Origin of the sequence: Sphingomonas suaedae, from assembly GCF_007833215.1 — a bacterium.
Classification (GTDB): Bacteria; Pseudomonadota; Alphaproteobacteria; order Sphingomonadales; family Sphingomonadaceae; genus Sphingomonas; species Sphingomonas suaedae.
Genome location: NZ_CP042239.1, coordinates 115,344 through 1,014,235, shown reverse-complemented (window position 1 = coordinate 1,014,235; position 898,892 = coordinate 115,344). Strand labels below are relative to the sequence as shown.

The window sequence follows — 898,892 nt, the reverse complement described above, 5'->3', positions numbered from 1 at the left end:
CGGGGACGGGCGGATTCCCGCGTTGTTCGGCATGGCGGGAACGGTGCTGCTGCCGGTGATCCGCTATTCGGTGGTGTGGTGGAACACGCTTCATCAGGGGCAGAGCCTGACGCTGACCACATCGACCATTCATGATTCGATGCTTTGGCCGCTGCTGATGACGCTGACCGGATTTTCGCTGTTGTTCGGCGGGATCGTGCTGATGCGGATGCGCGCGATTCTGGCCCAGCAGCGGGTCGAAGCGCGGATGCGACGGATGGCAGCATGAACCACTGGCCGTTCATCCTTGCCGCCTATGCGGTCGTCATCGTCGGGGTCGGCGGGCTGTCGCTGGCGAGCTGGCGCTCGATGCTTAAGGCGGAACGCGCCGCCGATGCTCTGAAGGATCGGCGATGAAGCCAAAGCATCAACGGCTGATGCTGGGCCTGGCCGCGCTGGTCGCGGTGGGCGGGGCGAGCGGCCTCGCGCTGTCGGCGCTGCGTGATCAGGCGGCATTCTTCTACACCCCCAGCGATCTCACGACCAAGGCGCCGCCGGTGGGCAAGGCAGTACGGCTGGGCGGGATGGTCGAGACCGGGTCGATCAAGCGCCTGCCCGACGGGGTCAGCATCACCTTTGTCGTGACCGACAAGGACGGCAAGGTTCCGGTGCGCTTTACCGGGGTAGCCCCCGATCTGTTCAAGGAAGCGTCGGGCGTGGTCGCCGAGGGGCGGTTCGAGGCCGATGGCAGCTTCACCGCCGACAATCTCCTCGCCAAGCATGACGAGCGCTACATGCCGCCCGAAATCGCCGACAAGATGCCCGCGCCCGAGACCAGGCCGCAATGATCGCCGAGGCTGGGCTCGCGGCCTTGTGGTTCGCGGCGGCGCTAGCGCTGCTCCAGCTGGTCGCGGCTGGGCTGGCGCTTCGGGTGGGCGACGCGGCGGTGCGCGAGCAATTGTTCGCGACCGTCAGGCCGGTGGCGATCGTTCAGGGAATTCTCGCGGCGCTGTCCTTCGCGCTCCTGATCGCGCTGTTTGTCAGGTCCGACATGTCGGTGCTGCTGGTCGCGCAGAACAGCCATTCGGCCAAGCCGCTGCTCTACAAGATCGCGGGTGCATGGGGGAATCATGAAGGGTCGATGCTGTTGTGGGTCACCGTGCTGGCGCTGTCAGGCGGGGCGATTGGGTGGCTGGAGCGGCAGCTGGAGCGGCGCACGCTGATCGCGACGCTGGGCGCGCAGGCCGCGATCGCGCTCGGTTTCTATGCGTTCCTGCTGATCGCCTCCAATCCCTTCACCCGGCTCGATCCGGCGGCGGTCGATGGGCTGGGGCTCAACCCGCTGTTGCAGGACCCCGGCCTCGCCTTCCACCCCCCGACGCTCTATTTCGGCTATGTCGGCCTTTCGGTCGCCTTTTCCTTTGCAGTCGGCGCGATGGTGACGCGCGACGTCGGCCCCGCCTTTGCCCGCGCGATGCGGCCCTGGGTCCTCGCGGCCTGGATATTCCTGACGATCGGCATCACGGCGGGAAGCTATTGGGCCTATTACGAGCTGGGCTGGGGCGGCTGGTGGTTCTGGGACCCGGTCGAGAACGCCTCGCTGATGCCGTGGCTCGCGGCGACTGCGCTGCTCCATTCGGTCAATGTCCTAGCGGCGCGCGACGGGTTGCGCGCCTGGACACTGATGCTGGCGGTCGTCGCCTTCTCGATGTCGATGCTGGGGACGTTCCTCGTCCGCTCGGGCATTTTGACCAGCGTCCACGCCTTCGCAGTCGATCCGCAGCGCGGCACCTTCATCCTCGTCCTGCTCGCGGTCTACATCGGCGGCGCGCTGGCGCTGTTCGGGGCGCGGGTCGGGACGGTGAAGGCGGGGCAGGGGTTCGATCCGCTGAGCCGCGAGGGCGGGCTGGTGCTCAACAATCTGCTGCTGACCGTCATTCTCGGCATTGTCCTGATCGGGACGCTCTACCCGATCGTGGCTCAGGCGATGGGCGAGCAATTGTCGGTCGGGCCGCCCTTTTTCAACAAGACTGCGGGGCCGGTCGCGCTGACTTTGGTCGCGGCGATGCTGGTCGGGCCGCTGCTGCGCTGGCGGCGCGACGATGCGAATGCGGTGCTGGGCAAGTTGACCGCGCCGATCGCCGCGACGATGCTGGTCATGGCCGCCGTGTTCGTCTTCGCGCCCGGCACCGGCTGGATGGAGATCGCTGGCCTCGGCCTCGCCGCCGGGCTCGCCATCGCCAGCGTCGCGCCGTTGTGGCGGCGCAATCTGCTCCGCACGCCGCTGTTCACCTGGGGCATGGTCGTTGCCCATTTCGGCGTCGCGGTGAGCCTTGCGGGCATGGCGGCCGACAGCGCCTTTACCGAGGAGCGGTTGGTCGCGGCCGAATATGGTCAGCCCTATTATGTTGGCCCGTGGCGCGTGGTGCTGAACGGTATTTCCCCGGCGATCGGCGACAATTGGTCGGCGGTCGAGGGGAAGGTGACCGCGAGCCGGGGGCCAGTCGACGGGCCGATGGTGCTGCTGCGCCCGCAACGGCGATACTATGCGTCGCCCCCCACCGACACCGCAGAGGCGGCGATCTCGACCCGGCTCGACGGACAGCTCTATGCCGTGCTGGGGCACCAGGACGCACAGGGGCGCTGGCAATTGCGGCTGTGGTGGAAACCATGGGTGACGTTGATCTGGTTCGGCGGCGGGCTAATCGCGCTGGGCGGGGCGATCTCGCTGGTCGGGCGCCTGTTGCGCGGACGACGCAACGCGCGGCGCAAGGAGGAGGCGGAATGAGGCGCTGGCTTCCGCTTCTTGCCTTCGTCGCGCTGGTGGTGCTGGTCGCCTATGGGCTGACGCGGCCGTCCGATACGCCGGTCCGCTCGGCGCTTGTCGGCAAACCGCTGCCTGACTTCACGCTTCCTGCGATGGTTGAGGGCAAACCCGGCCTGACCCGGGCCGACCTCGCCAGCGGCCAGCCGCGCCTGCTCAACGTCTTTGCCAGCTGGTGTGTACCCTGCATCGCCGAGGCCCCGCAGCTGATGAAGCTCAAGGCCGCCGGGGTGCAGATTGACGCGGTCGCGATCCGCGATACGCCGGAGGCGGTCGCCGCTTTCCTCGCGCGGCATGGCGATCCCTATGCCCGGATCGGCGACGACGGGCAGCGGGTGGTGCAGATCGGCATCGGTTCGTCAGGGGTTCCCGAGACGTTCGTGATCGACGGGCAGGGGCGGATCGCGATGCAGCATATCGGCGATATCCGCGAGGACGACGTTCCCAAGCTGCTCAAGGCGCTGGAGGATGCGCGATGAGTCTGTTGCTTGCAGTGGCGTTGGCCGCGAGCGCTCCCGCCGATCTGGCATATGCCCAACTTCCCGACGCGAGGCGCGAGGCGCAGGCCGCCGAACTGATGGGCGAATTGCGTTGTCTGGTGTGTCAGGGCCAGTCGATTGCCGACAGCGACGTCGATATGGCCGCGGACATGCGCCGCATCGTACGCCAGAAGATCGCGGCGGGGGAGGACCCCGACGCCGTGCGGCAATGGCTGATCGACCGCTATGGCAGTTATGTGACCTATGACCCGCCATTGAGCTGGGCAACCGCGCCCTTATGGCTTGCCCCGCTGCTGCTGCTGGCGATCGGCGCATGGCTGGTGCGGGGGACGCTGCGGCGGAGGCGGCGATGATGGGATGGATCATTCTCGCCGGGCTGGGGGCAGCAACGCTCGCGCTGCTCTGGCTACTCGGCGCACCGCGTGCGCTGTGGACCTTCGGCGCGGCTGCGCTGATGCTGGGAGCGGCGGGCTATACGCTTCAGGGGCGTCCGGACGTGCCCGGGGCGCCGGTCTCCGCTGCAAAGCAGACGCGCCCCGACGATGCCGCGCTGCGCGATCTGCGCGGGGCGATGTTCGGGCGATTCTCGTCGATCGACGCGTCCTTCTTTGCCGCCGATTCGCTCGTGCGCGGGGGCAATCCTGATATTGCGGCGCGCCTCATGCTGGGCAGCGTTCGGGCTTCCCCCAATGACGCGGCGCTATGGACCTGGCTCGGCATGACATTGGTCGAGGCGGACGACCAGACCGTGTCGCCCGCCGCGGAGGTGGCGTTCCGCCGCGCGATGACGCTGGCGCCCGCGCATCCGGGGCCGCCCTTCTTCTATGGCCTGGCGCAGGTCCGCGCGGGGAATTTCGCCGCAGCCCGGCCATTGTGGCGCAAGGCGCTGGCATTGTCGCCCGAAGGAGCGGGCTATCGTCGCGATATCGCGGTTCGGCTGGCTCTGCTCGACCAGCTGCTTGCGATGCAACAGCGCGAAGGCGCTCCAACCCGGCCGGTCAGGTAGTCGTCCGCTTCCTGGCAAGTTGCGCTTCGACCAGCGCGATCGCCTTCTGGATTGCGGACTCCACCGAGAGGAAGCTGGTGTCCAGCACCGCCGCGTCGGGCGCGGCCACCAGCGGTGCCTGTTCGCGCGTGCTGTCGCGATCGTCACGCGCGCGGATATCCGACAACACTCGGTCGAGGCTGACGGTGGACCCGCACTTTTGAAGCTCGGCGTGGCGCCGTCGGGCGCGGATCATCGGCGTGGCCTTTACGAACAGCTTGGCGTCGGCGTCGGGGGCAATCACCGTGCCGATGTCGCGCCCGTCGAGAATCGCGCCATTGGGCTGCATCGCGAAGCGCTTCTGCCGCTGGAGCAGCGCCGACCGGACGAGCGGATGCGCGGAGACGGAGGCGGCCTTGCCGACCTCATCGGTACGCAGCCATTCGTCGGCGAGCAGCAGATCGTCGAAACTGGTGGCGGCCACGGCGTCCGCCTCCTGCGCCGGGTCGAGTTCGTCGCGCAACACCGTCGCCGCGACGGCGCGATAGAGCAGCCCGGTATCGAGATGCGGCAGCCCATAATGGCGGGCGAGGGCGCGGGCGATGGTGCCTTTGCCGGAAGCTGCGGGTCCGTCGACGGCAATGATCATGGCTGGCGGTCGGTCAGTCGGTCGAGAGTGGGAAAAAAGCCCGGATAGCTGGTCGCGACCGGGCTGACATCGTCGATCGTCACTGCATCGCGCGCGCCAAGTCCAGCCACCGCCATGCTCATCGCGATACGGTGATCGAGATTCGAGACGATTGGTGCGCCGCCGGGCATCGGATCCCCGCCGCTGCCGGTGATCGCCAGCCCATCCTCAAATTCCTCAAGGCGGACGCCGTTGGGAGCAAGCGCCGCGACCATCGCGGCGATCCGATCCGATTCCTTGACGCGCAATTCCTCCGCGCCCCGCGCGACGCTACGCCCTTGAGCAAAGGCTGCCGCAACGAACAATACAGGATACTCGTCGATCATCGTCGGTGCGAGATGCGGCGGCACCTCGATCGCGGAGAGGGGCGCATGGCGGACGCGCAGATCGGCGACCGGTTCGCCGCCGACCGTGCGCGCATCCTGTTCGACGATATCGGCGCCCATCATCTTGAGCGCGGTGATGAGGCCGGTGCGGGTCGGGTTCATGCCCACATTGGCGATGACAATGTCCGAGCCCGGCACGATCGACGCGGCAACCATCCAGAAGGCCGCTGAGGACGGGTCGCCCGGGACGGCGATCTGCTGAGGACTAAGCTCGGCTTCGCCGCGAATCGCGATGATCCGGCCTTGCGCGCTTTCCTCGACGGTCAGGTCGGCGCCGAACCCGCGCAGCATCCGCTCGCTATGGTCGCGTGTCGGAACCGGCTCGATCACGCGGGTGATGCCGGGCGTGTTGAGACCGGCGAGCAGCACCGCCGATTTGACCTGCGCCGAAGCGACCGGGAGCGTATAATCGATCGGCACCGCGGGGCAGAGCCCGCGCATCGTCAAGGGCAGACGACCGCCCGGGCTCGACGTGAACTCCGCGCCCATCGCCGAAAGCGGATCTATCACCCGCCCCATCGGTCGCTTCGAAAGCGATGCGTCGCCGGTGAACGTTGCCGTAATGGGGTGACTGGCGATCAGTCCCATCAGAAGTCGGGTGGAAGTGCCCGAATTACCCATCTCCAACGCAGTCTGGGGCTGGAGGAGAGCTCCGACTCCGACTCCGGCGACGGTCCAGATGCCATCGGTTCCGCGTTCGATCTGCGCCCCCATCGCGCGCATCGCGGCGGCGGTGGCGAGCACATCCTCGCCCTCCAGCAGCCCTTCGATCCGGCTTTCGCCCACTGCCAGCCCCGCGAACATAAGCGACCGGTGGCTGATCGACTTGTCACCCGGAACGGTGACGGTGCCGCGCAGCGGGCCGCGGGCGGAAATTGCGAAGGGATCGGGAGAATGTGCGCTCATCGGCCGCGGCTTTGACAGGGGGCTTGCGCTATGGCAAGGCGCCCGCCACTTCAGCGGGGACAAGTTTCCCGTCATCCCTGTAATTACGAACAAAAGGCATAGAGCGGCACATGGTGAAGCCGGAATGGGGCACGAAGCGGAGCTGCCCGAAATGCGCAACGCGCTTTTATGATCTGACCAAGGACGACCCGGTCACCTGCATCAGCTGCGGCTATGCCTGGGAACCCGAGCCGATCCTGAAGTCCAAGCAGCCGCTTCCGTTCGAGGCGGTCAAGGACGTGGCCGAGAAGCCCAAGAAGGACGATAGCGACTTGGGGGATGACGATCTGGACATCGACGAGGATGCGGAGGGTTCGCCCGACGATGACGTCGATCTGGGCGGCGACGACGACCTGGGTGTCGATACCGGCGACGACGACGAAGAAACCTGAGAAAAACCGGTTGCACACCGCGCGATGGCTGCTAAAGGCCATCGCCTTCCCGGAACGGATGGGGCCGTAGCTCAGCTGGGAGAGCGTCGCAATGGCATTGCGAAGGTCAGGGGTTCGATCCCCCTCGGCTCCACCAACTCCTTGAAGAACAGGCCGGGCGCGTTTCGCGATCCGGCCTTTTCTTTGCGCGACGCACGGAGCAGCCGTGTCCCGGTTCGAGACAGGCGTTAACGATCCTTAAGGGGTGGCCGAAATCGTTACCGGCGCGTTAACTTCTGGCCATGCGACGCGAACTCATCCTCTCCGGCGCCAGCCGCAGCCACCCGTTCCGTGCCAGCCTGCCAAAGGTCCGCGCCGAGGTCCGCAGGCGTGAGGACGATAGCGATCTCAAACTGTTTGCGCTCAGCTTCACCGCTTTTTTCATCTGCATCTACACCTTCATTTTCTGAAGGTCGCAGCGGTCAGTCGCAGATGCGGTGCAGCTTCTGGGCGATCCAGGCCGAGATGATGGCCATTCCCGCGACGAACAGCAGCTGATTCGCGGGCGCAACCTTCAGCCAGGTAATTGCCATCACCATCAATGCGCCCAGCACCATGCCGAATGCGTTGACGATGTTGTTCGCGGCGACCGTCCGCGCGGTCTGATCCTTTGTCACCGTCGTGGTGAGGAAGGCATAGAGCGGCACCACGAACATGCCGCCGGCGATCGCGATCGCCATCAATGTCGCGAGCACCAGCCACGCCTGCGGCATCAGGATAAAGCTGACCATATCGTAGAGTTCGCCCGCTGGCGCAGGGACCCAGAAGCGCGATTCGAACGAGAAGGCGACGATGAAGGCCGCCATCGCGATCACCGAGACGGGCGAGTATTTCGCCGAAATCTCGCCCTTCAGCATCGCATTGATGATGACCGATCCGATCGCCACACCGACCGAGAAGGTGGCGATCATCAGGCTGGCGACTTCCTTGGTGGAGGTCAGCACATTCTTGGCAAGCGGGGTGAAGATGACGATCAGCACCGCCCCCATCGTCCAGAAGAAGCTGATCGCGCAGATCGCCCAGAACAGCCGGGGGATGTGCATCGTGTTGCCGATCAGCCGCCACGATGCGGTGAAGGGATTGAAATTGAGCTTCAACTTCGCGCCCTGACGCGGTGCGGCGGGCACCATGCGGCCGGTGAACCAGCCGATTACGGCGACGATCAACGTCAGCCAGCCTGCGGTCTCGATCGAAACCCATCCGGCAACCACGGTGCCGAGCAGGATCGAAAGATAGGTCGCAGCCTCGACCATCCCGGTGCCGCCGAGAACTTCGTCTTCCTTGAGATGCTGGGGCAAGATCGCATATTTGATCGGACCAAAGAAGGTTGAGTGGGTGCCGAGCATCAGCACCGCGCCGAGCATCATGCCGACCCCGACCATCGGATATCCGAAATGCGCGACGATGATGCCGCAGCCGCCAAAGATCATGATTCCGATCTCTGCGGTCTTCACAATCCGGATGATCTGCGCCTTGTCATAGGTGTCGGCGAGCTGACCCGAGAGTGCCGAGAGGATGACGAACGGTAACAATGCTGCGCCCGTGGCGAGCGCGTTGAAGATGAATTCGGTCTCCGGGTTGTTCAGCACCTGATAGGTGGCGAACAGCACCATCGCGGTCTTGAACAGATTATCGTTGAACGCCCCCAGGAACTGCGTGACGAAGAGGGGGAGAAACCGGCGCTCCTTGAGCAGTCCGAGCGCGTTGTTCATATGCGTGGCGGGCCTTCGTCCGTCAAAACCGGCACCCGCATAGCCGGGGGGTAGAGGGCGCGGCAACCGGTATCGCGCGCAATCGCGCCGCGGGGGATGTTCGCGGCGCCGCGCGGTGCTAGAGCAGGATCATGCTGACGCTTCCTAACGTCCTGACGCTGTCGCGAATCGTCACCGTTCCGCTGCTGGTCTTCTTCCTGTGGTGGCCACAGTGGCAGGCGGGCTATGCGCTCGGTTTCGCGACCTACTGCATGATGGGGGTTACCGATTATTTCGACGGCTATCTCGCCCGGTCGCGCGGGACGGTCTCGAAGCTCGGGGTGTTCCTCGATCCGATCGCTGACAAGATCATGGTCGCCGCGGTGATCCTGATCCTTTGCGCCAAGGGGGTGATTCCCGACATCCACATGATCGCGGCGCTGGTGATCCTGTTGCGGGAGATCGCGGTATCCGGGCTGCGCGAGTTTCTGGGCGGTATCCAGGTGTCGGTGCCGGTGTCGGCGCTGGCGAAGTGGAAGACGGCGCTTCAGCTCACCTCACTCGGCGGATTGATCCTCGCCGGGGCGCTGCCGGAATGGCCATGGGTGCATAACGCAAGCCTGGCGATGCTGTGGGCTGCCGCCGCGCTGACGCTGATTACCGGATGGGACTATCTGCGCGTCGGCCTCAAACATATGGACAGCTGATGCGGCTGCTCTATTTTTCCTGGGTCCGCGAAACGATCGGCGTTGCGGAGGAGGAGGTCCGACCGCCCGAGGCGGTACGCACCGTCGCCGACCTGATCGATTGGCTGCGGGGACGCAGCGACGCCCATGCCCGAGCCTTTGCAGATCCGGCACGGTTGCGGGCGGCGGTGGACCAGAAGTTCGTCGCGCTCGACGGCGAACTCGGCACCGCACAGGAGGTCGCGCTCTTTCCGCCGGTGACGGGCGGATGATCCGCGTTTCGGTGGATTCCGCGCCGATCGATGTTGGCATCGAGCTTGCCGGGATCGAGGAGACTGGCGCCGGCGCGGTGGCGAGCTTCATCGGCGTGGTGCGCAACGATGATGGCGTTACCTGCCTGGAACTGGAACATTATCCGGGCATGACCGAGGCGGTGCTGTGTGATCTCGCCGAACAGGCGATGCAACGCTGGGCGCTGACATCGGCGGTAGTCATTCATCGGGTCGGGCCGATGGAACCCGGCGAGCGGATCGTGCTCGTCGCGACCGCCGCTGCGCATCGCCGCGCGGCGCTGGAGGCGTGCGGGTTCCTGATCGACCGGCTGAAAACCGATGCGCCCTTCTGGAAGCGCGAGCATCGCGCCGGCTCGGCGCAATGGGTAGAGGCACGCAACAGTGACGTGGCGGCCGCGACCCGCTGGGATAGTCAAGCCGGCGCGGGCGCCGACTGAGCCAGCACCTCCGCCAGCAGCCGGAAATCGCGCTCGCGCGGACTCGCCTTGCGCCAGACCAGCGCGATGCGGCGCGAGGGGTTGTCGGCCTGAAGCGGGCGGGCGGTGATGTGCGTATGGTCGAGAATGCCCGCGTCGATCGCCATTTCGGGCAACATCGTCACGCCAAGCCCGTTATCGACCATCTGTACCATCGTATGCAGCGACGTGCCGAGCATGGTCGCCTCGGCGCGTAGTTCGGGCCGGTTGCACGCGGCCAGCGCGTGATCCTTGAGGCAATGCCCGTCTTCGAGCAGCAGCAGCCGGGTCTCGTCGATATCGCTTGCGGTCACCGATTTGTGATCGGGTTCGAACTCACCCTCCGGAAAGGCGACGAACAGGCGATCGTCGAACAGCGGGGCCGTTTCGACATCGCCACAGGCATAGGGGAGGGCGAGCAGCACGCAATCGGTCCGCCCGGTGTGCAGGCTTTCGCAAGCGGCACCGCTGGGCTCCTCGCGCAGGAACAATTTGAGATCGGGATAGCCGCGTCGCAGACGGGGCAGGATGCGGGGGAGCAGAAACGGAGCGATGGTGGGGATGACACTCATCCGCATCTCCCCCGACAGCGGACGCCCGGCGGCGCGCGCCAGATCGGCCAGTTCGTCCGCCTCGCGCAACACGCGGCGCGCCTTGTCGACGATCCGTTCGCCCAGCGGAGTGAAGCGGACGACGCGCCTGGTGCGCTCGACCAGCACGACCCCGATCAGCGTCTCGAGTTCGCGCAGTCCCGCCGACAATGTCGACTGGGTGACGAAACTCGCCTCGGCCGCGCGGCCGAAATGTCCATGATCCTTGAGCGCTACGAGATATTGGAGTTGCTTGAGCGTCGGAAGATAGGTTTGCGCCATTGATCGATCCAGCCGATTGGTGGACTGGATATAAGTGATCGACGCGATAACGCCACCCCCGCATTTTGCAGGGGCGGCGTCTCTTAGGTCAGGCTGCCGCAGCCTCGATCTCTTCGGCTGGGAGCCGGATGAGATAATCGAAAGCTGACAAGGCAGCGGTCGAGCCCGCACCCATTGCGATTACGATCTGTTTGTAGGGGACGGTGGTGGCGTCACCGGCGGCGAAGATGCCCGGCTGGCTGGTTTGCCCGCGCGCATCGATCTCGATCTCGCCGCGCGGGGTGAGCGCGATCGCATCCTGGAGCCACTCCGTGTTCGGCACCAGCCCGATCTGGACGAAAATGCCTTCCAGTTCGATGTCGTGCTCGTCTCCGGAATTGCGGTCCTTGTAGGTCAGGCCCGTCACCTTCTCGGCGCCATTCACGCGGGTGGTGAGCGCTGAGGTGATAACCTTGACGTTGGACAGGCTGCCCAGCTTGCGCTGAAGCACCGCGTCGGCGCGCAGCTGGCTGTCATATTCGATCAGCGTGACATGGCCGACGATGCCGGCCAGATCGATCGCCGCTTCGACGCCCGAATTGCCGCCGCCGATCACCGCGACGCGCTTGCCCTTGAACAGCGGGCCGTCGCAATGCGGGCAATAGGCCACGCCCTTGTTGCGATATTCCTCCTCGCCGGGGACTCCCATCTGGCGCCAGCGCGCGCCGGTAGAAAGGATCACGGTCTTCGCCTTCAGCGACGCCCCGTTCGCCAGTACCACCTCATGCAGCCCGCCCTCGCGCGTCGCCGGGATTAGCTTGTCCGCGCGCTGGAGGTTCATGATATCGACGTCATTCTCCTTGACGTGCGCTTCGAGCTGGGCGGCGAGCTTGGGACCTTCGGTGTAGGGGACCGAGATGAAATTCTCGATGCCCATCGTGTCGAGCACCTGCCCGCCGAACCGCTCGGCGGCGACGCCGACGCGCAGGCCCTTGCGGGCAGTGTAGATGGCCGACGCGGCACCAGCGGGGCCACCGCCGACGATCAGCACATCGAACGGCTCCTTGGCCGCCAGCTTCTCCGCCGCCTTGGCCTCGGCACCGCTATCGAGCCTGGCGACGATCTGTTCCAGCTCCATCCGGCCCGACCCGAACAGCTCGCCGTTGAGATAGACCGTGGGGACGGCAAGCACCTGGCGCGCGTCGACCTCTTCCTTGAACAGCGCGCCGTCGATCGCGACGTGGCTGATCTTCGGGTTCAGCACCGCCATCAGGTTGAGCGCCTGAACGACATCGGGGCAGTTCTGGCACGACAGCGAGAAATAGGTTTCGAAGTGGAGGTCGCCGTCGAGGCCCTTGACTGCCTCGATCACCTCCTGCGCCGCCTTGGACGGATGGCCGCCGACCTGGAGCAAAGCGAGGACGAGGCTGGTAAATTCATGCCCCATCGGGATGCCGGCGAAACGCACGCCGATATCGGTCCCGGCGCGGCGGATCATGAAGCTCGGCTTGCGCTTGTCATCATCCTGGCGGATCAGCGTGATCTTGCCGGACAGGGCGGCGATTTCGCCGAGCAGCGTTTCCAGTTCGCGGGACTTGGGATCGTCGCCCAGGCTGGCGACGAGCTCCACGGACTCGCGGATATGCACGAGATAGGCTTCAAGCTGTTGCGTCAGATGGGCGTCGAGCATGGGTATTTCCTAAAGTCTTGAGGCAAAACGGCCCGGGGCATCGGGAAGGACTGCCCCGGGCCGCATAAAGCACCCGCAGAGGGGGGCGGGTGCCCTAAATCGCGTCAGATCTTGCCGACGAGGTCGAGCGACGGGGCGAGCGTGGTTTCACCCTCTTCCCACTTTGCCGGGCAGACTTCGCCGGGGTGCGCCGCAATATATTGCGCAGCCTTGATCTTGCGGAGCAGTTCGGTCGCGTTGCGGCCCACGCCTTCGCTGGTGATTTCGACCAGCTGGATCACGCCTTCCGGATCGATCACGAAGGTACCACGATCCGCCAGGCCCTGACCTTCACGCAGCACGTCGAAATTCTTCGCCAGGACGTGGTTCTGGTCGCCGAGCATATAATAGTCGATCTTGCCGATCGCGGGCGAGGTGTCGTGCCATGCCTTGTGGCTGAAATGTGTGTCGGTCGAGACCGAGTACACCTCGACACCCATTTTCTGGAGCGTCGGGTAGATGTCCGCCAGGTCCTCAAGCTCGGTCGGGCAGACGAAGGTGAAATCGGCCGGGTAGAAGAAGAACACCGCCCACTTGCCGCGCACGTCGGCGTCGGTGACGTCGACGAACTTGCCTTGCTTGAACGCGGTCGCCGTGAACGGCTTCAGTTCGCTACCGATGAGCGCCATAACTTGTTCTCCTGTGAATGGTGCAGTGCAACTTGTGCAATGCGGCATATAGGGAGCGCGGCGAGTCTGGGAAATGGGAAGAGTCGCTCGATGTGATCGATACAATCACTCAAAGAGACGAAACTGATCGATATCAGGCGAAATTGCGATAGACGCTGTAAGCGCTCGTGACCGTCAGCACCGCGCCGACCATAATGAGCAGGGCCTTTGTCGGAACCCGTTTTGCCACCACCGCGCCGAACGGAGCGGCGATCAGTCCGCCGATCAACAGACCCACCACTGCTTCTGTAAAGGCGGCGAAGCCCAGGCCGAAAATGAAGGTGATCGAAACCGAGAGCGTCAGGAAGAATTCGACGCTGTTGACCGTTCCGATCGTGGTGCGCGGCTGAGTTCCCTGGATCAACAAATTGCTGGTCACCACAGGCCCCCAGCCGCCTCCGCCAGCGGCATCCAGAAACCCGCCGATCAGGCCGAGCGGCTCGACGATCCGGGCTTCCTTGTGCGCACGGGGCGGAAAACGAATGCCGCGCCAGAGGAGATAGACGCCGATCAGCGCCAAATAGCTCATGACGAAGGGGCGGGTGAGGGAAGCATCGAGCGTGGTGAGAAGATAGGCGCCCGCCACGCCCCCGATGACGCCGGGGATCAGCAGGCGAAAGAACAGCTTCCAGTTCACATTTCGATGCAGTGCATGGGATACGCCCGACACGCCAGTGGTGAAGCATTCGACCAGATGCACGCCGGCAGACGCGGTGGCGGGAGGTACGCCGAGCACGCTGACCAGCAAGGTGCTGGAGATCACCCCGAACGCCATGCCGAGCGCCCCATCGACGATCTGCGCGGCGAGACCGACGGCAATATAGGGCAGCAGACCCTGAAGATCGATCGCTTCGAACATAGTTCGACTTCACTCCGGAACAGGCATAGTCATCTGCCTCACCGGATTAATCCCCACAAGATAACTCGTGTTTAGCCAGGCCAAAGCAAAGATCGTGCGGCGCTGGAAATCCGTGCCGCGCGATCCTAGATTGCGGCGAAGACCAGAGGGGCCGTGCATGTTCGGACGTTTAGTCGCCTATCTCGATTCGATCCGCGCGCGCGATCCGGCGCCGCGCAGCAAGGCGGAAATCCTGCTTTATCCTGGCGTGTGGGCGCTGTTCTGGCATCGCATCGCGCACCGGCTGTTCCGCGCGCGGCTGTTCTTTCTGGCGCGTGCGGTGAACCATCTTTCGCGCTGGTTGACCGCGATCGACATCCATCCGGGCGCGAAGATCGGTCGCAATTTCTTCATCGACCACGGTTTTGTGGTGATCGGGGAGACGGCGGAGATCGGCGACAATGTCACCATCTACCAATGCGTCACGCTGGGCGGCACCAGCCCCGACAACGGCGTCGCTGGAAAGCGGCATCCTACCCTGTCGGATGGCGTCATCATCGGGTCGGGCGCTCAGGTTCTGGGGCCGATCACGGTGGGGCCGCGCGCTCGGGTCGGCGCCAATGCCGTGGTCACGCGCGATGTGCCCGAGGGGGCGGTGATGGTCGGCATTCCGGCCAAATCGACGCTGGTCGAGGCGGATGCCTGGAAAAAGGACTTCGTTCCCTATGGGACGCCGTGCAGCGAGTTATACGATCCGGCGACGCAGAAGCTGGAGATCATGCGCTGCGAGCTGGAGACGATGCGCAAACGGCTCGACGCGTTGCTAGCCGAGCGCGGCCCCCACTCCAGCACGGAGCGGCGTGACCGGGCGTGAGTGCGAGCATCACTCCGCTCCCGGTACGCGGCGCCACGCCACAGGTCGGGTTCGATCGCGCCGAACTGACCCGCATTCTCGATCTCTACGGTCGTATGGTCGCGGCCGGACACTGGAAGGATTACGCGATCGGCCTAGGCCGCGACGCCGCGGTTTTCGCTGCGTTTCGCCGCACAGCCGAGCGACCGGAGATTCGCGTCGAGAAACGCCCGGCGCTGCGCAATCGACAGGGGATGTGGGCCCTGGTCAACGAGGCGGGGACAGTACTGAAACGCGGCCATGAACTTGGCCCGGTGCTGGCGCCGGTTGAGCGACGGCTGATGAAGTTGGTCGAGGGTTAAAGCCATCTTGGGCTTTGCCGGGCCGCTGTCGCCTTGCTGACGCCGCCAGGACGCCCGTTCAGGCGGTGAAGCGCTTGGTAAAGCCCTTGACGTTTCCCAATTCGCTTGGATGGGCATCGATCCGTTCCACCGCCGCCATGTTCGGGCCTTCGCGGCAACGATCAATAAAGGTGTCGAGCGCGACATCCTCGCCATCTGCGAGAATTTCGACCCGGCCGTCCTGAAGATTACGGACCCACCCAATCACGCCAAGCTGGCGCGCGGTCCGCACTGCCCAGTCCCGATAGCCGACGCGCTGGACGCGTCCCTCGATCAGCAAACGCTGTGCCGTCATGTTGATAATCCCCGCAAACACATGCGCCTACGCTGCGCATGGGGATTTCATAGTCCGGCGAAGGGACGCTCGCCCAGTCCGCCCCGGCGCGGCAACGGGGCGGTTCGGCGCGGATCGGCGTCAACCGGCGTCGGGAGCGCGCGCCTTGCTCGTCGGAACGCGCTCACCATGTGCGATTTCATCCTCTTTGGTGACCCCCTCGCGCGCTTCAGGGTCATCCACCCGCTCTTCCTCGGCCTGGGTGGCAACGTCGCGCGCGAGATTACCTCCAGCCCGGCCTTGCTCGGCAGGCGCTTGCTCGACACGGTCGATCAGATCGCGATCGTCGTGCGCGCGGGCGGTATCGGTTCGGTTGTTGTCCATCTTCTCTCTCCTCGCGCTATCAATGGGCGAGGGCGGGTCGATGTTCCCGCATCAGGCCGGGCGGAAATCTCCGTCCTCATCCATCAGGTGCAATACGCCGTCGCTGATCGCGAAATAGGCACCGCGAATGGTGAGGCGGCCCGCGGTTTCACGCGCCGGGACGAACGGGAAAGTGCGCAGGTTACGGATCGACGTGCGGACCGTTTCCAGTTCCATCTCCCGCGTTGCGGCGGGGCCGGTGCCGTACTTCGCCTTCACCCGGTCCCGCGCTTCGTCGAGCAGGCTGACCCAAGCATGGACGAAGCCGCCGTCGCCGGGAGGGCTGTCCTGGAACATCTCGGTCAAGGCGGCATGGGCGCCGCCGCACATACCGTGGCCCAGCACTACCACTTCCTCGACCTCCAGCTTGGTCACGGCGAATTCCAGCGCCGCGGAAACGCCGTGGCGCCCGCCGTCACTCTCGAACGGAGGGACGAGATTGGCGACGTTCCGGACAACGAAGATTTCGCCGGGCAGGGTATCGAAAATCTGGGAAGGTTCGACGCGGCTGTCGGAACAGGCGATCACCATCACCTTGGGCGATTGTCCTTCGGCCAATTGTGCCCAGCGTTCGTGCTGACGCCGATAATCGGCGGTGCGGAAGCGGCGATAGCCGTCGATGAGATCGTTGAAGTGAGTCATGCGCGTTGCAATGCCGCGCCGTTACGGGACTGGCAAGCGGCAGCCATCATCGCTATCTGCGCCGCATGAACGATCCGACTCCCGTCGCGCGCCCGGCCGAGCCCGGTGCACGCCAGCGCAAGCCTGACTGGATCCGCGTCAAGGCGCCGACCTCCACCGGCTTTGCCGCAACCCGCGCGCTGATGCGCTCGAAGAGCCTGACCACGGTGTGCGAGGAAGCGGCCTGCCCGAATATCGGCGAGTGCTGGAGCAAGAAGCACGCCACGGTGATGATCCTGGGCGACACCTGCACCCGTGCCTGCGCCTTTTGCAACGTCAAGACGGGGATGCCGCGCGCGGTCGATCCGATGGAGCCGAACAACGTCGCCGACGCGGCGGTGCAGATGGGGCTGGAGCATATCGTCATCACCTCGGTCGATCGCGACGACCTGCCCGATGGCGGGGCGAAGCAGTTCGTCAAGGTGATCGAGGCGATCCGCAAGGCGTCTCCCACGACGACGATCGAGATCCTGACCCCGGACTTCCGCAACAAGCATGAAGCCGCCGTCGAGATGATCGTCGCGGCGCGGCCGGATGTCTATAACCACAATCTGGAGACGGTCCCGCGCCTCTATCCGACGATCCGCCCCGGCGCGCGCTATTATGCCTCGATCCGGTTGCTGGAGCAGGTCAAGAAGCTCGACCCGTCGATCTTCACCAAGTCGGGCATCATGCTGGGCTTGGGCGAGGAGCGGCTGGAGGTCCATCAGGTGATGGACGATATGCGTAGCGCCGACATCGATTTCCTGACGATGGGTCAGTATCTTCAGCCTACGCCGCGCCATGCCAAGGTGCAGGATTTCGTGACCCCGGCGGCGTTCGACGCCTATGCCGCGATTGCGCGGGCCAAGGGGTTCCTGCTGGTGGCGTCCTCGCCGCTGACGCGGTCGAGTTACCATGCCGGGGACGATTTCGCGAAGATGAAGGCGGCGCGGGATGCCAAGCTGGCGAAGGCGCCGGTCGGAGCCTGAATGCCGAAGCATGTCGAAACCCGTCGGCTACCCTATACGCCGGAACAGATGTTCGATCTGGTCGCCGATGTCGGCCGATATGCCGAGTTCCTGCCCTGGGTCAGCGCGGTGCGGGTCCGGTCGAACAGCGAGACCGAGATGGTCGCGGACCTGATGGTCGGGTTCAAGAGCCTGCGGGAAACCTTTACCAGTCGGGTCGAGAAGCAGCGGCCGGGGCATATCCGGGTCGACTATCTCGAAGGGCCTCTCAAGCACCTGCACAATGACTGGAAATTCCGGCCCGACGGCGAGGGTGGGGTGCTGGTCGATTTCGAGGTCGATTTCGCGTTCAAGAACCGGGTGTTCGAAATGCTGGCCGGGCAGGTGTTCGATCGCGCGTTGCGGATGATGATCGGTGCGTTCGAGCAGCGGGCCGCAGCGCTTTATGGCGATTCGACCTCCGGCACGACGGGATCGCCGGGCAGCAGCAGTTCGAGCGCGCACAACGCCGCCTGAAGCCGGACGCCGCCGCGGCCGATATCGCCGAAGTCGCGGGTGTCGGCGACCACTACATCCGGGTCCGCATCCTTCTCCGCCCGGGCGAACACCACATGGCCGACCGGCTTTTTTTCGCTGCCGCCACCGGGTCCGGCGATGCCGGTGATCGCGACCGCGACATCGGCGTCGCTTTCTTCCAGCGCACCCTGCGCCATGCTCCACGCGGTGGCGACGGAGACTGCGCCGAAGGTCTCGAGCACGTCGCCGCTGACCTTGAGTTCCTTGACCTTCGCTTCATTGGAATAGGTAACGAAACCGGCGATCAGCACATCCGACGATCCGGGAATCTCGGTAATCGCGGCGCTGACCAGGCCACCGGTGCAGCTTTCCGCCACAGCAACGGTGCGCCCGGCGGCGCGGTTGGCCTCGACCACGCGGCGCGCGGCGTCGACCAGCTCTTTGGGGAGAATCGTGTCCATCATTTGGGGCGGGGCATAGGGCATAGCGGCAGCCTTGGCCCGCTTTTTTGACGATCGGCGTTGAGTTGCGCCAGCCCGACGAACACCCCGGCAAGGTTACGCGGGGGAAGGGGCGCGAGATTGGCGACGATCTTGTCGAGCTTCGGGCAGTCGTTCGCCTCGATCTGTTGCGCCGCGACCGGGACGATCAGGACCTTGAGCGCCGGGATCACGAACTGCGATTCGGCGAGCCCTTGCATCTGCGGGCCGAGCAACTTCGCAATGCCGGAACGGGCGGCGGGGAGGGCCGGAGTGACGCCGGACTGGAGCCGAGCTGCGAATGCCGGATTGGGACGGCGGAGGAAGGCGGATGGCGGCAGGGTGGCGCAGACCCGGCCCATCTCCGACACCATATCGGGCAACAGCACCTGGAACAGCGCCTCGGCCTCGCCGTCGGTGAGGCAGGGGCGGGTTTGCGCCTGGGCGGTGGTGGAGGCAGCGACGCCCGCCCAAAGCAAGGCGGTGGCGGCAAGACGGCGGATAGGCATGGGCTACTCCGGTAAACGGACGGTGGCGACGGCCTGCGCAGCAATGCCTTCGCCGCGACCGGTGAAGCCCAGCCGCTCGGTCGTGGTGGCCTTGAGGCTAACCCGTGCGAGAGGCAGCTTCAATATCGCGGCAATACGGGTGCGGATCGCATCGCGGTGGGGGCCGATCTTGGGTGCTTCGCAGATCAGGGTGAGGTCGATGAAGTCGATGACTCCGCCCCGATCGCGAACGAGGCTGGCGGCGTGGTTGAGGAACCGGTCGGACGCGGCGCCGCGCCATTGCGGGTCGCTGGGGGGGAAGTGCATCCCGATATCCCCCGCGCCGATCGTGCCGAGCAGCGCGTCGGTGATGGCGTGGAGCGCGACATCGGCGTCGCTGTGCCCCGCCAGCCCCATGTCGTGCGGGATCAATACGCCGCCTAGCCACAGTTCCTCGCCCACCTGGAGGCGATGTACATCGTAACCCATGGCACTGCGGGAAATGAGGGTGGCGGCATGGCGCGCCTCGGCGGCTGCGAAATCGGCGGGGTGGGTGATCTTTTCGAGCATCGGGTCTCCGGGAACCAGCGCGACGTCATGGCCCGCGCGGCGCAGCATCTGGGCGTCGTCGGTGGCCTCTTCGGTATCCGGCCAGGCGCGGTGGGCGGCGAGGATGGCGTCGAAGTGAAACGCCTGCGGGGTCTGGATGCGGTTGAGTCCGGCGCGGGGGACGTTGTCGCCGAGAGTTTCGGCGCCCTTTGCCAGCGTATCGGCGACGGGGAGGGCGGGGACGGCGCCGGGAGCGTGGTCGAGCGCGGCGAGAAGCGCGTCGATCACTGCGGCGGGGATGAAGGGGCGGGCGGCGTCGTGGATCAGGACGCGGGTGACGCCCTTGCCCTCCAGCGCCTCCAGCCCGGCGCGGACCGAGTCGCGGCGCTCGGTTCCGCCCTGGACGAAGCTGACGTTTTCGAGGGGTATTGCGCGGAGGTGGTCCTGCTGCCCTTCGCCGATGACGATGATGGTTGGAGTTATCATCGGGTGGGAGGTTAGTGCGGTAACGCTATGAGAAAGCATGGGCTTTCTGCAGAGTGGGGCGAACTGCTTGGGGACGGTTCCGCCTGCGCGGATGCCTTTTCCGGCGGCTACGATGATGGCGGCGGTGGTCATGATGCGACACCTGGACGACTGCGAAGCGACAGCGGCGCGACACGCTTGAACGGGAAAGCGACGGTTGCGCGTCGATGGTGCGACGGCCGGGCGACGGGGCCGGGCAGCGAGGCGACAGTGTCGCGACTAGTCGGCGACGCGATTACAACCGGTTTGGACTGACGGAGAAAGGTCGACGGTGAAAGCATTTGATGTGCCTAGCGAGGCGATCGCGTGTAGGAAAGCGTTCCTCGTTGCGCGGCAAATGCTCGCTTGTTAGCCCGTCAGAGCAGCAACCCGATTGATGTCGCCATTATGGAATTCACGTTTGGGGGGATGTGGTGGGATTTCGAGTTCTGGCAGGTGCCCTGCTTTCCGCACTGCTTTGGATCAATGATGCGGCGGCCCAGGATTATGGCGCGGCTGTATATAACGCCGTGCAGGCGGCGGCCGATCAAGAATGTCTCGCCGGCAAACTGGGGGCTGCCGACTTTACCGCGGGCGACGCCGGTACTCCTGCGAAAACAGCGGTAATCAAATACTGGTCCGCAGCGCGCAGCGCCGACAATGTCAGGATCGCCGACCTGTTTCAGAGCAATGGGAAAGCGGTCTGGATCGGGAACGGTGTGGCTGTGCTTGCGCGATCGGGGACGGTCACCGATCCATTCGCACGGGCGGCTGGTGCCGCGTTGGTCGAGGATCCGGTTGCACTGATCCATGCTAAACGGGGGCAAACTGCACGCGGACTTTGGCAAGTCAGGGATCAGTCGGGCGCGAGCATTGGACATTATCTGGTCGACTTCCGCCGTGGTTCGGACTGGCGCCCTCAACGCATGGAGTTGTTACCGCCAGGCGCGCCGGTTCCAGACGTGAAGCCCTACTGTTACATGCCAGGCGACATCGAAGCGTCGAAAGACTTCATCACCGACGCTGAGATTTCAAAGATGAAGAAGCGGGCCACCCTGGTCGCGACTTGTATGTCGGGCTCCGACTGCGGCCGGAAATGGGCGCGCGCGCAGGCATGGGTCACTGAGAACAGCTTCTACCCACTTGTCCGCACGACTGACGACGTTCTTTTGACAACCAGTCCGGGTGATGGATCGCTCTGGGTCGCATATGTCGTTGCGCTCGATCCGCCCGCAACAGATGGCCGTCAGAATATCAGGCTACGCGCATGGTGCAGAAATTTCCTGTGCGTGCCGAGTATTGGAACTGTGCGCAGGAACTTCGCGAGTGCGTTGGAGGGCGCGGAGGAGCCGCAGACCGAGAACAGGCCATAGGTGCCACCTCTGACTTGCATCCCCGCCATTGCCCCTGTATCGGCCCGTGCCTAAATTTCAGGCACAATGACGATGTTGAAACCCATCCAGGTCGGGCCGGTGACGGTCGAGACGCCGGTGATCCTGGCGCCGATGACGGGCGTCACCGATCTGCCGTTCCGGCGGCTGGTGCGGCGCTATGGCTCCGGGCTCAACGTCACCGAGATGATCGCGAGCCAGGCGGCGATCCGCGAGACGCGGCAGTCGGTGCAGAAGGCGGCATGGGATCCGATCGAGGAGCCGGTGTCGATGCAGCTGGTCGGCTGTACCCCCTATGAAATGGGCGAGGCGGCGAAGCTGAACGCGGATCGCGGCGCGGCGATCATCGACATCAACATGGGCTGTCCCGTGCGCAAGGTGACTAACGGCGATGCCGGGTCGGCGCTGATGCGGGTGCCGGATCTGGCAGCGAGGCTTATTGAAGCCTGCGTCAAGGCCGTCAGCGTGCCGGTGACGGTGAAGATGCGGATGGGATGGTGCCATGACAGCCTCAACGCGCCCGAGCTGGCGCGCGTGGCCGAGGATCTGGGCGCGAAGATGGTGACGGTGCATGGCCGCACCCGCAATCAGATGTACAAGGGCAGCGCCGACTGGGCGTTCGTGCGCAAGGTCAAGGATGCGGTGTCGATCCCGGTGATCGTCAATGGCGATATCTGCACGGTCGAGGATGCGCGCACCGCGCTCGCGCAATCGGGCGCGGATGGGGTGATGATCGGGCGCGGTGCCTATGGGAAACCGTGGGTGCTGCGGCAGGTGATGGATGCGCTGTCCGGCAAGGGCGAGCGGCCCGACCCCGGAATCGACGAACAATATACCCTGATTGCGGAGCATTACGCGATGATGCTGGACCATTATGGTGAGATGACCGGCGTCAATCTGATGCGCAAGCATATCGGCTGGTACACCAAGGGGCTGCCCGGATCGGCGGAGTTCCGCAACAAGGTGAATCAGGAGCCGAAGGCCGCAACTGTGCTGGGAATGCTCGACGACTTCTACGCGCCATTCCGCGGTATGCCTGCTTTGGGATCATGGCCGTCGCGCGAAGCGGCCTGAGGCCGCCGCCGCAGCCGGGCGAGCCCGACCTGGCCGAGATATTCGGCGGGATGCCGGTTGCCGCCTTGGTGCTCGACCCGCAGGACCGGGTCGCGCGCGCCAATATGGCGTGCGAGCATCTGCTCAACCACAGCGAGAAGGCGATGCTGGGGCAGCGGATCGACCGCATCTTTGCGCCGCCCGAAGGCTATGCCGGACGCCGTGACGGGCATGGCTTCGCCGCGTTCGATGTCGAGATCGAGCCGACCCGCTCGCCGCGCACGCGCGTCGATTTCATCGAACAGCCGATCACCGAGCATCCCGGCTGGCGCATCGTCACGCTGCACCAGGCGCCGACCTCGCGCCGCCTGTCGGTGGGGGCGGACCGCAGCGCGGGCGCGCGCGCGGCGATCGGCGCGGCGGCGATGCTGGCGCACGAGATCAAGAACCCGCTGTCGGGCATTCGCGGCGCTGCCCAATTGCTGTCGGGCGATGACGGCACCGACGATGCCGAAGGACGGGCCGAGCTGACCCAGCTGATCACGACCGAGGTCGATCGCATCGCCGCGCTGATCGACCGGATGCAGGATTTCACCGACACGCGTCCGCCCAAGCTGGCGCCGCACAATATCTATCCGCTGCTCGACCATGCCCGGCGCGTGGCGCTGGCGGGATTTGCGCGCGGAATCGCGATCGAGGAGCGGTTCGACCCGTCGCTGCCGCCGGTGATGATGGACAAGGACGCGTTTCTGCAGGTGGCGATGAACCTGCTCAAGAACGCGGCCGAGGCGCTGCGCCATGTGCCCGAGCCCAAGATCATCCTGTCCACCCAGTACCGTCATGGCGTCGCGATGCGGCCCGCGCCGGATCAGCCGCGCCGGTGGCTGCCGATCGAATTCTCGGTGACCGACAACGGTCCGGGTGCGCCGGCAGACATCGCCAGCCATCTGTTCGAGCCGTTCGTGTCGGGCAAGCCCGAGGGCAAGGGGCTGGGGCTGCCGCTGGTCGAGAAGCTGGTGCGCGACATGGGCGGGGTGGTTGAATATGCGCGGGCAGGGGATCCTGAGATGACGGTGTTTCGCGTGAACTTGCCGAGGGCGGACGGGTGAGCGACGCATCGATCCTGATCTGCGACGACGATTCCGCGATCCGCACCGTGGTGACGCAGGCGCTGCGCCGGGCGGGGCATCGCGTGACGGCAGCGGCGACGCTGGCCGAGCTGCGGCGCGAGCTGGCGAGCGCGCGACCCGATGTGCTGGTCACCGATGTGGTGCTGCCCGACGGCAACGGTCTTGATTTCGTGGCGACCTTTACCGGGGAAAATCCGGACCTGCCGGTGATCGTGCTGTCGGCGCAGAACACGCTGTCGACCGCGGTGCGCGCGACCGAGGCGGGGGCGTTCGACTATCTGCCCAAGCCGTTCGACCTCGACGTGCTGACCGCGACGGTGGCGAGCGCGCTGGCGCGGGGGCGGCGGCTCGTCGACGATCTGCCCGCCGCCGAGGAACATGCGGTCGCGCTGATCGGCCGCTCGCCCGCGATGCAGGAAGTGTATCGCGTGATCGCGCGGGTGGTGTCGAACGAGCTGACCGTGTTGATCACCGGCGAAAGCGGGACCGGCAAGGAGCTGGTGGCGCAGGCGATCCACGATCTGGGGCCGCGGCGGCGCGCGCCGTTCGTCGCGATCAACATGGCCGCGATCCCGCGCGAGCTGATCGAGGCCGAGCTGTTCGGACATGAAAAGGGCGCCTTCACCGGGGCGGCGGCACGGGTTGCTGGCAAGTTCGAGCAGGCGAGCGGGGGGACGCTGTTCCTCGACGAAATCGGCGACATGCCGATGGAGGCGCAGACGCGGCTGCTGCGGGTGCTGCAATCGGGCGAGTTCACCACCGTGGGGGGCGCGCGCGTGATCCGGGCGGACGTGCGGATCGTTGCCGCGACCAACAAGGATCTGATGAGCCAGGTGGTGTCGGGGCAGTTCCGCGAGGACCTGTTCTACCGACTCAACGTCGTGCCGATCGCGTTGCCGTCCTTGCGCGAGCGGCGGCAGGATATCCGGCTGTTGGCGCGGCACTTCCTCGACCGGGCCGTCGAGGACGGGTTGCCGCGCAAGGCGGTGAGCGACGATGCGGTCGCGGTGTTGGAGGCGCATGACTGGCCGGGCAATGTGCGCGAGCTGGAGAATCTGATGCGGCGGATGGCCGCGCTGCACCGCGACGAGTGGATCGGGGCCGATGCGGTGCGCGCGATGCTAGGCGAGGGGAGTGGCCTTGCCGCACCCACGCGCGATGCGGGGATCGAGGCGGCGGTGCTGACGCGACTGAGCCGGCTGGCGGCGGAGGAGCCTGGCGTCATGGAGGACGGGACGCTGTACGACCGCATCATCGGCGAGGTCGAGCGGCCGCTGATCGAGGCGATGCTGGCGCGGCACGGGCATAACCAGCTGCGCGCGGCGCGGGCGCTGGGGATCAATCGGAACACGTTGCGCAAGCGACTGGATACGCTGGGGATCGATGTCGGCGGGCGGCAGGACGATCCCGCCTAGCGACAGTTCGTGCGACAAGTGTGTTTTCAAGGCAACGCTTCTGTTGTAGCCATGCAACGATGGATGCCGTTTCCGAGCCGCTGACGCATACCGGACTGCGCCGCTGGCGGCTGAGCATCACCCCCTTTGTCGAGTTGCTGGTGCTGGGGATCGCGGTCGCGATCGTCGTTGCGAGCTATTTCGTCATCAACGGCAATAGCGGCACGCAGCGGTTGCTGACGCCGCCGCTGGTCGCGCTGCTGCTGGTGGCGAACCTGATCCCGTTCGTCGCGCTGATCGTGCTCGCCGGGCGGCGGGTGGCGATGCGCCGCGCGGCGCGCTCGCCACTGGGCGGACGCGCGCGGCTGCATGTGCGGCTGGTGGCGATCTTTTCGATTCTGGCGAGCGTGCCGACGATCTTTGTGTCGATCGTTGCTTCGCTGTTGTTTCAATATGGGGTCGAGTTCTGGTTCTCCGACCGGGCACGGTCGATGCTTGAGAATGCGTCGGCGGTTGCCGCCGCCAGCTTTAACGATCTTCAGGAACGCGTTGGCGCGAATACCGAGACGATGGCGATGGATTTGGCTAGGGAACTAGCCGACGGAATGCCGATCGACAGCCAAGATTTTTTCAATACGCTTTTTGTCCAAACTACACAGCGCGAACTATCCGAAGCGGCGATTGTGCGACAGTCCGCCAACGGCGAAATCCTGACCCTCATCATCCTCAATCCGTACGAGGCCCTTATCGAGGAGCAGGTAAGCAAGACGGCGATCCAGCGACTAAAGACCGGGCGAACAAAGGTTGTGGTGGAATATGCAGGCGGACGGGTCCGCGCGCTGACTCCGTTCCCCGGCAACCCGGACACCTATCTATATGCGGCCCGAATCATCGATCCAGAGTTGCGGAGACGCGCGATTCGTGCGGATGCCGTGGTGCGCGACTATACATCGCTGACCCAGCGATCTCGTACGCTCCAGCTTCAGTTCAACGTGGCGTTGCTGTTGCTGTCACTGCTGATTGTCGGGCTGGCCGTGTGGGTCGCGTTGGCGATTGCTGACCGGCTCGTCCGTCCGGTGGGAGACTTGGTCAATGCGGCGCGTGATGTTGCCGCTGGCAACCTCGCGACGCGGGTGCCCACGCCGCGCGCCGATGACGAGATCGGCACGCTCGCGACCGCGTTCAACCGGATGACCGACCGGCTGCAGGAGCAGACCAACGCGCTGGTCGATGCCAATGCCGAGTCCGAGAGCCGTCGCGCGCTGATCGAGGCGGTGATGTCCGGGGTGACGGCCGGCGTACTCTCGATCGATGCCGAGCGGCGCATTCGCCTGATCAACAGTTCGGCGATGGCGTTGCTCCAGCCCGGCGAGGCACCGGTCGGGAAGCTGCTCGTCGAAGTCTCGCCCGAGCTGGACGCGGTGCTGGGCGGGGAGACGCGCGAGGATATCGTTCAGATTACCAGCGGCGGCGACGCGCGCACGCTGGCGGTCAAGATCACTCGCGACGAGGCGGGGCAGGTGCTGACGTTCGACGACATCACCCAGCAGCTGCTCGACCAGCGCCGCGCCGCCTGGTCGGACGTCGCGCGCCGCATCGCGCATGAGATCAAGAATCCGCTGACGCCGATCCAGCTTGCCGCCGAGCGGCTGCAGCGCCGCTATGGCAAGAAGATCGAGAGCGACGACGGCACCTTTGCCAAGCTGACCGACACGATCGTGCGGCAGGTCGGCGATCTGCGGCGGATGGTGGACGAATTCTCGTCCTTCGCGCGGATGCCCAAGCCGATCTTCCGCAAGGAATCGCTGATCGACATCACCCGCCAGACGATGTTCCTGCACGAGGTGGCGAAGCCCGATATTCGTTTTCGGTTCGACGCGCCCGACACTCTGCCGCCGATGGTATGTGACCGGCGCCAGCTGGGCCAGGCGCTGACCAATCTGGTCAAGAATGCGGTCGAAGCGGTTGAATCCCGGGTCGGTGGCGAGCCCGGTGCGATCGACATCGCGATCCGCGAGGAAGCCGATGCGCAACTGCTGGTCGAGATTTCCGACAATGGCATCGGCCTGCCCGCCGAGCGCGAGCGGATCGTCGAGCCCTATATGACGACGCGCAGCCGGGGCACCGGCCTGGGCCTCGCAATCGTCAAGAAGATCGTCGAGGAACATTTCGGCACCATGGCGTTCGCGGACCGCCCCGGGGGCGGGACGATCGTGACGCTGTGTTTCGACACCGCGACGCTGGAGCGGCTGGCGGGAACCGGGGGAACGGCGACGAGGAGCCGGGAAGCGCGCCGCCGGCGGCGCTGACCCGAGCCAAGAACGGACACACATCATGACACTCGATATTCTGGTCGTCGACGACGAAAGCGACATCCGCGAACTGGTCGCGGGCGTGCTGGAGGACGAGGGCTACGAAACCCGCAGCGCCGCCGATAGCGATGCGGCGCTGGAGGCGATCGCCGAGCGGCGGCCGAGCCTGGTGCTGCTCGACGTATGGCTGCAGGGGTCGCGGCTCGACGGGCTGGACCTGCTGGACGAGATCAAGCGGCGCGATCCGTCGATCCCGGTGCTCGTCATTTCGGGGCACGGCAATCTGGACACCGCCGTGGCGGCGATCCGGCGCGGCGCGTCCGACTTTATCGAAAAGCCGTTCGAGGCCGAGCGGCTGCTGCTGCTGGTCGCGCGCGCGACCGAGACCGAGCGGCTGAAACGCGAGGTCGCGTCATTGCGGGCGACAGTGGGGCGGGGAACCGACCTCAACGGCACGTCGGGATCGATCAATGCGGTGCGTGCGACGCTCAAGCGGGTGGCGGCGACGGGCAGCCGGGTAATGATTACCGGTGGGCCCGGCACGGGCAAGGAGGTGGCGGCGCGCCTGCTGCACGAATGGAGCCACCGCGCCGATGCGCCCTTCGTGATCGTCAGCGCCGCGCGGATGACACCGGAGCGGGTCGAGGAGGAATTGTTCGGGGTCGAGGATGGCGATCTGGTCCATCCCGGGCTGCTCGAACAGGCGCATGGCGGCACCTTGTTCCTCGACGAGATCGCCGACATGCCGATCGCGACCCAGGGGCGGATCCTGCGCGTGCTGACCGAACAGAAGTTCAACCGCGTCGGTGGACAGCGCCAGGTGAAGGTCGATGTCCGCGTGGTTTCCGCCACCGCGCGCGACCTGACGACCGAGATTGCAGAAGGGCGGTTTCGCGAGGATCTCTTCTATCGCCTCAACGTCGTTCCCGTCGCGATTCCGCCGCTGGCGGAGCGGCGTGAGGACATTCCCTCGCTGGTCGAGCATTTCGTCGCGCATTATGCGACCGAACGGCGCGTGCCCACGCCCGAGGTCGCGCCGGACGCCATGGTCGCACTGCAAAGCTATGAATGGCCGGGCAATGTCCGCCAGCTGCGCAACGTGGTCGAGGCGACGGTGATCCTGGCGCCGGGCGACCGGATCGGGCGGATCGACATCGATCTGTTGCCCACCGAAGTGCTGGGCCGCCGCGGCGACGAGGGCGGCATGGGCGCCGCGACGATCATGGGCGCCCCCCTGAAGGAAGCGCGCGAATCGTTCGAGCGCGAATATCTGCGCATCCAGATCAAGCGCTTTTCGGGCAATATCTCCCGCACCGCGCATTTCATCGGGATGGAGCGATCGGCGCTGCACCGCAAATTGAAGTTGCTCGGGATCAGCGAGGCGCGCGACGACTAGGTATTTGGCTCCAGCATGTGATGGAGTGCGAGCGCTGTCGCTCTTCTCACCCCATCATATGCCGGGACTACACAATTAGGCTCGTCGGGCCGCGATGTGCCGGTCGATCACGCTTTCGAGCACGGTCAGCGGCACGCTGCCGCCCATCACCACCGCATCGTTGAATGCGCGGAAGTCATAGGCGTTGCCCAGCGCACGCTGCGTCTTGGTGCGTAGGGTGTTGATCTCCGTATGCCCCAATTTGTAGCCGCACGCCTGGCCCGGCCAGCTGCAATAGCGGTCGACCTCACCCGCGACTTCCTCGACCGAGGATCCGTTTGCGGTGGCAAACCAGTCGATGGCTTGCGCGCGCGTCCAGCGCTTGGCGTGGAGGCCGGTATCCACGACAAGACGGCACGCGCGAAAGGCGAGGCTCTGGAGATAGCCCAGCCGCCCGACCGGATCGTCGTCATAGGCGCCCAGTTCGGCGCCCAATTGCTCGGCATAGAGCGCCCAGCCCTCGGTATAGGCGTTGAACGACAGCAGCGAGCGCACCAGCGGCAGCTTGAACGTATATTCGCCCTGCCACGCATGGCCGGGAATGCCTTCATGATAGGCCAGGGTGGCGAGACTGTATTTCGTGTGCAGATGCGTGGTGCGCAGATTGAGCCAGACGCGCCCCGGCACGGTGCCGTCGATCGATCCGGCGCCGCCATAGGCGCCCGGCGCGCCCGGCTCCTCGGCGAGCGGAAGCCGCTTCACCTCGACATTGCCCTTCACCAGCGTGTGAAACGCCTGCGGCATCTTGGCCCGCATGTCCTGGATGGTCCTGGTCATATAGGCGAGGATTTCCTGCCGCCCCTCGTCGGTATTCGGATAGAGATATTTCTCGTCCTTGCCGAGCGCGGTCATCCGGGCGCCGACCGTCCCCTGGCTGTAGCCGAGCTTGCGCAAAATGCCGTCCATTTCGGACTGGAGCGCCTTCAGCTCCTCCTGGCCGGTGCGGTGCACCTCGTCCGGGGTCATCGTCGTGGTGGTCCCGGCCCGCAGCGCCCAGGCATAATAAGCCTCGCCGTCGGGGAATTTCCACACGCCCGCGTCCGACGTCGCTTTGGCGCGATGGCGCTTCAGTTCGGCAATCTGGCGGTCGAGCGCAGGCGCGACCTTGCCCGCCGCGATCTTCGCCGCATCGGCCGCCTGGCTGCCGGTCACCGCCTTCTTGCCGGTGAAATTCTCGATCAACTCCCATTTTCCGGCATCGGTGCCGCGGGTGAGCGCGATCTGCTTCAAACATTTGTCGAGCAGGAAATCGGGCGCGATCACACCCCTGTCGAATGCGACCTTCAGCCGCTCGGTCTCGCCGTCGATCTGTCCCGCCCAGCCATCGAGCCGCGAGAGCCAGCTGGCCGCGTCCGCCGCGCTTTCGACCTTATGCTCATTGTCGAGGAAGCGCGGCATGTCGAGATACGCACCGACATTCTGGACCACGACATAGGGCGCGTTGCGCCAGCCGCCGACCGCGACATCGCCATAAGGAAAGGCCATGCCGTCGAGGCCGATCTCGAACGCAGTCCGCACCGCATCGACATTGGTCTGCATGACCGGCGACAGCGCGTCGCGATCCAGCGCGTTGAGTTGGGCGACGCGAGCGCGAAGGCCTGCAGCGACCTTTTGCCGACCGGCAATGCTGCGATCCTCGACCATCGAGCGCAGATGTGCCCGTTCGCCCTTGTCGATCCCGAGCGAGGTCGCACTCTCGGGGGAATTAGTCAGCAACTGCTCGGCGGTCGCATCGAGGAGCGTGCTCGCCGCAGAATCGGCGGAAGGTGCGCCCTGCCGCGCGAAGGCGGGGAAGACGCGCAATGACGCAAGGCTGGCGGTCGAGGCGAGGAACTGGCGGCGAGTGGTCATGCAGGCTCCGGGATACGCGGGAGGATGGTTACGCGGGTTACGGTAGCGGCAAGGCGGCGGGGCGTCACCCCTGGCACGTTCAGACCAGCGCCCGCGCTGCCGCCAGGTCGCGTACGAACCGCTCCCGTTCGATTCCGCGCGCCTGTTCGTCGGGCAGGCGCAGGAGGAAGCTGGGATGAACGGTGACGATCATCTGTCGTTCGCCCAGGTCCAGTGCACCGTCGCGCAGCGGTGCCAGCGCCTGCTTCTTTCCGGTCAGCGCGTGCAGCGCCGTGGCGCCCAGCGCGACGACGACTGCAGGATCGACCAGCCGGATCTCCTCATTCAGCCACCAGCGATAATGGGCGATATCCCCGGCATTGGGTGTCTGGTGCAGCCGCCGCTTCCCGCGCTCGGTAAATTTGAACCGCTTCACCGCGTTGGTGAGATAGGTTTCGGATCGCTCGATCCCGGCGTCGTCGAGGCAGTCGTCGAGCAATTGTCCGGCCGGGCCGACAAAGGGCCGCCCTTTACGGTCCTCCATGTCGCCGGGTTGCTCGCCGACGAGCATGAGCCGTGCGGAGGGCGGTCCTTCGCCGAGGACGACGCGGTCGGCAAAATCGGGGGAGGGGGGCACATCGTCCTGCACCAGCGCGGCGTTGAGCGCGTCAAGCGTGTCGAAGTGGCGTCGGGGTTGAACGGGTTCCGCAGTCAGGATCGCCGCATCCTCGCGCTGTCGCTTCACCATCGCGTCCACCCGTCCCTCTGCCTGTCGCAACAGCGGTTGAACCAGCATCGCCTCGGGAAGGTTGCGCCAATATTTGACCGGCATCTCCTTCTTCATCGCGGCGACCTTGACGCGGGCGGGATTGAAGATGCTGGAATAATAGGCGCGCCATTCGTCCTCGACCGCGTCGGCGTCGGGCACGTCGCCGCGCCGGCCACCGGGGCCTGTCGTCAGGATGGTCCCGTCCCAGCCGATCGTCGCCTCCGGCGTCACGATGATCCAGTCCATGCCGGTGAAGCGATCGCGAAAGAACCCCGCGACGGCGCGGGTGATATGATGATCGGGTTCGAACCATGCGGCGAACTGCTCGCGCCCGTTCGCGGACCCGACTTTCCGGAAGCGGACAAAGGCGTGCATCTTGTGCATGTCGCGCCGCACCGCCTTTGCTAGCGCCTGCACTGCGATCATGTCCGGGTCGGCGGGGTTGGCGTGCAGCGAGGGCTGATCGCGCAGCCGCCAGAGCAGGCGATAGGCCAGGGCGAAGCGGTCGGGGTCGCGATGCAGCAGCGCAAGGCGCAACAGCGCGAGCAGCGCGCGGGGTACGTGGAGCGGCGCGGACCGCTGCGCCGGCGGTGGTGCGGCGTTCGCGAACAGCTCCGCTGTCCCGCTTTCCCCGATCCGCCACGCCACATCGTGCGGCGGGACGGCGGCGGCGAGGAACATGCGCGCCTGATCGCGCCACGCGGCGAAATCATCGGGTTGATCGAGGGTCGCGACGTGCACCGATGCCGCCCCGCTTCAGCTTGCGAACAGCGACAATTGCGTGGGCGGCGGGACGGGGACGATGCGCTGCTTGAGATCGGCCCGGTCAAGCAGCGCGGTCGGGCGCCAGTCCGCAGCGACGATGAATGGGCGGATCTTGCGCAGCGACTGGCACAGCCGCCCGACATCGGCGAGCGCCAGGCGCTGATGCCGCCGCGCCGCGATCAGCCGATCGACCACCCGCGCACCAAGCCCCGGCACGCGCAACAGGCTTTCGCGCGGCGCGCGATTGACGTCCACCGGGAACAGCTCGCGCCGCTGCATCGCGCAGGCGAGCTTGGGGTCCATGTCGAGCGCCAGCCGCCCGTCCTGCATCGTCGCGGCAATCTCGCCAACCGAAAAGCCGTAGAAGCGCAGCAGCCAGTCAGACTGGTACAGCCGATGCTCGCGCATCAGCGGCGGGGGCTGGGCGGGCAGGGTACGGCTGGCATCCGGAATTGGCGAGAAGGCGGAGTAATAGACGCGGCGCAACCCATAGCTGCTGTAGAGCTGCGCGCTCGTCTGGAGCACCGTCGCGTCGGTGCTGTCATCGGCCCCGACGATCATCTGCGTGCTTTGCCCGGCCGGCGCGAAGATCGGGGCCCTGCGCGAAGTTTTGCGCTCCGCCTTGGCATCGCCGATGCGGATGCCGAGATCGTGCATCGTCCGGCGGATGCGGGCACCGTCCTTTTCGGGGGCGAGGGCGCGGATCCCGCTGTCGCTCGGCATCTCGATATTGATCGACAGGCGGTCGGCATAGCGCCCCGCCTGCGCGATCAGATCCGGATCGCCCTCCGGGATGGTCTTGAGATGGATATAGCCCCGGAAATCATGGTCCTCACGCAGGCGGCGCGCCACCTCGACGATCTGTTCCATCGTATAATCGGGGCTGCGGATAATGCCGGAGGACAGGAACAGCCCCTCGATATAGTTGCGCTTGTAGAAATCGAGGGTGAGGTCGACCACCTCGTCCACGGTGAAGGCGGCGCGGCGGACGTTCGAGGACGAGCGGTTGATGCAATAGGTGCATTCGAACATGCACATATTCGTCATCAGGATCTTGAGCAGCGAGATGCAGCGCCCGTCGGGCGCATAGCTGTGACAGATGCCGATCGCGGTGGTCGATCCGATGCCGCCCTTCGCCCCGTCTCGCGAATTGCGCTTCTGGGCACCGCTCGACGCGCACGACGCGTCATATTTGGCGGCGTCGGCGAGAATCTCCAGTTTTTCGAGGCGACTAAGCTTTGCCATTGTTCGCCATATGTTCTTTTTGAGAACGCGGTTCAAGCCGAATGTGACGGGGGTGCGGCAGGTCGAGGGGGCACGACGGCGGGGCGAAATCCGGCGCGGGGCTGGCCGGGCGGTCACCCGCGTCGGTTCACCATGCGCAGACGGTAAATGCGTCGCCCGACCAGCAGGCGCGGTCGCTATCGAGACGCGTGGCATAGCCCCAGCGCGCCATGCCGTCTTTGGTCATGCCGGTCACCTGCGCGTTTTCGCCGCTCACCCCGACGCTGACCGTGGTGACCGGGTCTTCGCCCGTCCAGAAGGGCTGGTCGCCTTCGCGCGAGACGGTGAAATGGCCGCCCTTTTCCGATCTGAACAGGCACGGCCCTTCATAGGAATCACCCTTGGTCGGGTTGCCGTCATCGTCATACCCGCCGTGCGAGATCGCGCATTTGGCGCGCTTTCCGACTGCGACGGCGAGAGTGGCATCTGCGGGAGCGGGCGTTGCGCTCGGCGTGGGTGTGGGGTCGGCGACGACCGCCGTTGCCACGGGCGCGGGCACATCCTGCGCACCATTGTCCGGTTCGGGGGCGGTGGAGCAGGCGGTCATCGCCAAGGCGAGCGCGGCGATCGAATTACGTGTCTTCATGCGCTGGGGGTTTCTGCGATCGTCCTGATGGCATCGACGACCACCACGCCCCCGCGCACCGCGACGATCCGTGCTTTTTCGCCGGGGGCCAGATCCGGCCCCTCGGCGGGCCATTCCCCGTCGCCGACGCGCACGCGGCCGGTGCCGCCGCTGATCGCATCGACCACCGTCACGCTCTGGCCGATCATCCGGGCGGCGCGATTGTTGAGGTCGGGGTCGCTGCTCGGCACCGGGTTGGCGCCGTACCAGCGCTTGCCGATCAGCACCGCGACGGTCGACCAGGCGGCGAAGCTGATGAACTGGCCGATCGCGCCAAGTTCCGGAAAGATCAGTGCCAGCACGCCGGTCGCCGCCGCGCCGAGTGCGAGGAAGGTCAGATAGACGCCCGGGATCAGCAGTTCGCAGATTGCGAACAGCGCGGCGACGATCAGCCAGACGAAGCCGGCCTGTTCGGACAACCAGTCCATCACGCCTCCGGATCGACGAAGGGCGACTGACGCAACCGCGACGGCGGCGCTGGCGGGGTAGGGGCGGACGGCGCATCGGCCTTGCCGAACGCCTCCTTTGCCAGCTCACCGATCCCGCCCAGCGAACCGATCAACTGCGTCGCCTCGACCGGGAACAGGATGGTCTTGGCGTTGGGGCTGGTCGCGAACTTGCCGATCGCCTCGACATATTTCTGCGCGATGAAGTAGTTGAGCGACTGGGTGCCGCCGCTCTCGATCGCCTGTGACACGACTTGAGTCGCCTTGGCCTCGGCTTCGGCCGCACGCTCGCGCGCTTCGGAATCGCGGAAAGCGGATTCCTTGCGGCCCTCCGCCTCAAGGATACGGGCCTGTTTCTGGCCCTCGGCGCGCAGAATCTCCGACGCACGTGCGCCTTCGGCTTCAAGGATATTGGCGCGCTTCTCGCGCTCGGCCTTCATCTGGCGGCCCATCGCGTTGACGATATCGGCGGGCGGACGGATGTCCTTGATCTCGACGCGGGTGATCTTGACCCCCCAGGGCGTCGTCGCGTGATCGACCACCGAGAGCAGCCGCGCATTGATCTCGTCGCGCTTTGACAGCGTCTCGTCGAGGTCCATCGACCCCATCACCGTGCGCAGATTGGTGGTGGTGAGCTGGAGCAGCGCGACATAGAGGTCCGATACTTCATAGGCGGCCTTGGCAGCGTCGAGCACCTGGAAGAACACGACGCCGTCGGTGGAGATCATCGCATTGTCCTTGGTGATGATCTCCTGCCCCGGAATGTCGATCACCTGCTCCATCATGTTCACGCGGCGTCCGACGCGGTAGAAAAAGGCCGGGTAGAGATTGAAACCCGGGGTCGCCACGGTGGTGAAGCGGCCGAAATGCTCGATCGTGTAATGATAGCCCTGGCGGACGATCTTGATGCTGGCGAACAGGTACATCAGCACCAGCAGCATCAGGATGAAAAAGGCACCTATCGTCAGTTCCATCGGTCGTCCCCGTTTGTTTGTCGGATCAAGCATGGCTTGATCCGATTCGGTGCCAGCCCGCTCCCCCACCCGACCACCCATAGGATACTGGCGTTGGGTGGCCGGGTAGGAGAGCGGGCTGGCGCCGCTTTCCACAACGCGCCGATCCTAGCATAGAGGCGGCATGAGCAAAGCGATTTACGCCCCGCCGCGCACTGCGCTGTTCCTGCCCGCATCCAATGCCCGCGCCATCGAAAAGGCGAAAGGGTTGAAGGCTGACATGGTGATCCTCGACCTCGAGGACGCGGTGAAGGCGGAGGACAAGGAAGCCGCGCGGGAGGCGGTGAGGCGGGTGGAGGGGTTCGGCGATCGCCCGTTCGGCGTACGCGTCAATTCCGAACACAGCGATCATTGGAAGGCGGATCTGAAGGCGGTCAAGAAATCCGCTGCAACGCATGTGATCGTGCCCAAGGTCGAGAAGTCGGAGACGGTCACCTACGCCGCCGCCTATGCCGACCGCCCGGTGCTGGCGATGATCGAGACCGCGGCGGGGGTGATGAATGTCGGACCGATTGCCAGCACCACCGGTTGGGGTGTCGAGATGGCCGGCCTGATCGTCGGGACCAATGATCTCGCCGCATCGCTGAAACTGCCCCCCACCGCTGGCCGCGCGCAGATGGCGCTGGCGCTGCAACTGGTGGTCCTGGCCGCGCGCGGACGGGAAATCTGGGTGCTCGACGGCGTGTTCAACCGCCTCGACGATCCCGAGGGGCTGGCGGCGGAGTGCGCCGAGGGCCGCCTGCTCGGTTTCGACGGCAAGAGCCTGATCCACCCCAACCAGATCGACATCGCCCGCGCGGCGTTCGATCCGACCGAGTCCGAACTTGAGGAGGCGAGGGCGCTGGTCGCCGCGTTCACCGGCGGCGCCGAACGTTACAAGGACGCGATGATCGAAGAGATGCACATCGATCAGGCCAAGGCATTGCTAGCGCGGGCGGGCCGTTAGAGACGTTTGCAGTTAGGCGGCACCGGCCCGCTCCCCCACCCGGCCACCCATAGAACACACTGTCGCTGGGTGGCCGGGTGGGGGAGCGGGCCGGTGCCGATTCAGCTCTGCTGAAAGCGACTCTGGCGGCCCGCCCGCACCGCCGGCTTTACGGGTGTCGCTTCTCCCATTCGGCCTTCATCAGTGCCTTGAACTCCAGGAAGTCGGCGTCCGAATTGGGCGCGAACAGGCCGATCTCATTGTCTTCGAGATAGTCGAAATAGGGCCAGTGCGTCGTGTTCGTTTCCGCGTACATATAGCATTGGATCGTGATGCACGGCTCCTCCGTGCCGCGATTGACCAGCTGGTGAACCTGGTTGAGACGGGGCGATATCCATGTCACGTCGCCCTTTGCGAAGGTTGCGGTCGCGAACGGCGTGCGATGATGGTTCGACAGCATCGGATAGAGATCGACCGTGATCTCGCCATGAAACACCTTGATGACCGCATCGGCGCCGCCATGGTCGTGGATCGGGGAATAATGACCGACCGGCCAGATCTCCATGACGAAGGGAACGCCGGGTGAATCGCCCTGGTTCTGGCCCAGCGTGATCCGCAAATAGGTCTTGTCGGGGTCGGGCGCGCCGAACTCGTCGGCCTTTTTGGCCAGCGTCTTGTGGCACCAGCCGTCGGGATCGGCGATGCTTTCCTTGATCGCCTGGGCAAAGTGCGGAAAATCGGGTGTGTCGAGGCGGAAATTCTCGCCCGCGACATTGTCGTAGAGGATCTGACAGGTCGGGGTGAGGTTCGCGGGAACCGTCACCTTGCCATATGCGATATCCTCCATCGTGATCTGGTCGTGCGGGATCACCAGCATCGGCGGCTCCACCGTCACCGGATCGCGCCACAGATCGACGTCGCGACGGATGGCGGCGCTCACCGCCACGCTTTGCGCCTGGGCAAGCCAGCCATAGGGGTCGGGCTTGCCGGAATCGGGCTTGGCCAGTTGGTGATGCGCGAGTTCGCATCCCAGCCGCATCTCGCCCTTGCCGTAGCGGAGCGCGCGGTTGATCGCATCGAAGCTGAACCAATATTGGCATTCGGGATCGGGGTCGAGACCGGCACCCGGCTTCGCAACGAGGTCGAGATTATGCCACTCACCGTCGCGATGCTCGCTCAGCGAGACGCCTCCGAAGCCGACCTCCCAGCGAAATTCGGGGGCTCCCCAGCCGCCATCACGCACCGATACGGTGAAACCGCTCTTTTCGGCGATTGCGAAGCCGATGGTGCCCTGGCCGCGCACCAACAGCCGGATATCCTCTGCTGCCTGTGTCGCGCCGTCTTCCGCCGCGGCGATCGTGAGATGCGCGGGAACCGACTGAAAATCCTTATCGCTGTGTGACATAGCCCCTCCTTTGATCGTGAACGCCATGCTATCGGGCAGGCGTGACATTTCAATTAAGGACCGTTCCGGAACGGAGTGATCGCCACGTCCTGAACGCAACGCTCGTCCCCCCCTAGCGTCCGTCACGAACCGCGGTTACATGGGCCGCCAACTTCCGACTCAAGGACATTGGCCTACCCTATGGATATCCCTCTCGGTCTCACCTTCGACGACGTCCTGCTCTATCCGGGCGAGAGCGAGGTGCTGCCGAGCATGGCCGATACCCGCACGCGGGTTACGCGCGACCTCAAGCTCAACATCCCGATCCTCTCTTCGGCGATGGACACGGTGACCGAAGCCGACATGGCGATCGTCATGGCGCAGCTGGGCGGCATCGGCGTGCTCCACCGCAATCTCGAGATCGACGAGCAGATCGAGGCGGTGCGCCAGGTCAAAAGGTTCGAGAGCGGGATGGTCGTCAACCCGATCACCATGGCGCCGACCGGCACGCTCGCCGAGGCACAGGCGCTGATGGCGCGGCACAAGATCAGCGGCATTCCGATCACCGAGCCAAGCGGCAGACTGGTCGGCATCCTCACCAACCGCGACGTGCGCTTCGCGGAAAATCCGGGCCAGCTGGTCAGTGAGCTGATGACGCACGACAATCTCGCCACCGTATCGATCGGCGTCGGGCAGGAGGAGGCACGCCGCCTGCTGCATCAGCGGCGGATCGAGAAGCTGCTGGTGGTGGACGATCAATATCGTTGCGTCGGCCTGATCACCGTCAAGGACATCGAAAAGGCGGTGACCTATCCCAACGCGACCAAGGACGGCGCGGGCCGGCTGTGCGTTGCCGCCGCGACCACCGTGGGGGACAAGGGCTTCGAGCGGACCGAGGCGCTCGTCGATGCCGAGGTCGACCTGATCGTCATCGACACCGCGCACGGCCATAACAAGGACGTCGCGCGCGCGGTCGAGCGGGTGAAGAAGCTGTCGAACCGCGTCCAGGTTGTTGCGGGCAACGTCGCCACCGCCGCCGCTACTCGCGCGCTGATCGATGCGGGCGCGGACGGCGTGAAGGTGGGCATCGGCCCGGGATCGATCTGCACCACGCGCGTTGTCGCGGGCGTCGGTGTGCCGCAGCTGACCGCAGTCATGGACGCCGCCAACGAAGCGGCCAAGTCGGACGTGCCGGTGATCGCGGACGGTGGCCTGCGTACCTCGGGCGACCTCGCCAAGGCGCTCGCTGCGGGTGCGTCGACCTGCATGGTCGGATCGCTGCTCGCGGGGACCGAGGAAGCGCCGGGCGAGACGTTCCTGTATCAGGGCCGCGCCTACAAGTCGTATCGCGGCATGGGTAGCGTCGGTGCGATGGGCCGCGGCTCGGCCGACCGTTATTTCCAGGGCGATATCAAGGACCAGCTGAAGCTCGTCCCGGAGGGGATCGAGGGGCAGGTGGCGTTCAAGGGGCCGGCCAAGGACGTGATCCACCAGCTGATCGGCGGGATCAAGGCGGCAATGGGCTATACCGGCGCGGCGACGATTCCCGAACTTCAGAAGAAGGCGCGCTTCGTCCGCATCACCAATGCCGGATTGCGCGAAAGTCATGTCCATGACGTGACGATCACGCGTGAGGCGCCGAACTACCCGACGCGCTGAACGTCTCCTTTCGAACCAATGGTATAGCGCGACGCCGGAGCCATCGTTACGCTTGTGCGTTGGGATTGCCGGGGGCAGGTGAAACGCACGATGTCGACTAGCTTGGAAGTTCCCACCTTTCTTGCCGATGGCGGAGAGATGGGACGGCGGATCGCGACGTTCGATTGGGGCGCGACCAGCGTCGGCCCGGTCGCAACATGGTCATCCAGCCTGCGGGCGATCGTCGCCTTTCTGATCCATTGCCCCGTGCCGATCGTGATGTTGTGGGGCGAAGACGGCATCCTGATCTATAATGACGGCTATTCGGTGTTTGCCGGGGACAGGCATCCCGGGCTGCTGGGGATGAAGGTGCTCGAGGCGTGGCCGGAAGTCGCTGACTTCAACGCCAATGTGATGCGCGTGGGGCTGGCTGGCGGGACGTTGGCCTATCGCAACCACCGTCTGAGCCTGAATCGCACCGGCGTGTTCGAGGATTGCTGGCTCGATCTCGATTATTCGCCGGTTTACGATGGCGAAGGTGCACCCGCCGGCGTGCTGGCGGTGGTCGTCGAGACGACCGAGGCGGTGCTGGCGAATCGCGCGTTGAGCGAAAGCGAAGCGCGGCTGCGCTTTCTCGATACGCTCGATCGCGAAACCGCCCGAAGTACCGATCTGGCCGAAGTTCTGGAGATCACCACCCGGATGCTGGCCGCCGAGCTGGGCGCTTCGAACTGCGCCTATGCCGATATGGATGCCGATGAGGACGGCTTCACGATCCGTGGCGACTGGGCGCGCGAAGGATCGCCCTCGATCGTCGGCCATTATCAACTTGCCGATTTCGGGGCATTGGCCGTGCAGCAATTGCGCGCCGGCCGTCCGCTCATCATTGACGACAATCTTGCCGAGCTGGCCCCGCATGAGGCGGAGGCATTCCAGGCGATCGGGATCAGCGCCACCGTCTGCATTCCGCTGGTGAAGGACGGGCGGCTCAAGGCCCTTATGGCGGCGCATCATCGCGAGCCGCATGTCTGGACGCCGGAGGAAGTCACCCTGATTCGGGAGGTGACCGACCGAAGCTGGGCGCATGTCGAGCGAACCGCCGCCCAGGCAGAATTGCGCAGGACGGCAGCGCAATTGCGGGAACTTAATGCCGAACTCGAACGCCGCGTGGTCGAACGCGCGGCTGCGCTGCAACAGAGCCAGACCCAGTTCGGCCTGCTGGTGCGTGGCGTTACCGACTATGCGATCTACATGCTCGACACCGACGGAGTGGTGTCGAGCTGGAATGCGGGGGCGGAGCGGATCAAGGGCTATACGCCCGAAGAGATTATGGGGCGCCACTTCTCCACTTTCTATCCGGATGAAGAGCGCCTGCGGGGCGATCCCGAACGGGCGCTGGAAACGGCACGCCGCGAAGGGCGCTTCGCCGCAGAAGGCTGGCGGTTGCGCAAGGACGGGAGCCGGTTCCGCGCGAGCGTGGCGATCGACGCGATCCGTGACGATGACGGCCAGTTGATCGGCTTTGCCAAGATCACCCGCGACGTCACTGAGCGCGAGGAGACGCAGCGCGAACTGGAAGTTGCGCGCGAGGCGCTGTTCCAGTCCCAGAAGATCGAGGCGATCGGCCAGCTCACGGGCGGCGTGGCGCATGATTTCAACAATCTGCTGATGGCGATCATGAGCGGTCTGACCCTGCTGAAAAAGCGCGTGCCCGACGATCCGCAGATCTCGCGACTGATCGAAAATTCGATGCAGGCAGCAGAGCGCGGCGCGGCGCTGACCCAGCGGATGCTCGCTTTTGCGCGGCGGCAGCAACTCAAGACCGAGCGGGTCGATGTCGCTGCACTGGTCGCGGATATGCAGGGGCTGTTGCAACGGACGATCGGTCCGGCCTGGCGAATCGAAGCCCGTTTTCCCGACGATTTGTCGGCAGTGGCGGCGGACACCAACCAGCTCGAAATGGCGCTGCTCAATCTGGTGGTGAATGCGCGCGACGCGATGCAAGAGGGCGGAACCATTCGGATCAGCGCGGCACAGCGCGCGATTCCGGAGGCGCGCGGCAATCTCGCGGCCGGACCCTATGTCCGGTTGAGCGTGTGCGACGAGGGGCAGGGAATGGACCCCGACACGCTCGCACGTGCGACCGAGCCCTTCTTCACCACCAAGGGGGTGGGCAAGGGGACGGGGCTGGGCCTGTCGATGATCCATGGCTTCGCGCAGCAAAATGGCGGCGCGCTGGAGATCGAGAGCACGCCCGGCATCGGGACGCGCGCGCATATCTGGCTGCCGCTTGCGACGGAGGGAAGCGCGCCCGCCCTGGCGCGGGTCGAGGAAGACGCCGAGGTCGCCGGGCAAGCGCTGGCGATTCTGGTGGTGGATGACGATCCCCTGGTCCTGACCAACACCGCCGCCTTGCTCGCGGATCTTGGCCACACCGTGTTCGAGGCGGACTCGGGTCACGCGGCGCTCGCCCGGCTGGAGGTGCATGACGAGATTGCGCTGCTCATCACCGATCAGGCGATGCCGGGAATGACTGGCAGCCAGCTCGTCGCGCAGGTGCGTGCCGTGCGACCCGACCTGCCGATCATCCTTGCCACCGGCTATGGCGAAATGCCCGCCGACGGGGCTGCGCGCGTCCAGCGGCTGGCCAAGCCGTTTACGCAAGGCGATCTGCGGCGGGCGCTTGCCGAGGCGGTCCCGGCGGAGCCCTGAGCTGCGCCCCGACATGATTTCGACGCAATGGCGCGGCATTGCACCCCCGCCTTGTCGAGTGCCGAGTATCCTGAACCGGGCCAAGACCCCCGCCCGCTGATCGCGCGGCTGCGCGCGCGTTTCGGCGACCGCGCGCTCGCGGCATTCCTCGCGATCCTAGTCGAACTCGCAATCGCCCTGCTGCTGCTCACCATCGCACCCAAATTGCTCACACCCCCCGAAGAGACGGTGCCGATGGCGGTGTTCGGCGTCACGCCTGATCCGGTTCCTGATCCCGACCCTGAGGATACGGAGTCGGCGCGGCCCGCGCCGGTCGAGCGCGCCGATCCGGTGCCGCCGCGTCCCGAGCCGGAAGCGGCGCAACCCGCCGCTCCGCTGCCCCCGACGGCGCAGCCCCCGGCGATGCTCGACATCCCGCTCGGCACGATGCCGGATATTGCGACCCTGCCCCGCGCGTCGGGAGCGTCCGCACCGGCACGCCGCGTCGCCGGTCCCGCCACCCCGCCCGCCGACCCGCGCGACAGCCGCCGTGTCGAGGGACGCGGGCCCAATGGCGAGCCGCTCTACGCCGCGTCCTGGTTCCGCGAACCCTATGACAGCGAATTGCGCGGGTACCTCTCCACCGCACGTCCGCCCGGCTGGGCGATGATCGCGTGCCGCACGGTCGGGGAGTTTCGCGTCGACAATTGCGCGCTGCTCGACGAATATCCCGATGGATCGCAGATCGGCCGCGCGGTGCTCGCCGCCGCCTGGCAGTTTCGCGTTCGCCCGCCCCGGCTGCGCGGGCAATATCAGGTGGGCGAATGGGTGCGGATCAAGATCATCTATGACCTTCGCACCGTCTCGGTCGAATAGGCGTAACCAAAAAGGAAGCGAACGATGTGGATTGCGGCACTGGCATTGATGACGTCGGCTCCGGCCGGCGGGCAGGCAGACGCCCCGGCGCTCGCCCCCGGTACCGTGACCGTCGAGGCGGCGGCCGATGACGCGACCCCGGCGGCGATCCGCAGCGTCTTTGCCGACGCGGTCGAACAGGCGTTGCTCGACGCCCGTTTCACCGCGCTTCCGGGGCAGGCGCGCGGGCGCTATATTGCCCGGATCTCGGTCACCCGGGCAGAGCGTGGCGCGGTCGCCTCGAATGGAGCGGAGCAGGGGTCGCGCAGCAGTGTCGGCAATTGGGGCGGTGCGTTCGGTGTGACCTTGCCGTCGGACAAGCGCCAGCTGCGCGGGCTGATCGTGACGCAGCTGACCGTCGAACTGGTGGCACGCGCCGACATGCAGCCGGTGTGGCGTGGCAGCGCGCTGACGGCGCAGGCGGAGGGAACGAAGGCCGACGCACCCGCCGCGCTTGCCGCGAAGCTCGCGCCCGCGATTATTCGCGCCTTTCCGACACGCCTCGCCGAACCCGTGTCGGTCCCCTAAAGCAACGCGATGACCCCTGCCGCACGGACCCGAACCGCCGTCGAATTGCTGGACGCGATCATCCTCGCCGCGCGCGAGGGTGGAGCGTCGGCGGACGTGCTGATCGCGCGCGAACTGGCTGCGCGGCGCTATGCGGGGTCCAAGGACCGCCGCGCGATCCGCGCGCTCGTCTATGATGCGATCCGACGGTGCGGAGAGGTCCCCGATAGCGGACGTGCGGCGATGCTGGCGGTGGCGGCGCACGATGCGGAACTCGCCGGGACGTTCGACGGCTCGACCTATGGCCCTTCGCCAATCGGCGCAGAAGAACCGGTCGCGGCGCAAGGGGTTGCACCCGCATGGTTGATCGATGCGCTCGCCGCGTCAGGAATTGACGGCGATCAGGCGGCGGCCCTGCTCGGCCGCGCGTCGCTCGACATCCGGATCAACCCCGCCCGGGTACCTGTCGGTTCGGTGCAGGGTATGTTCCCGGGAGCGCAGCCAATCCCCGGCCTGCCGTTCGCGTTGCGCCTTCCTGCCGAGACGCCGGTCGAGGCGAGTGAACCCTATCGTGCTGGCGCGGTCGAGGTGCAGGACGCGGGTAGCCAGGCGGTGACTCTCGCAGCCGCTGCGCAACCGGGGATGCGGATCGTGGATCTCTGCGCCGGCGGCGGGGGCAAGACCCTCGCGCTCGCCGCAGCGATGGACGGACGCGGAACGATCCTCGCCACCGACACCGATCGCGCACGTCTCTCGCGGCTCGCGCCCCGCGCCCAGCGTGCGGGGGTTTCGATCGTCGAGACACGGCTGCTCAATCCCGGACAGGAGGCCGAGGCGCTCGCCGACTGGGCAGACAGGGCCGACGTCGTGCTGATCGACGCGCCCTGTTCGGGCACCGGTACTTGGCGGCGCAATCCCGAGGCGCGCTGGCGGCTCACCCCGGCGCGGCTTGCCCGGCTGGTCGAGACGCAGGCCCGGCTGCTCGATGTCGCGGCGGGGCTGGTGCGGCCGGGCGGGGCGCTGGTCCATATCGTCTGTTCGCTGCTGGACGCTGAAGGGGCGGGGCAGGTCGATGCATTTCTCGCCCGCAATCCGGCATTCCGTGCCGAGCCGCTTGCGCTCCCGCTGGGTGCGCCGCATGAAGCCGGAATGCGCCTCACCCCGCTCAACGATGCAACCGACGGCTTTTTTGTCGCGCGACTGGTGCGTGCGTGATAGCCATGCGCGTTCCGAAGTTGGAGACCTTCATGCGTATCACGTTGGTGTCGGCCGCAGCCGCGCTTGCCCTGCTCAGCGTTTCGACCTCGCTCTATGGCCAGCGGGCGGACGACCAGATCGATGCCCGGTCTGTTGCATTGCTCGAAAAAGGCAAGGCCGCGCGGGCCGCGGGCAATCTTTCCGACGCAAACGGGCTGATCGAAAGCGCGCTCGCGGTCGATCCGCGCAACCGCCAGGCCTATATCGTGCTGGCCGAGATCGCCCGCGCGCAGGGGCTGCCCGGCAAGGCGATCCGCTTCTATCGCGAAGCACTGACGCTGGAACCCAACGACCTCGTCGCGCTGCGCGGCCAGGGTGAGGCGATGGTGCAGAAGGGCGCGGTGGAGCGCGCCAAGGAGAATCTCGCGCGGGTGAAGACGCTGTGCGGCGATTGCGCCGACGCGACCCGCCTCGCCGCAGCGATCGCCAAGGGCCCGCCCACGACCGCCACCGCCCAGGTCGTCCCGCCGCCCAAGCCGGACGAGAAGAAGAACTAGGGCTTTAGACCCAGCATGTGACGGCGTCACAAAGCGCCACTATGGACGTTTCGGGCGCGTCACCCTACATTGCGGGCGCGCCAGGGTGGCGCCTCTCCGACGCCGGGAAACGGCGCCAATCGCGGGAAAAATCCCGCCAAGAACAGTGGAGCCGCACATGGCCGAAAAGCAGACATCGCTTCAGGACCTGTTCCTGAACGCCCTTCGCAAATCGAAGACCCCGGTGACCATGTTCCTGGTCAAGGGCGTCAAATTGCAGGGCATCGTCACCTGGTTCGACAATTTTTCGGTTCTGTTGCGCCGCGACGGCCAGTCGCAGCTGATCTACAAGCACGCCATTTCGACCATCATGCCGGGCGGTGCGATCGATGTCGCGTCGATCGTCGATGCCATTCCCGAGAGCAGTTCGAAGAATCCGGTGCTGCAGGAAATCTTCCTGGGCGCGGTGAAGCGGCAGCAGGAAAACGTCACCATGTTCCTGGTCAACGGCGTGATGCTGCAGGGCGGGATCGCTGCATTCGACCTGTTCTGTATGCTGCTCCAGCGCGACGGCGTGTATCAGCTGGTGTACAAGCACGCCGTGTCGACCATCCAGCCGGCCCATCCGCTCGATCTGACCGATCAGGGCGAGGAAAGCTGAAGGTAATTTCATGAGTACCGGTTTCGATCGTGACCCCGACGAGTTTTCGCGCGGGGCGCGGGCGGTGGTGGTGTATCCCGACATGGGCGGGTCCACCCGCGATCCGGAAGCCCGGCTCGAGGAGACTGCTGGCCTGGCGCTGGCGATCGGCGTCGAGGTGGTCGAGCGCGTTGCGCTGCGTATTCGCGCGCCCAAGCCCGGCACGCTGATCGGATCGGGGCAGGTCGAGGCACTGGCCGAAACAGTGCGCGATCGCGAGATCGGGCTGGCGGTGTTCGACGCGGCGCTCTCTCCGGTGCAGCAGCGCAATCTGGAAACGGCGCTCGGTTGCAAGGTGATCGATCGCACCGGCCTGATCCTCGAAATCTTCGGCGAGCGTGCGCGCACCGCCGAGGGACGGTTGCAGGTCGAACTGGCGCATCTCGACTATCAGGCGGGGCGGCTGGTGCGCAGCTGGACCCATCTGGAGCGTCAGCGCGGCGGCTTTGGCTTTCTGGGCGGGCCGGGTGAGACGCAGATCGAGGCCGACCGCCGCCTGATCCGCGACCGCATGGCGCGGCTGCGTCGCGAGCTGGAACAGGTGAGCCGTACGCGCGGGCTACACCGCGATCGGCGGCAGCGCGCGCCCTGGCCCATCATCGCGCTGGTCGGCTATACCAACGCCGGAAAATCGACGCTGTTCAACCGCTTGACCGGCGCCGACGTCATGGCGGAAAATCTGCTGTTCGCGACGCTCGATCCGACCTTGCGGCAAATCTCGCTGCCGGGGATCGACAAGGCCATCCTGTCCGATACGGTCGGGTTCGTGTCCGAACTGCCCACGCAGCTGGTCGCGGCGTTCAAGGCGACGCTAGAAGAGGTCATCGCCGCCGACCTGCTGGTCCATGTCCGCGATATCGCCCATCCGGACAGCCAGGCGCAGCGCGACGATGTCGAGACGGTGCTCAAGGAAATCGGTGTCGATCCGGAAACGCCGCGGTTCGAGGCGTGGAACAAGCTGGACCTGCTCGACGACGAACGCCGCGCCGAGGCGATCGAGGAAGCGGGACGGCGCGAAGACGTCGTCTTGCTGTCGGCGCTGAGCGGGGAGGGGGTGGAGCTGCTGGTCGAGCGGGTGGCGGCCCGGTTGACCGAGGGGCACCGCCGCTATCGTGTGGCGCTCGACACGAGCGATGGGGCAGGGGCGGCATGGCTGCACCAGCATGGCGAGGTGATCGACCATTGGATCGAGGGCGACCGCGCCCTTTACGAGGTACGAATGGCGCCAAAGGATCATGAAAGGTTCGAGGTTCGCGGCGCATGATGCTGAACCGGCGGGTGGTTCTGGCGCTGGCCGGGCTGTTGCTGGTCGCTGCCGGTCCGTCCGATCCGCCCGTCGTACGGGTGCGGCTGGTGACGTCGGCGGGCGATATTGTAGTGGCGCTGGAGGCGCGTCGCGCGCCCAAGACGGTCGCCAATTTCCTGCGCTATGTCGATGACGGGCGGCTCGAAGGTACCTATTTCTATCGCGCGGCGCGGCGCAAGGGCGATCCCAAGCTGGGGTTCGTGCAGGGCGGAATCGGCACCGATGCGCGCCGCATCCTGCCCTCGGTCCCGCTGGAGCCGACCAGCCTTACGGGACTGAAGCACCTCAACGGGACGATCTCGATGGCGCATGGCGCCGATCCGAACTCAGCGCATGGCAATTTTTCGATCATGGTGGGCGACAATCCCGCGCTGGACGCGCGGCCCGGAAATCCGGGCTATGCGGCATTCGGACGGGTTATCGGCGGGATGCCGACCGTCCAGCGGATATTGGCGATGCCGACCGGGGGCGGGCGTGGCGCGATGCGTGGCCAGATGATCCTGAGGCGCGTGACGATCCAGCGCGCCGAGCGTCTCGACGGCGTCGCGAAACCGACAGGGCGGGCCAAGCCGTGGCTGATCAAGCTGCCCTGGCGCAAGGACTGATCGTTTTATCGCATAAGTAATTACGCCACCTTGCTGCAACGCAGCAATATAGGCATATTGTGACCATGGATACCGAAAACGGGGCCGAATCGCCGGCCAATCCGACGCCGATCGTGCTGGAGGGGATTGTTAGGCAACGCTGCCTCAACGCCACCTACAATCGCACGCGCATGGTGCTGGCGCCACACATTCTCTACATGCGCGCCGGATCGCTTTATGTCGATGCGCAGGTGGTGTCGCGCGACTTCATTGTGCCGCGCGAGGAGAAGTTCGGGACCTTCAAGCTCGACGGACTGAAGGGGCTGGCGCTGACCGACCGGGCATTTCGGATCAGCAAGCTGTTTCTGCCCGAGTCCGAGAAATATGCGGGAACCGCCCTGATGGCGGTGGAACCCGGGCAAACCGTCGCGGCCTGACGCGCCCGGCTGAGCCTTGGAAATCGGCTATTTCGGCCCAGGCAAACCTCGGCTCCGTCCCCGCCCACCACCGTCGCCCGCGGGGCGGGGAGCGGCAGTACCGGCGGAGCTTCCCCCTTGCGTTACACCCTGACGTTGAAGAGTTCGCCCCGCTTCCATCGCCTGCCGCTGTGCCTGCCGTTCCTTTGCCCGCGCTGCGTCAGCCTGCAGCTTCATGTCCATCTTTTTCTGTTCCGCACGCGCGCGCTGGCTCGCCTGCTGTTGATGGGCGACTTCCCGTGCTCGCGTGACAGTCTCCGCCTTTTGGCGGGTTTCAAGCGTACGCCGCTCAGCCTCCCGCGAACGACCGCGTTCCTGCGCGGCGGCAACACTTGTCGAACTAACAAGAGCGGCGAACAGTACCGTACCGGCTAGACGGCAATACCGGTTCATGAAAAACTCCCTCAGCGATTGATTCGGGGGGGCGAACATTGCGGCACATTCAATGGTTAGTTTCACTCGTCTTTGCCGCGATGGCAAGTGGTTGCGGTGATCCGATGGCGGCTGCCGGCGACGACCGCCGTGGCCAGGCGGCAAACGATATGGTTGAAGCAGACCCCGCCAAAACGGCCGCCATGGCGCATGAACGCTGCGACGCTCTTGCATCGCATCCCAAAGATCCCGGTCGTATGGCGGCCGCCGTTTCGGACGAACAGGTCGTGCCAGGAAGAGCCTTGCCCGCTTGCGAAGAGGCGGTGAAGCTCAACCCCGAGTCGGGTCGCGCGCATTTTCAGCTTGGGCGTCTCTATCAACTCGCGGCGCGGTATCCGGAAGCGTTCGATTCGTTCACGATCGCCGCGAGCTATGATTACCCAATCGCGTTCAAATATGTTGGTGACGCATATCTGGAGGGACGCGGTCTGCCGGATGAGGCGCCGAAGGAGGATGCCGAGCGCTATAAGCTCGCGCGCAACTATTATTTGAAGTCGGCGGACGCGGGATATGCCGAGGGAAGCGCAGCGGTGGCGGAAGCGGACGAACTGATCAGATCCGCCACCTTCGACCCGTCACGTTTCCAGAATCCGCAAGCGATCCGGGCGATATACGAAGGCAATTTTCTTCGAAGCGACACGGCTGTCCTGAACGCTTATTATGCGAAGGGGCTGATCGAGCAAATGGACAATTCGGATCAATTTTTCATGGATGCCGAATGCAAACCCCTGATCTACAAGATCAGCACCACAGTAGTCGATGTACAAGTGATGCTATCCTATGCGCAGGGTCTTCGCTCTGGTGAAGACGCACTGAAAGCCCTTGTCAGCTACGCAGTGTCCGATTACGCCACGGATATGGGGCGGCGCGATGCAATCAATCTCATGAACATTCACAAATGCAACAGTCCGATTACAAAGAGAATCGTTGATAACATCATCCTGACGAGCAATTCGTCTTCATAGCTTTCGCTACCTGCCACAGGGATTCCTTCGCATCGAGATCTAGTCCGACGAAGCTATCGCCTGCCTGAGCCTCCATCGCGCGAAAACGGGTTTCGAATTTCATATTGGCCGCACGCAGGGCGGCTTCCGGGTCGATGCCCAGCTTGCGCGACCAGTTGACCATTGCGAAGAGAAGGTCGCCAATCTCCTCGGCGCGGTCCGAATCCGTTTCGGCGGTTTCGACCTCGGCCAGTTCCTCATCGATCTTGGCACGGGCGCCCGATGGGTCGGGCCAGTCGAAGCCGGTGCGCGCGGCGCGCTTTTGCAGCTTTTCAGCGCGGGTGAGGGCGGGGAGGCCGATCGCGACGCCGTCAAGCGTGCCGCTCGTCCCCTTGCTTCCCCGCTCTTCGGCCTTGATTTGTTCCCAAAGATGGTGGCCGCCATCTTCCGCGCCGCGAAAGATATGCGGGTGCCGACGCTCCATCTTGTCACAGATGCCGGCGATGACTTCGGCGAGGTCGAATGCGCCGCGTTCCTGCGCTATGCGACTGTGAAAGATGACCTGGAGCAACAGGTCGCCGAGTTCGTCCTTCAGATCGGCCAGGTCGTTGCGCGCGATCGCGTCGGCGACCTCATAGGCTTCCTCGATCGTATAGGGCGCGATGGTGGCGAAGGTCTGGACCGTATCCCATTCGCAGCCAGTCACCGGATCGCGCAGCCGCGCCATGATGGCCATGAGGCGCTCGATGCCCGGCGATGCGATTTCGGGGCCGTCCGGCGCGGGGGAGGCCGCGTGCTCGCTCATGATTTAAGTCCGATAATATACATTATGTTAAATCGCGATCGCTTTGCGGTTCTAGGATCAGGACGTTCCCTTCCACCCGCCAGGCTTTGAGCCGCGACAGGAAATTCATCCCCAACACATCGAGATCGCCAAAGCTCGGCGCGACGAACACCGTCAGGTCTTCGGTGCGCAGCGGTCCGACTTCGACGCGCTGTGCCTGTGCCCGGCGCGCATCGACGGTTCCATTGGCAGTCGAGACGCGCACCGGCATTCCGCGCGCATAATCGATCCCGGCGGCTTCGGCGGTCGCCGCACTGATCGCGCTGACCGTCGCGCCGCTGTCGATCAGCATCCGGCGTTCGACCCCGTTGATCGTCGCGCGCGCCCAGAAATGTCCGTCGGGCGACAGGCGAATGCGGACAGTATCGCCCTGAGTCACCTGTGGCGCTTCGGACAGGCCGGCGCTGGCGCCGATCGTCCGGAGCTGATCGAGGATGCGATCCTTGTTGATGACGACGAGATAGATCAGCCCGGCGATCACCGCCCAGCCGATCACCGTCTTGATCAGGAACCCGAATTGCAGGTTGCGGACGCGCAGCGACCCCAGCACCAGTGCCAGAAAGCCGACCAGCCCGACCAGCTGAACGATCTGCATTTCGGTCAAGCTACGATCTCCATGCCGTCATGACCAGGCTCGACCCCTTCGGGCAGCTCCGCCATCAGCGACCTATAGTCCATCGAATTGTCCATATGCACCAGGATGGTGCGGCGCGCACGGCATTGTTGGGACCAGGCCAAGGTCTGTGCCAGATGCGGATGGGTTGGATGCGGCTCGCGGCGCAGCGCGTCGGCGACCCACAGGTCGAGATCGCCGTACAGCGTCGCCATTTCGTCAGTGAAGACATTGAAATCAGTCGCATAGCCGACCGACTTGCCGCCATGTTCGAAGCGTAGCCCGGCCGATGTAATGCCGCCATGCGGCTGATTCACGGTGCGCACGACGATGTCGCCCAGCGCCATGCCGTCACGCAGCGGCTCGATCGTCGCGGTCGGGCGGTACGGCCCTCCCCCCTCGAAGACGTAGCGGAAACGGTCGCGTAACCGTTCGAGCGTTTTCCAGTCCGCCAGCCCGCGTACCGGGGCGCCGCGCAGATGCATCAGCTGGCGCAGATCGTCGATGCCGTGGCAGTGATCGGCGTGATCATGGGTCCAGATTACTGCATCGACGTCGGCCACATCGGCGGCGAGCAATTGTTCGCGCAGGTCGGGGCTGGTGTCGACGAGGATCCGGGTTGCGCCGGCCTCGACCAGGACCGAGGCGCGGGTGCGGCGGTTGCGCGGGTCGGTCGGATCGCAGCTTCCCCAGTCGTTGCCGATGCGGGGCACGCCTGAGGATGTCCCTGAACCGAGGATGCGGACCTTCACGCGGTCGCCAGTGTCTTTGCGAACAGGCGGTGAAAGTTTTCGCGGGTCGCCTCGGCCAGTTCTTCGGCATTCATGCCGCGCAACTGCGCCAGGAAGCGGCACGTGTCAGCGACGAAGGCGGGTTCTCCGGTCTTGCCGCGATGCGGGACCGGGGCAAGGAAGGGCGCGTCGGTTTCGATCAGCAGCCGGTCGAGCGGGAGCCGCGCGGCGGTTTCCTGGAGATCGCGGGCGTTCCTGAACGTCACGATGCCCGATATGGAGATATAAAACCCTAATTCCAGTGCCTTGTCAGCGAATTCTCCACTGGCTGTGAAGCAGTGGATGACGCCGGGATAGGCCCCCTTCCCCATTTCATCGGCCAGGATCGCGGCGGTGTCCGCTTCAGCATCGCGGGTATGGACGATCAGTGGAAGGCCGGTTTCGCGGCTCGCAGCGATGTGCGCGCGGAAGCTCTTCTGCTGCTGCGCGCGGTCGCTATGGTCGTAATAATAGTCGAGCCCGGTTTCGCCGATGCCGACGACGCGCGGATGCTGGGCGCGCGACACAAGCTTGGCGGTGTCGATATGCGGATGCTCGTCCGCTTCGTGCGGATGGATGCCGACGGTGGACCACACATCGACCTCCCGCTCGGCGGTGGCCAGCACCTCATCCCATTCGCTTTCGCGCGTCGCGATGTTGAGCATCGCCACCACGCCGGTTTCGCGGGCCCGGGCGAGGACCTCGGGCTGCTGCTCGCCCAGCCCCTTGTAATTGAGGTGGCAATGGCTGTCGGCGAGCCTCATACCGGCGCCTCCTCGGCGAGAACGAGTCGGGGGAACACGCCGGTCGGGGGCGCCAAGCGGAAGTCCGACGCCATGGCGGCATCGTACCAGCCCTTGTCGTCGAGCGCTTCATGGTCGCGCGCGTCCTGCCCGAGCTGGTCGAGGATCTTGCCCGCCGAGTCCGGGATCACCGGCAGAACGAGGATCGCCAAATCGCGGATCGCGCGAACGAGCGTGCCGAGCACGGCGTGCATCCGCTCCGGATCGGTCTTGCGCAGCGCCCAGGGGGCCTGGACGTCGATATACTGGTTGCAGGCGAAGACGGCGCGCATCCACGCCTCGAGGCCCTGATTGAGCGCGAGGCTGTCGAAGGCGGTGCGGAACTCGCGCCCGGCCTCGTCGATCGTCGCGAGCAGCTCAGCATCGGCGGGATCGCCGCGTCCGGCCTCGGGCAGCGCGCCCTCGAGGTTCTTGGCGATGAACGACAGCGTGCGCTGGGCAAGGTTGCCGAAGCTGTTCGCCAGATCGGCGTTGGCGCGGGTCACGATCGCCTCGTCGCTGAAGCTGCCGTCATTGCCGAACGCCACTTCGCGCAGCAGGAAGTAGCGCAGCGCATCGACGCCATAGAGCCGCGTCAGCTCGATCGGATCGGCGACATTGCCGGTCGATTTCGACATCTTCTCGCCGCGGTTGAGGATGAAGCCGTGGGCGAAGACTTGGCGTGGCAGCGGGATCTCGGCCGACATCAGAAAGGCAGGCCAATAAACCGCGTGGAAGCGGGTAATGTCCTTGCCGATCAGATGCAGATTGGCGGGCCAGTAATGCGCGAGCTCGCTGTCCCTGGCCGGATAGCCGGTGCCGGTGAGGTAATTGGTGAGCGCGTCGACCCAGACATACATAACGTGCCCCGGCGATCCGGGTACGGGCACGCCCCAGTCGAAGCTGGTGCGCGACACCGACAGGTCCACCAGCCCGCCCTCGACGAACTTCACCACCTCGTTGCGCGAGCGCTCCGGGCGGATGAAATCAGGGTTTGCGGCATAAAGATCGAGCAACGGCTGCTGATATTTGGAAAGGCGGAAGAACCAGGTTTCCTCCGCCGTCCACTCGACCGGCGTCCCCTGGGGCGACAGCTTTACGCCGCCCTCCCCCTCGGTCAGCTCCTTCTCCTCGTAGAAGGCTTCGTCGCGGACCGAATACCAGCCCTCGTAGCGATCGAGGTACAGATCGCCCTTGGCCTCCATCGCGGCCCAGATCGCCTGGCTTGCGGCATAGTGATCGGGATCGACGGTGCGGATGAAACGATCATATGAAATATTCAAATCGTTCGCCATGTCGCTGAAATAAGCGGACATTTCATCCGCAAGCTGGCGTGGCGTCAGGTCGCGGGCGCGCGCGGTCTGGGCGATCTTCAGGCCGTGCTCGTCGGTGCCGGTCTGGAAGCGCACGTCGCGCCCCGCCTGACGCTGGAAGCGGGCGATCGCGTCGGCGGCGATCATCTCATAGGCATGGCCGATATGCGGCTTGCCGTTGGGATAGTGGATCGCGGTGGTGATGTAATAGGGTTCGGACATGAGGCGGCTCTAGCGGCTTCTGCGCTGCGGCGAAAGCAGTCAGCGCTTCGCCAGCCGCGCCAAAATTCCGCCCATCTCGAACACCGTGGCCTGCGCATCGAGCGACTGGGCGAGCGCGATCGGGCCGAGCTGCGAGGCGGCCTCATAGACCGCGATCGTCTCCGCCAGCGCAGCGCCCTGCCGCTCGCGCGCTTCGGCAAGGGCAAAGGCGGGAACGCGCGCGAGGAACGCCTCGTAGCGCGGCTGCGCCGCCTTGGTGCCGAGCGTCCGGGCGAGACGGGCGCGGATGGCGTTGTCGGGATCACCGCGCGCCGCGATCGCCGCCATCTCGCCGTCGAGCGTCGCGAGGTCGAGCCCGGCGAAACCCAGCGCCTTGCCCGGCGAGCCGTTGCCCGCGCGGACCAGCGCGTCGATCTCCGCCGCGCTCGCCTCCGGCAAGCGTTCGCGCAGCACCGCGGCAACCTCGGCATCGGCCAGCGGGTCGAAGCGCAGCACCCGGCAGCGCGAGCGGATCGTCGGGAGCAGCCGCCCGGGCGAATGGCTGACGAGCAGGAAGATCGTCCCCGCCGGCGGCTCCTCGAGATTCTTGAGCAGCGCGTTGGCGGCGCCGGGGCGTTCGACATCGTCGATCGCGTCGATGATGATGACGCGACGGCTCGACATGCTCGGCTTGGTCGCGAACATCGGATTGAGCGCGCGCACCTGCGCGATCGAAATCGACCGCGCGAGATTCTCCCCGGGCTTGTCGGCATCCTTGGGCAGGCGCGTCAGCACGCGATAATCGGGATGGGCCCCGGATTCGATCAGGCGGCGGGTCGCATTGTCCTCGGGCAATTCAAAGTCGCCGGGCAGCGGTCCCTGCCCCGCCCCTTCCGCCAGCATCCGTGCGGCGGCGGCGCGGGCGAACGCGGCCTTGCCCAGCCCCTCCGGCCCGGTGAACAGCCATGCGTGATGTAGCTGGCCGCCTGACAGAGCGGCGCGAAGCGCGGCCTTTGCCGCGGCGTTGGCGGGAGATGACGTCATGGCAGCAGATCGGCGAGCGCATCCATGAGTGACGTCGTGACGTCATCCATGCTGCCCGATGCGTCGATCAGCCGCACGCGATCCGGCTCGGCCTCGGCGATGCGGCGAAACTGCGCGGCGACCGCGGCGTGAAAGTCCGGCCCGCGCGCGCCGAAACGGTCGGCCGCGCCGCCATCGCGCGCGATCGAGCGGGCATGGCCGGCGCCGTCGGGCAGGTCGAGCACCAGCGTGCGGTCAGGCAACAGCCCCTTCGACCCGAAGCCGTGCAGCGCCAGAATCGCGGCATCATCGATATGCTGCGCGCCCTGATAGGCGCGGGTGGAATCGACATAGCGGTCGCACAGCACCCAGCTGCCTGCCTCCACCGCAGGGCGGATCAGCTTCTCGACATGGTCGGCGCGCGCGGCGGCGAACAACAGGGTTTCGCTATGCGCGCTCCAGCGATTGACCGCGCCCTGCATCAGCAGGCCGCGGATCGCCTCGGCCCCCTCGGTCCCGCCCGGTTCGCGGGTCAGCACGACATGGACGCCGCGCGCCTCCAGCGCCTCGGCCAGCCGCTTTGCCTGGGTCGATTTACCCGCCCCCTCCCCGCCCTCAAGGCTGAGGAAGACGCCCCTCACGCGCCGAACAGCGACATCAGGCCGGCCCAGATCCGGCCGAAGAACCCGGCTTCACCGACATCGGCCGCGGCGACCAGCGGCAGCCGCTGTTCAGGCAGGCCCGGCGAGGTCACCACCAGATCGGCGATATGCGCGCCCGCCTTGATCGGCGCCTTGATCGGCCCCTGATAGACCACGGTGGCGCGCAGATCGGGATTGGCACCCGACGGCACGGCAATGGCGAGATCGCGCGGAGCGACCAGCCCGACCTGCGACGCATCGCCCAGCTGGACATCCGCCTGCTCGACGGTGCGGCCCTTGCTCACCAATTTGCGCGAAGACCAGGCGCGGAAGCCCCAGTCCATGAACTTGACCGATTCCTCGATCCGCTGATTGTAGCTGGTGAGGCCGGCGACCACCATCACCAGGCGACGGCCATTCTGCTGTGCCGATCCGGTGAAGCCATAGCCGGCCTCTTCCGTATGGCCGGTCTTGAGCCCATCGGCGCCCTGTACGCGGCCGAGCAACGGATCGCGGTTCGCCTGAGTAATCGGCGCGCCGCCCATGGTGGTGCCGAAGGTGAAGCTCTCCTTGGAATAGAAGCGCTTGTAGAGATCGGGAAAGTTGGTGATCGTCGCCTTGGCGAGCTTGGCCAGATCGCGGGCGGTGACATAGGTACGCCCTTCGTCCGGCCAGCCATTGGAGGTGCCGAAGCGGCTGCCGGTCAGGCCGATTTCCTTTGCCTTCTGGTTCATCAGATTGGTGAAGGCTTCTTCGGTTCCGGAGATATGCTCGGCCAGCACGACACAGGCGTCGTTACCCGATACGACGATCACACCGTTGAGCAGGTTTTCGATGCTGACCTTCTGACCCGGTGACAGGAACATGGTCGAACCCGCTGAGGGACCATGCCATTTGCGCCACGTCTCCGGTCGCACATCGGCCATGGTGTCGAGCTTCAGCTTGCCCTGTTTGATGAGATCGAACGCGACATAGGCGGTCATCATCTTCGCCATCGATGCAGGCGGCATCCGGCGATCGGCGTCCTTGGCAAACAGCACCGCGTCGGACGACAGATCCTCAAGATAGGCGACCGGAGCCGCCGTCTGGAACGGGGGCGTCTGCGCCGACCCGGGCGCAACGGTGAGCGAGAGGGCGGCGGTGGCGAGGAAAAACTTCTTCATGGGTCGGTATCGGTCCAACGCTGGAGTTACGGAACGGAAATGATGCGCGCGTCGCCAAAGCCGCGCCGGGCGACATCGGCACGCGCGCGTTCGGCGGCTGCGCTGCTGGTAAAGGGGCCGAGCTGGATGCGATAGACCCCGCCGCCCGGGCGGACGACGCCGCCCAGTTGGTCGGCGAGCGCGCGAGCGCGGGATGCGCTGGAGAGCGCGGCAACCTGAACGAACAGCCCGCCGGTCGGACGCGCTGCGGGTCGCGTGGCCTGTGATGCCGGGCGCGCCGGACGGTCAGGCGGTGGCGCAGCGGCTTCCTCACGCGGGGTGGCGCCAAGGCGGCGGCGGAGTCCGGCGAGCAAGGCGGGGGGCGCATCCGCGCGCGGCGGCACCGGCTGTCCGGCTGCGAGCGCCGCCGCATCCTGCCCGGTCACCGATACGCGACGCACGCGGACGGGCGGGTTGCCGGTGACGCCAAGCTGTCGCGCGGCGCCGCCCGACAGGTCGATCAGCCCCTGGCCGGGGCCGCGGATCAGGATCAGGATCGTCTTGCCGGTGTCGAGTGCAGTTACTTCAGCATGACTGCCCTGCGGCAGTACGGCGCTGAGCGCGAACACGCCCTCCCCCGCCCCCGCATAACCGGCATAGCCGACGCGGTCGTAACGCTCCTCACCCGGACGCAGGCGAGAGCTGCCCTGAGGCCCCTCGGGCGTCTCGGGAGCGCCATCCGCGTAGGAAGGTGGCGGCGCGGCGGGCAATTCGGCAGCGGCTCCGGCAGGCGCTGGCGGCAATTCCTCGAGCTCGCCGCCGCCCCCGCTGCATGACGCCAACAGCGCGCCCGCGGCGACGAGGCTAATTCTCGACTTCATCGGCCAGCAATCCCACCGAAAGCGCATAGAAATTGGAGCAGTTGTAATCGAGGATCACGCGATAATTTCCGGTGAGCAGATACGCCGTCCTGCCCGGCCCGTCGGGCTCCAGCAGCGTCGCCTGGATATTCCCGTCCGGCCAGCGCCCCGATTGCGGCACCACGCCGAGCGCGCGCCATTCGGCCATCGTCCGCCATTGCGAATGCCGCTCGAACACCCGCGAACAGCGGGTCGGAACAGTGCGGTTGACCAGCGCCGCGCGATCGAGGCTTGAGGGCACATTGACGGCGACGCCCCACGGCTGTCCCGGTCGCCATCCCGCCGCGACGAAATAATTGGCGATCGAGGCGAGCGTATCGGCCTCGTTCGACCAGATGTTGGCGACGCCATCCCCGTCGCCGTCGCGCGCGAGGCGCAGATAGACCGAGGGGAGGAATTGCGGATAACCGAACGCCCCCGCCCAGCTGCCCTTGAGCCGGTCACGCGGAACGCCGCGATCGACCATCTTCATCGTCGCGATGAATTCGCCCGAAAACAACGCGCGACGGCGGCCTTCATAGGCGAGCGTGGCGAGGCTGCGCGGCAGATCGAACCCGCCGGTATAGCTGCCATAATTGGTCTCGTGCCCGAAGATCGCGACCATGATCGATTCGGGAACCCCGGTCTCACGCTCGACCCGTTCCAGCTTCGCGCGCAACCGGCGATAGGTCTCGCGACCCCGATTGATCCGCGCGGCATCGACATGCCGGGCCTTGTAGGGCGCGAAATTGGGGATCGGCGCGTTGGGATTGCTCCCCGGCTGATCGCGGTCCAGCTCGATCACGCGGGGGTTGTAGGTGAGCGATGGCAGCACCGCATCGAGTGTGCGCGCGCTCACCCCCTCGGCCAGCGCCTGCTGGCGCAGCGGCCCGTTGATATAGGCCTGGAACCCGGCCTCGTCCTGAGCCACGGCCGGGGCGCCAGCGACGCCAAGCGCCGCAACCGCCGTACCGACCAGAATGAAACGCCGCATCAGGCCCTCAAATCCTCGCATGGCTTCTCTCTGCCACAGGCGGCGGCGGGCATGAACCCCCCGCGACGGCGAAATCGCTAAGCCCTTGCGGAAAACGCGGCGAAAGCCCTAAGGGCCATGCCGCGCGGAGAGGTGGCCGAGTGGTTTAAGGCAGCGGTCTTGAAAACCGCCGTAGGTGCAAGCCTACCGTGGGTTCGAATCCCACCCTCTCCGCCAGAATTTTCTTTGGATGACGTGCATGAAGCGTTCGATGACAAGAACGCTCGCACGAAAGACGGCGTCGCTAGTCGTAAGAAGTCCCTACGCCGTGGAGGAAATCCTTGGGTGATGCGGGAAGACATTGATGTCGCGACGATGTTTCGCGGCACTATTGTATCGGCGCACTCCTATATCGAAACGACGATGGGTGAGCTTTCGCTACGCGCCTCCCAGCTTTCAATATACGCGAATATCCGTCCGAATTTCCCCTACGGCGCGGACCAGCGAATATCCTTCGTCCGACAGGCGTTCGCATTCGGTCCACTCAAACGATATCAATCCTGGGCTAACATCGTTCTAAATCGCTTCGCGTCAGACGCCCGACTCCGTCACCAAATGGCGCACGCCCGAATGCAGGTGATGCCGGGCAGAGTCGTTTTTCACGATTTTCCGAGAGGCGATGGCGCTGCGCCTACGGTATACTCCCAACCTTTCACATTGGTCGAGCTGGAACGTTTGGCATGGAAGGCTGCGCTTCGAAGCAGGGCAATACAACGTCTAATGGGACGGTTAAATGCGACCGGAATTCTCCCGACGTGGGAGAGCTGTACCCAGCTATAGTCGCTGTTTATCCCGAGAGGTGTGGATAACGCGCTCGATACGCACCACGTCTTCAATCACGCGATAAAAGATCGCATATCGGCCGTGCGGCTTCGAGCGCAATCCATCGCCGACCTCGGGCCGGGCCATTCCGAGAAACGGGTGGTCAATCAGGATCACGCACGCCTTTCTTAGCTCTGCGACGAAGGATCTCGCGTGATCTGGATCGTCCTCAGCGATATAGGCTGCAATTTCGCGCAGGTCGGCCTGGGCCGCAGGCGCGAAAACCAGCCTCATCCGGCTTTCTTGCGGGCGATCTCGTCGATCATGGCCTCCACCTCGGCGAAGACCTCATCGGCGGGGATGCCTTCGCCGCTTGCCGCGCCATAGGCGATATCGGCGCGCAACGCCTCAAGCTTCGCGGCGCGCTCCTCCTCCTGCTCCTCGAGCAGGCGCAGGCTGTCGCGGATCACTTCGCTGGCGGACGCATAGCGGCCAGAACTGACCTGACGCTTGATGAAACCTTCGAAATGGCTGCCGAGGGTGAAGCTGGAGGGCATGGCCGAACACTATCACTTTATGATAGTTTGGACAACGCCCCTCACCCCCGCCCGATCAGCCGCATCGCGATCCGGTCCGCAACCTCGCTCGCCGGGTCGGCGGTGCGGTCGCTTTCGTCCCAGACTTCGGCGAGGCGGTCGGGGATGCGGGCGATGCGGGCTTCCACCTCGGCGCGGTCGCCCTGGCCGAGATATTCCAGGCCCACATTGATGATGCCGCCCGCGTTGATGACGTAATCGGGGGCATAGAGGATGCCGCGCGCATGGATGCGAGCGCCGTCCTCGGGCGTCGCAAGCTGGTTGTTGGCGCCGCCTGCGACGATCTTGCAGGTCAGCGCGGCGATGCTCGCCTCGGTCAGGATCGCGCCCAGTGCGTTGGGGCTGAAGATTTCCGCTTCGACGCCCAGGATCGCATCGGCCGCAACCGTGTCGGCTCCCAGTTCATCGGCGAGCGCCTGCGCCCGCTCCGCGTTCACGTCGGCCAGAGTAAGCTTCGCACCGTCCGCCGCGAGCCGCCGGGCGAGGCCGCCGCCGACGCTGCCCACGCCCTGGATCGCGACATGGACGCCCTTCATGCTCTCCGCGCCCAGCGCGCGCTGCGCCGCAGTCTTGACGCCAAGATAGATTCCGAGCGCGGTGAACGGTCCGGGATCGCCCCCCGCATCGCCACCCGCGACCGGCAGGCCGGAGACATGGCGGGTGCGGGTCGCGATGATCTTCATCCGCGCCTCCGACATGCCGACATCCTCGGCGGTGACATAGCGTCCGCCGAGCGACTCCACCGCCTCGCCAAATGCGACCAGCTGATCCTCGCTGATCGTCGCACCCTGCTGCCGCGCGAGGACCACGCCCTTGCCGCCGCCCAGCGGAAGGCCGGCCATCGCGTTCTTGAAGCTCATGCCCCGCGACAATCGCAAGGCGTCGGTAATCGCGGCATTGCTGTCGGCATAGTGCCAGAAGCGCACGCCGCCCGCCGCCGGGCCAAGATAGGTGGAATGGACCGCGATCACCGCGCGCAGGCCGGAAGCCGGATCGGTGAAGAGGTGAATCCCCTCATGCGCGTCGAAATCAGGCAGGTCCCAAACCGCAGTCATGCGTCTATCCCGTGGCTAACAATATTTCGAGAGCGCGTAATATTCTTCCGCGCCGGGAAGCGCCAGTCCAAATTTGTCGCGCCGAAATCGGCGGGTCTAATCAGCAGAAGGGGAAATGGGGCGACCGACGGGACTTGAACCCGCAACCCCCGGCATCACAAGCCGGTGCGCTAACCAATTGCGCCACGATCGCCGCGAAGCCGCGCGCTTAGCGGCGAGATGCCCGTTCCGTCAAGCCGCTGTGTGGCGGCATCTGCGGGCGACGGCAGAAGATGGGGGTGCGGGCTGCTTCCACTGATCCCCGCCCGGCCTGCCTCGCGGGTGATGCCGATCGCTGCATCGACCGATATCTGCCCCTCGCGCGCCATCAACCGTGCCGAACCGGCAAGCGTCGGCGTGCTGATAAAGGCGTGCCGCGCCAGGATCGCCGCATCGCCGCCCTCCGCCAGCAGACGGCGCAAATCGGCATCGATCGCGACCGTCTCGAACAACAGCGCAGTGCCGTCAAAGCCGCTATAGTCGCAGGCCGGGCAACCGGCGGGCCGATAAATGACCGTGCCGGGATCGACCCCCAGCAGCGCCGCGTCCGATCCGCACGCCTGGGTCGGATTGCGACAGGTGGCGCACAAGCGCTGTTCCGGCCTGACCGCGATCAGCGCACGCAGCGCCAGCGCGAGGAGATAGCGGTTCACCCGCCAGCTGCGCAGCCGTCCGATCGCCGCGACGACATTCTCCGCATCGATGCCCATGACGACGCGCCGCCCCTGCTGCGCAAGTTCGAACGCGGCGTCGAGCGTCGCACGATCCTCGCATCGTGCGATCAGGATCGAGTCGCAATCCATGCGCGCCGCAAGGTCGAGGTCGGCACGTCCGCCCGCCAGTCGCGCGACATATCGCTCCCCGGGCGCGTCGGCCAGGGCGTCCATCACGCGCGACGTCGCATCGGCATCCTGCGATGCGATCAACAGCGCGCCCCCCGCTCCGCGCATTGCATCGCGCAGGCGCGCGCGCATCCCGCGCGGCATACCGAGATCGGACAGAGCACAGTCGGCGTCCGCCTCGCCGGTCAGATCGATCACGATGCGGTCGCCACGGCGCGCCGCGCACGGATGGGCGGCAGCTTGCGCGACCCAGTCCGGCGGCACGGGCGCGTCGCGAATGGCCATCAGATCGGAACCGAACCGGGCGAAGGCAGTGGCGTTGTCACCGTACAGCACGATATGCAGCGCCGTCGCGCGCGACCGTGTCGCCGCACGCACCAGATCCTCAAAACTTGCCGCATCACGCATATTGCCGCGCTATGGCGGTGTGATGACGCTGATCTTGCGTTTACATGACGGTTTTAAGTCAGCGCGCAATGGTGGCGAGGCTCCGCCCCTTCTGGCAAAAGCGCGGCATGACGACCCCCTATCCCGACTGCGGCTTTCCGATCGAGCCGGTGATCGAACGGCTCGGTTCCCGGCCGGGCGTTCAGAAAGTCCCGACGCCCAAATTGACCCTGTTCATCCGCAAGGCGTTTCTCGATGCCGATTTTTGCGTCGAACTGATGGCGATGATCGACCGCGACCGGCGGCCGTCGCTGGTCTCCGATTATAATGGCGACGCGGTGTTCCGGACGAGCGAGACGTGCGACCTCCCCGTCGACGGCGCACTGTCGCTGCGGCTCGATTCGCTGATCTGCGACTTTATCGGCCTCGATCCCGCGCATGGCGAGCCGCTGCAGGGCCAGCGCTATGCGGTGGGGCAGGAGTTCAAAGCGCATACCGACTATTTCGAGCCGACCGGCGTGGACTTCGAGAAATTCTGCTCGGTCGCCGGGCAGCGCACCTGGACGGTGATGATCTATCTCAACGCCGTCGAGGCGGGCGGCGCGACGCGGTTCAAGGCGATCGACAAGATCGTCCAGCCCGAGCCCGGCAAGCTGCTGGCGTGGAGCAATTTGCGCCCGAACGGCACGCCCAATCCATCGACATTGCATCACGCGATGAAGGTGCGGGCCGGAACGAAGTATGTGATCACGAAGTGGTTTCGCGAACGTCCCTGGGGGTGATGCGGCTGAGGCGTGCGTTACGCACGCTCAATCGCCCGCAAGGAAAAGCCCCGGCCGCACGCTGCGACCGGGGCTCCCCCTTTTGAACCGACAAGCCTGGCGGCCGGTCAGAACTTGATGCTGGCGCCGAGCGAGAAGCTGGTGCCGACGTCATAGACGTTGTTCTGGATGAGGATCTCGCCTTCCTGAACCTCGATGAAGCGGCGACCCGTGATGTTGCGGGCCTGGAACTTCAGTTCCACTTCCTTCGACCCGATCTCGATGCCCTCGCGCCACACGAAGTCGAGACGCAGACCCGGCTTTTCTACGGTGTCGGGATAGGGGAAACTGCCCGAAAAGGCACCACGGCCGGTCACGCGATCGCTGGCATAGGTCAGCAGCAAGGTCTGTTGCGACAGGCGCTCAGTATCTTCCAGGCCGACCTGCACGTTCACGAGATGATCGGACTGACCCGTAAGCGGATCACCGTCGCGGAACCGCGAGTCCGCAGGCTGGACAAACGGTGCCGAGCCGCCGGTGTCGAGCAGGACATTATCCCCCGACTCTACCTCGAGCTGCGATTTGGAGTAGGTATAGTTCGCGATCGTGACCGCGCGGCGCGTGCTGAAGAAGCCGCCGCCCAGCGTGTCGAGCGGCCAGTACTTCACTGCCTCGATCTCCGCACCGTAAAGCACCGCCGACGGTGCGTTTGCGAACGAGGTCTGCAACACGAAGCCGCCGCCGATATTGGTCACCGCCTCGATGGGATTGTCGATCTTCTTGAAGAAGCCGGCGATCGAAACGCGCTGCTCACGGGCGAAATACCACTCAAACCGCGCTTCGGCGTTGATTAACTCGCTATCGACCAGGAAACGGTTGCCGATGAACTGGCGATCCGACTCGGTGTCGAGATAGAGCTGATTGGCTAGTTCGCGGAACTGCGGACGCGCGATCGTTTTGGACGCATGGACACGCAATTGCATGTCCGCCGCAAAATTCCACGTCGCGGTCAGCGCGGGAAGGAAATAGTCCTTTTCGAGGCGCGTCGGCGCGGGGACACCGCCCAGATTGGTGATGTCGATCAGCGCAACCTGCTGCTCGCCTTTCTCATAGCGCACACCGCCCTGCAGACGGACTTGGCCGAAATCTGCCTCGCCCTGCAAATAGGCGGCATGGACCTTCAGCGCGGCGTCATAGGCCGATGCACCGGCCACGCCGCTCGTCTCCTGAAGCAGGATGTCGTAGGTGTCGACATTATAGTCCGAGAGCAGATAGTCGGGACGCAGCTGCGCCACGGCGTCGTTCAGCGTGCCTTGAGGCAGGAACTGGAAATCGCGGCGGGTCGAGCTGCGCTGCGTATCGAGATAGGCATAGCCCGCCGAGACGGTGAAGCCGGAGGGGAAACGGTAAGCGAGGTCCAGCGCGCCATTATAGACGTCCTCATTCAGGTCGCTGAACGACACGCTCGCCGACCCGCGGTTCGAGCCGCTCAGGTAGTTCACATAGTCGGTAACGCCGGGAATACCGAGCGAAGGTCCCCAGACATAGGTGAAGCTCCGCTCATAAGGTGCCTCGCGCTGAGAGTTCGCATAGCCGAAGCGCGCATCGACCGAAAAGTCGCCGAACTCGAATTCGCCCACCGCCTGGCTGTTGAACAGCTGGCGCTCGGTCCAGTTGGTATTCTGCTGGAGGAAATCGGCGGGCTGGCTGAAGTCGTCGGGGACGCCAAAGCCCGATTGGCTGAAAAACTGGCCAATCCGCGCCTGCTTCGACGTGTCGCGCACATAGACGTTGGTGAACCGGATCTTGTGCTCGCCAAATTCTAGGCCGAGACCGAGCAGCGCGTTGGTGATCACCCGATGCTCGGTCCGAACATAACGCGCGTCACGCGCAAGAATGTTTCCAGGACCGGTCTGCTGGATCGATTCGCGCGTCTTGAAGCTGTTGTCGTAGCCGCCGCTCGCGATGATGCCGAGCCGGGTCCCACCGATATCCGTGGTCAGACCTGCGCTTACGTCAAGCGAGGTGTTCAGGGGGATGTGATTATTCTGCTGGACCACGGTGGTTTCGGCGTTGAGCAGGCTCCGGGTGATGGCCTTGATCTCATCTTCGCTGAAATCGGCGCCCGGCAGGATCGCTGAACCCGATTCGAGCGCGCGCTGGAAGACCGGGGCAGGCGATCGCGACCCGTCATCATAGCCAAGCCAGTCGAGGTCGCTGCCATAATAGGTGTAGCCGAGGTTGCTGCTGGTGAAGGTGTCGCCGCTGACGCTACCTCCGATCTTCAGAAAGCTCTCGCGCGGGATTGCCGTCGTGGTCAGGTTGATGACGCCACCGCCGAATTCTGCGGGATAGGCAACCGAATAGCTCTTCTGGACGACGGCGCTGCTCACCAGGCTGCTCGGGAAGATGTCGAGCGGCACGACGCGGCGCAGCGGCTCGGGGCTGGGCAGCGCGAGGCCGTTGAGCAGCGCGAGCGAGTAGCGGTCGCCAAGCCCGCGGACATAGACGAAACCGTTTCCGACGACACTGAGGCCGGTGACGCGACCGAGCGCGCCGGCGATGTCGCCCTCGCCCGTGCGCTGGATGTCGGCAGCCGAAAGCACGGTCACGACTTCCGGGGTGGCGCGGATCGCGTTGGGGATATTGCGCCCGATGACGACGATTTCCTGGCCATCGTCAGCCGAGGCTCCGGGCCCGGAAATCTCGACCGTCTCCTCCTCAACGGGCTCCTCGACCTGACCCGCGCTGGGGGTTGAGGCGGGGGCGGGATCGGTTTGGGCAAAGGCGGGCGCGCTCAACGCGCTGGTGAGCAGCAACGCGGTCGCGAGCGTGTGAGAAGTCGACATCGAAAAGGCCCCCGAAAATAGATAATCTGGCATGAAGGGGGCGGCAGATCGCCTGCCGCCCCCTTTCGTTACGAAGCGGCAGACACTCAGCTCGTCGGGAGGCTGGTGCAGGCCGAACCGCTGCCGAAGTTCGCGGTCGACGAGTCGCAGGTCCAGCCGCGGTACCAGAGGTCCGACGCGCCCGAGACCGCGCCGACATAGCTGGTCTGGACGAAGAAGGACGAACCGCCATTGGCCGACGAAGTGATGTTCGTCGCTGCGGTCATTCCGGTGACCGTGGGCAGGAAGCCGTCGGTCAGCGTCACGGTAGCGGCATAGTTGTTGCCGGTGCTGTTCGGATTGTTCTGGGCCGCATCGGCTTCGAACGTGTCGCTGTCCGAATTGTCGAAGCGGAAGCAGCTGAACGCCGTGGAGCGGATGGTCGGCGGACCGGCCTCGTCCTTGGTGGCGTCTGCGGCCTGAACGGTCTGGGCAGTGTCGATATCGAGGCACGAACCTGCCGTGGTGCTCGGATTATAGACCACGCCGTTGATGAGCGAGTAATCCGGGCCACCGCGCATCTTTACGGCACCGCTGCCGGTCGCAAGCTGCACGAACGAGAAGTTGGCGAGACGCGTGTACTGGCGCGGCGTCGCATCGAACTGGCCGTCATCGTCCGAATCCGCTTCGATGATCGTATCGCCGGCGCCGGCGCGCTGCACCGCGATCACGAACTGGATCGCACCCTTGTAGCCGAAGTCGGTGTCGAGATTGTCGTCATCGTTGCCGGTCAGCACCAGATAGCGCATGTTCTGGCGGCCACCGAATGACTCGATCGCATCGTCGCCCGAATTGTGAATCTGGATATATTCGATCGTGGTGCCCGAACCGACACCGCCGGTGGTCAGGCCCTGAAGCTCGTTACCCTCGACGATCGAATAGCCGGTGTAGCGGATCTGGACATAACGCATCGTGCCCGACGTGTCCGAAGCGAGCGCGCCGCCGTAGAACGCATTGGCGCCCGGCCCCTCGACCAGACGCTGGCAGTTCGCCGCGCCGCCGGTTGCACCACCGTCACAGTTCGAGATCGGTGCCCGTCCAAGCAGGACGACGCCGCCCCACTGGTTCGAGCTAGCATCGGTCGCTTCGCCAAGCACGTTCTGGCGCGAGGTGAAGATGATCGGCTGGGTCTCGGTGCCGCTTGCGTTGATCTGCGAGCCGCGCAGCACGACGAGGAAGGTCGGCTGGTTCGCGGCATAGATCACGACGCCCGGATCGATCGTCAGCGTGGCGGACGTGCCGCCGACCGCAGCGCCGTCACCGCCGACATCGACGCCGACATTGGTGCGACCGCTCATCGAGTAGATCACGCCCGGCAACTTCGCGAGGCTGAGGTTGGTGGTGATGTTGGTCGGCAGGCGGCAGTCGCGCAGATTGGCGATCACGCCCGAGTTGATCGTGCCGGTCGGGCAAGAGGCCGCAGGGCCGGTCGGCGTCGGGGTGGGCGTCGGGCTCGGCGTGGGGGTTGGCGCAGGGGCCGGGGTCGGCGCAGGAACCACGATCACGCCCTCGCCAGGCGAGGCGATGCTGCTGGCGCCGTCGCACGCGGCGAGCGTCGCGCCGGCGACGCCGGTCATCAGGATGAGGCTGAAACGCTTGAAGTCGGCCATGAATATCTCCGTCCGGTTCGATCCGGTTTGCAGGATGATGGGCGGGCGCCCCGGATCGACTCGGAAGCTCCCCCTGCCGATCACAGGGGCCGCGCTACGGGGCGACGATGACGGAGGGATGGGATTTGGGAGAAAGTTCAATGACGTACGAATGACGTTTTCGTGACGTTGATGACAATCGCGTTACGACGCGGTTCGCGGGTCTGTGCAACCGGTCGAGCGCGCACAGCAAAAGACCCGCCGAAGCGGGTCCGGCGGGTCTTTGGAAATGGTGGGCGCGGCTGGGATTGAACCAGCGACCCCTGCGGTGTGAACACAGTGCTCTACCACTGAGCTACGCGCCCGATGTCCCGACGACCATTTGGCGCGCCGATGACGGTTCCGACGGATCGGAACTCCCCGGAGTGGCCCGGGGAGCGGAGCCTCTAAAAGGACGGAACCGGCTTGTCCAGCCCCGTCCTGCTCCGTTTAGTTGACCGCGTCCTTCAGGCCCTTGCCGGCCTTGAACTTGGGCTGCGACGACGCCTTGATCGTCATCGGCTCGCCCGTGCGCGGGTTGCGGCCCGTCGACGCCTTGCGCTTCGAGACCGAGAAGGTGCCAAAGCCCACCAGACGGACCTCGTCGCCCTTTTTGAGCGAGGTGGTGACCGCATCGAATACCGCTTCCACGGCCTTGCTCGCGTCCCCCTTGCTCAGGCCTGCCGTGTCGGCGACCGTCGCGATCAGTTCCTGCTTGTTCATGCCCTTTGAACCCCTGCTTATTTTGGTAGGCGTAGATAATGGAATCACGGCACCGAAATGCCGGTTGATTAGCAAAACGCCTCCCGGCCCCGCTGTAAAGCGGAAAGCGGTGAGATTTGGGCGAATCCGATCAGATTCGCCGTTTACGCCGCGTCAACCGTCAATGGCGGAGCGGATCGGCCCCCGTTCCACCCGCGACGGCAGGCGGCTGGGCCGCAAGCTCATCCGCATCGGTCCAGTCGATCGCGGTTAGCGGAGCGGTCAGCGCCAGCTTCAGCACCTCGTCGACATGCGCGACCGGGACGATCTCCAGCCCCTCGCGGATATTCGCCGGGATCTCGGCGAGGTCCTTTTCATTCTCCTGCGGGATCAGCACCATTTTGATGCCCCCGCGCAGAGCCGCAAGCAGCTTTTCCTTGAGGCCGCCGATCGGCAGCACGCGCCCGCGCAGCGTGACCTCGCCGGTCATCGCGATGTCCTTGCGCACCGGCACCCCGGTGAGCGTCGAGACGATCGCCGTGACGAGGCCGATGCCCGCCGACGGCCCGTCCTTGGGCACCGCGCCTTCGGGCAGATGGACGTGGATATCCTTGCGCGCGAAGATGCTCGGCTTGATCCCATAGCTCGGGCTGCGCGCGCGGATGAAGCTGAACGCCGCGTCGACGCTCTCCTTCATCACATCGCCCAGCTTGCCGGTCGTCTTGATCGCGCCCTTGCCGGGCACGGTCACGCTTTCGATGGTCAGCAGCTCGCCGCCGACTTCGGTCCAGGCGAGGCCGGTGACGGCGCCGATCTGATGCTCCTCCTCGCCAATGCCGAAGCGGTACTTTCGCACCCCCGCGAACTCGTGGAGATTTTCCGGCGTCACGACGACGCTCTCCGCCTTTCCTTCCAGGATGCGGCGCAGCGCCTTGCGCGCCAGCTTGGCGATCTCGCGCTCCAGCGTGCGGACGCCCGCCTCCCGCGTGTAATAACGGATGAGGTCGCGCAGGCCGTCCTCGGTCAGCTCGAACTCGCCGTCCTTCAGGCCGTGCGCGTCGACCTGCTTGGCGAGGAGGTGACCCTTGGCGATCTCGACCTTCTCGTCCTCGGTATAGCCTTCCAGCCGGATGATCTCCATGCGGTCGAGCAAAGGCTGAGGCAAATTCAATGAGTTGGCGGTCGTCACGAACATGATGTCCGAAAGATCGACGTCGATCTCCAGATAATGGTCGTTGAACTTGCTGTTCTGTTCGGGGTCGAGCACCTCGAGCAGTGCCGATGCGGGATCGCCACGGAAGTCCTGGCCGAGCTTGTCGATCTCATCGAGCAGGAACAGCGGGTTGCTGGTCCCCGCCTTTTTGAGATTGGTGACGATCTTGCCCGGCAGCGAACCGATATAGGTGCGACGGTGGCCGCGAATCTCGGCCTCGTCGCGCACGCCGCCCAGCGACTGGCGGATGAACTCGCGTCCCGTGGCCTTGGCGATCGACTTGCCCAGTGACGTCTTGCCGACGCCGGGAGGACCCACAAGGCAAAGGATCGGTCCCTTGAGTTTGTTGGTCCGCGCCTGCACCGCGAGATATTCGATGATCCGGTCCTTGACCTTTTCCAGGCCATAGTGATCGGCATCGAGCACCGCCTCGGCTTCGACCAGGTCCTTTTTGAGCTTCGACTTCTTGCCCCAGGGCAGGCCCAGCAGCACGTCGAGATAGTTGCGCACGACGGTCGCCTCGGCGCTCATCGGCGCCATGGTCTTGAGCTTCTTGAGCTCCGCCTGCGCCTTCGTCCGCGCCTCTTTCGACAGCTTGAGCGTGGCGATCTTCTGGGTCAGCTCGGCGATCTCGTCGCCCTCGCCTTCCTCGCCCTCATTGCCCAGCTCGCGCTGGATCGCCTTCAATTGCTCGTTCAGATAATATTCGCGCTGGGTCTTCTCCATCTGGCGCTTCACGCGCGAGCGGATCTTCTTCTCGACCTGCAACACGCCCAGTTCGCCTTCCATGAAGGCGAACACCATTTCGAGGCGCTTCTGCGGATCGGTCTCGACCAGCAGGCTCTGCTTGTCCGCGACCTTGACCGCGATATTGCCCGCCACCGCGTCGGCGAGACGCGATGCTTCCTCGATCTCGCCCAGCTGCACCGCAGTCTCGGCGGGCAGCTTTCGGTTGAGCTTGGCATAATTTTCGAACTGATCGATCACCGATCGCATCAGTGCCTGGATCTCCGCACCCTCGGTTTCCTTCTCCTCCACCGGCGACACGGTGGCGGTGAGGAAGGAGCCGCTTTCGTCCATCGCCTCCAGCTTGCCGCGCTCCTTGCCCGCGACGAGCACGCGCACGGTGCCGTCGGGGAGCTTGAGCAACTGCATCACCTCGGCAGAAACGCCGGTGTCATACAGATCTTCACGGCCGGGATCGTCATTGGCGGGATCGAGCTGGGCGACCAGGAAAATCTCCTTGTCGTCAGCCATGGCGGCCTCGAGTGCGGCGACCGACTTGTCGCGGCCGACGAACAGCGGCACGATCATGTGCGGGAACACGACGATGTCGCGCAGCGGCAATACGGGATAGGTAGGCTTCATGGATACTCCGGTGCTGCCCACATGGGGCAGAGTCGCTCATCTATATGGGGAGCGGGGGCAGCGCATCAATGCAGTCTTCACCGCGATCGCACTGCTGGGGTGCTGCGGCACCGCGTCCGCCCAACGGGGCGAGCCGCCGATTACCCCCCTCACCGCCCTGTCGGGCGGGCCGGTGGAGCCGGAACGCGCGGCGTTGCGGCTGGAGCATGTCGATCTCGACCTGACGGTCGATCCGGCGCGCAAGCTGTTGTCCGGCACCGCGCAGCTAACGCTCAGCACCAGCATCCGCCAGACCCGCCTGCTGATCGATCTCGATACCAACCTTGCGGTTTCGGGGGTCCGCATCGACGGCGTGGCGCTGGCGCCGGGAAGCTGGCGCAATCCGGAGGGGCGGCTGGCGATCGACCTGCCTCGCCCTGTCCCTGCGGGCGGCAAGGTCATCGCGCGGATCGACTATGGCGGGCGTCCGCATGAAGCGGTGAACGCGCCCTGGGATGACGGCATCGTCTGGTCGAGCTGGCAGGGCAAGCCCTGGGTCGCGACCACGGCGCAGGGCTATGGCTGCGACCTGTTCTGGCCCTGCCTCGATTTCCCTGCCGGCGAGGTGAAGGCGATCCGCCTCGCGATCACGACGCCGGGCGGAGAACCCGCCATCGCCAATGGCCGATTGATGTCGGTTCGGCCGCTGCCCGATGGCGGCGCGCGCTGGACCTGGGAGGCAAGGAACATCAACCCCTATCTGATCGCGATCAACATCGGCCCGTATCGCGAAATCAAGGGGCGTTATGCCAGCAGGTTCGGCAACAAGATCCCCCTGCATCTCTGGCATCTGGCGGGCAAGGACCGGCAGGCGGCCGGGCTGTTCGCCGAATTCGCGCCGACGCTCGACTTTTTCGAGACCATGATCGGCCCCTACCCCTTCGCCGACGAGAAACTCGGCGTGGTCGAAACGCCGCATCTCGGCATGGAGCACCAGACGGTCAACGCCTATGGCAATGACTATCGCAAGGACGAAACCGGTTTCGACTGGCTCTTCCAGCACGAACTGGCGCATGAATGGTTCGGCAACCAGATGACGGCCGCGAACTGGGACGATTTCTGGCTGCACGAGGGCTATGGCCAATATATGCAGCCGCTCTACGGCCAATGGCGTGAGGGCGAGGCCCGTTATGCCGCGATGATGGCGACGCAGCGCCGTTACATTCTCAATCGCCAGCCGCTGGTGTCTGGCAGGGTCAAGGCTTCGGACGAGGTCTATCAGTCCGAAAAGGGCGGGCCGGGGCAGGATATCTATTACAAGGGCGCGTGGGTTCTCCACACGCTGCGCTATCTGATCGGCGACAAACCGTTTTTCGATGCGACGCGGCGGCTGGTCTATGGCCGCCCCGATCCGAAACCCGGCAATTTCGTCCCCCGCTTCACCTCGACCGCCGAGTTCGAGACGCTGATGAACGCGGCTGCCGGGCGCGATCTTGGCTGGTTTTTCGACATCTATCTCCGCGAGGCGGCACTGCCCGAACTGGTTGAGACGCGCACGGGCGACCGGCTGACGCTGGCGTGGAAGACGGCGCGTCAGGCCCCCTTCCCGCTGCCGGTCGATGTGCAGATCGATGGACAGGTGCGGCGGCTGGCGATGGCGGGGGGCCGCGAAACGGTCCGGGTCCCCGCAAGCGCCCATGTCGTGGTCGACCCCATGGCGCGCATCCTGCGGCGGAGTAGCGCGATCGAGGCGATGCAGCGGCGTTGAGGGTTAGTCCAGCCGGATATGTGCGTCGCTGACGCGCAGCTGGTTGCGTCCCGCGCGTTTCGCTGCATAGAGCGCCGCATCGGCACGGGTCATCGCCTGTCCGATCGTCTCCCCGTCCAGAGCGACCACGCCCCCCGAACAGGTCACGGGGCTTCCATCGGGCCGATCGATCAATCCCGCGCCCATACGCCGGACGATGCGATGGAGGATTCCCGCAGCCTCCCCCTCCTCCGTCTCGGGGAAGAAGACGGCGAACTCCTCCCCGCCCCAGCGGGCGACGCAGTCCGATCGCCGCACGCCGCGCGCCAGATAGGCTGCGAAATCCTGTAGAATCGCATCGCCCGCATCATGGCCGAATTGGTCATTCACCGCCTTGAAACGGTCGAGATCGATGAGTGCGACCGTGCCGTCCCGAGCCGCCTCGGTTCGGGTCAGGAAGCCGCGCCGATTGAGCAGACCGGTGAGCGGGTCGCGATGCGCGGCATCGTCCAGCGTCGCGATCCGGACCTTGGTTGCCTCGGTCGCGCGGTTCACCCCGACCACCAGCTCGGCCAGCAGATCACCGTCGCGCACCGCCGTCAGCGCGGCAGTCTGTTCGCGTTCGAGCGCCGCGACCGCCCGTGTGGCGATACGGACCGGCGCCAGCAGCGCATCGATACATAGAAGCGTGAACAGCGTGCCGACCAGGGTCGCGCCGATCACCAGGCCGAGGCTCGGCCAGTCCGCCCGCCCGGTCGCGAGCTGCCATCCGGCAAGGGCGAGTAGTGGGATATGGGTCCCAACGGAACATAGCGCGAGCATCCGCAGTCTCAGGCTGCCGGGAAACAGGAACCGTGTCGCCTGATAGAACCGCACCCGATTGCCCTCGCCCTAACGTCGCGCGGGGGACAGTCCGGTCATTCGGGTTAATCAATTGCGGCACTTCATGGTTAAGCCTGTGGACAAGCGCGGCGTTCCGTCACTTGCGTTGATAGACGCGGACATGATCGATCTCGAACCGGATCGGGAAGATCGCATCATCGACCTCCCCGCCCATCGCGCCGCCGATGGCGAGGTTGAGCAGCAGATATTGCGGCTTGTCGAACGGCCATTGCGACGCCCCGGTGCCCGCGTTGCGATAGCGGTGATAGGGCTTGCCATCGACCGCGAAGCTGATCGCGTCGGGGGTCCAGACGATCTGATAGTCGTGAAAGGCGGAACAGGCGTCGTCGACTCGGATCCTGCCACCGTCGCCATAGGTGCCTGCGGTCGCGCGGTTGTGGATCGTCCCGAATATGTCTCCCGGCGTCTTGCCGACATGCTCCATGATGTCAATCTCGCCCCCATCGGGCCAGTTCGCGGTCGCCCCCAGCATCCAGATTGCAGGCCAGCTGCCCTTGCCGCAGGGCAGCTTCGCCCGAACCTCGATCATCCCATAGGTCCATTCTCCCTTACCCTTGGTGATCAGGCGCGCGGAGGTGTAGCGCTGGCCGCCATGGTCGGGCCGGTCGGACAGCGTCTCGCGGCGCGCGGTGATGATGAGGCGGCCATTCTCGACCCGCGCATTTTCGGGCCGGTCGGCGGCGTAATATTGCAGCTCGTCATTATACCAGCCGGTCTTGTTGGCGTGAGTGTCCCAGCTCCATTTTGCGGGATCGGGCAGGCCGTCGCGATCGAACTCGTCTGACCAGACCAGCGCATATACTGGTTCGGTCGGCTCCGACTGGCCGCCGAGCATCAGCGCCGCCGCGACCAGCAAGGACCATTTTCTCCGGTTCGAAGGCATAACCGACCCCCTCTGATTGGTTCTATATTGATCTTGTAGTTGTTATAATGAATGATGCAATCTCAGTTATCGCAGGGGATTGCCATGCGAAGTGCAATTGCAGCGATACTCACGGCGGTTGCGACGCCTGCCCTGTGCGGCACGGTGACCGTCGCCATGTCCGGCCAGGCGGCGAGCGAGCCGACCATCCTGAACGAACCGAGCGCCAACTGGACCGTCTATGGCCCCGGCCAGACGCACAAGGGCCGCAAGGACCCGGCGGTGCAGGGAGGCGGCGCGATGCGCGTGGCGATCACGGCCAAACCCGCCAATCCGTGGGACATCGGCGCCTCGTCCCCGATCAAGGGAGCGATTGCCAAGGGCGATCGTCTTGTCCTGGCATTCTGGGCACGGCTCGCCGATGGCGGCGCCGACGGGCGCACGACGATCGCAGGGGCGATCCAGCAGGCATCGCCACCCTATGCCGCAATCGTCAGCGGGTCGGTCGAACTGACCGGCGACTGGACGCTGGTGCATATCAAGGGCATCGCTGCGAGCGGCCATGCCGCCGGAACCGCCAATGTCGCCCTGACTCTGGGCGGTGCGGCGCACACGATCGACCTGGGGCCGGTGTTCGTCCTGAAAAGCGCCTGAACGCAAAACGGGCGCCGGTTCGACCCGGCGCCCGTTCGACGACTCAGACTGCGATCCGCGTCAGGCGGCGTCGCCCGTCCCTGCCTTCTTCTTCTCGGCATAGACGCGCACCGGGTCCTTGGTGCCCAGAACCACGTCCTTGTCGATCATCACTTCGTCCACCCCGTCCATGCTGGGCAGGTCGAACATCGTGTCGAGCAATATGCCCTCGAGGATCGAGCGAAGTCCGCGCGCACCGGTCTTGCGCTCGATCGCCTTCTTGGCGACCGCCACCAGCGCGTCTTCGGTGAAGCTGAGCTTGACGTTCTCCATCTCGAACAGCTTCTGATACTGTTTGACCAGCGCGTTCTTCGGCTCGGTCAGGATCTTGACCAGCGCCTCGATATCCAGATCCTCGAGCGTCGCGACCACCGGCAGGCGGCCGACGAATTCGGGGATCAGGCCGAACTTGAGCAGATCCTCCGGCTCGGTCTGGCGCAGCGTCTCACCGGTCCGGCGTTCTTCCGGCGCGGCGACATAAGCGCCGAAGCCGATCGACTTGCCCTGCAGGCGGTCCCCGATGATCTTCTCGAGACCGCTGAACGCGCCGCCGCAGATGAACAAGATGTTCGTCGTGTCGACCTGCAGAAATTCCTGCTGCGGATGCTTGCGCCCGCCCTGCGGCGGAACCGAGGCGGTCGTGCCTTCCATCAGCTTGAGCAGCGCCTGCTGAACGCCCTCGCCACTCACGTCGCGGGTGATCGAGGGGTTCTCCGCCTTGCGGCTGATCTTGTCGATCTCGTCGATATAGACGATCCCGCGCTGCGCCCGCTCGACATTGTAATCCGACGCCTGGAGCAGCTTGAGGATGATGTTCTCGACATCCTCACCGACATAGCCGGCTTCGGTCAGCGTCGTCGCATCCGCCATGGTGAACGGCACGTCGAGGATACGCGCCAGCGTCTGCGCAAGCAGCGTCTTGCCGCAGCCGGTCGGCCCGACGAGCAGGATGTTCGACTTGGAAAGCTCGACGTCCGCACCCTTCGCGCCATGGTTCAGCCGCTTGTAATGGTTGTGCACCGCGACCGACAGAACGCGCTTCGCGCGCTTCTGGCCGATGACATAATCGTCGAGCACGTCGCAGATTTCCTGCGGCGTCGGAACACCGCCATCCTTCTTGCTGACAAGTGCCGACTTGGTCTCCTCACGAATGATATCGTTGCAGAGTTCGACGCACTCGTCACAGATGAACACGGTGGGGCCGGCGATCAGCTTGCGCACCTCGTGCTGCGACTTGCCGCAGAACGAGCAGTAGAGCGTGCTTTTCGAATCGCCGCCGCTTAACTTCGTCATTCAGTCTTCCTTTGCGTGCCGTGCGATTACGCAACACGGCATCCTACACCCGGGACAGAATCCCCGGCAATCCAAATTCGCCTATTAGCCCGGCAAGGGTGAGCGCCAGATTAAGACGCCCCGCCCTCGCTGTCAGCCGGTTGCGGACGTTTTTCATACACTTCGTCGACAAGACCGAACGCCTTGGCTTCATCGGCCTCCAGAAACGTGTCGCGATCCATCGCCGCTTCGATCTTTTCCAGCGGCTGTCCGGTATATTTCACATACAGGTCGTTCATCCGCCGCTTGATACGCAGGATTTCCTTGGCCTGGATCTCGATATCGCTGGCCATGCCCTGCGCGCCGCCCGAGGGCTGGTGGACCATGATCCGCGCATTGGTCAGCGCGACGCGCAGACCCGGCTCGCCCGCGGCAAGCAGGAAGCTGCCCATCGACGCGGCCTGGCCGATGCACACCGTGCCGACGCGCGGACGGATATACTGCATGGTATCGTGGATCGCCATGCCGGCGGTCACCACGCCACCGGGCGAGTTGATGTACATCCAGATGTCCTTCTTCGGGTTCTCGGACTCGAGGAAGAGCAGCTGGGCGGTAATCAGCGAGGCCATATGGTCCTCGATCGGCCCGGTAATGAAGATGATGCGCTCACGCAGCAGGCGCGAGAAGATGTCGAAGCTGCGTTCGCCGCGGCTCGACTGTTCGATGACGATGGGAACCAGCGCGCCAGTCACGGGATCGGCGGTCATCTGACCGAAAAGGGGGTGCATGTGGGAATGTCTCGTCAAATCTGTTTTTGCCCGCAAGCTACATCGGCGCTCGCACCGCGCGGCGCAAGGGGGGAAGAGGGTGAACGGGCGATGTCGGCGCGGCGGGGAATTGGCGAGACAGGCAACGCTCCCGGTCGATTGACCGTCTCAAGCGCCACTCCGTTAACCATGCAGAAGAACCTTCGAATGCAGATGGGGACCCATGTTGGTCCGAGCTCGTCCGCATGTGCCCTGCCCCGCTTTCGCGTGATGCCACCTTGGGCGATCGCGGGAGATCGAGGCTCCCGCTCGATCTCCTGAGCGCAGCGGCCCTCGCCGCGATGATCGGGTTGGCGACCTTTTCGCTGATCATCGCCCTGGCGTTTCTGAGCCTGAAAAGCGATCGGGACGCGGTCAGCCGCGAAATTCGGGCCGGGTTCGAAACCGGCGCGCTTGTCGTCGATGCCGACTGGCGCTTTGCCGATGTGCGCATTGGCGCCCATCAGACCAATGATTGCCTGATCCTGCTCCAGGCCATCGATCAGCGTGCCACCACGGCGCAACTCTCGATCACGCCGCTGTCTGCGCCGACCGGCACCGAAAGCATGTGCCTTGCACTCAGCGACGCTGCGGCGGGGACGTTCGACCCCGATCTGCGCTTCTACCATAATTACGTTCACGCTCAGACCAGTGTGGCGCGACTACTTCTGCCCCTGTTGGGCGTCGATGGCTTGCGGGCCTTGTACAAGCTGGCGGTCACCGTCCTGCTGATCGCGGGATTGGCGATCGCCACGATCGGCCTGGCGGAGCGGCGCGCATTGATGCGCAATGCACTCTGGCTGCTTCTATTCGCACTATTCGGACGGTGGTTCGGGTTCGAATCGTTCGGCCAGTCGCTGGGCCATGGACCTTCGGATCTGCTGATTCTCGCCTTTCTGTTGTTCCTGGCCCGGGGATCGCGCGATGCGCCGATGCGGGAGCGGACGGCGCTGCTCGGCAGCGGCCTGTTCGGCGCGCTGACCATGGGGTTCGAGATGCTGACGGGCGGCATTCCGCTCGGTCTCGCGCTCACCATCGGCTGCGTGCCGATCGCGCTGGCGCATGACGCGCGGATCGGTGTCGCGACGCTGCGATGCGCAATCGCCTACCTGACTGCCGTCGCCGCAGTCGCAGTGGCCAAAATTGCTGCGGTCTCGATTGTATTCGGAACGGCCCCGGTCGTCGCGGCAATCCGGCAGTTCCTGTTCAGGACCGGGGTCGATTACGATCATAATCCCGACGCCCCCGCCGGGGCGCATGAATTTTTCACGCGCGTCTGGGCGGGGTTCGAGTCCATGGCGCCGGGGATGCACTGGCTGGCGGTCGGAATGATGTCGCTCGCGCTGGTGCTGGGCGGATGGGGCTATGCGCAACTTCGCCGGACAAGGTGCAAGGCTGTCCATTTTCAGGCGGCTGCGATGGCCGGTTCGGCGCTTGTCATTCCGCTCTGGATGGTCGTCTTCTGGCAGCATACCGCGCAACATGCGTGGTTCATGGATCGTATCCTGATCTGGCCGATGGCCGCCGGCTTTGCGTTGTTCCTGATGGCGTTGATCGAACGGGAGCGGATCGGCGCCCCTGACGAACAACCAGCCCAACTCGCCTGAAGCAGCACCGATACGCGCCCTCCCCGTGCAACGCCGCAACCTTTTCTGAACCCTTCTGCGTCATGCTGGCACCGAACCGGCAAATGAAGGGGGCGCCGATGCGCCAGAACGCCCATACCCTGACCCTTTTCGGCGTGTCCTACGTCGCCTTTGCCGCTGTCAGCCTGATCCCCTTGTTCGCAACGGGCGGACTGAACGACGCGACCTTTGGCATCGGCATGGTGATCGCCATCGCGCTGATCCCGGTGACCGCGATCGTGATGACGATGTTCGACGGCCTCTTGATGCGCCGTCGGGCCATGCGACCGGGTGTCGAGGCCGCGGCGCGCCCGGAGTCGTCGGAGATCACGCGCGAACCGTTCGAATTCGCCTTCGCGGCATGGAACGGCATCGAATCGCGCGAAGCCGTCGCGCGCCTGTCCAAACGCCTCTTCGCGCTGGAAATTGCGCACCGGTTCGAACATGACGAAATCGCGGTTCGGGACGGCGACGTTCGCTGGACCGTCGCGCCGGTTCGCGGCGTATTGCGTATCGCAGGCTGGATCGAGGCGGCGGATGCGGAGACCCGCGCCATGATCCGCGCAGCGATCGAGGAATTTCTGATCGACGAACTGGGTATCCGGCTCGAAAGGCTGGCGGCCTAAGGTCCCATCGGCGCAGGCTGCGCCAGATAGGCCAACCGCCGCATCTCGCGGCGCCCGCGCACGACGGTATCGAGGATCAGCCCGGCGAACAGGCTGAGCGCTGACAGGATCACAAGCCCCGTCGCCAGGATCGCGGTCGGAAACCGCGGCACCAGTCCCGTCTCCATATAGGTCATCGCCAGCGGTACCGCGAGGATCACCGCCAGCGCCGCCAGTCCCAGCGCGATCCAGCCAAAGAACAGCATCGGCTTTTCGATCCGATAGAGCGTCACGATCGTCCGCGCGATGCGCGCGCCGTCCCGATAGGTGGACAGTTTCGACGCCGACCCCTCGGGCCGGGCGAGATAACGCGTCTCCACCTCACCCACCGGCATTTTGAGTTCGAGCGCATGGACGCTGATCTCGGTCTCGATCTCGAACCCCGCGGACAGTACCGGAAAGCTCTTCACGAACCGGCGCGAAAAGACGCGATAGCCGGAGAAGATGTCGGTGAAGCTGCGGCCGAACAGCCGTGCGAGCAATCCGGTCATGGCGCGATTGCCCAGCACATGGCCGCGGCGATAGGCGTCCGCCGCCTCATGAATGCGCGTGCCGACGACCATGTCCAGGCCCTCGTCGCGCATCCTGGCGATCATCGCGGGCGCGGCGCCGGCGTCATAGGTCGCATCGCCATCGGCCATCACATAGATATCGGCATCGACATCGGCGAACATGCGGCGGACGACATTGCCCTTGCCCTGCATCCGTTCGGTCCGAACGGTGGCGCCGGCCGCACGTGCGACTTCGACCGTCCGGTCGGCGCTGTTGTTGTCGTAGACGTAGATGGCGGCATCGGGGAGCGCCGCGCGAAACGCCGCAACCGTCTGTGCGATCGCGGCTTCCTCATTATAGCAGGGCAGGATCACTGCGATGCGCGGTTCGGTCACGGACATCGCCCCCAATTCCGTTCGGGCTGAGCCTGTCGAAGCCCTGCCTTTCTTCACTTCTGGAAGAAAGACAGCCCTTCGACAAGCTCAGGGCGAACGGCTGCTTACTCGGCGGCCTTCTTCTTGGCCGGAGCCTTCTTCTTCGGTGCAGCTTCGGCCTCGGCGTCATCGGCCTTGGCCGCCTTCTTGGCCGGGGCCTTCTTCGCAGGCGCTTCGGCTTCGTCGGCCGGAGCCTCTTCAGCCTTGGCAGCCTTCTTGGCCGGGGCCTTCTTCGCCGGCTTCACCTCTTCGGCGGCCGCTTCGGGTTCGGCCTCGGCCTTTTTCACCTTGGCCTTCTTGGCGGGCTTTTCGTCCTGGCCATGGTCGCAATCGGGGCCATGGACGTGCGGCACCGCGCCCTCTTCGCTCTCGATCGCGGCTTCCAGCTCCTCGCGGGTCACTTCGCGCTCGCTGATCTCCGCCTTTTCGAACAGGAAGTCGACGACCTTGTCCTCATAGAGCGGCGCGCGCAGCTGGGCTGCGGCCATCGGCTCCTGACGGATATATTCGAAGAAGCGCTGCTGATCTTCGGGACGATATTGCTGCGCGGCCTGAGCGACCAGACGGTTCATCTCCGCCTGGGTCACCTCGACGCCGTTCGCCTGGCCGATCTCGGACAGCAACAGGCCAAGGCGCACGCGGCGCTCGGCGATCGCGCGGTAATCGTCCTTTTCCTTCTCCAGCTCGGCCTTGGCGGCCTCGGGATCTTCCTCATGGCCGGCTTCGTGCTGAAGCTGCGCCCAGATCTGCTGGAACTCGGCCTCGACCATCGACGGCGGAACCGGGAAGTCGTGGCCCGCGGCGAGCTGGTCGAGCAGCTTGCGCTTCATATAGGTGCGCGTCAGGCCGCCGGTCTCGCTCTCCATCTGGCCGCGCAGGATGGTGCGCAGCTGATCGAGGCTCTCGAGACCCAGATTCTTGGCGAAGTCCTCGTCGATCTTGGTCTCGCCAGCGGTCTTCACCGCGGTGATCTTGAGATCGAAGGTCGCGGGCTTTCCGGCCAGCGTGTCGACGCCATAATCCTCGGGGAAGGTGACTTCGATCTGCTTCTCGTCACCCGCCTTCACGCCGACGAGCTGGTCCTCGAAACCGGGGATCAGGCGACCGGTGCCGATCTCGACCGCCATCGCTTCGCCGGTACCGCCCTCGAACGCCTCGCCATCGACCTTGCCGACGAAATCCATCGTGACCTGGTCGCCCTGCTTCGCCTTGTAGCTCGCTTTGGCGTCTTCCCACGCCTTCTGCTGGCCGGCGATCTGGGTGATCTGCTCGTCGATCGCGCTGTCAGCGACGGGAACGGTCAGCCGCTCCAGCTTCAGTCCCTCGATCGACGGGGTCGGCACGTCGGGCAGCACTTCGAGCTCGACCTTGACCTCGGCGTCACCGCCGGGTGCGAACTCGCCCTCCAGGCTGACCGAAGGCTGCATCGCGGGACGCAGCTTGTGATCGGCGATGATCTTCTGCACGCCTTCCTGGATCGTGGTGTTCAGCGCGTCCTGGGTCAGCGCCTCGCCGTGCATCTTGCGGACCAGATTCGCCGGAACCTTGCCCGGGCGAAAGCCGGGCATACGGATCTGCGGGGCGACGCGCTTCACCTCGGCATCGACTCGCGAATCGATATCCTTGGCGGTGATCTTCAGGGTGTAGGCGCGCTTCAGGCCCTCGTTCAACGTCTCGACAGTCTGCATTTCAATCAGGCTTCCTGCTCTGGAAGTGGAATCAAGTTGGCGGCATCGCCATCGCGCCGGGCGGGATTGGTGCGGGCGAAGGGACTCGAACCCCCACATCTTTCGATACTGGTACCTAAAACCAGCGCGTCTACCAATTCCGCCACGCCCGCATTCAGGGACACCGCAAGTCGGGCGCGTCTATAGCAAGGACGGTGCCCGGGGCAAGGGCGATGCGACTCGGCGCCGAAAGACGCGACGCAGAGGCGCACCGTCGCCCTCAGATGTTGGTTTATAGTGACTCTCGGCTTCGCTGAATCGACACCGGCCCGCTCCCCCACCCGGCCCCCCATTGAAGATACCTTGTGGGTGGCCGGTGGGGGAGCGGGCGGGTGCTGTCTACTTGAAAACGGCCCTAGAAATCGGGTCGGCGCAGCAGGCGGGGCGGCAAATCGCCATAGCGGACGACGGTTGCCCGCTCCCGCGCGGTCTGACGGACGACCTCGAGATGCTCGGCGACAAAGCGCGCGTCGAGCCCCGGTACGATCGCGTCGAAATGGACGTGGTGACAATCGCGCAGACCGAATGCGTCGGTCAGATAGGTATCGAATGCCTGTTTGAGCGCCAGCCATTGCCCGCGCTCTTCGAGCCAGGGTCGGGTCGCGGCGGAGGTCGAGAAGATGGTGAGCCGCTTTCCGCGCAAGACGGGGTTCGGAAGGTCCGCCTTCAATTCCTCGGGCGAGTAATCGGCACCGAGCACGCGGTCGACATAGCCCTTGATGATCGCGGGCGGCATCCCGAACCAGATCGGGTAGATCAGCACGATCATGTCCGCCCCCTCGATCTGGGCGAGCGATCCCGCGACATCCGGGCGCGGCTTGAATCCCGGCACGGGAAGCTCGTCGCGGCGCAGCAGCGGATCGAAGTTGCGCGCGTAGAGATCGTCGATCTCGACCTGCTGGTGCTGCGCCTCCACCTCTTCGCGATAGGCGCGCGCGATGGCGTGGTTGAAGCTGTCGATCCGGGGATGACCCACCACCACCAGATGCCGGATCGTGCCGGGGTCGCGCGGTTGGGTCATCGCTGGCTCCTCATGCGGTGGACGAAGGCTGGACTCGTTTTCAGCTTTGCTGAATCGGCCCCGGCCCGCTCCGCACCCGACCACCCGTCGAAGATACCCTGACGTGGAGGAGCGGGCCGGTGGGGGAGCGGGCCGGTGCCGCCTAACTGAAAAGGAGCCTAGGGAGCGCCGGAAGACTGGCCTATCGGGGAATCTACGCAGGCTGTCAGGCGCGCACCGTCACTCCGTCGCCTTCGCCGCTTCCTCCTCGGGCACGGTGGCGTGGCTGGCGAGCAGCTCGACCGGCGGCACGCTCTCAATCTCGCGCGCGCCCGTCTCGATGTTGTAGTCTCTGAGCTTGCGCGCCGACACAAGCGCGCGGCTTTCGAGCGAGCTGGCGAAGGCGTTGAAATTCTTGACCGCCGTGTTGAGTCCGCTGCCGACAGTACGCAGGTCGCCCAGCGCCTTGGCCAGCCGGTCATAGAGTTCTTTCCCCAGCGCACCGATCTCACGCGCATCCTTGGCCAGCATCTCCTGCCGCCACACCGCCGCCACCGTCCGTGCGATTGCGATCAAATTGGTCGGGGTTGCCAGCAGCACGCGCTTCTCGAACGCGAAATCCCAAAGGGCCGAGTCATGTTCCAGCGCAGCTGACAGGAAATGCTCGCCGGGGACGAACATGATCACATAGTCGGGTGCATCGTCAAACTGGTTCCAATACGCCTTGTTGCCCAGCGCGTTGATATGAGTCTTCATCGATGCTGCGTGCGCGGCAAGGCCGATATGGCGCTCGCTCTCATCCACAGCCCCGAACGCATCCTGATAGGCGTTGAGCGAAACCTTGGCGTCGATCACCAGCGACTTGCCCCCCGGCACCCGCACGATTGCATCGGGGCGCAACCGCCCGCCATCCTCCCCAGCGACGTTCACCTCGAGGTTGAAATCGGTATGTTCGGACAGGCCACAGGTTTCGAGCACGTTGCGCAACTGCTGCTCGCCCCAGCGCCCACGCGACTTGGGGGCATTGCGCAGCGAGTTGACCAGCTTGGCGGCCTCCTGGCTCACCCGCTCCTGCCCGATGCGCATCTGCTCGATCTGCCCCTTGAGCTCGCCGAACGCATCGCGGCGTTCGGCTTCGACCTTGGCGACGCCTTCCTCGTAGCGCTGGAGCCTCTCGCTGACGGGCTGGAGCAAGGCCCTGAGATTCTGTCCCGCGACGCTCTCCGATTCCTTGAACCGGTCCTCGGCACGCTTGAGGAACGCCTCCTGCGTCTCGGTGAGCATCGCCCCGGCAAGCTCGCGGAACTGGCCCGCCATCGTTTCACGCGCCGCCTTGAACTCGGCGAGCCGCTCCTCGAATCCTTCCGCCTTGGCGCGCAATTCGGTCAGCTGGAGCCGGGCGATGTCGCGCTCATCGCGGATCGCATCGATCTGTTCGCGCAGCTCGGGCAACTCCTTCGCGCGCTCTTCCGCAGCGGCAAGGTCCGTGATCGCCGCCTTGAACTCCGCTTCGCGCCGGTCGCGCTCGGCGCGTAACGCGGCAACTGAGCGGCTGCCGAAGAACCAGCCCAGCAACGCCCCCACCACCAGCGCCACGATCAGCGCAACCACAACCTCAACCGACACCCGATACCCCGCTCAATGCCCGCGCCGGACGATCAGCGTCCGGCGGAAAGCGGAACATAGCTTGAACGATGCGGCGGCAACAGGGCTAATGCACACGGCCCGCCCTATCCAAAGGGCGGGACGACAGGATCAGAAGGCGTGGGCGAGCCGATCGAGCATCGAACGCGCGGGACTGGCGACCGGCACCATCTCCTCCTGCGACGCATCGAGCCTTGCCACGCGGCGATACAGGTCGATGCTGGCGCCGATCAGATGCTGCGCGGCCACCGGCATCGCATTGAGCGCCGCATCCTCCGTCATCGGGGCCTCACCCAGGCGACGCGATGGATCCCGCGCCTCGCGCTCGGCGATCTCGCCCGCCGCCACCGCGCGCTGCGTCAACAGCCAGGCGATGACGTGCATCAGCCGCGTCGTCACCTTGAGCGACTCGCAGGAGAACACCACCCGGTCCATCGCACCCAGCATGTCGCGCTGTTCGCGACCCACCTCGTCGAAATAGCCCCGCGCCTCGTCGGCGAGCAGCATCGCCTCGGTATAAAGCGAGTCGATCAGGCGGCGATGCACCCGCGTCGCCGCCCCCACAGCGGTCATGGCCCCAATCCCTGTCATGACCGAAGACGCTGACAGAAAGATTTCATTAACGAAATAGAATTTTGCGGGTGGCCACTGTGCCAAAGCGGCGCGTCCCAAAGCGGCGCGGCGGGCTCAGGCGATGATATCCGGGATCAACTGGTCCTCCAGCATCGCAATCTCATCCCGGAGCAACAGCTTGCGCTTCTTCAATCGGGCGATCTGCAGCTGATCGGGCGTGACCGTCGATACCAGCGCGTCGATCGCGACATCCAGGTCGCGATGTTCGACGCGAAGCAATTCGAGTCGGCGGAGAATATCGCTTTCGTCCATCACGCCCCTGCTACCCTGGAACTCGACCCGTCGCAGATCGCCGTTGCCTTGTCGATGGGGCGATTCGCAAGGGGCGACAAACCCGGCGAATCATGATTTACTCGACAATCCCCCAACCAAGAGCAGGAGGATTGCTTCCATGCAAAACGCGCATCTCTCGGCATTGGAGGCCAAGCACGCGTCGCTCGATCGCAAGATCAGCGCCGAGTCGCAACGGCCCCGCCCCGACCAGATGATTATCGCCGACCTGAAGCGTCGAAAGCTCAAAGTGAAAGAGGAAATCGCGCTGTCCTGACGCGATCCGCCGGGTTGCCCCGCCGCGGCGGGGCGGCCCTAGCGCGGGTAAAGCGTAGATCTATCGATTGCGTGCGCGCAACGTTCCGCGCGGCGGCTTTCGCGGAATCACCCGCGGTAGAGATGCGGCTTTGCATACACCGGAGTATGCTCGCCATTGCCCACCGGCTTGCGGGCGAGCAGCGGATCGATCTCACGATCGAACGCGACACCGATTCGCCCTTCGGCGCTCCAGGCGATTCGGCCGGGCGTCCAGCCAATCCCCCGCACATTGATTTCCACCGGCGTGCCATTCGTGACCGGATGGGCATATTCCGCCATCAGCCCGCCTGGCGACAGGTTGCGAACGCGCACCTGCACGTCCGTTCCCTCGATGCGCAGAGTCGCCGCCAGAAACAGGCTGTCGCGCGTCGCCGTTCGCTGGCTCGCCGGATCGTCGCTATAGCGCCCGTTCAGGGGATCGGTGGAAAACTGGTCCATGTGCCGCTCTTGGTCACTCCGTTGCGCGTTAATAGAGCAACAATCGCTATCCAAAGCGTTAACTGGCGGCAAAATTCTGCCGCATCGCGCGATTCATTCCTCGCGCGAGACCTTTTCGTTCCGCTCGTGGCGCTCCTGAGCCTCGACGGTCATCGTCGCGATTGGACGCGCTTCGAGCCGGGCGAGGCTGATCGGCTCGCCACTCACCTCGCAATAGCCATATTCGCCATCCTCGATCCGGCGCAGCGCCGCATCGATCTTGGAAATCAGCTTGCGCTGGCGATCGCGGGTGCGCAACTCGATCGACCAGTCGGTCTCGCTCGATGCGCGGTCCGTCAGGTCTGCCTCGCGCAGTGAGTCGACTTGCAGTTGCGTGAGCGTGCCTGCCGCCTCGCGGTGGATCGCATCCTTCCAGGCGAGCAGCTTTTCGCGAAAATACTGAAGCTGGCGGGCATTCATGAATGCTTCGTCCCCGCTCGGGCGATAGCCGTCGGGCAAATCGTTCGCAGCCTGCGGCGTTTTTTCCGGGTCGTCGCGATGATCGTAAACGGTCGCCATCCCACTCTCCAAACCCGGAACCCGAAGGCCAAGCCGACGCGATCCCGCAATTGCCCGCGCGCCCTATATCCGGCCCAATTCAGTACCACAAGCTACCGAATCTCTAGATTCGCGCGCCAAACCGTTCATGCCACGCGGGAAATTGCGCGACGCTGAACCGCACCATGGGGCGGCGCCGCAGCGCTAGCGGATTTTGGTTAATATCCAGTAAGCAATAACGGCGATTCCGTCCCTCTGCGGAACATTAACCATAGTCAACGCGTGACAGCGCCAAATAAACCGGGCGGGGCATCGTGAAAGCTGGTTAACGCTATTGAACTTAATAGTTTGTTCTGCACTTGTCGGGCAATGACCCGCCAGGGACTGCCGTGCGCAGCGCCCTGACAGGCTTTCGGGGACAAGAGAGTAGGGCAATATGTCGGTTCGGATGGCCTTGGCGAAATTGTGCGCCTGCGCATGTGGCGGCGCCGTGATCGGCGGAGGCGCGGTGCATGTCGCCGAGACGCGCGCCGAACGTGGCGTCGAACAACGTCGCTCGGTCAAGCAGCAGGCGGTGGTCAAACGCCGCGTCGTCAAGCGCCCGTTGCGCAAGCGCGTGGTAAAGCGCACCGTCACGACCAGCGCTCAATGCCAGCCCCAGGTGCTGACAGTGACCACCCAGGGAACCGCAATCCCCCTCCCCCCGCCCACTTATGGGTCGAGCGGCGAAATGCCAATCGTCGGCGGCGGAGGCGGCGGCGGTGCCGCAGCGGCGGCGACCGGCGTGACCGGAGGCGGTGGCGGCGGCTTTGTCGGCGGCTTCTTCGCGGGCGGATTCTTCGGCGGATCGGGCGGCAGCAGCGCCTCGGGCAGCGGCGGCATCGTCATTTCCTCGACCAGCAGCACCAGCGGCGGTTCGACCTCCACCTCGGGCGGCTCCACGTCGACTTCGGCGGGCGGTTCGTCCGGCGACGTCTCGTCCTCGACCGGCGGGTCGTCTTCCTCGACCTCGACCGGCGGGCTTTCGAGCACCAGCACATCCTCGACCGGCGGCTCCTCGACCAGTTCGGCATCGGGCGGTTCGTCCGGTGACGTGTCATCGGCGTCCGGCGGTTCGTCCGGCGACGTTTCGTCCTCGACCAGCTCGGCGTCGGGCGGGTCCTCGGGCGACGTATCCAGCTCCGCCTCGTCCTCGGGGGATGTCTCCTCCTCGACCTCGGCCTCCTCGTCGGGTGACGTCTCGTCATCCACATCGACCTCGGCGTCTTCGTCGGGCGACGTGTCGACCTCGTCCTCCAACTCCTCGGCCTCCTCCACATCGGCGTCGTCGTCAGGCGACGTCTCGTCCTCGACCTCGAGCGGGTGGAGCACGTCGAGCGGATGGAGCACGTCGAGTTCGACCAGCAGTTCCACGTCCAGCGGCACATCGAGCGGCACCAGTTCGGGCGGGCCGGAACCGGTCCCCGCCCCGCCAATGGTGATCCTGTTCGGCGCTGCTGCGGCGGCGCTGGTCGTGCGCAAACGCTTCCAGAACCGCAAGGCAAAGGCCGCCGCCGCCGACTAATCGGCGGCGGCACTCCGCGTCACGCGGCGTCGATCAGTACCTGTTCGATATCCGCGATCGGATGACCGGTGAGCGTCTTGTCGATCTCTCCGGTCAACCGCTCGCTCACCTCTTTGTGATAATGTTTGCGCAGCTCGCCCAGGGTGCGCGGCGGCGCGACGATAATCAGCGATTCGAAGTCATTCGCCAGAGCGCGCTTCTTGAGCAGCTCGGCGGTCTCCGCTGCGAACCGGTCTTCCTCCAGCTGATGGAAATCGGTCTCCTCATAGGCGCTTCGGCCCGGCCCGACGCTGGAAAAGCTGCGGCCCGGCGTGTCGGTCCCCTGTTCGCGATCGGGCGGATTGTCCTGAACCCGCTTGCGCTCGACCTGAAGGTTGAGATGCACCGCATCGCCCTCATTCCTCAGGAACAGCATCTTGCGGCCATCGGCGACCACGATCATGGCGTTGTGCGGGACCTTCATGGGCGTTTCTCCTTTTATTGATGTGAGCGACCAACGCGCGCCGCGCGCTCCGGGTTGCCTCTGCCCGCGCGGCTCGCCATAGCCCTCGCTTATGCACGACATCCGCGCCATCCGTGAGAATCCCGAGGCGTTCGACGCCGCCCTCGCCCGCCGCGGCGCCGAACCGCAGGCCGAAATCCTGGTCGCGCTCGACGAAGCCCGCCGCGCGCTGACCACCCAGCAGCAGGAGGCGCAGAGCCGCCGCAACGAGCTGTCGAAACAGGTCGGCCAGGCCAAGGCCGCGAAGGATGAGGATCGCGCCCAGGCGCTGATGGCCGAGGTCGCCGGGCTGAAAGAGACGCTGGAGAATCTCAATCTCGCCCAAGGCGCGGCGGACGAAGCATTGCGCACCGCGCTCGCCGCCATCCCCAACCTGCCCGCCGCCGATGTCCCCGAAGGCGCGGACGAGGACGACAATCAACTCGTCCACACGATCGGTACCCAGCCCGCTTTCGCCTTCACCCCGCGCGAGCATCATGAGTTCGGCCCCGCGCTTGGCCTCGATTTCGATACTGGCGCAACGCTCGGCGGCTCGCGCTTCACCTTCCTGCGCGGCCCCGCCGCCCGACTTCACCGCGCGCTCGGCCAGTTCATGCTCGACACGCTGACCGGCGATCATGGCTATGACGAATGCGTGCCGCCGGTGCTGGTCCGCGACGAGATCATGTTCGGCACCGGCCAGCTGCCCAAATTCGCCGAGGATTCGTTTCGCACCACCGACGGGCGCTGGTTGATCCCGACCTCCGAGGTCAGCCTGACCAACAGCGTGCGCGAGCAGATCCTGAGCGGCGAGGAACTGCCGCTGCGCCTGACCGCGCTGACCCCCTGTTTCCGCTCCGAAGCCGGCGCAGCGGGGCGCGACACGCGCGGCTTCATCCGCCAGCACCAGTTCGAAAAGGTCGAGATGGTCTCGATCACCACGCCCGACCAGTCGGAAGCGGAGCATGAGCGGATGACCGCCTGTGCGGAGGATATTTTGACGCGGCTCGGACTCTCCTTCCGCCGGATGCTGCTGTGCGCAGGCGATATGGGGTTCAGCGCGACGCGGACCTATGACCTTGAAGTCTGGCTCCCCGGCCAGGGCCGCTATCGCGAGATTTCGTCCTGCTCGACCTGCGGCGACTTTCAGGCGCGCCGGATGAACGCACGCTACCGCCCTAGCCCGGCGTCCCATCACGGTTCTGGACATCATGGGCAAGGACATATGGGCAAAGCGCCTCTCGCCTTCGTCCACACCCTCAATGGATCGGGCCTCGCGGTCGGCCGCACGCTCGTCGCGGTGCTGGAAAATTACCAGCAGGAGGATGGCTCGGTCGCGGTACCGGAGGTGCTCCAGCCCTATCTGCGTGGGCTCAACCGGCTGGAGGCGAAGCGATAGGTCCGTTCGCCCTGAGCCTGTCGAAGGGCGTTGGCTCAACCCGTCGAAGGAGGTGCTTCGACACGCTCAGCACAAACGGGGTTTCATGCGCATCCTTCTCACCAATGACGACGGCGTCCATGCCCGCGGCCTAGAAGTCCTCGAACGTATCGCCCGCACCCTTTCCGACGACATCACCATCGTCGCACCGCTGGAGGAACAGTCGGGCAAGGGCCGTTCGCTCAGCTTGACCGATCCCGTGCGCCTCCGCAGCTTCGGCGAGCGCCGCTTCGCGGTCACCGGCACGCCCACCGACGCGGTGATGATGGCGCTGGCGGAGATTATGAAGGACGCAAAGCCCGATCTGATCCTCTCCGGCGTCAATCGCGGCGCCAATCTGGGTGAGGATGTCAGCTATTCCGGCACGGTCTCCGCGGCCATGGAGGGCGCGCTTGCGGGAATTCGCTCGATCGCGCTCAGCCAGCGCTATGCCGCGCTTGCGCCCGGCGAGCGGGTCAGCTTCGACGCGGCGGAAACATGGGGCGAGCGCGTCCTGCGCCCGTTGATCGACGCGCCCTGGGCCCCGCGCACGCTGATGAACGTCAATTTCCCGCCGATTCCGGCTGCCGAGGTTGCCGGTATCAAGCCGGTGGTTCAGGGGCTTCGCGATTATGGTCGGCTGCGGCTCGACAAGCGCACTGACCCGCGCGGCTTCGATTATTATTGGTTCGGCCTTGGCCATGTGCCCCATTCGCCGGTCGCCGACACCGATCTCGAAGCGATCGAACAGGGCTTTATCACCATCACCCCGTTGCATCTGGACCTGACGCATCGCGAATCGCTTGATATGCTAAACAGCGCGTTCAGCTGATCCGGGGAGGATATGGGGGGCAGGGTTCGTTTTCAGGGGGTGGTCGCGGCGCTGATGGTGGCGCCGATCCTCTCCGCATGTATTCCGCAGCGCGCCGGGCCGCCGGGTGCCGGTCATCGTCAGGTCGATCCCACCGCCGCGCCGCGCCGCGAGGCGGATGTTCCCGCCCTGCCCGCACCTCGCTCGTCCTGGGAAGCCCAGCCGGTCACGCCCGATGCGCGCGAGGTCTCCGCCGCTACCTATATCGTTGAGCGCGGCGACACGCTGCGCGGTATCGCCAACAAGACCGGCGCCGGGTCCGAAGCCATCGCCCGCGCCAACAATCTCGCGCCGCCTTATGTCATCCGGATCGGCCAACGCCTCGCCATTCCGGGCGGTCGCTATCATCTCGTCCGCGCGGGCGAGACCGGAATCGCCATCGCCCGTGCCTATGGCGTCGACTGGAGCCGGGTGGTGACCGAGAATGATCTCACCGAACCCTATATCCTGCGTACCGGTATGCGCCTGCTGATCCCGGGCGATCCGCGCGCGATGACGCTGGAGGAGCGCGCCGCCGCCTTCCGGCTCGATATCGACGACATCGTCACCGGCGGCCAGCCCGCTATTGCCGAGCGCGCGCGGCCCACGCGGCCGACCGCCTCCTCTGCCCGCATCCTCCCGCCCGACGCTGCGGTCGCGCCGCCGGCGACGCTGCGCGGCGGCTTCCAATGGCCGGTGCGCGGAACGATCATCCGCCGCTTCGGCCCGATCGCCAGCGGCGAGCGCAGCGACGGGCTCAAGATCGCGGTGCCGCTCGATACCCCGATTCTGGCCGCCGCGGACGGCACCGTCGCCTATGTGGGCAGCGAAATTCCCGCGCTGGGGGGTCTCGTGATCCTACAGCATGGCAGCGGCTGGACCAGCGTCTATGGCCATGCCGGGCAGTTGATCGTCCAGCGGGGCCAATCGGTGAAACGCGGCCAGATGATCGCACTGTCGGGCGACAGCGGAACGAACCGCCCCCAATTGCATTTCGAACTCCGTCAGGGGCGCACCCCCGTCGATCCGCTGCCGAGATTGCCCCGCCCTTGAACCGCCGTCGCCTCCCCACCCATGCGCCGCTGCGGCGCAGATCGGGCGTGTCTCCGTGGGTTTCCATCGCCTGGCGCGTGGGGGCGGTTCTGGGTCTCTATGCCTTTGCCGTCGCCTTTCACTGGTTCGACCGGGCGGGGCTTCGTGACAATTTCGACGATCATATCAGCTTTCTCGACATCATCTATTTCACGATGATCTCGATCACCACGACCGGCTATGGCGATATCGTACCGATCTCGCAGGGCGCCCGCATGTTCGATGCGCTGGTGGTGACGCCGATCCGGATCTTCGTGATCCTGATCTTCATCGGGACCACCTATCAATTCATCCTCAAACGCACATGGGACAAGTGGCGCATGGCGCAGATCCAGAAAACGCTGACGGACCACATTGTCGTGGCGGGTTTCGGCAAGACGGGTTCGGACGCGGTCAACGAGTTGATCGCGCGCGGCACCGACCCCTCCTGCATCGTCGTGGTCGATGGCAGCGAACACGCACTCGCCCGCGCAGAGGACGCCGGTTGCAACGTCCTGGTCGGTGATGCGACGCGCGACCAGACGCTTCAGGATGTCCGCATCGATCGCGCGAGAACGCTGATCGTCGCCACCGGTCGCGACGATACCTCGATCCTCGTCACCCTCACCGCGCGCCACCTCGCGCCCAAGGTGCCGATCTCGATCATCATCAAGGCCGACGACAATGAACTGCCCGCCCGCGCGGCGGGGGCGAACACCGTGATCAACCCGGTCAGCTTTGCCGGGCTGCTGCTCGCCGGATCGGTCGAAGGGACGCATGTCGCCGACTATATGCTCGACCTCGCCTCGGTCGATGGGCGGGTGCATCTGTCGGAGCGGTGCGTGACGATGGCAGAGGTGGGCAAGCCGCTCTCCGCCATCACCACCGGCCTCGGCGTCCGCCTGTATCGCGACGGTACTCCCTTCGGCTTTTTCGAGGCCGAGGCGCAGAGCCTGCGCGAAGGCGATGTGGTGGTGGAGATCATACCGGGCACCGGCAACGCGGCATAGAATCACGTCGCGTCCGCAAGGTCGCGCCAGCCATGGTCGGGACGGGACGCAGAAACGTTCAGTCTTGCTCAGCGCCCAGCTTGACCATCTTGTCGAGCCATTCGGCACGGGCATCGGCGTCGCCCTCGACATTGCCGATCAAGATGCTCTCGACTGGCGTGATCCCGACCAGCTTGAGGATGTTCCTTCGAAAGCTCTTCACGCTATGAGCGCCGAAATAGAAGCGGTAGAACAGCGCCGGCATCCCCATCGTAACGATAAGCCGGGCCGACCGCCCGGCGAGTAGGCCCTTGGGCATCCGCCCCTGCGCGATCGCGAAACCGGGGCGGGCGACCTGTTCGAGAAATCCTTTGAGCAGCGCCGGCACGTCTCCCAGCCATAGCGGATAGAGAAAGACGATCTGCTTTGCCCAGATGATGTCGTCCTGTGCCGCCGCGATCGCCGGCGGCGGGGGCGCCTCCGCCCAGTCGGCGCGCGACCGAAGCAGCGGAAAATCGAGCGTTGCGAGATCGATGCGGCGAACATCGTGCCCGCCCGACTTGGCGCCTCGCGCATAGGCGTCGGCGAGCGCATGGACGAAGCGGCCGCGGTCCGGGTCAGGATGGCCGTCAATGACGAGAATATTGCTCATCCGTCGATTGTGGCGACAGCGCTCCAGTTGGCCGATACGTAGCTTCCCGGACGCCGCCCCCGGTGAAATCCGTAGTGCCTCGCCGATATCGAGCTCCTAGCCCCCTATCATGTCCACTGCACGCGCCAGCCCGAGTCGTCGATCACCCCGAGGGAGAACGATGCTGATCGCGGCGGGCGGGATGATGCTCGCCGCTGGGGCTGTGGTGGCGACGGCTTTTTCGGCGACAATGCGCAAGGCTGAACACCGGCTCGCCGGCGCAAGCGATATCGTCGGCACGCGGTTCGGCGATCTGGAATATGCGGTTAGGGGCGAAGGCCCCCCGATCATGATGATCCACGGCACCGGGGGCGGATTCGACCAGGGCCTGAGCTTTGGCCATGGGTTGATCGAGCGGGGTTACCGCGTGATCGCGCCGTCGCGGTTCGGCTATCTGCGCAGCGACTTTCCCGTCAATCCCTCTTCCGAAAACCAGGCCGACGCGCTTGTCGAACTGCTTGACCATTTGGGCATTGATCGCCTTCCCGTCGTTGCAGGGTCGGCCGGAGCGCTCGCCGCAATCCAGTTCGCATTGCGCCACCCGCAACGCTGTTCGTTGCTGGTGCTGCTCGTCCCGGCAGCCAATGTGACCGGACTCGACCCGGTCGAGATGACCGCGACCCAGAAGCTGTTCGTCGAACAGGCCCTGGGTTCCGACTTCGTCTACTGGTCCGCGCGCCGGATCGCACCGAAACAACTCGTCGCCAATCTCCTGGCGACCGATCCTCATCTGCTGAAGACCGTCAGCCCAGGCGAACGCGCGCGCGCCTATCGGATTCTCGACGAAATGCTGCCGATCAGCACGCGTTCACGCGGCCTATTGAACGACGCCAGACTGGCCGGCGCTTCGCACCCGGTGGACTACCGGAAAATCCGGGCGCCAACATTGATCCTCTCGGTCGAGGACGATCGGTTCGGAACCGCAGCAACCGCGCGGTATCTGGCTACTGTCATTCCCGATGCCACGCTGGTGATCCTGGAACGCGGCGGCCATATCTGGCTCGGCGCCGACGAGACCGTATCAGATCACGTTGCGCGCTTCATCCGGGCGCGCGGATCCTGACCTCTCACCGCCTCTGCGCCAACCACCACGCGTTCGTGACCTTGAACTTGAAGATCGGAGAATATTGGCGCGTCTCCTTCTGCGCCGCCGCATCGAAATCGCGATAGCTCGCCAGACGCGACATCAGCAGATCTCCTGCATCGCTCAAAAACGGATAAGAGCGCTGTGGCTGTCCGGTCAGCAGGAGGCTCATCCCCGCATACATCTGGAAATCGATCAGCAGTCTGTCGCTGCCGGTGCCCGATTGTTTTGCGACACTGACGAGGCGTTCGATCACCGGAACGACGAGATCGAGCCGTTCCGGATTGGTTTTCATCGTCAGCACCACCTGCCCCGTCAGCATCTTGATCCGCACCGACGCCGGGTTCACAGGGTTGTTTGCCGCTGCTTCCAGCCGCCGGACATAGGGTTCCGCCTCGGCGAACTTTTCGGCGTCGATCAGCGCCACCCCCAGCATCGCAGCCGCCATGTCGGTGACCGCCGATGCCGGGCCATATTGCTTTTCCGCACGGGCGAGTTCTGCGCGGGCAGCCGCGACCGGATCCGCCGGGGCGGCACCGGACCACCACGTAATACGCTCGCGAGCAGTGGAGCCGGGCTTCGCCAGCCGATCGACCCGCGCAGCCAGCAAGCGGGCCTCGTCCTCACGGTCCAGCCTGCGCAACGTGTTGGCGAGGCTTGCCATCGCATCGAGCGCCAGCGGCCCGCTCTCCCCTTCCGCCCGCTCAAAGAGCGCCAGCGCCTTGCGGAACGCCGGCTCCGCCTCGCGGTCGCGATCCATCGAATAATAGGCCATGCCCAGACACTCCTGGACGCGGCCGGACAGGACAACCTGTTCCGGCGTTGTCTCCGGCAGTTCCCGGGCGATCGGCAGTAACAGGTCCACCGCCGCCTGCCCCTGACCCAGATTCCATTGGGCGATGCAAAGCCCGACAGCCGCAATCACCGTCAGGCGGCCGGTGGCTCCATGGAGCTTGTGCGACACCGCCAGTCGCCGCTCTGCGGCAGGCAGATATTTGTTCAAGTCTTGCAAGCGCTCATAATAGCTCGTCAGAGCGCTGAGCATTATCAGCGCATCCTCGCTCTCGGGACCGACTCGCGTATCGACGTAATCGAGCGCCCGCAGGATCGTGCCCTCGACCTTGTCGTTGCCTGCCGTCGCGACCAGAACCGCGACACCGGCGGCAAGTGTGGCGCACGTGTCGCCATCCGGATGTGCCGTCCGGCAATTCTCGAACGCCGGAATGATGATCCCTGCGGCCTTGCCATATTCGCGCTTGGCGAACGCTGCCTCGCCCTCAGCCGGGATCGGAATGCGCGGCACGGTTTGCGCCGCCGCCGCCCCCGCTGCGCCCAACCCCGCCAGCGCCAGCATCGCAGCTCCGCCGGTTACCGCATGTCGTCGCAGATCGATCATCGCCTCTCCCCAGCCGATTAGAAAATGCGCTGTGTGGTGGTCGTACCGGTTTGAGCCTCCGGCGGGTGCTCGGCAACTGACAAGTTGCCGCCGCCCGGAGGTCGAGCGCACCCCCTTCCCCTATCTTTTTTCCCAAAATCGCCTATGTCGCCCGCCAATCATGGCAACGCGACTCCCCGAAGCCCCCAAGGTGGGCATGGTGTCGCTCGGCTGTCCCAAGAATCTGGTCGACAGTGAGCGTATCCTGACCAAGCTCCGCAGCGACGGCTATGCCATGTCCGCCGACTATGCCGGGGCGGACGTGGTGCTGGTCAACACCTGCGGCTTTCTCGACAGCGCCAAGGAAGAATCGCTCGAAGCGATCGGCGAGGCGATTGCGGAAAATGGCCGCGTCATCGTCACCGGCTGCATGGGCAAGGAGGCGGAGGTCATCCGCGCCCGCTTTCCCAATGTCTTGGCGGTCACAGGTGCGCATCAATATGAGGAAGTGGTTGGGGCCGTCCACGACGCCGCGCCGATGCCGCCCAACGCCTTTCTCAACCTCGTCCCCGACAGCGGGCTCAAGCTCACCCCGCGCCATTACAGCTATCTGAAGATTTCGGAGGGCTGCAACCATCGCTGTGCCTTCTGCATCATCCCCGCGCTGCGCGGCGATCTCGTCAGCCGCCGCCCCGACGCGATCCTGCGCGAGGCTGAAAAGCTGGTCGAAGCGGGGACAAGGGAATTGCTGGTCATCAGCCAGGACACGTCCGCGTACGGCGTCGATATCCGCAGGGAACCGCGGATGTGGAAGGGCGAGCATGTCGTCCCCCATATGACCGACCTGGCCCGCGAACTCGGCAAGATCGCCCCCTGGGTGCGGCTCCACTATGTCTATCCCTACCCCCATGTGGATCAGGTCATCCCGCTGATGGCAGAGGGGCTGATCCTCCCCTATCTCGACATCCCTTTTCAGCACGCCAGCCCGTCCGTCCTTCGGACCATGCGTCGCCCGGCGAACGAGGCGAAGGTGCTGGAGCGGTTGAAGAACTGGCGCAGCATCGCGCCGGATATCACCATCCGCTCGACCTTCGTCGTCGGCTTTCCCGGTGAGACCGAGGCGGATTTCCAATATCTGCTCGACTGGCTCGACGAAGCCCAACTCGACCGCGTCGGCGCGTTCCGCTTCGAGCCGGTCGAGGGTGCCGCCGCCAACGACCTGCCCGGCGCGGTTCCCGAAGCGGTCAAGGAAGAACGCTACGCCCGGATCATGGAGAAGACTGCGGCGATCAGCGCGGCCAAGCTTCAGGCAAAGGTCGGTCACACGCTCGAAGTGATTATCGATGAGGTCGATGGCGACGGTGCCAATGCCCGGTCACAGGCCGACGCGCCCGAGATCGACGGAACGGTGTTCCTGCGCGACGCCGGACATCTGAAGCAGGGCGAAATCGTCGCAGTCGAGATTGAGGACGCCGACGAGCACGATCTGTACGGCGTGCCGCTCCCGGCGGATGGACGGGTTACAGCCAGATTCCCTTTACCGTGACCTTTAGAATGGGGATTACGGGCTCACACTCTCCGCAGCGCTCCGCGTTCGGGTTAGGTTCACGCGACTGACGCAATTGTCCGCTGAACGGATCGGTCGGACTCTGCGAACATCTTTCTGTCGACGGGCGGCCGGTCCGATCAAGTTCGGCAGCCATCGCGTTCGGGGGATCCGCATATTCGACCGAAGATGGGACAGTCGGCGCGCGCCGACGCTTTAGATTGTGCGGTATGGATCGCAACAACCGGTATAAGGACCGTAACAACGATCGTTGCGCAGCGTCAGACGCGCACATCGGATTGCGCTTGGCGCCTCTGCTCTGACTCCAGTTAATAGGTGGAATATGGCGCATGTCGAACAATTCGTTGTCGCGCGTTCCACAGCTTCCCGAGCCCGGCGTCCGCGATCCGAATACAGACTTCGAACAAGATCCAGATCGGCATGAGCGAGAGGAGCAGAAGCAGGAGCGGCAGCGAAACCGGCAACAGAACCAGCGCTGCGCGCCGCACCCAGCGCGGCCAGAACAGGGGCCGCAGCACATACCAGCTTGCCGACGGGCGGGGCCTATCCCTCCGTCTTTGCGCGCGCCGATTTTTTGAGACCTGCCTCTCGTCCACGACTCCCCCGCTCCATCCAGCCCAGCCGACTGTCTGTCACCGCCTTACCCACAATGATGATAAACGAATATGCTAAATCTGCATAGTGCATTTTGCACTATTCTTACCCCCTCGGACACAGATTGCTGCTGATGCAGAACTCGCGCAAAACGCCGTTCGAGGAGCCGTACATCGCAATTATCGATAGTCTGGTTCGGCGCCGGAAGCAGATCGGGGTGAGCCAGATCGAACTGGCTGCGGCCTTGGGATATGACCAGTCGTTCGTCAGCCGGATCGAGCGGCGCCAGCGACGCCTGGACGTCTGGGAATTCGTTCGCTTTTGTAGGGCGTTAGAACTTAACCCCGGCGATGTGCTGGACCCGCAATTGAACAAGGCAGATTGAAGTTGAACCCTGCCCGCCCCCTAGGAAACGGATGGATCGCGAGCGCGCGACCACTGCGAAAGATCGCATTGATACCGGTTTTCTGGCTGGTTCTGGCGGGCGTCGCTCCGCCGATTGCAGCCGAATCGGCAGTCGTCGATCCGCTGACGATCGAAGACGACGACTTCGCCCGCCATCGCGATCCTGCCATTTGGCGGGGACTCGCCGTGACCCGGATCGAGTTTCGCGAGGAGCGCGGCGCCTGGCGCCTGTTCCGTATAGCGAACAAAAAAAAGCCGCGCGGCCCGTTGTGGTTCGTGCCGCACGACGACGAAAATGCCGGGTTCGAAGCCGCGCTGGCCGGGGTTCGGACCTATGGCGGGGTCGTGATCGCGGTCGATACGGGCATCGCCGAAGACGGCAAGCGCCGCAACGCCGCGGTCGATCGCGGGCGACCGATCGACCCCAACCGCAATTTTCGCGACGGTACGCCGCTCTACGCCAATATGATCCTGGCCGATTATCATCGCGGCGCGCGGCCGATCATCGCCCTTCACACCAATTCGCCGGGCTTCGACACTAGTGCCTCGCGCTGCAACCAGGGCGACCCGCCGGGCCGGGGCGAGGTGTCGATCCGCTTCTGCAGCGATGTCATGCAGCCTCATGCGTCGCAGGCCCGCGCTTGGCCGTTCGACGACGACGACAGCCTGGCCTATGTCGCCTATCGCTCGGGCCGTTCGCCCTATTCCGCCTGGTGCGGCAAGGCGCTGGCGCTGGCCGACTTCAACGTCGTGTTCGAACGGGTGAGCGTCAGCGACGGATCGCTCTCCAACTATGCGCTGCTGCGCGGCATGGACTATGTGAATTTCGAGACGCAAGAGCGCGGCCTCGACCCCGCCCGCCTCGCGGAAAGCCGCAACCGCCTCACCGCGATGATCGATCGCGCCATGGACCTCTGCACCGCGCCCGCCATTGCGCTCCAAGGCCGATAAACCTATCTTACTTCCGTCTTACGGAGGCGCGAATGAACGCGATCACCACCAAATTGTCGAGCAAGGGCCAGCTGGTCCTGCCCAAGGCGTTGCGCGACAAGCTCAAATGGACGGCGGGCACCGAACTTATTGTCGAGAACACGCCGGGTGGCGTGGTGATTCGCAAAGCGAAGCCCTTTCCACCCACGACCCTGGATCAACTCGCGGGTAGTCTGGCGAAATACTATACTGGCCCGCCGAAAACGATAGAGGAGATGGACGAGGGGATCGCGCAGGTTGTGCAAGAACGCGATGCGCGCAGTCGATACTAACGTCCTCGCCCGCTTTCTCCTGCGCGATGATGAACGGCAACACCTCCTCTCGCGCGCCTTATTGGAAGCGAGTGCGGTCTTCGTTCCGATAACGGTTGCGCTGGAACTCGAATGGGTATTGCGGAGCTATGACCTCCCACGTGCTCAAGTCGTTCGGACAATCCGTGACCTAATGGGATTGCCGAACGTCATTTTCGAGGATTCGGACCGTCTCCGCGAGGCTCTCAGCCTCGTGGATGGAGGCGCGGATTTCGCCGACGCATTTCATCTGGTTCGCTGCGGCGGCTGCACGGACTTCGTCACCTTCGACAAGGCGCTCGCCGCAACCGCGCCCGACCGCGTTACCCTCCTCACAGCCTGAGTATCCATGACCGACCTGTCCCCCCTGCTCCAGCCCGATCGCGGCCAGCCCGCCCGCACGCTCCACGTCGTCCGCCCCGACCAATGGGCCGACTGGCTCAAGGCACAGCCCGCGCGCATCCGCACCACCATTGCCGCGCACAAGCTGACCGGCAAGGCGGGGAACCGCGCGGTGCTGCCGGGCGACAAGGACGACGACTGGTCGATGCTGCTCGTATGCGATGAGGCGGAGGGTTCGCCGTTCCGCATCGCCTCGCTCGGCGAACAGCTTCCCGCAGGGACCTATCGCCTTGCAACCGGCGAACCGGGCGGCGCGATGCTCGGCTGGGTGCTCGCTCAATATCGCTTCGATCGCTACCGCAAGGACGACACAGCACAGGGACCGCGCGTCCTGCTGACCGGCGAACCCGGCCGGATCGAGGAGACGCTGCGCCTCGCCACCGCTACCTTCAAGGTGCGCGACCTGATCAACATGCCCGCGTCGGACATGGGGCCCGCAGACCTGGAGGCGGAGGCAGCGTCACTCGCAAGGGTCCATGGCGCATCGCTCAACGTGACCCGTGGCGACGCGCTGGAACAGGGCTATCCAATGATCCATGCCGTCGGCATGGCCGCCGCGCGGGGGCGCGAGCCGCGGCTGATCGAACTGGAATGGGGCGATCCCACGCATCCGCGCCTCGCACTCGTCGGCAAGGGGGTGTGCTTCGATACCGGCGGGCTCGATATCAAGCCGAGCGCCGGGATGCGCCTGATGAAGAAGGACATGGGCGGCGCTGCCCATGCGTTGGCGCTCGCCGGAGTGGTGATGGGACAACGCCTGCCCGTCCGCCTTCACCTCCTCGTCGCCGCGGTCGAAAATTCGGTGGCGGGCAACGCCTTCCGCCCCGGCGACGTGCTGCGTACCCGCAAGGGACTGACGGTGGAAAACACCAATACCGATGCCGAGGGGCGGTTGATCCTCGGTGATGCGTTGACCAGGGCAGTCGAGGCCAAGCCCGACCTGATCCTCGATTTCGCCACGCTCACCGGGGCTGCCCGCGTCGCGCTCGGCCCGGATCTTCCCGCCCTGTTCGCCAATAACGATGCGCTCGCGGGTGCGATGCTCGACGCGGGCGACGCGGCGAAGGATCCGCTGTGGCGCCTGCCGCTGTGGGACGGCTATGACGAGATGCTCAAATCCGACATCGCCGACATGGTTAACGCGCCCGATGGCCCGTTCGCCGGACCGATCACCGCCGCACTGTTCCTGCGCCGCTTCGTGCCCAGGGACATTGCCTGGGCGCATCTCGACCTCTTCGCCTGGCGTCCCGCCGCCAAGCCGGGCCGCCCCAAAGGGGGCGACGCGATGGGCCTGCGCGCGACCTGGGCGATGCTCAAAGGGCGCTATTCGGACACAGCATAAGCGGCGCTATCGGCTCGACTTCGCTTCATCGGGACGCCAAGATGGCGGGCATGACGAACCTGCGCAATGGCGGCCGCATTCTGGTCGATAATCTCGTGGCCCAGGGCTGCGATCGTATCTTTCACGTCCCGGGCGAAAGTTTTCTGGCGGTGCTCGACGCACTGCACGACGTGGCGCAGATCGATCTGGTGACCTGTCGGCACGAGGGCGGCGCCGCCTTCATGGCCTGCGCCGACGGCGCGATGACGGGGAAGCCCGGCATCTGCTTCGTCACCCGCGGCCCTGGCGCCACCAATGCCAGTATCGGCGTCCATGTCGCGATGCAGGATTCGATCCCGATGATCCTGTTCATCGGCGATGTCGACCGCTCGATGCGAGACCGCGAAGGGTTTCAGGAAGTCGATTTCCCCGCATTTTTCGGACCCATCGCCAAATGGGCGACGCGGATCGAGGATGCAGCGCGTATCCCCGAATATATCGCCCGCGCATGGAATGTCGCGATTTCCGGCCGCCCCGGCCCGGTCGTGATCGCGCTGCCCGAAGATATGCTGACCGACGCGGTCGAGACGCGCGACCGCCCCCGCCTCAGCCGCCATAGCGCGGGTCTCGATCCCGACGATTTCACCGATGTCCTCGATCTGCTCCGGACCGCCGAGCGTCCGGTCGCCATTGTCGGCGGTGCAGGATGGGATGTCGCGACGGGCGCCGCATTCGATGCCTTCGCGCGCAGCTGGGGCATTCCCGTCGCCGGCGCATTCCGGCGACAGGACGCCATCCCCAATGCCTCGCCCGCTTGGGCCGGCAATCTCGGCTATGGCCCCAACCCGAAGCTGGTCGAGCGGATCAAGGCCGCCGATCTGCTGCTGGTGGTCGGCGCACGGCTGGGCGAAGCGACGACCGACGGTTACACGCTCGTGACGCCGGATCATCCCGGCCAGACGCTGATCCACGTCCATCCCGATGCGGGCGAACTCAACCGCGTCTATCGCGCCGATCTCGGCATCGCTGCCCCGGTGTTCGAATTCGCCGCCATGCTCGCCGCCGCCGATGCGCCCGAAACGCCCCGACCCGCCGGTGCGCAGGCGCATGAGGATTGGCTCGACTGGTCCACGCCAACCCGACGCGACGCGGTTGCCCTCGACCTTGGCCAGTGTGTCGCCGCGATGCGCGAACGGCTCGACGCCGATCATACGATCATCTGCAACGGCGCCGGCAATTTCTCCGCCTGGTGGCACCGTTACTGGCCCTATGGCGCACAGCCTGCACAGCTCGCCCCGACCGCAGGCGCAATGGGATATGGCACCCCCGCCGCGGTTGCCGCCGCGCTGCGCCGCAAGGACAAGCTGGCCGTTGCTCTGGCGGGCGATGGCGACTTCCTGATGAACGGCCAGGAGCTGGCCACTGCGGTCCAGCATGGCGCCGATATGCTCGTGCTCGTCATCGACAACGGCGCCTATGGCACCATCCGTATGCATCAGGAGCGTGAATTTCCGGAGCGCCTGTCCGGCACCACGCTGCACAATCCTGATTTTGCCGCGCTGGCCCGCGCCTATGGCTGCTGGTCGGAAAGCGTCGAGCGCACTGCGGACTTCGCGCCCGCGCTCGACCGTGCATTGGCGGAGCGCGGCGTACGCCTGCTCCATCTCAAGACCGATGTGGAATTCATCACCCCCGCGACGACGATCGCGGCGATCCGGGGATAGTCAGGCCGTGGCGCGTCGGCGCTCGCTCAGCGCAGCGTTGATCGCGTCCATCGCCCAACGTTCACACAGGCCGACGGCCCGAGCGAACGCCTTCACAAAGCCCTTGAGATAGATGACCCCCGGAATCACGTCGAACCGCTCCGCCTCGATCGCGGCGAGATAGCGGATCGGCACGCGTGTGGTTTCCGCCACCTGCTCGATCGTCATCGCGCAGCGTCGGCGGGCTTCGGCCAGCACGGTGCCCACGCTGCCGCGCGGTTCCACACGCCAATCGCCTTTCGCGAAGGGAAGTATTGGTTGCTCAGTCATTGCGTTCATCGGCGTCAAGCCCCCCGGCTGGCTGACAACGCCGGGACTCGTCCCGGCCCGGAACAGCAACATGACTCGAATCGCATCGCGAGTCGAGACGGCTCACCTATGAAAAAGGGCCGTTTCCCGCAGAAAACGGCCCTAATTCGGGTCAACGCTGTTGGACAGCGGTCAAATATCGTCGCCTAGAGCGCCCTTCACCTTCCCGCTGAATTGCTGGGCCTTGCCCTTGCCTTCCTGCTCGGCGCCTTCCGCGCGGGTCTCGGGATCGTTGCTCTGCTGCTTTGCCTTGCCGATCGCCTCGTTGACGTTGCCTTTGATCTTGTCGGTCAGTTCGCCCATGATGGGTCTCCAATGGCTCTAGGGTTGGGGTTGCAACATCAACCGATGGGAGAGGCAGGAGTTCCGAATTTACGGCCTGAATTCCGGTGGTTCCGATCGTGCCGGACCGGATAGCGCACCTGTATCAGCGCCACGCCGCCGCATTCGACGCGGCACGCCGTGGCAGTTTCCCCGAACGAACCTGGCTCGAACGGTTTGAGCGGATGCTCCCACGGGGCGCGTCCGTGCTCGATCTTGGCTGTGGCGGCGGCGAGCCGGTGGCGCGCTTTCTGATCGACCACGGCCATCACCTGACCGGCATCGATACCTCGACCACGCTCATCAGCCTCGCCCGCACCCGCTTTCCGCGTCACCAATGGATCGAGGCCGACATGATGCGCTTCGGCGCCGAGACCGCGGCCTATGACGGCATCCTCGCCTGGTGCAGCCTGTTCCATCTCGAACCGCAATGGCAGGAAAAGCTGATCCGACGGATGAGCGTATGGCTGCGCAAGGGCGGCGTCGCACTGTTCAACACCGGCCCGGCAAACGGCGTTGCGATTGGCGAATTCGAGGGCGAGGAACTCTATCACGCCAGCCTCGCCCCCGCCGAATATCGCGCGATCTTCGCCGAATGCGGGCTGAGCGTAATCAACAATGTGATCGAGGACGCCAGCTGCGGCGGCTTCACGGTCTGGCTGGTGGGGAAGGTGTGATGCGGTTCATCGGCTGGCTGCTCGGCGCGTTGCTCCTGATCCTTGTAGGCTGGATCGGCGGGCCGGTCGCGATGGCAAGCTATCGCGTGGCGACGGCATCCGATCCGGACTTTGAGCGGCGCATCGCAGCGAGCGCGCTCTTGGACGCCCGAAGTCGCGCATCGGCAGGCATCATCGAACTGATTGATCCCGCGACCGACACAGAGGCGGTCCGAGCATGTGGCTATGACCCTGATATAATGCTTCGTGAGACTGACGTGCCTTTTCTTCAAACAGTCGATTGGACCCTCACCCTCCTCAACCTTCAAGCAGACCGAGCTGATGAAATGACGATGCGTCGCCTTCGGAGTGTTGCGCTCGCACGCACCTACTCCGCTGAAACGATGACGGCGCTAGCCACGTGCCTCGACTCGCCGTTGAAAGGCCAGTGTCTCCCGCACGTAGAAAAAATGTCCAACGATGCAGACAAGATCAACATGGCAGAACTGACGAAGGAACGGGTGTTTTCACGCGAGCAGACACTGCGGATCAAATGCATCTTTCTCGACGGTGCAGCCGACCGGCGCGGTATCGCAAAGAGTACACCCGCCCCTAACCCCGCCCCCTAGATCAACCCCGCCAGCGGGCTCGACGGATCGGCATAGCGTCGCTGCCCCATCCGCCCGCTGCGGTACGCCATCCGCCCGCTCTCGACCGCCAGCTTCATCGCCCGCGCCATCAGGATCGGGTCCTTGGCCTCGGCGATCGCGGTGTTCATCAGCACGCCGTCGCAGCCAAGCTCCATCGCCACCGCCGCGTCGCTCGCGGTGCCGACGCCTGCATCGACCAGCACCGGCACCGTCGCACCCTCGACGATAAGGCGGATGGTCACGCGGTTCTGGATGCCCAGCCCCGAACCGATGGGCGCGCCCAGCGGCATGATCGCCACCGCGCCCGCATCCTCCAGCCGCTTCGCCGCGATCGGATCGTCGACGCAATAGACCATCGGCAGGAAACCCTCCTTGGCCAGCACCTCGGTCGCGCGCAGCGTCTCATGCATGTCGGGGTACAGCGTCTTCGCCTCGCCCAGCACCTCCAGCTTGACCAGGTCCCATCCCCCCGCCTCGCGCGCCAGCCGCAATGTGCGGATTGCACTCTCGGCGTCGAAACAGCCTGCGGTGTTGGGGAGATAGGTGATCTTCTTCGGATCGATGAAGTCGGTCAGCATCGGCGCCTTGGGATCGCTGACATTCACCCGCCGCACCGCGACTGTGACGATCTCTGCGCCCGAAGCCTCGACCGCCGCCGCATTCTGCGCAAAATCCTTGTACTTGCCGGTCCCGACGATCAGCCGCGAGGTAAAGGTCCGCCCCGCCACCGTCCAGCTATCGTCATCGTGATCGCCGCCGCCGACGAAATGGACGATCTCGATCTCGTCGCCATCCTGCACCTCAACCTGTGCCAGCGTCGAGCGCGGAACGACTTCCAGATTGCGTTCCACCGCCACCTTTTCCGGAACCAGCCCCAGTTCGTTGGCGAGTTCGGCGAGCGTGATGCCGCCCGCAACGCGGCGATGCTCGCCATTGACCGTGATGGTGATCGTCCCGTCGGTATGAGTCATGCTGGTCCTTTCGCTGGCGCGCGATATAGGGAGTTCGGCGCAAGGCTCAAATGCGGGCCGAAAAATCTCGGGGAAACGAATTGGCCGATACCATCTATGTCCTCAACGGCCCGAACCTGAACCTGCTCGGCACGCGCGAGCCGGAAATCTATGGGTCGGACACGCTCGATGACATCGCCGGAATGCTGGAGGATCGCGCCCGCGAACTCGACCTGACGATCGATATGCGCCAATCGAATCATGAAGGGCATCTGATCGACTGGATGCATGAGGCGCAGGCGGTGGGGGCGAAAGCGGTGCTGCTCAATGCCGCCGCCTTCACCCATAGCAGCATCGCGTTGCACGACTGCATCAAGGGCATCCGCACCCCCGTGATCGAGGTGCATCTGTCGAATCCCCACCGGCGCGAGGAATTCCGTCATTTGAGCTATGTCGGTCGTGCCGCTAAAGGAACCATCGCCGGGTTCGGCGCGCTTTCCTACTTGCTTGCGCTTGAAGCCGCCGCGCGCCTCTGATCCGGGACCCGTTTGCAAGCGGGTTCATCTTCACTAAGAGGCGCGGTTTCCGGGCGCCCATGGGATTTGGGCACGTCATGATTTTCGAGGTCGCATGAGCGAAGAACACAAAAAGGGGATGCACGTCGATATCGAGCTGGTTCGCCAGCTCGCCGCCGTGCTGGACGACACCAATCTGACCGAGATCGAGGTCGAGGATGGCGATCGCAAGGTCCGCGTCGCGCGCAAGGTAAGCAGCGCGCCGGTCGCCTATGCGGCACCGGCGCCGATGCCCTCCCCCGCCGCTCCCGCCGCTCCGCCGACCATGCCATCGGACCCCGCTTCGATCACGCCGGCACATGAAAATGCGGTCAAGTCGCCGATGGTCGGCACCGCCTATCTCGCCGCCGAACCCGGCGCGAAGCCGTTCGTCACGGTTGGACAGCAGGTCAAGGCGGGCGACACGCTGGTGATCGTTGAGGCGATGAAGGTGATGAACCCGATCGCGGCGCCGCATGGCGGCACGGTCAAGGCGATCCTGGTCGAGAATGGCCAGCCGGTCGAGTTCGACCAGCCGCTCGTCGTTGTTGAGTAAGTCGACTTCGTCGATGCGGCACCGGCCCGCTCCCCCACCCGGCCACCCATATCATGCTACCGCTGGGTGGCCGGGTGGGGGAGCGGGCCGGTCCCGCCTAGGAAACAAAAATGCCTGAAATCAAGAAGCTCCTGATCGCCAATCGTGGCGAGATCGCGCTGCGTATCCATCGAGCGTGCCATGAGATGGGGATCAAGACGGTCGCGGTTCATTCGACCGCCGATGCCGATGCGATGCATGTCCGTCTGGCGGACGAGGCGATCTGCATCGGCCCGCCAGCCGCCGCCGACAGCTATCTCAACATCCCCAACATCATCTCGGCGGCCGAGATCAGCGGCGCCGACGCGATCCACCCCGGCTATGGCTTTCTCAGCGAGAACGCCAAGTTCGCCGAGATCGTCGAGCTGCATAACCTGATCTTCGTCGGGCCGAAGCCCGAGCATATCCGCATCATGGGCGACAAGATCGAGGCGAAGCGCACCGCCGGTGCGCTCGGACTTCCGCTCGTCCCCGGTTCGGACGGCGCGATCAGCGATCTCGACGAGGCCAAGGCGATCGCCGCGAAGGCCGGCTATCCGGTCATCATCAAGGCGGCTTCAGGTGGCGGCGGGCGCGGCATGAAGGTCTGCACGTCCGAAGACGAGCTTGAGACGCTGATGCAGCAGGCAGGCCGCGAGGCCAAGGCTGCGTTCGGCGATGCCACCGTCTATCTCGAAAAATATCTCGGCAATCCGCGCCACATCGAAATCCAGATCTTCGGCGACGGCAACGGCAACGCAATTCATCTCGGCGAGCGCGACTGCTCGCTCCAGCGCCGCCACCAGAAGGTGCTGGAAGAGGCCCCCTCTCCCGTGCTCGGCCAGGCCGACCGCGACCGGATCGGCACGATCTGCGCAAAGGCGATGGCCGACATGGGCTATCGCGGCGCGGGGACGATCGAATTCCTGTGGGAAGACGGCGAATTCTACTTCATCGAGATGAATACCCGGCTCCAGGTCGAACATCCGGTGACCGAGGCGATCACCGGCCTCGACCTTGTCCGCGAACAGATTCGCATCGCCGAGGGGCATCCGCTCACGCTGCGCCAGCAGGACGTCCAGTTCCGCGGCCACGCGATCGAATGCCGCATCAATGCCGAAGATCCGCGCACCTTCGCGCCCTCGCCGGGTCTGGTGAAGCAATATCACGCGCCGGGCGGCATGAACGTCCGCGTCGATAGCGGCCTATATTCGGGCTACAAGATCCCGCCCTATTATGACAGCATGATCGCTAAGCTGATCGTGTACGGCACCACCCGCCAGGGCGCACTGCGCCGCCTGCGCCGCGCGCTGGAGGAGTTCGTGATCGAGGGCGACGGGATGAAGAACACGATTCCCCTGCACCAGGCGCTGCTCGACGTGCCGGAGTTCCAGCAGGGCGAGTACACGATCAAGTGGCTCGAAGAATGGTTGGCGAAGCAGGACGCGGAATAATCAAGGCATCCGTTTGCCCTGAGCCTGTCGGAGGACCTTACCCGCGCCGTCGGCACGAAGCGCTTCGACAGGCTCAGCAAACACGGAGGTTCGCGTGAACGTCACCATCTACCACAACCCCCGCTGCTCGAAATCGCGCGAGGCGCTGGCGATCCTGACCGACGCCGGCGCCGATGTGACGGTGGTCGAATATCTCAAGACCCCGCCGTCGCGCGCCGAACTCGCGCGGCTTTATGCGAAGGGCGGCATGTCCCCGCGCGACGGTCTGCGCAAGGCGGAAGCGGGCGCGAAGGCGTTGAAGGACGCGTCGGACGATGTGATTCTCGACGCCATGGCGGCGGACCCGATCCTGATCGAACGCCCGTTGGTCGAAACCGACAAGGGCGTCCGCCTCGGCCGCCCCCCTGAGGCGATTCGCGAGATTCTCTAGGCCGCGTCGCGGGCGCGCGCCGCCATTTCCTCGGTCACGTCGAGCTTGGTTCCGTAGAGAAGCCGGGCCACCCCATCCTCCGCGACGACGTCCGCGGTGACCCGCATCCAGCGGAGTTCGCCGTCGGCACGCCGGATCCGCGCCTCGAAGGTGAAGCTGCCGCAGGTCGCAATCGCTTCTGCACGCAGCCGCGCGAGCTCCGCGTGCGATTCGGGCAGGTACATTTTCAGGATTTCCTCGCGCGTGACCGGGATGCCCCGCTCAAGCCCGAACAGATCATAGACGCCATCGCTCCAGCGCAGCGCATTATCGGAAAGATCGCATTCCCAGCGCGCCTGCAACGGCATCAACCGAGTCGCGTGGCCAGCCATATTGTCCATGTCGGTGGGTTACCCCAACATTCACTAAAGTCCAGTCAACGCGCGTGACCTCGACGCCCCGCGCGGCTATCGCTGCGGCCATGCCCACCCGTTCGTCCGACTCGCTGATTTTCGAACCGGGCCGCAATTGCTGGCGGGTCGAACCCGCCGACAAACTCTCCGTCATCGTCGATGCCGACGCCTATTTCCGCACCGCCCGCGCGGCGATGCTGACCGCGAAGAAACAGATTCTGCTGATCGGCTGGGACTTTGATTCGCGCATTCTGCTCACCCATGACGACCCGCCCGACCATCCCGAGGCCCCGCGTGAGGTCGGCGCGTTCATTTCATGGCTGGTTCAACGCAATCCCGACCTCAAGGTCCATGTCCTGCGCTGGGATGTCGGCGCGCTCATGGCGCTGCTACGGGGGCACACGCTTCAGACGCTCATCAAATGGAAGCTGTCGAAACGCATCCATCTGCTGCTCGACGCCACGCACCCGCCCGGCGCTTCGCATCACCAGAAGATCGTCGTGATCGACGATTGCATCGCCTTTTGCGGCGGGATCGACATGACGCTGGGCCGCTGGGACACGCGCGCGCATGGCGATGGCGATCCCGGGCGGATCAACCCGGGCGGCGACCGCTACATGCCGTGGCACGACGCGACCACCGCGATCACCGGACCTGCCGCACGCGCGCTTGGCGACCTTTGCCGCGAGCGCTGGCAACGCGCGGGCGGAACCCCGATCGACCCGCCGCAGGTCGAGCAGGATTGCTGGCCGAAAACGCTGTCTCCCGATTTCACCGACGCGCGCATCGCCATCGCCCGAACCCAGCCTCAGCTGAACGGCGACGAGCCGGTGCAGGAGATCGAGGCGCTCTATCTCGACCTGATCGCCTCGGCGCGGCGCTTCATCTATGCCGAAAGCCAGTATTTCGCATCGCGCAAGATCGCCGAAGCCATTGCCCGCCGCCTCGCCGAGCCCGATGGCCCCGAATTCGTGATCGTCAATCCCGCCCATGCGGATGGCTGGCTGGAGCAGGAGGCGATGGACACCGCCCGCGCGCGGCTGTTTCAGGCGCTCAAGCGGCGCGACCCGCATGATCGCCTGCGTATCTATCACCCCGTTACCGAGGCGGGCGACCCGATCTATGTCCATGCCAAGGTGCTGACGGTGGACGACCGGCTGCTGCGCGTCGGCTCCTCCAATTTCAACAACCGCTCGCTGGGTCTCGACACCGAGTGCGACGTGGCACTGGCCGCGCGCGGCGAGGACGAGGCGAGGCGGATCGCCGCGATCCGCAACGGCCTGATCGCCGAACATCTCGGCACCGATTCGCTCACGGTCGCCGACCGGATCGCCCGGACCGGATCGCTGGTCGCCGCGATCGAGGGGCTGCGTTGCGCCGGTCGCTCGCTGCGGCCCTATCGCGTACCCGATCTCGACACGGTCGAAGCCTGGCTCGCCGAAAACCAGCTGCTCGACGCGGGCGACGAATCCCCGTTCGAGGCGATGGCGAAGGGCGGGTTGCTGAGGCGGCTGCGGCGTCGCTAGAGCGCAAACGGGCTAAGTTTCACGTTCCCCGGCGCAGGCCGGGGTCCAGTTGCGAGCAGTTTCGGGGGACGGGATGCCGCCTCTTGTTCGTAGAAACTGGGCCCCGGCCTTCGCCGGGGAACAGAGAGATGAAAGTCGGGCCGAAAACGGTCTGATCCTCCGACGCTCGGGAACGATCTCGAACAGGGAAGTCGCGGCATCCATCGCCGCCCCGTCCGCGCGCGCTGCGCTCCCAAGAACCAGCAGCACGCCAAACGCCCCGGTCAGCGTCAGTGCGGCCGCTGGCGCGGATTCGAAAGGGTGGCGATACCCATGCCGTCCAAACGCACGGCCCGCCTGAACCGCTGCCTGATGCGGGGGGATGACGCGGCGGCGCGTCCCCGCTATGCGCGCGACCATGACCCAAAACGCCCCAGCCATCACGCCCGAAATCGTCGCCGAACACGGCCTTTCGCCCGAGGAATATGCGCGCGTGCTGCACGCGATGGGGCGCGAGCCGAACCTGACCGAACTCGGCATCTTCTCGGTAATGTGGTCCGAGCATTGCAGCTACAAGTCCAGCCGCATCCATCTCAAGAAGCTCCCGACCGAAGCGCCCTGGGTGATCTGCGGCCCCGGCGAGAATGCCGGCGTGATCGACATCGGCGATGGACAGGCGGCGATCTTCAAGATGGAGAGCCACAACCACCCATCCTATATCGAACCCTATCAGGGCGCGGCGACCGGGGTCGGCGGCATCCTGCGTGACGTGTTCACCATGGGTGCGCGTCCGATCGCCAACATGAACGCGCTGCGCTTCGGGCGCCCCGATCATCCGAAGATGAAGCATCTGATCGCCGGCGTCGTCCATGGCATCGGCGGCTACGGCAATTGCGTCGGCGTTCCGACCGTCGGGGGAGAAGTGAACTTCCACAAGGCCTATGACGGCAACATCCTGGTGAATGCGATGACGGTCGGCGTCGCGCAGCAGGACAAGATTTTCTACAGCGCCGCCGCAGGCATCGGCAATCCGGTTGTCTATGTCGGCTCCAAGACCGGTCGCGACGGCATCCATGGCGCGACGATGGCCAGCGCCGATTTCGACGAGCATAGCGACGAGAAGCGCCCGACCGTGCAGGTCGGCGATCCCTTCACCGAAAAGCTGCTGATCGAGGCGTGCCTGGAACTGATGGCGTCGGACGCGATCGTCGCGATCCAGGATATGGGCGCGGCGGGCCTGACCTCGTCCAGCGTCGAGATGGCGTCGAAGGGCGGCGTCGGCATCGAACTGGTGATGGACAATGTCCCCCAGCGCGAAACCGGCATGACGCCGTACGAAATGATGCTGTCGGAGAGCCAGGAGCGGATGCTCATGGTTCTGAAACCCGGCCGCGAAGCCTTTGCCGAAGCGATCTTCCGCAAATGGGAACTGGACTTCGCCGTTATCGGCACGGTCACCGATACCGGTCGCATGATACTCAAGTGGAAGGGCGAAACCGTCGCCGACATTCCGCTCGCGCCGCTCGCCGACGAAGCACCGCTCTACGACCGCCCGCATGTGCCGACGCCCAAGCCCGCCGACCTGGCGGACGAACCGGAATGCGCGGATATCACCGCCGACCTGATCAAGCTGATGGGCTCGCCCGACATCGCCTCGCGCCGCTGGATCTGGGAGCAGTACGACCATATGGTCGGCGCCGACACCGTCCAGCGTCCGGGCGGCGACGCGGCGGTAGTCCGCGTCCATGGCACCGACAAGGCGCTGGCCATAACCACCGACTGCACCCCGCGCTATTGCTTTGCCGATCCGGTCGAGGGCGGGAAGCAAGCCATCGCGGAGGCATGGCGCAACCTCACCAGCGTCGGCGCGACGCCGCTCGCGGTCACCAACTGCCTCAACTTCGCCAACCCGCAGCGTCCCGAGATCATGGGCCAGATCGTCGGGTGCCTCGAAGGGATGGGCGACGCGTGCCGCGCGCTCGACTTCCCGATCGTGTCGGGCAACGTCTCGCTCTACAATGAGAGCAAGGCGACCGGCGGCGGCTCCGCGATCCTGCCCACCCCCGCGATCGGCGGCGTCGGCATCCTTGCCGACTGGTCGAAGTCGATGACGATCGGCTTCAAGGCGACCGGCGACGCGATCCTCGCGGTGGGCGAGCGGGGCGGCCATCTCGGCCAGTCGATCTGGCTGCGCGAAATCCATGGCCGCGAGGAAGGTCCGCCCCCGCCGGTCGACCTCAAGGCCGAAAAGCGTACCGGCGACTTCATCCGCGCGATGATCGATCGCGGCCTTGTCAACGCGGTCCACGACGTTTCCGACGGCGGCGTCGCCGTCACGCTCGCCGAAATGGCGCTCGCGAGCGGCATCGGCGCGATGATCGACCAGGCGCAGCCGTTCGGCGTCGCGGGCAGCTTCTTCGGCGAGGATCAGGGCCTCTACATCGTCACCGTCCCCGACGAGGCGCTGACCGAATTCCTGACCGCCGCGTCGGAGGCCGACGTCCCCGCCGACCCGATGGGCCGGACGATCAAGGACCGCCTGATCTTCGAACTCGACGAAGGCGATTGGTGCGTGACGATCGACACGCTGCGTACCGCGCATGAGGGCTTCTTCCCGGCGCTGATGGGCCCCGACGCGGCGATGGCGTGACCTCAACCTTCGTCCCCCGGGGGTTCGCTTTCCTCAGGGGCCCATAACACCGGCACAGAGCGCATTTTCCTGCACGGCGTTTCTGTGCAACCTTCGCCTGAACGTCCAAAGGCGACCCAATCCGCTTCTCGCGCGTTGGCACTGCGACCTTTGCGACGTTCAAGCGACTGGAGGGGCTATGACCGCGGGCTATTCGACGACGCCTTTATCCGACAAGCTCGGCTACAAGCCCGGGATGCGGCTGTTCATCGCCGACATGCCCGACAGCGTCCGGGAGGAGGCCGGGATCGACAGGCTCGGCCTGGAACTCCTTGCCGCGCCCAGCACGGGCATCGACGCGGCGCATGTCTTCGTTACCACGCGCGACCGGCTCGATTGCGAGCTCAAGGCGCTCCGCCAACTGATCGCGCCGAGCGGGTTCATCTGGGTTTCCTGGCCGAAGCAAGCCGCGAAGGTCGAAACCGATATCACCGAGGACACGATCCGCGAGATCGCCCTTCCGCTCGGCCTTGTCGATGTGAAGGTCTGCGCCGTTGACGACGTCTGGTCGGGCCTCAAGCTGATGATCCGCAAGGAGCTGCGCGAAACGGGATGACGCTGGCATCACGCGTCGCGGACGTGTAAATCGGGGGCAATGGGGGGACGCATCACATGGCAACGACCGCAGCGGGCGACCGCTATCTGACGCTCGATACCGTTCGCGGCGTCGCCGTACTCGGCATATTGCTGCTCAACATCATCGCCTTTTCGATGCCGATGCCGGCCTATTTCAATCCGGCGGCCTATGGCGGTGCGGAGGGCGCCGACCTGGCGGTCTGGTTCGGCAATTTCGTGCTGTTCGACGGCAAGATGCGCGGGCTGTTCTCCTTCCTGTTCGGTGCCTCGACTTTGTTGGTGATCGATCGTGCGACAGCGAAGGGCGAGAGCGCGGCGAAGGTCCATTATGCGCGCATGGTCTGGCTGCTCGTCTTCGGGCTGATCCATCTCTGGCTGATCTGGTGGGGTGATATTCTCAACAATTACGCGCTGATGGGGATGCTTGCCTTCTTCTTCCGCAACGCGCGGGTGAAGACCTTGCTCATCATCGGCTGTATCCTGCTGGTATTCCAGTTTCTCGTCTCCGCCTTCATTCCCTTTACGGTGGCGATGGCGCAGGCTGCCCCGGGAAATCACGGGTTGCGCGAAGCGCTGGTGGCGTTCGAGCGTGGCTTCGGCCAGCCGGCCCCCGCCTGGCTGGCCGAGCAGGTCGCCATCTATCGCGGCGATTGGTGGGGAATCACGGTGGAACGGTTCAAGGAAGCCGCCTGGGGCCCGATCGCGGCGATCTTCCAATATGGCTGGGAAACGCTCGCCTATATGCTGTTCGGCATGGCCGCATTCCGCAACGGGATGCTGACTGGCCAGTGGGAGCGCCGCCGCTACTGGCGCTGGGTCGCGATCGGCTTTGGCATCGGCATCCCGGTCTATGTCGCCCTGGCGCTCTGGATGATCCGCTCGGACTTCGCGCTCGTTCCGGTCACCGCCGCGACGATGGTCTTCACCGTGCCCTTCCGCCCGCTGATGATCATGGGCTGGGCCAGCCTGATCGTGTTGCTGATGCGCCCCGGCGGTACGCTTACCGCCCGTCTCGCGGCGGCGGGGCGGATGGCATTCACCAACTATCTGATGACCAGCCTGATCTGCACCTTCATCTTCTATGGCTGGGGTCTGGGCTGGTATGGCGAACTCTCGCGCGCCGAGGTCTATCTGGTGGTCCTCGGGGTCTGGGTTCTGATCCTGCTCTGGTCGAAGCCGTGGCTCGAACGCTTCGCCTATGGCCCGCTCGAATGGCTGTGGCGCAGCCTGTCGCGGGGACGCCCGCAGGCCATGGCCGGAGGCGCGCTGCTCAAGGGGTGAGGATCGCCCCGGCATCGGCGATCGGCCGGAGGCGGACCGGCTTCATCTGCTCGTCCAGCTTGGGAAGCGGCCGTCCGTCGGGCAGAAAGCTGCGCTCCGCAAAGGAGCCATCGGGCAGTTCAAAGGCGATGACGCACATCTCCATCGCGCCGAGCCGTTCCGCCATCAACCGCACCACCATAACGGCGAGACGGGCATCGTCGTTCAGCGGGGCATCGGCGGGCGCCAGGATCGTCAGCGTCTCCCACCCCTGCCCGCACAGCGCATTGCCGCGCCGCGTCAGCCGCCCGCTCGTCCGCATCCAAAGCCCGTCGCCCAGTTCCGACACGTCCTGCCAGGCGATCTCGCCGGGCATCGTGCGTCCCGGCACATCCATCAACGTCTTCAGACCGTCGGGGCTGTCGATCCTGCCGCCGCCATAGTGCACGACCGAACGGTCCCCGGGCGTATCGCTGACCGTGACCGTCGCGTCGATCCCACCCGACGCTGCAGAAAGGCGCGCGATCAGATCGACGCCCTGCTTCTCCCAATCCTGCGCGGCGGGACCGCCTGGCGTCACCATCTCGACAATAGCCGCATCGACCAGGCGTACCACTGCCTCCGGCGGCGCGAGATCGGCAGCAGAGGCGCGGGGATTGTCCGCCGCCGATACGGCAACCGGCATGAGAATCAGGACGAGCGAGAGGATCAGGCGCATATCGCCTTGTTTCACGCCACCTCCCGTCATCCAACAGAGATTTTCGCGAATGCCTCGCAACAGGGATTGCGAATCAGTCTCAATCGCCTTAGCTACCGTACAATAGCGAGAGGGTTCGATGGTCGTCTGCGTCTGCAACGCAATTCGTGAAAAGGATGTCCGCGCCGCGGCGCGTGAGGGCGCGATCAGTGCGTGCCAGGCCTATCGCGCGCTCGGGCGTCAGCCGAAATGCGGTCAGTGCGTGCCGTTTGCGCGAGCCATTATCGATTCCGAACGCGCGGCTGCGTGACGTTCGCAACTGAAAAAACCGCGGAAATCCGCCATTTCTGACTGTTTGCGGCGCCGCTTTGGCGCTATGCTCGCCTCCGATTTAGCTACGGAAGGTGCGACACGTCATGAAGGGCGATCCCAAGGTCATCGATTTTCTGAACGAGGTGCTCAAGGGCGAGCTTACCGCGATCAACCAATATTGGCTCCATTACCGTCTGCTCGATCACTGGGGCGTCAAAAAGCTCGCCGAGTTCGAGCGCCACGAATCCATCGACGAGATGAAGCACGCGGACTGGCTTGCGGAGCGCATCCTGTTCCTGGACGGTCTACCCAATTTCCAGCTGCTCGGGCGTCTGCGCATCGGCGAGACGGTCGAGGAGGTGCTCAAGGCCGATCTCGATCTGGAATATGAGGCGGTGAGGCTGCTCAAGGACGCGATCGAACATTGCGAGAAGGTGCGCGACTATGGCAGCCGCGACCTGTTTCAGCGCATCCTCGACAGTGAGGAAGACCATGTCGACACGCTCGAAACCCAATTCGAGATGATCGACCGCATGGGGCTCCAGAACTATATTCAGCTCAATTCGAAGCCCGAAGAGTCCGCATAACGCGGCTCAGACTGCCGGGCGGCGTCCGAATGCCGGGCGCCGCTCGACCAGCGGGTTCGCCTCGCGCTCCAGCAGCGCCAGCGTCGCCTCGAACAGCGGACGCAGCTCGACCACATGTTTGAGCGCCTCGCTCGGCTCATAGCGATGTTCGACGCAGTGGCGGGCGATATCCTCGATCGCCGCCGCGCAGTCCGCCAGCGGCTCGGCGCCGAACTGATGCGCCTCGCCCTTCAGCGTGTGGGCCGGAAGCACCAGCGCTGCGGCATTACCCGCCCGCATCGCCTCTTCGATCCGCGCGACCGATTTGACACCGTCCTCGTGGAAATAGCCGAGGATGCGGACGAAATTGGCGCCAAGCTGCGATCGGGCCTGCGCGAACGCAGCCCAATCCACCAGCCGGTCCTGATCCACCGTCGCCACGCCACCCTCCAAGCTGCCACGAGCCGTCGGATCACAGATATGGGTAATCCGGTAAACGTCCGGTTGACGTGACGCCCCCAGACTCGTTTTCAGTTAAGCGGCACCGGCCCGCTCCCCCACCCGGCCACCCATCAACGATACCCTGAAGTGGGGGCCGGGTGCAGGAGGGGCCGGTGCCGATTCAGCGAAGCTGGAACGGGCCTATCCGATGCGAAATCCGTCGGCGCCTTCTGCACAAAAATGCTCGATCTTCAGACCCTGCGACCGTGCGAGCGCCGCGATCTCGCGCTCCGCGGCCGGATCATCGGCCAGGATCTCCACAGCATCCGCGCCGCCCCGCAACGCACGCGCCAGCCGCAAGGCGGGCCATGGGCATTTCAGGCCGCGCGCATCGATCCGCACCGGCGCTGCCGCGTCACTCACGGTCGAACGGGTTTTTCGACGGTCGCATCGTCAGCCGCACCGGCACCGCGCCGAAATCGAACTCCTTGCGCATACTGTTGACCAGATAGCGCTCATAGCTCTTGGGAAGCAGATCGACCCGCGTTCCGAACAGGATGAAGCTCGGCGGCCGTGTCTTCGCCTGGGTCACGTAGCGCGGCTTGATCCGCTTGCCGCCGGGTGCGGGCGGCGGGTTGGCCTCGATCGCGCGCTCGAACCAGCGGTTGAGCTGGCCGGTAGTGATGCGCCGCGACCACGCCTCGCGAGTCTCGAACGCCACCTTGATCAGCGTATCCAGCCCCTTGCCCGTCGCTCCCGACACCGTCAGGAGCGGCACGCCCTTTACCTGTGCCAACCCCTCCTCGAGCGCGCCCTTGACGCCATTGAACAGACTCGACTGGTTCTCGGCCACATCCCATTTGTTGAGCGCGATCACCAGCGCGCGCCCTTCCTGCAGCACCTTGTCGGCGATCTTGAGGTCCTGGACCTCCAGCCCCTTGGTCGCGTCGAGCAGCAGCACCACGACCTCGGCGAAATCCACCGCGCGCAATGCGTCGGCGACCGACAATTTCTCCAGCTTCTCCTGGACCTTTGCGCGCTTGCGCATCCCGGCGGTGTCGATCAGGCGAACCGGACGGTCATTGCCCTCCGCATCGGTCCACAGCCATTCGATCGCGATCGAATCGCGGGTGATCCCCGCCTCCGGCCCGGTAATCAGCCGATCCTGACCCAGCAGCTTGTTGATGAGCGTGGACTTGCCCGCATTGGGGCGTCCGACCACGGCGAGCTTCAGCGGCGCGTCCGGCGAGTCGGGGTCTTCCTCCTCGCCCTCATCATCCTCACGTTCGATAAAGGGCCGCAGCGCTTCGAACAGATCGACGATCCCCTCGCCATGTTCGGCGGAGAAGGGCACCGGATCGCCCAGCCCCAGCGCCATCGCCTCATGAATGCCGGGCTCGGCGGCGCGCCCCTCGGCCTTGTTGGCCAGCAGCACGATCGGCGTTCCCGAGGTGCGCAGCCAGCGCGCGACCTCCTCGTCCAGCGGGGTCACGCCCGCGCGGGCATCGATCATGAACAGCGCGACATCCGCCTCGCGCACCGCTGCCTCGGTCTGCACCCGCATTCGACCCGGCAGGCTCGCCGCGTCTTCATCCTCGAATCCCGCCGTGTCGATCAGGCGAAAGCGAAGGCCCAGCAGTTCGCCATCGCCCTCACGCCGGTCGCGCGTCACCCCGGGCTGGTCGTCGACCAGCGCCAGTCGTTTGCCGACCAGGCGGTTGAACAGCGTCGATTTGCCGACATTGGGTCGGCCGATAATGGCAATGGTTGGAAGGCGCATGGGCGCCCTCTATCCCAACTGCTCCCTCAGCGATAGGCGCTGATCTCGCCCTTGTCGGTCAGCACATACAGCATATTGTTCGCAACCAGCGGCGGAAGGCTGATCGAATCGCCGACATCGATGGTCGATCCCATACTGCCGTCGGACGGCGACGCGGACATCAGCGCCCCGCGCGAATTGACGACCCACAGGCGATTGCCGGCCAGAATCGGCCCGACCCAGTTGATCGGTCCCTTCTTGTCCTCTTCGTTGCGCCAGGCGGGCAGCTGCGCGATCCAGCGGATCTTGCCGGTGCCGCGGGCGATGCACACCAGCCGCGCGTCGTCGCCCATCACGAACAGCCATTCGCCCGCGATCCACGGCGTCGAGATCCCGGCCAGGCTCTGCTCCCACAGCCGCTGTCCGGTGGCGAGTTCGATCGCCGCCATCCGTTCGCCCTGCCCCACCGCATAGACGCGGCCCTGATCGATCACCGGCTCGGCGTCGATATCGACCAGGCTCGACACCGAAGTCGAGATGGTCGAGCGCGACAGCGTGTCGGTCCACAGGGCGCGGCCGTTTTCATAGCGATAGGCGTTGAGCTCACCCGACGAGAAACCCGCGACGATCGTCCCCTGCGCCGCGGCCGGCGCCGCAACGCCGAACACGCCCTGGGTTTCCGGGGTTCCGGATTGGGTCCACACCACCGCGCCGTCATTCTGGCTCAGTGCGAACAGCTGATTGTCCTGTGACACGACATAGACATTGCCGTTCGAGACCGTCGGCGCACCGCGCAGCGGACCGCCCGGCTTCTTGCGCCAGACTTCGGTCCCGGCATTGGCATCGACCGCGACGACCTCGCCCAGGCCGTTGGTCGCGAACAGGCGTCCGTTTTCGAAGCTCACACCCCCGCCAAAGCTGGCGTTGCGATTCTCCTTGTCGGTCGAGGTCGCGAACTGCCACTGGCGGCTGCCGGTGGTCGCGTCAAAGGCATGGAGTACCGCGTCGGTATCGACGACGAACAGCTTGCCGTCGGCCACAACCGGCGCCGCCGCCAGCCGCACCCGGCCGCTGGTCCCGGCGATTTTCGCCGACCAGACCCGCGAGGGCGTCTCGCTCAGCGCCAGATGCCCCATCGCCTTGGCGGCATTGCCCCCCGGCTGGGTCCAGGCTGGATTGACCACCGCCATCGGCAGCACCACCGCCACCTCGGCAATCGTCGGGTCCGCCTTGATCCCGGTTTCGGAGGCGAGGATCGGCACGCGCTGGCCCAGCGTCGGCGTCTTCTTGTCGCCGCCCTTGAAGATTCCACATGCGCTGAGCGCTGCCAGCGCCGCAATCGCGACGGGGATTCGAACCGACTTCATCATTGTGCCTTCTTGTCCTCACCCTCGTCGACAATGGCGTCGACCCCAAGTACGCCCGCCATCTGAACCGCGCGTTGACGGATCGAACGGGGAACGCTCTCGTCCTTGGCGATCTCGCCATATAGCTTGCCCGCGTCGCCGCGCTTGCCCTGGCGCAGATAGGCGCCCGCGACCATCTCGCCCGCGCTGCCGTACCAGGCATTGCCCTTGACCGCGAGCGGCTGGAGCCGCGCCACGATCTGTTCGGGCTTCAACGTGTCATATTCGGCCATGGTCTGGCGGATCAGCGCCAGGTCGCGAAACTCCTGCGGCAGATCCTTGTCCGCCGCCATCGCGCCCAGGATCGCCGCCGCGCCCTTGAGGTCGTTCTTCTCCAGCAGCACATCCGCCTGGGTGAAACGCGCCATCGCATTGAACCCGGGCGTATCCGATTCGGCCAGTTCCTTGAGCGGCGTTTCGGCCAGCTGCGGCTTGTTCTCGCTCAGCGCCTTGAACGCCGCCTGGAACTTCTCGCCCTCCAGTCCGCGCTGCCCCTCGTCATGGGTCTGCCAGTAGAGCCAGCCGCCGAACGCGACCAGCGCCGCGATCACCGCGACGATGATCCAGCGGCCGTAATTCTGCCAGACGTGCAACGCCTGGTCCTTGCGGAGCTCTTCGTCGACCTCACGCAGAAAGGCTTCGTTGCTTTGCGGGCTCAGCGCCAAGGGGGAACTCCATCAGGGAACAGGGGTGCGGGCGCGGACCTTAGCCGCGCCGAACGGGAAACGAAAGCGGGTCAGTCCTTCGGCTTATAGACTTGCTCGTCGCCCGGAAAACTGCGGTCGCGAACCGCCGCTGCATAGGTCTCGACCGCGGCGGAAATGCGGCCAGCCATATCGTCGAATTTCTTCACGAAGCGCGGCGTGCGCTCGAACATGCCCAGCATGTCTTCGGTCACCAGCACCTGGCCGTCACATTGGGCCGACGCGCCAATGCCGATCACGGGGCATCCGACCGCAGCGACGATCTCGTTCGCCAGCGTCTCGACCACGCCCTCGGCAACGATCGCAAAGGCGCCCGCTTCGGCCACCGCCTTGGCGTCTCCGATGATCTTGGCATATTCGGCATTGCCACGCCCGCGCGCGCCATAGCCGCCCAGCGCGTTCACCGCCTGCGGCGTCAGCCCGACATGCCCCATCACCGGAATGCCGCGCGCAGTGAGGAACGCGACCGTCTCGGCCATCGCCTCGCCCCCCTCCAGCTTCACCGCCGCCGCACCGGTCTCCGCCATGATCCGCGATGCCGATGCGAATGCCTGTTGCGGGCTGCCCTCATAGCTGCCGAACGGCATGTCGATCACGACCACCGAATGATAGCTGCCGCGCACCACCGCCGCGCCATGCGCGCACATCATGTCCAGCGTCACCGACAACGTGGAGGGCAGGCCGTAGATCACCTGCCCCAGGCTGTCGCCGACCAGCAGCACGTCGCAATGCGGATCGAGCAGCTGCGCCATCCGCGCGGTGTAAGCGGTCAGCATCACCACCGGCTCCTTCCCCTTGCGGTTCTGGATCGCGGGAACGGTCAGCCGCTTCATCGGCGCCGGAGTCGGAGTCGCCCGGCTGGTCGACGTGTCGATCGTGAAGGTCGTGGACATGGCCGCGAGATAGCCGATCGCCCGAAGCCTCACCAGAGGCTTGCAGCCATGCACATATATCTTGACTCAATGTACGTTATATTTAACATAGAGGAATATTTATAAAACATGAGGGCGAATATGTCTTACAGGGAAAAGGTCCAGTGGGTGATGCTGGTGACGATGGTGGTCGTCTGGGGCATCTATTTCGCGCAGTTCGGCGCCTCGCTGGCGCAGGGCCAGCCCCAGCCCGGCGAGATGCTGGGCGGATTTGCCGGCGCCGTGATCCTGCTCGTCGTCATCCAGGTCGCGGCGATCACCGCCATCGCCATCCACCGCCCGTCGGAGGCGGAGCAGCCCGCCGATCCGCGTGAGCGGGAGATCGAAGCACGGTCAGGCAATCTTGCCTATGCGGTGCTCAGCCTGTCGGTGGTCGCGATCATGCTCGCCTCGCCGCTGCTCGCGGTCGCAGCCCCGACCGCCATCGGGCGTCCGTCCGGCATGGTGGCGGCGATGATGATGGGCAATGCGCTGCTCGCCGCCCTGGTGATCGCCGCGATCGTCCAGTCGGTCTGGCAGATCGTCCAGTTCCGTCGCCAGAGCTGAAAGGAACTCCTGATGGCCTATCGTGAACGACTCGCCTGGCTGGAACTCATCGGGATGGTAATCGCCTATGGCGGCTATTTCATCGCGGTCAGCATCGTCGATCCCGCTCCGGGCAGGATGGAAACGCTGACCTTTGTCGGCCTGTTCGCCGCCGCGACGCTCGCGCGGTTGCTGATCCTGGGGGTTGGCTGGCTGGTCTTGCGGGCCCGGATGGGCGGCGAAGCGCGCGCGCAGCCCGATGAGCGCGATCGCGCGGTCGCCCGCCGCGGTGCCGGTATCGGCTATTATGTCCTGCTCTCGCTGATGCTGTGGGTCGGTGTCGTCCTGCCGCTGACGGATACCGGCTGGGCCGTCGCCAATTCCGCGCTCGCCGCCATCGTGATCGCCGAAATCGTCCGTCAAGCCGTCGCCGTCCTCAGCTATCGGAGAGGCTGGCATGGCTAAGCCCCCGATCAGCAACCGGATCCGCATGTTGCGCTTCATGGCGGAGGAAATGACCCAGGCCGATCTGGGCGAGCGGGTCGGCGTCACGCGCCAGACGATCGCGGCGATCGAGCAGGGCAAATATTCCCCCACGCTCGAAACCGCGTTCCGCATCGCCCGCGTCTTCGACAAGCCACTCGAAGACGTGTTCCAATGGGAGGGGGCCTGACCCCTCCCCGCCGGTTCAGCGCAACAGGCCCTTGCTCGCCGCCCTGTTCGCGAACCACAGCTGGAACAGCTGCACGGCGAGGATAAGGAGCGGGAAATAGACGACCCACAGGCCCTTTGCGCCAATGATATCGGTCGCGAGGAACATCCAGCCGAACTGGATGATGACCGCGACGACCGACACCGCCGACAGGACCACCGCGAGCTTCCGACGCATCAGCAAGGCGATCGCGCCGAACAGCCCGCTCAGCACCGCGACGATATAGACGATGCCGTACCACATCGGCAGCGAAGCGTAGAGCTCCCGGTCATAGGCCGTCGGATTCTGGTGTATGTCCGGCCCCATTACGAAATGCCCGTAGAGCGACGCACACCCCATCAGCCCCCACAGGATCAGCAGCACGCCCGCGACGGTGAACCACGCAGGCACCCTTGAACCAGCATCGGTCATCGAACCCTCCCGTTCTCGATGCCGCGAGCCTATCCTAAATCGCGATTTTGCCAATCATTTCGTCAGAGCAACGCTTCGGCCCAGTCGTCCGGCTTGAACCCCACCAGCACCGCGCCGCGCACCTCGACCACCGGCCGCTTGATGAGCGACGGATGCGCCGCCATCAGCGCCAGCGCCTTGGCCTGATCGATATCGGCCTTGTCCGCGTCGTCCAGCTTGCGGAACGTCATCCCGGCGCGGTTCAGCAGCCGCTCCCACCCCACCGCATCGGCCCATTTGGCCAGCCGCGCGGGATCGGCGCCTTCCTTCTTATAGTCGTGAAAGCTGTAGGCGAGGCCGTTGGCGTCGAGCCACGCCCGCGCCTTCTTGACCGTATCGCAATTGGGGATGCCGTAAAGGTCGATCATCGGAAGATGCACGCCTGGCCGGACCAGAGCGCAGTGACTTTGGCATCATCGCCCTGTCCTTCGAGCAGCCCGGAAAAGGAACCGCTTGCGGTCGTGAACTCGCGCCCCAGCGAAGAGTCCGGCACGTCGCGGATCGCCAGCGCGTCGGCGACCTGCGCGCGGGTCGAGCCGATCCCGGCGCCGGACGCGGTGGTCAGCTTGGGCGTCGCACCGTCGAGGAACCAGCCCACAAACTTGTCGTCCTGAAACCACAGGGTCAGCCCGTCGAACTTGGCAAAGTCCATCGCACCCTCGCCGCATTCACCGTTGCGGCCGGTCGCGCCGGCCTTGCCCAGCGCGGCCTCGGCGCCGCGCGCGACGATGGCGCGCTCGACCCCAAATTCGAGCTGGCGCGCGCGGCCGCTCGTTGGATCGATCAGGCTGAGCCCGCCCGGCGCGATCGCCAGCAGGGGCCGGGGTCCAGCCTGCGGCTCGGGCGTCGCCGCCACTGCCGCGTTCCCGGTCGCGCTATCTGCCACAGGCACGGCCACACGATTGTCGATCGCGTTGCCGCCCGCCGCATCCGGCGCAGCGGGACTACAGGCCGCGCCAATGGCCAGCAGCGGCAGCGTGGCGAAACGCATCATTCCCACTCGATCGTCCCCGGCGGCTTTGAGGTATAGTCGTACACGACGCGATTAACGCCCTTCACCTCATTGACGATCCGCGTCGCAACGCGCGTCAGGAAACTCGCGTCGAACGGATAGACGTCCGCGGTCATCCCGTCGGTGCTCGTCACCGCGCGCAGGCCGCAGACGCTGTCATAGGTGCGCCCGTCGCCCATCACGCCGACCGTCTTGACCGGGAGCAGCACCGCAAACGCCTGCCAGATCGCGTCATACAGCCCCGCGTTGCGGATTTCATCAAGATACACCGCATCCGCCTTGCGCAAGATGTCGCAGCGTTCCTTGGTCACCTCGCCCGGGATGCGGATCGCCAGGCCGGGTCCGGGGAACGGATGCCGCCCCACGAACACGTCCGGCAGTCCCAGTTCGCGGCCAAGCGCGCGGACCTCATCCTTGAACAGCTCGCGCAGCGGCTCGACCAGCTTCATGTTCATCCGCTCGGGCAGGCCACCGACATTGTGATGGCTCTTGATCGTCACCGACGGCCCGCCGGTGAAGCTCACGCTCTCGATCACGTCGGGATAGAGCGTACCCTGCGCCAGGAACTCCGCGCCGCCGATCTTTTTCGCTTCGGCTTCAAAGACATCGATGAAGGTCTTGCCGATGAACTTCCGCTTCGCCTCGGGATCGGTGACCCCGGCGAGACCGTTGAGGAACAGCGTCTCCGCGTTCACATGCACCAGCGGAATATTGTAATGCCCGCGGAACAGCGACACGACCTGATCCGCCTCGCCACTGCGCATCAGGCCATGGTCGACGAATACGCAGGTCAGCTGCTCGCCGATCGCCTCATGGATCAGCACCGCCGCAACCGCGCTGTCGACCCCGCCGGACAGGCCGCAGATCACCTTGCCGCTGCCGACCTGCTTGCGGATCTCGTCGATCTTCGCCTGGCGGAACTCCGCCATCGTCCAGTCGCCCTTGAGCCCGCAGACGTGCCGCACGAAATTGGCGAGCAGCTTCGCGCCGTCCGGCGTGTGCACCACCTCCGGGTGGAACTGCATCGCATAGTAGCGGCGGCTGTCGTCGGCGATCACCGCGAACGGCGCGCCCGGGCTGGCCGCAACCGGACGGAAGCCCGGCGCCAGCTCGGTCACCTTGTCGCCATGGCTCATCCACACCTGATGCGTCTCGCCCTCGGTCCATAGCCCGTCGAACAGCACGCAGCTGTCGGCGATGTCGATGAACGCGCGCCCGAATTCGCCGCTATCGCCCAGCTGCACGCTGCCGCCCAGCTGCTGCATCATCACCTGCTGGCCGTAACAGATGCCCAGCACCGGCAGCCCGCTCTCGAAGATCGCATCCGGCACGCGTGGCGACCCGGTATCGAGCACCGATGCGGGCGACCCGGACAGGATCACCCCGCCCGGCCTCATCCGCTCGAATGCCTCGGCGGCGGTGGTGAAGGGAGCGATTTCGCTATAGACGCCCGCCTCGCGCACGCGGCGCGCGATCAACTGGGTCACCTGGCTGCCGAAATCGACGATGAGGATGGATTCGCCCGGCTGTGTCATGGCGAGCCGATAGGCAGCGGCGCGGCGGGTGTAAACCTCCCAATCCTCCCCGCCAGGGGGGAGGATAAATTCCCATAGGCCACCCCAGGAACCATTATGCGCGCTGCGGATTCCAGCCTCCGCCATGGTCACCGCGTCCTTAACCCCGTCCGCAAAGCATTCCGAAGCGCCTACACCCTACCCTCACCCCATGCAGTCGAACCGGACCCCCCGCCGGATCATGCTGTCGATTCTCGGCGCCGCGACATGCATCGCGGCGCCTGCTTCGGCATCGATCCTCGATTATGTCGGCGAATGCGTGCCGTTCGCGCGCGCCGCGTCGGGCATCCAGATCTGGGGCGATGCCTGGACCTGGTGGAGCCAGGCCGAAGCCAAATATCAACGCGGCGACACGCCGGAGGTGGGCGCCGTCGTCGCCTTCGCCAAATCCGCCGCCCTCCCGCTCGGCCATGTCGCGGTCGTCAGCCGCATCATCGAACCGCGCGTCCTGATGGTCACCCACGCCAATTGGTCGCGCATCGGCGGCAAACGCGGACAGGTGGAGCAGGATGTGACGCTGTTCGACGTGTCGCCACAGGGCGACTGGAGCCGGGTCAAGGTCTGGTATCGCGACAATCGCGGCTTGGGATCGACCACCTATCCGGTCCATGGCTTCATCTACGGTCGCCCGGTCAGCGGGGCCAAGGTGGCAAAGGCCCGCCCCGCCCCCGAACTCACCGGCGACCAGCCCGACTATGTCGGATCGCTGATCGACGCCTACGCGCGATAGTCCTTCAATCCGTCACCCTCGCGAAAGCGGGGGCCCATCTCCCGCACCGTCCATCTGGACGACCGGTCAGGAGATCGACCCCGGGCCAAGCCCGGCGGGACGATAGGTTGAGGGCTGGACGCAGCCCCCTCCCCGCGCCAAACTCCGATCATGTTCTTCTCCTTCGTCGACGAGCTCCGCGCCGCGGGCATTCCCGCCAGCATGAAGGAGCATCTCGTGCTGCTCGAGGCGCTCGACCGCGACGTGATCGATCGCACGCCGGAGGCGTTCTACTATCTCGCCCGCGCGACCTTCGTGAAGGACGAGGGGCTGCTCGACCGGTTCGATCAGGTATTCGCCAAAGTCTTCAAGGGCATCGCGTCGACCTATGGCGTGCAGACCGCCGAGATACCCGAGGAGTGGCTGAAGGCGATCGCGGAGAAATATCTCACCCCTGAAGAGATGGAGGCGATCAAGTCGCTCGGCTCATGGGAAGAGATCATGGAGACGCTGAAAAAGCGACTCGAGGAACAGCATGAGCGCCATCAGGGCGGCAGCAAATGGATCGGCACCGGCGGCACCTCTCCCTATGGTAATTCGGGCTACAATCCCGAAGGGGTGCGCATCGGCGGCGAGAGCGTCCACAAACGCGCACTGAAGGTCTGGGAAGGCCGCGAGTTCAGGAATCTCGACTCCACACGCGAACTCGGCACCCGCAACATCAAGGTCGCGATGCGCCGCCTGCGCCGCTTCGCCCGTGAAGGCGCGGCGGACGAGCTCGACATCGACGCGACGATCGACGGCACCGCGCGGCAGGGCTGGCTCGACATCCAGATGCGCCCGGAACGGCACAATGCGGTGAAACTATTGCTGTTCCTCGACGTCGGCGGCTCGATGGACCCGTGGGTGAAGCTCTGCGAGGAACTGTTCAGCGCGGCCACCGCCGAATTCAAGAATCTCGAATTCTTCTACTTCCACAACTGCCTGTACGAAGGCGTGTGGAAGGACAATCGCCGTCGCTTCACCGAACGCACGCCCACCTGGGACGTGCTCCACAAGTTCGGCCATGATTATAAGGTGATCTTCGTCGGCGATGCGTCGATGTCGCCCTATGAAATCAGCCACCCCGGCGGATCGGTCGAGCATTTCAACGAGGAAGCGGGCGCTGCCTGGATGCAGCGGGTGACCAACACCTATCCCGCCACCGTCTGGCTGAATCCGATCCCCGAGGAACAATGGGGCTATTCCCAGTCAGTTCGCATCATCCGGGAGCTGATGAACGACCGTATGTACCCGCTGACCCTGGCGGGACTCGACGACGCCATGCGCGAATTGAGCCGCAAGACGTGACGGTCTGATTCGGCTTGCTCGCCCATGTCCGAAATGATTAGCCTCTGCCCGTCTCAGGACGAAAAAGGGGAAAGATATCATGGGTCTGCTTACGATCGGCATGTCGATGCTGTTTGCCGCGTCCGGAGCCACTCCGGCGATGCTCCAAAGCGATGTCGAGCGCGAATTGCTGCGCCGGGTAGAACGGCTCGAGCGCCGGGTCGAAGATCTTGAGCGCGAGTCGCGTCGCAGCGACTATTCGCGCCCCGGCCCCCCGCGCCCGTCGCCCCGCCGCGAAATCACCGCAGCGGTCAGCCTGTTGTGCGGCGCCGATTGCGGCATGGCTGCCCGCTCCTATTGCAAGCGCACCGGCTATGAAAATGGCGTCGCGATCACCATCGAGAAAAAGGGCGCATTCGATCACGTGACCCGCGCGCGCTGCTTCAACTGACGCGGAATGGCGCCGGGAGGTAGAGAATGACCGACAAGCCAGTCCTCCTGTCCGGCGGCAACCCGCAAATTCCAAAAGGCTATGGTGACGCTCCGGTTCGGGCATATATCGCCGCGATGCCCGGCTGGAAACGCGATGTCGGCCGCCGCATCGATGCACTGGTCGAACGCTGCGTCCCCGGGGTTGAAAAGGCGATCAAGTGGAACTCGCCCTTTTACGGCCTCGAAAAGGACCTGTGGTTCCTCAGCTATCATTGTTTCGACCGCTACCTCAAACTCACCTTTTTCCGCGGCCAGTCGCTCGATCCGGTCCCGCCGGTCGCGTCGAAAAGCGGCGATACCCGCTATGTCCACATCCACGAAGGCGACGCGTTCGAGGATCAGCTCGAGGACTGGATCAAACAGGCGAGCAAGCTGCCCGGGGAAAAGCTGTGACCGACGAAAACCCCTCCGCTCTGATCGACGCGCGCATCGCAAGCCTCGGCGACTGGCGCGGCGAAACGCTCGCCGCGATGCGTGCGCTGATCCGCGAAGCCGACCCGGAGGTGGTCGAGACGGTGAAGTGGCGCAAGCCGAGCAATCCCAACGGCGTGCCCGTCTGGGAACATGCGGGGATCCTGTGCACCGGCGAAGTGTACAAAGGCTATGTCAAACTGACCTTCGCCAATGGCGCATCGCTCGCCGACCCGGCAAAACTGTTCAACGCCAGTCTGGACGGCGGCACCCGCCGCGCGATCGACCTGCGCGAGGGCGAACTGCCCGACGCCGCAGCCTTTCGCGCGCTGGTCGGCGCAGCCGTCGCCCATAACCTGGCGAAACCGAGACGGCGCTGATTCCGCTTGAAATGTTGGATTTCAACTGCTTGGCCGGGACCGCTCTTTGACAGGATCAGCGCTCGCTTCCCCTGCGACGCACATTGAAATGTCGCCGCGACGGCGGGCTGATAGTGTAAAGCCTGTGTCAACTTCCGCGGCGATCCGCGGCAGGTCAGAGCCGCTCGACCGCCCGTTCCAGCTTGCGCAGCACCGCGCGATCGCCGGCCTGAGCATCCGCCGCATCCTGCGCCAGCGCCATCAGACGCACCGCGCCGAAGCTCGCCGCCAGACCCTTGAGCCGCAGCGCGCCGCCGCGCCACGCCGCCGGATCCTCGCCCGCATCCGACAGGGTCTTCAGCGCGCGCCTCGCACTGTCCAGAAACGCCTCGCGCAGCTCGGCGATCAGCCCGGGCTCGTCGCCCACAGCAGCCGCCAGCGTCGCATCGATTGCACCGGGATCATACGCCATGCCCGACCCTAGATTCGCCGTGCTTAATGAGTGGTTTCACAATGCTAGGCGGCAAACCCGGACCTGTGCTAAACCGGGACGATGAACGGGGGACTGAAATCTGCCGGCCCACGGCCGCTGGACGCCGACGAGCTGCTGCTGGTCGATGCGGAAACGCCGCGCGACGACGATCTTCTGATCGAAGATGTCGCCGCCGATCGTGACGATGCGGAGGACGATGCCCCTCCCAGGCTGCGCCGCAGATGGGCGTTGCCGACCTTTGCCATCGGGCTGATCCTCGTCTGGATCGGCGTGGCCGGCTGGCTGCTCCAGCCGCTGGTCGCCGCCCCGCCCCCGCCGACCGAACTCGTCCAGCTGATCGCCGCGCTGTGCGTCCCGCCTGCGCTGATCGGCATCTTCTGGCTGCTCGCGCTGCGCACCAGCGCCGCCGAGGCGCGGCGCTTCGGCAAGACCGCCCGGGCGATGCGCGCCGAAGCCGCGAGCCTCGAACGTGTCGTCGCCACCCTGTCGCGCAAGATCGACGCAAACCGCGCCGAACTCGCCGAACAGACCACCGCGCTGATGGCGATGGGCGACACCGCCGCGGAACGGCTTCAGGCGATCTCCAACGGCATGGCCGCCGAAGCGCGCGCCGTCGCCACCAGTGCGCAGACGCTGGTCGAAAGCGGCGCCGCAGCCGAAAAGAGCGTCGGCATCGTTCTGTCTTCGCTGCCCCGCGCGCATGAGAGCATGACCGGCATGGCCGCGACGCTCGACGCTGCGGGGATGAAGGCGAGCGAACATGCCTCTGCCCTTGACGCCCAGCTCGTCGCATTGGGCGAACGCGGCCGCGAGGCGGACACGATCGCCGGGGGCGCCGCCCAGCGGCTCGCGGCGCATATCGCGCGGATGGAGGCGACCAGCGAATCCGCGGGCACCCGGCTTGAGGGCGTCGCGGCCAGCATGTCGGAGACGGTGGACGCGATGCTCGATCGCGCCGCCGCTGCGGTGGATGAGGCGCGCAAGGGCATCGCCGCACAGGGCGAGGCGATGCTGGCGATGCTGGCTGCCAACCAGGCCTCGCTCGACAAGGCGGGCCGCGACAGCATCGACACGGTCAGCACGCGGATCGCCGAGGTCGAAGGCACGATCGAGCGGATTGGCGAACGGCTGGGCGAGGAACAGACCCGCATCGACATCCTGCTCGCTTCGGTCACCGGCGGCATCGCCCAGGCCGATGGCCAGATGGCCGCGCTGCATTCCACCGGCATGGAGCGGACCCAGGCGCTCTCCGCCTCGATCAGCGCGCTCGACAGCTCGACCGGCGCGATGACCGAAACGCTGAAGATCGGCGACGAGACGGCACGCCGCGTCATTTCGACCGCCGAAGAACTGCTGACCGCGCTCGACGCCTCGGCGCGGGAGATGGACGAGACGATGCCCGAGGCGCTGTCCCGGCTTGAGGAGCGGATCGGATCGACCCGCAGCGTCATCGCCGCGTCCAAACCGGAGTTGCTCGCGCTCGTCACTGCCGCCGAGAGCACGCATGACGCGATCGAGGCGATCGCCGATGTCGTCCGCAAACAGCGCGATACGCTCGCCAAGACGCAGGCGTCGCTGCTCGACTCACTCGAGGACGGGCAGGCCAAGACCGCGGAACTGGAAGATGTCGTCGATCGCGCGATCGCCAATGCCCGCCGCTTTGCCGACGAGGCCGCGCCGCAACTGGTCGATGCGCTGCTCCGCATCCGTGAAACCGCCAACTCCGCGACCGACCAGGCCCGGGCCGCGCTCGCCGGGCTTGTCCCGGAAGCCGCGCGCCAGCTCGAAGAAGCCGGCAACGCCGCGCTCCGCCGGGCGATGGACCACAGCGTGCGCAGCCAGCTGATCGAGCTGGGCGAAGTGACCGAGGGCGCGGTCAACGCCGCCGCCCGCGCCGCCGAGCGGCTGTCCCACCAGATGCTCGGCATCAACGAAGCCTCGGCCGCGGTCGAGGCACGGATCGAGGAAGCGCGGATCGAACGCGAGAATGCGGATCGCGACAATTTCGCGCGCCGCGTCTCGCTGCTGGTCGAAGCGCTGAATTCCGCCTCGATCGACATCTCCAAGGCATTCGCGCACGAGGTGTCCGACAGCGCCTGGGCCGCCTATCTCAAGGGCGACCGCGGCGTCTTCACCCGCCGCGCCGTCCGCCTGCTCGACAGCGGACAGGCCCGCGAAGTCTCCAGCCTGTACGAGGGCGATCCCGAGTTCCGTGAGCAGGTGAACCGCTACATCCACGATTTCGAGGCGATGTTGCGTCAGGTGCTTGCCCTGCGCGACGGCGCCCCGCTCGGCGTCACCCTGCTCTCCTCCGACATGGGGAAGCTCTACGTCGCGCTGGCCCAGGCGATCGAGCGCCTGCGCGGCTAGGCGCTATTGCTTCGCCGCGGCGAGCACCTTCATCGCAAAGGCCAGCCGCTGCTGCGACAGGTCGCGATCGGTCGCCTTGGGCCAGGCGCTGCTGGCAACCATCACCAGCTTGCTCGCCGGATCGACCAGGATGACCTGCCCGAAAATCCCCTGCGCGGCGTAATAGCCGCCGGGGATCGTCCACCATTGATAGCCATAGCCGCCGCCCGGGAAGGTGGTTTGCGTCTTGGTCGCCTCGGCAAACCACCCGTCCGGCACGATCCCCTTCCCGCCGTCCAGCGTCAACTGGCCGATCCGGGCATAGTCGCGCAGCGACACCGACAGGCAGCACCCCGACACTTCCGCCCCGGTCTGGTCGGTCATCCAGAAGGCGTCCCGCTCCATCCCATAGCGCCGCCACACCTTCTCGGAGAGGTAGGCCGAAAGCGTCTTCCCCGTCGCCCGCCGCACCAGCACGCCGATCAGGTTCGTCTCGCCGGTCTTGTAGACGAACTTGCTCCCCGGTTCATCGACCCGCGGCAGCTTGCGCATATAGGCCACCGTCGGGTCCTGCCCCGCCGGCACCGGCTCGGCAAACATCCGTGCCACGTCGCTGTCGGGATCGGTATAATCCTCGTTCCAGCGCACGCCCGACGTCATCGTCAGCAGTTGGCGGATCGTCACTCCGTCATAACCCGCCCCGGCCAGGTCGGGGATGTAGCGCGTCACCGGATCGTCGATCGACTTGATGAACCCGTCCCGGATGGCCGCGCCGACCAGCGTCGACGTGACCGACTTGGCAACCGAAAAGCTCGTCCAGCGCCCGTTCGGGCCATAGCCCATCGCATAGCGCTCCAGCCGGATCTTGCCGTCCTGGAGAACGATCAACCCGGCGACCTTCTGCGCCGCCATGAATGCCGCGACCTCCGCGTCGGCGAGCGGCAGCGGCGCCCCCTTGGGCAGCGGCCGCACCTTGCCGCCGGCCTTCACCACATTGCCGGGAAAGATCTTCTCCATCGCCGGGAAGTTGCGTTCGCGCTCTTCCTGCGACCAGAACAGGATCGCCGCGCCCACCTGGCGCAGCCGCGCGGAGTCCTCGGCGGAGACCGCGACGGGCGACGCTGCGGCGGGCGGCTCGGTTCGCGGCGTACATGCGGTCAGCACCAATGCACCCGCCGCCAGCCAGATTGCCCGCTTGCCCATCATCGCTCTCCCCTTTCGGCCTGGTCCTTGACCAGGGTGATTTGCGCCACCCAGATCCCGCCACCGCGAAATCCGCCTTCACAATACATCAGATAATAGCGCCACAAATCGATGAAATGTCGATCGAATTCGATCGGCAACCGCCCTTCGACGACAGCCCGGTCGAATGCCGCGCGCCACAGCCTGAGCGTTTCGGCATAATCGGCGCCAAATTCCACCCGGTCTTCCCAGCGCAGCCCATGCCGCTCCGCAATCGCGCGAAACCGGGACTCGGAAAGTAGCAGCCCGCCCGGAAACACATAGGTCTGGATGAAATCGACGTTGCGCGCGTAGGATTCGAAGATCGCATCGTCGATCGCAATATACTGGATCGCGGCGCGTCCTCCGGGCTTCAGCACCCGGGCGATTGTGCCGAGATAGTCGGACCAATAATCCTGCCCTACCGCCTCGACCATTTCGATGCTGGCGACCGCGTCATAGGTCCCGGTGACGTCGCGATAGTCGGTCAGCGACACCTCGACCCCGCCCAGCCCACCCCGCGCCATCCGCGCCTCGACATGGGCCTTCTGCTCGGTCGAGAGGGTGATGCCATGGACCTGCCGCCCGGCCCGCGCGGCGCGTTCGACGAACGATCCCCAGCCACAGCCAATCTCCAGGATGCACTCGCCCGGCTGGGTCCCCGTCCGGTCGAGGATGGCGGCCAGTTTCGCCTGTTGCGCATCCGCCAGCGTCTCGACGCCCGGCGCGAACAGCGCGCTGGAATAGGTCATGCTCGCGTCCAGCCAGGGCGCGTAGAAATCATTTCCCAGATCGTAATGATAGGCGATGTTGCGCCGCGAGCCGGCCCGCGAATTGCGATGCAGCCAGTGCCAGACGCGCTTGGCCAGCCGCATCGGCCCCCGGGCCCGCCCGGCCTCACCCAGCGACGCGCGGTTACGCACGAACAGGTCGAACAATGGCACCGGATCGGGGCTGGTCCATTCACCCGCCTGCCACGCTTCATACCAACCCGCCGACCCGCCCGTCGCCAGCCGCCACAAGGCGCGCCAGCTGCGAATCTCGACCACCGCCTCAGGACCCGGCGCTCGCGCGCCCAGCCGCCTGCGAATGCCGCCGGGCAGCGTCGCATCGATTGCCCCCTCGGCCAGCCCCGCATCGATCCGGTCGAGCAACTTGCGCAGCGCAGGTGCGAGCAATTGCGCGAACAGCCCGTTATTCGGCGCTCGTGCATCCTCGTCCCAGCCGTCCCGGCGGCCCCTATTGCGTGCCGGTGAATGCATCGTCGCGCAACAACCACGGCGCATCGAGTCGAGCAAGCGCCAAGTGACGCCGCAGTTCAGATCGCACGCCCCGCCTCCAGTGCTCGCTCCCGCGCCGCCTTGTGCGCGATGATCTTGCGCGGATACGCGCGCGGGCGGCAGCGATGCGCGTCGGGGTCGTGAATCGCCACGTCGCTCACGCCGGCCAGTTCCGGCACCCAGTGCCGGATATAGCCCGCCGCGTCGAACTTCTCCGACTGGCCGAGCGGCGCCATGATCCGGCTCCACATATTGGCGTCGATCCCGGTCCCCGCCACCCATTGCCAGTTGACCGCATTGCTCGCGTAATCGGCATCGACCAGCGTGTCCCAGAACCAGCGATCGCCCTCGCGCCAGTCGATCAGCAGATGCTTGATGAGAAAGCTCGCCGCGATCATCCGCACGCGGTTATGCATCCACCCGGTCGCCCAGAGCTGCCGCATTCCCGCGTCCACGATCGGATAGCCGGTTCGCCCCTTCGTCCAGGCGTCAAACTCGTCGCGCACCGCCGACGAGCGGAAGTCGCGCCACGGCAGTCTATCATATCTCTCGCGCCCGTTCTTCGCGCCATAGTCCGGGAACTGGAGAATGACGTTCTGCGCATAGTCCCGCCAGCCGATTTCGGCGAGGAACACGTCCACCGACCCGCCCGCATTGGCGACGCGGTGCCAGACATAAGCGGGCGACACCTCGCCGAAATGGAGATGCGGTGAGAGGCGCGAACTCCCCTCGATCGCGGGCATGTTGCGCTCCTCGTCATAGCGTGCGGCGTGGCGCAGAAATGCGTCGACCCGTTTGCGCGCGCCCGTTTCGCCCGGTTCCCACTCCGCGAATCCACGCGCCCAATTCGGCCGGGTCGGCAGCAGGCGCCAATCCTCCAGCCTGTCCGATTCCGGCCACCGGGATGGCGCGGCGATTTCACGCGGGCGATTTGCGGGCGGTGCTGGCGGCATCCGCTCGCGCAACGCGCGCCAGAAAGGAGTGAAAATCTTGTACGGCTCCCCCGCCCCGGTCGTCACCGACCCCGGCGGAGCGAGATAATTGCCATCATGGCAGACCAGATCGAGCCGTTTGCCCACCGCCCTCTCGGCATTGCGCCACCAGGGCTCATAATGCCGGATACAGTGCACGCGCCCCGCCCCGGTCTCTGCAGCGAGCGCAGCCAGCACCTCATCCGACTTGCCCCGCCGCAGGATCAGCCGCGATCCCTTGTCGCGCAGATCGGCGTCCAGGCTTGCGAGGCTGTGATGCAGCCACCATCGCGACGCCCCGCCCATCGCGCGATGCTTCGGCGTCTCGTCGTCGAGGATGAAGACGGGGATAACCGGCCCCTCCGCCGCCGCCGCAATCAGCGCCGTCTGATCGGACAGGCGCAGATCGCGGCGGAACCACAGGATCGTCGGATCGGGCACTCATTCCCCCTGCAACGGAGCGGCGCAACGCCGCGCTGGCGGTGTACACAGGGACAATGCCAAAGCCGCAGCAAATATCCGTCGCGACGCTGACAATCGATTCGCTCGATGCTCTCACCGCTTCTACCAGCGCGATTTCGACTGGTATCCGGTGTTCGAACATGCGCAGATCATCGACGTCTGAATACCCGGTCTTCACCCGCCCAGATAGCGTTCGCAACCCGATGTCGGCGCAGGCCCACGCTCTGCAAATCCAGCCGGTGGACCGCCGCGCCCGTCGGGGCCACCCGGGCCGCCCGGTCCACCGCCGGGCATGTTGCCCCGCTGTGCGCCCCCGCCCTCGCTGCGCCTGCCCTGCCCGCCCGGGCCAACGCCGCCCGGAGGGCCCCGCTCCGCGCTCGCGCTGCCGCGTCGGCCCGCTTCGGGACGCGGGGGCGGCATCCCGCCAATCGGCAGTTCTCCGCTCCCCACCACTTTGAGGAAGACGCGCCGGTCGTTCGCATCCAGCACCCGCAGCGCGGCAATGATGTAGCGCGTCTGCGCCTGAGCCTGGGCGGCGGCCGTCGCGTCACGCTCCTCCATCGCGCTGGCCAGATCGGCGAGCGGGATCGGTTCTGCCTCCGCCAGCTTCTCGACCGCGCATTGCGCCGCCGTCGTCGCGCCGCGCGCAATCTGCGGCATTGGCACCGATCGCAGCGCGCGAATGCCGGTTTCGGAGACACCCTGCACGCGCAGCATCCGCTCCACGTCGGTCAGGACGAGATCGGCGGGCTTCGCGGTCACTGGCTCAGGCGGAAGCGCCGGACCATAGGTGGACTGGATCGACGCGAGCGCCAGAAAGGGCAGGAAGAAATACATGAACGGCCTCCGGAGTGGAGACGCTCACCTGCGGGGAGCAGTTTGCCCCCACATTTCGGCGTGTTGCGACGCTTATTCGGCGCGCGGTTCTTTCTCGACCTGCCAGGTCTGGCCCTTGCTCACCAGCTTCTGGAGGTCCGCGACCTTGCCCTCACTCGCGGCGACGTTCTGCGCCACCACCGCGCTCTCGAAGGTGGGCGCCGGATCGTCATAGATCACGCCCAGCGCCATCGGGAACGGGCCGAACGGCATCTCGACCAGCATATGCGCCAGCCCGCGATTGGTCTGGTCGTGGACGACCACGCCCGACACGTCGCCATCGACGATATCGACCACCTTGAGCGTCAGCCGCTGGACATCGAGCGCCAGCCCCTTGGTCCCGCCCGCGAAGATCAACGGCTTACCATGCTCAACCCATAGCTGATGCCCGGCATTGGCCTTGTCGACGAATGGCGCGAACACGTCGGCGTTATAGACAATGCAGTTCTGGAAGATTTCGACGAACGCCGTGCCCTGATGCGCGTGTGCGGCCTTGAGCACCGCAGGCAGATTCTTGTTCACATCGATCCCGCGCGCGATGAACCGCCCGCCTGCACCCAAGGCAAAGGCGCAGGGTTTGGCCGGATGATCGACCGATCCGAACGGGGTCGAGGGCGACCGGGTCCCCTCACGCGAGGTCGGCGAATATTGCCCCTTGGTCAGGCCGTAGATCTCGTTGTTGAACAGCAGCACCTGGCAATTCAGGTTCCGCCGCAGCAGGTGCATCGTGTGATTGCCGCCGATGCTCAACCCGTCGCCGTCGCCGGTAATGATCCACACGTCGAGGTCCGGATTGGCCAGCTTCACCCCCGTCGCCACCGCCGGCGCGCGGCCATGGATGGTGTGGAAGCCATAGGTTTCCATATAATAAGGGAAGCGCGACGAGCAGCCGATGCCGCTGACAAACACGGTATTTTCCGGCGTCGCGCCGATCTCCGGCATCGTCCGCTGCACCGCCTTCAGGATCGCATAGTCCCCGCAACCGGGGCACCAGCGGACCTCCTGATCGGTCTCCCAATCCTTGGGCGTCGATGGGCGGATGGTCGTGATCTCGTTCATCTCTCTATCCCGATCAAGCCGACTGCGGCGACGTCGTATCGCGCAGCGAGCCATCATCGTGCCCGGCTTGCGAATTCGGCAGCTGCGTGTCATCGGCGGGCAGATTGCCGCCCTCGTTGCCGGGCACGCCGTCGAAAAATGCCGCGATCGCAGCTTCGATCTCATGAATGCGGAAGGGCTGTCCCGACACCTTGTTCAGCGGCCTGGCGTCCACCAGGAACTGGTCGCGCAACACGGTCTTGAGCTGTCCCGTGTTCATTTCGGGGACGAGGACATGCTCGTAACCCTTTAGCAATTCACCCAAATTCTTCGGCATCGGCCAGATGTGACGGATATGGATGTGGCTGACGTCCAGCCCTTTGCGCCGCGCGCGCCGCACCGCCTGAGTGATCGGGCCAAAGGTCGATCCCCATCCGACGACGACCAGCTTGCCGCCCGGTGCGCCCTGTTCCAGCTCCTGATCCGGCACCGCGATCCCCGCAACCTTCGCCTGGCGCGTGTCGGTCATCGTCTGGTGGGTGGATGGCGAGTAATCGATGTTCCCCGTGCCGATCGCCTTCTCGATTCCCCCGATGCGGTGAAGCAGGCCAGGCGTGCCTGGCTTGACCCAGGGCCGTGCCAGTTTCTCGTCGCGGGCATAGGGCAGGAACTTCTCGCCCTCGGCCGGGGCTTCCTCATGGAACTTCACCGGGAAGGGCGTATAGTCCGCCATGTCCGGCACCTTCCACGGCTCGGCCGCATTCTGCAGATAGCCGTCGGTCAACAGCATGACCGGGGTCATATATTGCGTCGCGATCCGGACCGCCTCGATCGCTACGTCGAAACAGTCGGCGGCCGACCGCGCGGCAAGTACCGGCACGGGCGCATCGCCATTGCGGCCATAGACCGCCTGATACAGGTCCGACTGTTCGGTCTTGGTCGGAAGCCCCGTCGACGGCCCGCCGCGCTGCGCATTGACGATCACCAGCGGCAGCTCGGTCATGATCGCAAGACCGATCGCCTCGGTCTTGAGCGCGATGCCCGGCCCCGAGGAGCAGGTGACGCCAAGGCTGCCCGCATAGGACGCGCCCAGCGCTGATGCGACTGCCGCGATCTCGTCCTCCGCCTGGAAGGTCGTGACACCGAATTCCTTCAGCCGCGCCAGATGATGCAGGATCGCGGAAGCCGGCGTGATCGGATAGCCGCCATAGAACAGCTTGAGGTTCGCCAACTGCGCGCCCGCGACCAGCCCCAGACTGATCGAATCCGCGCCCGTCACCGTGCGGTACAGCCCCGGCTCGACCGGCGCGGCCGGGACGTGCAACTGGCCGATCCCCTGCGCGCCCAGTTCTGCCGTCTCGCCGTAAGCGTGACCAGCGTTCAGCGCGGCGATATTCGCCTCGGCCAGTTCGGGCGCCTTGGCGAATTTGGTCTTGAGCCAGTCGATCAACGGCGCGCGATCACGATCGAACATCCAGAGCGCGAGCCCCAGCGTCCACATATTCTTGCAGCGCAACGCTTCCTTGTTGCCAAGTCCGAACGGCTTCACCGCTTCCAGCGTCAGCTGCGAGATGTTGAGCTTCAGCAGCTGCCATTTGGCCAGGCTGCCGTCCTCCAACGGGTTCTGCGCATATTTCGCCTTGTCGAGGTTGCGCTTGTTGAACTCGCCTTCGTCCGCGATGATGAGGCCGCCGGGCTTCAAATCCTCGACATTGGTCTTCAGCGCAGCCGGGTTCATTGCCACCAGCACGTCGGGCGCATCACCCGCGGTCTCGATCGCCGCCGAACCGAAATTGATCTGGAATGCAGAAACCCCGAACAACGTCCCCTGCGGCGCGCGGATTTCCGCCGGGAAATCCGGGAAAGTGGCAAGATCATTGCCCGCCAGCGCGGTCGACAGGGTGAACTGACCCCCGGTCAGCTGCATTCCGTCGCCGCTGTCGCCCGCGAACCTGACGACAACCGCTTCGGGCGGCGGGTTGGCCGACGCCTCTTCGGGCGTCACCTGGTGGATGGCCGTTGCCATTCAATGTCATCCTGCAACTTCAAGTGCCGCGCCCTCTACGCCCGGGGCGCTTGGAGTGAAAGGTAGAATGATGGCAGGCACATGCAACCGGTACTTTCGCGGGACGGGTTACAGCAACCGGTCGATATCCGCGGCGATATCGGCGGGCTTGGTCTGCGGCGCATAGCGCTCGACGACCTTCCCGTCGCGGTCGACCAGGAATTTGGTGAAGTTCCACTTCACGCCCTCGGTCCCCAGCAACCCGGGCGCCGCGCTCTTGAGATAGCGGTAGAGCGGGGCCGCATCGGCACCGTTGACGTCGATCTTGGCGTAGATCGGAAAGGTGACGTCATAGGTCAGCGAACAGAAATTCGCGATCTCCTCCGCATTGCCCGGCTCTTGCGCACCGAACTGGTTGCAGGGAAAGCCCAGCACAGCGAACCCACGACCGGCGAAGCGCCGGTGCAAGTCCTCCAGCCCCTCATATTGCGGCGTAAACCCGCATTTCGACGCGACGTTGACGATCAGCAGCACCTTCCCCGCCTGATCGGCCAGCGTCGTCTGCGTGCCGTCCGCCGCGGTGACGGGAATATCGGTAATCGCGCTCATTTAGCCTCCTTGGCGGGTCGGTAGGTGAAGTCGAAGCTCGGCATCCATGTCTTGCCGCCATCAGCGGAGTTCTCGCCCAGCTGGCGCACCGCCCCGTCGGTGCCGCGCGAATAGGTCATTCGGGTCAGCGCACCGTTCGGGGCAAGGCCGGTCCCGGTCAGCACCATCGCCTTGCCGTCATATCCGCCCCTAAACTCGGCCCAACTGGCGGAGGAATCGGTCCACAACTGCCGCCATTGCTTCGCGCTCGCGACCCAGGTGTTGAGGCTTCCGCCGGTCTGACCGTTGAGCGGCATCCAGTTCTCGCGGATCACACAGCCGTTATAGAGTTTCTCGATCCGGCTCTGCGCGACCAGCTGGTCCTGGCCGGTTGGATAGACATCCCAATATCCGACCCAGAAATCGAACTGCCTGAATTCCGGCGCGGTGCAGCCGGGCGGTGGCGGCCCGGGCGGCGCAGTCTGAGCAACGGCTGGCGTTGCCAAAGCCAAAACCCATGCCGGCCATCCACGCATATCCGCCTCCGCTATTCCAGCAGCCCCTCGTGCAGCCGCACCACCCGGTCCATCTTCGCCGCGAGCCGCTCGTTATGCGTGGCGATCAGCGCCGCTGCGCCCTCCCCGCGGACCAGCCGCAGGAATTCGGCGAGCACGACATCGGCGGTCTTCTCGTCGAGATTACCCGTGGGCTCGTCCGCCAGCACCAGAGTCGGCCGGTTGGCGAGCGCGCGGGCGACCGCCACGCGCTGCTGCTCGCCACCCGACAACTGGCTCGGTCGATGGGTCAGCCGCGCGCCAAGGCCCAGCGCGGTCAGCAGCGCCTCCGACCGCGCCCGCGCATCGGCGAAGGTGGCGTTCTGGATCAGCTGCGGCAGCTCGACATTCTCGATCGCGTCGAAGTCGGGCAGCAGATGGTGGAACTGATAGACGAAGCCGAGCTTGTCGCGGCGCGTGACGGTGCGCTCATGGCTCTCCAGCTTGCTCACCTCGATCCCGGCGATGCGGATCGATCCCTCGAACCCGCCTTCCAGCAGGCCGACGGCCTGAAGCAACGTCGACTTGCCCGAACCCGACGGGCCGAGCAGTCCGACAATCTCGCCCGGCGCGACCGTGAGGTCGATGCCGCGCAAGACATGGATCGTCGCGCCGCCCTGAATAAAGGCGCGCTTGAGACCGATCGTCTGCAACACTGGCTCACTCATAGCGCAGCACCTGAACCGGATCGGTACTCGCCGCCTTGAACGCAGGGTAGAGCGTCGCAAGGAAACTGAACCCCAGTGCCATCAGCGCGATCCCCGCCACCTCGACCGGATCGGTCTTGGCAGGCAATTCGGTCAGATAGCGCATCGTCGGGTCCCATATCTGCTGCCCGGTTACGAAGCCGAGGAAGCTCAACACCCCATGGCGGAAATAAAGCAGGATGAAGCCGAGGATCAGCCCCGCGACGATCCCCAGCGATCCGATCGTGGTCCCAACCGTCACGAAGATCTTGATCAACCCGCTCCGCGTCGCCCCCATCGTCCGCAGGATCGCGATGTCGCGCGTCTTCGCCCGCACCAGCATGATCAGCGAGGACAGGATATTGAATACCGCGACCAGGATCAGGATCGACAGCACGGTGAACGTCACCAGCCGGTCCACCGCCAGCGCCTCGAACAGGGTCGCATTGAGCGTGCGCCAGTCGGTCAGCTGGCCCGTCGCCGCGACCTTCTGTGCCAGCGGCGCCAGGATCTCGCCGACCCGGTCCGGGTCCTCGGTGTCGATCTCAACCATCCCGACCGAATCGCCCATCAGCAGCAGGGTCTGCGCATCCTGCATCGGCATGACGACGAACGCCTTGTCATAGTCGTAGACCCCGACCTCGAAGATCGCGGCGATGCGATAGGATACGATTCGCGGAACGGTGCCGAACGGGGTCGACGGCCCCTGCGGACTGATCAGCGAAACGCTGCTTCCCAGCGATACGCCCAACGCGTTGGCCAGGCGCGATCCCATCGCGACGCATTCGCATCCGGGTTTAAGCTCGCCGAGCGATCCCAGCACGACATTGCGGTTCAGCGTCGGGTTTTCGCGGATATCGCTCACATTCATCCCGCGCACCAGGACGCCCTCGACCCGCCCCTGGAACCCGGCCATCAGCGGCTGCTCGATCAGCGGCGTGGCGCTGACCACGCCCGGCGTCTTGCGCGATTCGGCGACGATCTCACGCCAGTCGCGCAACTGCCCGCCATAGCCCTGAATCACCGCATGGCCGTTCAGCCCGGTGATCTTGTCGAACAGCTCGGCGCGAAAGCCGTTCATCACGCTCATCACGATGACCAGCGCCGCCACGCCCAGCATCACCGCGACCAGGCTGATCGATGCGACGAGGAAGATAAACGCCTCCCCCCGCCCTGGCAGCAGGTAGCGGCGCGCGATCATCCGTTCATATCGGGAAAGCAACATAGGCGCGGTGTTAGGGCGCGGTGCGGGTGCGTGCAATCGCGCTGTTGCCAAATAAACACAGGGTGAACGCAAAGAGTCCCGAATGCCGCATCGACCGGTGACAAGTCCCCGGCATGGCCGTAGCAAAGCCCTACGAAGCAATGGCAACGGCCGTGGTTCGGGGAGGCGCTTTCAGCCCCGTTCTGTAAAGGAACGTGCGGGCGGAGGTGGCCACTTAAGGGGGCTGACGAGGCATCGTCACGCAGGCGCCCGGGTCGGAAACGGCCCGGGCGTTTGACATTTCCGGCCCCGATCGCCCGTCCAAAACTGGGCGAGGAAAGGCGTTGCTCGAGCCTTTGTTGCAACCCCTTCCCCTTGTTCCTTCCAGGCGCGGGGTTTGGCCGTCGCGCGGGGCAGTCACGTCCGTGTCTCTCTAGAATTTCAGCGCGATGGTGAGGCCATAGGTACGCGGATCTCCCGGCTGGCCGGCGATCAGGCCGACATTGCCGGGCGCGACCGACAGTTGCTCAAAATATTCGGTGTCGAACGCGTTGCGCACCCATGCGTAGATGTTGAGCCCATCATCGTGGCGAAAACCCACGCGGATGTTCGACAAATCATAGTCATCGATCCAGGTGTAGATCGAGGGTGAGGGATTCGACGAGAAGTTCGACCGGTAGCTGCCGTCATATCCCAGATAGATCTGCCCGGCCTGTCCCAGCAGCGTCGCCGGGGCATTGACCTCCGCGCCATAGGAGAAGCTCCATTCCGACACACCGGGAAGCCGCTGACCGGAGATGTCGCAATTCGCGGGGCTGATCCCACCCGGTGTTCCGGGCGCGCTCGGGGTCTGGCCGGGTCCCGCAATGGCGCCCCCGGAAAGCTCGGGCGGGCACGGCGCATCGGCAAACTCGCGATAGGTGGCGTCGGTATAGGCGCCGCTCGCATAGGCGCTGAAACGCTCACTGGGCCGGATCGACAGATCGGCCTCGACACCCTGCGACCGCACCGCCTCCGCATTGGCCAGATATCCCCGCAGCACGCCGAATTGGCCGTTGCTCACCGTGGCCTGGTAATCCTCGATACCGGTCCGGAAGGCAGCAAGGTTCAGCGTCGCGCGCCGGCCCCAGAACTGCGCCTTGATGCCCGCCTCATAATGATTGACCGACTCGGGCTTGATGGTCCCGGCCGAAAGAATCGGATTGCCCGCCGCGTCCGCGGGCAGCCCGTTCTGGTTGATCCCGGCCGTCTTGAACGTCTTGGCATAGGTCGCATAGGCGAGGATGTCGCGGGCGAGGCGATAGCTTAGCGTGAGGTCATAGGAGAGATTCCACCCGCCGAACTCGGTTTCACTCCGCTGTGGGGAAAAGATCGCCAGCTGTGCCAGCTTGGCCGGATCGGTCTGTCCGAACAGGACGGGATTCCCCTGCCCGTCGAAGACGGTGCGATCATAATAGCCCGATTTCTTGTCGTAGTTGACGCGTATTCCCGGCTGAACGGTGAGTGCGTCGGTCACCTTGAGGCTGGCCTGCCCGAACACCGCCAGACTCGTGCTCTTCAGCCACTGCGTGTTGTAGGCGGTAACCCCGTCGAGCACCGACGCATCGTTCGCGAGCGGGTTCGATGGATTGATGTTCCACCGGCTCGACGCAGCGCCGTGTCGGGTCGTGCCCTGCGTGTCGATCCGCTGATAAAAACCGAACGCGCCCAGGACGAAGTCAAAGCGGCTTCCCGTATAATTGTACCGGAATTCCTGCGTGAACTGGTCCTGCTGCGACGGGTTCTGCGACTGGGTGACGATCGGAAGGCCGGTGAAATCCCGGTCATTCGCCGGCTTCCAGTCCCAGAACCGCCATGCACTCACCGACGTCAGCGTACCCGGCCCGACATCCCATTTCACCTTGATCGATCCGCCGCCCAGCTTGTTGCCCGAGTTCAATTCGGAATCGAGATCGGTCAGGCGCGCGAAGGGATCCGTGCTTACGACGGTATAGCCCTGCGCGGCCGCGAGCGCGGCATATTGCCGGTTCAGAGCGCGCTGGGTCGCGCCGGTGCGCACATAAACCGTGCCGCAGCATTCGGGATTCTGGCTGCTGTAATCCGCAGTCAGAGTAATCGCGAGATCGTCGCGCGGCTGGAACAGGACCTGCCCGCGCAGGCCGATATTGTCCTGTTCGTTGATCCAGTTGCCGCTGGTGACGTTGAAGATCGTCCCGCGACGGCTGGTTGCAGACAGCGCAAGACGCGCGGCGATGCTGTCGGACAGGGGCCCCGAAACCGCCGCTTTTACCTGCTTGAAGTCCAGATTCCCAATGCTGGCTTCGGCCTTGCCGAGGAAATCGAAGGTCGGCTGGTTCGTCGTGATATTGATCGCGCCTGCGGTCGTATTCTTCCCGTACAGCGTCCCCTGGGGCCCGCGCAGCACCTCGATCTGCGCGACGTCGAGAAAATCGAACGTCGCCGATGCGACCCGCGAATAATAGACGTCGTCGACATAGATTCCGACGCCCTGTTCGAACCCGTCGCTCGTTAGCCCGAACGGAACGCCGATTCCGCGGATGTTCACCGCAGTATTGCGCGGGTTGGACGAATAGAATTGCAGGGTCGGCACCAATTGCTGCAACCGTCCGACATTGAAGCTGCCGGTGTTGTCGATCTGGCCGCTGTCGACGACGGATATCGCGATCGGGACATTCTGCGCGGTTTCGGTTCTCCGCCGTGCTGTCACGACGATCTCGGATGGCGCCCCTGCTTCGGCGGATTCCCGGTCGCGCTCCTGATCCCGCACCACGTCTCGGGCCGGTCCGGCGGTGACGGGCGCCTCCTGCGCAAGAACGCTGGTTGAGGTGCCGCTAAGGAGCAGCAAGGTAATCGAATGAAGGCGCATGAAGTCACTCCCTTTGTTCTCGTCAGCGCCTAAACTCCACTCATATGATAGGATTTAACGACAAAGGGATTCTATTCCTATCTAACCGCTAGGCTTTATCTGATGAAATCGGCCGATCGAACGCCCCTTGAAAGCAGCTACGCGCTTCCCAAATCAGCGATGCACGGCGCTTTCGGGGCCGTGAAAACCTGGCATCGCGGATGAACCGGATGCCATAAGACGTTGAAATTGCTCATTTGGAGGATATCACCATGCGTCAGATCGACTTGACACCCTTCCGCCGCTCGACCATCGGCTTCGACCGGCTCTTCGACATGCTCGAAGCGACCGCGCGCCAGTCGAGCAGCGAGAATTACCCGCCCTTCAATCTCGAACGCATCTCGGACGACCGCTATCGCATCACGATCGCCGTCGCCGGCTTCAAGGCCGAAGAGATCGAGATCACCGCCCAGCAGAACCTGTTGCTGGTCGCGGGCCGCAAGGCGGAGTCGCAGGATAACGAAGCGGCCCAGATGCTGCATCTCGGCATCGCCAATCGCGGGTTCGAGCGCCGGTTCGAACTGGCCGATTTCGTCCGCGTCGAATCGGCCGATCTCAATGACGGGCTGCTCGTGATCGAACTGGTCCGCGAGGTTCCCGAGGCGATGAAGCCCAAGAAGATCGCCATCGGCGGCCGCAATGAGGCAACCGCGATCGAGCATCGCGACGTCGCTTAAGGCACCCCCGGCGGCGCGCTGACCCCTTGCGCGTCGCCAAAATGGGGCGCCCGGACCATCTGGTTCCGGGCGCCCTTTTTCATGTCTAGACCAGTCGCGATTGCTTCACCGCCGCTTCAATGAAGCTGGCGAACAAGGGATGCGGATCGAACGGCTTGGACTTGAGTTCGGGGTGAAACTGCACACCCACGAACCAGGGATGGTCCGGCCGCTCGACGATTTCGGGCAACATCCCGTCGGGCGACATGCCCGAAAAGACCAGACCGCCCGCCTCCAGCCGTTCGCGATAGCCGGTGTTTACTTCGTAGCGATGCCGGTGCCGTTCGCTGATCGACTCGCCGCCATAGATGGATGCGACCACCGAATTGCCCGTCAGCTTCGCAGGATAGGCGCCCAGCCGCATCGTACCGCCCAGATCGCCGCCCTCTTCGCGCTTCTCGATCCCGTCCTTGCTCATCCACTCGGTGATGATGCCGACCACCGGCTCCTGGGTCGGGCCGAATTCTGTCGACGAGGCGTCGGCGATCCCCGCCATATTCCGCGCGCCTTCAACGCACGCCATCTGCATTCCGAAACAGATGCCGAAATAGGGGACCTTGCGCTCCCGCGCGAAGCGGACGCTGGCGATCTTGCCCTCGGCGCCGCGCGACCCGAACGCACCGGGCACCAGGATCGCGTGGCACGGTTCCAGATTGGCCGCCACCTCGGCATCGTCGCCCTTCTCGAACAGTTCGGCATCGATCCAGCGGATGTTGACCTTCACCTTGTTGGCGATGCCGCCATGCACCAGCGCTTCATTGAGCGACTTGTACGCGTCGGGAAGGCCGACATATTTGCCGACGACGCCAACCGTCACCTCGCCCTCCGGGTTGAACAGGCGATCGGTGATGTCGGTCCAGCGCGACAGGTTGGGCGCCGCGCCCGGCTCGATGCCGAATGCGCGCAGCACTTCGCTGTCCAGCCCCTCTTCATGGTATTGCAGCGGCACCGCATAGATGCTCGCCGCGTCGAGCGCGGGGATCACGGCGCTCGCCGGAACGTTGCAGAATTGGGCGATCTTCGCCCGCTCCCCCGTAGGAAGCGGCTGTTCGCACCGGCACACCAGTACATCGGGCTGCACGCCCAGCGACGCCAGTTCGCGCACGCTATGCTGGGTCGGCTTTGTCTTCAGCTCGCCCGCCGCCTTGATATAGGGCACCAGCGTGACATGGACGCTGATCGATCGGCCGCGACCAAGCTCGTTCTTCAGCTGGCGGATCGCCTCGATGAACGGCAGCGATTCGATGTCGCCGACGGTACCGCCGATCTCGCACAGCACGAAATCGAGATCCTCGGTCTCCGCCTGGGCGAAGTCCTTTATCGCGTCGGTCACGTGCGGGATCACCTGGACGGTCGCGCCCAGATAGTCGCCACGCCGCTCGCGCTCGATGATTGTCTTGTAGATCCGGCCAGAGGTCACATTGTCCGACTGGCGGCTCGCAACCCCGGTAAACCGCTCATAATGGCCAAGATCGAGGTCGGTCTCCGCCCCGTCATCGGTCACATAGACTTCGCCATGCTGGTAGGGCGACATCGTGCCGGGATCGACGTTGAGATAGGGATCGAACTTGCGAATGCGGACCTTGTACCCGCGCGCCTGGAGCAGCGCGGCGAGGCTCGCGGCCATCAGGCCCTTGCCAAGCGAGGAGACCACGCCGCCGGTGATGAAAATATACCGCGTCATGGGAGTCACCGCTTATCCTTGAAGCACGAATGGGGGCAAGCGCCCGACTCCGGGCGCCGCCAAATAAAATTTCGCCGGGAATTTAGTTTGCGAGCGGAACGGCGCTGTTGTCCGCCGGAGCGGCAGGCGCCGCGCTGGGCTGTGCCGCCGGGACGGTCGCGGGCGCGGATTGCGACGTAGGCGCGGTCACGCGGCTGGTATCGATCTCGCTGCTTCCGCGCGTCGCCGCCAGAACCGCGAGCACGATGCTCATCACCACGAACAATCCCGCCAGAATCGCGGTGAAGCGGGTCAGGAAATTCGCCGCCCCGCGCGCCGACATCAGCCCTGACGGGCTGCCGCCCGAGGTCAGGCCGCCGCCTTCGGAACGCTGCATGAGGATCACCGTCACGAGCAGCGCGGCGATGATGGCATGAACGACGAGAAGGAAGGTGAACAGCATGACGGCCTTTCGGGGGAAAGCGGCCACATAGTGAACCCGCGCCGATCGATCAACCGTCCTTGATGCCGTTCGCAGCGCCTTTACGCCCCGGGATCGTCCCGGAAACGCAACATTTCGCGCCGTCGCTGAAACCCGAATGCAATCGGAACGTTCATGTCGCGGACGGCCCGGCATTCTTCCGGGCGTGTAACGGAATGACGAGTAGCTGCGATGAATGCGATGACGGACCATTCGCTCGATCACTGGAAGTCGACATTGATCGATTATGTACGGTCGGGCGAGCCGGATCTGACCAATCGTCAGATGGCGCTGATGCTGCTCGTCTATCTGGACTCCGGCCCACATACGGTGCGCGGACTGGCGCGTGCGCTGAACGTGTCGAAGCCCGTAGTTACACGCGCCTTGAACAGATTGGGCGCGCTCGGCTATCTGCGCCGCCAGCGTGACGAGACCGACAAGCGGAATATCTTCGTCGCGCGCACACCTGAAGGGGCGGAGTTTCTTGCAGAATTCGGACAATTCGTCAGCGGCGAAGGCGGCGTCGGCGCAACCCTTGAGCGCTCCGTCTCGGCGTAACCGATTCGCGCTGACCGGTCGGTCGGTCGCGATCGATCCACTGACCCAGGCCGCCCGTCGCGATCTGGCAGACATCAGGCTCGCCGATCGTGTCTTCGCGCCGCATTATGCCGCCCCCGTTCTTCACGTCGCCGCCGCGAAAACGCCGCTGCGTGCGGGCCGCGAGACGGATGCCGATATATTGGCAACGCTAAGCCCCGGCGATCCCTTTGAAGTGCTGGAAATTTCCGGCGGATTTGCGTGGGGCAGCGCGCCGGGCGTTGGCCGGGTGGGCTATATTCTCGCTTCGGATCTGGGGGTTGCGGCATGACGGTATCGGTTTTCATCGACGGCGCAGCGGGGACGACCGGCCTCGAAATCCGTGAACGCCTCGCCGGGCGCGACGAGATCGCATTGATCGCACTCGACGATGCCCAGCGCAAGAATGCGAAAAAGCGCGCCGAAGCGCTTAACGCCGCAAACTTCGTCATCCTCTGCCTGCCCGACGATGCGGCGCGGGAGGCCGTTTCGCTGATCAACAATCCGGAGACCCGGGTCATCGACGCCTCGACCGCGCATCGCGTCGCCGACGGCTGGACCTATGGATTCCCTGAACTCGAACCCGCCCAGGCCCAGCGGATTGCCGAGGCACCGCGCGTCTCTAATCCCGGCTGCTGGCCGACCGGCTTCCTCGCGCTGGTCCGCCCCCTCGTCCGCGCCGGTCTCGTCCCTCCTGAATGGTCGGTCACCGTCAGCGGCGCTTCGGGCTATTCGGGCGGCGGCAAGACGATGATCGCCGAATTCGAGGACGGGACGGAGACTACGGGATTCCGTTCCTACGGCCTCGATCTCGACCACAAGCATCTTCCCGAAATGCAGAAACATGCCCGCATGGAGCATCCCCCGATCTTCATGCCTGCGGTCGCCCGCGCCTATCGCGGCATGTTGATCGAGGTGCCGCTCGCCCTTTATTACCTCCCGCGCAAGCCATCGCCCGCGCAAATTGCGCAGGTGCTGGCCGACGCCTATCGCGACTCACCGATCGTACGCGTGGTCGAGGATGACGGCGAAACCCGGCTTGTCCGGCTGGAGGAGGATGCGGGGACCGATCGCCTGTCGGTCCGCGTGTTCGGAAGCCCCGACCGCAGCCATGCGCGCCTGATCGCGACGCTCGACAATCTGGGCAAGGGTGCGGCCGGCGCGGCAGTGCAGAATCTCAACATCATGGCCGGGTTCGACCAGACGGCGGGGCTGGTGCTTTGAGTCGGTGCGGCACCGGTCCGGTGCCGTGACGGGTCCAGCAAAGCCGGACCAACTTTAGCACCACATAGGTATGCGCGCTTCGCAAGCGGCATATCCGCTGCTAGGGCAGCGACGACAAGACATTGGGAGGATCGATGCGACAGCCATTCGGCAAGCTGCTGCTGTTCGGAGCCACGGGCGACCTGGCCCAGCGGATGCTGATCCCTTCGCTTTACGGCCTCCACGCCGATGATCTCCTGCCCGAAGACCTGACGATCACGGGGACCGCGCGGTCAACGCTGTCAGATGCCGAGTATCGCGATTTCTGTGCCAAGGCGCTGGAAACCTTCCTGCCCGAGGACCGCAAGGACGCGGACGCGATCGCCAGCTTCCTCTACCGCATCCAGTATCAGCCGCTCGACGCCTCGACGATCGAGGGGTTCGACGATCTCGCGAAAAAGCTCGGCGACATCTCCAGCGGTCTCGCCATCTTCCTGTCGACCGCGCCCAAGCTGTTCGAGCCGACGATCAAGGGTCTCGCCTCGGCGGGGCTTGCGGGCGACAATGTCCGGATCGGCCTCGAAAAGCCGCTGGGCACCGACCTGCCGTCCAGCCGCGAGATCAACGACGCGGTCGCCAGCGTCTTCCCCGAAGACCGCACCTTTCGCATCGACCATTATCTCGGCAAGGAAACCGTCCAGAACATCCTCGCATTGCGCTTCGGCAATGCGCTGTTCGAGCCGATCTGGAACGCGACCGGGATCGACCATGTCGAGATCACCGTCTCTGAAACCGTCGGGCTTGAGGGGCGTGCGGGCTATTATGACGATGTCGGCGCGCTGCGCGACATGGTCCAGAACCACATCCTCCAGCTGCTCGCGCTGATCGCAATGGAACCCCCTGCCCGCTTCGACGGCACCGCAATCCGCGACGAAAAGGTCAAGGTGCTGCGCTCGCTCCGCCCCATCATCGGCCAGGAAGCGGCGAACCTCACCGTCACCGGCCAATATACTGGCGGCGCGTCGACCGGAAAGATCGTCGCGGGCTATGCCGAGGAACTCGAAAAACCCTCGCGCACCGAAACCTTCGTCGCGATCAAGGCGCATGTCGATAACTGGCGCTGGCAGGGCGTGCCCTTCTACCTGCGCACCGGCAAGCGGATGACCGAACGGCGCAGCGAGATCGTCGTCCAGTTCAAGCCCGTCCCCCATTCGATCTTCGCCGAGCGCGGCGGCGTGCTCCAATCGAACACGCTGATCATCCGTATCCAGCCGGAGGAATATGTCCGCCTCCTGGTCATGGCCAAAGAACCCGGCCTCGACCGCGAGGGCATCCGCCTGCGCGAAGTGCCGCTCAACCTCAGCCTCGACACCGAATTTGCCGGCACGCGCCGCCGCATCGCCTATGAACGGCTGTTGCTTGACCTGATCGAGGGCGACCCCACCTTGTTCGTGCGCCGCGACGAGGTGGAGGCGCAATGGGCCTGGATCGATGCGATCCGCGAAGGCTGGGACATGGCGGACGTCAAGCCCAAACCCTATGCCTCGGGCACTTGGGGTCCCTCCGCCGCGATCGCGCTCACCGAACGCGACGGCGTGACCTGGAACGAATAGCGCCCCCTCCCGCTTACAGGGGGATGCCCGAAATCACGGAGTTACCGATGGCCGAAGAAATCGAATGGTGGGACTATGAGGACGCCGACGAGTGGAGCGATGCGCTTGCGGGCGATATCGGCTTCATCATCGAAAGCGCGATCGACGCCCGCGGCGGCGCGGTAATCGCGCTGGCGGGCGGCAAGACGCCTGCCCCCATCTATGAAAAGCTCGCTTCGGCGAAGCTCGACTGGAAACGGGTGACGATCGTCCCCACCGACGACCGCATCGTCCCGCTGGGCGACCCGCTGTCGAACGTCACCGCCCTTGGCAAGGTGTTCATCCCCAAGGGCGCGCGCGTCGTCCCGCTGGTGAGTGAGAAGGCGGAGGATTACAAAGCGGTTGGTCGCGCCGCCGATGCGCGGCTCGCCGATCATCACTGGCCGCTCGACCTCGTCTTGCTCGGCATGGGCGCGGACGGCCACACCGCCTCGATCTTCCCCGGCCCCGACCTCGACGAGGCGCTCAACGGGCCGAAAGAGCGTCGCGCGCTCGGCGTGATGCCCGATCCGCTGCCGCCCGAGGCGCCGGTCGCACGCGTCACCCTCTCATCCGCCGCGATCGCCAACGCCAAGTCGCTGATGATCGCGATCTCCGGCGCCGAAAAGCGCAAGGTGCTCGAGCAGGCGATCAAGCAGGGCGCGTCCAGCAGCTACCCGATCGGCCGCGTGCTGGCCGAGACCGAATTGCCGGTCGATATTCACTGGCTGGAGGGATGACCCAAGCGCCGTTCGTGCTGAGCTTGTCGAAGCACAGGATATTCCCCTGCCCTTCGACAGGCTCAGGGCAAACGGCTGAAGGCTGAAACCATGACCCAACTCCACCCCGAAATCGCCGCCGTCACCGACCGCGTCATCGAGCGTTCGAAGGAACGCCGCGCCGCCTATCGCGACCTGATGACGCAGCAGCGCGAGGGCGGCACCAGCCGCCGTGGCCTCGGCTGCGCCAACCTCGCCCATGCCTATGCCGGGACGGACGAGCAGCGCGACGCGATGAAGCCCGCGAACCGCATGAATATCGGGATCGTCACCGCCTATAACGACATGCTCTCCGCCCACGCACCCTATTACCGCTATCCCGAACAGATGAAGATCTGGGCGCTCGAAGCCGGCGCCACGGCGCAGGTCGCGGGCGGCGTGCCGGCGATGTGCGATGGCGTGACGCAGGGCTATTCGGGCATGGAACTGTCGCTGTTCAGCCGCGACACCATCGCGCTGTCGACCACGGTGGCGCTCAGCCACAATACGTTCGAGGGCGCTGCCCTGCTCGGCATCTGCGACAAGATCGTTCCCGGCCTCCTCATGGGCGCCCTGCGCTTCGGTCATCTCCCGATGATCCTGATCCCTGCCGGGCCGATGCGAACCGGCATCGCCAACAAGGAAAAGGCCCGCGTCCGCGAACTTTATGCTGAGGGCAAAGCGAGCCGCGAGGAGCTGCTCGAATCCGAAATCGCCGCCTATCACGGCAAGGGTACCTGCACCTTTTACGGCACCGCCAATTCCAACCAGATGATGATGGAGGCAATGGGCCTCCACGTCCCCGGCGCGTCGTTCATCAATCCCGGCACCAAGCTACGTCAGGAACTGACGAAGGCGGCGGTGCAGCGGCTGCCCCAGATCGGCTGGGACGGCGACGATTACCGTCCGATCGGTGAGGTCGTGGACGAGCGTGCGATCGTCAACGCGGCGATCGTGCTGCTCGCCACCGGCGGGTCGACCAACCATCTGATCCACCTGCCCGCCATCGCGCGTGCGGCAGGCATCCTGATCGATTGGGAGGATTTCGACCGCCTCTCGCGCAGCGTGCCCCTCCTCGCCCGCGTCTATCCCAATGGCTCGGCGGATGTGAATGGGTTCGAGGATGCGGGCGGGCCTACGTTCGTGATCCGCGAGCTTCTCAAGGCGGGCATCCTCCATGGCGACACGCTGACCACCTTCGGCGACGGACTCGCCGCCTATGGTAGGAAGCCGGTGCTGGAGAACGACGCGCTCGCTTGGTCAGACCATGGCGAGGCCAGCGGCGACGACAGCATTGTCCGGACGATCGACGCCCCCTTCTCACCCGAAGGCGGCTTCCGCATTCTGTCGGGCAATCTAGGCCGCGCTTGCATCAAGGTCAGCGCGGTGGAGCGCGACCGCTGGACGATCGAGGCCCCCTGCCGCGTATTCCATACGCAACAGGCGGTGCAGGACGCGTTCAAGGCGGGCGAACTCGATCGCGACGTCGTGGTCGTCGTCCGCTTTCAGGGGCCGCGCGCCAACGGGATGCCCGAGCTGCACAAGCTGACCCCGCCGCTCGGCGTCCTTCAGAATCGCGGCTTCCGTGTCGCACTCGTCACCGACGGGCGCATGTCCGGCGCGTCGGGCAAGGTCCCGGCCGCGATCCACCTCTCGCCCGAGGCGCTGGGCGGCGGCCCGATCGGCAAGCTCCGCGATGGAGATATCGTGCGTGTTTGCGCGGAGACCGGCGAACTCGCCGCGTTGGTCGATCCGGTCGAATGGGAAGCAAGGGATCTCGCCGCCGCGCCGCCGCCGGATCTGGGCAGCGGCCGCGAGCTGTTCGCGATGATGCGTCACGGCGCGAGCGAGGCCGAAGCCGGCGGATCGGCAATGCTCGCCGCGGCTGGGTTGTGATCGTCTTCGCTCACCACAAACCAAGCCGTCACCTCCGCGAAAGCGGGGGCACATCTCCCGCGCCGTCCACTTGGTGAAACGGTCAGGAGTTGGGCCCCCGCTTTCGCGGGGATGACGAAGTTAGAGAGGATACAAAGTTGGAAGTCGTAGCGGTCGATATCGGCGGGACCCATGCCCGCTTCGCCATTGCCGAGGTCGAGAATGGCCGCGTCGTCTCGCTCGGCGATCCGGTCACGCAAAAGACCGCCGATCACGCCAGCTTCCAGCTCGCCTGGCAGGCATCGGCGCGCGAATTCGGTCGCGATATGCCGCGCGCCGCCGCGATCGCCATCGCCTCGCCGATCAATGACGAGCTGATCAAGCTCACCAACAATCCGTGGATCATCCGCCCGCCGCTGATCCACGAACGGCTCGACGTCGACAGCTACAGCCTGATCAACGATTTCGGCGCGATTGGTCATGCCGTCGCCCAGCTCCCCGACAGCGATTTCGTCCATCTGTGCGGCCCGGTGACAGCGTTGCCGGAAAACGGATCGATCACCATCTGCGGCCCCGGCACCGGGCTTGGCGTTGCGCAGGTCTTCCGTCCCCCCAATGGCGGCTATCACGTCATCGCGACCGAAGGCGGGCATATGGACTTCGCCCCGCTCGACGGGATCGAGGACGCGTTCGTGCGCCGCCTCCGCTCGACCTACACCCGCGTCTCGGCGGAGCGGATCGTGTCCGGCCCCGGCATCGTCCCAATCTACGAAACGCTCGCGCAGATCGAGGGCAAGGCGGTGCACAGCCTGTCCGACAAGGAAATCTGGACGCTGGCGCTGGAGGGCAAGGACAGCCTCGCCGTCGCCGCGCTCGACCGCTTCTGCCTCAGCCTCGGCGCGGTCGCGGGCGACCTCGCGCTTGCACACGGCCCGACCGGCGTCGTCATCGCCGGTGGCCTTGGCTTCCGGCTCAAGGATCACCTGCTCGGCTCTGGATTTGCACAGCGTTTCGTCGCAAAGGGGCGCTTCCAGGGATTGATGTCCTCGATCCCCGTCAAGCTGATCACCCACCCCCAGCCCGGCCTTTACGGCGCGGCGGCGGCCTATGCGCAGGAGCATACGCAATGAGCCCAATTGCGAACATCGAAACCATCATGCGGACCAGCGCGGTCATCCCCGTCCTCGTCATCGACGACGCGGCGACCGCCCGCCCGCTGGCCGAAGCGCTGGTCGCGGGTGGTCTCAAGGTGCTCGAAGTGACAATGCGCACCCCGGCCGCGCTCGACGCGATCCGCGAGATGAAGAAGGTCGAGGGCGCGATCGTCGGCGCGGGGACGGTGGTGAACACCGATCAGTTCGCGCAGGTGATGGATGCGGGCGCCGAATTCATCGTCTCGCCGGGCCTGACCGAACGGTTGGGCCGGGTGATCGTCGACAGCGGCGTCCCCTTCCTTCCCGGCGTCGCCAATGCCGGTGACATCATGCGCGGCTACGACCTCGGCCTGCGCCACTTCAAATTCTTCCCGGCGGAGACCAGCGGCGGGCTGAAGGCGCTCAAGGCGCTCGCCGCCCCCTTTTACGAAGCCAAATTCTGCCCCACCGGCGGCATCACCCCCGCCACCGCCCCCGACTGGCTCGGTTTCGATCCAGTCCTGTGCGTCGGCGGCAGCTGGGTAACGCCCAAGGGTGCAAGCATGGCCGAAGTTCAGGCGCTTGCGCAGGAGGCGGCGGCGATGCGTTGACGGCGCTGTATTGCCAATATAATACAGTAGGCCATGTTCGCACCAGTCCTCACGCTCCTGGCGCTCGCCGTCGCCACACCGCAGACCTTCGACCCCGCTCGGGAACAGCCGCCGCTCGACCCGCCGAACCAGGTCCTGGTGCTCGGCACGCCCCACCTCTCCGGCATCCCCGCCGATCACTATCCCGACACGCTCGAGCCGCTGCTTGCCAAACTGGCGGCCTATCGGCCCCAGATCATCACGATCGAGGCGCTGTCCGGCGCGCAATGCGCCTATCTGCGCACCTATCCCGCACGGTGGAAGAGCACCGTAGCGGACTATTGCTGGGACCCTGCTCCCGCCCGCGCCGCGACCGGCCTCGACGTCCCGGAAGCCGTCGTCGAATCGGAACGGCTGCTCGCCGCGCTAGGTCCGAACCCCGCACCCGCTGCGCGCCGCCGCCTCGCCGCCACGTTCCTCGCAGCGGGTGAGCGCGCCTCTGCACTCGTCCAATGGCTCCGCCTGCCCGCAGGCGAACGCATCGCGGCGGACGGGCTCGACGCCGCGCTGGTCGAGGTGCTTGAGAAGGTCCGGGTCCGGCACAATGAGGATTATGCGATCGCCGCCCCGCTCGCGGCCCGGCTCGGGCTCGATCGCCTCCACTATGTCGATGACCACACGTCGGACTTCGTGATCGCCGACGAAGCCGCGTTCGGCACCGCCATCCAGGCGCAGTGGGACAATGAAGCGAGCAGGCAGCGCAAGGCCGCCGACGCGAAGCTGATGGCGGGCATGAAATCGCCCGGTGGGCTGCTCGCCGCCTATCGCGGCTACAACGATCCCCGGACCTTCTCGCTGATCTACCGCAGCGACTTCGGGGCCGCGCTCCGCGACCCGTCGCCCCAGCGCTTCGGACGGCAATATGTCGGCAGCTGGGAAGTCCGCAACCTGCGCATGGTCGCCAAAATCCGCGAAACGCTCGTCACCGCGCCGGGTTCGCGCGTGCTCACCATCGTCGGCGCATCGCACAAGCCCTATTTCGACGCCTATCTGCGCCAGATGCATGACGTCCGGCTGGTCGATGCGGAGACCGTGCTGAAATAACATGCGTTCCAGCGCTGTTAGCGCTACCCTGACACTGACTGGCACCGCGACAACGCGAGCCGCGGCGGAGGGGGTGAAAGATGAGCAACGCGGTTTCGCCGCAGGCGACGCTTGCGAAGATCAGCCGTCGGTTGATGCCGTTGCTCTGCACCATGTACCTCCTCGCCTATATCGACCGCCAGAACGTCTCCTATGCCAAGCTTCAGATGGTCGACGCACTCGGCCTGTCCGAAGCGGCCTATGGCCTTGGCGCCAGCCTGTTCTTCCTCGGCTATTTCCTGTTCGAGGCGCCGGCCAACATGATCCTCGCCCGCGTTGGCGCGCGGGTGTGGTTCACCCGGATCATGCTCACCTGGGGCCTGATCACCATCGCACTCGGCTATACGCAAAGCCCGACGATGTTCTACGTGCTGCGCTTCCTGCTCGGCGTTGCGGAGGCAGGGTTCTTCCCCGGCGTGCTCTATCTCCTCACCCTCTGGTATCCCCAGGCGCATCGCGCGCGGATGGTCGGGCTGTTCATGATCGCCAGCGCGTTCGCCAATGCCGTGGGATCGCTGATCGGCGGCGCATTGCTGGAACTGGACGGTCTGGCGGGGCTCGCCGGATGGCAATGGGTGTTTATCGCCACCGGTCTGCCGCCAGTGCTGCTCGCCCCCGTGGTGCTGTGGAAGCTGCCCAGCACACCCGCCGCAGCGAACTGGCTTAGCGCAGCCGAGAAACAGTGGCTGTCCACAACGCTGACCGCAGAAGCTCCCGCCGGAGACCCCGGCTCAGCCTGGCGCGCGCTTACCGATCCGCGCGTCCTCCTGCTCTCCATCCTCTATTTCGCAATGCCGCTCGGCGCCTATGGCCTCAGCTACTGGCTACCCACGATCGTCAAGGAATTCGGCGCGTCGAACATCCAGAACGGCCTCATCAACGTCATCCCCTGGATCCTCGTCGCGGTCGCACTCTGGGCCGTTCCTCGCCACGCCGCGCGGTGGGGAGCGAGCCGCTGGCATATCGCCGCACCGATGCTGGTCGCAGCCGCCGGGTTTCTCGCCAGCGTTGCGCTCCCGGGAGGGCCGCTCAAATTCGCCTGCCTCTGCATCGCCGCCGCCGCGATCTTCTCCGCCCAGCCGGTCTTCTGGAGCGTGCCGCAGGGCCTGCTGCGCGGCGCCCATGCCGCAGCCGGGCTGGCGGTCATCAACTCGGTCGGCAATCTCGGCGGCTTTGCAGCGCAGAACGCGGTGCCGATGGTCCGCGACTATACAGGCAGCACCCTCGCCCCCATGGCGATGCTCGCGGGCGTGCTCACGGTCGGCGCGCTGGCCTTTCTGATCGTGCTGCCGCGCCTTGGAGTAGGACGCCGGACTGGTTGAACGTCACATCTCACCCCGCGCCCGCCGCAGCGCATACCATTTCTGCACGTTCGCGTTGTGCTGCTCCAGCGTGTCGGCGAAGATATGCCCGCCCGTGCCGTCCGCGACGAAGTAAAGCGCGCTGGTCTGCTCCGGGTTCAGCACCGCGTCGATGCTGGCGCGACCCGGATTTGCGATCGGCCCGACCGGGAGTCCGGCGCTGGCATAGGTATTATACCCGTTCTTGTCCTGCAGCTCGGAGCGCAGGATACGCCGCCCAAGCGGCTTGCCCTTGGTCACAGGGTAGATGACCGTAGGGTCCGCCTGCAGCGGCATCCCGCGCTTCAACCGGTTGGAATAGACCCCGGCGACCATCCGCCGCTCCTCGGCCTTCCCCGTCTCCTTCTCGACGATCGAGGCGAGGATCAGCGCTTCCTGCGGGGTGCTGACCGCGATGTCGGGCTTGCGCTTCTCCCATGCTTCCGCGAGGTATTTGTCCATCGCCGCCTGCATTCGATCCAGCACCGCCTGCCGCGTATCTCCGCGATGATAGGCGTAGCTGTCGGGCAGCACCGTGCCCTCGACCGGTATTGCGATTTCGCCTTCCAACTGCTCGGCCGCCATCAGCCGCTCATGGACCAGAATCGCGGGCATCCCCTCCGGGATCATCACGAAGCGCTGGAGCGTTCGCCCCCCCTGCAGCATCTTGAGGATGTCGGACTGGCTGATCTTCGCCGGCACGCGATATTCGCCCGCCTGGATCGGTGTGTCGTCGCCGAACACGCGCGCCATCCACAGGAACAGGTCGGCGTCGCGGATAGCGCCCTGCTTCTCCAGCTCGCGCGCGGCGGTGGTCAGGGTCGCCCCCTGCGCGACCATCAGCGTGACGTTGCGCTGCCCCGGCCCCGGCCCACCCCACAGGTTGGCAGCCCAAAAGGCGGCGCCGATGAGCGCAAGGACGACCAGAAAGCCGAAACAACCGACCTTGCGCATCACCGTCTCCCCGGGCGGTCGATCAGACCGCCTTCATCACCAGCGATGCGTTGGTGCCGCCGAACCCGAACGAGTTGTTCAGCACCGCCTTCACCTCGCGCTCCTTGGCCTTGTGCGGCACGAGATCGACGCCCGCGCAATTCTCGCTGGGATCGTCGAGGTTCAGCGTCGGCGGCACGATCTGGTCGCGCATCGCGAGGATGCAGAAGATGCTCTCCACCGCGCCCGCGCCGCCCAGCAGGTGGCCGATCGCCGACTTGGTCGAGCTCATCGAAAGGTCACCGATCGCATCGCCGAACAGCCGACGGACCGCGCCCAGCTCCAGCTCGTCGCCCAGCGGCGTCGAGGTGCCGTGCGCGTTGATATAATCGATATCGGCCAGCGACAGACCCGACTTCTTCATTGCCATCTGCATCGACCGAAACGCACCCGATCCTTCGGGATGCGGCGCGGTGACGTGATAGGCGTCGCCCGACAGGCCATAGCCCACCACCTCGGCGTAAATCTTGGCGCCCCTCGCGCGTGCCCGCTCATATTCCTCGAGCACGACGATGCCCGCGCCCTCGCCCATGACGAAGCCGTCGCGGCCCTGATCCCATGGACGGCTCGCCCGCCATGGCTCGTCGCGGAAGCCGGTGGAAAGCGCGCGTGCCTGACCGAAACCGGCGATGCCGATCGGGCAGATCGTGCTCTCCGCGCCGCCCGCCAGCATCACATCGGCATCGTCCATCGCGATCATTCGCGCAGCGTCGCCAATCGAATGCGCGCCGGTCGAACACGCCGTGACGACCGCATGGTTCGGTCCCATCAGGCCGTATTTGATCGAAACCTGACCCGAAATCAGGTTGATGAGGCGACCATGCACGAAATGGGGCGAAACGCGCTTCGGACCCTTTTCGTGGAGCACCAGCGATTCGCTCTCGATGCCCGGCAGGCCACCGATTCCCGATCCGATCGAACACCCCGCGCGGAACCGCTCCTCTTCGCTCATATCGAGCAGGCCGGCATCTTCCATCGCCTGTCCCGCGGCATCGATGCCATAGACGATGAACGGATCGACCTGGCGCTGGATCTTGTGATCCACCCGCTTGCCCGGATCGAAGCCATATTCATGGTCTGCGGGTTTCACCTCACAGGCATAGTTGCTGTGATAGTCGGTCGCGTCGAACCGGGTGATCGTCCCGGCGCCCGACTTGGCGGCCAGGATATTCTTCCACGCGGTTTCGACATCCGCACCCAGCGGGGTCACGAGGCCAAGGCCCGTCACGACAACGCGGCGCATATCTTCTCTCCGTAATCGAGCATCGTGCTGAACAATGGATACCGGTTTTCAGCTGCCAACGATGCAACAACAAACATGCTTCAAAAACGAAACGGCTCCCCACCCCTTTCCGGGACCGGGAGCCGTTCGTCAAATCCTGCCCAGCCGGGCGGCCATGCGATAGCGTCGCTTAGCCCTGATTTTCGTCGATATAGGTGATCGCATCCTTGACGGTCGCGATCTTCTCGGCCGCGTCGTCGGGGATCTCGACACCGAATTCTTCTTCGAACGCCATCACCAGCTCGACAATGTCGAGGCTGTCCGCGCCCAGGTCGTCGATGAAGCTCGCATCTTCCGTCACCTTCTCGGCTTCGACGCCAAGATGCTCGACGACGATCTTCTTCACGCGATCGGCGGTCTCGCTCATGCCCTGTTCCTTCTTGATTGGGTCGTTAAAACTTCAAATCCTGAACGCACCTAGAACGCCGTTCCGCGCCGCGCAAGAGGGGGCAGGCCCGGTCCGGAGCGTTCAGCTTGCGCTATAGGCCGCCTCGGCCGCCGCCATGTTCGACACACCGACCAGCCCCTGCATCAAAAGCTCCGCGACCGGCTTGCGATCCGCTTCGGGAACCGCGTCGATCCCCGCGCCCGCCGCCACGGCTGCGTTCCAGGCGACGCCCAGGTCGGCCCCCGTGATCGAACCCTGAGCCACCGCAGCCTTGGCCGAATCATCAAGAGCGGCCAGCGCCGCTTCGAAATGCGCCGTTTCAACGCCATGGTCCTTCAGCCGGTAGCGCGCGTTCGATTCGAGCACCCGCCCGCTGAAATAGCGGATGGCGATCTGCTTGCGCTTCTCGCCCCAGCCCTCGCTGCGCTCGCACGCGCTGATCCGCATCCCGACGGTGCGCATCACATTTTTTTCTTCGTTGGTCTTTGCGTCGAACCCGCGCCGCGCCAGATCCGCAAGCTGGTCGCGATCGATGCTGCGGCCCAGCGTGCGGTAGATGCAGCCGATCGGCGTCTTGTCGCGCAGCCGCACGTCCTCGATCCGTCCCTGCTGCGCCACCGGCGAAGCCATCGCCGCCAAAACGAGAAATACCGACATCGCGCTTACCCCGATAAAGTGAGTCGCCGCCCCATAGCGGAGGCTTCAGAGCATCGCCATGCCGCCATTGACGTGCAGCGTCTGTCCGGTGACGTACCCGGCCTCCTTGCTGGCAAGATAGACCACTGCCGCACCGATATCCTCGCCGCTGCCCAGGTCGCCCGCCGGAATTTTCGTCAGCAGGGCCGCCTTCTGCGCCTCGGGCAGCACATCGGTCATCGCCGACCGGATAAAACCGGGCGCAACGCAGTTCACCGTGATGTTCCGGCTCGCCAGTTCCTGCGCCATCGCCTTGGACATGCCGACCAGCCCCGCCTTTGATGCGGCATAGTTGGCCTGCCCCGGATTGCCGGTCGCGCCGACGACCGAGGTGATCGAGATCATCCGCCCAAACCGCGCCTTCATCATCGGCTTGGCCGCCGCGCGCATCAGCCGGAACGCGGCCTCCAGATTGACACGGATGACCGTGTCCCACTCCTCATCCTTCATCCGCATCGCCAGATTGTCGCGCGTCACGCCGGCATTGTTGACGAGGATGTCGAGCTTGCCGAGCGCCTCGACCGCCGACGGAACCAGCGCGTCGACTGCGGCTGCGTCGCTCAGGTTGCACGCCAGCGCAACATGATCCCCGCCCAGCTCGGCACGAAACGCCTCCAGCTTCTGCACATTGGACCCCGAAACCGCCAACCGCGCGCCTTGAGCGACAAGAGCCTTGGCAATCGCGGACCCGATACCACCGGAAGCGCCAGTCACCAGCGCAGTCATGCCTGTCAGGTCGAACATGTTCAGTCCTTCTTTCTATTTACCGTCACGCTGAACTTGCTTCAGCATCCACCGTGCCACCAATTGCTTCGCCGCCTGCGGAAGAGTGGCCCCTGAAACAAGTTCAGGGTGACGGTCAGTTGAGTTGCTTAAAGCACCTTCTCCAGGGCCTCGATATCATCCATCGTCACTACACTCGTCACGGTCGCGTCCGGCGCAATCCGCTTGACCATCGCGCCCAGCACCTTGCCGCCCAGTTCGACATAATCGTGCACCCCGGCGTCGAAAATTGCCGCCACCGACTCGCGCCACCGGACCATTCCCGTCACCTGCTCCACCAGCAGCGCCCGGATTGTATCGGGATCGCTTACCGGCGCAGCGGTGACATTGGCGTAGACCGGGACCAGCGGCGCGCGGATCGCGACATCGGCCAGCGCCTTGGCCATCGCGTCGGCAGCGGGCTGCATCATCGGGCAGTGGAACGGCGCCGACACCGGCAACAGCACCGCGCGCTTCGCCCCATGATCCTTGGCGATCGCAACCGCCCGGTCGATCGCGCCCTTGGCGCCCGAAATCACGACCTGCGACGGATCATTGTCGTTCGCGACCGTGCAAACCTCGCCCTCGGCCGCCGCATCGGCAATCGCCTGCGCCTTGACCAGATCGGCGCCGAGCAGCGCCGCCATCGCGCCCTCACCCACCGGCACCGCCGCCTGCATCGCCTGCCCGCGCAGCTTGAGCAGCTTGGCAGTGGTCTGCAGGTCCAGCGCCCCCGCCGCGCACAATGCGGTATATTCGCCCAGACTGTGCCCGGCGACAAAATCGGCTTTGTCGGCCAGCCGGACGCCGCCTTCCTTTTCCAGCACGCGCAGCACAGCGATGGCATGGGCCATGATCGCGGGCTGGGCATTCTCGGTCAGCGTCAACTCGCTTTCCGGCCCCTCGGTCATCAGCTTGAACAGCTTCTGGCCCAGCGCGTCATCGACCTCCTGAAACACCTCACGCGCCACCGCGCTCGCCTGCGCCAACGCTTGCCCCATGCCAACCGACTGGCTTCCCTGTCCGGGAAAGATGAATGCACGCATGTCCGTCCTCCGAAATGTGGCGCCGCCCCTATGGCCGGGGGACAGCGCGTGCAAGCTCAACGCTCGGTTTCAGCCTTCCAGGGGTGGAATTCCGCTTGCCTGATCCAGCGCGTCGCAAGCCATTTCTCGCCCGACGTCACCGGCAAACCGGCATGTTCGGTGCGCGCGTCCGCCCGCCCCGCATCGGTGGTGTTGCGGAAGACGAGCGCGTCGCCCGCCTGAGCCCGCACTGTGATCCCGAGTTCGGGAAATTCGGTCTCACCCCCGCCATAGCCGTCGTTGAGATAGATCAGCACCGTGTGCGAGCGCTGATTTTCCACGCCCGGCAGCGCATCCAGATGCGGACGATATTCCTGCCCCGGCGTGTAGCGCAGGACGTGCAGGGGTTCGCCCCGCCCGACATCGGTATTGGAAGCCGTCGCCGCACGGCAATTCACCGTGTGAAGCACCAGATCCTCGTCAGTCGGCGGAAATGCCGCGCCGGCCGACGTCCGGATCGGATGCGGGACCCGCTGCCCGTTGGCCGGATCGATGACGAAGGATGGCTGCAACATCGGCATCGCCCGCGCCATGACGAACGCGCAGGCATCGCGCGAAATCAGCCCCGGGATACGCGCAATATAGGGATCGTCGCTCAATATCTCGGGCTGGGGCGCCTCGCGCGGGATCGAATCGGCGATGGCGAGATGCTGGGCAGCGAGTGGCGAGCGTGGCGCCGCTGCCTCCACGATCGCGCGCGCGGCATCGGCATCGCGCGACGTTCCCGTCCTGGTCAGCAGCATCGACGCCCGGGTCAGCATCGCGGGCAGATGTCCGGTCGCCGCCGCGGCCTCGGTCAGGCGATAGGCTTCCGCCAGATCCTGGCTACCGAAATGGCCCCAGCACCGCCATTGTGCCAGCATCATCATCGCATCGGCATCGCCCTCGGCGGCACGCTGGTGCACGAACGCGACCGCAGCGTCATGTCCCTGACGCGCGACCGCCTGCACTTCCTGTTCAAAGGTCATGGCGTCCCTTCGCCCGTAAAGCTGAACAAAGGCAAGCGGGTCGCGACAAATGGCGACCATTTTGCCCGCCCGCCGCGAAATTTCGGCGACATGCGGCCCCCAGATTGATCTCGTCGCCCGATGACGGGCTCGAACGAAGGAGACTGAAGATGAAGAAGTTTGTTCTCGCCGCCGTCGCCGCATCGGTCGCGGTCAGCCCGATCCTGGCCGCTGCACCCGCCGCCGCCGCGCCTGCCAAGCAGACCCGCACGGTCGTGAAGCAGAAGCCGAATGGCAAGGTCGTCGTCAAAAAGACCACGGTGAAGAAGGCGACTCCGCAGCGCTATCGCACCAGCTGGAAGCGTGGCGACCGGTTCGACTATCGTCAGGCGCGCAACTATCGCCAGATCGACTATCGCCACTATCGCGGTCTGAAGGCGCCGCCGCGCGGCTACCGCTATGTCCAGTCGGGCAATGATGTGGTGATGGTCGGCATCACCAGCGGCATCGTCGCTGCGGTGCTCGCGAACCTGATCCGCTAAGGCTCTCTCGGGGCGGCGGGGTGTCCATCACTCCGCCGCTTGCCTTTTGCACGCAGCGGGCGTAAGGGCGCCTCGTTGAGCGGCAGCCTCGGCTCGCCGCTTTTCGTATTTGGGACGACAGCCGGAGGGGCGTCCGCATGGTGCGGCGTCAGCGATCGGCCAACAGTGAGAACAGACGCATGGCTCTGTACGAGCATGTGTTCCTTGCGCGCCAGGATCTGGCACAGGCGCAAGTGGACGCACTGGCGGAAACCGCCACCAAGATCGTCGAAGACAATCAGGGCAAGGTCGTCAAGACCGAGACCTGGGGTCTTCGCAGCCTCGCCTACAAGATCGCGAAGAACCGCAAGGCGCACTACGTGATGCTCGAAATCGACGCCCCTGCGGGTGTCGTCGCCGAGCTCGAGCGCCAGACGCAGATCAACGAAGACGTGATCCGCTACATGACCGTCCGCGTCGACGCGCATGAACAGGGTCCGACCGTGATGATGCGCAAGGGTGACCGCGAACGCCGCGGCCGTCGCGACCGCGACGGTGACGAAGGCCGGGGAGAATAAGACATGGCACGACCCTTTTTCCGCCGCCGCAAGAGCTGCCCCTTCTCCGCGAAGGATGCCCCCCGGATCGACTATAAGGACGTCCGGCTGCTACAGGGCTTCGTCTCCGAGCGTGGCAAGATCGTCCCCTCGCGCATCACCTCGGTGAGCGCGAAGAAGCAGCGCGAGCTGGCGATTGCCATCAAGCGCGCCCGTCACCTGGGCCTGCTGCCCTTTATCGTGAAGTAAGGAGCGGAACCCATGGAAGTCATTCTGCTCGAACGGGTCGAAAAGCTCGGTCATATCGGCGATGTGGTGAATGTGAAGGACGGGTTCGCCCGCAACTTCCTTCTCCCGAACAAGAAGGCGCTGCGCGCCAACGACGCCAACCGCAAGGTCTTTGAGGCTAACCGCGAACGCATCGTCGCCGAAAATGCGGCGAAGCGCGAAGAGGCCGAGAAGGAATCGAAGGGCCTCGAAGGCGTTTCGGTCACCCTGATCCGCCAGGCGTCGAACACCGGCCAGCTGTACGGCTCGGTCGCGGTGCGCGACATCATCGAATCGCTCAACGCCGATGGCCACAAGGTCACCAAGGCGCAGGTGGTCCTCGACAAGCCGATCAAGGCGATCGGCCTGTACGACGTGAAGGTCGCGCTGCACGCCGAGGTTGCGGTGACCGTCAAGGTCAACGTCGCCCGCTCGCCCGAAGAGGCCGAGATGCAGGCACAGGGCGTCAACGTGATGGAGGCAATGTTCGAAAAGGACGAAGCCGGCTTCACCGAAGAGCGCGATCCGAACCTCGAACCCGGCGAAATCGCCGCCGAGGCGAACGAGGAGCAGGCCGAGGGCTAATCCCCTCGCCGCTTTCGGCTCAGACAAAGAGAAGGCCGCCCGGTACCACGACCGGGCGGCCTCTTTTTTTCGCTTGGGAGCGAAACTCTCCGGGCTACGGAGCGACCACCATCGCACCCAGCACCGCAACCAGCGGAATGGCAGCCAGCGCCACCGACATCAACTTACCCATGACATTCACCTGAAGCGTCGTTCAGGGTTAACAATGCGTAGTGACGGGGAAGGTTGCATCGGTCGTAGCCTGACGCCTGCGCTTATTTTCGCCCGAACAGCTTCTCGATATCGCCATGCGCCAGCTTCACCCAGGTCGGGCGACCGTGGTTGCACTGGCCAGAATGCGGGGTGACCTCCATCTCGCGGAGCAGTGCGTTCATCTCGGCGACCGAGAGGACGCGACCGGCCCGCACCGATCCGTGGCACGCCATCGTCGCGGCGACATGGTCGAGCTTTTCCTTGAGGCTCAGCGCGGACTCGAACGCGGCCAGCTCGTCGGCAATATCGGTGACCAGTCCGATCACATCGCCCTTGCCCAGCATCGCCGGGGTAGCGCGGACCAGCATCGCGCGCGGGCCGAAGCGTTCCAGCTCCAGCCCGAACTCCGCCAGCTCGCCCGCCCGCGCCTCCAGCCGGTCGCACGCCGGTTCGTCGAGCTCGACGACTTCGGGTAGCAACAGCGCCTGGCTCGTCACCCCGCCATTGCTCATCGCCCGGCGCATCCGCTCCAGCACCAGCCGTTCGTGCGCGGCATGTTGATCGACCAGCACCAGCCCGTCCTCGGCTTCCGCGACGATATAGGTTTTCGCCACCTGCCCCCGCGCGACGCCCAGAGGATAGGTGATCGATGCGGGCACCGGTTCGGCGGCGGGTTCTGCGCGGGCTTGCGGGGGCGGCGAGAAGAAGGTCGGGCGATCGCGGACATATCTTAGCCCCTCCCCTTCAGGGGAGGGGTTGGGGTGGGGCGTATAAGTCTCATCGAGACCGAATCCCGTTTGGATAGGCCCCACCCCCAACCCCTCCCCTGAAGGGGAGGGGCTTGAAGAAGAACTCGTCCACAACCCCATCACCGCCGCATCGGGCCGCTGCACGCTGCGATGCCCCGCCCCGTCCAGCGCACGCCTGAGGCCGCTGACGATTAGCCCACGCGCCAGCTGCGGATCGCGGAACCGCACTTCGGTCTTGGCCGGATGGACGTTCACATCCACCTGATCCGGCGGCACGTCGAGGAACAGCGCCACCACCGGATGCCGGTCGCGCGCCAGCATCTCGGCATAGGCGCCGCGCACCGCGCCGGTCAGCAGCCGGTCCTTCACCGGCCTCCCGTTGACGAAGAGATATTGGTGATCCGCAACGCCGCGGTTGAAGGTCGGCAGCCCGGCGACCCCGCCGAGCGCGATCCCCTCACGCTCGAAATCGATGCCGACGCTGTTGGCGGCAAGGTCGCGGTCGGTCAGCGCCGCAACGCGAGCGACTCGGTCCATCCCCTCCTGCACTGCCAGAACCCGCCGCCCGTCATGCTCGACCGAAAAGCCGATCTCCGGTCGCGCCATCGCCAGTCGCTTCACGATATCGAGACAGGCGGCATATTCCGACCGGGTCGAGCGCAGGAACTTGCGCCGCGCGGGCACCTTCTCGAACAATCCCTCGACCCGCACCCGCGTGCCCGGGGGCAGCGCCGCCGGCCCCTCCCCCACCAACGCGCCATTGTCCACGGTCCGCGACCAGCCATCGGCTCCGCGCGGGCGACTCTCGACCGTGAAGCGCGATACGCTTGCGATCGAAGGCAGCGCCTCGCCGCGAAAGCCCAGAGTCGTGACGGCATCGATCGCGTCGTCGGGCAATTTGGAGGTCGCGTGGCGTTCCAGCGCCAACGCCATTTCGGCGGGCGCCATGCCACAGCCGTCGTCGCTGACCTCGATCAGATCGATCCCGCCGCCGCCCAGCCGGACCGAGATCCGCGTCGCGCCCGAATCGACCGCGTTTTCCACCAGTTCCTTGAGCGCGCTGGCGGGGCGTTCCACCACTTCGCCCGCTGCAATCCGGTTGACAAGATGTTCGGGCAAGCGTCGTATTGACATGCAGGTTGGTGTAGCCCAAGCGACGCCATCCCGCGACCCGTATCCGCCAGATTTCCGAGAGTTGGAGCAATCCGCCCCCGGGCAGGTCGAGGCTAAACCACAGTGCGAGCGCGCCGCCTCGGTCGAGCGCGAAGGACGGAACAATAAATGGCGCTTTTTTCCCGCTTTTTCAAATTCATGTCTCACGATCTCGCGATCGATCTCGGGACCGCCAATACGGTCGTGTACCTGCGCGGACGCGGCGTCGTCCTGAACGAACCGTCGGTCGTGGCGGTCGAGACTCTCAACGGCGTGAAGCGGGTCAAGGCAGTTGGTGACGATGCCAAGCTGATGATGGGCAAGACGCCAGGCTCGATCGAGGCGATTCGCCCGCTGCGTGACGGCGTCATCGCCGATATCGATGTGGCCGAGCAGATGATTTCGCACTTCATCCGCAAGGTGACCGGGCAGCGCAAGTTCATGCGCTGGCCCCAGATCGTCATCTGCGTGCCCAGCGGATCGACCAGCGTCGAGCGGCGCGCGATCCGCGACGCCGCGCAGAATGCGGGCGCGTCCCAGGTCTGGCTGATCGAGGAACCGATGGCCGCCGCGATCGGTGCCGACATGCCGGTGACCGAGCCGATCGGATCGATGGTCGTCGATATCGGCGGCGGCACCACCGAAGTGGCGGTGCTCTCGCTGCGCGGCCTGGCCTATTCGACCAGCGTCCGCGTCGGGGGCGACAAGATGGACGAAGCAATCGTCTCCTATGTCCGCCGCAACCATAACCTGCTGATCGGCGAAGCGACGGCGGAGCGGATCAAGCAGGAAGTCGGCGTCGCCAAGCCCCCGGTCGATGGCATCGGCCTGACGATTCACATCAAGGGTCGCGATCTGGTCAATGGCGTGCCCAAGGAAATCCAGATCAATCAGGGCCAGATCGCGGAAGCTCTGAGCGAACCGGTCGGCACGATTGTCGAGGGCGTCCGCATCGCGCTTGAGAACACCGCACCGGAACTTGCCGCAGACATTGTCGATCAGGGTATCGTCCTGACCGGCGGCGGCGCGCTGCTCGAAGGGATTGACGAAGTGCTCCGCGATGAAACGGGTCTGCCTGTCACCGTCGCCGAAGACCCGCTTACCTGTGTGGCGCTCGGCACCGGTCGTGCGCTAGAAGATCCGGTGTTTCGCGGCGTTCTGCTCGCGGTCTGATCCAGAGGGGGGAGAATGGCGCCGCCACTGAACCGGCGCCCCGGGTTTTCGCGGCGGGCGCAATATGGGCTCTTCATCGGCTATGTCATCGCGGTCGTCGGCGCGCTGATCGGCGTGGCGCTGCTGTTGCTGTCGACTCTCAATCCCCCTGCCTATGCCGTCGTCCGTGGCGCCTTTTCCGAACTGGTGACCCCGATCGCCTCGGGACTTGACTGGACGCGCCGCGGTATTTCCGGCGTTCCAGGCGGGGTTTCGAGTTATTTTGGCGTGCGGTCGGAGAATGCCCGGCTGAAGGCGGAGCTCGACGCCAACCGCACGCTGGTCGAACGCGCGCGCGTCGTCAGCCAGGACAATCGCCGCCTGCGCGCGATGCTCAAGCTGCGCGACCGCGTCGCCAACCCCGTCGTCGCGGCCCGGCTGGTCTATGCGACGGGATCGAGTACGCGCCGCTTCGCAACGCTCAATGCAGGCAGCTGGCAGGGGGTTCGCGTTGGCCAGCCGGTACGCGGTCCCGACGGGCTGATCGGCCGTGTGGTCGAGGTCAGTCCCAACACTGCCCGCGTCCTGCTGGTTCTCGATCCTGAAAGTATCGTCCCGGTACGCCGGATCAAGGATGGCCTTCCCGCCATCGCCGCCGGGCGCGGCGACGGATTGATCGACATCCGGTCGGCGGGCGCGGCGCAGGTCCTGTTCGAGCCGGGCGACGGGTTCGTGACATCCGGCACCGGCGGCATCTTTCCCCCCAATATCGCCGTCGCGATCGTCACAGAGCGCGCACGCGACATCGCCCGTGCCAAAGCGACCGTCAGCCCCGACACGCTCGACTACGCCCTGGTCCAGCAGGCCTTCTTCCCTGAGGCGAGCAGCGTGCGTGCGCGGGAAGCAGCACCGCAGTGAGCGGAAGCCCCTATCTGGGCCTTGGCCGCCCTGACACTTCGAGACGCGCCAACTGGCTCGCTCCGCTCACCATCGTCATCGGATCGCTGATCACGCTGATTCCGTTCAAGGCGTCGTTTCCGATCCTGCCGCCCTTCGGCCTGCTGCTGCTGCTTGCCTGGCGGCTCCACCGGCCCGATCTGCTCAAGCCATGGGCGCCGGTGCTGCTGGGCTTTGTAGATGATCTGGTCAGCGGTCAGCCGCTGGGAAATTCCATGTTTCTGTGGACGGTGTCGTTCATCGCCATCGATGTGCTAGACACACGCATCGTGTGGCGTGATTTCCTTCAGGACTGGCTTCTGGCTGCAGGAGCGATCGGCTTTTGCCTGATCGGCGGGCGTTTGATCGCGTCGCCGCTCGGATCGCATGTCGATACGATGCTGCTGATCCAGATCCTCGTCTCCATCGCGCTCTTCCCCCTCGCCGCGCGGCTCGCCTCCCGCCTCGATCGCCGAAAGCGCTCGCTGTGAACGGCCCGGTGCGGATGATTACCGACGCGCAGCAGAACTACAGCTTCTCCCGGCGCGCAATGGTCCTCGGCGGCGGCCAGGCCGCGCTGGGCCTGATTCTGGCCGCGCGCATGACCTGGCTCTCCGTGTACGAGAACGACAAATATAAGCTGATGGCGGAGAGCAACCGCGTCAATCTCACGCTGATACCGCCCCGGCGCGGCTGGATCGTAGATCGCCATGGCGTGCCGATCGCCAACAACCGCACCGATTTCCGTGTCGACATCATTCCCGACCGGCTGGAGGACAAGGATCGCGTGCTGGGGGCGCTACGCGGCCTGCTTTCGCTCACGGCGGAAGACATGGAGCGGATCACGAAGGACCTGAAGGGCGCCGCCGGCTTTCGCCCCATTCAGGTTGCCGAAAATCTCGACTGGGAACGCTATGCGGCGGTCAGCGTACGCTTGCCCGAACTGCCTGGCGTCGCCCCCACCCGCGGCTTTGCGCGCAACTATCCGGCGGGTGCGGCGGTCGGCCATCTGATCGGCTATGTCGGCACGGCGACCCAGGAGCAGTTCAAGGAAAGCAAGGACCCGCTGCTGCTGACCCCCGGCTTCAAGCTCGGCAAGGACGGCGTCGAAAAGACGATGGAAGACCGGTTGCGCGGCAAGCCCGGCGCGAAGCGGGTCGAGGTCACCGCGCGCGGCAAGCTGGTGCGCGAACTCGCCACCCGCCCCGATGAGCCGGGCCAGACGCTGCGCCTCACCATCGATGCGGGGCTTCAGGAATTTACCGCTCGCCGCCTCGGCAATGAATCGGGATCGGTGACCGTGTTCGACGTCACCAATGGAGACATTCTCGCGCTGGTGTCGATGCCCTCCTACGATCCCAATGCCTTTTCCGACGGGATCAGCACCACCGAATGGAAGATGCTGTCGGAGGACGATCATCTCCCGCTGATGAACAAGACCTTCCAGGGTCTCTACCCACCCGGGTCGACGTTCAAGCCGGCGACCGCGCTCGCCATTCTGGGCGCGGGCGTGGACCCGGAGCGGGTCGTTTACTGCAATGGCGGCTATCAGCTCGGCAATCGTCGTTTCGGCTGTCTCGGCCGTCACGGCCCGATGACGATGCACACCGCGATCGCGCGCAGTTGCAACACCTATTTCTACACCATCGGTCGTGAGATCGGGATCGATCCGATCGCGGCGGCTGCGCGCAAGCTTGGCTTCGGCGAAGAGTTCGATTTGCCCGTCCCCTCCCAGCGCTATGGCACCGTCCCCGACACCGCGTGGAAACGGCGGCGTTACAAGCAGGACTGGACCCAGGCTGACACGCTCAACGCCTCGATCGGTCAGGGCTATGTCCTGGTCAGCCCGTTTCAGCTCGCGCTTGCCGCCGCCCGCATTGCGTCGAGCCGCGCCCTGCTCCCCTCGCTCGTCATCGGCGATCCCAGGCCGCCGCTGCGCCTCGACTTCCCCGAGGAGCATCTCGCCATCGTCCGCGCGGGAATGGACGAAGTGGTGAACGGCCGTGGGACCGCTGGCGCGTCACGCCTGCCGCTGGACAACATCCGCATGGCGGGCAAGACCGGCACCGCGCAGGTACGCCGGATCATGGACAGCAATCGCGGCCAGGGCGGCGAATGGAAGTATCGCGACCACGGCCTGTTCATCTGCTTCGCCCCGGTCGATAATCCGCGCTACGCCGCGTCGGTGGTGATCGAACACGGCATGGGCGGCTCGCGCGCCGCAGCCCCGGTGGCAAAGGACGTGCTGACCTGGTTGTTCGACCGGCAGAAAGCGCTGGATTCGCTCGCCCGGTTCGAAGCCGAATGGGGCGGCGATATCCGTACCCGCATGGCCGCAAAGGAGGCCGCTTATCGCGCCGCCAACGGCCTTCCCCCGCTGGCTCCTTCCGCAGCCCCCACACCCGAACCCGCCCCGTCGGCGACGCCCGCAGCGGAGCCTGCGCGATGAGCAATATCGGCCCCGGTTTCGTCCCCGCCCCCGTCATGCGCCTCCCCTGGGGGGCGCTGCTGCTTGTCGTGGCGATCGGGGGATTCGGCACGGCGATGCTCTACTCGGCGGCAGGCGGCAGCCTCGGCCCCTGGGCGCTCAGCCATGGCGCGCGCTTCTCGATCTTTCTTGCGATCGCGCTCGCCATGTCGCGCGTGCCGGTCGACTGGTACCGCCAGCTTGCACTACCGGCCTATGGCATCTGCCTCGTGCTGATCATGCTGACCGAGTTGATCGGCCATGTCGCTGGCGGCGCGCAAAGCTGGCTCGACCTCGGTTTCATGCGGCTTCAGCCATCGGAGTTGATGAAGCTCAACATCGTCCTCGCGCTCGCCCGCTTCTACGAAATGCTTCCGGTGGGGGAGACGCGCAAGTTCGGTGCGATCTGGCCCGCCGCGATCATCATTCTGCTGCCCGCCGCACTCGTGCTGATCCAGCCCGATCTGGGGACGGCGATGATGATCATTGCGGGGGGCGCGACGATGATGTTTCTCGCAGGGGTTCCGGTGCGGCTGTTCATTGCCGGGGGCCTCGCCGCTGCGGTCGCGATCCCGCTGATGATCAACTACGGAATGCAGGAATATCAGCAAAAGCGCGTGCTGATTTTCCTCAACCCGGAACAGGATCCGCTCGGCGCGGGCTATCACATCACCCAGTCGAAGATTGCGATCGGATCGGGCGGGCTGTTCGGCAAGGGGTTCGGCAACGGTACCCAGGTGCATCTCAACTATCTTCCCGAAGGTCATACCGACTTCGTCTTCGCGCTGGTCGCGGAGGAATTCGGGCTGGTCGGGGGCGTCGCGCTGATCGCCGCATTCATCGCGCTGTGCCTGTGGGCGATCGGCGTCGCAACGCGCGCCAACAGCAAGTTCGAGCGCCTTACCGCCGCCGGCATTTCCGCGACGATCTTCTTCTATGTCGCGATCAATCTGCTCATGGTGATGGGTCTCGCGCCGGTGACGGGCATCCCCCTCCCCCTCGTCAGCCATGGCGGATCGTCTATGATGACAGTGATGTTCGCGATCGGCATCCTCTTCGCGATCGACCGCCAGAACCGCCACAGCGCCAGAACCGCGCGCTGGTAGCGACAATTTTCCAACAAAGAGTGTTGCAATCCCGTTTCACGCCCGCTATCGGCGCCACTCCCGAACGCGGCGAGCGCCCGTAAAGACGCTCCCCGCTCCGGAACGGACGCATAGCTCAGTTGGTAGAGCAGCTGACTCTTAATCAGCGGGTCCTTGGTTCGAGCCCAAGTGCGTCCACCATTTCCTTTCAGTCACTTAGTTCGGTTGTTTGCCACCAGATGGAAGCTATTTCGGCCTCCACTGTGACCATTTTTGTGACCTGCCGCCGTCCGATTTCCGAGGGGACCGTTGTGTCCCGATCTGGCCTCAAAAATCAGCTGGTCGGCATAGGGCGCCAGATGCTTGACCGACATGTGCGCGTAACGTCGCACCATCGACTCTGACTTCCAGCCTCCGAGCTCCTGAAGCACCCAGGTGGGTACGTCATTCTGCCGGAGCCAGCTCGCCCATGTGTGCCGCAGATCATGCCAACGAAAGTCGCTGATCCCGGCACGCTTGAGCGCCCCGCGCCACGTCCTGGTGTTCACCTGACCCAGGGGCTTGCCCTTGTAGGTGAACACGTGTGGACTTTGCTCTCCCATCCGCCGCTCGAGTACCGAGATCGCCAGATCGTTGAGCGGAACGCCCATCGCCTCGCCATTCTTGGTCTCGCCGTGCCCGATCGTGACAATGCGGCGGGTGAGATCGACCTGCTCCCAGGTCAGCCTCTTGATATTCCCCTGCCGCAATCCAGTTGCGAGCGCGAACAGCATCAGGTCCTGCTGGTGAGGCGGTAGTTCCTCCAGGAGACGTTCGACCTGTGCGTGGGTCAACCAACGCACGCGCGGCCGCTCGTTCTTCCCATAGGTCCTGAACGCTGGAATATGCTCGAGCCACTCCCACTCGCGCATCGCCTTCCGGAAAATGGCGCGGATCAGCGCCACATAGAGATCCTTCGTGCGATCCTTTCGGCGGGCGAGATGGCGCGAGATGATCCCGTCGATCATGTCCCGGCTCACCTGGTCCAGCATCTTGCCGCGCAAATGCTTCGTGAACCAACGGATCCGGCTCACATCGTCCCGATAGGACTTCTTGTGTACCATTTCCTTCAGCCATCGAAGCGCCGCTTCGTCCCAGCTGCGCCGGGGCTTTCGCTTCAAGCGGGCAAGATCCCACAGCTCGGCCTTTAGCTTGTCGTGATATTCCTCGGCCTTCTGCCTGTCGGACGTGCCAGTAGATCGTCTAATGCGCGTTCCGTCAGGTGCTGTGAGCTTGACGTAGTAAATGCCTGCACGTTTCCAGAGTGCCATGGCTCTGCCTCCTTATCGTCGGCACTCAGCTGCATCCGTGCACTGCCAGGATATCCGGCTCGAATCGCGGCAACAAGGTCATCGTCGAGAAAACGCCATTCCCGACGGAATTTGGAGGCGGGCACGACGCCACGAACCGCGTAGCTGCGCATCGTATTGGGATGCACCCTGAGAAAGGCCGCTGCCTCCTTGAGCGTGAGCAGCTGCATGCGCCGCTCATCCCGCCTTGTCCGGGTCCAACCCCTTCCTCGCCTTTGCGAATGCACGATCGCCATCGAGGAACGTGGCCAGCATTGCCGGGACGAGTTCGGCGACCGGCTCGCTATGACCATAGGTCTTTTCGTAGATCACGGCATAGTCGCCCAGCGCCGCGGCGAGATCGGGAGACACGCTGATGATGATCTTGACGGGGGTGCGCTCGGGGAGCCTCGCGAGCTTGAGATCCGTGCTCATCGCTCGACCACCCGCCAGGGCCGCAGCACGATGTCCTTGTGCACAACCACGCGAAGCGGCCAGCCCGGTCGCACGCGGATCGTCGGCTGGATGTCGAGATTGCGCCCGACGAGCTGATCCCCTGCCCGCGCCCCGCTTTGCTGCGCGGACTCACGGAGCGCTTCGACGAGGTCGCTCTCGCCGGCAAAGCTCAACTCGCTCCCGAGGCCCAGGAGGGTCGACAGCGCAACCCCCTTGAGAAGCTGCCAGCTATGGCGATCGACGCGGTCCGCAAGACCTGCATAGCCCTGGGTGTCGGTCGCCGGTACATTGTCGATCCGCACCGAGAAGCCATCGGGCAGCAGGATGCGCTGCCAGACCACAAGCGCACGGCTCTGTCCGAACGCCACGACGCTGTCATAGCGCCCGACCAGGCGCGACCCTTGCGGGATCAGAACAGTCTGCCCGGTGACGCTGTCATGAACATTCTGCGTCACCTGCGCGGTCACGAGACCCGGCAGATCGGAATCGAGGCCGGTGATCAGGCTCGCGGCGATGATGCTGCCCGCGTGCAGGGTCCATGGTGACACCGGAGCCGCGAGGGCGTGCGGGTTGATGTCGTCCTCACCGCTGGCACGGCCGACCAGCGCATTCTTTCGCTGCTGCCCGTTCGGGTCACGTGCAAGACCAGTGGGCTCAGGCGCATTCGGCCCTGCCGGGCTTGTCGCGCCCGACAGGTCCTGGGCACCGCCCGGCCCGGCATGCGTCCGCGAACCGGCAAGCTGCAGCATCACGCCGGACTCACGCGCTGCCTTGCGCTCGGCTGCAAGCCGCTGGCGCTCTGCCTCGGCAGCCGCCAACACTGCCTGCGCATCATCGGGCGCCGGGACGGCACCAAGCTGCTCCTGGCGTCGCAAAATCGGCCGTCCAAGGTCGCCCGGCAAAGGCGGACCAAGTTTGGGGACATCGCCGTAGCTGGTGGGAGCCCCGGCAAGCGCGTCGTCGGGCATGCGACTGGCGACATCCTTGCCATCCTCGTCACCAAGCGAGGCGCGGAACGATCCTGGCTGGAGCGCGACCCATGCGATCCCAGCGACTGCACTGCTGCTCATGGCCGCTATCGCGATGATCGCGCCGCGCCGGAAGCGCACGATCCGTCGCGGTCGTCCACGCAGGACCAGCGATTCCGGATCGGCCTTGGGCGGGAGCTCGGGTTTGGACGGGAGCTCGGGTTTGGGCGAAGCTTCGCTCATGATGCCTTCTCCCGCCGACGGCGCGAGCGATCCTCACCCGTTCGGCTGATCCGCACGATCGCCTGCTTCTTCGTGCCAAGGCGCAATTCAGCCGCGCTGAACAGGCGATCGACGATGTAGAAGCGGCCCGCCATCCGGTAGTTGACGAGCTCGATGTCGCCCCGCTCCCCGAGCACAAACAGAGGTGGTGCCTCCCCGACCATGATGCCGGCGGGAAACTCGATGAATGTCTGTCGACCGTCATCGAATGCGCGAAGCGGACGCCATCGCGGTCGATCGCCGGTGATCGCGTAGTTGAAATCGAGCTGCTCGACGGCGAGCGCGGACGCCACCGGTCGCGCCGCCTCGGCCGCCGCCTGCTGACGGCGGAGCGCGATCAACTCGTCCTGGGGATAGGTCCAGGACAGCGCGGCCATCGCGGTCGACGCTGTGCTTTCGAGCTGGAGACGGTAGGCGCGGCGGTCGGTGGTGATGACGAGGTTGGTCGACAGGCCCGCGGCGAAGGGCTTGACCAGGATGTGGACACGCTTGGCCTCACCGCTGCCGCTCGTCGTGTCGCCGACCGTCCAGCGCGCCGTGTCGCCCGCGGCGACCGAAACGACCGCCTCGCCCGGTTGAAGCGTGATGTCGGTGACCCGCTCGGGCGCTGCAAACAGGCGGTAGAGAACACCCTCGCTGAACGGGTAGACCTGAACCGCATGAACAAAGCCGTGCGCGGCGGGCTCGCGTGTCGCCTCGCGGTTCGCGGCGCGCACGCGCAATTCGGCGCGCGAAGGTGGCGCGGGCTTCTTCCGGCTAACCGCACGGCGCGCCGCGCCGGGTGTCGGCGAGACCTTGACGGCTGGCCCATCGACAGGCTTCGCAGTTGTGGGCGCCAGCTGCCCGGCGAGCGGCGTCCCCGATTGGGCGAGTGATGGCATGGCGGCAAGGATGCCTGCCGCGACAAGAACGTGCTTCATGGCCGGATCTCCGGTTGGGGCTGGGATTGCTGGCCGAGACCTGGATCGAGGGGCGATCCAAGCGGAAGGTTCGCCGGCGGCGTCCGAACCGCGCTCGACGGTGATGCGCGGGTCGGCTGCGCCTCGGCAGGCGCCTCGAGCTCGCGGCTCCAGTCGATCGCATCGACATAGAGGCCGAGCGGGTTCTTGCGCAGCGCTTCGACCGCGCGCGGCGGCTGCAGCTTCACCGTCACGATCGCGGTCCAGCGTGACGTGCTCGCGAGGCTGCCGCGCTCATAGGCGCGCTCGGACCACTTGATCTGGAAGGAGGTCGGCGAAGCGCGCACAACACTCGTCACCTGGACCGAGACGGTCTTCTCGCCGATTGCGGCAAACGGGTCCGCGGCACGCGCATATTCCCCAAGCGCTATCGCGCCGCGCTTAGTGGCGAAATCATAGGCCTGAAGCCAGTTCTCGCGCATCAGCACCGCGTCGAGCGGACGCGAACGGATGTTGGTGATGAACCGACCGAGAAACCACGCGATCTGCGGGTCGGTCGGACGAAAGTCGCTCGCTGCAGGAGCAAGCGCGCGCCCTTCGCCGAGCTTGTCGACCTCGACGACATAGGGGACGACCCGGCTCTGGAGCGACTGCCAGACAAGCGCCGCCGAAAGCCCTGTGGTCAGAAACAGGCCACCAAATGCCATCAGTCGCCAGTTGCGCGCCTGGACGCGCGCCGAGCCGATCCGCTCGTCCCAGCGCTGCCCTGCGCGCTGATAAGGGGTCTCGGGTTCGGGCGTCCGCCCGTAGCGTTGCAGACTTCGTTTGAAGCGCATCAGTCCTTCTCCTTGATGTCGGGGCTGGCACCCTGACCGCCGCGGTCGCCGCCTTGGAGTGTGTGGATCGCCATCTGGCGGTGATGGCGGCGGGATTGCTTGGTCTGGAGGTCGCGCGCCCATCCGGGCATCGCGTCCGGTGTGTTGGCGCCCGCCGGGGGCGCAGCGGGCGACGAAGTAGAGGTCCCCGCCTGCCAGGCCGCGCGCTCGCCACGCGTGGCTGCGTCGCGCAAGCCGAACGCATTGCCGAGGCGCTGCGCGGCGGCGCCGCGCGCGGCTGACGCGACACCACGCAGGCCCGCAGCGGGTGACGACGAGCCGGAGGTTTCCTGACCGAGCTTGTAGGCGCTCGAGGCCGCCGACCCCATCGATGTGCCGGCGCGGATCGCGCCGAGCCCGGCCCCGGCAAGGCCGCTGGCGGCCGCTACGCCGACACCGCCGGCAACGGCTACGCCGCCAGCGGCGAGCGCCGAGGTGGCAACCGCTGCCCCGGCGCCCAGCTGAGGCGCCCCCGATACAAGGCCCGAGGCGATCCCGGGGCCGAAGATGCCAAGACCGAGCAGGGTCAGGCTTGCGAGCACCAGGCTCATCGCCTGGCCGATATCGGGCTCCTGCCCGTCGAGCGCGGTCGTGAACTCGGCAAAGAAATTGGAGCCGATACCGACGATGACCGCCAGCACCATGACCTTGGTGCCCGACGAGATCACATTGCCGAGGACCCGCTCGGCGAGGAAGCTCGTCCGCCCCCACAGCGCGAACGGGACCAGGATGAAGCCGGCGAGGCTCGTCAGTTTGAACTCGATGACGCAGACGAACATCTGCACCGCGAGGATGAAGAACGCGATGATCACGACCGCCCAGGCGAGCACGAGCACCGCGATCACCACGAAATTGTCGAAGAAGCTGGTGAAGCCGAGCATCTGCGAGGCCTGATCGAGCAATGGCCAGGCAGCGCTGAAACCGGTCCCGGCGAGGCGGCCGGGGCGAAGCAGGTCGTCCGCCGTCAGGGTTCCGCCCCCGGCGGTAAGGCCCGCTTGCGCGAATGAGCGGAAAATGATGTCCGCGAGCGCCGAGAAACTGTTCAGGATCAGCGCGAAGACCCCGACATAGAGGATCTTCCTGAGGAAGCGGGCAATGACGTCGTTCTCGCCGCCCATCGCCCAGAACAGCCCGGCGAGCGTGATGTCGATCCCGATCAGCACGCTGGTCAGGAAGCCCACATCCGGCCCCAGCAGTCCGAAGCCGCTGTCGATGTAGCGGATGAACTCGGCCATGAAGCGGTCGATGACGTTGAGGTCGTTCATTGGGACGCTCCTGTGATGCGGATGCCGCGGGGCCCCGGCCGGCTGGGAGGAAACCGGGACCCAACGGACTGCGCCTGCAGCGGCGAGGGGGCGCCGCCGCTACAGGCGGTCTCGTCAGCGCTCGGGGGTGTAGGCTTTGCCGGTGCCCAGGAACTTGCGCGTGGCGGCGCGCGCGTCAGCTTCGGCCTGCGCGCGCCGCGCCGCCTCCATCGTCTCCGCGCGGTACTGCGCGGCCATCAGGCTCTGGATCTGGAACTGCTGCTTGGCGGTGAGCGCGAGCAGCTGGTTGGTCGTCTGCTGCGCGGCGAGCGCGCCTTGCGCGCTCTGGCTGCGCGACGCGAGCGCCTCGAGCGACCGCGCATCGGCGGCTACATTCTCGACGACCTTGGCTTGCACGCCCATCGTGTGCCGGAAGGATGCCATGGCATTGTCGAGCCGGTCGCGCGCCGCGATAACCTGTTTGTCGGTGGCGAGCGCGCTGGCGAGATCGTTGGGGAAGAGCTGACGGAATTGCTGGTCGAGACCATCGACGCGGAAGTTCACACCCTGCGCCTGCCCCATCAGCACGTCGATCTGCGCAATGGTCTGGCGCAAGGCATCGAGCTCGGGGAAATCGACCCGCGCGAGATTCTTCGCCTGATTGAGGATCATCGCCGCCTGGTTCTGAAGCGAATGGATTTGGTTGTTGATCTGCTGGAGCGTTCGTGCGGCGGTCAGCAGATTCTGGCTGTAGTTGTTGGGATCGAACACCGTGATCTGCGCGTGGGCGGACGGCGCGGGAAGCGACAGGCTGAGCGCGAGGGAAGCGATCGCCCCCGCGCCGAGCAGGCTGGCGATCAGAGTCTCGCGGGCGGGGACACGCGTCATGGAACTACTCCTTTGCTTGGGGGGGCGGGAAATTGGCGCACCAGCTCGGCCGCCCAGTCGAGGCCGGCCTCAGCGAGGAAGCGAATCACGAAGTCGGCGTTGCCATGCTCGGCGAGCAGAGCGTCGACACGCGCCTGGGTTGCAGGATCGGAGGCGCCGCACAGCGCCAACGCAACCGGACCAAGGCCCAACTCGAACAGCCGGTTGCCGCAGGCAGACTGGAGGTAATAATGGCGCTTGGGACTGGCGCGGGCGATAAGCTCGATCTGCGCGGCATTCAGCCCGAAGCGCTCATAGGAGGCGCGCCCCTGCGGCTCGATCGCCGCCGCATTGGGGAGCAGGATGCGCTGCGGGCAGCTTTCGATGATGGCTGGCGCGATCCCGCTCTCGGCGATGTCGGCGAGACTCTGGCTCGCGAAGATCACCGCCACATTCTTCTTGCGCAGCGTCTTGAGCCACTCGCGGATCCGCGCGGCGAACAGCGGGTGGTCGAGAAACTTCCAGGCCTCGTCGAGAATCAGCAGCGACGGAGCACCGGTGAACCGCTCCTCTAGCCGGTGGAACAGATAGGTGAGCACGGGCGCCACCGCGCTCCCCGTCCCCATCAGCGCCTCGGTCTCGAAGCACTGGACCTGCGCCATACGCAGATCGTCTTCGGCGGCATCGAGCAGGCGCCCGAACGGGCCCTCGATCGTATAGGGTGCCAGTGCCGCACGCAGCGCGGTCGATTGCAACAGCAGAGCAAGGCCCGTCAGCGTGCGCTCCTCGACCGGGGCCGAGGCGAGGCTGCCGAGCGCCGACCAGATCGCATCCTTGACCGGCGGATCGACGGTCACCTTCTCATGCGTCAGGATCGCGGCAATCCATTCGGCAGCCCAGGCGCGCTCGGCTTCACGGTCGATGGCGGCAAGCGGCTGGAACGCGATGGTTTCGCCCGCGTCCCCGCCAAGGCCCAGTGCATGATGCGCCCCGCCCATTGCGAGGGTGGCGACGCGGGCCGACCGGCCCATATCGAAGATATAGACCCGGCTCCCGGCATAGCGACGGAACTGGAGCGCGAGCAGTGCGAGCAGCACCGATTTGCCTGCGCCCGTCGGCCCGATGATCATCATATGCCCGACATCGCCGACATGGGTCGAGAGCCGGAATGGTGTCGAGCCGCTGGTTTGAGCGTAGAGAAGCGGCGGTCCGTCGAGATGGGTGTTGCGCGCCGGACCCGCCCACACGCTCGAGAGCGGCATCAGATGCGCGAGGTTGAGCGTGTGGACGAGGGGTTGCCGAACATTTGCATAGACATGCCCCGGCAGGCTCGAGAGCCACGCCTCCACGGCGTTCAGCTCCTCGCGGATACAGGTAAAGCCGAGACCATTGACGACCCGCTCGACCTGGCGGACCTTGTCCTCGACGCGCGCACGATCGCAGTCCTGGACCGTGATCGTCGTCGTCAGATGGCCAAAGGCGACATGGTCGCCGCCCAGCGCCTGAAGCGCGACATCGGCATCGACCATCTTGTTGTCGGCGTCGCTGTCGAGCAGCTGGACCGGCTGATTGTAGAGGACCTCGCGCAGCAGCGCGGTCACCGATTTGCGCTTGTTGAACCACTGGCGGCGCAATCTGGTGAGCGCCCGGGTCGCATCGGTCTTGTCAAGCGCGATGAACCGCGTGACCCAGCGATAGCCGAAGTCGAGATGGTTGAGCGCGTCGAGGATGCCGGGCCGGCTCAACCCCGGAAAGCCGAGGATCGAGAGCGTGCGCAGATGCATCTGCCCGAGCATGGGCTCGAGCCCGCCGGTCAGCTCGGTATCGACCAGCAGCCCGTCGAGATACATCGGCGTTGCTGGCACCGCGACCCGGTGCTCGCGGGTCGAAATGCGCCCATGGAGGAAGGTCAGCGTCTCGCCATCGTCGAGCCCGGCAATCTCCGGCATGAAGCCCGCGAAGAGGTCGAGCGCTCGGGCGGTCTCGGCAATGAAGGCGGCAAGCGCCTGGTGCCAGTCGCGTCCCTTTTCAGAGCTTTGCCGTTCGACCAGCGCGCGGCTTGCCGCGTCGCTCTGATCGGGCGGCGGAAAATAGGTGAGCGTGAGATAATAGCGGCTCTCGAAATGCTGACCCGCCGCCTCGAAGTCGGCGCGGCGCTCCTCGTCGACGAGCCAGGACGCAGCATCGGGAAATTCGCTGGCGGGATAGGCGAGCGCCTCGCGCCGCTCGGCTTCGATATGGAGCGCCCAGCCCGATCCGAACCGTTTAAGCACGTTGTTCGCGCGCGCGCAGGTCGAGACGAGTTCGGCCTGGGTTGCCGATTCAAGATCGGGGCCGCGAAAACGCAGCGTACGCTGAAAACTCCCGTCCTTGTTGAGGACCACGCCGGGTGCGACCAACGCCGCCCAGGGCAGGTGATCGGCGAGCCGGTCGGCCCGGCTGCGATATTCGCGCAGGTCTAGCATGCGAGATACCCCCGCTGACGCAGATGCCGCGCGAGCACGGGAGCGAAGTCCGGATCGCGGCGTGCCGCGAACACCGCGACCGTATGACCCAGCGCCCAGATCGCGAGGCCCGCGATCCATTGCTGAAGCCCCAGCCCCATGGCGGCGGCGAGGGTGCCGTTGACGATCGCGATCGTCCGCGGCGCGCCGCCGAGCAGAATCGGTTCGGCAAGCGCTCGATGGAGCGGCGCCTCGAACCCTTCGATGGCTTCACCTGCCCCGGTCATGCGATCAGCGCCCCGCCGCCGAACGAGAAGAAGGAGAGGAAGAAGCTCGAGGCGGCAAAGGCGATCGAGAGGCCGAACACGATCTGGATCAGGCGGCGAAAGCCGCCCGCCGTCTCGCCGAACGCGAGCGTCAGGCCGGTCACGATGATGATGATCACCGCGACGATCTTGGCGACCGGTCCCTGGACCGACTCCAGCACCTGCTGGAGCGGCTCCTCCCACGGCATGCCCGAGCCGGCGGCGAGCACCCGGCTCGCCGCGCATATCGCGAGACCGGCAGCGGCACCGAGGAGCAGGCGCGATCCGGCGGAGTTAGGACGAACGACAGTCATGGGTCAGGCTCCTGTTGTTGGGGGCAAGGAAAAGGGGGCGAGCGCGTAGGCGCCGGTGTCCGGGTCGATCCCGACGACGCGGGAGACGCCCTCGACGCGGCGATCGGTACCGCGCCCGGCGATGAAGACGACGAGGTCGATCGCCTCGGCGATCAGGCACCGGGGGACGGTGACAACGGCCTCCTGCACCAGTTGCTCGATGCGATAGAGCGCTGCGTTCGCGGAGTTCGCATGGACCGTGGCGATCCCGCCGGGGTGGCCGGTGTTCCAGGCCTTGAGCATGTCGAGCGCTTCGGGGCCGCGCACTTCGCCGACAATGATCCGATCAGGACGAAGTCGCAGGGTCGAGCGGACAAGATCCGCCATCGACACCGATCCTGGACGCGTGCGCAGCGCGACCGTGTCGCGCGCCGGGCTCTGCAGCTCGCGCGTGTCCTCGATCAGGATGACGCGGGTATCGATCCATGCCATCTCGGCGAGCAGCGCATTGGCGAGCGTCGTCTTGCCGGAACTCGTCCCGCCCGCCACGAGGACGTTGAGGCGCTGCATGACCGCCGCGCGCAAATTGTCCGCGGTGTCGGGCGCCATGATGCCTTCGTCGACATAGTCGCCGAGCGTATGGAGGCGCTGCGCGGGCTTGCGGATCGAAAAACAGGGGCCGGTGGCAACCGGCGGCAGCACGCCCTCGAACCGCTCCCCTGCCCCGCCGTCGATATGGGGCGGCAGTTCGGCCGAGACGATCGGCTGCCCGGCATGTACCTCGGTCCGCGCGTGGCTCGCCACGAGCCGAATGATGCGCTCGGTCTGGGCGACGTCGATCGCAACGCCGGTGTCGACCCGGCCCTCGCCGAGCCGGTCGAACCGAAGCGCGCCATCGGGGTTGACCATGATCTCGAGGACCAGCGGATCGGCCATCGCGTCCGCGATGACGGGTCCCATCGCGGTGCGCAGCATCGCGCGTCGGCGTTCGGCGGACAGAGCCGCGCTCATCGCGCGTTCTCCTCGGGCCACATGGTGCGTCGCCCCGAGGCAACGGCCCGACCGACCGGTGCCACGAATGCTTCGAAGCGCTCGCGCGCAAGCGCCCGCCCGACCGCATCATTCTCGGCGAGCGGGGCCTGGATCGAGAGCTCGAAGCGGATGAACGGCGCCAGCGTCTCGAGCGCGACATTGCCGTCGCGCTCGATCCGCGCCAGAGCATTGCTCATCCGGTCGAGCCACAACGCGAAGCGATCCTCGAGTTCGGACGCGCCGCGACGATTGAGCCACGCGGTCACAGCGTCGGCGAGGATCGCCGACTTGGATGCGCCCGGTTTGGCCGCGAGCGCCGCCAGCCGGTCGCTGAGGGGCCTGGGCAGGAACAACTGGTGGCGGACGCGCTCGGCCATGGTCAAAAGTCCAGCTCGAGATTGCCGGGCCGCGCCGAGCCTGCGTCCATCCCATAGACGCGCCGCGCAGCCTCACTCGCCGAGCGATCCATCGCGCGCTTGTCGGCAGCCGGGTCCCCCTCATCGTCACCCAGGCCGAGCGGGTCGGTGGGCGCCAGATCGACCGTCGCGACGGGCGCAATCTCCTGCGCCGGGTGGCGCGCCTGTTCGAGCCCGCCGTCCATCTCCTCACTCTCATCCGGGTTCGGCGACAGCCGCGCGTCGACCGGCCGGACCTGGCCGGACCAGTCGTCGGGCCGCGCTGACGGCAGATCGGCCGGGCCGTCCGCCCCCAATATCGGCGGTGCTACCCTGCGCGCGGTGAAGGCATCATCCTCGAAATAGCGCAGCTTCTGCGCGCGCACCGGCGGGTGGCCCGCCACCAGCACCAGCTCGTCGCTCGGAGGCAGCTGCATCACCTCGCCGGGCGTCAGCAGCGCGCGCGCAGTCTCCTGCCGGCTGACCATGACATGGGCGAGCCAGGGCGCGAGCCGGTGCCCGGCATAGTTGCGCATCGAGCGCTGCTCGGTGGCGGTGCCGAGCGCGTCGGAAATCCGCTTGGCGGTGCGCTCGTCATTGGTCGCGAACGCGACGCGCACATGGCAGTTGTCGAGGATCGCGTTGTGCTCGCCATAGGCCTTCTCGATCTGGTTGAGGCTCTGCGCGATGAGGAAGGCGCGCACCCCGTAGCCGGCGAGGAAGGCGAGGCTCGTCTCGAAGAAGTCGAGCCGCCCCAGCGCCGGAAACTCGTCGAGCATCAGCAGCAGCTTGTGGCGCCCTGGCGTGCCGGAGGCATGGAGCTGCTCGGTCAGCCGCCGTCCGATCTGGTTGAGGACAAGCCGGATCAGCGGCTTGGTGCGGCTGATGTCCGAGGGCGGCACCACCAGATAGAGCGAGACAGGATGTGCCGCCGCGACCAGGTCCTCGACCCGCCAGTCCGATGCTGCGGTCACCGCTGCGACGGTGGGATCGCGATAGAGCCCGAGGAACGACATCGCGGTCGAGAGGACGCCCGAACGCTCATTTTCGGACTTGTTGAGCAGCTCGCGTGCTGCCGACGCGACCACCGGATGGACGACCGGCGCGTCCTCGCTGCCAAGATGATTGGTGGTCATCATCATGCGCAACGTCGCGGCGAAGGAGCGTTGCGGATCGGACAGGAAGGTCGCGACGCGGGCGAGCGTCTTCTCCTGCTCGGCATAGAGAATGTGGAGGATCGCGCCGACCAGCAGCGAATGGCTGGTCTTCTCCCAATGATTGCGCCGCTCGAGCGCGCCTTCGGGATCGACCAGGATGTCGGCGATATTCTGGACGTCGCGCACCTCGTCTGCGCCGCGCCGCACTTCGAGTAGCGGATTGTAGCGCGCCGAGCGCACATCGGTCGGATTGAAGAGCAGACAGTGCGAGAAGGCGGAGCGCCACCCGGCGGTCACTTCCCAATTCTCGCCCTTGATGTCGTGAACGACCGTAGAACCCGTCCAGCCGAGCAAGGTGGGAACGACCAGCCCGACGCCCTTGCCCGACCGTGTCGGCGCGAACGCCATGACGTGCTCGGGCCCATCGTGGCGCAGATAGCGTGCGCCCAAACGGCCCAGAAACACGCCTGCATCTGCTGCGAGCCCCGCCGCACGAATGTCCCGCAAGCCAGCCCAGCGCGCCGACCCATAGGTCGTGACATGGCGCTGCTGGCGAGCCCGCCAGATCGACCCGAAGATCGCAGCTCCGCATCCCAGCAGCCCGCTACCCGCAGCGATCGCTCCGGCCTCGTCGAAGACCTCCGGGGCGTAGGCATCGAAATGGAACCACCAGGGGAACAGCGCCCATGGCGCATAGACCGGCACGCCGCCCAGCTTGAACCAGGGCGCGCCGAGCTCGGGCTGATAGGCCAGCGCCGCCGCTGCCCATTGGGTGGCGAACCAGACGCCCGCCACCACGATCAGCGCGACGATCAGCATCTGGCCGAGCAAAAGTTTGGTCGGGGTCATGCGGGCCTCCTCCCGCATGCGACTCACCGCGGCGGGCTCGACCCCATGAATCGCCCGCAATCGAACAAATCGTCAGAGTCCCTCTCGTGCCACCGGGCACATTCTTGGTGCCATCAGTGACGGACTGCCGAAGTCTGCAATTGGGCCGGTTGCTGAACGGCAGGTCTTGGCTAGGAACTGTTTATAGCCGCAGGCCGGCTTTCGGGCGGCCCCGGGGACGGCGCCTGGCGGCGGAAACTGGGTGGTTAGCTGCCGTGCTCGCCAGCAGCCCGAGTTTGTGACAGAAACAATGCAGGTAGCGGCCCGAGAACAGCCAAAGCACCCGCAACACGGATGACAGGATCGGCTTGTCCGATAATTACGAACAAGCAGATCGCCGATACGCCGAGCATGTTGCCGCCCCTGAGCCAGATTGAGCCAGCCAACCTGCGATGAAGTCCGTTCGCGAGAAACAATGCTGCGAGCGGCGTGAGAAATGCAGCCCAGAAGGCCAAGAGCCAAACATCTTCCGGCTCTTCGGCGTAGCGGCTCATTCCGTGCGCCATTGAACCGATTGCGAGGAGCGCAGCAAGACACAGCGTGACGCCCAGTAACAAGTTGTAAGTGCGGATGATTTTCATCGCACGAATTTACCTCGTTCCATGATGTCCGCAACGGGGTCGCTTCTTGCCGGTCCGCTCGTTAGATTGGCCCCACCGCGCGCACGTTAACGCCTACCGAACGCTCTAGAAGCGCGATCGTATGAAGTTGGCGGCCCAGCTCCGAGTGCCGGCCCTCGCGAGACAGGCCACGGCCGATAGTTCCCCGTTGGAGTGGAAGGTCTCGCATGTTCCCGATGCAGCGGTGGAGCTGCCGTCCCGAAAGAACACTCTACTGATGATCATCCGATTATCGCGCATGTCGCCCGCGAACCGCATCATCGAGCCCCAGCTTCTCTGACTAAAATCGAGCGTTGCGCTGTCACCTTCCTGGCTGATCGAAACCGTGTTGCATAGAATCAAAGATGTTTCCTGGCGGAAGCGGGCCACTCGATCGGGATATTGGCACCGGCCGCTTAGCACGGTTGCCGGTGTTACGCTTTGAGCGTGAAGCTGCGGAGGTGCGCTCGTCGCCAACATCGCGGCTGCGGCGAGCGCAAGAGTGGCTGATCGTCTCCAAGTCATGGCGCGAATATGATCGTGAGCCGCTCCATCAGCAAGCATAGTTCGATCCGCGCTTTTCATCAAACCGACCACGGGTGACATCATGAGTCCCGTGATTCGTGAGCGAAACAACCGGTTCAGGGAGCGAGAAACGCTTCTCGAGTGACCGAGATTGGGCCGACACCGGAATGACCGCTATTTTACTGAGGCGCAGCGAAGGCTGCCGTTGGCAAGCAGCAGAATCGATTGGCGCAAACGCCTCGTGCGGACCACGTCTGCGGTGCCGGGTGGCTTGTCGGGACGGAGACTTCCGCCTAGCCTAAGTGGATGGGGAGTACAGCGGGAAGTACATCGATTGTCGGAGAGCGCGCGCCCTATTTCTGGGCAGGTTGCGCCGCGATCAGCGCTGGTGTGCTGCTGCATCTGCCAATGCTGGCGATGGCGCACCGCATGGGCAACCACCTCAACGGGATGCCGATGGACGCCAGCATGGGGCTGGGCATGGTCCTGATCGTGATCGGCGTGCCGCTCGCCTGTTTCGGGGCGTTGCCCAAGGTACGGGGCGGCCATGGCGATCATGCCGGTACCAATTACGAAGCTCCGGACACGACTCCGCTCGGCCGCTGGCACGCCGCAACCCTGCTAGTGCTGACGCTGGGGCTGATTATCGACGTCATGAAGCCCGCGACGCTCGGCTTCGTGCTGCCCGGGATGGCAGCCGAATACGGCATTGCGCGCTCGCAGGTCGCGTTGCTGCCCCTGGTCGCGCTCACAGGTACTACCGTCGGCTCGTTTCTGTGGGGCTGGCTGGCGGACATCTATGGTCGTCGCGTGTCGATCCTGCTTTCGACGATCCTGTTCGTCTCGACCGCCATCTGCGGGGCGATGCCGGCTTTCGCCTGGAACCTGGTGATGTGCTTTCTCATGGGCATATCGGCAGGCGGGATGCTGCCTGTGATCTACACGCTGCTCGCCGAAGTGATGCCGCCGCGCCATCGTAGTTGGGTGCTGGTGCTGGTCGGGGGCATGGGATTGGTCGGAGGTTATCTCGCCGCCAGCGGGGCGGCCTATGTTCTAGAGCCGGTCTATGGGTGGCGCGCGCTTTGGCTCCAAGGGTTTCCAAGCGGATTGTTGCTGCTCGCCTTGGCGCGGTTCATTCCTGAAACGCCACGCTTTCTCGCCGAACGCGGCCGCGAAGCCGAACTGGCGCAGATGCAGAAGCGCTTCGGCCTAGCGCCTAAGCCGCGACCTATCGAGGCCCCGGCCGATACGCCAACAAGCACCGAACATCACCGCCTCACCGCCGCGCTCGTCATGACTGCGCTGTGCTGGAGTTTCGTCAATTTCGGGCTTCTGCTGTGGCTTCCATCGGACCTGCAGGCCCGCGGCTATAGCGCCGAAGTGGCGAGCGGAATCCTCGCCAAATCATCGCTGCTCGCGTTTCCCACCGTTTTGCTGGCTGCGCTGTTCTATGCGCGTCGGAGCAGCAAATGGACACTCGTCGGCACAGTCGGCCTGACCTTTGCCGGCCTTATCGGGGCGATGCTGCCCCCGTCGCTGTTAAGTTGGGAGCCGGTGCTGATCGCGGTCATCGCGATGCTGATCGTCGGCACTAACGGGACGATCGCGGTGCTGCTGCCCTATACGGCGGAAAACTATCCCCTCGGCACCCGGGGGCGGGCAACAGGGTTGGTGGCAGGGAGCAGCAAGTTCGGCGGGGTCGCAGTACAGGTTGCGGCCCTCGCGGGCTTCGCACCGACGCTGGTGGGTGCAGCGCTGGCGCTGTTAGTTCCGACGGCGGTGTCTGCCGGAATGATCGCCTGGTTCGGGCGCGAAACCCGGGGGCGCAGCCTCCGCGAGTTAGAAGCGGAGTAGACCCACGTTCGTCCGCTTATCAAATTGCTCCTGCAAATCAGTTCCTACCCAAACCGATTCCCCACCACCTGGGTCAGTGGCCGCTTTTGGGATTGATCGAAGGTATGGCGAACGGCGGCACTTGGGGCGCTTTGCGGATTGGCTGGTTCTAGCAATGGCAGCAAGGCCGCTCATGGGTCGACGGCGGACGGTATGTATCGCGAATCCAATCGCCTGCGGGCTAACGCTCAGCGCCACGACCATTGCCGCCCGCTACATCGAGATTTCCAGCCCTCGGGTCCGACGGGCGAAGGCACTAGCCCCTTCCGCCTATCCTGATGTTGATGCCGATGTTGCGCGGCTGCGATACGCCCCAGACGGAAGCAGGGTCTAGGTCACCGCCGTTTAGTACGCCCTGGTACCACAGCTTGTCGAACAGATTTTGGACGTAGACGTTCGCCTCAACCCGCCGCCCCCAGCGATATCCGAGCACAAGGTTGGCAACGACCGCCGGGTCCCGTCGCACGATGCCGCGCCAGTCCCATGCTTCGCGCGACTTTCCTTGCCACATCCACTCGATCGACAGGCTCGCCTCGTCAGGACCGAGCGGATAGCGGAAGGTCGCAACGCCGTTCGACGCCCATTCGGGATTGGTCAATCCACCACAATCGTCGAGTGCGCAGCCTCGGTCGCCACGCGTGCGCGTCCGCGTCCATGTAAGCGAGGAGCGAAGGTCGAACCAGGTCGCGGGCCGCGCGGTGAGTGCCGCCTCAATGCCCCGCCCGCGCACCTCACCGATATTGATCACTTCCTGCGCACGGGTTTCGGTGTTGTAGAAGTTGGTCTGCAGGTTCGAGTAAAGATAGTCGAAGGCAACGAGATCGAAGTGCAACCGGCCCTGCGCGAGGCTCGCCTTGATCCCCAGCTCCTTGCTCCACACGGTTTCTGGATCGAACGCATCTGGTCGCGTGCCCGTCGGAACCAATCCGAAATCGTCGATCGGAGATGGTGCCTCAAGGGTGAACGTCCCGAAGCCGCCAGCCTTGTAGCCGCGCGACACGCTGGCGTAGATGCTGACGCGCTCCTCAGCTTTCCAGCGCAGATAAAGGCGCGGGGTCACGCCTTGCCAGCTCCGCGCATCCTCGACGAACCCATCGGTGCGATAGGTAAAGGTCCAGATGTTGCCGAGGCTGCTCGTGGTTTGCGGCACGTCAAGCGCGAAGCGCTTGCGATCCCAGCTGTAGCGGAGCCCGGCACCCAGCTGCAGGCGCGGCAAAACCCAGTAGTTGACGTCGCCATAGGCAGAAACTCCGGTCGCGACGTTCCGTGCATGGTTGGGCTGAACGAACATGCCGTCGGCGGAAGGGGTATAGACCGTGCCGAACAGGTCCTGCGTCAGCGCGCCACAACTCGCATAGCCATAACCGGCAAGGCAGATGTAGCGCTCATCCGCCTCGTCCGTGAAGCGCGCATTCACGGTTTCACGATAGGCGGACAGGCCGACCGTCCAGCTCAGCGGGCCGTTGGCGCTTGAGACCAGCCGCAACTCACCGCTTGCATAGGTGCCTGACTGAAACTGGCGATAGATGCCGAACGGCTCGGCGGTGCCATCATAGTCCTCTTCATAAACAAAGCGGTGGCCGCGATAGCCTGCGATGCCCGTCAGTGTCGCGAAACCCAGATCGAGCTCGGCCTGCGCCGTAAGGCTGCTGATATCGCCGTCGTCGCGCGGGTTGAGCAGATCGCTGTCGATCGACCGTCCGTCGCCGCGCACGACAATTCGGGTTCCCAGCGCCGCATCAATCGCGTCAATGACTTCGCGGTCGGCATTGGCGGCGCGATAGGGCGTACCGTCCAGTCGCCGGTGCTCATGCTCGCCGATGATCCAGGCATTGAGTGCGCCCCGTTCGTAGCGCAAGCTGACGCGGCCCGCAGCCTTGGACTGGTGCATGATCCGGTCATGTCCCGGGGTCGCCGCGTTGTCGATCCAGCCGTCGGTGTTGAGCAAATAGCCGGCCATCCGCATCGCCCAGTTCGGACCCAGCGGGATATTCACCGCCCCGTCGAATTCGACGCGGTCGGGTTCGCCATAGCCTGCAGCCAGGACCCCGCTCCACCGGTCGAACTCGGGCTTGCGCGTCACGACGCTGATCGCGCCGGAGATGGCATTGCGCCCGAACAGAAAGCCCTGCGGCCCGCGCAGTGCCTCACCGCGCTCGATGTCGTAGAGCGAGGTCACTGCCGAGCCGGTGCGGCCCTGATGAATCCCGTCCTTGAAGATCCCGATCGATGGCTCGCCGCCAATGCCATAGTCGTTCGACGCAATGCCGCGCACCGCCAGATCCTCGATATAGCTATCGTCCGAGGCTCCCGCGAAACCCGGGGCGAAGGCCACAAGATCCTTGATGTCGTCGAGCCGGGCACGTTCCACGAAGCTGCCGTCAAAAGCGCTGATCGCGATCGGCGTTTCGCCGATCGGTTCGCGACGATGCTGCGCGGTGACAACGACCTCCTCCACCGGAAGGACTTCAGGCAACTCATCGGCCGATGCCCCGGAAGCAGCGAGGGTGAACGCCAGCGAGGCGATTTCAAACTTCATCATCAAAATCCCAGCTGGAGCGCAAAGACGCCCGCCGGGGCGCGCTCTTGCAAAGTCAGTAAGGGGCTGCGCGCCTGAACGATCGCGGCGCTGAGGAGCAGTGGCTCCGCCTCGAATGCAGCACGGAGCTCCCAGTCGCCTTTCGGGCCATAGGTCGCGCTATCCTCGATCCCGGCCCGCCCGCTCAGCGTGAGCCCGGTGAAAGGTGCCACGGACAACGTCGCAGCCCCATAGAGATTGTCGCCAAGTCTGGCCTGCGCTGGTGCATAGCTCAGCTCCGCGGCGATCTGGACTGGGCCAAGCTCTCGGCCGAATTGCGCGGTCACTTCGAGATAGGCGGGAGCCCCTCTGACGAAATAGGCGCGCGCGCCCGCCTCGTAGACGAGGGCACCGACCGAACCGGCTCGGCCAAGATACAGGTCTATCTCGCGTCCTTCCGCGGCGCCATCCGCCCTGGTGGAGCCCCACAGTTGCGCCTGCCACTCATCCTGCTCGACACCGATTCCGCCTTGGATGACGGGCATATGGTCGGACAGGCTGAGACCGCGAAAGCGATAGTCGGTGACGATTGCCACTTCCGCGCTAACATCACGCGCGAAAGCTGGGCGCGCGGTCCCGCCCGTAATGATCGCAAAGAGCCAAATGACGACAAGAGAATGCGGCGGGATCATGGTGCCCGCGCCATGCGCCCGGCCACCATAACATCGCGTTAAGTTACTGCAAAACTTATACGATCGTGCGAACACAGGGGTGGAATTTCATCCTTTAGAAAGGATGCCGGCCTAGCTGTCCGGATCATGTCCAAATCCGCGACTTTCAGACCCGACAGGCGGCAGGACCAATCCTTTCTGGCCCGTGTAGCCCTGCCTGCTATCGCCGCGGTCGCGACGCTCGCCATCGCGCTTACCGCCGTGGTGCTTCTTTCGGCGAGTCAGGCGAACAAGCTCGCAGGTGATCGCCAGCAGGCCCTGATCGAGACGGTCTTGAAGCAGCGCTCCGCTGCGATCGCACATGATCAGGAAGGGGTGACGATCTGGGACGAGGCGCTGCGGCATGTCACCGCGCCCCGACCCGATTTCAAATGGCTCGACGACAATCTCGGGGTCTGGTTGCACAGCTATTACGGGCATGACGAGGCCTATGTTCTCGATGCTTCCGGCGCGCCGATCTACGCGATGCGCGACGGCAAACGGATTTCGCCGGGAGACTATCGTCAACGCGTCGGAGTGGTCGTCGCACCCTTGGTCCAGAACCTTGTCCACAAGCTCACGCGCCCCCTCCCCCATTCCGTTACGGTACCGCAGCGCACACCGGACAGCTACGCCATCGCCCGCATCGGCGGCCATCCCGCGATCGTCAGCGTCAAGGCGATCCTCGACGAAGAAGGCAACATCACGCCAGGGATGAAGCCGCCCTTTCATGTCAGCGTGCGTCGGCTCGACGGCAGCTTTCTCAAGGAGTTTGCCGAGGCCTATCAGTTGACCAACGCGCGCTTCGCAACCGCGCTCGATCCCATCGGATCGGATCGTGCGGCGCCGCTCGTCGATCGCACCGGGAAGCCCCTCGGCTATATCGTCTGGGAACCCTTTGGTCCGGGTGCACTCATGGCACGGCGGATCGCGCCGTTCGCGATCGGTGCGCTGGTGATGATCCTGGCGATGGTCGGATGGCTGTTGTTGCGGATTCGGCGCAGCACGCTGGCGCTCGAAGCGAGCGAAGCGCAGGCACAGCACCTCGCCTTTCACGATCCGCTCACTGGGCTTGCCAACCGCGCCCTGTTCGACGATCGGCTCGGGCACATACTCGCCAAAGCTCAGGCGAACGACGCGCAGGTCGCCCTCCTCTATTTCGATCTCGACCGGTTCAAACAGGTCAACGACACGCTCGGACATCCCGCCGGGGACGAGTTGATCGTTGCGACAGCGCGTCGGCTTGTCGAAGTCACGCGCGAAACCGACGTGGTTGCGCGCATCGGCGGCGACGAGTTCGCGGTCATCCAGACCGGGGCGGTATCTGCAGCGTCGACGGAGATCCTGTGTCTGCGCATCATCGAGGCGGTCGGCGAGCCGTTCGACCTCGCCGGAAGCAAGGCGAGTGTGGGCGTCAGCATCGGTGTTGCCCTGTCGCCGGCTGACGCGACGACGCGGACCGAGCTGGCCCGCAAGGCGGACATCGCGCTTTACGAAGCAAAAGCATCAGGCCGCGGCCGGTACATGTTCTTTCGCGAGGAGATGGACGCCGGTGTACGCCATCGGCGCGAGATCGAGGCTGATTTGCGAGACGCCCTCGATGCGGGTGATCAGCTTCGGATCGAATATCAGCCGCTCTACGCGGCGCAAAGCGGTCAGATCATCGGGGCGGAGGCGCTGTTGCGCTGGCAGCATCCGGTCCGCGGCATGATGTCTCCGGCAACCTTCGTGCCGATCGCCGAGGCCTGTGGCTTGATCAACGGGATTGGCACCTGGGTGCTGGAACGTGCCTGTGCCGACGCGGTCCGTCTGCGTCTGCCAAGCATCTCGGTCAATGTCTCAGCGGTGCAGTTGCGCGACGAGGAACTGGCCGAGGAAATCCTGGGCATCCTCAAGCGCACCCGGCTCGAACCTTCGCGGCTCGAGATCGAGATCACCGAAACGAGCTTCATCGAGAGCGCCAGCGCGTGCCAGGCCACGCTGGTCCGGCTGCGCGCGGCAGGTGTACGGATCGCGCTGGACGATTTCGGCACGGGCTATTCCTCGTTCAGCCACCTGCGCAATTTCGAAGTCGACCGGATCAAGATCGACCAGAGCTTCGTCAACGGCATCGATATGCGGCGTGGCGGAAGTGCGATCATCCGCGCCATCGTCGACCTGGCCAAGGCAAGCGGCATGCAGATCACAGCGGAAGGCGTCGAAACGGACGAGCAGCGCGACTTCCTTGCCGATGCCGGCTGCACCTCGCTGCAGGGGTATCTGCTGTCCCGCCCGCTCAGCCCCGCTGCCATCGCCGCGCTGCTGTATCGGAACCCGGCGATCGAATTGCGTCGCGCTGCGATGCAATGAGCGCCCGCTCGATCTTAACCCTTTCTTAATTCGCAGGACTATCCTGCCGAAGCGCACCATAGCTGCGCCGGAACGAGTCAGGCTCACCCTTGGTTTGGGTGGCCCAAGCCCCGCTTTGACGCTACATTTTGGGTAAGAATTGTCCGGGGCGTGGCGTAGTGAACAGGACGATCCTCATATGCGACGACAATGAGCTGCTCGTCGAGCTGCTCAGTTTTCGTCTCGAAAACAAGGGCTATCGCGTTCTGATCGCGCGCGACGGGGCGCAGGCGGTGGAGCTGGCCGAACAGCATCTGCCCGACGCGATCATCCTCGACACGATGATGCCGGTAATGGATGGCCAATTGGTGTTGCGGCGGCTGCGCAGACAGTCCGAAACCGCCGCGATTCCCGTCATCATGCTGACCGCGCGCAAGCAGCAGCGCGACATCGTCGATGCGTTTGACCTCGGCGCCAGCGACTATCTGGTCAAACCCTTCATCCCGGAGGAATTGATGATGCGACTTGCACGGCTATTGCCGGAGCTGAAATGATCAGCGCCGCAGCCCTCCTTCTCACCCTCCCCATCGACGCATTGCCGCAGGATCAAGCGAGCGTCGCAGACCCCTATCAGTCGGCAGTGTCGGCGCGGCTGGCCGGCGATCCGGCGCGCGCGGTGGAGCTGCTCGAGCCTGTCGTCGCGGCCAATCCGCGGAACGCAGACGCGCAGGTGCAACTGGGCCTGGCCCAGCTGGCGCTCGGACAGCTCGACGCCGCCGAGGCGGCGTTCCGCGCCGCGCTGTCGGTCGCGCCCGACTATAGCGATGCCCGGATCGGCCTCGCCCGGATTGCGCAGCGACGCGGAGATATTGCTGGGGCGGGGCGCGCGCTCGAACCTGTTGACGCCGCCAACGCCGATGCCGCGGAACTGCGTCGACAGCTGGCGACCGAGCCACTCCCCGCCCACTGGCAGATCGACCTCGAGGGCAGCCTGAGCGACCTGTCCGGACCGCAGCCCGACTGGACCGAGGCCGCAGCCCAGCTGCGTTACCGCCCCAACCCGAGCACCGCGATCGGCGCGCGCGTTGAATATGCGCGACGGTTTGGCCGCACCGACGTCTATGGCGAGGCATTGGTCGAAGGGGCGATTGGGGACGGGCTGCGCGGCTATCTGAGCTTTGGCGGCACCGCCGATCCCGACTTCCGGCCTGAGTGGCAGGTCGGGCTGGGCGGCTCGGCGCGCGTGCGCAGCGGACCCTATGCGACAGTCCTAACCCTCGACGCGCGGCAGGCGCGGTTTGCGCTGGGCGACGTCCAGAGCGTGACCCCGGGGGTCGAACAATATCTGGGCGGGCGGTTCTGGGTCACCGCGCGCTGGATCAATCTGTTCGACGAGCGCGGTCGCCACCGCTCCGGCTTTGCGCTGCGCGGCGATCTGCAGGCTAGCGATCCGCTGCGCGTGTTCGTCGGCTACAGCGACGCACCCGATACCGACGAAGGGATTGTGGTCCCGGTGCGCAGCGTCTTCGGCGGCGTTAGCATCGACATGTCGCCACACGCGACACTGCGGCTTTCGCTGGCGCATGAGGACCGCGCGACCGGCGCCGACCGCACCCAGTTCGGCGTCGGTGCCGGCTTCAGATTTTGAGTCCGCTGCTGCTGATCTGGACCGTTTCGCTGGTGCTGGCGGTGGCGGCGGTCGTAGTGATGGGCGGGCTGGTCCTGCTGCGGCTGCTGGCGCACTGGCGCGGCGGCCGGCACCTGGCCGCGCGGCGACGGCTCACACCGCTTCTGCTCGCGGGCGAGCAGATCGATCGCGAGCTGTTCCGCCGCGTTCCTGATCATGTCATCGCCGACCTGTCGCTCGACCTGATGCAGCTTGTCCGTGGTCCCGAACGCGCCGCCTTCATCGCCAGCGCGACGCAATTGGGCGTGCCCGAGCGGCTTGCACGGCGGATGCGCGCGGGTGCCGCGCGCGACCGGATGTACGCACTACAGGGGCTCGCGCAGTTCGATGATATGAGCGCGCGCGAGGCACTGCGCCGGGCCCTGGGCGACCGCGACCGTAACATCCGGCTCGCCGCAGCGCAGGCTCTCGCCGACAAGGGCGAAGCGTTCGAGCTGATCGATCTTGTCGAGCAACTCGAGCTTGGCGCCGGGCAGTCTTCGCGATTGGCGGTGAGCCTGTTCACTTCGATCGCGCGCACGCGGCCCCAGGAGATCAGGGCGCTGGTGCTGCAGCTGGATCAGAATAGCGAGGTGCGCGTCGCCGCGGTCGAGGCACTGGCGGAAACCGGTGACTTTTCTCTGGTGCCGGTCATCGCCGACCTGGCGCTTGCCGCGCGCGACGGGGCCGAGGAGCTTCCGCGCTACATCCACGCGCTTGGCCAGTTCGGCCACCCGAGCGGCGCGCAGGCGGTGCGGTTTGCGCTGTCGAGCGAATCGATGGCGGCACGCGCCGCCGCAGCCCAGGCCGCCGGCCGGATTGGGATGGTCGATGCCGCGGATGCCCTCGCCGCGATGCTTGGCGATGCCGAATGGTGGGTCCGGTTCCGCTCCGCAGAAGCGCTGGTGGCGATCGGCGCGCCCGGCATCGCGCGCTTGCGCGATGCTGCCGAGCGCGGCGGCGGGGTCGCGGCGGAAGTCGCGGAGGCGATCCTCGCAGAAAAGGGGATCGCGCCATGATCGTTTTCCCTGCTTGGCTTTATACGGTCGCGGAGATCGTCACCTGGTTCGTCATCGCCATCGGCCTGATTCAGATTCTGCTCTATATCGTTCAACTCGGCTTTGCGGCGGTCGCCCTCCATCGCCGCCCGGCAATGCAGCCGACCGAGGTGCTGTGGGACCGCTATGCCGACCTGGCCCCGCCCATCGCGGTGATTGCGCCCGCATATAATGAAGAACTGACGATCATCGAGAGCGCGGAGGCGCTGCTCGCCCTGCACTATCCCGAGTTCGAAGTGCTGGTGATCAACGACGGGTCGAAGGATGCGACGCTCGCCCGACTGATCGCGCATTTCGACCTGAAGCCGGTGCGGCGCTATCTCGATTTGGCAGTTGAAAGCAAACCGATCCGCGGCCTCTATGCCAACCCGGCCTATCCGCGCCTGCTAGTAATCGACAAGGATAATGGCGGCAAGGCCGATGCGATGAACGCAGGGATCAACGTCGCGCGCGCACCGCTGGTCTGCGTGATCGATGCCGATACGCTGCTCGAACCCGACGCCCTGATCCGCGTCGTCCGCCCCTTTGTCGAGGACCCGATCCGGACCGTCGCGGTCGGCGGCACCATCCGCATCGCCAATGGCTGCCGGATCGAGCATGGCCGGCTGATCGAGGCGCGGTTGCCGCGCAACCTGCTCGCGCTGTTCCAGGTGGTCGAGTATCTCCGCGCCTTCCTCATGGCGCGGCTCGGGCTCAGCCAGATGCAGACGCTGATGATCATCTCGGGCGCATTTGGTCTCTTCCGGCGCAGCAGCACGATCGAGGTCGGCGGATTCAGCCAGAATACCGTCGGCGAGGATATGGAGCTGGTGGTCAAGCTTCACCGCTATATGCGCGACCGAAAGCGCGACTATCGCATCGCCTATATCCCCGAGCCCGTCAGTTGGACCGAGGCACCGGAAAGCCTCTCGATCCTCGCCAATCAGCGCGCGCGCTGGCAGCGCGGGTCGCTCGAAACCTATCGCAAGCATGGCGACATGTTCCTCAACCCGAAATATGGCCGGATCGGCTTTTTCGGCTTCGGGCAGGTTTGGGTCGTCGACGTGATTGGTCCGATCGTCGAGGTGGTCGGCTATGCGCTTGTGCCGCCACTATGGCTGCTCGGGCTGATCTCGATCGAATATCTGCTCGCGTTCATCGCCGTGGTGTTTACCTTTGGCGTGTTCATCAGCGTCGCAACGCTGGTGCTAGAGGAAATCCAGCTGCGCCGTCTCAAGAATGCACGCGACCTGGCGACGCTGACGCTCGCGGCGATCGCCGAGAATTTCGGCTATCGCCAGCTCAACAACTTCTGGCGGCTGCGCGGCTGGTGGCAGTTCGTGCGCAAGAAGCAGGGTTGGGGCATGATGGTGCGCAAGGGGTTTCAGCGCTCCTGAGGGAGAGCGTCCAGTTCCTGCAGCAGCGCGGCAGCGAGATGCTCGAAGGCAGCGTCCCCCGCGCCCGCTTCGATCGCTTCCTCGACCCGCGACGCGGCGTCGCTGATCGCCGGATAGCCGAATGTTCCCGCGGTACCGGCAAGCCAGTGGCAGATGTCGCGCAACGCCTCCCGTTCGCCCGCGGCGAGATGCCTCCGGATCGCTTCGGTCTCTGCGGTCGCACGCGCTGCAAACCGCGTGCGCAGCGCCGCCATGCGCGCCTCGAACTCAGCCATCGAGCAGCGCGCGCACCTGATCGGCGAGCGTCATCGGATCGAACGGCTTGGCCAGAACGCCCCTCGCGCCGAGCTCGCGAAAACGCTGCACCTCCTGCGTCTGGGTGCGGGCGGTGATGAACACCACCGGAATTCCGGCGGTCTCGGGCTGCTCGCGCAGACGCGCGAAGGTGGTCGGCCCATCCATGCCCGGCATCATCACGTCGAGCAGGATCAGGTTGGGTCGCCATCCCGCGGCGAGTTCCAGCCCCTCCGCGCCCGACGCGCAACTTCGCACCTCGAGATCAGGATCCAGCTCTAGCGACAGCTGCGCGACCTCGCGAATATCCGCCTCGTCATCGACATAGAGGATCCGGATCATGGGTTCGCCTCCTCCCGCCGCGCGATCCGAAGCATGGTCTCGTTCACGAGAACGTCGAGCGTGGCGCGCGACTTGACCAGTACCAGATCGATACCGGTCGAGCCGCATTGATCCGCCTCCTGTGCGGTGAAGACGATGATCGGAAGGTCGGGCTGGCCTTCGCGCAGCGGCGCGACCAGATCGGTCCCGCATCCGTCGAGCAAGCCGATATCGAGGATCGCGGCGTCCATCCGCTCTCGCTTGAGCATCGCGCGCGCCTCCCCGACACTCGGGGTCGAGCGCAATGTCGCGCGGCCCTCGAATGCATCGGCGAGGACGTCCAGCATGTCCGGATCGTCGTCGACATGGAGAATAACAGGAAGCGTCGCAGTCGGCGCGCGCTCGATCACCGGCTCGGCAACCGGTGCCGCCTCGTCCGCAATCCTTGGGGCGGTTGCTGCGGGCAAATCGACGTAGAACACCGTCCCGCGTCCCGCGTTCGATTCGAAGCTGACCGATCCACCGAGTCGCTGAACGATCTCACGCACGATGCTGAGCCCCAGCCCGGTACCGCCTTTCTGCCGCGTGTCGGAACTGTCGGCCTGGGCAAACTTGCCGAAAATGCGGTCGCGGAAATCCTCGGGAATGCCGCTGCCCTGGTCGGCAATCGCGATCCGGTAGCGGCGGTCTAGTGGGCGGACATGAACGGTCACGACCCCGCCGGTCGGCGAGAATTTGAGCGCGTTGGACAGGAGATTGGCGAATACCTGCATCAGACGGTCTTCGTCGCCGAGCACCGCCGCGTCCGACGGCGGCGCGATCAGCTCGAGATGCACGTCGAGCTGCCCGGCGAGACCAGCGCTCTGGTGCACGGCATTCTGCAAGAGTACGTCGAGCGGCAACGGGCGGATATCGAATTGCATGCGCCCGGCCTCAATCTTCTCGATATCGAGGATGTCGTTGATCAGGCGGACAAGTCGCGCCGCGTTGCTGTGTGCGATCCCGACCAGCCGGGCGACCTTGGACGGCAGCTCGCCGGCGGCGCCCCCGGTGATCAGACCGAGAGAACCGGCGATCGAGGTGAGTGGCGTGCGCAGCTCATGGCTGACCGTCGCGACAAACTCGGTCTTCATCTGGTCCATCTCTCGCCGCTCGCTGATGTCGCGAATGACGGCGAGATACAGCGTGACTTCGGCAAGGCGCACCGGGCTGATCGATACTTCCACCGGGACGGTGGTCAGGTCCGCGCGGCGTGCCACGAATTCCTGGACCTGTCCGCTCCCTTCCTTGCGGTTTGCGCCAAGGCGCCGCAGAAAGCTCTCCACCCGTCCGCGATCCGGGGCAACTTCGAACAACACGCCAATGTCGCGACGCAGCAGCGCCTCAGGCTGATATCGGAACAACGCCGCCGCTGCAGGATTGAGGCTCTCGATACTCCCGCTCGGGTTGATCACGATCATCCCGTCCTTGGCGCTGTCGAAGATGATCTCCTGACGGGCTGCGGCATCCTCGGCGCGCCGCAAGGCGGCCTGCCGCGCCGCATTGCTGCGCTGGACCAGCCACACGGCGAGCGCGAGCAGCAGGATCAACGCAATCTGCAGCCCGACCGTCTGAATGCGCAACAGGTTTCGGGCCGACGCTGCGACCGCAGTCCGCTCGGCAAGGCGCGACCGCTCGAGACGCGAGAGTTCGGCGATGTCGGTGCGCAGGCGGTCCATCAGGCGCTTGCCTTCACCGCCGCTGACCAGCGCCCTTGCTGCCTCGCGCTCGCCCCGACCGTACAGCCCGATGGTCCGGCCCACAAAGTCGCGCTTCGCATCTGACGTGGCTTCGAGCCGCGCGAGCAGCGCGCGGTCCGCCGGGTCGATATCTGCCTTCGCCAACGCATTGAGCGACTGGCGCACCTCGCGCTCTGCATCGCGATAGGGCCGCAGAAAGGCTTCGTCGCCCGTTATCAGATAGCCGCGCTGGCCAAGCTCGATATCCTGATGCAGCGATAGCACCCGTCCAAGCGCGGCGCGCGTCTCATAGGAGCGCTCGACCTCGACGCGCAGCCGCTCGGTTTCGTCGAACCCCCGGTTCGCAAGAGATGTAAGAACGAGCAGGATCGCCGGCACGCTCGCGGTCGCTGCGATGACACTGATACGACCCCAGCGGATCTGCCTCATGGCGGCACCTCGAACTCTCAAACACGGCGGCCAGAGGCGTCTTATCGGCGCGTAAGTGAGACGGCGTCAATCTCAGGTTGCATAAACGGGGCGAAATCCAATTGTTTAATGTAGGCACTTGGCCTCCCGTCGTCCCACGCAGCGGAATGTCGTGGGCAGCATCGGCTAGCTCGAAAGCACCCTGACGTCCGCTTTCAGGCAGCAAGAATGGTCTCGAATTGCGACTTTAGGGCGCCTTCCGACTGGGAGGTCTCGCTGAAGCCAGACAGGCCGCTCATGGGCCGACACCGGAATGACCGCCATTTTACTGAGGCGTAGCGAAGGCTGCCGTTGGCAAGCAGCAGAATCGATTGGTCGCAAACGCCTCGTGCGGACCGCGTCTGCGGTGCCGGGGTGGCTTGTCGGGACGGAGACTTCCGCCTAGCCTAAGTCGATGGGGAGTACAGGGGGAAGTACATCGATTGTCGGAGAGCGCGCGCCCTATTTCTGGGCAGGTTGCGCCGCGATCAGCGCTGGTGTGCTGCTGCATCTGCCAATGCTGGCGATGGCGCACCGCATGGGCAACCACCTCAACGGGATGCCGATGGACGCCAGCATGGGGCTGGGCATGGTCCTGATCGTGATCGGCGTGCCGCTCGCCTGTTTCGGGGCGTTGCCCAAGGTACGGGGCGGCCATGGCGATCATGCCGGTACCAATTACGAAGCTCCGGACACGACTCCGCTCGGCCGCTGGCACGCCGCAACCCTGCTAGTGCTGACGCTGGGGCTGATTATCGACGTCATGAAGCCCGCGACGCTCGGCTTCGTGCTGCCCGGGATGGCAGCCGAATACGGCATTGCGCGCTCGCAGGTCGCGTTGCTGCCCCTGGTCGCGCTCACAGGTACTACCGTCGGCTCGTTTCTGTGGGGCTGGCTGGCGGACATCTATGGTCGTCGCGTGTCGATCCTGCTTTCGACGATCCTGTTCGTCTCGACCGCCATCTGCGGGGCGATGCCGGCTTTCGCCTGGAACCTGGTGATGTGCTTTCTCATGGGCATATCGGCAGGCGGGATGCTGCCTGTGATCTACACGCTGCTCGCCGAAGTGATGCCGCCGCGCCATCGTAGTTGGGTGCTGGTGCTGGTCGGGGGCATGGGATTGGTCGGAGGTTATCTCGCCGCCAGCGGGGCGGCCTATGTTCTAGAGCCGGTCTATGGGTGGCGCGCGCTTTGGCTCCAAGGGTTTCCAAGCGGATTGTTGCTGCTCGCCTTGGCGCGGTTCATTCCTGAAACGCCACGCTTTCTCGCCGAACGCGGCCGCGAAGCCGAACTGGCGCAGATGCAGAAGCGCTTCGGCCTAGCGCCTAAGCCGCGACCTATCGAGGCCCCGGCCGATACGCCAACAAGCACCGAACATCACCGCCTCACCGCCGCGCTCGTCATGACTGCGCTGTGCTGGAGTTTCGTCAATTTCGGGCTTCTGCTGTGGCTTCCATCGGACCTGCAGGCCCGCGGCTATAGCGCCGAAGTGGCGAGCGGAATTCTCGCCAAATCATCGCTGCTCGCGTTCCCCACCGTCTTGCTGGCCGCGCTATTCTATGCGCGTCGGAGCAGCAAATGGACACTTGTCGGCACAGTCGGCCTGACCTTTGCCGGCCTTATCGGTGCGATGCTGCCCCCGTCGCTGTTGAGTTGGGAGCCGGTGCTGATCGCGGTCATCGCGATGCTGATCGTCGGCACTAACGGGACCATCGCGGTGCTGCTGCCCTTCACGGCGGAAAACTATCCCCTCGGCACCCGGGGGCGGGCAACAGGATTGGTGGCGGGGAGCAGCAAGTTCGGCGGGGTCGCAGTACAGGTTGCGGCCCCCGCGGGCTTCGCACCGACGCTGGTGGGTGCAGCGCTGGCGCTGTTAGTTCCGACGGCGGTGTCTGCCGGAATGATCGCCTGGTTCGGGCGCGAAACGCGCGGCCGCAGCCTCCGCGAGCTGGAAGCGGAGTAGAGCGACGCTCGTTCGCTTATCAAATTGCTCCTGCAAATCAGGTTCCTACCAAAACCGATTCCCCACCACCTCAGTCAGTGGCCGCTTTTGGGATTCATCGAAAGGATGGCGAACGGCGGCACTGGTGAGGCGCGAAGCAGACGCCCGCAGAGGAGCTTAGGCCTCTCCCGGGCGTTGCCAGGGAGGGGCCTAAGCTGCGGTCTCCGTGCTGCTCCTCAGTGAGGTCCCTCACTTCGTCTTTCCCGATTACGGAGATGAACATCTCACCGTCGTCGCGGCGCTCTTCCGCGCGGGACAAAGTCAGCGCTGAAATTCCCGGCGCACTTTAGTCGCGAGCCAGGCCGATTTCGTCGCTTTATGCGCGATCCGACCGCCGTTGTAGCGAACGGCTGGCGCCTCGCGCAGTGCGTGGCATCGAACGACGATGACGATCTCGTCCAAAGCATTTGTATTGCGCCGATCCGCAAAACTGGCCGGCTGGATCGGCTTCGCGTCGTTCGAACTGCTGGTTGTCGCGCTCGTCTACCTCGTGGCTTCGGTCCGTTGTTGCGGCGCCCACAGTCCGGCTGGTCCTCAATCGCCGGGCGAGTGGCTCGCGCTCGCGCTGTTTGCCCCGGTCATGCTGCTGCTCGGCGCAGCAGTGGGCGGCGGGATCGCGGTCGCGCTGGAGGCCTTGCTGCGTCTCTTCGCCCGCATAACCGAATCCCGTCCAGACGCATCTTCGTCGTAAGCACGGGCATTGCCGTCGTGCCCTGCTGGTCAAGACAGCGACTAGCGGATGACAAGGCACCCCTCACTTCAGCGAGGAAACCATCATGACTTCAACGCCTGTCAAGCTTGCCCTGGCCGGACTGGCCGCAGCTGCTGCCATCGGCTTTGCCTCCCCCGCTCACGCCGGCACCGGATGCAACGGCGTGATCAACATTCTGGTTTGGGGCTGTGCCCCTTGGGACAACAACAACGGGCCGCAATACCCCTATTACAAGAAGAAGCAGGTCACGATCCAGGCACCGCGGGGCAGCCGGATCACGATCAAGGACGGACATGCAGTCGTGAACGTGAACGGCCGCGACTATCCGGTGGTGAACGGCGCCAGCGGCGTCATTGCGGCGGGCGGTGGCAATGTCGTGTCGGCAGGCGGTGGCAACGTCGTTTCAGCGGGGGGGCTGAACCTGCGGGTCTGGACTCAGAACTGACCCCCAGGGGCGGCGATCGCGGCGAGAAAGTCGTCGATCGCCGCCATTGCCACGCTTCGCACCGGTTCTCGCTCGCGCAACAATTCGTGCGCCACGCCCTTGCCGAACCGACGCACGGTGACGTTCGGAAGTTGCCCAATCAGGCGTCGCGCGGCCCCGCTATGAGTCAGGCGATCGCGATCGGCGACCATCAGCAGCAAAGGGAGATGCAGGCCCCGGACCTCCGGGTTTGCGCGCAGTTTCCTGCTTGAGGAAAACGCTTCCGCCAGCCAGCTCCAGCTCGGCGGCCCCAGGCGAAATGCCGGATTTTCGTCCAGCCAGAACTGCTCGTCGAGATACCGCTCGAGGTCTCCCGTCATCATCGACATGCTGTCGACCTGGTTTGCCGCGCTCGCGCTTTCCTTCCACGGCCCGCGCGCTCCATTGCCGCGACGGACCTGCCAGGAAGCGATGACCTCGCTCAGGCGAACGCCGAGCGGTGTACGGATACGGATCATTGGCGAGAGCAACACCGCCGCATTGGGCACGATCCTGCGTTCGACCAGCGCGCGCAGCAGCAGATGCCCGCCCATCGAATGGCCCATCACGACATGTGGCCCGGCCGTGCGGTCCCGCCACGCTGTGGCGATTTCGGCGAGGTCGGCGACAAGGCGCGCGAAACTGCCGCTGTGGCCGATCAGCGGATCTGCGGTCAGGCGGGGCGACCCCCCATGCCCGCGCCAGTCAAAGGCGTCGACATTCCAGCCACGCGCGCGCCAATGGCCGAACGCCTCGAGATACTTCTCGAAAAAGTCGCCGCGTCCGCCCAGGAACAAGATCGATCCGCGCGGCGCGTCCGCCTCCCACCGGAATGTGCGAAGCGGGTAGGCATCGTCGGTCTCGTGCCATCCGACCGACGCATCGTCGTGCACCCGCCGCCGCAACAGCGCCCCGATCTGCGCCCCGCTCACTCTTCGATCGCCCCGGTGACGGCGGCCAGCACCTGGGACCTGTACAGCGGTCCGACCGGGACCACGCTGTTATCTGCCAGGGTCAGCTTGAGAACCTTCCCTCTCCGGTTGATTCCCCGGACCGCGGATGGCCGGACAAAGGCCGAGCGATGCGCGCGGATCAGTCCACCGGCGATCATTCGCGATTCCAGCTCCGCCATGGTGATCCGGTAGAGATAGGCCCGGTCGGCGGTATGAAAATAGACATGGTCGCGCGCCGCTTCCACACGCTGGATGCTCTCGACGCTGACGCGCGCGAGCCCGGTGCGCACCGGCACCCAGAACACATCCTCTTCCTGGCATTCGACTGGCATGGCGATCGGCGCCGGCGCTCCGGCGCGTCGGGCGGCCTGGCGCTCGCGTAGCCGCGTCAACATCTTGGCGAGGCGCAGCCGGCGGAGTGGCTTTAGCACATAATCTGCAGCACCCAGTTCGAAGGCATCGACCGCATATTCCTCGTGGGCGGTCAGGAACACGATGTCGATGTCCTGCGGCACCAGCTCGATCGCGGTTTGAATACCGGTCTTGCCGGGCATGCTGATGTCGAGGATGACCGCATCGGGCGCCGCATCGGCGATCAGCGCAAGAGCAGCAAGGCCATTGTCGGCCTCCCCGACAATCTCGATGCCGCCGTCTTCGCTGAGCAATGTGCGGGTCAGCTCGCGCGAGAGCGGTTCGTCATCGACGATCGCGATCCTCATGCCACCTTCTCTCGTTCGTGTGCCGCCATCGGAAGGTCGATCGCGACCCGATACCCGTCCGCCACAGGGCCATGTCCTATTACTGCCCTGTCCCCATAATGCAGCTGGAGCCGCCTCCGGCTGTTTTCGATGCCGATACCGTGACCCCGTCCTGCACCACCGCGGCCAGTGCTGGTATTGAACAGCTCAATGCGAGCCACCCGGCCATCGCCGGTCACGCTGATGCGAATGTTCCCCGGTCCCTGGGTCTCGGCCACGCCATGGCGCACCGCGTTCTCGACCAGAGGCTGGAGCAGGAAATTCGGAACCAGCAGTTCCTGCAGACCGGGGTCGAGCTCGATCGTCAGGTTCAGCCGGTCGCCGAAGCGGGCGCGTTCGATTTCCAGATAGGCGCGGATTGTCCCCAGCTCCTGCGCGATCGGCACCATCGCATCAGGTCGCGAGACCAACGCCGCACGCAGAAAGTCGGCTAGGCGGCCGAGCATGTCTTCCGCCTCGTCATCGCGTCCCCGCACCACCAGGCTGGAGATCCCGTTGAGCGTATTGAACAGAAAATGCGGGTTGAGCTGAAGCCGCAGCGCCGCCGCCTCGGCACGGCTCGCCGCGGCGGCAAAGCTTATCGCACGTGCCTCGTTCAGCCGGGCCATATCGGTCGCGCGCGCAGCCCAGACGAGCGCGATCGACAGATACATGGTCCAGCAATAGAGGATCAGCATCAGCACCAGACGCTGGGGCTGCATACCGACCGCCCAGTCTTGCCAGCTCGGCACTATGGTGAGGGCAAGCAGCTGAAGCAGCGCCTGGTCGGCTGAAGTCTGGATCATCGCCGCTACCAGTCCGGCGATCGCCATGAGCAGCCATTTTACGTGTCCGGCCCGTTCCTCCAGGTGGTCAAGCAGCAGGCTAAGCGCCCCGGCCTGCGCGATGCCGAGCAGCAGCAGCGGGACATTGGCAGCCACCATCATGCCGCCCGCAAAACGCCCTTGAGCAATCGCGCCGCCGATCACCAGAGCATATCCGAACAGCCACAGCACCGCACAAAGCCGGATGGCGGTTCCACGCATGATGCTACGCAAGATACGCTGCACGCAAACCTCTGTACGCTATGGAAAATTCGCCCCAGCCCTTGTCGGGAATGCGGCAATTCGGTCGTGCTGCCAAGCGCTTTTGTCGCATTGAGGCCCGCCGGGCGGCGCCAGCGCCCCGCTGGTCGCGCGCCGCTCGTGCCCGGACCGCCGGACTGCAAGCAGGATCAGCATTATCGTCGCACGAGAGGCCTATGACCCGCTTTCCGATCATTCTGCTCGTTTCCGCTTCGTTGCTGGCGTCCGGCTGCGGAGCGCGGGACTTTGGCGACCTGCCCGAGGACCCTAAAGAGCGCGCCTTGCTGTGCACCCGCGCAGGGGTAATGCTCATCGGGGCGACGCCGCTAAAGGACAAGGAACGCTTCGATCGGGTGTCGGCGAAGGGCCGCGAACTGGCGAATGCGAACGGCTTCTACTCGCTTTTCCCGGGGAGCAACGAGGATCCAGGCAAAGCGCTGGGAACCGAAGCGGCGATCCAGTCGGCGGTAGGGTCGCACTGGGCGACGACCATCAACACGTGCTTCAAGGCCTATGGCATCGACGAGGAACCGGTTCCTGAGCTGCCACGCGAACCTTATGAACGCACGGTCGTGTGCGCGGCGGCGATCGCCTACGACAATCTCGGCGGCCGGGACATGGATGCCGAGGCACGCATCATCTATGATCCGCAGGCCGGATATCTGCTGCACAAGGCGGCGATCCTTGCAGGTGGCGCCGACAAGCTGACCAAGGCCAATGACGACGCCACCACGCGGCTCGGGCAGGTGATGACCGCCGGTACGGCCCGGGCATGGGCGGCGGAGTGCCGCAGGAGCGATCCGAAGATCGACAAGGCAGCGGCCGCGTTGCCCACGGACGACGCCACCGCGCTGACGATCTGCGACGATGTCCTGAGCTTCGCGGAAGAAGGCGGGCTGGCGAAGGGCGCGAAGGCGAGCGCGCTCGCGAAGCGTTACGCGGCAGCCTATCGCACTGTGCACGCGCGGTTCTCGGCGATGCCCACACCCGCTCCCGAGGGGATTGAGGCCGCGATCAAGGCGGTCGCCGAGTCCGGGCGGCTCGACCAGATCGGCGACCAGTGCATCGCGCGGTTCGGCAGCTGAGTTGGGGGGGAAGGAAATGGACACATTTACCGCGGTATCGTTGGGTCTGATCCTGCTCGGCATTCCGATCGCCTGGTTCGGTATCCACCGCTATCGCAAGCAAGGACGGCGTTTCGCCAGCGCAAAGGCGCACTGGAAGCGGACCGATGCGGAAGTGATCGATGCGCAACTGATCGATCGCGAGAGTACCGATAGCGACGGCGATTCGACGACCTGGTATGAGCCAAAGCTTCGGTATCGCTACGCGGTAGAAGGGCAGGTGTTCGAGGGGGATCGAACCGCCCTTTGTACGGCGCTTCGATTCTCGCTGTTTCCGCCGGCGCAGCAGTGGCTGCTGGCGCATCCGCCGGGCAAGATGATCGACCTCTGGTACGACCCCGCTCAACCTCAGGACAGCGCACCGGTTCTCGACAAGCCGAGCCTTTTCGTAGCGGCGGCAATGGTGATCGTCGGCGGTGGCTTTGCGGGGTTGGGCGCGGCGCTGCTTGCAGGCCTCGCCTGAGCGCGCCGTCAATTCGTTGCGACAGGTCCGGGCGGTCCCGACCTGTACGCGCCAGGTGTGGCAGCAGTTTATGCGGAAGACCTTCACGATGATTTCCGTCGCGACGCTGATCGCGCTTGGACTGGTTGCAGGCGCTAGCGCCGCATGGACGGGTAGCATTCGCGCCCTTCAGGTGGATCCATGGGACAACGCACGCTACCTCATCAGCGTGAAATCCAGCGCTGAAGCGCTCAGGATCATCGACAGCGGTCAGTTCGACATCAATCTGGAGAATGAGGAGGGCTACACGCTCCTTCACTTTGCGGCGGAGGCGGGCGATCTCGAGTTGGTCAGGGCGATGCTTGCCCGCGGTGCCGACCCGAACGCCAGGAACAATTCGGTGGGGTACACACCCTATCAGATGGCCTATTCAACGTCGGTCAAAGCCGAACTGCGCAAGGCGATGAGCGGCGCACAGACCCCGACCCGCGAGGCCGGCGGCGCAGCATCGCCCAAGGGCCCGGCGAAGGGCGCCCCCGTCAAGTCCAATGGCATGTGCGAAATGGCGCGCAACGACCCTGCGAGCAGCAGCCGGTCGCCGGCATTGCGGCCGTTCCTCGCAGCGAAGGATGCGGTCTGGTACAACAAGCCTGACGAGCTGACCGGTTTGCTCGAAGATTGCGTACGGGTGAACCAGCAGGACGAATATGGCTGGACCCTGCTGCATCAGGCAGCGCAGCGTGACCGCGTCGAGCTGGCAAAGATTCTGCTGAACAAGGGCGCTAACAAGGCCCTTCGCAACAAGGATGGCCAGACTCCCGGGCAACTCGCCACCTCGCCTGAGATGAAGGCGCTGCTCGGCGGATCCGTCGCGACGACGAAGCCAGCAACATCGCGCGATACCGAATGCCAGCAGAAATATCGCGCCGATGTAGCACTTTGCTCGGATTCAACCTGCCGGATGCGTTCGATGCGCAAATGGCAGCAATGTCTCAAAACCGGCAGTTACTGGTAGCCGTGGCACCCAGCAGCACCGGGATCAGAAACACTGCGGATTTGTCCAGTGGGCAGAGCGTGCCGAAGGTTTTGATGCGCTTCGCCGACGACCGCTTCTAGGACACTGGACAGATGTCTAATCGACGGTTTTGCCCGCCGCCTGAGTTGAAAGTGTGCATTCTGCTATCGGCCCAGTTTGCGCCATTTCCTAATGCGGTCTAGGGGCGACCAGTTTTGGGCCGATTGCGGGATTTCCGCTATGCGCCGCCGACTGCAGAGAAGCAGCCATTCGCTACGCGGATCAAGCAGCGGGGTGCATGTTGCCATGCACCCCGTGACGATTTTCCTATCTCGGACCCAGGCAGTTCAGAACTGGAGGCGGATGCCCGCGCGGCCGCCGGCGCCGTCGATGCTTCCGGTACCGTTGCTGTCGGTGAAGGAGCGGATGTAGTTGCCTTCGATGAAGCCGCTGATCCCCTGGCTCTGGGCGATCGTCACACCCAGTGTGGCTTCGCCATAATCGCGAATGCGATTGTTGGTGAAATCGAGGCTCGTGCCGCCGCTGGTAAAGGTAACGCGGTCGCGGCCCTTGAACTCATGGACGTAATTGCCTCCCACATAGACCGCCGCTTCCGCGCCGCCGCCAATGCCGAAGGCACCGCCGATGCGGCCACCGGCGCGCCCGCGCAGGCCATCGTCATCATCGAAGCTGATCGTCGTGCCGTTGAGCGACAGATCGTCGAAATCGTTCTTCACATACGAGATGCTGGCCGCTGGTTCGACGAAGAAGCTGTCGCTGCCGAAGCGGATGCCCGCCTCTGCCCGCGCACCATAGACGCCGCCATTGGTGTCGTCTTGGAAACCGGCGCCGGGCATATTCGTCTTCGCCCAGAAATAGTCGTATTTTCCGATCGCGTTGATGAAGACGTTACCCGACGTGAAGCTGCCATAAACGCCGCCGTTGATGACGTCGAAGCTCAGCCGGTCGGACGAGCCAGCGAAGCTCATCGACGAATTGATATAGCCGCCGGTGACCCCGAAGGCGAAGCCACCACGCTCACCGGCACCGCCGCTAATGTCAAAGCCGATCTGTCCGCCGAAATAATCCTGCTCATAGCCGGTGTTAGTCAGGCGCGACTGGCCGAAGCTGTTGAAATTACGGCTCCCGCCACGGGTTTCGACCGAACCGTGCATCTGCAGCCATGTGCGTCCGGCAACATCGCCGCCGCCCTGCGTCCACAGCGCATCGCGGCGAGCTCGAAGCTGGCCCGAAACGGTGTCGGCGGATTTCAGCCAGAGGCTACGAACGCCCTCATTGAAATTGAGCGTGCGGAAGGCGCTGTCGCTTGGTGCGCCGGTCAGCGCGTAGGTGCCGGTGGCGGGGTCGAAGACGACTTCCAGCCGGACAAAGCCCGAAGTGAGCGAACCGCCCGCCAAATCGAACGCATTGGCATCCGATCCGGTCGCGGCACGGACCAGCACGATGCCTGAATTCAAAGTCGGCTGCGCTCCGGCCAGCTGGTTGAGCTGGATGGTCGTGGCACCGCTGGCAACGCCGCCGATGACCAGCTGATCAGCCACTGGTGCCGCGCCGAACGCGACATCCAGGCCGAGCGTGCCATTGGCGCCCGCGTAGGTGCCCGGCAGAGTCAGCGTGTCGCCCGCGCGTCCGTTGCGCAGATCGATGGTGCCGCTGTTGGTCATGGTTTCGAGGCCGGTGAACGTCGGGGCGACGGTCGCTGCTGCGCCGGACCCGACCAGGATCAGCCCGCTATTGACGAAGCTGTCGCTGCCTGCGCCGAAGTCCGGATTTGGGCCGACGGTGAAGGTGCCGCTGTTGTTTATGCGGTCCGCACCGGCGGTCAGGACGATATCCGACGACAGATTGCCGCTGTTGTTGATGGTGATCGGCCCGCCGATGGCGACGAGCGCGAAGCCGTTGGCGTTATTGGCGATCGTTCCGGCGTTGTTGAGGGTGCTGCTGCCAAGCGAATTCAGAACGATCGAATTGCCCTGCGTGGTGGCGAACGAGCCGTTGGCGCCGACGTTGACGACGCTGTTGCCACCGCTGGTGACGGTCAGCGCATCGGCAGTGGTGCCGGTGGTGCGCACTGCGCCGTTGACGGTTGCGGTAGCATTGCCGGTGGTCGCATTGACGACGACGGCGCGCGAGCCGTTACCGGTGGTGGTCACGTTATTGACCGTGACGTTGACCGGACCGGTCGTGCTCGACGCATCGACACCGTTGGAGGTGACGCCAGCGGTGCTGATCGTGCCGCCGTTGGTGACTGCAACGCCCATCGGGCCGGTGGCGAAGATGCCGCGGCTGTTCGCACCCTGGGTCGTGATGTCCCCGGTGACATTGACCGTCGCGGTGTCGGTGCCGGCGATCGCGCGGACGCCGTCCGACGTTGCGCCGACGGTGCTGACGCTGCCGCCATTGACCGTGGTGGTTGCAGTCGCGCGCGGGCCAAAGAACTGGACACCTGCCGGGACGAGCACGCCATTGGCGTTGGCGCCGGTTGTGCTGATCGAGGTGAAGTTTATGTTGGCACCGGTGACGCCGCTAGCGACGATGCCGTCGGCATTCGCACCCGTGGTGGTTATGGCGCCGCCATTGATCGTCGCGGTGCCCGCTGTGGTGACGGTGATGCCGTCAGCGTTGAGGCCGGTTGTGCCGATCGTTCCCGAGGTTACCGATACCGCGCCGGTGTTGGACACGGCACGGATGCCGAACGCGTCGGTCCCGGCGGTGTCGATCGTGGTCGAGTTGACGGTGACCGTTCCGGTGCCGCCGGTCTGGGCGAGGATGCCGACCGCGCCGCCGCTGAAGCCGCCGCCGCCGACACCGCTGGTACGGATCGTGCCGGAGGTGATGTTGAGATTGCCCGCATCGCTGTTGGCGTCGATGCCGGTAGCGTTCTCGCCGCTGGTCGTGACGCTGCCCGACCGGATGGTGATCGCGCCGGTGTCGGTGCTGGCGCTGATACCGTCGGCGTCGGCGCCACTGGTGGTGATGGCATTGGTGCTCGTCGTGATCGCGCCTTCCGACGAGCTGACGATCAGGCCGAAATTATTGGTGCCGTTGGTGACGATCCGGTCGAGAGTTACCGAAATCGGATCGGTATTGTTCGACACGAGGACGCCGAAGCTGTCGCTGGTGATGAGCGTGTTGGTGCCGCCGTCGATCGTAAAGGCGTTGTCACCGACCGCGAGTAGGCCGAGATTGAAGCCGCCGGTGGTGTCGATGCGCACGCCATCCTCCAACACGATGGTGAGATCGGCGGGTGGGGCGATATAGGTGACGCCGTTCGGATAGGGGTTACCTGCAGGGGTGCACGTCACGGTCCCGGGGGTCGCGGGCGCGGCGCCGCATTCTTCCTGCGCCAAGGCCGCGGACGGCAATGCCAGGAGCAGGGCGGATGCAGTTCCGGCAAGGGCCGAGGCAAGCGTGAAGCGCGCGCGCGTGCGTCGCGACTGGATGGGCGTCGTGAGCATTAGGGGGAAGCCTTTGAAAACGAAGCGCTCGAACTGAACGATCGGCAACCCAACGCTGGGAGGATCGACACGGACGCATGAATTGACGCAATTTTATTTCCAGCACACGGCATTTTCGACCCATGTTGCTCGAGGACCACAGTTCGGCTGCGCAACGATTTCCGCTCAAACTTGATTGAGGCAGCCGTAACGCGGGTCGTTACGTATTCGCTTTGCTTACGAGGCAACATCGTCACCGAGTTACGGCGAGCATCACGGCGACCGTCTTCTGGCTGGTCCCACACCGGAAAATGTCCGCTGGCCCGAGCCAGCGGGGATGTTCGGACAGAGAAGCGCGTCTCTTGTCCGCGCCGTCTGCCGGGCGTTGCCTCAACTGCCGCCGATGGGCACACGAACTGACACCCTCAGCCCGCCGGCCTCAGCATTAGCGCGTTCGATCGGCGCGTGCAGCAGAACCGACAGTTCATCGAGAATGCGGCTTCCACCGCCTGGAGTCGCGCTCCGGCTCATACCGATGCCATCGTCGACCATGCTGCCTGATGTCTGCTTTAGACGTCGCAGGACATAAAATCGAGTGACCGCTAGTAGGGCGCGTAGCTGCCCTGCTAAGTGCGACCAAAGTGCATCACTGAGTCGCAGCAAGTATTACTGCGACTGTCTCGTCAGGCTGGTCGAACATTGGAAAGTGCCCGCTTGCCTCGAACCAGTGCAGTTCGGCGGAAGGAAAGGCTGCCTTTGCGCGCGCTGCCTGTCTCGGCAGGCACAGGCGATCGTGACGACCCCAACCGATTAGAAGTCGCCGAGACGGATCTGCTGCTGGACCAATTTGCTCAGGCCCGCTGGCGAGATCATTCACCAGAGCATCGAATGTCGACGTGGCGCTTAAGCCTTCAAGCTCGGTCGCGACAACTGTCGGGTCGAGCGCCCAAGGGCGAGCCGACAGCTGTGCTAGCAGCGCTGTGCGTGATGCGGCGTTCTTGCTTAGCGCTGGCAGCATAGGCCGGATTGCCCGAACCAACCGCCCCGAGACTCCGATGGTAACTTTGAAAAATATGCGCTCCCAGCCGCGCCAGAAGCCGCCGGGATCAAAGGCCACGACGTTGCCAATCTGGCCACGCCGCGCAAGCTCCAGCGCGATCCGCGCACCCATTGAGCTACCGACGACGTCGATTCCTTCAAGTCTGTGTTCTGCGATGTAACGCTCGACGCTACCAACGAGGCCATCGAAGGTCCCGCTATCCGGGCCGGCTGGACTTGCGCCGTGTCCGGGAAGATCAACCGCTATAAGCGACCGTTCGGCACTGAGGGCGTCCATGACGGTGCTCCACGACTTCCAGCTCCCGCCGAGACCGTGAATAAGTAGCAGCTGGCGGCCAGACCCGCGTTGAACCTCGTGCATCAGCAAAACTCCGATTGGCTATCCTGAACCATCGGGATCGACTTTCGGGGCCGACGACCGCGTCATCGAACTGATGATACGAATTAAGTCAGTCGGATCATCGCGCGACCGACCGCTTCTGGGTTAGGTGATCACGGCGTCGGATGACCGCTATTAGGGCGCGTAGCCGTCCGGCCGCTTCCGACCGAGTCTCCGCCGCTCAATCTAATGCCGCGACTTCGTAGGAGTGATCGTTCAGGTTGCAGCAACCGCGCTACGCATTATGGTGGTCGCATGAAGTTCATCGCTCTCAATCGCGCGTCCGCCTTCCCGCTGATCTAAGCGGGCCGGTTTCGGCTCACTCGGCGGGTTTGCCGCCCGATGACCCACGCCTTTTTGAGAGACTTTATGCGAAACCAATCAGATCCTGCGCTCAGCGCAGATGAGATCGCCTCGTTCGTGCGCGACGGCTTCGTCCGTATCGATGGGGCCTTTAGCGAGCATGTCGCGGAGCAGGCCCGCGCCATCCTGTGGGAAGCCACGGGCTGCTACCCCGATGATCGTGCATCATGGACCCGGCCGGTCGTGCGCCTGGACCAATTCAGCCAAGCCCCATTTCAGGAAGCAGCAAATACGCCGATGCTGTGCGGGGCATTCGATCAGCTTGTTGGTGCTGGCCGCTGGTATCCGCGCGATAGGCTTGGAACCTTTCCAGTACGCTTCCCCGCCGAAGAAGCGAGCGGCGACGATGGTTGGCATATCGATGTGAGTTTCGGCTACGAGCACCCAGAGTTCATGGAGTGGCGCGCCAATGTCAGCAGCAAGGGACGAGCCTTGCTGATGCTGTTCCTATTTTCGGATGTCGGCATCGATGATGCACCAACCCGCATTCGTGTCGGCTCGCATGCCGACATCGCAAGGCAACTCGCCCCGGCAGGCGAGGTTGGCCTGACGCTTCGCGAGCTTGCCGCTGACGGATTTGCCGGCTCGGCGCACCGGCCGGAGGCATTAGCTCTGGGCAAGGCCGGCACGGTGTATTTGTGCCATCCTTTTCTGGTGCACGCCGCCCAACGGCATCGTGGAACAGCGCCGCGGTTCATGGCTCAACCGCCCCTGTTGCCGCGCGAGCCCATCTCTCTGTGTCGGCACGACGGGGACTATTCTCCAGTCGAACAGGCGATCCTCAACGCGATCTCGCGCCCGTAGGGGGTCTGATCGGCCCGTCTGCCTCAAGCTCGCGAGGGCGACAAGCGGACGGGCTGCAGACCACCCATTAGCTGCCGGCTACCGCCGCCCCAGCCGACGGCAGCTTTCGGGATCATCAGCCATCCGGCTAAATGACCGCAGTTGGGCGCTTTGCTGACAGGCAGCTGTTACCCAAACGTGCGCGGCTGCTTGTGGGCCGGTTGCTGAACGGCAGGTCCTGGCTAGGAACTGGTTATAGCGGCAGGTCCGCTTTCGGGCGGTCGCGGGACGGCGTCTGGCGGCGGAAACTGGTGGAAAGCAGACCTTGTCTCGGGGCCGCGTTCAAAGCCATATCGAGGGACCGCTAATGCCAGAGTTGTGAATATGAGTCAGGTTTCTTTCGAGAAGGGTTTGCCCTTCAGCGATGACGAACTTGAGCGTCTAGAAGGGCTGGTCGACTGGACCTTGCCACCCGACTACCGATCATTTGCAAAGGTGTATGGCGGAGCATTCGTGGGGGGTGAGGTGGACGGAAATAGCTCGCTTCCCGTGTTGTCATTTGGAACCTTCGATCAGGCTTGGCGGACATCCGCTGACGGCTCCGTGCTCCCTGACAACTTTCCGATTTCGTTCGCTCGCTGTGAGTTGGGAAATCTGTGGGTGTTCGATAGATCGGGTGCCGTCCATTACATAAACTTCTACTCTCGTCCGGCAGTAGCCGTGTTCGTTGCGACCAATTTTAGCGAGTTTCTAGGCCGCATTCTGATTAGTGGCGAATAGCCCAACAGCGGGAGCGGCTGGCCACCGATTGATGTCTTAGATGGGGTCGGTTGCGGACTGGCAGCTTTCAAACGCGCGAGTTCGAACAGCTGCCGTTTGTATCGCCCACGGTCGGCTGGCCCCTACCGACTCAACCCCAATCATTGGCGACTAAACGTGGGATGGCCGCTTCGGCCAAAAGCAGCCGGCGCTGTATTTTGCCCTTTGTGAGTGACCACCCGCCGCGCAACAGTGGACCGCCCAATGGAGCGGCCCGCCTGTTGATCCCTCAATCAGAGCATGCCTTGGGCCAGCAGTTCACGGGTGCGTCTCAGGGTCGAGAGGAGCGCAGCCTTGTAGCCCTGGTCGCTGGCGAACTGCGCTTGCTCGGCCTGTTCTTCGGGGCCGCCCGGGAGTTTGCCGCGCAGGCCCAGATAGCAATAGAAACGCAGTTGGAGCTCGCCCGCCTCATCCTCGAACAGCTCGTTGATGATGGCGCCTTCGCGCGGGCCGGTCACTTGGAAGAACGTGACCTTGGACTGCGGCTCCAAGGTGATGATCTCACGCAGATCCTGACCCGCGATGATCGCTTCGCGCAAGAAATGGGTGTCGCTCTCCTCCGTCACGTCGCATCGGGTGCACAGGCCCGACGGAAGGAACAGGCGGGCGTCGCGGGCCTTGGCTTCCAGCCCCTTCCACACCTGTTCGAGGGTGAGCAGCGTTTCCCCGTGAGGGTTCACGGGGACGGTTGCGGTCGAGTAGATCATGATGAGTTCCTTGTTCGGATGGTTCTTTCGGTGACGGGGTCGGATCAGGCGGTGATCTGCGCGACATAGTCGCGATAGGAGCGCAGCGGGCGGCCGAGCAGTTCGGTCAGCCGGTCAACATCACCCACCTCGGGGATCATGCCGTCGGTCTGGAAGCGCTCAGCCATCTGGCGCATGTCATAGGCCATCCAGTTCGGCATGAACTGGCGCAGGTTCTGCTCGAAGCCTGCGGTGTCGTTGCCCGGAAAGGCGATGGCGCGGCCTAGCACGTCGGACCAGATGGCTGCGGCATCCACCCCGGTCAGCGTATCCGGGCCGACCAGGTTGATCGTGGTCGTCGGCAGCGGCGCGCTCGCCTGTTCGCGGCGGATCAGCTCGATCGCGGCGACCTCGCCGACATCGCGTGCATCGACCATCGCCAGGCCCTTGTCGCCGATCGGCATCGGATAGATGCCATGGGCGGTCACAACGTCCTTGATGGTCATTTCATTGTCCATGAAATAGGCCGGGCGCAGGATCGTGGAGGGCATACCCATCGCCTCGATCATCCGCTCGACGCCGAACTTGCCCGCGAAATGCGGCACATTCACATAGACGTCGCTGTGGATCACCGAGAGATAGACGACCCGTTCGATCCCGGCGTCGCGGGCAACGTTGAGCGCGATCAGCGCCTGGGTGAATTCGTCCGCGACGACACCGTTCAGCAGGAACAGCGTGGAAACGCCCGGCATGACGGCGCGCAGCGAATCCACGTCCAGCAGATCGCCCTGGACGACCTCTACACCGACGGGCAGGCCAGCCTTGGCGGGATCGCGGACGAGGGCGCGCACGCCGGCGCCACGGGCGACGAGCTGTTCGACGACGTTGCGACCGATATTGCCGGTAGCGCCGGTTACGAGAATGGTCATGGGGGTCACTCCTGATAGGTTGAGCCGGTTGGCATGGCTCAATTTAGTGATCCACGCGGATGCCAATAGACGCTATATTTGGACAGATCGTCTCACAGGTGGAACACATGGATCTTCTCGCGCTCGCCGATTTCAATCTCGTCGCCCGGCATGGCGGGTTCGGGAAAGCCGCCCGCGCCGCCGCCCGCCCCAAGGCGACGCTGTCGCGCCGCGTGACCGAACTGGAGGCCAGCCTGGGCGTGCGCCTGTTCGAACGCGGCGCGCGCGTGCTGAAACTGACGGAGGAAGGACGAGCACTATTCGAGCGGACCGCCCTGCTGCTCACCGAACTCGATGAGACTGCTGGGGCGATCGCATCCGGCGGACATAAGCCTCGCGGCCGGTTGCGGGTCAGTGCACCTTTGCTCTTCTCACAGACCGCGATGGGCAAGATCGCCGCCGGGTTCGCGATGAAGTTCCCGGACGTGCGGCTCGAAGTGACGACCGAGGACCGGGCCGTCGACATGATCGAGGAAGCCTATGATCTGGTGATCCGCGTCAATCCCGCACCGGACGCGGCGCTGGTCGGGCGGGCGTTCCTGCACGATCGTCTTGTCGTGGTGGCCAGCCCGGGCTTGCGGCGACCGGACGACGCGCCGGTTCCAGCGATCGTGCGCGGGGCGATCGGACAAAGGAGCACATGGAAGGTCGCGACGGCATCAGGGAGATCGAGCATCGCAGTCGAGCCCATCCTCGGCCTGTCGTCGCTGGTGATGGTGCGCGATGCGGTGCGTATGGGAGTCGGAGTGGGCCGTTTGCCATTGTCGCTCGTCAGTCATGACCTGAGCGCAGGAACGCTGGTGCATTGGGGCGACGTCGATGGGCCGGCTACGGCCCTATGGGCTCTCTATCCCACGCGCCGGCTGCTCAGCGCGCGCGTCTCGGCCTTTCTCGACTTTCTGCGGGAAGCCTTCCCGAAAGGAACCCCAGACGAACTCGCCGCCTATGTCGAAGGACGTGGATCGAGTGGCGCAATCACCGCGCAAACAAGCGCGTAACGTCGGCTTTTGGCAACAACTGACGCTCACCCATTGGCATTGGAACCGCGGCTTCGTCCCAATCTTTGCCGGTCGCGAGAATTGCTAAGCAACCTGCCCTGACGGCGGCTTTCAAGATCGGCGGCGAAGTCCCTGAACGGCGAGAAATAGGGCGCATTCCCGCCCGGCCGCCTACGGCAACCCCTGCCCGGCCGCTTGTGCAGCCGGGGGCATTCAGGCGACTGGCGGTGGCCAATGCCGGGATCAGTTCAGCTAGCTATGAATGCGCTCAAAGCCAGCACCCCTAATAGCGGGTTCGTCCGCCTCTCGTGCATCGAGCAGCGAGCGCACGATGCATGCGACGGCGCCTCCCGCGACAGCGGCCCTTCTACCGAAGTGTAAGAAATCGACCTCCGCTCGATACTAATAGTGTGACAGTGGAGGTTGTTCGTCATGTTATCCAGCAAAGCGCTTCGCCCCGGAGCTGCCCGGACAATGGCATGCGTATTGATCGCCTGCAGCGGCAATGCCGCCGCACAATCCGCATCGTCGCCTGCGGGTGACTGGCAAGGAGTGCTGCGCTCCGAAGAACGCCAGACACGCTCCGCGATACACCTCGAGCAGAATGAACCGGGTGTTCTTACCGGCGACATCGATCTGCCTGACACCGGCCAATGGGACGTACCGCTGGAGAAAGTCACCTATCAGGACGGCGTACTCGCATTCAGCTATCGGGGCGGTTCCCGATCTTTTGAAGGACGCTGGGATTCTGCCGCCGCTGCCTGGGTCGGGAAGTTCCGCAACCCCGCCGCGACGTTCGACGTGGCGTACAAGGCGGGTTTTCTCGGGCTGCCGGTGCTTGCGGCTCTGAACGGATATTGGGAGGCGGATGCGACAATTCAGGGCCTCCGTCGCCGGTTCAAACTCCGCGTGACGACGAACGCGCATGGAACCTATGCTCTGATGGACATGCCCGAGCTGGTGCAGACCGGCCTGGCGGTGGTTTCGCTTGGGCTGCAGGGGCGCGATGTCGCGTTCGCCGTTCCCGCGCTCGGGATGCGTTTCGAGGGGAAGCTCGACCGCACCGCAGGATCGATCACGGGCGCATTCGATGCGGCCGGAACGGCGGTACCGGTCGAGTTCCGTCGCAACCCGTCCGGGGCGCCGCGCAGGACGCAGACGCCGGAGCCGCCCTATCCCTACACCGTGGAAGACGTCGCGTTCGCGAATCCCGCATCCGGCGGAGCGATGCTTGGCTGCACGCTGAATGTGCCGAAGGCGCCGGGTCCCCATCCCGCCGCCATGTTGCTGACCGGGTCGGGACAGCAGGACCGCGACGAGACGCTGGTCGGGCACAAGCCGTTCCTCGTCCTCGCCGATCACCTGGCACACAACGGCACTGCCGTGCTGCGCTGCGACGACCGGGGCGTGGGCCGCTCGACGGGGGAATATCGAACCGCGACACTGGAGGACTTTGCCGAGGATGCCGCTGCGGGAATCGCTTTCCTGCGCACGCGGCGCGAGATTGCACCCAGCAAGATCGGGTTGATCGGACACTCGGAAGGCGGCGTGGTCGCGCCGATGGTTGCGAACGGTCGCGCGAATGTCGCCTTTGTCATTCTGATGGCGGCACCCGGGGTTCCCATCGACGAGCTGCTGATGATGCAGGGAGAGGAAGTCGCGCGCGCGGACGGCGTGCCGGAGGCCCGGATTGCGCAGCAGCGGCCATTGCGCCGGGCGGTCCTCACAGCGATGCGGGACGCCGCCGACCCGGACGCCGCGCGCGCAGCAGTGGAGGCTTTACTAGTCGCGTACGGTGTGCCGCCCAAGGTGGCGAGGGCCCAGGCAGCGCAGGAGGCGTCCCCCGACATTCTGCGGATCATCCGAGCCGATCCCGCAGATGCAATTGCCGAAATGCGGGTTCCGGTGCTGGCGATCGTTGGATCGAAGGACAGACAGGTTCCGCCTGTGCAGAATCTGCCGGCGCTACGCGAGGCGCTCGCGGGACATCGCGATGCGACGGTGCGCGAGCTTCCTGGACTCAACCATCTCCTTCAGACCGCAGAGACCGGCGCGATGGGCGAATATTACGACATCGAGGAGACCATGGCTCCGCTGGCGCTCGACACGATCGCCAACTGGCTGGGTGAGCGCGGCTTCACTGCGGTTGACAACGCTGGCCGCTCACGTCGCTGACGAAGGAATGGTGGCGCGATGACAAAGGCCGAGCGCAACAGAGTCTTCGAGCAATGGCTCGCCGCCCACAAGGCGATCCTGTTCAAGGTCGCGCGCGTGTATGGCGCCACGCACGCCGATCGGGAGGACCTGTTCCAGGAGATGGCTCTGCAGGTCTGGCACTCGATCGATGCGTTTCGCGGCAATTGCGCGACCTCGACATGGATCTATCGCGTCGCGCTCAACAGCGCGCTCGCCTGGGACCGCAGCCACGGAAAACACGGGCGCGGCCGGCAGGATTTCGATGCCTCGACCGCGTTGTTGGAAGCGCCAGCTGCGCAGGATCCACGGCTTGAGTGGATTTATGCGCGGATTGCGGAACTCGACGACGTGAACCGCTCGCTCGCGCTGCTGATGCTCGACGGCTTCAGCTACCGCGAGATGTCGGAGATCCTGGGCCTCAGCGAGAGTAATGTCGGGGCCAAGATCAATCGGATCAAGGCGGCGCTCACCGCCCAGCTCGCAAGGGAAGAGCAAGATGGACTTTGACGAGATGATGGATGCCTGGAAGCTGCAGGACGAGCAGCCGCTCTACGGCGTGAATCGCGATCTCCTGCGCCTCGTCGTGCAGGGCGAGCAGGCCGAGCTTCGCCGCACGCAGCATCTGGAGACGTGGACGACCTATGTCGCCGGCGGCGTGATGGCAGCCGGCGCGGGCGCCGTTCTGTGGTGGTTCCTCTACTTCCGCGAGCCCGGTGTCGGCGCGCTCGCCGCAGTGCTCAGCGCGGGTGCGTTCGCCCTCTGGGTGGTGGCGATGTGGTTGAGCCAGCGTCGCCAGGCACAGCGCGAGCGCCGTTTCGGCAACACGCTTCAGGAGGAAGTCCGCCGTACTCTATCCGCAGTCGAGTACCAGCTGTCGATGGTCGGTCGCTGGACGTCGCTAATGCTGTGGTCCTCACCCGTGATGGTCGGCGCGTCGATTCTGTACTGGCTGATCGCCGAGATCAACGACAACACCTCGTTCCTTTTCGACGCAGCGATGATCGCCTTCATCGTACTCTCGACGATATGGACGAATGTAGAAACCAGCCGCAGGCGCAGGCTTGACCTTCTGCCCCGGCAGCACCGTCTCAGTGAGCTGTTGCTGATCCTCGATCGGGATTGATCCAACCTGGCAACCAACGGCGGCTTCTAGGATCGGCGGGTTGGCGTCTAAACGTCCGCAGTTAGGGCGCAAAGCCGACCTACTTTGCCTCTAGGTTTCAGCGTCATCGAACAGCGGCATTCCAGCTTTTGCGGGTTCGAAGTTCGACACCGTCACTCCGACCAGGCGCACCCCTTGCTCGAGTGGGTAGAGAGTGCGCATCAGATCGATCGATGTAGCTCGTATAGCCTCCCGGTCGCGCACGGTGCTGGGCTGCGTTCGACTGCGTGTCACCTGCCTAAAATCCGCGAACTTCGCTTTGACAGTGATCGTTCGACCGTATTGCCCACGTTCGGTGCACCAGACGGCCACCTCGTCGGCCATCTTGAGCACGCCCGCTTCGATGTCGGCAGGATCAGTCAGGTCGCGGTCGAACGTTGTCTCCGATCCGGAAGATTTGCGTTCGCGGCTCGGGTTCACCGGCCGGTCGTCATTGCCGCGTGCGATCCCGTAATACCACTCAGCGGAGCTGCTGAAATGGCGCGTGAGAAACTCGATCGATTGCGCCTTGAGGTCGGCCCCCGTCTCGATTCCAAGCCTCTTCATCTTGGCTGCGGTCACCGGACCGACGCCGTGAAATCTCGCGACCGGCAATTGCTCGACCCATGCGGGCCCCATTGCTGGGGTGACGGCAAACTGTCCGTTGGGCTTACGGTGGTCTGAGGCGAGCTTGGCGAGGAACTTGTTATAGGAGATCCCGGCCGATGCGGTGAGGCCAGTCTCTTCGAGTATGCGCACCCGGATTTGCCTGGCGGTCGCCCACGCGGTCTGCAGCCCACGCCGGTCCTCGGTCACGTCCAGATAGGCCTCGTCGAGCGACAATGGCTGGATCAGATCGGTATATTCCGCGAAGACCCCATGGAGTTGGGCCGAAACCGAACGATAGACGTCGAAGCGGGGCGGCACGAAGATCAGGTCCGGGCAGCGCCGTAAGGCGGTGACCGATGGCAGTGCCGATCGCACTCCAAAGGCACGCGCCTCATAGCTTGCCGCTGCGACCACGCCACGCGCCGCGGCGGACCCGACCGCGACGGGCTTTCCGCGAAGATCCGGATTGTCGCGCTGCTCTACGGACGCGAAAAAGGCATCCATGTCGATATGGATGATCTTTCGGACGATCGCATCGCTCATCGCATCGGGTTAGCCCATCTTGAACAAATATGGAACAAGCACGATAGGAAAACGGCGAAGTCGACGATTACGGCCTTTGCGGGCACCGCCTGACGCGGCACTGGGCCTCGCCTGTGCGTTTCCGAGCCAGTTGATGTTAGTCGAGGCCTAAGGGGGACCAGTTTGGCCCGCCCCGCAAATCAATCGAGGAGAAAGGCGAGCGCGAGCAGGATCAGACCAAAGACGAGCACGCCACGCTCGAACGGGAGCGCCACCTCCGATCGATTCGTTGCTGAGTTTGGAACACCGCCGCCATTGCGCCGCGTCATCTCATCGCGATGAATCTGGGCCAAGCGGATGCCGGGATCCCCATCTGGAGCCATCCTGTCAGGGCCCCCATAAAGCAACGGAACTTCGCTCAGAAGATCCTTCTCAAGGCGTTTCGCTGCCTCTGACCGCTGGCTGAGGCTGGCGCGAAACTCATCCGCGTTCTCCGGAGCCCTCACGGTCGCGCACCTAGGGGACGACTACGCATGATTGCGCGAAGTAGCTGCACGGATGATAGTGACTGCATTCGTCATTGATATGCCGGGCTGCTTTATCGATCTATGAACGCACGCCGGGTCTGGCCACTTGTTGCAACATTGGTGTCGCGCGGGCGCCCACGTCACAGCTTCAACCCGAGCGGCGCCAAAACCCCACGTCTGTCCGCTCGCGGATTGATCGCGCGAGCTTTGGCGCCGCCTCTTCGCGCAGACGCTCGTTCGGCGCAGTGCCCCTTTTACTCGCGCCCAGGCGTGAGCCGAAAGGATGGTCGCTGCAAGCTCGACCGGTTCGATCCGGGGCATGGCGGCATCATGGACATAATAAGAACAGCTTTAAGTCGTCGTTGCTGGGGGGGCTTGGCCTTCCGGCGTCGCGACGACATCCGTGGCGGCCACTTCTAAGGCCGGTGTCAAAGCCGCCTGGCCACAACGCTTGAATCCAAATCGCGGATCACCGCGCTGCACGCAAATCGCCGCTATTCCGCTCGCTCGGGCATCTGTTCCGTCGCCTCGTACATGGCGGAAACGAGTTGTGCGACCAACCTGTCCTCAGCCTTGATGCGACGGTCTGGATTGGCAGATGAAAGATCGCGTCGAACTTCGTCGGGCGCATTCGCAATCGCGGCGGTCAGTATAGCATTCGCCAGGAACGGGTGCATCACCTCGCCAAGCCTGAGCCTGAAGGATTCCTCTGTCGCTAAGCGACGCTGATCAACCATGGCGCGCTCCTTCATTTTTCCATCGCCTTTTCTGGGGAGTTGGCGGTGGGCAAGGCTTGGCGGGGCGTCGAGCGGGCGAGCGTCCGTCCAACAAGCTTCACGAACTCGTCATAGCGGAGCCGACCAAGCCGGTTGGTCTCGGCATCGAACGCCGGTTGATGCGCGGTGAGCGTGAGCTGGTGGCGAATGAACAGACCCAGGGCTTCGGTGAGATAATCGAGCTTCTGCTCCGTGCGGTCGGCGATGCGGTTCTGGCGGTCGAGGCGGACACCAAACCGCTGGTCCAGCTCATGGCCTGCGCGACGGTCGAACCACGCGGTCAACGCATCGGTGAGGATCGCGGTCTTCGACGACCCCGGCTGAGCTGCCATTGCGTCGAGTTTCGCCGACAGCTCGTCGGGCAGATAGAATTGATGGCGGGTCTTGCGCGTCTGCATGCCGCGCAATGTCTACCCTTCCTGGCTGGGGAGACAGGTACTCGTTGGTGTCACCGAGCACATTTGTGGTGACACTCAGACGCCAGCCAGCTCCGGACCCGGCCGCCGACGTCCGAACGACCAGCTGATCGAGCCGCCACGAACGATGCCGGAAACGTGTCGCCCGAGCTGGTTCTCGAGCGCCGGTCGCCACGGCACGAGCGTGAACTCCTTCGACTTCTCGATCACCGCGACCTTCGACGCGCCGATCTGCACGGCCCTGCGATAGATCCCCTCGATTTTACCGCCGCGATACTCGGTGTAGCCGAGCCCCAGTTCCTTCGAGAGCTGACCTGCCACCTGTCGCAGCTCCCGGCGGCGAAGCTCGTCCAGCATGCCCTGTTGGAACCGGATCACGTCGCCATCGCGCCAGGCAAACCCCTGCTCGATCAGCCACTGGCGGCGTAGCGCCAAGGCCTGGCGGACCTGCGCTCCGAACCCCCGCGCCAGCGGTTCGGGTGCGTCTGAGAGTTGCTGCTCGTCGAGCCAGGTCACACCGTCATGGCTGTGCTGCTGGTCCAGCCGCATCACGGAGAGGGTCTCAAGTTCGACCGGTCCAGCGGCGGCGGCGCTGCGCTCATGCGCCAGTACCTGTTCGAGGTGATCGGGCGCGATCTTCCAGCTGCCGTCGGCGAGCCGTTCCACCCCGACCCGGCCCCGGCGCAAGGCTTCGAGCCGCCGGACATGCGCCTCGGCAAAGTGCCGGCTGGCGCTGGCATCCCGACGCAGATGGTGCTCGACGCTGTAGATGCCGCCATTGGCGGATGCGATGTCGGCGATGGTGCGATCCACCTCCCGAACCTCGGGCACCCTCGGCACCACCCGAACGATCTCCGGATGGTCGAGCGTCTGGGAGACCGATCGGCGACCAAGCTCGACATAATGGCTGCGCCCGTCGGTCGCGGCGACGATCAGATAGTGACGATCGTGATGCTCGTCGGCGAGGCCGGTGGCGACGATCCGGCCAACCAAGGGCTTTCCCTCGGCGGGATCGTAGATCGCATAGTCCTGCGGCGGCACCTCGGGTGCGTGGCTCTTCATCTGCTCGTGCATTGTCGCGATCACGTCGCCGCGGCGGCCCATGGTGCGCAGCGTCTCCTCAAGATCGTCGGCGAGCCGGTAGCGCCCCTTCTCCCCCTCGGTCGCCAGCCCCATCCGTGCGAGCGTGCCCAAGCGCGCGGCGCGCAGGCTCTGCTCGATGCCATCCTTATTCCAGGACGAGACCAGCCCATCGATGTCGCGCGCGGCGAGCAGCCTGCGGTCGATGCTGGTAAAGCGCTCCTGCGCAATCTCGCGCTGGCGTGCTTCGAGAATCTCACGATCGGTGCGGGGTCCCAGATCGAGGTTGACCAGCTCGGCGGCGCGGGCGGCAAGACCGCGACCGATATATTCGCGCGCGATGATCAGATCCTTGCCATGATCGTCCACCCCGCGCACCAACACATGGCTGTGCGGATGCCCCGTGTTGAAATGGTCGACCGCCACCCAGTCGAGCTTCGTGCCGAGGTCTTGCTCGACCTGGCTCATCCAGCGCCGGACAAGCGGCTTGAGGTCGTCATACTGCGCGCCGTCCTCGGGCGCGACGATGAAGCGGAACTGATGGCGATCGCCCGCGCCGCGTTCGAGAAACGCGCGGCCATCGGCAATGTCACGGTCCGGCCCATAGAGCGTTCCTCGCTCGCCCTCGCGCGTCGTGCCGTCGCGCTGCAGGTAGCGCAGGTGCGCGACCGCTGCGCTCGCCCCCTTCCCTGCGAGCTTCACGAAGCGTGCTTTCACCACCACGCGACGCGCGCGAAATCCGGCGTAACGATCCGACGATCGCAGCACGCGCCCGATGCCCGAGGCGCGTCCGATCTGGCTACCGTCGAAGCGGCGCGCGCGCGTCGCTGAAGAGCGCGGCGCACCGCCCGCCAGATTGACGGCCTTGCGCAGTTGATGGGCGAACGGACGATCCGCGCCGACCCGGCCCAACCAAAGCTCGAAATCGTCGTCGGCCATGACGCCAGCCTCATTGACAAAGGTCGAATGAAGGCGCGCTGAGGCGGCCCTTCAAGGGCCTCCAATCGAGCATCGCGCAGAGCCGCAGAAATGCTGGGGTGGCGGGGTGCCGGCTATAATATTGGAGGCATGGCAATGGGCATGCCTCCACCGAAACCGACGTGCAGACGCCACTTACGGCGCCTCGTGGAGGCAACGCTTTTATCTTGCCTTACCCCATTCTCCTGCCCCCTCTCCTCCCGGCTCAAAAAACAGCCGGGACACGCCACCCCTCCCGGTGGCGCATCCCGGCGCTGTGCAGGCAGTTTCTCAGCCATCCGCAAAAGCCACAAGCGCGTCTTCACGGCCATCGAACGACCGCCTGGCCAGCATTGCATGTGGCCTGCCCTCGCCATCCACGATCATGGTCGCGACAAGCCACTGGCCGTCGAGACAGGCCAGAATGCGCACCCGATCAAGCTCGATGCCGTCGTCTTCATCGCCCAGAAACTGGCTGACCCAGCGCTCTTCAACGCGCGCATCCCAGGCAAAATCCATCTCTTCGGCAGCCATAAATCGACGCGCCAAAGCCTCGCCGGCATCGTCCCCGAACTCTATCCGCAAACCTGCGATCAATGCCGAAACCACGCGCTCCGACGGGACTGAAATGGGTTGAAAGCAAGACATGATCCGTTCCTTCGCTGTCGCCCTCCGATTTGAGGACCACAGTCGAACGACGGGCGGCGGAGCGGCTGTCAGGGCCGCCGGAGCGCCAGCGCAGGCGCCGCGAAGCGGACGCGGGGGGAGCCGATTTGCGAAGCAAATTGGGGGGTACCCGCGGGCCTTGATAGGCGCTTTGCCGCCCGTCATGCTTGGCCGACCGAGACGCCCCCTCCCCCGCTCACGATCATTGCGGCACCTTGCGCAGGAAGAAGATCGCCGCGCCATCCGCCCCGGAAGACGCTGAATCTGGCGCACGATCCGGGTTGCGGCGCACGACGAACATGCCGGGCCGATCACCCGTCGATGCCGCTTCCTGTGGCACTCTGGCACCGACCGCAGCCAGATAGCCGATGGTCTCGCTGGGCAGCGATCGCTTGCCCGCGAGCCACGCGCGATAGCGCGCAGGGCCTGCATTATAGGCGGCAAAACAGCCGGGATATCCGAAGCGATCGTACATCGCGCGCAGGTAGAAGGTGCCTGCAAGGATGTTGTCGCGCGGATCGTCGGGATCGGTGCCAAGCCCCAGGGTCGAACGCACCTCGGCCCAGGTTCCAGGCATCAGCTGCATCAGCCCCATCGCGCCCTTTGCGCTGCGGATCGGGCGGCCGCCAAGCCGGGTGCGCCCCCCGCTCTCGGCGCGCATCACGCGCTCGATCCAGTCGACGGGCACATCAAATCGGGCGGACGCTTCCTCGACATAAGGTCGCCAGCGCTCGACGCTGCGGGCGTGTGCAGGCGCTGCCGCAACCAGTGCGACGGCCACGAAAATCGTCTTCAGCGGCGCCATATCAGCACCGCGCGTCCGACGATGTCGGAGCCCTCTGTCACCCCGAAATAGCGCCCGTCGAACGACGCGGGCGCGTCCATCAGCAGCAGTTGCTGCCCACCAGACAGGCGAACACAGCCGCGCCACCACGGCATCGCCCGCCCCCGCGCGTCATGACGAACCCGCCGCGCAACCGCGCGGCCGTCGACGAGGATCGCTGCCCCCGAGGCGCAGACCTCGCTGCCTGCGACGGCGGCGACGCGCTTCACCAGCGGCACATTCTGCGGCAGATAGCCGCGCACGGCGGCAAGCCGCCGCCAGGGCAGCGGCATGCGCGCGACGACCATATCGCCGACTGCTGCACGCTTGCCGGGCTCAACCCGATAGAGCCCGATCGGCGCGCTCGCACTGGCGTTCCACAACAGCCGGGGGGCTGGCGGCGTAACGATCGTGGCACCCAGCGCGAGCACGCCAGCGCCGATCGCGAGGGCGGCAACGCGCAGACGCCGCGTTCGCTTGGCGGCGCGAAGGGCCTCGCCCCACGCGAACAAAGGCGCGTCGCCAGTCGAGGTCCGACGCGCACTCATGGCTCGATCTGCCGCGCGCTATGCTCGCGGCTCCAGTCGTCGAGATCCTCGATGTGATATTGGACGAAGCGGCTATGGCGCCGGAACACCGGCCCCTTCCCTGCCCGGCGCAGGCGCTTCAGACCGCGCACCGAGATCTTGAGATAGGCCGCTGCCTGATCGGTATTGAGGAAGGGCGAGCCGCGCTTGGCGCGACCGGCGCGATCGATATCGTCTGGATAATCCATTGAAGGGCTTGCTCCGCACCGAAGCGGCCCCATGCCGCTTCGCGCGGCACTTCATCTGTCGCAGCCGGCCCCCGCCGGGCAGGGTCGAAAACGCCTATGGGCGAATTCGACCCCCCGCCCCCCGCCCGAAACGGGCGCTCAGCCGGGCAGCGCGAGCCGTTGTTCGGCCAGGATCTTCACCTCGGACTGGAGCAGCTCAATGCGCTCGACGATCCAGTCGAGCTCCTCGCGGGTGATCTTGTAGTGCGGCGAGTAGCGCGCATTGACATAGGCCTGCTGCAACAATTCGAAGCAGCGGCGCGCGAATTTGGTGTCGCGCGGCCACACCGGAATGAGGTCGCGCGCGACATTCTCGGCCTGATCGCGCAGGAAATTGAGCTTGTGCGACTTGGGGCTGTAAAGCGTCAGGACGAGCAAAATTGTGTGATAGAGATGCTCGGCCGTCTGGTGGAGATTGAACGCAGCATACTTATGCTCGCCATCGGCAATGCCGTGCTTTGCGCCTTTCAGAAAAGCATTCGCACTGGCGAACCATTGATCGAAATGTGTCTGGGCTTCCGCGCGCGCGGCGGCAGGATCGAGCGCCTTCGGCGCATCGAAGGCGTTCCCGTCCAGCTGATACAGCGCGACGCCATCGCGCACGATATCGGCAAAAAACGGGCGACCGCGCGCGAGCTGATCGTTCACATCCTTGAGGCTGTGAACGATGAAATTGACAGGTGCGGAGAGCCGCTTGGCAATCGCATATTCCCGCGAGAGATGGTCCGCCGCCTTCGCCCAATAATCGAGCGTGTCGGTAAGGCGCTCGTCACTGACGACGACGAGGATATCGTAATCCGAATAATATCCGCCGACCGGATCGGCGACCCAGTCGCCACGCGCGTAAGAGCCGTAGAGGATCACCTTGAGGATACGGCCCTGCTTCTTCCACTGCTGGGTCGCAAGGCGCGTCGCGTCCTCGAACTCGGCAAACAGAATCTCGACGATCCGGTCGAGATCGCGGCGCTTGGCCGATGGAAGATGGTCGAGATCGGTTTTCATGGGCGTCGAATCCTAGCGGGCTTCTTGCCGAGAACAACGGCAACATGAAGCGAAAACGGAGAAAACCCCGCGCCCGAAGGCGCGGGGATCGGTACGCTCAGTCGGCCGGATTCCAGATGATGGCGTAGCTGTCGTCATCGGTCTGGCCGGCGGCACGGCCGAGATTGGCATAGAGCCGACGAGGTCCGAATTCAGGTGCCGCGAGGCTGAGCGACACATAGTCCTTGCCCGAGGTTTCGCTGCGGCGAAGCCAGCCGGCTCCCACTTCGACCCCGCCCGAAGTCACGCGATAGTCGGGCTGATTGTCGCTGGTCTTGCGATCGTTGGGCGTGATCAGGATGTCTGCCCGGATCGATAGGGTCTTGAGTTCGCCTTTGAAGGCGTTGCCGTCGCGAGTGACGTAACCGATGGCAGCCATGATAATTCTCCTTGTGCTTCGCCCCGCGGAATGCCGGGCGATGGGCAGACCAAGGGGACGGAGACAGCGGATCGGCGAACCCGAAGGGCCGCAGCGAACAGCGCAGGACCGGAGCGATGCGGCTCATTTGAAGCGAAGCGACCGCGAGGAGCCCGCCTCAGCGGGCGGGGAAATGAGTCGTCACGCGATGGTTTCGGACGGTGCGCGACCGTACCAGGTACATGCACAGGAGCCGGCCAATCCACGGGCGAGATTAGGAGAAAGCAATTCTACTGCCGAGGTCACTCACCGACGTGCAATTCAGAAAAGGTGGGTGCCCCTAGCTGTCGATCCAGCGCGACCCGCCAGCGCAACCGTAACTGCTAATAGCCTGAGAAGCGATGAGTGATCGAGTGTACGGACCAAGATTGCGTGCGCTGAGGCCCGAACATCCAAACGCTCGTAACCATGTCGTAATCACCGCCATCGTTCGCGGCTGCGTTCCGATCGGCAGCTTTGCGCCCCAATAGCGGTCACTGCGCACTAGTGTCACGCGCCCCGGAAGCGGACGTCGTGCCGTCAATCATATCGCGGGTCAGATGCTTCAATTTCTCAGGGTTTCGGACGATGTAAATCGCGGTGATCTTGCCGTCGCGTATATCGAGGGCGGTCGTTTGAACCACGCCCCGATCGATGCTGACGTAGCCGGGCAGCCCATCGATCTCAGCGGTATGCAGCAGTCGCGGCGCAGGCGCGTTCTTGCGTCGTAGCCCTGCGAACAGGCGCAGCGCGCGGTCAAGGCCACGAATGATGTTACGGAAGGCGAGAACCTTGCCGCCGCCGTCCGAATGGATCTCGACATCGTGGGCGAGTAGCGATGCAAGGGCCGCGGTATCGCCATCGCGGCTGGCATCGAAGAAGGCTTGCGTGATCCGCTTTGCCTCGGCCGCCTCGACGTTGAAGCGCGGCCGGGCAGCCTGAACATGCTTGCGCGCACGTGAGGCCAGCTTGCGGACTGCGGCGGGCTCACGGCCCAGCGTCAGCGCGACGTCGCTCAACGGCGTCTCAAACACGTCATGCAGTAGGAAGGCTGCGCGTTCGAGCGGCGACAAACGCTCCATCGCCAGCATCAGGGTCACGGTGATGTCGTCGGCTATTACCTCTTCGGGATCGCTGGACTCCATCAGCGGGTCGGGCAGCCACGGGCCGACATAAATTTCGCGGCGTGCGCGTGCGGATTTCAGGCGGTCGAGGCACAGTCGGGTGACCACCCGGGTCAGATAGGCGGCCGGTGAATCGATGCCGCCGTCGACCTGTTCCCATCGGAACCAGGCATCTTGCACCACATCTTCGGCTTCGCTGAACGAACCAAGCATCCGATAGGCCAGGCGGACCAGCCGCTTACGTTCACGCTGGAAATCGGAGAGGCGCGCGGCCTGATGGACCTGCCGACCTGCAGTCGCCTCGCCTTCGTTGCTCGTCATCGTGTGCCGCCTCCTTGGTCTGCCTGATGTGACGAGGCACGCAGCGCCAATGTGACATGCCTGCGCAAAAATCGAAACTCTTCACGCGCCATGTCACGCTGTCGCGGCCCGTGTCGTCAGTGCAGCGAGCGTCGATTGGACGCTGCTGCGAAGGGACGATGACATGAGCGAGATCAAACGGCTGGTATGGCACGAGGTGGCGCCCAAGGGCGCACAGGCGCTGTTCGGCGTACATCACTATGTGACGACCGGCACTAACCTTCCGGAAGAGATGGTCCACCTCATTTTCCTGCGGGTGTCGCAGATCAACGGCTGCGCGCATTGTATCGATCTGCACACCCGCGACCTGCTCAAGACCATGCCGCTCGACAAAGTCGTGCTGCTGCCGGTCTGGGCGGAAGTGCCGCACCTGTTCGAGCCCCGCTATCGCGCGGCGCTCGCCTGGGCAGAGGAGGTAACGCAGGTCAGCGAGACCCATGCTTCCGACGAAGCCTATGCCGCCGCGGCGGCGGTGTTTGAACCGCGTGATCTGGTCGACCTGACAATCGCGATCGCAGCGATGAACGCCTTCAACCGCCTCGGCGCGCCGTTCCGGCTGCCGGTCAGAGCCAAGGCCTGACCCACCCTCGATAAGTTGGAGTTACACCGCATGACCGAACGGTTGGATCACATGCGCCAGGTGCCGGCGCTTACGCAGAAGCTGACTGAGCTTTCCTTTGCGCTCAAGAAGGGCACCGTCGAGCAGACCATCTTGAGCTTGGTCGAGATTCGCGCGTCACAACGTAATGGCTGTGCCTTCTGCCTCGATATGCATGTCAAACAGGCCAAGCTGTATGGCGAGCGCGAGCTTCGCCTTCATCACGTCGCGACCTGGCGAGAGTCACCTTTGTTCAGCGACCGCGAGCGCGCCGCGTTGGAATGGACCGAAGCACTCACTCGCCTGTCGCCACCTGGCGTGTCAGACGAGATATACGCGCAGGCTCGCGCGCAATTTTCGGAAGATGAGTTGGTGTACCTCACTTACATGGTGATGGTGATAAACGCCTGGAATCGGGCTTCAATCGCGTTCCAGTCCGTGCCTGGTTCGCAGGACAAGGCATTTGGGCTGGATAAGTCGGGCCTGACTTGATCGAGTGTCTTTGACGAGCGGTCGCTCATAAGCGCTCAAATGCGATGAGCGGCCGCTCACTCGAGATCGCGGGGCGGCGGCTAAGCGCCCTACGATCGGTCGTCTGCCCTAACGTCCGCTGACCCCGAAAGCTGTCGTCAGTCGACCCCGCCGGCGCAACGACAGGAGCCGCCGTACAAATCCTTTGTATCTAGCCTGCCTTCGAATCCGGCGTCCAGGCTCTGATCGAACTTGTCGCTCGACCGACCATTTGTCAGAATCCATTCGAATGTCGGTTCCGAAGCGCCACCATTACGTACCCCAGATGATCCTGAACGGGTTCGCCGATGCGGACGGCTGGCTCTATTGGTGCAAACATCAGGAGAAGCCGACAATGGTTCGCCGCGCGCGCCCCGCCGAGGTCTTCCTCCAGAACCACCTCTACAGTACCCTTGCTGAGTCCGGCATCAAGGACCCGTCGATGGAGCGCGCGCTCTCGATCCTAGAAAGCGAGGCGGTCGGCGTGATCAACGCTATCACCGGGCCCGCTCGCCGCGGTCAGGTTCCGGTGCTGTCACAGGGGCAGATGCGGCTCTGGTACCTGTTCTTCCTTATGCAATGGCGCCGCACGCCCGAGAATCAGCGCGCCTGCACGAGCGATGAAGAAGCGAGCCGCATGATCGATGAGCTTCTCGATGAGCTGCGCGCCGCCTTGCCGCATCGCCTCGCCGAGATTGAAACCTATGCGACCCCGGAGGCCAAGGCCCGCACGATCCGTAATGTCCGCGTACAATCCCTTCTCGGGTTCAAGGCCAATGTAATGGGAGTGCTGGAACGCCGCGGCATCGCCGTGCTGCGGATTTGCCAGCCGCGGAAACAATTCATCGTCGGCAGCCGACCCGTGGTGAAGCTCACCGCGCCGGGATGCACCGATCTCAACGACCCGCGTGTCGAGATGTGGTTGCCGGTCGCCGCGGATATTGCGGTCGGCGTCGGGGCCGGGGATGGCGGCATCACGCTCGTTCACACTCGCGACGAGACACCAGTGCGGCAGCTAAATCTGTCGATCGCGAAGCAGAGCGGGACGATCGCCGCCGGATCAGCGACACTGGTCCAGTCCATCGCAAACCCGCGTTAAATGAGTCACGTCTGCTCTGTGCCTCAAGATCGGTCATTCGACTCCATTCATAGATTACCCAAAAAGCGGGCGTCAGATTGATTTCGCTCGAGGGTCATGTCGCGAGAACCATTTCGTGCATCGGTGCCGCACCTGTAGACAAGCGTAATGAGCGAATCTCCCGCGACGATCTTTGCCGGCCTGTCACGCGTTACCTATGTTGGCGAACCGCTGGATTTGGGGCACGGCATCGTCCTACGATCCACTTACGCTCATCTTTTCGCTGCGAACATGATGGCGTTTACCAGAGCACCCGAAGGAAGGCCGCACCCGCCGCCGTGGCACGCCGCAGGGGGCGGGTTCGGCTACGACGTCGAGGTCGAGCTGGCGGTTCCCACCGCAGGCAAGCTGCCGAGAGGCCTGAGCGCCGAGGACGCAATCTGGCTGATCGCCGCGCTCCTGCGGCTAGGCCAGTATGCCTATCTTATGGTTCCCGTGATTTCCGACGTCCCTTTTGATGCCGCCGCCACATCCGAACGCGAGCCGTCATTGCAACCGTTCGAAGTCGAGCCGCGCATCTTCCACGCCGGCGCCGAGGAGATCGCCCGGCTGAGCGTCGAGACGCTGTCGTGGATCAAGGACGTCTGGCCACGCACTGCCGAGTTACTGCGCACCTGTCCGCCGTTGAACCTCGCGCTTCGCGCGGCCGATGCCTGCACCGTCCGCGGCCGGCCTGCATCCGCTCTGCTGACCGCCTGGGGCGCACTCGAGGAGCTGTTCGCTCCATCGCGCGCCGAGCTCCGCTTTCGCGTATCGGCCCATATCGCCGCTTATCTCGAGCCGGCTGGACCGAAGCGCCTCGAGACGTTCAAGACTGTCGCGAACCTCTACAACGCCCGGTCGAAAGCCGCGCACACCGCGCAGGACGCCGACCTCGGCGCGCTGGTGCAAAGCTTCGTCCTGCTGCGGAATGCGCTCATCAAGATGGTCGACGAGGGGGCGGTGCCCAGCCAGGCCGACCTCGAACGGCTTCTGTTCTGCGGCGAGGCGGGAAATATCTCATCGCCCGCATGATCACGCTGCTCGCCGACTCTAACGCCCTGCGCCACCCCGGCCTTAAGGCCTATCTGCAAGCGTCGCGCGACCATGCGATCGCGCTGTCGGACCAGACCCTAGTCGAGATGCGAAAGACCAGGGCGCTGTCGACCTCACGGGAATCGCTGCAGATCGTCGCCTACTATCCGCAGCAGTCTTATGCCCTGCGCCGCACCCACGAGATGCTGGGCGAAAACATTGCTTCCAAAGAGCAGGCTCACTTGTTGTTCGACTATGAGGCGACGGCCTACCTGACGGACCTGTCCCGCCGACTGCTTGTACTACCGTCACCGCTCGGCCTGGCCGAAGAGATGACGCAGCACGAGGCGGATGCGCAGTTCATCATGGCGCGGCTGACCGAGGAAGTGTCCACGCTCGAGCCCGGACTCGTCTCTGCGGCAAAGGACTTCACGCAGGCCGAGCTCATGCAAATCCGCACCATGAAGGACGTGACGGACGGCACCCGCCGCAAGCTCCTCGATCTTCTCAAGGAGACGACCGGCAGCTTCATCCTGCAGAATCAGGAGCCCGGCCGCCGCGCGCCGATGCTGCTGCGCGACGCCATGGGCCAGTTCGCCTTCCGTTACTCGTTGTGCATGCTTCTCTATTACATGGAGTGGGTCCGCATCGGACGACAGACGGGCAAGAAGTTGCCGCTCCGCGTCAACGATGTCGTCGACATGCAGCTCGCCGCCACGGGCACATACTTCAACGGCGTGCTGAGCGCCGACGCTAACCTTCAGATCATCTCCAACACCGCGCGCGGCGTACTGCGCGGCTCCGGCGCCTATGTCGGCGAGGATTGGCGCGTGCCGCAGCCCGCGGAGGAAGGCGACCGCGCGATCGGCGATGCAAGCCCGACCGATCCGGGTTAGACTTCGCCGATGCGCTTCCTCGCCAACGGTCCCTCGATCCCCGATGATCTCCTGATCGCGCGTGATGCGGGCGACGTGATCTTCTTCTGTGGCGCTGGCGTCTCCCGCCACCGCGCGGGCTTGCCCGACTTCCTCAAGCTCGGCGGCGACGTCATCGAGCTGCTCGGCGCCAGCAACAAGAGCCTTGCCCGCAAGCTGTTCCACCGGATCGAGGAGCTCGACCCGATCGACGGCGTCGGCGGCTTGATCGCCACCGACCGCATCTTCAGCCTGCTCGAACGCGAGTTCGAACAGCGCGATGTCCAGAACGCCGTCGCGCGTGCCATAAAGCCTGCCGAAAATCCCGACCTCAGCGCGCACCGGACCCTGGTGGACTTGTCGCGCGGCCGCGACGGGACGGTCCGGCTGGTCACAACGAACTTCGACCTGCTCTTCGAAGCGGCCGCGCCCGGGCTCGCCTGCTCGGGACCGCCATTGCTGCCCGATCCCCGCAGCGTCGGCTTCGGCGGAATAGTTCATCTCCACGGGCGCGTGGATGCCAACTATCACGGCCCGGGCGACGAGGAGTTCATCATCTCCAGCGCCGACTTCGGCCGCGCCTATCTATCCGACGGCTGGGCGGCCCGATTCATGCAGTCGCTACTTGCGCGCTTCCAGATCGTCTTCGTCGGCTATGGCGCCGATGATCCGCCCGTCCAGTATCTGCTCGAGGCGCTTAATCTCCACGCCGGTAACCGCAGCCGGCTGTTTGCCTTTCAGCCGGGCAGCAACGTCGACGACGCGGCGCTCTGGGAGCATCGCGGCGTGCGGGCGATCCCGTTCGACAACAGCAAGGGCTATGATCCCCTGTGGGATAGCCTCGCCGCTTGGGCCGAGCGCGCACGCGACGTAGATGGCTGGTACGCCGGGCTGCTCGAAACCGCGTCCGCGGGACCCGCCGCGCTCGACCCACATTTACGCGGCCAGATCGCCCTTGTGCTGTCGACCCGTGAAGGCGCCCGGCGCGTCAGCATCGCCGAGACACCGCTGCCCGCCTCCTGGCTGCTCGCGCTCGATCCGCGCCAACGCTTCGACAAGCCTGGCCCGATCGACCCTTATGGCGACTCCGGCGAGCGGATCGATCCTTACGAGAGGCTAGCGCTCGACTTTGACACACCGCCACAGCCCGCCGACGAGGACGATGGGCTTCGCGACCGCGAAGTCCCCGAAGGGTCCTGGAGCGCGTTCGCGCCGAGCCGCTTCGATCAGGAGGATGCACAGGAAACCGTGTTCGGCGAGTTCTGCGGCGACCGGGCGAACCTCACCGGACCGCTTAGCACCCGCCTCCACCATCTCGGCGTCTGGTTCCACCGCGTGGCCCATCAGCCGGTCGCCCTGTGGTGGGCGGCTGCGCGCGGTCCGCTGCACCCGCGCATTGTCGAGATGATCGAAGCCTGGCTCCGCCAGGACCCGGATCGCTGGCCCGACGACATCCGGCGCGGCTGGCGCTTCCTGATCGCAAGCTGGTCCGATCTCCGGATAGACCCCGACCGGGGCTATTTCGACCTCAATCAGCGGGTTACGCGTGAAGGTTGGTCGGAAGCGCGCGTGCGCGACTATGCGGCCCTGTTCCGGCCTCTGCTGAAGGTCGACCGCAAGTTTGGCGTAACGCATCCGCTCGCCTGGACGGACAGCGACCGTCCCAACCCACTTGTCTCCTACGATGTCGATTATCCGCATCCCTACGAGCTGCTGGCCATCCCTGACGAGCAGCTGGCCTATGCGGTCACGCGCTTCCGCGAAAACCTAGACCTTGGACGCTCGCTTGAGGCCGAAATCTCTGGCCACGACCATGTCTATTTGCAGACGACGCGTCCCGACGACGGTGCCGCCCCGATCGGCTATGACAGCTATGGCCTCACCGGACCCATCGCGCTGTTCCTCCACCTCATGGAGAGGCTGGTCGAGATCTCGCCCGACCATGCCTTAGGCGAGATCGCGCGATGGCCGGCGGACGACCATTATATCTTCGGGCGTCTCCGCATCTGGGCGGCAAGCAAGGCGATCGTCCCCCCGGGGAATGCGGCTGAGATGCTACTCGGCTTCCCCGACCACATCTTTTGGGGCTCGGAGCAGCAGCGCGACCTTCTCTATGCGATCCGCGACCGCTGGACCGACTTCACGCCCCAGGATCGGGCGCGCTTCGAGCAGCGCATCCTCACCACGACCTTCCCCTGGTCGGACAGCACGCGCGGCGGAAAGGCGCGGGCGGAAGCCCATTACCGCCTCGATCGCCTGCATTGGCTGTCACACCAAGGCGTCGCCTTCTCGTTCGATGTCGAGGCGGAAATGGCTTCGCTTCGCCCGATCGCGGAAGGATGGTCGGAGCGCTCCGGCGAGGAAGCGGCCGACTCGCACGCGCCGGTGGTCCGCAGCATCGACACCGACGCCGACCCGCGCCTGCTCGAACAGGCGCCGATCGGAGAGATACTCGAGCGTGCGCGGCAGGCCGGCCAGTCCGACTTTTTCGACTATGTCGAGCGCCGCCCGTTCAACGGCCTCGCCGAGCAAAAGCCGGCACGGGCGCTCGCCGCCCTTACCGATGCCGCGCGCAAGGGCGAGGTTCCGGTCTCCTTCTGGACCGCCTTCCTCCATGCCGAGAAGCGCAAGACCGATTCCACGCGACTCGCCCGAGCGATCGGCGGCCGCCTCGCATCGCTGTCGCCCAATGCGCTGAGCACCCTCGCCTATCCGGCGGCCGAATGGTTGCAAGGCTTGGGCGAGCGCCTCTTCGGCGAGCTCGCCTCGGTGCTGGACAGCCTGTGGGACCCGCTCATGGCCGCGCTGCCGCTGCGCGACGACGACCGCAAGCACCGCGTCGACAGCAGTTGGGCGAACGACGCGCTGAACGCGCCCGTCGGCAAGCTCGCCAGCCTGCTCATGAAGGACCCGTCGACCAAGGACCGTGCGCTCGGCCAGGGGTTCCCGGAAGACTGGACGCGACGCCATGAGCAACTGCTCGCGTTGCCGGGCGACATGCGCCGCCATGCGCTTGTGATGCTCGGGTTCCAGATCACCTGGCTCTTTGCCATCGCCCCTGACTGGACCAAAGCAAATCTGCTCACGGTGGTGGACGACGAGGGCGATGATGGCGACGCGCTGTGGGACGGCATCCTTTGGGCGGCCCGGGCGCCGAGCCGGGCGCTTTACGAGCTGCTGAAGCCGGGCCTTCTCGCCCGGGCCATGTCGCCCATGCGGCGCCGCGCCGAAGCCAATGTCGTCAGTGGCTTCCTGCTGATCGGCTGGGGCGGGGATCCCGATGCCGATCCCCCCGAGCAACTCGTCACCAGCGCCGAGCTGCGCGAGATCCTCGTCGAGAGTGACGAGGATTTGCGCGGACAGATATTGTGGCATCTCGAGCATTGGTCGGCGGACCCCGCAGCCAATTGGCGCACTCGCCTGGTACCGTTCCTGATCGACGTCTGGCCGAACCACCGTGCCGTGCGGACACCGGAAATGTCGGCACGCCTCGTCGACCTTGCGGTGGCGAGCGGCGACCTGTTCCCGCAGGTCGTGCAGGCAGTCGTGCCGCGGCTGGTGCCGGTGCGCGGGGGAATGCTGCGCGGCTTCATGCTCCGCTCGGAGGCGGAGGATCATCCCGCCCTGGTTTATCCCGCCGCCATGCTCGAACTTCTCTGGGCGATCCTTGCCGAGGACGCGACGGTCTGGCCTTACAAGATCGAAGAGATCCTCGACGTCCTCGCCGAGGCGTCCGAGACCCGGGCTGATCCCCGCCTGTCAGAACTGCGGCGCCGGCGCGCGGGTTGAACGATCAGCGGAAACCTGGCGGTCAGCCACCGGCACGATTCACGCCCTTCGTTGCCCCACCCGGCTGGTGTCTGCTTTCGCAACGCACTGGCCAGAACCCGCCTGTCCGCAACCGGCCCAAAAGCGGTCTGAGATAAGCATTTAATCTCGTGCCGCCCGAAGGCAAGGCGCGGTTCGACCAGAGCTACAATTCGACCTGCATCTGACAGCACCCCGTGATGCCCCGCCGCCCTCGCAATCAACACGACCGCCACCGCAAGCCCCGCACCGCACGCCGATCACGATCGCTAATCCGCATTGCCCGATGTTCCCGTCTTGTTCTATCACACGATCACCGCGATTCGCGGTCGTTCACATCGATGGAGCCTGAGCATGGAGCACGACCTCCAGCTGCGTGCAGCTGCGCGCGCGATCTACGACGCCTGCTATCCCACGGAGGACTGGTCGCCGCTGGGGTTCGACGAGGCCGAGCGCCTACGAACCGTGCATTACCGCCAGGCGGTGGGAGCTGCGCATCACGCCCGCGCCGCGCTGGCGCGTAGTGGCGAACAGCTGGCGCTCCCCGTCATCGCGTGACCGGCGCGCCGTGGTCGGTAATCCCAAGTTTCTCTCGGATCTGTATCGCGTCGAAGCGCAGGTGCGCGTCACCTGTCGGGGGTGCAAAGCCACCGAAATCTGGGAACTCGACGCGTTGATCGCCGAGGTCCGGCGCAATGGCGGCAACACCGACTGGCGCGCGGCACGCGCGGCGATCAAATGCCCACGCCACTGTGCCGCGCCTTGGATCGACCTCGCCTCGATCCCGTTCGGCAGGCAGCGCGCGCGCCGCCGAGCCCATCGCGATGCGCTGATCAACCTCGCGCTGCAAATCCTGCGCGAGGCGGCGAACCGCTCGTCACGCGAAGCCGTGGGAACGATCGAGGTCCGCCTGGCACTCCATGTGCTGCGTCCGTTCGTATCCGACAGCCGCCTGCTCGCCGAATATTGGAACGCGGCCACCATCGAGCCGCGACACCCGTGGACTAGTTGCCACCTCCCCTATCGCGCGATCGCTGCGCGCCTGATCGCGCGCGGTGCATCGGTCGACGAGCCCAATCGGCCCTGACACCCATCCAAGTGCCCCGTAAGCTCACGGGTGCAGTCCAGAACCTCGGCCCAATGCCGTCGCGCAAGTCGCCCGCGCACATGGCGCGGAAAAGCTCGGCGAGCTCGACCTGAGCACATGCCGGCGCACGGATGCGCGGTTCGTCGCATATGACGGCGCCCTGCCCCTTTGCACCTCGCCGTCCCGTCCTATCTCCATGTCAAAGAGGGAGAGGCCGACAGATGACGCAACCAACATTGATTGCGCCAGAGGTGATCGCTTGCATCGCGGAAGGACGCGATCCGAGTGTCGCCGAACTCAATCGCGTCGCCGAGCATATCCGGGCGGATCTGAGTATTGCCCGCCCCGCGCTCGCGATGAACGCGCGCGCGAGCGAGAGCGAGCGGCTGTTGATCCTGCGCGCCGCGCAGGCAGCGCTTACCGGTGATCCGATGGGCGAGCTTCCCCGATAGTGGTCGGTCAGCGGTCCTTGGGGGTCTCGCGCTCGAAGCCGGTCCGCGGATAGCCGCTGCCGCCCTGCGCGTCGCTGTCATAATCTTCGCCAGGATTGCCGCCGCCGGCCCCCGCCCCCGCGCCATGAACCTCCCCGGTTATCGGGTCGATCCGGGCGCGATGGCCCGTTTCGGGCGGTGCTGCGGCGTCGCGATCATCTCCGGTGCGCTCGGTCTTGCTGCGCCTTGGTCGCGATCTTCAGCGTCGAGCAGTTCCTGCTCGCGATCGCGGTGATATTCCTGCCCCGAATAGCCGGTATCGGTGTCGAACGGATTGGGACCTGCCTGACCGCGTCCGGCGTCCGCCGGTTCTGGATCACTGCTCATGCTACTTCTCCTCGCGGGAGGAACGCGTGGAACAGGGCGTCGATCCGATGAGCCGGTCGCTCAGCCCGGGGTGACGATCGGCTGCTCGAGCCGGAGCGTGTCGAGCAGGCGCTCGACTTCGGCGATCTCGCGCGCACCGCCGCTCGGTGCAACCGACCAGTTGCAATGCGCATGGGTTTCAGGGTCGTGGAGCCGGACGGGACCGACGACCGTGCGCCAGCGCCGCTGGGTGCCGCCGGCACCGAGTGCGAGACGGGCGATCATCAGGTCCTGCAGCTGGCTCGCGGTCATCGTCCGCTTAGGCCGATGAAACCCGCCCCGCGCAAGTCCCTATTGCCTGAGATAGCGCTCGATCGCGTCGGCGCTATGCCCGACCGCGTCGACCGCCTCCTGCAGTCGATCCTCGCTGACGCCGAACTTCTCGGTCCAGTAGCGGACCTCATAATCCTCGCCCATCGCGATCCGTGCGCTGTCCTGGGGTGCGCGCAGGTTCTTGTCGTCTGCCATCCTGGCCTCCTTTGCTACCGTTCGCGAAACGCCTTGCCGCGCAACGGGTTGCGCGGCGCTATGCCCTCCCGCGAGATGGACGCCCGGGCGAGTCCATGACCCGACGGAACGAGTCCTCCTCCCGCGACTTGTCCTCGTCATGACCGCGACACCCGATTTCCGTATCCCGCACCCGCTCACCCGGCGTGCCCCCTCATGCAGTTGCCCGGAAGATGCCCCAGCGTGCGTGGCCGCATGCCCCGCCCATCCTCGTTGGGCTGACGTGCCGTCCTCGCCGAGCGATCGCTGCCCCCCTCCCCTGCTGCGCGATCTTGAAGGCGCAAGAGGCGGGATCGATCGCGCGCGTGCGGAGCGGACGCGCGGCATGACGAGGCGTCCCCGCCCCTGGCGCGCGATGCCGCTGGTCTTCGCATGAAGATCGCGACTTACAATGTGAACGGCGTCAACGGCCGGCTCCCGGTGCTGCTGCGCTGGCTTGCCGAGGCGCAGCCCGACATCGTCTGCCTCCAGGAACTGAAATCACCCGACACGAAATTCCCCGAGGCCGCGATCCGCGACCTTGGCTATGACGCGATCTGGCATGGCCAGAAGAGCTGGAACGGCGTCGCGATCCTGAGCCGCGTCGGACAAATCCACGAGACGCGGCGCGGCATGCCGGGCGACCGCGAGGACCTCCAGTCGCGCTATATCGAGGCGGCGGTGAACGGGGTGCTGATCGGCGCGCTCTACCTGCCCAACGGCAATCCCCGGCCCGGCCCCAAGTTCGATTACAAGCTGCGCTGGTTCGAGCGGCTGATCGACCATGCCGCCGAGCTGCTCGCATCGGGGGCACCGGTGATGCTGGCGGGCGACTTCAACGTCATTCCGACCGAACGCGACGTCTACAAGCCCGAGCGCTGGCTGGACGATGCCTTGTTCGCCCCCGAGGTGCGATCCGCCTATTCCCGGTTGCTCGACCAGGGCTGGACCGACGCGCTGCGGGCGCTGCACCCCGACGCGACGATCTACACTTTCTGGGACTATTTCCGGAACGCCTATGCGCGCAATGCCGGCCTGAGGATCGACCATCTGCTGCTGAGCGCACCACTCGCGGCCCGGCTCGCTGAGGCGCAGGTCGACGCGCAGGTGCGCGGCTGGGAGAAGACCAGCGATCATGCGCCGGTCTGGATCGAGCTTGCCGACGCGCCGCCCCGGCGCCCTCAGCGCAGGGCGGCGAACCAGTCGGCATAGGGGGTGTTGGCCACCATGCGCCGGTTATAGTCGGGTGCGCCATCGTCCCACCACACCGGCCCGCGCTCGCCGAGCGCGCGCTTGGCGCGATCGACCTGTGCGCGCGCCTGCGCCAGCGCTTCCGCGTCGCCATTCCGCTGCGACGCCCCGACCGCACGCCGCGCCGCCATCAGTTCGCCGACCAGTCGCGCACGCTCGGCCTCGTCAAGCGCAGGATTGCTCATCCGCCACAGCCGACCGCGCACCACGAAATAGCGCCGGTCCGGGGTAACAGGATAGCGCGGGTCCTCCTGCGACACCGATCAGCGCCGCACCGCAAGGCTGCGAAAGGTGATCGACCAGCGCGGTGCCTCGAGCGGGGCGATGCTGTGCTCCCAGCCATGCCGGGCCTCGCCCGCAAGATGATAGACCGACCCCGGTTCGAGTGGGACGCTGCGGCGTTCGAACTTCGCGCCGACCCGCCGCCGCAAGCGCAGCGCCGCCGGCGCGCCGAGCGAAATGCCGACGACATGCTCGAACACCGGACGGTCCTTGTGCCAGCCGATGCTCGCGCCCGGATCGTAGCGGATCAGCAGCGCCTGGACGAGCGCGTCGGGGGCTAGCCCGGCGAACGCGGCAGCGCGCGCGCGGACATCGACGAGCCAGTCCGGGATCGGCGTCGTCGGCGCAAAGCGACCGGTATCGAAATCATAGGACCAGCCGAACGAACGGGTGAGCCGCTTGCCGGTCCAGCCCTGGAAACGGAACGGGGTCAGCCCACTCGCATCGATCCCGGCGATCAGCGCCGCTTGCGCATCCGCGCCGACCAGGTCCGGCGCCATGTTCAGCCCGGCGAGCAGCGGCGTGTCGAACAGGCCGGGCAGCGCCAGCGTCATCGGCGCCCGCGCCCGCCCTCGGCGACCCCGGCAGCGCGCAGTCGGTCGCCGAGCGCCACCCCGCCAAGTGTGCAGCGGGCGACGACGCGGTCGTAGCTGCGCTTCCCTGCGCGGCAGACCAGCGTGCGGCCCCGCGTGAGCGTCTCGAGCACGCGCTTGGCCTCGCGCCCGCCCGGCGCGTTGAGCTCGCGGGCGTAGAAATCGGCGAGGCGGATTTCGATCCAACGCTCGGGCTGGCGCGCCGGTCCGACACACAGACTGTCGCCGTCGCCGACATAGCGCACCACGCCCGAGAATCGCGTTCCCGGCGCGGGCAGCTTGCCCTCGCACGGGTCGGCAAGGGCCGGGGTCGCCCAGCCGACGAGGAGGACGGGCAGGAGCAGAGTTCGCAGGCGCAGATGCATGCGCGCCATATGGCACTGAAATCCCGGCTTTTCATCCCGGTACTGGCGTCGAACACGATCGCGCGAGAGTGCCGATCAGCTCCCTGCCCTCCCCGACCTTCCAACGCCAGACGGCCTGCCTTCTCCCTTTAATTCAATCCCTTCACGCCACATTCTCGGACCGCTGCTGAGCTTCCCGGCCCTTGCCATGTGCTCAGCGACCGGCGCCTGCCCTGTCACCCGCCATGCCCGTCCCGCTCACTCCGCGCTCCAGTCCTCCGCACGGTCTCCCGGCCGTCACCGCCGCCCCTCTCCTCTCCCGTGCGCCCCCCTTCCCACTCCCCTGCCGCGCCAGCGGTCGCCGCACGCTCGCGCCCGGCCACGGGCGCGGGCGTGCGGCCAAATTTTTCCCGCCCCACCTCCGGTAACGGACGCGAAAAGCCCCCCGCGCGCCGCGCGCGCGGGCGGTGAACCAAGAACCAATCCCCGATCAGGCAGCGAGCCGGGGTTCGTCCTCGGGGGCCCGCGCGCCCGCTGGCGCAGTGGGATCGGGGTCCTCGGGCAAGTCTGCCGACGCCGCCGACGCGGCAGCTGCCGCAAGCGCAGCGCTGCCCACCGTGCCGACCCCGCCGCGCGCGGTATAGGCTGCAGGCGGGAACGCCAGCCAACGCGGCACCCAGCGTGCGGCCTTGGTCCGTCCCCCGGTCCCGGCAAGGCTGTCGGCGATGATCGCCTTGAGAGTCTTGCCTTTTTCGCCCGCGTTGGCGGTCGCGACCGGCTCGCCCGCGACCTCGGCGAGGATCGCGAGCAGCACTTCGCGGTTGCGCACCAGTTCGAGGAAGACCGGATCGGCCTCCCACCAGTCGGCCATGGCGACCCCCAGCTGCAGCCCGGTCGCATCGACCGCCGCGCTGCCGCTCGCCAGCGTCTCGCCCATCACCACCGCGACCACGTCCATGACGCACGGGTCGGGAAGCTCGATCAGCCGGTAGAACAGCCCGGCAAGATCATAGGCGTCGCCATTGCCGCGCGTGACGGTCGCGGCCTCGGGATCGAACCCGAGCAGTGCGAGCACTGCGCGGCGCTTCTCGTCGAACACGCTCTCGCCGCGACAGGTTTCGAGCGACTCGGCCACCGCCTCGCTGCGCGCGTTCTGCGGCTCGGGCGTCACCCGGAACAGATGCGAGCCGACAATCGCGTGCGCGACCATCAACCGCAGCGCGACCCCCGGATGCCCGACCAGCGCCGCGCGGACGGCGGCGTGCCGGTGGAGGTCGAGATAGGCCTGCATCGCCCCGGTCACCTCGGGGCGCGCTGGCTTGATCGCATCGGGCGCGTCGGCCTTGGCCGCGCGCCGCGCTTCGGCGCGGCTGACATAGCCTTCGTGGAAGGTCACCTCGCCATTGGCGCGGACATCGACATAGACCCGCCCGCCCCGGCGCTTGCCCGTCTTCTCATATTCCCAGGAGTGGAACTGTTCCGACGCAGGCACGATCACCACATCGGCCCAGCCCGCTTCGAGATAGGCGTCGCGGCGCGCCTCGATCGCCGCATTCTGCGCAATCCAGAACGCATCGGGATCGGCGACATAGGCGTCCTCGCCGAACAGGTCGGCGACGATGGCGACCCCGCTCCCCTCCATGGGGAACAAGGCGGTCGCCGCCTTGATCGCCGCCCCGCCGAACAGCCATGCCTTTAGCTGATGGCCCGACGGCGCATAGCCGTCGGGGTCGTCGTACAGCGCCAGCCATGCCTTTTGCTGGGCCTTGCTCGCCATGGTAAGATGGCGCACCGTCGCCGGGTCGAGCTTGTCGGCGCGATAGAGGTCGCGGATGCGCGGCAGGAGATTGCCGAGCGCAAGGATGCGCCGGACCATGAGGTCGGGAAGCCCGAACGTCGCGCCGATATCCTCGGGCGTCTGCCCCTGTTTGACGAGGCGCACGAATGTCTCCCAGCGGCTGACCTCATTGGGGTCGAGCCGCGCGATATTCTCGATCAGCGAGGCTTCGATGGCAGCGGCATCGTCGTCCGCCTCGAGGATCGCGCACGGCATCGGCTCGGCATGGCCGGTTTCTTCCGCGACGATCTGCGCTGCGCGAAAGCGGCGCGCGCCTGCAACGATCTCGAACGCGTCCGCCGCGCAATTGGGGCGGACCAGCACCGGCACGATCACCCCGCGCTTGCGCACGGTGGGGAGGATATCGGACACGTCAGGCGGCTTCTTGCCATAGCGCATATTGGTCTTGCTGACCGAGAGCCGGTCGAGCGGGATATGGTCGAGTTTCATGGGTCTGCTCCTTGGTGGTCCGGCCCGCGCCACAGGCGCGCGCGCCGGAGAGATGGCGGCGGATCGCCGCCTGCATTCAGGGCCGCGCCGCAGCCTGTGGCGACGCGGCCCCGCGACCGCGCCTCATGGCGAGGGCGGAAGCTCGGGATCGCGCCGGGCTGCGGCGCTGCCGACAAAGTCGAGCAGCCGCTGCGCGCCGACGATGCCGCCGCTGCGCCGCGCGGCATCGGCCCAGATCGACAGCGGGAAGCGGGTCGAAAAGTCAGGATCGCGCAGGATGCGAAGACCAAAGGGCAAGCGCACCGCGCCGATTTCGCGCAGCGAGAAACAGCCCAGTTCGGGATAGCCGAACCCAAGGTCGGCAAGGCCGAACAGCGTGTCGCCATCGCCATCGAGTTCGCTCGCGAGCCAAGTCGCCGCGCCGCACGGGTTGAACAATTTGACCAGAGGCACCGGGTCGGGGGTCGGCGCACCTGCCGCCATCGCGGCGTGGCGGTTGCTATCGTTGGCGCGCAGCGCCACGATGAGGTCGGGCGGGATCAGGCACATGGCGCAGCCTCCCGCGCGCACGCCTCGGCATGGCGGGCGAGCAGCCAGTCGGCGGCCTTGCTCGCCTGCGAGGCGGCGCGGAAGATCGCGCGATTGTCTTCCCTGAGCACCGCGAGCCACGCGCCGAGATAATCGGCGTGGCGCACGGTCGACTGTATCCCGAGCGCGGCGCACAGGAATGCCGATCCGAGTTCGGCGACCAGTTCCTCGCGCGCATAGTCCTTCGAGCCGAACGGGTTGAGGATCTGGCGCGCGAGCCGCGAGGGGTGGCCGGTGGCGTGGGTCAGCTCGTGCAGCGCGGTGCGGTAATAGTTGATCTGCTCGAAGAATGCGGGCTGCGGCGGCACCTGCACGACATCCTGCGCGGGCGCGTAGAAGGCATGCGCCCCCCCGATCCTGAAGGTGACGCCCGACGCTGCGATCACCTGTTCGGCGACCGGCACGATGTCGCGCTCGGGCAGCGGCGGGGCGTCGTCGGCAAGGCCGGGGCGCAGCCCTTCGCACTGCGCGACGTTGAACAATGTGAAGCGCTTGAGAAACGGCACCGCCTTGGCGTCGCCGCCCTCGCGCGCCGCGCGCTGCTTCTCGCCCTCGGGGATGAAGCGGTCCGCATAAACGACCCCGGTCCCGCGCTCGCCCTTGCGCACGCGCCCGCCCGCCTCGACCGCCTGTTTGAAGGTGAGCCAGCATTGCGAGGGCCAGCCCTGTTCGATGACCGCGCCCCACAGGATCAGGACATTGATCCCCGAATAGCTGCGCGCGGTGAGCGCGTTGCGCGGCATGGCGACCCCGGTCGCGGCATCGCTGCCCCAAGGCTGGACCCATGGCACGCGCCCGGCTTCGAGCTGCGCGATGATCGACGCGGTGACCTCGGCATACAGGTCGCGGCGCGGCTGCTGCGCATGGGCCGATCCGCGCGCCCCTGCAGCACCGCCGCAGCGGCTCGCTGCGGCGCTCCGTGTCGACATCGACGCCCCTGTGGGGGTGTGGCGGGCAGTCCGGGCAGAACGGCGTGTTGCAAGCATGTCGGTCACTCCTTCCCCGCCCCGCACAAGGCCTCCCCGGAAAAGTGGGGGTGGGCGGCACGAGCGACCGGAAAGGCGCGGCAACGAGCGGGGCCTGCACCCGGTCCGGGGTCCCCGGCGCGCAGCGACGGGGTGGCCGGGCCGGAACGCAGTGGAGGAGCCGCGCAGCGGCTTGCCGGCCCCGCGGCCGCGCCTAGCAGGGCGCGCCGCCCATCCCCGCTTGAACGGGAGAGGCCACGAGCAACGCCGCCGCGCGAACGCGCGGCGACCGCATCCCTTCCGCCGGGCGCGTCGACCCGGCGGCAACAGGAAACCGGCACTCCGCAACGCGTCGGCCGGATCAGCGGCGGCGAACCGGGCTTCGCAGCCCGGACGGGGCATGGCGTCCGGCGCGAAACCGGGCGCGCCGCCCGGCCGCAAGGCGGTGTGCCAGCGGGGCCGCGATCGGGCGCCGCACCCTGTCCGGCGACGCGGGGTCTCGCAAACGCAGATTTGGGAGAGCCTGCCGTCGTCCGGCAGCGTGCGTCATCAGCCCCGCGCCATGTCCGGCCAGCTGCGCTGGCCCCGCCAGCCGATCGTCACCGCATGGCCGAGACCCGCGAGGGGCTCGGGGGCGGGATCAGCGCCCTAGAGCGGCGGTCGCGCGCGCCGTGCGCGCGAGGTGCAAATCCTCGGAACATACGGTGTGAACCCATCAGCGCTCGCTTGTCGAAGCGCGGCTTGCCCGCCCGGGATCGGATGGCGCGCATTCGCGTCGGCATTCTCGCGATGCGTAACGGTAGATCGCACCGTCCCCACTGCGCTATCAGGTACCGGCGTTCACCGCAGGAGCATCGGCATGTGGGACGGGACAGCCTTTAGCGGCACGAAGGTCGCGCTGATCCATGACGGGCATATCGTCGCCTACCTTCGAGACGACAAACCCGATATCCCGTTTCCCGGGATGTGGGATCTGCCAGGTGGTGGGCGAGAGGGCGATGAAGCGCCGATTACCGGTGGACTGCGGGAGGTCGAGGAGGAATTCGGTCTCAAATTGAACCCCTCGGACATGATCCTGATCGAGCGGCACCCAAGCACCAGCGGCGGACTCGACACCTATTTCTGCGCGATGTTTCTTGGCCACGACGATATTGCGCGCATCAGGTTCGGCAATGAAGGTCAGTGCTGGGAGTTGATGCCGCTGCTGGACTTCGTGCGGCATGAGGACGCTGTGCCGCAACTGAAGGACCGGCTTCGCGCTGCGATGGAGACGGGGATCATCTGAAGAAAGGCGCTTGCGCCTTCATGTCAGCAATACGCGCTTCCGGCGATCCACCAACTTCGCCCTATGTGACGGGATCGCCGGGCGGTTGCGCGCAGGCGAACCGGCTTCACGCCCCACGGCTACCAGGTCTCGCAAGGCTCAGAGCAACGACCGGACCGCGCCGACCAGCCCGGCGATGAAGGCGCACCCCACCAGCAGGGCAAGCACCCAATATTCGATCGCTTCACCGATGCGCCTGAATCTGGGCTCGTCATCCATCGCGGCAGGATTGCCCGATCCACGGCCTGTAGGAAAGGTTTCGCAAGCACCAACCCGGCGCACGGCGCAAGTCTTTGTCGCACACGGCGCATTCTGGCGGCTTCAAATCTCATCAAAATTGTGCGCATTTCACCGGATTGTTCGCCTCCAGCTGGCCCCACAAACAAGTTCCTGGTGGCGCGGTTGGAGGGAAGCCTGAAGCTGCTCATGGGCCGGTTGCCGACGGGCTGCTCGTGATTGCAAAAGCTCGGAAGCAGGCGGCCCCTTGCGCTCCCATTTGCCGACCGATTTCCTTGTGAAGCGCACGACCTGCCCAGACGCCGCCACATCTGCCGAGTGCGCCCTCAGGCGCCGATCAAGCGCAACCTTGGTTGAACCTGTATGGCCGTCGAGGGCGCGCCGAAGAGGAAGCCTTGTGCCTCGGCGCAGCCCTCCCGCATGATAAAGGCATATTGCGCTTCGGTCTCCACGCCCTCTGCCACAATCGGCAGCCGGAGGCTTGTTCCCAACCCGACCACCGCCCGGACGACCGATAGTGCCGCTTCATCCTGCTCCATTGCTCCGATAAATCTCCGATCGATCTTGATTTTGTCGAAGGGAAAGGCCTGCAAGTTGCTCAGTGACGAATAGCCGGTCCCGAAATCATCCATGACAATCCGGATGCCGCGATCCTTTAGCCGCTGCAGTGTCGCGAGCGCCGATGCGCTATGTCTCAGCATCACGCTTTCCGTAACCTCCAATTCGAGCCGACTGGGTGTCAGTCCGGTGGCGGCCAGAACGCCCTCTACGGTTTCGGTGAAGTCGCGGGATTCAATCTGGATGGGAGACACATTGACGGCGATCTGGAGCTCATCCGGCCAACAAGAAGCTTCGGTGCAGGCAGTCCGTAACGCCCACTCGCCGATGCGAATTATCGACCCGGTTTCTTCCGCGATGGGAATGAACTTGTCTGGAGGCACGAATCCATGCGGGGAATGCTGCCATCGCAGCAGTGCTTCATAGCCCGTCACCCGTCGGTCGACGGTTGAGACGATGGGTTGATACACCAAGCGCAGCTCATCGTGGCTGACCGCGCGCTCAAGATCTCGCTCGATCTTTCGGCGTTCCCTTATCACGCGGTCGAGGTCGCGATCGAAGAAGCAGGCGGCACCCCGTCCAGATTGCTTGGCCTGGTACAGCGCGACGTCGGCATGGTGACGCACCTCTTCGAGCGTGGCGCCGTCGCGTGGAAATAGCGCGATGCCGATACTTGCTCCGACAGCCATCCCTCCGAATCCGACATTCATTTCTTCGGCGAACTCGCTCAAAAGCTCCGCCGCAAGCTGTCGCGCGTCGGCCTCCGTTCCGCCGCGCTGAATAATCAGGAACTCGTCTCCCCCGACCCGCGCGACAAGATCGACGTCGCGAACATTCATGCTGAGGAGTCCGGACGCTCTGCAAAGAACCTCGTCTCCCGCCGCATGTCCAAAGGTATCGTTTACCGCCTTGAATCGGTCGAGATCCAGCGCAAGCAACGCAAAGGACTCGTTCCTGAGCGCCAGATCCTCAAGAACAGCCGAGAACTTCACGCGATTAGGTAAACCGGTGAGAGGATCGTGCGTGGCCAGATGTTCGATCTGACGCTCGGCGCGCCTCCGATCGGTCAGGTCGCGAACGGCAAGGACCTGGCAAGGGCGGCCTCTATATTCGACCGTGTGCGGGGCGATTTCGACAACCAGCTCTTCGCCATTCTCACGCCTGATCAGCGCCTCAGCCGGGCGAGCGCGCGGGCCGTCGAGCGGCAAACCGTCACTCGGCGCAAGCCATTGTGCGGGATCGGTGCCGATCAGATCGGAGGAGGAACGGCCGAGCAATCGTCCAAGTTGCGCGTTGGCTTCGACGATGCGATCGCCGCTGATGATCGCGAGTCCTTCCAGCGTCGCATCCGCGATTCCGCGAAGGTCGGTCAGCAAGCGATCGAGCAGTGCCCCGCCGGAACCCAGGGCTAGAAGGGTCAATCCTGCGGCAACAATGGCTGGAACCAACCAGCCGCTGGTCTGGTCGAAGTGGGTGATCTCAACGGGCACCGGCACCAGAGTCGTCGCAGACATTGCGGTGAAGTGCAGACTCGCCACGCCAACCACCGCCAGGGATGCCGGCAGTATCAGACGGGTCCAGCCACGCAGGCGCCCGAAGGCGAGGAACGCGGCGGCAAAGGCGAGCAGCACTAACAAGTAGCCGACGCAGATCATTGGCAAATCATAGCGCACGACGGCGGGGGCGATGACGGCAGCCATTCCGGTAAAATGCATGGCGGCCACCCCCGCAGCGGCGATCAGGCCGCCGAGCGCGCCACTTTTGAAAGTCACCTCGCGACCAAGGCTCTTCAATGCACCCCAAAATAGCAGGATGGCCACCACGACGGACGAGATGGTGAGGCCCGGATCGACACCCAGAGGTGTCGGGCCATCATAGGCGAGCATCGCGATGAAATGGGTGCTCCAGACACCAATGCCTGCGGCGATGCTCGCCACCGCGATCCAGAACCACCTTCGCGAGTCCAGGCAGTCGGTCGAACGATCGAGCGACAAGAACATCGTGAAGCAGCCCAGCGATCCCACAAGCAGGGCGAGCAGGACCAAGCGCGCGTCGTGCTGCTGGCTAACGCATTCCAAAACAACGAACATGGAACCCCCTGGCGCTCGCTGCACCGGGCACCAGCGGGTATTAACAAAGTCCTAAGATTCTGCCGCTCGAACACCATATGCCGCGCATTCACGACGAACGGAGCAGAGGCACAAGCCGACGCTGCCGGCAACTTGTTCACCGGCGGCGCTACGATATGTCGGGCAGTCAGTTCTCGAGTTGGCGGACCGCGGCGCACCGGCGAGAAACCGGGCGTCGCCCAACAACAGCAATCGAGGCGCGCGGGCGCCCGGGCTGCAACGCTGGCAAACTTGGAGGCAGGGGCCATAACTGACTCATGTCGCTAGACGGATTTCCGCTACAGAGCGACGCTCAACGGTCCTTCAGCTGAATTCGGAACGTCGGCAGCGCAGAGCGATTATGCAACGCATGACCACCAGCGAAATCACGGTATTGGCTTGGGGAATCGGCCTGCTTTTCCTCTACGGCGTGCTCCACATGACCGGCCTCGAGCTAATACGCCGGGCCAAGCCAAGACAGGAAAAGCACCGGTATCTGGGACTGCTTTTTACCTTCTGGGGACTCGCAATGTTGCACCTCCTTGAGATCGCGCTAGCCGCTGTCGTTCTCGCATTCTTGGTATCTCAATCAGGAAACGGATCTCTCTCCGAAAGTTTGGGAAGCACCGCGGCAGACTATCTTTACTTTGCCGGGGTATCCTTCGCCACCCTGGGTTACACGCAGCTGGAGGCTCACGGAGCCATTCGGCTACTGGTAATGACCGTCTCCCTTAGCGGTTTTATGTTGATCACCTGGTCGGCCACATTCATCTACACAATCTGGGGCGAGAGCTTCAGAGAGTAAGGCAGTGCGGGGCCTCTCGGTCTGTGCCTCGCCAGTCGGATGCGCGAGCCTGGAACGCCTCCGCGCCAGCACTCAAACGACCCGTTTACGCCGAGAAGGTCGGCGGTTCGAGCCTGGAAGAACTCACCGTTTCAGACCGCAGGAAAACAGCATTTCGGCGCTTAATGACGGTTCGGGATCAATTCCTTCGGCAATCGCACCAGCGATAGCAAAAACCAACTATCTGCCCTTGAGTGCCGCCGCTTCCGCATTGGCATCCAGCGGCTCGCCCCGCATCATTGCCTGTGCATCCGCCATCATCGCAGCCGCTCCCGAACTTGCCTGGCGATAGGCGGTGCCTTGTCGTGCGACGCCGCCGTAAAGTCGCTCGAGGCGCCAGGCATCGCCCTCGGCACAGGCGATGCCGCCAGTCGCGCCGTTCACAAAGGTGCGGCAGAGCCTTTCCTGCCCGTCCCTGAACGTCACCCCGATGCGAACCGGGGCGTCTGCTCTCTGGGTGGAGGCGAGCTGCGTGCCAAGGACAGTTGCGATCTCGCCACGCGCGACGGCCTGCCCGTCTTCGATCGCGATCCCCGGGTCCCTCTTGGGGAAGACCAGCGGTCCGGCGATCAGCCCCGCGACCAGGCTGGCGGCGACCGCCCCTATCCAGATCGAGCGTTCCCGGCGGACAGGAGTAGGGGCGCGGAACGGCACGATCTTGACGGTTTCCGTTAGCATTTCCGTAACCGCATTGGGCAGCGGCGCGGCTTCGACCGGCGCATAGGTGGCGCGTAGCGAAGCAGTGAGGGCGCGGTGCTGATCGACCCGCTCGGCCAATGTGGAATCGGCGGCGATCGCCCGTTCGACGCGCTTTGCGGTCAGCGGGTCCACCTCGCCATCGGCATAGGCCATGAGCGTTTCTGCCGGGATTTCGTCCTTGTCGGTCATGCCGCTTCTCCCAGCCGCGCCATCAGCGCCTCGCGTCCCCGCACCAGCCGCGAGGTCAGCGTACCCATAGGAACGTCCAGGATTTCCGCCGCTTCCTTGTACGCGAAACCCTCGATCACCACGAGCGCCACGGCTTCACGTTGTTCGGGCGGCAGCATGTGCATCGCTGCGCCGACCCTGCCGAGTTCAACGGTCATTTCCTGACCGCCCGGCGCGCCGACGAATTCGCCGGCCTCGGGGGGAACGAACGTTTCGCCGCGCCGTGTCTCGGCGCGAACGGTATCGATCCACAGATTGCGCATCATCCGGTACATCCAGCTATCCAGTCTCGTTCCCGCTTCCCATTGATCGCGTTTCGCCAAGGCGCGCTCGACCGATGCCTGGAGCAGATCGTCCGCATCTGCGGCGTTGCGTGCCAGCGAATGCGCGAACCGCCGCAGGCGGGGCAAGTGGCCGAGCAATTCATCCTCGAAACGCAACTAAGCGAATTCCTCCTATTGTCGTCATGGATGAAACGGATGCCGTTGTTCGTTTCATCCAGCATGACGCGAAAAAAATGCAAGTCTACAAGGTGCAACATGCTTGGACGCGGACCTATGACCCGGATCGGTGCGATTGGCTTGACGTTGTTCGTCGCCGCTACGCCGGGGAGCGCGCAGCTGATCCCCGCGCCGCAATTGCCCGGCGTGGGCGGCGCGGTGGACCGGGTGACGGGTCTGGCGCCGCAGGTCGATCGCACGCTTTCCGACGCGCGCGCGCTGGTGCAGGCGCAGACGGCGCGGATGCGTGATCTGGTTCGTCGTCATCCCGATCGCATCGCGCTGGACGCGCGCGGCAATGCGGCGCGGGCGGGCGAGCTGATCGTGCTTGATGCAGATGCGCAGACGATCGTGGCGGCGCAAGCGCGGGGATTTGAGCTGCTCGAGCAGGTCGATCTTGCCGAGATGGCGGTTGGCTATGCCCGCTTTGCCACGCCGCGCGGCATGGCGCTCGCGAAGGCAGAAAAAAGGTTGCGCGGAATCGCGCGGGGGAAAGATGTGAGTGCGGATCAGCTTCACTTTGCGAGCGGAGCGACCGCGGCGTCTGCCCCGCGCAACATATCCGGGGTAAAGCCCTCGGGCGGCGGTGGTCGCATCGGCATCATCGATGGCGGGGTTTCCGCCCGAACGCCGGGATTGGCGCGTCAACAGGGCTTTGCCGAAGGCGCACCTCGCCCGCACGATCATGCGGCTGCAATCGCATCAATCCTGACGGGTGACGGCGTTGTGCGGGCCAGCGCGCCGCGTGCTCGGCTGTACGTGGCCGATGTCTATGGTGCGGATCCGGCGGGGGGAAATGCCACCGCCATTGCACGCGCGCTGATCTGGATGACGCGGGAGAAGGTGCCGGTTGTGGTCATCAGCCTGGTCGGCCCGCCCAATGCCCTGCTTGCGCGGATCGTGGTGGCAGCCCGCAAGCTGGGGACCGTGGTGGTCGCGGCGGTTGGGAATGACGGTCCCGCCGCCGCGCCCGCCTATCCCGCATCCTATGCCGGTGCCATTTCGGTTACCGGAGTGGACGCGCGTGGACGTCCGCTGATCGAGGCGGGCCGGGCGGCAAAGATCGATTATGCCGCGCCCGGCGCCGACCTGCTGGTGGGCGGAACAGACGGCAAGGCGAGGAAGGCGAGAGGCACGTCCTTTGCCGCGCCCTTTGTTGCTGCCCGTCTTTCGGCGCATCTGAACGGCGATGTCGGGCGCGCGATCCGCTCGCTGGATCGTGAGGCGCAGCCCGGTAACGTGCGCCGTGTGGGTCGCGGGATCCTGTGCGGCGATTGTGCGACCCGTCCCCGCTGAATTTTTTCATCGATCCCGGATTAAATCGATCCGGCCTTCCGTTCTCCCTTTGAAGCGCGTCGCAGCAGACGCGCCGCAGATGAGGAGGATGATATGAAGACCCTGTTTCTGTCGGCGGCGGTCGCCGCTCTTACGGTTTCGATTCCGGCCTCCGCGCAGCTGCTGGGCGGCGGCGGTGTGGGCGGGCAGATCGGTGGCGGTTTGGGTGGTCAGATTGGCGGGACGCTCGGGCGTCCGCTGGGCGGATCGCTCGATCGACCCGTCGATCGCCTGCGCGAACCCGTTCGCACCACCACGCGGACGACCAAAGCCACCACGCGCGCCACAAAATCGGCCAGCGGTTCGGCAAGTGCTGACCGCAACGTCGATCGCCGCACCGGCAAGGTCGACGCGTCGGGCAGCGCCAGCGGCGGCGTTGCCGGTGCGGTTGACGGAACAACCTCTGCCGCCGGTCGCAGCCAGGGCATGTCAGGCAGCGGCGGCGCGTCGGGAAGCGCCTCCGGCAACGCATCGGCCGACCTCATCGGCACCGACGATGTTCGTTCGGCCGTCCAGGGCGTACGCAGCCGGGTTGGTGCGGTGCGGGACCGCGCGACGGATACGGTCGGCCGTGCCGGTACGGTGGCCGGCGGTGCGGCCAAATCGGCGGGAAGCGCCACGGGTTCGCTGACCGGCAGCGGCTCAGCTTCCGGATCGGCCAGCGGTGGTGCCGCCTCCGGCTCGGCAAGCGGGTCGGGTTCGGGTATGCTGGCGCTGAACACGCCGGGCGTTCCCGCGATCAATCCCGGTATGCGGATCGAAGACGCTAAGGGCCGCCTGATCGGCCGGGTGTCGGAGGTGACGCGCGATGCCAGAGGCCGTATCCAGGCGATCGGCACCAAGGTGGGTAATCGCATTGCGACCCTGCCTGCCAGCAACTTCAGCGCCGATGGTGATGTCCTCGTGTCTGCAATGGGCAAGAGCGAGGTGAAGAAGGCGGCGAAGTCCGGAGACTGATCTGAGCGCTCGAACGACAATAGCGGCCGGGAAATCTCCCGGCCGCCATTGTATCCAGATCTGCCGCGATGCCAGCGCAAGGCCGATCGACGCCAGGTGTCGGATCGCCCCTGGATCGGCTGAGCGGCCGCCAGTCTTTCGGCGCGACTGGCTCTGACGGTTAAGGTCCAGCGCTCCCGAACCATGGACTTGACAACCGCCTTGAACCCTCGCAGCCCGGCACATTCCCCGCTCACAGCTAGGGGTATCGGAGCATCTGTCGCGGAAAATCCGGCCAAGACCGCTCCATTGATGCTGGACTATCTAGATTTTCTCCTTGAGTTCGCGCGGCAAATAGCCCCGCCCGTTGCGCTCAGACATTTACCCAATTATATACCGCCCGTTATGGAAACCGCTGTTGCCCAGCCCGCTAAAGGTCGCCCGCGCGAATTTTGCGTCGATGCGGCGCTTGCCGCGGCGCTTCGCGTGTTCTGGAGCAAGGGGTATGAAGGCGCCTCGCTCAACGACCTGACCGAGGCGATGGGGATCACCCGCCCCAGCCTCTACGCCGCGTTCGGCAACAAGGAAGCGTTATTCCGCAAGGCGCTCGACCTCTATCAGGAAGAGAAGCTTTGCTATGTCATCGCCGCGCTAGCGCATCCGACCGCACGCGAGGTGGCACGCCATCTATTGTGCGGGAGCATGGAGAATCAGACCAGCAAGGACGAGCCGCATGGCTGCCTTGGCGTGATCAGCTCCGTCGCATGTGGTGCGGAAGCCGAATCGATCCGCCAGGAAGTGCTTGAGCGCGGCAAGGTCGCGCGGGTGGCACTGGTCGAGCGTTTCGAACGGGCCAAGGCCGAAGGCGACCTGCCAGAAACCGCCGATGTCGAGGGTCTGACCAGCTTTCTCTACGCGATCATGCAGGGGATGGCGGTGCAGGCAGGCGCCGGTGCGACGCGCGCCGATCTGGAACGCCTGATCGATACCAGCATGGCGATGTGGCCCTCCAAATAGCCGCTTTACCCCAGTCGCGATAAAAATATATCGACCGGTATGAAATGCTGTTGACGCAGCGCAGCATGACTTATATACCGCTCAGTATAGAAGACGGGATGCGCCTGGCTTCGGCATCGAAAGGGAAACGATGCGGACAAGAATTTTTCGCAAAGGCTGATACCGGACGCTGACGTCCGGCTCTTCACGCATTTATGACCGATGGCTGTCCGGCGAGCATGTGCTTCGCCGAATGAAGCCCTGCGCATTCTCGCCAGGCAGCCTCCCGAAACCCGTTGAAAAGCGGGCGATGGCGCGCGCGCTTCGCCCGGAGGAGGCTTGCAACATGGCGTATCTGTCCTTCACCGAATTCGCTCCCGCCGCTGCTGCGGGCATCCATCCCTTCACCCCAAAAGCCCCCGAGCCCGACCCCGTTCCCGCGCGTTTCTCCGCGCTCGAATGGACGGTCGTGGCCATTGCCGAGCGCGATCCCCTGTCCAGCCTGAAGGCCCCCGGGCGGTTGGCCGTCGCGCTCGGTACCCTGTTCCCGGAACGTCCCAACCCGAAGCTTGCCGATCCGAAGCTTGAGGCGCTTCGCCGCCTCGCGGTGCTGACCTGGCACCATGGCTACCAAGTCGCCGAATCCGCCGTGCGCGCCTTCCTCGCCGCCGGCTTTACCCTTCACCAGTATGAGCTGCTTGCGCGCAGCATCGTCAGCGCACGCGCCAAGCGCGGCCGGAGCATTTCACAATGAACATGATCACTCCCATCGAGCCTGCCCCTGAAGCCCAAGCCGCTACGCCACGTCGGCGCTTTTCCGACAGGCCGTTATGGCAGCGCGCTTCGGCGATCGTTCTGCCGCTCGCCGCCGTCGGGGCCGGGGTCGGCTTGCTCGACCGCGAGGCACCTGCCATCGCCGCCCCGCCGCCGCCGACGGTGACCGTCGCCACGCCGCTCGCGCGCGACCTCACCGAATGGGACGACCATGTCGGCCGGTTCGAAGCGTCGAAGAGCGTCGAGGTTCGCCCACGCGTCTCCGGTGCGGTCACCGCCGTTCACTTTACCGACGGCGCGATCGTGCAGAAGGGCCAACTGCTCTTCACCATCGACCAGCGCCCGTTCGTCGCAGCGCTGAACGAAGCGCGCGCTGGCGTTGCCCAGGCGCAGAGCGATGTTGCGCTGGCCGAGGCGGATCTCGCGCGCGCCAGCCGCTTGCTGGCCGAGGATGCGGTGTCGAAGAGCGATCATGACCGGCTGGCAGCGCGTGTCCGTGCCGCGCGCGCATCGCTGTCGGCGGCGCAGGCGCGGGTTGGTGCGCGTGCGCTGGACGTTCAGTTCACCCAGGTTCGCGCGCCGATCACCGGCCGTATTTCCGACCGTCGCGTCGATGCGGGCAATCTCGTCTCGACCGCCGACGCGGCCGGCGGCACGCTGCTGACCACGATCAACGCGCTCGACCCGATCTACTTCACCTTCGACAGTTCCGAAGCGCTGTTTCTCAAGGCACAGCGCGAGCGGCAAAAGGGCGGCGCCGCAGCGACGCAGGTGGTGGAGATCAAGCTGCAGGACGAGGCCGACTATAGCCATACCGGCCGCGTCGATTTCACCGACAATGGCGTGAGCGCACAGTCCGGCACGATCCGCGCGCGCGCGGTCATCGCCAACCCCGATTACTTCCTGACCCCGGGAATGTTCGGCAATATGCGCTTGGCCGGAGGCCCGTCCGAGCGCGCATTGCTGGTCCCCGACGCCGCAGTGCGCACCGATCAGGCGCGCAAGATTGTCTATGTCGTCGGCAAGGACGGCGTCGTGGTCGCCAGGCCGGTCACGCCCGGCCCCCGGATCGGCGGCCTGCGCAGCATCCGCGCAGGGCTAGCGCCGACCGACAGGGTGGTGATCCAGGGGCTCCAGATGATCCAGCCCGGTGCCAAGGTCACCGAGCGGGTCGGCCGGATCGAGGTACCGCGCGGGACTGGCACGCCCGCCACAGCGCCCGTGGTCGAGCCGGCGGCGTCGCAGGCGACCCTGACCGCGCGCTGAACCGCCGCACATCAACGAAATCCGCGCCGCTCGCATCCCTGCGGGCGGCGCAAGCCGAGGCTTTGCCCGATGCGCTTCAGTCATTTCTTCATTCGCCGGCCGATCTTTGCGGCCGTGATCGCGATCCTCATCACGATCATCGGCGCATTCGCCTATTTCGGGCTGCCGGTGTCGCAATTTCCCGCCGTGGTGCCACCGACGGTGACGGTCGCCGCCAATTATCCGGGCGCGTCGGCCGAGACCGTCGCCGATACCGTGGCTGCGCCGATCGAGCAGCAGATCAACGGCGTTGACAACATGCTCTACCAGTCGTCGCAATCGACCGGCGACGGGCGGGTGACCATCACCGTCACCTTCCAGCTCGGCACCGATCTCGATACCGCGCAGGTGCTGGTACAGAACCGCGTCGCGCTGGCCGAGCCCAGCCTGCCCGAGGAAGTGCGACGGCAGGGCGTGGTCGTGCGCAAGACCTCGCCGTCCTGGCTGATGGCAATCAACGTCCTGTCGCCCGACGGGTCGCTCGATCGCGGTTACGTCTCCAACTATGCGCTGACGCAGATCAAGGACCGGCTGACTCGCGTCGAGGGGATCGGCGACGTCCAGGTGTTCGGCGCGCGCGATTATGCGATGCGGGTGTGGATCGATCCCGGTCGCACGGCGCAATTGGGCCTGACCGCCGGTGAAGTCGTCGCGGCATTGCGGGCACAGAATGTCCAGGTCGCGTCCGGCACCGTCGGGCAGCCGCCCTTTGACACCGGCGCGACGCAGCAGCTGAGCGTCGAGACGCAGGGCCGCTTCAAGACCGCCGAGGAATTTGCCGACATCATCGTCCGCACCGATGCCAGCGGCGCGATCACCCGCGTCCGCGATGTCGCGCGGGTCGAACTGGGTGCTGAGGATTATGGCGTCAACGCCTATCTCTCGGGCGACGATTCGATCATCATGGGCGTCACCCAGCGCCCCGGCACAAACGCTTTGGCGGCCGCCGAAGGCGTGAAGGCTCAGCTGGCCGAAGCCGAGCAGAGCTTTCCCAAGGGGCTGGAATACCGGATCATCTGGAACCCGACCGAGTTCATCAGCGAGTCGATGGACGCGGTGGCGATGACCCTGCTCGAAGCGGTGGTGCTGGTGGTACTGGTCATCCTCGTCTTCCTGCAAAGCTGGCGTGCCGCGATCATTCCGATCGTCGCCATCCCGGTTTCGCTGATCGGTACCTTCGCGGTGCTCGCTGCGCTCGACTATTCACTCAACACGCTGTCGATGTTCGGGCTGGTGCTCGCGATCGGCATCGTGGTCGATGACGCGATCGTTGTGGTCGAGAATGTCGAGCGCAATCTCGAGCACGGGCTGTCCCCACGCGACGCGTCGCACAGGTCGATGGACGAGGTGTCCGCGGCGCTGGTGGCGATCGTGCTGGTGCTGTGCGCGGTGTTCGTGCCGACCACCTTCCTGACCGGCATCACCGGTGAATTCTATCGCCAGTTCGCGGTGACGATCGCCAGCGCCACGATCATCTCGCTGATCCTCTCGCTCACCTTGTCGCCGGCCCTTGCCGCCCTGTTGCTTCGTCCCAAGCTGGAGACGGAACCCGAGCGTGGCTGGCGGCGCTGGATCTGGCGCGCGGGCGCCTGGTTCAACCGCCAGTTCGACCGGCTCGGCGACTGGTATGCCGGGATCACCCATCGCTTTGCCGCCGCGCCGAAACGGATGTTCGCCGTCTATGGCGGGTTGGTGCTGGCGACCGGTGCGATCTTCTGGTCGACCCCGGTCGGGTTCATCCCCGCCCAGGATCAGGGCTATGCCCTCGCTGCGATCCAGCTGCCTGCGGGCAGCTCGATCCAGGAAACCGACCGCGTGCTCAAGAAAGCCGTGAAGAAACTGCTCGAAGTGCCAGGCACCGAAGCGGCGGTGATGTTCTCCGGCTTTGACGGCGCATCGCAGACCCAGGCATCGAACGGTGCCGCCGCCTATATTACCTTCAAGCCGTTCGCCGAACGCGCAGGCACCGACCTGACCGAAGCCAATATCGTTGCGGGGATGCGCGGCGCGCTCGCCGACATCAACGAGGCACTCACCTTCGTCCTGCCGCCGCCCGCGATCCAGGGCATCGGCAATGGCGGCGGCTACCGCATGATGGTGCAGGACCGCAGCGGCGCAGGCTTCGCGGCGCTGGAACAGGCGGCCGGCGGCGTGATCGCGGAGGCGCACAAGAGCAAGGAACTCGCCAACGTCTATACGCTGTTCAACACCGCCACCCCGCGCGTCTATGCCGATATTGATCGCGCCAAGGCGGACATGCTCGGCGTCCCCGCGAGCCGTGTGTTCGAGGCGATGCAGGTCTATCTCGGCTCGTCTTACGTCAACGACTTCAACCTGCTCGGCCGCACCTTTCGCGTGACGGCTCAGGCGGACGCGCCCTATCGCGACGATCCGTCCGACATCGCGCAGCTCAAGACACGGTCGAACAGCGGCGGGATGGTGCCGATCGGCGCGGTCGCGACCTTTGAGGATCGCACTGGTCCTTATCGCGTGACGCGGTTCAACCTGTTCCCAGCGGTCGAGGTCGATGGGGACACCGCGCCGGGCTATTCGACCGGCCAGTCGCTGGCGCGAATGGAGGTCATCGCCAAGGATCTGCCGCAAGGGTTCGCAGCGGAGTGGACCGATCTTGCCTTTCAACAAAAGGCGGCGGGAAATGTCGCAGCGCTCGTGTTCCTGCTCTCGGTGGTGTTCGTCTTCCTCGTGCTGGCGGCGCAGTTCGAAAGCCTGATGCTGCCGATCTCGATCATCCTGATCGTGCCGATGACGTTGCTGGCGGCGATGCTGGGCGTGAACATTCGCGGGCTGGACAATAATATCCTGACCCAGATCGGCCTGATCGTGCTGATCGGCCTGGCAGCGAAGAACGCGATCCTGATCGTCGAATTCGCCAAACAGGCCGAGGAGCGCGGTGCCACCGCGCTTGAGGCGGCGGTCGAGGCGGCGCGCGTGCGGCTTCGTCCGATCCTGATGACCAGCTTTGCCTTCATCCTGGGCGTGCTGCCGCTGGTCACCGCATCCGGCCCCGGCTGGGAGCTGCGCCAGGCGCTGGGCACTGCGGTGTTCTACGGCATGATCGGCGTCACCGCCTTCGGCCTGGTGTTCACGCCGACCTTCTATGTCGCCTGCCGCGCGCTGGCCGACAGGGTGGGCCGCGCCCGCAGACGCGGTGCCGAATTGCAACCCGCCGAATAACCCCGAACCGAAAGGCGAAAGCCATGTATCGCACCTTGATGACGGCCGCTTCGGCACTGGCGCTCGCCGCCTGTGCAACCGGCCCAAACTATGCCGCACCCCAGACGCCGTCCGCAGCAGCCGGCAAGTTCGTGGCGGCGACCAGCCCTGCGGTCGATCCGCTCGCCCCGGTCGATAACGACTGGTGGCGGCTGTACGATGATCCCGTGCTCGACCGGCTGATCGCCGATGCGCGCGCGGCCAACACCGATATCCGCGTCGCGGTCGCGCGGCTGGACAAGGCGCGGGCATTGCTGCGCGAGGTCCGCACCGACCGCCTGCCGGACGTCGGCGTCGGTGCCGGGGCAAGCTATGGCCGCCTGCCCGAAGGCCAGCGTGGCGCGGGCGCGCCGCGCGAGGATTGGTCGATCGATGCCGGGCTCGACGTGGCGTATGAAGTCGATCTGTTCGGTCGCGTGTCGCGCGGCGTCGAGGCGGCGCGCGGCGAGATCGGTGCGGCGGAGGCCGATGTCGAGGCGGTGGGTATCGCGGTGGTCGCGGAAACCGCGCGTGCCTATGCCGATGCCGCTGCCGCCGCCGAGCGCATTGCCGTGGCCGAGCGGATCGTCGCATTGCTCGACCGATCGCTCACCCTGACCAAGCGGAGGCAGGAAGTCGGACTGACCACAGGGCTCGACACCGCCCGCATCGCCACGCTGCGCAATCAGCGCCAGGCCGATGTCCCGGCGCTCGCGGCTGCGCGCGACGCGGCGTTGTTCCGGCTGGCCACCCTAACGGGTCGCGCACCGTCCGAATTGCCGCAGATCGCGGCGCAGCGCGTCTCCACCCTGCGCCTCGAAACGCCGATCCCGGTCGGCGACGGGGCGCAGTTGCTTGCACGCCGTCCCGATATCCGTGCCGCCGAACGCCGCCTCGCCGCGGCGACGGCGCGCATCGGGGTCGCGACCGCGGACCTGTATCCGCGCATCAGCCTGGGGGCGTCGATCGGCTCCACCGGCAGCGATATCGGCGATGTGTTCGGCGGCGGTCCGCTGCGCTGGCTGCTCGGTTCGCTGATCAACTGGTCGTTCACCGACCATGCCCGTGCGCGCGCCAGGATCGCGGGGGCTGAAGCGGACACCCGGGCCGAACTGGCGACGTTTGACGGCATCGTGCTGCGCGCGCTGCAAGAAACCGAAACCGCATTATCCACCTATGCGCGGACGCTGGACCGGCGCATTGCATTGAAGGCGGCGCGTGACGCGGCCGAACGGGCGGTGCGCATCGTGCGCGCCCAGCAGCGCGAGGGCCAGGTGGATGGCCTCGTCCTGCTCGATGCGGAACGCAGCTTTGCCGAGGCCGAGGCGCAACTGGCCACTGTGGATGCCCACATCGCTTCCGCCCAGATCGATCTTTTCAAGGCGCTTGCCGGTGGGTGGCGAGATCCTACCAGCGCGTGACGGCGGCCAACTGATTAAACCCTGACGTCTTCTCATAGCGCTTGTGGGTCGAGTGCGGAGCGCCGTAGAGGATGACCGGTGGCGGAAGTGACCTGTGTGTTACTGCGTGCTTCGACGAAGCCAGGTTTCGCTCAATCACTCCTCCGGGTTCCCGCGATGGTTACGTGCGCGCAACGTGCTTACATTGCGCTCGTGCGACGCTCGCGTGATCGGATAGGCGAGCAGGATCAGGCACCCGGCCAGCCAGAGCAGCGCCGATGTGGGGACGTAGAATTCGATCAGGCTGCGCATCGCCGCGTCCGACACTGCAACGCCCGCGCCACGCGACGGCACCCCGGCCAGGGACAGCAGGACCCCGCTGAGCGCGATGCCGAGCGCGGTCGAGCATTGCTGCATGAAACTGGACGCGGCGAAGAACAGGCCGGCCTCGTGCCGTCCGGTGCGGACCGCATGATCCTCAACGACATCGGCGAGCATCGATGAGGTGTTGATCAGCGAGATCGCGATGGCCGCCCCGCTCACCGCGCCGAAGGCGAATAGCAGTGGCACCAGCACCGGATCGCCCGCCGGAAGGAACAGGTCGAAATAGGTGAGGATCACCGGCGACAGCGAGAGGCTCACGCCAAGGATGGCGAAGAGCATCGAACTCCCGCGCTTGCCGAGGCGGTTCGACATGATCGGCGCGAGCGGTGCGGCCACGGTCGCGGCGAACAGCGCGTCGAGCACCAGCACCGCGAGCTGGCGCGCGTTCAGGTCGAACAGATAGGTGTGAAAATAGAGCGCGACGGCGCTGTACAGGCCGATCGCGGTGAATTTGAGCACCCCGAACCCGAAGATTGCCAGGAAGGCGCGGTTGCGCACCGCCGTCAGCATCTCGCCCAGATGCACGCCCGCGCCACGCCGGGTGGTGCGCACCTCTGCCTGGCGCAGATAGGGTATGCGCCGATGCGTGCCGAGGCCGCAGGCGAGCATCGCCGCGAGAATCAGCGCCGAGCCGAGCAGCGCGAAGCCGGTATAGCTGTCCGGGTTGAGCTGGCCGCGCGGGAAGGCCGGCGTCGCGGCGAAGAACACCGCCAGCGAGAAGGCGCTGAAGCCATATTGACCGAGATACAGGAACCAGTAGCGCAGCGCGAATAGGCGGGTACGCTCGGCATAGCGATCGGTCAGTTCCGCCGCCATCGCCTGCGATGCGATTTCGAAGGCGCTGATCGCGATGCGGGTGAGCATCGCGGTGGCGAAAATCCACAATCCCATGCGGATATCGCTCAGTCCGGCGGGCGGGAACCAGACCAGTGCGAAGCACAGCGCGGTGGGCAGCGCGGAGGCATAGATGAACGGGTGACGGCGGCCCCAGCGGGTCCGGATGCTGTCCGACCAGCGGCCGAGCGCAGGATCGAACACGGCGTCGACGATCAGGGTCAACGCAATCGCCCCCGACACGATCGCCGCAGGAGCGCCGATCACCTGATTGTAGAAGAACATGAGATAGGCGGTGAAGGCGACGTTCTTGACGCCATTGGCGATGGCGCCGCTGCCATAGGCGATCCGCGTACCGCGACCGAGCGGCGGCGGGTCGATCCTTGGACGGGGCCCCGCCTCCATCCGTCCCGCCTCGCTCATCGACCCCTCCGTATTGGTGTTATCGTCATTAAACTTTTACGGCATTGCGCCCTTTGAACCTGCGCATATGCGAGTGAGGCTTGATTTCCAAGCACAATGACGCGCATCTAGTGGTGCGTATATCAGTTTATGCATGCGACGCGTAGGAGGAGCTTGTGACAGAGTTGAGCGGCCCGGACGCGATGATGGTGGAGGGATTTCGCTCGGCGATGCGCCGGCTCGCGGCGAGCGTGCACGTCGCGACGGCGCGCGATGCCACCGGGTGCCATGGCATGACGGTCACCGCCGCATGCTCGCTGAGCGTCGAGCCGGCGGCGATGGTCGTGTGCATCAACCGGTCGGCACGTGCCCATGCGGCGATGATCGAAACCGGTCGGCTCTGCCTCAACCTGCTGAGTGCGGGAGAAGAAGAACTCGCGGCGCGCTTCGCCGGCGGGACGGGTGAGATCGGACTCGCACGATTCGATCCGGCACGCTGGTCGCTCGACGCCCCCGCCGGCCCGTCCTTCGTGAATGCGCTCGCGTCGATCGACCTGAGCGTGGAGTCGAACCAGGACTTTGGCACGCACACGATTTTCGCCTGCGCGGTCGATGCCGTCCGGCTGGGCGGCGAGCGGCCGGCGCTGCTCTACGCCAACCGGCGCTACGGCGCCCTCCTGCCCTGACGCCCTGCAACCTGGAGATCGAGTTATGACTGCCTCACGCGGCCTCGCCTTTGCCAAGCTCTTCGTGACCGATCTCGACCGGTCGGCCGAATTCTATCGTGCGGGACTGGGCCTCGAACCCGCACAACGCTTTGCGACCCCGGAGTTCGACGAACTGGTGCTGCGTGCCCGCGACGGGGGCGGCAGCCTGGTTCTGTGCCGGTGGAAGGATGGCCGCGCACTGGATCGCGGCAATGCGCATGGTCCGGTCGGCTTTGTCGTCGGCGATGTCGACTCGACCTATGCGGCGTGCTGCGCGGCCGGGGCGGCGGCGCTGTTTCCGCCCTCAGCCTATGGGCCAGCACGCGTCGCCATCTTCCGCGATCCCGACGGCCATTCGGTCGAGATCCTGAACCCCGGCGGCGCTGCACCCCAGACGAAATGACGATCGCACTAGAACACATCGGCAATTTCACGCGTGCGCGCGTCGATGCGCTGGGAATCGTGTTGACACACTCTTTTAGTCCACCTTATTCTCGCTTGTGACATACGCACTAACAAACGGTGAGGAGCCTCGAAAATGACCTATGCGAACGGTCGCATCATTCACGATGCGGACAGCCACACGATGGAAACGGGCGACTGGCTGGCGCCTTATCTGGATCCCAGTCTCGTCGAGTCGCTCGGCTCGCTCTACGGCGATGCAACGACCGGACAGCGCATCCTGTCGGTCATCGAACAGGCCCGCGCCCGCAAGAACGACGCCGCCGCCGATGCCGAGGCGCGCGAGAATATCATCGCCGGTACCAAGGGCTGGGGCGGCTATGGCGCGTTCGACACCGAAGAGCGGGTACGTGCGCTCGACGCGCTCGGTTTCGAATCTCAGCTCGTGTTCCCGACCTTCGGCCTGGGGCTGGTGCGTCGCGCCAAGGATGAGGATACGCTGTACAAGGCCGCGCACGCGCTCAACTGCGCCCAGGCCGCTTTCTGCGCTGCCGACCCCCGGCTGATCTACATTGCCTTCATTCCGCTCGACAATCCGGACCGCGCGATGGACCTGCTCGACAAGGCGATCGAACAGGGCGCGGGCGCGGTGCTGTTGCCGTCGAACGCCCCGGCGGGCGAACGTTCGCCCGGTCACACCGTCCATGATCCGTTCTGGGCGAAGCTGGAGGCGGAGGACATTCCCTTCACGCTGCATATCGGCCCGGGCACGTTCATGCAGCCCAAGGCATTCCACAACAACGGTCGCGAGCGCGCGCCCGACCTGCATGGCGGCGGCGAGAATCTGCGGTTCGGCGACTATCCGTGCCTTGGCTACGCACCGCAAATGTTTATCACCGCGCTGGTCTATGACGGCGTCTTCGATCGCTTCCCCGCGCTGCGCGGCGCGGTGGTCGAGTGCGGCGCGGGCTGGGTGCCGGAATTCCTGCGCCAGCTCGACGGCGGGCTGCGCTCGTTCGGCAAGACCGACCCCTATCTCCAGGCGATGAAGCTCAAGCCGTCGGACTATGTACGCCGCGCGATGAAATTCACCCCCTTCCCGTCCGAAGATGTCGGCCGGATGATCCGCGATGCGGGCGCCGAGCTGTTCCTGTTCTCGAGCGATTATCCGCACCCCGAGGGGACGAAGGATCCGATCGGCCGCTTCGAGGCGACGATGGAGGGCATCGACGAGGAATCGAAGGACGCCTTCTATCGCCGCAATTACGAGGCGCTGATGAACATACCGGCCGCCGCCGAGGCGATCGCCGCAGAATAAGCCGCACGCGGCTCAACCAAAACACCCACTCCCGGGTGCTTCCCTTGGCTCCGGCACATCGCTGCCGGAGCCTTTTTTCAGTGCGCGTCGATGGTTGCCAGCGACCTGTCGCTTGCCCTAGCAACGCAGCCATGGAGCAACAGGAGGCGGTCCCGCAGAAGCGCAAGCGTTCGGGCGACCGGATCAGCGAGATCGTCGATCTCGCCGAAGCGCAGATTCTGGCGACGGGCACCCTGCCGCTGTCGATCCAGGCGATCGCCGATGCGATGGGGTCGAGCCGCGCGCTCGTCTATGCCTATTTTTCCGACCAGAATGCGTTGATCGACGCGGTGCTGCTGCGCGCGATCGAGCGGCTCGACGAGGCCGGGTTCACCGTCGCCTGCCGCACCGGCGATGCCGCCGGGCGCCTGGTCGCGGCGACGTCGATCTACCTCGATCACGTCGTCGAACATGGCCCGGTGCTCCATTATATCGGGCGCGAGGTGCCGCGCACGGTGACGTTGCCGGAGGCGGTACGCAGCTATCGTGCGACGACGATCCACAGCCTGGCAGGCGCGCTGAAGCGCGAACTGTCGCTCCCGCCGCGCGAAGCGCTGATCATGGTCGAACTGCTGGGGGCGATCCCCGAAGAACTAGCGCGGCTGGTCCGACGTGGCGAGCTGTCGTGCGAGGACGCGCATGCGACGAACCGGCGCCTCGTCCTTGCCGGGATCGATTCGCTCAGACCGACGGGGCTTTAGGTCCGGCGCCGCGCGCGCTCAGGCTTTCGTTACTGCGCGCGCCGGCCATCACCAGCGCCAGGCAAATCCGCTCGACATCGGCAAAGGAATCCCGCCCGGCGGCGATCAGTCCGCCTGCGCGGAGGCAGACCGCAGTCAGCGCGGCGGTGGAGGCATTGGCCAATGAGCGCTCCATCGCAAACCGGTCGGACAGCGATCGCAGGATCGGCTCGCGCGCGACCGCCGCCGCCTCGGCGCGTTCGGCGCGAAGGCCCTCGCGGATTTCAGGCGTGCGGAGCAACAGCTGCAGCAAGGTACCGCGTGCCTTGGCCTGGTGGAGATAGGTCACGGTGGAGATGACGATGCTGGCGAGCCGATCCTCGCCGCGCGCGACGACCGACTGGCGACGCTCCTCGACCTCGGCAATCTCGCGCCGCGCCAGCGCAAGCAGAAGATCCGTCCGGCCCGGAAAGCAGTTATGCGCCTGCGCCTCGCTGATCCCGATCTGGCGTGCGAGACGTTTCAGCGTCACTTCGGCCACGCCCGTTTCAAGCGCCATCGCCGCCGCAGCATCGAGCAGCTCGGTTCGGCGGTCGGCGCGCGAACGGCGCGAACGCGGGCGCCGCGCCATCGCGCGCCCGGCGCCCAGCACCAGCTGCTCGTCCACCCCCTCGGGCGCCGGGTTGAGCGGCGTGCGCGGCGGCCGTGCGGCGGCCGATCGCATCCAGTAGCTGCGTTCGGGCCGCGGAATCCCGAGGCGATCGCAGATCTTGGCGATGCCGTTCGCGCTCAGGCCGAACCGGGCGGCAACCGTGGCGAGCGGCTCCGACCAGACCAGCGCATAGAGTTCGTCGCGCGTAATGGTGCGGCCGGAACCGGGCTTGCCGCCCTGCTGATGCTCATTCCCCATCCCCGCTGGATAGCGGAGCGACGGCCGTTGCGAAAGGGCAGCGGCGCATCCTTCGCAGTTGAACCGCCGTCCGGGGATACCGAAAACTCGAAAAATATAGTGGTGCGCGTGAAAATATCCTTGACCCTGTATTCAATGCAGGCATGTTGCCGGGCAAGCAGCCCATCAAGGGCGCATCGGATCGGGAGGGATTGTCATGAAAGCATCGCGTTTCACGTTGCTCGGCGCCGCGAGCATGTTCGCCACCGCGGCCATGCCGACCTGGGCGGCGGAACCGGCCGAACCCGTTGCGGCTGCGCAGGAGTCGGCAGAGACTGCCCGTGCCGACGATGATGCTACGACCGCCGAGATCGTGGTCACCGCAACGCGCCGCGCGACCAGCGTCACCGATGTGCCGATCGCGATTTCCGCGGTCGGCGAAGAAGCGTTGCGCAATTCGGGCGCATCCGACATCCGCCAGCTCAATCAGCTTGCGCCGTCGTTGCTCGTCTCTTCTACTGGTTCTGAAGCCAATACATCGGCACGTATTCGCGGTGTCGGCACGGTCGGCGACAATGCCGGACTGGAAAGCTCGGTCGCGATCTTTGTCGACGGCGTCTATCGCTCGCGCACCGGCGTCGGGATGAACGAACTGGGCGAAGTCGAGCGGGTCGAGGTGCTGCGCGGACCGCAGGGCACGCTGTTCGGCCGTAACGCATCGGCCGGCCTGATCCATGTGATCACCAAGGCGCCCGAGTTCGACTTTCGCGGCTATGCCTACGCGTCCTACGGCAATTACGATTATGCCCGCTTCGAAGGCGGCGTAACCGGCCCACTGACCTCGACGATCGCGGCCAAGCTGGAGGCGGTGTATGAGAGCCGCGACGGCTATTATCTCGATGTCACCTCGGGCGATCGGATCAACACCCGCGACCGTTACCTGATCCGGGGCCAGCTGCTGTTCGAACCCGGTGCCGACCTGTCGGTCCGGGTCATCGGCGATTATACCAAGCGGACCGAGGCGTGCTGCGCGGCGGTCTTCGCGACCGACGCGATCGCGCCGGGTAATTCGGCGACGCTCAATCCGGCGGCGAACCCGCTGGTCGGCATCCTCGATCTGCTCGCGCCGGGCGACTATACCGATCTCTATCCCAGCCTCGACGATCCCTATTCACGTCGCGCGTCACTCTCGCCCGGCCGTGGCTTTGGCGGCGAAACCAAGGATTATGGCGGGTCGGTCGAGATCAACTGGAACCCCGGCAATCTCTCGCTCACCTCGGTCACCGCCTATCGCGAATTCTCGAACACGCAGGCGGCGGATGCGGATTACAGCCTGGTCGACCTGCTCCACATCGACGGTACCGGCGGGGGCCGGCGCTTCCACACCTTCTCGCAGGAGCTGCGGCTCCAAGGCAGCGCGTTCGACGATAAGCTCGACTGGCTGGTCGGCGGCTATTATTCGAGCGAGATCCTGAATACCGGTTCGGGCCTGAAGTTTGGCAGCCAGTACGGCCAGTTCTCGGCGTGCCGCGTGGTCTCGTCGATCAGCGCCGCGTTCATCTCCGCAGCGGCGCCGGGCTGCCTGACCGCAACCGGCCGCGCCGTGCTGGGCGGCAATCTCTCGCCCACGGTGCGCGCGCTCGACCTGCTGAGCCAAGTCGCCGATGTCGGCGACGAAGGCACGCGCTATCGCCAGAAAAGCGACAGTCTGGCCGGGTTTACGCACAACATCTTCCACGTCACCGATACGCTCGATCTGACGCTGGGGCTGCGCTACACGCGTGAGATCAAGGAACTCGGCGCGACGCTCGACAATTCCAACATCTATTGTCCGCAGATCCGAGCACTGGTCGGCAATGCCTCGGGCATCACGACGCTCGGCTGCCTCGGAAACTCGTCTTCGGAAATCAACGCCTTCGGCCTGTCCGACCGGATCGAGGAAGACGAGTGGACCGGAACCGCGGTCCTTTCGTGGAAGCCGACGCCCGATCTGTTGCTCTATGGCAGCTACTCGCGCGGCTACAAGGCGGGCGGCTTCAACCTCGATCGCGGGGCGCTCGGCTCTCCCAACACGGTCGTCGGGCCGGCGGATGTAGTGAAGCTGCGCTTCGACCCCGAAAAGGTCACCGCCTATGAATTCGGTGTCAAATATTCGCGGCCGCAATTCACGCTGTCGGCCGCAGCCTTCCGCTCCGAGTTCGAGAATTTCCAGCTCAACACCTTCGACGGCACCAAATATATCGTCGAGACGATCAATGGCTGCGGGACGGATTTGGGCGGAGCGGATCGCGACACCAACCCCGCAACCGGTGCGTGCAACCCGGACGACGTGAAGGCTGGCGTCATCGCGCAGGGGATCGAGCTGGAGGCGAGCCTGCGCCCCGCGCGCAACTTCAATGTCGGGCTGGGCCTCACCTATACCGACACCCGCTATGCCGATAATCTGGTCGGCAGCGCCGCCGGCACGCCGCTCAGCACTGCGCTCCGCCGCCTGCCGGGCGAGCGGATCTCGAATGCACCGGCCTATGTCATCACCAATTCGGTGAGCTGGACCCCGGAGATCGGGTCGAGCGGCCTGTCGGCGCTGTTCTTCGTCAACGCCCGGACCAGCAGCGATTACAACACGGGCTCCAGCCTGGGCGACAACAAGATCCAGGACGGCTACACGATCATGAACGCGCGCATCGGCCTGCGAGGTAAGGACGAGCGCTGGGCGATCGAACTGTGGGCGCAAAATCTGCTGAATACCGACTATACGCAGGTGATCTTCGACAGCGCGCTTCAGAATACCTTCTCGGCATATCTTTCGGAACCGCGTACCTATGGACTTACCCTTCGCGGACGCTTTTAAGCGGCACATCGGCGGCGGCGGTACGGGCTCACTGCGCTGCGCGAGCAGTGGGACCAGGTCCTCAACGGTTCATGGCGCTGTACCGCTTCAGCCGGAATAGCTGGATGGCTGAAGCGATACTGGGCCTAACCACGAAGGCGTGGCTGGCGCTGTCGACCGCTCTCAGGGTTGCCCGTTGACCTTGTGAATGTTCGGGAAATGGGCGCATTCCAGTCAACGTCGCCGTCCTCTCCGGCGCAGCCACAGCATCCAACCGGTACCGACCAGCGCGGCCGTGATCAGCCCGCCGAAAAACACGATCCAGCGCCCGATAGCGCCGAACGCCTTGCCCGAATGCAGCGGATATTGCCATGCGAAGAACAGGTCGGCGCCGCTGGTCCCATTGTCGTGCCGACGCGCGAGGATGCGGCCATCGGTCATCGCGACATAGGTCCACAGCCGCCCCTGATCATCGGGATCGCGCGCGTCGAACGTCCGCACCGCATAGGCTGCATGGTCCGCAAGGATGCGCACGCTGTGCAATTGCGCCCGGTCCTTTGTCACCGCCGCGATGGCGGTCTCGATCGGGACCGGCGTCGCGGGCGGGTCGCGATCGGGCCAATGTTCGTGCAGCCGCCCTGTCACCGGCGACACCAGCGCCACGGCATGACGACTGTCCTCGGGCCAGGCCAGGGTAACGCCGGTCAACGCCAGCACGAGGGTGACCGGCCACCACCGCATGCCCGGCGCGCGGTGCCAGTCGAACAGCCGGCGCAGACTCCCCGGCTTCCCCGCAACCGCAAAGGCCGCGCGCCAGCGGGCGAGCTTTGGGACCGCCAGCCACAACGCGATGGCATGATCGATCAGCCAGGCGAGCGATACCAGCCCGAGGAACCAGGTCATCCACGGCCCGGCGAGCAGGTCGATATGCAAGCCGTACAGGATATTCATCGCATGCCGCCGGTCGAACGACAGCGCTCCGCTCTCGCGCCAGCCAAGCGTGCGCCCGTCACGCGGATCGGCAAAGACTTCCACAGGCCGCGGGGAGCCATCAACCGGCGCACGGCCCAGCATCCAGATCGTCCCGCGTGGATGCGATGGCATCAGGATATTGCTCGCGGCAAAGCCCGGCACCGCCACCTCTGCGCGCTTCACCGCCACGTCGAGCGGTGCATGCGCTGCCATTGCGACCGGAATCGTCCGCAGATCGGGATTCAGCCAGCTATCGATCTCGTCATAGAAGGTGATCGCCGAACCGGTCACCGCGAGCAGCAGCAGCCACAATCCACCCAATATGCCGAACCAGCGGTGCCACACCCGCGCGAACGGCCGCCATCGCCGCCTTTCCTGCGTCGATGGCGGCGCGGACATCAGTAGCGGAACGAGATGCCGAGACGGATGTTGCGGCCCGGCTCGGGCAAGCCCTGGACGATCGCATAATCGGGCAGGCCGAGCTGGCTGTAGTCGCCGACGCTGGCGTGCGCGCGATATTGCTTGTCGAACAGGTTATAGACCGCCGCCTGAAGCTCGACCGTCTCGGTCCCGAACGGCCGCCAGGTGCCGTAGAGATCGACGACCGAATAGCCGGGCTTGTCGATGAACTGGGTGTCCGCGATCCAGCCGAGCTGCTGCTCGCGGAACAGCACCTCGACATTGTTCAGATCTTCATAGCGGGTGAACGTCGCGCGCAGCGACAGCGATGACGAAGGCTCATAGACCGCGCTGACCGCCCAATTGTCGCCGACCGAATTGCCCAGCGCGATCTGCTCATACCCCTCAATCATCCGGCCATTGAGACGCGAGTCATAATGGTTGAAATAGCCGTCGATCGAGAAGGGGCCCATCCTGTATCCCGCGCGTAGCTCGAAGCCCTCCGCATTGAATGTGCCGACATTCTCGTAATAGGTCGAGGATTGCGGCGCCGGGCCGCTGCCCAGTTGATCGAGCACCACGTCGCGGATGCGGGTGTGATAATAGACGACCGAGGCGAAAATGCCGTCGCGGTTATATTTCACCCCGCCTTCGATATTCTCGACCCGCTCCGGGCGCAGGGTCGGCGAGAGCGAGATGCGGCCCGGGCGCTGCTCGAGCACGAAGGCGTCGCCGATCTCCTTGCCGCGAAACGCCTCCGCATAGCCAGCATTGAGCGACAGACCCGGGGCGACGTCGAGCGTTGCACCGCCGTTGATGCTGACCCCGTCGCTGTCGATCCCGGTGCGGTAGGTGACCTGGTCGAGATCATAGGCGTCGTAGCGCGCACCGAAGCTGAGCAGCAGCGGTTCGATCACGCGCCAGCGGTCCTGGATATAGACGCCCATCAACGATCCGCGCTCTTCGAACCGGCCGATATTCGGGTCCCATGCCCAGGGCTGCCAGGCCGCTGCGTTAGCCAGATACTGGCTCATCACCCGGTCCGACCGATGCTCGGCGCCGACCGTGACATCATGCCCGCCGGTGCGGATGCGCGCGCGCGCGTCGAAGCCCCAGCTTTCGATCTCCGCACCGTACAGCCCCCAACGGTCATAGCGGTCCTGGGTGAAATCGGATCGCGTCCAGTATCCGGTCGTTTCGAGGTCGATGCCCGCCCCGGTCTTCAGCCCATAATTGGCGATGGCGGTCTTGCGCTTGCCCTCGACCGGGAACAGCCGGTCGCCGGCCAGGACCGGCCAGTTGGGACGCTGACCAAACTCGCCCTCTTCGTCGCGCTGCTCATAGCTCAGCGTGAAGCGATGCCCGCCACCGAGCTCGCCGCCGAACTTGACGAAGCCGAGCTGCTGGGTCGCGCCGGTGCCCCGCAGCGTGACGCCATTGCCGTCGCGGAAATCGTCGCGATCGACATGGACGAAGGACGCAAGCACGCCGATGTCGCCGGTCAACCGCGCATAGGCGGTGCCCGACAGCTTGTATCCGTCATTGCTGAACCAGCCGCCCTTGGCGATCGCGCCAAAGTCGCGCCCGTCGCGCAACAGGTCGGTCGGATCGACGGTCACGAAGCGGATCGCGCCCCCGATGGCGCCGAAGCCCGCCGTCGCCTCACCCGCGCCCGCCTGAACCTCCACCGTCTTTAGCAATTCGGGCTCGATGCTGACGCGGCCGACATGGTGGAACAGCGTGCCGTGCTGCGGCGCTCCGTCGATCGTCACGTTGAGCAGCGAATCCTCAAGGCCGCGCACATAGATTTTCTGCGCGATGCCGAGCGATCCGCCGACCGCCACCGAAGGCACGTTGCGAAACAGGTCGGACAGGTCGTTGGCTTGGCTTGCCTGGATATCCTTACGATCGAGCGCGACGTCGGTGAGCGCGCCCACGACGACGATGACTTCATCATCATCCTGCGACGCCACCGGGCCTGACCCCTCCTGGGCGCATGCGTGTGACGACATAGCAAAGATGGCGGTGCTGAACAGCAGCACCGCTCGCGCGGTTTGAAGCGTCATCCGAATTCCCCGATTGTTTCGCGGAGCGCTTAAAAGCTATTGCGACTTACTGTCAACAAAGTTTGGCGGGCGTACGCCCTTCGCCAATATGTTTCCGTGCCCGGGTTGGAGTACCTGTCAGGTGTCTGGCTGCCGTGCGAGAATCCGCTGGATTCGCACTTTAAGCCGGCGCCCGTAATTCTCGTGTGCGACCAGAGCTAGGCGGCGGGCTTGTCTTCGTTGCGCGCCAAGGTGGCGGCCAGCCCCCACCCCGCCAGGGCGATCCCACCGAGCCAAAGCATGAACGCCGCTGACTCGCCGAGCAGCGCACAGGCCAGGCCAGGCATGATCGTCGCGATCACCAGCAGCCAGCGGCGGCCCGAGGACATGCCGCCCGGCTCTCCCGCAGCGCGGCGCCGCTTGGGGTCGCCGACGCACAGGAGCGCGACGGGGATCGCGGCGAGGGCGACGGCCGCCAGGGCAAGATAGATGCTTGTCATGCCTGTACCATATCGAGCGTCGGCGCAGTAACGGCGCGTTCGCGCGGCAACGCCTTCCAGCAATTATGGATGAGCCAGGCGCCGGCGACTGCGAAAGCAAGGTCCAGTCCGGCGATGATCGGCTGGCCGACTGCCACCGCCTCGGCCCAGCCCGGCCCGCCGGCGGCGAACAGGCGCAGCAGCGGGAGGGTCAGCATGATCGCGCCAGTACCCGCCTTCAGCAGCCAGGTCAGGCGATCATTTTCGCGCGCGAAGATGCCTGCGAGGATGGCGGCCGCCGACGCGATTAGAAATGCCGTAGGGGTCCAGAAGACTGCGGCGTCGAACGGCATTGCGATCAAAAACGCGGCGGCCGAAGCGACGAGCCCGAACGGCAAGCCGAACCCGACAACCGTCAGCGTCCGTTCGAGCCAGGCGAGCGAGCGCGCATCCTGGCGGCGTCGGACGACCCACAGTCGCATGCCGGTATAGGTGACATAGGACATGGCAAAGCCGAGCCCGAACCAGATCGCCTTGGACAACATTCCCGCGAAATTTCCGAAATGCAGCGGGCCCATGATCCCGACCAGCGTCCCACCCGCCGATGGCCGCGTCCCGACATTCGGTTTCTCGCGCACGAACTCGGCAGTCGCGCCCTTGTAAAGCAACGCGATCGGCTCGACGTCGCCGGACCGGGGGTTGTGATAGCTGGTAACGGTCGCGTCACCTCGGCCGAAATTCTCGATCGCGAGGAAGGTCGGAGCCTCTCCGGAGCGACGGATCGCATCGGCCGTGATCCGGTCGAGATTGCCGATCGCAACCGGGCGTGGATCGGCCGGCCCGGGATTGCCGAACACTGCGTCGCTCAGCGCCTCGACGTCGCCGCTGAACGCCGCCATCGCCACCACCGGAACCCCGATTGTCCCGAAGAAGGAGAAAAAGCTGCCGGTGAACGCCAGTACGAAGGCGAAGGGCAGGCTCCAGGTGCCAGCAACGCTATGCTTGTCGCGATTGACCAGCACCGGGCTCGCGCGGCGACGCAGCGTGAAGATGTCCTTGAACAAATGGCGGTGGATCAACAGGCCGGAGATCGCCGCCACCAGCATCGCCAGACCCAGAATGCCGGTGAGCAGCAATCCCCAGGGATTGGGCACATGTAGCCGGACATGGGTGTCGACGAGGAAATGGCTGAGCGCATCGTCGTTGCGCGGACCGAAAATGTCATCGACATTCCCCACGACGGTACGCAGCAGTCGGCCCTTATTGTCGAGCTGAAAATAGTACCCGCCTTCCGTCGGCGCGCCGTCCGCGCCCGTTTCATGACGATGAAAGAAGACGCCGAGACCGTGATCGCCGATCTCGAAAAGATTTACCGCCTCATGATATTCAGTCGGCGTTTGCTCGGTCAGGCGGCGGATCGTGGCGTCGATCGGCTGCTCGAATGACGATTTGGTCGCGACATGCCCCGCCGACCAGGCGCCGATCTCGTGCGCGAAGACGGCCGCAGTGCCCGTGAGCACCACCGCATAGAGCAGCAGGCCGAGCAGGATGCCGGACCAGCCGTGCACCGCGACCATCGCCTTGGTCTCATCCTTCTTGAGATGGATCATCGGACAGCCTCCACTGTGGGCGCAGCGCCCATGAAACGCGAGGCGACCAGCCCGCCATGAACCAGAAACAATGCTGCCGCGACCAACGCCGCCCGCATCAGGCTGCGGTCAAGGCAGGCGTGAAAGAACAGGGTCGCCCAGATCAACGGCGCGAACACCAGCGGAAATGCAAGATTGTCGATCCCCGCCGCGCCGCGCGGCAACCACAGCGGCATACCTGCCAGCAACGTAAGCGTGACCAGGATGGCACCGGGCCCGGCGAGCAGAATTCGCCCCCAGCGGCGCGGGCGGCGGGCGGCATTGGTGTCGATGGCGTCACGCATGACCGGCGGATACGAAGACCGCGTCGCAATAGCAAGCGGAATGCTATTGCTAATCCTTCTCAATAATATAGGAGGCGCCGCGTCACGAATTGAGCAGAGGGTGGGCAAGATGGCCAAACTGATCGTTGCGGCGACCGTCGCGAGTGTGTTGCTGAGTCAGGCCGCGCGGGCCGAAGAGGTCGAGGCGACCGACGACACCCAAGAGATCGTCATCACCGGCACCAATGCCGGCTCCAAGACCGAGACGCCGCTGGTAGAGCTCCCCCAGCCGCTGACGATCATCTCCGACGAGCAATATCTGTCGCAGGGCGCGATCAGCATCAGCGATACGGTAAAATACGCCGCCGGCGTCCTCGCCAATCCCTATGGTCGCGACACCCGCGTCGACGGATTCAACGTGCGCGGCATCAACGCGTTGCAATTCCGCGACGGGATGCGCGACATCTTTTCCTACTATGCCAGCATCACGTCCGACCCTTACAACTTTTCGCGCGTCGAAATCGTGCGCGGCCCGGCGTCGGTGCTGTTCGGACAGGGCTCGATCGGCGGCCTCGTCAATCTTGTGTCGAAGACCCCGGAGTTCCGCACGGGCGGCGAGCTGAACCTTGTCTATGGCAGCCATGACCGAAAGGAAGCGCTTGGCGACGTCAATCTTGCGCTGACTGACAGTCTCGCAATTCGCGCGGTGGCGCGCGTCCGCGACGCCGACACCTATGTCGATCACGTCCCCGACGATCGCGTGATGTTCGCGCCGTCGATCCGCTGGCAGCCGACGCCGAACACCGACATCATCCTGACCGGCCTCTATCAGGAGGACGATACCGGATCGACCTCACAGTTCCTGCCCATAGTCGGCACGTTCAGCCCGAATCCGGCCAACCCGGATGGCCAGCTCGATCGCTATACTTTTGTCGGCAAGCCCGGCTGGGACCGCTATGCGGGGCGCTCGCTGCAGGGTGGCGGTTCGCTGACCCACCGGTTCAGCGACACTATCCGGGTCAGCCTGAAGGCGCGCTATATCGACAGCGATCTCGAATATTTCACCCACTATGCCGACAGCTACACCAATCCGACCGATCCATTCGCGGTCTATGGAACCGACGGGCGGACGATCGGCCTCTATGCCGATGCGAGCGACGCGACGATGAACGTGTTTTCGACCGACAATAATGTCGAGTTCAAGTTCAACACCGGAACCGCGATCGAACATACGCTGCTGGTCGGCCTCGACTATAGCTGGAACAAGGTCGGCAAGCGCGGCGTGTTCGGCTTCGAAACGATCGACCTGTACGATATCGATCGTGATGCGCTGCTGACCTATGATCCCAGCGGCCCGTTCACCTATGACTCCCAAAAGCAGCTGGGCGTCTATGTGCAGGATCAGATCCGGCTGTTCGACCGCGTGTCGGTCATCCTCGGCGCGCGCCGCGATCATGTGAAGAATTCGTCCGGCCAGACCGACAATGCGACCACCTTCCGCGCGGGCATCATTGGCAAGGTTGCAGCAGGCATCTCGCCCTTCTTCAGCTATACTGAAAGCTTTCTGCCGATCGCTGGCCGTCTGACCGGCCCAGGCGGCGCCCTTGGCGACAACTTCACGCCGCAGACCGGTACCCAGTTCGAGCTCGGCGCCAAATGGCAACCCAGTTCCGCGACATTGGTCACCGTCACCGGCTTCCATATCAAGGAGCGCAACCGCGTCCTCTATCTCGCCAACAACGTCACGACCCAGTCGGGCGAGCTGACGACCAAGGGGATCGAATTCGAGGCAAGCCACAGCCTGCCCGGCAATTTCGAACTGCTGCTCAACTATGGCTATAGCGAGCTGGAATCGGAGGTGAACACCGGCCTCGACTATATGCCGCGCCATACCGCGTCGGCCTGGTCGGCCAAGAGCTTCCCCGTCACGAGCGGCGCGCAGCTGCGGCTCGGTGCGGGCGTTGTCTATAGCAGCGAGAGCAAATCGACCGGGCCGGTCGACCCCTACGGCCTGAATCCCGCGATTCCCGCAGGCACGCTGTACACGGTCGTCACCCCGGCACGGACAACGGTCGATGCGCTCGCCGAGCTGAGCTGGGACAAGTGGCGCGTCGCACTCAATGCCACCAACCTTTTCGACGATCAGGGTTATGCATCCTGCCTCGCACGCGGCGACTGTTTCGTAGCCGCCCCGCGCAATGTGATGGCCACGGTCGGCTTTCGATTTTGAGATCTCGACCTGATCGCTTCCTCCCGGGAACCCGCTGGCATCAGACCCTGCCAGCGGACTCGCTATCAGCGTTCGAGATGGTTAGGCATCGGTTACCGGATGCAACTAGACAGCGACGGCTTTTAGCGCTTCCTATCTTGCGCCGGAAGGACTGTAATTGGCACGCTTTGGTGACAGGCAAACTATCCTTTCACCAACCGAACCGCTTGTGAGCCGCTTTTCGTTTGCCCCGTAGCCGGTCGCAAACTCCGAGATCTGGCTGGGCCAATGATCGATCAGCGTTGCTCGGCATTCCGATCCCTCACAGATCGGCTCAGCTCCCGATTGAACACCAGGAGGCCTGAGCCGGACGAACGCGCAGCTGCGGCTTCAGACTGATCAAGGCAACGCCCGCGACGATCATGACGGCCGCGCGTTCCAGGCCGCAGCCGGTGGCGTCAACACCATAGTCAGCGCCGCGGCTTCAATCCTATCGGTTTCATCCCCTGCCCCCTGTCTGCCAAGCTACTCGCACCCTACGCCATCGCCGTCACGGTCGAGATGGCGCGCATATCCGCGGTCTCCGATCCGGACCGGTGCCGCACACCGGCGGCGCGTGCCGCAGCGCAATTGGGGTAATAGACCTCACTGGAGGAGGAACGCCGGACCCGTGCCGCTGCGCCGCCCAGTTTCGGGCGATGACAGTGCCGAGTCCCGGCTTTGCGGTCCATGTGGCAACCATTGGCATCGGTCCCGCCCGAATGGCCGGCAAGCCCCATCAACAGGATCAACGTTGCCCCAAACACGCTCGCCCCCACTATGTCGGGTCGCGATGCTGAGCCGGACACCTGTCAGCGTCAAGGCGACTGCCAGCGATGCCACCATTTTGGACCAGATTCCTTGGCTCGCGCCCGCAGCGCGGATCCTAGTGGACCGCTCCGGCGGGTGCCTGGGTTTCAAGCTGACGGATTCGATCGATAATCCGCAGATAGACCGAATGGCCCCGCATCTCGCCCCGGGCGAGCAATTCGTCCGCGCGCTGCGCGGCGACAAACCATGCCTGATCGCCATGCTGCTTCAGCAGCAAATTGGCGCAGGCCCAGATCTCGCGGTCATCGATCACCCCGTGATCCTACACCACAAATCCGCCATGGCCAGCGCGCAGCAGCGCGGCTCGTGCCTAATGCGCGCCGGCTTGGGGAGGGCGGCGGCGCACCAGCGCCAGATTGCGGGCCAGCGCGGCATAGAAATAGTCGGTGAGTTCGGCTTCATTTTCGGGCGACAAGCGTACATCGTCGCGGCCGAGTTGCTCGGCCGCTATCTGGCTCAGCGCTTCGAGCGTCGCGACGAAGGTCAGCCACTCCATCCGGCTATTGCGGCAGCGGGGCGTCGGCGCGGTCGCAATCGCTTCGCGCAAGGCAGCGCTCAGCGCGTCCCGGGCGCAAGCGAAATGTTCATCGGCTTCCGCGAACATAGTACCTCCAGGGATGATGCGCGCCCATTCCGGTCCGAACATTACACGGTGCGCATTGCACATCGCGGTCGCGTGACGCAGGTAGTTGTCTAACGCAGGGACTGGACCCTTGACCCAAACACATCCTCAACCCGATGTCATCTCGCTGCTGAAAGCAGCGCTCGAAGCGGCGGACCAAGCGGGGCTCGGCCTCGTGGCCTGCCATATCGATCTGGCGCTCGCGCTGGCGCAAGAGACGCTGATCGCGGGTCAACCGGTTCGCGCGCCCGTAACCTCCCTGATGTAGCGCTCCATCGCAATCTCGACATGCGCGGTGAGTTGGACATAGGTGCGACGACCATCGTGGGGATCATCGCGACGTTCGATCATCCCGTCCTGCTCCATCAGCTTGAGCCAGCGCAGCGCGGTGGTCGCCGGCACCTCGGCGGCGATGGTCGCGCTCGAAATCGAGACGAGCCGCCCTTCGCGTCCGGCGACGAACAGGTCGAGCATGATGTCCCACATCGGCTCGCCGAACCCGTCGCGAAAGGCGTCGAAATGGCGACTGCGTCGACGACGTGAGCGGTACATGGCCCGCGCCGCCTCGGCGAGCGGATCGTCGTCCGCGCTGTACGTCGTGGGGACCTGCACCACGCTGCGGGCATTTGATCGCAGCAGATCGATCACCGCCTCGAGCTGGATGAGTGCCTGTTCGGTCTGCCCGCTCTCGACGGGATCGGCCATGGGAAGATCGGTCATTGGAATGCTCCCGCCGCGCGCAGGCTGGTACAGGTGCCGCCAGCGACAATGAGATGATCGTGAAGAGCGATGCCGAGCGCCGCGCCCGCGCTGGCGACGGCCCTAGTAAAGCGGATATCGGACGGGCTCGCGCGCGAGTCCCCACCGGGATGATTGTGGACCAGGATTACCCCGACCGCCTGGAACTCGAAGGCGCGCTTGAGAATGGTCCGCGGCGCGACCTGAACGCTCGTGGGAGAGCCTTGTGTGAACTCCTCGGTGCCGAGCAGCCGGTTGCCCGCGTCGAGGTACAGGACCCGCAATCGCTCGGTGCGCGCGTCGCCCATGGTGGCCACGAGATAGTCGCGCAGCTCCGCCCCGCTGGCATTGATCGCCCGCTCGGCCGCCCGATCGCGCAAGCTATGCTCGAGCAGCGCACGGTGCGCGAGGATCAGTTCGGCCGCTTCCACCGACGACGCACGGGCGATGGCGGCAGACGTGGCATCGACAACGCCGCCGAGCGACCCGAATCGTCGGATCAGCTCGCCTGACCAGGCGCGTGCGGGCACGCCTAGCGGGGCGAGAAGTCGCTCCAGGATCTGCGATTCACGCCCCGCACGATCAGCGATCGATGAAAGCGCGTCGCGAAGATCAGCAGCGCCAGCATCCCGTAGGACCACATCGCGCTCATCGCGCCATAGGCGACCGGGTGGATGGCCACCTCCATTGCCCGCATCGCGTGCGCGCCGAGCGCTAGGGTCTCGAAGGAGGCGAGCCATATCGGCCAGTACCTGCTTGCCCGTAACGCCACCGCGACAAAGGCGGCGAACCTGACGAGATCGACGATGAGATGAGTTGGATCGACAGCGTGGAAGCGCGGCTCGAGCACGAGGTGAAGCAACGGATCGGCGACGACGCTCGCGAGAATGACGATCCCCACGATCCGCTCGGGCGCACCGCCGCACCGGATCGCATAGGTGCAGCTTGCGACCGCGAACCCGGCATAGAAGGCGCTTCGAGCGACAGCTGCATAGACAAAGGTTGCGCCATGGACTGCGATCCTGTCGGCGGTGCTCAGATAGAAGAGCAGCGCGGCCAGCAGAAAGGTGACGATCCCGAGCAGAAGGGCGATTCGCATCCGCTCACTCGCCCGAAATCGTCACCGCGGGTCAAGCGTCAGCCGACCGCCACGAGCGGGTTGCGGCGGTGGCGGGTCGTTCGTTCCGCCGCAGCGCGGACCCCATTTTCGGTCAGCGGATGGAGGTCATCGCTGGCAAGCGTGCGATATTGTTCTGCCAGCTTGCCATGGGCACGAAGCACACTCGATTTCGACGCGATGGTCTGCCCGAGCGCCTGATGCAGCAGCAGAACCGTCGGATGCGCCGCAGCCGGCATCATCCCGGTCTCGCGGCGCCGTGCGACCGCGCCGGCCATGAGGTTGGAGAGCGCCACCACGGCATCCTCCATGGCCTCTTCGGCGGCGAGAACGAGCGGCGAGACCTCGGCGGCAATGGCGTGAATATGTTCGGACATGCGATACTCCCCCGCGGCGCGCGGGGCACCGCTGTTAGTTGCCGGACTGGCGATAAGCCGGGAGATTCCGGTCGACCCATTGGCTTGCGGCCTGGCCCATCGCAAGAAGCGTGAACACGATCGCAAGCGTGCCGAAGGCGAGAAGCGGAATCATCCAGATCCGCGCCATCGGCTTGAGGTCGTCGGGATCGCCCCAGCGCCAGTGCCGGACGTCGGACGGGAACCTTGTGGGCGGCTCATAGAGCGCGACAGCCTCTGCCAGACCATCCCCGCCGGTGTCCCATCCCTCGTTCGGCGGGTCGATGATTGATCGGCTTACCGGGGCAGCGGCAAGGGGCTGCAGTTCATATATGATCCGTTCGTATGGGCCCGGAATGTGCTGCATCGCCCAGCGGGCCGCATCGATCCGGGTCGCTACGCCCAGCTGCTGCATTGCCCGCTCGATCTGCGCGTCGATGGCAAAGCGGGTCACGCCGCGCAGCCGCGCGATCTCCTTCGAGGTCAGGTGGCAATAAGCGAGGCGCAAGGTCGTCGCCTGCTTCTGGGTGAGCACTGCCCTCGGGGCTCCCGCCATTTCACCCTTCATATCATGTGCCTAGTTTAACGCCTCACGATAACGGAAGTTGAGCCGCAGAGCCAAGATGTATCCCATGTCGACCTGACCCATCCGCTCACCCGGATTCGGGAGGTGGCCGGCGCGCGCCTCGTCGCATCATCAGGCGATAGCCACCGCGCGATAGCCTTTTTGCCTCCGCGACGAGCCGCCTGACACGCGAGCGCAGCGAATCCGAACGCCCTTCCCAATCGGTCGCGACGCGCTCGGCCCCATAAAGCGCTTCGGCGATTTCGCGGTGGCTCGCTCCGTCGACAAGGCCGTCCCCCACCTGCAAGGCCGTCAGCCAGCGCGCGATCCGCGGGTCTGCCGGATAAAGGGCGCGCGCGAAGCGGCGATGAAGCGCGAAATCGACCAGTCGCCTTAGCGGAAGCAATTTGGGCAGTGCCGATCCGCCCGCGGCGATCCCGCAGCGCAGGACAACGGGGCCCTTCGACAAGGTACCGAGCATGATGTCGAAGCGAATACGATGCCAGCCATCGCTGATCACCGCATGTTCGTGGCCATGCGCATCGACCGCCAGCGTCAGCCAGCCCCCGAGTGCGGCCGGATCGATCGCATCTGGGTCGCGCGGCGACGCCGCGAGCGCCTCGACCGCGAGCGTGCCCGGATCGAGCCCTGCATGCCAGATCAGCCGCGCGTCCGGCGCGGCCAGATCAGGGTCTTCGGCGAAAGTGCAGCCCCCAGGTCGCGGCATCGCAGTTTCCGTCATCGCCGCTGCCCCGCGTCACCGCGCTCGCCCGCGCGTACCAGGCGATATAGTCGGGATCGCGGCGCAGCCATTCCCACATCAGGCCTGCCCGATCGATCCCGAGCAGCCGTCGATAGCGCCTGCAATCGCGCCAGTCGCCTGCTGCGCTCGCCGAACGCCTCACCTGCCGCGTCCAGGCCGGGCAGGTCGCGTCCCAACTGCATCCGAAATGGATTTGATCGCGCAAGCCAAATCCATAACGTTTCCCGTCTTTTCAACCACGTCGTACCGCCGGAGCGAGAACCGGCGCGCGCGACGCACGGTCGAGGGAAGGACGGTTCCGGGGCATGCGGCGGCATGAGAGGCCGCCCGGGATCGACGCGCCGCATGGGGTTTGTAAGAGCGTTTGAAGAGTTCATCGATTGTGTGTCGACAGCATCGAGCCCCACCGAGCTCGGCGAAGCGCTGGGCGACATGACCCGGCGGCTGGGCTGCGACTATTTTGCGCTGTCGCACCATGCCGATCCGGGCGCATCCCCCGCGACGACGATCCGGTTGCACAATTATCCCGAGCGATGGGTCGAGTATTTCGATCGCCACGGACTGGCGGCCTGCGATCCGATCCACCGGGCGAGCCAGCAGACTGCGATGGGCTTTGCCTGGCGATGCGTGCCGCACATGATTCCGCTGACGGCGAGCGACCATCATATACTGGCGCGTGCTGCCGATCACGGGATTGGTGATGGCTTTACCATGCCCGCGCATATTCCAGGCGAGATCAGCGGCTCCTGCTCGTTCGCGACCAGCCATGGCCACGAATGGCCGGTGCAGCATTTGTACCTCGCCCAGCTCGCGGGTGCGGTCGCGTTCGAAGGGGCGCGACGCGTCTGGCAGGTCCGACCCCCACCCATGCGGAGGGCATGCCTGACCGACCGCCAGCGCGATTGCCTCATCTGGGCGGCGCGCGGAAAGGGCGATTGGGAAGCCGGCGTCATCCTCGGCATCAGTGAAGAAACCGTAGCGCAGCATATCAGTGCTGCGTGCAGGCGATATGGCGTGCGGAAGAGAACATCGCTCATCATCCTCGCGCTGTTCGACGGGACCATCAGCTTCGCCGATATCGCAAGGCGCTGATATCCCTCTTTTCCGGGATAGCGGGCAGCCGGTCGTGCCGTGACTTTCATGCAACCTTGCATGGGAGGTTCGCGATGCTTCATCTGATCGAAAGCCCGCGCACGCATCTGGAAGATGCGGTGCTGCGCAACATGTTCGCCGCGCGCAAACACGTCTTCGTGGATCTGCTCGGCTGGGACGTTCCGGTGCTTGCCGGGGCCTATGAAGTCGATCAGTTCGATACGCCTGACGCCATCTACCTCGTAGTCACCGATGCCGCCGGCAATCACCGGGCATCGGCCAGGTTGCTTGCGACCACCCGGCCTCATATCCTCGACACGATGTTCGCGAGCCTGTGCGCGGGACCCGTCCCGCGCGGTCAGACGATCTTCGAGATCACCCGCTTCTGTCTCGATCGCGCCCTTGCCGCGCGCGAGCGCCGCAGCGCTCGCAACGAACTCGTCAGCGCACTGGTGTGGTATGGGCTGCGCGCGGGCATCACCCGCTATACCGGGGTCGCCGCACCGGACTGGATCGCGCAGGTCATGAACTTTGGCTGGCGCGTGCAACTGCTCGGCCTCCGGCGCGATGTAGCGGGATCGCCGCTCGGGGCGATCGCGATCGATATCGACGCGGCCACGCCCGGGCTTCTGGAACGCGCCGGGATCTTCGGCACGCTGAGCCTTGCCGGGGAGGTCGCCGATGTCGCCTGACGCACAAACCTCCACGCTTCGCGGACAAGGCTTTTGCATCCTGCGCGGCATGCTCCCGCAGGCGGAGATTACTGCGCTCGATCGCGCACTTGCCCCGGTCTTCGATGAAACCCCCTTTTGCGAGGGCGGCTTTTATGGCGCGCGCACCAAGCGCTTTGGCCGTCTTCTCGCCCGGGCACCGCAAACCGACCAGCTAGTGCGCCACCCCGACATTCTCGCGCTGGCCGAACAGACGCTCTCGCCCTGGTGCGAGACGCTCCAGCTTAACCTCACCCAGGCGATCGCGATTCATCCCGGCGCGCTCGCGCAATTCCCGCACCGCGATCAGGATATGTGGCGCGGGACCACGGGTGAGATCGAATATCTCGTCAACGTCATGTGGCCATTGACCGACTATCGCTCCGACAATGGCGCGACATTGATCTGGCCCGACAGCCATGGTGCCGCCGCAAACGAGGATGCGCCCGAAGCCGCGCCGGTGATTGCCGAGATGGAACCGGGTGATGCGCTCGTCTTCCTTGGGTCTACGCTGCATGGCGCGGGCGGCAACGCGAGCGGCGAGGTCCGTCGCGGGCTCATCGTCAGTTACTGCCTGGGATGGCTCAAGCCGTATGAGAACCAATGGCTGGCCTATCCGCCAGCTGTCGCACGCCACTTTCCCCGCCCGCTCGCCGAGCTGGTCGGCTACCGCCAGCACCGACCCAATCTGGGCAATTTCGAAGGGCGCTGCCCCTCGGTGCTGCTCGAAGGAGGGGACGACATAGCGCTCGGCGCGATCGACGCGTTGCGCCCTGACCAGAAGGAGGCGGTCGATGCCTATGTCGCCGCGCAACGGCGGGACGGTTGAATTCGGGCGTCACTAGCGAGCGCGTCTACGACGCGCTCAAGCGCCGCCTGCTCTCGGGCGCGCACCTTCCGGGCGAGCGGCTCGAGCCCGCGCGCTTCGCCGAAGAACTGGCAAGCAGCGTGACGCCGGTGCGCGACGCGCTCAACCGCCTGGTCGGGGAACGACTCGTCGAAACGCGTGCGAGCGACGGGTTCCACCTGCCCGTCGTGACCGAAGCGCATCTGCGCGACCTCTATGGCTGGAATGCAGCGCTGATCGCGCTGGCGGTCCATGGCTGGACCGACATCGGGCCCGCGCGACGCGCCGACGCGCTTGCGGCAGATGCCCCGCGCGCCGCGGCAATGCTGTTCGCGCTGGTCGGCCTGCGCTCATCCAACCCAGAGCATGGCGCTCAAATCGCCGCGTGCAACGACCGCCTCGCCGCGATCAGGGTCGCCGAGAGTCACGCGCTGCGCAACGCCGAGGCGGAACTTCGCGCGATGGCGATGGCTTTCGATCATGAACCGCAGGCGGCGCTGCTCAAGCTTACCCGCGCCTATCACCGGCGCCGGATCGCCGCCGCTCCGGACATCGTGCGGGCCCGCTACGCCGCGAGTGTCTACAATCGGTCTACAGACGATTTATAAAGTTCGGATAGTCCAGCGCGGAACCTAGCATTCCTCTTGCCGCAACCCCGCGGCAGCAACATGAGGACTGCATCATGGAACGCGAAAACGACGTGATCGAGCTCGGCACTGCCAGCATCGAAACCAAGGGACCGCGCGGGCCCGAGCCCGATATCGGTCTGGGCCAGGTCTTCGCCGGGCTGACCGACGACTGACCGGTTCCGGGGATGCGCGGGCTAGCCTCCGCGCATCCTCACCGCTTCCTCCAAGCTGTGGAAATCCATCGATGCGCTATGCCTTGCGCGAGGGCCTGTCCTTTTGCCGGGTCGAGGATCGACTGCTGTTTCTCGATCTCCCCGCCGATCGGTATTTCTGCCTGGCTCGTGATGCCGAGCGCAGCTTCGCAAGGCTGTGCGATACGGAGTGGAACAGCCAAGACGACGACCCGTCCCTCGGAGGGTTCGTCCGCAACGGCCTGCTAGTTAGGTCCGATACGGCGCAACAGCCTGCGCCCTGCCCCTCCCCGACCGCCGCGAACCGAAGCCTCTTCGGCATCACACCCGCCGCCCGCGCGGGTGACACGCTTTCCGCGATGCTTCATCTGGCGCACGCGCCACTTGAACTGCGTGCATTCGGACTCGCGGGCGCGCTGGCGCGAGCAGGTCATCGCAAGCGCCGCGCATCGGCCCGCGCGAATGCGGCGCGAATCGCCCGGGTCGCAGCCGGCTTCGAAGCGTGCAACGCGATCGTCAGCGCACATGATCGCTGCCTCCCGCGTTCGCTTGCGATCGCGCACGCACTCACCTGGACCGGTGCGCGCCCCGAACTCGTGCTTGCGGTCAAGCTCGGGCCGTTCAAGGCACATGCCTGGGTGCAATGCGAAGACATGGTGATCAACGAGCGCGTCGAGGTCACGCGTCATTTCACGCCGATCCTTGTCATATGATCAGGCCACGCTTCCTTGCAGGCCTGGGCCTTCCCGCCAATGCGGCAATGCGCCTGCGCAAACGCGTCCGCGATGCGGCGCTGACAAAGCTCGTCGACGCACCGGCCCTTTTCGTAGCGATTGCCCCGGACACGCCGATGCTCGACTTGGGCTCGGGCGCCTATATTATTGGGTCGCTGTTCACTGGGGGATCCCGCGCCGCTCTCGACGCGCTCTCCCCCGCCGCGGTTTCCGCCATCATCGGTTCTTCCGGAGAGCATCTCGTGCGGGGCTACTGGGGCGACTATGTCGCGATCCTGCCGCGCGGCGCGAGCGTGACACTGGTGCGCGCGCCGTTCGGCGCCCTCCCCTGCCTCCACATCGCCGACGGACCGGGCCGGATCGCCGCCTCGGACATCGACATGCTGCAGCTCGGCCTCGCCGAGCGTTCCGGATTGACGCTCGATTATACCGAAATTGCGCGCCAGCTGATTGCCGGCGATCTGCGGGGCAATGCCACCTGCCTCACCGGGATCGAGGAGGTGCGCGGGGGCGAGCGCCTCACGATCGGGGTCGGCGCACCGCAGCCCGAGCGGGTGTGGACGCCCTGGACCTTTGCGGCACCCGCGCGGCGGATCGACGATCGGCGCGAGGCGGATCGACGCCTTCGCGACGCGGCGAGAAGCTGCGTTGCGTTGTGCACCGCGCGCGCTTCGCGCCCGCTGCTGCTGCTGTCAGGCGGACTCGACTCCTCGATTGTCGCCGCCTGCCTGGCCGACACCGACCGCGACTTCGCCTGCCTCAACCTCGTCGCGACAAACCCCACCGGAGACGAACGCAGCTTTGCGCGCGCCATGGCCGCGCACACCGGTCGCCCCCTCCACGAGCGCGACATGGCCGATGGCGCGCCCGATATTCGTCGCCTCGCCGCGGTGCGGTTGCCGCGGCCGGTGGCGCGAAGCTTCGAGCAGCATGTCTACGCACAGGCCAGCATTGAGGCCGCCGCGCTCGGCTGCGATGCGCTCGTCGATGGCGGCGGCGGCGACAATGTGTTCAGCTCTGTACAATCGGCCTCGCCTGCTGCCGATTGCCGGCTCGATCCGGAAGGCCGCCGACATTTTTGGCGGCTGTGCGGCGATATCGCGCGCCTCGCCCAGGCCTCACGCCGCACCGTGGCCTGGCGTGCATTCCTGCGCGCGCGGCGCGCGCACACGCCCTCGCGCTGGCCGGTCGACCTGCGCTTTCTGCATCCGGATGCCGGCGCACTCTCCGTCAACGCCGTTGCGCACCCCTGGCTCGATGAAGATCGGCAGGCCTGGCCCGGGCGCGCCGCACATGTCGCGATGCTGGTTGCCGCCCAGGGCTATGCCGAGGACGGTCCGCATGGCGCGAAACGGGATGCCATCTCCCCACTCGTGTCGCAGCCCCTGATCGAGCATTGCCTGCGCATTCCGAGCTGGGACTGGTTCGAGAACGGCCGCAACCGCGCGGCAGCACGCCGCGCTTTCGAAGCGGAGCTGCCAGCCGAGGTTGCCTGGCGGGAGGGCAAGGGATCTCCCGAAAGTCTGCTCGTGACATTGTTCGAGACCCATCGCGCGATGTTGCGCGATCATCTCGGCGAAGGCCTGCTCGCGGGGGCGAGGGTCATCGACCGGGACGCGGTGATCGCGGCGATCGACGATCCGCGGCCGGCACATGGTCCGGGCTTCGGTCGCATCCTCCAGCTCGCCGATGCCGAAAGCTGGGCGCGCGGCATTCTTGGCGATCAGGGATAGCGAAGGGCGCGTTCCGCACAGGCCCGCCGCCTTCGCCTCACCGTGGGTCGCTTCCCCCCGCGGGTTCGCGCAAGGCACGCCAGCGGGCATATTGATCCTGCTTTCCGGGGTCCGGGTCTTCGACATTGCGCAGCCAGAATGCGAACCAGTCGATGTTGCGCGTATAGACCGCGAGCCGATGACGCGGCTGAACCTTGTTGTGATATTCGTCGGGATAGATGCGCATCTCGACCGGCTTGTTCGCCTCGCGCAGCGCCCCATAGGATTCGAGCGCAAGCCCCGCCTCGCGATCGGCGAGCTGGAACAGGATCGGCGTGGTGATCCGCCGCGCGTTGACCGACAGCGAGATCGGCTTCCAGTATTCGCGGTCGTTATCGACCGACAGCGGATAGCCCGAGCGGCGGTTCTCGCCGCCCCACGCCTCCCCGCCCAGCACCAGCGAGGTCAGCCTATCGTCGCAACAGGTACTCATCGCGGCGGCCTTGAACCGAGTCGAATTGACGAGGGCAAACTCGACGATCGACGCACCATCACTGAGGCCGGTGATACCGACCCGGTCCGGATCGATCGCACCGGTCGCGATCGCCTTGTCGATCCCGGCCATCAGCGCGGAATGGACGCTGCGCCGCTCGTTCCAGTCGCGCTGCAACTCGGCAAGCGCCTCGGGCCAGCTGGTGATCCCGGGCGCGACGGCGGCTACGCTCGGTGGCCGCTCAAAGCTCAGCACGGCGAACCCCTTCGCCGCGAGCGGATGGATCGGATATTCGTCGCCGGTGCCGCCGCGCAGGAAGCCGCGGCTGTGATAGCTGACCACGATCAGCGGGAGCTTGCTGGTGCCGCCATAGCCAGGCGGCAGCACGAGGTCGCCCCACGCTTCCAGCCCGCGATCTGTGGTGAAACGCAGGCGCTGTACGCGGCCGAGGCGCAGCCTCGCGAACTCGGGATTGGGATCGTAGATGAGCCGATCGCGCCCTGTCGCAACGTCGATGGCGACGATCCGGCGCGGCATCGTCGCGTTCTCGCGCCCGCAAATCAGCTCCCGCCCGGTCTGGATGCACCCGCTCAGCGTGTCGGTCGTGCGCAGCACAGTCGTCAACCGGTTGGACCCGGGTTGCCAGCGATGCAGCACGGTCTGCTCGCCGCGCCAGCCCGCACGCCCGAGAAAGAGGATGGCGCGGTCGCCTTCCGCCCAGAAAACCCGCGAGATGCGGCCCGTACAGCCGGGCAGCGTGCAAGCGGTTCGCCGCCCCCTGGCATCGCTCACCCATAGCTGGTGCTCTGCATAAGGATGGCGGCTGACTCGTTCGGTCCATGCTTGGGCACCGGTCTCAGCGGTCGCGACCCCGTCATAGGGATAGCCGGGCATCGGAGGCACCACCACGTGCGCCTGCTCGGCTGCGGTGGCCGCGCGCTGCGCGTCATTTGCAAGATCGACGCGCAGATAGCTGACCGGAAGGTCGCGCGCCCAGGGATTGGGACGCCAACTGATGTTGGGAACAACGCGCGCGTCGTAGCGCCAGCCGGCTTCGCCCTCGCGGTCGATTGCGCGCTCAGCCTCGATCCGGCTGGCGCGGGTCGCATAGACGATCGCCTTGCCGTCCGGCAGCCAGGCGAAGTCCTCGATATCGGTCGGCGAACGGGTCACCACGCTCGCGCCGCTGCCATCGGTCGCGGCGCGCACCAGCTGAACCTTCCCTTCGACCACCTTGCGATAGGCGATCGAACTACCATCGGGCGACCAAATCGGCGTGATCTGCTCGGGAAAGCCGGTATCGATGAATAGCCCCCTGAACGTCCCGGCATGGACCGGCAAAGCCCCGCCGCGGTCGAGCAACCGCGGCGCCTCCCTGCCGTCGAGCGGCATCGCCACCAGCGCGGTGCAAACCCGGTTGGTGGCCGGGTCGCCGCGCGCGATCACGAAGGCGAGTCGTCGTCCATCGGGCGAGATCGCATAGGGGCTCGTCGCGATCCCGGTCGCGATGGGTTCCCCGATATCGCGGATCCGGGCGAGATCGCGCGCGGTGATGTCGCGAACGGGTTCCGTGCCCGGCCCGTCTGGCAGCAGGTCATCGCAACGCGCCTGCGCTGACGATGCCCCACATGCCGCCACGGCGATGGCGAGCGCGCTTGCCAGCGCCCTCACCATGATTTCGTCACCGACAGGCTGAGCACACGCCCGAACGGCGAATAATTGGTGCTGTCATAGGGCGTGTCGAGGAACAGGCTGGTCGCGATCGGGTCGGGCTTGTCATTGAACAGATTCTGGGCAGACGCTGCGATATCGAGACCGTCGAACAGACCCGGCCCTGGGGGCCTGCGAAAGCGCACGGTGAGATCGAACGGCGCCATCCCGGCGACGCGTGCCGATGGCGAAGCGCGCGTGTCGCGCACCGGACCGATATAGTTGAGCGCTGCGGTAAGGCTGAGCGGACCGCCGCTCCAGCTCAGTTCACCCCGGCCGCGCAGATTCGGCGGATTGAACAGGGTGCCGGCAAGCCTGGCTTCGGGCAATTCGGGCCGGATCTGCTGATTGCTCTCAAGCCAGCTCAGATTGAGTGTCGTTGCGAGCATGCCGCCGCCGAGCGCGAATCGGTAGCGACCCAGAATGTCGAGACCGCGCGCGGTCTGTCGCCCGGCGTTGACGTTGCTGTTGTCGACGATCGCGACGACATTGGCCGGATCATAGGCGGTGCCCGACGCATTGATGAACGAAGCTGCCCCGGCGAGCACTGCGGCTTGCGCTGCGCTGGAAGGATCGAGAGTAAGGCGATCGCGATAGATCGGATCCGTCAGCGCCTGGCTGCGAAACAGGATCGGCGTCACGATCCGGTCGCGATAGTCCACGCTGAACCAACTGAGCTCGAGCGTCGCGCCGGGAAGCGATCGCGGATGGAGCGCAAGTGTCGCCGACCAGTTGGTCGAGCGTTCAGGCTCCAGATCGGCATTGCCGCCCACCAGCAGGATCGCCGTGCCGCTACCTGTGGCGCCACCCAGCGTAGCGGCGCGATAGAGGACGGCAGTACGCGGCGTATATTGCTCGTAAAGGGTCGCGGCGCGGAATGAACGCCCCCAGCTCCCCTTGAGCGAGACATCGGGGGTCGGCGCATAGATCACGCCGAACTTGGGCGTCGTCACGGTCGCGAGCCCGGGATAATGTTCGGTGCGCGCGGCGAGGCTGAGATCGAGCCGGTGGACAAATGACGCCGCCCCCGGACCCACCAGCGGCAGGCTCACTTCGGCGAAGCCATAATAGCTGTCCTGACGGCGGTCGATGCGCTCAGCTGCACCCCGGCTCGACATGCGCTCGAAGCGATTGCGGCGAAATCCTGTCCCCAGCGCGAGCTTGGCGGCCCCTCCCGGAAGGTCGATGAGCTTGCCGTTGCCCGACAGCTCGGCCGCCTCGGTGACGTTGCGATAAGCTCCCGAGCCGGCATCGATCGCGTCGAGTCCATAATAATAGGTTCCGCCATAGCGCACCCGGTTCCAGCCATAGCTGCCCGAAAGTGCGACCCGCCACTCTGCCGGCAAGGCCAGTTCGAGCGAAGGGGCGAGCGCCCAGGATTCGCTGCTGTTGCGCCCCTCGAACCGGCTCGCCGACAAATCGCCTGACGAATCGAGCGGGGAAGCGAGCGCGTGCCAGCGCTTGTTGAAGAGCCCCGTAAGGTCGAAGCGCAGCCCCGGCGCGATCTGCTGGCGCAGGGTCAGTGCGGCGTTGTGATGGCGCAGATACGGAAAGAGGGTGACACCCGGCGTCCGCGTCGCAGCATAGGAGCGCTGCTCGGCGGTGATCGGCGTGGACCGGGCATATTCATAGGCCAGGAACGCGCTGCCCGATGCCCAGGCCTGCCCGGCGGCTACACCATATTGCTGCTGGAAATTTCCGCCATCGGTCGATCCGGCGAGCCGGGCGCTGGTTTCCAGACCGTCGAAATCCCGCCGCAGCAGGATATTGACGACACCCGCCACGGCGTCCGAACCGAACAGCGCCGAAGCACCATCGGGAACGACTTCGATCCGGTCGATCGCGGCGAACGGGATCGCCGAGATGTCGACGCTCTGCAGCGCGCCATCATAGCTCAGCCGGCGGCCATCGAGCAGCGTGAGCGTCGCGTCGCTGCCCAGCCCGCGCAGATTGACCGACGATCCACCCGCGAGATCCGCGCCCTTGCCCTGCGGCACGTTCGCGCCGATCCCCGGATTCTGGCCGCCCCCGAAATTCTGCGGCAATGCGCGAAACAGGTCGGCGGCGCTTGCCTGGCCTGCGTTGCGCATCGCCTCGCTGCCAATGCTAATCGTGGTCGATGCGACGCGCCCGCCGCGGATACGCGTGCCGGTCACCGTCACCTCTTCGGTGCGCGCAGCCTGCGACACCGGACGGATGACCATGCCGGTGCCAACCGGCGCCGCCTCGAGCCCGCTGCCCGAGAGCAAGGCGGCAACCGCTTCCTCGAAGGTCAGGACCGCATCAAGCGGCGGCGCCGTGCGTCCCGCGACCAATTGGCTGTCCACCGCGACAGTCCGGCCGAACAAGGTGCCGACAGCTACAAGCGAGGTGGCGAGCGGCTGCGCCGGCAGACGGACAGAACGCCGCGCGGTGTCCTGGGCGGACACCGGCGCGATAGCGAGGCAGGCGATAGCGCCGACCGCGCACGACATCAGATAGCGATTTGACATGTCTCTCCCCGAATGGGCGCGCGTTGATCGCGTCCCTTCGAAAGGCGAGACGATGCCCGGGGCGATTTACCCTATGACTTTTTTTCGGATCGCTGTGCGACGAGCACGAGCATCGCTGGCTCCTCGCGCCGGACCTCCAGACCGAAACTGGCCGCTATCGTTGTCGCAAATCCCGCCGGATCATCGCGCCGGAACGTGCCGGTCACACGCATGCGAGGCGAGATTTGCCCTTCGATCACGATCCGGCGCCCACCGATCCGGTTGAACCGGGCCACCGCCGCGTCGAGCGGGGTCGCATCGAACGCAATCATCGGCGTGACCCACTGCATGTCGCGCATGCTAGCGGCGACGGGCATTTCGAGCGCACCGCCCGATATGAGGACTTTCTGTCCGGGCGAGAGACGGCGGACACGGCCCGCGCCATCGGCGCGCTCGCGCGCCTCGATCGCGCCCTGCAGCAGCACGATCTCGACACCTCCCGGCGCAACGGACACGTCAAAGACGGTCCCATGGGCGATCACAGTGCCAGGCCCCGCATCGACCATGAACGGACGCACCGGGTCGTGCGCGACATCGAACCGGGCCCGGCCCGCGATCAACCGCAGCCGTCGCTCGTCTGCGCGAAAATCAACGGCAAGACGCGAAGCGCGGTCGAGCGTGACGCGGGAGCCGTCCGCAAGTAAAACCGTTCGCAGGCTGTCGCCAAGAGACGCGATCTCGCGCGATGGCGAGTGCTCCAATGGAAGAAATTGCTGCACGCGCGGCATCGCCCAGACCAGGCACAGGCAGACCGCGGCTGCGAGTGCCATGCCAAACACGATGGGCTTGCGTTGTCGGCCAGGTCGCGCAAGCTCCAGATTGCGCGCGCGACCGGTCGGCGTGTTGGCGAGGAACTTGGCCTGCTCCCAGCTCCGCACGAGATGATCGTACGCTGCGGCATTCTCCGAATCGCCATACCAGGCCTCGAACTGGGACCGCGCGCCCGTGGCATCGGGGCCGCGCATGCGCGCAAACCAAGCCGCCGCGTCGTGTTCACGGCTCATCGGAGGCAGGCCTTGTCTGTTCTCCCGATCATCGTCCCAACTGCCGACCAAGACGTGCAATCGCGCGGCTCATGTGCTTCTCGACCGTCTTTACGCTCAAGCCGGTACGAAAGGCTATCTCACCATAGCTGTAGCCGTCGACCCGGTGCGCGAGGAAGATTTCGCGAGTGCGCGGTTGCAGTCCAGCCACAGCGGCCTCGAGGCGCTGGAGCATATCGCGGGCCTCGAGCGCGGCGATCGGATCCGGCGCAACGAGCGTCACATCGTCTAGGCAGATATGAAGATGCGCGGAGCGCCGCTCGGCGGCCCGGGCATCGTCGCGCAGGAGATTATGCGCCGCCTGGCGGAGATAGGCGTCCGGAGCGTCGATGGCCGGCCGGGGCGCAACATCGGTCCGCGCGAGACGCGCGAACAACCGCTGCACAATGTCTGCCGCCTGATCGGGCGTCCCTCGCCGCTCGAGAAACCGCAGCAATCTGTCTCGGTGCATGCGATACAGCATCTCGAGTCCGCCCGCCCGGGCAGGCACCCTCGCATCCTCGGGCGGCAATGGGTCCGCCTCTTCGAGCGGGACGCGGCAGATGCAATGCGAATCCAGGTTCAGACGCATGGCAGCGCCTTGCGGGCCGAGCGGCCCGCGTTCCGGTCGCGCGACCAACGCGCGACTCCCTCGCCAAAAAGCACGGGCTGTTCTCCGGCAACGAGACCGCCCGGCGCAGCCGAACGCTGGGAGCGCGACCGAAAGCTCCACCGTCGCCTTTAGCCGCGATGCGGCCTGGACATGCGCGACAGTCGTCCGGATGCGCACTCGCTCCGGCCCATCTTTCCGGTCGACGGCTCACCCGCCTCACGCGCCGCCAGAGCGGCACCCGATCAGCTTAGAGTCCGAGAAGCGCTTTGCAAGCATAGCGTGGGAGGCGACCTGGCCGGGTGTCGAGAACACATGCATGAGAACATGCGCCCGCCGCCTTTAGCCGAAGCCTGGACATGCGCGGCGGTCGCCCGGTAGGTGCAGCACATAGTATTTCGCCACTCCCCTCCCGGCTCAAGCATGCCCGCCGCGAGAAGCGGCAAAATGGGCGATTGCCGGGCCAGAACTGATGGTCCGCGGGGCCGGGTCTGGTGCAGCGATTAGATGCCGCTCGTTCAAAAGAATCGAACGCTCGCTAACCCATGTGAATCGGAGCAGTTGGAATGTGGGTTAGAGAGTGGCTGCGGGTGGGCTTTGGAGAGGCATATGACCAGGTCCGATCAGCACGCATATCTGACACGGCGAGCGCGCCAAGAACGCGACATTGCGATCTGTTGTGAAGACAATTCGGTCGCACTAACGCATTTCCGCTTCGCGGACGAATATGATCGTCGCGCCGCAACGATCGCGCTCGAACTCGAGTCTCACCAACTGCGGGCAGAACCTAGTATCTCTGGCGGACCGCAGACCACGGACTGAGCGCTCTGTGTCCCGTCCGAAGAATGGGGCGTTCTGACCCGCGTTTGGCGTGAGAGCGCAGCGTTAAACATTAAACAGGGTTACCGTCGTTCTATCACCGATCAGGTTCCTGGGCTTCGGTGGCTGAGAGATACTTCGTCTCCCGCCTGTAGCTGGAGGGAAGCACGATGGCTTCTGTCGATCAATCCGCGATGATGGCATTTGTCGAGCGCCTGCAACGGCGATCGTCGCTATCTGACGATGAATCAAATGCGCTACTCGCCATGCGGGGACGAACAACGATCGCCCGCGCGAACGTGGATATCGTTTCTCCCGATCAACATGCCAACCATGTATCGTTGATCATCGACGGATTGGTCGGCAGGTTCGGCCAGGTCATCGATGGACGGCGACAGATCACGGCGCTGCATATCGCCGGCGACATGTGCGATCTTCATTCCCTTGTTGCCCCTGCGACAGAGTGGCCGCTGCAAGCGCTGACGCCAACCGCGATCATGCAAGTGTCGCATGCCCAGCTTTTGGCCGTCGCGCGCGCCTACCCGAATATCGCCGAGGCATTTTGGCGCGACTGTTCGGTGGATGCGGCAATCCTGTCGCAATGGGTCGTCAATGTCGGTCGCCGCGACGCGCGTTCGCGGATGGCACATCTATTCTGTGAGATGGCGGTTCGGTTCGAAGACGCGGGAGACGAGTGCCGCACACACTTCACCCTGCCTATGTCGCAGACCCAACTGGGCGATGCGCTGGGCATGACATCTGTTCATGTAAATCGGACGTTGAAAGCACTACGCGAGGCAGGCCTGGTCATGATGTCGCATCACGAAGTGCGGGTGCCCTGCTGGCGGGAGCTCGCGAACGTCGCGGACTTCGACCCGCACTATCTTCAAATTCGCCTAAGTCGCGCCGCCGCAGCAGCTACGCGGCCGACGCTAGCGTCTGTGTGAAAAAATTGTTTTCCTAACATATGTTAGTTGCTGAGGGACACCGGAACCAAGCCCGTCCACAAACGCTTGAGCGCCATCCATCGCGGATGGGAGAAACGCCATGCCACGCGGCGACAAGGACAAATATACCGACAAGCAGAAGCGCAAGGCCGAGCATATCGAGGAAGGGTATGAGGATCGCGGCGTCAGCCACAAGGAAGCCGAGCGCCGCGCCTGGGCTACGGTGAACAAAGAATCGGGCGGCGGTAACAAGTCCGGCTCCGGTCGTGGCAAGAAGGACAGCCACGAAAGTGCGCGCAAGGGAGGCCGAAAAGGCGGCTCCAGCCAAAGCGCCGCCGATCGCTCTGCAGCAGCTAAAAAGGGTTGGGAAACGCGCCGCAAGAACGGCAATGGCTGACGCGGCAAAACCTGCGCCAAAGGCTGCGACCGCACAAAGCGCCGCCCACAGAGTGTCGCCCGGCACCCTGCTCGTGCGAGACATGTTGGCCAAGGGTGCGCTGCGCGAACTGGACCGGTTCGACCTGGGTGAACGCTGGGTGACACTGGCAAGCGCTCACGATGCGATCTGGGTGATTACACGCCGCGCGGACCTGGGCGGTGTGGCGCTGCGTGCGGCGTTTCTGCCTGCCGGATATGACGCGGTGGACCTGATAGAGCCCCGGCCTGGCGAAGCCGCACGGATCAGGGTCTCCAGCCTTCTCGGCATTCACCACATTGCGCTTACGCTTCACGACGAGGCCGTCCCTGTCCTGCGGGTCACCACGAGCGTCGAGCCGACCTCTCCATTGCTGACCTCATTCGTCCCGCGCGACCTCTATCCGATCGATGCGCACGGCGACCCGCTACGCGCGCGCGGCAAAGTCGAAGCCGCCCAGCGCGGGCTCAACAGCGGCGCGATTTATTTCCGGCTGGAAGAGCCAGCTTTCGGAAGCGTGCTCTACTTCCAGAACCTCACAGCGCTGAATCCCTATTTTCGCGCAACCGGCACCAAGCCGGATGGTGCCGTCGGCGGGATATGGCCCGAAATCGGCTATCTGCTTCCTACACCGCCGCAGCAGGGCACGCCGCCCGACGATCCCTTGCCCGCCGATCGATCAACCCTGCTGTCCGACGCGCTGCTCGCTTTTCACGACGACGTCGGGAGCGACGAGCAGGAGATGGCGCGTCGTTACCTGTCGCTGCTGGGTAGCGTCCTGCACAAGGTAGGCACCCCCGATTGCGCATTCCACGACTGGCCGGCGCGCGCCGAGCGGACGTTGCGTGATCTCGCGGCAGCGCCGGAGGCGACGATCCGTCATTACGGATATCGCTATCTCCATCCCTATACCGGCGCGGAATATCCCGACTCGATGGTCCAGCTCTCGGTGCTGGCGGCGATCCGCGACTATGAGGTCTGGACCGGCCAGCCGGTAGCCATCGGCGCGGATCTCGCCGCAGGGCTCGGCAAATTTTACGATCCGAAGATCAAGACGCTGCGCCGCTACCTGCCCAATGTCGGCAAGGACAAGGACAAAAACGCGGTCGATAGCTGGTATCTATATCATCCGCTCTTGCAGCTTGGTCGGCTTGCGATCGACGGCGACAAGCAGGCGATGCGGCTGTTCGAAAAATCGGTCGGTTACGGCACCAAGGCGGCGCGTCACTTCGACTACCGATGGCCGATCCAGTATGATGTGCGCGATTTCCGAGTGATCCAGGAAGCGCGCGACGACGAAGGATACGGCCAGACCGATGTCGGCGGCATTTACGCCTATGTCATGGTCCAGGCATTCGAACTGACCGACGACAAGACCTATCTCGGCGAGGCGCGCGCCGCGATCGACGCGGCCAAGGGCATGCGGTTCGAACTCAACTATCAGGCCAACCTCACCGCATGGGGTGCGGCCGCCTGTATGCGGCTGTGGCGGATCACCAGCGAGGAGCGCTATCTGCGCCAGAGCTATGTCTACCTCGCGAGCTTCTTCCACAACACCGCGATGTGGGAGTCGGAGATCGGCCATGCGCGCCACTACACGAACTTTCTCGGCGCGACCGCGCTGCACGACGCGCCCTATATGGCGATCTACGAATGTTTCGACAGCTTTGCGGCATTCGAGCGCTATCTCAAGGATAGCGGCCCAGACCTCGACCCGGCGGTTCGGCTGCTACTCAGCGAATATTGCCGCCACGCATCGAACCGCGCCTGGTATTATTATCCTGACGCGCTGCCCGAAGACGCCGTCAGCCCCGAGCAGCGCGACAAGAATGGCCATGTCGACCGCCGCCTCTCCTTTCCGGTCGAGGATCTCTATGTCGACGGGCAACAGGCGGGTCAGGTCGGGCAGGAAATCTACGGCTGCGGGGCAGCTTTTGTCTTCGCGAGCCGGTGCTTTCACCATGTCAGCGATGCGCCTTTTCGCATCTTCTGCGACCATTTCCTGCTGGCAAGCGAGCGTCCCACCGCGCGGACGATCCGATTTCAGCTGGGCGGGGCCGAAGAGCGCGAGGCGCAATTGATCCTGTTCCGTGCCGGGCGCGCGCGGCTTCCAGAGTTCACCGTATCGACATCGGTAGGCGACCGGCTTCGACCGTGCGGCAGCCATGCTGACCGCATCGAATATCGCATTCCCGCCTCCGGGCGGATCGATCTCACCTGGTGAATGGAGGAGAATGGATGTCCGATCTGGCGCAACCCCCGGTCCGCGATCTCGCAGACGCGCATACCGATAGGCCGCGCCTGCAGGGTCGCAAGGCCATCGTCACCGGCGGAACCACAGGGATCGGTCGGGCGATCGCCGTTCTGCTGGCGTCGGAAGGTGTCGACGTGTTCGTGTGCGGCCGCGATCCCCAGCATCTCGAGGACGGCCTCGCGCGGATCCGCGAAGTCGGCAAGGGCGACGGCATCAATGTCGATCTGGGCGACACCGATGGGGTCGACCACTTCGTCGAGGCGGCGCGCGACTATTTCGGCGATTTCGACATCGCCATCATCAACGCGGCGATCCCGGCGCAGGGGCTGACGACGATGGATGCGCAGGCACTGCGCTATGCCATCGCTGTCGACTTCACCGCCTATCTCACCACTGCCTATGCCGCGGCGAAGGTAATGAAGAACCGGGGCGACATCGTGTTCATCGGATCGGTCTCCGCACATCTGCTTGGCGGCGATGGAAGCGTCTATGCAGGCATGAAGGCCGGCGTCGCGGGCTTTGCCGAGGCGCTGCGCAAGGAACTGGGCCCCAAGGGTATCAAGGTGTGCAACATCGAGCCGGCCAAGACCGGCGCCGACTTTCAATATGAAAGCTACACCGCCGAGGAACAGGCACAGGCGATCAACGATGAGACGATGCTGCGCGCCGAAGACATCGCGGTCGGCGTCCATTATGTACTGACCCAGCCGCGGCGCTCGGTAGTGCAGCAGGTGGTGATCGCCCCGCGCGCCGAGGGTGCCGAATGACCCGCTACGCCATCGACCGGCTGGTCTTCGGCCCCGACGATGTAGATCTGACGCGTTCGCCGCTCGCAGGGCATTTCGATGCAGAGACCTATGTGCTCGGCGCGTTCAATCCCGGCCTTACCCGGTTGCCGAACGGCAATCTGGCAATGTTCGTCCGCGTTGCCGAGGCGCTGCGTCAACCGATCTTCGATGGTCATATCCATGCCATTCGATGGGACGCGGGTCGCTATGTGCTCGACGCCTGGCCGCTCGATCTGGTCGATACCGCCGACCCGCGCAAATTCCTGATCCGGGGCGGCCGGTGGAGGGTGATGGCGCTGACGTCCCTGTCGTGGATCCTCCCGGTTGAATTGAGTTCTGACGGGCTGCAAGTGGTTGCCGTCCATTATGACAAGGCGATCGAGCCGCAGGGCAGCTTCCAATGCTACGGCGTCGAAGATGCGCGTGTCTCCAGGGTCGGCGATCGCTGGCTGATGACCACGTGCTCGGTCAGCCCCGAACGGCACTCGACCACGCTCTACTCCTCCCGCAGCGGGCTTGACTTCGCGTTCGAGGACATTGTGCTGGACCACCAGAACAAGGACATGCTGATCTTCGAAGGTCTGATCGGAGATCGCTACTGGGCGCAGACCCGGCCACTTGGCGATCTCTACTTTGCCTACCCGCCGGGCAGCGCGTGGCGCGCCGGGCCGTCGATCAACCTTGCTACCTCTCCTGACGCGCTCCACTGGAAGCCCCACCGTCAACCCGGGATCCGTCCGCATGCGGCGACAGTAACGACCGCGCGCATGGGTGGAGGCACGCCCCCGATCCTGACCGATGCGGGCTGGCTGACCCTGTGGCACGGGGTCGAGCCCAAGGAAATCGTCGGTATCTATCGCACCTATTGGTCGATCCTTGATCGCGACGACCCATCGCGAACTGTTCGCTCCGATCATGTGCCACTGCTCGAACCGGCGCCTGAGCTTACCGCACCGCTGGAAGACAAGATGTATGTTCGCGACGTCGTGTTCACGACTGGCATCGCCGAAGAAAAGGATCATTATGTCATTGCCTCTGGCGAGGCGGATCTTGCCAGCCGCATCACCCACATACCCAAATGCACGTTCAAGTAAGCCGGTCTGGCCCGCTCGCAGGGTCAGTTCGCGGATGTGCGCGGAGGGCCCCGTACCCGCTCGGGATTCAAAGGGGTGCACGCATGGCGGCGACATGGGCGAGAGCGGGCACGGGCCGCAAGGCCCGCAGGCCGGAAACTCTTACACCATCGCGGTCAATCTCCGATGGCGCCTCCAGCTCACCGGCCTGCTTTGCAAACGGCCGCCCCATGGTGGCATTCGCGCGACCGACATGAGGCCCGGCGAGACGCTCTGGCAGGACATCCCTCCTGCCGGTGGATAGGCAAGGCCCTCGTGATCGTGGCCGGTGGCCATCGCTTCGTTCAGACGCCGATCGGCGACGCACTCATCGCCTACGCTCTGCCCAACTGATCGTTGAATAGCGAGGACCTGGAAAAAATGATCGCAATCTCGCGCGAGTCGGGAAAGGAGCCCCCGCTTCACTGCTATTGTGGTTTCCTCGAAATCTAGGCCAAGCTTGTAGATGGCCTTGACGCTGGAAATCGACCGGCGGTTGAGGCGGAGCGCGCAGGGGATGACGGCGTCAATCGATTTCATCCTCCTTGCGAACGCGGGTTACGCCCGTTTTGCCGTCGACAACTCGAGCTTGTTCTGCGCCTGTCCCGATATCTCGCTGAAGCGTGCCACCAGACCTACCGCCTTCATTCGGGGCGAGCTCCACTGCGTCGATCAGATCGCTGTCATCATGTCGGCGAGCATCTTCGGCGCGATTAGTCTTCTGATTGGTCATCTCGCGTCTCCCACACGACAAGGTAAAGGCGACGCCGACCGAAGATCATGCCCGGTAGAACCGCGCCTGCAGTAAGGCCAGTTCGCGTTGCCTGGACTACCACTTCACCCTGCTTGTGTTCCATGAGAAGCCCTGGGTCCCCTCGGGGGGCGCAAGCACACCGCGTCGTGCGCGTGAGCGAGCGGGTAGGGTCGGCACGCGGCTCTGTCCGATGCGATGCGATGCGAACGCCCTACCCCTCTTCTCGGGCCTAAATCACTGTACCCAAATTTGTGTCGTTCGACGCGTTGCGACACTGTTGCTTGTCATATGTAACCTGTTGCACGGATGCAGCTAAATGCTTGTTTTACAATATGTTAGATGGGACTCTTAATCAGCGGGTCCTTGGTTCGAGCCCAAGTGCGTCCACCATTTTCCCCTAGATCCTCGCCGCGCGTTATCCGGGTTTTGCACCGTCGGCTTTGCGACGCTAACGGCGTCTGAGACCGCGAGCTGGCGATCCTCCTCGGTTTCATTACGTCAAAAATCAGACAATCTTGGTGACCCCGATGCTGGTCGTGCTAGGCAGCGTCGCATGAGCCTCCATCTCTCGTCCCTGGTCGCTCTCGCGCTCGTGGTCCTGATGTTCGCGGTCGCGGCAATCGTCGAGAGACAGGGTGCAAAGCGCGCAAATGCGCGCTTGCGCCTAAGCGCCTACACGCTGGCGCTCGGGGTCTATTGCACCAGTTGGACCTTTTACGGCGCCGTCGGCAGCGCCGTGCGCGACGGCTGGAGCTATCTTCCGATCTACGCCGCTCCAATCCTGCTGCTGCTGGTCGCCCCGCGATTTCTGCGGCGCCTGGCCGATGCGGTGGCCGAAGAGCGCGCAACCACAGTATCCGACTTCATCGCCGCGCGATTCGGCCATGATATCGTCGTGGCGCGGCTGGTGACGACGATCGCCCTGCTCGGCACGATCCCCTATATCGCATTGCAGCTTCGCTCGATCGGCGCGGCGTTGTCGATCGTTTCCGGCGCGGACGTCAGCGTGCCCGCAATGCTGGTCGCCGCGCCGCTGCTTGCGATCTTCGCCGCGCTGTTCGGTGCGCGACGGTTCGAACTGGCCGGACGCAGCGAGGGACTGCTCTACGCGATCGCGCTCGAATCCGTCATCAAGCTGCTGGCGCTGGTGCTTGTGGCGGGCATCGCGATCATGGTGATCGCGAACGCCGACGCTGCGGCGTTGCAGGGCGGGCTCGAGCGGTTCCAGCATAGCTTCCGTGCGGATCGCATGTCACTTGAAGTCGCGATCATCTTCCTGATCGCCATGCCCGCGATCATCGTCCTGCCCCGGCAATTCTATATGGGTCTGGTCGAGGCACGCCAGCCGGGCGATTTCGTCCGGGCCCGCTTCGGGCTGGCGGCGTATCTGGGCCTGATGGCGGTGGTGATCCTCCCGATCGCGCTGGCCGGCACGATGCTGCTCGACCCGAGCGTTTCTCCCGACGTGTACGTCCTGGAACTGCCGGCCGCGCGGGAGCAGGGCCTCGTTCTTGCGGCGGCGCTGCTGGGCGGGGTCAGCGCCGCGGCGTCGATGGCGATCGTGGACTCCACGGCGCTCGCGACGATGGTGTCGAACGACCTGCTTTTCCCCACGCTGGTGCGGCGACGCGTGCTGGCCAGCGCGGGAACTTCGGGAGCGATGGGCCAGCGGATGCTCCGGCTGCGCCGCGCCACGATCCTCGTCATCATGCTGTTGGGCCTTGCCTGGGCGCTCCTCGTGTCGTCGCAGGACACGCTCGCATCGATCGGCCTGATCGCCTTTGCGGCGATGGCGCAGTTCGTCCCGCACCTCATCCTCGCGGCGACGGGCAAGAACCGCGATGCGCTGGCGGCGCGGGCGAGCCTGTGCGCCGGGCTGATCTTCTGGCTCTATACGCTGGCGCTCCCGCCAGTGCTCCCGGAAAGCTTCATCGCCGCGCTGAAGGGCACGCTGATCGACCCGACCAATCTGCTGGGCATCGGGTCGGCGACGCCGCTCACCCATGGGGTGATCTGGAGCGTCGGCGCCAACCTCGCCGTCTTCGGGGCGATCGCAGCACGCGGACTGAAGACACCGCAGCTTCCGCGCATGTTTGGCGGCGAACGTCTGATCAGCAATCAGCGCGATCTGGTGCAGCTTACCGGCAGTTTCGTGGGTCGGGAGGAAGCCGAGCGGGCGTTCAGCGGAGTCGATCCGGCGGCGCCGGTCGACCGGCGCTCGGCACGCCGCGCGCGCACACTGATCGCGCAGGTAGTGGGATCGTCATCGGCGCGCGCGCTGGTGGCCTCTGCGCTGGCGGGCGGAAAGTTGAGCGTGCACGACGTCGCGCGCCTGCTCGATGAGGGCGGGGCGAGCCTGCAATTTTCGCGCAAGCTGCTGGCCTCGACGTTCGAGAATATCGATGCCGGCATCAGCGTTGTCGACGCCGACCTCAACCTCGTTGCGTGGAACAGCCGCTATCTCGACCTGTTCGATTACCCGCCCGACATGGTCTATGTCGGCGCACCGGTCGCGGCGCTGATCCGGCACAATGCGCGCCATGGCGACTTCGGACCCGGCGATGTCGAAATGCATGTTCGCAAGCGGCTCGATCACCTCCGCAACGGCCAGCCGCATCATTTCGAACGGCAACGGCATGATGGAAAGACGATCAAGACCGTGGGCGGTCCGATGCCCGGCGGGGGCTATGTCATGTCGTTCACAGACATCAGTGAGGAAGCGCGTATGCGCGCCGCGCTGCGCACGACGCTGAACGAGCTTGAGCATCGGGTCGAGCAGCGCACGATGGAACTGCGCGACGCCAACCAACGGCTTGCGGCGGCCGACCGCGACAAGACCCGCTTTCTGGCGGCCGCCAGCCATGACCTGCTCCAGCCGCTCCACGCGGCACGCCTGTTCACCAATGCGCTGAGCCGGGACGCGACGCCAGGACAGACCGGCCTGCTGAGCCAGGTCGAACAGTCCTTGCTGGCGGCGGAGGACCTGCTGCGCTCGCTGCTCGACATAAGCAGGCTCGATGCGGGCGGGGTGACGCCCGAACCTGTCCGTATCCCGCTCCGGCCGTTCCTGTCGGAACTGAGCGAGAGCTTCCGCCCCACTGCGCTAGGCAAAGGGTTGAGCCTCCGCGCCGTCAATCTGCGGGGAACCGTGCAGTGCGACGTCGGGCTGCTACGCTCGGTTCTCCAGAACATCCTCAGCAATGCGGTGCGCTACACGGAACGCGGCGGCGTCCTGATCGGCGTTCGCAGGCGCGGTGCCTGTTGGCGGATCGATATCATCGATACCGGCGTCGGCATTCCACCCGATCAGGTCTCGCAGATTTTCGCCGAATTCACCCGGCTTGGCACCGTCGAGGCGGAAGGACTTGGCCTGGGACTGGCGCTCGTGCGCAGGATCGTGCCGCTGATCGGCGGACAATTGGACGTGCGGTCGCGGCCCGGGCGCGGCAGTTGCTTCAGCCTGACGCTCCCGGCGCATGACGATGTGCCTTTGCCGCCGCCGATCGTGACCGAGCCCCGCCTCGCGCATCGGTCGCTCAGCGTGCTGGTCGTCGATGACGATCCGCGCATCGTGGCGGCCACGATCGCGCTGCTCGAAGCGCTCGGTCATCGCGGGATCGGCGTGGGTACGACCCGCGACGCGTTGGCGGCTGTCGACGGCATCGACGCCGCGCTGGTCGATTATCGGCTAGGCGCGGAGCAATCCGGGCTCGCGCTGATCGCAAAACTGCGCGCGCGCCGCCCCGAACTCGCTACCCTGCTGGTCACAGCGGAGCGTGGTGCCGAAGTTCGCGTGCGTGCACGTGCGCTTGGCGTGGACGTCGTCGCCAAGCCGGCCAACCCGGCGGCGATCGAAGCCTTTTTGAGCCGTGCGTCAGTCCCGCAGATCGATCCCGAGTGAACGTACGACGAGCGCGGCCTGGGTCCTGGTGCGCACATCGAGCTTGCGCATGATCGCGGTCATATGAACCTTGACCGTGGCTTCGCTGATGCCGAGCCGGTGTGCGATCTGCTTGTTGAGCTGACCGTCCAGCACGGCGAGAAGGACCTTGAGCTGGGTCGGCGTGAAACTCGCAACCGCCTCCCGAACGCGCTCCAACGGCTGCGCGTCGCCCATGGGGGGGCGTGGGGCGGCATGGTCGAGCGCGCGGGCAATCGCCGCCTCGATCGCACCAAGATCGCTGCCCTTGTCAAGATACCCGGCCGCGCCGGCTTCGGTTGCTTCCTGGGCGGCCGCCGGGCCCGCGCTCGAGATGACGAGGATCGGGACGTCCGGGCATTCGTCGCGAAGGAGCTCGATACTCGAATAGCCGGTTGCGCCGGGCATCTTAAGGTCGAGCAGGATGAGCTTCAGTTGCGGCGCCGATGCCGCCATGGTCGCCGCCGCCGCGAGCGATCCGGCTTCGAGGATGGCGGCATCGGGAACGACGCGCCCCACCGCAAGCCGCAGCGCCTGGCGAAACAGTGGATGGTCGTCTGCAATCAGAATCGATCCGCCCAAGCCCGATACCCCCCGCCTTGACCGCGAAATGTGCGACCGACGCCATCCCCCATGCCCTAGCGCCATGCCGTCTGCGAGTCATGTAGTGTAACGGCAGGCGTCATGCTCCACCTTCGGCAGACGAACAAAGCTCTATCGGCAAACCCCGTCCATCTACGACCTTTGTCGCAATGGTCTCGCATAGAGTCGCGCGGCATGATCGTCGTCGCTTCGGGCCGCTTCGGCGGGACAGAAGGTGACATGATCGGGGGAGCTAGGGTGCATGGCGACGGCGTTTGAGGATATTGATCACGATCCCAAAGCCACCCAGAGCGAGAAGCTGGTCATCGCCGCGTCCTCGCTCGGCACGGTGTTCGAGTGGTATGACTTCTACCTCTACGGGCTGCTCGCGACGATCATCTCGGCGCAATTCTTCTCGGGCGTGAACGAGACGACGGGGTTCATCTTCGCGCTCGCCGCCTTTGCCGCCGGGTTCGCGGTGCGACCGTTCGGTGCGCTCGTCTTCGGGCGGATCGGCGATCTGGTCGGGCGCAAGAACACCTTCCTCGTCACCATGGGCCTGATGGGCGGCGCGACCTTTGTCGTCGGCCTGCTCCCCTCCTATGCGACGATCGGGGTTGCGGCGCCGATCCTGCTCGTGATGATGCGGCTGGTCCAGGGGCTGGCGCTGGGCGGCGAATATGGTGGCGCCGCCACCTATGTCGCGGAACATGCGCCCAACAACAAGCGCGGCCTCTATACCAGCTTCATCCAGACGACCGCGACGCTCGGCCTGTTCGCGGCGCTGCTCGTGGTGATCGGCACGCGCATGGCTGTGGGCGAAGAGGCGTTCCGCGACTGGGGCTGGCGCGTGCCGTTCCTCGTGTCGATCATCCTGCTCGGCGTATCGCTGTGGATCCGGATGCAGCTCGAAGAGAGCCCGGTATTCGCCAAGATGAAGGCCGAGGGCACGACGTCGAAGGCGCCGCTGACCGAGGCGTTCGGGCGCTGGAGCAACGCGAAATGGGTGTTGGTCGCGCTGCTCGGCGCGGTCGCGGGCCAGGCGGTGGTCTGGTACACCGGCCAGTTCTACGCGATGTTCTTCCTGGAAAAGATGCTGATGGTGGATGGCGCCACTACCAACGTCCTGATCGCGATCGCGCTGGTGATCGGCACGCCCTTTTTCATCTTCTTCGGCTGGTTGTCGGACAGGATCGGGCGCAAGCCGATCATCATGGCGGGCTGTGCGCTGGCGGTGCTGACCTATTTTCCGGCGTTTCATGCGCTGTCGGAAGCGGCCAATCCCGCGCTGGCCCGCGCGGTGGCGACCGCGCCGGTCACGGTGGTCACCAATGGTGACGATTGCTCGCTCCAGTTCGATCCGGTCGGCGGCAACAAGTTCGACAGCAAGAGCTGCGACATCGCCAAGGCATTCCTCGCCAAGAACGCCATCAGCTATCAGAGCGTCGATGCCCCAGCCGGAACCGTCGCCATGGTCCGCATCGGGGATGCAAGCTTCACCGCGCCTGATCCGGCACAGGTTAGCGGCGAGCAGCGCAAGACCGCGATCGCCGGCTTCCAAGGCGAATTGAAGGCGGCGCTCACCGCCGCAGGCTACCCGTCAAAGGCCGATCCGGCGGCGATCAACAAGCCGTTGGTCGTCGCGATCCTGACCTGGCTCGTGCTGCTGGTGACGATGGTTTACGGCCCGATCGCGGCGATGCTGGTCGAGCTGTTTCCAACCCGTATCCGCTACACATCGATGTCGCTGCCCTATCATATCGGCAATGGCTGGTTCGGCGGGTTCCTGCCCACCACCGCCTTCGCGATGGTCGCTGCGACGGGGGATATTTATTACGGCCTCTGGTATCCGATCGTCGTCGCCGGACTGACGCTGATCGTGGGGCTGTTATTCCTGCCTGAAACGTTCAAGCGCCCCCTCGAACAGGAGTGAGGGGGACGGCGCCCTTTTTTTACGCCACATGACACCGGTATCAAAATGACACCGGTATCAATATAAGTTAGTCAGAGGGGAGTGATGACATGACGAAAATGGCATTAGCGGTCAGAATCGCGGCGCTCAGTTCGACCGCACTTATTCCGTCGGCGTTGGCGCAACAGGCCGAACCCGTCCCGGTTGAAGAAACGACGGAAGAAGAGGTTGTCGTCACCGGTATCCGATCCTCACTCGAGGATGCGCTCGACATCCGGCGAAAGGCCGATGTGATCCTCGACGGCATCTCCGCCGACGATATCGGCAGCACCCCCGACCTGAACCTGGGCGAAGCGTTGCAGCGCATTCCCGGCGTTCAGATCAACCGATCCGCCGACCGCCGTGACGCATCGATCAGCGTGCGCGGCCTTCCCAGCCAATATACCAAGACCACGGTGATGGGGCAGAGCATCGCGACGCCGACCTTCGGCACGCGCGGCAATGGCAACCCGTTCGGAATCTTCGACGCCGCGATCTTCAGTGGCGCGGACGTCATCAAATCGTTCACGGCCGAGATCCCCGCGGGTGGCCTTGCATCCAATGTCGACTTGCGCCTGCGCTCGGCCCTGTCGCGCAAGGAAGGGCTCGTCGCGCGCGCGGAACTGCAATATGAAGAGACGACCGAAGACGCCAATCCCGGCTATTTCCTCTCGGCGGTGAAGCGCATCACGCCCAGTTTCGGCGTCTATGCCACTGGCTCCTACTCCAAGCAGAGCTTTCGCCGGGATACGATCCGGGTCAATTCCTACACCTCGTTCAGCGCCGCGCGCCGCGCGCAACTCGCGGCCGACGATCCTGCGTTCGACATTCCGGCAACCGATGCGAACGGAGTGGCGAACGATATCGTCTTCCCCTCCGAAATACGCCAGATTTCCCAAACCAATGAAGGCTATCGTCTGTCGGCCGGCGCGGGGATGGAGTGGGAGATCTCCGACGCGCTCAAGGTCCGCGTCGATGGCATCTACACACGACGCGACCTGTCCGACGCCAATCTCGACCTTCTTATCGCCTTTCCCCAGGACGCGACCGGCGTCGTGACCCCCCTCTCCGCCCCCGTATCGCTCGGGCAGTTCGATCGCGGCTCGAACGGCTCGGTCGAGAATGTCTATGTCGTCAATCAGATCGCGGCGAGCGATTTCGCGATTCCGATCGGCAATCGCAACTTCCCCTCGGTCGACCAGAGCTGGGCGATTTATCCGCAAATCAATTTCCGCAACGACGACTGGGCCGTCGACTTCGTCGGTACATGGTCGAAGGCATTGGGCGACCGTCGCGAATTTCTGTACGAGCAGCGGATCCAGCCCAATAGCGGCCGGGTCGACGCAAATGGCGACGGAATCGACGATAATGGCAACGGCGCCTATGCGATCATCAACACGGGTCTCGGCAACTACCGGGATTTCCTGTTCGACCTGACCGTCCCCAACGCACTGCTGGACGTCGGCAATGGCACCTACACGGTCAGCGCGGGCAATGCGATCCAGGCGCGCAACTCGATCAGACCGCAAAATGTGGTGTTTACCGCCAGCGGCAACGGCGTCCGGGTCAAGCGCGACATGCTCGCCGCCGACTTCAAGGTCGAGCGGTTCCTCGACTTCGGGCCGTTCACCAGCGTCAAGATCGGCGGCTATTATTCGCGCGAGACCGCAGATCAGACGCTCCAGGAAAACGCCAATCTCGGCACGCAGTTGAACAACCTCTCGAACAACATCTTCAAGCTCAATGACGCCGTTACCTCGGGCGGCACCTTCTTCGGCGGCGGGGCCCCGGGAGCGGAGTTCGCCAATTTCTATTCGCTCGACATCCGCAACGTCGAAGCGGCGATCTATCCGGTGCTCGGCACCATTCCGCCGGGGGTCAATTTTGCACCGAACGCAGCGCAACTCGCGGCATTCTTCCCCGAACTGACCCCGGCGGCACGCAGCCGGATCACCTATGCCAATATTCTGGCCCTAGCGCCGCGCAATTCGCTCACCGGCTTCGTTCAGCGGTTCCCGCTCAATCGCGTACAGGGCCAGAATTTCAATTCCGACCGCGACAATCTCGAACTCTTCGCAATGACCAGGTTCGATCTTGAAAAGTGGCAGGGCATCCCGCTCCGCGGCAATGTCGGTATGCGCTACGTCCGCTCCAATCTGTCCGGCATCACTCGCGATCAGGCGCTCGATTTCTACACCGCGCTCGGCTTTACCGAGGCCGATTTCCGGCCGGGCTATTTCCTGCCGCCCGAACCGGCGACCGGAAAGTACAGCGCCTGGCTGCCCTCGGCGAACCTGATCTATGAGATTACGCCCAATCTGGTCGCGCGTGCCGCCTATTACGAGACCTTCGAAGCGTTCGACCTGGTCGAGTTCAGCCCTGCCCCGACCCGCATTCTCGAGGACGTGGATCCGGACGCGGGCGACACGGTCAATTCGGTGCGGATCGACGTCAACCGGTTCGGGCTTCAGCCGCGCAGTTCGCGCGCGTTCGATCTCGGCATCTCCTGGTACAACCGCCCCGGAAGCGTGATCGCACTCGGCTATTTCAACAAGCGGGTGACCAACGACATTCTGACGCTCAACAATTTCTGCCCGGCGGGTCAGAACTTCACGATCGAGGGCCAGACCTTCGGGCCGTTGTTCATCGACGGCGCAGGGCGGTGCCGCATTGACCAGGGGCAACCGATCGAGACCGCGAACCAGCGCATCGTCATCAACCAGATCGTGAACAATCCCGATGCGATCACGGTCAACGGGCTGGAATTCCAGATCCAGCAGCGCTTCGACTTCCTGCCCGGCTTCCTCGCCAACACCGGCGGCGTGTTCAATTATACCCGTGTCCGGTCAGGCGGTGCGAACGGCACCAAGCTCTACAATGTCGCCAACGATACCTATAATATCATCGGCTATTATGAGGACCGGACGGTCCAGCTGCGCGTCGCGTACAACCATGCCTCGGATATCGAACTGGCGGGCGGTTCGACCTTCACGGGCAGCGCGAGTCGGGTCCGGCCGCGCGGGCAGCTCGATTTTTCCGGCGCGTTGAAGCCGAGCAAATGGCTCGAGTTCCGGCTTGAGGTATACAACATCACCAATTCGCGGCGCGAGGAATATGAGGGCGATCCGCGCCTCAATCGGGTGGCCGATTTCGACGGGCGCACCGGATCGGTAAGCGTGACGGTGAAGTTCTGATGCCGGGTCCGTCGATCGCATCTCTCGTTCGGGCGTTGGCCATCGGCAGCGTGCTGTCGATGGCCTCCCCGGTCGCCACCGCCGCAACCCCGGCGCTGGCACGGTGCAACGGCGCGGAAGGGTATCTCGCCAGCGGCCAGCGCACTTTCCTGTGGCGCCCCGAATGGCTTGCGATGCAACGCCAGGCAATTGCGGGGGATGCCGCCCTGCGGGCACGGCTCGTGCGCAGCGCCGATGCGGCGCTACGTCGGGGGCCATATAGTGTCACCGACAAGCCGGCCGCGGCGGGAAGTGGCGACAAGCGCGATTACCTCTCGATCGGACCCTATTGGTGGCCGGACCCGTCAAAGCCCTCGGGCGAGCCGTATCTTCGCCGTGACGGTCGGGTGAATCCGGAACGCAATGGGGAGCGGTTCGACGCCCAGCGGCTCGGTGCCTTCGCCCGCGATGTCGAGACGCTGGCGCTGGCGTGGCACGTGACCGGCGACCGCCGCTATGCCGAACACGCCGCAAAGCTGCTACGCACCTGGTTCGTCGCCCCGGCAACGCGCATGAACCCCAATCTCGACTATGCGCAGGCAGTGCCCGGCAAATCGGCCGGGCGGCCCGAGGGGATCATCGAGGCAACGCGGCTGGTTCCCGTGATCGAGGCGATCGGCGTACTCGGCCCGAGCAGGGCGATCGGGGCCGAGGACCAGCGCGCGATCGAGAAGTGGTTCGCCGACTTCGCGACCTGGATGGCGACGAGTCCCAATGGCACGGGCGAGCGCGCGGCGAAGAACAATCACGGCATCTATTACGACATGCTGCTGGGCCAGTTTGCGCTGTTCGCGCGGATGGACAAGGTGACCCAGCGATTGGCGCAGGAGTTCGCAACCCGCCGTCTCGCCCCGCAGATCGATGCCGAAGGCACGCTTCCCGCCGAGACCGCCCGAACGCGAAGCTGGCATTATTCGGCCTTTACGCTGCGCGCAGCGGTTCAGATGGCGATGCTGGGCGAATGTGTCGGTGTCGATCTGTGGCAAGGCGACGAACGCGCCAACCCGTTGCGCCGGGCGGTCAGCTACTTGGCAGGCTATCGCACCCGGCTGGACGACTGGCCATTCAAGGATATCGACCTGTCAAATCCCCAGCGACGCGACCGCGCGCTGCGCGAGAGCGATACGATGCTCGAGATGGCTTCATGGGGCTTTCGCGACGCGCGTTTCGCGCCTCCGCAAGGTCCCGTCGACACGCTCTGGCTCGCCCCCTACCCGCGATGATGGAATTGCTGCACCAATGATTCGACCTGTCCTGATCGCACTCGCCTTCGCCGCCCCCCCTGCCCTGGCCGGACCGCTTGTCGTCGCGCCGCATTTGTCGAGCCATATGGTGCTCCAGCAGGGCAAGTCGGCCGCGTTTCGCGGGAGTGGAGCCCAACCGGGCGAACAGGTCACCGTCTCGTTCAACGCCGCATCGGCCAGCGCCGCTGCAGATGCGCAGGGCCGCTGGCAGGTGACATTGCCTCCCCTCGCCCCGGGCCAGGGTGGTACGGTGATCGTCCGCACTGCAAGCGGCCAGTCGACGCGGCTGGACGATGTGGTGACCGGGGATGTCTGGCTGTGTTCGGGCCAGTCGAACATGGACTTGCCCGTCTCCGGCAGCGCCAATCCCGAACGAACGGCCCGCGAGAGCGCCGGGCTGCCGATCCGTTTGCTGAAGGTCAAGCGAACCGCATCGGCCACCCCCGCACGCGAAATCGTTCCAGAGTTCGGATGGGCACGCGCGGCCCCCGATGTCGTGAGCGGCTTTTCCGCAGCGTGCTGGTACATGGCGCGCGAAATTCTGAACCATGATCCGAAGACGCCGCTCGGCATGATCCACGCCGCCTGGGGGGGATCGACCATCGAGGACTGGATGTCCCCCGCCGCGTTGCGCGCGGCGGGCGCGTCGAAGGACCAGCTTGGCTGGGTCGAACGCTATGCGATGAACCCCCACGCGGCAGTCGCAGCGGCAGCGGCGGCGACCGACGATTGGGCTGAGCGGGTCGATCCCGGCTCGACAGACGCGGCATGGGCAGCGCCCGGGTTCGACGACAACAGCTGGGACCGGATTGCCGTACCCGGCCAATGGGAGCGATCGGGAATAGACGGACTGCGCGGCTATGACGGGATCATGTGGTTCCGCAACCGTATCGCGCTGACAGCGGCAGAGGTTGCGTCCACCCAGGATGCGACGCTTCACCTCGGTCGGATCGACGAACGCGACACGCTATGGGTCAACGGCGTGCGGGTCGGTGCGACCCTCGTTGCCGCCGAACAGCGCAGTTACCGCATTCCTGCGGGCGTGCTGCGTGCCGGGGACAATATCATCGCCGTCCGGGTCATCGATGAAATGGGAGGCGGCGGGTTCAGCGGCCCTTCCGAAGCGCTGTCGTTGGCGCTGTCCGCGACGGCCCGCAAACCGCTGCCGCGCACATGGCGCTACCGTCGCGGCACGACCGAGAGCGCGTGGAGCGAAGCCCCGCCCGCGATCCCGTGGAGTATGCCGCGCGGCATGACGATGGCGTGGAACGGGATGATCGCCCCCCTGGGCGGCACCGGCCTGCGCGGGATCGCGTGGTATCAGGGGGAATCCAACTCCAGCCGCGCCGGGAGCTATCCGGCATTGCTGCGCGCCTGGCGCTCCAGCTGGCGCACCTATTTCGCAGATCCGTCGCTGCCAGTCGTGATCGTCCAGCTGCCCGGCTACGGCCCGCGCAGCGCCCGGCCGGTCGACGCGCCATGGGCGCGGTTGCGGGAGGCGCAGCGGCTGGTCGCCCTGGACGACCCGGCGACGGGGCTTGCCGTCGCGATCGACCTTGGCATCCCGGGCGATATCCATCCCGCGCACAAGGATGTTGTCGGCCAGCGGATGGGGCAGGAAGCGCTGCGCATCGCCTATGGCGCGAAACGACCTGCGGCGCCGCAGCCGGTCGCGGCGGTCCGCACGTCCCAGGGCATCGCGATCACCTTCGCGGGGCTTGCGGGTGGGCTCGACGTCATTGGCGCAGCGGAACCGATCGGTTTCGAGCTGTGCGATGCGAAGGGCACGTGCCGCTTCGCCCGCGCGAGGGTCGTGCAGGATCGTGTCGTGCTTGTCGAACCGGGGAACCCGGCCATCGAGATCCGCTATGCCTGGCAAGGAAGCCCGCCGATCAACCTATATGCTCGAAGCGGCGTGCCGGTCCCGCCATTCCGCATCGCTATTGCGGCGGCCAAGCCGTGATGCGGGTCCTGCTGAGCGCCCCGCTGGCGGCCATCCTGCTTTGCGGAAACGCGGCGCCCGCCGATCGCTGGGCGGGCAAGCCACATGGCCCGGTCTATATCGACGATGTCGCCCCGATGAACCGCACGGTGCAGACGCGCCTGATGCCGCAGGTCGATGCCCTGCTCGAACAATTGCTACGCGAGAAGCGCGCAATGCGGCTCGCCGGCGTGGAGGTATTCAAGAGCGGCGACAAGTTCCTGCCCGGCAAGATCGCTTATGCAATGGCCCAGCGCGCGCTCGCGCTGGGCGATGACGATCCTCGGCTTCCCGACCGCCTCGCGGAGTTTGCCGACATCGCCGAGCTGACACTGGGCGATCCCAATGAAAGCTGGGGAATCTATTACTATATCGCCGCGCTGCACGATCTGGATCAGCGCGGCCTGCTGACCCGCGCGGTCCGCCCGGCGGCGCTCGCAAAGCTGCGCGCGCAACTCGACTGGCGACGCTTCGTCCGCCCCGATCTCACGCTGATCGATCTGCCCAACAATTATTACGGCGTCGCTTTCTCCATCGCGCGGCTGCGTCATTTGCTGGGTTGGGAAGACGACAGGGCTGCACAGCTACTGCTTGCGCGCACGCTCGACCATTATCGCAAATATTCTGGCGAATTCGGATTTGCCGACGAAACCGAGGGCAAGGGCCGGTTCGACCGCTATTCGGTGCTGCTGATCGGCGAAATTGCCCAACGCCTTGTGGAAACTGGCATGACTCCCTCGCCCGAGGTCAAGGCATGGTTGCGCAAGTCCGTGGACCTGCTGCTCCCCCGCTTCAACCTTTCCGGCGAAGGCTTCGAATATGGCCGGAGCATCGGCGCCTATGGCGAGACAGCCTTTCTGGAAGTGCTGACCGCCGCCGCCCTGCTGAAGGTTCTGACCCCGGAAGAAGAGCGCATGGCCTATGCGTTCTCCAGTCGTATCGCCGCGCGCTACATGGATTTCTGGGTCAATCCGCAGACCGGCTCGGTGGATCTGTGGGGACAGGGTCGTCGCACGGATGCCTATAGAGGCATCCACCGGATCTTCGGCGAGAATCTCAGCCTCGCGCGCCAATATGTCTACACGAACGCGATCTGGAACCGCCTCGGCTATCGCGGTCGGGCGCCGGATCGCCGCTACGCGCAATGGCTGCGCAATTTGCCCCGTTCGACCACGACTTGGTTCGCCCGCGGCGACTATGACCGCGCGCTGGTGACGGTCCGCCATCACGGCAAGCTGATCGGGTTGCCGATCATCAACGGCGCGGAGGGGCAGCACATGCACAACCCCTATTTTCCGGTACCGTTCTCGCCGGGGATGCTGTCCGGTTCGGCCGATGCGACCTATCCGCATCTTGTGCCGCGGATCACGCTCGCGGACGGGAGCGTGCTGATGCCGCTGGCCTATTTCAAGGATCTTAGGGTTACACGCCGCGGCAACGTCACGGAGGTCAGCTGGCGACAGGACGCTCTCGATCGGATGGGCGAGAATGAAGCCAGGCCCGACCGGCGAGCACAGATCGAGACCCGCTATGTCCTCGCGCCGGGCCGCATCACCCGGAGCGACCGGCTGCTGCTCGAACCCGGCGCGCGCGCGACCGGGATCGAGATCGAATTTGCCAGCTTCTCCTCCGGGCCGAAATCACGGGCGGGGGTGACGCGGTTCGGCCGTGGCGAGATCCGCAGCTTCGCCGCAAAGGGCTATGGCACCTGTGTCGCAAAAACACCGGATGCACCGGACTATGGTGCGCCTACCGGCCCCTTCGCCGCGGTGGTCCGCTGCCGAAATGGGGATATCGGTCGACCCTCGTCCATCAGCCTCGAATGGACGCTAAGCTACGATTGAGCAATCCAGTGTTTGTTTCGGCAAGGCTGAAACGGTCACAGCGCCGATCCAGCACAGCTGCATCTGCCTCTAGCGCAACCGCGCCGTCATCAGGAATCGTTCACGGCTTTCGGCCGCCTTGCGGCGCAGTTCGGTGATCTCGCGCTCCTCCGTCGCATCCAGCATCGCTTCGAGCAGACGGTTGAAATGCTGGCGCATCGCAACGCGGGCCGCACCCGAATCCCCGATGCGCAGCGCATCGACGATCGCGGCATGTTCGCGCTGACGGGTACGGCCGTCATGCTGACAGACGCTGGCATAGGTGGAGCGCACCTCCGGCATTTCGGTGCGCATCCGCCACAATTGTTTGATGACGTGGATCACCGCCTGGTTGCCCGAAGCGGAGGCGATCAGCAGATGAAACTCCTCGTCCGCCGCGGTCGATGCCGCGTCATCGCTGTCATCGCGCCCCATGATTTCGAGCAGTTCGTCGAGCCGGTCGAGCGTCTCGGGCGTGATCGTCGTCGCCGCCAGCGCCGCCGCCTCGCTTTCGAACAGCGAGCGCGCCTCGGTCAGTTCGAATGCGCTGACTTGCGGTGGTGCGTCGGTCGGCGCGACCATGCCGTCTGTGACATAGACGCCCGAGCCGGTCTTGATGGCCAGCAGCCCCTTTGCCTGCAGCGCGATCTCCGCCTCACGGATCGTCACGCGGCTGACGCCGAACCGCTCGGCGAGTTCGCGCTCGCCGGGCAGGCGCGTGCCGGGGGGGAACACCCCCTGATCGATCAGGGCGGTGATCTGATCGGCGATCCCCTGGTATAACCGGTCAGCCATTGCGCTTCTCACCAATTCGCATGGCACGATCCATATTGCCTTCGTGCTAAAGCGCAAGCGGCGAGCGAGCTTGGCGACGCGCGGTGCCAGTCCGCCCCTTTCAGCCGGCCAACCGACATGCGCTCCAACTGGGTGGCCGGGCGCGGGCGTCGGCTGGTGCCCCTCCCCATCAAACTAAAGCCGGAAGCGCGCGCCAATGAAGTAGCGCGGGCCGTAATAATGGTACTGCCGAATGCTACCCTTGACCGGCATGTCGGTAATCTTGGGCGAATCGAAGATATTCGTTGCTTCCAGCCGCAGCGAGATGTTGCGGTTCACGTTATAGGATGCGCGCAGGTCGAATGTCTCGTTTCCGCGCACATAGCGCAGCTGCGCGTTGCTGCCGACAAAGTCCTGATAATAGTTGGACCGGTAGTTGTAGATGCCCTGGATCGAGAAACCGTCGAGCTGGTAATAGAGTTGCGCCGAAACGACATGTGCGGAGAAGCCAGACAGGCCGGCGGGCGGGATGATGCCCTCGCTCACCGTTCCGGTCAGCGGATCGAGCACATCGCCAAGACGCAGATCCTCATTCTTGAAATTCGTGTCCGCATAGTTGTAGCTGATCTTGCCACCAAAGCCGTCGAGCGGCGCTGGCAACCAGGAAAAGCGGTTGGTCAGCGTGATCTCCACACCCCACAACTGGCTCTTGTCCGGGCTATTGGCGGTCTGAATCACCGGTACGCTGACATCCTGTCCGCCGATAACGAACTCTTCATTCGTCACGAACGGGATGAAACCGCCGCTGAACTCCTTGAAATACAAGGTGGCGGCAAACAGCGAGTCGCGGTCAGGATAATATTCGAGCGAGAGGTCGCCGTTCCATGACATCAGCGGCTTCAGGCGCGGGCTGCCATTGGCGCGGATCTCGCTAATCGCATCCTCGACCGTGGTGCCGCTGGTGTCCAGGCTGAACGTCCGCCCCGCCCCCAGGCCGCTCGGCGCCGGGCGCGACATTGCACGATAGGCGGCAGCACGCAGCAGCAGCCGGTTCGGTTCGAGTTCGAAGATTGCGTTGATGCTCGGCAGGAAGCGCGTCGTCTCGCTTTTGATCGTCACCGATTCAAAGCTGTCGTCGATCGGATCCAGGGTGATCGTGCCGTCTGGGTTATTGATCAAGTCGAACGCGCTGCGCAGACCGATCGACTCCACCTTGGTATTGACCACGCGCACACCGAAATTCCCGCGGATGGGCATATTGCCCAACTCGCTCTCATATTCGGCCATCACGTAACCGGCGAGGGTCCGTTCCGTCACATCCCGGTTTGCGGGGGACAACAGGCTGGCGGGCAGGCCGGGATCTTCCGATCCGGTATATTCACGCATCAGGCAAAGGGGGTCGAACGTCGCCCAGCTGGAGATGCTGTTGCCCTCTGCCGCATCCAGAAAACCGGTCTGGGGGAACTGCGTCCGGCACAGCTGGTTGATCCGCTGGTCCTCCGCCATCGACGGATTGTAGGTGTTCTCATTGCGGACGTCGTAATCGCGATAGGTCTGCTCGGCGAGACGACCGCCGACCGCGAGCGTGGTGATAAACCCGTCCATCCGGTAGTCGGCATCCAGCCGAACGCCCCAGATTTCATTCTGCCGCCGCGATTCATCGCGACGCGCGCGTGCATCGTCCCAGAACAGGTCATGATTTGTGACGTCGAAACGCGGATCGAACGTAACGGTCGGCGCATAATTGCCCGGCAGCACTTCATAGACATAGGGAACGCGGATATTGTTGCTCGCGAACGGCGCAGTCGAGAAGAAATTGCGGGTGCCGTTCACATCGAACTGATCGGTACGCAGCCGCACCTGACGTTCCACTTCCTTGCGGATCGTCCGCGAATAGGAACCGTCGAGCTTTAGCGTCAGTCGATCGGTCGCGTCCCAGCGCAGGTTGGCGCCGGCGCCCAGATATTCCTCCGCGCGCGACAGGTGGGTCGCGGTCGATTCGACCGCGCTCGATCCTTCCAGGCGCTGGATGATGCCATTCTCATCATACTCGACGGCGGTGTGGCCCCTCCGCATTTCCGAGATGTTGAGATCGCGGCGGTTCTCGATGAACTCGCGATCCGAATATTGTGCGTCGAGGTTCAGCTCGACCCGGTCGGAAAAGCGCCATTGCACCGCGCCAAAGATCGCGTCGCGCTGATCGACTTCGCTGATCTGGCGGAAGGTGAGCGCATTGGGGGTCAGGTAAAAGGGCGTGCCCGCCGCCGCCTGTTCCCGCGTCACTTCGCTACAGTTGTTGTTGCTGACCAGCGCCGTCGCATTGCACGCCGTCCACGTCGTGCTGGCGGCGACGGTTTCCTCCGGGTTGCTCACGCTGTTCCGCTGCACGCCGATGGCGATCCCGATATCGCCCAGCCCGCCCAGCTTGAACTGGTCGACATAGGACAGCGTTCCGCGCCAGCCCCAGGCCGACGATCCGATGATCTTGTCCTGATAGGGGCTATAATTCGCCTTGATCTCGCCCTGCACGCGCATCCGCCCGTAATCGAGCGGGCGCAGCGTGCCGATGTCGATCGTGCCGGCCACGCCGCCTTCGACCAGATCGGCTTGCTGGCTCTTGTAGATCTTGATGTTGTTGACCAGTTCGGAGGGGAACTGGTTGAAATTGACCGACCGGTCGCCCGATCCGTTGGTGGCGTCGCGTCCGTTGAACGTCGTGTTGCTGAGGAACGGACCAAGGCCCCGCAGCGCGATTTCCGATGCGCCCCCCTTTTCACGGTGCGTCGTTGCGCCGGTGATCGTCTGAATCGCCTCACCAACGGAGAGCGCCGGCAGGTCGCCGATTTCGTCGGTCGACAGCGCATCGACGATCGCGGTTTCGCGCTTCTTGACGTCGATCGAGGTCCGCAGCGTTTCGCGGATGCCGGTGACGAGGATCTCGTCCTCCTGGGTTGGAGCCGCCTCGTCCTGTGCCAGCGCCGGACCGGCGGCAATGACGGGCAGTGCCACACCCGCCAACAGCAAGTTCCGAATCATCTCAGCCGATCGTGCGGCGCGTGTGCGCTTCGCCATGAGCCCTCTCCCCAGAAGTTATCCTTATACTGGCCTAGTCACCGGCCAAGAACTTTTTGTCAACCCATTATTTAGTCCTATTCGTATAATTGGTAGGACCAATTGGTCATGGCGTGAGCTGGGACGCGAGTCCAGGAACAGCGCGGGCGAGATCCTCAGCCACTAGTCGTGCGAACACGGTCGCGCCCGCGTCTCCCAGATGGGTGTAGTCGAACTTGCGCACATGCTGGCCGCGCGGCCCGCCTGGGCGGGTCGGCAGGTCGGGCAGTCGTGCTTCTGCGGCCGATCGCGCCTTGAGCGTCGTCCCCGCTGCTGCGGCGGCACGTTCCTCCGCCGTCGGGTCGGCTTGGGCGAGCGCTATTGCCTCCGCGCCCAGCGCTTGCACGACGGCGGCGCTGCGGCGGTTGAGATCGACCACCGGAGCCTTGGTCGCGGCGGCAACCTTGCGCACTTCCTCTGCCCACGGCTCGAGCGTGTTCCGGAGCTTGCCGTTCTTGAACTCACGCCGAGTGAGCGGGGTCAGCAGTACCGGAATCGCTCCGGCAGCACGCACTTCCTCAACCATCCGGGTGAGATTGGCGGGAAACTCGCTAGTGCGGTCGGTCCAGCGTTCGGGTCGACTCGACTGATCGTTATGGCCGAACTGGATCAGCACATAGGTGGCGCGATAGCCCGGCACCCTGGCTTCGGCGATCGCGATGTCCCACGACCCTTCCTGACGATAGCTGCGCGTCGAGCGGCCGCCGCGCCCCAGATTGAGGCAGGCGACCGAGGATTTGACGTGGCGCGCGCAGAACATCCCTGCCCAGCCGCTGACCGGAGCCATGGTGGAATCGCCGACCAGAATGATCTTGTACGGCTGGAGCGGCGCCGCATCGGTGCGTGGACGATCCTGCGCCTGCGCACCGACGGGAAGCAGCGCGAGCGCGGCGGCGACGGCGAGCAGACGCGTCACGAGAAGGCCAGCCCGCCATTGATGTCCATGTTGAGGCCGGTCAGGAACGCGGCGTCGTCCGAAGCGAGGAAAGCGACTGCGGCAGCGACCTCGTCCGGATGGCCTTCGCGGCGCAGCGGGGTGTTGCCTGCCACGGCGGCGCGCCCCTCTGGCTTCGAAAAGATGTCGTGGAAGCTGGTGCCGATCAGCCCCGGGCAGAGCGCGTTGACGCGGATTCCCTGCGGCCCGAGTTCCTTGGCCCAGCTGCGCGTGAGCGTGGTCAGTGCGCCCTTTGACGCGGCGTAGATGCTCGCCCCCGGCCCGCCGCCGTCGCGCGCGGCCTGCGACGACAGGTTGACGATCGCCGACCCCTTGGCGAGGTGCGGGAGCGCTGCCTTGGTGACGAGGAAGGCGGACTTGAAATTGAGATCCATGACCGTGTCGAAGAACGCCTCGTCCATGTCGGCGAGCGTCTTGCGCGCCACCATGCCGCCCGCGCAGTTGACGAGCACGTCGATCGTGCCGCCGCCGAACTGCGCCGCTGCGGCGATCAGGCCGGCGACCGCATCGGCCTTCGTCACGTCGGCGCGGTGGAGCAAGGCGGTGCCGCCCGCGGCCTCGACCGCCGCCAGCGTATCCCGTGCCGCCGCTTCGTCGCTGCGGTAATTGATGACGACCTTTGCGCCCTCTGCTGCGAAGCGCAGCGAGATCGAGCGACCGATGTCGCGTCCACCGCCGGTGACGATGACGAGCTTGTCCTTGAAACGCATTTATGCCCCTTGGTCTTGAGTGTCGGGTTGGACGGGCGCGATGCGCCCGCCGATGAAGATGCAGATCAGCGACAGCGGCACGAGCGCGGCGCCGAGGATGAAGATCGGTGCGAAGCTGACCTTGGTCATCGCCGGGACCAGCCAGGTGGTGATGAGCGTACCGGCGACGGCGGCAGTGCCGCTGATCCCGGCGAGCGAGCCGACCGCGCCGCCGCCGAACCAGTCGCTGGGGAGCGTCTGGATATTGTTGATCGCGACCTGGAAGCCGAACAGGATCGCGGCGATCAGCAGCACCGCATAGAGCGGGGTCGCGGCGGTGGCGGTGAGCAACAGGGCCGGGAGCATGATGATGCAGCCCAATGCGATCACGCTCTTGCGCGCCTTGTCGGTGCTCCAGCCGCGCTGAATCAGCTTGCCCGACAGCCAGCCGCCCGACAGCGACCCCGCCATCGCGCCGACGAACGGCACCCAGGCGAACATGCCGATCTGCTTCACATCGAAGCCGAAGCTTTCGTTGAGGTAGATTGGCAGCCACGAGACGAACAGCCACCAGATCGGATCGAGGAAGAAGCGGCCCGACATCACCGCCCAGGCCTGACGATGGCGCAGCAGCTGGCCCATTGAGGGGGCGTAACCCGCGGGGCGGGTGCCGCCATCCTTCTCGTTCGCGCCGAGGATATGTTCGCGCTCGGCCTTGCTCAGCCAGGGATGGGCGTCGGGGTCGGATTTATAGACCCAGATCCACGGCAGCAGCCACAGAAAGCCGAACACGCCGACAATGACGAAGGTGGTGCGCCAGCCGACAAAGCCGAACAGGATCGCGATCAGCGGTGCCGAGACAATCGCGCCGAGCGAGGCGCCGGCGTTGAAGATCCCCTGCGCGAAGGCGCGTTCGGAGCGCGGGAACCAGGTGGCGTTGGCCTTGGCCGCGCCGGGCCAGTTGCCGGCCTCACTGATCCCGAGCGTCGCGCGCAATATGCCGAGGACCAGCATCGAGCGGACCAGGCTGTGCGCGGCAATCGAGATCGACCAGACGACGATCGAAATCGCGAACCCCATGCGGGTGCCGACCACGTCGAAAATCTTGCCGAAGATCGATTGGCCGAGCGCGTAGAAGACCATGAAAATGGTCACCAGCAGCGCATAATCTTCCTTGTCGGCGCCGATGTCCTTGGCGACTTCGGGCCACATCACCGCTAGCGCGTTACGGTCGATGTAATTGATGACCGTCGCGATCGCGATCAGGCCGATGATCCACCAGCGGAACCCGGATTTCATTTCAGCCTCTCCAATTGATCTTCCAGTGCTCCTGCGCAGGCAGGAGCCCAGGGCCACGGGCGACGCAGCTTGTGACCCTGGACCCCTGCTTTCGCAGGGGAACAAGGCGCGCTTTGCGAGCGTGACGCACGCATCATTGGGCAGTCCCATCGAAGCGGCCGACCGGGCCGCTCCAGTCGAGCTTGCGCCCGTTCACGGTGACGCTGTGCGCCTTGCCCGCGGTCGTATCTGTGGCGATGGCGATCAGGATCGTCTTGCCGCCGGTCAGGGTGATCGTCGCGACGCGTGCGCCGGTGGTTTCAGTGAGGGTCAGGCCGGCCACGCCGCTGCGGCTGCCAGTCGTCGTTTCGGTCGCGGCGTTGTAGCGGCCATGCGGTTCGAGCAGGCTGAGGAACGCGGCGTCCCCTGCCCCGCTCAGCCGCTGGATCAGCACCGGCTCGCGGCGCAGGTTGAAGCGCGGATCGTTCGCGCCGCTCTCGGCGACGATCAGCTGCGCGCCGGGGGTCGCCATGCGATAGCTGTAGAAGCGGCCCTGATTGATCCAGGTGACGCGGCCTTGCCCGTTTGCAAGCTGGCCGGTCGCATCGACCCAAAGGTGCTGATAGCCGTTTGCCTTGCCCAGCACCGGGCGGGTTGTGACGTTCGAGGCGAGCTTAACATCGGTGTCGATGATGTGACCGGCGAAATGCAACGGCAGGTCGTAGGTCGCCTTGCCCGCATTCTTCACCGTCATCAGATCGAGGACGAGCGGGGCGTTCTTGCCCATATCGACCTGTACCAGCGCGCGGCGGAAGGTGACGCCGGGATAGGCGCCGGCCATCTCGCCGATGCTGAAGCGCAGCGGGCCCTCGCCGACAAAGGCGAGCTGGGTCGGTGCGACGGCTTCGGCGCGCTTGAGCTTGGCGTCGAAATGGCTGGTTTCGTTGACGACCAACGTGTTGTGCGCGACGGTTTGCTTCGCCCAGCTGTCATTTTCGGGGAGGTAGCGACCGCCATCCTTCGCCTCGATATTGAGGAAGCGGGCGGCGCCATAGTCGGTCACGACCGCCTGGCCATTGTCGTAGAGCAGCCAATTGAGCTTGTCGAAATGGCCATGGCCCATGCCCTGGGCAGTGTTCTTGGCGACCACGACCTGCGCATGTTCCTGCGGGCCGGAGCGGAGGATGGCGAGCGCGCCGTCCTTGCCCTGCGGCCCGTCGCGCAGCAGCGTGGAAGCGAATGCGAACGGCTTTGCCTTGCCCGCCGCGATGTCGCGCGCGACCGCGAAGCCTTGCGGAGAGAGCGCGACCTTGTTCTGCCATTTGGCGATGCCGAGCAGGCCGGGATCACGGGTCGCGGCATAGCCGATGGCGACGCCCTGATAGAGTTCCTCGGTCTTGAGGCTCTTGTCCGGCATCGCGTCGTTGATCGGGAAGAAATAGCCGCCGTAGCTGGTTTGAATCGCGGTGCGGATCGCCTTCAGCACGATGCCGTCGCGATAGGCGAAGATCTTGCGGCCCGGCTCATTGGCCTGGATCGCCTGTGCGAACACGACGAACGGCTGGAGCGCGTAGCGTTGGTAGTAAGGCCCTTCGGCATAATAGCCGTCGGGGGAGAAGAGCAGGTCGAGCTGGCGCAGGAAGCCGACCTTGCCGCTGCGGTCGCTGCCCTTGAGCGCCTGTTCGACCAGCACTGGATCGCGCAGGACATAGCCGGCCATGCCGACCCCAGCATTGGCCCAGGTCGAATGATTATGGATACGGTCGAAGGTCCGCGCCTCGCTGGTCAGGAACGCGGCCAGGCGGCGGAAGACCTGTTCGTCGATCGTCTTGCGCTCGGCAGCGGTCAGGTCGACGCGGACGGCGTCGTAACCCTGAATCGCATGGACCAGCCACACGCTGTCGTTCAGGCTCTGCCAGAACAGCCGCCCGGGCACCTGATCCGACGCGGCGGGGTGGTTGGCGAGCGTGGGATAGAGCTTGGCATAAGCGAGCAGCAGGTCGCGGACATAGTCGGCATATTTGCGCTCGCCGGTCAGGCGATAGAGCGTGCCCGCCTGCTGGATCAGCTTGTAGTTCGCCTTGTGCCGCTCATGCGTCGGCCCGCCGCCGCGATCCTTGGGGGTCGGCACGTCGATTCCGGCGCGAATACCGGCATCGACCGACTTGCGCGCAGCGGCGAGTTCGCGCGCGAACAGCGGGGCAGTCTCGGCGCCGGCGGCCATGGCGCGATAGGCGTCGAGGCTGGTGAGGACCGGTGCGGTGGCTACGTCCTGGGCAACAGCGGGGGCCGCAGTGGCAAGCAGCAGCGCGGCGAGGGTCCTGCGGATCATCGCAGCGCCTCCATCTGATTGTCGGCAAGCACGATGTCCGGCGTCCCCTGCGGGTAGAGGCGCGTGATCGTCGGCTCGGGCGTCGCGGCGAAGACATTGGCGGTGATGCGGACGACCGGCGCGCCGACGCTGTTGGCGATGGCGATGGCCTTTGCGCGTTCGAAGCGGTTGCCGGTGATCGCCACGTTCTGCACGCCCGACAGGCGCACTGCCCCGTCGTTGATGATGCGGTTGCCGGTCATGACGAACCACGGACCGAAGGTGCTTTCATCGGTGCCGAGCCGCGCGACGTCGGCGATCGTCGCAACATCGGTGAAGTCGCTGTCGGCGATGGTGATGCGTTCGGCGCTGTACAGCCCCTTGCTGCCGGTTTCGGCGGCGGCGGCGACGACTGCACCCGAGACCTTGGCGAAGGTCGAGCGGCGGATTGCGACGTCCTCGGCAAAGGTGTCCGGAGTAGTCGCGATCACGTCGACGGCGTCACGCACGGCGACATCGCTCAGGGTGACGCGATAGTTCAAAATGCTCACCGACTGCGGCGCGCGAATGAGGGAAGCGCGCCCCGCAGTCGGTGAGGCGGCGCCGGAGAGGGTGACGCCGCTGAGGTAAAGGCTCCCGCCGGGGGTCAGCTGGAACAGGGTCGGCGCCGCGCTTTCGAGGATCGCCGTGCGCGGGCCGGAGACGGTCAGGCTATGACCGACCGGAATCGGCACGGTCACGCGATGGATGCCAGGCGCAACGCGGATCGTGTCGCCGGGACCGGACGCGGCAATCGCCTGCGCCAGCGCGCCGGGCGCGACGTCGAGCGTGCGTCCGACACTGGCGGGGGCGTCCTTCGGGTACCACGCCGGTCCTGCGTCCTCGCGCTTGAGCATCACGAGATCGCGCGGCGCACCGGTCGCGGCGAGCGCGGGATCGGCGGGATAGAGCAGGCCGTTGGCGGCGCGGACCAGCTTGATGTCGGCCTGGACGAAGCCGGCCAGCCCCTTGGGCGGCGGACCGGACTGTACGTTGCCGGTCATGGCGATACCCGATGCGTCGCCATCGACCCGCACGATGCTTTTGCCCGATGCGGTGTAGATCAGGTTATTCGCAAAACGGCTCGATACCGGCGGCGCGCTGCGTTCGGCATCTGCGCCCGCACCGAACGTGATACGCGCGGCGTCGATGATCGTGTTGCGCTCGATCAGCGCATTGGCGACCTGATGATAGCGGTTGACCGTCGAGTTCGGGACACCGTTCATGACCGCGATCGCGCTGAGGAACGACGTGCCGGTGACGTTCTCAAGATAATTGTGCCGCACCACCTGATCGCGGTTGATCACGCGGATACCACCGGTCGAGGGCTTGCCGCGCCCGAGGAAGATGTTGCGCTCGACCAGATTGCCATTGCCGTGGCGGAGCACGATCGCGCCCTGCGATTCGACCACCATATTGCCGCGGATCACGTTTCCGCCCGATTTGACCGAGACGATCTCGACCTCACCATCGCAGCCTTCGAACCAGTTATTCTCGACGGTCGACTTGGAGTCGCTCAGCGATTCGTCGCTGGTGCCGATGCGAATCGTCTCGCCGCCATTCGAGCCGAGCGGGGGACGGGGCCCAAAGAAATTATGGTCGATGCGTGCGCGATTCTCCCCCGGCTGCCCCTTGGGGCGGATCACCGCGAGGGTGACGCCGCCATTACCCTTGCCCGCGAACCAGCTGTGATCGACGCGATTGTCGGTGCCGTAGATCGCGACCCAAATGTCCTGCGCGCGGCGATCGGGATTGGTGAAGCGATCAACGACGATACCTGTAAGGCGAGTGTTGTTCGCCACCGTTTTTGAATCGACGCGCAGCGCAATCAGTTCCTTCGTCGGTGACCAGCCATCACGAAAGACGAGGTTGGAGACGATCAAATGCGCGCCGCCGATCCGCAGGTTCGACCGACCGGAAAGAATTACCTTGCCGGGCGTCTGCGCGGTCAGCGTGATCGGTTTGTCGGCGGTGCCGCGGCCAGCGAAAATGATCTGGAAATCACGCCACACCCCGTCGGCGAGCAGGATACGGTCGCCCGGTGCAGCCCGTTTCACCGCCTGCGCATAAGCCGCGGGGGTCGTCACAAGGTGATCCGCGGCAAAAGCAGCGGGCGCCACCAACGCGCATCCCATCAGCGCCCCCAACAACCGCATCGCATCCGCTCCTGTCTATTGGAACGTGGACTAACCAATTGGCATAAACCAATCAAGGCCGAATTATACCATATGGAATAATTGGTATAAACAATCTGGATCGCTCTTCAGCCGTGTACCGTGATGACCAGAGTCCCAAAGCCCCCCGGCTGTGGCTGGAACGTCCGGGGAGCATGCCACCTGGCCATTGTCGAAGGGTAATACCCGTCGTCACCGAGCGCGGGAGCAGCGCTTCGACAAGCTCAGCACAAACGGAAGAATGAGGCGGGTTAACGCGCAATGCTTTAATGACTTGCAACGCCCAGAAACGACAGATCCTGATCACACATCATCACCTTCGCCCGTGGCCAGACAAGGCAGCGATGGATGTGAGGCGAGCGATGCGGCGCCGTCAGAACGGCAGCGCCGCGCCCAAGGCGCGGACGACGCCCGTCACTTGGACCAAGACCGTCCTTTCAGCGATCGCAGCAAATGCGTGGGCCGCGCGGACATGTTCGCCAGCCAAGATCGCGCCGCGCTTGGTAGACCAGTCAATCGACCGGCGCCGACGCCGGCTTCCAAGTGAGAAGCTGGTAGATACCCCGCTGTTCGGCGTGGATGAAGCCGAGGCGCTCGTACAGTCGCAGCGCCGGATTATTTGTCTCGACATGGATACTGACCAGCGTAGCGCCGGCAATGGTCGCATGGCGCTGAATCGCAGCCAGCAACTCTCCGCCGATGCCTATGCCGCGATATTCGGGCATCAGGGCAATGTCGATGATGCGCAACTCCCCGCCACGCTGCAGAAGATAGAGGCGGCCTGCGCGAGCGCCCGCCACTTCGATGATGCCCCATCCCATCCCGTCATAATGGGTGCGATAATGCAGATCCTGGAGCTGGTGTTGCTGGTGAAGAAACGCGAGCCGCTGCGCCTCGGGCCAGCCGATCGCTTCCAACTCCGCCCAGCGATAGGCGACATAGACATCGCGCAGGAACGCCTCATCGTCCAGCGTCCGCGCTCGCAGAGTCACGCCGCGCGCAGCCAGCCCCTTGGGGACGTCGGGAAAAAACGGCGGCAGCATGTTGAATCGCGCGGGCTGGCCCTAATTCGGTGTCGGGAACAAGCCATCGTAACAGATGAAAAAGGGCATCGCGAGATAGGGTTGCCGATTCTCATGCGCTCCCCCCGTACCCGGATAGGGCGTCAGCGTCGCTGGCGCGAGCGCGACCGGTGTCTGCGCGCCCGAAGCCGGGGTGAAGGCGCGACCGATCTCGACCGAACTGGAATTCACCGCCGCCGGGACGGCGAGCCAGTTGCCCGCCGCCGCTCCAACGCGCTGGCCGGCGGGTACTGTCGCGGCGTTCATCCCATGGGTGTGCGGGTACATGTTCGACGTCGTCAGTGTGACGCCGACGGAACCGTCTTTGCTGCCGAGCGGTGGATCAAAGAGATCGACGGGATTATTGCCCTGGCACACGGCGGTACGCCCGCGAAGATCCGGCAAGTAAAAAGTCTGCTGGTTGTATGGGCCGTAAATGCTACCGACCACGGCAAAGAGCGCCTGATATTGATAGATGTTGACTTGTTGGCCCAGGCACGGGAGCCAGCCCATTGGCGTGTAATTGTAGGGCATCATGCGAATTTCGCCGATAAAGCCGTCCATAAGGTGTCTCCCGTCAGTTCGGCCGCATCGGATACAGGCCATCGACACAAATGATATAGTTGATGGCCAGATAGGGCATCACATTAAGATGCGCCTCACCGCCACCTGGGGCCGCGGTTATCGCAGCATCATCGAGCGAAACCGGCGTCGGGGCGGGCGTCGCGCCGGGCGGAGCATAGCGCACGACGGGTGACGTAGGTGTAGCCAGGCCGACGCCAGACGCCACGCTGGGCGTTGTCGCCGTCGCGGTGCTGGCGTTAAAGGCGTGGCTATGCGCCGGGATGTTGGCCTCGGTCAGTGCGACAGTGGACACCCCGCCCGACTGGCCGATCATTCGGTTGGTAAGCCCACTCCCTTGCCCCTGACCGATTGGAAGCCTGCCTCGAAAATCGGGAAGGTTGAAGGTCGGACCGCTGCCGCCGTAGGTGGTACCGATCAGAGAATAAAGTGTCTGATAGGTCTGGATAGACAGCGCCGTTCCATCGCAGAAATGCCAGTTCTGGGGCGCTCTGGCGCCCGCAAACATCCGGATTTCGCCAACATATGGATCCATGTCGAAACTCCTGGATAGGGTATTGCCGAACCGTGCTTCACACCTATGCCGACAAGAAAGATACGGCGCCCATCAATTCCGCGGCGGGTAGCTTCCCGATTGGCAGATCGTAAAATTCGTTACGCCGAACGGCTGCATATTGTTGTGGGGAGTACCGCCCCCGGCGCTATCGATGGTGCCCGCATTCAGAACTGCGTTCGCGGTCCAGTTGCCGCCCGGCAGGAAGGTGGAAAAATTCGTGGTGCTTCCGGACGTCGCGCTATTCACATTCGCGAGCATATTCCCGGTCGGAGACTGTGTCGTCGCGGCGGTGCTGTAGCCGACCACCTCGTGCGTGTGCGGCGGCACGGTCGCGACGGTGAGCGCCACCGCCTCCAAGCCGCCCGTGTTTCCCATATTGTAGGTGCCAACCGATCCGCCGGCGCCGGTGCCCAGGGGCGTGCGCCCGCGCAGATCGGGCAGGTTGAAATTCTGGCCTGCCGTTCCGCCGAACGTCACCCCGAGCAGAGAATACAGCGCCTGATTCTGGTTTACCGGAAGATTCGCGCCATCACAGAAGGCCCAGCCGCTTGGCGCCCACGGAAACGCCCACATCTTGATTTCGCCTAAGAATGGATCCGACATCGTCCCTCCCCCGGTTCCTGTCAGCACGAGGTTTCTACCGCTCGCACATGCTATACAGGTCGCAAAGAAATCCAAGTGACTTTTATTGTTTGCCACCGATATGGCGGCACTATGCGGTCTGTCGCGTGCAATAATGCGAAAGAAGCCTGGGACACCATTTCGTCAACACTGCTTCGACATCCGGATCCCGGGGCTTGTTCTGATGTCTTTCGGAGACATGCGCATCGCGAACGGCGCCGAAGGCAAAATCCATCGCGTCCATCAGCGCCGGCTCATGCTCCCACAGGGCGGCCAGCAACTCCTTATGGCGTCGCTCAAACGCGTAATAGCGCGCATCGACCGGCCAGCCGAGACGACGCATCGCCACATGCACCGACTCATGCCGTGTCACGAAGTCCTCATATTCGATCACCGCGTCAAATCGGTCGCGCGACGCGAACAACGCGTCGAGGATCGCGAATTTCTCGGCGATCAGACCGGAATGGTTGCGATAATGCTTGGTGCGGAGGCTCATATAGATGTCGCGCGGGTCACGCAGGAACAGCACGACTCGGTCCGGGCGAAAGCGCTCGACATGGACCGACAGCGGATAGGCGGTGGTGACCACCACCTTGGCCACGAAATCGCGGGACGTGGCGACCCGCGGTGCCGCGAAATTGTTGGGCACATCGACCAGCGCCAGGCAATCGGGTCGCTGCGCCAGCATCAGGGTGAACGCCGTCGCCCCGCTCGATTGCATTCCGTGGACCAGCAAACGCATCCTTCTCACGCCTCCAGCCAGGGATCGGCCAGTTCGGCCGTAACGAACACATAGCGGCGGACATGCGGCGTCGGATGCCGCAGCCCGACGCCATGCACCGAGTCGATTGTCTGGGGAAATATCACCATCTGGTTGGCACGGTAGGGAATGACCGCCGCCACCTCCACCTCCGCTTCATCCAGCGCATAACAATCGACCCGGCGCTCGGCACTCGCCCGCCAGCGATAGAGCAGAAGCTCGCCGCCAAACGAATCATCGTCCGGGTGGCGCAGGTAGAACAGGCAGGAATATAGCCGGTTGGGCGTGTCCAGATGGGGACCGCGCACCACCGACGGCGTTGTCAGGACCGGGGTGTTGATCTCGATGCGGGCGTCGAGGTGAATCTTGAACGCCCCCGGCGCGCTGAGGTCGAGCGGCCCCATGCTGTGGCCTGCAAGCGTCCCTCCCAGAGCGCGCAGCATCGCGTCCGGCCAATAACCGTCGAAAAAGGCCGCGACCTCCGAAAAGAATTCAGGCCCGCTGTGCCGTGCCGCGAATGCCTTCCAGCACGGAGCGATGTCAGCTCCGGCAAGCAGCGCCGTCGCAGGCATGGCAAAGCGCCGGTTGCTGCGCATCGACGGCCCTGATCCGCTCCAGGTGATGCGGGAAACCGCCGGAAAATGCGCGCACAGCGCCGCATAATCATCCGGCGCCAGGCAGTCCGCCGCGACAAGATGGGGAAAGGGATCGGTCCTGATTTCGGCGGCGGTCCGCCCGGAAAGAAGCGATTGCACCCCGGTCCTCCGGGACATATTTGTCGGGTCGTATGGTATAGCCTAGCGACGCCCGAAGCGGGAAGGAAGGGTCTCTTGAACGACGGATTGACCCTGGAAGATTTCGAGCCGTTGATCGGGCAGCCGTTCCGCATGGCTTATCCGGGCCACGCCGAGGCACTGACCTTAACCGCCGCCCGCGTGGCTGCAACGGTGCCGCCGTCCGGGATGCGCCAGGGGTTTCTGCTGACGTTCGCGGGCGAGAGCCGCGACGTGCTGCTGGGGCAGCACAGCTATCGGCTGGAAAATGACGCGCTGGGGATGCTCGAAATCTTCCTCGTCCCGATCGACCGGCTTCCCGACGGCAATTTCGCCTATGAGGCGGTCTTCGGCTGAATCGCGCCGGTCAGGCCGCCGCCGCCACGCTCATTCGCCGCGGCTGCCGCTCGCGCAGTGCCGCATCGCGCGCGCCGACGAACCGCGCCATTACCGGCATGGGCGGCAGGCTGCGCGTCGATAGCTCGATCGCCAATGCGAGATAGAGACCGCCGGATTCCATGACGAGCCGGTGCGCTACAAGCCCGTCGAGAATTTCCTGGACGCGCGCGGCATCGACGTCGGGGAAGCTCTCGGCAATCTGCTTGCACACCGCATGGGCCGGTTGTGCGGCGTCGCAGGCGCGATAGATCTCGCGCGCGGGTCCTTCGAGCAGATGGAAGTCGCACGATGCAACACGGCGCGTGTCGCAGATCGCCAGATGCTCGCCATCGTCGGTGAAGAACAGAAAGGCTTCGCCTGCAGCTTGCCGCCACTGCGCCGCTGCCTCCTGCAACGGCGCGACATAGTCATGCAATGCGACCGGCCGCTCACAGCGGTAGGAGAACCAATAAGCAAGATCGCTCAGCACAGCGTCGGACAGAGCATAGATATGTCCGTAGCTCTCATCCGGCCGTATGTCGGAAATCCCGAACCGAGCGGCCTCCCGGAACAGCGGACTGTATCGCTGCAACTTCACCTCGATCAGCTTGGTCGGTTCAAGATGGGTGAGCAGCGGCAGCAGCGCAGCCATGTCCGTATAGGATTGGGGCCGCTCGAACGGAAAGCCGTAGAGGATGCTCCACTGCATCGAAATGCCCAGCTCGCGGCACCATTTGAGCAGCTGGACATTGCGGATCGCGGTCACGCCCTTGCGCATTCCGCGCAGGACGTCGTCGTCCAGGCTTTCGATCCCCGCCTGCAGGCTGTCGGTCCCGGCGCCGACCAGCGTTTTCAGCTCATCCTTGCGAATATTCGCCTTGATCGAGAAGTAGATGCTGGGCTTGTCCGGTAGCTTCGCAAGCTCAGGCATCACCGTCGGGATATGACGCGGATCGAGTATCTCATCCGTCGCCTGGATGGCGCAGCCCGGATAGCGTTCCGTAAGCCAGCGAAACTCGTCGATCACCCGATCGGACGACTTGACGCGATATTTGATGCTGTCCGCATTTTCCGAACAGAAGACGCAGTGATGCTTTTGTCCCCACCAGCATCCCCGCGACGTTTCGATCGGAAGCTTCACTCGCCGGCTGCCGTCAGTCGGGAAGGCATCGAAATAATCGTCGTAATCGACAAGCGGCAGGCCGTCGAGCAGCGGCTCGGGCGCGACGCTCTCGGTCAAATCGACCAGCTCTTCGTGTGTCGAACGGCGGGGTCCACGCAGATAGACGCCCGGCATGTCGGGCATCGCAGTGCCGCTCAGATGGTGCCGCACCAGTTCAAGAAGCGCAATCTCGCCCGGGCCGGACACCACCGCGTCGAGGAACGGGAAATGGCGGAAGGTTTCGAGACCCATCGTGCCGTTGCAGTTGCTGCCGCCAAGCACGACAAGGGTTTCGGGAAATGCCTCCTTTACGCGTCGCGCGGCCGCCAGCGACGCGACATGCTGGTGAAAGCAGCTGCTGAACCCCACGACCCGTGGCCGTAACGCGCCGACCTTTGCCACCAGCGCGTCGATCAGCTCGGCGGCGGCGGCCTCGACCTCCGGAAGCCGGTCTATGACACGCTCCACCAGTTCCGGCTGCCGCCCTGCCCAGATCTGGTCGGCAAAGCGGCGGCGGATCATGTCGGCAAAAATCTCGGCCGAGCCAACCGGCGCGAGCAGGCGGGAGAACACCCATTCGCCGACCAGAATATGGGCGAACCAACCGCGCGACAGACGCGCATAGGCGGACTCGCCGATCGCCTGCTCCAGGCGAAGGTTGGGATAATCGACCTTGGCTCGAAAGCCCGCCTCGCGCAGACACTGGGCCAGCAACGAAAGCCCCGTGGAGGGCAGTTCCGTGGGCGAGAAGGGCATGTTGACGAGTAGGACGTCGATCGGCGCTTGCTCGTCCATGATCCGGCTCCCCCTTGTGCTTAGTCGGCCGGCGCGATCTCGACGATCCGAAACCGCCCCAGGCGATCAAGGAAGTCCGCGACCTTGGCGCGACACGTATCAGCCGGGATGTCGAAGCGCTCGCACAGCCTGTCGACGATCTCTCCCTCGGTCACCGGATTTTCTAGTGCCCCCCAAATCGCCGAGCCTGTCTCGTTGAGCGAGAAATAATGGCCGCTCTCAATGTCCATGATAACGAAGCCGTCGGGCAGTTCGCTGCTCATCGCCGTTGGCGATCGCCGCAAGCGGGTCGAGGCGTTCGGGGCAATCGCTGTCATCGGGACGGGTCCTGCAAGAAATCAACTTCCGATATCATAGCCCAATTCTTCGGCCCGTCGAGGTTCAGCCATAGCCAAGCCGCCGCATCATCGGCCCATGCGCCGCGATCAGGCGTTCGCGCCGCTCTGCCGAAAGCGCATCGCGCCATTCGCCGACCTGTCCTCGACGGAAGTAGCGTGCGTCCCCCGAATGCCGCAATTCCTGGGCCTGGAGATGGTCGAACCTGCTTCGTTCCACGGCGTCGCGGATTCGGTCGGGGCCGGCATCGAGGCCCAGAAAGTTCGCCAGCGCGCCGAATGCCGCGACAGGATCGGCCTGGAGATCCTCATAGCGCACAAGATGCAGCCGCATCCTGCTGGCATCCAGCCAGCTCGCGATATGGCCGCTCCACGATCCGATCCGCTGGGGCAGAGCGGGGGTGCTGCCGATATGCTGACGGCTGAGCTCGGCATCCTCGCGTTCCATCCAGTCGATCGCCTCATCGAGCGTCATGCTGAGGAACGGCGCAAGCGACAGCGCGACATCCAGCGGATTGCGCACGATCAGCGCCACTCCCGCCGTTGCTGCGTGCGGGAATATCGGCCGACCGTCGCTGGCGGTCCGATAGGCGCAATGAAGCTTGATCACCAACGGCTCGCGCGCCGCCGCAGCGAGCCGCAGATACAGGTCAGGGCGAAGCCGATCGACCTCATCGATCGTCATTTCGGAAGAACTGCAGTCGAATTCGGTGTCGAAGGCATCGCGGCTGATCGCGGTCGGCGGCGCCGCCAGTCGGCGGATATCGGCCGATTCTCCGGCGGCGGGAAGCATCAGATTGCTCAGCACCGCGCGGCACCAGGTGTTGCCCGAACGCGGATAGGAGGCGAGCCAATAGATCATGTGTCACAGACGATCGACAATTGCCTCGACCGCGTCGGCCAGCGCCGCCAGTTCGAAGGTGCGAGCGCTCCGTCGCGCCGCAAAGCAGGGCACCTCGCCCGCCAGCGGCGCCAGCCGGGCGAGATTGTTCTCGACCCCGCCGGCCGCTGCCTGCATCCGCCGTCGGAACGTGTTGTGCATCAACAGCGCGACGGCCTTTTCGCGCGGCAGCGGCTCCACCGTGATGCCCGCCTGCGCGCCATGGATATCGAGCCCGACGACCCCGGCCAGCGGCACTCCGGAATGCCCCGGCACGGCCATCGGCAGAAATCGCTTGGCGATGCCGTCCCGGATCGGCTGGAGCGGCGCCGCATCGACGTCGAGCGCGTCGAGCGAATCCGGCCATAATTTGAGCCGCGCCGGGCCGGGGAAGACCCGCCAGCGTCCCGCCTCCGGATCGACTACGGCCATATCGTCGGTCACGAGCGCATGACCGCGCGCGGCGAGGACCGCGGCCAGGGTCGACTTGCCCACTCCGCTCGGCGCGGTGAACAACAATACCCCCTTGCGCGTCAGCACGCCGGATGCGTGCAGCACGATCTTCCCCCGCTGGTGCAGAATCCCGGCAAGCGGCGACACGGCGGTATAAAGCGCCAGTGCCGCCTGCTCCGCGCCCGGATATGGAGCGACGCCGATATGGCGGCCTTCGCTGACCAGATAGCGCGCAATCCCCGGCTGCGTCAGAAGCAACTGGCCGGGGGCCACCCAGTTGAGCGGATTGTATCGCCTTCCCCCGACCAGCCCGTCCGGCACCGGGGCGAGGTCGATCTCCACGTCCGGTGCGACATCGTGCGGCGCAGCGGGGGCATCGAACGGAAAGGGCGAGCGGATCGCCATGCCGAACAAGTGCTGACAGGTCATGCGGCGTCCGCCGCGCGCGGCGTCAACGGGGCGAGCAGAAAGTCTTCGCGATAAACATCCGCGATCATCGCGCGCAACTCATCGTCGAATTCGGGCACAAGCGCGTCCGGACGCGAGGCGTTGCGGAGCGGCAGCGCAAGCGGCGGGAGCCCGAGCGCCGTTACGATATGCGAGAAATCGCTGTCCATCCTGTCGTGGCGGCCGATCAAGTCGACGACCAGCGCGCCGTCCGCGTCGCGCAGGAAATCGGACTGCGGACGCACCAGCCGCCGTGCGCGGCTGTCCGGGTCCGTCAGGATGCGCTTGCAGTCGTCCAGCGTCGCCGACGGTCCCTCGGGAGGAAACCAGAAGCGGACCAGCGAGCGGAACCGATCGACGGGATCGCGCACGAATGCAAAGCGCCGGTAGGCGCGCCACATCTCGGGCAACAGATAGGGTTGAAGCTCGGCGCAGGTCAGGTGTCCGGTGCCCAGCGCGGCGAGCGCGGCGACGGGGAAGCGCCTCTGTTCGAACAGTCCGCACTGCTCCCAGTCGTGCGGGCCGAGCACCGGGCGGAGCGCCGCGCGCACCGATTGCGATCCCGTCTTCGGCACCGCGACGAAGACGAAGCGATGAGCGTGCGATACGATCAATGCGCAACCTCTGCCGACGCACTATGCAATGACCGGTCGAACAGCTCGAAGATCAGGTGAATTCGATCCGTGTCGCCGTCGTTGCGCACGGCATGGGGCTTCACATTGTTGAGCTCATAGGCTTGGCCGCAGTGCAGCTGAAAGCGCGCATCGCCCACTTCGAACCACACTTGCTCGCTCGTGACCAGCGGCACATGGATCTTGTGCGTCAGCAGATTGGAACCGGCGCCATCGACGTGTCGGTCGATCCCCGCCTTGGCCGCGAGCCGCGCAAACATGACCTTGGGAAACTCCGGCTCGGCCAGCCTGTAGTGGGACGCGACCCGGTCGAGAATGGGCTGGAGCAGCGGCTGCCACACCGTCCAGAACGGGGTCGCATAAAATGCCATTGGGTCCCGGTTCGACGGGATGAACCGCGCGATGATGTGGCGCGTATGGTGGAAGCAGGAAAAGCGGTTTTCCTTGCGCGCATCCTCGGCATCCCATGCTGCCTCCCCGACGGCAAGCAGACGCTCGCGCAGTGCCGCGACATCCACCTCGCAAATCGGGAGATAGCTATCCGGCTTGGTTACCCGCGCCATGGGCTTCAGTCCTTCAGCTTCAAGAACGCGATGGTACGCAGAATCAATCCCGTAGGGCCTTCGCCGGACTGGATCAATCGGTCGATATCCGCAGCCAGGCGCGCGCGATCGACGAACGTCGCCCGCTCGGGGTCGGCGGTATCGAGTCGCGGGAGCAACCGCTGGAGCGCGGAGACGATCGTCGGCTGATTCGCCGCCATGCGCGTCGGATCGGTCTTGTCGGTATAGCTGACGATCGCCCGAGGCAGCATCGGCGCCAGCACCCGGCGCGCCAGATCGCGGCCGTGCGGCCCGGGTCGGAACAGGTCGGGGGGAAGCCCCAGAAGGAGACGGATGAGCCGAATATCGAGCAGCGGGTAGCGATAGTCGATCCCGTATCTGCGCCCCGCCCAGTGCCAGGATGCCATGCGTTCCCCCAGCCCCGGATTCGTCAGCATGGCGATCTGCTCCGCCCGCGCGGAGGGCCACTGCCCGCCCGGCGATCGCCCCTCCGCTTCGGGCTTGACCAGACCCGGGGCAAGATAGTCACGCGTCTCGCCCCGGCGCGCGACATGGAGGGGGCGCCGCCTCAGCCGACGGCGCAAGCGATCGATCGGACCCGGTCGGCCATGCCCGCGATAGCTGAGGCCCTGGTCGCCGCCCCAGCCGGACAGCAGGGCCGTCACCCCCCCTGCCCCGGCCAAGCGCTGCACCGCGCTTTCGTGCAACAGGGTCGATGTCAGGGAGCGGTCTACCGGATCGATCGCCACCTGGGCGAGTACGTCCGCCACCCGAAGCGGCACCGCGGCGAGGGACAGTTTCTCCTGTTCGGCGAGCATCCGAATCAGCCGCTGATCGTCCCCCTCGACCGCGCCCGGTGACGCTGTCGGTTGCCAGCAATAGGCGAGTGGCCGCTGCACCGGCGAGTCCATCCGCCCCGCCAGCACGGCGATCGCGGAGGAATCGAGGCCGCCCGAAAGATGCACGCCGATCCGATCGTCGGCGCCCACGGCATCCGCCACGGCGATGGCGAGTTGCGCTCGCAACGCCTCGTCATAATCGCTGCGCCGCCGGAAGCGCACGTCCGGCGCGTCATCGAGACTGGCGTAGCGGGTGATCGTACATCCGCTCGCATCCGCGACCAGCCGATGGGCCGGGGGCAGCAGCGCCACCCGCTGGCGCAGCGACGGACAGCGCGCAGCGTCGAACGGTCGCGACAGCCATGCGCTTGCCGCGACCGGATCGATGCCGGGCAGCGCGGGATGCCTTGCCAGCAGTCCTTCAAGGCTATCCGAGACGACCAGGCTGCTGCCGAAATGATCGTAGAACAGGGGTTTGATACCGATCGGATCGCGCGCGCCGAACAGCATCCGCTGATGCGAGTCCCAAATCAGGAAGGAGAAGTCGCCGGTCAGGTGGTACGGGCAGTCTATGCCCCATCGTCGCCACGCCGCACAGACCAGGGTGAAATCATCGGGCTTCGCGCGTCGATCAAGGCCGAGCTTTTCCGCAAGCTCTTCCCGCGCCATCAGCCGGATCGTACCTACGATACGGATCGTACCGCCGCCGCTGTCCAGTCGATCGACATCCATCCCCGACAGCCCATCGGGTGTGCCAAGCGCATCGAGCCGCGCGGCGACCGCAATTCCATGATGAGCGGAGACCTGCATAATGCCAATGCCGCTCAAAGATTGTGCGGGCACGCCCTAACATCGGCGCCGTGGCCAACGCCGTAGCGAGCCGATTCACTAATGGCAGCCCCCTAATGGCGGGGGGCGAATCAAGGATATCGCCCTACCGCCGTCGGACGCGCTTTCGGCGCGCCGCAGCGGAAACGCGGTTCAGGACAGGCTGTAAGACGCATCCTCGATATTGGTGGGGCCGCTAGCGCCGCCCCGCGTATAATCGACGATCGACGCTTCGGCGATTTCCGGGTCGGTCCATGGCAGTTTCTCGCCAGAGGGGGCGAGCGGCTGAGCCTTGGGCATCGAATCGTTCATCGGAACACTCCCGGATCGCTTTGACAAAGCAAAGACATGACAAATCTAACGAATAGTCAATAATCTCGCGGATCACATAGCGTCAAGTGGGCGGCAGCAGCGCCAAGCTCGCATCAGAACCATAGGTGAAGATGCGGTCTCAATCTTCGTCGCGTGATCCTGAAAGCCGGCAGACGCGCGGATCAGTCGATCCAGCCCTCGGCGAGCGCCAGCGTGGTATCGTCCCAGGCCGGAACCGCTTCTGGCCGCATCGGGACCATGAAACGCTTGCCGTCGGGCCTTTCGATCTCGATCACATCGCCCGCACCGAAATTCTCGACCGCAACGACGGTCCCGATCGCGGCGCCCGTGTCGGAGACGACGGCAAGGCCGATCAGGTCGGCATGATAATATTCGCCCTCTGCGAGCGGCGGGAGCGCGTTGCGGGGAACCCATAATTCGGTGCCGCGCAGTTTCTCCGCAGCTGTCCGGTCGGGGATTTCGGCGAAACGGGCGATGGCGCCGTTATTGCCGGGGCGCACCGATTTCAGTGTCAGCGCGCCATTGTTGAACGCGCGATGCGCTGACAGATTCTCCGCAAAGACCTTGAGGCGGACCTCGCCCGTCACGCCGTGCGCGCCGATAATGACGGCGAGCGTGACGGGGACATCTTCCCTCCCGCGTGCGGGAGGGGACGGAGGAGAGCGTGTCTCAGGCGGCATCGCGGGCGGACATGCCCTCCCCTATTGCCCCTCCCGCGCGCGCGGGAGGGTGAGGTGCTGGATCAGCCCTCGGCCTTTTCTTCGGCGGCGGGGGTTTCTTCGGCGGCCGCCTCGGGAGTCGCTTCCTCGACTGCCTCTGCGGCGACTTCGACCGTCTCGGCCTGCGCTTCCTCGGCTGCAGCCTCTTCGGCCGGAGCGGCTTCAGCGGCGGCCTTCGCCTCGGCGGCAGCTTCCTCAGCAGCCTTCAGCTTCTCGGCCTTCTCCTCGGCGCGCTCGGTCGCCTTCTCGCCCGGCTTGCCCTTGTTCGGGTTGTTCTTCGCGGCGCGCTCCTTGACGCCGGCGGCGTCGAGAAAGCGGGCGACGCGGTCGGTCGGCTGCGCACCGACGCTCAGCCAGTGCTTCGCACGATCGGCGTCGAGCTTGATGCGCTCGTCCGAATCCTTGGCGAGGAGCGGGTTATAGGTGCCGATCTTCTCGATGAACTTGCCGTCGCGGGGCGAACGCGCATCGGCGATGACGATACGATAATAAGGACGCTTCTTCGAACCGCCACGCGACAGACGCATGCTAAGAGCCATTGTGTACTTCCTTCTTTCTAACTCGTCACCCCAGCGAAAGCTGGGGCCTTTTGGTGGATGTCGGACCCTTCCCGCTTGAGACCCCGGCTTTCGCCGGGGTGACGGTCGGGGGTTCTACTTCTTCTTGTTCAATAACTTCGCCAGATCGGGCGGGATGTCGGCGCCGCCGGGCAGGCCGGGAAGCCCCCCGGGCCCGCCAAGCTTGCCCATCATGTCGCCCATTTGCGGACCGCCCAGCGCGTTGCCGAGACCGCCCATGCCGCCCTTTCCGAGCATCCCCAGCATCCCCTTGAGCCCACCCATCTTCTTGATGCGCTTCATCGCGGTGGACATTTCCTGGTGCATCTTGAGCAGCTTGTTCACGTCCTGAACATTGGTGCCGCTGCCCTTGGCGATCCGGATCTTGCGCTTGGCGTTGATCAGTTCGGGCTTGGCGCGCTCCTTGGGCGTCATCGACGTGATCATCGCGTCCATGCGGAGCAGGATGCGCTCGTCGACATTGCCGGAGGCCATCGCCGCCTGCGCCTTCTTCATGCCCGGGATCATGCCCGCGAGTGCGCCGAGCCCGCCCATCTTGCGCATTTGCGCGAGCTGGCTGCGCAGGTCGTTCATGTCGAACTGACCCTTGGCGAGCCGCGCCGCCATCTTTTCGGCGTCTTCCTGCTCGATCGCCTGCGCAGCCTTTTCGACCAGCGACACCACGTCGCCCATGCCGAGAATGCGGCCAGCGACACGCGAGGGGTGGAAGGGCTCGATCGCATCGAGCTTTTCGCCGATGCCCGCGAACTTGATCGGCTTTCCGGTGACCGCGCGCATCGACAGCGCCGCGCCGCCGCGCGCATCGCCGTCCATGCGGGTCAGCACCACGCCGGTCAGCGGCACCTGGTCGGAGAAGTTCTGCGCGACGTTGACTGCGTCCTGGCCGGTCAGCGAGTCGACGACGAGCAGGATTTCCTGCGGGGTCGCGATGTCGGCAACCGCCTTCATCTCGTCCATCAGCTGCTGGTCGACGTGGAGGCGGCCCGCCGTATCGAGCATCAGCACGTCGAAGCCCTGAAGCTTCGCGGCCTGGAGCGCGCGGCGGGCGATATCCACCGGTTGCTGCCCGGTGATCACCGGGAGGGTCGCGACCTCGGTCTGCGTGCCGAGCACGGCGAGCTGTTCCTGCGCGGCGGGGCGATTGACGTCGAGCGACGCCATCATCACCTTCTTGCCCTGCTTCTTGAGCAGGCGCGCGAGCTTGGCGGTGGTGGTGGTCTTGCCCGACCCCTGAAGGCCGACCATCATCACCACGGCAGGCGGGGTGACGTCGAGCTCCAGTTCGGCGGTATCCGGGCCGAGCATCTCGACCAGCGCGTCGTTGACGATCTTGACGACCTGCTGCCCCGGGGTGATCGAGCGGAGGACCTGCTGGCCCACCGCCTTTTCCGTGACGCCGTCGACGAAGCTGCGCGCGACCGGAAGCGCGACGTCAGCCTCGAGCAGCGCGATCCGCACTTCGCGCATCGCGGTCCGCACATCTGCCTCGGTCAGTGCGCCACGGCCCTTCAGACGGTCGAATACGCCGCCAAGCCGCTCGCTCAGACTGTCAAACACTTGCTTCTCCCATTGTCCTCAAGCCCGAAACGCATAAAACGCCGGCGGACGAAACCTCGTCAGCCAGCGTTGCCCGGAGGCATATGTCGTCGCGTTCCTGGGAACGGTCGGGCAGCGGCATAGCCGCGAATGCAGATAAGCGCAACCCCCCCCGGGTTTAACCCCCGGCTATGGCTTTAACGCCTTCTACACGGTCCGCATGGGATAACTGCCGCTCGAGCTTACAGGGGAGCAAATCCGGCATGTCGCTGGACATGGAAGACGACGACCGCGGCGCGTCCGCAGCGCGCGGATCGGATCTGATTACCGGAGCGATCAGTGTCGCCGCGATTCTGATGTTCGTCGGAACCGGCAGTTCGGTGCTGTCCAAGACGCTCCGCCACTATCTGGAGGGCGCGGCTCCCGCCGATCGCACGCTAGTGATCGCGCTGTTGCTCAACGTCGCGCTGATCCTGTTCGGTTGGCGTCGCCACCGGGGACTCAGCAATGAGGTGCGGATCCGCACTGCGGCGGAAGAGCGGGCGCAAATGCTCGCCAGCCGCGATCCGCTGACCGGCTTTCTCAACCGCCGCAGCCTTGCCGAAGAGGGCGCGGCGATGTTCGTGCGCGCGCAGAAGCGGCGCAAGGCGATGGCGATGCTCATCATCGACCTCGATCATTTCAAGACGATCAACGACATGCACGGCCATGCCGTCGGCGACGCGCTGCTGCGTGCGGCGGCGGGCGAGATCGCGAGCGCGATGCCGCCGATCGCGCTCACGGCGCGGCTGGGTGGCGACGAATTCGCCTGCGCCTTCCTGTTCGATCCGACCCAGCCCGACATGATCGAGCGGATCGCGGAGAAGATGGTCGCGCAGATGTCACAGCCGTTCGAGGCCGAAGGGCTGCGGCTGCACGTCAGCTGCTCGGTCGGAATCGCCCGTTCGGACTTCGACTGCCAGTCGATCGACGCACTGATGCGGTCGGCGGACATCGCCATGTATGCGGCCAAGAAATCCGGTCGCAACCGCTATGCCTGGTTCGATCATTCGATGGAACGCGAGCTTCAGACGCGCAACGAGCTGGAAAGCGGGCTGCGCACCGCGATCCCGCGCGGCGAGATCGTGCCCTATTTCGAACAGCAGATCGACCTGCAGACCGGCAAGCTCATCGGGTTCGAGGTGCTGGCGCGCTGGGAACACCCGACACGCGGCCTCGTCAGCCCCGAACTGTTCATCCCGATCGCCGAGGACACCGGCATGATCGCCGACATGTCGATGTCGCTGATGCAACAGGCGTTCACCAGCGCGCGCGACTGGGACCCATCGCTTACCCTGTCGGTCAACATCTCGCCCTTCCAGCTGCGCGACGCCTGGCTGGCGCAAAAGATCATCAAGGTGCTGACCGAGACCGGCTTCCCCGCGAGCCGTCTGGAAATCGAGATCACCGAAAGCGCATTGTTCGACAATCTCTCGCTCGCCCAGTCGATCGTCGGCAGCCTCAAGAATCAGGGTGCGCGGCTGGCGCTCGACGATTTCGGCACCGGCTATTCCTCGCTCGCCCATTTGCGCGCGCTTCCGTTCGACCGGATCAAGATCGACAAGAGCTTCATCATCTCGCTCAACGAAAGCGCCGATTCAGCCGCGATCGTCAACGCCATCGTCAGCCTGGGCGAAAGCCTCAACCTGCCGATCACCGCCGAGGGGGTCGAGGATGCCGCGATCGAAGCGCGGTTGAAAGCGCTGGGCTGCGCCAAGGCGCAGGGCTGGCATTATGGCAAGCCGCTGTCGGTCGCGAGCGCGCGCCGCCTGCTCGCCGAGCGGCGGTTGCTCGTCCAGCCTCCTGCTCCGTCGACCATCGAAACCGAACTGCCGGTACAGCAACAGCGTCGCGCGGGCTGACCCTATTCAATTCCTCCCCTGCCCCGCAGGGGAGGTGGCAGCGCAGCTGACGGAGGGGCCGCCCCGTAGAGGGCGGAATTTTGCCGAGCTGTACACGGCCGTCTGCGCGGCCGCCCCTCCACCACCGCCTGCGGCGGCGGTCCCCCTCCCCTGAGACAAGCTCAGGGGAGGAATTGATAGAAATCCCTACCAGCCCGCATCCGGGCGCTTGAGATACTCGCGCTCCTCTGGTGTCGAGTCGCGACCCAGCGCAGCGTTGCGGCTGGGGAAGCGGCCGAACTGCTCGATCACCACGGCGTGTTCCATCGCGAAGCGAAGGTTTTCCGGGCGGCCGAGCGCGGTGAATTTCTCCAGACTCATCCGCTGCGCCTCGGCATTCTCGGCGTGCATGAGCGGCATATAGAGGAATGCGGCGCGTTCCGGCGGCATGTCGCCATCCCATCCCTTGCCGATCGCCTCAAGGGTCAGCGCGATCGCGAGCGGATCGGCGGCATAAGCCAGGGGCGAGCCACGATGTATGTTGCGGCTGAACTGATCGAGCAGGATCACCGCCGCCAGCAGATTGTCCGGATCGTCGCGCCACCCCGCCGCACCGCTGGCGAGCACGACGTTCCGGGCATGGCCGAAGCGCCGCTCGATCTCCGCATCCAGCGCGTCGTCCTTGGCGAATTGCTGTTCGGGCTTCAGTTCGTCGAACCAGAAGTCCAGCACCGCCTTCGCGCATCCATGGACTTCGACCCCATGCGTCTCTAGATCGCCACCCATGTCTTCCTCCGTCGCCGCACCCGAGGTTATCAGCCTGGGCTGCAGGCTTAACCTTGCCGAAAGCGAAACGATCCGCGCGCTGCTTGGCTCCCGCGATGTGGTCGTGGTGAACAGCTGCGCGGTGACCAATGAAGCTGTACGCCAGACGCGCCAGGCGATCCGCCGCGCGCGCCGCTCCCGCCCCGGCGCGCAGCTGGTGGTAACAGGATGTGCGGCACAGATCGATCCCGCATCGTTCGGTGCGATGCCCGAAGTGGACCGGGTAATCGGCAATGCCGAAAAATTGCTGCCGCGATCCTGGATCGCCGACGACGCGGCGCTGGTGCAGGATATCATGGCCGTGCGCCAGACCGCCCCGCATCTGGCTGCCAGCTTTTCCGCACATGTCCGCGCCTTTGTCGAGGTGCAGAATGGATGCGACCATCGCTGTACCTTCTGCGCCATCCCCTTCGGACGCGGCAACAGCCGGTCGGTCCCGGCGGGCGCCGTGGTCGATCGGGTCCAGGCGCTGGTCGATGCGGGACATCGCGAGATTGTACTGACCGGGGTGGATCTCACCAGCTACGGCCCCGACCTGCCCGGCGCGCCGACGTTGGGGCAATTGGTCGAGCGGGTGTTGGCGCATACCGGCGTCGAGCGCCTGCGGCTGTCGTCGCTCGACGGAATCGAGATCGACGACCGGCTGTTCGCGCTGCTGGTCCAGGAAAACCGGCTACTGCCGCATGTTCATCTGTCGCTTCAGGCGGGGGACGACATGATCCTCAAACGGATGAAGCGGCGGCACAGCCGCGCGCAGTCGGTGGCGCTGGTCGAACGACTCAAGGCGGCGCGGCCGGAGATCGCGATCGGCGCTGACCTGATTGCCGGGTTTCCGACCGAAGATGAGGCGATGGCTGCCAACACGCTTGCGCTGATCGACGATTGCGACATCGTCCATGCGCATATCTTTCCCTACAGCCCGCGCGAGGGCACCCCGGCCGCTCGGATGCCGCAGGTGGCACCGGGCGTCGCAAAGGCGCGTGCGGCGGCGTTGCGCGATCGCGCAGCGGCGCGGCGGGCGGCGTGGCTGTGCGGGCTGGTCGGGACGACCCGGCAGGTGCTGGTCGAACGGCCCGGCGACCGCGGCCATGCGGAGAATTTCGCGGAGGTTCGAATAGCCCCCTCCCCGTTTGCGCCGAGCTTGTCGAAGCGCCTCCCAGACCGCAATGACATGCAAGCCCCTTCGACAAGCTCAGGGCAAATGGAGATTGGGACGATCGTGACCTTGAAAATAACCGGGGTTGAGAACGGCAGATTGATCGGAGAGCGCACATGAGCGGCCCAAGCTGGCGCGAGCGGCTGCTCGGCGGGTTCAAGAAGACGTCGGACCGGCTTGTCGGCAACCTTGCGGGCCTTGGTGCCGGGCGGCTCGACGATGCGACGCTCGACGAGATCGAGGAGGCGCTGATCGCCAGCGACCTGGGCCCCGCCACGGCGGCGCGCATCCGGGCGCGGCTGGCCGATGAGCAGGTCGAGCGCGGAATGGAGGAATTGGGCATCCGCCTCGTCGTCGCCGAGGAGATCGAAAAGGTGCTGGCCAAGGTCGCCAAGCCGCTGATCACCGACAAGGCGAGGCCGCAGGTGATGTTGGTGATCGGCGTCAACGGATCGGGCAAGACCACCACCATCGCCAAGCTCGCCGCGATCCTGAAGGATCAGGGCCTCAAGGTCATGGTCGCGGCGGGCGACACGTTCCGCGCCGCCGCGATCGGCCAGCTGCGCACCTGGGCCGAACGGATCGGGGTGCCGATCGTCGCGGGGGCCGAGGGCGGCGACGCGGCGGGGCTGGCGCATGAGGCATTGAAGCGCGCCGAAGCGGAGGGGATCGACCTGCTGATCGTCGACACGGCGGGCCGCTTGCAGAACAAGCGCGAGTTGATGGACGAGCTGGCGAAGATCCGTCGCGTGCTGGGCCGGATCGATCCGGAGGCGCCACACGACGTGTTGCTGGTGCTCGACGCCACCACCGGCCAGAATGCGCTCAACCAGATCGCGGTGTTCAAGGAGGTCGCCGGGGTCACCGGCATGGTGATGACCAAGCTGGACGGCACCGCGCGCGGCGGCGTGCTGGTCGCTGCGGCCGAGCAATATGGCCTGCCGATCCACGCGATCGGCGTCGGCGAGAAGGTCGACGATCTGCGCGGCTTCGATCCTAATGAAGTCGCACGGATTATCGCCGGGGTGGCGGCGTTCAACCGCGGCTAATCGCCTTTCGACAAGCCAGCGATGAATTGTAGAGTGAGTGCATGACCGAATCCCCGACGACAAAACCCGCCCCCTCCCCCGGCCTGCGTATGCTGATCGATTTCGGTCCGCTGGCGGTGTTTTTTGCGGTCAACAGCTTCATGGGCGGGCCGCAGCTCGCCCGGATGCTGGCGGCGACTGCGGCGTTCATGGTGGCAATCTTCCTCGCCATGGGGCTGTCGCTTTGGAAGACGAAACACATCTCGCCGATGCTGTGGATTTCCGGCGTGCTGGTGCTGGTGTTCGGCGGGCTGACCCTGTGGTTCCACAACGACACCTTCATCAAGGTGAAGCCGACGATCGTCTATTCGATGTTCGCGATTGTCCTGATCTATGGCCTGATCGCCAATAAGCCGTTGCTCCAGACGCTGCTCGAAAGCGCCTATCCCGGGCTGACCGCGCGCGGATGGCGGCTGCTGACGATTAACTGGGCGGTATTCTTCGTCGTGATGGCGGTGCTGAACGAGCTCGTCTGGCGCACCCAGAGCTGGGATTTCTGGGTCGCGTTCAAGCTATGGGGCGTGGTGCCGCTCACGCTGCTGTTCGCGATCGGCAATGTGCCGCTGCTGCTGCGCCATGGTCTCAAGACCGATGGCGAAATCGTCGACAAGGCGCTGCCGCCGGAGCAATGACGATTTTGACTCGCACAAAGACACGAAGCCACGAAGAGTGAAAGGCGAGTGAGCGAAGCTCTGGAACACATTGCTACAATCGCCGTCGATTGCGGCTTTCGGCTCCATGAGGAGCTGGGTCCTGGTTTGCTCGAGAGCGTGTATGAAGTTTGCCTCTTCGAGGCATTGCGTGAGCGCGGGCTATTCGTTGAGCGCCAAAAGGCGATTCCGATACGATACAAGGGCATCGCGCTTGCGGAGGGATTTCGCGCGGATTTGCTCGTCGAGAATTGTCTGCTGATCGAGCTTAAATCGACCGAAGCGCATGCCCCGGTCCACGCGAAGCAGGTCATCACCTATTTGCGCCTGCTGAATCTTCCGCTCGGCCTTCTGATGAATTTCGGTGCTCCCACCTTCAAACAAGGCGTGCGTCGGCTGGCGAACAACTACTTCCGCCCAAATCCCTGACATCTTCGTGCCTTTGTGTCTTTGTGCGACACAGGCTTTCTCAAAATCAAAACGGGCCGGAGTTTCCCCCGGCCCGCTTCGGCAATCTATGATCCGCTGGATCAGCCCGCCTGATCGGCGCGGCTGACGCCTTCGCCGTCGAGGTTAGCGGCGACGAAATCCCAGTCGATGATCTTGGTGATCGCTTCCAGATAGCCCGGGCGCGCATTGCGGTAATCGATGTAATAGGCGTGTTCCCAAACGTCGATCGTCAGCAGCGGCTTGTAATCATAGACGACGGGCGTGTCGGCGTCGTGGAGCGAGGTCACCTTGATCGCGTCGCCGTCGAGCACCAGCCAGCCCCAGCCGTTGGAGAAATGGCCGGTCGCCTCGGCGATCAGCTTCTTCACCAGCTCTTCCTTGGACCCGAAGCTCTTTTCGATCATCTCGGCCAGCTTGCCGGTCGGCTCCTTGGCGTCCGGCGTCAGGCCGAACCAGTAGAAGCTGTGATTCCAGATCTGCGCCGCGTTGTTGAACAGGCCCTTGTCGCCGGTTTCCTTGGCATGGCGGATCACCTCGACCAGCGACTTGCCCTCAAGCCCCTTGTCCGCAACGAAGCCGTTGGTTTTGTCGACATAGGCCTTGTGATGCTTGCCATAGTGGAAATCGAGCGTCTCGGCGGAGATCGTCGGGGCGAGCGCGTCCTTTGCATAGGGGAGCGTTGGAAGTTCGAAAGCCATGGGAATACCCTCCGTTTTCTGGCGATTGTTTCGGTTTCACGCCCGACTAACGCATGACGCCGAGCTTTGCCGCACGAATTTTTCTTGTGACGCGATCGAAACGTGCGATCAGCCGCCGGCGTTGAGCAGTTCGTGCCGTTTGAGCGCGTGGCGGAGCTGGTCGTAGCTGAGGCCCAGCGCCTCTGCCGTGGCACGCTGGTTGTAGCGATTGTCGGCGAGCGCGCGGCTGAGCAGTTCGCGTTCGAAGCGATTGACGCGGCTCTTGAAGTCGCCCGACAGATCATCCTCGCGCTGGGGCAGCGGACCGGGCTCCTCGGTGGTCAGTTGGACCGGAGCGGCGTTGCCAGGGATGCCATGCGGCATCGGCCGCGGGCGGTAGGGCGAGGCGAAGGGATCGATCTGGATCGCATCCACCGGTCCCGAGCGGTCCCAGCGATAGACCGCGCGTTCGACCACGTTGCGCAACTCGCGGACATTGCCGGGCCAGTCGTGATCGGTGAGCGCGTCGAGCGCGGTTGGTCCGAACCCCTCCCAGTCGCGTCCCAACTCGGATGACATGCGCCGCCCGAAAAATTCGGCGAGGACGAGGATGTCCCCGGCGCGCGCGCGCAGCGGGGGCAGCGTCACCACCTCGAACGACAGGCGGTCGAGCAGGTCGGCGCGGAACGTCCCCTGTGCGACGCGATCGGGAAGATGCTCGTTGGTCGCTGCGACGATGCGGACATCGACGCGCATCGGACGCGACGCGCCGATGCGGGTGATTTCGCCATATTCGACCGCGCGCAGCAATCGGTCCTGCGCCGCCATGCTGAGCGTGCCGAGTTCGTCGAGGAAGAGGGTTCCGCCATCCGCTTCCTCGAACCGACCCGGACGGCCCTTGGTCGCGCCGGTGAAGGATCCCGCCTCGTGGCCGAACAATTCCGCTTCGATCAGCGTCTCGGGCAATGCAGCGCAGTTCATGATGACCAGCGGCTGATCCCAGCGCGGCGACAGGCGGTGGAGGCGTTCTGCCACCAGTTCCTTGCCGGTCCCCCGCTCGCCGATCACCAGCACCGGGCGATCGAGCGCAGCGGCACGCGACGCGTGCTCGAGCGCGTCGAGAAACGCCCCCGACTGGCCGACGACATGGGTAGTCCGCTCCATGTGCGAACTCTTGGTATATTTCCCCAACACTTGGCAAGTGCCCAGTTTCAGCGAGCGACGCAAAATGCCGGGAAATCCTCGGAAATACGTCGTTTTTCGAGTTTGGCACGCTCCCTGCAATATCCTCGACAAGCCGTGAAGGGCGGCGATCCAAACGAGAATCAAGGGACGGAAACCATGTACAAGGTCACCAACAGCTTTCGCACCACGCTGGCAGCAATCGCCTGCACGCTGGTGGTGAGCACCACCTGCCTCGCCAGCGTAGTCGGCCCCGCCGCCACCGCGACGCAGGACGTGGTTACCGTCCGCGCCATCGCGTAAGCGATCCCGCCGGGCGGGTACCCCCTAGCCCGCCCGGCGGCACGAGTTTCAAGGAGCATGTTTGAGATGGGCATTTTCTCTCGCACCCGCGATATCATCGCCGCCAACGTCACCGACCTTCTCGACAAGGCGGAAGACCCGGCGAAGATGATCCGCATGATCATCCTCGAAATGGAGGAGACCCTGGTCGAAGTCCGCGCCAGCGCGGCCCGCACCATCGCCGACCAGAAGGAAATGCGCCGCCACATCGCGAAGCTGGAAAATCTTCAGGCGAGCTGGACCGAAAAGGCCGAGCTGGCGCTGAGCAAGAACCGCGAGGACCTGGCCAAGGCCGCACTGGTCGAGCGCCAGAAGGCATACGACATGTGCGACCAGCTGTCGGCGGAGATCGCGGTGCTCGACGATGCGCTGCGTGCGTCGGAAGAGGACATCTCCAAGCTCCAGACCAAGCTGCGCGATGCCCGCACTCGCCAGAACGCGATCATGACCCGGCTGGAAAGCGCGAATAACCGCGTCCGGCTGCGCGAGATGACCCATGGCTCAAAGGTCAATGAGGCGTTCAGCCGCTTCGACCTGCTCGAGCGCCGCGTCGATTTCGCCGAGGGTCGCGCCGACGCGCTGAGCCTTGGTGCGCCGAAAAAGACGCTGGAAGAGGAAATCTCCGAACTTCAGTCGGCCGAAAAGGTCGATGCCGAGCTGGCCGCGCTCAAGGCGCGCCTGAACAAGGAGGGCTGACGCGATGGAAGACGTTTTCCTGCCCATCGTCATCGTCGGTATGCTCTTCATCGGTATGCCCTGGGTAATCCTCCACTATGTAACGAAGTGGAAGCAGGCGAAGTCGCTCACCGGCGAGGACGAGAATCTTCTCGACGAGCTGCACTACACCGCACGCCGGCTTGAGGATCGCCTCCAGACCATCGAGCGGATCATCGCTGCCGACAATCCCGAATTCCGCCTGCGTGGCCCGGAACTGCCGCCGCTGCGCGAACTCACCGATTATGAACGCGAACGGAGGAACTGAGATGTCCGTCAGCCGCACGCAACTCTACCGTGACAAGGTCAAGGGCAAATGGCTCGGCGTCTGCGAGGGCCTGGGCGAATATACCGGCGTCGATCCGCTCTGGATCCGGCTCGGGTTCCTGGTCCTCTTCTTCGCGACCTTCCCGCTGATGTTCTTCGTCTATATCGGCCTCGCAATGGTCACCTCGCAGAAGCCGATCGGCCTCTATGGGAGCGATGAAGACGCGAAATTCTGGCAGGGCGTGCGGGCCAATCCGCGCCGCTCGACCCAGGAAGTCCGCTCCAAGCTGCGCGAGATCGACCGCCGCATGGCCGACATCGAAACCTTCTACACGAGCCGCAACACGCAGCTCGCCGACGAGATCGAGCGCCTGCGCTGAGCGCGCGCCGATCGACTGAACAGGGAGACACGACATGAACTGGGGTGGACCGGGCTTCGTCATCGCGATCATCGCGATCTCGACCTTCGGATGGCTCGCATCGACCTGGATCCGCGCCAAGCACGGATATCCGATCGAGAATGAATGGATGGGGATGACCGGCAAGGAAGATCCCCAGGCCGAACGCAAGATCGAGTTGCTGACCAACGAGAATGAGCGGCTGAACGGCCAGATCAGTCGGCTCGAGGAGCGGATCGCGGTGCTGGAACGCATCGCCACCGATCCCGCCGAGCGGACCGCCCGCGAAATCGACAGCCTGCGCTGAGACGAGGAACGAGAGACATGGAAAAGCTGCAATTCTTCAGCGCGCTGGCCCCGACGATCGCGATTGTCGGCGTGGCCGGGATGATCGGCTGGATGTTCACCACCTGGCTCCGCATCAAGAACGGCTATCCGCTCGACGGCGCTTGGGGCCAGGCGGTCTATCCGCAGAAGAATGAGGAACTGATCGAGCGGATCAAGCTGCTCAGCCAGGAGAATGCGCAGCTGCGCGCCGAGCTCGGTTCGGTCAAGGATCGCCTCGCCAATGTCGAGCGGATCGTGACCGACAGCAGCGTGGCGCTCGATCGCGAGATCGAATCGCTGCGGATCACGAAGAACTGAGGGGCTGACCGATGGGCGAAAAAGGCAGCGTGGTACTCGGCTTTTTCTTCATCGTGGTCGGCCTCCCCGTGATCCTGGGGATCGGTGCGGACATGTTCCGCCGCTGGCTGAAGCACAAGGAGAAGATGGCCGAGGCACTCAACAACCAGACCGCCGAAAAGGCCGCCCAATATGCGGCGCATACCGAGCGGCTGGAGCAGAGGGTGCGGGTACTGGAGCGGATCGCCACCGACAAAGGTGCCGATCTGGCCGACGAAATCGAACGGCTGCGCGACGACCGGCCGGTGAACTGAACCGAATTTGTGAGGGAGTGACTGCAATGTTGATCGGATTTTTCGCGGTGCTGGGCGTGATCGGCGCAATCGGCGTCACGATGACCGAAATGCGCGACCGCCCCGTCCGCCGCGCCGAGCGCCAGGCCCGCGAAGCGGCCCAGACGGCCGAATAAGCGACGGGCGGCTTAGCCTTCGTACGAGACGGAATGACAGGAGACAGGTGATGGGTTGGGCGGAAATGGTGGTCGGGATCGTCCTGGTCGTGACGATCGGCCAGATCGTCAGAGCCAAGATGGGAATCCGGCGCGATGGGCAAAGCGGCGATTATGTCGCGCACGACCCCGCCGCCAGCGCCGAAGCCCGTCGCCTGCAGGAAGAGGTGCGCACGCTCAAGGACCGCATCGCCGTTCTGGAGCGCGTGATTACCGACAATCATTCGAGCGTGAGCCTCGATCGCGAGATCGAAAAGCTGCGCGATGACCGCAACTGAACCCTGGCACGGCGCCGGAGGAGGATGTGATGAGCGACCCCAATTTCTACCTAGTCATGGCGACCGCGATGCTCGCCGGAATCGGCATGATCACCGCTGCGGGCCTTGCCGGATGGCGCGGCTGGCTCTCGCTCAAGCGCCAGGAGCTGAGCCTGACCCACCAGAGCGAAACTAGCCATGCCGCCCCCACCAATGCGGGCGCACGGATCGAGATCGCCGACCTCAAGGAACGGATCCGCAAGCTCGAGGCGATCGCCGCCGGCGTGGATCTCTAAACCGTTTGCGCGTCGGCCCCGGTTTGGGAGGACCAGCCAGCGCGTAACCGGGAGCGGCAGCTGCAGACGCCGCTCCCACCCTTCGCAAGCTCAGCCGATGACCCGGTGGCGCCGCAGAAAGGCGACCGCATCGGCAAGCAACCGGTCCTGAACGGCGGGATCGAATTTCCCATGCCCCCCGCCGGGAACCACATGCAGTTCCGAGGGAACCCCGGCGCGGTCGAGCGCTGCCTTCAGCATGGTCGAGGCTGCGAGCGGAACTACCGGATCGGCATCGCCATGAACGATGAAGGTCGGGGGCTGGCCCTCCCGGACGAGCGTGATCGGCGACATGCGCGCGGCCATCGCGGCACCCTGAGGCCCCTCCCCCACCCATTTGCCGATCGACGGGCTGCTCCATGTGCCAAGAGACTGCGCGCGCAAGTCGCTTGGGCCGTAAAGGTCGATGATCGCAGCGGCGCGCGGACCTGGCCCGCAGATATCAAGGCCGTCGGCAGGTCGTGCGAATCCAGCCATCAGGGCCAGGTGCGCGCCCGCCGACGTCCCCATAAGAACAATGCGGCGCGCATCCAGCCCCTCGCGCTCCGCAACCCGCGCGATCCAGGCCATCGCACAGCGCACGTCCTCAACCGCAGCGGGCGCCTTGGCCACGCCAGAGAGCCGATACTGCACGCTGACCACCGCAAATCCGGCCTCGACAAAGCGGCGGTGGCCCGTCCAGCCCTTTGGCCGCTCCCCCCGCGCCCATGCACCGCCATGCAGGACGATCAGCACCGGCGCGCGGCCCCCCTTGGCCGTCGCCGGCCGATGCAGGTCGAGATGGAGCGGGCCGGTCGGGCGTGTGGCATAGACGATATCGCGCTGCGTCTGCACGGTGGGGGCCTCGGCGCGAAGTCCGGCCACCGACGTACCGCCCGTCATGGCAAAAGAGAGGGCGAGGAACGCGGCGCGAAGGCTGGTAAAGAATGGCATCGAAGCTCCTCGTGCGGTTTGCAGGCATTCTGCCGCACCGCAACCAGTTCGCGCAAGCCGGGTGACGCGGGCGCCCGACCCCGCTAGAGGGCCGCGCATGGACACCCTTTCCGACCTCACCGAAGACTATGCGTTTCTCGACGCCGACGACCGCTATCGGCTGCTGATCGATCTGGGCAAGGCGCTGGAGCCGATGCCGGACGCGCTGAAGACCGATGCGACTTTGGTGCGCGGCTGTTCGGCGGCGGTGTGGGTCTATCCGACCGCGCGCGACGACGGGACGCTGCATTTCCTGGCGGACAGCAATGCCGCGATCACCAAGGGCATCATCGCGCTCGTCCTGCTGACGGTTCAGGATCGCTCCGCCGCCGATATCCTCGCCACCGACATCGAATCCGCGCTGGCACCGTTCGACCTTCGCAACCAGCTCAGCTCGAACCGGACGCAAGGCATCCCCAACATGATCGCGCTGATCCGCGCGACGGCAGAGCGCTACGCGGCCTAAGCACGGAACGCGGGCAGATGTATCGCGCAATCTGGCGCGGGCTTCCCGTCACTGCCGCCGCCCCCCGACGATCAGCTCGCAGTCGCCAACCTCGAAACGCTGGCTGAACCGAACCCGCCCGGCCTGAAACGCAACATGGCCGGGCGGGCGGCTTTACCTGCCGACAGTCGAAAAGGGGAGACGGCTCGGCAGGTGCCGCGCGAAGACCGGGTCGCTTCGCGCGGAGGGGCCTCAGGGCATCAGGACCGTGTCGACGACATGGATCACGCCGTTCTTCTGCATGACATCGGCGATGGTGATGTTGGACGTGCCGCCCTTCGCGTCGGTGACGATCCAGCCGGAGCCACGCTTGGACAGAGTAATTTGCTCGCCCTGCACGGTTTTGAGCATCAGCTTGCCGCCATTGGCCTTGGCCTGGGTCGCGATCTGGGTGGCCGTCATCGTGCCCGGGACGACGTGATAGGTGAGGACCGCAGTCAGCGTCCCCTTATTCTCGGGCTTGAGCAGCGTGTCGACCGTGCCGGCCGGGAGCTTGGCAAAGGCGGCGTTGGTCGGCGCAAAGACGGTGAACGGACCCGGCGACTTGAGCGTATCGACAAGCCCGGCGGCCTTGACTGCGGCGACCAGCGTGGTGTGATCCTTCGAATTCACGGCATTATCAACGATATCCTTGCTCGGATACATCGCTGCGCCACCGACCATCGGGTTCTGGCCTGCGACCGCAACGGTGCCGGTCACCGCCAGGGCAGCGCCGGCTAACGCCAGGGCGAAATGCGGGGTACGGAAGTTCATTCTTGTCCTCCTGCTTTTCGAAGCATTGCCCGATCGGTGCATCCGATCCGGGTTGCGCAGGAGATACGGCGCGGGATGCGCCGCGGATGTCAGATGCCGAAAATTTTTCCGGATGCGACCGGCGGCCCGCTCGGCGCGGCGTGCGGCGCGGTGGCGCGCGGCTCCATCGTGATCGCGAGCGTCGCGCCATCTTTCATCATCGCGCGATGGCCTTGGGCGACCGTAAGCCGTGTATCACCCGCCGACGCAATCAACCCAAGCGAGCGCGGCACGCCATCGTCGGGAATGACCCACAATTCGGGCGCAAGATCGCTTTCGCCCATGTCGTGCGCGACCAGCCGCAGCCCTGCACTTGCGGGATCGTAGCGCGCGAAGATCACCGGCCCCTCCCCCTCGCCGCGCAGCTCGGCCACGATCGCGGGTTGCGCCGCGACCTGCGCCGGCCCGGGTGGAGACACCGGACCAACGGCGGGACGCGGAAGCGCGAGCAGAACCGCCAGCGCGGCGGCAATTCCAGCCGCAGCGACTGCTCCCGCCTGCCAGCGGCGCAGTCGGCTGAGAGGCACGAGATCGGCAACAGCGGCAGGATGCTCGCGCGCGTCGATCGCGGCCTCGATCCGCTTCCACATGCCATCGGGAGCCGCCTCGTCCGGCGCGTCGAGCGCGATGGCGGCAAGACGTTCATGCCACGCCTCGACCTCCTCCGCGAAGGCGGGGTCGCTCAGCAGGCGCCGCCGGGCAGCGGCAAGCGCATCGCCGTCGAGCACGCCGAGCGCCAGTTCCGCGGCCAGCAGTTCACGGTCGCCGGGTGGGGGCACGGGGTCATCCATCGCCAAGGCACGCCCGCAACTGAAGGAGCCCGCGTCGGATCCACGTTTTCATCGTGCCAAGCGGCACACGCTCGCGCTCGGCGAGCTGTGGATAGGTAAGGCCACCGAAAAAGGCGGACCTGATCGCCCCGCTGACCTTGTCCTCCAGCCGGGCAAGGCAGTCGCGCATCCGCGCGCGCTCCTGCGCGTCCTCGATTTCGTGGTCCGCTGCCGGGCGTGCGTCGGCCACCTGTGCCGCCGCGTCGATCGACTCTACGGGACGCAGCGGACGCGCCCGGACACGATCGATCGCGGCGTTTCGCGCAATCGCGGCGAGCCATGTGATCGGACTGGCACGCGCGGGATCGAAACGCCCTGCCCGTTGCCAGACCTTAACATAGACTTCCTGCAACACGTCCTCCGCCTCTTCGCGCTCCCCACAGATACGGATGCAGATGCCGAACAGCTTCGCCGACGTCAGGGCATAGACCTCCGCGAGGGCGTCCCGGTCCCCCCGCGCAACGGCGGCCAGCGCTTCCACCAATCGGTGGCGGGCGGCCAGGGCTGAAGGGTCGGACGGCGTCACGCGCGCCAGTCTATAGGACCGGCGCAACCGCACAAGCACCCGGCGCTCAATCGAGCTCCAATTCCGCCGCGACCGCATCCAGATCGGCGCCCGCCGGAACCAGCAGCCATTCGCGGCTCGCGGCGCCATTCACCACGGTCACGGCACCACGCGGACAGACGCCCAGGCATTTGACATCGACGATCCCCGCCATGGCCTTGCGCCCCTTTTTGAGATGGAGATGCTTGCGCAGCGCCTTGCCGAGCGATTGCCTGCCCTTTGGCCCAAATCCGCCGTCGAGCTTTTTCGAGCATTTTGCGCAGACCAGCACCGCGCTGGACCAGTTGGAGCGGACGCGCGATTTCATCCGCGCCGGGTCAGTCGGGCCGCCACTGGCGCCGCTCCTCGGCTGCGCGCAATACCTCGTAAGAGGTCTGGATCGCCTGGAATCGCTTCGCCGCTTCGGCATCGCCCGGGCAGACATCGGGGTGATTTTCCTTGGCGAGGCGGCGCCAGGCCGCGCGTACCGCTTCGAACTCCGCATCGGGATCGAGCTTCAGCACGTCGAGCGCGCGCATCTCGTCGCGCGAACGGCTGCCATCGCCGGGTCCGGCCCATTCATTGTGGCGGCTTTCCGAAAAATCGCCCGCATCGCGCCGCTCCTGCGCCTCGCGCTCGGCGGCTTCCTCGGCCGTCAGCCCCTCAAAATAGTTCCAGTTGCGGTTATATTCCCCGGCATGGGTCTCACAAAAATACCAGCGTTCGGGGCTGTTGGGCGATTTGGGCGCAGGGCGATCGCCCGGCGCGTCGCAGCCATGGCGGTCGCACAGGCGCACCTTCACCGCCTCGCGCTCGGCGCCATAGGCGCGCCAGCGGGGGAAGCCCCAGTCCATTGATCGGGTCGAACGCGCCATGCGAGCGCAAATAGGCACGCATTCCGCCAAACGCCACCCCGCCATGATGTTTTCGCCCCGACGCTTGACGCCCCGCCCGCCCCCCGATAAAGGCGCCGCTTCCGCTCATACGGCCCCTTCGTCTAGCGGTCAGGACGTCGCCCTCTCACGGCGAAAACACGAGTTCGATTCTCGTAGGGGTCACCAGGCTGCCTTCCCAAGGCATCCCAGAACGTGCCTTAAACGGCTGTTTTCTGCGGTTTTTTGTGGTATAACCATCCCAGTCGGATCGGTGGAAGGCCACTCCATACCAACAATCTGATGGTATATCTGATGGCACGACGCCGGTCGCTTCGATGGAGATACCATCATGGCGTTGTCGGTTGTGGCGATCAAAACGGCCAAGAGTCGCGACAAGGCGTACAAGCTGAGCGATAGCGACGGGCTATACCTGCTGGTGACGCCTGCAGGCGGTCGCTACTGGCGAATGAACTACCGTCATCTGGGAAAGCAGAAGACCCTCGCTTTCGGCGTATGGCCCGAGACAGGGCTCGCCGAGGCGCGTGCGGAACGCGACGCGGCGCGCAAGGTTCTCGCGCGTGGCGATGATCCAGCCGAGCGAATCAAGCTCGATCGGATCGCAGCGGCAGTAGCGGCCTCGAACAGCTTTCAGGCTGTGGCCGACGAGTGGCTCTCCAAGGTCGAAAAGGAAGGGCGTTCACCCGTCACGATGAAGAAGCTACGCTGGCTGCTCGGCTTCATCAACGCGTCGATCGGCAAGCGCCCCATCGCCTCGATCTCCGCGCAGGAGCTTTTGCTGATGCTCCGCAAGATGGAAGGCAAAGGCCGCTACGAGACCGCCAAGCGCCTTCGCAGCACCTGTTCACAGGTGTTTCGGTACGCCATTGCGACGGCGCGAGCCGACCGGGATGTCGCAAGTGACCTGCGCGGCGCTCTGATCGTGCCGAAGCCAGTCCATCGCGCCGCCATCACGACGCCCCGAGAGGCTGGCGCGCTGCTGCGTTCGATCGAAGCGTTTACGGACAGTGCCAACGTCCACGCAGCTTTACGGCTGCTGCCGCACGTCTTTGTCCGCCCCGGTGAACTGCGCTTCGCCGAATGGGCGGATATCGACCTCGACAAGGCCGATCTGGACCATCCGGCGCACAAGACGAAGATGCGGCGCGCTCATAGCGTCCCCCTTTCCCGCCAGTCACTCGCGATCCTCCGCTCGATCGAGCACGAAGAGGACTACAGCGGCTTTCTGTTTCCCTCACGTACCTCGGTCGATCGACCCATGTCGGAGAACACGATCAACGCCGCCCTGCGCCGGATGGGCTATGCTCAAGACCAGATGACCGGGCACGGGTTCCGGGCGATGGCGGCAACCCTACTCAATGAAATGGGCCTGTGGCACGCTGACGCGATCGAGCGACAGCTCGCCCACTGCGACAACAACGCGGTTCGCCGCGCCTACACCCGCGGCGAGTATTGGGGCGAACGCGTGCGCATGATGCAGCACTGGTCAGACCACCTCGATTTCCTGCGCGACGGCGCGACCGTGCTCAAGGGTAAATTTGGGAAGGCCGAAGGGGCACAATGAGCGGTTAATGGCGGCTGGAACTGGGCCGGCTGCCGAAGGTCGGCTTCGCATTCGTGGAAGGTCGAAATCGGACGTTGGCCACGCCCACGCTGCAACAAATGGGCAATAGAGTTGCGGAAATAAATTCTCGATGTGGCGGGCCGCGCCTTCCCGCTAAACCTTCCGCTTCACAGTGTGGGATGCTTTGGATAGGCTCGGTTCATGCGCTTGGATTCAATCTACATCAGAAACTTCCGACTTCTTCGCCGTGTCTCGTTGGATTTGACCGCTGACCTTCCGACAACTGTGCTCGTCGGGCCGAACAACAGCGGCAAGACCTCCGTCATGGATGCTTTGCGATTGTTCGCAGGATCGGACACTGACACCAAACGCATCTCGCTGCATGACCTTTCGCAAACCCGATTGAAGGTTTTCAAATCAATAGAAGCACGTCTCTCGAAGCTCGCCGAGACCGAGCAGAAAATTGAGGTACTGCGGCGCTTCGCTCCTCGAATGAGGCTCGACCTCTTTTTCAGCTACGGCGAGGACGTGGCTGATCTGGTCGTCGCTACTGACCTGCTGATGAGCCTTGATCCGAGCAGCAACCGGGTCCGGGTCCGCATCGAGTACGGGCTTGAGAACGCCAAGGCGTTGCTCGCCGACTTCGAAGCACGTCACCGCAAGGACGATACGCTCTGCGACTTCCTGAACGATCGTTACAGGGACTACTTCGGACGGACATTCTACAGGGTCTCGGAAAAGGGCGACGAAGCCGAAGCGCTGAAAGATGGGGGCGTTCTGAAGCGGCTTCTCCGCATCGATATCATCCCAGCGCAGCGGCATGTCGATGATGATGAATCCCGGCAGGCTGCAAAACTCTCGCGTCTGCTGCACGATCATTACACCCGCTACTACAAGGTCGGCGACGCCGAGGGATTCAATGCGGTCGAAGATGCGCTCAGAGATAGCGCGACCGGGCTCACCAAGGTTTACGAAGGAGCCTTCGAGCGCCTGAACAAACGGTTGAAGGGCTACGGCTACCCGCCAGGGCAGACCACGCCTGACCTGCGCATCCGCGCCGAGTTCAGCTCTCAGGCAATTTATCAGGATCATACGCGCGTCTATTACGCTAGTGAGCACAAGACGGCCGAAGGCCCAGTGGAAGAGCTGATCCTGCCAGAGAAATACAACGGCCTTGGCTACAAGAACCTGATTTTCATGGTGCTCCAACTTGAGTCATTTCTCGCGGCCGTCGAAGCGTCAGCGGTTGATCGGCCGCGCGTGCACGTCATTGTGGTGGAGGAGCCCGAGGCACACCTGCATCCTCAAATGCAGTATGTGTTCATCAACGAAATCTCGAAGAGTCTCGAAGTGGCCGAAGGCGTGGTCGCGCAGGTGATCCTATCGACCCATTCGTCGCACATCATCGCCAATTCCGGGTTCGATCCTGTTCGCTACTTCCGTCGGAGCGGGCGCGACGTGTCCATTCGTGACCTGTCAAAGCTGACCGTTCCCACGCCGGGCGTGCTGGACTTCTTGCGGCGCTACATCAAGCTCACCCATTGCGACCTATTTTTCGCAGACAAGGCAGTGTTTGTGGAGGGGCAGGTGGAGCGGCTGCTTATCCCCGCCATGATCGAGGAATGCGCGAACGCGGAGGGATGCACGGGTTTCGCGAGCCAGTACATCAGCATTTCCGAAGTAGGGGGCGCATACGCGCACAAGTTCAAGCCGATCATTGACTTCCTTGGCGTGCCGACGCTCGTCATCACCGATATGGATTCCGTGGACGCGGCCGGGGAGAAATGCCCGGTGGGCGATGGGGCCAACAAGCGCACCAGCAACGCATGCCTGAAGACATGGCTTCCCGCCAAAGAACAAATAGCGGATTTGCTCGCTTGCGATGATGCGGCCAAGATCCACGGACGCATCCGCGTCGCGTTTCAGGTAGCGGAAGGCGGCAATTGCGGGCGCTCCTTTGAGGAGGCGTTTGTTTATGCGAACGCCGATTGGCTGACCGCCAATCATGCACAGCTTCCCGCGACCGGCCCCGCGATCGCAAAGGCCACGACCAACGGCATTGCCGCAGGAGCGTGGGATCTTGCTTCAAAGCTCGGCAAGGTGGATTTCGCGCTCGACCTGATCGGCAAGCCCGGCTGGAAAGCACCTAAGTACATTCGCGATGGGCTTGAATGGCTCGCAAAAGAAGGCATCGGCTCATGACGGAGGCCGACGCAAAGATTCTGGAGTGCCTTCAAAACGGAACTAGCTTCTTGCTCGACGCAGCCGCCGGCTCGGGAAAGACTTCGTCGTTGATTCGCGCGCTCGGCCACATTCGGGGCTCGCCGCGGGCGAAGCTCATTCAAAACGCTCAGCGAGTCGCCTGCATAACCTACACTAATGTCGCAAAAGAAGAGATAATCGAGCGAACCGAGAACGACGTGATCTTTGAGGTTTCGACCATTCACGATTTTCTCTGGCGGGAGATCAAAGGGTTTCAGCGAGAACTAAAAGCCGGCCTCATCACCCTCAATGATGAACTTAAAGCTACTAGTCGCCGCAAGCAGGATGCGGTGGAGTTGGAGGAGGCGCTGAAGACCGTTTGCGAGATTTCGTATTCGGACCGAGGCGCAAATTTCCTCGAAGGCCGCATCTTTCATGACGACTTGATCGAGCTGGCTCACGTTATCTTCCGAACCTATCCAATGATGTCGAAGCTCGTCGCAGCGCGCTACCCATTCATTTTCGTGGACGAGTACCAAGACACGCATCCCCGCGTGGTCGAGATACTCATGAACCACGTCGCCAAGGCCGCGACACCGCCTGTCATCGGCTTCTTCGGAGACAAGATGCAGAGCATCTACCCCGATGTGATTGGTGAAATGCCAGCCGCCTACGAGGCCGGGCTGGAGACGATCAAAAAAGAAGAGAATTACCGCTGCTCCGAGGCGGTGATCGCGGTGCTCAACCGAATGCGCACGGATATCCAGCAAGTCCCCGCCGGTGAAAACGTCCGAGGCGCGGCGGTTTACGTCGATATGTCAGTTGCTGCAGCAGACGTGGACGTAACGGCAAGCGCCGTGCAGGCCATCAGAGAAAAGTTCGGGCTGGACCTGACAGGCGAAACCAAGTTCCTTTTCCTAACTCACCGACTAATTGCTCGGAAGGCACGCTATGAGGCTCTATGGACCGCCTACAACGAGCGCGGCGGCTTTGCCCGTGAGCGGTTTCAGTCGGGTGAGGATACTATCGCGGCATTTTTCCTCGATCAGCTTGAGCCGCTGATGGGCACTTGGCGAGACGGCAAGGTCGGTAAAGCCATCTCACTGATCGGTACGAAGAACACGTCCTTATCCGGGAGCCAAGAGAAGGCGCGCGTCAGCGCAGTCCTTAACGAGCTTGCGGCGCTCGTCGATACTGGTGCAACGATCGGGGAAGTTCTTCGCAAAGCCAAGGAAGTGATCCCGCTGCCAGACGATTTGGAAACGGCGCTCAACCCACCGCCGCCGCCCGAGGAGGCGGATTCCTCGGAAGCGCGCTTCCTCGTGTTTCTCGCAAAGCTTGTAGAAATCCCCTATCCTGAAGTCTCAAACTATCGTGCGGTATTCGAGGAGAATCTGCCCTACTCCACTAAGCATGGCGTCAAGGGGGATGAGTTTGAAAACGTAATCGTCATCCTGGACGACCCCGGCGCCAATTGGAATCAGTACTCGTTCGGCAAGCTGTTGTCGGGTGTGGACAACAGCGAGTCCCGGCTGAAGCGGACGCAGAACCTTTTCTACGTTTGCTGCTCACGAGCGCGGGTAAACCTGGCGGTGGTCAACCTCGCCCCAACGGAGGGTGCGGCGGCGAATATAAAGACACTATTCGGCGAGGCGTTCGTCGCTACCGCTTAGCCGGTCAAGCTCATTCAAATTACTGAATTTATTGCACGGTCGCACGTAGCGCAACGGAGGTCCGCTTTCAGGAGGCGCCGATGTCGCGCTGAATGGCCGAGAATAGGGCGCGTAGCCGTCCGGCCGCTTCCGACCGAGTCTCCGCCGTTCAATCTAATGCCGCGACTTCGTAGGAGTGATCGTTCAGGTTGCAGCAACCGCGCTACGCATTATGGTGGTCGCATGAAGTTCATCGCTCTCAATCGCGCGTCCGCCTTCCCGCTGATCTAAGCGGGCCGGTTTCGGCTCACTCGGCGGGTTTGCCGCCCGATGACCCACGCCTTTTTGAGAGACTTTATGCGAAACCAATCAGATCCTGCGCTCAGCGCAGATGAGATCGCCTCGTTCGTGCGCGACGGCTTCGTCCGTATCGATGGGGCCTTTAGCGAGCATGTCGCGGAGCAGGCCCGCGCCATCCTGTGGGAAGCCACGGGCTGCGACCCCGATGATCGTGCATCATGGACCCGGCCGGTCGTGCGCCTGGACCAATTCAGCCAAGCCCCATTTCAGGAAGCAGCAAATACGCCGATGCTGTGCGAGGCATTCGATCAGCTTGTTGGTGCTGGCCGCTGGTATCCGCGCGATAGGCTTGGAACCTTTCCAGTACGCTTCCCCGCCGAAGAAGCGAGCGGCGACGATGGTTGGCATATCGATGTGAGTTTCGGCTACGAGCACCCAGAGTTCATGGAGTGGCGCGCCAATGTCAGCAGCAAGGGACGAGCCTTGCTGATGCTGTTCCTATTTTCGGATGTCGGCATCGATGATGCACCAACCCGCATTCGTGTCGGCTCGCATGCCGACATCGCAAGGCAACTCGCCCCGGCAGGCGAGGTTGGCCTGACGCTTCGCGAGCTTGCCGCTGACGGATTTGCCGGCTCGGCGCACCGGCCGGAGGCATTAGCTCTGGGCAAGGCCGGCACGGTGTATTTGTGCCATCCTTTTCTGGTGCACGCCGCCCAACGGCATCGTGGAACAGCGCCGCGGTTCATGGCTCAACCGCCCCTGTTGCCGCGCGAGCCCATCTCTCTGTGTCGGCACGACGGGGACTATTCTCCAGTCGAACAGGCGATCCTCAACGCGATCTCGCGCCCGTAGGGGGTCTGATCGGCCCGTCTGCCTCAAGCTCGCGAGGGCGACAAGCGGACGGGCTGCAGACCACCCATTAGCTGCCGGCTACCGCCGCCCCAGCCGACGGCAGCTTTCGGGATCATCAGCCATCCGGCTAAATGACCGCAGTTGGGGCGCTTTGCCGACTGGCTGGTTCTGGCGATAGCAGACGGGCCGCTCATGGGCCGTCAGCTGACTGTCCGGTTACGACATCGCAGGGGCCTGAATCCGACATAGCGACGCTACAAGTGACCGCCTCGTCTCAGAACTCGGAGCGTCTGCGCCTGGCAAATGAAAGACCCGTTACCGAATTTCCGGTGCTGATTCGGAGCGCGGCAAGGCCGATCGTTGGCTTTCGCGGTAACACCTCGGGCTATGGTGTCGGATGGGTGGAAGCGGTTCGGCGCCTTGTCGAAGGCCCCCAGCGGCGCATCGTTTGAGATGATTGCTTCAAGCTGAGTATCGTTTAACGGAACCGTGAACTGGACGCCCAAACGGTGGCCTTTTGTCCAAGCAACGCGCGCTATGCGTTCCGATCCATCAAAAAATCAGGCGAATAAGGCCGGACGCGTGCGGCAAAGCTTCGCAGTGCAGCAGCGCGCCTCCGTTCGACATGTTAAATGCGTGGGCGCGGCTTATCTTCGCCCCCACTGCGACCTTCACCGGCCTAAAGATTTTGATGCGCGGATGTCGCCGCTTTGCTGGTGATCCGACGGTCCTAAGAAGCCCCAGTGTGCCGATCCTGAATCGGTGGCTGGCCCTGAAGTTCCGCGGATTGAAACTTAACGGCTTGCTAAGCATGATTACGGGCAAGCAGCAGGTCGCCTGAGCGCTCGACGGCCGTCCAATTGCCAACACGCAGCCTCGCCTGCGAGCCAATTGGGAACAGGATACCGCAGAGCAAAGTGAGAGCGGCAGAACCAACCCAGGATTCGCTGCGAAGAGCCCCCTAAATGAGGTTTGCTGTCCCCGGCCACTTTACGGTAGCAGCGCTGGGATGTTCACTCAGACCAGTTTGGGCAGTCGCAAGAGCGACGAACGGGAGCTCATTGGTTCCATTCGGCTGTCGCCGATCGCCTCGATCGTCACCAATCCAAGGATCGATGACAATCCGATCATCGCGGCTAACCGGCAGTTCGAGATGCTCACCGGCTATTCGGAAAGCGAACTGATTGGTCGCAACTGCCGCATTCTTGCCGGGCCTGACACTGAACCTTCGCAGTCTGCTGCGCTTCGCCAAGCTGTCGCAACGGCCTCACCGCTCGTAACCGAGCTCATCAACTACCGGAAAGACGGCAGCCAGTTTCTGAACGCCGTCATGGTCGCGCCGGTTTTCGATAATGAAGGCGGACTAGCATATTTCGTCGGCAGCCAGATGGAGGTCACTCCTGGCGAGGGCGCGAAGCTCCGCTTATCGGCTGCGGCTCGAATCGATCAGCTTACCAAACAGCAGCAGGCCGTTCTACGCCTGATGGCACGCGGATTACGCAACCGACAGATCGGGGAGCAGCTCGGAGTGACCGAGAAGACGATCAAAATGCATCGCGGCGCATTGGTGAAGCGCTTGAACGTATCCAGCGCCGCTGAAGCCATGAGGCTCGCAATCGAAGCCGGATTTTAATTGGGCGCGTTATAGCCTTTCGCACGAAGCGCGATTCCTGTTGCACGAAGAGTGTGGCGCACTATGGACTTTAGTCCATAGTTGCGGGCCGGGGGGCTAGTACAGGATCGAGCCTTGACCACTGCCGATAGGTACAAGCAGCCTCCAGCCGAGGTGTTCCAGCTGCTCGTCGATGCTGTGACGGATTATGCGCTTTACATGCTCAATGCCGAGGGTCGAATCGTGACCTGGAATACGGGTGCCGAACGCTTCAAGGGGTATTCGGCCGACGAGATCATCGGTGAGCACTTCTCCCGGTTTTTCTCACCGGAGGATCAAGCGGCGGGCGTGCCCGCTCGTGCCCTGAACGCAGCCGCGCACGAAGGGCGATTTGAAGCCGAAGGGTGGCGGGTCAGGAAGGATGGCAGCCGTTTTTGGGCGCACGCCATTCTAGACGCGATTTACGGTGACGATGGTTCGCTCAAGGGCTTTGCGAAGATCACGCGCGACATCACCGAGAAGCGGCGCCTCGAGCAGGCCACCTATGAAAGTGCGCTTCAACTCAAGATGCTCGTCGAGGGGGTGCGCGACTACGCCATCTACATGCTCGACCCGCGCGGCCAGATCACGAGCTGGAACTCGGGCGCGCAAGCGATCAAGGGCTATGAGGAACAAGAGGTGCTCGGGCAGCACTTCTCCCTCTTTTACACCGAGGAAGATCGCGCCCGCGACATGCCAACCGTCGCGCTCGAAAGTTCGCTGCGCGACGGCAAATTCGAGGCAGAGGCTCAGCGGGTCCGCAAGAATGGCTCGCTATTCTGGGCCCACGTCGTGATTGACCCAATTTTCAATCAAGTCGGCGAGCACGTCGGCTTTGCGAAGATCACGCGCGACATAACCGAGAGGAAGCAAGCGGAGCAGGAGCTGCGTCATACCCAGGAGGCACTGCTTCAGTCTCAGAAGCTCCAGGCCCTCGGCGAGCTGGCGGGTGGCATCGCGCACGACTTTAACAATCTGATGACAGTGATGCGCGGCTCGGCGGACTTCCTGTTAAGGCAACCGGATCTGCCGCTCGAGAAGCGCAACCGCTATCTGAGCATCATGCTGGAAACTTCCGAGCGGGCGACGAGCCTAACCTCGCAGCTACTCGCGTTCGCCCGCCGACAGCCGCTCGAGCCTGAAGTTATCGACTTGAGCGTCCGACTCGATGCCGTGGGAGAGATGCTGCAACGGACGCTTGGGAGCCTCTACGGCCTTAAGTTTGATTTAGCTCCGGGATTATGGCCGGTTGAGATCGATCCTGCCGGGCTTGAGGCAGCTTTGCTGAACGCGGTCGTAAATGCTCGCGATGCTATGCCAAACGGCGGGCGGATCACGATCTCCACTGCTAATTCGACGCGAGAACAGGGCGATGGTGTTCTATTGTCGATTCGGGATACCGGCGAAGGTATTCCACCCGAGACGCTCCAGCGCGTGTTCGAGCCCTTCTTCACCACAAAGCCGACGGGGAAAGGCACAGGCCTGGGCCTCTCGCAAATTCATGGCTATGCTGTGCAGTCGGGCGGATCGGCTCGTATTGAATCGGAAGTCGGCAAGGGCACGCTGGTGGAGCTGTGGTTGCCGCGAACCCACAAGCAGCGGCAGGTCGACCGAGCGTCTGCGCGTCACGCCGGGCTGCCGCCAGGGCTAAGGGTCCTTCTGGTGGAAGACAGCGAACATGTTCGCTACTTTGCGCGCCAGCTGCTTGAGGATCTCGGTTGCAAGGTGGTCGAGGCATCGGATGGGCAGGACGCGCTGCTGGTGCTCCAAGAGCGTGAGTTCGACCTCGTGTTTTCAGACATCGTCATGCCCGGCAGGAGCGGGCTTGAGCTGGCCACTCAGATCAGGCTGTCCCACGCCGAACTCCCCGTTCTGCTCGCCAGCGGCTACAGCAGCAAACAGTTCATTCCCATCAATGAGCGCAAGTTTCCGATATTGCGCAAGCCATACAAGCTTGAAACGCTGGCCGCCGGCATCAATCAGCTGATCGGCGCGCCGGAAGAGGCGTGACGTCACAAGCAAGTCGAATTTATTCGCTGGCGTTACCCCTCGGCTGACCATTGCGTGAGGCCTGCGCCTCCTGCAAGGCTCGGGCAAGGTCGTCGGCCGCATATGGCTTTTGCAGCAGGGGGAACCCGTGCCGACCCTCCTCGACCAAGACATGGCTATATCCGCTGGTAAGAACGACCGGTATGCTTGGGAACCGCTCCCTGACGAGCTTGCCGAACTCAATTCCGCTCATTCCGGGCATCACGACGTCGCTGAAGATGACGTCGAACGCGGGATCAGCCGAGAGCTTCTGGAGGGCGGCACTGGCATTTTCAGCGAGTTCAGCCTGAAAGCCGAGGTCGTGCAGAAGCGCGAGGGCGAAGCTTCGCACGTCCGCATTGTCTTCGACCACTAATATCCGACCGCCCGTCCGTACCGGCTCCACGCTGCAGCGCTCGGTCGCGTCGCGAGGCCCTTCATCGTGCGCTGGTAGTAGTAGCTGGAACTTGGTTCCGTCGCCGACCCGACTCTCCACCTTGATTTCACCACCGGATTGTTTGATGAATCCATAGACTTGACTGAGGCCCAGTCCGGTGCCTTTGCCGACGTCCTTGGTCGTGAAGAATGGTTCGAAGATCCGGTCGATCATGTCGGGCTCTATTCCGTGCCCGGTGTCCGCCACCTCAACGCAGATGAAGGCGGGGTCGTCCTCTGTCAGCCGCCGGATTGTGATCGTAAGCTCACCCTCGCCGTCCATCGCGTCCCGGGCGTTGATCGCCATGTTTACGAGCGCCGTCTCAAACTGCGCAATATCCGCTTCCAGGAAACAGTCCGGGCACTCGCCGTGGATCGTTAGGGTTATCCTTGAGCCCAGCACGCTCCTTAGCATCTCGGCGATGGCCGTGATGCGCTGCTCGGCATCGAAGACCTCGGGGCGAAGTGCCTGACGACGTGCGAAAGCCAGCAATTGCCCCGTGAGGCGGGTCGCTCGATCTGCGGTCTGCGAAATCGCATCGATGTAACGACGCTTCTTCTCGTCGCTTAGGCCGTTGCGCCTGAGAACGTCCGCCGAGCCGCGGATCACCGTCAACAAGTTGTTAAAGTCGTGAGCTATGCCGCCGGTCAGCTGACCGATCGCCTCCATTTTCTGGCTTTGGCGAAGCGCGTCGTTGGCGATCTCCAGCTCTCGCGTTCGCTCGGCCACTCGCTTCTGCAGATCATGCTGGGCGCGCCGGGCGGCTTCGAAGAGGCGGGCATTATCGATCGCGATCGCCGCCTGGCCAGCGAGTCCGAGAAGCAGCCGCTCCGACTCCTCACCAAACACGCCAGAATCCGGGTGCCCGAAGAAGAGGCCACCGATCACCTCCCCAGAACGGGATGTTACAGGGACGGCAAGGTAACTGCGCACGGGGAGATGCCCTTGCGGCATTCCATGGTGCGGCGCATTTCTGCCGTAGCGTGGATCCTGAGTTATGTCGTGGGAGCGAACCACACCTTCACCTTTGAAGGTGGGCGCGAAGACCTCGGTTGCCCGGGGGTGTCCAAAGCCGTCGAAGTCGGCTCGTTCCGCGCCAGACAAGGAATAGAGCAGAAAACTTTCGCCGGCTTCGTTGGCCACATTGTAGAAGAACGAGCCAAATTTGGCACCGGTCAGCTGGACACCTGCCTCCGTCACGGTCTGGACGATGCGCTCCAGATCAAGCTCGGCGGCGAGCGTTTGACCCGTCCGGTTGAGGACCTCGAACCGTGCCTGCTCCGCCCTTTCCTGCTCGACATTCCGAGCTTCGATGACCGTGCCGACCGGCACGCCCTGCTCGTCCAGCAATGGGCTGGCCGTAAACGCGACAGGGTAGAAGCTACCATCGGGGGCAACGAAGAGTTCTTCGCCTTCGGTTTGCGCACGCTCCGGAAAGGCCCGATCGATCGGGCACTCTTCAAGCGGATAGTGGGATCCATCGGGTCGCGTATGATGGACGACGTCGTGAAGTGGCCGCCCTTGCATCTGCTCGAAAGAATATCCGGTCAGTTTTTCGGCAGCAGCGTTTGCATAGACGCACTGCTGCTGACGATCCATCAGGAACACAGCCATCTTTGTGTTTCCGAGAATGGCATCGAGCCGCTGACTGGTCTCGCGCAATTTCGTCTGGGCCAACAGTTCGGCGGTCACGTCTCGATAGAATGCCGCCACGCCGGCCTGCACCGGAACGATTCGGGATTCGAGCCAAGCGCTATGTCCCGCTTCCCATGTCTGGTGATGCACCGCCGTCACCGGCCGACGGTTTTCCATCACCTGTAGGAACTGCGCCCCGAGTTCAGTTCGGTCCAGGCCAGGTGTAAGCTCCCATAGCGTTCGACCGATCAGAGCCTCCTTTGGTCGACCGTCCAGGGCCAGCGCTGCCCTGTTGACGTCCAGCAGCCGGTACTCGCGATCCAGGAGGAAAAACGCTTCGGACATGTTCTCCAAAACGTCGCGTGCGAAATCGACTGTAATAGCCCCCTCCCATGCTTGGCTGTGTCGGAGCAGCGATAACCGGCAGCGTCCGGCGACGTTCCAGCCGCACGCGACCTGATACCAGCGCTCGCCAGCTGGCGAATCAATCAGACCGTGGTGTTCGTAAGCGTCGAGAGTTCGGGCTTGGGCAGACCCGACGCCTCGTATTGCGCAAGCAGCTCTTCCTTGCGCGCGGCGAGCTGCTCCCCGAGCGCATCCATGTCGAGGCCGGCCTTGCGCGCTTGGGCAAACATGCCCTCCATTCGCTTTTCCTCTTCCTTGACATGGTGCTCGATTTGCTCGGAGAGCACCTTCACCTTGGCGTCATAGAACTCGCCGCTTGGGGCACCGGCTTCGATCTCGGCGATCAGGATCTTGGCGCCGTCATGCTCGACATAAGCTTCCTTGAGCAGGTCTTCCTCGATCTTGCCCTCACACGCCGGATAGAAGATTTCTTCCTCGATCTTGGCGTGGACGGTGAGCTCCATGCAGATCTCCAGCGCGATCTTCTGCTTCCTGGCCGAGCCGCTGGCACTTTCAAAGCGCTTGAACAAATCCTCGACCTTGAGGTGGTCGGCCTTGAGAAGTGCGATTGCGTCCGGTTTGGTTTCGGCCATGACGTGTCTCCCTGTTCGAGAGCAGAACCCGGAGCGCAAAGCCTTCGTTCCCAAGCGCTTCCAGTTGCGAGTCGTTAGCAATCTGAGCGGAGACGGGCGCCCGCTCATACGTCCTACGATCGACAAAGCGGTGCGGAGCCTGATCGTGCGCCCGATCGCGGTTCTCGCCCGTTGCGACTCGCCAAACTGAGCGCAGTAAACGACGCGAAGACGGCTACCAGGATTGATAGGACCACAAGAAAATTATCGCGCGTCCCGTTCATGACCATGACTGCGAAAATTCCCCAAACGAGCGTTGAGCGGTAATGACTGACACAATCGAGGATCTCCAGCGTTCGATGGACGCTGCGGCAAGCGCTCTCGATTTCGAGGAGGCGCGGCGCATTCGTGACCGCATCAATCTGATGCGAGGCGGAGCGAGTGCTGCAGAGGTCGCGCAGGCCGACACGTCGGGTCTGGTTCGCCAGCAGCCGGGTGCCATGGGGCTTGGCACGAGCCGACAGCGTCCGGTTCCTCCACCAGGGTGGAAGCCGCCGCCCAAGCCCGACCTCATGACGTCCGGCCGGAAACGAAAGTGAGGATCGAGGCCGCAGCTTGTGCCAGCCTTATCGGTCGTCACCGGGATTTAGTTTCTCGCTGGACCGCCTCGACATATTGATCGGCGATCAGCTGGAACGTCGTTCTTGGCCGCGAATTGGCTCCCAGATCCCTGCAACAACTTCCTATCCGCCCGCGCATGTCGTTGCACACGCGGCGGACGTCGCATCCCGCCTTCGCGGTGCGGCTGCGCCGGGAAGCGGCGGTCGAATGCGGTCGGAGCGCCATCGGCTATCCATGGGCTAAAGCGGTGCGGTCAGTGCCTCAATGGACGAATGTGCCAATGGCGCGATGAAGCGAACACCACATTTATTGGATCCCGCCCAGACGACCACCGCCCGCCAGTTCTCCTGTTGCCAGCGCAGTGTGACGGCGGTTCCAACGCTTAACACAGTTGGACAGTGCAGCCGCGCCCCTCCTTCCGATACGTCGAGGAGATGTACGCGCAATGATCGATCGCCGAGACAAAGCTCGCCCAGCTGGAAAATCTTGCGGCGCGCCTGAGGGCGAACGTTCATGACTGATGTTGGCATCTCAAGCTCCCGCTGCGAGCTTCGACGTTCCAGTCGAGCAGGGGTTCCGCAGGAAAAGTGCCTAACATATTGCGAACTATGAATATCGGCCGCCGCAGTGAGCAGGTGTCACTCACTTGCTTTGAAGTTCCGACTTTGCCTAATCTTGCGCTCGAATAGCGGGGAGGGGGCTTATGGGCGCGAGATGGAGTCTATTGGCCGGCTGCGCGATGCTACTGGCATTTTCCGCGGAAGGGGTCTCTGCGGCGAGTGACGAAATGAAGGCGGCGCGCAGCGCAGTCGATTCGACAATGTCGGGTCGCCCTCTCACCGTCGCAATCGAAGCCAAGCCTCTGCGTTGCAACCCGCAGAGCGAGCTGTGCTATTCGAACCACTACCCCCGCCTCTATTGGTATCGCGATCCTGCTCCCCGGCATGCCTGTCGCACGGTCATGTCGCCGCGCCGCACGCCGAAAATCGCATTGAGCGACGAAGGGGAAGTGCCATTTGCCCCGGCGGCGGTATTTGCACGATCTGCCAACCCACAGGACGCGTGGATCGACTGGCGGGGAGTCACGTCGGTCCAGGCCGAGGCCCGGACCGTGGTGCTGACAACCCCCCTTAATGCCTATCGCGTGACCTTTTCCTTCCCGCGCGTTGAAGCCGCAACTGCGGCTGCAGCGGTGTTCGAGCGGCTGCGGGTGGCTTGCGACGACGGCCCCGGCCCCGTGACCGACCTTTTGCAGGCACATCGGGTCGCCGTTGCGACGTTGCAGCGGCATCTGGTCTCGGCGGCCTTCAACTCGCGGCGGCTTGGGCGGGAGGAATTTGCCGAGAACTGGCGTGTCGTGCGATTCCAGAAATTCGAAGGTGGGATGTGTGCCCGGGGCGCGTTGAGAGGTACAAGCGACGGCAAGCCATTCGTCGCCATCCTGCCATCGCTCGTAACCCATTCGGTGGCCCGATCAGGCAAAACGGTGTCGATCATTCGGTTGCCTGAAAGCCCTGCACCCGAAGAACGCCTGCAGCTTGAGATGGATAGCGCCGTTGCGGCGCAGCGCCTAGCCGAAGGACTCGATTACGTCCGTAACTGGTGCGCGACGCAGTATGATGAGCGAAAATTCTACCCGCGCGTGCTTTAGTTCTTCACGAACACCATTTGGGGACGCGCTCGTAGTCCACGAAGTTCCGCTATCGGGGGCGATGATCCGTCGGCGTGAGAGTTACGACGCGCCACGCCGCCTCAAGATGCTGGCAAATATCGCTCCTCTTCCATGCCAAGCAATCAATCTCGCGTCCGACCGGACCCGCTGCGGCTATTTGGTAGTGGCATTCGGATTGTCCGGCCCGCGATACGCCTTGTCGCTCTGGCCGCCGTCGAAGCCCTTAGGCTTTTTGCCGGTATGCGGGTTTGGATAAGCACCACCTCCGCTCTCCCCCTCGCTGGCGGGAATGGTGACGCCATCGCTTGCGACCGAGGTGCCCTTGCCGTCCGCCTGCACCGGTTTCTTCTTCGTCATCGCGTCCTCCATGAACTTCATTCGCCGATTGCGGCGAGTGCCATCTTTTCCCAGACATCCGCATCGCCTGCGGCCGCCATTGTCGCATCCGGCTCGCGTAGCGTCTTCAGCACCGCCAGCGCCTGATCGCGATATTCGGGCCAGGCCGCATCCACGTCGGAGCCAGCCGAATGCTGATCGCCATGCGCGTTGGCGCTGGCGCGATCCGCCGCTAGGACGCGCGCGACGCGCTCAATGGCTGAAGTCTTGGAAATCGGCATGATCGTGTCTCCTCCTCGGTCCAACCCCGGACCCGCCCACATGTTCATTGCAGTAATGCACGCCAGCCCGGAATAAATGCTGCGTCGCAGCAACTTGCCCGTGAACGGTACGTTCTATCGATGCTCGGCCCTTCGGTCCCTCGGCCGAGGGAGTTTTCCATGAGATCCATTTCCAGCACGATCGCCCGCCTGGCGAAGCTCCGCGAGGCGCCCCGCCCTGACCGGGTGCGCGCGTCGGGCCGGCTGCGCGAACTTCGGGACTTCGGCTCCAATCCCGGGGCACTGGGCGCCCATTATTATGTTCCGCCAACCGTGCGGCAAGGCGCGCCTCTGGTCGTCGTCATGCACGGCTGCACTCAAAACGCTGTCGATTACGACATTGGTTCGGGCTGGTCCCAGCTCGCCGAGGAGCAAGGCTTCGCTTTGCTCTTTCCCGAGCAGCGGCGTACCAACAACTTCAACCTGTGCTTCAACTGGTACGAGCCTGCGCACATTCGGCGCGGGGCGGGTGAGCCGCTGTCGATTGCCCAGATGATCGACGCGATGGCGACGCGCCACGGCATCGATCGATCACGAGTCTTCGTCAACGGTCTGTCGGCTGGCGGCGCAATGACATCGGTCATGCTCGCAACCTATCCGGAACTGTTCGCCGGCGGCGCGATCATCGCGGGCCTACCATTTGGCTCGGCCGCCAGCGTGTCGCAGGCGCTTGATCGCATGCGGGGCAGCGGCAGTCCCGGCGACGCGCTGCTCGCAGCCGCGATCGCAAAGGCCTCTCCGCATGGTGGACCGTGGCCGACCGTCTCGATCTGGCATGGCACATCGGATCATGTCGTCGGAATTGCCAATGCCGACGCCATCCTCAAGCAATGGCAGGCGATGCATGGCGTGGCCGCGAACCCGGACCATTCCGACATCATCGATGGAGTCCCTCACCGCGTGTGGCAAGACGCGAACGGGCGCGTGGTGATCGAGGAATATCGCGTTCCGGGTATGGGGCATGGCACGCCGCTGGCAACGCGAGGCGATACGCCCTGCGGACAAAGCGGCCCGCACATGCTCGAGGTCGGCATCTCATCGACGCGCCGCCTGGCGACGTTTTGGAAGCTGCTGGACGCCGAACCGCGTTCGCGTCGCGCACCGCTACAGGCCGATCGCGGCGCTGAGAAATTGGCGGAGCCGGCGCCTTCCGGCGTTACGAAGGTTATCGAAGATGCGCTGCGTGCCGCCGGACTGGTGCGATAAGGACAGGGAAGCCGCCGTGACGGGTCTGAGGCTGCACGCTCTACCGCAGGAGCACGCGCGCGCCGGTTGACGATGGCGCGATGCCGCTTGGCTACGCGTGCTGGAAGCAGCCCGGAGCTCGTGTGTCACCAGCGTCACCGCAACTTTGGGAAGTGATGGGCCTGCGAGGGGCGTTGTGAGGCGGACCTGTACGGATGAGACAATCGCCCCGGCTACCGTCGATCCCGTCGTGCGGGGTAAGGCTTCAAGCCAGCCCCAGCCGTGCCGGAAACATTCTCACTGAAATGCCAGACGGTTTCGAAACTTCCCAATGACCGGCGTGTTGGACCGGCACGCGATCGATGCGCGTCGCGTCGAGACCCAACACGAAAGGCAAGCCCAATGGTCAATGCGAGTGACGCCCATACCGATGTTGTGCCGCTCGCCGGTCGGCGCGCCTTGATCACCGGTGGCACGACCGGGATCGGACGGGCGACCGCGGCGCTGCTGGCCAGCGAAGGCGTAGATGTCTTCATCTGCGGGCGAACGCCCGAGCATCTCGACGACGCGCTGGCGCGCATCCGTGAGGTCGGAAAGGGTAACGGCATCGCGCTCGACCTCGCCGAGGACGACGGCGTCGCGCGCTTCTTCGCGGCGGGCAACGCCTATTTCGGCGCAGCCGACATCGTCATTGCCAACGCCGCAGTCCCGGCCAGCGGCCTCACCGAAATGGGCAAGGATGAACTGGTCTACGCCGTCGCTGCCGACTTCACCGCCTATCTGCTCACCGCCCATGCCGCGCAGGAACTGCTTCGCGACAAGGGTGACATCGTCCTGATCGGCTCAATGAGCGCGCACATCCTCGGGCCAGGATCGACGGTCTATGCCGGGATCAAGGCTGGCATCGCTGGCTTCGCCGAGGCGTTGCGCAAGGAACTCGGGCCCCAGGGCATCAAGGTGTCGCTGGTAGAACCGGGCAAGACCGGCGCGGATTTCCAATATCCCGACATCCCGGCCGACAAACAGCGCGAGATGATCCACGACGAGACGATGCTGCGCGCCGAGGACATCGCGGTGGGGGTACACTATCTGCTCACCCAGCCGAGCCGCGCAGTGATCCAGCAGCTCACCATCGTCCCGCGCGCGCAACCAGCCGAATGAACTATGCTGTCGACAAGCTCGTCCTCGTTCCCGACGATATCGACCTGTCGCGCTCGCCGCTCGCCGGGCATCTGAACGTCGAGACCTATGTGCTGGGCGCCTTCAATCCCGGGCTGACCCGGCTCGCCAGCGGCAATCTGCTGATGATGGTGCGTGTCGCCGAAGCGCTGCGCCACCCGGTCAAGGACGGGAATGTCCATTCGATCCGCTGGGAAGCAGTCGAGGGCGATACCAAGGGCCGCTACGTGCTCGACGCCTGGCCGCTCGACTATGCCGACACCGCCGATCCGCGCAAATTCATGCTGCGGGGCGGCGGCTGGAAGATCATGGCGCTGACTTCCTTGTCCTGGCTGCTGCCGGTCGAACTAACACCCGACGGGCTCGAGGTGGTCGCGATCCATTACGATCGCGCGATTGCGCCGCAGGACAGCTTCCAATGCTATGGGGTCGAGGACGCGCGCATCAGCAAGGTTGGCGATCGCTATCTGATGACCACCTGCTCGGTCAGCCCCGAGCGCCATTCGACGACGCTCTACAGCTCGCCCGACGGCCTTGACTGGACCTTCGAGGACATCGTCCTCGATCACCAGAACAAGGACATGCTGATCTTCGAAGGGCTGATCCGCGGGCAATATTGGGCGCAGACCCGCCCGCTCGGCGATCTCTATTTCGCCTATCCGCCGGGCAGCGAATGGCGCGCCGGACCCTCGATCAACCTCGCGCTCTCACCCGACGGCTATTTCTGGAAACCCTATCGCAAGCCTGGCATCCGCCCGCACGCCGGCACCGTGGCGACGGCGCGGATGGGCGGCGGGACGCCGCCGATGCTGACCGAGCAGGGCTGGCTCAGCCTGTGGCACGGCGTCGAGCCTAAGGAGATTGTTGGCATCTATCGCACCTATTGGTCGATCCTCGACCGGGACGATCCGAGCACGGTGCTCGCCACCAACCACGCGCCGTTGCTCGAGGCCAATCCGGCGCTGACCCAGCCGATCGAACATCAGATGTATATCCGCGACGTGGTGTTCACCACCGGCATCGCCAATGGCGGCGACCATTATATCGTCGCCTCGGGCGAGGGCGATCTGGCGTGTCGCATCACCCATATTCCAAAGGGGGTATTCCACGCCTGAAAGGCTCGGCGAGAAATGTGCCAGCCCATGACAATCCTACTCGAAACGCCCGGAACCCTTACGATGAGCGAGAGTTCCGCTTGCCTGCACCTAAGGGAAATCGCCGATGGCCGCGACGCTGGAACTCGACAATCCCGATCTCGCCGGGGTGAGCCCGCTGACGCTGGCGCTGCGCGCCCAACTTGCCGGCAAGACCCTGGTCACGCATGCCAGCTTCACCTTTGGCGATCTCACCGGGGAGGTCTGCGAGGGCCGCGATTCGCTCTGGGCGATCCTGCGCAGGCCGGGCTTGGGCGGCCTCGCCTTGCGGTTGGCCTTCGCGCCCGGCGGGATCGACAAGGTGGCGATCCGGCGTCCCAAGGCGGGCGAGACGCTGCGCCTGTCGGTGGTCAGCGCAATCGGCGAGCATGTTGTGGTGATCCGCACCGACAGGATGGACCTGCAGCGGCTGCGCACCACGATCGCGCTCATTCCCGCCGTGCCGCTGCTGGTGCCCTATCTGCCGCGCGATCTTTACCCGCTGGACGCCCACGACGATCCCGCCGGCGCGGTCGGGGTGGTCGAGGCGGGGCAGCGCGGAGTCAATTCAGGGCTGCTCTATTTCCATATCGACGAGCCCGGCTTTGGCAGCGTGCTCTACTTCCAGAACCTCACAGCGATGAACGACTATTACCGCGCCACCGGAACCAAACCTGACGGCGCGGTGGGCGGCGAATGGCCCGAGCTCGGCTATCTGCCGCCGACCCCACCGCAAAGCGGCACTCCGCCGATCGATCCGCTCCCGGCCGGAAAGCCGGTGACGGTGTCCGACGCGATCCTGGTCTTCCGCGATTCCGCCGCAACCGAGGAGAGCGATTCGGCGCGTCGCTTCGTGCAGATGCTCGGCGCGGTCTACACCACGCTCGATCTGCCGCCGGTTGAGTTTCGCGACTGGGCCGAACGCTCGCAGCGCACCCTCGCAGACCTCGCGAACTCGCCCAAGGCGACGATCAAGCATTATGGGCATCGCTACGCGCATCCCTATACCGCCAGCGAATATCCCGACTCGATGGTCCAGATGGCATTGATCGCGCCGATGCACGATTATGCACGCTGGAGCGGCACCGATATTCCGCTGCTCGCCGAGTTCGAGGCGGGGCTTGGGAAATTCTACGATCCCAAGCTCAAGTCGATGCGGCGCTATCTCCCCAATGTCGGCGACGACAAGGACAAGAACGCGGTCGACAGCTGGTATCTCTATCATCCGCTGATGAATCTCGGCCGACTGGCGATCGCCGGCAACCAGACCGCGCGCAGTCTGTTCGAGCGCTCGATCGATTTCGGCATCAAGGCCGCGCATCATTTCAACTACAAATGGCCGATCCAGTACAAGGTCACCGATTTCAGCGTGATCACCGATGTCGCCGGCGCCGACGGCCAGGGCCAGACCGATGTCGGCGGTATGTATGCCTGGGTAATGCTTCAGGCCTATGAGCTTAGTCGCGAGGAGCGCTTTCTCCACGAGGCCCAGGCGGCGATCGACGCCGCCCGGGGCATGCGCTTTAGCCTCAATTACCAGGCCAACCTTACCGCCTGGGGCGCGGCGGCGTGCATGCGGCTGTGGCGCATCACCAATGTCGAACGCTACCGACTGCAAAGCTATGTCTATCTGGCCAGCTTCTTCCACAACAGCGCGATCTGGGAATCCGAGATCGACAATGCCCGCTACTACCGCAACTTCCTCGGCGTCACCTGCTTGCAGGACGCACCGTACATGGCGATCTACGAATGCTTCGACAGCTTTGCGGCGTTCGAATACTATCTGCGCGACAGCGGCCCCGAGCTCGAGCCAGCAGCGCGGATGCTGATCAGCGAATATTGCAAATATGCGCTCGACCGCGCCTGGTTCTATTATCCCGACGCGCTGCCTAAGCAGATGCTCGCCGACGATATCCGCAATGGGCATATCGACTGCGACCTGTCCTTCCCCCTCGAGGATCTCTATGTGGGCGGCGAGCCAGCGGGCCAGGTCGGACAGGAGATCTATGGCGCGGGCGCGGCCCTGGTTTTCGCTACGCGCAGCTTTCACATCGTCGATGACGCGCCCTTCCGCCTGTTCTGCGATCATTTCATCCTGTCGCACGAGCGCACCAACAGCCGCGCGCTGAGTATCAGCCTCGATGGCGGCGAGAATTGCACCGCGATGCTGTCACTCGTCCGCAATGGGCGCGCGGCGCTCCCATCTGTGACGGTACGAACCGCAGGCGGCGATGTGCTGCGGCCGCGGCATTCGAAAGCCGATCGCATCGACTATATCGTACCTGCGAGCGGGCGCTTGTTACTGGGGTGGGAATGACGGGGAGATAGTTTCGGGTCGGAAACGCCCATCCGACGGTCCGGCTCGCGAATCGCGTCAGTCCATCAAGCAGTGACAGCGCACAGTTCGCCGTCCTGTCGCAACAGCTAGACCTGGACCCGCGGAAGGTCGGCGCGTGGCCTGAAATAGAGTAATGGTCCCGCCATGGTGCCGATAAGATTAGCCCTGGCGGTAGTAGCGACCTTGATCTGCGAAACCGCCCGCTCCTCCGCGGTCCACGCTCAGGAACTCGCGGCGGCAACGGTCATCAATGGCCGATGCGAATATCCCGAACGCCTAGCACGATATCGGCACGAAACAGCCCTGGTACTGTGCGATACCGTCTCGATCCGGCGAGATAGGGAACATGCGACACTCGATTTCAGCAGGAGAGGCTAGGGCTCGATGATTCAGTTTGCCGGCGAGATGCCCGACCACCGAATGATAGTAAGCCGCGTGCGGGTCCGAAACGGCCGCCGGGTCGCGGCAACCGGAACCTGCGAAATCTTCCAGACCAAAGGGGAGCTGTCTACGCTGCGTTGCCTGGCCAGGAGCGGCACCCGGAGTTGGGCCGTCAACTTCCTCAAATCGCGTATCCGACCAGCCATGACCGCGCCTATTCGCCTTGGCGCCAGGGCCGAACGAACCGGGAGCTTCGGGTTCAACTGACCGGTTGCGGAACGTCTTGGGTTGGGACGGACTTGGCGGACACCGCGCGCAATTCATCGTTTGGCCGACAGCGGTGCGGAACGCTATTGAAGGCGTGCGGCGCGCCGTGATTCAACATTCGGGCAACCTTCACTAACGATGGCATTGCGCTCTCCCTCGAACCCGCAGCGCTAACGGGTAAATGACGGGACGGACTCATCGGGAATTTGGTTAACGGGTTGACCCGAGTCAGGGGTGGGGCGAGCCGTTGGCTAGCCCGGTGTTCCGGACGTAGTCGCAACGGACGGCGTAGTTGTCGGAGCGCTTTAATCCGCTTTCGCCGCGACGCGAGGGAGGCATCGATCGAGTGGAGTAGGCTGTACTCGCCCACCATCAAGCAAGGGTGAGGGCATGTCAGCAAGGCACCGTCAGGACCCTGGGCCTTTCTGCTATCCGCGCTGGACGATTCCCGTCCCAATCAGTTCGCCGTTCGCAATGCGTTCATATTGCTCGGCGAGCGTCAGATGCGACCAGCGAGCGGGCGTGTCCTTCGCATTCTGCGCCATTGTTCGCTCCTGCTGGGCGCGCCGGGAATAATATTCGGATCGGCTGCTCGCCTTCTCCTTTCCCCCGGTTCCCCGCGTCGGCATGAAAGCGAAACAACTCGGCGGCTGTCAAGGCGGAAAGCCATGGCTAATAGCCGAGCAACGCAGACACGCTTGCTTAGATGCTCGGACATTCTTCCAGAGCAGCCGGCACCATGCGCTCCCACACTGCGACATCGCCGACTTCGACCATTCAGTCGCTGGGCTCCCAAATCGTGCGGAGAACGGCCCAGGGCCGTTGTGATGTAATCTGGCCATAGATGAGCAACGGCTTCACCCGCCGAGACCATATTTCCCTCGCCGTTCCTGCTCAGCTGGTACGCCGCCTGGACGCGGGCGATGCACTCGACGAGGGTCGTGAGTGCGATGTCCATGATAATCTCCCGCTGTTTTCCGAGGCTAGGGTTTGAGTGTGCCGGACGATTTCGACGGCAGGCTCGATGACGCACAGTTCTTTTGCAGGTGCGCGACCGCATTGACCAATTGCAGCGCGGATGTGACCCGGGCGAATGTTGCTGCACAGCGCTGAGCGCTTTTCGCCAGTCAATCACCGTCTCTCCTGTTGCGACTTCGAGCGGCATAGCGAGCAAGTCCGCTGTTTGTTGGGAAGAGAAGCTGGCCCATTCGCAGTGGGCTCATCAGCGCCGAGTCGCGTTCCATATGAGTCGGATTGAACTTTTGGCCGGGAGGAGGATTCACGCAGGGAGTGAGGAGAAGCAAATGGCTGACGACAAGAATAACGTCGGTTCGCCTGATCGCGACCGCATCGCGATGGGTGAGGAACATGAGGTCCGTTACTGGACAGAGGCGCTTGGGGTTTCGAAGGAACGCCTCCAGGACGCGGTCGGTGCTGTGGGCAGCTCCGCCGACAAGGTGCGCGCATATCTGAAAGGGTAAGGGAATGCTCGACACAAGAAGACGGGAATAGGCTGATGAACCGGCATGAACGCCGGGCGGCATCGGCGAGCACAAAACGCCCCGCCAAACCCCAATGCGCATGTTGCGCCCCGCGTCCCTCCACGGGGATGACTTCGCAGGATCAGCTCAGCGCTGAAACGAGGAAGCGGGACGGTGTGCGCTTTTCGGATCTTCGCTGAAGAGGGCTCGATCGCGCACGGAGCAGCCGCGACCGTGCCAAGATGATTACCACTGCGGGTCGGATCGCAAGACGCTGCGACTGGGTGACCTCACCTAGCTGCAGTCGATTTCCGCCAGCACGCCCGGCCATTATCGTCTGCGTAGGGGAATTCCCAGGGACTCCCATGCGCGCTCAGCACCTGACTAAGTGCGCCTATAAGCGGGGACCTGGAGCACCTCAATCCACGGATTCTTGTAGCATCCTGCGACCCTATAGGACGAATCTGGATGAGAACGGTGGTAGGTACAGCGGGGTGGAGCATAGCGCGAGCTGATGCGGAGCGGTTCCCTTCGGAAGGCACCGCGCTCGAACGTTATTCCAAGGTCTTCGAGGGGGTTGAGATCAATTCATCCTTCCACCGCACGCACCGATCGTCCACCTGGGCCAAATGGGCGGAGTGCGTGCCTGCGCGGTTTCGCTTCGCGGTAAAAGTCCCCAAGACGATCACGCACCAGGCAAAGTTGATCGAGCCGGACGCCCTGATTTCGCTATTTGCCGAAGAAATTCGACCACTGGGGAAAAAGTTGGAACTGCTGCTGGTCCAACTGCCCCCCAGTCTTGCTTTCGATACGTCCGTCGCAGCCCGATTTTTCGAGAAGCTCCACACAGCAACCGATGGGAGAATCGTCTGCGAGCCCCGCCATCGAAGCTGGTTCGTGGAAAGCGCCGATAGGCTGCTCGCAGAATTGCGCGTCGCACGCGCGGCCGCCGAGCCGGCCCTGAGCGCCGTCGCGGCGCGACCAGGCGGCTGGCCTGAACTGGAATATTGGCGTCTCCATGGCTCGCCCGACATGTACCGTTCGTCCTACACGAGCGAAGCGATCGACTGCTATGCGCGCCAGATATCACAGGCCAGCGCTGCCGGACGACAAAGCTGGTGTATATTTGACAACACGGCTGCAGGCGCGGCCATCGCGAATGCGCTTTCGCTCGTCTCGATGCTGGGGCAGCGTGAGGGCGAGCGCGCAGGCTATGTCGGACGCCCGAAGTCCGCGCATCGTTCCCCGCGTCCGCGCGTTGTAGGCGACGTTCCGCGCACTCGGAGAGCGATCATGGATTCCTCGCACACAGACACCCAGCCCCGCCCCAATCTGTCCGCAGAGCCCGGTGAAAAGGACCTGGCGCCCAATAGCCGGACCGAGACTCAACCGAGGCCGAACATAACGACCGAGCATCAGCAAGAGGGCGACGCGCGCAGTCCGAGCGACACGCTCGATCGCGGCCAACGCAATGGCGACAGACCCTCGAACAGGGCCGATCAGGCGTGAGCGCCCTGCGAACGACGCGCCGGACGATCGAGGGATGAGCCTGGACCGCTGGCCGGCGCGCCTGTGGCTGGTTCGCCATGGCCAGAGCGCGGGCAATGTCGCCCGCGACGTGGCCATGGCCGACGGCCTGCACCGTATCCCGCTCGATACGCGGGACGTCGACGTGCCGCTTTCGGGGCTGGGCGAGGATCAGGCGCGAGCGCTGGGACGCTGGTTCGCGGCGCAGCCCGGCGAGGGCCGGCCGGACGTCATTCTCTCCAGCCCCTATCTGCGCGCAAGGGAGACGGCGCGGCTCTTTCGCGATGCCGGCGGCGCTGCTGCGGACGAGGCGATCTGCGCCGACGAGCGATTGCGCGAAAAGGAGTTCGGCATCCTCGACGGTCTCACCGTAGCCGGTATCCATGCCCAGGAGCCGCAACAGGCCGAGTTCCGTCGCCTGCTCGGGAAATTCTATCACCGACCACCGGGCGGCGAGAGCTGGTGCGACGTCATCTTTCGATTGCGCGCGCTGTTGGATACCGTTTCGCTCCACTATGCTGGCCGCAACGTCATGATCGTCGGCCATCAGGTGGTGGTGCTTTGCCTGCGCTATATCCTCGAGAATTTGAGCGAGGCCGAAATCCTGGCAATCGACAAGCAAGGCGATGTCGCGAATTGCTCGGTTACCGAATATGCGCACGACCCGGCGGCGGGCAAGGACGGCGGGCTGGTGCTCCTCCGCTACAACGTGACCGCGCCGATCGAGCAGGATGCGACTGCCGCGGTGACGCGAGCGCCGGACGCAATGGTGGGAGCGCGCGGATGATCGCGCTCGATGAAGACTGGATCGCCGATCATCCGCTTCCTCCGCCGGGAAGCGACACCGACAAAAACGATCGGGGTCGCGTGCTGGCAGTGGGCGGCTCGACGACCGTGCCCGGGGCGCTTCTGCTCACCGGGGAGGCGGCATTGCGCGCGGGGGCTGGCAAGGTTCAGCTCGCGACCGTGGCGCCCGTCGCGATAGGCCTCGGGCTGCGCTTCCCCGAAGCGGCGATTTATGCGCTCGACCAAAATTCGAACGGCGAACTGGCATCGATCAGTGCGTCGGAAATCGCTCGGCTGACCGAGGCTTGCGACGCACTTGTCCTCGGTCCGGGAACCGGACAGCACGCGGATAGCGTCGATATCCTGGCCGAGATCGTGCGGTCGGAAACGCAAGTCCCGCTGTTGCTCGACGCCGCCTTTCTGCGCGCGCTCCCTCCGGTCGCTCGCGAGGTCGCGGCGTACCGGGGTCCAAAAGTGCTGACGCCGCATCCGGGTGAAATGGCAACGCTGATGGACTGCGCTCCTGAGGATATCTGTTGCGAACTGGCCGAGGCGGCCGCGGCCCGCTTTGGTGCGACCGTGGTGCTCAAATCGGCACGGACATGGATCGCCACGCCGGGCCGGCAAAGCCTGCTTTACGATCACGGCAGTCCGGGATTGGCGACGGCGGGATCGGGCGATGTTCTGGCCGGCATCATCGGCGGTCTCCTCGCGCGCGACGTCGCTCCGCATGATGCTGCGGCTTGGGGCGTCTGGATTCATGGCGAGGCAGGCCGCAAGCTCACCGCCGATATCGGCCTCCTTGGCTTCCTCGCCCGCGACATCATCCCGCTGATTCCATCGATGCTCCGCTATTCTGCCGGTTCGCGCGGATGATCGCGCACCGATGGGGCAGCTAGCGAAGGTCGGCAAGTTGCGAGGGGCGCAGTGCGTGCTTCAACTGCTCGATACGGCAATGGTGCGGCGACTTGTCGGGACGCCACCGAATCAGGCCAGTGCCATGGCGAAACCGATCCCCGGTGACCTGATCGTAACTCACCTCGACGACCAGTTCGGGCCTGACCGGATGCCAATCGCTCGCTTTGCCGTCGTTCCATCGGCTAGGGCCGCCCGGTGCCTTGCCCGTGAACCCCGGCGGGGCGATCAACGTGTCGAGCCTCCCGGTTAGTTGGGCGCGATCCTGTCCGGCCAGCGCCGAGGTGAAGCCGACATGGTTGAGCAGGCCTGCGTCATCATAGAGCCCAAGTAAAAGCGATGCGACCATGGGGCCGTCCTTCGCCCGGCGGAAGCCGCCAACGACGCAGTCGGCAGTCCTGTGCTGTTTGACCTTGAGCATCGCGCGCGCGCCAGCCTGATAGAATTCGCCGAGCGGCTTGGCGATCACCCCGTCGAGCGCGCCGCCGCTCGCTGCCAGCCATGCATGGGCGTCAGCAAGGTCGAGCGACCGGGGCGACAATCGCAACGTCGCATTGCCCTCGCGTGCATGGAACCGCTCGATACAGATCCGCCGATCGGCAAGGGGACGATCGATCAGTTGGATACCCTCGAGTGCCAGGCAGTCAAAGAGCATGAGCTGGGCGGGCGTTTCAGCTGACAATCGGGTAATCCGGCTTTCGGCCGGATGAAGGCGGGCCTGCAGCGCGTCGAACGAAAGGACGCCGCCCACCGGCAGGATAACTTCGCCATCCAGAACATAATCGTCGCACACAGTGGCCTGCAGCGTCGCGACGATCTCGGGAAAATAGCGCGCGAGCGATTTGCCTGATTTCGATCGCAGGTCCACATGCCCGCCCAAACGCGAGGCGATGGCACGAAACCCGTCCCATTTGGGTTCGAACTGCCACCCCGGCGTGTCAGGCAAAGCACTGACGAGCTTGGCTTCCATTGGAACCGTTTCGGCGAGTGGATGCGGCTTGCCCGTCACGTGCGACGCCTGCGACTGGGCTTGTCGGACAACTCGATCCATACCGGCGCGTGGTCGCTGGTCTTCTCCCATCCGCGGACATGATGGTCGACCTGCGCATCGACCAGCCGATCGGTAAGCGCAGGGCTGAGCAGCAGATGGTCGATCCGGAGCCCGGCATTGCGCGCATAGGCGTTCCGGAAATAGTCCCAGAATGTATAGATAATCTCGTCGGGATGGATCGTCCGCAAGGCGTCGGTCCAGCCCTGCCCGGTCAATTCGAAAAAGCGCGCGCGAACCTCGGGCGCGAACAGAGCATCATCGTGCCAGCGTTCGGGTTTGTACACGTCCTGCTCGGTCGGCATCACGTTGAAGTCACCTGCAAGCAGCACGGGCAACTCGGACTCGAGCAGGCTTGCGGCATGTTCGATCAGCCGATCGAACCAGCGTAGTTTATACTCGAATTTCGGCCCTGGCCGCGGGTTGCCGTTCGGGAGGTAAAGGCCGCCGATGAGCACCCCGTTCACCGCCGCCTCGATGTAGCGGCTCTGCGTCTCATCGGGATCGTCCGGAAGCCCCCGGCGGGTCTCTTGAATATCGCCGACCCGGCTCAACATCGCGACGCCGTTCCAGCTCTTCTGGCCATGCCAGACCACATCATAGCCGAGATCGCGGATCGCTTTTTCGGGGAAATTCTCCTGCGCAGCCTTCAGTTCCTGAAGGACGACGACGTCTGCCTGGCGCTCTTCCAGCCAGCGCAGCAGCACGGGCAGGCGGCCATTGACGCCGTTTACATTGTAAGTGGCGATTTTCACCCCTGTTAGACGCGGGCGCGCGCTACTCGTTCCAAAATGGCGCGCACTCAAGTTGGGCATTCGTGCGGAGGAAGAAGGTCTCTTAAGCGCAGCGGGAAAAGATCGCACTATACCTTCGTCGCTCCTGCTCCAATCAAACATTGGACCTTTGGACAGTCGCGTCGATCACCTCCTTATCGGCGACAAAGGCCAGCGACGCCTCGCTCCATGCCAAGAGATTTGAGATCGCACGAAACGTTAACGGCATACGATTAGGCTGGCACGAAGAGGCCCCCCAATGTTCGCTAGTTCGAAACGTCTGTCGGAAGCCACTTATATCGCGATCGTGCGTTCGCTCTTTGCGACGCTCACGCCGACCGTCATCATGGCAATGGCTTTCCTGGGCGTCGGCACCCTTGTCGCGCTCGAAACCCGGGACCCGCTCCTCACACTGCTGATCGCGGGGGGCGCCGTGGCCGTCGTTGCGCGCCTTTACGTGCTGCTTCGCTATCGCCTGATCGCACTCGGTAACGCGTTCGATCTCTCCGCTGCGCGTCATGTCGAGCAGCTATTTGCCATCCCCTATCTCGCATTCGCTGCCATCTTCGGGGCGTTCAGCACACGAGCATTTCATGTCGCGGGCGCCGAATCGCACATGCTCGTGATCGGGCTGGTATTCGGCTATGCTGCGGGCGTTGCCGCAGGCATCTTTCTGCGCCCGTGGATAGCGCTTCCGAGCATCGCGATGGCGGTGATCCCGACCGGCGCGGCAGCCTTGATCACTTTGAAGCCGACATATGTCGCGGTTGGAGCATTACTGCTGTTGTTCCTCATGGGCGGCATCCACAGCATGTTGCGGAACTATCGCGTGGCCACCGCCGAGATCACCGCGCGCGCGGCGTTCGCTACCCTCGCGCGCGTCGATGCGCTCACTGGTCTTGAGAACCGCCTGTCGTTGCGCGAAGCTTACGACAGGGTCATGGACCGTGCTGGCCAAGACGGATTTCTGGTCGTGCATTGCCTCGACCTCGACCGCTTCAAGGCGGTCAATGACACCCATGGCCATCCGGTGGGGGACGCGCTGCTCAAGGCGGTATCCGACCGGCTGCGCCGCGTGCTGCGCGAAGGCGATGTCGCCGCGCGGATCGGTGGCGACGAGTTCGTACTCCTCCAGGCAGGAGCGCACCCCGGCGAAGCCGATCTACTTGCACGCCGCGTCGCCCGCACCGTCGCGGAGTCCTACTCGATCCTCGGCCATCAAATCTCGATCGGCACAAGCGTCGGCTACGCGATACATCCTCAGCACGGTCGCGATTTGGACGAACTCATCGCGCGCGCCGACGAAGCACTACTTCGGGCAAAGCGCACCGGCGGGGGCATCGCCGCCTATAAAAGCGATGCTCCTCGCGACGCGCAACGCCTGTCTGCCTAGGAGGCGCCAATGGCGTGCCGCTCAGGGTCCGCATATCCGCCAAGCTAACAGGCCGGCGCGATGAAACTGACAATCGCGGTCGGGCAACGGCAATCCGCCGAACGCGCTTCCACCGACCAATGGTCATTCCGGCTGCGCGCCTCTTGCGAACTTGACCGCAATAGGTAGGCTAGAACGTGCCGACAGCCGACTTCCGCGCAGTGAAGCTGAGTAAGAGAGGGCGCATTCAGACTGGCGGTCCGCCAGCGTTGCGGGCCGACAAAGCACACCAACCTACATGGGCATGTTTTCAAAGGCAGCGCGGATCTCGTACAGGGTCTTCGCTGCCCCGGGTGAGCCATCGGCCGTCCGGCGTGCGGTACTTCTCGCCAACCGTTGTGCGCATGATGAGGTTGCAGCCGGTCACAAACGCCATCTGCTCGACGGTGGATCCAGCCGCTGCCTGATCGGTATACTGCTTCTTGCGCTGGATATTGATGTTGTTGACGAGCGCCCGCAATTGGGGGGTCGGCGATCCCACGATACCCAAATAGCCGTCGGGCTGCTCACCAACCAGGCCTTGCTCGCGGGCCGCCTGATAGGCAGGGTCGCGCTGCGCCAACGCAGGAACCGACATCAAAATTGCCGCGATTGCGATGGAGAAGGGCAGCTTACGCATCAGAATATCCCCGGATTTTGCTGGATCAGTGTCTTCGCCTTATTGTCGAGACGATAGACGACCTCCTGCGTGATCGAGATGTTGAGGTTGATGACGATCGGCTTATCCGGCGCAGTAACGTTGATGCACCCGCCAGTCGCCATCATCGCGGCTCCCGCGAGTAGCAGCCTCATATTGGACACTGAAAAAGCGTCCCTCCAACATCTCCACCTCATTTCTGCTCCTCTCTTCGCACATCGCCGCTTTCGGACTGCTGAACGGGTTTCTCCTGCGGTTGCAGTCCCTCCGCCCCGCCCTCCGCTTCGAGCAAAGCGGGCAAATTGCGCTCGATCAGCCGGCTGGGCTCGTACCAGGATTGGACCGAGTCCAGCAGTTGCTGAAAGGGCGCGCTTATCCGAATGTCGAATATGAAGGGCAATCGCGCCAACCGACGGACCAGGAAGTTGGACTTGGCACCCTCACCCTGGCTGACTCCGGCGAAGCGGATCTCCGTCACCATGTTGCCGGCGAGCGACCCGTTCATATCGATCGAGAGGCTGCGATAATCGAGCGAGCGGAGCGCCTGGAACGCCATATTGCCCCAAAAGCCGAGGTCATGGCGGGTGACTTCGCCGATATAAGCGAGGGACCCGCCCCCTCGGGCAGTCAGTATGCCGCCTTCGATACGGCCGCCCTGCGCGTCGAAAATGATGGGGAGGGTCCCGTCGAACGTGCCGGTGGCGCTGATATTGCCGAACTCCATTTCCTTCAGGAACAGTGCCGCATCGGCCCCTACTACGCGAAAAGTCATCCGGCGCTCGCGGCTTTCGGAGAAATCCAGAAGCGTTGGTTCAAGGACCAGTTCGCCCCCGGCGAAGGGCCAGCGCGCGCTTTCGATCTGCACGCGCTGACTGTCCAGGATCTGGAAACGGAATTTTCCGTCGACGACGGGCACGCCGGGGTTGATCTCCGCCACCGTGCCGGTCTGGCCCGGCGCGGTGCGCATGCCGAGAAGGTCCGCGAATTGCAACTCGGTAGTGAGGCCACGTACCGGGCCGAAGGCGGCGGCGAGGTCCATGTCTCGGGTCGTGAAGGTGCCACTACTGGTGACGTCTGCATCGGACCAGGCGATCTTCCCCTCGCCGGAGACCGTGCCGTCAACATCGGCGATCAGGCCGAAGGTCAGCGGCGTGATGTTGTGGGGCTGGAGGCCCGCCTGGGCGAAGCGGAGGTCGCGCACGCCGATCACCGCAGAGCCGCGGCCCTCGTTCAGATCATGGTCGATCCGCACGTCTGCGATCCTGGCACCTCCCTCCAACATGTTCAGCGTTGCAGTTGCGGTGACAGTGTCGCTGACGACGCGGACTTCGGCGTCGGGGGTCGCGAGCGGATGGAAGCGCACCGGTTCGTTCGCATCGCGCACCTGGAGCGCACCGGTGAGCTTCAGCGTGTCACGATCGAGCGCCCAATCGCCCTCACCCCCCGAGAGCAATAGCGGCACCCCGCTCATCTGCGCCGAGAGGCCGGAAAAACGGCCCGCCCGGCTGTTCGCCAAGGTGCCCGAGAGCTGCGCCACGTCGAGCCGCGTTTCGCTGGTACCGACGAGCCGCAGGGCTGCACCGGCCAGTGAGAATCGCTGCTGGCCGATATCGAATCGCGCGTGATCCGCAGCGACGCTGAGGGCGCTTTCGCCGAGCGCGCCGGTGAAGCGAGGCTGGCGGATCTGGATGCCGCCGCCCAGACCGTTTCGATCTACCTGAACCATGGCCGAGCCAATCGGGCAGAGCGACAGGCTGTTGGGCGCAAGTATGACGCTTCCGATCGCCAGCCGCCGGAAGCTTGCCCGCGTGCAGGAGGGATTTACGAGCAACGACCCCGCTCGCCATCGCGCGCTGAGCGGAAGTATGAGCTGTTCCACTCGGCCCTGCGGCAGCGTGCCGGTGAAAATCGCCAGGGTACTTGCCTCGCCGTCCTCCCCGCGCAGCCGAAATGCGATGTCGGCGAGCGAAATCTGCGATCCGCCGACCGCATAGGGTTTGACGAACGCGCTGCCGCGGATTTCGCCCTGCCCCTGCGAAACCCGCATCACGGCTTCGGGGAGACCGCCGCCGCGCAACGCAAGCGTTCCTTCGGCCTGCAGAGGTGAAGCCCGTTTCCCGAATGCGGCGCGCGCGTCGCCATCGAACGTCAGGCGCGCGCCGCTTGCAGCGCTGAGAACGACCCGCGACAGCTTCAAAGCGCCCCGGCCATCGGAATAGGTCAAATGGAGGCCCCCCTGCGCGTCGAACGATCGCGCAGCGCCTGTCGCGGCTTGGGCCACCGCATTGACGATCGGTTGAAGTGGGCCGCTTTGCAGATCATTGCTGGCCTGCCGGAACCGCGCGAGGGTGGCGGGCGCCAGCGCGACCGACCGCGTTGCCACCTGGCCGCGAAATTCCAGCCCCGAGCTTCCCTGGACGTAACGCCCGTCAAGGGCAGCAGACTTCCCGCTGTTGCCGTGCACGTCGAAAGCACCGGATTCCAAAGCCAGGGTTCCGCTCGTCCCCGCACCTCCGCCATGGAAGGAGACGTTTCCGCGCAAGGCTGAGAAACGTAGCCCTGGCTGATCGAACCGCTCGCCTTGAAACCGCGCCTTTCCTTTCCATTGATCGAGCGACGCATTCAGCCGCGCTTGCGCTATGAGCCTGGGCGAAAGCACGCGGCCCTGAGCACAGCTGGCCGAATTTGCAGAGGCAGGTCCATCGATATCGGGCTGTCCTTTGCGGATGCGTAGCACAAGCTGCGCCCTTGGTTCCTCGATGGTGCATCCCGCCAGCGCAACACGGCGAGAGGCCAGCCCTAGCGAGCCGCGAAAACCGTCATTCAGCATCCCCTCGCCCGCGATAGCGAGCTGCACGGCGCCCGCTGGCGTATCGAGCGCGATCTGCGCGTCGGCTACGTCCACAATCAAGGCAGGCAGCGCGAACGGCTTTCCAGACGGGGGCGGGAGCAGACGATCAATCGTGCCGAGCGACAAAGTGCCGTTCACGAGTCTTCCCCGGAGGCGGACGCGTCCCGCGCGCACGGCAAGCACATCGGCTCGCCAAGGCGCGAGCGCAGTCTGGATCTCCACCCAATCCGCCACGAGATCGGGGCGGCGCGCGTCGCCAATGACCACATTCCTCAGACGCTGTCGCCAGGGCGACAACTGGCTGATCTCGTACCGCGCCGGGACGCCCAGACGAGTCAGTTCAGCATCAATGAAGTCGCGAGCGATAGTGCGCCGTTGAACCCAGGAAGCCGACAGGACGGCCAGCAGCAGGAGAAAAAGCGCGAGCAACAAACGCCCCCACCGTCGCGGGGGCCGCATCCGCTCCGGCTCATCAACGCGCTCTGCCGACTCTGTCATTCGACTCCACATCAAGCCCGCAAGGCTCCCGTCGGCGTGTTCGGTCGATAGCGATCGATAGACCTACTTTGCGCAGTATCCGTATGTCAAAGCAAGGCGCCAGTTCGGCCATTCGCAGGCGTGACTTGCAGCTGATGCTCGGATGCCGCACCTTCAAGGCCACGCCGGATTGCTCAACGCGTATCTCGTCTTGTGGTAGGCGCCCCGGAAGAAGCGAACGCTGGTGGTCCGCTCCTAGATGAAGGGATCGCCTGAATGAACGATGGCTATGGGAAGCGCCGGTGGGCACTCGGCGGGGTCGAGAACAGGGCGCGAAGCGGCCAGCACGGCGCAGCACACAGAACCTTTCGACGAGGACAGCTCGAATGATGCCCGCGCCGACGCGTGATTGAACGCATTGCTGCTTTATCTTACCGCATGAACAGTCTTTCGAAGGGAACCGAAGCAGTGCGTTCAGCTTTGATCGTGATTACTGCGGCGTCGTTGGCATCTTGCGGAAAACCCCAAGATGGGGCGGACCCGCAGCCTTCGGCCACGGCTGCAGCCGCTTCCCCCTCGCCCGCGTCGTCGATTTCTCAGGAACCTGATAGCGGGACAGGCATGGTCGAACGGTGGTCCCTGCAGCAGACCGGCCAAGGAGTTGTACTGGCGCTGCTGCGGGCAGACAGAAGCGCCGTTCTGCGCCTGTTCTGCCCCGGCGGAGAAGATCGGCTCCTCGTCAATGTTCCAGGCTTCCGGCCGATTGACAGCGAAGAACGACTTTCCTTTGGAAGTGCCGACGATGCTGCAGCACTCGTGGCCGATACCCGTGGCGATGCGCAGCGTGGCGGTGTAACGGGTACTGGGCGGGTGCCGGGAAATCTCGCGGCACTCATCGGCGGCCGTCTTTCAGCCAACTATGGCGCGCAATCGAGCGGACCCCATCCTGCGCCGCCGCCGACTCTGTCTCGCACCTTCGTTACTGCTTGCAGCAAGAAGCCAGTCGCATCGACCCAGCCCAGCCCCCAGGCAAAGGGGGCTGTGAGCGCCTGCTCCGTACAGAGCGGGAAGTCTATCCGCGTAGCACCCCGCCGTGCAGTTGGCACCGAACCCTTCTGGGCTGCACGGATCGACGGCCGCTGTGTCGTTTATTCCCACCCGGAGGATCAGAACGGCACGCGGATATGGACACGCTACGCCAACAGGCCGAACGGCGAGACCTGGTCGGGCACGTTGGATGGGCAACTGTTTGAGCTCAGGGCTCGGGCCGAACGGGGCTGTTCGGATGGAATGTCTGACAAGCGGTATCCGTTTGCGGTCGAGTTGAAGGTCCGGGGGGAACTACGCAAGGGCTGCGCCGAAGCCTCGTAATGCTCAACTTAGGGTCGGTTCAGCAAGTGCTGGTGATCTCCCTGAACGCATATCCTCGATGCCAAATTGGCAGGCATTCAGCAACGCTTGGGCGATGGCCGCTTTCGGGATTGCCCCAAGCGCACGCGACGACCGTAGATTGGGGCGAGAAGCGGACCCAAACGCGTCATCGACCGATGCCGCGCCCACGTCCGAAATCGATCCCGTGATTGAATGCCAGCTCGGCACCCAGCCGGCGGCCGGTCTCAATCGAGATCCCCAACTGAGCCTTTCGACTCGCAAGGACGGATTCCATTTGCGGGTCGCGCTCAAGGCTTCGGGCCATCTCGGCCATAGCGTTCTGCGCGGACTTACGGCCCCCGTAATCTCCCGTCACATAGGCGCGCTGGGCCTGAGCGGTGAGCGTCTTCCATCGCTCGACGAACTGGTCAGCGCGTCGGGCGGGGCTCGTGCGCAGCTCGGCTTCAAGCTGCATTGCTTGGTTGGTTCGCCTGAAGTCACCGCCCGCCGCTTCGCGGGCAAGCCCCCGGTCCTTCTTGTACGCGTTCTCAAGATCGACCGACGCGTGCTCGGTGATCGCATTCAGGTCCTTGCGCGCTGCGCGGATTTCGTTCGCCTGCTCGGGGCTCGCGGCGTCGCCTTTGTCGAAGCTCTCAAAGATGCTGACCACCGCGCGGGCGTGCCGTTGGACGATGTTCCTTCGCGTCTGCCGCGCTTCGTCTTCAGTGGGCCTGGCAGGTTCGACGGGCCGTTGGACCGGAAGCCGTAATCCGTCGAACATGCCGCGCACCTTCTCGGGCATCTTGCGTGCCAGCTCGGCAATGCGTCGGCGGAAGGCGATACCGCGCCGCTCGGCGAATTGCCGCTCCGGTTCCCGAGCATAGTCGCTCGCCATATCCTTGGCGCGTTCGCGCGAAAGTATGCGAACAAGCCTGCCGTGATCGGCAAAGTCATCCTGCCCATGGTGCAGATCGACGCGGTCGCGATGGCGCGACAGCGCAACGTAGGCCGAGTGGCTATCCATGCCCGGTGTCGCGAGCACATGGGTACGATCGACTGTCATCCCCTGTGCCTTGTGGATCGTAGCGGCGTAGCCGTGGTCGATGCTCGCATAGTCCTTGATATCAAACGCGATCGACCGGCCATCATCGAGTTGCACCGCCATGCGAACCTGGCTCGTGCTTTCCACCGTGCCGAGCGTTCCATTCTTCACGCCGAGGTCGCGCTCGTTCCGCAGGAACATGATGCGGTCGCCGGCTGCAAACTCGCGTGCCCCTCGCTCGGTCGCGATCGTCACATCGTCGCCAAGGGCGCCTGCGGTGCGCAGCCGATCGCGCGCAGTGGTGTTGAGCGCCTGCACCTCGTCACGCGTATGGGCAAGGATGATGCGCGAAGCGTCAGGTTTGGCGATCCGGTCTCGATCCCAACGGTCGATCAGCGCACCGCGCGCCCCGTCTCGCGTCGCGGCGGCGTGCGCGGCGTCATGGTCCTGATAGGCCTTGATCGCCTCGCCGGTTTGGCCGGTCGCGAGGTGCCGTGTTGCGTCGCGCTGCCAGTCCTCGCGCTGGCGGCGGATCTGGGTGATCTCGACGCTGCCGTGCCGCTCTGCGGTCGCGCGGAACGCCGCGCCCGCCTCAATCGCCTGAAGCTGTTCGGGGTCGCCGACCAGTACGACCTTTGCACCGCGTTTCTCAGCCTCAGTCAGTACGCGCTCCATCTGGCGCGTGCCGATCATCCCGGCTTCGTCGACCACCAGCACATCGCGGCTGGTAAGCAGCTCGCGATCCTGCGCCCATTGATGCTCTAAGCTCGCAATCGTTCGCGATGCGATACCGGAGCCGCTCTCAAGGTTCTCGGCGGCGATGCCGGACAGCGCGATGCCTTGCACCGAATAGCCCGCGCTCTCCCAAGCCTCGCGCGCTACCCCGAGCATCGCTGACTTGCCCGTGCCCGCGTACCCAACGACGACCCCCAACCCCTTCGCATCGGTGACGTGTTCGAACGCGCTGCGCTGCTCGGGCGAGAGGAACATGCCGCGCGCCGCCGCACGTGCCTGCGCAAGATCGCGATGGCGCTCCGCGACGGCGTACCGGTCGCGATTGGCCAGGGCTTCGGTCGCGCGCTCCAGCCGCCGCTCGATCTCGATCATATCGCGGCTGGTAAACCGGTCGTCGCCACGCCCGTCTTTACCGAGCGCGACGAGCTCTGGCGCGCCGCGCACCGCCGCCATCACGCGGTCGAACTGGTCCTTCCCGTCGCTATGCCGATGCGCGAAAATGGCGAGGTCACGCGTCGTGAAGGTTGCCTGGGTGCGCGTGATCGCGTCGAGCGCCAGGCTCGGGGTGGCGATGATCTTGTCCCCATTGGAGCGGGCGATTTCGAGGTGCTCGGCGGCGCGCTCGGACTCGAGGCCCTGTGCCGCCATGCGAGATGCAGCCGGGCCGATCTTGTGCTGCGGTTCAAGGTCGATCCCCTGCGCCTCCAAGGATCGGTGATCGATCCGCGCGTCGATATCCAGTTGGGCAAGCCGCTCGTTGACGTGCTCACTCCAACGCTCGCGCCATTTCTCGAGAAGGTCGGTGCGGTTCCAATCGCGGTTCTTCTTGCCGAACCCGTCCTCGCCAACCCCGCGCATCGTGAGCATCACATGCGCGTGCGGCTTGGCGAGGCCGTCGGCACCGATATCCCAATGCACGTTGAGATCGGCGATCATCCCGCGCGCGACGAACTCCTCGCGCACAAAGTCCCGGGCGAGCTCGATGCCCTGTTCCTTGGTCATCTCGCGGGGAATCGCGAACTCGATCTCGCGGGCAAGCTGCGCGTCCTTTCTCAGCTCGGCGGCCTCGACAGCGTTCCAAAGCTCTTCGCGTCCGAGAGATGCTCGGGCGCGCCGTCCGGCAGCATCACTTCCGAGTGTACGACCCCCGTCTTGTTCGAGAAGTCATGATGCCGGTCGAGCCGCTGGTCGTGCAGCCGCGACGCCGAGCGATAGGCGGCGGACGCCAGTGCGGATGAACCAGCGGCGCGCGAGATGACTTTGGCCGAGAAATGGTAGATCGCCATGACGGCAAACCACATACACTAAACAAGCGACGTTGGCACAACGTATAAGCGCGCCCTCGAAAGAATTCATCTTTCTCGGGAAATAGTTGTCCCAAGATATTTCACGAAGTTTGCGCTGATCGACGCAGTACCTAACTGACGCCTTCCACAATAACAATTGAGGAAGGTGTCATGCGTAAACCTCGCGACTATGATTCGGAACTTAAGGCGCTCGACGAGAAGGCAAGGATGCTGAAGGAGCGCCGGCTGCGCCAGCTCGGCGAGCTTGTCGTCGCGACCGGCGCGGACAGCTTGCGGGTCGAGCAACTGGCAGGCGTTCTGCTCGCCGCGGTCGAGGCCAATGATGCGGCGACAAAGGAGGGCTGGCGCAAGCGCGGCGCGGTCTTTTTTCAAGGATCGCGCAAGGCTCGCGGACGCGCTGGCCGCGACGCGCGCAGCGCTTCGGCGAACCACGGCGATGCGCAATCGACACAGCGCCAGGATCGCGCGTGACGACAAACGGGATTGGGTCGTGAAGCGCCGCGAGCGAACGCGCCAGCTGATCGAACTTGGCGGCCTCATCGCCAAGGCCGGGCTGATCGAGCTTACTGATGACGATCGCGCGGTGATCTTTGGGATACTGGTCGATGCCGCCTCCAGGTTGCGCGGCGAGGATCGGGACAAGGCGCTCCTGCTTTGGTGGCGGCGCGGGAAGCGGGCATTCGAGGCACTTGCCCCGGAGCGCGAACCCCGCGCATAGCCCGCCGATGACTGAAGACCTCGAAATGACGATCCTCGCCTTTCTCAAGCGCGCACCGGAGTGGGTCCGCCGCGACCTGACAGCGAAGGATCAAAGCGCCCGCACACAGGCGGAAGAAGCGTTCGCCGCGATGCTCGCCGATGCGCTGCGGAGATCTGACCTGAACTCCCGCGGCGCTGGTTTGACATCGGTGGAGCAAAGTCGCACGCACGCTCGAATACATCCAAAATGGAGCAAAGCATGACCGAAGAGAACGCCCCCAATCTCGTCGAGCTTGCAACCGAACTCACGATCGCCTGGCTCGGCAATCCAAACAACCGCGCAACGGCGGACGAAGTGCCGGCATTCCTGCAAAAGATGCATGCAACAGTCAGCGAATTGTCAGGCGGCGCTGCGGTCGCAGAAGGTGAAGAGACTGTCTCCGAAGAGCACACGCCAGCGGTCACGGTGCGCAAGTCCCTAGCGTCGAAGGATCACATCATTTCGATGATCGACGGCAAGCCCTACAAGACACTGCGTCGGCATCTCTCGACGCATGGGTTAACGCCGGAAGAGTTCGCGCGCGCTATAATCTCAAGCCCGATTATCCGATGGTTGCCGAGAGCTATTCGGAGCAGCGCCGCGCTATGGCGAAGAAGATCGGACTGGGCAGCAAGGGGCGCGCTGCGAAGGCCGCAACTCCGGCCCCGGCGCCTGCGCCTGCGCCTAAGCGGACTCCGCGCAGCACCAAATCGGCCTGAACTCCGCGAGCGCCGCGCGATCAGTCGCGCGGGGCGAGCCGCCGTGCACAGACGTCGCGAACAGTCTTCTGCAAAAGCTCTACGCGCTCGGCGAGCCAGTCCAGTTCTTCCGGCGTGATCTTGTAATGCGGCGAGTATCGCGCGTTCACATAAGCCTGCTGAAGCAGCTCGAAACAGCGCCGCGCGTACTTCGTGTCGCGCGGCCAGACTGCGATTAGCCCGTGAACCAGCGGCTCCGCTTGCGCGCGCAGAAAGTTCAGCTTGTGCGACTTCGGGCTGTAGAGCGTCAGGGTCAGCAGCAAGCAATGATATGCTCGCTCCGCAGCTTGATGCATAGCATCGCGCGGCACACCATTTTCAATGCTAGTGCGTGCGAGGCTCAACCCGTGGACAGATAAGGGGAACCAGTAGTCGAAGCTTTTCTGCGCTTCCGCTCGCGCGGCTTCTTCGGTCAGCGGCTGCGGCTCGGCAAACGGGTAGCCGTCGACCTCATAGAGGGCGATTCCCTGCTGGATGGCATCGATGAAGAATGGGCGACCACGCATCAGCTGGTCGTTCACGTCTGAAAGGCTGTGAACGATGAACGCGACCGGCGCGCTGATCCGCTTGGAGATCGTCACCTCGCGAACGAAATGGTCGTCCGCCTTGGCCCAATATTCCACCGGGTCGGTAAGCCGGTCGTCGCTGACCACGACCAGAATATCATAGTCCGAATAATAGCCCCCGACCGGGTCCTCGACCCAGTCACCGCGTGCATAGGAGCCGTAGAGGATCACCTTGAGGATGCGCCCCTGCTTCTTCCACTTCTGCGTGGCGAGCGCGGTTGCGTCCTCGAACTCGGCAAACAGAATCTGCACGATGCGTTCGAGATCGCGGCGCTTGCGGTCCGGGAGATGATCGAGGTCGGTCCTCATAGTTCCTTCCTAGCGAGCGAGCGCCGATGCGCAAACATGGACGCTCGACAGAATTACCGGGAATTCCACCAGCGCCGGGGTCGGCGGGCCATGCGGCGAGCAATGCTCACGAGCGCCTTCGCAATCTCCCGCTCGACTTGCCCGGCAGTAAGGCCGGTGCGCTCGGCAATCTCGACATAGCTCAGGTTGTCGAGCCGGGCGGCGAGGAAGATTTCGCGCTGCAACCGCGGCAGCTTGCGAACGGCCCGTTCCATGCGCTTGAGGGTCACCGGGTCAGGATCATCAGTCATGATGCCCTCCCGCAAAAGAGGGGGAAGTCTGGCGGCGCGGTGGCCGCCAGACAGTCAGGCTGCGCGACGCAGCGGCTCGGGTTCGGGGGATCCTGCCAGTTCGGCGACCTTGGCCGCCCGGCTGACGGTCGCGACCCCGCCGCGCTCGGTGTAGGCAGCTGGCGGAAACGCCATCCACTTGGGCACCCAGCCTGCCACCTTGGCGCGTCCGTTCTCCCCGGTGAGGCAATCGCGCACGATCTTGCGCTTGACCTTGCCGGTCGCGGCCTCGTTAGCATCGGCGACGCTCTCGCCCGCCACGTCTGCCAGCACATGGTGCAGCACCTCGCGGTCGCGGATCATGTCGAGCAATGCGTCGTCGCCCTGCCAGACCTTGGCCATGTCGGTGCCGAGCATCGGACCCAGCAATTCGATCAGCGCGCTGCCCGCCTCGAGGTTCTCGCCCATGACGATCGCGAGCAATGTCCATCACCGCAGGATCGGGAAGCGCGATCAGCTTGACGAACAGACCCGCCACGCCATGCGCGCCGTCATAGCCGCCCGTCACGGTCGGCGTCTCGGGATCGAACCCGAGTAACGCCAGCACCGCACGCCGCTTCTCGTCGAACGCAGCTTCCGATGCGCTGTTCTCCACGCTCTCGGCAATCGCATCGGTTGCGGCACGCTGCGTCTCGATCCGGACATTCCACAAGGCCGAACCCGCGATGACGTGCGCCACCATCAGCCGCAGCGCCAGCGATGGACGGCTGGCAAGGTCCGCGCGCACCGCCGCATGCCGGTGCAAGTCGATATAGTTCTGAAGCGGCGCGCTGACCTCGGGCCGAACCGGCTTCTCGACCGCCTCGCCGCGCTCCAGCTTTCGCGCTTCCTTGGTTGTGACATAGCCTTCGTGGAAGGTGACATCGCCGCGATGGCCGATGCTGATGAACACCTTGCCGCCCTGTTTCTTGGACCGGCGCTCATGCTCCCAACTATGGAAATAGTCGCCGCGCTCCAGCACAACGACCTCGCTCCACCCCGCCTCGCGATACGCTTCGACCCGCGCCGCAATCGCCGTCTCCTGCGCCGTCCAGAACGCCTCGACGCTCGCGAAATAGCGCTCGTCGCCGAACAGGTCGGACACGATCTCGCCCTTGTAGTCGGCAAGGTCGAACAGCGCCGCATCGCACAGGATCGATGTTCCCCCGAACAGCCAAGCCTTCAGCTGCTGCCCGACCGGCGCGCGCTGCTCCGGGTCATCGACCATCGCCAGCCAATCACGCTGCTGCGCCTTGCTGGCAAGGGTGAGGTGGCGCACCGTCACCGCGTCGATCTGCTCGTGCCGATAAAGATTGCGGATACGGGGCAAGAGGTTGCCCAGCGCAAGCGTACGCTTCACCTGCAACTCGGTAAGCCCGAACGTCAGCGCGATATCCTCGGGGCTGCGGCCTTCGCGGATCAGCCGGGTGAACGTCTCCCACCGCGTCACCTCGTCGGGATCCAGCCGCGCGATGTTCTCGATCAGCGAGGCCTCGAGCGCCGCCGCATCGTCTCCGGCCTGCATGATCGCGCATGGCAGGGCGTCGCTCCCACCGCCCTCCTCCGCCACGACAAGCGCAGCATGAAAGCGCCGCTTCCCTGCGACGATCTCATAGCTGTCGGGCGATCCGTTCTGCCGAACGATCAGCGGGACCAGCACCCCGCGCGCCCGCACAGACGGCAGGATGTTGGTGAGGTCAGGCACCTTCTTCACGCCCCGCATATTGGCGGTCGAGACGGACAAGTTGGCGAGGTCGATATGCTTGAGTTCCATGTCACTGCTCCTTCTTCCTGAACCGCACCGGCCCCGGCGAAGGGGGGTGGGCGGCAAGGAGCGGACTGGCAGTCCCGCCGAACAGAGGCGGGCTGCACCCCCGGGGTCCCCATTGCGCTAGCGCAATGGGGTGGGTTCCAGGGCCGTAACACCGTGAAGGACCGGCAACGCCGGTTGCAGCCCGCCGCGGCGGGACTAGAAGGCAGCGACGCCCACCCCCCTTGGCCGCGGCCGAGACCAACAACGCCAGCGCAACGCGCTGACCGCAGCATCTTCAAGGGCTGCGCGCTTGCCGCTCCGCCCGGAGCCCACCAACACGCACTCTCGAAGCCGGACGGCCGTCGTGGCGGCGTGCGCGCGCAGCTGTGCGCCAGCCGTCGCCGCGCCCCCCGGCCGGATCGAGCGTGCCACGCGGAAAACAAAAGGCACTGCGGACCCTGGCGGCTTCGCAGAAGTCCGCCAGCGCACGCCCATCATCAATCGCGTTCCGCTGCCGGGTCGCGCCCGGCCCGCGTCATGCGATCGTTACCCGAATGGGCCGAGACGCCGCAGAGCGACTCGGCGACGCGCCAGCGGCGTAGAGCGCGGTCACGCGATGCGTGAGACGCCCTGAGACTTCACCCCTTGAGCAACCCACCTACACCAGAGCTACGTATGTGCGCGCTTGCCCCGCACAGTACCCTCCTGACACCAGAGAGGCCCTTTTCAGCGCGAAAGATTTCCGCCCAAATTAGCTCCCGGGGGCACCAGTCACGCACGCAATGCAAGGAATAGCAATGCACACCGAAACCCCAGACCAAATTCTCCGCATCAACACCGTCCTCGCTCGTACCGGGCTCAGCCGTTCGACGATGTACCGGAAAATGCAGAACGGCACGTTCCCGCGGAACATTCAGATCAGCACACGCTGCGCCGGCTGGCGCGAGTCAGCAATAGCCGAGTGGTTGAAGAATCCGATGCTTTACAGCTGCGATGATCCAAAATGACTTTCGGGGCCTTTGCGCGCCAATAGATGTCGTCAGCGTTCCTTGTATCATTACACGATCTTCCGGTCGCTCACTTGATGAAAACTTAGCGACCTATATACCTGCTTGACCCAATCTGATTTGGGTGTCACAAGGGGGTATGGAAACGATCGCCCCTAAGAAGCAGCAGTTCGAAACGCTGATCCAGATGATGTCGGCCTTCCCCGACGAGCAAACGGCGATCGACCATTTCACCGCGATCCGTTGGAAGAAGGGCGCGTTCTGCCCCACCTGCGGCAGCACCAAGGTTTACCACTTTGCCGACCGACGCACCCACAAGTGCGGCGATTGTCGTAAGCGCTTCTCTATCAAGGTCGGCACAATCTTCGAGGACAGCAAGATCGGCCTGCGCCAGTGGATGATGGCTATTTGGCTGATCACTTCGCACAAGAAGGGCATCGCCAGCACGCAGCTCGCTAAGGATATCGGCGTCACGCAAAAGACGGCGTGGTTCATGCTGCATCGCCTTCGCTACGCCGCGCAGACCAAGTCGTTCAATCGGCCCCTCGAGGGTGAGGTTGAGGCCGACGAAACGTTCATTGGCGGCAAGGAGAAGAATAAGCACGCGTGGCAGCGCACCGGTGGCAAGCAGGGCGGCGCAGGCAAGGTTGTCGTCATGGGCATCCTAGAGCGTGGCGGCGAGCTTGTGACGGGCACGATGCGCAATCTGCGCGCCGTCAACTTGCAGGGCGCAATCGCCAGCGTCGTCGCTCCCGGCGCCAATATCATGACCGACGAGCATGTTGGCTTCGTGGGCCTTCAAGGCCGCTACAATCACCACACGGTGAACTATAGCGCCGGGCAGTATGTGAAGGATTATTACAACCACACGAACGGCATTGAGAGCGTGGGGGCGCTCTTCAAGCGCCAGATCATCGGCACCCACCATTACCTCTCGCCGAAGCACCTAAGCCATTATCTCGGCGAGATGACGTGGCGCTTCAATCTCCGCAGCATCGGTGAGGGGGATCGGGTAAACGCCTTGCTCGATCAGACCTCCGGTCGCCTGACTTACAAGGATCTGATCGCGTGAACGCTCCCAAAGACGATCCGGTGAAGTTCGATTTTGACTTCGATGAGGCCATGCAGCGGGTCGCGCAGACCAATCCCGGCGAGGTTACGGCGCTTGCGACAAGCAACCTATCGGACGACACGATCGACACGCTTTTGGACGCCTTTGAAGCTGCCGCGCGCAAGACTGAGAATGGACACGAGTTTTGGACATCCCGCGACCTCTCGCGGCTTCTGGGATATTCGGACTATCGAAACTTCCTGACGATCGTTGAGAAGGCCAAGGCCGCATGCCGAACGATGCGGCTCGATCCTCAGGATCATTTTGTTGACGTCACCGACATGATCGAGATCGGGAAAGGCGGTCGCCGGGAGGTCGATAACATCCACCTCGACCGCTATGCTTGCTATCTGATCGCGCAGAACGGCGACCCCCGGAAACGCCAGATCGGCTTCGCTCAGAACTACTTCGCTATCCAGGCACGTCGGCAGGAGCTGGCGGACCAGCACGGCGTCGATTTTGACACCCTGTCCGAGAACCAGAAGCGGCTCTATCTGCGGAACCAAGTGGTAGCGGAAAACAAGCGGCTCATGAGCGCGGCGAAGGCCTCCGGCGTTCACTCAGGCGCGGACTTCGGCAAGTTTAATAACAGGGGCTATCAGGGCCTTTACGGCGGACGCGGGAAGGAAGAGATTCAGCAGTATAAAGGCTTGCCTACCAAGGCCAACATTCTGGATCACATGGGCAGCACGGAGCTGGCCGCGAACCTGTTCCGCATCACCCAAACTGAGGAGAAGCTGCGGAGCCGGAATATCCAAGGCAAGGAAGCCGCCTGCGACGCGCACTATGAAGTCGGCGTGAAGGTGCGGCAGACAATGCGCGACCTCAGCGGCATCATGCCGGAAGATTTGCCCGTTGCTGACGACGTGAAGCGGATCGCGCGTGAAGAGCGGAAGCAGCAACGCATGCGCGCCATCCCCGCGCAGAAGCGCATTGAGGAACCATTGGCTGGACCGAAGGCGACCGATCCAGTGGAAATCGACCTTCGCGCCGACCTCTGGAAATACGCCCTTCTCATTATGTCGGTTCGTCCGGATGGTGAGATTAGCACGTCCGATATGATCGCCGAGATGCCCGGATATGTGCACCTTTCGGAAGAGCATACAGCGGCAAATGCTAGCCGGAAGGACTCGAAGTTCTCTCAGCTTGTTCGCAACCTCAAATCGCACAAAACCTCGAAGTCGAACTTCATCTATCAGGGCTTCGCGCAGGACGTGCCCGGCGGATTCAAGATCACCCGCAAGGGGCTCGATTTCGTCCGCGAATACTTCAAGAACTAGGCGTAGACGATGACGGCAGATGAACTAGATGCCCTTTGCGCCATTATCATAGAGATTCTGCGAGACGATCAGGGCGTGCGTAGAGCGGTCACTCGTTCCTCAGAAATCTGCAATCAGCTTGGCGTGTGCGACTCTGACTTGGATGACGTGATGTTGGCGGCGATCCCGCGCGTTGGGCGGCGACCACTGATGATAGGCGAGCCCCGCGCGGACGAAGTGAATTACGATCCTGACCTAACAGTCGAAGGGCTAGCGAAGTTCATCCTAGATTACTGCCCGCCAGCGTAGTGGGTCAGTCACGTATATAGGTCCCTTGGCAAGAACGTAGATCCACACCGCATCGGCGGCTGCGACTTCGATCGAGAGAGTTTCGCGCGACGGGTCGCCCACCGTGGACTACTCGTCGCGCAGACACCCTGCAGTGATCACAAAGAACAAATCACTGGCGCAACGCATCAAAATTGCCCGCCCCGTCGTTGTTGTGACGCGACAGATATACGACATCGGGTTGCCCACCCCATAGCCGTGCCTCGAAACCATCAAAAGCAAATGTACGAGCGTTCGCGAACTTCGCCCCGAAGCTACCGGCTGCTTCGGCAAGGCGATCAGCATCCGAAATCGCACTCACCGTCTGCGCGCTCGCGTCGGGCAATTGCATCTGCACTTCGGTCGATTCGAAAGCCGTCGTCGCTTGGGCCATGGACCCGCCTCCCTGAGCAAGCCCCAAGATATCTGCGTCCGACCATACCGTACCATCTGCAAACAAGATCTGATTGATGCCATTGTTGGCAATGTTCATATATTTGATTGTGACACTGTCACTACTGTTCAAAAATTCGATTGTTATGTCAAAGCCACTGGCGTCGGTGCCAACGACTACATCTTCAGGGGCAATTTCTGCAGTGAACTGCAGTGTATTGAAGTTACTTGGGCTTCTCCAATCTTCAATGATGTCTTGTCCGCCTCCCAGAGAAAAGAGGTAAGTATCGTTTCCGGCCTCCCCCCAAAGTGAGTCATTCCCGGCACCACCAATAAGCACATCATTGCCAGCCCGGCCAATTAACTGATCACTACCAAGACCCCCGTCAATTATTTGACCATTTTCGTCGCCGTAAAATACGTCATCCCCTCCATTACGCTCCATCGATTTGGCCAGCAAATCGGCATGAGACCAGATTGTTCCATCCTCAAAGCGCACCAACTCAATCCGCCATTCGTTGAACGGCAACGAATTGCGTAGCGTGATGATGTCGCTGGTCCCAGCGAATTCAAGAACGAAACCTGAGCCATTAAATTCCTGCGTGACAGTCACGTCACCCGGCGTAATCCCTACATCCAGCAGGAGCGTATCGGTACCGCCGCTGCCTCCGCTGCCGTCGCCATAATCGTCAATGATGTCGCTACCTTCTCCCGGCGCGATCCGGTAGATGTCGTCGTCTGCACCGCCAGTCAGCATGTCGTCACCGTCGCCACCGATGAGCGTATCGGCACCAATTTGACCGAGCAGTAAATCGGCCCCGATTCCACCCACCAGGGTGTCGGCACCTCCTGAGCCTTCGAGGCGGTCGTTGCCTTCGAAGCCGTACAGCGTTTCTGAGCGCGCTGTGCCTACAATCGTGTCGTCGACCAAAGACCCGAGGGGGGGCAAACCGCTGACCATGATCGTGGCACCATCTCCGGCAAAGTGAAGCACTTCGACTCCGGACAGGACATCATAACCTTCGTCGCCCAGAGTATCCCAAACCTCGACCGATCCGTCGGGAGCGAGGGCGATTCCGAAGTCAGTTGAAGCGCCGAAATAATACGCCGCATCGATTCCGTCACCGCCGTCGATACGATCAGACCCGACTCCGCCGGCGAGAATGTCGTCGCCGCCGCGAGAATCGATGATGTCGTCGCCGGCAAGGCCACCAATGATATCATCGCCTTGCGAGCCGTAGATGTGGTCCGCACCCGCCGTCGGAATTTGGGAAAATGCAGCAGCCAGTATCTGCGATCGGCTGAGTAGACTGCCATCTGCGAAGCGAAACTGATCAATTTGGCGGTTGCCCGAGTCCAGCAGGCGATCAAGCGTAATCGAACCCGCATCGCCTTCGATCCAAACCTTGATCCCCCAGCCGTCGGGCGTTCCACTGTAACGAAGGCTATCGACAGTGATGCCCGGTCCAAATTCAAGCGTGTCGCTCCCATCCGACGCGCTGCCACCGGTAATCACGTCGTCGCCATCGCCAAGGTTCCAGAAATAAGTGTCATCGCCAGAACCTTCGACGATCGTGTCGGTCCCCGCGCCCCCAGTGACCCGATCATTGCCTCCTCCCGCAATGATCACGTCGTCACCCGCCCAGCCTTCGATTTGATCGTCGAATGGAGTGCCGCTTAATGGGTTATCATCGCCTGCCGTACCGATAATCGGAAAGAGATCTTCGACCGGAGCGGCTTCATTATTATAGATAAAGTAGATGTTCTCCACGTTGGTGATGGTGGTGATTGCTCCATCACGTAAGTCAGTCACGGCATATTCGCCGGGACCATTTTCCGTCACCTCATAGTCGCCCCGTGCTCCGAAAAGGTTCAGCGTGTCATTGCCGGTGCCACCATCAATCGTGTCGTTACCTGCAGATCCCTCAAAATTATCATCGCCCCCCCCGCCGCTGAGGGTGTCGTCGCCGGCCGCGCCTGATAGGTCGTCCGCACCATCGCCGCCATCCTGCGAGCCGGCGGGTAGAGCTATAGCTCCCGCATAATCGGCAGCCGCCTGATCGTAGGACCCGGCGCCACTCATATCGAAGTCTACAAGAGTGATGCCGTCGATAAAAATCTCATCGCCGTCCGAAAAAAGAATGTAGGGTAGATCGATGCCCCAGATGGATCCGCTCGTATAATTGTCCCAATGGACGGGATCGGTTATTGAAGTTCCAGGGGCCGGGCGACGAAAACCAGTGACGTCTCCGAACAAAATGGAATCACCAGTACTCTTTATTACGAGGGCAAGATCACCCCGAATCTCATAGATATCGCCATTTTGGCTGATTACGTTTGGAGTCCATACGATTTTTACATCATCCCTGGAGAGAGAGGACGCATCTATTGCAATATTCCAAGCGATACCACCAGGCGCATCAATACTGCTCTCGACTGGAGTTCCAATAACCTCGTCGTGCCCCGCTCCAACTCCGAATTCAACGACGACTGCTCCGTTACCGGATAAGCTTGACGCGGTGGAATGGAATAAATCGTTTCCTCCGCCCCCTCGCAGGATCACCGCACCGTCCACATTTCCGGCAGCTACGAGTTTGTCGCTTCCCTCGCCGCCATCCAGCACTTCAGTCGAAAAAGCTTCGGAATGATCACGGCTGATCAGCAAATCTGAGCCAGCGCCGCCGAATAAATGATCTGCGCCCGACCCTCCGTTCAATATGTCGTTACCGGATCCGCCGGTCAGCACGTCGTCGCCAAAGCCACCCAGAAGAGTCCCCGTACCCGTGGTTCCCGCTATCGAGATTACGTCATTGCCGCCACCGCCATCAATATTCTTGTGGCCGGTGCTCGTGTCGGTAACGTTGTCATCGAAATTCGAGCCAACGATCCCGGTGTGGAATCCCGTAAGATGAATAAACTGGTTCGCGCCTGTACTGATAGTGCCCGAACCGGCACCATCCAGAGTAACAGCACCACCAACAGTGCTTTTTGAGAAATTGATCGTGTCTTGAGGACTGCTGCCTTGCCCGCCACCACCGTCTATCGTGAGATTGGTACCAGCCGCAATTTGACCGACGATATTGACGACATCGCGTCCGGCAGTTCCAATAATCTTTTCGATACTGTGAAGCGCATCCGTGCCGCCGCTCCCATCGCCAACCCTGATCGCGGTGGTCTCACTCGATCCATCATAACTTATCGTTACGGGCTTCGTCCCGCTGGAATAAGACACAGTATCCTCTTCGTCCGAGGGGCTACCCGGGGCAGCCTCGTCACCACCCCAGATATCGTCGCTACCTGGTCCGCCAATGAAAAGATCACTGCCTTCGCCGCCACTCAGTATGCTGTTGCCTTCTCCGTCATGCAGAGTGTCGCGGCCAGCGCCACCAATTAAAATGTCGTTTGATTTTCCAAATAACTCGTCGTCACCCTCGGCGCCGAAGAGTGTGACACCGGTTCCATCCCCTTTTAGGACGTCGTTATAGGAGGAACCGATCACGATCTCGATCCCGCCCATTTTGTCGCCAGTCGCATCGGTCGCGGCACCTGCGGTCGCCAGCCCAACGACTGTGCTGAAGTCACCGGCGCCGGAACGCAACGAGAGATCCACGGACACGCCCGCCGAAGCCGTCGTATAGCTGACGATATCTTTTCCGGCCCCGCCCTTGAAGACATCCTCCCCGCCACCGCCCAGCATCAGGTCGTCTCCATCGCCACCCGTCAGTTGGTCACGCCCAGTGCCGCCGATTAGGATATCGTGGCCGGCGCCACCATCCAGAAGATTGACACGGGTCCCGCGGCTATTGCCCGCCAGCAACAAGTCGTTGCCGCCGCCGGCCTTTATGTCATCACCGCCATCAAGAGCGTTTATTCCGTTCTTGTTGTAGCCGCTGCCACCTACGATTATCGCCCCGGTCAACGCTGTAGCGTCGATCGCGAGGACGTCTGGTGCTGTTGTCGTGTTGATGGATGCAGCGCCATAGTAGGTTCGATACGGACCCCCATTATAACTATCCGCGTAAGCTTCAGCCGACACGGCCTGGAACGCTGTTTGATCAAGCGTGAAGAACCTTAGGGAGCCCAGCAGGTCGGAACCGGCCGCGGTGCCGGCCAGGCCGATGGCAAGACTCTCGCGCAAGGTCTGGACTGACAGAATAGTCTTTCCGGCGGTGTCCAGGGCCGAGGCAGGATCCACCGCTTGGACACCAGCGAACACGTCGGTCAATTTTTGATTGTCAACCACGCCATTTTCAAATAACAAGCGCGAACTCGACTTCAAGATGACCGATATGTAATGATCATACTGATAGATTGACGAAGCTGAGACCGACACGTTGTAGTTATTGTAGTTCTTGATGATCTCAGTCGCGCCTGAGGTGAATTTAAATACATTAGCATTACCCGGCTCCGCCAATGTCATGCCGTCTAAATAGCTGACTGCACTTGCAGACGGCAGTGCGACGGTTCCGTGACCAACCCGCTCGTCGCCCCCGAAAGCGGCTCTGTAGACCGTATTCTCAAGGAACACGGTCCGCTCTTCGCGCTGATAGGCCGCCTTATCAGAGATCAGATTGTCGGTGTCGTGATATTTGGCGTGAACGAGCTCGTGAAATATGGTTCGCGTCAAATCAACTGTGAAGGGAGTACCTGTAGGATTATTTGTCTGAAATCCTGAATAAATAGTATCGGTCAAAGATATTGCTTTGCTTGTTTCACTCCAATAGGCATTTTTTTGAGGATCTGGACTTCTTTCGACTGTAATCACCCCGACGCTTGTCGAAAGCGTGGAAAAGAAGTTCGCAATAATCGAATTATTAACAAGTAAATTTAAAGAATTAGAAAACAAACTCCAATTTGAGCTACTCAACTTCAAAGCCGCATTCGGGCCGTTGTATGCCTGAAACAATGCTACCGTGAATGACATTTTCCGCACCCCCGTATAAATTCTGAGATAATAACCTCTATTTTAGGCAGCCGTTGTCTTGGATTATGCCAAGCTCGACGTTGAATATGACCTTGATTTGCGAGCAGCTAGTGTCCGGCAGGGCAGATACTCTGCTGGGAAGCTTGGATAGAGGGACGATGTATCGCCCAGCTTGCCAGCTCTCCATGCGACGCTCATCGCGATGATCTGGGTTAAATTCTTGCCCATGCCAATCCGGAGTCAGCAGTTTTCCAATGACATACCGCTTACCGCCTTCGCGGGTTCCCGAATAGACGCGGACTCGCTCCGCCAGCGGCGCGCCAACGAGTAATCGCCCCGAGAGCAACGCTTCGATCTTCGCGACCTGGGCATTATTTGGCATCCACGACTGGGGTTTCTTTTCAGACACGTTTCGCCTTTCTGTCGCTTTGGTGTGTATCGCGAGCGCCGCCGCCTGTGGTTTTTGCACTTCATTCAGAAGTGTCGAATTGCGCGAGCTGGTTCGGGCCGCGCCGCTCGTCGCCCCCGACAGGATAAGGGCTATCAGCGTCAGGACGCAGACCGCCCGGCCATTGTGGGCCCGCGGCCTGCAGGCATAGAGGTAATCCGCGCGTTCTAGCCTGGCGGTCGAGTTGAGCGCCAACCGGGTATAGCTGCTCAATATACCTCTCCCTTTTCAATGTTTGACAAGTTGGCCTCAACATAGGGGCGTCCACTAGGTGAGGGTACGGTTTTGCCCGATAACGACTCTCGCCGGCGGCTGAAGTGAGGCTGGTCGGGGTCGGTTTGCTGTACCGATCTCCGGGCCTCCGCTTTGCGCGGTGCAAAAGTCTTGTAGCCTTGAGGTTGGTCGCAGCATCGATGAATATTGTGATACGCACCTCTACTGAGGTCGGGCCAGCGGCTGCTCCGACGAGCAACGACCGAAGGCCATGCTGGGCCCACCCGAAATTCCGGTTCATTCATCGCTCTCTTCCGGCTTCTTGGGCTGTTTGGTCTATTGGACTGATCAGATAGGATAAAATGCTGCGCCGTCCGGTACGGACGTCGACCGTCACCCGCATGCCAACGTTTGGCTTGATCTTGGCGTGGCGAACGGGCGACCGCGGCGAGTCCAGAGAAATCCTCGCCGGGTATACCAGACCGAGCGCCTCATCCTCGATCGCGTCCGAGCCCAGGCTTTCGATCCGGCCCTGCAGCGTTCCGTACCGGGTGAATGGAAATGCCTCTAGCTTGACCGCGACGGACTGCCCCACCTCGATGAAGCCCACATCGCGATTGAGGATCTTGACGTCAGCGACCAGCCTTCCACCTTTGGGTACGATCACCATTACGGGTTTGGTGGCTTCAACAACGCCGCCTAACGTATGGATAGCGAGTTGTGACACCGTCCCGTCGACAGGACTGACCAAGGTCTGGAGGCTCGACCTTTTTGTTGCCTTCGACAGTTCTTCGAGGCGCAGTTTTGCATCAGCCTCCGCCTTTACTAGATCAACAAGGACGCGGGCGCGCGCCTCCGCCTCCGACTGAACGACGCTGCCCCGTGCGCCAGCCATCTGTGCTGCGGCCTTATTCGCGGTTTGGATCGCGATATCGCGATCGCGCGCCACCGCGAGACGCTGCCGACGCATCTCGATGACTTTCAATTTTGAGACATAGCCCTTGGCAAGGAGTAGTTCATTTGCTTTGATCTGCTCATCGAGCAAGGGCAAGGTCTCGGTTAGCTTGATCGCCTGGACCCGCGCTTCGCCAAGTGTCGACATCGCTGCGTCGCGCTCTGCGCGGTGGGTGATTGCGCTCGCCCGAATATTCTCAAGCTGCGCACGCGCCAGCGCGAATTGGGTGGCCACGACTTGGGAGGGCGTACCTGCTGGTGGAACGAAGGCAAAGCCGTGCCCGTCAAGACCCGACAAAATCGCTCTCCCTCGCGCCGCATCAAGCAGCGCCGTCTCCAACGCTTTCCGAGCCTGAGCAGCCTCCGCCGTAGAGATCGTCGGATCCAGTTCGACCAGCGCCTGCCCGGCGCGGACATACTGCCCCTCCCGAACGAGAATTGCGTGAACGACGCCAGGCTCCGCCGGCTGAATCAACTTGACGCTGTCCGCGGGTATCAGCCGCCCCGTTGCCGAGGCGACGACATCGATCTTACCAAGAGCCAGCCAGCTTATGACAAAGACCAAAAGCCCGAGCAGCACCCACGTCGTGATGCGCCCGGTCGGCGACACGGGTGTCTCGATGATTTCGAGAGCCGCAGGCAAAAAGGCTGCCTCGTCTGAGCGAAACACTGAGCGCTTTCGCTCCCTTTCGTCGGCGAGGGCACCGCGCACGATCTCCCAATGGCGACTGACCGCATTCATGCCGCGTCTCCGCCGAAACCCATTTGGCGCCGGTGCAGGCTGGCATAGCGCCCACCGCGACGGAGCAGTTCCTCATGGCTCCCGATCTCGACGATGCGCCCCCGCTCGAGCGTCATGATCCGGTCGCACTGCCTTATTGCCGAAAGCCGGTGCGCGATAATCAACACGGTTCGCCCGCGCGCGATCGCTTTTAGGTTGGTCTGGATGATTTCTTCGCTTTCGGCGTCGAGTGCCGAGGTCGCTTCGTCGAGGATGAGGATCCTGGGCTGGGTGACCAGAGCGCGGGCGATCGCGATTCGCTGGCGCTGCCCTCCCGACAAGTTGACCCCGCGTTCCTCGATGATCGAATCATACCCGTGCGGCAATGTCAGGATGAAATCATGCGCGCCCGCGAGCTTTGCTGCAGCCATGACACGTTCGACCGGGAGCGCAGGATTGACGAGCGCAATATTCTCGCGGATCGAGCGATTGAACAGGAGGTTTTCCTGCAGCACGACCCCGATCTGACGCCGGAGCCACGACGGATCTATCTGCGCAATGTCGACACCGTCGATCAGTATGCGACCGGCGGCCGGCGTGTAGAGCCGTTGGAGCAGCTTGGTGAGCGTCGACTTTCCGGAACCTGACGACCCAGCGATACCAAGCGTTGCGCCAGCGCCGAGGTCGAAATTGATGTCGTCTAACGTCCAGGGGCCGTCTAGGCCGTAGCGAAAACGGACCCCTTCGAACTTGATGGCGCCGCGAAGACTGGGCAGCGCAACCCTGGAGCCCGTTCCTGGTTCGGCGGGTGCGTTGAGCACGTCACCCAATCGCTCGATGGAAAGGCGCACCTGCTGAAAATCTTGCCACAACTGCGCCATTCGGATGACGGGCCCGGAGACGCGCTGCGCGAACATGTTGAAGGCAACCAGCCCGCCGACCGTCAGCGTTCCAGCGATCACTTCGCGCGCGCCAAAAAACAAAATTGCCGCGAGGCTGACTTTGGAAATGAACTGGACAGTCTGGCTGCCAGTATTTCCAAGGTTGATGACGCGCTGATTGGCGGCGCTATATCCCGCGAGCTGGCGCTCCCACCGCATCTGCCATTGTGGTTCGACCGCCGAGGCCTTCACCGTCTGCATACCCGAGACGCTTTCGACAAGGAGCGCGTTATTCGCAGACCCTCGCTCGAACTTGTCGTCGAGTCGACGTCGAAGCGGACCAGTGATCAGCAACGAAACCACCACGTAGGCCGGGATCGTCAACGCAACGACCCAGAAAAGGGTCGGCGAGTATATCCACATTGCCACAAGGAATACCAAGGTGAACGCCGGGTCGACCAGGACCGACAACGACGCGTTGGTTAGGAATTCGCGAATGGATTCGAGCTGGCGAACTCGAGTAACGGTGTCGCCAACCCGCCGCCCCTCAAAATAGGACAGCGGCAAGCTTAGCAGATGCCGGAAGAGCTTGGTACCAAGTTCTACATCAAGCTTCTGACTAGTTTCCGAGTAAAGCCGCGTGCGTAGCCAGCCAAATGCGACCTCCCACGTAGATACCGCTAGAAGGCCAATTGATAGTACCTGCAGCGTCGCAAGGGTATTGTGGACTAGAACCTTATCGATAATGTTCTGGAAGAACAGCGGCGCGGCCAGACCAAGGAGGTTGAGCGCCAAAGTGATAAGTAGCACCTCTCCAATCAGCCTGCGATAGCGGACAATCTGTGGGATGAACCAAGTGATGTCGAAGCGTCCGGCGGATCCCAAGGCTCCCTCGCGCGTCGTCACCAGCACCAGCATCCCAGACCATATCCGGGCGATGCTTTCCGGGTCGGCGCGTTCAGGCGTGGAGCCAGGACGCTGGATCAATGCTGTATCCGCCGTCGCCCGCCCAATGATGAACCAGCCTTCCGGCCCATGCGCCATCGCCGGGAGCGGAAGTCGTCGAAGCTTATCAAATGTCGCCTTGATTATCTTTGCCCGGACGCCGTCCTGACCTTTGGCGAGGCGAAGAATCTCCTCGGCTGAGACAGAATCCTGATGCCCAAGTGCGTGGCGTAGGTGGTTAGGGTCCGCCACAATTCCATTCATTGCGAGGACCGTGGCGAAGGCCACAAGCCCATCGTCCGCGCCGTTTCCCTCGATACGCGTTGATACGCCTTCGCCGATCATCCGGAATTTCCCTCGCGCCAGCGATGGTTACAGCACAGAGGCGTCCAATCAATTGCAAAATGAGTAAGTGTCGGTCCGTAACGAAAGCTTTATGACAGCCGAAGGATAGCCGAGGCCGAAAGCCTCGCTGCGCAACGGGATTTGTTGAAATATCAGTTTCTTATGCAACGCTTCACTGCAGTGAGCAGACAAGGGCGGGGAGTACCCTGGCGACATTATTGAAAGCACCTTCCTCTGAGCGGGACGTCCTAAAAAGGGGGAGGTCATCGCAGAAATTTGATGGTACTTAAGATGGTATATATTCGCGACATCCTCTCATTACCAATTAGATTCAAAAACTTAAGTAGGCTCTCTGGCGTCCGTAGGGGTCACCAGGCTGTATTCCCAAGGCATCCCAATACGCGCGGCAAACGACTGTTTTCGGCGGGTTTTGCGGTATCCCCATCCCAATCGGATAGGCGGAATATCGCTCCATGGCCCTGTGGCGGGCTCTCGCCCACTCTTCAAAACGAATGTCGAGCGCTGATGCTAATTCTCGGCGCATTAGGGCGAAGCCGATCTCTCGCGAAACGGCCAGGGCGCGAACCAGGGTTCGCAAGGTGAGTGCCCGACATGATGAATATCAAGGATGGCGCTTGAGTCCCAGTTCGCCAAACCTGCGTGAAGACACGCATCTGACCCCAGCGCGCTCAGCGCGTGCCGATCGTCCACCCTCGGCCTGCCGTGGCTCTTTTGGAAAATACGGCTCGAGCCGAGCCATCTGCTCGTCCGTCAGCCATTACAGGTCGCTCACTTTCAGTCTCCTCGCGGAGCCTGAATCAGTTCGCGCCTCGCACATCCATGGGTCTGATCCCAAGCCTTGTCCAATCGCCCGGGGATTGATAGACGGCATTCGAACGCGCTGTCAGCCCGTGCACGGGGTTCGATCATTGGCCGACGCATGAACGCCAAAACCTTTTCCGCCTTTTCTGCGCCACCGCCTCATTGGGTCGTCGATGCCGCATTCGGCGCCGAGCTGGCCGCGCGCCTGCTTAAGTTCGTGTTGGAGCGGGAACCGGTCTTTGCCGATACGACCATCGGCAACACCGCGAACAAGTTCGTTCGCAAAAGCGTACGTAGTTCTCGCGCCACCCAGGATTTCGGAGATTTGCGCGCCGAAGTGGAAGCGCGGTTTCGCGCCCGGTTGCCTGCCGCCATATCGCGCCTGGGACTCGCCCCCTTTGCGCTGAAGGGGCTTTCGATGGAACTGGCGGCGCATGGCGATGGCGATTTCTATCATCGTCACATTGACACCTTCGTCGCCAGCGGCCCGCCGCGCCCCGATCGCATATTGACGGGCGTCTATTATTTCCATGCAACACCCTGTGGCTTCACCGGCGGCGATCTTCGGCTCCATTCGCTCCGATCTGCAGACGACGGCGGGAGCCATGTCGATATCGCGCCGAAAAACGACAGGCTGCTGCTGTTCCCCGCCTGGGCTCCGCATGAGGTGCGGCCCGTTTCCTGCCCTGACCGCGATTTTGGACAGTCGCGCTTTGCCATCAATTGCTGGTATCTGGGCAAGTCCGTCTGAGCGGCACGTGATCGCTGCCGGCGCCCCCTCCCCCGCTTCGGTTCAGGTGCCGTCGAACCCGCAATCATACAGGCGTTGAATGAAAGCGGCGGTGGGCCGGGTGCGCAGTTCATCCATCAACGCGCGAAGCGGTAGCGGCATCGCCTCGATCGGCGGCATCAGCGCGCCATAGCCGCGCGGCAACAGCAGCGGCGCAAACGCGGCGCACAGCGCGATATCGCTGAGCGTCAGCCGGTCGCCCACCAGATAGTTTCGACCGTCAGCAATGCGCCGGTCGGTCGCGTCCAGCGTCGTGCGGATCGCTGCCTCGGCTGCGGCGGCGCGTTCGGCCGAGAGCTTGAGGCCGAGCGTGATCAACGCCCGCAACAGCGGATAGCTGATCGGCAGAAGCGCCCGTTCAATCCATAGTACCGGTGCACCAAAGATCGGCTGCATCAGCGCGCGATCGGGCAGCAGATGATGATAGGCGAACAGGGCGACGTCGGTCCCCATCGTGCCGTTATAGGTTTGCCAGTCGGCCTCAACCTGCCCCGCGAGCGGCTGACGGTCCGGGATCAGCCGACGGTCGGGCGGCAGGGCGGCATCGAAATGCTGGGCGATGGGATAGGGACTCGTGAGCGCGAACCCATCGCCATAGAGGAGCGGGATATGCCCGTTGCCGCCGTGCAGGAGCGTGCGAATGGCCGCACAGACCGGCAGATGGTCGCGCTCCTGAGCCTCGATTCCGTGATAGCGGATGATCAGCCGCGTCGTCTCGCTGTCGATCATCGGCTGAAAGGTCAACAGCGTCGCCCGCATGGCAGGACCGCTCATGTATCGAACTCGAGATGGAAATGCTGCGGGAATGGCGTGCCGGCCTTGTCGATCTGCCCGCGCTCGCCCTCGGCGCGGCGCAGATTGGGCTGGGCGAGCAATGGCTTGAGCATCGCGGGCAGCACCGCCCGGTTGATATGCGCCCCGAAACAGGCGTGCATCCCATAGCCCCAAAGCATATAGGTTTCCCACGGCCGGTCAGTGCGGAAGCTGGGGGCGTCGGGAACCGCCAGCGGATCGAACATCGCCGACAGGTTCGATGCCATCACGATGCTGTCCTTGACGATCTTGCGGCGGCGCAGCGTTCCCGCTGCAATCGACGTGTCGCGCATCGCACGGCGATAGACCACCGGGTTGAGCGGGCGAAAGCGCAGCGCTTCGAACACATAGGCCGCCAGCGTGGCATCATCGCCACTGCGCGCGGCAGCGCAGGCGGCGGCGAACTGATGTGGACGATCCAGCAGCTCGTCGAGCGCGAGATTGGCGGTGGCGGACAGCGTCGGCAGCTCGCCGATCAACAGACCGATCAGATTGTTGCGGATATCACGGTCGCTCATCCCCGGCATCTCCGCGCTGCCCATGGCGAGGCACCGACCCAGAACATCGTCCGTTTTCCGCCCCTTGCGCCGCGCGGCGATATGTCCGTCCATCCAGTCGCGGAAACTGGCGGCCGCCGCCTGTGCGCGCGCGTCGAGATCGGGATCGGCCTGAAGGTCGATGAACAGATACCAGAACAGCAAGGTGGTCCACTCAGCAATCGCTGCCTGCGACGGACCTGGCGTGCCGAAATAGCGATCGAGAAGCCCCGCCGCGACCGGCTGGGTCAGCGCTTGCGGCACGTCGATCTTGCCGGGCACCATCGCGACGATTTCCGCAGCGGCGGTGGAGACATAGGGGGTCACGATCGTGGGCACGTCGTCGCGCCGCACCACCAGCCGCATGTTCGATGTATCGCGCGTGTAACGCGGCGTATCCTGCATCCCGAGGAAGAAGTTCTCGCCCCCGGTAATCATCTCCATGCGGGGGCCATAGACCACGCCGAAATCGGCATCGCGGGTCAGGATATCGGTCACGTCGGTGTGGCGCGTTGCAATCGCGGTGACGCCGTTATTCGGATAGGAAGCGATGACCTTGCGCTTGATAACCAGATTGGGCTGAAACAGCCGCAGCACCGCGAACACCTTGCGCTGACCTTCGGGACCGCCGATTGCCGCGCCCAGGCGGCTGCCGATCGTCCCGCCCTTACCCAGCAGCGCGCCGATCCCGGCGGCGATCAGCCAGATCAGCGCCCATAGCCCCTGAAGGATCAGCAACAGCCGACGCCAGATCGCGGTCGGCAGGTTGAACAGCCATTGCACCGGGCGTCTCCTTCTGTGGGTCGGTCAGGTCGGGTCGATGATCCCCATTCCGATCATCCGCAGCGCGGTCATGCTGGGCAGGAAGAAATAATCCCCGCCGCGCGGCTCGACGAGCTGGGGCAAGCGGTCGCAGATAAAGGGCAGCTTCCCGACCTCCGCATCGACCGGAATCACCAGCTTCGGTTCGTCCCTTTCGGCATGGTTGCCGATCACCGGGCAGGTATCGCTGCCCGCGTTGAAATCGAGGCCGTACTGCATCCATTGCTGCTGCACGAATTCGAACTGGCGGAACAAGTTGGTGCAGATCGCCATGAAGATGATGCCATGGTCGCCATCGTCGCCGGGCGCATCGGCATCATATTGGCCATAGGGCAATCCGCGCCTCAGAATGCGGCGGCGGTTGATGATCGCACTGCCGTCGTTCGACATGCCGTTGTCGGCGAAGGTGGGCCCCAGCGTGTCGCGTGGATTGGCGCGGCGCAGATGCGAGGTGACCGGGCATTTCGATCCGGCGGGGTCGGAGGCGTAGATGAAGTTGGTGAACTTCAGCGCGATCTCGGCCAGCTTCGCCTTGTCCTTCTCGGCCCGCGCCTTGTCGAGCTCCGCGCGGAAACGCTGCCAGGCGGGATAGGTCGGCGCGATCATCAGCGGCACGCCATCTTCCCAGCGGCCGACCATCTTGGCCTTGATCGTGTCCACCGCCTCCTGATGCGGCACTTGATAGACTTTGGCGTAGCGGGTTGCCTGATCGTCGATATAGGCGTGGAAGGTGCCGACGGCCTCGTGCAGCTTGCGATAGGCCATGAAGGTGCCGTTGCGGCTGAACGCGATCGGCATCGCCGCACCGGGGATTTCCTGAGCCTCGTCGGGATAGCCGAGCAGGAATTCGCCGGTTGCCAGCGGTTGCCACTCATACGCCTTCTTCTTCGGATCGAACACGAGCTTGCCGCCGCCCGCGACGCGCACCCGCTCGGCCTCGCCGGAGAATTGGCCCGAGAAGACCGGGTCGCCGAAGCCGTCGGAGAGACCGAAATGTTCCTTGTTGGTCGGCCACCAGTTATCGCCGTCCTGGCGCATCACCGCCGACAGGTCCTGCCATTTGGCGTTGTCCGGCCCGACACCGTCCAGCAGCACCACACCGCTGCGCGACTTTTTGCACAGCGCGACGATCAGGTCGGTTTCGGCGTCCAGCTCGGGACAGGCGGTGCCGTCCGGATTCTGCTGGGCATAGAGCGTCAGCAGGATATGGACGCGCTTGTTGCCCTTTGAGTCGCGCCACACCGCGTCGCGCTTGTCGAGAAAGGGATCGTCGCCCAGCAGCGCGGCGCGCGCCTCCATCCCGTCGATGAAATCGTCGGGCATCCCGCGCAGCGTCCGCGTCGGCACCCCGAGCGCCAGCAGGCCCATGAAAGTGAAGCCGATATTGAACGTGACCTTGGGCTTCATCAACTGCACCCGGCCGGGATAATCGGGCACGCCCTCGGCACGGACGATATCCTTCACCCGCGGATTGTGCGTGCGGACCAGCGGTTCCTGGCGGTTCGGATCCTTCCAGCGCGCGGCGGTGGTGATCCGCGGCCGCAGCGCCTCGACGAACGCGCGTCCCTTCCGCGCATCGCGCACGGTGAGGTAGAAGTTTCGCCCCTTGGGGAAACCGTCGCCATAGGTGCGCAGGATTCCGCCCTGGATATCGGCAAGGTCGAGCAACGTCGCGGCCGGTGCGGTGTGGGTGGCGTTGGTCATGCCGCGTCTCCCGACAGCTTGCTTCGGATCACGCCGGGGGGCTGGGTCGGCCCGTCCAGATCAGCGGGTCTGGTGGCGGTGAGGAACTGGCGGAACGCGGCGCCCCATTGGTCGGGATCGCGGCGTTGCTGCTCCATCGCGAAGCGCGTGAACGCCTGTTGCAGATACAGCCCCTTGAGCACGTTGCGCAGGTCGCTGCCCGGCGCCGCCGGATAAGGCTGCCTGCCCTTCCACAATATCCAGTAATAATCGACCACGAGGCCGAGGATCAGCAGCGCGAGTCCCACCCACGGCATCCAGCCCCAGCCGCTCCACCCGGCAAAGCCCGCCGCCCATTGCCAGCCGGTCCAGCGCAGGATGCAGGCGAGCAGCGACGCCAGCAGCATCAACGCCCCGATGCCGGGGATCAGCGCCAACCCGGCGATCGAGATCGAACTGAGCTTTGGCGGAACATACCAATAATCATGAAACGGCATCGTCGTTTCGATCTGGCACCGCAGGATATAGGTCGCGAAACTCGCCGCATCGGTCACCGCGTCGAAGGCGTAGCAATATTGGAAGATCGAGCGCAGCTCGGGCTCCATCTGGCCCCAAAGCTCCTCGAAATAGCGGCGCGGCTCGCCGGTTCCGGCCGGGTCGGGCAGATCGAAATCGATCGTCCAGAAGATATAGGGGCAGCTGATCTGATCCACCGGTTGAGGATCGAGCAAATTGGTCCCCGCCACTGCGTTGACCAGCGCGTTGCTGTGATCGCGCCCGTTGAAATAGGGCTGATCGAGGATCACGAACCGCGTGAAATGCGTCCGCAGATTGCGCGAGAACGGACTGTTCAGTCCGATCTCCTCGGTCGCGTGCGATTGTAATGCGGTCGGCAGCGTCTCGAACACCTCACGGATCACATGGATCGGCGAGCTTTTCATGCCGTCATGCTCGACAATGCCTTCGTTGCACACGGGCACCGCAGCGGTGAAGAAATAGCTGCTGACGTCGATATTAGCCATCGGCCTTCTCCCCCTTTTCGGCAGGGATTTCCGGCGGCGGGTCGGTGACCTTGGGAACCTCGTCGGTGTGCGGCGTCGAGTCGAGCGCGGCGGCGACTGCTGCACGGACAGCGGCCCGTGCGCCCTCGTCCTCGTTCGCGCTCGAGGCGATGACGACCTCCGCCGAAACCGGCTCCAGCTCCCGCTCGGCCTCGATCCCGCCGGTGCCCCCTTCGCCCCAGCGGCCCAGCTCGGCATCGGCGCGGTTGCGGTCGGCGGCGGCGGTGTCGCAGCTCGCGACCGGGGCATAGCCCGGCGAGCCCAGCCCGCCCTGATTGGCGATCAGCAACCGCTCATAGGCCGAGGCGAGTTCGGCGTCGCTCATCTCGCTGGCCCGGGCGGCGATCGCCGCTAGATCGTGCGACAGTTTGAGCGCGAGCTTGATGTCGCGCTGCCCGCTGCCCGGCGTCGCATTATAGTAATAGTTGGTATCTACCTGATTGGCGCGGATATAGTCTTTGAACGGCGTGATCGGGATCGAGTTGGGATATTTGGTGCTCGAATACCAGAACAGGTCGAGCCCGCCCGGAATGCCGTCCGCGAATGCGTCGATATACTGGTCCCAGGTGCCGTTGAAGTTGCTGCAGAACAACATATAATCGTTCGACAGCTTCGCCGGAGGTTGCCCCAGCTGCGGCCATTGATCGCGGCGGATGATGACCCAACGTGCAAAATGGATGAATCCAAGTCCCAAAAGGCCCGACAGCGTCGATGGAAGCGACCGCGAGATCATGAACAGGAAATTATTGATCCATGTCACGCCCGGACGCATCGGCGTTACAACGTTCATGCCATAGGCTTTGCCGGCCAGGTTGCTCATCGATCCGTCTCCAGAGGAACAACGCCGTACCGATCAACCTACGCCTCGACTCACAATCAAGACACACACGGTTTGATTGCATGGACTTACGGTCGTATTGGCGCGGGTGGCAAGGAATTTTATCCACAACGGTTTATTCACGACGAAATCGTACCGAGGCCAGTATTTTGGCGTTGTCGCCCGCCGCGCGCGTCAATATAAGTGCACTCCAACGGGGGTTTTCGTCCGTATTAGTTGTTCCCCGGGTTCACAAAAACCTTCGGACCTGAGGGGATTCCATGGATATACCGGACCCAGTCACGCCGTTGACGCCCGCAGAACAGGCGTTCGTGGCGACGCTCAACGCCACCTGGACGCGGGATCAGGTGCTCACGCGCCTGAAAACCGATCTACAGACCGCGGTCGAAATCGAACTCGCGACGATCCCGATCTATCTCTACACCTATTATTCGCTCGTCCGGAACAATGAGAGCGGCGAGACGATCAGCGACGCCCAGCTCTTCGCCAATAAGGCGGGCGGCATCATCATGAGCGTGGCGGTGGAGGAAATGCTCCACATGTCGCTCTCGTCGAACATATTATGGTCGATGGGCGTGATGCCCCAGCTCTACGGCAAGGCGCCTGGCGCCTATCCGACCGGCCTGCCCTATCACAATCCGCAGGGTCCGGCGGGTCCGGACGGCCAGACCGCAGTGCAGATCCCGCTCGGCAAGCTGAGCTTCGAACAGCTGTGGCACTTCCTCCAGATCGAATATCCCGAACAATGGAACGCCGCGCCGCAGGACAGCGACTGGGATACGATCGGGCAATTCTATTCCTATATCCGCTGCCTGCTCAGCACCCAGTTTCTTGCCGATTCGGATTTTCAGCAGGGGTCGGTCGACAACGCCATCCAGTCCTATAACTACTCGCCCAACAACGTCGACACGGTCTATCCCTCGGCCGGGTTCGACCCGTGGAAGCCCGCGCCTCCCGCTGCGGTCAGCTGGGCCGATTCGGTACAGGGCGCGGCGGCGGCGGCGGTCTATCCCGACACTGACGACAGCCATGCCGGCCCGACCCAGCTGGTCGCGATCCAATCGATCCAGGACGCCGCAACCGCGATCGACACAATCTGCGATCAGGGTGAGGGCGTGCCGATCCAGAATGTCGGCCCCAGCCCCGACGACGACCCGTCAAAAGACGAAGAGTCGCATTATGTGAAGTTCCTGACGCTCCAGGCGCAGTTCGCCGATTATGCGGGCACCAGCGAGGTGCGCCCGCCCCAGCCGCCCGCGCCGACCGAGGTGATCCAGCCCGCGATGACGCAGCAGGCGCTGCTGGACGCCGGGGTGCTGGTGAACATGCCCGACAGCCCGGTCGCGGCGAACTATCCCGAATATTATGTCGACATCGCCAATTTCTGCAGCGCCTGCTTCCAGTATATGCTGGTGATGACCGAAACGGTCTATCTGGTGCCGCCCGAAAAGCAGAAGCTGTTCTTCAACGAAGGGCTGCACCGGTCGATGATCTGGGTGATGGACAAATATATCCGCACCATCCGTCAGATCCCGATTCCCAGCGGCGACTATGCCGGGAAGATGATGGGGCCGACCTTCGAAAATGTCTCGCTCGGTGATCGGGCGCTGTCGTTCCTGGGTCTTACCTATTACGGCAACAAGGCGATCGCGGCGGCCAATGCCCTGATTGCGCAGCTCGATGCGAATGAGGTGGTCGAGCATGTCCAGGCGCTGTTCGCGCCCGGTGCGGACAATGCCGAGGCGCTGAAGGTCGAGAAGGCGGATGATAACCTGATCGGCGTGCTCCAGAACGTCATCTATTATGTCGGCGTCGCGATCTCGAAGACCGGCACCAACAATGTCCCCATGCATCTTCCCGATGTCGGTCCATACTGGATCGCCGCCGGGCAACGCTGACACGCAAGCGAGAGGAACGACCCATGGCATCCTGCTCCACGCCCCCGGTCACGCCCGGCGAACCCGTCCCGACACCCTATCCCTATCCCGACGAGCCCGCCTTTCCGGGCTCGGGCGTGATCGGCCCGCAACCGCATGGGCTGCCGCTCCACGCCTGCATGGGCCTGAACGCCTGTGCCGGATCGGATCGCTTCGGCCTGTTCGGCGCACCGGGGCGCGAACCCAATGCCTGTGCCGGACAGGGCTATTGCTCGACCGGCACCGACCATACCTGCCACGTCCAGAACGAGTGCAAGGGACAGGGGGGCTGCGGCCTCTATGGCACGGGCGAGGAGATGAACAATCCCGGCGCCAATGACTGTCGTTCGCAGGGGTCGTGCGCCACGCCGATCAACGCCGAGCGGTTCAGCACCAACGGACCGAACCAGGGGCAAAGCGTCTGGCTGCGCGCGCGCGCGGTGTTCGAGGCGAATTGGGAAGCGACCCGGCAACAGCTGCTCGCTGCCCAGGCGGCGGGCAATATTCCGGCCAATCAGCCGCTGCCGGCGACACTCGGAAGCGCACCTGCGGCGTTTGCGGGCACCGGCCCGACCTATTTGTGGATTTCCGATGACAATAATGAACGCGGCAATATGACCGCGTGCGGATCGAGCGGGATGAGCGGCGCCGGTGGCTGTAGCTGAGGACGCGCTGGTGGGCCTGCCCCGGTTGGGACTGGGGCTGGGGCTGCGCAACGTCCATTTCGACGCAATCCTGTCGGGCAAGCCACAGGATCTGTGGTTTGAGGCGATTTCCGAGAATTTCATGGACTCGGGCGGGCGCCCGCGCGCGATCATCCGCGCGGTCGCCGAACGCTATCCGGTGGTGCTGCACGGCGTATCGCTGTCGATCGGCAGCACCGATCCGCTCGACACCGGCTATCTCGCATCGCTCAAACGGCTGGCGGATGAGGTTCGCCCGGCCTGGATCAGCGATCATCTGTGCTGGACCGGCGTGAACGGCCACAATTCGCACGACCTGCTGCCGATGCCGTTGACCGAGGAAAGCCTCGCCCATGTCGCCAAGCGCGTCCTTGAAGTGCAGGATCGGCTCGAACGTCCGCTGATCCTCGAGAATCCCAGTTCCTATGTCCGCTTTGCGCATTCGACGATGGACGAACCGGATTTCCTGCGCGCGCTGACCGAACAGACGGGTTGCGGGCTGCTGCTCGACGTCAACAATGTCTATGTCAGCTGTTTCAACGCCGGGACCGACCCGCTCGCCTATCTCGACGCATTCCCGTGCGACCGGGTCGTGCAGATGCACCTCGCCGGCCATCAGGATTTCGGCACCCATGTGATCGACACCCATGACCGCCCGGTACGGCCTGAAGTCTGGGAGCTGTTCGCCATCGCCTGGGCGCGGACCGGCGGCGCATCGACCCTGCTCGAATGGGACGATCAGATTCCCGATTTCGTCGCCTGCCTTTCCGAACTGCGCAAGGCCGAAAATTATATGGCGGGCGACTCCGCTCCGCATGAGTGCACCGGCCCGGCAACACGCGACAGCATCTCCAACCCGGTCGATTTCCTGGTTCCGCGCGCGATGGACAGCGTGATGGAGGATGCAGCATGACCGCGCTGGCAGCGGCGCAGCACCGGATGCACGCGGCGTTGATCCACCCCCATGCCGATCCCGGCACCGCTCAGGCATTGTTCGCGGCGGACGGACGGCTCGGCGCGGCGGGCGGCCTGGCCATTTACCAGCGCGGTTATTTTCTGCGCATCGCCGCCTGTATGCGCGAACAGTTCCCGGCGCTGTGCCACGCGCTCGGCCGTGCGCTGTTCGACGATTTCGTCGCCGACTATATTCGCGATTGCCCGCCCGAACGGCACACGCTTTACGACCTTGGCCGCCGCTTCCCGGGCTGGATGCAAGCGAACCGGCCCGAGCCGCAGCCGGGCGAGGCGCCAAATGAGTTCATGTGGGTCGATTTCATGGTCGATCTCGCCCGCTTCGAATATGCCGTGTTCACGATGTTCGATGCGCAGGGCAATGAGGAGCACGGCTATGCGACCCCGGAGACTCCCGACAGCGCGCTCCGTCTTCAAACCGCTTTCGCGCTTGGCATCTATGGCTTCCCGGTCGCCGCTTACTATCATGCCGTGCGGCGTGGCGAGGCACCGTCATTGCCTCCACCAACCCCCTCCCCCAGCCATATCGCGCTCGTCCGAACCGACTATGTTACGCGCACCATCGCCCTGAGCGCGCCGCAGCATGTTCTGCTCGCGGCGATGCGGGCCGGAAGCGATGTGGATACGGCGCTGGATCGCGTCTGCGAATGCCATGCGCTCGATCGCGAAGAGGCCAATGCGATATGGCGCGGCGCACAGGGCTGTCGCGCGCGCTGGATCGACTGGGGCGTCTTCGTCGCCGCGTAATCTCAAGCAATGCGATCGCGATATCAGCCTGGCCCGTACCGCTCACCTCGATCGCACGACGGCGCCGGCCCTGAGCGGCGTTAGCCAAAGGCCGCCGGAAAACATCTCACATTGGCAATATAATGGTTCGGTAGTCACAGGCGCGTAACAAGTTTTCGCCACCGGCGATCGAGCCGGGAGGGCAATGCAATGATATTCGAAATGGCGAACCGCCAATCATTGCCGCTGCTGTTTGCAGTGCGTCGCTCGTTCGGATCGGAGGGGCTGGCGCGCAGTAGCTGACGGGCTGCTGAGCGCCGGGAAAAGACCAGAAACACAGCATGAATCACCAACACCTCGGCCTTGCCAAAGGCCGGGGAGCGCCGACGCGCGCGTGCCGCGCGGCGCGCAGTCGCAATAGAAAGAAAAGGGGACTCCGCATGTACAGCAATTTGAACCGGTTCGACCGCACCACTCAGCTTCTGCTGAGCGTGGCAATGACTGCGCTAACGGCCGTTCCCGCCGCCGCCCAGAGCGTTCCGGCCGCGGGGGCGAGCGAGAGCGATGTCGGCGAGGAAATCGTCGTCTCCGGCTATCGCCGCAGCCTTGAGGAAGCGATCGACATCAAGCGTGAGACAGTCGGCTTCTCCGATTCGATCGTCGCCACCGACATCGCCGATTTCCCCGAACAGAACCTCTCCGAAGCGCTGCAGCGCGTTCCCGGCGTGACGATCGAGCGTGACAAGGGCCTTGGCACCCGCGTCAACGTGCGCGGCCTGCCGACCGAATTCACCTTCGTGTCGATCAACAAGCTGGCGACCGCATCGGGTTCGGGCGGCCGCGACGTCGAGTTCGACATTTTCGCGTCCGAACTGATCCAGTCGGTCACCGTGCAGAAGTCGCCGACCGCCGCCGATGAGGAAGGCGGCATCGCGGGTTCGGTGTCGATCCGCACCGCGCGACCGTTCGACAATGCCGGCCTGCGTCTCGTCGGCAGCGTCGAGGGTGCGTATAACTCGATCTCCGAAAAGATCGATCCGAACTTCTCCTTCCTCGCCAGCAATACCTTTGGCGATTTCGGCGTGCTGGTGTCGGTCGCGAAGCAACAGCGCACCAACCGCACCGATTCGAATTCGGGCATCAACTTCCGCCCAATCTCGCGCTGGACCGACCGTACCGGCGCCAACCGCGATCAGGCGATCGCCGTGTTGCAGCGCGACGCGGGCATTACCTTCGCCGATGCCGACAAGAACCGCATCGTCTTCCTCGATAAGGTCGGCGACCGCGTCTATCAGAACGATCAGGACCGTCTCGGCATTTCCGGTTCTGTGCAATACAAGCCGAGCGACAGCTTCAGCCTTGCGTTCGACGCCTTCATCGGGTCGTACGACACGATCGAGGATGAATATGACGCTGCGGGCTATTCCGCTTCGAGCAATTCGACGCTGGAAACGATTCACGATTTCGATGCAACCACGCTGAGCGACAGCGGCATCGTCGTGCTGCGCGACGTATCCTACACCAACACCCAGCACGAATTTCTGAGCAAGGAGTATCTCACCGAAACCGATTATCGCCAGTTCGGCGGCGAGATGAACTGGGAAGTCGGCCACTGGTCGATCACTGCGCTGGGCGGCTATTCGGGAGCCACGCGGACGCTCGATTATTCCAATCTCAAGCACGTCGCCTATGCGCCCTCGCGCACGCGCTATACCGAGACCGGCGGCGAGACGATCCCGAGCGACAATCCCAATACGATCGATATGTACAATTCGCCCTCGCGCTACCTGTTCGAGGCCTATGAAACGACCCGCGAGCGGATTGAGGACGACAAATACGCCGCGCAGGTCAATGTGACCCATGGGTTCGACTTTGACGGCTTCCGCGCCCTTAAACGGCTGAGCTTTGGCGGTCGCTTCACCAGCAAGACCAATCAGCGCGAATATGGCGAGGAGAAGATCCAGGGGCCGACGCGCGGCAGCACGGCCTATGTCAACGTCCGCACGCTCGCCGACAGCCCGCTTACCAACGTCATCGACATTGTCGGCGGCAAGGATTATCAGGCCCGCGATCTCGCCTGGGCGCAGATTTCCAACGATTATGCGCGCTCCTTCTTCCGCCCCGCCGGGTTTGAAACGCCGTTCAGCGATTCGAACTATTACAAGGTCAAGGAAGACACGATCGCGGGCTATGCGATGGTGGATTTCGAGTTCAGGGTCGCCGTGCCGGTGTTCCTGAACCTTGGCGGCCGCTATGTGCGGACCGACATCCGGTCGGAAGGTTTCCACCAGATCCAGAACCCGGATGGCTCGACGGGCTATACCCCCGCGCCGATCGCGAGCGAGGGCCGCTATGAGAAGTTCCTGCCGTCGTTCAACGCCCATGCCGAGCTGACCGACAATCTCATCCTGCGTGCCGCCGCATCGCAGACGCTGATCCGCCCGGCGCTGACCAACCTCGCCTACAAGCGCACGGCCAGCTTCAACAGCTTCCGCTTCACCGACGGCAACCCGAACCTGAAGCCCACCTATGCCGATCAGTGGGAAGTGGGTCTGGAACAATATCTGGGTGGCGGCGGCATCCTGGCGGCATCCTATTTCTGGAAGAAGATCAAGGGTGTCGTCCAGAACCAGCTGACCGGCGTGGTGAAGGACGTCACCAAGTACAACGCCAACGGGACGATCGACGGGGTCTATGACTTCGACGTGTATCAGCCGGTCAATGCCGAGGGGTCGTACACGGTCAGCGGCATCGAGCTGAACGCCGTCGTGCCGTTCGGCATGTTCACCGACGCGTTGGAGGGCTTCGGCGTCAACGCCAACGCGACCTTCCTCGACAGCTCGCTGACCGGTCAGTCGGATCTCGGCATCCCGACCTCGCCGATCGGCCTTGCCGACAGGAGCTACAACGCCACCGTCTTCTACGACAAGGGGCCGATCTCGGTGCGCGTGTCGTACAATCGCAAGGGCGCCTATGTGGAGCGGATCGAGCGGAACATGTATCCGGTCTATCGCGATGCCTATGGCCAGTTCGACGTCGCCGCCAGCTATCAGCTCACGCGCAACTTCCGCGTCGAACTTCAGGGCATCAATGTCGGCAATGCCAAGACCACCGGCTACACGATGGATCCTTCCTTCCCGACGACTTATGAGTTTTCGGGGAGCCGGATCAGCCTGGGCGTGCGCGCCCAGTTCTGATCGCCACCGCGCCCCGTCGCTGCGGCGGCGGGGCCGCACGGTACAATAGTGTCACAAACCACTGATAGCGCGCGGACCGGCGGCCATCGCGGCACGTCGGTCCGCCTGATTTCGGAGTTCCTTCATGCCTGCTCGTCTCGTCCTCGCCACCCTGCTCGCGCTCGCGGCACCGACAGCGTTTGCTCAGGACTCCGCGCCCGATCTGTCACGCGGGGCGCGCGGCGACGTGCGCGAACCCGGCGGTGCGCGCCGGGTCGAGGGCGATATGCGCGACACCTATCGCAAGCTCGCCGTCCGGAAAGAAGTCCGCAACGTCATCCTGCTGATCGGCGATGGGATGGGCGATTCCGAAATCACCATCGCGCGCAATTATGCCGCAGGGGCCGGTGGCTATTTCAAGGGCATCGACGCCCTCCCCTTTACCGGCCAGATTACCCATTATTCGCTCGATCGCGAAACCGGGAAGCCCACTTACGTGCCCGACAGCGCCGCGACCGCGACCGCCTGGGCGACGGGGGTGAAAAGCTATAATGGCGCGATCGGCGTCGATATCTACGGCAAGCCGCACCGCACGCTGATCCAGCTTGCCAAGGCCGCGGGACTCGCCACCGGCAATGTCTCGACCGCCGAGATTCAGGATGCAACCCCTGCGGCACAGATCGCCCATGTCACTCAGCGCAAATGCTATGGCCCGGCGGCGACCAGCAAGACCTGCCCGACCAATGCGCTGGAAAATGGTGGGCTGGGATCGATCACCGAACAGATGCTCGACACGCGCGCGGACCTGGTGCTGGGCGGCGGCGCGGCGAGCTTTGCCGAAATGGCGAAGGCGGGTGCATTTGCGGGCCTAACGTTGATGGGGCAGGCGCAGGCACGCGGCTTTCGCATCGTACGCGACGCATCCGAGCTCGAGGCGGTTACAAAGGCCGACACCCGTCAGCCGCTGATCGGCCTGTTCGCGCCGGGCAACATGCCGGTGCGATGGCTGGGCCCGCGTGCCAGCGTCCATGGCAATATCGAAAAGCCCGCCGTCACCTGTCAGCCCAACCCGCAGCGGACGGCGGACATACCGACGCTCGCCGCGATGACGCGCAAGGCGATCGCGCTGCTCAAGAATAATCGCAAGGGCTTCTTCCTTCAGGTCGAAGGAGCGTCGATCGACAAGCAGGACCACGCCGCCAACCCGTGCGGCCAGATCGGCGAAACAGTGGATCTGGACGAGGCGGTTCAGGTCGCGCTGGAGTTCGCGCGGGCTGATGGCAACACGCTCGTCATCGTCACGGCGGATCATGCGCATACCAGCCTGATTATCGGCAATGGCGGACGCGCGCCGGGCCTGACCGCCGCGCTCAACACCCGCGATGGGGCCATCATGACGGTGCACTACGGCACTGCGGAGGAAGGATCGCAGGGCCATACCGGCGGTCAGCTGCGCGTCGCCGCCTATGGTCCGCGCGCGGTGAATGTCAGCGGCCTGCTCGACCAGACCGACCTCCACTACATCATCCGCGACGCGCTTCGGCTGGATTGAAGCGCCCCGGCGCCCCGGATGGCGCGCCGGTCGCTTCTCGGGGCTTTGCGGACGTTCCGGGACTAGAATTGGTCGGTGGCACAGGATTCGAACCCGAAACACCTGCTCCGTCAACCCACGGATTTCTGAGCGTTTCGCGGGATCGCGAGCCCCTTGCAAATCGGTTTTTCATGCGTGTCGCGTTGAAGCGACTGCGCAGCGTTCGACAGTGGCGCATACCGCCCGATTTAAGCCAGGCTATCGCCAAGCTGGCGAAAGCGGTGTCTCAGATATGCACCAGCTCGATCGAGAAACAGCAGCGCCAGCAGCGATACGCCGAACAAGGGCAACAACAGACCGAGAACCAGGATCAGCGTCATCATCCCGAGCCCGGGCGCGCGACCGGTGGGCGGCGCGCCGAAAGCGCCGGCCGGTCTGCGCTTGAACCACATGACGGCCCCGAGAATGCTGACCGCGATCAGACCAAGCGCGGTGATCACCCCGATGATCTGATTGGCCAGCCCGAACAGCTGCCCTTCATGCCATGCTACGCCGGTATTCACGATCCGATCCACGACATGCTGATCGGCAAACCCCCTGCGCGCGGTCTCGGCCCCGGTCTCAGCATCGAACGTCACCTGCCGCGCCAGCCATCGGTTCTGTGTTTCCGACTTCACCGTCCAGTCCTTGCCGGTCGGTGGGCCGAACCGCTGGATCGCATGAGGCGGCACGACGACGACCGGCGGTGGCATCTCCTGCTCCCTGGCCTTCGCTACGAACGCCGCGAGCGGGAGGCCTGCGGGAAGCGCCGAGCCAGCCATGCTGGAAGGCGTCGCTGTGTCCATGGCGCTGTGATCGTGGACGGCTTCGACGGCCGGCGGGGCCTGTTTGCCGTCAGCACCCACCTTCCAGCTCTGCGGTCCGTTGACGAGGCCAAGCTCGCTGCGCACCCAGCGGAATCCGCTGCCCCACGCACCCGCCCAGGGCAGCCCGCTGGCGAGCATGACGAGCACCAGGCCGGCGATCCAGAAGCCGGTGACGCGATGGATGTCCCTGAGCAGGGGCCTGCCCCGCAGGTTCAGGCGGGGGTAAAGCGTGCCCGCTGCACGCAGGGGGCGAGGCCACCACAGATACAGGCCGGTGAGGATCAGCACGATTGTCCAGCTCGCCGCCAACTCCACCAGCCAGTCGCCCCATTTGCCGAGCAGCAGCGAGCCATGAATATTGGCGATCGTTTCCGTGAGCTTGCTCGCGGGATCGCGCCCGCCGAGCAGCTTTCCTTGCGGCGACACGAAGATGTCGAGCTTCGCGCCGTCGAAGAAGATCAGTTCGATCATCGCGGCATCGCCCGGTGCCTCGGGCACGCGATAGCTGTTGAAGCGACCCGTGGGATAGGTCGTCAACACCGCGCCAAGCTGTTGATCCGGCGTAACCGCGCCATCGAGGGACAAGCCACGATAGGTGCGCTCCTCCCACCGGTCGATCTGCGGCTTGAACAGATAGATCGACCCGGTGACCGACAGGATCAGAATGAAGGGCAGCACGAACAGCCCTGCGTAGAAGTGCCATCGCCATACCGTGCGGTAGAGCGATCCGGCGGTATCCCGCCGCACCATAGGCTCCCCCTCGGTCATCAGCGGCTGAACCGGATGCCCGCAAACACGGCGCGGCCGATGCCGGGATTGAACAGCTCCGCCCCCGCACCGGCGGTGCCGGCGACAGCCACGGTCGAGATGTAGCGCTTGTCCGTCAGGTTCCGGCCCTCGATGTAGAAGGCCCAGCCCTTGCTCGTGTCGAACCCGGCTTTGAGGTTCAGCAGCGCGAACGGATCAACGCTCAGGCTGTTGGCATGGTCGGCGAAATACGACTTGGGCGACCATTCGATATTCGGACCGGCATAGAAGCCGCTGGTGTGCCGGTAGAGCAACTCGGCCCGCACATAATGCTCCGGCACGCCGGGGAGCCGGTTGTCGCCATAGGTTGGATCGTCATCGAAGAAGAAGTCGTTCAAGGTGTAGGCGAGCGTGAATGCGATGCGATTACCGGACTGCGACACCGGAACCGTCCCATCCAGCCCGGCTTCGACGCCCTGGTGGACGGTGCGCCCGGCATTGATGATGCTGCACGCGCTGAACGGCCCGGTCGAGAGGCACTGCAGCTCGTCGCGCAACTCCGACCGATAGACCGACACGTCCCAGCCGATGCCGCCGCTACCTCCGCGGGTTCCAATCTCGTAAGTGGTTGCGCGCTGCGGCTTCAGATTCGCAGCGGTGATGACGTTGGCGTCGTAGCTGGGCACCTCGGCGCTACGGGAGATATTCCCGAACAGCTGCGCGTTCGCGCCAGCGTGCCAGAGTATGCCGATGCGGGGCGACCACAGGTCATATTCCTTTCGACCCGACTGGTCGCCATTTGCCAGGAACCTGTCGCGCCGATCGCGGACGGCATGGAGATATTGGACGCCGCCGATCAGCGCCAGGTCCGGGCCGACGTAAAGCGAATCCTCGGCGTAAAGGGACAGGTTGCTCGACTTGTCCACCATCGACGCGGCCAGCGCGCCCTTTACGGCGCCGGGCAGGTTGACGAACTGTTCGGTGTCGATCGTCCCCTTCTGAAGATTCGCGCCCAGGATCAGACGGTTGTGCATTCCACCGAGCGAACGCTCATCGACCAGCCGGGCAAATCCGCCATAATCGTCCACGGTGAAGTCCAGCCACTGGAAGATGGGGTGCTTCACCTGCCGGTTATTGTAGAAGACGCCGAGATCGACGCTGGTTTCCCCCCATCGAAGCGTGGTCTTGTTGGCGATCCGGATCGAATCGACATTACGCTGCTGGTCCTGGGTGAACCAGACCGGGTTCGCCGAGCGCGGCGCGCCAAGCGCCTGTGCCTTGCTCACTTCACCGGGAATTCGCTGGTTCGTCGTCGCGCCATAGACATAGAAGCGCGTGTCGATGTTCGGCGCGATCTTGTAGCCGATGTTGAGGTTCCCCCGGATCGCATCGCCGTCGCTATGATCGCGGTAGCCGTCAATCCGCTGAGCCGAGACGGTCGCGAACCAGTCGAGCGAACCCGAAGCCCCGCCCGTGCTTGCCTGACCCTTGATATAGCCGAAGCTGCCGCCGTCGATGCGCGCGGTCAGCGGCGACGCATCCGCACCGGTCGGCGTGACCAGGTTGATCGCGCCGCCGAGCGCGTTGGAGCCGTAGCGCAGCGCATTGGCGCCCTTGAACACTTCGACGTGCGCGTAGGCGCTGGGATCGATCTCGAACAGATCCATCAGGCCATCGGACGTGTTCAGGGGAATGCCGTCGATCAGCAGCAGGATGCCACGATTGCCATAGGCGCGCGAAAGGCCCGATCCACGGATCGAGAGCCGTGCATCGTCGCCCATGCGATGCTGGGTGATGACGCCGGGGACATATTCGAGAATGTCCTTGATGTTCTGAACCGGCGTGTCGCGGAACGCGGCGGCGGGGACGACGTCGACACCGCCCGGCGTGCGCTCGATCTCTTCGATCGCTTGCGCCGTCTCGCGCGTGCCGGTGACGATGATCGTATTGCCGCGGCTCGCCTGATCCGGGTCCGGTGAACGTTGCTGGGCGAATGCGGGCGTGATGCTGCTGGTGACGAGCAGTGCCGCCAATATGGTCCTGGTCATGGAAATACCCTTTCCAGGCGCGGGTGAGGCCGGCCTGCAATCCTGTCGGGCACGCGCGGGCTCAGCCCAGGCGATCGTGCGGCTGTCGGATCAATTGCGGGCGGGCGGCCCGCGCAAGGGTGGGCGCAGATGCGCAAACGCCTGAGGCGCTGGCGAGACCGCGACCGTCAGGCCGAGCGCCAGAATAAACGCCAGCAGCGCCGCAAGCTGGATCGAATCCGTCGAGGGAAGGACCGGTAACGAGAGATCCGCGAACGCACAGGATTTTCCTGCTGTTGCGTCGCCCTCATGCTCCAGGCCGGGTACCTCGATCACTTGAGTGGACGCACCCATCGCATTGCAGACGGCGACCACGATGCGTCCATTTTCGGCGCTCGGCATAAAGCCAGCAGGCACCAAGACCTTCAGCATCAGCGCGAGCGCAACAAACGCTGCGGCGAGATGGGGGTGATCAAGGACCAGGCGACGCGGTGCGGACACGCGCGGCGCTCTAATCTCTCGCCAGCGACATGTCACGCCAAAGCGAGCCCTGGCTGTTGGCGCCGGTTCGGAACGCAGTCTGAGACTCAGTCACGGCCGCCATGAGGCGCGAAATAGCGCATCGCAACGGCGGAGCCGGGATCACGCGGCCATTGCGCCCATCTCTTCCAGATAGAGCCGTTCCAGATCGGATGCGGTGATGTCCGCCGCATCGATCATCCGACGCAGCTTGCCCTCACGCATCAGCCCGATCCGGTTGCCGACCTCCCGCGCACGAAACAGGTCGTGCGTAACCATCAGCACCGCCGCCCCGGCGTCGCGCTGACGGACGATCAGGGCGTGAAATTCGGCGGACGCCTGCGGATCGAGGCCCGAGATCGGCTCATCGAGCAGCAGCGCGCGAGCCTGTTTGGCGATGGCGAGCGCGAGGCCGACCTTTTGCCGCATCCCCTTCGAATAGCCCGACGCACGCCGGTCCATCGCCGCGTCGGGCAGCCCAGCCTGGGCGAGGCACTGCCGCAGGAACGGCGCCGACCGCTCCTCGATCCCGGACAGCGCCGCGAAATAGGTGAGGTTCTCGACGCCCGTCAGTTCGCCGAACAGCGCGATCTGTTCGGGGACGTAAAGCAGCTTGCGCTTGGTACCGACCGGATCGCTGCGGACGTCGACGCCATCGACCCGCGCTTCTCCGGCACTTGGCTCCAGAAAGCCGAGGAACAGGTTGATCGTCGTGGTCTTGCCCGCGCCGTTGGCGCCGAGCAGGCAGACGATCTCGCCGGGGTCGACGCGCAGATCGAGGCTGTCGAGCGCGCGGTGCGCTCCGAAATCCTTGGTGAGGCCGATGGCTTCGAGCATAAGCGAACGTCCTTAAAGCAATTGGGCGGCGCCGCGGCGCAGGCGAAGCGCGGCCATTGCCAGCAACAGCGCCGCGAAACCGAGCAGGATGAGAAGTTCGCGCGTCAGATGCCCGCGCCAAGCTGGCTCGACGAAGGCGAAGCGCGGCAGTGGGCGATCATAATCGGCGAGCGTCATCAGCCGCTCTTCGTCCATCCAGCCAAAGGCAATGCGGCGGACGTCGCCGGCAAAGGCGCGGGCCTGATCCTGGAAGGCCAGCGCACGATCGGAGCCGGTACCGGCGATCCGGTCGAGCGCGCCCTGCGCGATCACGGCGGGGGATAGCAGCGACAGCGTGTTCTCAAGCGCGCGATGACGCGCCCAGCCATCGGCATAAGCGCGATGGATCGGGCCGAGCCGCGCATCGCGCTGCTGGATCTCGCCCCGGCTGTGCCAGAGCGAGGCGGGATAGGCGCGATCTGACTCCGCCGTCGCCGCCGCGCGCGCTGCAGCCTGGTTCGCGGCGCGCACCTCCAGCCCTGCCGTGCGGACGGCGTTGGTGTACGCCATTGCCGATGGCGGCGGGGCTGCAAGGTCGGCGATCGCGGACCCAGCCGCCGGGATCAGGACGACCAGCGCGAGCCAGGCCGTTCCGGAGGCCAGCGCCGCCGTGGTGGACGCGCGGACCAGCAGGTTGATGAGGATGCACAGGGCGATCCAGAACGCTCCATAAGCCAGCATCACCAGCACAACTAGAGCGAGCCCGACGACGTCCCCTGCCCCGACCGCTATGAGCCAGCCGATCGCAATAATAGTCGCGGCAACGAGCAGCCCCCCGCCCCTCACCGCCGCGCGCATGAGGATCAGCCGAGCCGGGCGGACAGGCTGGGCCAGCTGGAACCGCGCGCTGCCATTTTCCACGTCGCGCGACCAGAAGTCGTAGGTGGTCGCAATCAACAGCAGCGGGAGCAGCACGACGATCACGAACGCCAGGTCGAACCGCCCTGCAGCGAGCACCGCCGGACTTTCGAGGCCGGTCGCATGCGCGTCGAAGATGGTCCAAGGATCGACAAAGGGGGCGATGTTCGCCGCTGCCGGATACCCCTCCGCTTGTCCCGTCGATAACGCGGCGAGCGGGGCGCTGGGCAGGCCCGCTCGGAACGGCAGCGCGGTCGCGTAGATCAGGCCGAAATTGGGCTTCTCGCCTTTGGCGAGCGTTTCGATGAACGCCTTGCGCCGGTCCGTCATGATCGTATCGGCTTCGGCCACGGCGGTGGTGACCGCTTCCTGCCGTGCCTGCGCCCAATGCCCGCCCGTCACTGCCGCATAGCCAGCCGCGATCGCGAACAGGATCAGCATGACGCGCATCACCGGATCGCGCCACGCACGCAGCGCCTCGAGCCGCGTCACTGTGGATCGACCGGTCATGCGCTTGCCCTTCCCAACCGGCGTGCCGCTCCAAAGGCGAGCAGCAAGCTGAGTGCCGCCCAACCCGTGAGGATCGCCAGATCGATCCAATGCCGCGACAGGGCTTCCCGGATCGGCGCGGGCGTCGCGACGAATTTGGCGTCGCGGGTAATCGCCGCGACGTCGGCCATATAAGGTCCTTCACCCTCCTTCGGGCGATGGATGATCGCGCGGTTCAGCCGCTGCACCAGATCGTAGCGGAACCCGTCCGCCTGTTCGAGGAAGCGGCGATGCGCATGTTGGTCGCTCTGCGCGATCGCAGCCGACCAGGGTCGGATCGCCTGAAAGGGCGAGACAAGCGCCAGCGCACGCTGGATTTGCGCCTGACGGTCATAGCCGTCGTAGAGCGCGGCGAAATGGCGACGATAGATGGCGGTCGACAACGCCTCTCCATGGAAGAGCGCGACACCGTTAAAGTCGATCGGCAGGTCTTCGAGCTTTGCCACGCCGTAGCGGCGCATTGTATCCTGGCGGAGGCGTTCGAGCCGGGCGTCGCGCGGATCGTGGCCACTCGGCCCCTCCATCACTTCCTTGGTCACCGCCGCCTCGAATGCCGGACCCGACTGGGTCGGCGCGGCGGCTTCGGCGATGGTGGGCGCCAGGCGGGGGACGAACAGTGTCGCCATGGCCCAAAAGGCGAGCAGCAGGACGAGCGAGGTGCGCGCCGACGCAAAGGCCGCCGATGCGGCGAGGGTCAGCCCGGTAAAGGCGAACAGATAGAGCGCATAGCCCGCGATCATCCAGAGCAGCGGCCCCAGCTCCGCCGCGCTCCCGCCCGCCATCCACAGCGATGCAGCGCCCGCCGCGGAGGCGACCGCCAGCACGAGCAGGACGATCAGGCCGAGCCCCGCAAGCCGCCCCGCCATCAGCGTCACGGGCGACGCGCCCGCCGCCATTTCCTGTCGCAGCAGCCCACGCGCCTGCTCGCCCGAGAAGGCGGCGAAGCCCGAGAGGATGATGAGCAATGGCGCGAGCACCTGCAACATGGTGGCGGGGCTCAGCCCGCCGAAGCGGTCGAGCGCGGTCCCACCGTCGATGGCACGGTTGCGCGCGGGATTGTTCGCGTGCGCTTCCAGCTTCAGCGAGGTGCCGAGCTGGGGCAGCAGACCGGGGTCGACTACGGCAAGCGGTGACACCGGCTTGAAGAGATAGCGCCCGAAATGCGCGGCGCCGTGGGGGTTTGCCGGACCTTGCATCGCCCAGACCTGCGCCTCCTCGACCTGAGCGGCGGCGCGCTCGCGCTCCCGTGCCTGATGCAGTGCCGCCCCGGCAAGCGCGGCGGTGCAGAGCACCAGCAGCAAGGCGATTGCGAGAACACCAAGTCGCCGATCGCGCGCCAGCAGTCGCCACTGCTGGCGCGCGATCACCGGGGCAAGCGCACGCGCCATCTCAATAGCTCGCGCGGAGCGTCAGCAGGAAGTTACGCGGCTCGCCGTAGAAGTTGTACGTGTTGATCGAACCGACGCGCTGATAATAGACCTTGTCGAACAGGTTGTTGACCGACACGAACGCGCGAAGATTGTCGTTGAAGCGCCAGCCCAGCTGAGCCCCGACGACCGCGAACGCATCCTGCTCGCGAACCCCGGCCACGCCGCCGCCGACCACGCCGCTCTGGCCGTTGACGCTGGCTGCGGCGAACGCACCGCCCAGCGCCGCCGGCTCGTAGCGGGCGTAGAACTTATACTGATGGCGCGGGGTGAAGATGTCGAAGACGGCGCCGGTCTGCGCGGCGGTCCCGACTTCATATTCGGTCTTCACATTGGTGTAGCTGGCGGTCAGGTCGAGCCCTTGAAACGGCGAGCCGCTGACCTCGAACTCGAACCCTTCGATCTTCACCACGCCGGCCTGGACGAAAAAGCCGGGATTGGCGGTGTCGGAAAGGGCGCGGTTTTTGTCCTTGCTGCGAAACACGGCGGCGCTGGCGTTGAGCGCGCCGTCGAGAAAGCGGCCCTTCAGTCCGACCTCATATTGTTCGCCGACGCGCGGATCGAGCGGCGTGCCGTCGCTGCGCACCTGCGTCTGCGGATTGAAGATATCCGAATAGCTTCCATACAGTGTCACGTCGCCAAGAAGGTTCACCACGGCGCCGACACTGGGCGTGAACTTTCCGCGAATGCGCGAATTTGCGTTGGTCACCCAATCGGTCGGGGTCGACGGCGCGATGTTCCTGGACCGGTTGGTGTAGTCGCTCAGGCGGCCACCCGCGACCAAGGTGAACCCTTCGAATGGGCGCAGCCGCAGCTGGGCGTGGAAACCGCTCTGCTGAAGGTCGGTTTCGCTACCCGACGTGAACGCGTTGGGTGCGATCGGAATGATGTCCGGATTGAAGATGGAGAAACGGCCCTGCGAAGTCTGGCTCCGCTGGAGAAAGGACGTCGTGCGCTTGTCCCAGCTATAACCCACCGCGAGTTCGTGTTCGCGACCGAAAAGGGTGAACGGGCCGGTGGCATAGGCGTCCACCGCAGTCTTTCCGTTCACGCCGCGCGCGCGGCGGTTCACATATTCCGCGGTCAGCGTTACCGGATCCACCCCCGTTCCGGGGCGGATGAACGCATCTTCCCACGCGCGCGGGATATCGCGATGCAGCGCGCGGACGACGAACGACCAGTCGCCGAGCTGCTGCTTCACCTCCCCCGCATATTCGGTGGTGGTTTCGGTGAACAGGTTCCAGCTCGGGAGGTGCTGGAAATCGCGCGGAAAGTTCAGGAACTGCTGATTGGTGAACGCCGGCTGGCCGGCCATCGGCGTTTCCGCCTTGGTGTCCTGATAGCTGATCGAAGCCCCGAGCGTCGTCGTGGGGGTCAGATCGTAGTCCGCCGCGACATAGGAGGTCAGCTTGCGCGTATGCGACTTCGCCTGGAAGAAGTCGCGATCGTGCAATGCCGCGACCGCGCGCACGCGCAGGCGCCCCGCTTCGTCCACCGGTCCGCCGATGTCGAACTCGCCGCGATAATTGTTCCATGACCCGCCAGACAGCGCGCCGGACACGGTGAAGCGGTCCTGTCCGCGCTTGCGGATCAGGTTGATCGTCCCGCCGGGCGAACCCGATCCCCGGAACAGGCCCGTCGGGCCGCGCTGGACCTCGACCCGCTCATAGATGACCAGGTCGAACTCGGGCACGCCAGAGGAAAAGGTCGAGGGGACGCCGTCATAGGCATAGTCGAGCACGAAGCCGCGAGCGCGATAATCGGGATTGGTGCCGTCGAACGGCATCACCGTCACGCCGGCAACGGTCTGCACCGCCTCGCCGATGGTGAAGAGGTTCCGGTCCTCGATCTGCTCGCGGGTCACGACGCTGACCGATTGCGGGATTTCGAGGAGCGGCGCGGCGCTCTTGCCGGCAACGGTGGCCTGTTGCGGCGCATAGCCGTCATCCTCGGCAATGCCGGTGATGACGATCTCGCGCTGGCGGCGATCATCGGTCTGGTCGTCTGCCTGCGCAGGCAGTGCGAGAAACGGCAAACCCAGCGCAAATCCCGCGCGCAACGACTTGGAAATCATTAACCCCCCAAACGAATCATGTAATGGTATAACGTGTCGTTACTAATGTGGATTTGAGTAAGCAAGCGAATATTGTGCGTTGCAACGCCGCTGCGGCACTCCGATTGGAGCGATGGCGTTTGGATTTAGGCATCTCCTAACGCTTCAACCCAGCCCGCCCCATCTCGGCCAGTCGACCTGCCCGTCCTACCGCTCAGGTCGGCTGTCGCTTCACCGTGATGAAACGCCTTTATGGGACAAATGCGATGTTGCAACATCTCATTGACGCCTATGTGCGTCGGCGTTAGTGGCGCCGACGATACATTCGCGGCTGCGGCGGCTTCAACGCTCCTCAGAGCAGGCGGGGCAAGCTCGTGTATAAGGAGTAGGCGCATGACATTGGCGATCCAGAGCCGCGACTATTGGGACGGCGCGGTTCAATCCTATGTCGCGAGCGCGGAGCCATTCACTGCCCTGTTCTGCGCAGACGCTGTTGCACTCGCGCAGATCGAATCAGACATGCACCTCATTGATGTCGCGACTGGGCCGGGCGCTCTGGCACTGGCCGCGGAAGCCAAGGGTGCGGAGGTTACGGCCATCGATTTCTCTGCAGCGATGATCGATCAGCTACGGAGCCGGGCGCAAGGTCGCCGCATTGATGCAATCCAGATGGATGGGCAGGCACTCGACCTTCCGGACGGCAGCTTCGACCGCGCCTGTTCCGTGTTCGGCATCCCGCTTTTTCCCGATTGGCGCGCGGGTCTCGCGGAAATGGCGCGCGTGCTCCGCCCAGGCGGGCGGGCGGTGGTGGCGACCGCGAGCACGCCGGTGGGATTCGGACCTTATATGGTGCTCGCTCAAGCGCGGGCAGCTTTGTTCGGAGGATCGCCGGCGACTCTGGGCGTCGAGGGCATGGCGGCTTTAGCCGACGAGGACCGGCTTGTCGCCGAGATGAGTGACGCCGGATTTGAAACGGTCGAGGTCCATCAGCGCAATCACAATTTCGCGTTTGATATCGCCATATTTCAGACGGCGCGCGAAATGCTCGATGCCAGTCCCGTGATCGCCGATCTTGCCGAACCGGATCGCGCGCGGGTCATCGATGAGGCCGCGCATATGGCGGCAGAATCGCAGAAGGACGGGAAGCTCAACCTCGATTGCGTCGCGCATTTCGCGACCGCGAAGCGATGATCCCCGTGCAGCGAAACTGGCTAGATGGGCTCGCGATCGGAGCGTCTACGCTGTGCCTTAGCCATTGCCTCCTGCTCCCTGCCCTACTCATCGCATTACCTGCGCTCGCAACCTTTCTGGCGCTGCCTGAAGACTTCCATTTCTGGGCTCTGGTAGTTGCGGTGCCCACCAGCGCTTTTGCGATGACGCTGGGGTATTGGCGCCACCGTCGAAAGGCGCCGCTACTACTGGCGGTATCCGGTCTTGCCTGCCTCGGCGCGGCCGAGTTGGTTTTTCACGGGACGTCTCAGGAAGCCTGTGTAGCGATCAGCGGCTCGCTCCAGCTTGGCTTCGGTCACGCATTGAATATGCGCGCGACGCGACACTGAAGATGCCGAGCGGCGATGGCCACAAGCGGGGCTCCTTGCCATCGGGCGCAACATTGCCTGAGCGGGTGCTCTGGGCTTTGCGACAGGAGAAGAGCCCTCTCGGCGTTTATCAGCTGGCGCACAGGCTCGCATTGGCCACCGGGGCTCCGCACCATCCCAATTCGATCTACCGAGTCCTCAACCAATTGCGCGCGCAAAAACGGGCGCTTCCGGTTGCATCGGCGAAAGGTTGGATCGCTCGTGTCGATCCCGATAGCGTCGCGATCGTATTGCTGTGCGGCGAGTGTGGATGCGCGGCGCAGATCGGTGCTGGCGCAGTCGCGGACGAGCTGTGTGCGGTCGTCTCGGGCAAGGGGTTTACGCCCGGCCAGATTCATTTTGAAGTCTTGGGTCGCTGCCGGAACTGCGCGGAACGCAGCTCCGGCAACTGACGCGGTTTACCGCACGCCCATCTCGTCGAGCAGGCGCTGTGCGCCATCGACCTTGGCAATGGTCCAGAAGATGTAGCGGCTGTCGACATGGATCGAGCGGGTGATCGACGGGTCGAACCACCAGTCGGAGATGATCCCCTCGATCGTGCCGTCGAATACCAGCCCGACGAATTCGCCGCGCGCGTTGAGCGTCGAGGAACCCGAATTGCCGTTGGTGATGTCCACCGTGCCCAGATAGTTGACCGGCAGGGTGCCCAGCTCCGGCGCGGTGTAGGCGCCGTAATCCTTCCCCTTGATCAGGTCGATCGTCTTCTGCGGCGCGTTGAACGGCTCCTTGCCGGTCTGCTTTTCGACGACCCCCTCGCCGGTGGTGAAGGCGGTCCATGCCATACCGTCGCGCTTCTTGGCCTTCACCGTGCCGTAGCTGAAGCGCAGCGAACTGTTGGCATCGGGGTAGAGCGTGCGGCCCTGCGACGCGGCATAGCCCATGCGCGCGTCCATATAGGTCGAGCGTGCCGCCTGAAGATTGCCGGCACGCGCGTCGGACATCGCCTCGCGGGCGGCGACGTCGGGATAGGCGGCGATGGCGAGCTGGACGAACGGGTCGGTCGATGCCTTGAGCGCGTCGGCGGACATGTCGAGCAGCGCGATCCGGTTGGTGGTCGTGCCGAGCTTGGTCTCGCTGTAGAGCGCATCCATCCCGATCCGCTCGAGCGCGGCATCGAATCCGGCGTTGCGCGAGGCGGCCGGGAGCTTGCGATACTCCGCTACCGCCTTTTCGAACAAGGCCCGGTCGACCGCGGGGTCGAAGCGTCGCTCGATCTGGGTCAGCGCCTCCTGGAGTGCGCGGCGGTCGCGGTCCTGAAAGCCCGACTTGCGCTGCGCATCGGGCTTGGCACGCTCGAGCGACCAGCGATAGGCGCGCATCGCCGCGGCATAAAGCTGGCCGCGGTCGAGCAGTGCGCGGCGCAACCCTTCCAGCGCGGCGGCATTGGCGGCCGCCGCTTCGGTATCGAGCGCGGTGAGGCCGGCGCTCCAGCGTTCGCGACGGCTGGCGTCGGCGGCGACCCAGGCGCGGAAGGCCTGCTCATCGCTCTCCTTGCGATCGATCAGGCTGATTGCCTCTGCACCTGCCAGCTGACCGAGGATCTTCTTCTTGTAGTTGTCCGCGCCCTTGAGGATCGAGGCATAGCGGATCGCCAGTTCGGGCGAGGATGCGGTCGCGGCGGTGATTGCGTCCGAATATTCGGCGAGCAGCCGCTGCTGGAGCGGGTAGAAATTTTCGAAATAGAAGCGCGTCTCGGCGCCGGTGCGGTGACGCTCGGTCGTGCCGGGGAAACCCGCGACCATGATGAAATCGCCCTCCTTCAGCCCCTGCTTGGCAATCGGCAGCCACGCCTTGGGCTTGAAGGGGACATTGTCCTTCGAATAAGGTGCCGACGACCCGTCGGGCGCGACATAGGCGCGATAGAAGCCGAAATCGCCGGTGTGGCGCGGCCATTGCCAGTTATCGATTTCGCCGCCGAAATTGCCGACCCCGCCAGCGGGCGCGTAGACGAGCCGGACGTCCTGAATCTCCAGCTGCTGTTGCAGGAAATATTGCTTCCCGCCGAAATAGGCGCGCACATCGCAGCGGCGATTGGGCTTTTTCTCGCACGCGGCGATCAGCGCCTTGCGATTGGTCTCGATCCGCCCGTTGCGCGCTTCGCCCACCAATCTTGTCGCACCGCGCAGCACATCGGCGGTCACGTCGCGCAAATCCTCGATCACATAGACGCGGCTCCCCGGCGCAGCGGGCAGTTCGTCGCCCAGCGTGCGCGCGAGAAAGCCGTCGCGCAGATAATTATGCTCTGGCGAGCTGTTATACTGGATCGAGCCATAGACGCAGTGATGGTTGGTCGCGATCAGCCCCTGGTCGCTCAGGAACGCCGCCGAACAGCCGCCGAGCGAGACGATCGCGTTGAGCGGCGCACGGTTTAGGTCGCCGAGTGTCTTCGGATCGAGCTCGAGGCCCGCCGCGCGCATCTTGTCGCCGATCGCCTCGGTCTGGCTGGGAAGCCACATCCCCTCGTCAGCGGCAACCGGGCCGGCGAGCAGGACGAGCGGAGCAAGCAACAGGAAGCGATGACGCACGGTGGAACCCTCTATGATATAATGTCACACGCCAGGAGTAGCGCTGTGCGCGGGTCGTTGCAAGCGTTACGGTCGCGATGTCGATCAGCCTGGATCGTTCGCGTCGGTCAACGGCGTGCCGGCCATTGCCCGCGCGGTCGCCTCGACCCTTTCCATCACGCGCAGCACGTTGTTCCAGGACAGCTTGGCGAGGTTTTCATCGCTCCAGCCGCGCCGCGCCAGTTCGGCGAACAGCAACGGATAGCTGTCGACACCCTTCATCCCCTCCGGCCCGGTACCGCTGATCCCGTCATAATCGGCGCCGAGCCCGACATGGTCGTATCCGGCGACTTTGGCGATATGCTCGACATGGTCGGCCACGGTGCGGACATCGACGCGCGGTTGCGGATTGTCGCGCTCCCACGCGACCAATGCGGGCGTGGAACGCTGGCCGCTGGGGGCCGAGGGCAGCCCGATCTCCTTGGCGTAGGCGATCCGCTTATTGTCCCAGTCATTCCATGTGTTCGACAGGAAGGCGGGATAGAAATTGACCATGATCACGCCGCCATTCTCGGCGATCCGGCGCAGCAGCACGTCGGGAATGTTGCGTGGCCGATCGGCGATCGCGCGCGCCGAGGAGTGGGAGGCGATCACCGGCGCCCTCGTCACATCCAGCACCGCCGCCATCGTCGCGTCGGAGACATGGCTGATGTCCACGATCATGCCGATCCGGTTCATCTCACCCACCACCTGACGGCCGAACGGTGACAGCCCACCCGAGCGGGGCGCATCGGTGGCAGAATCCGCCCAGCTCAGGCTCTTGCTGTGGGTCAGCGTCATGTAGAGGACGCCCAGTTCACGGAACTGGCGCAGCACCGACAGGCGGCCGCCGAACTGGTGCCCGCCCTCAATCCCCATCAGCGAGGCGATCTTGCCCTCGTCCCTCGCCTTGCGCACATCGGCGGCGGTCTGGGCCATCGCGAAGGTCTGGGGGTGCGCGCGTACGAAACGCTGGACAATATCGATCTGGTCGAGCGTCGCCTGAACCGCCTCCGGCCCCGTTTCCTCCGCGGGGATGTAGAGCGACCAGAACTGTCCGCCGACATGTCCCTTGCGCAGGCGCGGGATATCGGTCTGAAGCGGCTTTTCCAGCTTTGCGGTGTCGCGGGTAAGATCGACTGCCTCGACTGCGCCATCATAGGATTTGCGCAATTCCCAGGCGAGGTCGTTATGCCCGTCAATCACCGGCGCCTCGCTAAGGACACGTTCGACACGCGCCTTTGTGACTGCATCGGGGACGGGCGGCGCCGACTGGGTCGCAGTCAGCAGCAACGGAACAAGGGCGAGAGCGATCATACCCCCAGCCTAGTGCGATCCGTCCAGGATGGAAGGGGGAACCCTGTTCACGCAACCGCCGTCCGCCACGGTCCGCTGATCGCGAGCGTTCTGGTCGGGCTGTAGAGATTGACGAACAGGGTCGAGCCGTCGGGTGAGAAACAAGCACCCGCCAGCTCGGTCTGCACCCGGCATCTCGCGACCGGATAAAGCGCGCCATTGGGCGTCACCCCGCGCAGATAATTGTCGACGACGTCGGTATATTGATCCTCGCACACGATCAGATGGCCATTGGGCCCGACCGTCAGATTGTCGCCATAGTTGAACATCGCCGGATCGGTGGACTCGACGAACAGCTGGACCATGCCGGGCGCGTCCGTTTCGCCCGGCTGGCCCTCGTGCGGGGACGGGCGGTAGCGCATCACCTGGCCCAGCGCCTTCGCCCCACCCGAAGTGCAGGTGAAATAGGCTTCGCCTTCGCCCCAATGGATCCCCTCGCCCCGCGCGAACCGCGCCGCACCGGCCTTGTGACCGCGCAGGCGCAGGTCGTCGTCGGGGGCGTCGGTGCCATCGAGGTCGATCCAGCGAACCGCCTTCCACGCGCCGATGCTGATATCGCGGCGGCCCTTGTTCGATGTATCGCCCCCCTTGGGCCGGTCACGCAGGCCGAGCGCCTGCAGCCGTCCGCCGCGCGCCAGCTGGCCTGGCCGGTCGGGCAGGAAGCGGTAGAACAGCCCGTCCTCGCGATCCTCGGTCAGATAGACGATGCCGGTGCGCGGATCGACCGCCGCCGCCTCATGATTGAAGCGCCCCATCGCCTTGAGCGGAACCGGATCGACCAGCCCGCGGTGTCGCGCTGGCACCTCGAACACCCAGCCATGATCCTTGCCGACCCCGCTGCCCGCGCGAGTCATGTCCTCCTCGCACGTCAGCCAGCTGCCCCAGGGCGTGATGCCGCCCGCGCAATTGCGGATCGTGCCGGCGAGGCTGAGATGCTGACGTTCGACGCGGCCGGTGGCGAGGTTGTAGATCAACGTGCTGGTGCCGCCGGGCAGCGGGCGGCCGTCGCTGTCGCGGTCATAGGTCGCGATTCTGGCTGCGTCGCCACGCAGGAACGGCCCGGTCTTCTGGTGCTTCACCTGAAGCTCGTGGTTGCGGACCAGCGCCACGCGGCGGCGGTCGATCGCGAAACAGCCCATGCCATCGGCGCGGTCGCCGACGACGAAGCCGTCATCCATCGAGTCGCCAAGCTGCGAGATGACGCGGTAGCTGAACCCCTGTGGCAGATCGAGCAATCCCGCCGGATCCTCGCGCAAGGGGCCATAGCCCGGCGCAGTGGGGGCGGAGGCGATAGCGGGCACGCGGGCCAGTCCAGAAAAGGCACTCGCCGCGAAGCCAGCGGTGAAGGCGCGGCGGCTGATGTCTAGGGTCATTGGTTCAGCTCCTGATGGGCGCTTGCAACGCCGCCGGGGATGAGGGATATGATGTATTGTATCTCACCGGAGACTCGCTCATGCGCAAGTTCATTCTGCTCGCCGGATCGGCGCTTACTGTCACTGCGGCACCAGCATTCGCTTGCGACCTTGAGTTGCTCGGCGGTCCGCAACGATTCAACGCCTTCGCTTCCTATGCAAGTCACAGCGCACCGGCTACTAATCTCGATATTCAGGTCGAGGCCAATCAACCCTCCCCGGTGGAGCAGCAGCCTGAAGCGGTTGCCGAAATTGTCGAGCCGCCTGCCGATCAGGGCAGGGATTATGACAACGGCAGTCCATTGCCGTCCGAGACCTTCCGGTGAGCCGCGCGAACTGATTGATGCCCCATCTGCTGGAAATCAGCGGCCTGACCTTCCGCTATGGCGGGCAGGCCGTACTCGATCGCTTCGACCTTACCCAGGATGCGGGCGCGCATCGCGTGCTGCTGGGACCCTCGGGCTCGGGCAAGACGACGCTGATCCACCTGATCGCCGGGTTGCTGACCCCGCATGAGGGGTCGATTGCGATCGATGGCGAGACCATCAGCACCCTGCCCCCCGCACGCCGCGATGATCTGCGCCGCCGCAAGATCGGGGTGGTGTTTCAGACGCTGCGTCTGGTCGCGGCGCTCGACGTGACCTCCAATCTGCTGCTCGCCCAGCGGCTCGCCGGGCAGCGGCAAGATCGGACCGAGGTGAAGGCGCTGCTCGACGAACTCGGCCTGTCACACCGCGCCCATGCCCGGCCACGCGAGCTGAGCCAGGGCGAGGCCCAGCGCGCGGCGATCGCGCGGGGACTGGTGGCGCGACCCCGGCTGCTGATCGCCGACGAGCCGACCTCGGCGCTGGACGATCACAATGCCGAACGGGTCGCGCGCCTGCTGATCGACACCGCGAACGCCCATGGCTCGACCCTTCTGGTCGCGACGCATGACGCGCGGATCAAGGCGTTCATCCCCGATGCGGTGACGTTGGCGCCGGTGCGCGAGGCGGCGTGATGTTCAACCTTGCACTGGCCTATCTGCGCGATCGCGCGCTCACCACCCTGCTCAACATCGTCCTGCTGGGGCTCGCGGTGGCGACGCTGGCGATCCTTCTGATCTTCTCGACCCAGCTGACTGACCGGCTTCAGCGGGACGCGCAGGGGATCGATCTGGTGGTGGGCGCGAAGGGCTCGCCGCTCCAGCTGATCCTGTCGAGCATCTATCATATCGACGCCCCGACCGGGAACATCCCGCTCGACAGCGTCGCGCTGCTGCGGCGCGACCCGGCGGTCGCCCGGGTCGTTCCGCTGGCGATGGGCGACAGTTTTCGCGGCCATCGCATCGTCGGGACCGAACCATCCTATCTCGATCTCTATGGCGCGAAGCTCGATCAGGGGAAGCTCTTCGCGAAGGCCGGGGACGCAGTGCTGGGCGCGACCGCAGCGCGTGAGCTCGGCGCGGGGGTCGGCCAGAAATTCGTCGGCAGCCATGGCTTCGGCGAAGGAGAAGGCGTGACCGGCCATGACGAGCATCCCTTCATTACGGTCGGCATCCTGGCCCCCACCGGAACCGTGATCGACCGGCTGATCCTGACCCCGGTCGAGAGCGTGTGGGACGTGCACGGCATCGAACACGATCATGACGGCGCAGCGCATCATGAGGATGAGACGCGCCATGAAGGCAAGGACGGGGAGGCGCACGCTGATCACGACCATGACGCTGAGGAAGCGCCGCTGATCGGTGCGGCCGGGACGCTGGAGCCGGAAGTGACCGCTCTGCTCGTCAGCTATCGCTCGGCACTGGGCGCAGTGCGCGTGCCGAGCTTCGTCAACCGCCAGACGAACATGCAGGCGGCCGTTCCGGCGCAGGAAACCGCGCGGCTGCTGACCCTGTTCGGCGCGGGGATCGAGGGGGCGCGGATCTTTGCCTGGCTGCTCGCCGCGACCGGCGGGCTGGCGATCTTCGTTGCGTTGCTCAACGCGGCGCGCGCACGCGAGGGCGATCTGGCGCTGCTGCGGGTGATGGGCGCGACGCGGGTGTCGGTGTTCGGCACGATCCTGCTCGAAGGGCTGCTGACCGCCGCAACCGGGGCGTTGCTCGGGCTGCTCACGGCGCATGGTGCGCTGGCTGCGGCGCGCGCGTTGTTCGATCCACTGGCGGAGATCGGGCTCGATCCATGGCGGGTTCATCCCGGCGAACTGATGATCTTTGCCGGAGTGCTGGGAATTGGGTTGATCGCCGCGCTCCTCCCGGCGCTCAGGGTATTCCGCGTTGATCTTGCCCGCACGCTTGCGCGGGCTCAGTAGGGAATGCGTATCATGAAGACTTCGATCCTGACGGCGCTCGCGCTACTGACGGTCGCGGCGCCGGCAACCGCGCAATTGCTGGGTGGCGGGCCCAAGCAGGACGTCAAGGACGTGTGGAAGCCCGCGGCGACGCCCAAGGGCGGTACGCCGTGGAAGCTGCTCGAGAGCACGACCGAAAAGCAGCGCGTCTCAGCCGGCGTGATCTATTCCAAGCCGGTCTTCCCGGCGGCGGTCAAGGCGCTCAACGGCAAGGAGATCAAGGTCGCGGGCTGGATGATGCCACTCGACAAAGCGGCGAAGCAGAAGCGGTTCGTGCTGCTCGCCTACCCGCCGGGCTGCCCCTTCCACTTCCACGCCATGCCCAACCAGTTCATCGAAGTGCTCGCCCCCGCCGGGGTCCCGCTCAACGAGCGTGACCCGCTGGTGATCAGCGGCACGCTGCAACTGACCGGGCAGGACGAAAGCGGCATCTTCTACCGGTTGGTCAACGCCAAAAAGCTCTGAGCGGGCGCGTGATGGCGCGGCCCTGTAAAGCAGGCTCGATCCGACAGCGCTTGCAAGCTGATACTATACAACATATCGCGACCGGATTGATGAGAACGGGCGATCCTGTTGCTGCGTACTGACCCTTCCATTTTGCGCCCAGGCTTAGCGTTCCGCGCCGAACGCGAGGAGGGCGAGTCGATGCAGCGGCGAGGCAAGCTGGTCGGCATCGGCTGGGCGGTGCTGCTCGCAATCGCGCTGATCTGGCAAAGCCTGGTCGTCCATACGCACGTTCACAATGCGCACGGCCCGAATGCGATCGCGTGGTCGACAAACGTCGTCGCATCGTCAGGACCGAGTGATCGATCACCCGCTCAACCTTCTTCGAAATGCGTGCTCTGCGATGAATTGGACAGTGGCGACGCATGGCTGATTCCGCCCAAACCCGTGTTGGTCGGGGCGAAGCTTGCCGACCTGCTCGCTGTCGAACCCGATCAGTCGACCTGGTCGCTCGCCCGACGCGCGAATCCGTGGCGCAGCCGCGCACCACCCCTGACTGCCTAGTCTGAAGCGAACCGCGTTGCGGGCGGCCCATGGTCGCCGGGCACACGCGCACCCTGTTCACGACAAGGCATCTGGAGTGTCCCCTATGCGTACTATCTATTTGTTGAGCGTCGCATCGCTCGCCCTTTCTCCGTCGGCTTTCGCGCAGAGCGCAAGCAGCGACACCACCGCCAAAGCCGACCGAATCAACCCGCGGGAAGAGATCGTCATCACCGCCCCGTTCCGGCAGGGGGAAGACGATCTGCTGCAGGGCACCTCGGTCGTCACCGGCGAAAAGCTGCAGCGCGAATTGCGCCCGACGATCGGTGAGACGCTGGCGCGCCAGCCGGGCGTCTCAGCGACGTCATTCGGCCCAAGCGCATCACGACCGATCCTGCGCGGCTTTCAGGGCGAGCGCGTCCGGGTGCTGACCGACGGCATCGGGTCGATCGACGTGTCCAACACCTCCGTCGATCATGCGGTCGTGATCGATCCGCTGCTGGCCGAACGGGTCGAGATCCTGCGCGGGCCGTCCGCCCTGCTGTTCGGATCCTCGGCGATCGGCGGCGTCGTCAATGTGATCGATACCCGCATTCCGCGCAGCATTCCCGAAAACGGCTATCGCGTGAATGCGATAGGCACCTATGGCTCCGCCGCCAACGAGCGGTCGATCGCAGGCGCCGGCGATGTGGCGCTCGGCTCAAAGATCGTGCTGCACGCTGACGGCTCCTACACCAAGACCGACGACCTCAAGATTCCAGGCTATGTCCTGTCCAGCCGCGCCCGCGCCGAGGCGCTGGCGACCGCAGCGCTGCCGCAACCCGCGCCGGACCCCGACGGTGAGGAGGAACCGATCGATTTCGCCGGCAATGCTGCATTGCGCGACCGGCTGCCCAATTCGGCGAGCGAAACCTGGACTGCTGACGTCGGAGCGTCGATCATCACGGAAACCGGCAATCTGGGCGTGTCGTACAGCCATTATGACAGCCTCTATGGCGTTCCCGTCCGCTATGCCACGCAGCTGGGACAGGAGCAGGAGGCTCCGCGGCTCGATATCGCGCAGGATCGGTTCGACCTGCGTGGCGAGGTCGAAACCGGGGGCGGATTCCTCGAGCGCATCCGCGTGCGGGCAGGCTATGCGAGCTACCGCCATTTCGAGCTGGAAGATACCGGCGAGATCGCGACCCGCTTCTACAACAAGGGTCTGGAGGGCCGGATCGAGCTGGTCCAGGCCGATCGCGACGGCTGGCGCGGCGCATCCGGTATCCAGTATTTCAACCGCCGCTTCGACGTGCAGGGCGAAGAGGCATTTCTCCCCAAGAACCGAACCGGCCAGTTCGGCGTATTCACGCTTCAGCAGATCGATCTTGGTAATGTTCGCGCCGAGGGCGGTGCGCGATACGAGCGCACCCAGCTGACGGCGGACACGCTCGCTGGCGATCTTCGCTTCTTCTCGGGCCAGCGTAGCTTCGACGCCTTCTCGGGTTCGCTGGGAGCGTCGGTAGCGGTCGCGCCCGGGATTCGTGTCGGATTGAACGCGTCGCGAACCGAACGCGCGCCATCGGGTGAAGAACTGTTCGCCAACGGCGCGCACGCCGGAACCCAAGCATATGAATTGGGCAGTCCCGATTTCCGCCTGGAGAAGTCCTGGGGGATCGAGGCGACGTTGCACGCCAATGGCGACGGCTATCACTTCGATGCGTCGGCCTATTACAACTGGTTCTCCAACTATATTTTCGAGAGCCAGGTGGATCAGAGCGTGTGCGAGGCAGCCGCAGACCCGAGCGGCCGCGAAGTGGAGTTCCCGTGTTTCCAGTTCCAGCAAGCCGATGCGCGTTACTACGGCTTTGAGACGGATGCGTCCGTGCGGGTTGCCCGCATGGGCGATTATGCCGTCAATCTCGATGTGCTGGGGGATTACGTCCACGCCACGGTCGTGGATCACGGCCCTGTGCCGCGCATCCCGCCGATGCGTCTGCTGGGCGGGCTTGAGCTGCAGTCGGACAGGCTGTCGGCGCGGGCGGAAGTCGAACATGTGTTCGAACAGGATCGGATCACTGCGTTCGAAACGCCGACCAGCGACTATACGCTGGTGAACGCGTCGATCGCGTTCAGCCCCTGGGGCAAGGACAACAACACCACGATCCTGGTCAGTGCCAACAATATCTTCGATGTCGAGGCACGGCGGCACACCAGCTTCCTGAAGGACTTCGCACCGCTTGCCGGCAGGGGTTTCCGCGTCAGTCTGCGTCTGGGCCTTTAGGTCCAGAGAATGGCGGCGTCGGGACAGCCGACGCCGCCATTTTTGTGGGCATTACAAAAATCAATGAGCCAAAGTGAGTTGACGGTATATCATCTCATGCGTAGGCGACGCCAAACAGGACAATGGAGAACCCGTTTGAGCGTCGCCAATTCGCGGCAGGCGAAGGCCTGCCTTTTTTCTTTCGCGTCCACCCTGGCTGTCCTGCCCCTTGACGCCTGGGCGCAGGACACGGCGACCGACGGTAAGGACGGCGTGCAGGTGTCGCGCGAGTCCCGCGCACAGCCATCTTCCGAAACGATCGTCATAACCGGTCAGTCGCTTTCATCCTCCGACAAGGCGACTCCCCTCCCGGTCACCGTTCTGAGCGGTGATGCTCTGGTCCATCGCCGGCGTGGTACGCTGGGCGAGACGCTGGAGGGGTTGCCCGGCGTGCATATGGACAATTTCGGTGCGGGTGCCGCTCGCCCGGTTATTCGCGGGCAAACGCTGCCGCGCATCGAGATCCTGTCCGACGGGGCGAATGTGTTCGATGCAGCTTCGGTGTCGCCCGACCATGCCGTCGTCACCGACCCGCTGCTGCTCGACGCGATCGAGGTCCAGCGCGGTCCGGCAGCCATCCGCTATGGCGGCAACGCAGTCAATGGTGCGGTCAACCTGATCGACGGCAAGGTTCCCAAGGCGCTTCCGAAAGGCGGCGTCACCGGCGCCGCCGAGGTGCGCTATGGAACGGCAGACCAGGAAATGACCACCGCCGGTCGCGTCACCGCCGCGCTGGGACCGATCGCGCTGCACGCGGAAGCGTCCTATTCGGATCGCGAGAATTATGGCGTTCCCGCGAGCTTTGGGACCGACAGGCTCAAGGATTCCTTTGCCGAGAGCTCGAGCTACGCCTTCGGAGCATCCTGGGTGACCGACAAGGGCTATATCGGCGCGGCCTATACACGGCAGGATGCAGAATATGGCCTGCCCGGGCACAGTCACGCCAACGGGGTGTGCCACCTTCATGGCTATCCCTTCCCGGCCCCCGGCCGGATCGACCTGCATTGCATCGGACACGGCAACTATCAGAACCCGCTCGACAACCCCGACAGCGACACGGCGCTGATCGACCTGCGCAGCGAACGCGTCGACCTGCGTGGCGATTTCGTCGACCTGCTGCCCGGCTTTTCCGATATCCGGATCCGCGGGTCTTACACCGACTATCAGCATGACGAAGTCGACGGCCCGATCCTCTACAGTCGCTACACGAACAAGGTGTGGGACGGCCGGATCGAGCTGACCCACAAGTCCGTGTTCGGCTTCACCGGCACGCTGGGCGTGCAATATACCGACGGGACCTTCAGCGGACTGAACCTGATCGATCTGCATGTTCCACCGACGGCTTCGTTCGGCTTCGCCGGGACCCAGAAGTATCTGACCGAGAATATCGGCATTTTCCTGAGCGAGCGCCGCAGCATCGGCCCGATCGACATCGAGATCGCGGCGCGTAAGGACTGGCGCACGATCAAGACGCCGATCCCCGGCGCGTTCTATATCAACTTGGAAGAAGAGTATTGGGGTTACTACATCGACAACTATGGCGCCGACTGGCGTCAGGTTGTCGAGCAAATGCGACGGGACTCCTTTATCGCTGGCAATCCCGATCGGAAGCACAATCCCTTCTCGATCTCGTTCGGCGCGATCTGGAACGTCACCTCCGGATACTCGCTCGCGCTCTCGCTGGCGCAGACCGAACGCGCGCCCAATGTGCGCGAACTGTTCGCGGATGGCAGCAGCCTTGCGACCAACAGCTATGAGGTCGGTCTTCTGGCGACAGGGTTCGTGCAGAATTACCTTCCCGACGACCTGTTCAACTATGACGACGATGTGATGGAGCGCGCGCGGGCGATCAACCTGACCTTCCGCAAGGCGGGCGGACCGCTGGAGTTCGAGATCGGCGCCTTCTACCAGGCTGTCGACAACTACATCTTCGCGCATCTGCTCGAGACGGAATTCACCACCGGGCAGCGCCACGACTTCCTGCTCTATACCACCGCCGATGCCGAATTTTACGGCGCGGACGGGCAGGTCAGCTTTCAGCTCGATCCGGCTTCGAAAGTTACTGTGTTCGGCGATTATGTCGCAACCAACCTGACCGACGACGACGACAATCTGCCGCGCATCCCGCCGGGTCGGCTGGGCGCGCGCTACGCCTATGCCGCGGGGGCGTTATCGGCCGACCTCGAATATTATCGCACTTTCGGGCAGAACAAGGTGGCGCGCTATGAGACGCCGACCGACGGCTACAACATGGTCAATGCGACGATCGGCTACACGATCGACATGGGCCGAGGCGCCGACGTCGAAATCTATGCGCGGGGAACGAACCTGACCAACGAGCTTGCCTTCGTGCACACCTCGTTCGTCAAGGACCAGTCGCCGCTGCGCGGGCGGAGCATCGTGTTCGGGGTGCGCACACAATTCTAAGGGAGGCGGAGTCGCTTGGATAACACCTTGAGCGCGCTGGATCTTCTAGACGTTTAAACGACAGGCCTCGACAAGGCTCGTCAAAGGCCGAATCCGATGTCCAGACCGCTTCCACGACGGTCCACCGAATTGGGGTTTCCGAACCGATTGCGGTAACAGGAAGAATGGGAGGTAGGCGCCACGTTTCCGCAACTACCCGTTCAATCTGTGCCTAAGCTTGGCCTCTTTGCGCTGTAAAGTCGGCAGCGGTTCTTGTCAGCGGTTCACACCAGCGGTTGGCATCAGTACCACCATTTTGTGGTCCGGACGTTCCGCTGCACTGAAAGTATGCTGGTCAAAGCTGAGCGGTCCCGTCCAAGGGATGAACGAACGTCCTGCCGCCTTCTCGCGCCGACACGCTCTGCGTCTCCCATTCGTGGACGAACAATTCGGACCTCTCACGCAAATCTCTGACGAGGGCATCCAGGAACGGATCCTTCATCAGCCGCGCGCAATCAGCCCGAAATTCGGCTAGGACCCGGCGCGCGCGCTGCTCCCAGTCCGGCAGGAGCGTCCGAGCCGATGGCGAAAGAAAAGTATAACGCAGCAGATTGCGCTCCCCGGCGGGGCCAAGCCAGCCCGCGAACAAGCGCTCAGCTGCGGGATTCCAGCAACTCGCGTTCCAAAGGCGATCCAGCCCATAGGCCGGAACCGGCAGCATCATGACGAGCGCGGCTACGGAAGCAGGAGCCTCCGTGATCGTCGAGACGGGCGGTTCGGCGGGATCGCGGCGGTCGCCCAGTTCGAATAGATAGGCACGCTCCGCCGGGGTGAGCGCCAGCGCCTCTGCAAGGCGAGCGAATGTCTCGGCGGAGACGCCGACATCGCGACCTTGCTCGATCCAAGCGCACCAGGTCACGCCGATCCCGGCACGCGCCGCCAGTTCTTCTCGGCGCAACCCCGGCGTCCGCCGGCGACGGACCACCACATCCGGCTTCATCCGCTCCCGATGCGACCGGATGAAGCTCCCAAGCAGTTTGCGCCGTTCATCGCTGTTCATGGGAGTCATTGTAACAGTATAAACGCTTATCTTGTAACGGGCTAAAATCATGGCAGCACGGGATCGAGGAGTACATCATATGACCCGTTCCCATGACGCCATCGTCAACGCGCAGTTCGGCAGCCAAGCTGCGGCCTATCTCTCCAGCAGCGTTCATTCCACCGGCGAGGACCTCGACGCATTGGCGCAGATCTGCGCTGAGGTGCGCCCCGCACGGGCGCTGGATATCGGCACGGGCGGCGGGCATGTCGCCTATCGACTAGCGCAACATGCGCAAACTGTTGTCGCCGTCGACCTGTCCTCAGAAATGCTCAAGGTCGTCGCAGAGACAGCACGCCAACATGGCCTTTCGAACATCGAGACGACGGGCGCACCCGCCGAGCGCTTGCCCTTCGAAGATGCATCGTTCGATCTGGCGGCCTGCCGCTATTCGGCGCACCATTGGTGCGATTGGGACGCGGGGTTGCGGGAAGTTCGGCGCGTGCTCAAGCCAGGTAGCCCGGCAATCTTCATTGACGTCATCTCGCCGGCAGTCCCGGCGTGCGACACACATCTCCAGGCGATCGAACTGCTGCGCGACCCGTCCCATGTGCGGAATTATAGCGAGTCCGAGTGGGCTGCTGCGCTGGTCCGCGCAGGCTTTCGTGCGCGTCGTGCCGAGAAACGCCGCATCCGGATGGACTTTGCCTCTTGGGTCGGCCGCATGCGGACCTCCACAGCGCATCAAACGGCCATTCGATCGCTCCAGCAGTTGGCCTCGGTACAAATTGCCACCTATTTCGCGATCGAAGTCGATGGATCGTTCTCGATCGACATATTGCAGGTCGAGGCCTCTGCGTGCCGAGCGGGCGAGCGCTAAAACATGTGGCTGCGACTGCGGCATTCTCAGGGTGTTAATTTTGGCAGATGGCCGTATTTCCGCAGGTCGGGGCCTCCTGGAGGTGACTGCAACGCACTGCATACGGATCGACCGGAGAGACTTTCAGGCCGGGCAAAAGCCGCATATGGCCGGCCCGCAATCTCGCGCCGCAAAAGGGTTCGCCAATGCGCCTTGACGATGTCCAGATCATTTCGCGCAACCGGTGCGACCAGCTTGGCGAAGGGCCGCTCGCCGCGCGCGACGGATCGCTCTACTGGGTCGATATCATCGAACAGCGGATCAACCGCCTGTCGCTCGCCGACAGGACGGTGAACAGCTGGATCATGCCCGAGATGGTCGGCTGGGTGATCGAGCGGCGCGACGCGTCGGGGCTAGTCGCCGGGTTCCGCAGCGGGGTGAAGGTGGTGGTCCTCGACCCCGCATCGCCGACGCCGGTCTCGATCGAGCCGCTGGTCGACCTGCCCGCGGACGAACCAGCGATCAATCGGATGAACGACGCCAAGGCCGATCGCGACGGGCGCCTCTGGGCCGGCACCATGCCGGTGAGTTGCGACGTTCCGGCCGGTTCCTTGTACCGCATCGAAGCCGATCGATCGATTGAGCGGATGGACAACGGCTATCACGTCGCCAACGGGCCCGCGATCAGCCCCGACGGACGCTGGCTTTTCCACACCAACACCGTGCTGGGGCAGATCTATCGCTTCGCGCTCGACGGCGCGACGCTCGGACCGCGCGAACTGTGGCTGCAGTTCGAGTCCGACTGGGGTCATCCCGACGGCATGACCTTCGATGCCGAGGGCGGTCTGTGGGTCGCGCATTGGGGGGGATCGCGGGTCAGCCGGTTCGACCCCGACGGCAAGGTCGAGCGCGCGATCCACGTGCCCGCCAGCCAGATCACCAGCATGACCTTTGCCGGCGACTCGTACGATCGGATGTTCATCACCTCCGCCGCCGACGGCATCGACGAGCCGCATGGCGGCTATCTGTTCGAGGTCGATCCCGGCGTCAAAGGCCTACCGCCCCACCGCTTTGCGGGCTAGCCCGTCGTGACGCCGTCCGGTCCGAATTGCAGCCGGGTCGTCAGCAGCGCGCGGAATTCGTTGTAGCCGCCGGTGCCGGGGAAGAAGGCGTGGAAGAACAGCTGCGGCGCCCCATCGAGACCCGGCGCGACAGAGGCATGGCCGGGCGCCCACCAGGTCGTCGTCGACTTGAGCAGCGGATCGCCCTGTTTGACGTACGGGCCGAAGATATGGTCGGCCACTGCAACGCCGATGCCATAGGCGGGCGTGCCGAAATCGTTTCCGGCGTAGAACATCCAGTAGCGGCCCTGCTGCTTGGTGACCCATGGCCCCTCGATCAGATGCCCCTCCCAATCGAGGTCATTGGTCAGCACCAGATGCTCCTCGCCCACCCGCTCGCCGCTCTCGGTCAGGCGCTGCGCATAGATCGGCGTGCTCATCGCATCGAGGATCGCCTCCGCCTCCGGGATGTCGGCGAGTGCGGCCTTTACCTGCTGCCAGTTGTCGAGCACCGCCTCGATCAGCGGCTGCATCAGGAAGAAGCGTTCCATCGGCCGCTGTGAATTGGCCCAGAGCTGGAGCGCGGCGGCAAGCGACGCCGTGCGACGGTCGGCCTCGGTCGCGAACACCTGGTCGATCAGCTCGGGCCGCTGGCGGAACAGGCCGGCGAGCGGGCGCGGCCAGACGCCGTTGGTGTCGCGCTTCCACAGCAGATAGCGCTCGCCATCGTCGTCGATGAAGATGTGCGAATCGATCACGCCGCCGCTCATCACCGGCTGGGCGGCATCGCCGGTCAGCCCAGTGGTGTTCACGGCGTGCGCAGTGACCAGCGGATGGCCGAGGTCGCGCCACGGGCCGAACGGGCTGTCGCTCTTGGCCAACCCGATGGCGAGCGCGTTCGACTTCTGCCGGGCGGTGTAGACCAGCCAATATTCGTCGCCGACGCGCGCCATTTCCGGCGCCCAGAAATCGCCGACATGGCGACCATGCGCGGTCCAGTCGGGCGCCTCGCCCTCGGCAAATACAAAGCCCTTGTGGGTCCAGGTCTTGAGGTCGTCCGAGTGGAGGATCGGAAAGGCATCCGGCGCATCGTTGGAGGTCGCGACGAGGATATAGCCCTGATCGGTCTTCAGCACCGCCGGGTCGCCATAGCCGCAGGTGATTCGGGGGTCCGCATTTTCCGTGAGCAGCGGCTCCCAGTTCGGCGCGGGCAGGTCGCTCGGCGCGGGACCGCTCAGCACGTGCGGACGCCGGGTGGCGAAGTCGTCGGCGACGCGGTTGAAGAAGTCGACATAGGCGGAGTGGTCGCCGGAGGCGAGCTGGTAGGTGCGTTCGGCGTCGCCACGGCGCACGATGATCTGGCTGTGCGGCGCTTGCGCTGCGGCGATGGCTTCGAACTGGATGGTCATGATCGGCTTCTTTCCGGGTCACACGGGCGGTTCGGCAGCGCTAAACCACATTTATAAGATAAATGCGAGTGTGGTTTCTGCGCGGGTTTTTGGGCACACCGGTGAGCCTGCCCGGCAAGCCGCGCATTGACGTCAGGCGGGCTTTTGCTAAAAAGTGCGATAAATAAGATAATATGGGATGCCTCAGTGAGCCTCGAGCTTCGTAACGTCCGCAAGGCCTATGGAGAAACGCCGGTTCTCGACGATGTATCGTTGAGCATGAGCGACCGCGAGTTCATCGCGTTCCTGGGCCCGTCCGGGAGCGGCAAGTCCACGCTGCTCCGCATCATCGCGGGGCTCGAGATCGCCGATGCGGGCGAAGTGGTGCTGGATGGCCGGCGCATCGATCAGCTGCATCCCGGCGCGCGCGACGTGGCGATGGTGTTCCAGGCCTATGCGCTCTACCCGCACATGACGGTGCGCGAGAATATGGCGTTCGGCCTGCGCAATGCGCGGGTTCCGCAGAATGAGATCGACGCGCGGATCGCCCAGGCGGCGGCGGTGCTGGAGATCGAGAGCCAGCTCGACAAGAAGCCCGCCCAGATGTCGGGCGGCCAGCGTCAGCGCGTCGCGATCGGCCGCGCGATCGTCAAGCACCCCAAGCTGTTCCTGTTCGACGAACCGCTGTCGAACCTCGATGCCGCGCTGCGCACGCGGACGCGGGTCGAGCTCGCCCAGCTGCGACGCCGCGTCGACGCCGCGATCATCATGGTGACGCACGACCAGGCCGAGGCGATGACGCTGGCCGACCGCATCGTCGTGATGAACGATCGCCGCATCCAGCAGATCGGCGCGCCGATGGATATCTACACGCGCCCGGCGAACAGCTTCGTCGCACGGTTCGTCGGGTCGCCGGCAATGACCCTGTTGCCCGCCGCGCTGGTGCCGGGCGAAGGCCCCGCGCGCGTGCGGCTGGGCGACGGGACCGAGGTGACGACACGCATCGATCGCGCCGCGCTCCCGTCCGGCCCGGTCGAACTCGGCCTGCGCCCCGAGCATGTGCGGGTGGCGGCATCGGGCGAAGGTGCGTGCGAGGCCGAAGTGTTGCTGGTCGAGCGGCTCGGCGACCGCACGCTGGTCTACGCCAAGCTGAGTGATGGTCAGGAGATCACAGCCGAGGATGCCGGACTGAGCGCCGTCAAGCTGGGCGACCGGGTGCGCCTGCGCATCGACGGCGCGGCAGCGCATCTATTCGACTGCAACGGCGATGGGCATCACGCGCAGGTCATGGATTCCGCCGCATGAGACGCGGTGACCGGCTCGCCAGTTTCGGCTTCGTCGCGCCGTTCCTGGCGATCTATCTGTTCATCCTGATCTATCCGCTGCTGGCGGGTATCGGGCTGAGCATGAAACGGGTCGACCTGTTCGGTGGGGGCAGCTTCGTCGCGCTCGATAATTATGCGCGTCTCGCCGCCGATCCCGTCTTCCATGCCGCGATCCTCCAGACCTTGCTGCTCGCGGCGATGATCGTGCCGATCCTGACGGTGGTGTCGCTGATGCTCGCGCTCGCGCTCAACCGGCCGACCCGCGATGCGGCAGTGTTCCGCGGCATCTTCTTCTCCTCCTCGGTCCTGTCGGTGACGATCGTGACGTTGATCTGGCGCTTCGTGCTCGCGCCCGATGCCGGGTTGCTCGGCGAAGTGGCACAGGGTCTCGGCACCTCGCCGCTGCCGTTCCTCAGCGATCCGACGCTCGCGCTGTGGGCGCTCGCGATCACCACCATCTGGTGGTCGATCGGGCTGCCGATGATGCTGTTCCTCGCCGGGCTTCAGCAGATACCGGGCGACATCTACGAAGCCGCGGCGCTGGACCGGGCGAGCCGCTGGACGATCTTCTGGCGCATCACCCTGCCCTCGCTCCGCCGCACGGTGGTGCTGGTGGTGATGCTCCAGACCGCTGCGCAGCTCCAGCTGTTCGGCCAGTCGCAGCTGCTCACCGCCGGCGGCCCTAACGGGGCGACGCGGACGATGGTGTTGTTCATGTTCGAAACCGCCTTCTGGCGCTGGGAACTCGGCTATGCCGCTGCGGCGGCGGAGATCCTGTTCATGCTGATCGTGGCACTCACGCTGGCGCAATACTGGTTCACGATGCGCACCTCGGAGGCGGGCAATGGCCGCTGATCGTACAACCCCCGTGTTCCGCCCCGGCGAAGGGCGGATGCGGCCCGCCACGCTGATCGCGCTGCTGCTCGCGGCGGCGGTAATGCTGGCACCGCTGATCTGGACGGTCCTGCTCTCGCTCAAGTCCAATCAGGCGTTGGTCGGCAACAGCGGCGCGGCGCTCGAATTCCCGTACACGCTCGAAAACTACTGGGCGATCCTGTCGGGCGATCAGGTGTTCCGCTGGCTGCTCAACAGCCTGATCGTGTCGATCGGCACGACGGTCGGCGTGCTCGCGCTGTGCAGCCTGGCCGGCTATGGCTTTGCGCGGCTGGAGTTTCCGTTTCGCCGCACTCTGTTCGTGTTCGTCCTGCTTGGCCTGGCGATCCCCGAACAGGCGGTGATCCTGCCCCAGCACCAGCTGTTCGCCGCGCTCCACCTTCACAACAGCTACCCCGGGCTGATCCTGCCCGGGCTGGCCGGACCCTTTGGCGTGTTCTTCATGACCCAATATTTTCGCGCGATCCCGCGGGATCTGGACGAGGCGGCGATGCTCGACGGCGCGTCGCGGCTGCGCATCTTCTGGAGCGTGCTTCTGCCGCTCACCCTGCCCGCGCAGGCGACGCTCGGCGTGTTCACCTTCCTCGCCAGCTGGAACAGCTATTGGTGGCCGCTGATCTCCGCGACGCGCAGCGACATGTACACGCTGACCGTCGGACTCGCGGCGGCGCAGATGAACTATGCGCAGACCAGCGGCCTCGGCTTTCTGATGGCGCAGGCGGTATTCGCGTCGGTGCCGATCTTCATCGTCTATGTCCTGTTCCAGAAGCACATCGTCCAGTCGATGGCGGGGACGGCGACACGATGAGGATCGCCCTTGCACTCACGCTCGCGTTACTCGCGACCGGCTGCGGCAGCAGCGGCGCGGACGACGGCAAAATCTATCTGCAGCGCTTCTTCGGCGAATGTGGCGCGGCCTATGGCTCTGCGACCGACGTCGCTGCGGCAAAGGGCGAATGCGGGATCATCACGTCGATGATCAACAAGTTCAACGCCCAGACCCCCGGCGCTCCCGTCAGCAGCAACGTCGTCGCCTGGCCCGGCTACCCTCAGTTGAGCGCGCAGTTCGCGGCGGGCGACCCGCCCGACATCGTCAGCATGCATGGGGGGGTCATTTCGGACTATGCCGCGCGTGGGCTGCTCGAACCGGTCGAGCCCTATCTCGAGGCCGCCGGACTGACGCCCGAACAGTTCACCGACGCCAGCCGCATGGCCGCGACGGTCGATAACCGCCTCTACGGCCTGCCCTGGGACACGCATGGCGGCCTGTACCACATCAACACCAAGCTGTTCGCGCAGGCGGGGTTGATGCGCGACGGCAAGCCGATATTGCCGCGCTCGGCGGAAGAGCTTCTCGCCCATGCCCGCCAGTTCAAGGCGCGCACAGGCAAGCCCTATCTCCTCCAAAGCCTGGTCGCCGACACTGCCGCGCAGACGCGCACGCTCTATACCTATCTGATGGCGCAGGATGCGGTGATCTTCCCCGATCCGCTGCACATCAAGCTGCAGACGCCGGAGGCACGGCGCGTGGTCAACTATTTCAAGGCGCTGACGGAGGAGGGGCTGGGCACGCTCGACCAGGACACCCCCGCGGCGATCGCGGCGTTCCTGAGCGGCGAAGGCGGAATCTATCCGACGGGCACCTGGATGATCGATCAGTTCCAGCAGGACGCGATGACGCCGGGCCGTCCGCTCTATGGAAGCTATGCGGTCTACCCCTATCCCCGCCTCTGGGGAAAACATGCCGAGTTCGTAAGCGGCCATGTTTGGGTCGTTCCCAAGCGCGAGCGAACCCCGGCGCAGCGCGCGATGATCGCCCGCTTCTTCGCGTTCATGACCGCGCATAATCTGGACTGGGCGCGCACCGGGCACCTGCCGGCGGTGCGCAAGGTGATCGAATCGGCCGCGTTCAAGGCGCTGCCGCATCGCGCGGATATCGCACCGCTCGCGACAATCGGCCATCCGCTGCCCGGCTATGTCCAGCGTCAGTCGGCGATCGAGCGTCTGGTCGGCGAAGAGGTCGGTGCCGCGATCACCGGACAGAAGACCGTCGATCAGGCGCTGGCGGACGGCGAACGCCGCGTCAACGAACTGCTCGCCGAACTTCCGGTGTTCAGCCCGACTTCCCCGCCTCGTCGATCAGCGTCATCACGTCCGTAATCAGCGCAACCATGCCGTCGCGCGCCGCGTGGGGATCGCGCGCCTCGATCGCGGTCAGCACCTCGCGATGCTGCGGCAGGCTGGCAGTGCGCCCCTTGAAGCGGTTGGTGAAGCGGATCGAGGTGCGCAGCGCGGTTTCGACCACATCGCGGAACTGGACGTAAAACGGGTTCGCGGACGCGGCCAGGATCGCGACATGGAACGCAATGTCCGCTTCCAGCGGGTCGTCCTCGCCATTCTCGGCCGCCTCCATGCGCCGATACCCGGCCTGGATCAGCGCGACGCCCGCAGCGTCCGCAGCGCGCGCGGCGAGCGCGGCCGCTGCGGGCTCGATCGCGATGCGCAGCTCGGTGAACTGGCGCAGCAGCTCCAGCGAGAATGTCCGTTCGAGCAGCCAGCGCAGCACGTCGGCATCGAACAAATTCCAGTGCGCCGGCCGCTGAACCGTTGTGCCCTTGCGCGGGCGTGCGGTCAGCAGGCCCTTGGCGGTCAGCATCTTGACCGCCTCGCGCGTAACCGAGCGGCTGACGCCGTGCTGCTTGGCCAGATCCGCTTCGGTCGGGAAGACGCGCGCATCATAATGCCCGGTCACGATCGCGCGGCCAAGCGCGTCGAGCAGCCCATAGGTCAGGTTCCGCCCGCCCACCGGGGACGAACTCAGCAGCGGCGTGTCGGCGTCCATCAGGTCAACCTCCGTCCCGGGCGTGGCATGAAGGCGTCGATCGAAATGTGGCAGGTGTCTGCATCATTGCCGACTGTAACGCGGGTCAACGGAATGCTGCAACGCTTTCACGGCGCGCGACCATGAAAGCGTCTGCAGCGATCCGCAGCGGCTCGCGATCCACCGCGCACGCGCGTGCGTCGATCAGCGTGGCGAACCGGTCATAGATCTGGGGATATTCGCGATCCTCCTCCAGCGGCTGGTCGACCCCGTTGACCAACAGGCGCGCGCCGCCGTCGCGCAGCTCGACGCGCCGCCCGTCGCATGTGGTGATCTGAATGAGCCATTCCTCCCCGGCATCGAACCGCCAATCGAATTCGGCCTGCCAGTTCGCGCCGACGAACTCGATCGTGGCGGCAATCGGCGCCTGCCGGTTTTCGGGCACGGACAGGGTCGCGGCGCGCACCAGCAATGGCACCGCGACGATCTGGGACAGGATCGAAAGCGCATTGATGCCGGTATCGAAGACTCCGAACCCGCCGGCGTCCCAGATCCACTCCTGCCCCGGATGCCATTTGCGCACGTCCTCGCGCCACGAAATGTGGAGCGTGTCGATCTCCGCGCCGGCGAGCGCCGCCGCAGCAGGCGCGACGCCTGGCGCATATTGCGAGTGCCAGGCGGTGTAGAGCACCCTGCCCTGCGCTCGGGCCAAAGCCTCGAGCGCGTCCAGTTCACCCAGCGTCGTGGTCGGCGGCTTTTCGAGCAGCACATCGAACCCGGCCTGCAACGCGTCGCGCGCCAGGGCGTAGCGGGCGGCCGGGGGCGTGCAGATCGCGATGGCGTCCGCAGCCCCGTCCATCGCCGCCAACATCTCGGCGGCATCGCCGTACCAGGGGACGCCGATATCCGGATCGCCGGCCGGCGTCGCCACGCCGACCAGCTCGAACCGCGAATCGCTGGCGATGGCCGGCAGATGCTGGTCGGCGGCGATCTTGCCGAAGCCGATGATGGCGACCCGGATCATCTCAGCGGACCGAGAGTGCGGAAACGAACGCCCGCGCCTGCGTCGCGACCTCGGCAGGAGTCTGTCCCGGCCGATAGAGCGCGCCGCCCAGCCCGAAGCCGTTGGCGCCGGCCGCGAAATAGGGCGCCATCGCCGGCGGCGTGATGCCGCCCACGATAACGACCGGCACGTCGCGCGGAAGCACCGCGCGATGCGCCTTCACGACGGCCGGCGATGCGGCTTCGGCAGGAAACAGCTTGAGCAGGTGTGCGCCCGCGTCCAGTGCGGCGAACGCTTCGCTGGGGGTGAAATAGCCGGGTGCCGAGACTAGCCCCGCTGCAACCGTAGCCGCGATCACGCGGACATTGACGCTGGGCGACACGATGATCCGTCCCCCGGCGTCCGCAACCTGCGCCACCTTATCGACGTTCAGGACCGTGCCCGCGCCGATCAGCGCCGCGTCGCCCAGGCGACGGGCAAGCCGTTCGATGCTCGCCAACGGATCGGGCGAGTTGAGTGGCACCTCGATGATGCGAATGCCGGCCTCGACCAGCGCGTCCCCAACCGCCTCGACTGTGTCCGGCGTGACGCCGCGGATGATCGCGACCAGCGGACAGACGGAGAAATGGGCAGTGAAGGCGTCAAGCGAACCGGTCATAACAACTCCGTGATTCGGCGAATGCCGGCGAGAAACGCGGCGTCGCCATCGATGACTTCGCCGACACGGTCGGCATGGCCGAGCGCCGCGGCATACAGGGCGCATAGTGCAGGGGCGCCGACAAGCGCGACGGTCTCGCCCGGCGCCCGATCAGCAATCGCGGCGCGCACGTCGCTGCCGATGAGCAGGCCGCTCGCATAGCTCGCATCGCTCCGCCCGGCCCCCAACAGGTGCCGCGCGCGGATGCCGAACAGCGATGCGAGCAGGTCGGCGCCGCCAAGCGCGTCTGCGACGCCCGCCGCAAATGCATCGTCGGCAGCGACCGCGCTTTCGAGTTGCGCCGACAGGATCGAATGGTCACGCAGCACCGCGAAGAGTTCGCCCGTCATCCTCGTGCGGAACGTGTCGATCCGTCCGCCGCGCATCGCGATCCACTTGGCATGGGTGCCCGGCAGGCAGATCAGCCCGTCTGGCGGAGCCAACCCCGCCGCCACGGCGCCGAGCGCCTGCACCTCCTCGCCCCGCATCACATCCGCTATGGGGTCGCGCTGGCACACGCCGGGAACGATGCCGACGCGCCCGACCTTGATCCAGCATATCGCACGCGCAAGCGCCTCCGCGTCGGCGGGGCATCCGACATAGGGCGCCTCGCGCCAGCCGCGGTTCGATCCCGCCATGCCTGAAATCAGCATCGCGTGGTCGCCCAGCGCGGCGCGAATTTCATCGGCGGCCCGGTCGAACCCGCCCGGCTCGACCGACAGGACCCCCTTCGCATCCTCGAGCTTTGCGACCACCCGCCCTTCGGCATTGACCGAATAGGCGCGCCGGTTGGTCGAGCCCCAATCCACCGCGATATACCCGTCGCGCCAGCTCATCGGCGGCTCGCTTTCCATCCCCAAAACATCGCCGCGGATCATACAGGCGCGCGCTGCGCTTGCTAGATATAAATTATAAGATAAATAGGTTTAATGCCCGGGTGGGGCTTTGAGGTGTTTATGAAGATTGCGCGTATCGAGACGTTTCACGTTCCGCCTCGTTGGCTGTTCGTGCGCGTCGAGGCGGAGGATGGCTGTTACGGTTGGGGCGAAGCCAGCCTCGAAGGACATAGCGAAGCGGTCGACGGCGCGTTCGAATCGCTGCGCGACCGGTTCATCGGCGCCGACCCGCGCCGCATCGAGGATGTCTGGCAGGTCGCCTATCGCGGCGGCTTCTATCGCGGGGGCGCGGTGCTGATGTCGGCGCTGGCCGGCCTCGACCAAGCATTGTGGGACCTCAAGGGACGCCATTACGGCCTGCCCGCCTGGGAAATGATGGGCGGACAGGTGCGCGACAAGGTCCGCGCCTATGCCTGGATCGGCGGCGACCGTCCGGACGATGTCGGCGAAGCGGCGGCGGCGCGCAAGGCGCAGGGCTTTTCCGCCGTGAAGATGAACGCGACATCCGAACTCGACTATCTCACCGCGCCGCGGTTCGACGATGTGGTCGAGCGCGTTCGCGCAGCGCAGGCGGCCGGCATGGATGTCGGGCTCGACTTCCATGGCCGCGTGCATCGCGCGATGGCCAAGCAACTGGCCAAGCACCTCGAGCCGCTGGGATTGCTGTTCATCGAGGAGCCGATCCTGTCGGAGAACCCCGAAGTCCTCGCCCAGATCTCGAATCAGATCAGCATTCCGATCGCCCTGGGCGAGCGGCTCTATTCGCGCTGGGACTTCAAGCCGTTCCTTGCCAGCGGAGCGGTCGACATCATCCAGCCGGACCTCAGCCACGCCGGCGGATTGAGCGAATGCCGTCGGATCGCCGCCATGGCCGAGGCCTATGACGTTGCCGTGGCGCCGCATTGCCCGCTGGGGCCGCTCGCGCTCGCCGCCTGCCTTCAGCTTGCCGGGTGCACGCCGAACGTCGTGCTGCAGGAGATGTCGCTCGGCATCCACTATAATGCCGGCCACGACCTGCTGCATTTCTGCGCTAATCCCGATGTGCTCTCGCCGGTCGACGGCTTCCTGCCGATTCCAACCGGGCCCGGCCTGGGTGTCGAGATCGACGAGGCCGCCGTGCGCAAGGCGGACGCCGAGAAGGTGCGCTGGCGCAACCCGATCTGGCGACAGGAGGATGGCAGCTTCGCGGAATGGTGAGCCAAGCTACGACAACCATTATCCGATAAATCTTATAAATCTCTTGTCAGCGGCGAAAGCACGCTTCTATAGCGACGATGAGGAGAGTCGCTGACCAGGCGGCCGGCGCGGTGTGAATTATCGAAGGGGAGGACATTGATGCGTTTGAGGACTTTGATCCGCTGCTCCGGATCCGTTGCAGCGATTGCGTTGGTCGCCGCGCCCGCCTGGGCGCAGGAAACCACGCCAGCCGCTCCGGATGCGCAGGAAGCGCCTGCGACCCAGACCGAAGAGATCGTCATCAGCGGCTATCGCCAGTCGCTGGAATCGCAGCAGAATATCCGCCGCAACTCGACCCAGATCGTCGACGCGATCGTGGCCGAGGACATCGGCAAGCTGCCCGACATCGCCGTGTCCGACACCGCCGCGCGCATTCCCGGCGTGCAGGTCGAGCGCAGCGGCGGCGAGGCCGGACGCGTGCTCGTCCGCGGACTGCCCGATTTCGTCACCACCTATAACGGCCGCGAGATCTTCACCGCCGAAACGCGTTCGGTCGCGCTGCAGGATTTCCCCTCGGGCGCCATCGGCGCGATCGAGGTGTTCAAGACCTCGACTGCGAACCTGGTCGAGCCGGGCCTTGCCGGCCTGATCAACGTGCGCTCGCGCCGTCCGTTCGACTTTGCCGACTTCCATGTCGCCGGGTCGGCCTGGATGACCTACACTTATCAGGCGCGCGACTATAATCCGAACGGCAACATCATGGTCTCCGACCGCTGGGATATCGGCGGGGGCGAGATCGGCGCGTTGCTCGGTCTGTCCTATACCAGCATGCACTATCGCGATTCGACGCGGTCCAACACCGACTTCGTCGCCGGCGGCGGTCCCGGCGGGACGCAGTTCCCCGACATTCAGCGCGTGACCTATGACGAGGGCGACCGCGAGCGTCCGTCGGTCAACGGCGCGATCCAGTGGCGCCCCTCGCCCGGCCTCGAATTCTATGTCGAGGGGCTCTATCAGGGCTTCCGCAACAAGCTGTCGTCGCGTGAGATGGAAGCGGCTTTGTGGGGCGGCTCGGGCTTTTCCAACGTCGTGACGGTGCCCGATCGCCCCGACCTGCTCGAAAGCGCGACGGTCACCAATCCGCGCCGCGTACAGGGCTATCAGGGCGGTACCTACAACAGGACCGATACCTATCAGATCGCTGCCGGCGGCAGCTTCGAGACCGGTGGGCTGAAGATCACCGCCGACATCGCGCGGACCGATTCGACCTTCACCGGATCGACCGCCAGCGTCGACTATGCCTTCGCCAGCCCACAGACGATCGAGTTCGACACCAATGCGGACCGTGGTGACGGCGGCGCCGTTTTCTCGATCCCCGGCTTCGACGCCAGCGATCCGGCCAACTACATCTATCGCGGTTTCTACGAGGAGGCGCAGCGGGCCGAAGGCAAGGACTGGCAGGCGCGCATCGACGCCGTCTACGAGACCGAAATGCCGTGGATCAAGGCATTCGAGGCCGGCGTCCGCTACACCGACCGCGATGCGCATCGCGAATATGGCAATCGCTATTTCGATCGCGAAGGCGACCGCCGCCCCTTCTCGGCGGTGCCGCTGACCTATGAGCTGTTCGAGCCCGGTTTCCGCGGTGCCAACCCCCAGCCGGGTATCCTCACCTGGCTGTCGCCCACCTATGACAGCATCCGCGCCAATCTGGCGGAATTGCGGGAGTTCAACCAGCCCGGGCTGACCGGCGCGCCTCCGGCCGATCCGCAGCAGACCTGGGACGCTAACGAAAAGCACTTCGCCGCCTATGGCCAGCTGCGCTACGAAATTCCGCTGGGTGGCGAAGCCAGCATCGACGGGACAATCGGCCTGCGCTACGCACGCAGCGATCTGGATCTCTCGGGTACCCGCTTCGTACTCCCGGCGGACGGCGGGCCGGGTGTGCAGACGCCGACGGTGGTCGAGCGCAAGTTTGAGGCTTGGCTGCCCAACTTCAACGCGCGCATCCGGTTCACCCCAAAGATCCAGGCCCGGCTCGCCTTCACCGAAACCCAGACGCGCCCGAACTTCACCGACCTTCGCGCCTCGGGCACGCTGGACCGGCCCAACACGAACGGGTGCCTGGAGCTCAACCCGATCCCGGCGGGCTGCTATCGCACCGGCAACGGCGGCAACCCGTTCCTGAACCCGCTGACGTCGCGCAACTACGACGCCGCGCTCGAATATTACTTCTCGCGCAACGGCTTCGTGTCGGTCAGCGTCTTCCACCGCGACATGAACGGGTTCATCGAGGGGAATACCTTCACCGGCACCCTGCCCGACGGCACCCCGCTGCGCCTGAGCTCGCCGGTCAACGCGGGCAAGGGACGCATCCGCGGCTTTGAAATCCAGGGCTCGACCTTCCTCGATTTCATCGGCCTGCCGCAGTTCGGCCTGCAGGGTAACCTCACCAACCTCGATGCGCGGTCGGACTTCAACTATGACGACGGCCTGCAGCCGGACGGCTCGCCGCTCATCCGGACGGTCAATCGCGAGCTTTTGTTCGTGTCCGACTGGTCGGCCAACGCCGCCGTCTTCTACGAGGCCAATGGCCTGTCGGCGCGACTGGCGTACAACTGGCGCAGCGAATTCCCGCTGACCTATCAGCGGCGCGGCGACCACCTCTATACCGAAGAGGCCGATCCGGTTCAGCGGCTCGACCTGTCGGTCAGCTACGATGTGATGCCTGCGGTGACGGTCTTCGGCGACTGGACCAACATCCTCGGCGATCCGTTCAGCTCGACGCTGACCCGCACAAACACGGTCAACAACGCGCTGCCGGTTGAAGGGGCGTTCACCGCAACCTATCCGCGCGTCGTCCGCTACGAGGAATCGACCCTCACCGTGGGTGTCCGCTTCCGCTTCTGACCGGGCGGTCGGGTCAACATGGGAGCCGGAGAGCCTTGCTCTTCGGCTCCTGTCGTTTGAGGATTATGGCATGAGCAGCCAAGCCCCCCGCGACGACCGGCCGCGCACCCGTGTCGTCATCGTCGGCGGCGGCACTGCGGGCTGGATGGCGGCCGCCGCGCTGATCCGCCGCCTGCCACATGCCTGCAGCGTGCGGCTCGTCGAATCCGAAGATATCGGCATCGTCGGCGTCGGCGAGGCGACGCTCCCGCACCTTCGCGCCTTCGTGTCGATGCTCGGGATCGACGAGGCCGAGTTCATGCGCGTCACGCAGGCGACCTACAAGCTCGGCATTGAGTTCCGCGATTTCGGCCGGATCGGCGACTCCTATCTCCACCCGTTCGGCACTTTCGGAATGCCGCTGAACGGCGTGCCCTTCCACCATCTGTGGCTGCGGATGCAGGCGGAGGGCCGCCACGATACGTTGTTCGACTATTCGGTGTGCAACCGGATGGCGGCGCAGGGCCGCTTTGCCCCGCCGACCCATGAAGCAGGGTCGCTGCGCTCCACCTATGGCTATGCCTATCAGTTCGATGCCACGCTGTTCGCGCCCTATCTGCGCGACTATGCGGTTGCGCGCGGGGTGGAGCGAACCGAAGGCCGGGTTGTCGACGTGACGCTCGACCCGCTGTCGGGCGACGTGGCCGCGCTTACCCTTGCCAGCGGCGAGCGGGTCGAGGGCGACCTGTTTATCGACTGCTCCGGCTTCCGCGCACTGCTGATCGGCGAAGCAATCGGTTCGCCATGGGAGGATTGGTCGCACTGGCTGCCGTGCGACCGCGCGGTCGCCGCGCCGTGCGCCTCGCCCGAAGGTCCGATCGAGCCGTTCACCCGCGCCATCGCGATGGCAGCGGGCTGGCGCTGGCGCATTCCGCTGCGGCATCGGGTCGGCAACGGCTATGTCTTCTCGGCCGCGCATCTCGACGAGGAAGCGGCCACCGCCGCTTTAATCGAAGCGTTCGAGAACCCTCCGCTCGCCGACCCGCGCGTGCTGCGCTTTCGTGCCGGGCGCCGCGCGCGCAGCTGGGACCGCAATGTCGTCTCGGTTGGCCTGGCATCGGGCTTTCTCGAACCGCTCGAATCCACCAGCATCTATCTGGCGCAGGGGGCGGTCGAGCAGTTGATCGCGCTGTTTCCGATTGACGGGCGGATTGCGGATGCCGACCGCGACGAATTCAATCGCACCGTCGACCTCGAATATGACCGCATCCGCGACTTCCTGATCCTCCATTATCACGCAACCACGCGCGACGACTCCCCCTTCTGGAACGACATGCGCACGATGCGCATTCCCGACAGCCTGGCGGAGAAGATGGAGCTGTTTCGCCAGTCCGGTCGCGTTGTCCGCTACAGCCAGGGGCTGTTCTTCGAACCGAGCTGGCTCGCCGTCTATCTCGGCCAGGGGATCGTGCCCCGGCATTGGGACCAGCGCGCCGACGCGTTCGATCCTGCGCACCTCGGCCCGGCGCTCGACAAGCTGCGCGCACAGATCGCCGCGACGGTGGGCGCAATGCCCAGCCATGACGCGGCACTGGGAATCGGCGCATGACCGGACGCGCGATCCGCAGCATCTGCGTCGTCGGCGACGGAATCGTCGGCCTGTCCGCGGCGGCGGCATTCGCGCGGGCGTTGCCGAACGTCACGGTGACCATAGTCCCCGCCGAGCCCGATCCTGCCGCCGTTGCCGAACTTCAGTGCGCGACCTGGCCGAGCATCCATCGCTTTCACGCCGCGATCGGGCTCGACGAGCAGGAGCTGGTGCGCGCGGGCATCGCTACGCACCTGCTCGGCACGCGCTTCGTCGACTGGGCCCGTGCCGGCGACAACTGGGTGCACGGGTTCGGCGAGCATGGGCTGAAGGCCGGTACCGTCCCGTTTCATAGCTTGTGGCATCGTGCTTCCCGGGCGGCGGAGGCCGCGCCGTTCTGGCACTACAGCGCGGCCGCGGTGCTGGGCGCAGCGGGGAAGTTCACTCACCCCAGCCGGGATCCGGCATCGCCACTGGGCGGCTTTCTCTATGCGCTGCGCATCGATCCGCCCCGCTATCGCGCGCGGCTCGCTGCGCTCACGGCCCCGCTGGTGCGGCACGCGCCCTTTGCCGCGGCCGAGCATGGCGACGGTGGCGCGATCGCCGCGGTGACGACGGCCGATGGGGGTCGCGTCACCGCCGATCTCTATCTCGATTGTTCGGGGTCGCAGGCGGTGCTGCGACACCCCGAAGACCGTGCGTTCGAGTCATGGGCCGACTGGCTGCCCGGCCGGACAATGGCGACATGCGACGTCACAGGCGGCGCGATCGACCCGCTCGACCGGGCCGAGCGGGTCGCGGGCGGCTGGCGCTGGCACTCGGCGCTGGCGGACCACACGCGCGTGATCGCGCTGGGCGAGGACGAAGGCGGCGTTGCGGTCCGCTTCGGGTGCCGCACGCCGTGGACGGCCAATGTCCTGGCGATCGGCGATTCGGCGACGGCGATCGATCCGCTGTTCGGCACCGCGCTCCACCTCGCGCAGGACGCAATCCTGCTGGCGCTTGAGCTGTTGCCCGGTCGCGACTTCGCGCGGGTCGAGATCGCCGAGTATAACCGCCGCAGTCACGCGACGCGTGCGCGGATGCGCGACCTGCACGCGCTTTATCATCTGCGATCGGGGCAACGCCCGTTGCCCGACGGACTCGCGCGCACGCTCGAACAGTTCGCGCGCCGGGGCCGCCTTCCGCCGTCCGAGGCCGAACCGTTCGAAACGGATGCGTGGATCGCATCGCTGCTGGGCCTTGGCGTGACCCCGCACGGCGTCGATCCGCTGAGTGAATCGGTCGATCTGGAGCGCGTTTCGCACGCAATCGCCGCCCTCGCGACGCGCCTCACTGAGGCGGCAGACCGGGTGCCCCCCTACCCGCAACTGCTCGCGCGGCTGCGGGCGGGCTGAGCGCGGCGGATTACTTCTTGTCGGCAGGCCGGATGCTGACGCCGACTGCGGGCTTGCCGTCCTTCCACAACAACGGCGCGACATAGAGGTAGCGTTTGTTGTCGAGCTTGCGGCACCCGGGCGTCGCGGCCCAGGCGTGGAACGACACGAACTGCCGCGCGCCGACGTTGAAGATGCTCTGATGCCCCGGTCCGCTCAAGCAGCCGACATCGCGCTTGTTATAGCTGTAGAGGATCGGGTTCTCGGGCGCATCGGTGCACGGTCCCATCGGCCCGTCGCAAGCCGCCCAGCCCATGGCATAGGGCGACAGGCGCTGGTGCGTCTCCCAGCCATAATGGTTCGACGAATAGAACATCGCATAGCCGGTCGGCGTCTTCACCATCGTCGGCGCCTCGATGACATGCGCCTCCCAGGGCTTGTCGTTGCGCAGCAGTGCAACAGCGGGGCCTTCGAGCTTGAGCCCGTCCGCGCTCATGCGCTGGGCATAGATGTCGGTGGGCTTGCCGAACTTCGGGTTGTTGCCGTCATTCTTGTAATAGAGGTACAGCGTCCCGTCGGTATCGCGGAACGGCGCGGCGTCGATCGTGCCGCCCAGGTCGCGCTGGCAGATCATGGGTTCGGTCTCATTCGACACGAACGGCCCGCGCGGATCGCTGGCGAACGCCGCGCCGACGCATTGCAGCCCGCTCTCCTTCTCACGCGCGGTGATATAGATCACGAAACCATTCGAAACACGCAGCACCTCCGGCGCCCAGGTAAAGCCGTCGCGTGCCCATTCGGGCAGCTTTGGCATCGCGTCGTGGATCTTGCCATCCGTCTTGATCAGCGCCCAGTCGGCGAGATTGGTCGACGTCGCCATCTGAACATTCGCGACACCGCCCGGAGGGTTCGTGGCATAGGCATAGAACACGCCGTCGTGCAGCATCACAAAGGGGTCGGCGAAATCCTCCTCCAGCACGGGCACGAACGGCGGCTCCTCCTTCGCCGGAGCGAATGCGGTGCAGCTCAGCGCCAGCGCTGCGAGAACCCGATATTTTGCCATGCCTTACTCCTTTGGCTCCGTCATCCCGGTCGGTCGGTTCAAATCGCCCACTCGACCTCGCCATTCTTTTATCATATAAATCAGCCTAACAGGAAAGGCCGTTTTGTCGCGGTCGGGAGCCGCGCATGAATTTCACTGTGGACCGCGCCGATTTCGGCACGCTGAACGGAGCGCCGGTCGAGCTGATCCGGCTGGGCAACGGCACGGTCGAAGCCTCGATCCTCACCTATGGTGCATCGATCCACGCGATGCGCGTGCCGGACCGCGAAGGACGCCTTGGCGACGTTGCGCTCGGCCATGCAACGCTGGCGGAATATATCGATCAGCCGCAATATATGGGATCGACGGTCGGACGGATTGCCAACCGCGTCGCTGGCGGGCGCTTTCTGCTCGACGGCACCGAATATCGCGTGCCGATCAATAACGGCCCCAATTCGCTTCATGGCGGAGATTGCGGGTTCGACAAGGCAAACTGGAGCATCCTCGCGCTCGATAACGCGGACGAAGCGTCGGTCACGCTCGGCCATGTCAGCCCCGACGGCGATCAGGGCTATCCCGGCACGCTCACCGTCACCGCGCGCTACGCGCTCGACGCCGCGAACACGCTCCATGTGGACTATCGCGCGGTCGCCGACGCGGTCACGGCGGTCGCATTATCCAACCATGTGTACTGGAATTTGGCCGGCGAGGGCAGCGGAAGAAGCGCGCTCGACCATGTCCTGACCATCCCAGCCGACGCGTATCTGGCGACCGACGATAGCGCGATCCCGACGGGCGAAGTGCGACCGGTAGCGGGCAGCGCATTCGATTTCCGCGCCCCGATGCCGATCGTTACGCGGGTGCGCGACGCGCGCGAACCCCAGCTGCGTATCGGTCGCGGCTATGACCATAATTGGATCGTCGCGCGCGATATCGCCGATCATCTGCGGCTGATGGCGCACGTTGTCGACCCCGTCTCCGGGCGGGTGATGGAGGTCCATTCCACCCAGCCGGGGCTGCAATTCTATTCGGGCAATTTCCTCGACGGGAGTTCGGTCGGAAAGGACAGGCGGATGTATCGCATGGGCGACGCCATCGTGCTCGAACCCCAGCAGTTTCCCGACACCGTCAACCGCCCGGAATTCGGCTCGGTTCGGCTAGAGCCAGGGCAGATTTATCGCAACCGGATCGCATGGCGGTTCGGCGTCGAGTCCGCCTGACACTATCAAGCAAAGGGATCGCAAGAGAGGATGTTGAGCAGAGGAAAAGCATGTGTCGCGTACGGCCTGAGTGCCGTGGCACTGGCGCTGACGACACCCGTCGCGATGGCCAAGTCCGCCGAAATGGAGGGCCGCACCGCCGCTGCCGCGACCGTCACCCGCGGGCAGGCGCGCTTCACGGTGCTGACGTCCGGGCTGATCCGCATGGAATGGTCGCCCGCCGCCCGCTTCGTCGATGCGCCGTCCCAGATATTCATCGATCGCGACCAGCCCGTCCCCCGTTTCACCAGCACAGTCGAGAACGGCAGGCTGGTGATCCGCACCGACGCGCTCGAACTCAGCTACACGCTCGACAGCGGCCGCTTTACCGCCGCCAACCTCAGCATACGCTCACGCACGTTGAAGCCCGCGTTCACCTGGCGGCCCGGTATGCCAGAGACCGGCAACCTCCATGGCACGGCGCGAACGCTCGATCGCTATTCGGGGGACCGACAGATCGACAACGGCACCCGGCTCGATCTCGGCCAGGGCCTGCTCTCGCGCGATGGCTGGCACGTCGTCGATGACAGCAGCTCGTTCGTGTTCGACGACAGCCGCCCGAGCCCCTGGGTGCAGAAGCGCGCCTGCGGCGACTGCCAGGACCTGTATTTCTTTGGCTATGGCCACGACTATACCCAAGCGCTCGGCGATTACGCCAAGGTCGCCGGCCGCCAGCCGATGCCGCCACGCTTCGCCTTTGGCTATTGGTGGTCGCGCTACTGGAACTATTCCGACCGCGAGCTGCGCGACCTCGTCGGCGACCTCGATCGCTCCGGCTTCCCGCTCGACGTGCTGGTCATCGACATGGACTGGCATCGCACCGACGAGCTCAGCTGGGACCCCCGCTATGTCGTGAAGGACGAGGTCGGCGAAGGCGTGGGCTGGACCGGCTATAGCTGGAACCGCAGCCTGTTCCCCGATCCGAAGCGCTTCCTTGGCTGGCTCGAGGACCGCAAGATCAAGGCGACGCTGAACCTGCACCCCGCGTCGGGCATCCCCCCGCGCGAGGACAGCTATGCCGCCTTCGCCAGGGCGATGGGCGTGACCGATGGCAAGGCCGTGCCGTTCGAGGGGGCCGACCGCCGCTTCGTAGACAATTGGTTCAGGCTGACGCTCGACCCGCTGACCGCGCAGGGCGTCGATTTCTGGTGGCTCGACTGGCAGCAATGGCCGGAATCGAAGCTGATGCCCGGCCTGTCCAACACCTGGTGGCTCAACCACCTGTTCTATACGCGGATGCAGCAGACCAAGGCCAATCGCGCGCTGATCTATCACCGCTGGGGCGGGCTCGGAAATCACCGCTACCAGATCGGTTTTTCAGGCGATTCCGTCATCAACTGGGACTCGCTCGCCTATCAGCCCTATTTCACCGCCACGGCCTCGAACGTGCTTTACGGCTATTGGAGCCACGACATCGGCGGCCATATGTTCGCCGACGGCATCCCCGCCGATCAACGCAAGCTGGACCCCGAACTCTATGTCCGCTGGATGCAGTTCGGCGCGTTCAGCCCGATCCTTCGCACCCATTCGGCCAAGGACGGCAATCTGCGCAAAGAGCCGTGGCGCTTCTCACCCGAGGTTCAGAGCATCCTGCGCGACACGGTGGCACTACGCTATCGGCTTGCGCCCTATATCTACACGGCGTCGCGACAGGCCTATGATAGCGGCGTCTCGATCATGCGTCCGCTCTACTATGCGTGGCCAGATCGGGAGGAAGCCTATACCGCGCGCGGACAATATATGTTCGGCGACGACATGCTGCTTGCGCCGGTGACCAAAGCCGGAAGCGACGGTGTCGTTCAGACATCGATCTGGCTGCCGCCGGGGCAGTGGTACGATACGAACCGCGGAGAGCTCGTCGCGGGCGACCGCACGATCTCGCGCGACTATCTGCTGAACGAAATTCCGTTGTTCGTGCGGGCCGGCGCGGTCATTCCGATGAACCCTCACGCCACGAAGAACCTGCAGCAGATCGACGGGAGCGCACTGGTGCTGCAGGTGATCCCGGGAGGCGCGGCAAGGACGCAGGTCTATGAAGATGCCGGAAATGACGAAGGGTATCGCGGCAACGCGTTCAGCTTCACCCCGATCAGCAGCGCACGCGATGCCCGCAGCGCGACGCTGACCGTGCACCCGCGCAAGGGCAGCTATCCTGATATGCCAACCGCGCGACAGATCACTGCAGAGTTTCCCGCGGCGTCGCTGCCCACGCACGTATCGGTAAACGGGGTTACGTACCCAAGATCCGATCGTCAGCGCAGCGGCCACTGGCACTATGACGGCGCCAGCTTGACCGCACGCGTCGTCGTCCCATCCCTGCCCGCTGCAGCGCCACTGTCCGTGAAGATTGACTTCGATGCCGACGCCCGGATCGCGGGGTTGCGCTATCGGATGACACGGACCGCGGCTGCGGTTGCCTGGCTCAAGGAACATTGGCCCCCGCCAGAGCCGTTGCCCGACGACCTATCGCTGGCTGCGCAGCTGGGCCTACTGATTGACTATAATCCGGAGCGGCTGGCTGCGCTCGTGTCCGAATTCGATCGGCAATGCGCACGTCTTGTGGCGCTGGTGCAGGCGTCGAGAGTGTCGCCACAGGTCAAGGCCGAGTTTGCAAGACGCATGGCGCTGATCCGACATTGACCGTCGGCATGACCCGAAGCCTGCAATCGCCCCTTTCTCGCACATGGGACTCTGCCAAAACCCAGCAGGAAACCTCGGCGCGCTGCTGGTCCCCCCGGAAGCCCTCGGAAAAACGGCAATGGTCGGGGAGACAGGATTCGAATCCGAAATGCCTGCCTCCCCGCCCCACGGATTTCTGCGGGTTTCGCCGGATCGCGACGCCCTGATATGGGCGCGACGTCAACAGGTAGGAACGGTTCCGCCATCGATCACATATTCCGTGCCTGTGATTGTCCCCGCCCGGTCGGATGCAAGAAAGGCGATCAGGTTTGCGATCTCCTCCGGTTCGGAGGGGCGACCGATCGGGACGCCGCCAAGCGAGTCCATGATCATGCGTTTCCCCTCCTTGACGCTGACGCCATGTTCCGCCGCCAACCGCCTGGCAAGGTCCACCGAGCTTTCGGTGGCGATCCAGCCGGGCGATACGCGCACCACCCGGACCCCCTTCGGCGACACCTCTTTCGACAGGCTCTTGCTGTAGGTCGACAGCGCCGCTTTGGCGGCGGCATATGCGGTCGTCGCTTCGGGCAGCGGCAATTCCCGCTGGATTGAGGTGACGTGGATCACAACGCCCGACCCCCGATCGGTCATCGCGGGAAGCAGGGCCCGGTCGAGCCGGACCGCCGGCATCAGATTGAGGTCGAGTTCGCGGCGCCATGCGTCGTCGTCGAGTGCACGATAGCCGCCCGCCGGCGCGGCGGACCCGCCAAGCATGTGGACGATAACATCGACCCCGCCCATCCGGTCCCGAACCGCCTCGGCCACCGTCGCGCAGCCCGCAGACGTGGTCAGGTCGGCGGCGATGAACTGCGCATCGGGCATGGTTGGCGGCTTGCTGCGCGCAGTGGCCAGCACCCGCGCGCCCAGATCCTGCATCAGCGCGACGGTGGCCGCGCCCGCACCACGGGTGCCCGACGTTACGAGCGCCCGCTTGCCTGCCAGCGTGATAAACGGCGTCATGGTACGATCACCAGCTGGGTGATTTGGTCGCCGTCGAGCACGAAGCGATAGCGCAGATCGACAGGGCTGCCGGGAAAGTTGCCGACGAGGTGGCTGGTGACGACGATGTGACCATCGTCCTGCGCGACGTCGAACGGCTCGACGGTATAGCTGTATTGTGTCGACGCATTGGCCATCCACTGCCGGATGGCATCGCGGCCGACATAGCGGTTGCCCTCGTCGATCACGACGGCGTCGGTGGTGAAGCATTCGGACGTGGCCTGGGCCTCGCCCTTCCTGTCTGCGGCGAAATAGTTCGCGATCACCGTTGGCAAATTCATGGTCATGGTCGGGTCCTTTCGGGTCTCTGGATCAACGCCGGCTGCCGACCGCGCCGGTCGAGCTTTTTGTGCGGGAGGGAATTTGCGCCGCGGGCACGAAGGTCAGCGCGGCGACCGCATCGACCGGTTCGGGCTGAACGACAGGGCCGCGCCCTTCGAACGATGCATCCAGCAGCAGGCGCAGCGAACGGTTCGGCTCCATCGGCAGGAACGAGATCATGCAGACCTCCTCCAGCGAGGCGGACTCTGCGACCTCGACCAATTCGTCCTTCAGGTCTTCGCGGGTATAGCTGATGATGTAGTTGTAATCCTGTTCCAGCGTGAACAGCCGGTGCTCGCGCATTTCCGGGGGGACGTCGCTGTCCTTGAAATTCCACAGGAACTTGGCAGGCCCGCCGACGACGGGACCGCCGAACACCAGCTGTTTTGCGATGAGCGCATCGAGGATGCGGTGCGCCTGCGCCGTCTGCTCGGCGCTGATGAAGACCTGATAATATTGCATGGCTCGAACTCCGTTTCGGTTCGACGCAGATAGGCCTTTACCGCCATTCGGATAATCGGGATAAAGCGGTACGTAGAATTTCGATTATCGCAACAATGGCTGGACATAGTCTGCACGAATTCGACGCGGTTCTTGCGATCGCCCGCCGGGGAACGTTCCGCGCGGCGGCGATCGACCTCGGCATGTCGACCACCGCACTCAGCAACGCGATCGCGAAGCTGGAGGGGCAGTTGGGCGTGCGCCTGTTCAACCGCACGACGCGCAGCGTGTCGCTGACAGAGGCCGGGCGCCGCTTCGTCGAGCAGGTCACGCCTGCTCTGCGCGACATTCATCACGCGCTCGATACGGTGCGGTCACAGCAGGACACGCCGACGGGAACGCTGCGCATTAACACCTTCGCGACGGCGGCACGCGAGATCATGGTGCCGCTGGTGCTCGAGTTCCTGAAGCGCTTCCCCCAGGTACGCATAGACCTAGTGACTGAAGGCGCGCTCTCCGACATCGTGGCCGATGGGTTCGATTTCGGGGTGCGAAGCCAGGATCTCGTTCCGTCGGACATGATCGCCATCCCGATCGGCCCGGTCCGGCGCTACGCCGTCGTCGCCGCGCCGGCCTATCTCGCAGACCGATCGCGCCCGCGCGTCCCCGCCGATCTGCTCGCCCATGCCTGCATCCGGGTCCGGCTGCCCAATGGCGCGATGTATCGCTGGCAGTTCGAAGCAGAGGGCCAGCCGCTCCATCTCGAGGTCGATGGGCCGATCATCCTCGACGAGGCGAGCGTTGCGCGGATAGCGGTGCTGGAAGGCGTAGGCATCGGCTTCTTCATGGAATCGGACGTGCGGGCGGATATCGAGGCGGGGCGGATGGTGCCACTGTTGCAGGAATGGACGCCCGCCCTTACGCCCATCTGTCTCTATTATCCCAGCCGCCGCAATCCGCCCGCCGCGTTCAAGGTGTTTGTCGATCTGGCACGCGAACGATCGCGTGCGTGCCGACGCGGCTAAGCCGCCTGCGTCAGACCGGGGCGAGCCCGTCCCTGAGCATGACAATCCGGCTCGGCACGGAGGCGATGGCCGCCTCTCACTGGCCCGGTCGCCGCGACGGATTGCCAGATGGCACGACAATGGCCCGGACACATATGCCCGGGCCAGGCGCGCGGGGGATCAGTCGTTGGAGGCGATGTTGAGGGCAACATCGATGTTGCCGCGCACCGCGTGCGAATAGGGGCACATCGAGTCGGCTTCCGCCACCAACGCCTCGGCCTCGCTCGCGTCGAGGCCGGGAAGCGAGACGTCCAGCGTCACGGCGAGGCCGAAGCCCTTGTCCGCGCGCGGCCCGATGCCGACCGTCGCGCTGACGCGGGCGTCGGTCGGCAGGCGAGCGTGCTTGCCCTGCGTGCTGACAAACTTGAGCGCGCTGAGGAAGCAGGCGGCATAGCCCGCGGCGAACAGCTGTTCCGGGTTGTTGCCCTGGCCGTTGCCGCCCAGTTCCTTCGGCGCGGCGAGCGTCACCTCAAACGTGCCGTCGTCGGTACGCGCCTTGCCGTCGCGACCGCCGGTTGCGGTGGCGCGGGTCGAATAGAGGATCTTGTTCATGTCGGTGTTCCTTTTTCGAATGGAGTTCAGCGGGCAAAGCTGCTGCGCAGGCGCGCGGCGCCCTGGGCGATCGCGGCACGGGCGGGCGCGCTGTCGGCCAGCGCATTGAGCATCACGAAGTCATGGATGGTCCCGTTGTAGCGGGCGACGGCGACCGGCACGCCGGCTTCGATCAGGCGGCGGCCATAGGCCTCACCCTCATCGCGCAGCAGGTCGTTCTCGGCGACGATGATGGTCGCCTCGGGCAGGTCGGTCAGCTGGTCGAGCGAAGCGCGCAACGGGAAGGCGAGCACATCCTTGCGACGCTCGGCCGGGTAGTTGGCCGCCAGGAAATAGTCCATCGCCCGGCGGGTCAGGAATGGGCCGTTACCGAAGGCGCGGTACGATGCGTTGTCCGACACGTCATCGGTCACCGGGTAGAAGAGCAACTGATGCCCGATCTTCGGCCCCGCGCGATCCTTGGCCATCATCGTGACCGCAATCGCCATGTTGCCACCGGCGCTGTCGCCTGCCACCGCCAGCCGCGATCCGTCGATGCCCAGCGCGGCCCCATTGGCAGCGACATGCTCAAGCGCCGCATAAGCCTGCTCGTTGTTGACCGGGTAGCGGACTTCCGGCGCATTATCATATTCGACGAAGACCACCGCAGCGCCCGCCTGCACCGCCAGTTCGCGGATCAGATGGTCGTGCGTATTGCGATCGCCCATCACCCAGCCGCCGCCATGATAATAGAGGACTGCGGGGAGCGCGCCCTTGGCATCGGCCGGGCGTACGATACGCACGCGAACCTGTCCGGTGGGGCCGATCTTCCAGACCAGATCCTGCGTGTTGGTCGCGGCGGAGGCGGCGACCTTGTCGGCCTGTACGCTCGCGAGAACGGCGCGGGCGTCGGCATAGGGCAGGTCGTAGATCGGCTTTCCAGCGGCGGCGGCATCGGCAAACGCCTTGGCGGACGGTTCGAGCGTCTGCGCCGCAGCGGGGGCAGCCGACAGGGCCAGCAATGCGGTGGAAGCGAGAGCAGCGAGGCGGGGCATGGTGTGCATGATCAATATCCCTTCGGTTAGTCGTTCACGATTAGATCGTGTGCGATGTAAATAGCTGAGCGAGTCGCGCTGTCAACCCTTGCGATTAAATCGCGTGCGATTTATATTCGGGGGATGACTGATACATCCCCCGCCCCCCTCCAAAGCGAACCGCTCGACCAGTTTCTGTGCTTCTCGGTCTATGCGACCGGGCTGGCATTCAACCGTGTGTACAAGCCGCTGCTCGACCGATTCGGCATCACCTACCCGCAATATCTCGCACTGGTGGCGTTGCGCGGAGGGGACGGCCAGACGGTGAGCGCGCTTGGTGGCAAGCTCCATCTCGAGTCGAACACCCTCACCCCCCTCATCAAGCGTCTGGAGGCCGCCGGGCTGGTGACGCGAACGCGCGACAAACAGGATGAGCGGGTCGTCCGGCTTGCGCTGACCGATGCGGGTCGCAGCCTGATCGATGACGCACTCGGCTGCATTCCCGCCGCGATGCTCGAAGCAACGGGAATGCCTCCCGAGGAATTGCAGGCGCTGAACCACAAGCTGGCGGCCCTCGGCGCGGCGCTCCGAAGCGACCGCGCCGCCCCGGGTGGAGCCGTGGACTGATCGGTTCCAACCCGGTTTGGCCACGCGCCATGAACGCGGTCAGAGGCAATGGGTATCGCGGATGATCTGCGCGGCGCGTTCGCCGACAATGGCACAGGGTGCCTGGATGTTGCCGGTCGGGACGGTGGGGAAGACCGATCCGTCGGCGACCCGCAGACCTTCCACGCCCCGCACCTTGAGCGACGCATCGACCACCGCCAGGTCGTCGCGGCCCATGCGTGCCGTGCCGCTCTGGTGCCAATAGGTCACCGCCGCATCGCGCAGAAATCGGTCATCGGTCGGATTGCCCGCGCCGGGGATCACCTCGCGCGTGACGAACGGCGCGAAGGACGCTGCTGCGCCCAGTTCGCGGCATAATTTGACGCAGGCCCGCGCCGCTTCGACATCGGCCGGATCGGACAGCATATTGGCGTCGACGATCGGCGCCACATGGGGATCGCTCGACGCCAGCCGCACCGCGCCCCGGCTCTGCGGATGGGCCAGGCCGCCGAACATCGTCCAGCCATGCTCGGGCACGCCCAGCGCCCCGGTGCGCTCGCTAGGCACCGGGAATTCCACCTGGCAGAGCAGCAGGTCGGGCGCGGTCAGTTCGGGGCGGGATTTCCAGTAGAGCTTGGCCTCGCTCCCGCTGTTGCGCGGCGCGAGTGGCTGGCGATATTCCCAGGTGCAACAAAAGGCGACGTGATCCTGCAAATTCTGGCCGACGCCCGGAATGTGTTGAACCACAGGAATACCAAGCCGCCCAAGCGCTGCGCGCGGGCCGAGACCTGACAGCATCAGCAGCTTTGGCGTATTGATCGCGCCGGTCGAGACGATCACCTCGCTACCGACCCCGATCGACCGGATTTCGCCTGCCCGCTCGATCTCGACACCCGATGCGCGGCGACCGTTGAAGAGAATGCGCCGAACGAGCGTATTGGTGAGGATGGTCAGGTTCGGGCGGTCCGCAAAGGGCCGCAGATAGGCGCGGTAGAGCGAGTGACGGCGCCCGTCGCGCACCAGCATGTCCGAAATCGCGGCACCGCCGTCGCCCGCCATCATCCACCCATTGGGGCTGTCGAAACGCGGGATGCCGAGCTCCTGCGCCGCGTCGAGCAATGCTCCGGCAATGGGGCTGGGATCGGCGGCGGGCTGCACCCAGACGGGGCCGCCGCTGCCGCGATGATCCGGGTCGGGCGCGCCCTGCCAATTTTCGATCCGGCGATAGATCTCCTGGACCGCCTCGGCGCCCCAGCCTGAGTCACCGGTTTCGGCCGCATAATGATCCCAGTCGCTGCGATGGCCATGCGCCCAGACCATGACGTTGACGCTTGAGCCGCCGCCAAGCCCCTTGCCCATCGACATTGGCAGCGCGCGGCCGTCGAGATGCGGATTGGGCTGGGCCTGAAAGCCCCAGTCGCGTTCGCTGCCCAAATTGGTCGGCCATAGCGACGGATCGAGCACGCTTTCGGCCTCGTCATCGCCACCGGCTTCGATCAGCAGCACCTGGCAATCGGCATTTTCGGCAAGGCGCCGGGCAATGACCGAGCCTGACGATCCGCCGCCGCAGACGATGAAATCATAAACCGGCTTCAGCGCGGCATTGAGCCGTTGCTGGTTTTCGCGGGCGCGGCGCTCGAAATCGGAAATGGCGTGTGTGTCGGTGTGATGGGTCATGATGATCTCCTGCGACCGGACAAGGCTCCGCCGTTGCGCGCGGCAGGCAGCCAAGCCCGCCCACGCCCATTGGACATCCGGATGTTGGTTAGGGGAGAGAGGGACTAGCGGGCTGCGGCCGAGACCTCATGGGCGGCCTCGTCGATCACCTCGGCAACGACCTTGGGCTGGGTCATGAAAACGGCATGGCTTGCGGCCACTTCGGTCACCCTGGCACCGATGCGGGCGGCCATGTCGCGCAGCATCCGCTGGTCGAACGCGCGATCGTCCGTGGCGATCACCGCCCAGCTCGGTTTTGAGCGCCAGGCCGCATGCTTCAGCACGGTGGAAAATGCCGCCATGTTGATGGGAACCTGCGAATCCCGCAGAAACGCGACGTCGGCCGGTGTCGCGTCGGCGGCGAAGCCGGCGCGGAAATTCTCGCGCCTGATAAATCCGAATCCGTCCGCATGTGTGTCGATCACGAATTCGGGCGGGGTCTTGTAACCGTCATAGAGCTGCGCCGTCGTTTGCCCGACATCGGGCGACAGGGCGGAAACATAGACAAGCGCCCGGACTTTCGGGTGCACCCCCGCTTCGGTGATCACCGTTCCGCCCCAGCTATGGCCGACCAGCACCACCGGGCCGTCCTGCCGATCGAGCGCCCTTCTGGTCGCAGCGACGTCGTCGGCGAGCGAGGTGAGCGGGTTCTGGACGATGGTTACCCGGTAGCCGCGCGCGGTCAGGTCGTCATAGACGCGGCGCCAGCCCGATCCATCGGCAAAGGCCCCATGCACGAGCACGACGTTGCGCGGCTGCAGATGGTCCTCGCCCGGGGCGACCGGCTCGCGCGACTGCGCGGCCGCAGACATCGACAGCGCAAGCATGGCCGCGATGATTGCTTTGGTATGCATCGGAACAATCCCTCATAGTTGAGACCCACGAGAGACAAGGGAGCCGCGCATTTATTCCCGCGACCCCGATTTATTTTCGTGGGAGCGCCGATCGAAAGAAAAACCACGGCCGCGGGAATAATCCGCTTTCCCGGCTGTCCACTCCAGCATGACGGAACGCGGAGTGACGACGACATGAAATTTGGAACACGTGTGTGCGCCCTCATTGCAGTCTGCGGCGCGCTGATGGCAGCCGCGCCCGCCCCGGCGCAGCATGGCCAGCATCCGCACGGCACGGCGGACGCATCGAGCGCGGAATTTTCACCGGAAGCCGCCATCTTTCTCGCAGAGAATGAGGCGGCGATGGCGCGGATGATGCAGGCCATGCACGTGACCCCGACCGGGGATATCGACAAGGACTTCGTCACGATGATGATCCCGCACCATCGGGGCGCGATCGACATGGCCCGCGCGGTCCTGAGATCGAGCCGCAACGATGCGGTCAGGCGCCTCGCACAGGAAATCATCGTCACGCAGGAGGACGAGATTCGGGCGATGCGGCTGGCCGTCGGACTTCATGCAATAACCGCATCGCCAGCGCCCGGCGCAGCCGGGCAGGAGCGCTGATCATGAACCGACCTGTCCTCGCGCTTCTGCTTGTTGCGGGCGCCGCTCTTGCTCCCGGCGCAAACGCGGCTGACCGCGCACCGGCCCCTCACGCCACTGCGGCGGATACGCGGATCAGCGCGCGCGATCGCGTGTACGTCGCGGAGCAATTCTCCAACACGGTTTCGGTCATCGATCCCGCCACGAACCGGCTGCTCGGGGTGATCCGGCTGGGCGATCCGCAGCCCGCCAGTCTCAGCCCGCTCTATCGCGGCCAGCTGCTCGTCCACGGCCTGGGCTTTGCACCGGACGGCAAGACGCTGGCGGTCGTGTCGATCGGGTCCAATTCGGTGACCTTCATCGACACCGCGACCAACGCGGTGAAGGCCACCACCTATGTTGGGCGGTCGCCGCATGAGGCATTTTTCACGCCGGATGGCCGTGAGCTCTGGGTAACGATCCGGGGCGAAGATTACATCGCGGTTCTCGACACTACGACCTTCATGGAAACGAAGCGCATTCGCGTGCCCGCGGGCCCGGGAATGCAGATTTTCTCTCCGGACGGCCAATATGGCTATGTCTGCTCGTCCTTCACCGCCGAGACGGTCGCGATCCGGTTGGCCGATCATCAGATCGTCGGTCGGATCAAACAGGATTCGCCCTTCTGCCCCAATATCGCGGCGAGTCCGGATGGAAAGCAGGTGTGGCTGACGCTGAAAGACATCGGACGCGTCATGGTCTTCGACGCGCGCCCGCCCTTTGACGTGATCCGCACGATCGACACCGGCCCGCTGACCAACCATGTCAATTTCGCGCGGACCTCGGCCGGGCAGTTCGCATATGTCACCGTGGGTGGGCTCAACGCCATCAAGGTGTTCCGGACCGACAGTTTCGCGCAGGTCGCGACGATCCCGGTCGGCAAGCTGCCCCATGGCCTCTGGCCTTCGGGCGATGGCAGCCGCATCTATGTCGGCATCGAGAATGCGGACCGGGTTGCCGTGATCGACACGGCGAAGCACCGCGTGCTTACGGAAATCCCGGTGGGCCAGGCGCCTCAGGCGATCGTCTATGTGCCCAATGCCGTGCCTGTTGGCAGCGCGACGACCGGGCTGGCACCGCTCGGCCTTGCTGCGCAGGCGGTGCATCTGACGCTCGACCCGGTCGGCCCTGCATCGGGTACGCCGTCGACCAGCGTGTCGCTGTTCGACCAGGGCTTGACGCAAGTGCTGCAGGCCGCGGTTGCAGGACTGGAGCCGCGCAAGCCCTATGTCCTGGCACTGGCGAAGCACCGCGGTGGCAGCGGTGCTATCGAACCGCTGGCCAGCTTCACGACCAACCCGGCTGGTTCGTCGGTCGTCAATGCGGTAGGTCCGATCCGACAGGTGGTGCGCGATGCATCGGGAGATGGTTCGCGCTTCCTTGTCATCGTGCCAGGCACGACGACCGCCTATGGCGCACCGGTACAGGTGCAGTCGCGTGCGCGGTGACGGCGGCGTGGTCGGGAGAAGACCGTGCAGGATATGATGACCCTGGTCGAACCGTTGATCCCCTCCCTGCGGCGCTATGCGCGCAGCCTGCTGCGCGATCAAAGCGCTGCGGACGATCTCGTTCAGGATTGCCTTGAGCGCGTGATCGGGCGCTGGCACCAGCGCCGGGCTGACGGCAACGCGCGGACATGGGTCTTTACCATCTTGCACAATCTGGCGATCAACCGGATGAAGCAGACGGCCCGTCGCGGAGTCCATGTCACCGTGGACGACATGGACGAAGCCGCGATTGCCATAGCGCCCGCACAAGAACACCGGCTGCACCATCGGGCGGTGGTCGACGCACTTTCCGGGCTGCCCGAAGACCAGCGCAGCGTGTTGCTGCTCGTGTCGGTAGAGGATCTTTCCTATGCCGAGACGGCGTCGATCCTAGATATTCCGATCGGCACTGTGATGTCCCGGCTTTCGCGCGCCCGGCATCGGTTGGCGCAGATCCTCGAAGAACGACCGGACCGGTTGGCGTCGACTGGGACTGTGCTTAGGAGGGTCAAATGAGCCGTCCGATCTCAGAAGACGATCTTCACGCCTTTGTCGATGGCGCGCTGTCCGAGGGTCGCCGCGCGGAAGTGGAAGCTTATCTCGAGAAAAATCCCGAGGTGGCAGACCGCTTTGCGCGGTTCGGCACCCATCGCGCGGCGCTTCGGGCGGCGCTCGGCCCCATTGCCGATGAACCCGTGCCGCCTGCGCTCACTCTCCACCATCTGATCGCGTCACGCCGCCAATCCAGCTGGACTGGTTGGCGGGCAGCGGCGGCGGCGTGCCTCCTCCTCATTGCCGGCGGCGGTGGCGGCTGGGTGCTGCGCGGGCTGGACGGGGGCCGCGCCGGCGGCATCGATGCGCTCGCCCGGGAGGCGTCCTATGCCTATGCGGTCTTCGGTCCCGACGGCGGGCGCCCGGTCGAAATTTCCGCAGCGGACAGCGACAAGCTCGTACGCTGGGTCGAGCAGCGCCTCGCGCAGCCGGTGTCATTACCGGACCTGTCGGACTCCGGTTACCGGCTGATGGGCGGTCGCGTCGTCGCCACGCAGAACGGGCCGGCGGGCCTGTTCATGTACGACGATGCAAAGGGCGGGCGCATCGCCATTCTGATGCGACCCATGGTACGACGCGACGCAAATGCGCCGATGGCCCAGCATCGCGAAGGCGACGTCGTCGGATATGCCTGGGCGGACGATGGGATGGGCTATAGCCTTGTCGGTGGCATGGCCGCCGCGGACCTCCTTCATCCCATCGCTGATGAGGCGCGCCGACAAATACGGGCAAGAACATGACGATGGGCCGGAGTGGGTAGCACCATGCGAGCGGCAGGGCTCCTGCTAACACTTTCGCTTGGCGCTGTATCTCTGCTCCATATGCCAATTGGGCGCGGCGCCGGGTCTCAGGTCGCAAGTCTCTCGCGACATTGCGGGGGGCGCTGACGTATGGGTGATGATGCGCTGAATGCCGCACGGTCCCCGTGACCGTGCCGCGCTCGCGCTGCGGGCCGCCGGGTGCTCGCGTGACGCGATCGACGCCCTGTCACTCAAAATAGGGCTGGCTTGATTAGCGCGATCACTTCGAAATCCCCGGAGGATTTCTTGCGCTTGTATAGGGTCAGGGTTGCGGTTGGAGCGGGTTTCATACTGACCTCATCCCTCCCCTCCGGGCGCGACCGCTCGTCGAAGGCCAACGTAGGGTAGATCGAACGAAGCCAACCTCGGAAACGACTGTAGGCGGCGGCTGCCTCAATCTCGGACGAGCCCCCATATACAACAAGCGTAACGTTACTTGAGCCGTCCTGGTCGATGGTGACATGTGTCTTCGAAGCGCCGACGACCGCGAGCGTGAGGTCGCACATTCGAAAGCTCGAATAGGTCTCGCAATTGGCCGAAACTGCCCCGAAGCGGCCGGGAGCTGCATTGAATAACGCGGACAAGGTTGCTTGGAGTTCGCTTGCTTCCCGGCCAAGCGCGCTGACCAGTTTCGGGGTCGCCCCGGTATTGACCGGACCCAGCCGGACAACATCGAAATAGCTCTCCGCTGCCTTTGGGAACACCAATTTGGGCATCACATCATCGGTGGCAATCCATTGAAGCCGCCCGACCACGTCATAGCTAGCATCGGCGTTTAGAATGAACGAGTAGCTGTTGAGATCAGCCACAGTCCATTTTCCGCGATCCTCGCGGCTTAGTCGCGGCACGCTGACCGATCGGATTTGCATCGTCACCTTGATCGGGTTGGTCCCAACATTGCGGTAGGGGATTCGATAATCGACGATCGGTGGATCGCCCGACTCGTTCCAATTGAATTGCGGAGTGCCGATTGCGAGATCTTCGACGCCGTTGCCTGAATGCAGTACAGATTCACACATCCGGAGCGACCAAGCTCCGGTCGTTTCCCCCGCGCGGATATCATATAATTTGGCTAAGCGATCCCGGAGCAGCCCGCGTCCGGGATCGTTGGACAGCTGGTACACACGTTCCTGGACGGCCCTCCCGAAGCCTGCTTGCAATGCGGCCCGTCGTGCATTGGCGTCAGGGTGATTGCCTCTGCCAAGATTTCCGGTCTCAAGACGCTCCGCCGCGTCGATGATCTGAGAGATTGCCGCCGAAAGCTCGCGCATCGCCTGCTCGTCGGGCGTGGAGATCCTTGTCGACAGATTCGCGTCCATCACTGCGTAGGCACCCATGGTGTCTGCCGCGCATTCGCGGAGCCGCTTGTCACGATCGCTCGCGCCAACCAGCTTCCAGCCATCACGAAACTGCACTTGATGCCAGACCTCGTGCGCCATCAGCCAAGCAATGACAGCATCCGCCTGCACGTCGGGAATCCCCAAAAGCAGTTCGCGGAGCTTTGCCATAGGCACGTCGATGCGTCCGTTCTCCAACGCTTCAAGTTTGGCGCCGTCCTCCACTATGCGGACCGTCGGATTGACGCCCCAGCGCCCGGCCGCTGCGCGCGCGTGGGCGCTGACTCGCGCCGCCAGTCCGTTTTCGGCCGCGGGAGTATCTTTTTGCACTGCGTAGGAAACAACCGGGGCCAATGCGATCAATGCTGTCGCAGTCCGCATCCAGTTCATGCGCCTTCCCCAACCTCTGCATCGCCCATTCCCGCGCGAAAGGTCTCGACGGCGAGCAGGGCGGCGAGCGCGAAAAGTAGGACGGTCGCCATAAAGCAGCCGGTAAGTGCCAGGTGATGCGCCACGATCTCATATTGCGGCCAGACCGAGGCTGTATCCCCCGCAGCGTCCTGGATGAGAACCTCGCATCCCGGATCGGATAGGGTGGCCGCATAGCGCTTCGCTTCGGCAAGTATCTTGCTGCCAATGACAACAGGGCCGCGTCCATCATATTCGCACGTCCATTGCGCGACCAGTGCGACGTAGCCGAACAGAGCGGTCACTGCCGCCACCGTCGCCACAGCACAACCGGTCCAGAGCGTCTTCAGACGCAGGCGCTTTCGGTGAATGACCACCATGCCAAGCGCGAGCGCAATTGCCGCAACGAACTCAACGGCCCGAACAAACATTAAGCCATCGTCTGCAGGAGTGAAACGCGGAGGCTTCAGCACGAAGAGCATGATGAGCGCCACGAGCCACGTCGCGGCCTGCAGCAGCACGGTCCATGTCGCGCGCAAGCGCGTCAGATCCATCCCGCTCGCCGTCATGGTACCGGCAGGTCTATTTCCATCGTATCCTCGGCCGCGAGGCCGATGCGTACGATATCGCGCGCCACCGGCCGCCCATCGCGCAGTGCGATGACTTCATAGCGTCCGGGCGGGACACTGCCGCTCGCGGGGCTGAGTATGGGCAATCGAAACATCGGCTGCTGGCCTCGCCAGCGCATGGGATTAAGGCCGATAACATAACCGGGAACGGCGTCTACACCACGTCGCGTGGTCACACGAATTGAAACACGGCCGGGGAAACTGGATCCGGCTCCCATGCCGTTGCCAGCCGATCGCTTGATCTCGAGATCTTCAGCTACGTCCGCCAGTATCGCGTCTCGTTCGGGCCCTGACGAATCGAGCGCGGCCTCCAGCAGCTGGGTATCATGGTCCAGCGATCGCACGTAGTCGCCGATATCGTCGGGTGACAATCGAGACGATGCAGCCTGCAGCGCCACCGCGTCTTCAAAGATCTTCGTTATGCGCTCATCCTCGGGAAGTTCGGCCATCGACTTGCCAATTGCATCTTGTAATCGGCCGAAAGACCGCGCGGCGTCCTGCGCTCCCGCCTGCGGCATCAATGTGACCGTACAGAAAAGCGCCAACGTCGCCGCAGCAGCCCTCATCGGTATCATTGCTGTGGCGCCGCGATGGTATAAAAGCCAGCAATCTTCCACGCGGAATCCACTCGCTCAAGATAGACGTCTTGATATACCAGCCCGTTGGGATGCCGAGTGCGAAACCGAATGTAATAAAAAGTGCCAACCTGCCCCGTAGGCGTCTGGGTAAAAGGTTGGGACCCGATCAGTTCTCGTGCGAGAGCGCGCCCACCACTCTGCAACCGTAAGAATCCGCTCTGCTGCACGAAGTTCTGCCGTGCAGTAAGAGCTTTGAAGCTCGGGCTCAATTCCTCGTCATAGATTTCACCCGGATCTCCTTCCTCAAAGCGCGTGACAAAACTGAGCGCCGCGGACTCAGCGTCCTCTTTTGAATCCGAATCCACGGTCGCATCTGCCCGTGCAGGAGCAGGATCGATTACAATGATGTTTGCGGGAATCGCGCCGAGAAAAAGCGCGATCGAGCCAATGGTCGAACAATCGAATGCTCTCATGCCTCTAGCTTTCGCCAATTTCAAACCGCGCATTGTATCGAATGAAAGAGTTTGATCAAGTAAGTTGCATGTAATCGAGCGGACCGCACTTGCACCTGCACAAGAAAGTCGAGCAGCGCTTTGTTCTAATTGGAATATTCATAAACTTGAAGCCCGGCCGCGTTGAAAAAAAGCTGCAACATGCGAGATTTGCGACGCACACTGGACCTGTCGCCCGGTCGACTATCGTCAATGCGTCATGATGTGGCGCTACATCGAAATTAGATAATCGAGTGCAACTGGTGCCGACGCAGCAAAAGCAGGTTCACGTGAGAGGATGAAGGCGTTCGACTTTATGGCGCGTCCTTAAATCCTCGTCGATCGCTGCAACGCCGCTGCAGGTGAACTGGTCGCCGACCGTCGCGATTTCAAATGCTGTGAGCGCGCGTCGCTCGCGCGCGCGAAGGCAGGGTTCATCCCGCCCTGAACGATGCCCCCCGGCCGATATCCCTCCAACGAATTCGGGTATCAATGAATAGCCACGCCCCCCTGAATATCATCCTTCGCGAAATGCACGCGAAACCTGATCTGCCAGCGGCTTGAGCAGATAGGACAAAATCGAGCGGCTCCCGGTGACGACAAAAATCTCCGCGGGCATGCCGGCCTTGAGTGCGATGCGGTTGCGATCGAGCGCATCGCCGCGCAGCGCGACGCGGATGCGATAGAAGCTGGCGCCGGTCTGGCTGTCCCGGGTCAGATCGGGGGATATGAACGCCACCGTTCCCGGAAGCTCGGGCGTGGTCTGAAGATCCAGCCCGGAGAAGCTGATTCGGGCCGACTGGCCGATGCGCAGCTGATCGACATCCTGCGGCCGGATATGCGCCTCGACGATCAGCGTATCGCGATCGGGTACCAGCTCAAGGATCGGCTGGCCGGCGGGAATGGCACTGCCGATGGCCGTATAGGCCAGCTTGTCGATCACCCCGTTCTGGGGCGCGCGGATGACCGAGCGGTGCAGCTGATCCTGCGCGCTGGCACGGCGAACTTCCTGATCGTTGAGCTGCGGCGCGATCTGCGCGAGTTCGGCGGCAGCATCGGTGCGGCGCGACTCATCGATAGCCACCATCTGCTCCTGCGTCTCGGCAATATGTGCGCGCGCCCTGGCGATCTGCGATTCCAGCGACGCTCGCGTGCCTTGCAGCTGGACCGCAGTCCGCTCCAGTTCGTTCATCCGCGATACGGTGATCAGTTTCTGGGCATAGAGTTTGCGGACACCTTCGAGCTCGGGCCCGATCAGTTTCATCTGGCCGTCAATCGCATCGATCTGCGCGCGATAGCCCGCAATTTCCTGCTCATATTGCGCAATCCGTTCGCCCAGCAGCTTGCGGTTGCTCGCGCGCTCGCGGCGGCCAAGCTCGAAATTGCGTCGCTCGCGCGCGCGATACGCGGCGCCTGCTTCGCTCGACAGGACCGGCGGGAACGCGATCGTGGAGCGGCCGTCGCGTTCCGCCCCGAGCCGCGCACGGCGTGCCACGAGTTCGAGATAGCCCGTTTCCGCACTCGACGATCCGACCGTGGTGACATCGGTGTCGAGCTGCAGAAGCGGCTGACCGGCACGAACATGGTCGCCGTTGCGCACCAATACCTTTGCCAGCACGCCGCCGCCGGCGTGGCTGATCACCTTCACCCCCGATTCGACGGTCACTTCGCCCGAACCGACCACCGCGCCCTCGACGCGCAGCACCGTGCTCATCAGCAAAACCAACACGACGAAGCCGCCCAGCAGGATCGCGGCGAGACGCACCCGTCGCGTGAGCTGCTCACGCGGATGCGGGCCGGGCGATACTGCCGTCATACCGAACGCTCGCGCAACGGAGCGACAGGACGCAGGCGATCGATCACTTCGGCGCGCGGACCAAATGCCTGCACTCCGCCGCTGCGCATCACCAACAGCAGATCGGCCTGATCCAGGATCGCGGCACGATGCGCGACGACGACCGCGATGCCGCCGCGCGCGCGCACCGCCGTCACCGCCTCGACAAGCGCCGCGTCCCCCTCCATGTCGAGGTTCGAATTGGGTTCGTCGAGGACCACCAGAAACGGGTCGCCGAACAGCGCGCGGGCCAGTCCGATGCGCTGACGCTGCCCGGCGGACAGGTTGCGCCCATCCTCGCCGACCTGCGTTTCATACCCTTGCGGCAGCTGAAGGATCAGTTCGTGCGATCCCGCCGCCTGCGCAGCCGCGACAATCCCCTCAGACGTCGCGTCTTCGCGAAATCGCGCGATGTTCGCAGCGACCGTTCCCGCGAAGAGCTCGACCGATTGCGGAAGATAGCCGATATGCCGCCCGAGCGCCTCGCTGTCCCACTGATCGAGCGCGGCGCCGTCGAGCCGGATGGTGCCGCGCGCAGGCCGCCACGCACCCACGATCGCGCGAACGAGCGCGGATTTTCCCGAACCGCTGGGACCGACAATTCCCAATAATTGTCCGGCATTTGCACGCAGCGCGGCATCGTTGACGACCACGCGGTCCGATCCGGGCGGGACGAGCGCCACGCGTTCGACGCTGAGCGTCGCGCGTGGCGGGGGGAGTGCGGTGCGATCGACCGCCGCTTCGGGCGTAAGTGCGATCGACCTGGAAAGCTGCGCCCAGCTTTCGCGCATCGCGACGAAGCCGCGCCAGTTGGCGATCGCCTGATCGACAGGCGCCAGCGCGCGCGCCGACAGGATCGAGCTGGCGATGATCACCCCGCCGGTCGCCTTGCCCTCGATCACCAGAATCGCGCCGACAGTCAGCACCGCCGATTGCAGGAACATGCGGAAAATGCGGCTGATGCCGGAAAGGATCGTGCTGCTGGCGGTCAGCTGCGTCTGCTGGTGCAGCATCGCCTGATGTTCGGTTTCCCACTGCGTCCGGGTCGGCGCGCGCATCCCGAGAACCGAAATAAGTTCGGCATGGCGCACCCGGCGCGCACCTATGGCGCGGCGTCGTGAAGCCGCCTGCGCGAGCGCCGCGACATGGCCGCGGCCGACCCGCTCGGCGGTCCATGCGAGCGCTGCGGCAACAAGCCCGCCGACGAACGTAACGATGCCAAGCCAGGGATGCACCAGCGCGAGGATGACGATGAACACCACGATCCACGGCAAATCGATGATCGCAGCAGGCCCGGGTCCGGCGATGAAGCCGCGAATCTGGTCGAGGTCGCGGACCGGGCTGGCCTGCTCGAACTGCTGCGGCTTTTCGAGCGCGAGCCGCAACTCGGCTTCCTGCGCGCGCACGCCCAGGTCGCGGTCGAGCGATGCGGCAACATCGCCAAGCATCCGCGCGCGCAGCACATCGAACGCACCCAGAAACGCAAACGCGATCGCGGCGATCAGGAACACCGAAATAAGCGTTGGCAGGCTGCGCCCGGGCAACACCCTGTCGTACACAACGAGCATGTAGATCGAACCTGTCAGCGTCAGCAGGTTGATCCCTGCGCTGAGTCCGGCAACACCGATCAGGCCGTGGCGCAATTCGCCCAATGCCGCGCGAAGCGCCGAAGCCTCGATCACGCGCATCGCGAACCTGTCCCTTGATCTGCGGTGGAAAGCAACGTCTCGATCATCGCCGTCAGCGTGTCACCCGCGTCGGGACGAACCGTGCGATACATCGCGACCTGTGCGGCAAGCGCCGCCGTGCGCGCGAAATGGGCCGCCTCGCCCATCGTCCGCGCGATGAATTGCGGCCGATAGCTGTGGTTGCGGAGCAGCTGGATGCGCGTCGCGCCATCGATCCGACGCGTGGACAGAGCGGCGCCCGGCGTGACTTCGATCGCGTGGATCCAGCGGATCGGCAGCGGATGCGGATCGGTTGCGGCCGCGAGTTCAAACTTATCGAATTCGGGACGCACGCGCGCCAGCGTTGCAATGTCGTGCCCCAGTCGCACAGCGGCGTCGCGCCACAAGCGGATGCGCGGCAAGCCGGGCAATGCCAAACCGTCCTGCGTTACCGCGACGACATCGTCGGCCAGCGGTGCATGGCCGCGCTGGGCAAAGCCAGCGGCGAGTGTCGACTTTCCCGCTCCCGATGCACCGATACAGACCATGCAGGAATCGCCGATCCGGATGGCATTGCCGTGAAGAACCAGCAGCCCGCGCTGTTGCAGCAAGGCACCCATTGCCGACCCCATCAGGAACAGCCGAACCGTCTGCGGCGCAGCGCCGGGATCCGGGCTGACACGGATCTCGCGGCCATCGGCGATGACGAATCGCGCGACCCCGGTGACATCGAGCGTCAGGGCCGAATGCGCCTTTCCCGTATCGGGCGCGCCGAGCCGGATCGCGATATCGGCCACGCTACCGGCCGCCGCCTGTGGCAGGCCGGGCAGCGGAATCGCGCTGTCGATCGTCAGGCCATAGGCGCGCGCCATCGTCATGCGGCGCACCGGCGCACGAAATGCCCTGCGGCGAGCGCGGGCAGCAATCGCATACGATAGCGCGCTTCGGTCTGCGGGTCGGACCAGCGACCGGGCCATGTGGCGACCATCTCGCGCATGGTTGCGACATCGACGATCGCCGACGCGTCGGTGGAGGCGGCAATGCACTCGATCTCGTCGCGTATGCGGTCGAGCTTTTCGCGCGCCGCGACATGCCACCAGCCCGCCTGCCGGCCGCGCCGGTGCGAAGCGATGGTGCTCGCGGGCAGGCAATCGGCGAACGCCGTGCGTGCGAGCCCCCGCGCCACCCCGCCCGGTGCGAATCGCTCGACCGGAAGCCGCAGGCAGAATTCAACGATCCGCCGGTCGGCGGTCGGGTCGCGCATGTCGATGTCCCACCCGGCGAGCACCGCCTTGCCGAAATCGCCCGGATCCGTCCGCCGCGCGACTGCAAGGCGGCGCGCGACGGATCCCAGCACCGCGTCGGCCTGGGGTCGCGAGACGCCGGGCGCGAGCAGCGGCGGGCCCCATTTTTGCGGCGGACTATTGCGAAACGGACGCGTCGCCGCGCCGGCTACCGCGCGCCAGCTGTTGCCTGCGGCACGCAATTCGGCGCCGTGACGAATCGCGCGCGCGATACGCCCGCTGCGCACCAGCTCGCCCAGCGCCTCGCTACCTGAATGGCTGATCGTCAGATTCCCCATCGCGCCGACAAGCAGGACGTCCACTCCCTGCGCGCGGATGCGATCGTTTATTTCGGCAAGCCAGGTCTGGTTGGCGAGATTGGTCAGCGGGCGCCCGTACAGCACGAAGCCGGGGCCGAGCATATCGACCGGCGATCGGCGTGGCGACGCGATGCGATGGTGCACGATTCGCGGATGCATCGCGGCGAGCTTCGCGGCGTCGGGGCCTTCGTCGTCGACCCCGTCATCGGCGCCGTGCATTCCTTCAGGCGGAGCCGCAGTGAAGGCATGTACGCTACCATCCCCGATCCGTCGCGCCGCGGTCGCCGTCACCGCGCCGCTGTCCAGCCCCGCGCTGAGATGAGTCGCGACGTCCGCTGCGGTGCGGCGCAGGCGCGCACGGACGCTTTCGCCAAACAGCGCGGCCAGCGCTTCGGCCGCATCGCCCCCCGATGCGAACCGGGAGGGGGAAAGATCCGGGTTCCAATAGCTTGACCGGTCCAAGCTATGGGCGCCGATGGTCACGATCTCGCCTGGCTCCACGCGCTCGATTCCAGCGAAGAAGCTGGCGCCGTGCGGCACCGCCATGCCCGACAGGAAATGGACGGTCGCGATGCCGTCGGCACGTGCGCCTGCGGCCGATGCAAGCGCTTGCGCGGTCGAGGCGACCGTCACGCATCCGCCGGTCCGCCGGTAGTGGAGCGGGCGTGCGCCCAGCGCGTCGCGGGCGAGGATCAGCCGGTCGTGTGAACCGTCCCACAGCACGATCGCGAAATCGCCGAGAAAGCCTTCGATCGCCGCGACGCCCCAGCGCTCAATCGCGGACATTGCGAGCGCGGCGTCGGAAAGCCGGCCGAGCGTATCGACGCATCCGAGCGCAGCGGCAAGGTCGTCGCGATTGTCGAGCCGGATATCCGCAGCCATCGCCAGCGCGCCACCGCGTCCCCGCGCAATACCGCGATCGAATGCGTCTTCCGGAAGCGTCGCCGCCAGCCGCCGCCCGAGCGCGACTGCGCCGCGATCCCACAAGAAAGCCGGCACCTCACGCGCCACTGGCTGGAGCGCAAGCAGGCGCTCGCATAGCTTCACCGGCGCGTCGGGACCGCACACGAATGCTGCGGCCGCCAACGCCGTCACGACGCGACCTTCGCGCCGCGAATCGCGGTTGCGCAGATCGGTCCTGCAGCGGCTGACCCCATCCCCGTTCCCTTGGCCAGGTGGTGCTCTGCCCTCGCGAATTGCTCCGCGAGGCTTCGACCGAGGGTCGAACAAGGCGGCGCGCATAGCCGGGAAAGCCATTGGCGAAAAGGCATTTTCCCGGAGACCGGGCACTCGGAGCGTGGTGATCCCCTACGGGGATCAAAAAATGGCCGGCGGCGATTTCACTCGTGCAGCATCCGGATCCAATAGGCGATCGCGGAGCTGTCCTGGTCGGATAACCCGCCCCATTGCGCGCGCGCCCAGGTGCGCGCGGAGGCGGTTCGCGCTTCGCTCGGCGAAATCCCGAAATGGCTTCGAAAGGCACGGCTGAAGCTACTATCGTCGGCAAAGCCCCAGCTTCGCGCGATGTCAGAGATACGCCTTGGATGCGCGCTTGGGGAGGCAAGATCCATTGCCGCCCCCGACAGCCGCCGCTCGCGGATGAATTCCGCAACGCCCCCCGATTGCTCGAACATGCGGTAGAGCGTGGCGCGCGACACCCCACATTCCTGCGCCACCTGAGTCGGACCGAGCGCGGAATCGTGCAGATTCCCGTGAATGTAGCGCAGCACTTCACGCAGCGGCGTCGCCATCGCGGTCGCGCGTGTCTTGTTGCCCGGGCGCTGATCGACCAGCGACGCGAGGAGCTGGATCGTCCCGCGCGACGCGATCGCTGCGTCCCCTGCAGCAAGTCCTGCGGCGTGCTGCGCGAGCGTACGAATATGCGCGGCAAGGATCTGGGTCAGCGGCAGGTCGCGGTCGAGCACCAGCCCGTGCAGCGAATCGATGTCGGCGACCTTGTCCTCGAGCAGCGGCCGCGGGATCACCAGCGTGATGTTGCCGTAGTCGCCCGCGCGCGTCTCGAGCGTGCGCGTCAGGTCGAAGATGCAGACGTCGCCCGCCCGCACCCGCACGTCGATCGTGTCCGCCAGGCCGGCAAAGCCGCCATGGGTGTAGAGCTGGACCATCAGGTGATCGATGCCCGCCGTGGCGACCATCGCGCGCGACCGCTGGAAACCCTGGGCGGAGGAACGCAGGTCGCTGAGCAACAGGTTGCCCATGTGCACCGCCTGCATGTCGATCGCATAATCGCCCGCTGTACCGGGGCGGATCACGTCGAAAATGTCGCGCGTCGACTCTCGGAATTGCTGGAGTGCGACCGCCCCGCCGGTCGCGATGCTGCTGATCTGATAACGCGGCAGAACCGATTCCTCGGACATCCGACACTCAACTCCCTGCGCGCGGATATCGATCCAAATCCACGTCGTGTCTCGAACGATGTGCACCGTGTCTCAACGGAGCGAATCGTCCTTGACCCGGCTAACCACTGGCAACTTAACGCAAAAAGACTTCGGTGGGGATCGGGATTTCGTACATGCGATTTGGATTGGAGGCGCCGGAACGCTGGCATGGCAACGTTGTGACCGCCGGCGAACTCCTGGTGCCGGGTGATACGAACCTGGCTGAGGGAAGCACTCTTGCAGCCACGTTCGCCGAACGGAGAGCCGCCCGCGCCGACGCGATGGAAAGCGTGGACGCCGCGATCGACAACGTCTCTGCGGTCAACGAAGCGCCGGTGCTCGGCATCGACGACGGCATTTCGCTGACGATCCGCGAGGGACTGGCGCGCGAGGATCTGGCGACCGGCGCCTATGTTCTCGATCGCACCAACAGCTTCACGCTGACCGACGCCGACAGCAGCGACTTCGCCGGGGGCGAGTTCCGCGTCGCGCTCAGCGGAGCCGCGAGCAGCAGCGAAGGCCTCGGCTTCGAGCTGGCGTCGCGCGGTGGACGCGTGACCTGGTCGGCGGGCGATTCGTTCGGACCGGGGGTGAATGCGAGCGTGACTGTCGACGGCGTCGTGATCGGCACCGTCACCTCAAGCGGTCGGCAGGGCACCGACCTGGCGATCGCACTCAATGCCAATGCCACTGCGGCGCGCGTACAGATCCTGCTGCAAGACGTCGGCTATCTCAATTCAAGCGGCCTCAACGATCCGTCGCCGCGCACCGCGACGATCACGGTTACCGACGGCGACGGCGGCAGCGCATCGGCATCGCTTTCGCTGATCAACGAGAACGTCAACAATACGCCCAGGATCACCCATCAGGGCGGGACTAGCGAGGGCAACACCTGGGTCGAGGCCAACAACGGGCCATCCACGCCTGTTGCGATTTCGAGCGGCCTGGTGGTCAGCGACACCGACGGCGGCGGTCTGCCGAGTGCCACGGTGCAGATTTCGGGCGCGATGACGGGCGACGTGCTCGCCTTCGTCAACGACGACGCCGCGCGCTATGGCAACATCGCCGTGACCGGCTTTACCGGGAATGTCCTCTCGCTCGCGTCTGCAGGGTCGACGGCCACCCAGGCGCAATGGTCGGCCGCGTTGAACGCGGTCACCTTCAACACCACCGCCGAGGATCCCGGGAGCGGCCGGACGATCATCTACTACATCAGCGACGGGACGGTTTCGGGACGCTGGATCGGGTCGTTGACGATTCAGGCGGTGAACGACACCCCCTCGGGTACCGATGGTCACGTCTCGGTCGCCCAGAATGGATCGGCGGCGCTGACCGTCACCGACTTCGGCTTTACCGACGCCGATGGCGACGCGCTGGCGGCGGTGATGATTACGACGCTGCCGACGGCGGGCGCACTGAAACTCGATGGCGCGACGGTTACGGCGGGCCAGTCGATCGCCGTAGCCGACATCGCGGCGGGCAAGCTCGTCTTCACCCCCGCGCCGAACGTCAACGCGGACAATTACGCCAGCTTCACCTTCCAGGTGCGCGACAATGGCGGAACCGCGAACGGCGGGATCGACACCGATCAGACGCCGAACACCCTGACCTTCGACGTGATGCCCCCCGCCAATGCACCGCAGGTGACGGTGCCCGCATCGATCAGCGGATTCGAGGACCAGCCGATCGCGTTCGCCGACTTCGGCCCGATCGGCGTGAGCGACCCCGACACTGACGGACTTGTGGTCACGATACGTGCTGACGACGGTGCGTTCCTGTACGAACTCCACGGCTCCTCAACGTTAAGGGGGAACATCGTCGGGGTCGGAACAAGCACCGACGGGATTGATGGGTTGCTGCGCTCGCTAGTCTATATTCCCGCGGCGGATGCAAGCGGCACGCGCGAAATCTCGGTTTCGATCAACGATGGCAGCACGACGATCACCCGGGTGGTTTCCGTCGCAATCTCAGCAGTTAATGACGCGCCGAGCGGCACCGACGGATCAGTAACGCTCGACGAGGACGTCCCGCACACGATCACGCTCGCCGACCTCGGCTATGCCGATCTCGATGGGAATGCCTTTGCCGCGGTCAAGATCACGACGCTGCCAACTGCGGGCGCGCTGACGCTGGACGGCGTGGCTGTGGTCGCCGGGCAATTGGTCAGCGCGGACGACCTTGCAGCCGGTAAGTTGATCTTCACTCCCGCCGCAAATGCCAATGGCGCCGCCTATGCCAACCTGACCTTTCAGGTGCAGGACGACGGCGGCATTGCCAACGGCGGCGTCGATCTCGACGCCACGCCGAACACGCTGACGTTCGACGTGACGGCTGTGAACGACGCGCCGGTGCTTTCGGGCATCGACGGGCGGTCGGTCACCATCAATGAAGGGAACGCGACCAACACCAATCTCGCGCCGCTGGGCTATTCACTGTCGAAACTGGCGACGATCTCGTTCAGCGACGCCGACGATACGAACTATTCGGGCGCACGCCTCGTCCTGGCGCTGAGCGACAATGCCGATCCGGTAAAGGAATCGGTCGGTCTTTCCGGTGAGCGCGCGCGCACCGAAGGGGTCGCCTGGACAGGCGATTTTCACGGCGTCAGCCCCGGCTCGAAAATCTCGGTCGGCGGAGTGGAAATCGGCACGGTGATCTCGGGCGGTCGAAACACCGTCAACGAGGATCTGGTGATCGACTTCAACGCGAATGCGACCGTCGCACGCGTGCAGAAGGTCGTCGCGTCGCTGGGGTATATCAACAACTCCAAAGCGCCCGGCAGCGACCCGCGGACGCTGACGGTGACGCTGACCGATCCGCACGGCGCGTCGAGCAGTGCGTCGATGAGTATCACCAACGTGCCGTTCGACGATTGGGCGCGGATCGCCCCGGTCGAATGGTATTACGACTGGACCGAGGCGGCGGACGGCCCGTCTGCTCCCATCAACGTCGGCCAGCATGTGCGTATCTCCTTTTATGAGGAGAACGACATTGTCAGCGGCACCGTCGCCATCGATAATCCGCTCCCGGAACATGTGCTGTCCTTCGTCAACGACGATGCCACGCTGTACGGGGATCTTACCGCCAGTTTCGAAAACGGCGTGCTGACGTTCAGCTCCGCGGGCCTTGCGACCGGTGAGCAGTGGCAAAATGCGTTCCGGGCAGTCACGTATAATAACCTGTCCGATGCACCGACACCGGGTGGACTCTGGTTGACCTATTCGGTCCGGGACGCGGGACACGCGCTATACCCAGGCACACAGGGCCGGGCCGCCATTTCGGTATATGCAGTGAACGACTCGCCCTCGGGCACGTCGTCGACGCTCACGGTCGATGAAGATGGCGCGCATGTCCTGACCGTCAGCGATTTCGGCTTTACCGATGTCGACAGCAATGCGCTTGCCGCCGTCGTCGTGAATAGCTTGCCATCGGCGGGTGCACTGACGCTGGACGGGATTGCGGTGTCCGCCGGACAGGAGATCACCGCCGCCGACATCGCGGCGGGCAGGCTGGTCTTCACGCCCGCACCCGACGGCAATGGGGAGGGCTATGCCAGCCTCACCTTCCAACTCCGCGACGACGGCGGCACCGCGAACGGCGGCATCGACACCGATCCGACGCCGAACACGATCACCTTCGACGTGACCGCAGTGAACGACGCGCCGACAGTGACGATCGCGACGCCGCCCGGCGTGTTTGAGAAGTCCGGCGTCGAGTTCCTCGTCAACACGCAGGGGTTGGGTGCGCAGCAAAATGCGACTGTCACCGGATTGGCGGGCGGCGGGTTCGTCGTGACATGGCAGACCAGCGATCCGGGCCAGGACGGCAGCGACACTGCGATCAAGGCACAGGTCTTCGACGCGGCGGGCGCCAAGGTCGGCACCGAGTTTCTCGTCAACACACAGGGTGAAGGCTATCAGCAAGCTCCGATGATCGCCGGGCTGACCGGCGGCGGGTTCGTCGTGACATGGCATTCAGCCGATGACACGCAGGACGGCAGCGCCTTTGCCGTCAAGGCGCAGCTGTTCGACGCGACGGGCGCCAAGGTCGGCGCCGAATTCCTCGTCAATACGCAGACGGCGGACAGTCAGTATGAGCCGACCATCACCGGGCTGACAGGCGGCGGGTTTATCGTGGCATGGTGCGACACCAACCCGACGCAGGACGGCAGCGGTGCTGCGATCAAGGCGCAGCTGTTCGACGCGGGGGGCGACAAGATCGGCACCGAGTTCCTCGTCAACACCCAGTCGACGGGCGATCAGCTCTATCCCACCATCACCGGACTGACGGACGGTGGGTTTGTCGTGACATGGCGGACCGCCGACACCGCGCAGGACGGCAGCGCCAATGCGGTCAAGGCTCAGGTCTTCGATGCGTCGGGCGACAAGGTTGGCACCGAGTTCCTCGTCAACACGCAGTCGGCGGACGATCAGCTCGATCCGAAGATCACCGGGCTGACGGGCGGCGGGTTCGTCGTGACGTGGATCACTAGAGACCCCGGCCAGGACGGCAGCCTCTATGCGATCAAGGCACAGGTCTTCGACGCGGCAGGCGGCAAAGTCGGCGGCGAGTTTCTCGTCAATACGCAGGCAACCGGCTATCAGGATGATCCAGCCGTCACCGGGGTGACCGGCGGCGGGTTCGTCGTAACGTGGATCACGTTCGACACCGCGCAGGACGGCAGCGGTACTGCGGTCAAGGCACAGGCCTTTGATGCGGCGGGCGGCAAGGTCGGCGGCGAGTTCCTCGTCAATACGCAGGCGACAGGCTATCAATATATGCCGGCCCTCATCGGGCTCGCGGGCGGCGGATTGGTCGTGGCGTGGGACACCTCTGACAGCGCGCAAGACGGAAGCAGCCGTGCCATCAAGGCACAGATCTTCGCGCAGCAGCCGGGTGTCTTTGACGCGACCGAGCAGGCCGAGCTCAGCGTGAAGGGCAGCATCACGATTGCCGACACCGACGCAGGCGGCGGTGTTCTTACCGCGACGCTGTCGGTCGATTACGGTGTGCTGAATGTCACGGCGGGCGACAGCGGCGCGACGATCGTCAGCGGCAACGGCACCGGCAACGTCGTCATCTCCGGCACGCTGGCGCAGTTAAACGCGCTGCTGCGCACCGACGCCACCAGCACGGTCAACTACACGCCGGACACCGACGCGCCCCCGGCTTCGGCGGTGCTGACCGTCAGCGTGAACGACGGCGGCAACACCGGCACGGGCGGGGCGCTGATCGGGACGGCGACGACCGCCATTGCGATAACAGCGGTCAACGACGCGCCGACCGGCACCGATGCGACGATCGCCATGATCGAGGACGGCAGCCACGTACTGACGGCGACCGATTTCGGCTTCGTCGATGCCGACGGCGACGCGTTCCACTCGGTGACGATAACCACCGTTCCGGGCGCTGGCACGCTGTTGCTGGGCGGAGTCGCCGTGACGGCGGGGCAAGTGATCACCGCCGCGCAGATCGCAGGCGGCGCCCTAGTCTTCACGCCCGCTCCCGATGCGCATGGCGCAGGCTATGCCAGCTTCACCTTCGAGGTACGCGACGATGGCGGCACCCAGAACAGCGGCACCGACACCGATGCGACGCCGAACACGCTGACGTTCGACGTGACAGCGGTGAACGACGCGCCGACGCTGGCCGGGCATCCCGTGTCGATCAGCTTCGCGGAGAATCTGGTCAACGCAGCGCCGCAACGTCTTGCTTCTGATATCGTCTTGACCGATCCGGAGGGCGATTTCGACGGGGGTACCGTCGTCGTTCAGGGGTTGCTCGCCGAAGATCGCGTTTCGATCGCCCATACCGGCGACGGGCCGGGGGAGATCGGCGTCAGCGACGGCATTGTCAGCTATCACGGCGTGGCGATCGGTACCGCGATCGGCGGCGTCGGCGCTACCTTTACCGTGACATTGAACGCGGCGGCGACGACCGAAGCGGTGCAGGCGCTGACGCGCAGCATCACCTACGCCAATGCGAGCGACTCGCCGACTGCGACGCGCGACCTTGAACTCATCGTCACCGACGCGAATGGCGCGAACAGCGGGGTGCGCGGTTCGACCTTCGCGGCCGGCGACCATGACCTGGTTCGTGGCGGGACAAGCGAAAACTATTCGAATCTAGCGCTCGGCGATTTCAACGGAGATGGATTTCTCGACGCGTTTGCAAAGGACGAATCGTCCTACTTCAAGTTCTGGATCGGCAACGCAGAGACGCCCTTTGGCAGTTCGGTCAAACGACTGCCGCTAGGGAACCCGGGCGGCACGCTCGATATAACCGATATCGACGGCGACGGCGATCTCGACGTCGTGGTCGCACGCAACAGCTTGAGCTGGGTCACCTATATCAACGATGTCGACGGTGAGGGTGTGAGAAGCTGGGTGTTGCAAACCGCCAACCCATTCTCCTCACTGACCGGGTCCCCTAAGACGTTCATGCGGTTTGCCGATATCGACGGCGACGGCGACGACGACCTTGTCTATGGTGTCGACACTGGCGGGCTGTCGGTTCGGTTCAACAACGCTGGTTCCTTTTCCCCGGCGGCCGCAGGTGACAATCCGTTTGTAGGGATCGTCGCGAACAGCGGTACGCGGCTCCTGTTCACCGATCTGAACGCCGATGGGCGACAGGATCTCGTGCTGGTCGATAGCGGCGCCCGGGTCTGGCTTCAGCAGGCGGACGGCAGTTTTGCTGGCTCCGACGCCGGCCGATATGGTCTTGATGTCTTGCCGATCGGGTACGGGCGCGGCCTCGAGTTCAGCGATATCGACGGCGATGGTGACGAAGACCTTGTCTCCCTCAGCTACTTTAACGGGTCACAACTCTACGCCAACACATCCAATCCCGGCCATGTAATCCAGGTTACCGTCGAGGCAGAAAACGACGCACCGACCGGCCAGGATAGCACAATCACGATCGATGAGGATGCCGACCACGTCCTGACATCCGCCGATTTTGGCTATTCCGATCCCGATGGGGACGGTTTTGCCGCGGTCAGGATCACGACGCTGCCGACCGCAGGCGCGCTGACGCTGGACGGCGTGGCTATGGTCGCCGGGCAGCTGGTGAGCGCGGACGACCTTGCAGCCGGTAAGGTCGTCTTCACTCCCGCCGCAAATGCCAATGGAATGGGCTATGCCAGCCTGACCTTCCAAGTGCAGGACGACGGCGGCACTGCCAACGGCGGCGTCGATCTCGACGCGACGCCGAACACCATCACGTTCGACGTGGCTCCCCCCGCAAATGCGCCGCGGGTGAACCTGCCCGCTGCAATCAGCGGAACCGAGGACCAGCCGATCGCGTTCGCCGATTTCGGCCCGATCGGTGTCACTGATCTAGATAGCGAATTTCTTCAGATCACAGCCAGTGTCGAGGACGGAGGGTTCCAGTTCGACTTCAACGGCTTTCCAAGTTCCAGCGGCAATAGCTTCGATATCGGGTTCAATGCCGCGACGATCGACCAGCTGCTACGCTCGCTCGTCTATCTTCCCGCGGCGAACGCCAGCGGCACGCGCGAAATCTCCATCGCGGTCACCGATGGCCAGACGACGATCACACGGGTGATCTCTGTCGAAATTGCGGCGGTGAACGATGCACCCACCGGCACGAATGGGTCGGTAACGCTCGATGAGGATGGCACCCACGTCATCACGCTCGACGAATTCGGGTTCACCGACAATGATGGCGACGCGATGGCGGCGGTGATCGTCACCACCCTCCCCGCCGCCGGCACGCTGACGCTGGACGGCGTCGCGGTGACCGAGGGGCAGTCGATTACCGCTGCCGATATCGCCGCCGGGTTGCTGGTATTCATGCCCGCACCCGATGAGAACGGCGCGGGATATGCCGAACTCGGCTTCCGCGTGCAGGATGACAGCGTCGATGCGAATATCTCGGTCGATGAGGCAACGATCCGCTTCGATGTGTCGCCGGTCGATGATCCGGCTACAGCCGTCGACGACAGTGCGATCGTAGCCGAAAATGCCACCGTCGTGATCTGGGTCGGTGCCAACGATACGGATCCCGACGGCGGCCCTGCCGAAACCGTCACCCATATCGACGGGCAGGAAATCGCCGTCGGCGGATCGGTGACGCTGGCGTCGGGCGCGATCGTGACGCTCAACCTCGACGGCACCGTCACCTACGACCCCAATCATCGCTTCGACTCCCTGGTGTCAGCAGCGCGGGCATTGCTGACCGGAGCGCAGAACAGCAGCGCGGTCGACGGGTTCGACTACACCCTGTCGGGCGGCAGCAGCGCGAGCGTGAACGTCACCGTGACGGGTGTCGACGGACTCGCCGATCAGCTGCTGGGTAGCGTGCTGAACGATATCATGACCGGCACAAATGGTTCGGATTTCTTCCGCATGGATCAGGGCGGGAGCGATCGGGCGAATGGGGGCACGGGCGATGACGCCTTCCTGATGGGCGCGATGCTCGACGCGTACGATCAGGTCGACGGCGGCACGGGCAACAACCAGCTGGCCCTGCAAGGCAATTCGACGGTCGCGCTGCTGGACGCCACGGTCCGAAATGTCGGCACGATGGTGTTCCTGTCCGGGGCGGACACGCGCTTCGGATTGCCGGGCAGCGATCGCTTCGCCTATTCGCTCACCACCGCAGACGGCACGATCGGCGCGGGGCAGACGGTGACGTTCAACGCCAACACCCTGCTGTCCGGTGAAGGCATCTTCCTGGATGCGTCGGCGGAACTCGATGGCAATCTCGTCTTCTATGCCGGTCAGGGTACCGACACGGTCATCGGCGGCGCGGGCGCCGATGCGTTCTTCTTTGGTGCGGACGGGCGCTTTGCGGCAACGGACCGTATCGACGGCGGCCTGGGCAATGATCAGCTGGCGCTGCGCGGGGACTATTCCGCGCCGATCGTGCTGAACGCCGACACCTTCACCAATGTCGAAACGCTGGTGCTGATGTCTTCCACCGACTTGCGCTATGGCTCTCCGGCAAGTGCCAGCAGCTACGCGCTTATCCTCGACAACGGCAATGTCGGCGCGGGGCGGGTCCTGACGATCAATGCCAACATGCTGACGGCCGGGGAGACGGCGCAGATCGACGGCTCGGCCGAGACCGACGGCGCCTTCATCTTCTACGGCGGCGCCGGCGACGATGTCTTCATCGGCGGTGCCGGCGACGACAATATCTATGGCCGGCTTGGCCAGGACATGATGACCGGCGGCGCTGGCGACGACACCTTCTATTTCCGCATAATCGAAGATTCCCGCGTGGGATCGGAGGATCGCATCCTCGATTTCGCCGCCGGGGACCGCATCGACCTGTCCGCCATCGATGCCGATACCGCCCATGCGGGTAATGACGCGTTCGACTATATCGGCGACGCAGCATTTTCCCAAAAGGCGGGCGAGCTTCGGGTGATGCTGATCAATGGAAGCTGGGTCGTCGAAGGCGATGTCGATGGCGACGGCGTGGCCGACTTCGCGATTCTCGTCGATACCCCGGGCGGCCATGTGATGGGCGCCGGTGACTTTGGGTTGTAACCTTGAAAAGGCCGTTTCAATGACAAGACAGTCGGACGCGCAAAATCGCGACTCCTCGAAGCCGATTGCGCTGCCAAAGCGTCCGTGGACACCCCCCGTCCTTCGGGAAATGCGGGTTTCGGAAACACGAAACAGCATCGATCCCTTCGTGGAGGACGGCGCGTTCAGCATGGGCTCGTGAGCGACGACCCCGCTGTGATCGGGCGCGGACGCGGGGCTGCTGCCGACATACCGATTTGTGGGGCACGCGACTGGAGCGAGGCTGCGGCCTCTGCCTTCGGGAGGGGCGTGGCGAGGCCATATTAGCCCCCGCTTCGGCCTGTCCCGCTTCTCGACCCGGCGCGCTCCCGGGTGCGGACGGCCGGTCGCCCGTAGATCCGTTATACATAGTCTCCGGTCGGCTCGACGGCTTGACTGCCCCGGCCCTGGACGAGAAGCTCGCCGCAACGATCGGCGCCACGGCGCAGACGATAATCGACATGACCGGATTCGACTATGTAAGCAGCGCCGGACTCCACATCCTGCTCAAGGCGGCCAAACAAGCAAAGTCTCGCAGCGCCAAGCTGCCTGGCCCAAGGCGCAGGGTCGGTCCGGCAATGTCCAACCACGCTGTCGATCGGGCGTACGGTGAGAGGCCAGTCCTTGAGGCCTGCAAACACAAACCGCGAGCAAAAAAATGATGGTGCAGAGGGAAAGTCTTGCGCCGGCTTGAGATGCCCTCGGAAGTCGTAAGATGGTCGGGGAGACAGGATTCGAACCTGCGACATCCTGCTCCCAAAGCAGGCGCGCTACCAGACTGCGCCACTCCCCGACGGATCGCCCGCCTAGACCTGCTTGAGGCGAAAGGCAATGCGCTGGTGGGCCCGGCAGGATTCGAACCCGCGACCTAGCCGTTATGAGCGGCCAGCTCTAACCGCTGAGCTACAGGCCCCGCCAGCGCGAACCGCGATTAGGGGCGATCCGGCGCCCCCGCAAGCGCCTCGAGTATCTGATCGTGCGACGCGGGTGCGATGCCGAGCTTTGCCAGCAGTGCAAAGGCGCGCTCCCACCAGCTGCGGAACGCGGCAAGGTCCGCCGCGTCGCGGACATAGGGCGTATAGCCCGGCGCTGCGGAAGGCGAATGATAGGAGAACATGAGCAGCCGCTCGCCCTCCCCCGCTGCCACCCGGATCGCCTCCAGCGCCAGTTCGACCGGCATGTCCTCCGGCGTCAGCGCGACGCGCGAGAGCAGGCCCAGCCGCGACGCGACCCCACGCCCGCGCGGCACCCGGCCCAGCGCTCCGTGCAGCGCGATCCCACCCCGTTTCAAGGCACCGGTATAAACCGTCGTCAGCGGAATCTCGATCAGATCGCCGTGGCCGGTGCGAAAGGCATGGTTGCCGATCGCGCGATAATCGGGGCCGTGCTCGCTGGCATAGCTATAGCCTGATCGCATCGACGTATCGACGCGATATCCTGCCGCCGCGAGCAGTTCGAGCGTGTCGGCACCCAGCCCGTAGCGGCCGGTCCGCATCATCACCGGCCGCCGCCCGAACGCCGCCTCGATTGCATCGGTCAGCGCCGCGATCTTGGCCGCCTGAAGGTCGCGGGAAAGGTTGCCCAGGAAGCTGTTGCGAGGGCAAACCACCTCGTCGAACGGCGGGTTGACCCAGGGGTGGAGCTGCGACCCGATCGCCGACCCGCCATCTTCCATGACCCGCTTGAGGATTTCGACCGATCGCGGGCACCGCACGATCGGATCATCGATCATATAGGTCGCGGGAACGTCGTGCGCGGCGAACAGCGCGTGCATGTCGGGCAACGCGTCCATCGACTGCGTCGCGCGATTCTCGCGCGCCAATGGTTGCGACCAGTCGAACTCCTCTTCGGTATCGACGAACACCGAAAAACGCGTCCCGAATCGATCGGGCCAATCGATCCGCGCATCCGGCGCAGCCGCCGCTGCACGATAGCCGCCCGCCCCGGCCTGTTGGGTATATGCGCTCGCCACGAAAGCGGGCTTAGCGTGCCTGTTCCAAAGACTTGGTTACCGTCGCGGGAAGCTGGATCACAAAGGCGTCGGGCAGCGTGATGAACTGGCCGGACAGTTCGCGCGCAATGTTACGCACCAGCCGCAGCGCAAAGCCGGTGCCCAGCAACGCCGCGTCTTCCTGTTCGTCATCGATTCCGAACACCGCCTCGTCGGCATAGTCGGTCAGTGCGGCGGGCCGGTCGAACCGGATCGACACCAGATCGGCCTCAGCGCTCAGCTGCACCCCGATCCGCTCGCCATCGCCCGCCGCCGAGACCAGCGTCGCGACCATGCGCGCCAGCATCCGTTCGATCGCGCGCGAATCGCCGCGCACCGCGCATGTATCGACCGGCAGCGCGATCCACGCTCCGCGCAACTCGGCCAGAGCGGCAAGGTCGTCGGCGATGCGCGAGAGCAACGGGCGCAACGCCACGTCGCTGTCGCTCAGTTGCAGGGCCGACGCCTCGATCCGCGCGGCAATGTCGAGATCGTCGATTGCGGCGAGCAGTGCGCGCGCGTGCATTCGGATCGTCCCGGCACGCTCGCGGTAAAATGGCGGCGCATCGCCCAGCATCTCGCGCTCGATCATCTCGGCAAAGCCCGCGATCGCGTTGGTCGGGGTGCGCAGCTCGTGCATCAGCTGGCGCAGTGAATCCGCAGCCGGACTCGCAACCGCCATCGGTGCTGCGGCATTTTCCTCGCGCCGCGGTCGGCGTGCGGTGCCGCGATAGCCCGAGAACCGGCCCGTGGCCGGGTCGAAGGCGGGCGCCGCCGACATGCGCCATTCGCCCGCCGCATCCGATTCGCCGACTACCGTCAGGCGCGCATCGGCAAAGGGTGCGCGCTGTCGCAGCGCCCCCGCTGCGACGCCATCCGCGCGCGAGCCGTCGCCATTGGCGTTGAGTTCGAGCGACAGGCCGATGAGCGGCGCGCGCGAGACCCCGTCGATCCAGCGGATCACCCCCTGCTCGTCGGTTTCGAAGCGGAACCCGTCCGCGCGCGGCGGCGGCTCGACCTGACGGCGTTGCTGCTGAAGCGTGTAGAAGGCGTCGATCCGCGCGACAACCTCGGCGATCTCGAACGGACCCTCCGGCGACCCGGCTTCTGGCGCCGAGTGTGCGGAAGCGTCCACCGCCGCGCCATCGCGGTCGGCGAGGGTGAGTGCGTCCCCTGACATGTCCGGCACCTGCGCCGGGTCGGACTCGGGTGCAACCGCGCTTTCGACAGGCGGTTCATCGCTTGTCCCGCTTTGAGGCAAGCCCGAGTCGTTTGCCGCTTCGACCCGACCAAGCGCTTCTGCAACCACCGGAATTCCCAGCGCAGCGGCACCGATCGCAACGAAGGTCGACGTCTCGGCCGGGATCATCTCGGCTTCCGCCTCGACCGGGTCGGATACCGGCTCGGACGCCGTTTCCGGCTCCGGCTCCGCTTCGATAACCGGCTCCAGCACGGGGCGCAGCCGGATACGCGCGCGCGGTTCGGCGGGCGGGATCTCGGCAACCGCCTCCATGCCGACGGCCTCTGCCGGACTGGGCGTCTCGGCCTCCGGGGCCAGCAATTCGGTCCAGTCGATCGACAATGGCGGGTCGGGTTCAACGACGTCCACCGGCTCCGCGACCTGGACATCCGTGTCGACCGGATCCGGGGAGTCGAGGCTCTCCGTCAGTGCGGCATGATCAGCAAGGTTGACGGGCTCGGCTGTCTCGACCGGCGCCAAGCTCGCCTCCGGCAATGCGGCAGCGTCCGGCACGCTCACGCCATCCGCAATCACGAAATCGACCGCGCCAAAGGATTCGAGTGCACGATCGATCCCCGGCGGGAGATCGCGGCGCGCACGCAATACGGTGCGCGCGGCCGAGGACAGGCGCGGCAGCAGCTCCACCCATTCGCCCGAACTCAGCTTGGCGCTCCGCAACACCGGCGCCGCCACGGCGATATCGTCCAGGGCACACAATGCCACCAAAGGTCCTGGCGGGTTGACGGTTTCCAGCGCACGCGCGCTTGCCGCCCGAACGCTTACAGGCACTTCGTCGCGAATCCTGCGCAACAGATTGAACGCGCGCGCATCTGCAGCTACGCGACGGCGGCCGATCAGATCGACGAGCTGACGCCAGGCAGACGCCTTGCCGAACGACGTCGAAACATCGGCCGCCAGCACCGTCTCCAGGGTATCGTCGTAACGCAATGCTCGGGTGGTCCCCAGCCGGCCGCGGATCGTCCGGTAAGGATTCCTTAACCCGGCAAACCGCGTACCGAAACCGAAGATTTCGTCCCGAATGGCCGTCGTCGCATAGTGGGACAATTGCGCTTGCCGGTAATTATCTTATACTTAACAGACATAATGCGACCGAATCTGGTCGCAAAAGGGAATCATCAATGGCTTTCGACGACATCGACCGGCAGATCATGGCGCATTTGCAAGACGATGGGCGCATGACCAATGTCGATCTGGCCGACCGGGTCGGCCTCACCGCCCCGCCCTGCCTGCGTCGCGTTCGCACTTTGGAGGAAAAGGGGGCGATTCGCGGCTATCATGCCGATCTCGATCCCGCCTGGCTGGGCTATACGATCACTGTTTTTGCGATGGTCAGCCTGAAGAGCCAGGCCGAATCCGATCTCGAAGCGTTCGAAGCGCATGTCGCCGCGATCCCCGAGATTCGCGAATGCTATATGCTCAATGGCGATATCGACTTCATTCTGAAGATCGTCGCACGCGACCTCAGCAGCTTCCAGCATTTCCTGACCACCCGGCTGACCACCGCGCCCAATGTGGCGCATGTGCGAACCTCGCTGACGATCCGCACGTCGAAATCGCTGCCCGGCGTCCCGGTCGATCTGTGACATAAAAAAAGGGGCGGCCCGCGAGCCGCCCCTTCTTCATTCTCCAACTGCGCCCGTTCAGGCCGCCGGCTGATCCAGCCAGGCAATCCAGAACCGCGCAATGTCGCCGCGCGGCGCACCGCTCACCGCCTGGAACGCGGTCTTGGCCTCGGCCTTCTGCCCCTGCATCGCCAGCGCAATGCCGAGGCGCGTGTTGACCAGATTGGCGTCCACACCGCCTTTTTGCAGCGCCAGGCGATACAGTTCCGCTGCCTTGGCAAAGTCCCGGCTTCCCAGATAGGCATCGCCGACATTCTTCGCGGGAACGCCGTTCGCTGCCGAAGCAGCCTTGGTCGCCTCGGGTGCCAGCGAGCCTTCGGCCTTTTCGCGCGTGGTCGCCGAGCGATAGAGTTCGTTTGCGGTGGCGTTGCTCGCCTGGATCTTGCCAGCCGCGCGACCTTCCTCGATCACCGCCTTCGCTTCCCAGGGCAGGCCCCGGCGCTGCGCGATGTCGGCATAGTTCAGATAGTCGCTCTCGCCGCCCAGCGCCTTCGACGCGCGCATCAGGCGCAGCATGTCCAGTTCCTGGTCCGCATCCATCGCGACGCCCTTGGCGCGCGCCTGTTCCATGTAGATCAGCAGCGACGAACGCCACGCCTCGTTGCTCGGATAGGCCGCGATCTGGCGGCTCAGCCATTCGGCCGCCGCCGCCTTGTTGCCCGACTGGTACAGCTTCGACACGGCGAATTTATACCACGCCTCGGGCGCCTTCTTGCCCGCGGCTTCCTGCGCCTTGATCGCCTCGTCGAGCGAGGCGACGCCGCCCTGGATGTTGTTCGTTTCGAACAGCGCGATCGCGCGCTGCAGCGGCAGGTCGGGCTGGGTCGACGCCAGCGCGCGTGCCTTTTCGTAATGCGGCAGCGCCTCGGCATATTTCTTCTGTGCGGCCAGGATCTGGCCCCGCACGAAATGCAGGTCGCCCAGGTCCGAACCGGTCACCCGTCCAGCCGCGATGATCCGGTCGAGCGCGGCGCCGCGCGCGACTTCGTTGCGTTTCTTGGTCTCGAGGTCATAGCGCATCAGGAGGACGAAATATTTCTCGTCGTCATTCTGCGCGACCGCCTCCGCGGCGGTCAGCGCGGCTTCGAACGCGGCGATATCCGCGCCCTTCTGGGCTGCCTGCGCGGCGGTGAACGCCTTGCGGAATTCGGCGCTGACCTTGACGGCCGGCGCTTCATCCTTCTTCTGCGCCGCAACCGGCGCCGCCATCGCGAGCGGCATTCCAAGCACGACCGCCGCGGCGATCGCAGCCTTCGAAACAGACTTCATTCGGGACTCTCCTTACGCGGTTGGGCGCAACGTGTTCGCGACCGCTCTAGTAATCCGACCCGCCCGGTCAAGGCGGCGCATATGCCATTGGGCAGTCGCACAGCGTGGCTGAACGCATTTTGAACGTTCCGGGTCCCCGAATGATACCGATCAGTCGGTTTCCTCGCGCGCGTGCGTGCGCGAGCGCGCGGGGTTGGCAGGTAGCCGCCACGTCGCTAGAGCGGTCACAGCATTGCAACAACCCTTCGAAAGCATCGAAATTTGACCGACGAGACCGTCCTCGCGGACCCTTCCGACATTACCCCCATCTCGATCGTCGACGAGATGAAGACCAGCTACCTCGATTACGCGATGAGCGTGATCGTGGCGCGCGCCCTGCCCGACGTCCGCGACGGCCTTAAGCCGGTCCACCGCCGCATCCTCTATGCGGCGCAGGAGGGCGGCTATCTCCCCGGCCGCGCCTATCGCAAGTCCGCCCGCCTGGTTGGTGACGTGATGGGTAAGTATCACCCGCACGGCGACAGCTCGATCTACGACGCGATGGCACGCATGGCGCAGGACTGGGCGATGCGCGTGCCGCTGATCGACGGTCAGGGCAATTTCGGATCGATGGACCCCGATCCGCCCGCCGCGATGCGTTACACCGAAGCCCGCCTCGCCAAGGTCGCGATGTCGCTGCTCGACGATATCGACAAGGACACGGTCGACTTTCAGGACAATTATGACGGTTCCGAAAGCGAGCCGACGGTCCTGCCCGCCCGCTATCCCAACCTGCTGGTCAACGGCGCGGGCGGCATCGCGGTCGGCATGGCGACCAACATTCCGCCCCACAATCTCGGCGAAGTGGTCGATGCTTGCCTCGCCTATATCGACAATGGCGCGATCACGATCGAAGAGCTGATGGAAATCGTGCCCGGTCCGGACTTCCCGACCGGCGCGCTGATTCTCGGCCGCTCGGGTTGCCGCAGCGCCTATCAGTCCGGCCGCGGTTCGATCATCGTGCGCAGCCGCCACACGACCGAGCAGCGCGGCGAGCGTCGTTCGATCGTCCTCACCGAAATCCCGTTCCAGCAGGGCAAGAACCGCCTGGTCGAGCTGATTGCCGAGGCGGCGAAGGAAAAGCGGATTGAGGGCGTCAGCGACATCCGCGACGAATCGAGCCGTGAGGGCGTGCGCATCGTCATCGACCTCAAGCGCGACGCGACCCCGGAGGTCGTGCTCAACCAGCTGTGGCGCAACACCCCCGCCCAGTCGAGCTTCCCGGCCAACATGCTTGCCATCCGCGGCGGCCGTCCCGAACTCCTCAACCTGCGCGACATCGTCGAGGCGTTCGTCAAGTTTCGCGAGGAGGTCATCACCCGCCGCTCGAAGTTCGAGCTGGCCAAGGCGCGCGACCGTGCCCACATCTTGCTTGGCCTCGTCATCGCGGTCACCAACCTCGACGAGGTCGTCCGTATCATCCGCGGCTCGTCCAGCCCCACGGCGGCACGCGAATCGCTGCTGACCCGCGAATGGCCGATCGCCGAGATCGCGCCCTATATCCGCCTGGTCGAGGCGGTCGAGACCGAGATCTCAGGCGACACCTATCGCCTGTCGGACGTCCAGGTCCGCGCGATTCTCGATCTGCGCCTGCACCGCCTGACCGCATTGGGCCGCGACGAGATCGGCGACGAGCTCAAGGAACTGGCCGATTCGATCGCGGAGCTGCTCGAAATCCTCGGCAACCGCGCCAAGCTCTATGAAGTGCTGCGCGGCGAACTCGTCGCCGTGCGCGACCAATATGCCACCCCGCGCCGCACCGAGATCGCCGCCGCCGCCGACGGGATCGAGGACGAGGACCTGATCGAGCGTGAGGACATGGTCGTCACCGTGACCATGGAAGGCTATATCAAGCGCACCCCGCTCGACGCTTTCCGCGCCCAGGCACGCGGCGGCAAGGGCCGCGCGGGCATGGCGACCAAGGACGCCGATGTGGTGACCGAATTGTTCGTCACCTCGACCCACACGCCGGTGCTGTTCTTCTCCACCCTCGGCCGCGTCTATCGTCTGAAGGTGTGGAAGCTGCCCGAAGGCGGCGCCAACACGCGCGGCCGCCCGATGATCAACCTCCTGCCCCTCGCCGCCGGGGAAACCATCTCGACCGTCCTCCCGCTGCCGGAGGATGAGGCGGAATGGGGGAAACTCCACGTCATGTTCGCGACGGCGAAGGGCAATGTCCGCCGCAACTCCATGGACGCGTTCACCAACGTGCCGAGCAACGGCAAGATCGCGATGAAGTTCGAAGGCGAGGATGAGGACGACCGCCTGATCGGCGTCGCGCTGCTCGACGAGGGCGACGACGTCCTTCTCGCCAGCCGTCAGGGCAAGGCGATCCGCTTCGCCGGCGACGATGTCCGTGAGTTCCAGAGTCGCAATTCGACCGGCGTGCGCGGGATGCGCCTCGCCGAAGGTGACGAGGTCATCTCGCTCTCGATCCTTCACCGCGCCGGAATCACTGGCCAGGAGGAACGTGAGGATTATCTCCGCCACGCCCCCTGGAAGGGCGAGGACACGGACGGCACGCGCGTACCGCGCGTCATGACCGACGAGCGCTATCTGGAACTGGTCGGACGCGAACAGTTCATCCTCACCGTCTGCGCCAATGGCTATGGAAAGATGAGCTCGGCCTATGAATATCGCCGCACCGGTCGCGGCGGTCAGGGCATTACCAATATCGACAATATCGCCCGTAACGGCCCCGTCGTCGCCAGCTTCCCCGCCACGACCGCGCAACAGCTGATGCTGGTCACCGACCAGGCGAAGATGATCCGTCTCCCCCTCGCCTCGCTGCGAGTCATCGGCCGCGGCTCGGCGGGCGTCCGCCTCTTCCACGTCGCCGCCGACGAACATGTCGTCTCCGCCGCGCGGATCGAGGAGAGCGAGGAGGATGCCGACGTCAATCTGGCCGACAACGAAGTCGAAACCGCGCCGCAGCCCGACGGCGACACCGGCGAAGACCTCGCCGCAGGTCCGGAAGGCGGCGAGTAGCGACCCGACCGTCGCCCCAGCGAAAGCTGGGGTCTCGTTCGGCAAATGGAACCATATCGGCGCGAGACCCCAGCTTTCGCTGGGGTGACGGTTGGGTTTGCTATATGCTCCCCCAGAGGCGCATCCTGGGGAGCCGACCCATGCAATACAGCCTGCTGAAATCCCGCATTCCCGCCGCCGATCGCTCACGCGTCGTCGGCCACCTCCAGCGGCTGATCGCCCAGCTCGACCGCGACATTCCCGACAAGGACAGCGAGCGCAACCTGCTGCTCGCCACCTGGAACATCCGCGATCTCGGCAAGGCGGGCGGCTGGGGCCATGGCAACCGCCTGCCCGAAAGCCTGTTCTACATCGCCGAGATCCTCTCGCGCTTCGATTTCGTCGCGGTGCAGGAGGTGAACGAGCTTGGCCCCTGGTACGACATCATGGCGATCCTCGGCCCGGACTGGGACTTCATCGCCACCGACGTCACCCACCGCAAGCTCGGCGGCAATGGCGAACGCCTCCTCTACGCCTTCGACAAGCGCAAAGTGTGGTTCCAGAAGATCGCCGGCGAAATCGTCCTCCCCGCCGACATGCTCATCGCCGCCACCACCGCCGACAGCCCCGACAAGTTCGCGCAGGGCAAGCAGTTCCGCCGCACCCCCTTCATGGCGCGCTTCCAGTCGGGCTGGTTCAAATTCGATATCTGCACCGTCCACCTCTATTATGGCGACGAGCGCGGCGACGAACTGCGTCAGCGGATCGAGGAGATCGACCGCGTCGCCAAATATCTCGCCAGCCTCGCCAAGATCGCCAAGGACAGCGGCCGCGCGACGATCCTGCTCGGCGACTTCAACATCGTGCACCCGGAGCATGAGACGATGAAGGCGCTCAAGGCGCATGGCTTCAAGACCCCCAAGCGGCTCGACGCGCCGAGCAATCTAGACCGCACCAAATATTACGACCAGATCGCCTTCATCGCCGACCCGTCGGTGATCGACTATATCGACAGCGGCCCGGCGACGGCGCGTAACGCCGGCATCTTCGAGATGTTCGAAAGCGTGTTCCGGCCCGAGGACCTGCCCGACTATCAGGCAACCGCCGCGTCGACGACCGAAGGCAAGAAGGCGACCGACCTCGCCAGCTATTACGCAAAGGACTGGCGCACCTGGCAGATTTCGGATCACAAGCCGTTATGGGTGCGTTTGAACACCCACCACGCCGCGCGCTATCTCGCGACGCTCGCCGGCAGCTGAAGGAACCCGAATGCCCAACCGTCCCGCCACCGCGTACAAGGTGCTGACCAGCCCCCAGATGGCCGACCTCGAGGCGGGCAGCTTCGAAGGCGCGCCGATCGACATTCAGGACGGCTATATCCACCTCTCCACCGCGACCCAGCTGACCGAGACCGTCGACAAGCATTTCGCCGACCAGCCCGACCTCTGGATCGCCGCCGTCGATCTCGAAGCGCTGGGTGACGCGATCAAATGGGAAGTCTCCCGCGGCGGCGCGGAATTCCCCCATCTCTATGGCGCGCTGACGCTGGAAACCGTCATCGCCTACTCCCCGCTGGAGCGCGAGGATGACGGATCGATAAAGCTCCCCGTCACCGGTTAGCCCCTACCAGTAGCGCCCAGTCTTCAGGCATTGCTGCCATTTTCGCATCGCGCCCATCCGGCACGTCGAATCCGAACATAATGCCGCGTCGGCACGATATTTCTGTTCGCACTGCGTCTTGTTCGACGAAGTCGGCGTGGACTGGCGTACTGGAGCAGCCGGTCCGAGCAGTGCCTTCATCTCGGGCGATGTCGCATAATTGGCCGCCACCTTGCCATCCGGATCGCGCAACGTCTTGCTTGCACCATGGGTCAGCAACACGCGCGCCGCCTCAACGCGATCGCGATCCGCCGCTATGTGCAACAACGGCCAGCCGGAATTGTCCTTCGCATTGGGGTCGAGGCAGTCGTCCAGCAGCAGCCCCAGTTCGACCGGCTTGTTGTACCAGATATGGTCGCGCGCGGTCATCACCGGTCGCAGCGAGGGCTGCCGCCCGCTATTGGCAGGATCGTTGATCGCTGCAGCGCACGCGCCGTTGCTCGCTTTCGCCGCCGCGCCCGGCCCGGCTGGAGTGGATGGCTGCGGAGGCCCGGGCACGGCAGCGCTGCCGCCGCCCGCCGCGCGCCCCTGAATCGCTTTGGCGATCCGCGCCTTCACCATCGATCCGACCGCCATGTCATAGGGGGTCGATCCGATCTTGGATTTGAGTGTCGGGTCCGCGCCGCGCGCCAGCAACGCCTCGACCATCTCCAGATTGTTGGCATCGGCGGCGTAGTGGAGCAGCGAATAGCCCTCGTCCGTCTGGAAATTAACGTCGAATTTGCCACTGTCGATCAGGGCCAGCGCCTCGGCATTGCTCTTCGTCTTGATATAGTAGCGCGCCGTGTCGAACGGATCCGCCTGCAATGCAATCGAATGCCCGCTGACACCGACAACCAGCGCCGCGGCAAGCCCAATCGTCCACCACCGATTCATCAGCCCCCCCTCTTCTGATAGCGATAAAGCCAGAACAAATCAGCGCTGACAATCGGTTAGGCGCTACCGTCCAAAGAATCGGCAAACAGATCGACCACCTCTACCCCCTCGCCCTCGGCATCGAGCAGCAACGTCCGATGGCACATCCCGGGCTCGCGCTCGAAGCACAGCAGCGCGCTTGGCTTTTCCGCGATCAGGTCGCGCATCCGCGCCGCGGCGGCCTGCACCTCGGGCAGCTCCAGCTGCCCGGCATATACCGCCTCCAGCGTCGCCCGGTCGCCCTTCTTCGCCGCATCGCGCCCGGGCTTGGGCGTCCCCAGCGCCCTGAGATGGACATAGCCGATTCCGCGCTCGGCCAGCGCGGCGGCGAGCGGCGTCTTGGAAAATCCCGGTCGGCGCGACAGCGGCAATTGCCGCACGTCGATCACTTGGCGAACGCCTGCCCGTTCCAGCGCGCCAAGGAACGAGTCCAGCGTCGCGCCTTCATAGCCGATGGTAAATACCTTCATCGCGGCTCATTCCTCGGCATAGCAGACCGCCTCGATATTGACCCCGTCGGGATCATAGACGAACGCGGCGTAATAGTTCGGTCCGTAATCGGGCCGCAGCCCCGGCTTGCCATGGTCGCGCCCGCCCGCAGCGATCGCTGCGTCGTAAAAGGCATCGACCTGGGCGCGCGTTTCGGCGCGGAACGCGACGTGCATGTCCTTGCCGACATCGTCGCTGTGCACCACCCAGAATTCGCCACCGCCCTCGACGCCAAAGCCATAGGCGCCACCGCCGTCCTCAGGCATCTCGGTCAGGCAGCGCATCCCCAACGGCTTCAGCGTCATTTCATAGAAGCGTTTCGATCGCTCGGCATCCGCCACGGCGATGCTCATATGGTCGATCATTGTTGACTCTCCTTATTTCTGTAATTACAGAAATTACATCATGAGCCGGTTCGCAGAGCATCCCGACGCCAAGGCGTTTATTCTCCACTGGGGCGAGATGGGAACGCATTGGGGCGTGAACCGCTCCGTCGCGCAAATCCACGCGCTGCTCTACCTTGCCGATCGCCCGCTCCATGCCGAGGAAATCGTCGAGACGCTCGGCCTCGCCCGCTCCAACGTGTCGACCGGGCTCAAGGAACTGCAGGGCTATTCCATCGTCCGCCGCGTCCATGTCGAGGGCGACCGCCGCGACCATTTCGTCGCGGAGACCGATCTGTGGGAAATGCTCATGCGCATCTCTGCCGAGCGCAAGCGGCGCGAGATCGACCCCACCGTCCAGCTGCTCGGCGAACTCGCCGAGCGCCTCGCCAGCGACAAGACCGCCCCGCCCCAGGTTCGCGAGCGCGTGACGCGGATGCACGAATTCATCGGCACGCTCGGCACCTGGTACGATCAGGTCCGCGTCCTGCCCAAGCCCACGCTCGTCACGCTGATGAAGCTGGGCGGCAAGGTCGCGCGCTTCATCCCCGGCGCCGGCAAGGGGAAGGACTGATGCATCGCGCCCCCACCCCCTTCGTCACCCCCGCGAAAGCGGGGGCCCATCTCCCGGACTGTCCTCAGGCAGATCATATGCGGCTTGCCACGCTGGCAGGTGATGGGCCCCCGCTTTCGCGGGGGTGACAAGGGGACAAGCTAACCCTGAAAAATACCAGGCCAAGCCTAGACTATGACAATGAGTTTCTGAAATTCCAGAACTACCAGAACAAAAGGGAGAAGCGACATGGCCCGACATCATCAAGCCGACCCCGCCCTGCGCGGCATCGTCTGGCGCGATCTAGTGACGATGCGTCCGCGCGACGGCGTCATCGAATGCCTCCACCCCCTGCCCTGGCTCGCAGGATCGCTGACCGCCGCAGCGTTGGGCACCTGGCCGCTCGCCGCTTTCGCCAGCTTCCTGTTCTTCCTCACCGCGCTGCGCCTCAATCACGAGGCGATCCACCACAATCTCGGCTTCGGCCCGCGCGCGCACCGCATCGTGCTCCATATCCTCAGCGCGCTGATGCTCGGCTCCAACAGCTCCGTCGCATTCAATCACCTCCACCATCACAGCAAGGTCGGGACCGACGACGATATCGAGGGCCGCTGCGGTCACATGACGCTGGGGGAGGTGCTTCGCTTCGGCCCGCGCTTCCCGATCGAGACCCACCTCTACGGCTGGCGCCATGGCGGCCCGGGCCTCAGGCGGCGGATGGCGATCGATCTCGCACTCAACCTTGCGGTTGTGGGCACCGCACTCGCAACCCTATGGCCGCCCCTGCTCTACCACATCGCCGCGATGCTCATGGCCCAGTGCCTCACCGCCTTCTTCGCGGTGTGGATCACCCACCACGGCTGTGACGGCGCCCTGATCGCGCGCACTCAGCGCGGCCGCCTGCTCAATCTCGTGAGCTACAACATGTTCTTTCACCTTGAGCACCACCTGTTCCCCGCGGTGCCGGTGAGCCGCCTGCCTGCACTGGCGACACGGATCGACGCTGTCGCCCCGCGGCTGGCAGTAAAGATGGTGGTGCCGCTGAACCTCTAACCCCCATCGTCACCCCGGCCTTGAGCCGGGGTCCCGCTTCCTCCACTCACACGGGATACTGCGACATGGATTTCTCATACGGAATCGCGCTGTTCGGCGCCGCGCTCGGCATCCTGCCGATCAAGTCAGCCCGCGCCCTCGCGCGTTGCTGCGGGCCTGACGCGAAAACGTGAATCGCTTCACCTACAGGCGTGGCGGGACGACAGCGATGTTGTGTGCGGGCCCGATCTTCGTGCTGCCGATATTCCTCGCCGTGCTGATCGAACACGGATTTGGGTCAATCACTGGGACGGCGATAATGGTCGCCATGTCGATCCCCGGTGGCGCCATTCTAGGCGCCGCCCCGATTATCGGTGGCGGCTATGTCATGGCGACACTTGGCGAACGATGGAGAATGTCGCGGCACCCCGGAGTCTGGAGCGTCGCGGGCGCACTGTTGGGAACAGCGGTGCAGTGGCCGTTGCTGCTCTTCGCATTCGACTGGCAGACTACAGCGCTTTTCTCAATCACAGGCGCCATCTGCGCCCTAATCGTCCGCTACGGCGCCCGCTGGTCCGACGACAGCGCCTGACTCACCCCCCATGCGATCAACGCCTGCGCCGCAAAGTAAGTCGGCCAGATCAGCAGGCCCGGCACCATCGACCCCTCAAGCGGCCCGAAGCGCGAGAAGATCAGCAGGTCCGACGCGACGAACAGCACCGCGCCCAGCCCGACGCGATAGCGCGGAAACCGGCTCGTCCACGCCAGCGCCGCCATCACCCCCAGAAACGCAGAGTACGCCCCGGCCTGCACCGCGCCCCCCGCCGGCGCCGCGAACAGCGCCGCAATCCCGATCGTCGCCGGGGCCAGCAGCCAGCCGAACGCTCGCTGGCTCGGCGACAATGCCACCCGCCGGTTGCGCCAATACAGCACGCACGCCACCAGATGCCCCGCCGCAAACGCCGCGCCGCCGACCACCAGTCCATGCGTATCGAGCAACAGATCGCCCAGCGCCCCCAGCGCCAGCGCTCCGGTCAACAACCACCCATCGCCCGACCGCGACCGCGTCGCCGCCCAGACCGCGAGCAACGCCACGCCACTGGTCTTCCACACCGCACCCCACGCCCCCGGATCGACGATCTGCCACGCCTCCAGGCAATAGCTCGCCCCCGCGACCACCGCCGCCCCGAACAGCCACCCCATCACTTTCCCTTTTCCTACAAGGCCCCCCTTGGCGTAAGGGCAACGGCAGAGGTCCGGCACTGCCGGGCCGGTGTCAACCACGCGCATGACAACCCCATTTTTTGTCAGCTTGACCAGAGAGCCGAGTCAGTTTCGATCATTATGAGTAACCCCCAAGTCCATATCATCGGCGGCGGCCTCGCCGGATCGGAAGCCGCCTGGCAACTCGCCAATGCCGGCATCCGCGTGAAGCTCTCCGAAATGCGCGGCAGCGGGGACATGACCCCCGCGCACCAGACCGACGGCCTCGCCGAACTGGTCTGCTCGAACAGCTTCCGCAGCGACGATGCCGAGCGCAACGCCGTCGGCTTGCTGCATCAGGAGATGCGCGACCTCGGCTCGCTGATCATGGCGCAGGGGGACAAACACAAGGTTCCCGCCGGCTCCGCCCTCGCCGTCGACCGCGACCGTTTCTCGGCAGGCGTCACCGCCGCGCTCGAAGCGCATCCCAACATCACCATCGTCCGGGAACGCATCGACCAACTCCCCACCGAAGGACTGACGATCGTCGCCACCGGGCCCCTGACGGCCCCCAGCCTCGCCGACAGCATCGGCGCCGCCACCGGCAGCGACGCCCTCGCCTTTTTCGATGCCATCGCCCCGATCGTCCATTTCGAGAGCATCGACATGGACAAGGCGTGGTTCCAGTCGCGCTGGGACAAGGTCGGTCCCGGCGGCAACGGCAAGGACTATATCAACTGCCCGATGACCAAGGAGCAGTATCTGGCTTTCCATCAGGGACTGCTCGACGGCGAGAAGACCGAGTTCAAGGACTGGGAGAATGTCCCTTATTTCGAAGGCTGTATGCCGATTGAGGTGATGGCTGAGCGCGGCGTCGATACGCTGCGCTACGGCCCGATGAAGGGCGTCGGGCTCGACGATCCCCGCACCGCCTGTGACGAATTCCCCAACGGCCGCTGGCCCTATGCCGTGGTCCAGCTGCGGCAGGACAACGCCACCGGCACGCTGTGGAACATGGTCGGTTTCCAGACCAAGCTCAAATATGCCGAGCAGGTCCGGCTGTTCCGCACCATTCCCGGCCTCGAAAACGCCGAGTTCGCCCGGCTCGGCGGCCTCCACCGCAACACCTTCATCCGCTCGCCCGAACTGCTCGATCCGACGCTGCGGCTCAAGAGCCGCCCGCATATCCGTTTCGCCGGGCAGGTAACGGGCTGCGAGGGCTATGTCGAAAGCAGCGCGATCGGCCTGCTGGCGGGCCGCTTCGCCGCCGCCGAGATCCTCGGCCGCGAGCTGACCCCGCCCCCGGTCGAAACCGCGCTCGGCGCGCTGCTCGGCCACATCACCGGCGGTGCGGAGGTGGAAACCTATCAGCCAATGAACGTCAATTTCGGCCTGATGCCACCGATCGAGGGGCGCACGAAAAAGGCCGACCGCAAATTGCTCTACACCGCCCGCGCCAGAGCGGCATTCGCGACATGGCCGCGATAGCGTAGGGCAAGCTGGTGGCGGCGGAACAACGTGTTCTCCTGCGAAAGCAGGAGCCCAGTGTCCCAAGCGACCGGCGCGCCATCCTTGGACTCCTGCATACGCAGGAGAACCACAGCCCCTATTCCTCAGCCTCGGCCAGCGCCTTGGCGACCTCGGCGCGACAGTCGCAGCGCGGCGCCGTCTTGGCCTTGCGCTTCGGCGCAGTGGTGGCGAATTCGGCGCGGGTCAGGGTGCCGGACTTGTCGGCATCGGCTTTGGCGAACTTGTCGCTGGTCCGCACCGCCCATTCCTCGAACGACAGCCGCCCGTCGCCATTCTTGTCCAGCTTGGCAAAGGCCTTGCGCCGCGGCTGGTACAGTTCGGCCAGGGTGATGAGGCTATTCTTGTCCTTGTCGTTGCGATCGAACCGCTTCTCTTCCCGGCTCCGCTCGGGCGCCTCGGGCACTGCGGTGAGTTCCTCGGCCGGCGCGGCCTCCTGCGATGTTCGGGGCGCCGGGGGCGAAGGCAGCGGCTCCGGCGTCGCGCTCCCCTGGAACAGGAACACCCCCGCCCCAGCCATCAGCAGCGCCGCGAGACCGCCCACGAAATATCGCCACATGCCGACTCTCCCCTGTCGAAGCGACAGGCTAGCGCCTCTTGCAGCGGCAGCAAGATGTCAGCGTCCCGTCACCCGATGCCACAGCGCCCGCCCGGTCCGCTTGGGCGACCCCGGCGCTTCCCCGGCAAGGTCCAGCCGCGCCAGATGCGCCATCGCCCCCAGCGCCCGCGCGTTCCGGCTCCACCGCACCGCCAACGCCTCACTCAACCCCGCCTCGGCCATCCGCCGCGCCGCCGCCGCCTCGCCGGGATCGCTCAACCGCAGCGCCACATCGGCCAGCGCCCAGCCCTCACCGGCCAGTGCCACTGGATCGCCGGGAGCCGCATCGGCCAGCCGCGCGGCCAGCGCGAACAACCGCCCGCCCCGCCCCGCAAAGCTCCGCAGCGCCACCTCATCAAGCTGTTCCTGGAGCAGAACCTGCCATCCATCGACGATCTCCGCGACCATCGCTCCGGTAACTCCTTCCGACACGACATGGCGGGCGATCCCCTCCAGCACCGGCTCGGCAGGCGGCGGTGCGGCGTCGAGGCGGCACAGCGCGTCATGCCACCATTGCAGCCGGATCTGCCCCAGCATCGGCTCGCTCGTCGTCCGCAACGTCTCACCGAGCCGGTCGTCAAGCGCGAGCAACGCCGCAAGCGCGTCGCGAGCCGGGCGCGTCGGCGCGTAGGTCAGGACGATCCGGCGTTCGGCGTTTTCCATCACCGGCCCAATCGGCGCCGGACGGCAGTTATCGTTACGTTAACCATCCACCTTCAATCCCCGTTAGCCCAACTTCGCGCATAGAGTCCCCTGAACCGGGGACCCATCACCATGACGTTGCGCCCATCCACCGCGACCAGCGCCCGCGCCTTCATGGCCGCGCTCCGCCGCGACAAGAGCGGCAATACGCTGGCCATCGTCGCCGCCTCGCTGATCCCACTGGCGGGGATGGTCGGCGGCGGGGTCGACATCAGCCGCATGTACATCGTCAAGACGCGGCTGCAACATGCCTGTGACGCAGGCGCCCTCGCCGGGCGCAAGCAGATGGGCGGCGGCACCTGGGCGTTCAGCAACTATGCCGCCCGCACTGCGGCAGAGCGTTTCTTCGACGCCAATATCCAGGCGAGCCCCTATGGCGCCGCCAGCGTCACCAAGACCTTCACCGAAAACGCAGGCAAGGTGACCGGCGTCGCCAGCGCGACGCTGCCGATGACGTTGATGCGCGTGTTCGGCAAGACCACCGAAACGCTCAGCGTCACTTGCGACGCCGAAATGCGCTTGCCGAATACCGATGTGATGTTCGTACTCGATACCACGGGGTCGATGGGCAGCAAGGCCGTCAACACCGATAGCCAGACCAAGATGGAAGCGCTCAAATCGGCGGTGAAATGCTTTTATGAGACCGTCGCCCGGCTCGACACCAACGAAAATTGCGTCGGCGGCGCGCCCTCGGGTGGCACCGGCAGCACGGTCCAGATCCGTTTCGGCTTCATGCCCTACGCGACCAACGTCAATGTCGGAAAGCTGCTCCCCACCGGCTTCATCGCCGACAGCTGGAACTATCAGTCGCGGGAGCCGCAATGGAATACGACGACTTCGACGGAATGGGGTGCGGTCGTCGATACCACAGGCTCGCCGGGCAACGGAAGCAGCGATTGGAGTGATTGGGAGACGGTCAGTTCCCACTGGTTCGGTTGCCCGAGCACGCCGGGCAACCAGAACAACGTTTCGGGCACCGTCACGGTCGATACTGCGGTGTCGACCTCCGGCAATACCCGCACTTGGCAGACGCGGACCTACAGCAAGTATAATATCGAATATCGCCAGCAGAGTTCGGGCTGGCAGTGCCACATCCAGTCGCGCAGGCGCGGGACCGGAAGCTACACGGTCGTCCAGCACACCCAGACACAGGTGACGACCACCCAGCAGACCTTCTGGCGCTGGCATTATGGCCTGATCGCGCACAATATCGCGGGCCTCAAGAACGGCACGAGCTGGAACAACACGGTCCAGCTCCCGATCGGCAACAATGGCAGTAACCGCACGATCACCTGGGACGGTTGTATCGAAGAACGTACCACGGTGTCCCAGGCAAGCTACACGCCGATACCCTCCGACGCCAAGGATCTCGACATCGATCTGGTTCCGAATCCAGCAGATCCGACCACCTTATGGGGACCTGCGCTCCAGCAGGCGATCTTTGCCCGCGACGTGACGAACAGCTGGAACCAGCTCGACCGGAGCGACGCCTATACGACAACCGATTACTACAACAGCGTTCCCTATTACTGCCCGGAAGAGGCAAAGAAGCTTCAGTCCTGGCCGACCGCCTCTGCCTTCGAATCCTATGTCGATGGCCTCAATCCCAACGGCAACACCTATCACGATATCGGGCTGCTCTGGGGCGCGCGCTTCCTGTCGCCGACGGGCATCTTCCGCTCGGAGAATGAATACACGCCGCAGGGTGGCGAGATCGAGCGCCATCTGATCTTCATGACCGACGGCGAAGCCTGCACGAACACCACCGACTATGCGGCCTATGGCCTGCCCTGGCTCGACCGGCGCACGACGGACCCCAATCAGGCACCGACCGACGGCTGTCTCACCACCGGCACGATCACGCAGCAGGTGAATGCCCGCACCCAGGCGATCTGCACAGCGGTCAGGAACAAGAACATCACCCTGTGGGTGATCTGGTTCGGCGCCTCCAGCCCGACGATCGAGGGGATGATGCAGACCTGTGCGACGCCCGGCCGCTATTTCGCCGCGCGCAACTCGACCGAGCTTCAGAACACGTTCAAGTCGATCGCCGACCAGATTTCGCAACTCAGGCTCACAAAGTGAAGCGGCGCTCCTCCCTCCGCCGCTTCACCCCCGGCGCGCTCCGGCGCGACGAGTCGGGCGCCACTATCGTCGAGTTCGCGATGGTGGCGCCCGTTCTGGGCTTCGTGCTGCTGGGCGCTTTCGACGTAGCGCACACGCTCTATACCCGGGCCACGCTACAGGGGATCGTGCAGAAGACCGCACGCGATTCCACGCTGGAAAGCGGGATCGAGTCAGGCGCCCAGTCGGCGCTGGACGCGAAGGTCAAAGCCCAGGCAAAGGCACTGGCCAACAATGCGACCGTTACGATCACGCGGCGCTTCTACCGCACCTTCTCGGACGCGGCGGCCGCCCGCGCGGAAACCTGGACCGACACCAACAGCAACGGGCGCTGCGATGCGGGCGAACCCTATGAGGATGCAAATCACAACAATAGCTGGGATGCAGATGGCGGCAATGCGGGCCAGGGCGGCGCGAAGGACGCGACGCTCTACACAGTAGAGGTCAGCTATCCGCGGATGTTTCCCTTCTACAATCTCGTCGGCGGATCGCGGACGACCAAGGTCACCGCCTCGACGGTGCTGCGCAACCAGCCCTATGGCGATCAGGGCAGCTATGGCGCGCCGGTGGTGCGCAACTGCCCATGATTCGCCTGAACGCCCTGTTCCGCTCCGCGCGCCGTCTCGCTGCCGATCGCAGCGGGCTGGCATTGCTGGAGTTCGGGTTCTCCTTGCCAATCCTGTTGCTGCTCAGCCTGACCGGCGCGGAGATCACCAACTATATCATCAGCCGGATGCGGGTGAGCCAGATCGCGCTCCACCTCGCCGACAATGCCGCGCGGATCGGGTCGGGCAGCCAGCTTCAGGCAAAGACGATCAGCGAAGCCGATATCAACGACCTGCTGACCGGTGCCGGACTGCAATCTGGGGAACTCAACCTCTACGCCAATGGCCGGGTCATCATCTCAAGCCTTGAGCCCGATCCCGCCAACAGCGGCAAATACCGCATCCGCTGGCAGCGCTGCCGTGGCGCCAAGACCGCGCAGGTCTCCGCTTACGGCAATGCGGGACGTACCAATCTCAACGGCATGGGCAAGACCGGGCGCCTCGCCACCGCGCCCGCGGACGGCGTGACCATGTATGTCGAGGTCTATTACGAATATCAGCCGCTCCTGAAGGCAGCACTCGCCCCGAACAGCAATTTTCGCGAGGAAGCGTCGATGATGGTCCGCGACCGCCGCGATACGGTCGGCGGCACCAACGGCGTCTATCAGGTCAACGGGGTGACGGCCTCGACCTGCTGATCCTCTTAGCCCCTCCCCTTCAGGGGAGGGGCAAGGTAAGTCTCAGCGATATGTAACCTTCTTCACCCCCGCGACCACCTTGTCCGCCGTGATCAACGCCAACTTCTCAAGGTTCGCCGCATAGGGCAGCGGCACATCCTCGTTGGTTACGCGGATCACCGGTGCGTCGAGGTCGTCGAAGCCCTGCTCCATGCACACCGCAACGATTTCCGACGCGATCGAGCAGACCGGCCAGCCTTCCTCGACCACCACCATGCGGTTGGTCTTCTTCAGGCTCTCCAGCACGGTCGCCGTATCGAGCGGGCGCAGCGTGCGCAGGTCGATAACCTCGGCCTCGATCCCCTCGCCCGCCAGCGTCTCCGCGGCCTCGAGCGCGACGCCGACGCCGATCGAATAGGATACGATCGTCACGTCCTTGCCCGCGCGCACGATGCGCGCCTTGCCGATCGGCAGCACCCAATCGTCCATCTTGGGCACGTCGAAGCTGCGCCCGTACATCAGCTCGTTCTCGAGGAAGACGACCGGGTCTTCCGACCGGATCGCCGCCTTGAGCAGACCCTTGGCATCCGCTGCGTCATAGGGCGCAATCACGATCAGGCCCGGCACGCTCGCATACCACGGGCCATAATTCTGGCTGTGCTGCGCGCCGACGCGGCTCGCGGCACCGTTCGGCCCGCGGAACACGATCGGACAGCGCATCTGACCGCCCGACATGTAATTGGTCTTGGCGGCCGAGTTGATGATGTGGTCGATCGCCTGCATCGCAAAGTTGAACGTCATGAACTCGACGATCGGCTTCAGGCCGCCCATCGCCGCGCCCGTGCCGACCCCGGCAAAGCCATATTCGGTGATCGGCGTATCGATCACGCGCTTGGCGCCGAACTCGTCGAGCAGGCCCTGGGTCACCTTGTAAGCGCCCTGATATTCGGCGACTTCCTCGCCCATCACGAACACGCGCGGATCGGCGCGCATTTCCTCGGCCATCGCATCGCGCAGCGCTTCGCGGACGGTCGTCTTGACCATCTCGGTCCCGGCGGGAAGCTCGGGGTCGGCGACGCTCGCCGCCTTCTCGCTGGCAAGCTGCTTGGTGCCGCTATCGGCTTTCTTAGGCTCGGCGGGCGCCTCCGATTCAGCTGCCTTCTGCTCCTGCGCAGGCGCTTCGGCCTTCGGAGCTGGAGCGGCGGACGCATCCTCGCCCTCGCCCGCGATCGTCGCGATCACAGTGCCGACCTTTACCCCGTCGGTCCCCTCGGCGACCAGGATCTGGGCCAGCGTGCCTTCATCGACCGCTTCGAATTCCATCGTCGCCTTGTCGGTCTCGATCTCGGCCAGGATGTCACCCGACTTGATCGTATCGCCTTCCTTCACCAGCCACTTGGCGAGGGTTCCCTCTTCCATCGTGGGCGAGAGCGCGGGCATTTTCAGCTCGATCGCCATGTCAGTACGTCTCCACCAGCACGTCGGTATACAGTTCGGAAGGATCGGGCTCGGGCGCCTGCTCGGCGAAGTCCGCCGACTCGTTCACCGCCTTGCGGATCTCGGCCTCGATCGCCTTCAGCTCGTCTTCCTTGACGCCTGCTGCCTCCAATTCCTTTTTCACCCCTTCGATCGGGTCGGACTTCTCGCGCACCGCCTGCACCTCGTCGCGCGAGCGGTATTTGGCGGGGTCCGACATCGAATGGCCGCGATAGCGATAGGTCTTCATCTCGAGGATGATCGGCCCCTTGCCCGCGCGCACCCAGGCCAGCGCTTCCTCGGCCGCGCCGCGGCACGCCAGCACGTCCATGCCGTCGACCTGGATGCCCGGGATGCGGAAGCTCTCGCCGCGCTTGTACAGCTGATCCTCGGCCGAGGAGCGGTTGACGCTGGTGCCCATGGCGTACTGGTTGTTCTCGATCACATAGATGATCGGGAGCTTCCACAGCTCGGCCATGTTGAAGCTTTCGTACACCTGGCCCTGGTTCGCGGCGCCATCGCCGAAATAGGCCATGGCGACGCCGCCATCCTCATTATATTTGTGCGCGAAGGCGAGGCCCGTGCCGAGCGCGACCTGCGCGCCGACGATGCCATGCCCGCCGTAGAACTTCTTCTCGGTCGAGAACATGTGCATCGACCCGCCCTTGCCGCGCGAAATGCCGGCGGCACGCCCGGTCAGCTCGGCCATGATCTCTTTGGGGTCGATGCCATAGGCCAGCATGTGGCCATGGTCGCGATAGCCGGTGATCACCGAATCCTTGTCGCCGTCCAGCGCCGACTGAAGCCCGACCGCGACGGCCTCCTGGCCGATATAGAGGTGACAGAAACCGCCGATGAAGCCGAGGCCGTACAGCTGGCCCGCCTTTTCCTCGAAGCGGCGGATGAGCAGCATCTGCCGATAGAATTCGAGCAACTCCTCCTTGGACGCGTCGAACCGTTTAGGTTCGTTTGGTCGCTCACGGTTTGTCGGAGCTGGTTCGTTACTACGGCTTTTTGCAGGCGCTTTTGCCACGATGATCCTCATCCTGGGGAAAGATGGAAGCGGCCCTATAGGCCGGTTATCCGCCGGTGTGCAATGATGACGCTATCGGAAAGCGCGCGAGCGGCTGGCGACGCCGTCAATTCAGCGGAACGATGACCTCGTCCGGATGGACGACATTGAGCTTTTTGCGCGTCAGTTCATCGACCATGTCGGGGTCCGCGCCCTTCTGGTCGAGCAGCGCCACGCGGTTGCGCAATTGCGCGCGCGTCTTTTCCAGCTTGGCGAGTTCGGCCTGCTTCACCGCCAGTTGGCGCTTGTAATCGCCATAGACCAGCACCCCATTCGGGCCGAGCACAGCCGAATAGGCGAAGAATCCCATGAAAATGATCGCAACCGCAGGCAGGCCCGCGCGGCTCAGGATCGTTTTGAAGGGGGTCGAACGTGCCATCTGGTTAATGTCGCGCAAACCGACTCGCGGTTCAAGCAGGAGTTCTACGGTATCTCAAAAAAATCAAGTCGGATCGGCGGCGGAACGATCGGGGCGCGACTCCGCCCCGACCCCGCCCCCTCCCCGCCTCAGCGCAGGATGCTGCGCCCGGCATAGACCGCCGCATCGCCCAGTTCTTCCTCGATGCGGATCAATTGATTGTATTTGGCGAGCCGGTCCGACCGCGCGAGCGACCCGGTCTTGATCTGCCCGCAATTGGTGGCGACGGCGAGGTCGGCGATGGTCGCATCTTCGGTCTCGCCCGAACGATGCGACATGACCGCCGTGTAGGACGCGCGCTGTGCCAGGCTCACCGCCTCCAGCGTTTCGGTCAGCGTGCCGATCTGGTTGACCTTGACCAGCAGCGAATTGGCATAGCCGCCATCGATGCCGCGCTTCAGCCGCATGGGGTTGGTCACAAACAGGTCGTCGCCGACCAGCTGAACCTTTCCGCCCAGCTTCTCGGTGAGCAGCTTCCACCCGTCCCAATCGTCCTCCGCCATGCCGTCCTCGATCGAGAAGATGGGGTAGCTGGCGCAAAGGTCGGCGAGGAAATCGGCATTCTCCGCCGATGACAGGGTCTTGCCTTCACCCACCATCTTGTACGCGCCGTCCCGATAATATTCGGTCGCGGCGCAATCGAGTGCCAGCATCACATCGTCGCCCGGCTTGTATCCGGCCTTCGCGATGCTCGACATGATGAAGTCGATCGCCTCGCGGGTCGACGCGATGTCGGGCGCGAAGCCCCCCTCGTCGCCCACCGCCGTCGAGAGCCCCTTGTCGTGCAAGCCCTTTTTGAGCGTGTGGAAGATCTCGGCGCCGCAGCGCACCGCTTCGGCCAGCGAGTCTGCGCCGACTGGCACGATCATGAACTCCTGAAAATCGATCGCATTGTCGGCATGTTCGCCGCCATTGATGATGTTCATCATCGGCACCGGCAGCACGTGCGCCGAGACCCCGCCCACATAGCGGTAGAGCGGCAGCCCCCGCGCATCCGCCGCCGCCTTGGCGACCGCGAGGCTGACGCCCAGGATTGCGTTGGCGCCGATCCGCCCCTTGTTCTCGGTCCCGTCCAGCTCGATCATCGCATAGTCGATCTCGGCCTGATCCTCGGCGTCGAGCCCGGTGATCTCCTCCGCGATCTCGCCATTGACGGCCTCGACCGCCTCAAGCACGCCCTTTCCCAGATAGACGGTCTTGTCGCCGTCACGCTTTTCGACCGCCTCATGCGCACCGGTCGAGGCGCCCGATGGCACCGCCGCCCGCCCGAAACTGCCGTCTTCAAGCAGCACATCCACCTCGACCGTCGGATTGCCGCGGCTGTCGAGAATCTGACGGGCATGAATGTCGATGATTGCGGTCACGAAATGGTCTCCCTACCTTGGGTATAGACGGTGTCGCGCGGGCCTCTATCCCGTTCGGCGCCGACGGGCAAATCATGTCGCGCGGGGAACCGTGAGGGGTACGGCGTGGTTGTTCGAACGGACCAGCAAAAGGATTTCGAGCGATGGCTGACGAAAACTTCCCCAAGGACGAGAGCATGGCCCCGGCGCGCGACACGCTGGTCGCTGCCGAACCGATGAAGACCACCGGCGCCGCTGGCGATGAAGGCAAGCGCGGCGCAGGCGCCTTTGTCCGCGAGGAAGCGGGCAAGATTGCCGGACAGGCAGGCGACAAGGCACGCTCCTTCGCCGATACCGGCAAGGAAAAGGCGACCGGCGCGCTCGACGAGTTTTCGTCGATGATGCGCGATGCAGCCGGGTCGGTGGACGAGCGCCTGGGCGAGCAATATGGCCGATATGCCCGCTCCGCCGCCGATCAGATCTCGGGCCTGGCGGATTCGCTGCGCGGCAAGCAGGTCGACGATCTGCTCGATGACGCGCGCGAATTCGTGAAGAAGAGCCCCGCGGTCGCCGTCGGCATCGCCGCGGGCGTCGGCTTCGTGCTCGCCCGCCTGCTAAAGTCCGGCCTCGACGCTGCGGGCGACCTCGCCGACAAGGGCGATACCGGCAGCGATCCCGGCGCGCCCAAGGAATAAGGGCGCAACGGGGGGCAGGGCGTGGACGAACGCAATGACGACGAGAGCATCGGCACACTGGCGGCCCGCGCGGTCGCCGATGCGCGTGCCTATGCCGACGCGGAAGTCGCATATTGGAAGGCGCTGGCGCTCGACCGGCTGGGCGATGCCCGCGCCGCGCTTATCCTGGGCGGCATCGTTTTCCTGTTCGCGCAGGCGGCGGCGATCGCGCTGATCGTAGGGCTGGTCCTGATCCTGTCGCCCCATGTCGGCCCCGGCCTCGCCACGCTGATCGTCGTCCTCGCCGCGCTGCTCGTCGCGGGACTGGCGGGCGCCGCCGCCTTCCGCCGCTTCCGCCGTGCGACCCGCCCAAGGCACAAGCCATGACCGACACGCCCCCCCCCTCCCTGTCCGAGGCCGAAGCGCGCAGCCGGAACGCACGCGAGCGGCTGTTCGGCACGCTCGGCGCGATACAGCACAAGCTCAACCCCATGACGCTCGCACAGGATGCGGTCGAGAATGTCGCGATCGGCGTCGCGCGCGACACCGTCGCCACCGTCCGCGCCAATCCCCGCACCGTCGCCACCGTGGCGGGCGCCGCGCTCTTGTTCCTCGCGCGCAAGCCGCTCGCCCGGCTGCTCATCGGCGGTGCAACCGCAGCGTCGCGCGCGAGTTTGAAGAAGCGAAACTCCACCTCCAAATCCACGCCCCATCCGAAGAAAGGATCGCGCTCATGACCGATACCCAGCAGAAGACCGGCTCCAGCCGCGCCGAAACCATCGAGAACAACCCGCTCGCGCTGGTCGCAGGCGGCGTCGCGCTCGGCGTGGTCATCGGCGCGCTGATTCCCCGCCCGCAAAAGGAAAAGGAATTGCTCGCCCCGGTCGGCAAACGGATCGCCGAGGGCGCCAGCGCCGCCGCCACCGCCGCGCGCGAGGCGGGCAAGGCGGAGATCGACGCCCTGCTGCCCCAGCGCGACGCCGCAAAGGAGCAGATCGGCAAGATCATCGGCTCAGCCGTCACCGCCGCCAAGGAAGCGGCGTCGAGCAAGGCAGACGCTTAACAGATCGTCCCCCCGCCGAAAGCCGGGTCCCCCGTGGCGATGGACGCGCGCGCCGCGTGAGACCCAGGCTTTTGCCGGGGGGATTTGCGTTACGCTCTTTCCCGCTATTGAGTGCGTCGCAGCATCGGCTAAGGCACCGGGGACAACTCTTTCCCCGGGAGCGACCATGAGCAAACTTCACCTCGTCTTCGGCGGCCGTGTGACCGACCCGATGACGCTCAATTTTCAGGATCCGTCGAAGCTCGACGTCGTCGGGATCTTCCCCGACTATGCCAGCGCCGAAAAGGCCTGGCGCGGCGCAGCGCAGCGCACGGTCGACGATGCCGAGATGAAATATGTGGTGGTCCACCTCCACCGCTTGCTAGAACCCGATATGTAGTAATCTGGTTAAAACCGGGTTAGACTTGCCTCGCATCAATTGCTTTGGGGGGCGGTTTCTATGCGATGTCTTGCCACCATTCTCATGACTTCGCTGGTCCATCTGCCCATTGGCATACAGAATGAAGGGGATGCGCCGCGACTGGGCGGCCCCTTCTACACGATCGGAAACGAGCAGATCGGCACGCCAGACGAGACCGTCATTTTCGCCGCCACCGGAACGCGGTCGCGATCGGGCGCTACTGCGACCATGACGATTCTGATTTTCCGAAAACACCCGAAGATGATCGGCCCGGTCGAACTGGGCCGCTTCGACTCGATCGTCGAATATCATTGCCAATCTCGCGCTTCGCGCACGCGGCAGATCGCAATCCGGGACGGCAACAACCGCCTCATGCGGATATTGCCGCCGGAAACCGGAGGCTTTGATCCACTCAAGGCCCGCGACCCGGTCACGCCGGTAGCAGCGGGGATCGCGTGCGGACTGCAGCGACCGTCCGGACCGCCAATGTTGACGATTACCGATGTCGAACGCGCGATGCGCGGATATCGCGCGTCGTGACCGTCAGATAAACTCGATCTTGCTGACCTCGTACCAGCGATCGCCCGCCGGCACGGTCACCTCGACCTCGTCGCCCAGGCTCTTGCCGATCAGCGCACGGCCCAGCGGCGAATTATAGCTGATCCGGCCGGACTTGGCGTCCGCCTCGGCCTGGCCGACAATCTGGTACTTCACCGACTTGTCGTCCTCGTCGAGCAACGTCACCGTCGCGCCGAACACGATCTTGTCGCCCGACAGGTCGCGCGGATCGATGATCTGCGCGCGGGACAGCTTGTCCTCGATATCGGCAATCGACGCCTCGACCTGCCCCTGCCGCTCCTTCGCGGCGTGATATTCGGCGTTTTCGGAAAGGTCGCCATGGGCGCGCGCTTCCTCGATAGCATCCACGATCAGCGGCCGCTCGGCTTTCAGGACTTTGAGCTGCTCGTTGAGCTTCTCATAGCCTTCCACCAGCATCGGCATCTTCTCAACCGTCGCCATCCCACGTCGTCCTTCGTCAAAACCCCTTCCCCCGGCGTGCCATAATCAGCCCGCCCGCACCCTAACCTTCGTTGTGGGGGATCAATTGTGCGATTGCGAATAATAAGACTGCAAGGGGCGGACTTCAAGTGACTGGCCACTCAACGCGGCGATCGCCTGCGCCGCAGCGACGCTCGCGGGCGCCGTTGTGAAATAGGGAACCTTGAGCGACAGCGCCGATGCGCGGATCGATTCGCTGTCCTTCAACGACTGCCACCCCTCGGTGGTGTTGAAGATCAGCGCGATATCGCCGTCACGGATGCGGTCGACGATATGCGGGCGCCCCTGCGCCACCTTGTTGACCCGCTCGACCGGGACGCCCTGTGCGGACAGATAGTCCGCGGTCCCGCCGGTCGCGACGATGGTGAAACCCTGCTCGACCAGGATGCGCACGCCCGGCAGGATCACCGGCTTGTCGCTGTCCTTGACGCTGACGAAGACATTGCCGCCCTTCGGCAGCACCGTCCCCGCCCCCAGCTGCGCCTTGGCAAAGGCGGTCGCGAAATCGCGATCGATTCCCATGACTTCGCCGGTCGACTTCATCTCCGGCGATAGCACCGGGTCGACCCCGGGGAAGCGGCCCCAGGGGAACACCGCTTCCTTGACCGCGATATAGTCGATGTCGCGGTCGATTGCGGGCAGGTCCTTCAGCTTCTCGCCCGCCATCACCCGGCTCGCGATCTTGGCGATGGGCGTGCCGATCGCCTTGGCGACGAACGGCACCGTGCGGCTCGCGCGCGGGTTCACCTCGATAAGGTACACCTCGCCATCCTTCACCGCGAACTGGATGTTCATCAGCCCCTTGACCTTGAGCGCCCGCGCCAGCGCATCGGCCTGACGCTCGATCTCGGCGATGATCTCGGTGGGCAGGCTGTAGGGGGGCAGCGAGCAGGCGCTGTCGCCCGAATGGACGCCAGCCTCCTCGATATGCTGGAGCACGCCCGCGACCACGACATCGTCGCCATCGGCGATCGCATCGACATCGACCTCGACCGCATCGCGCAGATACTGGTCGATCAGCACCGGCGCATCGCCCGACACCTGCACCGCGGTCTGGATATAATGATCGAGCTGCTCGACCGTATCGACGATCTCCATCGCCCGGCCACCCAGGACAAAGGAGGGGCGCGTCAGCACCGGATAACCGATCCGTTCGGCCACCGCGATCGCCTCTTCGCGGCTGCGCGCGATGCCGTTCTTGGGCTGCTTCAGCCCCAGCTTGGACACCAGATCGGCAAACTGCTCGCGATCCTCGGCCAGGTCGATCGCGTCGGGCGAGGTGCCCAGGATCGGAATCCCCGCGCTCTCGAGCGCGCGCGCCAGATTGAGCGGCGTCTGCCCGCCGAACTGCACGATCACCCCGACCAGCTCGCCGCGCGACTGCTCGACCTCCAGGATCTCCAGCACGTCCTCGGCGGTCAGCGGCTCGAAATACAGCCGGTCCGACGTATCGTAATCGGTGCTCACCGTTTCCGGGTTGCAGTTGACCATGATCGTCTCATAGCCCGCATCGGCCAGCGCGAAGCAGGCGTGGCAGCAGCAATAATCGAACTCGATCCCCTGCCCGATCCGGTTCGGCCCGCCGCCCAGGATCACGACCTTGCGCCGCGTGCTCGGCTCGCTCTCGCACTCGGGCTCGCCAAAGCTCGGCGCCTCATAGGTCGAGTACATATAGGGCGTCTTCGCTTCGAACTCCGCCGCGCAGGTGTCGATCCGCTTGAACACCGGACGAACGCCCAGTTTGTGGCGCAGTTTGCGCACATCGGCTTCGGTCACGCCGCCGGTCATTGCCTTGACGACCTCGCCGATCAGCCCGGAGGACTTGGCCATTGCGTCACTGCCTTCGCGCAGGTTCGCCGATCGCAGCGCCAGCCACGCCAGGCGCTTGTCGGAAAAGCCCATCGACTTGAGCCGCCGCATCCCTGCCGCGTCCTGCGGCAGGCCGCCCCGGCAGACCTGCTCCTCCGCCGCGATGATCTCGGCAATCCGCTCAAGGAACCACGGGTCATAGGATGCCAGCGCATGGACCTCCGCGACGGTGAAGCCCTCGCGCAGCGCCTGCGCCGCGACCAGCAGCCGGTCGGGCGAACGCACCGCCAGCGCCGCCTCGATCACGTCGCGCGGCGCGCCTTGCAGATGCTCGACATTGTTGAAGCCCGACAGGCCGGTCTCAAGGCCCCGCAGCGCCTTCTGCATCGATTCATGGATGTTGCGGCCGATCGCCATCACTTCGCCGACCGACTTCATCGCGGTGCCCAGCGTCGCCTCGGCGCCCTTGAACTTCTCGAACGCAAAGCGCGGGATCTTGGTGACGACATAGTCGATCGTCGGCTCGAACGACGCCGGGGTCGCGCCGGTAATGTCGTTCTCGATCTCGTCGAGCGTGTAGCCCACCGCCAGCTTCGCCGCGACCTTGGCGATCGGGAAGCCGGTCGCCTTCGACGCCAGCGCCGAACTTCGCGACACGCGCGGGTTCATCTCGATCACGATCAGGCGCCCGTCTTTCGGGTTCACCGCGAACTGCACGTTCGACCCGCCGGTCTCGACGCCGATCTCGCGCAGCACCGCGATGCTGGCGTTGCGCATGATCTGATATTCCTTGTCGGTCAGCGTCAGCGCGGGCGCGACCGTGATCGAGTCACCCGTGTGGGTGCCCATCGCATCGACATTCTCGATCGAACAGATGATGATGCAATTGTCGTTGCGGTCCCGCACGACCTCCATCTCATATTCCTTCCAACCGAGGAGCGACTCCTCGATCAGCACCTCGTTGGTCGGCGACAGGTCGAGCCCGTTGCGGACGATCTCGACGAATTCTTCCTTGTTGTACGCGATGCCCCCGCCGGTGCCGCCGAGCGTGAAGGACGGGCGGATTACGGCGGGCAGCCCCACCGTCTCCAGCGCCGCCATCGCCTCGGCCTCGCTGTGCGCGATCGCCGAGCGGGCCGATTCCAGCCCGATCTTGGTCATCGCGTCCTTGAACTTCAGCCGATCCTCGGCCTTGTCGATCGCCTCGGCATTCGCGCCGATCATGGTGACGCCGAACTTCTCCAGCGTGCCATCCTGCGCCAGCGCCAGCGCGGTATTCAGCGCCGTCTGCCCGCCCATCGTCGGCAGCACCGCGTCGGGCCGCTCCTTCTCGATGATCTTGGCAACCACCGCAGGCGTGATCGGCTCGACATAGGTCGCATCGGCCAGCTCGGGATCCGTCATGATCGTCGCCGGGTTCGAATTGACCAGGACGATGCGATAGCCCTCTTCCTTGAGCGCCTTGATCGCCTGCGTGCCCGAATAGTCGAACTCGCACGCCTGACCGATCACAATGGGACCAGCGCCGATGACGAGGATGGAGGAGATGTCGGTGCGTTTTGGCATTAGTCGCCTTTGAACAATGCAAATACTGAAACAACGAAAGCTGCGATAGCAATCCAGTCCGACCGAGGAACTTGGGCCAGACGCCCCCACAAAGTGCCTTGATCTGCCTTACGAATGGCTTCGAAGGCGGCCTCATCGACAGTGAACGATACCGAACGGATGTCCGCCGACATTTCCTCTATCACCCTACCGAGACCTGCCCGTTGCCAAGACTTGCCCAGCTCGATCAGCTCATCGACGCTTCGCCTCGGTGCAAGGTCGGTAAGTGACGGGAAGGGATCTTTGTTCTTTCGCGCCTGCTTTACGACACGACGCAGGAGTTTGAGGTCTTCTGGTGGAGCCTCAAACTCAATCACTTCAACATCCCCACAAACCGCTCAAACAGATAGAAACTATCCTGCGGCCCCGGCGAAGCCTCGGGGTGATACTGCACCGAAAACGCCCGCCCGCCGTCGATCTCGATCCCGCAATTGCTGCCGTCGAACAGCGACACGTGCGTCTCAACCACGCCCGCGGGCAGGGTCGCGCTCTCGACGGCAAAGCCGTGGTTCATCGACGTGATCTCGACCGCGCCGTCGCTCAGCCGCTTGACCGGATGGTTCGCGCCGCGATGCCCCTGGAACATCTTGGTCGTCTGCGCCCCCACCGCCAGCGCCAGCAGCTGATGGCCAAGGCAGATGCCGAACAACGGCTTCTTGGTCGCCAGCAATTCGCGGATCACCGGCACGGCATAGTCGCCCGTCGCGGCGGGGTCGCCCGGGCCGTTCGACAGGAAGATACCATCGGGATCGAATGACAGAACCTGCTCTGCCGTCGCGGTCGCCGGCAGCACCGTTACCTTCGCTCCAGCCTTCACCAGATTGCGGAAGATATTGTGTTTGGAGCCGTAGTCGATCGCGACGACATGGGGTCTATCTAGCCCCTCCCCTTCCGGGGAGGGGTTGGGGTGGGGCCTATCCGCAGGCGCATCGTCCAGAGGTGAGGCCCCACCCCCAACCCCTCCCCTGAAGGGGAGGGGCTTTTCAGCCTCATACCCGAACCCCAGGCGCCAAACGCCGCCTTCCCAGCCATAATGCGTCTCGGCGGTCACGGTGATGGCGAGATCCATCCCCTCCAGCCCCGGCCACGCCTTTGCCTGTTCGATCAGCGCGGGAATATCGAACTTCCCCTCCGCCGAATGCGCGATCACCCCATTGGGCGCGCCCTTCCCCCGGATGCGCCGCGTCAGCGCCCGTGTGTCGATCCCCGACAGACCGATACGGTCATGCTGCTTCATCCACGCATCCAGATGCTGGACGCTGCGGAAGTTGGACGGCTCAGTCACATCCTCCCGCACGATCATGCCGAGCGCATGGGGGTTATCCGCCTCGATATCGTCGGGATTGGCGCCGACATTGCCGATATGGGGGAAGGTGAAGCAGATCATCTGGCCCGCAAAGCTGGGGTCCGTCATGATCTCCTGATATCCGGTCATCGCGGTGTGAAAGCACACCTCCCCCGCCGCCGCGCCCTCGGCCCCGAATCCGCGCCCCCAGATCACCTCACCCGATGCAAGAACCAGGACGCCGGTGGCGCCTTCGGGCATGACAATTGGCGTCGCGTCGGCCATTTCGAGAGGGCGCTCCTACGGGGGTTTCCGGCAATGTGTGCTAAGGGCCGCGCGCTAAACCCCTCCCCCCTTCCCGTCAACCGCAGATGGGGTCTAATGGCGGATAATTCCGATTCAGCTGTGGGTAGAAAGACCATGATCCGCGACGACATCCATGACGCCATGATCGCCGCCATGCGGGCGCGCGACAAGGAGAGCCTCGGCGCCTTCCGCCTGATCCAGAGCGCGATCAAGAATCGCGATATCGAGGCAAGGATGGAACCGGCCTTCCGTGACGGGCCGCGGTCGGACAAGGATGACGACGCGCTCGTCGTCGGCGTGCTGCAGGGGATGGTGAAGCAGCGCCGCGATTCGATCACCATGTATCGGCAGGGTGGTCGCGAGGAACTCGCCGCAGCGGAGGAGGCGGAAGTCGCGATTATCGAGCGCTTCCTCCCCGTGCCGCTGAGCGAGGACGAGACCAAAGCCGCGATCGAGGCGATCAAGGTTGAGCTTGGCGCGTCGGGCATGAAGGATATGGGCAATGTGATGGCGACGCTGAAAGCCCGCCACGGAATGCAGCTCGACATGAGCAAGGCGAGCAGGCTGGTGAAGGCGGCGTTATCCTGAGGTGAGCCTATCCCCTGCCTTTCTCGACGAACTCCGCGCGCGCACCACGCTGTCGGCCCTGATCGGCCGCAGCGTGAAGATCACGCGCGCCGGCCGAGAGTACAAGGCGTGCTGCCCCTTCCACAACGAGAAGACGCCCAGCTTCACGATCAACGACGAAAAGGGCTTCTACCATTGCTTCGGCTGCGGCGCGCATGGCGATGCGATCCGCTGGATGACCGAGCATAACGGCCTGCCCTTCATCGATGCGGTGAAGGAGTTGGCGCAGGCGGCGAGCCTCGACATGCCCGCCGACGACCCCCGCGCCGCGCAGCGCGCCGAGCGTGCCAAGGGGCTGCACGAGGCGATGGCGGACGCCGCGAAATTCTATGCCGAGCAACTCCACGGACTGGCGGGAGCCGAGGCGCGCGCGCTGCTCGAACGCCGCCGCGTCACCGCCGAAACCGCACGCACCTTCGGGATGGGCTATGCCCCCGATTCGCGCACCCGCCTGCGCGAGGCGCTGTCGTCCTATGGCGATGCGATGCTGGTCGAGGCGGGTCTGCTGATCCAGGTCAAGGGCAAGGAGCCGTACGACCGCTTCCGTGGCCGACTGATGATCCCGATCAAGGACGCGCGCGGTCGCGTGATCGGCTTCGGCGGGCGCATCATCGGCGACGGCGAGCCCAAATATCTCAACTCCCCCGAAACTCCGCTCTTCGACAAGGGCCGCACGCTCTACAATCTCGACCGCGCCTCCGCCGTCTCGCGCAGGGCCGGCCGGGTGATCGCGGTCGAAGGCTATATGGACGTCATCGCGCTGGCGCAGGCCGGGTTCGGTGAGGCGGTCGCGCCGCTCGGCACCGCGATGACCGAAACCCAGCTCGAGCGGCTGTGGCGCATGGCCGACGTGCCGCTGCTCTCGTTCGACGGCGACAGCGCGGGGCAGAAGGCGGCGATCCGCGCGGCGCATCGCGCCCTCCCCCTGCTCCAGCCCGGCCGCAGCCTCGCCTTCGTGACATTGCCCCAGGGACAGGATCCCGACGATCTCGTCCGCGCCAGCGGCCCGCAGGCGTTCGAGGCGCTGCTCGCATCCGCCCAGCCGCTCGCCGACCGGCTGTGGCAGCACGAACTCGCCGCCGAGCCGGTGACGACGCCGGAGGCGCGCGCCGGCCTCAAGCAGCGCTTGTCCGATCTCGCGGCGACGATCCAGAACAGCAATGTCCGCCATGAATATGTCACCGAGTTCCGCAGCCGCTTCGACGCGCATTTCGCCCCCGCCCCGCGCGCCTTCACCCCGCGCGGGGCCGGGCGCGGCGCGTTCCGTCCCGGCCAGCGCTGGCAGCCGCCCGAAGCCCCGCCCAGCCCCGCCACACAGGCGATCAGCGCGATGGGGATCGATGCTCCGTTGGCAAAGGCGGTGCTCGCCGGACTGATCCGCCACCCCGGCGAGATCGCCCACCATGTCGAGACGCTGACCATCCTGGCGCATGCCGATGGCGCTCTCGGGCGACTGTTCGAGGCGGTGGTCGATGTCGCGCTGGAAGACCGGGCGCTTGATAGCGAGCGCTTGCGCACCATATTGGCGACGTCCGGATTTGACAGACAGGCGGCAGAGCTGCTCCGCGCTGACCAGCTTCCCTTCACCTTCACGCAGAAGGAATGGGATGCGGGACGAGCGGCGCTCGACCTTGGCGAGGCGATCGCGGTGCTCGCGGCGCGACCCCAGGTCGATGCGGCGCTGGCACAGGCAACTGCGGCGGTTCAGGCGCGTTTCAGTGACGAAGCGTTCGAGCGTCAGGTGGCCCTGGTGCGGCGAAAGGCGGAACTGGAAGCGCGACTCGCCAATCTGATGCTTGCGGACGAGGCGTAATTGGGTGATTAGGGCGGCGTATAATAGCCGCCATACGATTTCAAAGGCAGTCGATGGCAAAAGCAACTATGACGGACGGCGCGGAACTCACCGAGACCGGTGACGCGCCGCTGATCGATCTCAACGAAGGCTCCATCAAGAAGCTGGTCGCCCGCGCCAAGAAGCGTGGCTACATCACCGTCGACCAGCTCAACGAAATGCTCCCGCAGGACCAGTTCACGTCCGAGCAGATCGAGGACGTGATGTCGTCGCTCAGCGACATGGGCGTCAACGTCGTCGAGAACGAGGATGTCGGCGAGGACGAGCAGCCCGAGGACGACACGCCCGACGAGATCGATGGCGGCGAAGGCCAGGAGGACACCGGCCCCGCGGTCGAGACCAAGAAGAAGGAAACCGTCGATCGTACCGACGATCCGGTGCGCATGTATCTGCGCGAGATGGGCGCCGTCGAGCTGCTCAGCCGCGAGGGCGAGATCGCTATCGCCAAGCGGATCGAGGCCGGCCGGGACACGATGATCCTGGGCCTGTGCGAATCGCCGATCACCTTCAACGCGATCATCGGCTGGTCGAACGCGCTCAACGAGGGCGAGATGCAGCTGCGCGAGATCCTCGATCTCGACGCGATGCTCTCCAAGGGCCCGTCGGCCGAGCAGGTCGAGGGCGCCGAGGACGACGATTCGGGCGAGATCAGCGAAAAGACCGCGGGCACGACCTACAAGGAAGAGGAAGAGCCCGAGGAAGAAAGCTCAGACGACGAGGAAGACGGCCTGACCGAGCGCCGTACCCAGCGCATCTCCGACGACGAGGAGGAGGACAATACCCTCAGCCTTGCGCAGATGGAGGAGACGCTCAAGCCGCAGGCGCTTGAGAAGTTCGCCAACATCACCGCGATCTACAAGAAATTCTCGAAGATCCAGCAGACCCGGCTCGACGCGATGGCGGCGGGCGGCGAACTGTCGAGCGCGGACGAGAAGAAATATCACAAGCTGCGCGAGGAACTGACCGCCGAGGTCGAGAGCGTCCAGTTCCACAACGCCAAGATCGAGTATCTCGTCGACCAGCTCTACAGCTACAACCGGCGCCTCACCGCGCTGGGCGGCCAGATGCTGCGCCTCGCCGAGCGGCACAAGGTCAGCCGCAAGGACTTCCTCGACCGCTACGTCAATCACGAGATGGACGAGAACTGGCTGGAATCGGTCGCCGGCCTCGACAAGAAGTGGAAGGCGTTCGTCGAGAACGAGTCCGCCCCGGTCGACCGCATCCGCGTCGAGGTCTCGGAAATCAGCCAGCAGACCGGCATGGCGCTGGGCGAGTTCCGCCGCATCGTCAACATGGTACAGAAGGGCGAGCGCGAAGCCCGGATCGCCAAGAAGGAAATGGTCGAGGCCAATCTCCGCCTGGTGATCTCGATCGCCAAGAAGTACACCAATCGCGGTCTGCAGTTCCTGGATCTCATCCAGGAGGGCAATATCGGCCTGATGAAGGCGGTCGATAAGTTCGAATATCGCCGCGGCTACAAGTTCTCGACCTACGCCACCTGGTGGATCCGCCAGGCGATCACCCGCTCGATCGCCGACCAGGCACGCACGATCCGCATCCCGGTCCACATGATCGAGACGATCAACAAGCTCGTCCGCACCAGCCGCCAGTTCCTCCACGAGCAGGGCCGCGAGCCCACGCCCGAGGAAATGGCCGAGCGCCTCTCCATGCCGCTCGAAAAAGTGCGCAAGGTGATGAAGATCGCCAAGGAGCCGATCTCCCTCGAAACGCCGATCGGCGACGAGGAAGATTCGCATCTCGGCGACTTCATCGAGGACAAGAACGCCGTCATCCCGGTCGACGCCGCGATCCAGGCGAACCTCAAGGAAACCGTCACCCGCGTCCTTGCCAGCCTGACCCCGCGCGAGGAGCGCGTGCTGCGGATGCGCTTTGGCATCGGCATGAACACCGATCACACGCTTGAGGAAGTCGGACAGCAGTTCAGCGTCACCCGCGAACGCATCCGCCAGATCGAGGCCAAGGCGCTGCGCAAGCTCAAGCATCCGAGCCGCAGCCGCAAGATGCGGTCTTTCCTGGATCAGTAATCCGGGCGGAACCTAGGGACTTTAGACACCCCGCCCCTCGTGCGCGTGCCGAGGCGGCGGGGTGTTTCGTTCGTCAGGGTTGCATCCTTCGCAACCATCCCGCAACGGAATGCGGTTGCCCGGCGGCGACTCATGCTGCATTGCACAATGGAGAGCCTGAGTGGCGCGTAAGTTCCTCTATATCGTGGCGGTGTTGATCGTGCTCGCACTTGCAGCAACCTTTGCCTACCGAATCTGGGGCGCTGAACTGTTACGGCAGGCGATGGTGCCGGGGGGCCGCTTCGAAGCGCAGGCGGAGCTTCCGCAAGACAGCTACGCGCGCCCCGAAATGTGGCTGGCCCGACCCGACAAGTCGGGCAATCCCGCGCTGTGGACCCCGGAGGGGCATCAGGCGGCGGCCAGGCCAGAAGCGGCGGTGTTCTTCATCCACCCGACCTCCTACCTCAATCGCGCGCGGTGGAACGCGCCGCTCGACGACAAGGAGGCCAACGACCGCGCCGCGCTGTTCCTGCGCGGCCAGGCGAGCGCGTTCAACGGCGCGGGTGCGATCTGGGCGCCGCGGTACCGCCAGGCCACCTTTGGCGCGTTCCTGACGACCAAGGCGGACGCGGGACAAGCACTCGACCTCGCCTATCGCGACATCGCCGCCGCCTTCGAGCAGTTCCTCAAGGAAGCGGGCGACCGGCCCATCATCCTTGCCGGACATAGCCAGGGCGCGCTTCACCTCAAGCGACTGCTGCGCGACCGGGTGGCGGGCAAGCCGCTCGCGAAGCGCATCGTTGCTGCCTATGTCGTCGGCTGGCCGGTGTCGAAGACCGCCGATCTCCCGGCGCTCGGGCTGCCGGAATGTACCGCAGCGGAGCAGAGCGGCTGCATCCTCTCCTGGCAGAGCTTCGTCGAACCGGCGGACCCGTCGCTGATCCTCGACACGTTCGATGCATCGACCGGCTTTGCCGGCGTGTCGCGCGCCGGAACGCCGATGATCTGCACCAACCCGGTCACCGGAGTACCTGGATCGAGCGAGAGCGCCGCGTTCGATATCGGCAATCTGGTGCCCTCTGCGGATTTCGCCACCGCGCGGCTGGCGAACAGCACGACCACGTTGCGCTGCGACGGGCGCGGCATCTTGTTGCTCGGCTCCCCGCCCGATGGCGTTGGCGGGCAATATGTCCTGCCGGGCAACAATTATCATGTGTTCGATTATTCGCTGTTCTGGGCCAATGTCCGCGCCGATGCGCAGCGACGCCTTGCCGCGCATCGCGGGCGGCGCAGCGCGTGGATCGAGCTGTTCGCGCCATTCGGCCTCCGGGCAGCGGGATGATCACCACCGATCCGGTCGCATATCGCGCCGCGCTGCCGATGGGCGGGCGGCTGCTGGGGCTGGATGTCGGCACCAAGACGATCGGCACCGCATTGTGCGACGCGGGCTGGGCCTTTGCCAGCCCCGCGCTGCTCATAAAGCGAACGAAGTTCACCGCGGACAAGACTGCGCTGGCGGGCCTGATCGCCCAACAACAGGTGAAGGGGCTGGTGATCGGCTTGCCCCTCAATCTCGACGGCAGCGATTCCCCGCGCACCCAGTCCACGCGCGCCTTCGCCCGCAACCTCGCCGATCTGAACCTGCCGATATTGCTGTGGGACGAGCGCTGGTCCACTGCGGCAGTCGAGCGCCAGATGATCGCCGAAGACCTGTCCCGCGCCAAGCGCGCCGAACGGGTGGACAAGCTGGCGGCGAGCTACATCCTTCAGGGGGCGATCGACGCGCTGGCGAGCGGCTAGTTGCTTACGCCGACAATCCCATGCATTGAACGCGGCGGGGGGTAATGACAACGATGACCGTGACTGTGACGGAACTGTTCCTCGTCGCGATGCTCATCATTTTTACCGCGCCCTATCTCGTCTGGCGGATCGGCCGGACCGATCATTGGGCACCGCTCGTCGTGGTACAGATTATCGGGGGAATCCTGCTCGGTCCCGGCGTGCTGGGTGCGGCCTTCCCCGCTTACTATCAGTCGATCTTCACGCCCGAGGTCATCACTGCGCTCAACGGCATCGCCTGGTGGGCGGTGATGATGTTCGTGTGGGTCGCGGGCATCGAACTCGATCTGACCGAAGCATGGCGGCGCAAGCGGGAGACCGGGATCACGGCGGGGCTGGCGCTCGCCGTTCCGTTGCTGTTCGGCGCTGCCGCCGGACTGATCCTGATCGGCTGGGGCGGCTGGGCCGGGCCGGAGGGGCAGGCCTGGCAGGTGGTTCTGGGAATCGGCATGGCCTGCGCGGTCACCGCCCTGCCCATCCTCGTCCTGTTCATGGAAAAGCTGGAAATCCTGCGCGCGCCGCTCGGCCAGCGCATCCTGCGCTATGCCAGCATGGACGATATCGCGATCTGGGGGGTCCTCGCCCTGATCCTGCTCGATTGGGAGCGGATCGGGCGGCAACTCGCCTTCCTGCTCGTCTTCGCGCTCGCCACCTGGCTCGTCCGCAGGCTGATGGAACGCATCGGCGAGCGGGATCGCTGGTATGGCGGGCTGATCTGGCTCGCTGCCTGCGGACTGGCCGCCGATTGGGCAGGACTCCATTATATGGTCGGCGCCTTCCTGTCTGGAGCGGTGCTCGAATCGCGCTGGTTCAATCTCAAGACGATGGACAATTTCCGCGATACGATCCTGCTCGCGGTGATGCCCGTTTTCTTCCTGTCGACCGGACTGCGCACGCAATGGGACATGGGCGGCGTGGCGGTGTTCGGCGGGGCTGCACTGCTGCTGGTCGCATCGGTCGCCGGCAAGCTCGCCGGGGTCCATCTTGCCGGGCGGATCCTGGGCTGGGCCAAGGGGGAGGCGAGCCTGATCGGCTGGCTGCTTCAGACCAAGGCGCTGATCATGATCATCTTCGTCAACATCCTGCTCGACAAGGGCGTCATCACCAATGCAGCCTTCACCGCATTGCTGCTGATGGCGGTGGGCAGCACGATGCTGAGCATTCCGATGGCAAAGCCTCGCCTGGCGCGGTTGAAGGCCGAAACCGGCTAGGGTCGTTCGACACCGTCGAATCGGCACCGGCCCGCTTGCGCCCCCCGCCCCGCCCCGCTAACCCGCGCCTTTAATGCAACCGCCGATCGATCATCGCCCCGGCGCCCAGATTCAGGGGCGCGCCGTGTTTCCGCACGCGCACCTGACCGGCATCTCCGGGCTTCAGCCGCACGAAATCCTGTTCCTGCTCGACGAGGCGGAACAGTGGATCGAGGCGAATCGCAACCGTTCCGGAAGCGACCATCGGCTGGATGGCCTCACGCAAATCAACGCCTTTTTCGAAAACTCGACCCGGACACTGTTGTCGTTCGAAATCGCGGGCAAGCGATTGGGCGCCGACGTCGTCAACATGCACGCCGCGCAATCGAGCGTGAAGAAGGGCGAGACGCTGATCGATACCGCAGTCACGCTCAACGCGATGCGTGCGGACGTGATCGTGATCCGGCATATGTCGTCGGGCGCGGTGCAGCTGATCGCGGACAAGGTCGACTGCCCCGTGCTCAACGCGGGCGACGGGAGCCACGAGCACCCCACGCAAGCGCTGCTCGACGCGCTCACGATCCGGCGCCGACGCGGGACGATCGCGCACCAGCGCGTGGTGATCTGCGGCGATATCCTGCACAGCCGCGTCGCGCGCTCCAACATCCTCGCACTGACCGCGCTCGCCGCAGAGGTCCGGGTGGTCGCGCCCTCAACGCTGATGCCCAGCGCGATCGAGAAGATGGGGGTTACCCCCTTTACCGATTTCGACGCCGCATTGGAGGGCGCGGATGTGGTCATGATGCTGCGGCTCCAGAATGAGCGCATGTCGGGCGCCTATATCCCCTCGACCCGGGAATATCACCTCAATTACGGACTCACGCTAGAACGGCTCAAGCGCGCCAAGGCGGACGCGCTCATCATGCACCCCGGCCCGATGAATCGCGGAGTCGAGATCGATTCGAACGTCGCCGACCTACCCGGTCGATCGGCGATCACCGAACAGGTGGAGATGGGCGTAGCGGTGCGGATGGCCTGTCTCGACGTGCTGACCCGTCGGTCGCGCGGCGTGGAGGGATGGGCATGACCGTCAACATGATCTTCCGCAACGCACGCCTGCTCTGCCCCGAAAGCGGCGCGCGGAGCGGCGACCTGTGCGTCAGCAACGGCCGTATCGTCGAAACCGCAACCGAAAATGCGGAAACGATCGATTGCGGCGGCAAGCTGCTCGCCCCGGCGCTGGTCGATCTCGGTGTGTTCGCAATGGACAAGCCGGCGTGCCGCGCCGGGGGCATCGCGCGGATCGGTCTGATGCCCGATCAATCGCCGGTGCTCGACGGACCCGGCATCGTCCAGCGCGCCGCAGACATGGGCAAGCCCGAACTCTGGGTCCATCCGATCGCGGCGGCGACGCGCGGCCTGGAAGGCCAGGACCTTGCCGAATATGCGACCAATGCCGGCGCAGGCGCCCGTGCGGTCTCCACCGGGCGCGGCTGGATCGCCGATAGCGGAGTGATGCGCCGCGTGCTCGCCTATGCGCGCGATTGCGGCCTGGTGGTGATCGCCCATGCCGAGGATAGCGACCTGACCCGCAACGCGGTGGCGACCGAAGGCGAAACCGCGACCCGGCTCGGCCTGCCCGCCGCGCCCGCAATGGCGGAGGCGCTGGCGGTGGCGCGCGATCTGATGCTCGCCGAACAGACCGGCGCGGCGATTCATTTCCGCCAGCTGACGACGGCGGCGGCCTTCGACCTTGTCCGCGCGGCCAAGGCGCGCGGGGTTGCGGTAACCTGCGGCATTACCCCCGCGCATCTGCTGTTGTCCGACATCAACCTGTCCGATTTCCGCACCTTTGCGCGCCTGTCGCCGCCGCTTCGCGACGATCGCGACCGGATCGCCGCGCTCGCCGCGCTCGCCGATGGCACGATCGATATACTGTGCTCGGGCCACGACCCGCGCGGGCCGGAGGAGAAGCGCCTGCCCTTTGCCGACGCAACGCCGGGCATGGCCGGGGCGGAGACGCTGTTGGCACTGGGTCTGGGGCTGGTGCGCGACGCGCGGATCACGCTGGAGCAACTGTTCGCCTTGCTGGCGCGCAACCCGGCGCGCATTCTGGGCATCGACAGCGGCACATTGGCGCCGGGAATGCCCGCCGATCTGGTGCTGGTCGATCCCGAAGCGCCCTGGCAGATCAACTCGGACAGCATGGCGGGCAAGGCGGGCAACACCCCGTTCGACGGCCTTCCGGTTCAAGGCCGGGCGGTGCGGCTGTTCAAGGGTGGAAGCGAGATCCGCTGAATCAGAAAAGCCGGGCGTCGGCCCGGCTTTCCCGACCTGAATTTGCAGGACAGCTCAGCGCGTGCGCTGGGCCCAACCCGTCGGCTTGTCCCCTGCCCCGCTGCGGACGAAGCACCTGCCGCCGTCGCCACGGATTTCGCGGCACAGTGCGTCGGCATCGGCACGGGCAAGCCCGCCGACCGAAAGCCGTTGGAACCGGCCCGCACGGGTCGAAACGCTCGCGCTGGCGGGGGTCAGGCTCGCCAGCGTCGGCGTGCGCTTGATCGCGCGGCCCCAGGCATCGCGTGCAACGCCGATCCGGTCATAAGCCCCAAGCTGGACATACCAGCTGCCCTTGGCGAAGCTGCGCGCCTCGGTCTCTACCTTCAACGGCGCGGTTGCACCGACACTGGCGCTGGCCACTTCGGTACGCACGGCCCGGGTGGGAATCGCCTGGACGATTTCCTTGCGGGGCGCGAACACGATTTGCTGGCCGCTGGGCACGGTGATCGCGGGACCCGCGACCGCATCGGTCATCGCCACGTCACCGGAAGGTGTAGCGACGGCATCAACGGTCTCGACCGGAGTTGCGCGGGGCATATAGCTATCGACCGGATCAGCGACGCGCTGTGCGGCCACGGCGGTCGACATCGACTGGGCGAGCGCGAGACGTGTCGGCTGGCCGGTGTCGGCGACCGGCGTGACGCCGAGCAGCGCGGCGACCTGGTCATAGGCGTTTTGCGGTCGGGCGAAGCTCGCCCATTGCATGATCCGGCCGTCGAGCTGGTCGGGCGACAGATCGATGCCCGCGACCGCGCGCGCCTGTTGCCACTGCCCGGCAAGAGCAAGGCTGAGCGCGAGATTCTGGCGCGTCTTGGAGTCCGCGCCGGGTTGCCGCGCGGCCTCCATCAACAGCGCAACCGCGCTGCCGGGGTCACCTGCAAGCGCGATGGCAAGCCCGCGATCGCTCGCCGGGATCGATGCGGCATGGACATCCAGCGTCTGGCGCGCAGTCGCCCATTCGCCATTGGCGATCTGTGCGAGCGCGAGGTTGAGCGCGGTGCGTCCATTGGCTGGATCGAGCGATAATGCCTCGTTCAGCGCCTGCGCCGCCGAGACGAACCGGCCAGCGAACAGATAGGTTTCGCCGAGCAGCTTGCGATATTCGCTATTGCGCGGATCGAACGTCACCGCGGCTTCAGCATGGGTGACCGCCTTTTGCGCATTGCCGCTCTTCAGCGCCTTTTGCGCGGCCTTGGCCTCCTTCGCCGCCTTGCGGGCATCGACGGTTTCGACCTTGCCATTGGCGACCGCGAGGCCGCCGATCAGCGACGGCGCACCGAGGAGCGGCGCGCCAAGGACCAGCGCCGAGACGCTGACGGTGAGAATACGACGTGCGTTCATGGCTCAAATCCCCCGATTAGCGAGCCTTGCCCGCGGGAAGCCGGTCAACCAGCGCCCCCAATTCGGGCAATGTTTCCAGAAAGGCGTCGAGCGCCTCGGTGACGAGCAGCTGCGCCGAACGACCCGTGAGGGCCGAGGCGAGGCGCAGCTTGAGATGGCGTTCATTGTCGAGCCGCAGCGTGAAGGCCGCCTTGCCCTTGCGCGCCGAGACCTCACGGCCGATCCGCGACGCCGTGGCCTTTGAGACCGGACGCGGGGCGGGTGATTCCGGGACGGGCGCACTCACCGGCTCGGGCGCGACAACCGGCGCCGCAGCTACGGACGGCGCGACCGGCTCCGGCGCGGGTGGCGGCGTATATTCCTCGACCAGCGCCTGGCGCTGGCTCAATACCGGCGGAACCGGGGCGGACATCTCGCCGCCCATGTCGTTCCAGCCTAGATCGTCGAGCGAGGTTCCCGGGTCCAACCCGACAAACCCCTGCGGGCGCATCGCGGGACGCGCCTGTCCCTTGCGCGCGAGCAGGCCCGAAGACAGCGAGGCGGCGGGCTTGGCAGAACCGAACATCAGCTCACCACCCGGCGGCCAAAGCCGCCCTGCGGACGCCCGGCGAACACCGCCTGTGGTGCCGATGCAGCGGGCGCGCTGAACACGGTGCGGCGAAAATTCTTTTCCAGCCGGTCGTTGATATAGGACCAGAGCGCGGTCACCTCACCGGAGGATTTGCCCTTGGGATCGACTTCCATCACCGTGCGCCCGTCGATCATCGACGCGGCGAAATCGGTGCGATGGTGCAAGGTGACCGGGGCAACCGTGCCGTGCTGCGACAGCGCGACAGCGGCTTCGCTGGTGATCTTGGCCTTGGGCGTGGCGGCGTTGACCACGAAGATCAGCGGCTTGCCCGCGCGGTCGCACAGATCGACCGTAGCACCGACCGCGCGCAGGTCATGCGGCGAGGGGCGGGTCGGGATGACGATCAGTTCGGCGACCTGAATCACGCTCTGGATCGCCATGGTGATTGCGGGCGGCGTATCGATTACGGCGAGGCGAAAGCCCTGCTGACGCAGCACCTCGAGATCGGCGGCGAGCCGCGCGACCGTGGTCTGCGCGAATGCGGGAAAGTCGGTTTCACGCTCGTTCCACCAGTCGGAAAGCGAACCTTGCGGATCGATGTCGATCAGCACGACCGGGCCATGACCCGCCCGTTGAGCCTGCACCGCCAGGTGTCCGCTCAGCGTGGTCTTCCCCGAACCACCTTTCTGCGATGCCATCGCGAGTACGCGCATTGCCCCTCGAAACTCCCGATTATTCAGCGTTGGGGATGACAGCGGGACCCTAAGAAGCCGTTAATGGGAGGTGCACATCCGGGACTTGTCCCATGTCGGGCTTAACCGGAGCGCAAGCATTGCTTGGCCACACTATGGTTAACTGCCATTATCCAGCGCGTGGGACCGGGGACTATTCGATGAAGCATGTGATCTGGACGGCGATGGTCGCCGCCTCAATCGTCGCGGGTGTTCCCGCATTTGCCGACGTCAAAGCCGGGGTCGAGGCGTGGCAGCGTGGCGACTATCGTACTGCGGTGAACGAATGGCGCGGTCCTGCAGTCGCAGGCGATCCCGATGCGCAGTTCAACCTGGGCCAGGCGTACAAGCTCGGCCGTGGCGTCCCCGCCGATCTCGCCCAGGCAGAGGAATGGTATCGCAAGGCCGCGCTTCAGGGCCATCCCCAGGCCGAAGAGAATTACGGCCTGTCGCTGTTCGAGAACGGCAAGCGCCTGCAGGCGGTCGAATGGCTGACCAAGGCGTCGGCGCGTGGCGAGCCGCGGGCGCAGTACGTCTTGGGTACGATGTATTTCAACGGCGATGCGGTCGAAAAGGACTGGGTTCGCGCCTATGCGCTGACCGCTCGCGCGGCGGCACAGGGCCTGCCCCAGGCGTCCACCGCTCAGGCGCAGATGGATCGCTATATCTCGCTTCAGGACCGGCAAAAGGGGCTGGAACTCGCGCGCGCCTATGAGCGCGACGCCGGTCGGCCACAGGTCGCCGCCGTCCCGCCCTCACGCGCGACCCAGCCCCCGCGCGCGCTCGGACGTACCGATCTTCCGCCCTCCACCGCCTATCAGCCGTCCCGCGCCATCCCATCTGAACCCGCGGCGGAAGTCGCGGAGACACGCCCCGCCCCGCCCATCGTTCGCCCGGCACCCAAGCCCCAGCCAAAACCGCAACCTGCGCAGGCCGCACAGGCCGCCGCAACCCCGGTGCGCGATGGCGGCTGGCGCGTTCAGGTGGGCGCGTTTGGAGACCCCGCAAATGCGCGCCGCATCGGCGGTCAGGCCGGGGCACGGTTCCCGGGCCGGCAGATCTTCTACGTCAAGGCAGGCAGGCTGACGAAGGTGCTGGTCGGCCCCTTCGCCTCCAATGCCGAGGCGAGCAGCGCATGTCGGGCGTTCGACCCGTGCGTGCCGGTGCGGAACTAACCGGTCAGTCCGTCACCCATCGTTCGGGAAACAGACCCTGAGCGTAAAGCAACGCGGTCAGATCATTATGATCGATGCGCGCACCGGCTGCGGCGGCGACGATCGGCTTGGCATGATAGGCGACGCCCAGCCCCGCCTGTTTGATCATTGCCAGGTCGTTCGCGCCGTCGCCGACGGCCAGCGCGGACCCCGCTGTCAGGTCAAGTTCGGCGAGCGCATCGAGCAGCGTTCTCTCCTTCGTCCCTGAATCGACGATCGGCTTGGCCACCGCGCCGGTCAACGCGCCACCCTCGATCAGCAATTCATTGGCGATGACCCTGTCGAACCCGATCCTTTCGCCGACCGGATCGGCAAAGCGGGTGAATCCGCCCGACACCAGGATGGTGTGGGCGCCATGGTCCTTCATCGTCTGCACCAGCACCCGCGCGCCGGGCATCAGCCGCACGCGTTCGGCAAGGCAACGGTCGATCGCGCCCGCGTCGAGGTCCTTGAGCAGCGCCACGCGCGCATCCAGCGCCTCGCCGAAGTCCAGCTCGCCGCGCATCGCCGCCTCGGTCACCTCGGCGATCTGCGCCTTGATCCCGGCATAATCGGCGAGCTCGTCAATGCATTCGACGGTAATCATCGTCGAATCCATGTCGGCCACCAGCAGCCGCTTGATCCGCCCCCAGGATCGGCTGGACCACCACATCGGTGCGGTCGAATACCCCCTCCAGCGCCACGCGCGCGCGATCCGGGCCGTTGACGAAGATCAGGTCGAACGCCTTGCCTTCGGCCAGTTCGGTGACGCCCACCGGCTCGCAGAAGGCATCGCGCAGCTTGTCCTGCGCCATGGAAATATCGCCTGCGGAAAGCGTGTCGGCTGCTATCAGGGTCGCGATGTATGCCATGCTTCTCTCTGCTACGGGTCACGGGGCATGAATGCGCCCCTGCCCCCGGTCGCGCTCATTGCAGGGCCGACCGCCAGCGGCAAGTCCGCTTTGGCGATCGCCCTGGCGCAGGCGAGCGGCGGCACCGTCATCAATGCGGACTCGGCGCAGGTCTATGCCGAGCTGAGGGTGCTGAGCGCCCGCCCCTCGCCCGAGGAGGAGGCACAGGCACCGCACCGGCTGTTCGGTCACGTTGCCGGGACCGAAGACTATTCCGCAGCGCGCTGGGCCGAGGAGGCGAAGGCGGAGATCGCCGCCGCCCATGCCTGCGGCAGCCTCCCGATCCTCGCCGGGGGAACGGGCATGTATATCCGAACCCTGCTCGACGGGATCGCTCCGGTTCCGCCGATCGACCCGGCAACCCGGGCCGAAGTCCGCGAATTGCCGGTCGCCGAGGCATATCGCGCGCTGGTGGATGCTGACCCGCAGGCCGCAGCCCGCCTCAATCGCGCCGACACCACCCGCGTCGCGCGCGCGCTCGAAGTCGTCCGTTCGACCGGGCGCACGCTCGCATCCTGGCAATCCGAGCGGGTCGGCGGGATCGGCGACACGATCGACCTTGCCCCCCTGATCCTCCTCCCCGACCGCGCCTGGCTGGCGGAGCGTTGTGACCGGCGACTCGTCGCAATGTTCGATGAAGGCGCGATCGAAGAGGTGCGCGCGCTGCTCGAACGCCGCGAAATCCCCGCCTCCGCACCCGTCCGCCGCGCGATCGGCGTCGCGGAAATCACCGCGTTTCTCGAGGGTTCGCCCGACCGGGCGACAGCGCTGGACCGCGCTCAGGCGGCGACGCGCCAATATGCCAAACGGCAATATACTTGGCTCAGACATCAGCCGCCGCCCCACTGGCCCCGCACCGAGGCGACAGAAATATCCAAACAGATGGCAAATTTCGCACGATTCGTATAATGAAAGTGGTTGACACGCATCTTTACTACGCATAGCAGCGCCCTTCCCGTGATGCTATTGCAGCGCGGCAATCAGTAGGAGACACGACGTGGCCGAGAAGAGCGGAGCAGACATCCTGATCGAGGCGTTCAACGACCTCGGCGTGGACGTCATCTTCGGCTATCCGGGCGGCGCGGTGCTCCCGATCTATGACGCGATCTTCAAGCAAAGCCGGATCAAGCACATTCTCGTCCGCCACGAGCAGGCGGCGACCCACGCAGCCGAGGGCTATGCGCGCTCGACCGGCAAGCCCGGTGTGGTGCTCGTCACCAGCGGTCCCGGCGCGACCAATGCGGTCACCGGCATCACCGACGCGCTGATGGATTCGATCCCGATGGTCGTCATCACCGGACAGGTGCCCTCGCACCTGATCGGCAGCGACGCCTTTCAGGAGGCCGATACCGTCGGCATCACCCGCCACTGCACCAAGCATAATTATCTGGTGAAGGACCCCGCCCAGCTCGGCGCGGTGGTCCATGAGGCCTTCCACATCGCGACCTCGGGCCGCCCCGGCCCGGTCGTGATCGACATCCCCAAGGACGTGCAGATCGCAACCGCGCGCTATGCCAAGCCCGGCCCGATCCAGCACAAGACCTATCGCCCTCAGGTGAAGGCGGACAAGGCGTTGATCGAGAGCGCGGTCGAGATGCTCGCGGCAGCCGAACGTCCGGTCTTCTACACCGGCGGCGGGGTCATCAACTCGGGCCCCGGCGCATCGCAGCTGCTGCGCGAGCTGGCGAAGATCACCGGCGCGCCGGTCACCTCGACGCTGATGGGGCTGGGCGCCCTGCCCGCATCGTCCGACCAGTGGCTCGGCATGTTGGGGATGCACGGCACCTATGAAGCCAATTATGCGATGAATCAGGCGGACCTGATCGTCGCGCTGGGTGCGCGGTTCGACGATCGCGTCACCGGTCGGCTCGACGCCTTCGCGCCGCACGCGAAGAAGATTCATATCGATATCGACCGTTCGTCGATGAACAAGACGGTGCGCGTCGATCTGCCGATCGTCGCCGATGTCGGCCACGCGCTTGAGGACATGCTGCGCATCTGGAAGGCACGGCAACATCCCAAGCCCGATCTGTCCGACTGGTGGCGACGGATCGAGGGATGGCGCGCGGTCAAATGCCTCGACTTCCCCGAAGAAGGCCCCGGGATCGACAAGGACACGATCATGCCGCAACGCGCGATCCGCGCATTGTGGGAGGCGACGCGCGACAAGGCGCCGATCATCACCACCGAGGTGGGCCAGCACCAGATGTGGGCCGCGCAGCATTTCGAGTTCGAGAGTCCCAACAAATGGCTGACCAGTGGCGGCCTTGGAACGATGGGCTATGGCCTGCCCGCTGCGATCGGCGCGCAGCTCGGCAATCCGAATGCGCTGGTGATCGACATCGCGGGCGAAGCGTCGATCCAGATGAACATTCAGGAGCTGGCGACGGCGACCCAGTATCGCCTTCCGGTCAAGATCTTCATCCTCAACAACGAATATATGGGGATGGTCCGCCAGTGGCAAGAACTGACTTATTCCAGCCGCTATTCAGAGAGTTACAGCGACTCGTTGCCGGACTTTGTCAAGCTCGCCGAAGCCTATGGGTGGAAGGGCATCCTGATCGAACGCCGCGACCAGCTCGATGCGGGCATCGCCGACATGCTCGCTTATGACGGGCCAGTGATCGTCGACTGTCGCGTGGCGAAGCTCGCCAACTGCTTCCCGATGATCCCGTCGGGCGCCGCCCATACCGAAATGCTCCTCCAAGCCGCCGAAGTGTCCGGCGAGATGGACGACGAAGCCAAGGCGCTGGTCTAAGCTCATGCACATCAAAGAAGAAAAGGCCGAGCGGCATACGCTCGCGGTCATCGTCGACAACGAGCCGGGTATTCTCGCGCGGATCGCGGGTCTGTTCACCGCGCGCGGCTATAATATCGAGAGCCTGACGGTGAGCGAGATTACCGATGACAAGTCGGTGAGCCGGATCACCATCGTCACCAGCGCGAGCGCGCATGTACTGGAGCAGATCGTCGCCCAGCTCGACCGGCTGGTGCCGGTGCACAAGGTCCGCGACCTCACCGCCGAGGGCGACCATGTCGAGCGCGAGCTGGCGCTGGTGAAGGTCGTCGGCACCGGCGATCACCGGATCGAGGCGCTGCGCCTGTCCGAAGTCTATCGCGCCCGTGTGGTCGATGCGACCATCTCGAGCTTCGTGTTCGAGGTGACCGGGACGACCGAAAAGATCGACAAGTTCATCGAATTGATGAGCGAAGTCGGTCTGATCGAGGTCGCCCGCACCGGCATCGTCGCCATCGCGCGGGGCAAAGAGGCGGCCTGAAATTTCCCTCTCCCAGCGGGAGAGGGAGGGAGCGCCGAAGGCGCGGAAGGGTGAGGGCGAGAGGCCAGTCACCCTCACCAACTCCGACTAGCCAGCAAGCTGGCAAGTCTTCGTATCCTCTCCCATAGGGAGAGGAGGAAAAGGGAAACTGAGAAATGCGTGTCTATTACGATCGTGACGCCGACCTGAACCTGATCACCGGCAAGAAGATCGCCATTGTCGGCTATGGCTCGCAGGGCCACGCCCATGCGCAGAATCTTCGCGACAGCGGCGTGGGCGAGGTGGCGATCGCGCTGCGCGCCGGCTCGGCGACCGCGAAAAAGGCCGAGGGCGCGGGCTTCAAGGTCATGTCGACCACCGAAGCGGCGAAGTGGGCCGACATTCTGATGATCCTGGCCCCCGACGAGCATCAGGCCGCGATCTGGGAGAATGACATCAAGGGCCATATGAAGCCGGGCGCCGCGCTCGCCTTCGCGCACGGCCTCAATGTCCATTTCGGTCTGATTGAGCCGCCGGCGGACATCGACGTGATCATGATCGCGCCGAAGGGCCCCGGCCACACCGTGCGCAGCGAATATGTCCGCGGCGGCGGCGTCCCCTGCCTGATCGCGATCCATCAGGACGCGACCGGCAACGCGCATGACGTCGCGCTTGCCTATGCCAGCGGCGTCGGTGGCGGCCGTTCGGGCATCATCGAAACCAACTTCAAGGAAGAGTGCGAAACCGACCTGTTCGGCGAGCAGGCGGTGCTGTGCGGCGGCATCACCCACCTCATCCAGGCCGGGTTCGAAACGCTGGTCGAGGCGGGGTACGCCCCCGAAATGGCGTATTTCGAGTGCCTGCACGAAACCAAGCTGATCGTCGACCTGCTCTATGAGGGCGGCATCGCCAACATGCGCTATTCGATTTCGAACACCGCCGAGTACGGCGACATCAAGACCGGCCCGCGGATCATCACCGACGAGACCAAGGCCGAGATGAAGCGCGTGCTCGCCGACATCCAGTCGGGCCGCTTCGTCAAGGATTTCGTCCTCGACAACCGCGCCGGCCAGCCCGAGCTCAAGGCCAGCCGCAAGGCCGCCGCCGCGCATCCGATCGAGCAGGTCGGCAGCGAACTGCGCGCGATGATGCCCTGGATCGGCGCGAACAAGCTGGTCGATAAGGAAAAGAACTGATCCTTCTTAAGCCCATCCCCTTCACGGGGAGGGGCTAGAAAGAAGACGAGATGTCGGGGCGGGGTTGGATTCCCCGCCCCGCCTTCATAAAGCTGGCGCTATGCGCTCCCCCGCCTTGCCCTTCGTCGCCGCGCTCGCGCTGATCGCAGGTGGTTGTGACCGGAGGCGGCCAGATGACGTTCCGGTCGTCGTCAGCGCGATCGGAGGGCCGGCGGAACTGCGCGATCCCGCGCGCGGCGAACTCGACTTTCCTCAACGCGTTTTGCTCGGCGCGACCGCGCAGGGACTGGTCCGATTCGACGCCAATGGCGGGATCGAACCCGGCATCGCAGAACGCTGGATCGTCACCGACGAGGGCCGCAGCTACATTTTCCGCCTCCGCCAGGCGCAATGGCCCGATGGGTCAGACGTCACCGCCGACGATGTCATCGCCAGCCTGCGCGCCGCCATCGCCCCCCGGGCGCGCTCGGCGCTCGCACCTTTCGTCGCGGTGATCGACGAAGTGGTGGAGATGACGCCCCAGGTGGTCGAGGTTCGGTTGAAATATCCCCGCCCCGATCTGCTCAAACTGTTCGCCCAGCCCGAATTTGCGATTTTGCGCAGGCCAAAGCTGGCGGGGAGCGGCCCGTTCCGGGTCATCGGCGACGGCGGCAGCACGCCGCTGCTGCGCCCGGCGCTCGACCCCAACCGCATTATCGAGGAACCGGAGGAAGCCGATCCCGCTGACGATGTGCGCCTGCGCGGAGAGCGCGCCGCGCTGGCGCTGGCGCGGTTCGCCCGGCGCGAATCCGATCTGGTTCTGGGCGGCACCTTCCACGACTGGCCGCTGCTCGATCATGCGGGCATCGCCCCCGCCAATCTGCGCCTGGACCCCGCCGCCGGCCTCTTCGGCCTGGCGATCGTCTCGCGCGAAGGCTTTACCGAGGCGTCGGAGAATCGCGCCGCGATGGCGATGGCGATCGATCGCGCGGCGCTGACCGGGCTGTTCCGCCAGGGCTGGTCGCCGGTCGAGACGCTGCTGCCCGCTCAACTCGATTCATCCACCGCGCCCGCAGCGCCCGACTGGGTCGCACAGCCGCTGGAAGGGCGCCGGATCATCGCGCGCAACCGCGTCGCGGCCTGGCACGCCAATAATCCCGATGCGCCGCTCACGATCCGCGTCGCCATGCCGCGCAGCCCCGGAACCGTGCTCGTCTGGAGCCGCATTGCCCGCGACTTGATGGACATCGGCCTGGAACCGATATGGGTTGAGGAGAGCGGTGACGCCGATCTGCGCCTGATCGATGCCGTGGCCCCCTATGACAGCGCGCGCTGGTTCATGGTGACGGCGTGCCGCGGCTGCCCCGACGATCTGACCGAATTGCTCGAAACCGCCCGCGACGCCCAGACGCTGGGTGAGCGGGCGCAGGCACTCGCAGAAGCCGACCTCGCTTTCGCCAGCGCCAACCTCTATATTCCGATCGCGCAGCCGCTGCGCTGGTCCGTCGCCGCGATGCGGCTGCGCGCCTGGCAGGGCAATGCGCGCGCATGGCATCCGCTCACCCATTTGCGGGACCGGTAACAGGAGAATTGCGTTGGCCAAGGCGACCCGCATTCAACGCACGCCCCGATCCTTTCCGGTCGGTCGCGATCCCCATTCGGTGCGCCAGCGGGTGACCGCGATGGAAAAGCTGCTCGAGCGCAGCTTCACGATACCCGGTACCAAGCAGACCGTCGGGCTGGACGCGCTGATCGGGCTGATCCCGGTGGGGGGCGATGTGGTCGCCGCGATCATGGGCCTCTACATGCTGTGGGAGGCGCGCAATATCGGCATGTCGCGCAGCGCAATGCTGCGCATGGCCGGCAATGTCGGCTTTGACTGGCTGATCGGCCTGATCCCCGGGGTCGGCGACGTCGCCGACTTTTTCTACCGGTCCAACTCCCGCAACCTGCGGATCATCCGACGGCACCTCGACAGGCATCACCCGGCGACGGCCACAATCGACAATTGACGGGCGGCGAGCCTCAGAGGAGAGGTGGTTCCTCGGACTCTGCCGGATCGGCCGCATTTGCATCGGCAGCGAACCATGCGCGCGCATCGGGCTGGAACAACATCCACACCGCAAAGGCGTTGAGCGCGAACATCACCAAGTTCAGCGAAACGCTGAGCATCCCTGCCCTCTCATAGCCCATCAGCGTAAAGGGCAGCGCAAGCACCGACAGCGCGAAGAACGCGACGAGAATCCATTTCGCCACCTCGCTCGCCTTGCGCGCCGTGAAATACCAGAGCAGCAGCCACAGACAGAGCAGAAACAGACTGAACCCGATCATCACCGACTGGCCGAGGCTCAACATCTGGGGATTTCCGGAAAAGGCTGGATTGGTTTCCAGAACGGCGAGCCGCGTCTTCCATCCGATCGCGAGACCGATCGCCCAGACGATGATGGAGCCGAGATAGGCCAGCTCAAACCGAACGATCGACTGCGGACGCATGAATCCCCCTCCCTTGTTGTCGACAGCTAAAACTCAAGCCGCGGCGAAGTCCAGCCCGATATCGGCTGCCGGCGCAGATTGGGTGAGACGTCCGACGCTGACAAAGGTGACCCCGGTTTCGGCAATGGCACGGATCGTGTCGAGCCGGACGCCACCCGACGCCTCGGTCGGCACCCGCCCGGCGACCAGCGCGACCGCCTCGCGCAGCATCGGCGGCCCCATATTGTCGAGCAGCAAATGGGTCGCGCCTGCCCTCAATGCGGGTTCGATCTGGTCGATCCGGTCGACCTCGACGATAATCTCGTCAATCCCCGCCCGCACCGCGCGCGCCACCGCCTCGCCCACCGACCCGGCGACCGCGATGTGATTGTCCTTGATCATCGCCGCATCCCACAGCCCCATGCGATGGTTGCGCGCGCCGCCCATCCTCGTCGCATATTTCTCCAGCCGACGCAGGCCCGGGATCGTCTTTCGCGTGTCGAGCAAGGTCGCGCCGGTCCCATGGATCGCATCGACATAGGCGCGGGTCATCGTCGCAACGCCCGAAAGATGCTGGACGGTGTTGAGCGCCGATCGCTCGGCGGTCAGCAACGCGCGGGCATTGCCGCGCAGCCGCATCAGGTCGCTTCCGCCAGCAACCTGCGCGCCCTCCCCGACCAGCAACGCGATCTCCACATCGGGATCGAGCGCGCGGAAAAAGGCGGCGGCGATCGGCAGTCCGGCGACGACCACCGCATCGCGGCTGTCCATCACGCCGGTAAAAGCGGCGTCGGCCGGAATCACCGCCTGCGCAGTCACATCTCCGGCGCCGACATCCTCCGCCAGCGTCGCGGCGACGAACCGGTCGAGGTCAAACCCGTCGAGCTGGAATGGCGACATGGAAACTCCGCTTGGCAAGGACAACCGCCGCCTAGCGGTCCCGCGCGCAGCGGGCAACGTTCGACGCTTTTGGTCGCACCCGTTGTCATGGACCGGGGCGCCCCCTATCTCCGCAACGAAACAACCAAGGGGTGTTGCAGGATGACGACCTTCGACGATCGCGAGCGCGCGTTCGAAACCAAATTTGCGCGGGACGAGGAAATGGCGTTTCGCGTGACGGCGCGCCGCAATCGGCTGCTCGGTCAATGGGCGGCAGCGAAGATGAACCTGACGCCGGAGGAAACCGACGCCTATGCCAAGGCGGTCGTCCAGGCCGATTTCGAGGAATCGGGCGACGAAGACGTGATCCGCAAGCTGTTCGGCGACCTCACTGCTGCGGGAGTGGAGATCGACGACGCCGCAGTGCGCAAGGCGGTCGAGGACATGACCGTCGAAGCGCGCCGCCAGCTGATCGAGGCGCAATAGCCATGTCGATGGCGGCGGACGAGATCGAAACGCTGATCCGCAGCGGCATTCCCGACGCGCAGGTCGAGATCACCGACCTGGCCGGGGACGGCGATCATTATGCCGCGCGCGTCGTCAGCGAAAGTTTCCGGGGGCTGCCCCGTATCAAGCAGCATCAGGCAGTCTATGCCGCACTCGGCGGGCGGATGGGTGGCGTGCTTCACGCGCTCCAGCTCACCACCGCCGTTCCGGCAGGGAGCGAGTGAAATGACCGAAGATACCCAGGCCCGCATCCGCAAGCTGGTCGATGACAACGCCGTCGTCCTGTTCATGAAGGGAACGCCCCTGTTCCCGCAATGCGGCTTTTCTAACCGCGCAATTTCGATCCTCACCCATCTGGGCGTGGAATTCGAGAGCGTCGACGTGCTCCAGGACCAGGAAGTGCGCCAGGGCATCAAGGCGTTTTCCGACTGGCCGACCATTCCGCAGCTCTACGTAAAGGGCGAGTTCATCGGAGGATCGGACATTATGATGGAGATGTATGAGAGCGGAGAGCTCTCGCAACTTCTCGAAGAACGGGGCGTTACGGCCTCGTAACGGGGTCCCTAGAACCGCGAGTAGAGCTTATGTTCGTACCCTCTTTCGCTGCCGCGCCTGGCGCGGCGGTGCGGGACGATTCGTCCCTGCTGATCTGCGATCTGACCCAGAGCTATTCGCCCGCGGGCGGCGGGGGGATCAGCACCTATCTGCGCGAGAAGCGCGACTATGTGCTCAACCGCACGCCGCATCAGCTGCTTCAGATTGTTCCCGGCCCTGAGGACCGGATCACGATCAACGGCCGCCACATCTTTGCCGAAGTGGGCGCGGAACCGGTGCGCGGAAGTCCCAATTACCGCTTCATCCTGCGCACCAACGTGGTGCGCGACCTGCTCGCCCACTACCGGCCCGACATCGTCGAGTCCCTGTGTCCCTGGGTGCTGCCCTGGACCGCGATCCAGCATCGGCGCGATTTCCCGGAAACCGCGCTGGTCGCGGGTTATCGGACCGATTTCCCCAATGCGCATGTTCACCGCGTCGTGGAAGCAAAGGCCGGGCGCATCGCAGCGAACTTCATGCGGATGCTCGCTTATGGCTATGCCGAGATCACCTATCGCGAGTTCGACCGGGTCTATACGCTAAGCGAAGATGCCCGCGCGACGCTCGCGCGCAAGACGATCACGCGTACCGACGTGATGCCGCTCGGCGTGGACACCAGCCTGTTCTCCCCCGCCCGCCGCGATCCCGGATATCGCGCCGCCCTGGGACTGCCAGGCGATGGCCCTTTGCTGGTCTATGCGGGGCGGATCGACAACGAAAAGCGCGCCGACCGGCTGGTCGAGATGTTCCGCAAGCTCCCGCCCGGTCTGGGCGCGGCGATGGTAATGATCGGCGACGGCAAGCTGCGCGACCGGCTGGCGCGCGAGTCTGCGGATCTGCCGATCGTCTTCACCGGCTTTGAACAGGACCGCGCCGGCCTTGCCCGTGCGCTTGCCTCATCGGACATCTATGTATCGGCGATGGCGGACGAGACGTTCGGCATCTCGGTCCTGGAGGCGCAGGCGAGCGGCCTTCCCGTGGTCGGCGTGGCCAGCGGGGCGATGCCGGATCGCGTTCCGCCCGGCCTCGGCCTGCTCGGCCCGGTCGACGATAGCAGCGCAATGGCGGCCAATGTCGTCCGGCTATGGGAAGATGGCGCCGAACTGGTCGGCGCCAGGGCGCGGGCCATGGTGGTCGACCATTATGGCTGGGACCGCACCTTCGACCGGCTGTTCGGCACCATCTATCCTCAAGCGATGGCCCGCGCTGCGGAACGGCTGGAGGAGGACGGCGTGAAGCTGTTCCGCCGCCGCCGCCGGAGCGACGGGGGTCTGGTCGATTACGCCCCGCCCGAAACGGGACGGGGCGGACGATCGAACCGCTTGGTTCCATCGCCCGCCCCTGAAGCGTCACACATGGGGTGAACGCATTGCCCCTTAGGGTGCATCGTGCGTGCCAATTCGCCCGAATTGCGGTTTTCCGCCATTTTCATGGTTAGCGTGGGTTAACCTCTCGCCCGGGTGTCAAATTGGCCGACACCTCCACGATGCACCCGAAACGTTCATCGACCGTTCAGCCCCTTGACTACAGATGTGATCGCGACGATTACACCCGTAGTCGAGAGGGAATTCGATGACCGAACGAATCAGCGATGCCGAACATGCGGTGATGGAAGTGCTGTGGGATGAAGCCCCGCTCACGGCTCAGGATGTTGCCGAGCGCGTCGCCCCTGCGCGGGGATGGAGCGCGAACACGGTCAAGACGCTGCTCGGCCGCTTACTCGCCAAAAATGTGATCGCAGCGGACGAGGATGGCCGCCGCTACCAATATCGCCCGCTGGTCGCGCGCGGCGATTATGTCGAAGGCGAGTCGCGGCGACTGATCGACCGGCTGTTCGGCGGCAAGCTCACTCCGCTGGTCGCCCACCTCGCCGAACGCGACGCACTGACCGATCAGGACATTGCCGAGATCGAAGCGCTGCTGAAGGAGATCAAGCAATGATCGCCTGGATCATCGAAACCGTCATCGCCACCACGCTGCTGATGCTGCTGGTACTCGCACTCCGCAAGCAGGTCGGCCGGACTTTCGGACCCAATATCGCCTATGCGCTGTGGGTGCTGCCGGTGCTCCGCATGGTGATGCCGCCAATGCCCGGAACATGGTCCTTCACCGACTGGCTCGCGGCGTTGACGCAAAGCGCCGAAACCGGCCCCGGCGTCACCTTCGGCGTGCTGAATGCCGACCGGGCGCCACAGGCGATCATCGACAATGCGCTGATCCAGGCGCAGGTCGAGCTTGCCGGGCGACAGGCCGATATCGCGATCGTGCCGCCGACGGTGGTGGAGGGCGGACCGAATATCGCGACTTTGCTGATCGGCATCTGGGTGATCGGCGCGCTTGTCTTTCTCGGCTATCATCTGATCGCCCATCGACGGTTCTGCGCCAGCCTGCTGCGCAAGGCCGAAGCGCGTCGCACCGTCGCGGAAGGACGCGTCCATGTCATCGAGACCGATGCCGCGACCGGACCGCTCGCCTTTGGCATCTGGCGCAAATATGTCGCCTTTCCGCGCGATTTTGCGGAACGCTATGACCCGCTCGAGCGCAATCTCGCGCTCGCCCACGAACTCGGGCACCATGTGCGTGGTGACCTGATCGCCAACTGGATCGCGCTGGTGGTGCTCGCGCTCCATTGGTTCAACCCGGTCGCATGGCGGGCGTTCCGCGCCTTCCGCGCCGACCAGGAAATGGCCTGTGACGCCCTTGTGCTCTCGGGCCGCGCACCGGCGCTGCGCCATGCCTATGGCCGCGCCATCGTCAAGTCCGCGCATGGGGGTGCGGTCTCGGCGGCATGTCACCTACACACCGTCAACGAATTGAAGGGGAGGCTGAAGATGCTCTCGAAACACAATCCCAAATCGCGCACCCGGATTACTGCGGGCGTCACCGGCGCGCTCGCGCTCTCGCTCGGCGCACTGGCGCTCACCGCGTCCGGAACCGGCGCCGCCGCCAGCCTGCCCGAAGCGCCGGTCGCGCCAACCGCGCCCCGCCCCCCACTCCCGCCGCAGGCGGATGCCACGATTGCTCCGGATGCGCCGGAACCCCCTCTCGCCGCAGAGGCTCCGGAAGCTCCCGGTGCGCCAGAGGCACCCGAAGTTCCAAAAGCGAAGCGCGAATATCGCTACGTCTTCGTCGATGATGGCAAGAAGGGCGACAAAAGGGCGCGGACCGAAACCAAAGTCGTCATCAAGGGCGACGGCAGCAACTTCACCTGGTCGGGCGACACGAAGATCGACGTGAAGGCGATCAAGTGCGGCGGATCGAAGGACGATGAGGTCAAGGTCGAGACCCGCGATGGCGACAAGCGCAAGATCGTGATCTGCACCGACCGGATCGAAATGCGCGCCGCCGCCGCTGCCGACAAGGCGAAGGACGTCGAAGCCATTGCCCGCCGCGCCGAAACCGTCGCGATCGCCAGCGCCCGCATGGGGACCCGCCACGCGCTGATGGGCCTGAAAATGGCCCGCAAATCGGTCGAGATGCAGGACGAGTTGAGCGCGGAGCAGAAGTCCGCCGCGCTCAAGGGCATCGACGACGCGATCCGCGAAATCGAAACTGCCGATATCGACTGAACCCGAACTGGACCTTCGCGCGACACGCCCATCGCCGCGCGGAGGTTCCGGCCCGGCCGACCGCGTCCCTTCAACGCGGTCGGCCGTTTCTTCCCCGTCCGGCGGGTGCGGGCTTGTGTCGAGCGTCGCGAACCGCCATCTGGAGGCAATGAGCGAAGCTCCAACCGGCGAAGCGATCCGGCTCGAACCGCTGGTCGCGCGGGTGCTGGCCGCGAATCCCTCGCCCTTCACCTATACCGGCACCCAGACCTATCTGGTCGGCTCCACCGATCTCGCGGTAATCGATCCCGGCCCCGATTTGCCCGATCATCTCGACGCACTGCGCACCGCCATCGCCGGGAGACCGGTGCGCGCGATCCTCTGCACTCACACCCATCGCGACCACAGCCCGGCGAGCCGCCCGCTTCAGGCCGTGACCGGTGCGCCGATCATCGGCTGCGCGCCGCTGACGATCGACGATGACGGCCCGCGCGCCGACGCCGCCTTCGACCGCGACTACGCCCCCGACCGCGTTCTCGCCGATGGCGATACGGTTGCGGGCGAGGGCTGGACGCTGGAGGCCATCGCGACGCCAGGCCACACGTCCAACCATCTCTGCTTCGCGTTGCAGGAGAGCGGCGCGCTGTTCACGGGCGACCATATCATGGGCTGGTCCACCAGCGTCGTCGCGCCGCCCGATGGCGATATGGGTGCCTATATGGCGAGCCTTGACAAGCTGCTGGGTCGCGAAGACCGCGTCTTCTATCCGGCGCACGGTCCCGAAGTAACGACCCCGCGTCGCCTGGTCCGCGGGATGATGGGGCATCGCCGGCAGCGCGAGGGACAGATATTGCGGCTGCTCGATCAACGGGTCGGCGCGATCCCGGATATGGTGGCGCGCATGTATGTGGGGCTCGACCCACGCCTGACCGGGGCGGCGGGCCGCTCGGTGCTGGCGCATCTGATCGACCTCGGCAATCGCGGCCTGGTCCGCGCGGAAGGAGAGATATGGACCAGGGCGGCATAAGACAGCGCGGTGGCATCGCGCAGGGGTGCGTGATCGCGTTGGGTGTGATCCTCGCCATGGCGCTCGCCGCCGGGGCAACGGCCTATTTCGTCGGACGCAGCGCATTCGACCGGCTGACCGGCGGCCCCGATCCCGTCACCGTGGCAAGCGCCAGCCTGCAGGGGTTGCGCGAACAGAACCGGCTCTCCGCCTTCGCCGCCCGCTATGTCGCGGTGGTGACCACGACGCAGACCCGGCTCGGTCTCACCGCGCAGAAGACGCTCATCATGCCCGGATCGGTCCGCTACGAAGTCGATCTGGGCAAGCTCAGCCAGCGCGACGTGATCTGGGACCCGGCAACCCGAAAGCTCAGCATTGCCCTCCCCCCGCTGGAGGTGGTCGGTCCCGAAGTCGATCTCAACGCTATCCGCGAATATGGCGAGGGCGGTATGCTGATGGCGCTGACCGACAGCGAGGATCGACTGGACGCCGCAAACCGCGCCGCAGGTCAAAAGGAACTGATCCGGCAGGCGCGCGAGGCGACCCCGATGCGTCTCGCCCGCGACGCGACCCGCCGCGCGGTCGAGCGCAGCTTTTCGATGCCACTCCGCGCCACCGGCATGGACGTAACGGTGGAGGCGCTGTTCCCCGATGAACGCACGCCGCAGGACAATGAACGCTGGGACGTGTCGAGGTCGATCGAACAGGTGATGAAGGACCGCGCGGCGCGCGAAGCCAGCGAAAACTAACATTCGTTTCGATAACGTGATGTGATATGAGGCGCATCCGCAACAGATATGCGGGGGCATCCATGGCAACGGTCGCAGGTACGGAAACGGTAGGGCACGCGGGGGATTCGCGCTTCTTCGAAATCAGCGCCCTGCTGATGGGACTGGTTCTCGTCGCAGGGTTCAGTCTCAATCTGGCGATGGGCCGATCGACCTTCGCGTCACCGGTCTACGTCCATGCCCATGGCGTGATTTTCTTCGGCTGGGTCGTGATCTACGTCCTCCAGACCTTTCTCGCAACGCGCGGGCCGCTGGCGCTTCACCGCCGTCTGGGCTGGATTGCCGTGGGATGGGTTGTCGCGATGATCGCCGCTGGCCTGTGGGTCATCGTCGCGCGCACCCAGTCCGGGCTGACGCCTTTTTTCTTTCAGCCACAGCATTTCCTGATCGCCAATCCGCTCGCCCTGGCGCTGTTCGCCGCGCTCACCACGGCCGCGGTGGCGCGCCGCCGCAGGACCGACTGGCACCGCCGTCTGCACCTGTGCGCGATGGCAGCGATCCTTGGCCCGGGATTCGGGCGCCTGATCCCCATGCCGCTGCTGATCCCCTGGGCGTTCCAGATCGCCTCCGCGCTCGGCCTGATCTTCCCGCTGGTCGGAATGATGGTCGACTGGCGGCGTACCGGGCGCGTGCATCCGGCATGGCTTTGGGGAACGGGTGCGATCGTCGGAGTCATGATCGCCACGGAACTGCTCGTCTACTCCCCGCTGGGCGATGCGATCTTCGCCTGGGTCACCGCCGGCACGCCGGGCGCCAATGTCGCGCCGCTGGAGTTTGGTCCGATGCCGCCAATGGGTTGAACCCGCGCCTTCACAAGGCCATGTGAGCGCTCGAATCAGAGGGCCTCATGATGAACGCACCCACAAGCCTCTCCGGCATCGACGTCCGCGCCGAGATCGACCGTTTGCGCAAGGAGCGCAACGCGGTGATCCTGGCGCATTACTACCAGAAGCCGGAAATCCAGGACCTGGCCGATTTCGTGGGCGACAGCCTCGAACTATCGCGCAAGGCGGCGGAGACTGATGCCGATGTGATCGCGTTCTGCGGCGTCCGCTTCATGGCCGAAACCGCCAAGATCCTCTCCCCCGACAAGGTCGTCGTGCTGCCCGACATGAACGCCGGATGCAGCCTGGAAGACAGCTGCCCGCCCGACCAGTTCGCCGCGTTCCGCGCGCAGCATCCCGATCATATCGCGCTGACCTATATCAACTGCTCGGTAGAGGTTAAGGCGCTCAGCGATATCATCGTCACCAGTTCGTCGGCCGAGAAGATCCTCAGCCAGATCCCGCAAAGCCAGAAGATCATCTTCGGCCCCGACAAGCATCTCGGCGGCTATATCAACCGCAAGATGGGGCGCGACATGCTGCTCTGGCCGGGCGTGTGCATCGTGCACGAAGCGTTCAGCGAAACCGAGTTGCTCAAGCTCAAGGCGCAATATCCCGACGCCCCCGTCGCCGCGCATCCCGAATGCCCGCCGCATGTGCTCGACCATGCCGATTATGTCGGGTCGACCAGCGGCATCCTCGCCTATGCCAAGGATTTCGACGGCGACACGATGATCGTCGCGACCGAACCGCATATCATTCACCAGATGGAAAAGGCGGTTCCGGAAAAGACATTCATCGGCGCCCCTGGAGCGGACGGCAACTGCAACTGCAATATCTGCCCGTACATGGCGCTCAACACGCTGGAGAAGCTCTACATCGCGCTCCGCGACCTGGAGCCGCGGATCGAGATCGCCGAGGATATCCGCCTCAAGGCCAAGAAGAGCCTCGACCGGATGCTGGCGATGGCGAGCGGCACGGTCGGTCTCGGCGACTTGGGGCCGCTGCGCGTGACGGGGGATTGAGGGCCAGCACGGCTGTGGTAGGATAGCACCCATGACCGCGCAGGATGTCCTTCAGTCACCGCATCGATATCGGCTCCGTGTCGCGGACTATCTCGCTTTGGCGAAGTCGGGCGCGTTCGAAGGAATGCAGACTGAGCTGATCGCGGGGGATGTCATAGTGATGAGTCCGGAATTCCGACCGCATTGGTACGCGAAGTCCGAACTTGGCTACCAACTCCGCAAGTCGCTCGAACTGTCAGGCAGCAGGTTGTTTTCCGGCGATGAAGGCAGTGTGGCGCTGTCCGACAATGACATGCCGCGTCCGGACATCATCGTGACGGATGAGCCGCGCGGCGATGGGCCGATCCCCCTGGCTTCGGTTCGATTGCTGGTGGAAGTGTCGAGCAGCACGTCCGCGACGGACAAGGGTTTGAAGGCCGAGCTTTATGCCGGGCACGAAATCCCGGAATATTGGGTCGCCGATGTTGACGATCGCACGATTCACCAGATGTGGTCGCCCATCGACGGTAGCTACGCCGAGCAACGGGAGATCGCCTTTGGCGACGCGATCACCGCAGCAACGATTGCCGGACTGACCGTCGCCACCGCGACGCTCTGACTCCGCTTACCGCCAGTCGCGGTGGACCTTCAGCTCCGGCGAATAGAAGTTCACATATTGCGCCATCCGCGGCCGCGTCGAGCGGTTGGGGCTGGCGCCGTGCGGCAGGTCCTGGCGCCAGATCACCAGGTCCCCCGCCCCCGCCGCGATCGGAATCGCCTGCGGGTCGAGATGGATCAGGCGCGGATCGGCGTCGCCGATTTGCTCCAGCCATGCTTCGAGCCGGTGGTGAAATCCGGGAAGGAGCGCGAACGCGCCCTGATCCGCTGCCGTATCGGTCAGATAGAGGATGCCCTGCGTCGCGAACGGGATCGGCAGCGACAGGCTGACGTCCCAGTGCATTCGTGGTCCCTGAAACGGGCGTCCCGCGATTTCCGGCGGGTTGAAGCTCATCCGGTCCACCGCGCTCCATAGATCAGCCCTGCCCCAGAGCTGCGCGAACGCCTTGTGGATGCGCGGCGAGCGGCGGGCGACGTCTAGCGCCGCATCCTGGAAATGCTGGACCATGATACCGTTGAGTTCATGGCCGTACCAGGTCGCCGGGTCATCCGGATCGGCATCCAGAATGCGCCACAACAGCGCCTCCGCGGCCGCAGCCTCCTGTCGATTGACTGCGTTGCGAAGGATCACCCATCCTTCACGGTCCCAATGTGCCAGATCGTCGGCATCGAGCACATCGGGCGCCGCCGCGATCGCATCGATCCGCACCTGCGCCGCGGGCGGCGGCGGCACGCCGTCCAGCCAGGCATGATAGCGGGCGATGGCGACCGGGTCCGGCGGCCCCGCCGTCGCCAGAACCCATGCCGCGAACGTTACCAGATCGGGCCGCTCACGCCCCAGATATAGGGTCGCCTGCTCGATCCCCAGCCCCAGCGCGTCGAGCAGCATCCGCTCACGCTGGTCGCGAGGGACGGCACGCGGTTCCCGGAACGTCAATTGCGCCCAAAGCGTCTCGAAGCCGCGGAGTGTACAAAGATCGATGGAGCTCCGCATCGCCGCCACCTTCCCGGCGACGGCGATGCGCGTCAAGAGGCGCGATTTACCGCGTCAGCTTCTTGTAGGCCAGCCGCGTCGGACGATCCGCCGCATCGCCCAGGCGGCGACGCTTGTCCTCTTCATAGGCCTCGAAATTGCCCTCGAACCATTCGACATGGCTGTTGCCTTCGAAGGCGAGGATGTGGGTGGCGAGACGGTCGAGGAAGAAGCGGTCGTGGCTGATGACCACCGCGCAGCCCGCGAAATTCTCGATCGCCTCTTCGAGCGCGCCCAGCGTTTCGACGTCGAGATCGTTGGTCGGTTCGTCGAGCAGCAGCACGTTGCCGCCCTTTTTCAGCATCTTGGCGATGTTGACGCGGTTGCGCTCACCACCCGACAGCTTACCGACATTCTTCTGCTGGTCCTGCCCCTTGAAGTTGAACGCGCCGACATAGGCGCGGGTCGACTGGTCGTGGCCATTGACCTTCATGTAATCGAGCCCGTCGGAGATTTCCTCCCAGACATTCTTTGTCGGGTCGAGGTGATCGCGGCTCTGGTCGACATAGCCGAGACGCACCGTCGTGCCCATTTCGATCGTGCCGCTGTCGGGCGTCTCTTGCCCGGTGATCAGCTTGAACAGCGTCGATTTACCCGCGCCGTTCGGGCCGATCACCCCGACGATGCCGCCTGCGGGCAGCGTGAAGGACAGATTCTCGAACAGCAATTTGTCGCCATAGGCCTTGGAGACATTGTTGACCTCGATCACTTTGCCGCCCAGCCGCTCAGGCACCTGGATGACGATCTGCGCCTTGCCTGGCGTGCGGTTCTCCTGCGCCGCAACGAGCTGGTCGAACTTGGCGATACGGGCTTTGGACTTGGTCTGGCGGCCCTTGGTGCCGGCGCGGATCCACTCCAGCTCGTCCTTGATCGCCTTCTGGCGACCGGTTGCCTCGCGATCCTCCTGCTCCAGGCGCTTGGCCTTCTTCTCCAGATAGGTCGAGTAATTGCCTTCATAAGGGAAATATTTCCCGCGATCGAGCTCCAGAATCCACTCCACGACATTGTCGAGGAAATAGCGATCGTGGGTGATCATCAGCACGGCGCCGTGATAATCCTTGAGATGCTTTTCGAGCCATTCGACGCTTTCCGCATCGAGATGGTTGGTCGGCTCGTCGAGCAGCAGGATCGACGGCTTCTGGATGAGCAGCCGGGTGAGCGCGACGCGGCGCTTTTCACCGCCCGACAGATTGTCGACGCTCCAGTCGCCCGGCGGGCAGCGCAGCGCTTCCATCGCGACCTCGAGTTGATTGTCGAGCGTCCAGCCATCGACCGCGTCGATCTTTTCCTGAAGCGTCCCCATCTCCTCCATCAGCGCGTCGAAATCGGTATCCTCCTGAGGATCGCCCATTTCGGCGGAGATGGCGTTGAACCGCTCGACCAGGTCGGCGGTCTCGCGAGCGCCGTCCTTGACATTCTCCAGCACCGACTTGCTGGGGTCGAGCTGCGGCTCCTGCTCCAGATACCCGACGGTAATGTTTTCGCCCGGCCACGCCTCGCCGGTGAAATCCTTGTCGATCCCGGCCATGATCTTGATCAGGGTCGATTTGCCCGCGCCGTTTGGGCCGACGATGCCGATCTTGGCACCTTGATAGAATTGCAGGTTGATATTGCTCAGCACCGGCTTCTGCGCGCCGGGGAAGGTCTTGGTCATGTCCTTCATGACGAAAGCATATTGGGCGGCCAACTGGGGTCTCCGATCGATCGAATTTGTGGGTCTGGATTTGAAGCGCGATGTAGCGACGGCGCCCGGTTATGGCAAACCTAGCGCAGCCAGCGGCGCATCGTCGGATAGGTCGGCCCGTCACTCGCATCGGACGGGTCGCCGGCCATCCCCATCCACACCAGCATCGGCAGGCCGATATAGGTCCCGCCGTCGAACGTTTCCGCCAGCCAGTCGCCGTCGCCGCGATAGCCCTGCGCGTGGAACAGCGTTCGCGAGTCGAGCCCGATCGCCCGCGCCGCTGCATAGGACCAGGCGATCGCCGCGAGTTCCTCTCCGCCATCGTCCGGCACGGCATTCAGGGTGGCGCGCGCCGCCGCTTCCGTAACCGCGATATGCCCCGCCTCGTGCAGGATATCGCCCGGCCATTGCAGGCGCGCCCGGTCGATGACCAGTCTGCCATCGACCACCGCAATGGCGGGCAGGAAGGAATCGGGCGCCACCTGCCCGGTCGTTACCGAAATCCCGACCCCGCGCACGAACGCAACGATCCGGTCGAACAGTTCTGAATCATCATCCACCCGGCAAGCGTAAAATCCGCATCGTCCGACGGCAACGGTCGTGACGAATGCAATTTCAATGCGTAGGACTGGCCGAATGATGCCTAATCTCACTCACTTCGCCGTCGCGACCGCCCTGATCGCGCTTCCCGCCACAGCGTTCGCGCAGACGATCGACGTCGCCGCGTTGCGCGATGCCGCGCTCAAGGACGAGCTCGCATGGGACATTACCGAAGGGCTGACGACAGAGGTCGGCCCTCGCCTGGCAGGAACTGAAGCGGAAGCCCGCGCGCGGGCATGGGCGGTGAAGAAGCTCACAGCACTCGGCTTCAGCAATGTCCGCGACGAGCCATTCGACATGAAAACCTGGGTCCGGGGTGCGGAAACCCTGGAAGTGCTCGCCCCCTTCCCCCAGCCGCTGCGGCTCACCGCGCTCGGCAATTCCGGCGCAACCCCCGCGACGGGACTTGAGGGCGAGATCGTCTATTTCACCGACCTCGCCGCATTGCAGGCCGCCTCCGAAGGCAGCCTCAAGGGCAAGATCGCCTTTGTCAGCCATGCGATGACCCGCACCCAGGACGGGTCGCAATATGGCGCCTATGGCGCGGTACGCCGCAGCGGCCCCGCCACGGCAGCCGCGAAGGGCGCTGCGGGCATTCTGATTCGTTCGGTCGGCACTGATTATCATCGCAATCCCCATGCGGGCGGCACCGGCTTCCCTGATGGCGTTAAGCCGATCCCCGCCGCGGCGCTCTCCATCCCCGATGCCGAACAGCTCGAGCGGATCCTGAAGCGCGGTCAGCCGGTAAAGGTCAGGCTCACCCTCACCCCGCGCCAAATCGGCACCACCAAATCGGGCAATGTCATCGCCGAAGTACCGGGCAGCGACCCTGCGGCAGGGCTGGTGGTGGTCGCCTGTCATCTCGACAGCTGGGATCTCGGCACCGGTGCGTTCGACGACGCCACCGGATGCGGCATCGTCGCCGCCGCCGCGAAACGGGTCATGGAGGCCGGAACGCCGCGCCGCACGATTCGCATCCTCTGGGCTGGGGCGGAGGAAGTGGGGATATTTGGCGGCAAGGCCTATTTCGATGCGCACCAGGGCGAAAAGCACGCCCTCGCCGCCGAGTCGGATTTCGGCGCGGACCGCGTCTGGCGGGTCGATTTCAAGCTGCCGGACAGCGCAAAGGCGGTGAGCGAGCGGGTCGCCTCCGCGCTTGCCCCGCTCGGCATCGCCCGCGGGCGCACCCCGGCAGGCGGTGGCGCGGATATCGCCGCCCTGATCGCATCAGGCGTCGCAGGCATCGACCTGCAACAGGACGGCACCCGCTATTTCGACCTCCACCACACGCCCGACGACACGCTGGACAAGGTGGATCCGGTGCAGCTGCGCCAGAATGTCGCCGCCTGGACCGCGATGCTCGCGGTGGTCGCCAATGCGCCCGAGGAAATCGGATCGACCAAGTGACGCACCGCACCATTTTCGCCCGCGTCAAACCTTGCTGTCAGATGAATTTCCATTGACGGGCGCGTAACGGGCGTTATTCCGACTAACTCGCACGGCAATCGGGCCGGGGCGAACCGAATAATTTGCTTGGGAGCAATCGAATGAAGAAGGTCCTCATCGTCGCTGCCGCGACCGGCCTGATGTCGCTCGCCGCCTGCGAGACCGCGCCGACCGCCAACAACACTGCCGAGAACGTTGCCGAAGCTCTGGAAGAGAGCGCCGACAACATGGAAATGATGGCCGACAACGCGACCAACGAAGTCGCCGAGGACGCGCTTGAGAACGCTGCCGACAACATGGAAGAAGCTGCTGACGCGGCTGGCAACGCGGTCGAGTAATCTCGCACCCGTTCTTCCTGGGTTCTTTCCGAACCCGGTCGAATTGAAAGGGCGTCCCTTCGGGGGCGCCCTTTTTATTTGCGCTGGGATCAGCCTTGCTGAATCGGCCCACTTCCCACGCGGTCGATCGCGCCGCTGTCGAGCAGCGGTGCAGCATCGCTGGCCTCCACGCCCAGTATGATCGACAACCTCTCGATGGCGGCCAGGATCATCGCCTTCTCCCATTCCGGCAGCCGGTCGAACCCTTCGGCAAATCGTTCCTGCAACATGTCGGGCGCCTCGGACAGGCTCCGCGCGCCTTCCGGCGTTGACGTCAGCAACGACTGGCGCTTGTCGCGCTCGCCGCGCGCGCGGGTGACGAAGCCACGCGCAACCAGCTGATCGACGATCGCCGTGATCGTCGCATGGCTGAACTGCAGGCGATGCGCCACCGCACTCGGCGTCACGCCAGCGGTGGCATCAATCTCGCGCAGCACAAGCAGTTGTGACGGAGTGAGGCCGGTGGCGGCGGCGAGGCGCCGATTCCCTGTCTCGGTCGCGCGGAGGATACGCCGAAGACCGCGTAGCGTCGAACGTGCAATCTCTGAGTCCATCCTTCTCTGTTAGCGGGCGAGCGCAGTTTTCCCAATCGCCCGGCGGCTTCGGCTGTCGGGCTTTGATATTTCATCATCCGAAGCATTTTCCCGCCAATGGGTTGCGATCCGAGACCGGAACCTTATATTTCTTGCCGTGTTGAAGCCGGGCCACGGATCAGTGGGCGGGCTATTTATTTTGGGAGATGAAAAATATTCGATCGGCAAGCCGACGAGGAGGCATCACCTTCGGGGAGAAATTCTAACGACTTACCGGCTCCGGACGCCGCGTTGCAGTTCCGCAAGCCCGACGCGACCGACGGCCCTGCCGTCACGGCGCTGATCGCGGCCTGTCCGCCGCTCGATCGCAATTCCGCCTATTGCAACCTGATCCAGTGCACGCATTTCGCCGATCATTGCATCGTGGCGGAGCGTGACGGACGCGTGGTTGGCTGGGTGTCGGGCCATCGCCCGCCCAGCGATCCGGACGCATTTTTCGTGTGGCAGGTAGCGGTCGCGGCGGAAGCGCGTGGCCAGCGGCTCGCGCGGCGCATGATCGATGCGCTGCTGGCGCGGCCGGCGCAGGCCGGGGTCAAGCATCTGATCACCACGGTGACGGACGATAACGAGGCGTCCTGGGCGCTGTTCCGCAGCCTCGCGCGCGATCATGGGGCCGATCTGGAGCGCAGCGTCGCGTTCGATCGCGAGACCCATTTCGCCGGGGCGCACGCCACCGAATTTCAGGCCCGGATCGGGCCGCTCAAAAAAGATAACATGCAGGAAGAACGGGGACTATCATGACGACCACACCGAAACCTTCGCACCAGATACCTGATCGCGACATCTATGAGCGCCGCGAATCCGGCGTCCGCAGCTATGCGCGCGCTATGCCGCGCCAGTTCGGTCGCGCCGAAAATGTCTGGATGTACGACAATCAGGGCGGCCGGTATCTCGACTTCCTGTCGGGCTGCTCGACGCTGAATTACGGCCACAATCATCCGATCATGAAGCAGGCCCTGCTTGACTATATCGCTGGCGATGGGATTACCCATGGCCTGGACCTGCATACCGACGCCAAGCAGGACTTCCTCACGACGTTCGAGGATGTGATCCTGAAGCCGCGCGGGCTCGATTATCGCGCGATGTTCACCGGCCCGACCGGCACCAACGCAGTCGAAGCCGCAATCAAGCTGGCCCGCAAGGTGACCGGGCGCGAGATGGTGATCGCGTTCACCAACGGCTTTCACGGGATGACGCTGGGCGCGCTCGCCTGCACCGGCAATGCCGCAAAGCGCGGCGGCGCGGGCGTTCCGCTCAGCCATGTAAGCCATGAACCCTATGACGGCTATTATGGCCCCGATGTCGATACCGCCGACCTGCTTGAACAGCGCCTTGCCGACCCGTCAAGCGGGCTCGATGCCCCCGCAGCGATCCTGGTCGAGACCGTGCAGGGCGAAGGCGGTCTCAACGCCGCGTCTCCGGAATGGCTGCGGAAGATCGCACAGATCGCCAAGGCGCATGGCGCATTGCTGATCGTCGACGATATTCAGGCAGGCTGTGGCCGCACCGGCGGTTTCTTCAGCTTCGAGGATATGGGGTTCACCCCCGATATCGTCACGCTCGCCAAGTCGCTGTCGGGCATGGGCCTGCCGTTCGCACTGACGCTGTTCAGCCCCGAGCTCGACCAATGGTCGCCGGGCGAACACAATGGCACGTTCCGCGGTAACAACCACGCGTTCGTGACCGCCACCGCCGCGCTCCGCCACTTCTGGAGCGATGACACATTTCAGGCCGATGTCCGCCGCCGCGGCGAACTGGTCGAACAGCGGTTCGACAAGCTCGCCACCGAGTTCGGTTTCGAACAGCGCGGTCGTGGCATGATGCGCGGTCTCAACGTCGGGTCGGGCGAGCTTGCCGCGACGATCACCGGCGCCTGTTTCGACCAGGGCCTGATCATCGAGACCAGTGGCGCTCATGACGAGGTGATCAAGGTGCTCGCGCCGCTCGTCATCGACGATGCGGTGCTGATCGCCGGCCTCGACATTCTCGAAAGCAACATCCGCGCTGCGATGGCAACCGATTACGCCGTCGCCGCCGAATAACAATAGCGAAGGAAATCAATATGATCGTCCGCAACCTCAACGAAGTCCGCAAGTCCGACCGCAATGTTCGCTCGTCCGATGGCTGGGCCAGCGCCCGGATGCTGCTCAAGGATGACGGGATGGGCTTCTCGTTCCACATCACCACGCTGAATGCGGGGACGGAACTCAAGATGCATTATCAGAACCACCTCGAATCGGTATTCGTGCTCAAGGGCACGGGAACGATCGAGGATCTGGGTACCGGCGAGACGCATGAGCTGAAGCCCGGCGTGATGTACGCGCTCAACGAGCATGACCGGCACATCGTCCGGCCCGAGACAGACATCCTCACTGCCTGCGTCTTCAATCCGCCGGTCACCGGTCGCGAAATCCATGACGAGACCGGCGCCTATCCGGCCGAGGCCGACTTCGTGCGCGAGCCCGCGCCCGCCGACTGAATTCCACGACATCCAAGGGGGAAGTCCCATGCAAGACATCTACCCGTCCCGTCACGCGGCCGCTGCTGAGATGCGGCCGCGGCAGGACCCTGTCGTCCATTCGACATGGACGCCCGATGCGCCGCTGACGCGCGCGCAGACCGAACAATTTGATCGCGACGGCTATATCGTCCTCGAAAACATCTTCTCCGAGGACGAGGTCGCCTATCTCCAGCGCGCCGCAGGGACGTTGCTGGCCGACCCGGACGCGCTCGACGCCGAGACGATCATCGCCGAGCCGCAGAGCAACGAGATTCGGTCGATCTTCGAAGTCCATCGCCAGAGCGATGTGATCGCGCGCCTCGCCGCCGATGCGCGGCTGGCCGATGTTGCCAGCTTCCTGCTCGGCGACCAAGTCTACATCCACCAGTCGCGGCTGAACTACAAACCCGGGTTCAAGGGCAAGGAGTTCTACTGGCACAGCGATTTCGAAACCTGGCATGTCGAGGACGGAATGCCGCGGATGCGTGCGCTGTCCATGTCGGTGCTGCTGGCGGAGAATACCCAGCACAACGGTCCGCTGATGCTGATTCCGGGGTCACACCGCACCTATCTGACCTGTGTGGGCGAGACGCCCGACGACCATTATCTCAGTTCGCTCAAGAAACAGGAATATGGTGTCCCCGACGCGGACAGCCTGGCCGAACTGGCGCACAAGCACGGCATCGTCGCGCCGACCGGCGCGCCGGGTACCGTGGTGATCTTCGACTGCAACATGATGCATGGGTCGAACGGCAACATCACGCCCTTCCCGCGCGCCAACGCCTTCATGGTCTATAACGCCGTCAGCAATCGGCTCGAGGCGCCCTTCGGGGTCGAAAAGCCACGACCCTGGTTCCTCGCCGATCGCGGCGAGCCGACCGCGATCGAGCCCGCGCATGGCGATCTGATCGAACGGGTGGCGGCATGAGCATGGCCGAAAAGGGGACGCACAGCGTCGAGAAGATCGGCGGCACGTCGATGGCCGCGACCGCGACATTGTTCGACAATGTCTTGATCGCGGGCCGATCGGGTCCGGATCTGTACAATCGCATTTTCGTCGTCTCGGCCTATGCCGGGATGACCAATTTGCTACTGGAGAACAAGAAAACCGGCGAGCCGGGCGTCTATGGCCGTTTCGTCGCCGATGACGAGAGCAATGACGGCTGGCGCGCGGCGATGGAAGCGGTCCGCACCGCGATGCGGGAGCGCAACGCCGAGATGTTCGTGCGGCCCGCGAGCCGGGCTGAGGCGGACGCGTTCGTCGACGAACGTCTGGACGCGGTGACCGCCTGTCTCGACGATCTTGCACGACTGCGCAGCCATGGGCGCTTCTGCGTGAAGGAACAGCTGGTTACGGTGCGCGAATTGCTCGCCGGGCTGGGGGAGGCCCATAGCGCACATAGCACCGCGCTGTTGCTGCGCGACCGCGACGTCAATGCGCGCTTCGTCGACCTCACCCTCTGGAACGAGGAAGACCCGCGCACGCTGGACGAGCGGGTCACGGAGGCGTTTGCCGAGATTGATCTCGCCACCACGCTGCCGATCGTCACCGGCTATGCGGGCTGCACCGGCGGCATGGTGCGGCGCTATGCGCGCGGCTATACCGAGATGACCTTCTCGCGCATCGCCGTCATGACCGGTGCGCGCGAGGCGATCATCCACAAGGAGTTCCATCTCTCCAGCGCCGACCCCAAGCTGGTCGGCGTCGACAAGGCGCGCAAGATCGGCCGCACCAATTACGACGTTGCCGACCAGCTCGCCAATCTGGGCATGGAGGCGATCCACCCGGGTGCCGGGCGCGGGCTGCGCCAGACCGATATTCCCCTACGCGTGCGCAACACGTTCGATCGCCAGGATGCGGGCACGCTGGTGCGCGGGGACTATGTCTCGGAAGAGCCGCGCGTCGAGATCATCACCGGCATCCGCCAGATGCAGGCGCTGCAATTCTTCGAACAGGATATGGTCGGGGTGAAGGGCTATGACGCCACGATCCTCGACGTATTGACGCGGCACGGGATCTGGATCGTCAGCAAGTCCTCCAACGCGAACACGATCACTCACTATCTCTCGGCGAGCGCCGGGGCGGTGAAGAAGGTGATTACCGACCTGGAAGAACGCTATCCCGACGCGGCGATCTCGGCGCATCCGGTGGCGATGGTCGCGGCGATCGGCAGCGACATCTCGCGGCCCGGCCTGGTCGGCGACGCGCTGCGTGCACTCGACGATGCCGGGATCGGCGTGATCGCGATCCAGCACCAGATCCGCAACGTCGATGTGCAGTTCATCGTCGAATCCCCGGACTTCGAACGGGCAGTGTGCGTGCTGCACAATGCGCTGATCGAGGATGTTCGCGACGCGGAGGATACGGCGTCAGGCCGTCGAGCGGCCTGACCCCTTCGATGTTCGCGGCGACCCGCCCCGTCCAGAGCCTGCTGCTGGCGATCTTCGTGATGATGGCCGGCAGCGGCTTTCTGTCCACGCTGATCGGGCTGCGGCTCGAGCGTGCGGGCAGCGGAACCATGGTCATCGGCCTGGTCGCGACCGCCTATTTTGGCGGGCTGGTCCTTGGCGCGTTGCGCTCCGGGGAGATCGTCCGCCGGGTCGGCCATATCCGCGCCTTTGCCGCCTTTGTCGCGCTGCTGTCGGCCAGCACGCTGACCTATGCGTTGCTCCAGCACCCGCTGCTTTGGGCCGCGTTGCGTCTTGTCGACGGGATCTGCATCGCGGGCGTCTTCATCTGTCTGGAAAGCTGGCTGAACGACCGGGCGGAACCCGAAACGCGCGGGTCGGTGCTCGCCTTCTACATGGTCGCGCTCTATTCCGGTCAGGCACTGGGCCAATTGCTGCTCCAGACCGGCAAGACGGTACCGGCGGTGCCGTTCGAACTCGCGTCGATCCTGATCTCGCTTGCGATCATCCCGATCTGCCTGACCCGCAGCGCCGCGCCGATGCTCGGCGAAGTCGAGCCGCTATCGCTGCGCCGCCTGTTCATCGCATCGCCTCTGGGGGTTGCGGGGGCCGGGGTCACCGGCCTTGCACTCGGCGCCTTTTACGGGCTGGCGGCAATCTATGCGCGGCGGCTGGGGCTGAGCCTCGCCGATACGGGCACATTCATGATGGTCGTCATCCTCGGCGGCGTGGCGCTGCAATGGCCGCTTGGGCGACTGTCGGATCGCTACGACCGTCGCCGCGTCATCATCGGCTGCTTCGCCGTCACGCTGGCGATTTCCGCCGCCCTTGCGACGGAGATGCGCGGTCTCGCGCTGCTGGTGCTCGGGTTCGGCTTCGGCGGACTGAGCTTTGCGCTCTATCCGCTTTGCGTGGCGCACGCCAACGACCGCCTGCTGCCGTCCGAGCGCGTAAGCGCCAGTGGCCAGCTGGTGCTGCTCTATTCGGTCGGCGCCGCACTCGGGCCGATGGGAGCGGCATCGGCGATGACGCTTGCCGGGCCAGGCGGGTTGTTCCTGTTCATCGCGCTCTGCACCGCTGCGATGCTTGGCTTTGGCCTGTGGCGCCTTGCCGCGACCCAGCCGGTGCCCGACGCCGCGCAGCAGGATTTTCAGATCCTGCCCCGCACGACCCCCGTCGCCGCGCTGCTCGACCCGGCATCGTCCGATGACGCCCAGCCCCAGCCGCAGAAAGGCTAATCATGACCCAGGCCATGCTCACCCCCGCCGATACCGTGTCCGATCCCTCGACGCTGCGCCGCGCGATCACCGCATCCGCGCTGGGCAATGCGACCGAGTGGTTCGATTACGGCATCTATGCCTATGGCGTGACCTATATCTCTGCCGCGCTGTTCCCGGGCGAGACGGATGAGGCCGTGTTGTTCGCGCTCGCCACCTTTGCCATCTCCTTCCTGATCCGCCCGCTCGGGGGCCTGTTCTGGGGGCCGCTGGGCGATCGGATCGGGCGCAAGTCGGTGCTGGCGCTTACCATATTGCTGATGGCAGGCGCGACGCTGGGCGTCGGACTGATACCGTCCTATGCGACGATCGGCTGGTGGGCACCCGCGCTGCTGATCGCATTGCGAATGATCCAGGGTTTTTCGACCGGTGGCGAATATGGCGGGGCGGCGACCTTTATGGCCGAATATGCGCCCGACGACCGGCGTGGTTTCTATGGCAGCTTCCTTGAATTCGGGACGCTGGCGGGCTTTTCCTTCGGCGCCGCGCTGATGCTCGCCTTCTCGCTGCTACTGGGTGATGCGGTGATGCACGACTGGGGGTGGCGCATCCCGTTCCTGGTGGCAGCACCAATGGGACTGGTGGGCATGTATCTGCGCTCGAAGCTCGAAGATACGCCGGTATTTCTTGAGGAGCAGGTGGTGGCGGAAGGACGCGCGGCGCCCGGCCTTGGCGCCATTGCCCGCAATTACTGGCGTCCCCTGCTCGTCGTCGGCGGGCTGGTGATCGCGCTCAACGTGGTCAACTATACGTTGCTCAGCTACATGCCGACCTACCTCTCGCGGCGCATCGGGCTGACCACCGATCAGGCGCTGGTGGTGCCGATCATCGGCATGTTGATGATGATGGTCTTTCTTCCCTATGCCGGGGCGCTGTCCGACCGGATCGGGCGGCGACCGATGTGGCGCTGGTCGCTGATCGGCCTGCTGGTCTTTGCCGTTCCGCTCTACCTGCTTATGGGTACCGGTCTGGCCGGGGCGATTGTGGGCTTCGTGCTGCTCGGCCTGCTCTACGTCCCCCAGCTCGCGACGATCACCGCGACCTTTCCGGCATTGTTCCCGACCAGCGTGCGGTTCGCCGGGTTCGCCATCGCCTACAACGTCTCGACCTCGATCTTCGGCGGAACCGCTCCGGCGATCGGCAGCGGGCTGATCAGCTGGACCGGAAACGAGCTGATGCCGGCATTCTACATGATGCTGGCCTGTGTGATCGGGCTGATCACGCTGCGCTACATGCCCGAGACGGCGGGACGTTCGATGCGCGAGGACCCGTTCGCGCGACGCGAGAATTTCAGCAAAGCTGAAACGGGTGGGGAGCGGGCCAGTCCCGCGATGCGGCGGACCTGAATCGGACCCTAGCCCAAAGCTCGGCGGGCAAGCAGCAGCGCGCCCTCCAGCCCCGCATTCTCGAGCGCGGGCGCGGCGATAAATTCGGAGCTACCGGCCGCCGCTCCGACACCGTAGCCGCCGAGCGCGGCCAGCATCCGTTCCGCTGCTCGGGCGCGCAGGCCTGGAACGCCAAGCACGCCGCCGCCCGCAACAATGCGGTGGGGCGACCAGGCAAGGACGATCGTGGCGAACAGCTGGCCGAGATAGTCGGCGACTGCCGCAAAGGTCTCGGGCTGGTCCTGCAGCGCCGCGCCGTTCAGCCGACGTTGCACCGCAGGCCCGGCCGCCAGTCCCTCGACGCAGCTCGGATGAAAAGGACAGCTGCTCGGCGCATCGTCCCCAGCGACCCGCAGCACCGGCACATGCCCCATCTCCGGGTGCAACGCGCCGCCGAGCGTGCGGCCGTCGCGGGCCAGCCCAGCGCCGATGCCGGTGCCGACGGTAACATAGGCGACGCTTGCGCACCCCCGTCCCGCCCCGATCGCCGCTTCGGCCAGCGCGGCGGCGTTGACGTCGGTATCGACCGTCACCGATACGCCGAGCTGCCGCGCTAGCGCCGCGCGCAGATTGGCGCCCGTCCAGCCCGGCTTGGGCGTGGCCAGCACCTCGCCATGATTGGCCGCGGCGGGATCGACGACGATCGGGCCAAAGGCGGCGATGCCCACCGCCGCGACCGGTACGCCCTCGACAAAGGCGAGCAGGGCCGCAATCGCCTCACCAGGCGTGGTCGTCGGCCAGCGCCCTTCGGCAAGGGTCGCGTTGCCGCGGACCAGCCGCGCGAGCAGCTTGGTCCCGCCGGTTTCGATCGCGAGGTAAATCGGGTTGGGCATCACGCCAGCCTAGCCGCCCGAAAGCGTCTGGACGAGTAGCCAGATGCCAAGGGCGAGGAACAGCGACGCGGCAACGATCCGCACGGTGCGCATCGGCACGCGCCGTACCAGCTCATTGCCCAGATACACGGCAGGCACGTTGGCGAGCATCATTCCCAGCGTCGTACCGAGCGTAACCCAACCGACCTCTACAAAGCGCGCGCCGAGCGCGACGGTCGCGATCTGGGTCTTGTCGCCCATTTCGACCAGGAAGAAAGCGATGGTGGTGGTCAGGAACGGCCCGAAGCGGGCGGGCTTGTGCTCCAGATCGTCGATCTTGTCGGGGACCAGGGTCCATGCCGCCATCGCGATGAAGGATGCGGCGATCAGGTAGCGGAACCACGTCCCCTCCAGCAGCGCAGCGGCCTGTTGCCCGACCAGCGCCGCGAGGAAATGATTGGCGAGCGTCGCGACGAGGATGCCCGCGACGATCGGCAGCGGCCGCTTGAACCGCGTCGCCAGCAGGATCGCGAGCAGCTGCGTCTTGTCGCCGATTTCGGCGAGCGCGACCACGGCGGTGGAGGTGAGGAAGGGTTCCAAGATAGTCTCCGGGCCGGGCGATGCGAAACTCCAACGACACCACACCTTCCCGCCCGGCCGGACGGAAAGCGTGGCGCCATTGGTCTCGCCCGAGCACCGCGATGTGCGGCATCCCCTTCGCGCCATGGCCTCTCGACCAAGTATGTTGACGCGAAGGCCCGTCCGAAGACGGCTGGCTACTCCCCAGATGACTGGCACGGCCCCTAGCCTGCCTCTCCGCGCAACGCAAGTTGCCGACCCCCGCCACCTCATGGCATACATACCGCAACCACGAAAAATGGAGAGGATCATGGCCACCGCCGCTGTCGCACCCCGCACGATGAATGACGCCGAGTGGGAGGCGCGCCAGCAGCTTGCCGCCGCCTATCGCGTGTTCGATCACCTCGGCTGGTCCGAGATGATCTACAACCACATCACGCTGAAGGTGCCGGGGGAGGATCACGCGTTCCTGATCAACCCGTTCGGACTGCATTTCAGCGAGGTGAAGGCGTCGAACCTGGTCAAGATCGACATTGACGGCAACAAGCTCGGCGACAGCCCCTATCCGGTCAACCGCGCGGGGTTCGTCCAGCATGCGGTGTTCCACCGCAATTTGCCCGATGTGCATTGCATCATGCACACGCACACCACGGCGGGGATGGCAGTTTCGAGCCTCGAAGGCGGGTTGCAGCCGATCAATTTCTATGCGTGCAATTTCGCGGGGCAGATCGCCTATCATGATTTCGAGGGGGTGACTGTTCGCGACGAGGAGGGCGAGCGGCTGGTCGCCAATCTCGGCGACAAGCGCATGTTGCTGCTGCGCAACCATGGCATCGTCGCGATGGGACGGACCTTGCCCGAGGCGTTCATCAAGCATTGGTCACTGCAGCGCGCGTGCGAGATCCAGCTGGCGACGCTGTCGATGGGCAAGCCGCTGACCGTGTCGCCGGAGGTGGTCGCGGTGCACCAGCGCGATCTGCACATGGCGCAGGTGCCGGGCGGGCCGGGCGCGGCGGATTTCGCGGCGATGGTGCGGCTGGTGGATCGGGTGGATACCAGCTGGCGGGAATGACGGGACGCGGGCCACGGTGAAACTGACGAAGTTACGCGGAACGCGCTGTATCCTGTAAGTTTTGCCGCCTGACAAAACTGACAATTTGGCCGCCATCGTCGCGGAGGCGGTGTCATGATGGTTGCGCGTTCGCGCAGCGCGGGGTCCCTTGTTCGCCATCGGACCCGTCAGATATGCCGTATCGGGTGCTGTAGGAAAGCGGTTTATCGAGTCTGGACGCGACTGCGCTATTCTGCCTTCGCCACCTTCACCAGCAGCGCGTCGACCTGGACCTGCGCGCCGGGAGTTGCGGCGAGGGTTTCGACGACCCCGTCGAACGGGGCGAGCAGGGCCTGCTCCATCTTCATCGCCTCAAGCACCAGCAGCTTTTGTCCTGCGGTGACCGCCTGCCCTTCGCTGACCTCGACCGAGACGATGCGGCCGGGCATCGGGGCGAGGATCGCGCCGTCGCCCGCCGCGCCCCCTGCGCCGCCCTCGGTGCGGTCGGCGGTGACGCGGAAGGTTGCGCCTTCGAACACCAATAGCGCCGCGCCGTCGCGGGGGTGGCGGAAGAAGTGGGAGGACAGTTCGCCCTCGGTCGCGTCGAATGCGACGCGGGTGCCGCTGACGCTGACCGCGCGCTGGGTGGCGGGGGCGCGGTTGAGGCGGAAGCCTTCCAGCCCGCGCGCGATGAGATAAGTTTCGGCGGACGGATCGCTGTCGAGCCAGTAGAGCGCATGGGTCAGGTCCGCCGCGCCGGGGAGCGGGTCGATCAGCAGCGTTTCGCCACGCCGCTCGATCAGCCCGGTATCGAGCTGAGCGGCACGGAAATCACTGTCGCCAAGGAGGCGGAACAGGAAGCCAGCATTGGTGCGCACCGGCCAGACGGTTAGGTAGGACAGGTCGGCGCGGAGCAGCGCGATCGCGTCCTCGCGTGTGTCGCCATGGGTGATCAGCTTGGCAACCATCGGATCGTAGAAGGGCGAGATGGTCGATCCCGCCTCGACCCCGGTATCGACGCGCGAATTGGTCGGAAAATCGAGCACTTCGAGCTTGCCGGTGCTCGGCAGGAACCCCTTGGCCGGATCTTCCGCATAGAGCCGCGCTTCGATCGCATGGCCGTTGATCGACAGTTCTTCCTGCCGCAGCGGGAGCGGTTCGCCCGATGCAACGCGCAGCTGCCATTCGACCAGGTCGACCCCTGTGATCGCCTCGGTCACCGGATGTTCGACCTGAAGCCGCGTGTTCATTTCCATGAACCAGATGCGGTCGGCATGGAGGCCGTGCGACGCGTCGGCGATGAATTCGATCGTGCCCGCGCCGACATAGTTGGCCGCGCGCGCGGCCTTGACCGCGGCCTCGCACACCGCGAAGCGCGCCGCCTTGTCCATGCCCGGCGCGGGGGCTTCCTCGATCACCTTTTGGTGGCGGCGCTGCATCGAACAGTCGCGTTCGAACAGGTGGACGATGTTGCCGTGACTGTCGCCGAATACCTGCACCTCGATATGACGCGGAGCGAGGATGTATTTTTCGATCAGTACCTGGGTGTTGCCGAACGAGGAGGCGGCCTCGCGCTGGCAGCTGGCCAGCGCGTCGGCGAAGTCGGCGGCGGCGTCGACGCGCCGCATCCCCTTGCCGCCGCCGCCCGCGACCGCCTTGATCAGCACGGGGTAGCCGATACGATCGGCTTCGGCCTGGAGGCGTTCGGGCGACTGGTCTTCGCCGAGATAGCCGGGGGTGACGGGGACGCGGGCGTCCTGCATCAGCTTCTTGGCCGCGTCCTTGAGGCCCATGGCGCGGATGCTGTCGGGGTCGGGGCCGACCCAGATCAGGCCGGCGGCCTGGACCGCTTCGGCAAACTCGGCATTTTCGGAGAGAAAGCCGTAGCCGGGGTGGATGGCCTGTGCGCCGGTCTGTTTGGCGGCGGCGATGATGCGCTCGCCGACAAGATAGGATTCGCGCGCGGGGGATGCGCCGATGTGCACCGCTTCGTCGGCGCTACGGACATGGAGCGCGCTGGCATCGGCGTCGGAATAGACCGCGACGGTGCGAATGCCGAGTTTGCGCGCGGTGCGGATGATGCGGCAGGCGATCTCGCCGCGGTTGGCGATGAGGAGGGATTGGATCATGCGTTCTTTCTCAGTTCCTCCCCGGAACGGGGAGGTGGATCGCCGAAGGCGAGACGGAGGGGGCCCCGCTCGCGGCGGCAGGGTTTGCCTTGAGGTGGGCCCCCTCCACCACGCCGCTTCGCGTCGCGGTCCCCCTCCCCGTTCCGGGGAGGATTTGGGTGGTGTGAATGCCGTCGGTCATGATTGGTTTCGTTCCTTCCCGGCGCGGGAAGCAGGAGGGGGCCCAGCCTCGCGGCACGCGATCACGATCGCGGTCAGGCACCCTTCCATGTTGTTCAGGACTTCGACGGCGAGCAGGCGGAGGGTTCGAAAACCCTTCGCGGCGGTGAAGGCGTCGCGGGCTTCGTCGCGTTGAGGCTGATCGCCATATTCATGCGACTCGCCATCGATTTCGATCAGCAGGCGCGACGAGAGGCAGGCGAAATCGGCGGTGTATGGCGTCAGCGGGAATTGCTTGCGGAAGCGGTAGCCGCCGGGACGCTTCTGGAGTTGCTGCCAGAGTAGCACTCCGGGGAGGCTGAGTTTCTTGCGCTGGTCGCGGGCGCGGCGCACCTGTTTGATCGGTTGGCGAAGCGCGGGCGGCTGCAGCTTTTTCGGTGTGGGCGCGTCCATCAAATCCTCCCCAGCCTGTCCCCGCGAAGGCGGGGAGGGAGGTGGCAGCGCGCAGCGCTGACGGAGGGGGCCCAGCCATCGGCCAAAGGAGCGGCCTTGAGGTGGGGCCCCTCCACCATGCTACGCATGGTCCCCCTCCCCGTTCCGGGGAGGATTTGTGCGGTGCGACGGCGGTAGCGCATTTACACGGCGCTCGCGGGACGAAGCGGTCTAGTCATCATCATGGAAGTACGAACCATCCGGCCGATAAAACTCGCCGTCGTCCCCTTGGACCCGAGCACCAAGTGCTTCTGCAATCTCGCAGGATTTGGCGATGACGACGCTGTCGGCACCGGAAGTTGTCACCTCACCTCTATCTAACCAGAACCACGTCGAACCGGTAGCCGCCGTCCATACAGCCATTCCGGGACGGCTTAAGCGAATGACATCTCCGGTCTGCGGTATCGTGGCGGTTGCCTCACCCGTAATCTCAAGCGACGCGTCGGATCGACAAAGCGCTTCCCATTCGGTCAACTCAATGTCGTCACCTTCGTCTAACCAGTCTTTTCGCCGGTGTATGTGCAAGTCATAGCCCATCGAATTTCCCTCACATCCGAAACACGCCGAAGCGTGTCCCCTCTTCCACCGGCGCGTTCAGCGTCGCGGCGAACGCGAGGCCCAGCACGTCGCGCGTCTGGGCCGGATCGATGATGCCGTCGTCCCATAGCCGCGCCGTCGCGTGCCAGGGGTTGCCTTGCGCTTCGTAATCGTCGCGGATCGGTTGCTTGAAGGCTTCGGCCTCCTCCGGCGTCCAGTTCGCGGCGTCGCGGTGGACGGTGGCCAGCACGCTTGCCGCTTGTTCGCCGCCCATCACGCTGATGCGGCTGTTGGGCCAGCTGAACAGGAACCTTGGCGAATAGGCTCGCCCGCACATCCCGTAATTCCCGGCCCCGAACGACCCGCCGATCAGGACGGTGATCTTGGGGACGCTGGCGGTGGCCACCGCCGTCACGAGCTTGGCGCCGTGCTTGGCGATGCCCTCTGCCTCGTACTTCCCGCCGACCATGAAGCCACTGATATTCTGAAGGAAGAGCAGCGGAATGCGGCGCTGGCAGGCGAGTTCGATGAAGTGCGCGCCCTTGAGCGCGCTTTCGCTGAACAGCACGCCGTTATTGGCGAGGACCGCGACCGGGATGCCCCAGATGTGCGCGAAACCGCAGACGAGGGTGGTGCCGTACAGCGCCTTGAACTCGTGAAACTCGCTGCCGTCGACCAGCCGCGCGATGACTTCGTGGACGTCATAGGGCGCGCGGACGTCGGTGGGGACGATGCCGTAGAGATCCTCCGCGTCGAATTTGGGCGGGCGCGGGTCGCGGATTTCGATGTCGGGCTTGCGGTCGGCGGGGAGGTGGCTGACGATGTCGCGGACGATGGTCAGCGCGTGTTCGTCATTGTCGGCGACATGATCGACCACGCCCGATTTGCGGCCGTGCAGGTCGCCGCCGCCCAGATCCTCGGCGCTGATTTCCTCGCCCGTCGCGGCCTTCACCAGCGGCGGGCCGGCGAGGAAGATCGTGCCCTGTTCGCGCACGATCACGCTTTCGTCGGACATGGCGGGGACATAGGCGCCGCCCGCGGTGCAGCTGCCCATGACGCAGGCGATCTGGGGGATGCCCTTGGCGGACATGTTCGCCTGATTGAAGAAGATGCGGCCGAAATGGTCGCGGTCGGGGAAGACCTCGGCCTGATGCGGGAGGTTCGCGCCGCCGCTGTCGACGAGGTAGATGCACGGCAGCCGGTTGGCCTCGGCAATCTCCTGCGCGCGCAGATGCTTCTTGACCGTCATCGGGTAATAGGTGCCGCCCTTCACCGTCGCGTCGTTGCACACGATCATGCAGGTCCGGCCCGAGACGCGGCCGATGCCGGCGATCATGCCGGCGCCGGGGACCTCGCCCTCATACATGTCGCAGGCGGCGAGCTGGCCGATCTCGAGGAAGGGGGCGCCGGGGTCGAGCAGGCGCTCGACGCGCTCGCGCGGGAGCAGCTTGCCGCGTGACGTATGCCTTTCACGCGACTTTTCACTGCCGCCGAGCGCCGCCTGCGCGACATCGGCGCGGAGCTTCTCGACAAGCGCGCGGTTGTGCGCGGCGTTGGTGCGGAAGGTCTCGTCTTCGGGGGAGAGGATCGACTTGAGGACGGGACCGCTCATTCCGGCATCTCTCCTTGCATAGATATCGCGCGTAGCGCTCCGGTCGCGCCGGTCAGGTCTGGCGGCACGCTCCCCGGAAGCCAGCGATCGCGCATCCAGTTTGCCGCAGCGCTGCGCAGCTTGCCCGCATAGTCGGGATATTCCGCGCCAATCAGCGGGAGGTCGAACGCCGCGATCGTCGCCGCGATCCCGGCATCGTCGAGTGCGCGTCCCGCGGCGATCGCATGGCGCGCGATCTCCAGTTCCTGCCCCCAGAAATAGATGGCCTTTGCCTGGACATTCGCCTGCATCGCCCGAACCTCTTCGACGCGTCCGTCCGACATCAACGGCAGCCAGATGTCGGGCATCAGCAGGTCAACCGGCTCGCAAGGCTTCCAGTCAAAGGCATCCCCCTGTTCGATCCGGATTTTCGCCCGCGCTTCGTCGGGAAGCTGTGCAAAGATATCGAGCTGCCGATGCAGCTCGAGAACCTCAGGATCGCGCTCTACGACGGTCACCGCGGTTACTTCAGGCTGTAGCGCGCTCGCGCCTGCGGACCAGCCCATGCCCAGGCCGAAGATCACGACATGTCCCCGCGCCAGCCGCACCCCGATCTCCTGGCTCTCGATCTCCATCGGAATCGTCGACATCCAGGTTTCCGTGCCACGATGCAGCGCGGCCACATTCTCCACCAGCATCAGCGGCGACCAATAGCCGGGAGTCATCAGCACCTTCGCCTCCCCGACCCGCCACGCCCCATATTCGCGAAGGGCGTAACGCGGCGCGAAGATCGGAACCTGGTAAAGCCCGATCTGGGCATCCGTCGGACCCATGGGCGCAATGGCCTCATCACCACTGCTCATCTTGCCAGCGCCCCGCCGCTGACGCACAGCGCGCGCGATGCCGATCCGGGACCGATCATGCCAACCATCCTGCTCCTGACCCTTTCGAACATCTTCATGACGATCGCCTGGTATTGGCATCTGACCAAAAGCGGGATGAGCAAGCCGCTGCTCGGCGTGATCCTGCTGTCCTGGGCCATCGCCGGAGTCGAATATTGCTTTGCCGTTCCGGCCAACCGGATCGGCTTTGCCACCGGCTGGACGCCGGGACAGCTCAAGATCGCGCAGGAGGCGATCGCGCTGACCGTGTTCGGCGTGTTCATGGTCACGATACTGGGCGAGGCGCTGCACTGGCGCCATTTCGCCGCGTTCGCGTGCATCATGGCCGCGGTCGCCTTCCTGTTCGTCGGGAAATAGATCAAGCGGCCCCCACCAGTTCACGCCCGATCAGCATCCGGCGAATTTCGTTGGTCCCGGCGCCGATGTCCAGCAGCTTGGCGTCGCGGAGGAAGCGTTCGACCGGCCAGTCCCTGGTATAGCCCGCACCGCCCAGGGCCTGCACCGCCTCCCCCGCGACCTTGAAGGCGTTTTCGGACGCCAGCAGGATCGCGCCGGCGGCGTCGAAGCGGGTGGTCTTGCCCGCGTCGCACGCCTTGGCGACGGCATAGACATAGGCGCGGGCGGAATTGAGCGCGACATACATGTCGGCGACCTTGGCCTGCATCAGCTGGAAGCTGCCGATCGCCTGGCCGAACTGCTTGCGCTCGCGCAGATAGGGCAGGACGACGTCGAGGCAGGCCTGCATGATACCGAGCTGAATGCCCGACAGCACGGTGCGCTCGTAATCGAGGCCGCTCATGAGGACGCCGACGCCGCCGTTGAGCGGGCCCATGACGTTTTCTTGCGGAACTTCACAATCGGTGAAGACGAGTTCGGCGGTGGGGCTGCCGCGCATCCCCATCTTGTCGATCTTCTGCCCGATCTCGAACCCCTTCATCCCCTTTTCGATGATGAAGGTGGTGATGCCGCGCGACCCTTCGCCGGTCTTGGCGTAGACGACCAGGACATCGGCATAGGCGGCGTTGGTGATCCAGAATTTGGTGCCGTTGAGGACGTAACGGTCGCCGCGATGCTCGGCGCGCAGCTTCATGCCGACCACGTCGCTACCCGCGCCGGCTTCGGACATGGCGAGGCTGCCGACATGTTCGCCGCTGATCAGCTTGGGCAGATATTTCGCCTTTTGCTCGGCGTTCGCCCAGCGGCCGATCTGGTTGACGCAGAGGTTGGAGTGCGCGCCGTAGGACAGGCCGATCGAGGCCGAGGCGCGGCTGACTTCCTCACACGCGATGACATGTTCGAGATAGCCGAGGCCGAGGCCGCCATCCTCCTCCGCGATGGTGATGCCGTGCAGGCCCAGTTCGCCCATCGGTGCCCAGAGTTCGTCGCGCGGGAACCAGTCGTCGGCGTCGATCCTTGCGGCGAGCGGCGCGATCTGTTCGCGGGCGAAGCGTTCGGTGGTTTCGCGGATCATGTCCGCGGTCTCGCCCAGCGCGAAATCCATCTGGGGCAGGCTCATGGCGCTCTCCTGAACTTATTTTGCGCCACTCTAGCGCCCGATGCGCGCTGCGGGAAATTGAAAGGCAGCGCGGGACAGCATAGACGGTGTCTATGATCGAACGCTATTTGCTGCGCTATTTCCTCGCCGTCATCGATAGCGGGACGTTCACCGCCGCCGCCGCGCAGATGGCGGTGTCGCAACCCACGCTGTCGGCGGGGATCGCCAAGCTGGAGCGCGAGGTGGGCGCGAAGCTGCTGCGGCGGTCGAGCCAGCGCATCGAGCTGACCGAAGCGGGGTCGCAATTCGCGGTCCATGCGCGGCGGATCGAGCGCGAGTTTAACCTGGCGACGGCGGCGGTGGGCGGGATCGCGCAACCCGCGACGCTCCGGCTGGGGGTACTGACGACGATCGCGAGTGGCGAGCTGGCGGGGTTGGTCGCGCGGATTTCCGCCGAGGCGCCGGGGCTGGCGGTCGAGCTGGTCGAGGGCAATGCGACGGTGCTGGCGCAGCAACTCGCGCGCGGGCGGGTCGATCTGGCGCTGACCGCGGTGCAGGGCGACGCGACGGGCGATGGCGAGGCGCTGCGCAGTGAACCCTATCTGCTCGCGCTGCCGGTCGGGCATCGACTGGCCGGGGAAGCGGCGCTGCCGGGCGAGGCACTGGCGGGCGAGACAATGATCGTGCGGCGCAGCTGTGAGGCGCTGCCGGAGACGAGCCGCTATTTCACCCGGCGCGGCATCCGCCCGAGCTTTGCGCTGCGCACGCCGAACGATGACCGCGCGCTGGCGATGGTCGCGGCGGGGCTGGGCGCGACGGTGGTGCCCGCGTCGCATCGGCATGCGGGGGTGGCCAACCCGGCGCTGATCGGGTTCGATCTGCGGCGGACTTTGGTGCTGGTGCGGGGGGAGGATGCGCGCGAGGGGATGGCGGCGGTTGTGGACGCGCTGCGGGGGGTGTTTGGCGGGAGTGGGGCTGACGGGGTGTGATTCTGTGTCTGTTATAGGGTGTAAGACTGCTGCTAAGCATGCTCCGCTTCGGGCGGGAAAAATTGCGGTTCGTGGAGATGGAAGCGCATCTGATCGTATTGGATGCCGCCGACCTTTTGCTTGAATAGTTGCACAGCACTGACCCGCGGCAGCCCTCGCTCCTCAAGATCGTAGCCAACGAGCCCATCTCCTTGTGGACCTACAATCTCCATCAGAACACAGGCTTGGATTTGACCATTTTCTCCGAGTTCCTTCAGCCGCTTGTAACCCCACGAACGTTGCACAGGCTGAAGAGCAGGATGTTCGTCTTCCTTTGGTTGGGCTGAAGTACGTCGCACGACCCCATCCATGTCGATTACCCAGGACATAGAACTGAATTCTTTTCCCTGCTCCTGCCAGGCTCGGCTCCATTTCATTGCCAAAGCTAATAGCTTGGCCTGATTGGGGCTCAGATCAGCTGCCGTGCCTTCGTATGGAAAGGGCGACGGGGCCATACCCGCGTAAATCATGTTCGTTCCAAAGGCCCGCCTCTCGGCCTCAATGGCATATTTTGCGTTCCGTCGCTGGCTAGGCCATATGAGGCCTTCACATTCCTGAAGCATGTGCGAGCCTGTTTTGGCGTCTCCTGCCAAATACGCTTCCAGCGACATTTCGATCAGTTCGGCAGCCACTCTCGCCAGCCGCTGGTCCTTTAGCTTACGCTCCACGAAGTGGAACCCAGAACGAAGCTGCTCGAAGGCCTCTAGTAGTGCGCGACGCTGATCGACTTCCAAACGACTTGTAAGGGGGCATTTAAACCGATCGGGAGCAGAAAGCAGCAACCATGCCCAATTGTCATGGTACTGCCCTAAGGTTTCGAACTCCCGCAACTTCGCCCCCGTGTCATGCTATCCTGCTATATTGGCGCACCTGTTGCAGCTTATCAATCAGAGTTGCACGACGGGCAATGACCGCAATGGGGCTGGCATGCGGACAATCGGCTTTCGCGCGTCTCCGACCCAGCCTAATCCCTCCCCTGCTTCGCAGGGGAGGTGGGGCCGAAGGCGACGGAGGGGCCGCCGCGCAGACGGCGGAACTTTGCCGAGCTGTTTACGGCTGTCTGCGCGGCCGCCCCTCCACCACCCGCTTCGCGGGCGGTCCCCCTCCCCTGAGCAAGCTCAGGGGAGGGATGATTTGGGACTGACAAACCCGGTTCGCGCGTTAAGTGGGGCGGCAGAGGAGACGGTGATGGCGGGGCGCTATTTCAACGAATGGCAGGTGGGTGACCGGATCGTGCACGAGCTGCGCCGCACGGTGACCGAGACGGACAATCTGCTGATCTCCACCCTCACCCATAATCCGCAGCCGCTGCATCTGGATGCCGAAGCCGCCGGGGCAAGTGAGTTTGGGCGGATCCTGGTCAATGGCACCTTCACCTTTGCGCTGATGGTCGGGATTTCGGTGGGCGATACGACGCTGGGCACGCTGGTCGCCAATCTGGGCTATGACGAGGTGCGGATGCCGAGCCCGGTGTTTATCGGCGACACGCTGCGTGCCGAGAGCGAGGTGGTCGAACTGCGCCCGTCCAAGTCGCGGCCAGGACAGGGCATCGTCACCTTCCGCCACATCATGCTCAACCAGCGCGACGAGATCGTTTGTTCGTGCCTGAGAAGCGCATTACTCCATTCGGTGCCGGGCAAGGACTGATTGATCCGAAACGGATTTAATCTGCCCATTTGATTTCCGCCCCTTAACCCTGGCCGGTCGATAGCGGAGGCATCGGCAGGGGGAGACGCAATGCGCGAGCGCGGGGGTTCGGGGATCGATGCGGCGGCCGACGCGCCGATGCTGCGCCAGCGTGCGGAGGAAGAGCGGCGCCATGCGATCCGCGCGGCGAGCGCGCGGGTGCGCATCGTGCGCGCCGAGATGGCGGGGCATTACGACGCCGCCGCCAGCCTGCTGGAGGGTAGCGAGCGGAAACCCGCACGAAGCCGACTGCACCGGCTCCTGACATGGGCAAGCCGTACATTGCGCGCTAAGAAGCGCCGCCATGACCCGTTTCACCGTCAATAATCAGCCTGTCGAATACAAGCTCGATCCGCGCACCCCCCTGCTCTGGGCGCTGCGCGACGCTTCAAACCTGACGGGCACCAAATATGGTTGCGGCACCGGTGATTGCGGGGCCTGTACGGTCGATATCGATGGCGCGGCGGTGCGTTCCTGCCAGATGACGATCGCGCAGGCCGAAGGGACGTTCGTGACGACGATCGAGGGGCTGGCGCAGGAGAGCAATCATCCCGTCCAGCAGGCGCTGATCGCGGGGAACGTGGTCCAGTGCGGCTATTGCATCCCCGGCATCGTGATGAGCGCGGCCGCGCTGCTCCGCAAGAATCGCAACCCTTCGGACGAGGAAATTGCGGGGGCGATCACCAATTTGTGTCGCTGTGGCATCTACCCCCGCCTGGTCGAGGCGATCGGGCGCGCGGCGCGGGTGGCGCGTGGCGAGGAAGAGATCGTGCTGGACCGGCGCGAAACCGCCGCATCCGAGGAACCTGCACAGGACTAGGGCACGGATGCTGGCACCGTTTCTTTCAATATGCTGTCAGGACAATTCAGAAGCGTGTCAGATGAACTGCTCTAGTTTCACGCTATTCTGAACGCCGGCGATGGGCCGGGAGCGGAGGAACGACATGAAGAAGCTCATCTTGGCGGCGTTGATCGGCGCTACCATTCTGACCCCCGCCGCGGCCATTGCGCAGGACCGCGGAAATCGCGACGGACGTCGTGCGGAAGCACGCGAGCAGCGCCAGCAGGTTCGCGCGCAACGCCAGGAACAGCGCCAGACCTATCGTGCCCAGCGGCCTCAGGCCGAGCGTCCGGTGGTGCAGCAGCGCCAGGCCCCAGCGCAACGCGCGCAGCAGCAGCCGCCGCGTCGCGAGTTCCGTCAGGAACGACGCGACGACCGCCAGGGATTTCGCCAGGAACGCCGCGACGATCGCCAGGATTTCCGGCAGGAGCGCCGTGAGGACCGTCGCGACCTTCGCCAGGGTCAGGTGACTCCGCCGCAATTCCGGCAGGACCGCCGCGACGACCGGCAGGACTTCCGCCGCGATCGGCGCGATGATCGTCAGGATTTCCGCCGCGACCGCCGTGACGATCGGCAGGATTTCCGTCGCGACCAGCGCGACGGGCGTCAGGACTATCGTCAGCAACGCCGCTATGGCGACTGGCGCGACCAGCAGCAATATCGCCGCGGCTGGGACGATTCGCGGCGCTGGAACCGCAGCTGGCGCGGTGATCGCCGCTATGACTGGGGCAGCTATCGCACCCGCAACCGCCACGTCTATCGCCTGCCGCGCTATTACGCCCCTGCGGGATATCGCTATGGCTATCGCCGCTTCTCGATCGGCCTGACCATTGGTTCGATGCTGTTCGCACCGAGCTACTGGATCAACGATCCCTTCTACTACCGCTTGCCGCCAGCTTACGGCCCGTATCGCTGGGTGCGCTACTACAATGATGCGCTGCTCGTCGATATCCGGACCGGCTATGTCGTCGACGTGATCTACGACATCTTCTGGTAAGCGGTTCGCACGTCGTCACGCGCGGAGGCCCGGTCGGAAACGGCCGGGCCTCTTGCGTTTCATCGCCCGGGCGGCAAATTGCGCGGCATGAGCATCTTTTCGCGACCCAAAACCCCCGCAGGATCGATCGTCCGCGCCCGCACGAGCAAGAAGGTAACCGAACGGCTTGGCGCCAATCCGGCCATCCGCCGCGCCAGGGTCGAGCAGGCGGAGATCTATTATCATCCGGGTTTTCTGAGCGATGCGGAATGCGACAAGCTGATCGCGATGATCGACGCCAACCGTCGCCCCTCGACCCTTCTCGCCGCATCGGAGGACCCCGAGTTCCGCACCAGCGAAAGCTGCGATCTCGACCGCTGGTCGCCCGACGTCCGCCCGATCGACGAACGGATGGCGGCGCTGCTCGACATCCCGCCCGAACATGGCGAGACGATGCAGGGCCAGCGTTATGCGCCGGGGCAGCAGTTCCGCGCCCATTATGACTGGTTCAACGAACAGCAGGATTATTGGCCCGCGATGAAGGCATCGGGCGGCCAGCGTACCTGGACGGCGATGATCTATCTCAACGATGTCGAGGAGGGTGGCGCGACCTGGTTCCCACAGGCGGGCGTGCGCGTCGCGCCAAAGCGCGGGCTGCTGCTCGCCTGGAACAATATGAAGCCCGACGGATCACCCAATCTGGGCACGCTGCATGAAGGGACGCCGGTGGTGCAGGGCGTCAAATACATCATCACCAAATGGTTTCGCGAGCACCCCTGGATCAACATGCCGATACGAACTTATTGATCGGACGCGCGGCACTGGCCCTCTCCGCCACCCGGCCATCCACAGAATAGACTGTCGTTAGGCGGTCGGGTGGGGGAACGGGCCGGTGTCGCCTGGCGCAAAGCGCGCATCACAAAATCATGTCGTCCCCGCCGCGCAATGCCAGAACGCGGCCGATCGTATCGAACAGCGCGTCCATCGCGACCGGCTTGAACAACACCTCGTCCGCACCCGCCGCCAGGCAGCGCTCGCGCAGATCGATCGCCGTATCCGCAGTCACGACGATGATCGGCAGGTTCGCCTTGGCGTCGCCGCGGGCTCGAATATGCGTAATCGCCTCGATCCCGTCCATGCCAGGCATCCGCAGATCGACCAGAATGACGTCATAGTCCCCTTCGTCGACCTTGCGCAGCCCGGCTTCGGCATCCTCGGCCTCTTCCATGCTGGCGCCGGCGACATTCAGCATGTCGCGAACGACCCGGCGGTTCATCGGATCGTCTTCGATGAACAGAATGTTCATGGGGCAGTCGTGAACATGGCGTAAGCGATCCGATAGGTGGCAATCATAACTGTGCTATCGTCCTAAGCCGCCTGCGAAACAAGCAGCGTCGTTTCGCCTGTCGCACAAAAATCTTTACGAACCTCAACCAGCGCTGCCACCAGAGCGGGTCCCTTTACCGGCTTGACGACGATCAGACCGACACCGGTTTTCTTCAGCCGTGCTTCGGCCTCGGGGTCGGGTTTGCTCCACAGCGCCGCAGTGCGCACGCCTTCGGGCACGGAGGCGGAGAGCGCCGCCAGTGCATCGATCGCATCGACACCCGTGGCAGCCAGCGTGGCTTCGTCCGCCAGGAGCAGCGTGGGGATCGCATCGCGCGCGAGTGTCACCGCCTCGTCCGGGGTCGACGCAAACTGCACCGACGCGAATTTCGGTGCGAACAGCGTGCGAAGCATCCCGCGGACGATCGGATTGCGGTCGAGGATGACGATCGCCTCCCCCGTCCCGTCCTGCGGCGGCGCTGCATCCGGGGCCGGGGCAAGGCGCAGGGGCAGGTCGACGGTGAAGACCGATCCTTCGCCGACGACGCTGCGTACCGACACATCGCCGCCCAATGCACGCGCCAGATTGCGGACGATGGTAAGCCCCAGGCCCGTGCCGCCGAACTGGCGCGTCGTTCCCGCATCGACCTGACGGAAGGATTCGAACACCTCTTCAAGCTTTTCGCTTGGAATACCGATCCCGGTGTCCGCGACCGCGAAGATCAGTCGATCGTTCGCCGACGACGCGGTGAGCGTGAGGGCGCCGCGCTCGGTAAACTTGACCGCGTTGGAGAGCAGATTGAAGACGATCTGCCGCAACCGGCCCGGATCGGTTTCCACCCAGCGCGGCGCGGATGCGAAATCGAGTTTGAAATCGAGCCCTTTGGCGCGCGCCTGCTCCTCCCACATCCGGGTCACGTCGCGCAACGTGGCGTGGAGATCGGTCGGGGCCAGTTCGACCGTCATGTTTCCCGTCTCCATCTTGGCGACGTCGAGAATATCGTCGACCAGCGCCCGCATGGTCATGCCCGCACCATGAACGATATTGATGCGGTCGCGCGTCGCGTCGGGCACGGCGGGATCGCGCAGCATGATCTGGGTCATGCCAAGGATGCCGTTGAGCGGGGTGCGGATCTCGTGGCTGGTGGTCGCGAGAAACTCGGTCTTTGCCTTCAGCGCCTTTTCGAGCGCCACATTGGTGTCGGCAAGGACGGCATTCGCCTCGCGTACCTGATTGCGGCTGCGGCGGATGGTGAACAGGCCGATGCTGAGCAAAATGACGATCGCGAGCGCCGCGCCTCCGAACCCCAGAAACAGGGTACGCTGAAACGCAGCCTCGCGCCGCAGCTCCTCGGCCTTCAGGTTTGCGATCCGCAATTCCTGGTTCGCATAATCGAACCGCGCCGCCATCAGCGCCGTATTTGCCGATGTCGCGAGTTTTGCCGCATCGTCGCCCAGCGCGCGGACCCGCTCCAGATGCGCCAGCGCGAGGCCACTCCGTCCCTGCGCGCTGAAGACGTGATAAGCAGTGATGTGCGCATCGCGCAGCGCGAACGAGGTTTTCGCGAGCGTCACACCCGCAAAGCTGCGCTCGATCAGTTGCGCGGCGCGGGCGAGATTGCCTTGCAGGCGCGCGGACTCAGCTGCGACCGCGAGCGCGGGCGCCTCCCCGCGCCGTGCAGGATCAGCCTGGGCGATCCTCAGGGCTTCCCCCACCGCAGCATCGGCTCCTGCAAAGTCCCGCTGGTCGACAAGGGCACGCGCCAGGTTGGTCAGCATTTGGGGGAGGTTCGAGTAATTCTCTCGTCGGGCCAAAACCAGCGCCTTGCGATACTCGATCTCGGCGCGCTTCGGCTGATCGAGCTTCAGAAGGACGTTCCCGCGGTTGTTCAGCAGGATCATCTGAAACCGGGCGTCGCCCGTGTACAGCTCGGCCGCCTGCTCATAGTATTTTTCGGCGCTAGCAAGGTCGTTGGCCTGGGCATAGAGCGACGCGATCATTTGGAGGGCGATGGACTGGGTGCGCTTCTCGCCCAGCGTCGCAAAGATATTGTGGGCCTCCTGCAGGGAAGTCAGCGCCTCGGCGAAGCGCAGATCCGACTCCTGCACCCCGGCGCGGGCAATCAGCAAGTCGCCGCGCAGCTTGGTGGGGGCCTGATCGCCGCTGATCAGCTGGAGCGCGCGTGTAATCCGTGCGGTCGCTTCTTGCGCGCGGCGGACGCGGATCAACGCCTCGGCCTGAATCCACAATGCGGTCGCCTCGCCTTGTGCACGCTTGACAGGATCGGGGATCGCTTTTGCACGCCGCTGCGCGTCCGTCGCGAGGCGCAGCGCCTCGGACGGCTCGGCAATCATCGCCGATTTAGCGCGTTCGACCAGCGCTTCACTCTCGCGCTGCTGCGCGACGGCCGGGAGCGCGGTACTCAGGGCCAGCCAGCAAAGCAGGACGGCGAACGCCCTCCGCATCAGCCGCTCTTGCGCCAGAAGGCCTCGGGTCGCGCGAAGCTGCTGCGCATCGTCGCGACCGACTTGTAGCTTTCCTCGTCCAGATAGCGGACGAACGCATCGAGCGCGATCGGACGGCTGATGAGATAGCCCTGAACCATGTCGCAGCCCATCACGCTGAGCAGCGCCAGCGCCGCCGGGGTTTCCACCCCCTCGGCGGTCACTTCCATCTCCAGCGCATGGGCAAGGTCGATCGTCGAGCGGACGATCAGCGGATCGCGATTGCTGCTGGTCAGCTGCATCACGAACATCTTGTCGATCTTGAGCTCGCTGGCAGGCAGCTGCTTCAGATACGCGAGCGAGGACAGGCCTGCGCCATAGTCGTCGATCGCGAGCGGGATACCGATCGCGGCGAAGGTCTGAAGGTGCCGGATCGCGCTTTCGGGATCGCGGATCACCGCCGTCTCGGTGATCTCGAAGCCGATCCGCGCGCCGCTGTCCCGCACGATACGGCAAGCCTCGGCGACGAAGCCGTCATCGGCAAGCAGCACGCCGGAGATATTGATGAAGACCGGCATGTCGTGGCCGTGCGCGCGCATCACCTGCTGGTCGGCAATCACCTGACGCAGGGTCCACAGCGTCAGACCGACGATTTCGCCCCCGTCTTCGGCGGCACTGATGAACTCGCCCGGAAGAATCAGGCCGCGCACCGGATGATGCCAGCGCACCAGCGCCTCGGCACCGGTCACTGCCTCCTGGCGCACATTCACCTTGGGCTGATATTGCAGGAACAACTGCCCGGCGGCGATTGCACGCGGCAGTTCGCGCGCCAATGCCGAACCGTCGAACGCGACATGGGTCTGCGACAGGTCAAGCGTGACGATCCCTGCCTCGCTGCGTGCCTGTTCAAGCGCGGCTTCGGCGCCCTCGGTCAACCGGACATCGTCGTCCTCCCCCGCCGGAGCAACGGCGACACCCCAGATCAGCTGGATCAGGTGCCGCTCGCCGTCGAGGTCCACCGAGCGCGCAAAGGATTGTGCGAGCCGATCGATCAGTGCAGTCGCGTCTTCCGGGTTCTCGGATTCGAACGCCACTTCGAGCAGCGCGCGACCCGCGGGCGCGATACGCAGCCCAGTCTGGAGCCGCGCGACATGGTCCGCAAGATCGTGGATCAGCGTGTCCGAGCGCGGACGCCCCAGATGGCGGCGCAGCGACTGGAAGTTGGCGATCTCGCACAAGGCGAGCGCGCGCCACCGATCGCGCCCTGCACCGCCATTTCGGCCTGCGTGCCCACCGCCATCGGCAGCGGCTCCGACACCGCCGGCCACAGCGCCGCGCGCCGCCGAAAAGGGCGAGCCAGGGAATCCGGGCTGATCGACAGGATCGGACATCAGACCCCGCGTACCAGCCAGTGCTGAAGGAAGGTTTAAGGACCCCGCCCCACTGCGGGACAACCCTAAGTGAATCTACGGTAACCCTAACGATTGATTAAGGATGAATTTTAATTTAACCAAAATGGGTGCGCTTTCGAGTGCACGTTGGGAGAAAATGATATGTTCGCGATGCTTTTTCGGGACGGCCACGGCGAAGATCTTCGCCCCTGGTAAATCCTTTCGGCCCGGGTGAGCGGCGCTGCGGATAACCCGCTTCGTACGACCTGCCCGGGCTGTTCTCCTCTGAAAGTCGGCTGCTATCCCATTGGAAGGCGGCCTTTTTTATTGTCATATGTCCTGCACGCTTTGCGCCGCCGAGAGGCAGGCAATGTCGGGGTATGCACCGGCGCTGAAGGCGTCCACGAACCTTCGGGCGCGGGGTCGTAGCGACTGAGGCTGAGCCGCCAGTTACTAGGATGGAATCCCCGCGACTCGTGGATTCTCCACGAGTCGCGCTTTGACGAACCTTATCGAACACGGTAAACAGATCGCCGGTTCGAGGGGGGAATATGGTCGGCGATGCCTGGTTTCTGATTGCGATGAGCCTGAGCTTCGCTGCCTATGGCGTCTATCTGCTGGGCCTGCGCCGCGCGATCGTGCGTCCCAACCGCGCCTCCTGGCTGATCTGGAGCGCATCCGCCGCCGCCGAGGCGCTGACCTATCATGCGGTCAATCCCGGATCGCCGCAAAGCTGGGTCTTCGTCGTGTCTGCCGCGTGCTGCCTGATCGTTACCGCTTCCCTCTGGCGCCGGTCGAACTGGGCGCCCCCCACCAATATCGAAGCATTCAGCATGGCTGCATGTCTGGTCGCGCTGCTGATCTGGGTCGCGTTTCGCGAGACTTTCTGGGCGCATATGCTCGTGGTCGCAGCGGTGCCGGTGAGTTTCTGGCCAACATGGGTGAGCGTGTGGAAGGACCGCAGCGCCGAGCGCTCGCCCGCCTGGGGGCTGTGGACACTCGGCGATCTCGCCACATTGCTGGTCGCCGCGCGCGCAGGCGGCGCCGGGGTGGACGGGTTTGCCTATATCTTCGTCGAACTGGCGTGCCATGCCAGCATCTGGTTCATGATCGGACTTACGACGATCAATCCTCTACGCTCACTGGGCTGGAGCCGTGGCGGGCTGCTCGTGCTCGACCGCTACCGCCACCCGCGCAACCTGTTCGAAGTGGGCGAGAATCATCTCGGCAAGGCGGTCTATGCCAGCTGCCGCTTCGCCGAGGGGGCGGAGCTCATGCGATTCACCGGACGCCGCTTCCATGTCGATGAGATCCCCAGCCTGATGCGGGGCAGCGACGACCGCTTCGTCCAGGTGACGCCGGACCATTATATGGGTCCGTCGGGGCAGCTCGACGATCTGGTGAACCATAGCTGCGCCCCCAATGCCGGGCTACGCTTCACCGAAGATGGGGTAATCCTTGTCGCGATCCGGCCGATCGCGGCGGGCGACGAGGTGACCTGGGACTATTCGACCACGCTGGCGCAATCGAACTGGCACATGATCTGCCAATGCCGGTCCGAAGGATGCCGCCGGGTGATCGGCAATTTCGATACGCTCGACCCCGACCGGCAGGAATATTTCCGCGCCCGCAACCTTGTTGCACCCTATCTGCGGCGCAGGGACGCGGTTGTGCCGGTACGCCGGGCGGGCTGATCGTCTGAAAGGAAACGACAATGGACTCGACGAGCGGCACCATCCTCAAGCTAGCGGCATCAATCGCGATCCTGCTGCTCGTGATCGTCGGTGGCGGGCTTGGATCTTGCGCGGCCTATAACTCGGTCCGCGTATGGAATGCGGAAACCGCAGGTGAGGCCGAACTGGCACAGGCAACGCAGAACCGGAAGATCAAGGTACTGGAGGCGCAGGCGCGAATGGACTCCGCCTCGCTGGAGGCGAATGCCGAAATCGCCCGCGCCAAAGGGCTGGCCGAGGCGAACCGGATCGTTGCCAACAGCCTGGGCGGACCGGAGGGTTATCTGCGCTACCTCTACATCCAGAATCTGGAGCAGTCGAAAGGTCAAATCATCTATGTTCCGACGGAAGGCGGCCTGCCGATTCTGGAGGCGGGTCGGCTGCGTCGCGAGCCGCTCCCCGCACCGGACTGATGCTATTCGATCAGCGTGAACGCACCCTTGTCATCCATCAACCGGCGCATGTCGGCGGCGATGGCACGCTGATCGGCGTCGCCCTTGGCCAATTCGGTCGCCCGTTCACGCATCGCATCGCGACGCGCGGACGCGGGTAACTTCGCGATTTCAATATATTCGCGCACGGCCTGCACCCAGCGGCTGTCCGGCGTAGCCACATCTTCCGACACACGCGCAAACGGATAGCCCATGAAACGCCAGCCCGTCTCGCCCCGCGCATAGAAAAGCAACAGGGTCATGCCACGGGCAAAGATATAGCGGGTGCAGCCGCCGGTCAGGGCATCGGGATTGGGCCGCGCCAGTTCGGCAGGGTCGCTTCGGGTAGCCGCCAGGATCTTCTCTCCCTCCGCGCCAGTGCCTTCGAGCCAACCGTCCAGCATCAGCGCTTCCGGAAGAGCATCCCCTTTCAACAAGTGCGTCGGCCTGACCATGAGGTGGGAGTCGGATGGGGAATCCCCAGGCTGCGCGTCATCAACGCGCGCCAGCACGATCAGATCGGCGGCCTGCGCAAGCTGCAGCGTATTGGGAACGCGATATCCCGGCCGGACGGAACAGGCCCATGCCGGGGTAACGATAAGGCACGCGGCGAGGGCAACGCGGGTGAACATCGAGCCCGGCTAATCGATCGCGGCGCAATTGGCGAGTGAGGCAAACCGTCAGGCAGCGACATCCTCCCGCATCACGTCGGAATGCGCGAGTTCCAGCACCGCGCAGGCGCCCTGCCCTTTTCCCTCGCTGAGCAGCGTCAGGCTGCCGCCCATCGCGACCATCGAATTGGCGCACCAATGGAGGCCAAGGCCGCCGGATTTGTGCTCACGGGTCGAGAAGCCGCGCTGGAACAACTGCGGCGCGGCGGCCGGGTCGAAGCCCTCGCCATCGTCGCGGATGCGGATTTCCACTTTGTCTGCGCGTTCGCGGATCGTCACCGCGATACTTCCGCTGTCCCGCCCGGTCGCGACAATCGCCTCCGCCGCGTTGGAGAAGAGATTGCCGATCACCTGGCTCAGCAGCACACGATTGGCGAGCACCCAGTGGGGCTTCGACGGGAAGTGGAAAGCGATGGAGTTCGCACCCGAATAGCGCGCGATTGTGGCGTTGCGCGCAACCAGATCGGTCGCGTCGCAGGTATCGAGTGGCGGGCGTTCATGCGCCTGTTCCTGCTGACAGCCGATGATCTCGAGCACATTGTGCAGCGCGTCGCGGCCGATGCCGAGTTGCTCCTTGCGCTCCTGCCGCGCCTCCGCTTCGCGCGTCAGCACTGCGGCGATGAACGCGGCGAGTTTCTGACGGCGAGCGACCGGAATGACCTCGTCGGCCAGTTCCGCCAGCGCCCGGTCGGTCAGCGCGCGATCGGCAGCGGGCGCCTCGCCCAGACCCTGGCTCAGGATCGTACTGATCGGATTGAGCGCGTTGCGGACATTGTGCATCACCGCGACCGCGCTTTCCGACTGACCCAGCTTGAACGACTGCGCCTCAACCTTTTCGCGCAAGTCCTTGAGCTGACTCAGCATCGCGTTGAAGCTGCCGACCAGGCTACCGATCTCATCGCGGCGAGGTGCTTCGGTCAGCGGCACCAGATTCCCCGAGCTGCGCACGACGCCCATATGGCGCTCGACGCGGTGGAGCGGACGTAGCACGAGGCGCACGATCATCAGGCTGAGCACCGCCATCACCAGCAGCAGCAGTGCGGTGGTACCGATCGCCGCGAGCTTGAGCATGTTGCGGCCGAGCGCGGACAGGTCACGCGGAACGGTGAAGGTGGCACTCGCAACCGGTCGCCCCCCCTCGCCCAGCACGGGCACGGCGACGGCGATGTCGCGCTCGCCCGACACGATCCGCGGTGCATCCAGGCGATGTGCAACGTCGATGTCGGCGCGCAGCTGGAGCAGCGTGCTCAGCTGTTCGGACGAAATGAGACGCGCCATCACCACCGTTCCGCGTGGCGCGCCGCTGCCATCGGTACGGCGGACGCGGGCAATGCCGATCGCGGCGATCCGGTCACCCAGCCGGGCGTAGAAGCTGGCGCTGTTGTCCTTCGCCAACGCGCGGGCAACGTCGATCCGGCCAATCGCGGCGAGCATCTGCGCGCGCATTTCCGGTCGGTCGCGCCCGGTCTCGATATCGAGCCAGCGCGCGATGACGACCCCGCCATCGGGGCGGACATAGGCCATGCCGTTGACGCCCAGATTGACCATCGCCGACGTGGCGAAACTGTCTTCCTCGAACGCGCGATTGGGCGCGCCCATATAGTCGTAGCTCTCGTTCCAGTCGCCATAGTCGCGCACCGACGCCTCGACCTTCGAGGCATATTCGCTCAGCGCGGCGCGGGTCCGCTCGACATGCCCCTCGATCGCCTGCGCCTCCAGCCGGTCGAAGCTGGGGGTGATGACGAGCGCGAGGAGCAGGGTAACGCTGGCCGCGCCGACCAACGCGATTCCCGTTAGGATCGCGACCAGCTTGGCGCCCAGCGAGCGCGGAATACGGGCCTGGACTCGCGTGAACATGGATCGCGCGGGCGTCACCCTTGCGTGCCGTTGCCTGCCATCGCGACGAGCGGTTCGGCGGCCGGTTCGATCTCGTCCGGCGCCATATAGCGCTCATGCGCGACTTCGGTCGCGACATCGGCTTCCAGCGGGCGGGCGAGATAATAGCCCTGATAATGGCTGCATCCGGCGAGGCGGAGCGCCTGGAGATGCGCTTCGGTCTCGACGCCCTCGGCGACGACCTCCAGCCCCAGCGCACGGCCGAGATGGATGATCGAATGGACGATCGCTGCGCTCTCGCGCTCCTTGCCCATCCCGTCGATGAAGCTGCGGTCGATCTTGAGGCAATCCAGCGCGAATTTGCGGATATTGTAGAGCGACGAATAGCCGGTACCGAAATCGTCGAGCGCGATGCGAAAGCCCATCTGGCGCAGGCGATAGAGGGTGTCGGCGGCGCGCTCGGCATTGTCGAAGATCGCGGTCTCCGTGATTTCGATCTGCACGCGGTGCGGCTCGATCCCGGCGCGCTGCACCCGCTCGACGACATGGCCGACAAAATTCTGGCGGCGAAACTGGCGCGGCGAGAAATTGACCGAGACATATTGCCCCGGCCATTGCTGGAGCATCTCAAGCGCCTCGTCGATCACCCAGTCGCCCAGCTCGTGGATCAGGTTCGATTCCTCGGCGATCGGAATGAACATGGCGGGCGAGATGTTGCCATATTCGGGGCTCTTCCAGCGCAACAGCGCCTCGAAAGCGACGATTTCCAGCTTTTCGCGCGCGACGATCGGCTGAAACACCAGCCGCAGTTCGCCATTGGCGATCGCCTTGGACAGGCCGCCCTCGATCTGGCGCCGGAAGCGGATCGATTCGTCCATGCTCTCATCGAACACGCGCACCACGCCGCGACCCGATTTCTTCGACTCATTGAGCGCCAGATCGGCGCGGCGCATTACGTCGATCGGATCATGCTGCATTCCCGGCGGGACAACGACCAGCCCAGCCGAAGCCGACCCCTGAACCGAATGGCCGAATACGGTAAAGGTGGTGGCGCAGGCTCTCAGCAGCTTCTCGACCGCCTCGACCGCTGCGCCTTCGCCCGGAACCTTCATCAGCACCGCGAACTCGTCGCCGCCCAGCCGCGCGACGAAGCCGCCCGGCGGCACTGCGCCCTCGATCGTGTCGCACACCATGCGGATCAGCTCGTCGCCGGCGAGATGGCCGAACGTGTCGTTGACCAGCTTGAACCGGTCGAGATCCATCATCGCCATCGCGAACGTCTCGGGGCCGCGGACATGATCGGTCAACGCGCGCATGAAGGCGAGCCGGTTGGGCGCATCGGTCAGGCTGTCGTGATTGGCGAGATGCGTCGCCTTGCTCTCATTCGCGGCCAGTTCGGCCTTCTGCTCCTCAAGCAGGGCCATCGCCTGGGCGAGTTCGAGATCGACCTGCCAGCGCTTGCCCAGCGCGGTCGCGGTCTGGACGACCTCTTCGACCTGGAACGGCTTGGCGATGTAGAAGATCTTGTCGGCGGGACCGGCGTCGCGGCTGATTTCGAGCGGGGAGAAATCGGAATAGCCGGTGACGATCACCAGATTGATATCGGGATCGAGCGCGCGGATGCGCTTGGCGGTTTCCTTGCCATCGATGCCCGGCGGCATCCGCACATCGATAAAGGCGACGGCGAACCGCTCGCCGCGCTCGATCGAGCGCGCCACGGCCTCGACGCCGTCGAGGCCCTGCATACAATGGACAGGCTCGAACGCGACCGTCTCGCTCTCGGCAACCGGCGCCGCGTCATCGTCGCCAAACAATTCAGCCGCCATTGCGTCCAGTGCGGCACCCTGCCCGCCCCCCGCGCCCCGGCTCTTGAAGCACTGGCGGTAGGAGTCGTGCATCCCCGGCTCATCGTCCACGATCAGAATGCGCAAGGCGAAGTCCCCTCAATCAGCCTTCCCCCCGCCTACGCCTACAGGGTTAAGGCCAGGTAAAAGGGTTAACGCCCGCTTCTCATGCACCTAGGGGACAGGCACATGAAAAGCGGGGCGCCGCGAGCCTAAAGCCCGGGGCGCCCCGTGGAGTTCAGGAGGGGATGAATGCGTCTCCGCACGCCCCGTTTGTGGGAAGGTTGCGCCCGCGCCGCCACGGTCAGACTCTGACGCGCATCACTCCTCCGCCGTCGCGGCGTTGGAGATTGGTGCGTCTTCCCCGGCCTCGAGAACGGGCGGCGGCTGGACCTCCACTTCCACCCGGCGGTTGCGGGCGCGTCCTTCGGGATCGTCGGAGCCATCGGGCTTCGCATTGGGCGCGACCGGCCGGTTCTCGCCGAGCGCGATCACCGTCATGCGCTCACGCGGCACGCCCTTTTCGAGCAGATAGTCGGCGACCGCCTCGGCGCGGCGACGTGACGCCACCAGATTGTCGCCATCATGGCCGCGGCTGTCGCTATGGCCGCGCAGCGTGATCGCTCCGCCTGTGACCATAGCCGGTGCCGCGATCAGGCCATCAAGCGCGGTTTTGGCATCATCGGAGAGCGTTATACCGCGATCGGCAAAGGAAATCGTGAGCGAGACCGGCTCGACCGGGGGCGGTTCGGGTGGCGCGACCTCATCCTCGACCGGGCGCAGGATCGACTTTGCCGCATCGGCATCTGCCCTGTTTGCTACGGTATCGTCGGCGCGTTCCGGCGCCGTCACTTCGTTTACCGCGATCGCATTTCCCGCCGGCGGGTCGCACGCGGTCAGCAGCGCGGTCGCCCCCAGGATAATAGCAGTCCTCGCCAATCGCTTCATGCCGCTTCCCCTGTCACCTCTTCCTTCTTCTTCCGGGCCGCGCGCTTTCGCGGCGGGCCAAAGGAAATCGCGGTGTCGCCCGGCTGTGGCGTCGGTCGCGACGCATGAGTGAAGAACCGCAGACTGCCATTCTTGCGCACAAGCATCAGCATGTCACCGCCCTCCGGAAGCGCCGCCTTGGCGCTCTCGAAATCATAATGCTCGCCGATCTTGGTCTTGCGAAATTCCCAGCCCTGCGCCTCGCGCTCCAGAATTTCCTCGACGCCCAGGCCGGACGCGAACATCGCGCGCCCGCGCAGACTTTCGGGCAGGCTGCGCGGATCGTCGTCGCTCGCATCCCCCAGCTGATAGACCGAATCGCGGCCGATCTCGGGCGCGAACTCGGTGCAGACCAGGGCGTTATAAGCCTCGTTCGTCGAGGTCGCGGCGAGCACCTGAAACTGGCTCATGTCGAGCTGATCCTCGGTCGTTTCGGCGAGGATTTCGCCATGGAAGGTCGGGATACCGGCCTGACGCGCAGGGGTCAGCCGCTGCCAGCTCGCGTCTGCGATGGTCACCGGCACCTCGAGCTGGCGAAGCTGCTCCGCGAGCTTGAGGCTCCAGCTGGTGCTGCCGACCAGCAGCAGCCCCTGTTTCTCGGCGCCCGTCACCTTGAGCCAGCGCGCCACGTGGCGAATACTGAACCCGTGCGCGAGGATGGTGCCGGTGACGATCAGGAACGACAGGCTGACCAGGATGCCGCCGTCGCTATAGCCCAACTCCCGCAGATGCAGCGCGAACAGGCCCGAGATCGCGACCGCGACGATGCCGCGCGGCGCGATCCATGCGATCAGCAGCCGCTCGTTCCACGGAATGCGGCTGAAGGCGAGGCTGAGCAACACCGTCGCGGGGCGGACGAGGAACAGGATCGCCGCGAGGAAGGCGAGGAAGCGCCATTCGAACTGACGCACGGCATCGAAATCGAGCGACGCGGACAGGATAACGAACACGCCCGAAATCAACAGGACGGTCACATTCTCCTTGAACGGATGGATGTCGCGCAGGCTGTCGAGGTGCATGTTGGCGAGCGCGATGCCGAACAGGGTGACTGCGAACAGCCCGGTTTCCGACTGGATGGCATTCGATCCGACAAATGTGCCGATCACCGCGACGACCAGGATCGGCGCCTTGAGATATTCCGGGACATATCCGCGCGGAAAGGCCCAGGCCACCGCGCGCGCGGCGCCATATCCGATCAGTCCGGCGATCACGACCGCCCCGACCAGCGCGAGAGTCACCTCGAACAGGGTCGCGCCTTCGCCCGCCCGGCGAAGATACTCGTAGGTCAGCACCGCGCACAGCGCCCCGAAGGGGTCGTTGACGATGCCTTCCCATTTGAGGATCGCTCGCGGCCGGGCCGCGACATTGCTCTGGCGCAGCAAGGGAATCACTACCGTGGGACCGGTGACCACGAGAATCCCGCCGAACAGGATCGCGACCGGCCAGACCAGTCCTGCGACATAATAGCAGGCGAGCGCACCAAGCGCCCAACCGATCGGCACGCCCAGCACGACGAGGCGTGTCACCGCGCCCTCGGTCTTGCGCAACTCGCGCAGGTTGAGGCTGAGCCCGCCTTCGAACAGGATCAGCGCGACGGCGATGGAGACCATCGGCTCCAGCAGTTCGCCGAAGACATGCTCGGGATCGATCAATCCCGTGACCGGCCCGGCGATCACGCCGGCAGCAAGCATTAGCGCGATCGCCGGCCAGCCGGTGCGCCATGCAACCCATTGTGCGCCGATTCCGAGCGCCCCGATCAGCGCGATTGCAAAAGCCTGGTCCGGCATGGTGAAACGAAAATGCCCCCTTGGGCGGACAAATGCCCCAGCATTCGCGCAGGTTCCACGCATATCCCTGCCGCGCCGAACAAAAAAGGGGGCGCCGGGCCTGTTCGGCCCGGCGCCCCGTAAAGGCTCAGGGGATGATGCGTCACCGCATGGCCATTGAATGCCCGGGTTCGCCGATGCGTTCCACGGTCGCTTTCTGACGCGCCCTTTTTTTCCTATTCCTCGCCCATCCGCAGCGCAGCGATGAACGCTTCCTGCGGGATGCTGACCGAACCGTACTCGCGCATCTTCGCCTTGCCCTTTTTCTGCTTGTCCAGCAGCTTGCGCTTGCGCGTTGCGTCGCCGCCATAGCATTTGGCGGTCACGTCCTTGCGCATCGCGCTGATCGTCTCGCGCGCGATCACCTTGCCGCCGATCGCCGCCTGGATCGGGATTTTGAACAGATGGCGCGGGATCAGTTCCTTCAATCGCTCGACCATGCCGCGGCCGCGCACTTCCGCAGTGGCGCGGTGGACGATCATGCTCAGCGCATCGACCGGCTCTTCGTTGACGAGGATGCCCATCTTGACCAGATCGCCCTCGCGATAGCCGATCTGTTCATAATCGAAGCTGGCATAGCCCTTGGAGAGCGATTTCAGCCGATCGTAAAAATCGAACACCACCTCATTGAGCGGCAGTTCATAGGTCACCTGCGCGCGCCCGCCGACATAGGTCAGGTTCTTCTGGATCCCGCGCCGGTCCTGGCACAGTTTCAGGATCGATCCGAGATATTCGTCGGGGACATAGATCACCGCCTGAATCCACGGTTCGGCGATGCTCTCGATCTTGTTCGGCTCGGGCATGTCGGCGGGATTGTGCAGTTCGATATGCCCGCCGCCATGCGTCAGCTCGATCTGGTACACCACCGACGGCGCGGTAGTGATCAGGTCGAGGTCGTACTCGCGCATCAGCCGTTCCTGGATGATCTCCAGGTGCAGCAGGCCGAGGAACCCACAACGGAAGCCGAAACCGAGCGCCGCCGATGTCTCCATCTCGAAGCTGAAGCTGGCATCGTTCAGCCGCAGCTTGCTGATGCTTTCGCGCAATTTCTCGAAATCATTGGCATCGACCGGGAACAGGCCGCAGAACACCACTGGCTGGACTTCCTTGAAGCCTGGCAATGCTTCGACTGCGGGCTTCTTCGCATCGGTCAGCGTGTCGCCGACGCGCGCCTGCGCCACTTCCTTGATCTGAGCGGTGATGAAGCCGATCTCGCCGGGGCCAAGGTCCGCAAGCTGTTCGATCTTCGGCCGGAAACAGCCGACGCGGTCCACCAGATGCGTGGTGCCGCTCTGCATGAACTTGACCTGCTGGCCCTTTTTCAGCGTGCCGTCGATCACGCGGACGAGGATGACGACGCCCAGATAGGGGTCGTACCAGCTGTCGACCAGCATTGCCTTGAGCGGGGCATCCGGATTACCCTTTGGCGCCGGGATGCGCTCCACCACTGCGTTCAGGATCTCGTCGATGCCAATGCCCGACTTGGCCGAGGCGAGCACCGCGCCCGATGCGTCGATGCCGATCACCTCCTCAATCTCGTTGCGCACCTTTTCGGGTTCGGCGCTGGGCAGATCGATCTTGTTGATCACCGGCACGATCTCATGGTCGTGCTCGATCGACTGATAGACATTGGCGAGGGTCTGCGCCTCGACCCCCTGCGCGGCATCCACCACCAGCAGCGCGCCCTCGCACGCCGCCAGGCTCCGGCTCACCTCATAGGCGAAATCGACATGCCCCGGCGTGTCCATCAGGTTGAGGACGTAATCGAGCCCGTCCGGCCCCTTCCAGTCGAGGCGCACGGTCTGCGCCTTGATGGTGATGCCGCGCTCCTTTTCGATCTCCATATTGTCGAGCACCTGCTCGCTCATCTCGCGCGCGGTAAGCCCGCCGGTGCGCTGGATCAGCCGATCGGCCAGCGTCGACTTGCCATGGTCGATATGCGCGATGATCGAAAAATTGCGGATACGGGAAAGGTCGGTTGCCATAGACCGCGCGCGTTAGCAGGGGTGGCGGGGTTGCGGAAGATGCCCCGTAGGATCAGTGTAGCGGGATGCGTCGCCTGATCCTCGCCCTCGCCTGCCTCGCCGGCCCCGCGCTGGCTGGCACGGCTCCGCAAACCATCCATGTCGTCCGGCATTTCGATACGCCTGCCGGGGAGAAGGACCCGGACCTGTTGCCGCAGGGCGTAGCGCGCGCGGAGGCGCTGGGGCGCTGGTTTCGGGGGAAGCGGCTGTGCGCGATTCTGGTCAGCGATTACAAGCGCACGCGCCAGACCGCAGCGCCGCTGGCGGCAGGTCGCAGCATCGCGGTGCAGACCTATGATCCGCGCGACACGCCGGGCGTGGTGGCCCGCGCCAGGGCATCGGCCTGTCCGGTGCTGATCGTGGGGCACAGCAACACCGTACCGGACATCGTCGCGCAACTGGGCGGCACGCGGCCCGCCGATCTCGCGCATGAGGATTTCGGCGATATCTGGACGATCGAGGGCGGCAGGACGACGCACGCGACGATCGCCCCCTCATCCCCATAACCGGGACCCTCGCCTGCCTTTTTCCGATGCACGTTCGGAACGGTTGCGGTATGACCTAGCCCCGGAGGGGTACCCTCATTGTCAGAGCGTATCAGTTGTATGCGACCATGCCGCACGGCACCGTCGCCGCCAGCTTTTCGGGGTAGAACGCCCCTGCAAGGGAGGATTATTTCATGCGTGTCGTCCGCAATCTCATCGCCGCAACGGCTCTGGTCTCGATGGCCGCCGGGCCGATCGCCGCATCGGCCCAGACCGCGACCAGCTCGTCGGGCAAGACCTATAAGGACGGCACCACCAAGGGCGCATCGTCGGGCCGCCGCGATCAGGAGCGCGGCCAGCGCGAGATTCCGCGCTGCACCCGCAATCTGGGCACTGTCGCGATCGTCGAACCGGACAATCAATGGTGGCGCGAGCTCAAGCTGGGCAGCCCCGAAGCGATCCTGAAGGTCTTCATCCAGCAGTCGGGCTGTTTCACCATCGTCAATCGCGGTCGCGCGATGCAGAGCCGCGCGATGGAGCGCGCGCTGCAGGAACAGGGCGAGATGCAGGGCGGCCAGAATATCGGCAAGGGCCAGGTCCGCACCGCTGACTATTTCCTTCAGCCCGATATCGTTTCAGGCAACCAGGATTCGGGGGGCGGCGGCCTTGGTGCCGTCGCCGGACTGTTCGGCCGTCGCCTGGGCGGTCTCGGCGCCATCGCGGGCAGCATCAACGTCAAGAAGAAAGAGGCCAACGTCACCCTGTCGATCGTCGATGCGCGCACGACCGAGGAAAAGGCACTGACCGAGGGCTATGCCCGCAAGACCGATATCGGCTTTGGCGGCGGCGGCGGTGGCGGCTGGTGGGGCGGGTTCGCTGCAGCGGGCGGCAGCGGCTATCAGAATACCGATATCGGTCAGGTGATCGTGCTCGCCTATCTCGATGCCTATACCAAGCTGGTGTACGAACTGGGCGGCCTGCCCGACGACGCCGCAGCGGCTGCGCCCCCCGCACGTCGCTGATCCAGCGCAGACGGGAAACGGGGTCGGCGCCCTTGCGCGTCGCCCCCTTTCCACGTCGCGGGATCCCGCCAATTCCGAAAACTCACTTAACGCGCGATCAACCAGGTCTTTACGCGCTTCGGTATAGACCTGCCGGGCAAAGCAGACCCCAAGACGCCGGATGGTCCGGCGCTGTTGCTTTGTGGGGACCTATGGCGCTCGAAACGGTACGGACAGCAGGGCTGAGCGGTGCATCGGGCACGCTGACCGCGCTCGTGTCTGCCGATGGCAGTGCGGTGCACCCCTATCTCGCCCGACTGAGCCAGGGCGTTGCGCTGATGCGCGACCTTTCCGATTTCGCGCACCAGATCTGTATCCTGCACGCGCGTCATCCCGATATTTTCGAGCTCGCGGCGGATCACTCGCGCCAACCCGCCACCGCTGCCTGGCTGGCCGAAGCGGTCCAGGGCTTCGCCGCCGAACGCGCCTATCTGGTCCGCATCGTCGCCGCAGCGGGGCCGCTGCCCAGCACGCCGGGTCAGGCCGCGTCGGAAGCGTGCCTCACCGCGCAACGCCATGCGCTCGACATGCTCGCCCAGTCGGACCGCACCGGCTGCGCCGACGGCACCGCGATCGCGCTCGCGCTCGACTGGCCTGCGATCCGCCACATGCTCGATATCGCGGCGGAGCGGCTCGGCATCGACCCGACACCCTGCCAATTGCCTCCGGCGTTCGAGACGGCGACGGTGATCGACGCGCTCGCCGCCTCGCTGCCGATCGAGCGGGCGATGATGTTCGGCGCGCAGCAGATGCTGGCCCAGCATCGCGGCCTGTTCGATCTGCTCGACGCCCGCGCCTCGGCCCGCGAAAACCACTAACTCCCGCTTGCGCCACGCCCCCTTCCCCCGCTAGGCCATACCCGATCTTCCAATTTCACGGGGACGGGAATGCGCTTCGAAGGCACGCAGGATTATGTCGCAACCGACGATCTGAAGGTCGCGGTCAACGCCGCCGTGACGCTGCGCCGCCCGCTGCTGGTCAAGGGCGAGCCGGGAACGGGCAAGACCGTCCTTGCCTATGAAATCGCGAAGGCGGTCGGCGCGCCGCTGATCGAATGGAACGTCAAATCGACGACCAAGGCGCATCAGGGCCTGTATGAATATGACGCGGTCGCCCGACTGCGCGACGGCCAGCTCGGCGATCCGCGCGTGCATGAGATTTCAAACTATATCCGCAAGGGCAAGCTGTGGGAGGCCTTCACTTCGCCCCAGCTCCCCGTGCTGCTGATCGACGAGATCGACAAGGCCGACATCGAATTCCCCAACGACCTGCTCCACGAGCTCGATCGCATGGAATTCCACGTCTACGAGACCGGCGAGACGGTCCGCGCCGCCGAACGCCCGATCGTTGTCATCACCTCGAACAACGAAAAGGAATTGCCCGACGCATTCCTGCGCCGCTGTTTCTTCCACTATATCAAATTCCCCGATCGCGGCACCATGCAGGCGATCATCGACGTCCATTTCCCCGGCATCCAGAAGATGCTGGTGAGCAAGGCGATGGATATCTTCTACGACATCCGCGAGGTGCCTGGCCTGAAGAAAAAGCCGAGCACCAGCGAGCTGCTCGACTGGCTGAAACTGCTGCTGCACGAGGACATGCCGCTCGACGTGCTGCAATCGCGCGACCCCAGCAAGGCAATCCCCCCGCTCCACGGCGCGCTGCTCAAGAACGAACAGGATGTGATGCTGTTCGAGCGGCTGGCCTTCATGGCGCGGCGGCAGGCGCCCAAGGGCTGATCTCTTGCCGGGGCCGCCGGCGCGCGCGGCTGTTACCCCTCCTCTGCCTCGTCCGGTGCCTCCAGGTCGGACGGGTCGTAGAGATAATCGAGCAACTCCCCCGGCGCACAGTCCAGCGCCGCGCACATCCGCGCGAGCGTCGAGAACCGCACCCCGCGCACTTTCCCGGAACGGAAGAGCGAAAGCTGCGTCTCGCTCACTCCGATGCGGCGGGCGAGTTCCTTGCCGGTGATGCCGCGCGCACTCAGTGCGGCGTCGAGGGTGACTTTCACCGGCATCAGAAGAACTCGTTCAGTTCGTCACGCATCGACGCGGCCTGCGCCAGCAATTGCGACAGCAAGACCAGCGTGGCCCCCACGACCCCGAGCGTGATCGCAGCGCCGTCAAATGCCAGATACGCACCACGCTCGTAGAGCAACCGCGTCAGCAACGGCACGCCAAACACGTTGAACAGCGCGCCGACGAACAAGGCCGACCCGACCCGGAACAACAGCCGCGGCACGACCTGCCCGAACAAGGCGCCGCCCGCGATCGCCTTGAGCGCCTGCCGCACCATCCAGATCGCCCAGATGTAGATGAACATCGGAACGTAGAAGATAATCATCATCCCCGTGCTCCGGCCCAGCCCGTTCCAGAGCAAGGCGACCGCCAGCACCGCCACTGCGAGCGCCAGCATCGCGAAGGGCAATGTCACCAGCCACATCAGCAGGCGCGCCCGTGCGCGCAGCGTTTCGAGGGTCATGTTCGGAGACATAAATTTAACCTTGACTTAAATTTTCGGCGCATCGATTTAAGTTAGACATAAATCAAGGAGCCCTTCTGATGCAAGCAGCACTGGAAATCAAAGGCCTGGGTCGGCGGCTCGGCGGCCGCGCCGTCATCGACAATCTGTCGATGCGCGTGCCACGTCGGGCGATCTACGGCTTTCTGGGCGCCAACGGCACTGGCAAGACGACCACGATCCGCATGGTGCTTGGCGTGCTGCGTGCGCATGTCGGCGAAATCCGCGTGTTCGGCGAAGCCATGCGCCACGGGAAGGCGCGGCGAATCGGCGCGCTGGTGGAATCGCCCGCGCTCTACGATCACCTGACCGGCGCCGAGAATCTCGACCTCACCCGTCGCATTCTTGATTTGCCGCGACGCGAAGTCGACCGGGTACTCGAACTGGTCGATCTGCGCGATGTGGCGAAGCGCCGCACGGGCGGATTCTCACTCGGAATGCGTCAACGGCTCGGCATCGCACGGGCGCTGCTCGGCAGCCCGAAGCTGCTGATCCTCGACGAACCGACCAACGGCCTCGACCCGGACGGCATCCGCGACATGCGCGTGCTGCTCCAGTGCCTGCCCGAAGGCGGCGACGTCACCCTGCTCATCTCCAGCCATCTGCTCGGCGAGATCGAGGCGATCGCTACGCATGTCGGGCTGCTTCATGCCGGACGACTGTTGGCCGAGGCGCCGCTCGCCGAATTGCTCGGCAGCCAGGGCGGCGTCGAAGTGGCGACCGAGGATCGCGCCCGCGCCGCGCTGATCCTTGGCGAGGCCGGGTTCGGGGTGTGCCCGCACGCGGACCTCCCCGGCGCTCTGGTGGTCGATGCCGCCGATCCCGCAGATATCGCCGCCCTGCTCCATCAGCGGGGCGCCCGCCTGACCCATCTCGCCCGCCATCGGCGCCCGCTCGAACAGGTCTATCATGACCTGCGCGCCAAGGCCGCCTGAGGAGAAATTGCCATGTTCCCCCGCTTCCTTGCCGTCGAGTTCCTCAAACTGCGCCGCTCGCTGGCCCTGCTGCTATGCGCCGCAGCGCCGGCTTGTATCGCCGTCCTCGGTGCGCTGATCGCGCTTGATCGCGGCGGCGACTGGCGTGGGTTCGCGCTCGGCAATTCGGCCTTCTGGGCCTTTGCGATGCTGCCGATGGCGCTCACTGCGCTCAGCGTGCTGCTCGCGCAGATGGAGCATGGCGCGCGCGCCTGGGACCATCTGCTCGCGCTGCCCGGCGCACGGCTTCACCTGTTTCTCGCCAAGGCCGTGGTGATGCTGACGCTGTTGTGGGGCATGACCCTGTGGCTGTTCGTACTGCTCCATCTGTCGGGCCTCGCGGTCGACGCGATCACGCCCGGCACGTTCAAGGGCACGCCCGACCCCGTCGGCACGGCGTCTGTACTCGTGCGTATGGCGCTGGCCTCGACCCTCGTGGCGATCCTTCAGCTATGGGTGGCGCTGCGCTTCCGCAGCTTCGTACCCCCGCTCGTCTTCGGCATCGCCGGCACCTTCGCCGCAATTGTAGCGGTGAGTGCGCGGCAGGGCGTGTATTTCCCTTGGCTCATGGCGACCAACATCCTCGCCGCCGATCCGGCCAAGTCGGCGCTCGCGCTGACGCTGGGCGGCTTGGGCGGACTATTGGCGCTGGGGGCGATGCTCGTGCATCTCGGTCGCCGTGACATGGTCGGGGCGGGAAGCTAGGCCGGGCGAACGAACGATGCGCCCGGCGGCATTCGCGCCGCCGACGGGCCACAACTCGGCTTAGCCGGCCCCTGGCCATGTCACACGCGAGTAACGCTGTTGCCCGACAAGGCGGGCGGTGGACGCATCTGAGTTGCGCTCCCCCTGTGCGCTTTGGGATAGGGAGGATCGGCGATGCTGGGGCGGTTTGGTCTGTTGGCATTCGCGGCACTGGCGCTCGCATCGTGCGACGGAACGTCGTTCCGCGCGATTCATGTCGTCGGCTCGTCGACGGTGCTACCCTTTACCAAGGCCGTTGCGACGGCATTTGTCGCGGAGGATGACGGGCGCCGGACACCGGTGATCGAATCGACCGGCACCGGCGGCGGCATGATCCGCTTTTGCGAGGGCGTGGGCGCCAAATATCCCGACATCGTCAACGCATCGCGGCGGATGCGGGCCACCGAGTTCGATACGTGCCAGACGAACGGGGTGAAGGAAATCATCGAGGTGCCGATCGGGCTCGACGGCATCGCCCTTGCCGAATCCAATGACGGGCCAAAGCTGACGCTGACCCGCAAGGACATCTATCTGGCGCTCGCCGCGAACCCGATGGGGAAGCCCAACACCGCGAAGATGTGGAGCGACGTCAACCCCGCGCTACCCGCTACGCCGATCACCCTATTGGGGCCGCCATCGACGAGCGGCACGCGCGACGCCTTTGTCGAACTGATCCTGGAACCGGGATGCATCGCCGCAAACCCGGCCGCCAAAGAACTCAGGACGAACCCCGATCCGGCGCTGTTCGAGGCCGCCTGTCGCGCGATCCGCAAGGATGGCCCCTATATCGAAAAGGGCGAGGACGACGACCTGATCGTCGAGGGGCTGTACGCAAACCGCAACGCGGTGGGCGTGGTCGGCTTTTCCTATCTCGAAAAGAACCGCACGCGATTGCACGGCGTCCCGATCGACGGGGTGACGCCGACCTATCAGGATATCGCCAACGGCAAATATCCGGGGGTGCGGAGCCTGTATCTCTATGTCAAGAAACGGCATTTGGCGGCGATGCCCGAGTTGGAGGATTTCCTGAAACTCTATGTGACGATGTGGGCCCCCGGCGGACCACTCACCGAGCGCGGCCTGATCGCTGCACCCGACAAGGTTCGCCGTCGCGCGGCCGAGACGATCGCCAACGAATATCCGGTGAAGCGTTCAGCCCTGCCCTGAGCGGCGCGGCAATCAGTCCGCCACCTTCACCACCAGTTTGCCGATCGCCCCGCGTGCGCCGAGCTTGGCAATTGCCTTGCCGCCATCCTCGAATGCGAACACTTCGCTGACATGCGGGCTGATCGCCCCCTCTTCCCAGAGGCGGAAGAGATGATCGACATGCGCGGCGTTCGCCTTGGGATCGCGCGCGGCGAAGGCACCCCAGAAGACTCCGCACACGTCGCAGCTTTTGAGCAGGGTCAGGTTAAGCGGCAGCTTGGGAATGCCCGCCGGGAAGCCAACGACGAGATAGCGGCCCTCCCAGGCGATCGAGCGCAGCGCCGGCTCGGCATAGTCGCCACCGACGGGGTCGTAGATCACGTTCGCGCCGTTCGGGCCGACCGCCGCCTTGAACTGCTCCGCCAGCGCCTTGGACGCGTCCTTGTCGAACGGCGCCCGGCCATAGATGAGCGTCTCGTCGGCGCCCGCCGCCCTGGCAGCCGCCGCCTTCTCCTCGCTCGACACCGCCGCGACGACGCGTGCGCCGAACGCCTTGCCCAATTCGATCACCGACAGGCCGATCCCGCCCGCCGCGCCCAGCACGAGCAGCGTATCGTCCGCCTTCAAACGCCCGCGGTCGAGCAAGGCATGGATGCTGGTGCCATAGGTCATCAACAACGATGCGCCCTGCTCGAAACTCTTCCCCTCGGGCAGGCGATAGAGGCGGCGGCGCTCGACCGCGGCCTTTTCGGCAAGGCCATTCCAGCCGGTCGAGCCGAGCACGCGGTCGCCGGGCTTGAGGTCATCGACCCCCTCACCTACCGATTCCACCACGCCCGCAATCTCGCCGCCTGGCGCGAAGGGGCGGGGCGGCTTGAACTGATATTTATCCTCGATGATGAGCACGTCGGGATAGTTGATCGCACAGGCCTTGATCGCGACCACCACCTCGCCGGGCTTGGCAACCGGATCGGGAAGTTCGTCGAGCGTTAGAGTTTCAGGTCCGCCCACTTCCTTCGACAACAAGGCCCGCATCACCGCTCTCCTTACCGATCCAGGGCCGCTCTTTGGCGACCATCGATTCGAATTTCGAAATCACGGTATCCCTTGCCAGTGTCAGCCCGACCTCGTCCAGCCCCTGCATCAGGCAATCGCGGCGGAACGGGTCCATCTCGAAGGCGAACCGGTCCTGAAACGGGGTGGTGACGGTCATTGTCTCCAGGTCAATCGTGACCTGATCGGTCCTCGCGACTTCGATCAGCCGGTCGATCGCTTCCTGAGGCAGCACCACCGCGACGATGCCGTTCTTGAACGCATTGCCCGCGAAAATATCCGAATAGCTGGGCGCAATCACCGCAATGATGCCCATGTCCTTGAGCGCCCAGGCGGCGTGCTCGCGGCTCGACCCGCACCCGAAATTCTCCCCGGCGATCAGGATCGGAGAACCGGCATAAGCAGGATCGTCGAAGATATTACCGGGCTCGGCCCGCACCGTCTCGAACGCCCCGCGCCCCAGCCCTTCGCGGCTGATCGTCTTGAGCCAATGGGCGGGGATGATGATGTCGGTGTCGATATTCTTCGCGCCCCAGGGATAGGCGCGCCCTTCAACCTTGCGGACCGGTTTCATCGTCTCAACTCCAGCGATGCACAGCGAACGCGACGCTGCGGACCGCGCCATCGCGCCGCCCGCCACGTCCCTCGCATTTGATTGGTAACGGTTCGCCGAGCAGCGCGCTCAACGCACGGGCGGGCTGACCTGAGCGCTCGCCTGCGCCTCGCCAACCGAGAAGGTCGCGGTCGCATAGACCGCCGCCGCGCCGCTCAGGATCGTGCCTGCGATCAATGCCACCAATACGCGCTTCACCGGTCATCCCCCCGTTTGGACCCCCATCAGGTCCCGAACGTCCGTGAGCCTGCCAGTCACCGCCGCCGCCGCCGCCATTGCGGGCGAGACGAGGTGGGTACGCGCTCCCGGACCCTGCCGTCCTACGAAATTTCTGTTGGAAGTGGAAGCACATCTCTCGCCCGGCGGGACTTTGTCCGGGTTCATCGCGAGACACATGGAGCAGCCCGGCTCACGCCATTCGAAGCCGGCGGCCGTGAAGATGCGATCCAGACCCTCGGCCTCGGCCTGGCGCTTCACCAGCCCGGAGCCGGGAACGATCAGCGCCTGACGCACGCCGTCCGCAACCTTGCGCCCGTTTACCACGGCGGCGGCGGCGCGCAGATCCTCGATCCGGCTGTTGGTGCAGCTGCCGATGAAGATATTCTCGACCGCAATGTCCTGCATCCGCGTGCCGGGGGCGAGGCCCATATAGTCGAGCGATTTGCGTGCGGCGACGCGCTTGGCCGGATCCTCGAAACTGTCGGGGTCGGGCACGCTGCCGGTGATCGGCACCACATCCTCGGGGCTGGTCCCCCAGGTGAGCGAGGGGGCGATGTGACTGCCCTGCAACGTCACCACGCGATCGTACTGCGCACCCGGATCGGTCGGCAGCGAGCGCCACCAGGCCAGCGCCTTCTCCCACTCCGCCCCCTTCGGCGCCATCGGACGGCCCTTCAGATAGGCGTAGGTGGTCTCGTCGGGCGCGATCAGGCCGGCGCGCGCGCCGCCCTCGATCGACATATTGCTGATCGTCAGCCGCCCCTCGACCGACAGGCCACGAATCACCTCGCCGGTATATTCGATGACATAGCCGGTGCCCCCCGATGCGCCGATCCGGCCGATGATCGCCAGGATGACGTCCTTGGCCGACACGCCATAGCCGAGCGTGCCATCGACGCGGATCTCCATCGTCTTCGACTGGGTGAGCAGCAACGTCTGCGTCGCCAGCACATGCTCGACCTCGCTCGTCCCGATGCCAAAGGCGAGAGCGCCAAGCGCGCCGTGCGCCGAAGTGTGGCTGTCGCCGCAGACCAGCGTCGTGCCAGGCAGGGTGAAGCCCTGTTCCGGCCCCACGACATGGACGATACCCTGCTCCGGCGCGGTCGCGCCGAAATAATCGATGCCGAATTCGGCGACGTTGCGCTCCAGCGCGGCAAGCTGCTGCGCACTCTCCTGATCGGCGATCGGCAGGCGGTGGCCCGCCGCATCGGTCCGTGCGGTGGTGGGGAGGTTGTGGTCCGGCACCGCGAGCGTCAGGTCGGGACGCCGCACCCCGCGGCCGTTGATGCGCAGCGCCTCGAACGCCTGCGGGCTGGTCACCTCATGGACGAGGTGGCGATCGATATAGATGAGGCAGGTGCCGTCCGGGCGCCGCTCAACGACGTGCGAAGCCCAGATTTTTTCGTAGAGCGTAAGAAGTTTGCTGGCCATGATGCCGTCCCCTTACGCCTTTGTTACGCAGGGGCAAGCGCAGGCGACATTTTCTGAGGCGAAGTCCTGCTTCAGTGGCCCACCACGCCGAGCGACACGAACGGTTTGTCATGCTCGCCATATTTCTCGACCAGCGTCGCGCTGGCTTCGTTGAGGCCGATCACCTCGACCGCCTTGCCCTCGCCGCGCAACCGCAGGACGATCTTGTCGAGCACGCCGGTCGCCGAAATATCCCAGAAATGCGCCTTGGTCAGGTCAATCGTCACCGAGTCCACCGCCTCTTCACGAAACGCGATCGATTCCATGATCCGATCCGTCGAGGCGAAGAAAATCTGTCCGCCGATCGTGTAGCTGCGGCTGCGCCCGTCAGGGCTCAGCGCGGTCTCGATGGTGACGAGCTGACGCACCTTGCCGGCAAAGAAGATGCCCGACAGCAACACGCCTGCCAGCACGCCCATCGACAGATCGTGGGTCCAAACGACGATGACGACGGTTGCGAGCATCACGACGCTCGACTGCCAGGGGTGGACGCGCAGGTCGGCAAAGGACTGCCAGCGGAAGGTGCTGACCGACACGAACATCATTACCGCGACCAGCGCCGGCATCGGGATCTGCGCCACCCACCGGCCGAGCACGACGATCAGGATCAGCAGCAGGATGCCCGCGGCGAAGGTCGACAGGCGGCGGCGCCCGCCCGACTTCACGTTGATCACCGACTGGCCGATCATCGCGCAACCGCCCATGCCGCCGATCATGCCGGTGAAGAAATTGGCGATCCCCTGCCCCAGCGTCTCCCGGCGCTTGTCGGAGCGCGTCTCGGTCATGTCGTCGACGATCTGCGCAGTCAGGAGGGATTCGAGCAATCCGACGGCGGCCATCGCCAGCGAGAAGGGCGCAATGATGCGTAGCGTTTCCCAGGTCAGCGGCACCTGCGGCCAGTGGAACATCGGCAGCGCCTCGGGCAGCCTGCCCATCTCGCCGACCGTATTGACGTCGATGCCCATGCCGATCGTCACCGCAGCGAGCAGCACGATCGCTACCAGCGGCGACGGCACGGCGCTGGTCAGGCGCGGGAGCAGATAGATGATCGCCAGCCCCGCCGCGACCATCGCATAGGTCTCCCAGCCCACCCCGGTCAACTGGGGCAGCTGTGCCATGAAGATCAGGATCGCGAGCGCGTTGACGAAGCCGGTGATGACCGAGCGCGACACGAACCGCATCAGCAGGTCGAGCCGCAGCAGCGCGGCGATCCCCTGAAACACGCCCATCAGGATCGTCGCCGCGAACAGATATTCGACGCCATGGTCGCGCACCAGCGGCCCGACCAGCACCGCCACCGCCGCCGTTGCCGCCGAGATCATACCGGGCCGCCCGCCGGTGATTGCGATGATCACCGCGATCGAGAAGCTGGCGTACAGCCCGACGCTCGGGTCCACCCCGGCGATCAGGGCAAAGCCGATCGCTTCCGGGATCAGCGCCAGCGCGACCACCAGCCCCGACACGATCTCCCGCCCCGGATTGGTCAGCCAGTCGCGGCGGACGTTAGAGGCAAAAGACATGTGAACATCGGCCACGGGGCGGTTCCTTGGGTGCAGCAAACTCGGAATTGCTGCAATGCAGCGAGTGCGGCGCGTTTAGCCGCCGCCGCCCAATGGTTCAACCCGACTGGCGCGCCCGCTCCTGCGGCGACACATAAGCGGGATCGTGCGCGAAGGGGAGCGGGCCGCCTGAGCGAAGGGTGTCGAGCAGTTGGGCGAAGCCGGTGTCGAAGGCAAAATCCAACTCGCGCTGGATCCGTCCGCTGTCATAGACCCGCCCGATCCGCGTTGGCAGTTCCCAACCGCGCGCGGCATAGAGCGCGGGCGCATCCGGGAAATGCCGAGCGATCACCGCGGCGGCATCGCGCTTCAGCTCCGCCGCCTCGTCGCGTGCGAAGGGGGTGGGCGCGGAGACGATATAGGTCCCGAACCCGATCGCTGGTGCCTTGGCCAGTGCCGCGACATGCGCGCGTGCGGAGTCCTCCACGGTCAGGCGACGGTTGAGAAACTCGTTTGCCTTTAAATTGACGCCCGGTGGATGGCTGTGCGTATCATCTTCCTCGGGAAAGAAACGCCCCGTGCGCAGGACGATGCAGCTCAGCCCATGTTCGGCATGGAACAGGCGGCAGAGCTGCTCGGCGGCATATTTGGTGACGCCATAGATGTTGCGTGGTTCGATCGGCCCGCTGTCCTCGTCGAGCCACACCGCCGCATCCCCCGCCTCGTCGCGGATTGCCTGGCTGATCATCAGCGAGGTGGTCGAGGTGAAGACGAACCGGTCATGTCGAGCGGCGACCGCCGCTTCGAGCAGGTTGAGCGTGCCGGTGACGTTGACGTCGACGAACCCCTCTTTCGGATAGCGCACGATGTCGGGCTTGTGCAGCGCCCCGCCATGGATCACCGCCTCGATCCCCCGCTCGGCAAGCACCCGGTCGATCGCCGCGCGATCGGCGACGCTCGCGATCACATCGGTATCGGCACCGGGCGCGACGTCGAGGCCGGTGACGTGATGGCCCTCGGCCCGCAGCAGCGGCGCGACAAAGCGGCCGAGCCAGCCCGACGAACCGGTCAGAAGAACATGCATGGTCAGCGCCTAATCTTGTGTCTCGGATTGCGGATAAGCGGTGCCGCCGCGCCACAACCCCGCTGCCGTGAAGCTGCCGAACAGCGCACCCTCGGCAACGCTGGTCACGATGCGGCTGCGCAGGCCGAAGCCGCTTTCACCCAGCAGCCGGCCGATATGGCCCAGGTCGAGCCGCGCGCCCTCCATCGTCCGGGTGAGTACGTCGATGCTTCCGGCCAGCAGCCGCCCGCCCGCCAAGGCGATGATCAGCCCCGCCGCCGCGCCCAGCACCAACCCGGCCAGTCCGGCATGGCGCCTGGTGCTTCCCGCGCGCCGCGCCGCGATCCAGAATGCCATCCCGACCGCAGCCCCCAATGCCAACCCCTCAGGCGCGCCGGTAATCCCTTCGGGCGCACGGCCGAGCAGCAGGGCAAAGGCGTCGATGCCGAGCAGCTTGGAAACCGCGCCGACGATCAGCCCTGCCAGCGCGCCGCCGACAATTGCCATTGGTGAGCGGGCACCGCCGCGCTGCACCGCCGCCGCCACGCCGAACGCCACCGCCCCTCCGCCAATCGCGGCCAGCGCGATGGTGATGCAGGCCAGCACCAGCACGAACGACAGCGCCCCGCTTTGCGCCGGCACCGCCAGCGTCGCGCCGAGCACGCCATAGGTCAGCCCGCCAATCACTCCGGCCGCAACTGCGCCCGCAGTCCCGGTCGTTCCCATCCGCCACATCAGCGACTGCGCCGGCAGCGGCTGCGGCGCGGGCGGAAGCGGTTGCTCGGTCGCCTCGCCCTCGATCGCACCAACAAAGCGATACCCGAATTTCGGTACCGTCGCGATGAAGCGCGGATCGCCTGCCTCATCGCCAAGCGTGCGGCGCAAGGTGCGGATGCACTGGGTCAGCGCCTCATCCGTCACCGGAATGCCGCGCCACACCGCGTCCATGAACCGGTCCTTGGTCACCAATTGCCCGCGCTCACGCACCAGCAAGATCAGCGCGTCGAGATAACGCGCGTTGAGCGCCACCTCCGCGCCGTCACGGCGCAGCTGGCGCTCGGTGCTGTCGAGCTCGAAGCTCCCAAAGCGATAGATCATCGGGTCCATGGCGAATTCAGCGAAGCCTCAGATCTTGCTCATGCCGCTCACCCACCGGCCGGGCCAGGGACGGGTATCGGCACTTCATGGAGGCAAGCAAGTGGTTGAACAAGCAAAGACTGGCGGCATGTGGCGCAACCCGTGGCGGTTGATCGGATGGGGCGGGATCCTTGGGTTGCTGCTGCTCCCGGCAGTGGCGATGCAGTTTACGCATGAGGTCGATTGGAGCGGCGGGGACTTCCTGTTCGCCTTCCTGATGCTCGGCAGCGTGGGGCTTGCGGTCGAGCTGACCGTGCGCGCCAGCCCGGCCTGGACCTATCGCGCGGGCATGGGCATCGTGCTGGCCGCCTGCTTTCTGACGATCTGGATCAACCTCGCCGTCGGGTTCGTCGGGAGCGAGGACAACCCGATCAACGCGCTCTTCTTCCTCGTACCGCTGAGCGCGGTCGCAGTATCGGTGCTGAGCGGATTTCGTGCACGGGGCATGGCGGTCGCGTCGGCCCTCGCCGCTGCGGTCCAGATCGGCGTGATGCTGTATATCTGGACGACCGGGCAGGGATTCCCGATCGGCGTCACCCTTTTCTTCGGCACGCTGTGGTGCGTTGCCGCCGGGTTGTTTCACCAGGCAGCACGTCAGCGATCCTGACATTCCTCCCCTGCCCCGCAGGGGAGGTGGCAGCGAAGCTGACGGAGGGGCCGCCCCGTAGAGGGCGGATTTTTGCCGAGCTGTTGACGGCCGGCTGCGCGGCCGCCCCTCCACCACCCGCTCCGCGGGCGGTCCCCCTCCCCTGCGCTGCAGGGGAGGAACTGGAACTCATGCCGTCGCCAGAGCCACCTCGTAATGCGCCGTGGTCTTCGCCGCGACCTCTTCCTCGGTCACGCCGGGCGCCAGTTCGATCAGGCGGAAGGGCGAGACGTGGTCGGGCCGCTGGAACACCGCCAGATCGGTGATAATCATGTCGACCACATTCTTGCCGGTCAGCGGCAGCGAGCATTCGGGGATGAATTTCGGGCTGCCATCCTTGGCATTATGCTCCATCACCACGATGATCTTCTTGACGCCAGCGACCAGATCCATCGCGCCGCCCATCCCCTTGATCATCTTGCCCGGAATCATCCAGTTGGCGATGTCGCCATCCTGCGAAACCTCCATCGCGCCCAGCACGGTCAGGTCGATATGCCCGCCCCGGATCATCGCGAAGCTGTCGGCGCTGCTGAAATAGACCGATTGCGGCAGTTCGCTGATCGTCTGCTTGCCGGCGTTGATGAGGTCGGGGTCCTCCTCGCCTTCAAATGGAAACGGGCCGATGCCCAGCATTCCATTCTCCGATTGAAGCGTCACCTCCACCCCCTCGGGAATGTGGTTCGCCACCAATGTCGGGATGCCGATGCCAAGATTGACATAGAAGCCGTCCTTCAGTTCCTTCGCGGCGCGCGCGGCCATTTCGTCGCGGGTCCAGCCCATGCTGTCCTGGGGCATCTTGTCACTCCTTGGGCGTATCTTGAGACGGGTTGACGGTGCTGCGCACCGGATTGGGGAGGAGGAACCAGCCTGCGCCCCAAAGCGGCGCGACCATGGTCTCGGTCGCTGCGGTGGGACGGCGGGCCGAATTGCCTTCGGCATCGAATGCGTCGCTGAACTCACCGAGGGAGTCGCCGACGATCGCGATCACGCAATAGCTGGCGGCGATGGTCTGGCGCATCTGATCGCCCGGGATCGGTGACTCCCCGCCGCGCAGAAACAGGGTCTTGCCGGCTTCTGTCTGGCCGAAGCCAAGCTGGGCAAGCAATGCGGATACGCCCGCAGCGCCCGATCGCGCGCGGGCGCTGGTGAAGATCGCCTGGACGCCCTCGCGACGCACCGCTTCGATCCCTTCGACCGCGCCCGGCACGGCTGCAACCAGATCGCGCCCGTCCCCGTTCCAGCGCCGCCAACGCGCCTGCGGGTCGCTGCCTTCGGCATTTTCATCCAGATCGAAGACGATCGCGAGCGGCTTTGTTCCACACGCCACATAACGCGGCGCATCGAGGCTCGCGCCTTCGGCCAGCACCACCGCGCGGGGCTCCGTGCCCGCGCGCCGTGCCGCCACCTGCGCCTCGACATAGGTCCAAAGCGACTGATAGGCCTGAAGACTATACGCTGCCGCCTCTCCCGCACCGGCGGATAAGGGAGGTGCTGCGCCATCGGGGACAGTCCGGCCGCCCGGCGCGCCGACGCCCTCGAGCGGCACGATGGCCGCACCCTCGGCAATACGCATCCGCTCGCGTGCCTGCGCGGTCGCCAGCCCTGATTGGGCATCGGTCCCCGACACAGGATCGGCGGCCTGCATCCGTTCCCGCGCCCGTTCGGTGGCGAGCGGCGCATCAAGCGGAGCCTCGCCCCGCTCTTGCCGGCGCTGCGCAGGCGCCTTGTTGTCCCCACTCAGTTCGCCACGCGCGATCACGCCCCCCGCCAGCACCGGAATCGCCGCAGCGACGCAGCCGCCCGTCAGCAATGACGCTGTGGCCAGCGCCGCGATGGCGCGCAGCCGGATCACGCCGCCGCGCTGCTCTCGGCGCGCGGACGGACGGTGCGGAACTCGATCTTCTTGTCGTAGGGAGCGCCGACGATCATCCGCTTCACATAGATGCCGGGCAGATGGATACAGTCGGGGTCGAGGCTGCCGACCGGCACCACTTCCTCGACTTCGGCGACGCAGACATGGCTGGCGGTCGCCATGGGCTGGTTGAAATTGCGCGCGGTCTTGCGGAAGATCAGATTGCCCGCCTCGTCCGCCTTCCACCCTTTGATGATCGACAGGTCGGCGCGGATCCCGCGTTCGAGGATATAGTCCTCCCCGTCAAAGACCTTCACTTCCTTGCCCTCGGCCACCTTCGTGCCGACGCCGGTCTTGGTGTAGAAGCCGGGGATGCCGGCTCCGCCCGCGCGGCAGCGCTCGGCCAGCGTGCCCTGGGGACAGAATTCAACCTCAAGCTCGCCCGCCAGATATTGCCGCTCGAACTCCTTGTTCTCACCGACATAGGAGGAGATCATCTTGCGCACCTGGCGGCTGCGCAGCAGCTTGCCCAGCCCTTCGCCATCGATCCCGGCATTGTTGCTGGCGATCGTCAGATCCTTGACCCCCGACGCCTGGATCGCGTCGATCAGCCGCTCGGGAATACCGCACAGCCCAAAGCCGCCCGCGCAGATCATCATGCCGTCATGGAGCAGGCCGTCCAGCGCCGCCTCGGCGTTCGGATAGAGTTTCTTCATCGCGGCGATTCTCTCCTCTGGTCCTGGGCCGCGCGATAGTCGCGAGGGCATCCCGCGGTCAAGCGAACCTGAACCGACTTTCAACTTGCACGAGTGGCGCGGCGATTGCGACGAATGCACGCTGCACTGCGGCAAATACCTGTCCGGACGCGTTGAATGGTTAACCTTTGACGGTTAGCATTTGCAGCGATTTCCTGGGGGCGGGATTGTCGCACATGATCGAATTCACGGTGTTTCTCTATGGCCTGTTGTCGGCCTTTGTCCTGATGGCGGCCGAACAGAATCGCCGCCTCGCCCGACCCAATCCCGCGATGGTGACGGTGGTCGGCTGGGGGTTGTTTTCGATGTCGTCCACGCTGGCGGTGCTGTTTGGCGCCGTCGCGCTCGCGCTTGTTCTGGGCGTTCCCATTCCCGAATTGTCCGCCGCATAAAAAAACGGGGCGGCCATGGGCCACCCCGTGAGGGCTTGGGAAAGAAGGTCTCAGCCGGTCTTCAGCGAACCGAACCGCGACGAACCAGGTTCACGATCGCCAGAAGCACGACCGCGCCGAGGAACGAGATCAGCAGCGACATCGCGCTGAACGAACCCTGGGTAATGGTGCCGCCGCCGATCAGCGGGGTAATCAACAGCCCTGCCAGCAGCGCGCCGACAATGCCCACCACGATATTGAGGAAAATGCCCTGTTGGGCGTCGGTGCGCATCACGATGCTGGCAAGCCAGCCCAGCACGCCGCCTACGACCAGAAGAATAATAAGGTTGATCATCTGCCGTCTCCCGTATTCAGCCTCGGCATAGCCGAGTTACGCGATATACGGTTGAGAAGGCCGGACGTTCCGCGTCCGGACAACTTTGTTTCGCCTGTGTCATTGGCCGCGGCCATTCATGCGTGTCAGGAGACCATCATGCCGGTCTATGCCTTTGAGGATGTCGAACCCGTCATCGATGCCGATGCCTGGATCGCCCCCAGCGCCGACGTGATCGGCGATGCGCGCCTTGCCGCTGGCGCCAGCATATGGTTCGGCGCCGTGATCCGTGCCGACAACACCCCGATCAGCATCGGCGCGCGCAGCAATGTTCAGGAGGGGGCGATGCTCCACTCCGACCCCGGCGTGCCATTATCGGTCGGCGAGGATTGCACCATCGGGCACCACGCGATCCTGCACGGCTGTACGATCGGCAATCGCGTGCTGGTCGGCATGGGCGCGATCATCCTCAACCGCGCAGTGATCGGCGACGATTGCCTGATCGGCGCCGGTGCGCTGGTGACCGAAGGAAAGGAATTTCCACCTGGTAGCCTGATCGTCGGCAGCCCCGCGCGCGCGGTGCGCGAGATCGATGCGACCACCCGTGCAGGCCTGCTCCTCTCGGCGCAGAATTATGCCGAACGCCAGCGGCGGTTTCGAGGAGGGTTGCGGCGGGTGGATTAGCGGTGCTCATTCCTCCCCTGCCCCGCAGGGGAGGTGGCATCGCGAAGCGATGACGGAGGGGCCGCCCGTAGAGGGCGGAATTTTGCCGAGCGGCTTACGGCCGTCTGCACGGCCGCCCCTCCAGCCCCGCCTGCGGCGGCGGTCCCCCTCCCCTAAGACAAGCTCAAGGGAGGAATAAGACGTCGCTTTCGAATTTCCGGTACGCCAACCCTTGCCGTTTACGTAAAGCATCTGGACACGCAATTCGGTTCGTCTATGAAACGGGTATGGCCCTTCCCGCGCTCTTCGACCGCCTGCGCCTGCCCGTTATCGGGTCGCCGCTCTTCATCGTCTCCGGCCCCGAACTGGTGATTGCCCAGTGCAAGGCGGGGATCGTCGGCTCCTTCCCCGCGCTCAATGCGCGGCCGCAGACTATGCTCGACGAATGGCTCCACCGGATCACCGAGGAGCTGGCCGCATGGAACCGCGACAATCCCGATCGCCCCGCCGCGCCCTTTGCCGTCAATCAGATCGTCCACCGCTCCAACGACCGTCTCGAAGCGGATCTTGCGACCTGCGCAAAATGGCAGGTGCCGATCGTCATCACGTCGCTCGGCGCGCAGGAGGCCGTCAATCAGGCGGTGCATTCATGGGGCGGCATCACGTTGCACGATGTCATCAACGATCGCTTCGCGCACAAGGCGGTGGACAAGGGCGCCGACGGGCTGATCCTGGTCTGCACCGGCGCAGGGGGACATGCGGGCCAGCTCAGCCCCTTTGCGTTCGTTCAGGAAACGCGCGCCTGGTTCGATGGGCCGGTGATCCTGTCCGGATCGATCGCCAATGGCGGTGCGGTGCTCGCGGCGCAGGCGATGGGCGCCGATCTCGCCTATATCGGCTCGCCCTTTATCGCGACCCAAGAAGCGAATGCAGATGCCGAATACAAGGCGGGGATCGTCGAGAGCGGCGCCTCCGATATTGTCTATACAAATCTGTTTACCGGGGTTCACGGCAACTATCTGCGCAAGTCGATCGAGGCGGCGGGGCTAGACCCCGACAATCTGCCCGAGAGCGATCCGAGCAAGATGAATTTCGGATCGGGCGGGAACAGCAAGGCGAAGGCGTGGCGCGACATCTGGGGATCGGGCCAGGGCATCGGCGCAGTGCATGAGGTGGCGCCCGTGGCCGACTATGTCGACCGGCTGGACGCCGAGTATCGCGCGGCAAGGGCGCGGATTGCCGGGCTGTCGAGCGGCGGCTGGAGCGCGTGAATCGCCTACCCGATGTCTTTGCCGGGCATCAGGCGCTTGGTGGCGCGCGCCACACCCGTTTGCCCTGAGCTTGTCGAAGGGCGGCCTCCCGCCCTCACTGAGCGCGGTAGTGGTGCTTCGACAAGCTCAGCACAAACGGCGTAAGGCCATACTCGACCGGAGCGATACCCTGAGGCGCGAAGCGCTCAAGCCGCCATGCGGCGCGCTTTTTCCAGCTTTTTCATGATCATCTGACGCTTGAGCCGCGAAAGGTGGTCGAGGAACACGATCCCCTCGAGATGATCCATCTCGTGCTGGATGCAGGTCGCGAGCAGGCCGGTGAACACCTCGTCATGTGCATCGCCCTGTTCATCCAGCCACTTGACGCGGCACGTCGCAGGACGATCGACATCGGCAAACTGGTCGGGGACCGACAGGCAACCTTCGGTATAGGTGCTCATCTCCTCGGCCGGATCGAGGATTTCGGGGTTGATGAAGACGCGCGGCGCCTTGATCGGCTTGCCCTCCTCATCCTCTTCCTCCTGCAGGTCCATGACGAGCACGCGCTTGGGCACGCCGACCTGAATTGCGGCGAGACCGATCCCCGGCGCGGCATACATCGTCTCGAACATGTCGGCGATCAACGCGCGCAGATCGTCATCGACCTTCTCGACGGGGGTGGAGACGGTCTTGAGACGCGGATCGGGAACTTCGAGTATCGGGAGAATGGCCATGTCACCAATTTAGTGATTTGGCGGCACTGTCGCAAGATTGGTTCACGCCACCGGTCGCCGCGCACGGAGCGCCTGGGCAAGCGTGCCTTCGTCGAGATAATCGAGCTCGCCGCCGACCGGAAGTCCGTGGGCGAGCTGGGTGAGCCGTACCGGATAGCCCTCCAGCCGCTCGGCGATGTAATGCGCGGTGGTCTGCCCCTCCAGCGTCGCGTTCATCGCCAGCACCACCTCATCCACGCCACCCGCGGCGATGCGGGTGACAAGGCTGTCGATCGCCAGATCCTCGGGCCGCACGCCATCGAGTGCGGAGAGCTTGCCACCCAGAACATGGAATTTGCCGGGAAACAGCCGCGAGCGCTCCAGCGCCCACAAATCCGCTACCTCCTCGACCACGCAGAGCTGCCGCGTGTCGCGGCGCGGGTCGGCGCACACGGCGCAGGGGTCCGACGTATCGACATTGCCGCAAATCGAGCAGGTCGCGAGCCGCTCGCTTACCGCCTCCAGCGCGCGCAGCAGCGGGTCGAGCGCGCTCTCGCGCTTCTTGAGCAGATGCAGCACCGCCCGCCGCGCCGAACGCGGGCCAAGACCGGGGAGGCGCGACAGGGCTTGCGTCAGGGTTTCGATCTCGGGCGATGCCATTGGTGCGATGTAGGCAATCCGTCATCCCGGCGAAAGCCGGGATCTCATACGGTTGCGCGCGCCGCACGAGATCCCGGCTTTCGCCGGGACGACGAATAGGGTTAGAGGCCACCCCATGCGGATCATCTTCATGGGCACCCCGGAGTTCGCGGTGCCGACCCTCAACGCGCTGGTCCAAGCGGGCCATGATGTCGTCGCGGCGTACAGCCAGCCGCCCCGCCCCGGCGGGCGGCGCGGCAAGGCGCTGACCCCCTCCCCAGTTCATGCCCGCGCGGAGGAACTGGGGATCGAAGTGCGCACCCCGCTATCGTTCAGGAAAGACCCCGAGGCCGTCGCCGCCTTTACCGCGCTCAACGCCGATGTCGCGGTGGTCGCGGCATACGGCCTGATCCTGCCGGTCAGCGTGCTGGAGGCGCCACGCCTCGGCTGCCTTAACGTCCACGCCTCGCTCCTCCCCCGCTGGCGCGGGGCGGCGCCGATTCAGCGCGCCATCCTTGCGGGGGATGCGGAGACCGGCGTCGGGATCATGCAGATGGAGGCCGGGCTGGACACCGGGCCGGTGCGGCTGGAGGGACGCACGCCGATCGACGGCAAGACGGCGGGCGAGTTGACCGCCGAACTCGCCGACATGGGCGCGCGGCTGATGGTGCAGGTGCTGTGCGATTTCGACGCGCATCCGCAGGTTGTTCAGCCCGAAGAAGGCGTCACTTACGCCGCCAAGATCGACAAGGCCGAAAGCCGCCTGAACTTCGACCAGCCCGCCGAGGCGGTCGAGCGCCAGATCCGCGCGTTCAACCCGCCGGGCGCGTGGTTCGAGCATGACGGCGAGCGTGTCCGGGTGCTCACGGGCGACCTGTTCCCCGGCGAAGGCCGGGGTCCAGCTGTGACCGGCCCGATACTGGACCCCGGCCTTCGCCGGGGAACGGTGTTGGACGATATGCTCACCATCGCCTGCGCCACCGGCGCCGTCCGCCCCACCCTCGTCCAGCGCGCCGGACGCGGCGTCGTCACCACGCGCGAGTTGCTCAACGGCTTCCCGATTCCCCCCGGAACGCAGCTGTGACCCGCTTTGCGCTGACCATCGAATATGACGGCCGCCCCTTCATGGGCTGGCAATATCAGGATCACGGCCCCAGCGTGCAGGGCGCGATCGAGGATGCGCTGCGCGGCATCACCGGGGAGGATGCGCTGGTCCACGCCGCCGGGCGCACCGATGCCGGGGTCCATGCGCTCGAAATGCGCGCGCACACGGAGATCGAGAAGGACATCGCCCCGTTCCGACTGATGGAGGCGCTCAACGCGCATCTGCGCGCCGTGCCGGTCGCGATCCTGGCGTGCGAGGTGGTGCCCGACGAGTGGCACGCGCGTTTCTCCTGCATCGCGCGCCATTATGTCTATCGCATCGTCACCCGCCGCGCGCCGCTGACCTTCGACAAGGGGCTGAAATGGCGTGTCCCCCATCCGCTCGACGCCGATGCGATGCACGCGGCCGCGCAAATCCTCGTCGGCACGCACGATTTCACCACCTTCCGCTCGGTCCATTGCCAGTCGGCAAGTCCCGTGAAGTCGCTCGACCGGCTCGACGTGGTGCGCGACGGTGACGAGATCGCGATCCACGCCTCGGCCCGCTCGTTCCTCCACCATCAGGTGCGCTCGATGGTCGGATGCCTGTCGATGGTCGGGCGCGGCCAGTGGAGCGCCGACGACCTTCGCGATGCACTGGAAGCGAAAGACCGCGCGCGTCTCGGTCTCAACGCGCCGTCGGACGGCCTCTATTTCGTGCGCGCGGACTATCCTTGAAATCCGTTTTCCTGCGAAAGCAGGAACCCAGAGCCACAGGCGATGTCACTGATCACTCTGGACTCCTGCTTTCGCAGGAGCACAGTTAGCGGAAGCACGGTCAGCGGCTGAACCGCGACGCCAGTTCGGCATGGGTCGACCAGCGGAACTGCCCCACCGGCTGCACCCAATCCAGCCGATACCCGCCCCTGACCAGCGTCTCCGCATCGCGCGCGAACGTCGCCGGGTTGCACGAGATATAGGCGATCACCGGCGCCTTGCTCGCCGCCAGCTCGACCGCCTGTTCCTTCGCCCCCGCGCGCGGAGGATCCAGGATCACCGCGTCGAACAGGTCGAGTTCCTTAGCGGTCAGCGGGCGGCGGAACAGGTCGCGATGCTCGGCGAATATCTGGCGCTGCGCGCGCCCGGCGGCCGCCTTGAGCGACAGGATCGCATCGCGCGCGCCCTCACCCGCATAGACTTTGGCCGAAGGCGCCATCGCGAAGGTGAAGGTGCCGAGCCCCGCGAACAGATCCGCGATCGTCGTCGCGCCACCCACCGCCTCGCGCACCGCAGCGACCAGCGCCGCCTCGCCCTCGGGCGTCGCCTGAAGAAAGCTTGCGGGCGGGAACGGGACCGCGACGCCGCCGAACGTCACCGTCACCGGATCGGGTTCCCAGCGCGCTTCCGGACCCAGACCGTCATCGACCGACAACCGCCCCAGCGCATGTCGTGTCGCGAACGCCGTCACCGCCTCGACGGCGCTGAGGCTGTCGGTCACCAACCCTTCGATCAGCACGTCCGGCCCCTGATCGGTGAGCGCCAGATGCACGTTCACCCGTCGGCTGGCGGGCAGATATTGCGCGAGCAGGCCGCGCAGCGGCTGAAGCAGCGAAAACAGCCAGGGATCGAGTATCTCGCATTGCTGCACGTCGATCAGCCGGTGGCTCGCCTGTTCGGTAAAGCCCAGATGCACCTGCCGCCCGCGCCGCTCGGCATGGAGCGTCGCGCGGCGGCGGGTACGCGGCGGCGAGAGGATCGGCGCGCGAATCTCGGCGGTCAGGCCATGCTGTGCCAGCGCGCCGGCGATCCGCCCGGTCAGGAAATCGGCATAGGCAGCATCGTCGAGATGCTGAAGCTGGCACCCGCCGCACTCGGGGAAATGGCGACAGGGCGGATCGATATGGCGCGGTCCCGACGCGACGCTGCCATCGGCGCGCAACATGTCACCCGGCGCAGCGAGCGCCACGTGCCTACCGTCTGCGGTGACGCCATCGCCACGCGCGGCGATGCGAACGATGGTCGAGTCGTCGCTCATCGTGCGCGTTCCAATGCTTCCGGCAGCGCATCCGCCAGTTCGTCGGCAAGGAAACAGCGGTCGATCATCCGCGCCGCCGCGCCATGCAGCCAAATTCCCGCGCTCGCGGCGTCAAAGGGCGGGACATGCTGCGCCAGCAGGGCCCCGATCGTTCCGGCGAGGACGTCGCCCGTCCCGGCAACGGATAGCCAGGCGCTTGTCGGTGCAGCAACCTGTACGCGCCCGCCTGGCGCGGCGATCACCGTATCCGCCCCTTTGACGACCACCACCGCACCGCTCTTCCGGGCCGCGTCTTGAGCCTGCATAATCTTGCTCCCCGTCCCGGCGCCGAACAGTGCTGCGAACTCGCCCGCATGAGGGGTCAGAATCGTCGGCGCATCGCGGCCGCGCAGGCGACCGTCGAGGAGATGCAGCGCATCGCCATCGATCACCAGCGGCCGGTCGCTCGCCAGCGCCGCCTCCAGCTTTTCCCGCGCACGATCGTCGCGCCCCAGCCCCGGCCCGATCACCACCGCGCCGATCCGGTCATCGGCCAATGCATCCGGGCTCCAGCGCTGGCGCACAATCGCATGGGGCGGGTGCGGCAGCCCGCCCGTCAGCAGCAGCACATAGCCCGCGCCCGCGCGATAGGCGGCACGCGCTGCAAGTTCCGACGCGCCGTGCATTGGCCCGCCGACGACCGCGACCATGCCGCGCGTATATTTGTGAGACTCGGGTCCCGGCGCCGCGATCTGCGGGCGCGGACTCGTCCGGAGCACTGCGTCGAGCGACCCCAGCCCGATATCGATCACCCGCACCGCGCCGCAATGCCGGGCGGCAGGTTGCAGGACATGTGCGGGCTTGAGCGCGCCCAGCGCCAGCGTCCCGTCGAAATTTGCGAGCTTCCCGGCGCCGAAATCTCCGCCGCTATCGGTCTCCGCGCCACTGGGCAGGTCGACCGCGATCGACAGTCGCGCCCGCCCCGCCAAAAGCCGGATCGCGTCAGCGACTGCATCGTCCACCGCGCGCGTGAGTCCGGTTCCGAACACCGCATCGACGAGTATCGGAGCGGTATCGCCATCGGCCAAGCCGCCCGGAAACGCCTCAACCGGCCCACTCCACGCCGCCCGCGCCTGTGCCGCAGCCGCGGTCTTCGGCTCCCCCAGCGCAGCCACACGCACCGGGACGCCCCGGCTCGCCAGCACCCGCGCCGCGACATAGCCGTCGCCGCCATTATTGCCCGGCCCGCACAGGATCAGCACTTCGCTGCCCGCCGCCAGCCGGTGGACCCATTCGGCAACGCCCGTCCCCGCGCACTCCATCAACGCCGCGACGCTCGATCCAGCGGCGATCGCCCGATCCTCCGCCGCGCGCATCGCTGCGGCAGTCAGGACCGGCGCCCCTTCGGGCACATTCGGCAACATCAGTCTTCGCCCTGTGGCTTTGGCAGCAGCAGCGCGAGCAGCAGCATCCGGCATTCGGCGTCGATCGTTCCGTCGATCAATTCGGGGCGAAATCGCCGCTGAAACGCGACCGTGGCCGCCAGCGGATCGGTCACGTCATAGCCGAACCGCTCCAGCGCCAGCAGAAATCCGCCATCGCTCCAGCCGGGGTCCATCAGATTCTTCGTCGGGCGGGGCAGCGCGAGGCGAAGCCGCGCCAGCTTGGCCCAGGGAAACAGCTCCCCGGGATCCTGTTTGCGCGCGGGCGCGATATCCGAATGGCCGACGACATTGCCGCGCGTGATGCCGTGCCGATCCTTGATGTCGGCGACCAGCCGGATCACCGCATCCATTTGTTCATCGGGATAGGGGCGATAGCCATATTCATGGCCGGGATTGACGATCTCGATCCCCACCGATGCCGAATTGACGTCCGTCACGCCGCGCCAGTGCGATCCGCCCGCGTGCCAGGCGCGCTTCTCCTCGGGCACCAGCCGGACGATCTGTCCGTCCTCGGCGACCAGATAGTGGCTCGAAACGCTGAACTCGGGATCGCGCAGCCGCTCGATCGCTTCCTCCGCGCTGCGCATCCCGGTATAGTGCAGCACGATCATGCTGACGGGCAGCAGGCGATCGTTGAAATTGGGCGAAGGCGCCTCGATGATGTTGAGTTCGGCCCGGTCCTGCATGTCCCGAGGGATGCGGCGACACGCGCCGAAACGCAAGCCGGGTTAGCGCGATCCGACCGCAATCCGCAGTTCGGATGCCGGTTCGGCGCGATAAAGCCCGCGAAATGCCATGCATGGGACGAAGGCATCGGTCTGGCCGATCACCGTTTCGCCGGCCCCCAGCAACAGAAAGCCGCCATCGCGGATCGCCTCGCGCAACGTCGCATAGGCGCGGGCACGCATGGCGGGTGGGAAATAGAACAGTACGTTGCGGCACAGAACGATGTCGAATTTGCCGACCAGCGCGCGGTCCTGCGTCAGATTGTGGCGCCGGAACTGGATGCGCCGGGCGAGATCCGGGCGCACCACCCATTCCTCGCCGACTTGATCGAACCACGTCACCATTCGCCGCACCGGCAACCCGCGCTGGATCTCGAACTGGGTGAAACGCCCGGCGCGCGCACGCGCGACGGTGGCTGCGGACACATCGGTCGCGATGATCTCCGGCATCGGCACGCCGCGCGACGCCGCCGCCTCCTCGAACAGCATTGCCAGCGAATAGGGTTCCTGGCCCGTCGAGCATCCCGCCGACCAGATGCGCAGCCGCCGCCCTGGCTGCTCGGCCTGGAGCGAGGCCGCTGCTTCGACGAGCATCTCCAGCACACCGGTGTCACGGAAAAAGGAAGTTTCGCGATTCAGCAGCGCGTCGATGACCGCGTCGGCGAGCGCGCCGTCGGCGGCACCGGTCAGCCGCGCGATCAGCGCGTCTGCGGTTTCCAGCCCATGTTCGCGCAGCACCGTCTTCAACGCGGTCTCGATTCGCCAGATGCGGTTGGCCGCGATCTGCTGGCCAGTACGCTGTTCCAGCAATGCGCCGATGACGTTGATCGCGCCCGGCGAGGCAAGGGGCTGGGTCGCACTCATCCGCGCGGCCTGCGCTGGCTCGCGACCATCCGGCCGATCTCGTCGGGGGGCAGCACCGCGCCCGCGCTGCCCGCGATCGCGCCCGGCATCCCCCAGACGACCGAGCTTTCCCGGTCCTGTACGATCAGGCCGCCGCCGGTATCGACCAGCTTCTTCGCACCGATCGCTCCATCGCGTCCCATGCCGGACAACATGACGCCCAGCCCGCGGCTGCCGAAAATCTCGGCAACCGAATCGAGCATCGGATCGACCGACGGCATACATCCGCTCACCGAACGTTCGTCGGTCAGGCGAATGGCAACCCCGTCGGACGTGCGCACGCACCGCATATGGGCGTGGCCGGGTGCGACCAGCATACGTCCCGGGCGTACCCGCATATAATCCTCGGCGACCTCGCAAGGCCGCCCGGCGAGCACGGCGAGTTGCGCCGCGAAATAGCTCATGAACGAGGCCGGAAGGTGCTGGGTCACCAATATCGGTATCTCGAAGGCGGGAGGGATCGCCCGCAGCATCTGGCTGAGCGCATGGATGCCGCCCGTCGATGCGCCGATCGCGACGATATCGAACTCGGCCGGAACCCGTCCGGCGCCGGGCGATGCGGGGGACTGATCGACCGTCCGATCCGTCAGGCGCGCCAGCCGCTCCTCCAGGGTCACCGCGAACCGACCCGCAAAACTGCCTACCCCGGGCTTCACCAGCGTGTCCGCAGCGCCAAGCGCCAGCGCCTGCACCGCCGCCGCCGCGCCCTTGTCCGCGGCGGACGAGACGACCAGCACCTTGGCACCCTTCCCCGCCGCAAGCAGATCGGGTAGCGCCGTCAGCCCGTGGATGCCGGGCATTTCGAGGTCGAGCAGGATGACATCGGCGCGATCCCGCGCCAGAAATGCGTGCGCAGCGGCAACGTTGCTGACTGAGGCAACGACCTCAAATCGCGCCATCCCCTCGATCATCCGTCCCAGCACGGCGCGCGCCACCGCCGAATCGTCGACGATCAGGATACGGATAGTGTCTTCACGCGGTTCCGGCTGGATGCCGGCCGCTTGGCTGGGAACTGCCATGCGGCCCCTCCCTTCAGGCGACGACGCCGACGATCTGGAGCTTGCTTTCGAGCGTCTCGCGGTCAAACGGCTTCATCACATATTCGTCGGCACCGGCCTCGATCGCGGCGCGGATGTACGCCATGCCGTTTTCGGTGGTGCAGAACACGACCTTGGGCTTTTCGGCGATGCCGCTGTCCTTGAGCGCGCGCAGGAAATCCATCCCGCTCATCACCGGCATGTTCCAGTCAAGCAGCACCACATCAGGCGAAGCCTCCAGACACGCGTCGAGCGCCTCGCGGCCGTCCCCGGCCTCGCGCACCTCGAAGTTGAGCGTTTCGAGAATGTGCCGCGCAACCTTGCGGATCACCTTGGAGTCATCGACGACGAGGCAGGTCTTCATACAAGGAACTTCCCGTTTTCCTGGCGCAGCTTGATTGCACTATCCAATAAATAGGTAAGAAGGGGGTTAACCGCGGTTCATGCAGTTGGCGCAGCCGGACCGGGCACCAGAGCCGCAAGATCGATGTTCAGGATCGGTTCGCCGTCACGCTCGATCAGCCCCCGCCCTGCGCGCTGCCACATGTCGGACAGGGGCACCCCGGCCGCGAGCGGTTGCAGTTCGAAGGGCGCGACATCGTCAAGCGCGTCGACCAGCATGGCATAATGATGTCCATCGACGGGCGTGATGATCGCGCGACCCGCAGGCGTCTCGCTGGGGGCAAGGCCCAGCGCGGCGCGGGTATCGATCACCGTCACCACGCGACTGCGCAGCGCCGCAAGGCCCCGGACATGCCCCTCGGCACGCGGCACCGCGACGATCGCGCCGATGTCCACCACGGATTCGACCTGATGCGCGTCGATCGCCACCGATTGCCCCGCGATATGCGCGATCAGAAACAGTTGCTCGCCCATCATCCGCCTCCATTGCTTGCGCGGGCGAGCGCGCCGAGCAGCGCCTCGCGGTCATAGCGATAGATGGACCCGTCGTCCCCGCCCCGTTTGCGGCTGCGCAGTCGGACGATGCGCGCGGGATCGGACTGGATATCGGGTTCGGCGTCGAGCGTCAGGACCAGCTGCGCGGTCTCGCCGGGCTTCAGGCTGTGCGCGACGCGATAGCCCGCGCTTTCCAAGAGCGGCTGGATGAAGGTTCCCATCCATCCGGTATCGCCGCCCGCCAACAGGCACAGCGGCGGCGTTTCGGGACGGGCATCCTCCTCGCAATGTTCGGCGAACAGCCATAGCGGGTCGAGCATCTCGACCTGCTCCCCGTCGATCAGCACGACGCCCGCGATCGGCCCGGGAGCGTCCGCGCAGGTCATTTCCGATGGCAATGCGACGATGTCGGCGGGTTCCTGTATCGCATAGGCGATCTCGCTCAGCCCGTCGCGCAGGCGCAGGATCGAGCCGGTACGCGTGGAATCGGCGTCCGCGATCGCGGCGAGCGGGACGATCCGGCCATCGATCGTGAGGCGAAGCCGACCCGCGCTGCGCTGGATCGCGCCGCTGCCGACCTTCTCGATCCGGTCGACCACGTCGAGCGGCACCGCGCGCCGTTGTCCGTCCAGGTCCCGGAAAATCAGCGCCAGCGCGGCATCGGCGACTGCCGCCTCGTCGGTATCTTCCTCGATCTCGCGTATCCGTTCGAACTGGAGCCCCGCGTCACGCGCAAGCCCTGCGCAGTCGAGCAACAGCATCGGGCAACCGCTGTCGGGCAGCGTCTGTCCCGCGTACAACCCCGTCGCCATGATCGCGGGCGCCGCCGGCTTGATCACCAGTTCCTCATTGTCGAGCACGTCATCGACGCGCAACGCATAGCTGCCCTCGCCGATGTTCACCACCGCGACCATGGCAGTGTCGCGCGTCGGCGCATCGATGCCGAGCTGTTCGACCAGCGCCACCATCGGCATCCGCCGGTCGCGCAACGTCACCACGCGCGCGCTGCCGATCCGATCGATCCGGATCGTCTCGCTCCGCTCGCTGACGATCTCCTCGATCGCCTGGCGCGGGATCGCGAACCGCTGTCCGCCCGCGCTGACCACGATGGTCGGGATGATCGACAGCGTCAGCGGTACATGGATCAGGATGCGCAGCCCCTGCCCCGGCGTGCTTTGCAGTTCGACGCGACCGCCGATCTGCTCGATCGCCGCGCGAACCACGTCCATGCCGACGCCGCGACCCGAAATCTCGGTCACCTCGTCCTTGGTCGACAGGCCAGGCTCGAACACCAGTTCCAGCCGGGCGCGCTCGCCCAAGGCGCGCAATTCGCGCTCGTCACGCCCGTTCGCCACCAGCTTGCGGATCAGCCGCTCGCCATCGATGCCGCGCCCGTCATCGGCGATCTCGACGATGATCTGGTTGCCCGACTGGCGCGCCGAAACGGTCAGCCGCCCATTCTCCCGCTTGCCGACAGCGCGACGCTCGGCGGGATGTTCGATGCCATGGTCGATCGAATTGCGGATGATATGGACCAGCGGGTCGCGCAGCACCTCGATCATCTCGCGATCGAGTTCGACATCGGCGCCCTCGACATGGAGCGTCACCGACTTGCCAAGGCCCGCAGCGGTATCGCGCACCATGCGCGGCAATGCGGAAAACAACGCGTCGATCTTCTGCATCCGCGTCCGCGTGACGGTATCGCGCAGATCGGCGACGGTGGCCGACATGCGCTCCAGCGCGGCTTCGATCTGCGGGTCGACATCCGCGCTGCGCAACCGGCGCGAGAGTTCATTGCGCGCGAGCACCATGTCCGACATGCCGCTCATCATCCGGTCGAGCAGGTCGACGTTCAGCCGCACGCTGCGGCTGGGCGCGCGTTGCGCCACCGCAGTGCTGGTCGGCGCCACCTCCGCGGTGCCTCCGGCCAGCGCGGCGATCAGCAGATCCTCGCCCGTGTCGTCAAGGGGCGCACCGGCATCGATCGCCTCTACAATCTCACCGATCCGATCGACCACGGCGAGCACCGCATTGACCAGGGCGCGATCCGGCACCCGCTCGCCCATCCGCACATCGGCAAGCACATCTTCGGCGGCATGGCTGAGCCGCGCGAGTCGCGGCAGATCGAGGAAACCGCAGCTTCCCTTGACCGTGTGGACGAAGCGGAAGATCGCATCGAGCCGCGCGCGATCGTCGGGCGACGCTTCCCAGGCGACAATCTCACCCGAAAGCGTCTCCAGCGTTTCTCGCGTCTCCGCGATAAATTCTTGAAGCAGATCGTCCACGAAGCGCCCCCACACGTGCCGGGACTCATGGCATCGGCAGGGTTAACAGAGGGTTAGGACGCGAACTCAAATCGAACGCTGAGGACGCCAATCGCCCCGATACACGCCCCGGCCACGTCCCTCTTGCGAATCGTTCTGAAATTGCAATTAATTTAGTAGTTTAACGGAGTTTCGCCGTGCGCAATCCTATCCTACCCAGATTGCGACCATGGAGTTCCGCGCACCGCCGGAAGCGGCCTATGGATCTGCCGGGGGTGCCGATGGCAACCAGACTTGAAGCCATGCGGGACAATTGTCGGGTCGTCACGCGCGTCGTTGGCGAAGAACTATACGCGGCAGCGATCGATCTCGCCGAGCGTTTGCCGGAGGATGTGCAGCGCGCACGCCTGATCTGCCTGCCAATCGTCATGTCGATTACGCGCGACATGATCGACCGCGAAATGCGCAGCCTTGCCACGCAGCGCGGCCCCTCCATCAATTCGATCGCCACCTCGCTGGACCTCCCGTTCGAGACGGTACGCCGCAACATTCTGCGCCTTCATGCTGCCAATTGGGTCGAAATCGGCGAGGCGGGCGGAGTGACCCTGCCCAACCCGGTTCCCGCTTCGCTCGCGACATGGTGTGTCGAACTCGGCGGGCGACTGCGGCGCATCGCCGAGCGGATCGAGGCGCTGGGCGCGACCGATCCCCGGCCGATCGGCGACGGATCGTGCGACAATAGCTGCATCCTGGGCGCGCTGGACCTGTGCCTGGCCATGGCGGGGACCAAGAAACATTTCGGCCTTCGCTTCACCGAGCTGCTGGTCGTCAATTTCGTGTGCACCGCCAGCGTCGTCCATCTCAATGCCGGAGGGGCGGGGACCAATCCCTATGCGGAACCCGATACGGTACCGCCCGACGCCGAGCGCGCGTTCATCCCGCTGGATGAACTGGCGAAGACGATCGGCGTGTCGCGATCGACAATCTATCGGATCGTCAGCAATGCGGAGCGTTCGAACCTGTTCGAACGCCGCGGCTATGCGGTTCGCCCTGCCGCCTCCCTTCTCGGGAGCCCGACTTACGTCCAGGCGCTTCAGCTCGTGGCGGGCCGCACCGCGACGTTGTTCTCGCGCATCGAACGGCACCGCTGCGGCCTGGGCTGCACCGCGCTCGACCAGGTGCTCGGCCGTCCGCGTCCGTGGCGTCAGACTTCGACCCTTTTGCCGCGCCCCGAGATCGGTTAATGGCTCGCCCCATGAGCAAACCCGCAACCCTCAACGCGACCGTCGGCGAACCGACGACCTGACCCGCGGGCAAGCTGTGCCCGCCGGGGCGCAGCTTCATCGGAACCATTGCTCATTGGTATCCTGAATCGGCGTCCCTTCCCTTAGAAGGACCAGACCGATGACCCAGTTTTCCGTTCACCAGACGCATCACGCGCCGCTCAAGCTGTGGGACAGCGCCGGACCGTTCGAGGCCGGCGCGATGCAGCAGCTGCGCAACGTCGCCTCGCTCCCGTTCATCTTCCGCCATGTCGCGGGGATGCCCGATGTCCATTGGGGCATGGGCGCGACGGTCGGCTCGGTGATCGCGACGCAGCGCGCGATCGTGCCCGCCGCAGTGGGCGTGGACATCGGTTGCGGGATGATGGCGGTGCGCACCTCGCTCACCGCCAGCCAGCTGCCCGACAGCCTCGCCGCACTGCGTGCCGAGATCGAACGCGCCGTGCCCAAGGGGATGGAGTCGAGCCAGTCGGCCAACCACAGCAAGGGTGGCTGGGCGAGCACGCCGAACAGCGTGTCGCGCGCCTGGTACGACCGGTTCGAGGACCGCTGGCGCAAGATCGTCGCCAAGAACCCGAAGGTTGATGGCAAGACCAGCGACCAGCTCGCCTCGATGGGCGGGGGGAACCACTTTATCGAGGTGTGCCTCGATGAAGAGCAGCGCGTGTGGGCGATGCTCCACTCCGGCTCGCGCGGCACGGGGAACCGGATCGGGACGTACTTCATCAACGCCGCCAAGGAGGCGATCGTGAAGGAGACGCTCGACTTCCACCTGGTCGACAAAGACCTCGCCTTCCTGACCGAAGGATCGCAGCTGTTCGACGACTATATCGAAGCGATGCACTTTGCGCAGGATTACGCGATGGCCAATCGCGAGCTGATGATGGTCCGCGTGCTGGAGGCGCTGCGCAAGCACGCCCCCGGCTTCAAGACCGACAAGGCCGCGATCAACTGCCACCACAATTATGCGACCCGGGAAGTGCATTTCGGCGAGCAGGTGTGGGTGACCCGCAAGGGCGCGGTGAGCGCCCGGGAAGGCGAACTCGGGATCATCCCGGGTTCGATGGGCACGGGCAGCTTCATCGTCGAGGGGCTGGGCAACCAGGAGTCGTTCTGCTCCTGCTCGCACGGCGCCGGCCGCGTGATGTCGCGTGGGCAGGCCAAGAAGCTGATTTCCCTGGAGGACCACAAGGCCGCGATGCAGGGCATCGAGGCGCGGGTGGACGAAGGCGTGCTGGACGAAAGCCCGGCCGCCTACAAGGACATCGGTGCGGTGATGGACGCGCAGCAGGACCTGGTCCGCATCCGCCACCGGCTGCGCCAGGTGGTGAATGTGAAGGGGTGAGGCCATTCCTCCCCTGAGCTTGTCTCAGGGGAGGGGGACCGCCGCGAAGCGGTGGTGGAGGGGCGGCGGTGGAACACCGCCGTGATCAGCTCGGCAAAATTCCGCCCTCTGCGGGGCGGCCCCTCCGTCAGCGCTGCGCGCTGCCACCTCCCCTGCGGTGCAGGGGAGGAATTGGCCCCTCCCCTTCCTTCTTAAGCCCCGCCCGCCTTCGCGGGAGGGGTTGGGGAGGGTCTTCTTCTCCTTCTTCTTCTCTCGCTCACCCCGAACCCGGAAAAAGAAGAAACAAGACCCTCACCCCACCCTCTCCCGCAAGCGGGAGAGGGCTAGAAGGGGCAGCGCCCTGCCCCCACCCCACCGTCGGCCCGGCCTTGAGCCAGGCCAATGCTTCTTCTTCGACTGCGGAAGAGATCAGCCCCGACGCGGATCAAGTCCGGGACGACGATAGTGTGGCTCCAATACAAAGACCTGCCACGCTGGCCGCGTAACGGAATTCCCCGCGCGGCAAGCACTGCGGTCGGGACTCAAATATTCGGCGAGCGATGATAGCGTAGGCCACTTGAGGCCATGAAGCCCCGAGGGTCGAAGTGGCTCCACAACTCTCCCCAAGGCTGCGACCCAAGTTCGATGCCCATTTCTTGGAGGAGCACGCCGCGAACAAAGGAAACTTCGCTGTCGATCGCTTCTTTCGTAGGCCAACCACTCTCCATCGGTGCATCAGGCAACTGGACATTCCACGATATCGCTTCGAGCAATCCCGACGAGAAACAGAGTGAGAGAGCCGCTTGTTCTCCACCAAAGGTCATCCCGCCCAGGTCCAGCCACTCATATCCATTGCCGTGATCTCGCGATCCAATCACCAGTGGGCCAACTGCCTGTTCGACCGCACTTTTATGGTGACGAGAACCCAGCACGGCCAAATCACCAATGCGAACGCACCCCGTTTCACGAGCGATCGAGAGTTTGGCTAACATAGGTCCGCTATTCACTCCGCCAAACCTCCCGCACCACCATAACCCCGTCGAACAACCCCGACCCGACAAACGCCGCCAGCCACCCCTGCACCCGCGCGACGTCCTGCGCCGCGAACCACTCCCGGTCGACCGCCGCGAATTGGCGCACAAACGGCAGGATCGCCGCGTCGGTCAGGCCGAACCGCTCGCCGCCAAGATAGGCACGCTCGCCCAGCAATTTCTCCAGCCCCTGAAGCATCGCCAGTCCAGCGGCGCGATGATCCACCTCATCCGCTGCAAACCGCTCGGGATATTTGTACCGGTCGAGATGCGCTTTGAACGGCCCGTCATTCGCCGCGATCAACTCGGCATCGTCGCCCGCCAGCCAGCCCTCCGGGTCGCTCCGCGCCAGCGCCCAGCGCATGATGTCGATGCTCTCGTCGATCACCCGCCCGTCGGGCAGCACCAGCACCGGCACCGTCCCCTTGGGCGAGGCCGCCAGCATCTCGGCGGGCTTGTCGCGCAGCCGCACCTCGCGATGCTCGACCGCAGTCCCGCTCACCGCCAGCGCCAGCCGCGCCCGGATCGCATAGGGGCAGCGGCGGAAGCTGTAGAGGATCGGGTCAGTCAGCGTCAGGCTCCGAGAATACCGCGCCGACATGCGCCTCGCCGCGCTGCGCCGCCAGCAGCGCCTGGCGGTGGCGTTCGGCATAGCTGGCGCGCTGTTCCTCGGTCCGCGTGCCGATACAGGCCGGGCAGCTTACGCCCTCGACATAATCGCCGGACTCCCGCGCCTCCGTGCTCACCGGCATCCGGCACGCACGGCACAGCACATGCTCGCCGACCTCAAGCCCGTGCTTCACCGCCACCCGCTCGTCGAACACGAAGCATTCGCCGTCCCACAGGCTGCGGTCCTGCGGCACCTGCTCCAGATAGGCGAGGATGCCGCCCTTGAGGTGATAGACCTGCTCGACGCCCTCGGCTTTCGCAAACGCCGTCGATTTCTCGCAGCGGATGCCGCCGGTGCAGAACATCGCGATCTTGGGCGTGCGCCCCTCGGCCTCGATCTCGGCACGCTTGGCGCGGAACCAGTCGGGGAATTCGCTGAAGCTGCGCGTCTGCGGGTCGATCGCGCCGCGGAAGGTGCCGATCGCAACCTCATAATCGTTGCGCGTGTCGATCAGCACCGTGTCGGGATCGGCGATCAGGTCGTTCCACTCGCTCGGCGCGACATAGTGTCCCACACCCGCCAGCGGATCGATGTCGGGCTCGCCCATCGTTACGATCTCGCGCTTCAGCCGCACCTTCATCCGGTGGAACGGCATTAAGGCGGCGTGCGAGAACTTCACGTCGATTTCAGCACATCCCGGCAACGCGCGGACATGCGCAAGCACCGCGTCGATCGCGGCATCGCTCCCCGCGATGGTGCCATTGATCCCCTCACGTGCGAGCAGCAGCGTGCCTTTCACCCCCTGCGCGACGCTCAGCGCCAGCAGCGGGCCACGAATGGCCGCCGGATCGTCGAACCGGGTAAATTGGTACAGCGCCGCGACGCGGACTTCAGCCATCAGGCGACCTTAAACGCTGCCCCGAACAGCAGCACATCGGCGTCGGGCGGCGACACCTGCAGTTCGCCCCCGCCCTGCGTCACCAATTGGTGCACCAGATACGCCGCCGCCGCACGCGGGGTCACCGGCGAATCGCCCGTGTCACCGCTCAGCGCACCGCGCAGCTCGCCGTCCAGCACGATGCGCGGCCCCTGCGCGCGCACCACGATCTCAACCATGTCGTCCCGCGCCTCCGCGCCGATATCCAGCTGCCCCCCGCGCACCAGCGCGTCGCCGCCGATCAGCGCAAGGTTGAGCAGCACCTTGATCACCTGCTTGGGCAGCACCGGATCCTCGACCATCCAGCCGATCGACACGCGGTGATTGTCGCCGAACAGCCCGTCGATCGCCGCCTGCGCCTCCCGCGTGTCGACGGTGTCGCCAAAGCCCCCCGCCGCGCCGAACGCCAGCCGGAAGAACTTCAGCTTGTTCGCACTCGCCTTCGCGCTCTCCGCCAGCAATTCCAGGCAGCGCGCGCGCATTTCCGGGTCATGCTCGTCCGCGAGCAGCTCCAGCCCGTTGTTGAGCGCGCCCACCGGGCTCAGCAGGTCATGACACAGGCGCGAGCAGAGCAGACTGGCAAAGTCGGTCGGCGAGATATTCATGGATGCTGCGGTCATGCCTGACTCTTTGGCCCAGCCGCGCCGCCGCTGCAAGCGAACGCTCTTCGCAACCACGCGAAACCCGGTTAGCGTCGCGACAAACAGGATGAGGAGAGACTGAATGCGGCATTTTGTGACAGCGTTGACGGCGCTGACCCTTGCGACGCCCGCCACCCCCGCGCTCGCTCAGACCCCCGCCGCGCCTTCCGAGGCCGTCAAGCTCGACACCAAACGCATCGACGCGATGCTGGCGAAGATGGTCGCCGACGGTCGTGCAGCAGGCGTGTCGGCGCTGGTCTGGAAAGACGGGCGCGAGGTGCATTTCGCCGCGCGCGGCAACGCCGATCGCGAAGCCAACCGCCCCTTCGCCCGGGACACGCTGGTCCAGATCTGGTCGATGACCAAGCCGGTGACCGGCGTCGCGCTGATGCAGCTATGGGAACAGGGCAAGTTCCGCCTCGACGATCCGCTCGCCCGCTATCTGCCCGATTTCGCGACGATGCTGGTGCAGGACGGCACGGACGCTGCGGGAAAGCCGCTCTGGCGTCCCGCCAGCCGCCCGATCACCATCCGTGACGTGCTGCGGCACACGGCGGGCTTCGCCTATGGCGACGGCCCGTCCGCAGCGCACAAGGCGTTCGCCGCCGCCGATCCGCTCAACCCGCAGAACGACCTCGCCGAATTCGGCCGTCGCCTCGCGAAGGTGCCCCTGCTTTCCGAGCCGGGGACCGAATGGCATTATAGCGTCGCGGTCGACGTCCAGGCGCTGCTGGTCGAGCGGCTGAGCGGCATGAACTTCGCCGATTATGTGCAGAAGCACATCTTCGACCCGCTCAAGATGCGCGAGTCCGCCTGGCACCAGCCGATGGACCGCCTCCCCCGCCTCGCCGCGACCTATGTAAAAACCGACGGCAACCTCACGCGCCAGCCTGACGAAGCGACCCGGCGCATGAATTTTCCGGGCACGATCCTGACGATGGGGGGCGCCGGGATCGTCGCGCCGATCGACGATTATATGCGCTTCGCCCGGATGCTGCTGAACGGCGGCGAACTCGATGGAACGCGCATTCTGAAGCCCGCGACAATTCGCCTGATGGCTACCGACCAGCTCGACCCTGCCATCAAGGAACGCGAATGGCTGATGGGCAAGATCGAGGGCGGCTTCGGCTTCGACTTCGCCGTGCGTACCGCGCGCCCAAGCGGCCCCGAGCGCAACCGCGGCGCGGTCGGCGAATTTTTCTGGGACGGCGCCGCAACGACATTGTTCTGGGTCGATCCGGCTAATGACATGGCGGTCGTCTTCTTCGTCCAGACGGTCCCGTTCGACGGCACGCTCCACACCGATATCCGCAAGGCGGTATATGGCGCAGACTATCTGGGGCCGAAAGGAGATTAGGGTCGGATTCAGCTCCACTGAATCGGCACCGGCCCGCTCCCCCACCCGGCCAACCAGCGGTAGCGTGATATAGGTGGCCGGGTGGGGGCGCGGGCCGGGGGCGCGGGCCGGTGCCGCAACCGTTTCAGCTTTCCCGAAGCAAACGCTAGCCCTTGTCCGCGTTCCGCGTCGCGCGCCACCCGCCGATCGGTTTGCGCAGCTTGCAGTGCAGACAGGTGCGATAGCCCGGCCGACTCCGGCTTAACTGCCAGCTGTGCCTGCCGCGAAGAATACAAGCGATTCGCTTCATTACGCTCATGCAGCATTATTATCACTGCACTGCGTCATCGTCATGACGCGTTTTCAGACGCCGTCTGACAGCGCAGCCGAATTTCAAAACGACAAAGCCCCGCCAGGCTGTTGCCTGGCGGGGCTTTGAATGGCGCACCCGGAACGATTCGAACGTCCGACCCCCAGATTCGTAGTCTGGTGCTCTATCCAGCTGAGCTACGGGTGCGCAGTGGAGGGGCGCAGATAGAAGCGGTTTTCGCGAAACGCAAGCCCGTTGCGCAGAGTTTCTTCGCGGCATACACCCGCGCCGATGAGAACCCTCGCGCTCCTCGCCCTACCAATCGCGCTTTCCGCATGTAGCACGGCGGGCGATGGCTATCCCTCGCTGTTGCCACGTCCCATCGAGGCGCGTAGCGACGCCGAGCCGGTGCGGCCCGATCCGGTGGCGACGCCCGAGCCCGTGCTCGATGCGCGAATCAAGGCCCAGGTCGCGACGGCCCAGGAGATCGCGACTCGCTTCCGCGCGCTGGCGCTGGAAACCGAGTCGCGGATCGCGGTCGCGCGCGGCGTCGCGGTCGGCGACGAGCGCTGGATTGCGGCGCAGACCGCCCTTGCCGATCTCGACCGCACGCGAGGCGAAATGGTGCAGATCGTCACCGATCTCGAACTCACCGCATCGGCGCGCATTCAGGCCGGAGAACCCGCTTATCCCGCGCTCGACGCTGCGATCGCCACCCTCGCGCGCGAATCGGCGGCGCAGGCGGAGCGGATCGCTGCGCTGGAAAGCGCGCTGAACGACTGACAGCGCCCTTCAGGGCAGATCGTCGTTCAGGCTGCGCAGCACCGGCAGGATCGTCGCATAATCGTCGGTCCAGGGGGTGAAGCCCGGTCGCCCCTCCAGCCGCCGCCAGCCATCCGCGCGCGACGTCAGCTGCGCCAGCTTCTCGGGCGAGCGCGACAGCGCGATCCAGTCCGACGTCGCCGCCTCGTTCATTTCTTCGATCAGCGGCGGGTGATAGGTCAACTGCGCCGCCGCCCAGCCCCCCGCCTTCGCTGCGCGCTCGACCACCGGCTCGAGCGACAGGAAGCGGTTGGAGATATGGACCAGCAACAGGCCGTCATCGGCCAGCACCCGGCTGTACGTGTCGAACGCCTCCAGCGTCATCAGGTGCATCGGCACTGCGTCCGACGAAAAGGCGTCGAGCACCAGCAGGTCGAGGCTCTCCGGGGGCGCTTCGGCCAGCCGCAGCCGCGCATCGCCCAGCACAATCGAAGCATCGGGCAGGCATTGCTCAAGGAAGCGGAACGGCCCGCGCGCCAGTTCGACCACCGCCGGATCGATCTCGTAAAAGCGCCACGACTGGCCCGGCTGCGCGTAGCAGGCCAGCGTGCCGGTCCCGAGGCCGACCACGCCCACCCGCGCCCGCGCGCCGTAAAGCGGGGGCAGCGCCTGCATCGCCTGCCCCACCCCCGATCCGGGGACATAATAGGTCGTCGGCAGCTTCAGCCGCTCCGCGCTGCCGGTCAGTTGGACGCCGTGCAACGTCGTGCCGTGCGCCAGCCGCTTTTGATCGGCAAATTCGGTGATCGTATAGACGCCGAAATAGCTGCGCGTGCGGACATCGTCCTGCCAGCTCATCACCAGCGACCGGAACCCGCCGAACAGGAACAGCGACCCGGCCAGCACGATCATGAAGGGCAACCGCAACCCGATCGTCAAAATGCCGACGACCGCGATGGCGAGATAGAGGATACCCGCCCGCCGCGCGCCCAGCATGTCCGATCCGTCGGACAGGCCGAACCATACCAGCAACGCCACCGCCAGCGCCACCGCCAGCACGCCGATCCGCCGCGTCTGCGCACCGCCGCCCCACAGCCGCGCAAAGATCGGCAGCAGATATTCCTGCGGCACCAACAGGCCCGCAGCGAGGATCAGGATCGGATATTCATAGGTCCAGTCGAACACCAAAGGCGCAACCAGCCCCGCGAACACGCCGCCCAGCGCCCCGCCGACCGACATGGCAAGGTAAAATCCTGTCAGCCGGTCCGGCTCGGGCCGCAGATCGTACATATGCGTGTGCAGCGCCACCGCGACCATGAACAACAGCGTCAACGCCATCAGCGCGTTCAACTCGGGATTGGCGTTATGGCCCGCGATCATCAGCCCGCCGAACAACAGGATCGTGATCGGCGCGAACCGCGTGAGGATGACCGCGATCTTGCGGTTGCTCGCAAAGGCGATGGTGAAACTCAGCAGATACAGGCCGAGCGGGAGCACCCACAGCATCGGCACCGCGACGATATCGGTGGTCAGGAAGCTCGAGGTTGCGAGCATCAGGCCCGAGGGGACGAAGGCGAGCGCGATCCAGTGCGCCACCCGGCGCCCGGACGGCGCCGCGCTGGTCGCCCGGACATGCGGCTCGTCCGCGACCTTGCGCGGCAGCAACAGCGCGCAGCCTGCGATCGCGACGAACACCAGCGCATAGCCGCCGGTCCACAGCCAGCTTTGCGCGTGCAGCGCCATCCCCGGCTCGACCAGCAGCGGATAGGCGATCAGGCCCCCAAAGCTGCCGACATTGGACGCGGCATATAGGGCGTAGGGATCGCGCCCCCCCGATGCGGCGGCGAACCAGCGCTGGAGCAGCGGCGCCTGGGCCGAGATCGCGAAGAATAGCGGCCCGATCGACGCGGCGAGCAGCCAGGGGACCCACACCGCCGGTTCCGCATCGGCGGGCATCTCCATCGCCATCAGCCCGATCGGCAGCCACAGGGCCGCGAGTGCCAGCACCGCAAGATGGATCATCGCCTGACGCCGCACCGGCACGCGGCCCAGCCAATGGGCATAGGCATAGCCGCCGAGCAACAACGCCTGATAGATCAGCATCGCGCTGTTCCACACCGCCGGCGCACCGCCAAGGCGCGGCAGCGCCATCCGCGCGATCATCGGCTGAACCAGGAACAGCAGGAAACTGCCGAGCAGGATCGTCAGCACAAACAGCGGGCCGCTGGCGCGGCTCAACCATCCGGGAACGCCCGGCTGCGGTTCGGCGACTGCTTCGGCGCTCATCGCCTCCCCTTCCGGCTACGCGTTACTGGGGCGAGTGATGCGGTAGGCGATCATGCGGCGCAAGGGGCGATCTTCACGCACCCATCAGCCGCGCGGCATGGAGCGCATGATAGGTCAGCACGCCGCTGCATCCGGCGCGCTTGAACGCCATCAGCGTTTCCAGCACCAGCGCGTCGCGGTCGCCCGCGCCGGCCGCTGCCGCCGCCTCGATCATCGCATATTCGCCGCTCACCTGGTACGCGAACACCGGCACCTCGAACCGCTCCTTCACCCGGCGCACGATATCGAGATAGGGCAGGCCCGGCTTGACCATCACGCTGTCCGCGCCCTCATCGAGGTCGAGTGCCACTTCGCGCAGCGCCTCCTCGGCATTGGCCGGGTCCATCTGATAGGTCTTCTTGTCGCCCTTTAGCAGTCCGCGCGATCCCACCGCGTCGCGAAACGGGCCGTAGAAGGCGGAGGCATATTTGGCGGCATAGGCCATGATCTGGACGTTGACGAAGCCCTCGTCCTCCAGCGCCTCACGGATCAGGCCGACGCGCCCGTCCATCATGTCGCTCGGCGCGATCACGTCCGCCCCCGCGCGCGCCTGATTGAGCGCCTGCCCAACCAGAATCTCGGCAGTCTCGTCATTGAGCACATAGCCCGCCGCATCGACCAGCCCGTCATGGCCATGCGCGGTATAGGGGTCGAGCGCGACATCGGTCAGCACCCCGATCTCCGGCACCGCATCCTTGATCGCCCGGATCGCGCGGCACATCAGATTATCGGGGTTCAGCGCCTCTCCGCCATCCTCGGTGCGCAACTCCACCGGCGTATTGGGAAACAGCGCCAGGCACGGAATCCCCGCCGCAGCCGCATCCTTCGCCCGCGCCACGATGCCATCGACCGACCAGCGCGACACGCCGGGCAGGCTGGCAATCGGCTCCTCGACACCCTCCCCCTCGGTCACGAACAGCGGCCAGATCAGGTCCGCGGGGGTCAGCAGCGTCTCGGCATGAAGCCGGCGGCTCCAGGCCGAACTACGGGTGCGACGAAGGCGGAGCGCGGGATAGTGGGACATGGGCGGCTTCTGCGCTATGACGCGAACACGCGCAACGGTGTTGCGTGGCCGCAAGAAGGAACGCGATGGTCGGTCCCCACCGCCTGCCCTGTGATCAGCCTGTACCGGCGGCAACCGATCAGGCGACACGCGCGACCCGATGGGTGCTTCCCGCGACCGTGCTGGGTTCGTCGATGGGGTTCATCGACGGATCGGTGGTCAATGTCGCGCTTCCGGCGATCCAGTCGGATTTCGGCGCCGGGCTTGCCGCGGTGCAATGGGTCGTCACCGGCTATATGCTGACGCTCGGCGCGCTGATCCTGATCGGCGGGGCGATGAGCGACCGGCTCGGGCGGCGGCGCGTGTTCATCTGGGGGCTGGCGAGCTTCGCGCTCGCCTCGCTCGGCTGCGCCGTGGCGCCAAACGAGACACTGTTGATCGCAGCACGCCTGGTTCAGGGCGCCGCCGCCGCGCTGCTCACCCCCGCCAGCCTCGCAATTATCAGCGCCGCCTATACCGGTGAGGCGCGCGGCGCGGCGATCGGCACCTGGGCGGCGGCCGGCGCGGTTACCACCGCGCTCGGCCCGCCGCTCGGCGGCTGGCTGGTCGATGTCGCGGGTTGGCGTGCGATCTTCCTCATCAACCTGCCGATCGCCGCAATCGCGCTGTTGCTCGCGCGGGGCGTGCCCGCGGATCGCGGGCGAAGCGACGACGCCCCGATCGACTGGGCGGGCGCCGCGCTCGCCATCGCCGCGCTGGGGGCACTCAGCTACGGCCTGATCGCATTCGGCAATGGCGCGCACGCGACCGGCAGCATCGCGCTGCTCGGCGCGCTGCCGCTGATTGGCCTGCTGCTGTGGGTCGAACGGCGCGCCACCGCGCCGATGATGCCGCTAGGCCTGTTCACCAGCCGCACCTTCTCCGGTGCCAATCTGCTGACCGTGCTGCTCTATGCCGGGCTGTCGGCAGGGCTGTTCGTGCTGCCTTTCGCGCTGATCCGCGAACTGGGGTTCAGTGCGACGGCAGCGGGCGCCGGGTTCCTGCCCTTCTCGATCGTGATGGGCGCAGGGTCCACCCTGGCCGGAAAGCTCGGCCAGCGGATCGGCGCACGCACGATGCTGATCGCCGGACCTGCGGTAACCGCCGCCGGCTTCGCCCTGCTTGCATGGTCGAGCGGAATGACCAGCTATTGGACCGGCTATCTCCCCGGCCTCCTGATCGTCGCGATCGGCATGACGATCACGGTCGCGCCGCTCACCACCATCGTGTTCGACGCCGTGCCGGACGAAGCCGACGGCACCGCAAGCGGGATCAACAACGCCGCCGCACGCGTCGGCGGCCTGCTCGCCGTCGCCGCGCTCGGCATTGCCTTCGGCGCGGACGCGGAGAGCAATGTAGCGAGCGGCTACCGCCTCGTCATGCTCGCCGCCGCGGTGCTGGCAGCAACGAGCGCGCTCGTGGCCGCGCTCACGATTCCGTCGAAGCAGGTAAAGCCGTAGTCCGTGCAGCCCTGTTCCCCGGCGAAGGCCGGGGCCCAGCTGCCGAGCGTTCAGGACCGGGGTAACGCCAAGAACGCATCACGACCGGCGCCCCGACCTTCGCCGGGGACCCGGAAGACCGTCAGCCCAGCCGCCCCAGCGCCGCGCTCAGCCGCGCTGCCTCGGCCGCCTTCTCGGCATGATCCGCCCGCGCCTTCTCCACCGCCTCCGGCTTCGCCTTCTCGGCAAATGCCGGGTTGGACAGGCGCGCGTTCAGGCTATCCCGCTCCTTCTCCGCCGCCGCAATCGCCTTGGTCAGCCGCGCGCGTTCGGCGTCGAGGTCGATCACGCCTTCGAGCGGGAGGACATAGGTCGCTTCATCCACGACGATCTGCAGCGCGCCGCCCGCCGGCGCTTCACCCTCGGCGCGGTCGACGCGGGCCAAGCGGGCGAGCGCCGCATTCTGGCGCGTCAGCCGCTCGAGCGTCTCGCCATGCGCATCGCGCACATGCAGCGCCAGCCGCGCGCCCGGCGGCACGTTCAGCTCGGTCCGCGCGGCGCGCAGTTCGCTCACCAGCCGGATCAGCCAGTCGATCTCCTGCGCCGCCTCGGGATCGAGCGCACGCGCATCCGCCATCGGCCATTGCGCGGTGATGATCGGATAATCCGGCCGATCGCCCATCTTCGACCACAGCTCTTCGGTGATGAACGGCATGAACGGGTGGAGCATGACCAGGATCTGGTCGAGCACCCAGCCCGCGACCTTGCGGGTTTCGTCGGCCTCACTAAGCCCCTCCCCTTCAGGGGAGGGGTTGGGGTGGGGCCTATCCTCTGGGCGGTCGGTCTCGGTGAGACTGACAGGCCCCACCCCCAACCCCTCCCCTGAGCCGAAGGCCACCGAAGGTGAACGGGAGGGGCTTGAAGGTTGAAGGATCGGCTTGATCAGCTCGAGATACCAGTCGCAGAAGCGGCTCCAGGTGAACTGGTAGATGGTGTTGGCCGCGCCGTCGAAACGATGGTCGGCAAAGGCAAGGTCCATCGCCTGCACGGTCGAGACCGTTTCGGCGATGATCCACTTGTTGACGGCTAGGGTCGCTGCGGGCGGCTCGACATGCTCACTCGCGCGAATCCCGTTCGACTGGGCGAACCGCGCCGCATTCCACAGCTTGGTCGCGAAGTTGCGATACCCCTCGACCCGCTTCTCATCCATCTTCACGTCGCGGCCCTGGCTCTCCATCGCCGCCATGAAGAAGCGCAGCGCGTCCGCGCCATATTGGTCGATCAGGCCGAGCGGATCGACGACATTGCCCTTGGACTTGGACATCTTCGCGCCATCCGCGGCGCGGACAAGTCCGTGCAGATACAGGGTCTTGAACGGCACTTCCTTCATGAAGTGCAAACCCTGCATCATCATCCGCGCATCCCAGAAGAACAGGATGTCGAACCCGGAAATCAGCACATCATTGGGATAACGTCCGCCGAGCGTGGGATCGTCATTTTCCGGCCAACCGAGCGTCGCGAACGGCCACAGCGCTGACGAGAACCAAGTATCGAGGACGTCGGGATCTTGCCGGATTGAGGCAGTCACCTTGTTACCATCGATTTTGAGGCCAGCCTCATTTCCGATCACCACCGAAAAATCTTTGCCGGTCAGATCCCAGTTTTCACGATAGAATGCTTCCGCCCGTAAAACTGCGTCTTGCTCATCTTCAGCCACGAAAGTGGGCAATGGCGACGATGAATTACCAACCTGATCTGGCTGTAGCTTCGGAAACTCAGCTCCCCAAAGCGGATAACCAAACCACGCCGGAATCCGATGCCCCCACCATAGCTGGCGGCTGACGCACCAGGGCTGGATGTTTTCCATCCAGTTGAAATAGGTCTTTTCCCAGCTCTTCGGCACGACCTTGGTCGCGCCCGATCGCACCGCCTCGATCGCGGGCTTGGCTAAAGTCGCGGCGTCGACATACCATTGGTCGGTCAGCCACGGTTCGATCACCACGCCCGAACGGTCGCCGAACGGCGTCTGGATCTTGCGCGGCTCTGCGTCGTGTTCGTTGCCGTCCTTGTCGGTCCAGGGAACGAGGAAGCCCTCGTCCTTCAACCGCGCCACCACCTTCTCACGCACATCGAAGCGGTCGAGGCCGATCAGCTCGGCCGGGATCAGCCCGTCCGACGTCTGGCAGATCGCTGCCTTGGCATCCAACATGTTGAGCATGTCGCGCGCCTCGATCCCGGCGCGGCGGCCGACCTCGAAGTCGTTGAAATCATGCCCCGGCGTGATCTTGACCGCGCCCGAACCCAGCTCGGGATCGGCATGTTCGTCGGCGACGATCGAGATCAGGCGGCCGGTGATCGGCAGCCGCACCTGCTTGCCGACCAAAGCCGCATAACGCTCATCGGTCGGATGCACCGCCACCGCCATATCGGCGAGCATCGTCTCCGGCCGCGTCGTCGCGACATGGATGAAGCCGCTGCCATCGGCGAGCGGGTAGCGCAGGTGCCAGAACTTGCCCGCAACCTCGCGCGTCTCGACCTCAAGGTCGCTGATCGCGGTGCCAAGGCCCGGATCCCAGTTCACCAGCCGCTTGTCGCGGTAGAGCAGCCCCTGCTCGTGCAGCTCGACAAAGACCTTGAGCACGGCCTTCGAAAAGCCCTCGTCCATCGTGAAGCGTTCGTCGGACCAGTCCATCGAACAGCCCAAGCGCCGCAGCTGCCCAGTGATCGCGCCGCCGCTCTCGGCCTTCCACTCCCACACCTTCGCGACGAACTCCTCGCGGGTGAAATCGGTGCGCTTCTGCTGGCGTTCGTTCAGCTGGCGCTCGACCACCATCTGCGTCGCGATGCCGGCATGGTCCATGCCGACCACCCAGCGCGCGTCCATGCCCTTGAGCCGCGCGTGACGGACAAGGATGTCTTGCAGCGTATTGTCGAGCGCATGGCCGATATGCAGCGAACCCGTCACGTTGGGCGGCGGGTTGACGATCGTCCAGGGCTGCGCACCCGGCCGCTCGGGCCGGAACAGGCCATTGGCTTCCCAATACGCGTACCAGCGCTGCTCGATCTCGGCGGGGTCGAAGGTTTTCGGAAGTTCGCTCATGCCCTGCCCTCTAACGGGCGGGGCGGCTTAGGCAAGACCGAGTCCCGGCACTTGGCCCCGGCGCTTAGTCCCGCCCTGCCGCGATCCGCGAAATCTCGCGCTGGACCATGTCCTCGACCATGCGCGGCAGGTTCGCATCCAGCCATTCGCGCAGCATCGGGCGGATCATCTCGCGGACCATGCCTTCCAGCGTATCGCTGCCCTGCACCTCGGGTTTCACCACCATCCGCGACAGCGCCTCCAGCCGGCCGCGCGTCGCTTCGGCGGTGGTGGGGGACAGGATCTGGTCGGCACTTGGGGCTTGGGCCGGCTGCGGCGCGGGCGCAGCGACCGGTTCGGGCGCGACATCGCGCAGATCGACGCGGGGCGTCTCACGCGGCGCGCGGCGCGGTTCGGGCTGTGTCGCCTCGCTCGGCACGGGTTCGCGCAGCTCGAGGATTTCATCATCATCGGACGGAGCCGGCGCCGCCGCACGGGCCGGGCGGCGCGCACGGGTCGCGACGCCCGCATCGCCCTCTTCGGCGATGATGCGTTTGATGGACGACAGAATGTCCTCCATCGACGGCTCGTTGCTTACGTCCCCCATTCGTCATCCCTATCAGACCAAGACGGCATTAACCAGGAATCGGCGAGCCCGCCACCTGTGGGAATTACAATGGGTCTGTCAACAGTCAGCAGGGTTGGCGTTGGTCAGCTTCGCTGAAGCGGGCCGCTACCGTCTTACTGGAAACGACTCTCGCGTCAGCGCGGTTGCGGATCGACCGGCCCGGAAACATCGGGGTTCTGTGCGGGGGTGTTCACCGTCCGCGTCGCCTCTGCCTCCGGCGTCGGATCGTCGCGCCAGTCGGACAGACTGCCACGCACGCGGTCGTAATTGGCGACCGGGTCGTACAGCGGCCCGCCGTCCAGCCCCAGATCCTCGGCCTCGGCCCGGCCCATCGCCGCCAGCACGGCGAACCCGGCGACATAGGCGTCACGCTCGGCCGTGACCAGCTGCACCTGGCTGTTGAGCAGTTCCTGCTCGGCGTTCAGGATATCGAGGATGGTGCGGGTGCCGACGCTGTTCTCGGCGCGCACGCCCTCAAGGCTCAGCCGATTGGCCTCGACCGCGACGCGGCTGCTCTCGATCACCCGCAGCGCCGACTGATAGATGGCAAAGGCCGACCGCGTCTGCGCGATCACGTTGCGCTCGGCCGACGTGACCTGCTCAATCGCCGCCGATTCGCGCGCCTGTGCCTGGCGGACTTGCGCCGCCGGGCGGCCGCCCTGGAACAGCGGCAGGCTCAGGCTGATACCCGCCGAGGTGGCGAAGCCGTCATTCTGGAGACCCGCGGTGCGGCCCGGACCCGGGATCGACCCGAAGCGGTTATAATAATCGCCCCCGACTCCCACGCTCACCGTCGGCAGGCGCGCCGCGCGCGCGACGCGGACATCATAAGCGCTCGCCTCACGCGCCTTGCGCGTGCCTTCGAGCAGCGGATTTTCCTCCAGCGCCGCCGCGACGGCCTGATCGGGACTGGCGGGCAGGCCCACCAGCGGGGGCGGCGAGGCGAGTTCGCCGGGTGCCGTGCCCACCACGCGGATATAATTCTCCCGGCTCGCGATCAGCTGCGCCTCGGCGCCGCGCAACTGGCTCTGCGCCAGCGCCAGCCGCGCTTCGGACTGGGCGACGTCGGTGCGGGTCAGGTCGCCCACCTCGAACCGGTCGCGCGTCGCCTGAAGATTGACGTCGAGCGCGCGTACATTCTGCTGGTTCAGACGCACCGTCGCCTCGTCGCGCAGCACGTCGAGATAGGCCGAGACGACATCGGTGAAGAGCTGCGATTCGACGCTGCGAAGCCCGGCGCGGCCTGCTTCGACGCGGGTTTCGGCCGCACGCACCGAATTGCGCACCGCCCCGCCCGAGAAGACGGGAACGCTCAGATTGACGCCGACGCTCCCCTGACGCGGCGGCGAAACGCCGCTGTCATCGGTATCGTAGAGATTTTCATTATAGCTGCCGGTCGAGCTGACGCCCGGCAGTCCGCGCGACCGCGCGATCGGGACATTCTCGTCATCCGCGCGCAGATTGGCGCGCTCGGCGGTCAGGTCCGGGTTGGTGCGATACGCCTTGACCATCGCCTCGCGCAGCGTCTCCGTCGGCTGGGCGGCGGGCGCCAGTCCAGCAGGGGCAGGCGCCGGGGTAGCAGGCGGGGTCGTCTGCGCCAGCGCGGGCAGCGTCAGACCGGCTGCACTCACGCCGGCAAGGATCAGGCTCAATCGCATCAGTTTCTCTTTCTTCAGAACTGAAAGCCGCGCGGCATGTCGAAGCCGGGCAAAAGCGCGCATTCGACATCCGCGAAACTGGTAAGGCCAAAGCCGCCCTCGGTGCGCACGCCGGTGGCAAGCCGGGTGACGCCGCGGTCGATGACGCCGGTAACCACATGGCCGCCGATCCGCACCTGTTCCACCAGCGCCGCCGGCACCTGTTCGACCGCCCCGTCGATCAGCAGCACGTCATAGGGCGCGTTCGCCGCAGCACCGGCGACGAGCGGTCCCTCGACCGTCTCGGCAATGCCGTCCAGCGCCGACCGCGCCGTCGCGGCGAGCGCCGCATCCTCCTCGACCGCGGTCACCCTGGCACCCAGCTTCGCCGCGATCGCAGCGGAATAGCCGCCCGCCGCGCCGACGATCAGCACCGTGTCGCCCGGAGCGATCCTCGCTTCGGTCAGCAACAGGCCGGTGGCGAGCGGCGGGTTCTGCATCCGCCCATCGCCCAGCGGAAGCGATCGGTCACGATAGGCGAAGGGGCGCTGCGATTCGGGCAGGAAATCCTCACGCGCGACCTGCGCCATCGCGGCGATCACGCGCGCGTCGCTGACGCCGCTGGTGCGCAGCTGGCTCACCACCATCGCGGCGCGGGCGGCCTCATGGCCATGGGTTTCGGCGGTTGCGGTCATCATCACTCCAGCCCTGTTCGCACAACTGTTTTAGTCATGCAATACACTTGTTCGCTCGCGCGCTTGTATCTCGTGCAACGCGCCACGCCAAGCAAGGGCGGGACGCAAATTTCGCGTGAACGCCCGATATGGCGGTTGACATGGCGATGCACCCCGCGCACATCGCGCCCTCGCTGTCGAGGCCCGATGGCGGAGTGGTTACGCAGAGGACTGCAAATCCTTGCACGCCGGTTCGATTCCGGCTCGGGCCTCCAACTTCCGCAGCTCTGCATCAACGTCGGTGCGGGTCAGGCCTCAGCCATCCGCCAGCACCGCCTCGGTCGCCGCGATCGCCGGGGGGCTGCCGACATCGAACCAAAGCCCCTGATGCACCACGCCCCAGGCGCGGCCCGCGTCCATCGCGCGTTGCCAGAACAAATTGGTCGAAAACGGCCCGTCCGGCCAGTCGCGGATCACGCGGGGCGACAGGATCTGGACGCCGGTATAGACGAAGGGCGCCAGCCGCCCCGGCTTGCGCCGCCCGACGATCCGCCCGAACGGGTCGAGGTGGAAATCCCCCTGCCCGCCATGGCAATGCGCGCGGGCGAGCGGAACGAGCAGCAACAGCGCGTCCATCTTTTCATCGTCCCATGCCGCCGCCAGCTGGCGGATCGCGTCGATCGGGCCGTCGACCCAGAGATTGTCGCTGTTGACGCAGACAAAGGGTTCGTCGCCCAGCATGTCGCGCGCCTGCACCAGCCCGCCGCCGGTCTCCATCAAACGCTGCCGCTCGTCGGACACCAGCACCTCGATATCCTTCACCCGGTGGGTGACATGCGCCTCCAGCGCATCGGCCAGGTAATGGACGTTCACCACGGCACGCGCGACGCCCGCGCTGCGCAGCCGGTCGAACACATGGTCGATCAGCGGCTTGCCCGCGACCTCGACCAGCGGCTTGGGCCGGGTCGCGGTCAGCGGGCGCATCCGCTTGCCCAGCCCCGCCGCCATCACCATCGCGGTACGCGGCACGGCACCGGCCGGGACCGGCCGGATCGCCAGCGTCTTCTTCGCGCTCACGCCTGCCCCGCCGCCATCGACCCAACCAACATGGGATCGCCACGCAGATGCGCCGGGATATTGGCGTCGAACCACGCCTTCACCGGGCCGAGCGCCGGATGCTGAAGGTCGCGCTCCAGATAGCCCCATACGCGCGGACACAGCCCCGGGTAACGCGGCTTGCCGTCGCGTTTCCACAGGCGCGTGAAGATGCCGATGATCTTCGCATTCCGCTGCGCGCCGAGCACATGATAGGCATCGACGAACCCCTCGTCCGCGCCGGTGATCCGGCGATAGCGGTCGAGCATCGCCGCCTCCAGATCGGGATGCACATCGCGGCGCGCGTCCTGGAGCAACGACACGAGATCATAGGCGGGATGTCCCGCCAGCGCGTCCTGGAAATCGAGCAGCCCCAGCGTCTCGCTGCCCTCGATCAGCATCAGATTCTCGGCATGGTAATCGCGCAGCACCGTCACCCGCTGCCCTTCCAGCGTCGGCGCCAGCACCGCATCCCATGCCGCGCGATAGCCATCGACATCGGCGTCCACCCCGACCGCCGGGCAATACCAGTCGGTCAGCAGCGCCGCTTCGCGCTGGCAGGTATCGACGTCATAGGGATCGAGGTCCGCCGCCTCATGGCCGCGCAGCCGGATCAGCACGTCGATCGCCGCCTCGTACAACCGCAACTCGCTCTCGGGCGCGGCGTCCACCGTCTCGCGCAGCCGCGCGTCGCCGAAATCCTCGATCAGGACCAGGCCGGTGTCGAGATCCTCGCCATAGATGGTCGGCGCCGCAAAGCCGCGCCCGGTGAGCCAGCGCGCGATCGAAATGAACGGGCGCGGGTCCTCATGCGGCGGGGGGGCGTCCATCAGGATCGCGCTGCGCCCCGGTGCCTGCACCCGAAAATAACGACGAAACGACGCATCGCCCGCGAGCGGCAAGATTTCCCCGTCGCCCCAGCCGAGCTCGTTCAGGAAATGCGGCGCCCGCGCGGGCGGGTTCATGTCGGGCGGCGAAGTCAAAGGGGCCATCGGTCCTTCCATGCCGCCGGGACCCGCGCTGTCAAGGCACGGGAGCCGTCGGATTCGATCGTCAGTGTCAGCCACAAGGCGTCGCCCCAAAGCGTGTCAGGCAGCCGCTCGGGCCATTCGACCAGTAGCAGCGACTCCCGGCGCGCATCGTCCAGCCCCAGCTCGTCTGCTTCTGCGGGATCGTCGATCCGGTACAGGTCGACATGCAGCACCGGGAACGCCACTTCAGGCGGGTCATAGGGCTGGACAATCGCGAAACTGGGCGAGGGCGCTTCCCCCTCCAGCCCCAGCGCAGCGAGCAGCCCGCGCGCGATACTCGTCTTGCCCGCGCCCAGCGGCCCGGACAGCGCAATCACGTCCCCCGGCCGCGCCCGACGGGCAAGCGCGCGCCCGAACGCCTCGGTCGCATCGGCATCGGCCAAGGCGATCATGTGCGCGGCAATTCCGCGATCACCATCGTCCCCTGCCCTGGTTCGGACATCAGCTGGATCGTGCCGCGATGCGCCTCGACGAACTGTTTGGCGAGCGGCAGGCCAAGGTGGAGCGCGCGCTCGCCATTGCGGCTGATCCCCGCCTGCGCGAAGCGATCGAACGCCTTGGCCGCGACCTCGGGCGCCATGCCGGGGCCGTCGTCGGACACCACGATCCGCGCGCCCGCCTCGCTCCCGTCGATATGCAGCAGCACGCGGCCACCCTCGCCCGTCGCACCGATCGCATGGCGCAACAGATGCTCGATCGTCTGACGGATGCGGCGCGCATCGCCCTGAATCGTCCCGGCACTGCCCTGGATTTCGACCGCCAGCTCGATCTTCTTGCCCTTGGCGCTCGGCCCGACATTCTCGACTGCGACGCCAGCGACCAGCTCCAAATCGACCGTTTCGCGGGCCAGCGCACCGCCATCGCGGGTCAGGTCGAGCACATCGTCGACCAGGTCGCTCAACCGCCCGACCGACTCCAGGATCGCTCCCGAATAATCCACCGCGCTTTGCGGCAGCGGCCCGCCATAGCCATTGTACAGCATCTCGGCGAACCCTTTGATCGAGGTCAGCGGGGTGCGCAGTTCATAGCTCATATTGGCGACGAAGGCGGTCTTGATCCGGTCCGCCGCTTCCAGCGCATCGTTGCGTTCGCGCAGCGCATTCTCGATCCGCCGCCGGGTCGGAGATATCGAGCATGGTGAACAGCGCATTGCCATCGGGCAGCGGCACCGCCGCCACCTCGAAATGGCGTCCATCGGCGAACTCGATCGATCCGCCGCGCTGCTGCCGCTCGACTGTCGCGGCGCGGACCAGTTCGCCGATCAGCGAGACGCGGCCCGGCTTGGCCAGCCGCGACGCCGCCTCCTTCGCGAGCGCATCGACGCGCGGATGGCTGGTGACGAAGGCGTCATCGAACCCCCATGCCTGACGGAAGCGGCTGTTCCACAACTGCAACCGCCCATCGGCGGAGAAGACACCCAGCGCCTCGAACAGATTGTCGAACGTCGCCGTCCGCACCCGCAACAGCGTGTCGCGCGCGCTGGCAAGCTGCACCTGCTCCGTCAGATCCTCGAAGATGGTCAGCAACCCGCCCTCAGGCAGCGGCTGGGCGACGACGCGCAGATGCGTGCCGCCGGGCAGCGTCCAATTTTCCTCATGCGCGCTTTCGGCCGCGACGAACCATTCGCGCCGCTCCTTCTTCCAGCCCGGAAAATCGCGCACCACCGGCAACCGGTTGGCCTCTCGCATCCGCTCCAGGATGCGGTCGAACTCGGGCCGGTCGGCCAGCCATTCATTCTTCAGCTCGAAGATGCGGCGAAACGGCTGATTGCAAAACACCAGCGATCGGTCCGACCCGAACTGCGCGACTCCGGCGGACAGCCGGTCGAACATTGCCCGCTGGGCCTCGCCCGCGCGCTTGATCCCGCTGCGCGCCTGTTCCAGCTCCTCGACATCGACGGCGAAGCCCGCGACGCCGCCGGTCGGCAGCGGCACGTCATGGATATGCAGCGTGCGGCGCTTGCCCCCGATCGTCGCGGGCAGCTTCACCATCTGCGGCGTGCCCGCCTCGCGCGCATTCGCGGCGCTGGCCAGCGGGCCGCCCGGCGCGGACGCATCGACCAGCTCGATTCCCGACGCAACGACCTGTTCGGCGTTGCTGCCGTCGACCGCCTCCACATAGGCGTTGTTGACCATCGCGATCCGCAGCTCGGGGTCGCGATACCACATCGGCATCGGCGCCGACTGGATCAGGCCCGTCAGCGCATCGAACGCCTCGCGATATCGGTCCGCTTCGCTCGCGAAGCGCGCAATCTCCTCGCTCGATTCGGTCGCATCGAGGAACCACACCACCGCCCCGCCCGGCGCGCGCACTGCATCGGGCGCCCGCCCGCCGATTGCGAGCAATGTCCGTTTCGCACCGCGCACCGGCAGCGCCATACGGAACGGCTTGCCCGCCTTCTGGGCCGCGATCACCTCGCGCTCCAGCACCTCGGCCTCGTCGCGGCCCAGCACCGCCTCATTGTCCACCAGATCGCCGAACTGGACCGGAACCGCGTCGAACCCCAGCAGATTGGCGAGCGCGAGCGACAGCTCGATCCGTCCGTCGGCGCGCACGATCATCGCCAGTGCGGGCGCACCCGATGCCAGCGCCTGAAGCCGTGCATTCGCCTCCACAAGCCGCTCGGCCCGCCCCCGCGCGCGCAGCCCGGCGAACAGCATCACCGCCCCCGCCGCGACCAGCAGCGCGAGCGCGGCGCCGGCCAGAACGGCCGCGGATTCAGATATCTCGATCAACGCGCCGCGCCCTTCATCCCGTCGCTCTTACGAACTGCCGGATCGTCCGGCAACGGCGCTGCGCATTCCGCTTGTGCTCGACCGGCACGAAAAGGGGCGCGTCCGTCGCCGGACACGCCCCTTAGTCAACTCATGCGCCGATACTCAGAAAATCTTCGCTTTCACACCCATGAAGAACGAACGTCCAACGGCGCTGATCGGATAGGCCACAGCCGCCACGTCCGGCTTGGTGTCGAACAGATTGTTGATACCGCCGTACAGCTCGAACTTTTCATCCACCATATAGCTCATGTAGAGATCGTGCTCCCACTTTTCCTTGTACCAGATATACTGCGGCGCCACATAATCGGGGTTCGCAGCCTCCTGCTCGGGCGTCACGCGGCGGGTCTTCGACCACCAGTTGACGCCGTAATTGACCGTCAGCGGCCCCTTGTTCCAGGTCAGGTCGAAGCTCGCGCTGTATTTCGGTGCGGGATAGGCTGAGGAATCCAGCTCGTTCTCCGGATCGGCACCGGCAGTCGGCACGAACTCGAGCTTGTCGAGATAGTTGAATTGCCCGCGAAGGGTGAAGGTGCCGAGATTGTCGAACGGCTGGACCCGATAGGCAAATCCGACATCGAGGCCGGCCGTTTCATAAGCGGCAACGTTTTCCGGGATCACGGTGAAGAAGTTGATATAGCCGCTCGTCGGGCTGCGCGAAATCACGCTGCAATATACGTTGTTCAGCGTGGGCTGATCGACGCACAGATCGACGACCGCCTGCGCGGTCGAGTAGTTGATCGCTTGCTCGATCTTGATGTTGTACCAGTCAACGTTGATCGACAGCCCGGGCACGAAGCTCGGCCGTAGTACGATGCCGGTGGTCCAGGTCTTTGCCGTTTCCTCGTTCAGCGTAGGGTTGCCGCCCTGGAAGCCAAGCAGGCTGCTGTTCTGCGGCGAGGTGAAGTCGTTCGCCGGATCGAACGCTGCCTGCTGCGCGGGGCTCAGCCCGGCAGCGGTCAACGCCGCGGCGCAGTTCGCCGCCCGATACTGCGTACCCTCGGCAAGACGGTCGGGCCCACACGGATCGGTGATGAACTCGTACGTGCCGCTGCCGCCGGCGAACAATTCGGTAATATTGGGCGCGCGCACCGCCTCCGAATAGGTACCGCGGAAGGTGATGTCGCGAACGGGCGAGTAGCTTCCGTTCACGTTCCAGGTGCTGGTCTGGCCGATCGTCGAGTAATCGGAGAAGCGATAGGCACCACCAACCGAGAGGTTCTCGGCGAACGGCATGTCCGCGAGAATTGGCAGGTTCACTTCGGCGAACAGTTCCTTCACGTCGAAGTCGCCCCGGTCAACGCGCGCTGGTGCGTTATCCATCAGGACGCCTGCCAAGCTCACATCCGACGGGATATAGTGGCTGCTCTCGTAGCGATACTCGGCGCCGATCGCGAACCCGACACCGCCGCCGGGCAGCCTGAAATAGGATTCGGTATTACCGGTCAGTACCGCCGAGACCACATGCTGCTTGATCCGCGCCCAGTCGGTGTGATCAACCGTCACGAAGTCCAGCGCAGCCTGCGACGGCGAGCCTTCGCCCAATATGTTAATGGGCACACACTGCCCTGGGTTGAATGTCACCGGCGTTCCATTGAACACGACGCCATTGCCGTAGCTGACGCCATTCACATTGGTCTGACCGGGGAGGTTGATCCGACAGGTGATCTGGCCATTGGCCGGGTTCACGACCGCATCGAGCGCAGCATAATAGCGGTCCGCAATCCGGTCATTCCGATTGGTGCTTTCCTGTGTGGACTGGCCGAACACATAGGAAAAGTCGTATTTCAGTCCTGACCCGATGTCCCCGCGCGCGCCCACGACGGTGCGAAATAGTTCACGCTCGAGCTCGTAACGGCGGATACCGAAATCGAAATGGTCGCGGCTGAAAAGGGCCGGGCCGGAAATGGCAGCCGCGCCATAACGCTCGATCAGATACGCGTTATCGGGGGCAAGCTCGGTGTAGAAGTCATAAGTCGGCTGCGCGAAGGTGTACGCGGTCGAGCGGACATATTTGCCCTGTGCATAGATTTCGAGCGCCGGGCTGACCTCAAACTTCGCCATCAGGTTGGCGATGTGGCGACGAACATAGGGGAGATAATCGCCATAATAGCTTTCGCGCGGCGTGCTCGAACCGCCTACGGTGAAAGCCGACCCAGGCACATAGGTGCCGAGGTCGTAGATGCCGCCCTCACCCGTGCGATCGGGAACGAAATCGCCATCGAGATCGACCGCCCCGCCCGGCGAGCTGTCTGCCCAACGCAGATCGGTGTACAGGATCCGGTCGGGCACGCCGTCATTATCGGTCGGGCCGTCCGGATCGTTGGGATCACGGGCGAACGCATAGGACGGACCAGTCAGCCCGTAGTTCAGACGATCGCGCTGGCTGAAGCGGTCGGTTTCCTGGAACTCGTAAGCTGCGGTCACATTGCCCCGCCCGCCGGCAAAATTCTTGCCCCAGGTCACAGCTACGAAGCGCGATCCGGCATCGCCGCGCTCAGAGATGTTCGCCTGGCCACGGACGCGCAGACCGTCAAAATCGTCCTTCAGAATGAAGTTGACCACGCCGGTCACGCCATCGGCGCCGTAAACCGCCGAAGTGCCGCCGGTCAGAATATCGATACGCTCGACGAGGTCCGAAGGAATGGTGTTGACATCGACTGCGGCGATGCCGGGATAACCGGCGACATGCCGACGGCCGTCAACGAGCACAAGGGTGCGCTGCGAGCCGAGGTTACGCAAGTCGAGCAAATTGACGCCAACATTCTGCGCGTTGCTCAGATTGGATCCGGCGACGTCCACATTGCTCTGCGAACCGAGAAGCGCAGGAGAATCGATGAGGTAATCGGTCAGGTTCGTCTTGCCCGACTGTTCAATCGCCTCCGAAGTGATCACCTGAACCGGATTGGGAAGCGAGAGCTCCGGACGGCCAATACGCGATCCGGTAATGACGACCGTCTCGCCATCCTGCGCTGCAGTTTCATCCTCCGCCGGGGCCTCTTGGGCCACCGCCGAAGCGAGTCCGGCCAACGCGACCGAAGCCAGTGAAACGGAAAAGCGCAAACGCGCCCGGCGGGAAGCAGCTACATACCGCATGATGGGTCCCCATTTCGGTTATTTTGGTGTCATTTTTTTCTGCGCTTATAAGACTGAGAAACGCAAGCCGTTGGAATCCCTTTCTCCGCGAGTGTTGCTCGAACAACACAGTACCGATGGCAAAAAAGGGCGCTCCCGATCCCGGAAGCGCCCCGATACTCTCAACCTGATCGCAGGATCAGTAGCGATAATGATCCGGCTTGAACGGCCCTTCGACCGGCACGCCGATATAGTCGGCTTGGCGCTGGGTCAGCTTGCTCAGCTTGACGCCCAGCTTGTCGAGGTGAAGCGCCGCGACCTTCTCGTCGAGATGCTTGGGCAGGACATACACGTCGTTCTTGTACTTGTCCGCGCCGGTCCAAAGCTCGATCTGCGCCAGAACCTGGTTGGTGAACGACGAAGACATCACGAACGACGGGTGGCCGGTCGCGTTGCCCAGGTTCACCAGGCGGCCCTTCGACAGCACGATGATCTTCTTGCCATCGGGGAACTCGACCTCGTCGACCTGCGGCTTGATCTCGGTCCATTTGAAGTTGGCGAGGCCGGCGATCTCGATCTCGCTGTCGAAATGGCCGATGTTCGACACGATCGCCATGTTCTTCATCGCGCGCATGTGATCGACGGTCAGCACGCCTTCGTTGCCGGTCGCGGTGACGAAGATGTCGGCGCGGGTCGCCGCCTCTTCCATCGTCACGACTTCATAGCCTTCCATCGCCGCCTGCAGCGCGCAGATCGGATCGATTTCGGTGACCAGCACGCGCGCGCCGCCATTGCGCAGCGACGCCGCCGAACCCTTGCCCACATCGCCAAAGCCGGCGACGCAGGCGACCTTGCCGGCCAGCATCACGTCGGTCGCGCGACGGATCGCGTCGACCAGCGATTCCTTGCAGCCATAAAGGTTGTCGAACTTCGACTTGGTGACGCTGTCGTTGACGTTGATCGCCGGGAAGGGAAGCTTGCCCTTCTTCGACAGCTCGTACAGGCGATGCACGCCGGTGGTGGTCTCTTCCGACACGCCCTTGATGTTCTGGACGGTCTTGGTGAGGTAACCCGGACGCTCGGCCAGGAAACGCTTGAGCGTCGCGACGAAGATTTCCTCTTCCTCGTTCGACGGGGTGAACAGTTCCTCACCCGCCTCGACGCGCGCGCCCCACAGCGCGAACATGGTGGCGTCGCCGCCATCGTCGAGGATCATGTTGCAGGTCTGGTCCTGCCCCCAGTCGAAGATGCGGATGACGTAATCCCAATATTCTTCCAGCGTCTCGCCCTTGACGGCGAAGACCGGGATGCCGGCGGCGGCGATCGCGGCGGCGGCATGGTCCTGGGTCGAATAGATGTTGCACGTCGCCCAGCGCAATTCGGCGCCAAGTTCCTTCAGCGTCTCGATCAGCACCGCGGTCTGGATCGTCATGTGCAGCGAACCGGTGATGCGCGCACCCTTGAGCGGCTTGCTCGCGCCGAATTCCTCGCGCAGCGCCATCAGGCCCGGCATTTCGGTTTCGGCGATCTCGATTTCCTTGCGGCCGAACGCGGCGAGGCTGATGTCCTTGATGACGTAATCGGTCTTGTCGAGCACGGTGGCCACGATCTTTCTCCGGCTAGTGAACTGAATCGCCGCGATACCCACGGCTCTGCCCGCGCCCCTAGCCGATCGACAGCCAATGCGCAAACGAAACATAAAGATATCTTTATATGATGTCGGTCACCGGATCGGTCAGCGTCGCACGATCACCGTCGCGTGGATGTATGCGCGGATGCGAAAGCCCATCGCCTCGTACAGCGCAACCGCACCCGCGTTGCTCGCATAGCAGTGCAGGAAAGGCGTCAGCCCGCGCGCCAGAATGGCTGCGGTAACGTGACGGGTCAGATGCCCTGCCAGCCCCCGGCCCCGCCAGTCGGGATGGGTGCAGACCGCGCTGACCTCGCCATAGCCGGGCATCTGCATCCGCTCGCCCGCCATCGCCACCAGCTTTCCACCCTCGCGCACCCCGACGAATCCGCCCAGCCGGTGGGTCCGGCGCACATAGGGTCCCGGTTCGGTCAGGGTGGCGAGCGCGAACATCTCCGCCCCATCGGCATCGCCCAGCGGCTCGATCGCGGGCGGTTCGCGCTCGTCGGGCGTCAGCCGGTCCAGCACCATCTGCACGGCCAGCCCTTCCTTCACAACGCGCACGCCGGGCGGTAGCGGCAGCGGATCGCGCTCGACCAGCCACAACTCACCCTCCTGCGGCACCAATGCGGCGAGTGCGACCGCACTCTCCGGTGCCGCATCCGCCGCCGCACCGAACATCCCGACCTTGCGGTCGATCCGCAGCGCCCGCGCGTCTCCTTCGGCAAGATGGGCCCAGCCGGTGGTGAGCGCGGACCAGATCGGTCGGTCGAGCACATGCGTCATGCGGCGGCCATGCCCCGCCCCGCGCCCGCTGTCAGCCCGGCACTTGCGCGCAAAGCGGTCAGGCGGTCCCGCCGCCGCTCGCCAGCAGCCTGGGATCGATGCCCGCGGTCGCGAAGCTCGCTTCCCAGCGCCGTTCGGCATCGATTTCGTAAAGCAGCGCGGCGTCGCCCGGCACGTTGAACCAGCCGTGCCGGGTCAGCTCCGCGTCGAGTTGTCCCTCGCTCCATCCGGCATAGCCCAGCGCGACCAGCCATCGGGACGGCCCCGTCCCGTCGGCGATCGCGCGCAGCACATCGATGGTTCCCGACAGCGCCCAGCGCCCGGCGACGTCAACCGTGTCCTGCCCGCCCCAGTCGGTAGAATGGAGCACAAAGCCTCGCCTCGGCTCCACCGGTCCGCCGAAATGCACCGGCGCGTCGGGCGCTGCGCCGGGATCGATCTCGAACTGGCCGAGCAGCTCGTGCAGCCCAAGCCCGTCGATCGTGTGGCCGATCCCGATGCCCAGCGCACCCTCCTCGTCATGCGCGCAGATCGCGATCGCCGCGCGCTCGAATCGCGGGTCGCCGATGCCGGGCAAAGCGAGCAGTATTTGCCCGGTCAGATACGCGCTCTCTTCCATGCGGCCGGACCATATCGTCCCGCGCATCGCTCCGCCACGCTTGAAAATCGCCGCACATGTGCCACTTGGACGCCAAACCGCAGTTCCGCGGCAAGAGGAGAGCAGCATGACCATCCAGATTGGTGATCGCGTACCCAGCACCACCTTCGTCAAGGCGACCGAGAACGGCCCCGAACAGGTCAACTCCGACGACTATTTCGCGGGCCGCAAGGTCGCGCTGTTTTCGGTCCCCGGCGCCTTCACCCCGACCTGCTCGGCGCGCCACCTGCCCGGCTATGTCGAAAAGGCGGATGAGCTGAAGGCAAAGGGCGTGGACGAGATCGCCTGCACCGCCGTCAACGACGCCTTTGTCATGGGCGCATGGGCGAAAAGCGCCGATGCGGGCGACGTCACGATGCTGTCGGACGGCAACGGGGCCTTCGCCAAGGCAGTCGGCCTGGAGATGGACGGCAGCAAGTTCGGCATGGGCACGCGCGGCCAGCGTTATTCGATGCTGATCAACGATGGCGTCGTCGAACAGCTTCACGTCGAAGCGCCGGGCGAATTCAAGGTCAGCTCGGCCGAACATCTCCTCGAAAGCCTCTAACCGTTTCGGACGCGCGCCGGTTTGCCGTTGACGGTGGAACCGGCGTGCGGCGAAGCTGTTGTCATTGCGGAAGGGAGACCCAGTGATGATGGACGAGACAACACCTGCAACGAGCCCGTCGACGACCGAAACCAAGGCGGAGACCAACACCGAAGAAAGCCTGTTCGATCAGGCGAAGGACGCGCTGACCGACGCGGGCGAAGCGATTAGCGAGGCTGTCGACGATGTCGTCGATGCCGCGAAGAAGAACCCCGTCGCCGCCGCTGCGATCGCGGCGGGTGCCGCTGCGGCGGTAGCGGGTGCCGCGTTCGGCATCAGCAAGCTGCTCGACAAGGACGAAGACGACAAGTGACATGACCTGGCGCGCCGGTGCCGTACCGGCGCGCCATGGAACCGACACGATCCGGTCTTGCCTATGTCATCGTCGCCCATTAACCGCGAAAGATGACACAAGCAGAAGAAATCGTCGCCGAACTGGATCGGCTGCACACCGCCTCCGTCACCCGCCTGCGGGAGGCCCTCGACCTTTATCTGACCCAGGGCATCGCCCCGGACCCGGAGCGCCGCCGCGACGGCAGCTTCGCCTATCCCGAAATCCGCGTCTCCTATCGCAACGAGGTCGATCGTCCGACCCCGGCACGCTCGTTCGGGCGGCTCGTCACACCGGGCGACTATGCGATCAGCGTGACCCGCCCTGCGATGTTCGCCCGCTATCTGGTCGAACAGCTCACCTTGCTGATCGAGGATTATGACGTCGAGGTCACTGCGACTACGGGACGGCAGGAAATCCCCTTTCCCTATGTGCTCGACCCCGGCCATGCGCTGCGGCTGGACGAGGTGTCGGCGCTCGAACTCGCCCGGCATTTTCCGGCAACCGAACTGGCGCATATCGGCGATGAGATTGCCGATGGCAGCTGGATCAGTCAGGACGGCACCCGTCCGCTCGCGCTGTTCGACGGGCTGCGCACCGACTTCAGCCTTGCCCGGCTGCGCCATTATACCGGCACACCGTCGGAACATGTGCAGCAATATATCCTCTTCACCAACTATCACCGCTATGTCGATGAATTCGTTCGCTGGGCCTGTGCGCAGCTTGGCCCGGACAGCCGCTTCACGGGCGTGTCCGGCCCAGGCGGGATCGTCATCGAATCCGGCGACGATCCCGATACGTTGCTGACCGACGGTGCCTGGCGACGCCACCAGATGCCCGCCTGGCACCTGATGGCGGAGGACGGCAGCGGCATCACGTTGGTCAATATCGGCGTCGGCCCCTCAAACGCGAAGACGATCACCGATCACCTCGCAGTGCTGCGGCCGGAGGCATGGATGATGATCGGCCATTGCGGCGGGCTGCGTCCCAGCCAGCGGATCGGCGACTATGTGCTCGCCCACGCCTATCTGCGCGACGACCACGTCCTCGATGATGTGCTGCCCCCCGAAATCCCGATCCCGGCGATCGCCGAGGTGCAGCAGGCGCTCGCCCGCGCCGCCGAAACCGTGTCGGGACAGTCGGGGGACGAACTCAAGCGGCGGCTGCGCACCGGCACGATCGTCACGACCGACGACCGCAACTGGGAATTGCGCTTCTCGCGCTCGGCGCTCCGCTTTTCGCTCAGCCGCGCGGTCGGGGTGGACATGGAAAGCGCGACGCTCGCGGCGCAGGGATACCGCTTCCGCGTCCCCTACGGCACGTTGCTGTGCGTCTCCGACAAGCCGCTGCACGGTGAGATCAAGCTGCCCGGCCAGGCCAACCGCTTCTACGAGCGCGCCATCGCCGAGCATCTCAAAATCGGTATCGAGACCTGCGAGGAGTTGCGGCGCGAAGGCGCAAAACTCCACAGCCGCAAGCTGCGTGCGTTCAACGAACCGCCGTTTCGCTGATCTCCGCCTCTGCGGACGCAGCACCGGCCCGCTCCCCCACCCGGCCACCCAGCGACAGTATCCTATGGGTGGCCGGGCGCGGGAGCGGGCCGGTGCCGCAACGTTTCAATGAAACTGAAACGACAAAAGATTGACGCGGGAAACCGATTTGGATCAGGTTGGTTACAGACACGAAACCACTGGAGTTACGTGATGGCCAAGGCCCCGAGCAAATCGACCCAGACCGGCGACGCTGCCGAAACCCCGGCGGCCAAGCCCGCAGCAAAGCCGCGCAAGGCGCCCGCCAAGAGCGCGGTCAAGACGGAGGCTGCGGCCGCTACCGCCAAGCCCAAGGCTGCGGCGAAGCCCAGGACCACCGCGGCCAAGGCTTCGAGAAAAACCAAGGCGCCAGCGCCTGCCGCCGCTCCGGCGGGCGAAACGGCAAAGCCAGCCGCCAAGGCACCCGCGCGCAAGACCGCGGCCCCCAAGGCGGCAAAGGCTCCGGCGGCCGCCGACAAGGCGCCCCCGCCCCGCCGGACCGCAGCGGCGCGCAAGGCGCCCGCCAAGCCGCGCAAACCCGCATCGGCCCCTGCCGCCGCCGCGACCGGGCCGCGCGCCGCCGTTGAGGCTGCCGCCGCGAAAGTCTCCGCCGCCGCCCAGTCGGCTGCGAGCACCGTAACCGAATCCGCCCCCGCCCAGTTCGTCTCCGACACGCGCGAGAAGATGGGCGACCGCAACTTCTTCGCCTCGCTCGTCGGCGGCGCCGCCGCGGTCGGCGCTGCGGTCGCGGGCATATTCTACGCGCTGCAAAAGGGTCAGGGCGGCCCGCAGGACAAGCCGGGCGGCGACACCAAGCCAGCGGCCAAGGACAAGACCGCCAAATAGGATTCGACCGGGCTCCGCGCCGAACGACAGCGAAGCGCCGCCGCGATCCGGGATCGCGGCGGCGCTTTGGCCTTTACCAGCCGGTCGGCTTGCCCTTGTTCTGCTCGTCCAGCCACGCCTTCAGCGGTGCGAAATATTCGACCATTGCCGCGCCACTCATCTCGCGGCTGCCGGTGAACGCCTCCAGCGCGTCGGGCCAGGGCTTGGACGCCCCCATTTCGAGCATCGCGTTGAGCTTCGCACCGACTTCCTTGTTGTCGTAGAAGGAACAACGGTGGAGCGGCCCCGTCCACCCGGCCTGATCGCAGGCCGCCTTGTAGAACTGGAACTGCAACAGCCGCGCGAGGAAGTAGCGGGTGTAGGGTACGTTCGCCGGGATATGATATTTGGCGCCCGGATCGAACTTGGTCTCGTCGCGCTTCACCGGCGGGGTGATGCCCTGATATTGAAGCCGCAGCGCGTCCCATGCGCCCTGGTACCCGCCCGCCGGAATGCCGCCGGAGAACACGCCCCAGCGCCATTTGTCGATCAGCAGGCCGAACGGCAGGAACGCGACCTTGTCCATCGCCTGACGCAGCAGCAGCCCGGTATCCTTGTCCGCGCTCGGGACCTTGCTCTCGTCCAGCAGGCCGATCGACACGAGATAGTCGGGCGTGATCGACAGCGCGACGAAATCGCCGATCGCTTCATGGAAGCCGTCATTGGCGCCGGTGCGATAGAGCAAGGGCTTCTGGTTATACGCCCGCTGGTAGTAGTTATGCCCCAGCTCGTGGTGGATCGTGACGAAATCGTCCGAATTGACCTTGATGCACATCTTGATGCGCAGATCGTCGACATTGTCGAGGTTCCACGCCGATGCGTGGCACTGGACTTCACGGTCGGCGGGCTTGGTGAACAGCGAGCGCTGCCAGAAGGTCTCCGGCATCGGCGCCATGCCGAGCGAGGAGTAGAAGCCCTCCCCCGCCTTCACCATCTTGATCGCGTCATAGTCCTTGGCCTGGAGCAGCTCGCCAATGTCATAGCCAAGGTCGCCGGCCCCCTCAGGCGCGACGATGTCATAGATATTGCCCCATTCCTGCGCCCACATATTGCCGAGCAGGTCGGCGCGGATCGGACCGGTCTTCGACTGGACCGCATCGCCATATTTCTCGTTCAGCTTCCAGCGGACATAGGTGTGCAGCGACTCATAGAGCGGCTTGACCTCGTTCCACAGCTTGTCGGTGAGCTTGGCAAACTCCTCGGGCGGCATGTCGTAGTTCGAGCGCCACATCGCGCCGACATCCTTGAACCCGAGCTCGCGCGCGCCCTCGTTCAGCAGGCCGACCGAGCGCTGATAATCCTGGCGCTGCGGCGCGCCGACATTGTCGTGCCAGTTGGTCCACATTTCCTTGAGCTCGGCGGGATTGCGGCTGGTGCCCATCGCCGCCTCGATGTCGCTGCCGCTGATCGGTTTGCCGTTCAGCGTCCCCTTGCCGGTGCCATAGACGGTCTGCATGTCGGTCTGCAGTTCGGCGAGCGCGGTCGCGGCGCCGTCGCGGGTCGGCGCGGGCGAGGTGATCGCGCTGCGCAGGATATCGAGCTGGCGCTTCGTATCGGGCGAGAGGCCCTTGGCCTTGTCGTACTTCGCGGCTTCCAACGCGAAACGGACCGCCATTTCCGTACCCTCGGCGCCGCTCTTGGCGACCAACGCGGCGCTGTCCGGGGTGATATAGGTCGCGTAAATCCACTGAATGCGCGCATCGTCGACCGAGAATTCGGCGAACTCCTTGCTCGCCCGGGCGACAAAGGCATCGGCCTCCGCCGCGGTCGGGGTGGCGCCCTGTTTGCCCGTCTGCGCGGCGGCGGGACCCGCCATCATCAGCGCGAGCGCGATCGTCGAAATTCCGGTGCGGATCATCAATCCCTCGATTTTGTCTCTATGGATGGCGCCAGACTGCGCCCGCCCCCGGACGGGGTCAAGCCGTCAGAAATGTTACGATCGCATCGCCCAGTTCGGCCCGCGTCACCGCACTCATATGATTGCCGGGGATCGACACCAGCCGCGCATCGGGCAGCATCGCGGCCAGCCCCTCGAACGAACCGACCTCGTCGTCCTCCTCGCCCGCGACGATCAGCACCGGCTGGTCGATCTTCGCGACATCCTCGCGTGGCGTATCGACAAAGGTGTCGAGGATGCCGAGCAGCGCCTTGGGGTCACCGCCGGTGGTCTTGAGGAACGCCTGGGCCATGAACTCGCGGTCGCCATGCTTGAAGCTGCCGAAATGGGTCAGGACGTTGCGGAAATAGCCTGCCCGGCGGCCGGTATCGACCACCCCCTCGTCGCCCAGCCCGGACAGGATCACCCGGCGCGGCGCTGCTGCAATGCCGCGCGCCAGCACGCGCACCGTCGTCCGCGCGCCCAGCGAATAGCCGCCCAGATCGTAATCGGTGAGTTCGAGATGCGCGATCAGCGCCTCCGCATCCTGCGCCAGCGCGTCCGGCGGATAGGCGGACGGATCATGGGGTCGCGCGCTGTCCCCATGCGCGCGCAAGTCGGGCATGATGACCCGGAACCCTGCTTCGGCCAGCCTCGCGGCGGTGCCATATTTGATCCAGTTGGTCTCCGCGTCGGAGAAAAAGCCGTGGATCAACACCACGGGCCGCCCCTCGCCCAGCTCCCGCCAGGTCAGGATTTCGCCATCGAATGTCGCAAAAGTATCGGTTTTCATCGGTGCGACAGATGCACCTTTTCATCCGGTGATAAAACCCCGGATGCTTGCCGTGCAATCGTCAAGTCGCAAAATGCAACTGATAAGGGTGGATATATATAAGCGTGCTTATTATATCGCTCGCCATGAACGAACCGCTTGGATTCTTGGTCGCCGATCTTGCCCGTCTGCTGCGACGCGATTTTGATCTGCGCGCGCGGGAAATTGGCGTGACCAATGCGCAGTGGCGCACGCTCAAGACGCTCGCAAGGCACGAGGGTAGCAATCAGGGCGCACTCGCCGAGCTGCTCGAAGTCGAACCGATCACGCTGGCGCGGATGCTCGACCGGCTCGAAGATGCCGGGCTGGTCGAGCGCCGTCGCGATCCCGCCGATCGACGCGCCTGGCGCATCCACCTGACCGATGCGGCCCAGCCGCTGATCGGCCAGCTGCGCGACATCGCGGACGAACTGGTCGAGGACGCGCTCGCGGGCATTTCCGAAGCGGACCGCGCGCAGATGCGCCGCACGCTGGACCGCGTCCGCACCAATCTGATCACCACGAACGACAATCAAGAGGCCGCCAATGGCTGACGCCGATCCCCGCATCGAAACCGACACCGCCGAGGCTGTGACCGAGGCCCCGCCGCGCAAGCGCAACTGGCTCCGTCCCCTGCTGATGTTCGGCGTGCCGCTCCTGCTGGTCGCTGCGGCGGGCGCATGGTGGGCGATGTCGGGCGGCACGGTGTCGACCGACAATGCCTATGTCCAGCAGGACAAGGTCTCGGTGGCGAGCGACGTTGCGGGCCGCATCGTCGAGGTCGCGGTGAAGGAGAATCAGCGCGTCAAGGCGGGCGACCTCCTCTTCCGCATCGATCCCGAACCCTATCGCATCGCGCTGGCCCAGGCCGATGCCGCAATCGCCAATGCGCAGGTCCAGGTGACGACGCTCCAGGCAAGCTATCAGGGTACCGGCGCCGACATTCAGGCGGCGCGCGATCGCATCGCTTCCGCGCAAGAGGATTTCGCGCGACAGCAGGCGCTGATGCAGCGTGGCTTCACGACCCGCGCCCGGTTTGAACAGGCGCAACACGCCGTCGAACAGGCCCGCGCCAGCTATCAGAGCGCAGTGGCAAGCGCCGAAGAAGCACGCGCGAAGCTGTCGAGCGGCAGTGCGGTTCCCGGGGTCAACCCCGCCATCGCCGCTGCCCGTGCCCAGCGCGAAAAGGCGCTGCTCGACCTCGAACGCACCGCGCGCCGCGCGCCGGTGGACGGCGTGATCAGCCAGTCCGACCGGCTCCAGGTCGGCCAGATGATGATGTCGGGCCTCCCTGCGGTCACCATCGTCCGCTCGGGCGGGTCGTGGGTCGAGGCGAATTTCAAGGAAACCGACCTTGCTGACATGCGCGTCGGCCAGCCCGCCGAAATCAGCTTCGACGCCTATCCGGGCCTCAAGCTCAAAGGCCATGTCGCGTCGATCGGCGCAGGCACCGGCAGCGAATTCTCCGTCCTCCCGGCACAGAATGCCAACGGCAACTGGGTCAAGGTGACCCAGCGCGTCCCCGTCCGCATCGCCATCGACGAGGCGAGCCCCCGCCAGTTGATCGCCGGCCTGTCCGCCGACGTCACGGTGACCACGGACGAGTAACTTGGCCACCGCCGCCGCCAATCCTGCTGCCGAACGCCCCGCCCCGCCGCCTGCCGACGGCGCGGCGCTGCCGGTGCAGCACAAGGGGTTGCTGACCATCGGCGTCATGCTGGCGACGATCATGCAGATCCTCGACACGACGATCGCAAATGTCGCGCTGCCGCACATGCAGACCGCGCTCGGCGCGACGGCGGATACGATCACCTGGGTACTGACCAGCTATATCGTCGCCTCGGCCATCGCGATCCCGATCACCGGCTGGGTGTCCGACCGGATCGGCTCGCGCAACCTGTTTCTGATTTCGATCGTCGGCTTCATCATCGCCTCGGCACTATGCGGCGCGGCGCAGAATCTCGAGGAAATGGTGCTGTTCCGCGTGCTTCAGGGCATCGCGGCGGCATTCATGAACCCGCTCAGCCAAACGGTGATGCTCGACATCAACCGCCCGCAGGATCAGCAAAAGGCGATGGCGGTGTGGGGCATGGGCATCATGATTGGCCCGATCCTGGGGCCGGTGCTGGGCGGCTGGCTGACCGAGAATTTCAACTGGCGCTGGGTGTTTTACGTCAACCTGCCGCTGGGCGTGATCTGCCTCGCGATCCTGTGGTGGCTGCTGCCCAGCCGCCCGATCCGCAAGCGCGGGTTCGACCTGTTCGGCTTTTCGTTGCTCGCCATCGGCATCGGCGCGCTTCAGCTCATGCTCGACCGCGGACAGGGCGAGGACTGGTTCTCCTCCCCGGAAATCTGGGTCGAAACATTGGCCGCCATGATCGCGCTGTGGATGTTCGCCGTCCATATGGCGCTCGGCAGGAACCCGATGTTCGAGCGCAGCCTGTGGAAGAACCGTAACCTCGTCACCGCGCTTGCCTTCATGCAGGTGGTCGGTGTGGTGATGATGGCCACCATGGCGCTGCTCCCGCCGATGCTCCAGACGCTCTACGGCTATCCGGTGATCGACACCGGCCTGCTGCTGATGCCGCGCGGCGTCGGCGTGCTGGTGACGATGGGGATATCGGCACGGCTCGTCGCGCGTGGCGTCGATCCGCGGCTTCTGGTCGGCACCGGCTTCGCGCTCGCCGCCTGGTCGCTGTGGGACATGACGCAATGGACGCTGACCATGGGATCGATGCCGTTCATTGTCTCCGGTCTCGTCCAGGGGCTGGGCATGGGTCTCATCTTCATGCCGCTCAACGGCATGGCCTTCGCCACCCTGCCCCCGCAGCAGCGGACCGAGGCGGCGAGCCTGCTCAACCTGTCGCGCAACATCGGCGCGTCGATCGGCATCTCGCTGGTCACGACGATCCTCGCGCGCAGCACGCAGGTCAGTCATTCCGACCTCGCCCAGCACATCACCGCCGAGCGCTTTCAGACGCTCGACCCCGGGCTGCTCGCCAATCTCGGCGGTTCGACCGACTCGATCCTCGCCATGGCGAATGCCGAAGTCACGCGTCAGGCGGCAATGATCGCCTATCTCAACGATTTTCACGCGATGATGATCGTCACGATGCTCGCGATCCCGCTTGTCGTATTCCTCAAGCGCCCCCGGGCGCAGATCGCGAATGATCCCGCCGCGGCGGGCCACTGACGACCGGACGGTCCGCCTCGGTCCTATAGTTGACCCAGCCAGATTGTTTCCCGGGGTCGATTCATGTTCAGCCGTCTCAAGCTTGCGACGAAGATCACGCTGCTGTCCTGCCTTGCGATGCTCGCGCTGGCCGCGTCGCTGGTGATGGTGACGCAATGGGCGCTCAACCAGGACATGCAGAAGCGCGCCGCCGAGCGGCAGGAAACCAATATGGGCGTCGCGCGCGAGGTGCTCGGCCGTTATGGCAAGACCTTCGCGGTCGACGGCGACCGCCTGCTGCTCGACGGACGCCCGCTCAACGGGTTCAACGCCCCGGTCGACCGGGTCAAGCAACTGGTGGGCGGGACTGCGACGATCTTTCTCGGCGATACCCGCATCGCGACCAACGTGATGAAGGACGACGGCAGCCGCGCCGTCGGGACGAAGCTGGCCCCCGGCCCGGTCTTCGACGCGGTACTGCGCGACGGCAAGCCCTATCGCGGACAGGCGGACATCCTCGGCAAGAGCTATTTCACCGCCTATGATCCGATCCGCGACGCGTCGGGCAAGACGGTCGGCGTCCTGTATGTCGGCATTCCGGTGGAGGATGTGGCCGGCAACGCCTCGGGCCTCCTGCTCATCCTTGAAGAACTCGGGCTCGCCGCGCTGCTGATCGGATGCGCCGTCCAGTTCGTCATCAGCCGCCGCCTGTTCGCGCCGATCACGGCGATGATCGGCACCATGCGCCGCCTGGCCGACGGCGATACCAATTCGGAAATCGTCGGCAGCCATCGCGCGGACGAGATCGGCGAAATGGCCCGCGCGCTGGCAGTGCTTCAGGAGGCGTCGGCTGCGCGTGCGGCGGCCGAGGCGGAGATCGCGCGCAACAAGGATGCGCTGGACAAGGTCGTCCGCGCGCTCGGCGACGGGTTGAAGCGCGTGGCTCAGGGTAAGCTGACCCATGGTATCGATGCCGAATTCGATCCGCAATATGCCGCCCTGCGCGCCGATTTCAACGCGACGGTCGTGGCGCTGCAGGAACTGGTCGGGGCGGTGATCGAATCGACCGTGGCGATCAAGGCGGGCACCGGCGAAATCTCGAGCGCCACCGACGACCTCGCCCGCCGTTCGGAAAGCAATGCCGCGAGCATCGAGGAAACCACGGCGGCGATCACGCAGATCAATACCCGGCTGGAAGCCATGGCCCGCGCCGCGCGCGACGTGGTGGCCCGCGCCGAAGAGGCAAGCAGCGTCGTCGAGGATGGTCGAAATACCGCCGAACATGCCGTCGCCACGATGGGCCGCGTCAGCGACAGCGCACGCGGCATCGATGGCGTGATCGAGGGGCTGGACAAGATCGCCTTCCAGACCCGCGTCCTTGCGATGAACGCGGCGGTCGAGGCCGGTCGCGCTGGTGAGGCCGGTCGCGGCTTCGCGGTCGTCGCCGATCTCGTATCGGCGCTGGCGATGCGCGCCGAGGAAGAGGCGAAGCGCGCGCGCGAACAGCTGACCCTGACGCAGGACGAGGTCGCCGTCGCGGTCGAAGCCGTACGCAGCGTCGACGGCGCGCTCGCGCGCATCGTCGAGACGGTGGGCAGCGTCAACGGCCTTGTCGGCACGATGGCGGCCGACAACGGCTCTCAGTCTGCGGCGATGACCGAGATTGCCGCCGCGGTCGGCACCATGGACCATTCGACGCAGCAGAATGCGGCGATGATCGAGGAAACGTCCGCCGCCGCACGCGGCCTGCTCGCCCAGGTCAACGCGCTGGCCGATCAGGCATCGCGCTTCGATGCAGGACCCCGGGCTCCCATTTCGGCGCAGCGGGCCTCCGCAGGGGCCCCCGCCCCGGTTGCGTCGCCGACGGTCGCGGCCGAGCCGCTCCAGCAGCCTCCCTCGCGCCCTAAGCCCGTGCGGGCGAAGGCCAAGCCTGCATCGGGACCGAAGACCGCCCCGCTGGTTCGCCCGACGCTCCCGGTCGCCGCCAACGGCAACGGCGCCGTCCCGGCCGCAGCGGCGATGGACGATTGGGACGAATTCTGATCCCGGCGTAGAGGGCCAGGCGGGCCGCGACGGCCCCGAGCGCGCGGCATCGCGACGCCGGGGCCCCGCGGCCGGTCAGCCCTTTTTCAGATGCCGCCGCCCGAGCAGTTCCGCGATCTGCACCGCATTGAGCGCCGCGCCCTTGCGGAGGTTATCGCTGACGCACCAGAAGGCGAGGCCGTTCTCCACCGTCGAATCGTCGCGTACCCGGCTGACGAAGGTCGCATAATCGCCGACGCATTCGACTGGCGTGACATATCCGCCATCCTCGCGCTTATCGACCAGCATGATCCCCGGCGCCTCGCGCAGGATGCTCTGCGCGTCCTCGGCCGACAGTTCGCGCTCCAGCTCGACATTCACCGACTCGCTATGTCCGACGAACACCGGCACGCGGACACAGGTCGCGACGACCTTCACCTTGGGGTCGAGGATCTTCTTGGTCTCCACCACCATCTTCCACTCTTCCTTGGTGGACCCGTCCTCCAGGAAGACGTCGATGTGCGGGATCACGTTGAACGCGATCTGCTTGGTGAACTTCTTCGCCTCCGCGCTGTCGCCGACGAAGATGTTGCGCGACTGTTCGAACAGCTCGTCCATGCCCGCCTTGCCCGCACCGGATACCGACTGATAGGTCGACACGACGACGCGCTTGACCGTCGCGGCATCGTGCAGCGGCTTCAGCGCCACCACCATCTGCGCGGTCGAGCAATTGGGATTGGCGATGATGTTCTTGACCTTGTAGCCGTCGATCGCCTCGGGATTCACCTCCGGCACGATCAGCGGCACATCGGGGTCCATGCGATAGAGTGAGCTGTTGTCGATCACGGTGCAGCCAGCCGCGGCAAAGCGCGGCGCGTGCACCTTGGTCGCATCGCTGCCGATCGCGAACAGCGCCATATCCCAGCCGGTGGGATCGAAATGCTCGATATTCTGGATCTTGTACTGCTTCCCGGTCTCACCGAAATCGACCATGTCGCCGGTCGAGCGTGCGCTGGCCAGCACCGCCAGTTCGTCGATCGGAAATTCGCGCTCGGCCAGAATGGCGAGCATCTCGCGCCCGACATTGCCGGTGGCGCCTGCGACTACGACTCGGTAACCCATCAAAGATCCTTTCATGCGGTCAAGCCGCCCGGAATAGGGGCAGCGACATAATCCTGTTTCGATTGGAAGTCAGCGTCCCCAACGGGGCATTGCTGGAATTGTTTCGCGGCCGATACCCGGACTCGCGCGATCGACCGTCAGCGGCGGGTCGCGGTCCGGGTGGTGATAATGGCCCGTTTTCGAAACATGGTGGCGCCCTAGCAGTTCCGTTACGCAAGTGACAGGATAATTCTTCTTTCCTTGCGCGAAGGGCGGCGTTGCACGGTGGACGCTCGGCTCCGCGCTGGCCTATGACACCCGCGAATGAGAGGAGACCCGAACTTGGCCGACCATTTCGTCCGTCCCGACGCCCGCGCCTTTCTCGACATGCTTGCGGCGATGCCCCAGCCGGAATGGCCGCCTCAGCCAGAGGTGTATCGCGCGCAATATCAGGCGATGAAGGACATGGTCGACCTGCCCGTCGGCGATCTCGCCACGATCCGCGACCTCACGATCCCCGGCCCGGCGGGTCCCATCCCCGCACGGTTGTTCGACGTACGTGAGAGCCGTGAGCCCGGCCCGGTCGTCCTGTTCTTCCACGGCGGCGGCTTCGTCATCGGCAATATCGACAGCCATGCGAGCTTCACCGCAGAGATGAGCCGCGTGCTCGACCTGCCCGTGGTGTCGGTCGACTATCGCCTCGCCCCCGAACATCCCTGGCCAGCAGCATCCGATGATTGCGAGACGGCGGCGCGCTGGGTCGCCTCCAACCCGCCCGAACTTGGCCGCGTCGCGACCGGCATTGCTCTCGCCGGGGACAGTGCGGGCGGCCAGATCGCCGCGGTCGCCGCGATCGACCTGCGCGATGCGCCTGCGGACGTCCCCGTCATCGCCCAGCTGCTGATCTATCCTGCCACCGATTTCAGCGGCGATTATCCTTCCGCCGACCATTTCGCCGAAGGCTATCTGCTCACCGCAAAGGGCATGGCCTGGTTCAACGAATGCTATGCGGCTGACATCGACCATCACCGCGCCTCGCCGCTGCGGTGCGAGACGCTGGAGGGTCTTCCCCCCGCCGTCATATTGACCGCCAGTCTGGACCCGATCCGGGACCAGGGTCGCGCCTATGCCGGGGCCTTGATCGCCGCAGGCGTTCCGGTCGTCTATCGCGAGGCGGTGGGCAATATCCACGGCTTCATCACCCTGCGCCGCGCCATCCCGTCCGGGCAGGGCGATGTCGCCGGGATGCTGGTGGCGTTCAAGACCGTGCTCGTCGAAGCCGAAGCCAACCGCGTGATGGTGCAGGCGGCGGCGTGATCGACCGCAATGCCCTTCCCTACCGCCCCTGCGCCGGGGTGGTTTTGCTCAACCGCGACGGCATGGTCTTTGTCGGCCAGCGGCTCGATTCGACGCTGGAGGCTTGGCAGATGCCCCAGGGTGGGATCGACCCCGGCGAGGACCCGCTCGAGGCCGCCTATCGCGAATTGTGGGAGGAGACCGGCGTCGTCCGCGACGCGGTCGAACTGGTCGCCGCACCCGATGAGGAACTGGAATATGACCTGCCCGACGATCTGCTGGGCAAGGTGTGGAAGGGCAAATGGCGCGGCCAGCGCCAGCGCTGGTTCCTCTTCCGCCTCACCGCCGGGGACGATGCGATCGATATCCAGACGGCCGAACCCGAATTTCGCGCCTGGCGCTGGCTCGACCCGCGTGACCTTCCCGACGTGATCGTCCCGTTCAAGCGCGACCTGTACGCCCGGCTGCTCGAAATCTTCGCCGAACCGCTCGGGCTGGATGCGCGATGATGCGGTGCAACACTCGATTCATGAAGCAAAATTGAGTAGGGAACAGTCCCATGCGTTTCCTCCCTTTGTGCCTCGCCCCGCTGCTGCTCGCCAATGCGGAAGCCCCCGCGCCCCAGCAGGCGCCCGAACAGGAAGCACCAACCTCGGTCGAACGGTCGTCCGAGGTGAAGGCGATGCTCGAGGCCGCGATGAAGGCGGGGGACGAGGCCGGGGTCAATGCGATCGTCAAATATGCCAAGGCCGCCGACAAGGAACGCGCCGCGCAGTTCGAAAAGGCCGCCGCCAACTGGAAGCGCGAACGGCGCGAGGCTGCCGAACGCCGCATTCGCGAGGCGAAGTTCCTCGAGCTGGTCAAGGGCCGCGCGGAAGTCGGTGGCTATGTCACCACCGGCAACACCGAAACGGTCGGCCTGACCGGCGTGCTCGACGTCAAGCGTGAGGCGCTGCGCTGGCGGCACAAATTGCGGCTTCAGGCGGACTATCAGGAAAGCCTCGGCCAGACCGTACGCGAACGCTACCTCGCCGCCTACGAACCGAATTTCAAGATCGACGACCGCGCCTATGTCTATGGCGCGGCGCAATATGAAAGCGACCGGTTCCTCGGCTATTACGACCGCGTCTCCGTCTCGGCCGGGGCGGGCTATACCGCGATCAAGTCGTCCGCGGTGAAGCTGGACCTCGAACTCGGTCCGGCATTCCGCCACACCGCGTTCACCGACGACACCATCGAGCGCAATGTCGCGGCGCGCGGCAAGCTCGACCTCGACTGGAAGCTGAGCAAGGGCGTGACGTTCAGCCAGGACGCCTCCGCCTATCTCCAGGACGCGAACAGCACCGTCCAGGGCAAGACCGCCCTGCGCGTCAAGCTGTTCGGGCCGTTCTCGACACAGATGTCCTATGCGGTGAATTACGAAAGCATGCCGCCGGTGGGGCGCAAGACGACCGATACCACGACGCGGGCATCGCTGCTGGTCGATTTCTGAGGGGCGGCGGACTGTTTGTCACTTGCTCGACGAATCGCTAACCCGTTCGGCAAGGCTGACGGTCGCTGTCCGACTGTCGCGGAGGTAAGCAGATGCCCGGCTGTCGGTTTTGCGCACGGCTCCGCAACCGAGTTTGCGAGGATTGTGAACGCGCCTTTTATACCGCGCTTTCAACGGCGACCGAGGATTGGGAAACGAACTTCACCGCCGATGGTGGTTTTTGGCCCGATGAGACTGAACAAAACCAGACGCTGATCGACCGCGCCAAAACGCTTCGGCAAACCGATCCAGACGCGGCGCTAAAGCTCTACATAGAAGCAGCAGATGCTGGCTCTCCATTGGCTTCGGAGACGGTCGGTTGGCACTACTCGACTGGCACTTCGGTCGCGGTGGATCGGGCCGTGGCGGGCGGCTATTATTATCGCGCCGCCTGCGCCGGTTCCTGGCGTGCGACGATCTACTATGCCGGAATTCTCGAGGTTGAGGGCTATCCAGATCATGTCGAGCAGGTCTTGAAGGACGGGATGGTAGCGGATTTCGTGCCCTCGTTCTTTTGGCTCGCATGGTTTCGTTTCCGCCGCGGGCCGAAGCCAGGCATGTACCGCGAAGTCGGGCCGTGGATGGAATATGCCGCCGCTAGGGGGCATCCATGGGCAGAATTCGCGCTCGCACGATGGATGGCGCGTGGAAAACTGGGGATCCGCAATATCCCGCGCGGATTGCGACAATACTTCGCAGTCTATCAACGCTTCCTGTGAGAGCCCGGCGAACGGAGCTTGCGCCCAAGGGTCCAATTCCACTCCTTCCCTCCAGCTGGCTGCATCCGATACTTTCTCGCCACCGGGGGTTCACCCGCCGCATTTCCCCCGATACACCCGCGCCATGGGTCTTACCGCGATCGAAACCGCCGCCGTCGAACACGCCCGCGCCGCACCCATGCTGGCGCAGGTCGAGCGCTGGGTCGCGGTCAACAGCGGCACGCGCAACCTTGACGGCCTCGCGACGATGGCGGGGTTGCTCGCCGATGCATTCGCCGCGCTGCCGGGCGATCTGACGCTGATCGACCCCGCGCCGGTCGAAACCGTCGACGGCAGCGGCACCGTCCAGTCGATCGCCCATGGCCGCCATCTCCACCTGCGCGTGCGCCCGGACGCACCCGTCCAGATGCTGTTCACCGGCCATATGGACACGGTGTTCCCCGCCGATCATCCGTTCCAGACCGCATCATGGCTTCCCGACGGCAGCCTCAATGCGCCGGGTGGCGCGGACATGAAGGGCGGACTGTCGCTGATGCTCGCCGCGCTGCGCGCGGTCGAGGCGACCCCGGCGGCGGCGCGCTTCGGCTATGAAGTCGTCATCAACTCGGACGAAGAAACCGGCTCCTTCGCCTCGGCCGCGCTGATCGAGCGGGCCGCGAAGGGCAAGGTCGCGGCGCTGACCTATGAGCCCGCGCTGCCCGACGGCACGCTGGCGGGCGCGCGCGGCGGCACCGGCAATTTCTCGATCGTCGTGCGCGGACGCAGCGCCCATGCCGGCCGCAATCCGCGCGACGGGCGCAATGCGATCGTCGCCGCAGCCGACCTGGCGGTGCGACTGTCGCAACTCATGACCGACGACCTCTCGGTCAATCCCGCGCGGATCGAGGGCGGCGGCCCGAACAATGTCGTTCCCGACCTCGCCATCCTGCGCGTCAATTTCCGCCCCGCCTCGCCCGATGCCATCGAACGGGCAGGTGCGGCGGTGCAGGCCCTCGCCGCAGAAATCGCCGCCGCACACGATGTGTCGGTCCATGTCCATGGCGGCTTCAACCGCCCGCCAAAGCCGCTCGACCCCGGCGCCGAGCGCTTGTTCGGACTGGTCAAACAGGCCGGCGCGGATCTCGCCATCCCCGTCGCGTGGAAGGCGACCGGCGGGGTGTGCGACGGCAACAACATCGCCGCCTGCGGCGTCCCCGTGGTCGACACGATGGGCGCACGCGGCGGCGCCATTCATTCGCAGGAGGAATTTCTGATCCCCGACAGCCTGCCCGAACGCGCCGCCCTGTCGGCGCTCACCATCCTGCGCATCATCGAAAAGGGCGGGGTATGAGTTTCGTCATCCGCCCCGCCCGCGCCGACGATCTTCAGCATCTCTACGAGATGGCGAAGCTCACCGGCGGCGGCTTTACCAACCTCCCCCCCGAAAAACCGGCGCTGCAGGCCAAGCTGGAGCGCAGCGCCGAAGCATTCGCGCGCACCGACGACGCGATGAAGGACGAGCTCTTCGTCCTCGTTCTCGAAAATGCCGAAACCGGCGAGGTACGCGGCACCTGCCAGATCTTCACCCAGGTCGGCCAGCGCTGGCCCTTCTATTCCTATCGCCTCGGCACGGTGACCAAGCATAGCGAGGCGCTGAACCGCACCTTCCGCGCCGAAATCCTCAACCTCGTCAACGATCTGGAGGGGGCCAGCGAGGTCGGCGGGCTGTTCCTCCATCCCGGCGAGCGTGCCGGCGGCCTCGGCATGTTGCTCGCGCGCAGCCGCTACCTCTTCATCGCGATGCACCGCGCGCGCTTCGCCGACCGCATCCTCGCCGAACTGCGCGGGGTCATCGACGAGGCCGCGGGATCGCCTTTCTGGGATGGTGTCGCGGGCCGCTTCTTCGGAATGAGCTTCCAGCAGGCCGACGAGTTCAACGCCATCCATGGCAACCAGTTCATCGCCGATCTGATGCCCCGCCACCCGGTCTACACCGCGATGCTGCCCGAAAGCGCGCGCAGCGTCATCGGCGTCCCCCACCCCTCCGGCCGCGCGGCGATGCGGATGCTGGAGCATGAGGGGTTTGCCTTCGAAAATTACATCGACATTTTCGACGGCGGCCCGACCATGACCGCACGCACCGATCATGTGGTCACGATCCGCGATTGCCGCTCCAGTTCTGTGGTCGATCTCGCACCCGGCGGCGAACCGTGCATCGCCGCGCGCGGGCATCTGGCCGAGTTTCGCGCCTGCAATGCCCGAATCGCGACGATCGATGGCGGCGTGACGATCGATCCTGCGGGCGCCACTCTGCTCGGCGTCGAGCCGGGTCAGGATATTCGCCATGCCCCGCGTTGAGATCAACTTCGACGGCATCATCGGCCCCAGCCACAATTATGCGGGCCTCAGCCCCGGCAACCTCGCCGCCACGCGCAACCGCGGTACGGTGTCGCAACCGCGTGCCGCCGCATTGCAGGGCATCGCCAAGATGCGCGCCAACCTCGCGCTCGGGCTGCCCCAGGGCATATTGCTGCCCCATGCCCGCCCCGACCATCGCTGGCTCGACCGCCTCGCCACCCGCTATGCCGATGCAGCCCCCCATCTTCAGGCACAGGCACTGTCAGCCTCCGCGATGTGGGCCGCCAACGCCGCAACCGTCTCCCCCGCGCCCGACACCGCCGACGGCCGCTGCAACCTGACCGTCGCCAATCTGGTGACCATGCCCCACCGCAGCCATGAATGGCCCGAGACGCTGGCGCAGCTCCGCCTCGCCTTCGCCAGCGACGCCTTCCGCGTCCACGGCCCCGTCCCCGCCCCGTTCGGCGACGAAGGCGCGGCCAATCACATGCGCCTGGCCCCCGCACACGATGCGCCCGGCGTCGAGATCTTCGTCTATGGCGTTTCCGGCGGCCCCTTCCCCGCGCGCCAGCATCGCGAGGCGAGCGAAGCGGTCGCGCGCCGTCACGGCCTCGACCCGGCGCGCACCTTGTTCGTTCAGCAATCGGAAGAAGCCATCGCGGCAGGCGCTTTCCACAACGACGTCGTCGCGGTCGCCAATGGCCGCGTGCTGTTCGCGCACGAACAGGCATTTGCGGAAAGGAGCAAATTCTACACCGACCTCCGCCGCCTGATGCCCGAAGTCGAGATTGTCGAGGTTCCCGCCGCGCAAGTCAGCCTCGCCGACGCAATCAGCTCCTACCTGTTCAATGCCCAGCTGGTGACCTTGCCCGGCGGCGAGACCGGCCTGATCCTGCCGACCGAGGCGCGCGACACCCCCGCCGTCTGGACCTGGCTTCAGGGCCATGTCGCGGGCAACGGCCCGATCCGGCATCTGGAAGTAGTCGATGTCCGCCAGTCGATGGCCAATGGCGGCGGTCCCGCCTGTCTGCGCCTGCGCGTCGTCGCCGACCCGGCCGATATCGATCCCCGCTTCCTCGTTGACGCTGCAAAGCTCGACCGGATCGCCGCGGTGATCGAGGCGCATTGGCCGCAAAGCGTCGCCCTGGACGACATCGCCGATCCGGCATTTCTCGCCCGGATCGCCGCCGCGCGCACCGCACTGCTGGAGACGCTCGAAACTGTCGAGTTACTTGACAGTTAACCATAAGATTTAACGCGAAACCCGCCATTTCCGCCCTTGGCCCGGGACTTGCGTTAAGGCTATCATGATCTCGCGCATCAAACGCCTGTTCACCATCAAGACCCGGTTCGAGGCATTTCTCGTCATCTACGGCCTCGGTCTCGGCGCGGTCGAGCGTGGGACGCATTATCTGGAGCAATATCCGGGCTGGGGAGGATGGCTGCTGTTCGCCGCGTGCCCCATCGCGGTGTTCATGGCGGGCGCGCGGATCCTGGATTCGCTCGACGCCGGGATCGAATAGCTTTTTTCAGGGGGCCGTGGGGGCGGCCCGGGCGGGGAGACTGGGGTGCGGTTGTTTCGGGGAATGTTCACGGCACTGGCGGCACAAGCTGTGCTGGTAGTCGCGGTGCCGGGCGGGTTGCTGTTGTGGAATGCCTATACGACCAGCGCGCGGCTGATCGAAAATCGCGATGCCGAACATCTCGGCAGCTTTGCCGCGCTGGCCGGGGAATCGGCTGCCGCAGGCAAGCCCTTTCCGACGATCATCGCCGAACTCGACCGGCGTGACCCCACCATCCTTGGTGGTCGCGTCGCAATCGTCGGTACGGATGGTCGCCTGCTCGCTGGAACGAGCGCCGGCCCCGCGCGGATGGAACAGCCGGTCACCGCAAATGGCCGGCAGGTCGCAACCGCGCGCATCATCGCCCCGCCCCAGCTCACCGATCGCGACCGCATTCTGCTGCGCGACCATTATCTCGGCATCGGCGCGATCCTGGCGGGGGTGCTCGCGCTGCTGCTCGGCGCCGCCTACTGGTTTGCCGGGCGCTGGTCGCGGCCCCAGCGCGAATTGCTGCGCCTCAGCCAGGAGGTCGTCGATGGTGAGGGCGATATCCATTTCGACGAGAATGGCCCGCGCGAAACCGTCGCGACGATGCGCAACCTGCGCCGCGTCGCCAACCGCTTCGAACGGATCGAGACCGCGCGCCGCACCTGGCTGGTGATGATCGCCGAGGAACTGCGCGACCCCATCTCCGCGCTGGGCGAGCGGCTGGCGATGGTCGGCCAGCGGTTGTCGGGCGATCCGGAGCTTCAGTCGGCGCTGGAAACCGACCAGACCCGCCTCGCCCGGATCGCCGAAGACCTCCACGCGGTCGCGCTGGCGGATCTTGGTCGGCTGCCGCTGCGGTTCGCCGATGTCGATCCGCGCGCGCTGATCCACAATGCGATCTGGAGCCATGGCAAGATCGCCAGGGCGGCGGGCATCAGCCTCGAGACCAGCAATCTTCCCCCCTATACCATCCTGGTGAAATGGGACGGCGAACGGATCGAGCAATTGTTCGGCGCGCTGATCGAAAACAGTATGCGCTATGTCCCTGCAGGCGGGCGCATCGTGCTCGGCTTGGAAAGCCAGCGCGATGCCTGGCGGCTCATCGTCGACGACAATGCCCCCGGCATCGATGTCGAACTCGCCCAGCAGCTGTTCGAGCCATTCTATCGTGCCAATGCCGCCGACCTGCCCGGCGGATCGGGCCTCAGCCTCGCCACCGCCCGCGCGATCGTCGAGGGGCATCACGGCCGGATCGAGGCGAGCAACTCCCCGATCGGCGGCCTGCGCATCACCGTGATCCTCCCCGCCACGCCGCCGACGGCGTAGAGTTTGGTTCAGCAAAGCTGAACCATTGCGGCACCGGCCCACTTCCCCACCCGGCCACCCAATGAAAGTGTATTCTATGGGTGGCCGGGTGGGGGAGTGGGCTGGCGCCGTTCAGCGCAGCTGAATCTGACTCTAAGCGGTCGAACCGGGCCTCATTCGATCCCGAGCAGCTCGATCTTGAACATCAGCGTCGCGCCACCGGGGATCGGGCCCTTGCCCACCGGGCCATAGGCCTGGGCAGCGGGGACCGCGACCTCGATCGTGTCGCCCACACCCATCTGCGGCACCGCGACCTGCCAGCCCTTGATCAGTCGGCCCAGCGGGAAGGTTGCGGGCTCGCCGCGCTCGTACGAGCTGTCAAACGGCGTGCCGTCGATCAGCGTCCCGGCATAATGGAGAGTGACGGTGTCCGCGACCGTCGGGTGCTTGCCGGTGCCATCGCCCGCGATCCGCCGCCAGCGGATATTGCCGGGCAGCCCGCGCCACCCGTCCGCCGCCTTCAGCTGCGCGATCGCCAGCTGCTGCCGGTTATGCCAGGCCGCGTCCTGCGACCGCTCGGGCGCCTGCTGCGCAGCAACCGCGACCGCCACCATCGCGCCGCTCGCCGCGACGGCCATCCACATCGATTTACGCATCGTCACCCCTGTTCGAATTCCAGAATCGCCGCATCCACCGCCAGGCTGTCGCCCGGCGCGAAGTTGATCGCCTTGACCACCCCCGCCTTTTCCGCGCGGAGGATATTCTCCATCTTCATCGCCTCGACCACCGCCAGCGGCTGCCCGGCCTCGACCCTGTCGCCCTCGCCCACCTCAAGGCGGGTGAGCAGGCCGGGCATCGGTGCGAGCAGGAACTTGCTCATGTCCGGCGCGATCTTCGCGATCATGTGCCGCGCCAGTTGCGCCACGCGCGGATGGAACACGTCCAGCTGGTGCGTCGCGCCCCGCGTCGTCAGCGCCCAGCCCGCCCGTGTGCGCGCGACGCGCACCGCGAGCGTCGCGTCGCCCTGCCGCATCACCGCCAGCCGGTCGCCGGGGTTCCAGTCGAGTTCGCCCTCGATCAGCGCGCCGTCGACCAGCATGTCCTCGCCCAGCGTTACCTCATGCTCGATCTCGCCGATCCGCACGACCCAGTCGCACGAAATCTCGCGCGGCGCACCGAGCTGACCCGAAATCCGCGCCGCACGCTCCCCCTGTCGCCGGGACAGTTCAGCCGCGATCGCGGCCAGCCTCCGCCGCAGTTCAGCGCCCAGCGGTGCGCCTTCAAACCCCTCGGGATATTCCTCGGCGATAAAGCCGGTAGTCAGCGCGCCCGACCGGAATCGCGGATGCTGCATCAGCGCCGACAGGAAATCGACATTATGGCCCAGCCCGTCGATCTCGAACCGGTCGAGCGCCGCCACCTGCAGATCGGCGGCCTCCCCGCGCGTCGGTGCCCAGGTGATGAGCTTGGCGATCATCGGGTCATAGAACATGCTGACCTCACCCCCCTCGGCAACGCCATCGTCGACGCGGACATAACCCGTCTCGAGCCCCTCCCCTTCGGGGGAGGGGTTGGGGTGGGGCAGTGCGGCATCGGCGATACGCGCCGGCTCCTGCCGGGCCTCTGCGGCAGGCGGCCGATACCGCACCAACCGCCCGGTGCTGGGCAGGAAGCCGCGATACGGATCCTCGGCATAGACGCGATTCTCGATCGCCCAGCCGGTCAGCGTCACCTCATCCTGTGTGAACGCGAGCCGTTCGCCCGCCGCGACGCGGATCATCTGCTCGACCAGATCGAGCCCGGTAATCGCCTCGGTCACCGGATGCTCGACCTGCAGCCGGGTGTTCATCTCGAGGAAGTAGAAGCCGTCCCCGGTCTTGTCCGCGCCGCTGACGATCAGCTCGACCGTCCCCGCGCTATAGTAACCCACCGCCCGCGCCAGCGCGACCGCCTGCTCGCCCATCTTGCGGCGCATCTCGGGCGTGACGAAGGGCGACGGCGCTTCCTCGACCACCTTCTGGTGCCGTCGCTGGATCGAACATTCGCGCTCGCCCAGATAGACGATGTTGCCATGCTGATCGCCCAGCACCTGAATCTCGATATGGCGCGGCTGTTCGATGAACTTCTCGATGAACACGCGATCGTCGCCGAACGACGCCAGCCCCTCGCGCTTGGTCGCCTCAAAGCCCTCGCGAACGTCCTGCTCGCTCCACGCCAGCCGCATCCCCTTGCCGCCGCCGCCGGCCGACGCCTTCATCATCACCGGATAGCCGATGTCCGACGCGATCTTCACCGCCTCATCGGTGTCGGCGATCTCGCCCAGATAGCCGGGAACGACATTGACCCCCGCCGCCTTGGCCAGCTTCTTGGACGCGATCTTGTCCCCCATCGCCGCGATTGCATTGGCGGGAGGCCCGACAAAGGCGATCCCCGCCTCCGCACACGCCTTGGCAAAACTCTCGCGCTCCGACAGAAAGCCATAACCCGGATGGATCGCATCCGCCCCGGTCGCCTTGGCCGCCGCCAGGATCAGCTCGGCCTTGAGATAGCTCTCCGCCGCCGGTGCCGGCCCCAGCCGCACCGCCTCATCCGCAAGCCTCACATGCGGCGCGCGCGCATCGGCGTCGGAATAGACCGCGACCGTCGCAATCCCCATCCGCTTGGCGGTGCGGAATACGCGGCACGCGATCTCGCCACGGTTTGCGACCAGGATTTTCTTGAACATCAGGAACGGCCTATCTTCTTGACGACGTTGATACGCTCTACGGTTAGTTTGGTCTTGCAGTCGTCGCGAACCTGCCCTTCCGCCGAGGTGCCCTCGAGACTGAAGGCCATCACGTCGCAATGCGCATCCCGCCACGCCTTCCAAGCATTTTGCTCGGCACGAATGACGGCGAGAGCACGTGGGCGATTGTAGCAGCGCGTCGAGTTGACCGGCTTGCAGTCACGAACGCGGACAATGGCTCGATCAAGTTCGCGCACCATCAGTTCTTCCGCGGCCACAAAATCGCGCCTTGCGCATCGCGCCAAGCCGGTCGTTGCTCGGTCACTGCAATGAGGCGGTGTCCATGTTTGCAACACGATCATCGCGAGCAGGATCACTCCGCCGCCTCCAGCTCCGCCTTCACCTCGCCCTGCATCGCCCGCATCCCCAGCCGCGCGAACAGCGCGGCGTCCTTGTCGTCGCCGGCATTGCCGGTTGTGAGCAGCCGGTCGCCGGTGAAGATCGAATTCGCCCCCGCCATGAAGCAGAGCGCCTGCGTCTCGTCGCTCATGCTCTCGCGCCCCGCGGACAGGCGCACCATCGACTCCGGCATCGTGATCCGCGCCACCGCGATTGTACGGACGAACTCGATCTCGTCGATCTTCGCCAGCGGCGTGTCGTGCAGCATGTCGCCCAGCACCGTACCCTTGACCGGCACCAGCGCGTTCACCGGCACGCTCTCGGGATGCTTGGGCAGCGTCGCCAGCGCATGGATGAAGCCCACCCGATCGCTGCGCGTCTCGCCCATGCCGACGATCCCGCCGCAGCACACGTTGATCCCCGCCTCGCGCACATGATTCAGCGTCTCCAGCCGGTCCGCGAACGTCCGCGTCCTGATCACCTCGCCATAGCGCTCGGGCGAGGTGTCGATATTGTGGTTGTAATAGTCGAGCCCCGCCTCGGCGAGCATGTCGGCCTGCGTCTCGGTCAGCATCCCGAGAGTCATGCAGGTTTCCATCCCCATCTGGCGCACCCCGCGTACCATCTCGACGATGGCGGGCATGTCGCGGTCCTTGGGGTTGCGCCAGGCGGCACCCATGCAGAAGCGCGATGAGCCATTGTCCTTCGCCTGCGCCGCCGCCTGCAGCACCGCGCGGACATCCATCAGCTTGGTCGCCTTGAGCCCCGTCTCGGCATGGGTCGACTGGTTGCAATAACCGCAATCCTCCGGGCACCCGCCGGTCTTGATGCTCAGCAGCGTCGACAGCTGCACCTCATCCGCCGCGAAGTGTGCGCGATGGACGGAGGCGGCCTGAAACAGCAGCTCGGGAAACGGCAGGTCGAACAGCGCGGCGATCTCGTCGCGGGTCCAGTCGGTACGGGGAGTCATTCAGCAGCTTCCTCTTGCGGCGGCATGTTATGGCCGAGCAGCGTCAGCACTTCTTCGGCCGCTTTGACAAGGTTGGTGCCCGGCCCAAAAATCGCCTGCACGCCCGCGTCGCGCAGGAACTGATAGTCCTGCGCCGGGATCACCCCGCCCGCGATCACCTTGATGTCCGGTCGGCCCGCATCCTTGAGGTGTCCGATCATCTGCGGGATCAGCGTCTTGTGCCCGGCGGCCAGGCTGGATGCGCCGACGATATCGACATCCTCCGCTACCGCCAGCTCGGCGGCCTCCTGCGGCGTCTGGAACAGCGGGCCCGGCACGACGTCGAACCCCAGATCGCCGAATACCGAGGAAACGAGGTTGGCGCCGCGGTCATGCCCGTCCTGCCCCATTTTGGCGACCATCATCCGCGGCTTGCGCCCCAGCCGCCGTTCGGTCGCGGCGACGCCCTCCCTGAGCTGCGCCCAGCGCGCATCGGTATCGTGCGCTCCGCCATAGATGCCCTTGACCGGCGTCGGCACCGTGCCATGCCGCCCGAACACATCCTCCATCGCCAGGCTGATCTCGCCCAGCGTCGCGCGATGCCGCGCCGCCTCGACCGCCAGCTCGAGCAGGTTGCCATCCCCGCGCGCGCCCTCGCGCAATGCATCCAGCGCCGCCCGGCACGCCACCTCGTCACGCGATGCCTTCACCTTCGCGATCCGCGCCACCTGCGCCTCGCGCACCGCATGGTTGTCGACGTCGAGGATGTCGATCGGGTCTTCCTCCGCCTTGCGGTATTTGTTGACCCCGACGATCACCTGCTCGCCCCGGTCGATCCGCGCGGCGGTGGCTACGCTCGCCTCCTCGATCATCGCCTTGGGCCAGCCGGCGGCGACCGCCTTGGCCATCCCGCCCTCGGCCTCGACCCGCTCGATGATCTCCCACGCCTTGTCGACCAGCTCCTGAGTCAGCGCCTCGACATAATAGCTGCCACCCAGCGGATCGACGACATTGGTCATCCCCGTCTCTTCCTGGATCACCAGCTGGGTATTGCGGGCGATGCGCGCGGAGAAATCGGTCGGCAGCGCGATCGCTTCATCCAGCGCGTTGGTGTGTAACGACTGCGTCCCGCCCAGCATCGCCGCCATCGCCTCGATGGTCGTGCGGATGACGTTGTTATACGGGTCCTGCTCGGTCAGCGACACGCCGCTGGTCTGGCAATGCGTCCGCAGCATCTTGCTGCGCGCGTCCTTCGCGCCCAGCTGCGTCATCACGCGATGCCACAGCACGCGCGCCGCCCGCAATTTCGCGACTTCCATGAAGAAGTTCATCCCGATCGCGAAGAAGAAGGAGAGCCGCCCGGCGAATTTGTCGATGTCGAGGCCCGACGCGACGCCATATTTCACATATTCCATGCCGTCGGCGATGGTGAAGGCAAGCTCCTGCACCTGCGTCGCCCCGGCCTCCTGCATATGATAGCCGGAGATCGAAATGCTGTTGAATTTCGGCATGTTGGCGGAGGTATAGGCGAAGATGTCCGAGATGACCCGCATCGACGGCTCTGGCGGGTAGATGTAGGTATTGCGGACCATGAACTCCTTCAGAATGTCGTTCTGAATGGTCCCGTCGAGCAGGCTCTTGTCGACCCCCTGCTCCTCCCCCGCGACGATGAAAAAGGCGAGGATCGGGATCACCGCGCCGTTCATCGTCATGCTGACCGACATCTGGTCGAGCGGGATGCCGTCGAACAGGATCTTCATATCCTCAACGCTGTCGATCGCTACCCCCGCCTTGCCGACATCGCCGGTCACGCGCGGATGATCGCTGTCATAGCCGCGATGCGTCGCCAGATCGAACGCGACCGACAGGCCCTTCTGCCCCGCCGCGAGGTTGCGGCGATAGAATGCGTTGGATTCCTCCGCGGTCGAAAAGCCCGCATATTGCCGGATCGTCCAGGGCCGACCGGCATACATCGACGCCTTCACCCCACGCGTATAGGGCGCCAGCCCCGGCAGGCCCGGATCGGCGGTGACATCCTCCGCCGTGTACAGCGGCTTGACGTCAATCCCCTCCGGCGTGCGCCAGGTCAGGTCGCGGCCCTTCACTTCCTTGTCGGCCAGCGCCTTCCAAGCGTCGAGGGTGGGCTTGTCGGTCATACGCGAAACATCCGTTTGTCCCCGGACTTGATCCGGGGTTGTCGAAGCACCTCTCCGGGGCTGTCCTGCAGCCCTTCGACAGGCTCAGGGCAAACGGAGGGCGGCACGCAGCTCACTTACCCTTGAACTCCGGCGCGCGCTTGCCGAGGAACGCCATGACGCCTTCGCGAAAATCCTCGGTCTTGCCCGCGACCCGCTGATGCGCCGCCTCGACGCTCAACGTCTCCGACAGCGTATTGTTGAGCGCTGCCTTGATCTGCGCTCGGATCAGCCCCAGCGCGATCGTCGGCTTGGCGGCGAGCGTCGCGGCGAGCTTCCCCGCCTCGGCCATCAGCGAATCGTCCTCGACCACGCGCGCGACCAGCCCCGCATCCTTGGCGTCATCGGCGAACATCTTCTCGCCCAGCAGCGCCATCTCCAGCGCCTTGGCCCGCCCCGCGGACTTGGCAACCAGCCAGGTCGCGCCGCAGTCGGGCACCAGCCCGATATTGCTGAACGCGAGCAGCAGATAGGCGCTCTTCGCCATCACCACGATATCCCCGCCCAGCGCGATGCCGACGCCCGCGCCCGCCACCGGCCCGTTGATCGCGGTGACGACCGGGATCGGCAGCTTGGACAGCGTCTCGGCGAGCGGGTTATAGTGAAATTCCAGGCTCTCGGCCGGATCGACCGGCCCGCGATCCATCCGCCCCGCCAGGTCCGCGCCGGAGCAGAACGCCCGCCCCTCGCCAGTCAGCAGCACCGCCCGCGCGCCCTCGTTCACCGCGCGCAGCAACGACGCGCGGATCAGGTCGAGCATGTCGAACGTCACCGCATTCAGCCGGTCGGGCCGGTTGAGCCGGATCGTCGCGACGCCGTTGTTGAGGTCGTAAAGGACGGTATCGTCAGTCATCTCTTCCTCCACTGTTCCCCTGCGAAAGCAGGGGTCCAGAGCCACGCGCGGCGCCCTTCGCCACCCTGGGCTCCTGCTTTCGCGGGAGCACAAGACCGTCAATGCAGTTCATCGCGCGGCGACTCCATAATCTCGGTCAGCACCCCGCCCATGTCGCGCGGATGGACAAAGAAGATCAGCGTCCCATGCGCCCCGATCCGCGGCTCGCCCAGCACCCGCGCGCCCTTCGCCTCGAACCACGCCTTGGCTTCGTGAATGTCGGGCACCTCGTAGCACAGATGATGCTGCCCCCCCGCCGGGTTCTTCGCCAAAAAGCCGTGGATCGGCGAGTCCTCGCCCAGCGGCTCGATCAGCTCGATCTGTGTGTTCGGGGTATCGACGAAGCACACCTTCACCCCCTGATCGGGCAGGTCGAACGGCATATGCACCGTCTCCGCACCCATCACATCGCGATAGAAGGCGATGCTGTCCGCGATGCTGGGCGTCGCGACGCCGATATGGTTGAGGCGGCCGAGTTTCATCCGTCGATCCTGGGTGGTGCGACGCGCCCGGATGCCATCGCCGCACCCTCGATAATGCCCTCCAGCCTGCTCACCCGGTCGCGCATGTTGGCCAGGGCGTCGGTCAGCCCCTCCATATCGGAAGCCATACGAGTCATGCGCTGATCGAGCTGATCGATGCGCGACTGCATCAGGATCACCTGCCGGATGGCGGTTACGGCGTCGCCGAACATGCTCATTTGCGAATGCCCGCGTCGCGGAGAAACGCATCGACCTTGCGATGCGTGCGATCCATCGTCTCGATCATATTGTCCAGCGAAGCACGCATCTTGGGGATCGCTTCGTTCGCCTGCTCGATCAGCATCGCCAGTTCGGCCTGTTCCTCCGCCGTAGGCTGCCCGATATACTGGCTGGCCGCCTCGCGAACGACATGCCCAACCGACATACCGTTGCTGGCTGCAAACGCATCCAGCGCCGCCTTCTGCTCGGCGGACGTCAGAAATGTCACACGCTCGGTCTGCATCGCACCCTCCTTCACATTACAATGACATTGTAATATTTGTGGGCAGCGCCCGCAAGCCGGACCTTGCGACACCGCTTCGGCCGAAGCGTCCGGTTTTTCGGGTTCAGCACGACAGCCGCGACTCCTTCTGGAGCGGCACGAACTTCCCGCCGCGATATTCATAGCGCTCGACGAACGTCGCCGTGCCACTCACCTGCACCGCGAACGACTTGCCCTTGACGATGTCGACGATCTTGCCGTCCAGCTTGCTCAGCGGCTCGCCGCCAAAGGTCTTGCCGCTCGTCTCATCGACCGCGCCTTCGTTCGAACTGGACAGCCAGATGCGCTCCGATTGCACGGGCGCGTCGGGCTTCAATTCGGTAATCGACGCACCGCCGCACGAATAGCCCTGCCCCGACCATCCGCTCTCGACGTAGATGGCGGGATTGTCCGTAAACTCATCGGTCAGCCGCCATTCCGGCTCCGCGCCCCAGCCCGACCCGCTCACCAGTGTGGGCCACTTTCCGGTTACCGCGAACCCGTCGCCCCGCGGCTTCAGATAGGCGATCGCCAGCGCGCCCGAACAGGCATGGCAATCGGACGCGTTCGCGCCGGGGCTCAGCAGCGCCGCGGTTTCGCCGATCCACACCAACCGGCCCGGTTTCACAGTGATGACGTCGGAATCGCCCTCCCGGACCTGCGCCGCGTCGTCCTGGCCATAGGCGGCGCGAAAGGCGAGCTTGAGCTGCTCAGTCTCGGGCAAGGCGCGGACGCCGGTTGCAGTCGGGGTCGCGGATGGGGTCGGCGCGGTCGTGTTGCCGCTCTCGGATGCCTGCTGGCATCCGGCGAGCAACATAAGCGAGCCCGCAAGCGAGATGCCAATGTGGTTGAGACGGTCGCGCTTCACGTCATTCTCCCAGCATCGCTCGAAACAGAAAAATCCATCCGATCCAAGCTGCGATGAACAGCGCTCCAAGCATGACCTTCAGAATTGCGAAGCGGCGTGGGGAGCGCACGCGATTGGTCACAACCTAAAATGGCCAAGCGCGACCCCGAAATTCGCCGCGGCGCTGCTGGTCGATGTGCAGCTTCGTCGCGTACAGCATCAGCGCCGTGACCAAGCCAAAGAGGGCGACCCGTTCTATCGGTCACAGCGGAATATTATCATGCTTCTTCCACGGATTCTCCAGGCTCTTCCCCCGCAGCTTCCGCAGTCCCAGCGCGATCCGCCGCCGCGTCGAATGCGGCATGATCACCTCGTCCACAAACCCCTTGCTCGCCGCGACGAACGGGTTGGCGAACCGCGCCTCATACTCCGCAGTCCGCTCCGCGATCTCCTCCGGCGTGCGCCCGCGAAAGATGATCTCGACCGCCCCCTTCGCGCCCATCACCGCGATCTCGGCGGTTGGCCAAGCATAGTTCAGATCGCCACGCAGATGCTTTGACGCCATCACGTCATACGCCCCGCCATAGGCCTTGCGCGTAATCACCGTGATCTTCGGCACCGTCGCCTCGGCATAGGCGAACAGCAGTTTCGCGCCATGCTTGATAATGCCCGAATGCTCCTGACCGACACCCGGCAGAAACCCGGGCACGTCGACGAACGTCACGATCGGAATCTCGAACGCGTCGCAGAAGCGCACGAACCGCGCCGCTTTCTTCGACGAATTGATGTCAAGCACGCCCGCCAGCACCATCGGCTGGTTGGCGACGATGCCGACGGTGCGCCCCTCGATCCGCCCGAACCCGATGATGATGTTGGCCGCATGGGTCGGCTGCACCTCGAAGAAATCGCCCTCGTCGACCGTTTTGCGGATCAGCTCGTGCATGTCGTACGGCTGGTTCGCGCTCGGCGGGATCAGCGTGTCGAGGCTGTCCTCGATGCGATCCCACGGGTCGCTGCACGGCCGCTCGGGCACGGGCTCGCGATTGCTGGCTGGTAAGAAGTCCACGAAGTCGCGCGCCGCGAGCAGCGCCTCGATATCATTCTCGAACGCCACATCGGCAACGCCCGACTTCGTGGTATGCGTCACAGCTCCGCCCAGTTCCTCCTGCGTGACGATCTCGTTGGTAACGGTCTTCACTACATCCGGGCCGGTGACGAACATGTACGATGAATCCTTCACCATGAAGATGAAGTCGGTCATCGCGGGAGAATAGACGGCCCCGCCTGCGCAGGGGCCCATAATCAGCGAAATCTGCGGCACTACGCCGCTGGCCAGCACGTTGCGCTGGAACACCTCGGCATAGCCGGCGAGCGAGGCGACGCCCTCCTGAATGCGCGCGCCGCCGCTGTCGTTCAGGCCGATGACCGGCGCGCCGACCTTCATCGCCATGTCCATGATCTTGCAGATCTTCTGCGCGTGCCGCTCCGACAACGACCCACCGAACACGGTAAAATCCTGGCTGAACACGAACACCAGCCGCCCGTTGATCGTACCCGAACCGGTGACCACACCGTCGCCCGGCACCACCTGCTCCGGCATCCCGAAATCGACGCAGTTATGCTCGACATACATGTCCAGCTCTTCGAACGATCCCTCGTCGAGCAGCACCTCCAGCCGCTCGCGCGCGGTCAGCTTGCCCTTGGCGTGCTGCACATCGATCCGCTTCTGTCCGCCGCCCAGCCGGGCCGCGGCGCGCCGCCGTTCGAGTTCCTCGATCGTCGAAGACATGCATTTCTCCTCAGCCGCGTGCCTTCACAGGACACGTGCGCTCATGCAAATGCAATGTTGCGAAGTTGCGTCGATCCTATCTGCGGATATGATGCGGCGATGCACCGCCGCCGCATCTTCGCCGGTTCCCGCGTCCGCGACCTGCGCAAGCGCCTCGCTCTGCCCCAGGCGGCGATGGCGACCCGACTCGGCGTCTCGGTCAGCTATCTCTCGCAGATCGAGAATGAGGAGCGCCCGCTCACGCCCCCGGTGCTGATCGCGCTCACCCGCGAATTTCCCGATCACTGGCGCGATGTCGACAGCGACGACGGCACCGCCGAACTCGTCCGTGCGATCGACGCTGGGACGGACAGCAGCATCGCCGCCGACCCGCTCGACGAAGCCGCCGTGCAGCGCGGGGTGGAAAAGCATCCCGCCCTCGCCCGCCGCATGGTCGCGCTGCACGACGCCTGGCGGCGCAGCCAGGCGCAACTGCGCGTGCTCGACGACAAGATCGAAAGCGGCACCGGCAGCGGCGGCGCGCTGCCCTGGGAGGAAGTGCGCGACTGGTTTCAGGCGGAAGGCAATTATATCGACCCGATCGATCGCGCGGCCGAGGCGCTGGCCGAGAATTTCGACCACCCCCGCGCGATCGAGGACCGATTGCGCGGCTGGCACGGCATCTCGATCGATGAAGCGCGCGACGACGATACCCGCTTGTCGCGTTTCGATGCCGACAATCGCCGGCTGATCCTCGCCAGCGTCATCTCGCCCGAAAGCCGCGCCTTCCTCCTCGCCCACCGCCTCGCGCTGCTGGAATTCCGCAACGAGATGCACGCGGTAAGCGCCGATAGCGGCCTGACCTCCCCCGCCGCGCGCGAATTGCTCTCGCTCGGTCTCGCCAATTACGCCGCCGGGGCGCTGCTGATGCCATACACCCGCTATCGCGACGCCGCGCTTGACCTCCGCCACGATATCGACCGACTGCGCCAGCGCTTCGGCGCCAGCTTCGAACAGGCCTGTCACCGCCTCTCCACGCTTCAGCGCCCGGGCGCGCAGGGCATCCCCTTCTTCTTCTGCCGCGTCGACATGGCGGGCAACATCACCAAGCGGCATTCGGCCACCCCGCTCGAATTCGCGCGCTTCGGCGGTGCCTGCCCCCTGTGGCTGGTGCATGAGGCGGTGGCGATCCCCGACCGCATCCTCACCCAGCTCGCCGAAATGCCCGATGGCGCGCGCTATGTGATGATGGCCAAGGGGCTGGTGAAGCCGTCCGCCAGCTACGACCGCCCCCCGCGCCGCTACGCTGTCGCCCTGGGATGCGAGGAGGTCCATGCCCCCGGCTTCGTCTATGCCGATGCGCTGCGCCCCGGCGGCATCGCCACGCCGATCGGCACCAGCTGCCGCATCTGCCCCCGCCGCGACTGCGACCAGCGCGCCTTCCCGCCCGCCGCCGGAGAGCTGCGCATCGACCCCGACGAACGCGCGCCGGTGCCGTATCGATTCTAGCGAGGGCTGACCGCATCCGGACCGTTCCCCTGCGAAAGCAGGGGCCCAGGGCGCGTAGTCCATCGTCTGCGATCCTTGCCCCTGCGTTCGCAGGGGAACAGCCGGGGCTTCAACGCAAATGCAATCGACCTAAGCCGACCGCGCCGGATCGGTCAGCGGATCCGCCAGCTCGCGCGCCGATGGCAGGCGAATGCCCGGCAGCGCCCCCGTCGACCGCTCGATCATGCGATGCACGCGCGGCGGCTCCGGCCCGCGGTGCAGCGCCGCAATCCCCTCGCTGTTCGCGGTATCGGCATTGGTCCGCCGCTGATTGTGCCGCACATAATCCAGCCAGGTCGGCACATGATAGCGCTCGATCCACAGCATCGGGTCGGCCAGATCGCGCAGCAGCGACCATCCGCGCGCCCCGTCGCGCTCGCGGATCCGCCGCCGCTCGCTCATCACGCGCAGGAAGCTCGGGATATCGGCAGGGTCGATACGATAGTCGATCGTCACCACCACCGGCCCGCTGCGCGCCTCGACCGGCACCTGCGTATCGGGCTCGTGCCACGTCCCGCGCGGGTCGAGATCGACCTCCTCGATCCGCGGCAGCGGCACCAGCAGGCCGGCAAGGGCGCTCAGCAGCTGCGCCCCCGCCGCGACCAGCAGCGCGACCGCGACGCCATGATGATCGGTCAGCCAGCCGAACAGCCAGCTTCCCCCCGCCATGCCCCCGAACGCCGTCATCTGGTACAGCGCCAGCGCGCGTCCGACCACCCAGCGCGGGGTCGACAGCTGCACCGTCACGTTGAAGCTCGACAGCGCGAGCACCCATCCGGCGCCGGCCAGCGCCAGCACCGGCAGCGTCAGGAACAGCGATCCGCTCACCGCCGCCACGCCCGCACCCAGCGCAATGCCGAGCGATGCCATCCGCACCAGCGCCTCGTTGCTCATCCGCTGGCGCAGCCGCCCGCTGAGCAGCGCACCGCTCACGGCGCCCACGCCGAACCCGCCCAGCAACAGGCCATAGATCAGCGGCCCGCCCCCGATCAGGTCGCGCGCGATCAGCGGCATCAGTGCGGTGACCGCGCTCGCCGACAGGCCGAACAGCCCCGCGCGCAGCAGCACCGCGAGAATATTGGGCGAGAGCAACACGTAGCGCACCCCCGCCGCCATCGCCATGCCGATCCGCTCGCGCGGCAGCACGCGTTCCGGAACGGCCGGGCGCCAGCGCGCCAGCACCGCGATCAGCCCCAGATAGCTCACCGCATTGATCGCGAACGCAGCCGCCGCGCCCGCCGCCGCGACGATCGCGCCGCCGATCGCCGGGCCCAGGCTGCGGGCGATGTTGAACCCCATGCTGTTATACGCCACCGCCTGGGGCAGCACCGCGCGCGGCACCATCTCGCCGACCGACGCCTGCCAGGCCGGCCCGTTCACCGCGACCCCGCACCCGATCAGGAAGGTGAAACCGAGCAGCAGCCACGGCGTCAGCACCCCCGCCCAGGCACAGACCGACAGCGTCAGCGACACCAGCAGCATGAAGCCCTGCGCCGCCAGCATCACCTTGCGCCGGTCGAGATTGTCCGCAACCGCCCCGGCCCACAGCGCCAGCAGCATGATCGGCAGCGTGATCGATGCCGAGACGAGCGCCACCATCTGCGGCGGCGCGCCCAGCTGGATCATCATCCACGATGCGCCGACCGACTGGATCAGCCCGCCGAAATTCGATCCCATGCTCGCCAGCCACACCCGGCGAAATATCGGGACGGAGAGCGGTGAAGTGAGCGGCGACGCGACAAGTTCAGGATCGTGGTTCGCGTCGGCCATGGCGTTCATTTAGGGTCTGTCCCACCAGGATGAAAGCGCCTCCGCGCCATGCGCGAACCCCGAGCCTCACGCGCGCCCGTCGAACGCCTCCCGCGCCTTTGCCACTTTGTCCAGATGCGCCTCGGCCCAGATCCACACCCCGCAAAACGCCTCGCCCAGGCTCTCGCCGAGCGGCGTCAACCGATAATCCACCCGCGGCGGCACCACCGCGTGAACCTTGCGCGTCACGAACCCGTCGCGCTCCATCCGCCGCAGCGTCTGGGTCAGCATCTTCTGGCTGATATCGGGTATCGCCCGGGAAATCTCGGTGAAGCGCATCTCACCGCGCTCGTCGAGCGTCTCCAGCACGATCATCGTCCATTTGTCCGCGACCGCACCGATCAGGTCATAGACCAGAGCATCGACGCGCGGGTCCGCATTATGCCACTCGCCATTCCCCATGCCCACGCTCTCTTTCGGGTAAGTATAAATCTTTCTGGTGCCTTCTTTCGATTGGATAGCAGTTGCTTAGATTCGTGTCACCAACCCAGGAGACGCAGATGAAGCAGACCGGAAACACCATCCTCATCACCGGTGGCGGATCGGGCATTGGCGAGGCGCTCGCCCACCGCCTGCACGATGCGGGCAACACCGTCATCGTCGCCGGCCGCCGCCGCGAAACGCTGGACGCCGCCACCGCTGGTCGCGCGAACATGCACGCCATGACGCTCGACATCGACAGCGCAGACGCGATCGAGCGCTTCGCAGCCGACCTGATCGCCGCGCATCCCACGCTCAATATCGTCATCAATAATGCCGGGATCATGCGGTTCGAGGATCTGTCGGCCCGCCGCGACCTATCGGACGCGGAGGCGACGATCACCACCAACCTGCTCGGCCCGATCCGCCTCACCAACGCGCTGGTCGGTCATCTCAAGGGCCAGCCGCACGCGGCAATCGTCAACGTCACGTCCGGCCTCGCCTTCGTACCGCTGGTGACCACGGCGACGTACAACGCGACCAAGGCGGCGCTGCACAGCTACACGATCTCGCTCCGCGATGCGCTGGCCGGACAGGTCGAGGTGACCGAGCTTGCCCCACCGGCGGTGCAGACCGACCTGACACCGGGACAGCGGACGCGGACGGGCTACCAGCCGCTCGATTCGTTCGCAGACGAGGTGATGGCACTACTCGGTCAACAGCCGACGCCAAAGGAAGTGCTGGTGGAAAACGTCAAATTCCTCCGCAATGCGGAGGCGGAAGGTCGCTTCGAGGCTGCGCTCGCGGCGGTCACGGCAATGGCGAAGGGCGGCGGGCACTGACCCGCCGCCCCCGGGTCATACCCCGCGCCGTCCCCTCAGGAACTGCACGACCACGACGATCAGCGCGACGACCAGGATGAGGTGGATCAGCCCCCCCGCGACGTTGAGCGAAAAGCCCAGCAGCCACAGGATCAGCAGAATGACGGCGATCGTCCAGAGCATGTGTATTCCCCTTATGGTTCAAGGGTATAACCGGGCCGGAGCCGAAACGTTCCGGGGGCGGCTGACTCGCGGGGCCAGAAAGAACTTTCCTACAGGCCGGGGGTCACGACATAAGCTGGTCGATGCGCGACTCGCCACCCCACGCTTCAGTACGCGGGCGGACCCAGGAAGCCGGGATTCAGCGCGATAGTGTCAAGCCAGTGTCAATTTCGGTAGTGTCTCAGTTTCAATTTAGCGGCGGCTACAGCGGCTTCCGCATGGATATGGAGTAGCGGCGCCACGAAGCGCCATCCTCGTATTCAGATTCCGTTTCGGTGATCGACATAATCTCCCAGCCCCACCCGGCCCACTTTGAGGTCATCTCGGAGACCGTGAAGCCCCTCAAACCTCGGCGGCGCGCTACCGAGAGAAACTTCTCGTTGCCTTCGAACGCGCTGACGGTTTCATATTTGTAGCTGGTCATGGCGCCTACTCCCGTTCCCGGGCTTCTCTAGACCACCGGCCATACTGCGGCGATCATAGCGCAGCTGGTATTGGATGATAAGTGGCCGATTTGGCCCGGGATTTTTCGCTTGCCGGAGAATCCCCATCTGGCCTACGGGCGTCGGAGCAACGAGATAATCCGCGAGTTGCGACGCTGAAAGCCGGGGTTGGGCGCGGGGAGCGGGAGCACGAGCCATGGATGAGTTCCTAGTTGTCGGGACGACGCCAACAGGCACGCAAGTTTATCTGTCCGAATTGTCGAAGCGCACCTTGGCCGACAATGGATTAGCTGAAGATCGTAGCGGCCTTTATCTATACGAAGCAAGCGAAGAGGCCTCAGGTTCTGGCATTCGCGTCTTGGCGTCTCTCCCCTGTCTAGAGTCGGCATATCGCATGATTGAGGTATTAGGCCTTCGCCTCAACCCTGCGTAATCCGCTTCTTGTAGGGCCCGCGAGCCTTCGGAGCCGGTGCCATTTCGTCCATCTTTGCGACGACGTCCTCTAGCGACCACAGGCGATCAGTGATCCCCGCTGCCATGGCGGGCGACATACGCAGCGTCTTATGGATGCGAACGAAATTGTAGAACACGAAGTAGAGCGCCAGCGCGTGAATGTGGTTCTCTAGCTTCTTGCTGAAAGCGTTCGTGAGCCGGGTGAACCGGCGCATTCCCATCCGCATGTTGAGGTTCTGGCGCTCAACGTAGCTGGTCGAGATATGCGCTTCATCGGGGAGACCCTCGCGGCGGACCTTCTTGGCGCCGATGCACTCAGCGGGGCTGTAGCGGCCCGGAGCGCTAACCGTGGGGCCGTAGAGCTTCACGAGCTGGGCGTAATCCACGTCGCCGCCGAACGCGCCTTCCACAGCCTCCAGATAGGCGCGGTGCCCGTCCGTGGTCAGCTGCACGCGGTTGGCGAGGCGGTCGCGTAGATCGTCCATCAGCTCGATAGCTGCGCCGCTCGAACGATCCCCGACATAGTAGGACACGATCAGCTTGGTATCAGCGTCCAGAGCGGTCCAGGTCCACACGTCGCCCGCGCCTTCCGGCTTGTCCTTGAGCGCCTTGGCGGTCTTTTCCTTGGCGTAGCAGAACGACCAGATTTCATCGCACTGCACGCGGCTCGCCTTCACGTTCCGCACATGCTCGTCATGGATCGCGAGGCAGGCTTCCCCGGCCTCCACCAGCAGCTTGGACACCGTGTTGATCGACACGTCCGCAATGCGGCTGATCGAACGCATGGACGATCCCTCGCAAAGCATGGCGAGGATTTGAGTGCGCTTGGCGAGAGAGAGCTTGTTCATACGCATTGCGTATGAACTTTTATGCTTAGCGTCAAGCATAATGTCACTTTAGAGTTGGCTGTCTCGGCGGCGGTTCGTCTCGTTTGAAAACGTCCAAAGGCAGGTTGCACATTGCTGCGATGAACGATGGGCTGATCTGCAGCGTCTGCAAAAGAACGTCGATCTTCATGCGGTCGTTCTCGGCAACGAGGCCAAAGGCTTTCGCCAGAAGGCGGGGGCTCTCAACCGGGATGATACGGGGATCATCCAGCGGCTCTTTGGTTCGCCACTTCCGAAACGAAATCTGCTTCCGAAGATTCAGGATTTGGTTCTCATCGAAAATTCCCAAGTCGGAACAGCGATAAACCATCGCCCCGATCGATACTTTCCAGCGGCGCTTCAACTCTACAAACGCATCAAGCCGGGGGCTGAACACTTCATTGGGAAAGGAGTGTTTAGGAAGAAGAAACGCACCCGCAAACCGGTCGGCCTGGCGCTCAATTTCCTTGAGCGTCGCCTTATCGGCAATCTCTGACTGCTCGATGTGCCGATGCATCACTAGGTGCCCCAGCTCGTGGGCCAAATCGAAACGAGAGCGCACGCCAGCATCCTTTTCGGACGCCATGAAAATGAACGGTCGCGTCCCGTTCCAGAAGGAAAAAGCCTCGACGCTCTCGCCCGACATTTCGTACTTGCACGCGATGATTCCATTGGATTCCAAAAGGGCCATCACGTTAGAAATTGGGCCAAGCCCCAACCCCCAATCGGCCCTGACCTTTTCCGCAATTTCGTCGATTCCGTCCTCGCCAAAATCGGCGGGATCATATTCCGGCACATTGACGGCGGGATAATTCACCAGCGCGTCAAAATGGCGGGCAACTTGCGTGAACCACATCGAATAGGTGTCGCAGGCTTCCTGCCTGCGGATCGTTTCAGGGCCGAACTTCCGATAGAAGCGGGTCGAGAAATCGCCAAACGTCGGTGCGTCTTCCGACGTGAAAAAGCCGAGCGGCTGGTCCAACGCCGCTGCCAAAGCCGCGAACGTCGCGGGCTCCGGCGAGCGCGACCCTCTTTCGAATGCAGATATTGCTTGGCGCGTGACGCCCACTTTTTCGCCAAGCTCTTCTTGGGATAGGCGCAATACTTTTCGCGCGTCGCGAAGTCGCGCCGGAATAAGAAGCCGCCCGCCCGCGGTGGAACGAGCGGCTGGAAATTGTACTACGTTATCCAAGGTTGTTATCTCGGCGCCACTTATCGATTTCTTCCTTAAGCTCCATGACTACATCGTAGTCAGTCTGTTCCATCGGAACTTCCTCTTGGGGCGCAAGGTGAGCGATATTCATCAAATTGGTCGAGCGATGCTGAAACCCGAAAATGTTGTTCGCGCTCGGGATGGCCAAATGGGCGAAATTCAAATCCTGATGCCCATGCATCAGAAGTATATGCGGCATTCCCTCGGCGTTGGGTTTCGGCTCCTCAGGAAACAAGGACGGCATCTTGTTGCTGATGCGGAGATTCGCGCGAAAGCCGACGTTGCGCGGTTGCTGCTTCGGATTAGCAACTTGGCTTATGGTCAGTCTTGAATGCGAAAAGTGAATTTCCAGATAGCGGCCTGTCGGCTTGTCAAACGGTCGCCATTCATAGCCATTGGCCCATTGTCCGCTGGACACGAGCTTTTCAAACGCCAGATCGACGGCCCATTGCACAAAGCGCCCGCGCCCGTCTTGCGCCGAGGCCACATTCAAAATGGGCTCAGCCTGGATGACCCGCGCCGCCGCCGAGTAGGCAGTCTTGAGCGTCGTCGGGATGACCGCCCGTTGTGCGAGCGGAATCTGGTCTCTGAGGAAAGCTTCGGCGGGCGTCATTAGCGTTTCTCCGGTTGCACCCTCTCCTGCGCAACGGAATATGAAAAATACGCCGTTTTGTCAACCGGAGGATTTGGACCACCGTTTTGCTGCCGCTGCGCGCGCGATCTCCGCGCGCCGCTCCGGCGTCATGTTCTCCGCACGTTTCTTCCCGCCCGCGCGGCCAAGCTCAGCCGCCGCGCTGGACAGCGTTTCGCGCTCGTCCTCTATCTCCCCGGTCGCGATCTTCCCGATCATCACCGCAAGTCCGATAGCGTCGGCGGGGCGCTTCTCTCCACGGGGGCCTTTAGGCATCAGTCCCGCCCATCCTTGAAACCCAAATCTGGGTCTCGGATTTGCTCGTACTCGTTGATCATGAAGTCATAGGAATCGCCAATGCTCTCGGCCAACTCGTCCGGCATGATTCCCCTCGCTTGCGCAGCATCCTTCAGCTTTTCAGCCAACTCTTCGCAGTGAAGCTGGTAATCATCCAACCCTGGAATGTTATGCACGTTGTCGCTAACCCACGCCCGTACGAACCGATCAGATCGTTCGCTCACATTCGCCTCCATGCTTTCCGCTAAGCATATAGGGATGCGGGCCGGAAAGCGACAACGGCTGGCGTCAAAATTCAAACTGCGACACTACCTCAATTTCCATGACCCGCTCGAACCGTCCGTGCAGACCGGCGGTCCCCGCCCGCCAGACGGTGACCGCGCCGCCCGCCGCGATCAGCCACAGCTTCCCGTCCGGGGCAGCCATCGCCGCGTCGGTCGCCGATGGCATGGCGTCGCCCGAGGGGTGCGAATGCCAATATCCGATCACCCGTTCCCCGCCCTCGCGCTCGGCCCGCAACGCCGCGATCAGCGCGCCCGGATCGATCTCGAACCGACAGGTCGGATCGGCGGCGACATTGGCCGCGACGCTGGCGCGCGCGATTGCCCCATCCCCGAACAACAGCCCGCACGCCTCCAGCGGTGCGGCCTCTGCCGCCGCCTGCTGGATTAGTGCGATAACACAGCTTGAAATCCGCAATCCCATGCCCATTTCCCTAGCGCAATGAACCGGGGGGTAGCCACAGTCGAAGCGCGGATCGCGGATGCAGCGGATGGCTGGCGACTCGACCGGGCTTTGGCGGATGCGCTCCCCACGCTGTCGCGTGAGCGGATCAAGGCGCTGATCTCCACCGGCAACGTCACCGGTCCCGACGGCCTGATCCGCGATCCCAAGAAAAAGGCGCCCGGCGGCGCACTGTTCACGCTCAACGTCCCCGAACCCGAACCCGCGCATAACGAGGCACAGGATATCGCGCTCAACGTGGTGTTCGAGGATGAACATCTGATCGTCATCGACAAACAGGCGGGGCTGGTCGTCCACCCCGCAGCAGGCAATTTCGACGGTACGCTGGTCAACGCGCTGCTCCATCATTGCCAGGGCAGCCTGTCGGGCATCGGCGGTGTCGCGCGCCCGGGTATCGTCCACCGCATCGACAAGGACACGTCGGGGCTGATGGTCGCGGCCAAGACCGATCGCGCGCATGTCGGCCTCGCCCGCCAGTTCAAGGATCATTCGATCGACCGGCGCTATAAGGCGATCGTCTCGGGTCGACCGAAACTGTCAGCCGGAAGCGTCGACGCGCCGCTTGCGCGCTCGCCGCAAAACCGCAAGAAGATCGCCGTCCAGCCGGGTGGGAAACGCGCGGTCACGCACTGGACGCTGGTGAAGCCACTCTACGAGGCCGCGCTGGTGGAATGCCGTCTCGAAACCGGGCGCACGCATCAGGTACGCGTGCACATGGCATCGATCGGCCACCCCTTGCTCGGCGACCCGGTTTACGGTAGAACTAAAAAGGAACATCGGGAGGTTCTGGAAACCATGGGTTTCCGGCGTCAGGCCTTGCACGCGGCCCGACTGGGGTTCATTCATCCGATCAGTAGTAACGCTTTGGCGTTCGATAGCGAAATCCCTGCGGACATGCAGGAACTGATGACTAACCTCATCGTATAGGATCATTGACCCGTCGTGCAGAGGGTCGACCGGCTTCCTCGCCTATAATGGGGGGACGCCATAGAAAGGGAGTAAGTGACCATGGCCCGCGGAAGCAATGTCCCGGCGACGATCCCGGCACTGGGCGGTGAGGCAAGCCTCAACCGCTATCTGGCGGAGATCAAGAAGTTTCCGATCCTCGCGCCCGAGCAGGAATATATGCTCGCGAAGCGCTTTCAGGAGCATGGCGACCCCGAAGCGGCCGCGCAGCTGGTCACCTCGCACCTGCGCCTCGTGGCGAAGATCGCGATGGGCTATCGCGGCTATGGCCTGCCGGTCAGCGAACTGATCAGCGAAGGCAATATCGGCCTGATGCAGGGCGTGAAGAAGTTCGAGCCCGATCGCGGCTTCCGCCTCGCCACCTATGCGATGTGGTGGATCCGCGCCTCGATCCAGGAATTCATCCTGCGCTCGTGGAGCCTCGTGAAGATGGGCACCACCGCCGCGCAGAAGAAGCTGTTCTTCAACCTCCGCCGGATGAAGGCAAAGCTCGACGCGTTCGAGGACGGCGATCTGAAGCCCGAGGATGTCGCCAAGATCGCGACCGATCTCGGCGTGACCGAGGATGAGGTCATCAGCATGAACCGTCGCATGGCGATGGGCGGCGATACCTCGCTCAACGTCCCCGTGCGCGAGGATGGCGAGAGCCAGTGGCAGGATTGGCTGCAGGACGACGGCGCGCTTCAGGACGAAGTCGTGGCCGAGGCGCAGGAAGCGGATGTCCGCCACTCGCTGCTGGTCGAGGCGATGGACGAGCTCAACGATCGCGAGCAGCACATCCTCACCGAACGCCGCCTGACCGATGACCCCAAGACGCTGGAAGAACTCAGCCAGGTCTATGGCGTCAGCCGCGAACGCGTCCGCCAGATCGAGGTGCGCGCCTTCGAAAAGCTGCAAAAGGCGATGATGCGGCTGGCGGGCGACCGCCGCCTGCTCCCCGCGACCTGATCGTCAGGCGCGGGCGCAGCCGGGGGGCTGATGGACGATCGTAACGACCGTGTCGGCGCGCCGGAGCCGGGCGCCGTGCCCCGCCCGACGCCGCTCGGCGCGCGTCCGCTCCCCGATCTCGACCATCTCGACGGAATCGGCATTCAGCCCGTGAAGCCCAAAACGCCCCGCAAGCCGCTCGGTCGCCGTCTCATCGGCTGGCTGTTCAGGGGCGCACTCGCCTTCGTCCTCATCTCGGTGGCGATGGTCACCCTCTACCGCTTCGTGCCGCCGCCGATCACGTTGACGATGCTGGGCGACGTCTTTTCGGGACATGGCGTTACCAAGAAATGGGTGCCGATCGACCGGATCGATGCCGACATGGCCCGCGCCGCCATCGCCGCAGAGGACAGCAGCTTCTGCAGTCATTCGGGCTTCGACTATGATTCGATCGCCGCCGCGATGGTCCGCAATGCGCGGGGCGGAAAGGTACTGCGCGGCGGATCGACGATCAGCCAGCAGGTCGCGAAGAACGTGTTCCTCTGGCAGGGTGGCGGCTATTTCCGCAAGGGGCTGGAGGCGTGGTTCACCGTCCTGATCGAAGCGATCTGGGGCAAGAAGCGGATCATGGAAGTCTATCTGAACGTCGCGGAAACCGGCATCGGCACCTATGGCGTCGAAGCGGGTGCGCGGCGCTATTTCAAGAAGGGCGCGGGAAACCTCACCCGCAGCGAAGCGGCACGGATCGCCGCCGTCCTGCCCCTGCCCAAGAAACGGGCGGGAATTGCGCCGACGGGCTTCACCCGCCGCTACGGCAATTCGATCGCCGCGCGGATCGGCGTCGTCCAGCGTGACGGCCTCGATGCGTGCGTGCGCTGAATCAATTTGCGGGACGTTTTGACCAACGCCCGTTCGCCCTGAGCTTGTCGAAGGGTCGAAGCCCCACAGTTGTTGGAAAACGCGCTTCGACAACCTCAGGGCAAATGGGGGCATGAACCCCTTCCCTGTCCCCCCCGCAAGCGGGAGGGGAACTGAGCCTCACTCCTTGTCCGCCGGGACCGCCTTGTCGATCGCGTCACCCGCCTTTTCCGCCGTGTCACCGACGGCTTCGGCAGCCTCGGTAATCGCCGCGTCCTTGCGCGTCTCCGAATTGTTGCTGAGGAAGTAAAAGGCGCCGACCACGACGATCACCAGCGCGATGATTCCCAGGATCAGCCCGCCCCCGCCGCTGCGGCGCTCGACCACCGTGGTCGTGTGGGTCGGCGTATCGACGCGGGTCGTCTCGCTCCGGTCGTCGGTCATATCGCATCTCCGTTTCGAATATCGATGCGCGACAGAACGGCGACGGGGCGATGATTGTTCCCGTTGTGAAATGTTCAGATGCGTCTGATAAGCGTACAGCACCGGCCCGCTCCCCCACCGGCGAGCGGGCCGGTGCCGCCACAAATCGATTCTCAGAACGGCAGCTTGAAGCCCGGCGGAAGCGGGATACCACTGGAAAGTTTCGACATCTCACTCTGTGCCGCGGCATCCGCCTTGGCCCGCGCATCGTTGAGCGCAGCGGCGACCAGATCCTCCAGCATCTGCTTTTCCGACGGCGCCAGCAGCGACTCGTCGATATCGACGCCGATGATCCGGCCCTTGGCGCTCGCCTTGACCTTGACCAGCCCGCCGCCCGCCGCGCCCTCGACCTCGATCGTGTCGAGATTGGCCTGCGCCTTGGTCAGCTCGTTCTGGACGTTCTGCGCCATCGCCATGATGTCTTCGATACTTTTCACCCAAACCTCCTGTTGTCGCGAGTCCAGCCGATCAGCTCGGCGTCGGGAAAGGCTTCGAGCGCGGCGGCAACCACCGGCGACTTGAGCACCGCATCGCGCTCCGCCGCCTCCTGTGCCGCCCGCTCCTCGTTCAGCGTCGGCTGGCCGGGCGCATCGGTGACGCGCAGCGACCAGCGTTTGCCCAGCACGCGCCGCAGCGCGCTTTCGAAGTCATGGACCAGGTCAGCGGGAATGCCCTGACTGCTGACCTCGACCACCGGCTCCTCCAACCGGATCGGGCGGACAAGGTTCCGAACCCGCGCCGCGAGATGCTCCTCATGCGCCGCCACCAGCCGCTCGACCACTTCGGCCATGTTGCGCGGCGCGGGCGGTTCGGCGGGCGCCGCCGGGGTCGCGGCCGGTGCGGGGCCACCCATCGGCGCCCCCTCGGCGATCTTGCGCGCCAGCTCGCCCGGGTCGGGCAGGCTCGACGCATGGATGACGCGCAGCAACGCCATCTCGCACGCCTCGATCGGCAGCGCCGCGCGGATCACCTCGTCATGTCCCTTGAGCAGCAACTGCCACAGCCGGTGCAGCGCCGGAAAGCCCAGCTTCGCGGCCCATTCGACCAGCGCCGCACGCTCCTCCTCGGCCTGCCCTGGGATCACCTCATTGCCCAGCTTGGCCAGCGTCACGCGGTGGACCGTCTCCAGCAGCGATTTCAGCACCGCCTGCGGATCGACGCCCAGATCATATTGCCCGCGCAGCCCCGCCAGCGCGCCCGGCGCATCGGCGGCGATGATCCGGTCGAACAGATCGCGGATCGCATTGCGGTCCGACAGGCCGAGCATGTCGCGCACCGCGTCCGCAGTGACTGCCCCGCCTTCCATCCCGGCATGGGCGATCGCCTGATCCAGGATCGACAGCCCATCGCGCGCCGATCCCTCGGCCGCCCGCGCGATCATCGCCAGCGCCTCGGGCTCCGCCTCCGCGCCTTCCTTCTCGACCACCTCGCCGAAATGCGCGGCGAGCTTTTCCGCCGGAATCCGCCGAAGATCGAACCGCTGACAGCGCGACAGCACCGTCACCGGCACCTTCTGCACCTCGGTCGTCGCGAACAGGAATTTCACATGCCCCGGCGGCTCTTCCAGCGTCTTCAGAAGCGCGTTGAACGCGTTCTTCGACAGCATATGGACTTCGTCGATGATGTAGATCTTGTACCGCGCGCTCACCGCCGAATAGCGCGATGCATCGATGATCTCGCGCACATCGTCCACGCCGGTATGGCTGGCGGCGTCCATCTCGATCACGTCGATGTGCCGCCCCTCGGCGATCGCGCGGCACGGCTCGCACACCCCGCACGGGTCGATCGTCGGCCCGCCCTGCCCGTCCGGGCCGATGCAGTTCAATGCCTTGGCGATCAGCCGCGCGGTCGACGTCTTGCCGACCCCGCGCACGCCGGTCAGCAGAAACGCATGCGCCAGTCGGTCGCGCCGGATCGCATTGCCCAGCGTCTGCACCATCGCATCCTGGCCGATCAGCTCGGCAAAGGTCTGCGGCCGATATTTGCGCGCCAGCACGCGATACACGCTGTCGCGCGGCTGCGGGGGTTCGTCGAGGCCAAGGAGTGAATCGGACATTGCGGAAGACCCTAGCGGCTCCGGCCGGTCACGTCATCGGGAGAAGCTGCGCATCGGAACGGCGTCGCACCCGTCAGGACCCGACTGGCTCGAGAACGCACGGTCCTGGCTGGCGTCGACAGCGCTGTTCGGGAACCACGGCATCGAGGCGTTTCATCGCCTCGCTCGCGATAGCTGCACTCTCAGCAAACATGGACCACCAAGGGTCCATGCCCGGTTCAGAATAGTTCTCAACCCTGTCCGTCCACCACCGCGGACTGAATGTGCCTCCGGTGCCAGCATTTCCGCCATAGGGGAAAATTAGTGCAGGTGCGGCGTATCGGTAGCCGACCCTGAATGTTCGTTCAGTTCTCAAACCGTCAGGCTGAAAAATCTGCTGCCGGGCGTACTCCGGCTGCCAGCCAACCTTGCCTGTGTTTTCGGATGCAGGCTGTTCCGAGCGCCAGTAGGTAAGCGTCGGAAGCGCTCCCACGTGAAATCGCACCCGCCGCCGCTCCAGACAGCGCGGCAATTCGGCCGCGAACGAAACATCCAAGCCAAATTCTAGAAAGTTGCTTAGGCGATCAGCGGGGAAGCTCCTGACTATCCCCGCATAATCCGGCAAGCGGGCCAAGCAGAGCTGCCAATCACCGGCTAGACGAAACGCGATACCGGTCGCCGTCTCCCCCCGCTCGACCTGCCTTAGCGATCTCGCGATGACCACTTCCGGCGCCCGCCCGGTCACCAGCAGCGACAGGCAGGCGGCGTCGCATTTTGGCTCAAAGAAACCCGTACCAACTTCGACCAAGGCAATAGGTCGAGGCGATCCGAAAGACATCGCACGCCAATATCTCTGCGTCGCTTCGGTGCGTGATCCGATACCCGCACGTTGATTTAGATGGTCCGGAACCGCCCAGCCCGTGAGCAACGCGAGAAAAACCGAAGCGGCAAATGCCCCGCGCCTGACCCAAACACCGTCAAATCCGATCCACGCAAGCGGAAGCGCGATGACAAGATACAGGCAGGTAATCGCAACCAGATAAATGGTCACTGTCGGGAACGGAAATAGCGGGATTGAGAGCAGCTCGATCAACGGAATCATCGCGATGCTTGCGCCGATCGTTGCCGTTGCAGCGCTACCAATCAGCGCAATGACATTCGCTTTGAACAACCAAGTGGCGATTCGGTCGTTGACCGGCGAATAGCGCGAATCAGTCATGTCCGCACCGATAGCACCGGAAGGTGGGAGCCGGGACGACCCGACACGAAAATCGTTACGGCTGCTTCCTTCCGGACCTGACCGGGTTGGCGACGGCATCGTCCGCCCGACTCCCGCAGCGCATATGGGGGAAGTGGTCGCCGGACGCAAGGTCAGCCGAGGTGACGGCGTTCGTCCATTGCGGAATGGAGGATGCGGACCATATGGAGACTGCGAACGCTCGTCCGAAACAGGATCGCGTGACGACCTCCTACCCAACGTCGATATTCGACGCCACCTTGGACTCGCACAGAGCCGATGTTGGGTCGTTCCCTCAGCAGATCGAACGCCCGGTTGATCTGATCCGCATAGGCAAATGCCTGCTCGAGGCCCCATTCCCGCGCGCCATACCGCCATATGCCCGCAAGATCGCGATGAGCGCGGCGTGACACGATCAGTCTGAGCGAAATTGCGACCTCGTCTCGTTCAGATGCGTCTCGCGCATTTCCTTCTTGAACGCTTCGTAATCGAACGCGACATAGCCGCTGGCCTCGCCTACTTCGATCGCCGCGACAACCTCGGGCGTCAGCCAATCGTCGCCGGTCAAATCCGCGCGGATCAGACCACGCACATAACTATCGACATCCTTGTAGATACCCGCCTTGACCCGCGCCTCGATCACCTCGCGCAGATCGTCGGGGAGGGAGACTGTCAGCGTCGTCATGACCGAAATGTCAGTTCTGCCGATCTGCTTGTCGACCAGATGGGCCCTATCCTCACCCGAATCGGGTCAATTCACCCGAACAACGCCCCCACCAGTTCTCCTACCCTCGCATGCGCCGCATTCGCCTTCGCCGCGTCCAGCCCCGGCGCGTCGAGATAACAGGTGATCAGGACCGGCTTGCGGCCCGGCGGCGTCGCGATGGCGATGTCGTTGAAATAGCCCTCGCCGCTCGTCCCGGTCTTGTCGCCCACCCGCCAGCTCCTGGGCAGCCCCGCACGCAGCCGGTCCTTGCCCGTCGGCGATGCCTCCATCCAGCCGATCAGCTTCGCGCGCGACGCCGCCGACAATATATCGCCCAGCAGCAACCGGTTCATCAGCCACAGCATCGCCTCGGGTGTCGTGGTGTCGCGCACCTCGCCGTCGCGCACATTGTTGAGTTCGGGCTCGTCGCGATCGGACCGGGTGATCGTGTCGCCCGCCTCGCGGATGAATTTGGTCAGCCCGCGCGGCCCGGCGATCTGGCCGAACAACAGGTTCGCGGCGCTGTTGTCGCTCATCACCACGGCGGCTTCGCACAGCGCCTCGATCGACAGCGCCCCCTTGGCAAGGTTCTCCTTCACCACCGGCGCGTAGCTCAACAGGTCCGCCGCACTGAACCGGATCTCGCGCGCAAGATCGAGTTCGCCCCGGTCCACCCGCGCCAGTACCGCCGCAACCAGCGGCACTTTGAAGGTCGAGCACATCGCAAAACGCGCCTCCGCCCCGTCGAAATAGCGCCGCCCGGTGCCAGTGTCATACACCGCCACCCCCAGCCGCCCACCGGTCTCGGCGCGGATGCGGTCGAACGGTCCCTTGCCCTGCGCAAAGGCGGGCGTGGCGGCGAGCGCAGCGGCGCCCGCGATCAAGGTGCGGCGAGTCGTCATGTTCATCGTCCCTGCATGTTGCGATGTTCGGGGGGCAGGCTGACGGTCAGCCCGTCCAGCTCGGGGGTCAGCACGATCTGGCATGACAGCCGGCTGGTGCGCGTCGCGCCGATGGCGAGGTCGAGCATATCCTCTTCCTCCTCGCTCGGGCGCGGCAACCGGTCGAAATCCTCGGGCGCAACAATGACGTGACAGGTGGAACAGGCCATCTGCCCCTCGCACGTCCCCTCCAGCGGCATCCCCTTCGCCTGCCCCAGTTCCAGCAGCCGGTCGCCCTCCGTCGCCTCGGTCTCCACTGCGACATCCCCCTCGGGCGTCAGGAAGCGCACCCGGATCACGCGATCACCGCCTGGGCGCGCGCCGCTTCGTCGATCCGTTCGATTGCCGCCAACAATTCCTCCTCGGTGGTATAACGCCCGAATCCCAGCCGGATGCTCGACCGCGCCTCCGCATCGCTCAGCCCCAGCGCCTTGAGCACATGGCTCGGCCGCCCCGACCCGCTCGCACAGGCCGAACCGGCCGAAAAAGCGATATCGCGAAGATCCGACATCAGCCGTGCGACGTCCAGCCCATCGCGCCGCATGTTGAGATTGCCGTGATAACGCTCGTCCAGCGACCCGTTGAGCTGCCACCCCGCGCTGCCCAGCGCGCGATGCGCCGCGCGAAACAGCTGAGCGGCATGGGCGCGATCCGCCCCGAACCGCTGCTTGGCGAGCGCCGCCGCCGCGCCGAATCCGGCGCACAGCGCCGGCGCCATCGTCCCCGATCGCCCGCCCGGCTCCTGCCCGCCGCCGTGCAGCAACGGCTCCAGTTCCACCCCATCGCGCACCCACAGCGCGCCGATCCCCTTGGGTCCATGGATCTTGTGCGCCGACACCGCGACCAGATCGCACGCGTCGGGCACGATCTCGCGCCCGAACCCCTGCACCGCATCGCACAGCATCAGCGCGCCTGCCGCCTTCGCCAGCTCGGCAATCGCTTCGACCGGCTGGATCACCCCGATCTCGTTATTGACCAGCATCGCCGCGACCAGCCCGGTGCCCGGCCGGATCGCCGCGCGCGCGGCATTGAGGTCGATCAGCCCCTCCGGCCCGACCGGCAGCACCGTCACGTCGCGCCCCCGCCGCGCCTCCGCCGCCACCGTATCCAGCACCGCGGCATGTTCGGTCGCGATCGTCACGATCGGCCCGGTCGTTCCCTTGATCGCCCAGTTCAGCGCCTCGGTCGCCCCGCTGGTAAAGCTCACCATCCCCCCGCGCGGCATCAGCCCCGCCACCGCCTCACGCGCCACCTCGACGGCCGCCTTCGCCTTGCGCCCCGCCGCGTGCGCCGAGTGCGGATTGGCGAAATTCTCGGTCATCCACGGCGCCATCGCGGCCAGCGCCTCGGGCGCCAGCGGGGTCGTCGCCTGATAGTCGAGATAGGTCATGCCGCCCGCGCTCCGGCATCTGCGGCGATATCGATCCACATATCGGTAAAGGCGCGGATTTCCTCGGCGGTGGTGCTCCACCCCATGCTCACCCGGATCGTTCGGCGCGCCACATCCGGATCGACCCCGAACGCCTGCAACACCCGGCTCGGCTTCAGCGTCCCCGATGCGCAGGCGCTCCCCGCCGAGACCGCAAACCCCTTGAGGTCGAATCGCACCAGTTGCGCCGCGGCGCTCAGCCCCGGCATCGCCAGCGCGCGAATATTGCCGACATACTCGCCATATCCCATCAACTGATGCGCCCCATAGGATTTGAGCGTGCGATGCAAATCCATCATCTCGTGATGCCGTTCCGCATCGGGCATCGCGGTTCGCCGCGCGCCCCATGCCTCCACCGCCGCGGCAAAGCCCAGCACGGCCGGCAAATTCTCGGTCCCGCCGCGATAGCCGAACTCCTGCCCGCCCGAAGCCTCCAGCAGCGCGAGATCGCCGACCAGCAGCGCGCCCACCCCGATCGGCCCGCCCAATTTATGCGCCGACAGCACGATCAGGTCGCCCTCGCGCGGAAAGCGATTGAGGCCCCAGAGCTGCGACGCATCGGTCACCATCACCCCGCCGCCCTCGGCGATCATGGGGGCGTAGCGCTCGATCGGCTGGACCTTGCCCGTCTCGGGATTGACCCACTGGATCGCGATCACCGGCCGGTCGCCAACCGCCAGCGCATCGCGCACCGCGTCGAAATCGACGTCCCACTCACCATTCACCGGGAGCACGCCCGCGTCCGGCGCCGCACGCAGCACCGCGTCATGCTCGACGCTCGACCGCCAGCGCCGCCCGCCTTTGGCCAGCCGCATCGCGATGCCCAGCGCCTCGCTCGCCCCACCGGTGAAGATGACATGCCCCTGCCACCCCAGGGTCGCCTTGATCCGCGTCCGCGCATCCTCCAGCGCCGCGCGCGCCGCGCGTCCCTCGGCATGGGGCGAGGACGGGTTGGCCCAGCGCAGCATCCCCTCGATCATCGCCTCGCGCGCCTGGGGCAGCATCGGCGAAGTTGCGGCGTGGTCGAGATAGATGCGCTGGGTCAGGAGATTCGTTCCAATTGCTTGTGCGGACACGGCGACTATATAGCCTGCACCCGTTTCCGCGCTACCGCGCCCACAACCAAAGAGCAGGTCCAGCTTTGCCCGAAGTCATCATCCCCGGTCCCGAAGGCCGTCTCGAAGGGCGTTTCGCCCCCGCCCCCCGTCCCCGCGCACCGGTGGCGATGATCCTGCACCCGCATCCCAATGCCGGCGGCACGATGAACAACCGCATCGTGCAGGAGCTGTACAAGACCTTCCAGCGGCGCGGTTTCGCAACGTTGCGCTTCAATTTCCGCGGCGTCGGCAAGAGCCAGGGCACGTTCGACAACGGCATCGGCGAGCTGAGCGACGCCGCGTCGGCACTCGATTGGGTGCAGAGCTTCCACCCCGAAGCCTCCACCACCTGGGTCGCCGGCTTCGGCTTTGGCGCGTGGATCGGGATGCAGCTGCTGATGCGCCGCCCGGAAATCCGCGGCTTCATCTCGATCGCGCCGCCCGCGAACATGTTCGATTTCACTTTTCTCGCCCCCTGCCCGTCCAGCGGCATCATCATCCAGGGCGAAAATGACGAGGTGGTCACGCCGGGCGCGGTGCAGAAGCTGGTCGACAAGCTGCGCACGCAAAAGCACATCACCATCCACCACGACACGATTCCCCAGGCGAACCATTTCTTCGAGCATGAAATGGATCAGCTGATGGGCAGTGTGGACAAATATCTCGACATGCGCCTCGACCCCAATTCGCCGATCCGGTGACGCTGAAAAATCCTCCCCGGCACGGGGAGGTGGCAGCGCCCTTCGACGCCGCCTGCGGCGACGCTCAGGATAAACTGCTCCAAAGGAGCAGCGCTGACGGGGGGGGCCTGCGGCAAGCGATTCCGGCGCCTCAAGCCCCCTCCCCCACGCCCTTCGGGCGCGGTCCCCCTCCCCGTTCCGGGGAGGATTTGTTCTATGCTTTCCGCCCGCCGCGCAGCATAATCGCCCCATGAAGCAATCCACCGCGATCAAGATCGCCACCGGAGTCGCCGCCGCCGCAATCGGCGGCCTGTTCCTCTATTCGCGCGCCACCCGCCCACCGGTCATCAACCCAAAGGTGCCGCAGCCCGCCAGGCCCGTCGATCTCGCCCGCTATACCGGCCTCTGGTACGAGCTGGCCCGGCACGAAAACCGCTTCCAGAAGAATATGGACGCGGTGACCGCCGAATACACGCTGGACCCAGGGGGCAAGGTCAGCATCGTCAACAGCGGCCTGTGCGCGGGCGAGACCGAGCGCGACGTCGCCGAAGGTCATGCCATCGTCGCTGACACGCAAACCGGCGCCAAGCTCAAAGTCTCCTTTTTCGGCCCGCTCTATACCGGCGACTATTGGGTCCTCGACCATGGCGAGAACTATGACTGGTCGATCGTCGGCGAACCGAGCGGTCGCTATCTCTGGCTGCTGAGCCGCGACCCGCACCCCGCGGCCGACCATCTCCAGATGCTGTTCCAGCGCATCGAGTCACTGGGCTACGACCGCTGGGCACTGCGTATCACCCAGCAGTCGCCGATTGAATAACCGCATCACGGTCCGCACAGCGGCTCACCGCTCGCTCACCGGGTACAATCCTGCAATCTCGCCCGCGGGGTTGATGCTCATCTCCAAAAAGCCCTCCCGTTCGGAAAAGCGGACAGCGTAGGTACGGATCAGCATCACGCCCCGTTTCTCCTCCCGCACCAGCCGCGCATCGTGCGCCATGCCCATTGCTGCCAGATATCCCTGGCCAAATCCGTCCCAATAGCTTGCCGCCTGGCCGCGCGCCTTTTCGGCGAAGCTGGCCGTATCCAGCTTTCCCTTCTCGGCCGACGACAGCGCCGCCATCAACTTCGCGGTGAGGTCGGGCGCCGGATCGGCCAGCGTCACGCGCGGTGGCCGGGCAGGCAGATAGGTGTCGAGAATCGCTTCGGCGAGCAGCGGATAGAAATAATGCGTGTTGGTCAGGACAATGACGGTCAGCTTCCGGTCCGGAAGGCGCACCACGTCCGACAGGGCGGGGCCGCCGCTGTGACCGACCAGCGTGTTTCCCCGATAGCTGCGCACCGTCCACCCCACGGCCCAGCCGCCGGGCCTTCCGCTGCTCAGCACCGCTGGCGTGATGAGTGCGGCGACGCTTTCCTTCGACAGAAAGGTGCCGCTGTCGATTGCGACGAACAGCCGTGCCAGATCGGCAACGGAGCTGAAAAGACCGCCCGCGGCATAGCTCGCCGGATTATACGCCGCTTCGCGCACGATCAGCCTCTGCCCGTCCCGGCTATAGACCACCGCCCGGCCCGGTACCGGTTCGGACACGCGCATATTACCAGGCTGATCCACCATCTGATTGTAACGGGTGGATTTCAATCCAAGCGGCTTCACGATCTCGCGATCCAGAAGCGCTTCATAGGAGGTGCCCGTCGCTTTTTCGAGGATCGCCTTCAACACGATCATGTTGGTCAGAATATATTGCGAGTCCGACCCGGTCGGATAGGCGAGCGGGGCCTTCATCGCTTCGGCGATCACCTCTGCGCCGGTCTTTCCTCCGGCTGCGCCGGGAATGAACGGAAGTCCGGAGGTGTAGTGAATCAGATGCCGCACCGTGATCGACTGCCATGTCGGCGGCGCCCCATCGAAGAATCGGCTGATGCTGTCGTCGAGGCGAACCTCACCGCGCTCGACCAGCCGCATCAGCAGGACGCCCGTGAATATCTTGGTTCCCGACGCCAGTTGGAAGGGCGTTTCGGGCGTCACGCGCGCGTTCCACTCGACCGCTGCGGTGCCATAGCCGCGCAGCTTCACCACTTTTCCGTCCTCGACCACCGCGACAGCACTTCCCGGAATGCTGCTCTGCCGCATCTGGCGCTCGACGATTCGGTCGATCGGATCGGCTTTGGCGACCTGCAGCGGCAACAACAGCATCCCGATGGCGGGAAGCAGCAATCGAAATTTCATGGACGGCCTTTCCCTGAGGATTCGGGCCTGGTCGATTCAGCAGCCGCTGCTGGACCGGACCGTGGCGGTCCACAGCATATCCGCCGTCACCCTGAACGCCGGATTAGCAACCGGCATCCGGCAATTGAGGGGGCGATAACGCGACGCCCCTGCCCAGGCAGAGGCAACCCAGTCCACCTCATGCGGCCGGGTCACGGCGAGGGGCTCAGGCGAGAGCCAGCCCACTCAGACCGTCCAGATCAGCACATTCCCCACCAGCACGATCGCGCAGACGATCATCAGCACACCCTTGGTCCGGTCGCCGCCCTTGTGATCATCCCGGCGGATCATCGTCACCCCGCCCCAGGCCAATCCCCCGGCCGCAAGCATAAGCAACGAAAGGACGGTCGAGGCACCGGTCGAAAGTTCGGGTCGCATGGTCCCTTCCATGCACGCCCCCGTCCGCGCCGTCGAGCCTGCACAGCTTTATTGCGATTGACTCGCAATATCTCACCTGCCATCAGGCGCGGCGAAGGGAGCTGCCATTTGTACGCCTATCTCGACCGCAACCTCACCGCCCTTGGCCCCGGCGCGCGCTTTGCCGTCTGGGCGATCCGCAGCTGGGTCGCGGCGATTCAGCGGCGGCAATGCCCGTGTCGCGCGCTCGCCCCCGGCTTCGCCCGCCACGGCGTCGAATCGGCGCTTCCGCACCTCTCGATGGCGATGGCCGTGCTCAATTGCGAGGCACAGGAAAGCCTCGTCTTCCGCCCCGCCTGCCACCCCCAGGTTGGCGAGCATGAGGCGTTGTTGCTCGACCTGCTCGCCACCAGCGGCATCCGTCCCGATCCCCAGATCCGCGCCACCCTTGCGCTGCTCGTCACGCAGGGCGGCGTAGCTCCGCTCGCCATCGCGATAGATAAAGCTGCCACCGCCTTGGCGCTCGGGGGGTTACGCCCGATCGCCCCCGCCTGTACCGGAGTCCGCCATGAGCGACCGTAACGCAATCCCACTCGCCCCGTCCGCCGCGCTGACCGTCGAAACCGTCACCAGCGTGCGCCACTGGAACGAACATCTGTTCAGCTTCACCATCACCCGCCCGCAGAGCTTCCGCTTCCGCTCGGGCGAATTCGTGATGCTCGGCCTTCCCGGGGAAGGGCGTCCGCTGCTCCGCGCCTATTCGATCGCCAGTCCCGCCTGGGCGGAGGAGCTCGAATTCCTCTCGATCAAGGTGCCCGACGGCCCGCTGACGTCGAAGCTCCAGTCGATCCAGCCCGGCGACCAGCTGTTCCTCGGCCGCAAGCCGACCGGCACGCTCGTCACCGACGCGCTGCTGCCAGGCAAGCGCCTGTTCTTCCTCTCCACTGGCACCGGGCTCGCGCCCTTCCTCAGCCTGGCGCGCGATCCCGATGTCTATGAGCTGTTCAACCAGATCCTGCTCGTCCACTCGGTCCGCCGCGTCAGCGACCTCGCCTTTCGCGACGAGCTGGAGGCGCAGCTGGCGGGCGACCCGCTGGTCCAGGATCAGGCGCTGCTCCAGTTCAGCTATCTCCCCACCGTCACCCGCGAGCCGTTTCCGACCAACCAGCGCATCGGCACGCTGATCGAAAACGGCGCGCTGTTCGGCCCCCAGATGCTCGGGCCAAAGCATCTCGACCCCGAAACCGACCGGATCATGCTGTGCGGCAGCATGGAGATGATAAAGGACCTCTCCGCGATGCTCGACGGCCTGGGCTTCGCGGAAGGGTCGAACAGCAAGCCCGGCCACTATGTCATCGAGCGCGCCTTCGTCGGCTGAAATCTCCCCTCCCTGAAAGGGGAGGGAATTGAGTGGGGCCAAAAGCCCATTTCCCCGATTGCCGACCCGGCAATGGTAACGCTATCATTCCTTCCGACGAACCATCGGAGAGGACGGCGATGCCCCACACACCCATCTCACGACGCGGCTTCATCGAAGCAGGCGGCGCCCTCGCCGCCACGCTGACCGCCACCGCCAGCACCGCATCGCCCTTCGCTCAATCCCGCACCGGGCCGCAGCTCAAGGGCCTTCCCCTCCCCCCGGGCGTGCGCCTTCCCACCACTCCGCCGCGTCGCAAGCGCGACGACAGCGTCGGCTTCGCAATCATCGGTCTGGGCGGCTATGCGCTCAACCAGATGATGCCGCGCTTCGACCAGGCCGATCGCGCCCATATCAGCGCGCTGGTATCGGGCAACCCCGACAAGTTGAGTCAGGTCGGCGAAGCCTATGGCGTCCCCGAAGACGCGCGCTACGCCTATGAAGACTTCGCCAAGATCGCCGCCGACGACCGCATCCAGGCGGTGTACATCGTCCTCCCCACCGCCTTCCACGCCGATTTCGCGATCCGCGCCTTTGCCGCGGGCAAGCATGTCCTGTGCGAAAAGCCGATGGCGCTCTCCAGCGCCGAATGCGAAGCGATGATCGCCGCCGCCCGCCGTGCCGGCCGCAAGCTGATGATCGCCTATCGCAGTCATTTCGAGCCGTACAATGTCGAAGCGATGCGCCTGATGCGCGAGAAAGCGGTCGGCGACATCCGCCTCATCCGGTCCGAGCAATCCTATCGCGCAGGACCCACCACCCCGGCGCAGAACTGGCGCATGAACCGCGCGCTGGCTGGCGGCGGCCCGCTGGAGGACTTCGGCATCTACGGCCTGCAATCCGCCCTCTACCTGACCGACGAGATGCCCGAGAGCATCAGCGCCACGACCTTCCAGCCCAGGGACGACCCGCGCTTCACCGAAATCTTCGCCCATGTCGCCTCGCAATGGCGCTTCCCCTCGGGCGCAGTCGCGCATCTCGCGACCTCCTATGATTCCGTCAACGCCAATTTCGCCCATGTGCGCGGTACGCAAGGCGCCCTCATCATGGACCCCGCCACCAGCTATGCCGGGCAGAAAATGCGGATCGAAGGCCAGAACGCCCGCGACGTCACCCCCGGCGACCCGACCGTCCAGTTCGCCCGCCAGCTCAACCACTTCACCAACGCCATCCGCGACGGCACGCCGATCCTCACCGGCGGCGAGATGGGCCTGCGCGACACGCGACTGATCGAGGCGATCTACGCCGCAGCGCGCGATGGGCGGACGGTGAAGCTGATGCCGGATGGGCGGATGCGGGGGTGAGGGATGCGCTTCACCCCTCCGGCGATGAAATCCAGTCTTCGCGCCCGTGCCGGACCCGCAGGATCAGCACCCCGTCATCGACTTCCTCATAAACGATCATATGCGCCTTGAACGGATGCGCGCGCACGGGCGGGTCGATCTCCTCGCGCAACCGGGCGGCGCGCGGCGTTTCGGCAAGGAACGCAAAGGTCCGCTTCAACCCATCGTTATACCGGTCGGCCTGCGCCAGCCCGAACCGCTCCAGCCCTTCAAGATAGATCGCGAGAAGATCGTCGGTTGCCGCCCGCGTGAAGCGAAAGCCCGGCACGTTCAGCCGTTCAGCCCGGCCTGCTTCAACGCCATCGCGCGAATGTCGTCCATCGACAGGTCGCTCACCCCGCTGGCACGCGCTTCATCGACAAGCCGCTGCATCTGCGCGATCTTGTCGCTCCGCTCCTGATCGCGCCGGATAAGGTCGCGCACATAGTCGCTGGCGTTGCTGTACCGCCCGTCATGCGTGCGGCTCTCGACCCATTGTTTCATGGGGTCGGGGAGCGAGATATTCATGGTTGCCATTGCCTGTCTCCGGGTGAGAGTTTGGCACAAATTGGGAAGGATTGTCAATTTGTGCCATTATGCAGATACCGAAGTGAGAGCGCGTCGCACATCGGCAACGAAGGCGTCATAGAACCGGGAGAGCTTAACACTGCTCGCATTCGCATCGGTCAGGCCTCGGTCGCCAAGAAGGGTAAGAGCCCCAACAATCCCATACTGGCTCACTCGCGCAACCGTACCAAGTTCATCTGTGATCCGTTTAGAGGTAGGCGAAAGCGAGCCATGCACTAGCTTGGAACGGAGCGCATAGGCCGCTTGAGCGTCAGCACGCCATTGAGTGTGACTGGCGATCGACCCTCGCTCGCAGCAGAGCGCCGCCACGCGTTCAGATATAGTTGGCGCGATCTCCTCATTGCGCCCTTCGGTCATCAACATACGTTCGAGCGCCGTGATATACTTCACCACTCGGGCTGCCGGGTTAGGGTCACGCACGGCCTCACCGTACCAGTGGATCGCCTCAAGAAATCGGTGACTAAGGGGCCGCGTAAGCCCAGGGTCAGTCGCCGCCTCAAGGGCCAAAGCGCATAGCGTGAGCACACGGCCCCAGTCCGGATGGGCTTCGAGGTCAACAAACCAACCTTCCTCGAATCCGAAATGCCCAGCGCTTGGATAGCTGACTTTGTATCTGAGGTTGGCGTCACAGACCGAGAAGTTACCACGCAAATCACGTTTTAGGTTAGGGCCACCGATCCGCATTTTGCGACTGTGTCCGGGGCCAATGAGGAGATGGAGACAATCGATCGCGCGCGTGACCACCTCCATCGCGCGCGATTCGGAGGTGAACTCGTCGCAATCACTGATATGGATCTCGGCCACCCAGCCGAAGCTTCCGTAATAATGCACCAGCTGCTTGAAGAACTGATAGTCTCGTCGGATATAATGTCGAGAGGTCCATAAATAATCTGCGAGACGAGAACGGAAACGAGCCATTGTCAGGAACCGGACGGAACCGATAAAAAATTCGGGTGGATTTTCCACAGAGACGAGGTGACAGGGCACGAAATAGATATGGGAATTGCGCGGGGGGGGGGGCGGCTCGCTTCCCCACTTCCGCGAGCGCGCGGTCAACTTCGCGAATTGTGACCTCGCGCTGTTCACCTAGGAAACGCTGCGAGAGCACCGCCCGGACATGCCTATCAAGCGCCTTCAACTCAACTTGATCCATGACGCCTGCGGCACGCCTAGCATGTATAGCGAGAAGAGCGATCCGCTTCGCAGCTGCCAGACCGCACAGAATGTGGAAGCCGCTCTCGCCAGGGTCCGGCAGCCATTGAAGCGCGTCGGCTCGCGGGACCGCACTCAATCCTTGCTCACGAACAAGTTTGTGCATCCGTTCTACTTCGGCAAGAATGAAAGCCACGTCGGCAACGAGTTCTTCCTTGCTGGTTTTTTTCATGCGCGCACCTCGCGAATAAAATCCATTCTTAGCCGCGTCAGCATTCAAGTTATTACGAGTTCAATTGGGGGAGCCCCCTTCCAATGTTGGATTCCACATGATCTAAACTGATCGGTGAACCCCAACCCGCCTCATTCCCCTCCAAAAGCCCCCTCGCCTGACACTAGTCGCGCAGGTGTCGCGCCGCAGTCGCCCGCCGGTTGCCTCACAGGCGCCCACCTGTTGCGTCCCCGTCGCGCAAGTGTCGCGCCACTGTGGCGCACCCGACGCCCCACCGTCGTCCACCCGTCGCGTCACGGTCGCGTCGCAGGTGTCAGCCCGTCGCAAACCCGTAGCCTCAACCCCAAAACCCCCATTTTTCGTCCGCTTCGTCCGGACACCCCAGCCCCGCCCTCAATCCACCCCGCTCAGCACCGCCGAATAGGCCGCCGGATCGGCATTCCCTCCGCTCAGCACCACCAGCATATCGGACCGCGGATCGACCTTCCCCGCCAGCAGTGCGGCGAGCGCCACCGATCCGCCCGGCTCGACCACGATCCGCAACCGCCGCGCCGCCCAGCGCTGCGCCGCGCGAACCTCGGCCTCGCTCACCCGCACCCCCGTCGCCCCGCGCCGCGACAGCACGTCGAAGGTCAGCGGCGAGACGCGCAGCGTCTGGAGCGAATCGCATGCCGTCGGCGGCGGATTGTCGCCCACCGGCTCGATCCACCCCGCCTCCAGGCTGCGGCACATATCGTCCCAGCCCTCGGGCTCCACGACCACGACCTGTGCATCGGGCAGCGCCAGCGCGACCCCGGCGGCCAGGCCCCCGCCGCCACAGGGCACCACGACATGCGCCGGATCGGGCAGCTTCATCTCCGCCGCTTGCGTCAGCACCTCGATCCCCAGGCTCCCCTGCCCCTCGATGATCCACGGATCGTCGAACGGCGGGACGAGCGTGGCGCCACGGGCATGGGCGAGGTGCGCGGCAATCTTGTCGCGATTCTCGGTCATCCGGTCATAGCTGACCACCTCCGCCCCCATCGCCAGCGTCGCCTCGCGCTTCAGTGCCGGGGCGTCGCTCGGCATCACGATCACCGCCGGAATGCCGAGTCGCTTTGCCGCCCATGCGACGCCCTGCGCATGGTTTCCGGAAGAGAATCCGACCACCCCCTTCGCCCGCTGCTCGGCATCGAGCGCGGTCAGCCGGTGCCAGGCGCCCCGGATCTTGAACGCGCCGATCGGCTGGAGCGCCTCCGCCTTGAACATCACCGGCACGCCGCGAATCTCGGCCACGAACAAGGGTGTAGGCGGCAGGATCGCCGCCACCTTCGCCGCCGCATCCCGCACCCCGGCCCGTGTGGGCTGTCTCACGATAGTCACATCTCACCCCGCATCGCTGGTTTCCGCCGCTTCGCGCTTTACAAGGGGGCATCTCGACCCTATGTGAGCCGTCCGCTGCCCCATGGGACTTCCACCGCAAGGCAGTGTTTTCACCGTACGGCGCAAGCCAATTGGAGGTCCCTTGAGTTGCACAAGCATCATAGCGCGCTGGGGCTAGCGAAAGCCCTTCGTCCCGTCGAGCCGGTAACGCTCGTTCGTCCGCACGCTGCAAAGCGCGCCGCCCGCTTCTTTGTCGAGAAGTTTCCGGGAACGGTGCTCTATGCCGTCAAGGCGAATCCCTCTCCCGAATTGCTGCAGATCCTGTGGGACAGCGGCGTGACGCATTATGACGTCGCGTCGATCGGCGAAGTGCGCATGGCGCGCCGCGCCCTGCCCAAGGCGACCCTGTGCTTCATGCACCCGGTCAAGGCCGAGGAAGCGATCGAGGAAGCCTATTTCGTCCATGGCGTCCGCACCTTCAGCCTCGACACGATGGACGAGCTGGAGAAGATCGTGCGCGCGACTCGTGGCGCGACCGACCTGAACCTGTGCGTCCGAATCCGCGTATCGTCGGATCATTCGAAGCTGAGCCTCGCCGCCAAATTCGGCGCGGAGCCCGAGGATGTGGCCGAATTGCTGGTTGCGACCCGTCAGGCGGCCGATGCGCTGGGCATCTGCTTCCATGTCGGTAGCCAGGCGATGACCCCGGCCGCCTATGCGGAGGCGATGGAGCGCGTGCGGGCGGCGATCGTCGCCTCGTCGGTCACCGTCGACATCGTCGATGTCGGTGGCGGCTTCCCGTCGACCTATCCGGGGATGGAGCCCCCGCCGCTCGACGCCTATTTCGGCGTCATCCACAATGCGTTCGAGAATCTGCCGATCTCGTACAGCGCCGAATTGTGGTGCGAGCCGGGCCGCGCGCTGTGCGCCGAGTACAGCTCGCTGATCGTCCGCGTCGAAAAGCGCCGCGGCGACGAGCTGTATATCAACGACGGTGCTTATGGCGCGCTGTTCGATGCCGCGCATGTCGGCTGGCGCTTCCCGGTCCGCGTCCTGCGCGACGATGCCGATGAAGCGATGGAGATGACCGAATACAGCTTCTACGGCCCGACCTGTGACGATCTCGATCATATGGCCGGCCCGTTCGAACTGCCTTCGGACATTCAGGCCGGCGATTATATCGAGGTCGGGATGCTCGGCGCCTATGGCTGTGCCATGCGCACCGCGTTCAACGGCTTCGGGGCGGACACGGTGCACAGCGTCAGCGACGAACCGATGGCGACGCTCTATTCGGGCATTGCGATCGAACGCCCGAGCAACGTCGTCAGCCTCGACCAGTTCAAGCGCCGCGCGCGCCGCTGATCGCATGGCGAACCGGGACGGCCTGATCGTCCGCACCAGTGATACCGGCGAAGGAGCGGTGTTCGACCGCTTCTTCGCCGGATATGACAAGGCATTCGTACTTCCGGACGAGAAGGAGGACCGCGACGGCTTCGCCGCCTGTCTCGCCCTCAACCATGGCTCCGAAAAGGCCCGTCTGACCGCGCTCTACGGCGAATTCACCGAACTGGTGCTGACCGTAGAGGAAGCCGACGGCCCCCTCATCGGCGGCGCCAACTTCATCGCCGCCCCGCTGCCCGAGGCGCAGGGCCGCAGCATCGCCACGGCCAACCTCAACTATCTCTATGTCGACCCCGCCCAGCGTGGCCGGGGCAGACTCAAACAGATGATGGCGATCGTCGTCGACACGATCCGCGATGCGTTCGGGGTGGAGGAGGTGCTGATCTTCCTTGAACAGAACGACCCATTCGCCATGGACGAAGCGGCCTATCGCCTCGACTCGCAAGTTGCCGGAGTCGATCAGCTCGATCGTCTCCGTATCTGGGCCAGGCGCGGCGCCCGCATCCTCGACTGGCGCTACATCCAGCCGGCCCTGACTCCGGACCAGCAGCCCGATGACAGCCTGCTCTACGCCCTCATCGGCCTCGACGCTCCCCTCCCCGCCTGCTGGCTCGCCGCGCATCTCCGCCGCTTCTACGGCATCTCGGTCCGCAAGGGCGCCCCGCTGGACGAAGATCCGGTCGCTTCGGACCAGCTCGCCGCGCTGGACGCCCGCTGCGCCGACGGAGACACGATCCCCCTGCTCGACCCGGCGCCGTTGCTGGCTCGCCTCCCCTCACGCGAAGCCGCAACCGCGCTGTTCGACCGCTTCCCCGAAACCATGCTCGACGCGATCCGCACCGCGGATTGACGCCGCGATATACGAACCATATATGGTTCGTATATTCACTCATCCGAGGTCAGCCATGGGTATCGTCAAGATCGACGAGGATCTGCACGAACAAATCCGCCGCGCCAGCACGGTGATGTGCCGGTCGATCAACGCCCAGGCCGAATTCTGGATGAAGATCGGAATGCTCGCCGAAGCCAATCCGACCCTGTCGTTCAGCGACATCGTCAAGATGCAGCTCGCCGCCGTCACCGAAGCGCCACCGCCGGCACGAGCTGCAGCCTGATGGTCAAGACTGCAGACGAACTGGCGCTGATGCGTATTTCCGGCAGGCTGCTGGCATCGGTGTTCGAAATGCTCGACGGTCTCACGCTCGACGGCATGTCGACGATGCAGGTCAACGATCTGGTCGAACGCTTCATCACCGATGGTCTCGCCGCCCGCCCGGCGAGCAAGGGGCAATATGGCTTCAAATATGTCCTGAACTGCTCGATCAACCACGTTGTCTGCCACGGCGTACCCGATGATGCGGAGGTCATCCGCGACGGCGACATCATCAATCTCGACATCACGCTGGAAAAGAACGGCTTCATCGCCGATTCCAGCAAGACCTATCTGGTCGGCACCGTCTCGCCCTCCGCGCGACGGCTGGTCCGCGTGACGCAGGAGGCAATGTGGAAGGGCATCAGGCAGGTCCGCCCTGGCGCCCATCTCGGCGATATCGGCGCGGCGATCGAGCGTCATGCCAAGCAGCACGGCTATTCGGTCGTCCGCGACTTTTGCGGCCACGGCATCGGCCGCGAAATGCATGAGGAACCCTCGGTCCTCAATTTCGGCCGTCCCGGCACCGGCATGAAACTGCGCGAAGGCATGGTGTTCACCGTCGAGCCGATGCTCAACCAGGGCAGCCGCCGGATCGAGACGCTGGACGATGGCTGGACCGTGGTGACCCGCGACGGCAAGCTCTCCGCCCAGTTCGAACATACCGTCGCGGTTACCGCGACCGGCGTGGAAGTCCTGACCCTGCGCAGTGACGAGAAACTAGCTGCCTGAGATCGGGGCTGGCCCCTGCCGCTTTCACCGGTTGGACGTATCCATTGCCAATAAACTGGCCTTAAATGGGCCAATGCAAACCGACCCGAACCAAAGCGAAATGCCGATCACGCGCCGCGCTCTGCTCGCCGCTCCTGCGGTGCTGGCGCCCTCCCACACCCTCGCCACGGCCCGCCCCGCCGCCGGGATGGACGCGATCATCGCGATGGATGCCGTCGATCTCGCCGCCGCGATCCGCCGCCGCGACCTTTCGGCGCGGGAGGTGATGACCGCCCACCTCAAGCAGATCGACACACTCAATCCCCGGTTCAACGCGATCGTCTCACGCGCTTCGTCCGAGGCACTGCTGCGGGTGGCGGACGATTGCGACCGGGAGGCAGCCGCAGGCCGGTTTCGCGGGGCGCTCCACGGTTTCCCCCATGCGGTGAAGGACACCGCCCCCGCCCGGGGCCTGCGCTTCACCCAGGGAACGCCGCTCCTGCGTGACAATTATCCGGCAGCCGATTCGCTCGTCGTGTCGCGGATGCGCGCGGCCGGAGCGGTCTTCATCGGCAAGACCAACGTCCCGGAATTTGCGCTGGGATCGCACAGCTTCAATCCGCTGTTCGGCGTGACGCGCAATGCCTGGAACCCCGCAGTTTCGGCCGGCGGCAGCAGCGGCGGTGCGGCGGTTGCACTGGCACTACGCATGGTGCCGCTCGCCGATGGCAGCGATTTCGGCGGATCATTGCGCAACCCGGCGGGGTGGAACAACATCTTCGGCTACCGCCCTTCTTTCGGCCGCGTCCCCTCCGTGCCGTCAAGCGACGTGTTCGGACAGACCTTCGCGGTCTCCGGTCCCATGGCGCGGCGCGTTCGCGACGTCGCGTTCCTCCTGTCGATTCAGGCCGGAGCGGATTCGCGCTCCCCCTTCTCGCTCAAGGAGGATCCCGCCCGCTTTGCCGGATCGCTCGACCGCGAATGGAAGGGGCGCCGTATCGGCTGGCTCGGCAACCTGCAGGGCGCACTGGCGACCGAACCGGGGGTACTCGACACCTGCAAGAAGGCGCTGTCAGCCTTCCGAACCATCGGCATGGAGGTCGAAGAAGCGCGACTGAGCCTCTCCGCCGAGGAGATGTGGCGCACCGCGGTTACGTTACGCCACTGGTCGGTCGGCGCCGACCTGATCGGCTATTATTCGGACCCGGCCAAGCGCCGCCTGATGAAGCCCGAAGCGATCTGGGAGGTCGAAGGCTATCTCAAACTGACCGGACGACAGGTCGCCGAAGCCTCCGAGGGGCGCACACGCATCTATCAGGCGTTTCGCGATCTGTTCGACCGCTATGATTTCCTGATCCTGCCCACCGCGCAGGTCTTCCCCTTCGATGTCGCGCAGCACTGGCCGCGCAGCATCGCGGGGCGCGAGATGGACAGCTATCATCGCTGGATGGAGGTCACCTTGCCCGCCACGATGGCGGGCCTGCCGGTACTGGCGGCCCCCGCAGGGTTTGGCGGGGCGCGGCAACTCCCGATCGGAATCCAGATCATCGGCCCGAACCATGCCGACCTGGCCGTGCTGCAGGTCGGCCACGCCTATGAACGCGCTTCGCCCTGGATCGCGCAGACGCTTCCCGAAGCGCTCCGCGGTTGATCCGCCCCGCCCTGTCGTCAGGGCGCGGGCGGGCGCCTCACTTTCCGTCGAGGATCGCTTCGATCGCGGCAGTGACTTCGCCGATATCGGCCATGCCGTCGACCCGCTTCACCAGCCCGCGCGCTTCGTAGATCGGCAGGATCGGCGCCGTCTTGGCCCGATATTCGGCCATCCGGGTCCGCACCGTTTCCTCATTGTCGTCGGGACGGCGCTTGAACTCGGTCGAGCCGCACACGTCGCAAACGCCCTGGGCCTTCGGCAGCTTGAAGCTGTCGTGATACCCCTCGCCGCATTTGGCACAAGTGAAGCGCCCGGTGATCCGCTCGACCAGCGCGTCCTCATCGACGACCAGCTCGATCACATGGTCGAGCGTGCGGCCGCGTTCGGCCAGGATCGTGTCGAGCGACTCAGCCTGGGCCGCGGTGCGGGGATAGCCATCGAAGATCGCGCCCTTGGCATCGCCAAGCTCGTCCAGCCGGTCGCCGATGATGCCGCTGACGATCTCGTCGCTGACCAGTTCGCCCGCGTCCATCACCGCCTTGGCCTTGAGTCCGATCGGCGTCCCCGCCTTCACCGCGGCGCGCAGCATGTCGCCGGTCGAGAGCTGGACCATGCCGCGCTCGTTTTCGAGCCGCGACGCCTGGGTTCCCTTGCCCGCGCCCGGAGGCCCCAACAGGATGATGTTCAAACCGCTTCCCCTCATTTGCCGCCTCGCCCTTTAGCGCAGGCGGCCGCCCTTCAGCTTCGCCTTCTTGATCAGGTCGCCATACTGGTGGGCCAGCAGGTGCGACTGGATCTGGGTCACCGTGTCCATCGTCACGTTGACGACGATGAGCAGGCTGGTGCCGCCCAGATAGAAGGGGATCGCGAGCGCCGACACAAGATATTCCGGCACGAGGCAGATGAAGGTCAGATATGCCGCACCGATCACGGTGATACGCGTCAGGACATAATCGAAATAGGCTTCGGTGTTCTTGCCCGGGCGGATGCCGGGGATGAAGCCGCCATATTTCTTGAGATTATCCGCCGTCTCCTCCGGATTGAACACCACGGCGGTGTAGAAGAAGGAGAAGAAGATGATGCCCGCGCCATACAGCGCCATGTACACCAGCGATCCGTGCTGGAGATACTGGTTGAGGCTGATGATGAAGTCGCTCGCCCAGCCCTGGCCCGCCTGCTGCTGACCGGCGAACTGGCTGATCGTCAGCGGCATGAGCAGCAGCGACGATGCGAAGATCGGCGGAATCACGCCGGCGGTGTTGATCTTGAGCGGCAGATGGCTGCGCTCCGACTGAACGCCGCGCTGCGTCTGGCGCTTGGGATATTGGATCAGGATCCGGCGCTGCGCCCGCTCCATGAAGCAGATGAACAGGATCAGACCGGCGACCGCCGCCAGGATCGCGAACAGCGTGACCGGGTTCATCGAACCGGTACGGCCGCCCTCGAACAGCTGAACCAGCGTGGTCGGCAGATGCGCGACGATGCCCGCCATGATGATCAGGCTGATGCCGTTGCCCACGCCACGGCTGGTGATCTGCTCGCCCAGCCACATCAGGAACATCGTCCCGCCGATCAGGCTGATGACCGCTGCGATGCGGAACAGCATTCCCGGTTCGACCACCGGCGCCAGCCCCTGGCTCGCGCCAAGCGCTTCAAGCCCCACGGCGATGAAATAGCCCTGGATCGCGGTCAACGCGACCGTGCCGTAGCGGGTATATTGGTTGAGCTTCTTACGCCCGCTCTCACCTTCCTTCTTGATCGCTGCCAGCGTCGGCGACAGCGAGGTCGCGAGCTGCACCACGATCGATGCGGTGATGTACGGCATCACGCCCAGCGCGATTACCGACATGCGCTCCAGCGCGCCGCCCGAGAAGGTGTTGAAAAAGTCGAGCACGCCGCCCTGCGTGCGCTCCGCAAGCAGCCCCAACTGCGTCGGATCGACGCCGGGCAGCGGCACGAAGCTGAGCATCCGAAAGATGATCAACGCGCCCAGCGTGAACCACAGGCGCTTCTTGAGTTCGGTGGCCTGCCCAAATTTGGACAGGTTGAGGCCGGTTGCGAATTGATCGGCTGCGGATGCCATTGAGCGAATATCCTGGAAACCAAAGCGGCGGAGAAGCGTTAACCGCCACCCCGCCGCCCATATAGGTTACTGAGGGATCAGGGCAATGCGGCGCAGCGCCCCGTCCACAGTTAAAGTCAGGCCTTACCGGCCTTCTTGGCGGCGATGACCTTCTGGACCGAGCGATGCTTGGCGGCATGTTTCTCTGCGGCCGGAACGATCGTCGGGATGGTGACGCTGCCACCGGCCTTTTCGACCGCCTCGATCGCGCCCTTCGATGCGCCGGCGACGGTGAAGGCGAGCTTCGCCTTCAACTCGCCCTTGCCGAGCAAGCGCACCCCGTCCTTGCCGCCACGCGCCAGGCCGACGGCCTTCAGCGCCGCATGGTCGATCTCGGTCGCGGTCAGCTTGCCGGCGTCGATCAGCTTCTGGATCATGCCCAGATTGACCTCGGCATAGTCCTTTCCGTTCGGATTGTTGAAGCCGCGCTTCGGAAGGCGCATGTGGAGCGGCATCTGGCCGCCCTCGAAGCCGTTGATCGCGACGCCCGAGCGTGCCTTCGCACCCTTCTGGCCGCGGCCTGCGGTCTTGCCCTTGCCCGAACCGATGCCGCGTCCAACGCGCATCCGGCCCTTCCGGGCGCCTTCATTGTCGGTGAGATCGTTCAGTTTCATGTCGTGCACTCGCTTTCGCTTTTGTCGCGCTGGAAAACCGGATTCCCGGAAAATCGGAAAGGGGGCCGATAGCCCCCCTTCCCTTGTCTGTCACCTGGAAAAGGCGCCGGGGGTTCAGCCCTCGACCACCTCGACCATGTGGGGCAGCTTGCGGATCATGCCGCGGACCTCGGGGGTATCCTCGAGTTCGCTGACCTTGTGCATCTTGTTGAGGCCCAGGCCGATCAGCGTCGCGCGCTGATCCTTGGTCCGGCGGATCGGCGATCCGATCTGCTTTACCTTGATCTTCGCCATCTGACTTACTCCGTGATCGCCGCGGCGTCAGCCTCGGCAGTCTGCGAGCCGCCACGGCCAAGCAGGTCGGCAATCTTCTTGCCGCGACGCTGGGCCACCGCCTTCGGGGAATACTGGTCGCCCAGTGCCTCAAAGGTGGCGCGGATCATGTTGTAGGGGTTCGACGTACCGACCGACTTGGTCACCACGTCGGCGACGCCCAGGCTCTCGAACACGGCGCGCATCGGACCACCGGCGATGATGCCGGTACCCGCAGGTGCCGAGCGAACCGTGACCTTGCCGGCGCCGAAATGGCCCCGACCGTCATGGTGCAGCGTCCGGCCCTCGCGCAGCGGCACGCGGACCATCTTCTTCTTGGCAGCGGCAGTCGCCTTGCTGATGGCTTCCGGCACTTCGCGCGCCTTGCCATGGCCAAAGCCGACACGGCCCTTGCCATCGCCGACCACGACCAGCGCGGCAAAGCCGAAGCGCTTGCCGCCCTTCACGGTCTTGCTGACGCGGTTGATGTGGACGAGCTTCTCGATCAGCTCTTCGCCACCATCGTCGGCACCGGGGCCGCGCCGATCGTCGCGACGGCCACGGCCACCGCGATTGTCACGACCACCGCCGCGATTGTCGCCACCACGGCCACCACGGCCACGACGGGGAGCCTCGGTTGCTGCGGCTTCGGGTGCGCCCTCGGCGGGCGTCTGGTTCTGTTCGTCAGCCATCTTAGAACTCCAATCCGCCTTCACGCGCGGCATCCGCCAGCGCCTTGACGCGTCCGTGGAACAGGAACCCGCCACGGTCGAACACGACCTGCGTCACGCCAGCCTTCTTGGCGGCTTCCGCGATGCGGGCGCCGACGGCCTTGGCCGCATCGACATTCGCGCCGTTCTGGCCGCGCACATCCTTGTCCAGCGTCGAGGCGGCGGCCAGGGTCTTGCCCTGGGCGTCGTCGATCACCTGCACATAGATGTGCTTGCCCGAACGGTGCACCGACAGCCGCGGACGGCTGCCTGCATGCGCGCGGAGCGCGGTGCGGTTGCGGCGACGCCGCTTCTCGAAGAGAGAGAGACCCTTGCTCATTACTTCTTCTTCCCTTCCTTGCGGAAGATGAACTCGCCGTCGTACTTGATGCCCTTGCCCTTGTACGGCTCGGGCTTACGCCAGCGACGGATTTCCGCGGCAAACTGGCCGACAGCCTGCTTGTCGTTGCCGGAGATCTCGACGGTCGTCTGGTCGGGGGTCTTCACCTCCACACCTTCCGGCACGTCCAGATCGACGTCGTGCGAATAGCCGAGCTGCAGCTTCAGCTTGCGACCCTGTGCGTTGGCGCGATAGCCGACGCCGGTGATCAGCAGCTTCTTGGTGAAGCCCTCGGTCACGCCGGTGACCAAATTCTGCACCAGCGTGCGCTGCATGCCCCAGAACGCCTTGGCGCGCTTGGTGTCGTTGGCAGGCTTCACGACGATCATGCCATCGCCGACCTCATAAGAGATGTCGTCGGCTGCGGGCATCGTCAGGGTACCCTTGGGCCCCTTGACGCTGACCTTGCCGCCCTCGACGCTGGCGGTAACGCCTGCGGGGACGGTGATCGGCTTCTTACCGGTGCGGCTCATCAGAATACCTCCGCCAGCACTTCGCCGCCGACATTCTGCTCGCGCGCTTCCGTGTCGGAAAGCACGCCGCGCGGCGTCGAAACGATGGTGATGCCAAGGCCGTTGCGAACCGTCGGAAGCTCCTTGCTGCCCGAATAGACGCGGCGGCCCGGCTTCGAAACGCGCGCGATCGACTTGATCGCGGGCTGGCCCTCGAAATATTTCAGCTCGATGCGGATGCCGGCCGCAGGGCCCATCTGCTCTTCGCTGTAACCACGGATATAGCCTTCGCGCTGAAGCACGTCGAGCACGCGGGTGCGCAGCTTCGACGCAGGCGTCAGGACGCTGTCCTTGCGCGCGCGCTGGCCGTTGCGGATGCGGGTGAGCATATCACCCAGGGGATCGGTCAATGCCATCTTCTAACCCTTACCAGCTCGACTTGGTGACGCCGGGGATCAGGCCCTTATTGGCCAGATCGCGCAGCATCACGCGCGCCAGACGGAACTTGCGGTAATAACCGCGCGGACGGCCGGTCAGCTCGCACCGGTTGCGGATGCGCGTCGGATTCCCGTTGCGCGGGATCTCCGCCATCTTCAGGCGCGCGATCAGACGCTCGGTATCATCGAGCGACTTGTCGTTCGCTACCGCCTTCAGTTTCGCATATTTGCCGGCATATTTCTTCACCAGCTTCTTGCGACGCTCGTTCTTGAGCACGGAACTCAGTTTCGCCATGACTTAAGTTCTCTTTCCCTTACGCTGCCTGCTTCGCTTCGCCGTCCGCCTCGATGGGGAACGGGAAACCGAAGAGACGGAGAAGCTCGCGGGCTTCCTCGTCGGTCCTGGCGGTGGTGGTCACGATCACGTCCATGCCGCGCACCTTGTCGATGCGGTCATAGTTGATCTCGGGGAACACGATCTGTTCCTTGATGCCGCAGGCATAGTTGCCACGGCCGTCGAACGACTTGTCGCTCAGGCCGCGGAAATCGCGAACGCGCGGCAGTGCGATGGTGATGAAGCGGTCGAGAAACTCGTACATCCGCTCACGGCGCAGCGTCACTTTGCAACCGATCGCCATGCCCTCGCGCAGCTTGAACTGCGCGATCGACTTCTTGGCCTTGGTCACGACAGGCTTCTGGCCGGCGATCAGCTCCATTTCGGAAGCCGCCTGCTCGACCTTCTTCTTGTCCTGGGTGGCTTCGCCGACGCCCATGTTGAGCACGATCTTCTCGATCTTCGGCACTTCCATCGCATTCTTGTAGCCGAACTTCTCGGTCATCGCCTTGACGATTTCCGCGTCGTACTTCGACTTCATGCGGGGGGTGTAGGTGTCAGCCATCAGATGACATCTCCGGTCTTGACCGCAACGCGGACCTTCTTGCCGTCGCGCTCTTCAAAGCGGACGCGGGTCGCCTTGCCGTCCTTGGTCATGTGCGCGACCTTCGAGACGTGCAGCGGCGCCTCGGCGCGCTTCAGGCCACCCTGGGGGTCGCCCTGGCTCGGCTTGGTGTGGCGTACGGCAATGTTCACGCCCGATACGATGACCTTGTCATCCTTGGGCATCGCCTTGACGACTTCACCGGTCTTGCCCTTGTCCTTGCCGGACAGAACGATGACCTGGTCGCCCTTCTTGATCCTTGCAGCAGCCATCACAGCACCTCGGGAGCGAGCGAAATGATCTTCATGAAGCCCTTCGAGCGCAGCTCGCGGACCACCGGGCCAAAGATACGGGTGCCGATCGGCTCCTCGTTCTTGTTGACCAGGACGGCGGCGTTGCCGTCGAAGCGGATCACCGAGCCGTCGGCACGACGGACGTCCTTGGCGGTGCGAACGATGACCGCGCGATGCACGTCACCCTTTTTCACCTTGCCGCGGGGCTGTGCTTCCTTGATGCTGACGACGATGACGTCGCCCACGCCGGCGAAGCGACGCTTCGACCCGCCCAGCACCTTGATGCACTGAACCCGCTTCGCGCCGCTATTGTCCGCGACGTCGAGATTGGATTGCATCTGGATCATCGATCCGGTTCCTTCTCGTTCGGCCTACCGGGACAGGCGCCCGGCGGTTCCAGTTAAAGCGTTGAGCCTGATCGCTCAGGCCCAGAAAAGCTTAGGCCCAGAAAAACTTAAGCGTTGTCGGCCCGCTCGGGCGTCGCGTGGGTATCGACCCGCTCGATCACCTTCCAGGTCTTCAGCTTGCTGATCGGCGCGGTCTCTTCGATCCGCACCGTTTCGCCGGCCTTGTACTCGTTCGCCTCGTCATGGGCGTGATACTTCTTCGAGCGACGGATGATCTTGCCATAGAGCGCGTGCTTGACCTTGCGCTCCACGTTCACGACCACCGTCTTGTCGCCCTTGTCGGACACGATCTGCCCGGTCAGCACGCGCTTCGGCATGTTCGTTGTCCTCTTACTTCGCAGCCGAGCGCGAACGCTCGTTCTGCAACGTCTTGATGCGGGCGATGTCCTTGCGGACTTCCTTCACGCGGCTCGGCTTTTCCAGCTGGCTGGTCGCTGCCTGGAAGCGCAGGTTGAATGCCTCGCGCTTCAGGTTGCCCAGCTCTTCGGTCAGCTGATCGTCGCTCTTCGCGCGCAGATCACTTGCCTTGGTCATTTCTATCAACCCTCCAGGTGCGACGTGTCGCCGAGGCGGGCCACGACCTTGGTCTTGATCGGCAGCTTCATCGCCGCGCGCTCGAACGCTTCCGCCGCGAGCGGGCCGGGAACGCCGTCCAGCTCGAACAGGATGCGACCAGGCTTCACGCGCGCCGCCCAATATTCGAGACCGCCCTTGCCCGAGCCCATGCGGACTTCGGCAGGCTTGCTCGACACCGGAACGTCCGGGAAGATGCGGATCCACAAACGCCCCTGGCGCTTGATGTGACGCGTGATCGCGCGGCGGGCCGCCTCGATCTGGCGTGCGGTGATCCGCTCCGGCTCCATCGCCTTCAGGCCGTACGACCCGAAGTTCAGCGTCGCGCCGCCCTTGGCCTCGCCCTTGATCCGGCCCTTGAAGGCCTTGCGGAACTTCGTCTTTTTCGGTTGCAGCATCTGCCTAACCCTTAGCGACGGTCATCGCGCGCCGGGCGAACGCCCGTCGTCTGCGATTCCATGTTCAGGCGATCGGTCGCCATCGGATCATGGCCCAGGATCTCGCCCTTGAAGATCCAGACCTTGACGCCGCACACGCCATAGGCGGTGTGGGCCTGCGCCTCGGCATGGTCGATATTCGCGCGCAGCGTGTGCAGCGGAACGCGGCCCTCGCGGTACCATTCCGACCGCGCGATTTCCGCGCCGCCCAGACGGCCGCCGCAGTTGATGCGGATGCCTTCGGCGCCCAGACGCATCGCCGACTGAACGGCACGCTTCATGGCGCGGCGGAACGCGATGCGGCGCTCCAGCTGGTCGGCAATGCCCTGCGCGACGAGCTTGGCGTCGACTTCGGGCTTGCGGATTTCGACGATGTTCAGCGACACGTCCGAGCTGGTCATCGACGCCAGCTTCTTGCGAAGCTTCTCGATGTCCGAGCCCTTCTTGCCGATGATCACGCCGGGGCGTGCGGCAAAGATGCTGACGCGGCACAGCTTGGCCGGACGCTCGATCACCACCTTGGAGATCGCCGCCTGCGGCAGCGTCTTCATGATGTACTGGCGGATCTTCAGATCCTCCAGCAGCAGGCGGCCATAGTCGGCGCCCTCGGCGAACCAGCGGCTGTCCCAGGTGCGGTTGATCTGCAGGCGCAGACCGATCGGGTTGCTCTTGTGACCCATGAGTTACGCCTCTTCCTGCACTTCGCGCACCACGATCCGAAGGCGCGAGAACGGCTTCAGGATGCGCGTGGACTTGCCGCGGCCACGGGTGTGGAACCGCTTCATGGTGATCGACTTGCCGACCGACGCCTCGGCGACGACAAGTGCGTCGACGTCGAGATTGTGGTTGTTCTCGGCATTGGCGATGGCCGAAGCCAGAACCTTGCGCGCGTCAACCGCCATCGCCTTCGTGCTGAAGGAGAGGATGTTGAGTGCGTCACCGGCCTTCTTGCCGCGGATCAGCCCAGCCACCAGGTTCAGCTTCTGCGCTGAACCACGGATCTGCGTGCCGACCGACAGCGCCTCATTGTCGCCGACGCGACGGGGAGCCTTGGGCTTCGACATCTTAGCGCTTACCCTTCTTGTCGGCGGCGTGACCCGGGAAATACCGGGTCGGCGCGAATTCGCCGAGCTTCATGCCGACCATGTCCTCGTTTACCGAGACGGGCACGAACTTGCGGCCGTTATAGACGCTGAACGTCAGGCCAACGAACTGCGGCAGGATGGTGGAGCGACGCGACCAGGTCTTGATCGGACCGCCACGGCCCGAATTCTCCTGCGCGGTCTCTGCCTTCTTGAGCAGATGAAGGTCCACGAACGGACCCTTCCAGACTGAGCGAGCCATGGGTTAGCCCTTCTTCTTCGCGTGGCGGCTACGGATGATGAACTTGTCCGTCGCCTTGTTGTGACGGGTGCGCGCACCCTTGGTCGGCTTGCCCCACGGGGTGACCGGATGACGGCCGCCCGAGGTCCGGCCTTCACCACCGCCGTGCGGGTGGTCGACCGGGTTCTTCGCGACGCCGCGGGTCAGCGGGCGGATGCCCTTCCAGCGGTTGCGGCCAGCCTTGGCGAGGTTGGTGTTGCCGTTGTCGGGGTTCGACACCGCGCCCACCGTCGCCATGCACTCGCCACGGATGTAGCGCTGCTCGCCCGAGTTCAGACGAACGATCACCATGCCGCGGTCACGGCCCACGACCTGCACATAAGTGCCTGCCGAACGCGCGATCTGGCCACCCTTGCCCGGCTTCATTTCCACATTGTGGACGATGGTGCCGACCGGCGCCTGGCCGATTTCCATGGCGTTGCCCGGCTTCACGTCGGTCTTCTTCGCCGCGAGCACCTTGTCGCCAACGGCGAGGCGCTGCGGAGCGATGATATAGGCGACGCGATCCTTGCCGTTCTCGTCCGCACCATAGTTGATCAACGCGATGAAGGCGGTGCGGTTGGGATCATATTCGATCCGCTCCACCGTACCTTCAACGTCCCACAGGCGGCGCTTGAAATCGATGATACGATAACGCTGCTTGTGGCCGCCCGCGATGCCGCGCGAGGTCACATGGCCCTTGTTGTTGCGGCCGCCGGTCTTGCGCTTGCCTTCGGTCAGCGCCTTGACGGGGCCGCCCTTGTGCAGACCCGAACGGTCCACCAGGATCAGGCCACGCCGCGCCGGCGAGGTCGGATTGTAATTCTTGAGCGCCATGGTCAGTTGACCCCCTGCGTCACGTCGATCGAGTCACCGTCCTTGAGGGTGACGACCGCCTTCTTGATGTCGCTGCGCGTGTAGGGCTTGCCCTTCCAGCGCTTCGTCTTGCCCTTCTGGACGATCGTGTTGACCCCAGTCACCTTCACGTCGAACAGCGCCTCGACCGCCGCCTTGATCTGCGGCTTGGTCGCATCGTTGGCGACCTTGAAGACCACCGCATTGTGTTCGGACACAAGCGTCGACTTCTCGGTGATGTGCGGCGCGACAATCACGTCATAGTGACGGATGTCGATCTGCTCCTGCTTCTTAGCCATTAGTTGGCCCCTCCCGGGAGGGCGAAGCGCGCCTCCAGCTTCTCGACGGCAGCGCGGGTCAGGACCAGCGTGTCGTGCTTCAGGATGTCATAGACGTTGGCGCCCGCCGCCGGCAGGACGTTGACGCCCACCAGATTGCGAGCGGCGAGGAAACCGTTGCCGGCCTCTGCGTCGATCACCAGCGTGCTGCGACCGACCTTCAGGCCAGCGAACTGGTCCTTCAGCGCCGCGGTCTTGCTCGCCTCGAACCCGTCGAGGACGATCAGCGAACCCGCCTTGGCGTGGCTCGACAGCGCCATCTTCAGGCCCAGCGCGCGAATCTTCTTGTTCAGCGAGATGTTGAAGTCGCGGAGCCGTGCACCGTGAGCCTTACCACCGCCGATGAAGATCGGGGCCGCGCGATCGCCGTGACGGGCGGTACCGCCGCCCTTCTGACGACCGAACTTCTTGCCGGTACGCGACACTTCCGAACGCTCGCGGGTCGGGCGGGCAGTGCCGCGACGATTCCACAGCTGCCAGGTGACGACGCGGTGCAGGATGTCGGCGCGCGGCTCGAGACCGAAGACTTCGTCCTTCAGCTCGATGTCGCCCGATGCCTTCGCGTCGAGGGTTTGAACCTTGACCTTCACGTTCAGCCCTCCTGGCCTTCGGTCGCCTCAGGCGCCTCGGCCGTGTCGGCCGGGGTGTCCGCTGCGGCGGTGTCGTTGTTGCTGTTGGCAGCCTGCTTGATGCCGGCCGGGAACGGCGCATCCTTGTGCGCAGGAACCTTGACCGCGTCCTTGACGAACAGCCAGCCGCCCTTCGAGCCAGGGACCGAGCCCTTGACGAAGATCAGACCGCGCTCGACGTCGGTGCCGACGATCTCGAGATTCTGCTGGGTGCGGTTCTTGTCACCCATGTGACCGGCCATCTTCTTGTTCTTGAAGACCTTGCCCGGATCCTGGCGCTGACCGGTCGAACCGAGCGCACGGTGGCTGATCGACACGCCGTGCGTCGCACGCATACCGCCAAAGCCCCAGCGCTTCATGCCGCCCGCAAAGCCCTTGCCCTGCGTGCGGCCCTGAATGTCGACGAACTGGCCAGCAACGAAATGGTCAGCCGAAATTTCGGCGCCCACGTCCAGCAGACCGTCCTCATCCACGCGGAATTCCGCGAGGATCGCCTTGGGCTCCACTTCGGCCTTGCCGAACTGGCCGCGCTGCGGCTTGGCGACATTCTTTGCCTTGGCGCTGCCCGCACCAAGCTGGACGGCGGTGTAGCCATCCCGATCCATCTCGCGACGGGCGACGACCTGAACGCCTTCGAGGCTCAGGACGGTGACCGGCACATGGCGGCCATCATCCTTGAACAGGCGGGTCATCCCCAGTTTCTTCGCGATCACGCCAGTGCGCATGATCCGTTGCTCCTCAATACAGAGGCACCCCACGGACCATTCCGAAGGGTGCGTGATGGGCGCCCGCCAAAGCAATACTTTGGCGGGAACCCGACTCAGCCCGTAAATATAATGCGAGCCCCCGTCCGGGCTGAATTCCCGCCCGGAAGCAGGAAAGACGGGGGACGCAGCCCGGACCGAAGTCCGGCGGTATCCCTATGTCGTTTTTGAGCCTTGGCTCTGGGTCGGAACATCGGATCGGGATCGATCCGGCCAGCCCTGCGCGACTCCGGCGGAATCGCGAATCTCGTTGGGAGAGCGCGGCCTTTAGGCCAGCTTGATCTCCACGTCAACGCCAGCGGCGAGATCGAGCTTCATCAGCGCATCCACCGTCTGGGCGGTCGGCTGAACGATGTCGAGCAGGCGCTTGTAGGTGCGCGTCTCGAACTGCTCACGCGACTTCTTGTCGATGTGCGGACCACGGTTGACCGTGAACTTGTCGATGTGGGTGGGAAGCGGGATCGGGCCACGGATCATTGCGCCGGTGCGGCGCGCGGTGTCGGCGATATCGCTGGCGGCCTGATCGAGCACGCGATGGTCGAACGCCTTCAGGCGAATGCGGATATTGTTGTCCATGTCCCTACCAATGCGAAAGAGCGGGGCGCGTGAAACACGCCTCTTGCTGGTTCATACGCTAAAACGAAGGCGCGCCACTACAGGGGATGCGGCGCATTGACAAGGGGGCGCGGGGGAGAAATTTCGCCAAAGCGCCACCCAATCGTCACCCCGGCCTTGAGCCGGGGTCCCGCTTCTCCATTCTACTGGTCAGGCCAGCAACTCGAACAAATCCCGCCACTCCGGATTCGAGCGCTCGATCAGCTCGAACTTCCACTCCCGCCGCCAACGCTTCATCCGCTTCTCGTGCGCAATCGCATCGGTGATGTCTGGTGCATGTTCGGCCCAGACGATCCGCGTAAGTCCATAGCGGCGACAGAAATCCGATCCAGCGCCGTTCCGGTGCTGATGGACCCGAGCGGCCAGATCAGCGGTCACGCCGACATACATCGTGCCGCGATATCGGTCCGCCATGATATAGACCCAGCCGCCCCGCGCCATTCCCCGACATCAGAAGCAGCGGGACCCCGGGTCAAGCCCGGGGTGACGAATTGAAGCGGATCAGATAAGAAAATGCGTCACTCCGGCCTTGAGCCGGGGTCCCGCTGCCTTCCAGCGCAGTCGACGCAAAAGCGCATATGACGGCGGCTCACGACCACCGAATGCGGCCCTCGCGCCACCCCCGCGAAAGCTAGCGATAAGAAAACCATAAACAAAAAGCCCGGCCTCCCCTGGGGAAGGCCGGGCTCTTCATTCTCAGCCCCGAAGGGCGTCGATTACTTCTGGATTTCGCTGACGACGCCGGCACCCACGGTGCGGCCGCCTTCGCGGATCGTGAAGCGCTGGCCGACGTCCATGGCGATCGGCGCGATCAGCTTGATGCCGAGCGCGACGTTGTCGCCGGGCATGACCATCTCGGTGCCCTCGGGCAGCTCGATCGTGCCGGTGACGTCGGTCGTGCGGAAGTAGAACTGCGGGCGATAGTTCGCGAAGAACGGCGTGTGACGGCCACCCTCGTCCTTCGACAGGACGTACACTTCCGACTTGAACTCGGTGTGCGGGGTGATCGAACCCGGCTTCGCGAGCACCTGGCCACGCTCGACTTCGTCGCGCGCAACGCCGCGGATCAGCGCACCGATATTGTCGCCGGCCTGGCCCTGGTCGAGCAGCTTGCGGAACATTTCGACGCCGGTCACGGTGGTCTTGCGAACGGTCGGCTGGATGCCGACGATCTCGACTTCCTCACCCACCTTGATGATGCCGGTCTCGACACGGCCGGTCACCACGGTGCCGCGGCCCGAGATCGAGAACACGTCTTCGATCGGCATCATGAACGGCTTGTCGAGCGGACGATCCGGCTGCGGGATCGACTCGTCGACGGCCTTCATCAGCGCGACGATCTGGTCGTGACCGATGTTGCGGTCGCGATCTTCCAGCGCGGCCAGAGCCGAACCACGGATGATCGGAATATTGTCGCCGTCGAAGTCGCGCTTGCTCAGCTCTTCGCGGATTTCCATCTCGACGAGCTCGAGGATTTCCTCGTCATCGACCTGGTCGACCTTGTTGAGGAACACGACCATCGTGGGCACGCCGACCTGCTTGGCGAGCAGGATGTGCTCCTTGGTCTGCGGCATCGGGCCGTCGGCAGCCGAGACGACCAGGATCGCGCCGTCCATCTGCGCCGCGCCGGTGATCATGTTCTTCACATAGTCGGCGTGGCCGGGGCAGTCGACGTGCGCATAGTGACGGCTGTCCGTCTCATACTCGACGTGCGCGGTCGAGATGGTGATGCCGCGCTCGCGCTCTTCCGGAGCCTTGTCGATGTTCGCGAAGTCAACGGCGGTGCCGCCGCCGGTCTCTGCGAGCACCTTGGTGATCGCCGCGGTCAGCGAGGTCTTGCCATGGTCGACGTGACCGATGGTGCCGATGTTGAGGTGCGGCTTGTTCCGCTCGAATTTTGCCTTCGCCATTGTTTCCTACCTTCTGAGTCTATTTCCCGGACCGCCATGGGACTCACGAGAACGCGGCCCCATAGCGGGAGATTTTGGATAACGCCAGCCTTAGGCCAGCTTTGCTTTCACTTCGTCGGCCACGTTCGGCGGCACTTCGTCATAGTGCGAGAACTGCATCGAGTACTGCGCACGTCCCTGCGTGAACGAGCGGAGCTGGTTCACATATCCGAACATGTTCGCCAGCGGCACCATCGCATCGACCGTCTGCGCGTTGCCGCGGCTGTCGGTACCCTGGATCTGGCCACGGCGGCTGTTGATGTCGCCGATCACGTCGCCGAGATACTCCTCGGGAGTGACGACTTCCACCTTCATCACCGGCTCGAGCAGCGTGATGCCCGACTTCTGGGCCGCTTCGCGCATCGCGCCACGGGCACAGATTTCGAACGCCAGCGCCGACGAGTCGACGTCGTGGTACGCACCGTCATACAGCAGCACTTCGAAGTCGATGATCGGGAAGCCGACCAGCGAACCCGTCTGCGCGGTCTCGCGGAAGCCCTTTTCGATCGCGGGGATATATTCCTTGGGAATATTACCGCCCTTGATCTCGTCCTTGAAGACGAAGCCCGAACCGCGCTCGCCCGGCGTCAGCTTGACCTTGACGCGACCGAACTGGCCGGTGCCGCCCGACTGCTTCTTGTGGGTATAGTCGATATCGACCGGCTTCTTGAGATACTCGCGATACGCCACCTGCGGCGCGCCGACATTCGCCTCGACCTTGAACTCGCGCTTCATGCGGTCGACCAGGATCTCGAGGTGGAGCTCGCCCATCCCCTTGATGATGGTCTGGCCCGATTCGTGATCGGTCGAAACGCGGAACGAGGGGTCCTCGGCAGCCAGGCGGTTGAGCGCGATGCCCATCTTTTCCTGGTCGGCCTTGGTCTTCGGCTCGACCGACAGCTCGATCACGGGCTCGGGGAATTCCATCCGCTCGAGGATGATCGGGTTCGCGGCATCACACAGCGTGTCGCCGGTCGTGGTTTCCTTGAGACCCGCGATGGCGACGATGTCGCCCGCGCGCGCTTCATCGATGTCCTCACGCGAGTTCGCGTGCATGAGGAGCATACGGCCGATCTTTTCCTTCTTGTCCTTCACCGAGTTCAGGTAGCTGCCCTTGGTCAGCGTGCCCGAATAGATGCGGGTGAAGGTCAGCGAGCCGACGAACGGGTCGTTCATGATCTTGAACGCCAGGCCCGAGAACGGCGCCTTGTCGTCGGCCGGACGCGAATCCGGGGTCTCGCCGTCGAGCTTCACGCCCTGGACGTCCGGAATATCGAGCGGCGACGGGAGATAGTCTACCACCGCGTCAAGCAGCGGCTGAACGCCCTTATTCTTGAACGCCGAGCCGCACAGGATCGGCACGAACGCCATCTCGAGCGTGCCCTTGCGGATCAGACGCTTCAGGTCGGCGACCGACGGCTCGTTGCCCTCAAGATACGCCTCCATCAGCGCATCGTCCTGCTCGACAGCCATTTCGATCAGGTCGCTGCGATACTTCGCGGCCTTTTCCTTCAGATCGTCGGGGATGTCGGCATATTCGAACTTCGCGCCCAGCGACTCTTCGAGCCAGATGATCGCGCGGTTGTTGACCAGGTCGACCAGGCCCTTGAAGCCGCCCTCCATGCCGATCGGCAGGTACAGCACGGCCGGGCGCGCGCCCAGGCGATCGACGATCGTGTCGACGCAGAAATAGAAGTCGGCGCCGGTGCGGTCGAGCTTGTTGACGAAGCACATGCGCGGAACCTTGTACTTGTCCGCCTGGCGCCAAACCGTCTCCGACTGCGGCTCCACGCCGGCAACGCCGTCGAAGCACGCGACCGCGCCGTCGAGCACGCGCAGCGAACGCTCGACCTCGATCGTGAAGTCGACGTGTCCGGGCGTGTCGATGATGTTGATCAGGTGCTCTTCACCCTTGCCGTCCTCGGCGCGCCACTTGCACGTGGTCGCGGCGGACGTGATCGTGATCCCGCGCTCCTGCTCCTGCTCCATCCAGTCCATCGTCGCCGTGCCCTCATGCACTTCGCCGATCTTGTAGGACTTGCCGGTGTAATAGAGGATGCGCTCGGTCGTCGTGGTCTTGCCGGCGTCGATATGCGCCATGATACCGATATTGCGATAACGCTCGAGCGGATGGCTGCGGGCCATGATCGGGGTTCCTTGAGAATTTGGGAAGCCGGACAATCCGGCTCCCCATTATGTAGGTAGGGAAATTACCAGCGGTAGTGGCTGAACGCGCGGTTCGCTTCCGCCATGCGGTGCGTGTCCTCGCGCTTCTTCACCGCGTTGCCGCGATTGTTCGCCGCATCCATCAGCTCGCCCGAAAGGCGCGCCGACATGGTGTTTTCGCTGCGGTTGCGGGCCGAGGTGATCAGCCAGCGGATCGCCAGCGCCTGCGCACGCTCGGGGCGCACCTCGACGGGGACCTGATAGGTCGCACCGCCGACGCGGCGGCTGCGGACCTCGATGCCCGGCTTGATGTTGTTGAGCGCTTCGTGAAAGACGCCGATCGGGTCCTTCTTCGCACGCTGCTCGACAACCTCGAGCGCCGAATAGACGATGCCTTCGGCGACGGCCTTCTTGCCGTCCAGCATCACGCTGTTCATGAACTTCGACAGGACCTGATCTCCGTACACGGGATCGGGCAGGATTTCCCGCTTTTCGGGACGACGACGACGTGCCATCTTGAATTTCCTTCTAAAACTTCAGCCGGTTCCGGAACCCGTCCGGGGCTTACTCTGGCTTACTTCGGACGCTTCGCGCCGTACTTCGAACGGCTCTGCTTGCGGTCCTTGACGCCCTGGGTGTCGAGCACGCCGCGCAGCACGTGATAGCGGACACCGGGAAGGTCGCGCACGCGGCCGCCACGGATCAGCACCACCGAGTGCTCCTGCAGGTTATGCCCCTCGCCGGGGATGTACGAGATGACTTCGCGGCTGTTGGTCAGACGGACCTTGGCCACCTTGCGGAGCGCCGAGTTCGGCTTTTTCGGGGTCGTGGTATAGACGCGGGTGCAGACACCGCGCTTCTGCGGGTTCTGTTCCATCGCAGGGACCTTGCTCTTGGCCTTCTGCGGTTCGCGGCCCTTGCGGACCAGCTGGTTAATCGTCGGCATGAAGCCCTTCACCTTCCAATGGTTACTTTGCTGGAGCCATGATTCCGGAAAATACGAAAGGACCCTGGCGGCCTAGCGCGGCCTCCGGGCCCTGGCGTCTCCAACAACGTTCAGCTCAAAATGCCCGCAGGACGGAATCCTGTCAGGCGCGGCGGCCTATAACCGCGCGGCCGCAAAGGGTCAACGGGGGTCAGACACCCGTCCGCGCTGTTGCCGGCCCTACGGTTGGGGCATCTCGATCGGCACCGTTCGCCATCGAGTCCGCCCGTTCGGGGATACGCCAGAGATAGACGGTCGCACCGCCCGCCTTGGCGACCTTTTCGGGCTTCCAGTCCCCCATGTCGAACGCGTGGCTCACCACCCGCGTCCCGGGCCGCAACTGCTCGAACAGCCGGGGGCGCAGCCGCAGATTGACCTCCGGCAGCAGATACATGGTGACCACATCGGCGGACCGCAAATCGGTCTCGAACAGATCGGCGGCCTCGAATCGCACGCGATCCGCGACACCCGCATCGCGGGCATTGTCGCGGGCCTGCGCGACCAGCACCGGATCGATATCGACGCCCAGCCCCTGCGCGCCGCGCTCGCGTGCCGCCGCGATCAGGATGCGTCCGTCACCCGTGCCAAGGTCGATGACCGTGTCGCCCGGAGCGATCTCCCCCAGTTCCAGCATCAGCGCGACCACCTCGCGCCGCGTGCTCTTGTAGGGTACGTCCAGCGCCGGCCCGCCAAAGATCGTCGTCGCCGAACAACTCACCATCGTCGGCAGCATACACCGCCCGCCCAGCGCGATCAGGCCAAGCGCCAGCACCGCCAGCACAAGCGCGACGATCCGGATTCGTGCGGCGGGAGACGGCATTCGAACCATGCCGCACCATATCTGCATATCCGCGCGGGTCTTGTCCACGGGGGCGGGCGCGCCGCGCTTAACGCGATTTTCAGGGCAACCGGGCCAAAGCCACGCCATGCCCCCGGTTTCCGCCCGCCCTGTCGTCCACACACCTCCGCTCTGGCTGACTGCGCTCGTCGCGGCGGCACAGGCCTGGGCATTCTGGCCGCTCTTCACGCCGGACATGACCGCCTATCTGCTTCCCTGGCTCGAAACGATTCGTGCGCACGGCGTGCTTGAGGCGTTCGCCCGGCCCTTCTCCAACTATATGCCGAGCTACCTCTACCTGCTCGCCGCATTCAGCCCGCTCGCGGACTGGCTCGACCCGATGAGCGTCATTAAATTGCTCTCGGTTGCCGGAACTGCCGCGCTTGCGCTGGCGATGCACCGGCTGCTCGCCGCGTTGCAGGTGTCGCAACGCGCGCATTGGGCGGCGCTGGTGGTCGCCCTCCCCTCGGTCGCGTTCAACGCGCTGCTGATGGGCCAGTGCGACGCGATCTATGTCGCCGCCTGTCTGGTGGCGGTCGCCATGGCCCTCGAGCGGCGTCATATCGCCATGTTCGTCTGGTGCGGGGTCGCGGTGGCGTTCAAGGCTCAGGCGGTGCTGGTCGCCCCCTTCTTCCTCGCGCTCGCGATCCAGCGCCGCGTGCCCCCAACCCAGTGGCTGGCCGCCCCCGCCGCGCTGCTCGCCCTCATGCTCCCCGCCCTGTTCGTCGGATGGCCGCCCGCCGATCTCGCCACCGTCTATGTCCGCCAGGCAGGGACGTTCAGCAACGATATTGCCCGCAACGCGCCCAACATCTGGTCGCTCGCCGGAATGATCGCGCCCGATTTCGCTCCGCGCCTGTTCGGCCTTGCCCTTGCCGCCGCACTGGGGGCCGCGGCCTGGTTCGTGGCGAAGATGCAGATCGTCCGCTTCGACGCTGCCGGACTGGTCGGCATGGCCGCGCTCGCCGTTCTGCTCACCGCAGGCCTGCTGCCACGGATGCACGAGCGCTATTTCCTGCTAGCCGACATGCTGATCCTCGCCTTCGCCATTGCACGCGGCACGCGACAGGGCTTCGCGCTCGCCGCTCTGGTTCAGATCGGCTCGTTCGCCGCGATTATCGGCTATCTCGGGTTGGGGCCCCCGTTGGTCGCGCTGGGGGCATTGTGCATGATCACGGCGACCTGGATCGCCGCCCGACCGCTGGTTTCGCCGAATGCAAATGATAATCCCCCAACGGGACGAATTCCGCGACCAGCCGTGCTGCGATGCGACACCGCCTATGGTATTGAAAGCCGACTCAAATTCCGGGGAAGTGGGGAGTAGAGTATGTTCAACAGCAATCGTTCGCGTGATGACCGTCCGGCAATGCCGCCCGCGCCGCCGGTCCAGCCCAGCGGCGGGTCGTCGAAGCGCGGCATGTTTTCGGTCATCGGGCCGGACATCGTCATCACCGGCAATGTCAAGGCGAGCAGCGAACTGCATATCGAGGGGCGGGTCGAGGGCGATGTCGATTGCGGCACGCTGGTCCAGGGCGCCGAGAGCCAGATCTTCGGCAGCGTCACCGCCGAATCCGCACGCCTCGCAGGCGCCATCGAAGGCACGGTCCGCGTCAAGCAGCTGACCGTCGAGCGCGCCGCGCGCATCACCGGCGACGTCGAATATGAGAATATCACGATCGAGAATGGCGGCCATATCGACGGTCGCCTGAAACATATGAGTGCGGTCGCCGCCGCGCCGCTGCGCGCCGAGCCGGTTCAGCCCGCCGTCTCGGTGGCATCGGTCGTCTCGTCAAACTACGGCCAGAGCGCCGCCTGATCGGATGGCCGGGGCCGCACGCTGCGGCCCCGGCCTTCCCCATCCTATTCAGCCACGCGCGCGCCACCCTTGATGACGTCGGTCACGCGGGTCAGCACGCCCACATCCTTCAGCGGATCGCCCTCCACCGCGACGATATCGCCATAGCGGCCCACCGCAATTGCGCCGACATCCTTGCTGCGTCCCAGCGCCTCGGCAGCGTTCAGCGTCGCCGCGCGGATCGCCTCCATCGGCGTCATCCCATATTCGACCATCACCCGGAACTGCCCCGCTGCGGTCCCGTGCGGCATCACGCCTGCGTCGGTGCCGAACACCATCTTTACCCCCGCCGCATGAGCCTTGCGGAAGTTATCACGCTGAATCTGCGCGATCTCGCGATCCTTGCGCAGATTATCCTCCATCACGCCGTTGTTGGCGCCCTCCGCCTGCGTATAGTCGGTGTTGTAGATATCCATCGAGAACCAGACCGGCTGTTTGCGTGCGACCGCCAGCTTGATCCCCTCGTCATCGACGAGGCTGGCATGTTCGATCGTGTCGATGCCCGCGCGGATCGCCGCCTTGATTCCCGCCGCGCCATGCGCGTGCGCGGCGACCTTCAGGCCCCATTGATGCGCCTCGTCCGCGATCGCGCGCATCTCCTCCTCCGACAGCTGCTGCTGCCCCGGCTCGGTGTTGCGGGAAAAGACGCCGCCGGTCGCGCAGATCTTGATCACCTCCGCGCCATATTTGCGCTGCTCGCGCACGATGCGGCGCAGTTCCTGCGCCCCGTCGCCCACTGCCACGCCCTTCGACTTGAACGAGGGCGGCAGATAGGTGCTGTCGCAATGCCCGCCCGTCGCGCCCAGCGAATGCGCCGCCGGTACGATGCGCGGCCCGACGATCAGCCCTTCTTCGATCGCCTGTTTGTAGCCGACATCGGCGTAATTCTCGGACCCGACATTGCGGATCGTCGTGAACCCGGCCTTGAGCATCGCACGCGCATTCGCGGTTCCCTGGATCGCCCAGAAACTGTCGGTGAACTGCAATCCCGTATAGCCGCCATAACGCGGGTTGCTGTCGAGATGGACATGCATGTCGATCAGCCCTGGCAGGATCGTCTTGCCGTCCAGGTTGATGTGCGTGACATCACTGCCCCAGCGCACCGTGCGCGCATCGGCGATGCTGGTGATTCGGCCGTCGGTGATGAAGATCGCAGGATGCTCGACCACCGTCCCTTTGACGACGTCGATCATCCGGTCGGCGGTAACGACCACCCGCTGCGCCGCAACGGGCGTAGCGACGATCAGGGCCGCCGCGACGGCGAAAGCTCGAAACCTCATGCGATCCCCTTGTCGTAATCCCGTTCGATCAACCGCGAGCGACCGCGTCAGTTGCCCGGTCGAACACCACCTGCGCGCTCGCCAGATCGATCGCGAAGCCGATCCACATCGCCATCAGCACCACGCCGGACGCAACGAACAGCATCGCCCGCACCGGTACCTTCTTCGGCCCGATATGCACGAAGCTGTGCGCGATGCGGATTGCGACATAGATCCAGGCGAGAACCACCTGAATGTGATTGTCGAGGTTGGTGATCAGCAACAGCGGCACCAGCGCGAAGTAGAGCACCGGCATCTCGAACAGGTTGCGATAATTGTTGGCGGGCATCTCGACCGGCGCGAAATAGCGCATCGCCGCATCGCCGCTCGCGAACGTCTCCCGGCCCGGCGGATTGGCGCGGATATGCCGCGCCCGCGTCACGAACATCGTCAGGAACACGATAAAGGCCAGCCCCGCCAAAACGATCGTCGGCCAGAGAATCGCCATGCCCATGAAACTTCCCCCATCTGCCTCGGTTTGCCAAGGTGACGCGACGCGTCGTTCGAGTAAAGTGGAGGATGGAATGCTGACTGGATCGGAAGGTGGATGCCGCTGCGGACGGGTGCGGTTCCGCATCGATGCCGAACCGCTCGTGACCGCCGTGTGCCACTGTCGCGGCTGTCAGCGCATGAGCGCCAGCGCATTCTCGACCACGATCACGCTGCCCGCCGACGCGCTCGCGGTCATTGCGGGCGAGCCCGTGATCGGCGGCCTTCACGGGGACGAGGCGCGGCATCACCACTGCGACTGGTGCAAGAGCTGGCTGTTCACCCGCCTCCCGCCCGAATATGGCGCGATCAACGTCCGCGCCACGATGCTGGACGATCCCGGCTGGTTCGCGCCCTTCATGGAAACCTACACCAGCGAAAAGCTTCCCTGGGCACAGACCGGCGCTGCCCACAGCTTCGAAGCGTTCCCGGAACCGTCCGACTATCCCCGGCTGATGCAGGCGTTCGCGCAGGCGAACGCCTGATCGCCCCACGTCAGATGTGGATCACCCGCCCATAGGCGGCGAGCACGCTTTCGTGCATCGACTCGCTGATCGTCGGGTGCGGGAACACCGTTTCCATCAGTTCCGCCTCGGTGGTCTCCAGCGTCTTGCCGATGGTGTAGCCCTGGATCATCTCGGTCACTTCCGCGCCGATCATGTGCGCGCCCAGCAGTTCGCCGGTCTTGGCATCGAACACCGTCTTCACAAAGCCCTCGGGCTCGCCCAGCGCGATCGCCTTGCCGTTGCCGATAAAGGGGAAGGTGCCGACCTTCACCTCGTATCCCGCTTCCTTCGCCTTCGCCTCGGTCAGGCCGACGCTGGCGATCTGCGGGTGGCAATAGGTGCAGCCCGGGATATTGCGCGGGTCCATCGCGTGCGGATGCTTGCCCGCAATCGCCTCGGCCGCGATCACGCCCTCATGGCTCGCCTTGTGCGCCAGCCACGGCGGCGCGGTGATGTCGCCGATCGCCCACAGCCCCTCGACATTGGTGCGGCACGCCCCGTCGGTCTTGAGGAAGCCGCGATCGTCGACCTCGACCCCCAGCTCCTTCAGGCCGATGTCCGCCGTGTTCGGCACGATCCCGATGGCGACGATGACATGGCTGAATTCGCCCTCGACCGGCTTGCCGTCCTTGCCGGTGATCGTCGCCTTCACGCCGCTCTTGTCCGCCGCGATCTTGTCGATCTTGGCGCCGGTCATGATCGTCATGCCCTGCTTCTTCAGCGCCTTTTCCAGATGCGCGGAGATGTCCTTGTCCTCGACCGGAACGATGCGGTCGAGCATCTCGACCACCGTCACCTCGGCACCCATGTCGTTGTAGAAGCTCGCAAACTCGATCCCGATCGCGCCCGATCCGATGACCAGCAGCTTGCTCGGCATTTCCTTCGGCGTCATCGCATGGCGGTACGTCCACACCCGCTCGCCATCTGCGGGCAGGTTGGGCAGGTCACGCGCACGCGCGCCAGTGGCGAGGATAATGTTCTTGCCCGCCAGCTCGGTCACCTTGCCGTCCGCGCCGGTCACCGACAGCTTGCCTTTGCCGGTCAGCTTGCCGGTGCCCATGTGCACCGCGATCTTGTTCTTCTTCATCAGGTGCGTGACGCCCTGATTGAGCTGCTTGGCCACCCCGCGAGAGCGCTTGACGACCGCGTCTAGGTCCGCGCTGATCTTCTCCGCAGCCAGACCATAATCCTTGGCATGCTGCATGAAGTGGAAGATTTCGGCCGAGCGCAGCAGCGCCTTGGTCGGGATGCACCCCCAGTTGAGGCAGATGCCGCCGAGCAGCTCGCGCTCGACGATCGCGGTCTTGAGACCAAGCTGGCTCGCGCGGATCGCGGCGACATAGCCGCCGGGTCCGGAGCCAAGCACGATCACGTCATAGGATTCAGCCACGTACTTGTCCTTCTTCTCCCTCCCCCCTTGCGGGGGAGGGCTGGGGAGAGGGGGAGCGCTCGCCGGGGCTCGATGCCCCGGCGGGCGCTTCGAGTTCAGCGAGAAGCGCAGTGAGAACGGTATCCGGCTGCGCCATTATATCGTTGTTAAAGAAGCGCGCGACGCGGAAACCCCGTCCGCGCAGCCAATTGTCCCGCACGATGTCGGAAGCGCTATCGATATGCTGTGATCCGTCCGCTTCGACGATCAACCGCGCCTCGAAGCAAATGAAGTCGACGATATAGGATCCGAGCGGCTGCTGTCGCTTCCACTTCCACCCGTCCAGGCGCTTGTTGCGCAGAAGACGCCACAATAGGCGCTCGGCCTCTGTGGGCTGCTTGCGCATCCCGCGCGCTCTGGCGAGCGCGCCCCCTCTCCCTCCCACCGCCTTACGGCGGCGGGCCCCTCCCTCCCCCGCAAGGGGGGAGGGTCGAAGGGGTTCGACACTCATTGGTCCACCGCGCGCGGCTTGCGGTCCTCTCCCACCGCGACGAAGGTGAAAACCGCCTGCGTCACCAGCTGGCGCTCCTCGCCATGCCGGTCGCGACGCCAGGCCTCGACGTCGATCTTCATCGAACTGCGCCCGACCTTGACGATCTGCGCATAGACCGACACCTCGTCGCCGACGAAGACGGGCGCGTGGAACTGCATCCCGTCCATCGCGATCGTCACTGCGCGGCCGCGCGCGCGCCGCGCCGCGACCAGCCCGGCGGCCATGTCCATCTGCCCGACCAGCCAGCCACCGAAGATGTCGCCATAGGCATTGGCGTCGGCCGGCATGGTGCTGACGCGGATCGTCGGTTCGATGTCGGGTGGCGTGCTGTCAGGCATCGTCGCGCTCCTGCGCCTGCGGGTTCCGCTGCAACCACATCGCGCGCCGCATCGGTCCGATCCCCATCAGCACGATGCAGATGATGGCGATCCCGGTGACCAGCCAGATATCCTGCCGCGCCAGCGGATAGGCCCAGCTCGCCAGCGCCCCGATCAGCAGCGCGACCGCAATCCCCGCGGCGATATGCAATGCTTCGACCAGAACGCCCATCTGCGGCCTCCCTTGGCCCTCAGGCCAGCAGGCCCATGGGCGATTCGATCAGCGACTTCAGCACCTTCATCAACTCGGCGCCATCCGCCCCGTCCACCGCGCGGTGGTCGAAACTGCCGGTCGCCGACATCACCGTCGCGACGCCCAGCGCGTCGTCGACGATATAGGGACGCTTCTCGCCCGCGCCGACCGCCAGGATCATCGCCTGGGGCGGGTTGATCACCGCGTCGAACTGCTTGATCCCGAACATGCCCATGTTCGAGATGCTCGCGGTACCGCCCTGATATTCGTTCGGTTGCAGCTTGCCGTCCTTGGCGCGCTGGCCCAGCTCCTTCATCTGGGTCGAGATCGACGCCAGGCCGATATTCGCCGCGTCGCGGATGATCGGGGTGATCAGGCCGGTCGGCGTGGAAACCGCGACCGAGATGTCGGCGCGGCTATACTTGACCAGCTTGTCCCCGGCGAAGGTGACGTTGCACTTGGGCACCTGCGCCAGTGCGACGGCGAGCGCCTTGATCAGCATGTCGTTGACCGACAGCTTCACGCCGCGGCCTTCCAGGCTCTTGTTGAGCTGCCCGCGCAGCTTGAGCAGCGCGTCGAGCTGAATGTCGACGGTCAGGTAGATGTGCGGGATCGTCTGCTTCGCCTCGGTCAGGCGGCGCGCGATCGTCTTGCGGATGTTGCTGAGCTTCTCGACCTCGTGCGGGATGCTCTCGTCATACCAGACCGATGCCGGCGCAGCAGCGGGCGCGGCGACCGCAGGTGCAGCAGCGGCGGGCGCTTCGGCCGCCTTCGGCGCGGGCGCGCCGCCGGGCTTGGCACCCTCGATGTCCGCCTTCACGATCCGCCCGTTCGGGCCGGACCCGGTCAGCGCGCCAAGATCGACGCCCTTCTCCGCCGCAATCCGGCGCGCGAGCGGGCTCGCCTTCACCCGGTCGCCGTCGCTCTTGGGCGCAGCAGCCGGAGCCGGTGCAGGGGTCGGAGCCGGTGCAGGGGTCGGAGCCGGAGCAGCCGTGGGTGCCGCGGCCTCGGCCTTCGTCGCGTCAGCCTTGGGAGCCTCCGCCTTCGGCGCCTCGACCGCGGACGCATCCTCGCCCTCGCCCGCCAGCACCGCGATCACCGTGCCGACCTTTACCCCGTCGGTCCCTTCGGCAACGACGATCCTGGCGATCACGCCCTCGTCGACCGCCTCGAACTCCATCGTCGCCTTGTCGGTCTCGATCTCCGCCATCAGGTCGCCGGCCTTGACGGTGTCGCCTTCCTTCACCAGCCATTTGGCGAGCGTGCCTTCCTCCATCGTCGGGGACAGCGCGGGCATCTTGATTTCGATCGACATGGGTGGGGAGGATCCTGTCGTAGGGTGATTGGAATTGTCGCGCCCTCCTTGCGCGATGCACGGCGCGGGTCAAGCCCGCCCCTTGCGCTTCCGGCCCCGACGCGCCACCACCTGTCTCCAACGGAGGGGGAAAGGTTTCATGCGCACCTATCTGGTCGTGGTCGACGAAAGCCCGGAGGCACAGATTGCGCTCCGCTTCGCCGCGCGCCGTGCGGTCAAGACCGGCGGCGGGGTCGAGATCCTGGCACTGATCGCCAAGCCCGATTTCGTGCAGTGGGGCGGCGTCATGGCGACGATCGAGGAGGAGGCGCGCCAGCGCGCCGAGGCCCTCGTCGCGGGCGCGGCCGGCACGCTGATCGCGGAGTCGGGCCTCAAGCCGCGCATCACCGTGCGCGAAGGCAACGGCCCCAAGATCATCCGAGAGCTGATCGCGGACAATCCGGATATCGCCGCACTGGTACTGGGTGCTGCCGCGGAAGGCCCGCCGGGGCCGCTCGTCTCCCATTTCGCGAGTGACACCGCCGCCCTGCCCGTCCCGTTGATGATCGTTCCCGGCACGCTCGACCGCGAAGCCATCGACCGGCTAAGCTGAAGTCATGCGCACCCTTTTGATTCCCGCCCTGCTGCTCGCAGCTCCCGCCGTCGCCCAGCAAAGGACCGACGCGCCGAGTCCCGAACGGCTCAAGGCCGATGTCGAAAAGCTCGTCAGCTTCGGCACGCGCCACACCCTCTCCTCCCCCGACGATCCCAAACGCGGCATCGGCGCGGCGCGAAAATGGGGCGCGGAGGAACTCGACCGGATCGGCGCGGCGTGCGGCGAGTGCATCAAGGTGGCCCGGATCGGCCGCACCTTCACCGGCCCGCGCGCACCGAACGGCGTCGAGGTCGTCAACGTCCTCGGCTTCCAGCAGGGCGAGGATGCCAAGCGCGTCATCATCGTCCAGGGTCATATCGATTCGCGCGTATCCGACGTGATGGATTTCACCAGCGACGCCCCCGGCGCGAACGACGACGCATCCGGCACCGCTTTGGTGATCGAGGCGGCCCGCATCCTCTCGCGCGAAAAGCACAAGGCAACGATCGTCTATGCGCTGCTCTCGGGCGAAGAACAGGGGCTGTGGGGCGGGACTTTGCTCGCCGAGACTGCGAAAGAACGCGGCTGGGAGGTCATAGCAGTCCTCAACAACGACATTGTCGGCAACACCGTCGGCCAGAATGGCGTGCGCGTCGCCGACCGCGTCCGCGTCTTTTCCGAAGGCATCCGCGCCTCCGAAGACCTGCCGGGCCAGCTTGCCCGTCGCGCGGACGGTGGCGAGGATGACGGCCCCAGCCGCGCGCTCGCCAAGGCCATCGACAAGGTCGCCGACGGAATGCGCGAAAAGGACAAGGACGCGCTCGACGTGTTCGTCGTCCGTCGCCCCGACCGCTTCGGACGCGGCGGCGATCATGAGCCGTTTCTCAAGCTCGGCTATCCCGCCGTCCGCTTCTCGGTCGGCGCCGAGAATTACGACCAGCAGCATCAGGACCTGCGCACCGAAAATGGCCGCGTCTATGGCGACACGGTCGACAAGATGGACTTCCCCTATCTCGCCAAGGTGACCGCGATCAACATCGCGACGATCCGCCGCCTCGCCAATGCGCCTTCAGCGCCTGCATCGGTGGTGCTCGACGGTGCGGTGAGCGCGGACACCAGGGTGAAGTGGAACGCCGTCCCCGGCGCGCGCGGCTATCGCGTCTATTGGCGCCGCAACGACACGCAGAACTGGACAGACGTGCGTGGCGTCGCGGGCCTGACCGAAACCACGCTCAAGGACGTGGTGGTCGACGATCACTTCATCGGCGTGTCATCGGTCGCGGCGGACGGCAGCGAGAGCATCGTCACCTTTGGAACGCGGCCGCCGCGGAACTGAGGCCAGGGCGCGCACCCCCAAATGTCCGTTTGCCCTGAGCCTGTCGAAGGGCCGCAAGCGATACCTGTGCCGGGAAGGCCCTTCGACAGGCTCAGGGCAAACGGGGGTTTTACCCCCCTCAAATCAGCGGCAGCAGTCCTTGGTCGATCGCCGGACCGTCTTGGTCGGATAGCGCCGCACCGTTTTCACCGGCGCGCGATAGGTGCGGACGGTCTCGACCTCTTCCACCTCCTCATACACCTCTTCGGTGACGGTGGTCGTGGTGGTCGCGCCGGACTGGATGACGATCGTCGTCACCGTCGGCCCGGCCATATAATAGCCGCTGCCATAGCCATATCCGTAACCACGCTGCGCATAGCCGCCGCCGCATTGCGCGGCGCAGGGGCTTTGCGCCGCCGGCGCTGCGTAACGCGGCGGCGGCGGCGCATACCCCCCCGGGTATGGCTCGGCGGGAATCGGCTCCCGCCCGTAACCTTCATCATAGCCGTAATCGTCGTCATAGCCGGGTGCGTCATACCGGGCGCCATAGCCCCCGCCTCCACCGCCGCCTGCAGCGGCCGCTGAAGCATAGCCGCCACCGGCATAGGCCGTGGCAGCACCCGCGCCGCCGCCCCCGGCACCGTTCCAGTCGATCCCGCTCACCGAGTCCCACACCCGGCCATTGCGGTCGGCCAGCACCGCATCGTCATAATAGCGGATCCAGCCATAACCATAAGGCGGGCGGCTCAGCCCCCAGTTCGACCAGTCGCTGATCCCGAAACTCCCGCCGATCCAATAGCCGGGCAGCGTCCAGCCGCGCACCGGACGGCGATAGGCGCCCCAGCCGCCGGGCGCGCGCATACCGCCTTCCCAGCGTCCGCCGATCGTCCGGCCCCAGCGGCCCGGCGCGGTCCCGCGCGGCGGATCGATCCGCGTCGCCGGCACCGACCGGGGCGGGTACCGGGTCGATGCCCGCTCGCGCGTTTCCCACTTGCCGTCGCGCCACACACGCTGCGCCTCCGCCGGAAGCGCGAGCGAAACGCCCGCGATCGAGAGGGCAAACAGGGTCAAATCACGCTTGGTCACGACAGCATCTCCGGTGAGACGCGGCCTTCCGAGCAGGGACGAAAGGTCACGCCTCTTCACGCTTTCTTAACAGCCCCGGCCCGCCGTCTCCACCGCGACCCATGGTTAAGAAAGTCCCGATCCGGGGCAGTGGGTTAACGCCGCGCCGATCTGTACCGTCCCGGAACGGGGCACCCTATGCGGCGATGCGGGGAGCGAGCAGCGCCACCAGCGCCTCGCACCCCGCCACGTCTTCCGCATCGAACCGACCGGTCATGGGGCTATCGAGGTCGAGCACGCCGATCAGGTGACCGTCATGCACGATCGGCACCACCAGCTCGGAATTGCTCGCCGCATCGCATGCGATATGCCCGGGAAAGGCATGGACATCGGCCACTAGCTGCGTTTCACGCGTCGCCGCCGCCGCGCCGCACACGCCCTTGCCGAATGCGATGCGGATGCACGCCGCCTTGCCCTGGAACGGCCCGAGCACGAGTTCGCCGCCGACATTACGGTAGAATCCAGCCCAGTTGAGGTCGGGCAGATATTGCCCGATCAGCGAAGCGGCGTTGGACATGTTGGCGATCGCATCGCTCTCCCCCGCCGTCAGCGCATCGAGCGCGACGAGGAGATCGCGATAGAGTTCGGCCTTGGACCCGGCGGCAATGTCGAAACTGTACATGCGCCGCAGGTGGCGTCATCGAATGCTTTCGGCAAGCCCCCCAAGTCGTCATCCCCGCGAAGGCGGGGACCCATCTCCTGCGCTTTCTACACTCGAACCGCTGACGTGCGCGGATAGTCCTGGAGAGGGACCCCACTTTCTCGGGGTGAAGGCTATGGACAGCGCACGCGCGTCATCCCCTGCGACGTGAGCGTCTTGCCATCCTCGCCCAGCACAAAGCTGCGCGTCGCGGTCCAGGTCTCTCCCTCTCCGGTGAAGCGCGCGGTCACCGCGATCTCGCGATCCGCACCCGACACCGCAGTTACCGCACCGCTGCTCTCGTAGAACCGGACCTCGTCCGGCGTAAGCTCCAGCCGCGTGACGTTGCTTCCCTTGCCGCAATCGCCCGCGATCTCGCTCCACTCCCCGCGAAACGCTTGCGGAATTTCCGCCGCACCTGGCGCCACGCTGGCGGTCGGCGTCGGCTCGACCGGATCGGGAAGGCTCAGCGGCTCCATCACCTGCGCGTTATTCTGGGTCACGTCGTTCAGCGCCGGTTCCTCCGAACAGGCAGCGAGCAAGGCGAACGGGGCAAAAAGGATCAGTCTGTTCATGCGGCGCAAACGCCCGCCCCCCGGGATCGTTGCGCGGGTCAGTCGATCTGAACCCGCCCGCGCCCCGCCTTGATTACCGACCGACCCTTTTTCGCGTCCACCCGCCGCGCCTTCGCCGCCTTGCCGGGCTTGGTCTTGATCCGCCGCGCCTGCCGCTCCTGCGCCTGCTCGATCAACTCGGACACGCGCTCCCGCGCATCCTGCCGGTTCGCCTCCTGCGTGCGAAAGCGGCGCGCGGTGACCACCAGTTCGCCACCCGACGTCATCCGGCTCCCTGCCAGCTCCTTCAGCTTGGCATAGGCATAGGGCGGCAGCCCCAGCGCAAAGACGTTGACGCGCAGCTGCACCGCAGTCGCGACCTTGTTGACATTCTGACCGCCCGGCCCGGACGCGGCGAGGAACTTCTCCTCGACGATTGCATCCTCGGTCAGCTCAATCGCCATCGTCGCCCGACCCGCCCGCAAAGCCCAGCGCGCGGAACGCGTCGGGCGTTGGCGCCTCGGCATGAACATCCGGCTTGCCCGGGCGCGGCACGGTCAGTTGCGCGGCGTGCAGCATCATCGTGCGCCCGTTGGCGACGCCGTAAACCGGGTCGCCGGTGATCGGAAAGCCCAGTCCCTCGGCGGAATGGACGCGGATCTGATGCGTCCGCCCGGTCTCGGGATAAAAGGCGATGAATGCGCGCCCGTCCCTGCTCGCCAGCATCCGCCAGCGCGTCCGCGCCGACTTGCCGTCCGGCCTGCCGGTCATGCGCCAGCCACGCTCGGCGCTGGACACCTTGACCAGCGGCAGGTCGATCATCCCCGATGGCGCATCGGGAATCCCGTCGATCACCGCAAGATAGCGTTTGGTGACCTGCCCCGCCTCAAACGCCTGCTGGAACCGCGCATGGGCCTTGGGATTGCGCGCAAGGAGCAGACACCCGCTGGTGTCGCGATCCAGCCTATGGACCGGCGTCGGCCAGCGCTGGAAGCCAAAGGTCAGGTTGCCGAGATGGTTCTCCAGGCTCAGCGACCCGTCGCGCGGCCGATCGACCGGAAGTCCGGCGGGCTTGTCGATCACGATCGCTTCGCCGTCGATGAAAAGTACCTGATCCTGTATCATCCCCACGCCTTGCCACCGCCGCGCGTGCGACGCCAGCCTTAGGGTCTGAACTCCCTTACCCGAAGCGATAGGCATCCATCGCCAGCACGCCATAGGTGTAGCTGTGGTGCAGACGCTCGGCCTGCGCCCCGCCCGCCCCCATCGCGGCGAACAGCGGCAGGATATGGTCCGGCGTCGGATGGTTGCGCCGCCCGTGCGGCCCGCGCTCCACGGCGTGCAGCACCGCATCCCTGTCGCCGACGTCGAACCGCGCCTGCACCCAATCGGCAAATTCCGAAACCCACTCCGGCACCGCCGCATCATGATCGCGCCGTTCGGCAAAGATCGCGCGCAGATTGTGGGTCAGGCTGCCCGATCCGATGATGAGCACATTGCGTTCGCGCAGCGGCGTCAGCGCCTGTCCCACGCGATAGTGCCATTCCGGCGGATGCGCGCTGCTGATCGACAGCTGTACCACCGGTATGTCCGCATCCGGCCAGGCCAACAGCAGCGGCACCCATGCTCCATGGTCCAGCCCACGCTGCCCGTCCAGCGCGACCGCAATGCCCGCTCCCCCCACCAGCGCCGCGACCTCCGCCGCCAGCGCGGGATCGCCCGGAGCGGGATAGCGGACGTCGAACAATTTCTGTGGAAACCCGCCGAAATCATGGATCGTCGGCGGCGCAGGCGATGCCGTTGCCACCGGCCCCGCCATATCGTGATGCGCGGAGAGCATCAGGATCGCGTCGGGCCGCGCAACCTGCGATCCCAGCCCGGCGAGGAAATCCCGCGCCGGGCTGGGTTCGAACAGGATCATCGGCGAACCGTGCGACACGAACAAAGCGGGTTGCACGGCGCGCGTCATGTCATGCGGCCAGCTTGGTCGCCACTTCGGCGATGCGGCGGCCCTGATAGCGGGCGCCCGCAAGGTCGATCACGCTCGGCTGACGGCTGCCGTCGCCGCCTGCGACGGTGGTCGCGCCGTAGGGGGCACCGCCCAGCACTTCGTCGATCTTCTGCTGGTCGGCATGGCCATAATCCAGCCCGACGATGGTCAGCCCGAAGTGCAGCAAATTGGTGATGATGCTGAACAACGTCGTCTCGTTGCCGCCATGCTGGGTCGCGCTCGAGGTGAAGGCGCCGCCGACCTTGCCGTGCAGCGCGCCCTGATACCAGACGCCGCCGGCGGTATCCCAGAAGCTCGCCATCTGGCTCGCCATCCGGCCGAATCGGGTGGGCGATCCGACGATGATCGCGTCATAGTCCTTGAGCGCGTCGGGGCCGTCGATCAGCGGGTGGGCGCTATCGGTCTTGAAGCCTGCGCCCTTGACCACGGCTTCGGGCGCGGTTTCGGGTACGCGGCGGATATCGACCGTGGCGCCGGCCGAACGCGCGCCCTCGGCAACCGCTTCGGCCATCTGTTCGATATGGCCATAGGACGAGTAATAAAGCACCAGAACCTTGGTCACGGCCTGTCTCCTTGATTGGCGATGAGGAAAAGGGTGGAGCGGCCCGCCTTGGGAGGGGGGAATGCGGACCGCTCCGGGGGGTCTGTCAGTCTGAATCGACCAGGACGATTTCGGCGTCCTCGATCGCGGTGATCGTCACCGTCTGGCCGCCGCTCAGCGCCGCGCCGTCACGGGCATCGAACGGCTTTCCATCGATTTCGATCCGTCCGACCGCTGGGACGAGATAGGCATGCCGCCCCTCGCCGACGCTGTGAGTCACGCTCTCGCCGGCCTTGATCGTCGCGCCCAGCACCCGGGCATCGGCCCGGATTGGCAGCGCATCGCTATCCTCTGCAAAGCCGCTCGCCAGGGTCACGAACTTGCCCGAACGCTCGCCCTTGGGAAACGGCTTGGCGCCCCAGCTGGGCGCACCGCCGGCCTCCCGCGGCAGGATCCAGATCTGGAAGAGCGTCGTCTTCTCGCCCTCCAGATTATATTCGGCGTGGCGGACTCCGGTCCCCGCGCTCATCACCTGGACGTCACCGGCCCCGGTCTTGCCTTTATTGCCCATCGAATCCTGATGGGTGATCGCGCCGGTCCGGACATAGGTAATGATCTCCATGTCGCGGTGCGGGTGCGGCGGAAAGCCGCTGTTCGGGGCGATTTCGTCGTCGTTCCAGACGCGGATCGCGCCCCATCCCATCCGGTCGGGGTCGTAGTAATTGGCAAAACTGAAATGGTGACGTGCATTCAGCCACCCGTGATCGGCATGGCCCAGGCTGTCGAACGAGCGTTTCTCGATCATTGGTGCCTCCTTGTGTTGGAGCCAAGATAGGCGTTGCGATCGACGCGTAAATGGAAACGTTTGAAACGGATCGTTTCGGGTTTATAGGTGAGGCGTAACGCGGAGCAAACACATGCGCCTTCCAGATTTCGAAGCATGGGCCATCTTCGCCTGCGTCGTCGAGCATCGCTCGTTCAGCGGCGCGGCGGCCGCGATCGGGGTCAGCAAGGCGACCGTGTCAAAGGCGATCGCGCGGCTGGAGGCGCAGCTTGGCACCGCGCTGTTCCACCGCACCTCGCGCCGCCTGACCCTCACCGATAGCGGCACTGCGCTCGCCGAGCGCGCCGGACGCATCCTGGCCGAGGCGCAGGCGGCGGAAGAGGCCGCGCTCGATTCCGCCAAGGCGCCTGCCGGCATGGTCCGCATCGCGGCGCCGATCACCTTCGGCATCCGCTTCGTCGCCGACGCGATCGCGGACCTGATCGCCGCGCATCCGGGGATCGAGATCGATCTGCGCCTGTCCGACGCCCGTGTCGATATCGTCGCCGACGGGTTCGACATCGCGCTGCGGATCGCCGACCTGCCCGACTCTTCGCTCCGCGCACGCCGCCTCGCCCCGATCACCGCCCGCGTCGTCGCCGCGCCCGCCTATCTGGAGCAGCATGGCACGCCCCGCCACCCGGCCGACCTCGCCCACCATGCCTGTTTCCTTTACGCCAATGCGATCGGCACCTGGCATTTCCGAAAGGCGGATGGCGAAGAGGCAGCGGTGCGCCCCGCCGGGCCACTTACCACCGACAATGGCGATGCGATGCTCCCCGCCTTGCTCGCCGGGCTCGGCATCGCGCGCCTGCCCGATTTCATCATCGACCGCGAGCTGGCGGCGGGGAAATTGGTCGAGATATTACAGGATTGGTCACCGATGAACATCGCCCTCCACCTCCTCACCCCGCCCAGCACATTGCGCCCGGCTCGCGTCGAGCTGGTGATCGACTTCCTCTCCCAGCGATTCCGCAACCTCTGTACGCGCAGCTAAGCGGGCCGGCGCCGCGCCAGGAACACAAAAAGGCCGGTCCGCATCGCTGCGAACCGGCCCCTTGCTTGGGTTCGTCAAACCGGCCTTAGAACTTGACCTCGGCCGCGATGGTGAACGAACGGCCGCGCGGGTCCGCAACGCGCGGCTCCCACGAGCTGCCCGCGCCGGTGTTGCTGTCATAGGTGATCGCAAAGGGCGGATCGGTATCGAAGATGTTCTTGATGCCCGCGGTCAGCTTGAACCCTTCGCCGACGCGCTGCGTCACCGACAGATTATAGATGATATAGGCATCGACCCGCTCGTTATAGTTGGGCCGCGTCGCGCTCTGGTTGTTGGCCAGGCTCGGCAGTCCGTTATTCTCATATCCACTGCGATAGATTTGCGAGAAGGTCACCGACGTGTCCTGCGTGGCAAAGCTCACCCACGCATTATGCTTCCACTCCAGGCCCAGGTCCCCGGCATAGCTGAACACCCCGACGATATCGCTATACGGCGCGGACGGCAGGAACCGCTCCTTCTTCTCGAGCAGCCAGGTGCCGTTCATGCCCAGGTCGAACATGCCGCCAAGGCCGTCGAACGCGCCACGCAGCGCGAATTCGAGACCCTTGGTACGGCGCGAACCGATATTGTCGGCGGTCAGGTCCACCTGCGTGATGATTCCCCCGGTCCGGGTGATCCGGTCCTCGAAGAACTGGTAATTGTCGAACAGCTGGCGAAGCGTCAGCGCTCCGATCGTGTCGTCGACCGCGATCGACCAGAAATCGACCGAGGCGCTGAACCGCGGTGCCGGGCGGAATACCACGCCGACCGAATATTGTTCGGACGTTTCCGGACCCACATTCGGGTTGCCGCCGCTCAGCGTATCCGGATTGATCGCGGCGCAGTTCGGATCGGTAGTGCTGACCACCCCGCTCGGGCAGGTCGACGGATCGACCAGCGAGTTCGTGGTCGGGTTCGGGCTCAGCGTCTGGCCGTTGAAGATCTGGTTGAACGTCGGCACGCGGAAGCCGGTATTGTACGATCCGCGGAACATCAGCCAGTCGACCGGCGTGAAGCGCGCGGTAACCTTCGGGTTAAACGTGCTGCCAAAGCCGGTATAGTCGTCGACGCGCCCGGCGACCGAAATCTCGAGCGGTTCGAAGATCGGGATGAGCACCTCGGCATAGGCCGCCTTCACGTCGCGGCTCTTGGTTGCGAGCGCATTGGCATTGTCGAATGCGACGTTGAAGATTTCCGGACGATCCAGCTCCGCCTCGGCCGAGCCATTGAAGTTGTAGCTTTCGCGGCGGTAGTCGACGCCGACCGCCATCTGGACCATGCCGCCGGGAAGCTGGAACAGCGATCCCGAGATCGATGCGTCGAACTGGCGCACCTCATAGCGGCCACCATACAAGGTCACGCCCGAAGCCGAAACCGCATCAAGCGCGGCCATCGCCTCCGGTGTCTGGGTGATCGAAAACGGATTCAGGATGCCGCTGTTGAGCAATCCGACGATGCCCGGTGCGCTGGCTCCAGGCGCGGTCGGCGCGCGCGGATCGATTCCGCCCGAAACGGCGCCCGGCACGCCCGAAGCATTCGCCCGCGCGGTCGAGGAGAAGATGCCGCGATAGGCATAGCCCGTCCCCAGCACTGACGTCGATTCACTACGCGCATAGGATGCGCCCGCGCGATAATCCCACCCGCCGAACAACGGCCCGTCGATGCCGATCGCCGCGCGCAGCGTCTTGGTATTGGTTTCATATTCACGCGGCCCGCACACTTCACACCGCCAGCGATAGGCGATCGGCTTGCCGTAATTTGCCGCAACGCCCGGAAACACGGCCACCAGTGCGTTATAGACCTGGTCATAGGTCGACTGGGTAAGCGCGTTCATCGGATAGTAGAGCGGGGTGGTGCTCGTATTGCCCGCATATTGGTTCGAAGAGAATTGCTTCGACGAATCCGCGTCGGACCCGGTGAATTCGGCGAACAGCGTGTGCTTGCCGAGCGCGACCGTGGCGCGGCTGTAATAGGTCAGCGTCTCCAGCGGCTGCTGCAGGATCGCGGCGCGGCCCGTATCCCATGCGCAGGCATAGCGCGCACTGGGATTGGCCCACAGCGCGTCGTCATAGGCCATGCCGCCGTCGAAGGATTCGCATCCCGCGCCGCCCGGCAGGTCGAGCGTATTGATACCGCCATTGGCGGTGATCGTCGTACCCGGGATCAGCAACGGAACGCCGCTGAGCAGGCTCCCCGTCGGCGCGAAGATCGCGTTGGGCCCGTTCGCGAACATCGTCGCGATCGGCGTGCCGCGCGTATCGACCGAAAGCCCGCGATCGGGCTGGTCGCCGTTGACGAAATCGCGCTTCGATCCGCGCAGGATGCCGTTCCAGCTCTTGCTGACCGCCGCCATGACGTTGAAGCCGTCGCTCTTCAGGTCGCCATAGCCCGCGGTCGCCGAAAGGCGGTAGATCGGCGAGTCACCCCGCTCGGTGATGTCGGTGAATCCGTTGAGCGCCAGCCCTTCGAAATCGGTCTTGGTGATGAAGTTCATCACGCCGCCAATCGCGTCGGTGCCATAGATTGCCGACGCGCCGTCCTTGAGCACCTCGACCCGTTCGATCGCGGCAAAGGGGATCTGGTTGACGTCGACCGCCGAGCCCTGAAGCCCGTGCGCGGCGATCCTGCGACCGTTCAGCAGCACCAGCGTCGATGCACTGCCCTGTCCGCGCAGGTTCGCCGCCGACAGGCCGTTGGTGCCGCGCTGCGCGCCGCTGACGACATCGGTGTTCGAAGCAAGGTTGTCGGCACCATTGCCGTTGGTGCTCAACAGCGAAACGAGCTGTTCGGGGCTGTTGATGCCTTCGCGGGTAAAATCCTCGGTCGTGAAGATTTCCAGCGGCAATGCGCTTCGGCTCGGATCCTGCTTGATCCGCGAACCCGTAATCAGGACCTCGGCGCTCTCGCCCGCCTCGCTCTGCGCAGGCGGCGTGGTCGGGGCCTCTTGTGCGATGGCAGGAAATGCCAGGCTACAAGCAGTGACAAATAGCGCAGCTTTCGTTCTCATAAGACCCCCCGTTTGAAATGTTTGGTGCGCGTTATCGCGTCACCGCCCCGGAACTGGGAAGGTAACCACGCATCCGAATCCTTCGCAAACGCAAAATAGCGGCGACTCCCATAACCCACGTCTATACCGGATTGCGCAATTTCGATAGCTCCCCGGAGCCTGCTTTCTCCGGGTCAACCGCACCCGCGCGCCCGCCCGACCTCGCGCGACTCGTGGATTCAGGCCGGTTAGCTCAAAATTAACCTTTTGCCTTCATTCCAGCTTAGGTTAATGAATCAGTCGCGTTGCATGTCGCAGGGGATGTGTAACGGGCACAGGGGAACAGCCGATGCGCGTGCTGCTGATCGAAGACGAGCCGACGACCGCCAAGGCGATCGATCTGATGCTCAACACCGAAGGCTTCAATGTCTACACGACCGATCTGGGCGAAGAGGGCCTCGATCTGGGCAAGCTGTATGATTACGACATCATCCTGCTGGACCTCAATCTGCCCGACATGCACGGCTATGACGTGCTCAAGAAGCTGCGCGTCGCCCGCGTCCAGACTCCGGTCCTGATCCTGTCCGGCATCAACGAGATGGACAGCAAGGTGCGCTCGTTCGGCTTCGGCGCCGACGATTATGTGACCAAGCCTTTCCATCGCGAAGAGCTGATCGCCCGCATCCACGCCGTGGTCCGCCGCAGCAAGGGCCACAGCCAGTCGGTCATCCGCACCGGCAAGCTGGCGGTGAACCTGGATGCCAAGACGGTCGAGGTCGATGGCGCCCGCGTCCACCTGACCGGCAAGGAATATGCGATGCTGGAGCTGCTCTCGCTCCGCAAGGGCACGACCCTCACCAAGGAAATGTTCCTGAACCATCTTTATGGCGGGATGGACGAGCCCGAACTCAAGATCATCGACGTCTTCATCTGCAAGCTGCGCAAGAAGCTCAGCATGGCGTGCGAGGGCGAGAATTACATCGAGACCGTCTGGGGCCGCGGCTATGTGCTGCGCGAGCCGGACGAGGTCGCCGCGCCCGCCAGCGCGGTCGCCTGAACCCAATCGTCGCGCGGGGCCGCATTCAGCTTCGCCGAATCACGGCACCGGCCCGCTTCCCCACCCGGCCACCCATCAACGATACCCTGAAATGGGTGGCCGGGTGGGGAAGCGGGCCGGTGCCGCAATCGTTCAGCTTTGCTGAACCAGATTCTAAAAGGCCGCGGCATCCGGGGGGACGCCGCGGCCTTTTTGCGGTTCGAAATCGCGTCTGGCGCGTTGGTGCCCGCATGACCGACACGATCGAATCTCTTGAGCGCCGGATGAATCTCGCCGCCCAGTCCCTCGATTTCGAAGAGGCGCAGCGGTTGCGCGACCGGATCGCGCTGATGCGCGGCGGTGCGAGTGCGGCGGAGGCTGAACGGGCCGCAACGTCCGGGCTGGTGCGTCAAAAACCGGGATCGATGGGCCTTGGCACCAGTCGCCAACGCGTCACCCCGCCCACAGACTGGCGGCCTCCGGCCAAACCCGATCCGATGACCGCCAACCACGGCCGCCCGTCGCGACGATCCTGATCGCGCGCGCCGGGCGCTTGCGCGTCGCGCCGTTCGCGTGTCGAAGGACAGAATGAAAAGCACCGAATTTCGCGATGGGCGCGCTGAGGGCGTTCGCGACGCGCTGGCAATCGTCGAGGCGCTTCTGGCAGCCGAGGAACGCAAGCTCGACCTGCCCGCCCCCTATATCACCCGCACCGCGCGGCGGACACGGTGGCAGGCCTACCGCAACGCCGCATCCCGGCTTCGGACATTGCTCGGCCGGCTCAGCCGCGACACGCCGGTCGCGGCCCAGATCGAGTCCAAGCTCAAAAAAATGGGTCTTTGAGGCGGCGGTCAGACACGCACTGTGAGGGGCCGGTAACTTCTGAGCATCAGCCGGGCAGAATCAACTTTCCTACACCGCAGCGCCCGGCGCGTAGACTGGTCGATGCGCCCGCCCTCCCTCTCGTGCCGGCCCGATCCCGCCGTTCGCCTCCATGTCGTGCAGGTGTCGCGTAGGCGGCGCGTATGCGGCGCAACGTCGGCGCGTTGCCGTCCTGTCACGCCGAAACCCCGCGATTTTTGTCAGTTTCGTCGGACGCGGCTGTCAGCCTATCGGCCGCCCTCGCCGCGCTGCGCCGCCCGCTGAAACACCCGCTCTCCGCCGACCCAGGTCTCCAGCACCGTTGTGCTGCGCAGATCGCTGGGCGAAGCGAGGAGCGGGTCGCGGTCGATCACGATGAAATCCGCTCGCATCCCCGGCGCCAGATGACCGAACTTCTTCTCGCCGAACCCGGCATAGGCTGCATCGATCGTGAAGGCGCGCCACGCCTGTTCGCGGCTTACCGCCTCCTCCGGGCGCCACCCGCCGAACGGCTGGCCCTGCGCATCCTGCCGGGTAAATCCGGTCGCCCATCCCTCGAACGGATTGGGGCTCTCTACCGGATAGTCCGATCCGAAGACGAGGCGCGCGCCGTTGGCCAGCATCGACTTCCACGCATAGGCTCCCGCCAGCCGCTCGGCGCCAAGCCGAGCTTCGGCCATCGCCCGGTCGCTGCTCTGATGAACCGGCTGCATCGACGCGATGATGCCATGTTTGCCGAAGCGCGGCAGATCGGCGGGATCGACGATCTGGGCATGTTCGATCCGCCAGCGCTGACCGTCCTTATAAGTGTCCGAAAGCTCGTCGATCGCATCCAGAACCTGTTGGTTCGCTCGGTCGCCGATCGCATGGATCGCGAACTGGAACCCGTCCATCGCGCCCCGGCTGATCGAATTGAGCAATTGCGCATCGGTCAGGAAAGGGAGCCCGCTATTGCCCGGCGCATCGGCGTAAGGTGCTTTCAGCCACGCTCCGCGCGATCCCAGCGCGCCGTCGGTATAAAGTTTGATCCCGCCCATCCGCAGCTTGTCGCCGTACAGCCATGGCGTCGGCCCGCTGCCTGCCACCTGCAACGCGGTATCGACACCGTCCGAATAGCTCATGATCCGCATACGAAGGATGCCGAGATCGCCCATCCGGCGATAGGTCATCCAATCGTCGATGGTCGTCCCCATGTCGGCGCTCGCGGTGACCCCCATCGACAACAAAATGTCCTGCGCCTTGATGAAGGCGGCGTTGCGGTCGCGCGGTGTTGGCTGGGGCAGCGCTTTTTCGATCAGCGCCATCGCGGCATCGACGAACACCCCGCCGGGCTTGCCCGCCACCATCTCGATCCGGCCGCCTGCGGGAGACTTGGTGGTCGCGGTAATCCCCGCCGCCTTCATCGCCGCACTGTTGGCCCATCCGGCATGTCCGTCCGCGCGGACCAGCCAGGTGGGAACATCGCCGGTCGCCGCATCCAGCTCGGCGGCGGTCGGGAAGCGGCCAAGACCCCAGACTTCCTGGTTCCATCCGCCCCCGGTCAGCCAGCGCCGGGTGCTGTTCTCCGCCGCATAGCGCCGGATCGCGTCCTGGGCCTCGCCAAGCGAGCGCGTCGCCGACAAGTCGAGCGCCAGCGCGCGGAAACCCAGGCTCATTACATGGCCATGCGCATCGACCATGCCGGGAATGACGGTGCGTCCTTTCAGATCTTCCTTCCAGTCGGGCCGGTCGGGCCGCTTGTCGCCCCGCTTCAGCAATTTCACCACCTTGCCGTCGGTGCCGATAACGATGCCGTTGAACCGCACCAGCTCGCCCTTCGCGTCCAGCGTCATGCCATCGACATTCTCGACCAGCGCGTCGGCAGAAGCGGGCGCGGGCAGGAACAGCGCGGCGATCAGGGCAAGCGAAACGGGAAGGCGCACGGGGGTCTCCGGAAGCGGCGGGGAAAAAAGCAGGACTTGTCGGCTCCTTCGAATAGGCGGTGTTCCCCCGCCGCGCCAGATGGTCTAGGGCGCCCCGACCGACCCGGCGGCCGTTCCCGGGATCACGAAAGTCTCGATATGGCAACTCAGGCAGCGTCCGATCCCCATCCCCTCCCCGTCTCACTGGCCGATGTCCAGATGGCGGCCGAGCGGATTACGGGTTCGATCGTCCGCACGCCGACATTGCACAGCAAGACGCTGTCGGACCTCACCGGCGCCGATGTCTGGCTGAAGTTCGAGAATCTTCAGTTCACCGCTGCCTATAAGGAGCGCGGCGCGCTCAACACCCTGCTCCAACTCGACGATGCGGCGCGGGCAAAGGGCGTGATCGCCGCCTCGGCGGGCAACCATGCCCAGGGCCTTGCCTATCACGGCAACCGGCTCGGCATTCCGGTCACCATCGTGATGCCCAAGCCCACCCCGACGGTGAAGGTGATGCAGACCGAAGGTCACCGCGCCAGCGTGATCCTGGAGGGCGAGACGTTCGACGAAGCCTATGCCCATGCCCGCCAGCTTGAGGCGAAGAACGGCTATACCTTCATCCACCCGTTCGACGACGCCCGCATCATCGCAGGTCAGGGGACGGTCGCGCTGGAAATGCTCGCCGACGCCCCCGCCATCGACACGTTGATCATCCCGATCGGCGGGGGCGGTCTGATCTCGGGCATGGCGACCGTCGCCAGGGCTGCGAACCACGCGATCGAAATGATCGGGGTCGAGGCGGAACTCTTCCCGTCGATGTACAACCGGATCAAGGGAACCAGCCTGCCGATCGGCGGCGACACGCTCGCCGAGGGTATCGCGGTCCGCGACCCCGGCACGGTGACGGCGCAGATCGTCGAAGCTCTGGTCGATGACATCCTGCTGGTCAGCGAACGCGCGCTTGAGGAGTCGCTCAGCCTGCTGCTCCAGATCGAAAAGACCGTGGTCGAGGGTGCGGGCGCCGCGGGCCTCGCCGCATTGCTCTCGAACCCCGACCGCTTTCGCGGCCGGACGATCGGCATCGTGCTGTGCGGCGGCAATATCGACACGCGGCTGCTCGCCAATGTCTTGCTGCGCGACCTCGCCCGGTCGGGCCGCCTCGCTCGGTTGCGCATCCGGCTTCAGGATCGCCCCGGCGCACTTTATCAGGTCGCTAGGATCTTTCAGGAGCAGACGGTCAACATCCTCGAACTGTCGCACCAGCGGATTTTCACCAACCTGCCCGCCAAGGGATTGAGCCTCGATGTCGAATGCGAGACGCGCGACCGCGCCCATCTCGAACGGCTGATCGCGGCGTTGCAGGACGCGGATTATGACGTGCGGGCGATCGAACTCGCCTGACGTTTATCCCCGTTGTCCACAGCTTGTGGACGAAGCGAATCGCACGCACGACGAACCGTTGACCGCGGCCCTATCCTACCGAGTCGCGGCCGCGCTATAACGTTGGGGCGGCGCGTCTTTCACACCCCCGCAACCCCTTAAAATGATGAGCGCACCGTTAACCCTCTTTCATGGTAAATCGGCTTTTCATCACGATTCGACCGCTTCATAATGCCCCCAGTCCAACCCGGCGCGAACGATCAATAGGGGGCTGAAAGCGTGACGGCACTGACCCGATTTCCCCGATTTTTCGTGACCAGCCCCTCGGCCTGCCCCTATCTCCCGGGGCGCCAGGAGCGGAAGATCTTCACCGAACTCAATGGCGCCCATGCCGGCGAACTGAACGATGCGTTGGGCCGCATCGGCTTTCGCCGCAGCCAGTCGGTCGCCTATCGGCCAAGCTGCGTCGGCTGCAACGCCTGCCTTTCGGTTCGCGTCGTCACGGGCGAGTTTCGGCCCAATGCCACCCAGCGCAAGCTGATCCGTCGCCATTCGGACCTTGAGGTCACCGCGTGTCGCCCCTGGGCGACGGAGGAACAATATCAGCTCCTGCGCCGCTATCTCTCCGCCCGCCACCCCGGCGGGGGCATGACGATGATGGACGAGACCGATTATGCCGACATGGTCGAACAGTCGCCGGTCAGCACCTATGTCATCGAATATCGCGAGCCGGCAGAACGGGGTGGCGAGTTGGTCGGGGCCTGCATCACCGATCAGCAGGCCGACGGTCTGTCGATGATCTACAGCTTCTTTGCCGCCGATCGGCCGGAGCGGCAGGGGCTGGGTAACCTCATCATCATGGATCACATCGTCCGGGCCCGGAACGCCGGCCTTCCCTATGTCTATCTGGGCTATTGGGTGAAGGGTAGCGAGCGGATGGCGTACAAGACGCGGTACCGGCCGATGGAAGTGCTCGGCCCGAAAGGCTGGTCGCGGCTGGAAGAGGACGCGGCGGCACCCGTCGCCGAGAAACAGCCCGCTTTCGCCTGACCCGCGCTCAGGCGTCGCCTGCCATGCGTTCGACCTGAACCTCCACCGTCATTACTTCAGCACCAGCCCCCTGCCGGATACCGGCGACCGGCGCCGCCCCCGCCGCGTCCAGCCCGACGGCGACGCGGACGTAATTGGCGTCCGGGCTGATCCCCGCCGAGGGATCGAACCCCACCCAGCCCAAGCGATCGACCCAGGCTTCCCCCCAGCCATGCGGTGCGCAGCTGCCGGCCGGACATTGGCGATAGCCGCTGACATAACGCGCCGGAAAGTCCGCCGCGCGCGCCCCGGCAAGGAACATATGCGCCAGATCGCGCGAATCCGGTTTGCCGCCGGCCATCGCCTCGGCGGCGGTGACTCCGGTGTCGGGGCGGTCGGGGACATCAGGGAAGCGTTGTCCAAGCGCGAGGTTCCAGCGGTGGAGGCGATCGAGGTCGCTTCCGCCCGCGCCCAGACCATCCCTCACAAAGTCGATCAACGCGGCACAGGCCATGCTGCGCGGCGTGGTTCGGAGGAAAATCTCGGGCGGCAGCGGCTCGGCGCTCCCGCGTACCACGCCATTGGATTCGGTGGTGAGCACCTGTCCCGCGACGGTGATGTCGATCCCGTCGAGCGGCCCTTCGGCGAACAGCATCGTCACGCGGTTGCCGAACCCATCGACCGACTCGCGCAGGCGGACGTCGCAATCGACGTCGATCCGCCAATCCACCACGGTCTGGTCGTGCGTGTCGCCGGGCGTCAGCCGCAGCGTCTGCACCAGCCGTCCCTGCGGCTCGCTGAACCGGTAGCGGGTCTGATGGTCGATCGCGAGACGCATGGCGCAGCCTTAGATGAAACGGAACTGGCGCGCGATAGCAGCGTCCAGCATCGCATTTTCGCGAATGAATGCCTGAAGATATTCATGCAGTCCGCTGACGATCACCTCATGGCTGCGCGTCTTCTGCATCCGCGCGATCCGCGCGCGCGCCATCCGGTCAGCCTCGCCCTGAAGCCCGGTGCGCTTGGCGAGGGCGTTGAGCTGTTCCACCACCTCCTCGACGCATCCCGCCAGACTGCGCGGCAATTCGGCGCGGGTGATGAGCAGATCGATGACGTTCGATGGGCGCAGCCCGTCGCTGTAGAGCCAGCGATAGGCGGTGACGGCCGAGACGGTTTGCAGGATCGTGGTCCACTGGTCGCGATCGACGAGGCCCCCCACCCGCTCGCCCTCTGGCAGCAACAGGTGATATTTGACGTCGAGCAGCCGCGCGGTGTTGTCCGACCGCTCGATCGCCGCACCGAGCTGAATCAGCATCGCCGCCTCGTTCGCCATCATCCGGTGGATCGCGCCCTCAAAACCCCGCGCCTCGGCCATCACGCCTTCGACCAGGCTGAGCGTCGTCGCGGTGCCGCCGGGACTGACCCGTTTGGCGAACAGCAGCCACAACCGGTTGATCGCAGTCCACGCCTCGCGCGTCAGCGCGGTCCGAACTGCCCGGGCATTGTTACGCGCCTGTTCGAGACAGCGAACGATTGAGCCGGGATTGCCCATGTCGAGCGTCAGAAAATGCGCAACCGGCTGCGGGCTGATCGCGTGACCGGTCGCGGCGAACGCCTTGTCGTTATAGGTGACGGCAAGCGCACTGGCCCAGGCGGCCTCGCCGGCCGGGCTGGCCGACAGCGCATCGAGGCGCACCGTCGCCTCGATCAGCCGGGCGGTGAAGTCGGCGCGCTCGACATAGCGGCCGAGCCAGTAAAGCGACGCCGCAGTGCGCGAGAGCATCCGCATCAGGATTGCACCTGCGTCTGCTGCTGGCTCTGCCCCTTTGGCAGCAGGACGAAACTGTCCTTGGTCCCGCCGCCCTGACTGGAATTGACGACCAGCGATCCTTCCTTAAGCGCGACGCGGGTCAGGCCGCCGGGAACGACGCGGACGCCGTCGGAGCCGGTGAGGACGAAGGGGCGGAAATCGACATGGCGCGGGGCGAGGCCGCTCTCGGTCAGCGTCGGCACGGTGGACAAGGCCAGCGTCGGCTGGGCGATATAACGATGCGGTTCGGCGATCAGCGCGGCGCGAAACGCCTCAATCTCCGCCTTGCTCGCGGTCGGACCGACCAGCATTCCATAACCGCCCGATCCGTCGACCAGCTTCACCACCACCTCATCGAGATGGTCGAGGACGTATTTCAGCGCCTGCGGTTCGCGGCAGCGCCAGGTCTCGACATTGGGCAGTTTGGCTTCGGCGCCCGAGTAGAATTTCACGATCTCCGGCATGTAGCTGTAGATCGCCTTGTCGTCGGCGATGCCGTTGCCCGGCGCGTTGATCAGCGCGACATTGCCCGCACGATACGCCGACATGATGCCGGGCACGCCCAGCATCGAATCCGGGCGGAAGACCAGCGGATCGAGGAAATCGTCGTCGATGCGGCGGTAGATGACGTCGACCCGCACCCGCCCGGCGATGGTCTGCATATAGACGATGTCGTCATCGACCAGCAGGTCGGCCGCCTCGACCAGCTCCACCCCCATCGTGTCGGCAAGGAAGCTGTGTTCGTAATAGGCCGAGTTGAAGTGCCCCGGGGTCAGCACGACGCAGACGGGGGTGGTACCGCTGCGTTCGGGCGCCACCGAGCGCATGGTTTCGCGCAGCATGTCGCTATAGCTGTCCACCGCAGCGACCCGGAAGCTGCGGAACAGTTCGGGGCACAGCCGGATCATCGCCTCGCGGTTTTCGAGCATGTAGGACACGCCCGACGGGGTGCGGGCATTATCCTCGAGCACGAAGAATTCGTCGGGGCCGGTGCGGACGAGATCGATCCCGCAGATATGCGCCCAGACATCGTGCGGCGGCCGGATCCCCGCCACTTCGGGCCGGAATTGCGGGTTGAGCAGCACCAGTTCGGGGGGCAGCACGCCTTCCTTGAGGATGCGGCGCTCGCCGTAAATGTCCTGGAGAAAGGCGTTGATCGCCTCGACCCGCTGGACCAGCCCCTCGGACAGGCGCTGCCATTCGTCGTGCAGGAAGATGCGGGGCACGATGTCGAACGGGATGATGCGTTCGCTCGCTTCGCTCTCGCCATAGACGGCGAAGGTGATGCCGAGCTGGCGGAAGGTGGCTTCTGCAGCCTGCTGGCGACGGTTGAGTTCGGCATGGGGCGTTTCGGCCATCCAGCGCGACAGTTCGGCAAAGTCGGGACGCGGCGCATCCGGCCCGCCATGACCCCAGATCTCGTCGAACGCGCGGCCTTTCCCCATCAAGCCTCCCAAGTGTCGAACGGTGCGACAAGTTCCATGCTGCAATGCTTTGCTGCGTTGCACAAGGGGGTGAGGTGCTGGGCTGACAGACGAAGCTGACAAAAAAAGGGGGTGTCTTGGGGCGATGCGACTGCGACGCGACGGATTTGGGATGGGAATGCGACTGGGACGCGACGCCTGCGCGACGGTGAGGCGACTGTCAGGCGATTGGATCGAGCCGACCGCGCCTCCGCGACGCGAGGGCGCGGGCTGGACGAAAAAGAAAGATGAGGACATGCTCGGAACAAACCATGAAAAATCCAACATGTCTTATGCAAAATTACACGGAACGACTCTGTTCGGACTGACGACTTACGGCCCATTCCCGGCTCGTGCCGTCGGCAGGATTCCACGAACCGGTCGTTGCAAACCTGACCCACTTTCATGCAGGTAAATCGAGGGAAGGAGAGCGGCTTGAAAACGATGATCATCTGGGGGCTTCTGCTAGCCAGCCTTATCTTCTTGGCCGTCCGCGCATTTGGTGGCGGGGTGACTGAGGCCCGACCGAGTGACGGCACGCCTGCTCCCCTGGTGGTAGGATCAGGCCCTCTTACCCAAGAGAGTTTCTGGGCTTTAGTAGATCATTCTGCGGCGTTGGAGGCAGATCCCGACGCTCAACTGGCTGATTTGCGAGCATCCCTTAGCCGCTTATCCGCTTCGCAAATTGCAGATTTTGAGCGCATTTTTGATGAAACGATGCGCCGGTCATATTCGTGGGACTTGTGGGGTGCTGCTTATCTGGCAAATGGCGGCGCATCAGACGATGGCTTCGAGTATTTTCGTTGCTGGTTGATATCAAAGGGTCGGTCCGTCTTCGATAAAGTAGTCGCCAGCCCCGACAGCTTAGCTGACCTGTTGGCTCCGGGTGGTGGAGGCGATTATGAATTTGAAGAGTTCGCATACGTCGCGCGTGAAGCGTGGCAGGAGAAAACCGGGCGAGATTGGAATGACATGCCGGTGATCGCGGACATGGCTTACGACAACGAGCCGAGCGGCGCGGCGTTCAGCGAGGACCCCGCCGACCTTGCCAAACGCTATCCTAAATTGTGGGAGCGATTTGGCGGGGAGTAGCGATTGTTCCTCGCTGCCCGCAAGTAGGTGGCAGCGCGCAGCGCTGACGGTGGGGCTGCCCCGTAGAGGGCGGTGTTTTGTCGAGCGGCTTTCGGCCGTCTGCGCGGCCACCCCGCCACCACCGCCTGCGACGGCGGGCCCCTCCCCTCCAACAAAAAAGGCCGGGGTTTCCCCCGGCCTTCTCTCCTTCCCTGCCCCCTATCACAGGGAAGGAAAGCTCACCTCACCCGGCATATTTGACCGAGCAGCCATAGGGCGTCGATTGCGCGACCGAGACGGGTTTGCCGGCCTTCATCTCATTGAGCGCGGCGAGGACGTGGTTGCGGGCCGCTCCCATTTCCTCGACGCGGGCGGCGGGTTTGTCGTCAATGCCGCCCTGGTAGCGCAGCACACCCGCAGCATCGATGATGTACATGTGCGGGGTGGTCTTGGCGGCATAGCCCTTGCCCACCACGCCCTTGGGATCGAGCAGGTAATGGGCAGGCGTGGCCTTCTTCTCGCCGACCCATTTCTGCGCTTCGGCGCCGGTCATATGGCCCTGCTTCCCCGGGGCGCCCGAGTTGATGGTCAGCCACACGACGCCGCCGGCCTTTGCCGCGGCCTGGGTCTTTTGCATATTTCCTTCATAATGCCGCTGGACGAAGGGGCAGCCGGGGTTGTTCCACTCCAGCACCACGGTCTTGCCCTTGAAATCGCTGAGCTGGACGGTCTTGCCGGTGGCGTCGGTCAGTTTGAAATCGGTCGCCTTCTGGCCGTTGGCCTGTTGCGCGGCGGCGGGGATGGCAAGGGCCGCAAGCGTCGCGGCGGCAATCGGGATCAGTCGGTGCATCGGCTCATCTCCTTGATCTGCGGTTATTTACCCCCCGTCAGCCCGGTCAACATGCCCTGTGTGAGCAACTGGGGCAAGACCTGGGGCTCGGTCGCGCCGGCCGGGTACCAGAGGTAGAGCGGTACGCCCGCGCGGTTATGGCGTTCGATGAAGCGGCCGAGCGCAGGGTCGCCATCGGTCCAGTCGCCGACAAGGACGGTGACGCCGCCCCTGGCAAAGGCGTCGCGCACCGCATCGGTCTCGATCGCGCCCTTTTCGTTGACCTTGCAGGTGACGCACCAGTCGGCGGTGAAATAGGCGAAGACGGGCTTGTTCCGGGCGCGAAGGTCCGCGAGGCGGGCTTCGCTGAAGGGCTGGGCGCCGGTGCTTGCCTGTGCGGCGGCGGGCTTTTCGATCGCGGCGACCGCCCAGATGCCGGCGAGGGTGACGAGCGCGGCGGCAGCCCATGCAGGGCCGGTGCCGGTGCCGCGTGCCTGTCGTCGTCCGGCGATCCACAGCGCCACCGCAAGCGCGAGCGCGACGATCAGCCCGACGGCCATGCCGTTGACGCCCTTAAGCCCGCCCAGCACCCAGGCGAGCGCAATGGCGGTGAGGAACATCGGGATCGACAGGATCTTGCGGAACATATCCATCCACGCGCCCGGCTTGGGCAGCATCCGGCGCAATGCGGGGACGAAGCCGAGAAGCAGGAACGGCAAGGCGAGGCCGAGGCCGAGGCCGAGGAAGATCAGCAGCGCGATATACCAGGGCAGCACCAGCGCCGCGCCGAGCGCGACGCCCATGAACGGACCGGTGCACGGCGTGGCGATGAACGCGGCGAGCGCGCCGGTCATGAAGGCACCGCCGCTGCCACCGCTGGCAAGGCGTCCGGCGAATTTGGGGGTCATCAGCTCGAACAGCCCGGCAAGGTTGAGCGCGATGCCGAGAACGAGGAGCAGCAGGAACAGGATGACGCGCGGATCGGTGAGCTGGAACGCCCAGCCGACGCTGGCGCCGCCCGCGCGCAGGGCGAGCATCAGGCCGCCGAGCGCGACGACGACGAGAACGACGCCTGTGGTATAGGCCAGCGCTTCGGCGCGGGCATGGGCCTCGCTGGTGCCGCTTTTGGCGAGGCTCAGCGCTTTCAGGCTGAGGATCGGGAAGACGCAGGGCATGATGTTGAGGATCAGCCCGCCGAGCAGCGCGCCGCCCAGCGCGAGCAAGGCGGCGGACCAGTCGATCGCGGCACCCCCTGCCCCGCTCGTGGCGGCGCTCACCGTGCCGGGGACGGCGGTGAGCGCGAAGCCTTCACGGTCGCCGGTCGCGAGCACGCCTTCGAGGCGGTCGGGGACGGTGATCCCCGCCTTTGCCTCGATCAGCAGCGTATCTCCGTCGCGGGTGATCTTCTGCGGCTCGGCATAGGTCATCGCGTCGAGCGTCTGGGGGAAGAAATAGGCGTCCTTGCCGAGCGGCACATTCGCGGGGAAGGGGATTGCGACGCGCAGCATTCCGTCCGCAACCGCGAACTTCGCCTCGCTGCCGAGCGGCTTGGGAAAGGTGCGGCGCCATTGGTCGAAACGGGCGCGGCGCTCGGGGGTGATGCTGCCATCGCCGACGGTGAGTTGCATCGTCAGATTTTCGGTTTCGGGGACGCAGATTTCGTCGGTGCAGACGAGGTAATCGGCGCGCACGCTGATCGGCAGCGCGGTGCCCGGGGCGAGCCCGGCAGGGATGTTAAGCGTGGTCAGCTGGGTATAGCTGCCCTTGTACACATAGTTCATGATCCCGGCGATCAGCAGGCGCGTCGGGACCGGGTAACGCAGCTCGCCTGCGGTAACGCCCTGCGGCAGCGTCCAGTCGAGCCGGGTATCGAGACCGGCATCGCCCGGGTTCTTCCAATAGCCGTGCCAGCCGGGGTCGGGCTTCGCGACGAAGGCGACCGTGACCGTGCTGCCGGGCGCGGGCGTATCGGTTTCGGCGATCAGCTCGACCGAGAGATTGTCCTGCGCTGCGGGCTGGGCGAGCGCGGGGAGCGCCGCGAGCGCGAGCAGCCAGGTCATCAACGCGAAACCGAATCTGCGCATTACGCATCCTTGCCGTACCGGGAAGGAGCGAACATAGCGGGCGCGGCCAACTTTGCCATGCCGGAGGGTTCATGCTCGCTCGATTGCTCGCCACTGCCATGCTCATCGCCACGCCCGCTCTGGCGCAGGATGTGGCACCCGCCCCCGCCCCCGCAACCCCGCCCAAGCTGATCGTGGCAATTTCGGTCGACCAGTTCTCCGCCGACCTGTTCGCGGAATATCGCCAATATTTCACCGGCGGGCTGGCGCGGCTGGCGCGCGGCGGAGTATTTCCCTCGGGCTACCAAAGCCATGCCGCGACCGAGACCTGCCCCGGCCATTCGACGATCCTGACCGGCAGCCGCCCGGCGCGCACGGGGATCGTCGCCAACGACTGGATGGACCTGAAGACACCGCGCAAGGACAAGACCATCTATTGCGCCGAGGATGAGCGCGTTCCGGACAGCAGCTCGGATCGCTACACTGTCTCACCCGTCCATCTGATGGTCCCGACGCTGGGCGACCGGATGAAGGCGGCAAATCCGGCCACGCGCGTGGTGTCGGTCGCGGGCAAGGATCGCGCGGCGGTGATGATGGGCGGCAAGACCGCCGACCAGACCTGGTGGTGGGGCGGCAAGGGATTTGTCAGCTATGCGGGGACGCCCGAGACGCCACTGGTCGCGCGCGCCAATGCGGCAATCGCGGCGCGGATCGCGCTCGCCCAGCCCGCGCTGGAACTGCCCGATTTCTGCAAGCCCAAGGACATCGCCGTCACCGCCGGGAGCCGCACCGTCGGCACGGGGCGCTTTGCACGCGAGGCGGGCGATGCGCGCGCCTTTCGCGCCTCGCCCGAGATGGACGGGGCGGTGCTGGCATTGGCGGCAGCGCAATTCGAACAGATGAAACTGGGGCGCGGCACGGCGACCGACCTGCTGATCGTCGGCGCATCGGCAACCGATTATGTCGGCCATGGCTATGGCACGCAGGGTACGGAGATGTGCCTGCAGCTCGCCAGCCTCGACCGCGACCTGGGCGATTTCTTCAAGCTGCTCGACGCGAGCGGGGTGGACTATCAGCTGGTGCTCACCGCCGATCATGGCGGCCACGACCTGCCCGAGCGCAACCGGATGCACGGCCTGCCGGAAGCGGCACGGGCCGAAGGCGTGCTGACCGCGCGCGCGATGGGCAAGACGGTCGCGGCGAAGCTGGGGCTGGGCGAACAGCGATTGCTATGGGGCGGAAATTTCGGGGACATCTATGTCGACCCGGCGCTTCCCCCTGAACAGCGGGCCAAGGTGATGGACGCGGCGATGAACGCCTATCGCGCGCATCCTCAGGTTGCAGCGGTGTTCAGCGGGGCGGAGATCATGGCGACGGCCAGCCCGAGCGGCCCGCCGGAAAGCTGGACATTGCTCCAGCGGGTGCGGGCATCCTATTATCCCGGGCGGTCGGGCGATTTCTATGTCGTGCTGAAGCCGCGGATCACGCCGATCCCCGTCCCCGGCGGATCGGTCGCGACACATGGCAGCATCTGGGATTACGATCGGCGCGTGCCGATCCTGTTCTGGCGCAAGGGGATGGCGCCGTTCGAACAGCCCAATGGGGTGGAGACGGTGGACATCCTGCCGACGCTGGCGAGTGTGATCGGGCTGGCGGTGGACAGCGACGAGATCGACGGGCGGTGCCTGGACCTGGATGCTGGGCCTGGGTCGAGCTGCCAGTAGGAACGAAGCTCGCTCCCCGGCGAAGGCCGGGGTCCAGTCGCGGTAGATTTGTTGGCTGAATCGCGCCGTCTCGAATCCGCCGATCCTGGACCCCGGCCTTCGCCGGGGAACAGGTCCGCGCGCGGATAAGGTTTTACCGCTCCAGCATCTTGATGATGCCGGAGAAATCCATGCCCGCATTCCCCTCATCCGCGAATTTCGCATAGAGTTCGGCGGCGCGCTGGCCCATCGGGGTGTCGGCATGGACGGTGCCCGCCGCCTCCATCGCGAGCTTGAGATCCTTGAGCATCAGCCCGGCCGCGAAGCCGCCCTGATAGTCATTGTCGGCGGGCGATTGCGGACCGACGCCTGGCATCGGCGCATAGGTGTTGAGCGACCAACAGGAGCCGGACGAGACCGAGGCGATGTCGTAGAAGGTCTGCGGGTCGAGCCCGAGCTTCTGCGCGAGCAGCATCGCTTCACAGGTGGCGATCATCGTCGCGCCGAGCAGCATGTTGTTGCAGATCTTCGATGCCTGCCCCGCGCCATTGCCGCCGGCATGGATCACCGCCTTGCCCATGTCCGACAGGAAGGGCTCGGCGCGTTCGAAGGCGGTGTCGCCGCCGCCGACCATGAAGGTGAGGGTTCCGGCGCTCGCTGCGGCGATCCCGCCCGAGACGGGGGCGTCGACCGCAAGCAACCCCTTGGCCCCCGCCGCATCGGCGACGCGGCGCGCGGTGTCGACGTCGATGGTCGAGCAGTCGATCAGGATCGCGCCGGTGTCGGCCGCGCCGAACACGCTGTCTTCATAGACCTGAGCGACATGTTTGCCCGCGGGGAGCATGGTGATGACGGCCTCGGCACCCTTTGCGGCAGCCGCCGCGCTTTCGACCGGCAGGCATCCCGCCGCCTTGGCGCGGGCGAGCGCGTCTTCGCTGAGGTCGAAGGCGCGGACGTCATGCCCCGCCTTTGCCAGGTTCGCGGCCATGCCGCCGCCCATATTGCCGAGACCGATAAATCCGATGCGTGCCATGTATCATCCTCTCAAACCTTCTCCGGAGGGAGAAGGATACCGCAGCTTGGCGCTTCAGCGCCTAGCGGAGGTTGGATGAGGGGACCCGCCCTCGATAGCGGGATCCCCTCACCCAGCTACGACTAGGCAGCAAGCTGCCAAGTCTGCGCAACCCTCTCCCGACGGGAGAGGGAAGTTGCACTCACTTCCCCGTCCAGTTGCCCGGGCGCTTTTCGACGAAGGCGGCCATGCCCTCCTTCTGATCCTGTGACCCGAACAGGCCGTGGAACAGGCGACGTTCGAACTGGACGCCCTGGGCGAGGCCGGTTTCGAATGCGGCATTGACCATTTCCTTGTTCGCCAGCACCGCGAGCGGGGCCATCGCGGCGATGGTCGCGGCGGTCTTGAGTGCCTCGTCGAGCAGCTCGGCTGCGGGGACGATGCGGCTGACGAGACCGGCGCGCTCGGCTTCCTCGGCGCCCATCATGCGACCGGTCAGGCATAGTTCCATCGCCTTGGCCTTGCCCACTGCGCGGGTCAGGCGCTGCGATCCGCCCATGCCGGGGGCGACCGCAAGCTTGATTTCGGGCTGGCCGAATTTGGCGGTATCGGCGGCGAGGATGAAGTCGCACATCATCGCCAGCTCGCACCCGCCGCCGAGCGCGAAGCCGGACACCGCGGCGATGATCGGCTTGCGCGTGCGGGTGAACCGGTCCCAGCCGGCGAAGAAGTTGTGACCGTACATGTCGGCAAAGCCCTGCGCCTGCATCTCCTTGATGTCCGCGCCCGCGGCGAACGCCTTTTCACTGCCGGTGAGGACGGCGCAGCGCTGCGAGGGGTCGGCGTCGAACGCGGCCATCGCGTCGAGCAGTTCGGACAGGACTTCGCTGTTCAGAGCGTTGAGCGCCTGCGGGCGGTTGAGCGTCACCAGCGTGACGGCGTCGCGTTGTTCGACGAGGATCGTTTGATAGTCGGTCATCTGGCTTCCTGTTCGTCACCCCAGCGGAAGCTGGGGTCTTGTGCGGCAAGAGACCCCAGCGTTCGCTGGGATGACGGTTAGTGCGGCGTCCACGCCGCGTTTTCGGGCAGCGGCGCGAAGATCTGGTCGATCAGGTGGTCGCTGACGCCATTGGGCGTTGCGGGGTTCCAGCGCGGGGCGTTGTCCTTGTCGACGATCAGCGCGCGGACGCCCTCGATGAAGTCGTGGCGCTGGACGACGCGGGTGGCAACTGCGAACTCCTGGCGCATCTCGTCCTCGAAGGTCGGCATGGTCGCGCCGTCGAGGAGCAGCTTGAGGCTGACCTTCATCGATTGCGGCGACTTGCCGTTCAGTGTCATCAGCTGCTGCGCGGCCCACTCCCCACCGTCGCTGGCGAGCGCGGCAAGAATGTCCTCCAGCGTGTCGGAGGCGAACAGCCGGTCGATGTCGGTGCGGTGCGCCTCGATCTTCGCTGGCGGCGGCGCCACGGACAGTCCGTCGAGCAGCGTGTCGATCGCCTGCGGATCGGCGAGAATCTGCGCCTTGGCCGCGTCCAGCGTCTCCGAAGGGAGATAGTGGCTGGCGAGGCCGAGCGCGAGGCATTCGGCGCCGTCGAGGCGGTGGCCCGTGACCGCGAGATACTGGCCGACGCGCCCCGCGAGGCGCGAGAGATACCAGCCGCCGCCGACATCGGGGAACAGGCCGATACCGGTTTCGGGCATTGCGAACTTGGTATTCTCGGTCGCGACGCGGTAGCGCGCGGGCTGGCTGATGCCCACGCCGCCGCCCATCGTGATACCGTCCATGAAGGCGACGATCGGCTTCACATAGGTGAACAGCGCATGGTTCATGCGATATTCGGCGCGGAAGAAGTCGCGCGCCGCCGCCCCATCGTCGGCGCCGCTTTCCGCGAGCATCCGAATGTCGCCGCCCGCGCAAAAACCGCGCCCGTCGGCATGGTCGATCATCACCGCGTCGACCGCAGTGTCTTCGCGCCAGTTGGTAAGAGCGGCGAGGACCGATTCGCACATGCCGGTGGTGAGCGCGTGGATCGCCCTGGGCCGGTTCAGCCGGATGCGGCCGACCTTGCCCTCGGTCGAAATCAGTACATCGTTCATTGCCGCGTCAGCTCCCGTCCTACGATCATTCGCATGACCTGATTGGTGCCTTCGAGGATCGAATGCACCCGCAGATCGCGCCAGAAGCGTTCGATCGGGTAATCCATGAGATAGCCGTAGCCGCCATGCAGCTGGAGCGCGCGGTCGACCACCGATGAGCCGGTGTCGGTGGCGAAGCGCTTGGCCATCGCGGCGAACTTGGTCTTGTCGGGCGCGTTGGCGGTGACCTTCGCCGCGGCGAGGTAGAGCAGAGCGCGCGCCGCCTCGAGCTCGGTCGCCATGTCGGCGAGGGTGAACTGGGTGTTCTGGAAATCCGCCACCGCGCTGCCGAACTGCTTGCGGTCTTTTGTATAGACAATTGCTTCATCGAGGCAGCGCTGCGCGCCGCCCAATGAGCAGGCGCCGATGTTGAGACGGCCGCCGTCGAGGCCCATCATCGCGATGCGGAAGCCCTCACCCTCGGCGCCGATCAGGTTTTCGACCGGCACGCGGACATTGTCGAACATCACCTGTCGCGTCGGCTGCGCATGCCAACCGAGCTTGCGCTCGTTCGCGCCGAAACTGACGCCCGCCATGTCCTTTTCGATCGCTAGGCAGGAGATTCCCTTGGGACCGTCCACGCCGGTGCGGACCATGGTGACGTAGAGTTCGTTCTCGCCCGCGCCGGAGATGAATTGCTTGCTGCCGTTGACGATGAAATCGTCGCCGTCGCGCTTTGCCGTGGTCTTGAGTGCGGCGGCGTCGGAGCCGGAGGACGGTTCGGTCAGGCAATAGCTGGCCAGCCAGTCGGCGGTGACGAGTTGCGGGAGGTACTTGTCCTTCACCGCCTGCGAGCCGAAGCGGTCGATCATCCACGCGGCCATGTTGTGGATCGAGATGAAGGCGCTGGTCGCCGGGCAGCCATAGGCCATCGCCTCCATGATCAGCGCGGATTCGAGCCGGCCGAGGCCGATCCCGCCGCTTTCCTCCGACACATAGATCGCGCCGAAGCCGAGTTCGGCGGCGGCCTTCACCGTGTCACGCGGGAAGATGTGCTTCTCGTCCCACTCCGCCGCATGCGGGGTGATCGCATCGGCGGTGAAGCGCTGCGCCATCTCCTGAATCGCGCGCTGGTCTTCGGTCAGGTCGAATTGGGGGGTGAGTTCGAATTGCTGGTCGGTCATTGTCTGGTCACAATCTGTCGTTTGAACTGTCGATAGCGTCACGCGATCCGACAAGTTTATCGAATCGGAGGATTGAATGTTTCGCTTGCTTCTTGCCGCCCCCCTGCTTCTGCTCGGCGCTTGCGAAACCGGCAGAACGCTCAACGGACTGGCCGTCAGCATGTGCGAGGGTTCGGACAACTGTTCGGTGAAGGACACAAAACCCCGCTATGGATCGCCGCAACAGCGGGTGGTGGAAGACGAACTCGCCGGGCGTCAGGAGCCGATGTAGCGCGCTCACTCCCCCTCCCCCAGCACGCGCCGCGCGAACAGGGGGTTGGCGATGCGCAGGTCGTTGCGGTCGTACCAGCGGGGCGCGGGGAGGCCCTTCTCCCATGCCAGCGCCTCGATCAACGTGCCTTGCGCGTGCGGCGTGTCGGGTGCGGCGTCGCGGAGCGGGTCGGCATAGGCCTGGTCCGCGGTGACGATGGTCCAGCCCTTTGCCTTCAGCGCCTTGACGAGATCGCCGATGAACAGCGCGGCGATGTCGGTTTCATGGAGCAGCATGACATGGGCGGGGGAGCGGCCGAGCGTCTTCAACGCGAGCGCGTCGTAGAACTCCGCCGCCTCGACATGGCTTTCGACATAGAGGTCGCGCAGCGCCTTCATGTCGATGTTCTTGCCCGCCTGTTTCGCGGCGATCGCCAGCGCTTCGATATTCCAGTCGGAAGATTCGGCGGTGACATAGCCGTTGGTCAGCCCGCGCGCCTTCAGCCCTGCGCGGATCGCGTCGCGCTTGGCCTTGTCCTTGCCGCCTTCGTCGAGGAACGGGAAGCGGAACCACGGGCGATAGCCGGGGCGCGGTTTGAGCCAGGCTTCGGCGCGGTCGAGATCGGCGAGATAGGCTTGCGTCTCGGTGCTGGCGAGCTTGAGGTGCGACCAGCCGTGATTGGCGAGGACATGGCCCGCTTTCACATAGCGATCGAGATTGGCGAGGCCGTCGCCATGGCCGGGCTGGCCGATAGTGCCGGGGTTCACGAAGAACACCGCCTGCTTGACCCCCGCCTTGCGCAGCGCGGCGGTGAGCTTCTTCGCGCGCGTATCGGGATCGAGGAACGCGCCCGCACCGCGCGGCGCGTCGTCGAAGCTGAGCGCGATCCGCTTTTGCGCGGTGGCGGGGAGCGCGAGCAGAAGGCAGGCGATCAGGGCGGTGACCAGCTTCACTGCGCGGCGGCTCCGGTGGCGATGGGCGGGCGCATCACGCGTGCCTCGAACAGCCGGTCGGCGGTGGGGCCGTCGGTGCGATCGTACCAGCGCGACCCCTGAAGCCCCTTTTCCCAGGCGAGCATCTGGATGCGGGTGCCGTTGGCGAAATCGACCTGCGGCGTACGGCGTGCGATGGGGTCGTCGAACGCCTCGTCCGCGGTGACGATCGTCCAACCCGCCTTGCGCAGCCCCGCCACCATGTCGGGCAGAAACAGCGCGGCGAGATCGGTTTCGTGGAGCAGCAGCACCTGTGCCGGATGGCGACCGGTCGCGCGGACGGCAAGGCTGTCGGCGAACTCGGCGGCGCCGACATGGGTTTCGACATAGAGATCGCGCAGCCGCGCCATGTCGATCGTGCGCCCTGCCCGTTTCGCTTCGATCGTCAGCCGCTCCATATTCCAGTCATAGCCGTCGGCGGTGACATAGCCATTGCTGAGGCCGCGCGCGGCGAGGCCGTCGCGCACCGCCTGCGCCTTCTCCCGATTGCTCCCGCCCTCGTCGAGGAACGGGAAGCGGAACCAGGGGCGATAGGTCGGGCGGGTGCGGAGCCATGCCTGCGACCTGTCGATATCGGCGAGGTAAGTTTCGGCGCTGACCCGCGACAGGCCGGGGTGGGTGCAGGTGTGGTCGGCCATCACGTGCCCGGCGGTTTCATAGGCGCGGACGAGCGCGCCATCGCGGTCGCTCTGGATGCGGCACGGGTTGATGAAGAATGCCGCCTGGCGCACCCCCGCCTGCTCCAGCGCCGCGATCAGACGCGGGCCGCGCTCCTCCAGCGTCAGGAAGGCGCCCGCTCCGCGCGGGGTATCGTCGAAGGTGATGGCGATGCGCTTGTCCACGCGCTCAGGCTCGCTCGCCGACAGCGCGAGCGGCGCCGCCCACGCGATGAAGGTGAGCGCCGCAACCGCCAGCAAAACCCTGAACACCAGTACCAAGCCGCATCCCCCGCAGACTCGGGAAGATGGTTAGCACGGGCTTAAGGGATTCTCGAACCCGGGCGCGCATGCCGATCATCCCATGGTGGGAATGACGAAGGCGTTCGCCGCGTCGCCCCCAAGACCATTGGCCCCGCCATCCGGCCAGCGCTGGGTCACGGTTTTCACCTTGGTGAAGAATTTGACCCCCTCCATGCCGTGCTGATTGGTGTCGCCGAACGCGCTGCGCTTCCACCCGCCAAAGGTGTGATAGGCGACCGGCACCGGGATCGGCACGTTGATGCCGACCATGCCGACATTGACGCGCGCGGCGAATTCGCGCGCGGCATGGCCGTTGCGGGTGAAGATGGCGACGCCGTTGCCGTACTGGTGCTCGCTCGGCAGGCGCACCGCGTCCTCGAAGCTGTCGGCGCGCACCATCTGGAGCACCGGGCCGAATATCTCCTCCTGATAGGAGCGCATCTGCGGGGTCACGCGATCGAACAGGGTGGGGCCGACGAAGAAGCCGTCCTCATGGCCCTGCAGCGTGAAGCCGCGACCATCGACGACGAGTTCGGCGCCTTCGTCGACGCCCATCTGGATGTAGCTTTCGATCTTCGCCTTGTGCGCGGCGGTGACGACCGGACCGTAATGCGCTTCGGCATCGGTCGAGACGCCGACACGCAGCGCCTCGATCGCCGGGAGCAACTTTTCGCGCAGCGCGATCGCGGTTTTTTCGCCCACCGGCACGACCACGGGAAGCGCCATGCAACGCTCGCCCGCCGAGCCGAAGGCCGCGCCCGACAGGTCGTTGACCACCTGGTCGAGGTCGGCGTCGGGCATGACGATGCCGTGGTTCTTGGCGCCGCCCATCGCCTGGACGCGCTTCCCGGCCTCGACGCCGCGACGATAGACATAATGGGCGATGTCGGACGAGCCGACGAAGCTCACCGCCTTGATCTCAGGGTGGTCGAGGATCGCGTCGACCATTTCCTTGTCGCCATGCACGACCTGCAGCACGCCCTCGGGCGCGCCGGCTTCGAGCATCAGCTCGGCGAGGCGCACGGGAACCGAAGGATCGCGCTCGCTGGGCTTGAGGATGAAGGCATTGCCGCAGGCGATGGCGACCCCGAACATCCACATCGGGATCATCGCCGGGAAGTTAAACGGGGTGATCCCCGCGACCACGCCGAGCGGCTGGCGCATCGAATAGACGTCGATGCCGGGGCCGGCGCCCTGCGTATATTCGCCCTTGAGCAGATGCGGGATGCCGCAGGCGAATTCGATCACCTCGAGCCCGCGCTGAACGTCGCCGCGCGAATCCGCGATCACCTTGCCATGTTCGGAGCTGAGCAGATGCGCCAGCTCGTCCATGTTCTGCTCGACCAAAGCCTTGAAGTTGAACATGACGCGGGCGCGGCGCTGCGGGTTGGTGGCGGCCCAGCCGGGCTGCGCGGCCATCGCCTTGGCCATCGCGGTGTCGAGATCGGCCTGCACGCCGAGTGTCACCTGCGCCTGCACCGTGCCGCTGTTGGGATCGAAGATGTCCGACCGGCGCGTGCCGGCGCCCGCGGTCGCTCCGCCGCCGATGAAATGAGTGATCTCGCGCATATGGGCCTCTCCTGCTTTGGAGAGGGTGATGCACCTGTGGGCATCCCACCGGCAACCCATCGACATGCAGGCGGCACCTGCATATTTGCAGGTCATGGACTGGAGCGACCTTCCCATCTTCCTTGCGATCGCGCGCACCGGGCAACTGGCCAAGGCCGCGCAGAGCCTGTCGATCGACGCGACCACCGCCGGGCGGAGGCTGCGGCGGCTGGAGCAGGCGGTGGGCGAGCGCCTGTTCGAACAGGGGCCGGATGGCCAGTCGCTGACCCCGGCGGGCGAACGGTTGCTGACCCATGCGCGTGCGATGGAGCGTGCCGCCGCCGCGATCGGCGAGCGGGACGCTGGCGGGCCGGTGCGCGGTACGGTGCGGGCGAGCGTATCGGAAGGGTTCGGGACATGGTTCGTCAGCCGCCATCTCGGCGCGCTGGCCGACGCGCATCCGGGCCTGTCGGTCGATCTGGTCGCAAGCAGCGGCTTCCTCAACCCCACGCGGCGCGAGACCGATATCGCGGTGCTCCTCGCCCGGCCCCGGCGCGGGCCGCTGCTGACCCGCAAGCTCGCCGATTACGGCCTGCGCCTCTATGCAGCGCGGGCCTATCTGGAGCGACACCCCGTACCGACGACGCCCGACCAGCTGCGCCACCATCGGCTGATCGGTTACGTCCCAGACATCCTCTATGCGCCCGAGCTGCGCTATCTCGACGAGATTCCCGGCGCCCCACCGCCGCAGCTTCGCTCGTCGAGCATCAATGCGCAGCATCGCATGGCGGCGGCGGGTGCAGGGATCGCGGTGCTGCCCTGTTTCATCGGCGATGCCGATCCCGACCTGGCCCGTCTGTTGCCGGATATCGCGATCCGGCGCAGCTTCTGGCTGGTGACGCATGAAGAGACGCGGCATTTCGCCCCGGTCGCCGCCTTTTCGGAGTGGCTGGCGACGCTGGTCGCACAGCACCGGGCGGAGCTGGAAGGGTAGTCACGCGAAACCCGCGAAAAACCGCCATTTGTCATCATAGTGTCACGCCCGGCTAACGCCGCATTTACCGTCCCCTTCCTAGGACAGCCCCATGTTCCTGTCCGACAGTTCCGAGCCGCAGCCCGATGCGCCCAGTACCCGCGACTGGCTGTCGACGACCGAGCGCACCCCGCCCTTTTTGCGGCAGAGCGACACGCTGTTCACCGCGATCGAGATGTTCCAGACCAATATGGAATTGCGGCTGCTCCCGGTGGTCGATCCCGGGCATCGCACGGTGGGGGCGCTGTTCGAAAAGGATGTGCGCCGCCTGTTGCTCAACCCGTTCGGTCATGCGCTGATGCGCAACCCCGCTTATGGCAGCGGGCTGGCGGCGCATGTCCGCCCCTGTCCCACTGCCGAGGTGGATCAGGACATCGGCGCGGTACTGGACGCCTATCGCGCAGCCAGCGGCCAGGAAGGAATGGTGCTGACGCATAACGGGCGGCTGTTCGCCGTCGTCGCGAACCGGCGGATCGTGAGCCTGGCGGTCGAGCGCGAACTGGCCCAGGCGCGCGGCCGGATGCACCGGTCACAACGGATCGAAGCCGCCTCCGCCCGGTTCGAGGGACAGGTGGCGACGCTCGCGCGGACGCTGGCCGATTTGTCGCAGCGGATCGGCGGGAATGCGCGCGCCACCGCAACGCGCGCCGGAGACACGGGTGATCGCGCAACCGCCGTTGCCTCGGCCGCCGCACAGACCAGTTTCAGCATGACCGGCGTCGCCGAACGCGGCCGCATACTCGCCGATGCCTTTGCCGCGATCAACGACGATACCGCCCGCGCCAAGGCCGCCGCCGACAATGCGGTGGGGCTGGTCGGCGATGGGGGCATGCGGATGCGCGAATTGATGGCATCGGCGCGGTCGATCGACGCGGTGATCGCACTGATCGGCGAGATTGCGGGCAAGGTGAACCTGCTCGCGCTCAACGCGACGATCGAGGCGGCGCGCGCGGGCGAGGCCGGGCGCGGCTTTACCGTCGTCGCGAACGAGGTAAAGGCGCTCGCGACCCAGGCGAGCCACGCTGCGGGTCGCATCACCGCGCATGTCGCCGAAATCTGCTCCGGCATCGCCCAGGTCGCCGACGGCCATGGCGAGGTCGAGCGCGCGATCGCAACGATGGCTCGGCTGTGCGACACGGTCGAACATGCGGTCGCGACGCAGAGCGAGACGACGCGGCTGATCGCGATGACCGTGGACGAGACGGTGAGCGCGGGCGCGCTGATCGCGGACGATGTCGCGGCGATCGGCGGCAGCGCGGGTTCGGCGACACAGAGCGCGCACGAGATGAGCGGGCTGGCGGAACGGATTCATGCCGAGGCGGGGGCGCTGGACGCGGCGGTGCAAGCGTTCCTGACCGATCTGCGCGCGGCTTGAGTCCCGCTCTTAGTTTGTGCCGAGCTTGTTGGAGCACCGCTCCTGCACTGCATGGTCGTGGGCTGCGGCCCTTCGACAAGCTCAGGGCAAACGGGCGTTGGGGCTAGCTACATCCCCTCCATCGCCTCCCCGATCACCGCGTAAACGCGCGCGAGATCGTCGTCGCTGATGCAATAAGGCGGCATGACATAGAGCGTGTTGCCGAGCGGGCGGAGCAGGACGTTGCGCTCGCGGAAATGCGCCGTCAGGCGCGGGCCGAGGGCGGAGAGATAGCTACCCTCCGGTTGCTCGACCTCCATCGCGACGATGGTTCCGATCTGCCTCAGATTGCTGACCTTCTCGGCGAGCGGGACGCTGAGCTCCGCCTGACGCCGGGCGATATCCGCGATGCGCTCGCGCACCGGCTCCTCACGCCAGATCGCAAGATTGGCGACCGCTGCCGCGCAGGCGATCGGGTTGGCGGTGTAGCTGGACGAATGGAAGAACATACGCGACCGGTCTTCGGAAAGGTGCGAGGCGAAAATTTCGTCGGTCGCAAGGGTCACTGCGAGCGGAAGCGAGCCGCCGGTCAGCCCCTTTGACAGGCACAACAGGTCCGGAACCACGTCCGCCTGCTCGCAAGCCAGCAGCGTGCCGGTGCGGCCCCAGCCGGTCATAACCTCATCCGCGATGAACAAAACGCCATGCGCCGCGCAAATCTCGCGCATCATTCGCAGCACGGCGGCCGGGTAGATACGCATCCCACCAGCCCCCAAAATCAGCGGCTCGACGATCAGCGCAGCGGGGCGCTGGCGGCACAGGGATTCCAGCGTGTCGAGCGTCGCCTGCTCCGCGCCCGGTTCGGGAAAGGGGATGACGTCGACATCGAACAACAGTGGCGCATAGCTTTTGTTGAACACGCCGCGCGCGCCGACCGACATGCCGCCGATCGTGTCCCCATGATAGCTGCCCGCCATCACGACGATGCGGCTGCGATCCTCACCGCGATTGGCGAAATGGCCGAGCGCCATTTTGAGCGCGACCTCGACGCTGGTCGATCCGCTGTCGGAGAAAAAGACTTTGGTCAGCGCGGGCGGCATGATCGCGATGAGATCGCGCGCCAGCGTTTCGGCGGGTTCGTGGGTCCAGCCGGCGAAGATCAGCTGGTCGAGCTTCTCCGCCTGTGCGCGGATCGCCGCCAGGATGCGCGGATGGCAATGGCCGTGCGTCGTCACCCACCAGGACGAGATCGCGTCGATCACGCGGCGGCCATCGGCGGTTTGGAGGATCGCACCTTCGGCACGCGTCACCAGCGGCACCGGCTCGCCCAGGCCATGCTGGGTGAAGGGATGCCAGACGGGCGAGGTCATGCGATCGGCCCGAGATCGAGGGTTGCAGCCGCGGCGCGGAGGGTGTCGGAGGTCAGCGGGTCGAGATGCGGGAGGCGACCGAGCAAGGGCACCCCGCCAATCGCGCAGATCGTCGCCTGGCTGTCCGCGACGTCCTCGCCCGAGAACAGGATTCCAGCGACCTTCACCCCACGCGCACGCAGCACCTCGATCGTCATCAGACTGTGGTTGATCGTACCGAGCGCCGTGCGCGCGACGATCACCACCGGGCGGTCCCAGCGCGCGAACAGATCGGCGTAGAGCAGATCTCGGGTGACCGGGACGAGCGCGCCCCCTGCCCCCTCGATCACCACACGGCCCGGCGGCGGGGCAAGGCGCGCGGGGTCGATCGTTACCCCGTCGATCTCGGCGGCGCGGTGGGGGGAACAGGGGGTTTCAAGAAAATAGGCTTCCGGGTGGGTTTCGACCCCGGCGAGACGCGCGACGGTCTCGCGGTCGCTCTCCTCTTGCGGCCCGCCTGGATCGGTTTCCAGTAGCTCGCGCCGAGCCGCAGCGCGAGCGCGGCGGCGGCGACGGTCTTGCCGATGCCGGTATCGGTGCCGGTGACGACGATCATGCGAGTGCCTCCGCCAGCGCATCGATATCGTCGGGCGTCACGTTGAGCGTCAGCGCGATGCGCAGCCGCGCGGTGCCGGGGGCGACGGTGGGCGGGCGGATGCCGCGCACGTCGAAGCCACCGGCCTGCAATGCGGCGGCGCGGGCCATCGTTGCCTTGTCCTCGCCGATCATCAGCGGCATGACCTGTGTTCCAGTCACAGTGACGCCATGCGGGCCGAGCACGGCTTCGGCATGGGCGATCAGCGCGTGGAGGCGAGTGCGGCGCTCGGGCTCGTCCCGCACGATGCGCAGCGCGGTGCGGACGGCGCTGGCGAGCAGTGGCGAGGGCGCGGTGGAGAAGATGAAGGGGCGTGCGCGGTTGATGAGGAAATCGATCAGCGCGCGCGGGCCGGTGACGAGTGCGCCCTGACAGCCCAGCGCCTTGCCGCAGGTGTGGAGCGCGACGACATTCTCCGCGCCCTCCAGCGCTTCGGCCAGCCCGCGACCGTTGGCTCCCCAGACGCCGGTGGCATGCGCTTCATCCACCAGCAGCATGGCGTCGTGCCGCGCCGCGACCGCCGCGAGATCGGCGACCGGCGCGCGGTCCCCATCCATCGAGTAGAGCGTCTCGAACGCGATCCAGGGGGTTCCCGTGCCGCCGTCCGCGCGCCAGGTGCGGATCGCATCGTCCACCGCCTGCGCGTCATTATGCCCCGCCGCGACCGATGGCGCGCGGGCCAGGCGCAGGCCATCATGCATACTGGCATGGATCATGGCGTCATGGACGATGACGTCCCCCGGCTGCGGGAGCGTCGCCAGCAACGCGACATTGGCCGCGAAGCCGGTGGCGAAATGGAGGCACGCCTCCGCGCCGAACATCTGCGCCGCGTCGGCCTCCAGCGCCGCAATCTCGGGATCGTTGCCGCGCAGCAGCCGCGACCCACCCGATCCGACCGAAACGCCGCGTGCCAGCGCGTGGGTCACCGCGTCGCGCAGTCGCGGGTCGCTGGCGAGGCCGAGATAATCGTTCGATGCGAAGTCGATTCCCGCGCGCGGGGTCAGCGCGCGGAGCCGCCCCGCCGCCTCCAGCCGGTCCAAGTCCTCGCGATGAAAGCCCGGCGTCATGCCTCTCCCGCGCGGGCGAGCAGGGCGCGCGCCGCCTTGAGATGCGGCGCGTCGATCATCTTGCCGTCGAGTTGCAGCGCGCCCGCGCCGGGGTTGGCGGCGAAGGCGGCGACCACTGCGCGCGCATGAGCGACGGCCTGTTCGGACGGGGTGAAGGCTGCGTTGATCACCGCTACCTGCGCCGGATGGATCGCCATCATGCCGGCAAAGCCATCGCGCATCGCGCGGGCGCAATAGGCGGCAAGCCCGTCCAGATCGCGGAAATCGGGATAGACCGTCTCGATCGGCGCGACCCCGGCGGCGTGCGCGCCGAACAGGGTGAGCGCGCGGATCATCTCATAGGGCGGGGTGTAGCTGCCATCGGTTTCGCGCGACGACTGCGCCCCGATTGCGGCGGGGAGGTCCTCCGCGCCCCAGGTGATACCGGCGAGACGCGGCGAACAGCCGATATAGCTGCCCAGGCCAAAGATCGCGGCGGGCGTTTCGGTCGCGATCGGGAGGATGCGCGCGGCGACCCCGCCAAGCATCGCGTCGAGCGCGGCGACATCGGCGCCGGTCGCCGATTTGGGCAGAACGATGCCGTCCGCCCCGCGTGCGGCAGCGAGATCGTCCTGCGCCATGCCGGAATCGAGCGGGTTGATGCGGACCCAACGGGCGATCCCCTCATGGTGCCTGGCAAGGAAATCCGCGACGGCCGCACGCGCCGCGTCCTTGCGTTCGGGCGTCACCGAATCCTCGAGATCGAGGATCAGCGCGTCGGCGCCGGTGCCGAGCGCCTTTTCCATCCGGTCGGGCCGGTCGCCGGGGACGAACAACAGGGAACGCAGTCGCATGGGCTTTCCTCTCCTCGCCGCGCCATGCCGTTCCGGGGCGCGATCGGCAAGAGCGGGGTCAGCGCAGTTGCCGCTTCTCCAGCTTCCGCGCCAGCGTGCGACGATGCATCCCGAGGCGGCGGGCGGCTTCGGAGATGTTGAAGTCGGTTTCCACCAGCGTCTGGTGGATATGCTCCCACTCGACGGTCTTGATCGACGAGGTGCGGCCATCCACGGGGGCGTCGATATCACCCTCGGCACGTGAGAAGGCGGCTTCGATATCGTCGGTATTGGACGGTTTGGCGAGGTAATGGTTGGCGCCGAGCTTGATCGCCTCCACCGCCGTGGCGATGCTGGCGAACCCAGTCAAGACGACGATCTTCATCCTGGCATCGCCCGTGCGCAGCGTCTGGACGCAGGCGAGGCCCGATGCGCCGCCGAGCTTGAGGTCGACCACCGCATAGTCCGGGCGATGCTCGGCAAGCAGCGCGGCAAGCTCCTCATGGTTCGCCGCCCACAGCACGGCATAGCCGCGCCGCTCGAACGAGCGTTTGAGCGTGCGGGCGAAGGCGGCGTCGTCCTCGACGATCAGCAGCAGGCGGGTCTCGCTCATCCCCTGCCCTCCATCGCCAGCGCGGCGAGCGGGAGGAGGATGCGCACCCGCGCACCGCCGTCGAGCCGGTTCTCCGCGCTCGCCTCCCCGCCCAGCTTGCGCAGCACGTTGACGAGCAGGAACAGGCCCAGCCCGCCGCCGGGCCGCCCCTTGGTCGAGCGATAGGGCTGACCGAAGGTGTCGAGGATTTCGGGTGCGAAGCCGGGGCCACGATCGGCGATCTCCAGCGCCAGCGCCTCCCCCTCGCGCCGCGCGGTAATCGCGATCGCGCGCGGGGAGACTTCGGCAGCATTGTCGATGACGGTGCCGATCACCTGGCGCAGCGCGGGATCGGATACGATCGCGATGTCCTCGCCGAAGCAGTCGTCATAGCGTAGCGCGCCGGGCACCAGGCTGGCGCTATAGTCGGCGACGATATCGTCGAGAAAGGCGCGCATCGTCGTCACCTGTGGTGCGACGCCGCGCGCTTCGCCTGCGGACAGCAATATGCCGCTGACGATCGCCTTGCAGCGCTGCACCGCGCCGTCCATCTCGGCCAGTTCCTCCTGAAGCTCGGCATCGCCCTTGAGGCGCGGCATCGCCCGCCAGTCGCCGATCGCGACCGAGAGCAGCGACAGCGGCGTTCCCAGCTCATGCGCGGCGCCCGATGCGAGCAGGCCCATGCGGACGATATGGTCCTCCTCCGCCGCGCGCTGACGGACGGCGGCGAGTGCGGCGTCATGGGTGCGCAGATTGCGGCTGATCTGGCCGATGAAAATCACCAGCAGCACCGCGATCAGCACGAAGCAGACGAGGCCGCCGGTGAGGTAGAGCGTCGCCGGGCTGACCGGAAGGTTGGCGGGGAGGACGAGCGGGGTCGGATCGACCGCCAGCAGGCCGAGCGCGGCGAGCGTCGCGACGACGATGCCCCAGGGATAGGGCGGGCGCAGCAGCACTGCGCCGAGCACGATGTGAAGCAGGAACAGCGCCGCGAAGGGATTGGTGATGCCGCCCGAGAGGCTGAGTTGCACGGTCAGCGCCACCACGTCGAACAACAAGGCGGCGGCGAGCGCGCCATCGCTGAACCGCGTGCCGCTGGCGATCAGCACATGGCTGGCGATGTTGAGCGCGGCGAGCGTCGCGGTGGACATCAACAGCTGGAGCAACGGCAGATCGATACCGAGCGCGAAATGGACCATGGCGACGGTCGCCAGCTGCCCGCCGACCGCGAGCCAGCGCAGCTGGGTGAGCAGCAGCATGTTGCGCCGCCCCGCATCCGCCGGTTGAAAGGCGGGCGGCAGGATGATCTGCCGGGTCACGCCTCCTTGTTGGGCGGAACGCTGCGATTGCGCAACACCAGCCATGCCCCCGCGACCGACATCAGGGCGAGCGCGAACCAGGTTAGCGCATAGCCGAGATGATTGTCGGGGAAACGCAGCACGGTGAGGCCGCCGACCGGATAGCCGCCGGGATTGGGCGTTGCATCGGCGTCGATAAAGTATGGCGCGACGTTCGACAGGCCCCGCGCGGCGGCGATCGCGGCGACATCGCGTGAATACCATTGGTCGTTCGCGGGATCGTTGCTTCGCAAAAAGCCGCCGCCCGGCTCTGTGATGCGGAGCAGGCCGGTGACGGTCACCTCCCCTGCCGGGTTGCCTGCCACGCGGGTTGCCGCCTCACGCCGATCTTGGGACACGAATCCGCGATTGACGAGGACGGTGAAGGCGCCGGTGTCGAGCGGGGTGATGACCCAATAGCCGCTGCCCAATTCGCTCACCGCGCGGACCAGCGTCTCGCGGTCATGCAGGAAACGGCCTGTCGCACGCACCCGGCGATAGGCTTGCGGCTCGGCGCCCGGCCCCGGCGCCGCAACCGGCGTAGCGATACTCCGCGTTTCGACCGCGTCGATCAGCGCATGCTTCCACGCCCGGCGCTCGACCTGCCAGATGCCCAGCGCGACGAACCCGGCGGCGAGCAGCAGCAACAGCGCCGCGAGGACGGCGCGACGCGGCTTCACGGAACCTGCTGCTCCATATGCTGGGGCATCATGTTGGTGTTGAGGTGGTGCATCACCCACAGCGACCCGGCGAGCATGATGAAGATCACGATGATCGTGAACACCAGCGAGGTCAGCGACCAGCCGCCCTCCGCCTTGGGCGTCATGTGCAGGAAGAATACCATGTGGACGACGATCTGGACGATGGCGAATCCCATGATCACCGCAGCGGTCACCCCGGCGCTGAGCGGCATGGCCATCACCAGCCAGAAGGGAATCGCGGTGAGGATCACCGACAGGACGAAACCGATCACATAATCGCGCAATGTCGCGTGCGGCAGCTCGGCGACGGCGTGATGGCCGTCAGGACCGTGGGGGTCGCTCATCACAGCATTCCCATGAGATAGACGATGGTGAAGACGCCGATCCAGATGACGTCGAGGAAGTGCCAGAACATGCCGAGGCACGCGACGCGGCGCTGGTTGGCGGGGATCAGCCCCTTGCGCCCCAGCTGCACCATCAGCGTCACCAGCCAGACGAGGCCGAAGGTGACGTGGAGGCCGTGGGTGCCGACCAGGGTGAAGAAGGCCGAGAGGAAGGCGCTGCGCTGCGGCGTCGCGCCTTCATGGATCAGGTGCGCGAATTCGTAGAGCTCGATCCCGAGAAAGGCGAGGCCGAACAGCCCGGTGACCGCCAGCCAGCCCTGCGTCGCGCGGACCTTGCCGAACTGCATCGACAGCATCGCAAAGCCATAGGTGATCGACGAGAAGAGCAGCATCGCGGTGTTGAGCGCGATCAGCTTGAGGTCGAACAGGTCCTTCGGCCCCGGCCCCGCGGCGTAATTGCCGCCGAGCACGGCATAGCAAGCGAACAGGATCGCGAAGATGAGGCAATCGCTCATCAGGTAGATCCAGAAGCCCAGCATGGTGCTGTGCCCCTCGGGGTGGGGATGCTCGTCCAGCTCGTAGAAGACGGGCGGCGTGTCGTCGGCGGTCAGGGTTGCGCTGGTCATCTTCAGGCTCCCAGCGCCGCGAGCTGGCGGGTGCGGGCGTCTTCCACCTCGGCGACGGTCGCCGCCGGGATATGGAAGTCGCGGTCATAGTTGAAGGTATGGATGATCGCGGTCGCGAGCAGCGCGACGAACGCCGCGATCACCAGCCACCAGATATGCCACACCAGCGCAAAGCCCATCACCAGGCTGATCCCCGCGAGGATCACCCCTGCCCCGGTCGAACGCGGCATATGGATATCGCGATAGCCCTCGACCGGACGACCGGCATTGCGGCTCTTCATGTCGTACCAGGCGTCGAGGTCGTGGATGCGCGGGGTGAAGGCGAAGTTGTACTCGGGCGGGGGCGAGCTTGTCGCCCATTCGAGCGTGCGGCCACCCCAGGGATCGCCGCTTTCCTCCTTGAGTTCCTCGCGCTTCCAGATGCTCACCGCGAACTGGACCAGCATCGCAGCGATGCCGACCGCGATCACCGCCGCGCCGATCCCGGCGATGATGAAGAAGATCTGCAGCGAGGGATCGTCGAACACGCGCATCCGCCGCGTCACGCCCATCAGGCCGAGGATGTAGAGCGGCATGAAGGCGAGCCAGAAGCCGACCACCCAGCACCAGAAGGAGACGAGGCCCCATTTCTTGTCGAGCTTGAACCCGAACGCCTTGGGCCACCAGTAATTGATCGCCGCGAACAGGCCGAACAGCACACCACCGATGATGACGTTGTGGAAGTGCGCGATCAGGAACAGCGAATTGTGCAGCACGAAGTCCGCAGGCGGCACCGCGAGCAGCACGCCGGTCATCCCGCCGACGACGAAGGTCAGCATGAACGCGATGGTCCACATCATCGGCAGTTCGAACCGGATGCGGCCGCGATACATGGTGAACAGCCAGTTGAAGAGCTTCGCCCCCGTCGGGATCGAGATCACCATGGTGGTGATGCCGAAGAAGCTGTTAACACTCGCACCCGACCCCATGGTGAAGAAGTGGTGGAGCCAGACGATGTAGCTCAGGATGGTGATGACCACCGTCGCGTACACCATCGAGGTGTAGCCGAAGAGCCGCTTGCCAGAGAAGGTCGAGGTGACTTCGCTGAACACGCCGAACAGCGGCAGGATCAGGATGTAGACCTCAGGATGACCCCAGATCCAGATGAGGTTCACGTACATCATCGACGAGCCGCCGAAGTCGTTCGTGAAGAAGTTGGTGCCGGCATAGCGGTCGAGCCCGAGCAGCGCGAGAACGGCGGTCAGCACCGGGAAGCTGGCGACGATCAGGATGTTGGCGCACAGCGAGGTCCATGTGAAGACCGGCATCTTCATCAGTCCCATGCCCGGCGCGCGCAGCTTGAGGATGGTGACGATCAGGTTGATGCCGGACAAGGTCGTCCCGACGCCTGCGATCTGCAGCGACCAGATATAATAATCGACGCCGACATTGGGGCTGTAGGCGATCCCCGACAGCGGCGGATAGGCGAGCCAGCCGGTCTGCGCGAACTCGCCGATGAACAGCGAGATCATGCACAGGACCGCGCCCGCAGTGGTCATCCAGAAGCTGAAATTGTTGAGGAAGGGGAAGCTGACGTCGCGCGCGCCGATCTGGAGCGGGACGACATAGTTCATAAGGCCGGTGATGAACGGCATCGCCACGAAGAAGATCATGATCACGCCATGCGCGGTGAAGATCTGGTCGTAGTGATGGGCGTTGAGATACCCCTCCGACCCGCCGAACGCCATCGCCTGTTGCAGCCGCATCATGATCGCATCGGCAAAGCCGCGCAGGAACATGACGAGGCCCAGGATCATGTACATGATCCCGATCTTCTTGTGATCCACACTGGTGAACCACTCCTTCCACAGATAGCCCCACAGGCGGTATTTGGTCAGCAGAGCGAGCATCGCGAGGCCGCCGATCGCGACCACCGCGAAGGTGACGATCAGGATCGGCTCGTGAATCGGGATCGCGTCGAGCGACAGGCGGCCGAAGATCGGATCGACCGACGGGACGGGATGCGCGGTGGGATCGGACACTGGGTTCAGCTTTCGGGGAGAACGGGAGGGACCGGATCGGTCATCGCGGTACGGGCAGGCGGCACCGACTGGCGCGCGCGGGAGAGACCGGCACCGGTCAGCGGGGCGAGATCGACAGGCTTGGCCTCGGGCGCGTTCACCGGCACCATCGGCGTGGTGCAGACCGCCGCGACATAGCGATCGTCGCCCGGCGGCAGCGTCCCGCGCGCGGCGAACTTGTCATAGGCGAGATCGCGGACATTGTAGGCGCCGGCAAGGCCGAGCCCGCCCTTGGCGTCGATCGTCATCATGTCGTGCATACACATCTTGCCCGGCTCGACGCACAGATTGACGATGCGCTCGAACAGGTTCGGCTCGACCTGGGCGAAGCGGCGCACCGGCTCCTTCTCGCTCGGCTGTTCGAGCTTGAGATAGGTGGCGCGGTCGAGCGGCTTTCCGCTGCCACGCGCTTCGCCGACCCAGCGGTCGAACGCGGCGGGTTCCAGGCTCTTCACGCCGAAGCGCATATTGGAGAAGCCAGCGCCCGAATAATTGGCGGAAAAGCCGACAAACTCGCCGGTCTGGTCGAACACGCCGTGCAGCTTGGTCTCCATGCCCGGCATCGCATAAATCTGCCCGGCGAGCGCGGGGACGTAGAAGCTGTTCATCACCGAGGAGGAGGCGATGCGGAAGCGGATCGGGCGATTGACCGGCACCGCCAGTTCGTTGACGCTGGCGATGCCCTGTTCGGGGTAGATGAACAGCCATTTCCAGTCGAGCGCGACGACATGGACCTCCAGAGGCTTCACATCGGCGGCGACCGGCTGGCCCGGCGCGGTGCGCGCGAGCGGGCGATAGGGGTCGAGCAGATGCGTGCCGACCCAGGTCAGGGCGCCAAGGCAGATGATGATGAGCAACGGCGCGGCCCAGATCACCAGCTCGAGCTGGGTCGAGTGATCCCAGTCAGGCTTGTAGGTCGCTTCCTTGTTCGACGCGCGATAGCGCCAGGCGAAGAACACCGTCAGCGCCATCACCGGAAGGATGATGAGCAACATCAGCCCGGTCGAGACGAGGATGAGGTTACCCTGCTGCCGCGCGACATCGCCCGCCGGATCGAGCACCACCATCCCGCATCCACCGAGCAGCGGGAGCAGGGTGAGCGCGGTCAGCGCACGTGCAACAACAGGGAATCGGGCGGAAGTCTGGGCCATGGGTCGCGGCCTAGGGCCCCCGCCCTGCGCCGGACATAGGACATTTTGTCCAATCCCTTGATGCCCATCAATGCCGCACTGCGTTCTTATGCCGGGAAGGCCATGCCTTACCCTGCCCACTGAGTCGCGCCGCCTTGGCGCCCTGTCCGCGGGAAGACTGGAATGAATGCCGATACCGTCCCCACGACCGAAGCCGAACGCGACGCCCGCGCGGTCAATGCCGACGGGCCGGGCGACGGGCATCGCGTCGATCCGGGCGAGATCGCGATCGGGGTGATCGTCGGGCGCACGTCGGAATTCTTCGACTTCTTCGTCTATGCCATCGCCTCCGTGCTGGTGTTCCCGGCGCTGGTATTTCCGCACCTCGACCCGCTGCAGGGTACGCTCTGGTCGTTCGCGATCTTCGCACTCGCGTTCATGGCGCGGCCGGTCGGGACGCTGATCTTCACCGCGATCGACCGTGCCTATGGCCGGGGTGCGAAACTCACCATCGCGCTGTTCCTGCTCGGCGGATCGACCGCCGCCATCGCTTTCCTGCCCGGCTATGAATCGATCGGCATTTCCTCGGCGCTGCTGCTGGCCTTGTTCCGCATGGGCCAGGGCGTCGCGCTCGGCGGATCGTGGGACGGGCTCGCCTCGCTGCTCGCGCTCAATGCGCCCGAGGGGAAGCGCGGCTGGTATGCGATGATCCCGCAGCTGGGGGCGCCGCTCGGCCTGATCGTCGCCAGCCTGCTCTTCATGTTCCTGATCGCGGTGCTGCCCGCGCAGGACTTCCTCGCCTGGGGCTGGCGTTACCCCTTTTTCGTCGCGTTCGCGATCAACGTCGTGGCGCTGTTCGCGCGGCTCCGCATCGTGGTGACGCCCGATTATGCGCGCCTGTTCGAGAATCGCGAACTTCAACCCGCGCCGCTGCTCGAGACCGTCCGTTCCGAATGGCGGGTGATCCTGATCGGCGCCTTCGCTCCGCTGGCGAGCTTCGCGATGTTCCACATGGTTACCGTCTTCCCACTGTCGTGGGTGTTCCTGTTCACCGAGGAATCACCGGTTCGCTTCCTGTTGATCGAGGCGGTTGCGGCGGCACTGGGCGTCGGCGCGATCGTGGCGTCGGGCTATCTCGCCGACCGGGTCGGTCGCCGCACCGTTCTCGCCGCCACCGCCGCAGCGATCGCGGCGTTCAGCGGCTTCGCCCCGCAATTGCTGGAGATGGGCGAGACGGGCGAGGCCGCGTTCATGCTGCTCGGCTTCGTGCTGCTCGGCCTGTCCTTCGGCCAGTCCTCCGGCGCATTGTCGGCCAATTTCCACCAGCGCCACCGCTATACCGGCTCCGCGCTGACATCGGACCTGGCCTGGCTGTTCGGCGCCGGCTTCGCGCCGCTCGCAGCCTTGTGGCTGTCGGCGGAGTTCGGACTGCTCGCGGCGGGCGCCTATCTGCTGTCGGGCGCGGTCGGCACGCTCGTCGCCCTGTGGCTCAACCGCGAACTGGCACGAACGATCGACTGAACCGGAGAGCGCTTGACATCCGGCGCGAATGCGGGATTTCAGCGCGCCTCGCGGGTGTAGCTCAATAGTAGAGCAGGAGCTTCCCAAGCATTCTGCACAGCTGAGCAAGCTTTCTCATAGCTTCTCAAAATGCAAGTAAGTCAAAAACTTACGTGCATTTAACCTTCTCATCTGGCACATTCTTTCTCGCTCCTACGCCTCACATTGCGGAGACAAATCGGAGCCAGAACGTGCCAAATCTTCATCTGACGGACTTGTCGGTCAAGGCGCTCAAAGGCTCGGATAAGCACGCCACCTACTGGGACACGACGACGCCCGGTTTCGGCGTCCGGGTCGGCAAACGATCAAAAACATGGACCGTGATGCGCGGGCGCACCCGCGAGCGCATCTCGACCGGCAAGTATGGCGACATGTCGCTCGCGGACGCGAGCAGAAGCGAAGCGGCTCCTTGCCGCCCCCACAAGCGATCCGAAGCCAGTGAGCAAAACCGTTAAGGACGCCCGCGACGAGTTCCTCACCAATCACTACGACCCCGCCTCAACGAACAGCTGGGCGCACAAGGTCGAACTCATCCTCAAGAAGCACTTGGGGAGAATCGAGCACAAGCAGGTCGCGGAGATTACTGACGGCGACATCCGTCGCGTGCTCGACAAACTCGCGTCGACGCCGAGCATGCAGCTTCACGTCTATCGGGTGGAGCGGACCTTCTTCACGTGGTGCACCCGCTCCCCGCACCGCCACATTCCTTCGCTCAGCTAGGCAAGTGAAGCTCTCTGAGGCTACTCGAATTTTTGAGGCGTGAGCCTTGCCCGGCGCGGCTTTCATTAGATGATCTACTTTTTACTAGGCTCAATACGATAGCCTATAGTTAATCTAAAAGTCGGAGCAAACGATGATCCATATTGCCTTTCATAATAATCTGCTGAGCTTGATTTCAGATAGTACCTAGAACGGCCAATGGGATTATTGACATGAAATGTCATTGACAATCTATCTGAGATGTTTCGCGTCCAAGTAATATATCCTGACGTAAATGCATCGGCCCTAGATTGAAGATCTCCCTGGGGACCCACAAGAGACATGCCTAACGATATTTGATCAAATCCAGCGCGATTTGAATCTTTGTCAGCGTATTCAATCTGTATATTGGAGCCATATGTGAAAATTGCATTACGTCTTACGAGCGCATTTAAATCAAAGCGTTCCCGAGATTCACTTGCTGCATCGATGGTTACGGTATATTTCAGTTTCTTCGAGATGGGTCCGCGGAGCGAAACTTCCCCGCCATAGCGCTGTTGCGTGCCGGCGTTTACACGACGAGAAAGTATAATACCATCGGCGCCTAGCGTTGAAATGTCAGACCAGACGCCGCTACCCTGCCTACTATATCCCGTCACATCGATAATCTGCCGCCCTGCCGTTAGGGAAGCCTTCAATTCGTAGGCGCTGGTGATCACCGGTTCGAGATCGGGATTCCCAATCCGACCTGTGACTGAGCTAGAAAGTTGAATGGCGGGGCTGAGGTAGTTGTATTCCGGCCAATCGACTCGGCGCGTGTAGCTTCCACGAACCGAAATTTTCGAACCGATCTCCCGCTCCACATGCAGACTCGGCGCAACAAAAACGCCATTAGCTCCGTTTTGCGGCGCGTGAAAATAGTAGGCGCGATGCTGAAGGCGCAATCCCAACAGCACCTTCCACTTCTTCAAGGTATGTTGGTACGTGAGGTAACCCGCAACATCTGACCAATCGGCAGCGACCTCAGATGTCACGGATCGGGCCGGGGCGGTAAAGGATTCCCCGAACGCAGCCGCTCCCATCGTCCCATGATTAAGGGACGCTTCAGCTCCCGCGGACAAGACTCCCTTTGATAGAACTGGACGCGTGTAATCCACTTTCGCGACGCCAGTTCTGTAACTGGCGCTCTGTGCGCGAAAAAAATCGCGTCCATCGATGAGGCGCCGGTCTTGGAAGATCGTTTCGGCGTCCAAAACATTCATGCCGTACGAGATCGACACGTTCAAGCTTTCGCCTGGTTCGCGGCCAGCCGCGCTATAGGTCAGGTCGAGTTGAGTACTGCGCGCGGTTCCAGCCCCGCTCGTGAACTGAACGAACGGGATAAAGGAATTTTGATTCGACGATATATCGGCACGGCCCGCACTGTTGTTTGCGGTATGAGATATAGTTGCTGCGAGAGTGAGACTCTTGCCAACTCCGAACTTCCGCTGAATGGATGATCGCGCACTTATCAGATCCTGATTGTAACGAGTCGTTTCAATCTCTGCTCGATCAACCGCCGGACCAGACACCCCATCGCGAGGCGTGCGTTCGAGACTACGGCTGGCCTTTTCGACCCCGTGACTAGCAACGAGCGATCCGGATATCGACCAGAGGCTATCGCCCCAAGTCGCAGACAGCCGAGCCCCATATCCTCCGAGCGAGCTCCCAGAGACGTTTGTAGCCCCCTTCAGCCCTCGACCAAAGGACTTCCGGGTAATGATATTGATAACTCCCGCCGTTCCTTCCGACGAAAATTGAGCAGAGGGATTGGTAATAATTTCGATGCGGGAAATCTGACTCGCCTGCAGTGTACGTATATATCCGATACCGCCTGGCGGCGGGCGCCCATCAACCAGCACCCGTACGTTATTGTCGCCGAGGAGTTGTAGGCGTCCTCCCGCATCAACGGATACGGAGGGTAACATCCTGAGAATTTCAATGACGGCCTTCGTCTGAGTACTAGGTGTATCTCTGATTTCGTACACATTACGATCAATAAGTACCTGATCCCCACTAGTTGCAACGATTACAACCTCGCTATCGTCGGGCCCGGGCGCACTCTGAGATGGCGCAGTCGACTGCGCGTTCGCCTCTGGCGTCGCGCCCAGCTGGCTCGCGAGAAGGAACCAACCAGCTACACTCATGGGCCCCAATTTGCCGTATGCACGCTGCGCCCCTTTGCGATCATATCCACCTTACCGAGCACCAAGCTCCGCAGCAACTGGCCAAACACCGCACCTCCTACGGGACCTCCAGCAAAATCTGGGCGGCGCGACACCAATCGGCAAGTCGCACATAACCTATAAGACCACAAATAATGGCTAAAAGCGTATGGAACAATCTACTTGACCGCCCCCGTTAGCCCTGTCACTTTTTACTTAATGTAGAGTGGGGGCCAAGTTTCGAGCTAGGGGGAATTCAGGTATGAACGCAAATTTTTCGCTCGGAAACGATGAGTTCCCCGCGCAGCAGATTGCGTCAATCCTAACTCCTGCCATCCAAGAGCTGTTCATATTACCGACCGAGCAGTGCAATTTTCGGTGCACATACTGCTACGAAGATTTTGCCATCGGTAAAATGTCTGAAACGACAATTAAATCGCTTGAGCGCTACATCGATCGTAGAGTCGAATCTCTCAAAGTACTCAAGATTGAATGGTTCGGCGGCGAACCGTTGGTCGCACGGGATGTGGTCCTTCGGCTTCTGCGCCATGCAAAAGCGCGGTGCGATGAACACGAGGTTTCGCTGATAAGCGGCATGACCACAAACGCGTTTCTTCTTTCGCCGGACTTGTTCACGGAGTTGGTTCATCTTGAGCAGCGTTCGTTTCAGATTACCCTGGACGGTTGGGGCGCGGGACACGATGTTGTGCGAAGACTGGCGAACGGTAAATCCACATTCGATCGTATTTGGCAAAACCTATTGGCCATGAGGGACGTTTCTGAGCAATTCAGTATCGTCCTTCGTATACATGTCCGCCGCGACAATCGCTCGTCGCTTGAGAAGTTAGTTGAGGAAATTGCTGACAATTTCGGTGACGACTCCAGGTTTTCGCTAGATTTCGAGCATCTTAGGGATTTGGGGGGTGAAGGGGGCCAAACGGTCCTGAATCCGGTTTCGATGAAGGAGCTTAAGGAGATTGAGTCCGATTTGCGTCGCAGAGCGGCTAATCGAGGCGAATTCGATTGCGCCTCAGCGAATGGCGAGAGCCCTTCAGGCAGTACAGCGCCCGCGCCGCGTTACATTTGCTACGCGGCAAAGCCCAACTCTCTCTTAATCCGTGCAGATGGCAGAATCGGTAAATGTACCGTAGCATTGAATGATGATCGCAACACCATCGGACGAGTGAATCCCGACGGCAGCCTGTCCATTGACAACAGCAAGCTCCAACCTTGGGTTCGCGGGGTGGGAACCCTGGAACCGAGGGACTTGGCTTGCCCGCTCTCCGATATGACTCAGGCTCTAGTCAATCAGCGCTCTGCTGAGTCAGTCGCGTAGTTGATTCAAAATGCAGTGGCATGACAGCGGAGATAGACATGCAGCAACTGATGCGCCTTGATGAACTCGGCCGATACATCATTGAAGACGAAACGATTCTCGAAAACGTATCCATCAGCGCAGGCGTGACGGCGGGCGGGACTACCAACATGACGTGTCATGGCACCAACGGGTCCTGCTCTAATACGCTTTCTTGTACCACCTCGACTAATCAAGCTTGCAGCAACTTAGGCGCATGTGGCGGTGCAACGAACGGCCAATGCCGGGACGGCGGTGGCGGCCCTCATGAAAACTAATTTAAAAGAGACATGACACGAAAGGTGAAGCATGATGCAACCGGATTGCGATCCCGCTCAGAAGATACAGTTGGATCCTCTGGGGCGAATGACCCTTTCCGATAGCGATCTTGAGCGTGTTCGGGAGTTTGAGACGGCTATCGCAGGTGGCGCGAACTCGCTTTCGTGCGCGGGTACGACTAACCATCAGTGCACTAATACATTCTCATGTGGGGGTTCAACAAATCTCACTACATGCACCAATTCTTTCGACTGCACAGGAACGAAAAATCGCACCTGTGGCGGCGGTGGGGGCCCTCACGAGAATTAGCTCTTGCGCGACGTCTTTGAAGGTTGAGATAGGAGTTGAAGCATGCATTTTGAGATATGCCTCGATGGCGATGGTCGCGTAATTCTGACTGATGCAGACATTGAGGATGTATCAAGATATGACATTATGCTGAGCGGCGGCGCGAACATGGTGTGTGATAATTCTACTAATTCGACGGCGTGCGTTAATGCGTCGTGTGCTTTCACAATAAATACCGCATGCGCCAATAGCACCATTTGTGCGGGATCTACGAACTTTCGGACCTGCACCGGTGGCGGTGGTGGCGGTGGTGGACACGAAGTGTAACGACGGATGGTTCGCTTAAAGCGAGTTGGCAGTACAATTGCCAATATCCCCTGGGCGCTTGCTGCTGTTCGTCGTCGTCCCCTGGTGGAACCCCAGAGCGAACTTGCCGACTGCGGGTATGTCGCAATATCTGCAGTGCTCGCGCGTTTTGGACGCCCAACGACGCTGGTAGAGATAAAGAATCGCCTTGGTACTACATCGCGTGGCCTTGATCTCAGGCAGGTTCGAGACGGTATTCGGAGCTTTGGCTACGCGGCTGATGTGATATTCTTTGATACCGCCCGCCCGGAAAGCTATCCAACACCTGGAGCTCTTCTTTTAAAGCAGGGTCATTATGTCGTTCTTGAGAGCAGACGTGGTAGTCGGTTCAACGTCTATGATCCTCAGACAGGATGGTCATTTAGGACTCACGCGTCTCTGAAAAGGCTTAGTCACGGATTCGGAATACTCGTCGATGCATCCGCGCCATCAAAAGTCAGCGCGAACTGTCGAACCCAACACGCCCCCCGACTCGGGGCGCACTGGAAAATGAGCAGTGCGAGCGTTTCCCGACTGCTAACGCTTTTTGGCGTCTCTCAAATCATGGCCCTCGCATTGCCGCTTATTTCGATGCAATTGATCGATAACTCTGCGAGCCTAGGAGCGGCGTCTTTCGGCTACAAGGTCCTTATTGGATATGCAGTGATCACGATCGCCAGCCTCTTCGCTACCTTCTTCGCGGAGGTGACGGATTGGAAAGCGCGCAAAACCCTCCTAGGTCTTGGAACTCGTCACGCCGCCGCAGCGATTATTGCTAAGCCGGCGCCGTGGTTCGAAAATAATTCGAGCACCGCGATTGCTGGTAAGGTACGCGCGATGAATTCATATCTAATCAACCAAGTTGAAGCATATCGCAGCTTCGGCACAGCGATTGTTTCATTCGTTGCGGGAGTTCTGGTCCTCACTCTTACATCGCCGTGGCTAGCGGTACCTAGCCTATGTTCGTTAGCGGTGATCAGCCTATTCGGCCTACTGTTTTCAGATCTTCAACGTGCAAACCTTGCGACTGTCGTCGAAACTAGCCAGCGTCGTGAAAACTTTCTAATGGAAACGCTCGCTCAAATTCCAACAATTCGCCGGTCAGCCTCGCCTGCGCGAGCCAAGGCCCGCTTTGTAGCATTGAGCAAGAGCGCCACATTGGCCGAGGGCAAAGGTCAAGTTATTCGTGGCTGGAAGGCCGCCACTACCAACTTACTCAAATCCGCAGAGACTTTGATCTTCGTATCTTGGGCCGCAGCGTTAATGGGGGAGGGTAGGTACACGATAGGCGCCTTTGTAGCGCTCGGCGTCTATAAAGATCTTTTCACTAGTTCCGTTGGGAGCCTAATACACTTAAAGTTTCAACAACGTGAAGCGCGGACACATGTCTTGCGCTGTCTGGACCTTATTCCACATGCTCCGAGCGACCCTCCGGCGACAGTGTCTGTGGACAAGGGTTTCATTTCTCTCAATTCAGTTTCATTTTCATACGGTAGCCTCGATCGTGTAATCTTAGATAGGATTTCTCTTGATGCGGAGCCCGGTCAGTGCGTTTTAATTCGCGGTGCGTCGGGAAGTGGCAAGTCTACCCTAGCCAAGATACTAGTTGGTCTACACCGCCCAAACTCTGGAGTGATAACAGTTGATGGGCAGCCATTTACGGGATCAGCGATTGGAATGGATGCCGTGTTGCAGAGCGATCGACTTATTTCAGGCTCCATTCGCGATAATATAGTTTTTTATAGAAATAATTTGAGTGATGAGGACATTGGTGAGGCGCTACAATTAGTTGAGCTGCAGGAGTTTGTAAAAAGTTTGCCGATGGGTATTCTCACCCCGGTCTCAGAGAAAACTGTCGGCATGTCGGGGGGGCAGAGACAGAGAATCCTGCTAGCCCGGGCAATCATTGGTGATCCCAAAATACTTGTTTTGGATGAAGCGACGGCGAGTTTAAGTGTCGATATGGAAGATAGGATTTTGAACCGTATCAAGCGCGCCTCTCGTACGCTCGTTGTTATCTCGCATCGACCTGAGGTGTGGAAGCACGCGGATCGCACGTACGTTATGCGGGAGGACGGATCGATTGAAAGCCAGAGCATCACACCAAATCCCGGAGTGTCTGAATTCGATACCGACACTGCAGACGTGGCGTGCGCTCCCGGAAAGTGATAGATCGATACATGGAGGACGTGATGGCTTTCCCCGAGCAAGCCTACAGTGACATGCAGGATGCTGCTGACGCGTATCGCAGGCGTTTAGCAGCTGCAAATGAAAGGTTGGCTCGCGTCCCGGACGCGCCAGAAGCATTGCGGGACGATCTAGAGAAGGAAATTCTCGACGAAATGTATAGCGCTCGTACGCAATTTGAAAAAGTAGTGAAAGAGGTTGGATCGCGATACTTTAAAACATCTCACTAGGATTCGTCCGGCCGGAAAAACGAGTGACCCGAACCCACCTCGCGCGGGTTATCGCTTTTGAGTCAGTGCGAACTGCGGCTGTTTGCAATCTGTGCCAGAAATTGTTTGAAGCTCCCGGCTGTCTTTGGCGCGATCACTTGAGCGAGGCAGGAAGTTCGAAAGTAAGTGGTAGTGGTTCGAGGTTCAGCCCGATACGGAGCACCATGCGAACAAATCCGCTCTTCGAGGAGGCGGTCGAAAGGAAATAGCAGCGCAAACCCTAGCTGCTTTCTCTGCGCAACAAGGTTCGACATCACCATTGAGACCGCTTCGCGCGTTTTCTCTCCGTTCCCCATTTCAGCCTTGTGCAAAGCCATTCTTCCGAGTTCGACCTTTTTGAGTACGGTCAGCGTTTCTCCCTCAGCAGATGGGGCTTCGATCAGGTCATCTGGTCACGCCGCTCCGCGAGGAGCTTGGCTTTCCGCCTCTCGAACAACTCCGGTTCGACGGTCCCATCCAAGAAGGCGTCGGTCAGGCGTAGCAGTAGATCGTTGCAGCGCCCGAGCGCACGCTTGGCCTGCGCGACCGCAGCAGCACGTTCCGCACGATCTCCTTTGCGGGAATGCTCATATAAGTCCCTCAAGTCCCCAATCTCCCCGTCGTCCAAGGTCAGCAACGAGAGAAGGGTTCGAAGTTCGGCCTGTATCTGGAGCTCGCCAAGCGATGTGCCGCGACACGGGACGGAATGGCAGCGGGAGTAGACGTGGCCCTTTTGCCGCTCACCGATCAGGGACCGCCCCGCATCCCGCACATTTGATGAGGCGTGAAAAGGCGAAATCATGCTGCGTTGTCGCGGCATATTTGCGCCCTGAGCACCACCGCCTCATGTGGCTTGCAGATATCCAAGGCGTGAGTCTCAACATGCTGTGCGTAAGTCTGCTTAGCCGCGCGACAGCTGGAAGCCGGATTAGCAACGAGCGTTCGGTTACGAGGCTACGAGCTGCGAATGAATGATCCTGCCCCCAGCCAAAGCTGGGGGCTTTAATTTTCATGATAGCTATGCAGCATCCAAAAATGCCTTGCTAACGGGCGCGCGCCGATAGATAGAAACTTCGGGGTTTCGGAGCCAGAAAAGAGCCAAATCGGACCCGAAGGGCAGCTAAGGCACTGAGATTGCGGGTGTAGCTCAATGGTAGAGCAGGAGCTTCCCAAGCTCACGACGAGGGTTCGATTCCCTTCACCCGCTCCAGTCCCTCTCCCCTCAACTGGCGTCGCGCTTCTCCAGTGCAGCGAGGCGGTCCGCATAGCTTTCCGCAAGACAGGGGTCAGGATCCGGCATCAGCACGCAGCGGCCCTGGCGTTCGAGCCAGCGCAGATGTTCGTCGGTGAGGGCCTGGCGCGCCCAGCCGCTGTGACGCGCGGCGGTGCGTTCGAATTGCGCCGTGACCTGCCGTTCCGCCGCCGCCAGCTGCGGGCGTTCGCACAGGCGTTTCTCGATCCAGCCGGATAGCGACGCGCATGGCCCGGAGCCGGCGTCGTTGGCGGTTTCCTCCATGGATGCCGGGTCGCTATCCACGTCCTTCATGGACCGCGCATCGACGATGAAGGCGGCGTTCCACAAATCGGTTTCCGTCCGCTGGTCTTGTCGCGAGAAACTTGCCGCGCCGCCAATCGCCCCGCCCAGGGCGAGCAGCGGCAGCAGGATTGCGACCAGCGCCGCCGTGCGCGATCCGGGCCGGGACCCGGCCGTGCCGGCAAGGCCCGGTCGCGACTGCCATAGCGGCACTGCATTCGCCCGCCGTGATTGTGCGATCGTGCCGGGCCAGGGCACCCCGGGGACGCCCGAACCGTGAAGCGGCACCGGGCGACGGGCGCGTGCCTGTGCGCTGGCGCGACGGGCACGCCTCTGCTCCCGCTCGCGATGCACCTGTGCTGCGGACTGCAACCGCGCCTCATGCGCGCAAAAGCCGCACCCCGACCCGAAATGCGCATGTTCCAGCGGCTTTGCCTCGCACGGGATCAGCATCCCGACCAGCCCGTCGAGATGGTCGCGCCATTCCGCAGCGGTCGGACGATCGTCGGTCGTGGTAAAGGCGCGATCAAACAACATTCGGGTCGACCGGCGAAAGGTCTTGTGAATGCTCGCCGCGCCGGGACGTGCGCCGTCGATCTTTGTGAGGCCGTAGCCATACAGGCCCGCCAGGACCCGGCTTTGCAGATCGCTGGCCTGCCCGGCATCGCCGCTGCCCGCAAACGGGTGCATTCCGTTGTTCAGCAGTTGAAAGATGATGACCGCCAGGCCGAACAGGTCCTGCGGCTCGCCCAGTTCGGCCGGTTGTCGCCGCCAGCTTTCCGGGGCGATATATTCGTCGCTGACCTGATCGGCGGGCAGGCGGCGATTGCGGCCCGCGATGCTGAACCCGTCGGCATCGACGACCGCCATCCAGCTGAGCGCGGGATAGAAGCGCAGATTGGCGGGCTTCATGTCGATCATGTGATGCCCCGCGCCATGCAGTTGCGCGAATACCGATGCGAGATTGCGGGCGACCAGGACCCGATAGCCATAATAGTCGGACAGCTTCTCCGCACGGCGGCTGGACCGCTGGAGCAGGTTCACCAGGCTGGTGGAGCGCGAAAAGTCGATCTCCGGCATCAGGAAACCGACGAACTTGCCCTGTCCGTCATAGAGTTTCCCCTGTGGCCAGGCGATCTGCGGATAGGCGACCCCCTCATGCTCCACCGGGGGCAGCTTGGGAGGTCGCGCGAGCATCGCGTCGATCTTGCGCTCCAGCGCGTCGAGACCCTTGCCCGGGTGATAGAGTTTGGCGGCGACGCCCTTTTGTCCGCGTACCGTATGGACCGCGCCTGCGGCGCCCTCGCCCAGCCTCTCCCCCAGCCGGATGCGGGCCGCGCCGGGCTCGCGCCCGATGAAGTAGGCCACCCCGCTCATCCCGCGCGCATACTGGCCCAGACCAGCGTCTTGTCGTCGGTGGTGCGGCTGCGAACCGCCGGGCTGTCGAGCGTCGCGTGCAGCGCGCGCTCGCCATCTTCGACGCTGGCATCCGCCAGGAACCGCGCGATCGGCTCGAAAAAGGGCCGATGCGGTTCGCTCGCGCCGCCGCGCTGCTGGAGCGCGATGTCGGTGACGCCATCGGTCATCACGAATATGGTTTCGAACCCCGGCTCAATCCGCGCAAAGCGCAGACGGGAGCGCCAATCGGGCTCGGTGAAGAAATAGGTGGTGTCGGCATATTCGCCGTTTGCCGGAGCCGACAGCCGCCAGCGCCAGTCATCGGCGAGCGCGAGCGCGGCGCCGTCGCCGATATGAAAGGACAATCCCCCCTGCCCCGGCACCAGCGCGACCCCGACCAGCGTCGCGTGAAAATGGTTGATCCCCACGCCGCTATCCTGCGCGGCCATGGCGAGATGCATCCGCGCGTCGATCACCGCGTCGCGTACCGCCCGGCACGCGGCCGCCAGCTGTCCGAACGGGCTGCGGCACATCATTCCCCAGTCCAGCGCGGGTTCGAGATGCGCGATCACGCGCTCGCAAATCGTCGCCGCGCCCTCGCCACCGTAAAGCGCCGACCCCGCCCCGTCGGACACCACCGCGATCAGCGCGCCGTTGGGGGTGGTCTTGACCCGATGGCTGTCCTGACACGGCTGACCCGCTGCGGCATGGCTGGGCCCGGCAACTGACGTTCCGACAAAGCGCCAGTGCGGTTTCATAGGACCCGCTCAGCTCCGTCCCGGGACCACCGCCCAATCGGACGGGGGCGCCATCTGGATCGCATCTGACGGCGCCGCCTGCGATCCCACCCGCGCGCTGCGGCTGAGCCAGAGGAAAAATTCGCGAAAGGCGAGGCCCTTGAGCCGCAACGGCTGGCGCGTCGAGAAGCGTGCGAGCTTGTCCAGACCGGCATCTCCGACGCCGACACCGAACACACTGACCCGCCCTGCCTCTTCGGCGGCACGGCATTCGGCGGCGGCGCGTTCCCAGCCCAGGTCCGTCGGCTCGCCATCGGTCAGGATGAACAGCCAGGGCCGGTTATAGGGGATGCCGTTGTCGCGATACCGTTCCTTCTCCGCCTCGATCTCCTCAAGCGCGCGATGCACGCCGAGGCCGAGCGGGGTGGTGCCGTTCGCCTCGATCTCCGGCGCTTCGAAATCGATCGCATCGACCCAGTCGGTCACGACCTGAACATCGTTGGGGGCGCCGATCCGCAGCACGAGGATGCGGACGCGCTGCCGCGCGACATCATCGGCCTTCAGATCGGATTCGAGCAGCCGGAGCCCCTCGTTCAGCGCATCGATCGCGCCACCCTCCGCCATCGACGACGAGCCGTCCAGGATCACGACGCAGGGCAATCGCTGGCTGGTATTGTCCGCCAGTGCGACGTCGGGGATCAGGGTCACTCGGTCCTCCGCGTTGGGCGCCGAAACGGCGGAAATCACTGTCTGGAAGCTATGACCGGATTGACCGCCCCGGGCAAGCGGGCACCTACCCGCTCGAATCCCCGGTTGGTGCGGGTTCTGTGGTCATATCGAGCCGTTCGACCCGGAAGCGGGGTTCCCGAACGCGACGATGGGTGCCTGTCACCGTGCCCCACAGCGCGGTAAGGGTGAAACGCTCCACGCGGTACATGCCCGGCCCGTCTGCCGCGCTGGACTTCGCATAGACGCGGCTCTTGATCTGCGCGACGACCGGATCGATCCAGTCCTTCGACGCATTGCTGTCGCGCAGCACTTCGATATCGTCGACGCTGCCATCGGGACGAACCCAGAAGCCGATATCCGCCCAGCGTTTATCGACCTTCGGCTCGTTCCAATGTTCGGCGCGGACCGTGGTGGTCTCGCCAATTCCCTGCCGGGCGCCGCCGCGCGGATCGTACCAGTCGATGGTGAGCGGCTCCATCTTCAACAGCATCGGCGCCTGGCCCGGCTGGGTCCGCAACGTCGCGATCAGCGCATCGACATTGTCGGGCTTGCCCTCGGCCCGGTCGAACCGCGCGGACAGGATGCGCGCGGCCAGCCGGATCTGGGCCATCGCCGGTTCGTCCCATTCGAGCAGCGGCGCGAGCAGCCGCCGCGCATCGCCGCGCCCTCCGCGAAGATGCACGAGCGCAGCGAGCCGTACTGCCGCGATCCCCTGTACGGCTTTCTGCCCCGACCGCTCGGCCGCGTCATGCGCCGCCTCCAGCACCGTGATTGCGGCCGGAATATTGCCAAGGCTGGTCTGGGTCCGCGCGACCTCGATCTGGGCGAGCAGGACTTCGGGCGCCTCGGCGGGCAATCCGGCCTTGAGCGCGCGGACCATGCCGTGCGCGCGGCGCTCATATTCCTTGCCTTCGCCCAGATGCGCGGCAATGCGCGATGCGGCGCGATAGAGTGCCGACACTTCCCGCGGATGCGCCTCCGCATGACGACGATTGCGCCCCGTGGCACCGCGGAGCACGCCGCGCGCATCCTGATATGCGCCCTCGACGAACAGCGCCTCGGCATAGCGGAGCGAGGCAGCCATATCCTGAAGCGGCGGACATTTGCGCGCCAGGCACGCTTCGTAGTCGCGCCGGGCACTGTCGACCTGTCCGGTGATGACGATCGTGGGAGTATCGTCCGGCGCAGGCTTGTCCTGGACCGGCGCGGCCGCGAGCGCGGCGATCAGCGAGATGAGGTACGCGGTCACATCTGTCTCCAATTGCACTGCGCAGCCTCGCCCGTCAGCCGCCCCCGGTCAAGCGCGACGCAAGCGGTTCAGGTCATTCGACCGTCACCGACTTCGCGAGGTTGCGGGGCTGATCGACATCGGTGCCCTTGGCCACGGCCACGTGATAGGCGAGCAACTGTACCGGCACCGCGTAGACGATCGGGGCGATCAGCGGGTGGACGCGCGGCATCTCGATGGTCGCGAGGCAATTGTCGCCCGCCGCGGCGATCCCCTCGGCGTCGGAGATCAGCACCACCTTGCCGCCCCGCGCCTGCACCTCCTGCATGTTGCTGACCGTCTTTTCGAACAACGGGCCACTAGGCGCGATGACGATGACCGGCACATTCTCGTCGATCAGCGCGATCGGGCCGTGCTTCATCTCGCCCGCCGCATAACCCTCGGCGTGGATATAGCTGATCTCTTTGAGCTTCAGCGCGCCTTCCATCGCAAGCGGATAGTCGGTGCCACGGCCAAGATAGAGCACGTCCCGCGCACCCGCGACGCTGCCGGCCATCGCCTCAATCGCCTCATCCCGGCTCAGCGCATCGTTGAGCGCGGCGGGGGCTTCGGCGAGGTGAAGGACGATTTCCTTCTCCTCCTCCCGCGTCATCCGCCCCTTCGCCTTGGCGAGGTTGGCGGCGAGCGCGGCGAGGACGGCGAGCTGGCAGGTGAACGCCTTGGTCGAGGCAACGCCGATCTCCGGCCCGGCATGGGTGGGCAGCAGCAGGTCGGCCTCACGCGCCATCGTGCTGGTCGGCACGTTGACGACGGCCGCAATCGTCTGCCCCTCCGCCTTGGCGTGGCGCAGGGCGGCGAGCGTGTCCGCGGTCTCCCCCGACTGGCTGATGACGATCATCAAGCCGCCCGGCTCCATCACCGGCGCGCGGTAGCGGAACTCGCTGGCAACATCGATGTCGACCGCAACGCGCGCAAACTGCTCGAACCAGTATTTGGCGACCATGCCGGCATAATAGCTGGTTCCGCAGGCAACGATGGTGACGCGCCGGATCGCCGACAGGTCGAATTCGGGGATCGGAAGTGTCACTTCCTCTTCGAGCCGCTGGAGGTAGCCGCGCAGCGTCTGCGCGACGACGATGGGCTGCTCGTAAATCTCCTTCGCCATGAAATGGCGGTGGTTGCCCTTGTCGATCAGCTGGCCCGAGGCGCCCGAATTGACGATCGGGCGCTCGACGGGGTTGTTCTCGACGTCATAGACCTGCGTGCCGTCGCGGGTGAGGACGACCCAGTCGCCCTCCTCCAGATAGGAGATACGCTGGGTCAGCGGCGCGAGCGCGAGCGCGTCGGAACCGAGATAGGTTTCTCCCTCGCCATAGCCCACCACCAAAGGCGAACCGAGCCGCGCGCCGATCAGCATGTCGGGATGGCTGCGGAACAGGATGGCGAGCGCGAAGGCGCCGTGCAGGCGGGGGAGCACCGCCTTGACCGCCGCGACCGGGTCCAGCCCGGCCTCGACCTGCTCGCTCACCAGATGCGCGACGATCTCGGTATCGGTCTCGCTCTCGAACACGCGGCCGCGCGCCAGCAGTTCTTCGCGTAGCGGCTTGAAATTCTCGATAATGCCGTTGTGCACCAAAGCGACCTCGCCGGTGGCGTGCGGGTGGGCATTGTTGGTGGTAGGACCACCATGGGTGGCCCAGCGGGTATGGGCGATGCCGACATTGCCGGGCAGCGGGTCCTCGGCCAGCACCTTGCCGAGGTTGACGAGCTTGCCCGATGCGCGGCGACGCGCGATGCCGCTATCAACGATCGTGGCGATGCCCGCCGAGTCATAGCCGCGATACTCCAGCCGCTTCAGGCCGTCGAGCAGCCGGTCGGCAACAGCGTCATTGCCCAGGATTCCAACGATTCCACACATGGGGTCTGCTCTCGACTCTAGAGGGTATAGGGAACGCGGATGCCCGGCATGTTCGCCGGGAAATCCTTGGTGTTGCGGGTGACGAGGATGGCGCCATTGACCTGAGCCGCAGCCAGAATCATGGCGTCCAGTAATTTCATCCGGCTCTTGAAACGGATATCGGCTGCGACCATCGCAGTGCGTTGATCCAGCTCCACGATTTCAAACGGTTGGAGCAAGGCGCGGACCTCCTCCCGCGTCGCTGCGGGCTCACCGGCCAGCACTTCGGTCCAGACGATGCGGCTGATCCGGTGGCGCGGATAGCGCGACAGTTCGAGCGATGCTTGCGGTCGATCGAGCAGCCAGTCGATCAGGATATTCGTGTCAAAAAACGGATCGCTCACGAGTGCGGATCGCGATCTTGCCGCATCTCTCGCTGATACTCGACCGCATCGCCAATATCCTTTCGGTGCTTCCAATAACCAGCGCCGCGCGCGATCCAGTCCTTGCTCGCTTCGGCGCGATAGGCCGAGATGGCTTCACGGACCACTGCGGCACGCGATTTGCCCTGCTCGGCCGCCTGAGCGTCGAGCCACTTGATGTCCTCATCGGGAAGATCGGCAAGGATGCGAGTCATTGACCGCCTGATATCATATAATGATATCATGTCAATGCGGGAAGTTGGTATCGACAAAGCTCCGCATGAATTCGAGTGGGTCCGGCTCATGCCCCTGTGCGGCGATGAACTTCACCCGGCCCTTGGTCCAGACCTCGTTGATCGCGCCGGCCATGCCCTCGGGAAACTGCATCCGTTGAACGACGATGCTGCGCCAGTCACCAGTCCCGCCGAACAGTTCACGAAACTTGGGCTCCATCGCGGTCAGCGCCGCATCGCTGTCCGCATCGAGCGCGCCGATCGCATCAAGCACATAGGCGTCGAGCAGCTTCAGGAACGGTTTTCCTTCGTAGATATCGGTCATTTCGCTGCCTTTCGTGCAGCCATCGCCGCACGGAACCGCTTGGCCCAGCCGGGCAGGCCGGTCTGTTCCGGGCGGACCAGCGCGAGCGCATCGGCCTCGACATCCTTGGTCACCACGCTCCCCGCGCCGACGATCGCGCCCTCCCCAATTGTCACCGGGGCGACCAGCGCGCTGTTCGACCCGACGAACGCCCCTGCCCCGATCACGGTCGGATATTTGAAGAAGCCGTCATAGTTGCAGGTGATCGTGCCCGCGCCGATATTCGCGCCCTCGCCCACCTGCGCATCGCCCAGATAGGTCAGGTGATTGGCCTTGGCGCCCTTGCCCAGCACAGCTTTCTTGGTCTCGACGAAATTGCCGATCTTGCTCTTCTCGCCCAGCACCGTGCCGGGGCGCAGCCGGGCATAGGGGCCGACTTCCGCGCCGGTCGCGATGCTCGCGCCCTCGATATGGCAAAAGGCACGGATGATGACGCCGTCCGCGACGCTCACGCCAGGCCCGAACACCACGTTCGGCTCAACCGTCACATCGCGGCCCAGCACCGTATCGTGCGCGAACCACACCGTCTCCGGCGCGGTCAGCGTCGCGCCATCGGCCATCGCCTGCGCCCGCCGCGCCGCCTGCCAGCGGTCCTCGGCATAGGCCAGTTCGGCGCGGCTGTTGATCCCGATCACCTCATCGGCAACGGTCTCGACCACCACCGCACGATCGCCATCGGCCAGCGCGAGCATGACGATGTCGGGCAGATAATATTCCCCCGCCGCATTGTCGTTGCCCACCCGGTCGAGCAGCGGCCACAGATCGGCGGCGCGCACCGCCGTGACGCCGGAGTTGCACAGATCGACCGCGCGCTCATCTGGCGTGGCGTCCTTGAACTCGACCATCTTGGCGATCACGCCGTCGCCGTCGGCAATGATCCGGCCATAGGCCTTGGCATCGTCGGGGCGAAAGCCGAGCACCGCGACGCGCGGCGCGTCGGCCGCATCGAGCCGCGCGGCCATCGCCGCGATCGTCTGGGCCGACAGGAAGGGCGTGTCGCCGAACGCGACGATCACGGTGCCGTCAAACCCCGCCAGCGCTTCACGTGCCATCAGCGTCGCGTGCGCCGTGCCGAGCTGTTCGGCCTGATGCGCGATCCGCACGCCGAGCGAGGCGACCGCCGCCTCGACCTGCTCGCGCCGTGCGCCGACCACGACGACCTTCTCCGCCGCGCCTGCCGCCGTGAACGCATCGGTCAGGTGCAGCAGCATCGGCTTTCCGGCGATCGGATGCAGCACCTTGTGCGTATCGGACTTCATCCGCGTCCCGCTTCCGGCGGCAAGGATGATCGCGGCGATCGGGCGCGTCGTCATAGGTGCAATACTCCCCTGGCCCGCGCCCCTGCCATGAAGATGTTGCAATTTCCATAGCGGTACAGGCATTTGACCGGCGATGACCGATTTCCCCTTCAATATCGTCGGATTCGACCTCGACGGCACCTTGCTCGACACCAGCGCCGATTTGCTCGCGGCTACCAACCATGCGCTGGCATCGGTGGATCGCCCCACCCTGTCGCCCGACCGCATCAAGACGATGATCGGCGGCGGGGCGAAGAATATGCTGAAGCAAGGGCTGACAGAGTCGGGCGGCTATGACGAAGCGGTGATGGCGAAAGCCTATCCGGCGCTGCTGGAATTCTATGGCGACAATCTCTCCCACGGCACGGTGCCGTTTGCGGGACTCGAACAGGCACTGGACGATCTGGAGGCGCGCGGGGTCAGGCTCGCCATCGTTACCAACAAGTTCGAACGGTTTGCGACACGGCTGGTGCGCGAAATGGCGCTGCACCAGCGCTTTGCGTGCGTGATCGGCGGCGACACGATGGGCAAAGGCAATTCAAAACCCTCCCCCGCCCCGATCCATGAAATGGTAGCGCGCTGTGGGGGCGGACGTGCGGCGTTTGTCGGCGATTCGATCTATGACATCATGGCCGCGAAAAATGCGGGCATTCCCAACATCGCCGTCAGCTTCGGCTTCCTGCTGCAGCCCGTAGAAGAACTCGGCGCCGATGCGGTGATCGACGGCTATGACGAACTGGTGCCCGCGCTTATCCGGCTGGGCGATAGCCGGAGCGCCACTTCGTCCACAAATGCCGCGCCAGCATGAGCGGCGGCATCCGCAGCCAATGACCGCGCAGGTAGAAAGCCAGCTCGGTCAGCTTGCGCGTACGCCGTCCCCATCCATCGCGGGCGAGCAGGCGGCGGATATAGGGACGGTCGGCAAGCGCGGGCGCGGTGCCCTCTCCGAACAGATATGTCGATAGCCGCACTGCGCGCTCGACTTCGCGCGTCAGCCCATGGTGCGCGGCACAGGCGGCGAGCTTGAGATCGAACCCGTCGCCGCCGAACTCGTCGAGCAGGCAGCGGATATCCCACAGATTGCGCAGCCCCCCCTGCACATCGCCATCGGCCAGCAGATGCGCCGCGCCATGCACGATCATCCCCTCGGGCGGCAAAACCGACAGACCATTGCCCAACGGCACCGCGCTGGCGATCAGCGCCGTCGCGTCGGGCGTCACCCGCGCAGTGAGCGGAAGGATCGTGTGGTGGACGTCGATCATCCGGTCGCGTTCGCGATGGATCAGCGGCGGCAGCTCGTGCATCCAGCGGCGATAATAGGTGGCGTCATAGGGATCGGGCTTCACCCATTCCCAGCCTGCCGCCAGCAGCAACGCCTCCGCCTCCTCGATCCGCTCGCGCGGAACCAGGATGTCGAGATCGCCAATCTGTCGCCCCTGCCCTGCCGACAGCCCCGCCGCGACAAAGGCAGTACCCTTGAGCAGCACGACAGGTATGCCGGACGACGCCAGCGCACGCCGCGCCATCTCCGCCTCCCATAGCGCTGCCAGCCGCCCGTGCTCTGCCGCCGCCCGCGCGTCTGCCAGCACCCGCGCCGCCGCTGGCGGGATCGCCAGCCCCTCGACGCGGTGCGCCAGGGTCCCGATCAACGTCTCCGCCCGCGCCGCGCACAGAAGCTCGGTCCAGCCTTGGGCGTCAAGCGCCAGCACCGACGCCGGATCGCGCAGTGCGCGGGCGACCATCGCGCCGCTCACGCCCGCTCCCCCCACAACTGCTCGACCAGCGCAATTGCGCCAGCGGTATCGGGATAGTCGATCGCCCGCGCCGGCACGCCGCGCACCAGCCCGGTCAGCGCGTCGAACCCCGCCTCTCCCAGCGCGACATAGTTGGTCGAGGCTTGCGTCAGCCGCACGAAGCACTCGCTCGGCTCCAAGACGCGTTCGGCGACAGCATGGCCGAACGCGGGGAACAGGATCAGCGCGGGCTTTGCCGGCGCGTCCATTGCCGCGATTGCACGGGAATCAGGGACGAGATGGCGGATATCGCCCTTCGGCGTCCCTGCCAGCAACGGCCCCCAGCGCGCATCGGGCAACGCCGCTTCCATCACCCCGATCGCCTCATTCTTGAGGCTGATCAGCCGCGGAAAGCCGTGCAGCATCCCGGTTGCCGGGTCGAGCAACGCGAACTCGTCGCCCATCAGCCGCCACCCGCGCGCCATCAGCAGCGCAGCCAGCGTCGATTTGCCCGCCCCGCTCTCACCGGTCATCAGCAGCGCGCGCCCGTCCTTCTCCACTGCCGATGCGTGAATCAGCAGATAGCGTCGCTGGCCGAGCGCCATTTGCAGGTTCATCGCCATTTCGCCGGCCAATATCCCTTGCGCCAGCGGCAGTGGCGCAGCCTCCGGAATCACGAAATCGCCTCCCAGATGCACCGCCGGGCGCAGCCAGCGGCGCCAGGGTCGCGCGGCGAACAGCCGCACGGTGAAATCGGGGATGCCGTCCTGCGGTGGCGGATAGTCTCGATACAGCTCGTTCAGCGCGGCGATCGGCGCGCGCCAGTCGCTGCCGATGCGAAAACCCACCGGCCCGATTCGCAGCATCGCGTGGTGACGCATCACAGCCGCTCCACCAGTCCGGCATCGACCAGCTCGTCGAGCCGCGCGGCCAAGGCGTTGCGGTCGGGATCGATCAGGTCGTGCGCCTGCGTCAGCGCCGCCAGTGTCGCGTCGAGCGTCAACGGCGCGGCCTGAAGCACGGCGAGCAGCTCCGGCACCGGCGAATCGACCAGATGGGTGATGCCCGACGCGCGGTGATAGATCAGGGTGAGCGCATCGAGCGGCTCGATCCGCAGCGTCGCTACGGACGCGGCGCGGTATCGGGTTATGGCTGTTCCCATATCGTCATCCCCGCGAACGCGGGGACCCATCTTCTGTCGTCGCCCAACGAGACCACAGCCGTGGGTCGCCTAAAAGGCCGGGGAGATGGGCTCCCGCTTTCGCGGGGATGACGGTTGAGGGAGATCGCACAGCGGGGATTACCCGCGCGGCATCTGGAGCGACGCGAAACAGGTGAAGCCGCTCGTCCCGCGCTGAAGGCGGCGGATGTAATTGGTATAGGCACGGCTCTGGTCATAGGTCGTGCCGGGCAGGTTCGCGCCGTTCAGCGCCTGTTTCACCTCTTCTCCCCGAAACGCGCGGCCCGCCGGCGGAAACGCGCCCTGCGTTCCCGCAGGAACCAATGATCCGTCGGCGGCGATGTAATTGCCCGCACGCCCGGCATCGGGAACCGGAATTTCGCAATTGAGCACCGATCCCGCGCTCTGGGCGAGCGCCGGCTTGATCGACACGATCGCCGACGCGCTCGCGGCACCGAGCATGAGTGCGCGGCGGCTGGGTCCCTTGGGAGGCGTGGTTTCGGCCATGATGTTCCTTCCCTCGCACATGTGCCTTTCATAAAGGTGAATCCGGCGCAAGCGCTCGCAGCGTTCGTCGGGATCGGTTAGAGCGGGATCATGCCGAGCTTGACCCAACCACGCACCTCCTTCGCCCTTGTCGCGATCCTCGCAACCGCGATCACCGCATGGCTCGCCGCTGGCGCGGAGGCGGGAGCGATCGCGCTGGTCGGCTCGGCGCTCGCGGCGCTGATCGCGTCGCCCGCGCCCGAGGAAACGAGCGCTCCGCTGTCGCCCGACACCGTCGGACCGGCCGCCCCGGTCCGCATCGCCGACGCGATCGAGGCGGTGTTCGAACCGATGCTGCTGGTCGAGGCGCAACGGGTCGCGAGCGCGAACCGGGCGGCGCGCGCGCTGCTGGGCGAGCATATATTGGGGGAGGATGTGCGCGTCGCGATCCGCCATCCCGCCGCTGCCGAACGGCTGCTCAGTCCCGATGACGGCGCTCCGGGCGGACCGATCCATCTGGTCGGCCTGGGAACGCACGATCAGCGTTGGGAAATGCGCGTCCGTGCTCTGTCCCCCGCGACACGGATCGTGCATCTGAGCGACCGGACCGGCGCCCATGCCGCCGATCGCATCCGGGTCGATTTCGTCGCCAATGCCAGCCACGAATTGCGTACCCCGCTGGCCTCGATCCTCGGCTTCATCGAAACGTTGGAGGATGCCGCCGACGATCCGGAAACGCGCTCGCGCTTTCTCAAGGTGATGGATACCGAGGCGCGCCGGATGCAGCGGCTGATCGACGACCTCATGTCGCTGTCGCGGATCGAGGCGGAGAAATATCGCGCGCCCGACCATTCGGTCGATCTCGCCCAATTGATCGGCCAGGTGAAGGACGAGCTTGCCGCGCTCGCCCCCGATCGCGCCGCCGACATCGCGCTCGAGATCGAGACGGTTCCCCCCGTGCGCGGCGATCAGGTCCAGCTGTCCCAGCTGCTCCACAACATCATCGGCAATGCGATGAAATATGGGCGCCCCGGCCATCCCGTCACGGTCGGTCTGCGCCGGGCCGGGACCGCGATGGTGCGGCTTTCGGTGCGCGACGAGGGCGAAGGGATTGCGCCCGAGCACCTTCCCCGCCTCACCGAACGCTTTTATCGCGTCGATTCGAGCCGCAGCCGCGCGGCGGGCGGCACGGGTCTGGGTCTTGCCATCGTCAAGCATATCGTCGAGCGCCACCGGGGGCGTCTCGACATCGCCAGCACGGTCGGGGACGGGACGACGGTCACCATTTTGCTTCCAACCGCCCCTGTTTCTGGCCCGATTCCCGGGCCTGTGTCATCATAACGTCACGGATTTGCAACAGAGGCCGCGCGAGCGGGGCCGATAGCCGGTCTCACCGAATCGAACGTCATCCTTGGGGATCTTCACATGCGCCGCCTTACCCTGATCGCGCTTTCTGCGCTCTCGCTCTCTGCTTGCGGCGGAGGGGGTGGCCAGGCGTCGCGCGACCAGATCAAGATCGTCGGCTCCTCGACCGTCTATCCGTTCACCACGATGGTTGCCGAGCAGTTCGTCAACTCGGGCAGCTTCAAGGCGCCGGTGATCGAGTCGACCGGCACCGGCGGCGGCATGAAGCTGTTCTGCGCGGGCGTCGGCCCGCAGCACCCGGACATGACCAACGCCTCGCGCCGGATGACGGCATCCGAATTCGACCTGTGCCAGCGCAACGGCGTGACCGATATCCTCGAGGTTCAGGTCGGAATGGACGGCATTGCCTTTGCCGAGTCGGTTGACGGGCCGAAGATCAAGCTGACGCTCGCCGAAGCCTATCGCGCACTCGCCGCCAACCCGATGGGCAAGCCCAACACCGCCAAGCTGTGGTCGGACATCAACCCGGCGCTGCCCGCCGTGCCGATCTCGATCATGGGCCCGCCCGCGACCAGCGGCACCCGCGATTCGCTGCACGAACTCATCATGCACCCCGGCTGCGAAGAAGCCTATCCCGAGGTCAAGGAGATCGAGAAGACGGACAAGGACAAGGCCACCGAGCTTTGCACCCGCGTCCGCGAGGACGGCGCCTATGTCGATTCGGGGGAGAACGACAATCTGATCGTCCAGAAGCTGGCCGCCAATCCAAACGCCATCGGCGTGTTCGGCTATTCCTATCTTGAGGAAAATGCGGGTCGCCTGAAGGGCGTACCCGTCAACGGCGTCGAGCCGAGCTACGAAGCGATCTCGTCGGGCCGGTATCCCGGCGCGCGCGCGATGTTCATCTATGTCAAGAAACAGCATCTGAAGGCCGTTCCGGGGATCAACGAATTCCTGGCTCAGTACACCAAGATGTGGGATCCCGAAGGCCCGCTGACCAAGCGCGGCATGATCGCCTCGTCCGACGCGGCGCGCGCCAAGGCGAGCGAGACGATCGCACAGGGCACGCCGATGCAGCGCAGCGACCTTGAATAGTCCCGCGCCTCTTCGCTTGACCCCTCGTCACCAGATAGGCGGCTTCGACCGGTGAACGTTTTCGCTCTCCTGTTCCTTGTCCTCGGCCTTGGCCTGATCGCCTGGCTGACGGCGCGTGCCCGCGCGGCGCGACTGTCCCGCGGTATCGCAGCGCGGCGGCTGCACAGTCTGCCCAGCCAACATGGCTGGTACGTCGCCACCTGGGCGGTCGTCCCGGCGCTGATCTTCATCGTCGTGTGGGCCAATATCAGCCCGGGGCTGATCACAGAATCGGTGCTGGCCAGCCCCGCTGCGGCGCAGCTTCCGGGTTTCGGCTTCGAACGGGAGACGATCCTCAACGAAGCCTATAGCCTCGCCCAGGGGAGCAGCCAGGGCGCCTTCTATCCCGTCGCGGAACAGCTTGCGCCCGCTTATGCGGAGGCGATCACCCGCTATAACTGGATCGGCACCGCGATTGCGCTGATCCTCGCCTTTGCGTTCGGGGCGCTCGCCTTCACCCGTGTGAAGCCCGATTTCCGCGCGCGCACCCGGTTCGAACGCGCGGTGATGCTGCTGCTTCTGGTCGCGTCGCTGATCGCGATCCTGACCACGCTCGGCATCTTCCTCTCGCTGATCTTCGAGAGCGTCCGCTTCTTCTCGATCGTCCCCGTCACCGATTTCCTGTTCGGCCTGAACTGGAGCCCCCAGGTCATCCGCGCCGACGATCCCGGCGCGAATCTGGGCGCGCTCCCACTATTTTGGGGCACCTTCTTCATCGGCGCAGTCATCGCGATGTTGATCGCCATCCCCTTCGGACTGATGAGCGCGATCTACCTCACCCAATATGCGCCGCGCAGCTTCCGCGCCTGGATGAAGCCGATCCTCGAGATCCTCGCCGGCGTGCCGACGGTCGTGTACGGCTATTTCGCCGCGCTGACCGTGGGGCCGCTGATCCGCGATTTCGCGGTGATGCTGGGCTTCCAGTTCGCCTCGGCGGAAAGCGCGCTGTCGGCGGGCCTCGTCATGGGAATCATGATCATCCCGTTCGTCTCGTCGATGGCGGACGATTCGATCGCGGCGGTGCCGACCGCGATGCGCGACGGCAGCCTGGCGATGGGCGCGACGACCAGCGAGACGATCAAGCGCGTGCTGATCCCCGCCGCACTGCCCGGCGTGGTCGCGGGCATCCTGCTCGCGGTCAGCCGTGCGATCGGCGAGACGATGATCGTGGTGATGGCAGCGTCCGGCGCCGCCAATATCACGCTCAATCCGTTCGAAGGCGCGACCACCGTCACCAAACAGATCGTCGATCTGCTGACCGGCGAGACCGCGTTCGACAGCCCCAAGACGCTTGCCGCATTCGCGCTGGGCCTGACGCTGTTCATGATTACCTTCGTCCTCAACATCGTCGCGCTGCGCGTCGTCAAAAAGTATCGCGAAGCCTATGAGTGAGACCCTCGTTCCGCAGCTCCCCACCCGCCCCGAGGAGCCCGCATCCGCGGCGCCGACCGGCTGGAAGAGCGATTCGATGCAGAAGCGTATCCGCGCCCGCTATGCCCGGGAGCGTCGCTTCCGCATGTGGGGGCTGGCGGCGGTCATCGGATCGGCCGGTTTCCTCGCCTTCTTGCTCGTCACGATGCTGTGGCAGGGCATTGGCGGATTCCAGCGTGCGGAAATCGCGCTGCCGATCGATTTCAAAGCTGCCGCACTCGAAGTGACGCCCGAGCAATTGCGCGGCAAGGGCGCCGATCTCGCGCTCGCCAGCGCCGGGCTGAACGATGTCGTGGCCAACGCCGCCGTTGCAGCGTTCGGTCCTGACGGCCCCGACTATATCTCCGAAAGCGCATGGGTGACGGTGCGCGACGAACTCAAGGCGCGGCCGGAACTGCTACAGGGGCGCGCATCGATCGACGTCCCCGCCTCCTCGCCGATTGCGCTGGCTGCCAAGGGCGACGGCAACGATCCGGCGGTCACCCGCGTCGCGACGCGGCTGCGGGACGAGGGGACGCTGACTCAAGGGTTCAACATCGATTTCCTGACCGGATCGGACGCCACCGATCCCACCGGAGTGGGCATCTGGGGCGCACTCAAGGGTTCGCTGCTGACGATGTTCATCACGCTGATGATCGCATTTCCGATCGGCGTGTTCTCGGCGATCTATCTTGAGGAATATGCCCCGCGAAACCGCTGGACCGACCTGATCGAGGTTTCGATCAACAATCTGGCCGCGGTCCCGTCGATCATCTTCGGTCTGCTCGGCCTCGCCGTGTTCCTCAATTTCCTGCACCTCCCCCGCTCCGCACCGCTGGTCGGCGGAATGACGCTGGCGCTGATGATCATGCCGGTTATCGTGATCGCCGGGCGCAACGCGATCAAGGCGGTGCCACCATCGATCCGCGACGCAGCGCTCGGTATCGGCGCGAGCCGAATCCAGGTGGTGTTCCACCACGTTCTCCCGCTCGCGCTGCCGGGCATCCTGACCGGCACGATCATCGGCATGGCGCGTGCGCTGGGCGAGACCGCGCCGCTGCTGCTGATCGGAATGCGCGCCTTCATCGTCACCCCGCCGGGCGGCGTGTTCGATCCCGCGACGGTGCTGCCGGTGCAGATTTTCCTCTGGTCCGATCAGGTCAGCCGCGGCTTTGTCGAAAAGACCAGCGCCGCGATCATCGTCCTGCTGATCTTCCTGCTCGCGATGAATGCCGTCGCCATCTATCTTCGCAACCGATTCGAGACCCGCTGGTAATGACCCAAGCCGATTATGCACACACCGCCATCGACAGCGCCGCACCGGCGCAGAATGGCAGCACACCCAAGATGTCGGCGCGTGGCGTCAACGTCTATTATGGTGAGAAACAGGCCATCAACGACGTGTCGATCGACGTCGATATGGACAATGTCACCGCATTCATCGGGCCGTCGGGCTGCGGCAAGTCGACATTCCTCCGCACGCTCAACCGCATGAACGACACCGTCGCCAGCGCGCGGGTCGAGGGCAAGATCACGCTCGATGGCGAGGACATCTACGACAAGTCGATGGACGTAGTGCAGCTGCGTGCGCGCGTCGGCATGGTGTTCCAGAAGCCGAACCCCTTCCCGAAATCGATCTACGAGAATGTCGCCTATGGTCCCCGCATCCACGGGCTGGCGCGATCCAAGAGCGACATGGACCAGATCGTCGAGCGGTCGCTGCGCCGCGCGGGGTTGTTCGAGGAAGTGAAGGACCGGCTGCAGGACAGCGGTACCGCGCTGTCGGGCGGGCAGCAACAGCGGCTGTGCATCGCACGCGCCATCGCGGTCGACCCCGAGGTCATCCTGATGGACGAGCCCTGCTCCGCGCTCGATCCGATCGCGACGGCGAAGATCGAGGAGCTGATCCACGAGCTGCGCGGCAAATACGCGATCGTGATCGTCACGCATAACATGCAGCAGGCCGCGCGCGTCAGCCAGCGCACCGCGTTCTTCCACCTCGGCACGCTTGTCGAATATGGCGAAACGGACCAGATATTCACGGCGCCCCGTCAGGAGCGCACCAAAGACTATATTACCGGAAGGTACGGATAATGGTGACCGGCCACGAACATACGGTCAAAGCGTTCGACGAGGATATCAAGCATCTGCGCGCATTGATCTCGCAGATGGGCGGGCTTGCCGAACAGGCGATCGGCGATGCCATGCTGGCGCTGGAACGCAACGATACCGCGCTGGCCAAGGATGTCCGCAAGAAGGACAAGGCGATCGACGCAATCGAGGCGGAGGTCGAGAAGCTCGCCGTCCGCGTGATCGCGCTGCGCGCGCCGATGGCCGACGATCTGCGGGAGGTCGTGGCCGCGCTCAAGATTGCCGCCGTGGTCGAGCGGATCGGCGACTATGCCAAGAATATCGCCAAGCGCGTGCCGCTGGTCCACACACCCGGCGCGGAACGGATCGAGGCGATTTCGCTGCTGCCCGCCATGGCGAACATGGCGAGCGAGATGGTGCACGACGTGCTCGACGCCTTCTCCGCCCGCGATGCCGAGGCCGCAATCCGCGTGTGCGAGCGCGACAACCGGTTGGACGACTTCTACGACAGTATCTTCCGCACGCTCGTGACCTATATGGTCGAAAATCCCCGCACGATCAGCGAAGTCGCACACCTGCTGTTCGTCGCCAAGAATATCGAGCGGATCGGCGACCACGCGACCAACGTCGCCGAAATGGTCTATTTCGCCGCGACCGGCAATTACATGGCCGATCGCGACACGATCGAAGTGCCGGAGGCCTGAGATGAGCCGCGCTCGTATGCTGCTGGTCGAGGACGATGCCGCACTCGCCGAACTCCTCACCTATCATTTCAAGCGTGAGGATTTCGACGTGCGCCACACGCCGGACGGCGAAGAAGCGCTGTTGCTCGCCAAGGAAAGCGCGCCCGACATCGTCCTGCTCGACTGGATGGTCGAGAGTCTTTCCGGGATCGAGGTCTGCCGCCGCCTGCGCCGGATGAGCGAAACGGCCAACGTCCCGATCATCATGCTCACCGCGCGCGGCGAGGAAGAGGACCGCGTCCGCGGTCTCGAAACCGGCGCCGACGATTATGTCACCAAGCCGTTCAGTCCGCGCGAGCTGGTGGCGCGCGTCGGCGCGGTGCTGCGCCGCGTGCGCCCTGCACTGGCTGGCGAGGCGCTGACCTATGGCGACATCGAGATGGACACGGTCGGCCATAAGGTACGCCGCGGCGGCGAAGTCGTACCGCTCGGCCCGACCGAGTTCCGGCTGCTCAAGCATTTCCTGGAGCATCCGGGCTGGGTGTTCTCGCGCGAGCGGCTGCTCGACGCGGTCTGGGGGCATGACAGCGACATCGAAAGCCGCACGGTCGACGTTCATATCCGTCGGCTGCGCAAGGCGATCAATATCGGCAACCGCCCCGACATCATCCGCACGGTGCGCTCGGCCGGCTATTCGCTCGACGCGGGGAATTAGGGAAAAAATCCGGACCTGAGGCGTTGGCGGTCCGAGCATTGCGCTCCGATTGCGTTACGCCCCGATCGCGTTGCGCGATCGCGTAACGAATGTCAGGAGATTCCCGATGAAACTGATCGCTCTTGCCGCCGCGCTTGCCCTTTCCGGCGGTGCCGCGCTCGCGCAGGATGCCGCCGCACCCGCAGCCCCCACCACGACCGAAGCGACCCCTGCGGCGCAAGACCCGACCGGCGGCTATCAGCCGACTGCCCCGGCGATGTCGGCGCAGCCCCAGCCCGGGCAGCAGGTGATTTTCCAGCCGTCGAAGTCACCGAGCGAAGCCTATCCCCCGCCCCCCGCGATGGCCGACTATCCCGTCTGCAAGAAAGGGCAGTATGACAATTGCCGCCAGCGCGGCGGTTGACCTCCCTGCTGGGCGCGGCGATCGCGCCGCGCCCAAAGGCCTACCCCCGCTTCACGATCCAGTGCCGCTTGCGCAAACGCAGCATCGGCACACCGCAATATTCGCAAACACTCTCATAATGTTCACCGGCCCGGCGCGCCTTTCGCGACGATCGGTAGTGACGCCCACGGAGGCATCCGAGCAGTCCGATCAGCCTTCCAGCCATGTCCTCCCCCACTTTGTAACCGCATCCCGTATCACATTTCGCATTCGACACGAAATTGCGCCTGCTTGTGCCGCACGCGCAAACGGCCCTATGGCTTAACGGAAACGTCAATGCGGGAATGGATATGAGCATCGGCTTCGAAGGACGTGTCGCGATCGTTACCGGGGCGGGGGGCGGATTAGGTCGTGCCTATGCAATCGAACTCGCACGACGCGGCGCGCGCGTCGTCGTCAACGATCTGGGCGCATCGCGTGACGGCACCGGCACGTCGGACGCGGCGGCGGCGGTGGTCGCGGAGATTGAGGCCGCGGGCGGTACGGCGATGGCCAATGGCGGCAGTGTCACCGACTATGCGCAGATGGAAGAGATGGTGGCCCGCGCGACCGAGGCGTTCGGCGGCGTCCACATCCTGATCAACAATGCAGGCGTGCTGCGCGACAAGAGCTTTGCGAACATGTCGCCGGAGGATTTCCGCTTCGTTGTCGATGTGCATCTGAACGGATCGGCCAACGCCACCAAGGCGGTCTGGGCGACGATGCGCGAACAAAGTTACGGGCGCATCCTCATGACGGCCTCCTCAAGTGGACTCTATGGAAATTTCGGCCAGGCCAATTACGGCGCGGCGAAACTCGGCCTGCTGGGACTTGCCAAGACGCTGTATCTGGAGGGTGCCAAGTACAATATTCGCGTCAACACGCTCGCGCCCACTGCGGGGACGCGGATGACGGAGGATATCTTCCCCGAAGCCGCGTTCAAGGCGTTTACCCCCGAAAGCGTCGCCCCGGCGGCGCTGTTCCTCGTCAGCGAGGACGCGCCGAGCAACGCGATTGTCGGCGCGGGCGCTGGCGTGTTCCAGGCGGCCTATCTCACCCTGACCCAGGGCGCACGCCTGACCGGGGAAGACCTGAGCCCCGAAGGGGTCGCCGCGCACTGGGCGCAGATCACCGACCGAACGGGGGAGATTGTTCCCAAATCGGGTGGCGAGCAGGCGATGACGATCATGGCCAAGCTACAGGGCTGATCTACCGAATCGCCGTATTGCAACACTAATACACCTATGGCAGTCTTCCGGATACAGGAGGGACTGTCATGTATAGCCAAACCGATCTGAACAGCGCGGTGGAGGCTGGGGTGTTGAGCCCCGCGTCCGCCGCCGCGTTTCGCGACCATGTCGCAACGATGCACGCCGCGCCGATCGCGGATGAAGAGCATTTCCGGCTGTTGACCGGGTTCAACGATATTTTCGTCGCGATCGCCGCTGCGCTGATGCTGGTGGCCGCGGCGTGGATCGGGGGCGAGATCAAGCCCTGGCTTGGCGGGATCGCGGTCGCCGCACTCGCCTGGGGCCTCGCCGAATATTTCACCCGGGTGCGCCGCATGGCCCTGCCCAGCATCCTGCTGCTGCTCGCTTTCGTCGGCGGCGTCGCCGCGATGCTTGTCGGTGTGGTCGCCGACAATATCGATTCGATAGAAGCCTATGTGGGCCGCGACAACGAAACGCTGGCACGTCAGGTGGCGAGCGGGATCGCCGCAATCGTCTGTCTCGCGACGGCGGGCGCCGCGTGGCTGCACTGGGGCCGTTTCATGGTGCCGATCACCGTCGCTGCCGGGGCGGTCGCGGTTATCGGCGTGCTGTTCGCGCTCATCATGACCACCCTGCCCGATGCGCGCGACTGGGCGATGCCGATCGTCCTCGGCGGCGGCGTGCTGATGTTTCTGTTCGCGATGCGCTGGGACATGTCCGACCGTGAGCGCAAGACGCGCCGCGCCGACGTCGCATTCTGGCTCCACCTCGCCGCAGCGCCGATGATCGCGCACCCGATCTTCCACATGCTCGGCGTATTTGAGGGACCGGTTCAGCCCGCAATCGCCGCCATCATGCTGCTGCTCTATATCGGCTTTGCGGGGATCGCGCTGGCGGTGGACCGCCGCGCGCTGCTGGTCTCCAGCCTCGCCTATGTCCTCTATGCAATGTACGCATTGTTCCAGACGGCCGGCGCAGTCGAACTGGGTGCGGCACTGACCGCGCTGGTAATCGGATCGGCCCTGCTCACCCTGTCCGCCTTCTGGCAGCCGATGCGGCGGCTGGCGGTCTTGCCGCTCGGAAGCCTGGCGCAGCGGCTCCCGCCGGTTCGCCCTGCCTTCGCATGATAAAAATGGGGCGCGGTCACGTACCGCGCCCCTTCGGACTGCTCCGGCGTGAATCTTGTCCGGTAACGAAGCGACGGGTCCAAACGTTGGAGTTGATTACGCAAGCAATGTTCGCGCGGTCCCGCCCGACCCAATTGCAGCGCTTCCAATCTACTCATTCCGGTCATCGCGCCGCCAGCACGCGCAAAATGAGTAACTGACACGTTGCACCGCTCTGCGTTCGCGCTCACTCCTCCGCTATTGGGGGAAGTGAGAGATTTTGTTGCGCCCGTACATTGATTGCATTGCCGCGGTCTGGGACGATGCTGGCTGAACCGGATCCGCAACACCAGGCGAACCAGCCCCTTGATGGCCCCAAATTCGACCTGTTGATCCTTGAATTCACCGCCTCGGCGATGGCCTGCGCGTTGGAGACGTTCGGGAATCTCAACGGCGCATTGATCTTCGCCGCCGCGGCACGCGCCTGTGGCCCGTTCGATCAGCCGCACGCGCGGCGGCGCCCGGTGAGTATCAACGCCCTCGCCGCGTCGTTGGATCGCCCGTTCGAAACGGTTCGGCGACATGCGACCGCGTTGATCGATCAGGGCATACTGACGCGGTCACCCGGCGGGCTTTCCGTCTCGGTCCAGGCAATTGCCGACCCCAATGTCGCGGGAATGATCGACTACGGCCACGACCTGCTCGTCCGCCTGATCGAGGATTGCCGCACCGTGGGTTTCGCGCTTCCTCCAGCCCGCGCCGACATGACCTACGATCCGCGCTCCGGGGCTGGGATCGCGCTCGACCTCATGCTTGCCGCAGTGGAATGCCACGGGCGTCGCGAAGATCATCTCACCCGGCTGGCCTTGTTGCTGGCGATCGAATGGGCGGATCGTCGTCGTTGCACCGACAATGGCAATATTGCCACCGGGCAAGCGATCCGGACCAGCGTCGCCGCCCGGATCCTGGGCCTTCCCTACGCCACCGCATCCCGCAACATCGAGGGGCTGGTCGGGGCCGGGCTCTTGCGGCGGACTTCCGACGGACTGGCGCCCGTGGAGGAAAACGAGATCGCAGCCGAATGCCGCATCGCGATCGCCAATCGCACGCGCCAGCTGGTCGGTCGTCTGATCCAGACGGGGTTTCCGATGCAACAGCCCGCAACTGCCTATATCCGTCGGCGCCCGCCGCCCCCAAATCTCATCTGATCCGGGGGAGCGGCGGAACCCCTGCCCTTACCCGCCCGTTCCCGCTGCGACCTTCATTTCAAGGAGCAGCGCAATGCCCACCCCTCAGGAACTCGCCACCAAATTCTGGAAGGCGCTCGATGACGATCGCACCCTGTTTCTCGGCCTTGACGGCGCACGCGACGGCCACGCACAGCCGATGACCGCGCTGCGCGAGACCGATCGCGCAGGCGGACCGATCTGGTTCTTTACGACCAAGGACAATGGCCTGGTGTCCGCGCTGGCGCAGGGCCATCGCGCAATGGCGCATTTCGTGTCCAAGGGGCATGATCTGTGGGCGACGATCCATGGCAATCTGTCGATCGATCACGATCGCGCGACGATCGACCGGCTGTGGAACCCCTTCGTCGCAGCCTGGTATGAAGGCGGCAAGGACGATCCCAACCTCCAGCTGCTGCGTCTCGACACCGAACATGGCCAGATCTGGCTCAACGAGAACAGCCTGTTCGCCGGCATCAAGATGCTGCTCGGTGCCGATCCCAAGGCCGATTATGCCGACAAGGTTGCCGACGTGTCGCTCGCTTGATTTGGCATTTCCGCCCCGGCCCGCCTGCTATGGCTGGCCGGGGCAAATCGAGACCCGGTCGGTGCAATGAATCCTTCATTGCACCATCCGATAGACTGCCCCTACAGGCCCGCTGAGCTGCCGGTCATCGGGATGGGCGGCCGGACAGGACAGCATGGCCGCCCACCCCTTCAGCATCCCCAATTACCGCGCCTATTGGATCGCCCGCCTCGCCTCGACGCTGGCGGGATTGTCGATGGTCGTCGTCATCGGCTGGCAGGTCTATGATATCGCGCGTGAGACGATGGGGATCAAACAGGCCGCGCTCCAGCTCGGCCTGGTCGGTCTCGCCCAGTTCCTACCACTGCTCGCCCTCACCCTCATCACTGGCTGGGTCGCCGACCGGATCGACCGGCGCTGGATTATCCGCGGTTCGATCGCGCTGGAGATTCTCTGTGCAGCCTCGCTCGCCTGGCTGACCTGGTCGGAAACGATCAGCCTGCCCGCGCTGTTCGCCATCGCCGCGCTGCTGGGCGTTGCCCGCGCGTTCATCAGCCCCGCGCAACAGGCGCTGGCGCCCAATCTGGTTCCGCCCGCCGCCCTCCCCACCGCGATCGCGCTCAGCGCGCTTGCCTGGCAGGTCGGGTCGATCGGCGGCCCGGCGATGGGAGGCTATCTCTATGCTGCGGGACCTTCCGTTCCCTATTGGGTTTCCACGGGCCTGTTCGTCCTTTCCTTCCTGATGATGATGCTGGTGACTCCGGTCCCGCGCACCGCCATCGCGAAAGTGGGCAACCCCTTCACCCAGATGGTCGATGGCCTCCGCTATGTTCGACGCAACCGTCTGGTCCTCGGCGCGATCTCGCTCGACATGTTTGCCGTATTGCTGGGCGGAGCGACGGCGATGCTCCCCATCTATGCCCGCGACATCCTGATGATCGGCGCCGACGGGCTCGGCCATCTGCGCGCTGCCCCCGCAATCGGCGCGGTGGCCGTGGCGGTCATTCTGTCCTGGCGCCCGCTCAAATCCAATGTCGGGGTCAAGATGCTGTGGTCGGTCGTCGGCTTCGGCATTGCCACGGTCGTGTTCGGCTGGACCGGGCCGTTGATGACCCGCTGGTTCGGGCCGGAGATGATCGGAAGCGAACTGGCACCCGCGGTGCTGGTGTCCATCGCCGCGCTGATCGCACTCGGCGGATTCGACATGATCTCGGTCTATGTCCGCTCCTCACTGATCCAGTTGCACACGCCCGATGCGATGCGCGGCCGGGTGGGGTCGGTCTCGACCTTGTTCATTTCCAGCTCGAACGAACTTGGGGAGGCGCGCTCCGGCTTTCTCGCCGCGCTGATCGGCCCGTTGGTCGCGACCGTGGGCGGCGGCTTTGCTGCAATCTTGGTAACTGCGCTTTGGGCGCGTATCTTCCCCGAATTGCGGCGTGCGCGGACCTTCGATCCGCCTGCGTCGCTCGACAATTCCCCGCAAGAGGAGATCAAGGCATGAAGGCGAACACGATCCTCGAAACGATCGGCAATACCCCGCATATCCGCGTCCAGCGGCTGTTCCCGGATGCTGAGGTATGGATCAAGTCCGAACGCTCCAATCCCGGTGGGTCGATCAAGGACCGCATCGCATTGGCGATGGTCGAGGCGGCGGAGGCCGATGGCAGCCTGAAGCCCGGCGGCACGATCGTCGAACCGACCAGCGGCAATACCGGCGTCGGCCTGGCGATGGTCGCCGCGGTCAAGGGCTATAAGCTGATCCTGGTGATGCCCGAGAGCATGAGCATCGAACGCCGCCGCCTGATGCTGGCCTATGGCGCCACCTTTGACCTGACTCCCCGCGAAAAGGGCATGAAGGGTGCGATCGAGCGCGCGATCGAGATCGTCGAAGCGACGCCCGGCGCCTGGATGCCGCAACAGTTCGAGAACCCGGCCAATATCGACGTGCATGTCCGCACCACCGCGCAGGAAATCTTGGCCGACTTCGCCGACAGCCCGCCCGACGTGATCGTGACCGGGGTCGGCACCGGCGGCCACATTACCGGCGTCGCCGAGACGCTCAAGAAAAGCTGGCCGGGCCTTAAAGTCTATGCGGTCGAACCCGAACTCTCGCCCGTCATCTCGGGCGGCCAGCCAGGTCCGCACCCGATTCAGGGCATTGGTGCGGGGTTCGTGCCGAAGAACCTGCACACCGACTCGATCGACGGAGCGATCCAGGTCGACGCTGCCGACGCCAAGGAGTTCGCCCGCCGCGCCGCTCGGGAAGAGGGGATGCTGATCGGCATTTCGTCGGGAGCGACTCTGGCCGCGATCGCGAAGAAACTGGGCGACCTTCCGGCGGGTTCGCGGATCCTGGGGTTCAATTATGATACAGGTGAGCGCTATCTGAGCGTTCCGGACTTCCTTCCCGAGGCGTAATGACTCGCATTCCGTCCCGAAACGGATAATCTGTCCGAGTCGGGGAACACGGATTCCGGGGGGAAATCGTGAGGAATGCAATGATCTGCGTCAGCGTGATGCTGACGATTTTTCTGGCGTGGCCGATGGTGTTCGGCAGCGACAAAAGTGGTGCAGTGCGTGCAGCGGGTGCCAAGGTGGCGGCTGCGACCGCGCCGACAGCGAAGACGGCCAACGCGAAGCTGGTGCGGACCACGGTCAGGCCAGCCGCGTTGCCGCAAGCCAAGGCTCTGGAAAGCTGCTTCAAACGCTATGAGCGCGAATATGCAGCGTGCGGACCGACGAACAGTGCATGTCGCATGAAGGTCGCCGACAATTGGGACCTGTGCGAGGCGACTGGCTTCTGGCCCTGAGGTACGCGCTCCGGAGCTAGACGGAGCCGTGACGGATATCGCGGTGGGCTGTGGTCGTCTGTTTTCCACAGCCCCGCTTTGCGCTAAGGGCAGGCGCTTTTCGCCGCTGAAGGATTTTGCGCGCCTGTGACGCCCTCTCCGTTTTCGGATTCTCCGTCCCGAATCGCGCCCGGGCTTTGGGTCGTGCTCGCTGTGATCGCGCTGGCGGCGGTTGCGGGACCGGTTGCAGTCATCCTCTCGATGCCGCGCGTCACGGTGACCACGCCGGTGCTCGCGGAGATTGCGCGGCCCAAACGCGTCGTGCCCCAGGCGGAGCTACCCCCCGTGGAGCCGGTCCTGCTCGCCGACCTGTCGCTGTTGGAAGCGCGTGCGTTCAACGCGGCGATACCCTTCTCGGCCGCGCCCAACCCTGCGGCGCGCCCCTTTCTACTGACAGGCACCCCCGAAGATCGGGGCCGGGCGATCGACTGCCTCGCTGCCGCCACCTGGTACGAGGCAGGCGACGATACAGTGGGGCAGCGCGCGGTGGCACAAGTGGTGCTCAACCGGATGCGCCACCCCGCCTTTCCCAAATCGGTGTGCGGCGTGGTGTTTCAGGGGGAGGAGCGGCGTACCGGGTGCCAGTTCACCTTCACCTGCGACGGGGCGATGCGGCGTACCCCCTCCCCCGCCGCCTGGGCGCGGGCACAGGGTATCGCTCGCGACGCGCTGACCGGGGCGGTCTATGCCAAGGTCGGGCATTCGACGCATTATCATACCGATTGGGTCGTGCCCTATTGGAGCGCCAGCCTGGACAAGGTGGCGGAGGTCAACACCCACTTGTTCTTCCGCTGGACCGGCTGGTGGGGGACACCGCCAGCCTTTCGGCGGGGCTATGCGGGCACCGAGCCGGTGATTGCGAAAATGGCGCGGCTATCGCCGTTTCATGCCGGAGCAGCGGACGCCGCAGGCAGTGACCCGGCATTGATGCTCGATCCGGCGACCATCCCGGAGTCGGCGATTCCCAAGCCCATCGCAGTCGGCGGGGACAGTTTTCATGTCGCGCTGGACCCGTCGCTGGGTGCCGATGCTTTTGCGGCGTTGGCGATCCGGACCTGTGGCGAGCGGCCCTATTGCAAATTCCTGGGCTGGACCGATCCGGCCAAGGTGCCTCCGGCGGGGGCCACATTGACCCCGGCACAACTCGAGTCGATGTCGTTCAGCTATTTGCGGGACAAGACCCAGGGTTTTGGCAAGGCGCTGTGGAATTGTGCCGAGTTCAAGCGGCCCAGCCCGATCCAATGTATGCGGCGGGTGCCGATCGACCCGACTGCGCGGCTGCCGCTGGTTCCGCGGGTCGTGGCGACACCGGTCCCGGATCGGGCGGTACCCGACGGGCTGACCGGGGTGCGGCGGAAAGGCGAAGTCATCGCGCCGCCTTCGGTGCTGATCTCGCCCGCTCCCACCCCGACGCCCGCCGCTAAGTAATCCGCCCGGCGAGGTCGCGGGCCAGGGCTCGGGCGTCTTCGGCGACGAGGTCGACGACGGCGGGAGTGGCTCCGACGCCGGCTCCGGCGGTGTCGACACGGACCGTCACCAGGCCCAGCAGACGCTGAAGCAGCGTTTCGGACAAGGTGACGACCTGGATATTTTCGACCGGGACGATCCAGTCATTCTGGAGCAGGACGCCGCGCATCACTTGCAGGCTCGATTCGCGGACGGCGTAGCGGTGGAAGCTGCGCTGGAGCAGGGCGATGGCGACCATCGGCACTGCGACGGCGAGGCCGAGCCAGGCCAGTGGGGTCAGCAGCAGCGCCCCGGCGACCACCGCCACCGGAACGGGCATGGCGGTGAGGGCGGCGCGGACCACATGGCCGGGGGCGACGCGGCGGAGGGGGAGCCTTTCGAAGGGGGGCAGGCCCGCCCGGTCGATGATCGCGGCGACTTCATGGTCGCGGGCCAGCGGGGCCATGACCTGACGACCGCTGGGATCGTTGCTGCCGCCAAGCGTCTGGAAACTCAGCGTATTCCAGCCCAATGCGCCGCGCAACGGGCCGCGCTGGACCAAAGCAAGCTGGATACGGCGCATCGCCACCACCACCTCGCTGCGGGTCAGCAACCCTCTGGTGCGGCGGAACCTGCCGATCCCGGCGCGCAGCGTGAAATTCCAGTCGCGCAACACCGTGCGGCCGATGCCGGTAATGACCCCGAGCAGCACCACCACCCCGAACAGGCCGAAGCCGGTGGAATAATTCAAGCGGTTGCCGACCTCTCCCCGTGCGGTTCGCCACAGATCGGTTGCCTCGTCCCAGCCGAAGCCCATCGCATCCCCGATGAACTGGATCGCACCGGCCAGCGCAGCGATCCAGACCAGCGAGAAGCTGAACAGGCCGAGCAGCAACACGCGCTGCGGAGACATGGCGAAGACTTCGCTCAGCGCGTCCTCTTCCGGCAGGACATCGCCATTGTCGTCCAGCCCCACCGTCGCGCGGCGGACCGGGGCTCCGCGCAACGCTCCGCGCAGTCTTGCCGCTTCGGACAGCGACACGCTGTCCAGCACCGCTTCGTCCTTCTCCCCTCCCCCGGTTTCGACCCGGACTTCGGCGAGGCCGAAGATGCGGGACAGAGGCCCCTGTTCGATCCCGACATCCTGAATGCGTTCCAGCGGGATCGAGCGGCGGGTACGGCTCAAGATGCCGCGTTCGATCACCAGTTCGTGCGGCGTCACCGCATAGGTGAAGCGACGCCAGTTCACCCAGGTCCACACCAGGCTCAACGCCCCGACCACCCCCGCCGCCAACAGGATCCAGCCGAACCCCCGGCCCGAGGTGAAGCCGATGATCGCGGGCAGGCCGACGACATTCTGGGGCGCCTTTTTCAGGAACCAGATGAGGATCGTCAGCGGATGGACGCGGCGGGGTTCGTCGTCCCCCAATTCTTCGGGCAATTCCTCCGTCACCATGGGTCGACCGTGAGCTGTTCGCGGATCGCGTCGCGGATTTCCTCGGCAGTCGCCTTTGTGATGCCGGGCAGATCGACTTCGCTGTTCGCGGTTCCGGCGGTGTGCAGCACGAGGCTGGCGATGCCGAAGATCCGCTCGACCGGCCCCTGCGTCACGTCGATATGCTGGACGCGCGCGGCGGGGACGATGGTGTGGCGGCGGACCAGCCAGCCCGATGCGACGTGCAGTTCCCGCCCCGTCCAGGCCCAGCCCCAGCGCGCCCAGCGGCGCGGCACGGCGACGATGACGGTCCACAGCCCCAGCAACGCGATGACGACCGGCGGCGCCCAGAGGGGGAACCAGTCCACGCCGGTCGAAATCGCGAAGGACGGACCGATCGAAACCAGCGCCGCGACGGTCCAGAAGATCCCCCCGGTAAGGCGCATCGCATTGAGGTGACCGCGTTCGAGCGGGTTGAGCGGGATTTCGGGGAGCAGCATTCCTCCGTTATGGCGGGTGGGACGAAAGGCTCAAGGGGGTGGCGCGACTATTCCTCCCCGAGCTTGTCTCGGGGAGGGGGACCGCCGCGCAGCGGTGGTGGAGGGGCGGCCGCGTAGACGGCCGTGAACAGCTCGACAAAATTCTGCCCTCTACGGGGCAGCCCCTCCACCACCGCCTGCGGCGGCGGTCCCCCTCCCCTGAGCAGGCTCAGGGGAGGAATTGGATCGTGCCCCCTCCCCCGCCGCGGTGCGGTGTTGAGCGAGCCAGGCGTCGCGGGCGGCGTTGGCGGCGGCGAGGCGCGGGGCGCGCTGCGCGGCTTCTTCGGCTTCGAGGGCGGCTTCCTCTTCTTCGGTCAGCTCGCGCTTATAGTCTTCGGTGCCGGGTTCGCCGCTTTCATACCCTTCGAAATCGTCGGGTGGCGGGAAGCTGGTGCGCCATGCTTCGTCCTCGCCGTCCCACCAGATCGCGATCTCGGCGTCGCTGTCCGGACGATCCTGACAAGAATCGCGGGTTTCCGACGGGCTGTCAGGCTCCTCCTCCGGCGGGGTTTCGGATGCGAGGGCGACGAGGCCGATGGCTTCGGCGCGGCGCCATTGTTCGTCGGTCCAGCTTGCGCGGTCGGCGGGGTCGAGATCGGTGGCGGGCACGGCGGCGCTGTCGTCGACATGGGTGCGCAGCCAGCGATCGGCGCGGGCGAGCGTGCGGATCGGGGCGAGATCGTCCTCACTCGCCACGCCCGCCGCCCCGAAGCGCGCGGCGAGGAACAGGCCGGCGCGGCCCGGTGCCGCCGAGTGTTCGACCAGATCGAGAAATTGTTCGAAGTCCGCCGCGGCGAGCCGGACGGCGGCGGCGTCGGCATCGGTGCAGGCGGCGTCGGCGCGCTTGTCGAGCCGGTTCAGCATCTTCCACGCCAGCTGATTGTCGTGGCGATGCCGCGTGGTGATGCGGCCATCGTCACCGGTGACGGATTCACGCACGCCGTTGAAGGCGCGGTCCATCAGTTCGTCGGCGAGGCAATCGCGGCTGCGCAGCTGAGCCGCCTTCCACCCCAGCGCGAACGCCGCGCCGCGCGCGCTGTCGCGCAGGGCATAGGCGGTCGAGCGCGACATGCCGACGATGGCGCACGCCTGCGTGACATTATGGCCGCGCGACAGGGCGGTGAGGAAGCGCTTCTGCTTTTCAGGGGTCCAGCCGTCGTAACGCTGGGCATCGGGCACGCCGGGTTCGAGGTCGTGGAAGGCGGCGTGGTTGAAGGTCGCGGGGTTGTAGGGCGCCGGTTCTGGCGTGGTGAAAGCGTTCATGTCGGCCGGTCCTTTGCTGATGTGATGCAGAGGACCGGACAGGTATGCCGGAACGGGGGCTGTAGGAAAGTTCTATTTTTGTTCTTGTCGTGGGGTAAGAAGGAAGTTGGTTCACGCGAAGGCGCTAAGACGCGAAGAAGAAGGTTTTTTTGGTTCGCGCAGAGATCGCAGAGGCGCAGAGAGAAGGGGCGCCGTGCCGCGCCAGCGGCCTTTATGGCGAGCGCGTTCGTCGAGACGCGATGTAATGAAGGGCGGCTGACGCCGCCAAGAGGTTCGCCATCTCTGCGCCCTCTGCGCCTCTGCGCGAACAAAACCTTCTTCGCGTCTTAGCGCCTTCGCGTGAACCAAACTCTTCTTACCAGCGGATGCCCTTGGCAGCGGCGAGCTGGTCGATTTCCGCGAGCAGGGCGCGCTTTGACGCGGTGCGACGGGTGCCCTCGTTGCGGGGGACGGTGAAAGGCTCCCCGGTCTCCGCCTCGATCTCCGCGCGGCGGCGCGTGAGGGCGTGGCCGAAGGCGGCCATGTCGATGGTGCGGCCATAGTCGTCGCTGTCAATCGCGGAGGGAGTCGACATCGTGATCGCCCAGAGTTTCCGTCTTTATGCGTGTCGATAGATAGTCGAGGTCGGGGGAAAGGGCGGAGATGCCCGACCCGATCTCCACACACTCCAGGAGTTCCATTTTTGTTCTTATCGGCTCGCTATCCACGTGATATGAGGAAAATCTCGCACACACGCCAACCACACACGCCAACGCTGTGGATGGATAGGCAGATTGGATTTGACCGATTTTTGTCCGGTGGACACAAGAGCAATATGAGTGAGGAAGCCCCTGACGCGCCCGAAGCGGAACCGGACATCGCCGCAGGACCGGGCGATATCGGCGACCCATCTGAATTTGTGGCGCGCTATATTCCAGCCGATATTCTCCAAAAATATGAGGTATACTCGTATCGCAACGCGGCATTGATCCTGTCCGAAGCGCATCCGGTTGAGTTCAACGAGTTGATGGATGCGTTGCGCGCATTCAAGCTCACCCGTGACATCATCGCCACCGCAGGCGGCAATGAATCGCAGATTCCCAAGGCAGTTTCCGCGTTGCTCAGACCGAATGGGTGGCACGAAACCACCATCCAGGCCGACTTGCTGGTGAAGCTCTTGTGGCGCGAGTCCGGTTTGAATCCGAAGGGCAAGACAGTCAGCGTCAAAATGAGCCGGGAGTTGACCAAGGCGCGTTTTCTGGACGGGCATAAGGTCGATTATGTGAAGGGGCGCGTCGCGTTCGACCTTGAATGGAATAGCAAGGACCAGACGTTCGATCGCGATCTCTATGCGATGAGCGCGTTCAGCCAGTGTGGCGTGATCGATGTCGGCGTGCTGTTGACACGCAGCGCCGCGTTGAACTCCGTGTTCAAGGAAATGGGTTTGATGACCAAGTATGGCGCATCGACCACGTGGATGGGCAAGCTGCTCTATCGATTAAACGCTGGGCGCAACGGGAGCTGCCCCGTGTTAGCGATCGGCATCAAACCTGAATGTATCGAGGAGGCGGTATGAGCATCGACGCCGCACAGGATTTTGCGAAAGCAATCCGAGGACGGAAATTCGCGACAATCTTGGCTGATCCGCCGTGGCGGTTTACCAACCGTACCGGCAAGATGGCGCCTGAGCATCATCGCCTGTCGCGATATGGCACGATGAGTCTACAAGAGATTTGCGACCTTCCGGTTGAGGGCGCTGCTGCGGACACGGCCCATTTGTACCTTTGGGTACCGAACGCGCTGCTGCCCGATGGCTTGGCGGTGATGAAGGCATGGGGCTTCGAGTATAAGTCGAACCTCGTCTGGCATAAAATCCGAAAGGATGGCGGATCAGACGGACGCGGCGTCGGCTTTTACTTTCGAAACGTAACCGAACTCTGCCTGTTTGGCATTCGCGGAAAGAATGCGCGAACGCTGGCACCGGGACGGCGGCAGGTTAACTTGCTTGGGACGCGCAAACGCGAGCACAGCCGCAAGCCGGACGAATTTTACGATATCGTTGAGGCCTGCTCGCCGGGCGAACGATTGGAACTGTTTGCTCGGGGCGCACGGCCCGGTTGGACCGCATGGGGCAATCAGGCCGACGATTATGAGATTGGCTGGGAAACCTACGCGCACAATTCGAGGCGCGATGCCGCAACTGAATGGCCTGAAGCAGCGGAATAATCAGGCGGTCAAGGGCGGGGCGGGCGCCGAAGCGCCCGCCCCTCCCCTCAAACCCCAAACGCCTCCACCGGCAGCGCCATGATCGTCTCCGCGCCGCTTTCGATCTTGCGGCGGAGCGCGCCGGCGTTGGGCATGATGCGGTCGGCGTAGAAGCGGGCGGTGACCAGCTTGGCTTCGTAGAACGCCCGCCCCCCTTCGGCTTCATCATCGCCTTCGGCCAGTGCCGCGACCGCGGCGTCGGCCATGCGGAGCCACATCAGGCCGATCGCGACGGTGCCCATCAGCTCCATATAGCTGTACGCGCCGGCGCCGACCTGATTGGGGTCCTTCATGCCGTTGGCCATGAACCACATGGTCGCGGCCTGAAGCTGGCCATTGGCCTTTTCGAGCGCTTCGGCGAGGTGGGTCAGTTCGGGCTCGGCCTTGGCGGCGGCGACCTCTTCGGTGACGATGCGGAACAGGGTCTGGACCGCGCGGCCGCCATTCTGGGCGAGCTTGCGGCCGACCAGATCCATCGCCTGCACGCCGTTGGTGCCTTCATAGATCATCGCGATGCGGGCATCGCGGACGTACTGCTCCATGCCCCATTCGGCGATGTAGCCATGGCCGCCATATACCTGTTGGCTGTCGGTCGCGATGCGGTAGCCGGCGTCGGTGCCGACGCCCTTGATCACGGGGGTGAGCAGGCCGATCAGGTCGTCGGCGAGCTGACGCTCCTCCTCGCTCGCCGCCTTGTGCGACAGGTCGACCTGGAGGCCGCCCCACAGGCACAGGGCGCGCAGCCCTTCGGTCATCGCCTTGGCCTCCATCAGCATGCGGCGGACATCGGGGTGGACGAAGAGGGTGTCGGCCTTTTCCTCCGGCTCGGCAGCGCCGGTGAGCGCGCGGCCCTGACGCCGGTCGTGGGCGTACTGGACGGCGTTCTGGTACGCGACCTCGCCGATGCCGAGGCCCTGAAGCCCGACGCCGAGGCGGGCGGCGTTCATCATGATGAACATGGCGGCGAGGCCCTTCATCTCCTCGCCCACCAGCCAGCCGGTCGCGCCGTCATAGTTCATGACGCAGGTCGAGTTGGCGTGGATGCCCATCTTGTGCTCGATCGAACCGCAGGTGACGGCGTTGCGTGTCCCCAGGGTGCCGTCGTCGTTGACCATGAATTTGGGGACGACGAACAGGCTGATGCCCTTGCTGCTCTCCGGCGCGCCGGGGGTCTTGGCGAGGACGAGGTGGATGATGTTGCTGGTGAGGTCGTGCTCGCCGGAGGAGATGAAGATCTTGGTCCCCGTGATCGACCAGCTGCCGTCGGCATTGGGGGTGGCGCGGGTCTTGATGAGGCCGAGATCGGTGCCGCAATGCGGTTCGGTCAGGTTCATCGTGCCGCCCCATTCGCCGCTGACCATCTTGGGGACGTATTTCTCCTGCTGCTCGGGCGACCCCTTGGCGAGGAGGGCTTCGATCGCGCCGTGGGTCAGGCCGGGGTACATGGCGAAGGCCATGTTGGCGGAGATCATATACTCCTGGAACGCGGTGGAGACGACGTGCGGCATGGCCTGGCCGCCGAACTGCTCCGGCGCGCTGAGGGTGCCCCAGCCGGATTCTACGAACTGCTGGTAGGCTTCCTTGAAGCCGTCGGGGGTGGTCACCGAGCCGTCGGGGTGGCGGGTGCAGCCCTGCTGGTCGCCGCTATGGTTGATCGGGAACAGGACTTCGGCGACGAACCTGCCGCCCTCCTCCAGCACCGCGGTGACGGTGTCGGGCGTCGCGTTGGCGAAGCCGGGAAGGTCGGCGTAGTTGTCGATCTTTAGCACGCGATCGAGGATGAAGCGGGTGTCGCGGACGGGCGGGTTGTAGCGGGGCATCTTCTCTTCCTTCTTGAGCCCCTCCCCTTCAGGGGAGGGGTTGGTGGGGCCTCGCCCCAAGCATGTCGGTCTCGGTCTCGGTCTCGGTGAGACATTGACTGCCCCACCCCAACCCCTCCCCTGAAGGGGAGGGGCTATTGGTTCACTTGATGGGCGTGGCGCGGCCTTCGAGGACCGCGATGAAATCGTCGAGTTCGGCAATGGCGGCGTCGATATCGACCTTTTGCCGCTGGAGCAGCTCGATGCGCGCGCGGCATTTGTCGAGCGTGACCTGATGCTGGGTGCGGCGTTCGTCGCCGACGTCGTAGAGGTCGATCATCTCGCGGATCTCGGCGAGGCTGAAGCCGACGCGCTTGCCGCGCAGGATCCAGGCGAGGCGGGCGCGGTCGCGGTGCGAGTAGATGCGCTGGAGCCCGCGGCGCTCGGGGCTGATCAGCCCTTCATCCTCGTAGAAGCGCAATGCGCGCGCGGTCACCTCGAACTCGGCGCACAGGTCCGAGATCGAGAAGCTCTCCTTGTCCGGGCGGGCTTCGATCGGGGCGAAGCTGGCCACGGCCTTCAGTTTCGTTGCCATGGGGGGAATTTAGGACAGGTTGACGTTAACGTCAACTTTGTTTGATCCAGCTTACGCCGGATGGCGGCGCCAGCCCGCTCCCCCACCCGGCCACCCAGCGACAGTATTTTATGGGTGGCCGGGTGGAGGAGCGGGCTGGCGCCGCTTCAACCGCACAAACGCGTTCCCTCAGCGCTGCGGAGCGCTTCTGCTTCCGCCGCTGACTCGCTCAACCGCTCGACTTCGAGCGCGGCGAAGCTGGCACGCGGGCCGCAGAGTTTGGCGCATTCGTCAGGGACGTTGGCGGGGAAAGTGATGCGATCGCCGTCGAACTTCGCGGTGAAGGCGCAGGTGGCGCCGCCCTTGCCCTTGAGCTCGACCGCAAGGCTGGAGCCGGAGCGCGCGGCGGTGCCGCGGCCGGTGCAGCTCAATCCGTCGCCATAATCGACGAACGCGCCGATACGATAGGCATTGCCCTGGGGCACGACGCAGACCCGGTCGGTGTCGCGGGCGTAGAGGCCGGTGACGTCGGTGTTGGCGGGGTCGCGGACAATGCCGCGTTCGATCGCGGCGGTTTCGAGGCTGGGGGGCGTGGGGGATGCCCCGGGTTGCGGCCCGCTGCCGGAGCAGGCGGCGAGAAGGACGGCGGCGGCAAGGGTCGACACATTCCTCCCCCCACGGGGGAGGTGGCAGCGCGCAGCGCTGACGGAGGGGCCGCCGCGCAGACGGCGGCGGACAACTAGGCAAAATTCCGCCCTCTGCGGGGCGGCCCCTCCGTCAGCTTCGCTGCCACCTCCCCTGCGGGGCAGGGGAGGAATTTGGGATGCCCCTCCCCTCACCCGCGCACCAGCTTGCCGCCCTCAATGCGGCGGAAGAAGCAGCTGGGCTCGCCGGTGTGGCAGGCGGGGCCGGCGGGGTCGACTTTCAGCCACAAAGCGTCCTGATCGCAGTCGATCCGCGCCTCGACCACGCGCAGGACATGGCCGCTGCTCTCGCCCTTTTTCCACAGGCGCTGGCGGCTGCGCGACCAGAACCAGGCTTCGCCGGTCTCCAGCGTCCTGGCCAGCGCATCGGCGTTCATATGCGCGAGCATCAGCAGTTCCCCTGTCGCGGCGTGCGTGGCGACGGCGGTGATCAGCCCGTTGGCGTCGTAATTCGGGTTCAGGTCGAGCGTGGAATCACGGGGATCGGTCATGGGCCGGTGTTAGCCGAGCGCAGGGCGAACGTCATCCATGCGGTCGATCTCACGCATCTTATCGCAAAACGATAAATTGCCTTGCCGTTATTCGATACGTATCTTATCGAATAACAATAATCAGGAGACTCGACATGCTCATCCTCACCCGGCGCATCCTGCTGACCCTGCTGGTCCTCAACTGGGTCGCGGTCGCGGGGTTCGTGCTGTTCGGCGGCGCGTTGCTGGCGATGCCCGAATTCATGGCCGAAAAGCTGGCCAAGGGTTTCGGCCCGAACGGCGAGACGGTCCGGCTGGGACTGGTCGGCGTGATGGCGGTGGGGATTGCGGCGGCGGTGCCGGCGCATGTGATCTTCACCCGCATCATCGCGATGATCGACACGGTGCGGGCCGGCACCCCGTTCGCGCCGGTCAATGCCGAGCGGCTGCGGCAGAACGCCTGGGCGATGCTGGCGCTGCAGGTCGTCGACCTGGGCTATGGCTGGTTCGCGACGCAACTGAGCGAAGCGACCGGCGAGGTCATGCCGTGGCAATTTTCGGTCACCGGCTGGCTCGCGGTGCTGCTGCTGTTCGTGCTGGCGCGGGTGTTTCAGCAGGGCGCGGCGATGCAGGACGAGATCGAGGGAACGGTCTGATGGCGGTCCGCGTGACGCTGGACGATGTGCTGCACGCGCGGCGCATGACCCTGACCGAACTGGCCGAACGGGTCGATATCACGCTCGCCAACCTGTCGATCCTGAAGACCGGCAAGGCCAAGGCGATCCGATTTTCGACGCTGGAGGCAATCTGCCGCGCGCTGGAATGCCAGCCGGGCGACATCCTGACTTATGACGAAGGGGAATGACGATGGGCCACGATCTGATTGAGGTTTTCGTGCGATCGGGCCGCTATGCGCGGCTCTGCCCGTTGCTGTTCCTGATCCCTGTCGCGGTCGAGATGGTGCAGCATGTCGTCGAGATCCGCGCCGGGATGTATGTCGATCTTGCCGGGCTGAAGGCGGCGGAGGGCGACGCGCTCCGCCTGACCATCGGCCATGTGAAGGTGATCGCGCTGTTCCTGACCGGATATTGGGCCGCCCGCTTCCTGGTGTTCGGCGACGATCCGCTTGCGGCACGGCGGATCGACCCGGTGGCGGTGCGATTGTTCGTGCCGGTGATGGCGTGGAGCCTGTTCTGGCTGATCGCGGTACAGGACGGGCCGTTGATCGCCGATGCGGCGGGAATCGAAGGCAATGTCGCGGCGGGCGTACTGATCGTGAGCCTGTTGGTCAGCCTGTTGTTCGAGCCGTTGCTGTCGGCGTGGAAGACTGCGGCAGCGGCGGGCAATCCCGGCATCGGCTTTGTGCGGTCGATCCGGCTGACCGGCGGCATCTATCCCTATGCGGTGATCGTGTCGCTGCTGGCGATGCTGCCGCTGATGGTCGCGCATTATGCGCTGGCATTTGTGGCGGTGGGCAAGGCCCCGTGGATAGTGTGGGCGATGATGGGGCTGGATTCGCTGCTGGTCGGGTATCTGGGGGTGGTGATGGTGGCCGCGGCGTTTGTAGTGGCGCGGCGGGCGGCGGCGCGGGGTGGTATCGATCTGGTCGCAGGCGCACCCGGCGCGGCGGAGGGCGCCACCGCCTGATCACCAGTTGCGTGAACCTTTTCCGCGATGTGCCGACTACAGGTGCATGGATGAGGTGAGCGATGCAGCGGGACGATAGCCAACACGCGTCAAGACTCGCCGACGAGCTGCTGGTCGTCCGCTGCCAGCTCGGCGAGCGCGATGCGTTCGATGCGCTGGTGCGGCGATGGGCCGGGCCGATCAGCGGCTATGCCGGGCGTGTGACCGGCGACGCCGACGGCGCCGCCGAGCTGACGCAGGACGTCTGGCTGCGCGTGGTGCGCGGGATCGGGCGGATCGAGGACACAAGCCGGTTCCGGTCGTGGCTGTTCGGCATCGCCCATCGCGCCTTTGCCGACCAGCTGCGCCGCAAATACCGCGCCGCGATGCCGCTGCCCGCCGAGGACGATGTCGACGCGGGCGAGAGTGAGGCGGCGTTCGACGTCGAAGCGGTCGAGCGCGGGCTGGCGCGACTGGCGCCGGTCGAACGCGAGATCCTGACGCTCTTCTACCTGGAGGAACTGGCGATCGACGAGGTCGCCACCGCGCTGTCGATCCCGACCGGAACCGTCAAGTCACGGCTGCACCGCGCCCGCAAGCAATTGCGGCGCGCGCTTGAATCGCATGGAGACACCCAATGACCCTTGCCCCCCGGATGGATGCTGCCCCGGAAGTGCGGATCGTCAGCGCCGAATTATCCCCCGGCCCCCGCGTCGCCCACGCGCTGTTGCTGGCCGCGGCGCTGAGCGGGACGGTGGTAACGCTGTCGCTGTTCATCACCGAGCCTGACCTGCCGCTGCGCACGCGCGCCGCACTTGCGGTGCTGTCGCTGATCGGGATGGGATGGACCGGCTATGCGCTGTGGGTGCTGACCCGGCGTCGCGTGCTGTATGCGCGCCAGCAGGTCGTGGCGGGCTGGATGGCGGTTAGCTTTACATCGGTGTTCACACTGGGCGCGTTGGCGATCGGGATCGGATCGGGGATGCCCGTTGGGTTCGCCGCAGCGGCAATGGGAGGGGCGATGGTCGGGGCCGCGCTGCTGCTGCTGAGCCGGGCGCGGCGGCGGCTGACGGCGCTGACCGCCAAGCGGCGGGCGCTGGAGACGCAGATGGCGGAGGGGGTGCGATGATCCGCCTGCTGCTGACCGGGCTGGCGCTGCTGGCCAGCGCGGCCACCGCCAGCGCCGCGCTGATCGCGCCGCAACTGGGCGAAGCGCGGACCGAGCGACTGGTTGCCCCCGACGGGCGAGCGATGGCGGTCGAGCGCGGGTTTGTGCGTGTCCCCGAGCGCCGCCACCGCGCTGCGCCGGAAGGGGTGATCGAACTGGCGGTGATGCGGCTGCGCTGGGCGGACGCACCGAGCCGGATCGTCAATATGGTGCTGGCGGGCGGACCGGGCGATTCCGGCACCGGGTTGCTGAGGGGCCTCTCCGCCGCACGCGCGGCGGGGTTGCTCGACCTGATGGGCGGAGACGTGATCGCGTTCGACCAGCGCGGGAGCGGGCGGTCGCGGCCGAGCCTTGCCCTGCCCGAGCGCGTACCGCTGCCGCTGGAGGCCGAGGGCTCCCCTGCCCTGTGGTTGCCGGTGATGGCGGATGCGGCGCGCGCGGCAGCGCGGCAGTTCGCGGCGCGCGGGGTGCGGCTGGCATCCTATACCAGCGCGGAGAATGCCGATGATGTCGACGCGGTGCGACGCGCGTTCGGCTATGCGACGATGCATCTGTGGGGGCGCAGCTATGGATCGCACCTCGCGCTGGCGACGGTGCGGCGGCATCCGGGCAGCGTCGCGCGGCTGATTCTGGTCAGTCCCGAAGGTCCCGATCATACCTACAAGCTGCCCGCGCAGACCGATGTGGTGATTGCGCGCATCGCCGAGCGAGCGGGAACGCCGGAGCTGCCCGCGACGATGCGGACGGTGATTACGCGGTTGCTGCGCGAACCGGTGACGGTCGAGGTGGCGGGGCCGGACGGCGCGGCGCAGCGCGTCACCATCGGCGCGTTCGACGTGCAGTGGCTGACCGCGCAGGCGCTGGGCGATCCGCGCACGCTCGCCACCCTGCCTGCCGCCTATCGCGAAATGGCAGGGGGGGATTTTCGCCGCATGGGCGCGGTGGCGCTGGCGGCGCGCAGCCAGTGGCGGCTGGGGTCGGGGATGAAATACATGATGGACCTCGCCTCGCATGGCAGCCCGGCGCGGTTGCGGCGGATCGAGCGGCAGGCGCGGACCGCGCTGCTCGGCAATGCGATCAACTTTCCGCTGATGGCGCTGCGCGATGCCTGGCCCGCCGTCGATCTGGGTGCGGCCTATCGCAAGCGGGTGCGCAGTGCGGTGCCAACGCTGATCCTGGTCGGCGACCTAGACGCGCGCACGCCGGTGGAGAATGCGCGAGAGATCGCGCGCGGGCTTTCGCATGCGCAGATCGTCGTGGTGGAGAATGCCGCGCACCAGTTCGACCTGTTCGGGAATGCTGTTCTGCAGCCGATATTGCGGGAGTTTGTTGCGGGTCGGGCGGTAACGACGCAGCGGGTGCGGGTGCGGGAGATCGGGTTTCAGCGGTGAGCCCGTTCCTCCCCTTTACCCCCCGATCCCGACCTCGCCCGGCGGGGGTGCGTTGACGTGGGTCCAGATCGCGCTGACCACCACCGAGCCTTCGCCGACGCTGCTGGCGACGCGCTTGACCGAGCCGGAGCGGACGTCGCCGACCGCGAAGATGCCGGGGCAGGAGGTGGCGTAGCTGGACGATCCGCCGACATCCCTTCCGGTGCGGACGAAGCCGTGCTGGTCGAGTTCGACCAGGCCCGAGAGCCAGCCGGTGTTGGGCGCTGCGCCGATCATGATGAACAATGCGCGGCAATCGACGTCGTGGCTGCCCGATGGGCTAGTAAACACGACGCGTTCGAGATGGGCGTCGCCGTCGAGCTGCTTGAGCTGGCTGTGGGTGTGGATGGTGATGCGCGGGTCGGCCTCCAGCCGGTCGCGCAGATAGGCGCTCATCGTGTCGGCAAGGCTGGCGCCGCGCACCACGACATGGACGCGCTTGGCGACGCGCGAGAGGTACATGGCCGCCTGCCCCGCGCTGTTGCCGCCGCCGACGACCACCGCCTCGGTCCGGGCGCACAGGCGTGCTTCCATCTCGGTTGCGGCGTAGTAGATGCCGGCGCCTTCGAACGTTTCGAGCCGGTCGAGCGGCAGGCGGCGATATTGCACGCCGGTGGCGACGAGCACCGCGCGGGCGCAAAGTTCCTCGCCGCCGTCGAGCGTGACGCAGAAGTCGGTATCGCGCCGCGCCAGCGCTTCGACCCGGCGCGGCATGGCGAAGCAGGTGCCGAACTTCATCGCCTGAACCTGTCCGCGAAAGGTCAGGTCCGCGCCGGAGATGCCGGTGGGAAAGCCCATATAGTTTTCGATGCGCGAACTGGTGCCCGCCTGTCCACCGATCGCGGTATCCTCGATTACCAGCGCGCGCAGCCCTTCCGACCCGGCATAGACTGCGGCGGCGACCCCGGCCGGGCCCGCGCCGACGATGATAAGGTCGAACAGCTCGGCGGAGCGGGCCTTGAGGTCGAGGCCGAGATGGCGGGCGACCGCGCGGGGCGTGGGATCGGGGATCGGGTTGCCCGACCAGAGGACCTGCGGTTCGCCGTCCGCCTCCTCATGGAACGGGATGCGGTTGCGGTGGAGGAAGCTGGCGACGCGCGCGACGGCGGGGTCGCGCTCGGCTCCGCGCACGACGAGGCTGCTGTCGCCGGCTTCGAAGATGCGGCGGCGGCGTGCGGAGAATACGGTGAGGATATGGTCGCCGATTTCGGGGATCGCGCTCATCAGGCGGAGCATGTCGGGGCGCAGCGCTTCGAGCGTGCGCGTGGGAGCACAGGCGCGCATGGTCAGCGTAAGCGGGCCGCCGTTGAGAAAGGCGAGTTCGCCCATGAACTGTCCGGGGCCGATCGTGCCGGGCATCAGCCGACCGCCGGTGACCGGATCGGCGACCTCGATCTCACCTTCCTCGACCAGCACGAAGCGGTCCTGCGGCGCGCCGGCTGCCAACACGATATCGCCGGGCTGATAGTGGCGGGTGGTGGAGATGGCTCGGATCGCGTCCAGCTGGGAGCCGGGAAATGGCCGTGGGGCCATGGTGTTGAGGTCGCCGCCGATCGATTCCATATCGGGAGTTTAGGGGGGCGTTTCGGGGACGCAACTGTTTGAGCGGATACGGCCGCGACTGGGGTGTCCGTCGCGGCCGTGTCTCTGCGAGGCTTTTTCTGCCCCTCTCCCAACCCTCTCCCCTTAAGGGGAGAGGGCTTTTACGTTCGCTTACGCCTTCAGGTCGAAGCGGTCGGCGTTCATCACCTTGGTCCAGGCCTTGACGAAGTCCTTCACGAACTTTTCCTCATGGCCGTTCTCGGCATAGACTTCGGCCACCGCGCGCAGTTCGGAGTTGGAGCCGAAAATCAGGTCCGCGCGGGTCGCGCGCCAGGTTTCGTGGCCGCCCTTGCGGTCGGTGGCGACGAATTCCTGATCGTCCGATCCCTCCACCGCCTTCCAGACATTGGTCATGCCCAGCAGGTTGACGAAGAAGTCGTTGGTGAGTTGACCCGAACGATGGGTGAAATGGCCGTGGCCGCGCTCGCCATGATTGGCGCCGAGGACGCGCAGGCCGCCGACCAGCACCACCAGTTCCGGCACCGAAAGGCCGAGCAGCGACGCGCGGTCGAGCATCATTTCCTCGGTCTTCACCGCCAGCTTCTTCTTGCCGACATAGTTGCGGAAGGCGTCGGCCTCCGGCTCCATGACGGCGAAGCTGTCGGCGTCGGTCTGTTCCGCCGTCGCGTCGCCGCGGCCGCCGGTGAAGGGCACCGGGACGTTGAAGCCCGCATCCTTGATCGCCTTTTCAAGGCCCACCACGCCGCCGAGCACGATCGCATCGGCCATCGACATCGAACCGCGCAGGCCGTCGAGCGTGTCGAGCACCTTGGCGAGCATTTCGGGCTCATTGACCTCCCAGTCCTTTTGCGGGGCGAGGCGGACGCGCGCGCCGTTGGCGCCGCCGCGATGGTCGGACTTGCGATAGGTGCTGGCCGAGGCCCAGGCGGTCTTGATCAGCTGGCTGACGGTCAGGCCGCTATTGGCGATCTTGTCCTTCACCGCCGCGACATCGGCGTCCGAGGGCATGGTGCCGGCGGGGATCGGGTCCTGCCAGATCAGGTCTTCCTCCGGCACTTCCGGGCCGAGGTAGCGGACCTTGGGGCCCATGTCGCGATGGGTGAGCTTGAACCAGGCGCGGGCGAAGGCGTCCTTGAACGCTTCATGATCGGCGCGGAACCGCTCGCTGATCGCGCGGAATTCCGGGTCGCGCTTCAGGGCCATGTCGGCGGTGGTCATCATCGTCGGGACCTTGAGGTTCGGGTCCCAGGCCGCCGGGGCCATGTCCTCCTCTTTCTGGTTGATCGGCTGCCACTGATTGGCACCCGCGGGGGACTTCACCAGCTCATAGTCATAGTCGAACAGCAGGCGGAAATAATTCTCCGTCCATTCGCGCGGAGTATTGGTCCAGGCGCCTTCGATCCCGCTGGTGACGGTATGTTCGCCGATACCGCCGCTTTCATGGCTGGACACCCAGCCAAAGCCGAGCGCGGTGATGTCACCGCCGGCCGGGCCAGCGCCCAGCAGCGAGGGGTCGCCATTGCCATGCGCCTTGCCGAAGGTGTGGCCACCCGCGGTGAGCGCGACGGTTTCCTCCGGGCTCATCGCCATGCGGGCGAAGGTTTCCTTCATGTCGCGGGCCATGCCCGCGTCGTCATGCGGGTTGCCGCCCGGCCCTTCCGGATTGACGTAAATCAGGCCCATCTGGATCGCGGCGAGCGGACCTTCGAGTTCATGCATCCCATGTTCGGGCGCGATGCGGGTCTGAACGCCCTCGTTCACCCATTTGTCCTCGCTGCCCCAATAGATGTCGCGCTCCGGCTCATAGACGTCGGCGCGGCCGCCGCCGAAGCCGAACACGGGGCCGCCCATCGATTCGATCGCGACATTGCCGGTCAGGATGAACAGATCGGCCCAGCTGATCTTGTTGCCGTATTTCTGCTTGATCGGCCACAGCAGACGGCGGGCCTTGTCGAGATTGCCATTGTCGGGCCAGCTGTCGAGCGGGGCGAAACGCTGTTGCCCGCTATTGGCGCCGCCACGACCGTCGGCGGTGCGATAGGTGCCGGCCGCGTGCCAGGCCATGCGGATGAAGAACGGGCCGTAATGGCCGTAATCCGCCGGCCACCAATCCTGGCTGTCGGTCATCAGCGCATGGAGATCGGCCTTCAGCGCATCATAGTCGAGGCTCTTGAACGCCTCGGCATAGTCGAATTCCTCGCCCATCGGGTTGGACGGGCCGTTGGGGTTGAGGATTTCGGTGGCGAGCATTTCGGGCCACCAGTCCTTGTTGGTGCGGCCCAGCAGGGCGCGGACTCCGCCACCGCTCACCGGGCAACCGCCGCCGTCGATCGATCCTGTCTTGGCGTCCATGGGGAATCCCTCCATCTTTCATCGTTGGTGTGGTGCAGAAGCTATCGGAGCCGTGCAGCGCGCTGAAACGAGATAAACAGGTCAGTGCGAGTGAGGAAATCGATCAAGTCATCGATGTGTCATCGATTGTTACGAACAGGGTGGGGATTGGGGTGGATAAAGCCCCTCCCCTTCAGGGGAGGGGTTGGGGGTGGGGCCTCGGGGTCTCACCGAGCCGACACGCCCAGAGGATAGGCCCCACCCCAACCCCTCCCCTGAAGGGGAGGGGCTATAGCCTGCCTCACCGTTCCCGGATCGCCTTGATCAACTCGTCCTTGGTCATGTCCGAGCGCCCTTCGATGCCGATATCGCGGGCTTCGTCGTACAGTTCGTCCTTGGTCCGGTTTTCGAGATGCGTGCTGTTGCGATCGAGCGAATGGTTCGCCTGGGCATTGGCGATGCGCGCCGCTTTCTCCTTCGAAGCGCCCGCATCGCGCAGCATTTCGTACATTTCATCGTCCTTGACCTGGGGTCCGTGGTCCTTTGCCATCAGGGGTCTCCTTGCCTGGTTTCCGACCCATCAACCTACGGGGAAACACAATGATCCCCGATTTGATGTTACAAACAGGCGACAAAGCCGGATCGGCTCCCTATATGCGCGGCCATCGACCAACGACTCCCCCGAAGGGCCGATGCTGACCACACATCCATTCGACACCCCAGACGAGTTTGGGGACAAGCTGCGCGAAGAGTGCGGCGTTTTCGGTGTTTCCGGTGCGGAGGGCGCAGCCGCGCTCGTCGCGCTGGGACTCCATGCACTCCAGCATCGCGGGCAGGAGGCCGCCGGCATCACCAGCTGGGACGGTCACAACTTCCACACCCATCGCGCAATGGGCCATGTCGCGGGCAATTTCGACCGCGACGAGGTGATCCGCGCGCTGGCGGGCACGGTCGCGTGTGGGCATGTCCGTTACTCGACGACGGGCGAGACCGCGCTGCGCAACGTGCAGCCGCTCTATGCCGAATTGGCGAATGGCGGCTTCGCGATCGCGCACAACGGCAACATCTCCAACGCGATGCATCTGCGCCGCGAGCTGATCCGGCGGGGCTCGATCTTCCAGTCGACGTCGGACACCGAGACGATCATCCATCTGGTTGCGACGAGCGGCTATCGCGACCTGCTCGACCGGTTCATCGATGCGCTGAAACAGGTCGAGGGCGCCTATTCGCTGATCTGCATGACGCCCGAGGGGATGATCGCGTGCCGCGACCCGCTGGGCATCCGGCCGCTGGTGATGGGCAAGCTGGAAGACAGCTATATCTTCGCGTCCGAGACGGTCGCGCTAGACGTGGTCGGCGCGAGCTATGTCCGCGATGTCGAGCCGGGCGAACTGGTGATCGTCAAGGATGGCGAGCTGCGCTCGATCCGTCCGTTCACCGCGATCGCACCGCGCCCGTGCATCTTCGAATGGGTCTATTTCAGCCGTCCCGATTCGATCGCGCAGGACCGGTCGGTCTATACCGTGCGCAAGGGCATCGGCGCGGAGCTGGCGATCGAGTCGCCGGTCGAGGCGGATCTGGTGATCCCGGTGCCCGACTCCGGCGTTCCCGCCGCGATCGGCTATGCCCAGCAATCGGGCATTCCGTTCGAACTGGGCATCATCCGGTCGCACTATGTAGGGCGCACCTTCATCCAGCCGAGCGCGGAAGTGCGGCGGCTGGGCGTCAAGCTCAAGCACAATGCCAATCGCGCGCTGATTCAGGGCAAGCGGATCATCCTGGTCGACGACTCCATCGTGCGCGGCACGACGAGCCTGAAAATCGTCGAGATGATGCGCGAGGCCGGCGCGGCGGAGGTGCATATGCGCATCGCGAGCCCGCCGACGACGCACAGCTGCTTCTATGGCGTCGATACGCCCGAACGCTCGAAGCTGCTGGCGGCGAAGCACAATGTCGCCCAGATGGCCGAGTTCATCAAAGCCGACAGCCTGGCGTTCGTGTCGATCGACGGGCTGTACCGCGCATTGGGCGAGGCAAAGCGCGGCGAGGTGCTGCCGCGCTATTGCGACGCGTGCTTCACCGGCGACTATCCCACCGACCTGACCGATCATGACGAACAGGCGAGCAGCCAGCTCGCCTTGCTCGACCATCCCGCCTGAGAGAAGAGCGATGACCGAACCGACGCTTTCGGGGCGCATCGCGCTCGTCACCGGGGCCAGCCGGGGCATCGGCGCGGCGACCGCGATCGCGCTTGCCGCACAGGGTGCTCATGTCGTGCTGACCGCGCGCACGGCGGGCGGGCTGGAAGAGGTGGAGGAGGCGATCCATGCCGCGGGCGGATCGGCGACGATCGCGCCGATGGACCTGATCGAGACCGATTCGATCCCGCGCCTTGCCGCCGCAGTGGCGGAGCGCTGGGGCAAGCTCGACATCCTGGTGCTCAATGCGGCGGCGCTCGGCACGCTGTCGGCAATTTCGGCGTTCGACCCCAAGGAAGTGGCGAAGGTGCTGGCGCTCAATGTCAGCGCGCAGGCGGCGCTGATCGGCGCGTTCGACGGGTTGCTGCGCAAGTCCGACGGTGCCCGCGTGATCGGCGTGACGTCGAGCGTCGGGCGACGCCCGCGCGCCTATTGGGGCCTGTACGGCGCGACCAAGGCGGCGTTCGAGAATCTGCTGCTGAGCTATGCCGACGAGGTGCGCAACCTGACCAAGGTGCGCGTCGCGCTGCTCGATCCGGGCGCCACCCGGACCAAGATGAGGGCGCGCGCCTATCCGGGTGAGGCGCCGGAGAGCGTCAAGCCGCCCGAGGTCGTCGCGGAGCGGGTCGTCGCGATGCTGGGCGAGGACTTCGATACCGGCGCATACGAAGCGATCTGATCGCGTCGTTTCTGCGCGTATGACATGCGCGAGGCAAACACGCATCGTCCGGTTAACCCCGTTTCGCGGTTCGCGCGGTTGACTTCCAGCTGATTTCGGTTCCAAATCGGTAGGTTGGGAGGCGTCATGCTTCTGCGCGCACAGTTGGTACTGATCGCATGTGCGGTCGCGCTTACACTAATTTCGCTCGTCGGGTGGCTGTTCGACGCGCCGTACCTGACCGGCACGCAGTTCGGTACCCCGATGCTGCCCGGCGCGATCGCCCTCACGCTGTTGTGCAGCTACGCGATAGTTCGCACCGCGCGCGATCGGGATACGGGCAAGACCGGCATGAGAAGGTCGGCGCGTATCGCGGCATGGGCGGCAGTGATATTGGGCCTGATCGGGCTCGGCCGCCATTTGCTGGGATATCACGACATTGACGGCGCACGGCAACTGCTTGGCGCGGGCTGGATCCACGTCTCTTCCGCAGCGGCGCTGGGCAACATCATCATTGGCGTTGCCCTGCTGCTCCCGCGCTCCGTGGGGCGCGGATATGTCTATCCCACCCTGCTCATCACCCCGATCCCCGCGCTGATCACCGCGCTGCTCGGCTACGCGATGGATGCGCCTACCCTGCTCGACGCGCCGATGTTTTCCGAATTGTCGCTCTTTGCCACCCTGGCGCTGGCGCTGTTGATTCCCGCCGCGCTGTTGCTGAGACCGGATAGCGGCTGGATGGCGATCGTTACCAGCCCGTCACCGGCGGGGCATACGGCGCGCGTCTTGCTGGTCGCGGCGTTTCTGCTGCCGCTGGGCATCACCGGGCTCGTGCAGGTCGGTCGGCTTGCAGGCGTGGTGCGCTATCCGTTCGGCTATGGCGCTGCCATCGTGCTGGGCGTCGCCAGCCTCGCGATCATCGCCATCACCGTCGCTTCGCGTCTCGATCGCAGCGACAAAGCCGCGCGAAGCGTCCAGAATCTGGTCGAGGCGATCATCGAGAACACCCCGGCGCTGATCTATGCCAAGGACGAGGCGGGGCGTTTCCTGCGGGTGAACCGGCGGTTGGCCGAGAGTCTGGGCCTGCCCCGCGACGCCATCGTCGGCAAGACCGACAATGACTTTTTCCCGGCCGAGCTTGCCGCAGCCTATCGCGCCGCCGACCGGCAGGTGATGACGTCCCGGACCGCGTTGATCGGAGAGGAGGAGACGCGTTTCGAGGGGCGTTCGCAAACCTACCTGTCGTCAAAGGCGCCGCTGCTTGATGAACAGGGGGAGAGCATCGGGATCGTCGGGATTTCGATCGATATCACCGCCCAGAAATCCGCCGAGGCGCTTCTCGCCCTGAAGGTTCAGCGCCTGAAACTGCTGGACGAGATCACCCGGGCGATTGCGCGGCGTCACGATATCGCGAGCATCTTTCAGGCGGCGGTGGTCGCGGTCGAGGAGCAGTTCGATGCCGACCTCGCCCTGATCGGTCGGGTCGCCCCGTCCGGCGCGACGATCGAGGTGGCGCAGATGGGGCCGCAGACCCATCGATATCGCGACGCGTTCGGACTGAGCATCGGCCGCGAGATTCGGGCGACGGGCAACCCGGTGGCTGACTGTATCGCGCAGCGGGAGCTGATCCATGTCGACGGCTCCGCGCAGGATGTCCGCCCCGGGACGCCGGCCTTCGTCACGCAGATGGGATCGATCTGCATCACACCGATCCTGGTGGACGACGAAGTCTATGGGGTGCTGATCGCCGCGCGCCGTGATCGCGACTCGTTCGACCCCGCCGAATGCCGGTTCTTGACGCAGTTGGTCGACCATATCGGCCTGTCGGTTCAGCAGAGCATCGTGCTGGAGACGCTGCAGCGGACGGTCGAGGACCTGAGGATGAGCCAGTCATCGGCACTGGCGCGCGAGCGGCTTGCCGCGATCGGCCAGATGGCAAGCGGTATCGCCCACGATCTGAACAACGCGCTGACCCCGATCAGCATCCGGACCCAGTCGCTACGCGAGAATAGCCGCGATTTGCCGCCAGAAATCCAGACCTATTTGCAGATGGTGGAGCGCGTCTTCAACGACATGTCCGCGACGATTGCGCGGATGCGCGATTTCTATCGTACCGACAATGCCGACCTGGAACGCGCGCCTACCGATCTGGGCGAGCTGATCGGCGAGGTGATCGAGCTGACCCGGGCGCGGTGGAGCGACATGCCCCGCCAGAACGGCGTGGTGATCACGGTCGAGGCGGAGCTGGCCGCGGATCTGCCGCCGGCACTCGCGCACACCGCGTCGATTCGCGACGCGCTTACCAACCTCATCCTCAACGCGGTCGATGCGATGCCCGGCGGCGGGGCCATCCGGGTGCGGGCATATCCTCTGCCGTCGGGCGCGGACGAGCGGGTCGCGCTGGAGATTTCGGATACGGGCGAGGGGATGGACGCAGAGACGCTCGCGCACTGCATCGACCCCTTTTTCACCACCAAGGGAGATCGCGGCACCGGGCTGGGCCTGGCGATGGTCGTCGCCGCGGCACAGCGACACGGCGCGGAGCTGGAAATCGAGAGCAGTCCGGGCGTTGGAACGACGATGCGGATGTCGCTGCCGGTGGCGTCCGCGGCGATCATCGCACAACCGGGCAGCGTCCCGGCCGCGCGCGCGACCGGTCAACGCGCGGAAACGCGAATATTGATCGTGGACGACGACCCGGCGGTTCTGGAATCCACCGCCGGCTATCTCAGCATCATCGGCTATGACGTCACCGCCGCCGAAGGGGGGCAGCGCGGCATCGAGGAATTGACCCGGGCGGTCGACGCGCAACAGCCGTTCGACATCCTCATCACCGATTTGGGTATGCCGCATGTCGATGGCGACCGCGTCGCCGCCGCGGCGAAGGCGATTGCGCCCGACACGTTCGTCATCATGCTGACGGGTTGGGGGAAACGCCTGCCCGACGGGCGGGACAACCCCGCAAATGTCGACGCGCTGCTCGCCAAGCCGCCCGACCTGGGCAAGCTGCGCGCCCTGCTCGACACGGTCAGCCGGTGAGGAACGCTTTTACCTGCGCCTGAAAGAAGGGGGCGTTGTCCCACATCAGAAAGTGCGCGGCGTTCGGCACGCGGGTCAACGTCGCGCCCTTCAGTGTCGCATAAGATGCGGTGTAGAAGCCGTCCATCTGGGCGTCGGTGACAGGGGCACCGGTCGGGGTCACATAGAGCACCACGGTCGGCGCCGAGATCCCGGCAAGTTCGGGGCGCAGGTCGGTGACGATCAGTTCGCCATAGGCGCGGGCCGAGACGTCGCGGTCGGACCTGAGCGCATCCTCCAATGCGGGCGCGCGCATCTTTTCGGTCGCGACCATGCCCGTAATCGTGCCTTCGAGCCGCTTGGCATAATCCTCGGCGCTGGCGCTGCGCATTCCGGCGACGACCTGCGCCGAAATCTGCTTGAGCATTTCGGGGGTCGCGGCGGGGCCGCCGAACATCGGGCCGAGCGCGGGGAGCATGTCCACCACCATCAGCTTGCCCACGCGGTCAGGGTGGCGGGCGGCGAGCATCAGGCCCATCGTGCCGCCCATCGAATGGCCGATCACCGCCACCTTGCCGAGCTTGGCTTGCGCGATGTAACGGGCGATTTCCTCCGCGACCGGGGCGGCGACGTCGCCATCGGCATTGCCGCCCTTGTCGACGCCCGCAAAGCCGCGAACCTGAACCTTGTGGTAGCGATAGCCGGGGATCGCGGCGATCATCTCCGTCCAGACGCGTGGCGAGGACGAGAGGCCGGGGATCAGGACCACGTCCGCGCCCTCGCCTTCCACCGTCACGACGATGCGATCCGACTCAAACTCCTGGGCCGACGCGGCGGCGGGCGCGAGCAGCGTCAGCGCAAGACCCAGCATCCCCAGCCAGGACAGCAGCGTGCGGCGATAGATCATGGTGTCTCCAATCTCAGGGATGCCTCAGCGATCCGGCTGCGGTTCGTCCAGTTCGATGACGAGGTCTTCGTCCACCGCTGCCTCTTCGTCCAGTTCCTCGGCGCGGAAAATCTCGCGGTTCATCACGAAGCTGCCGTGATAGCCGGAGAAACGCCATTCGCCGGTCACTTCGGTTCCGTCGTCGCTGACCGTGCCGACATAGGCGACGCTGTGCGCGAGTGGCCCGGTGGGGTCATATTGTTTGGTGAATTCGAGCGCCGATCCGCTGCGGCTGCCATCGGCGAAGGCGCGGCGGATGTCGGCGGTGCCGGTGTCGTCGGGCTCGGTGATGGTGCCGGTGACCACCCCGCCCTCCTCCTCGAGATGCGCGATGAAGCCGTTTTCGGGCACGCCCCAGCTGATCGCGAAATAGCGACCGTACCAGACGCCGCTCAGGTCGCGGGGATCGTTCATTGCGTCTCCATCAATGTCGTGAGCTCGGCCACTGTGAGTGGCGCCGCGCAGAGGAATCCCTGATAATATTGGCAGCCCTCTTTCGCCAGCAGTTCGAGCTGTTCGGTGTTTTCGACCCCCTCGGCGATCACGGTGAGGCCGAGCGAGCGGGCCATGTCGATGACGCCGCGCACCACGACGCGGTCGCGCGCGCTGCCGGTGATGTCCTGGGTCAACTTGCGATCGACCTTCAGGTAATCGAGCGGGAGCGCCTTCAGATAGGCGAGGCTGGAATAGCCGGTGCCGAAATCGTCGATCGCGACGCGGCATCCGGCCGAGCGCAGTTCGCTGAGCAGGCGCGAGGCTTCGCCGAGATCGTCGATCAGGCCGCCTTCGGTAATCTCGACCGTCAGGCGCGACCGGGGGAAGCCGCTGCTGTCGACCCAGTCGAGGAACAGGTCGGCAAAGCCCGAGCGCGCGACATCGGCGGCGGTGACGTTGACCGACAGGCGCAGCGACCGCAGCGGCGCGGGCCAGCGCGCGGCATCGGCGAGCGCGAGTCGCTGGACATGTTCTGACAGCGCGATCTCAAGCCCGGCGCGCTCGGCGGCGGCGAACAGGGTTTCGGCGCCGACCACGCCAAGTTCGCCATGCCGCCAGCGCGCCAGTGCCTCAACCCCGACGATCGTGCCGGTGGCGACCGAAACCTGGGGCTGGAAGCGCAGTTCGATCTCGCCGCTGTCCATCGCCCGGCGCAGGTCGAGCGCGAGCCGATCGAGCGGGGCGTCGCCCTCCTCGCTGCCCGTGCCCGCGAGCGCTTCGCTCGCGCGGCGCAGCATCGCGGGGGCGTCGTCCCCGTCGCGCGACAGCGTCATCGCGATCCGCGCGCCGATCGGGGCGATGGCGTCGCCGATCACGAAGGGGCGGGCCAGCGCTTCCTCGACCCGCGCCAGTGCAGCGCGGAGCTCGGCTTCCTCGACCCCCTCGACCGCGACGAGAAATTCGGCGCCGCCCATCCGTGCCAGCAGCACGCGCTTGCCCAGCGCCTCGCGCGCCGCCTCGGCGATGCGGGCGGAGGCAGCGCGCAGCACCGCGTCGCCCGCGTCGCGGCCATAGGCGGTGTTGACCATCTCGAACCGGCCCAGCGCCGCGAGCGCCAGGCCGACCTGCCCGCCCGCCTCGAGCTTGCGGGCGATCCAGCGACGCGCGGCGGCGGCATCGCGGACGCCGGTCAGCGCATCGCGCACGACGGCGCCGGCATCGACCTCTCCCAGCCGTTCGATCAGCGCGTGGATGCGGCCGGTGCGCGCGTCGAACTGAAGATGCTCGACCACCCGGCCCGCACCGGGCAGGTCGTGCGCGAAGGCGGTCGCCTGGATCCCGGCGCGCAGCCGGGCGAGCGCCGCGCGCATCGCACCGCGGTCCACTGCCTCGACATGGCGCAGCACCGCGCGCAGCGACGGCGCCTGCGACAGGCCGAGCAGGCCGGCGAGCGCGGGCGTGACCTGAAGCGAACCCAGCGCCGGATCGTAGCGCCAGCCGAGCGGCTCGCCCCCGCCGGGCGGCGGCGGAAGATCGCCGGTGACGCGCTGGGCATGGCGCGCAGCGAAGCGCAGCGCCTGAACGAACTCGATTTCGCGCATCGGGCTGGCGAGAAACTGGGTGGCGCCCGCATCGTAGAATTCACCAAGGCGCCCGGCGTCGCCGCGCGACACCAGCACCAGCAGCGCGCCGCCATTGGCACCGGTCACGCCCGCGAGCGCACGGACCGCCGCCAGCCCTTCATCGACCGCGCCGCGCGCATCGACCACCGCGACGCTGGCGCCGCTGGCGAGGAAGCGGCGGTCCGCCCCCTCCCCCCGCCGCGCGGCGACGACGCGCCACCCGGCGCCGGCGGCGAGCGTCGCAAGTTCGTCGCGCTGGCGGAAGGACAGCAGGAACACCGGTCGTTCCCGCCCGGTCATGGGGTGTGCTGGCGCGGGCGCGACGTCGCTCATCGCATCATTCCTAGCGCAAGGGCGATCCGGAACCAAAGGGTTGTCGCGCGGCCCCGAACAGCTTAGCTCGATCGCATGGATGTCGCGCCCGCCCCGATCCCCCGGCCCCTTACGGATGGGCGCCTAGTAGATGGTCAGGGCCGCGCGATCCGCTATCTGCGGATATCGGTGACCGACCGGTGCGACCTGCGCTGCCGCTATTGCATGGCGGAGGAAATGACCTTCCTGCCCCGCAGCGCATTGCTGGCGCTGGAGGAGATCGCGCTGATCGCCGAACGTTTCGTCGCGCGGGGGGTGACCAAGATCCGGCTGACCGGCGGCGAACCGCTGGTACGGCGCGATGCGATGGACCTGGCCCGGCGGCTTGGACGGATGGTTGGTGCGGGTCTCGACGAATTGACGCTGACGACCAACGGCACGCGGCTTGCCGACCATGCGCAGGCGCTCGCGGATGCGGGGGTGCAGCGGATCAATGTCAGCCTGGACAGTCGCGACCCGGAACTGTTCCGCTTTGTCACCCGCCATGGCGATGTCGCGCAGGTGCTGAACGGGATCGAGGCCGCGCGCGCGGCGGGCCTGAGGGTCAAGATCAACATGGTCGCGCTCAAGGGGCTCAACGACGCGGAAATCCCGGCGATGCTCGACTGGGCGGCGCAGGAGGACATGGACCTGACGCTGATCGAGACGATGCCGCTGGGCCGGATCGAGGGCGACCGCGCCGACCGGTTCGTGCCCCTGACGACTGTTCTGGACGCCCTTCGCCAGCGGTTCGACCTTGCGCCCGATCGTCACGACAGCGGCGGACCCGCGCGCTACTGGCGCGTCGGCGGGAGCGGTACGCGGCTGGGGCTGATTTCGCCGCTCACCGGCAATTTCTGTGCGACGTGCAACCGGGTGCGGCTGACCACCGAAGGGAAGCTCTATTCCTGCCTGGGTCATGACGACCATGTCGAT

The 898,892-nt window shown here is 65.0% G+C and carries 869 protein-coding genes, 12 tRNA genes, 1 other RNA gene, 10 pseudogenes and 1 riboswitch (2 of these 893 cut by a window edge); of the genes and pseudogenes, 406 read left to right on the top strand and 486 right to left on the bottom strand.

Annotation, left to right across the window (positions count from 1 at the left end; genetic code table 11):
* The 7 genes in view from ccmC to FPZ54_RS04865 are tightly spaced (each overlapping or abutting the next) and all read left to right on the top strand, a layout consistent with a single transcriptional unit that may run on beyond the window.
* Positions 1-268 carry the 3' portion of a heme ABC transporter permease CcmC gene (ccmC, locus tag FPZ54_RS04895; protein ID WP_186456919.1) on the top strand. Its footprint begins 449 nt before the window's first position, so the window shows 268 of its 717 coding nt (coding positions 450-717); its start codon lies beyond the left edge, outside the window; its stop codon occupies positions 266-268.
* Positions 265-396 carry a heme exporter protein CcmD gene (ccmD, locus tag FPZ54_RS04890; protein WP_145845435.1) on the top strand — a complete coding sequence of 44 codons (132 nt, stop codon included), beginning with the start codon at positions 265-267 and terminating at the stop codon, positions 394-396. Before ccmC ends, ccmD begins: the two co-directional genes overlap by 4 nt.
* Entirely contained in the window at positions 393-827 is a 435-nt protein-coding gene (gene ccmE, locus FPZ54_RS04885) for a cytochrome c maturation protein CcmE (protein ID WP_145845434.1), read from the top strand. Before ccmD ends, ccmE begins: the two co-directional genes overlap by 4 nt.
* Positions 824-2,767, top strand: coding sequence for a heme lyase CcmF/NrfE family subunit (locus tag FPZ54_RS04880; protein WP_145845433.1), 1,944 nt, complete (start codon positions 824-826; stop codon positions 2,765-2,767). The genes ccmE and FPZ54_RS04880 overlap by 4 nt, the downstream gene beginning before the upstream one ends.
* A complete protein-coding gene (locus FPZ54_RS04875) occupies positions 2,764-3,282 on the top strand; it encodes a DsbE family thiol:disulfide interchange protein (protein ID WP_145845431.1) in 519 nt (172 codons plus the stop codon). The genes FPZ54_RS04880 and FPZ54_RS04875 overlap by 4 nt, the downstream gene beginning before the upstream one ends.
* Positions 3,279-3,656: a cytochrome c-type biogenesis protein gene (locus tag FPZ54_RS04870; protein WP_145845430.1), complete on the top strand. Its 378-nt coding sequence runs from the start codon at positions 3,279-3,281 to the stop codon at positions 3,654-3,656. Before FPZ54_RS04875 ends, FPZ54_RS04870 begins: the two co-directional genes overlap by 4 nt.
* Entirely contained in the window at positions 3,617-4,309 is a 693-nt protein-coding gene (locus tag FPZ54_RS04865; protein ID WP_239019716.1) for a tetratricopeptide repeat protein, read from the top strand. Before FPZ54_RS04870 ends, FPZ54_RS04865 begins: the two co-directional genes overlap by 40 nt.
* Here FPZ54_RS04865 and cmk read toward each other — a convergent pair.
* Positions 4,302-4,937, bottom strand: a complete 636-nt coding sequence (gene cmk, locus FPZ54_RS04860) for a (d)CMP kinase (RefSeq protein WP_145845428.1) — start codon at positions 4,935-4,937, stop codon at positions 4,302-4,304. The two genes, FPZ54_RS04865 and cmk, sit on opposite strands and share 8 nt — an antisense overlap.
* Positions 4,934-6,268, bottom strand: coding sequence for a 3-phosphoshikimate 1-carboxyvinyltransferase (gene aroA / locus FPZ54_RS04855; RefSeq protein WP_145845427.1), 1,335 nt, complete (start codon positions 6,266-6,268; stop codon positions 4,934-4,936). Before aroA ends, cmk begins: the two co-directional genes overlap by 4 nt.
* 110 nt (positions 6,269-6,378) lie before the next feature.
* Between aroA and FPZ54_RS04850 the strand changes: the two genes are divergently transcribed.
* The 3 genes from FPZ54_RS04850 (at position 6,379) to FPZ54_RS19735 (ending at position 7,148) form a co-directional block, all read left to right on the top strand.
* Positions 6,379-6,699, top strand: coding sequence for an FYDLN acid domain-containing protein (locus FPZ54_RS04850; RefSeq protein ID WP_145845425.1), 321 nt, complete (start codon positions 6,379-6,381; stop codon positions 6,697-6,699).
* A 60-nt stretch (positions 6,700-6,759) separates the two neighbouring features.
* Positions 6,760-6,835, top strand: a tRNA-Ala gene (locus FPZ54_RS04845).
* Between the two features lie 145 nt (positions 6,836-6,980).
* Positions 6,981-7,148: a hypothetical protein gene (locus FPZ54_RS19735; RefSeq protein WP_186456918.1), complete on the top strand. Its 168-nt coding sequence runs from the start codon at positions 6,981-6,983 to the stop codon at positions 7,146-7,148.
* A 12-nt stretch (positions 7,149-7,160) separates the two neighbouring features.
* Here FPZ54_RS19735 and FPZ54_RS04840 read toward each other — a convergent pair whose 3' ends face one another.
* Entirely contained in the window at positions 7,161-8,450 is a 1,290-nt protein-coding gene (locus tag FPZ54_RS04840; RefSeq protein WP_145845423.1) for an MFS transporter, read from the bottom strand.
* Between the two features lie 131 nt (positions 8,451-8,581).
* Between FPZ54_RS04840 and pgsA the strand changes: the two genes are divergently transcribed.
* Genes pgsA through FPZ54_RS04825 form a run of 3 tightly spaced genes read left to right on the top strand, consistent with a single transcriptional unit; the run spans position 8,582 to position 9,845 of the window.
* Positions 8,582-9,136 (top strand): CDP-diacylglycerol--glycerol-3-phosphate 3-phosphatidyltransferase, encoded by a 555-nt coding sequence (gene pgsA / locus FPZ54_RS04835; RefSeq protein WP_145845421.1) that lies wholly within the window; start codon positions 8,582-8,584, stop codon positions 9,134-9,136.
* Positions 9,136-9,387, top strand: a complete 252-nt coding sequence (moaD, locus tag FPZ54_RS04830; protein WP_145845420.1) for a molybdopterin converting factor subunit 1 — start codon at positions 9,136-9,138, stop codon at positions 9,385-9,387. Before pgsA ends, moaD begins: the two co-directional genes overlap by 1 nt.
* Positions 9,384-9,845, top strand: a complete 462-nt coding sequence (locus FPZ54_RS04825; RefSeq protein WP_145845419.1) for a molybdenum cofactor biosynthesis protein MoaE — start codon at positions 9,384-9,386, stop codon at positions 9,843-9,845. Before moaD ends, FPZ54_RS04825 begins: the two co-directional genes overlap by 4 nt.
* On the opposite strand, the gene FPZ54_RS04820 is transcribed toward FPZ54_RS04825, so the two are convergent.
* The 4 genes from FPZ54_RS04820 to FPZ54_RS04805 all read right to left on the bottom strand — a co-directional run bounded on the left by FPZ54_RS04820 (position 9,821) and on the right by FPZ54_RS04805 (position 13,970).
* Positions 9,821-10,735, bottom strand: coding sequence for a hydrogen peroxide-inducible genes activator (locus FPZ54_RS04820; RefSeq protein WP_145845417.1), 915 nt, complete (start codon positions 10,733-10,735; stop codon positions 9,821-9,823). The two genes, FPZ54_RS04825 and FPZ54_RS04820, sit on opposite strands and share 25 nt — an antisense overlap.
* Positions 10,736-10,823: 88 nt before the next feature.
* Positions 10,824-12,404, bottom strand: coding sequence for an alkyl hydroperoxide reductase subunit F (ahpF, locus tag FPZ54_RS04815; RefSeq protein ID WP_145845415.1), 1,581 nt, complete (start codon positions 12,402-12,404; stop codon positions 10,824-10,826).
* A 104-nt stretch (positions 12,405-12,508) separates the two neighbouring features.
* Entirely contained in the window at positions 12,509-13,072 is a 564-nt protein-coding gene (gene ahpC, locus FPZ54_RS04810; protein ID WP_145845414.1) for an alkyl hydroperoxide reductase subunit C, read from the bottom strand.
* A gap of 133 nt (positions 13,073-13,205) precedes the next feature.
* Entirely contained in the window at positions 13,206-13,970 is a 765-nt protein-coding gene (locus FPZ54_RS04805; RefSeq protein WP_145845412.1) for a sulfite exporter TauE/SafE family protein, read from the bottom strand.
* Between the two features lie 157 nt (positions 13,971-14,127).
* On the opposite strand from FPZ54_RS04805, the gene epsC reads away from it, so the two are divergent.
* Positions 14,128-14,823 carry a serine O-acetyltransferase EpsC gene (gene epsC, locus FPZ54_RS04800; RefSeq protein ID WP_145845411.1) on the top strand — a complete coding sequence of 232 codons (696 nt, stop codon included), beginning with the start codon at positions 14,128-14,130 and terminating at the stop codon, positions 14,821-14,823.
* The gene (locus FPZ54_RS04795; RefSeq protein ID WP_145845410.1) at positions 14,820-15,164 is read left to right on the top strand and encodes a DUF2794 domain-containing protein; all 345 of its coding nucleotides are present in this window, start codon (positions 14,820-14,822) and stop codon (positions 15,162-15,164) included. Before epsC ends, FPZ54_RS04795 begins: the two co-directional genes overlap by 4 nt.
* 58 nt (positions 15,165-15,222) lie before the next feature.
* Here FPZ54_RS04795 and FPZ54_RS04790 read toward each other — a convergent pair whose 3' ends face one another.
* From FPZ54_RS04790 to FPZ54_RS04780, 3 genes are all read right to left on the bottom strand, one after another.
* The gene (locus FPZ54_RS04790; protein WP_145845408.1) at positions 15,223-15,498 is read right to left on the bottom strand and encodes an acylphosphatase; all 276 of its coding nucleotides are present in this window, start codon (positions 15,496-15,498) and stop codon (positions 15,223-15,225) included.
* Positions 15,499-15,618: 120 nt separating this feature from the next.
* On the bottom strand, positions 15,619-15,861 hold the full coding sequence (locus FPZ54_RS04785) for a hypothetical protein (RefSeq protein WP_145845407.1): 243 nt from the start codon (positions 15,859-15,861) through the stop codon (positions 15,619-15,621).
* Positions 15,862-15,912: 51 nt separating this feature from the next.
* A complete protein-coding gene (locus FPZ54_RS04780) occupies positions 15,913-16,542 on the bottom strand; it encodes a carbonic anhydrase (protein ID WP_145845406.1) in 630 nt (209 codons plus the stop codon).
* A 65-nt stretch (positions 16,543-16,607) separates the two neighbouring features.
* On the opposite strand from FPZ54_RS04780, the gene lipA reads away from it, so the two are divergent.
* Positions 16,608-17,552: a lipoyl synthase gene (lipA, locus tag FPZ54_RS04775; protein WP_145845404.1), complete on the top strand. Its 945-nt coding sequence runs from the start codon at positions 16,608-16,610 to the stop codon at positions 17,550-17,552.
* Positions 17,553-18,047, top strand: a complete 495-nt coding sequence (locus FPZ54_RS04770) for a type II toxin-antitoxin system RatA family toxin (RefSeq protein ID WP_145845402.1) — start codon at positions 17,553-17,555, stop codon at positions 18,045-18,047.
* On the opposite strand, the gene FPZ54_RS04765 is transcribed toward FPZ54_RS04770, so the two are convergent.
* From FPZ54_RS04765 to FPZ54_RS04755, 3 genes are read right to left on the bottom strand one after another with little or no spacing between them, the layout of a single operon-like run.
* Positions 17,975-18,511: a CinA family protein gene (locus FPZ54_RS04765; RefSeq protein WP_145845401.1), complete on the bottom strand. Its 537-nt coding sequence runs from the start codon at positions 18,509-18,511 to the stop codon at positions 17,975-17,977. The two genes, FPZ54_RS04770 and FPZ54_RS04765, sit on opposite strands and share 73 nt — an antisense overlap.
* The gene (locus tag FPZ54_RS04760) at positions 18,508-19,035 is read right to left on the bottom strand and encodes a hypothetical protein (RefSeq protein ID WP_145845399.1); all 528 of its coding nucleotides are present in this window, start codon (positions 19,033-19,035) and stop codon (positions 18,508-18,510) included. The genes FPZ54_RS04765 and FPZ54_RS04760 overlap by 4 nt, the downstream gene beginning before the upstream one ends.
* A gap of 3 nt (positions 19,036-19,038) precedes the next feature.
* Positions 19,039-20,181 carry a bifunctional 2-C-methyl-D-erythritol 4-phosphate cytidylyltransferase/2-C-methyl-D-erythritol 2,4-cyclodiphosphate synthase gene (locus FPZ54_RS04755; protein WP_145845398.1) on the bottom strand — a complete coding sequence of 381 codons (1,143 nt, stop codon included), beginning with the start codon at positions 20,179-20,181 and terminating at the stop codon, positions 19,039-19,041.
* Between the two features lie 320 nt (positions 20,182-20,501).
* On the opposite strand from FPZ54_RS04755, the gene FPZ54_RS04750 reads away from it, so the two are divergent.
* The 6 genes from FPZ54_RS04750 (at position 20,502) to ntrX (ending at position 28,743) form a co-directional block, all read left to right on the top strand.
* Positions 20,502-21,440 carry a hypothetical protein gene (locus FPZ54_RS04750; RefSeq protein WP_186456917.1) on the top strand — a complete coding sequence of 313 codons (939 nt, stop codon included), beginning with the start codon at positions 20,502-20,504 and terminating at the stop codon, positions 21,438-21,440.
* A 66-nt stretch (positions 21,441-21,506) separates the two neighbouring features.
* Positions 21,507-22,532, top strand: a complete 1,026-nt coding sequence (gene dusB, locus FPZ54_RS04745) for a tRNA dihydrouridine synthase DusB (protein WP_145845395.1) — start codon at positions 21,507-21,509, stop codon at positions 22,530-22,532.
* Positions 22,508-23,620: a two-component system sensor histidine kinase NtrB gene (locus FPZ54_RS04740; RefSeq protein ID WP_145845393.1), complete on the top strand. Its 1,113-nt coding sequence runs from the start codon at positions 22,508-22,510 to the stop codon at positions 23,618-23,620. The genes dusB and FPZ54_RS04740 overlap by 25 nt, the downstream gene beginning before the upstream one ends.
* Positions 23,617-25,056 (top strand): nitrogen regulation protein NR(I), encoded by a 1,440-nt coding sequence (ntrC, locus tag FPZ54_RS04735; RefSeq protein WP_145845392.1) that lies wholly within the window; start codon positions 23,617-23,619, stop codon positions 25,054-25,056. The genes FPZ54_RS04740 and ntrC overlap by 4 nt, the downstream gene beginning before the upstream one ends.
* A 59-nt stretch (positions 25,057-25,115) precedes the next feature.
* Positions 25,116-27,344 (top strand): sensor histidine kinase NtrY-like, encoded by a 2,229-nt coding sequence (locus FPZ54_RS04730; RefSeq protein WP_145845390.1) that lies wholly within the window; start codon positions 25,116-25,118, stop codon positions 27,342-27,344.
* A gap of 25 nt (positions 27,345-27,369) precedes the next feature.
* Entirely contained in the window at positions 27,370-28,743 is a 1,374-nt protein-coding gene (ntrX, locus tag FPZ54_RS04725; protein WP_145845388.1) for a nitrogen assimilation response regulator NtrX, read from the top strand.
* Positions 28,744-28,818: 75 nt separating this feature from the next.
* Here the strand turns inward: ntrX and FPZ54_RS04720 are convergent, their stop codons facing one another.
* From FPZ54_RS04720 to FPZ54_RS04695, 6 genes are all read right to left on the bottom strand, one after another.
* Complete coding sequence (locus FPZ54_RS04720; RefSeq protein ID WP_145845386.1) at positions 28,819-30,633, bottom strand: DUF885 domain-containing protein; 1,815 nt, start codon at positions 30,631-30,633, stop codon at positions 28,819-28,821.
* 79 nt (positions 30,634-30,712) lie between these two features.
* Positions 30,713-32,122: a UdgX family uracil-DNA binding protein gene (locus FPZ54_RS04715; RefSeq protein WP_145845384.1), complete on the bottom strand. Its 1,410-nt coding sequence runs from the start codon at positions 32,120-32,122 to the stop codon at positions 30,713-30,715.
* 15 nt (positions 32,123-32,137) lie between these two features.
* Positions 32,138-33,391 carry a putative DNA modification/repair radical SAM protein gene (locus tag FPZ54_RS04710; protein ID WP_145845383.1) on the bottom strand — a complete coding sequence of 418 codons (1,254 nt, stop codon included), beginning with the start codon at positions 33,389-33,391 and terminating at the stop codon, positions 32,138-32,140.
* 127 nt (positions 33,392-33,518) lie between these two features.
* A complete protein-coding gene (locus FPZ54_RS04705) occupies positions 33,519-34,016 on the bottom strand; it encodes a hypothetical protein (protein WP_145845381.1) in 498 nt (165 codons plus the stop codon).
* Positions 34,013-34,483 (bottom strand): NfeD family protein, encoded by a 471-nt coding sequence (locus FPZ54_RS04700; RefSeq protein ID WP_145845379.1) that lies wholly within the window; start codon positions 34,481-34,483, stop codon positions 34,013-34,015. Before FPZ54_RS04700 ends, FPZ54_RS04705 begins: the two co-directional genes overlap by 4 nt.
* The gene (locus FPZ54_RS04695; protein ID WP_145845378.1) at positions 34,483-35,475 is read right to left on the bottom strand and encodes an SPFH domain-containing protein; all 993 of its coding nucleotides are present in this window, start codon (positions 35,473-35,475) and stop codon (positions 34,483-34,485) included. The genes FPZ54_RS04700 and FPZ54_RS04695 overlap by 1 nt, the downstream gene beginning before the upstream one ends.
* A 163-nt stretch (positions 35,476-35,638) precedes the next feature.
* On the opposite strand from FPZ54_RS04695, the gene FPZ54_RS04690 reads away from it, so the two are divergent.
* Entirely contained in the window at positions 35,639-36,460 is an 822-nt protein-coding gene (locus FPZ54_RS04690; protein WP_145845376.1) for an HpcH/HpaI aldolase/citrate lyase family protein, read from the top strand.
* A 148-nt stretch (positions 36,461-36,608) separates the two neighbouring features.
* Here the strand turns inward: FPZ54_RS04690 and FPZ54_RS04685 are convergent, their stop codons facing one another.
* Positions 36,609-37,844 (bottom strand): cysteine dioxygenase, encoded by a 1,236-nt coding sequence (locus tag FPZ54_RS04685; RefSeq protein ID WP_145845375.1) that lies wholly within the window; start codon positions 37,842-37,844, stop codon positions 36,609-36,611.
* Between the two features lie 180 nt (positions 37,845-38,024).
* On the opposite strand from FPZ54_RS04685, the gene guaB reads away from it, so the two are divergent.
* From guaB to FPZ54_RS04625, 12 genes are all read left to right on the top strand, one after another.
* Positions 38,025-39,482, top strand: coding sequence for an IMP dehydrogenase (gene guaB, locus FPZ54_RS04680; RefSeq protein ID WP_145845374.1), 1,458 nt, complete (start codon positions 38,025-38,027; stop codon positions 39,480-39,482).
* 90 nt (positions 39,483-39,572) lie between these two features.
* Positions 39,573-42,173 carry a GAF domain-containing hybrid sensor histidine kinase/response regulator gene (locus FPZ54_RS04675; RefSeq protein WP_145845372.1) on the top strand — a complete coding sequence of 867 codons (2,601 nt, stop codon included), beginning with the start codon at positions 39,573-39,575 and terminating at the stop codon, positions 42,171-42,173.
* 27 nt (positions 42,174-42,200) lie between these two features.
* Positions 42,201-43,028, top strand: a complete 828-nt coding sequence (locus FPZ54_RS04670) for a hypothetical protein (RefSeq protein WP_239019715.1) — start codon at positions 42,201-42,203, stop codon at positions 43,026-43,028.
* Positions 43,029-43,052: 24 nt separating this feature from the next.
* Positions 43,053-43,595, top strand: a complete 543-nt coding sequence (locus FPZ54_RS04665; protein ID WP_145845369.1) for a hypothetical protein — start codon at positions 43,053-43,055, stop codon at positions 43,593-43,595.
* A gap of 9 nt (positions 43,596-43,604) precedes the next feature.
* Positions 43,605-44,789: an RsmB/NOP family class I SAM-dependent RNA methyltransferase gene (locus tag FPZ54_RS04660; RefSeq protein ID WP_145845368.1), complete on the top strand. Its 1,185-nt coding sequence runs from the start codon at positions 43,605-43,607 to the stop codon at positions 44,787-44,789.
* Positions 44,790-44,821: 32 nt separating this feature from the next.
* Entirely contained in the window at positions 44,822-45,328 is a 507-nt protein-coding gene (locus FPZ54_RS04655; RefSeq protein ID WP_145845367.1) for a tetratricopeptide repeat protein, read from the top strand.
* A 157-nt stretch (positions 45,329-45,485) separates the two neighbouring features.
* Positions 45,486-45,968: an RNA chaperone Hfq gene (hfq, locus tag FPZ54_RS04650; RefSeq protein ID WP_239019714.1), complete on the top strand. Its 483-nt coding sequence runs from the start codon at positions 45,486-45,488 to the stop codon at positions 45,966-45,968.
* A gap of 10 nt (positions 45,969-45,978) precedes the next feature.
* Positions 45,979-47,271: a GTPase HflX gene (gene hflX / locus FPZ54_RS04645; RefSeq protein ID WP_145845363.1), complete on the top strand. Its 1,293-nt coding sequence runs from the start codon at positions 45,979-45,981 to the stop codon at positions 47,269-47,271.
* A complete protein-coding gene (locus FPZ54_RS04640; protein WP_186456998.1) occupies positions 47,271-47,918 on the top strand; it encodes a peptidylprolyl isomerase in 648 nt (215 codons plus the stop codon). The genes hflX and FPZ54_RS04640 overlap by 1 nt, the downstream gene beginning before the upstream one ends.
* A 65-nt stretch (positions 47,919-47,983) precedes the next feature.
* Complete coding sequence (locus tag FPZ54_RS04635; RefSeq protein WP_145845362.1) at positions 47,984-48,334, top strand: WYL domain-containing protein; 351 nt, start codon at positions 47,984-47,986, stop codon at positions 48,332-48,334.
* A gap of 117 nt (positions 48,335-48,451) precedes the next feature.
* A complete protein-coding gene (locus FPZ54_RS04630; protein WP_145845361.1) occupies positions 48,452-48,748 on the top strand; it encodes a hypothetical protein in 297 nt (98 codons plus the stop codon).
* Positions 48,749-48,804: 56 nt separating this feature from the next.
* On the top strand, positions 48,805-49,770 hold the full coding sequence (locus FPZ54_RS04625) for a tetratricopeptide repeat protein (RefSeq protein ID WP_186456916.1): 966 nt from the start codon (positions 48,805-48,807) through the stop codon (positions 49,768-49,770).
* Here FPZ54_RS04625 and mazG read toward each other — a convergent pair.
* From mazG to FPZ54_RS04575, 10 genes are read right to left on the bottom strand one after another with little or no spacing between them, the layout of a single operon-like run.
* On the bottom strand, positions 49,742-50,554 hold the full coding sequence (mazG, locus tag FPZ54_RS04620) for a nucleoside triphosphate pyrophosphohydrolase (RefSeq protein WP_186456915.1): 813 nt from the start codon (positions 50,552-50,554) through the stop codon (positions 49,742-49,744). The genes FPZ54_RS04625 and mazG overlap by 29 nt on opposite strands.
* 22 nt (positions 50,555-50,576) lie before the next feature.
* Positions 50,577-51,188 (bottom strand): retropepsin-like aspartic protease family protein, encoded by a 612-nt coding sequence (locus tag FPZ54_RS04615; RefSeq protein ID WP_145849573.1) that lies wholly within the window; start codon positions 51,186-51,188, stop codon positions 50,577-50,579.
* A gap of 5 nt (positions 51,189-51,193) precedes the next feature.
* A complete protein-coding gene (locus FPZ54_RS04610; protein WP_145845358.1) occupies positions 51,194-51,958 on the bottom strand; it encodes an MBL fold metallo-hydrolase in 765 nt (254 codons plus the stop codon).
* A complete protein-coding gene (locus FPZ54_RS04605; protein WP_145845357.1) occupies positions 51,955-52,740 on the bottom strand; it encodes a TatD family hydrolase in 786 nt (261 codons plus the stop codon). Before FPZ54_RS04605 ends, FPZ54_RS04610 begins: the two co-directional genes overlap by 4 nt.
* Positions 52,737-54,293, bottom strand: coding sequence for a methionine--tRNA ligase (metG, locus tag FPZ54_RS04600; RefSeq protein WP_145845356.1), 1,557 nt, complete (start codon positions 54,291-54,293; stop codon positions 52,737-52,739). The genes FPZ54_RS04605 and metG overlap by 4 nt, the downstream gene beginning before the upstream one ends.
* Before the next feature lie 39 nt (positions 54,294-54,332).
* Entirely contained in the window at positions 54,333-55,316 is a 984-nt protein-coding gene (locus FPZ54_RS04595; protein WP_145845354.1) for an AAA family ATPase, read from the bottom strand.
* A complete protein-coding gene (gene tmk / locus FPZ54_RS04590) occupies positions 55,313-55,936 on the bottom strand; it encodes a dTMP kinase (protein WP_145845352.1) in 624 nt (207 codons plus the stop codon). Before tmk ends, FPZ54_RS04595 begins: the two co-directional genes overlap by 4 nt.
* Positions 55,933-57,099, bottom strand: coding sequence for a D-alanyl-D-alanine carboxypeptidase family protein (locus FPZ54_RS04585; protein ID WP_145845350.1), 1,167 nt, complete (start codon positions 57,097-57,099; stop codon positions 55,933-55,935). The genes tmk and FPZ54_RS04585 overlap by 4 nt, the downstream gene beginning before the upstream one ends.
* A 26-nt stretch (positions 57,100-57,125) precedes the next feature.
* Positions 57,126-57,959 (bottom strand): SPOR domain-containing protein, encoded by an 834-nt coding sequence (locus FPZ54_RS04580; RefSeq protein ID WP_186456914.1) that lies wholly within the window; start codon positions 57,957-57,959, stop codon positions 57,126-57,128.
* Positions 57,943-58,971 (bottom strand): lytic murein transglycosylase, encoded by a 1,029-nt coding sequence (locus FPZ54_RS04575; RefSeq protein ID WP_145845348.1) that lies wholly within the window; start codon positions 58,969-58,971, stop codon positions 57,943-57,945. The genes FPZ54_RS04580 and FPZ54_RS04575 overlap by 17 nt, the downstream gene beginning before the upstream one ends.
* A 126-nt stretch (positions 58,972-59,097) precedes the next feature.
* Between FPZ54_RS04575 and FPZ54_RS04570 the strand changes: the two genes are divergently transcribed.
* Positions 59,098-59,187 (top strand) — tRNA-Ser (locus FPZ54_RS04570).
* Between the two features lie 597 nt (positions 59,188-59,784).
* On the opposite strand, the gene FPZ54_RS04565 is transcribed toward FPZ54_RS04570, so the two are convergent.
* The 5 genes from FPZ54_RS04565 to FPZ54_RS04545 form a co-directional block, all read right to left on the bottom strand.
* Complete coding sequence (locus tag FPZ54_RS04565) at positions 59,785-60,066, bottom strand: type II toxin-antitoxin system RelE/ParE family toxin (RefSeq protein ID WP_145845346.1); 282 nt, start codon at positions 60,064-60,066, stop codon at positions 59,785-59,787.
* Positions 60,063-60,329 carry a type II toxin-antitoxin system ParD family antitoxin gene (locus FPZ54_RS04560; protein WP_145845344.1) on the bottom strand — a complete coding sequence of 89 codons (267 nt, stop codon included), beginning with the start codon at positions 60,327-60,329 and terminating at the stop codon, positions 60,063-60,065. The genes FPZ54_RS04565 and FPZ54_RS04560 overlap by 4 nt, the downstream gene beginning before the upstream one ends.
* A 41-nt stretch (positions 60,330-60,370) precedes the next feature.
* Positions 60,371-61,423 (bottom strand): Leu/Phe/Val dehydrogenase, encoded by a 1,053-nt coding sequence (locus FPZ54_RS04555; RefSeq protein WP_145845342.1) that lies wholly within the window; start codon positions 61,421-61,423, stop codon positions 60,371-60,373.
* A gap of 116 nt (positions 61,424-61,539) precedes the next feature.
* Positions 61,540-61,616, bottom strand: a tRNA-His gene (locus tag FPZ54_RS04550).
* A complete protein-coding gene (locus tag FPZ54_RS04545) occupies positions 61,594-62,712 on the bottom strand; it encodes an ATPase, T2SS/T4P/T4SS family (protein WP_145845341.1) in 1,119 nt (372 codons plus the stop codon). Before FPZ54_RS04545 ends, FPZ54_RS04550 begins: the two co-directional genes overlap by 23 nt.
* A 107-nt stretch (positions 62,713-62,819) precedes the next feature.
* Between FPZ54_RS04545 and FPZ54_RS04540 the strand changes: the two genes are divergently transcribed.
* Positions 62,820-63,473 carry a prolyl hydroxylase family protein gene (locus FPZ54_RS04540; RefSeq protein ID WP_145849572.1) on the top strand — a complete coding sequence of 218 codons (654 nt, stop codon included), beginning with the start codon at positions 62,820-62,822 and terminating at the stop codon, positions 63,471-63,473.
* Between the two features lie 107 nt (positions 63,474-63,580).
* On the opposite strand, the gene FPZ54_RS04535 is transcribed toward FPZ54_RS04540, so the two are convergent.
* The 5 genes from FPZ54_RS04535 to lon all read right to left on the bottom strand — a co-directional run bounded on the left by FPZ54_RS04535 (position 63,581) and on the right by lon (position 71,251).
* Positions 63,581-66,301 (bottom strand): TonB-dependent receptor domain-containing protein, encoded by a 2,721-nt coding sequence (locus tag FPZ54_RS04535; RefSeq protein WP_145845339.1) that lies wholly within the window; start codon positions 66,299-66,301, stop codon positions 63,581-63,583.
* Positions 66,302-66,387: 86 nt separating this feature from the next.
* A complete protein-coding gene (locus tag FPZ54_RS04530) occupies positions 66,388-67,950 on the bottom strand; it encodes a hypothetical protein (RefSeq protein WP_145845337.1) in 1,563 nt (520 codons plus the stop codon).
* A 269-nt stretch (positions 67,951-68,219) separates the two neighbouring features.
* A tRNA-Val gene (locus FPZ54_RS04525) sits at positions 68,220-68,294 on the bottom strand.
* Positions 68,295-68,418: 124 nt separating this feature from the next.
* Entirely contained in the window at positions 68,419-68,691 is a 273-nt protein-coding gene (locus FPZ54_RS04520) for an HU family DNA-binding protein (RefSeq protein WP_145845335.1), read from the bottom strand.
* Between the two features lie 160 nt (positions 68,692-68,851).
* The gene (gene lon / locus FPZ54_RS04515; protein ID WP_145845334.1) at positions 68,852-71,251 is read right to left on the bottom strand and encodes an endopeptidase La; all 2,400 of its coding nucleotides are present in this window, start codon (positions 71,249-71,251) and stop codon (positions 68,852-68,854) included.
* On the opposite strand from lon, the gene FPZ54_RS04510 reads away from it, so the two are divergent.
* Positions 71,250-72,998 carry a M1 family metallopeptidase gene (locus FPZ54_RS04510; RefSeq protein WP_145845332.1) on the top strand — a complete coding sequence of 583 codons (1,749 nt, stop codon included), beginning with the start codon at positions 71,250-71,252 and terminating at the stop codon, positions 72,996-72,998. The two genes, lon and FPZ54_RS04510, sit on opposite strands and share 2 nt — an antisense overlap.
* Positions 72,999-73,001: 3 nt before the next feature.
* Here FPZ54_RS04510 and FPZ54_RS04505 read toward each other — a convergent pair whose 3' ends face one another.
* Together FPZ54_RS04505 and FPZ54_RS04500 are read right to left on the bottom strand one after the other, a co-directional pair.
* Positions 73,002-73,853, bottom strand: coding sequence for a GGDEF domain-containing protein (locus FPZ54_RS04505; RefSeq protein ID WP_145845331.1), 852 nt, complete (start codon positions 73,851-73,853; stop codon positions 73,002-73,004).
* Between the two features lie 103 nt (positions 73,854-73,956).
* Entirely contained in the window at positions 73,957-74,763 is an 807-nt protein-coding gene (locus FPZ54_RS04500; protein ID WP_145845329.1) for a glycoside hydrolase family 16 protein, read from the bottom strand.
* Positions 74,764-74,847: 84 nt separating this feature from the next.
* Here FPZ54_RS04500 and FPZ54_RS04495 point away from each other — a divergent pair, with 84 nt between their 5' ends.
* The gene (locus FPZ54_RS04495) at positions 74,848-75,396 is read left to right on the top strand and encodes a carbohydrate binding domain-containing protein (protein WP_145845327.1); all 549 of its coding nucleotides are present in this window, start codon (positions 74,848-74,850) and stop codon (positions 75,394-75,396) included.
* 60 nt (positions 75,397-75,456) lie between these two features.
* Here the strand turns inward: FPZ54_RS04495 and clpX are convergent, their stop codons facing one another.
* Both clpX and FPZ54_RS04485 read right to left on the bottom strand, forming a co-directional pair.
* Positions 75,457-76,728 (bottom strand): ATP-dependent Clp protease ATP-binding subunit ClpX, encoded by a 1,272-nt coding sequence (gene clpX / locus FPZ54_RS04490; RefSeq protein ID WP_145845326.1) that lies wholly within the window; start codon positions 76,726-76,728, stop codon positions 75,457-75,459.
* 110 nt (positions 76,729-76,838) lie between these two features.
* Positions 76,839-77,495, bottom strand: coding sequence for an ATP-dependent Clp protease proteolytic subunit (locus FPZ54_RS04485; RefSeq protein ID WP_239019713.1), 657 nt, complete (start codon positions 77,493-77,495; stop codon positions 76,839-76,841).
* Positions 77,496-77,815: 320 nt separating this feature from the next.
* Between FPZ54_RS04485 and FPZ54_RS04480 the strand changes: the two genes are divergently transcribed.
* Together FPZ54_RS04480 and FPZ54_RS04475 are read left to right on the top strand one after the other, a co-directional pair.
* Entirely contained in the window at positions 77,816-79,120 is a 1,305-nt protein-coding gene (locus FPZ54_RS04480; RefSeq protein ID WP_145845325.1) for a hypothetical protein, read from the top strand.
* 98 nt (positions 79,121-79,218) lie between these two features.
* The gene (locus FPZ54_RS04475) at positions 79,219-79,764 is read left to right on the top strand and encodes a hypothetical protein (protein ID WP_145845323.1); all 546 of its coding nucleotides are present in this window, start codon (positions 79,219-79,221) and stop codon (positions 79,762-79,764) included.
* Here the strand turns inward: FPZ54_RS04475 and FPZ54_RS04470 are convergent.
* From FPZ54_RS04470 to FPZ54_RS04440, 7 genes are all read right to left on the bottom strand, one after another.
* A complete protein-coding gene (locus FPZ54_RS04470) occupies positions 79,761-80,696 on the bottom strand; it encodes a glycosyltransferase family 2 protein (protein ID WP_145845322.1) in 936 nt (311 codons plus the stop codon). The genes FPZ54_RS04475 and FPZ54_RS04470 overlap by 4 nt on opposite strands.
* A gap of 98 nt (positions 80,697-80,794) precedes the next feature.
* Positions 80,795-82,417: a trigger factor gene (gene tig, locus FPZ54_RS04465; RefSeq protein ID WP_145845321.1), complete on the bottom strand. Its 1,623-nt coding sequence runs from the start codon at positions 82,415-82,417 to the stop codon at positions 80,795-80,797.
* Positions 82,418-82,484: 67 nt separating this feature from the next.
* Positions 82,485-82,569 (bottom strand) — tRNA-Leu (locus tag FPZ54_RS04460).
* Positions 82,570-82,811: 242 nt separating this feature from the next.
* Positions 82,812-83,477, bottom strand: coding sequence for an NAD(P)H-dependent oxidoreductase (locus tag FPZ54_RS04455; protein WP_145845319.1), 666 nt, complete (start codon positions 83,475-83,477; stop codon positions 82,812-82,814).
* Positions 83,478-83,696: 219 nt separating this feature from the next.
* Positions 83,697-85,082 carry a DNA recombination protein RmuC gene (locus FPZ54_RS04450; RefSeq protein ID WP_145845317.1) on the bottom strand — a complete coding sequence of 462 codons (1,386 nt, stop codon included), beginning with the start codon at positions 85,080-85,082 and terminating at the stop codon, positions 83,697-83,699.
* 129 nt (positions 85,083-85,211) lie between these two features.
* A complete protein-coding gene (locus tag FPZ54_RS04445; protein WP_145845316.1) occupies positions 85,212-85,673 on the bottom strand; it encodes a DUF1465 family protein in 462 nt (153 codons plus the stop codon).
* A 114-nt stretch (positions 85,674-85,787) separates the two neighbouring features.
* Positions 85,788-85,985: a YdcH family protein gene (locus FPZ54_RS04440; protein ID WP_145845315.1), complete on the bottom strand. Its 198-nt coding sequence runs from the start codon at positions 85,983-85,985 to the stop codon at positions 85,788-85,790.
* A gap of 139 nt (positions 85,986-86,124) precedes the next feature.
* Between FPZ54_RS04440 and FPZ54_RS04435 the strand changes: the two genes are divergently transcribed.
* Positions 86,125-86,280 (top strand): YdcH family protein, encoded by a 156-nt coding sequence (locus FPZ54_RS04435; RefSeq protein ID WP_145845313.1) that lies wholly within the window; start codon positions 86,125-86,127, stop codon positions 86,278-86,280.
* A 107-nt stretch (positions 86,281-86,387) separates the two neighbouring features.
* Here FPZ54_RS04435 and FPZ54_RS04430 read toward each other — a convergent pair whose 3' ends face one another.
* From FPZ54_RS04430 to FPZ54_RS04415, 4 genes are all read right to left on the bottom strand, one after another.
* Entirely contained in the window at positions 86,388-86,759 is a 372-nt protein-coding gene (locus FPZ54_RS04430) for a PilZ domain-containing protein (RefSeq protein WP_145845312.1), read from the bottom strand.
* A gap of 93 nt (positions 86,760-86,852) precedes the next feature.
* A complete protein-coding gene (gene dksA / locus FPZ54_RS04425; RefSeq protein WP_145845311.1) occupies positions 86,853-87,317 on the bottom strand; it encodes an RNA polymerase-binding protein DksA in 465 nt (154 codons plus the stop codon).
* A 690-nt stretch (positions 87,318-88,007) separates the two neighbouring features.
* Entirely contained in the window at positions 88,008-88,835 is an 828-nt protein-coding gene (locus FPZ54_RS19730) for a hypothetical protein (protein WP_186456913.1), read from the bottom strand.
* 44 nt (positions 88,836-88,879) lie between these two features.
* Positions 88,880-89,323, bottom strand: a complete 444-nt coding sequence (locus FPZ54_RS04415) for a host attachment family protein (RefSeq protein WP_145845309.1) — start codon at positions 89,321-89,323, stop codon at positions 88,880-88,882.
* Between the two features lie 91 nt (positions 89,324-89,414).
* Here FPZ54_RS04415 and serS point away from each other — a divergent pair, with 91 nt between their 5' ends.
* The 4 genes from serS to FPZ54_RS04395 all read left to right on the top strand — a co-directional run bounded on the left by serS (position 89,415) and on the right by FPZ54_RS04395 (position 93,689).
* A complete protein-coding gene (gene serS / locus FPZ54_RS04410) occupies positions 89,415-90,740 on the top strand; it encodes a serine--tRNA ligase (RefSeq protein ID WP_145845307.1) in 1,326 nt (441 codons plus the stop codon).
* An 85-nt stretch (positions 90,741-90,825) separates the two neighbouring features.
* Positions 90,826-91,590 (top strand): 5'/3'-nucleotidase SurE, encoded by a 765-nt coding sequence (gene surE, locus FPZ54_RS04405; protein WP_145845305.1) that lies wholly within the window; start codon positions 90,826-90,828, stop codon positions 91,588-91,590.
* 12 nt (positions 91,591-91,602) lie between these two features.
* Positions 91,603-92,661 (top strand): peptidoglycan DD-metalloendopeptidase family protein, encoded by a 1,059-nt coding sequence (locus tag FPZ54_RS04400; RefSeq protein ID WP_239019712.1) that lies wholly within the window; start codon positions 91,603-91,605, stop codon positions 92,659-92,661.
* Entirely contained in the window at positions 92,658-93,689 is a 1,032-nt protein-coding gene (locus FPZ54_RS04395) for a potassium channel family protein (protein ID WP_145845304.1), read from the top strand. Before FPZ54_RS04400 ends, FPZ54_RS04395 begins: the two co-directional genes overlap by 4 nt.
* 58 nt (positions 93,690-93,747) lie before the next feature.
* Here the strand turns inward: FPZ54_RS04395 and FPZ54_RS04390 are convergent, their stop codons facing one another.
* Entirely contained in the window at positions 93,748-94,320 is a 573-nt protein-coding gene (locus FPZ54_RS04390; RefSeq protein ID WP_145845302.1) for an NAD(P)H-dependent oxidoreductase, read from the bottom strand.
* Positions 94,321-94,480: 160 nt separating this feature from the next.
* Between FPZ54_RS04390 and FPZ54_RS04385 the strand changes: the two genes are divergently transcribed.
* Positions 94,481-95,422, top strand: coding sequence for an alpha/beta fold hydrolase (locus tag FPZ54_RS04385; protein WP_186456912.1), 942 nt, complete (start codon positions 94,481-94,483; stop codon positions 95,420-95,422).
* 4 nt (positions 95,423-95,426) lie between these two features.
* Here FPZ54_RS04385 and FPZ54_RS04380 read toward each other — a convergent pair whose 3' ends face one another.
* The gene (locus FPZ54_RS04380; RefSeq protein ID WP_145845300.1) at positions 95,427-96,839 is read right to left on the bottom strand and encodes a tetratricopeptide repeat protein; all 1,413 of its coding nucleotides are present in this window, start codon (positions 96,837-96,839) and stop codon (positions 95,427-95,429) included.
* 160 nt (positions 96,840-96,999) lie between these two features.
* Between FPZ54_RS04380 and rimO the strand changes: the two genes are divergently transcribed.
* The 7 genes from rimO to FPZ54_RS04345 all read left to right on the top strand — a co-directional run bounded on the left by rimO (position 97,000) and on the right by FPZ54_RS04345 (position 104,111).
* The gene (rimO, locus tag FPZ54_RS04375; protein WP_145845298.1) at positions 97,000-98,364 is read left to right on the top strand and encodes a 30S ribosomal protein S12 methylthiotransferase RimO; all 1,365 of its coding nucleotides are present in this window, start codon (positions 97,000-97,002) and stop codon (positions 98,362-98,364) included.
* Between the two features lie 748 nt (positions 98,365-99,112).
* Positions 99,113-99,364, top strand: coding sequence for a helix-turn-helix domain-containing protein (locus tag FPZ54_RS04370; protein ID WP_145849569.1), 252 nt, complete (start codon positions 99,113-99,115; stop codon positions 99,362-99,364).
* A 68-nt stretch (positions 99,365-99,432) separates the two neighbouring features.
* Positions 99,433-100,335 carry a hypothetical protein gene (locus FPZ54_RS04365; RefSeq protein WP_145845297.1) on the top strand — a complete coding sequence of 301 codons (903 nt, stop codon included), beginning with the start codon at positions 99,433-99,435 and terminating at the stop codon, positions 100,333-100,335.
* Between the two features lie 32 nt (positions 100,336-100,367).
* The gene (locus FPZ54_RS04360; RefSeq protein ID WP_145845296.1) at positions 100,368-100,646 is read left to right on the top strand and encodes an AbrB/MazE/SpoVT family DNA-binding domain-containing protein; all 279 of its coding nucleotides are present in this window, start codon (positions 100,368-100,370) and stop codon (positions 100,644-100,646) included.
* Complete coding sequence (locus tag FPZ54_RS04355) at positions 100,627-101,007, top strand: type II toxin-antitoxin system VapC family toxin (protein ID WP_145845295.1); 381 nt, start codon at positions 100,627-100,629, stop codon at positions 101,005-101,007. Before FPZ54_RS04360 ends, FPZ54_RS04355 begins: the two co-directional genes overlap by 20 nt.
* A 6-nt stretch (positions 101,008-101,013) precedes the next feature.
* Positions 101,014-102,408: a leucyl aminopeptidase family protein gene (locus FPZ54_RS04350; protein ID WP_145845293.1), complete on the top strand. Its 1,395-nt coding sequence runs from the start codon at positions 101,014-101,016 to the stop codon at positions 102,406-102,408.
* A 50-nt stretch (positions 102,409-102,458) separates the two neighbouring features.
* Positions 102,459-104,111 (top strand): thiamine pyrophosphate-binding protein, encoded by a 1,653-nt coding sequence (locus FPZ54_RS04345; protein ID WP_145845291.1) that lies wholly within the window; start codon positions 102,459-102,461, stop codon positions 104,109-104,111.
* Here FPZ54_RS04345 and FPZ54_RS04340 read toward each other — a convergent pair whose 3' ends face one another.
* Together FPZ54_RS04340 and FPZ54_RS04335 are read right to left on the bottom strand one after the other, a co-directional pair.
* Complete coding sequence (locus FPZ54_RS04340) at positions 104,112-104,375, bottom strand: helix-turn-helix domain-containing protein (RefSeq protein ID WP_186456911.1); 264 nt, start codon at positions 104,373-104,375, stop codon at positions 104,112-104,114.
* A gap of 216 nt (positions 104,376-104,591) precedes the next feature.
* Positions 104,592-104,762 carry a CsbD family protein gene (locus FPZ54_RS04335; RefSeq protein ID WP_145845287.1) on the bottom strand — a complete coding sequence of 57 codons (171 nt, stop codon included), beginning with the start codon at positions 104,760-104,762 and terminating at the stop codon, positions 104,592-104,594.
* A 98-nt stretch (positions 104,763-104,860) separates the two neighbouring features.
* On the opposite strand from FPZ54_RS04335, the gene FPZ54_RS04330 reads away from it, so the two are divergent.
* Both FPZ54_RS04330 and FPZ54_RS04325 read left to right on the top strand, forming a co-directional pair.
* A complete protein-coding gene (locus tag FPZ54_RS04330; protein WP_222428348.1) occupies positions 104,861-105,457 on the top strand; it encodes a class I SAM-dependent DNA methyltransferase in 597 nt (198 codons plus the stop codon).
* Positions 105,457-106,065 (top strand): hypothetical protein, encoded by a 609-nt coding sequence (locus FPZ54_RS04325; RefSeq protein WP_145845285.1) that lies wholly within the window; start codon positions 105,457-105,459, stop codon positions 106,063-106,065. Before FPZ54_RS04330 ends, FPZ54_RS04325 begins: the two co-directional genes overlap by 1 nt.
* Here FPZ54_RS04325 and thiS read toward each other — a convergent pair.
* On the bottom strand, positions 106,062-107,057 hold the full coding sequence (gene thiS / locus FPZ54_RS04320) for a sulfur carrier protein ThiS (RefSeq protein ID WP_145845283.1): 996 nt from the start codon (positions 107,055-107,057) through the stop codon (positions 106,062-106,064). The two genes, FPZ54_RS04325 and thiS, sit on opposite strands and share 4 nt — an antisense overlap.
* Positions 107,058-107,137: 80 nt before the next feature.
* Here thiS and aroQ point away from each other — a divergent pair, with 80 nt between their 5' ends.
* The 4 genes from aroQ (at position 107,138) to arsC (ending at position 110,048) form a co-directional block, all read left to right on the top strand.
* Entirely contained in the window at positions 107,138-107,572 is a 435-nt protein-coding gene (aroQ, locus tag FPZ54_RS04315; RefSeq protein WP_145845281.1) for a type II 3-dehydroquinate dehydratase, read from the top strand.
* Positions 107,573-107,666: 94 nt separating this feature from the next.
* Positions 107,667-108,146 carry an acetyl-CoA carboxylase biotin carboxyl carrier protein gene (accB, locus tag FPZ54_RS04310; RefSeq protein WP_145845279.1) on the top strand — a complete coding sequence of 160 codons (480 nt, stop codon included), beginning with the start codon at positions 107,667-107,669 and terminating at the stop codon, positions 108,144-108,146.
* Between the two features lie 110 nt (positions 108,147-108,256).
* Positions 108,257-109,618, top strand: coding sequence for an acetyl-CoA carboxylase biotin carboxylase subunit (gene accC, locus FPZ54_RS04305; RefSeq protein WP_145845277.1), 1,362 nt, complete (start codon positions 108,257-108,259; stop codon positions 109,616-109,618).
* Positions 109,619-109,712: 94 nt separating this feature from the next.
* A complete protein-coding gene (gene arsC, locus FPZ54_RS04300; protein WP_145845275.1) occupies positions 109,713-110,048 on the top strand; it encodes an arsenate reductase (glutaredoxin) in 336 nt (111 codons plus the stop codon).
* On the opposite strand, the gene FPZ54_RS04295 is transcribed toward arsC, so the two are convergent.
* The gene (locus FPZ54_RS04295) at positions 110,045-110,428 is read right to left on the bottom strand and encodes a PAS domain-containing protein (protein ID WP_145845274.1); all 384 of its coding nucleotides are present in this window, start codon (positions 110,426-110,428) and stop codon (positions 110,045-110,047) included. The genes arsC and FPZ54_RS04295 overlap by 4 nt on opposite strands.
* An 80-nt stretch (positions 110,429-110,508) precedes the next feature.
* Here FPZ54_RS04295 and FPZ54_RS04290 point away from each other — a divergent pair, with 80 nt between their 5' ends.
* The 4 genes from FPZ54_RS04290 to FPZ54_RS04275 all read left to right on the top strand — a co-directional run bounded on the left by FPZ54_RS04290 (position 110,509) and on the right by FPZ54_RS04275 (position 116,491).
* Complete coding sequence (locus FPZ54_RS04290; RefSeq protein ID WP_145845272.1) at positions 110,509-111,966, top strand: phospholipase D-like domain-containing protein; 1,458 nt, start codon at positions 110,509-110,511, stop codon at positions 111,964-111,966.
* A 397-nt stretch (positions 111,967-112,363) separates the two neighbouring features.
* Positions 112,364-114,595, top strand: a complete 2,232-nt coding sequence (gene purL / locus FPZ54_RS04285) for a phosphoribosylformylglycinamidine synthase subunit PurL (RefSeq protein ID WP_145845270.1) — start codon at positions 112,364-112,366, stop codon at positions 114,593-114,595.
* Positions 114,596-114,773: 178 nt separating this feature from the next.
* On the top strand, positions 114,774-115,190 hold the full coding sequence (locus tag FPZ54_RS04280) for a DUF3052 family protein (protein ID WP_145845268.1): 417 nt from the start codon (positions 114,774-114,776) through the stop codon (positions 115,188-115,190).
* 56 nt (positions 115,191-115,246) lie between these two features.
* Complete coding sequence (locus FPZ54_RS04275; RefSeq protein WP_145845266.1) at positions 115,247-116,491, top strand: DUF418 domain-containing protein; 1,245 nt, start codon at positions 115,247-115,249, stop codon at positions 116,489-116,491.
* On the opposite strand, the gene FPZ54_RS04270 is transcribed toward FPZ54_RS04275, so the two are convergent.
* Positions 116,481-117,203 (bottom strand): hypothetical protein, encoded by a 723-nt coding sequence (locus tag FPZ54_RS04270; RefSeq protein WP_145845264.1) that lies wholly within the window; start codon positions 117,201-117,203, stop codon positions 116,481-116,483. The two genes, FPZ54_RS04275 and FPZ54_RS04270, sit on opposite strands and share 11 nt — an antisense overlap.
* Positions 117,204-117,306: 103 nt before the next feature.
* On the opposite strand from FPZ54_RS04270, the gene FPZ54_RS04265 reads away from it, so the two are divergent.
* Both FPZ54_RS04265 and bfr read left to right on the top strand, forming a co-directional pair.
* Positions 117,307-117,477, top strand: a complete 171-nt coding sequence (locus FPZ54_RS04265) for a (2Fe-2S)-binding protein (protein WP_145845263.1) — start codon at positions 117,307-117,309, stop codon at positions 117,475-117,477.
* Positions 117,478-117,583: 106 nt separating this feature from the next.
* The gene (bfr, locus tag FPZ54_RS04260) at positions 117,584-118,066 is read left to right on the top strand and encodes a bacterioferritin (protein WP_145845261.1); all 483 of its coding nucleotides are present in this window, start codon (positions 117,584-117,586) and stop codon (positions 118,064-118,066) included.
* 6 nt (positions 118,067-118,072) lie between these two features.
* On the opposite strand, the gene FPZ54_RS04255 is transcribed toward bfr, so the two are convergent.
* From FPZ54_RS04255 to panB, 6 genes are all read right to left on the bottom strand, one after another.
* Positions 118,073-118,486 carry an Hpt domain-containing protein gene (locus FPZ54_RS04255; protein ID WP_239019710.1) on the bottom strand — a complete coding sequence of 138 codons (414 nt, stop codon included), beginning with the start codon at positions 118,484-118,486 and terminating at the stop codon, positions 118,073-118,075.
* A 201-nt stretch (positions 118,487-118,687) separates the two neighbouring features.
* Complete coding sequence (locus FPZ54_RS04250) at positions 118,688-118,909, bottom strand: sulfurtransferase TusA family protein (protein ID WP_145845260.1); 222 nt, start codon at positions 118,907-118,909, stop codon at positions 118,688-118,690.
* Positions 118,902-120,266: a ribosome biogenesis GTPase Der gene (gene der / locus FPZ54_RS04245; protein WP_145845258.1), complete on the bottom strand. Its 1,365-nt coding sequence runs from the start codon at positions 120,264-120,266 to the stop codon at positions 118,902-118,904. Before der ends, FPZ54_RS04250 begins: the two co-directional genes overlap by 8 nt.
* Before the next feature lie 26 nt (positions 120,267-120,292).
* Positions 120,293-121,615, bottom strand: a complete 1,323-nt coding sequence (locus FPZ54_RS04240; RefSeq protein WP_145845256.1) for a PQQ-like beta-propeller repeat protein — start codon at positions 121,613-121,615, stop codon at positions 120,293-120,295.
* Positions 121,612-122,316, bottom strand: coding sequence for a tetratricopeptide repeat protein (locus FPZ54_RS04235; protein WP_145845254.1), 705 nt, complete (start codon positions 122,314-122,316; stop codon positions 121,612-121,614). Before FPZ54_RS04235 ends, FPZ54_RS04240 begins: the two co-directional genes overlap by 4 nt.
* A gap of 71 nt (positions 122,317-122,387) precedes the next feature.
* Positions 122,388-123,248, bottom strand: coding sequence for a 3-methyl-2-oxobutanoate hydroxymethyltransferase (panB, locus tag FPZ54_RS04230; RefSeq protein ID WP_145849566.1), 861 nt, complete (start codon positions 123,246-123,248; stop codon positions 122,388-122,390).
* Between the two features lie 120 nt (positions 123,249-123,368).
* Between panB and FPZ54_RS04225 the strand changes: the two genes are divergently transcribed.
* Genes FPZ54_RS04225 through FPZ54_RS04215 form a run of 3 tightly spaced genes read left to right on the top strand, consistent with a single transcriptional unit; the run spans position 123,369 to position 124,485 of the window.
* Entirely contained in the window at positions 123,369-123,833 is a 465-nt protein-coding gene (locus FPZ54_RS04225; RefSeq protein ID WP_145845253.1) for a hypothetical protein, read from the top strand.
* Positions 123,834-123,845: 12 nt separating this feature from the next.
* Positions 123,846-124,277, top strand: a complete 432-nt coding sequence (locus FPZ54_RS04220) for a hypothetical protein (RefSeq protein ID WP_145845252.1) — start codon at positions 123,846-123,848, stop codon at positions 124,275-124,277.
* Entirely contained in the window at positions 124,270-124,485 is a 216-nt protein-coding gene (locus FPZ54_RS04215) for a helix-turn-helix transcriptional regulator (protein ID WP_145845250.1), read from the top strand. The genes FPZ54_RS04220 and FPZ54_RS04215 overlap by 8 nt, the downstream gene beginning before the upstream one ends.
* 15 nt (positions 124,486-124,500) lie before the next feature.
* On the opposite strand, the gene FPZ54_RS04210 is transcribed toward FPZ54_RS04215, so the two are convergent.
* From FPZ54_RS04210 to guaA, 4 genes are all read right to left on the bottom strand, one after another.
* Positions 124,501-124,935 (bottom strand): hypothetical protein, encoded by a 435-nt coding sequence (locus FPZ54_RS04210; RefSeq protein ID WP_145845248.1) that lies wholly within the window; start codon positions 124,933-124,935, stop codon positions 124,501-124,503.
* 62 nt (positions 124,936-124,997) lie between these two features.
* Positions 124,998-125,342: an arsenate reductase gene (locus FPZ54_RS04205; RefSeq protein WP_145845246.1), complete on the bottom strand. Its 345-nt coding sequence runs from the start codon at positions 125,340-125,342 to the stop codon at positions 124,998-125,000.
* Positions 125,339-125,968, bottom strand: a complete 630-nt coding sequence (locus tag FPZ54_RS04200; protein WP_145845244.1) for a hypothetical protein — start codon at positions 125,966-125,968, stop codon at positions 125,339-125,341. The genes FPZ54_RS04205 and FPZ54_RS04200 overlap by 4 nt, the downstream gene beginning before the upstream one ends.
* Positions 125,965-127,521: a glutamine-hydrolyzing GMP synthase gene (gene guaA, locus FPZ54_RS04195; RefSeq protein WP_145845242.1), complete on the bottom strand. Its 1,557-nt coding sequence runs from the start codon at positions 127,519-127,521 to the stop codon at positions 125,965-125,967. Before guaA ends, FPZ54_RS04200 begins: the two co-directional genes overlap by 4 nt.
* Before the next feature lie 190 nt (positions 127,522-127,711).
* On the opposite strand from guaA, the gene FPZ54_RS04190 reads away from it, so the two are divergent.
* The 5 genes from FPZ54_RS04190 to FPZ54_RS04170 all read left to right on the top strand — a co-directional run bounded on the left by FPZ54_RS04190 (position 127,712) and on the right by FPZ54_RS04170 (position 130,881).
* Positions 127,712-128,290 (top strand): CHAP domain-containing protein, encoded by a 579-nt coding sequence (locus FPZ54_RS04190; RefSeq protein WP_239019709.1) that lies wholly within the window; start codon positions 127,712-127,714, stop codon positions 128,288-128,290.
* A 150-nt stretch (positions 128,291-128,440) separates the two neighbouring features.
* Entirely contained in the window at positions 128,441-129,619 is a 1,179-nt protein-coding gene (locus FPZ54_RS04185) for a vWA domain-containing protein (RefSeq protein WP_145845240.1), read from the top strand.
* 79 nt (positions 129,620-129,698) lie between these two features.
* Positions 129,699-130,049 carry a hypothetical protein gene (locus FPZ54_RS04180; RefSeq protein ID WP_145845239.1) on the top strand — a complete coding sequence of 117 codons (351 nt, stop codon included), beginning with the start codon at positions 129,699-129,701 and terminating at the stop codon, positions 130,047-130,049.
* Positions 130,050-130,075: 26 nt separating this feature from the next.
* Positions 130,076-130,483: a DUF1801 domain-containing protein gene (locus tag FPZ54_RS04175; protein WP_145845237.1), complete on the top strand. Its 408-nt coding sequence runs from the start codon at positions 130,076-130,078 to the stop codon at positions 130,481-130,483.
* Positions 130,480-130,881, top strand: coding sequence for a DUF1801 domain-containing protein (locus tag FPZ54_RS04170; protein ID WP_239019708.1), 402 nt, complete (start codon positions 130,480-130,482; stop codon positions 130,879-130,881). Before FPZ54_RS04175 ends, FPZ54_RS04170 begins: the two co-directional genes overlap by 4 nt.
* A gap of 154 nt (positions 130,882-131,035) precedes the next feature.
* Here the strand turns inward: FPZ54_RS04170 and FPZ54_RS04165 are convergent, their stop codons facing one another.
* Positions 131,036-131,332 carry an Hpt domain-containing protein gene (locus FPZ54_RS04165; RefSeq protein WP_145845235.1) on the bottom strand — a complete coding sequence of 99 codons (297 nt, stop codon included), beginning with the start codon at positions 131,330-131,332 and terminating at the stop codon, positions 131,036-131,038.
* Positions 131,333-131,413: 81 nt separating this feature from the next.
* Between FPZ54_RS04165 and FPZ54_RS04160 the strand changes: the two genes are divergently transcribed.
* Positions 131,414-133,723, top strand: a complete 2,310-nt coding sequence (locus FPZ54_RS04160) for a coiled-coil domain-containing protein (protein ID WP_145845233.1) — start codon at positions 131,414-131,416, stop codon at positions 133,721-133,723.
* 3 nt (positions 133,724-133,726) lie between these two features.
* Here FPZ54_RS04160 and FPZ54_RS04155 read toward each other — a convergent pair whose 3' ends face one another.
* The 11 genes from FPZ54_RS04155 to FPZ54_RS04105 form a co-directional block, all read right to left on the bottom strand.
* Positions 133,727-134,908: a serine hydrolase domain-containing protein gene (locus tag FPZ54_RS04155; protein ID WP_239019707.1), complete on the bottom strand. Its 1,182-nt coding sequence runs from the start codon at positions 134,906-134,908 to the stop codon at positions 133,727-133,729.
* On the bottom strand, positions 134,905-136,185 hold the full coding sequence (locus FPZ54_RS04150; protein WP_145845231.1) for an SAM-dependent methyltransferase: 1,281 nt from the start codon (positions 136,183-136,185) through the stop codon (positions 134,905-134,907). The genes FPZ54_RS04155 and FPZ54_RS04150 overlap by 4 nt, the downstream gene beginning before the upstream one ends.
* 56 nt (positions 136,186-136,241) lie before the next feature.
* Positions 136,242-137,615 (bottom strand): cryptochrome/photolyase family protein, encoded by a 1,374-nt coding sequence (locus FPZ54_RS04145; protein ID WP_145845230.1) that lies wholly within the window; start codon positions 137,613-137,615, stop codon positions 136,242-136,244.
* 195 nt (positions 137,616-137,810) lie between these two features.
* Positions 137,811-138,473, bottom strand: a complete 663-nt coding sequence (locus FPZ54_RS20310) for a hypothetical protein (RefSeq protein ID WP_145845228.1) — start codon at positions 138,471-138,473, stop codon at positions 137,811-137,813.
* 72 nt (positions 138,474-138,545) lie between these two features.
* The gene (locus FPZ54_RS04135; protein ID WP_145845227.1) at positions 138,546-139,571 is read right to left on the bottom strand and encodes a 2-oxoacid:ferredoxin oxidoreductase subunit beta; all 1,026 of its coding nucleotides are present in this window, start codon (positions 139,569-139,571) and stop codon (positions 138,546-138,548) included.
* A 13-nt stretch (positions 139,572-139,584) separates the two neighbouring features.
* Positions 139,585-141,576 carry a 2-oxoacid:acceptor oxidoreductase subunit alpha gene (locus FPZ54_RS04130; protein WP_145845225.1) on the bottom strand — a complete coding sequence of 664 codons (1,992 nt, stop codon included), beginning with the start codon at positions 141,574-141,576 and terminating at the stop codon, positions 139,585-139,587.
* A 108-nt stretch (positions 141,577-141,684) separates the two neighbouring features.
* Positions 141,685-142,164, bottom strand: coding sequence for a glutathione peroxidase (locus tag FPZ54_RS04125; RefSeq protein ID WP_145845223.1), 480 nt, complete (start codon positions 142,162-142,164; stop codon positions 141,685-141,687).
* Positions 142,161-142,649, bottom strand: coding sequence for a hypothetical protein (locus tag FPZ54_RS04120; protein WP_239019706.1), 489 nt, complete (start codon positions 142,647-142,649; stop codon positions 142,161-142,163). The genes FPZ54_RS04125 and FPZ54_RS04120 overlap by 4 nt, the downstream gene beginning before the upstream one ends.
* A 41-nt stretch (positions 142,650-142,690) precedes the next feature.
* Positions 142,691-143,365, bottom strand: a complete 675-nt coding sequence (locus FPZ54_RS04115; RefSeq protein ID WP_145845218.1) for an ABC transporter ATP-binding protein — start codon at positions 143,363-143,365, stop codon at positions 142,691-142,693.
* Positions 143,358-144,608, bottom strand: coding sequence for a lipoprotein-releasing ABC transporter permease subunit (locus FPZ54_RS04110; protein ID WP_145845216.1), 1,251 nt, complete (start codon positions 144,606-144,608; stop codon positions 143,358-143,360). Before FPZ54_RS04110 ends, FPZ54_RS04115 begins: the two co-directional genes overlap by 8 nt.
* Before the next feature lie 412 nt (positions 144,609-145,020).
* Positions 145,021-147,474: a TonB-dependent receptor gene (locus FPZ54_RS04105; protein ID WP_145845214.1), complete on the bottom strand. Its 2,454-nt coding sequence runs from the start codon at positions 147,472-147,474 to the stop codon at positions 145,021-145,023.
* Positions 147,475-147,725: 251 nt separating this feature from the next.
* Here FPZ54_RS04105 and FPZ54_RS04100 point away from each other — a divergent pair, with 251 nt between their 5' ends.
* Complete coding sequence (locus tag FPZ54_RS04100) at positions 147,726-148,190, top strand: Hsp20 family protein (RefSeq protein ID WP_145845212.1); 465 nt, start codon at positions 147,726-147,728, stop codon at positions 148,188-148,190.
* An 85-nt stretch (positions 148,191-148,275) separates the two neighbouring features.
* Here FPZ54_RS04100 and FPZ54_RS04095 read toward each other — a convergent pair whose 3' ends face one another.
* Both FPZ54_RS04095 and secG read right to left on the bottom strand, forming a co-directional pair.
* Complete coding sequence (locus FPZ54_RS04095; RefSeq protein WP_145845210.1) at positions 148,276-149,913, bottom strand: CTP synthase; 1,638 nt, start codon at positions 149,911-149,913, stop codon at positions 148,276-148,278.
* An 82-nt stretch (positions 149,914-149,995) separates the two neighbouring features.
* Positions 149,996-150,352, bottom strand: a complete 357-nt coding sequence (gene secG, locus FPZ54_RS04090; protein ID WP_145849562.1) for a preprotein translocase subunit SecG — start codon at positions 150,350-150,352, stop codon at positions 149,996-149,998.
* Between the two features lie 213 nt (positions 150,353-150,565).
* Here secG and FPZ54_RS04085 point away from each other — a divergent pair, with 213 nt between their 5' ends.
* The 10 genes from FPZ54_RS04085 to FPZ54_RS04040 all read left to right on the top strand — a co-directional run bounded on the left by FPZ54_RS04085 (position 150,566) and on the right by FPZ54_RS04040 (position 160,604).
* Positions 150,566-150,931: a MarR family transcriptional regulator gene (locus tag FPZ54_RS04085; RefSeq protein WP_145845208.1), complete on the top strand. Its 366-nt coding sequence runs from the start codon at positions 150,566-150,568 to the stop codon at positions 150,929-150,931.
* The gene (locus tag FPZ54_RS04080) at positions 150,909-151,241 is read left to right on the top strand and encodes an SH3 domain-containing protein (protein ID WP_239019705.1); all 333 of its coding nucleotides are present in this window, start codon (positions 150,909-150,911) and stop codon (positions 151,239-151,241) included. The genes FPZ54_RS04085 and FPZ54_RS04080 overlap by 23 nt, the downstream gene beginning before the upstream one ends.
* Complete coding sequence (argC, locus tag FPZ54_RS04075) at positions 151,238-152,173, top strand: N-acetyl-gamma-glutamyl-phosphate reductase (protein ID WP_145845206.1); 936 nt, start codon at positions 151,238-151,240, stop codon at positions 152,171-152,173. Before FPZ54_RS04080 ends, argC begins: the two co-directional genes overlap by 4 nt.
* Positions 152,174-152,307: 134 nt before the next feature.
* Positions 152,308-153,765 carry a glucose-6-phosphate dehydrogenase gene (zwf, locus tag FPZ54_RS04070; RefSeq protein WP_145845205.1) on the top strand — a complete coding sequence of 486 codons (1,458 nt, stop codon included), beginning with the start codon at positions 152,308-152,310 and terminating at the stop codon, positions 153,763-153,765.
* A 47-nt stretch (positions 153,766-153,812) separates the two neighbouring features.
* A complete protein-coding gene (gene pgl, locus FPZ54_RS04065; protein ID WP_145845204.1) occupies positions 153,813-154,523 on the top strand; it encodes a 6-phosphogluconolactonase in 711 nt (236 codons plus the stop codon).
* 90 nt (positions 154,524-154,613) lie between these two features.
* The gene (edd, locus tag FPZ54_RS04060; protein ID WP_145845202.1) at positions 154,614-156,437 is read left to right on the top strand and encodes a phosphogluconate dehydratase; all 1,824 of its coding nucleotides are present in this window, start codon (positions 154,614-154,616) and stop codon (positions 156,435-156,437) included.
* A 137-nt stretch (positions 156,438-156,574) separates the two neighbouring features.
* A complete protein-coding gene (glk, locus tag FPZ54_RS04055; protein ID WP_145845199.1) occupies positions 156,575-157,546 on the top strand; it encodes a glucokinase in 972 nt (323 codons plus the stop codon).
* Positions 157,543-158,160 (top strand): bifunctional 4-hydroxy-2-oxoglutarate aldolase/2-dehydro-3-deoxy-phosphogluconate aldolase, encoded by a 618-nt coding sequence (eda, locus tag FPZ54_RS04050; protein ID WP_145845198.1) that lies wholly within the window; start codon positions 157,543-157,545, stop codon positions 158,158-158,160. Before glk ends, eda begins: the two co-directional genes overlap by 4 nt.
* A 33-nt stretch (positions 158,161-158,193) precedes the next feature.
* Positions 158,194-159,243 carry a DUF5694 domain-containing protein gene (locus tag FPZ54_RS04045; RefSeq protein WP_145845196.1) on the top strand — a complete coding sequence of 350 codons (1,050 nt, stop codon included), beginning with the start codon at positions 158,194-158,196 and terminating at the stop codon, positions 159,241-159,243.
* 80 nt (positions 159,244-159,323) lie between these two features.
* Positions 159,324-160,604, top strand: a complete 1,281-nt coding sequence (locus FPZ54_RS04040; protein ID WP_145845195.1) for an MFS transporter — start codon at positions 159,324-159,326, stop codon at positions 160,602-160,604.
* 3 nt (positions 160,605-160,607) lie between these two features.
* On the opposite strand, the gene mltG is transcribed toward FPZ54_RS04040, so the two are convergent.
* The 7 genes from mltG to FPZ54_RS04005 form a co-directional block, all read right to left on the bottom strand.
* Entirely contained in the window at positions 160,608-161,576 is a 969-nt protein-coding gene (gene mltG, locus FPZ54_RS04035) for an endolytic transglycosylase MltG (RefSeq protein WP_145845193.1), read from the bottom strand.
* A 22-nt stretch (positions 161,577-161,598) separates the two neighbouring features.
* The gene (fabF, locus tag FPZ54_RS04030) at positions 161,599-162,858 is read right to left on the bottom strand and encodes a beta-ketoacyl-ACP synthase II (protein WP_145845192.1); all 1,260 of its coding nucleotides are present in this window, start codon (positions 162,856-162,858) and stop codon (positions 161,599-161,601) included.
* Between the two features lie 169 nt (positions 162,859-163,027).
* Entirely contained in the window at positions 163,028-163,264 is a 237-nt protein-coding gene (locus FPZ54_RS04025; protein WP_145845190.1) for an acyl carrier protein, read from the bottom strand.
* A 102-nt stretch (positions 163,265-163,366) separates the two neighbouring features.
* Positions 163,367-163,942: a hypothetical protein gene (locus FPZ54_RS04020; RefSeq protein WP_145845189.1), complete on the bottom strand. Its 576-nt coding sequence runs from the start codon at positions 163,940-163,942 to the stop codon at positions 163,367-163,369.
* A gap of 45 nt (positions 163,943-163,987) precedes the next feature.
* Entirely contained in the window at positions 163,988-164,725 is a 738-nt protein-coding gene (gene fabG, locus FPZ54_RS04015) for a 3-oxoacyl-[acyl-carrier-protein] reductase (protein WP_145845187.1), read from the bottom strand.
* A 128-nt stretch (positions 164,726-164,853) separates the two neighbouring features.
* Positions 164,854-165,789 (bottom strand): ACP S-malonyltransferase, encoded by a 936-nt coding sequence (gene fabD, locus FPZ54_RS04010; protein ID WP_145845186.1) that lies wholly within the window; start codon positions 165,787-165,789, stop codon positions 164,854-164,856.
* 56 nt (positions 165,790-165,845) lie between these two features.
* Positions 165,846-166,796, bottom strand: a complete 951-nt coding sequence (locus tag FPZ54_RS04005; RefSeq protein ID WP_186456910.1) for a prolyl hydroxylase family protein — start codon at positions 166,794-166,796, stop codon at positions 165,846-165,848.
* Positions 166,797-166,945: 149 nt separating this feature from the next.
* Between FPZ54_RS04005 and FPZ54_RS04000 the strand changes: the two genes are divergently transcribed.
* The 4 genes from FPZ54_RS04000 to rplI all read left to right on the top strand — a co-directional run bounded on the left by FPZ54_RS04000 (position 166,946) and on the right by rplI (position 168,705).
* A complete protein-coding gene (locus FPZ54_RS04000; RefSeq protein WP_145845183.1) occupies positions 166,946-167,317 on the top strand; it encodes an RcnB family protein in 372 nt (123 codons plus the stop codon).
* Between the two features lie 179 nt (positions 167,318-167,496).
* Entirely contained in the window at positions 167,497-167,874 is a 378-nt protein-coding gene (gene rpsF, locus FPZ54_RS03995; RefSeq protein WP_145849560.1) for a 30S ribosomal protein S6, read from the top strand.
* Positions 167,875-167,877: 3 nt separating this feature from the next.
* A complete protein-coding gene (rpsR, locus tag FPZ54_RS03990; RefSeq protein WP_066575653.1) occupies positions 167,878-168,102 on the top strand; it encodes a 30S ribosomal protein S18 in 225 nt (74 codons plus the stop codon).
* A 12-nt stretch (positions 168,103-168,114) separates the two neighbouring features.
* Complete coding sequence (gene rplI, locus FPZ54_RS03985; RefSeq protein WP_145845181.1) at positions 168,115-168,705, top strand: 50S ribosomal protein L9; 591 nt, start codon at positions 168,115-168,117, stop codon at positions 168,703-168,705.
* Between the two features lie 254 nt (positions 168,706-168,959).
* Here rplI and mutL read toward each other — a convergent pair whose 3' ends face one another.
* A complete protein-coding gene (mutL, locus tag FPZ54_RS03980) occupies positions 168,960-170,780 on the bottom strand; it encodes a DNA mismatch repair endonuclease MutL (protein WP_145845179.1) in 1,821 nt (606 codons plus the stop codon).
* Between the two features lie 147 nt (positions 170,781-170,927).
* On the opposite strand from mutL, the gene FPZ54_RS03975 reads away from it, so the two are divergent.
* The 6 genes from FPZ54_RS03975 (at position 170,928) to FPZ54_RS03950 (ending at position 176,639) form a co-directional block, all read left to right on the top strand.
* Positions 170,928-171,971 carry a rod shape-determining protein gene (locus FPZ54_RS03975; RefSeq protein WP_145845177.1) on the top strand — a complete coding sequence of 348 codons (1,044 nt, stop codon included), beginning with the start codon at positions 170,928-170,930 and terminating at the stop codon, positions 171,969-171,971.
* 15 nt (positions 171,972-171,986) lie between these two features.
* Positions 171,987-172,868 (top strand): rod shape-determining protein MreC, encoded by an 882-nt coding sequence (locus tag FPZ54_RS03970; protein ID WP_145845176.1) that lies wholly within the window; start codon positions 171,987-171,989, stop codon positions 172,866-172,868.
* Positions 172,865-173,377, top strand: coding sequence for a rod shape-determining protein MreD (gene mreD, locus FPZ54_RS03965; protein ID WP_239019704.1), 513 nt, complete (start codon positions 172,865-172,867; stop codon positions 173,375-173,377). Before FPZ54_RS03970 ends, mreD begins: the two co-directional genes overlap by 4 nt.
* The gene (gene mrdA / locus FPZ54_RS03960; protein WP_422396557.1) at positions 173,374-175,335 is read left to right on the top strand and encodes a penicillin-binding protein 2; all 1,962 of its coding nucleotides are present in this window, start codon (positions 173,374-173,376) and stop codon (positions 175,333-175,335) included. Before mreD ends, mrdA begins: the two co-directional genes overlap by 4 nt.
* Entirely contained in the window at positions 175,332-176,459 is a 1,128-nt protein-coding gene (rodA, locus tag FPZ54_RS03955) for a rod shape-determining protein RodA (RefSeq protein ID WP_145845173.1), read from the top strand. The genes mrdA and rodA overlap by 4 nt, the downstream gene beginning before the upstream one ends.
* Positions 176,460-176,563: 104 nt before the next feature.
* Positions 176,564-176,639 (top strand) — tRNA-Lys (locus FPZ54_RS03950).
* A gap of 11 nt (positions 176,640-176,650) precedes the next feature.
* Here FPZ54_RS03950 and FPZ54_RS03945 read toward each other — a convergent pair.
* The 15 genes and pseudogenes from FPZ54_RS03945 to FPZ54_RS03875 form a co-directional block, all read right to left on the bottom strand.
* The gene (locus FPZ54_RS03945) at positions 176,651-177,748 is read right to left on the bottom strand and encodes a tyrosine-type recombinase/integrase (protein WP_145845172.1); all 1,098 of its coding nucleotides are present in this window, start codon (positions 177,746-177,748) and stop codon (positions 176,651-176,653) included.
* 68 nt (positions 177,749-177,816) lie between these two features.
* Positions 177,817-177,957: pseudogene (locus tag FPZ54_RS20445) on the bottom strand (helix-turn-helix domain-containing protein); the annotation flags it as partial.
* Positions 177,958-177,964: 7 nt separating this feature from the next.
* Positions 177,965-178,201: a DUF2274 domain-containing protein gene (locus tag FPZ54_RS03935; RefSeq protein ID WP_145845170.1), complete on the bottom strand. Its 237-nt coding sequence runs from the start codon at positions 178,199-178,201 to the stop codon at positions 177,965-177,967.
* A complete protein-coding gene (locus FPZ54_RS03930) occupies positions 178,198-179,433 on the bottom strand; it encodes a TraB/TrbI/VirB10 family type IV secretion system protein (protein ID WP_145845168.1) in 1,236 nt (411 codons plus the stop codon). The genes FPZ54_RS03935 and FPZ54_RS03930 overlap by 4 nt, the downstream gene beginning before the upstream one ends.
* Entirely contained in the window at positions 179,430-180,392 is a 963-nt protein-coding gene (trbG, locus tag FPZ54_RS03925; protein WP_145845167.1) for a P-type conjugative transfer protein TrbG, read from the bottom strand. Before trbG ends, FPZ54_RS03930 begins: the two co-directional genes overlap by 4 nt.
* Positions 180,389-181,207 (bottom strand): conjugal transfer protein TrbF, encoded by an 819-nt coding sequence (trbF, locus tag FPZ54_RS03920; protein WP_145845166.1) that lies wholly within the window; start codon positions 181,205-181,207, stop codon positions 180,389-180,391. The genes trbG and trbF overlap by 4 nt, the downstream gene beginning before the upstream one ends.
* Complete coding sequence (gene trbL / locus FPZ54_RS03915) at positions 181,207-182,511, bottom strand: P-type conjugative transfer protein TrbL (RefSeq protein WP_145845165.1); 1,305 nt, start codon at positions 182,509-182,511, stop codon at positions 181,207-181,209. Before trbL ends, trbF begins: the two co-directional genes overlap by 1 nt.
* Positions 182,512-182,625: 114 nt before the next feature.
* Complete coding sequence (gene trbJ, locus FPZ54_RS03910) at positions 182,626-183,378, bottom strand: P-type conjugative transfer protein TrbJ (RefSeq protein WP_145845163.1); 753 nt, start codon at positions 183,376-183,378, stop codon at positions 182,626-182,628.
* Entirely contained in the window at positions 183,375-185,822 is a 2,448-nt protein-coding gene (gene trbE, locus FPZ54_RS03905; protein WP_145845161.1) for a conjugal transfer protein TrbE, read from the bottom strand. The genes trbJ and trbE overlap by 4 nt, the downstream gene beginning before the upstream one ends.
* Entirely contained in the window at positions 185,816-186,088 is a 273-nt protein-coding gene (locus tag FPZ54_RS03900) for a VirB3 family type IV secretion system protein (protein WP_145845160.1), read from the bottom strand. Before FPZ54_RS03900 ends, trbE begins: the two co-directional genes overlap by 7 nt.
* The gene (locus FPZ54_RS03895) at positions 186,085-186,420 is read right to left on the bottom strand and encodes a TrbC/VirB2 family type IV secretion system protein (protein WP_145845158.1); all 336 of its coding nucleotides are present in this window, start codon (positions 186,418-186,420) and stop codon (positions 186,085-186,087) included. The genes FPZ54_RS03900 and FPZ54_RS03895 overlap by 4 nt, the downstream gene beginning before the upstream one ends.
* A gap of 3 nt (positions 186,421-186,423) precedes the next feature.
* Positions 186,424-187,410 (bottom strand): P-type conjugative transfer ATPase TrbB, encoded by a 987-nt coding sequence (trbB, locus tag FPZ54_RS03890; RefSeq protein WP_145845157.1) that lies wholly within the window; start codon positions 187,408-187,410, stop codon positions 186,424-186,426.
* A complete protein-coding gene (locus FPZ54_RS03885) occupies positions 187,407-187,808 on the bottom strand; it encodes a CopG family transcriptional regulator (protein WP_145845156.1) in 402 nt (133 codons plus the stop codon). Before FPZ54_RS03885 ends, trbB begins: the two co-directional genes overlap by 4 nt.
* A 2-nt stretch (positions 187,809-187,810) precedes the next feature.
* Complete coding sequence (locus FPZ54_RS03880) at positions 187,811-189,832, bottom strand: conjugal transfer protein TraG (RefSeq protein ID WP_145845155.1); 2,022 nt, start codon at positions 189,830-189,832, stop codon at positions 187,811-187,813.
* Positions 189,833-190,077: 245 nt separating this feature from the next.
* Positions 190,078-190,452, bottom strand: coding sequence for a hypothetical protein (locus FPZ54_RS03875; protein WP_145845153.1), 375 nt, complete (start codon positions 190,450-190,452; stop codon positions 190,078-190,080).
* 849 nt (positions 190,453-191,301) lie between these two features.
* On the opposite strand from FPZ54_RS03875, the gene FPZ54_RS03870 reads away from it, so the two are divergent.
* Positions 191,302-192,849, top strand: coding sequence for an MFS transporter (locus FPZ54_RS03870; RefSeq protein WP_239019703.1), 1,548 nt, complete (start codon positions 191,302-191,304; stop codon positions 192,847-192,849).
* A 295-nt stretch (positions 192,850-193,144) separates the two neighbouring features.
* Here FPZ54_RS03870 and FPZ54_RS03865 read toward each other — a convergent pair whose 3' ends face one another.
* Together FPZ54_RS03865 and FPZ54_RS03860 are read right to left on the bottom strand one after the other, a co-directional pair.
* Positions 193,145-195,430: a TonB-dependent receptor gene (locus tag FPZ54_RS03865; protein ID WP_145845151.1), complete on the bottom strand. Its 2,286-nt coding sequence runs from the start codon at positions 195,428-195,430 to the stop codon at positions 193,145-193,147.
* Positions 195,430-196,098, bottom strand: a complete 669-nt coding sequence (locus FPZ54_RS03860) for a TorF family putative porin (RefSeq protein ID WP_145845149.1) — start codon at positions 196,096-196,098, stop codon at positions 195,430-195,432. Before FPZ54_RS03860 ends, FPZ54_RS03865 begins: the two co-directional genes overlap by 1 nt.
* Before the next feature lie 126 nt (positions 196,099-196,224).
* Here FPZ54_RS03860 and FPZ54_RS03855 point away from each other — a divergent pair, with 126 nt between their 5' ends.
* The 5 genes from FPZ54_RS03855 to FPZ54_RS03835 all read left to right on the top strand — a co-directional run bounded on the left by FPZ54_RS03855 (position 196,225) and on the right by FPZ54_RS03835 (position 202,544).
* The gene (locus FPZ54_RS03855; RefSeq protein ID WP_145845148.1) at positions 196,225-198,465 is read left to right on the top strand and encodes a putative bifunctional diguanylate cyclase/phosphodiesterase; all 2,241 of its coding nucleotides are present in this window, start codon (positions 196,225-196,227) and stop codon (positions 198,463-198,465) included.
* Positions 198,466-198,623: 158 nt separating this feature from the next.
* Entirely contained in the window at positions 198,624-198,998 is a 375-nt protein-coding gene (locus FPZ54_RS03850; RefSeq protein WP_145845147.1) for a response regulator transcription factor, read from the top strand.
* Entirely contained in the window at positions 198,995-200,092 is a 1,098-nt protein-coding gene (locus FPZ54_RS03845; protein ID WP_145845145.1) for a YaiO family outer membrane beta-barrel protein, read from the top strand. Before FPZ54_RS03850 ends, FPZ54_RS03845 begins: the two co-directional genes overlap by 4 nt.
* Entirely contained in the window at positions 200,089-201,129 is a 1,041-nt protein-coding gene (locus FPZ54_RS03840; protein WP_145845143.1) for a HEAT repeat domain-containing protein, read from the top strand. Before FPZ54_RS03845 ends, FPZ54_RS03840 begins: the two co-directional genes overlap by 4 nt.
* Positions 201,126-202,544 (top strand): glycosyltransferase family 2 protein, encoded by a 1,419-nt coding sequence (locus FPZ54_RS03835; RefSeq protein WP_145845142.1) that lies wholly within the window; start codon positions 201,126-201,128, stop codon positions 202,542-202,544. The genes FPZ54_RS03840 and FPZ54_RS03835 overlap by 4 nt, the downstream gene beginning before the upstream one ends.
* On the opposite strand, the gene FPZ54_RS03830 is transcribed toward FPZ54_RS03835, so the two are convergent.
* From FPZ54_RS03830 to FPZ54_RS03820, 3 genes are read right to left on the bottom strand one after another with little or no spacing between them, the layout of a single operon-like run.
* Positions 202,532-202,819 carry an Hpt domain-containing protein gene (locus FPZ54_RS03830; RefSeq protein WP_145845140.1) on the bottom strand — a complete coding sequence of 96 codons (288 nt, stop codon included), beginning with the start codon at positions 202,817-202,819 and terminating at the stop codon, positions 202,532-202,534. The two genes, FPZ54_RS03835 and FPZ54_RS03830, sit on opposite strands and share 13 nt — an antisense overlap.
* Positions 202,812-203,180, bottom strand: coding sequence for a response regulator (locus FPZ54_RS03825; protein WP_145845138.1), 369 nt, complete (start codon positions 203,178-203,180; stop codon positions 202,812-202,814). The genes FPZ54_RS03830 and FPZ54_RS03825 overlap by 8 nt, the downstream gene beginning before the upstream one ends.
* The gene (locus FPZ54_RS03820; RefSeq protein WP_145845136.1) at positions 203,177-205,327 is read right to left on the bottom strand and encodes an ATP-binding protein; all 2,151 of its coding nucleotides are present in this window, start codon (positions 205,325-205,327) and stop codon (positions 203,177-203,179) included. Before FPZ54_RS03820 ends, FPZ54_RS03825 begins: the two co-directional genes overlap by 4 nt.
* Positions 205,328-205,760: 433 nt before the next feature.
* Between FPZ54_RS03820 and FPZ54_RS03815 the strand changes: the two genes are divergently transcribed.
* The 3 genes from FPZ54_RS03815 to FPZ54_RS03805 all read left to right on the top strand — a co-directional run bounded on the left by FPZ54_RS03815 (position 205,761) and on the right by FPZ54_RS03805 (position 208,504).
* Positions 205,761-207,308 carry an MFS transporter gene (locus tag FPZ54_RS03815; protein ID WP_239019702.1) on the top strand — a complete coding sequence of 516 codons (1,548 nt, stop codon included), beginning with the start codon at positions 205,761-205,763 and terminating at the stop codon, positions 207,306-207,308.
* A 424-nt stretch (positions 207,309-207,732) separates the two neighbouring features.
* Complete coding sequence (locus FPZ54_RS03810; RefSeq protein ID WP_145845135.1) at positions 207,733-208,038, top strand: hypothetical protein; 306 nt, start codon at positions 207,733-207,735, stop codon at positions 208,036-208,038.
* An 85-nt stretch (positions 208,039-208,123) separates the two neighbouring features.
* Entirely contained in the window at positions 208,124-208,504 is a 381-nt protein-coding gene (locus FPZ54_RS03805) for a hypothetical protein (protein ID WP_145845132.1), read from the top strand.
* On the opposite strand, the gene FPZ54_RS03800 is transcribed toward FPZ54_RS03805, so the two are convergent.
* From FPZ54_RS03800 to FPZ54_RS03790, 3 genes are read right to left on the bottom strand one after another with little or no spacing between them, the layout of a single operon-like run.
* Positions 208,495-209,454, bottom strand: coding sequence for an alpha/beta fold hydrolase (locus tag FPZ54_RS03800; RefSeq protein ID WP_145845131.1), 960 nt, complete (start codon positions 209,452-209,454; stop codon positions 208,495-208,497). The genes FPZ54_RS03805 and FPZ54_RS03800 overlap by 10 nt on opposite strands.
* Entirely contained in the window at positions 209,451-210,194 is a 744-nt protein-coding gene (locus FPZ54_RS03795) for a LytR/AlgR family response regulator transcription factor (RefSeq protein ID WP_145845129.1), read from the bottom strand. The genes FPZ54_RS03800 and FPZ54_RS03795 overlap by 4 nt, the downstream gene beginning before the upstream one ends.
* Entirely contained in the window at positions 210,191-211,258 is a 1,068-nt protein-coding gene (locus FPZ54_RS03790; RefSeq protein WP_145845127.1) for a sensor histidine kinase, read from the bottom strand. Before FPZ54_RS03790 ends, FPZ54_RS03795 begins: the two co-directional genes overlap by 4 nt.
* A 215-nt stretch (positions 211,259-211,473) precedes the next feature.
* Here FPZ54_RS03790 and FPZ54_RS03785 point away from each other — a divergent pair, with 215 nt between their 5' ends.
* The 3 genes from FPZ54_RS03785 (at position 211,474) to FPZ54_RS03775 (ending at position 213,878) form a co-directional block, all read left to right on the top strand.
* Positions 211,474-212,382, top strand: coding sequence for a hypothetical protein (locus tag FPZ54_RS03785; RefSeq protein WP_145845125.1), 909 nt, complete (start codon positions 211,474-211,476; stop codon positions 212,380-212,382).
* 16 nt (positions 212,383-212,398) lie between these two features.
* Complete coding sequence (locus FPZ54_RS03780; protein ID WP_145845124.1) at positions 212,399-212,884, top strand: DUF3592 domain-containing protein; 486 nt, start codon at positions 212,399-212,401, stop codon at positions 212,882-212,884.
* An 88-nt stretch (positions 212,885-212,972) separates the two neighbouring features.
* Positions 212,973-213,878, top strand: coding sequence for an ankyrin repeat domain-containing protein (locus FPZ54_RS03775; RefSeq protein WP_186456909.1), 906 nt, complete (start codon positions 212,973-212,975; stop codon positions 213,876-213,878).
* Between the two features lie 347 nt (positions 213,879-214,225).
* On the opposite strand, the gene FPZ54_RS03770 is transcribed toward FPZ54_RS03775, so the two are convergent.
* Together FPZ54_RS03770 and FPZ54_RS03765 are read right to left on the bottom strand one after the other, a co-directional pair.
* A complete protein-coding gene (locus tag FPZ54_RS03770) occupies positions 214,226-217,357 on the bottom strand; it encodes a beta strand repeat-containing protein (protein WP_145845120.1) in 3,132 nt (1,043 codons plus the stop codon).
* 625 nt (positions 217,358-217,982) lie between these two features.
* A complete protein-coding gene (locus FPZ54_RS03765) occupies positions 217,983-218,756 on the bottom strand; it encodes an alpha/beta fold hydrolase (protein ID WP_145845118.1) in 774 nt (257 codons plus the stop codon).
* 360 nt (positions 218,757-219,116) lie between these two features.
* Between FPZ54_RS03765 and FPZ54_RS03760 the strand changes: the two genes are divergently transcribed.
* Together FPZ54_RS03760 and FPZ54_RS03755 are read left to right on the top strand one after the other, a co-directional pair.
* Entirely contained in the window at positions 219,117-219,941 is an 825-nt protein-coding gene (locus tag FPZ54_RS03760) for a phytanoyl-CoA dioxygenase family protein (protein ID WP_222428347.1), read from the top strand.
* Between the two features lie 363 nt (positions 219,942-220,304).
* The gene (locus FPZ54_RS03755) at positions 220,305-220,700 is read left to right on the top strand and encodes an SMI1/KNR4 family protein (protein WP_145845116.1); all 396 of its coding nucleotides are present in this window, start codon (positions 220,305-220,307) and stop codon (positions 220,698-220,700) included.
* Positions 220,701-220,972: 272 nt separating this feature from the next.
* Here the strand turns inward: FPZ54_RS03755 and FPZ54_RS03750 are convergent, their stop codons facing one another.
* Together FPZ54_RS03750 and FPZ54_RS03745 are read right to left on the bottom strand one after the other, a co-directional pair.
* The gene (locus FPZ54_RS03750; protein ID WP_145845115.1) at positions 220,973-221,446 is read right to left on the bottom strand and encodes an AtaL-like protein; all 474 of its coding nucleotides are present in this window, start codon (positions 221,444-221,446) and stop codon (positions 220,973-220,975) included.
* A 44-nt stretch (positions 221,447-221,490) separates the two neighbouring features.
* On the bottom strand, positions 221,491-222,354 hold the full coding sequence (locus tag FPZ54_RS03745; protein WP_145845113.1) for an SDR family oxidoreductase: 864 nt from the start codon (positions 222,352-222,354) through the stop codon (positions 221,491-221,493).
* A 107-nt stretch (positions 222,355-222,461) separates the two neighbouring features.
* Between FPZ54_RS03745 and FPZ54_RS03740 the strand changes: the two genes are divergently transcribed.
* From FPZ54_RS03740 to FPZ54_RS03725, 4 genes are all read left to right on the top strand, one after another.
* Entirely contained in the window at positions 222,462-223,391 is a 930-nt protein-coding gene (locus FPZ54_RS03740) for a LysR family transcriptional regulator (RefSeq protein WP_145845111.1), read from the top strand.
* Between the two features lie 474 nt (positions 223,392-223,865).
* A complete protein-coding gene (locus FPZ54_RS03735; protein WP_186456908.1) occupies positions 223,866-225,566 on the top strand; it encodes an alpha/beta hydrolase family protein in 1,701 nt (566 codons plus the stop codon).
* Between the two features lie 18 nt (positions 225,567-225,584).
* The gene (locus tag FPZ54_RS03730; RefSeq protein WP_145845107.1) at positions 225,585-226,094 is read left to right on the top strand and encodes an RNA polymerase sigma factor; all 510 of its coding nucleotides are present in this window, start codon (positions 225,585-225,587) and stop codon (positions 226,092-226,094) included.
* Positions 226,084-226,710, top strand: a complete 627-nt coding sequence (locus FPZ54_RS03725) for a hypothetical protein (RefSeq protein ID WP_145845105.1) — start codon at positions 226,084-226,086, stop codon at positions 226,708-226,710. The genes FPZ54_RS03730 and FPZ54_RS03725 overlap by 11 nt, the downstream gene beginning before the upstream one ends.
* Positions 226,711-226,800: 90 nt before the next feature.
* Here the strand turns inward: FPZ54_RS03725 and dinB are convergent, their stop codons facing one another.
* The 12 genes from dinB to FPZ54_RS03665 all read right to left on the bottom strand — a co-directional run bounded on the left by dinB (position 226,801) and on the right by FPZ54_RS03665 (position 236,801).
* Complete coding sequence (gene dinB, locus FPZ54_RS03720; protein ID WP_145845104.1) at positions 226,801-227,880, bottom strand: DNA polymerase IV; 1,080 nt, start codon at positions 227,878-227,880, stop codon at positions 226,801-226,803.
* Positions 227,881-228,059: 179 nt separating this feature from the next.
* Positions 228,060-228,365, bottom strand: a complete 306-nt coding sequence (locus FPZ54_RS03715; protein ID WP_145845102.1) for a hypothetical protein — start codon at positions 228,363-228,365, stop codon at positions 228,060-228,062.
* 515 nt (positions 228,366-228,880) lie between these two features.
* The gene (locus FPZ54_RS03710; RefSeq protein WP_145845100.1) at positions 228,881-229,138 is read right to left on the bottom strand and encodes a hypothetical protein; all 258 of its coding nucleotides are present in this window, start codon (positions 229,136-229,138) and stop codon (positions 228,881-228,883) included.
* A complete protein-coding gene (locus FPZ54_RS03705; RefSeq protein WP_145845098.1) occupies positions 229,135-229,560 on the bottom strand; it encodes a CopG family transcriptional regulator in 426 nt (141 codons plus the stop codon). The genes FPZ54_RS03710 and FPZ54_RS03705 overlap by 4 nt, the downstream gene beginning before the upstream one ends.
* A 75-nt stretch (positions 229,561-229,635) precedes the next feature.
* Entirely contained in the window at positions 229,636-231,597 is a 1,962-nt protein-coding gene (gene rlxS, locus FPZ54_RS03700) for a relaxase/mobilization nuclease RlxS (protein WP_145845097.1), read from the bottom strand.
* Positions 231,598-231,906: 309 nt separating this feature from the next.
* On the bottom strand, positions 231,907-232,263 hold the full coding sequence (locus FPZ54_RS03695) for a hypothetical protein (RefSeq protein ID WP_145845095.1): 357 nt from the start codon (positions 232,261-232,263) through the stop codon (positions 231,907-231,909).
* 220 nt (positions 232,264-232,483) lie between these two features.
* Entirely contained in the window at positions 232,484-233,086 is a 603-nt protein-coding gene (locus FPZ54_RS03690) for a lytic transglycosylase domain-containing protein (protein ID WP_145845094.1), read from the bottom strand.
* Positions 233,074-233,652, bottom strand: a complete 579-nt coding sequence (locus FPZ54_RS03685) for a S26 family signal peptidase (protein WP_145845092.1) — start codon at positions 233,650-233,652, stop codon at positions 233,074-233,076. Before FPZ54_RS03685 ends, FPZ54_RS03690 begins: the two co-directional genes overlap by 13 nt.
* Entirely contained in the window at positions 233,649-233,879 is a 231-nt protein-coding gene (locus FPZ54_RS03680; RefSeq protein ID WP_145845090.1) for a helix-turn-helix domain-containing protein, read from the bottom strand. Before FPZ54_RS03680 ends, FPZ54_RS03685 begins: the two co-directional genes overlap by 4 nt.
* 138 nt (positions 233,880-234,017) lie before the next feature.
* Positions 234,018-234,920, bottom strand: coding sequence for a HEPN domain-containing protein (locus FPZ54_RS03675; RefSeq protein WP_145845088.1), 903 nt, complete (start codon positions 234,918-234,920; stop codon positions 234,018-234,020).
* A gap of 97 nt (positions 234,921-235,017) precedes the next feature.
* Positions 235,018-235,338 (bottom strand): DUF736 domain-containing protein, encoded by a 321-nt coding sequence (locus FPZ54_RS03670; protein ID WP_145845087.1) that lies wholly within the window; start codon positions 235,336-235,338, stop codon positions 235,018-235,020.
* Between the two features lie 512 nt (positions 235,339-235,850).
* Complete coding sequence (locus FPZ54_RS03665) at positions 235,851-236,801, bottom strand: sigma-70 family RNA polymerase sigma factor (protein ID WP_145845086.1); 951 nt, start codon at positions 236,799-236,801, stop codon at positions 235,851-235,853.
* A 163-nt stretch (positions 236,802-236,964) separates the two neighbouring features.
* Here FPZ54_RS03665 and FPZ54_RS03660 point away from each other — a divergent pair, with 163 nt between their 5' ends.
* The 9 genes from FPZ54_RS03660 (at position 236,965) to FPZ54_RS03620 (ending at position 246,360) form a co-directional block, all read left to right on the top strand.
* The gene (locus FPZ54_RS03660) at positions 236,965-237,420 is read left to right on the top strand and encodes a carboxymuconolactone decarboxylase family protein (protein ID WP_186456907.1); all 456 of its coding nucleotides are present in this window, start codon (positions 236,965-236,967) and stop codon (positions 237,418-237,420) included.
* Positions 237,421-237,450: 30 nt separating this feature from the next.
* The gene (locus FPZ54_RS03655) at positions 237,451-237,930 is read left to right on the top strand and encodes a carboxymuconolactone decarboxylase family protein (protein ID WP_145845084.1); all 480 of its coding nucleotides are present in this window, start codon (positions 237,451-237,453) and stop codon (positions 237,928-237,930) included.
* Positions 237,931-238,198: 268 nt separating this feature from the next.
* The gene (locus FPZ54_RS03650; RefSeq protein WP_145845083.1) at positions 238,199-239,047 is read left to right on the top strand and encodes a DUF4238 domain-containing protein; all 849 of its coding nucleotides are present in this window, start codon (positions 238,199-238,201) and stop codon (positions 239,045-239,047) included.
* Positions 239,048-239,194: 147 nt separating this feature from the next.
* Entirely contained in the window at positions 239,195-240,100 is a 906-nt protein-coding gene (locus tag FPZ54_RS03645; protein WP_145845082.1) for a hypothetical protein, read from the top strand.
* Complete coding sequence (locus FPZ54_RS03640; RefSeq protein ID WP_145845081.1) at positions 240,097-240,996, top strand: hypothetical protein; 900 nt, start codon at positions 240,097-240,099, stop codon at positions 240,994-240,996. Before FPZ54_RS03645 ends, FPZ54_RS03640 begins: the two co-directional genes overlap by 4 nt.
* 9 nt (positions 240,997-241,005) lie before the next feature.
* Positions 241,006-244,803: an SIR2 family protein gene (locus FPZ54_RS03635; RefSeq protein ID WP_145845079.1), complete on the top strand. Its 3,798-nt coding sequence runs from the start codon at positions 241,006-241,008 to the stop codon at positions 244,801-244,803.
* A 372-nt stretch (positions 244,804-245,175) separates the two neighbouring features.
* Entirely contained in the window at positions 245,176-245,379 is a 204-nt protein-coding gene (locus tag FPZ54_RS03630; protein ID WP_145845076.1) for a hypothetical protein, read from the top strand.
* Positions 245,380-245,389: 10 nt separating this feature from the next.
* On the top strand, positions 245,390-245,908 hold the full coding sequence (locus FPZ54_RS03625) for a hypothetical protein (protein WP_145845074.1): 519 nt from the start codon (positions 245,390-245,392) through the stop codon (positions 245,906-245,908).
* A 221-nt stretch (positions 245,909-246,129) separates the two neighbouring features.
* The gene (locus FPZ54_RS03620) at positions 246,130-246,360 is read left to right on the top strand and encodes a hypothetical protein (protein WP_145845071.1); all 231 of its coding nucleotides are present in this window, start codon (positions 246,130-246,132) and stop codon (positions 246,358-246,360) included.
* A gap of 138 nt (positions 246,361-246,498) precedes the next feature.
* Here FPZ54_RS03620 and FPZ54_RS20105 read toward each other — a convergent pair whose 3' ends face one another.
* The 3 genes from FPZ54_RS20105 to FPZ54_RS03605 are packed head-to-tail and all read right to left on the bottom strand — an operon-like array spanning position 246,499 to position 247,233.
* Positions 246,499-246,726, bottom strand: coding sequence for a hypothetical protein (locus FPZ54_RS20105; RefSeq protein ID WP_239019700.1), 228 nt, complete (start codon positions 246,724-246,726; stop codon positions 246,499-246,501).
* Between the two features lie 60 nt (positions 246,727-246,786).
* Positions 246,787-247,017, bottom strand: a complete 231-nt coding sequence (locus FPZ54_RS03610) for a hypothetical protein (protein WP_145845070.1) — start codon at positions 247,015-247,017, stop codon at positions 246,787-246,789.
* A 39-nt stretch (positions 247,018-247,056) separates the two neighbouring features.
* The gene (locus tag FPZ54_RS03605) at positions 247,057-247,233 is read right to left on the bottom strand and encodes a DUF3606 domain-containing protein (RefSeq protein ID WP_145845067.1); all 177 of its coding nucleotides are present in this window, start codon (positions 247,231-247,233) and stop codon (positions 247,057-247,059) included.
* Positions 247,234-247,644: 411 nt separating this feature from the next.
* Between FPZ54_RS03605 and xth (FPZ54_RS03600) the strand changes: the two genes are divergently transcribed.
* Positions 247,645-248,463 (top strand): exodeoxyribonuclease III, encoded by an 819-nt coding sequence (gene xth / locus FPZ54_RS03600; RefSeq protein ID WP_145845065.1) that lies wholly within the window; start codon positions 247,645-247,647, stop codon positions 248,461-248,463.
* Here xth (FPZ54_RS03600) and FPZ54_RS03595 read toward each other — a convergent pair.
* From FPZ54_RS03595 to FPZ54_RS03570, 6 genes are all read right to left on the bottom strand, one after another.
* The gene (locus FPZ54_RS03595; protein ID WP_145849554.1) at positions 248,433-248,687 is read right to left on the bottom strand and encodes a hypothetical protein; all 255 of its coding nucleotides are present in this window, start codon (positions 248,685-248,687) and stop codon (positions 248,433-248,435) included. The two genes, xth (FPZ54_RS03600) and FPZ54_RS03595, sit on opposite strands and share 31 nt — an antisense overlap.
* Positions 248,688-248,765: 78 nt before the next feature.
* Positions 248,766-249,338: an alpha-ketoglutarate-dependent dioxygenase AlkB gene (locus FPZ54_RS03590; protein WP_145845064.1), complete on the bottom strand. Its 573-nt coding sequence runs from the start codon at positions 249,336-249,338 to the stop codon at positions 248,766-248,768.
* A complete protein-coding gene (locus FPZ54_RS03585) occupies positions 249,335-249,751 on the bottom strand; it encodes a thermonuclease family protein (protein WP_222428346.1) in 417 nt (138 codons plus the stop codon). The genes FPZ54_RS03590 and FPZ54_RS03585 overlap by 4 nt, the downstream gene beginning before the upstream one ends.
* A 460-nt stretch (positions 249,752-250,211) precedes the next feature.
* Positions 250,212-252,008, bottom strand: a complete 1,797-nt coding sequence (locus FPZ54_RS03580) for a ParB/RepB/Spo0J family partition protein (RefSeq protein ID WP_145845059.1) — start codon at positions 252,006-252,008, stop codon at positions 250,212-250,214.
* A 123-nt stretch (positions 252,009-252,131) separates the two neighbouring features.
* A complete protein-coding gene (locus FPZ54_RS03575; RefSeq protein WP_145845057.1) occupies positions 252,132-252,557 on the bottom strand; it encodes a DUF2958 domain-containing protein in 426 nt (141 codons plus the stop codon).
* Positions 252,548-253,525: an ArdC family protein gene (locus FPZ54_RS03570; protein WP_145845055.1), complete on the bottom strand. Its 978-nt coding sequence runs from the start codon at positions 253,523-253,525 to the stop codon at positions 252,548-252,550. The genes FPZ54_RS03575 and FPZ54_RS03570 overlap by 10 nt, the downstream gene beginning before the upstream one ends.
* Before the next feature lie 895 nt (positions 253,526-254,420).
* Between FPZ54_RS03570 and FPZ54_RS03565 the strand changes: the two genes are divergently transcribed.
* The gene (locus tag FPZ54_RS03565) at positions 254,421-254,846 is read left to right on the top strand and encodes an NUDIX domain-containing protein (protein WP_145845052.1); all 426 of its coding nucleotides are present in this window, start codon (positions 254,421-254,423) and stop codon (positions 254,844-254,846) included.
* A gap of 602 nt (positions 254,847-255,448) precedes the next feature.
* On the opposite strand, the gene FPZ54_RS03560 is transcribed toward FPZ54_RS03565, so the two are convergent.
* The gene (locus FPZ54_RS03560) at positions 255,449-257,770 is read right to left on the bottom strand and encodes a bifunctional diguanylate cyclase/phosphodiesterase (protein ID WP_145845050.1); all 2,322 of its coding nucleotides are present in this window, start codon (positions 257,768-257,770) and stop codon (positions 255,449-255,451) included.
* Positions 257,771-258,158: 388 nt separating this feature from the next.
* On the opposite strand from FPZ54_RS03560, the gene FPZ54_RS03555 reads away from it, so the two are divergent.
* Positions 258,159-258,593, top strand: a complete 435-nt coding sequence (locus FPZ54_RS03555; RefSeq protein ID WP_186456906.1) for an ion channel — start codon at positions 258,159-258,161, stop codon at positions 258,591-258,593.
* A gap of 219 nt (positions 258,594-258,812) precedes the next feature.
* Here the strand turns inward: FPZ54_RS03555 and FPZ54_RS03550 are convergent, their stop codons facing one another.
* Both FPZ54_RS03550 and FPZ54_RS03545 read right to left on the bottom strand, forming a co-directional pair.
* On the bottom strand, positions 258,813-259,520 hold the full coding sequence (locus FPZ54_RS03550; RefSeq protein WP_145845045.1) for an anti-sigma factor family protein: 708 nt from the start codon (positions 259,518-259,520) through the stop codon (positions 258,813-258,815).
* Positions 259,517-259,999: an RNA polymerase sigma factor gene (locus FPZ54_RS03545; RefSeq protein WP_145845043.1), complete on the bottom strand. Its 483-nt coding sequence runs from the start codon at positions 259,997-259,999 to the stop codon at positions 259,517-259,519. The genes FPZ54_RS03550 and FPZ54_RS03545 overlap by 4 nt, the downstream gene beginning before the upstream one ends.
* 117 nt (positions 260,000-260,116) lie before the next feature.
* Here FPZ54_RS03545 and FPZ54_RS03540 point away from each other — a divergent pair, with 117 nt between their 5' ends.
* The 7 genes from FPZ54_RS03540 (at position 260,117) to FPZ54_RS03510 (ending at position 270,039) form a co-directional block, all read left to right on the top strand.
* A complete protein-coding gene (locus FPZ54_RS03540; protein WP_186456905.1) occupies positions 260,117-261,355 on the top strand; it encodes a S8 family serine peptidase in 1,239 nt (412 codons plus the stop codon).
* Positions 261,356-261,448: 93 nt separating this feature from the next.
* Positions 261,449-262,351 carry a hypothetical protein gene (locus tag FPZ54_RS03535; protein WP_186456904.1) on the top strand — a complete coding sequence of 301 codons (903 nt, stop codon included), beginning with the start codon at positions 261,449-261,451 and terminating at the stop codon, positions 262,349-262,351.
* A 384-nt stretch (positions 262,352-262,735) separates the two neighbouring features.
* Positions 262,736-263,347 (top strand): TetR/AcrR family transcriptional regulator, encoded by a 612-nt coding sequence (locus FPZ54_RS03530; protein ID WP_145845038.1) that lies wholly within the window; start codon positions 262,736-262,738, stop codon positions 263,345-263,347.
* Positions 263,348-263,672: 325 nt separating this feature from the next.
* Positions 263,673-264,080, top strand: coding sequence for a hypothetical protein (locus FPZ54_RS03525; protein WP_239019699.1), 408 nt, complete (start codon positions 263,673-263,675; stop codon positions 264,078-264,080).
* A complete protein-coding gene (locus FPZ54_RS03520) occupies positions 264,077-265,366 on the top strand; it encodes an efflux RND transporter periplasmic adaptor subunit (protein WP_145845036.1) in 1,290 nt (429 codons plus the stop codon). The genes FPZ54_RS03525 and FPZ54_RS03520 overlap by 4 nt, the downstream gene beginning before the upstream one ends.
* 69 nt (positions 265,367-265,435) lie before the next feature.
* Positions 265,436-268,600 (top strand): efflux RND transporter permease subunit, encoded by a 3,165-nt coding sequence (locus tag FPZ54_RS03515; protein ID WP_145845034.1) that lies wholly within the window; start codon positions 265,436-265,438, stop codon positions 268,598-268,600.
* 23 nt (positions 268,601-268,623) lie between these two features.
* Complete coding sequence (locus FPZ54_RS03510; protein ID WP_145845031.1) at positions 268,624-270,039, top strand: efflux transporter outer membrane subunit; 1,416 nt, start codon at positions 268,624-268,626, stop codon at positions 270,037-270,039.
* Between the two features lie 135 nt (positions 270,040-270,174).
* Here FPZ54_RS03510 and FPZ54_RS03505 read toward each other — a convergent pair whose 3' ends face one another.
* On the bottom strand, positions 270,175-271,659 hold the full coding sequence (locus tag FPZ54_RS03505) for an MFS transporter (protein WP_239019698.1): 1,485 nt from the start codon (positions 271,657-271,659) through the stop codon (positions 270,175-270,177).
* Positions 271,660-271,814: 155 nt separating this feature from the next.
* On the opposite strand from FPZ54_RS03505, the gene FPZ54_RS03500 reads away from it, so the two are divergent.
* The 4 genes from FPZ54_RS03500 to FPZ54_RS03485 all read left to right on the top strand — a co-directional run bounded on the left by FPZ54_RS03500 (position 271,815) and on the right by FPZ54_RS03485 (position 274,805).
* On the top strand, positions 271,815-272,324 hold the full coding sequence (locus tag FPZ54_RS03500; RefSeq protein ID WP_145845028.1) for a flavin reductase family protein: 510 nt from the start codon (positions 271,815-271,817) through the stop codon (positions 272,322-272,324).
* A gap of 25 nt (positions 272,325-272,349) precedes the next feature.
* Positions 272,350-272,748 carry a VOC family protein gene (locus FPZ54_RS03495; RefSeq protein WP_186456903.1) on the top strand — a complete coding sequence of 133 codons (399 nt, stop codon included), beginning with the start codon at positions 272,350-272,352 and terminating at the stop codon, positions 272,746-272,748.
* 135 nt (positions 272,749-272,883) lie between these two features.
* Entirely contained in the window at positions 272,884-274,065 is a 1,182-nt protein-coding gene (locus FPZ54_RS03490) for an amidohydrolase family protein (protein ID WP_145845023.1), read from the top strand.
* 131 nt (positions 274,066-274,196) lie between these two features.
* Positions 274,197-274,805, top strand: a complete 609-nt coding sequence (locus tag FPZ54_RS03485; RefSeq protein WP_145845020.1) for a TetR/AcrR family transcriptional regulator — start codon at positions 274,197-274,199, stop codon at positions 274,803-274,805.
* On the opposite strand, the gene FPZ54_RS03480 is transcribed toward FPZ54_RS03485, so the two are convergent.
* Positions 274,786-275,694, bottom strand: coding sequence for a TetR/AcrR family transcriptional regulator (locus FPZ54_RS03480; RefSeq protein ID WP_145845019.1), 909 nt, complete (start codon positions 275,692-275,694; stop codon positions 274,786-274,788). The genes FPZ54_RS03485 and FPZ54_RS03480 overlap by 20 nt on opposite strands.
* A 196-nt stretch (positions 275,695-275,890) precedes the next feature.
* Between FPZ54_RS03480 and FPZ54_RS03475 the strand changes: the two genes are divergently transcribed.
* The gene (locus FPZ54_RS03475; RefSeq protein WP_145845016.1) at positions 275,891-278,524 is read left to right on the top strand and encodes a TonB-dependent receptor; all 2,634 of its coding nucleotides are present in this window, start codon (positions 275,891-275,893) and stop codon (positions 278,522-278,524) included.
* Positions 278,525-278,737: 213 nt separating this feature from the next.
* Here the strand turns inward: FPZ54_RS03475 and FPZ54_RS03470 are convergent, their stop codons facing one another.
* The 5 genes from FPZ54_RS03470 to FPZ54_RS03450 all read right to left on the bottom strand — a co-directional run bounded on the left by FPZ54_RS03470 (position 278,738) and on the right by FPZ54_RS03450 (position 284,331).
* Positions 278,738-279,874: a PepSY-associated TM helix domain-containing protein gene (locus tag FPZ54_RS03470; RefSeq protein ID WP_145845013.1), complete on the bottom strand. Its 1,137-nt coding sequence runs from the start codon at positions 279,872-279,874 to the stop codon at positions 278,738-278,740.
* Entirely contained in the window at positions 279,874-281,940 is a 2,067-nt protein-coding gene (locus tag FPZ54_RS03465; protein ID WP_145845011.1) for a TonB-dependent receptor domain-containing protein, read from the bottom strand. The genes FPZ54_RS03470 and FPZ54_RS03465 overlap by 1 nt, the downstream gene beginning before the upstream one ends.
* Positions 281,941-282,137: 197 nt before the next feature.
* Positions 282,138-282,419 carry a hypothetical protein gene (locus FPZ54_RS03460; RefSeq protein WP_145845009.1) on the bottom strand — a complete coding sequence of 94 codons (282 nt, stop codon included), beginning with the start codon at positions 282,417-282,419 and terminating at the stop codon, positions 282,138-282,140.
* A complete protein-coding gene (locus FPZ54_RS03455; protein ID WP_145845008.1) occupies positions 282,416-284,008 on the bottom strand; it encodes a PepSY-associated TM helix domain-containing protein in 1,593 nt (530 codons plus the stop codon). The genes FPZ54_RS03460 and FPZ54_RS03455 overlap by 4 nt, the downstream gene beginning before the upstream one ends.
* Complete coding sequence (locus FPZ54_RS03450; protein WP_145845005.1) at positions 284,005-284,331, bottom strand: hypothetical protein; 327 nt, start codon at positions 284,329-284,331, stop codon at positions 284,005-284,007. Before FPZ54_RS03450 ends, FPZ54_RS03455 begins: the two co-directional genes overlap by 4 nt.
* A 109-nt stretch (positions 284,332-284,440) precedes the next feature.
* Between FPZ54_RS03450 and FPZ54_RS03445 the strand changes: the two genes are divergently transcribed.
* A complete protein-coding gene (locus FPZ54_RS03445; protein WP_145845003.1) occupies positions 284,441-286,540 on the top strand; it encodes a TonB-dependent siderophore receptor in 2,100 nt (699 codons plus the stop codon).
* A gap of 504 nt (positions 286,541-287,044) precedes the next feature.
* Here FPZ54_RS03445 and FPZ54_RS20100 read toward each other — a convergent pair.
* The 11 genes and pseudogenes from FPZ54_RS20100 to FPZ54_RS03400 all read right to left on the bottom strand — a co-directional run bounded on the left by FPZ54_RS20100 (position 287,045) and on the right by FPZ54_RS03400 (position 291,794).
* Positions 287,045-287,149 carry an excalibur calcium-binding domain-containing protein gene (locus FPZ54_RS20100; RefSeq protein WP_239019697.1) on the bottom strand — a complete coding sequence of 35 codons (105 nt, stop codon included), beginning with the start codon at positions 287,147-287,149 and terminating at the stop codon, positions 287,045-287,047.
* Positions 287,150-287,247: 98 nt separating this feature from the next.
* Positions 287,248-287,298 (bottom strand): annotated as a pseudogene (locus tag FPZ54_RS20095) (hypothetical protein); the annotation flags it as partial.
* 146 nt (positions 287,299-287,444) lie between these two features.
* On the bottom strand, positions 287,445-287,642 hold the full coding sequence (locus tag FPZ54_RS03435) for a DUF6961 family protein (RefSeq protein WP_145844999.1): 198 nt from the start codon (positions 287,640-287,642) through the stop codon (positions 287,445-287,447).
* 57 nt (positions 287,643-287,699) lie between these two features.
* Positions 287,700-287,936, bottom strand: coding sequence for a hypothetical protein (locus FPZ54_RS03430; RefSeq protein WP_145844997.1), 237 nt, complete (start codon positions 287,934-287,936; stop codon positions 287,700-287,702).
* A 306-nt stretch (positions 287,937-288,242) separates the two neighbouring features.
* The gene (locus FPZ54_RS03425; RefSeq protein ID WP_145844996.1) at positions 288,243-288,731 is read right to left on the bottom strand and encodes a helix-turn-helix domain-containing protein; all 489 of its coding nucleotides are present in this window, start codon (positions 288,729-288,731) and stop codon (positions 288,243-288,245) included.
* Entirely contained in the window at positions 288,728-289,279 is a 552-nt protein-coding gene (locus tag FPZ54_RS03420) for a JAB domain-containing protein (protein WP_186456902.1), read from the bottom strand. The genes FPZ54_RS03425 and FPZ54_RS03420 overlap by 4 nt, the downstream gene beginning before the upstream one ends.
* 2 nt (positions 289,280-289,281) lie before the next feature.
* Positions 289,282-289,848, bottom strand: a complete 567-nt coding sequence (locus tag FPZ54_RS19725) for a hypothetical protein (RefSeq protein WP_186456901.1) — start codon at positions 289,846-289,848, stop codon at positions 289,282-289,284.
* Positions 289,849-289,886: 38 nt separating this feature from the next.
* Positions 289,887-290,243 carry a hypothetical protein gene (locus FPZ54_RS03415; protein ID WP_145844992.1) on the bottom strand — a complete coding sequence of 119 codons (357 nt, stop codon included), beginning with the start codon at positions 290,241-290,243 and terminating at the stop codon, positions 289,887-289,889.
* A gap of 34 nt (positions 290,244-290,277) precedes the next feature.
* A complete protein-coding gene (locus tag FPZ54_RS03410) occupies positions 290,278-290,817 on the bottom strand; it encodes a helix-turn-helix domain-containing protein (protein ID WP_186456900.1) in 540 nt (179 codons plus the stop codon).
* 97 nt (positions 290,818-290,914) lie between these two features.
* Positions 290,915-291,553, bottom strand: coding sequence for a DUF2285 domain-containing protein (locus tag FPZ54_RS03405; RefSeq protein ID WP_186456899.1), 639 nt, complete (start codon positions 291,551-291,553; stop codon positions 290,915-290,917).
* On the bottom strand, positions 291,513-291,794 hold the full coding sequence (locus FPZ54_RS03400) for a transcriptional regulator domain-containing protein (protein WP_145844986.1): 282 nt from the start codon (positions 291,792-291,794) through the stop codon (positions 291,513-291,515). Before FPZ54_RS03400 ends, FPZ54_RS03405 begins: the two co-directional genes overlap by 41 nt.
* 179 nt (positions 291,795-291,973) lie before the next feature.
* Between FPZ54_RS03400 and FPZ54_RS03395 the strand changes: the two genes are divergently transcribed.
* From FPZ54_RS03395 to FPZ54_RS03365, 7 genes are all read left to right on the top strand, one after another.
* On the top strand, positions 291,974-292,681 hold the full coding sequence (locus FPZ54_RS03395) for a helix-turn-helix transcriptional regulator (protein ID WP_239019696.1): 708 nt from the start codon (positions 291,974-291,976) through the stop codon (positions 292,679-292,681).
* Between the two features lie 74 nt (positions 292,682-292,755).
* A complete protein-coding gene (locus tag FPZ54_RS03390; RefSeq protein ID WP_145844982.1) occupies positions 292,756-293,373 on the top strand; it encodes an acyl-homoserine-lactone synthase in 618 nt (205 codons plus the stop codon).
* Positions 293,363-294,220: a phytanoyl-CoA dioxygenase family protein gene (locus FPZ54_RS03385; RefSeq protein WP_145844981.1), complete on the top strand. Its 858-nt coding sequence runs from the start codon at positions 293,363-293,365 to the stop codon at positions 294,218-294,220. The genes FPZ54_RS03390 and FPZ54_RS03385 overlap by 11 nt, the downstream gene beginning before the upstream one ends.
* Positions 294,217-294,846, top strand: coding sequence for a GntR family transcriptional regulator (locus FPZ54_RS03380; RefSeq protein WP_145844979.1), 630 nt, complete (start codon positions 294,217-294,219; stop codon positions 294,844-294,846). Before FPZ54_RS03385 ends, FPZ54_RS03380 begins: the two co-directional genes overlap by 4 nt.
* Positions 294,847-294,920: 74 nt before the next feature.
* Positions 294,921-295,040 (top strand): benenodin family lasso peptide, encoded by a 120-nt coding sequence (locus FPZ54_RS03375; RefSeq protein WP_145844977.1) that lies wholly within the window; start codon positions 294,921-294,923, stop codon positions 295,038-295,040.
* A 71-nt stretch (positions 295,041-295,111) separates the two neighbouring features.
* Positions 295,112-295,771, top strand: coding sequence for a lasso peptide biosynthesis B2 protein (locus tag FPZ54_RS03370; protein WP_145844975.1), 660 nt, complete (start codon positions 295,112-295,114; stop codon positions 295,769-295,771).
* The gene (locus tag FPZ54_RS03365) at positions 295,768-297,525 is read left to right on the top strand and encodes an asparagine synthase-related protein (RefSeq protein ID WP_186456898.1); all 1,758 of its coding nucleotides are present in this window, start codon (positions 295,768-295,770) and stop codon (positions 297,523-297,525) included. Before FPZ54_RS03370 ends, FPZ54_RS03365 begins: the two co-directional genes overlap by 4 nt.
* A gap of 37 nt (positions 297,526-297,562) precedes the next feature.
* Here the strand turns inward: FPZ54_RS03365 and FPZ54_RS03360 are convergent, their stop codons facing one another.
* The 4 genes from FPZ54_RS03360 to FPZ54_RS03345 form a co-directional block, all read right to left on the bottom strand.
* Positions 297,563-299,671, bottom strand: a complete 2,109-nt coding sequence (locus FPZ54_RS03360; RefSeq protein WP_145844971.1) for an Atxe2 family lasso peptide isopeptidase — start codon at positions 299,669-299,671, stop codon at positions 297,563-297,565.
* Positions 299,665-302,199, bottom strand: a complete 2,535-nt coding sequence (locus FPZ54_RS03355) for a TonB-dependent receptor (protein WP_145844970.1) — start codon at positions 302,197-302,199, stop codon at positions 299,665-299,667. The genes FPZ54_RS03360 and FPZ54_RS03355 overlap by 7 nt, the downstream gene beginning before the upstream one ends.
* A gap of 71 nt (positions 302,200-302,270) precedes the next feature.
* Positions 302,271-303,242, bottom strand: coding sequence for a FecR family protein (locus FPZ54_RS03350; protein ID WP_145844968.1), 972 nt, complete (start codon positions 303,240-303,242; stop codon positions 302,271-302,273).
* A 28-nt stretch (positions 303,243-303,270) separates the two neighbouring features.
* Positions 303,271-303,852 carry an RNA polymerase sigma factor gene (locus tag FPZ54_RS03345; protein WP_145844966.1) on the bottom strand — a complete coding sequence of 194 codons (582 nt, stop codon included), beginning with the start codon at positions 303,850-303,852 and terminating at the stop codon, positions 303,271-303,273.
* Between the two features lie 1,007 nt (positions 303,853-304,859).
* Between FPZ54_RS03345 and FPZ54_RS03340 the strand changes: the two genes are divergently transcribed.
* From FPZ54_RS03340 to FPZ54_RS03320, 5 genes are all read left to right on the top strand, one after another.
* Entirely contained in the window at positions 304,860-305,636 is a 777-nt protein-coding gene (locus FPZ54_RS03340) for a Crp/Fnr family transcriptional regulator (RefSeq protein WP_239019695.1), read from the top strand.
* A gap of 100 nt (positions 305,637-305,736) precedes the next feature.
* The gene (locus tag FPZ54_RS03335) at positions 305,737-306,033 is read left to right on the top strand and encodes a plasmid stabilization protein (RefSeq protein ID WP_145844964.1); all 297 of its coding nucleotides are present in this window, start codon (positions 305,737-305,739) and stop codon (positions 306,031-306,033) included.
* A complete protein-coding gene (locus FPZ54_RS03330; RefSeq protein WP_145844963.1) occupies positions 306,026-308,275 on the top strand; it encodes a hypothetical protein in 2,250 nt (749 codons plus the stop codon). The genes FPZ54_RS03335 and FPZ54_RS03330 overlap by 8 nt, the downstream gene beginning before the upstream one ends.
* Before the next feature lie 14 nt (positions 308,276-308,289).
* Positions 308,290-309,072, top strand: coding sequence for an SDR family oxidoreductase (locus FPZ54_RS03325; RefSeq protein WP_145844962.1), 783 nt, complete (start codon positions 308,290-308,292; stop codon positions 309,070-309,072).
* On the top strand, positions 309,069-310,187 hold the full coding sequence (locus FPZ54_RS03320; protein WP_145844961.1) for a glycoside hydrolase family 130 protein: 1,119 nt from the start codon (positions 309,069-309,071) through the stop codon (positions 310,185-310,187). Before FPZ54_RS03325 ends, FPZ54_RS03320 begins: the two co-directional genes overlap by 4 nt.
* 544 nt (positions 310,188-310,731) lie before the next feature.
* On the opposite strand, the gene FPZ54_RS19720 is transcribed toward FPZ54_RS03320, so the two are convergent.
* Entirely contained in the window at positions 310,732-310,938 is a 207-nt protein-coding gene (locus tag FPZ54_RS19720; protein ID WP_186456897.1) for a hypothetical protein, read from the bottom strand.
* Positions 310,939-311,512: 574 nt separating this feature from the next.
* Here FPZ54_RS19720 and FPZ54_RS03310 point away from each other — a divergent pair.
* Complete coding sequence (locus tag FPZ54_RS03310) at positions 311,513-314,860, top strand: PAS-domain containing protein (RefSeq protein ID WP_145844958.1); 3,348 nt, start codon at positions 311,513-311,515, stop codon at positions 314,858-314,860.
* Here the strand turns inward: FPZ54_RS03310 and FPZ54_RS03305 are convergent.
* Complete coding sequence (locus FPZ54_RS03305) at positions 314,834-315,460, bottom strand: response regulator transcription factor (protein WP_145844956.1); 627 nt, start codon at positions 315,458-315,460, stop codon at positions 314,834-314,836. The genes FPZ54_RS03310 and FPZ54_RS03305 overlap by 27 nt on opposite strands.
* Before the next feature lie 262 nt (positions 315,461-315,722).
* Between FPZ54_RS03305 and FPZ54_RS03300 the strand changes: the two genes are divergently transcribed.
* The 5 genes from FPZ54_RS03300 (at position 315,723) to FPZ54_RS03280 (ending at position 325,713) form a co-directional block, all read left to right on the top strand.
* Positions 315,723-317,393 carry an MFS transporter gene (locus FPZ54_RS03300; protein ID WP_145844955.1) on the top strand — a complete coding sequence of 557 codons (1,671 nt, stop codon included), beginning with the start codon at positions 315,723-315,725 and terminating at the stop codon, positions 317,391-317,393.
* A gap of 89 nt (positions 317,394-317,482) precedes the next feature.
* Positions 317,483-320,605 (top strand): TonB-dependent receptor, encoded by a 3,123-nt coding sequence (locus FPZ54_RS03295; protein WP_145844953.1) that lies wholly within the window; start codon positions 317,483-317,485, stop codon positions 320,603-320,605.
* On the top strand, positions 320,605-321,867 hold the full coding sequence (locus FPZ54_RS03290; RefSeq protein WP_145844952.1) for an alginate lyase family protein: 1,263 nt from the start codon (positions 320,605-320,607) through the stop codon (positions 321,865-321,867). Before FPZ54_RS03295 ends, FPZ54_RS03290 begins: the two co-directional genes overlap by 1 nt.
* Before the next feature lie 16 nt (positions 321,868-321,883).
* Positions 321,884-323,851, top strand: coding sequence for a sialate O-acetylesterase (locus tag FPZ54_RS03285; protein WP_145844950.1), 1,968 nt, complete (start codon positions 321,884-321,886; stop codon positions 323,849-323,851).
* Positions 323,851-325,713: a hypothetical protein gene (locus FPZ54_RS03280; RefSeq protein ID WP_145844948.1), complete on the top strand. Its 1,863-nt coding sequence runs from the start codon at positions 323,851-323,853 to the stop codon at positions 325,711-325,713. The genes FPZ54_RS03285 and FPZ54_RS03280 overlap by 1 nt, the downstream gene beginning before the upstream one ends.
* A gap of 69 nt (positions 325,714-325,782) precedes the next feature.
* Here FPZ54_RS03280 and FPZ54_RS03275 read toward each other — a convergent pair whose 3' ends face one another.
* The 13 genes from FPZ54_RS03275 to FPZ54_RS03215 all read right to left on the bottom strand — a co-directional run bounded on the left by FPZ54_RS03275 (position 325,783) and on the right by FPZ54_RS03215 (position 341,397).
* Positions 325,783-326,526, bottom strand: a complete 744-nt coding sequence (locus FPZ54_RS03275; RefSeq protein WP_145844946.1) for a FadR/GntR family transcriptional regulator — start codon at positions 326,524-326,526, stop codon at positions 325,783-325,785.
* Between the two features lie 174 nt (positions 326,527-326,700).
* Entirely contained in the window at positions 326,701-329,577 is a 2,877-nt protein-coding gene (locus FPZ54_RS03270; RefSeq protein ID WP_222428345.1) for a TonB-dependent receptor, read from the bottom strand.
* A 106-nt stretch (positions 329,578-329,683) separates the two neighbouring features.
* Positions 329,684-330,532 carry a rhamnogalacturonan acetylesterase gene (locus FPZ54_RS03265; protein ID WP_145844942.1) on the bottom strand — a complete coding sequence of 283 codons (849 nt, stop codon included), beginning with the start codon at positions 330,530-330,532 and terminating at the stop codon, positions 329,684-329,686.
* The gene (locus tag FPZ54_RS03260; protein WP_145844940.1) at positions 330,529-331,281 is read right to left on the bottom strand and encodes an SDR family NAD(P)-dependent oxidoreductase; all 753 of its coding nucleotides are present in this window, start codon (positions 331,279-331,281) and stop codon (positions 330,529-330,531) included. Before FPZ54_RS03260 ends, FPZ54_RS03265 begins: the two co-directional genes overlap by 4 nt.
* Entirely contained in the window at positions 331,282-332,559 is a 1,278-nt protein-coding gene (locus tag FPZ54_RS03255) for an MFS transporter (protein ID WP_145844939.1), read from the bottom strand. It lies immediately after the preceding gene.
* 133 nt (positions 332,560-332,692) lie between these two features.
* Entirely contained in the window at positions 332,693-334,870 is a 2,178-nt protein-coding gene (locus FPZ54_RS03250; RefSeq protein WP_145844937.1) for an alginate lyase family protein, read from the bottom strand.
* The gene (locus FPZ54_RS03245; protein ID WP_239019694.1) at positions 334,867-337,044 is read right to left on the bottom strand and encodes a polysaccharide lyase 6 family protein; all 2,178 of its coding nucleotides are present in this window, start codon (positions 337,042-337,044) and stop codon (positions 334,867-334,869) included. Before FPZ54_RS03245 ends, FPZ54_RS03250 begins: the two co-directional genes overlap by 4 nt.
* A gap of 530 nt (positions 337,045-337,574) precedes the next feature.
* On the bottom strand, positions 337,575-338,105 hold the full coding sequence (locus FPZ54_RS03240; RefSeq protein WP_145844935.1) for a GNAT family N-acetyltransferase: 531 nt from the start codon (positions 338,103-338,105) through the stop codon (positions 337,575-337,577).
* A 21-nt stretch (positions 338,106-338,126) separates the two neighbouring features.
* Complete coding sequence (locus FPZ54_RS03235) at positions 338,127-338,687, bottom strand: phage tail protein (protein WP_186456896.1); 561 nt, start codon at positions 338,685-338,687, stop codon at positions 338,127-338,129.
* A 13-nt stretch (positions 338,688-338,700) separates the two neighbouring features.
* On the bottom strand, positions 338,701-339,240 hold the full coding sequence (locus tag FPZ54_RS03230) for a phage tail protein (protein WP_145844931.1): 540 nt from the start codon (positions 339,238-339,240) through the stop codon (positions 338,701-338,703).
* Positions 339,241-339,312: 72 nt separating this feature from the next.
* A complete protein-coding gene (locus FPZ54_RS03225; protein WP_145844929.1) occupies positions 339,313-339,864 on the bottom strand; it encodes a phage tail protein in 552 nt (183 codons plus the stop codon).
* 109 nt (positions 339,865-339,973) lie between these two features.
* Positions 339,974-340,624 carry a hypothetical protein gene (locus FPZ54_RS03220; protein WP_145844928.1) on the bottom strand — a complete coding sequence of 217 codons (651 nt, stop codon included), beginning with the start codon at positions 340,622-340,624 and terminating at the stop codon, positions 339,974-339,976.
* A 5-nt stretch (positions 340,625-340,629) separates the two neighbouring features.
* Positions 340,630-341,397 carry a 2OG-Fe(II) oxygenase gene (locus FPZ54_RS03215; protein WP_186456895.1) on the bottom strand — a complete coding sequence of 256 codons (768 nt, stop codon included), beginning with the start codon at positions 341,395-341,397 and terminating at the stop codon, positions 340,630-340,632.
* 75 nt (positions 341,398-341,472) lie between these two features.
* Between FPZ54_RS03215 and FPZ54_RS03210 the strand changes: the two genes are divergently transcribed.
* A complete protein-coding gene (locus FPZ54_RS03210; protein ID WP_145844924.1) occupies positions 341,473-341,772 on the top strand; it encodes a DUF6916 family protein in 300 nt (99 codons plus the stop codon).
* A 10-nt stretch (positions 341,773-341,782) separates the two neighbouring features.
* Here the strand turns inward: FPZ54_RS03210 and FPZ54_RS03205 are convergent, their stop codons facing one another.
* The 11 genes from FPZ54_RS03205 to ffh form a co-directional block, all read right to left on the bottom strand.
* Positions 341,783-343,750, bottom strand: a complete 1,968-nt coding sequence (locus FPZ54_RS03205) for a RiPP maturation radical SAM C-methyltransferase (RefSeq protein ID WP_145844922.1) — start codon at positions 343,748-343,750, stop codon at positions 341,783-341,785.
* Positions 343,751-343,770: 20 nt separating this feature from the next.
* Positions 343,771-344,067, bottom strand: coding sequence for a PqqD family protein (locus FPZ54_RS03200; RefSeq protein WP_145844920.1), 297 nt, complete (start codon positions 344,065-344,067; stop codon positions 343,771-343,773).
* Between the two features lie 64 nt (positions 344,068-344,131).
* On the bottom strand, positions 344,132-344,947 hold the full coding sequence (locus tag FPZ54_RS03195; RefSeq protein WP_145844919.1) for a sulfotransferase domain-containing protein: 816 nt from the start codon (positions 344,945-344,947) through the stop codon (positions 344,132-344,134).
* A 3-nt stretch (positions 344,948-344,950) separates the two neighbouring features.
* The gene (locus FPZ54_RS03190) at positions 344,951-345,847 is read right to left on the bottom strand and encodes a hypothetical protein (protein WP_145844917.1); all 897 of its coding nucleotides are present in this window, start codon (positions 345,845-345,847) and stop codon (positions 344,951-344,953) included.
* Complete coding sequence (locus FPZ54_RS03185) at positions 345,844-346,479, bottom strand: sulfotransferase family 2 domain-containing protein (protein WP_145844915.1); 636 nt, start codon at positions 346,477-346,479, stop codon at positions 345,844-345,846. The genes FPZ54_RS03190 and FPZ54_RS03185 overlap by 4 nt, the downstream gene beginning before the upstream one ends.
* Positions 346,476-347,060: an aspartyl/asparaginyl beta-hydroxylase domain-containing protein gene (locus FPZ54_RS03180; protein WP_145844913.1), complete on the bottom strand. Its 585-nt coding sequence runs from the start codon at positions 347,058-347,060 to the stop codon at positions 346,476-346,478. Before FPZ54_RS03180 ends, FPZ54_RS03185 begins: the two co-directional genes overlap by 4 nt.
* A 5-nt stretch (positions 347,061-347,065) precedes the next feature.
* On the bottom strand, positions 347,066-348,709 hold the full coding sequence (locus FPZ54_RS03175) for an asparagine synthase-related protein (RefSeq protein ID WP_145844912.1): 1,644 nt from the start codon (positions 348,707-348,709) through the stop codon (positions 347,066-347,068).
* 171 nt (positions 348,710-348,880) lie between these two features.
* Positions 348,881-349,039: a hypothetical protein gene (locus FPZ54_RS19715; RefSeq protein ID WP_186456894.1), complete on the bottom strand. Its 159-nt coding sequence runs from the start codon at positions 349,037-349,039 to the stop codon at positions 348,881-348,883.
* A gap of 182 nt (positions 349,040-349,221) precedes the next feature.
* Complete coding sequence (gene rimM / locus FPZ54_RS03170) at positions 349,222-349,740, bottom strand: ribosome maturation factor RimM (protein WP_145844910.1); 519 nt, start codon at positions 349,738-349,740, stop codon at positions 349,222-349,224.
* Positions 349,741-349,802: 62 nt separating this feature from the next.
* The gene (gene rpsP, locus FPZ54_RS03165) at positions 349,803-350,318 is read right to left on the bottom strand and encodes a 30S ribosomal protein S16 (RefSeq protein ID WP_145844908.1); all 516 of its coding nucleotides are present in this window, start codon (positions 350,316-350,318) and stop codon (positions 349,803-349,805) included.
* 114 nt (positions 350,319-350,432) lie between these two features.
* Positions 350,433-351,914 (bottom strand): signal recognition particle protein, encoded by a 1,482-nt coding sequence (gene ffh / locus FPZ54_RS03160; protein ID WP_145844906.1) that lies wholly within the window; start codon positions 351,912-351,914, stop codon positions 350,433-350,435.
* Positions 351,915-352,156: 242 nt separating this feature from the next.
* Here ffh and FPZ54_RS03155 point away from each other — a divergent pair, with 242 nt between their 5' ends.
* Positions 352,157-353,794 (top strand): putative bifunctional diguanylate cyclase/phosphodiesterase, encoded by a 1,638-nt coding sequence (locus FPZ54_RS03155; protein ID WP_145844904.1) that lies wholly within the window; start codon positions 352,157-352,159, stop codon positions 353,792-353,794.
* Positions 353,795-353,980: 186 nt separating this feature from the next.
* Here FPZ54_RS03155 and FPZ54_RS03150 read toward each other — a convergent pair whose 3' ends face one another.
* Positions 353,981-354,559, bottom strand: coding sequence for a DUF924 family protein (locus tag FPZ54_RS03150; RefSeq protein ID WP_145844903.1), 579 nt, complete (start codon positions 354,557-354,559; stop codon positions 353,981-353,983).
* Here FPZ54_RS03150 and mtaB point away from each other — a divergent pair.
* Genes mtaB through FPZ54_RS03130 form a run of 4 tightly spaced genes read left to right on the top strand, consistent with a single transcriptional unit; the run spans position 354,558 to position 357,921 of the window.
* Entirely contained in the window at positions 354,558-355,874 is a 1,317-nt protein-coding gene (gene mtaB, locus FPZ54_RS03145; protein ID WP_145844901.1) for a tRNA (N(6)-L-threonylcarbamoyladenosine(37)-C(2))-methylthiotransferase MtaB, read from the top strand. The two genes, FPZ54_RS03150 and mtaB, sit on opposite strands and share 2 nt — an antisense overlap.
* Positions 355,871-356,803 carry a signal recognition particle-docking protein FtsY gene (gene ftsY, locus FPZ54_RS03140; protein ID WP_145844899.1) on the top strand — a complete coding sequence of 311 codons (933 nt, stop codon included), beginning with the start codon at positions 355,871-355,873 and terminating at the stop codon, positions 356,801-356,803. The genes mtaB and ftsY overlap by 4 nt, the downstream gene beginning before the upstream one ends.
* Positions 356,804-356,844: 41 nt before the next feature.
* Positions 356,845-357,474 carry a septation protein A gene (locus tag FPZ54_RS03135; protein ID WP_145844898.1) on the top strand — a complete coding sequence of 210 codons (630 nt, stop codon included), beginning with the start codon at positions 356,845-356,847 and terminating at the stop codon, positions 357,472-357,474.
* A 48-nt stretch (positions 357,475-357,522) separates the two neighbouring features.
* Positions 357,523-357,921 carry a GxxExxY protein gene (locus tag FPZ54_RS03130; RefSeq protein WP_145844896.1) on the top strand — a complete coding sequence of 133 codons (399 nt, stop codon included), beginning with the start codon at positions 357,523-357,525 and terminating at the stop codon, positions 357,919-357,921.
* Between the two features lie 101 nt (positions 357,922-358,022).
* On the opposite strand, the gene FPZ54_RS03125 is transcribed toward FPZ54_RS03130, so the two are convergent.
* Both FPZ54_RS03125 and pspF read right to left on the bottom strand, forming a co-directional pair.
* The gene (locus tag FPZ54_RS03125) at positions 358,023-358,640 is read right to left on the bottom strand and encodes a superoxide dismutase (RefSeq protein WP_145844895.1); all 618 of its coding nucleotides are present in this window, start codon (positions 358,638-358,640) and stop codon (positions 358,023-358,025) included.
* A 108-nt stretch (positions 358,641-358,748) separates the two neighbouring features.
* The gene (pspF, locus tag FPZ54_RS03120; protein WP_145844893.1) at positions 358,749-359,783 is read right to left on the bottom strand and encodes a phage shock protein operon transcriptional activator; all 1,035 of its coding nucleotides are present in this window, start codon (positions 359,781-359,783) and stop codon (positions 358,749-358,751) included.
* Between the two features lie 177 nt (positions 359,784-359,960).
* Between pspF and FPZ54_RS19710 the strand changes: the two genes are divergently transcribed.
* The 10 genes from FPZ54_RS19710 (at position 359,961) to FPZ54_RS03080 (ending at position 363,207) form a co-directional block, all read left to right on the top strand.
* Positions 359,961-360,104: a hypothetical protein gene (locus FPZ54_RS19710; RefSeq protein WP_186456893.1), complete on the top strand. Its 144-nt coding sequence runs from the start codon at positions 359,961-359,963 to the stop codon at positions 360,102-360,104.
* Between the two features lie 66 nt (positions 360,105-360,170).
* Entirely contained in the window at positions 360,171-360,839 is a 669-nt protein-coding gene (pspA, locus tag FPZ54_RS03115) for a phage shock protein PspA (RefSeq protein WP_145844891.1), read from the top strand.
* 4 nt (positions 360,840-360,843) lie between these two features.
* On the top strand, positions 360,844-361,125 hold the full coding sequence (gene pspB / locus FPZ54_RS03110) for an envelope stress response membrane protein PspB (protein WP_145844889.1): 282 nt from the start codon (positions 360,844-360,846) through the stop codon (positions 361,123-361,125).
* Position 361,126: 1 nt separating this feature from the next.
* Positions 361,127-361,504: an envelope stress response membrane protein PspC gene (pspC, locus tag FPZ54_RS03105; protein ID WP_145844888.1), complete on the top strand. Its 378-nt coding sequence runs from the start codon at positions 361,127-361,129 to the stop codon at positions 361,502-361,504.
* A gap of 34 nt (positions 361,505-361,538) precedes the next feature.
* Positions 361,539-361,829: a hypothetical protein gene (locus tag FPZ54_RS03100; RefSeq protein WP_145844887.1), complete on the top strand. Its 291-nt coding sequence runs from the start codon at positions 361,539-361,541 to the stop codon at positions 361,827-361,829.
* 17 nt (positions 361,830-361,846) lie between these two features.
* A complete protein-coding gene (locus FPZ54_RS03095) occupies positions 361,847-362,167 on the top strand; it encodes a hypothetical protein (RefSeq protein WP_186456892.1) in 321 nt (106 codons plus the stop codon).
* Positions 362,168-362,178: 11 nt separating this feature from the next.
* Complete coding sequence (locus FPZ54_RS03090; protein WP_186456891.1) at positions 362,179-362,460, top strand: hypothetical protein; 282 nt, start codon at positions 362,179-362,181, stop codon at positions 362,458-362,460.
* Positions 362,461-362,486: 26 nt separating this feature from the next.
* Entirely contained in the window at positions 362,487-362,615 is a 129-nt protein-coding gene (locus tag FPZ54_RS20305) for a hypothetical protein (protein ID WP_277872313.1), read from the top strand.
* A 50-nt stretch (positions 362,616-362,665) separates the two neighbouring features.
* Positions 362,666-362,932 carry a hypothetical protein gene (locus FPZ54_RS03085; protein ID WP_145844885.1) on the top strand — a complete coding sequence of 89 codons (267 nt, stop codon included), beginning with the start codon at positions 362,666-362,668 and terminating at the stop codon, positions 362,930-362,932.
* A gap of 29 nt (positions 362,933-362,961) precedes the next feature.
* Positions 362,962-363,207, top strand: coding sequence for a hypothetical protein (locus tag FPZ54_RS03080; RefSeq protein ID WP_145844883.1), 246 nt, complete (start codon positions 362,962-362,964; stop codon positions 363,205-363,207).
* A 90-nt stretch (positions 363,208-363,297) separates the two neighbouring features.
* Here FPZ54_RS03080 and FPZ54_RS03075 read toward each other — a convergent pair whose 3' ends face one another.
* Positions 363,298-364,179 (bottom strand): alpha/beta hydrolase, encoded by an 882-nt coding sequence (locus FPZ54_RS03075; protein WP_186456890.1) that lies wholly within the window; start codon positions 364,177-364,179, stop codon positions 363,298-363,300.
* A gap of 97 nt (positions 364,180-364,276) precedes the next feature.
* Between FPZ54_RS03075 and FPZ54_RS03070 the strand changes: the two genes are divergently transcribed.
* Positions 364,277-364,684, top strand: a complete 408-nt coding sequence (locus FPZ54_RS03070; RefSeq protein WP_145844880.1) for a SufE family protein — start codon at positions 364,277-364,279, stop codon at positions 364,682-364,684.
* Between the two features lie 231 nt (positions 364,685-364,915).
* Here the strand turns inward: FPZ54_RS03070 and FPZ54_RS03065 are convergent, their stop codons facing one another.
* The 5 genes from FPZ54_RS03065 to FPZ54_RS03045 all read right to left on the bottom strand — a co-directional run bounded on the left by FPZ54_RS03065 (position 364,916) and on the right by FPZ54_RS03045 (position 367,764).
* Positions 364,916-365,476: a fasciclin domain-containing protein gene (locus tag FPZ54_RS03065; protein WP_145844879.1), complete on the bottom strand. Its 561-nt coding sequence runs from the start codon at positions 365,474-365,476 to the stop codon at positions 364,916-364,918.
* Between the two features lie 89 nt (positions 365,477-365,565).
* Positions 365,566-366,294, bottom strand: a complete 729-nt coding sequence (locus FPZ54_RS03060; protein ID WP_239019693.1) for an anti-sigma factor — start codon at positions 366,292-366,294, stop codon at positions 365,566-365,568.
* Positions 366,295-366,298: 4 nt separating this feature from the next.
* On the bottom strand, positions 366,299-366,871 hold the full coding sequence (locus FPZ54_RS03055) for a sigma-70 family RNA polymerase sigma factor (RefSeq protein ID WP_239019692.1): 573 nt from the start codon (positions 366,869-366,871) through the stop codon (positions 366,299-366,301).
* A gap of 46 nt (positions 366,872-366,917) precedes the next feature.
* Complete coding sequence (locus FPZ54_RS03050) at positions 366,918-367,217, bottom strand: (2Fe-2S) ferredoxin domain-containing protein (RefSeq protein WP_145844875.1); 300 nt, start codon at positions 367,215-367,217, stop codon at positions 366,918-366,920.
* Positions 367,218-367,227: 10 nt separating this feature from the next.
* Positions 367,228-367,764, bottom strand: a complete 537-nt coding sequence (locus FPZ54_RS03045; RefSeq protein WP_145844874.1) for a J domain-containing protein — start codon at positions 367,762-367,764, stop codon at positions 367,228-367,230.
* 111 nt (positions 367,765-367,875) lie between these two features.
* On the opposite strand from FPZ54_RS03045, the gene FPZ54_RS03040 reads away from it, so the two are divergent.
* The 7 genes from FPZ54_RS03040 (at position 367,876) to FPZ54_RS03010 (ending at position 378,016) form a co-directional block, all read left to right on the top strand.
* Positions 367,876-367,950 (top strand) — tRNA-Glu (locus FPZ54_RS03040).
* A 163-nt stretch (positions 367,951-368,113) separates the two neighbouring features.
* Positions 368,114-369,346, top strand: coding sequence for a tyrosine-type recombinase/integrase (locus tag FPZ54_RS03035; RefSeq protein WP_145844872.1), 1,233 nt, complete (start codon positions 368,114-368,116; stop codon positions 369,344-369,346).
* A 201-nt stretch (positions 369,347-369,547) separates the two neighbouring features.
* On the top strand, positions 369,548-371,548 hold the full coding sequence (locus tag FPZ54_RS03030) for an ATP-dependent nuclease (protein ID WP_145844870.1): 2,001 nt from the start codon (positions 369,548-369,550) through the stop codon (positions 371,546-371,548).
* Positions 371,545-373,221 carry a UvrD-helicase domain-containing protein gene (locus tag FPZ54_RS03025; RefSeq protein WP_222428344.1) on the top strand — a complete coding sequence of 559 codons (1,677 nt, stop codon included), beginning with the start codon at positions 371,545-371,547 and terminating at the stop codon, positions 373,219-373,221. The genes FPZ54_RS03030 and FPZ54_RS03025 overlap by 4 nt, the downstream gene beginning before the upstream one ends.
* Positions 373,222-373,530: 309 nt before the next feature.
* Complete coding sequence (locus FPZ54_RS03020; protein ID WP_222428343.1) at positions 373,531-374,355, top strand: phytanoyl-CoA dioxygenase family protein; 825 nt, start codon at positions 373,531-373,533, stop codon at positions 374,353-374,355.
* A 1,009-nt stretch (positions 374,356-375,364) separates the two neighbouring features.
* Positions 375,365-375,988: a PAS domain-containing protein gene (locus tag FPZ54_RS03015; RefSeq protein ID WP_145844867.1), complete on the top strand. Its 624-nt coding sequence runs from the start codon at positions 375,365-375,367 to the stop codon at positions 375,986-375,988.
* Between the two features lie 114 nt (positions 375,989-376,102).
* Positions 376,103-378,016: a hybrid sensor histidine kinase/response regulator gene (locus FPZ54_RS03010; RefSeq protein ID WP_239019691.1), complete on the top strand. Its 1,914-nt coding sequence runs from the start codon at positions 376,103-376,105 to the stop codon at positions 378,014-378,016.
* A gap of 19 nt (positions 378,017-378,035) precedes the next feature.
* Here FPZ54_RS03010 and FPZ54_RS03005 read toward each other — a convergent pair whose 3' ends face one another.
* Both FPZ54_RS03005 and FPZ54_RS03000 read right to left on the bottom strand, forming a co-directional pair.
* The gene (locus tag FPZ54_RS03005; RefSeq protein ID WP_338419539.1) at positions 378,036-380,459 is read right to left on the bottom strand and encodes a PAS domain-containing protein; all 2,424 of its coding nucleotides are present in this window, start codon (positions 380,457-380,459) and stop codon (positions 378,036-378,038) included.
* A gap of 134 nt (positions 380,460-380,593) precedes the next feature.
* Positions 380,594-381,103, bottom strand: a complete 510-nt coding sequence (locus FPZ54_RS03000) for a hemerythrin domain-containing protein (protein ID WP_145844863.1) — start codon at positions 381,101-381,103, stop codon at positions 380,594-380,596.
* 305 nt (positions 381,104-381,408) lie between these two features.
* On the opposite strand from FPZ54_RS03000, the gene FPZ54_RS02995 reads away from it, so the two are divergent.
* Positions 381,409-381,681 (top strand): UvrB/UvrC motif-containing protein, encoded by a 273-nt coding sequence (locus FPZ54_RS02995; protein WP_145844862.1) that lies wholly within the window; start codon positions 381,409-381,411, stop codon positions 381,679-381,681.
* Between the two features lie 261 nt (positions 381,682-381,942).
* On the opposite strand, the gene FPZ54_RS20440 is transcribed toward FPZ54_RS02995, so the two are convergent.
* The gene (locus FPZ54_RS20440; RefSeq protein WP_422396569.1) at positions 381,943-382,218 is read right to left on the bottom strand and encodes a PilZ domain-containing protein; all 276 of its coding nucleotides are present in this window, start codon (positions 382,216-382,218) and stop codon (positions 381,943-381,945) included.
* A gap of 272 nt (positions 382,219-382,490) precedes the next feature.
* Between FPZ54_RS20440 and FPZ54_RS02985 the strand changes: the two genes are divergently transcribed.
* Positions 382,491-383,354: a hypothetical protein gene (locus FPZ54_RS02985; RefSeq protein ID WP_145844860.1), complete on the top strand. Its 864-nt coding sequence runs from the start codon at positions 382,491-382,493 to the stop codon at positions 383,352-383,354.
* Between the two features lie 174 nt (positions 383,355-383,528).
* Here FPZ54_RS02985 and FPZ54_RS02980 read toward each other — a convergent pair whose 3' ends face one another.
* Together FPZ54_RS02980 and FPZ54_RS02975 are read right to left on the bottom strand one after the other, a co-directional pair.
* Entirely contained in the window at positions 383,529-383,732 is a 204-nt protein-coding gene (locus tag FPZ54_RS02980; protein ID WP_145849545.1) for a hypothetical protein, read from the bottom strand.
* A gap of 17 nt (positions 383,733-383,749) precedes the next feature.
* Positions 383,750-383,992 (bottom strand): hypothetical protein, encoded by a 243-nt coding sequence (locus FPZ54_RS02975; RefSeq protein WP_145844859.1) that lies wholly within the window; start codon positions 383,990-383,992, stop codon positions 383,750-383,752.
* Between the two features lie 120 nt (positions 383,993-384,112).
* Here FPZ54_RS02975 and FPZ54_RS02970 point away from each other — a divergent pair, with 120 nt between their 5' ends.
* From FPZ54_RS02970 to FPZ54_RS02935, 8 genes are all read left to right on the top strand, one after another.
* On the top strand, positions 384,113-385,237 hold the full coding sequence (locus FPZ54_RS02970; protein ID WP_239019690.1) for an extracellular catalytic domain type 1 short-chain-length polyhydroxyalkanoate depolymerase: 1,125 nt from the start codon (positions 384,113-384,115) through the stop codon (positions 385,235-385,237).
* Between the two features lie 381 nt (positions 385,238-385,618).
* Positions 385,619-386,377, top strand: a complete 759-nt coding sequence (locus FPZ54_RS02965) for an SDR family oxidoreductase (RefSeq protein ID WP_145844857.1) — start codon at positions 385,619-385,621, stop codon at positions 386,375-386,377.
* Positions 386,374-387,510 (top strand): glycoside hydrolase family 130 protein, encoded by a 1,137-nt coding sequence (locus FPZ54_RS02960; RefSeq protein WP_145844855.1) that lies wholly within the window; start codon positions 386,374-386,376, stop codon positions 387,508-387,510. Before FPZ54_RS02965 ends, FPZ54_RS02960 begins: the two co-directional genes overlap by 4 nt.
* Positions 387,511-387,616: 106 nt before the next feature.
* Positions 387,617-389,845: a hypothetical protein gene (locus FPZ54_RS02955; protein WP_145844854.1), complete on the top strand. Its 2,229-nt coding sequence runs from the start codon at positions 387,617-387,619 to the stop codon at positions 389,843-389,845.
* A gap of 1,973 nt (positions 389,846-391,818) precedes the next feature.
* The gene (locus FPZ54_RS02950) at positions 391,819-391,995 is read left to right on the top strand and encodes a DUF3606 domain-containing protein (protein WP_145844852.1); all 177 of its coding nucleotides are present in this window, start codon (positions 391,819-391,821) and stop codon (positions 391,993-391,995) included.
* A gap of 468 nt (positions 391,996-392,463) precedes the next feature.
* Positions 392,464-393,504 carry a DUF72 domain-containing protein gene (locus FPZ54_RS02945; RefSeq protein WP_145844851.1) on the top strand — a complete coding sequence of 347 codons (1,041 nt, stop codon included), beginning with the start codon at positions 392,464-392,466 and terminating at the stop codon, positions 393,502-393,504.
* 34 nt (positions 393,505-393,538) lie between these two features.
* A complete protein-coding gene (locus tag FPZ54_RS02940) occupies positions 393,539-394,309 on the top strand; it encodes a histidine phosphatase family protein (protein WP_145844849.1) in 771 nt (256 codons plus the stop codon).
* Positions 394,306-395,184, top strand: a complete 879-nt coding sequence (locus FPZ54_RS02935) for an NAD(P)H-hydrate dehydratase (protein WP_145844847.1) — start codon at positions 394,306-394,308, stop codon at positions 395,182-395,184. The genes FPZ54_RS02940 and FPZ54_RS02935 overlap by 4 nt, the downstream gene beginning before the upstream one ends.
* 19 nt (positions 395,185-395,203) lie before the next feature.
* Here FPZ54_RS02935 and FPZ54_RS02930 read toward each other — a convergent pair whose 3' ends face one another.
* Both FPZ54_RS02930 and xth (FPZ54_RS02925) read right to left on the bottom strand, forming a co-directional pair.
* A complete protein-coding gene (locus FPZ54_RS02930; protein WP_239019689.1) occupies positions 395,204-396,232 on the bottom strand; it encodes an ATP-dependent DNA ligase in 1,029 nt (342 codons plus the stop codon).
* Positions 396,229-397,026 (bottom strand): exodeoxyribonuclease III, encoded by a 798-nt coding sequence (gene xth, locus FPZ54_RS02925; RefSeq protein ID WP_145844844.1) that lies wholly within the window; start codon positions 397,024-397,026, stop codon positions 396,229-396,231. The genes FPZ54_RS02930 and xth (FPZ54_RS02925) overlap by 4 nt, the downstream gene beginning before the upstream one ends.
* 277 nt (positions 397,027-397,303) lie before the next feature.
* Between xth (FPZ54_RS02925) and FPZ54_RS02920 the strand changes: the two genes are divergently transcribed.
* Positions 397,304-398,437 (top strand): GGDEF domain-containing protein, encoded by a 1,134-nt coding sequence (locus FPZ54_RS02920; protein ID WP_145844842.1) that lies wholly within the window; start codon positions 397,304-397,306, stop codon positions 398,435-398,437.
* A gap of 289 nt (positions 398,438-398,726) precedes the next feature.
* Here FPZ54_RS02920 and FPZ54_RS02915 read toward each other — a convergent pair whose 3' ends face one another.
* Genes FPZ54_RS02915 through FPZ54_RS02905 form a run of 3 tightly spaced genes read right to left on the bottom strand, consistent with a single transcriptional unit; the run spans position 398,727 to position 402,393 of the window.
* Positions 398,727-399,095, bottom strand: coding sequence for a YdbL family probable chaperone protein (locus tag FPZ54_RS02915; protein WP_145844840.1), 369 nt, complete (start codon positions 399,093-399,095; stop codon positions 398,727-398,729).
* The gene (locus FPZ54_RS02910; RefSeq protein WP_239019688.1) at positions 399,095-399,268 is read right to left on the bottom strand and encodes a YnbE family lipoprotein; all 174 of its coding nucleotides are present in this window, start codon (positions 399,266-399,268) and stop codon (positions 399,095-399,097) included. Before FPZ54_RS02910 ends, FPZ54_RS02915 begins: the two co-directional genes overlap by 1 nt.
* A 38-nt stretch (positions 399,269-399,306) precedes the next feature.
* Positions 399,307-402,393, bottom strand: a complete 3,087-nt coding sequence (locus tag FPZ54_RS02905; RefSeq protein WP_186456889.1) for an intermembrane phospholipid transport protein YdbH family protein — start codon at positions 402,391-402,393, stop codon at positions 399,307-399,309.
* Positions 402,394-403,062: 669 nt separating this feature from the next.
* Between FPZ54_RS02905 and FPZ54_RS02900 the strand changes: the two genes are divergently transcribed.
* Complete coding sequence (locus tag FPZ54_RS02900) at positions 403,063-403,812, top strand: COG3650 family protein (protein ID WP_186456888.1); 750 nt, start codon at positions 403,063-403,065, stop codon at positions 403,810-403,812.
* Between the two features lie 166 nt (positions 403,813-403,978).
* Here the strand turns inward: FPZ54_RS02900 and traA are convergent.
* A pseudogene (gene traA / locus FPZ54_RS02895) lies at positions 403,979-406,875 on the bottom strand (Ti-type conjugative transfer relaxase TraA).
* A 171-nt stretch (positions 406,876-407,046) separates the two neighbouring features.
* Between traA and FPZ54_RS02890 the strand changes: the two are divergent.
* The 4 genes and pseudogenes from FPZ54_RS02890 (at position 407,047) to FPZ54_RS02875 (ending at position 408,354) form a co-directional block, all read left to right on the top strand.
* A complete protein-coding gene (locus tag FPZ54_RS02890) occupies positions 407,047-407,367 on the top strand; it encodes a conjugal transfer protein TraD (protein ID WP_145844832.1) in 321 nt (106 codons plus the stop codon).
* A gap of 19 nt (positions 407,368-407,386) precedes the next feature.
* Positions 407,387-407,614, top strand: a complete 228-nt coding sequence (locus FPZ54_RS02885) for a conjugal transfer protein TraD (RefSeq protein WP_239019687.1) — start codon at positions 407,387-407,389, stop codon at positions 407,612-407,614.
* A gap of 7 nt (positions 407,615-407,621) precedes the next feature.
* Positions 407,622-407,858 (top strand): DUF6771 family protein, encoded by a 237-nt coding sequence (locus FPZ54_RS02880; protein ID WP_145844829.1) that lies wholly within the window; start codon positions 407,622-407,624, stop codon positions 407,856-407,858.
* Positions 407,855-408,354: pseudogene (locus tag FPZ54_RS02875) on the top strand (Ros/MucR family transcriptional regulator). Before FPZ54_RS02880 ends, FPZ54_RS02875 begins: the two are co-directional and overlap by 4 nt.
* Before the next feature lie 20 nt (positions 408,355-408,374).
* Here the strand turns inward: FPZ54_RS02875 and FPZ54_RS02870 are convergent.
* The 3 genes and pseudogenes from FPZ54_RS02870 to FPZ54_RS02860 all read right to left on the bottom strand — a co-directional run bounded on the left by FPZ54_RS02870 (position 408,375) and on the right by FPZ54_RS02860 (position 411,350).
* The gene (locus tag FPZ54_RS02870; protein WP_145844827.1) at positions 408,375-409,268 is read right to left on the bottom strand and encodes a HEPN domain-containing protein; all 894 of its coding nucleotides are present in this window, start codon (positions 409,266-409,268) and stop codon (positions 408,375-408,377) included.
* Positions 409,269-409,321: 53 nt separating this feature from the next.
* Positions 409,322-409,558 (bottom strand): sigma factor-like helix-turn-helix DNA-binding protein, encoded by a 237-nt coding sequence (locus tag FPZ54_RS02865; protein ID WP_145844825.1) that lies wholly within the window; start codon positions 409,556-409,558, stop codon positions 409,322-409,324.
* Between the two features lie 54 nt (positions 409,559-409,612).
* Positions 409,613-411,350: pseudogene (locus tag FPZ54_RS02860) on the bottom strand (ParB/RepB/Spo0J family partition protein).
* Positions 411,351-412,126: 776 nt separating this feature from the next.
* Between FPZ54_RS02860 and FPZ54_RS02855 the strand changes: the two are divergent.
* From FPZ54_RS02855 to dinD, 3 genes are all read left to right on the top strand, one after another.
* Positions 412,127-412,336: a helix-turn-helix transcriptional regulator gene (locus tag FPZ54_RS02855; protein ID WP_145844823.1), complete on the top strand. Its 210-nt coding sequence runs from the start codon at positions 412,127-412,129 to the stop codon at positions 412,334-412,336.
* Positions 412,337-412,475: 139 nt separating this feature from the next.
* A complete protein-coding gene (locus tag FPZ54_RS02850; protein WP_145844822.1) occupies positions 412,476-413,408 on the top strand; it encodes an IS1595 family transposase in 933 nt (310 codons plus the stop codon).
* Complete coding sequence (gene dinD / locus FPZ54_RS02845) at positions 413,405-414,727, top strand: DNA damage-inducible protein D (protein ID WP_222428342.1); 1,323 nt, start codon at positions 413,405-413,407, stop codon at positions 414,725-414,727. Before FPZ54_RS02850 ends, dinD begins: the two co-directional genes overlap by 4 nt.
* Before the next feature lie 439 nt (positions 414,728-415,166).
* Here the strand turns inward: dinD and FPZ54_RS02840 are convergent, their stop codons facing one another.
* The 5 genes and pseudogenes from FPZ54_RS02840 to FPZ54_RS20385 form a co-directional block, all read right to left on the bottom strand.
* Positions 415,167-420,350, bottom strand: a complete 5,184-nt coding sequence (locus tag FPZ54_RS02840; RefSeq protein ID WP_145844820.1) for a calcium-binding protein — start codon at positions 420,348-420,350, stop codon at positions 415,167-415,169.
* A gap of 37 nt (positions 420,351-420,387) precedes the next feature.
* The gene (locus FPZ54_RS02835) at positions 420,388-421,011 is read right to left on the bottom strand and encodes a hypothetical protein (protein ID WP_145844819.1); all 624 of its coding nucleotides are present in this window, start codon (positions 421,009-421,011) and stop codon (positions 420,388-420,390) included.
* 301 nt (positions 421,012-421,312) lie between these two features.
* Positions 421,313-422,707, bottom strand: a complete 1,395-nt coding sequence (locus FPZ54_RS02830) for an HlyD family type I secretion periplasmic adaptor subunit (RefSeq protein ID WP_145844818.1) — start codon at positions 422,705-422,707, stop codon at positions 421,313-421,315.
* The gene (locus tag FPZ54_RS02825; protein WP_145844816.1) at positions 422,704-424,857 is read right to left on the bottom strand and encodes a type I secretion system permease/ATPase; all 2,154 of its coding nucleotides are present in this window, start codon (positions 424,855-424,857) and stop codon (positions 422,704-422,706) included. Before FPZ54_RS02825 ends, FPZ54_RS02830 begins: the two co-directional genes overlap by 4 nt.
* A 681-nt stretch (positions 424,858-425,538) precedes the next feature.
* Positions 425,539-425,617: pseudogene (locus FPZ54_RS20385) on the bottom strand (IS5/IS1182 family transposase); the annotation flags it as partial.
* A 180-nt stretch (positions 425,618-425,797) separates the two neighbouring features.
* On the opposite strand from FPZ54_RS20385, the gene FPZ54_RS02820 reads away from it, so the two are divergent.
* The gene (locus tag FPZ54_RS02820) at positions 425,798-426,430 is read left to right on the top strand and encodes a 2OG-Fe(II) oxygenase (protein ID WP_145844813.1); all 633 of its coding nucleotides are present in this window, start codon (positions 425,798-425,800) and stop codon (positions 426,428-426,430) included.
* A 42-nt stretch (positions 426,431-426,472) separates the two neighbouring features.
* Here FPZ54_RS02820 and FPZ54_RS02815 read toward each other — a convergent pair whose 3' ends face one another.
* From FPZ54_RS02815 to FPZ54_RS02795, 5 genes are read right to left on the bottom strand one after another with little or no spacing between them, the layout of a single operon-like run.
* Entirely contained in the window at positions 426,473-427,243 is a 771-nt protein-coding gene (locus FPZ54_RS02815; RefSeq protein ID WP_145844812.1) for a glutathione binding-like protein, read from the bottom strand.
* Positions 427,240-428,601 (bottom strand): cytochrome P450 family protein, encoded by a 1,362-nt coding sequence (locus FPZ54_RS02810; protein WP_145844810.1) that lies wholly within the window; start codon positions 428,599-428,601, stop codon positions 427,240-427,242. The genes FPZ54_RS02815 and FPZ54_RS02810 overlap by 4 nt, the downstream gene beginning before the upstream one ends.
* A 24-nt stretch (positions 428,602-428,625) precedes the next feature.
* The gene (locus FPZ54_RS02805; RefSeq protein WP_145844808.1) at positions 428,626-430,344 is read right to left on the bottom strand and encodes a Dyp-type peroxidase; all 1,719 of its coding nucleotides are present in this window, start codon (positions 430,342-430,344) and stop codon (positions 428,626-428,628) included.
* Positions 430,341-431,345, bottom strand: a complete 1,005-nt coding sequence (locus tag FPZ54_RS02800; protein ID WP_145844806.1) for a hypothetical protein — start codon at positions 431,343-431,345, stop codon at positions 430,341-430,343. The genes FPZ54_RS02805 and FPZ54_RS02800 overlap by 4 nt, the downstream gene beginning before the upstream one ends.
* Entirely contained in the window at positions 431,338-432,204 is an 867-nt protein-coding gene (locus FPZ54_RS02795; protein ID WP_145844804.1) for a hypothetical protein, read from the bottom strand. Before FPZ54_RS02795 ends, FPZ54_RS02800 begins: the two co-directional genes overlap by 8 nt.
* A gap of 278 nt (positions 432,205-432,482) precedes the next feature.
* Between FPZ54_RS02795 and FPZ54_RS02790 the strand changes: the two genes are divergently transcribed.
* From FPZ54_RS02790 to phoA, 6 genes are all read left to right on the top strand, one after another.
* Positions 432,483-434,120, top strand: coding sequence for a ferritin-like domain-containing protein (locus FPZ54_RS02790; protein WP_145844802.1), 1,638 nt, complete (start codon positions 432,483-432,485; stop codon positions 434,118-434,120).
* 23 nt (positions 434,121-434,143) lie between these two features.
* On the top strand, positions 434,144-434,803 hold the full coding sequence (locus FPZ54_RS02785; protein ID WP_145844801.1) for a hypothetical protein: 660 nt from the start codon (positions 434,144-434,146) through the stop codon (positions 434,801-434,803).
* A gap of 7 nt (positions 434,804-434,810) precedes the next feature.
* A complete protein-coding gene (gene bufB / locus FPZ54_RS02780) occupies positions 434,811-435,734 on the top strand; it encodes an MNIO family bufferin maturase (RefSeq protein ID WP_422396568.1) in 924 nt (307 codons plus the stop codon).
* Positions 435,731-436,540, top strand: a complete 810-nt coding sequence (locus FPZ54_RS02775) for an HvfC/BufC N-terminal domain-containing protein (protein WP_145844798.1) — start codon at positions 435,731-435,733, stop codon at positions 436,538-436,540. The genes bufB and FPZ54_RS02775 overlap by 4 nt, the downstream gene beginning before the upstream one ends.
* A gap of 419 nt (positions 436,541-436,959) precedes the next feature.
* Positions 436,960-439,716 (top strand): TonB-dependent receptor, encoded by a 2,757-nt coding sequence (locus tag FPZ54_RS02770; protein WP_145844796.1) that lies wholly within the window; start codon positions 436,960-436,962, stop codon positions 439,714-439,716.
* 124 nt (positions 439,717-439,840) lie between these two features.
* Positions 439,841-441,247 carry an alkaline phosphatase gene (gene phoA / locus FPZ54_RS02765; protein WP_145844794.1) on the top strand — a complete coding sequence of 469 codons (1,407 nt, stop codon included), beginning with the start codon at positions 439,841-439,843 and terminating at the stop codon, positions 441,245-441,247.
* 227 nt (positions 441,248-441,474) lie between these two features.
* Here the strand turns inward: phoA and FPZ54_RS02760 are convergent, their stop codons facing one another.
* The 7 genes from FPZ54_RS02760 to FPZ54_RS02730 all read right to left on the bottom strand — a co-directional run bounded on the left by FPZ54_RS02760 (position 441,475) and on the right by FPZ54_RS02730 (position 451,169).
* Positions 441,475-442,842: a PepSY-associated TM helix domain-containing protein gene (locus tag FPZ54_RS02760; RefSeq protein ID WP_239019686.1), complete on the bottom strand. Its 1,368-nt coding sequence runs from the start codon at positions 442,840-442,842 to the stop codon at positions 441,475-441,477.
* A gap of 17 nt (positions 442,843-442,859) precedes the next feature.
* Entirely contained in the window at positions 442,860-444,887 is a 2,028-nt protein-coding gene (locus FPZ54_RS02755) for a TonB-dependent receptor family protein (protein WP_145844790.1), read from the bottom strand.
* A gap of 90 nt (positions 444,888-444,977) precedes the next feature.
* Entirely contained in the window at positions 444,978-445,367 is a 390-nt protein-coding gene (locus FPZ54_RS02750; RefSeq protein WP_239019685.1) for a hypothetical protein, read from the bottom strand.
* A 141-nt stretch (positions 445,368-445,508) separates the two neighbouring features.
* Positions 445,509-446,222, bottom strand: a complete 714-nt coding sequence (locus FPZ54_RS02745; RefSeq protein ID WP_145844789.1) for an ABC transporter ATP-binding protein — start codon at positions 446,220-446,222, stop codon at positions 445,509-445,511.
* Between the two features lie 12 nt (positions 446,223-446,234).
* Positions 446,235-447,629 carry a DUF3526 domain-containing protein gene (locus FPZ54_RS02740; protein WP_145844787.1) on the bottom strand — a complete coding sequence of 465 codons (1,395 nt, stop codon included), beginning with the start codon at positions 447,627-447,629 and terminating at the stop codon, positions 446,235-446,237.
* A complete protein-coding gene (locus FPZ54_RS02735; RefSeq protein ID WP_145844786.1) occupies positions 447,626-449,056 on the bottom strand; it encodes a DUF3526 domain-containing protein in 1,431 nt (476 codons plus the stop codon). The genes FPZ54_RS02740 and FPZ54_RS02735 overlap by 4 nt, the downstream gene beginning before the upstream one ends.
* Position 449,057: 1 nt before the next feature.
* Positions 449,058-451,169, bottom strand: coding sequence for a TonB-dependent siderophore receptor (locus FPZ54_RS02730; protein WP_145844784.1), 2,112 nt, complete (start codon positions 451,167-451,169; stop codon positions 449,058-449,060).
* Positions 451,170-451,541: 372 nt separating this feature from the next.
* Between FPZ54_RS02730 and FPZ54_RS02725 the strand changes: the two genes are divergently transcribed.
* The 3 genes from FPZ54_RS02725 to FPZ54_RS02715 are packed head-to-tail and all read left to right on the top strand — an operon-like array spanning position 451,542 to position 453,138.
* Complete coding sequence (locus FPZ54_RS02725) at positions 451,542-452,339, top strand: class I SAM-dependent methyltransferase (protein ID WP_186456887.1); 798 nt, start codon at positions 451,542-451,544, stop codon at positions 452,337-452,339.
* A complete protein-coding gene (locus tag FPZ54_RS20435) occupies positions 452,336-452,707 on the top strand; it encodes a MerC domain-containing protein (protein ID WP_145844782.1) in 372 nt (123 codons plus the stop codon). Before FPZ54_RS02725 ends, FPZ54_RS20435 begins: the two co-directional genes overlap by 4 nt.
* Positions 452,708-452,709: 2 nt before the next feature.
* Positions 452,710-453,138: a helix-turn-helix domain-containing protein gene (locus FPZ54_RS02715; protein ID WP_145844781.1), complete on the top strand. Its 429-nt coding sequence runs from the start codon at positions 452,710-452,712 to the stop codon at positions 453,136-453,138.
* A gap of 6 nt (positions 453,139-453,144) precedes the next feature.
* Here FPZ54_RS02715 and FPZ54_RS02710 read toward each other — a convergent pair whose 3' ends face one another.
* From FPZ54_RS02710 to FPZ54_RS02700, 3 genes are all read right to left on the bottom strand, one after another.
* Positions 453,145-455,271 carry a S46 family peptidase gene (locus tag FPZ54_RS02710; protein WP_239019684.1) on the bottom strand — a complete coding sequence of 709 codons (2,127 nt, stop codon included), beginning with the start codon at positions 455,269-455,271 and terminating at the stop codon, positions 453,145-453,147.
* Between the two features lie 84 nt (positions 455,272-455,355).
* Positions 455,356-456,606 carry a dipeptidase gene (locus FPZ54_RS02705; protein WP_145844780.1) on the bottom strand — a complete coding sequence of 417 codons (1,251 nt, stop codon included), beginning with the start codon at positions 456,604-456,606 and terminating at the stop codon, positions 455,356-455,358.
* Between the two features lie 47 nt (positions 456,607-456,653).
* Positions 456,654-458,018, bottom strand: a complete 1,365-nt coding sequence (locus tag FPZ54_RS02700; RefSeq protein ID WP_145844779.1) for an alkaline phosphatase PhoX — start codon at positions 458,016-458,018, stop codon at positions 456,654-456,656.
* An 80-nt stretch (positions 458,019-458,098) separates the two neighbouring features.
* On the opposite strand from FPZ54_RS02700, the gene FPZ54_RS02695 reads away from it, so the two are divergent.
* From FPZ54_RS02695 to FPZ54_RS02665, 7 genes are all read left to right on the top strand, one after another.
* Positions 458,099-458,383 carry a hypothetical protein gene (locus FPZ54_RS02695; protein ID WP_145844778.1) on the top strand — a complete coding sequence of 95 codons (285 nt, stop codon included), beginning with the start codon at positions 458,099-458,101 and terminating at the stop codon, positions 458,381-458,383.
* Positions 458,384-458,400: 17 nt separating this feature from the next.
* A complete protein-coding gene (locus FPZ54_RS02690) occupies positions 458,401-459,057 on the top strand; it encodes an ABC transporter ATP-binding protein (protein WP_145849540.1) in 657 nt (218 codons plus the stop codon).
* Entirely contained in the window at positions 459,057-460,349 is a 1,293-nt protein-coding gene (locus FPZ54_RS02685) for an ABC transporter permease (protein WP_145844777.1), read from the top strand. The genes FPZ54_RS02690 and FPZ54_RS02685 overlap by 1 nt, the downstream gene beginning before the upstream one ends.
* Positions 460,350-460,361: 12 nt before the next feature.
* Positions 460,362-460,853 (top strand): DUF3299 domain-containing protein, encoded by a 492-nt coding sequence (locus FPZ54_RS02680; RefSeq protein ID WP_239019683.1) that lies wholly within the window; start codon positions 460,362-460,364, stop codon positions 460,851-460,853.
* A gap of 108 nt (positions 460,854-460,961) precedes the next feature.
* On the top strand, positions 460,962-461,396 hold the full coding sequence (locus FPZ54_RS02675) for a DUF2946 family protein (protein WP_145844776.1): 435 nt from the start codon (positions 460,962-460,964) through the stop codon (positions 461,394-461,396).
* Positions 461,397-461,481: 85 nt separating this feature from the next.
* A complete protein-coding gene (locus FPZ54_RS02670; RefSeq protein ID WP_145844775.1) occupies positions 461,482-463,638 on the top strand; it encodes a TonB-dependent receptor in 2,157 nt (718 codons plus the stop codon).
* A 135-nt stretch (positions 463,639-463,773) separates the two neighbouring features.
* Positions 463,774-466,104 (top strand): TonB-dependent receptor, encoded by a 2,331-nt coding sequence (locus tag FPZ54_RS02665; RefSeq protein WP_239019682.1) that lies wholly within the window; start codon positions 463,774-463,776, stop codon positions 466,102-466,104.
* 334 nt (positions 466,105-466,438) lie between these two features.
* On the opposite strand, the gene FPZ54_RS02660 is transcribed toward FPZ54_RS02665, so the two are convergent.
* The gene (locus FPZ54_RS02660) at positions 466,439-467,143 is read right to left on the bottom strand and encodes a helix-turn-helix transcriptional regulator (protein ID WP_222428341.1); all 705 of its coding nucleotides are present in this window, start codon (positions 467,141-467,143) and stop codon (positions 466,439-466,441) included.
* Positions 467,144-467,222: 79 nt separating this feature from the next.
* Between FPZ54_RS02660 and FPZ54_RS02655 the strand changes: the two genes are divergently transcribed.
* Positions 467,223-468,002, top strand: coding sequence for a class I SAM-dependent methyltransferase (locus FPZ54_RS02655; RefSeq protein ID WP_145849537.1), 780 nt, complete (start codon positions 467,223-467,225; stop codon positions 468,000-468,002).
* Positions 468,003-468,187: 185 nt separating this feature from the next.
* Positions 468,188-469,063 (top strand): SMP-30/gluconolactonase/LRE family protein, encoded by an 876-nt coding sequence (locus FPZ54_RS02650; protein WP_145844774.1) that lies wholly within the window; start codon positions 468,188-468,190, stop codon positions 469,061-469,063.
* Here FPZ54_RS02650 and FPZ54_RS02645 read toward each other — a convergent pair.
* Positions 469,060-470,451: a glycoside hydrolase family 43 protein gene (locus FPZ54_RS02645; protein ID WP_145844773.1), complete on the bottom strand. Its 1,392-nt coding sequence runs from the start codon at positions 470,449-470,451 to the stop codon at positions 469,060-469,062. The genes FPZ54_RS02650 and FPZ54_RS02645 overlap by 4 nt on opposite strands.
* A 186-nt stretch (positions 470,452-470,637) precedes the next feature.
* On the opposite strand from FPZ54_RS02645, the gene FPZ54_RS02640 reads away from it, so the two are divergent.
* From FPZ54_RS02640 to FPZ54_RS02625, 4 genes are read left to right on the top strand one after another with little or no spacing between them, the layout of a single operon-like run.
* Positions 470,638-471,735 (top strand): ABC transporter ATP-binding protein, encoded by a 1,098-nt coding sequence (locus tag FPZ54_RS02640; RefSeq protein WP_239019681.1) that lies wholly within the window; start codon positions 470,638-470,640, stop codon positions 471,733-471,735.
* Complete coding sequence (locus tag FPZ54_RS02635) at positions 471,732-472,610, top strand: carbohydrate ABC transporter permease (RefSeq protein WP_145844771.1); 879 nt, start codon at positions 471,732-471,734, stop codon at positions 472,608-472,610. The genes FPZ54_RS02640 and FPZ54_RS02635 overlap by 4 nt, the downstream gene beginning before the upstream one ends.
* Positions 472,600-473,457, top strand: coding sequence for a carbohydrate ABC transporter permease (locus FPZ54_RS02630; protein ID WP_239019680.1), 858 nt, complete (start codon positions 472,600-472,602; stop codon positions 473,455-473,457). The genes FPZ54_RS02635 and FPZ54_RS02630 overlap by 11 nt, the downstream gene beginning before the upstream one ends.
* On the top strand, positions 473,454-474,809 hold the full coding sequence (locus FPZ54_RS02625) for an ABC transporter substrate-binding protein (protein WP_145844770.1): 1,356 nt from the start codon (positions 473,454-473,456) through the stop codon (positions 474,807-474,809). Before FPZ54_RS02630 ends, FPZ54_RS02625 begins: the two co-directional genes overlap by 4 nt.
* Here FPZ54_RS02625 and FPZ54_RS02620 read toward each other — a convergent pair.
* From FPZ54_RS02620 to FPZ54_RS02605, 4 genes are all read right to left on the bottom strand, one after another.
* Positions 474,763-475,491: a FadR/GntR family transcriptional regulator gene (locus tag FPZ54_RS02620; RefSeq protein WP_145844768.1), complete on the bottom strand. Its 729-nt coding sequence runs from the start codon at positions 475,489-475,491 to the stop codon at positions 474,763-474,765. The two genes, FPZ54_RS02625 and FPZ54_RS02620, sit on opposite strands and share 47 nt — an antisense overlap.
* Before the next feature lie 85 nt (positions 475,492-475,576).
* Positions 475,577-476,494 carry a Gfo/Idh/MocA family protein gene (locus FPZ54_RS02615; RefSeq protein ID WP_145844767.1) on the bottom strand — a complete coding sequence of 306 codons (918 nt, stop codon included), beginning with the start codon at positions 476,492-476,494 and terminating at the stop codon, positions 475,577-475,579.
* A 1-nt stretch (position 476,495) separates the two neighbouring features.
* A complete protein-coding gene (locus FPZ54_RS02610) occupies positions 476,496-477,131 on the bottom strand; it encodes a 2-dehydro-3-deoxy-6-phosphogalactonate aldolase (RefSeq protein WP_145844765.1) in 636 nt (211 codons plus the stop codon).
* Positions 477,128-478,006 carry a 2-dehydro-3-deoxygalactonokinase gene (locus FPZ54_RS02605; RefSeq protein WP_145849534.1) on the bottom strand — a complete coding sequence of 293 codons (879 nt, stop codon included), beginning with the start codon at positions 478,004-478,006 and terminating at the stop codon, positions 477,128-477,130. The genes FPZ54_RS02610 and FPZ54_RS02605 overlap by 4 nt, the downstream gene beginning before the upstream one ends.
* Before the next feature lie 120 nt (positions 478,007-478,126).
* On the opposite strand from FPZ54_RS02605, the gene dgoD reads away from it, so the two are divergent.
* The 4 genes from dgoD to FPZ54_RS02585 all read left to right on the top strand — a co-directional run bounded on the left by dgoD (position 478,127) and on the right by FPZ54_RS02585 (position 485,116).
* Positions 478,127-479,263 carry a galactonate dehydratase gene (gene dgoD, locus FPZ54_RS02600; protein ID WP_145844764.1) on the top strand — a complete coding sequence of 379 codons (1,137 nt, stop codon included), beginning with the start codon at positions 478,127-478,129 and terminating at the stop codon, positions 479,261-479,263.
* A 138-nt stretch (positions 479,264-479,401) separates the two neighbouring features.
* Entirely contained in the window at positions 479,402-482,152 is a 2,751-nt protein-coding gene (locus FPZ54_RS02595) for a TonB-dependent receptor (protein ID WP_145844763.1), read from the top strand.
* Positions 482,153-482,222: 70 nt separating this feature from the next.
* Entirely contained in the window at positions 482,223-483,740 is a 1,518-nt protein-coding gene (locus FPZ54_RS02590) for a tryptophan halogenase family protein (protein ID WP_145844760.1), read from the top strand.
* Complete coding sequence (locus FPZ54_RS02585; RefSeq protein WP_145844758.1) at positions 483,737-485,116, top strand: tryptophan 7-halogenase; 1,380 nt, start codon at positions 483,737-483,739, stop codon at positions 485,114-485,116. The genes FPZ54_RS02590 and FPZ54_RS02585 overlap by 4 nt, the downstream gene beginning before the upstream one ends.
* Positions 485,117-485,126: 10 nt before the next feature.
* Here FPZ54_RS02585 and FPZ54_RS02580 read toward each other — a convergent pair whose 3' ends face one another.
* Complete coding sequence (locus FPZ54_RS02580) at positions 485,127-486,158, bottom strand: glycoside hydrolase family 43 protein (RefSeq protein ID WP_145844757.1); 1,032 nt, start codon at positions 486,156-486,158, stop codon at positions 485,127-485,129.
* Positions 486,159-486,283: 125 nt separating this feature from the next.
* Here FPZ54_RS02580 and FPZ54_RS02575 point away from each other — a divergent pair, with 125 nt between their 5' ends.
* Together FPZ54_RS02575 and FPZ54_RS02570 are read left to right on the top strand one after the other, a co-directional pair.
* Positions 486,284-487,357 carry an aldose epimerase family protein gene (locus FPZ54_RS02575; RefSeq protein ID WP_145844755.1) on the top strand — a complete coding sequence of 358 codons (1,074 nt, stop codon included), beginning with the start codon at positions 486,284-486,286 and terminating at the stop codon, positions 487,355-487,357.
* 75 nt (positions 487,358-487,432) lie between these two features.
* Complete coding sequence (locus tag FPZ54_RS02570) at positions 487,433-490,036, top strand: glycoside hydrolase family 31 protein (RefSeq protein ID WP_186456885.1); 2,604 nt, start codon at positions 487,433-487,435, stop codon at positions 490,034-490,036.
* Positions 490,037-490,255: 219 nt separating this feature from the next.
* On the opposite strand, the gene FPZ54_RS02565 is transcribed toward FPZ54_RS02570, so the two are convergent.
* The 3 genes from FPZ54_RS02565 to FPZ54_RS02555 are packed head-to-tail and all read right to left on the bottom strand — an operon-like array spanning position 490,256 to position 491,857.
* The gene (locus tag FPZ54_RS02565) at positions 490,256-491,035 is read right to left on the bottom strand and encodes an SDR family oxidoreductase (protein WP_145844751.1); all 780 of its coding nucleotides are present in this window, start codon (positions 491,033-491,035) and stop codon (positions 490,256-490,258) included.
* On the bottom strand, positions 491,032-491,361 hold the full coding sequence (locus FPZ54_RS02560; RefSeq protein WP_145844750.1) for a nuclear transport factor 2 family protein: 330 nt from the start codon (positions 491,359-491,361) through the stop codon (positions 491,032-491,034). The genes FPZ54_RS02565 and FPZ54_RS02560 overlap by 4 nt, the downstream gene beginning before the upstream one ends.
* Before the next feature lie 25 nt (positions 491,362-491,386).
* Positions 491,387-491,857, bottom strand: a complete 471-nt coding sequence (locus tag FPZ54_RS02555; protein WP_145844748.1) for a hypothetical protein — start codon at positions 491,855-491,857, stop codon at positions 491,387-491,389.
* A 95-nt stretch (positions 491,858-491,952) separates the two neighbouring features.
* Between FPZ54_RS02555 and FPZ54_RS02550 the strand changes: the two genes are divergently transcribed.
* Positions 491,953-492,861 (top strand): LysR family transcriptional regulator, encoded by a 909-nt coding sequence (locus FPZ54_RS02550; protein WP_145844747.1) that lies wholly within the window; start codon positions 491,953-491,955, stop codon positions 492,859-492,861.
* A 159-nt stretch (positions 492,862-493,020) separates the two neighbouring features.
* On the opposite strand, the gene FPZ54_RS02545 is transcribed toward FPZ54_RS02550, so the two are convergent.
* Both FPZ54_RS02545 and FPZ54_RS02540 read right to left on the bottom strand, forming a co-directional pair.
* Complete coding sequence (locus FPZ54_RS02545) at positions 493,021-493,452, bottom strand: organic hydroperoxide resistance protein (RefSeq protein WP_145844745.1); 432 nt, start codon at positions 493,450-493,452, stop codon at positions 493,021-493,023.
* Between the two features lie 26 nt (positions 493,453-493,478).
* The gene (locus tag FPZ54_RS02540) at positions 493,479-494,495 is read right to left on the bottom strand and encodes an alpha/beta hydrolase (RefSeq protein ID WP_186456884.1); all 1,017 of its coding nucleotides are present in this window, start codon (positions 494,493-494,495) and stop codon (positions 493,479-493,481) included.
* Positions 494,496-494,609: 114 nt separating this feature from the next.
* On the opposite strand from FPZ54_RS02540, the gene FPZ54_RS02535 reads away from it, so the two are divergent.
* Positions 494,610-495,092 carry a MarR family winged helix-turn-helix transcriptional regulator gene (locus tag FPZ54_RS02535; RefSeq protein WP_145844744.1) on the top strand — a complete coding sequence of 161 codons (483 nt, stop codon included), beginning with the start codon at positions 494,610-494,612 and terminating at the stop codon, positions 495,090-495,092.
* 39 nt (positions 495,093-495,131) lie between these two features.
* Here the strand turns inward: FPZ54_RS02535 and FPZ54_RS02530 are convergent, their stop codons facing one another.
* Entirely contained in the window at positions 495,132-496,748 is a 1,617-nt protein-coding gene (locus FPZ54_RS02530) for a GMC family oxidoreductase (protein ID WP_145844742.1), read from the bottom strand.
* Positions 496,749-496,852: 104 nt separating this feature from the next.
* Positions 496,853-497,641: an alpha/beta fold hydrolase gene (locus tag FPZ54_RS02525; RefSeq protein WP_145844740.1), complete on the bottom strand. Its 789-nt coding sequence runs from the start codon at positions 497,639-497,641 to the stop codon at positions 496,853-496,855.
* Between the two features lie 225 nt (positions 497,642-497,866).
* Here FPZ54_RS02525 and FPZ54_RS02520 point away from each other — a divergent pair, with 225 nt between their 5' ends.
* From FPZ54_RS02520 to FPZ54_RS02505, 4 genes are read left to right on the top strand one after another with little or no spacing between them, the layout of a single operon-like run.
* Positions 497,867-498,247: a DUF305 domain-containing protein gene (locus FPZ54_RS02520; RefSeq protein WP_145844738.1), complete on the top strand. Its 381-nt coding sequence runs from the start codon at positions 497,867-497,869 to the stop codon at positions 498,245-498,247.
* Between the two features lie 2 nt (positions 498,248-498,249).
* The gene (locus tag FPZ54_RS02515; RefSeq protein ID WP_145844737.1) at positions 498,250-499,713 is read left to right on the top strand and encodes a YncE family protein; all 1,464 of its coding nucleotides are present in this window, start codon (positions 498,250-498,252) and stop codon (positions 499,711-499,713) included.
* Between the two features lie 33 nt (positions 499,714-499,746).
* Positions 499,747-500,268, top strand: coding sequence for an RNA polymerase sigma factor (locus tag FPZ54_RS02510; protein WP_145844735.1), 522 nt, complete (start codon positions 499,747-499,749; stop codon positions 500,266-500,268).
* A complete protein-coding gene (locus tag FPZ54_RS02505) occupies positions 500,265-501,044 on the top strand; it encodes an anti-sigma factor family protein (protein WP_145844734.1) in 780 nt (259 codons plus the stop codon). Before FPZ54_RS02510 ends, FPZ54_RS02505 begins: the two co-directional genes overlap by 4 nt.
* A 251-nt stretch (positions 501,045-501,295) precedes the next feature.
* On the opposite strand, the gene FPZ54_RS02500 is transcribed toward FPZ54_RS02505, so the two are convergent.
* From FPZ54_RS02500 to FPZ54_RS02465, 9 genes are all read right to left on the bottom strand, one after another.
* On the bottom strand, positions 501,296-502,831 hold the full coding sequence (locus FPZ54_RS02500) for a hypothetical protein (RefSeq protein WP_145844732.1): 1,536 nt from the start codon (positions 502,829-502,831) through the stop codon (positions 501,296-501,298).
* Positions 502,828-503,403, bottom strand: coding sequence for a hypothetical protein (locus FPZ54_RS02495; RefSeq protein ID WP_145844730.1), 576 nt, complete (start codon positions 503,401-503,403; stop codon positions 502,828-502,830). The genes FPZ54_RS02500 and FPZ54_RS02495 overlap by 4 nt, the downstream gene beginning before the upstream one ends.
* Before the next feature lie 11 nt (positions 503,404-503,414).
* Positions 503,415-504,044 carry a hypothetical protein gene (locus FPZ54_RS02490; protein WP_145844729.1) on the bottom strand — a complete coding sequence of 210 codons (630 nt, stop codon included), beginning with the start codon at positions 504,042-504,044 and terminating at the stop codon, positions 503,415-503,417.
* A 5-nt stretch (positions 504,045-504,049) separates the two neighbouring features.
* Complete coding sequence (locus tag FPZ54_RS02485) at positions 504,050-504,529, bottom strand: DUF4019 domain-containing protein (protein WP_186456882.1); 480 nt, start codon at positions 504,527-504,529, stop codon at positions 504,050-504,052.
* A gap of 535 nt (positions 504,530-505,064) precedes the next feature.
* A complete protein-coding gene (locus FPZ54_RS02480; protein WP_145844725.1) occupies positions 505,065-506,363 on the bottom strand; it encodes an HlyD family type I secretion periplasmic adaptor subunit in 1,299 nt (432 codons plus the stop codon).
* Positions 506,360-508,069, bottom strand: a complete 1,710-nt coding sequence (locus FPZ54_RS02475) for a type I secretion system permease/ATPase (RefSeq protein WP_186456881.1) — start codon at positions 508,067-508,069, stop codon at positions 506,360-506,362. The genes FPZ54_RS02480 and FPZ54_RS02475 overlap by 4 nt, the downstream gene beginning before the upstream one ends.
* Entirely contained in the window at positions 508,060-508,926 is an 867-nt protein-coding gene (locus FPZ54_RS19705; RefSeq protein WP_186456880.1) for a phosphoenolpyruvate carboxykinase (ATP), read from the bottom strand. Before FPZ54_RS19705 ends, FPZ54_RS02475 begins: the two co-directional genes overlap by 10 nt.
* Positions 508,923-510,746 (bottom strand): asparagine synthase-related protein, encoded by a 1,824-nt coding sequence (locus FPZ54_RS02470; RefSeq protein ID WP_186456879.1) that lies wholly within the window; start codon positions 510,744-510,746, stop codon positions 508,923-508,925. Before FPZ54_RS02470 ends, FPZ54_RS19705 begins: the two co-directional genes overlap by 4 nt.
* A gap of 245 nt (positions 510,747-510,991) precedes the next feature.
* The gene (locus FPZ54_RS02465; protein ID WP_145844721.1) at positions 510,992-512,029 is read right to left on the bottom strand and encodes a helix-turn-helix domain-containing protein; all 1,038 of its coding nucleotides are present in this window, start codon (positions 512,027-512,029) and stop codon (positions 510,992-510,994) included.
* A 155-nt stretch (positions 512,030-512,184) separates the two neighbouring features.
* On the opposite strand from FPZ54_RS02465, the gene FPZ54_RS02460 reads away from it, so the two are divergent.
* Both FPZ54_RS02460 and FPZ54_RS20430 read left to right on the top strand, forming a co-directional pair.
* Positions 512,185-521,571, top strand: a complete 9,387-nt coding sequence (locus FPZ54_RS02460) for an Ig-like domain-containing protein (RefSeq protein WP_145844720.1) — start codon at positions 512,185-512,187, stop codon at positions 521,569-521,571.
* A 65-nt stretch (positions 521,572-521,636) separates the two neighbouring features.
* Positions 521,637-522,251 (top strand): STAS domain-containing protein, encoded by a 615-nt coding sequence (locus FPZ54_RS20430; RefSeq protein WP_422396556.1) that lies wholly within the window; start codon positions 521,637-521,639, stop codon positions 522,249-522,251.
* A 54-nt stretch (positions 522,252-522,305) separates the two neighbouring features.
* On the opposite strand, the gene FPZ54_RS02450 is transcribed toward FPZ54_RS20430, so the two are convergent.
* From FPZ54_RS02450 to FPZ54_RS02435, 4 genes are all read right to left on the bottom strand, one after another.
* Positions 522,306-522,382: transfer RNA gene (locus tag FPZ54_RS02450), tRNA-Pro, on the bottom strand.
* A 44-nt stretch (positions 522,383-522,426) separates the two neighbouring features.
* A tRNA-Ile gene (locus FPZ54_RS02445) sits at positions 522,427-522,502 on the bottom strand.
* An 18-nt stretch (positions 522,503-522,520) separates the two neighbouring features.
* Positions 522,521-523,561 carry a polysaccharide deacetylase family protein gene (locus tag FPZ54_RS02440; RefSeq protein WP_239019679.1) on the bottom strand — a complete coding sequence of 347 codons (1,041 nt, stop codon included), beginning with the start codon at positions 523,559-523,561 and terminating at the stop codon, positions 522,521-522,523.
* A 10-nt stretch (positions 523,562-523,571) separates the two neighbouring features.
* Positions 523,572-525,767, bottom strand: a complete 2,196-nt coding sequence (locus FPZ54_RS02435) for a histidine kinase dimerization/phospho-acceptor domain-containing protein (RefSeq protein ID WP_145844718.1) — start codon at positions 525,765-525,767, stop codon at positions 523,572-523,574.
* A gap of 191 nt (positions 525,768-525,958) precedes the next feature.
* Between FPZ54_RS02435 and FPZ54_RS02430 the strand changes: the two genes are divergently transcribed.
* The gene (locus tag FPZ54_RS02430) at positions 525,959-526,423 is read left to right on the top strand and encodes an Lrp/AsnC family transcriptional regulator (RefSeq protein ID WP_145844716.1); all 465 of its coding nucleotides are present in this window, start codon (positions 525,959-525,961) and stop codon (positions 526,421-526,423) included.
* 57 nt (positions 526,424-526,480) lie between these two features.
* Here FPZ54_RS02430 and FPZ54_RS02425 read toward each other — a convergent pair whose 3' ends face one another.
* Positions 526,481-527,731 carry a tetratricopeptide repeat protein gene (locus FPZ54_RS02425; protein ID WP_145844715.1) on the bottom strand — a complete coding sequence of 417 codons (1,251 nt, stop codon included), beginning with the start codon at positions 527,729-527,731 and terminating at the stop codon, positions 526,481-526,483.
* A 261-nt stretch (positions 527,732-527,992) separates the two neighbouring features.
* Here FPZ54_RS02425 and gyrA point away from each other — a divergent pair, with 261 nt between their 5' ends.
* The 3 genes from gyrA (at position 527,993) to FPZ54_RS02410 (ending at position 532,357) form a co-directional block, all read left to right on the top strand.
* Complete coding sequence (gene gyrA, locus FPZ54_RS02420) at positions 527,993-530,758, top strand: DNA gyrase subunit A (protein WP_145844714.1); 2,766 nt, start codon at positions 527,993-527,995, stop codon at positions 530,756-530,758.
* A gap of 140 nt (positions 530,759-530,898) precedes the next feature.
* Entirely contained in the window at positions 530,899-531,996 is a 1,098-nt protein-coding gene (locus FPZ54_RS02415) for an endonuclease/exonuclease/phosphatase family protein (protein WP_145844712.1), read from the top strand.
* A 10-nt stretch (positions 531,997-532,006) separates the two neighbouring features.
* Positions 532,007-532,357: a DUF952 domain-containing protein gene (locus FPZ54_RS02410; RefSeq protein ID WP_145844711.1), complete on the top strand. Its 351-nt coding sequence runs from the start codon at positions 532,007-532,009 to the stop codon at positions 532,355-532,357.
* Between the two features lie 3 nt (positions 532,358-532,360).
* Here the strand turns inward: FPZ54_RS02410 and FPZ54_RS02405 are convergent, their stop codons facing one another.
* From FPZ54_RS02405 to FPZ54_RS02395, 3 genes are read right to left on the bottom strand one after another with little or no spacing between them, the layout of a single operon-like run.
* A complete protein-coding gene (locus FPZ54_RS02405) occupies positions 532,361-533,272 on the bottom strand; it encodes an ankyrin repeat domain-containing protein (RefSeq protein WP_145844710.1) in 912 nt (303 codons plus the stop codon).
* Positions 533,273-533,328: 56 nt separating this feature from the next.
* Positions 533,329-533,781 (bottom strand): DUF488 domain-containing protein, encoded by a 453-nt coding sequence (locus FPZ54_RS02400; protein ID WP_145844709.1) that lies wholly within the window; start codon positions 533,779-533,781, stop codon positions 533,329-533,331.
* 6 nt (positions 533,782-533,787) lie between these two features.
* Positions 533,788-534,165: a VOC family protein gene (locus tag FPZ54_RS02395; RefSeq protein ID WP_145844707.1), complete on the bottom strand. Its 378-nt coding sequence runs from the start codon at positions 534,163-534,165 to the stop codon at positions 533,788-533,790.
* Positions 534,166-534,205: 40 nt separating this feature from the next.
* On the opposite strand from FPZ54_RS02395, the gene FPZ54_RS02390 reads away from it, so the two are divergent.
* The 3 genes from FPZ54_RS02390 to FPZ54_RS02380 all read left to right on the top strand — a co-directional run bounded on the left by FPZ54_RS02390 (position 534,206) and on the right by FPZ54_RS02380 (position 536,360).
* Entirely contained in the window at positions 534,206-534,757 is a 552-nt protein-coding gene (locus FPZ54_RS02390) for a GbsR/MarR family transcriptional regulator (protein ID WP_145844706.1), read from the top strand.
* A gap of 228 nt (positions 534,758-534,985) precedes the next feature.
* Positions 534,986-535,789, top strand: coding sequence for a fatty acid desaturase (locus FPZ54_RS02385; protein WP_145844705.1), 804 nt, complete (start codon positions 534,986-534,988; stop codon positions 535,787-535,789).
* Between the two features lie 169 nt (positions 535,790-535,958).
* Positions 535,959-536,360, top strand: a complete 402-nt coding sequence (locus tag FPZ54_RS02380) for a hypothetical protein (RefSeq protein WP_145844703.1) — start codon at positions 535,959-535,961, stop codon at positions 536,358-536,360.
* On the opposite strand, the gene FPZ54_RS02375 is transcribed toward FPZ54_RS02380, so the two are convergent.
* The gene (locus FPZ54_RS02375; protein WP_145844702.1) at positions 536,327-536,971 is read right to left on the bottom strand and encodes a lysoplasmalogenase family protein; all 645 of its coding nucleotides are present in this window, start codon (positions 536,969-536,971) and stop codon (positions 536,327-536,329) included. The genes FPZ54_RS02380 and FPZ54_RS02375 overlap by 34 nt on opposite strands.
* 141 nt (positions 536,972-537,112) lie before the next feature.
* Between FPZ54_RS02375 and trmFO the strand changes: the two genes are divergently transcribed.
* Positions 537,113-538,459: a methylenetetrahydrofolate--tRNA-(uracil(54)-C(5))-methyltransferase (FADH(2)-oxidizing) TrmFO gene (gene trmFO / locus FPZ54_RS02370; RefSeq protein ID WP_145844701.1), complete on the top strand. Its 1,347-nt coding sequence runs from the start codon at positions 537,113-537,115 to the stop codon at positions 538,457-538,459.
* Positions 538,460-538,577: 118 nt separating this feature from the next.
* On the opposite strand, the gene FPZ54_RS02365 is transcribed toward trmFO, so the two are convergent.
* Together FPZ54_RS02365 and FPZ54_RS02360 are read right to left on the bottom strand one after the other, a co-directional pair.
* Positions 538,578-539,057 carry an EF-hand domain-containing protein gene (locus tag FPZ54_RS02365; protein WP_145844699.1) on the bottom strand — a complete coding sequence of 160 codons (480 nt, stop codon included), beginning with the start codon at positions 539,055-539,057 and terminating at the stop codon, positions 538,578-538,580.
* A 57-nt stretch (positions 539,058-539,114) separates the two neighbouring features.
* Positions 539,115-539,759, bottom strand: a complete 645-nt coding sequence (locus tag FPZ54_RS02360) for a hypothetical protein (RefSeq protein WP_145844697.1) — start codon at positions 539,757-539,759, stop codon at positions 539,115-539,117.
* A gap of 111 nt (positions 539,760-539,870) precedes the next feature.
* Here FPZ54_RS02360 and FPZ54_RS02355 point away from each other — a divergent pair, with 111 nt between their 5' ends.
* Genes FPZ54_RS02355 through FPZ54_RS02345 form a run of 3 tightly spaced genes read left to right on the top strand, consistent with a single transcriptional unit; the run spans position 539,871 to position 543,165 of the window.
* Positions 539,871-541,883 (top strand): TadE/TadG family type IV pilus assembly protein, encoded by a 2,013-nt coding sequence (locus tag FPZ54_RS02355; RefSeq protein WP_239019678.1) that lies wholly within the window; start codon positions 539,871-539,873, stop codon positions 541,881-541,883.
* Positions 541,880-542,509, top strand: coding sequence for a TadE/TadG family type IV pilus assembly protein (locus FPZ54_RS02350; RefSeq protein WP_145844695.1), 630 nt, complete (start codon positions 541,880-541,882; stop codon positions 542,507-542,509). Before FPZ54_RS02355 ends, FPZ54_RS02350 begins: the two co-directional genes overlap by 4 nt.
* On the top strand, positions 542,506-543,165 hold the full coding sequence (locus FPZ54_RS02345; protein WP_145844693.1) for a pilus assembly protein: 660 nt from the start codon (positions 542,506-542,508) through the stop codon (positions 543,163-543,165). The genes FPZ54_RS02350 and FPZ54_RS02345 overlap by 4 nt, the downstream gene beginning before the upstream one ends.
* A 42-nt stretch (positions 543,166-543,207) precedes the next feature.
* Here the strand turns inward: FPZ54_RS02345 and FPZ54_RS02340 are convergent, their stop codons facing one another.
* The 4 genes from FPZ54_RS02340 to eno all read right to left on the bottom strand — a co-directional run bounded on the left by FPZ54_RS02340 (position 543,208) and on the right by eno (position 547,474).
* Positions 543,208-544,602 carry a pyruvate dehydrogenase complex E1 component subunit beta gene (locus FPZ54_RS02340; protein ID WP_145844692.1) on the bottom strand — a complete coding sequence of 465 codons (1,395 nt, stop codon included), beginning with the start codon at positions 544,600-544,602 and terminating at the stop codon, positions 543,208-543,210.
* Between the two features lies 1 nt (position 544,603).
* On the bottom strand, positions 544,604-545,665 hold the full coding sequence (gene pdhA / locus FPZ54_RS02335; protein ID WP_145844690.1) for a pyruvate dehydrogenase (acetyl-transferring) E1 component subunit alpha: 1,062 nt from the start codon (positions 545,663-545,665) through the stop codon (positions 544,604-544,606).
* Between the two features lie 94 nt (positions 545,666-545,759).
* Positions 545,760-546,071 carry an FtsB family cell division protein gene (locus FPZ54_RS02330; RefSeq protein ID WP_186456876.1) on the bottom strand — a complete coding sequence of 104 codons (312 nt, stop codon included), beginning with the start codon at positions 546,069-546,071 and terminating at the stop codon, positions 545,760-545,762.
* 128 nt (positions 546,072-546,199) lie between these two features.
* On the bottom strand, positions 546,200-547,474 hold the full coding sequence (gene eno, locus FPZ54_RS02325; protein ID WP_145844689.1) for a phosphopyruvate hydratase: 1,275 nt from the start codon (positions 547,472-547,474) through the stop codon (positions 546,200-546,202).
* Between the two features lie 143 nt (positions 547,475-547,617).
* On the opposite strand from eno, the gene FPZ54_RS02320 reads away from it, so the two are divergent.
* The 6 genes from FPZ54_RS02320 (at position 547,618) to FPZ54_RS02295 (ending at position 550,130) form a co-directional block, all read left to right on the top strand.
* Positions 547,618-548,148 carry a hypothetical protein gene (locus tag FPZ54_RS02320; protein ID WP_239019677.1) on the top strand — a complete coding sequence of 177 codons (531 nt, stop codon included), beginning with the start codon at positions 547,618-547,620 and terminating at the stop codon, positions 548,146-548,148.
* A 21-nt stretch (positions 548,149-548,169) separates the two neighbouring features.
* Positions 548,170-548,514, top strand: coding sequence for a phage holin family protein (locus FPZ54_RS02315; RefSeq protein WP_145844687.1), 345 nt, complete (start codon positions 548,170-548,172; stop codon positions 548,512-548,514).
* Positions 548,511-548,864 (top strand): phosphatase, encoded by a 354-nt coding sequence (locus tag FPZ54_RS02310; RefSeq protein WP_145844685.1) that lies wholly within the window; start codon positions 548,511-548,513, stop codon positions 548,862-548,864. The genes FPZ54_RS02315 and FPZ54_RS02310 overlap by 4 nt, the downstream gene beginning before the upstream one ends.
* Entirely contained in the window at positions 548,861-549,190 is a 330-nt protein-coding gene (locus tag FPZ54_RS02305) for a hypothetical protein (protein WP_145844684.1), read from the top strand. The genes FPZ54_RS02310 and FPZ54_RS02305 overlap by 4 nt, the downstream gene beginning before the upstream one ends.
* Positions 549,191-549,356: 166 nt before the next feature.
* Complete coding sequence (locus FPZ54_RS02300; RefSeq protein WP_145844682.1) at positions 549,357-549,569, top strand: DUF4170 domain-containing protein; 213 nt, start codon at positions 549,357-549,359, stop codon at positions 549,567-549,569.
* Positions 549,570-549,629: 60 nt separating this feature from the next.
* Positions 549,630-550,130 (top strand): hypothetical protein, encoded by a 501-nt coding sequence (locus tag FPZ54_RS02295; RefSeq protein WP_186456875.1) that lies wholly within the window; start codon positions 549,630-549,632, stop codon positions 550,128-550,130.
* A gap of 3 nt (positions 550,131-550,133) precedes the next feature.
* On the opposite strand, the gene greA is transcribed toward FPZ54_RS02295, so the two are convergent.
* The 4 genes from greA to carA form a co-directional block, all read right to left on the bottom strand.
* Positions 550,134-550,610, bottom strand: a complete 477-nt coding sequence (gene greA / locus FPZ54_RS02290) for a transcription elongation factor GreA (protein WP_145844678.1) — start codon at positions 550,608-550,610, stop codon at positions 550,134-550,136.
* Between the two features lie 81 nt (positions 550,611-550,691).
* A complete protein-coding gene (carB, locus tag FPZ54_RS02285) occupies positions 550,692-554,024 on the bottom strand; it encodes a carbamoyl-phosphate synthase large subunit (RefSeq protein WP_145844676.1) in 3,333 nt (1,110 codons plus the stop codon).
* Complete coding sequence (locus FPZ54_RS02280) at positions 554,024-554,380, bottom strand: hypothetical protein (RefSeq protein ID WP_145844675.1); 357 nt, start codon at positions 554,378-554,380, stop codon at positions 554,024-554,026. Before FPZ54_RS02280 ends, carB begins: the two co-directional genes overlap by 1 nt.
* Positions 554,377-555,633: a glutamine-hydrolyzing carbamoyl-phosphate synthase small subunit gene (carA, locus tag FPZ54_RS02275; protein WP_145844673.1), complete on the bottom strand. Its 1,257-nt coding sequence runs from the start codon at positions 555,631-555,633 to the stop codon at positions 554,377-554,379. Before carA ends, FPZ54_RS02280 begins: the two co-directional genes overlap by 4 nt.
* A 135-nt stretch (positions 555,634-555,768) precedes the next feature.
* Here carA and FPZ54_RS02270 point away from each other — a divergent pair, with 135 nt between their 5' ends.
* From FPZ54_RS02270 to FPZ54_RS02235, 8 genes are all read left to right on the top strand, one after another.
* Entirely contained in the window at positions 555,769-556,242 is a 474-nt protein-coding gene (locus FPZ54_RS02270) for a GatB/YqeY domain-containing protein (RefSeq protein ID WP_145844672.1), read from the top strand.
* A 1-nt stretch (position 556,243) separates the two neighbouring features.
* Positions 556,244-558,094 (top strand): DNA primase, encoded by a 1,851-nt coding sequence (gene dnaG, locus FPZ54_RS02265; protein ID WP_145844670.1) that lies wholly within the window; start codon positions 556,244-556,246, stop codon positions 558,092-558,094.
* A gap of 53 nt (positions 558,095-558,147) precedes the next feature.
* Positions 558,148-560,178: an RNA polymerase sigma factor RpoD gene (rpoD, locus tag FPZ54_RS02260; RefSeq protein ID WP_145844669.1), complete on the top strand. Its 2,031-nt coding sequence runs from the start codon at positions 558,148-558,150 to the stop codon at positions 560,176-560,178.
* A 160-nt stretch (positions 560,179-560,338) separates the two neighbouring features.
* Positions 560,339-561,499, top strand: coding sequence for a DUF3089 domain-containing protein (locus FPZ54_RS02255; RefSeq protein WP_145844668.1), 1,161 nt, complete (start codon positions 560,339-560,341; stop codon positions 561,497-561,499).
* Complete coding sequence (gene ruvX / locus FPZ54_RS02250) at positions 561,496-561,957, top strand: Holliday junction resolvase RuvX (RefSeq protein WP_145844667.1); 462 nt, start codon at positions 561,496-561,498, stop codon at positions 561,955-561,957. Before FPZ54_RS02255 ends, ruvX begins: the two co-directional genes overlap by 4 nt.
* Positions 561,958-562,001: 44 nt before the next feature.
* Positions 562,002-563,207 carry a cation:proton antiporter gene (locus FPZ54_RS02245; RefSeq protein ID WP_239019676.1) on the top strand — a complete coding sequence of 402 codons (1,206 nt, stop codon included), beginning with the start codon at positions 562,002-562,004 and terminating at the stop codon, positions 563,205-563,207.
* Positions 563,208-563,280: 73 nt separating this feature from the next.
* Positions 563,281-564,273 carry an aspartate carbamoyltransferase catalytic subunit gene (locus FPZ54_RS02240; protein ID WP_145844665.1) on the top strand — a complete coding sequence of 331 codons (993 nt, stop codon included), beginning with the start codon at positions 563,281-563,283 and terminating at the stop codon, positions 564,271-564,273.
* On the top strand, positions 564,270-565,484 hold the full coding sequence (locus FPZ54_RS02235) for a dihydroorotase (RefSeq protein WP_145844664.1): 1,215 nt from the start codon (positions 564,270-564,272) through the stop codon (positions 565,482-565,484). The genes FPZ54_RS02240 and FPZ54_RS02235 overlap by 4 nt, the downstream gene beginning before the upstream one ends.
* A 54-nt stretch (positions 565,485-565,538) precedes the next feature.
* On the opposite strand, the gene FPZ54_RS02230 is transcribed toward FPZ54_RS02235, so the two are convergent.
* Genes FPZ54_RS02230 through FPZ54_RS02220 form a run of 3 tightly spaced genes read right to left on the bottom strand, consistent with a single transcriptional unit; the run spans position 565,539 to position 568,151 of the window.
* Entirely contained in the window at positions 565,539-566,867 is a 1,329-nt protein-coding gene (locus tag FPZ54_RS02230; RefSeq protein ID WP_145844662.1) for an SPOR domain-containing protein, read from the bottom strand.
* A gap of 16 nt (positions 566,868-566,883) precedes the next feature.
* Positions 566,884-567,432 (bottom strand): hypothetical protein, encoded by a 549-nt coding sequence (locus FPZ54_RS02225; RefSeq protein ID WP_145844660.1) that lies wholly within the window; start codon positions 567,430-567,432, stop codon positions 566,884-566,886.
* Positions 567,432-568,151, bottom strand: a complete 720-nt coding sequence (locus tag FPZ54_RS02220; protein ID WP_145844659.1) for a ParA family protein — start codon at positions 568,149-568,151, stop codon at positions 567,432-567,434. The genes FPZ54_RS02225 and FPZ54_RS02220 overlap by 1 nt, the downstream gene beginning before the upstream one ends.
* Positions 568,152-568,330: 179 nt before the next feature.
* On the opposite strand from FPZ54_RS02220, the gene FPZ54_RS02215 reads away from it, so the two are divergent.
* The gene (locus tag FPZ54_RS02215; RefSeq protein ID WP_145844657.1) at positions 568,331-569,344 is read left to right on the top strand and encodes an SPOR domain-containing protein; all 1,014 of its coding nucleotides are present in this window, start codon (positions 568,331-568,333) and stop codon (positions 569,342-569,344) included.
* A gap of 4 nt (positions 569,345-569,348) precedes the next feature.
* Here FPZ54_RS02215 and serB read toward each other — a convergent pair.
* Positions 569,349-570,234: pseudogene (serB, locus tag FPZ54_RS02210) on the bottom strand (phosphoserine phosphatase SerB).
* A 27-nt stretch (positions 570,235-570,261) separates the two neighbouring features.
* Between serB and miaA the strand changes: the two are divergent.
* The 6 genes from miaA to FPZ54_RS02180 all read left to right on the top strand — a co-directional run bounded on the left by miaA (position 570,262) and on the right by FPZ54_RS02180 (position 576,717).
* On the top strand, positions 570,262-571,182 hold the full coding sequence (miaA, locus tag FPZ54_RS02205; RefSeq protein WP_145844655.1) for a tRNA (adenosine(37)-N6)-dimethylallyltransferase MiaA: 921 nt from the start codon (positions 570,262-570,264) through the stop codon (positions 571,180-571,182).
* 88 nt (positions 571,183-571,270) lie between these two features.
* Entirely contained in the window at positions 571,271-573,031 is a 1,761-nt protein-coding gene (locus tag FPZ54_RS02200) for an acetolactate synthase 3 large subunit (protein ID WP_145844653.1), read from the top strand.
* Between the two features lie 4 nt (positions 573,032-573,035).
* Complete coding sequence (gene ilvN, locus FPZ54_RS02195; protein ID WP_145844652.1) at positions 573,036-573,551, top strand: acetolactate synthase small subunit; 516 nt, start codon at positions 573,036-573,038, stop codon at positions 573,549-573,551.
* Positions 573,552-573,706: 155 nt separating this feature from the next.
* Entirely contained in the window at positions 573,707-574,726 is a 1,020-nt protein-coding gene (ilvC, locus tag FPZ54_RS02190; RefSeq protein WP_145844650.1) for a ketol-acid reductoisomerase, read from the top strand.
* Positions 574,727-574,826: 100 nt separating this feature from the next.
* Positions 574,827-576,287, top strand: coding sequence for an ABC transporter substrate-binding protein (locus tag FPZ54_RS02185; RefSeq protein WP_145844648.1), 1,461 nt, complete (start codon positions 574,827-574,829; stop codon positions 576,285-576,287).
* Between the two features lie 7 nt (positions 576,288-576,294).
* A complete protein-coding gene (locus FPZ54_RS02180; protein WP_422396567.1) occupies positions 576,295-576,717 on the top strand; it encodes a DUF4112 domain-containing protein in 423 nt (140 codons plus the stop codon).
* A 13-nt stretch (positions 576,718-576,730) separates the two neighbouring features.
* Here the strand turns inward: FPZ54_RS02180 and FPZ54_RS02175 are convergent, their stop codons facing one another.
* Together FPZ54_RS02175 and nadC are read right to left on the bottom strand one after the other, a co-directional pair.
* Positions 576,731-577,198: a hypothetical protein gene (locus FPZ54_RS02175; protein ID WP_145844645.1), complete on the bottom strand. Its 468-nt coding sequence runs from the start codon at positions 577,196-577,198 to the stop codon at positions 576,731-576,733.
* Positions 577,199-577,231: 33 nt separating this feature from the next.
* Entirely contained in the window at positions 577,232-578,077 is an 846-nt protein-coding gene (gene nadC, locus FPZ54_RS02170; protein WP_145844643.1) for a carboxylating nicotinate-nucleotide diphosphorylase, read from the bottom strand.
* Positions 578,078-578,218: 141 nt separating this feature from the next.
* Here nadC and FPZ54_RS02165 point away from each other — a divergent pair, with 141 nt between their 5' ends.
* The 11 genes from FPZ54_RS02165 (at position 578,219) to FPZ54_RS02115 (ending at position 586,946) form a co-directional block, all read left to right on the top strand.
* Positions 578,219-578,542 carry a DUF1476 domain-containing protein gene (locus FPZ54_RS02165; RefSeq protein ID WP_145844641.1) on the top strand — a complete coding sequence of 108 codons (324 nt, stop codon included), beginning with the start codon at positions 578,219-578,221 and terminating at the stop codon, positions 578,540-578,542.
* Between the two features lie 2 nt (positions 578,543-578,544).
* A complete protein-coding gene (locus FPZ54_RS02160; protein ID WP_145844640.1) occupies positions 578,545-578,787 on the top strand; it encodes a BolA family protein in 243 nt (80 codons plus the stop codon).
* A 1-nt stretch (position 578,788) separates the two neighbouring features.
* A complete protein-coding gene (grxD, locus tag FPZ54_RS02155) occupies positions 578,789-579,118 on the top strand; it encodes a Grx4 family monothiol glutaredoxin (RefSeq protein ID WP_145844639.1) in 330 nt (109 codons plus the stop codon).
* Between the two features lie 29 nt (positions 579,119-579,147).
* A complete protein-coding gene (locus FPZ54_RS02150; RefSeq protein WP_145844637.1) occupies positions 579,148-580,521 on the top strand; it encodes a glycosyltransferase in 1,374 nt (457 codons plus the stop codon).
* Between the two features lie 208 nt (positions 580,522-580,729).
* The gene (locus FPZ54_RS02145; RefSeq protein ID WP_145844636.1) at positions 580,730-581,098 is read left to right on the top strand and encodes a BlaI/MecI/CopY family transcriptional regulator; all 369 of its coding nucleotides are present in this window, start codon (positions 580,730-580,732) and stop codon (positions 581,096-581,098) included.
* Positions 581,095-582,726, top strand: coding sequence for a M56 family metallopeptidase (locus tag FPZ54_RS02140; RefSeq protein WP_145844635.1), 1,632 nt, complete (start codon positions 581,095-581,097; stop codon positions 582,724-582,726). The genes FPZ54_RS02145 and FPZ54_RS02140 overlap by 4 nt, the downstream gene beginning before the upstream one ends.
* A gap of 148 nt (positions 582,727-582,874) precedes the next feature.
* A complete protein-coding gene (locus FPZ54_RS02135) occupies positions 582,875-583,732 on the top strand; it encodes an MBL fold metallo-hydrolase (RefSeq protein ID WP_145844633.1) in 858 nt (285 codons plus the stop codon).
* Positions 583,714-584,460, top strand: coding sequence for a DUF4230 domain-containing protein (locus FPZ54_RS02130; protein WP_145844632.1), 747 nt, complete (start codon positions 583,714-583,716; stop codon positions 584,458-584,460). The genes FPZ54_RS02135 and FPZ54_RS02130 overlap by 19 nt, the downstream gene beginning before the upstream one ends.
* Before the next feature lie 62 nt (positions 584,461-584,522).
* Positions 584,523-585,299 (top strand): hypothetical protein, encoded by a 777-nt coding sequence (locus FPZ54_RS02125; RefSeq protein WP_239019674.1) that lies wholly within the window; start codon positions 584,523-584,525, stop codon positions 585,297-585,299.
* 50 nt (positions 585,300-585,349) lie between these two features.
* Complete coding sequence (gene nadA / locus FPZ54_RS02120) at positions 585,350-586,348, top strand: quinolinate synthase NadA (RefSeq protein ID WP_145849525.1); 999 nt, start codon at positions 585,350-585,352, stop codon at positions 586,346-586,348.
* A gap of 31 nt (positions 586,349-586,379) precedes the next feature.
* Complete coding sequence (locus FPZ54_RS02115; protein ID WP_145844630.1) at positions 586,380-586,946, top strand: Uma2 family endonuclease; 567 nt, start codon at positions 586,380-586,382, stop codon at positions 586,944-586,946.
* Positions 586,947-586,952: 6 nt separating this feature from the next.
* Here FPZ54_RS02115 and FPZ54_RS02110 read toward each other — a convergent pair whose 3' ends face one another.
* The 3 genes from FPZ54_RS02110 to FPZ54_RS02100 all read right to left on the bottom strand — a co-directional run bounded on the left by FPZ54_RS02110 (position 586,953) and on the right by FPZ54_RS02100 (position 590,222).
* Positions 586,953-587,939 (bottom strand): phytanoyl-CoA dioxygenase family protein, encoded by a 987-nt coding sequence (locus FPZ54_RS02110; RefSeq protein WP_145844628.1) that lies wholly within the window; start codon positions 587,937-587,939, stop codon positions 586,953-586,955.
* A 46-nt stretch (positions 587,940-587,985) separates the two neighbouring features.
* Complete coding sequence (gene ettA, locus FPZ54_RS02105) at positions 587,986-589,665, bottom strand: energy-dependent translational throttle protein EttA (RefSeq protein WP_145844626.1); 1,680 nt, start codon at positions 589,663-589,665, stop codon at positions 587,986-587,988.
* Between the two features lie 77 nt (positions 589,666-589,742).
* Positions 589,743-590,222, bottom strand: a complete 480-nt coding sequence (locus FPZ54_RS02100) for a hypothetical protein (protein WP_145844624.1) — start codon at positions 590,220-590,222, stop codon at positions 589,743-589,745.
* 76 nt (positions 590,223-590,298) lie between these two features.
* Here FPZ54_RS02100 and FPZ54_RS02095 point away from each other — a divergent pair, with 76 nt between their 5' ends.
* Complete coding sequence (locus tag FPZ54_RS02095) at positions 590,299-591,669, top strand: M28 family peptidase (protein ID WP_239019673.1); 1,371 nt, start codon at positions 590,299-590,301, stop codon at positions 591,667-591,669.
* A 140-nt stretch (positions 591,670-591,809) separates the two neighbouring features.
* Complete coding sequence (locus FPZ54_RS02090) at positions 591,810-592,046, top strand: hypothetical protein (protein ID WP_145844620.1); 237 nt, start codon at positions 591,810-591,812, stop codon at positions 592,044-592,046.
* A gap of 89 nt (positions 592,047-592,135) precedes the next feature.
* Here FPZ54_RS02090 and FPZ54_RS02085 read toward each other — a convergent pair whose 3' ends face one another.
* Positions 592,136-592,639, bottom strand: a complete 504-nt coding sequence (locus FPZ54_RS02085; protein ID WP_145844618.1) for a MarR family winged helix-turn-helix transcriptional regulator — start codon at positions 592,637-592,639, stop codon at positions 592,136-592,138.
* A 270-nt stretch (positions 592,640-592,909) separates the two neighbouring features.
* On the opposite strand from FPZ54_RS02085, the gene ectA reads away from it, so the two are divergent.
* Genes ectA through FPZ54_RS02050 form a run of 7 tightly spaced genes read left to right on the top strand, consistent with a single transcriptional unit; the run spans position 592,910 to position 600,210 of the window.
* A complete protein-coding gene (gene ectA / locus FPZ54_RS02080) occupies positions 592,910-593,419 on the top strand; it encodes a diaminobutyrate acetyltransferase (protein ID WP_145844616.1) in 510 nt (169 codons plus the stop codon).
* Entirely contained in the window at positions 593,416-594,720 is a 1,305-nt protein-coding gene (ectB, locus tag FPZ54_RS02075) for a diaminobutyrate--2-oxoglutarate transaminase (RefSeq protein ID WP_145844614.1), read from the top strand. Before ectA ends, ectB begins: the two co-directional genes overlap by 4 nt.
* A 20-nt stretch (positions 594,721-594,740) precedes the next feature.
* A complete protein-coding gene (locus FPZ54_RS02070; RefSeq protein ID WP_145844612.1) occupies positions 594,741-595,157 on the top strand; it encodes an ectoine synthase in 417 nt (138 codons plus the stop codon).
* Between the two features lie 28 nt (positions 595,158-595,185).
* On the top strand, positions 595,186-596,106 hold the full coding sequence (gene thpD / locus FPZ54_RS02065; RefSeq protein WP_145844611.1) for an ectoine hydroxylase: 921 nt from the start codon (positions 595,186-595,188) through the stop codon (positions 596,104-596,106).
* Positions 596,103-597,569 (top strand): aspartate kinase, encoded by a 1,467-nt coding sequence (locus tag FPZ54_RS02060; RefSeq protein ID WP_239019672.1) that lies wholly within the window; start codon positions 596,103-596,105, stop codon positions 597,567-597,569. Before thpD ends, FPZ54_RS02060 begins: the two co-directional genes overlap by 4 nt.
* Positions 597,570-597,577: 8 nt before the next feature.
* Positions 597,578-598,825 (top strand): MFS transporter, encoded by a 1,248-nt coding sequence (locus FPZ54_RS02055; protein ID WP_145844610.1) that lies wholly within the window; start codon positions 597,578-597,580, stop codon positions 598,823-598,825.
* 2 nt (positions 598,826-598,827) lie between these two features.
* Positions 598,828-600,210: an MFS transporter gene (locus tag FPZ54_RS02050; RefSeq protein WP_145844608.1), complete on the top strand. Its 1,383-nt coding sequence runs from the start codon at positions 598,828-598,830 to the stop codon at positions 600,208-600,210.
* 8 nt (positions 600,211-600,218) lie between these two features.
* On the opposite strand, the gene FPZ54_RS02045 is transcribed toward FPZ54_RS02050, so the two are convergent.
* Together FPZ54_RS02045 and FPZ54_RS02040 are read right to left on the bottom strand one after the other, a co-directional pair.
* Positions 600,219-601,082, bottom strand: a complete 864-nt coding sequence (locus FPZ54_RS02045) for an ROK family protein (protein WP_145844607.1) — start codon at positions 601,080-601,082, stop codon at positions 600,219-600,221.
* Positions 601,083-601,091: 9 nt separating this feature from the next.
* A complete protein-coding gene (locus tag FPZ54_RS02040) occupies positions 601,092-601,661 on the bottom strand; it encodes a TMEM165/GDT1 family protein (protein ID WP_145844606.1) in 570 nt (189 codons plus the stop codon).
* 19 nt (positions 601,662-601,680) lie between these two features.
* A riboswitch (yybP-ykoY riboswitch) is annotated at positions 601,681-601,861 on the bottom strand.
* A gap of 89 nt (positions 601,862-601,950) precedes the next feature.
* Between FPZ54_RS02040 and FPZ54_RS02035 the strand changes: the two genes are divergently transcribed.
* A complete protein-coding gene (locus tag FPZ54_RS02035; RefSeq protein ID WP_145844604.1) occupies positions 601,951-602,712 on the top strand; it encodes a class II aldolase/adducin family protein in 762 nt (253 codons plus the stop codon).
* Positions 602,713-602,939: 227 nt separating this feature from the next.
* Here FPZ54_RS02035 and FPZ54_RS02030 read toward each other — a convergent pair whose 3' ends face one another.
* The 5 genes from FPZ54_RS02030 to FPZ54_RS02010 all read right to left on the bottom strand — a co-directional run bounded on the left by FPZ54_RS02030 (position 602,940) and on the right by FPZ54_RS02010 (position 608,432).
* The gene (locus FPZ54_RS02030; RefSeq protein ID WP_145844603.1) at positions 602,940-604,820 is read right to left on the bottom strand and encodes an acetyl/propionyl/methylcrotonyl-CoA carboxylase subunit alpha; all 1,881 of its coding nucleotides are present in this window, start codon (positions 604,818-604,820) and stop codon (positions 602,940-602,942) included.
* 177 nt (positions 604,821-604,997) lie between these two features.
* The gene (locus FPZ54_RS02025; RefSeq protein ID WP_145844602.1) at positions 604,998-605,432 is read right to left on the bottom strand and encodes an endonuclease domain-containing protein; all 435 of its coding nucleotides are present in this window, start codon (positions 605,430-605,432) and stop codon (positions 604,998-605,000) included.
* 210 nt (positions 605,433-605,642) lie between these two features.
* Positions 605,643-606,008: a hypothetical protein gene (locus FPZ54_RS02020; protein ID WP_145844600.1), complete on the bottom strand. Its 366-nt coding sequence runs from the start codon at positions 606,006-606,008 to the stop codon at positions 605,643-605,645.
* Positions 606,009-606,018: 10 nt separating this feature from the next.
* Positions 606,019-607,620 carry a carboxyl transferase domain-containing protein gene (locus tag FPZ54_RS02015; protein ID WP_145844599.1) on the bottom strand — a complete coding sequence of 534 codons (1,602 nt, stop codon included), beginning with the start codon at positions 607,618-607,620 and terminating at the stop codon, positions 606,019-606,021.
* Positions 607,617-608,432, bottom strand: coding sequence for a polyamine aminopropyltransferase (locus tag FPZ54_RS02010; RefSeq protein WP_145844598.1), 816 nt, complete (start codon positions 608,430-608,432; stop codon positions 607,617-607,619). The genes FPZ54_RS02015 and FPZ54_RS02010 overlap by 4 nt, the downstream gene beginning before the upstream one ends.
* A gap of 87 nt (positions 608,433-608,519) precedes the next feature.
* Here FPZ54_RS02010 and FPZ54_RS02005 point away from each other — a divergent pair, with 87 nt between their 5' ends.
* Positions 608,520-608,858 carry a DMT family protein gene (locus FPZ54_RS02005; RefSeq protein WP_145844596.1) on the top strand — a complete coding sequence of 113 codons (339 nt, stop codon included), beginning with the start codon at positions 608,520-608,522 and terminating at the stop codon, positions 608,856-608,858.
* A gap of 1 nt (position 608,859) precedes the next feature.
* Here the strand turns inward: FPZ54_RS02005 and FPZ54_RS02000 are convergent, their stop codons facing one another.
* Complete coding sequence (locus FPZ54_RS02000; RefSeq protein WP_145849523.1) at positions 608,860-610,011, bottom strand: isovaleryl-CoA dehydrogenase; 1,152 nt, start codon at positions 610,009-610,011, stop codon at positions 608,860-608,862.
* A 98-nt stretch (positions 610,012-610,109) separates the two neighbouring features.
* Between FPZ54_RS02000 and FPZ54_RS01995 the strand changes: the two genes are divergently transcribed.
* Positions 610,110-610,985 (top strand): LysR family transcriptional regulator, encoded by an 876-nt coding sequence (locus FPZ54_RS01995; RefSeq protein ID WP_145844594.1) that lies wholly within the window; start codon positions 610,110-610,112, stop codon positions 610,983-610,985.
* A 32-nt stretch (positions 610,986-611,017) separates the two neighbouring features.
* Here the strand turns inward: FPZ54_RS01995 and FPZ54_RS01990 are convergent, their stop codons facing one another.
* On the bottom strand, positions 611,018-611,854 hold the full coding sequence (locus FPZ54_RS01990; RefSeq protein WP_145844593.1) for a hypothetical protein: 837 nt from the start codon (positions 611,852-611,854) through the stop codon (positions 611,018-611,020).
* A 358-nt stretch (positions 611,855-612,212) separates the two neighbouring features.
* Between FPZ54_RS01990 and FPZ54_RS01985 the strand changes: the two genes are divergently transcribed.
* The 5 genes from FPZ54_RS01985 (at position 612,213) to FPZ54_RS01965 (ending at position 615,334) form a co-directional block, all read left to right on the top strand.
* A complete protein-coding gene (locus FPZ54_RS01985) occupies positions 612,213-612,671 on the top strand; it encodes a MaoC family dehydratase (RefSeq protein WP_145844591.1) in 459 nt (152 codons plus the stop codon).
* 90 nt (positions 612,672-612,761) lie between these two features.
* Positions 612,762-613,037 (top strand): hypothetical protein, encoded by a 276-nt coding sequence (locus tag FPZ54_RS01980; RefSeq protein WP_145844589.1) that lies wholly within the window; start codon positions 612,762-612,764, stop codon positions 613,035-613,037.
* The gene (locus FPZ54_RS01975; protein WP_145844587.1) at positions 613,015-613,530 is read left to right on the top strand and encodes a (2Fe-2S)-binding protein; all 516 of its coding nucleotides are present in this window, start codon (positions 613,015-613,017) and stop codon (positions 613,528-613,530) included. Before FPZ54_RS01980 ends, FPZ54_RS01975 begins: the two co-directional genes overlap by 23 nt.
* A gap of 124 nt (positions 613,531-613,654) precedes the next feature.
* Entirely contained in the window at positions 613,655-614,548 is an 894-nt protein-coding gene (locus tag FPZ54_RS01970; RefSeq protein ID WP_145844583.1) for an RcnB family protein, read from the top strand.
* Positions 614,549-614,635: 87 nt separating this feature from the next.
* Positions 614,636-615,334 carry a 2OG-Fe(II) oxygenase gene (locus FPZ54_RS01965; protein ID WP_145844581.1) on the top strand — a complete coding sequence of 233 codons (699 nt, stop codon included), beginning with the start codon at positions 614,636-614,638 and terminating at the stop codon, positions 615,332-615,334.
* 109 nt (positions 615,335-615,443) lie between these two features.
* Here FPZ54_RS01965 and FPZ54_RS01960 read toward each other — a convergent pair whose 3' ends face one another.
* The 3 genes from FPZ54_RS01960 to FPZ54_RS01950 form a co-directional block, all read right to left on the bottom strand.
* Positions 615,444-615,833 (bottom strand): response regulator, encoded by a 390-nt coding sequence (locus FPZ54_RS01960; RefSeq protein ID WP_145844580.1) that lies wholly within the window; start codon positions 615,831-615,833, stop codon positions 615,444-615,446.
* A gap of 62 nt (positions 615,834-615,895) precedes the next feature.
* A complete protein-coding gene (locus FPZ54_RS01955) occupies positions 615,896-618,319 on the bottom strand; it encodes an ATP-binding protein (protein WP_145844578.1) in 2,424 nt (807 codons plus the stop codon).
* Entirely contained in the window at positions 618,319-619,689 is a 1,371-nt protein-coding gene (locus FPZ54_RS01950) for a putative bifunctional diguanylate cyclase/phosphodiesterase (RefSeq protein ID WP_145844576.1), read from the bottom strand. The genes FPZ54_RS01955 and FPZ54_RS01950 overlap by 1 nt, the downstream gene beginning before the upstream one ends.
* 551 nt (positions 619,690-620,240) lie before the next feature.
* On the opposite strand from FPZ54_RS01950, the gene FPZ54_RS01945 reads away from it, so the two are divergent.
* Both FPZ54_RS01945 and FPZ54_RS01940 read left to right on the top strand, forming a co-directional pair.
* Entirely contained in the window at positions 620,241-621,383 is a 1,143-nt protein-coding gene (locus FPZ54_RS01945; RefSeq protein ID WP_145844574.1) for an SET domain-containing protein-lysine N-methyltransferase, read from the top strand.
* 20 nt (positions 621,384-621,403) lie between these two features.
* Entirely contained in the window at positions 621,404-621,835 is a 432-nt protein-coding gene (locus FPZ54_RS01940) for an SPFH domain-containing protein (RefSeq protein ID WP_145844572.1), read from the top strand.
* A 2-nt stretch (positions 621,836-621,837) separates the two neighbouring features.
* Here the strand turns inward: FPZ54_RS01940 and FPZ54_RS01935 are convergent, their stop codons facing one another.
* The 6 genes from FPZ54_RS01935 to lepA form a co-directional block, all read right to left on the bottom strand.
* The gene (locus tag FPZ54_RS01935) at positions 621,838-622,485 is read right to left on the bottom strand and encodes a hypothetical protein (protein ID WP_145844570.1); all 648 of its coding nucleotides are present in this window, start codon (positions 622,483-622,485) and stop codon (positions 621,838-621,840) included.
* Between the two features lie 48 nt (positions 622,486-622,533).
* Positions 622,534-624,381: a sensor histidine kinase gene (locus FPZ54_RS01930; RefSeq protein ID WP_145844568.1), complete on the bottom strand. Its 1,848-nt coding sequence runs from the start codon at positions 624,379-624,381 to the stop codon at positions 622,534-622,536.
* A 14-nt stretch (positions 624,382-624,395) separates the two neighbouring features.
* Positions 624,396-626,258, bottom strand: coding sequence for a two-component system response regulator (locus FPZ54_RS01925; protein WP_145849522.1), 1,863 nt, complete (start codon positions 626,256-626,258; stop codon positions 624,396-624,398).
* Positions 626,259-626,525: 267 nt separating this feature from the next.
* On the bottom strand, positions 626,526-627,152 hold the full coding sequence (locus FPZ54_RS01920; protein WP_145844567.1) for an OmpA family protein: 627 nt from the start codon (positions 627,150-627,152) through the stop codon (positions 626,526-626,528).
* Complete coding sequence (locus tag FPZ54_RS01915; RefSeq protein WP_145844566.1) at positions 627,149-628,978, bottom strand: cation:proton antiporter; 1,830 nt, start codon at positions 628,976-628,978, stop codon at positions 627,149-627,151. The genes FPZ54_RS01920 and FPZ54_RS01915 overlap by 4 nt, the downstream gene beginning before the upstream one ends.
* A 215-nt stretch (positions 628,979-629,193) precedes the next feature.
* On the bottom strand, positions 629,194-631,002 hold the full coding sequence (gene lepA, locus FPZ54_RS01910; protein ID WP_145844564.1) for a translation elongation factor 4: 1,809 nt from the start codon (positions 631,000-631,002) through the stop codon (positions 629,194-629,196).
* A 65-nt stretch (positions 631,003-631,067) separates the two neighbouring features.
* Between lepA and FPZ54_RS01905 the strand changes: the two genes are divergently transcribed.
* From FPZ54_RS01905 to FPZ54_RS01890, 4 genes are all read left to right on the top strand, one after another.
* On the top strand, positions 631,068-631,547 hold the full coding sequence (locus FPZ54_RS01905; RefSeq protein ID WP_145844563.1) for a phosphoglycerate mutase family protein: 480 nt from the start codon (positions 631,068-631,070) through the stop codon (positions 631,545-631,547).
* Positions 631,548-631,720: 173 nt separating this feature from the next.
* Complete coding sequence (locus FPZ54_RS01900; RefSeq protein ID WP_145844562.1) at positions 631,721-632,548, top strand: CsgG/HfaB family protein; 828 nt, start codon at positions 631,721-631,723, stop codon at positions 632,546-632,548.
* Between the two features lie 191 nt (positions 632,549-632,739).
* Positions 632,740-633,405: a DUF6975 family protein gene (locus FPZ54_RS01895; RefSeq protein ID WP_145844560.1), complete on the top strand. Its 666-nt coding sequence runs from the start codon at positions 632,740-632,742 to the stop codon at positions 633,403-633,405.
* A 69-nt stretch (positions 633,406-633,474) separates the two neighbouring features.
* Positions 633,475-634,326 carry an AAA family ATPase gene (locus tag FPZ54_RS01890; protein WP_145844559.1) on the top strand — a complete coding sequence of 284 codons (852 nt, stop codon included), beginning with the start codon at positions 633,475-633,477 and terminating at the stop codon, positions 634,324-634,326.
* A gap of 32 nt (positions 634,327-634,358) precedes the next feature.
* Here the strand turns inward: FPZ54_RS01890 and FPZ54_RS01885 are convergent, their stop codons facing one another.
* Both FPZ54_RS01885 and FPZ54_RS01880 read right to left on the bottom strand, forming a co-directional pair.
* Positions 634,359-634,604, bottom strand: a complete 246-nt coding sequence (locus FPZ54_RS01885; RefSeq protein WP_145844557.1) for a helix-turn-helix domain-containing protein — start codon at positions 634,602-634,604, stop codon at positions 634,359-634,361.
* Positions 634,604-635,080, bottom strand: coding sequence for a DUF2975 domain-containing protein (locus tag FPZ54_RS01880; RefSeq protein WP_145844556.1), 477 nt, complete (start codon positions 635,078-635,080; stop codon positions 634,604-634,606). The genes FPZ54_RS01885 and FPZ54_RS01880 overlap by 1 nt, the downstream gene beginning before the upstream one ends.
* Positions 635,081-635,148: 68 nt before the next feature.
* On the opposite strand from FPZ54_RS01880, the gene FPZ54_RS01875 reads away from it, so the two are divergent.
* From FPZ54_RS01875 to FPZ54_RS01865, 3 genes are all read left to right on the top strand, one after another.
* Complete coding sequence (locus FPZ54_RS01875; protein WP_222428339.1) at positions 635,149-636,042, top strand: ATP-binding cassette domain-containing protein; 894 nt, start codon at positions 635,149-635,151, stop codon at positions 636,040-636,042.
* A gap of 12 nt (positions 636,043-636,054) precedes the next feature.
* On the top strand, positions 636,055-636,786 hold the full coding sequence (locus FPZ54_RS01870) for an ABC transporter permease (RefSeq protein WP_145844555.1): 732 nt from the start codon (positions 636,055-636,057) through the stop codon (positions 636,784-636,786).
* Between the two features lie 174 nt (positions 636,787-636,960).
* Entirely contained in the window at positions 636,961-637,992 is a 1,032-nt protein-coding gene (locus tag FPZ54_RS01865; protein WP_145844554.1) for a substrate-binding domain-containing protein, read from the top strand.
* A 12-nt stretch (positions 637,993-638,004) separates the two neighbouring features.
* Here the strand turns inward: FPZ54_RS01865 and FPZ54_RS01860 are convergent, their stop codons facing one another.
* From FPZ54_RS01860 to FPZ54_RS01835, 7 genes are all read right to left on the bottom strand, one after another.
* The gene (locus tag FPZ54_RS01860; RefSeq protein WP_186456874.1) at positions 638,005-639,006 is read right to left on the bottom strand and encodes an NADPH:quinone oxidoreductase family protein; all 1,002 of its coding nucleotides are present in this window, start codon (positions 639,004-639,006) and stop codon (positions 638,005-638,007) included.
* Positions 638,969-639,598, bottom strand: coding sequence for a 3-isopropylmalate dehydratase small subunit (gene leuD, locus FPZ54_RS01855; RefSeq protein WP_145844552.1), 630 nt, complete (start codon positions 639,596-639,598; stop codon positions 638,969-638,971). The genes FPZ54_RS01860 and leuD overlap by 38 nt, the downstream gene beginning before the upstream one ends.
* A 108-nt stretch (positions 639,599-639,706) precedes the next feature.
* Complete coding sequence (locus tag FPZ54_RS20300; RefSeq protein WP_277872309.1) at positions 639,707-639,835, bottom strand: hypothetical protein; 129 nt, start codon at positions 639,833-639,835, stop codon at positions 639,707-639,709.
* 3 nt (positions 639,836-639,838) lie between these two features.
* Positions 639,839-641,287 (bottom strand): 3-isopropylmalate dehydratase large subunit, encoded by a 1,449-nt coding sequence (leuC, locus tag FPZ54_RS01850; RefSeq protein WP_145844550.1) that lies wholly within the window; start codon positions 641,285-641,287, stop codon positions 639,839-639,841.
* Positions 641,288-641,358: 71 nt separating this feature from the next.
* Positions 641,359-642,846, bottom strand: a complete 1,488-nt coding sequence (locus FPZ54_RS01845; RefSeq protein ID WP_145844548.1) for a SulP family inorganic anion transporter — start codon at positions 642,844-642,846, stop codon at positions 641,359-641,361.
* A gap of 97 nt (positions 642,847-642,943) precedes the next feature.
* The gene (locus FPZ54_RS01840; RefSeq protein WP_145844546.1) at positions 642,944-643,909 is read right to left on the bottom strand and encodes an NAD-dependent epimerase/dehydratase family protein; all 966 of its coding nucleotides are present in this window, start codon (positions 643,907-643,909) and stop codon (positions 642,944-642,946) included.
* 9 nt (positions 643,910-643,918) lie between these two features.
* Positions 643,919-644,995: a winged helix-turn-helix domain-containing protein gene (locus FPZ54_RS01835; protein ID WP_145844544.1), complete on the bottom strand. Its 1,077-nt coding sequence runs from the start codon at positions 644,993-644,995 to the stop codon at positions 643,919-643,921.
* 91 nt (positions 644,996-645,086) lie between these two features.
* Here FPZ54_RS01835 and FPZ54_RS01830 point away from each other — a divergent pair, with 91 nt between their 5' ends.
* Positions 645,087-645,632: a hypothetical protein gene (locus tag FPZ54_RS01830; protein WP_145844543.1), complete on the top strand. Its 546-nt coding sequence runs from the start codon at positions 645,087-645,089 to the stop codon at positions 645,630-645,632.
* Positions 645,633-645,800: 168 nt separating this feature from the next.
* Here the strand turns inward: FPZ54_RS01830 and FPZ54_RS01825 are convergent, their stop codons facing one another.
* Genes FPZ54_RS01825 through FPZ54_RS01815 form a run of 3 tightly spaced genes read right to left on the bottom strand, consistent with a single transcriptional unit; the run spans position 645,801 to position 648,239 of the window.
* Positions 645,801-646,451, bottom strand: coding sequence for a CoA transferase subunit B (locus FPZ54_RS01825; RefSeq protein WP_145849519.1), 651 nt, complete (start codon positions 646,449-646,451; stop codon positions 645,801-645,803).
* A 19-nt stretch (positions 646,452-646,470) separates the two neighbouring features.
* Positions 646,471-647,523, bottom strand: a complete 1,053-nt coding sequence (locus FPZ54_RS01820) for an HAD family acid phosphatase (RefSeq protein WP_145844542.1) — start codon at positions 647,521-647,523, stop codon at positions 646,471-646,473.
* Positions 647,520-648,239, bottom strand: a complete 720-nt coding sequence (locus tag FPZ54_RS01815) for a CoA transferase subunit A (RefSeq protein ID WP_145844540.1) — start codon at positions 648,237-648,239, stop codon at positions 647,520-647,522. Before FPZ54_RS01815 ends, FPZ54_RS01820 begins: the two co-directional genes overlap by 4 nt.
* A gap of 215 nt (positions 648,240-648,454) precedes the next feature.
* Between FPZ54_RS01815 and FPZ54_RS01810 the strand changes: the two genes are divergently transcribed.
* Positions 648,455-648,670: a hypothetical protein gene (locus tag FPZ54_RS01810; RefSeq protein WP_145844538.1), complete on the top strand. Its 216-nt coding sequence runs from the start codon at positions 648,455-648,457 to the stop codon at positions 648,668-648,670.
* Positions 648,671-648,731: 61 nt separating this feature from the next.
* On the opposite strand, the gene FPZ54_RS01805 is transcribed toward FPZ54_RS01810, so the two are convergent.
* Positions 648,732-649,004, bottom strand: a complete 273-nt coding sequence (locus FPZ54_RS01805; protein ID WP_422396555.1) for a GlsB/YeaQ/YmgE family stress response membrane protein — start codon at positions 649,002-649,004, stop codon at positions 648,732-648,734.
* Positions 649,005-649,142: 138 nt separating this feature from the next.
* Here FPZ54_RS01805 and FPZ54_RS01800 point away from each other — a divergent pair, with 138 nt between their 5' ends.
* Complete coding sequence (locus tag FPZ54_RS01800; protein WP_145844536.1) at positions 649,143-649,667, top strand: gamma carbonic anhydrase family protein; 525 nt, start codon at positions 649,143-649,145, stop codon at positions 649,665-649,667.
* Positions 649,668-649,933: 266 nt separating this feature from the next.
* The gene (locus FPZ54_RS01795) at positions 649,934-650,917 is read left to right on the top strand and encodes an NAD(P)H-dependent flavin oxidoreductase (protein ID WP_145844535.1); all 984 of its coding nucleotides are present in this window, start codon (positions 649,934-649,936) and stop codon (positions 650,915-650,917) included.
* A 185-nt stretch (positions 650,918-651,102) separates the two neighbouring features.
* Here the strand turns inward: FPZ54_RS01795 and def are convergent, their stop codons facing one another.
* On the bottom strand, positions 651,103-651,630 hold the full coding sequence (def, locus tag FPZ54_RS01790; RefSeq protein WP_145844533.1) for a peptide deformylase: 528 nt from the start codon (positions 651,628-651,630) through the stop codon (positions 651,103-651,105).
* A 42-nt stretch (positions 651,631-651,672) separates the two neighbouring features.
* Entirely contained in the window at positions 651,673-652,269 is a 597-nt protein-coding gene (gene recR, locus FPZ54_RS01785; RefSeq protein WP_145844531.1) for a recombination mediator RecR, read from the bottom strand.
* A gap of 115 nt (positions 652,270-652,384) precedes the next feature.
* On the opposite strand from recR, the gene fmt reads away from it, so the two are divergent.
* Together fmt and truA are read left to right on the top strand one after the other, a co-directional pair.
* Positions 652,385-653,332, top strand: coding sequence for a methionyl-tRNA formyltransferase (gene fmt, locus FPZ54_RS01780; protein WP_145844530.1), 948 nt, complete (start codon positions 652,385-652,387; stop codon positions 653,330-653,332).
* On the top strand, positions 653,329-654,069 hold the full coding sequence (truA, locus tag FPZ54_RS01775) for a tRNA pseudouridine(38-40) synthase TruA (RefSeq protein ID WP_145844528.1): 741 nt from the start codon (positions 653,329-653,331) through the stop codon (positions 654,067-654,069). The genes fmt and truA overlap by 4 nt, the downstream gene beginning before the upstream one ends.
* A gap of 100 nt (positions 654,070-654,169) precedes the next feature.
* Here the strand turns inward: truA and FPZ54_RS01770 are convergent, their stop codons facing one another.
* The 8 genes from FPZ54_RS01770 to FPZ54_RS01735 all read right to left on the bottom strand — a co-directional run bounded on the left by FPZ54_RS01770 (position 654,170) and on the right by FPZ54_RS01735 (position 662,637).
* Positions 654,170-655,366: a class I SAM-dependent RNA methyltransferase gene (locus tag FPZ54_RS01770; protein WP_145844526.1), complete on the bottom strand. Its 1,197-nt coding sequence runs from the start codon at positions 655,364-655,366 to the stop codon at positions 654,170-654,172.
* A complete protein-coding gene (locus FPZ54_RS01765; RefSeq protein WP_145844525.1) occupies positions 655,363-656,769 on the bottom strand; it encodes an NAD(P)H-hydrate dehydratase in 1,407 nt (468 codons plus the stop codon). Before FPZ54_RS01765 ends, FPZ54_RS01770 begins: the two co-directional genes overlap by 4 nt.
* A complete protein-coding gene (locus FPZ54_RS01760) occupies positions 656,769-657,476 on the bottom strand; it encodes an N-acetylmuramoyl-L-alanine amidase (RefSeq protein WP_145844523.1) in 708 nt (235 codons plus the stop codon). The genes FPZ54_RS01765 and FPZ54_RS01760 overlap by 1 nt, the downstream gene beginning before the upstream one ends.
* Before the next feature lie 42 nt (positions 657,477-657,518).
* Positions 657,519-658,379 carry a CheR family methyltransferase gene (locus FPZ54_RS01755; RefSeq protein WP_145844521.1) on the bottom strand — a complete coding sequence of 287 codons (861 nt, stop codon included), beginning with the start codon at positions 658,377-658,379 and terminating at the stop codon, positions 657,519-657,521.
* Positions 658,376-659,437, bottom strand: a complete 1,062-nt coding sequence (locus tag FPZ54_RS01750; protein ID WP_145844520.1) for a chemotaxis protein CheB — start codon at positions 659,435-659,437, stop codon at positions 658,376-658,378. Before FPZ54_RS01750 ends, FPZ54_RS01755 begins: the two co-directional genes overlap by 4 nt.
* 13 nt (positions 659,438-659,450) lie before the next feature.
* On the bottom strand, positions 659,451-659,819 hold the full coding sequence (locus tag FPZ54_RS01745) for a response regulator (protein WP_145844518.1): 369 nt from the start codon (positions 659,817-659,819) through the stop codon (positions 659,451-659,453).
* 77 nt (positions 659,820-659,896) lie between these two features.
* Positions 659,897-660,331: a chemotaxis protein CheW gene (locus tag FPZ54_RS01740; RefSeq protein ID WP_145844516.1), complete on the bottom strand. Its 435-nt coding sequence runs from the start codon at positions 660,329-660,331 to the stop codon at positions 659,897-659,899.
* A complete protein-coding gene (locus tag FPZ54_RS01735) occupies positions 660,331-662,637 on the bottom strand; it encodes a chemotaxis protein CheA (protein WP_145844515.1) in 2,307 nt (768 codons plus the stop codon). The genes FPZ54_RS01740 and FPZ54_RS01735 overlap by 1 nt, the downstream gene beginning before the upstream one ends.
* Before the next feature lie 260 nt (positions 662,638-662,897).
* On the opposite strand from FPZ54_RS01735, the gene FPZ54_RS01730 reads away from it, so the two are divergent.
* Together FPZ54_RS01730 and FPZ54_RS01725 are read left to right on the top strand one after the other, a co-directional pair.
* The gene (locus FPZ54_RS01730) at positions 662,898-663,860 is read left to right on the top strand and encodes a hypothetical protein (protein ID WP_145844514.1); all 963 of its coding nucleotides are present in this window, start codon (positions 662,898-662,900) and stop codon (positions 663,858-663,860) included.
* Positions 663,861-664,020: 160 nt separating this feature from the next.
* Positions 664,021-665,244 carry an RtcB family protein gene (locus FPZ54_RS01725; protein WP_145844512.1) on the top strand — a complete coding sequence of 408 codons (1,224 nt, stop codon included), beginning with the start codon at positions 664,021-664,023 and terminating at the stop codon, positions 665,242-665,244.
* Between the two features lie 521 nt (positions 665,245-665,765).
* Here FPZ54_RS01725 and FPZ54_RS01720 read toward each other — a convergent pair.
* Genes FPZ54_RS01720 through FPZ54_RS01705 form a run of 4 tightly spaced genes read right to left on the bottom strand, consistent with a single transcriptional unit; the run spans position 665,766 to position 668,406 of the window.
* A complete protein-coding gene (locus FPZ54_RS01720) occupies positions 665,766-666,215 on the bottom strand; it encodes a hypothetical protein (protein WP_145844510.1) in 450 nt (149 codons plus the stop codon).
* 7 nt (positions 666,216-666,222) lie between these two features.
* Positions 666,223-666,855: a glutathione S-transferase gene (locus FPZ54_RS01715; RefSeq protein ID WP_239019670.1), complete on the bottom strand. Its 633-nt coding sequence runs from the start codon at positions 666,853-666,855 to the stop codon at positions 666,223-666,225.
* Positions 666,818-667,762: an oxygen-dependent tRNA uridine(34) hydroxylase TrhO gene (trhO, locus tag FPZ54_RS01710; protein ID WP_145844509.1), complete on the bottom strand. Its 945-nt coding sequence runs from the start codon at positions 667,760-667,762 to the stop codon at positions 666,818-666,820. Before trhO ends, FPZ54_RS01715 begins: the two co-directional genes overlap by 38 nt.
* Entirely contained in the window at positions 667,762-668,406 is a 645-nt protein-coding gene (locus FPZ54_RS01705) for a histidine phosphotransferase family protein (protein ID WP_066655533.1), read from the bottom strand. Before FPZ54_RS01705 ends, trhO begins: the two co-directional genes overlap by 1 nt.
* 118 nt (positions 668,407-668,524) lie before the next feature.
* Here FPZ54_RS01705 and FPZ54_RS01700 point away from each other — a divergent pair, with 118 nt between their 5' ends.
* A complete protein-coding gene (locus tag FPZ54_RS01700) occupies positions 668,525-669,799 on the top strand; it encodes a serine hydrolase domain-containing protein (protein ID WP_145844508.1) in 1,275 nt (424 codons plus the stop codon).
* Between the two features lie 419 nt (positions 669,800-670,218).
* On the opposite strand, the gene FPZ54_RS01695 is transcribed toward FPZ54_RS01700, so the two are convergent.
* Positions 670,219-670,295, bottom strand: a tRNA-Arg gene (locus FPZ54_RS01695).
* A gap of 162 nt (positions 670,296-670,457) precedes the next feature.
* Here FPZ54_RS01695 and FPZ54_RS01690 point away from each other — a divergent pair.
* Positions 670,458-670,871 carry a hypothetical protein gene (locus FPZ54_RS01690; protein ID WP_186456873.1) on the top strand — a complete coding sequence of 138 codons (414 nt, stop codon included), beginning with the start codon at positions 670,458-670,460 and terminating at the stop codon, positions 670,869-670,871.
* A gap of 9 nt (positions 670,872-670,880) precedes the next feature.
* On the opposite strand, the gene FPZ54_RS01685 is transcribed toward FPZ54_RS01690, so the two are convergent.
* Together FPZ54_RS01685 and hemB are read right to left on the bottom strand one after the other, a co-directional pair.
* Positions 670,881-673,136, bottom strand: a complete 2,256-nt coding sequence (locus FPZ54_RS01685; RefSeq protein ID WP_186456872.1) for a spermidine synthase — start codon at positions 673,134-673,136, stop codon at positions 670,881-670,883.
* A 73-nt stretch (positions 673,137-673,209) separates the two neighbouring features.
* Entirely contained in the window at positions 673,210-674,199 is a 990-nt protein-coding gene (hemB, locus tag FPZ54_RS01680) for a porphobilinogen synthase (protein ID WP_145844506.1), read from the bottom strand.
* A gap of 65 nt (positions 674,200-674,264) precedes the next feature.
* On the opposite strand from hemB, the gene FPZ54_RS01675 reads away from it, so the two are divergent.
* Positions 674,265-675,677: an MFS transporter gene (locus FPZ54_RS01675; RefSeq protein ID WP_145844504.1), complete on the top strand. Its 1,413-nt coding sequence runs from the start codon at positions 674,265-674,267 to the stop codon at positions 675,675-675,677.
* A gap of 121 nt (positions 675,678-675,798) precedes the next feature.
* Here the strand turns inward: FPZ54_RS01675 and FPZ54_RS01670 are convergent, their stop codons facing one another.
* The 4 genes from FPZ54_RS01670 to FPZ54_RS01655 form a co-directional block, all read right to left on the bottom strand.
* On the bottom strand, positions 675,799-678,756 hold the full coding sequence (locus tag FPZ54_RS01670; protein ID WP_145844503.1) for a valine--tRNA ligase: 2,958 nt from the start codon (positions 678,754-678,756) through the stop codon (positions 675,799-675,801).
* Positions 678,757-678,820: 64 nt separating this feature from the next.
* Positions 678,821-679,342, bottom strand: a complete 522-nt coding sequence (locus FPZ54_RS01665; RefSeq protein WP_186456871.1) for a DUF2497 domain-containing protein — start codon at positions 679,340-679,342, stop codon at positions 678,821-678,823.
* 155 nt (positions 679,343-679,497) lie between these two features.
* A complete protein-coding gene (locus FPZ54_RS01660; RefSeq protein WP_145844502.1) occupies positions 679,498-681,021 on the bottom strand; it encodes a TolC family outer membrane protein in 1,524 nt (507 codons plus the stop codon).
* A 14-nt stretch (positions 681,022-681,035) separates the two neighbouring features.
* Positions 681,036-681,698 (bottom strand): protein-L-isoaspartate O-methyltransferase family protein, encoded by a 663-nt coding sequence (locus tag FPZ54_RS01655; protein WP_145844501.1) that lies wholly within the window; start codon positions 681,696-681,698, stop codon positions 681,036-681,038.
* A gap of 177 nt (positions 681,699-681,875) precedes the next feature.
* Here FPZ54_RS01655 and FPZ54_RS01650 point away from each other — a divergent pair.
* Positions 681,876-681,949, top strand: a tRNA-Cys gene (locus FPZ54_RS01650).
* A gap of 40 nt (positions 681,950-681,989) precedes the next feature.
* Here FPZ54_RS01650 and FPZ54_RS01645 read toward each other — a convergent pair.
* The 8 genes and pseudogenes from FPZ54_RS01645 to FPZ54_RS01610 all read right to left on the bottom strand — a co-directional run bounded on the left by FPZ54_RS01645 (position 681,990) and on the right by FPZ54_RS01610 (position 692,684).
* Complete coding sequence (locus FPZ54_RS01645; protein WP_145849514.1) at positions 681,990-682,688, bottom strand: nucleotidyltransferase family protein; 699 nt, start codon at positions 682,686-682,688, stop codon at positions 681,990-681,992.
* Positions 682,689-682,747: 59 nt separating this feature from the next.
* Positions 682,748-683,734, bottom strand: coding sequence for an aminoglycoside phosphotransferase family protein (locus tag FPZ54_RS01640; RefSeq protein ID WP_145849513.1), 987 nt, complete (start codon positions 683,732-683,734; stop codon positions 682,748-682,750).
* Between the two features lie 14 nt (positions 683,735-683,748).
* Positions 683,749-684,192, bottom strand: a complete 444-nt coding sequence (tsaE, locus tag FPZ54_RS01635) for a tRNA (adenosine(37)-N6)-threonylcarbamoyltransferase complex ATPase subunit type 1 TsaE (RefSeq protein WP_186456870.1) — start codon at positions 684,190-684,192, stop codon at positions 683,749-683,751.
* Positions 684,189-686,535: pseudogene (locus FPZ54_RS01630) on the bottom strand (PAS domain-containing sensor histidine kinase). The gene tsaE and the pseudogene FPZ54_RS01630 overlap by 4 nt, the downstream one beginning before the upstream one ends.
* Before the next feature lie 144 nt (positions 686,536-686,679).
* Entirely contained in the window at positions 686,680-689,670 is a 2,991-nt protein-coding gene (locus tag FPZ54_RS01625; protein WP_145844499.1) for a TonB-dependent receptor plug domain-containing protein, read from the bottom strand.
* 178 nt (positions 689,671-689,848) lie between these two features.
* Positions 689,849-691,255 carry an adenosylhomocysteinase gene (ahcY, locus tag FPZ54_RS01620; protein WP_145844498.1) on the bottom strand — a complete coding sequence of 469 codons (1,407 nt, stop codon included), beginning with the start codon at positions 691,253-691,255 and terminating at the stop codon, positions 689,849-689,851.
* Between the two features lie 129 nt (positions 691,256-691,384).
* Positions 691,385-692,065, bottom strand: a complete 681-nt coding sequence (locus FPZ54_RS01615; protein WP_145844496.1) for a GNAT family N-acetyltransferase — start codon at positions 692,063-692,065, stop codon at positions 691,385-691,387.
* A gap of 58 nt (positions 692,066-692,123) precedes the next feature.
* The gene (locus FPZ54_RS01610) at positions 692,124-692,684 is read right to left on the bottom strand and encodes a YqgE/AlgH family protein (protein ID WP_145844495.1); all 561 of its coding nucleotides are present in this window, start codon (positions 692,682-692,684) and stop codon (positions 692,124-692,126) included.
* Between the two features lie 106 nt (positions 692,685-692,790).
* Here FPZ54_RS01610 and FPZ54_RS01605 point away from each other — a divergent pair, with 106 nt between their 5' ends.
* From FPZ54_RS01605 to FPZ54_RS01590, 4 genes are all read left to right on the top strand, one after another.
* Positions 692,791-693,270, top strand: coding sequence for a peroxiredoxin (locus FPZ54_RS01605; RefSeq protein WP_145844494.1), 480 nt, complete (start codon positions 692,791-692,793; stop codon positions 693,268-693,270).
* Between the two features lie 85 nt (positions 693,271-693,355).
* The gene (locus tag FPZ54_RS01600) at positions 693,356-693,622 is read left to right on the top strand and encodes a hypothetical protein (RefSeq protein WP_145844493.1); all 267 of its coding nucleotides are present in this window, start codon (positions 693,356-693,358) and stop codon (positions 693,620-693,622) included.
* A gap of 92 nt (positions 693,623-693,714) precedes the next feature.
* On the top strand, positions 693,715-695,151 hold the full coding sequence (locus tag FPZ54_RS01595; protein ID WP_145844491.1) for an AMP nucleosidase: 1,437 nt from the start codon (positions 693,715-693,717) through the stop codon (positions 695,149-695,151).
* 192 nt (positions 695,152-695,343) lie between these two features.
* Positions 695,344-696,015, top strand: coding sequence for a hypothetical protein (locus FPZ54_RS01590; RefSeq protein WP_145844490.1), 672 nt, complete (start codon positions 695,344-695,346; stop codon positions 696,013-696,015).
* 73 nt (positions 696,016-696,088) lie between these two features.
* Here FPZ54_RS01590 and FPZ54_RS01585 read toward each other — a convergent pair whose 3' ends face one another.
* Both FPZ54_RS01585 and FPZ54_RS01580 read right to left on the bottom strand, forming a co-directional pair.
* Positions 696,089-697,912 carry a M2 family metallopeptidase gene (locus tag FPZ54_RS01585; RefSeq protein WP_145844488.1) on the bottom strand — a complete coding sequence of 608 codons (1,824 nt, stop codon included), beginning with the start codon at positions 697,910-697,912 and terminating at the stop codon, positions 696,089-696,091.
* A gap of 58 nt (positions 697,913-697,970) precedes the next feature.
* A complete protein-coding gene (locus FPZ54_RS01580) occupies positions 697,971-698,723 on the bottom strand; it encodes an alpha/beta fold hydrolase (RefSeq protein WP_145844487.1) in 753 nt (250 codons plus the stop codon).
* Between the two features lie 125 nt (positions 698,724-698,848).
* Here FPZ54_RS01580 and FPZ54_RS01575 point away from each other — a divergent pair, with 125 nt between their 5' ends.
* From FPZ54_RS01575 to FPZ54_RS01560, 4 genes are all read left to right on the top strand, one after another.
* Complete coding sequence (locus FPZ54_RS01575; protein WP_145844485.1) at positions 698,849-699,295, top strand: MarR family winged helix-turn-helix transcriptional regulator; 447 nt, start codon at positions 698,849-698,851, stop codon at positions 699,293-699,295.
* Positions 699,288-700,349, top strand: coding sequence for an HlyD family secretion protein (locus FPZ54_RS01570; protein WP_145844483.1), 1,062 nt, complete (start codon positions 699,288-699,290; stop codon positions 700,347-700,349). The genes FPZ54_RS01575 and FPZ54_RS01570 overlap by 8 nt, the downstream gene beginning before the upstream one ends.
* A 1-nt stretch (position 700,350) precedes the next feature.
* Positions 700,351-701,934 carry a DHA2 family efflux MFS transporter permease subunit gene (locus FPZ54_RS01565; protein WP_277872308.1) on the top strand — a complete coding sequence of 528 codons (1,584 nt, stop codon included), beginning with the start codon at positions 700,351-700,353 and terminating at the stop codon, positions 701,932-701,934.
* Positions 701,935-701,997: 63 nt separating this feature from the next.
* Positions 701,998-703,956: a methyl-accepting chemotaxis protein gene (locus FPZ54_RS01560; RefSeq protein WP_145844482.1), complete on the top strand. Its 1,959-nt coding sequence runs from the start codon at positions 701,998-702,000 to the stop codon at positions 703,954-703,956.
* 75 nt (positions 703,957-704,031) lie between these two features.
* On the opposite strand, the gene FPZ54_RS01555 is transcribed toward FPZ54_RS01560, so the two are convergent.
* A complete protein-coding gene (locus FPZ54_RS01555) occupies positions 704,032-705,057 on the bottom strand; it encodes an aspartate-semialdehyde dehydrogenase (RefSeq protein WP_145844480.1) in 1,026 nt (341 codons plus the stop codon).
* Positions 705,058-705,378: 321 nt separating this feature from the next.
* On the opposite strand from FPZ54_RS01555, the gene FPZ54_RS01550 reads away from it, so the two are divergent.
* The 9 genes from FPZ54_RS01550 to FPZ54_RS01510 all read left to right on the top strand — a co-directional run bounded on the left by FPZ54_RS01550 (position 705,379) and on the right by FPZ54_RS01510 (position 713,795).
* Positions 705,379-706,353 (top strand): alpha/beta hydrolase, encoded by a 975-nt coding sequence (locus FPZ54_RS01550; RefSeq protein ID WP_422396554.1) that lies wholly within the window; start codon positions 705,379-705,381, stop codon positions 706,351-706,353.
* Positions 706,350-706,841 (top strand): RNA pyrophosphohydrolase, encoded by a 492-nt coding sequence (locus FPZ54_RS01545; RefSeq protein WP_145844477.1) that lies wholly within the window; start codon positions 706,350-706,352, stop codon positions 706,839-706,841. The genes FPZ54_RS01550 and FPZ54_RS01545 overlap by 4 nt, the downstream gene beginning before the upstream one ends.
* Before the next feature lie 50 nt (positions 706,842-706,891).
* On the top strand, positions 706,892-707,824 hold the full coding sequence (locus tag FPZ54_RS01540; protein WP_145844476.1) for a DUF481 domain-containing protein: 933 nt from the start codon (positions 706,892-706,894) through the stop codon (positions 707,822-707,824).
* Between the two features lie 92 nt (positions 707,825-707,916).
* Positions 707,917-708,582 (top strand): SEL1-like repeat protein, encoded by a 666-nt coding sequence (locus tag FPZ54_RS01535; RefSeq protein ID WP_145844474.1) that lies wholly within the window; start codon positions 707,917-707,919, stop codon positions 708,580-708,582.
* Between the two features lie 124 nt (positions 708,583-708,706).
* Positions 708,707-709,912, top strand: coding sequence for a hydrolase (locus FPZ54_RS01530; RefSeq protein WP_145844473.1), 1,206 nt, complete (start codon positions 708,707-708,709; stop codon positions 709,910-709,912).
* Complete coding sequence (locus FPZ54_RS01525; RefSeq protein ID WP_145844471.1) at positions 709,909-710,919, top strand: arginine N-succinyltransferase; 1,011 nt, start codon at positions 709,909-709,911, stop codon at positions 710,917-710,919. The genes FPZ54_RS01530 and FPZ54_RS01525 overlap by 4 nt, the downstream gene beginning before the upstream one ends.
* Positions 710,906-712,162 (top strand): N-succinylarginine dihydrolase, encoded by a 1,257-nt coding sequence (locus FPZ54_RS01520; RefSeq protein WP_145844470.1) that lies wholly within the window; start codon positions 710,906-710,908, stop codon positions 712,160-712,162. The genes FPZ54_RS01525 and FPZ54_RS01520 overlap by 14 nt, the downstream gene beginning before the upstream one ends.
* Before the next feature lie 64 nt (positions 712,163-712,226).
* On the top strand, positions 712,227-712,442 hold the full coding sequence (locus tag FPZ54_RS01515; protein ID WP_145844469.1) for a hypothetical protein: 216 nt from the start codon (positions 712,227-712,229) through the stop codon (positions 712,440-712,442).
* 45 nt (positions 712,443-712,487) lie between these two features.
* Positions 712,488-713,795, top strand: a complete 1,308-nt coding sequence (locus tag FPZ54_RS01510; RefSeq protein WP_145844467.1) for a sensor histidine kinase — start codon at positions 712,488-712,490, stop codon at positions 713,793-713,795.
* A 152-nt stretch (positions 713,796-713,947) separates the two neighbouring features.
* On the opposite strand, the gene FPZ54_RS01505 is transcribed toward FPZ54_RS01510, so the two are convergent.
* The 11 genes from FPZ54_RS01505 to FPZ54_RS01455 all read right to left on the bottom strand — a co-directional run bounded on the left by FPZ54_RS01505 (position 713,948) and on the right by FPZ54_RS01455 (position 724,572).
* Positions 713,948-714,430, bottom strand: a complete 483-nt coding sequence (locus tag FPZ54_RS01505) for an FKBP-type peptidyl-prolyl cis-trans isomerase (protein ID WP_239019669.1) — start codon at positions 714,428-714,430, stop codon at positions 713,948-713,950.
* Between the two features lie 2 nt (positions 714,431-714,432).
* Entirely contained in the window at positions 714,433-716,499 is a 2,067-nt protein-coding gene (locus FPZ54_RS01500) for an acetyl-CoA carboxylase biotin carboxylase subunit (RefSeq protein ID WP_145844465.1), read from the bottom strand.
* Positions 716,499-716,876: a lysozyme inhibitor LprI family protein gene (locus FPZ54_RS01495; RefSeq protein WP_145844463.1), complete on the bottom strand. Its 378-nt coding sequence runs from the start codon at positions 716,874-716,876 to the stop codon at positions 716,499-716,501. Before FPZ54_RS01495 ends, FPZ54_RS01500 begins: the two co-directional genes overlap by 1 nt.
* Positions 716,873-717,868, bottom strand: a complete 996-nt coding sequence (gene bioB / locus FPZ54_RS01490; RefSeq protein WP_145844461.1) for a biotin synthase BioB — start codon at positions 717,866-717,868, stop codon at positions 716,873-716,875. The genes FPZ54_RS01495 and bioB overlap by 4 nt, the downstream gene beginning before the upstream one ends.
* Entirely contained in the window at positions 717,865-720,003 is a 2,139-nt protein-coding gene (gene scpA / locus FPZ54_RS01485) for a methylmalonyl-CoA mutase (RefSeq protein ID WP_145844460.1), read from the bottom strand. Before scpA ends, bioB begins: the two co-directional genes overlap by 4 nt.
* 112 nt (positions 720,004-720,115) lie before the next feature.
* Positions 720,116-720,895 carry an enoyl-CoA hydratase-related protein gene (locus FPZ54_RS01480; protein ID WP_145844458.1) on the bottom strand — a complete coding sequence of 260 codons (780 nt, stop codon included), beginning with the start codon at positions 720,893-720,895 and terminating at the stop codon, positions 720,116-720,118.
* A gap of 98 nt (positions 720,896-720,993) precedes the next feature.
* Positions 720,994-721,416, bottom strand: a complete 423-nt coding sequence (mce, locus tag FPZ54_RS01475) for a methylmalonyl-CoA epimerase (protein WP_145844456.1) — start codon at positions 721,414-721,416, stop codon at positions 720,994-720,996.
* A complete protein-coding gene (locus tag FPZ54_RS01470; RefSeq protein ID WP_145844454.1) occupies positions 721,413-721,634 on the bottom strand; it encodes a hypothetical protein in 222 nt (73 codons plus the stop codon). Before FPZ54_RS01470 ends, mce begins: the two co-directional genes overlap by 4 nt.
* Positions 721,631-721,918, bottom strand: a complete 288-nt coding sequence (locus FPZ54_RS01465; RefSeq protein WP_145844452.1) for a hypothetical protein — start codon at positions 721,916-721,918, stop codon at positions 721,631-721,633. Before FPZ54_RS01465 ends, FPZ54_RS01470 begins: the two co-directional genes overlap by 4 nt.
* 103 nt (positions 721,919-722,021) lie before the next feature.
* Positions 722,022-722,804, bottom strand: a complete 783-nt coding sequence (locus FPZ54_RS01460; protein ID WP_145844450.1) for a hypothetical protein — start codon at positions 722,802-722,804, stop codon at positions 722,022-722,024.
* Between the two features lie 241 nt (positions 722,805-723,045).
* Complete coding sequence (locus tag FPZ54_RS01455) at positions 723,046-724,572, bottom strand: acyl-CoA carboxylase subunit beta (protein WP_145844447.1); 1,527 nt, start codon at positions 724,570-724,572, stop codon at positions 723,046-723,048.
* Positions 724,573-724,671: 99 nt separating this feature from the next.
* Between FPZ54_RS01455 and FPZ54_RS01450 the strand changes: the two genes are divergently transcribed.
* Positions 724,672-726,060 carry a helix-turn-helix domain-containing protein gene (locus FPZ54_RS01450; RefSeq protein ID WP_145844445.1) on the top strand — a complete coding sequence of 463 codons (1,389 nt, stop codon included), beginning with the start codon at positions 724,672-724,674 and terminating at the stop codon, positions 726,058-726,060.
* Between the two features lie 129 nt (positions 726,061-726,189).
* Here the strand turns inward: FPZ54_RS01450 and FPZ54_RS01445 are convergent, their stop codons facing one another.
* Entirely contained in the window at positions 726,190-727,878 is a 1,689-nt protein-coding gene (locus tag FPZ54_RS01445) for an MFS transporter (RefSeq protein ID WP_145844443.1), read from the bottom strand.
* 57 nt (positions 727,879-727,935) lie between these two features.
* Positions 727,936-728,310: a winged helix-turn-helix transcriptional regulator gene (locus tag FPZ54_RS01440; RefSeq protein ID WP_145844441.1), complete on the bottom strand. Its 375-nt coding sequence runs from the start codon at positions 728,308-728,310 to the stop codon at positions 727,936-727,938.
* A 98-nt stretch (positions 728,311-728,408) separates the two neighbouring features.
* Here FPZ54_RS01440 and FPZ54_RS01435 point away from each other — a divergent pair, with 98 nt between their 5' ends.
* Entirely contained in the window at positions 728,409-729,170 is a 762-nt protein-coding gene (locus tag FPZ54_RS01435) for an SDR family oxidoreductase (RefSeq protein WP_145844439.1), read from the top strand.
* 15 nt (positions 729,171-729,185) lie between these two features.
* Here FPZ54_RS01435 and FPZ54_RS01430 read toward each other — a convergent pair whose 3' ends face one another.
* From FPZ54_RS01430 to FPZ54_RS01395, 8 genes are all read right to left on the bottom strand, one after another.
* Entirely contained in the window at positions 729,186-729,332 is a 147-nt protein-coding gene (locus tag FPZ54_RS01430; protein ID WP_145844438.1) for a lmo0937 family membrane protein, read from the bottom strand.
* Positions 729,333-729,573: 241 nt separating this feature from the next.
* Positions 729,574-729,795, bottom strand: coding sequence for a hypothetical protein (locus FPZ54_RS01425; RefSeq protein ID WP_145844437.1), 222 nt, complete (start codon positions 729,793-729,795; stop codon positions 729,574-729,576).
* A gap of 438 nt (positions 729,796-730,233) precedes the next feature.
* Positions 730,234-731,115, bottom strand: a complete 882-nt coding sequence (locus FPZ54_RS01420; protein WP_222428367.1) for an IS1 family transposase — start codon at positions 731,113-731,115, stop codon at positions 730,234-730,236.
* Between the two features lie 43 nt (positions 731,116-731,158).
* Entirely contained in the window at positions 731,159-732,325 is a 1,167-nt protein-coding gene (locus tag FPZ54_RS01415; protein ID WP_145844434.1) for a helix-turn-helix domain-containing protein, read from the bottom strand.
* Positions 732,318-732,959: a hypothetical protein gene (locus tag FPZ54_RS01410; protein ID WP_145844433.1), complete on the bottom strand. Its 642-nt coding sequence runs from the start codon at positions 732,957-732,959 to the stop codon at positions 732,318-732,320. Before FPZ54_RS01410 ends, FPZ54_RS01415 begins: the two co-directional genes overlap by 8 nt.
* Positions 732,960-733,019: 60 nt before the next feature.
* Positions 733,020-733,253, bottom strand: coding sequence for an RNA-binding protein (locus FPZ54_RS01405; protein WP_145844432.1), 234 nt, complete (start codon positions 733,251-733,253; stop codon positions 733,020-733,022).
* Positions 733,253-733,498, bottom strand: coding sequence for a DUF768 domain-containing protein (locus FPZ54_RS01400; protein ID WP_186456869.1), 246 nt, complete (start codon positions 733,496-733,498; stop codon positions 733,253-733,255). Before FPZ54_RS01400 ends, FPZ54_RS01405 begins: the two co-directional genes overlap by 1 nt.
* Positions 733,499-733,562: 64 nt before the next feature.
* Complete coding sequence (locus FPZ54_RS01395) at positions 733,563-733,979, bottom strand: M67 family metallopeptidase (protein WP_145844429.1); 417 nt, start codon at positions 733,977-733,979, stop codon at positions 733,563-733,565.
* An 18-nt stretch (positions 733,980-733,997) separates the two neighbouring features.
* Between FPZ54_RS01395 and FPZ54_RS01390 the strand changes: the two genes are divergently transcribed.
* From FPZ54_RS01390 to mtgA, 3 genes are all read left to right on the top strand, one after another.
* On the top strand, positions 733,998-734,945 hold the full coding sequence (locus FPZ54_RS01390; protein ID WP_145844428.1) for an RluA family pseudouridine synthase: 948 nt from the start codon (positions 733,998-734,000) through the stop codon (positions 734,943-734,945).
* A gap of 81 nt (positions 734,946-735,026) precedes the next feature.
* Positions 735,027-735,932 carry an RNA polymerase sigma factor RpoH gene (gene rpoH, locus FPZ54_RS01385; protein WP_145844427.1) on the top strand — a complete coding sequence of 302 codons (906 nt, stop codon included), beginning with the start codon at positions 735,027-735,029 and terminating at the stop codon, positions 735,930-735,932.
* A 30-nt stretch (positions 735,933-735,962) separates the two neighbouring features.
* The gene (gene mtgA / locus FPZ54_RS01380) at positions 735,963-736,790 is read left to right on the top strand and encodes a monofunctional biosynthetic peptidoglycan transglycosylase (RefSeq protein WP_145844425.1); all 828 of its coding nucleotides are present in this window, start codon (positions 735,963-735,965) and stop codon (positions 736,788-736,790) included.
* 159 nt (positions 736,791-736,949) lie between these two features.
* Here the strand turns inward: mtgA and FPZ54_RS01375 are convergent, their stop codons facing one another.
* From FPZ54_RS01375 to FPZ54_RS01330, 11 genes are all read right to left on the bottom strand, one after another.
* Positions 736,950-737,213 (bottom strand): hypothetical protein, encoded by a 264-nt coding sequence (locus tag FPZ54_RS01375; RefSeq protein ID WP_145844423.1) that lies wholly within the window; start codon positions 737,211-737,213, stop codon positions 736,950-736,952.
* A 152-nt stretch (positions 737,214-737,365) separates the two neighbouring features.
* Complete coding sequence (locus tag FPZ54_RS01370) at positions 737,366-737,689, bottom strand: YbaB/EbfC family nucleoid-associated protein (protein WP_145844422.1); 324 nt, start codon at positions 737,687-737,689, stop codon at positions 737,366-737,368.
* Positions 737,686-739,308 (bottom strand): DNA polymerase III subunit gamma/tau, encoded by a 1,623-nt coding sequence (locus FPZ54_RS01365; RefSeq protein ID WP_145844420.1) that lies wholly within the window; start codon positions 739,306-739,308, stop codon positions 737,686-737,688. Before FPZ54_RS01365 ends, FPZ54_RS01370 begins: the two co-directional genes overlap by 4 nt.
* Positions 739,309-739,381: 73 nt before the next feature.
* On the bottom strand, positions 739,382-740,506 hold the full coding sequence (locus tag FPZ54_RS01360; protein ID WP_145844419.1) for a hypothetical protein: 1,125 nt from the start codon (positions 740,504-740,506) through the stop codon (positions 739,382-739,384).
* A gap of 19 nt (positions 740,507-740,525) precedes the next feature.
* An RNA gene (gene ffs / locus FPZ54_RS01355) (signal recognition particle sRNA small type) lies at positions 740,526-740,624 on the bottom strand.
* A gap of 34 nt (positions 740,625-740,658) precedes the next feature.
* Entirely contained in the window at positions 740,659-740,937 is a 279-nt protein-coding gene (locus FPZ54_RS20425; protein ID WP_186456868.1) for a type II toxin-antitoxin system RelE/ParE family toxin, read from the bottom strand.
* 2 nt (positions 740,938-740,939) lie between these two features.
* Positions 740,940-741,209 carry a ribbon-helix-helix domain-containing protein gene (locus FPZ54_RS19695; RefSeq protein ID WP_186456867.1) on the bottom strand — a complete coding sequence of 90 codons (270 nt, stop codon included), beginning with the start codon at positions 741,207-741,209 and terminating at the stop codon, positions 740,940-740,942.
* A 71-nt stretch (positions 741,210-741,280) separates the two neighbouring features.
* On the bottom strand, positions 741,281-742,138 hold the full coding sequence (gene bla / locus FPZ54_RS01345; RefSeq protein WP_186456866.1) for a class A beta-lactamase: 858 nt from the start codon (positions 742,136-742,138) through the stop codon (positions 741,281-741,283).
* Entirely contained in the window at positions 742,135-742,467 is a 333-nt protein-coding gene (locus FPZ54_RS01340; protein ID WP_422396578.1) for a 2Fe-2S iron-sulfur cluster-binding protein, read from the bottom strand. Before FPZ54_RS01340 ends, bla begins: the two co-directional genes overlap by 4 nt.
* Positions 742,467-743,561, bottom strand: coding sequence for a cysteine desulfurase family protein (locus FPZ54_RS01335; RefSeq protein WP_145844415.1), 1,095 nt, complete (start codon positions 743,559-743,561; stop codon positions 742,467-742,469). Before FPZ54_RS01335 ends, FPZ54_RS01340 begins: the two co-directional genes overlap by 1 nt.
* The gene (locus tag FPZ54_RS01330; RefSeq protein ID WP_277872307.1) at positions 743,558-744,676 is read right to left on the bottom strand and encodes a cysteine desulfurase family protein; all 1,119 of its coding nucleotides are present in this window, start codon (positions 744,674-744,676) and stop codon (positions 743,558-743,560) included. The genes FPZ54_RS01335 and FPZ54_RS01330 overlap by 4 nt, the downstream gene beginning before the upstream one ends.
* Positions 744,677-744,741: 65 nt before the next feature.
* Here FPZ54_RS01330 and FPZ54_RS01325 point away from each other — a divergent pair, with 65 nt between their 5' ends.
* Together FPZ54_RS01325 and FPZ54_RS01320 are read left to right on the top strand one after the other, a co-directional pair.
* On the top strand, positions 744,742-745,398 hold the full coding sequence (locus tag FPZ54_RS01325; RefSeq protein WP_145844414.1) for an alpha/beta hydrolase: 657 nt from the start codon (positions 744,742-744,744) through the stop codon (positions 745,396-745,398).
* 229 nt (positions 745,399-745,627) lie between these two features.
* The gene (locus tag FPZ54_RS01320) at positions 745,628-746,197 is read left to right on the top strand and encodes a lipocalin family protein (protein WP_145844413.1); all 570 of its coding nucleotides are present in this window, start codon (positions 745,628-745,630) and stop codon (positions 746,195-746,197) included.
* Between the two features lie 24 nt (positions 746,198-746,221).
* On the opposite strand, the gene FPZ54_RS01315 is transcribed toward FPZ54_RS01320, so the two are convergent.
* Both FPZ54_RS01315 and FPZ54_RS01310 read right to left on the bottom strand, forming a co-directional pair.
* Positions 746,222-747,607 carry a serine hydrolase domain-containing protein gene (locus FPZ54_RS01315; RefSeq protein WP_145844411.1) on the bottom strand — a complete coding sequence of 462 codons (1,386 nt, stop codon included), beginning with the start codon at positions 747,605-747,607 and terminating at the stop codon, positions 746,222-746,224.
* A gap of 225 nt (positions 747,608-747,832) precedes the next feature.
* The gene (locus FPZ54_RS01310) at positions 747,833-748,024 is read right to left on the bottom strand and encodes a hypothetical protein (protein WP_186456865.1); all 192 of its coding nucleotides are present in this window, start codon (positions 748,022-748,024) and stop codon (positions 747,833-747,835) included.
* A 108-nt stretch (positions 748,025-748,132) separates the two neighbouring features.
* Here FPZ54_RS01310 and FPZ54_RS01305 point away from each other — a divergent pair, with 108 nt between their 5' ends.
* The 3 genes from FPZ54_RS01305 (at position 748,133) to FPZ54_RS01295 (ending at position 750,724) form a co-directional block, all read left to right on the top strand.
* The gene (locus tag FPZ54_RS01305; protein ID WP_145844407.1) at positions 748,133-748,585 is read left to right on the top strand and encodes a hypothetical protein; all 453 of its coding nucleotides are present in this window, start codon (positions 748,133-748,135) and stop codon (positions 748,583-748,585) included.
* Positions 748,572-749,381, top strand: coding sequence for a ferredoxin--NADP reductase (locus tag FPZ54_RS01300; RefSeq protein WP_145844405.1), 810 nt, complete (start codon positions 748,572-748,574; stop codon positions 749,379-749,381). The genes FPZ54_RS01305 and FPZ54_RS01300 overlap by 14 nt, the downstream gene beginning before the upstream one ends.
* A 119-nt stretch (positions 749,382-749,500) precedes the next feature.
* Positions 749,501-750,724 carry a Gfo/Idh/MocA family protein gene (locus FPZ54_RS01295; protein WP_145844404.1) on the top strand — a complete coding sequence of 408 codons (1,224 nt, stop codon included), beginning with the start codon at positions 749,501-749,503 and terminating at the stop codon, positions 750,722-750,724.
* 10 nt (positions 750,725-750,734) lie between these two features.
* On the opposite strand, the gene FPZ54_RS01290 is transcribed toward FPZ54_RS01295, so the two are convergent.
* From FPZ54_RS01290 to FPZ54_RS01280, 3 genes are read right to left on the bottom strand one after another with little or no spacing between them, the layout of a single operon-like run.
* Positions 750,735-751,031: a type II toxin-antitoxin system RelE/ParE family toxin gene (locus FPZ54_RS01290; protein WP_145844402.1), complete on the bottom strand. Its 297-nt coding sequence runs from the start codon at positions 751,029-751,031 to the stop codon at positions 750,735-750,737.
* A gap of 2 nt (positions 751,032-751,033) precedes the next feature.
* A complete protein-coding gene (locus FPZ54_RS01285) occupies positions 751,034-751,279 on the bottom strand; it encodes a type II toxin-antitoxin system ParD family antitoxin (protein WP_145844401.1) in 246 nt (81 codons plus the stop codon).
* 57 nt (positions 751,280-751,336) lie between these two features.
* Positions 751,337-752,296, bottom strand: coding sequence for a HEPN domain-containing protein (locus FPZ54_RS01280; RefSeq protein WP_145844400.1), 960 nt, complete (start codon positions 752,294-752,296; stop codon positions 751,337-751,339).
* Between the two features lie 151 nt (positions 752,297-752,447).
* Between FPZ54_RS01280 and FPZ54_RS01275 the strand changes: the two genes are divergently transcribed.
* A complete protein-coding gene (locus FPZ54_RS01275; RefSeq protein WP_145844398.1) occupies positions 752,448-752,825 on the top strand; it encodes a hypothetical protein in 378 nt (125 codons plus the stop codon).
* 282 nt (positions 752,826-753,107) lie between these two features.
* On the opposite strand, the gene FPZ54_RS01270 is transcribed toward FPZ54_RS01275, so the two are convergent.
* On the bottom strand, positions 753,108-754,076 hold the full coding sequence (locus FPZ54_RS01270; protein WP_186456864.1) for a threonine ammonia-lyase: 969 nt from the start codon (positions 754,074-754,076) through the stop codon (positions 753,108-753,110).
* A 147-nt stretch (positions 754,077-754,223) separates the two neighbouring features.
* Between FPZ54_RS01270 and FPZ54_RS01265 the strand changes: the two genes are divergently transcribed.
* From FPZ54_RS01265 to FPZ54_RS01245, 5 genes are all read left to right on the top strand, one after another.
* Positions 754,224-755,438: a type III PLP-dependent enzyme gene (locus FPZ54_RS01265; protein ID WP_145844397.1), complete on the top strand. Its 1,215-nt coding sequence runs from the start codon at positions 754,224-754,226 to the stop codon at positions 755,436-755,438.
* 4 nt (positions 755,439-755,442) lie between these two features.
* Entirely contained in the window at positions 755,443-756,327 is an 885-nt protein-coding gene (locus FPZ54_RS01260; RefSeq protein ID WP_145844395.1) for a hypothetical protein, read from the top strand.
* A 55-nt stretch (positions 756,328-756,382) separates the two neighbouring features.
* Complete coding sequence (locus FPZ54_RS01255) at positions 756,383-756,592, top strand: ParD-like family protein (protein WP_145844392.1); 210 nt, start codon at positions 756,383-756,385, stop codon at positions 756,590-756,592.
* Positions 756,592-757,359 (top strand): type I methionyl aminopeptidase, encoded by a 768-nt coding sequence (gene map / locus FPZ54_RS01250; protein ID WP_145844391.1) that lies wholly within the window; start codon positions 756,592-756,594, stop codon positions 757,357-757,359. The genes FPZ54_RS01255 and map overlap by 1 nt, the downstream gene beginning before the upstream one ends.
* 73 nt (positions 757,360-757,432) lie before the next feature.
* The gene (locus FPZ54_RS01245; RefSeq protein WP_239019667.1) at positions 757,433-758,989 is read left to right on the top strand and encodes an amidase; all 1,557 of its coding nucleotides are present in this window, start codon (positions 757,433-757,435) and stop codon (positions 758,987-758,989) included.
* Between the two features lie 37 nt (positions 758,990-759,026).
* On the opposite strand, the gene FPZ54_RS01240 is transcribed toward FPZ54_RS01245, so the two are convergent.
* From FPZ54_RS01240 to FPZ54_RS01100, 29 genes are all read right to left on the bottom strand, one after another.
* Positions 759,027-759,677: an adenylate kinase gene (locus FPZ54_RS01240; protein WP_145844389.1), complete on the bottom strand. Its 651-nt coding sequence runs from the start codon at positions 759,675-759,677 to the stop codon at positions 759,027-759,029.
* 30 nt (positions 759,678-759,707) lie between these two features.
* Positions 759,708-761,072, bottom strand: a complete 1,365-nt coding sequence (secY, locus tag FPZ54_RS01235; RefSeq protein WP_145844387.1) for a preprotein translocase subunit SecY — start codon at positions 761,070-761,072, stop codon at positions 759,708-759,710.
* Positions 761,073-761,188: 116 nt separating this feature from the next.
* Positions 761,189-761,725: a 50S ribosomal protein L15 gene (gene rplO, locus FPZ54_RS01230; protein ID WP_145844386.1), complete on the bottom strand. Its 537-nt coding sequence runs from the start codon at positions 761,723-761,725 to the stop codon at positions 761,189-761,191.
* Positions 761,726-761,839: 114 nt separating this feature from the next.
* Positions 761,840-762,019: a 50S ribosomal protein L30 gene (rpmD, locus tag FPZ54_RS01225; protein WP_145844384.1), complete on the bottom strand. Its 180-nt coding sequence runs from the start codon at positions 762,017-762,019 to the stop codon at positions 761,840-761,842.
* A gap of 5 nt (positions 762,020-762,024) precedes the next feature.
* Positions 762,025-762,729 (bottom strand): 30S ribosomal protein S5, encoded by a 705-nt coding sequence (gene rpsE, locus FPZ54_RS01220; RefSeq protein WP_145844383.1) that lies wholly within the window; start codon positions 762,727-762,729, stop codon positions 762,025-762,027.
* A 1-nt stretch (position 762,730) separates the two neighbouring features.
* Complete coding sequence (gene rplR, locus FPZ54_RS01215) at positions 762,731-763,087, bottom strand: 50S ribosomal protein L18 (RefSeq protein WP_145844382.1); 357 nt, start codon at positions 763,085-763,087, stop codon at positions 762,731-762,733.
* Entirely contained in the window at positions 763,087-763,620 is a 534-nt protein-coding gene (rplF, locus tag FPZ54_RS01210; protein ID WP_145844380.1) for a 50S ribosomal protein L6, read from the bottom strand. The genes rplR and rplF overlap by 1 nt, the downstream gene beginning before the upstream one ends.
* The gene (gene rpsH, locus FPZ54_RS01205) at positions 763,620-764,015 is read right to left on the bottom strand and encodes a 30S ribosomal protein S8 (RefSeq protein ID WP_145844379.1); all 396 of its coding nucleotides are present in this window, start codon (positions 764,013-764,015) and stop codon (positions 763,620-763,622) included. The genes rplF and rpsH overlap by 1 nt, the downstream gene beginning before the upstream one ends.
* 10 nt (positions 764,016-764,025) lie before the next feature.
* A complete protein-coding gene (gene rpsN, locus FPZ54_RS01200) occupies positions 764,026-764,331 on the bottom strand; it encodes a 30S ribosomal protein S14 (RefSeq protein WP_145844377.1) in 306 nt (101 codons plus the stop codon).
* A gap of 19 nt (positions 764,332-764,350) precedes the next feature.
* Complete coding sequence (rplE, locus tag FPZ54_RS01195; protein ID WP_145844375.1) at positions 764,351-764,935, bottom strand: 50S ribosomal protein L5; 585 nt, start codon at positions 764,933-764,935, stop codon at positions 764,351-764,353.
* Positions 764,935-765,246, bottom strand: a complete 312-nt coding sequence (gene rplX / locus FPZ54_RS01190; protein ID WP_145844373.1) for a 50S ribosomal protein L24 — start codon at positions 765,244-765,246, stop codon at positions 764,935-764,937. The genes rplE and rplX overlap by 1 nt, the downstream gene beginning before the upstream one ends.
* Positions 765,246-765,614, bottom strand: coding sequence for a 50S ribosomal protein L14 (gene rplN / locus FPZ54_RS01185; protein WP_066574426.1), 369 nt, complete (start codon positions 765,612-765,614; stop codon positions 765,246-765,248). The genes rplX and rplN overlap by 1 nt, the downstream gene beginning before the upstream one ends.
* Before the next feature lie 107 nt (positions 765,615-765,721).
* Complete coding sequence (gene rpsQ, locus FPZ54_RS01180; protein WP_145844371.1) at positions 765,722-765,991, bottom strand: 30S ribosomal protein S17; 270 nt, start codon at positions 765,989-765,991, stop codon at positions 765,722-765,724.
* A gap of 13 nt (positions 765,992-766,004) precedes the next feature.
* Positions 766,005-766,208 (bottom strand): 50S ribosomal protein L29, encoded by a 204-nt coding sequence (gene rpmC, locus FPZ54_RS01175; protein WP_145844369.1) that lies wholly within the window; start codon positions 766,206-766,208, stop codon positions 766,005-766,007.
* Between the two features lie 5 nt (positions 766,209-766,213).
* On the bottom strand, positions 766,214-766,645 hold the full coding sequence (gene rplP / locus FPZ54_RS01170; protein ID WP_145844368.1) for a 50S ribosomal protein L16: 432 nt from the start codon (positions 766,643-766,645) through the stop codon (positions 766,214-766,216).
* Between the two features lie 11 nt (positions 766,646-766,656).
* A complete protein-coding gene (gene rpsC, locus FPZ54_RS01165; protein WP_145844367.1) occupies positions 766,657-767,364 on the bottom strand; it encodes a 30S ribosomal protein S3 in 708 nt (235 codons plus the stop codon).
* A 3-nt stretch (positions 767,365-767,367) separates the two neighbouring features.
* Positions 767,368-767,748, bottom strand: a complete 381-nt coding sequence (rplV, locus tag FPZ54_RS01160; RefSeq protein ID WP_066664412.1) for a 50S ribosomal protein L22 — start codon at positions 767,746-767,748, stop codon at positions 767,368-767,370.
* Between the two features lies 1 nt (position 767,749).
* Positions 767,750-768,028: a 30S ribosomal protein S19 gene (rpsS, locus tag FPZ54_RS01155; protein ID WP_066574451.1), complete on the bottom strand. Its 279-nt coding sequence runs from the start codon at positions 768,026-768,028 to the stop codon at positions 767,750-767,752.
* 3 nt (positions 768,029-768,031) lie between these two features.
* A complete protein-coding gene (gene rplB / locus FPZ54_RS01150) occupies positions 768,032-768,883 on the bottom strand; it encodes a 50S ribosomal protein L2 (protein ID WP_145844365.1) in 852 nt (283 codons plus the stop codon).
* A gap of 2 nt (positions 768,884-768,885) precedes the next feature.
* On the bottom strand, positions 768,886-769,200 hold the full coding sequence (locus FPZ54_RS01145; RefSeq protein ID WP_145844363.1) for a 50S ribosomal protein L23: 315 nt from the start codon (positions 769,198-769,200) through the stop codon (positions 768,886-768,888).
* Positions 769,200-769,829, bottom strand: a complete 630-nt coding sequence (rplD, locus tag FPZ54_RS01140) for a 50S ribosomal protein L4 (protein ID WP_145844362.1) — start codon at positions 769,827-769,829, stop codon at positions 769,200-769,202. Before rplD ends, FPZ54_RS01145 begins: the two co-directional genes overlap by 1 nt.
* Positions 769,830-769,831: 2 nt before the next feature.
* Positions 769,832-770,593: a 50S ribosomal protein L3 gene (gene rplC, locus FPZ54_RS01135; protein ID WP_145844360.1), complete on the bottom strand. Its 762-nt coding sequence runs from the start codon at positions 770,591-770,593 to the stop codon at positions 769,832-769,834.
* A 306-nt stretch (positions 770,594-770,899) separates the two neighbouring features.
* Complete coding sequence (gene rpsJ / locus FPZ54_RS01130) at positions 770,900-771,208, bottom strand: 30S ribosomal protein S10 (protein ID WP_066664400.1); 309 nt, start codon at positions 771,206-771,208, stop codon at positions 770,900-770,902.
* Between the two features lie 189 nt (positions 771,209-771,397).
* Entirely contained in the window at positions 771,398-771,688 is a 291-nt protein-coding gene (locus tag FPZ54_RS01125; protein WP_145844358.1) for a GIY-YIG nuclease family protein, read from the bottom strand.
* 275 nt (positions 771,689-771,963) lie between these two features.
* Positions 771,964-773,157: an elongation factor Tu gene (tuf, locus tag FPZ54_RS01120; protein ID WP_145844357.1), complete on the bottom strand. Its 1,194-nt coding sequence runs from the start codon at positions 773,155-773,157 to the stop codon at positions 771,964-771,966.
* A 90-nt stretch (positions 773,158-773,247) separates the two neighbouring features.
* Positions 773,248-775,341, bottom strand: coding sequence for an elongation factor G (fusA, locus tag FPZ54_RS01115; protein WP_145844355.1), 2,094 nt, complete (start codon positions 775,339-775,341; stop codon positions 773,248-773,250).
* A 65-nt stretch (positions 775,342-775,406) separates the two neighbouring features.
* Entirely contained in the window at positions 775,407-775,877 is a 471-nt protein-coding gene (rpsG, locus tag FPZ54_RS01110; protein WP_145844354.1) for a 30S ribosomal protein S7, read from the bottom strand.
* A 59-nt stretch (positions 775,878-775,936) separates the two neighbouring features.
* Positions 775,937-776,308 carry a 30S ribosomal protein S12 gene (rpsL, locus tag FPZ54_RS01105; RefSeq protein WP_010545715.1) on the bottom strand — a complete coding sequence of 124 codons (372 nt, stop codon included), beginning with the start codon at positions 776,306-776,308 and terminating at the stop codon, positions 775,937-775,939.
* A gap of 190 nt (positions 776,309-776,498) precedes the next feature.
* Positions 776,499-777,215, bottom strand: a complete 717-nt coding sequence (locus FPZ54_RS01100; protein WP_222428338.1) for an SAM-dependent methyltransferase — start codon at positions 777,213-777,215, stop codon at positions 776,499-776,501.
* Positions 777,216-777,273: 58 nt separating this feature from the next.
* Here FPZ54_RS01100 and FPZ54_RS01095 point away from each other — a divergent pair, with 58 nt between their 5' ends.
* Entirely contained in the window at positions 777,274-778,509 is a 1,236-nt protein-coding gene (locus tag FPZ54_RS01095; RefSeq protein WP_186456863.1) for an MptA/MptB family glycosyltransferase, read from the top strand.
* Between the two features lie 3 nt (positions 778,510-778,512).
* Positions 778,513-779,001 (top strand): bactofilin family protein, encoded by a 489-nt coding sequence (locus FPZ54_RS01090; protein WP_145844349.1) that lies wholly within the window; start codon positions 778,513-778,515, stop codon positions 778,999-779,001.
* A 44-nt stretch (positions 779,002-779,045) separates the two neighbouring features.
* Here the strand turns inward: FPZ54_RS01090 and FPZ54_RS01085 are convergent, their stop codons facing one another.
* Both FPZ54_RS01085 and FPZ54_RS01080 read right to left on the bottom strand, forming a co-directional pair.
* Positions 779,046-780,320 (bottom strand): Xaa-Pro dipeptidase, encoded by a 1,275-nt coding sequence (locus tag FPZ54_RS01085; protein ID WP_145844348.1) that lies wholly within the window; start codon positions 780,318-780,320, stop codon positions 779,046-779,048.
* A 28-nt stretch (positions 780,321-780,348) separates the two neighbouring features.
* A complete protein-coding gene (locus FPZ54_RS01080; RefSeq protein ID WP_186456862.1) occupies positions 780,349-780,813 on the bottom strand; it encodes an MAPEG family protein in 465 nt (154 codons plus the stop codon).
* Positions 780,814-780,883: 70 nt separating this feature from the next.
* On the opposite strand from FPZ54_RS01080, the gene FPZ54_RS01075 reads away from it, so the two are divergent.
* Positions 780,884-781,333 (top strand): GFA family protein, encoded by a 450-nt coding sequence (locus tag FPZ54_RS01075; RefSeq protein WP_186456861.1) that lies wholly within the window; start codon positions 780,884-780,886, stop codon positions 781,331-781,333.
* 10 nt (positions 781,334-781,343) lie between these two features.
* Here the strand turns inward: FPZ54_RS01075 and lpdA are convergent, their stop codons facing one another.
* Genes lpdA through FPZ54_RS01050 form a run of 5 tightly spaced genes read right to left on the bottom strand, consistent with a single transcriptional unit; the run spans position 781,344 to position 785,161 of the window.
* A complete protein-coding gene (lpdA, locus tag FPZ54_RS01070) occupies positions 781,344-782,744 on the bottom strand; it encodes a dihydrolipoyl dehydrogenase (protein ID WP_145844344.1) in 1,401 nt (466 codons plus the stop codon).
* Positions 782,737-783,234, bottom strand: a complete 498-nt coding sequence (locus FPZ54_RS01065; protein ID WP_145844343.1) for an endonuclease domain-containing protein — start codon at positions 783,232-783,234, stop codon at positions 782,737-782,739. The genes lpdA and FPZ54_RS01065 overlap by 8 nt, the downstream gene beginning before the upstream one ends.
* Positions 783,231-783,614, bottom strand: coding sequence for an acyl-CoA thioesterase (locus FPZ54_RS01060; protein WP_145844341.1), 384 nt, complete (start codon positions 783,612-783,614; stop codon positions 783,231-783,233). Before FPZ54_RS01060 ends, FPZ54_RS01065 begins: the two co-directional genes overlap by 4 nt.
* Positions 783,607-783,825, bottom strand: a complete 219-nt coding sequence (locus FPZ54_RS01055; protein ID WP_145844339.1) for a hypothetical protein — start codon at positions 783,823-783,825, stop codon at positions 783,607-783,609. Before FPZ54_RS01055 ends, FPZ54_RS01060 begins: the two co-directional genes overlap by 8 nt.
* A 19-nt stretch (positions 783,826-783,844) precedes the next feature.
* Entirely contained in the window at positions 783,845-785,161 is a 1,317-nt protein-coding gene (locus FPZ54_RS01050; RefSeq protein ID WP_145844337.1) for a pyruvate dehydrogenase complex dihydrolipoamide acetyltransferase, read from the bottom strand.
* A gap of 139 nt (positions 785,162-785,300) precedes the next feature.
* On the opposite strand from FPZ54_RS01050, the gene FPZ54_RS01045 reads away from it, so the two are divergent.
* Positions 785,301-785,753, top strand: a complete 453-nt coding sequence (locus FPZ54_RS01045) for a universal stress protein (RefSeq protein WP_145844336.1) — start codon at positions 785,301-785,303, stop codon at positions 785,751-785,753.
* A 4-nt stretch (positions 785,754-785,757) separates the two neighbouring features.
* On the top strand, positions 785,758-787,071 hold the full coding sequence (locus tag FPZ54_RS01040; RefSeq protein WP_145844335.1) for a M28 family peptidase: 1,314 nt from the start codon (positions 785,758-785,760) through the stop codon (positions 787,069-787,071).
* Between the two features lie 123 nt (positions 787,072-787,194).
* On the opposite strand, the gene FPZ54_RS01035 is transcribed toward FPZ54_RS01040, so the two are convergent.
* The 8 genes from FPZ54_RS01035 to FPZ54_RS01000 all read right to left on the bottom strand — a co-directional run bounded on the left by FPZ54_RS01035 (position 787,195) and on the right by FPZ54_RS01000 (position 792,726).
* Complete coding sequence (locus FPZ54_RS01035; protein ID WP_239019666.1) at positions 787,195-788,136, bottom strand: RcnB family protein; 942 nt, start codon at positions 788,134-788,136, stop codon at positions 787,195-787,197.
* A gap of 175 nt (positions 788,137-788,311) precedes the next feature.
* Positions 788,312-788,797 (bottom strand): GAF domain-containing protein, encoded by a 486-nt coding sequence (locus tag FPZ54_RS01030; RefSeq protein ID WP_145844333.1) that lies wholly within the window; start codon positions 788,795-788,797, stop codon positions 788,312-788,314.
* Between the two features lie 152 nt (positions 788,798-788,949).
* A complete protein-coding gene (locus tag FPZ54_RS01025; RefSeq protein ID WP_145844332.1) occupies positions 788,950-789,390 on the bottom strand; it encodes a hypothetical protein in 441 nt (146 codons plus the stop codon).
* Between the two features lie 38 nt (positions 789,391-789,428).
* On the bottom strand, positions 789,429-789,833 hold the full coding sequence (gene arfB / locus FPZ54_RS01020; protein WP_145844330.1) for an alternative ribosome rescue aminoacyl-tRNA hydrolase ArfB: 405 nt from the start codon (positions 789,831-789,833) through the stop codon (positions 789,429-789,431).
* Entirely contained in the window at positions 789,823-790,494 is a 672-nt protein-coding gene (locus FPZ54_RS01015; RefSeq protein WP_145844329.1) for an RluA family pseudouridine synthase, read from the bottom strand. The genes arfB and FPZ54_RS01015 overlap by 11 nt, the downstream gene beginning before the upstream one ends.
* 55 nt (positions 790,495-790,549) lie before the next feature.
* Positions 790,550-791,338 carry a DODA-type extradiol aromatic ring-opening family dioxygenase gene (locus FPZ54_RS01010; protein ID WP_145844327.1) on the bottom strand — a complete coding sequence of 263 codons (789 nt, stop codon included), beginning with the start codon at positions 791,336-791,338 and terminating at the stop codon, positions 790,550-790,552.
* A gap of 1 nt (position 791,339) precedes the next feature.
* On the bottom strand, positions 791,340-791,942 hold the full coding sequence (wrbA, locus tag FPZ54_RS01005) for an NAD(P)H:quinone oxidoreductase (RefSeq protein ID WP_145844325.1): 603 nt from the start codon (positions 791,940-791,942) through the stop codon (positions 791,340-791,342).
* 85 nt (positions 791,943-792,027) lie between these two features.
* Positions 792,028-792,726, bottom strand: coding sequence for a pirin family protein (locus FPZ54_RS01000; RefSeq protein WP_145844324.1), 699 nt, complete (start codon positions 792,724-792,726; stop codon positions 792,028-792,030).
* Between the two features lie 112 nt (positions 792,727-792,838).
* Between FPZ54_RS01000 and FPZ54_RS00995 the strand changes: the two genes are divergently transcribed.
* Positions 792,839-793,741: a LysR family transcriptional regulator gene (locus FPZ54_RS00995; RefSeq protein WP_145844323.1), complete on the top strand. Its 903-nt coding sequence runs from the start codon at positions 792,839-792,841 to the stop codon at positions 793,739-793,741.
* Positions 793,742-793,826: 85 nt separating this feature from the next.
* On the opposite strand, the gene FPZ54_RS00990 is transcribed toward FPZ54_RS00995, so the two are convergent.
* Positions 793,827-796,787, bottom strand: a complete 2,961-nt coding sequence (locus tag FPZ54_RS00990; RefSeq protein ID WP_145844322.1) for a TonB-dependent receptor domain-containing protein — start codon at positions 796,785-796,787, stop codon at positions 793,827-793,829.
* Between the two features lie 328 nt (positions 796,788-797,115).
* Here FPZ54_RS00990 and ctrA point away from each other — a divergent pair, with 328 nt between their 5' ends.
* From ctrA to FPZ54_RS00975, 3 genes are all read left to right on the top strand, one after another.
* The gene (ctrA, locus tag FPZ54_RS00985; RefSeq protein ID WP_145844320.1) at positions 797,116-797,823 is read left to right on the top strand and encodes a response regulator transcription factor CtrA; all 708 of its coding nucleotides are present in this window, start codon (positions 797,116-797,118) and stop codon (positions 797,821-797,823) included.
* A gap of 230 nt (positions 797,824-798,053) precedes the next feature.
* Positions 798,054-798,338, top strand: a complete 285-nt coding sequence (locus FPZ54_RS00980; RefSeq protein ID WP_145844318.1) for a UvrB/UvrC motif-containing protein — start codon at positions 798,054-798,056, stop codon at positions 798,336-798,338.
* 52 nt (positions 798,339-798,390) lie between these two features.
* Complete coding sequence (locus FPZ54_RS00975) at positions 798,391-798,645, top strand: hypothetical protein (protein WP_145844316.1); 255 nt, start codon at positions 798,391-798,393, stop codon at positions 798,643-798,645.
* Positions 798,646-798,911: 266 nt separating this feature from the next.
* Here FPZ54_RS00975 and FPZ54_RS00970 read toward each other — a convergent pair whose 3' ends face one another.
* Positions 798,912-800,585, bottom strand: a complete 1,674-nt coding sequence (locus tag FPZ54_RS00970; RefSeq protein WP_239019665.1) for an amidohydrolase — start codon at positions 800,583-800,585, stop codon at positions 798,912-798,914.
* Positions 800,586-800,723: 138 nt separating this feature from the next.
* Here FPZ54_RS00970 and FPZ54_RS00965 point away from each other — a divergent pair, with 138 nt between their 5' ends.
* Together FPZ54_RS00965 and FPZ54_RS00960 are read left to right on the top strand one after the other, a co-directional pair.
* Positions 800,724-801,968, top strand: coding sequence for a threonine ammonia-lyase (locus tag FPZ54_RS00965; RefSeq protein ID WP_145844314.1), 1,245 nt, complete (start codon positions 800,724-800,726; stop codon positions 801,966-801,968).
* A 258-nt stretch (positions 801,969-802,226) separates the two neighbouring features.
* On the top strand, positions 802,227-802,997 hold the full coding sequence (locus tag FPZ54_RS00960) for an arginyltransferase (RefSeq protein WP_145844311.1): 771 nt from the start codon (positions 802,227-802,229) through the stop codon (positions 802,995-802,997).
* Positions 802,998-803,004: 7 nt separating this feature from the next.
* Here FPZ54_RS00960 and FPZ54_RS00955 read toward each other — a convergent pair whose 3' ends face one another.
* Genes FPZ54_RS00955 through FPZ54_RS00945 form a run of 3 tightly spaced genes read right to left on the bottom strand, consistent with a single transcriptional unit; the run spans position 803,005 to position 806,231 of the window.
* The gene (locus FPZ54_RS00955; RefSeq protein WP_145844310.1) at positions 803,005-803,814 is read right to left on the bottom strand and encodes a transglutaminase family protein; all 810 of its coding nucleotides are present in this window, start codon (positions 803,812-803,814) and stop codon (positions 803,005-803,007) included.
* Between the two features lie 9 nt (positions 803,815-803,823).
* Complete coding sequence (locus FPZ54_RS00950) at positions 803,824-804,759, bottom strand: alpha-E domain-containing protein (protein ID WP_186456991.1); 936 nt, start codon at positions 804,757-804,759, stop codon at positions 803,824-803,826.
* Between the two features lie 5 nt (positions 804,760-804,764).
* Positions 804,765-806,231, bottom strand: a complete 1,467-nt coding sequence (locus FPZ54_RS00945) for a circularly permuted type 2 ATP-grasp protein (protein ID WP_145844306.1) — start codon at positions 806,229-806,231, stop codon at positions 804,765-804,767.
* A 462-nt stretch (positions 806,232-806,693) separates the two neighbouring features.
* On the opposite strand from FPZ54_RS00945, the gene FPZ54_RS00940 reads away from it, so the two are divergent.
* Positions 806,694-807,341 carry a DUF4240 domain-containing protein gene (locus tag FPZ54_RS00940; RefSeq protein ID WP_239019841.1) on the top strand — a complete coding sequence of 216 codons (648 nt, stop codon included), beginning with the start codon at positions 806,694-806,696 and terminating at the stop codon, positions 807,339-807,341.
* A 223-nt stretch (positions 807,342-807,564) separates the two neighbouring features.
* On the opposite strand, the gene FPZ54_RS00935 is transcribed toward FPZ54_RS00940, so the two are convergent.
* Both FPZ54_RS00935 and FPZ54_RS00930 read right to left on the bottom strand, forming a co-directional pair.
* Complete coding sequence (locus FPZ54_RS00935) at positions 807,565-808,170, bottom strand: thioredoxin family protein (RefSeq protein WP_145844303.1); 606 nt, start codon at positions 808,168-808,170, stop codon at positions 807,565-807,567.
* A gap of 23 nt (positions 808,171-808,193) precedes the next feature.
* On the bottom strand, positions 808,194-810,233 hold the full coding sequence (locus tag FPZ54_RS00930; protein ID WP_145844302.1) for a protein-disulfide reductase DsbD family protein: 2,040 nt from the start codon (positions 810,231-810,233) through the stop codon (positions 808,194-808,196).
* Between the two features lie 71 nt (positions 810,234-810,304).
* Between FPZ54_RS00930 and FPZ54_RS00925 the strand changes: the two genes are divergently transcribed.
* Complete coding sequence (locus FPZ54_RS00925; protein WP_145844300.1) at positions 810,305-811,936, top strand: alkaline phosphatase family protein; 1,632 nt, start codon at positions 810,305-810,307, stop codon at positions 811,934-811,936.
* 133 nt (positions 811,937-812,069) lie between these two features.
* On the opposite strand, the gene mmsB is transcribed toward FPZ54_RS00925, so the two are convergent.
* From mmsB to FPZ54_RS00905, 4 genes are all read right to left on the bottom strand, one after another.
* Positions 812,070-812,948, bottom strand: coding sequence for a 3-hydroxyisobutyrate dehydrogenase (mmsB, locus tag FPZ54_RS00920; RefSeq protein WP_145844299.1), 879 nt, complete (start codon positions 812,946-812,948; stop codon positions 812,070-812,072).
* A 181-nt stretch (positions 812,949-813,129) separates the two neighbouring features.
* Positions 813,130-813,906 (bottom strand): enoyl-CoA hydratase, encoded by a 777-nt coding sequence (locus FPZ54_RS00915; protein ID WP_145844297.1) that lies wholly within the window; start codon positions 813,904-813,906, stop codon positions 813,130-813,132.
* A gap of 77 nt (positions 813,907-813,983) precedes the next feature.
* On the bottom strand, positions 813,984-815,024 hold the full coding sequence (locus FPZ54_RS00910) for an enoyl-CoA hydratase/isomerase family protein (protein ID WP_145844296.1): 1,041 nt from the start codon (positions 815,022-815,024) through the stop codon (positions 813,984-813,986).
* Positions 815,021-816,187, bottom strand: a complete 1,167-nt coding sequence (locus tag FPZ54_RS00905) for an acyl-CoA dehydrogenase family protein (protein WP_145844295.1) — start codon at positions 816,185-816,187, stop codon at positions 815,021-815,023. Before FPZ54_RS00905 ends, FPZ54_RS00910 begins: the two co-directional genes overlap by 4 nt.
* Before the next feature lie 76 nt (positions 816,188-816,263).
* On the opposite strand from FPZ54_RS00905, the gene FPZ54_RS00900 reads away from it, so the two are divergent.
* Positions 816,264-816,458: a hypothetical protein gene (locus FPZ54_RS00900; RefSeq protein ID WP_145844293.1), complete on the top strand. Its 195-nt coding sequence runs from the start codon at positions 816,264-816,266 to the stop codon at positions 816,456-816,458.
* A 5-nt stretch (positions 816,459-816,463) separates the two neighbouring features.
* Here FPZ54_RS00900 and FPZ54_RS00895 read toward each other — a convergent pair whose 3' ends face one another.
* The 3 genes from FPZ54_RS00895 to FPZ54_RS00885 form a co-directional block, all read right to left on the bottom strand.
* Positions 816,464-817,390 (bottom strand): polysaccharide deacetylase family protein, encoded by a 927-nt coding sequence (locus tag FPZ54_RS00895; RefSeq protein WP_145844291.1) that lies wholly within the window; start codon positions 817,388-817,390, stop codon positions 816,464-816,466.
* Positions 817,387-818,358 (bottom strand): polysaccharide deacetylase family protein, encoded by a 972-nt coding sequence (locus FPZ54_RS00890; RefSeq protein ID WP_186456859.1) that lies wholly within the window; start codon positions 818,356-818,358, stop codon positions 817,387-817,389. Before FPZ54_RS00890 ends, FPZ54_RS00895 begins: the two co-directional genes overlap by 4 nt.
* A gap of 84 nt (positions 818,359-818,442) precedes the next feature.
* Positions 818,443-819,957: a CoA-acylating methylmalonate-semialdehyde dehydrogenase gene (locus FPZ54_RS00885; protein ID WP_145844288.1), complete on the bottom strand. Its 1,515-nt coding sequence runs from the start codon at positions 819,955-819,957 to the stop codon at positions 818,443-818,445.
* A 64-nt stretch (positions 819,958-820,021) separates the two neighbouring features.
* Here FPZ54_RS00885 and FPZ54_RS00880 point away from each other — a divergent pair, with 64 nt between their 5' ends.
* A complete protein-coding gene (locus FPZ54_RS00880) occupies positions 820,022-820,930 on the top strand; it encodes a LysR family transcriptional regulator (protein WP_145849503.1) in 909 nt (302 codons plus the stop codon).
* A gap of 91 nt (positions 820,931-821,021) precedes the next feature.
* Positions 821,022-822,344, top strand: a complete 1,323-nt coding sequence (locus FPZ54_RS00875) for a methyl-accepting chemotaxis protein (RefSeq protein ID WP_145844287.1) — start codon at positions 821,022-821,024, stop codon at positions 822,342-822,344.
* A gap of 107 nt (positions 822,345-822,451) precedes the next feature.
* On the opposite strand, the gene FPZ54_RS00870 is transcribed toward FPZ54_RS00875, so the two are convergent.
* The 11 genes and pseudogenes from FPZ54_RS00870 to cyoA all read right to left on the bottom strand — a co-directional run bounded on the left by FPZ54_RS00870 (position 822,452) and on the right by cyoA (position 833,017).
* Positions 822,452-823,693, bottom strand: coding sequence for an adenosylmethionine--8-amino-7-oxononanoate transaminase (locus FPZ54_RS00870; protein WP_145844285.1), 1,242 nt, complete (start codon positions 823,691-823,693; stop codon positions 822,452-822,454).
* A pseudogene (gene bioD, locus FPZ54_RS00865) lies at positions 823,690-824,288 on the bottom strand (dethiobiotin synthase). The gene FPZ54_RS00870 and the pseudogene bioD overlap by 4 nt, the downstream one beginning before the upstream one ends.
* Positions 824,285-825,394: an 8-amino-7-oxononanoate synthase gene (locus tag FPZ54_RS00860; RefSeq protein WP_145844284.1), complete on the bottom strand. Its 1,110-nt coding sequence runs from the start codon at positions 825,392-825,394 to the stop codon at positions 824,285-824,287. The pseudogene bioD and the gene FPZ54_RS00860 overlap by 4 nt, the downstream one beginning before the upstream one ends.
* Entirely contained in the window at positions 825,391-826,227 is an 837-nt protein-coding gene (locus tag FPZ54_RS00855) for an HpcH/HpaI aldolase/citrate lyase family protein (RefSeq protein ID WP_145844283.1), read from the bottom strand. The genes FPZ54_RS00860 and FPZ54_RS00855 overlap by 4 nt, the downstream gene beginning before the upstream one ends.
* A gap of 58 nt (positions 826,228-826,285) precedes the next feature.
* Positions 826,286-826,819, bottom strand: a complete 534-nt coding sequence (locus FPZ54_RS00850; RefSeq protein ID WP_145844281.1) for a response regulator transcription factor — start codon at positions 826,817-826,819, stop codon at positions 826,286-826,288.
* Positions 826,816-828,117 (bottom strand): ATP-binding protein, encoded by a 1,302-nt coding sequence (locus FPZ54_RS00845; protein WP_239019664.1) that lies wholly within the window; start codon positions 828,115-828,117, stop codon positions 826,816-826,818. The genes FPZ54_RS00850 and FPZ54_RS00845 overlap by 4 nt, the downstream gene beginning before the upstream one ends.
* Positions 828,114-828,815 carry an SURF1 family protein gene (locus FPZ54_RS00840; protein ID WP_145844278.1) on the bottom strand — a complete coding sequence of 234 codons (702 nt, stop codon included), beginning with the start codon at positions 828,813-828,815 and terminating at the stop codon, positions 828,114-828,116. The genes FPZ54_RS00845 and FPZ54_RS00840 overlap by 4 nt, the downstream gene beginning before the upstream one ends.
* Positions 828,812-829,180, bottom strand: a complete 369-nt coding sequence (gene cyoD, locus FPZ54_RS00835) for a cytochrome o ubiquinol oxidase subunit IV (RefSeq protein ID WP_145844276.1) — start codon at positions 829,178-829,180, stop codon at positions 828,812-828,814. The genes FPZ54_RS00840 and cyoD overlap by 4 nt, the downstream gene beginning before the upstream one ends.
* Positions 829,180-829,806, bottom strand: a complete 627-nt coding sequence (gene cyoC, locus FPZ54_RS00830; protein WP_145844274.1) for a cytochrome o ubiquinol oxidase subunit III — start codon at positions 829,804-829,806, stop codon at positions 829,180-829,182. Before cyoC ends, cyoD begins: the two co-directional genes overlap by 1 nt.
* Before the next feature lie 2 nt (positions 829,807-829,808).
* Positions 829,809-831,827, bottom strand: a complete 2,019-nt coding sequence (gene cyoB, locus FPZ54_RS00825; protein ID WP_239019663.1) for a cytochrome o ubiquinol oxidase subunit I — start codon at positions 831,825-831,827, stop codon at positions 829,809-829,811.
* Between the two features lie 5 nt (positions 831,828-831,832).
* Positions 831,833-833,017 (bottom strand): ubiquinol oxidase subunit II, encoded by a 1,185-nt coding sequence (gene cyoA, locus FPZ54_RS00820; protein ID WP_145844273.1) that lies wholly within the window; start codon positions 833,015-833,017, stop codon positions 831,833-831,835.
* A 162-nt stretch (positions 833,018-833,179) separates the two neighbouring features.
* On the opposite strand from cyoA, the gene FPZ54_RS00815 reads away from it, so the two are divergent.
* The 3 genes from FPZ54_RS00815 to FPZ54_RS00805 all read left to right on the top strand — a co-directional run bounded on the left by FPZ54_RS00815 (position 833,180) and on the right by FPZ54_RS00805 (position 835,276).
* Positions 833,180-834,517, top strand: coding sequence for an MFS transporter (locus FPZ54_RS00815; RefSeq protein WP_145844271.1), 1,338 nt, complete (start codon positions 833,180-833,182; stop codon positions 834,515-834,517).
* 230 nt (positions 834,518-834,747) lie between these two features.
* Entirely contained in the window at positions 834,748-835,011 is a 264-nt protein-coding gene (locus FPZ54_RS00810; protein WP_186456858.1) for an Arm DNA-binding domain-containing protein, read from the top strand.
* A complete protein-coding gene (locus FPZ54_RS00805) occupies positions 834,995-835,276 on the top strand; it encodes a hypothetical protein (RefSeq protein ID WP_145844268.1) in 282 nt (93 codons plus the stop codon). Before FPZ54_RS00810 ends, FPZ54_RS00805 begins: the two co-directional genes overlap by 17 nt.
* A gap of 74 nt (positions 835,277-835,350) precedes the next feature.
* Here the strand turns inward: FPZ54_RS00805 and FPZ54_RS00800 are convergent, their stop codons facing one another.
* Positions 835,351-837,441: a TonB-dependent receptor gene (locus FPZ54_RS00800; RefSeq protein WP_145844266.1), complete on the bottom strand. Its 2,091-nt coding sequence runs from the start codon at positions 837,439-837,441 to the stop codon at positions 835,351-835,353.
* A gap of 280 nt (positions 837,442-837,721) precedes the next feature.
* On the opposite strand from FPZ54_RS00800, the gene FPZ54_RS00795 reads away from it, so the two are divergent.
* The 6 genes and pseudogenes from FPZ54_RS00795 to FPZ54_RS00775 all read left to right on the top strand — a co-directional run bounded on the left by FPZ54_RS00795 (position 837,722) and on the right by FPZ54_RS00775 (position 843,370).
* On the top strand, positions 837,722-838,795 hold the full coding sequence (locus FPZ54_RS00795) for a radical SAM protein (protein ID WP_145844263.1): 1,074 nt from the start codon (positions 837,722-837,724) through the stop codon (positions 838,793-838,795).
* A 38-nt stretch (positions 838,796-838,833) separates the two neighbouring features.
* A complete protein-coding gene (locus FPZ54_RS00790; protein ID WP_145844261.1) occupies positions 838,834-839,091 on the top strand; it encodes a hypothetical protein in 258 nt (85 codons plus the stop codon).
* A 622-nt stretch (positions 839,092-839,713) separates the two neighbouring features.
* Positions 839,714-840,124, top strand: a pseudogene (locus FPZ54_RS20420) (cysteine peptidase family C39 domain-containing protein); the annotation flags it as partial.
* Between the two features lie 165 nt (positions 840,125-840,289).
* The gene (locus FPZ54_RS00785; protein WP_239019662.1) at positions 840,290-841,894 is read left to right on the top strand and encodes an ATP-binding cassette domain-containing protein; all 1,605 of its coding nucleotides are present in this window, start codon (positions 840,290-840,292) and stop codon (positions 841,892-841,894) included.
* A 23-nt stretch (positions 841,895-841,917) separates the two neighbouring features.
* On the top strand, positions 841,918-842,142 hold the full coding sequence (locus FPZ54_RS00780; RefSeq protein WP_145844257.1) for a hypothetical protein: 225 nt from the start codon (positions 841,918-841,920) through the stop codon (positions 842,140-842,142).
* Positions 842,143-843,296: 1,154 nt separating this feature from the next.
* Positions 843,297-843,370 (top strand) — tRNA-Gly (locus tag FPZ54_RS00775).
* A 12-nt stretch (positions 843,371-843,382) separates the two neighbouring features.
* Here FPZ54_RS00775 and FPZ54_RS00770 read toward each other — a convergent pair.
* The 9 genes from FPZ54_RS00770 to glmU all read right to left on the bottom strand — a co-directional run bounded on the left by FPZ54_RS00770 (position 843,383) and on the right by glmU (position 852,015).
* The gene (locus tag FPZ54_RS00770) at positions 843,383-845,062 is read right to left on the bottom strand and encodes a hypothetical protein (RefSeq protein WP_145844255.1); all 1,680 of its coding nucleotides are present in this window, start codon (positions 845,060-845,062) and stop codon (positions 843,383-843,385) included.
* A gap of 5 nt (positions 845,063-845,067) precedes the next feature.
* Entirely contained in the window at positions 845,068-845,850 is a 783-nt protein-coding gene (locus FPZ54_RS00765; protein WP_145844253.1) for a PP2C family serine/threonine-protein phosphatase, read from the bottom strand.
* A 9-nt stretch (positions 845,851-845,859) separates the two neighbouring features.
* Positions 845,860-846,537, bottom strand: a complete 678-nt coding sequence (locus FPZ54_RS00760; protein ID WP_222428336.1) for a vWA domain-containing protein — start codon at positions 846,535-846,537, stop codon at positions 845,860-845,862.
* An 85-nt stretch (positions 846,538-846,622) separates the two neighbouring features.
* Positions 846,623-847,807 (bottom strand): hypothetical protein, encoded by a 1,185-nt coding sequence (locus FPZ54_RS00755; RefSeq protein ID WP_145844252.1) that lies wholly within the window; start codon positions 847,805-847,807, stop codon positions 846,623-846,625.
* Between the two features lie 73 nt (positions 847,808-847,880).
* Positions 847,881-849,704: a glutamine--fructose-6-phosphate transaminase (isomerizing) gene (gene glmS, locus FPZ54_RS00750; protein ID WP_145844251.1), complete on the bottom strand. Its 1,824-nt coding sequence runs from the start codon at positions 849,702-849,704 to the stop codon at positions 847,881-847,883.
* Between the two features lie 17 nt (positions 849,705-849,721).
* Positions 849,722-850,087 (bottom strand): type II toxin-antitoxin system VapC family toxin, encoded by a 366-nt coding sequence (locus FPZ54_RS00745; RefSeq protein ID WP_145844249.1) that lies wholly within the window; start codon positions 850,085-850,087, stop codon positions 849,722-849,724.
* Complete coding sequence (locus FPZ54_RS00740; RefSeq protein ID WP_145844248.1) at positions 850,084-850,320, bottom strand: ribbon-helix-helix protein, CopG family; 237 nt, start codon at positions 850,318-850,320, stop codon at positions 850,084-850,086. The genes FPZ54_RS00745 and FPZ54_RS00740 overlap by 4 nt, the downstream gene beginning before the upstream one ends.
* Before the next feature lie 31 nt (positions 850,321-850,351).
* Positions 850,352-850,663 carry a hypothetical protein gene (locus tag FPZ54_RS00735; RefSeq protein ID WP_145844246.1) on the bottom strand — a complete coding sequence of 104 codons (312 nt, stop codon included), beginning with the start codon at positions 850,661-850,663 and terminating at the stop codon, positions 850,352-850,354.
* Entirely contained in the window at positions 850,660-852,015 is a 1,356-nt protein-coding gene (gene glmU, locus FPZ54_RS00730; RefSeq protein ID WP_145844244.1) for a bifunctional UDP-N-acetylglucosamine diphosphorylase/glucosamine-1-phosphate N-acetyltransferase GlmU, read from the bottom strand. Before glmU ends, FPZ54_RS00735 begins: the two co-directional genes overlap by 4 nt.
* Positions 852,016-852,094: 79 nt before the next feature.
* On the opposite strand from glmU, the gene FPZ54_RS00725 reads away from it, so the two are divergent.
* Positions 852,095-852,808, top strand: a complete 714-nt coding sequence (locus FPZ54_RS00725; RefSeq protein WP_145844243.1) for an HAD-IA family hydrolase — start codon at positions 852,095-852,097, stop codon at positions 852,806-852,808.
* Here FPZ54_RS00725 and FPZ54_RS00720 read toward each other — a convergent pair.
* The 4 genes from FPZ54_RS00720 to FPZ54_RS00705 all read right to left on the bottom strand — a co-directional run bounded on the left by FPZ54_RS00720 (position 852,750) and on the right by FPZ54_RS00705 (position 855,420).
* On the bottom strand, positions 852,750-853,754 hold the full coding sequence (locus FPZ54_RS00720; protein ID WP_145844241.1) for a nucleotidyltransferase domain-containing protein: 1,005 nt from the start codon (positions 853,752-853,754) through the stop codon (positions 852,750-852,752). The genes FPZ54_RS00725 and FPZ54_RS00720 overlap by 59 nt on opposite strands.
* Positions 853,751-854,614, bottom strand: coding sequence for an HprK-related kinase A (locus FPZ54_RS00715; RefSeq protein ID WP_145844239.1), 864 nt, complete (start codon positions 854,612-854,614; stop codon positions 853,751-853,753). The genes FPZ54_RS00720 and FPZ54_RS00715 overlap by 4 nt, the downstream gene beginning before the upstream one ends.
* A complete protein-coding gene (locus FPZ54_RS00710; RefSeq protein WP_145844237.1) occupies positions 854,614-854,895 on the bottom strand; it encodes an HPr-rel-A system PqqD family peptide chaperone in 282 nt (93 codons plus the stop codon). Before FPZ54_RS00710 ends, FPZ54_RS00715 begins: the two co-directional genes overlap by 1 nt.
* A 138-nt stretch (positions 854,896-855,033) precedes the next feature.
* Positions 855,034-855,420: a hypothetical protein gene (locus FPZ54_RS00705; RefSeq protein ID WP_145844235.1), complete on the bottom strand. Its 387-nt coding sequence runs from the start codon at positions 855,418-855,420 to the stop codon at positions 855,034-855,036.
* A gap of 90 nt (positions 855,421-855,510) precedes the next feature.
* Here FPZ54_RS00705 and FPZ54_RS00700 point away from each other — a divergent pair, with 90 nt between their 5' ends.
* From FPZ54_RS00700 to FPZ54_RS00625, 16 genes are all read left to right on the top strand, one after another.
* Positions 855,511-856,740, top strand: a complete 1,230-nt coding sequence (locus FPZ54_RS00700; protein ID WP_145844234.1) for an ATP-binding protein — start codon at positions 855,511-855,513, stop codon at positions 856,738-856,740.
* 84 nt (positions 856,741-856,824) lie between these two features.
* Complete coding sequence (locus FPZ54_RS00695) at positions 856,825-857,859, top strand: substrate-binding domain-containing protein (protein WP_145844232.1); 1,035 nt, start codon at positions 856,825-856,827, stop codon at positions 857,857-857,859.
* Positions 857,860-857,910: 51 nt separating this feature from the next.
* On the top strand, positions 857,911-859,290 hold the full coding sequence (pstC, locus tag FPZ54_RS00690) for a phosphate ABC transporter permease subunit PstC (RefSeq protein WP_145844230.1): 1,380 nt from the start codon (positions 857,911-857,913) through the stop codon (positions 859,288-859,290).
* Positions 859,283-860,584, top strand: a complete 1,302-nt coding sequence (gene pstA, locus FPZ54_RS00685; protein WP_145844229.1) for a phosphate ABC transporter permease PstA — start codon at positions 859,283-859,285, stop codon at positions 860,582-860,584. The genes pstC and pstA overlap by 8 nt, the downstream gene beginning before the upstream one ends.
* A gap of 71 nt (positions 860,585-860,655) precedes the next feature.
* A complete protein-coding gene (gene pstB, locus FPZ54_RS00680) occupies positions 860,656-861,402 on the top strand; it encodes a phosphate ABC transporter ATP-binding protein PstB (RefSeq protein ID WP_239019838.1) in 747 nt (248 codons plus the stop codon).
* Positions 861,402-862,103, top strand: coding sequence for a phosphate signaling complex protein PhoU (gene phoU, locus FPZ54_RS00675; RefSeq protein WP_145844225.1), 702 nt, complete (start codon positions 861,402-861,404; stop codon positions 862,101-862,103). Before pstB ends, phoU begins: the two co-directional genes overlap by 1 nt.
* A gap of 1 nt (position 862,104) precedes the next feature.
* Positions 862,105-862,797: a phosphate regulon transcriptional regulator PhoB gene (phoB, locus tag FPZ54_RS00670; RefSeq protein WP_145844224.1), complete on the top strand. Its 693-nt coding sequence runs from the start codon at positions 862,105-862,107 to the stop codon at positions 862,795-862,797.
* Positions 862,798-862,903: 106 nt separating this feature from the next.
* Positions 862,904-863,200, top strand: coding sequence for a hypothetical protein (locus FPZ54_RS00665; protein WP_145844222.1), 297 nt, complete (start codon positions 862,904-862,906; stop codon positions 863,198-863,200).
* Positions 863,201-863,529: 329 nt separating this feature from the next.
* The gene (locus tag FPZ54_RS00660; protein ID WP_145844220.1) at positions 863,530-864,426 is read left to right on the top strand and encodes an SDR family NAD(P)-dependent oxidoreductase; all 897 of its coding nucleotides are present in this window, start codon (positions 863,530-863,532) and stop codon (positions 864,424-864,426) included.
* Positions 864,427-864,494: 68 nt separating this feature from the next.
* Positions 864,495-865,556: a hypothetical protein gene (locus FPZ54_RS00655; RefSeq protein ID WP_145844218.1), complete on the top strand. Its 1,062-nt coding sequence runs from the start codon at positions 864,495-864,497 to the stop codon at positions 865,554-865,556.
* A 302-nt stretch (positions 865,557-865,858) separates the two neighbouring features.
* The gene (locus FPZ54_RS00650) at positions 865,859-866,743 is read left to right on the top strand and encodes a hypothetical protein (protein ID WP_145844217.1); all 885 of its coding nucleotides are present in this window, start codon (positions 865,859-865,861) and stop codon (positions 866,741-866,743) included.
* Between the two features lie 73 nt (positions 866,744-866,816).
* The gene (locus FPZ54_RS00645) at positions 866,817-867,308 is read left to right on the top strand and encodes a pyridoxamine 5'-phosphate oxidase family protein (RefSeq protein WP_145844215.1); all 492 of its coding nucleotides are present in this window, start codon (positions 866,817-866,819) and stop codon (positions 867,306-867,308) included.
* 154 nt (positions 867,309-867,462) lie between these two features.
* On the top strand, positions 867,463-868,788 hold the full coding sequence (locus FPZ54_RS00640) for an MFS transporter (protein ID WP_145844213.1): 1,326 nt from the start codon (positions 867,463-867,465) through the stop codon (positions 868,786-868,788).
* The gene (gene cysK, locus FPZ54_RS00635; protein WP_145844211.1) at positions 868,785-869,705 is read left to right on the top strand and encodes a cysteine synthase A; all 921 of its coding nucleotides are present in this window, start codon (positions 868,785-868,787) and stop codon (positions 869,703-869,705) included. Before FPZ54_RS00640 ends, cysK begins: the two co-directional genes overlap by 4 nt.
* Positions 869,706-869,773: 68 nt before the next feature.
* Positions 869,774-870,097, top strand: coding sequence for a hypothetical protein (locus FPZ54_RS00630; protein ID WP_145844209.1), 324 nt, complete (start codon positions 869,774-869,776; stop codon positions 870,095-870,097).
* 183 nt (positions 870,098-870,280) lie between these two features.
* Positions 870,281-871,564 (top strand): cell wall hydrolase, encoded by a 1,284-nt coding sequence (locus FPZ54_RS00625; RefSeq protein WP_239019661.1) that lies wholly within the window; start codon positions 870,281-870,283, stop codon positions 871,562-871,564.
* On the opposite strand, the gene FPZ54_RS00620 is transcribed toward FPZ54_RS00625, so the two are convergent.
* The 4 genes from FPZ54_RS00620 to FPZ54_RS00605 form a co-directional block, all read right to left on the bottom strand.
* Positions 871,557-873,038, bottom strand: a complete 1,482-nt coding sequence (locus FPZ54_RS00620; RefSeq protein ID WP_145844207.1) for a PH domain-containing protein — start codon at positions 873,036-873,038, stop codon at positions 871,557-871,559. The genes FPZ54_RS00625 and FPZ54_RS00620 overlap by 8 nt on opposite strands.
* Positions 873,032-873,517, bottom strand: a complete 486-nt coding sequence (locus FPZ54_RS00615; protein ID WP_239019660.1) for a PH domain-containing protein — start codon at positions 873,515-873,517, stop codon at positions 873,032-873,034. Before FPZ54_RS00615 ends, FPZ54_RS00620 begins: the two co-directional genes overlap by 7 nt.
* Positions 873,518-873,667: 150 nt before the next feature.
* Positions 873,668-874,819, bottom strand: a complete 1,152-nt coding sequence (locus FPZ54_RS00610) for a hypothetical protein (protein ID WP_145844206.1) — start codon at positions 874,817-874,819, stop codon at positions 873,668-873,670.
* A 355-nt stretch (positions 874,820-875,174) separates the two neighbouring features.
* Positions 875,175-875,393, bottom strand: a complete 219-nt coding sequence (locus tag FPZ54_RS00605; protein ID WP_145844204.1) for a hypothetical protein — start codon at positions 875,391-875,393, stop codon at positions 875,175-875,177.
* Positions 875,394-875,633: 240 nt separating this feature from the next.
* Here FPZ54_RS00605 and FPZ54_RS00600 point away from each other — a divergent pair, with 240 nt between their 5' ends.
* Together FPZ54_RS00600 and FPZ54_RS00595 are read left to right on the top strand one after the other, a co-directional pair.
* Positions 875,634-876,374, top strand: coding sequence for a BglII/BstYI family type II restriction endonuclease (locus tag FPZ54_RS00600; RefSeq protein ID WP_145844202.1), 741 nt, complete (start codon positions 875,634-875,636; stop codon positions 876,372-876,374).
* Positions 876,371-877,024 (top strand): MT-A70 family methyltransferase, encoded by a 654-nt coding sequence (locus FPZ54_RS00595; RefSeq protein WP_145844200.1) that lies wholly within the window; start codon positions 876,371-876,373, stop codon positions 877,022-877,024. The genes FPZ54_RS00600 and FPZ54_RS00595 overlap by 4 nt, the downstream gene beginning before the upstream one ends.
* 47 nt (positions 877,025-877,071) lie before the next feature.
* On the opposite strand, the gene FPZ54_RS00590 is transcribed toward FPZ54_RS00595, so the two are convergent.
* The 4 genes from FPZ54_RS00590 to hisI form a co-directional block, all read right to left on the bottom strand.
* Complete coding sequence (locus tag FPZ54_RS00590) at positions 877,072-878,883, bottom strand: acyl-CoA dehydrogenase C-terminal domain-containing protein (protein ID WP_145844199.1); 1,812 nt, start codon at positions 878,881-878,883, stop codon at positions 877,072-877,074.
* Positions 878,884-879,025: 142 nt separating this feature from the next.
* Positions 879,026-879,457 (bottom strand): MerR family transcriptional regulator, encoded by a 432-nt coding sequence (locus FPZ54_RS00585; protein ID WP_145844197.1) that lies wholly within the window; start codon positions 879,455-879,457, stop codon positions 879,026-879,028.
* A gap of 146 nt (positions 879,458-879,603) precedes the next feature.
* Entirely contained in the window at positions 879,604-880,101 is a 498-nt protein-coding gene (locus FPZ54_RS00580) for a hypothetical protein (RefSeq protein ID WP_145844195.1), read from the bottom strand.
* A gap of 170 nt (positions 880,102-880,271) precedes the next feature.
* A complete protein-coding gene (hisI, locus tag FPZ54_RS00575) occupies positions 880,272-880,631 on the bottom strand; it encodes a phosphoribosyl-AMP cyclohydrolase (RefSeq protein ID WP_145844194.1) in 360 nt (119 codons plus the stop codon).
* Between the two features lie 134 nt (positions 880,632-880,765).
* Between hisI and FPZ54_RS00570 the strand changes: the two genes are divergently transcribed.
* From FPZ54_RS00570 to FPZ54_RS00545, 6 genes are all read left to right on the top strand, one after another.
* Positions 880,766-881,266, top strand: coding sequence for a DUF2975 domain-containing protein (locus FPZ54_RS00570; protein WP_145844192.1), 501 nt, complete (start codon positions 880,766-880,768; stop codon positions 881,264-881,266).
* Complete coding sequence (locus FPZ54_RS00565) at positions 881,266-881,475, top strand: helix-turn-helix domain-containing protein (RefSeq protein ID WP_145844190.1); 210 nt, start codon at positions 881,266-881,268, stop codon at positions 881,473-881,475. The genes FPZ54_RS00570 and FPZ54_RS00565 overlap by 1 nt, the downstream gene beginning before the upstream one ends.
* Positions 881,476-881,477: 2 nt before the next feature.
* Positions 881,478-882,257 carry a hypothetical protein gene (locus FPZ54_RS00560; protein WP_145844188.1) on the top strand — a complete coding sequence of 260 codons (780 nt, stop codon included), beginning with the start codon at positions 881,478-881,480 and terminating at the stop codon, positions 882,255-882,257.
* 62 nt (positions 882,258-882,319) lie between these two features.
* Positions 882,320-882,877 carry an RNA polymerase sigma factor gene (locus tag FPZ54_RS00555; protein ID WP_145844186.1) on the top strand — a complete coding sequence of 186 codons (558 nt, stop codon included), beginning with the start codon at positions 882,320-882,322 and terminating at the stop codon, positions 882,875-882,877.
* Complete coding sequence (locus FPZ54_RS00550) at positions 882,874-883,365, top strand: hypothetical protein (RefSeq protein WP_145844185.1); 492 nt, start codon at positions 882,874-882,876, stop codon at positions 883,363-883,365. Before FPZ54_RS00555 ends, FPZ54_RS00550 begins: the two co-directional genes overlap by 4 nt.
* Positions 883,362-884,795 carry an alpha/beta fold hydrolase gene (locus FPZ54_RS00545; protein WP_145844183.1) on the top strand — a complete coding sequence of 478 codons (1,434 nt, stop codon included), beginning with the start codon at positions 883,362-883,364 and terminating at the stop codon, positions 884,793-884,795. The genes FPZ54_RS00550 and FPZ54_RS00545 overlap by 4 nt, the downstream gene beginning before the upstream one ends.
* 15 nt (positions 884,796-884,810) lie before the next feature.
* Here FPZ54_RS00545 and FPZ54_RS00540 read toward each other — a convergent pair whose 3' ends face one another.
* From FPZ54_RS00540 to FPZ54_RS00530, 3 genes are all read right to left on the bottom strand, one after another.
* Entirely contained in the window at positions 884,811-886,397 is a 1,587-nt protein-coding gene (locus tag FPZ54_RS00540) for an FAD-dependent oxidoreductase (RefSeq protein WP_145844182.1), read from the bottom strand.
* 150 nt (positions 886,398-886,547) lie between these two features.
* Positions 886,548-888,749: a catalase/peroxidase HPI gene (gene katG, locus FPZ54_RS00535; protein WP_145844180.1), complete on the bottom strand. Its 2,202-nt coding sequence runs from the start codon at positions 888,747-888,749 to the stop codon at positions 886,548-886,550.
* A 280-nt stretch (positions 888,750-889,029) separates the two neighbouring features.
* Complete coding sequence (locus FPZ54_RS00530) at positions 889,030-889,278, bottom strand: DUF7218 family protein (RefSeq protein WP_145844179.1); 249 nt, start codon at positions 889,276-889,278, stop codon at positions 889,030-889,032.
* Between the two features lie 142 nt (positions 889,279-889,420).
* Between FPZ54_RS00530 and purF the strand changes: the two genes are divergently transcribed.
* The 3 genes from purF to FPZ54_RS00515 all read left to right on the top strand — a co-directional run bounded on the left by purF (position 889,421) and on the right by FPZ54_RS00515 (position 894,623).
* Entirely contained in the window at positions 889,421-890,887 is a 1,467-nt protein-coding gene (purF, locus tag FPZ54_RS00525; RefSeq protein ID WP_145844177.1) for an amidophosphoribosyltransferase, read from the top strand.
* Positions 890,888-890,897: 10 nt separating this feature from the next.
* Positions 890,898-891,605, top strand: a complete 708-nt coding sequence (locus tag FPZ54_RS00520) for an SDR family NAD(P)-dependent oxidoreductase (protein WP_145844175.1) — start codon at positions 890,898-890,900, stop codon at positions 891,603-891,605.
* A gap of 126 nt (positions 891,606-891,731) precedes the next feature.
* The gene (locus tag FPZ54_RS00515; protein ID WP_145844174.1) at positions 891,732-894,623 is read left to right on the top strand and encodes a PAS domain-containing protein; all 2,892 of its coding nucleotides are present in this window, start codon (positions 891,732-891,734) and stop codon (positions 894,621-894,623) included.
* On the opposite strand, the gene FPZ54_RS00510 is transcribed toward FPZ54_RS00515, so the two are convergent.
* The 3 genes from FPZ54_RS00510 to FPZ54_RS00500 are packed head-to-tail and all read right to left on the bottom strand — an operon-like array spanning position 894,613 to position 897,938.
* Positions 894,613-895,509: an alpha/beta fold hydrolase gene (locus FPZ54_RS00510; protein ID WP_222428335.1), complete on the bottom strand. Its 897-nt coding sequence runs from the start codon at positions 895,507-895,509 to the stop codon at positions 894,613-894,615. The genes FPZ54_RS00515 and FPZ54_RS00510 overlap by 11 nt on opposite strands.
* A gap of 24 nt (positions 895,510-895,533) precedes the next feature.
* Positions 895,534-895,962: a hypothetical protein gene (locus tag FPZ54_RS00505; RefSeq protein WP_145844173.1), complete on the bottom strand. Its 429-nt coding sequence runs from the start codon at positions 895,960-895,962 to the stop codon at positions 895,534-895,536.
* Positions 895,959-897,938 (bottom strand): putative bifunctional diguanylate cyclase/phosphodiesterase, encoded by a 1,980-nt coding sequence (locus FPZ54_RS00500; protein WP_145844172.1) that lies wholly within the window; start codon positions 897,936-897,938, stop codon positions 895,959-895,961. Before FPZ54_RS00500 ends, FPZ54_RS00505 begins: the two co-directional genes overlap by 4 nt.
* Positions 897,939-898,013: 75 nt before the next feature.
* Between FPZ54_RS00500 and moaA the strand changes: the two genes are divergently transcribed.
* Positions 898,014-898,892, top strand: partial view of a GTP 3',8-cyclase MoaA gene (moaA, locus tag FPZ54_RS00495; protein ID WP_145844170.1) — the 5' portion only. 150 nt of this gene lie beyond the right edge of the window; only the first 879 of its 1,029 coding nucleotides appear in the window; the start codon lies at positions 898,014-898,016; its stop codon lies off the right edge, out of view.

What these genes read in the sequence shown, in the direction of transcription:
- ccmD (WP_145845435.1), top strand. Translation starts at nt 265, where the DNA reads ATGAACCACTGGCCGTTCATCCTTGCCGCCTATGCGGTCGTCATCGTC.
- ccmE (WP_145845434.1), top strand. Translation starts at nt 393, where the DNA reads ATGAAGCCAAAGCATCAACGGCTGATGCTGGGCCTGGCCGCGCTGGTC.
- FPZ54_RS04880 (WP_145845433.1), top strand. Translation starts at nt 824, where the DNA reads ATGATCGCCGAGGCTGGGCTCGCGGCCTTGTGGTTCGCGGCGGCGCTA.
- FPZ54_RS04875 (WP_145845431.1), top strand. Translation starts at nt 2,764, where the DNA reads ATGAGGCGCTGGCTTCCGCTTCTTGCCTTCGTCGCGCTGGTGGTGCTG.
- FPZ54_RS04870 (WP_145845430.1), top strand. Translation starts at nt 3,279, where the DNA reads ATGAGTCTGTTGCTTGCAGTGGCGTTGGCCGCGAGCGCTCCCGCCGAT.
- FPZ54_RS04865 (WP_239019716.1), top strand. Translation starts at nt 3,617, where the DNA reads ATGGCTGGTGCGGGGGACGCTGCGGCGGAGGCGGCGATGATGGGATGG.
- cmk (WP_145845428.1), bottom strand. Translation starts at nt 4,937, where the DNA reads ATGATCATTGCCGTCGACGGACCCGCAGCTTCCGGCAAAGGCACCATC.
- aroA (WP_145845427.1), bottom strand. Translation starts at nt 6,268, where the DNA reads ATGAGCGCACATTCTCCCGATCCCTTCGCAATTTCCGCCCGCGGCCCG.
- FPZ54_RS04850 (WP_145845425.1), top strand. Translation starts at nt 6,379, where the DNA reads ATGGTGAAGCCGGAATGGGGCACGAAGCGGAGCTGCCCGAAATGCGCA.
- FPZ54_RS19735 (WP_186456918.1), top strand. Translation starts at nt 6,981, where the DNA reads ATGCGACGCGAACTCATCCTCTCCGGCGCCAGCCGCAGCCACCCGTTC.
- FPZ54_RS04840 (WP_145845423.1), bottom strand. Translation starts at nt 8,450, where the DNA reads ATGAACAACGCGCTCGGACTGCTCAAGGAGCGCCGGTTTCTCCCCCTC.
- pgsA (WP_145845421.1), top strand. Translation starts at nt 8,582, where the DNA reads ATGCTGACGCTTCCTAACGTCCTGACGCTGTCGCGAATCGTCACCGTT.
- moaD (WP_145845420.1), top strand. Translation starts at nt 9,136, where the DNA reads ATGCGGCTGCTCTATTTTTCCTGGGTCCGCGAAACGATCGGCGTTGCG.
- FPZ54_RS04825 (WP_145845419.1), top strand. Translation starts at nt 9,384, where the DNA reads ATGATCCGCGTTTCGGTGGATTCCGCGCCGATCGATGTTGGCATCGAG.
- FPZ54_RS04820 (WP_145845417.1), bottom strand. Translation starts at nt 10,735, where the DNA reads ATGGCGCAAACCTATCTTCCGACGCTCAAGCAACTCCAATATCTCGTA.
- ahpF (WP_145845415.1), bottom strand. Translation starts at nt 12,404, where the DNA reads ATGCTCGACGCCCATCTGACGCAACAGCTTGAAGCCTATCTCGTGCAT.
- ahpC (WP_145845414.1), bottom strand. Translation starts at nt 13,072, where the DNA reads ATGGCGCTCATCGGTAGCGAACTGAAGCCGTTCACGGCGACCGCGTTC.
- FPZ54_RS04805 (WP_145845412.1), bottom strand. Translation starts at nt 13,970, where the DNA reads ATGTTCGAAGCGATCGATCTTCAGGGTCTGCTGCCCTATATTGCCGTC.
- epsC (WP_145845411.1), top strand. Translation starts at nt 14,128, where the DNA reads ATGTTCGGACGTTTAGTCGCCTATCTCGATTCGATCCGCGCGCGCGAT.
- FPZ54_RS04790 (WP_145845408.1), bottom strand. Translation starts at nt 15,498, where the DNA reads ATGACGGCACAGCGTTTGCTGATCGAGGGACGCGTCCAGCGCGTCGGC.
- FPZ54_RS04785 (WP_145845407.1), bottom strand. Translation starts at nt 15,861, where the DNA reads ATGGACAACAACCGAACCGATACCGCCCGCGCGCACGACGATCGCGAT.
- FPZ54_RS04780 (WP_145845406.1), bottom strand. Translation starts at nt 16,542, where the DNA reads ATGACTCACTTCAACGATCTCATCGACGGCTATCGCCGCTTCCGCACC.
- lipA (WP_145845404.1), top strand. Translation starts at nt 16,608, where the DNA reads ATGAACGATCCGACTCCCGTCGCGCGCCCGGCCGAGCCCGGTGCACGC.
- FPZ54_RS04770 (WP_145845402.1), top strand. Translation starts at nt 17,553, where the DNA reads ATGCCGAAGCATGTCGAAACCCGTCGGCTACCCTATACGCCGGAACAG.
- FPZ54_RS04765 (WP_145845401.1), bottom strand. Translation starts at nt 18,511, where the DNA reads ATGATGGACACGATTCTCCCCAAAGAGCTGGTCGACGCCGCGCGCCGC.
- FPZ54_RS04760 (WP_145845399.1), bottom strand. Translation starts at nt 19,035, where the DNA reads ATGCCTATCCGCCGTCTTGCCGCCACCGCCTTGCTTTGGGCGGGCGTC.
- FPZ54_RS04755 (WP_145845398.1), bottom strand. Translation starts at nt 20,181, where the DNA reads ATGACCACCGCCGCCATCATCGTAGCCGCCGGAAAAGGCATCCGCGCA.
- dusB (WP_145845395.1), top strand. Translation starts at nt 21,507, where the DNA reads ATGACGATGTTGAAACCCATCCAGGTCGGGCCGGTGACGGTCGAGACG.
- FPZ54_RS04740 (WP_145845393.1), top strand. Translation starts at nt 22,508, where the DNA reads ATGGCCGTCGCGCGAAGCGGCCTGAGGCCGCCGCCGCAGCCGGGCGAG.
- FPZ54_RS04730 (WP_145845390.1), top strand. Translation starts at nt 25,116, where the DNA reads ATGGATGCCGTTTCCGAGCCGCTGACGCATACCGGACTGCGCCGCTGG.
- ntrX (WP_145845388.1), top strand. Translation starts at nt 27,370, where the DNA reads ATGACACTCGATATTCTGGTCGTCGACGACGAAAGCGACATCCGCGAA.
- FPZ54_RS04720 (WP_145845386.1), bottom strand. Translation starts at nt 30,633, where the DNA reads ATGACCACTCGCCGCCAGTTCCTCGCCTCGACCGCCAGCCTTGCGTCA.
- FPZ54_RS04710 (WP_145845383.1), bottom strand. Translation starts at nt 33,391, where the DNA reads ATGGCAAAGCTTAGTCGCCTCGAAAAACTGGAGATTCTCGCCGACGCC.
- FPZ54_RS04705 (WP_145845381.1), bottom strand. Translation starts at nt 34,016, where the DNA reads ATGAAGACACGTAATTCGATCGCCGCGCTCGCCTTGGCGATGACCGCC.
- FPZ54_RS04700 (WP_145845379.1), bottom strand. Translation starts at nt 34,483, where the DNA reads ATGGACTGGTTGTCCGAACAGGCCGGCTTCGTCTGGCTGATCGTCGCC.
- FPZ54_RS04695 (WP_145845378.1), bottom strand. Translation starts at nt 35,475, where the DNA reads ATGGAACTGACGATAGGTGCCTTTTTCATCCTGATGCTGCTGGTGCTG.
- FPZ54_RS04690 (WP_145845376.1), top strand. Translation starts at nt 35,639, where the DNA reads ATGAGCAAAGCGATTTACGCCCCGCCGCGCACTGCGCTGTTCCTGCCC.
- FPZ54_RS04685 (WP_145845375.1), bottom strand. Translation starts at nt 37,844, where the DNA reads ATGTCACACAGCGATAAGGATTTTCAGTCGGTTCCCGCGCATCTCACG.
- guaB (WP_145845374.1), top strand. Translation starts at nt 38,025, where the DNA reads ATGGATATCCCTCTCGGTCTCACCTTCGACGACGTCCTGCTCTATCCG.
- FPZ54_RS04675 (WP_145845372.1), top strand. Translation starts at nt 39,573, where the DNA reads ATGTCGACTAGCTTGGAAGTTCCCACCTTTCTTGCCGATGGCGGAGAG.
- FPZ54_RS04670 (WP_239019715.1), top strand. Translation starts at nt 42,201, where the DNA reads ATGGCGCGGCATTGCACCCCCGCCTTGTCGAGTGCCGAGTATCCTGAA.
- FPZ54_RS04665 (WP_145845369.1), top strand. Translation starts at nt 43,053, where the DNA reads ATGTGGATTGCGGCACTGGCATTGATGACGTCGGCTCCGGCCGGCGGG.
- FPZ54_RS04660 (WP_145845368.1), top strand. Translation starts at nt 43,605, where the DNA reads ATGACCCCTGCCGCACGGACCCGAACCGCCGTCGAATTGCTGGACGCG.
- FPZ54_RS04655 (WP_145845367.1), top strand. Translation starts at nt 44,822, where the DNA reads ATGCGTATCACGTTGGTGTCGGCCGCAGCCGCGCTTGCCCTGCTCAGC.
- hfq (WP_239019714.1), top strand. Translation starts at nt 45,486, where the DNA reads ATGGCCGAAAAGCAGACATCGCTTCAGGACCTGTTCCTGAACGCCCTT.
- hflX (WP_145845363.1), top strand. Translation starts at nt 45,979, where the DNA reads ATGAGTACCGGTTTCGATCGTGACCCCGACGAGTTTTCGCGCGGGGCG.
- FPZ54_RS04640 (WP_186456998.1), top strand. Translation starts at nt 47,271, where the DNA reads ATGCTGAACCGGCGGGTGGTTCTGGCGCTGGCCGGGCTGTTGCTGGTC.
- FPZ54_RS04635 (WP_145845362.1), top strand. Translation starts at nt 47,984, where the DNA reads ATGGATACCGAAAACGGGGCCGAATCGCCGGCCAATCCGACGCCGATC.
- mazG (WP_186456915.1), bottom strand. Translation starts at nt 50,554, where the DNA reads ATGAGCGAGCACGCGGCCTCCCCCGCGCCGGACGGCCCCGAAATCGCA.
- FPZ54_RS04615 (WP_145849573.1), bottom strand. Translation starts at nt 51,188, where the DNA reads ATGCAGATCGTTCAGCTGGTCGGGCTGGTCGGCTTTCTGGCACTGGTG.
- FPZ54_RS04605 (WP_145845357.1), bottom strand. Translation starts at nt 52,740, where the DNA reads ATGAGGCTCGCCGACAGCCATTGCCACCTCAATTACAAGGGGCTGGGC.
- metG (WP_145845356.1), bottom strand. Translation starts at nt 54,293, where the DNA reads ATGTCCGAACCCTATTACATCACCACCGCGATCCACTATCCCAACGGC.
- FPZ54_RS04595 (WP_145845354.1), bottom strand. Translation starts at nt 55,316, where the DNA reads ATGACGTCATCTCCCGCCAACGCCGCGGCAAAGGCCGCGCTTCGCGCC.
- FPZ54_RS04585 (WP_145845350.1), bottom strand. Translation starts at nt 57,099, where the DNA reads ATGAAGAAGTTTTTCCTCGCCACCGCCGCCCTCTCGCTCACCGTTGCG.
- FPZ54_RS04580 (WP_186456914.1), bottom strand. Translation starts at nt 57,959, where the DNA reads ATGAAGTCGAGAATTAGCCTCGTCGCCGCGGGCGCGCTGTTGGCGTCA.
- FPZ54_RS04575 (WP_145845348.1), bottom strand. Translation starts at nt 58,971, where the DNA reads ATGCGGCGTTTCATTCTGGTCGGTACGGCGGTTGCGGCGCTTGGCGTC.
- FPZ54_RS04565 (WP_145845346.1), bottom strand. Translation starts at nt 60,066, where the DNA reads ATGAGGCTGGTTTTCGCGCCTGCGGCCCAGGCCGACCTGCGCGAAATT.
- FPZ54_RS04560 (WP_145845344.1), bottom strand. Translation starts at nt 60,329, where the DNA reads ATGCCCTCCAGCTTCACCCTCGGCAGCCATTTCGAAGGTTTCATCAAG.
- FPZ54_RS04555 (WP_145845342.1), bottom strand. Translation starts at nt 61,423, where the DNA reads ATGACTGCGGTTTGGGACCTGCCTGATTTCGACGCGCATGAGGGGATT.
- FPZ54_RS04545 (WP_145845341.1), bottom strand. Translation starts at nt 62,712, where the DNA reads ATGCGTGATGCGGCAAGTTTTGAGGATCTGGTGCGTGCGGCGACACGG.
- FPZ54_RS04540 (WP_145849572.1), top strand. Translation starts at nt 62,820, where the DNA reads ATGACGACCCCCTATCCCGACTGCGGCTTTCCGATCGAGCCGGTGATC.
- FPZ54_RS04535 (WP_145845339.1), bottom strand. Translation starts at nt 66,301, where the DNA reads ATGTCGACTTCTCACACGCTCGCGACCGCGTTGCTGCTCACCAGCGCG.
- FPZ54_RS04530 (WP_145845337.1), bottom strand. Translation starts at nt 67,950, where the DNA reads ATGGCCGACTTCAAGCGTTTCAGCCTCATCCTGATGACCGGCGTCGCC.
- FPZ54_RS04520 (WP_145845335.1), bottom strand. Translation starts at nt 68,691, where the DNA reads ATGAACAAGCAGGAACTGATCGCGACGGTCGCCGACACGGCAGGCCTG.
- FPZ54_RS04510 (WP_145845332.1), top strand. Translation starts at nt 71,250, where the DNA reads ATGGATACTCCGGTGCTGCCCACATGGGGCAGAGTCGCTCATCTATAT.
- lon (WP_145845334.1), bottom strand. Translation starts at nt 71,251, where the DNA reads ATGAAGCCTACCTATCCCGTATTGCCGCTGCGCGACATCGTCGTGTTC.
- FPZ54_RS04500 (WP_145845329.1), bottom strand. Translation starts at nt 74,763, where the DNA reads ATGCCTTCGAACCGGAGAAAATGGTCCTTGCTGGTCGCGGCGGCGCTG.
- FPZ54_RS04495 (WP_145845327.1), top strand. Translation starts at nt 74,848, where the DNA reads ATGCGAAGTGCAATTGCAGCGATACTCACGGCGGTTGCGACGCCTGCC.
- clpX (WP_145845326.1), bottom strand. Translation starts at nt 76,728, where the DNA reads ATGACGAAGTTAAGCGGCGGCGATTCGAAAAGCACGCTCTACTGCTCG.
- FPZ54_RS04485 (WP_239019713.1), bottom strand. Translation starts at nt 77,495, where the DNA reads ATGCACCCCCTTTTCGGTCAGATGACCGCCGATCCCGTGACTGGCGCG.
- FPZ54_RS04480 (WP_145845325.1), top strand. Translation starts at nt 77,816, where the DNA reads ATGATCGGGTTGGCGACCTTTTCGCTGATCATCGCCCTGGCGTTTCTG.
- FPZ54_RS04475 (WP_145845323.1), top strand. Translation starts at nt 79,219, where the DNA reads ATGCGCCAGAACGCCCATACCCTGACCCTTTTCGGCGTGTCCTACGTC.
- FPZ54_RS04470 (WP_145845322.1), bottom strand. Translation starts at nt 80,696, where the DNA reads ATGTCCGTGACCGAACCGCGCATCGCAGTGATCCTGCCCTGCTATAAT.
- tig (WP_145845321.1), bottom strand. Translation starts at nt 82,417, where the DNA reads ATGCAGACTGTCGAGACGTTGAACGAGGGCCTGAAGCGCGCCTACACC.
- FPZ54_RS04455 (WP_145845319.1), bottom strand. Translation starts at nt 83,477, where the DNA reads ATGACCCAACCGCGCGACCCCGGCACGATCCGGCATCTGGTGGTGGTG.
- FPZ54_RS04445 (WP_145845316.1), bottom strand. Translation starts at nt 85,673, where the DNA reads ATGACCGCTGTGGGGGCGGCGACGCGGGTGCATCGCCGCCTGATCGAC.
- FPZ54_RS04440 (WP_145845315.1), bottom strand. Translation starts at nt 85,985, where the DNA reads ATGGACGAAAGCGATATTCTCCGCCGACTCGAATTGCTTCGCGTCGAA.
- FPZ54_RS04435 (WP_145845313.1), top strand. Translation starts at nt 86,125, where the DNA reads ATGCAAAACGCGCATCTCTCGGCATTGGAGGCCAAGCACGCGTCGCTC.
- FPZ54_RS04430 (WP_145845312.1), bottom strand. Translation starts at nt 86,759, where the DNA reads ATGGACCAGTTTTCCACCGATCCCCTGAACGGGCGCTATAGCGACGAT.
- dksA (WP_145845311.1), bottom strand. Translation starts at nt 87,317, where the DNA reads ATGGCGACCGTTTACGATCATCGCGACGACCCGGAAAAAACGCCGCAG.
- FPZ54_RS04415 (WP_145845309.1), bottom strand. Translation starts at nt 89,323, where the DNA reads ATGAAGGTCCCGCACAACGCCATGATCGTGGTCGCCGATGGCCGCAAG.
- serS (WP_145845307.1), top strand. Translation starts at nt 89,415, where the DNA reads ATGCACGACATCCGCGCCATCCGTGAGAATCCCGAGGCGTTCGACGCC.
- surE (WP_145845305.1), top strand. Translation starts at nt 90,826, where the DNA reads ATGCGCATCCTTCTCACCAATGACGACGGCGTCCATGCCCGCGGCCTA.
- FPZ54_RS04400 (WP_239019712.1), top strand. Translation starts at nt 91,603, where the DNA reads ATGGGGGGCAGGGTTCGTTTTCAGGGGGTGGTCGCGGCGCTGATGGTG.
- FPZ54_RS04390 (WP_145845302.1), bottom strand. Translation starts at nt 94,320, where the DNA reads ATGAGCAATATTCTCGTCATTGACGGCCATCCTGACCCGGACCGCGGC.
- FPZ54_RS04385 (WP_186456912.1), top strand. Translation starts at nt 94,481, where the DNA reads ATGCTGATCGCGGCGGGCGGGATGATGCTCGCCGCTGGGGCTGTGGTG.
- FPZ54_RS04380 (WP_145845300.1), bottom strand. Translation starts at nt 96,839, where the DNA reads ATGATCGATCTGCGACGACATGCGGTAACCGGCGGAGCTGCGATGCTG.
- rimO (WP_145845298.1), top strand. Translation starts at nt 97,000, where the DNA reads ATGGCAACGCGACTCCCCGAAGCCCCCAAGGTGGGCATGGTGTCGCTC.
- FPZ54_RS04370 (WP_145849569.1), top strand. Translation starts at nt 99,113, where the DNA reads ATGCAGAACTCGCGCAAAACGCCGTTCGAGGAGCCGTACATCGCAATT.
- FPZ54_RS04360 (WP_145845296.1), top strand. Translation starts at nt 100,368, where the DNA reads ATGAACGCGATCACCACCAAATTGTCGAGCAAGGGCCAGCTGGTCCTG.
- FPZ54_RS04355 (WP_145845295.1), top strand. Translation starts at nt 100,627, where the DNA reads ATGCGCGCAGTCGATACTAACGTCCTCGCCCGCTTTCTCCTGCGCGAT.
- FPZ54_RS04350 (WP_145845293.1), top strand. Translation starts at nt 101,014, where the DNA reads ATGACCGACCTGTCCCCCCTGCTCCAGCCCGATCGCGGCCAGCCCGCC.
- FPZ54_RS04345 (WP_145845291.1), top strand. Translation starts at nt 102,459, where the DNA reads ATGACGAACCTGCGCAATGGCGGCCGCATTCTGGTCGATAATCTCGTG.
- FPZ54_RS04335 (WP_145845287.1), bottom strand. Translation starts at nt 104,762, where the DNA reads ATGGGCGAACTGACCGACAAGATCAAAGGCAACGTCAACGAGGCGATC.
- FPZ54_RS04325 (WP_145845285.1), top strand. Translation starts at nt 105,457, where the DNA reads ATGCGGTTCATCGGCTGGCTGCTCGGCGCGTTGCTCCTGATCCTTGTA.
- thiS (WP_145845283.1), bottom strand. Translation starts at nt 107,057, where the DNA reads ATGACTCATACCGACGGGACGATCACCATCACGGTCAATGGCGAGCAT.
- accB (WP_145845279.1), top strand. Translation starts at nt 107,667, where the DNA reads ATGAGCGAAGAACACAAAAAGGGGATGCACGTCGATATCGAGCTGGTT.
- accC (WP_145845277.1), top strand. Translation starts at nt 108,257, where the DNA reads ATGCCTGAAATCAAGAAGCTCCTGATCGCCAATCGTGGCGAGATCGCG.
- FPZ54_RS04295 (WP_145845274.1), bottom strand. Translation starts at nt 110,428, where the DNA reads ATGGACAATATGGCTGGCCACGCGACTCGGTTGATGCCGTTGCAGGCG.
- FPZ54_RS04290 (WP_145845272.1), top strand. Translation starts at nt 110,509, where the DNA reads ATGCCCACCCGTTCGTCCGACTCGCTGATTTTCGAACCGGGCCGCAAT.
- purL (WP_145845270.1), top strand. Translation starts at nt 112,364, where the DNA reads ATGACCCAAAACGCCCCAGCCATCACGCCCGAAATCGTCGCCGAACAC.
- FPZ54_RS04280 (WP_145845268.1), top strand. Translation starts at nt 114,774, where the DNA reads ATGACCGCGGGCTATTCGACGACGCCTTTATCCGACAAGCTCGGCTAC.
- FPZ54_RS04275 (WP_145845266.1), top strand. Translation starts at nt 115,247, where the DNA reads ATGGCAACGACCGCAGCGGGCGACCGCTATCTGACGCTCGATACCGTT.
- FPZ54_RS04265 (WP_145845263.1), top strand. Translation starts at nt 117,307, where the DNA reads ATGGTCGTCTGCGTCTGCAACGCAATTCGTGAAAAGGATGTCCGCGCC.
- bfr (WP_145845261.1), top strand. Translation starts at nt 117,584, where the DNA reads ATGAAGGGCGATCCCAAGGTCATCGATTTTCTGAACGAGGTGCTCAAG.
- der (WP_145845258.1), bottom strand. Translation starts at nt 120,266, where the DNA reads ATGCGCCTTCCAACCATTGCCATTATCGGCCGACCCAATGTCGGCAAA.
- FPZ54_RS04240 (WP_145845256.1), bottom strand. Translation starts at nt 121,615, where the DNA reads ATGATGAAGTCGGTTCGAATCCCCGTCGCGATTGCGGCGCTGGCAGCG.
- panB (WP_145849566.1), bottom strand. Translation starts at nt 123,248, where the DNA reads ATGTCCACGACCTTCACGATCGACACGTCGACCAGCCGGGCGACTCCG.
- FPZ54_RS04225 (WP_145845253.1), top strand. Translation starts at nt 123,369, where the DNA reads ATGTCTTACAGGGAAAAGGTCCAGTGGGTGATGCTGGTGACGATGGTG.
- FPZ54_RS04220 (WP_145845252.1), top strand. Translation starts at nt 123,846, where the DNA reads ATGGCCTATCGTGAACGACTCGCCTGGCTGGAACTCATCGGGATGGTA.
- FPZ54_RS04215 (WP_145845250.1), top strand. Translation starts at nt 124,270, where the DNA reads ATGGCTAAGCCCCCGATCAGCAACCGGATCCGCATGTTGCGCTTCATG.
- FPZ54_RS04210 (WP_145845248.1), bottom strand. Translation starts at nt 124,935, where the DNA reads ATGACCGATGCTGGTTCAAGGGTGCCTGCGTGGTTCACCGTCGCGGGC.
- FPZ54_RS04205 (WP_145845246.1), bottom strand. Translation starts at nt 125,342, where the DNA reads ATGATCGACCTTTACGGCATCCCCAATTGCGATACGGTCAAGAAGGCG.
- FPZ54_RS04200 (WP_145845244.1), bottom strand. Translation starts at nt 125,968, where the DNA reads ATGATGCGTTTCGCCACGCTGCCGCTGCTGGCCATTGGCGCGGCCTGT.
- guaA (WP_145845242.1), bottom strand. Translation starts at nt 127,521, where the DNA reads ATGACACAGCCGGGCGAATCCATCCTCATCGTCGATTTCGGCAGCCAG.
- FPZ54_RS04190 (WP_239019709.1), top strand. Translation starts at nt 127,712, where the DNA reads ATGCAGTCGAACCGGACCCCCCGCCGGATCATGCTGTCGATTCTCGGC.
- FPZ54_RS04185 (WP_145845240.1), top strand. Translation starts at nt 128,441, where the DNA reads ATGTTCTTCTCCTTCGTCGACGAGCTCCGCGCCGCGGGCATTCCCGCC.
- FPZ54_RS04180 (WP_145845239.1), top strand. Translation starts at nt 129,699, where the DNA reads ATGGGTCTGCTTACGATCGGCATGTCGATGCTGTTTGCCGCGTCCGGA.
- FPZ54_RS04175 (WP_145845237.1), top strand. Translation starts at nt 130,076, where the DNA reads ATGACCGACAAGCCAGTCCTCCTGTCCGGCGGCAACCCGCAAATTCCA.
- FPZ54_RS04165 (WP_145845235.1), bottom strand. Translation starts at nt 131,332, where the DNA reads ATGGCGTATGATCCCGGTGCAATCGATGCGACGCTGGCGGCTGCTGTG.
- FPZ54_RS04160 (WP_145845233.1), top strand. Translation starts at nt 131,414, where the DNA reads ATGAACGGGGGACTGAAATCTGCCGGCCCACGGCCGCTGGACGCCGAC.
- FPZ54_RS04155 (WP_239019707.1), bottom strand. Translation starts at nt 134,908, where the DNA reads ATGATGGGCAAGCGGGCAATCTGGCTGGCGGCGGGTGCATTGGTGCTG.
- FPZ54_RS04150 (WP_145845231.1), bottom strand. Translation starts at nt 136,185, where the DNA reads ATGCATTCACCGGCACGCAATAGGGGCCGCCGGGACGGCTGGGACGAG.
- FPZ54_RS20310 (WP_145845228.1), bottom strand. Translation starts at nt 138,473, where the DNA reads ATGTATTTCTTCCTGCCCTTTCTGGCGCTCGCGTCGATCCAGTCCACC.
- FPZ54_RS04135 (WP_145845227.1), bottom strand. Translation starts at nt 139,571, where the DNA reads ATGAACGAGATCACGACCATCCGCCCATCGACGCCCAAGGATTGGGAG.
- FPZ54_RS04130 (WP_145845225.1), bottom strand. Translation starts at nt 141,576, where the DNA reads ATGGCAACGGCCATCCACCAGGTGACGCCCGAAGAGGCGTCGGCCAAC.
- FPZ54_RS04125 (WP_145845223.1), bottom strand. Translation starts at nt 142,164, where the DNA reads ATGAGCGCGATTACCGATATTCCCGTCACCGCGGCGGACGGCACGCAG.
- FPZ54_RS04115 (WP_145845218.1), bottom strand. Translation starts at nt 143,365, where the DNA reads ATGAGTGAGCCAGTGTTGCAGACGATCGGTCTCAAGCGCGCCTTTATT.
- FPZ54_RS04110 (WP_145845216.1), bottom strand. Translation starts at nt 144,608, where the DNA reads ATGTTGCTTTCCCGATATGAACGGATGATCGCGCGCCGCTACCTGCTG.
- FPZ54_RS04105 (WP_145845214.1), bottom strand. Translation starts at nt 147,474, where the DNA reads ATGCGCCTTCATTCGATTACCTTGCTGCTCCTTAGCGGCACCTCAACC.
- FPZ54_RS04100 (WP_145845212.1), top strand. Translation starts at nt 147,726, where the DNA reads ATGCGTCAGATCGACTTGACACCCTTCCGCCGCTCGACCATCGGCTTC.
- FPZ54_RS04095 (WP_145845210.1), bottom strand. Translation starts at nt 149,913, where the DNA reads ATGACGCGGTATATTTTCATCACCGGCGGCGTGGTCTCCTCGCTTGGC.
- FPZ54_RS04085 (WP_145845208.1), top strand. Translation starts at nt 150,566, where the DNA reads ATGAATGCGATGACGGACCATTCGCTCGATCACTGGAAGTCGACATTG.
- argC (WP_145845206.1), top strand. Translation starts at nt 151,238, where the DNA reads ATGACGGTATCGGTTTTCATCGACGGCGCAGCGGGGACGACCGGCCTC.
- zwf (WP_145845205.1), top strand. Translation starts at nt 152,308, where the DNA reads ATGCGACAGCCATTCGGCAAGCTGCTGCTGTTCGGAGCCACGGGCGAC.
- pgl (WP_145845204.1), top strand. Translation starts at nt 153,813, where the DNA reads ATGGCCGAAGAAATCGAATGGTGGGACTATGAGGACGCCGACGAGTGG.
- edd (WP_145845202.1), top strand. Translation starts at nt 154,614, where the DNA reads ATGACCCAACTCCACCCCGAAATCGCCGCCGTCACCGACCGCGTCATC.
- eda (WP_145845198.1), top strand. Translation starts at nt 157,543, where the DNA reads ATGAGCCCAATTGCGAACATCGAAACCATCATGCGGACCAGCGCGGTC.
- FPZ54_RS04045 (WP_145845196.1), top strand. Translation starts at nt 158,194, where the DNA reads ATGTTCGCACCAGTCCTCACGCTCCTGGCGCTCGCCGTCGCCACACCG.
- FPZ54_RS04040 (WP_145845195.1), top strand. Translation starts at nt 159,324, where the DNA reads ATGAGCAACGCGGTTTCGCCGCAGGCGACGCTTGCGAAGATCAGCCGT.
- mltG (WP_145845193.1), bottom strand. Translation starts at nt 161,576, where the DNA reads ATGCGCAAGGTCGGTTGTTTCGGCTTTCTGGTCGTCCTTGCGCTCATC.
- fabF (WP_145845192.1), bottom strand. Translation starts at nt 162,858, where the DNA reads ATGCGCCGCGTTGTCGTGACGGGCCTTGGCCTCGTGACCCCGCTGGGT.
- FPZ54_RS04025 (WP_145845190.1), bottom strand. Translation starts at nt 163,264, where the DNA reads ATGAGCGAGACCGCCGATCGCGTGAAGAAGATCGTCGTCGAGCATCTT.
- FPZ54_RS04020 (WP_145845189.1), bottom strand. Translation starts at nt 163,942, where the DNA reads ATGTCGGTATTTCTCGTTTTGGCGGCGATGGCTTCGCCGGTGGCGCAG.
- fabG (WP_145845187.1), bottom strand. Translation starts at nt 164,725, where the DNA reads ATGTTCGACCTGACAGGCATGACTGCGCTGGTGACTGGCGCTTCCGGT.
- fabD (WP_145845186.1), bottom strand. Translation starts at nt 165,789, where the DNA reads ATGCGTGCATTCATCTTTCCCGGACAGGGAAGCCAGTCGGTTGGCATG.
- FPZ54_RS04005 (WP_186456910.1), bottom strand. Translation starts at nt 166,796, where the DNA reads ATGACCTTTGAACAGGAAGTGCAGGCGGTCGCGCGTCAGGGACATGAC.
- FPZ54_RS04000 (WP_145845183.1), top strand. Translation starts at nt 166,946, where the DNA reads ATGAAGAAGTTTGTTCTCGCCGCCGTCGCCGCATCGGTCGCGGTCAGC.
- rpsF (WP_145849560.1), top strand. Translation starts at nt 167,497, where the DNA reads ATGGCTCTGTACGAGCATGTGTTCCTTGCGCGCCAGGATCTGGCACAG.
- rpsR (WP_066575653.1), top strand. Translation starts at nt 167,878, where the DNA reads ATGGCACGACCCTTTTTCCGCCGCCGCAAGAGCTGCCCCTTCTCCGCG.
- rplI (WP_145845181.1), top strand. Translation starts at nt 168,115, where the DNA reads ATGGAAGTCATTCTGCTCGAACGGGTCGAAAAGCTCGGTCATATCGGC.
- mutL (WP_145845179.1), bottom strand. Translation starts at nt 170,780, where the DNA reads ATGTCAATACGACGCTTGCCCGAACATCTTGTCAACCGGATTGCAGCG.
- FPZ54_RS03975 (WP_145845177.1), top strand. Translation starts at nt 170,928, where the DNA reads ATGGCGCTTTTTTCCCGCTTTTTCAAATTCATGTCTCACGATCTCGCG.
- FPZ54_RS03970 (WP_145845176.1), top strand. Translation starts at nt 171,987, where the DNA reads ATGGCGCCGCCACTGAACCGGCGCCCCGGGTTTTCGCGGCGGGCGCAA.
- rodA (WP_145845173.1), top strand. Translation starts at nt 175,332, where the DNA reads ATGAGCAATATCGGCCCCGGTTTCGTCCCCGCCCCCGTCATGCGCCTC.
- FPZ54_RS03945 (WP_145845172.1), bottom strand. Translation starts at nt 177,748, where the DNA reads ATGGCACTCTGGAAACGTGCAGGCATTTACTACGTCAAGCTCACAGCA.
- FPZ54_RS03935 (WP_145845170.1), bottom strand. Translation starts at nt 178,201, where the DNA reads ATGAGCACGGATCTCAAGCTCGCGAGGCTCCCCGAGCGCACCCCCGTC.
- FPZ54_RS03930 (WP_145845168.1), bottom strand. Translation starts at nt 179,433, where the DNA reads ATGAGCGAAGCTTCGCCCAAACCCGAGCTCCCGTCCAAACCCGAGCTC.
- trbG (WP_145845167.1), bottom strand. Translation starts at nt 180,392, where the DNA reads ATGAAGCACGTTCTTGTCGCGGCAGGCATCCTTGCCGCCATGCCATCA.
- trbF (WP_145845166.1), bottom strand. Translation starts at nt 181,207, where the DNA reads ATGCGCTTCAAACGAAGTCTGCAACGCTACGGGCGGACGCCCGAACCC.
- trbL (WP_145845165.1), bottom strand. Translation starts at nt 182,511, where the DNA reads ATGAACGACCTCAACGTCATCGACCGCTTCATGGCCGAGTTCATCCGC.
- trbJ (WP_145845163.1), bottom strand. Translation starts at nt 183,378, where the DNA reads ATGACGCGTGTCCCCGCCCGCGAGACTCTGATCGCCAGCCTGCTCGGC.
- trbE (WP_145845161.1), bottom strand. Translation starts at nt 185,822, where the DNA reads ATGCTAGACCTGCGCGAATATCGCAGCCGGGCCGACCGGCTCGCCGAT.
- FPZ54_RS03900 (WP_145845160.1), bottom strand. Translation starts at nt 186,088, where the DNA reads ATGACCGGGGCAGGTGAAGCCATCGAAGGGTTCGAGGCGCCGCTCCAT.
- FPZ54_RS03895 (WP_145845158.1), bottom strand. Translation starts at nt 186,420, where the DNA reads ATGACTGTCGTTCGTCCTAACTCCGCCGGATCGCGCCTGCTCCTCGGT.
- trbB (WP_145845157.1), bottom strand. Translation starts at nt 187,410, where the DNA reads ATGAGCGCGGCTCTGTCCGCCGAACGCCGACGCGCGATGCTGCGCACC.
- FPZ54_RS03885 (WP_145845156.1), bottom strand. Translation starts at nt 187,808, where the DNA reads ATGGCCGAGCGCGTCCGCCACCAGTTGTTCCTGCCCAGGCCCCTCAGC.
- FPZ54_RS03880 (WP_145845155.1), bottom strand. Translation starts at nt 189,832, where the DNA reads ATGACCCCGACCAAACTTTTGCTCGGCCAGATGCTGATCGTCGCGCTG.
- FPZ54_RS03875 (WP_145845153.1), bottom strand. Translation starts at nt 190,452, where the DNA reads ATGAAAATCATCCGCACTTACAACTTGTTACTGGGCGTCACGCTGTGT.
- FPZ54_RS03870 (WP_239019703.1), top strand. Translation starts at nt 191,302, where the DNA reads ATGGGGAGTACAGCGGGAAGTACATCGATTGTCGGAGAGCGCGCGCCC.
- FPZ54_RS03865 (WP_145845151.1), bottom strand. Translation starts at nt 195,430, where the DNA reads ATGATGAAGTTTGAAATCGCCTCGCTGGCGTTCACCCTCGCTGCTTCC.
- FPZ54_RS03860 (WP_145845149.1), bottom strand. Translation starts at nt 196,098, where the DNA reads ATGATCCCGCCGCATTCTCTTGTCGTCATTTGGCTCTTTGCGATCATT.
- FPZ54_RS03855 (WP_145845148.1), top strand. Translation starts at nt 196,225, where the DNA reads ATGTCCAAATCCGCGACTTTCAGACCCGACAGGCGGCAGGACCAATCC.
- FPZ54_RS03845 (WP_145845145.1), top strand. Translation starts at nt 198,995, where the DNA reads ATGATCAGCGCCGCAGCCCTCCTTCTCACCCTCCCCATCGACGCATTG.
- FPZ54_RS03835 (WP_145845142.1), top strand. Translation starts at nt 201,126, where the DNA reads ATGATCGTTTTCCCTGCTTGGCTTTATACGGTCGCGGAGATCGTCACC.
- FPZ54_RS03830 (WP_145845140.1), bottom strand. Translation starts at nt 202,819, where the DNA reads ATGGCTGAGTTCGAGGCGCGCATGGCGGCGCTGCGCACGCGGTTTGCA.
- FPZ54_RS03825 (WP_145845138.1), bottom strand. Translation starts at nt 203,180, where the DNA reads ATGATCCGGATCCTCTATGTCGATGACGAGGCGGATATTCGCGAGGTC.
- FPZ54_RS03820 (WP_145845136.1), bottom strand. Translation starts at nt 205,327, where the DNA reads ATGAGGCAGATCCGCTGGGGTCGTATCAGTGTCATCGCAGCGACCGCG.
- FPZ54_RS03815 (WP_239019702.1), top strand. Translation starts at nt 205,761, where the DNA reads ATGGGGAGTACAGGGGGAAGTACATCGATTGTCGGAGAGCGCGCGCCC.
- FPZ54_RS03810 (WP_145845135.1), top strand. Translation starts at nt 207,733, where the DNA reads ATGACGATCTCGTCCAAAGCATTTGTATTGCGCCGATCCGCAAAACTG.
- FPZ54_RS03805 (WP_145845132.1), top strand. Translation starts at nt 208,124, where the DNA reads ATGACTTCAACGCCTGTCAAGCTTGCCCTGGCCGGACTGGCCGCAGCT.
- FPZ54_RS03795 (WP_145845129.1), bottom strand. Translation starts at nt 210,194, where the DNA reads ATGAGGATCGCGATCGTCGATGACGAACCGCTCTCGCGCGAGCTGACC.
- FPZ54_RS03790 (WP_145845127.1), bottom strand. Translation starts at nt 211,258, where the DNA reads ATGCGTGGAACCGCCATCCGGCTTTGTGCGGTGCTGTGGCTGTTCGGA.
- FPZ54_RS03785 (WP_145845125.1), top strand. Translation starts at nt 211,474, where the DNA reads ATGACCCGCTTTCCGATCATTCTGCTCGTTTCCGCTTCGTTGCTGGCG.
- FPZ54_RS03780 (WP_145845124.1), top strand. Translation starts at nt 212,399, where the DNA reads ATGGACACATTTACCGCGGTATCGTTGGGTCTGATCCTGCTCGGCATT.
- FPZ54_RS03775 (WP_186456909.1), top strand. Translation starts at nt 212,973, where the DNA reads ATGATTTCCGTCGCGACGCTGATCGCGCTTGGACTGGTTGCAGGCGCT.
- FPZ54_RS03770 (WP_145845120.1), bottom strand. Translation starts at nt 217,357, where the DNA reads ATGCTCACGACGCCCATCCAGTCGCGACGCACGCGCGCGCGCTTCACG.
- FPZ54_RS03765 (WP_145845118.1), bottom strand. Translation starts at nt 218,756, where the DNA reads ATGCACGAGGTTCAACGCGGGTCTGGCCGCCAGCTGCTACTTATTCAC.
- FPZ54_RS03760 (WP_222428347.1), top strand. Translation starts at nt 219,117, where the DNA reads ATGACCCACGCCTTTTTGAGAGACTTTATGCGAAACCAATCAGATCCT.
- FPZ54_RS03755 (WP_145845116.1), top strand. Translation starts at nt 220,305, where the DNA reads ATGAGTCAGGTTTCTTTCGAGAAGGGTTTGCCCTTCAGCGATGACGAA.
- FPZ54_RS03750 (WP_145845115.1), bottom strand. Translation starts at nt 221,446, where the DNA reads ATGATCTACTCGACCGCAACCGTCCCCGTGAACCCTCACGGGGAAACG.
- FPZ54_RS03745 (WP_145845113.1), bottom strand. Translation starts at nt 222,354, where the DNA reads ATGACCATTCTCGTAACCGGCGCTACCGGCAATATCGGTCGCAACGTC.
- FPZ54_RS03740 (WP_145845111.1), top strand. Translation starts at nt 222,462, where the DNA reads ATGGATCTTCTCGCGCTCGCCGATTTCAATCTCGTCGCCCGGCATGGC.
- FPZ54_RS03735 (WP_186456908.1), top strand. Translation starts at nt 223,866, where the DNA reads ATGGCATGCGTATTGATCGCCTGCAGCGGCAATGCCGCCGCACAATCC.
- FPZ54_RS03730 (WP_145845107.1), top strand. Translation starts at nt 225,585, where the DNA reads ATGACAAAGGCCGAGCGCAACAGAGTCTTCGAGCAATGGCTCGCCGCC.
- FPZ54_RS03725 (WP_145845105.1), top strand. Translation starts at nt 226,084, where the DNA reads ATGGACTTTGACGAGATGATGGATGCCTGGAAGCTGCAGGACGAGCAG.
- dinB (WP_145845104.1), bottom strand. Translation starts at nt 227,880, where the DNA reads ATGAGCGATGCGATCGTCCGAAAGATCATCCATATCGACATGGATGCC.
- FPZ54_RS03710 (WP_145845100.1), bottom strand. Translation starts at nt 229,138, where the DNA reads ATGAAGGAGCGCGCCATGGTTGATCAGCGTCGCTTAGCGACAGAGGAA.
- FPZ54_RS03705 (WP_145845098.1), bottom strand. Translation starts at nt 229,560, where the DNA reads ATGCAGACGCGCAAGACCCGCCATCAATTCTATCTGCCCGACGAGCTG.
- rlxS (WP_145845097.1), bottom strand. Translation starts at nt 231,597, where the DNA reads ATGGCCGACGACGATTTCGAGCTTTGGTTGGGCCGGGTCGGCGCGGAT.
- FPZ54_RS03695 (WP_145845095.1), bottom strand. Translation starts at nt 232,263, where the DNA reads ATGTCTTGCTTTCAACCCATTTCAGTCCCGTCGGAGCGCGTGGTTTCG.
- FPZ54_RS03690 (WP_145845094.1), bottom strand. Translation starts at nt 233,086, where the DNA reads ATGGCGCCGCTGAAGACGATTTTCGTGGCCGTCGCACTGGTTGCGGCA.
- FPZ54_RS03685 (WP_145845092.1), bottom strand. Translation starts at nt 233,652, where the DNA reads ATGAGTGCGCGTCGGACCTCGACTGGCGACGCGCCTTTGTTCGCGTGG.
- FPZ54_RS03680 (WP_145845090.1), bottom strand. Translation starts at nt 233,879, where the DNA reads ATGGATTATCCAGACGATATCGATCGCGCCGGTCGCGCCAAGCGCGGC.
- FPZ54_RS03675 (WP_145845088.1), bottom strand. Translation starts at nt 234,920, where the DNA reads ATGAAAACCGATCTCGACCATCTTCCATCGGCCAAGCGCCGCGATCTC.
- FPZ54_RS03670 (WP_145845087.1), bottom strand. Translation starts at nt 235,338, where the DNA reads ATGGCTGCCATCGGTTACGTCACTCGCGACGGCAACGCCTTCAAAGGC.
- FPZ54_RS03665 (WP_145845086.1), bottom strand. Translation starts at nt 236,801, where the DNA reads ATGACGAGCAACGAAGGCGAGGCGACTGCAGGTCGGCAGGTCCATCAG.
- FPZ54_RS03660 (WP_186456907.1), top strand. Translation starts at nt 236,965, where the DNA reads ATGAGCGAGATCAAACGGCTGGTATGGCACGAGGTGGCGCCCAAGGGC.
- FPZ54_RS03655 (WP_145845084.1), top strand. Translation starts at nt 237,451, where the DNA reads ATGACCGAACGGTTGGATCACATGCGCCAGGTGCCGGCGCTTACGCAG.
- FPZ54_RS03650 (WP_145845083.1), top strand. Translation starts at nt 238,199, where the DNA reads ATGTCGGTTCCGAAGCGCCACCATTACGTACCCCAGATGATCCTGAAC.
- FPZ54_RS03645 (WP_145845082.1), top strand. Translation starts at nt 239,195, where the DNA reads ATGAGCGAATCTCCCGCGACGATCTTTGCCGGCCTGTCACGCGTTACC.
- FPZ54_RS03640 (WP_145845081.1), top strand. Translation starts at nt 240,097, where the DNA reads ATGATCACGCTGCTCGCCGACTCTAACGCCCTGCGCCACCCCGGCCTT.
- FPZ54_RS03635 (WP_145845079.1), top strand. Translation starts at nt 241,006, where the DNA reads ATGCGCTTCCTCGCCAACGGTCCCTCGATCCCCGATGATCTCCTGATC.
- FPZ54_RS03630 (WP_145845076.1), top strand. Translation starts at nt 245,176, where the DNA reads ATGGAGCACGACCTCCAGCTGCGTGCAGCTGCGCGCGCGATCTACGAC.
- FPZ54_RS03620 (WP_145845071.1), top strand. Translation starts at nt 246,130, where the DNA reads ATGACGCAACCAACATTGATTGCGCCAGAGGTGATCGCTTGCATCGCG.
- FPZ54_RS20105 (WP_239019700.1), bottom strand. Translation starts at nt 246,726, where the DNA reads ATGAGCAGTGATCCAGAACCGGCGGACGCCGGACGCGGTCAGGCAGGT.
- FPZ54_RS03610 (WP_145845070.1), bottom strand. Translation starts at nt 247,017, where the DNA reads ATGACCGCGAGCCAGCTGCAGGACCTGATGATCGCCCGTCTCGCACTC.
- FPZ54_RS03605 (WP_145845067.1), bottom strand. Translation starts at nt 247,233, where the DNA reads ATGGCAGACGACAAGAACCTGCGCGCACCCCAGGACAGCGCACGGATC.
- xth (WP_145845065.1), top strand. Translation starts at nt 247,645, where the DNA reads ATGAAGATCGCGACTTACAATGTGAACGGCGTCAACGGCCGGCTCCCG.
- FPZ54_RS03595 (WP_145849554.1), bottom strand. Translation starts at nt 248,687, where the DNA reads ATGAGCAATCCTGCGCTTGACGAGGCCGAGCGTGCGCGACTGGTCGGC.
- FPZ54_RS03590 (WP_145845064.1), bottom strand. Translation starts at nt 249,338, where the DNA reads ATGACGCTGGCGCTGCCCGGCCTGTTCGACACGCCGCTGCTCGCCGGG.
- FPZ54_RS03585 (WP_222428346.1), bottom strand. Translation starts at nt 249,751, where the DNA reads ATGGCGCGCATGCATCTGCGCCTGCGAACTCTGCTCCTGCCCGTCCTC.
- FPZ54_RS03580 (WP_145845059.1), bottom strand. Translation starts at nt 252,008, where the DNA reads ATGAAACTCGACCATATCCCGCTCGACCGGCTCTCGGTCAGCAAGACC.
- FPZ54_RS03575 (WP_145845057.1), bottom strand. Translation starts at nt 252,557, where the DNA reads ATGTGCCTGATCCCGCCCGACCTCATCGTGGCGCTGCGCGCCAACGAT.
- FPZ54_RS03570 (WP_145845055.1), bottom strand. Translation starts at nt 253,525, where the DNA reads ATGTCGACACGGAGCGCCGCAGCGAGCCGCTGCGGCGGTGCTGCAGGG.
- FPZ54_RS03565 (WP_145845052.1), top strand. Translation starts at nt 254,421, where the DNA reads ATGTGGGACGGGACAGCCTTTAGCGGCACGAAGGTCGCGCTGATCCAT.
- FPZ54_RS03560 (WP_145845050.1), bottom strand. Translation starts at nt 257,770, where the DNA reads ATGTTCGTTGTTTTGGAATGCGTTAGCCAGCAGCACGACGCGCGCTTG.
- FPZ54_RS03555 (WP_186456906.1), top strand. Translation starts at nt 258,159, where the DNA reads ATGACCACCAGCGAAATCACGGTATTGGCTTGGGGAATCGGCCTGCTT.
- FPZ54_RS03550 (WP_145845045.1), bottom strand. Translation starts at nt 259,520, where the DNA reads ATGACCGACAAGGACGAAATCCCGGCAGAAACGCTCATGGCCTATGCC.
- FPZ54_RS03540 (WP_186456905.1), top strand. Translation starts at nt 260,117, where the DNA reads ATGACCCGGATCGGTGCGATTGGCTTGACGTTGTTCGTCGCCGCTACG.
- FPZ54_RS03535 (WP_186456904.1), top strand. Translation starts at nt 261,449, where the DNA reads ATGAAGACCCTGTTTCTGTCGGCGGCGGTCGCCGCTCTTACGGTTTCG.
- FPZ54_RS03530 (WP_145845038.1), top strand. Translation starts at nt 262,736, where the DNA reads ATGGAAACCGCTGTTGCCCAGCCCGCTAAAGGTCGCCCGCGCGAATTT.
- FPZ54_RS03525 (WP_239019699.1), top strand. Translation starts at nt 263,673, where the DNA reads ATGGCGTATCTGTCCTTCACCGAATTCGCTCCCGCCGCTGCTGCGGGC.
- FPZ54_RS03520 (WP_145845036.1), top strand. Translation starts at nt 264,077, where the DNA reads ATGAACATGATCACTCCCATCGAGCCTGCCCCTGAAGCCCAAGCCGCT.
- FPZ54_RS03515 (WP_145845034.1), top strand. Translation starts at nt 265,436, where the DNA reads ATGCGCTTCAGTCATTTCTTCATTCGCCGGCCGATCTTTGCGGCCGTG.
- FPZ54_RS03510 (WP_145845031.1), top strand. Translation starts at nt 268,624, where the DNA reads ATGTATCGCACCTTGATGACGGCCGCTTCGGCACTGGCGCTCGCCGCC.
- FPZ54_RS03505 (WP_239019698.1), bottom strand. Translation starts at nt 271,659, where the DNA reads ATGAGCGAGGCGGGACGGATGGAGGCGGGGCCCCGTCCAAGGATCGAC.
- FPZ54_RS03495 (WP_186456903.1), top strand. Translation starts at nt 272,350, where the DNA reads ATGACTGCCTCACGCGGCCTCGCCTTTGCCAAGCTCTTCGTGACCGAT.
- FPZ54_RS03490 (WP_145845023.1), top strand. Translation starts at nt 272,884, where the DNA reads ATGACCTATGCGAACGGTCGCATCATTCACGATGCGGACAGCCACACG.
- FPZ54_RS03485 (WP_145845020.1), top strand. Translation starts at nt 274,197, where the DNA reads ATGGAGCAACAGGAGGCGGTCCCGCAGAAGCGCAAGCGTTCGGGCGAC.
- FPZ54_RS03480 (WP_145845019.1), bottom strand. Translation starts at nt 275,694, where the DNA reads ATGGGGAATGAGCATCAGCAGGGCGGCAAGCCCGGTTCCGGCCGCACC.
- FPZ54_RS03475 (WP_145845016.1), top strand. Translation starts at nt 275,891, where the DNA reads ATGAAAGCATCGCGTTTCACGTTGCTCGGCGCCGCGAGCATGTTCGCC.
- FPZ54_RS03470 (WP_145845013.1), bottom strand. Translation starts at nt 279,874, where the DNA reads ATGTCCGCGCCGCCATCGACGCAGGAAAGGCGGCGATGGCGGCCGTTC.
- FPZ54_RS03465 (WP_145845011.1), bottom strand. Translation starts at nt 281,940, where the DNA reads ATGACGCTTCAAACCGCGCGAGCGGTGCTGCTGTTCAGCACCGCCATC.
- FPZ54_RS03460 (WP_145845009.1), bottom strand. Translation starts at nt 282,419, where the DNA reads ATGACAAGCATCTATCTTGCCCTGGCGGCCGTCGCCCTCGCCGCGATC.
- FPZ54_RS03455 (WP_145845008.1), bottom strand. Translation starts at nt 284,008, where the DNA reads ATGATCCATCTCAAGAAGGATGAGACCAAGGCGATGGTCGCGGTGCAC.
- FPZ54_RS03450 (WP_145845005.1), bottom strand. Translation starts at nt 284,331, where the DNA reads ATGCGTGACGCCATCGACACCAATGCCGCCCGCCGCCCGCGCCGCTGG.
- FPZ54_RS03445 (WP_145845003.1), top strand. Translation starts at nt 284,441, where the DNA reads ATGGCCAAACTGATCGTTGCGGCGACCGTCGCGAGTGTGTTGCTGAGT.
- FPZ54_RS03425 (WP_145844996.1), bottom strand. Translation starts at nt 288,731, where the DNA reads ATGACCGATCTTCCCATGGCCGATCCCGTCGAGAGCGGGCAGACCGAA.
- FPZ54_RS19725 (WP_186456901.1), bottom strand. Translation starts at nt 289,848, where the DNA reads ATGCGAATCGCCCTTCTGCTCGGGATCGTCACCTTTCTGCTGGCCGCG.
- FPZ54_RS03415 (WP_145844992.1), bottom strand. Translation starts at nt 290,243, where the DNA reads ATGTCCGAACATATTCACGCCATTGCCGCCGAGGTCTCGCCGCTCGTT.
- FPZ54_RS03410 (WP_186456900.1), bottom strand. Translation starts at nt 290,817, where the DNA reads ATGGCGGGAGCCCCGAGGGCAGTGCTCACCCAGAAGCAGGCGACGACC.
- FPZ54_RS03405 (WP_186456899.1), bottom strand. Translation starts at nt 291,553, where the DNA reads ATGCCGCGACCTGGGGGCTGCACTTTCGCCGAAGACCCTGATCTGGCC.
- FPZ54_RS03390 (WP_145844982.1), top strand. Translation starts at nt 292,756, where the DNA reads ATGCTTCATCTGATCGAAAGCCCGCGCACGCATCTGGAAGATGCGGTG.
- FPZ54_RS03385 (WP_145844981.1), top strand. Translation starts at nt 293,363, where the DNA reads ATGTCGCCTGACGCACAAACCTCCACGCTTCGCGGACAAGGCTTTTGC.
- FPZ54_RS03375 (WP_145844977.1), top strand. Translation starts at nt 294,921, where the DNA reads ATGGAACGCGAAAACGACGTGATCGAGCTCGGCACTGCCAGCATCGAA.
- FPZ54_RS03370 (WP_145844975.1), top strand. Translation starts at nt 295,112, where the DNA reads ATGCGCTATGCCTTGCGCGAGGGCCTGTCCTTTTGCCGGGTCGAGGAT.
- FPZ54_RS03365 (WP_186456898.1), top strand. Translation starts at nt 295,768, where the DNA reads ATGATCAGGCCACGCTTCCTTGCAGGCCTGGGCCTTCCCGCCAATGCG.
- FPZ54_RS03360 (WP_145844971.1), bottom strand. Translation starts at nt 299,671, where the DNA reads ATGGTGAGGGCGCTGGCAAGCGCGCTCGCCATCGCCGTGGCGGCATGT.
- FPZ54_RS03355 (WP_145844970.1), bottom strand. Translation starts at nt 302,199, where the DNA reads ATGTCAAATCGCTATCTGATGTCGTGCGCGGTCGGCGCTATCGCCTGC.
- FPZ54_RS03350 (WP_145844968.1), bottom strand. Translation starts at nt 303,242, where the DNA reads ATGAGCCGTGAACACGACGCGGCGGCTTGGTTTGCGCGCATGCGCGGC.
- FPZ54_RS03345 (WP_145844966.1), bottom strand. Translation starts at nt 303,852, where the DNA reads ATGCGTCTGAACCTGGATTCGCATTGCATCTGCCGCGTCCCGCTCGAA.
- FPZ54_RS03340 (WP_239019695.1), top strand. Translation starts at nt 304,860, where the DNA reads ATGGCTTCTGTCGATCAATCCGCGATGATGGCATTTGTCGAGCGCCTG.
- FPZ54_RS03335 (WP_145844964.1), top strand. Translation starts at nt 305,737, where the DNA reads ATGCCACGCGGCGACAAGGACAAATATACCGACAAGCAGAAGCGCAAG.
- FPZ54_RS03330 (WP_145844963.1), top strand. Translation starts at nt 306,026, where the DNA reads ATGGCTGACGCGGCAAAACCTGCGCCAAAGGCTGCGACCGCACAAAGC.
- FPZ54_RS03325 (WP_145844962.1), top strand. Translation starts at nt 308,290, where the DNA reads ATGTCCGATCTGGCGCAACCCCCGGTCCGCGATCTCGCAGACGCGCAT.
- FPZ54_RS03320 (WP_145844961.1), top strand. Translation starts at nt 309,069, where the DNA reads ATGACCCGCTACGCCATCGACCGGCTGGTCTTCGGCCCCGACGATGTA.
- FPZ54_RS19720 (WP_186456897.1), bottom strand. Translation starts at nt 310,938, where the DNA reads ATGACCAATCAGAAGACTAATCGCGCCGAAGATGCTCGCCGACATGAT.
- FPZ54_RS03310 (WP_145844958.1), top strand. Translation starts at nt 311,513, where the DNA reads ATGAGCCTCCATCTCTCGTCCCTGGTCGCTCTCGCGCTCGTGGTCCTG.
- FPZ54_RS03300 (WP_145844955.1), top strand. Translation starts at nt 315,723, where the DNA reads ATGGCGACGGCGTTTGAGGATATTGATCACGATCCCAAAGCCACCCAG.
- FPZ54_RS03295 (WP_145844953.1), top strand. Translation starts at nt 317,483, where the DNA reads ATGACGAAAATGGCATTAGCGGTCAGAATCGCGGCGCTCAGTTCGACC.
- FPZ54_RS03290 (WP_145844952.1), top strand. Translation starts at nt 320,605, where the DNA reads ATGCCGGGTCCGTCGATCGCATCTCTCGTTCGGGCGTTGGCCATCGGC.
- FPZ54_RS03285 (WP_145844950.1), top strand. Translation starts at nt 321,884, where the DNA reads ATGATTCGACCTGTCCTGATCGCACTCGCCTTCGCCGCCCCCCCTGCC.
- FPZ54_RS03280 (WP_145844948.1), top strand. Translation starts at nt 323,851, where the DNA reads ATGCGGGTCCTGCTGAGCGCCCCGCTGGCGGCCATCCTGCTTTGCGGA.
- FPZ54_RS03275 (WP_145844946.1), bottom strand. Translation starts at nt 326,526, where the DNA reads ATGGCTGACCGGTTATACCAGGGGATCGCCGATCAGATCACCGCCCTG.
- FPZ54_RS03270 (WP_222428345.1), bottom strand. Translation starts at nt 329,577, where the DNA reads ATGGCGAAGCGCACACGCGCCGCACGATCGGCTGAGATGATTCGGAAC.
- FPZ54_RS03260 (WP_145844940.1), bottom strand. Translation starts at nt 331,281, where the DNA reads ATGCGTTTCAAGGACAAGCTCGTCATCGTCACCGGCGGTGGACGCGAC.
- FPZ54_RS03255 (WP_145844939.1), bottom strand. Translation starts at nt 332,559, where the DNA reads ATGAAATCCGGGTTCCGCTGGTGGATCATCGGCCTGATCGCGATCGCG.
- FPZ54_RS03250 (WP_145844937.1), bottom strand. Translation starts at nt 334,870, where the DNA reads ATGATCCGCAGGACCCTCGCCGCGCTGCTGCTTGCCACTGCGGCCCCC.
- FPZ54_RS03245 (WP_239019694.1), bottom strand. Translation starts at nt 337,044, where the DNA reads ATGCGGTTGTTGGGGGCGCTGATGGGATGCGCGTTGGTGGCGCCCGCT.
- FPZ54_RS03240 (WP_145844935.1), bottom strand. Translation starts at nt 338,105, where the DNA reads ATGCTGCCGCCGTTTTTTCCCGACGTCCCCAAGGGGCTGGCTGCGCGC.
- FPZ54_RS03235 (WP_186456896.1), bottom strand. Translation starts at nt 338,687, where the DNA reads ATGGACGGCTTTATCGGCGAAATTCGCATGATGCCCTACAATTACACG.
- FPZ54_RS03230 (WP_145844931.1), bottom strand. Translation starts at nt 339,240, where the DNA reads ATGGATCCATATGTTGGCGAAATCCGGATGTTTGCGGGCGCCAGAGCG.
- FPZ54_RS03225 (WP_145844929.1), bottom strand. Translation starts at nt 339,864, where the DNA reads ATGTCGGATCCATTCTTAGGCGAAATCAAGATGTGGGCGTTTCCGTGG.
- FPZ54_RS03220 (WP_145844928.1), bottom strand. Translation starts at nt 340,624, where the DNA reads ATGCGTTTGCTGGTCCACGGAATGCAATCGAGCGGGGCGACGGCGTTC.
- FPZ54_RS03205 (WP_145844922.1), bottom strand. Translation starts at nt 343,750, where the DNA reads ATGGACGAGCAAGCGCCGATCGACGTCCTACTCGTCAACATGCCCTTC.
- FPZ54_RS03200 (WP_145844920.1), bottom strand. Translation starts at nt 344,067, where the DNA reads ATGACAGCGATTGCCCCGAACGCCTCGACCCGCTTGCGGCGATCGCCA.
- FPZ54_RS03195 (WP_145844919.1), bottom strand. Translation starts at nt 344,947, where the DNA reads ATGATCTATTGGCTCGCCTCCTATCCGCGTTCGGGCAACACCTGGTGC.
- FPZ54_RS03190 (WP_145844917.1), bottom strand. Translation starts at nt 345,847, where the DNA reads ATGACCTGTCAGCACTTGTTCGGCATGGCGATCCGCTCGCCCTTTCCG.
- FPZ54_RS03180 (WP_145844913.1), bottom strand. Translation starts at nt 347,060, where the DNA reads ATGGCGCGGGTAACCAAGCCGGATAGCTATCTCCCGATTTGCGAGGTG.
- FPZ54_RS03175 (WP_145844912.1), bottom strand. Translation starts at nt 348,709, where the DNA reads ATGCAGGTCTCCGCTCATCATGGAATTGCGGTCGCCGCGCGGCTCGAT.
- FPZ54_RS19715 (WP_186456894.1), bottom strand. Translation starts at nt 349,039, where the DNA reads ATGAACGATTCGATGCCCAAGGCTCAGCCGCTCGCCCCCTCTGGCGAG.
- rimM (WP_145844910.1), bottom strand. Translation starts at nt 349,740, where the DNA reads ATGCCGCCTGAGACACGCTCTCCTCCGTCCCCTCCCGCACGCGGGAGG.
- rpsP (WP_145844908.1), bottom strand. Translation starts at nt 350,318, where the DNA reads ATGGCTCTTAGCATGCGTCTGTCGCGTGGCGGTTCGAAGAAGCGTCCT.
- FPZ54_RS03155 (WP_145844904.1), top strand. Translation starts at nt 352,157, where the DNA reads ATGTCGCTGGACATGGAAGACGACGACCGCGGCGCGTCCGCAGCGCGC.
- mtaB (WP_145844901.1), top strand. Translation starts at nt 354,558, where the DNA reads ATGTCTTCCTCCGTCGCCGCACCCGAGGTTATCAGCCTGGGCTGCAGG.
- FPZ54_RS03150 (WP_145844903.1), bottom strand. Translation starts at nt 354,559, where the DNA reads ATGGGTGGCGATCTAGAGACGCATGGGGTCGAAGTCCATGGATGCGCG.
- ftsY (WP_145844899.1), top strand. Translation starts at nt 355,871, where the DNA reads ATGAGCGGCCCAAGCTGGCGCGAGCGGCTGCTCGGCGGGTTCAAGAAG.
- FPZ54_RS03135 (WP_145844898.1), top strand. Translation starts at nt 356,845, where the DNA reads ATGACCGAATCCCCGACGACAAAACCCGCCCCCTCCCCCGGCCTGCGT.
- FPZ54_RS03125 (WP_145844895.1), bottom strand. Translation starts at nt 358,640, where the DNA reads ATGGCTTTCGAACTTCCAACGCTCCCCTATGCAAAGGACGCGCTCGCC.
- pspF (WP_145844893.1), bottom strand. Translation starts at nt 359,783, where the DNA reads ATGGAGCGGACTACCCATGTCGTCGGCCAGTCGGGGGCGTTTCTCGAC.
- FPZ54_RS19710 (WP_186456893.1), top strand. Translation starts at nt 359,961, where the DNA reads ATGTACAAGGTCACCAACAGCTTTCGCACCACGCTGGCAGCAATCGCC.
- pspA (WP_145844891.1), top strand. Translation starts at nt 360,171, where the DNA reads ATGGGCATTTTCTCTCGCACCCGCGATATCATCGCCGCCAACGTCACC.
- pspB (WP_145844889.1), top strand. Translation starts at nt 360,844, where the DNA reads ATGGAAGACGTTTTCCTGCCCATCGTCATCGTCGGTATGCTCTTCATC.
- pspC (WP_145844888.1), top strand. Translation starts at nt 361,127, where the DNA reads ATGTCCGTCAGCCGCACGCAACTCTACCGTGACAAGGTCAAGGGCAAA.
- FPZ54_RS03100 (WP_145844887.1), top strand. Translation starts at nt 361,539, where the DNA reads ATGAACTGGGGTGGACCGGGCTTCGTCATCGCGATCATCGCGATCTCG.
- FPZ54_RS03095 (WP_186456892.1), top strand. Translation starts at nt 361,847, where the DNA reads ATGGAAAAGCTGCAATTCTTCAGCGCGCTGGCCCCGACGATCGCGATT.
- FPZ54_RS03090 (WP_186456891.1), top strand. Translation starts at nt 362,179, where the DNA reads ATGGGCGAAAAAGGCAGCGTGGTACTCGGCTTTTTCTTCATCGTGGTC.
- FPZ54_RS20305 (WP_277872313.1), top strand. Translation starts at nt 362,487, where the DNA reads ATGTTGATCGGATTTTTCGCGGTGCTGGGCGTGATCGGCGCAATCGGC.
- FPZ54_RS03085 (WP_145844885.1), top strand. Translation starts at nt 362,666, where the DNA reads ATGGGTTGGGCGGAAATGGTGGTCGGGATCGTCCTGGTCGTGACGATC.
- FPZ54_RS03080 (WP_145844883.1), top strand. Translation starts at nt 362,962, where the DNA reads ATGAGCGACCCCAATTTCTACCTAGTCATGGCGACCGCGATGCTCGCC.
- FPZ54_RS03075 (WP_186456890.1), bottom strand. Translation starts at nt 364,179, where the DNA reads ATGCCATTCTTTACCAGCCTTCGCGCCGCGTTCCTCGCCCTCTCTTTT.
- FPZ54_RS03070 (WP_145844880.1), top strand. Translation starts at nt 364,277, where the DNA reads ATGGACACCCTTTCCGACCTCACCGAAGACTATGCGTTTCTCGACGCC.
- FPZ54_RS03065 (WP_145844879.1), bottom strand. Translation starts at nt 365,476, where the DNA reads ATGAACTTCCGTACCCCGCATTTCGCCCTGGCGTTAGCCGGCGCTGCC.
- FPZ54_RS03050 (WP_145844875.1), bottom strand. Translation starts at nt 367,217, where the DNA reads ATGAAATCGCGCGTCCGCTCCAACTGGTCCAGCGCGGTGCTGGTCTGC.
- FPZ54_RS03045 (WP_145844874.1), bottom strand. Translation starts at nt 367,764, where the DNA reads ATGGCGCGTTCGACCCGATCAATGGACTGGGGCTTCCCCCGCTGGCGC.
- FPZ54_RS03035 (WP_145844872.1), top strand. Translation starts at nt 368,114, where the DNA reads ATGGCGTTGTCGGTTGTGGCGATCAAAACGGCCAAGAGTCGCGACAAG.
- FPZ54_RS03030 (WP_145844870.1), top strand. Translation starts at nt 369,548, where the DNA reads ATGCGCTTGGATTCAATCTACATCAGAAACTTCCGACTTCTTCGCCGT.
- FPZ54_RS03025 (WP_222428344.1), top strand. Translation starts at nt 371,545, where the DNA reads ATGACGGAGGCCGACGCAAAGATTCTGGAGTGCCTTCAAAACGGAACT.
- FPZ54_RS03020 (WP_222428343.1), top strand. Translation starts at nt 373,531, where the DNA reads ATGACCCACGCCTTTTTGAGAGACTTTATGCGAAACCAATCAGATCCT.
- FPZ54_RS03015 (WP_145844867.1), top strand. Translation starts at nt 375,365, where the DNA reads ATGTTCACTCAGACCAGTTTGGGCAGTCGCAAGAGCGACGAACGGGAG.
- FPZ54_RS03000 (WP_145844863.1), bottom strand. Translation starts at nt 381,103, where the DNA reads ATGGCCGAAACCAAACCGGACGCAATCGCACTTCTCAAGGCCGACCAC.
- FPZ54_RS02995 (WP_145844862.1), top strand. Translation starts at nt 381,409, where the DNA reads ATGACTGACACAATCGAGGATCTCCAGCGTTCGATGGACGCTGCGGCA.
- FPZ54_RS20440 (WP_422396569.1), bottom strand. Translation starts at nt 382,218, where the DNA reads ATGAACGTTCGCCCTCAGGCGCGCCGCAAGATTTTCCAGCTGGGCGAG.
- FPZ54_RS02985 (WP_145844860.1), top strand. Translation starts at nt 382,491, where the DNA reads ATGAAGGCGGCGCGCAGCGCAGTCGATTCGACAATGTCGGGTCGCCCT.
- FPZ54_RS02980 (WP_145849545.1), bottom strand. Translation starts at nt 383,732, where the DNA reads ATGACGAAGAAGAAACCGGTGCAGGCGGACGGCAAGGGCACCTCGGTC.
- FPZ54_RS02975 (WP_145844859.1), bottom strand. Translation starts at nt 383,992, where the DNA reads ATGCCGATTTCCAAGACTTCAGCCATTGAGCGCGTCGCGCGCGTCCTA.
- FPZ54_RS02970 (WP_239019690.1), top strand. Translation starts at nt 384,113, where the DNA reads ATGCTCGGCCCTTCGGTCCCTCGGCCGAGGGAGTTTTCCATGAGATCC.
- FPZ54_RS02965 (WP_145844857.1), top strand. Translation starts at nt 385,619, where the DNA reads ATGGTCAATGCGAGTGACGCCCATACCGATGTTGTGCCGCTCGCCGGT.
- FPZ54_RS02960 (WP_145844855.1), top strand. Translation starts at nt 386,374, where the DNA reads ATGAACTATGCTGTCGACAAGCTCGTCCTCGTTCCCGACGATATCGAC.
- FPZ54_RS02955 (WP_145844854.1), top strand. Translation starts at nt 387,617, where the DNA reads ATGGCCGCGACGCTGGAACTCGACAATCCCGATCTCGCCGGGGTGAGC.
- FPZ54_RS02950 (WP_145844852.1), top strand. Translation starts at nt 391,819, where the DNA reads ATGGCTGACGACAAGAATAACGTCGGTTCGCCTGATCGCGACCGCATC.
- FPZ54_RS02945 (WP_145844851.1), top strand. Translation starts at nt 392,464, where the DNA reads ATGAGAACGGTGGTAGGTACAGCGGGGTGGAGCATAGCGCGAGCTGAT.
- FPZ54_RS02940 (WP_145844849.1), top strand. Translation starts at nt 393,539, where the DNA reads ATGAGCCTGGACCGCTGGCCGGCGCGCCTGTGGCTGGTTCGCCATGGC.
- FPZ54_RS02935 (WP_145844847.1), top strand. Translation starts at nt 394,306, where the DNA reads ATGATCGCGCTCGATGAAGACTGGATCGCCGATCATCCGCTTCCTCCG.
- FPZ54_RS02920 (WP_145844842.1), top strand. Translation starts at nt 397,304, where the DNA reads ATGTTCGCTAGTTCGAAACGTCTGTCGGAAGCCACTTATATCGCGATC.
- FPZ54_RS02915 (WP_145844840.1), bottom strand. Translation starts at nt 399,095, where the DNA reads ATGCGTAAGCTGCCCTTCTCCATCGCAATCGCGGCAATTTTGATGTCG.
- FPZ54_RS02910 (WP_239019688.1), bottom strand. Translation starts at nt 399,268, where the DNA reads ATGAGGCTGCTACTCGCGGGAGCCGCGATGATGGCGACTGGCGGGTGC.
- FPZ54_RS02900 (WP_186456888.1), top strand. Translation starts at nt 403,063, where the DNA reads ATGGTCGAACGGTGGTCCCTGCAGCAGACCGGCCAAGGAGTTGTACTG.
- FPZ54_RS02890 (WP_145844832.1), top strand. Translation starts at nt 407,047, where the DNA reads ATGCGTAAACCTCGCGACTATGATTCGGAACTTAAGGCGCTCGACGAG.
- FPZ54_RS02880 (WP_145844829.1), top strand. Translation starts at nt 407,622, where the DNA reads ATGACTGAAGACCTCGAAATGACGATCCTCGCCTTTCTCAAGCGCGCA.
- FPZ54_RS02870 (WP_145844827.1), bottom strand. Translation starts at nt 409,268, where the DNA reads ATGAGGACCGACCTCGATCATCTCCCGGACCGCAAGCGCCGCGATCTC.
- FPZ54_RS02865 (WP_145844825.1), bottom strand. Translation starts at nt 409,558, where the DNA reads ATGACTGATGATCCTGACCCGGTGACCCTCAAGCGCATGGAACGGGCC.
- FPZ54_RS02855 (WP_145844823.1), top strand. Translation starts at nt 412,127, where the DNA reads ATGCACACCGAAACCCCAGACCAAATTCTCCGCATCAACACCGTCCTC.
- FPZ54_RS02850 (WP_145844822.1), top strand. Translation starts at nt 412,476, where the DNA reads ATGGAAACGATCGCCCCTAAGAAGCAGCAGTTCGAAACGCTGATCCAG.
- FPZ54_RS02840 (WP_145844820.1), bottom strand. Translation starts at nt 420,350, where the DNA reads ATGTCATTCACGGTAGCATTGTTTCAGGCATACAACGGCCCGAATGCG.
- FPZ54_RS02830 (WP_145844818.1), bottom strand. Translation starts at nt 422,707, where the DNA reads ATGAATGCGGTCAGTCGCCATTGGGAGATCGTGCGCGGTGCCCTCGCC.
- FPZ54_RS02825 (WP_145844816.1), bottom strand. Translation starts at nt 424,857, where the DNA reads ATGATCGGCGAAGGCGTATCAACGCGTATCGAGGGAAACGGCGCGGAC.
- FPZ54_RS02820 (WP_145844813.1), top strand. Translation starts at nt 425,798, where the DNA reads ATGAACGCCAAAACCTTTTCCGCCTTTTCTGCGCCACCGCCTCATTGG.
- FPZ54_RS02815 (WP_145844812.1), bottom strand. Translation starts at nt 427,243, where the DNA reads ATGAGCGGTCCTGCCATGCGGGCGACGCTGTTGACCTTTCAGCCGATG.
- FPZ54_RS02805 (WP_145844808.1), bottom strand. Translation starts at nt 430,344, where the DNA reads ATGACCAACGCCACCCACACCGCACCGGCCGCGACGTTGCTCGACCTT.
- FPZ54_RS02800 (WP_145844806.1), bottom strand. Translation starts at nt 431,345, where the DNA reads ATGGCTAATATCGACGTCAGCAGCTATTTCTTCACCGCTGCGGTGCCC.
- FPZ54_RS02795 (WP_145844804.1), bottom strand. Translation starts at nt 432,204, where the DNA reads ATGAGCAACCTGGCCGGCAAAGCCTATGGCATGAACGTTGTAACGCCG.
- FPZ54_RS02790 (WP_145844802.1), top strand. Translation starts at nt 432,483, where the DNA reads ATGGATATACCGGACCCAGTCACGCCGTTGACGCCCGCAGAACAGGCG.
- FPZ54_RS02785 (WP_145844801.1), top strand. Translation starts at nt 434,144, where the DNA reads ATGGCATCCTGCTCCACGCCCCCGGTCACGCCCGGCGAACCCGTCCCG.
- FPZ54_RS02775 (WP_145844798.1), top strand. Translation starts at nt 435,731, where the DNA reads ATGACCGCGCTGGCAGCGGCGCAGCACCGGATGCACGCGGCGTTGATC.
- FPZ54_RS02770 (WP_145844796.1), top strand. Translation starts at nt 436,960, where the DNA reads ATGTACAGCAATTTGAACCGGTTCGACCGCACCACTCAGCTTCTGCTG.
- phoA (WP_145844794.1), top strand. Translation starts at nt 439,841, where the DNA reads ATGCCTGCTCGTCTCGTCCTCGCCACCCTGCTCGCGCTCGCGGCACCG.
- FPZ54_RS02760 (WP_239019686.1), bottom strand. Translation starts at nt 442,842, where the DNA reads ATGGTGCGGCGGGATACCGCCGGATCGCTCTACCGCACGGTATGGCGA.
- FPZ54_RS02755 (WP_145844790.1), bottom strand. Translation starts at nt 444,887, where the DNA reads ATGACCAGGACCATATTGGCGGCACTGCTCGTCACCAGCAGCATCACG.
- FPZ54_RS02745 (WP_145844789.1), bottom strand. Translation starts at nt 446,222, where the DNA reads ATGCTCGAAGCCATCGGCCTCACCAAGGATTTCGGAGCGCACCGCGCG.
- FPZ54_RS02740 (WP_145844787.1), bottom strand. Translation starts at nt 447,629, where the DNA reads ATGACCGGTCGATCCACAGTGACGCGGCTCGAGGCGCTGCGTGCGTGG.
- FPZ54_RS02735 (WP_145844786.1), bottom strand. Translation starts at nt 449,056, where the DNA reads ATGGCGCGTGCGCTTGCCCCGGTGATCGCGCGCCAGCAGTGGCGACTG.
- FPZ54_RS02730 (WP_145844784.1), bottom strand. Translation starts at nt 451,169, where the DNA reads ATGATTTCCAAGTCGTTGCGCGCGGGATTTGCGCTGGGTTTGCCGTTT.
- FPZ54_RS02725 (WP_186456887.1), top strand. Translation starts at nt 451,542, where the DNA reads ATGACATTGGCGATCCAGAGCCGCGACTATTGGGACGGCGCGGTTCAA.
- FPZ54_RS20435 (WP_145844782.1), top strand. Translation starts at nt 452,336, where the DNA reads ATGATCCCCGTGCAGCGAAACTGGCTAGATGGGCTCGCGATCGGAGCG.
- FPZ54_RS02715 (WP_145844781.1), top strand. Translation starts at nt 452,710, where the DNA reads ATGCCGAGCGGCGATGGCCACAAGCGGGGCTCCTTGCCATCGGGCGCA.
- FPZ54_RS02705 (WP_145844780.1), bottom strand. Translation starts at nt 456,606, where the DNA reads ATGATCGCTCTCGCCCTTGTTCCGTTGCTGCTGACTGCGACCCAGTCG.
- FPZ54_RS02700 (WP_145844779.1), bottom strand. Translation starts at nt 458,018, where the DNA reads ATGACCCTAGACATCAGCCGCCGCGCCTTCACCGCTGGCTTCGCGGCG.
- FPZ54_RS02695 (WP_145844778.1), top strand. Translation starts at nt 458,099, where the DNA reads ATGCGCAAGTTCATTCTGCTCGCCGGATCGGCGCTTACTGTCACTGCG.
- FPZ54_RS02690 (WP_145849540.1), top strand. Translation starts at nt 458,401, where the DNA reads ATGCCCCATCTGCTGGAAATCAGCGGCCTGACCTTCCGCTATGGCGGG.
- FPZ54_RS02685 (WP_145844777.1), top strand. Translation starts at nt 459,057, where the DNA reads ATGTTCAACCTTGCACTGGCCTATCTGCGCGATCGCGCGCTCACCACC.
- FPZ54_RS02680 (WP_239019683.1), top strand. Translation starts at nt 460,362, where the DNA reads ATGAAGACTTCGATCCTGACGGCGCTCGCGCTACTGACGGTCGCGGCG.
- FPZ54_RS02670 (WP_145844775.1), top strand. Translation starts at nt 461,482, where the DNA reads ATGCGTACTATCTATTTGTTGAGCGTCGCATCGCTCGCCCTTTCTCCG.
- FPZ54_RS02660 (WP_222428341.1), bottom strand. Translation starts at nt 467,143, where the DNA reads ATGAACAGCGATGAACGGCGCAAACTGCTTGGGAGCTTCATCCGGTCG.
- FPZ54_RS02655 (WP_145849537.1), top strand. Translation starts at nt 467,223, where the DNA reads ATGACCCGTTCCCATGACGCCATCGTCAACGCGCAGTTCGGCAGCCAA.
- FPZ54_RS02650 (WP_145844774.1), top strand. Translation starts at nt 468,188, where the DNA reads ATGCGCCTTGACGATGTCCAGATCATTTCGCGCAACCGGTGCGACCAG.
- FPZ54_RS02645 (WP_145844773.1), bottom strand. Translation starts at nt 470,451, where the DNA reads ATGACCATCCAGTTCGAAGCCATCGCCGCAGCGCAAGCGCCGCACAGC.
- FPZ54_RS02635 (WP_145844771.1), top strand. Translation starts at nt 471,732, where the DNA reads ATGAGACGCGGTGACCGGCTCGCCAGTTTCGGCTTCGTCGCGCCGTTC.
- FPZ54_RS02630 (WP_239019680.1), top strand. Translation starts at nt 472,600, where the DNA reads ATGGCCGCTGATCGTACAACCCCCGTGTTCCGCCCCGGCGAAGGGCGG.
- FPZ54_RS02625 (WP_145844770.1), top strand. Translation starts at nt 473,454, where the DNA reads ATGAGGATCGCCCTTGCACTCACGCTCGCGTTACTCGCGACCGGCTGC.
- FPZ54_RS02620 (WP_145844768.1), bottom strand. Translation starts at nt 475,491, where the DNA reads ATGGACGCCGACACGCCGCTGCTGAGTTCGTCCCCGGTGGGCGGGCGG.
- FPZ54_RS02615 (WP_145844767.1), bottom strand. Translation starts at nt 476,494, where the DNA reads ATGATCCGGGTCGCCATCATCGGCTTCGGCAAGATCGCCGCCGACCAG.
- FPZ54_RS02610 (WP_145844765.1), bottom strand. Translation starts at nt 477,131, where the DNA reads ATGACCGGTTCGCTTGACGCCTTCACTGCCCATTTCTCCGTCTGTCCG.
- FPZ54_RS02605 (WP_145849534.1), bottom strand. Translation starts at nt 478,006, where the DNA reads ATGAGCTGGCGCGACGGGTATATCGCGGTGGATTGGGGCTCGACCAAC.
- dgoD (WP_145844764.1), top strand. Translation starts at nt 478,127, where the DNA reads ATGAAGATTGCGCGTATCGAGACGTTTCACGTTCCGCCTCGTTGGCTG.
- FPZ54_RS02595 (WP_145844763.1), top strand. Translation starts at nt 479,402, where the DNA reads ATGCGTTTGAGGACTTTGATCCGCTGCTCCGGATCCGTTGCAGCGATT.
- FPZ54_RS02590 (WP_145844760.1), top strand. Translation starts at nt 482,223, where the DNA reads ATGAGCAGCCAAGCCCCCCGCGACGACCGGCCGCGCACCCGTGTCGTC.
- FPZ54_RS02585 (WP_145844758.1), top strand. Translation starts at nt 483,737, where the DNA reads ATGACCGGACGCGCGATCCGCAGCATCTGCGTCGTCGGCGACGGAATC.
- FPZ54_RS02580 (WP_145844757.1), bottom strand. Translation starts at nt 486,158, where the DNA reads ATGGCAAAATATCGGGTTCTCGCAGCGCTGGCGCTGAGCTGCACCGCA.
- FPZ54_RS02575 (WP_145844755.1), top strand. Translation starts at nt 486,284, where the DNA reads ATGAATTTCACTGTGGACCGCGCCGATTTCGGCACGCTGAACGGAGCG.
- FPZ54_RS02565 (WP_145844751.1), bottom strand. Translation starts at nt 491,035, where the DNA reads ATGACGCCGTTTATCACGCTGGCAGGCAAGCGGGCGCTCGTAACGTCG.
- FPZ54_RS02560 (WP_145844750.1), bottom strand. Translation starts at nt 491,361, where the DNA reads ATGACCATGAATTTGCCAACGGTGATCGCGAACTATTTCGCCGCAGAC.
- FPZ54_RS02555 (WP_145844748.1), bottom strand. Translation starts at nt 491,857, where the DNA reads ATGCAATATTATCAGGTCTTCATCAGCGCCGAGCAGACGGCGCAGGCG.
- FPZ54_RS02550 (WP_145844747.1), top strand. Translation starts at nt 491,953, where the DNA reads ATGGCTGGACATAGTCTGCACGAATTCGACGCGGTTCTTGCGATCGCC.
- FPZ54_RS02545 (WP_145844745.1), bottom strand. Translation starts at nt 493,452, where the DNA reads ATGAACAAGATCCTCTATTCGACCCGCGCCACCGCAACCGGCGGTCGC.
- FPZ54_RS02540 (WP_186456884.1), bottom strand. Translation starts at nt 494,495, where the DNA reads ATGCACACCATGCCCCGCCTCGCTGCTCTCGCTTCCACCGCATTGCTG.
- FPZ54_RS02535 (WP_145844744.1), top strand. Translation starts at nt 494,610, where the DNA reads ATGACTGATACATCCCCCGCCCCCCTCCAAAGCGAACCGCTCGACCAG.
- FPZ54_RS02530 (WP_145844742.1), bottom strand. Translation starts at nt 496,748, where the DNA reads ATGACCCATCACACCGACACACACGCCATTTCCGATTTCGAGCGCCGC.
- FPZ54_RS02525 (WP_145844740.1), bottom strand. Translation starts at nt 497,641, where the DNA reads ATGCATACCAAAGCAATCATCGCGGCCATGCTTGCGCTGTCGATGTCT.
- FPZ54_RS02520 (WP_145844738.1), top strand. Translation starts at nt 497,867, where the DNA reads ATGGCAGCCGCGCCCGCCCCGGCGCAGCATGGCCAGCATCCGCACGGC.
- FPZ54_RS02515 (WP_145844737.1), top strand. Translation starts at nt 498,250, where the DNA reads ATGAACCGACCTGTCCTCGCGCTTCTGCTTGTTGCGGGCGCCGCTCTT.
- FPZ54_RS02510 (WP_145844735.1), top strand. Translation starts at nt 499,747, where the DNA reads ATGATGACCCTGGTCGAACCGTTGATCCCCTCCCTGCGGCGCTATGCG.
- FPZ54_RS02505 (WP_145844734.1), top strand. Translation starts at nt 500,265, where the DNA reads ATGAGCCGTCCGATCTCAGAAGACGATCTTCACGCCTTTGTCGATGGC.
- FPZ54_RS02500 (WP_145844732.1), bottom strand. Translation starts at nt 502,831, where the DNA reads ATGAACTGGATGCGGACTGCGACAGCATTGATCGCATTGGCCCCGGTT.
- FPZ54_RS02495 (WP_145844730.1), bottom strand. Translation starts at nt 503,403, where the DNA reads ATGGATCTGACGCGCTTGCGCGCGACATGGACCGTGCTGCTGCAGGCC.
- FPZ54_RS02490 (WP_145844729.1), bottom strand. Translation starts at nt 504,044, where the DNA reads ATGAGGGCTGCTGCGGCGACGTTGGCGCTTTTCTGTACGGTCACATTG.
- FPZ54_RS02485 (WP_186456882.1), bottom strand. Translation starts at nt 504,529, where the DNA reads ATGAGAGCATTCGATTGTTCGACCATTGGCTCGATCGCGCTTTTTCTC.
- FPZ54_RS02480 (WP_145844725.1), bottom strand. Translation starts at nt 506,363, where the DNA reads ATGACGGCAGTATCGCCCGGCCCGCATCCGCGTGAGCAGCTCACGCGA.
- FPZ54_RS02475 (WP_186456881.1), bottom strand. Translation starts at nt 508,069, where the DNA reads ATGCGCGTGATCGAGGCTTCGGCGCTTCGCGCGGCATTGGGCGAATTG.
- FPZ54_RS19705 (WP_186456880.1), bottom strand. Translation starts at nt 508,926, where the DNA reads ATGACGATGGCGCGCGCCTATGGCCTGACGATCGACAGCGCGATTCCG.
- FPZ54_RS02465 (WP_145844721.1), bottom strand. Translation starts at nt 512,029, where the DNA reads ATGTCCGAGGAATCGGTTCTGCCGCGTTATCAGATCAGCAGCATCGCG.
- FPZ54_RS02460 (WP_145844720.1), top strand. Translation starts at nt 512,185, where the DNA reads ATGCGATTTGGATTGGAGGCGCCGGAACGCTGGCATGGCAACGTTGTG.
- FPZ54_RS02430 (WP_145844716.1), top strand. Translation starts at nt 525,959, where the DNA reads ATGGCTTTCGACGACATCGACCGGCAGATCATGGCGCATTTGCAAGAC.
- FPZ54_RS02425 (WP_145844715.1), bottom strand. Translation starts at nt 527,731, where the DNA reads ATGAAGTCTGTTTCGAAGGCTGCGATCGCCGCGGCGGTCGTGCTTGGA.
- FPZ54_RS02415 (WP_145844712.1), top strand. Translation starts at nt 530,899, where the DNA reads ATGCAATACAGCCTGCTGAAATCCCGCATTCCCGCCGCCGATCGCTCA.
- FPZ54_RS02410 (WP_145844711.1), top strand. Translation starts at nt 532,007, where the DNA reads ATGCCCAACCGTCCCGCCACCGCGTACAAGGTGCTGACCAGCCCCCAG.
- FPZ54_RS02405 (WP_145844710.1), bottom strand. Translation starts at nt 533,272, where the DNA reads ATGAATCGGTGGTGGACGATTGGGCTTGCCGCGGCGCTGGTTGTCGGT.
- FPZ54_RS02400 (WP_145844709.1), bottom strand. Translation starts at nt 533,781, where the DNA reads ATGAAGGTATTTACCATCGGCTATGAAGGCGCGACGCTGGACTCGTTC.
- FPZ54_RS02395 (WP_145844707.1), bottom strand. Translation starts at nt 534,165, where the DNA reads ATGATCGACCATATGAGCATCGCCGTGGCGGATGCCGAGCGATCGAAA.
- FPZ54_RS02390 (WP_145844706.1), top strand. Translation starts at nt 534,206, where the DNA reads ATGAGCCGGTTCGCAGAGCATCCCGACGCCAAGGCGTTTATTCTCCAC.
- FPZ54_RS02385 (WP_145844705.1), top strand. Translation starts at nt 534,986, where the DNA reads ATGGCCCGACATCATCAAGCCGACCCCGCCCTGCGCGGCATCGTCTGG.
- FPZ54_RS02375 (WP_145844702.1), bottom strand. Translation starts at nt 536,971, where the DNA reads ATGGGGTGGCTGTTCGGGGCGGCGGTGGTCGCGGGGGCGAGCTATTGC.
- trmFO (WP_145844701.1), top strand. Translation starts at nt 537,113, where the DNA reads ATGAGTAACCCCCAAGTCCATATCATCGGCGGCGGCCTCGCCGGATCG.
- FPZ54_RS02365 (WP_145844699.1), bottom strand. Translation starts at nt 539,057, where the DNA reads ATGTGGCGATATTTCGTGGGCGGTCTCGCGGCGCTGCTGATGGCTGGG.
- FPZ54_RS02360 (WP_145844697.1), bottom strand. Translation starts at nt 539,759, where the DNA reads ATGGAAAACGCCGAACGCCGGATCGTCCTGACCTACGCGCCGACGCGC.
- FPZ54_RS02355 (WP_239019678.1), top strand. Translation starts at nt 539,871, where the DNA reads ATGACGTTGCGCCCATCCACCGCGACCAGCGCCCGCGCCTTCATGGCC.
- FPZ54_RS02345 (WP_145844693.1), top strand. Translation starts at nt 542,506, where the DNA reads ATGATTCGCCTGAACGCCCTGTTCCGCTCCGCGCGCCGTCTCGCTGCC.
- FPZ54_RS02340 (WP_145844692.1), bottom strand. Translation starts at nt 544,602, where the DNA reads ATGGCGATCGAGCTGAAAATGCCCGCGCTCTCGCCCACGATGGAAGAG.
- pdhA (WP_145844690.1), bottom strand. Translation starts at nt 545,665, where the DNA reads ATGAGGATCATCGTGGCAAAAGCGCCTGCAAAAAGCCGTAGTAACGAA.
- FPZ54_RS02330 (WP_186456876.1), bottom strand. Translation starts at nt 546,071, where the DNA reads ATGGCACGTTCGACCCCCTTCAAAACGATCCTGAGCCGCGCGGGCCTG.
- FPZ54_RS02320 (WP_239019677.1), top strand. Translation starts at nt 547,618, where the DNA reads ATGGCTGACGAAAACTTCCCCAAGGACGAGAGCATGGCCCCGGCGCGC.
- FPZ54_RS02310 (WP_145844685.1), top strand. Translation starts at nt 548,511, where the DNA reads ATGACCGACACGCCCCCCCCCTCCCTGTCCGAGGCCGAAGCGCGCAGC.
- FPZ54_RS02305 (WP_145844684.1), top strand. Translation starts at nt 548,861, where the DNA reads ATGACCGATACCCAGCAGAAGACCGGCTCCAGCCGCGCCGAAACCATC.
- FPZ54_RS02300 (WP_145844682.1), top strand. Translation starts at nt 549,357, where the DNA reads ATGAGCAAACTTCACCTCGTCTTCGGCGGCCGTGTGACCGACCCGATG.
- FPZ54_RS02295 (WP_186456875.1), top strand. Translation starts at nt 549,630, where the DNA reads ATGCGATGTCTTGCCACCATTCTCATGACTTCGCTGGTCCATCTGCCC.
- greA (WP_145844678.1), bottom strand. Translation starts at nt 550,610, where the DNA reads ATGGCGACGGTTGAGAAGATGCCGATGCTGGTGGAAGGCTATGAGAAG.
- carB (WP_145844676.1), bottom strand. Translation starts at nt 554,024, where the DNA reads ATGCCAAAACGCACCGACATCTCCTCCATCCTCGTCATCGGCGCTGGT.
- carA (WP_145844673.1), bottom strand. Translation starts at nt 555,633, where the DNA reads ATGGCCGACGCGACGCCAATTGTCATGCCCGAAGGCGCCACCGGCGTC.
- FPZ54_RS02270 (WP_145844672.1), top strand. Translation starts at nt 555,769, where the DNA reads ATGATCCGCGACGACATCCATGACGCCATGATCGCCGCCATGCGGGCG.
- rpoD (WP_145844669.1), top strand. Translation starts at nt 558,148, where the DNA reads ATGGCAAAAGCAACTATGACGGACGGCGCGGAACTCACCGAGACCGGT.
- ruvX (WP_145844667.1), top strand. Translation starts at nt 561,496, where the DNA reads ATGATCACCACCGATCCGGTCGCATATCGCGCCGCGCTGCCGATGGGC.
- FPZ54_RS02245 (WP_239019676.1), top strand. Translation starts at nt 562,002, where the DNA reads ATGACAACGATGACCGTGACTGTGACGGAACTGTTCCTCGTCGCGATG.
- FPZ54_RS02240 (WP_145844665.1), top strand. Translation starts at nt 563,281, where the DNA reads ATGCAACCGCCGATCGATCATCGCCCCGGCGCCCAGATTCAGGGGCGC.
- FPZ54_RS02235 (WP_145844664.1), top strand. Translation starts at nt 564,270, where the DNA reads ATGACCGTCAACATGATCTTCCGCAACGCACGCCTGCTCTGCCCCGAA.
- FPZ54_RS02230 (WP_145844662.1), bottom strand. Translation starts at nt 566,867, where the DNA reads ATGAACGCACGTCGTATTCTCACCGTCAGCGTCTCGGCGCTGGTCCTT.
- FPZ54_RS02225 (WP_145844660.1), bottom strand. Translation starts at nt 567,432, where the DNA reads ATGTTCGGTTCTGCCAAGCCCGCCGCCTCGCTGTCTTCGGGCCTGCTC.
- FPZ54_RS02220 (WP_145844659.1), bottom strand. Translation starts at nt 568,151, where the DNA reads ATGCGCGTACTCGCGATGGCATCGCAGAAAGGTGGTTCGGGGAAGACC.
- FPZ54_RS02215 (WP_145844657.1), top strand. Translation starts at nt 568,331, where the DNA reads ATGAAGCATGTGATCTGGACGGCGATGGTCGCCGCCTCAATCGTCGCG.
- miaA (WP_145844655.1), top strand. Translation starts at nt 570,262, where the DNA reads ATGAATGCGCCCCTGCCCCCGGTCGCGCTCATTGCAGGGCCGACCGCC.
- ilvN (WP_145844652.1), top strand. Translation starts at nt 573,036, where the DNA reads ATGCACATCAAAGAAGAAAAGGCCGAGCGGCATACGCTCGCGGTCATC.
- ilvC (WP_145844650.1), top strand. Translation starts at nt 573,707, where the DNA reads ATGCGTGTCTATTACGATCGTGACGCCGACCTGAACCTGATCACCGGC.
- FPZ54_RS02185 (WP_145844648.1), top strand. Translation starts at nt 574,827, where the DNA reads ATGCGCTCCCCCGCCTTGCCCTTCGTCGCCGCGCTCGCGCTGATCGCA.
- FPZ54_RS02175 (WP_145844645.1), bottom strand. Translation starts at nt 577,198, where the DNA reads ATGCGTCCGCAGTCGATCGTTCGGTTTGAGCTGGCCTATCTCGGCTCC.
- nadC (WP_145844643.1), bottom strand. Translation starts at nt 578,077, where the DNA reads ATGTCGCCATTCCAGCTCGACGGGTTTGACCTCGACCGGTTCGTCGCC.
- FPZ54_RS02165 (WP_145844641.1), top strand. Translation starts at nt 578,219, where the DNA reads ATGACGACCTTCGACGATCGCGAGCGCGCGTTCGAAACCAAATTTGCG.
- FPZ54_RS02160 (WP_145844640.1), top strand. Translation starts at nt 578,545, where the DNA reads ATGTCGATGGCGGCGGACGAGATCGAAACGCTGATCCGCAGCGGCATT.
- grxD (WP_145844639.1), top strand. Translation starts at nt 578,789, where the DNA reads ATGACCGAAGATACCCAGGCCCGCATCCGCAAGCTGGTCGATGACAAC.
- FPZ54_RS02150 (WP_145844637.1), top strand. Translation starts at nt 579,148, where the DNA reads ATGTTCGTACCCTCTTTCGCTGCCGCGCCTGGCGCGGCGGTGCGGGAC.
- FPZ54_RS02145 (WP_145844636.1), top strand. Translation starts at nt 580,730, where the DNA reads ATGACCGAACGAATCAGCGATGCCGAACATGCGGTGATGGAAGTGCTG.
- FPZ54_RS02140 (WP_145844635.1), top strand. Translation starts at nt 581,095, where the DNA reads ATGATCGCCTGGATCATCGAAACCGTCATCGCCACCACGCTGCTGATG.
- FPZ54_RS02135 (WP_145844633.1), top strand. Translation starts at nt 582,875, where the DNA reads ATGAGCGAAGCTCCAACCGGCGAAGCGATCCGGCTCGAACCGCTGGTC.
- FPZ54_RS02130 (WP_145844632.1), top strand. Translation starts at nt 583,714, where the DNA reads ATGGACCAGGGCGGCATAAGACAGCGCGGTGGCATCGCGCAGGGGTGC.
- FPZ54_RS02125 (WP_239019674.1), top strand. Translation starts at nt 584,523, where the DNA reads ATGGCAACGGTCGCAGGTACGGAAACGGTAGGGCACGCGGGGGATTCG.
- nadA (WP_145849525.1), top strand. Translation starts at nt 585,350, where the DNA reads ATGAACGCACCCACAAGCCTCTCCGGCATCGACGTCCGCGCCGAGATC.
- FPZ54_RS02115 (WP_145844630.1), top strand. Translation starts at nt 586,380, where the DNA reads ATGACCGCGCAGGATGTCCTTCAGTCACCGCATCGATATCGGCTCCGT.
- FPZ54_RS02110 (WP_145844628.1), bottom strand. Translation starts at nt 587,939, where the DNA reads ATGCGGAGCTCCATCGATCTTTGTACACTCCGCGGCTTCGAGACGCTT.
- FPZ54_RS02095 (WP_239019673.1), top strand. Translation starts at nt 590,299, where the DNA reads ATGATGCCTAATCTCACTCACTTCGCCGTCGCGACCGCCCTGATCGCG.
- FPZ54_RS02090 (WP_145844620.1), top strand. Translation starts at nt 591,810, where the DNA reads ATGAAGAAGGTCCTCATCGTCGCTGCCGCGACCGGCCTGATGTCGCTC.
- FPZ54_RS02085 (WP_145844618.1), bottom strand. Translation starts at nt 592,639, where the DNA reads ATGGACTCAGAGATTGCACGTTCGACGCTACGCGGTCTTCGGCGTATC.
- ectB (WP_145844614.1), top strand. Translation starts at nt 593,416, where the DNA reads ATGACGACCACACCGAAACCTTCGCACCAGATACCTGATCGCGACATC.
- FPZ54_RS02070 (WP_145844612.1), top strand. Translation starts at nt 594,741, where the DNA reads ATGATCGTCCGCAACCTCAACGAAGTCCGCAAGTCCGACCGCAATGTT.
- thpD (WP_145844611.1), top strand. Translation starts at nt 595,186, where the DNA reads ATGCAAGACATCTACCCGTCCCGTCACGCGGCCGCTGCTGAGATGCGG.
- FPZ54_RS02060 (WP_239019672.1), top strand. Translation starts at nt 596,103, where the DNA reads ATGAGCATGGCCGAAAAGGGGACGCACAGCGTCGAGAAGATCGGCGGC.
- FPZ54_RS02055 (WP_145844610.1), top strand. Translation starts at nt 597,578, where the DNA reads ATGTTCGCGGCGACCCGCCCCGTCCAGAGCCTGCTGCTGGCGATCTTC.
- FPZ54_RS02050 (WP_145844608.1), top strand. Translation starts at nt 598,828, where the DNA reads ATGACCCAGGCCATGCTCACCCCCGCCGATACCGTGTCCGATCCCTCG.
- FPZ54_RS02045 (WP_145844607.1), bottom strand. Translation starts at nt 601,082, where the DNA reads ATGCCCAACCCGATTTACCTCGCGATCGAAACCGGCGGGACCAAGCTG.
- FPZ54_RS02035 (WP_145844604.1), top strand. Translation starts at nt 601,951, where the DNA reads ATGGCCACCGCCGCTGTCGCACCCCGCACGATGAATGACGCCGAGTGG.
- FPZ54_RS02030 (WP_145844603.1), bottom strand. Translation starts at nt 604,820, where the DNA reads ATGATCCAATCCCTCCTCATCGCCAACCGCGGCGAGATCGCCTGCCGC.
- FPZ54_RS02025 (WP_145844602.1), bottom strand. Translation starts at nt 605,432, where the DNA reads ATGGACGCGCCCACACCGAAAAAGCTGCAGCCGCCCGCGCTTCGCCAA.
- FPZ54_RS02020 (WP_145844600.1), bottom strand. Translation starts at nt 606,008, where the DNA reads ATGGGCTATGACTTGCACATACACCGGCGAAAAGACTGGTTAGACGAA.
- FPZ54_RS02015 (WP_145844599.1), bottom strand. Translation starts at nt 607,620, where the DNA reads ATGAGCGGTCCCGTCCTCAAGTCGATCCTCTCCCCCGAAGACGAGACC.
- FPZ54_RS02010 (WP_145844598.1), bottom strand. Translation starts at nt 608,432, where the DNA reads ATGGGTCCGACGGATGCCCAGATCGGGCTTTACCAGGTTCCGATCTTC.
- FPZ54_RS02005 (WP_145844596.1), top strand. Translation starts at nt 608,520, where the DNA reads ATGCCAACCATCCTGCTCCTGACCCTTTCGAACATCTTCATGACGATC.
- FPZ54_RS01995 (WP_145844594.1), top strand. Translation starts at nt 610,110, where the DNA reads ATGATCGAACGCTATTTGCTGCGCTATTTCCTCGCCGTCATCGATAGC.
- FPZ54_RS01985 (WP_145844591.1), top strand. Translation starts at nt 612,213, where the DNA reads ATGGCGGGGCGCTATTTCAACGAATGGCAGGTGGGTGACCGGATCGTG.
- FPZ54_RS01980 (WP_145844589.1), top strand. Translation starts at nt 612,762, where the DNA reads ATGCGCGAGCGCGGGGGTTCGGGGATCGATGCGGCGGCCGACGCGCCG.
- FPZ54_RS01975 (WP_145844587.1), top strand. Translation starts at nt 613,015, where the DNA reads ATGACCCGTTTCACCGTCAATAATCAGCCTGTCGAATACAAGCTCGAT.
- FPZ54_RS01970 (WP_145844583.1), top strand. Translation starts at nt 613,655, where the DNA reads ATGAAGAAGCTCATCTTGGCGGCGTTGATCGGCGCTACCATTCTGACC.
- FPZ54_RS01965 (WP_145844581.1), top strand. Translation starts at nt 614,636, where the DNA reads ATGAGCATCTTTTCGCGACCCAAAACCCCCGCAGGATCGATCGTCCGC.
- FPZ54_RS01960 (WP_145844580.1), bottom strand. Translation starts at nt 615,833, where the DNA reads ATGAACATTCTGTTCATCGAAGACGATCCGATGAACCGCCGGGTCGTT.
- FPZ54_RS01955 (WP_145844578.1), bottom strand. Translation starts at nt 618,319, where the DNA reads ATGCGGAGGGCGTTCGCCGTCCTGCTTTGCTGGCTGGCCCTGAGTACC.
- FPZ54_RS01950 (WP_145844576.1), bottom strand. Translation starts at nt 619,689, where the DNA reads ATGTCCGATCCTGTCGATCAGCCCGGATTCCCTGGCTCGCCCTTTTCG.
- FPZ54_RS01945 (WP_145844574.1), top strand. Translation starts at nt 620,241, where the DNA reads ATGGTCGGCGATGCCTGGTTTCTGATTGCGATGAGCCTGAGCTTCGCT.
- FPZ54_RS01940 (WP_145844572.1), top strand. Translation starts at nt 621,404, where the DNA reads ATGGACTCGACGAGCGGCACCATCCTCAAGCTAGCGGCATCAATCGCG.
- FPZ54_RS01935 (WP_145844570.1), bottom strand. Translation starts at nt 622,485, where the DNA reads ATGTTCACCCGCGTTGCCCTCGCCGCGTGCCTTATCGTTACCCCGGCA.
- FPZ54_RS01930 (WP_145844568.1), bottom strand. Translation starts at nt 624,381, where the DNA reads ATGTTCACGCGAGTCCAGGCCCGTATTCCGCGCTCGCTGGGCGCCAAG.
- FPZ54_RS01925 (WP_145849522.1), bottom strand. Translation starts at nt 626,258, where the DNA reads ATGCACGACTCCTACCGCCAGTGCTTCAAGAGCCGGGGCGCGGGGGGC.
- FPZ54_RS01920 (WP_145844567.1), bottom strand. Translation starts at nt 627,152, where the DNA reads ATGAAGCGATTGGCGAGGACTGCTATTATCCTGGGGGCGACCGCGCTG.
- FPZ54_RS01915 (WP_145844566.1), bottom strand. Translation starts at nt 628,978, where the DNA reads ATGCCGGACCAGGCTTTTGCAATCGCGCTGATCGGGGCGCTCGGAATC.
- lepA (WP_145844564.1), bottom strand. Translation starts at nt 631,002, where the DNA reads ATGGCAACCGACCTTTCCCGTATCCGCAATTTTTCGATCATCGCGCAT.
- FPZ54_RS01905 (WP_145844563.1), top strand. Translation starts at nt 631,068, where the DNA reads ATGCGTCGCCTGATCCTCGCCCTCGCCTGCCTCGCCGGCCCCGCGCTG.
- FPZ54_RS01900 (WP_145844562.1), top strand. Translation starts at nt 631,721, where the DNA reads ATGCGTGTCGTCCGCAATCTCATCGCCGCAACGGCTCTGGTCTCGATG.
- FPZ54_RS01895 (WP_145844560.1), top strand. Translation starts at nt 632,740, where the DNA reads ATGGCGCTCGAAACGGTACGGACAGCAGGGCTGAGCGGTGCATCGGGC.
- FPZ54_RS01890 (WP_145844559.1), top strand. Translation starts at nt 633,475, where the DNA reads ATGCGCTTCGAAGGCACGCAGGATTATGTCGCAACCGACGATCTGAAG.
- FPZ54_RS01885 (WP_145844557.1), bottom strand. Translation starts at nt 634,604, where the DNA reads ATGCCGGTGAAAGTCACCCTCGACGCCGCACTGAGTGCGCGCGGCATC.
- FPZ54_RS01880 (WP_145844556.1), bottom strand. Translation starts at nt 635,080, where the DNA reads ATGTCTCCGAACATGACCCTCGAAACGCTGCGCGCACGGGCGCGCCTG.
- FPZ54_RS01875 (WP_222428339.1), top strand. Translation starts at nt 635,149, where the DNA reads ATGCAAGCAGCACTGGAAATCAAAGGCCTGGGTCGGCGGCTCGGCGGC.
- FPZ54_RS01870 (WP_145844555.1), top strand. Translation starts at nt 636,055, where the DNA reads ATGTTCCCCCGCTTCCTTGCCGTCGAGTTCCTCAAACTGCGCCGCTCG.
- FPZ54_RS01865 (WP_145844554.1), top strand. Translation starts at nt 636,961, where the DNA reads ATGCTGGGGCGGTTTGGTCTGTTGGCATTCGCGGCACTGGCGCTCGCA.
- FPZ54_RS01860 (WP_186456874.1), bottom strand. Translation starts at nt 639,006, where the DNA reads ATGCGGGCCTTGTTGTCGAAGGAAGTGGGCGGACCTGAAACTCTAACG.
- leuD (WP_145844552.1), bottom strand. Translation starts at nt 639,598, where the DNA reads ATGAAACCGGTCCGCAAGGTTGAAGGGCGCGCCTATCCCTGGGGCGCG.
- leuC (WP_145844550.1), bottom strand. Translation starts at nt 641,287, where the DNA reads ATGGCCAGCAAACTTCTTACGCTCTACGAAAAAATCTGGGCTTCGCAC.
- FPZ54_RS01845 (WP_145844548.1), bottom strand. Translation starts at nt 642,846, where the DNA reads ATGTCTTTTGCCTCTAACGTCCGCCGCGACTGGCTGACCAATCCGGGG.
- FPZ54_RS01840 (WP_145844546.1), bottom strand. Translation starts at nt 643,909, where the DNA reads ATGCATGTTCTTCTGACCGGTTCGTCGGGCTGGCTCGGCCGCTTTGTC.
- FPZ54_RS01835 (WP_145844544.1), bottom strand. Translation starts at nt 644,995, where the DNA reads ATGGACCCGATGATCTATCGCTTTGGGAGCTTCGAGCTCGACAGCACC.
- FPZ54_RS01825 (WP_145849519.1), bottom strand. Translation starts at nt 646,451, where the DNA reads ATGGGCTGGACCCGCGACGAAATGGCCGCGCGCGCCGCGAAGGAACTG.
- FPZ54_RS01815 (WP_145844540.1), bottom strand. Translation starts at nt 648,239, where the DNA reads ATGAAGAAACTCTATCCGAACGCCGAGGCGGCGCTGGACGGCCTGCTC.
- FPZ54_RS01810 (WP_145844538.1), top strand. Translation starts at nt 648,455, where the DNA reads ATGATCGAATTCACGGTGTTTCTCTATGGCCTGTTGTCGGCCTTTGTC.
- FPZ54_RS01805 (WP_422396555.1), bottom strand. Translation starts at nt 649,004, where the DNA reads ATGATCAACCTTATTATTCTTCTGGTCGTAGGCGGCGTGCTGGGCTGG.
- FPZ54_RS01800 (WP_145844536.1), top strand. Translation starts at nt 649,143, where the DNA reads ATGCCGGTCTATGCCTTTGAGGATGTCGAACCCGTCATCGATGCCGAT.
- FPZ54_RS01795 (WP_145844535.1), top strand. Translation starts at nt 649,934, where the DNA reads ATGGCCCTTCCCGCGCTCTTCGACCGCCTGCGCCTGCCCGTTATCGGG.
- def (WP_145844533.1), bottom strand. Translation starts at nt 651,630, where the DNA reads ATGGCCATTCTCCCGATACTCGAAGTTCCCGATCCGCGTCTCAAGACC.
- recR (WP_145844531.1), bottom strand. Translation starts at nt 652,269, where the DNA reads ATGGCATCGCCCGAGATCGAAACCCTGACGCAAGCCCTGTCGCGCCTC.
- fmt (WP_145844530.1), top strand. Translation starts at nt 652,385, where the DNA reads ATGCGGATCATCTTCATGGGCACCCCGGAGTTCGCGGTGCCGACCCTC.
- FPZ54_RS01770 (WP_145844526.1), bottom strand. Translation starts at nt 655,366, where the DNA reads ATGAGCGACGACTCGACCATCGTTCGCATCGCCGCGCGTGGCGATGGC.
- FPZ54_RS01765 (WP_145844525.1), bottom strand. Translation starts at nt 656,769, where the DNA reads ATGTTGCCGAATGTGCCCGAAGGGGCGCCGGTCCTGACTGCCGCAGCG.
- FPZ54_RS01760 (WP_145844523.1), bottom strand. Translation starts at nt 657,476, where the DNA reads ATGCAGGACCGGGCCGAACTCAACATCATCGAGGCGCCTTCGCCCAAT.
- FPZ54_RS01755 (WP_145844521.1), bottom strand. Translation starts at nt 658,379, where the DNA reads ATGAGTGCGACCCAGCCCCTTGCCTCGCCGGGCGCGATCAACGTCATC.
- FPZ54_RS01750 (WP_145844520.1), bottom strand. Translation starts at nt 659,437, where the DNA reads ATGGCAGTTCCCAGCCAAGCGGCCGGCATCCAGCCGGAACCGCGTGAA.
- FPZ54_RS01745 (WP_145844518.1), bottom strand. Translation starts at nt 659,819, where the DNA reads ATGAAGACCTGCCTCGTCGTCGATGACTCCAAGGTGATCCGCAAGGTT.
- FPZ54_RS01740 (WP_145844516.1), bottom strand. Translation starts at nt 660,331, where the DNA reads ATGGGCGAGCAACTGTTTCTGATCGCGCATATCGCGGGGCAATCGGTG.
- FPZ54_RS01730 (WP_145844514.1), top strand. Translation starts at nt 662,898, where the DNA reads ATGGCAACCAGACTTGAAGCCATGCGGGACAATTGTCGGGTCGTCACG.
- FPZ54_RS01725 (WP_145844512.1), top strand. Translation starts at nt 664,021, where the DNA reads ATGACCCAGTTTTCCGTTCACCAGACGCATCACGCGCCGCTCAAGCTG.
- FPZ54_RS01720 (WP_145844510.1), bottom strand. Translation starts at nt 666,215, where the DNA reads ATGTTAGCCAAACTCTCGATCGCTCGTGAAACGGGGTGCGTTCGCATT.
- FPZ54_RS01715 (WP_239019670.1), bottom strand. Translation starts at nt 666,855, where the DNA reads ATGTCGGCGCGGTATTCTCGGAGCCTGACGCTGACTGACCCGATCCTC.
- trhO (WP_145844509.1), bottom strand. Translation starts at nt 667,762, where the DNA reads ATGGCTGAAGTCCGCGTCGCGGCGCTGTACCAATTTACCCGGTTCGAC.
- FPZ54_RS01705 (WP_066655533.1), bottom strand. Translation starts at nt 668,406, where the DNA reads ATGAATATCTCGCCGACCGACTTTGCCAGTCTGCTCTGCTCGCGCCTG.
- FPZ54_RS01700 (WP_145844508.1), top strand. Translation starts at nt 668,525, where the DNA reads ATGCGGCATTTTGTGACAGCGTTGACGGCGCTGACCCTTGCGACGCCC.
- FPZ54_RS01685 (WP_186456872.1), bottom strand. Translation starts at nt 673,136, where the DNA reads ATGAGCGCCGAAGCAGTCGCCGAACCGCAGCCGGGCGTTCCCGGATGG.
- hemB (WP_145844506.1), bottom strand. Translation starts at nt 674,199, where the DNA reads ATGTCCCACTATCCCGCGCTCCGCCTTCGTCGCACCCGTAGTTCGGCC.
- FPZ54_RS01675 (WP_145844504.1), top strand. Translation starts at nt 674,265, where the DNA reads ATGGTCGGTCCCCACCGCCTGCCCTGTGATCAGCCTGTACCGGCGGCA.
- FPZ54_RS01670 (WP_145844503.1), bottom strand. Translation starts at nt 678,756, where the DNA reads ATGAGCGAACTTCCGAAAACCTTCGACCCCGCCGAGATCGAGCAGCGC.
- FPZ54_RS01665 (WP_186456871.1), bottom strand. Translation starts at nt 679,342, where the DNA reads ATGGGGGACGTAAGCAACGAGCCGTCGATGGAGGACATTCTGTCGTCC.
- FPZ54_RS01660 (WP_145844502.1), bottom strand. Translation starts at nt 681,021, where the DNA reads ATGCGATTGAGCCTGATCCTTGCCGGCGTGAGTGCAGCCGGTCTGACG.
- FPZ54_RS01655 (WP_145844501.1), bottom strand. Translation starts at nt 681,698, where the DNA reads ATGATGACCGCAACCGCCGAAACCCATGGCCATGAGGCCGCCCGCGCC.
- FPZ54_RS01645 (WP_145849514.1), bottom strand. Translation starts at nt 682,688, where the DNA reads ATGGTGATGGCGGCGGGGCTGGGCAAGCGGATGCGCCCGCTGACCGCG.
- FPZ54_RS01640 (WP_145849513.1), bottom strand. Translation starts at nt 683,734, where the DNA reads ATGAACCCGCCCGCGCGGGCGCCGCATTTCCTGAACGAGCTCGGCTGG.
- tsaE (WP_186456870.1), bottom strand. Translation starts at nt 684,192, where the DNA reads ATGATCGCCTTGGCCGATGCCGATGCGACCGAGGCGTTCGGGCGCGCG.
- FPZ54_RS01625 (WP_145844499.1), bottom strand. Translation starts at nt 689,670, where the DNA reads ATGCGGTATGTAGCTGCTTCCCGCCGGGCGCGTTTGCGCTTTTCCGTT.
- FPZ54_RS01615 (WP_145844496.1), bottom strand. Translation starts at nt 692,065, where the DNA reads ATGACGCATGTGCTCGACCGACCGATCTGGTCCGCGCTCACCACCGGC.
- FPZ54_RS01610 (WP_145844495.1), bottom strand. Translation starts at nt 692,684, where the DNA reads ATGGAAGAGAGCGCGTATCTGACCGGGCAAATACTGCTCGCTTTGCCC.
- FPZ54_RS01605 (WP_145844494.1), top strand. Translation starts at nt 692,791, where the DNA reads ATGACCATCCAGATTGGTGATCGCGTACCCAGCACCACCTTCGTCAAG.
- FPZ54_RS01600 (WP_145844493.1), top strand. Translation starts at nt 693,356, where the DNA reads ATGATGGACGAGACAACACCTGCAACGAGCCCGTCGACGACCGAAACC.
- FPZ54_RS01595 (WP_145844491.1), top strand. Translation starts at nt 693,715, where the DNA reads ATGACACAAGCAGAAGAAATCGTCGCCGAACTGGATCGGCTGCACACC.
- FPZ54_RS01590 (WP_145844490.1), top strand. Translation starts at nt 695,344, where the DNA reads ATGGCCAAGGCCCCGAGCAAATCGACCCAGACCGGCGACGCTGCCGAA.
- FPZ54_RS01585 (WP_145844488.1), bottom strand. Translation starts at nt 697,912, where the DNA reads ATGATCCGCACCGGAATTTCGACGATCGCGCTCGCGCTGATGATGGCG.
- FPZ54_RS01580 (WP_145844487.1), bottom strand. Translation starts at nt 698,723, where the DNA reads ATGAAAACCGATACTTTTGCGACATTCGATGGCGAAATCCTGACCTGG.
- FPZ54_RS01575 (WP_145844485.1), top strand. Translation starts at nt 698,849, where the DNA reads ATGAACGAACCGCTTGGATTCTTGGTCGCCGATCTTGCCCGTCTGCTG.
- FPZ54_RS01570 (WP_145844483.1), top strand. Translation starts at nt 699,288, where the DNA reads ATGGCTGACGCCGATCCCCGCATCGAAACCGACACCGCCGAGGCTGTG.
- FPZ54_RS01560 (WP_145844482.1), top strand. Translation starts at nt 701,998, where the DNA reads ATGTTCAGCCGTCTCAAGCTTGCGACGAAGATCACGCTGCTGTCCTGC.
- FPZ54_RS01555 (WP_145844480.1), bottom strand. Translation starts at nt 705,057, where the DNA reads ATGGGTTACCGAGTCGTAGTCGCAGGCGCCACCGGCAATGTCGGGCGC.
- FPZ54_RS01540 (WP_145844476.1), top strand. Translation starts at nt 706,892, where the DNA reads ATGCGTTTCCTCCCTTTGTGCCTCGCCCCGCTGCTGCTCGCCAATGCG.
- FPZ54_RS01535 (WP_145844474.1), top strand. Translation starts at nt 707,917, where the DNA reads ATGCCCGGCTGTCGGTTTTGCGCACGGCTCCGCAACCGAGTTTGCGAG.
- FPZ54_RS01530 (WP_145844473.1), top strand. Translation starts at nt 708,707, where the DNA reads ATGGGTCTTACCGCGATCGAAACCGCCGCCGTCGAACACGCCCGCGCC.
- FPZ54_RS01525 (WP_145844471.1), top strand. Translation starts at nt 709,909, where the DNA reads ATGAGTTTCGTCATCCGCCCCGCCCGCGCCGACGATCTTCAGCATCTC.
- FPZ54_RS01520 (WP_145844470.1), top strand. Translation starts at nt 710,906, where the DNA reads ATGCCCCGCGTTGAGATCAACTTCGACGGCATCATCGGCCCCAGCCAC.
- FPZ54_RS01515 (WP_145844469.1), top strand. Translation starts at nt 712,227, where the DNA reads ATGATCTCGCGCATCAAACGCCTGTTCACCATCAAGACCCGGTTCGAG.
- FPZ54_RS01505 (WP_239019669.1), bottom strand. Translation starts at nt 714,430, where the DNA reads ATGCGTAAATCGATGTGGATGGCCGTCGCGGCGAGCGGCGCGATGGTG.
- FPZ54_RS01500 (WP_145844465.1), bottom strand. Translation starts at nt 716,499, where the DNA reads ATGTTCAAGAAAATCCTGGTCGCAAACCGTGGCGAGATCGCGTGCCGC.
- bioB (WP_145844461.1), bottom strand. Translation starts at nt 717,868, where the DNA reads ATGACTCCCCGTACCGACTGGACCCGCGACGAGATCGCCGCGCTGTTC.
- scpA (WP_145844460.1), bottom strand. Translation starts at nt 720,003, where the DNA reads ATGACCGACAAGCCCACCCTCGACGCTTGGAAGGCGCTGGCCGACAAG.
- FPZ54_RS01480 (WP_145844458.1), bottom strand. Translation starts at nt 720,895, where the DNA reads ATGACTGACGATACCGTCCTTTACGACCTCAACAACGGCGTCGCGACG.
- mce (WP_145844456.1), bottom strand. Translation starts at nt 721,416, where the DNA reads ATGAAACTCGGCCGCCTCAACCATATCGGCGTCGCGACGCCCAGCATC.
- FPZ54_RS01470 (WP_145844454.1), bottom strand. Translation starts at nt 721,634, where the DNA reads ATGAGCATGTTCGGCGACGCCGTAACCGCCATCCGGCAGGTGATCCTG.
- FPZ54_RS01465 (WP_145844452.1), bottom strand. Translation starts at nt 721,918, where the DNA reads ATGCAGACCGAGCGTGTGACATTTCTGACGTCCGCCGAGCAGAAGGCG.
- FPZ54_RS01455 (WP_145844447.1), bottom strand. Translation starts at nt 724,572, where the DNA reads ATGTCTTCGACGATCGAGGAACTCGAACGGCGGCGCGCCGCGGCCCGG.
- FPZ54_RS01450 (WP_145844445.1), top strand. Translation starts at nt 724,672, where the DNA reads ATGCACCGCCGCCGCATCTTCGCCGGTTCCCGCGTCCGCGACCTGCGC.
- FPZ54_RS01445 (WP_145844443.1), bottom strand. Translation starts at nt 727,878, where the DNA reads ATGAACGCCATGGCCGACGCGAACCACGATCCTGAACTTGTCGCGTCG.
- FPZ54_RS01440 (WP_145844441.1), bottom strand. Translation starts at nt 728,310, where the DNA reads ATGGGGAATGGCGAGTGGCATAATGCGGACCCGCGCGTCGATGCTCTG.
- FPZ54_RS01435 (WP_145844439.1), top strand. Translation starts at nt 728,409, where the DNA reads ATGAAGCAGACCGGAAACACCATCCTCATCACCGGTGGCGGATCGGGC.
- FPZ54_RS01430 (WP_145844438.1), bottom strand. Translation starts at nt 729,332, where the DNA reads ATGCTCTGGACGATCGCCGTCATTCTGCTGATCCTGTGGCTGCTGGGC.
- FPZ54_RS01425 (WP_145844437.1), bottom strand. Translation starts at nt 729,795, where the DNA reads ATGACCAGCTACAAATATGAAACCGTCAGCGCGTTCGAAGGCAACGAG.
- FPZ54_RS01420 (WP_222428367.1), bottom strand. Translation starts at nt 731,115, where the DNA reads ATGAACAAGCTCTCTCTCGCCAAGCGCACTCAAATCCTCGCCATGCTT.
- FPZ54_RS01410 (WP_145844433.1), bottom strand. Translation starts at nt 732,959, where the DNA reads ATGACGCCCGCCGAAGCTTTCCTCAGAGACCAGATTCCGCTCGCACAA.
- FPZ54_RS01405 (WP_145844432.1), bottom strand. Translation starts at nt 733,253, where the DNA reads ATGCCTAAAGGCCCCCGTGGAGAGAAGCGCCCCGCCGACGCTATCGGA.
- FPZ54_RS01395 (WP_145844429.1), bottom strand. Translation starts at nt 733,979, where the DNA reads ATGGGATTGCGGATTTCAAGCTGTGTTATCGCACTAATCCAGCAGGCG.
- FPZ54_RS01390 (WP_145844428.1), top strand. Translation starts at nt 733,998, where the DNA reads ATGAACCGGGGGGTAGCCACAGTCGAAGCGCGGATCGCGGATGCAGCG.
- rpoH (WP_145844427.1), top strand. Translation starts at nt 735,027, where the DNA reads ATGGCCCGCGGAAGCAATGTCCCGGCGACGATCCCGGCACTGGGCGGT.
- mtgA (WP_145844425.1), top strand. Translation starts at nt 735,963, where the DNA reads ATGGACGATCGTAACGACCGTGTCGGCGCGCCGGAGCCGGGCGCCGTG.
- FPZ54_RS01375 (WP_145844423.1), bottom strand. Translation starts at nt 737,213, where the DNA reads ATGACCGACGACCGGAGCGAGACGACCCGCGTCGATACGCCGACCCAC.
- FPZ54_RS01365 (WP_145844420.1), bottom strand. Translation starts at nt 739,308, where the DNA reads ATGTCCGATTCACTCCTTGGCCTCGACGAACCCCCGCAGCCGCGCGAC.
- FPZ54_RS01360 (WP_145844419.1), bottom strand. Translation starts at nt 740,506, where the DNA reads ATGACTGATTCGCGCTATTCGCCGGTCAACGACCGAATCGCCACTTGG.
- FPZ54_RS19695 (WP_186456867.1), bottom strand. Translation starts at nt 741,209, where the DNA reads ATGACGACGCTGACAGTCTCCCTCCCCGACGATCTGCGCGAGGTGATC.
- bla (WP_186456866.1), bottom strand. Translation starts at nt 742,138, where the DNA reads ATGAACATGACGACTCGCCGCACCTTGATCGCGGGCGCCGCTGCGCTC.
- FPZ54_RS01335 (WP_145844415.1), bottom strand. Translation starts at nt 743,561, where the DNA reads ATGACCTATCTCGACTATCAGGCGACGACCCCGCTGGCGCCCGAGGCG.
- FPZ54_RS01320 (WP_145844413.1), top strand. Translation starts at nt 745,628, where the DNA reads ATGAAGCAATCCACCGCGATCAAGATCGCCACCGGAGTCGCCGCCGCC.
- FPZ54_RS01315 (WP_145844411.1), bottom strand. Translation starts at nt 747,607, where the DNA reads ATGAAATTTCGATTGCTGCTTCCCGCCATCGGGATGCTGTTGTTGCCG.
- FPZ54_RS01310 (WP_186456865.1), bottom strand. Translation starts at nt 748,024, where the DNA reads ATGCGACCCGAACTTTCGACCGGTGCCTCGACCGTCCTTTCGTTGCTT.
- FPZ54_RS01300 (WP_145844405.1), top strand. Translation starts at nt 748,572, where the DNA reads ATGAGCGACCGTAACGCAATCCCACTCGCCCCGTCCGCCGCGCTGACC.
- FPZ54_RS01295 (WP_145844404.1), top strand. Translation starts at nt 749,501, where the DNA reads ATGCCCCACACACCCATCTCACGACGCGGCTTCATCGAAGCAGGCGGC.
- FPZ54_RS01285 (WP_145844401.1), bottom strand. Translation starts at nt 751,279, where the DNA reads ATGGCAACCATGAATATCTCGCTCCCCGACCCCATGAAACAATGGGTC.
- FPZ54_RS01275 (WP_145844398.1), top strand. Translation starts at nt 752,448, where the DNA reads ATGCCTATCAAGCGCCTTCAACTCAACTTGATCCATGACGCCTGCGGC.
- FPZ54_RS01260 (WP_145844395.1), top strand. Translation starts at nt 755,443, where the DNA reads ATGGCGAACCGGGACGGCCTGATCGTCCGCACCAGTGATACCGGCGAA.
- FPZ54_RS01255 (WP_145844392.1), top strand. Translation starts at nt 756,383, where the DNA reads ATGGGTATCGTCAAGATCGACGAGGATCTGCACGAACAAATCCGCCGC.
- map (WP_145844391.1), top strand. Translation starts at nt 756,592, where the DNA reads ATGGTCAAGACTGCAGACGAACTGGCGCTGATGCGTATTTCCGGCAGG.
- FPZ54_RS01245 (WP_239019667.1), top strand. Translation starts at nt 757,433, where the DNA reads ATGCAAACCGACCCGAACCAAAGCGAAATGCCGATCACGCGCCGCGCT.
- secY (WP_145844387.1), bottom strand. Translation starts at nt 761,072, where the DNA reads ATGGCATCCGCAGCCGATCAATTCGCAACCGGCCTCAACCTGTCCAAA.
- rplO (WP_145844386.1), bottom strand. Translation starts at nt 761,725, where the DNA reads ATGAAACTGAACGATCTCACCGACAATGAAGGCGCCCGGAAGGGCCGG.
- rpmD (WP_145844384.1), bottom strand. Translation starts at nt 762,019, where the DNA reads ATGGCGAAGATCAAGGTAAAGCAGATCGGATCGCCGATCCGCCGGACC.
- rpsE (WP_145844383.1), bottom strand. Translation starts at nt 762,729, where the DNA reads ATGGCTGACGAACAGAACCAGACGCCCGCCGAGGGCGCACCCGAAGCC.
- rplR (WP_145844382.1), bottom strand. Translation starts at nt 763,087, where the DNA reads ATGAGCAAGGGTCTCTCTCTCTTCGAGAAGCGGCGTCGCCGCAACCGC.
- rplF (WP_145844380.1), bottom strand. Translation starts at nt 763,620, where the DNA reads ATGAGCCGCACCGGTAAGAAGCCGATCACCGTCCCCGCAGGCGTTACC.
- rpsH (WP_145844379.1), bottom strand. Translation starts at nt 764,015, where the DNA reads ATGGCATTGACCGATCCCCTGGGTGATATGCTCACCCGCATCCGCAAC.
- rpsN (WP_145844377.1), bottom strand. Translation starts at nt 764,331, where the DNA reads ATGGCGAAACTGAGTTCCGTGCTCAAGAACGAGCGTCGCAAGAAGCTG.
- rplE (WP_145844375.1), bottom strand. Translation starts at nt 764,935, where the DNA reads ATGGCTGACACCTACACCCCCCGCATGAAGTCGAAGTACGACGCGGAA.
- rplX (WP_145844373.1), bottom strand. Translation starts at nt 765,246, where the DNA reads ATGGCTGCTGCAAGGATCAAGAAGGGCGACCAGGTCATCGTTCTGTCC.
- rplN (WP_066574426.1), bottom strand. Translation starts at nt 765,614, where the DNA reads ATGATCCAGATGCAATCCAATCTCGACGTCGCGGACAATAGCGGCGCG.
- rpsQ (WP_145844371.1), bottom strand. Translation starts at nt 765,991, where the DNA reads ATGCCGAAGCGCGTGCTGACCGGGCAGATCGTGTCCGACAAGGGCGAC.
- rpmC (WP_145844369.1), bottom strand. Translation starts at nt 766,208, where the DNA reads ATGACCAAGGCAAGTGATCTGCGCGCGAAGAGCGACGATCAGCTGACC.
- rplP (WP_145844368.1), bottom strand. Translation starts at nt 766,645, where the DNA reads ATGCTGCAACCGAAAAAGACGAAGTTCCGCAAGGCCTTCAAGGGCCGG.
- rpsC (WP_145844367.1), bottom strand. Translation starts at nt 767,364, where the DNA reads ATGGGTCACAAGAGCAACCCGATCGGTCTGCGCCTGCAGATCAACCGC.
- rplV (WP_066664412.1), bottom strand. Translation starts at nt 767,748, where the DNA reads ATGTCGAAGCCCAAGGCTCCCCGTCGCGTCGGCGACAATGAGGCGCTG.
- rpsS (WP_066574451.1), bottom strand. Translation starts at nt 768,028, where the DNA reads ATGGCTCGCTCAGTCTGGAAGGGTCCGTTCGTGGACCTTCATCTGCTC.
- rplB (WP_145844365.1), bottom strand. Translation starts at nt 768,883, where the DNA reads ATGGCGCTCAAGAATTACAATCCGACCTCGCCGGCGCGGCGTGGCCTG.
- FPZ54_RS01145 (WP_145844363.1), bottom strand. Translation starts at nt 769,200, where the DNA reads ATGGCTAAGAAGCAGGAGCAGATCGACATCCGTCACTATGACGTGATT.
- rplC (WP_145844360.1), bottom strand. Translation starts at nt 770,593, where the DNA reads ATGCGCACTGGCGTGATCGCGAAGAAACTGGGGATGACCCGCCTGTTC.
- rpsJ (WP_066664400.1), bottom strand. Translation starts at nt 771,208, where the DNA reads ATGGACAACAATATCCGCATTCGCCTGAAGGCGTTCGACCATCGCGTG.
- FPZ54_RS01125 (WP_145844358.1), bottom strand. Translation starts at nt 771,688, where the DNA reads ATGGCGCGGGGCGGCTGGGTCTATATCATGGCGGACCGATATCGCGGC.
- tuf (WP_145844357.1), bottom strand. Translation starts at nt 773,157, where the DNA reads ATGGCGAAGGCAAAATTCGAGCGGAACAAGCCGCACCTCAACATCGGC.
- fusA (WP_145844355.1), bottom strand. Translation starts at nt 775,341, where the DNA reads ATGGCCCGCAGCCATCCGCTCGAGCGTTATCGCAATATCGGTATCATG.
- rpsG (WP_145844354.1), bottom strand. Translation starts at nt 775,877, where the DNA reads ATGGCACGTCGTCGTCGTCCCGAAAAGCGGGAAATCCTGCCCGATCCC.
- rpsL (WP_010545715.1), bottom strand. Translation starts at nt 776,308, where the DNA reads ATGCCGACGATTAACCAGCTGGTCCGCAAGGGCCGCGAACCGCAGAAG.
- FPZ54_RS01095 (WP_186456863.1), top strand. Translation starts at nt 777,274, where the DNA reads ATGCCCCCGGTTTCCGCCCGCCCTGTCGTCCACACACCTCCGCTCTGG.
- FPZ54_RS01090 (WP_145844349.1), top strand. Translation starts at nt 778,513, where the DNA reads ATGTTCAACAGCAATCGTTCGCGTGATGACCGTCCGGCAATGCCGCCC.
- FPZ54_RS01085 (WP_145844348.1), bottom strand. Translation starts at nt 780,320, where the DNA reads ATGAGGTTTCGAGCTTTCGCCGTCGCGGCGGCCCTGATCGTCGCTACG.
- FPZ54_RS01080 (WP_186456862.1), bottom strand. Translation starts at nt 780,813, where the DNA reads ATGGGCATGGCGATTCTCTGGCCGACGATCGTTTTGGCGGGGCTGGCC.
- FPZ54_RS01075 (WP_186456861.1), top strand. Translation starts at nt 780,884, where the DNA reads ATGCTGACTGGATCGGAAGGTGGATGCCGCTGCGGACGGGTGCGGTTC.
- FPZ54_RS01065 (WP_145844343.1), bottom strand. Translation starts at nt 783,234, where the DNA reads ATGAGTGTCGAACCCCTTCGACCCTCCCCCCTTGCGGGGGAGGGAGGG.
- FPZ54_RS01060 (WP_145844341.1), bottom strand. Translation starts at nt 783,614, where the DNA reads ATGCCTGACAGCACGCCACCCGACATCGAACCGACGATCCGCGTCAGC.
- FPZ54_RS01055 (WP_145844339.1), bottom strand. Translation starts at nt 783,825, where the DNA reads ATGGGCGTTCTGGTCGAAGCATTGCATATCGCCGCGGGGATTGCGGTC.
- FPZ54_RS01050 (WP_145844337.1), bottom strand. Translation starts at nt 785,161, where the DNA reads ATGTCGATCGAAATCAAGATGCCCGCGCTGTCCCCGACGATGGAGGAA.
- FPZ54_RS01045 (WP_145844336.1), top strand. Translation starts at nt 785,301, where the DNA reads ATGCGCACCTATCTGGTCGTGGTCGACGAAAGCCCGGAGGCACAGATT.
- FPZ54_RS01040 (WP_145844335.1), top strand. Translation starts at nt 785,758, where the DNA reads ATGCGCACCCTTTTGATTCCCGCCCTGCTGCTCGCAGCTCCCGCCGTC.
- FPZ54_RS01030 (WP_145844333.1), bottom strand. Translation starts at nt 788,797, where the DNA reads ATGTACAGTTTCGACATTGCCGCCGGGTCCAAGGCCGAACTCTATCGC.
- FPZ54_RS01025 (WP_145844332.1), bottom strand. Translation starts at nt 789,390, where the DNA reads ATGAACAGACTGATCCTTTTTGCCCCGTTCGCCTTGCTCGCTGCCTGT.
- arfB (WP_145844330.1), bottom strand. Translation starts at nt 789,833, where the DNA reads ATGGCGATTGAGCTGACCGAGGATGCAATCGTCGAGGAGAAGTTCCTC.
- FPZ54_RS01015 (WP_145844329.1), bottom strand. Translation starts at nt 790,494, where the DNA reads ATGATACAGGATCAGGTACTTTTCATCGACGGCGAAGCGATCGTGATC.
- FPZ54_RS01010 (WP_145844327.1), bottom strand. Translation starts at nt 791,338, where the DNA reads ATGACGCGCGCCGTGCAACCCGCTTTGTTCGTGTCGCACGGTTCGCCG.
- FPZ54_RS01000 (WP_145844324.1), bottom strand. Translation starts at nt 792,726, where the DNA reads ATGATCGAGAAACGCTCGTTCGACAGCCTGGGCCATGCCGATCACGGG.
- FPZ54_RS00995 (WP_145844323.1), top strand. Translation starts at nt 792,839, where the DNA reads ATGCGCCTTCCAGATTTCGAAGCATGGGCCATCTTCGCCTGCGTCGTC.
- FPZ54_RS00990 (WP_145844322.1), bottom strand. Translation starts at nt 796,787, where the DNA reads ATGAGAACGAAAGCTGCGCTATTTGTCACTGCTTGTAGCCTGGCATTT.
- ctrA (WP_145844320.1), top strand. Translation starts at nt 797,116, where the DNA reads ATGCGCGTGCTGCTGATCGAAGACGAGCCGACGACCGCCAAGGCGATC.
- FPZ54_RS00980 (WP_145844318.1), top strand. Translation starts at nt 798,054, where the DNA reads ATGACCGACACGATCGAATCTCTTGAGCGCCGGATGAATCTCGCCGCC.
- FPZ54_RS00975 (WP_145844316.1), top strand. Translation starts at nt 798,391, where the DNA reads ATGAAAAGCACCGAATTTCGCGATGGGCGCGCTGAGGGCGTTCGCGAC.
- FPZ54_RS00965 (WP_145844314.1), top strand. Translation starts at nt 800,724, where the DNA reads ATGGCAACTCAGGCAGCGTCCGATCCCCATCCCCTCCCCGTCTCACTG.
- FPZ54_RS00955 (WP_145844310.1), bottom strand. Translation starts at nt 803,814, where the DNA reads ATGCGTCTCGCGATCGACCATCAGACCCGCTACCGGTTCAGCGAGCCG.
- FPZ54_RS00950 (WP_186456991.1), bottom strand. Translation starts at nt 804,759, where the DNA reads ATGCTCTCGCGCACTGCGGCGTCGCTTTACTGGCTCGGCCGCTATGTC.
- FPZ54_RS00945 (WP_145844306.1), bottom strand. Translation starts at nt 806,231, where the DNA reads ATGGGGAAAGGCCGCGCGTTCGACGAGATCTGGGGTCATGGCGGGCCG.
- FPZ54_RS00940 (WP_239019841.1), top strand. Translation starts at nt 806,694, where the DNA reads ATGATCATCTGGGGGCTTCTGCTAGCCAGCCTTATCTTCTTGGCCGTC.
- FPZ54_RS00935 (WP_145844303.1), bottom strand. Translation starts at nt 808,170, where the DNA reads ATGCACCGACTGATCCCGATTGCCGCCGCGACGCTTGCGGCCCTTGCC.
- FPZ54_RS00930 (WP_145844302.1), bottom strand. Translation starts at nt 810,233, where the DNA reads ATGCGCAGATTCGGTTTCGCGTTGATGACCTGGCTGCTCGCGCTCGCG.
- FPZ54_RS00925 (WP_145844300.1), top strand. Translation starts at nt 810,305, where the DNA reads ATGCTCGCTCGATTGCTCGCCACTGCCATGCTCATCGCCACGCCCGCT.
- mmsB (WP_145844299.1), bottom strand. Translation starts at nt 812,948, where the DNA reads ATGGCACGCATCGGATTTATCGGTCTCGGCAATATGGGCGGCGGCATG.
- FPZ54_RS00915 (WP_145844297.1), bottom strand. Translation starts at nt 813,906, where the DNA reads ATGACCGACTATCAAACGATCCTCGTCGAACAACGCGACGCCGTCACG.
- FPZ54_RS00910 (WP_145844296.1), bottom strand. Translation starts at nt 815,024, where the DNA reads ATGAACGATGTACTGATTTCGACCGAGGGCAAGGTCGGCCGCATCCGG.
- FPZ54_RS00905 (WP_145844295.1), bottom strand. Translation starts at nt 816,187, where the DNA reads ATGACCGACCAGCAATTCGAACTCACCCCCCAATTCGACCTGACCGAA.
- FPZ54_RS00900 (WP_145844293.1), top strand. Translation starts at nt 816,264, where the DNA reads ATGTTTCGCTTGCTTCTTGCCGCCCCCCTGCTTCTGCTCGGCGCTTGC.
- FPZ54_RS00885 (WP_145844288.1), bottom strand. Translation starts at nt 819,957, where the DNA reads ATGCGCGAGATCACTCATTTCATCGGCGGCGGAGCGACCGCGGGCGCC.
- FPZ54_RS00880 (WP_145849503.1), top strand. Translation starts at nt 820,022, where the DNA reads ATGCAGGCGGCACCTGCATATTTGCAGGTCATGGACTGGAGCGACCTT.
- FPZ54_RS00875 (WP_145844287.1), top strand. Translation starts at nt 821,022, where the DNA reads ATGTTCCTGTCCGACAGTTCCGAGCCGCAGCCCGATGCGCCCAGTACC.
- FPZ54_RS00870 (WP_145844285.1), bottom strand. Translation starts at nt 823,693, where the DNA reads ATGACCTCGCCCGTCTGGCATCCCTTCACCCAGCATGGCCTGGGCGAG.
- FPZ54_RS00860 (WP_145844284.1), bottom strand. Translation starts at nt 825,394, where the DNA reads ATGACGCCGGGCTTTCATCGCGAGGACTTGGACCGGCTGGAGGCGGCG.
- FPZ54_RS00855 (WP_145844283.1), bottom strand. Translation starts at nt 826,227, where the DNA reads ATGCGACTGCGTTCCCTGTTGTTCGTCCCCGGCGACCGGCCCGACCGG.
- FPZ54_RS00850 (WP_145844281.1), bottom strand. Translation starts at nt 826,819, where the DNA reads ATGAGCGAGACCCGCCTGCTGCTGATCGTCGAGGACGACGCCGCCTTC.
- cyoD (WP_145844276.1), bottom strand. Translation starts at nt 829,180, where the DNA reads ATGAGCGACCCCCACGGTCCTGACGGCCATCACGCCGTCGCCGAGCTG.
- cyoC (WP_145844274.1), bottom strand. Translation starts at nt 829,806, where the DNA reads ATGACCAGCGCAACCCTGACCGCCGACGACACGCCGCCCGTCTTCTAC.
- cyoA (WP_145844273.1), bottom strand. Translation starts at nt 833,017, where the DNA reads ATGGCCCAGACTTCCGCCCGATTCCCTGTTGTTGCACGTGCGCTGACC.
- FPZ54_RS00815 (WP_145844271.1), top strand. Translation starts at nt 833,180, where the DNA reads ATGAATGCCGATACCGTCCCCACGACCGAAGCCGAACGCGACGCCCGC.
- FPZ54_RS00800 (WP_145844266.1), bottom strand. Translation starts at nt 837,441, where the DNA reads ATGAGTGTAGCTGGTTGGTTCCTTCTCGCGAGCCAGCTGGGCGCGACG.
- FPZ54_RS00795 (WP_145844263.1), top strand. Translation starts at nt 837,722, where the DNA reads ATGAACGCAAATTTTTCGCTCGGAAACGATGAGTTCCCCGCGCAGCAG.
- FPZ54_RS00790 (WP_145844261.1), top strand. Translation starts at nt 838,834, where the DNA reads ATGCAGCAACTGATGCGCCTTGATGAACTCGGCCGATACATCATTGAA.
- FPZ54_RS00785 (WP_239019662.1), top strand. Translation starts at nt 840,290, where the DNA reads ATGGCCCTCGCATTGCCGCTTATTTCGATGCAATTGATCGATAACTCT.
- FPZ54_RS00780 (WP_145844257.1), top strand. Translation starts at nt 841,918, where the DNA reads ATGGCTTTCCCCGAGCAAGCCTACAGTGACATGCAGGATGCTGCTGAC.
- FPZ54_RS00765 (WP_145844253.1), bottom strand. Translation starts at nt 845,850, where the DNA reads ATGAAACCGCACTGGCGCTTTGTCGGAACGTCAGTTGCCGGGCCCAGC.
- glmS (WP_145844251.1), bottom strand. Translation starts at nt 849,704, where the DNA reads ATGTGTGGAATCGTTGGAATCCTGGGCAATGACGCTGTTGCCGACCGG.
- FPZ54_RS00740 (WP_145844248.1), bottom strand. Translation starts at nt 850,320, where the DNA reads ATGACTCGCATCCTTGCCGATCTTCCCGATGAGGACATCAAGTGGCTC.
- FPZ54_RS00735 (WP_145844246.1), bottom strand. Translation starts at nt 850,663, where the DNA reads ATGACCGATATCTACGAAGGAAAACCGTTCCTGAAGCTGCTCGACGCC.
- glmU (WP_145844244.1), bottom strand. Translation starts at nt 852,015, where the DNA reads ATGACGACGCGCCCGATCGCCGCGATCATCCTTGCCGCCGGAAGCGGG.
- FPZ54_RS00725 (WP_145844243.1), top strand. Translation starts at nt 852,095, where the DNA reads ATGACCGATTTCCCCTTCAATATCGTCGGATTCGACCTCGACGGCACC.
- FPZ54_RS00715 (WP_145844239.1), bottom strand. Translation starts at nt 854,614, where the DNA reads ATGCGTCACCACGCGATGCTGCGAATCGGGCCGGTGGGTTTTCGCATC.
- FPZ54_RS00710 (WP_145844237.1), bottom strand. Translation starts at nt 854,895, where the DNA reads ATGGGAACAGCCATAACCCGATACCGCGCCGCGTCCGTAGCGACGCTG.
- FPZ54_RS00705 (WP_145844235.1), bottom strand. Translation starts at nt 855,420, where the DNA reads ATGGCCGAAACCACGCCTCCCAAGGGACCCAGCCGCCGCGCACTCATG.
- FPZ54_RS00700 (WP_145844234.1), top strand. Translation starts at nt 855,511, where the DNA reads ATGCCGAGCTTGACCCAACCACGCACCTCCTTCGCCCTTGTCGCGATC.
- FPZ54_RS00695 (WP_145844232.1), top strand. Translation starts at nt 856,825, where the DNA reads ATGCGCCGCCTTACCCTGATCGCGCTTTCTGCGCTCTCGCTCTCTGCT.
- pstA (WP_145844229.1), top strand. Translation starts at nt 859,283, where the DNA reads ATGAGTGAGACCCTCGTTCCGCAGCTCCCCACCCGCCCCGAGGAGCCC.
- pstB (WP_239019838.1), top strand. Translation starts at nt 860,656, where the DNA reads ATGTCGGCGCGTGGCGTCAACGTCTATTATGGTGAGAAACAGGCCATC.
- phoU (WP_145844225.1), top strand. Translation starts at nt 861,402, where the DNA reads ATGGTGACCGGCCACGAACATACGGTCAAAGCGTTCGACGAGGATATC.
- phoB (WP_145844224.1), top strand. Translation starts at nt 862,105, where the DNA reads ATGAGCCGCGCTCGTATGCTGCTGGTCGAGGACGATGCCGCACTCGCC.
- FPZ54_RS00665 (WP_145844222.1), top strand. Translation starts at nt 862,904, where the DNA reads ATGAAACTGATCGCTCTTGCCGCCGCGCTTGCCCTTTCCGGCGGTGCC.
- FPZ54_RS00660 (WP_145844220.1), top strand. Translation starts at nt 863,530, where the DNA reads ATGAGCATCGGCTTCGAAGGACGTGTCGCGATCGTTACCGGGGCGGGG.
- FPZ54_RS00655 (WP_145844218.1), top strand. Translation starts at nt 864,495, where the DNA reads ATGTATAGCCAAACCGATCTGAACAGCGCGGTGGAGGCTGGGGTGTTG.
- FPZ54_RS00650 (WP_145844217.1), top strand. Translation starts at nt 865,859, where the DNA reads ATGCTGGCTGAACCGGATCCGCAACACCAGGCGAACCAGCCCCTTGAT.
- FPZ54_RS00645 (WP_145844215.1), top strand. Translation starts at nt 866,817, where the DNA reads ATGCCCACCCCTCAGGAACTCGCCACCAAATTCTGGAAGGCGCTCGAT.
- FPZ54_RS00640 (WP_145844213.1), top strand. Translation starts at nt 867,463, where the DNA reads ATGGCCGCCCACCCCTTCAGCATCCCCAATTACCGCGCCTATTGGATC.
- cysK (WP_145844211.1), top strand. Translation starts at nt 868,785, where the DNA reads ATGAAGGCGAACACGATCCTCGAAACGATCGGCAATACCCCGCATATC.
- FPZ54_RS00620 (WP_145844207.1), bottom strand. Translation starts at nt 873,038, where the DNA reads ATGGTGACGGAGGAATTGCCCGAAGAATTGGGGGACGACGAACCCCGC.
- FPZ54_RS00615 (WP_239019660.1), bottom strand. Translation starts at nt 873,517, where the DNA reads ATGCTGCTCCCCGAAATCCCGCTCAACCCGCTCGAACGCGGTCACCTC.
- FPZ54_RS00610 (WP_145844206.1), bottom strand. Translation starts at nt 874,819, where the DNA reads ATGAACGCTTTCACCACGCCAGAACCGGCGCCCTACAACCCCGCGACC.
- FPZ54_RS00605 (WP_145844204.1), bottom strand. Translation starts at nt 875,393, where the DNA reads ATGTCGACTCCCTCCGCGATTGACAGCGACGACTATGGCCGCACCATC.
- FPZ54_RS00600 (WP_145844202.1), top strand. Translation starts at nt 875,634, where the DNA reads ATGAGTGAGGAAGCCCCTGACGCGCCCGAAGCGGAACCGGACATCGCC.
- FPZ54_RS00595 (WP_145844200.1), top strand. Translation starts at nt 876,371, where the DNA reads ATGAGCATCGACGCCGCACAGGATTTTGCGAAAGCAATCCGAGGACGG.
- FPZ54_RS00590 (WP_145844199.1), bottom strand. Translation starts at nt 878,883, where the DNA reads ATGCCCCGCTACAACCCGCCCGTCCGCGACACCCGCTTCATCCTCGAT.
- FPZ54_RS00585 (WP_145844197.1), bottom strand. Translation starts at nt 879,457, where the DNA reads ATGGCAACGAAACTGAAGGCCGTGGCCAGCTTCGCCCCGATCGAAGCC.
- hisI (WP_145844194.1), bottom strand. Translation starts at nt 880,631, where the DNA reads ATGACCGATCCCCGTGATTCCACGCTCGACCTGAACCCGAATTACGAC.
- FPZ54_RS00570 (WP_145844192.1), top strand. Translation starts at nt 880,766, where the DNA reads ATGCTCATCCTCACCCGGCGCATCCTGCTGACCCTGCTGGTCCTCAAC.
- FPZ54_RS00565 (WP_145844190.1), top strand. Translation starts at nt 881,266, where the DNA reads ATGGCGGTCCGCGTGACGCTGGACGATGTGCTGCACGCGCGGCGCATG.
- FPZ54_RS00560 (WP_145844188.1), top strand. Translation starts at nt 881,478, where the DNA reads ATGGGCCACGATCTGATTGAGGTTTTCGTGCGATCGGGCCGCTATGCG.
- FPZ54_RS00555 (WP_145844186.1), top strand. Translation starts at nt 882,320, where the DNA reads ATGCAGCGGGACGATAGCCAACACGCGTCAAGACTCGCCGACGAGCTG.
- FPZ54_RS00550 (WP_145844185.1), top strand. Translation starts at nt 882,874, where the DNA reads ATGACCCTTGCCCCCCGGATGGATGCTGCCCCGGAAGTGCGGATCGTC.
- FPZ54_RS00545 (WP_145844183.1), top strand. Translation starts at nt 883,362, where the DNA reads ATGATCCGCCTGCTGCTGACCGGGCTGGCGCTGCTGGCCAGCGCGGCC.
- FPZ54_RS00540 (WP_145844182.1), bottom strand. Translation starts at nt 886,397, where the DNA reads ATGGAATCGATCGGCGGCGACCTCAACACCATGGCCCCACGGCCATTT.
- katG (WP_145844180.1), bottom strand. Translation starts at nt 888,749, where the DNA reads ATGGACGCCAAGACAGGATCGATCGACGGCGGCGGTTGCCCGGTGAGC.
- FPZ54_RS00530 (WP_145844179.1), bottom strand. Translation starts at nt 889,278, where the DNA reads ATGGCAAAGGACCACGGACCCCAGGTCAAGGACGATGAAATGTACGAA.
- purF (WP_145844177.1), top strand. Translation starts at nt 889,421, where the DNA reads ATGCTGACCACACATCCATTCGACACCCCAGACGAGTTTGGGGACAAG.
- FPZ54_RS00520 (WP_145844175.1), top strand. Translation starts at nt 890,898, where the DNA reads ATGACCGAACCGACGCTTTCGGGGCGCATCGCGCTCGTCACCGGGGCC.
- FPZ54_RS00515 (WP_145844174.1), top strand. Translation starts at nt 891,732, where the DNA reads ATGCTTCTGCGCGCACAGTTGGTACTGATCGCATGTGCGGTCGCGCTT.
- FPZ54_RS00510 (WP_222428335.1), bottom strand. Translation starts at nt 895,509, where the DNA reads ATGATCTATCGCCGCACGCTGCTGTCCTGGCTGGGGATGCTGGGTCTT.
- FPZ54_RS00505 (WP_145844173.1), bottom strand. Translation starts at nt 895,962, where the DNA reads ATGAACGATCCCCGCGACCTGAGCGGCGTCTGGTACGGTCGCTATTTC.
- FPZ54_RS00500 (WP_145844172.1), bottom strand. Translation starts at nt 897,938, where the DNA reads ATGAGCGACGTCGCGCCCGCGCCAGCACACCCCATGACCGGGCGGGAA.